This window comes from Salmonella sp. A29-2 (assembly GCF_020150755.1).
Lineage (GTDB): Bacteria > Pseudomonadota > Gammaproteobacteria > Enterobacterales > Enterobacteriaceae > Salmonella > Salmonella enterica.
The window spans coordinates 1,959,443-2,880,171 of sequence record NZ_CP083731.1 but is presented as its reverse complement, the minus strand read 5'-3'; the positions used below and the strand labels follow the sequence as shown (position 1 = coordinate 2,880,171).

General features: G+C 50.9%; 901 protein-coding genes, 11 tRNA genes, 6 other RNA genes, 25 pseudogenes, 1 riboswitch and 2 other annotated features (2 of these 946 running past the window's edge). Of the genes and pseudogenes, 477 read left to right on the top strand and 466 right to left on the bottom strand.

Annotated features, from left to right (window positions below):
- A protein-coding gene (fabA, locus tag K8W53_RS14190; RefSeq protein ID WP_000227928.1) for a bifunctional 3-hydroxydecanoyl-ACP dehydratase/trans-2-decenoyl-ACP isomerase crosses the window boundary here: on the bottom strand, positions 1-131 show its start. The gene continues 388 nt to the left of window position 1, outside the view; only the first 131 of its 519 coding nucleotides appear in the window; it begins with the start codon at positions 129-131; its stop codon lies beyond the left edge, outside the window.
- Positions 132-199: 68 nt separating this feature from the next.
- The gene (locus tag K8W53_RS14185) at positions 200-1,960 is read right to left on the bottom strand and encodes an AAA family ATPase (RefSeq protein ID WP_000156448.1); all 1,761 of its coding nucleotides are present in this window, start codon (positions 1,958-1,960) and stop codon (positions 200-202) included.
- A gap of 185 nt (positions 1,961-2,145) precedes the next feature.
- On the opposite strand from K8W53_RS14185, the gene matP reads away from it, so the two are divergent.
- A complete protein-coding gene (gene matP / locus K8W53_RS14180; protein WP_000877172.1) occupies positions 2,146-2,598 on the top strand; it encodes a macrodomain Ter protein MatP in 453 nt (150 codons plus the stop codon).
- Positions 2,599-2,669: 71 nt separating this feature from the next.
- Here matP and ompA read toward each other — a convergent pair whose 3' ends face one another.
- Positions 2,670-3,722, bottom strand: a complete 1,053-nt coding sequence (gene ompA / locus K8W53_RS14175) for a porin OmpA (protein ID WP_001670727.1) — start codon at positions 3,720-3,722, stop codon at positions 2,670-2,672.
- A 356-nt stretch (positions 3,723-4,078) separates the two neighbouring features.
- Positions 4,079-4,588, bottom strand: a complete 510-nt coding sequence (sulA, locus tag K8W53_RS14170) for an SOS-induced cell division inhibitor SulA (protein ID WP_000288732.1) — start codon at positions 4,586-4,588, stop codon at positions 4,079-4,081.
- Between the two features lie 216 nt (positions 4,589-4,804).
- Between sulA and K8W53_RS14165 the strand changes: the two genes are divergently transcribed.
- Positions 4,805-5,410 carry a TfoX/Sxy family DNA transformation protein gene (locus K8W53_RS14165; RefSeq protein ID WP_001202375.1) on the top strand — a complete coding sequence of 202 codons (606 nt, stop codon included), beginning with the start codon at positions 4,805-4,807 and terminating at the stop codon, positions 5,408-5,410.
- Here K8W53_RS14165 and yccS read toward each other — a convergent pair.
- Together yccS and K8W53_RS14155 are read right to left on the bottom strand one after the other, a co-directional pair.
- Positions 5,397-7,550: a YccS family putative transporter gene (gene yccS, locus K8W53_RS14160; protein ID WP_000950881.1), complete on the bottom strand. Its 2,154-nt coding sequence runs from the start codon at positions 7,548-7,550 to the stop codon at positions 5,397-5,399. The two genes, K8W53_RS14165 and yccS, sit on opposite strands and share 14 nt — an antisense overlap.
- Before the next feature lie 18 nt (positions 7,551-7,568).
- Positions 7,569-8,015, bottom strand: coding sequence for a YccF domain-containing protein (locus K8W53_RS14155; RefSeq protein WP_001261222.1), 447 nt, complete (start codon positions 8,013-8,015; stop codon positions 7,569-7,571).
- Between the two features lie 123 nt (positions 8,016-8,138).
- On the opposite strand from K8W53_RS14155, the gene helD reads away from it, so the two are divergent.
- Positions 8,139-10,193 carry a DNA helicase IV gene (gene helD / locus K8W53_RS14150; protein WP_023228225.1) on the top strand — a complete coding sequence of 685 codons (2,055 nt, stop codon included), beginning with the start codon at positions 8,139-8,141 and terminating at the stop codon, positions 10,191-10,193.
- A 35-nt stretch (positions 10,194-10,228) separates the two neighbouring features.
- On the opposite strand, the gene mgsA is transcribed toward helD, so the two are convergent.
- Both mgsA and K8W53_RS14140 read right to left on the bottom strand, forming a co-directional pair.
- Positions 10,229-10,687, bottom strand: a complete 459-nt coding sequence (gene mgsA, locus K8W53_RS14145) for a methylglyoxal synthase (RefSeq protein ID WP_000424187.1) — start codon at positions 10,685-10,687, stop codon at positions 10,229-10,231.
- Between the two features lie 94 nt (positions 10,688-10,781).
- Positions 10,782-11,444, bottom strand: a complete 663-nt coding sequence (locus K8W53_RS14140) for a DUF2057 family protein (protein ID WP_000847732.1) — start codon at positions 11,442-11,444, stop codon at positions 10,782-10,784.
- A 173-nt stretch (positions 11,445-11,617) separates the two neighbouring features.
- Between K8W53_RS14140 and K8W53_RS14135 the strand changes: the two genes are divergently transcribed.
- Positions 11,618-12,031 carry a CoA-binding protein gene (locus K8W53_RS14135; RefSeq protein WP_001537782.1) on the top strand — a complete coding sequence of 138 codons (414 nt, stop codon included), beginning with the start codon at positions 11,618-11,620 and terminating at the stop codon, positions 12,029-12,031.
- Positions 12,032-12,075: 44 nt separating this feature from the next.
- Here K8W53_RS14135 and hspQ read toward each other — a convergent pair whose 3' ends face one another.
- A complete protein-coding gene (hspQ, locus tag K8W53_RS14130; protein WP_000561983.1) occupies positions 12,076-12,393 on the bottom strand; it encodes a heat shock protein HspQ in 318 nt (105 codons plus the stop codon).
- A 57-nt stretch (positions 12,394-12,450) separates the two neighbouring features.
- Complete coding sequence (rlmI, locus tag K8W53_RS14125) at positions 12,451-13,662, bottom strand: 23S rRNA (cytosine(1962)-C(5))-methyltransferase RlmI (RefSeq protein ID WP_052939326.1); 1,212 nt, start codon at positions 13,660-13,662, stop codon at positions 12,451-12,453.
- A gap of 214 nt (positions 13,663-13,876) precedes the next feature.
- On the opposite strand from rlmI, the gene K8W53_RS14120 reads away from it, so the two are divergent.
- The 3 genes from K8W53_RS14120 to yccX are packed head-to-tail and all read left to right on the top strand — an operon-like array spanning position 13,877 to position 15,560.
- Positions 13,877-14,425 carry a YbhB/YbcL family Raf kinase inhibitor-like protein gene (locus K8W53_RS14120; protein WP_000859416.1) on the top strand — a complete coding sequence of 183 codons (549 nt, stop codon included), beginning with the start codon at positions 13,877-13,879 and terminating at the stop codon, positions 14,423-14,425.
- Between the two features lie 25 nt (positions 14,426-14,450).
- On the top strand, positions 14,451-15,230 hold the full coding sequence (locus tag K8W53_RS14115; protein ID WP_000548082.1) for a helix-turn-helix transcriptional regulator: 780 nt from the start codon (positions 14,451-14,453) through the stop codon (positions 15,228-15,230).
- 48 nt (positions 15,231-15,278) lie between these two features.
- On the top strand, positions 15,279-15,560 hold the full coding sequence (gene yccX / locus K8W53_RS14110) for an acylphosphatase (RefSeq protein ID WP_000072884.1): 282 nt from the start codon (positions 15,279-15,281) through the stop codon (positions 15,558-15,560).
- Here yccX and tusE read toward each other — a convergent pair.
- The gene (tusE, locus tag K8W53_RS14105) at positions 15,557-15,886 is read right to left on the bottom strand and encodes a sulfurtransferase TusE (RefSeq protein ID WP_000904446.1); all 330 of its coding nucleotides are present in this window, start codon (positions 15,884-15,886) and stop codon (positions 15,557-15,559) included. The genes yccX and tusE overlap by 4 nt on opposite strands.
- A gap of 86 nt (positions 15,887-15,972) precedes the next feature.
- Positions 15,973-16,632, bottom strand: a complete 660-nt coding sequence (gene yccA, locus K8W53_RS14100; RefSeq protein WP_000374046.1) for an FtsH protease modulator YccA — start codon at positions 16,630-16,632, stop codon at positions 15,973-15,975.
- Between the two features lie 398 nt (positions 16,633-17,030).
- Here yccA and K8W53_RS14095 point away from each other — a divergent pair.
- The 3 genes from K8W53_RS14095 to K8W53_RS14085 all read left to right on the top strand — a co-directional run bounded on the left by K8W53_RS14095 (position 17,031) and on the right by K8W53_RS14085 (position 18,557).
- A tRNA-Ser gene (locus K8W53_RS14095) sits at positions 17,031-17,118 on the top strand.
- Positions 17,119-17,579: 461 nt separating this feature from the next.
- Positions 17,580-18,068 carry an ImmA/IrrE family metallo-endopeptidase gene (locus K8W53_RS14090; RefSeq protein ID WP_031605207.1) on the top strand — a complete coding sequence of 163 codons (489 nt, stop codon included), beginning with the start codon at positions 17,580-17,582 and terminating at the stop codon, positions 18,066-18,068.
- A 9-nt stretch (positions 18,069-18,077) separates the two neighbouring features.
- On the top strand, positions 18,078-18,557 hold the full coding sequence (locus tag K8W53_RS14085) for a hypothetical protein (protein ID WP_023224825.1): 480 nt from the start codon (positions 18,078-18,080) through the stop codon (positions 18,555-18,557).
- A 39-nt stretch (positions 18,558-18,596) separates the two neighbouring features.
- Here K8W53_RS14085 and K8W53_RS14080 read toward each other — a convergent pair.
- From K8W53_RS14080 to K8W53_RS23995, 4 genes and pseudogenes are all read right to left on the bottom strand, one after another.
- A pseudogene (locus K8W53_RS14080) lies at positions 18,597-19,172 on the bottom strand (tyrosine-type recombinase/integrase); the annotation flags it as partial.
- Positions 19,173-19,380: 208 nt separating this feature from the next.
- Positions 19,381-20,061, bottom strand: coding sequence for a type III secretion system effector protease PipA (gene pipA / locus K8W53_RS14075; RefSeq protein WP_023224823.1), 681 nt, complete (start codon positions 20,059-20,061; stop codon positions 19,381-19,383).
- Between the two features lie 218 nt (positions 20,062-20,279).
- Positions 20,280-21,155 carry an SPI-2 type III secretion system effector PipB gene (gene pipB / locus K8W53_RS14070; protein WP_023224822.1) on the bottom strand — a complete coding sequence of 292 codons (876 nt, stop codon included), beginning with the start codon at positions 21,153-21,155 and terminating at the stop codon, positions 20,280-20,282.
- A gap of 389 nt (positions 21,156-21,544) precedes the next feature.
- Positions 21,545-21,703 (bottom strand): hypothetical protein, encoded by a 159-nt coding sequence (locus K8W53_RS23995; RefSeq protein ID WP_353961194.1) that lies wholly within the window; start codon positions 21,701-21,703, stop codon positions 21,545-21,547.
- Positions 21,704-21,804: 101 nt separating this feature from the next.
- Between K8W53_RS23995 and K8W53_RS14060 the strand changes: the two are divergent.
- Positions 21,805-22,124: pseudogene (locus tag K8W53_RS14060) on the top strand (hypothetical protein).
- A gap of 9 nt (positions 22,125-22,133) precedes the next feature.
- On the opposite strand, the gene sigE reads toward K8W53_RS14060, so the two are convergent.
- Positions 22,134-22,475, bottom strand: a complete 342-nt coding sequence (gene sigE / locus K8W53_RS14055) for a type III secretion system chaperone SigE (protein ID WP_000444723.1) — start codon at positions 22,473-22,475, stop codon at positions 22,134-22,136.
- Positions 22,476-22,491: 16 nt separating this feature from the next.
- The gene (gene sopB / locus K8W53_RS14050) at positions 22,492-24,177 is read right to left on the bottom strand and encodes an SPI-1 type III secretion system effector inositol phosphate phosphatase SopB (RefSeq protein ID WP_052939327.1); all 1,686 of its coding nucleotides are present in this window, start codon (positions 24,175-24,177) and stop codon (positions 22,492-22,494) included.
- Positions 24,178-24,508: 331 nt separating this feature from the next.
- Between sopB and K8W53_RS14045 the strand changes: the two genes are divergently transcribed.
- Complete coding sequence (locus K8W53_RS14045) at positions 24,509-24,679, top strand: YlcI/YnfO family protein (protein WP_001111006.1); 171 nt, start codon at positions 24,509-24,511, stop codon at positions 24,677-24,679.
- Here the strand turns inward: K8W53_RS14045 and K8W53_RS14040 are convergent, their stop codons facing one another.
- From K8W53_RS14040 to hprR, 4 genes are all read right to left on the bottom strand, one after another.
- Entirely contained in the window at positions 24,680-24,790 is a 111-nt protein-coding gene (locus K8W53_RS14040) for a hypothetical protein (RefSeq protein WP_000174814.1), read from the bottom strand.
- A 108-nt stretch (positions 24,791-24,898) separates the two neighbouring features.
- Complete coding sequence (locus K8W53_RS14035) at positions 24,899-26,368, bottom strand: C69 family dipeptidase (RefSeq protein ID WP_052939328.1); 1,470 nt, start codon at positions 26,366-26,368, stop codon at positions 24,899-24,901.
- Between the two features lie 172 nt (positions 26,369-26,540).
- Positions 26,541-27,905 carry a heavy metal sensor histidine kinase gene (locus K8W53_RS14030; protein ID WP_052939329.1) on the bottom strand — a complete coding sequence of 455 codons (1,365 nt, stop codon included), beginning with the start codon at positions 27,903-27,905 and terminating at the stop codon, positions 26,541-26,543.
- Entirely contained in the window at positions 27,898-28,578 is a 681-nt protein-coding gene (gene hprR / locus K8W53_RS14025; protein ID WP_000698207.1) for a response regulator transcription factor HprR, read from the bottom strand. The genes K8W53_RS14030 and hprR overlap by 8 nt, the downstream gene beginning before the upstream one ends.
- A gap of 135 nt (positions 28,579-28,713) precedes the next feature.
- Here hprR and hiuH point away from each other — a divergent pair, with 135 nt between their 5' ends.
- A complete protein-coding gene (hiuH, locus tag K8W53_RS14020; protein ID WP_000833182.1) occupies positions 28,714-29,124 on the top strand; it encodes a hydroxyisourate hydrolase in 411 nt (136 codons plus the stop codon).
- A 331-nt stretch (positions 29,125-29,455) separates the two neighbouring features.
- Here the strand turns inward: hiuH and K8W53_RS14015 are convergent, their stop codons facing one another.
- From K8W53_RS14015 to hpaR, 3 genes are all read right to left on the bottom strand, one after another.
- Entirely contained in the window at positions 29,456-29,968 is a 513-nt protein-coding gene (locus tag K8W53_RS14015; protein WP_001195556.1) for a 4-hydroxyphenylacetate 3-monooxygenase reductase subunit, read from the bottom strand.
- Positions 29,969-29,985: 17 nt separating this feature from the next.
- Complete coding sequence (gene hpaB, locus K8W53_RS14010; RefSeq protein WP_000801496.1) at positions 29,986-31,548, bottom strand: 4-hydroxyphenylacetate 3-monooxygenase, oxygenase component; 1,563 nt, start codon at positions 31,546-31,548, stop codon at positions 29,986-29,988.
- Positions 31,549-31,765: 217 nt separating this feature from the next.
- Complete coding sequence (hpaR, locus tag K8W53_RS14005) at positions 31,766-32,206, bottom strand: homoprotocatechuate degradation operon regulator HpaR (RefSeq protein ID WP_000543922.1); 441 nt, start codon at positions 32,204-32,206, stop codon at positions 31,766-31,768.
- Between the two features lie 274 nt (positions 32,207-32,480).
- Between hpaR and hpaG the strand changes: the two genes are divergently transcribed.
- The 9 genes from hpaG (at position 32,481) to K8W53_RS13960 (ending at position 41,532) form a co-directional block, all read left to right on the top strand.
- Positions 32,481-33,770, top strand: coding sequence for a 4-hydroxyphenylacetate degradation bifunctional isomerase/decarboxylase (gene hpaG / locus K8W53_RS14000; protein ID WP_023205594.1), 1,290 nt, complete (start codon positions 32,481-32,483; stop codon positions 33,768-33,770).
- Positions 33,767-35,233: a 5-carboxymethyl-2-hydroxymuconate semialdehyde dehydrogenase gene (gene hpaE / locus K8W53_RS13995; RefSeq protein ID WP_000723524.1), complete on the top strand. Its 1,467-nt coding sequence runs from the start codon at positions 33,767-33,769 to the stop codon at positions 35,231-35,233. Before hpaG ends, hpaE begins: the two co-directional genes overlap by 4 nt.
- A gap of 1 nt (position 35,234) precedes the next feature.
- The gene (hpaD, locus tag K8W53_RS13990) at positions 35,235-36,086 is read left to right on the top strand and encodes a 3,4-dihydroxyphenylacetate 2,3-dioxygenase (protein WP_000516978.1); all 852 of its coding nucleotides are present in this window, start codon (positions 35,235-35,237) and stop codon (positions 36,084-36,086) included.
- 9 nt (positions 36,087-36,095) lie between these two features.
- A complete protein-coding gene (locus K8W53_RS13985; RefSeq protein ID WP_001119849.1) occupies positions 36,096-36,476 on the top strand; it encodes a 5-carboxymethyl-2-hydroxymuconate Delta-isomerase in 381 nt (126 codons plus the stop codon).
- A 143-nt stretch (positions 36,477-36,619) separates the two neighbouring features.
- Positions 36,620-37,423 (top strand): 2-oxo-hept-4-ene-1,7-dioate hydratase, encoded by an 804-nt coding sequence (gene hpaH, locus K8W53_RS13980; RefSeq protein WP_000884795.1) that lies wholly within the window; start codon positions 36,620-36,622, stop codon positions 37,421-37,423.
- 10 nt (positions 37,424-37,433) lie between these two features.
- Positions 37,434-38,225, top strand: coding sequence for a 4-hydroxy-2-oxoheptanedioate aldolase (gene hpaI / locus K8W53_RS13975; protein WP_052939330.1), 792 nt, complete (start codon positions 37,434-37,436; stop codon positions 38,223-38,225).
- Positions 38,226-38,297: 72 nt separating this feature from the next.
- The gene (hpaX, locus tag K8W53_RS13970; protein ID WP_023224371.1) at positions 38,298-39,674 is read left to right on the top strand and encodes a 4-hydroxyphenylacetate permease; all 1,377 of its coding nucleotides are present in this window, start codon (positions 38,298-38,300) and stop codon (positions 39,672-39,674) included.
- A 9-nt stretch (positions 39,675-39,683) separates the two neighbouring features.
- Positions 39,684-40,580, top strand: coding sequence for a 4-hydroxyphenylacetate catabolism regulatory protein HpaA (gene hpaA / locus K8W53_RS13965; protein WP_000336602.1), 897 nt, complete (start codon positions 39,684-39,686; stop codon positions 40,578-40,580).
- A 13-nt stretch (positions 40,581-40,593) separates the two neighbouring features.
- Positions 40,594-41,532: an MBL fold metallo-hydrolase gene (locus tag K8W53_RS13960; protein ID WP_023224372.1), complete on the top strand. Its 939-nt coding sequence runs from the start codon at positions 40,594-40,596 to the stop codon at positions 41,530-41,532.
- A gap of 407 nt (positions 41,533-41,939) precedes the next feature.
- Here K8W53_RS13960 and K8W53_RS13955 read toward each other — a convergent pair whose 3' ends face one another.
- The 3 genes from K8W53_RS13955 to cbpA form a co-directional block, all read right to left on the bottom strand.
- On the bottom strand, positions 41,940-42,302 hold the full coding sequence (locus K8W53_RS13955) for an anti-adapter protein IraM (RefSeq protein ID WP_001537781.1): 363 nt from the start codon (positions 42,300-42,302) through the stop codon (positions 41,940-41,942).
- 653 nt (positions 42,303-42,955) lie between these two features.
- Positions 42,956-43,261 carry a chaperone modulator CbpM gene (gene cbpM, locus K8W53_RS13950; protein WP_001284251.1) on the bottom strand — a complete coding sequence of 102 codons (306 nt, stop codon included), beginning with the start codon at positions 43,259-43,261 and terminating at the stop codon, positions 42,956-42,958.
- Positions 43,261-44,181 carry a curved DNA-binding protein gene (gene cbpA / locus K8W53_RS13945; RefSeq protein WP_000420603.1) on the bottom strand — a complete coding sequence of 307 codons (921 nt, stop codon included), beginning with the start codon at positions 44,179-44,181 and terminating at the stop codon, positions 43,261-43,263. The genes cbpM and cbpA overlap by 1 nt, the downstream gene beginning before the upstream one ends.
- 235 nt (positions 44,182-44,416) lie before the next feature.
- On the opposite strand from cbpA, the gene K8W53_RS13940 reads away from it, so the two are divergent.
- From K8W53_RS13940 to agp, 5 genes are all read left to right on the top strand, one after another.
- Positions 44,417-44,779, top strand: a complete 363-nt coding sequence (locus K8W53_RS13940) for a copper resistance protein (protein ID WP_001118902.1) — start codon at positions 44,417-44,419, stop codon at positions 44,777-44,779.
- 48 nt (positions 44,780-44,827) lie between these two features.
- On the top strand, positions 44,828-46,714 hold the full coding sequence (locus K8W53_RS13935) for a protein-disulfide reductase DsbD family protein (protein ID WP_052939331.1): 1,887 nt from the start codon (positions 44,828-44,830) through the stop codon (positions 46,712-46,714).
- Positions 46,711-47,334, top strand: coding sequence for a DsbA family protein (locus tag K8W53_RS13930; protein ID WP_000876690.1), 624 nt, complete (start codon positions 46,711-46,713; stop codon positions 47,332-47,334). The genes K8W53_RS13935 and K8W53_RS13930 overlap by 4 nt, the downstream gene beginning before the upstream one ends.
- Positions 47,324-47,830 carry a protein disulfide oxidoreductase gene (locus K8W53_RS13925; RefSeq protein ID WP_000907523.1) on the top strand — a complete coding sequence of 169 codons (507 nt, stop codon included), beginning with the start codon at positions 47,324-47,326 and terminating at the stop codon, positions 47,828-47,830. Before K8W53_RS13930 ends, K8W53_RS13925 begins: the two co-directional genes overlap by 11 nt.
- A 132-nt stretch (positions 47,831-47,962) precedes the next feature.
- Positions 47,963-49,204: a bifunctional glucose-1-phosphatase/inositol phosphatase gene (agp, locus tag K8W53_RS13920; protein ID WP_000749201.1), complete on the top strand. Its 1,242-nt coding sequence runs from the start codon at positions 47,963-47,965 to the stop codon at positions 49,202-49,204.
- A 33-nt stretch (positions 49,205-49,237) separates the two neighbouring features.
- Here agp and K8W53_RS13915 read toward each other — a convergent pair whose 3' ends face one another.
- Both K8W53_RS13915 and wrbA read right to left on the bottom strand, forming a co-directional pair.
- Positions 49,238-49,465 (bottom strand): YccJ family protein, encoded by a 228-nt coding sequence (locus K8W53_RS13915; protein ID WP_001143125.1) that lies wholly within the window; start codon positions 49,463-49,465, stop codon positions 49,238-49,240.
- Between the two features lie 20 nt (positions 49,466-49,485).
- Complete coding sequence (gene wrbA, locus K8W53_RS13910; RefSeq protein WP_001062898.1) at positions 49,486-50,082, bottom strand: NAD(P)H:quinone oxidoreductase; 597 nt, start codon at positions 50,080-50,082, stop codon at positions 49,486-49,488.
- 384 nt (positions 50,083-50,466) lie between these two features.
- Between wrbA and K8W53_RS13905 the strand changes: the two genes are divergently transcribed.
- On the top strand, positions 50,467-50,634 hold the full coding sequence (locus K8W53_RS13905; RefSeq protein ID WP_001273663.1) for a general stress protein: 168 nt from the start codon (positions 50,467-50,469) through the stop codon (positions 50,632-50,634).
- A gap of 136 nt (positions 50,635-50,770) precedes the next feature.
- Positions 50,771-51,409 carry an HTH-type transcriptional regulator RutR gene (gene rutR / locus K8W53_RS13900; protein ID WP_001648862.1) on the top strand — a complete coding sequence of 213 codons (639 nt, stop codon included), beginning with the start codon at positions 50,771-50,773 and terminating at the stop codon, positions 51,407-51,409.
- Here rutR and K8W53_RS13895 read toward each other — a convergent pair.
- Positions 51,406-51,801 carry a lysozyme inhibitor LprI family protein gene (locus K8W53_RS13895; protein WP_001648863.1) on the bottom strand — a complete coding sequence of 132 codons (396 nt, stop codon included), beginning with the start codon at positions 51,799-51,801 and terminating at the stop codon, positions 51,406-51,408. The genes rutR and K8W53_RS13895 overlap by 4 nt on opposite strands.
- Before the next feature lie 58 nt (positions 51,802-51,859).
- On the bottom strand, positions 51,860-55,822 hold the full coding sequence (gene putA / locus K8W53_RS13890) for a trifunctional transcriptional regulator/proline dehydrogenase/L-glutamate gamma-semialdehyde dehydrogenase (protein WP_052931627.1): 3,963 nt from the start codon (positions 55,820-55,822) through the stop codon (positions 51,860-51,862).
- A gap of 421 nt (positions 55,823-56,243) precedes the next feature.
- On the opposite strand from putA, the gene putP reads away from it, so the two are divergent.
- Entirely contained in the window at positions 56,244-57,752 is a 1,509-nt protein-coding gene (putP, locus tag K8W53_RS13885) for a sodium/proline symporter PutP (RefSeq protein WP_001018467.1), read from the top strand.
- A gap of 892 nt (positions 57,753-58,644) precedes the next feature.
- Positions 58,645-59,433: a phosphate starvation-inducible protein PhoH gene (gene phoH / locus K8W53_RS13880; protein ID WP_000533527.1), complete on the top strand. Its 789-nt coding sequence runs from the start codon at positions 58,645-58,647 to the stop codon at positions 59,431-59,433.
- A gap of 105 nt (positions 59,434-59,538) precedes the next feature.
- Here phoH and K8W53_RS13875 read toward each other — a convergent pair whose 3' ends face one another.
- The 3 genes from K8W53_RS13875 to K8W53_RS13865 all read right to left on the bottom strand — a co-directional run bounded on the left by K8W53_RS13875 (position 59,539) and on the right by K8W53_RS13865 (position 63,211).
- The gene (locus K8W53_RS13875) at positions 59,539-60,420 is read right to left on the bottom strand and encodes a MurR/RpiR family transcriptional regulator (RefSeq protein WP_000433673.1); all 882 of its coding nucleotides are present in this window, start codon (positions 60,418-60,420) and stop codon (positions 59,539-59,541) included.
- Positions 60,421-60,705: 285 nt separating this feature from the next.
- Positions 60,706-62,202, bottom strand: a complete 1,497-nt coding sequence (locus K8W53_RS13870; protein WP_000628085.1) for a sodium:solute symporter — start codon at positions 62,200-62,202, stop codon at positions 60,706-60,708.
- A 328-nt stretch (positions 62,203-62,530) separates the two neighbouring features.
- Positions 62,531-63,211, bottom strand: a complete 681-nt coding sequence (locus K8W53_RS13865; protein WP_000054243.1) for an N-acetylmannosamine-6-phosphate 2-epimerase — start codon at positions 63,209-63,211, stop codon at positions 62,531-62,533.
- A gap of 505 nt (positions 63,212-63,716) precedes the next feature.
- Here K8W53_RS13865 and K8W53_RS13860 point away from each other — a divergent pair.
- The 4 genes from K8W53_RS13860 (at position 63,717) to K8W53_RS13845 (ending at position 68,289) form a co-directional block, all read left to right on the top strand.
- Positions 63,717-64,871 carry an N-acetylneuraminate epimerase gene (locus tag K8W53_RS13860; protein WP_000525755.1) on the top strand — a complete coding sequence of 385 codons (1,155 nt, stop codon included), beginning with the start codon at positions 63,717-63,719 and terminating at the stop codon, positions 64,869-64,871.
- A gap of 45 nt (positions 64,872-64,916) precedes the next feature.
- The gene (locus tag K8W53_RS13855; protein ID WP_000700610.1) at positions 64,917-65,609 is read left to right on the top strand and encodes an oligogalacturonate-specific porin KdgM family protein; all 693 of its coding nucleotides are present in this window, start codon (positions 64,917-64,919) and stop codon (positions 65,607-65,609) included.
- Between the two features lie 282 nt (positions 65,610-65,891).
- Positions 65,892-67,172 carry an MFS transporter gene (locus tag K8W53_RS13850; RefSeq protein ID WP_000560758.1) on the top strand — a complete coding sequence of 427 codons (1,281 nt, stop codon included), beginning with the start codon at positions 65,892-65,894 and terminating at the stop codon, positions 67,170-67,172.
- 10 nt (positions 67,173-67,182) lie between these two features.
- On the top strand, positions 67,183-68,289 hold the full coding sequence (locus K8W53_RS13845; RefSeq protein WP_077944483.1) for a Gfo/Idh/MocA family protein: 1,107 nt from the start codon (positions 67,183-67,185) through the stop codon (positions 68,287-68,289).
- 151 nt (positions 68,290-68,440) lie between these two features.
- Here K8W53_RS13845 and K8W53_RS13840 read toward each other — a convergent pair.
- Both K8W53_RS13840 and K8W53_RS13835 read right to left on the bottom strand, forming a co-directional pair.
- Positions 68,441-68,574: non-coding RNA, RtT sRNA (locus K8W53_RS13840), on the bottom strand.
- 49 nt (positions 68,575-68,623) lie between these two features.
- A tRNA-Ser gene (locus tag K8W53_RS13835) sits at positions 68,624-68,711 on the bottom strand.
- Between the two features lie 236 nt (positions 68,712-68,947).
- On the opposite strand from K8W53_RS13835, the gene ghrA reads away from it, so the two are divergent.
- The 4 genes from ghrA (at position 68,948) to K8W53_RS13815 (ending at position 71,869) form a co-directional block, all read left to right on the top strand.
- Entirely contained in the window at positions 68,948-69,886 is a 939-nt protein-coding gene (gene ghrA, locus K8W53_RS13830; RefSeq protein WP_000402552.1) for a glyoxylate/hydroxypyruvate reductase GhrA, read from the top strand.
- A gap of 84 nt (positions 69,887-69,970) precedes the next feature.
- Positions 69,971-70,708, top strand: a complete 738-nt coding sequence (locus tag K8W53_RS13825; RefSeq protein WP_000283643.1) for a phosphatase — start codon at positions 69,971-69,973, stop codon at positions 70,706-70,708.
- Between the two features lie 23 nt (positions 70,709-70,731).
- On the top strand, positions 70,732-71,286 hold the full coding sequence (locus tag K8W53_RS13820; protein WP_001001883.1) for a molecular chaperone: 555 nt from the start codon (positions 70,732-70,734) through the stop codon (positions 71,284-71,286).
- A 100-nt stretch (positions 71,287-71,386) separates the two neighbouring features.
- Positions 71,387-71,869, top strand: coding sequence for a DUF1097 domain-containing protein (locus K8W53_RS13815; RefSeq protein WP_001546652.1), 483 nt, complete (start codon positions 71,387-71,389; stop codon positions 71,867-71,869).
- 38 nt (positions 71,870-71,907) lie between these two features.
- Here the strand turns inward: K8W53_RS13815 and csgG are convergent, their stop codons facing one another.
- From csgG to csgD, 4 genes are read right to left on the bottom strand one after another with little or no spacing between them, the layout of a single operon-like run.
- The gene (gene csgG / locus K8W53_RS13810; RefSeq protein ID WP_023224033.1) at positions 71,908-72,741 is read right to left on the bottom strand and encodes a curli production assembly/transport protein CsgG; all 834 of its coding nucleotides are present in this window, start codon (positions 72,739-72,741) and stop codon (positions 71,908-71,910) included.
- A 26-nt stretch (positions 72,742-72,767) separates the two neighbouring features.
- On the bottom strand, positions 72,768-73,184 hold the full coding sequence (csgF, locus tag K8W53_RS13805) for a curli production assembly/transport protein CsgF (RefSeq protein ID WP_001264073.1): 417 nt from the start codon (positions 73,182-73,184) through the stop codon (positions 72,768-72,770).
- Between the two features lie 26 nt (positions 73,185-73,210).
- Complete coding sequence (gene csgE / locus K8W53_RS13800; RefSeq protein WP_000833307.1) at positions 73,211-73,606, bottom strand: curli production assembly/transport protein CsgE; 396 nt, start codon at positions 73,604-73,606, stop codon at positions 73,211-73,213.
- 4 nt (positions 73,607-73,610) lie between these two features.
- On the bottom strand, positions 73,611-74,261 hold the full coding sequence (csgD, locus tag K8W53_RS13795; RefSeq protein WP_000481517.1) for a biofilm master transcriptional regulator CsgD: 651 nt from the start codon (positions 74,259-74,261) through the stop codon (positions 73,611-73,613).
- A 754-nt stretch (positions 74,262-75,015) separates the two neighbouring features.
- Between csgD and csgB the strand changes: the two genes are divergently transcribed.
- From csgB to K8W53_RS13765, 6 genes are all read left to right on the top strand, one after another.
- Entirely contained in the window at positions 75,016-75,471 is a 456-nt protein-coding gene (csgB, locus tag K8W53_RS13790) for a curli minor subunit CsgB (protein ID WP_000791655.1), read from the top strand.
- Between the two features lie 41 nt (positions 75,472-75,512).
- Positions 75,513-75,968 (top strand): curli major subunit CsgA, encoded by a 456-nt coding sequence (csgA, locus tag K8W53_RS13785; protein WP_000771416.1) that lies wholly within the window; start codon positions 75,513-75,515, stop codon positions 75,966-75,968.
- A 61-nt stretch (positions 75,969-76,029) separates the two neighbouring features.
- Positions 76,030-76,356, top strand: a complete 327-nt coding sequence (csgC, locus tag K8W53_RS13780; RefSeq protein WP_000557256.1) for a curli assembly chaperone CsgC — start codon at positions 76,030-76,032, stop codon at positions 76,354-76,356.
- 130 nt (positions 76,357-76,486) lie between these two features.
- Positions 76,487-76,807 carry a type 1 fimbrial protein gene (locus K8W53_RS13775; RefSeq protein ID WP_000111254.1) on the top strand — a complete coding sequence of 107 codons (321 nt, stop codon included), beginning with the start codon at positions 76,487-76,489 and terminating at the stop codon, positions 76,805-76,807.
- 86 nt (positions 76,808-76,893) lie between these two features.
- Positions 76,894-77,433 (top strand): O-acetyl-ADP-ribose deacetylase, encoded by a 540-nt coding sequence (gene ymdB, locus K8W53_RS13770; RefSeq protein ID WP_023224031.1) that lies wholly within the window; start codon positions 76,894-76,896, stop codon positions 77,431-77,433.
- Positions 77,369-78,856, top strand: a complete 1,488-nt coding sequence (locus K8W53_RS13765) for a phospholipase D family protein (protein ID WP_023224030.1) — start codon at positions 77,369-77,371, stop codon at positions 78,854-78,856. The genes ymdB and K8W53_RS13765 overlap by 65 nt, the downstream gene beginning before the upstream one ends.
- Positions 78,857-78,872: 16 nt before the next feature.
- Here K8W53_RS13765 and mdoC read toward each other — a convergent pair whose 3' ends face one another.
- Entirely contained in the window at positions 78,873-80,027 is a 1,155-nt protein-coding gene (gene mdoC, locus K8W53_RS13760) for a glucans biosynthesis protein MdoC (protein ID WP_000100072.1), read from the bottom strand.
- A gap of 271 nt (positions 80,028-80,298) precedes the next feature.
- Between mdoC and mdoG the strand changes: the two genes are divergently transcribed.
- The 3 genes from mdoG to K8W53_RS13745 all read left to right on the top strand — a co-directional run bounded on the left by mdoG (position 80,299) and on the right by K8W53_RS13745 (position 84,671).
- Positions 80,299-81,834 (top strand): glucans biosynthesis protein MdoG, encoded by a 1,536-nt coding sequence (gene mdoG / locus K8W53_RS13755; RefSeq protein ID WP_001562609.1) that lies wholly within the window; start codon positions 80,299-80,301, stop codon positions 81,832-81,834.
- Positions 81,827-84,370 (top strand): glucans biosynthesis glucosyltransferase MdoH, encoded by a 2,544-nt coding sequence (gene mdoH, locus K8W53_RS13750; RefSeq protein WP_001044609.1) that lies wholly within the window; start codon positions 81,827-81,829, stop codon positions 84,368-84,370. Before mdoG ends, mdoH begins: the two co-directional genes overlap by 8 nt.
- Positions 84,371-84,443: 73 nt before the next feature.
- The gene (locus tag K8W53_RS13745) at positions 84,444-84,671 is read left to right on the top strand and encodes a YceK/YidQ family lipoprotein (RefSeq protein WP_001217832.1); all 228 of its coding nucleotides are present in this window, start codon (positions 84,444-84,446) and stop codon (positions 84,669-84,671) included.
- Here K8W53_RS13745 and K8W53_RS13740 read toward each other — a convergent pair whose 3' ends face one another.
- From K8W53_RS13740 to K8W53_RS13730, 3 genes are all read right to left on the bottom strand, one after another.
- A complete protein-coding gene (locus K8W53_RS13740; RefSeq protein ID WP_000180050.1) occupies positions 84,672-85,046 on the bottom strand; it encodes a MysB family protein in 375 nt (124 codons plus the stop codon).
- Between the two features lie 81 nt (positions 85,047-85,127).
- Positions 85,128-86,342 (bottom strand): multidrug efflux MFS transporter MdtG, encoded by a 1,215-nt coding sequence (mdtG, locus tag K8W53_RS13735; protein ID WP_000075053.1) that lies wholly within the window; start codon positions 86,340-86,342, stop codon positions 85,128-85,130.
- A 154-nt stretch (positions 86,343-86,496) separates the two neighbouring features.
- Entirely contained in the window at positions 86,497-87,417 is a 921-nt protein-coding gene (locus K8W53_RS13730; RefSeq protein ID WP_023224029.1) for a Kdo(2)-lipid IV(A) acyltransferase, read from the bottom strand.
- A 219-nt stretch (positions 87,418-87,636) separates the two neighbouring features.
- Between K8W53_RS13730 and K8W53_RS13725 the strand changes: the two genes are divergently transcribed.
- Positions 87,637-88,689 carry a rhodanese-related sulfurtransferase gene (locus K8W53_RS13725; protein ID WP_001144623.1) on the top strand — a complete coding sequence of 351 codons (1,053 nt, stop codon included), beginning with the start codon at positions 87,637-87,639 and terminating at the stop codon, positions 88,687-88,689.
- 51 nt (positions 88,690-88,740) lie between these two features.
- On the opposite strand, the gene K8W53_RS13720 is transcribed toward K8W53_RS13725, so the two are convergent.
- The 10 genes from K8W53_RS13720 to mdtH all read right to left on the bottom strand — a co-directional run bounded on the left by K8W53_RS13720 (position 88,741) and on the right by mdtH (position 96,149).
- Complete coding sequence (locus K8W53_RS13720) at positions 88,741-89,316, bottom strand: YceI family protein (protein WP_000739886.1); 576 nt, start codon at positions 89,314-89,316, stop codon at positions 88,741-88,743.
- Positions 89,313-89,885, bottom strand: coding sequence for a cytochrome b (locus tag K8W53_RS13715; protein ID WP_023209863.1), 573 nt, complete (start codon positions 89,883-89,885; stop codon positions 89,313-89,315). Before K8W53_RS13715 ends, K8W53_RS13720 begins: the two co-directional genes overlap by 4 nt.
- A gap of 262 nt (positions 89,886-90,147) precedes the next feature.
- The gene (locus tag K8W53_RS13710) at positions 90,148-90,261 is read right to left on the bottom strand and encodes a YceO family protein (protein ID WP_001253282.1); all 114 of its coding nucleotides are present in this window, start codon (positions 90,259-90,261) and stop codon (positions 90,148-90,150) included.
- A 40-nt stretch (positions 90,262-90,301) separates the two neighbouring features.
- The gene (gene solA, locus K8W53_RS13705; RefSeq protein WP_023224028.1) at positions 90,302-91,420 is read right to left on the bottom strand and encodes an N-methyl-L-tryptophan oxidase; all 1,119 of its coding nucleotides are present in this window, start codon (positions 91,418-91,420) and stop codon (positions 90,302-90,304) included.
- A 112-nt stretch (positions 91,421-91,532) separates the two neighbouring features.
- Positions 91,533-91,787 carry a biofilm formation regulator BssS gene (gene bssS, locus K8W53_RS13700; RefSeq protein WP_000414441.1) on the bottom strand — a complete coding sequence of 85 codons (255 nt, stop codon included), beginning with the start codon at positions 91,785-91,787 and terminating at the stop codon, positions 91,533-91,535.
- A gap of 289 nt (positions 91,788-92,076) precedes the next feature.
- A complete protein-coding gene (dinI, locus tag K8W53_RS13695) occupies positions 92,077-92,322 on the bottom strand; it encodes a DNA damage-inducible protein I (RefSeq protein ID WP_001217763.1) in 246 nt (81 codons plus the stop codon).
- A 73-nt stretch (positions 92,323-92,395) separates the two neighbouring features.
- Positions 92,396-93,442 carry a dihydroorotase gene (pyrC, locus tag K8W53_RS13690; protein ID WP_000126607.1) on the bottom strand — a complete coding sequence of 349 codons (1,047 nt, stop codon included), beginning with the start codon at positions 93,440-93,442 and terminating at the stop codon, positions 92,396-92,398.
- 102 nt (positions 93,443-93,544) lie between these two features.
- Positions 93,545-94,105 carry a lipoprotein gene (locus K8W53_RS13685; RefSeq protein WP_052939334.1) on the bottom strand — a complete coding sequence of 187 codons (561 nt, stop codon included), beginning with the start codon at positions 94,103-94,105 and terminating at the stop codon, positions 93,545-93,547.
- 124 nt (positions 94,106-94,229) lie between these two features.
- On the bottom strand, positions 94,230-94,877 hold the full coding sequence (grxB, locus tag K8W53_RS13680; protein WP_000780893.1) for a glutaredoxin 2: 648 nt from the start codon (positions 94,875-94,877) through the stop codon (positions 94,230-94,232).
- Between the two features lie 63 nt (positions 94,878-94,940).
- A complete protein-coding gene (gene mdtH, locus K8W53_RS13675; RefSeq protein WP_000092178.1) occupies positions 94,941-96,149 on the bottom strand; it encodes a multidrug efflux MFS transporter MdtH in 1,209 nt (402 codons plus the stop codon).
- Positions 96,150-96,385: 236 nt separating this feature from the next.
- Between mdtH and rimJ the strand changes: the two genes are divergently transcribed.
- The 4 genes from rimJ (at position 96,386) to murJ (ending at position 100,417) form a co-directional block, all read left to right on the top strand.
- Positions 96,386-96,970 (top strand): ribosomal protein S5-alanine N-acetyltransferase, encoded by a 585-nt coding sequence (rimJ, locus tag K8W53_RS13670; RefSeq protein WP_000468204.1) that lies wholly within the window; start codon positions 96,386-96,388, stop codon positions 96,968-96,970.
- Positions 96,971-97,005: 35 nt separating this feature from the next.
- Complete coding sequence (locus K8W53_RS13665; RefSeq protein ID WP_000873047.1) at positions 97,006-97,653, top strand: YceH family protein; 648 nt, start codon at positions 97,006-97,008, stop codon at positions 97,651-97,653.
- Position 97,654: 1 nt separating this feature from the next.
- Positions 97,655-98,578, top strand: coding sequence for a Gfo/Idh/MocA family protein (locus tag K8W53_RS13660; protein ID WP_023223746.1), 924 nt, complete (start codon positions 97,655-97,657; stop codon positions 98,576-98,578).
- A 303-nt stretch (positions 98,579-98,881) separates the two neighbouring features.
- Positions 98,882-100,417, top strand: coding sequence for a murein biosynthesis integral membrane protein MurJ (murJ, locus tag K8W53_RS13655; protein ID WP_001537775.1), 1,536 nt, complete (start codon positions 98,882-98,884; stop codon positions 100,415-100,417).
- Between the two features lie 81 nt (positions 100,418-100,498).
- Here the strand turns inward: murJ and flgN are convergent, their stop codons facing one another.
- From flgN to flgA, 3 genes are all read right to left on the bottom strand, one after another.
- Positions 100,499-100,921: a flagella biosynthesis chaperone FlgN gene (flgN, locus tag K8W53_RS13650; RefSeq protein ID WP_000197547.1), complete on the bottom strand. Its 423-nt coding sequence runs from the start codon at positions 100,919-100,921 to the stop codon at positions 100,499-100,501.
- Between the two features lie 4 nt (positions 100,922-100,925).
- Entirely contained in the window at positions 100,926-101,219 is a 294-nt protein-coding gene (gene flgM, locus K8W53_RS13645) for a flagellar biosynthesis anti-sigma factor FlgM (RefSeq protein WP_000020893.1), read from the bottom strand.
- A 91-nt stretch (positions 101,220-101,310) separates the two neighbouring features.
- Entirely contained in the window at positions 101,311-101,970 is a 660-nt protein-coding gene (gene flgA, locus K8W53_RS13640; protein WP_001194086.1) for a flagellar basal body P-ring formation chaperone FlgA, read from the bottom strand.
- Between the two features lie 156 nt (positions 101,971-102,126).
- Between flgA and flgB the strand changes: the two genes are divergently transcribed.
- The 11 genes from flgB (at position 102,127) to flgL (ending at position 111,983) form a co-directional block, all read left to right on the top strand.
- Positions 102,127-102,543, top strand: a complete 417-nt coding sequence (gene flgB, locus K8W53_RS13635) for a flagellar basal body rod protein FlgB (protein ID WP_000887043.1) — start codon at positions 102,127-102,129, stop codon at positions 102,541-102,543.
- Between the two features lie 3 nt (positions 102,544-102,546).
- Positions 102,547-102,951: a flagellar basal body rod protein FlgC gene (gene flgC / locus K8W53_RS13630; protein WP_001196448.1), complete on the top strand. Its 405-nt coding sequence runs from the start codon at positions 102,547-102,549 to the stop codon at positions 102,949-102,951.
- Positions 102,952-102,962: 11 nt separating this feature from the next.
- On the top strand, positions 102,963-103,661 hold the full coding sequence (flgD, locus tag K8W53_RS13625) for a flagellar hook assembly protein FlgD (protein WP_000020450.1): 699 nt from the start codon (positions 102,963-102,965) through the stop codon (positions 103,659-103,661).
- Positions 103,662-103,687: 26 nt separating this feature from the next.
- Entirely contained in the window at positions 103,688-104,905 is a 1,218-nt protein-coding gene (flgE, locus tag K8W53_RS13620) for a flagellar hook protein FlgE (protein WP_023223747.1), read from the top strand.
- Between the two features lie 20 nt (positions 104,906-104,925).
- Positions 104,926-105,681, top strand: coding sequence for a flagellar basal body rod protein FlgF (locus K8W53_RS13615; protein ID WP_000349278.1), 756 nt, complete (start codon positions 104,926-104,928; stop codon positions 105,679-105,681).
- A gap of 13 nt (positions 105,682-105,694) precedes the next feature.
- Positions 105,695-106,477 (top strand): flagellar basal-body rod protein FlgG, encoded by a 783-nt coding sequence (gene flgG / locus K8W53_RS13610; RefSeq protein ID WP_000625851.1) that lies wholly within the window; start codon positions 105,695-105,697, stop codon positions 106,475-106,477.
- Positions 106,478-106,531: 54 nt separating this feature from the next.
- A complete protein-coding gene (gene flgH, locus K8W53_RS13605) occupies positions 106,532-107,230 on the top strand; it encodes a flagellar basal body L-ring protein FlgH (protein WP_001174897.1) in 699 nt (232 codons plus the stop codon).
- An 11-nt stretch (positions 107,231-107,241) separates the two neighbouring features.
- Positions 107,242-108,339, top strand: a complete 1,098-nt coding sequence (locus K8W53_RS13600) for a flagellar basal body P-ring protein FlgI (RefSeq protein ID WP_023223748.1) — start codon at positions 107,242-107,244, stop codon at positions 108,337-108,339.
- Positions 108,339-109,289 carry a flagellar assembly peptidoglycan hydrolase FlgJ gene (gene flgJ / locus K8W53_RS13595; protein ID WP_000578685.1) on the top strand — a complete coding sequence of 317 codons (951 nt, stop codon included), beginning with the start codon at positions 108,339-108,341 and terminating at the stop codon, positions 109,287-109,289. The genes K8W53_RS13600 and flgJ overlap by 1 nt, the downstream gene beginning before the upstream one ends.
- 64 nt (positions 109,290-109,353) lie before the next feature.
- Positions 109,354-111,015 (top strand): flagellar hook-associated protein FlgK, encoded by a 1,662-nt coding sequence (gene flgK, locus K8W53_RS13590; RefSeq protein WP_000096425.1) that lies wholly within the window; start codon positions 109,354-109,356, stop codon positions 111,013-111,015.
- Positions 111,016-111,029: 14 nt separating this feature from the next.
- Complete coding sequence (flgL, locus tag K8W53_RS13585) at positions 111,030-111,983, top strand: flagellar hook-associated protein FlgL (protein ID WP_001223032.1); 954 nt, start codon at positions 111,030-111,032, stop codon at positions 111,981-111,983.
- A gap of 256 nt (positions 111,984-112,239) precedes the next feature.
- Here flgL and rne read toward each other — a convergent pair whose 3' ends face one another.
- Entirely contained in the window at positions 112,240-115,446 is a 3,207-nt protein-coding gene (gene rne / locus K8W53_RS13580) for a ribonuclease E (RefSeq protein WP_023223749.1), read from the bottom strand.
- Positions 115,447-116,019: 573 nt separating this feature from the next.
- Here rne and rluC point away from each other — a divergent pair.
- From rluC to K8W53_RS13565, 3 genes are all read left to right on the top strand, one after another.
- Complete coding sequence (rluC, locus tag K8W53_RS13575; RefSeq protein WP_000846314.1) at positions 116,020-116,979, top strand: 23S rRNA pseudouridine(955/2504/2580) synthase RluC; 960 nt, start codon at positions 116,020-116,022, stop codon at positions 116,977-116,979.
- A 155-nt stretch (positions 116,980-117,134) separates the two neighbouring features.
- Complete coding sequence (locus tag K8W53_RS13570) at positions 117,135-117,878, top strand: DUF3053 domain-containing protein (protein WP_077944491.1); 744 nt, start codon at positions 117,135-117,137, stop codon at positions 117,876-117,878.
- 203 nt (positions 117,879-118,081) lie between these two features.
- The gene (locus K8W53_RS13565; RefSeq protein ID WP_000528425.1) at positions 118,082-118,306 is read left to right on the top strand and encodes a hypothetical protein; all 225 of its coding nucleotides are present in this window, start codon (positions 118,082-118,084) and stop codon (positions 118,304-118,306) included.
- Between the two features lie 70 nt (positions 118,307-118,376).
- Here K8W53_RS13565 and K8W53_RS13560 read toward each other — a convergent pair whose 3' ends face one another.
- Positions 118,377-118,961 carry a Maf family protein gene (locus K8W53_RS13560; protein ID WP_052939336.1) on the bottom strand — a complete coding sequence of 195 codons (585 nt, stop codon included), beginning with the start codon at positions 118,959-118,961 and terminating at the stop codon, positions 118,377-118,379.
- A gap of 197 nt (positions 118,962-119,158) precedes the next feature.
- Between K8W53_RS13560 and yceD the strand changes: the two genes are divergently transcribed.
- The 14 genes from yceD to ptsG all read left to right on the top strand — a co-directional run bounded on the left by yceD (position 119,159) and on the right by ptsG (position 131,688).
- A complete protein-coding gene (yceD, locus tag K8W53_RS13555) occupies positions 119,159-119,680 on the top strand; it encodes a 23S rRNA accumulation protein YceD (RefSeq protein WP_001174492.1) in 522 nt (173 codons plus the stop codon).
- Between the two features lie 51 nt (positions 119,681-119,731).
- Entirely contained in the window at positions 119,732-119,905 is a 174-nt protein-coding gene (gene rpmF, locus K8W53_RS13550) for a 50S ribosomal protein L32 (RefSeq protein ID WP_000290727.1), read from the top strand.
- A gap of 133 nt (positions 119,906-120,038) precedes the next feature.
- A complete protein-coding gene (plsX, locus tag K8W53_RS13545; RefSeq protein WP_001518286.1) occupies positions 120,039-121,118 on the top strand; it encodes a phosphate acyltransferase PlsX in 1,080 nt (359 codons plus the stop codon).
- A gap of 79 nt (positions 121,119-121,197) precedes the next feature.
- The gene (gene fabH, locus K8W53_RS13540) at positions 121,198-122,151 is read left to right on the top strand and encodes a beta-ketoacyl-ACP synthase III (RefSeq protein ID WP_000288148.1); all 954 of its coding nucleotides are present in this window, start codon (positions 121,198-121,200) and stop codon (positions 122,149-122,151) included.
- 15 nt (positions 122,152-122,166) lie between these two features.
- Positions 122,167-123,096, top strand: coding sequence for an ACP S-malonyltransferase (gene fabD / locus K8W53_RS13535; protein WP_000191343.1), 930 nt, complete (start codon positions 122,167-122,169; stop codon positions 123,094-123,096).
- 12 nt (positions 123,097-123,108) lie between these two features.
- A complete protein-coding gene (gene fabG / locus K8W53_RS13530; protein WP_000007236.1) occupies positions 123,109-123,843 on the top strand; it encodes a 3-oxoacyl-ACP reductase FabG in 735 nt (244 codons plus the stop codon).
- A 155-nt stretch (positions 123,844-123,998) separates the two neighbouring features.
- Positions 123,999-124,235, top strand: a complete 237-nt coding sequence (gene acpP, locus K8W53_RS13525; protein WP_000103754.1) for an acyl carrier protein — start codon at positions 123,999-124,001, stop codon at positions 124,233-124,235.
- 85 nt (positions 124,236-124,320) lie between these two features.
- Complete coding sequence (fabF, locus tag K8W53_RS13520; protein ID WP_000044664.1) at positions 124,321-125,562, top strand: beta-ketoacyl-ACP synthase II; 1,242 nt, start codon at positions 124,321-124,323, stop codon at positions 125,560-125,562.
- A gap of 123 nt (positions 125,563-125,685) precedes the next feature.
- Complete coding sequence (gene pabC / locus K8W53_RS13515; protein WP_023203487.1) at positions 125,686-126,495, top strand: aminodeoxychorismate lyase; 810 nt, start codon at positions 125,686-125,688, stop codon at positions 126,493-126,495.
- A 2-nt stretch (positions 126,496-126,497) separates the two neighbouring features.
- Positions 126,498-127,520 (top strand): cell division protein YceG, encoded by a 1,023-nt coding sequence (gene yceG / locus K8W53_RS13510; RefSeq protein WP_023224840.1) that lies wholly within the window; start codon positions 126,498-126,500, stop codon positions 127,518-127,520.
- Positions 127,510-128,151: a dTMP kinase gene (gene tmk / locus K8W53_RS13505; protein ID WP_000535396.1), complete on the top strand. Its 642-nt coding sequence runs from the start codon at positions 127,510-127,512 to the stop codon at positions 128,149-128,151. Before yceG ends, tmk begins: the two co-directional genes overlap by 11 nt.
- Complete coding sequence (gene holB, locus K8W53_RS13500) at positions 128,148-129,152, top strand: DNA polymerase III subunit delta' (protein ID WP_000872450.1); 1,005 nt, start codon at positions 128,148-128,150, stop codon at positions 129,150-129,152. The genes tmk and holB overlap by 4 nt, the downstream gene beginning before the upstream one ends.
- 10 nt (positions 129,153-129,162) lie before the next feature.
- Positions 129,163-129,960, top strand: a complete 798-nt coding sequence (locus K8W53_RS13495; RefSeq protein WP_023224841.1) for a metal-dependent hydrolase — start codon at positions 129,163-129,165, stop codon at positions 129,958-129,960.
- Positions 129,961-130,254: 294 nt separating this feature from the next.
- On the top strand, positions 130,255-131,688 hold the full coding sequence (gene ptsG, locus K8W53_RS13490) for a PTS glucose transporter subunit IIBC (protein WP_000475705.1): 1,434 nt from the start codon (positions 130,255-130,257) through the stop codon (positions 131,686-131,688).
- 84 nt (positions 131,689-131,772) lie between these two features.
- Here the strand turns inward: ptsG and fhuE are convergent, their stop codons facing one another.
- Positions 131,773-133,947, bottom strand: a complete 2,175-nt coding sequence (gene fhuE, locus K8W53_RS13485; protein WP_023224842.1) for a ferric-rhodotorulic acid/ferric-coprogen receptor FhuE — start codon at positions 133,945-133,947, stop codon at positions 131,773-131,775.
- A gap of 341 nt (positions 133,948-134,288) precedes the next feature.
- On the opposite strand from fhuE, the gene hinT reads away from it, so the two are divergent.
- The 8 genes from hinT (at position 134,289) to K8W53_RS13445 (ending at position 140,362) form a co-directional block, all read left to right on the top strand.
- Positions 134,289-134,648, top strand: coding sequence for a purine nucleoside phosphoramidase (gene hinT / locus K8W53_RS13480; protein ID WP_001532068.1), 360 nt, complete (start codon positions 134,289-134,291; stop codon positions 134,646-134,648).
- Between the two features lie 2 nt (positions 134,649-134,650).
- Positions 134,651-135,025, top strand: a complete 375-nt coding sequence (locus K8W53_RS13475; protein WP_000589563.1) for a YcfL family protein — start codon at positions 134,651-134,653, stop codon at positions 135,023-135,025.
- 13 nt (positions 135,026-135,038) lie between these two features.
- Complete coding sequence (gene lpoB / locus K8W53_RS13470; RefSeq protein ID WP_000164355.1) at positions 135,039-135,677, top strand: penicillin-binding protein activator LpoB; 639 nt, start codon at positions 135,039-135,041, stop codon at positions 135,675-135,677.
- Positions 135,658-136,482, top strand: a complete 825-nt coding sequence (gene thiK / locus K8W53_RS13465; RefSeq protein ID WP_001257342.1) for a thiamine kinase — start codon at positions 135,658-135,660, stop codon at positions 136,480-136,482. The genes lpoB and thiK overlap by 20 nt, the downstream gene beginning before the upstream one ends.
- A 10-nt stretch (positions 136,483-136,492) precedes the next feature.
- Positions 136,493-137,518, top strand: coding sequence for a beta-N-acetylhexosaminidase (nagZ, locus tag K8W53_RS13460; protein ID WP_000529340.1), 1,026 nt, complete (start codon positions 136,493-136,495; stop codon positions 137,516-137,518).
- A gap of 24 nt (positions 137,519-137,542) precedes the next feature.
- Entirely contained in the window at positions 137,543-138,085 is a 543-nt protein-coding gene (gene ycfP, locus K8W53_RS13455; RefSeq protein WP_000587945.1) for an alpha/beta hydrolase YcfP, read from the top strand.
- A gap of 254 nt (positions 138,086-138,339) precedes the next feature.
- Complete coding sequence (gene ndh / locus K8W53_RS13450) at positions 138,340-139,644, top strand: NADH-quinone dehydrogenase (protein WP_000211053.1); 1,305 nt, start codon at positions 138,340-138,342, stop codon at positions 139,642-139,644.
- Positions 139,645-139,822: 178 nt separating this feature from the next.
- The gene (locus K8W53_RS13445) at positions 139,823-140,362 is read left to right on the top strand and encodes a glycine zipper 2TM domain-containing protein (protein ID WP_001043449.1); all 540 of its coding nucleotides are present in this window, start codon (positions 139,823-139,825) and stop codon (positions 140,360-140,362) included.
- A 74-nt stretch (positions 140,363-140,436) separates the two neighbouring features.
- Here the strand turns inward: K8W53_RS13445 and comR are convergent, their stop codons facing one another.
- A complete protein-coding gene (comR, locus tag K8W53_RS13440; RefSeq protein WP_000205986.1) occupies positions 140,437-141,072 on the bottom strand; it encodes a TetR family copper-responsive transcriptional repressor ComR in 636 nt (211 codons plus the stop codon).
- A 241-nt stretch (positions 141,073-141,313) separates the two neighbouring features.
- Between comR and bhsA the strand changes: the two genes are divergently transcribed.
- Positions 141,314-141,571, top strand: coding sequence for a multiple stress resistance protein BhsA (bhsA, locus tag K8W53_RS13435; protein WP_000800159.1), 258 nt, complete (start codon positions 141,314-141,316; stop codon positions 141,569-141,571).
- A 96-nt stretch (positions 141,572-141,667) separates the two neighbouring features.
- On the opposite strand, the gene ldtC is transcribed toward bhsA, so the two are convergent.
- Both ldtC and mfd read right to left on the bottom strand, forming a co-directional pair.
- The gene (ldtC, locus tag K8W53_RS13430; protein ID WP_000482961.1) at positions 141,668-142,633 is read right to left on the bottom strand and encodes a L,D-transpeptidase LdtC; all 966 of its coding nucleotides are present in this window, start codon (positions 142,631-142,633) and stop codon (positions 141,668-141,670) included.
- 147 nt (positions 142,634-142,780) lie between these two features.
- A complete protein-coding gene (gene mfd / locus K8W53_RS13425) occupies positions 142,781-146,227 on the bottom strand; it encodes a transcription-repair coupling factor (RefSeq protein WP_001114323.1) in 3,447 nt (1,148 codons plus the stop codon).
- 337 nt (positions 146,228-146,564) lie between these two features.
- On the opposite strand from mfd, the gene lolC reads away from it, so the two are divergent.
- Genes lolC through cobB form a run of 5 tightly spaced genes read left to right on the top strand, consistent with a single transcriptional unit; the run spans position 146,565 to position 151,482 of the window.
- Entirely contained in the window at positions 146,565-147,764 is a 1,200-nt protein-coding gene (gene lolC, locus K8W53_RS13420) for a lipoprotein-releasing ABC transporter permease subunit LolC (protein WP_023224672.1), read from the top strand.
- Positions 147,757-148,458: a lipoprotein-releasing ABC transporter ATP-binding protein LolD gene (gene lolD / locus K8W53_RS13415; protein WP_001033714.1), complete on the top strand. Its 702-nt coding sequence runs from the start codon at positions 147,757-147,759 to the stop codon at positions 148,456-148,458. The genes lolC and lolD overlap by 8 nt, the downstream gene beginning before the upstream one ends.
- Positions 148,458-149,702 carry a lipoprotein-releasing ABC transporter permease subunit LolE gene (lolE, locus tag K8W53_RS13410; protein ID WP_000168091.1) on the top strand — a complete coding sequence of 415 codons (1,245 nt, stop codon included), beginning with the start codon at positions 148,458-148,460 and terminating at the stop codon, positions 149,700-149,702. Before lolD ends, lolE begins: the two co-directional genes overlap by 1 nt.
- A gap of 28 nt (positions 149,703-149,730) precedes the next feature.
- Positions 149,731-150,642, top strand: a complete 912-nt coding sequence (nagK, locus tag K8W53_RS13405; RefSeq protein ID WP_000291330.1) for an N-acetylglucosamine kinase — start codon at positions 149,731-149,733, stop codon at positions 150,640-150,642.
- 18 nt (positions 150,643-150,660) lie between these two features.
- Positions 150,661-151,482 carry a Sir2 family NAD+-dependent deacetylase gene (cobB, locus tag K8W53_RS13400; RefSeq protein ID WP_001191856.1) on the top strand — a complete coding sequence of 274 codons (822 nt, stop codon included), beginning with the start codon at positions 150,661-150,663 and terminating at the stop codon, positions 151,480-151,482.
- A gap of 81 nt (positions 151,483-151,563) precedes the next feature.
- On the opposite strand, the gene potD is transcribed toward cobB, so the two are convergent.
- From potD to potA, 5 genes are all read right to left on the bottom strand, one after another.
- Complete coding sequence (gene potD, locus K8W53_RS13395) at positions 151,564-152,610, bottom strand: spermidine/putrescine ABC transporter substrate-binding protein PotD (protein ID WP_000759329.1); 1,047 nt, start codon at positions 152,608-152,610, stop codon at positions 151,564-151,566.
- 24 nt (positions 152,611-152,634) lie between these two features.
- Positions 152,635-153,414: a spermidine/putrescine ABC transporter permease PotC gene (potC, locus tag K8W53_RS13390; protein WP_000580299.1), complete on the bottom strand. Its 780-nt coding sequence runs from the start codon at positions 153,412-153,414 to the stop codon at positions 152,635-152,637.
- A gap of 315 nt (positions 153,415-153,729) precedes the next feature.
- Positions 153,730-154,740, bottom strand: coding sequence for an SPI-2 type III secretion system effector SifA (sifA, locus tag K8W53_RS13385; RefSeq protein WP_052939337.1), 1,011 nt, complete (start codon positions 154,738-154,740; stop codon positions 153,730-153,732).
- A gap of 328 nt (positions 154,741-155,068) precedes the next feature.
- On the bottom strand, positions 155,069-155,932 hold the full coding sequence (gene potB, locus K8W53_RS13380) for a spermidine/putrescine ABC transporter permease PotB (RefSeq protein WP_000799391.1): 864 nt from the start codon (positions 155,930-155,932) through the stop codon (positions 155,069-155,071).
- The gene (gene potA / locus K8W53_RS13375; protein ID WP_000531607.1) at positions 155,916-157,052 is read right to left on the bottom strand and encodes a spermidine/putrescine ABC transporter ATP-binding protein PotA; all 1,137 of its coding nucleotides are present in this window, start codon (positions 157,050-157,052) and stop codon (positions 155,916-155,918) included. Before potA ends, potB begins: the two co-directional genes overlap by 17 nt.
- Positions 157,053-157,302: 250 nt before the next feature.
- On the opposite strand from potA, the gene pepT reads away from it, so the two are divergent.
- Positions 157,303-158,532 carry a peptidase T gene (pepT, locus tag K8W53_RS13370; protein WP_023203480.1) on the top strand — a complete coding sequence of 410 codons (1,230 nt, stop codon included), beginning with the start codon at positions 157,303-157,305 and terminating at the stop codon, positions 158,530-158,532.
- A gap of 3 nt (positions 158,533-158,535) precedes the next feature.
- Entirely contained in the window at positions 158,536-159,870 is a 1,335-nt protein-coding gene (locus tag K8W53_RS13365) for a hypothetical protein (protein ID WP_023203479.1), read from the top strand.
- Between the two features lie 39 nt (positions 159,871-159,909).
- On the opposite strand, the gene roxA is transcribed toward K8W53_RS13365, so the two are convergent.
- The 9 genes from roxA to rluE all read right to left on the bottom strand — a co-directional run bounded on the left by roxA (position 159,910) and on the right by rluE (position 168,099).
- Positions 159,910-161,031: a [50S ribosomal protein L16]-arginine 3-hydroxylase gene (gene roxA, locus K8W53_RS13360; protein WP_000456514.1), complete on the bottom strand. Its 1,122-nt coding sequence runs from the start codon at positions 161,029-161,031 to the stop codon at positions 159,910-159,912.
- 80 nt (positions 161,032-161,111) lie between these two features.
- Positions 161,112-162,575, bottom strand: a complete 1,464-nt coding sequence (phoQ, locus tag K8W53_RS13355) for a two-component system sensor histidine kinase PhoQ (protein ID WP_001031687.1) — start codon at positions 162,573-162,575, stop codon at positions 161,112-161,114.
- Positions 162,575-163,246: a two-component system response regulator PhoP gene (gene phoP / locus K8W53_RS13350; RefSeq protein ID WP_001537766.1), complete on the bottom strand. Its 672-nt coding sequence runs from the start codon at positions 163,244-163,246 to the stop codon at positions 162,575-162,577. The genes phoQ and phoP overlap by 1 nt, the downstream gene beginning before the upstream one ends.
- 126 nt (positions 163,247-163,372) lie before the next feature.
- Positions 163,373-164,743 (bottom strand): adenylosuccinate lyase, encoded by a 1,371-nt coding sequence (purB, locus tag K8W53_RS13345; RefSeq protein WP_000423763.1) that lies wholly within the window; start codon positions 164,741-164,743, stop codon positions 163,373-163,375.
- 3 nt (positions 164,744-164,746) lie between these two features.
- Positions 164,747-165,388 (bottom strand): high frequency lysogenization protein HflD, encoded by a 642-nt coding sequence (gene hflD, locus K8W53_RS13340; RefSeq protein WP_001519653.1) that lies wholly within the window; start codon positions 165,386-165,388, stop codon positions 164,747-164,749.
- Between the two features lie 86 nt (positions 165,389-165,474).
- Positions 165,475-166,581, bottom strand: coding sequence for a tRNA 2-thiouridine(34) synthase MnmA (gene mnmA / locus K8W53_RS13335; protein ID WP_000004540.1), 1,107 nt, complete (start codon positions 166,579-166,581; stop codon positions 165,475-165,477).
- Positions 166,582-166,634: 53 nt separating this feature from the next.
- Positions 166,635-167,096, bottom strand: a complete 462-nt coding sequence (locus K8W53_RS13330; protein ID WP_000476069.1) for an NUDIX hydrolase — start codon at positions 167,094-167,096, stop codon at positions 166,635-166,637.
- Positions 167,097-167,107: 11 nt separating this feature from the next.
- The gene (locus K8W53_RS13325; RefSeq protein WP_000825956.1) at positions 167,108-167,437 is read right to left on the bottom strand and encodes a lysozyme inhibitor LprI family protein; all 330 of its coding nucleotides are present in this window, start codon (positions 167,435-167,437) and stop codon (positions 167,108-167,110) included.
- Positions 167,434-168,099, bottom strand: a complete 666-nt coding sequence (gene rluE / locus K8W53_RS13320) for a 23S rRNA pseudouridine(2457) synthase RluE (RefSeq protein WP_001249412.1) — start codon at positions 168,097-168,099, stop codon at positions 167,434-167,436. Before rluE ends, K8W53_RS13325 begins: the two co-directional genes overlap by 4 nt.
- A gap of 171 nt (positions 168,100-168,270) precedes the next feature.
- On the opposite strand from rluE, the gene icd reads away from it, so the two are divergent.
- Together icd and sopF are read left to right on the top strand one after the other, a co-directional pair.
- A complete protein-coding gene (gene icd / locus K8W53_RS13315) occupies positions 168,271-169,521 on the top strand; it encodes an NADP-dependent isocitrate dehydrogenase (protein WP_000444508.1) in 1,251 nt (416 codons plus the stop codon).
- A 446-nt stretch (positions 169,522-169,967) separates the two neighbouring features.
- Entirely contained in the window at positions 169,968-171,092 is a 1,125-nt protein-coding gene (sopF, locus tag K8W53_RS13310; protein ID WP_052939338.1) for a type III secretion system effector SopF, read from the top strand.
- Positions 171,093-171,378: 286 nt separating this feature from the next.
- Here sopF and K8W53_RS13305 read toward each other — a convergent pair.
- Positions 171,379-171,561: pseudogene (locus K8W53_RS13305) on the bottom strand (hypothetical protein); the annotation flags it as partial.
- Positions 171,562-171,590: 29 nt separating this feature from the next.
- Between K8W53_RS13305 and K8W53_RS23990 the strand changes: the two are divergent.
- Positions 171,591-171,815, top strand: coding sequence for a PagK family vesicle-borne virulence factor (locus tag K8W53_RS23990; protein ID WP_223163376.1), 225 nt, complete (start codon positions 171,591-171,593; stop codon positions 171,813-171,815).
- Between the two features lie 143 nt (positions 171,816-171,958).
- On the opposite strand, the pseudogene K8W53_RS13295 reads toward K8W53_RS23990, so the two are convergent.
- The 7 genes and pseudogenes from K8W53_RS13295 to pagD all read right to left on the bottom strand — a co-directional run.
- Positions 171,959-172,030, bottom strand: a pseudogene (locus K8W53_RS13295) (tail fiber assembly protein); the annotation flags it as partial.
- Between the two features lie 190 nt (positions 172,031-172,220).
- On the bottom strand, positions 172,221-172,427 hold the full coding sequence (locus K8W53_RS23915; RefSeq protein WP_023182055.1) for a hypothetical protein: 207 nt from the start codon (positions 172,425-172,427) through the stop codon (positions 172,221-172,223).
- Between the two features lie 321 nt (positions 172,428-172,748).
- Positions 172,749-173,537 carry a putative envelope lipoprotein EnvF gene (gene envF / locus K8W53_RS13290; RefSeq protein WP_017440976.1) on the bottom strand — a complete coding sequence of 263 codons (789 nt, stop codon included), beginning with the start codon at positions 173,535-173,537 and terminating at the stop codon, positions 172,749-172,751.
- A 488-nt stretch (positions 173,538-174,025) separates the two neighbouring features.
- Positions 174,026-174,265 carry a virulence protein MsgA gene (gene msgA / locus K8W53_RS13285; RefSeq protein ID WP_000497451.1) on the bottom strand — a complete coding sequence of 80 codons (240 nt, stop codon included), beginning with the start codon at positions 174,263-174,265 and terminating at the stop codon, positions 174,026-174,028.
- Positions 174,266-174,445: 180 nt separating this feature from the next.
- Positions 174,446-174,967 carry a ricin-type beta-trefoil lectin domain protein gene (locus K8W53_RS13280; protein ID WP_023223707.1) on the bottom strand — a complete coding sequence of 174 codons (522 nt, stop codon included), beginning with the start codon at positions 174,965-174,967 and terminating at the stop codon, positions 174,446-174,448.
- 414 nt (positions 174,968-175,381) lie between these two features.
- Entirely contained in the window at positions 175,382-175,594 is a 213-nt protein-coding gene (cspF, locus tag K8W53_RS13275) for a cold shock-like protein CspF (RefSeq protein ID WP_001537306.1), read from the bottom strand.
- Between the two features lie 131 nt (positions 175,595-175,725).
- Positions 175,726-175,995, bottom strand: a complete 270-nt coding sequence (gene pagD / locus K8W53_RS13270; protein ID WP_024147879.1) for a virulence protein PagD — start codon at positions 175,993-175,995, stop codon at positions 175,726-175,728.
- A gap of 298 nt (positions 175,996-176,293) precedes the next feature.
- Here pagD and K8W53_RS23860 point away from each other — a divergent pair, with 298 nt between their 5' ends.
- The 3 genes from K8W53_RS23860 (at position 176,294) to K8W53_RS13260 (ending at position 177,841) form a co-directional block, all read left to right on the top strand.
- Positions 176,294-176,422: a hypothetical protein gene (locus K8W53_RS23860; RefSeq protein ID WP_023215762.1), complete on the top strand. Its 129-nt coding sequence runs from the start codon at positions 176,294-176,296 to the stop codon at positions 176,420-176,422.
- A 379-nt stretch (positions 176,423-176,801) separates the two neighbouring features.
- On the top strand, positions 176,802-177,359 hold the full coding sequence (gene pagC, locus K8W53_RS13265) for a virulence membrane protein PagC (RefSeq protein ID WP_000789471.1): 558 nt from the start codon (positions 176,802-176,804) through the stop codon (positions 177,357-177,359).
- A 405-nt stretch (positions 177,360-177,764) separates the two neighbouring features.
- Positions 177,765-177,841, top strand: a tRNA-Arg gene (locus K8W53_RS13260).
- A gap of 755 nt (positions 177,842-178,596) precedes the next feature.
- Here the strand turns inward: K8W53_RS13260 and K8W53_RS13255 are convergent.
- Entirely contained in the window at positions 178,597-178,941 is a 345-nt protein-coding gene (locus K8W53_RS13255) for a c-type lysozyme inhibitor (protein ID WP_017440977.1), read from the bottom strand.
- A 377-nt stretch (positions 178,942-179,318) separates the two neighbouring features.
- Here K8W53_RS13255 and K8W53_RS23855 point away from each other — a divergent pair, with 377 nt between their 5' ends.
- From K8W53_RS23855 to K8W53_RS13240, 4 genes are all read left to right on the top strand, one after another.
- A complete protein-coding gene (locus tag K8W53_RS23855; protein ID WP_000758944.1) occupies positions 179,319-179,444 on the top strand; it encodes a hypothetical protein in 126 nt (41 codons plus the stop codon).
- 211 nt (positions 179,445-179,655) lie between these two features.
- Positions 179,656-179,883, top strand: a complete 228-nt coding sequence (locus K8W53_RS13250; RefSeq protein WP_077944484.1) for a hypothetical protein — start codon at positions 179,656-179,658, stop codon at positions 179,881-179,883.
- A gap of 197 nt (positions 179,884-180,080) precedes the next feature.
- Positions 180,081-180,548 (top strand): Hsp20 family protein, encoded by a 468-nt coding sequence (locus K8W53_RS13245; RefSeq protein ID WP_001218118.1) that lies wholly within the window; start codon positions 180,081-180,083, stop codon positions 180,546-180,548.
- Between the two features lie 338 nt (positions 180,549-180,886).
- Complete coding sequence (locus K8W53_RS13240) at positions 180,887-181,930, top strand: sialidase family protein (RefSeq protein ID WP_052939339.1); 1,044 nt, start codon at positions 180,887-180,889, stop codon at positions 181,928-181,930.
- 82 nt (positions 181,931-182,012) lie between these two features.
- Here the strand turns inward: K8W53_RS13240 and K8W53_RS13235 are convergent, their stop codons facing one another.
- Together K8W53_RS13235 and K8W53_RS13230 are read right to left on the bottom strand one after the other, a co-directional pair.
- Complete coding sequence (locus K8W53_RS13235) at positions 182,013-182,543, bottom strand: cytochrome b (RefSeq protein WP_000929974.1); 531 nt, start codon at positions 182,541-182,543, stop codon at positions 182,013-182,015.
- A gap of 148 nt (positions 182,544-182,691) precedes the next feature.
- Positions 182,692-183,006: a TRL-like family protein gene (locus tag K8W53_RS13230; RefSeq protein ID WP_000182479.1), complete on the bottom strand. Its 315-nt coding sequence runs from the start codon at positions 183,004-183,006 to the stop codon at positions 182,692-182,694.
- Positions 183,007-183,687: 681 nt separating this feature from the next.
- On the opposite strand from K8W53_RS13230, the gene K8W53_RS13225 reads away from it, so the two are divergent.
- From K8W53_RS13225 to K8W53_RS13205, 5 genes are read left to right on the top strand one after another with little or no spacing between them, the layout of a single operon-like run.
- On the top strand, positions 183,688-185,322 hold the full coding sequence (locus K8W53_RS13225; protein WP_001644622.1) for an ABC transporter substrate-binding protein: 1,635 nt from the start codon (positions 183,688-183,690) through the stop codon (positions 185,320-185,322).
- On the top strand, positions 185,322-186,296 hold the full coding sequence (locus K8W53_RS13220; protein WP_023223714.1) for an ABC transporter permease: 975 nt from the start codon (positions 185,322-185,324) through the stop codon (positions 186,294-186,296). Before K8W53_RS13225 ends, K8W53_RS13220 begins: the two co-directional genes overlap by 1 nt.
- The gene (locus tag K8W53_RS13215; protein WP_000966637.1) at positions 186,286-187,098 is read left to right on the top strand and encodes an ABC transporter permease; all 813 of its coding nucleotides are present in this window, start codon (positions 186,286-186,288) and stop codon (positions 187,096-187,098) included. The genes K8W53_RS13220 and K8W53_RS13215 overlap by 11 nt, the downstream gene beginning before the upstream one ends.
- Positions 187,092-187,889 carry an ATP-binding cassette domain-containing protein gene (locus K8W53_RS13210; protein ID WP_023223715.1) on the top strand — a complete coding sequence of 266 codons (798 nt, stop codon included), beginning with the start codon at positions 187,092-187,094 and terminating at the stop codon, positions 187,887-187,889. Before K8W53_RS13215 ends, K8W53_RS13210 begins: the two co-directional genes overlap by 7 nt.
- Positions 187,883-188,473, top strand: a complete 591-nt coding sequence (locus K8W53_RS13205) for an ATP-binding cassette domain-containing protein (protein WP_000947460.1) — start codon at positions 187,883-187,885, stop codon at positions 188,471-188,473. Before K8W53_RS13210 ends, K8W53_RS13205 begins: the two co-directional genes overlap by 7 nt.
- Before the next feature lie 81 nt (positions 188,474-188,554).
- Here the strand turns inward: K8W53_RS13205 and K8W53_RS13200 are convergent, their stop codons facing one another.
- On the bottom strand, positions 188,555-189,688 hold the full coding sequence (locus K8W53_RS13200) for a mechanosensitive ion channel family protein (protein ID WP_000456065.1): 1,134 nt from the start codon (positions 189,686-189,688) through the stop codon (positions 188,555-188,557).
- A 193-nt stretch (positions 189,689-189,881) separates the two neighbouring features.
- Here K8W53_RS13200 and K8W53_RS13195 point away from each other — a divergent pair, with 193 nt between their 5' ends.
- The 6 genes from K8W53_RS13195 to K8W53_RS13170 all read left to right on the top strand — a co-directional run bounded on the left by K8W53_RS13195 (position 189,882) and on the right by K8W53_RS13170 (position 193,604).
- On the top strand, positions 189,882-190,208 hold the full coding sequence (locus K8W53_RS13195; protein ID WP_001183699.1) for a four-helix bundle copper-binding protein: 327 nt from the start codon (positions 189,882-189,884) through the stop codon (positions 190,206-190,208).
- An 8-nt stretch (positions 190,209-190,216) separates the two neighbouring features.
- Positions 190,217-190,293, top strand: a tRNA-Arg gene (locus K8W53_RS13190).
- 111 nt (positions 190,294-190,404) lie between these two features.
- Complete coding sequence (gene zinT / locus K8W53_RS13185; RefSeq protein ID WP_161397180.1) at positions 190,405-191,052, top strand: metal-binding protein ZinT; 648 nt, start codon at positions 190,405-190,407, stop codon at positions 191,050-191,052.
- Positions 191,053-191,160: 108 nt separating this feature from the next.
- Positions 191,161-191,949 (top strand): cryptic aminoglycoside nucleotidyltransferase ANT(3'')/ANT(9), encoded by a 789-nt coding sequence (aadA, locus tag K8W53_RS13180; RefSeq protein WP_023223717.1) that lies wholly within the window; start codon positions 191,161-191,163, stop codon positions 191,947-191,949.
- A 144-nt stretch (positions 191,950-192,093) separates the two neighbouring features.
- A complete protein-coding gene (locus K8W53_RS13175; RefSeq protein ID WP_023223718.1) occupies positions 192,094-192,687 on the top strand; it encodes a helix-turn-helix domain-containing protein in 594 nt (197 codons plus the stop codon).
- Positions 192,688-192,755: 68 nt separating this feature from the next.
- Positions 192,756-193,604: a MerR family transcriptional regulator gene (locus tag K8W53_RS13170; RefSeq protein WP_000190260.1), complete on the top strand. Its 849-nt coding sequence runs from the start codon at positions 192,756-192,758 to the stop codon at positions 193,602-193,604.
- A gap of 254 nt (positions 193,605-193,858) precedes the next feature.
- Here the strand turns inward: K8W53_RS13170 and K8W53_RS13165 are convergent, their stop codons facing one another.
- Together K8W53_RS13165 and K8W53_RS13160 are read right to left on the bottom strand one after the other, a co-directional pair.
- Entirely contained in the window at positions 193,859-194,107 is a 249-nt protein-coding gene (locus K8W53_RS13165) for a biofilm/acid-resistance regulator YmgB/AriR (RefSeq protein ID WP_000208086.1), read from the bottom strand.
- Positions 194,108-194,185: 78 nt separating this feature from the next.
- Positions 194,186-194,340, bottom strand: a pseudogene (locus tag K8W53_RS13160) (hypothetical protein).
- Between the two features lie 82 nt (positions 194,341-194,422).
- On the opposite strand from K8W53_RS13160, the gene K8W53_RS13155 reads away from it, so the two are divergent.
- From K8W53_RS13155 to K8W53_RS13130, 6 genes are all read left to right on the top strand, one after another.
- Positions 194,423-194,968, top strand: coding sequence for a chorismate mutase (locus K8W53_RS13155; RefSeq protein WP_000617988.1), 546 nt, complete (start codon positions 194,423-194,425; stop codon positions 194,966-194,968).
- A 196-nt stretch (positions 194,969-195,164) separates the two neighbouring features.
- Positions 195,165-195,803, top strand: coding sequence for a leucine efflux protein LeuE (leuE, locus tag K8W53_RS13150; RefSeq protein WP_052939341.1), 639 nt, complete (start codon positions 195,165-195,167; stop codon positions 195,801-195,803).
- Between the two features lie 172 nt (positions 195,804-195,975).
- Positions 195,976-196,338 carry a DUF1971 domain-containing protein YeaR gene (yeaR, locus tag K8W53_RS13145; RefSeq protein WP_001248993.1) on the top strand — a complete coding sequence of 121 codons (363 nt, stop codon included), beginning with the start codon at positions 195,976-195,978 and terminating at the stop codon, positions 196,336-196,338.
- 2 nt (positions 196,339-196,340) lie between these two features.
- Positions 196,341-196,523 (top strand): DUF1869 domain-containing protein, encoded by a 183-nt coding sequence (locus K8W53_RS13140; RefSeq protein ID WP_000513733.1) that lies wholly within the window; start codon positions 196,341-196,343, stop codon positions 196,521-196,523.
- 229 nt (positions 196,524-196,752) lie between these two features.
- Positions 196,753-197,394: a hypothetical protein gene (locus tag K8W53_RS13135; RefSeq protein ID WP_000762777.1), complete on the top strand. Its 642-nt coding sequence runs from the start codon at positions 196,753-196,755 to the stop codon at positions 197,392-197,394.
- Positions 197,395-197,705: 311 nt separating this feature from the next.
- Entirely contained in the window at positions 197,706-197,954 is a 249-nt protein-coding gene (locus K8W53_RS13130; protein WP_000512149.1) for a GlsB/YeaQ/YmgE family stress response membrane protein, read from the top strand.
- Between the two features lie 138 nt (positions 197,955-198,092).
- Here K8W53_RS13130 and K8W53_RS13125 read toward each other — a convergent pair whose 3' ends face one another.
- Positions 198,093-198,191 (bottom strand): YoaK family small membrane protein, encoded by a 99-nt coding sequence (locus K8W53_RS13125; RefSeq protein WP_001589065.1) that lies wholly within the window; start codon positions 198,189-198,191, stop codon positions 198,093-198,095.
- Positions 198,192-198,386: 195 nt separating this feature from the next.
- Between K8W53_RS13125 and K8W53_RS13120 the strand changes: the two genes are divergently transcribed.
- Positions 198,387-198,638, top strand: coding sequence for a DUF333 domain-containing protein (locus K8W53_RS13120; RefSeq protein WP_000673492.1), 252 nt, complete (start codon positions 198,387-198,389; stop codon positions 198,636-198,638).
- 68 nt (positions 198,639-198,706) lie between these two features.
- Entirely contained in the window at positions 198,707-199,018 is a 312-nt protein-coding gene (locus tag K8W53_RS13115; protein ID WP_000487131.1) for a hypothetical protein, read from the top strand.
- Here K8W53_RS13115 and K8W53_RS13110 read toward each other — a convergent pair.
- Positions 199,004-199,351 carry a DUF488 domain-containing protein gene (locus K8W53_RS13110; RefSeq protein ID WP_001222532.1) on the bottom strand — a complete coding sequence of 116 codons (348 nt, stop codon included), beginning with the start codon at positions 199,349-199,351 and terminating at the stop codon, positions 199,004-199,006. The genes K8W53_RS13115 and K8W53_RS13110 overlap by 15 nt on opposite strands.
- Positions 199,352-199,469: 118 nt before the next feature.
- Positions 199,470-200,654 carry a CynX/NimT family MFS transporter gene (locus K8W53_RS13105; RefSeq protein ID WP_000205342.1) on the bottom strand — a complete coding sequence of 395 codons (1,185 nt, stop codon included), beginning with the start codon at positions 200,652-200,654 and terminating at the stop codon, positions 199,470-199,472.
- Between the two features lie 100 nt (positions 200,655-200,754).
- Here K8W53_RS13105 and K8W53_RS13100 point away from each other — a divergent pair, with 100 nt between their 5' ends.
- On the top strand, positions 200,755-201,549 hold the full coding sequence (locus tag K8W53_RS13100; RefSeq protein ID WP_000579798.1) for an AraC family transcriptional regulator: 795 nt from the start codon (positions 200,755-200,757) through the stop codon (positions 201,547-201,549).
- On the opposite strand, the gene K8W53_RS13095 is transcribed toward K8W53_RS13100, so the two are convergent.
- On the bottom strand, positions 201,529-201,975 hold the full coding sequence (locus K8W53_RS13095) for a DUF441 domain-containing protein (RefSeq protein ID WP_000460698.1): 447 nt from the start codon (positions 201,973-201,975) through the stop codon (positions 201,529-201,531). The two genes, K8W53_RS13100 and K8W53_RS13095, sit on opposite strands and share 21 nt — an antisense overlap.
- Before the next feature lie 205 nt (positions 201,976-202,180).
- Here K8W53_RS13095 and yoaI point away from each other — a divergent pair, with 205 nt between their 5' ends.
- On the top strand, positions 202,181-202,288 hold the full coding sequence (gene yoaI, locus K8W53_RS13090; RefSeq protein WP_000272239.1) for a small membrane protein YoaI: 108 nt from the start codon (positions 202,181-202,183) through the stop codon (positions 202,286-202,288).
- Here the strand turns inward: yoaI and K8W53_RS13085 are convergent.
- Positions 202,285-202,803 carry a YbaK/prolyl-tRNA synthetase associated domain-containing protein gene (locus K8W53_RS13085; RefSeq protein WP_161397179.1) on the bottom strand — a complete coding sequence of 173 codons (519 nt, stop codon included), beginning with the start codon at positions 202,801-202,803 and terminating at the stop codon, positions 202,285-202,287. The genes yoaI and K8W53_RS13085 overlap by 4 nt on opposite strands.
- 49 nt (positions 202,804-202,852) lie before the next feature.
- Entirely contained in the window at positions 202,853-204,346 is a 1,494-nt protein-coding gene (gene dgcJ / locus K8W53_RS13080) for a diguanylate cyclase DgcJ (RefSeq protein ID WP_001048654.1), read from the bottom strand.
- Between the two features lie 294 nt (positions 204,347-204,640).
- Here dgcJ and K8W53_RS13075 point away from each other — a divergent pair, with 294 nt between their 5' ends.
- A complete protein-coding gene (locus K8W53_RS13075; protein WP_016705258.1) occupies positions 204,641-204,841 on the top strand; it encodes a hypothetical protein in 201 nt (66 codons plus the stop codon).
- Positions 204,842-204,985: 144 nt separating this feature from the next.
- On the opposite strand, the gene K8W53_RS13070 is transcribed toward K8W53_RS13075, so the two are convergent.
- On the bottom strand, positions 204,986-206,272 hold the full coding sequence (locus K8W53_RS13070) for a YeaH/YhbH family protein (RefSeq protein WP_000219714.1): 1,287 nt from the start codon (positions 206,270-206,272) through the stop codon (positions 204,986-204,988).
- Positions 206,273-206,394: 122 nt separating this feature from the next.
- Positions 206,395-208,329: a protein kinase YeaG gene (yeaG, locus tag K8W53_RS13065; protein ID WP_001518010.1), complete on the bottom strand. Its 1,935-nt coding sequence runs from the start codon at positions 208,327-208,329 to the stop codon at positions 206,395-206,397.
- A gap of 426 nt (positions 208,330-208,755) precedes the next feature.
- Here yeaG and K8W53_RS13060 point away from each other — a divergent pair, with 426 nt between their 5' ends.
- The 3 genes and pseudogenes from K8W53_RS13060 to K8W53_RS13050 all read left to right on the top strand — a co-directional run bounded on the left by K8W53_RS13060 (position 208,756) and on the right by K8W53_RS13050 (position 211,941).
- Positions 208,756-209,502 (top strand): MipA/OmpV family protein, encoded by a 747-nt coding sequence (locus K8W53_RS13060; protein WP_000163762.1) that lies wholly within the window; start codon positions 208,756-208,758, stop codon positions 209,500-209,502.
- A 289-nt stretch (positions 209,503-209,791) separates the two neighbouring features.
- Positions 209,792-210,976 (top strand): annotated as a pseudogene (locus K8W53_RS13055) (anaerobic sulfatase maturase); the annotation flags it as partial.
- Positions 210,977-211,083: 107 nt separating this feature from the next.
- A complete protein-coding gene (locus tag K8W53_RS13050; protein ID WP_072106037.1) occupies positions 211,084-211,941 on the top strand; it encodes an aldo/keto reductase in 858 nt (285 codons plus the stop codon).
- A 98-nt stretch (positions 211,942-212,039) separates the two neighbouring features.
- Here K8W53_RS13050 and K8W53_RS13045 read toward each other — a convergent pair whose 3' ends face one another.
- A complete protein-coding gene (locus tag K8W53_RS13045) occupies positions 212,040-212,924 on the bottom strand; it encodes a D-hexose-6-phosphate mutarotase (RefSeq protein ID WP_023224517.1) in 885 nt (294 codons plus the stop codon).
- Between the two features lie 334 nt (positions 212,925-213,258).
- Positions 213,259-214,254, bottom strand: a complete 996-nt coding sequence (gene gapA / locus K8W53_RS13040) for a glyceraldehyde-3-phosphate dehydrogenase (protein ID WP_000153505.1) — start codon at positions 214,252-214,254, stop codon at positions 213,259-213,261.
- Positions 214,255-214,595: 341 nt separating this feature from the next.
- On the opposite strand from gapA, the gene msrB reads away from it, so the two are divergent.
- Entirely contained in the window at positions 214,596-215,009 is a 414-nt protein-coding gene (msrB, locus tag K8W53_RS13035) for a peptide-methionine (R)-S-oxide reductase MsrB (RefSeq protein ID WP_001537757.1), read from the top strand.
- Between the two features lie 41 nt (positions 215,010-215,050).
- Complete coding sequence (locus tag K8W53_RS13030) at positions 215,051-215,329, top strand: YeaC family protein (protein ID WP_001046864.1); 279 nt, start codon at positions 215,051-215,053, stop codon at positions 215,327-215,329.
- Positions 215,330-215,678: 349 nt separating this feature from the next.
- Here the strand turns inward: K8W53_RS13030 and pncA are convergent, their stop codons facing one another.
- From pncA to sppA, 3 genes are all read right to left on the bottom strand, one after another.
- Positions 215,679-216,335: a bifunctional nicotinamidase/pyrazinamidase gene (gene pncA / locus K8W53_RS13025; protein WP_023224516.1), complete on the bottom strand. Its 657-nt coding sequence runs from the start codon at positions 216,333-216,335 to the stop codon at positions 215,679-215,681.
- Positions 216,336-216,361: 26 nt separating this feature from the next.
- Positions 216,362-217,378 (bottom strand): asparaginase, encoded by a 1,017-nt coding sequence (gene ansA / locus K8W53_RS13020; protein WP_052939342.1) that lies wholly within the window; start codon positions 217,376-217,378, stop codon positions 216,362-216,364.
- A 95-nt stretch (positions 217,379-217,473) separates the two neighbouring features.
- Positions 217,474-219,330, bottom strand: a complete 1,857-nt coding sequence (sppA, locus tag K8W53_RS13015) for a signal peptide peptidase SppA (RefSeq protein ID WP_052939343.1) — start codon at positions 219,328-219,330, stop codon at positions 217,474-217,476.
- A gap of 173 nt (positions 219,331-219,503) precedes the next feature.
- Here sppA and K8W53_RS13010 point away from each other — a divergent pair, with 173 nt between their 5' ends.
- The 3 genes from K8W53_RS13010 to topB all read left to right on the top strand — a co-directional run bounded on the left by K8W53_RS13010 (position 219,504) and on the right by topB (position 223,170).
- Complete coding sequence (locus K8W53_RS13010) at positions 219,504-220,055, top strand: NAD(P)H nitroreductase (protein ID WP_000339313.1); 552 nt, start codon at positions 219,504-219,506, stop codon at positions 220,053-220,055.
- A 117-nt stretch (positions 220,056-220,172) separates the two neighbouring features.
- Positions 220,173-221,216 (top strand): selenide, water dikinase SelD, encoded by a 1,044-nt coding sequence (gene selD / locus K8W53_RS13005; protein WP_001294900.1) that lies wholly within the window; start codon positions 220,173-220,175, stop codon positions 221,214-221,216.
- A 4-nt stretch (positions 221,217-221,220) separates the two neighbouring features.
- Positions 221,221-223,170 (top strand): DNA topoisomerase III, encoded by a 1,950-nt coding sequence (gene topB / locus K8W53_RS13000; RefSeq protein ID WP_052939344.1) that lies wholly within the window; start codon positions 221,221-221,223, stop codon positions 223,168-223,170.
- A 29-nt stretch (positions 223,171-223,199) separates the two neighbouring features.
- On the opposite strand, the gene gdhA is transcribed toward topB, so the two are convergent.
- A complete protein-coding gene (gdhA, locus tag K8W53_RS12995) occupies positions 223,200-224,543 on the bottom strand; it encodes an NADP-specific glutamate dehydrogenase (RefSeq protein WP_000372865.1) in 1,344 nt (447 codons plus the stop codon).
- Positions 224,544-224,781: 238 nt separating this feature from the next.
- Between gdhA and K8W53_RS12990 the strand changes: the two genes are divergently transcribed.
- A complete protein-coding gene (locus K8W53_RS12990) occupies positions 224,782-225,057 on the top strand; it encodes a YnjH family protein (RefSeq protein WP_001254682.1) in 276 nt (91 codons plus the stop codon).
- Here K8W53_RS12990 and K8W53_RS12985 read toward each other — a convergent pair.
- Together K8W53_RS12985 and xthA are read right to left on the bottom strand one after the other, a co-directional pair.
- The gene (locus K8W53_RS12985; protein WP_000592137.1) at positions 225,017-225,433 is read right to left on the bottom strand and encodes a pyrimidine (deoxy)nucleoside triphosphate diphosphatase; all 417 of its coding nucleotides are present in this window, start codon (positions 225,431-225,433) and stop codon (positions 225,017-225,019) included. The genes K8W53_RS12990 and K8W53_RS12985 overlap by 41 nt on opposite strands.
- Before the next feature lie 72 nt (positions 225,434-225,505).
- On the bottom strand, positions 225,506-226,312 hold the full coding sequence (xthA, locus tag K8W53_RS12980) for an exodeoxyribonuclease III (protein WP_000673954.1): 807 nt from the start codon (positions 226,310-226,312) through the stop codon (positions 225,506-225,508).
- Between the two features lie 445 nt (positions 226,313-226,757).
- Between xthA and K8W53_RS12975 the strand changes: the two genes are divergently transcribed.
- The 6 genes from K8W53_RS12975 to spy all read left to right on the top strand — a co-directional run bounded on the left by K8W53_RS12975 (position 226,758) and on the right by spy (position 233,606).
- The gene (locus K8W53_RS12975) at positions 226,758-227,984 is read left to right on the top strand and encodes an aspartate aminotransferase family protein (protein ID WP_023224879.1); all 1,227 of its coding nucleotides are present in this window, start codon (positions 226,758-226,760) and stop codon (positions 227,982-227,984) included.
- Entirely contained in the window at positions 227,975-229,009 is a 1,035-nt protein-coding gene (astA, locus tag K8W53_RS12970; RefSeq protein ID WP_023204088.1) for an arginine N-succinyltransferase, read from the top strand. Before K8W53_RS12975 ends, astA begins: the two co-directional genes overlap by 10 nt.
- Positions 229,006-230,484, top strand: a complete 1,479-nt coding sequence (astD, locus tag K8W53_RS12965) for a succinylglutamate-semialdehyde dehydrogenase (RefSeq protein ID WP_052939345.1) — start codon at positions 229,006-229,008, stop codon at positions 230,482-230,484. The genes astA and astD overlap by 4 nt, the downstream gene beginning before the upstream one ends.
- Positions 230,481-231,824 carry an N-succinylarginine dihydrolase gene (astB, locus tag K8W53_RS12960; protein ID WP_023225146.1) on the top strand — a complete coding sequence of 448 codons (1,344 nt, stop codon included), beginning with the start codon at positions 230,481-230,483 and terminating at the stop codon, positions 231,822-231,824. The genes astD and astB overlap by 4 nt, the downstream gene beginning before the upstream one ends.
- Entirely contained in the window at positions 231,817-232,785 is a 969-nt protein-coding gene (gene astE / locus K8W53_RS12955; protein ID WP_023225145.1) for a succinylglutamate desuccinylase, read from the top strand. The genes astB and astE overlap by 8 nt, the downstream gene beginning before the upstream one ends.
- Positions 232,786-233,120: 335 nt before the next feature.
- Positions 233,121-233,606 carry an ATP-independent periplasmic protein-refolding chaperone Spy gene (gene spy, locus K8W53_RS12950; RefSeq protein WP_001229001.1) on the top strand — a complete coding sequence of 162 codons (486 nt, stop codon included), beginning with the start codon at positions 233,121-233,123 and terminating at the stop codon, positions 233,604-233,606.
- Positions 233,607-233,680: 74 nt separating this feature from the next.
- Here the strand turns inward: spy and cho are convergent, their stop codons facing one another.
- A complete protein-coding gene (cho, locus tag K8W53_RS12945) occupies positions 233,681-234,562 on the bottom strand; it encodes an excinuclease Cho (protein WP_023194607.1) in 882 nt (293 codons plus the stop codon).
- Between the two features lie 120 nt (positions 234,563-234,682).
- Complete coding sequence (gene nadE / locus K8W53_RS12940; protein ID WP_000174982.1) at positions 234,683-235,510, bottom strand: ammonia-dependent NAD(+) synthetase; 828 nt, start codon at positions 235,508-235,510, stop codon at positions 234,683-234,685.
- A 218-nt stretch (positions 235,511-235,728) separates the two neighbouring features.
- On the opposite strand from nadE, the gene osmE reads away from it, so the two are divergent.
- From osmE to chbG, 7 genes are all read left to right on the top strand, one after another.
- A complete protein-coding gene (osmE, locus tag K8W53_RS12935; RefSeq protein WP_001039301.1) occupies positions 235,729-236,070 on the top strand; it encodes an osmotically-inducible lipoprotein OsmE in 342 nt (113 codons plus the stop codon).
- 300 nt (positions 236,071-236,370) lie between these two features.
- Entirely contained in the window at positions 236,371-236,691 is a 321-nt protein-coding gene (gene chbB / locus K8W53_RS12930; protein WP_000412161.1) for a PTS N,N'-diacetylchitobiose transporter subunit IIB, read from the top strand.
- A gap of 82 nt (positions 236,692-236,773) precedes the next feature.
- The gene (gene chbC, locus K8W53_RS12925) at positions 236,774-238,132 is read left to right on the top strand and encodes a PTS N,N'-diacetylchitobiose transporter subunit IIC (RefSeq protein WP_000073063.1); all 1,359 of its coding nucleotides are present in this window, start codon (positions 236,774-236,776) and stop codon (positions 238,130-238,132) included.
- Positions 238,133-238,182: 50 nt separating this feature from the next.
- Positions 238,183-238,530 carry a PTS N,N'-diacetylchitobiose transporter subunit IIA gene (gene chbA / locus K8W53_RS12920; protein ID WP_000459883.1) on the top strand — a complete coding sequence of 116 codons (348 nt, stop codon included), beginning with the start codon at positions 238,183-238,185 and terminating at the stop codon, positions 238,528-238,530.
- 10 nt (positions 238,531-238,540) lie between these two features.
- On the top strand, positions 238,541-239,383 hold the full coding sequence (chbR, locus tag K8W53_RS12915; RefSeq protein ID WP_000983393.1) for a transcriptional regulator ChbR: 843 nt from the start codon (positions 238,541-238,543) through the stop codon (positions 239,381-239,383).
- A 124-nt stretch (positions 239,384-239,507) separates the two neighbouring features.
- Complete coding sequence (locus tag K8W53_RS12910) at positions 239,508-240,863, top strand: 6-phospho-beta-glucosidase (RefSeq protein WP_000078778.1); 1,356 nt, start codon at positions 239,508-239,510, stop codon at positions 240,861-240,863.
- Between the two features lie 12 nt (positions 240,864-240,875).
- Positions 240,876-241,634 carry a chitin disaccharide deacetylase gene (gene chbG / locus K8W53_RS12905; protein WP_000442730.1) on the top strand — a complete coding sequence of 253 codons (759 nt, stop codon included), beginning with the start codon at positions 240,876-240,878 and terminating at the stop codon, positions 241,632-241,634.
- Between the two features lie 43 nt (positions 241,635-241,677).
- Here the strand turns inward: chbG and katE are convergent, their stop codons facing one another.
- The gene (gene katE / locus K8W53_RS12900) at positions 241,678-243,930 is read right to left on the bottom strand and encodes a catalase HPII (RefSeq protein ID WP_000019105.1); all 2,253 of its coding nucleotides are present in this window, start codon (positions 243,928-243,930) and stop codon (positions 241,678-241,680) included.
- 216 nt (positions 243,931-244,146) lie between these two features.
- Here katE and cedA point away from each other — a divergent pair, with 216 nt between their 5' ends.
- Positions 244,147-244,389 (top strand): cell division activator CedA, encoded by a 243-nt coding sequence (gene cedA / locus K8W53_RS12895; protein ID WP_000977510.1) that lies wholly within the window; start codon positions 244,147-244,149, stop codon positions 244,387-244,389.
- 101 nt (positions 244,390-244,490) lie between these two features.
- On the opposite strand, the gene tcyP is transcribed toward cedA, so the two are convergent.
- From tcyP to hxpB, 3 genes are all read right to left on the bottom strand, one after another.
- On the bottom strand, positions 244,491-245,882 hold the full coding sequence (tcyP, locus tag K8W53_RS12890) for a cystine/sulfocysteine:cation symporter (protein ID WP_001010662.1): 1,392 nt from the start codon (positions 245,880-245,882) through the stop codon (positions 244,491-244,493).
- Between the two features lie 136 nt (positions 245,883-246,018).
- Entirely contained in the window at positions 246,019-246,618 is a 600-nt protein-coding gene (locus K8W53_RS12885; RefSeq protein ID WP_000505804.1) for a metal-dependent hydrolase, read from the bottom strand.
- 137 nt (positions 246,619-246,755) lie between these two features.
- Complete coding sequence (gene hxpB, locus K8W53_RS12880; protein ID WP_000106854.1) at positions 246,756-247,424, bottom strand: hexitol phosphatase HxpB; 669 nt, start codon at positions 247,422-247,424, stop codon at positions 246,756-246,758.
- 148 nt (positions 247,425-247,572) lie between these two features.
- Here hxpB and K8W53_RS12875 point away from each other — a divergent pair, with 148 nt between their 5' ends.
- Positions 247,573-248,109: a YniB family protein gene (locus K8W53_RS12875; protein ID WP_000222158.1), complete on the top strand. Its 537-nt coding sequence runs from the start codon at positions 247,573-247,575 to the stop codon at positions 248,107-248,109.
- 42 nt (positions 248,110-248,151) lie between these two features.
- On the opposite strand, the gene K8W53_RS12870 is transcribed toward K8W53_RS12875, so the two are convergent.
- The 3 genes from K8W53_RS12870 to pfkB form a co-directional block, all read right to left on the bottom strand.
- Positions 248,152-249,012: a fructosamine kinase family protein gene (locus tag K8W53_RS12870; RefSeq protein ID WP_000267686.1), complete on the bottom strand. Its 861-nt coding sequence runs from the start codon at positions 249,010-249,012 to the stop codon at positions 248,152-248,154.
- A 106-nt stretch (positions 249,013-249,118) separates the two neighbouring features.
- Complete coding sequence (ghoS, locus tag K8W53_RS12865) at positions 249,119-249,409, bottom strand: type V toxin-antitoxin system endoribonuclease antitoxin GhoS (RefSeq protein ID WP_000146133.1); 291 nt, start codon at positions 249,407-249,409, stop codon at positions 249,119-249,121.
- A gap of 96 nt (positions 249,410-249,505) precedes the next feature.
- Positions 249,506-250,438 carry a 6-phosphofructokinase II gene (pfkB, locus tag K8W53_RS12860; protein WP_161400172.1) on the bottom strand — a complete coding sequence of 311 codons (933 nt, stop codon included), beginning with the start codon at positions 250,436-250,438 and terminating at the stop codon, positions 249,506-249,508.
- Between the two features lie 288 nt (positions 250,439-250,726).
- On the opposite strand from pfkB, the gene K8W53_RS12855 reads away from it, so the two are divergent.
- Positions 250,727-251,485 carry a YdiY family protein gene (locus K8W53_RS12855; RefSeq protein WP_000770981.1) on the top strand — a complete coding sequence of 253 codons (759 nt, stop codon included), beginning with the start codon at positions 250,727-250,729 and terminating at the stop codon, positions 251,483-251,485.
- A gap of 48 nt (positions 251,486-251,533) precedes the next feature.
- On the opposite strand, the gene K8W53_RS12850 is transcribed toward K8W53_RS12855, so the two are convergent.
- On the bottom strand, positions 251,534-252,493 hold the full coding sequence (locus K8W53_RS12850; protein ID WP_023195094.1) for a lipid A deacylase LpxR family protein: 960 nt from the start codon (positions 252,491-252,493) through the stop codon (positions 251,534-251,536).
- A 142-nt stretch (positions 252,494-252,635) separates the two neighbouring features.
- Between K8W53_RS12850 and K8W53_RS12845 the strand changes: the two are divergent.
- The 16 genes and pseudogenes from K8W53_RS12845 (at position 252,636) to selO (ending at position 266,874) form a co-directional block, all read left to right on the top strand.
- Positions 252,636-252,950, top strand: a pseudogene (locus tag K8W53_RS12845) (hypothetical protein).
- Positions 252,947-253,801: a DNA/RNA non-specific endonuclease gene (locus K8W53_RS12840; protein ID WP_023225141.1), complete on the top strand. Its 855-nt coding sequence runs from the start codon at positions 252,947-252,949 to the stop codon at positions 253,799-253,801. The pseudogene K8W53_RS12845 and the gene K8W53_RS12840 overlap by 4 nt, the downstream one beginning before the upstream one ends.
- Positions 253,802-254,060: 259 nt before the next feature.
- Positions 254,061-255,989, top strand: a complete 1,929-nt coding sequence (gene thrS / locus K8W53_RS12835; RefSeq protein WP_001144226.1) for a threonine--tRNA ligase — start codon at positions 254,061-254,063, stop codon at positions 255,987-255,989.
- 3 nt (positions 255,990-255,992) lie between these two features.
- Positions 255,993-256,535: a translation initiation factor IF-3 gene (gene infC / locus K8W53_RS12830; RefSeq protein ID WP_001574431.1), complete on the top strand. Its 543-nt coding sequence runs from the start codon at positions 255,993-255,995 to the stop codon at positions 256,533-256,535.
- Positions 256,536-256,630: 95 nt separating this feature from the next.
- On the top strand, positions 256,631-256,828 hold the full coding sequence (rpmI, locus tag K8W53_RS12825; protein WP_001124225.1) for a 50S ribosomal protein L35: 198 nt from the start codon (positions 256,631-256,633) through the stop codon (positions 256,826-256,828).
- Positions 256,829-256,878: 50 nt separating this feature from the next.
- The gene (gene rplT, locus K8W53_RS12820) at positions 256,879-257,235 is read left to right on the top strand and encodes a 50S ribosomal protein L20 (protein WP_000124850.1); all 357 of its coding nucleotides are present in this window, start codon (positions 256,879-256,881) and stop codon (positions 257,233-257,235) included.
- A 115-nt stretch (positions 257,236-257,350) separates the two neighbouring features.
- Positions 257,351-257,474: a sequence feature (Phe leader region), on the top strand.
- Positions 257,356-257,400 (top strand): pheST operon leader peptide PheM, encoded by a 45-nt coding sequence (gene pheM, locus K8W53_RS12815; protein ID WP_001386830.1) that lies wholly within the window; start codon positions 257,356-257,358, stop codon positions 257,398-257,400. (Overlaps the previous feature by 45 nt.)
- Before the next feature lie 62 nt (positions 257,475-257,536).
- A complete protein-coding gene (gene pheS, locus K8W53_RS12810) occupies positions 257,537-258,520 on the top strand; it encodes a phenylalanine--tRNA ligase subunit alpha (RefSeq protein WP_000018570.1) in 984 nt (327 codons plus the stop codon).
- Positions 258,521-258,535: 15 nt separating this feature from the next.
- Positions 258,536-260,923 (top strand): phenylalanine--tRNA ligase subunit beta, encoded by a 2,388-nt coding sequence (pheT, locus tag K8W53_RS12805; protein WP_023225140.1) that lies wholly within the window; start codon positions 258,536-258,538, stop codon positions 260,921-260,923.
- A gap of 4 nt (positions 260,924-260,927) precedes the next feature.
- Complete coding sequence (gene ihfA, locus K8W53_RS12800; protein ID WP_001229266.1) at positions 260,928-261,227, top strand: integration host factor subunit alpha; 300 nt, start codon at positions 260,928-260,930, stop codon at positions 261,225-261,227.
- A 202-nt stretch (positions 261,228-261,429) separates the two neighbouring features.
- A complete protein-coding gene (gene btuC / locus K8W53_RS12795; protein ID WP_000954984.1) occupies positions 261,430-262,410 on the top strand; it encodes a vitamin B12 ABC transporter permease BtuC in 981 nt (326 codons plus the stop codon).
- A 91-nt stretch (positions 262,411-262,501) separates the two neighbouring features.
- A complete protein-coding gene (locus K8W53_RS12790; protein WP_023225138.1) occupies positions 262,502-263,053 on the top strand; it encodes a glutathione peroxidase in 552 nt (183 codons plus the stop codon).
- The gene (gene btuD / locus K8W53_RS12785; RefSeq protein WP_000080607.1) at positions 263,053-263,802 is read left to right on the top strand and encodes a vitamin B12 ABC transporter ATP-binding protein BtuD; all 750 of its coding nucleotides are present in this window, start codon (positions 263,053-263,055) and stop codon (positions 263,800-263,802) included. Before K8W53_RS12790 ends, btuD begins: the two co-directional genes overlap by 1 nt.
- Before the next feature lie 76 nt (positions 263,803-263,878).
- A complete protein-coding gene (locus tag K8W53_RS12780) occupies positions 263,879-264,343 on the top strand; it encodes a C40 family peptidase (RefSeq protein WP_001213256.1) in 465 nt (154 codons plus the stop codon).
- Positions 264,344-264,656: 313 nt separating this feature from the next.
- On the top strand, positions 264,657-265,370 hold the full coding sequence (ydiV, locus tag K8W53_RS12775; protein WP_000562005.1) for an anti-FlhDC factor YdiV: 714 nt from the start codon (positions 264,657-264,659) through the stop codon (positions 265,368-265,370).
- 61 nt (positions 265,371-265,431) lie between these two features.
- Complete coding sequence (gene selO / locus K8W53_RS12770; protein ID WP_000175665.1) at positions 265,432-266,874, top strand: protein adenylyltransferase SelO; 1,443 nt, start codon at positions 265,432-265,434, stop codon at positions 266,872-266,874.
- A gap of 35 nt (positions 266,875-266,909) precedes the next feature.
- Here selO and hemP read toward each other — a convergent pair whose 3' ends face one another.
- The 3 genes from hemP to ppsR form a co-directional block, all read right to left on the bottom strand.
- Positions 266,910-267,101 carry a hemin uptake protein HemP gene (hemP, locus tag K8W53_RS12765; protein ID WP_000089118.1) on the bottom strand — a complete coding sequence of 64 codons (192 nt, stop codon included), beginning with the start codon at positions 267,099-267,101 and terminating at the stop codon, positions 266,910-266,912.
- A 156-nt stretch (positions 267,102-267,257) separates the two neighbouring features.
- Positions 267,258-268,304, bottom strand: coding sequence for a 3-deoxy-7-phosphoheptulonate synthase AroH (gene aroH, locus K8W53_RS12760; RefSeq protein ID WP_001082196.1), 1,047 nt, complete (start codon positions 268,302-268,304; stop codon positions 267,258-267,260).
- Between the two features lie 155 nt (positions 268,305-268,459).
- Positions 268,460-269,293, bottom strand: coding sequence for a posphoenolpyruvate synthetase regulatory kinase/phosphorylase PpsR (gene ppsR, locus K8W53_RS12755; protein WP_000370992.1), 834 nt, complete (start codon positions 269,291-269,293; stop codon positions 268,460-268,462).
- 336 nt (positions 269,294-269,629) lie between these two features.
- Here ppsR and ppsA point away from each other — a divergent pair, with 336 nt between their 5' ends.
- Positions 269,630-272,008: a phosphoenolpyruvate synthase gene (gene ppsA, locus K8W53_RS12750; protein WP_052939347.1), complete on the top strand. Its 2,379-nt coding sequence runs from the start codon at positions 269,630-269,632 to the stop codon at positions 272,006-272,008.
- 41 nt (positions 272,009-272,049) lie between these two features.
- Here the strand turns inward: ppsA and fadK are convergent, their stop codons facing one another.
- The 5 genes from fadK to K8W53_RS12725 form a co-directional block, all read right to left on the bottom strand.
- A complete protein-coding gene (gene fadK, locus K8W53_RS12745) occupies positions 272,050-273,690 on the bottom strand; it encodes a medium-chain fatty-acid--CoA ligase (protein WP_052939348.1) in 1,641 nt (546 codons plus the stop codon).
- A gap of 89 nt (positions 273,691-273,779) precedes the next feature.
- Positions 273,780-274,073: a ferredoxin family protein gene (locus K8W53_RS12740; RefSeq protein WP_000093362.1), complete on the bottom strand. Its 294-nt coding sequence runs from the start codon at positions 274,071-274,073 to the stop codon at positions 273,780-273,782.
- Complete coding sequence (locus K8W53_RS12735; RefSeq protein ID WP_001278565.1) at positions 274,070-275,356, bottom strand: FAD-dependent oxidoreductase; 1,287 nt, start codon at positions 275,354-275,356, stop codon at positions 274,070-274,072. The genes K8W53_RS12740 and K8W53_RS12735 overlap by 4 nt, the downstream gene beginning before the upstream one ends.
- Before the next feature lie 56 nt (positions 275,357-275,412).
- Positions 275,413-276,348, bottom strand: coding sequence for an electron transfer flavoprotein subunit alpha (locus K8W53_RS12730; protein WP_001015880.1), 936 nt, complete (start codon positions 276,346-276,348; stop codon positions 275,413-275,415).
- 21 nt (positions 276,349-276,369) lie between these two features.
- Complete coding sequence (locus tag K8W53_RS12725; RefSeq protein WP_000692096.1) at positions 276,370-277,134, bottom strand: electron transfer flavoprotein; 765 nt, start codon at positions 277,132-277,134, stop codon at positions 276,370-276,372.
- Between the two features lie 462 nt (positions 277,135-277,596).
- Here K8W53_RS12725 and K8W53_RS12720 point away from each other — a divergent pair, with 462 nt between their 5' ends.
- Positions 277,597-278,487 (top strand): AraC family transcriptional regulator, encoded by an 891-nt coding sequence (locus K8W53_RS12720; RefSeq protein WP_000284832.1) that lies wholly within the window; start codon positions 277,597-277,599, stop codon positions 278,485-278,487.
- A gap of 75 nt (positions 278,488-278,562) precedes the next feature.
- Here the strand turns inward: K8W53_RS12720 and K8W53_RS12715 are convergent, their stop codons facing one another.
- The 9 genes from K8W53_RS12715 to ydiK all read right to left on the bottom strand — a co-directional run bounded on the left by K8W53_RS12715 (position 278,563) and on the right by ydiK (position 288,099).
- Positions 278,563-279,714: an acyl-CoA dehydrogenase gene (locus K8W53_RS12715; RefSeq protein WP_000347819.1), complete on the bottom strand. Its 1,152-nt coding sequence runs from the start codon at positions 279,712-279,714 to the stop codon at positions 278,563-278,565.
- Positions 279,715-279,727: 13 nt separating this feature from the next.
- Positions 279,728-281,323 (bottom strand): acyl CoA:acetate/3-ketoacid CoA transferase, encoded by a 1,596-nt coding sequence (locus tag K8W53_RS12710; protein ID WP_000700599.1) that lies wholly within the window; start codon positions 281,321-281,323, stop codon positions 279,728-279,730.
- A gap of 153 nt (positions 281,324-281,476) precedes the next feature.
- Positions 281,477-282,235 carry a type I 3-dehydroquinate dehydratase gene (gene aroD, locus K8W53_RS12705; protein WP_000860221.1) on the bottom strand — a complete coding sequence of 253 codons (759 nt, stop codon included), beginning with the start codon at positions 282,233-282,235 and terminating at the stop codon, positions 281,477-281,479.
- 44 nt (positions 282,236-282,279) lie between these two features.
- A complete protein-coding gene (gene ydiB, locus K8W53_RS12700; protein ID WP_000383488.1) occupies positions 282,280-283,146 on the bottom strand; it encodes a quinate/shikimate dehydrogenase in 867 nt (288 codons plus the stop codon).
- A gap of 66 nt (positions 283,147-283,212) precedes the next feature.
- On the bottom strand, positions 283,213-284,448 hold the full coding sequence (locus K8W53_RS12695; protein WP_000081209.1) for an MFS transporter: 1,236 nt from the start codon (positions 284,446-284,448) through the stop codon (positions 283,213-283,215).
- Positions 284,449-284,811: 363 nt separating this feature from the next.
- Positions 284,812-286,023 (bottom strand): MFS transporter, encoded by a 1,212-nt coding sequence (locus K8W53_RS12690; protein ID WP_000797667.1) that lies wholly within the window; start codon positions 286,021-286,023, stop codon positions 284,812-284,814.
- 140 nt (positions 286,024-286,163) lie between these two features.
- The gene (locus tag K8W53_RS12685; protein WP_000980455.1) at positions 286,164-286,523 is read right to left on the bottom strand and encodes a YdiL family protein; all 360 of its coding nucleotides are present in this window, start codon (positions 286,521-286,523) and stop codon (positions 286,164-286,166) included.
- A gap of 167 nt (positions 286,524-286,690) precedes the next feature.
- An RNA gene (gene rprA, locus K8W53_RS12680) (antisense sRNA RprA) lies at positions 286,691-286,798 on the bottom strand.
- Between the two features lie 182 nt (positions 286,799-286,980).
- The gene (ydiK, locus tag K8W53_RS12675; protein ID WP_000248615.1) at positions 286,981-288,099 is read right to left on the bottom strand and encodes an AI-2E family transporter YdiK; all 1,119 of its coding nucleotides are present in this window, start codon (positions 288,097-288,099) and stop codon (positions 286,981-286,983) included.
- Positions 288,100-288,363: 264 nt separating this feature from the next.
- Between ydiK and K8W53_RS12670 the strand changes: the two genes are divergently transcribed.
- From K8W53_RS12670 to K8W53_RS12660, 3 genes are all read left to right on the top strand, one after another.
- Positions 288,364-291,420, top strand: a complete 3,057-nt coding sequence (locus K8W53_RS12670; RefSeq protein WP_000612919.1) for an FAD-binding and (Fe-S)-binding domain-containing protein — start codon at positions 288,364-288,366, stop codon at positions 291,418-291,420.
- Positions 291,417-291,827 carry a 1,4-dihydroxy-2-naphthoyl-CoA hydrolase gene (gene menI, locus K8W53_RS12665; RefSeq protein WP_000637930.1) on the top strand — a complete coding sequence of 137 codons (411 nt, stop codon included), beginning with the start codon at positions 291,417-291,419 and terminating at the stop codon, positions 291,825-291,827. The genes K8W53_RS12670 and menI overlap by 4 nt, the downstream gene beginning before the upstream one ends.
- 98 nt (positions 291,828-291,925) lie before the next feature.
- Positions 291,926-292,114, top strand: coding sequence for a YdiH family protein (locus K8W53_RS12660; RefSeq protein ID WP_001537749.1), 189 nt, complete (start codon positions 291,926-291,928; stop codon positions 292,112-292,114).
- Positions 292,115-292,400: 286 nt separating this feature from the next.
- Here the strand turns inward: K8W53_RS12660 and K8W53_RS12655 are convergent, their stop codons facing one another.
- The gene (locus K8W53_RS12655) at positions 292,401-293,747 is read right to left on the bottom strand and encodes an L-cystine transporter (RefSeq protein WP_000261873.1); all 1,347 of its coding nucleotides are present in this window, start codon (positions 293,745-293,747) and stop codon (positions 292,401-292,403) included.
- Positions 293,748-294,173: 426 nt separating this feature from the next.
- On the opposite strand from K8W53_RS12655, the gene sufA reads away from it, so the two are divergent.
- The 7 genes from sufA to ldtE all read left to right on the top strand — a co-directional run bounded on the left by sufA (position 294,174) and on the right by ldtE (position 300,849).
- Entirely contained in the window at positions 294,174-294,542 is a 369-nt protein-coding gene (gene sufA, locus K8W53_RS12650) for a Fe-S cluster assembly scaffold SufA (RefSeq protein ID WP_000418969.1), read from the top strand.
- An 8-nt stretch (positions 294,543-294,550) separates the two neighbouring features.
- The gene (sufB, locus tag K8W53_RS12645; protein ID WP_052939349.1) at positions 294,551-296,038 is read left to right on the top strand and encodes a Fe-S cluster assembly protein SufB; all 1,488 of its coding nucleotides are present in this window, start codon (positions 294,551-294,553) and stop codon (positions 296,036-296,038) included.
- 16 nt (positions 296,039-296,054) lie between these two features.
- A complete protein-coding gene (gene sufC / locus K8W53_RS12640) occupies positions 296,055-296,801 on the top strand; it encodes a Fe-S cluster assembly ATPase SufC (RefSeq protein WP_000948904.1) in 747 nt (248 codons plus the stop codon).
- Positions 296,776-298,047: a Fe-S cluster assembly protein SufD gene (gene sufD / locus K8W53_RS12635; RefSeq protein ID WP_000907939.1), complete on the top strand. Its 1,272-nt coding sequence runs from the start codon at positions 296,776-296,778 to the stop codon at positions 298,045-298,047. Before sufC ends, sufD begins: the two co-directional genes overlap by 26 nt.
- Complete coding sequence (gene sufS / locus K8W53_RS12630; protein ID WP_000143859.1) at positions 298,044-299,264, top strand: cysteine desulfurase SufS; 1,221 nt, start codon at positions 298,044-298,046, stop codon at positions 299,262-299,264. Before sufD ends, sufS begins: the two co-directional genes overlap by 4 nt.
- A 12-nt stretch (positions 299,265-299,276) precedes the next feature.
- Positions 299,277-299,693 (top strand): cysteine desulfuration protein SufE, encoded by a 417-nt coding sequence (gene sufE, locus K8W53_RS12625; RefSeq protein ID WP_000729470.1) that lies wholly within the window; start codon positions 299,277-299,279, stop codon positions 299,691-299,693.
- Between the two features lie 154 nt (positions 299,694-299,847).
- Positions 299,848-300,849 carry a L,D-transpeptidase LdtE gene (ldtE, locus tag K8W53_RS12620; RefSeq protein WP_000817051.1) on the top strand — a complete coding sequence of 334 codons (1,002 nt, stop codon included), beginning with the start codon at positions 299,848-299,850 and terminating at the stop codon, positions 300,847-300,849.
- 66 nt (positions 300,850-300,915) lie between these two features.
- On the opposite strand, the gene K8W53_RS12615 is transcribed toward ldtE, so the two are convergent.
- The 10 genes from K8W53_RS12615 to ttrB form a co-directional block, all read right to left on the bottom strand.
- Positions 300,916-301,155, bottom strand: a complete 240-nt coding sequence (locus tag K8W53_RS12615) for a major outer membrane lipoprotein (RefSeq protein WP_058654722.1) — start codon at positions 301,153-301,155, stop codon at positions 300,916-300,918.
- 82 nt (positions 301,156-301,237) lie between these two features.
- Positions 301,238-301,474 carry a murein lipoprotein Lpp gene (gene lpp, locus K8W53_RS12610; protein WP_001082307.1) on the bottom strand — a complete coding sequence of 79 codons (237 nt, stop codon included), beginning with the start codon at positions 301,472-301,474 and terminating at the stop codon, positions 301,238-301,240.
- 310 nt (positions 301,475-301,784) lie between these two features.
- Positions 301,785-303,197, bottom strand: a complete 1,413-nt coding sequence (gene pykF, locus K8W53_RS12605; protein WP_000751447.1) for a pyruvate kinase PykF — start codon at positions 303,195-303,197, stop codon at positions 301,785-301,787.
- A 401-nt stretch (positions 303,198-303,598) separates the two neighbouring features.
- On the bottom strand, positions 303,599-304,942 hold the full coding sequence (locus tag K8W53_RS12600; protein WP_000756083.1) for an APC family permease: 1,344 nt from the start codon (positions 304,940-304,942) through the stop codon (positions 303,599-303,601).
- A 21-nt stretch (positions 304,943-304,963) separates the two neighbouring features.
- On the bottom strand, positions 304,964-305,857 hold the full coding sequence (locus K8W53_RS12595) for a proline iminopeptidase-family hydrolase (RefSeq protein ID WP_001000508.1): 894 nt from the start codon (positions 305,855-305,857) through the stop codon (positions 304,964-304,966).
- Positions 305,858-305,914: 57 nt separating this feature from the next.
- Positions 305,915-306,652 carry a glutamine amidotransferase gene (locus tag K8W53_RS12590; protein WP_052939350.1) on the bottom strand — a complete coding sequence of 246 codons (738 nt, stop codon included), beginning with the start codon at positions 306,650-306,652 and terminating at the stop codon, positions 305,915-305,917.
- A gap of 11 nt (positions 306,653-306,663) precedes the next feature.
- Complete coding sequence (locus K8W53_RS12585; protein WP_000471823.1) at positions 306,664-307,890, bottom strand: PfkB family carbohydrate kinase; 1,227 nt, start codon at positions 307,888-307,890, stop codon at positions 306,664-306,666.
- A 322-nt stretch (positions 307,891-308,212) separates the two neighbouring features.
- Positions 308,213-311,275: a tetrathionate reductase subunit TtrA gene (gene ttrA, locus K8W53_RS12580; RefSeq protein ID WP_052939351.1), complete on the bottom strand. Its 3,063-nt coding sequence runs from the start codon at positions 311,273-311,275 to the stop codon at positions 308,213-308,215.
- Positions 311,268-312,290, bottom strand: coding sequence for a tetrathionate reductase subunit TtrC (gene ttrC, locus K8W53_RS12575; protein WP_023224769.1), 1,023 nt, complete (start codon positions 312,288-312,290; stop codon positions 311,268-311,270). The genes ttrA and ttrC overlap by 8 nt, the downstream gene beginning before the upstream one ends.
- On the bottom strand, positions 312,291-313,025 hold the full coding sequence (ttrB, locus tag K8W53_RS12570; RefSeq protein ID WP_023195778.1) for a tetrathionate reductase subunit TtrB: 735 nt from the start codon (positions 313,023-313,025) through the stop codon (positions 312,291-312,293). It lies immediately after the preceding gene.
- A 181-nt stretch (positions 313,026-313,206) separates the two neighbouring features.
- On the opposite strand from ttrB, the gene ttrS reads away from it, so the two are divergent.
- The 3 genes from ttrS (at position 313,207) to fumD (ending at position 315,890) form a co-directional block, all read left to right on the top strand.
- Positions 313,207-314,985 (top strand): tetrathionate respiration histidine kinase TtrS, encoded by a 1,779-nt coding sequence (gene ttrS / locus K8W53_RS12565; RefSeq protein WP_077944485.1) that lies wholly within the window; start codon positions 313,207-313,209, stop codon positions 314,983-314,985.
- The gene (gene ttrR / locus K8W53_RS12560) at positions 314,960-315,580 is read left to right on the top strand and encodes a tetrathionate respiration response regulator TtrR (RefSeq protein WP_000190927.1); all 621 of its coding nucleotides are present in this window, start codon (positions 314,960-314,962) and stop codon (positions 315,578-315,580) included. Before ttrS ends, ttrR begins: the two co-directional genes overlap by 26 nt.
- 97 nt (positions 315,581-315,677) lie before the next feature.
- Positions 315,678-315,890, top strand: coding sequence for a fumarate hydratase FumD (fumD, locus tag K8W53_RS12555; protein WP_000165779.1), 213 nt, complete (start codon positions 315,678-315,680; stop codon positions 315,888-315,890).
- Between the two features lie 95 nt (positions 315,891-315,985).
- Here the strand turns inward: fumD and mlrB are convergent, their stop codons facing one another.
- From mlrB to K8W53_RS12535, 4 genes are all read right to left on the bottom strand, one after another.
- Entirely contained in the window at positions 315,986-316,945 is a 960-nt protein-coding gene (mlrB, locus tag K8W53_RS12550) for a transcriptional regulator MlrB (RefSeq protein WP_017441012.1), read from the bottom strand.
- A 171-nt stretch (positions 316,946-317,116) separates the two neighbouring features.
- Positions 317,117-317,845, bottom strand: a complete 729-nt coding sequence (locus K8W53_RS12545) for a MerR family transcriptional regulator (RefSeq protein WP_000122320.1) — start codon at positions 317,843-317,845, stop codon at positions 317,117-317,119.
- A gap of 178 nt (positions 317,846-318,023) precedes the next feature.
- Entirely contained in the window at positions 318,024-318,662 is a 639-nt protein-coding gene (locus tag K8W53_RS12540; RefSeq protein ID WP_000666334.1) for a two component system response regulator, read from the bottom strand.
- A 30-nt stretch (positions 318,663-318,692) separates the two neighbouring features.
- On the bottom strand, positions 318,693-321,455 hold the full coding sequence (locus tag K8W53_RS12535) for a two component system sensor kinase (RefSeq protein WP_052939352.1): 2,763 nt from the start codon (positions 321,453-321,455) through the stop codon (positions 318,693-318,695).
- 400 nt (positions 321,456-321,855) lie between these two features.
- Between K8W53_RS12535 and spiC the strand changes: the two genes are divergently transcribed.
- The 30 genes from spiC (at position 321,856) to ssaU (ending at position 343,344) form a co-directional block, all read left to right on the top strand.
- Positions 321,856-322,257 (top strand): SPI-2 type III secretion system protein SpiC, encoded by a 402-nt coding sequence (gene spiC, locus K8W53_RS12530; protein ID WP_001562740.1) that lies wholly within the window; start codon positions 321,856-321,858, stop codon positions 322,255-322,257.
- Between the two features lies 1 nt (position 322,258).
- A complete protein-coding gene (gene spiA / locus K8W53_RS12525; RefSeq protein WP_000261286.1) occupies positions 322,259-323,752 on the top strand; it encodes an SPI-2 type III secretion system protein SpiA in 1,494 nt (497 codons plus the stop codon).
- Positions 323,733-324,944, top strand: a complete 1,212-nt coding sequence (gene ssaD / locus K8W53_RS12520; protein ID WP_000323780.1) for a SctD family type III secretion system inner membrane ring subunit SsaD — start codon at positions 323,733-323,735, stop codon at positions 324,942-324,944. Before spiA ends, ssaD begins: the two co-directional genes overlap by 20 nt.
- Positions 324,945-324,951: 7 nt before the next feature.
- Positions 324,952-325,194 carry a YscE family type III secretion system co-chaperone SsaE gene (gene ssaE, locus K8W53_RS12515; RefSeq protein WP_000210204.1) on the top strand — a complete coding sequence of 81 codons (243 nt, stop codon included), beginning with the start codon at positions 324,952-324,954 and terminating at the stop codon, positions 325,192-325,194.
- A gap of 262 nt (positions 325,195-325,456) precedes the next feature.
- Positions 325,457-325,783 carry an SPI-2 type III secretion system chaperone SseA gene (gene sseA, locus K8W53_RS12510; protein ID WP_023206659.1) on the top strand — a complete coding sequence of 109 codons (327 nt, stop codon included), beginning with the start codon at positions 325,457-325,459 and terminating at the stop codon, positions 325,781-325,783.
- Between the two features lie 6 nt (positions 325,784-325,789).
- Positions 325,790-326,380 carry an SPI-2 type III secretion system translocon protein SseB gene (sseB, locus tag K8W53_RS12505; protein WP_000094430.1) on the top strand — a complete coding sequence of 197 codons (591 nt, stop codon included), beginning with the start codon at positions 325,790-325,792 and terminating at the stop codon, positions 326,378-326,380.
- Positions 326,377-326,850, top strand: a complete 474-nt coding sequence (gene sscA, locus K8W53_RS12500; protein WP_000711019.1) for a SycD/LcrH family type III secretion system chaperone SscA — start codon at positions 326,377-326,379, stop codon at positions 326,848-326,850. The genes sseB and sscA overlap by 4 nt, the downstream gene beginning before the upstream one ends.
- Before the next feature lie 2 nt (positions 326,851-326,852).
- Positions 326,853-328,307 (top strand): SPI-2 type III secretion system translocon protein SseC, encoded by a 1,455-nt coding sequence (sseC, locus tag K8W53_RS12495; RefSeq protein WP_052939353.1) that lies wholly within the window; start codon positions 326,853-326,855, stop codon positions 328,305-328,307.
- 15 nt (positions 328,308-328,322) lie between these two features.
- Positions 328,323-328,910, top strand: coding sequence for an SPI-2 type III secretion system translocon protein SseD (gene sseD / locus K8W53_RS12490; RefSeq protein ID WP_023224401.1), 588 nt, complete (start codon positions 328,323-328,325; stop codon positions 328,908-328,910).
- A 2-nt stretch (positions 328,911-328,912) separates the two neighbouring features.
- Positions 328,913-329,329: an LcrR family type III secretion system chaperone SseE gene (gene sseE, locus K8W53_RS12485; RefSeq protein WP_052939354.1), complete on the top strand. Its 417-nt coding sequence runs from the start codon at positions 328,913-328,915 to the stop codon at positions 329,327-329,329.
- 51 nt (positions 329,330-329,380) lie between these two features.
- The gene (gene sscB, locus K8W53_RS12480; RefSeq protein WP_000979962.1) at positions 329,381-329,815 is read left to right on the top strand and encodes a SycD/LcrH family type III secretion system chaperone SscB; all 435 of its coding nucleotides are present in this window, start codon (positions 329,381-329,383) and stop codon (positions 329,813-329,815) included.
- Positions 329,816-329,830: 15 nt separating this feature from the next.
- On the top strand, positions 329,831-330,613 hold the full coding sequence (gene sseF / locus K8W53_RS12475; protein ID WP_023224403.1) for a type III secretion systems effector SseF: 783 nt from the start codon (positions 329,831-329,833) through the stop codon (positions 330,611-330,613).
- Entirely contained in the window at positions 330,610-331,299 is a 690-nt protein-coding gene (sseG, locus tag K8W53_RS12470) for a pathogenicity island 2 effector protein SseG (RefSeq protein WP_000805837.1), read from the top strand. The genes sseF and sseG overlap by 4 nt, the downstream gene beginning before the upstream one ends.
- 92 nt (positions 331,300-331,391) lie before the next feature.
- Positions 331,392-331,607: a type III secretion system needle filament protein SsaG gene (ssaG, locus tag K8W53_RS12465; protein WP_000350226.1), complete on the top strand. Its 216-nt coding sequence runs from the start codon at positions 331,392-331,394 to the stop codon at positions 331,605-331,607.
- Entirely contained in the window at positions 331,585-331,875 is a 291-nt protein-coding gene (locus K8W53_RS12460) for an EscG/YscG/SsaH family type III secretion system needle protein co-chaperone (protein WP_000444713.1), read from the top strand. Before ssaG ends, K8W53_RS12460 begins: the two co-directional genes overlap by 23 nt.
- 11 nt (positions 331,876-331,886) lie before the next feature.
- Positions 331,887-332,135, top strand: a complete 249-nt coding sequence (gene ssaI / locus K8W53_RS12455; protein ID WP_001747633.1) for a SctI family type III secretion system inner rod subunit SsaI — start codon at positions 331,887-331,889, stop codon at positions 332,133-332,135.
- Positions 332,132-332,881, top strand: a complete 750-nt coding sequence (gene ssaJ, locus K8W53_RS12450) for an SPI-2 type III secretion system apparatus lipoprotein SsaJ (RefSeq protein ID WP_000868145.1) — start codon at positions 332,132-332,134, stop codon at positions 332,879-332,881. The genes ssaI and ssaJ overlap by 4 nt, the downstream gene beginning before the upstream one ends.
- 17 nt (positions 332,882-332,898) lie before the next feature.
- On the top strand, positions 332,899-333,447 hold the full coding sequence (locus K8W53_RS12445) for a type III secretion system domain-containing protein (protein ID WP_001531605.1): 549 nt from the start codon (positions 332,899-332,901) through the stop codon (positions 333,445-333,447).
- Positions 333,444-334,118, top strand: coding sequence for an SPI-2 type III secretion system apparatus protein SsaK (gene ssaK, locus K8W53_RS12440; protein ID WP_023138179.1), 675 nt, complete (start codon positions 333,444-333,446; stop codon positions 334,116-334,118). The genes K8W53_RS12445 and ssaK overlap by 4 nt, the downstream gene beginning before the upstream one ends.
- On the top strand, positions 334,084-335,100 hold the full coding sequence (gene ssaL, locus K8W53_RS12435) for an SPI-2 type III secretion system apparatus protein SsaL (protein ID WP_001649633.1): 1,017 nt from the start codon (positions 334,084-334,086) through the stop codon (positions 335,098-335,100). Before ssaK ends, ssaL begins: the two co-directional genes overlap by 35 nt.
- A gap of 57 nt (positions 335,101-335,157) precedes the next feature.
- Positions 335,158-335,526, top strand: coding sequence for an SPI-2 type III secretion system apparatus protein SsaM (gene ssaM / locus K8W53_RS12430; RefSeq protein WP_023224404.1), 369 nt, complete (start codon positions 335,158-335,160; stop codon positions 335,524-335,526).
- The gene (ssaV, locus tag K8W53_RS12425) at positions 335,511-337,556 is read left to right on the top strand and encodes an SPI-2 type III secretion system apparatus protein SsaV (RefSeq protein WP_052939355.1); all 2,046 of its coding nucleotides are present in this window, start codon (positions 335,511-335,513) and stop codon (positions 337,554-337,556) included. The genes ssaM and ssaV overlap by 16 nt, the downstream gene beginning before the upstream one ends.
- Positions 337,546-338,847 carry a SctN family type III secretion system ATPase SsaN gene (gene ssaN, locus K8W53_RS12420; protein ID WP_000787213.1) on the top strand — a complete coding sequence of 434 codons (1,302 nt, stop codon included), beginning with the start codon at positions 337,546-337,548 and terminating at the stop codon, positions 338,845-338,847. Before ssaV ends, ssaN begins: the two co-directional genes overlap by 11 nt.
- Positions 338,848-338,849: 2 nt before the next feature.
- Complete coding sequence (gene ssaO, locus K8W53_RS12415) at positions 338,850-339,227, top strand: SPI-2 type III secretion system apparatus protein SsaO (protein ID WP_000449089.1); 378 nt, start codon at positions 338,850-338,852, stop codon at positions 339,225-339,227.
- The gene (gene ssaP / locus K8W53_RS12410) at positions 339,208-339,582 is read left to right on the top strand and encodes an SPI-2 type III secretion system apparatus protein SsaP (RefSeq protein WP_017441023.1); all 375 of its coding nucleotides are present in this window, start codon (positions 339,208-339,210) and stop codon (positions 339,580-339,582) included. Before ssaO ends, ssaP begins: the two co-directional genes overlap by 20 nt.
- On the top strand, positions 339,563-340,531 hold the full coding sequence (gene ssaQ, locus K8W53_RS12405; RefSeq protein WP_023224407.1) for an SPI-2 type III secretion system cytoplasmic ring protein SsaQ: 969 nt from the start codon (positions 339,563-339,565) through the stop codon (positions 340,529-340,531). Before ssaP ends, ssaQ begins: the two co-directional genes overlap by 20 nt.
- 67 nt (positions 340,532-340,598) lie before the next feature.
- Positions 340,599-341,246: an SPI-2 type III secretion system export apparatus protein SsaR gene (ssaR, locus tag K8W53_RS12400; RefSeq protein ID WP_000056367.1), complete on the top strand. Its 648-nt coding sequence runs from the start codon at positions 340,599-340,601 to the stop codon at positions 341,244-341,246.
- Positions 341,243-341,509, top strand: a complete 267-nt coding sequence (gene ssas / locus K8W53_RS12395; protein ID WP_000999982.1) for an SPI-2 type III secretion system apparatus protein SsaS — start codon at positions 341,243-341,245, stop codon at positions 341,507-341,509. The genes ssaR and ssas overlap by 4 nt, the downstream gene beginning before the upstream one ends.
- Positions 341,510-342,289 carry an SPI-2 type III secretion system apparatus protein SsaT gene (ssaT, locus tag K8W53_RS12390; RefSeq protein WP_000068762.1) on the top strand — a complete coding sequence of 260 codons (780 nt, stop codon included), beginning with the start codon at positions 341,510-341,512 and terminating at the stop codon, positions 342,287-342,289. It abuts the gene before it with no gap.
- Complete coding sequence (ssaU, locus tag K8W53_RS12385; protein WP_001291715.1) at positions 342,286-343,344, top strand: SPI-2 type III secretion system apparatus protein SsaU; 1,059 nt, start codon at positions 342,286-342,288, stop codon at positions 343,342-343,344. Before ssaT ends, ssaU begins: the two co-directional genes overlap by 4 nt.
- A 157-nt stretch (positions 343,345-343,501) precedes the next feature.
- On the opposite strand, the gene K8W53_RS12380 is transcribed toward ssaU, so the two are convergent.
- The 3 genes from K8W53_RS12380 to mdtK form a co-directional block, all read right to left on the bottom strand.
- Positions 343,502-343,578: transfer RNA gene (locus tag K8W53_RS12380), tRNA-Val, on the bottom strand.
- A 10-nt stretch (positions 343,579-343,588) separates the two neighbouring features.
- A tRNA-Val gene (locus tag K8W53_RS12375) sits at positions 343,589-343,665 on the bottom strand.
- A 151-nt stretch (positions 343,666-343,816) separates the two neighbouring features.
- Entirely contained in the window at positions 343,817-345,190 is a 1,374-nt protein-coding gene (gene mdtK, locus K8W53_RS12370) for a multidrug efflux MATE transporter MdtK (RefSeq protein ID WP_001175081.1), read from the bottom strand.
- Positions 345,191-345,406: 216 nt separating this feature from the next.
- Between mdtK and K8W53_RS12365 the strand changes: the two genes are divergently transcribed.
- Positions 345,407-346,048, top strand: coding sequence for a riboflavin synthase (locus K8W53_RS12365; protein ID WP_000493971.1), 642 nt, complete (start codon positions 345,407-345,409; stop codon positions 346,046-346,048).
- 41 nt (positions 346,049-346,089) lie between these two features.
- Here the strand turns inward: K8W53_RS12365 and cfa are convergent, their stop codons facing one another.
- Together cfa and punC are read right to left on the bottom strand one after the other, a co-directional pair.
- The gene (cfa, locus tag K8W53_RS12360; RefSeq protein WP_000098879.1) at positions 346,090-347,238 is read right to left on the bottom strand and encodes a cyclopropane fatty acyl phospholipid synthase; all 1,149 of its coding nucleotides are present in this window, start codon (positions 347,236-347,238) and stop codon (positions 346,090-346,092) included.
- A 289-nt stretch (positions 347,239-347,527) separates the two neighbouring features.
- Entirely contained in the window at positions 347,528-348,733 is a 1,206-nt protein-coding gene (punC, locus tag K8W53_RS12355; protein ID WP_023223729.1) for a purine nucleoside transporter PunC, read from the bottom strand.
- Between the two features lie 112 nt (positions 348,734-348,845).
- Between punC and punR the strand changes: the two genes are divergently transcribed.
- The gene (gene punR / locus K8W53_RS12350; RefSeq protein ID WP_023223728.1) at positions 348,846-349,778 is read left to right on the top strand and encodes a DNA-binding transcriptional activator PunR; all 933 of its coding nucleotides are present in this window, start codon (positions 348,846-348,848) and stop codon (positions 349,776-349,778) included.
- Here punR and purR read toward each other — a convergent pair.
- Positions 349,775-350,800, bottom strand: coding sequence for an HTH-type transcriptional repressor PurR (gene purR, locus K8W53_RS12345; RefSeq protein WP_000190992.1), 1,026 nt, complete (start codon positions 350,798-350,800; stop codon positions 349,775-349,777). The genes punR and purR overlap by 4 nt on opposite strands.
- 295 nt (positions 350,801-351,095) lie before the next feature.
- Here purR and K8W53_RS12340 point away from each other — a divergent pair, with 295 nt between their 5' ends.
- A complete protein-coding gene (locus tag K8W53_RS12340) occupies positions 351,096-351,185 on the top strand; it encodes a YnhF family membrane protein (RefSeq protein WP_000102277.1) in 90 nt (29 codons plus the stop codon).
- A gap of 82 nt (positions 351,186-351,267) precedes the next feature.
- On the opposite strand, the gene sodB is transcribed toward K8W53_RS12340, so the two are convergent.
- Entirely contained in the window at positions 351,268-351,849 is a 582-nt protein-coding gene (gene sodB, locus K8W53_RS12335; protein ID WP_017441028.1) for a superoxide dismutase [Fe], read from the bottom strand.
- Between the two features lie 126 nt (positions 351,850-351,975).
- The gene (locus K8W53_RS12330) at positions 351,976-352,797 is read right to left on the bottom strand and encodes a C40 family peptidase (protein ID WP_023223549.1); all 822 of its coding nucleotides are present in this window, start codon (positions 352,795-352,797) and stop codon (positions 351,976-351,978) included.
- A gap of 335 nt (positions 352,798-353,132) precedes the next feature.
- Between K8W53_RS12330 and grxD the strand changes: the two genes are divergently transcribed.
- Positions 353,133-353,480 carry a monothiol glutaredoxin 4 gene (grxD, locus tag K8W53_RS12325; protein WP_000108176.1) on the top strand — a complete coding sequence of 116 codons (348 nt, stop codon included), beginning with the start codon at positions 353,133-353,135 and terminating at the stop codon, positions 353,478-353,480.
- A 77-nt stretch (positions 353,481-353,557) separates the two neighbouring features.
- Here grxD and rnt read toward each other — a convergent pair whose 3' ends face one another.
- The 4 genes from rnt to K8W53_RS12305 all read right to left on the bottom strand — a co-directional run bounded on the left by rnt (position 353,558) and on the right by K8W53_RS12305 (position 356,537).
- Positions 353,558-354,205, bottom strand: a complete 648-nt coding sequence (gene rnt, locus K8W53_RS12320) for a ribonuclease T (protein ID WP_023223725.1) — start codon at positions 354,203-354,205, stop codon at positions 353,558-353,560.
- Between the two features lie 100 nt (positions 354,206-354,305).
- Positions 354,306-354,713, bottom strand: a complete 408-nt coding sequence (gene gloA / locus K8W53_RS12315; protein WP_001237787.1) for a lactoylglutathione lyase — start codon at positions 354,711-354,713, stop codon at positions 354,306-354,308.
- Between the two features lie 68 nt (positions 354,714-354,781).
- Positions 354,782-355,879 (bottom strand): alkene reductase, encoded by a 1,098-nt coding sequence (locus K8W53_RS12310; protein WP_023223724.1) that lies wholly within the window; start codon positions 355,877-355,879, stop codon positions 354,782-354,784.
- 58 nt (positions 355,880-355,937) lie between these two features.
- The gene (locus K8W53_RS12305; RefSeq protein ID WP_001041823.1) at positions 355,938-356,537 is read right to left on the bottom strand and encodes a TetR/AcrR family transcriptional regulator; all 600 of its coding nucleotides are present in this window, start codon (positions 356,535-356,537) and stop codon (positions 355,938-355,940) included.
- A gap of 102 nt (positions 356,538-356,639) precedes the next feature.
- Between K8W53_RS12305 and K8W53_RS12300 the strand changes: the two genes are divergently transcribed.
- From K8W53_RS12300 to sodC2, 3 genes are all read left to right on the top strand, one after another.
- Positions 356,640-356,879 (top strand): DUF1289 domain-containing protein, encoded by a 240-nt coding sequence (locus tag K8W53_RS12300; protein ID WP_001538148.1) that lies wholly within the window; start codon positions 356,640-356,642, stop codon positions 356,877-356,879.
- Between the two features lie 50 nt (positions 356,880-356,929).
- A complete protein-coding gene (locus tag K8W53_RS12295; protein ID WP_000250716.1) occupies positions 356,930-357,826 on the top strand; it encodes an aldo/keto reductase in 897 nt (298 codons plus the stop codon).
- Between the two features lie 79 nt (positions 357,827-357,905).
- Complete coding sequence (sodC2, locus tag K8W53_RS12290) at positions 357,906-358,427, top strand: superoxide dismutase [Cu-Zn] SodC2 (RefSeq protein ID WP_023203429.1); 522 nt, start codon at positions 357,906-357,908, stop codon at positions 358,425-358,427.
- Here sodC2 and K8W53_RS12285 read toward each other — a convergent pair.
- The 3 genes from K8W53_RS12285 to K8W53_RS12275 are packed head-to-tail and all read right to left on the bottom strand — an operon-like array spanning position 358,403 to position 361,541.
- On the bottom strand, positions 358,403-360,442 hold the full coding sequence (locus K8W53_RS12285; RefSeq protein WP_052939356.1) for an FUSC family protein: 2,040 nt from the start codon (positions 360,440-360,442) through the stop codon (positions 358,403-358,405). The two genes, sodC2 and K8W53_RS12285, sit on opposite strands and share 25 nt — an antisense overlap.
- Positions 360,442-361,302 (bottom strand): HlyD family secretion protein, encoded by an 861-nt coding sequence (locus tag K8W53_RS12280; protein WP_001538147.1) that lies wholly within the window; start codon positions 361,300-361,302, stop codon positions 360,442-360,444. Before K8W53_RS12280 ends, K8W53_RS12285 begins: the two co-directional genes overlap by 1 nt.
- A 2-nt stretch (positions 361,303-361,304) precedes the next feature.
- Positions 361,305-361,541, bottom strand: coding sequence for a DUF1656 domain-containing protein (locus K8W53_RS12275; RefSeq protein WP_000649755.1), 237 nt, complete (start codon positions 361,539-361,541; stop codon positions 361,305-361,307).
- A 194-nt stretch (positions 361,542-361,735) separates the two neighbouring features.
- Here K8W53_RS12275 and slyA point away from each other — a divergent pair, with 194 nt between their 5' ends.
- Positions 361,736-362,176 carry a transcriptional regulator SlyA gene (gene slyA / locus K8W53_RS12270; protein WP_000764554.1) on the top strand — a complete coding sequence of 147 codons (441 nt, stop codon included), beginning with the start codon at positions 361,736-361,738 and terminating at the stop codon, positions 362,174-362,176.
- 47 nt (positions 362,177-362,223) lie between these two features.
- On the opposite strand, the gene slyB is transcribed toward slyA, so the two are convergent.
- Positions 362,224-362,691 carry an outer membrane lipoprotein SlyB gene (slyB, locus tag K8W53_RS12265; protein ID WP_000597179.1) on the bottom strand — a complete coding sequence of 156 codons (468 nt, stop codon included), beginning with the start codon at positions 362,689-362,691 and terminating at the stop codon, positions 362,224-362,226.
- Positions 362,692-362,963: 272 nt separating this feature from the next.
- On the opposite strand from slyB, the gene anmK reads away from it, so the two are divergent.
- From anmK to pdxY, 5 genes are all read left to right on the top strand, one after another.
- On the top strand, positions 362,964-364,085 hold the full coding sequence (gene anmK / locus K8W53_RS12260) for an anhydro-N-acetylmuramic acid kinase (RefSeq protein WP_023223723.1): 1,122 nt from the start codon (positions 362,964-362,966) through the stop codon (positions 364,083-364,085).
- Positions 364,086-364,172: 87 nt separating this feature from the next.
- Entirely contained in the window at positions 364,173-364,502 is a 330-nt protein-coding gene (gene mliC / locus K8W53_RS12255; RefSeq protein ID WP_001132086.1) for a C-type lysozyme inhibitor, read from the top strand.
- Positions 364,503-364,560: 58 nt separating this feature from the next.
- Positions 364,561-365,217 carry a pyridoxamine 5'-phosphate oxidase gene (pdxH, locus tag K8W53_RS12250; protein WP_001282334.1) on the top strand — a complete coding sequence of 219 codons (657 nt, stop codon included), beginning with the start codon at positions 364,561-364,563 and terminating at the stop codon, positions 365,215-365,217.
- A gap of 126 nt (positions 365,218-365,343) precedes the next feature.
- Positions 365,344-366,618: a tyrosine--tRNA ligase gene (gene tyrS / locus K8W53_RS12245; RefSeq protein WP_000168626.1), complete on the top strand. Its 1,275-nt coding sequence runs from the start codon at positions 365,344-365,346 to the stop codon at positions 366,616-366,618.
- Positions 366,619-366,677: 59 nt separating this feature from the next.
- Entirely contained in the window at positions 366,678-367,538 is an 861-nt protein-coding gene (pdxY, locus tag K8W53_RS12240) for a pyridoxal kinase PdxY (RefSeq protein ID WP_000789736.1), read from the top strand.
- 58 nt (positions 367,539-367,596) lie between these two features.
- Here the strand turns inward: pdxY and gstA are convergent, their stop codons facing one another.
- The 12 genes from gstA to blr form a co-directional block, all read right to left on the bottom strand.
- Entirely contained in the window at positions 367,597-368,202 is a 606-nt protein-coding gene (gene gstA, locus K8W53_RS12235; protein ID WP_000765723.1) for a glutathione transferase GstA, read from the bottom strand.
- Between the two features lie 104 nt (positions 368,203-368,306).
- Positions 368,307-369,812 carry a dipeptide/tripeptide permease DtpA gene (gene dtpA / locus K8W53_RS12230; RefSeq protein ID WP_000100911.1) on the bottom strand — a complete coding sequence of 502 codons (1,506 nt, stop codon included), beginning with the start codon at positions 369,810-369,812 and terminating at the stop codon, positions 368,307-368,309.
- Positions 369,813-370,413: 601 nt separating this feature from the next.
- Entirely contained in the window at positions 370,414-371,049 is a 636-nt protein-coding gene (gene nth / locus K8W53_RS12225) for an endonuclease III (protein ID WP_001030318.1), read from the bottom strand.
- Positions 371,049-371,741, bottom strand: a complete 693-nt coding sequence (locus K8W53_RS12220; protein WP_001289628.1) for an electron transport complex subunit E — start codon at positions 371,739-371,741, stop codon at positions 371,049-371,051. Before K8W53_RS12220 ends, nth begins: the two co-directional genes overlap by 1 nt.
- 2 nt (positions 371,742-371,743) lie before the next feature.
- Positions 371,744-372,364 carry an electron transport complex subunit RsxG gene (gene rsxG, locus K8W53_RS12215; RefSeq protein ID WP_000920822.1) on the bottom strand — a complete coding sequence of 207 codons (621 nt, stop codon included), beginning with the start codon at positions 372,362-372,364 and terminating at the stop codon, positions 371,744-371,746.
- Between the two features lie 3 nt (positions 372,365-372,367).
- A complete protein-coding gene (gene rsxD, locus K8W53_RS12210) occupies positions 372,368-373,426 on the bottom strand; it encodes an electron transport complex subunit RsxD (RefSeq protein WP_000231891.1) in 1,059 nt (352 codons plus the stop codon).
- On the bottom strand, positions 373,427-375,541 hold the full coding sequence (gene rsxC, locus K8W53_RS12205; protein ID WP_052939357.1) for an electron transport complex subunit RsxC: 2,115 nt from the start codon (positions 375,539-375,541) through the stop codon (positions 373,427-373,429). It abuts the gene before it with no gap.
- Positions 375,534-376,112, bottom strand: a complete 579-nt coding sequence (gene rsxB, locus K8W53_RS12200) for an electron transport complex subunit RsxB (protein ID WP_001092600.1) — start codon at positions 376,110-376,112, stop codon at positions 375,534-375,536. Before rsxB ends, rsxC begins: the two co-directional genes overlap by 8 nt.
- Entirely contained in the window at positions 376,112-376,693 is a 582-nt protein-coding gene (rsxA, locus tag K8W53_RS12195) for an electron transport complex subunit RsxA (RefSeq protein WP_000133179.1), read from the bottom strand. Before rsxA ends, rsxB begins: the two co-directional genes overlap by 1 nt.
- A 76-nt stretch (positions 376,694-376,769) precedes the next feature.
- On the bottom strand, positions 376,770-377,210 hold the full coding sequence (locus K8W53_RS12190) for a DUF2569 domain-containing protein (RefSeq protein ID WP_000214061.1): 441 nt from the start codon (positions 377,208-377,210) through the stop codon (positions 376,770-376,772).
- Between the two features lie 88 nt (positions 377,211-377,298).
- A complete protein-coding gene (gene ydgT, locus K8W53_RS12185) occupies positions 377,299-377,514 on the bottom strand; it encodes a transcription modulator YdgT (RefSeq protein ID WP_000217946.1) in 216 nt (71 codons plus the stop codon).
- Between the two features lie 297 nt (positions 377,515-377,811).
- On the bottom strand, positions 377,812-377,937 hold the full coding sequence (gene blr, locus K8W53_RS12180) for a division septum protein Blr (RefSeq protein WP_001708800.1): 126 nt from the start codon (positions 377,935-377,937) through the stop codon (positions 377,812-377,814).
- 207 nt (positions 377,938-378,144) lie between these two features.
- Here blr and K8W53_RS12175 point away from each other — a divergent pair, with 207 nt between their 5' ends.
- Positions 378,145-379,185, top strand: coding sequence for an oxidoreductase (locus K8W53_RS12175; RefSeq protein WP_023224829.1), 1,041 nt, complete (start codon positions 378,145-378,147; stop codon positions 379,183-379,185).
- A gap of 74 nt (positions 379,186-379,259) precedes the next feature.
- Here the strand turns inward: K8W53_RS12175 and add are convergent, their stop codons facing one another.
- The 3 genes from add to malX all read right to left on the bottom strand — a co-directional run bounded on the left by add (position 379,260) and on the right by malX (position 383,253).
- Entirely contained in the window at positions 379,260-380,261 is a 1,002-nt protein-coding gene (gene add, locus K8W53_RS12170; protein ID WP_000565565.1) for an adenosine deaminase, read from the bottom strand.
- A 217-nt stretch (positions 380,262-380,478) separates the two neighbouring features.
- Positions 380,479-381,651, bottom strand: coding sequence for a MalY/PatB family protein (locus tag K8W53_RS12165; RefSeq protein WP_052939358.1), 1,173 nt, complete (start codon positions 381,649-381,651; stop codon positions 380,479-380,481).
- 9 nt (positions 381,652-381,660) lie between these two features.
- Positions 381,661-383,253 carry a maltose/glucose-specific PTS transporter subunit IIBC gene (gene malX, locus K8W53_RS12160; RefSeq protein WP_000208903.1) on the bottom strand — a complete coding sequence of 531 codons (1,593 nt, stop codon included), beginning with the start codon at positions 383,251-383,253 and terminating at the stop codon, positions 381,661-381,663.
- A 172-nt stretch (positions 383,254-383,425) separates the two neighbouring features.
- Between malX and K8W53_RS12155 the strand changes: the two genes are divergently transcribed.
- Positions 383,426-384,454 carry a Mal regulon transcriptional regulator MalI gene (locus K8W53_RS12155; RefSeq protein ID WP_000951918.1) on the top strand — a complete coding sequence of 343 codons (1,029 nt, stop codon included), beginning with the start codon at positions 383,426-383,428 and terminating at the stop codon, positions 384,452-384,454.
- A gap of 57 nt (positions 384,455-384,511) precedes the next feature.
- Here the strand turns inward: K8W53_RS12155 and K8W53_RS12150 are convergent, their stop codons facing one another.
- Complete coding sequence (locus K8W53_RS12150; RefSeq protein ID WP_000753341.1) at positions 384,512-386,020, bottom strand: YdgA family protein; 1,509 nt, start codon at positions 386,018-386,020, stop codon at positions 384,512-384,514.
- Positions 386,021-386,122: 102 nt separating this feature from the next.
- Positions 386,123-387,298, bottom strand: a complete 1,176-nt coding sequence (gene manA / locus K8W53_RS12145) for a mannose-6-phosphate isomerase (protein WP_023224927.1) — start codon at positions 387,296-387,298, stop codon at positions 386,123-386,125.
- Positions 387,299-387,497: 199 nt separating this feature from the next.
- On the opposite strand from manA, the gene fumB reads away from it, so the two are divergent.
- Together fumB and fumC are read left to right on the top strand one after the other, a co-directional pair.
- Positions 387,498-389,144, top strand: coding sequence for a class I fumarate hydratase (gene fumB, locus K8W53_RS12140; protein ID WP_000066601.1), 1,647 nt, complete (start codon positions 387,498-387,500; stop codon positions 389,142-389,144).
- 167 nt (positions 389,145-389,311) lie between these two features.
- A complete protein-coding gene (gene fumC, locus K8W53_RS12135) occupies positions 389,312-390,715 on the top strand; it encodes a class II fumarate hydratase (protein WP_052939359.1) in 1,404 nt (467 codons plus the stop codon).
- On the opposite strand, the gene tus is transcribed toward fumC, so the two are convergent.
- From tus to rstA, 5 genes are all read right to left on the bottom strand, one after another.
- Positions 390,712-391,641 (bottom strand): DNA replication terminus site-binding protein, encoded by a 930-nt coding sequence (tus, locus tag K8W53_RS12130; protein ID WP_052939360.1) that lies wholly within the window; start codon positions 391,639-391,641, stop codon positions 390,712-390,714. The genes fumC and tus overlap by 4 nt on opposite strands.
- A gap of 75 nt (positions 391,642-391,716) precedes the next feature.
- Positions 391,717-393,018: a two-component system sensor histidine kinase RstB gene (rstB, locus tag K8W53_RS12125; RefSeq protein WP_052939361.1), complete on the bottom strand. Its 1,302-nt coding sequence runs from the start codon at positions 393,016-393,018 to the stop codon at positions 391,717-391,719.
- A gap of 110 nt (positions 393,019-393,128) precedes the next feature.
- A complete protein-coding gene (locus K8W53_RS12120) occupies positions 393,129-394,835 on the bottom strand; it encodes an amidohydrolase (protein ID WP_072106038.1) in 1,707 nt (568 codons plus the stop codon).
- 152 nt (positions 394,836-394,987) lie between these two features.
- Complete coding sequence (ompS2, locus tag K8W53_RS12115) at positions 394,988-396,139, bottom strand: porin OmpS2 (protein ID WP_052939362.1); 1,152 nt, start codon at positions 396,137-396,139, stop codon at positions 394,988-394,990.
- A gap of 479 nt (positions 396,140-396,618) precedes the next feature.
- Positions 396,619-397,350 carry a two-component system response regulator RstA gene (gene rstA / locus K8W53_RS12110; protein ID WP_023225002.1) on the bottom strand — a complete coding sequence of 244 codons (732 nt, stop codon included), beginning with the start codon at positions 397,348-397,350 and terminating at the stop codon, positions 396,619-396,621.
- 126 nt (positions 397,351-397,476) lie between these two features.
- Here rstA and K8W53_RS12105 point away from each other — a divergent pair, with 126 nt between their 5' ends.
- Positions 397,477-397,812 (top strand): GlpM family protein, encoded by a 336-nt coding sequence (locus K8W53_RS12105; RefSeq protein WP_000524877.1) that lies wholly within the window; start codon positions 397,477-397,479, stop codon positions 397,810-397,812.
- A 61-nt stretch (positions 397,813-397,873) separates the two neighbouring features.
- On the opposite strand, the gene K8W53_RS12100 is transcribed toward K8W53_RS12105, so the two are convergent.
- Together K8W53_RS12100 and ydgH are read right to left on the bottom strand one after the other, a co-directional pair.
- On the bottom strand, positions 397,874-399,256 hold the full coding sequence (locus K8W53_RS12100) for an amino acid permease (protein ID WP_000412353.1): 1,383 nt from the start codon (positions 399,254-399,256) through the stop codon (positions 397,874-397,876).
- A gap of 298 nt (positions 399,257-399,554) precedes the next feature.
- A complete protein-coding gene (ydgH, locus tag K8W53_RS12095) occupies positions 399,555-400,499 on the bottom strand; it encodes a DUF1471 family protein YdgH (RefSeq protein WP_000769294.1) in 945 nt (314 codons plus the stop codon).
- Between the two features lie 526 nt (positions 400,500-401,025).
- Here ydgH and pntA point away from each other — a divergent pair.
- Both pntA and pntB read left to right on the top strand, forming a co-directional pair.
- Positions 401,026-402,555, top strand: coding sequence for a Re/Si-specific NAD(P)(+) transhydrogenase subunit alpha (gene pntA, locus K8W53_RS12085; RefSeq protein WP_001219360.1), 1,530 nt, complete (start codon positions 401,026-401,028; stop codon positions 402,553-402,555).
- A 10-nt stretch (positions 402,556-402,565) separates the two neighbouring features.
- Positions 402,566-403,954, top strand: a complete 1,389-nt coding sequence (gene pntB, locus K8W53_RS12080; RefSeq protein WP_000014056.1) for a Re/Si-specific NAD(P)(+) transhydrogenase subunit beta — start codon at positions 402,566-402,568, stop codon at positions 403,952-403,954.
- Positions 403,955-404,128: 174 nt separating this feature from the next.
- Here the strand turns inward: pntB and K8W53_RS12075 are convergent, their stop codons facing one another.
- Positions 404,129-405,163 carry an AI-2E family transporter gene (locus K8W53_RS12075; protein ID WP_001118267.1) on the bottom strand — a complete coding sequence of 345 codons (1,035 nt, stop codon included), beginning with the start codon at positions 405,161-405,163 and terminating at the stop codon, positions 404,129-404,131.
- A gap of 417 nt (positions 405,164-405,580) precedes the next feature.
- On the opposite strand from K8W53_RS12075, the gene mdtJ reads away from it, so the two are divergent.
- Together mdtJ and mdtI are read left to right on the top strand one after the other, a co-directional pair.
- A complete protein-coding gene (mdtJ, locus tag K8W53_RS12070) occupies positions 405,581-405,943 on the top strand; it encodes a multidrug/spermidine efflux SMR transporter subunit MdtJ (RefSeq protein WP_000500278.1) in 363 nt (120 codons plus the stop codon).
- Positions 405,930-406,259 (top strand): multidrug/spermidine efflux SMR transporter subunit MdtI, encoded by a 330-nt coding sequence (mdtI, locus tag K8W53_RS12065; RefSeq protein ID WP_001183821.1) that lies wholly within the window; start codon positions 405,930-405,932, stop codon positions 406,257-406,259. The genes mdtJ and mdtI overlap by 14 nt, the downstream gene beginning before the upstream one ends.
- A gap of 39 nt (positions 406,260-406,298) precedes the next feature.
- Here mdtI and K8W53_RS12060 read toward each other — a convergent pair whose 3' ends face one another.
- Both K8W53_RS12060 and asr read right to left on the bottom strand, forming a co-directional pair.
- Positions 406,299-407,120: a trypsin-like serine peptidase gene (locus tag K8W53_RS12060; protein WP_000549642.1), complete on the bottom strand. Its 822-nt coding sequence runs from the start codon at positions 407,118-407,120 to the stop codon at positions 406,299-406,301.
- Positions 407,121-407,388: 268 nt separating this feature from the next.
- Complete coding sequence (gene asr, locus K8W53_RS12055; RefSeq protein WP_052939363.1) at positions 407,389-407,640, bottom strand: acid resistance repetitive basic protein Asr; 252 nt, start codon at positions 407,638-407,640, stop codon at positions 407,389-407,391.
- Positions 407,641-407,875: 235 nt separating this feature from the next.
- On the opposite strand from asr, the gene K8W53_RS12050 reads away from it, so the two are divergent.
- Positions 407,876-407,968, top strand: coding sequence for a KPN_01571 family protein (locus tag K8W53_RS12050; RefSeq protein ID WP_001068154.1), 93 nt, complete (start codon positions 407,876-407,878; stop codon positions 407,966-407,968).
- Between the two features lie 66 nt (positions 407,969-408,034).
- On the opposite strand, the gene K8W53_RS12045 is transcribed toward K8W53_RS12050, so the two are convergent.
- Entirely contained in the window at positions 408,035-409,288 is a 1,254-nt protein-coding gene (locus tag K8W53_RS12045) for an MFS transporter (protein WP_000091796.1), read from the bottom strand.
- A 119-nt stretch (positions 409,289-409,407) separates the two neighbouring features.
- On the opposite strand from K8W53_RS12045, the gene K8W53_RS12040 reads away from it, so the two are divergent.
- The 3 genes from K8W53_RS12040 (at position 409,408) to bioD (ending at position 412,476) form a co-directional block, all read left to right on the top strand.
- Positions 409,408-410,307 carry a LysR family transcriptional regulator gene (locus K8W53_RS12040; RefSeq protein WP_001019577.1) on the top strand — a complete coding sequence of 300 codons (900 nt, stop codon included), beginning with the start codon at positions 409,408-409,410 and terminating at the stop codon, positions 410,305-410,307.
- Between the two features lie 127 nt (positions 410,308-410,434).
- Complete coding sequence (mlc, locus tag K8W53_RS12035) at positions 410,435-411,655, top strand: sugar metabolism global transcriptional regulator Mlc (protein WP_000225093.1); 1,221 nt, start codon at positions 410,435-410,437, stop codon at positions 411,653-411,655.
- 125 nt (positions 411,656-411,780) lie between these two features.
- Entirely contained in the window at positions 411,781-412,476 is a 696-nt protein-coding gene (gene bioD / locus K8W53_RS12030; RefSeq protein WP_000919206.1) for a dethiobiotin synthase, read from the top strand.
- On the opposite strand, the gene clcB is transcribed toward bioD, so the two are convergent.
- From clcB to K8W53_RS11975, 11 genes are all read right to left on the bottom strand, one after another.
- Positions 412,432-413,721 carry a voltage-gated ClC-type chloride channel ClcB gene (gene clcB, locus K8W53_RS12025; RefSeq protein WP_023224951.1) on the bottom strand — a complete coding sequence of 430 codons (1,290 nt, stop codon included), beginning with the start codon at positions 413,719-413,721 and terminating at the stop codon, positions 412,432-412,434. The genes bioD and clcB overlap by 45 nt on opposite strands.
- A gap of 135 nt (positions 413,722-413,856) precedes the next feature.
- Positions 413,857-415,005 carry an osmoprotectant ABC transporter ATP-binding protein OsmV gene (gene osmV, locus K8W53_RS12020; protein WP_000593092.1) on the bottom strand — a complete coding sequence of 383 codons (1,149 nt, stop codon included), beginning with the start codon at positions 415,003-415,005 and terminating at the stop codon, positions 413,857-413,859.
- Complete coding sequence (gene osmW / locus K8W53_RS12015; protein ID WP_000379677.1) at positions 415,005-415,652, bottom strand: osmoprotectant ABC transporter permease OsmW; 648 nt, start codon at positions 415,650-415,652, stop codon at positions 415,005-415,007. The genes osmV and osmW overlap by 1 nt, the downstream gene beginning before the upstream one ends.
- A gap of 9 nt (positions 415,653-415,661) precedes the next feature.
- Complete coding sequence (gene osmX / locus K8W53_RS12010; RefSeq protein WP_001211193.1) at positions 415,662-416,564, bottom strand: osmoprotectant ABC transporter substrate-binding protein OsmX; 903 nt, start codon at positions 416,562-416,564, stop codon at positions 415,662-415,664.
- A 28-nt stretch (positions 416,565-416,592) separates the two neighbouring features.
- Positions 416,593-417,303 (bottom strand): osmoprotectant ABC transporter permease OsmY, encoded by a 711-nt coding sequence (osmY, locus tag K8W53_RS12005; protein WP_000557304.1) that lies wholly within the window; start codon positions 417,301-417,303, stop codon positions 416,593-416,595.
- Between the two features lie 304 nt (positions 417,304-417,607).
- Positions 417,608-418,222, bottom strand: coding sequence for a Tat proofreading chaperone DmsD (gene dmsD, locus K8W53_RS12000; RefSeq protein ID WP_000206565.1), 615 nt, complete (start codon positions 418,220-418,222; stop codon positions 417,608-417,610).
- A gap of 42 nt (positions 418,223-418,264) precedes the next feature.
- Entirely contained in the window at positions 418,265-419,122 is an 858-nt protein-coding gene (locus K8W53_RS11995; RefSeq protein WP_023224952.1) for a dimethyl sulfoxide reductase anchor subunit family protein, read from the bottom strand.
- A gap of 1 nt (position 419,123) precedes the next feature.
- A complete protein-coding gene (gene dmsB, locus K8W53_RS11990; protein WP_052939364.1) occupies positions 419,124-419,741 on the bottom strand; it encodes a dimethylsulfoxide reductase iron-sulfur subunit DmsB in 618 nt (205 codons plus the stop codon).
- Positions 419,742-419,751: 10 nt separating this feature from the next.
- A complete protein-coding gene (gene ynfF, locus K8W53_RS11985; protein WP_023220677.1) occupies positions 419,752-422,187 on the bottom strand; it encodes a selenate/tellurate reductase subunit YnfF in 2,436 nt (811 codons plus the stop codon).
- Positions 422,188-422,284: 97 nt separating this feature from the next.
- Positions 422,285-424,723 (bottom strand): selenate/tellurate reductase subunit YnfE, encoded by a 2,439-nt coding sequence (gene ynfE, locus K8W53_RS11980; RefSeq protein ID WP_048348846.1) that lies wholly within the window; start codon positions 424,721-424,723, stop codon positions 422,285-422,287.
- Between the two features lie 156 nt (positions 424,724-424,879).
- Positions 424,880-425,188: a DUF1161 domain-containing protein gene (locus tag K8W53_RS11975; protein WP_000975516.1), complete on the bottom strand. Its 309-nt coding sequence runs from the start codon at positions 425,186-425,188 to the stop codon at positions 424,880-424,882.
- Positions 425,189-425,291: 103 nt separating this feature from the next.
- Between K8W53_RS11975 and K8W53_RS11970 the strand changes: the two genes are divergently transcribed.
- Complete coding sequence (locus tag K8W53_RS11970) at positions 425,292-426,002, top strand: YnfC family lipoprotein (protein WP_000743122.1); 711 nt, start codon at positions 425,292-425,294, stop codon at positions 426,000-426,002.
- A gap of 40 nt (positions 426,003-426,042) precedes the next feature.
- On the opposite strand, the gene speG is transcribed toward K8W53_RS11970, so the two are convergent.
- A complete protein-coding gene (speG, locus tag K8W53_RS11965; protein ID WP_000199997.1) occupies positions 426,043-426,603 on the bottom strand; it encodes a spermidine N1-acetyltransferase in 561 nt (186 codons plus the stop codon).
- 35 nt (positions 426,604-426,638) lie between these two features.
- Positions 426,639-426,980, bottom strand: coding sequence for a DUF1283 family protein (locus K8W53_RS11960; RefSeq protein ID WP_001066440.1), 342 nt, complete (start codon positions 426,978-426,980; stop codon positions 426,639-426,641).
- A 152-nt stretch (positions 426,981-427,132) separates the two neighbouring features.
- Here K8W53_RS11960 and K8W53_RS11955 point away from each other — a divergent pair, with 152 nt between their 5' ends.
- The 5 genes from K8W53_RS11955 to K8W53_RS11935 all read left to right on the top strand — a co-directional run bounded on the left by K8W53_RS11955 (position 427,133) and on the right by K8W53_RS11935 (position 432,868).
- The gene (locus K8W53_RS11955; protein ID WP_000921389.1) at positions 427,133-427,459 is read left to right on the top strand and encodes a YnfA family protein; all 327 of its coding nucleotides are present in this window, start codon (positions 427,133-427,135) and stop codon (positions 427,457-427,459) included.
- A gap of 121 nt (positions 427,460-427,580) precedes the next feature.
- A complete protein-coding gene (gene rspA, locus K8W53_RS11950) occupies positions 427,581-428,795 on the top strand; it encodes a starvation-sensing protein RspA (protein WP_000706264.1) in 1,215 nt (404 codons plus the stop codon).
- 10 nt (positions 428,796-428,805) lie between these two features.
- Positions 428,806-429,825, top strand: coding sequence for a Zn-dependent oxidoreductase (locus K8W53_RS11945; RefSeq protein WP_023206416.1), 1,020 nt, complete (start codon positions 428,806-428,808; stop codon positions 429,823-429,825).
- Between the two features lie 53 nt (positions 429,826-429,878).
- Positions 429,879-431,258, top strand: coding sequence for an MFS transporter (locus K8W53_RS11940; protein WP_023224957.1), 1,380 nt, complete (start codon positions 429,879-429,881; stop codon positions 431,256-431,258).
- A 143-nt stretch (positions 431,259-431,401) separates the two neighbouring features.
- Positions 431,402-432,868 carry a mannitol dehydrogenase family protein gene (locus K8W53_RS11935; protein WP_023224958.1) on the top strand — a complete coding sequence of 489 codons (1,467 nt, stop codon included), beginning with the start codon at positions 431,402-431,404 and terminating at the stop codon, positions 432,866-432,868.
- Between the two features lie 66 nt (positions 432,869-432,934).
- Here the strand turns inward: K8W53_RS11935 and ydfZ are convergent, their stop codons facing one another.
- The 3 genes from ydfZ to ydfG form a co-directional block, all read right to left on the bottom strand.
- Positions 432,935-433,138, bottom strand: a complete 204-nt coding sequence (gene ydfZ / locus K8W53_RS11930; RefSeq protein WP_000989267.1) for a putative selenium delivery protein YdfZ — start codon at positions 433,136-433,138, stop codon at positions 432,935-432,937.
- A 180-nt stretch (positions 433,139-433,318) separates the two neighbouring features.
- Positions 433,319-434,005 (bottom strand): GntR family transcriptional regulator, encoded by a 687-nt coding sequence (locus tag K8W53_RS11925; protein ID WP_000215563.1) that lies wholly within the window; start codon positions 434,003-434,005, stop codon positions 433,319-433,321.
- Positions 434,006-434,134: 129 nt separating this feature from the next.
- Positions 434,135-434,881: a bifunctional NADP-dependent 3-hydroxy acid dehydrogenase/3-hydroxypropionate dehydrogenase YdfG gene (gene ydfG, locus K8W53_RS11920; RefSeq protein ID WP_000636564.1), complete on the bottom strand. Its 747-nt coding sequence runs from the start codon at positions 434,879-434,881 to the stop codon at positions 434,135-434,137.
- Positions 434,882-435,019: 138 nt separating this feature from the next.
- On the opposite strand from ydfG, the gene dcp reads away from it, so the two are divergent.
- Complete coding sequence (gene dcp / locus K8W53_RS11915) at positions 435,020-437,062, top strand: peptidyl-dipeptidase Dcp (RefSeq protein WP_023224960.1); 2,043 nt, start codon at positions 435,020-435,022, stop codon at positions 437,060-437,062.
- A gap of 344 nt (positions 437,063-437,406) precedes the next feature.
- Positions 437,407-437,589, top strand: a complete 183-nt coding sequence (locus tag K8W53_RS11910; protein WP_000807642.1) for a general stress protein — start codon at positions 437,407-437,409, stop codon at positions 437,587-437,589.
- 119 nt (positions 437,590-437,708) lie between these two features.
- Here K8W53_RS11910 and K8W53_RS11905 read toward each other — a convergent pair whose 3' ends face one another.
- Positions 437,709-438,236, bottom strand: a complete 528-nt coding sequence (locus tag K8W53_RS11905; RefSeq protein ID WP_001235357.1) for a 2-oxo-tetronate isomerase — start codon at positions 438,234-438,236, stop codon at positions 437,709-437,711.
- A 426-nt stretch (positions 438,237-438,662) separates the two neighbouring features.
- On the opposite strand from K8W53_RS11905, the gene K8W53_RS11900 reads away from it, so the two are divergent.
- Positions 438,663-439,055 (top strand): YdeI family stress tolerance OB fold protein, encoded by a 393-nt coding sequence (locus K8W53_RS11900; RefSeq protein WP_000776349.1) that lies wholly within the window; start codon positions 438,663-438,665, stop codon positions 439,053-439,055.
- A gap of 346 nt (positions 439,056-439,401) precedes the next feature.
- On the opposite strand, the gene mgtS is transcribed toward K8W53_RS11900, so the two are convergent.
- Together mgtS and ydeE are read right to left on the bottom strand one after the other, a co-directional pair.
- A complete protein-coding gene (gene mgtS / locus K8W53_RS11895) occupies positions 439,402-439,497 on the bottom strand; it encodes a protein MgtS (RefSeq protein ID WP_000901531.1) in 96 nt (31 codons plus the stop codon).
- A 247-nt stretch (positions 439,498-439,744) separates the two neighbouring features.
- Positions 439,745-440,932, bottom strand: coding sequence for an efflux MFS transporter YdeE (gene ydeE, locus K8W53_RS11890; protein ID WP_001068050.1), 1,188 nt, complete (start codon positions 440,930-440,932; stop codon positions 439,745-439,747).
- A 227-nt stretch (positions 440,933-441,159) separates the two neighbouring features.
- Here ydeE and eamA point away from each other — a divergent pair, with 227 nt between their 5' ends.
- On the top strand, positions 441,160-442,062 hold the full coding sequence (eamA, locus tag K8W53_RS11885) for an O-acetylserine/cysteine exporter (protein ID WP_000987750.1): 903 nt from the start codon (positions 441,160-441,162) through the stop codon (positions 442,060-442,062).
- Between the two features lie 118 nt (positions 442,063-442,180).
- Here eamA and marB read toward each other — a convergent pair whose 3' ends face one another.
- From marB to marR, 3 genes are read right to left on the bottom strand one after another with little or no spacing between them, the layout of a single operon-like run.
- Positions 442,181-442,396, bottom strand: a complete 216-nt coding sequence (gene marB / locus K8W53_RS11880) for a multiple antibiotic resistance protein MarB (protein WP_023203120.1) — start codon at positions 442,394-442,396, stop codon at positions 442,181-442,183.
- 28 nt (positions 442,397-442,424) lie between these two features.
- A complete protein-coding gene (gene marA, locus K8W53_RS11875) occupies positions 442,425-442,808 on the bottom strand; it encodes an MDR efflux pump AcrAB transcriptional activator MarA (RefSeq protein WP_000091194.1) in 384 nt (127 codons plus the stop codon).
- A 19-nt stretch (positions 442,809-442,827) separates the two neighbouring features.
- A complete protein-coding gene (marR, locus tag K8W53_RS11870; protein ID WP_000843434.1) occupies positions 442,828-443,262 on the bottom strand; it encodes a multiple antibiotic resistance transcriptional regulator MarR in 435 nt (144 codons plus the stop codon).
- A gap of 258 nt (positions 443,263-443,520) precedes the next feature.
- On the opposite strand from marR, the gene K8W53_RS11865 reads away from it, so the two are divergent.
- The gene (locus K8W53_RS11865) at positions 443,521-444,186 is read left to right on the top strand and encodes a MarC family NAAT transporter (protein ID WP_000968968.1); all 666 of its coding nucleotides are present in this window, start codon (positions 443,521-443,523) and stop codon (positions 444,184-444,186) included.
- A gap of 46 nt (positions 444,187-444,232) precedes the next feature.
- On the opposite strand, the gene K8W53_RS11860 is transcribed toward K8W53_RS11865, so the two are convergent.
- Entirely contained in the window at positions 444,233-445,423 is a 1,191-nt protein-coding gene (locus K8W53_RS11860; protein WP_000154617.1) for a sugar transporter, read from the bottom strand.
- A 115-nt stretch (positions 445,424-445,538) separates the two neighbouring features.
- Positions 445,539-446,411 carry a putrescine utilization regulator PtrR gene (gene ptrR, locus K8W53_RS11855; protein ID WP_000366539.1) on the bottom strand — a complete coding sequence of 291 codons (873 nt, stop codon included), beginning with the start codon at positions 446,409-446,411 and terminating at the stop codon, positions 445,539-445,541.
- 102 nt (positions 446,412-446,513) lie between these two features.
- Between ptrR and sad the strand changes: the two genes are divergently transcribed.
- The 4 genes from sad (at position 446,514) to K8W53_RS11835 (ending at position 450,431) form a co-directional block, all read left to right on the top strand.
- On the top strand, positions 446,514-447,902 hold the full coding sequence (gene sad, locus K8W53_RS11850) for a succinate-semialdehyde dehydrogenase (RefSeq protein ID WP_000178411.1): 1,389 nt from the start codon (positions 446,514-446,516) through the stop codon (positions 447,900-447,902).
- A 72-nt stretch (positions 447,903-447,974) separates the two neighbouring features.
- The gene (gene glsB / locus K8W53_RS11845; protein WP_000090081.1) at positions 447,975-448,901 is read left to right on the top strand and encodes a glutaminase B; all 927 of its coding nucleotides are present in this window, start codon (positions 447,975-447,977) and stop codon (positions 448,899-448,901) included.
- The gene (locus K8W53_RS11840; protein WP_000992451.1) at positions 448,901-449,260 is read left to right on the top strand and encodes a DUF4186 domain-containing protein; all 360 of its coding nucleotides are present in this window, start codon (positions 448,901-448,903) and stop codon (positions 449,258-449,260) included. Before glsB ends, K8W53_RS11840 begins: the two co-directional genes overlap by 1 nt.
- A 256-nt stretch (positions 449,261-449,516) precedes the next feature.
- On the top strand, positions 449,517-450,431 hold the full coding sequence (locus K8W53_RS11835) for a bestrophin family protein (protein ID WP_052939444.1): 915 nt from the start codon (positions 449,517-449,519) through the stop codon (positions 450,429-450,431).
- 55 nt (positions 450,432-450,486) lie between these two features.
- Here K8W53_RS11835 and K8W53_RS11830 read toward each other — a convergent pair whose 3' ends face one another.
- Entirely contained in the window at positions 450,487-451,029 is a 543-nt protein-coding gene (locus tag K8W53_RS11830; protein ID WP_000513126.1) for a YybH family protein, read from the bottom strand.
- Positions 451,030-451,742: 713 nt separating this feature from the next.
- Between K8W53_RS11830 and ompC the strand changes: the two genes are divergently transcribed.
- Positions 451,743-452,861: a porin OmpC gene (gene ompC, locus K8W53_RS11820; protein WP_000758335.1), complete on the top strand. Its 1,119-nt coding sequence runs from the start codon at positions 451,743-451,745 to the stop codon at positions 452,859-452,861.
- A 140-nt stretch (positions 452,862-453,001) separates the two neighbouring features.
- Here ompC and hypA read toward each other — a convergent pair whose 3' ends face one another.
- From hypA to K8W53_RS11775, 9 genes are read right to left on the bottom strand one after another with little or no spacing between them, the layout of a single operon-like run.
- Positions 453,002-453,343, bottom strand: coding sequence for a hydrogenase maturation nickel metallochaperone HypA (gene hypA, locus K8W53_RS11815; RefSeq protein WP_000544772.1), 342 nt, complete (start codon positions 453,341-453,343; stop codon positions 453,002-453,004).
- Between the two features lie 12 nt (positions 453,344-453,355).
- Positions 453,356-454,243 (bottom strand): ATP/GTP-binding protein, encoded by an 888-nt coding sequence (locus tag K8W53_RS11810; protein ID WP_052939366.1) that lies wholly within the window; start codon positions 454,241-454,243, stop codon positions 453,356-453,358.
- Entirely contained in the window at positions 454,231-455,292 is a 1,062-nt protein-coding gene (locus K8W53_RS11805; RefSeq protein ID WP_023207811.1) for a hydrogenase expression/formation C-terminal domain-containing protein, read from the bottom strand. The genes K8W53_RS11810 and K8W53_RS11805 overlap by 13 nt, the downstream gene beginning before the upstream one ends.
- A 17-nt stretch (positions 455,293-455,309) precedes the next feature.
- Positions 455,310-455,720 (bottom strand): hydrogenase, encoded by a 411-nt coding sequence (locus K8W53_RS11800; RefSeq protein ID WP_000155978.1) that lies wholly within the window; start codon positions 455,718-455,720, stop codon positions 455,310-455,312.
- Positions 455,717-456,016 carry a HypC/HybG/HupF family hydrogenase formation chaperone gene (gene hypC, locus K8W53_RS11795; protein WP_052939368.1) on the bottom strand — a complete coding sequence of 100 codons (300 nt, stop codon included), beginning with the start codon at positions 456,014-456,016 and terminating at the stop codon, positions 455,717-455,719. Before hypC ends, K8W53_RS11800 begins: the two co-directional genes overlap by 4 nt.
- The gene (gene hybD / locus K8W53_RS11790; protein WP_000852664.1) at positions 456,016-456,624 is read right to left on the bottom strand and encodes a HyaD/HybD family hydrogenase maturation endopeptidase; all 609 of its coding nucleotides are present in this window, start codon (positions 456,622-456,624) and stop codon (positions 456,016-456,018) included. Before hybD ends, hypC begins: the two co-directional genes overlap by 1 nt.
- 5 nt (positions 456,625-456,629) lie before the next feature.
- The gene (cybH, locus tag K8W53_RS11785; RefSeq protein WP_000924456.1) at positions 456,630-457,373 is read right to left on the bottom strand and encodes a Ni/Fe-hydrogenase, b-type cytochrome subunit; all 744 of its coding nucleotides are present in this window, start codon (positions 457,371-457,373) and stop codon (positions 456,630-456,632) included.
- On the bottom strand, positions 457,324-459,126 hold the full coding sequence (locus K8W53_RS11780; protein WP_000331201.1) for a nickel-dependent hydrogenase large subunit: 1,803 nt from the start codon (positions 459,124-459,126) through the stop codon (positions 457,324-457,326). Before K8W53_RS11780 ends, cybH begins: the two co-directional genes overlap by 50 nt.
- Positions 459,127-459,128: 2 nt before the next feature.
- Complete coding sequence (locus K8W53_RS11775) at positions 459,129-460,232, bottom strand: hydrogenase small subunit (RefSeq protein WP_052939369.1); 1,104 nt, start codon at positions 460,230-460,232, stop codon at positions 459,129-459,131.
- A gap of 427 nt (positions 460,233-460,659) precedes the next feature.
- Here K8W53_RS11775 and K8W53_RS11770 point away from each other — a divergent pair, with 427 nt between their 5' ends.
- Positions 460,660-461,751 carry a choloylglycine hydrolase family protein gene (locus K8W53_RS11770; RefSeq protein WP_000976500.1) on the top strand — a complete coding sequence of 364 codons (1,092 nt, stop codon included), beginning with the start codon at positions 460,660-460,662 and terminating at the stop codon, positions 461,749-461,751.
- A 45-nt stretch (positions 461,752-461,796) separates the two neighbouring features.
- Positions 461,797-462,588 (top strand): FadR/GntR family transcriptional regulator, encoded by a 792-nt coding sequence (locus K8W53_RS11765; RefSeq protein WP_000388417.1) that lies wholly within the window; start codon positions 461,797-461,799, stop codon positions 462,586-462,588.
- A 58-nt stretch (positions 462,589-462,646) separates the two neighbouring features.
- On the opposite strand, the gene K8W53_RS11760 is transcribed toward K8W53_RS11765, so the two are convergent.
- The 5 genes from K8W53_RS11760 to K8W53_RS11740 all read right to left on the bottom strand — a co-directional run bounded on the left by K8W53_RS11760 (position 462,647) and on the right by K8W53_RS11740 (position 469,475).
- Entirely contained in the window at positions 462,647-463,672 is a 1,026-nt protein-coding gene (locus tag K8W53_RS11760) for a zinc-binding alcohol dehydrogenase family protein (protein ID WP_000864928.1), read from the bottom strand.
- Positions 463,647-464,933: an MFS transporter gene (locus K8W53_RS11755; protein WP_052939370.1), complete on the bottom strand. Its 1,287-nt coding sequence runs from the start codon at positions 464,931-464,933 to the stop codon at positions 463,647-463,649. The genes K8W53_RS11760 and K8W53_RS11755 overlap by 26 nt, the downstream gene beginning before the upstream one ends.
- A 176-nt stretch (positions 464,934-465,109) precedes the next feature.
- Positions 465,110-466,666, bottom strand: coding sequence for a PhoPQ-activated pathogenicity-related family protein (locus K8W53_RS11750; RefSeq protein ID WP_017441359.1), 1,557 nt, complete (start codon positions 466,664-466,666; stop codon positions 465,110-465,112).
- Positions 466,667-466,735: 69 nt separating this feature from the next.
- A complete protein-coding gene (locus K8W53_RS11745; protein ID WP_052939371.1) occupies positions 466,736-467,977 on the bottom strand; it encodes an MFS transporter in 1,242 nt (413 codons plus the stop codon).
- A complete protein-coding gene (locus K8W53_RS11740) occupies positions 467,967-469,475 on the bottom strand; it encodes an FAD-dependent oxidoreductase (protein ID WP_023223898.1) in 1,509 nt (502 codons plus the stop codon). Before K8W53_RS11740 ends, K8W53_RS11745 begins: the two co-directional genes overlap by 11 nt.
- 44 nt (positions 469,476-469,519) lie before the next feature.
- On the opposite strand from K8W53_RS11740, the gene K8W53_RS11735 reads away from it, so the two are divergent.
- Together K8W53_RS11735 and K8W53_RS11730 are read left to right on the top strand one after the other, a co-directional pair.
- Positions 469,520-470,008: a MarR family winged helix-turn-helix transcriptional regulator gene (locus tag K8W53_RS11735; RefSeq protein WP_023223899.1), complete on the top strand. Its 489-nt coding sequence runs from the start codon at positions 469,520-469,522 to the stop codon at positions 470,006-470,008.
- 192 nt (positions 470,009-470,200) lie between these two features.
- Positions 470,201-471,280 (top strand): S-adenosylmethionine:tRNA ribosyltransferase-isomerase, encoded by a 1,080-nt coding sequence (locus K8W53_RS11730; protein WP_023203126.1) that lies wholly within the window; start codon positions 470,201-470,203, stop codon positions 471,278-471,280.
- 51 nt (positions 471,281-471,331) lie between these two features.
- Here the strand turns inward: K8W53_RS11730 and K8W53_RS11725 are convergent, their stop codons facing one another.
- The 3 genes from K8W53_RS11725 to K8W53_RS11715 all read right to left on the bottom strand — a co-directional run bounded on the left by K8W53_RS11725 (position 471,332) and on the right by K8W53_RS11715 (position 472,414).
- A complete protein-coding gene (locus tag K8W53_RS11725) occupies positions 471,332-471,721 on the bottom strand; it encodes a RidA family protein (RefSeq protein ID WP_000194089.1) in 390 nt (129 codons plus the stop codon).
- Positions 471,722-471,891: 170 nt separating this feature from the next.
- On the bottom strand, positions 471,892-472,176 hold the full coding sequence (locus tag K8W53_RS11720; protein WP_000221345.1) for a type II toxin-antitoxin system RelE family toxin: 285 nt from the start codon (positions 472,174-472,176) through the stop codon (positions 471,892-471,894).
- On the bottom strand, positions 472,166-472,414 hold the full coding sequence (locus tag K8W53_RS11715; RefSeq protein ID WP_000885424.1) for a type II toxin-antitoxin system Phd/YefM family antitoxin: 249 nt from the start codon (positions 472,412-472,414) through the stop codon (positions 472,166-472,168). The genes K8W53_RS11720 and K8W53_RS11715 overlap by 11 nt, the downstream gene beginning before the upstream one ends.
- Positions 472,415-472,565: 151 nt before the next feature.
- Between K8W53_RS11715 and K8W53_RS11710 the strand changes: the two are divergent.
- The 4 genes and pseudogenes from K8W53_RS11710 to K8W53_RS11700 form a co-directional block, all read left to right on the top strand.
- Positions 472,566-472,685: pseudogene (locus K8W53_RS11710) on the top strand (type II and III secretion system); the annotation flags it as partial.
- Positions 472,679-472,777 (top strand): annotated as a pseudogene (locus K8W53_RS23985) (STM2901 family protein); the annotation flags it as partial. The pseudogenes K8W53_RS11710 and K8W53_RS23985, both read left to right, overlap by 7 nt.
- Positions 472,771-473,102, top strand: a pseudogene (locus tag K8W53_RS11705) (DUF1493 family protein). The pseudogenes K8W53_RS23985 and K8W53_RS11705, both read left to right, overlap by 7 nt.
- Positions 473,103-473,374: 272 nt before the next feature.
- Entirely contained in the window at positions 473,375-474,283 is a 909-nt protein-coding gene (locus K8W53_RS11700; RefSeq protein WP_077906523.1) for a hypothetical protein, read from the top strand.
- Position 474,284: 1 nt separating this feature from the next.
- On the opposite strand, the pseudogene K8W53_RS11695 reads toward K8W53_RS11700, so the two are convergent.
- Positions 474,285-475,024 (bottom strand): annotated as a pseudogene (locus K8W53_RS11695) (hypothetical protein); the annotation flags it as partial.
- A 365-nt stretch (positions 475,025-475,389) separates the two neighbouring features.
- Complete coding sequence (locus tag K8W53_RS11690) at positions 475,390-475,578, bottom strand: DUF29 family protein (RefSeq protein WP_001276021.1); 189 nt, start codon at positions 475,576-475,578, stop codon at positions 475,390-475,392.
- A 401-nt stretch (positions 475,579-475,979) separates the two neighbouring features.
- On the opposite strand from K8W53_RS11690, the pseudogene K8W53_RS11685 reads away from it, so the two are divergent.
- The 5 genes and pseudogenes from K8W53_RS11685 to K8W53_RS11665 all read left to right on the top strand — a co-directional run.
- A pseudogene (locus tag K8W53_RS11685) lies at positions 475,980-476,264 on the top strand (LysR family transcriptional regulator); the annotation flags it as partial.
- Between the two features lie 101 nt (positions 476,265-476,365).
- The gene (istA, locus tag K8W53_RS11680) at positions 476,366-477,538 is read left to right on the top strand and encodes an IS21-like element IS21 family transposase (RefSeq protein ID WP_000952349.1); all 1,173 of its coding nucleotides are present in this window, start codon (positions 476,366-476,368) and stop codon (positions 477,536-477,538) included.
- Positions 477,538-478,335 (top strand): IS21-like element IS21 family helper ATPase IstB, encoded by a 798-nt coding sequence (istB, locus tag K8W53_RS11675; protein ID WP_000544828.1) that lies wholly within the window; start codon positions 477,538-477,540, stop codon positions 478,333-478,335. The genes istA (K8W53_RS11680) and istB (K8W53_RS11675) overlap by 1 nt, the downstream gene beginning before the upstream one ends.
- Positions 478,336-478,395: 60 nt before the next feature.
- Positions 478,396-479,022 carry a LysR substrate-binding domain-containing protein gene (locus K8W53_RS11670; RefSeq protein ID WP_223533966.1) on the top strand — a complete coding sequence of 209 codons (627 nt, stop codon included), beginning with the start codon at positions 478,396-478,398 and terminating at the stop codon, positions 479,020-479,022.
- Positions 479,023-479,195: 173 nt separating this feature from the next.
- Complete coding sequence (locus K8W53_RS11665) at positions 479,196-480,176, top strand: NAD(P)H-dependent flavin oxidoreductase (RefSeq protein WP_017441349.1); 981 nt, start codon at positions 479,196-479,198, stop codon at positions 480,174-480,176.
- 254 nt (positions 480,177-480,430) lie between these two features.
- Here K8W53_RS11665 and K8W53_RS11660 read toward each other — a convergent pair whose 3' ends face one another.
- Positions 480,431-481,897 carry a hypothetical protein gene (locus K8W53_RS11660; protein WP_024147874.1) on the bottom strand — a complete coding sequence of 489 codons (1,467 nt, stop codon included), beginning with the start codon at positions 481,895-481,897 and terminating at the stop codon, positions 480,431-480,433.
- A 257-nt stretch (positions 481,898-482,154) separates the two neighbouring features.
- Here K8W53_RS11660 and K8W53_RS11655 point away from each other — a divergent pair, with 257 nt between their 5' ends.
- From K8W53_RS11655 to K8W53_RS11645, 3 genes are all read left to right on the top strand, one after another.
- Positions 482,155-483,162 (top strand): LacI family DNA-binding transcriptional regulator, encoded by a 1,008-nt coding sequence (locus tag K8W53_RS11655; RefSeq protein WP_023223683.1) that lies wholly within the window; start codon positions 482,155-482,157, stop codon positions 483,160-483,162.
- Between the two features lie 143 nt (positions 483,163-483,305).
- Positions 483,306-484,757 carry a Na+/H+ antiporter NhaC gene (nhaC, locus tag K8W53_RS11650; RefSeq protein ID WP_001276632.1) on the top strand — a complete coding sequence of 484 codons (1,452 nt, stop codon included), beginning with the start codon at positions 483,306-483,308 and terminating at the stop codon, positions 484,755-484,757.
- Positions 484,758-484,769: 12 nt separating this feature from the next.
- Positions 484,770-485,972 carry a MalY/PatB family protein gene (locus tag K8W53_RS11645; protein WP_000347156.1) on the top strand — a complete coding sequence of 401 codons (1,203 nt, stop codon included), beginning with the start codon at positions 484,770-484,772 and terminating at the stop codon, positions 485,970-485,972.
- A 113-nt stretch (positions 485,973-486,085) separates the two neighbouring features.
- Here the strand turns inward: K8W53_RS11645 and glgX are convergent, their stop codons facing one another.
- The 6 genes from glgX to K8W53_RS11615 all read right to left on the bottom strand — a co-directional run bounded on the left by glgX (position 486,086) and on the right by K8W53_RS11615 (position 494,696).
- Positions 486,086-488,161, bottom strand: coding sequence for a glycogen debranching protein GlgX (gene glgX / locus K8W53_RS11640; RefSeq protein ID WP_000210594.1), 2,076 nt, complete (start codon positions 488,159-488,161; stop codon positions 486,086-486,088).
- Positions 488,162-488,217: 56 nt separating this feature from the next.
- Complete coding sequence (treY, locus tag K8W53_RS11635) at positions 488,218-490,746, bottom strand: malto-oligosyltrehalose synthase (RefSeq protein WP_023225008.1); 2,529 nt, start codon at positions 490,744-490,746, stop codon at positions 488,218-488,220.
- A complete protein-coding gene (treZ, locus tag K8W53_RS11630) occupies positions 490,743-492,527 on the bottom strand; it encodes a malto-oligosyltrehalose trehalohydrolase (protein ID WP_000095564.1) in 1,785 nt (594 codons plus the stop codon). Before treZ ends, treY begins: the two co-directional genes overlap by 4 nt.
- Before the next feature lie 128 nt (positions 492,528-492,655).
- Entirely contained in the window at positions 492,656-493,441 is a 786-nt protein-coding gene (locus K8W53_RS11625) for an OBAP family protein (protein WP_052939374.1), read from the bottom strand.
- Positions 493,442-493,583: 142 nt separating this feature from the next.
- Positions 493,584-493,913 (bottom strand): acid-activated periplasmic chaperone HdeB, encoded by a 330-nt coding sequence (hdeB, locus tag K8W53_RS11620; protein ID WP_001032161.1) that lies wholly within the window; start codon positions 493,911-493,913, stop codon positions 493,584-493,586.
- A gap of 351 nt (positions 493,914-494,264) precedes the next feature.
- Positions 494,265-494,696: an OsmC family protein gene (locus K8W53_RS11615; protein WP_000152297.1), complete on the bottom strand. Its 432-nt coding sequence runs from the start codon at positions 494,694-494,696 to the stop codon at positions 494,265-494,267.
- A 511-nt stretch (positions 494,697-495,207) separates the two neighbouring features.
- Here K8W53_RS11615 and bdm point away from each other — a divergent pair.
- The 4 genes from bdm (at position 495,208) to adhP (ending at position 498,831) form a co-directional block, all read left to right on the top strand.
- On the top strand, positions 495,208-495,423 hold the full coding sequence (gene bdm / locus K8W53_RS11610) for a biofilm-dependent modulation protein (RefSeq protein ID WP_000495700.1): 216 nt from the start codon (positions 495,208-495,210) through the stop codon (positions 495,421-495,423).
- A gap of 94 nt (positions 495,424-495,517) precedes the next feature.
- Complete coding sequence (sra, locus tag K8W53_RS11605) at positions 495,518-495,661, top strand: stationary-phase-induced ribosome-associated protein (RefSeq protein WP_000841559.1); 144 nt, start codon at positions 495,518-495,520, stop codon at positions 495,659-495,661.
- A gap of 176 nt (positions 495,662-495,837) precedes the next feature.
- Entirely contained in the window at positions 495,838-497,535 is a 1,698-nt protein-coding gene (locus tag K8W53_RS11600) for an NAD-dependent malic enzyme (RefSeq protein WP_000450511.1), read from the top strand.
- Positions 497,536-497,820: 285 nt separating this feature from the next.
- A complete protein-coding gene (gene adhP / locus K8W53_RS11595) occupies positions 497,821-498,831 on the top strand; it encodes an alcohol dehydrogenase AdhP (RefSeq protein ID WP_000642447.1) in 1,011 nt (336 codons plus the stop codon).
- A gap of 90 nt (positions 498,832-498,921) precedes the next feature.
- Here adhP and fdnI read toward each other — a convergent pair whose 3' ends face one another.
- From fdnI to fdnG, 3 genes are read right to left on the bottom strand one after another with little or no spacing between them, the layout of a single operon-like run.
- The gene (gene fdnI, locus K8W53_RS11590; protein WP_000045657.1) at positions 498,922-499,578 is read right to left on the bottom strand and encodes a formate dehydrogenase-N subunit gamma; all 657 of its coding nucleotides are present in this window, start codon (positions 499,576-499,578) and stop codon (positions 498,922-498,924) included.
- On the bottom strand, positions 499,571-500,455 hold the full coding sequence (gene fdxH / locus K8W53_RS11585) for a formate dehydrogenase subunit beta (RefSeq protein WP_023224190.1): 885 nt from the start codon (positions 500,453-500,455) through the stop codon (positions 499,571-499,573). Before fdxH ends, fdnI begins: the two co-directional genes overlap by 8 nt.
- A gap of 13 nt (positions 500,456-500,468) precedes the next feature.
- The gene (gene fdnG, locus K8W53_RS11580; RefSeq protein WP_077944488.1) at positions 500,469-503,516 is read right to left on the bottom strand and encodes a formate dehydrogenase-N subunit alpha; all 3,048 of its coding nucleotides are present in this window, start codon (positions 503,514-503,516) and stop codon (positions 500,469-500,471) included.
- A gap of 277 nt (positions 503,517-503,793) precedes the next feature.
- Here fdnG and yddG point away from each other — a divergent pair, with 277 nt between their 5' ends.
- The 3 genes from yddG to K8W53_RS11565 all read left to right on the top strand — a co-directional run bounded on the left by yddG (position 503,794) and on the right by K8W53_RS11565 (position 506,794).
- Complete coding sequence (gene yddG, locus K8W53_RS11575; RefSeq protein ID WP_000203791.1) at positions 503,794-504,675, top strand: aromatic amino acid efflux DMT transporter YddG; 882 nt, start codon at positions 503,794-503,796, stop codon at positions 504,673-504,675.
- Between the two features lie 512 nt (positions 504,676-505,187).
- Positions 505,188-506,270: a porin OmpD gene (gene ompD / locus K8W53_RS11570; RefSeq protein ID WP_000769043.1), complete on the top strand. Its 1,083-nt coding sequence runs from the start codon at positions 505,188-505,190 to the stop codon at positions 506,268-506,270.
- Positions 506,271-506,413: 143 nt separating this feature from the next.
- Positions 506,414-506,794, top strand: a complete 381-nt coding sequence (locus K8W53_RS11565; protein WP_014343841.1) for a GFA family protein — start codon at positions 506,414-506,416, stop codon at positions 506,792-506,794.
- 24 nt (positions 506,795-506,818) lie between these two features.
- Here the strand turns inward: K8W53_RS11565 and smvA are convergent, their stop codons facing one another.
- A complete protein-coding gene (smvA, locus tag K8W53_RS11560) occupies positions 506,819-508,306 on the bottom strand; it encodes a methyl viologen efflux MFS transporter SmvA (protein ID WP_023224565.1) in 1,488 nt (495 codons plus the stop codon).
- 117 nt (positions 508,307-508,423) lie between these two features.
- Here smvA and K8W53_RS11555 point away from each other — a divergent pair, with 117 nt between their 5' ends.
- From K8W53_RS11555 to K8W53_RS11525, 7 genes are all read left to right on the top strand, one after another.
- Positions 508,424-509,002 (top strand): TetR family transcriptional regulator, encoded by a 579-nt coding sequence (locus K8W53_RS11555; RefSeq protein WP_000121044.1) that lies wholly within the window; start codon positions 508,424-508,426, stop codon positions 509,000-509,002.
- A 214-nt stretch (positions 509,003-509,216) separates the two neighbouring features.
- Positions 509,217-510,605 carry a NarK family nitrate/nitrite MFS transporter gene (locus K8W53_RS11550; protein WP_023207800.1) on the top strand — a complete coding sequence of 463 codons (1,389 nt, stop codon included), beginning with the start codon at positions 509,217-509,219 and terminating at the stop codon, positions 510,603-510,605.
- 91 nt (positions 510,606-510,696) lie between these two features.
- Positions 510,697-514,437: a nitrate reductase subunit alpha gene (locus tag K8W53_RS11545; protein WP_058654709.1), complete on the top strand. Its 3,741-nt coding sequence runs from the start codon at positions 510,697-510,699 to the stop codon at positions 514,435-514,437.
- Positions 514,434-515,978 (top strand): nitrate reductase subunit beta, encoded by a 1,545-nt coding sequence (gene narH / locus K8W53_RS11540; RefSeq protein ID WP_052939376.1) that lies wholly within the window; start codon positions 514,434-514,436, stop codon positions 515,976-515,978. Before K8W53_RS11545 ends, narH (K8W53_RS11540) begins: the two co-directional genes overlap by 4 nt.
- On the top strand, positions 515,978-516,673 hold the full coding sequence (gene narW, locus K8W53_RS11535) for a nitrate reductase molybdenum cofactor assembly chaperone (protein ID WP_023194748.1): 696 nt from the start codon (positions 515,978-515,980) through the stop codon (positions 516,671-516,673). Before narH (K8W53_RS11540) ends, narW begins: the two co-directional genes overlap by 1 nt.
- Positions 516,670-517,350 carry a respiratory nitrate reductase subunit gamma gene (gene narI, locus K8W53_RS11530; protein ID WP_000617103.1) on the top strand — a complete coding sequence of 227 codons (681 nt, stop codon included), beginning with the start codon at positions 516,670-516,672 and terminating at the stop codon, positions 517,348-517,350. The genes narW and narI (K8W53_RS11530) overlap by 4 nt, the downstream gene beginning before the upstream one ends.
- Before the next feature lie 106 nt (positions 517,351-517,456).
- The gene (locus K8W53_RS11525) at positions 517,457-518,350 is read left to right on the top strand and encodes a PhzF family isomerase (protein ID WP_023194880.1); all 894 of its coding nucleotides are present in this window, start codon (positions 517,457-517,459) and stop codon (positions 518,348-518,350) included.
- A 35-nt stretch (positions 518,351-518,385) separates the two neighbouring features.
- On the opposite strand, the gene nhoA is transcribed toward K8W53_RS11525, so the two are convergent.
- Both nhoA and K8W53_RS11515 read right to left on the bottom strand, forming a co-directional pair.
- Positions 518,386-519,231: an N-hydroxyarylamine O-acetyltransferase gene (nhoA, locus tag K8W53_RS11520; RefSeq protein WP_052939377.1), complete on the bottom strand. Its 846-nt coding sequence runs from the start codon at positions 519,229-519,231 to the stop codon at positions 518,386-518,388.
- Between the two features lie 284 nt (positions 519,232-519,515).
- Complete coding sequence (locus K8W53_RS11515; protein ID WP_023224986.1) at positions 519,516-520,148, bottom strand: hypothetical protein; 633 nt, start codon at positions 520,146-520,148, stop codon at positions 519,516-519,518.
- A gap of 512 nt (positions 520,149-520,660) precedes the next feature.
- On the opposite strand from K8W53_RS11515, the gene ansP reads away from it, so the two are divergent.
- A complete protein-coding gene (gene ansP / locus K8W53_RS11510) occupies positions 520,661-522,154 on the top strand; it encodes an L-asparagine permease (RefSeq protein WP_000857112.1) in 1,494 nt (497 codons plus the stop codon).
- Between the two features lie 76 nt (positions 522,155-522,230).
- On the opposite strand, the gene K8W53_RS11505 is transcribed toward ansP, so the two are convergent.
- Positions 522,231-522,452, bottom strand: a complete 222-nt coding sequence (locus tag K8W53_RS11505; protein ID WP_000732362.1) for a YgdI/YgdR family lipoprotein — start codon at positions 522,450-522,452, stop codon at positions 522,231-522,233.
- Positions 522,453-522,596: 144 nt separating this feature from the next.
- Complete coding sequence (locus tag K8W53_RS11500; protein ID WP_023224987.1) at positions 522,597-523,658, bottom strand: YncE family protein; 1,062 nt, start codon at positions 523,656-523,658, stop codon at positions 522,597-522,599.
- A 263-nt stretch (positions 523,659-523,921) separates the two neighbouring features.
- Here K8W53_RS11500 and pqqU point away from each other — a divergent pair, with 263 nt between their 5' ends.
- Entirely contained in the window at positions 523,922-526,042 is a 2,121-nt protein-coding gene (gene pqqU / locus K8W53_RS11495; RefSeq protein ID WP_023224988.1) for a TonB-dependent receptor PqqU, read from the top strand.
- Between the two features lie 55 nt (positions 526,043-526,097).
- Here the strand turns inward: pqqU and mcbR are convergent, their stop codons facing one another.
- Together mcbR and K8W53_RS11485 are read right to left on the bottom strand one after the other, a co-directional pair.
- On the bottom strand, positions 526,098-526,763 hold the full coding sequence (mcbR, locus tag K8W53_RS11490) for a colanic acid/biofilm transcriptional regulator McbR (RefSeq protein WP_023203138.1): 666 nt from the start codon (positions 526,761-526,763) through the stop codon (positions 526,098-526,100).
- Positions 526,764-527,096: 333 nt separating this feature from the next.
- A complete protein-coding gene (locus tag K8W53_RS11485) occupies positions 527,097-528,134 on the bottom strand; it encodes an NADP-dependent oxidoreductase (protein ID WP_001517827.1) in 1,038 nt (345 codons plus the stop codon).
- Between the two features lie 211 nt (positions 528,135-528,345).
- Here K8W53_RS11485 and mddA point away from each other — a divergent pair, with 211 nt between their 5' ends.
- Together mddA and K8W53_RS11475 are read left to right on the top strand one after the other, a co-directional pair.
- Positions 528,346-528,861, top strand: coding sequence for an L-methionine sulfoximine/L-methionine sulfone acetyltransferase (mddA, locus tag K8W53_RS11480; RefSeq protein ID WP_000155373.1), 516 nt, complete (start codon positions 528,346-528,348; stop codon positions 528,859-528,861).
- A complete protein-coding gene (locus K8W53_RS11475; protein ID WP_001076571.1) occupies positions 528,861-529,310 on the top strand; it encodes a DMT family transporter in 450 nt (149 codons plus the stop codon). Before mddA ends, K8W53_RS11475 begins: the two co-directional genes overlap by 1 nt.
- A gap of 4 nt (positions 529,311-529,314) precedes the next feature.
- On the opposite strand, the gene K8W53_RS11470 is transcribed toward K8W53_RS11475, so the two are convergent.
- Positions 529,315-529,548 carry a YdcY family protein gene (locus tag K8W53_RS11470; RefSeq protein WP_000018720.1) on the bottom strand — a complete coding sequence of 78 codons (234 nt, stop codon included), beginning with the start codon at positions 529,546-529,548 and terminating at the stop codon, positions 529,315-529,317.
- A 223-nt stretch (positions 529,549-529,771) separates the two neighbouring features.
- Between K8W53_RS11470 and srfA the strand changes: the two genes are divergently transcribed.
- Genes srfA through srfC form a run of 3 tightly spaced genes read left to right on the top strand, consistent with a single transcriptional unit; the run spans position 529,772 to position 536,224 of the window.
- On the top strand, positions 529,772-531,097 hold the full coding sequence (gene srfA, locus K8W53_RS11465) for a virulence-associated effector SrfA (protein WP_023224990.1): 1,326 nt from the start codon (positions 529,772-529,774) through the stop codon (positions 531,095-531,097).
- A 4-nt stretch (positions 531,098-531,101) separates the two neighbouring features.
- On the top strand, positions 531,102-534,083 hold the full coding sequence (locus tag K8W53_RS11460; protein WP_052939379.1) for a virulence factor SrfB: 2,982 nt from the start codon (positions 531,102-531,104) through the stop codon (positions 534,081-534,083).
- Entirely contained in the window at positions 534,080-536,224 is a 2,145-nt protein-coding gene (gene srfC, locus K8W53_RS11455; RefSeq protein ID WP_023195132.1) for a virulence-associated effector SrfC, read from the top strand. Before K8W53_RS11460 ends, srfC begins: the two co-directional genes overlap by 4 nt.
- Positions 536,225-536,268: 44 nt before the next feature.
- Here the strand turns inward: srfC and K8W53_RS11450 are convergent, their stop codons facing one another.
- Positions 536,269-536,442 carry a GhoT/OrtT family toxin gene (locus K8W53_RS11450; protein ID WP_000171943.1) on the bottom strand — a complete coding sequence of 58 codons (174 nt, stop codon included), beginning with the start codon at positions 536,440-536,442 and terminating at the stop codon, positions 536,269-536,271.
- Positions 536,443-536,640: 198 nt separating this feature from the next.
- On the opposite strand from K8W53_RS11450, the gene yncL reads away from it, so the two are divergent.
- Complete coding sequence (gene yncL / locus K8W53_RS11445) at positions 536,641-536,736, top strand: stress response membrane protein YncL (RefSeq protein ID WP_001103198.1); 96 nt, start codon at positions 536,641-536,643, stop codon at positions 536,734-536,736.
- A 104-nt stretch (positions 536,737-536,840) separates the two neighbouring features.
- Here yncL and patD read toward each other — a convergent pair whose 3' ends face one another.
- The 5 genes and pseudogenes from patD to K8W53_RS11420 form a co-directional block, all read right to left on the bottom strand.
- Entirely contained in the window at positions 536,841-538,286 is a 1,446-nt protein-coding gene (patD, locus tag K8W53_RS11440) for an aminobutyraldehyde dehydrogenase (protein ID WP_024147943.1), read from the bottom strand.
- A 114-nt stretch (positions 538,287-538,400) separates the two neighbouring features.
- Positions 538,401-539,825, bottom strand: coding sequence for a GntR family transcriptional regulator YdcR (ycdR, locus tag K8W53_RS11435; protein WP_000760688.1), 1,425 nt, complete (start codon positions 539,823-539,825; stop codon positions 538,401-538,403).
- A gap of 135 nt (positions 539,826-539,960) precedes the next feature.
- A complete protein-coding gene (locus K8W53_RS11430; RefSeq protein WP_023224045.1) occupies positions 539,961-540,731 on the bottom strand; it encodes a M15 family metallopeptidase in 771 nt (256 codons plus the stop codon).
- Positions 540,732-540,990: 259 nt separating this feature from the next.
- Positions 540,991-541,222, bottom strand: a pseudogene (locus K8W53_RS11425) (hypothetical protein).
- A gap of 32 nt (positions 541,223-541,254) precedes the next feature.
- Positions 541,255-541,653, bottom strand: coding sequence for a hypothetical protein (locus K8W53_RS11420; protein WP_023224046.1), 399 nt, complete (start codon positions 541,651-541,653; stop codon positions 541,255-541,257).
- 528 nt (positions 541,654-542,181) lie between these two features.
- Between K8W53_RS11420 and sifB the strand changes: the two genes are divergently transcribed.
- Positions 542,182-543,132 carry an SPI-2 type III secretion system effector SifB gene (gene sifB / locus K8W53_RS11415; protein WP_023224047.1) on the top strand — a complete coding sequence of 317 codons (951 nt, stop codon included), beginning with the start codon at positions 542,182-542,184 and terminating at the stop codon, positions 543,130-543,132.
- A gap of 272 nt (positions 543,133-543,404) precedes the next feature.
- Positions 543,405-543,635 (top strand): YncJ family protein, encoded by a 231-nt coding sequence (locus K8W53_RS11410; RefSeq protein WP_001537894.1) that lies wholly within the window; start codon positions 543,405-543,407, stop codon positions 543,633-543,635.
- On the opposite strand, the gene K8W53_RS11405 is transcribed toward K8W53_RS11410, so the two are convergent.
- Positions 543,636-545,600: a peptidase U32 family protein gene (locus K8W53_RS11405; protein WP_023224048.1), complete on the bottom strand. Its 1,965-nt coding sequence runs from the start codon at positions 545,598-545,600 to the stop codon at positions 543,636-543,638.
- Between the two features lie 78 nt (positions 545,601-545,678).
- Complete coding sequence (locus K8W53_RS11400) at positions 545,679-546,215, bottom strand: helix-turn-helix domain-containing protein (protein WP_000369543.1); 537 nt, start codon at positions 546,213-546,215, stop codon at positions 545,679-545,681.
- Positions 546,216-546,306: 91 nt separating this feature from the next.
- Between K8W53_RS11400 and K8W53_RS11395 the strand changes: the two genes are divergently transcribed.
- Positions 546,307-547,485, top strand: a complete 1,179-nt coding sequence (locus K8W53_RS11395) for a benzoate/H(+) symporter BenE family transporter (protein ID WP_001238501.1) — start codon at positions 546,307-546,309, stop codon at positions 547,483-547,485.
- Between the two features lie 53 nt (positions 547,486-547,538).
- Here K8W53_RS11395 and K8W53_RS11390 read toward each other — a convergent pair whose 3' ends face one another.
- The 3 genes from K8W53_RS11390 to tehA all read right to left on the bottom strand — a co-directional run bounded on the left by K8W53_RS11390 (position 547,539) and on the right by tehA (position 549,959).
- Positions 547,539-548,207: a DUF3313 domain-containing protein gene (locus tag K8W53_RS11390; RefSeq protein WP_052939380.1), complete on the bottom strand. Its 669-nt coding sequence runs from the start codon at positions 548,205-548,207 to the stop codon at positions 547,539-547,541.
- A gap of 155 nt (positions 548,208-548,362) precedes the next feature.
- The gene (gene tehB, locus K8W53_RS11385) at positions 548,363-548,959 is read right to left on the bottom strand and encodes a tellurite resistance methyltransferase TehB (RefSeq protein ID WP_000218276.1); all 597 of its coding nucleotides are present in this window, start codon (positions 548,957-548,959) and stop codon (positions 548,363-548,365) included.
- On the bottom strand, positions 548,946-549,959 hold the full coding sequence (gene tehA, locus K8W53_RS11380) for a dicarboxylate transporter/tellurite-resistance protein TehA (protein ID WP_001243996.1): 1,014 nt from the start codon (positions 549,957-549,959) through the stop codon (positions 548,946-548,948). The genes tehB and tehA overlap by 14 nt, the downstream gene beginning before the upstream one ends.
- A 106-nt stretch (positions 549,960-550,065) precedes the next feature.
- On the opposite strand from tehA, the gene ydcK reads away from it, so the two are divergent.
- Positions 550,066-551,046, top strand: a complete 981-nt coding sequence (gene ydcK, locus K8W53_RS11375; RefSeq protein ID WP_023224997.1) for a YdcK family protein — start codon at positions 550,066-550,068, stop codon at positions 551,044-551,046.
- On the opposite strand, the gene rimL is transcribed toward ydcK, so the two are convergent.
- Positions 551,043-551,582: a 50S ribosomal protein L7/L12-serine acetyltransferase gene (gene rimL, locus K8W53_RS11370; protein ID WP_000229306.1), complete on the bottom strand. Its 540-nt coding sequence runs from the start codon at positions 551,580-551,582 to the stop codon at positions 551,043-551,045. The two genes, ydcK and rimL, sit on opposite strands and share 4 nt — an antisense overlap.
- Before the next feature lie 216 nt (positions 551,583-551,798).
- On the opposite strand from rimL, the gene K8W53_RS11365 reads away from it, so the two are divergent.
- The 8 genes from K8W53_RS11365 (at position 551,799) to aac(6') (ending at position 557,796) form a co-directional block, all read left to right on the top strand.
- Positions 551,799-552,917 carry a M42 family metallopeptidase gene (locus K8W53_RS11365; RefSeq protein ID WP_000144625.1) on the top strand — a complete coding sequence of 373 codons (1,119 nt, stop codon included), beginning with the start codon at positions 551,799-551,801 and terminating at the stop codon, positions 552,915-552,917.
- Positions 552,914-553,195, top strand: coding sequence for a PTS sugar transporter subunit IIB SgcB (gene sgcB, locus K8W53_RS11360; RefSeq protein WP_000976132.1), 282 nt, complete (start codon positions 552,914-552,916; stop codon positions 553,193-553,195). The genes K8W53_RS11365 and sgcB overlap by 4 nt, the downstream gene beginning before the upstream one ends.
- A 10-nt stretch (positions 553,196-553,205) precedes the next feature.
- Positions 553,206-554,519, top strand: a complete 1,314-nt coding sequence (sgcC, locus tag K8W53_RS11355; protein ID WP_000460835.1) for a PTS sugar transporter subunit IIC SgcC — start codon at positions 553,206-553,208, stop codon at positions 554,517-554,519.
- 13 nt (positions 554,520-554,532) lie between these two features.
- Entirely contained in the window at positions 554,533-555,339 is an 807-nt protein-coding gene (gene sgcQ / locus K8W53_RS11350; protein WP_000118615.1) for a BtpA family protein SgcQ, read from the top strand.
- Positions 555,340-555,470: 131 nt separating this feature from the next.
- On the top strand, positions 555,471-555,908 hold the full coding sequence (gene sgcA / locus K8W53_RS11345) for an SgcA family PTS sugar transporter subunit IIA (protein ID WP_023223758.1): 438 nt from the start codon (positions 555,471-555,473) through the stop codon (positions 555,906-555,908).
- 11 nt (positions 555,909-555,919) lie between these two features.
- Positions 555,920-556,552: a ribulose-phosphate 3 epimerase family protein gene (locus K8W53_RS11340; protein ID WP_000600602.1), complete on the top strand. Its 633-nt coding sequence runs from the start codon at positions 555,920-555,922 to the stop codon at positions 556,550-556,552.
- Between the two features lie 15 nt (positions 556,553-556,567).
- Complete coding sequence (locus K8W53_RS11335; RefSeq protein ID WP_023195771.1) at positions 556,568-557,359, top strand: DeoR/GlpR family DNA-binding transcription regulator; 792 nt, start codon at positions 556,568-556,570, stop codon at positions 557,357-557,359.
- Positions 557,359-557,796 carry a cryptic aminoglycoside N-acetyltransferase AAC(6')-Iy/Iaa gene (gene aac(6') / locus K8W53_RS11330; protein ID WP_208207295.1) on the top strand — a complete coding sequence of 146 codons (438 nt, stop codon included), beginning with the start codon at positions 557,359-557,361 and terminating at the stop codon, positions 557,794-557,796. Before K8W53_RS11335 ends, aac(6') begins: the two co-directional genes overlap by 1 nt.
- Before the next feature lie 140 nt (positions 557,797-557,936).
- Here the strand turns inward: aac(6') and K8W53_RS11325 are convergent, their stop codons facing one another.
- Entirely contained in the window at positions 557,937-559,190 is a 1,254-nt protein-coding gene (locus K8W53_RS11325; RefSeq protein ID WP_000067287.1) for an enolase C-terminal domain-like protein, read from the bottom strand.
- A gap of 337 nt (positions 559,191-559,527) precedes the next feature.
- Between K8W53_RS11325 and K8W53_RS11320 the strand changes: the two genes are divergently transcribed.
- The 4 genes from K8W53_RS11320 to K8W53_RS11305 all read left to right on the top strand — a co-directional run bounded on the left by K8W53_RS11320 (position 559,528) and on the right by K8W53_RS11305 (position 563,610).
- Positions 559,528-560,295 carry an SDR family oxidoreductase gene (locus tag K8W53_RS11320; RefSeq protein ID WP_161399798.1) on the top strand — a complete coding sequence of 256 codons (768 nt, stop codon included), beginning with the start codon at positions 559,528-559,530 and terminating at the stop codon, positions 560,293-560,295.
- A gap of 83 nt (positions 560,296-560,378) precedes the next feature.
- Positions 560,379-561,740 carry an MFS transporter gene (locus K8W53_RS11315; protein ID WP_000648129.1) on the top strand — a complete coding sequence of 454 codons (1,362 nt, stop codon included), beginning with the start codon at positions 560,379-560,381 and terminating at the stop codon, positions 561,738-561,740.
- Positions 561,709-562,800 (top strand): L-idonate 5-dehydrogenase, encoded by a 1,092-nt coding sequence (idnD, locus tag K8W53_RS11310; RefSeq protein ID WP_023182162.1) that lies wholly within the window; start codon positions 561,709-561,711, stop codon positions 562,798-562,800. The genes K8W53_RS11315 and idnD overlap by 32 nt, the downstream gene beginning before the upstream one ends.
- 90 nt (positions 562,801-562,890) lie before the next feature.
- Positions 562,891-563,610, top strand: a complete 720-nt coding sequence (locus K8W53_RS11305; RefSeq protein WP_000023779.1) for a FadR/GntR family transcriptional regulator — start codon at positions 562,891-562,893, stop codon at positions 563,608-563,610.
- Between the two features lie 177 nt (positions 563,611-563,787).
- Here K8W53_RS11305 and K8W53_RS11300 read toward each other — a convergent pair whose 3' ends face one another.
- The 4 genes from K8W53_RS11300 to K8W53_RS11285 all read right to left on the bottom strand — a co-directional run bounded on the left by K8W53_RS11300 (position 563,788) and on the right by K8W53_RS11285 (position 569,334).
- Positions 563,788-564,363 carry a YceI family protein gene (locus tag K8W53_RS11300; protein ID WP_023223833.1) on the bottom strand — a complete coding sequence of 192 codons (576 nt, stop codon included), beginning with the start codon at positions 564,361-564,363 and terminating at the stop codon, positions 563,788-563,790.
- 195 nt (positions 564,364-564,558) lie between these two features.
- A complete protein-coding gene (locus tag K8W53_RS11295; RefSeq protein ID WP_023223832.1) occupies positions 564,559-566,214 on the bottom strand; it encodes a glucan biosynthesis protein D in 1,656 nt (551 codons plus the stop codon).
- Positions 566,215-566,433: 219 nt separating this feature from the next.
- Positions 566,434-567,942 carry a carboxylesterase/lipase family protein gene (locus tag K8W53_RS11290; RefSeq protein WP_052939384.1) on the bottom strand — a complete coding sequence of 503 codons (1,509 nt, stop codon included), beginning with the start codon at positions 567,940-567,942 and terminating at the stop codon, positions 566,434-566,436.
- Positions 567,943-567,990: 48 nt separating this feature from the next.
- Positions 567,991-569,334, bottom strand: a complete 1,344-nt coding sequence (locus K8W53_RS11285) for a VOC family protein (protein WP_000024091.1) — start codon at positions 569,332-569,334, stop codon at positions 567,991-567,993.
- A gap of 292 nt (positions 569,335-569,626) precedes the next feature.
- Between K8W53_RS11285 and K8W53_RS11280 the strand changes: the two genes are divergently transcribed.
- Positions 569,627-570,550, top strand: a complete 924-nt coding sequence (locus K8W53_RS11280) for a LysR substrate-binding domain-containing protein (RefSeq protein WP_000414259.1) — start codon at positions 569,627-569,629, stop codon at positions 570,548-570,550.
- A 60-nt stretch (positions 570,551-570,610) separates the two neighbouring features.
- Here K8W53_RS11280 and K8W53_RS11275 read toward each other — a convergent pair whose 3' ends face one another.
- From K8W53_RS11275 to K8W53_RS11265, 3 genes are all read right to left on the bottom strand, one after another.
- Positions 570,611-572,236 (bottom strand): methyl-accepting chemotaxis protein, encoded by a 1,626-nt coding sequence (locus K8W53_RS11275; RefSeq protein ID WP_000528480.1) that lies wholly within the window; start codon positions 572,234-572,236, stop codon positions 570,611-570,613.
- Between the two features lie 169 nt (positions 572,237-572,405).
- Complete coding sequence (locus K8W53_RS11270; protein WP_000842141.1) at positions 572,406-573,524, bottom strand: S-(hydroxymethyl)glutathione dehydrogenase/class III alcohol dehydrogenase; 1,119 nt, start codon at positions 573,522-573,524, stop codon at positions 572,406-572,408.
- A gap of 31 nt (positions 573,525-573,555) precedes the next feature.
- The gene (locus K8W53_RS11265; RefSeq protein ID WP_001120770.1) at positions 573,556-573,831 is read right to left on the bottom strand and encodes a metal/formaldehyde-sensitive transcriptional repressor; all 276 of its coding nucleotides are present in this window, start codon (positions 573,829-573,831) and stop codon (positions 573,556-573,558) included.
- Between the two features lie 518 nt (positions 573,832-574,349).
- Between K8W53_RS11265 and K8W53_RS11260 the strand changes: the two genes are divergently transcribed.
- Positions 574,350-574,751 (top strand): hypothetical protein, encoded by a 402-nt coding sequence (locus tag K8W53_RS11260; RefSeq protein WP_023888773.1) that lies wholly within the window; start codon positions 574,350-574,352, stop codon positions 574,749-574,751.
- A gap of 128 nt (positions 574,752-574,879) precedes the next feature.
- Here K8W53_RS11260 and K8W53_RS11255 read toward each other — a convergent pair whose 3' ends face one another.
- Positions 574,880-575,596: a hypothetical protein gene (locus K8W53_RS11255; RefSeq protein WP_001588428.1), complete on the bottom strand. Its 717-nt coding sequence runs from the start codon at positions 575,594-575,596 to the stop codon at positions 574,880-574,882.
- A 420-nt stretch (positions 575,597-576,016) separates the two neighbouring features.
- Here K8W53_RS11255 and sseJ point away from each other — a divergent pair, with 420 nt between their 5' ends.
- Positions 576,017-577,243, top strand: coding sequence for an SPI-2 type III secretion system effector SseJ (gene sseJ, locus K8W53_RS11250; RefSeq protein ID WP_023224925.1), 1,227 nt, complete (start codon positions 576,017-576,019; stop codon positions 577,241-577,243).
- A gap of 120 nt (positions 577,244-577,363) precedes the next feature.
- Here the strand turns inward: sseJ and K8W53_RS11245 are convergent, their stop codons facing one another.
- Positions 577,364-577,708 (bottom strand): DUF1294 domain-containing protein, encoded by a 345-nt coding sequence (locus tag K8W53_RS11245; protein WP_000281191.1) that lies wholly within the window; start codon positions 577,706-577,708, stop codon positions 577,364-577,366.
- A gap of 925 nt (positions 577,709-578,633) precedes the next feature.
- Between K8W53_RS11245 and K8W53_RS11240 the strand changes: the two genes are divergently transcribed.
- The 6 genes from K8W53_RS11240 to K8W53_RS11215 all read left to right on the top strand — a co-directional run bounded on the left by K8W53_RS11240 (position 578,634) and on the right by K8W53_RS11215 (position 584,295).
- Positions 578,634-579,395: a transporter substrate-binding domain-containing protein gene (locus K8W53_RS11240; protein WP_023203155.1), complete on the top strand. Its 762-nt coding sequence runs from the start codon at positions 578,634-578,636 to the stop codon at positions 579,393-579,395.
- Positions 579,396-579,401: 6 nt separating this feature from the next.
- A complete protein-coding gene (locus tag K8W53_RS11235; RefSeq protein WP_023194419.1) occupies positions 579,402-580,049 on the top strand; it encodes an amino acid ABC transporter permease in 648 nt (215 codons plus the stop codon).
- A gap of 24 nt (positions 580,050-580,073) precedes the next feature.
- Positions 580,074-580,805 carry an amino acid ABC transporter ATP-binding protein gene (locus K8W53_RS11230; protein ID WP_023224924.1) on the top strand — a complete coding sequence of 244 codons (732 nt, stop codon included), beginning with the start codon at positions 580,074-580,076 and terminating at the stop codon, positions 580,803-580,805.
- Entirely contained in the window at positions 580,802-581,482 is a 681-nt protein-coding gene (locus K8W53_RS11225; RefSeq protein ID WP_000560165.1) for an amino acid ABC transporter permease, read from the top strand. The genes K8W53_RS11230 and K8W53_RS11225 overlap by 4 nt, the downstream gene beginning before the upstream one ends.
- A gap of 136 nt (positions 581,483-581,618) precedes the next feature.
- Positions 581,619-583,169: a glycosyltransferase family 39 protein gene (locus tag K8W53_RS11220; protein ID WP_052939385.1), complete on the top strand. Its 1,551-nt coding sequence runs from the start codon at positions 581,619-581,621 to the stop codon at positions 583,167-583,169.
- Positions 583,170-583,632: 463 nt separating this feature from the next.
- Positions 583,633-584,295, top strand: coding sequence for a class I SAM-dependent methyltransferase (locus tag K8W53_RS11215; RefSeq protein ID WP_001520112.1), 663 nt, complete (start codon positions 583,633-583,635; stop codon positions 584,293-584,295).
- 270 nt (positions 584,296-584,565) lie between these two features.
- Here the strand turns inward: K8W53_RS11215 and cybB are convergent, their stop codons facing one another.
- The 3 genes from cybB to hrpA all read right to left on the bottom strand — a co-directional run bounded on the left by cybB (position 584,566) and on the right by hrpA (position 589,979).
- On the bottom strand, positions 584,566-585,096 hold the full coding sequence (cybB, locus tag K8W53_RS11210; RefSeq protein WP_000527278.1) for a cytochrome b561: 531 nt from the start codon (positions 585,094-585,096) through the stop codon (positions 584,566-584,568).
- A gap of 116 nt (positions 585,097-585,212) precedes the next feature.
- The gene (locus tag K8W53_RS11205) at positions 585,213-586,013 is read right to left on the bottom strand and encodes a YdcF family protein (RefSeq protein WP_001098505.1); all 801 of its coding nucleotides are present in this window, start codon (positions 586,011-586,013) and stop codon (positions 585,213-585,215) included.
- A gap of 63 nt (positions 586,014-586,076) precedes the next feature.
- A complete protein-coding gene (gene hrpA, locus K8W53_RS11200) occupies positions 586,077-589,979 on the bottom strand; it encodes an ATP-dependent RNA helicase HrpA (protein WP_052938208.1) in 3,903 nt (1,300 codons plus the stop codon).
- 200 nt (positions 589,980-590,179) lie between these two features.
- On the opposite strand from hrpA, the gene azoR reads away from it, so the two are divergent.
- Positions 590,180-590,785 carry an FMN-dependent NADH-azoreductase gene (azoR, locus tag K8W53_RS11195; RefSeq protein WP_000048924.1) on the top strand — a complete coding sequence of 202 codons (606 nt, stop codon included), beginning with the start codon at positions 590,180-590,182 and terminating at the stop codon, positions 590,783-590,785.
- Here azoR and K8W53_RS11190 read toward each other — a convergent pair.
- From K8W53_RS11190 to K8W53_RS11175, 4 genes are all read right to left on the bottom strand, one after another.
- On the bottom strand, positions 590,782-591,231 hold the full coding sequence (locus K8W53_RS11190) for a GFA family protein (protein ID WP_023224036.1): 450 nt from the start codon (positions 591,229-591,231) through the stop codon (positions 590,782-590,784). The two genes, azoR and K8W53_RS11190, sit on opposite strands and share 4 nt — an antisense overlap.
- A 142-nt stretch (positions 591,232-591,373) precedes the next feature.
- The gene (locus K8W53_RS11185; protein ID WP_000760414.1) at positions 591,374-591,697 is read right to left on the bottom strand and encodes a YdbL family protein; all 324 of its coding nucleotides are present in this window, start codon (positions 591,695-591,697) and stop codon (positions 591,374-591,376) included.
- A 7-nt stretch (positions 591,698-591,704) separates the two neighbouring features.
- On the bottom strand, positions 591,705-591,896 hold the full coding sequence (locus K8W53_RS11180) for a YnbE family lipoprotein (protein WP_000784063.1): 192 nt from the start codon (positions 591,894-591,896) through the stop codon (positions 591,705-591,707).
- Positions 591,896-594,532 carry a YdbH family protein gene (locus K8W53_RS11175; protein WP_023224037.1) on the bottom strand — a complete coding sequence of 879 codons (2,637 nt, stop codon included), beginning with the start codon at positions 594,530-594,532 and terminating at the stop codon, positions 591,896-591,898. The genes K8W53_RS11180 and K8W53_RS11175 overlap by 1 nt, the downstream gene beginning before the upstream one ends.
- A 266-nt stretch (positions 594,533-594,798) precedes the next feature.
- Between K8W53_RS11175 and ldhA the strand changes: the two genes are divergently transcribed.
- Complete coding sequence (gene ldhA / locus K8W53_RS11170; protein WP_000762206.1) at positions 594,799-595,788, top strand: D-lactate dehydrogenase; 990 nt, start codon at positions 594,799-594,801, stop codon at positions 595,786-595,788.
- A gap of 110 nt (positions 595,789-595,898) precedes the next feature.
- Positions 595,899-596,309, top strand: coding sequence for a heat shock protein HslJ (gene hslJ / locus K8W53_RS11165; protein ID WP_000725242.1), 411 nt, complete (start codon positions 595,899-595,901; stop codon positions 596,307-596,309).
- Positions 596,310-596,352: 43 nt separating this feature from the next.
- On the opposite strand, the gene K8W53_RS11160 is transcribed toward hslJ, so the two are convergent.
- Complete coding sequence (locus K8W53_RS11160; RefSeq protein WP_001200679.1) at positions 596,353-596,619, bottom strand: DUF333 domain-containing protein; 267 nt, start codon at positions 596,617-596,619, stop codon at positions 596,353-596,355.
- Here K8W53_RS11160 and K8W53_RS11155 point away from each other — a divergent pair.
- The 3 genes from K8W53_RS11155 to uspF all read left to right on the top strand — a co-directional run bounded on the left by K8W53_RS11155 (position 596,523) and on the right by uspF (position 601,335).
- Positions 596,523-596,834 (top strand): hypothetical protein, encoded by a 312-nt coding sequence (locus tag K8W53_RS11155; RefSeq protein WP_031606601.1) that lies wholly within the window; start codon positions 596,523-596,525, stop codon positions 596,832-596,834. The two genes, K8W53_RS11160 and K8W53_RS11155, sit on opposite strands and share 97 nt — an antisense overlap.
- Before the next feature lie 60 nt (positions 596,835-596,894).
- Complete coding sequence (nifJ, locus tag K8W53_RS11150) at positions 596,895-600,419, top strand: pyruvate:ferredoxin (flavodoxin) oxidoreductase (RefSeq protein WP_020898798.1); 3,525 nt, start codon at positions 596,895-596,897, stop codon at positions 600,417-600,419.
- Positions 600,420-600,900: 481 nt separating this feature from the next.
- Positions 600,901-601,335: a universal stress protein UspF gene (gene uspF / locus K8W53_RS11145; RefSeq protein WP_001082296.1), complete on the top strand. Its 435-nt coding sequence runs from the start codon at positions 600,901-600,903 to the stop codon at positions 601,333-601,335.
- A gap of 52 nt (positions 601,336-601,387) precedes the next feature.
- Here uspF and K8W53_RS11140 read toward each other — a convergent pair whose 3' ends face one another.
- Together K8W53_RS11140 and K8W53_RS11135 are read right to left on the bottom strand one after the other, a co-directional pair.
- Positions 601,388-601,726, bottom strand: coding sequence for an SMR family transporter (locus K8W53_RS11140; RefSeq protein ID WP_000159242.1), 339 nt, complete (start codon positions 601,724-601,726; stop codon positions 601,388-601,390).
- Between the two features lie 274 nt (positions 601,727-602,000).
- Complete coding sequence (locus K8W53_RS11135) at positions 602,001-605,423, bottom strand: DUF4765 family protein (RefSeq protein ID WP_052939386.1); 3,423 nt, start codon at positions 605,421-605,423, stop codon at positions 602,001-602,003.
- Between the two features lie 429 nt (positions 605,424-605,852).
- On the opposite strand from K8W53_RS11135, the pseudogene K8W53_RS11130 reads away from it, so the two are divergent.
- Positions 605,853-606,059: pseudogene (locus K8W53_RS11130) on the top strand (tyrosine-type recombinase/integrase); the annotation flags it as partial.
- A gap of 51 nt (positions 606,060-606,110) precedes the next feature.
- A complete protein-coding gene (ttcA, locus tag K8W53_RS11125; RefSeq protein ID WP_001156208.1) occupies positions 606,111-607,046 on the top strand; it encodes a tRNA 2-thiocytidine(32) synthetase TtcA in 936 nt (311 codons plus the stop codon).
- A gap of 43 nt (positions 607,047-607,089) precedes the next feature.
- Here the strand turns inward: ttcA and dbpA are convergent, their stop codons facing one another.
- From dbpA to smrA, 4 genes are all read right to left on the bottom strand, one after another.
- Complete coding sequence (gene dbpA, locus K8W53_RS11120) at positions 607,090-608,463, bottom strand: ATP-dependent RNA helicase DbpA (protein ID WP_000123694.1); 1,374 nt, start codon at positions 608,461-608,463, stop codon at positions 607,090-607,092.
- Positions 608,464-608,949: 486 nt separating this feature from the next.
- Entirely contained in the window at positions 608,950-609,933 is a 984-nt protein-coding gene (gene zntB / locus K8W53_RS11115; RefSeq protein ID WP_000387373.1) for a zinc transporter ZntB, read from the bottom strand.
- Positions 609,934-610,078: 145 nt separating this feature from the next.
- Positions 610,079-611,233, bottom strand: coding sequence for a methyl-accepting chemotaxis protein (locus tag K8W53_RS11110; RefSeq protein ID WP_000945609.1), 1,155 nt, complete (start codon positions 611,231-611,233; stop codon positions 610,079-610,081).
- Between the two features lie 392 nt (positions 611,234-611,625).
- Positions 611,626-612,189 carry a DNA endonuclease SmrA gene (gene smrA, locus K8W53_RS11105; protein WP_001046799.1) on the bottom strand — a complete coding sequence of 188 codons (564 nt, stop codon included), beginning with the start codon at positions 612,187-612,189 and terminating at the stop codon, positions 611,626-611,628.
- A 257-nt stretch (positions 612,190-612,446) separates the two neighbouring features.
- On the opposite strand from smrA, the gene ogt reads away from it, so the two are divergent.
- The 3 genes from ogt to uspE all read left to right on the top strand — a co-directional run bounded on the left by ogt (position 612,447) and on the right by uspE (position 615,008).
- Positions 612,447-612,962, top strand: a complete 516-nt coding sequence (gene ogt / locus K8W53_RS11100) for a methylated-DNA--[protein]-cysteine S-methyltransferase (protein WP_023203164.1) — start codon at positions 612,447-612,449, stop codon at positions 612,960-612,962.
- 195 nt (positions 612,963-613,157) lie between these two features.
- A complete protein-coding gene (gene fnr, locus K8W53_RS11095; protein WP_000611914.1) occupies positions 613,158-613,910 on the top strand; it encodes a fumarate/nitrate reduction transcriptional regulator Fnr in 753 nt (250 codons plus the stop codon).
- 150 nt (positions 613,911-614,060) lie between these two features.
- Positions 614,061-615,008 carry a universal stress protein UspE gene (gene uspE / locus K8W53_RS11090; protein WP_001262138.1) on the top strand — a complete coding sequence of 316 codons (948 nt, stop codon included), beginning with the start codon at positions 614,061-614,063 and terminating at the stop codon, positions 615,006-615,008.
- A 54-nt stretch (positions 615,009-615,062) separates the two neighbouring features.
- On the opposite strand, the gene K8W53_RS11085 is transcribed toward uspE, so the two are convergent.
- Positions 615,063-615,317: a DUF2534 family protein gene (locus tag K8W53_RS11085; protein WP_000605645.1), complete on the bottom strand. Its 255-nt coding sequence runs from the start codon at positions 615,315-615,317 to the stop codon at positions 615,063-615,065.
- Positions 615,318-615,555: 238 nt separating this feature from the next.
- Between K8W53_RS11085 and K8W53_RS11080 the strand changes: the two genes are divergently transcribed.
- Complete coding sequence (locus K8W53_RS11080; protein ID WP_000493670.1) at positions 615,556-616,587, top strand: mechanosensitive ion channel family protein; 1,032 nt, start codon at positions 615,556-615,558, stop codon at positions 616,585-616,587.
- Positions 616,588-616,672: 85 nt separating this feature from the next.
- On the opposite strand, the gene K8W53_RS11075 is transcribed toward K8W53_RS11080, so the two are convergent.
- On the bottom strand, positions 616,673-617,275 hold the full coding sequence (locus K8W53_RS11075; protein ID WP_052939388.1) for a helix-turn-helix domain-containing protein: 603 nt from the start codon (positions 617,273-617,275) through the stop codon (positions 616,673-616,675).
- 43 nt (positions 617,276-617,318) lie between these two features.
- Here K8W53_RS11075 and K8W53_RS11070 point away from each other — a divergent pair, with 43 nt between their 5' ends.
- Both K8W53_RS11070 and K8W53_RS11065 read left to right on the top strand, forming a co-directional pair.
- A complete protein-coding gene (locus K8W53_RS11070) occupies positions 617,319-618,005 on the top strand; it encodes a B3/4 domain-containing protein (RefSeq protein WP_023224872.1) in 687 nt (228 codons plus the stop codon).
- Positions 618,006-618,032: 27 nt separating this feature from the next.
- Positions 618,033-618,371, top strand: a complete 339-nt coding sequence (locus K8W53_RS11065; protein ID WP_000051809.1) for an antibiotic biosynthesis monooxygenase family protein — start codon at positions 618,033-618,035, stop codon at positions 618,369-618,371.
- A 105-nt stretch (positions 618,372-618,476) separates the two neighbouring features.
- Here the strand turns inward: K8W53_RS11065 and K8W53_RS11060 are convergent, their stop codons facing one another.
- From K8W53_RS11060 to zirU, 4 genes are all read right to left on the bottom strand, one after another.
- A complete protein-coding gene (locus tag K8W53_RS11060) occupies positions 618,477-619,034 on the bottom strand; it encodes a redoxin family protein (protein WP_023224871.1) in 558 nt (185 codons plus the stop codon).
- A gap of 97 nt (positions 619,035-619,131) precedes the next feature.
- Positions 619,132-619,962, bottom strand: a complete 831-nt coding sequence (zirS, locus tag K8W53_RS11055; RefSeq protein ID WP_072106044.1) for a two-partner-like secretion system exoprotein ZirS — start codon at positions 619,960-619,962, stop codon at positions 619,132-619,134.
- A gap of 20 nt (positions 619,963-619,982) precedes the next feature.
- Positions 619,983-621,965 (bottom strand): two-partner secretion translocator ZirT, encoded by a 1,983-nt coding sequence (gene zirT / locus K8W53_RS11050; RefSeq protein WP_052939390.1) that lies wholly within the window; start codon positions 621,963-621,965, stop codon positions 619,983-619,985.
- A 74-nt stretch (positions 621,966-622,039) separates the two neighbouring features.
- Positions 622,040-622,885 (bottom strand): two-partner-like secretion system exoprotein ZirU, encoded by an 846-nt coding sequence (gene zirU, locus K8W53_RS11045; RefSeq protein WP_023182211.1) that lies wholly within the window; start codon positions 622,883-622,885, stop codon positions 622,040-622,042.
- A gap of 289 nt (positions 622,886-623,174) precedes the next feature.
- On the opposite strand from zirU, the gene K8W53_RS11040 reads away from it, so the two are divergent.
- Positions 623,175-624,032 (top strand): GyrI-like domain-containing protein, encoded by an 858-nt coding sequence (locus tag K8W53_RS11040; RefSeq protein ID WP_010989022.1) that lies wholly within the window; start codon positions 623,175-623,177, stop codon positions 624,030-624,032.
- A 390-nt stretch (positions 624,033-624,422) separates the two neighbouring features.
- Positions 624,423-625,532 carry a hypothetical protein gene (locus K8W53_RS11035; protein ID WP_023223624.1) on the top strand — a complete coding sequence of 370 codons (1,110 nt, stop codon included), beginning with the start codon at positions 624,423-624,425 and terminating at the stop codon, positions 625,530-625,532.
- A 213-nt stretch (positions 625,533-625,745) separates the two neighbouring features.
- Here K8W53_RS11035 and K8W53_RS11030 read toward each other — a convergent pair whose 3' ends face one another.
- Positions 625,746-625,982 carry a YgdI/YgdR family lipoprotein gene (locus K8W53_RS11030; RefSeq protein WP_023223623.1) on the bottom strand — a complete coding sequence of 79 codons (237 nt, stop codon included), beginning with the start codon at positions 625,980-625,982 and terminating at the stop codon, positions 625,746-625,748.
- 128 nt (positions 625,983-626,110) lie between these two features.
- On the bottom strand, positions 626,111-626,701 hold the full coding sequence (locus K8W53_RS11025; protein ID WP_000208474.1) for a TetR/AcrR family transcriptional regulator: 591 nt from the start codon (positions 626,699-626,701) through the stop codon (positions 626,111-626,113).
- Positions 626,702-626,778: 77 nt separating this feature from the next.
- Between K8W53_RS11025 and bdcA the strand changes: the two genes are divergently transcribed.
- Positions 626,779-627,492: an SDR family oxidoreductase gene (gene bdcA / locus K8W53_RS11020; protein ID WP_000979084.1), complete on the top strand. Its 714-nt coding sequence runs from the start codon at positions 626,779-626,781 to the stop codon at positions 627,490-627,492.
- Between the two features lie 90 nt (positions 627,493-627,582).
- Here bdcA and K8W53_RS11015 read toward each other — a convergent pair whose 3' ends face one another.
- Positions 627,583-628,452 (bottom strand): aldo/keto reductase, encoded by an 870-nt coding sequence (locus K8W53_RS11015; RefSeq protein WP_023223622.1) that lies wholly within the window; start codon positions 628,450-628,452, stop codon positions 627,583-627,585.
- Positions 628,453-628,728: 276 nt separating this feature from the next.
- On the bottom strand, positions 628,729-629,634 hold the full coding sequence (locus tag K8W53_RS11010; protein WP_000359203.1) for a LysR family transcriptional regulator: 906 nt from the start codon (positions 629,632-629,634) through the stop codon (positions 628,729-628,731).
- A gap of 117 nt (positions 629,635-629,751) precedes the next feature.
- On the opposite strand from K8W53_RS11010, the gene K8W53_RS11005 reads away from it, so the two are divergent.
- Positions 629,752-630,681: an aromatic alcohol reductase gene (locus K8W53_RS11005; protein ID WP_023182215.1), complete on the top strand. Its 930-nt coding sequence runs from the start codon at positions 629,752-629,754 to the stop codon at positions 630,679-630,681.
- A 457-nt stretch (positions 630,682-631,138) separates the two neighbouring features.
- Here K8W53_RS11005 and K8W53_RS11000 read toward each other — a convergent pair whose 3' ends face one another.
- The 5 genes from K8W53_RS11000 to K8W53_RS10980 form a co-directional block, all read right to left on the bottom strand.
- Positions 631,139-632,341: an MFS transporter gene (locus tag K8W53_RS11000; RefSeq protein ID WP_023182216.1), complete on the bottom strand. Its 1,203-nt coding sequence runs from the start codon at positions 632,339-632,341 to the stop codon at positions 631,139-631,141.
- Positions 632,342-632,720: 379 nt separating this feature from the next.
- The gene (locus tag K8W53_RS10995; RefSeq protein WP_001649240.1) at positions 632,721-633,497 is read right to left on the bottom strand and encodes an SDR family NAD(P)-dependent oxidoreductase; all 777 of its coding nucleotides are present in this window, start codon (positions 633,495-633,497) and stop codon (positions 632,721-632,723) included.
- 179 nt (positions 633,498-633,676) lie between these two features.
- Entirely contained in the window at positions 633,677-634,981 is a 1,305-nt protein-coding gene (locus K8W53_RS10990; RefSeq protein WP_000807034.1) for an aromatic amino acid transport family protein, read from the bottom strand.
- A gap of 144 nt (positions 634,982-635,125) precedes the next feature.
- Positions 635,126-636,313, bottom strand: coding sequence for a mandelate racemase/muconate lactonizing enzyme family protein (locus K8W53_RS10985; RefSeq protein ID WP_000704980.1), 1,188 nt, complete (start codon positions 636,311-636,313; stop codon positions 635,126-635,128).
- A 245-nt stretch (positions 636,314-636,558) separates the two neighbouring features.
- Positions 636,559-637,338, bottom strand: a complete 780-nt coding sequence (locus K8W53_RS10980) for an AraC family transcriptional regulator (protein ID WP_001649234.1) — start codon at positions 637,336-637,338, stop codon at positions 636,559-636,561.
- A 324-nt stretch (positions 637,339-637,662) separates the two neighbouring features.
- Between K8W53_RS10980 and K8W53_RS10975 the strand changes: the two genes are divergently transcribed.
- From K8W53_RS10975 to K8W53_RS10945, 7 genes are all read left to right on the top strand, one after another.
- Complete coding sequence (locus K8W53_RS10975; RefSeq protein ID WP_001257182.1) at positions 637,663-638,586, top strand: LysR substrate-binding domain-containing protein; 924 nt, start codon at positions 637,663-637,665, stop codon at positions 638,584-638,586.
- 360 nt (positions 638,587-638,946) lie between these two features.
- Positions 638,947-641,376: a DMSO/selenate family reductase complex A subunit gene (locus K8W53_RS10970; RefSeq protein ID WP_024145055.1), complete on the top strand. Its 2,430-nt coding sequence runs from the start codon at positions 638,947-638,949 to the stop codon at positions 641,374-641,376.
- A gap of 10 nt (positions 641,377-641,386) precedes the next feature.
- A complete protein-coding gene (locus K8W53_RS10965) occupies positions 641,387-642,004 on the top strand; it encodes a DMSO/selenate family reductase complex B subunit (RefSeq protein WP_023182218.1) in 618 nt (205 codons plus the stop codon).
- Position 642,005: 1 nt separating this feature from the next.
- On the top strand, positions 642,006-642,863 hold the full coding sequence (locus K8W53_RS10960) for a dimethyl sulfoxide reductase anchor subunit family protein (protein ID WP_023223815.1): 858 nt from the start codon (positions 642,006-642,008) through the stop codon (positions 642,861-642,863).
- A gap of 41 nt (positions 642,864-642,904) precedes the next feature.
- Positions 642,905-643,519, top strand: a complete 615-nt coding sequence (gene dmsD, locus K8W53_RS10955; RefSeq protein ID WP_000129294.1) for a Tat proofreading chaperone DmsD — start codon at positions 642,905-642,907, stop codon at positions 643,517-643,519.
- Between the two features lie 238 nt (positions 643,520-643,757).
- Entirely contained in the window at positions 643,758-644,039 is a 282-nt protein-coding gene (locus K8W53_RS10950) for a hypothetical protein (RefSeq protein WP_000323820.1), read from the top strand.
- Between the two features lie 34 nt (positions 644,040-644,073).
- Complete coding sequence (locus K8W53_RS10945; RefSeq protein ID WP_000950636.1) at positions 644,074-644,418, top strand: carboxymuconolactone decarboxylase family protein; 345 nt, start codon at positions 644,074-644,076, stop codon at positions 644,416-644,418.
- A 219-nt stretch (positions 644,419-644,637) separates the two neighbouring features.
- Here the strand turns inward: K8W53_RS10945 and K8W53_RS10940 are convergent, their stop codons facing one another.
- Positions 644,638-646,251, bottom strand: a complete 1,614-nt coding sequence (locus tag K8W53_RS10940) for a peptide ABC transporter substrate-binding protein (RefSeq protein ID WP_023220555.1) — start codon at positions 646,249-646,251, stop codon at positions 644,638-644,640.
- Between the two features lie 189 nt (positions 646,252-646,440).
- On the opposite strand from K8W53_RS10940, the gene mpaA reads away from it, so the two are divergent.
- Entirely contained in the window at positions 646,441-647,169 is a 729-nt protein-coding gene (mpaA, locus tag K8W53_RS10935; protein ID WP_052939392.1) for a murein tripeptide amidase MpaA, read from the top strand.
- On the opposite strand, the gene ycjG is transcribed toward mpaA, so the two are convergent.
- Positions 647,144-648,109 carry an L-Ala-D/L-Glu epimerase gene (gene ycjG / locus K8W53_RS10930; RefSeq protein ID WP_023225062.1) on the bottom strand — a complete coding sequence of 322 codons (966 nt, stop codon included), beginning with the start codon at positions 648,107-648,109 and terminating at the stop codon, positions 647,144-647,146. The genes mpaA and ycjG overlap by 26 nt on opposite strands.
- 115 nt (positions 648,110-648,224) lie before the next feature.
- On the opposite strand from ycjG, the gene tpx reads away from it, so the two are divergent.
- A complete protein-coding gene (gene tpx / locus K8W53_RS10925) occupies positions 648,225-648,731 on the top strand; it encodes a thiol peroxidase (RefSeq protein WP_023225063.1) in 507 nt (168 codons plus the stop codon).
- An 88-nt stretch (positions 648,732-648,819) separates the two neighbouring features.
- Here tpx and tyrR read toward each other — a convergent pair whose 3' ends face one another.
- The 8 genes from tyrR to pspA form a co-directional block, all read right to left on the bottom strand.
- The gene (gene tyrR / locus K8W53_RS10920; RefSeq protein ID WP_001235493.1) at positions 648,820-650,361 is read right to left on the bottom strand and encodes a transcriptional regulator TyrR; all 1,542 of its coding nucleotides are present in this window, start codon (positions 650,359-650,361) and stop codon (positions 648,820-648,822) included.
- 147 nt (positions 650,362-650,508) lie between these two features.
- On the bottom strand, positions 650,509-651,570 hold the full coding sequence (locus tag K8W53_RS10915; RefSeq protein WP_001294472.1) for a TIGR01620 family protein: 1,062 nt from the start codon (positions 651,568-651,570) through the stop codon (positions 650,509-650,511).
- The gene (locus K8W53_RS10910; RefSeq protein WP_000825860.1) at positions 651,567-652,964 is read right to left on the bottom strand and encodes a YcjX family protein; all 1,398 of its coding nucleotides are present in this window, start codon (positions 652,962-652,964) and stop codon (positions 651,567-651,569) included. The genes K8W53_RS10915 and K8W53_RS10910 overlap by 4 nt, the downstream gene beginning before the upstream one ends.
- Positions 652,965-653,112: 148 nt before the next feature.
- The gene (gene pspE / locus K8W53_RS10905) at positions 653,113-653,427 is read right to left on the bottom strand and encodes a thiosulfate sulfurtransferase PspE (protein WP_000913428.1); all 315 of its coding nucleotides are present in this window, start codon (positions 653,425-653,427) and stop codon (positions 653,113-653,115) included.
- A 75-nt stretch (positions 653,428-653,502) separates the two neighbouring features.
- Complete coding sequence (gene pspD, locus K8W53_RS10900) at positions 653,503-653,721, bottom strand: phage shock protein PspD (RefSeq protein WP_001097607.1); 219 nt, start codon at positions 653,719-653,721, stop codon at positions 653,503-653,505.
- 22 nt (positions 653,722-653,743) lie between these two features.
- Positions 653,744-654,103, bottom strand: coding sequence for an envelope stress response membrane protein PspC (pspC, locus tag K8W53_RS10895; protein WP_000508938.1), 360 nt, complete (start codon positions 654,101-654,103; stop codon positions 653,744-653,746).
- Positions 654,103-654,327: an envelope stress response membrane protein PspB gene (pspB, locus tag K8W53_RS10890; RefSeq protein WP_001274953.1), complete on the bottom strand. Its 225-nt coding sequence runs from the start codon at positions 654,325-654,327 to the stop codon at positions 654,103-654,105. The genes pspC and pspB overlap by 1 nt, the downstream gene beginning before the upstream one ends.
- A 59-nt stretch (positions 654,328-654,386) precedes the next feature.
- On the bottom strand, positions 654,387-655,055 hold the full coding sequence (pspA, locus tag K8W53_RS10885) for a phage shock protein PspA (RefSeq protein ID WP_000510996.1): 669 nt from the start codon (positions 655,053-655,055) through the stop codon (positions 654,387-654,389).
- A 170-nt stretch (positions 655,056-655,225) separates the two neighbouring features.
- Here pspA and pspF point away from each other — a divergent pair, with 170 nt between their 5' ends.
- The 6 genes from pspF (at position 655,226) to sapF (ending at position 661,606) form a co-directional block, all read left to right on the top strand.
- Positions 655,226-656,206: a phage shock protein operon transcriptional activator gene (gene pspF / locus K8W53_RS10880; protein ID WP_001747565.1), complete on the top strand. Its 981-nt coding sequence runs from the start codon at positions 655,226-655,228 to the stop codon at positions 656,204-656,206.
- Positions 656,207-656,317: 111 nt separating this feature from the next.
- On the top strand, positions 656,318-657,967 hold the full coding sequence (sapA, locus tag K8W53_RS10875; protein ID WP_001522791.1) for a peptide ABC transporter substrate-binding protein SapA: 1,650 nt from the start codon (positions 656,318-656,320) through the stop codon (positions 657,965-657,967).
- Complete coding sequence (gene sapB, locus K8W53_RS10870; protein ID WP_023225065.1) at positions 657,964-658,929, top strand: peptide ABC transporter permease SapB; 966 nt, start codon at positions 657,964-657,966, stop codon at positions 658,927-658,929. The genes sapA and sapB overlap by 4 nt, the downstream gene beginning before the upstream one ends.
- A complete protein-coding gene (gene sapC, locus K8W53_RS10865) occupies positions 658,916-659,806 on the top strand; it encodes a peptide ABC transporter permease SapC (RefSeq protein ID WP_001146150.1) in 891 nt (296 codons plus the stop codon). Before sapB ends, sapC begins: the two co-directional genes overlap by 14 nt.
- Entirely contained in the window at positions 659,806-660,798 is a 993-nt protein-coding gene (sapD, locus tag K8W53_RS10860) for a peptide ABC transporter ATP-binding protein SapD (protein ID WP_001649208.1), read from the top strand. The genes sapC and sapD overlap by 1 nt, the downstream gene beginning before the upstream one ends.
- A gap of 1 nt (position 660,799) precedes the next feature.
- Positions 660,800-661,606, top strand: coding sequence for a peptide ABC transporter ATP-binding protein SapF (sapF, locus tag K8W53_RS10855; protein ID WP_000230462.1), 807 nt, complete (start codon positions 660,800-660,802; stop codon positions 661,604-661,606).
- 15 nt (positions 661,607-661,621) lie between these two features.
- Here sapF and K8W53_RS10850 read toward each other — a convergent pair whose 3' ends face one another.
- Together K8W53_RS10850 and steC are read right to left on the bottom strand one after the other, a co-directional pair.
- Positions 661,622-662,329 (bottom strand): EAL domain-containing protein, encoded by a 708-nt coding sequence (locus K8W53_RS10850; protein WP_023138307.1) that lies wholly within the window; start codon positions 662,327-662,329, stop codon positions 661,622-661,624.
- Between the two features lie 466 nt (positions 662,330-662,795).
- Positions 662,796-664,169, bottom strand: a complete 1,374-nt coding sequence (steC, locus tag K8W53_RS10845; protein WP_023225066.1) for an SPI-2 type III secretion system effector kinase SteC — start codon at positions 664,167-664,169, stop codon at positions 662,796-662,798.
- 34 nt (positions 664,170-664,203) lie between these two features.
- On the opposite strand from steC, the gene K8W53_RS10840 reads away from it, so the two are divergent.
- The 9 genes and pseudogenes from K8W53_RS10840 to osmB all read left to right on the top strand — a co-directional run bounded on the left by K8W53_RS10840 (position 664,204) and on the right by osmB (position 672,905).
- Complete coding sequence (locus tag K8W53_RS10840; protein WP_052938175.1) at positions 664,204-664,407, top strand: hypothetical protein; 204 nt, start codon at positions 664,204-664,206, stop codon at positions 664,405-664,407.
- 81 nt (positions 664,408-664,488) lie between these two features.
- On the top strand, positions 664,489-664,782 hold the full coding sequence (locus K8W53_RS10835) for a hypothetical protein (protein ID WP_044135565.1): 294 nt from the start codon (positions 664,489-664,491) through the stop codon (positions 664,780-664,782).
- A gap of 117 nt (positions 664,783-664,899) precedes the next feature.
- Positions 664,900-665,688 carry an enoyl-ACP reductase FabI gene (fabI, locus tag K8W53_RS10830; RefSeq protein WP_000506501.1) on the top strand — a complete coding sequence of 263 codons (789 nt, stop codon included), beginning with the start codon at positions 664,900-664,902 and terminating at the stop codon, positions 665,686-665,688.
- A 199-nt stretch (positions 665,689-665,887) separates the two neighbouring features.
- Positions 665,888-666,865, top strand: a pseudogene (locus tag K8W53_RS10825) (CMD domain-containing protein); the annotation flags it as partial.
- 244 nt (positions 666,866-667,109) lie between these two features.
- A complete protein-coding gene (locus tag K8W53_RS10820; RefSeq protein ID WP_052939394.1) occupies positions 667,110-669,044 on the top strand; it encodes an exoribonuclease II in 1,935 nt (644 codons plus the stop codon).
- Between the two features lie 261 nt (positions 669,045-669,305).
- Positions 669,306-671,288 (top strand): cyclic di-GMP phosphodiesterase, encoded by a 1,983-nt coding sequence (gene pdeR, locus K8W53_RS10815; RefSeq protein ID WP_001623919.1) that lies wholly within the window; start codon positions 669,306-669,308, stop codon positions 671,286-671,288.
- A 121-nt stretch (positions 671,289-671,409) separates the two neighbouring features.
- Complete coding sequence (locus tag K8W53_RS10810; protein WP_023225069.1) at positions 671,410-671,589, top strand: hypothetical protein; 180 nt, start codon at positions 671,410-671,412, stop codon at positions 671,587-671,589.
- Between the two features lie 86 nt (positions 671,590-671,675).
- On the top strand, positions 671,676-672,428 hold the full coding sequence (locus K8W53_RS10805; RefSeq protein ID WP_001088594.1) for a DNA-binding transcriptional regulator YciT: 753 nt from the start codon (positions 671,676-671,678) through the stop codon (positions 672,426-672,428).
- Positions 672,429-672,686: 258 nt separating this feature from the next.
- On the top strand, positions 672,687-672,905 hold the full coding sequence (gene osmB / locus K8W53_RS10800; RefSeq protein ID WP_000481166.1) for an osmotically-inducible lipoprotein OsmB: 219 nt from the start codon (positions 672,687-672,689) through the stop codon (positions 672,903-672,905).
- Positions 672,906-673,024: 119 nt separating this feature from the next.
- Here the strand turns inward: osmB and yciH are convergent, their stop codons facing one another.
- The 5 genes from yciH to pgpB all read right to left on the bottom strand — a co-directional run bounded on the left by yciH (position 673,025) and on the right by pgpB (position 676,677).
- The gene (gene yciH, locus K8W53_RS10795; protein WP_001285199.1) at positions 673,025-673,351 is read right to left on the bottom strand and encodes a stress response translation initiation inhibitor YciH; all 327 of its coding nucleotides are present in this window, start codon (positions 673,349-673,351) and stop codon (positions 673,025-673,027) included.
- The gene (gene pyrF, locus K8W53_RS10790; protein WP_072106045.1) at positions 673,351-674,088 is read right to left on the bottom strand and encodes an orotidine-5'-phosphate decarboxylase; all 738 of its coding nucleotides are present in this window, start codon (positions 674,086-674,088) and stop codon (positions 673,351-673,353) included. The genes yciH and pyrF overlap by 1 nt, the downstream gene beginning before the upstream one ends.
- A 190-nt stretch (positions 674,089-674,278) precedes the next feature.
- The gene (gene lapB / locus K8W53_RS10785; protein ID WP_000891378.1) at positions 674,279-675,448 is read right to left on the bottom strand and encodes a lipopolysaccharide assembly protein LapB; all 1,170 of its coding nucleotides are present in this window, start codon (positions 675,446-675,448) and stop codon (positions 674,279-674,281) included.
- Between the two features lie 6 nt (positions 675,449-675,454).
- Positions 675,455-675,763 (bottom strand): LapA family protein, encoded by a 309-nt coding sequence (locus K8W53_RS10780; protein WP_000876301.1) that lies wholly within the window; start codon positions 675,761-675,763, stop codon positions 675,455-675,457.
- Between the two features lie 149 nt (positions 675,764-675,912).
- Positions 675,913-676,677, bottom strand: coding sequence for a phosphatidylglycerophosphatase B (gene pgpB, locus K8W53_RS10775; RefSeq protein WP_058654690.1), 765 nt, complete (start codon positions 676,675-676,677; stop codon positions 675,913-675,915).
- A gap of 195 nt (positions 676,678-676,872) precedes the next feature.
- Between pgpB and ribA the strand changes: the two genes are divergently transcribed.
- Complete coding sequence (gene ribA / locus K8W53_RS10770) at positions 676,873-677,463, top strand: GTP cyclohydrolase II (RefSeq protein WP_001176284.1); 591 nt, start codon at positions 676,873-676,875, stop codon at positions 677,461-677,463.
- A gap of 55 nt (positions 677,464-677,518) precedes the next feature.
- Here ribA and acnA read toward each other — a convergent pair whose 3' ends face one another.
- The 5 genes from acnA to topA all read right to left on the bottom strand — a co-directional run bounded on the left by acnA (position 677,519) and on the right by topA (position 685,154).
- Positions 677,519-680,194: an aconitate hydratase AcnA gene (gene acnA / locus K8W53_RS10765; protein ID WP_000099464.1), complete on the bottom strand. Its 2,676-nt coding sequence runs from the start codon at positions 680,192-680,194 to the stop codon at positions 677,519-677,521.
- 182 nt (positions 680,195-680,376) lie between these two features.
- Positions 680,377-680,469 carry a small membrane protein YmiC gene (ymiC, locus tag K8W53_RS10760; protein WP_223148964.1) on the bottom strand — a complete coding sequence of 31 codons (93 nt, stop codon included), beginning with the start codon at positions 680,467-680,469 and terminating at the stop codon, positions 680,377-680,379.
- 280 nt (positions 680,470-680,749) lie between these two features.
- Positions 680,750-680,890, bottom strand: coding sequence for a YmiA family putative membrane protein (locus K8W53_RS10755; protein WP_213083417.1), 141 nt, complete (start codon positions 680,888-680,890; stop codon positions 680,750-680,752).
- Positions 680,891-681,170: 280 nt separating this feature from the next.
- On the bottom strand, positions 681,171-682,145 hold the full coding sequence (cysB, locus tag K8W53_RS10750; RefSeq protein ID WP_000776233.1) for an HTH-type transcriptional regulator CysB: 975 nt from the start codon (positions 682,143-682,145) through the stop codon (positions 681,171-681,173).
- 411 nt (positions 682,146-682,556) lie between these two features.
- Positions 682,557-685,154 carry a type I DNA topoisomerase gene (gene topA, locus K8W53_RS10745; RefSeq protein ID WP_000513593.1) on the bottom strand — a complete coding sequence of 866 codons (2,598 nt, stop codon included), beginning with the start codon at positions 685,152-685,154 and terminating at the stop codon, positions 682,557-682,559.
- Positions 685,155-685,556: 402 nt separating this feature from the next.
- Between topA and K8W53_RS10740 the strand changes: the two genes are divergently transcribed.
- Positions 685,557-685,808, top strand: a complete 252-nt coding sequence (locus K8W53_RS10740) for a YciN family protein (protein WP_000548616.1) — start codon at positions 685,557-685,559, stop codon at positions 685,806-685,808.
- Between the two features lie 41 nt (positions 685,809-685,849).
- Here K8W53_RS10740 and sohB read toward each other — a convergent pair whose 3' ends face one another.
- Positions 685,850-686,896, bottom strand: coding sequence for a protease SohB (gene sohB, locus K8W53_RS10735; protein ID WP_023223894.1), 1,047 nt, complete (start codon positions 686,894-686,896; stop codon positions 685,850-685,852).
- A gap of 237 nt (positions 686,897-687,133) precedes the next feature.
- Here sohB and K8W53_RS10730 point away from each other — a divergent pair, with 237 nt between their 5' ends.
- Both K8W53_RS10730 and cobO read left to right on the top strand, forming a co-directional pair.
- Positions 687,134-687,895, top strand: coding sequence for a YciK family oxidoreductase (locus tag K8W53_RS10730; protein WP_000559310.1), 762 nt, complete (start codon positions 687,134-687,136; stop codon positions 687,893-687,895).
- Entirely contained in the window at positions 687,892-688,482 is a 591-nt protein-coding gene (cobO, locus tag K8W53_RS10725; protein ID WP_001278865.1) for a cob(I)yrinic acid a,c-diamide adenosyltransferase, read from the top strand. The genes K8W53_RS10730 and cobO overlap by 4 nt, the downstream gene beginning before the upstream one ends.
- A gap of 86 nt (positions 688,483-688,568) precedes the next feature.
- Here the strand turns inward: cobO and rluB are convergent, their stop codons facing one another.
- The 3 genes from rluB to rnm all read right to left on the bottom strand — a co-directional run bounded on the left by rluB (position 688,569) and on the right by rnm (position 691,054).
- The gene (gene rluB / locus K8W53_RS10720) at positions 688,569-689,444 is read right to left on the bottom strand and encodes a 23S rRNA pseudouridine(2605) synthase RluB (RefSeq protein ID WP_001291233.1); all 876 of its coding nucleotides are present in this window, start codon (positions 689,442-689,444) and stop codon (positions 688,569-688,571) included.
- Between the two features lie 100 nt (positions 689,445-689,544).
- Positions 689,545-690,165, bottom strand: coding sequence for an L-threonylcarbamoyladenylate synthase (locus tag K8W53_RS10715; protein WP_000077250.1), 621 nt, complete (start codon positions 690,163-690,165; stop codon positions 689,545-689,547).
- A gap of 7 nt (positions 690,166-690,172) precedes the next feature.
- On the bottom strand, positions 690,173-691,054 hold the full coding sequence (gene rnm, locus K8W53_RS10710) for an RNase RNM (protein ID WP_000500448.1): 882 nt from the start codon (positions 691,052-691,054) through the stop codon (positions 690,173-690,175).
- Positions 691,055-691,175: 121 nt separating this feature from the next.
- On the opposite strand from rnm, the gene trpL reads away from it, so the two are divergent.
- From trpL to K8W53_RS10660, 10 genes are all read left to right on the top strand, one after another.
- Positions 691,176-691,220, top strand: coding sequence for a trp operon leader peptide (trpL, locus tag K8W53_RS10705; RefSeq protein WP_010989026.1), 45 nt, complete (start codon positions 691,176-691,178; stop codon positions 691,218-691,220).
- Positions 691,197-691,292 (top strand) — a sequence feature (Trp leader region). Its footprint overlaps the gene before it by 24 nt.
- Before the next feature lie 22 nt (positions 691,293-691,314).
- A complete protein-coding gene (gene trpE / locus K8W53_RS10700) occupies positions 691,315-692,877 on the top strand; it encodes an anthranilate synthase component I (protein WP_058654693.1) in 1,563 nt (520 codons plus the stop codon).
- The gene (gene trpD, locus K8W53_RS10695; protein WP_000763492.1) at positions 692,877-694,472 is read left to right on the top strand and encodes a bifunctional anthranilate synthase glutamate amidotransferase component TrpG/anthranilate phosphoribosyltransferase TrpD; all 1,596 of its coding nucleotides are present in this window, start codon (positions 692,877-692,879) and stop codon (positions 694,470-694,472) included. Before trpE ends, trpD begins: the two co-directional genes overlap by 1 nt.
- 3 nt (positions 694,473-694,475) lie before the next feature.
- Entirely contained in the window at positions 694,476-695,834 is a 1,359-nt protein-coding gene (gene trpCF / locus K8W53_RS10690) for a bifunctional indole-3-glycerol-phosphate synthase TrpC/phosphoribosylanthranilate isomerase TrpF (protein ID WP_023203184.1), read from the top strand.
- Positions 695,835-695,843: 9 nt separating this feature from the next.
- Positions 695,844-697,037, top strand: coding sequence for a tryptophan synthase subunit beta (gene trpB / locus K8W53_RS10685; RefSeq protein WP_000209485.1), 1,194 nt, complete (start codon positions 695,844-695,846; stop codon positions 697,035-697,037).
- Positions 697,037-697,843: a tryptophan synthase subunit alpha gene (gene trpA / locus K8W53_RS10680; RefSeq protein WP_000443029.1), complete on the top strand. Its 807-nt coding sequence runs from the start codon at positions 697,037-697,039 to the stop codon at positions 697,841-697,843. Before trpB ends, trpA begins: the two co-directional genes overlap by 1 nt.
- Before the next feature lie 479 nt (positions 697,844-698,322).
- Entirely contained in the window at positions 698,323-698,505 is a 183-nt protein-coding gene (locus K8W53_RS10675) for a general stress protein (protein ID WP_000807657.1), read from the top strand.
- A gap of 89 nt (positions 698,506-698,594) precedes the next feature.
- Positions 698,595-699,098: a ferritin-like domain-containing protein gene (locus tag K8W53_RS10670; protein WP_001022826.1), complete on the top strand. Its 504-nt coding sequence runs from the start codon at positions 698,595-698,597 to the stop codon at positions 699,096-699,098.
- 73 nt (positions 699,099-699,171) lie between these two features.
- A complete protein-coding gene (locus tag K8W53_RS10665; RefSeq protein ID WP_001109977.1) occupies positions 699,172-699,678 on the top strand; it encodes a ferritin-like domain-containing protein in 507 nt (168 codons plus the stop codon).
- 19 nt (positions 699,679-699,697) lie between these two features.
- The gene (locus K8W53_RS10660; RefSeq protein ID WP_000488353.1) at positions 699,698-700,576 is read left to right on the top strand and encodes a manganese catalase family protein; all 879 of its coding nucleotides are present in this window, start codon (positions 699,698-699,700) and stop codon (positions 700,574-700,576) included.
- A gap of 81 nt (positions 700,577-700,657) precedes the next feature.
- Here K8W53_RS10660 and ompW read toward each other — a convergent pair whose 3' ends face one another.
- Positions 700,658-701,296, bottom strand: coding sequence for an outer membrane protein OmpW (ompW, locus tag K8W53_RS10655; protein WP_000714798.1), 639 nt, complete (start codon positions 701,294-701,296; stop codon positions 700,658-700,660).
- Positions 701,297-701,631: 335 nt separating this feature from the next.
- Here ompW and K8W53_RS10650 point away from each other — a divergent pair, with 335 nt between their 5' ends.
- The 4 genes from K8W53_RS10650 (at position 701,632) to yciA (ending at position 703,963) form a co-directional block, all read left to right on the top strand.
- Complete coding sequence (locus K8W53_RS10650) at positions 701,632-702,036, top strand: YkgJ family cysteine cluster protein (protein ID WP_000114955.1); 405 nt, start codon at positions 701,632-701,634, stop codon at positions 702,034-702,036.
- A gap of 25 nt (positions 702,037-702,061) precedes the next feature.
- Positions 702,062-702,805: a YciC family protein gene (locus tag K8W53_RS10645; RefSeq protein ID WP_023203187.1), complete on the top strand. Its 744-nt coding sequence runs from the start codon at positions 702,062-702,064 to the stop codon at positions 702,803-702,805.
- 56 nt (positions 702,806-702,861) lie between these two features.
- Entirely contained in the window at positions 702,862-703,401 is a 540-nt protein-coding gene (locus tag K8W53_RS10640) for a septation protein A (protein ID WP_000808682.1), read from the top strand.
- A 160-nt stretch (positions 703,402-703,561) separates the two neighbouring features.
- Complete coding sequence (yciA, locus tag K8W53_RS10635) at positions 703,562-703,963, top strand: acyl-CoA thioester hydrolase YciA (protein ID WP_000210317.1); 402 nt, start codon at positions 703,562-703,564, stop codon at positions 703,961-703,963.
- 59 nt (positions 703,964-704,022) lie between these two features.
- Here the strand turns inward: yciA and tonB are convergent, their stop codons facing one another.
- On the bottom strand, positions 704,023-704,745 hold the full coding sequence (gene tonB, locus K8W53_RS10630) for a TonB system transport protein TonB (RefSeq protein ID WP_001517937.1): 723 nt from the start codon (positions 704,743-704,745) through the stop codon (positions 704,023-704,025).
- A gap of 223 nt (positions 704,746-704,968) precedes the next feature.
- On the opposite strand from tonB, the gene K8W53_RS10625 reads away from it, so the two are divergent.
- Positions 704,969-705,265 carry a YciI family protein gene (locus K8W53_RS10625; RefSeq protein WP_000967605.1) on the top strand — a complete coding sequence of 99 codons (297 nt, stop codon included), beginning with the start codon at positions 704,969-704,971 and terminating at the stop codon, positions 705,263-705,265.
- Positions 705,266-705,308: 43 nt separating this feature from the next.
- Here K8W53_RS10625 and K8W53_RS10620 read toward each other — a convergent pair whose 3' ends face one another.
- Positions 705,309-705,482: a YciY family protein gene (locus tag K8W53_RS10620; RefSeq protein WP_001531561.1), complete on the bottom strand. Its 174-nt coding sequence runs from the start codon at positions 705,480-705,482 to the stop codon at positions 705,309-705,311.
- Positions 705,483-705,624: 142 nt separating this feature from the next.
- On the opposite strand from K8W53_RS10620, the gene cls reads away from it, so the two are divergent.
- A complete protein-coding gene (cls, locus tag K8W53_RS10615) occupies positions 705,625-707,085 on the top strand; it encodes a cardiolipin synthase (RefSeq protein WP_000206886.1) in 1,461 nt (486 codons plus the stop codon).
- A 33-nt stretch (positions 707,086-707,118) separates the two neighbouring features.
- Positions 707,119-707,448 (top strand): HI1450 family dsDNA-mimic protein, encoded by a 330-nt coding sequence (locus tag K8W53_RS10610; protein WP_000425070.1) that lies wholly within the window; start codon positions 707,119-707,121, stop codon positions 707,446-707,448.
- A gap of 47 nt (positions 707,449-707,495) precedes the next feature.
- Here K8W53_RS10610 and K8W53_RS10605 read toward each other — a convergent pair whose 3' ends face one another.
- From K8W53_RS10605 to K8W53_RS10575, 7 genes are all read right to left on the bottom strand, one after another.
- Positions 707,496-708,332, bottom strand: a complete 837-nt coding sequence (locus K8W53_RS10605) for an ion transporter (protein ID WP_000059074.1) — start codon at positions 708,330-708,332, stop codon at positions 707,496-707,498.
- A 47-nt stretch (positions 708,333-708,379) separates the two neighbouring features.
- Positions 708,380-709,384 carry a murein tripeptide/oligopeptide ABC transporter ATP-binding protein OppF gene (gene oppF / locus K8W53_RS10600; RefSeq protein WP_000994698.1) on the bottom strand — a complete coding sequence of 335 codons (1,005 nt, stop codon included), beginning with the start codon at positions 709,382-709,384 and terminating at the stop codon, positions 708,380-708,382.
- Complete coding sequence (locus tag K8W53_RS10595; protein WP_000058861.1) at positions 709,381-710,388, bottom strand: ABC transporter ATP-binding protein; 1,008 nt, start codon at positions 710,386-710,388, stop codon at positions 709,381-709,383. Before K8W53_RS10595 ends, oppF begins: the two co-directional genes overlap by 4 nt.
- An 11-nt stretch (positions 710,389-710,399) precedes the next feature.
- The gene (oppC, locus tag K8W53_RS10590; protein ID WP_000979653.1) at positions 710,400-711,308 is read right to left on the bottom strand and encodes an oligopeptide ABC transporter permease OppC; all 909 of its coding nucleotides are present in this window, start codon (positions 711,306-711,308) and stop codon (positions 710,400-710,402) included.
- Between the two features lie 14 nt (positions 711,309-711,322).
- Entirely contained in the window at positions 711,323-712,243 is a 921-nt protein-coding gene (oppB, locus tag K8W53_RS10585) for an oligopeptide ABC transporter permease OppB (protein ID WP_000911097.1), read from the bottom strand.
- Positions 712,244-712,365: 122 nt separating this feature from the next.
- Positions 712,366-713,997 carry an oligopeptide ABC transporter substrate-binding protein OppA gene (oppA, locus tag K8W53_RS10580; protein ID WP_023182233.1) on the bottom strand — a complete coding sequence of 544 codons (1,632 nt, stop codon included), beginning with the start codon at positions 713,995-713,997 and terminating at the stop codon, positions 712,366-712,368.
- A 776-nt stretch (positions 713,998-714,773) separates the two neighbouring features.
- A complete protein-coding gene (locus K8W53_RS10575; RefSeq protein WP_000615840.1) occupies positions 714,774-715,421 on the bottom strand; it encodes a YchE family NAAT transporter in 648 nt (215 codons plus the stop codon).
- A 476-nt stretch (positions 715,422-715,897) separates the two neighbouring features.
- On the opposite strand from K8W53_RS10575, the gene adhE reads away from it, so the two are divergent.
- A complete protein-coding gene (adhE, locus tag K8W53_RS10570; RefSeq protein WP_000301678.1) occupies positions 715,898-718,576 on the top strand; it encodes a bifunctional acetaldehyde-CoA/alcohol dehydrogenase in 2,679 nt (892 codons plus the stop codon).
- 196 nt (positions 718,577-718,772) lie between these two features.
- Here adhE and tdk read toward each other — a convergent pair whose 3' ends face one another.
- Positions 718,773-719,390 (bottom strand): thymidine kinase, encoded by a 618-nt coding sequence (gene tdk / locus K8W53_RS10565; protein ID WP_000068097.1) that lies wholly within the window; start codon positions 719,388-719,390, stop codon positions 718,773-718,775.
- Positions 719,391-720,052: 662 nt separating this feature from the next.
- On the opposite strand from tdk, the gene hns reads away from it, so the two are divergent.
- On the top strand, positions 720,053-720,466 hold the full coding sequence (gene hns, locus K8W53_RS10560; protein ID WP_001287383.1) for a histone-like nucleoid-structuring protein H-NS: 414 nt from the start codon (positions 720,053-720,055) through the stop codon (positions 720,464-720,466).
- A 131-nt stretch (positions 720,467-720,597) separates the two neighbouring features.
- Here the strand turns inward: hns and galU are convergent, their stop codons facing one another.
- The 3 genes from galU to rssA form a co-directional block, all read right to left on the bottom strand.
- Positions 720,598-721,506, bottom strand: a complete 909-nt coding sequence (gene galU / locus K8W53_RS10555; RefSeq protein ID WP_000729450.1) for a UTP--glucose-1-phosphate uridylyltransferase GalU — start codon at positions 721,504-721,506, stop codon at positions 720,598-720,600.
- Positions 721,507-721,708: 202 nt separating this feature from the next.
- Positions 721,709-722,722, bottom strand: coding sequence for a two-component system response regulator RssB (gene rssB / locus K8W53_RS10550; RefSeq protein WP_000193432.1), 1,014 nt, complete (start codon positions 722,720-722,722; stop codon positions 721,709-721,711).
- Positions 722,723-722,812: 90 nt separating this feature from the next.
- The gene (gene rssA, locus K8W53_RS10545) at positions 722,813-723,718 is read right to left on the bottom strand and encodes a patatin-like phospholipase RssA (protein WP_001230575.1); all 906 of its coding nucleotides are present in this window, start codon (positions 723,716-723,718) and stop codon (positions 722,813-722,815) included.
- Positions 723,719-723,828: 110 nt separating this feature from the next.
- Here rssA and K8W53_RS10540 point away from each other — a divergent pair, with 110 nt between their 5' ends.
- The 8 genes from K8W53_RS10540 (at position 723,829) to K8W53_RS10505 (ending at position 726,252) form a co-directional block, all read left to right on the top strand.
- Positions 723,829-724,287 carry a YchJ family protein gene (locus K8W53_RS10540; RefSeq protein WP_001540172.1) on the top strand — a complete coding sequence of 153 codons (459 nt, stop codon included), beginning with the start codon at positions 723,829-723,831 and terminating at the stop codon, positions 724,285-724,287.
- Positions 724,288-724,337: 50 nt separating this feature from the next.
- Positions 724,338-725,180, top strand: a complete 843-nt coding sequence (gene purU / locus K8W53_RS10535; protein ID WP_001191156.1) for a formyltetrahydrofolate deformylase — start codon at positions 724,338-724,340, stop codon at positions 725,178-725,180.
- 170 nt (positions 725,181-725,350) lie between these two features.
- Positions 725,351-725,493, top strand: a non-coding RNA gene (locus K8W53_RS10530) — RtT sRNA.
- A 28-nt stretch (positions 725,494-725,521) separates the two neighbouring features.
- A tRNA-Tyr gene (locus tag K8W53_RS10525) sits at positions 725,522-725,606 on the top strand.
- A gap of 44 nt (positions 725,607-725,650) precedes the next feature.
- Positions 725,651-725,782: non-coding RNA, RtT sRNA (locus K8W53_RS10520), on the top strand.
- A 34-nt stretch (positions 725,783-725,816) separates the two neighbouring features.
- Positions 725,817-725,901: transfer RNA gene (locus K8W53_RS10515), tRNA-Tyr, on the top strand.
- A 44-nt stretch (positions 725,902-725,945) separates the two neighbouring features.
- A non-coding RNA gene (locus K8W53_RS10510) (RtT sRNA) lies at positions 725,946-726,076 on the top strand.
- A 44-nt stretch (positions 726,077-726,120) separates the two neighbouring features.
- Positions 726,121-726,252, top strand: a non-coding RNA gene (locus K8W53_RS10505) — RtT sRNA.
- Between the two features lie 102 nt (positions 726,253-726,354).
- On the opposite strand, the gene K8W53_RS10500 is transcribed toward K8W53_RS10505, so the two are convergent.
- The 6 genes from K8W53_RS10500 to narK form a co-directional block, all read right to left on the bottom strand.
- Positions 726,355-727,884, bottom strand: a complete 1,530-nt coding sequence (locus K8W53_RS10500) for a tetratricopeptide repeat protein (RefSeq protein ID WP_023224259.1) — start codon at positions 727,882-727,884, stop codon at positions 726,355-726,357.
- Positions 727,885-728,125: 241 nt separating this feature from the next.
- Entirely contained in the window at positions 728,126-728,803 is a 678-nt protein-coding gene (gene narI / locus K8W53_RS10495; RefSeq protein WP_023224257.1) for a respiratory nitrate reductase subunit gamma, read from the bottom strand.
- On the bottom strand, positions 728,803-729,513 hold the full coding sequence (gene narJ / locus K8W53_RS10490) for a nitrate reductase molybdenum cofactor assembly chaperone (protein ID WP_023224256.1): 711 nt from the start codon (positions 729,511-729,513) through the stop codon (positions 728,803-728,805). The genes narI (K8W53_RS10495) and narJ overlap by 1 nt, the downstream gene beginning before the upstream one ends.
- The gene (gene narH, locus K8W53_RS10485) at positions 729,510-731,045 is read right to left on the bottom strand and encodes a nitrate reductase subunit beta (protein ID WP_000702629.1); all 1,536 of its coding nucleotides are present in this window, start codon (positions 731,043-731,045) and stop codon (positions 729,510-729,512) included. The genes narJ and narH (K8W53_RS10485) overlap by 4 nt, the downstream gene beginning before the upstream one ends.
- On the bottom strand, positions 731,042-734,785 hold the full coding sequence (locus tag K8W53_RS10480; RefSeq protein ID WP_052939398.1) for a nitrate reductase subunit alpha: 3,744 nt from the start codon (positions 734,783-734,785) through the stop codon (positions 731,042-731,044). Before K8W53_RS10480 ends, narH (K8W53_RS10485) begins: the two co-directional genes overlap by 4 nt.
- Before the next feature lie 387 nt (positions 734,786-735,172).
- Positions 735,173-736,570, bottom strand: coding sequence for a nitrate transporter NarK (gene narK / locus K8W53_RS10475; RefSeq protein WP_000019848.1), 1,398 nt, complete (start codon positions 736,568-736,570; stop codon positions 735,173-735,175).
- A gap of 340 nt (positions 736,571-736,910) precedes the next feature.
- Between narK and narX the strand changes: the two genes are divergently transcribed.
- Together narX and narL are read left to right on the top strand one after the other, a co-directional pair.
- Positions 736,911-738,707: a nitrate/nitrite two-component system sensor histidine kinase NarX gene (gene narX, locus K8W53_RS10470; RefSeq protein WP_000476244.1), complete on the top strand. Its 1,797-nt coding sequence runs from the start codon at positions 736,911-736,913 to the stop codon at positions 738,705-738,707.
- The gene (narL, locus tag K8W53_RS10465; RefSeq protein WP_001064598.1) at positions 738,700-739,350 is read left to right on the top strand and encodes a two-component system response regulator NarL; all 651 of its coding nucleotides are present in this window, start codon (positions 738,700-738,702) and stop codon (positions 739,348-739,350) included. Before narX ends, narL begins: the two co-directional genes overlap by 8 nt.
- Here the strand turns inward: narL and K8W53_RS10460 are convergent, their stop codons facing one another.
- Positions 739,351-740,775 carry a YchO/YchP family invasin gene (locus K8W53_RS10460; RefSeq protein WP_052939399.1) on the bottom strand — a complete coding sequence of 475 codons (1,425 nt, stop codon included), beginning with the start codon at positions 740,773-740,775 and terminating at the stop codon, positions 739,351-739,353. It abuts the gene before it with no gap.
- 176 nt (positions 740,776-740,951) lie between these two features.
- Here K8W53_RS10460 and K8W53_RS10455 point away from each other — a divergent pair, with 176 nt between their 5' ends.
- Complete coding sequence (locus K8W53_RS10455) at positions 740,952-741,305, top strand: DsrE/DsrF/TusD sulfur relay family protein (protein ID WP_001179794.1); 354 nt, start codon at positions 740,952-740,954, stop codon at positions 741,303-741,305.
- Between the two features lie 79 nt (positions 741,306-741,384).
- Here K8W53_RS10455 and chaB read toward each other — a convergent pair whose 3' ends face one another.
- A complete protein-coding gene (gene chaB / locus K8W53_RS10450) occupies positions 741,385-741,615 on the bottom strand; it encodes a putative cation transport regulator ChaB (RefSeq protein WP_001146392.1) in 231 nt (76 codons plus the stop codon).
- A gap of 266 nt (positions 741,616-741,881) precedes the next feature.
- Between chaB and chaA the strand changes: the two genes are divergently transcribed.
- The gene (gene chaA / locus K8W53_RS10445) at positions 741,882-742,982 is read left to right on the top strand and encodes a sodium-potassium/proton antiporter ChaA (RefSeq protein ID WP_000148418.1); all 1,101 of its coding nucleotides are present in this window, start codon (positions 741,882-741,884) and stop codon (positions 742,980-742,982) included.
- 53 nt (positions 742,983-743,035) lie between these two features.
- Here the strand turns inward: chaA and kdsA are convergent, their stop codons facing one another.
- From kdsA to hemA, 6 genes are read right to left on the bottom strand one after another with little or no spacing between them, the layout of a single operon-like run.
- A complete protein-coding gene (gene kdsA / locus K8W53_RS10440) occupies positions 743,036-743,890 on the bottom strand; it encodes a 3-deoxy-8-phosphooctulonate synthase (protein WP_000811046.1) in 855 nt (284 codons plus the stop codon).
- A 37-nt stretch (positions 743,891-743,927) separates the two neighbouring features.
- On the bottom strand, positions 743,928-744,737 hold the full coding sequence (gene sirB1 / locus K8W53_RS10435; RefSeq protein WP_001257065.1) for an invasion regulator SirB1: 810 nt from the start codon (positions 744,735-744,737) through the stop codon (positions 743,928-743,930).
- Positions 744,738-744,740: 3 nt separating this feature from the next.
- Entirely contained in the window at positions 744,741-745,130 is a 390-nt protein-coding gene (gene sirB2 / locus K8W53_RS10430; RefSeq protein ID WP_000150666.1) for an invasion regulator SirB2, read from the bottom strand.
- Entirely contained in the window at positions 745,127-745,960 is an 834-nt protein-coding gene (prmC, locus tag K8W53_RS10425) for a peptide chain release factor N(5)-glutamine methyltransferase (protein ID WP_000347310.1), read from the bottom strand. The genes sirB2 and prmC overlap by 4 nt, the downstream gene beginning before the upstream one ends.
- Positions 745,960-747,042: a peptide chain release factor 1 gene (gene prfA / locus K8W53_RS10420; protein WP_000804703.1), complete on the bottom strand. Its 1,083-nt coding sequence runs from the start codon at positions 747,040-747,042 to the stop codon at positions 745,960-745,962. Before prfA ends, prmC begins: the two co-directional genes overlap by 1 nt.
- Before the next feature lie 40 nt (positions 747,043-747,082).
- On the bottom strand, positions 747,083-748,339 hold the full coding sequence (hemA, locus tag K8W53_RS10415; protein WP_000173208.1) for a glutamyl-tRNA reductase: 1,257 nt from the start codon (positions 748,337-748,339) through the stop codon (positions 747,083-747,085).
- Positions 748,340-748,652: 313 nt separating this feature from the next.
- Between hemA and lolB the strand changes: the two genes are divergently transcribed.
- The 4 genes from lolB to dauA all read left to right on the top strand — a co-directional run bounded on the left by lolB (position 748,653) and on the right by dauA (position 753,147).
- Complete coding sequence (lolB, locus tag K8W53_RS10410) at positions 748,653-749,276, top strand: lipoprotein insertase outer membrane protein LolB (RefSeq protein WP_000174484.1); 624 nt, start codon at positions 748,653-748,655, stop codon at positions 749,274-749,276.
- Positions 749,273-750,124 (top strand): 4-(cytidine 5'-diphospho)-2-C-methyl-D-erythritol kinase, encoded by an 852-nt coding sequence (gene ispE, locus K8W53_RS10405; RefSeq protein ID WP_000988244.1) that lies wholly within the window; start codon positions 749,273-749,275, stop codon positions 750,122-750,124. Before lolB ends, ispE begins: the two co-directional genes overlap by 4 nt.
- Before the next feature lie 265 nt (positions 750,125-750,389).
- A complete protein-coding gene (prs, locus tag K8W53_RS10400) occupies positions 750,390-751,337 on the top strand; it encodes a ribose-phosphate diphosphokinase (protein ID WP_001518537.1) in 948 nt (315 codons plus the stop codon).
- 124 nt (positions 751,338-751,461) lie between these two features.
- Positions 751,462-753,147: a C4-dicarboxylic acid transporter DauA gene (dauA, locus tag K8W53_RS10395; RefSeq protein WP_001037188.1), complete on the top strand. Its 1,686-nt coding sequence runs from the start codon at positions 751,462-751,464 to the stop codon at positions 753,145-753,147.
- Positions 753,148-753,191: 44 nt separating this feature from the next.
- Here the strand turns inward: dauA and ychH are convergent, their stop codons facing one another.
- Positions 753,192-753,470 carry a stress-induced protein YchH gene (gene ychH / locus K8W53_RS10390; RefSeq protein WP_000823879.1) on the bottom strand — a complete coding sequence of 93 codons (279 nt, stop codon included), beginning with the start codon at positions 753,468-753,470 and terminating at the stop codon, positions 753,192-753,194.
- Positions 753,471-753,745: 275 nt separating this feature from the next.
- On the opposite strand from ychH, the gene pth reads away from it, so the two are divergent.
- From pth to K8W53_RS10375, 3 genes are all read left to right on the top strand, one after another.
- The gene (gene pth, locus K8W53_RS10385) at positions 753,746-754,330 is read left to right on the top strand and encodes an aminoacyl-tRNA hydrolase (RefSeq protein WP_000985595.1); all 585 of its coding nucleotides are present in this window, start codon (positions 753,746-753,748) and stop codon (positions 754,328-754,330) included.
- Positions 754,331-754,446: 116 nt separating this feature from the next.
- Positions 754,447-755,538: a redox-regulated ATPase YchF gene (gene ychF / locus K8W53_RS10380; RefSeq protein ID WP_000505850.1), complete on the top strand. Its 1,092-nt coding sequence runs from the start codon at positions 754,447-754,449 to the stop codon at positions 755,536-755,538.
- Positions 755,539-756,424: 886 nt separating this feature from the next.
- On the top strand, positions 756,425-757,192 hold the full coding sequence (locus K8W53_RS10375) for a hypothetical protein (protein ID WP_001137288.1): 768 nt from the start codon (positions 756,425-756,427) through the stop codon (positions 757,190-757,192).
- Positions 757,193-757,682: 490 nt separating this feature from the next.
- Here K8W53_RS10375 and K8W53_RS10370 read toward each other — a convergent pair whose 3' ends face one another.
- On the bottom strand, positions 757,683-758,948 hold the full coding sequence (locus K8W53_RS10370; protein WP_023224937.1) for a DUF4427 domain-containing protein: 1,266 nt from the start codon (positions 758,946-758,948) through the stop codon (positions 757,683-757,685).
- A 493-nt stretch (positions 758,949-759,441) separates the two neighbouring features.
- Here K8W53_RS10370 and hyaA point away from each other — a divergent pair, with 493 nt between their 5' ends.
- The 11 genes from hyaA (at position 759,442) to K8W53_RS10315 (ending at position 771,396) form a co-directional block, all read left to right on the top strand.
- A complete protein-coding gene (hyaA, locus tag K8W53_RS10365) occupies positions 759,442-760,560 on the top strand; it encodes a hydrogenase 1 small subunit (RefSeq protein WP_001058307.1) in 1,119 nt (372 codons plus the stop codon).
- Complete coding sequence (gene hyaB, locus K8W53_RS10360; RefSeq protein WP_052939400.1) at positions 760,557-762,350, top strand: Ni/Fe-hydrogenase large subunit; 1,794 nt, start codon at positions 760,557-760,559, stop codon at positions 762,348-762,350. Before hyaA ends, hyaB begins: the two co-directional genes overlap by 4 nt.
- An 18-nt stretch (positions 762,351-762,368) precedes the next feature.
- A complete protein-coding gene (hyaC, locus tag K8W53_RS10355) occupies positions 762,369-763,100 on the top strand; it encodes a Ni/Fe-hydrogenase b-type cytochrome subunit (RefSeq protein WP_000147036.1) in 732 nt (243 codons plus the stop codon).
- Entirely contained in the window at positions 763,097-763,693 is a 597-nt protein-coding gene (gene hyaD / locus K8W53_RS10350) for a hydrogenase 1 maturation protease (RefSeq protein ID WP_000993806.1), read from the top strand. The genes hyaC and hyaD overlap by 4 nt, the downstream gene beginning before the upstream one ends.
- Positions 763,683-764,087 (top strand): hydrogenase-1 operon protein HyaE, encoded by a 405-nt coding sequence (hyaE, locus tag K8W53_RS10345; RefSeq protein WP_001262580.1) that lies wholly within the window; start codon positions 763,683-763,685, stop codon positions 764,085-764,087. The genes hyaD and hyaE overlap by 11 nt, the downstream gene beginning before the upstream one ends.
- Positions 764,084-764,932 (top strand): hydrogenase expression/formation protein, encoded by an 849-nt coding sequence (locus K8W53_RS10340; RefSeq protein WP_023224936.1) that lies wholly within the window; start codon positions 764,084-764,086, stop codon positions 764,930-764,932. The genes hyaE and K8W53_RS10340 overlap by 4 nt, the downstream gene beginning before the upstream one ends.
- Before the next feature lie 74 nt (positions 764,933-765,006).
- Entirely contained in the window at positions 765,007-766,551 is a 1,545-nt protein-coding gene (gene appC, locus K8W53_RS10335; protein WP_000263613.1) for a cytochrome bd-II oxidase subunit 1, read from the top strand.
- Positions 766,552-766,562: 11 nt separating this feature from the next.
- A complete protein-coding gene (gene appB / locus K8W53_RS10330; protein ID WP_000888110.1) occupies positions 766,563-767,699 on the top strand; it encodes a cytochrome d ubiquinol oxidase subunit II in 1,137 nt (378 codons plus the stop codon).
- 12 nt (positions 767,700-767,711) lie between these two features.
- The gene (cbdX, locus tag K8W53_RS10325) at positions 767,712-767,801 is read left to right on the top strand and encodes a cytochrome bd-II oxidase subunit CbdX (RefSeq protein WP_000270301.1); all 90 of its coding nucleotides are present in this window, start codon (positions 767,712-767,714) and stop codon (positions 767,799-767,801) included.
- A gap of 394 nt (positions 767,802-768,195) precedes the next feature.
- Entirely contained in the window at positions 768,196-769,470 is a 1,275-nt protein-coding gene (locus K8W53_RS10320; RefSeq protein WP_001526439.1) for a Glu/Leu/Phe/Val family dehydrogenase, read from the top strand.
- Positions 769,471-769,683: 213 nt separating this feature from the next.
- Entirely contained in the window at positions 769,684-771,396 is a 1,713-nt protein-coding gene (locus K8W53_RS10315) for an alpha,alpha-trehalase (RefSeq protein WP_000612829.1), read from the top strand.
- Positions 771,397-771,458: 62 nt separating this feature from the next.
- Here the strand turns inward: K8W53_RS10315 and K8W53_RS10310 are convergent, their stop codons facing one another.
- Positions 771,459-771,713 (bottom strand): GlsB/YeaQ/YmgE family stress response membrane protein, encoded by a 255-nt coding sequence (locus K8W53_RS10310; protein WP_000511323.1) that lies wholly within the window; start codon positions 771,711-771,713, stop codon positions 771,459-771,461.
- Positions 771,714-771,881: 168 nt separating this feature from the next.
- Between K8W53_RS10310 and ycgR the strand changes: the two genes are divergently transcribed.
- The gene (gene ycgR / locus K8W53_RS10305; RefSeq protein ID WP_000017418.1) at positions 771,882-772,616 is read left to right on the top strand and encodes a flagellar brake protein YcgR; all 735 of its coding nucleotides are present in this window, start codon (positions 771,882-771,884) and stop codon (positions 772,614-772,616) included.
- A gap of 13 nt (positions 772,617-772,629) precedes the next feature.
- Here ycgR and emtA read toward each other — a convergent pair whose 3' ends face one another.
- Positions 772,630-773,241: a membrane-bound lytic murein transglycosylase EmtA gene (gene emtA, locus K8W53_RS10300; RefSeq protein ID WP_000776974.1), complete on the bottom strand. Its 612-nt coding sequence runs from the start codon at positions 773,239-773,241 to the stop codon at positions 772,630-772,632.
- A 170-nt stretch (positions 773,242-773,411) separates the two neighbouring features.
- Between emtA and ldcA the strand changes: the two genes are divergently transcribed.
- Both ldcA and K8W53_RS10290 read left to right on the top strand, forming a co-directional pair.
- Positions 773,412-774,326: a muramoyltetrapeptide carboxypeptidase gene (ldcA, locus tag K8W53_RS10295; protein ID WP_023205581.1), complete on the top strand. Its 915-nt coding sequence runs from the start codon at positions 773,412-773,414 to the stop codon at positions 774,324-774,326.
- Between the two features lie 96 nt (positions 774,327-774,422).
- Positions 774,423-776,156, top strand: a complete 1,734-nt coding sequence (locus K8W53_RS10290) for a potassium/proton antiporter (protein ID WP_000338376.1) — start codon at positions 774,423-774,425, stop codon at positions 776,154-776,156.
- A 61-nt stretch (positions 776,157-776,217) separates the two neighbouring features.
- Here the strand turns inward: K8W53_RS10290 and dadX are convergent, their stop codons facing one another.
- A complete protein-coding gene (gene dadX / locus K8W53_RS10285) occupies positions 776,218-777,288 on the bottom strand; it encodes a catabolic alanine racemase DadX (RefSeq protein ID WP_023223762.1) in 1,071 nt (356 codons plus the stop codon).
- A 13-nt stretch (positions 777,289-777,301) separates the two neighbouring features.
- The gene (locus tag K8W53_RS10280) at positions 777,302-778,600 is read right to left on the bottom strand and encodes a D-amino acid dehydrogenase (RefSeq protein ID WP_001266935.1); all 1,299 of its coding nucleotides are present in this window, start codon (positions 778,598-778,600) and stop codon (positions 777,302-777,304) included.
- A 322-nt stretch (positions 778,601-778,922) separates the two neighbouring features.
- Here K8W53_RS10280 and K8W53_RS10275 point away from each other — a divergent pair, with 322 nt between their 5' ends.
- Complete coding sequence (locus K8W53_RS10275; RefSeq protein ID WP_023223761.1) at positions 778,923-780,455, top strand: SpoVR family protein; 1,533 nt, start codon at positions 778,923-778,925, stop codon at positions 780,453-780,455.
- Between the two features lie 46 nt (positions 780,456-780,501).
- On the opposite strand, the gene fadR is transcribed toward K8W53_RS10275, so the two are convergent.
- Positions 780,502-781,221: a fatty acid metabolism transcriptional regulator FadR gene (gene fadR / locus K8W53_RS10270; protein WP_000234826.1), complete on the bottom strand. Its 720-nt coding sequence runs from the start codon at positions 781,219-781,221 to the stop codon at positions 780,502-780,504.
- Between the two features lie 219 nt (positions 781,222-781,440).
- Between fadR and nhaB the strand changes: the two genes are divergently transcribed.
- The 3 genes from nhaB (at position 781,441) to K8W53_RS10255 (ending at position 784,107) form a co-directional block, all read left to right on the top strand.
- Positions 781,441-782,985, top strand: coding sequence for a Na(+)/H(+) antiporter NhaB (gene nhaB / locus K8W53_RS10265; protein ID WP_000406438.1), 1,545 nt, complete (start codon positions 781,441-781,443; stop codon positions 782,983-782,985).
- A 141-nt stretch (positions 782,986-783,126) separates the two neighbouring features.
- The gene (dsbB, locus tag K8W53_RS10260) at positions 783,127-783,657 is read left to right on the top strand and encodes a disulfide bond formation protein DsbB (protein ID WP_000943475.1); all 531 of its coding nucleotides are present in this window, start codon (positions 783,127-783,129) and stop codon (positions 783,655-783,657) included.
- Positions 783,658-783,765: 108 nt separating this feature from the next.
- Positions 783,766-784,107 (top strand): DUF1971 domain-containing protein, encoded by a 342-nt coding sequence (locus K8W53_RS10255; RefSeq protein ID WP_000018967.1) that lies wholly within the window; start codon positions 783,766-783,768, stop codon positions 784,105-784,107.
- Positions 784,108-784,177: 70 nt separating this feature from the next.
- Here K8W53_RS10255 and K8W53_RS10250 read toward each other — a convergent pair whose 3' ends face one another.
- The 5 genes from K8W53_RS10250 to K8W53_RS10230 all read right to left on the bottom strand — a co-directional run bounded on the left by K8W53_RS10250 (position 784,178) and on the right by K8W53_RS10230 (position 786,573).
- Positions 784,178-784,351, bottom strand: a complete 174-nt coding sequence (locus tag K8W53_RS10250) for a GnsA/GnsB family addiction module toxin (RefSeq protein WP_001083583.1) — start codon at positions 784,349-784,351, stop codon at positions 784,178-784,180.
- A 191-nt stretch (positions 784,352-784,542) separates the two neighbouring features.
- Positions 784,543-784,680 carry a hypothetical protein gene (locus K8W53_RS10245; RefSeq protein WP_001519337.1) on the bottom strand — a complete coding sequence of 46 codons (138 nt, stop codon included), beginning with the start codon at positions 784,678-784,680 and terminating at the stop codon, positions 784,543-784,545.
- Positions 784,681-785,031: 351 nt separating this feature from the next.
- Entirely contained in the window at positions 785,032-785,478 is a 447-nt protein-coding gene (locus tag K8W53_RS10240; RefSeq protein WP_001285703.1) for a YcgN family cysteine cluster protein, read from the bottom strand.
- A 92-nt stretch (positions 785,479-785,570) separates the two neighbouring features.
- A complete protein-coding gene (locus K8W53_RS10235) occupies positions 785,571-786,230 on the bottom strand; it encodes a fumarylacetoacetate hydrolase family protein (RefSeq protein WP_224435204.1) in 660 nt (219 codons plus the stop codon).
- Positions 786,231-786,279: 49 nt separating this feature from the next.
- The gene (locus tag K8W53_RS10230) at positions 786,280-786,573 is read right to left on the bottom strand and encodes a YcgL domain-containing protein (protein ID WP_001525604.1); all 294 of its coding nucleotides are present in this window, start codon (positions 786,571-786,573) and stop codon (positions 786,280-786,282) included.
- Positions 786,574-786,698: 125 nt separating this feature from the next.
- On the opposite strand from K8W53_RS10230, the gene minC reads away from it, so the two are divergent.
- From minC to minE, 3 genes are read left to right on the top strand one after another with little or no spacing between them, the layout of a single operon-like run.
- Positions 786,699-787,406 (top strand): septum site-determining protein MinC, encoded by a 708-nt coding sequence (gene minC, locus K8W53_RS10225; protein WP_000072527.1) that lies wholly within the window; start codon positions 786,699-786,701, stop codon positions 787,404-787,406.
- 23 nt (positions 787,407-787,429) lie between these two features.
- Complete coding sequence (gene minD, locus K8W53_RS10220) at positions 787,430-788,242, top strand: septum site-determining protein MinD (RefSeq protein WP_000101047.1); 813 nt, start codon at positions 787,430-787,432, stop codon at positions 788,240-788,242.
- A 3-nt stretch (positions 788,243-788,245) separates the two neighbouring features.
- Entirely contained in the window at positions 788,246-788,512 is a 267-nt protein-coding gene (minE, locus tag K8W53_RS10215) for a cell division topological specificity factor MinE (protein ID WP_001185666.1), read from the top strand.
- A gap of 121 nt (positions 788,513-788,633) precedes the next feature.
- On the opposite strand, the gene rnd is transcribed toward minE, so the two are convergent.
- From rnd to K8W53_RS10190, 5 genes are all read right to left on the bottom strand, one after another.
- Positions 788,634-789,761: a ribonuclease D gene (gene rnd, locus K8W53_RS10210; protein WP_001109128.1), complete on the bottom strand. Its 1,128-nt coding sequence runs from the start codon at positions 789,759-789,761 to the stop codon at positions 788,634-788,636.
- 72 nt (positions 789,762-789,833) lie between these two features.
- Positions 789,834-791,519: a long-chain-fatty-acid--CoA ligase FadD gene (fadD, locus tag K8W53_RS10205; RefSeq protein ID WP_000758418.1), complete on the bottom strand. Its 1,686-nt coding sequence runs from the start codon at positions 791,517-791,519 to the stop codon at positions 789,834-789,836.
- Between the two features lie 204 nt (positions 791,520-791,723).
- Positions 791,724-792,305, bottom strand: coding sequence for a Slp family lipoprotein (locus tag K8W53_RS10200; RefSeq protein ID WP_000290594.1), 582 nt, complete (start codon positions 792,303-792,305; stop codon positions 791,724-791,726).
- A 71-nt stretch (positions 792,306-792,376) separates the two neighbouring features.
- Positions 792,377-793,072: a tRNA (adenosine(37)-N6)-threonylcarbamoyltransferase complex dimerization subunit type 1 TsaB gene (gene tsaB, locus K8W53_RS10195; RefSeq protein ID WP_001221014.1), complete on the bottom strand. Its 696-nt coding sequence runs from the start codon at positions 793,070-793,072 to the stop codon at positions 792,377-792,379.
- Between the two features lie 57 nt (positions 793,073-793,129).
- A complete protein-coding gene (locus K8W53_RS10190; protein WP_052939401.1) occupies positions 793,130-795,040 on the bottom strand; it encodes an ATP-dependent DNA helicase in 1,911 nt (636 codons plus the stop codon).
- A gap of 130 nt (positions 795,041-795,170) precedes the next feature.
- On the opposite strand from K8W53_RS10190, the gene K8W53_RS10185 reads away from it, so the two are divergent.
- Entirely contained in the window at positions 795,171-795,515 is a 345-nt protein-coding gene (locus K8W53_RS10185) for a RidA family protein (protein WP_023223919.1), read from the top strand.
- Positions 795,516-795,520: 5 nt separating this feature from the next.
- Here the strand turns inward: K8W53_RS10185 and K8W53_RS10180 are convergent, their stop codons facing one another.
- Positions 795,521-795,700: a YoaH family protein gene (locus tag K8W53_RS10180; protein WP_000457328.1), complete on the bottom strand. Its 180-nt coding sequence runs from the start codon at positions 795,698-795,700 to the stop codon at positions 795,521-795,523.
- Positions 795,701-795,780: 80 nt separating this feature from the next.
- Here K8W53_RS10180 and pabB point away from each other — a divergent pair, with 80 nt between their 5' ends.
- The 4 genes from pabB to K8W53_RS10160 all read left to right on the top strand — a co-directional run bounded on the left by pabB (position 795,781) and on the right by K8W53_RS10160 (position 801,094).
- Entirely contained in the window at positions 795,781-797,145 is a 1,365-nt protein-coding gene (gene pabB / locus K8W53_RS10175) for an aminodeoxychorismate synthase component 1 (protein ID WP_072106047.1), read from the top strand.
- Between the two features lie 3 nt (positions 797,146-797,148).
- Complete coding sequence (locus tag K8W53_RS10170; protein ID WP_000381543.1) at positions 797,149-797,727, top strand: CoA pyrophosphatase; 579 nt, start codon at positions 797,149-797,151, stop codon at positions 797,725-797,727.
- Between the two features lie 263 nt (positions 797,728-797,990).
- Entirely contained in the window at positions 797,991-799,355 is a 1,365-nt protein-coding gene (sdaA, locus tag K8W53_RS10165) for an L-serine ammonia-lyase (RefSeq protein ID WP_000624274.1), read from the top strand.
- Positions 799,356-799,492: 137 nt separating this feature from the next.
- Positions 799,493-801,094: an EAL domain-containing protein gene (locus K8W53_RS10160; protein ID WP_001192522.1), complete on the top strand. Its 1,602-nt coding sequence runs from the start codon at positions 799,493-799,495 to the stop codon at positions 801,092-801,094.
- A 21-nt stretch (positions 801,095-801,115) separates the two neighbouring features.
- Here K8W53_RS10160 and yoaE read toward each other — a convergent pair whose 3' ends face one another.
- Together yoaE and K8W53_RS23980 are read right to left on the bottom strand one after the other, a co-directional pair.
- A complete protein-coding gene (yoaE, locus tag K8W53_RS10155; protein ID WP_023223921.1) occupies positions 801,116-802,675 on the bottom strand; it encodes a CNNM family cation transport protein YoaE in 1,560 nt (519 codons plus the stop codon).
- A complete protein-coding gene (locus K8W53_RS23980; RefSeq protein ID WP_370739650.1) occupies positions 802,663-802,830 on the bottom strand; it encodes a protein YoaL in 168 nt (55 codons plus the stop codon). Before K8W53_RS23980 ends, yoaE begins: the two co-directional genes overlap by 13 nt.
- Positions 802,831-803,147: 317 nt before the next feature.
- On the opposite strand from K8W53_RS23980, the gene manX reads away from it, so the two are divergent.
- The 5 genes from manX to mntP all read left to right on the top strand — a co-directional run bounded on the left by manX (position 803,148) and on the right by mntP (position 807,326).
- Positions 803,148-804,116 carry a PTS mannose transporter subunit IIAB gene (manX, locus tag K8W53_RS10150; RefSeq protein ID WP_000150523.1) on the top strand — a complete coding sequence of 323 codons (969 nt, stop codon included), beginning with the start codon at positions 803,148-803,150 and terminating at the stop codon, positions 804,114-804,116.
- A 52-nt stretch (positions 804,117-804,168) separates the two neighbouring features.
- Positions 804,169-804,969, top strand: coding sequence for a PTS mannose transporter subunit IIC (manY, locus tag K8W53_RS10145; RefSeq protein WP_000406918.1), 801 nt, complete (start codon positions 804,169-804,171; stop codon positions 804,967-804,969).
- 12 nt (positions 804,970-804,981) lie between these two features.
- Positions 804,982-805,833, top strand: a complete 852-nt coding sequence (locus K8W53_RS10140) for a PTS mannose transporter subunit IID (protein ID WP_001518647.1) — start codon at positions 804,982-804,984, stop codon at positions 805,831-805,833.
- 58 nt (positions 805,834-805,891) lie between these two features.
- Complete coding sequence (locus K8W53_RS10135) at positions 805,892-806,350, top strand: DUF986 family protein (RefSeq protein WP_000156280.1); 459 nt, start codon at positions 805,892-805,894, stop codon at positions 806,348-806,350.
- Between the two features lie 196 nt (positions 806,351-806,546).
- Positions 806,547-806,648: riboswitch (yybP-ykoY riboswitch) on the top strand.
- Between the two features lie 111 nt (positions 806,649-806,759).
- Entirely contained in the window at positions 806,760-807,326 is a 567-nt protein-coding gene (mntP, locus tag K8W53_RS10130; protein ID WP_001518359.1) for a manganese efflux pump MntP, read from the top strand.
- Here the strand turns inward: mntP and rlmA are convergent.
- From rlmA to mgrB, 6 genes are all read right to left on the bottom strand, one after another.
- Positions 807,323-808,132, bottom strand: a complete 810-nt coding sequence (gene rlmA / locus K8W53_RS10125) for a 23S rRNA (guanine(745)-N(1))-methyltransferase (protein WP_023203205.1) — start codon at positions 808,130-808,132, stop codon at positions 807,323-807,325. The genes mntP and rlmA overlap by 4 nt on opposite strands.
- A 65-nt stretch (positions 808,133-808,197) precedes the next feature.
- Positions 808,198-809,943, bottom strand: a complete 1,746-nt coding sequence (gene ftsI / locus K8W53_RS10120; protein WP_000730322.1) for a peptidoglycan glycosyltransferase FtsI — start codon at positions 809,941-809,943, stop codon at positions 808,198-808,200.
- A gap of 219 nt (positions 809,944-810,162) precedes the next feature.
- Positions 810,163-810,372, bottom strand: coding sequence for a transcription antiterminator/RNA stability regulator CspE (gene cspE / locus K8W53_RS10115; protein WP_001062678.1), 210 nt, complete (start codon positions 810,370-810,372; stop codon positions 810,163-810,165).
- A 12-nt stretch (positions 810,373-810,384) separates the two neighbouring features.
- Positions 810,385-810,528, bottom strand: coding sequence for a DUF2627 domain-containing protein (locus K8W53_RS10110; RefSeq protein ID WP_001537930.1), 144 nt, complete (start codon positions 810,526-810,528; stop codon positions 810,385-810,387).
- A 648-nt stretch (positions 810,529-811,176) separates the two neighbouring features.
- Entirely contained in the window at positions 811,177-811,464 is a 288-nt protein-coding gene (locus tag K8W53_RS10105) for a YebO family protein (protein WP_001000660.1), read from the bottom strand.
- Positions 811,465-811,534: 70 nt separating this feature from the next.
- Positions 811,535-811,678: a PhoP/PhoQ regulator MgrB gene (gene mgrB / locus K8W53_RS10100; protein ID WP_000714547.1), complete on the bottom strand. Its 144-nt coding sequence runs from the start codon at positions 811,676-811,678 to the stop codon at positions 811,535-811,537.
- A 157-nt stretch (positions 811,679-811,835) separates the two neighbouring features.
- Here mgrB and yobH point away from each other — a divergent pair, with 157 nt between their 5' ends.
- Complete coding sequence (gene yobH, locus K8W53_RS10095; RefSeq protein ID WP_058654696.1) at positions 811,836-812,075, top strand: invasion protein YobH; 240 nt, start codon at positions 811,836-811,838, stop codon at positions 812,073-812,075.
- Between the two features lie 211 nt (positions 812,076-812,286).
- On the opposite strand, the gene kdgR is transcribed toward yobH, so the two are convergent.
- Positions 812,287-813,078, bottom strand: a complete 792-nt coding sequence (gene kdgR, locus K8W53_RS10090) for a DNA-binding transcriptional regulator KdgR (protein ID WP_001262196.1) — start codon at positions 813,076-813,078, stop codon at positions 812,287-812,289.
- A gap of 175 nt (positions 813,079-813,253) precedes the next feature.
- Here kdgR and K8W53_RS10085 point away from each other — a divergent pair, with 175 nt between their 5' ends.
- The gene (locus tag K8W53_RS10085) at positions 813,254-814,627 is read left to right on the top strand and encodes an MFS transporter (RefSeq protein WP_224435203.1); all 1,374 of its coding nucleotides are present in this window, start codon (positions 813,254-813,256) and stop codon (positions 814,625-814,627) included.
- A gap of 47 nt (positions 814,628-814,674) precedes the next feature.
- On the opposite strand, the gene htpX is transcribed toward K8W53_RS10085, so the two are convergent.
- The 4 genes from htpX to K8W53_RS10065 form a co-directional block, all read right to left on the bottom strand.
- Complete coding sequence (gene htpX / locus K8W53_RS10080; RefSeq protein WP_000984498.1) at positions 814,675-815,556, bottom strand: protease HtpX; 882 nt, start codon at positions 815,554-815,556, stop codon at positions 814,675-814,677.
- A 193-nt stretch (positions 815,557-815,749) separates the two neighbouring features.
- The gene (gene prc / locus K8W53_RS10075; RefSeq protein WP_001091237.1) at positions 815,750-817,798 is read right to left on the bottom strand and encodes a carboxy terminal-processing peptidase; all 2,049 of its coding nucleotides are present in this window, start codon (positions 817,796-817,798) and stop codon (positions 815,750-815,752) included.
- A gap of 19 nt (positions 817,799-817,817) precedes the next feature.
- The gene (proQ, locus tag K8W53_RS10070; protein ID WP_000431401.1) at positions 817,818-818,504 is read right to left on the bottom strand and encodes an RNA chaperone ProQ; all 687 of its coding nucleotides are present in this window, start codon (positions 818,502-818,504) and stop codon (positions 817,818-817,820) included.
- A gap of 97 nt (positions 818,505-818,601) precedes the next feature.
- Positions 818,602-819,099: a GAF domain-containing protein gene (locus tag K8W53_RS10065; protein ID WP_001518229.1), complete on the bottom strand. Its 498-nt coding sequence runs from the start codon at positions 819,097-819,099 to the stop codon at positions 818,602-818,604.
- 128 nt (positions 819,100-819,227) lie between these two features.
- Here K8W53_RS10065 and yebS point away from each other — a divergent pair, with 128 nt between their 5' ends.
- From yebS to K8W53_RS10040, 5 genes are all read left to right on the top strand, one after another.
- Positions 819,228-820,511 (top strand): membrane integrity lipid transport subunit YebS, encoded by a 1,284-nt coding sequence (gene yebS / locus K8W53_RS10060; protein WP_001207293.1) that lies wholly within the window; start codon positions 819,228-819,230, stop codon positions 820,509-820,511.
- On the top strand, positions 820,480-823,113 hold the full coding sequence (locus tag K8W53_RS10055) for a PqiB family protein (RefSeq protein ID WP_001542507.1): 2,634 nt from the start codon (positions 820,480-820,482) through the stop codon (positions 823,111-823,113). The genes yebS and K8W53_RS10055 overlap by 32 nt, the downstream gene beginning before the upstream one ends.
- Positions 823,114-823,190: 77 nt before the next feature.
- A complete protein-coding gene (gene rsmF / locus K8W53_RS10050; RefSeq protein ID WP_023223925.1) occupies positions 823,191-824,630 on the top strand; it encodes a 16S rRNA (cytosine(1407)-C(5))-methyltransferase RsmF in 1,440 nt (479 codons plus the stop codon).
- Between the two features lie 117 nt (positions 824,631-824,747).
- Positions 824,748-824,984, top strand: coding sequence for a YebV family protein (locus K8W53_RS10045; RefSeq protein WP_024131108.1), 237 nt, complete (start codon positions 824,748-824,750; stop codon positions 824,982-824,984).
- A 110-nt stretch (positions 824,985-825,094) separates the two neighbouring features.
- Positions 825,095-825,286 (top strand): YebW family protein, encoded by a 192-nt coding sequence (locus tag K8W53_RS10040; protein ID WP_000457838.1) that lies wholly within the window; start codon positions 825,095-825,097, stop codon positions 825,284-825,286.
- Positions 825,287-825,304: 18 nt separating this feature from the next.
- Here K8W53_RS10040 and pphA read toward each other — a convergent pair whose 3' ends face one another.
- The 4 genes from pphA to sopE2 form a co-directional block, all read right to left on the bottom strand.
- On the bottom strand, positions 825,305-825,955 hold the full coding sequence (gene pphA / locus K8W53_RS10035) for a protein-serine/threonine phosphatase (protein WP_017441967.1): 651 nt from the start codon (positions 825,953-825,955) through the stop codon (positions 825,305-825,307).
- 17 nt (positions 825,956-825,972) lie between these two features.
- A complete protein-coding gene (locus K8W53_RS23910) occupies positions 825,973-826,188 on the bottom strand; it encodes a hypothetical protein (RefSeq protein WP_024137349.1) in 216 nt (71 codons plus the stop codon).
- Positions 826,179-826,343, bottom strand: a complete 165-nt coding sequence (locus K8W53_RS10030; RefSeq protein WP_017441966.1) for a hypothetical protein — start codon at positions 826,341-826,343, stop codon at positions 826,179-826,181. Before K8W53_RS10030 ends, K8W53_RS23910 begins: the two co-directional genes overlap by 10 nt.
- 284 nt (positions 826,344-826,627) lie before the next feature.
- On the bottom strand, positions 826,628-827,350 hold the full coding sequence (sopE2, locus tag K8W53_RS10025) for an SPI-1 type III secretion system guanine nucleotide exchange factor SopE2 (RefSeq protein ID WP_017441965.1): 723 nt from the start codon (positions 827,348-827,350) through the stop codon (positions 826,628-826,630).
- Between the two features lie 681 nt (positions 827,351-828,031).
- Between sopE2 and K8W53_RS10020 the strand changes: the two genes are divergently transcribed.
- Together K8W53_RS10020 and K8W53_RS10015 are read left to right on the top strand one after the other, a co-directional pair.
- Complete coding sequence (locus K8W53_RS10020; RefSeq protein ID WP_000422887.1) at positions 828,032-828,427, top strand: DUF1398 domain-containing protein; 396 nt, start codon at positions 828,032-828,034, stop codon at positions 828,425-828,427.
- Between the two features lie 328 nt (positions 828,428-828,755).
- Positions 828,756-829,232, top strand: coding sequence for a hypothetical protein (locus tag K8W53_RS10015; protein ID WP_023223926.1), 477 nt, complete (start codon positions 828,756-828,758; stop codon positions 829,230-829,232).
- A gap of 255 nt (positions 829,233-829,487) precedes the next feature.
- On the opposite strand, the gene K8W53_RS10010 is transcribed toward K8W53_RS10015, so the two are convergent.
- Positions 829,488-829,661 carry a CZB domain-containing protein gene (locus K8W53_RS10010; RefSeq protein ID WP_079838199.1) on the bottom strand — a complete coding sequence of 58 codons (174 nt, stop codon included), beginning with the start codon at positions 829,659-829,661 and terminating at the stop codon, positions 829,488-829,490.
- A gap of 906 nt (positions 829,662-830,567) precedes the next feature.
- Here K8W53_RS10010 and K8W53_RS10005 point away from each other — a divergent pair.
- The 4 genes from K8W53_RS10005 (at position 830,568) to K8W53_RS09990 (ending at position 833,141) form a co-directional block, all read left to right on the top strand.
- Positions 830,568-830,768 carry a hypothetical protein gene (locus tag K8W53_RS10005; protein WP_153218918.1) on the top strand — a complete coding sequence of 67 codons (201 nt, stop codon included), beginning with the start codon at positions 830,568-830,570 and terminating at the stop codon, positions 830,766-830,768.
- A gap of 90 nt (positions 830,769-830,858) precedes the next feature.
- Positions 830,859-831,104, top strand: coding sequence for a hypothetical protein (locus K8W53_RS10000; RefSeq protein WP_001051755.1), 246 nt, complete (start codon positions 830,859-830,861; stop codon positions 831,102-831,104).
- Positions 831,105-831,287: 183 nt separating this feature from the next.
- Complete coding sequence (locus tag K8W53_RS09995; protein WP_023223927.1) at positions 831,288-831,491, top strand: FimD/PapC N-terminal domain-containing protein; 204 nt, start codon at positions 831,288-831,290, stop codon at positions 831,489-831,491.
- A gap of 612 nt (positions 831,492-832,103) precedes the next feature.
- Entirely contained in the window at positions 832,104-833,141 is a 1,038-nt protein-coding gene (locus K8W53_RS09990; RefSeq protein WP_223533965.1) for an acyltransferase family protein, read from the top strand.
- Here K8W53_RS09990 and K8W53_RS09985 read toward each other — a convergent pair.
- A protein-coding gene (locus tag K8W53_RS09985; protein WP_086010879.1) for an IS3-like element ISVch4 family transposase occupies positions 833,134-834,311 on the bottom strand; the annotation gives its coding sequence in 2 pieces (ribosomal slippage) (positions 833,134-834,053 and positions 834,053-834,311; 1,179 coding nt in all). The two genes, K8W53_RS09990 and K8W53_RS09985, sit on opposite strands and share 8 nt — an antisense overlap.
- Positions 834,312-834,580: 269 nt before the next feature.
- Between K8W53_RS09985 and K8W53_RS09980 the strand changes: the two are divergent.
- Together K8W53_RS09980 and K8W53_RS09975 are read left to right on the top strand one after the other, a co-directional pair.
- Positions 834,581-835,319: pseudogene (locus tag K8W53_RS09980) on the top strand (tyrosine-type recombinase/integrase); the annotation flags it as partial.
- A 680-nt stretch (positions 835,320-835,999) separates the two neighbouring features.
- Positions 836,000-837,090 (top strand): annotated as a pseudogene (locus tag K8W53_RS09975) (lipopolysaccharide N-acetylglucosaminyltransferase).
- A 234-nt stretch (positions 837,091-837,324) separates the two neighbouring features.
- On the opposite strand, the gene K8W53_RS09970 reads toward K8W53_RS09975, so the two are convergent.
- A complete protein-coding gene (locus K8W53_RS09970; RefSeq protein ID WP_023205587.1) occupies positions 837,325-837,744 on the bottom strand; it encodes a GNAT family N-acetyltransferase in 420 nt (139 codons plus the stop codon).
- Positions 837,745-837,872: 128 nt separating this feature from the next.
- Positions 837,873-838,073, bottom strand: coding sequence for a hypothetical protein (locus tag K8W53_RS09965; RefSeq protein WP_023223931.1), 201 nt, complete (start codon positions 838,071-838,073; stop codon positions 837,873-837,875).
- 39 nt (positions 838,074-838,112) lie between these two features.
- Here K8W53_RS09965 and K8W53_RS09960 point away from each other — a divergent pair.
- Both K8W53_RS09960 and K8W53_RS09955 read left to right on the top strand, forming a co-directional pair.
- Positions 838,113-838,381, top strand: a pseudogene (locus K8W53_RS09960) (hypothetical protein).
- A 165-nt stretch (positions 838,382-838,546) separates the two neighbouring features.
- Positions 838,547-838,687, top strand: a complete 141-nt coding sequence (locus K8W53_RS09955) for a hypothetical protein (protein WP_031607419.1) — start codon at positions 838,547-838,549, stop codon at positions 838,685-838,687.
- A gap of 145 nt (positions 838,688-838,832) precedes the next feature.
- On the opposite strand, the pseudogene K8W53_RS09950 reads toward K8W53_RS09955, so the two are convergent.
- From K8W53_RS09950 to K8W53_RS09930, 6 genes and pseudogenes are all read right to left on the bottom strand, one after another.
- A pseudogene (locus K8W53_RS09950) lies at positions 838,833-839,361 on the bottom strand (transposase); the annotation flags it as partial.
- A 6-nt stretch (positions 839,362-839,367) separates the two neighbouring features.
- Positions 839,368-839,469 (bottom strand): annotated as a pseudogene (locus K8W53_RS23975) (DUF4113 domain-containing protein); the annotation flags it as partial.
- A gap of 33 nt (positions 839,470-839,502) precedes the next feature.
- A pseudogene (locus K8W53_RS09945) lies at positions 839,503-839,853 on the bottom strand (NEL-type E3 ubiquitin ligase domain-containing protein); the annotation flags it as partial.
- A gap of 61 nt (positions 839,854-839,914) precedes the next feature.
- Positions 839,915-840,712 carry an IS21-like element IS21 family helper ATPase IstB gene (gene istB / locus K8W53_RS09940; RefSeq protein WP_000544828.1) on the bottom strand — a complete coding sequence of 266 codons (798 nt, stop codon included), beginning with the start codon at positions 840,710-840,712 and terminating at the stop codon, positions 839,915-839,917.
- Positions 840,712-841,884, bottom strand: coding sequence for an IS21-like element IS21 family transposase (istA, locus tag K8W53_RS09935; protein WP_000952349.1), 1,173 nt, complete (start codon positions 841,882-841,884; stop codon positions 840,712-840,714). Before istA (K8W53_RS09935) ends, istB (K8W53_RS09940) begins: the two co-directional genes overlap by 1 nt.
- Before the next feature lie 100 nt (positions 841,885-841,984).
- Positions 841,985-843,571: pseudogene (locus tag K8W53_RS09930) on the bottom strand (NEL-type E3 ubiquitin ligase domain-containing protein); the annotation flags it as partial.
- Positions 843,572-843,833: 262 nt separating this feature from the next.
- Between K8W53_RS09930 and K8W53_RS09920 the strand changes: the two are divergent.
- A pseudogene (locus K8W53_RS09920) lies at positions 843,834-844,187 on the top strand (tyrosine-type recombinase/integrase); the annotation flags it as partial.
- A 373-nt stretch (positions 844,188-844,560) separates the two neighbouring features.
- Here K8W53_RS09920 and K8W53_RS09915 read toward each other — a convergent pair.
- Genes K8W53_RS09915 through yobA form a run of 3 tightly spaced genes read right to left on the bottom strand, consistent with a single transcriptional unit; the run spans position 844,561 to position 846,181 of the window.
- Positions 844,561-844,914, bottom strand: a complete 354-nt coding sequence (locus tag K8W53_RS09915) for a YebY family protein (protein ID WP_000722368.1) — start codon at positions 844,912-844,914, stop codon at positions 844,561-844,563.
- A gap of 16 nt (positions 844,915-844,930) precedes the next feature.
- Positions 844,931-845,806 (bottom strand): copper homeostasis membrane protein CopD, encoded by an 876-nt coding sequence (gene copD, locus K8W53_RS09910; RefSeq protein WP_023223935.1) that lies wholly within the window; start codon positions 845,804-845,806, stop codon positions 844,931-844,933.
- Complete coding sequence (yobA, locus tag K8W53_RS09905) at positions 845,807-846,181, bottom strand: CopC domain-containing protein YobA (RefSeq protein WP_023205606.1); 375 nt, start codon at positions 846,179-846,181, stop codon at positions 845,807-845,809.
- Between the two features lie 137 nt (positions 846,182-846,318).
- On the opposite strand from yobA, the gene K8W53_RS09900 reads away from it, so the two are divergent.
- From K8W53_RS09900 to exoX, 3 genes are all read left to right on the top strand, one after another.
- Complete coding sequence (locus K8W53_RS09900; RefSeq protein WP_000856224.1) at positions 846,319-846,549, top strand: DNA polymerase III subunit theta; 231 nt, start codon at positions 846,319-846,321, stop codon at positions 846,547-846,549.
- A gap of 107 nt (positions 846,550-846,656) precedes the next feature.
- Positions 846,657-847,313 (top strand): carbon-nitrogen hydrolase family protein, encoded by a 657-nt coding sequence (locus K8W53_RS09895; RefSeq protein WP_000100249.1) that lies wholly within the window; start codon positions 846,657-846,659, stop codon positions 847,311-847,313.
- 23 nt (positions 847,314-847,336) lie between these two features.
- Complete coding sequence (exoX, locus tag K8W53_RS09890; protein WP_000944282.1) at positions 847,337-848,035, top strand: exodeoxyribonuclease X; 699 nt, start codon at positions 847,337-847,339, stop codon at positions 848,033-848,035.
- 34 nt (positions 848,036-848,069) lie between these two features.
- Here exoX and ptrB read toward each other — a convergent pair whose 3' ends face one another.
- The 4 genes from ptrB to yebG all read right to left on the bottom strand — a co-directional run bounded on the left by ptrB (position 848,070) and on the right by yebG (position 851,798).
- Entirely contained in the window at positions 848,070-850,121 is a 2,052-nt protein-coding gene (ptrB, locus tag K8W53_RS09885) for an oligopeptidase B (RefSeq protein ID WP_000936990.1), read from the bottom strand.
- A 212-nt stretch (positions 850,122-850,333) separates the two neighbouring features.
- The gene (locus K8W53_RS09880) at positions 850,334-850,993 is read right to left on the bottom strand and encodes a tellurite resistance TerB family protein (protein WP_000024707.1); all 660 of its coding nucleotides are present in this window, start codon (positions 850,991-850,993) and stop codon (positions 850,334-850,336) included.
- 93 nt (positions 850,994-851,086) lie between these two features.
- On the bottom strand, positions 851,087-851,440 hold the full coding sequence (gene yebF, locus K8W53_RS09875) for a protein YebF (RefSeq protein ID WP_023223936.1): 354 nt from the start codon (positions 851,438-851,440) through the stop codon (positions 851,087-851,089).
- 67 nt (positions 851,441-851,507) lie between these two features.
- Positions 851,508-851,798 (bottom strand): DNA damage-inducible protein YebG, encoded by a 291-nt coding sequence (yebG, locus tag K8W53_RS09870; RefSeq protein ID WP_000257723.1) that lies wholly within the window; start codon positions 851,796-851,798, stop codon positions 851,508-851,510.
- A gap of 130 nt (positions 851,799-851,928) precedes the next feature.
- On the opposite strand from yebG, the gene purT reads away from it, so the two are divergent.
- On the top strand, positions 851,929-853,107 hold the full coding sequence (purT, locus tag K8W53_RS09865; protein ID WP_161400181.1) for a formate-dependent phosphoribosylglycinamide formyltransferase: 1,179 nt from the start codon (positions 851,929-851,931) through the stop codon (positions 853,105-853,107).
- 99 nt (positions 853,108-853,206) lie between these two features.
- Here purT and kdgA read toward each other — a convergent pair whose 3' ends face one another.
- The 3 genes from kdgA to zwf all read right to left on the bottom strand — a co-directional run bounded on the left by kdgA (position 853,207) and on the right by zwf (position 857,407).
- Positions 853,207-853,848: a bifunctional 4-hydroxy-2-oxoglutarate aldolase/2-dehydro-3-deoxy-phosphogluconate aldolase gene (gene kdgA, locus K8W53_RS09860; protein WP_000800497.1), complete on the bottom strand. Its 642-nt coding sequence runs from the start codon at positions 853,846-853,848 to the stop codon at positions 853,207-853,209.
- Between the two features lie 37 nt (positions 853,849-853,885).
- Positions 853,886-855,697 (bottom strand): phosphogluconate dehydratase, encoded by a 1,812-nt coding sequence (edd, locus tag K8W53_RS09855; protein ID WP_001069124.1) that lies wholly within the window; start codon positions 855,695-855,697, stop codon positions 853,886-853,888.
- Positions 855,698-855,931: 234 nt separating this feature from the next.
- Complete coding sequence (zwf, locus tag K8W53_RS09850) at positions 855,932-857,407, bottom strand: glucose-6-phosphate dehydrogenase (RefSeq protein WP_161400182.1); 1,476 nt, start codon at positions 857,405-857,407, stop codon at positions 855,932-855,934.
- Positions 857,408-857,748: 341 nt separating this feature from the next.
- Between zwf and K8W53_RS09845 the strand changes: the two genes are divergently transcribed.
- On the top strand, positions 857,749-858,618 hold the full coding sequence (locus K8W53_RS09845; RefSeq protein WP_001056719.1) for a MurR/RpiR family transcriptional regulator: 870 nt from the start codon (positions 857,749-857,751) through the stop codon (positions 858,616-858,618).
- A gap of 123 nt (positions 858,619-858,741) precedes the next feature.
- Positions 858,742-860,184, top strand: a complete 1,443-nt coding sequence (gene pyk, locus K8W53_RS09840; RefSeq protein WP_000091156.1) for a pyruvate kinase — start codon at positions 858,742-858,744, stop codon at positions 860,182-860,184.
- Positions 860,185-860,256: 72 nt separating this feature from the next.
- On the opposite strand, the gene lpxM is transcribed toward pyk, so the two are convergent.
- The 3 genes from lpxM to znuA all read right to left on the bottom strand — a co-directional run bounded on the left by lpxM (position 860,257) and on the right by znuA (position 863,624).
- Positions 860,257-861,228 (bottom strand): lauroyl-Kdo(2)-lipid IV(A) myristoyltransferase, encoded by a 972-nt coding sequence (lpxM, locus tag K8W53_RS09835; RefSeq protein WP_000448401.1) that lies wholly within the window; start codon positions 861,226-861,228, stop codon positions 860,257-860,259.
- Between the two features lie 116 nt (positions 861,229-861,344).
- Positions 861,345-862,664: a murein DD-endopeptidase MepM gene (mepM, locus tag K8W53_RS09830; RefSeq protein WP_001184028.1), complete on the bottom strand. Its 1,320-nt coding sequence runs from the start codon at positions 862,662-862,664 to the stop codon at positions 861,345-861,347.
- A 15-nt stretch (positions 862,665-862,679) separates the two neighbouring features.
- On the bottom strand, positions 862,680-863,624 hold the full coding sequence (gene znuA / locus K8W53_RS09825; RefSeq protein ID WP_000939597.1) for a zinc ABC transporter substrate-binding protein ZnuA: 945 nt from the start codon (positions 863,622-863,624) through the stop codon (positions 862,680-862,682).
- Between the two features lie 78 nt (positions 863,625-863,702).
- Between znuA and znuC the strand changes: the two genes are divergently transcribed.
- The gene (gene znuC, locus K8W53_RS09820) at positions 863,703-864,458 is read left to right on the top strand and encodes a zinc ABC transporter ATP-binding protein ZnuC (protein ID WP_000203023.1); all 756 of its coding nucleotides are present in this window, start codon (positions 863,703-863,705) and stop codon (positions 864,456-864,458) included.
- Positions 864,455-865,240 carry a zinc ABC transporter permease subunit ZnuB gene (gene znuB / locus K8W53_RS09815; protein WP_000571508.1) on the top strand — a complete coding sequence of 262 codons (786 nt, stop codon included), beginning with the start codon at positions 864,455-864,457 and terminating at the stop codon, positions 865,238-865,240. The genes znuC and znuB overlap by 4 nt, the downstream gene beginning before the upstream one ends.
- Before the next feature lie 78 nt (positions 865,241-865,318).
- Here the strand turns inward: znuB and ruvB are convergent, their stop codons facing one another.
- The 3 genes and pseudogenes from ruvB to K8W53_RS09800 form a co-directional block, all read right to left on the bottom strand.
- Positions 865,319-866,329: a Holliday junction branch migration DNA helicase RuvB gene (gene ruvB, locus K8W53_RS09810; protein ID WP_000568508.1), complete on the bottom strand. Its 1,011-nt coding sequence runs from the start codon at positions 866,327-866,329 to the stop codon at positions 865,319-865,321.
- An 8-nt stretch (positions 866,330-866,337) separates the two neighbouring features.
- Complete coding sequence (gene ruvA / locus K8W53_RS09805) at positions 866,338-866,949, bottom strand: Holliday junction branch migration protein RuvA (RefSeq protein ID WP_000580335.1); 612 nt, start codon at positions 866,947-866,949, stop codon at positions 866,338-866,340.
- Between the two features lie 359 nt (positions 866,950-867,308).
- Positions 867,309-868,000: pseudogene (locus tag K8W53_RS09800) on the bottom strand (hypothetical protein).
- Positions 868,001-868,208: 208 nt separating this feature from the next.
- Between K8W53_RS09800 and K8W53_RS09795 the strand changes: the two are divergent.
- Entirely contained in the window at positions 868,209-868,808 is a 600-nt protein-coding gene (locus tag K8W53_RS09795; protein WP_000716749.1) for a YebB family permuted papain-like enzyme, read from the top strand.
- A 1-nt stretch (position 868,809) separates the two neighbouring features.
- Here K8W53_RS09795 and ruvC read toward each other — a convergent pair whose 3' ends face one another.
- The 4 genes from ruvC to aspS all read right to left on the bottom strand — a co-directional run bounded on the left by ruvC (position 868,810) and on the right by aspS (position 872,456).
- A complete protein-coding gene (gene ruvC, locus K8W53_RS09790) occupies positions 868,810-869,331 on the bottom strand; it encodes a crossover junction endodeoxyribonuclease RuvC (protein WP_000022509.1) in 522 nt (173 codons plus the stop codon).
- Between the two features lie 36 nt (positions 869,332-869,367).
- Positions 869,368-870,108, bottom strand: coding sequence for a YebC/PmpR family DNA-binding transcriptional regulator (locus tag K8W53_RS09785; protein ID WP_000907242.1), 741 nt, complete (start codon positions 870,106-870,108; stop codon positions 869,368-869,370).
- Between the two features lie 29 nt (positions 870,109-870,137).
- The gene (nudB, locus tag K8W53_RS09780; RefSeq protein WP_023223942.1) at positions 870,138-870,590 is read right to left on the bottom strand and encodes a dihydroneopterin triphosphate diphosphatase; all 453 of its coding nucleotides are present in this window, start codon (positions 870,588-870,590) and stop codon (positions 870,138-870,140) included.
- A gap of 93 nt (positions 870,591-870,683) precedes the next feature.
- A complete protein-coding gene (aspS, locus tag K8W53_RS09775; RefSeq protein ID WP_058654698.1) occupies positions 870,684-872,456 on the bottom strand; it encodes an aspartate--tRNA ligase in 1,773 nt (590 codons plus the stop codon).
- Positions 872,457-872,780: 324 nt separating this feature from the next.
- On the opposite strand from aspS, the gene K8W53_RS09770 reads away from it, so the two are divergent.
- Genes K8W53_RS09770 through cmoB form a run of 5 tightly spaced genes read left to right on the top strand, consistent with a single transcriptional unit; the run spans position 872,781 to position 876,362 of the window.
- Positions 872,781-873,347: a hydrolase gene (locus tag K8W53_RS09770; protein WP_000916144.1), complete on the top strand. Its 567-nt coding sequence runs from the start codon at positions 872,781-872,783 to the stop codon at positions 873,345-873,347.
- Entirely contained in the window at positions 873,344-874,162 is an 819-nt protein-coding gene (locus tag K8W53_RS09765) for a DUF72 domain-containing protein (protein WP_000639238.1), read from the top strand. The genes K8W53_RS09770 and K8W53_RS09765 overlap by 4 nt, the downstream gene beginning before the upstream one ends.
- 52 nt (positions 874,163-874,214) lie before the next feature.
- Complete coding sequence (locus K8W53_RS09760; protein WP_000252975.1) at positions 874,215-874,610, top strand: MAPEG family protein; 396 nt, start codon at positions 874,215-874,217, stop codon at positions 874,608-874,610.
- Between the two features lie 40 nt (positions 874,611-874,650).
- Positions 874,651-875,394: a carboxy-S-adenosyl-L-methionine synthase CmoA gene (gene cmoA, locus K8W53_RS09755; RefSeq protein WP_000019609.1), complete on the top strand. Its 744-nt coding sequence runs from the start codon at positions 874,651-874,653 to the stop codon at positions 875,392-875,394.
- Positions 875,391-876,362 carry a tRNA 5-methoxyuridine(34)/uridine 5-oxyacetic acid(34) synthase CmoB gene (gene cmoB / locus K8W53_RS09750; RefSeq protein WP_000569024.1) on the top strand — a complete coding sequence of 324 codons (972 nt, stop codon included), beginning with the start codon at positions 875,391-875,393 and terminating at the stop codon, positions 876,360-876,362. The genes cmoA and cmoB overlap by 4 nt, the downstream gene beginning before the upstream one ends.
- Positions 876,363-876,597: 235 nt before the next feature.
- Here the strand turns inward: cmoB and cutC are convergent, their stop codons facing one another.
- Both cutC and K8W53_RS09740 read right to left on the bottom strand, forming a co-directional pair.
- Positions 876,598-877,344: a copper homeostasis protein CutC gene (gene cutC, locus K8W53_RS09745; RefSeq protein ID WP_001185779.1), complete on the bottom strand. Its 747-nt coding sequence runs from the start codon at positions 877,342-877,344 to the stop codon at positions 876,598-876,600.
- A 19-nt stretch (positions 877,345-877,363) separates the two neighbouring features.
- Positions 877,364-877,933, bottom strand: a complete 570-nt coding sequence (locus K8W53_RS09740; protein ID WP_000024796.1) for a VOC family protein — start codon at positions 877,931-877,933, stop codon at positions 877,364-877,366.
- A 236-nt stretch (positions 877,934-878,169) separates the two neighbouring features.
- Between K8W53_RS09740 and argS the strand changes: the two genes are divergently transcribed.
- Both argS and mrdA read left to right on the top strand, forming a co-directional pair.
- Positions 878,170-879,903 (top strand): arginine--tRNA ligase, encoded by a 1,734-nt coding sequence (gene argS / locus K8W53_RS09735; RefSeq protein ID WP_001025360.1) that lies wholly within the window; start codon positions 878,170-878,172, stop codon positions 879,901-879,903.
- A gap of 188 nt (positions 879,904-880,091) precedes the next feature.
- Positions 880,092-881,963: a penicillin-binding protein 2 gene (gene mrdA / locus K8W53_RS09730; RefSeq protein WP_052939404.1), complete on the top strand. Its 1,872-nt coding sequence runs from the start codon at positions 880,092-880,094 to the stop codon at positions 881,961-881,963.
- A gap of 53 nt (positions 881,964-882,016) precedes the next feature.
- On the opposite strand, the gene K8W53_RS09725 is transcribed toward mrdA, so the two are convergent.
- The 15 genes from K8W53_RS09725 to flhD all read right to left on the bottom strand — a co-directional run bounded on the left by K8W53_RS09725 (position 882,017) and on the right by flhD (position 897,638).
- A complete protein-coding gene (locus K8W53_RS09725) occupies positions 882,017-883,156 on the bottom strand; it encodes a glycoside hydrolase family 105 protein (RefSeq protein WP_000989908.1) in 1,140 nt (379 codons plus the stop codon).
- A 236-nt stretch (positions 883,157-883,392) separates the two neighbouring features.
- Complete coding sequence (flhE, locus tag K8W53_RS09720) at positions 883,393-883,785, bottom strand: flagellar protein FlhE (RefSeq protein ID WP_001233619.1); 393 nt, start codon at positions 883,783-883,785, stop codon at positions 883,393-883,395.
- The gene (gene flhA / locus K8W53_RS09715; RefSeq protein ID WP_000002392.1) at positions 883,785-885,863 is read right to left on the bottom strand and encodes a flagellar biosynthesis protein FlhA; all 2,079 of its coding nucleotides are present in this window, start codon (positions 885,861-885,863) and stop codon (positions 883,785-883,787) included. Before flhA ends, flhE begins: the two co-directional genes overlap by 1 nt.
- On the bottom strand, positions 885,856-887,007 hold the full coding sequence (gene flhB / locus K8W53_RS09710; protein WP_000797081.1) for a flagellar biosynthesis protein FlhB: 1,152 nt from the start codon (positions 887,005-887,007) through the stop codon (positions 885,856-885,858). The genes flhA and flhB overlap by 8 nt, the downstream gene beginning before the upstream one ends.
- A 193-nt stretch (positions 887,008-887,200) precedes the next feature.
- On the bottom strand, positions 887,201-887,845 hold the full coding sequence (gene cheZ, locus K8W53_RS09705; protein WP_000983586.1) for a protein phosphatase CheZ: 645 nt from the start codon (positions 887,843-887,845) through the stop codon (positions 887,201-887,203).
- Between the two features lie 10 nt (positions 887,846-887,855).
- Positions 887,856-888,245: a chemotaxis response regulator CheY gene (gene cheY, locus K8W53_RS09700; protein WP_000763861.1), complete on the bottom strand. Its 390-nt coding sequence runs from the start codon at positions 888,243-888,245 to the stop codon at positions 887,856-887,858.
- Positions 888,246-888,262: 17 nt separating this feature from the next.
- Positions 888,263-889,312, bottom strand: a complete 1,050-nt coding sequence (gene cheB, locus K8W53_RS09695) for a protein-glutamate methylesterase/protein glutamine deamidase (protein ID WP_000036392.1) — start codon at positions 889,310-889,312, stop codon at positions 888,263-888,265.
- A complete protein-coding gene (gene cheR / locus K8W53_RS09690; RefSeq protein WP_000204362.1) occupies positions 889,309-890,175 on the bottom strand; it encodes a protein-glutamate O-methyltransferase CheR in 867 nt (288 codons plus the stop codon). The genes cheB and cheR overlap by 4 nt, the downstream gene beginning before the upstream one ends.
- Before the next feature lie 160 nt (positions 890,176-890,335).
- Complete coding sequence (tar, locus tag K8W53_RS09685) at positions 890,336-891,997, bottom strand: methyl-accepting chemotaxis protein II (protein WP_023208331.1); 1,662 nt, start codon at positions 891,995-891,997, stop codon at positions 890,336-890,338.
- Positions 891,998-892,233: 236 nt separating this feature from the next.
- Positions 892,234-892,737: a chemotaxis protein CheW gene (gene cheW, locus K8W53_RS09680; RefSeq protein WP_000147295.1), complete on the bottom strand. Its 504-nt coding sequence runs from the start codon at positions 892,735-892,737 to the stop codon at positions 892,234-892,236.
- A 20-nt stretch (positions 892,738-892,757) separates the two neighbouring features.
- Positions 892,758-894,773, bottom strand: a complete 2,016-nt coding sequence (gene cheA / locus K8W53_RS09675) for a chemotaxis protein CheA (RefSeq protein WP_000061306.1) — start codon at positions 894,771-894,773, stop codon at positions 892,758-892,760.
- A gap of 4 nt (positions 894,774-894,777) precedes the next feature.
- Positions 894,778-895,707 (bottom strand): flagellar motor protein MotB, encoded by a 930-nt coding sequence (gene motB / locus K8W53_RS09670; RefSeq protein WP_000795653.1) that lies wholly within the window; start codon positions 895,705-895,707, stop codon positions 894,778-894,780.
- On the bottom strand, positions 895,704-896,591 hold the full coding sequence (gene motA, locus K8W53_RS09665; protein WP_000906312.1) for a flagellar motor stator protein MotA: 888 nt from the start codon (positions 896,589-896,591) through the stop codon (positions 895,704-895,706). Before motA ends, motB begins: the two co-directional genes overlap by 4 nt.
- Before the next feature lie 124 nt (positions 896,592-896,715).
- On the bottom strand, positions 896,716-897,300 hold the full coding sequence (gene flhC, locus K8W53_RS09660) for a flagellar transcriptional regulator FlhC (RefSeq protein WP_000605987.1): 585 nt from the start codon (positions 897,298-897,300) through the stop codon (positions 896,716-896,718).
- Positions 897,297-897,638 (bottom strand): flagellar transcriptional regulator FlhD, encoded by a 342-nt coding sequence (gene flhD, locus K8W53_RS09655; protein WP_001518146.1) that lies wholly within the window; start codon positions 897,636-897,638, stop codon positions 897,297-897,299. Before flhD ends, flhC begins: the two co-directional genes overlap by 4 nt.
- Positions 897,639-898,320: 682 nt before the next feature.
- Between flhD and K8W53_RS09650 the strand changes: the two genes are divergently transcribed.
- Together K8W53_RS09650 and uspC are read left to right on the top strand one after the other, a co-directional pair.
- A complete protein-coding gene (locus tag K8W53_RS09650; protein ID WP_001617301.1) occupies positions 898,321-898,437 on the top strand; it encodes a hypothetical protein in 117 nt (38 codons plus the stop codon).
- Positions 898,434-898,862, top strand: coding sequence for a universal stress protein UspC (uspC, locus tag K8W53_RS09645; RefSeq protein ID WP_000122606.1), 429 nt, complete (start codon positions 898,434-898,436; stop codon positions 898,860-898,862). Before K8W53_RS09650 ends, uspC begins: the two co-directional genes overlap by 4 nt.
- A gap of 17 nt (positions 898,863-898,879) precedes the next feature.
- On the opposite strand, the gene otsA is transcribed toward uspC, so the two are convergent.
- From otsA to K8W53_RS09625, 4 genes and pseudogenes are all read right to left on the bottom strand, one after another.
- On the bottom strand, positions 898,880-900,301 hold the full coding sequence (gene otsA, locus K8W53_RS09640; protein WP_000089042.1) for an alpha,alpha-trehalose-phosphate synthase: 1,422 nt from the start codon (positions 900,299-900,301) through the stop codon (positions 898,880-898,882).
- On the bottom strand, positions 900,276-901,079 hold the full coding sequence (gene otsB, locus K8W53_RS09635; RefSeq protein WP_023224915.1) for a trehalose-phosphatase: 804 nt from the start codon (positions 901,077-901,079) through the stop codon (positions 900,276-900,278). The genes otsA and otsB overlap by 26 nt, the downstream gene beginning before the upstream one ends.
- Positions 901,080-901,301: 222 nt before the next feature.
- A pseudogene (gene araH / locus K8W53_RS09630) lies at positions 901,302-901,484 on the bottom strand (L-arabinose ABC transporter permease AraH); the annotation flags it as partial.
- Between the two features lie 227 nt (positions 901,485-901,711).
- Positions 901,712-902,269, bottom strand: a complete 558-nt coding sequence (locus K8W53_RS09625; protein ID WP_023224916.1) for a DJ-1/PfpI family protein — start codon at positions 902,267-902,269, stop codon at positions 901,712-901,714.
- A gap of 557 nt (positions 902,270-902,826) precedes the next feature.
- On the opposite strand from K8W53_RS09625, the gene K8W53_RS09620 reads away from it, so the two are divergent.
- Positions 902,827-903,330 carry a non-heme ferritin-like protein gene (locus tag K8W53_RS09620; protein ID WP_000741707.1) on the top strand — a complete coding sequence of 168 codons (504 nt, stop codon included), beginning with the start codon at positions 902,827-902,829 and terminating at the stop codon, positions 903,328-903,330.
- 178 nt (positions 903,331-903,508) lie between these two features.
- Here the strand turns inward: K8W53_RS09620 and K8W53_RS09615 are convergent, their stop codons facing one another.
- Positions 903,509-904,147, bottom strand: a complete 639-nt coding sequence (locus K8W53_RS09615) for an RpiB/LacA/LacB family sugar-phosphate isomerase (RefSeq protein ID WP_000684804.1) — start codon at positions 904,145-904,147, stop codon at positions 903,509-903,511.
- 255 nt (positions 904,148-904,402) lie between these two features.
- Here K8W53_RS09615 and K8W53_RS09610 point away from each other — a divergent pair, with 255 nt between their 5' ends.
- Together K8W53_RS09610 and ftnA are read left to right on the top strand one after the other, a co-directional pair.
- Positions 904,403-904,738, top strand: a complete 336-nt coding sequence (locus tag K8W53_RS09610; protein WP_000803229.1) for a YecR-like lipofamily protein — start codon at positions 904,403-904,405, stop codon at positions 904,736-904,738.
- Positions 904,739-904,977: 239 nt separating this feature from the next.
- The gene (ftnA, locus tag K8W53_RS09605; RefSeq protein WP_000920613.1) at positions 904,978-905,475 is read left to right on the top strand and encodes a non-heme ferritin; all 498 of its coding nucleotides are present in this window, start codon (positions 904,978-904,980) and stop codon (positions 905,473-905,475) included.
- A 45-nt stretch (positions 905,476-905,520) separates the two neighbouring features.
- Here the strand turns inward: ftnA and K8W53_RS09600 are convergent, their stop codons facing one another.
- Positions 905,521-905,760 carry a YecH family metal-binding protein gene (locus tag K8W53_RS09600; RefSeq protein WP_023224917.1) on the bottom strand — a complete coding sequence of 80 codons (240 nt, stop codon included), beginning with the start codon at positions 905,758-905,760 and terminating at the stop codon, positions 905,521-905,523.
- 226 nt (positions 905,761-905,986) lie between these two features.
- On the opposite strand from K8W53_RS09600, the gene tyrP reads away from it, so the two are divergent.
- Entirely contained in the window at positions 905,987-907,198 is a 1,212-nt protein-coding gene (tyrP, locus tag K8W53_RS09595; RefSeq protein ID WP_001562965.1) for a tyrosine transporter TyrP, read from the top strand.
- Positions 907,199-907,272: 74 nt separating this feature from the next.
- Here tyrP and K8W53_RS09590 read toward each other — a convergent pair whose 3' ends face one another.
- The 10 genes from K8W53_RS09590 to uvrY all read right to left on the bottom strand — a co-directional run bounded on the left by K8W53_RS09590 (position 907,273) and on the right by uvrY (position 914,493).
- On the bottom strand, positions 907,273-907,938 hold the full coding sequence (locus tag K8W53_RS09590; RefSeq protein ID WP_000781521.1) for a YecA family protein: 666 nt from the start codon (positions 907,936-907,938) through the stop codon (positions 907,273-907,275).
- 238 nt (positions 907,939-908,176) lie between these two features.
- Entirely contained in the window at positions 908,177-908,503 is a 327-nt protein-coding gene (locus K8W53_RS09585) for a glucose-6-phosphate dehydrogenase (protein ID WP_000240837.1), read from the bottom strand.
- Between the two features lie 212 nt (positions 908,504-908,715).
- A complete protein-coding gene (locus K8W53_RS09580) occupies positions 908,716-910,155 on the bottom strand; it encodes an SH3 domain-containing C40 family peptidase (protein WP_077944489.1) in 1,440 nt (479 codons plus the stop codon).
- A 213-nt stretch (positions 910,156-910,368) separates the two neighbouring features.
- On the bottom strand, positions 910,369-910,701 hold the full coding sequence (locus tag K8W53_RS09575; RefSeq protein WP_001669250.1) for a hypothetical protein: 333 nt from the start codon (positions 910,699-910,701) through the stop codon (positions 910,369-910,371).
- Positions 910,702-910,951: 250 nt separating this feature from the next.
- Positions 910,952-911,038: transfer RNA gene (locus tag K8W53_RS09570), tRNA-Leu, on the bottom strand.
- Between the two features lie 11 nt (positions 911,039-911,049).
- A tRNA-Cys gene (locus K8W53_RS09565) sits at positions 911,050-911,123 on the bottom strand.
- A 52-nt stretch (positions 911,124-911,175) separates the two neighbouring features.
- Positions 911,176-911,251: transfer RNA gene (locus K8W53_RS09560), tRNA-Gly, on the bottom strand.
- Positions 911,252-911,402: 151 nt separating this feature from the next.
- Complete coding sequence (gene pgsA / locus K8W53_RS09555) at positions 911,403-911,951, bottom strand: CDP-diacylglycerol--glycerol-3-phosphate 3-phosphatidyltransferase (RefSeq protein ID WP_001160192.1); 549 nt, start codon at positions 911,949-911,951, stop codon at positions 911,403-911,405.
- A gap of 56 nt (positions 911,952-912,007) precedes the next feature.
- Positions 912,008-913,840: an excinuclease ABC subunit UvrC gene (gene uvrC, locus K8W53_RS09550; protein WP_023224355.1), complete on the bottom strand. Its 1,833-nt coding sequence runs from the start codon at positions 913,838-913,840 to the stop codon at positions 912,008-912,010.
- Entirely contained in the window at positions 913,837-914,493 is a 657-nt protein-coding gene (uvrY, locus tag K8W53_RS09545) for a UvrY/SirA/GacA family response regulator transcription factor (RefSeq protein ID WP_000611323.1), read from the bottom strand. Before uvrY ends, uvrC begins: the two co-directional genes overlap by 4 nt.
- A gap of 311 nt (positions 914,494-914,804) precedes the next feature.
- Between uvrY and K8W53_RS09540 the strand changes: the two genes are divergently transcribed.
- Together K8W53_RS09540 and K8W53_RS09535 are read left to right on the top strand one after the other, a co-directional pair.
- Complete coding sequence (locus tag K8W53_RS09540; protein ID WP_000546186.1) at positions 914,805-914,960, top strand: hypothetical protein; 156 nt, start codon at positions 914,805-914,807, stop codon at positions 914,958-914,960.
- The gene (locus tag K8W53_RS09535) at positions 914,957-915,181 is read left to right on the top strand and encodes a DUF2594 family protein (RefSeq protein ID WP_000106483.1); all 225 of its coding nucleotides are present in this window, start codon (positions 914,957-914,959) and stop codon (positions 915,179-915,181) included. The genes K8W53_RS09540 and K8W53_RS09535 overlap by 4 nt, the downstream gene beginning before the upstream one ends.
- A gap of 66 nt (positions 915,182-915,247) precedes the next feature.
- On the opposite strand, the gene sdiA is transcribed toward K8W53_RS09535, so the two are convergent.
- From sdiA to K8W53_RS09500, 7 genes are all read right to left on the bottom strand, one after another.
- Positions 915,248-915,970 (bottom strand): transcriptional regulator SdiA, encoded by a 723-nt coding sequence (gene sdiA, locus K8W53_RS09530; RefSeq protein ID WP_001157167.1) that lies wholly within the window; start codon positions 915,968-915,970, stop codon positions 915,248-915,250.
- 231 nt (positions 915,971-916,201) lie between these two features.
- Positions 916,202-916,954 (bottom strand): L-cystine ABC transporter ATP-binding protein TcyN, encoded by a 753-nt coding sequence (tcyN, locus tag K8W53_RS09525; RefSeq protein WP_001273026.1) that lies wholly within the window; start codon positions 916,952-916,954, stop codon positions 916,202-916,204.
- Positions 916,951-917,619 (bottom strand): cystine ABC transporter permease, encoded by a 669-nt coding sequence (tcyL, locus tag K8W53_RS09520; RefSeq protein ID WP_001158238.1) that lies wholly within the window; start codon positions 917,617-917,619, stop codon positions 916,951-916,953. The genes tcyN and tcyL overlap by 4 nt, the downstream gene beginning before the upstream one ends.
- Before the next feature lie 20 nt (positions 917,620-917,639).
- Positions 917,640-918,626, bottom strand: coding sequence for a D-cysteine desulfhydrase (gene dcyD, locus K8W53_RS09515; protein WP_001128187.1), 987 nt, complete (start codon positions 918,624-918,626; stop codon positions 917,640-917,642).
- Positions 918,627-918,779: 153 nt separating this feature from the next.
- Positions 918,780-919,580, bottom strand: a complete 801-nt coding sequence (tcyJ, locus tag K8W53_RS09510) for a cystine ABC transporter substrate-binding protein (protein ID WP_000761634.1) — start codon at positions 919,578-919,580, stop codon at positions 918,780-918,782.
- Positions 919,581-919,726: 146 nt separating this feature from the next.
- Positions 919,727-920,278: a flagella biosynthesis regulatory protein FliZ gene (gene fliZ / locus K8W53_RS09505; RefSeq protein ID WP_000218080.1), complete on the bottom strand. Its 552-nt coding sequence runs from the start codon at positions 920,276-920,278 to the stop codon at positions 919,727-919,729.
- A 58-nt stretch (positions 920,279-920,336) separates the two neighbouring features.
- A protein-coding gene (locus K8W53_RS09500) for an RNA polymerase sigma factor FliA (RefSeq protein ID WP_001087453.1) crosses the window boundary here: on the bottom strand, positions 920,337-920,729 show its 3' portion. Its footprint extends 327 nt past the window's final position; the window shows 393 of its 720 coding nt (coding positions 328-720); the start codon falls outside the window, past its right edge — the gene reads right to left on this strand; its stop codon occupies positions 920,337-920,339.

The following is a 920,729-nucleotide window of genomic DNA, read 5'->3' as shown; positions in this document are numbered from 1 at the left end:
GTCATCTTAACGACGCGGTCCATCATCAGCATGTTCGGCGCAGGGAGTTGCGGCCCTTTAGCGCCAAACAGTTCACCACGACCAGAGGCAAGAAGGTCTTCTTTTGTATAGGATTCGCGTTTATCTACCATGTTTTATGTAAACCTTATTTTATTGAAGCACGCAGGATAGCTAACACGTGTACGCTGAACAAGTCCGATCAGTTCGGAATAAAAGCGTTCAGCCAACGTAATGGCCACGGGAAACGATGACGGCCTTCCTGTTGCGTCGCCTGCGCGATACGCTCCTGGATAGTCTGCATCAACGTCGTTTGACCTTCGCCATCCCACACCAGATTTAACAGTAACGGTAAGGCGTCGGTCACGTCGTCTACCGCCCAGATAGTGAACTTCTCTTCTTTAACCGCTTGCAGCAGTTCAGATTTAAGACTGAGATGGCGGACATTGGCGGCAGGGATAATCACGCCCTGTTTACCGTTTAATTCCCGCTGCTCGCAGATGGCGAAGAAACCTTCAATTTTTTCGTTTAGCCCACCCACCGGTTGCGCGCGACCAAACTGATCGACCGAGCCGGTAATCGCAATGTTTTGATTCACTGGCACATTGGCCAGCGCGCTGATGAGCGCACATAATTCCGCCATTGAGGCGCTATCGCCATCCACTTCGCTGTAGGACTGCTCAAAGGTTAACGAGGCAGAGAAGGGAATTTGTTGCTCCAGCTGCAACTCCGACATCAGGAAGGCCTGCATAATCATCATTCCCTTAGCGTGGATATTCCCGCCAAGTTCGGCCTTGCGCTCAATATCGTTAAATTCGCCATCGCCGATATGCACAACACAGCTAATTCGCGACGGTTCGCCAAAGGCGCGCGGATGTCCGGGAAACTCAATGACGGAAAGCGCATTGATTTGTCCAACGCGTTCGCCTTCGGTTTCAATCAGGATCTGCTCTTGCAGAATCTCATCCTGCATCCGCTCCGCCAGAAAGCCTTCTCGCCATTCGCGTCGGGCAAGCATCAGGCTGAGCGCTTCTGCGCCGCAGGTATCGCCTTCGCATAAAGGCGACGCCTCCTTAAACTGGCGGGCTATCCACAGTGGGCAAAGAGGCAGCGTATCCTGTTCGCCGGTATAGCGCACAGCCTCGCGTATCAGAACGGGCCAGGCGTCCGGAGCCGGAGGGGGCAAATTATCGCGTAAAGCGATACGCGTCACCCATTGACACCACAGGGTCATAGCTTCTGCGTCCGCTATCTGTAAATTGTCTTCAAATTCACTGTAGATAGCCTGTTCCGCGAGCTCCGGTTCCATCTCCTGAAAATCAGCCAGTGATTCACGTTCGCCAACCAGAATCACCTTCAGTTTGAGCGGCATGGATGGCACGGAGACCGGTAATGGACGCGACTCGTCAAAGGCCACCCAGTCAAAACGCTCGCGGCTAACGATGGCTTTCAGACGCATCCACAGTAACGGCTGCGCCAGAAGGGTTCGTAAGGAAATAATCAGCACGCCGCCGTTCGCCTGATGAACCAGTCCCGGCTGCAGGATAATGTCGCCGTTATACTGCCGCAGGCAACCAAAGAGCTGTTCGGCTTCGACCCAGTCCGCGCTGACGACTTGTGTGACGGTGGCAAAGTTGTCTTGCGCATTCTGCGCGGCGCGGTAATGAACAGTATGCCCGGAAACGTCATAATGTCCGCCGGTTAATTGTCCGGCATCGGTTTGCAGAGCGCGGACGGCATCTGAAAGTAAAGTGAGATACTCTTGCTCTTCAGGCGCTTTAGTCAGCATAAAAGAGGATGATGCCCACGGCTGTATAAGTTGCTCAAGCGCAAATTGCAGTCGTGGCTGAGTATCACTGAGTAAGGTGTCGTTTTCGTCAGTCGCGTGTGGCTGTGCAAATATCTCCTGATAGCTTTCGCTATCCGGAACCAGATCACGCCATGCAAGTTTCGTAATGGTCAAAGTTGAGGTTTTTTAGTCTGTTGTAAAAGGGGGGATTATAGCCTAACCCGTCACGCTGCACACGCGGAAAGCGAATGCAAAGTAATATGAAGACGTGTAACCATTCACAGGTTAGAGATTCTTTTCTTCAGATGGCTAAAAAACTGATATTCTGATAACAGTTACACGGTAACATTGGGATCGCAATGAAATATCAACAACTTGAAAATCTTGAAAGCGGTTGGAAATGGAAATATCTGGTGAAAAAGCACCGCGAAGGGGAGTTGATCACCCGCTACGTGGAAGCCAGTGCTGCCCAGGAAGCCGTCAATTTGTTGTTGGCCCTCGAAAATGAACCGGTGCGGGTAAATGTCTGGATAGACAGGCATATGAATCCTGCCTTGCTTAATCGGATGAAACAAACCATTCGGGCAAGACGCAAACGACACTTCAATGCGGAACATCAGCATACGCGCAAAAAATCTATCGATTTAGAGTTTATGGTCTGGCAGCGTCTGGCGGGCCTTGCGCAGCGACGCGGTAAAACATTATCCGAAACGATAGTGCAACTGATAGAAGACGCGGAGCATAAAGAGAAATATGCCACGCAAATGACCACGTTAAAGCAGGATTTACAGGCGTTATTAGGCAAGAAGTAACGCTGAAAGGCGTTGTCACCCAGACCAGAGCAAAAAACCCCGCGACGCGGGGTTTTTTATCAGACGGAAACTTAAGCCTGCGGCTGAGTTACCACGTCTTTAACGCCTTTAACTTCGATCTCTACGCGACGATCCGGAGCCAGGCAATCGATCAGGGCAGCGCGAGGTTTCACGTTGTCACAGGTGTTGCCGGTAACCGGGTTAGATTCGCCCATACCACGTGCGGAGATTTTGTCAGACGGAATACCTTTGGAGATCAGGTAATCAACAACAGACTGAGCACGTTTCTCGGACAGACCCTGGTTGTAAGCGTCAGAACCGATACGGTCAGTGAAGCCCAGAACGACAACGGAACCGTCTTTCGGATCCAGGTTGCTCAGCTGGCTGTACAGCTGATCCAGAGCCTGCTGGCCTTCCGGCTTCAGGGTAGATTTGTTGAAGTTGAACAGTACGTCAGACTTCAGAGTGAAGTGCTTGGTCTGTACTTCCGGAGCCGGTGCCGGTGCCGGAGCGACTACCGGAGCAGCTTCTTGCTGGCCGAAACGGTAGGAAACACCTACGCTCAGCAGGCCGTTGTCCGGACGGGTGCCGATGGTGTTGGCATCACCGATGTTGTTAGTCCACTGGTATTCCAGACGGGTTGCGATTTCAGGGGTGATAGCATACTCGATACCGCCCGCGAATACCGGGGAAACGCCGGTGTCGTGGTCTTTAGTAGACGGGCCGCCAGGGACGTTAGACTTGGTGTCTGCACGCCATACCATACCACCCAGACGGGTATAAACGTCCAGATCGTCAGTGATTGGATAACCCAGTTTAGCGGTCAACTGAACGCCCTGAGCTTTATAAGCGCCATTGATGTTGTCGCCTTTGTACGGCATACGGCCTAACCAGTCGTAGCCCATTTCAAAGCCAACGTACGGGTTAACCTGGTAACCACCAAAAGCACCTGCGCCCAGTTGGTTTTCATGAGTCGGGCCATCATTGTTAATGAAGCCGGTGTCATGGTACTGAGACCAGCCCAGTTTAGCACCAGCGTACCAGGTGTTATCTTTCGGAGCGGCCTGCGCTACGGTAGCGAAACCAGCCAGTGCCACTGCAATCGCGATAGCTGTCTTTTTCATTTTTTGCGCCTCGTTATCATCCAAAATACGCCATGAATATCTCCAACGAGATAACACGGTTAAATCCTTCACCGGGGGATCTGCTCAATAGTTACTCTACCGATATCTACGGCTTATGCTGAGCACCCCTGGCGATGTAAAGTCTACAACGTAGTTGGAAACTTACAAGTGTGAACTCCGTCAGACATGTGAAAAAAACATGACGGATATACACATCATTTAACAGTTTCAGATGATAAATCGTACAGCAAAAATTGCGGAAACCGCTTCTGACAAGCGTTCTCGCAAAAAAAACGTTAGCACTCAAAGGAGATACGTTCGCGTAAAAAAAAGTCCAGGATAAATCCTAATTTTACTTAATGATACAAATTAGAGTGAATTTTTAGCCCGGAATGCTGTCTCCTGGGTAAAGCGTGCGCACGTACAGGGCGCATGATAAACCCTACCGCATTACCTACCTTCGCTGCTTCAACCAGGCTGGCATGTTCTTCTTCTGTCAGTTCTTCAGTCATCCAACCAATTACCACGCTGTAATTTCCTGTACGCAAAGCGCGGATCATCGACTCCAGCGTATGACGAGGCGCAAGCTGGCTAATTTGCATCACTTTCGTTAATGGCAAACCTGAAGACTGTACCCATTCACGGCTGAGCTTTTGCTGCGGCGTGAGCCAGAGCTGCCAGCGTGATTGTTGGCCTAACTGACGGAGTAAAGGCAAAAGCAGGAGTTGCGCCATCATGGGCTGGTCTTCGTGGTAGACAACTTCACTGACCAGTCCTGCCGCGGCATTTTCCGTAGCGGTGCGCGCAGCGTTGTGGGTAGTGGTAGGAAATGACGAAGAACGATTTGCATAACCTGAAGTGTACATAATCAATCCAGCCCTGTGAGTTACTGTATATTCATACAGTACCCCTGTGGCGATGAAAGATCAACTCTATTTTCGGAAACTGTCTCGCAATTTTTATTCTTAGTAGCGTCAAAAATAAAAATCATCTTGCTCGCGGAGTATAAGTTGCCTATTTTCGTCATTAACGGATCCGTTACTGCAAATCATTCTTTTACTTTATGATTTAAAAGGAATTTTATGAGAGCACTCTCTTATGACAGGATCTATAAATCGCAAGAATATTTGGCCTCTTTGGGGACGATCCAGTATCGATCTTTATTCGGTAGCTATAGTCTGACCGTGGAGGATACCGTCTTTGCGATGGTGGCTAATGGCGAGCTTTATCTCCGCGCCTGTGAAGAAAGCGTACCCTACTGTGTGAAGCATCCTCCCGCCTGGCTCATGTTTATGAAATGTGGACGTCCCGTTATGCTCAACTATTACCGGGTGGATGAAAGCCTGTGGCGCGATCAGCAGCAGCTGGTGCGTTTATCGAAGTATTCTCTTGACGCGGCAATGAAGGAAAAACACAGCCGTATTTTACAGCACAGACTCAAAGATCTCCCCAATATGACCTTCCATCTGGAAACATTGCTCAATGAGTCAGGGATAAAGGACGAAAATATGTTACGCATACTGGGCGCGAAAATGTGCTGGCTAAGGTTGCGACAAAGCAATCCCTTGCTGACGGTGAAAGTTTTGTATGCCCTGGAAGGCGCAATTGTCGGCGTACATGAAGCGGCGCTCCCGGCGAGTCGTCGCCAGGAGCTTGCCGACTGGGCTCATTCGCTTACGGCTGGGTAATTAATGTAGAAGTCGGCGGTGAAATTTGCCGTTGCAAGCGTCCAATCTCGGGCAGTAAGGCAATGAGCAAACCAATTTGTTGAACAACCAGAGGTTCTTTGCTGTCCGGACGTGTTTCCAGTGACTGAACTCGCTGCTTTAAACCCTCCAGCGCCTGGTGTACGCGCTGTTCGTCTTCAGGTTGATGATGAAGCGCATCATCAACGTAGCAGACCGCGTCATCCAGAAGCCCCAACACGTCCGGATTACTGAGCTTTTCGCGGTGCGCGCCGAGGGCGGAGATATAGCTGGTAAAAGTGTGATTGAGGCAAAGCAGCCTGAACGCCGCCTCCCGGGTTTCAGCCGTGACGTCGGGTTCGCTCGACATATTAGAAACCACGGATGCCAGTTCTGCATCGCGGTTGTGCGCGTCGCGTCTGGCAATGCGATAGGCCAGGCGGTTATCCCGTCCCTGGTGATATTGCTCAAGGATCGCATCAAGGTAGCGGCAATTAGCATCGGTGGCGCGCTGGAGTACCCGGGGAAGGTTGCGAAAGCGCCAGTCCGGCCAAATAAAGCTGACCGCAGCCCAGGCGATAGCGCAGCCAATTAACGTGTCGACGACGCGCGGTAACGCTACCTCAAAGCCTTCGCCCAGGAGGTTAAAGCAGAGTAATACCAGCAGGGTGATGAACATCGTCGCATGGGCATACTGCACATTACGGAATGCGAAGAAAAGCACGCCGGTAATCACCAGCAGAACTAACTGTCCTTCAAGCGAAGGGACAAACCATAAAATCGGCAGGCCGATCGCAACGCCTACCAACGTACCGATAATCCTGAGCGCAAGGCGATGGCGGGTCGCGTTATAGTTAGGCTGACAAACGAACAGGCTGGTGAGCAATATCCAGTACCCGTGGCGCATCCCGGTAATTTGGATGAGAGCATAACCGATGCACAATACCAGTGACATGCGTACCGCATGGCGAAAGAGAGCGGACTCCGGGGTAAAATTACGGCTCAGACGCAGCCAGATGTCGCTAAACCCGTGCAGGCTATCATCAGCCAACTGGTTTTCTGACTCATTGCGCGGCATTGCCTGGGCCTGCTCCGACTCGATCGTCGCCAGTTGCGCATCAATAGCGCGTAGGTTGGTTAATAAGAACCCAAGCGTATTTAACAGCTCTAAAGAAGCGCCGCTGGCGCGCATACGTTCAAGCGCGGCGTCAATGTGGGTAAAGACGCGTTCAAAACGCGGATCATGCTGGTACGGCGTACGCAGTAAGATACAGCGCGCCAGCTGCGTACAGGCCTGCGCCTGCATCGACATCAGACGCTGAAAGCGGAACATAACGTCGCTATGGCGAAAATAATCGCGCAGCGTCTGGTATTGAATATGCGAAGAACTGGCGCGTTCATGAATATCCTGCGCCACAAAATAGTAATGGAGGGTGCGGCGCGTACCGCGTTGACCGCGATCGCCGCGCAGGCGAGTCAATAACGACACTTTCGTTTGGTTCAGCGTCGCCATTAACTGCCCGTTCGCTAACGCTAAATCATAGAGCGGCGCCTGGCTTTCATCTTCAATATCAGGATCAAACAGGCGTGATTTCAGTTCCAGATAGTGCGCTAACTGTTCGTAACTGCGTGCCAGATTATCCTGCAACGGACGGATCGGAAATAGCAGATGCCCGGTTAGCGTCAGTAGGTTATACCATACTGCGCCTGCCAGCAGGAGCAGTGGTTGTTGATACCAGTGATCGTATAGAGAGGTACCCAGCATCGTATAGATGGCAATGAGTAACGCGCCGAACGCGATGGTGGCATAGCGTTGCCCTAATCCTCCCAACAGAATAAACCCGCTGGTGGATAACGTTAAGCCCAACGCAAATAGCCACGGCCAGGGAAAGAGCAGCTCCACAGAAGCCGACGCGATAAAAAAGCAAATTAAGGTAATGATTAAATTACGCAAGCGTCCGGCAAGGCGGTCGTCGAGATCGGTTAGCGCCGCGGCAACCATACCGAGCGTGAGCGGGATGGTCAGTTTGACGTCGCCCAGCCACCAGGGCAGGGCGGTGGTGCCGCACAGAGCGATAAAAATGCGGATGTAATACAGCCAGGTACTGTTCCAGGTATAACGGCGAATCAACGGACTTAACATAAAGGCTATTTGTCCCGATCATTCAAAACGGCGGCGCGCGTTAGCTTCTCGCGCGGCGCGAGCGGTTTCTACAGAGACGACGCGGCGACCGACAGGCCAAAGCGCAATCGCGGCAATTTTAAAGTTCGCAATACCGACAGGTATCCCGATGATAGTGACACACTGCGCGATACCGGAGGCAATGTGCATCAGGCATAGCCACCAGCCGAAAAAAAGTAACCAGAAAATATTCAGCAAGGTACCGCCAGTATTCATTAATACGCTTTTCGCCGCCGGATTAAGTTCGTCAACGTGAATGGCTTCATTACCGTAAGGGAACAGGGACAGTTTGGTTATCTCCCAGCAGGAGCGGGTCAACGGCAGGGTAAAAATAAGCACAATACTGACCAGCGTCGCCAGCAGCCAGGCCAGCGTAGTGGCAAAGCCGCCCAGTACAAAGTTTAAAATATTCAGAACGGTACGCATAAACCCTCAGTTCATTCCGGTTTTCTATCACTGCGGGCAATTGTAACGTTTTTTTAGACTGGAGCACGTTTTCTCTGGCGGTTACACTGATAAGCACATCTTTACGTCTGGATTCGCTGAGTCATGGAACTGAAAGCAACTTCTCTTGGAAAACGTCTGGCGCAACACCCGTATGATCGTGCCGTGATCCTCAACGCTGGGGTGAAAGTGTCTGGCGACAGGCATGAATATCTTATTCCATTCAATCAGTTATTGGCGATTCACTGTAAGCGTGGGCTGGTATGGGGCGAGCTGGAATTTGTCCTGCCAGAGGATAAAGTCGTGCGTTTGCACGGTACCGAGTGGTCGGAAACCCAGCAATTCCATCGCTATCTGGACGCGCACTGGCGTCGCTGGAGCCAGGAGATGAGTGATGTCGCCGCGCAGGCATTACAGGAGCAATGGGCGCGTATTAGTGAGCGAACGGGCGAAAACCAATGGCTTACCCGTGAACGCGTTCGGGGGCTGGAACACGAAATTCGCCAGACGTTTGCCGCCTTGCCGCTGCCGGTCTCACGTCTGGAGGAGTTTGCTCACTGTCGCGAGATATGGCGTAAGTGTCTGGCATGGTTACAGGATAGCGAGGGAAGTCGGCAGCAGCATAATCAGGCGTATGCCGATGCCATGCTGGAAGCGCATGCCGACTTTTTTACGCAGATAGAATCTTCTCCGCTTAATCCTTCCCAGGCCAGGGCGGTGGTTAACGGCGAATCATCGTTACTGGTACTGGCGGGCGCGGGAAGCGGCAAAACCTCGGTACTGGTGGCGCGCGCGGGTTGGCTGTTGGCGCGCGGACAAGCCGATGCGGGGCAAATTCTTTTACTGGCGTTTGGCCGCAAGGCGGCAGAGGAGATGGATGAGCGTATCCGCGAGCGCTTACATACGGAAGAGATTACTGCCCGTACGTTCCATTCGCTGGCGCTGTATATTATTCAGCAAGGCAGTAAAAAAGCGCCGGTTGTCAGTAAGCTGGAAAGTGACGCCACCGCGCGGCATCAGCTATTTCTGCGCACCTGGCGTCAGCAGTGTAGCGAGAAAAAAGCGCAGGCCAAAGGCTGGCGTCAGTGGCTGGAAGAGGAGATGCAGTGGGCGGTGCCGGAAGGTAATTTCTGGGACGATGAGACATTGCAGCGGCGTCTGGCCCCTCGCCTGGATCGTTGGGTCAGTTTGATGCGTATGCACGGCGGCGCGCAGGCAGAAATGATCGCTGGCGCGCCAGAGGAGTGCCGCGAGCTGTTTGGCAAACGCATTAAGCTGATGGCGCCGCTGCTAAAGGCCTGGAAAAGCGCGTTGAAAGCGGAAAATGCCGTTGATTTCTCCGGGCTGATCCATCAGGCAATGGTGATCCTCGAAAAAGGGCGTTTTATCAGCCCGTGGAAGCATATTCTGGTCGATGAATTTCAGGATATTTCCCCGCAACGGGCGGCGCTGTTAGAGGCGCTACGCAAGCAGAATAGCCAGACTACGCTGTTTGCCGTGGGCGATGACTGGCAGGCGATTTACCGTTTTAGCGGGGCGCAGCTCTCCTTAACGACGGCGTTTCATCAGACGTTCGGCGAGGGCGAGCATTGCCACCTGGACACCACGTACCGTTTTAACAGTCGGATTGGCGATATTGCCAATCGCTTTGTACAGCAGAATCCGCACCAGCTTAAAAAACCGTTAAATAGTCTGACCCCAGGCGATAAAAAAGCGGTGACGTTATTGGATGAAAGCCAGTTGGACGCGTTACTGGATAAATTATCCGGCTATGCGAAGGAGGATGAACGTATCCTGGTGCTGGCGCGCTATCACCATCTGAAACCCGCGAGTCTACAAAAAGCGGCGACTCGCTGGCCAAAGTTACAGATAGATTTCATGACTATCCATGCCAGCAAAGGCCAACAGGCCGATTACGTGATTCTTGTCGGATTGCAGGAGGGTAACGACGGTTTCCCCGCCCCGGCGCGAGAGTCCATTATGGAAAGTGCGCTTCTTCCTCAGGTTGAGGATTTTCCGGACGCTGAAGAGCGGCGGTTGTTATATGTGGCGTTGACGCGCGCGCGTGCGCGGGTCTGGCTGCTTTTTAATAAAGATAATCCCTCGCGCTTTGTGGAGGCGCTTAAACAGCTGGATGTGCCGGTGGCGAGGAAGCCCTAAAGCGCGGGCGGTACAGCATCCCGCCCGCGTAGCGTTTATTTCAGGCGCTCGGCCAGATAACGCGCATAATCCGGAATAAGAATATCTACAGCGTCATTAAAATGCGGGGACTGGATGATAAAGTCCGCCGTTGAGACGTTAGTGGCGACAGGGATATTCCATACGGTGGCCAGACGCAGTAGCGCTTTGACATCGGGGTCGTGCGGTACCGCGTTAAGCGGGTCCCAGAAGAAAATCAACACGTCGATTTTCCCTTCTGAAATGAGTGCGCCAACCTGCTGGTCGCCGCCCATCGGGCCGCTCAGCATCGCATTAACGTCCATACCGGTTGCGCGCTGGATCAGATTCCCCGTGGTGCCGGTTGCATAAAGAACGTGTTTTTCCAGCAACGGCTGATGGCGTTCCACCCAGTTCATTAACATCTGTTTGCAGTGGTCGTGAGCAACCAACGCGATATGTTTGCGCGTCGGCAAGGTGCGAGTCGTCAGTTCCATAATTCGATTCCGTAGTTAACCTGTCTACAGATTACTGGAAGCGCTTGATGCTGCAAGAGAAAGACAAAAAAATTGCGCGCTGGGACAACTCATATCAAGAGGGCGGCTGTTTTTCCGCCCATTGCAGAAAATGATGGCGTGTCTGCGGGTCGGCCAGTCGGAACCAATATTTCAGCCGCTGTTCTGTCAGGGTTTGTGATTGCGGCGGTACGGTATCAAGCTCTGAGACGTCGGAAAGTAATGTGCTGTCGTCTGCCATCATCGTGGCGAACTGAGGAAGCGAGGCGCGTTTCGCCGATTTATTATAACGCTCGGTCTCTATTTCATAATCGACCACTTTAGCCGTAGAAGTAATGGCCAGAATATCGAGTTTTACCGGAATGGGCATGGCGTCGCCGTCCAAAAGCGCCAGACGCGGCGCCGCGTTAAAATGCGAGGCTTCGCGCTCGTTTTCCAGCCGCGGGAGCTGGAAATTGACCTGACTTATCAGTTGGGTATCGAAACTTATCACCAGCGGCGGAGAAATATAAAGCCGCTCTTCATTACCGGGCAGGCGGATGGTTTTTTCCACCCGGAAAACAAGCTGATGCGGCCCGTTTTCCAGTTCGATGCTCTCTGCGCCGCGTAATAAAGAGCTGGACACCTTTTTGCCGTCCAGCACCAGCAGATCAACCTCATTCGACAGACGGAGCGTTGTAGCAAAAACAGTCACCGGCAAACAGAGAGCAAGGAAGGTGGTTAGCGCGCCGGTTTTCATAAGGTTCTCCTGTCCAAAGGCCGTCTGGCTAATAATGTATCGAAATTTTTCTTAGATCATGTTTACTAACATATAGACATATTTTGGCGTTTTGCTCTCATACATCGGTATGGGATGAATGGTTGCTATGTCAGGTTTGTCGTACACTTTGCAAAACAGCCAGGAGAAAGATGATGAAAGAGACCGATATTGCTGATGTTTTGACGTCCACTCGCACTATCGCGCTGGTAGGTGCGAGCGATAAACCCGATCGTCCAAGTTATCGGGTAATGAAATACCTGCTTGAACAGGGCTACCATGTGATTCCGGTTGCGCCAAAAGTCGCGGGTAAGACATTGCTGGGGCAACAGGGGTATGCCACGCTGGCGGACATTCCCGAAAAAGTCGATATGGTGGATGTTTTTCGCAACTCTGAAGCTGCATGGGGCGTCGCGCAGGAAGCTATCGCCATCGGCGCAAAAACGCTGTGGCTACAGCTTGGCGTGATCAACGAACAGGCGGCGGTACTGGCGCGGGATGCAGGCATGACCGTGGTGATGGATCGCTGCCCGGCGATTGAGATCCCTCGCCTGGGGCTGGCGAAATAAAAGTTTAAATGGCCGGATATCGCTCTCCGGCCTTTTACATACAATTAGTTACGTAGTCGCGGCGCCTGAAGCTGCTTGCGAATGGTACGCGCCAGTTCATCCATCGATGGCTGTTCTGGATGCTCGTCCCGCATTTCGCTTCGCAACTGGGCCTCGGCCAGATAAGTATGCACTGGCTGACCATCATCATCTTCCATTACCACGTGGTACCACGGAGCGGCGCGAAGTTCGTCGTTAACCGCCAGTTCATCAGGCGACGGTTCATCAAGCGAATATTCCGGGTCGATATCGACGACCACTCCGAGGTAACCTAACAGGGAATGGCGGACCTGTTGGCCGATACCGAATTTGCTGGCTATCATAGTCACCTCCCGGGAAATAGATACCCTTTATATGAGGATACTATTCCACTTTTCAAGTTACATGACGCGACAGGCAAACCCTTTCAGATACAGCCCTTCCGGGTAGGTGGCGATCACCGGGTGATCGGCGGCCTGACGGAACTGCTCTATAAATTGTACATCACGACCGGCATCTATTGCGGCATCGGCAATGATTTTCTGAAATAAATCGCTGGTCATCAGTCCGGAGCAAGAGAATGTCAGCAGTATGCCGCCCGGATTGAGCAGTTGAATCGCTAACATGTTAATGTCTTTATAGCCCCGGCAGGCACTCATTAACTGGCTTTTATTTTCGACGAATTTGGGCGGGTCCATGATGATGACGTCGAATTTTTCGCCGTGTTCACGGTAAGCGCGCAGCAACTTAAACACGTCATCGCGCACGAATTCGGCTTTGCTCAAGTCCAGTTGGTTCAGTTCAACGTTTTGCCTGGCGATATCCAGCGCATCCTGTGAGGTATCCACGCTGACAACCTGGCGACAACCGCCCATTAATGCCGACACGGCAAAACCGCCGGTATAAGAGAAGCAGTTCAGTACCCGCTGATTTTCCACGTAGCGGCGCGTCGCCAGACGACTGTCGCGCTGATCAAGATAATAACCGGTTTTGTGGCCGCCCTGGATATCGACCAGCAATTTCATACCGTGTTCTTCAATTGGCAGAAGCGCAGGCGGCAGTTCGCTAGTGACCGGGCCTTGCGTCAGCGCCATCCCTTCTTTTTTCCGCACGGCGACGTCGCTGCGATCGTAAATAGCGCAATCCGGATAGCATGTTTGCAGCGCGCTAATTAATGCGGCGCGTTGATATTCGGCCCCGGCGCTGAGCAGTTGCAGCACCAAAAAATGGCCAAAACGATCGATAGTGACGCCAGGCAGGCCATCGGACTCACCGGCGATCAGACGATAGCTATCCAGGCCGTCTTTTTTCGCCAGCCAGTCGCGCCACTGCTGCGCCTGGCGCAGGCGGCGGGTGAAAAACGCAATATCAATGGATTCTGCTTTATCAAATGTCCAGACGCGCGCGCGGATCTGGGATGCTGGCGACCAGGCGCCGCGTGCTAACCACTTTCCCTGATGGTCGACGATATCGATAGTTTCACCGAGGTTGGCTTTGCCTTCCAGGCGGGAGACGGCGCCGGAAAAGACCCATGGGTGGCGGCGGAGTAAAGATTTTTCTCGCCCTTTGCTGAGGACTAAACGGGGATATTGCGGAAATGTAGATTCAGTCATGCGGAGTAACCTCTCACAAACAGTGACGCGAGCCGGATGATAGCTCCAGCCAGGGACCGTGAAAACGAAATGGCGCGTAGGGTAGCACAGATGAGAGAGGCAATCACCAGCGTATGGCGGTGAGCGTTTCTGCACAAAATAGAATCGTAAAGGCACAGTTTCTTCAGCGGACGCTTTTTATAGTGTTATTTCTTTATATGAAGAAGGAAATACAATGAAAACAGTCTTCTCTTTGACCGCAGCCGCAATGATGGCATTGAGTGGCGGCGTATCTGCCGCGTCGGCGTTTAGCCTCAGTAGCGCGGATATTCCGGCGGATTTTCGTTTAACGCAACAGCATGTCTTTAAAGGATTTGGTTGTAGCGGAGAAAATATTTCGCCGCAGCTGAGCTGGCGCAATCCGCCTGCCGGAACCAAAAGCTACGCTATTACCGTCTTCGATCCTGATGCGCCCACCGGAAGCGGCTGGTGGCACTGGACGATGGTGAATATTCCTGCGCAGATTCACGACCTGCCGACGGGGGCTGATAAAAAAACGTTACCCGCCGGAGTGGTGCAGGGACGTAATGATTTCGGTTATGCTGGCTTTGGCGGCGCCTGTCCGCCGCCGGGCGATAAGCCTCATCGCTATCAGTTTACTGTGTGGGCGCTGAATACGGCAACACTGCCGCTCGACAGTGAATCGAGTGGCGCGTTGGTAGGGTTTATGCTTAACGCGCATGTGATTGCGAAAGCGAAATTCACGGCCACATACGGAAGATAAAACAGAGGACGGCACGGTGCAGGAGATGCATATTCGACATCAGGATCTTACGACGGCAGAGGTGCGTTCCAGTCATCTGCACCGTTTGCATCGTGTTACGCTTTTTTCCGCCGCTATCTGTCATATTACGCAGGGCAGTAAAGTCATCATTCAGGATGATAGCCGCCTTGTCGCCGGGCCGGGCGAGTTGATTATTATTCCGGCGAACACGCCGCTGGAGATTATTAATCAGCCTGCGCAGAACGGTTTTCGCTCCGACTTGTTGTTACTTTCACCGGAGATTATTGCTCGCTTTAAAACGATGTACGTTCAGGATTATCCACCGGCAAACCTGACATCGCTGTGTACGCCGATGAGCCGTAGCCTGACATTTATGTGGGAGAACGTGTTGGATGCTGTGCGCCAGGGGTTGCCCGTTGGGTTACAGGAACATCAGGCGATGGGGTTACTGTTAGCGCTTTTACATGATGGCGCGGCGGGACCGCTGCTTATTGAACGGCGTTACACCCTCACGGAGCAGGTGCGGCAACTGATTATGCTCTCGCCTGCTAAGCTATGGACAGCCCAGGAGATAGCCCGCCGTCTTGCTATGGGAACATCGACGCTGCGTCGGCGTTTGCAGCGTGAATCGCAGAGTTATCGACAAATTGTTGAAGAGGTGCGCATGTCCTGCGCGCTTTCTCAACTGCAATCGACGACGCTGCCGATCGGCGAAATAGCGCTACGGTGCGGCTACCTGTCGGGGTCGCGGTTTACGGCCAGATTCCGCCAACATTATGGGTGTCTGCCCAGTCAGGTACGTTAAGTATGTCCTGTATGAGCCTCCACCACTGATTATGAAAGGAGAACCATCATGTCGAACGTCTGCATTATCGCCTGGGTTTATGGTCGCGTTCAGGGAGTCGGGTTTCGCTATACCACGCAGCATGAGGCGCAGCGGCTGGGGTTAACCGGCTATGCGAAGAATATGGATGACGGAAGCGTAGAAGTGGTGGCCTGTGGCGACGCGGCGCAGGTGGAAAAACTCATCAAGTGGCTGAAAGAGGGCGGGCCGCGCTCTGCTCGTGTGGACAAAATCCTTACTGAACCGCACAGCCCTCGCGAGACGCTAACAGGCTTTAGTATTCGGTATTAAATACATTTTACCGGCTTGGGCAGACCGGCGATTTTGGTCGCTTGCTTTGCCGGGCCTTTCGGGAACAGACGATACAGATAGCGGCTGTTGCCTTTTTCTTCTCCGAACTTATTCGCCATCGCTTTTACCAGCATTCGGATGGCGGGAGAGGTGTTAAACTCCAGGTAAAATTCGCGCACGAAGCGCACGACTTCCCAGTGTTCCGCAGAGAGCTCAATGCCTTCATTGGCGGCGATAGCGACTGCCAGCGCTTCACTCCACTGCGTCGTCTCTTTCAGATAGCCTTCGCTATCAGTACTGATTTCTTTACCTTCAAAGATCAACATAACGTTTCACTGCGTAATCAACACGGACGGCAGTGTAGCAAAAAATAAAGCCCTGCATAAGCAGGGCTGGAAGAGGGGAATGTCGATTAGTCGCGGCTGGCGAAGCCCAGAATGCTGAGCAGGCTGACAAAGATGTTGTACAGCGAAACGTACAGACTGACGGTCGCACGAATATAGTTGGTTTCACCGCCGTGAATGATGTTACTGGTTTCATACAGGATAGCGCCCGAGGAAATCAGGATAAACACCGCGCTAATCGCCAGGTGCAATGCAGGCAGTTGCAGGAAAATATTCGCCACCATACCAATCAGCACGACGACGATCCCGGCCATTAACATACCGCCCAGGAAAGACATATCCTTACGGGTGGTTAGAACGTAAGCGGAGCAGCAGAAAAATACTAACGCGGTACCACCCAGCGCCAGGCCAATGACATCGCCCATGCCTGCTGACAGATAGGCGTTAAGAATCGGGCCCAGGATATAGCCGAGGAAGCCGGTAAACGCAAAAGCAGACAGGATACCGACCGGCTTATTGGCGGTTTTATAGGTCAGGAACATCAGCCCATACATACCGACCAGCGTCAGAATCAGGCCGGGGGAGGGCAGCATCAGTACCGTACTGGCTGTCGCGGTAATTGCGGAGAAAGCCAGCGTCAGGCTCAACAGAAAATAGGTGTTGCGCAGTACTTTGTGCGTACTCAGTAGCGAGCTACGATCACGCGATGATGTAATGATACGATCCATTAGTCAGTCACTCTCTTATGACAGATGTAATTAATAAAGGAGAATAATAAAAACAGTCACTGTCACCCAGTGGTTTTACCCATCTTTACGCATTCGTTTACGTTTAGTTTCCTTAAGAGATTTCAGGTGATTACCGTCGTTAAAACGGTCTTCTCATGCCTGGCGCTACGCCATAAAACAGGCGGCAGCGCCAACCACGCGTTACCGATAAAAAATTGATAATCACAGCGGTAAAACAGTGGGGACGATCAACACGTATTCAGCCAGTTTTTGTGTTGAAGAAATGGTCAATGTGCCGCTATTTCAGGCAATTAACGAAATTTTGCCTGTTTTTCACGCAAACGAACACATTCGGTCTTTACATGACGCACCGGGATGTTTATAGTGCGCCTCATTCCGGAAGTGTGGCCGAGCGGTTGAAGGCACCGGTCTTGAAAACCGGCGACCCGAAAGGGTTCCAGAGTTCGAATCTCTGCGCTTCCGCCAGATTAAACAAGGGGTTAGCTTAATGCTAACCCCTTTGTTTTTTTGGTGTTGGTACAGACTTGGTATACTCAGTTGGTATATTCCGGCGAAAATTCTCTCCCAATCCATTCCCATTCATATCCTTATTTTTAGTCTCCGAACCTCTAAACCGAATAAAATTTCCTAACTACCTACATCTTTTTGTGATTTGACATATCAATAATTTAAAACATTGCGTTCATGATCTTTTTTAACATTATGTTTTTTAAAGTTTTTTAATATAAATGGTGGTGTTGTTTCATAATACTGTCTGAAAATCAAGCGAAGGAAGTGTCAAACGTGTGATTTTACTGGAAGCGATAACCGCTAACGGTTAATATCGTACCAGAAGCACAAATTGTATCGCTTCTGTCCGAGATCCTGGTACGAAACTGACTCACTAACTTTCAACCAATCATCGTAATGTAGTAACTGGAGGAGCTATGGCTACCAACCCAAGAGAGCACGCCCGGCGAGTGCTGGACACGTTCTGGTGCGGGCGCGGTTTCCCTGTTGATCCAGCTAAGATTGCGAACGACATGGGACTTGATGTCTTTATAACTGAAATGCCTGGCAAGGTTTCTGGTGCCTTGATAAAGCAGAAAGATCAGGATCCAGCGATCTTCCTGAACAGCGATGATAATAAGGTCCGTCAACGTTTCTCATGTGGTCATGAACTTGGTCATTACATTGCACGACAAGCCGACCAAGAGGATGTTTATGAGTATGTTGATCTTCGAGGAGAGACCGCCAGTAACGGTACGCACCCGGATGAAATTTTTGCCAACCAATTTGCCGCCGAATTGCTTATGCCAAAAGATGAAGTTGAAAAACTTCACAAAAAAAAGCAACCGAGTTATATAATGGCGCACTACTTTGGTGTTTCTGATGACGCCATGAGTTTCCGCCTAAAGAACTTGGGGTTGAGGTAAAAGCACTTAATGTCTGATGAGCACGATTTCAATCAGCAAATGAATGAGTTGAGGAAGTCGGTCCTTAACCAATTAAAGAGTACCCTCAACCAGCAAAGACAAATTCCTCAGATTGAAGTAAAAGAGCCTCCATCACCGGAGGCTCTGCGTGCTGATGAGGAACCTGATGAGGTTGATTCCAGTAATATCGGCGGTTCGATTTTATCATTTTCTCAGCCAGCCTTGCAGGTATCATCATTGGATCCTGAAAGGCAGCGCCTAAATAATGAAGATTTTCAAGCTGAAATCGACCTTAAAAAAACATACGGGAAAAGTTTTCTGTGCATACTTGCTGTTCAGCTTTTGATTATGAACATGGTATTCGTTGCTGATGGTTTCCAGTGGGTGTTCATAGATGACACAACTTTGCGAATTTATATGGCAGGAACGCTGACAGAAGTCTTCGGACTGGTTCTCGTTGTTACTAAATATCTTTTCAAACGACGATAATCATGCCCTGCTTAAGCAGGGCAGTTTTCAGCAAAATTATTATTTCTTCATTATTATCTGTGGCGCATTCAAAGTAGGTGTCACCTTCACCTTCCTGTCATACGTATTCACCTGATTTTCGGTTTTGTGGCCGGAGAACAACTGTTTGTCGCGACTGCTACCCTCATAATTGGATATAGCTTTCGCCTTAATATCGTGGAATGTGCCGGGTATTGGTCGGCCTAATTTCAGAGAAGCCTGCTGCTTGGCGTCGTTCCACCAGTTGTTGAATGTCTTTTTGTTCATCCTGCCACCGCTCGGCCCGGGTATTACAACACCAGAAGCATTGTTAGAATTAAGCTCACGTCTCGCCATTTCCAGCGCATATCTCAAGCGAGGAGACCATTCCTTGATCTGTTTTTTGCCAGTTTTGTTCTGCTCAATAAATAAACCAGCGTCCATCACATCTCCCCAGACCATCTCCAGAACATCCCCCTGACGGACGGCGCACAGATATGAAACTTCCATCGCAACGCGTAATGCAGGTGTGGCTTCGTCATAAATTGCCGCATATTGCTCATCGCTGATGTAGACGGTACGTGGCTTCGAGGTAAATTTACGTACCCCTTTACAGGGATACTATACGAACGACACCGTTGACGATCTGGAATCAGGATAGCTTATTGTCGGTGTCTGGCATCTGACAAGGGGCGATTATATCTGCCATAACGGCGAAGCAGAAGTGCTGTCGGAGCCGTTATCACCACCAGCTTAGATATTGAAATATGCTCAGACAAGCCCGCTACTACGCGGGTTTTTAGTTTCTTTTCGTTTCCCGATGTGTCTATTTATTGAAGATGTAGGCCATTCTGGGAGGTGAAAGATGCCCCATCTCTTTCAGAATAATGTTGGTATATTCGACAACAGGGCCTCTTGGATGATTTTCTTCTTTATCCTGAAGATGGGTCAGTGCATGTACAACTTCATGAATAAATGAACGTTTTGTGTCAAAAAGTTGTGGTCCTTCGTTACTTTCATAATGTTCGGTATATGAATCATCAGAATCGTCCAGATTGAGACAAATAACTTTCCTGCCTTCTGAAAGTTTGAAGTGTTCCTGAGCCACGGTAGTTTCAAAGGCTTCGCCTGCCCCCAGTAGCCAGCGCTGCTCCACATCATGTAGTTCTTTTTCATATGCGTAATTCATCAGTCTGCGGAATGTTTCGCTTTGGGTATACGCATTTTGAAGTACGGAGGATAGTTCATCGTAGCATTCGTCATAAGTGTCGTCATCAATTTCTGTATCAGGGTCTATTCCACCCGCGCCTGAGATAAGGTACTCCACCACACACTCTGGCTCCAGACGGAATTCACTGTTTATGGCAAGGCTGTCATGAGCAAGGCGTAGCCGTGAGGGGTTTGGTGCATGTTCGGGAATATCGGGGAAAACAGGTGTATCTGCGGTATTTAATCCATATGTGGATACTCCGCTTTGAGGTATTAATCTGTAGGTGACCGGAAGCATAATTTCTTATTCCCTGACTACAATTATGAATTATTTAAATTAAACAATAATAGTGTTTTTAGTTAATGTGCCACATACAGATAACGCTATGATTCAGACAAAACCAACAAGTAATACGCTGAAAATGTTATTTATAATGAAACTTAGGGGGGGTGTTTAATAAAACAAGGCGGGCTTCTGCTTGAATACTTCTTGTTTATAAAATCCCTTTATCTCGACTAAAATATCGGATGGGGGAAAAGAGTTTTATCATTGTAATCCGGGAGTGGAGTATGGGTATGTTGACTACCTGTCAGATCGGCTCCTGTTAATGATTTCGCTAAAGTTAGAGCTATCTTATCTAATTTCGCACCATTTAGTTTGGTGTCAGTTAAGTCTGAGCAGAATAGAATTGCAGCGGTTAAGTTTACACCGGACATGTTAGCGCAAGTCAGGTCTGCGTGAGTCAGGTTTGCTTTAGTCATGTTTGAACCCATTAGATTTACAGCGTGTAGATTTGCACAACACAAATTTGCACCGACTAAATTTACATTAGAAAGATTTGTTTCACGGAAATCTGCATCAGAAGCATCTATTTCTGACAAATCTTCCCCCTGGAAATCTTTATGAGCCAGGTTTACTCCGCGCAGGTTCAGAAAACCATCCTCGGTTATAAGTGAATCAGGCTGTTGTATATTATGTTTACTCATCAGTTTTAACATTCGACATACATTCCAAAATCTCTCACTATCAACGTTATCCGTTACAGTTTTTCCATTTTTGTTCACTTCAATAATGACCATGGGATCCGTATTTTCGGATGCTGCTCCACATGACAGACATATAGTACACCCGTTGACATCCTCCAGAAATATTTTATTACCATCGAAGAAAGCATCTTTATTTACATATAATAATGATGTGGTCAGTTTTCCAATTACCTCCCGAAAGCATCTTTCATTGCTTCTTCTTACTCCACCACAGGTAAAAAAATTGACAAGCCACTCCAGTACACCGCGTGGTGAAGTTGCACTTTTCATTGCTTCTTTCGTACCGGTACCGGCCGCATGCAAATACCTTAATATATTTTCTGGGGACGCGTTAGTTATTGGCATTTTGATTCCTTCTTATGGAAGTGAGTCGATTCCTTATAGGTGTGAGTCAAGTCACATTTATACAAGGAATAATAAAAAAAGATATAAGGTGATTTTTGTATTTAGAGCTTTGGTTGAGTATGAGTAGGTGTCTGGCATCTGACAAGAGGCGATGATATCTGCCATAACGGTGAAGCAGAAGTACTGTCGGGGTCGTTACAATCACCAGCTTAGATATAGAACGCGCTGGCTGCGCCTGGAAGTCAGTCATATGATGTTGTAAAAAATCAGGCTGACGTTAATAAAACACGCCAGCCTGAAGTCATATTCAGTTCATCAGGAATTGATGAAACATAATAACCAGATATACTCTCAGTTCTGATATGGTTGTTATAGTTTTCTGTAAAAAATTAACAACCACATACTTGACACCAAAAATCTGGTTTCTCTATATCTGATGGCCAGTTGTCACACCAGCCTGGGCGAATCAATGCTTCAGGGTCTGGTGGCCAGCCACGGGAGGCGTGTTTTGTATTATCTGGTGGTGGGGGGGAATCACTGGCAGCCATCGCCGATGCCGAAAAGGCTGTAGCCGACAACACCAGAAGCAATGGTAAAAATATACGATGTCTCATAATATCACCCGTGAATAATCAGATTATCCTTGCTATTGGCTTCCTTCATTTCCAGCATAACTCACGCTTCATCATCATTGAATAAACAATTAAGTTTGTTGAGCGAAAATTTACTTAAAGAAAAAATAATAAGCACTAATATTTTTTGCAGTATTTCAACTTATAGCAGAATAAATGCGCGTAGATGGCGTAAAACCTGATGATCAGGAATACTTACACACTAAAAATGCTCCCGCAAACAGAGCGAAATGAGAGAGAGGAACGTTTGCCCCTTACATTTCCACCAAAGATTCTGGTCTTGTCTCTTGTAAAGGGCATACGTATCGCGCTTTATCTCATTAAGAAAGCATGTTGATGTATTAAATTATGCATAACGCTCTTTTAATTGCTTCACGTTAGAAATGAATAATTCAAAACCAGTGAGCGCCTCTTCTTCGGTACTGGTTTGCGGCAAGCGATAAAGCGCCACTAAAGCAGTATTGTCTGCGTCAGCGCCGATAGTGACGGCGCTGGCGTAGTTAAGACGTAAAAAATGCTGCAAAGTCAGAGTGTCGTCAGGCAATGGCATAAAGGGACAGCACATTTCCAGTGTATGATCGGATTCATTAAAATAAACCTGTATTCCATCATCAATGATGAGCAGTGGCTCATCTTCTGGCGCATCCAGGCCTAACGCGGCATATAAACGATTTAATAGACTTTCCATATAGTTACCTCAAGACTCAAGATGTGATTAATGAAGAAATGCCTTTTACTGACTGCCAAATATTTTCATCCCCAATTCGTTTTTGATAGGAAAGATTGAGCACTTCTGGCGATAAATTTTTCAGTACTTTGTTCCCCGCCCCGCCCGTATTTTGTTTCTGAATCTCCAGGTTACCGCTATTCAGTAATACTTTTTGGAAAATTTTCTGTCCACCGCTATCCGGAAGACTGCCAGGCGCATTTAACATATGGGTCTGATGGAAAGAAATGATCTCTCGCTTGATTTCTGAATCCATCATCCCTGTACGATCTTTGCCGCTTTTACAATTCCAGGCGGGCACCGCGTCAATTTCATGGGCTAACATGGCAAGGCGTTGTGCGAGTTTATAGGGTTCGCCGCCATCTTTATGATGTTGGTTATTTTTCCAGATATCCTTAATCTGGTGCGCTAATGTATTGACGACCTCATAATTATCCGGGTATTGCGCCAGCCATTCGCCAACCCAGCCACCTGGTCTGGCTTCAGGGCGTAAATCATTGCCTAATAACTGATGTAGCGCTTCGGCATTATATCTATCCGATGCCTTAAGGCCAAAGCCGAGCTTGAGCGCCAGCTCATTAACCCCCATATTAAATGCGGCGACGTCCGGTTTTATTTTTACCGTCTGTAGATCGCCATCTTTATTGCGGATTTTTAAATGAATCATTTTTCCCGGCTGGGTCAACGATTGCCATGCGCGCATTTGATCCTCGACCATCGTTCCCTCTTTGCCGAAAATATTCGACGCGGTGAGTAACCCGACGGATACCAGTTTAAGGCTTACCGCTTCGCCCGCTAAGGCTCTGTTAAGCAACTCAGGTTTACTATAAAGTGCCGCAGTTAATACTTCTTTGGCTTTGTTTTCAGCGCCGACCTGACGCAGAAGCGGATCTTTTTCATGATAGGGGGAAAGCACGCCATGACGTATCCCGCAAAAAAGCGTTTTATCTTTACCGTCCTCATGCACACTCACCGTGGACATCCACAAATTATTGGCGTGATGAATATTTTTGGTATCCCAACTGCATACGCCCTTTCCCTGATAAGCACTGGGAAAGATATCTTTTGCGCCGATTTTCATCTCTGCGGCAGGGAGCTGCGTGTTGGTATAGTGATGCCCGTTATGCGTGAGTGTATTTTTTATGGTTTGCCAGGGCTGGTTATTAAGCTGCTTGACCTGAGCGTCTCTAAACGCTACTGCCGCAAAGCGATGAGCTTCTTTTGCAGGTAAGCCATCCTGCTGCTGAGTGCGTGCTGCAATAAGTTCGATAAGATTTTTCTTCAATGCTTTTGCCGCGGCTTCTTCTTGTTTTGTTGCTGGCCGGTCCGCTTTAACTTTGGCTAACTCCATTTGGTTTGCCATTGACGTTAGAACCGGGTCTTGTTTACCCAGAACGGTTGCCGCGACGTTGAGAAGATCGCGCTGTAAGTTATAGAGGTTATGCAGCGAGTGGTTAGACGTCTTCTGATGCTGTAGATAATTCCCCCATGTCGCGCCAGGTTCTCGCAGGACAATAATTTCCGGGCGAGCGTCGGGTGCTTTAGCCGGCGCTTTGCCCTGGCCTGATAGAATCTGCATTCCATTGTATAAGGTTTTTTGTAGGCTTTTAAAAGCCTCCTGGGTTTTTAGTGAAGCTGAGTGATAGAAGCTCTGTATTTGCATAGCGTTTTTAATATTCCTGAATAGGGGAGTGGGAACATTCAACAGGGTTAACAACCCTTTAAAAGGATGTGACTTTTATGCGCCAGGAACTTTAAAAAAATGTCCTTTTTAATGAGGAAACGCTTCTGATCAGGCGGGGAGGCATCCTGACGTCCATACGTAGTGGCGATCATGGGGGAGATCGGTACATCAAATGTTCATAAAATCTACAAACTTCACAATTTAGGGCACAACTTTTATTGAAAACCCACCTTCTTGACTCAGATCAAATTCACCGATTTACTCCTGCGTAAAGTAACGGCGTTACATCAAATGTTATACAGGTGTGTGTATGCCAGCAAAGCCCCGGACAAGTAAGACCGTGACGAAGAATATTCGTTTTTCCTATTCCATGCTTGAACAGATAGAATTCGCGTTGAAATCTGAAAAGACGCGGAATTTTTCAGCATGGGTAAAAGAGGCCTGTCGGGAAAAGTTATGTAACACGGGACATAAGCTGTAGTTATCGTTTTATGTGAGAGGAGGCGGCCATTTTGAAAAGAACAACGTGCTTATATACCTCCTGGGTTTTTGCCGCTTTTGTCTCTCTGCTGATATTTGCCTGGAGTGTCATAAACTATCCTCTCTATGAATCCATAATAATTATTGTCTTTTATATATGGCTAATTTTGGTGCCGCTTTATCTTATTGTGTATGAGTGGCTAATAGATTGTCATTGAATTTATGGTTGCGTACTTGAAAAGTGATATTTCATATCTGTGCGGTAAGTCATTGTCGTAATAATATTATTGGTCAGGCGACGGGCGAGCGTCTGCGCATTTTGCATCGTTTTATCTTCAAAATTTTGCAGTAAGCGTTGCGCTTCTTTCGGATGCGATGCATATAATCTCAGATAGCTCTGTTCCATCTTATACTGCTGCTTAGCTGTTTGCTGTTCAAATGTTTTCCAGGCGTGTTGCACATCTGGCGCAAACGCATTGTAGTCCTGCATAACCAGCGTTTGCAGCGTGCGGAATGTCCAGTAGGTAGAGTCGTTGCTCGCCCGATCGGTTCCTTTATCATCTCCGGGTTGATAATGACGCATTCCCTGATAATAGGGGAGATAGACGCTAAGAGATGGCATTCCATAGGCGATGTATTCTACGTTACCGATAGCCTGCGGTAATTTCGGTCTGACCTGTAAAATATGCGACTCCTGGGTACGAAAAACGGATATAGGTCGCCATGGTTCTTGTGGATTATGACTGGCATAAGGGTCGTGCGACGTTCCCTGATAGTGATTGCGTAACGCGTTTTTTACTGCCGCCACGCTAATTTTTGTTATTGGCGTTAAAAAAACAGGAAATGTTTCCCCTTCGCTAACGACCGTATCCAGATGCGGATTAAACTGATGTTGTAGCGTCCAGACGCGCGGATAATTATAGGTGATATCGTTTTTGTTATCCTGCGAATAGGCTTGATGAAAGTCGAATTCGCCGCGAGCCGGATCATATAATCCCTGCTTTTTCGCAAAGCTTACTAACGTTGGTGACGCCATATAATTCGCGTTATCATTCGGATCGTAATGGCGTAAACGTCCCTGATTGGCGGAAACGAAATAGCTATCTGCCGGAAGTCGTACTGCCAGCCATTGATGACCGCTTCCCGTCTCCAGATACCATATCTCTTTGCTATCAATAAACGCGACGCCGAAACCTTCGCCAGCGCCTTTTTGTTCAATAATGTCTCCCAGTAATTTGGCGCCCTGACGCGCCGATTGCGCCACTGGCAGGATCACGGACTCAATGGCGTCTTCCGTGATTCCCGTTTTTGTCACGTAAGGATCGGCAGCCAGCGCCGCTCTGCCGTTATAAATGGTTTCCGTTGCGCTCATTCCGACGCCCGCCGAATTGAAACCGGCTTCACCCATGGCGTTATCGTTAGTATCAAAGTCATGAATCGCCGTATAGCGCATCGCTGTCTCCGGAAGCGGCCAGCTAAAATTGTTCCGATGTGCTTTATACTCGCCTTGTTGATGAAACGCGACGGGATGAATAACCTTATGCTTGGCGTTATTTGCCGAGCCATCCTCGTTGCGCGCGATAATGAAGGAGCCATCAGCCGAAGCCTGATTGCCTACCAAAAGGGTAGTACAGGCGATGACTTTACCCATACCCAGCAGCGTAACGGCGAATGCAAGATACTTTTTCATAAAGGTTCCCACTGAATAACGCGTTATGGGATGAATTGACCCTGGATTGGAAACCGAGAAAGTGATCGAGCCAGCAATATTCTTTGCCGGCATCCTTTATTTTCTCTTTATTGAGGTTGTATTGATAACCACAGCCCTGTGGCAGGGAAGGGGAACAGAACCTGTACTGACCTTAGCTATCACCGCTATCAGGCAGACGAACCGAAAAGATATTATGTTCATCGGCATAGCGGTAAGATGCCGAACCACCGTGTAATAGAGCAATCGCATTAACCAACGATAGCCCCAGACCGAAACCGGCAGTGTGGCGGGCATTATCTCCTCGCCAAAAACGCCGGAAAAGCTTATCCGCATCGGCGGGGTGGCTGCCCGGATTAGCGACCCGAATTTCTGCAACGTTATCATCATAAGCGCTTTCAATACGTATCACGGCGTTTTCATCAGAATAACGGATGGCATTCGTCAGCAGGTTTGAGAGCACTCTTTGTAATAATATTTCGTCAGCCCATACCGTTCCCTGACATTGATTTATAAAACAGATGCGCTTCTCCTCGGCAAGGGGGCTAAGATAATCCAGCATATTTTCAATCAACGCATTGAGCGAAACAGGCTGTTTTTTTACCGCTATATTCTGGTGCTCCGCGCGTGCCAGAAAGAGAATATTTTCTGTCAGTCGCGACAGTCCCTCCAGCTCTTCAATATTATCGACAAGGGCTTGTTGATACTCTTCGGCGCTGCGTTCCTGACTCAGCATCACCTGATTCTTCCCCAGTAAAATATTAACCGGCGTGCGCAGCTCATGCGCCAGATCGTCGGCAAATTGGTTCAGGCGTTCAAAATCGTCGGAAAGCTTCTGGCGCATGGTATTTAGCGCTTGTCCAAGCGGCCTGAGCTCAACGGGTAACGCCTGTTCCGCCAACGGCTGGCGAAGTGTGCCGCTATCTGTCGCCGCGGTGAGTCGGCTGAGCGACGTAATGGCCCGCAGCCCGTTTCTGATGACTAATGGACTGAGCGCCGAACAGACGAGGATCGCGATAAGGCTAATCAGCAAACTGTTGCGGCGATATTGCGCCAGCATTTGCCGTCTTTCCGTCGCCAGCCTGGCAATAGTAAGGGTCAGCGGGTCATCGCCGCTTCTGGCGTTTACTCGTACCGCGGTCAGTTCCGTGCCTTGTACCGCCTGGCGAAATAAGGTTTCGCGGGTGATGTTTTTAGCCAGCGGAATCTCGTTAAAGCGTTGGTCGGGGATGCCGCTATGATTAATCGCAACCTTGTGGCCTGTTGCTGAATGGATCAATAAGATATCCTGCTTCGTATCCACCATTCGATTGAAATAGAGCGGCAGATTTTCCGGTCTGGCGCCATCCAGTAACAGTTGCTGCATTTGCGCCGCCCGATTTATTAGCGTCATATCATCCCGATACGTTAATTCTTTGCTCAGCGCGTTATAGAGCGTCCAGCTAATGCCGGTACAGGCGAGGATAAGTATGGCGATAAAAGAAATTGTCAGGCGCAGCGTCATTGATAACTTAACCATTCTGCGACGTTTCCGCCTGTAATCGATAACCCATCCCCCGGACGGTCATGATGAGCTTCTTTTCAAATGGATCGTCTACTTTGGCGCGCAGCCGACGAATCGCGACATCAACGGTGTTGGTTTCACTATCAAAGTTAATTCCCCAAACTTCGCTGGCGATCGCGGTTCGGGGCACGATTTCTCCTGCCCGGGAGGCCAGTAACCAGAGGAGCAGGAATTCTTTGCGGGTCAGGGAAATCGGTTTGCCATTTCGTGACACCGATTGCTTTGTGGCATCCATGTCCAGACCATTGATCGTCAGTCGGGTAAAGACCGGGACGTGCTGTCTGAGTTGAGCTCTCACCCGGGCCAGCAGTTCGGCGAAGGAAAAAGGCTTAACAAGGTAATCATTAGCGCCCGCCTCAAGACCTTTGACGCGATCCTCAACCGAGTCGCGCGCCGTCAGGCAAATAACAGGGGATTGATGCGCAGTGCGTAACGCGCGTAAAACCTGCCATCCATCAAGCCCCGGCAGCATAATATCAAGAATAATCAATGAATAATGTTCCTGAAGGGCCAGGTGTAATCCGTCTCGTCCATCACAGGCATAATCAACCACATAGCCTGCCTCCGTGAGTCCCTGACGTACCCACTCAATGGTTTTCTGGTTATCTTCAATCAATAAAATCTTCATCGACGCAGTATGCCATAGGCTTGTTAGCGAATCCGTAAATCTCCAACAAGATGACATAATTGTCATGTCCGTGTAAGGTTAATCCTGGACGCGCCAGATATATTTTCCTGCATCAATACCGTAAAGGAGTGAAGCATGAAACGATATATACTGGCTACCGCGATAGCATCTCTTGTTGCAGCCCCGGCAATGGCGCTGGCCGCTGGCAACAATATTCTCAGCGTACATATTCTCGATCAGCAAACAGGCAAACCGGCACCCGGCGTGGAGGTGGTACTGGAGCAGAAAAAGGATAACGGATGGACGCAATTAAACACCGGGCATACCGACCAGGACGGACGTATTAAAGCACTGTGGCCCGAAAAAGCTGCCGCGCCGGGGGATTATCGCGTTATTTTTAAAACCGGCCAGTATTTTGAAAGTAAAAAACTGGACACGTTTTTCCCGGAGATTCCCGTCGAGTTTCATATCAGCAAAACGAATGAGCACTATCATGTGCCGCTGTTATTAAGTCAGTATGGTTATTCAACCTATCGCGGGAGCTAATTTAGAGCCCATCCCATTAGGGCTATTTTACTTGCTATTTTGGTCCTGGGCAGTGCTCGTCAAAACGCGTTAGCGTTTTGAACGCCGCTTGCGGCGGCCCGAAGGGCGAGCGTAGCGAGTCAAACCTCACGTACTACGTGTACGTGAGGTTTTTGCGCGCTGTCCGTGTCCAAACTGGCTGCGCCAATAACGCCTGGTGGGATAGGCTCTTAGATTGTATTAATCGCCGCCATTTATGGCGAGCAAACATCGCGGCGGGAATAAAAATCTTCAGCGTATCGACTCTTCTCCCACAAGCGGTGGTTATCCCGCTTGTGGGCATGAGTGGCGGTTAAACAGGCGCTTCCATCTCAAGTCTGACCGGATGAAAACGGCGTTTGAAATAAATCAGGCCATGCCCATCCTGACTAAGAATAATATTTTTGATCGCCACCAGATACACCAGATGCGTGCCAATGGTTTGTACCTCGCTGATCTCGCCTTCAAGACCGGCCAGCGCGCCGTTAAGTACCGGCTGGCCCAGCGGCCCGTTTTGCCAACATGGCTGGTGAAAACGCTCCTCCATCGCCATCCCCGTCATACCGGCAAAGTGGCGCGCCATCAGCTCCTGCTCATGGTTAAGTACATTAATGCACAGCCTGCCGTTGCCCTGAAAAACGGGGTTCATGGCGCTATTGGCATTAATACATACCATTACGGAGGGCGGCGTATCGGTGACGGAACAGACCGCTGTTGCGGTGATACCGCAGCGTCCGGCGTGACCCGCCGTGGTTACGATGTTGACCGCTGCCGCCAGACTTGCCATCGCATCGCGAAAACGCAGACGTTGTTCATCTACTTGCATGAGAACCTCCTGCCGCGTTATTTCAGCAGCTTATCCAGTTGATTGATGTCGTCGTTATTGTGCAAATGCGAAACCGTCCAGCCATTCTGATCGTATTCGGAGAGGCAGCGATCGACCATTGCCATCATCTTATCCATATTGCCGGAGCTCTGGGCCTGACGCAGGCACTGCAGACGAATTTCATCCTGGCTGCCCGAGTAGTTAATCTCGTACAGCTCATGGCGACCGCCAAACTCGCTGCCGATGGCATCCCACATCAATTTAAGAATTTTGATACGTTCAACATGGTCCATTCCGTTAGAGCCGCGTACGTATTTCGCCAGGTACTGGTCGATTTGCGGATTATTCAGATCGCGGGCGCTGGAAGGCAGGTAAATCAGGCCGCTGGTAACGTTACGTTCAATAATATTTTTAATTTTCGCGTAGGCCATTGGGGCCATCACACGATAGGTTTGCAGCGCGGCGTGGTCCGGTAGCCAGGCGCCGTTTACCCACGGGGTTGCTTCAGAACACATAGAATCGCTCAATGCCCAGAACATATTGCGCCAGGCCACGACTTCGCCGAGATCGGCCTGCACGCCCCGGAACTCTACGGTACCCGTACATTCGAGCGATTTTTTCAGCAGCGCGGTAATGAAATCAAGTTTAACCGCCAGACGAACACAGGCTTGCAGTGGATACATACGGGCAAAGCCGCCTTCCATCGTCCAGCGACGGCAACGATCGAAATCACGGTAAATCAACACGTTTTCCCACGGGATCAACACCTTGTCCATCACCAGAATGGCATCGTTTTCATCAAAGCGGCTGGAGAGTGGATAATCAAACGGCGAGCCCGTCGCGCCCGCGACCATTTCATACGAGGCGCGCGAAATAAGTTTTACGCCTTCGGCATCCATTGGCGCGACAAACATCAGAGCGAAATCCGGGTTTTCGCCCATCACCTGGGCTGAGCCGAAACCAATCATGTTGTAGTGAGTCAGGGCGGAGTTAGTGGCGACGACTTTCGCCCCGCTGACAATAATCCCGGCGTCCGTCTCTTTCTCCAGCTTGATATAGACGTCTTTCACTTCGTCGGCAGGTTTGTGGCGGTCAATGGGCGGGTTGACGATAGCATGGTTAAAGTACAGGCCGGTCTCCTGAATGCGGGTGTACCAGTTGCGGGCGTTCTGCTCAAACTGGCCGTAGAAGGCTGGGTTAGCGCCCAGAGCGCAGCCAAAGGCGGCTTTGTAATCCGGTGTGCGTCCCATCCAGCCGTAACTCAGGCGTGACCACTCGGCGATAGCATCACGCTGTTGGCGCAGATCGTCAGCGCTTTTCGCCACGCGGAAAAATTTATGCGTATAACCGCCGCTGCCGGTATCAGTATTCCAGCACAGGGTATCTTGCATCGACGGTTTATGTAATGCGTCATACAGTTGTGCGACAGAGGCTGCGGCATTGCGGAATGCCGGATGTGTCGTAACATCTTTAACGCGTTCGCCGTAAATATAAATTTCCCGCCCGTCCTGCAGGCTTTTTAAATACTCTTCGCCCGTTAACGGACGCTTGTTATCAGTACGAAAATCTTCAGGTTTCATTGCGGCCTCTTCCTCGTTAATCGGAATGTTTTGTTAATAATATGTTTCTTATTTGTTGTTTAATTGAATAGGCAGAAGCGTAAACTGTGAAGAGACTTTCAGGACAACGGCGGGTACTTTTCAGATGAACGTCGAAGAAGAAGAGTAAAATGCGATCGCCGTCAACGTTGTAAGCGGGAGGGGATTCCCTTGTCGGCGGCGTGGGAAGGTAAGAATACTATGCTTCCGCTTCGCTATCAGGATGCTGGCGCCCCAGAGCAATAAGATCGTCCAGCAGCAGCATCAATTGCTGTGTTTTTTCGGGCGTGAAATCGGCCTCAATTTTTCGATAAGCCTCTTCTACCTGGCTCCGGGCACGGGCGTACAGCGTTTGTCCCTGCTCCGTCAACATGACATATAACTTACGCTGATCGTTAACCGGCTTGAGTCGCAACACCAGTCCGTCTCGCTCCATGCGCGTCAATATTCCGGTCAGACTTGGACGCAAAATACAGGTACGAAAGGCCAGCTCGTGAAAATCCATAGAGGGGCTATCGGCCAGGATTCGCACAATGCGCCATTGCTGGTCGGTCAGATTGTGGCTTTTAACGATGGGGCGGAAATAGGTCATTGCCGCTTCGCGCGCCTGAAGCAAGGCGATGGTTAATGAATCATGCATAAGCGTTTCTCTTTTGCAGAATTATTAATACCTGAATAATCGTGTTTACCGATGTGAGCTATGAAATCTGTTTTATGCCCAAAGTTTAACAGAAACAAGGGGTTTTATTTAACTCTTTGATATGTATATATTTAATAATAAATTTGTGAAAATATTGTTAATCACATCACAAATACTTTACTTCAGCTTGCTAAATGTACAGCGAAAGCATAAATCTAATCATTAATATATTAATGAAATCACAGCCCGTTAAATCGGCCTGAGGAGTTTATGTATGAAGGGTACTGTTTTCGCCGTTGCGTTAAACCATCGCAGCCAGCTTGATGCCTGGCGAGAGGCTTTCTCTCAGCCTCCCTATAATGCGCCGCCTAAAACCGCAGTGTGGTTCATCAAGCCGCGTAATACGGTGATTCGTCACGGCGAACCCATTCCTTATCCGCAGGGAGAAAAGGTACTGAGCGGCGCGACAGTGGCGCTCATTGTGGGGAAAACCGCCAGCCGGATACGCCCTGAAGTGGCGGCGGACTATATCGCCGGGTATGCGCTGGCTAACGAGGTCAGCCTGCCGGAAGAGAGCTTTTATCGCCCGGCGATTAAAGCGAAATGTCGCGATGGCTTTTGCCCGCTGGGTGAAATGGCGCCGCTGAGTGATGTGGATAACCTCACCATTATCACTGAAATCAACGGACGAGAAGCGGACCACTGGAATACTGCTGATTTACAGCGTAGCGCCGCACAACTGCTTAGCGCGTTAAGTGAGTTCGCTACGCTTAACCCTGGCGATGCGATCTTACTCGGTACGCCGCAGAATCGCGTTGCGCTGCGTCCCGGCGATCGGGTGCGTATTCTGGCGAAAGGTTTACCCGCTCTGGAAAATCCGGTTGTCGCAGAAGATGAATTCGCCCGCCACCAGACGTTTACGTGGCCGCTGTCAGCGACGGGAACGTTATTTGCGTTGGGGTTGAACTACGCCGATCACGCCAGCGAGCTGGCATTTACGCCGCCGAAAGAGCCGCTGGTATTTATCAAAGCGCCAAACACCTTTACCGAACATAACCAAACGTCGGTGCGCCCGAACAACGTCGAATATATGCACTATGAAGCCGAACTGGTCGTGGTGATTGGCAAAACGGCGCGTAAGGTGAGCGAAGCCGAAGCCATGGAGTATGTGGCCGGTTACACCGTCTGTAACGACTACGCGATCCGCGACTATCTGGAAAACTACTACCGTCCGAATCTGCGGGTAAAAAGCCGCGACGGCCTGACGCCGATAGGCCCGTGGATTGTGGATAAAGAGGCGGTTTCTGATCCGCATAACCTGACGTTACGCACCTTTGTTAACGGTGAGCTGCGCCAGGAAGGGACGACCGCCGATCTGATCTTCAGCATCCCATTCCTGATTTCTTATCTGAGCGAATTTATGACGTTGCAACCGGGCGACATGATTGCCACCGGTACGCCGAAAGGGTTGTCCGATGTGGTGCCGGGGGATGAAGTTGTCGTGGAAGTAGAAGGCGTGGGTCGCCTGGTTAACCGAATCGTCAGTGAGGAGAGCGCAAAATGAAGAAAATAAATCATTGGATTAACGGCAAAAACGTTGCAGGTAACGACTACTTCCAGACCACTAACCCGGCGACCGGTGACGTGCTGGCGGAAGTGGCCTCCGGCGGTGAAGCAGAAGTGAACCAGGCTGTCGCGGCGGCCAAAGAGGCGTTCCCGAAATGGGCCAATCTGCCGATGAAAGAGCGCGCGCGTCTGATGCGTCGTCTGGGTGACCTGATTGACCAGCATGTGCCGGAAATCGCGGCGATGGAAACCGCCGACACCGGTCTGCCTATTCACCAGACTAAAAACGTGCTGATCCCGCGCGCCTCGCATAACTTCGAATTCTTCGCCGAAGTGTGCCAGCAGATGAACGGCAAGACCTATCCGGTTGACGATAAAATGCTCAATTATACGCTGGTGCAGCCCGTCGGCGTCTGCGCGCTGGTGTCGCCGTGGAACGTGCCGTTTATGACCGCGACCTGGAAAGTCGCGCCGTGCCTGGCGCTGGGTAACACCGCGGTGCTCAAAATGTCCGAGCTGTCGCCGCTGACTGCCGACAGGCTGGGCGAGCTGGCGCTGGAGGCGGGAATTCCGGCAGGGGTGCTGAACGTGGTGCAGGGCTACGGCGCGACGGCGGGCGATGCGCTGGTACGCCACCATGACGTGCGTGCGGTGTCGTTTACCGGCGGTACCGCCACCGGTCGCAATATCATGAAAAATGCCGGCCTGAAAAAATACTCGATGGAGTTGGGCGGTAAATCGCCGGTGCTGATTTTTGAAGATGCCGACATTGAGCGCGCGCTGGACGCCGCGCTGTTCACCATCTTCTCGATCAACGGCGAACGCTGCACCGCCGGGTCGCGCATCTTTATCCAGCAGAGCATTTACCCTGAGTTCGTGAAGCGCTTTGCCGAACGCGCGAATCGCCTGCGTGTCGGCGATCCGACCGACCCGAACACCCAGGTCGGCGCGCTGATTAGCCAACAGCACTGGGAAAAAGTCTCTGGCTATATTCGCCTCGGCATTGAAGAGGGCGCAACGCTGCTGGCGGGCGGTGCGGAAAAACCCACTGACCTGCCTGCGCATCTGAAAGGCGGTAACTTCCTGCGCCCAACCGTGCTGGCCGATGTCGACAACCGTATGCGCGTCGCGCAGGAAGAGATCTTTGGGCCAGTCGCCTGTCTGCTGCCATTCAAAGACGAAGCGGAAGGGTTACGTTTGGCGAACGACGTCGAATACGGTCTGGCCTCTTATATCTGGACCCAGGACGTGAGCAAAGTGTTGCGCCTGGCGCGTGGGATTGAAGCCGGCATGGTCTTCGTTAACACCCAGAACGTCCGCGACCTGCGCCAGCCGTTCGGCGGCGTGAAAGCCTCCGGTACCGGGCGCGAAGGCGGCGAATATAGCTTCGAAGTGTTTGCGGAAATGAAAAACGTCTGCATCTCAATGGGCGACCATCCTATCCCAAAATGGGGAGTTTGATATGGGCAAGTTAGCGTTAGCAGCAAAAATTACCCACGTGCCGTCGATGTATCTTTCTGAACTGCCGGGAAAAAATCACGGTTGTCGTCAGGCAGCCATTGATGGGCATATTGAAATTGGCAAGCGTTGCCGCGAAATGGGCGTTGACACCATTATCGTATTCGACACCCACTGGCTGGTGAATAGCGCTTACCACATTAATTGTGCCGACCATTTCCAGGGCGTCTATACCAGCAACGAATTGCCGCACTTTATTCGCGACATGACCTATGACTATGACGGCAATCCGGAGCTCGGCCACCTGATCGCCGACGAGGCAGTCAAACTGGGCGTGCGCGCTAAAGCGCATAACATCCCAAGCCTGAAGCTGGAGTATGGCACGCTGGTGCCGATGCGCTACATGAACAGCGACAAGCACTTCAAAGTGGTCTCCATCTCGGCGTTCTGCACTGTGCATGATTTTGCCGACAGCCGCAGACTGGGCGAAGCCATTCTCAAGGCGATTGAGAAATATGACGGTACCGTAGCGGTATTCGCCAGTGGTTCTCTGTCGCACCGTTTTATTGACGACCAACGGGCGGAAGAGGGGATGAACAGCTATACCCGCGAGTTTGATCATCAGATGGACGAGCGCGTGGTCAAGCTGTGGCGCGAGGGCAAATTCAAGGAGTTTTGCACCATGTTGCCGGAGTACGCCGACTACTGCTACGGCGAAGGCAACATGCACGACACGGTCATGCTGCTGGGAATGCTGGGTTGGGACAAATACGACGGCAAGGTGGAGTTCATCACCGACCTGTTCGCCAGCTCCGGTACCGGCCAGGTAAACGCTGTTTTCCCGCTGCCTGCGTAAGGGGTGTTTATGCCGCACTTTATTGCTGAATGTACTGAAAATATTCGCGAGCAGGCTGATTTACCCGGCCTGTTCAGCAAGGTAAACGAGGCGCTGGCCGCCAGCGGGATTTTCCCCATCGGCGGTATCCGCAGTCGCGCCCACTGGCTGGATACCTGGCAGATGGCTGACGGTAAGCATGATTACGCGTTTGTGCATATGACGCTGAAAATCGGCGCCGGGCGCAGCCTGGAGAGCCGTCAGGAAGTCGGCGAAATGCTGTTTGGGCTGATTAAAGCCCACTTCGCCGACCTGATGGAGAACCGCTATCTGGCGCTGTCGTTTGAGATTGCCGAGTTACATCCGACGCTCAATTACAAACAAAACAACGTACACGCGTTATTTAAATAGCACACTCTTTCGCCCGGTGGCGCTGCGCTTACCGGGCCTACAAAAAAAACGATGCACGAAGCAATACCGAACCGTAGGTCGGGTAAGACGCACCGCGTCGCCACCCGGCGCAGCAGCACCGAATGAGGTAACAGGAAGCAACTATGCTCGATAAACAGACCCATACCCTGATCGCTCAGCGACTTAATCAGGCTGAAAAACAGCGTGAACAGATTCGCGCAGTGTCGCTGGATTATCCCAACATCACTATTGAAGATGCCTATGCCGTACAGCGCGAATGGGTCAATATCAAGATTGCCGAAGGGCGCACGCTCAAAGGCCACAAAATCGGCCTGACCTCAAAAGCGATGCAGGCCAGCTCGCAAATCAGCGAACCGGATTACGGCGCGCTGCTTGACGATATGTTCTTCCATGACGGCGGCGATATCCCCACCGACCGTTTTATCGTCCCGCGTATTGAAGTGGAGCTGGCGTTTGTGCTGGCGAAACCGCTGCGCGGCCCTCACTGCACGCTGTTCGACGTCTACAACGCCACGGATTATGTGATTCCGGCGCTGGAACTGATTGACGCCCGCAGCCACAACATCGACCCGGAAACCCAGCGTCCGCGCAAAGTGTTCGACACCATTTCCGACAACGCCGCCAACGCCGGGGTGATCCTCGGTGGTCGCCCCATCAAACCAGACGAGCTGGATCTGCGCTGGATCTCCGCGCTGCTCTATCGCAACGGCGTGATCGAAGAAACCGGCGTCGCCGCAGGCGTGCTGAATCATCCGGCCAACGGCGTGGCGTGGCTGGCGAACAAGCTTGCCCCCTACGATGTCCAGCTTGAAGCCGGGCAGATCATCCTCGGCGGCTCGTTCACCCGCCCGGTGCCGGCGCGCAAGGGCGACACCTTCCATGTCGATTACGGCAACATGGGCGCGATCAGTTGCCGGTTTGTGTAAGGAAAAAACGATGAAAAATGCTTTCAAAGACGCGTTAAAAGCGGGGCGTCCGCAAATCGGTTTGTGGCTGGGGCTTGCCAACAGTTACAGCGCTGAACTGTTAGCGGGCGCCGGCTTCGACTGGCTACTGATTGACGGTGAACACGCGCCAAACAACGTGCAGACGGTGTTGACCCAGTTGCAGGCGATTGCGCCTTATCCCAGCCAGCCGGTGGTGCGTCCGTCATGGAACGATCCGGTACAGATTAAGCAACTGCTCGACGTCGGCGCGCAAACGCTGCTGATACCGATGGTGCAGAATGCCGATGAAGCGCGAAACGCCGTGGCGGCTACGCGTTATCCGCCTGCCGGTATTCGCGGCGTGGGCAGCGCGCTGGCGCGGGCATCGCGCTGGAACCGCATTCCGGACTATCTCCACCAGGCCAACGACGCCATGTGCGTACTGGTGCAGATTGAAACGCGTGAGGCGATGAGCAATCTGGCGTCAATTCTCGACGTGGATGGCATTGACGGCGTGTTTATCGGCCCGGCGGACCTCAGCGCCGATATGGGCTTTGCCGGCAATCCGCAGCACCCGGAAGTGCAGGCGGCGATTGAGAACGCCATCGTGCAGATACGCGCGGTGGGGAAAGCGCCGGGGATTCTGATGGCCAATGAAGCACTGGCGAAACGTTATCTGGAACTGGGGGCGCTATTTGTCGCCGTCGGCGTTGACACCACGCTGCTGGCGCGCGGCGCGGAGGCGCTGGCGGCGCGCTTTGGCGCAGAAAAAAAACTGTCCGGTGCGTCCGGCGTCTATTAAGCCTGGCCCGGTAAGCGTAGCGCTACCGGGCAACCGTAGTACCCTACAAAAATTCCCATCAGAGGAAAAAAAATGAGCGACACATCATCTGCACTTCCGGAAAGCCCCGAGTCTGTCCGTTCGCACAACGCGCTCAGCACGGGTCAACAAACCGTCATAAATAAACTGTTCCGCCGACTGATCGTATTTTTATTCGTGTTGTTTATCTTCTCGTTCTTAGACCGTATCAACATCGGTTTTGCCGGGTTGACGATGGGGCAGGATCTGGGGTTAAGCGCCACCATGTTTGGCCTTGCCACGACGCTGTTTTACGCCACCTACGTCATTTTCGGCATTCCCAGCAACGTGATGTTGAGCATCGTCGGCGCCCGCCGCTGGATTGCGACCATTATGGTGCTATGGGGCATTGCATCTACCGCTACGATGTTCGCGGTGGGACCGAAAAGCCTGTATGTGCTGCGAATGCTGGTGGGCATTACCGAAGCGGGCTTTTTGCCAGGAATATTGCTCTATTTAACCTACTGGTTCCCGGCATTTTTCCGCGCCCGCGCCAACGCATTATTTATGATTGCCATGCCGGCCACTACCGCGTTGGGGTCGATTGTCTCCGGCTATATTTTATCGCTGGACGGCATATTCAATCTGCATGGATGGCAGTGGTTATTCCTGCTGGAGGGATTTCCGTCAGTTTTGTTAGGCATTATGGTGTGGTTTTACCTGGATGATACCCCGGCAAAAGCCAAATGGCTGACGGCAGAGGATAAAAAATGTTTGCAGGAGATGATGGATAATGACCGCCTGACGCTGGTTCAGCCGGAGGGGGCCATCAGCCATAACGCCATGCAGCAGCGTAGTCTGTGGCGCGAAGTATTCACGCCAATTGTACTGATGTATACGCTGGCCTATTTTTGCCTTACCAATACGCTTAGCGCCATTAGTATCTGGACGCCGCAAATCCTGAAAAGTTTTAATGAAGGCAGCAGCAATATCACCATCGGCCTGCTGGCGGCGATCCCGCAGATTTGTACTATTCTGGGCATGATTTACTGGAGCCGCCATTCGGACAAACATCAGGAGCGTAAACATCACACGGCGTTGCCGTTCCTGTTTGCCGCCGCGGGCTGGCTGCTGGCGTCGGCGACCGACCATAACCTGATCCAGCTCGTGGGGATCGTGATGGCATCCACGGGTTCCTTTAGCGCGATGGCGATCTTCTGGACCACGCCGGATCAGTCGATCAGTTTACGCGCCAGGGCGATAGGCATTGCGGTCATCAATGCCACCGGCAATATTGGCTCCGCGCTTAGCCCGTTTATGATTGGCTGGCTAAAAGATATCACCGGTAGCTTCAATAGCGGACTCTGGTTTGTCGCTTCTCTGTTAGTCGTCGGCGCCGCCATTATCTGGTTCATTCCCATGAAAGCATCGCGTCCGCGCGCCACCCCTTGAGGAGAAACTATGTGCCAACGTGCGATCGCCAATATTGATATCAGCAAAGAGTATGACGAAAGCATGGGCAGTAACGATGTGCATTATCAGTCGTTTGCTCGTATGGCGGATTTCTTTGGTCGTGATATGCAGGCGCATCGCCACGACCAGTTTTTTCAAATGCACTTTCTTGATACCGGGCAGATTGAGCTACAGCTCGACGATCATCGCTATTCGGTGCAGGCGCCGCTATTTGTGCTTACGCCGCCCTCGGTGCCGCATGCTTTTATTACCGAATCGGATAGCGATGGTCATGTTCTGACGGTACGCGAAGAGCTGGTTTGGCCGCTGCTGGAGGTGCTTTATCCCGGCACCAGAGAGGCCTTCGGCCTGCCGGGAATCTGTCTGTCGCTGGCGGATAAACCCAACGAGCTGGCGGCGCTCAAACATTACTGGCAGCTAATTGAGCGGGAGTCCACGGAACAACTGGCTGGCTGCGAACATACCCTGGTGCTACTGGCGCAGGCGGTATTTACCTTGCTGTTGCGTAATGCGAAGCTGGACGATCACGCCGCAACCGGGATGCGCGGTGAACTGAAACTCTTTCAGCGCTTTACCCTGTTAATTGACAACCACTTCCATCAGCACTGGACGGTGCCCGATTATGCCTGCGAGCTGCATATTACCGAATCTCGTTTGACCGATATTTGCCGACGTTTTGCTAATCGCCCGCCTAAACGCCTGATTTTTGATCGGCAATTACGCGAGGCGAAACGACTGCTGCTTTTTTCCGACAATGCTGTCAACGAGATCGCCTGGCAATTAGGTTTTAAAGATCCGGCTTATTTCGCCCGTTTCTTTAATCGCCTTGCTGGCTGTTCTCCTTCGCAGTTTCGCCAACGTGAAGTTCCCTCTTTTCTCAACTAAGAAGAGTAAAAACATGATGAAAAAAAGCGTCGCTATGCTGGCGGTTTGTATGCTGGCGCAAAGCCACCTTGCCATTGCTGCCGGTGCTCCTGCGCCTCAAGAGATCAACATTGTTTTACTGGGCACCAAAGGCGGGCCTTCTTTGCTCAATACAGCCAGACTACCGCAAGCGACGGCGCTCACTATCGGCGATAAAATATGGCTGATAGATGCCGGCTACGGCGCCAGTCTGCAACTGGTGAAAAACGGCATTCCACTGCGCAACATCAATACTATTTTGCTCACCCATCTGCACAGCGACCACATACTGGATTATCCTTCCTTGCTGATGAATGCCTGGGCAAGTGGTCTGAAAGACCATACCATACAGGTTTATGGCCCGCCGGGAACCCAGGCGATGACGAAGGCTAGCTGGAAGGTCTTTGACAGGGATATCACGCTACGCATGGAGGAAGAGGGGAAACCCGATCCGCGCAACCTGGTTAAGGCGACCGATATTGGCCAGGGCGTCATCTATAAAGATGAACTGGTCACAATAAGCGCGCTAAAAGTGCCTCATTCCCCTTTCCCGGACGGTGAAGCGTTTGCTTACCGTTTTGATACCCAGAGTAAGCGAATCGTCTTCTCTGGCGATACGTCCTGGTTTCCGCCGCTTGCAACGTTTGCCCAAGGGGCGGATATCCTGGTACATGAGGCGGTACATGTCCCTTCGGTAGCAAAACTGGCTAATAGTATTGGCAACGGAAAAACGCTGGCTGAAGCGATTGCGTCGCATCACACCACGATTGAAGATGTCGGTAAGATTGCTCGCGAGGCCCACGTGAAAAAACTGGTGTTAAGTCATCTGGTGCCTGCGACGGTTGCGGATGACGTCTGGCAACAGGAAGCCATGAAAAATTACCCGGGCCCTGTCATTGTCGGTCATGACAATATGACGATAAGCGTACCGTAAGTATCAGGGCAGGGGTAAACCCACGGGCTGGCATGATGTCAGCCCGTTATGCTTTTGGCGATCAGCATGACGCGCAGAGCTTTTGTCTAAAACATTATTTTTTCTAAACACTACTTGCTGATTTTTATGCACAATAAAGGTAAGATAATTGCTCTGGTGAAATATTACTAAATAAGAATGTCACGGATGGAATTTATACAGTGTTAAAAGCAATGCGTTTCTTTGTCTGCCGGCCATCAGTAATATCCTCTGTACCGGCTCCTCGTTGCCAAAGTGAAGGTTAGATTAAACGAATCAAAAAATATCCGAACTGTACAATTTTTATATCAAACATATTTAACTGCAAAATACTGCAAACGTGCGCGAATACACTTAATCAGTAGTATGGCTAATGCATACTTTATTTCCTAAACTTTCTTATTATCTATTTGAATATTTCTGGTTAAACCAAATGGACAAACGGATACCAGACACTCGAAAGGATAACTGCAGGCTTCTGGTTTAGGATTGCAGTTACCAGGACAGTGGCTATTTTCTTTAAGCGATTTCCATAGAACAGGATTAAACCTGGTAACGTTGTAAACAGTAACGGGATAAAGTTTATCGTTTATTAAGACCCCCTTATTAAAGGGGATGATAATGCTACCTGGAGGCATGTAAACATCTGCCTGATACCATAAGGTCAATCTAAGATTTTTTAGGCTATGTATGCATGAGAACGACACTCCGGTAGAGGGACTTATAACTGTATCAACGACCTTCCATTCCATTACAGAAACCTTTTAAGTGAAATAGTCAATGGTGTAAATTACATTTTCCGCAAGCCTATTCAGGATAGATGAAAATCTGAGAAACATAACTCGTTGAAAACGATCGTTTTTTATTGACCACTCTATTTATATTGATTTTTTAATAAGTTATTTATTTTATGCTCTTATTTTGTTTACATTCTATTACATTTTTGTATTTTAGGCGTGGTGTAAATATTGGGCGGTAGTGGATGTTATAACGCTCAATTATTAAACTGTAAGTGACTGTTGTATTTCTTATTTATAAATACCGCAACCTGTAAGCGCAGCGGTACATTTTACCCGGCATTGACAGGGAGAAGGTACGTATCAACCAGAGAGTACAAAACAGTGAAAGAATATATTCTTCAGGCAATAAATGATCGCTAACGTGTAAAAATAACCGACGTATCTAAAAAATGTGAACGTGTGGCTGGTCTTTATTTAAACGATGATCTTCGCAATGGCGCATTAATGGCTGACATTGGCGGTTCGTTGATCGGGTTGTGCGCGGTGAAAGGCTATATTTCTTCCGTTGGGGGAAGTATGTCAGAGGCATTCTGGTATTATACCGGGTGCATGTAAATCCGGGGTGGGCAGAAAGCCCACCCTCGGTTTATTGCCTTTATCGTGGATTAGGGATGCGAGATAAAGCGAGAAAGGCGTTGCAGCAGTAACCGGTTTTCTTCGCGCAGCCGTGAATTCTCTTCCAGCAGCGTTAACGCGACCGCGATCCCAGGCCAGTCGAGCGCCAGCTCCTCGCGTAAGCGTAGCGCGCGTTGTACCACGCTCGCTGCGCGATCGTCGAATTGCCAGTCGGCGTTATCGTCTTCGTAAGGCTCAATTACGCCAAGTCCGACGATTTCGTTTAGCTCCTCTTCCGTCACGCCGGTGTGCAAACAAAATTCGGTGATGGTAAAGGTGACAGTGATGTTAGCCATTATGCTTTCCCCCATTGCTGGCGTGGGTCAAAGGACGACTGCGCGTCCGCCAGTTGTTGCCACAGGGCAGCTGTTTTCTCGTCAGGTTTCGGCGGCATAACGATTTTGATGATGGCATAGAGATCGCCAGTGTGCTTTTTACTGGCTAATCCTTTTCCTTTGATACGCAGCCGCTGACCAGCCTGGCTGCCGGGGGGAATGGTCAGCAAAATACGCTCTTTAAGCGTTGGCACAGACACCTTAGCGCCGAGCGCCGCCTCCCATGGGGCAAGCGGAAGGACGACTTCCAGATCCTGATTGACGATATCAAAGAGCGGATGCGGGGCAATATGGATAACGAGCCATAAATCGCCATTAGGTCCGCCGTTTTCCCCCGGCGTGCCCTGGCCTTTCAGTCTGATTCGTTGCCCGTTGCTGACGCCAGCCGGGATTTTCACATTCAATGTTTTGGGAATTTCCCGCTCCACCAGGCCGAACGCGTTATAAACGGGGACGGAATAGCTAATCGTACGCTGGTGCTCTTCCAGCGTTTCTTCCAGGAATACCGCCACTTCAATTTCGATATCATGACCGCGTGCGGCGTGGCGGTGGTGCGAATGGCGACCGTGCTGACCAAAAATAGACGAGAAAATATCATCAAAATCTTCGGCGTTATACGGCTGGCCTTCGTGTTGCTGGAACTGGCGATTAAATTGTGGATCGTTACGGTGTTGCCATAACTGGTCATACTCGGCGCGCCGTTGCTCATCACTCAGCACTTCCCATGCTTCAGCAACCTCTTTGAAACGGGCTTCGGCATCGGGTTCTTTGCTGACATCTGGATGGTACTTGCGGGCCAGTCGGCGATAGGCGGTCTTAATCGTCTTGAGATCATCCGTCGGTTTCACGCCCATAATGGCGTAATAATCCTTAAGTTCCATAGCATCATCTCGCTAAATCAATACATACAGAAGGGACCCCAAAAAGGTTTCTCCACTAAGTGTAGGGTAAACCTGAAAAGTGCGTATGAAAACACCAGTTATATCATTAGTAAGAATAAATTACGTTGTTCGACTATCAGAAGGTTGCGCAGCGCGCCGACATAACTTTACAGGGGAAAGGTTGCCAAAACCGCGCCAGTGGCTAAGATAACTCGCGTTAAACAGTGAGGGCGCAATGGCGAAACAACAACGGATGGGCTGGTGGTTTCTTTGCCTTGCATGTGTCGTGGTAATGGTTTGTACCGCGCAACGCATGGCGGGCCTGCACGCCTTGCAGATGCAGGCGACGGCCTCTGCTGCGGTGGTCAGCGCTCCCTCCTCGACAGATGACGGCTCGCCGGTCACTCCCTGTGAATTAAGCGCCAAGTCGCTGCTGGCGGCGCCTCCGGTACTCTTTGAAGGCGCTATCCTTGCGCTTTGTCTACTGCTTTCCTTACTGGCGCCTGTCCGGGTCATGCGCCTGCCGTTTTCGCCTCCACGGGCTATTTCGCCGCCCACATTACGGGTACATCTACGATTTTGTGTCTTCCGTGAATGACAGACCGGTTATTACTAACGGTTAATTACTCATTCACGGAGAAAAAATATGATGATTTTATTCAGGCGGATACTGTTCTGCCTGTTATGGCTTTGGCTGCCCGTCTCCTGGGCGGCGGAAAGCGGCTGGCTGCGCTCGCCCGATAACGACCATGCCAGTATACGGCTACGTGCCGATACGTCCGCTAACGGTGAGACCCGGCTGTTGCTGGATGTCAAACTGGAAAACGGCTGGAAAACCTACTGGCGCGCGCCGGGGGAAGGGGGCGTGGCGCCCTCTATCGCCTGGAAAGGCGACATGCCTGAGGTAAGCTGGTTCTGGCCAACCCCCTCGCGCTTTGATGTGGCGAATATCACCACCCAGGGATATCACGACGAGGTGACCTTTCCGATGATCGTGCGCGGTACGCCGCCCGCGACCTTGAGCGGCGTGTTGACGTTATCAACCTGCAGCAATGTTTGTCTGTTGACCGATTACCCCTTTTCCGTGACGCCTACTGTGCAGAATGCCGATTTTGCCCATGACTATGCGCGGGCGATGGGTAAAATTCCGCTCCGCAGTGGACTAACGGACTCGCTTGACGTCGGCTATCGCCCGGGAGAACTGGTGGTCACTGCTACGCGAGCGGCGGGCTGGTCATCGCCCGGGCTCTATCTTGACACCGTAGATGACGTCGATTTTGCGAAGCCTCGCCTGCGCGTAGAGGGCGACAGGTTACAGGCGACGGTGCCGGTGACGGACAGTTGGGGCGAAAAGGCGCCCGATTTGCGCAACAAATCGCTGACCCTCGTGTTAGCCGATGGCGCTATCGCCCAGGAAAGCACGCAAACCATTGGCGCTGCGCCAGCGCAAACGCCGGACAATGCGGCGCTACCTTTCTGGCAAGTTGTAATGATGGCGCTGATCGGCGGACTGCTTCTTAATTTAATGCCCTGCGTACTGCCGGTTCTGGGCATGAAACTTGGCTCTATTTTATTGGTAGAGGAAAAAAGCCGCTCTCACATCAGGCGACAATTTTTGGCTTCGGTCGCCGGTATCATTGCGTCATTTATGGCGCTGGCGGCGTTTATGACCCTCCTTCGCCTGTCAAACCATGCGCTGGCCTGGGGAGTTCAGTTCCAGAATGCATGGTTTATTGGTTTTATGGCGCTGGTGATGTTGTTGTTTAGCGCCAGCCTGTTCGGGCTTTTTGAGTTCAGGCTTCCCTCATCTATGACCACGAAACTGGCCACTTACGGTGGTAACGGTATGTCGGGACATTTCTGGCAGGGGGCATTCGCCACGCTGCTGGCGACGCCTTGTAGCGCGCCGTTTCTGGGCACGGCGGTCGCCGTGGCGCTCACGGCGTCGTTGCCGACGCTGTGGGGGCTGTTCCTTGCGCTAGGCCTGGGGATGAGCGCGCCGTGGCTACTGGTCGCGATACGACCAGGGCTTGCGCTACGTTTACCGCGCCCCGGGCGTTGGATGAATGTCCTGCGCAGGATCCTCGGTCTGATGATGCTGGGGTCGGCTATCTGGCTGGCGACGTTACTCCTGCCGCATTTCGGCTTCACTGCGTCAAAGAGCGCGCAAGACACGGTTCAGTGGCAACCGTTGAGTGAACAGGCAATCCAGTCGGCGCTGGCGCAGCATAAGCGGGTATTTGTCGATGTCACTGCGGACTGGTGTATTACCTGTAAAGTGAATAAATACAACGTCCTGCAAAAAGAGGATGTACAGGCTGCCTTGCAACAGCCGGATGTTGTGGCGCTGCGGGGAGACTGGACGCTGCCGTCCGATGCCATTACAGATTTTCTGAAAACGCGTGGCCAGGTCGCCGTGCCGTTTAATCAGGTATATGGCCCCGGCTTGCCGGAAGGGGAGGCATTGCCCACTTTGCTGACCCGCGATGCGGTATTACAAACGTTGAAAAAAGCGAAAGGAATAACCCAATGAAATACATGATTGTTTTGCTGCTGGCGCTGTTTTCGACGCTGAGCATCGCGCAAGAAACCGCCCCTTTTACGCCGGATCAGGAAAAGCAGATTGAAAATCTGATCCATGCGGCGTTGTTTAACGATCCTGCCAGCCCGCGGATAGGCGCTAAACACCCTAAGCTGACGCTGGTGAACTTTACGGATTACAACTGCCCGTACTGCAAACAGCTTGATCCGATGCTGGAAAAGATTGTGCAGAAATATCCTGACGTTGCGGTCATTATTAAACCGCTGCCATTCAAAGGAGAGAGTTCCGTATTGGCGGCGCGTATTGCGCTGACCACCTGGCGCGAGCATCCGCAACAGTTCCTCGCGCTACATGAAAAACTCATGCAAAAGCGCGGTTACCATACGGATGACAGTATTAAACAGGCCCAGCAGAAAGCAGGGGCTACGCCAGTGACGCTGGATGAAAAAAGCATGGAAACGATACGCACTAATTTGCAGTTGGCAAGGCTGGTCGGCGTGCAAGGAACGCCAGCGACGATCATTGGCGACGAGCTGATTCCGGGCGCGGTGCCCTGGGATACGCTGGAAGCGGTGGTGAAAGAAAAACTGGCGGCTGCCAATGGCGGGTAAACTGCGGCGTTGGCTGCGTGAAGCCGCGGTTTTTCTGGCGCTCCTCATCGCGATAATGGTGGTCATGGACGTCTGGCGCGCGCCGCAGGCGCCTCCGGCGTTTGCCGCGACACCGTTACATACGCTGACGGGAGAGTCGACAACTCTGGCGACATTGAGCGAAGAACGCCCCGTACTGCTCTATTTTTGGGCCAGCTGGTGCGGGGTATGCCGCTTTACTACGCCTGCGGTCGCTCGCCTGGCGGCGGAAGGGGAAAACGTCATGACCGTTGCGCTCCGCTCCGGCGATGACGCTGAGGTTGCCCGCTGGCTGGCGCGCAAGGGCGTTGACTTCCCGGTCGTCAATGATGCTAACGGCGCCTTATCCGCTGGCTGGGAAATCAGCGTGACGCCAACGCTGGTGGTGGTTTCACAAGGTCGGGTTGTGTTCACCACCAGCGGCTGGACCAGCTACTGGGGCATGAAGCTTCGGCTATGGTGGGCAAAAACGTTCTGAATATGCGCCGGGGTTTCCCGGCGCTAACGCGTTTACTGTAAGAAAAACCCCCGTTTTGCGAAATCGTTCCCGGAAAAATGATCCATTTCTGTCACACTCAGAACGATTTGATAACAACAAGAGGTCATAGGGATGAAAAAATCATTACTCGCTGTTGCTGTGGCAGGGGCTGTTTTGTTGTCATCCGCCGTACAGGCGCAGACAACGCCGGAGGGTTATCAATTACAACAGGTGCTGATGATGAGCCGCCATAATCTGCGGGCGCCGCTGGCGAATAATGGCAGCGTACTGGCGCAGTCGACGCCGAACGCCTGGCCGGCGTGGGACGTTCCCGGCGGGCAACTGACGACGAAAGGCGGCGTGCTGGAAGTCTATATGGGACACTACACACGTGAATGGCTGGTCGCGCAGGGGCTGATACCGTCGGGAGAATGTCCGGCGCCCGACACGGTATATGCCTATGCGAATAGTTTGCAGCGCACCGTCGCCACCGCGCAATTTTTCATTACCGGCGCTTTCCCCGGCTGTGATATTCCTGTTCATCATCAGGAAAAAATGGGCACTATGGACCCTACCTTCAATCCGGTGATTACCGATGATTCCGCCGCGTTCCGGCAACAGGCCGTACAGGCGATGGAAAAGGCGCGTAGTCAGCTACATCTTGATGAGAGTTATAAACTGCTTGAGCAGATAACGCATTATCAGGACTCGCCGTCCTGCAAAGAGAAGCATCAGTGTTCGCTAATCGACGCGAAAGATACCTTCAGCGCGAACTATCAGCAAGAGCCTGGCGTGCAGGGGCCGCTGAAAGTAGGGAACTCGCTGGTGGATGCGTTTACCCTGCAATATTACGAAGGGTTTCCGATGGATCAGGTCGCCTGGGGCGGCATCCACACCGATCGGCAGTGGAAGGTGCTGTCAAAACTGAAAAACGGCTACCAGGACAGCCTGTTTACCTCACCCACGGTGGCGCGCAATGTCGCTGCGCCGCTGGTGAAATATATCGATAAGGTGCTGGTTGCCGATCGCGTTAGCGCGCCGAAGGTTACCGTGCTGGTGGGGCATGACTCCAATATCGCGTCGCTGCTGACGGCGCTGGATTTTAAACCCTATCAGCTCCATGACCAGTATGAGAGAACGCCGATTGGCGGCCAGCTTGTCTTCCAACGCTGGCATGACGGCAACGCTAACCGGGATTTGATGAAAATCGAGTATGTCTACCAGAGCGCCCGGCAGTTACGCAATGCGGAAGCGTTAACGCTCAAATCGCCCGCGCAAAGGGTAACCCTGGAACTGAAAGGATGTCCGGTGGATGCGAACGGCTTCTGTCCGCTGGATAAGTTCGATAACGTCATGAACACTGCCGCAAAATAGCCGTATGCCCCCGCGCAGGCGGGGGCGTTTGTGTTATACGTTCTTACGTTCGATGATTTGTTCGCCCCAGAAGAGCGAGTCTTTGTCCGTTTTCTCAAAGGCTTTGATCAGCACCTCATCGCTACCTTCTTCCCATATTTTTTCTGCCAGTTTCTCGTCATAGTGAGCGACTTCAAAAATGGCTTCGGCAATTTCCGGCGACGTATTACGCAGGCTTGCCCATTCGCCGACGCGGTGCGCTTTTGCTTCTTGAGTTGGCATTCGAATCCTCCTGTTGAAGATTAGCCGTTGAGTTTGACTGCCAGACCGGCGACGTATTCCCCCTGATAGCGAGCGATAGAGAGTTCCTCCTGGCTTGGTTGACGCGAACCGTCGCCTCCGGCGATAGTCGTTGCGCCGTAAGGCGTGCCGCCGCGAACCTGGGAGACGTCAAACAGTTCCTGTGCGGCATAGCCTATCGGGACAATCACCATCCCATGATGGGCAAGCGTAGTCCAGGTCGAGGTGATCGTCTGCTCCTGGCCGCCGCCCGTTCCGGTAGAACTGAACACGCTGCCGAGCTTGCCGTATAGCGCGCCGGATGCCCACAGTCCGCCGGTTTGGTCCAGGAAGGTACGCATCTGGCCTGACATATTGCCAAACCGGGTTGGCGTACCAAAAATAATGGCATCGTAATCCGCCAGCTCCTGTGGGGTGGCAACCGGTGCGTTTTGCGTTTTACCGCCAGCTTTTGCGAAGATTTCAGGCGGCATTGTTTCTGGCACACGCTTTATAATGACCTCTGCGCCGTCGACTTTCTTTGCCCCTTCCGCCACCGCGTGCGCCATGGTTTCAATGTGTCCGTACATGGAATAATAGAGCACCAGAATCTTTGCCATTTGTACTACTCCTCAGATTAATCAGGTGTGTAGCGATTCGCTACGTCTATTTAAAGATATGCTCTCCTGTGAAGAGTGCAAATTTCAGCGCCATTTCTTTGATTTATAACAATAATTAATTTGGCGACCTTTGTTGCAAAATGATACATTTTTAAGCGCTTTGATTTTTCCAAGTATAAGAATAACTTATTTATTTCTCATGGTTATTATTCTGCATATTCGGCTTCCGATGTTGCAGAATATTTCGGTAAGCGGCCTACCACGGCGTTTTTCACTATGCTTAATGTTACGCGGCGTTACTGATGATATCGTTCATACGCGGCGCGAGGAGATACTCCTCATTACCTATGCAATATGATGTCTAATCTATGACGGAGGTCAGTAATGGCAAACCATCGTGGCGGTTCCGGTAATTTTGCGGAAGACCGCGAAAGAGCATCAGAAGCAGGTCGTAAAGGTGGTCAGCACAGCGGGGGCAATTTTAAGAATGACCCGCAGCGTGCATCCGAAGCAGGCAAAAAAGGGGGCAAAAGCAGTAACCGTAATAGCTAGCCTGCGTCACAACAGCAAGACGCTGAGCGTTTCGCGCTAAAAAGCGTCATGCGCCACCGCCGCCGGATTTCCGGCGGTTTTTTTGTTTATAAGCCGGATTTGGTATGCTTGCGTCCTGACAAAAAGGAGAGGGCGCATGTCGCAACGCACAGAGAAGAAAATCGGGAAACGCTCGCAGGCCACCGGTGCAAAACGGCAGCTTATCTTAACCGCCGCGCTTGCTGTTTTTTCCCAGTATGGCATTCATGGCGCGCGTCTTGAGCAGGTCGCCGAGCGGGCAGGCGTCTCCAAAACCAATCTGCTTTATTATTATCCCTCGAAAGAGGCGCTGTATGTCGCGGTAATGCGACAGATCCTGGATGTCTGGCTGGCGCCGCTCAAGGCGTTTCGCGCAGAATTTTCCCCTCTGGAGGCCATCAAAGAGTATATCCGTCTCAAGCTGGAGGTTTCGCGTGATTATCCGCAGGCGTCGCGGCTCTTCTGCATGGAGATGCTGGCGGGCGCGCCGCTCTTAATGGAGGAACTGACCGGCGATCTAAAAGCGTTGATAGATGAAAAATCCGCGCTGATTGCCGGATGGGTGCACAGCGGGAAACTGGCGCCCATTTCCCCGCACCATTTGATCTTCATAATTTGGGCCGCCACGCAACATTACGCCGATTTTGCCCCTCAGGTTGAGGCGGTAACCGGCGCGACGCTTCGCGATGAAGCCTTTTTTAACCAAACGGTCGAAAGCGTTCAGCGCATTATTATTGAAGGGATTCGCGTGCGTTAACCGGCTGGCGGCAGTGGGCAGCTCAAATCACCCTCTTCACATTGCAGCAGCGAGGCTAAAAACGCTTCGCGTTCGTTCGTTTTATCGGTCAGGCACTGGCTGGCGATCATGGGTTGCACGCTGCCGCCCTCCGTACCTGAGCGAATCAGAGCGCAATCGGCGTCCCGCAGTGCAATCCATGCCACCTGCGCTTTTTGCAACAGCTCGCGCTGCGGCGGTTGCGCACGCTTAATCGCGCTTTGATAGGTTTCGTTCAGCTTTTTATCTGCCGCCTGGTATTGCGCGGCGGCGCAGCGATTCATTTCCAGCTGCGTATTGGCGCTGGCACACTCATCGGCCAACGCCTGACTGCTGAACAACAACGCCGCGCAGGTAAGGAAAATTCGTTTCATACGGTCCTCTGACGCGAGTAAAAAGGCTCCATTGACGGAGCCTTAATTAACCACAGTATTAGCCAATTGTCATCAGGCTGGCATTACCGCCAGCGGCGGCAGTGTTTACGCTCAGCGAACGTTCAATATAGAGCCGTTCCAGCAGTATATTGCTTTCGCCGCGGGCGAACCCCTGTACCGACACTATCGCGCCTTCGCGGGCGGCGACGGCTTCGCACACGGTCCGCAGCTTGTCGGAGTCGCCGTGGAAAATCACTGCGTCAAACGGCTGCGCCATCAGCGTTTCCGCTTTCGCAAACTGGACACGCGCCGCAACGGCGGCGGGGAGACGTTTCGCCAGATCGCGGTGGAAGGCGTCGTCTGACCATAGCGCCTGACTGCCGACGGCGAGAACGGCGGCAAGCTGCGTCAACGCGTCCTGTTCGTCATCAGCCAGGCATAATACCCGTTCACGCGGCAACAGCGTCCAGGTATTACGCTCGCCGGTCGGCCCCGGTAGCAGGCGCTGCGTGCCGGCCTGCGCCAGATCGGCGAATTGTCGGCAGAGCGTCTGTAGCGCCGGGCGATCCGCCGCCCATTGCGTCAGAGCGGTCAACGGCGCGAGTAGCGTGGTTTTAAGCTGCGCATCCACCGGGTAACGCGCATCCTGACGAGTCAGCGTCGTATTGAGCGCATTGGGCGGGCGGTGTGCCAGCAGGCGGTAGAGATAGAGCGGCCCTCCCGCTTTTGGCCCGGTGCCGGACAGGCCTTCGCCGCCAAACGGCTGGACGCCGACGACCGCGCCCACCATATTACGGTTAACGTACAGGTTGCCGACATGGGCGGAACCGGTGACTTGCGCAATGGTTTCATCAATACGGGTATGTACGCCCAGCGTTAGCCCGTAGCCGGAAGCGTTAATCTGTTCGATAAGCTCCGCCAGTTGGTTACGGTTATAACGCACGACGTGCAGCACGGGCCCGAAGACCTCTTTTTCCAGTTCTGCGAAGTTTTCCAGCTCAATAAGCGTGGGCATAACAAACGTACCGGTCTGCCATTCCTGCGCGTCATCGCTGTTTTCACGCGCGGCCTGGAAAACCGGGCGGCCTTTGGCGCGCATCGTCTGGATATGACGTTCAATGTTGGCTTTGGCCTCGCTATCGATCACCGGCCCGATATCGGTCGTCAGACGGCCTGGATTCCCCATCCGACACTCCGCCATCGCGCCGCGTAACATTTTCAGCGTATGTTCGGCGATATCGTCCTGCAAACACAGCACGCGGAGTGCGGAACAGCGTTGTCCGGCGCTGTCGAAAGCGGAAGCCAGCACATCCACGACCACCTGCTCGGTGAGCGCGGAAGAGTCGACAATCATAGCGTTCATACCGCCGGTTTCCGCAATCAACGGAATAGGGCGGCCCTGGGCGTCAAGACGCGTGGCGATGTTGCGCTGCAACAACGTCGCGACCTCCGTGGAGCCGGTAAACATCACGCCGCGTACACGCGCATCGGCGGTAAGCTGGGCGCCGACGGTTTCTCCCCGTCCTGGTAACAGTTGCACGACGCCCGGTGGTACGCCCGCTTCCAGCAAAATAGCAATGCCCTGGGCGGCAATCAGCGATGTCTGCTCTGCCGGTTTCGCCAGAACGCTGTTACCTGCCGCCAGCGCGGCGGCGATTTGGCCGGTGAAAATGGCCAGCGGGAAGTTCCACGGACTGATGCAGACTACCGGCCCTAACGGGCGATGCGTTTCGTTATCGAAATCGTCACGCACTTGACCGGCATAATAATGGAGGAAGTCTACCGCTTCGCGCACTTCGGCAATGGCGTTGCTGAACGTTTTCCCCGCTTCGCGCACCAACAGGCCAATCAACTGTTGCATTTGGTCTTCCATTAATACCGCCGCCCGCTGCAAAATGGCGGCGCGTTCTTGCGGCGGCGTCGCAAACCAAACCGGCGCCTGATTGACCGCGTTTTGCAATGCCTGTTCAACCTCGCTTTCTGTCGCTTCGCGTCCCCAGCCGACAATATCTTTCGGTTCCGCCGGGTTGATAACCGGCGTCATCTCACCGTCGGCCACCGGTTGTTCCAGCACAGGTTTGGCCTGCCATTTCTGCATGGCGTTGCTTAACAGGGCAGAAGAAAGCGAGGCGAGGCGATGTTCATTCGCTAAATCAAGTCCGGCGGAGTTTATCCGACCTTCGCCGTACAGATCGCGCGGCAGCGGAATTTTCGGATGCGGTATGCCAGCCTGACCTTCCTGCTGCGCCAGTTTTTCCACGGCCTCGACCGGGTCGGCCACCAGTTCATCGAGCGGTAGGGTGGCATCGGCGATGCGGTTGACAAAAGAGGTGTTGGCACCGTTTTCCAGCAGGCGTCGTACCAGATAGGCCAGCAGGGTTTCGTGCGTTCCCACCGGCGCGTAAATACGGCAGGGACGGTTAAGTTTTCCGTCCGCCACTTTACCGGTGACCTGTTCATACAGCGGTTCGCCCATGCCGTGCAGGCACTGGAATTCGTACTGACCCGGATAGTAATTTTGCCCGGCCAGATGATAAATCGCCGCCAGTGTGTGTGCGTTATGGGTCGCGAACTGCGGGTAGATCAGATTAGGGACGGCGAGCAGTTTTTTCGCGCAGGCCAGATAAGAGACATCGGTATACACTTTGCGGGTATAAACCGGATAGCCCTCCAGCCCTTCCATTTGCGCGCGTTTGATCTCGCTATCCCAGTAGGCGCCTTTCACCAGACGAATCATCAGCCGACGGCGGCTACGGGAGGCCAGATCGACTAAATAATCAATGACCAGCGGGCAGCGTTTTTGATAAGCCTGGATCACAAAGCCAATGCCGTTCCAGCCCGCCAGTTCGGGTTCGAAGCAGAGTTTTTCCAGCAGATCGAGCGAGATCTCCAGACGATCCGCCTCTTCGGCGTCGATATTGAGACCAATGTCGTACTGGCGCGCCAGCAGCGTCAGGGATTTCAGGCGTGGATAAAGCTCCTCCATTACCCGATCGTATTGCGCGCGACTATAGCGTGGATGCAGGGCGGACAGCTTAATCGAGATGCCTGGCCCTTCGTAAATACCGCGACCGTTAGACGCTTTGCCGATGGCATGAATCGCTTGCTGGTAAGAAACCATATAGGCCTGCGCATCGGCGGCGGTTAACGCGGCTTCGCCCAGCATATCGTAAGAATAGCGGAACCCTTTCTCTTCCAGTTTTCGGGCATTCGCCAGCGCCTGAGCAATGGTTTCGCCAGTCACGAACTGCTCGCCCATTAAACGCATCGCCATGTCGACGCCTTTGCGGATTAACGGTTCGCCGCTCTTGCCGATAATGCGGTTCAGCGAGCGTGAAAGATTGGCTTCGTTATGTGTTGAGACCAGTCGGCCGGTAAAGAGCAGCCCCCAGGTGGCGGCGTTTACAAACAGCGACGGGCTACGGCCAATATGCGACTGCCAGTTGCCATTACTGATTTTGTCGCGAATTAACGCATCGCGCGTAGCTTTGTCGGGAATACGCAGCAGCGCTTCCGCCAGACACATCAGCGCTACGCCTTCTTGCGAAGAGAGGGAAAACTCCTGCAACAGGCCTTGCACCATACCCGCGCGACCGCTGGCGGATTTTTGATTGCGCAATTTCTCCGCCAGTTGATACGCCAGTTTATGCGCCTGCTCAGCGACAGGCGGCGACAGGCGCGCCTGTTCCACTAGCATTGACACCGCATCGGTTTCCGGGCGGCGCCAGGCGGCAGTGATGGCGGCGCGAGAGACGGATTGGGGAAGAATCTGTTCGGCAAACTCCAGAAAGGGCTGATGCGGCTCATCCTGCGGCGCGACCGGCTCCTCGCTTTCATTTGCCGCGCCGGCAAACAGCGCAGGTAGCTCCGGTAGCGTATCGCTATTTTCCAGCTTGTCCAGATAGCTAAAGATTGCCTGTTTTATTAACCAGTGCGGCGTGCGATCGATACGCGACGCGGCCATTTTGATCCGTTCGCGCGTGGCGTCGTCCAGCTTAACCCCCATCGTGGTGGTTCCCATACCCTCTACTCCTGTTATTCGCTCTATCTGCTAACCAATAGTTAGTGGAAAATATCCACTATGTTGCAACTTTGTGCAACCGCGTTAAATGTGACCTGCGTTGCAAGCTTAAAAATGAATAAATTGTTAAAAAAAGAAAGGGGGAGTCTGACGGGGAAAACCATCTGGATTTATTTTCTCTGCGGTAGTTAACACTTTTAAAAGGTGCAACCGCAAAAAATGTGAGAGAGTGCAACCTGGAGAAAAATAGTATCCCTCTGCAATCAAATTTGATGTAAATGGTGTGTTAAATCGATTGTGAATAACCACCGCTTCCGGCAGGATACGGTCGCCCTGGTAAACATAACACCCTTGCCACGTTCCGGCAGGGTACAAAACGGCACGCTACGGTAGTGCCAATAAATAAATTTGGAGAACCTTGATGGCTATTAGCACACCGATGTTGGTGACATTCTGTGTCTATATTTTTGGCATGATATTGATTGGGTTTATCGCCTGGCGCTCAACCAAAAACTTTGATGACTATATTCTTGGCGGTCGCAGCCTGGGGCCGTTTGTTACGGCTTTATCAGCCGGCGCGTCGGATATGAGCGGCTGGCTGTTAATGGGGCTGCCTGGCGCTATCTTTCTGTCGGGGATCTCTGAAAGCTGGATCGCCATTGGCCTGACGTTAGGCGCATGGATTAACTGGAAGCTGGTGGCCGGGCGCCTGCGCGTGCATACCGAATTTAACAATAACGCGCTCACGCTGCCGGACTATTTTACCGGTCGGTTTGAGGATAAGAGCCGAGTCCTGCGTATTATTTCCGCGCTGGTCATTCTGCTGTTTTTCACTATCTATTGCGCATCAGGTATTGTCGCTGGGGCACGACTGTTCGAAAGCACCTTCGGTATGAGCTATGAAACCGCACTGTGGGCGGGGGCCGCGGCAACCATTATTTATACCTTTATCGGCGGGTTTCTTGCCGTTAGCTGGACGGATACCGTTCAGGCCAGCCTGATGATTTTTGCGTTAATCCTGACGCCGGTGATGGTTATTGTCGGCGTAGGCGGTTTTAGCGAGTCGCTGGAGGTGATCAAGCAAAAGAGCATCGAGAATGTCGACATGCTCAAGGGGCTGAATTTTGTCGCTATTATTTCTCTGATGGGCTGGGGACTGGGTTACTTCGGTCAGCCGCATATCCTGGCGCGCTTTATGGCGGCGGATTCCCATCACAGTATTGTTCATGCGCGTCGTATCAGTATGACCTGGATGATTCTGTGTCTGGCGGGCGCGGTGGCGGTGGGCTTCTTTGGCATTGCGTACTTTAACAATAACCCCGCGCTGGCCGGGGCGGTGAACCAAAACTCAGAACGCGTATTTATTGAACTGGCGCAGATCCTGTTTAACCCGTGGATTGCCGGTGTTCTGCTGTCTGCTATCCTGGCGGCGGTGATGTCGACGTTGAGCTGTCAGTTGCTGGTATGCTCCAGCGCGATTACAGAAGATTTATATAAGGCTTTTCTGCGTAAAAGCGCCAGCCAGCAAGAGTTGGTATGGGTAGGGCGAGTGATGGTGCTGGTGGTAGCGCTGATCGCCATTGCGCTGGCGGCGAACCCCGATAACCGTGTGCTGGGGCTGGTGAGCTACGCCTGGGCTGGATTCGGCGCGGCATTTGGACCTGTTGTCCTGTTTTCTGTGATGTGGTCGCGTATGACACGTAACGGCGCGCTGGCGGGAATGATTATTGGCGCGGTGACGGTTATCGTCTGGAAACAATATGGTTGGCTGGATCTGTATGAGATCATCCCTGGCTTCATTTTCGGCAGCCTGGGGATCGTAATCTTTAGCCTGCTTGGCAAAGCGCCGACAGCAGCGATGCAGGAACGCTTTGCAAAAGCGGACGCGCATTATCATTCCGCGCCGCCGTCGAAGCTACAGGCGGAATAACCGACATGTCCGATAGCATTATTGCCATCGGACATATTTTACCAGGCGGCGTTATACGCCTGCCTGGTCCTCTGATAAGTCCCGGACCGATTGACTGAAGATGTTCAGGTAAATGAGGACGCACTCTCAAACTATTTTTAGCCCTTGAGCGCCGTTAACGCGGGCGTAATACGTCTCTAGTAATCACTAACTGGCCATATATGAAATCGCCTGTTAATGGTACCAATAGCCTTGACGCAATAGGGTAATGACAAAAATTAAAACGAGTCAGCGTTACTCGCGTAAGTATGCCGCACAAAATTTTGCATAAATAATGCCGTTTTAGTGATGGGAGAGAGGATACGTTAATTACTCCATTTTAACCTTTTATATGTTGAATATTCAATGACTTATGGGTAGTTTCACCATTAATTCCCGCAGTAGCTAATGATTATCTTTTTTAGTCTCCTGCCGATGAAATAATCGTGTAATCTTTCTGTAAGAGACTGACAATGAGGCAATAATGTTTGGTTAATACTTGGTGAATATATTGTTGCATTATTGGTGTTTTGTGTTGTACTTAGTAGTAATAGCGGTAGTTCCCCGGCAGTGATGGTCACTCACTATGGAGATCGCGAATGGTAATGTCCGCACCAGGACACATTGTTTACAGTAGTTACAACACCCTGTACGGACATTCTCTCTCCGGTGGTGGTCTTGTCACCTTAAAAGCTCTCATCATTTCTCTTACTGTCCATACCCATGACGTCATATGTGGTGCGCGTAGCCGTGTGTGGCGTCGTTTCAAAAAGCAAGCTAAGGCTTACAAGGAAGCCAACCCTCAGATGTGTGTGCGCATAATCGCGTTCAAGAGAACGCGGGTGATGTATACCTACAACTCAAGGTGCTATCCATGGGAAGACAAAAAGCAGTGATCAAAGCTCGTCGTGAAGCAAAGCGTGTGTTGAGACGAGATTCGCGTAGTCATAAGCAACGTGAAGAAGAATCGGTCACGTCACTGGTACAGATGGGCGGAGTAGAAGCCATTGGCATGGCGCGCGATAGTCGCGATACCTCTCCTGTTAAGGCGCGAAATGAAGCACAGGCGCATTATCTGAACGCTATCGACAGTAAACAGCTTATTTTTGCGACCGGCGAAGCCGGCTGCGGAAAAACATGGATCAGTGCGGCAAAGGCGGCAGAAGCATTGATTCATAAGGACGTCGAGAGGATCATTGTGACGCGTCCGGTATTGCAGGCTGATGAAGATCTTGGTTTTTTGCCCGGTGATATCGCTGAAAAATTCGCGCCTTATTTTCGGCCCGTCTACGATGTCCTGCTTAAACGGTTGGGCGCGTCCTTTATGCAATATTGTTTGCGCCCGGAAATCGGTAAGGTAGAAATTGCCCCGTTCGCCTATATGCGTGGGCGTACTTTTGAAAATGCGGTCGTGATCCTCGACGAGGCGCAAAATGTGACTGCGGCGCAAATGAAAATGTTTTTGACGCGACTAGGCGAAAATGTCACGGTCATTGTCAATGGCGATATTACGCAATGCGACCTGCCGCGCGGCGTGCGTTCCGGGTTGAGCGATGCGTTGGAACGCTTTGAAGAAGATGAAATGGTAGGGATTGTGCATTTCAACAAAGACGACTGCGTGCGCTCGGCGCTTTGTCAGCGAACGCTTCACGCATACAGCTAATATAGCATTGACTTTCAGAGCCCGGGAGACCGGGCTTTGTTGTCTATAAAGCGTCCAGCAGACTCATGGACAAAAAAGGAAAATGACGCCTGTACGTGAAGGGAATTATTTTGTCATGTCCAGGGCATTCATTGTCCGTAATTTGCTTTCTCGGGCCTGTTCCGGCGAGGACTGTACAAGAAGGGTATAGAGCAGGTCAAAGACGAAAAGCTGCGCGGCTTTCGTACCGATCGAGTCACCCTGCAACATTCCTTGCCGATTACCATTGATCAGGCAAAAATCGGCCTCTTCACATAATGGAGAACCCAGATTATGGGTAATGGCGACTGTGGTGGCGCCAGCCTGTCGGGCCAATCGGAGTGAATGCACTGTTTCTGGCGATGTGCCCGAGTGACTGACACCCATCGCGACATCGCCTGCTTTTAATAGCGTAGCCTGCATGTACATAAAATGGTTATTGCTTACCGCATCGCCCCGTAAACCAATACGCATTAGCTTGTGTTTCATATCCAGCGCCGTGATCCCCGATGAGCCCACACCAAAGATATAAACTGAGTGACAGTGACGTAGGGCGTCCACGACACCGAGAACCTGTTGCATATCAAGCAGATTTAGCGTTTCAGATAATACATTACTAATGGTGTTCTGCAATTTTAAACCAATGGCGTGGGCATCGTCGGATTCGCTAACTTCGGCATCCAGTAGAGGACTACTGTCATCAGACTCGGTAGTGGCAAGTTCAATGGCCAGGTCCATTTTAAAATCCTGAAAACCTTTATAGCCCAGGGTGCGACAAAAGCGAATAACCGTGGCTTCTCCGGCCTGTGTGTCGCGCGACAAATCGGCAATAGATGACTGTGTCACCTGTCTGGGGAAGGCTAAAATATATTGCGCAATACGCTGGGAGGCACGTGTCAGGCTTTTTTGCATAGCACCCAGAGTGTCAAGGATTTTTCCGGGTTTAAGACGTGGGGGTTGAGGCTCCATATAGTTCCTGCTCTTGAGGGCTGATTGCGGCACAAAGCCTGCAATATCGAACAGAGCAGAGCCTATCAAGTCTGCGGCATGAAAAAAAGCGCGATGTAAGTAAAGGAGGGGGAATATTTACATCGCGTTGCCAACTTATGACAGAACATCACTGGAGAGTAATCTGTTTGCTCTTACGGTGTTTATAGCGCGCCATCTGACGGATGGTTTATATCTGGCCCGGTATTGTCGCCCCGCGCGTTGGCGTCACCGTGTGCTGTGTCGGTATAGCGTGGTATCATGAAATCATAATGTCACCTTTGGTTCAGGTTTTTCATCCAGCGTCAATGGCGGTGCCGGGGCAAATAACGGGGCGAAAATAACGCCGCTGATCACCACGCTTAGCGAGCCAATGACCCCATAAAAGAAGAAGTTAAGGTCAGTGGCATAGCGTGCGCCCAGCACGGTAATGACGCTGATAATAATTCCTAAAACCGCACTCCCGGCATTTGCTCGTTTAAAGAAAATGCCCAGCATGAACAGACCGGTCATTGGCCCTCCCATCAGACCTATCAGACTATTAAATGCATCCCAGATTTCTGATTCATCGGCCATGACCAGCCATACCGAGGCCGCGCTACTTATCAGGCCCGCGACCAGAATAACTAACTTAGCTATTTTCATACGGTTTTCAGGCGTTCTTTTTTTATGACTCAAACGCTGATAGATATCGGAATTAAAACAACTGGAAATGCTGTTTAAGCTGCTGGAGATACTGGACTGCGCAGCAGCGAAAATAGCGGCGATTATCAACCCTGCAATGCCGACTGGCATTTCGGTGACCACGAATAAGGGTAAAATGCCGCCAGTGTTGAATCCCGCCGGTAATAATTGTGGATGTTGCTGATAGTAGACAAACAATGCCGAGCCGATAGCAAAAAAGAAAACAGGGATCACAGCAACCAGTTTGGCATTTGTAAGTAATGTTTTCTTCGTTTCCTCTATGGAGTCAGTCACGATATAGCGTTGGACCACATCCTGACTGGCAGTAAATTGCTGAATATTGGCAAACAGAAAACCAATCATCAATACAGGTACTGTGCTTTCCGTCCAGCTCCAGTGGAACTGCGTAGCCGGAAAGAATTTATCCGCCTGCTGCGTCACCGTAAAAATTTCACCAATGCCGCCCTGGACTTTGAGACATATCACTATAAAAATCAGTATCGCGCTGCCAGAAAGTAAGAGGCCTTGAATAACATCAGTCCATATTACTCCTTCAATTCCCCCCATCCAGGTATAAATGATACACATCACGCTAATCAACAGTACCAAAATCACCGGGTCTATAGCGATGAAGGGGCGCAAGGCCAGCACGGTGAGGAAAGTGATAATGGCGATACGTCCGATATGAAACAACATAAATGACATGCTGGCGAATAGACGGCAGCGCACATCGAACCGTGCTTCGAGATATTCATAGGCTGATGTGACTTTCAATTTCCGAAAAAACGGAATATAGAAATAAAAAACCAGCGGTAAAATTGCGATAGCCAGATACTGACCAATGATAAACGTCCAGTCGGAAGTAAACGCTTTGGCAGGAATTGACATAAATGTAATTGAGCTTAACGTAGTAGCAAATACACTGACCCCAGCCGCCCAACCAGGAACCCGGCCACCACCGCGAAAATAATCGTCTGCTGTTTTTTGCCGTCTGGAAAAATAGACACCGACTAACATCATGGCCAGGAGGTAGCCAAATAATACAAGATAATTAACGATGCCGAAAGAATGTGTAATCATAGTTCTTTCCTGCTTATGGTTTTGAGTAGAGTTGCGGTCATCGTCTGTGTATTTTTATCTTCCCATCATTCAGACGATACGATATTCAGATCAAGTAATAGTTTTTGTTAATCTCAATGACGCTAATCATGAGATGTAAAAGGCAGAGCATTTATGCTCCTGATGCCAAGACGTATGTCCTGCCGGATACCTGAAATAGCAGCTATCCGATATTGCGTTCAAACAGGCTTCAGGCCTGGGTATCGTATTTGCCGATAGCATTATTAACGTCGGATTATTCTCTGAGACATACATATCAATAGTAAGCGTGTTCATTTTCTTTTCCTGTTCAGCGTTTTACTGCGTGACTGAACCACTGACAGATATGCTCGATACGGGTGATAGCGGAACCAACGGTAACTGCCCAGGCACCATGCTCAATAGCATTGGCCGCCAGTGCAGGCGTGTTATAGCGCCCCTCGGCAATAACACGACAACCTGCATGGCTCAGTTGTGTCACCATTGCCAAATCTGGCTCAACCGGCGTGATGGGGCCGGTATAGCCAGACAGTGTTGTACCAATGAATTCGATTCCTTTCTGATGGCAACTTATGCCTTCATTCACGGTTGAACAGTCTGCCATCGCCAGTAATCCATGCAGGCGAATACGTGTCAGTAAACTATCAATATCAACCGGGCGAGAGCGGAATGAGGCATCAAAAGCGATAATATCGGCACCTGCCTGCGCCAGGGCGTCAACATCCTGTAAATAGGGAGTGATACGGACTGGCGACCCTGTAAGGTCACGTTTAATTATCCCAATAATAGGAACAGAAAGATGGGGACGAACAGTCCGCAGATTCTCAATGCCTTCAATGCGCACAGCGACCGCACCCGCCGAAGCCGCTGCCTGTGCCATTGCAGCCACAATTTCAGGTTTATCCATAGGGCTGCCTGGTACCGGTTGGCATGAGACAATCAGCCCACCGTTTTCGTGTACACTTTGTTCCAGCCTGGCTAATAGTGACATCCAGTTCCGCCTTATATATTTTGAAGTTTTGCTCCGTTTTATGTTATGTTGTGGAGCGTTGCTGCATCAAGCAAAAAGATAGAAAAATGTGAACACAGTCATAAGGTATGTTTGTTATTCAATTACTGCGCCAGCGGATTTGAGGCTATAACCTGAAGCTACAAGACAAATACAATTCACTCTGACGGCAGCATGCTGTATTTTATTAACTGTTTCCGGCATAAAGATAAAATGCTCAGAAGGAGCTTATACGCCACGGGATAGCCAGTATGAAATGCATCACATAATTCTTGTTGTATTTATTCGAATGCTATCACTAATGAGTTTGACCATAACAGGTCACCCATAATCACTTCTAACATCACCATGGTGTGCTTTTACCTCGCACATGATAACCCCATGTAATTATTTTTAGCGCTTGGTCACATTTTGTCATTATCATTGTTGAAATTGTGCACCATAAGATCACTAATGATGAAGCTTTACTCCAATTGTATTTCTTCGCATGGGGATGCAGATGAAAAATTTTAAGAAAATGATGACGCTAATGGCGCTATGTTTATCAGTCGCTATCACCACATCAGGATATGCAACGACGCTTCCTGATATACCAGAACCACTGAAAAATGGTACTGGCGCTATTGATAATAATGGCGTGATTTATGTCGGCTTAGGTACCGCAGGGACATCCTGGTATAAAATTGATCTTAAAAAGCAACATAAAGACTGGGAGCGTATAAAGTCGTTTCCTGGTGGAGCTCGTGAGCAATCCGTGTCGGTATTTTTAAATGATGAGCTTTATGTTTTTGGTGGCGTAGGGAAAAAAAACAGTGAATCACCGTTGCAGGTTTATAGCGATGTGTACAAATACTCACCGGTGAAAAATACATGGCAAAAAGTTGACGCTATATCTCCAGTTGGATTAACAGGGCATACGGGAGTAAAATTAAACGAAACGATGGTACTTATTACCGGAGGGGTTAATGAGCATATCTTTGATAAGTATTTTATTGATATAGCGGCTGCGGATGAAAGTGAAAAAAATAAAGTCATCTATAATTATTTTAATAAACCTGCCAAAGATTATTTTTTTAATAAAATCGTATTTATCTACAATGCTAAAGAGAACACATGGAAGAATGCCGGTGAGCTGCCAGGCGCGGGGACGGCAGGATCGTCATCGGTAATGGAAAATAATTTCCTGATGCTGATTAATGGTGAGCTCAAACCGGGTTTACGTACCGATGTGATTTACCGCGCCATGTGGGATAACGATAAGCTAACATGGTTGAAGAACAGCCAGTTACCGCCATCGCCTGGAGAACAACAGCAAGAAGGGTTGGCCGGAGCATTTTCGGGCTATAGTCACGGTGTCCTGCTTGTCGGTGGTGGCGCGAATTTTCCGGGAGCAAAACAAAATTATACCAATGGAAAGTTTTATTCCCACGAAGGAATAAATAAAAAATGGCGAGATGAAGTCTATGGTTTGGTTAATGGCCATTGGCAATATATGGGTAAAATGAAACAACCTCTCGGCTATGGTGTATCAGTAAGTTATGGTGATGAAGTTTTCCTTATTGGTGGTGAAAATGCTAAAGGGAAACCTGTTTCGTCTGTAACCTCCTTTACCATGCGTGATGGTAATTTATTAATAAAATAATTTTTTAAATACAAAAATAAAGTTAATTGATGAGCGGAGTATTTTATGAAAATCAACAAATATCTTCTGGGTATGGTTTCGTTTATAGCATTTTCATCATATCTACAAGCGGCAACCCTTGATTATCGGCATGAATATGCTGATAGAACCAGAATTAATAAAGACCGTATTGCTATAATTGAAAAGCTTCCTAACGGCATTGGTTTTTATGTCGATGCCAGCGTTAAATCGGGAGGAGTAGATGGTGAGCAGGATAAGCATTTAAGCGATCTCGTCGCAAACGCTATAGAACTGGGCGTAAGCTATAATTATAAAGTTACGGACAATTTTGTTTTGCAGCCTGGATTTATATTTGAAAGCGGTCCAGACACTTCAATTTATAAGCCTTATTTAAGGGGGCAATATAATTTTGATTCTGGTGTTTATATGGCTGGTCGTTACCGTTATGACTATGCAAGGAAGACAGCTAACTATAGTGATGATGAGAAAACGAATAGATTTGATACTTATATAGGTTATGTTTTTGATGAGTTGAAATTAGAATATAACTTTACCTGGATGGATAGCGATCAAATTAAATTTGATAACAAAAAAACAAACTATGAACATAATGTGGCTTTAGCCTGGAAACTGAATAAGTCATTTACACCATACGTTGAGGTCGGAAATGTAGCGGTGAGAAATAATACCGATGAGAGACAGACCCGTTATCGCGTTGGATTACAATACCACTTTTGAGAAAGGTTAAAGAGTTACTGTACTAATCTTTGCTTAGTATTCATATCGATAATCTTATAGCCCGTGGCTACGTTACAGAACGTTAGACTTTGTCTTGAGTATTCACGTCCTTAACGTAGCTACGAATAAGGATGATAAACAATGAATATACGTCTTACATAGCTACGATCTCAGGCGGTTGTCGGAAAGTACCGGTTGATTGTGTCTTATTCGGCAATTGATATAACTTAAAAATTAATTCCGTAAGCATTTCAGACGGTAACAGCAAATAAGGGTTTTATTGTGATAGCAAAATTCTTCCCGTGGTATAGCGAGATAACTCGTCCACAAAAAAATGCTTTATTTTCAGCATGGCTGGGTTACGTTTTTGATGGCTTCGACTTTATGCTGATTTTCTACATTATGTATCTGATCAAGGCTGACTTAGGATTGACAGATATGGAGGGCGCATTCCTTGCCACAGCGGCCTTTATTGGGCGACCATTTGGCGGGGCGCTATTTGGTCTGCTGGCAGACAAATTTGGCCGTAAGCCGTTAATGATGTGGTCGATAGTTGCCTATTCTGTAGGTACAGGGTTAAGTGGCCTGGCTTCCGGTGTAATTATGCTGACGCTTAGTCGCTTCATTGTCGGTATGGGGATGGCGGGGGAGTATGCTTGCGCTTCTACTTATGCCGTGGAAAGTTGGCCAAAGCATTTAAAATCTAAAGCGAGCGCATTTCTGGTTTCTGGTTTCGGTATTGGTAACATCATAGCAGCCTATTTTATGCCGTCATTTGCCGAAGCGTATGGTTGGCGTGCTGCTTTTTTTGTCGGTTTGCTACCCGTTCTTTTAGTAATCTACATCCGGGCCAGGGCTCCTGAATCTAAAGAGTGGGAAGAAGCCAAACTCAGTGGTCCCGGAAAGCATTCACAAAGTGCCTGGTCAGTTTTCTCTTTGTCAATGAAAGGGCTATTTAATCGAGCTCAATTTCCACTGACATTATGTGTATTTATTGTTCTGTTCTCTATTTTCGGCGCAAACTGGCCGATCTTTGGTCTACTGCCTACATATTTGGCGGGAGAGGGCTTTGATACGGGCGTGGTCTCTAATTTAATGACGGCGGCGGCATTCGGCACTGTATTGGGAAATATCGTTTGGGGTCTGTGCGCAGATAGAATTGGTTTGAAGAAAACGTTCAGCATTGGTCTTCTCATGTCCTTTTTATTCATTTTCCCGTTATTCAGAATTCCGCAAGATAATTATTTACTGCTGGGCGCATGTTTATTCGGTTTAATGGCGACTAACGTAGGTGTTGGCGGGTTAGTTCCCAAATTTCTCTACGACTACTTTCCTCTTGAGGTTCGTGGTTTGGGTACCGGGCTGATTTATAATCTTGCTGCGACATCAGGCACATTCAATTCAATGGCGGCGACCTGGCTTGGAATAACAATGGGGCTAGGCGCTGCGCTAACGTTCATTGTTGCTTTCTGGACCGCAACAATTCTACTCATTATTGGCCTATCCATTCCGGATAGACTAAAAGCACGTCGTGAAAGTTTTCAATCAACAAAAGAATTTTAATAGAGGATAAATGATGACGAAATACGGTGTTGTAGGTACAGGTTATTTTGGCGCTGAACTGGCGCGATTTATGTCTAAGGTTGAAGGGGCGAAAATCACTGCGATTTACGATCCGGTAAATGCGGCTCCGATAGCGAAAGAGTTGAACTGTGTCGCCACTGCAACGATGGAGGCGCTTTGTACCCATCCTGATGTGGATTGCGTAATTATTGCTTCACCAAATTACTTACATAAAGCGCCAGTCATTGCGGCGGCTAAAGCGGGTAAACACGTGTTTTGTGAAAAACCTATCGCCTTAAATTACCAGGATTGTAAGGATATGGTTGATGCCTGCAAAGAAGCTGGTGTTACCTTTATGGCGGGTCACGTTATGAACTTTTTTCACGGGGTTCGCCACGCTAAAGCGCTAATCAAAGCTGGTGAAATTGGTGAAGTTACACAAGTTCACACTAAACGTAATGGTTTTGAAGACGTGCAGGATGAGATCTCATGGAAGAAGATTCGCGCAAAGTCAGGTGGGCATCTGTACCATCACATTCACGAGCTAGATTGTACACTGTTCATCATGGATGAAACCCCATCCCTGGTTTCAATGGCGGCGGGGAATGTTGCGCACAAAGGTGAAAAATTTGGTGATGAAGATGATGTTGTCCTAATCACCCTTGAGTTTGAAAGCGGTCGTTTCGCGACACTTCAGTGGGGATCATCGTTCCACTACCCTGAGCACTATGTATTAATTGAGGGCACGACAGGTGCAATTCTCATTGATATGCAAGACACGGCGGGTTATCTAATAAAAGCGGGCAAAAAAACACACTTTCTTGTGCATGAAAGCCAGGCGGAGGATGATGATCGTCGCAACGGTAACATATCCAGCGAGATGGATGGCGCAATCGCTTATGGTAAACCCGGTAAACGTACGCCGATGTGGCTCTCATCAATTATGAAACTGGAGATGCAGTACTTGCATGATGTGATAAACGGTCTGGAGCCAGGCGAGGAGTTTGCTAAATTGCTAACGGGAGAAGCGGCGACAAATGCCATTGCTACCGCTGATGCTGCGACGCTTTCCTCAAACGAGGGGCGCAAAGTAAAACTCACTGAAATTCTTGGCTAAAATTGAAAGCCGGATGGTGGTGTTATTACCCGGTGGCGCTGCGCTTATGTAGACCGGATAAGGCGCCTGTGAACTGTGCCGCCATCCGGCAATGGACGGGTCACATATAAGCAAAAAGCCCGTACTTCTGTACAGGCTCTCAACTTAAATATGGCGGTGAGGGGGGATTGACTCGCTGCGCTCGCCCTTCGGGCAGTCTCCTCGCAAGCTCGTCGTCTGTCCAACTGGCTGCGCCAGTTGTCGAACCCCGGTCGGTGGTTCTCATCCCCCCTTGGTTTGGGGGATACATATAAGCAAAAAGCCCGTACTTCTGTACAGGCTCTCAACTTAAATATGGCGGTGAGGGGGGGATTCGAACCCCCGATACGTTGCCGTATACACACTTTCCAGGCGTGCTCCTTCAGCCACTCGGACACCTCACCATATTGTCGCTCCAGCATTACTGGAACGGGCGCTAATGTAGGGAAATATCCATTCTACGTCAATCAACTTTTTTCAAAAAAAAGCGCGTTTATACAAACTTCCACCAATCTGTGGCTTTAATAAGCGAAAACTGCTTTTTTTGCCCGCGCCGGGAAATTTGCTATGCTGCACATCCCGTTGAAAACGCTGATAACAGGCGCAATCACATTCCGCACAATACTGCTCAGGAGATAACATGGAGATAATTTTTTATCACCCGACATTTAACGCCGCCTGGTGGGTAAATGCGCTGGAGAAGGCTCTCCCACATGCGCGCGTTCGTGAATGGAAGGTCGGTGATAACAACCCCGCAGACTATGCGCTTGTATGGCAGCCCCCGGTTGAAATGCTGGCCGGAAGACGCTTAAAAGCCGTCTTTGCGCTGGGCGCGGGGGTGGATGCAATTCTGAGTAAATTAAATGCGCATCCGGAAATGCTGGACGCCTCCATTCCTCTATTCCGTCTGGAAGATACCGGAATGGGCCTGCAAATGCAGGAGTATGCCGTCAGTCAAGTATTACACTGGTTCCGTCGTTTCGATGATTATCAGGCGCTGAAAAATCAGGCGCTATGGAAACCGTTGCCGGAATATACCCGCGAAGAGTTTAGCGTCGGTATCATGGGCGCAGGGGTACTGGGCGCAAAAGTGGCAGAAAGTCTACAGGCGTGGGGGTTCCCGTTACGTTGCTGGAGTCGTAGCCGCAAATCCTGGCCTGGCGTGGAAAGTTATGTTGGGCGTGAAGAGCTGCGCGCTTTCCTGAACCAGACGCGGGTGCTGATTAATCTGCTGCCGAATACGGCCCAAACGGTAGGAATTATTAATAGCGAATTGTTGGATCAATTGCCGGATGGCGCTTACGTGTTGAATCTCGCGCGCGGCGTGCATGTTCAGGAGGCGGATCTGCTGGCTGCGCTTGATAGCGGTAAGCTAAAAGGCGCGATGTTGGATGTCTTTAGCCAGGAACCGTTACCGCAGGAAAGTCCATTATGGCGCCATCCGCGAGTCGCCATGACGCCGCACATTGCGGCAGTCACCCGTCCGGCGGAAGCCATCGATTATATTAGCCGCACCATTACCCAACTGGAGAAGGGAGAGCCGGTGACGGGGCAGGTGGATCGGGCGAGAGGATATTGACATCAACCCGGCGCGGGCCGGGTTTCGCTAAAAAACGCTGGCGATACCTGCTATCCTTGTCGGAAATGACTACAGGAGAGAGCAATGTATCCCGTTGACCTGCATATGCATACCGTCGCCAGCACTCATGCCTACAGTACTCTGAGCGATTATATCGCGGAAGCCAAACGCAAAGGCATTAAACTTTTTGCGATTACCGATCATGGTCCGGACATGGAAGATGCGCCGCATCACTGGCATTTTATTAACATGCGCATCTGGCCGCGTCTGGTTGACGGCGTGGGGATACTGCGTGGCATTGAGGCGAATATCAAGAACATTAACGGTGAAATTGATTGTTCCGGAAAGATGTTCGACTCGCTGGATCTGATTATCGCAGGCTTTCATGAGCCCGTTTTTGCGCCGCATGATAAAGAAACCAATACCCAGGCGATGATCGCGACCATCGCCAGCGGCAAGGTGCATATAATTAGTCACCCCGGAAATCCAAAGTATCCAGTGGAGGTTAAAGCCATCGCGCAGGCGGCGGCGAAACACCATGTAGCGCTGGAAATCAACAACTCTTCTTTTCTGCATTCGCGTAAAGGAAGCGAAGATAATTGCCGCGCGGTCGCTGCCGCCGTACGCGATGCAGGAGGCTGGGTAGCGTTAGGATCTGATTCCCATACGGCCTTTACGCTTGGCGATTTCACCGAATGCCGGAAAATTCTGGATGCGGTGAATTTTCCGGAAGATCGAATCCTGAACGTCTCGCCGCAGCGCTTACTGGCCTTTCTCGAATCACGCGGTATGGCGCCTGTACCGGAATTTGCCGAACTTTAATCGTTATTTATGGGAAGATATCAATGAATGAGTTTTCAATCCTGTGCCGTGTGCTGGGATCGTTGTTTTACCGCCAACCGCAAGATCCTTTACTGGTTCCGCTGTTTACGTTAATCCGTGAAGGTAAACTGGCGGCAAACTGGCCGCTGGAGCAGGATGACATGCTGGCGCGTTTACAGAAAAGCTGCGATATCACGCAGATTTCCACTGATTACAATGCGTTATTTGTTGGGGAAGAGTGCGCGGTAGCGCCATACCGCAGTGCGTGGGTCGAAGGCGCGGAAGAGTCTGAGGTGCGCGCTTTTTTAACGTCGCGAGGGATGCCGCTGGCCGATACGCCTGCCGATCACATTGGCACTTTATTGCTCGCGGCCTCCTGGCTGGAAGATCAGTCTGCCGAAGATGAAAGTGAAGCGCTGGAAACCTTATTTGCCGATTATCTGCTTCCCTGGTGCAATACCTTCCTCGGTAAAGTTGAAGCCCATGCCGTTACGCCATTCTGGCGCACTCTGGCGCCGCTAACGCGTGATGCGATAGGGGCCATGTGGGATGAACTTCAGGAAGAAGACGAAGAATAATGTGATGTAAATCACTTTTAACTGCAACTGGTTTTACATCATTGCATAAAATGTGTGCGTGATCTCATTAATGTGCCGCTTTTCTGTTATGATGCGCGCCATGAACATACTTCTTTCTATTGCTATCACGACGGGCATCCTTTCTGGAATATGGGGATGGGTGGCCGTCTCCCTGGGGTTACTAAGCTGGGCCGGTTTTTTAGGCTGTACGGCTTATTTCGCCTGTCCGCAGGGCGGCTTTAAGGGATTGTTGATTTCCGCCTGTACGCTGTTAAGCGGTATGGTGTGGGCGCTGGTCATTATTCACGGTAGCGCGCTGGCGCCGCATCTGGAAATTGTCAGTTACGTGTTGACGGGGATCGTGGCATTCCTGATGTGTATCCAGGCAAAGCAGCTATTGCTTTCTTTTGTTCCGGGAACATTTATCGGCGCCTGCGCGACATTTGCAGGGCAGGGTGACTGGCGGTTGGTATTACCGTCGCTGGCGCTGGGGCTAATCTTTGGCTATGCCATGAAAAATAGTGGGCTATGGCTGGCATCACGCCGCGAGCAACATTCAGCGAATACGGCGGTCACAAAATAAAAAAAGCGTGGGGTCTTCCCCACGCTTTGTCGTATTCATCAGGATTCTGGCGGTACTGACAGCTCACGGTATTTCACCAGAATATCATTTTGCCTGTCCGCTTTATTCTGCAAATCCCACAGTCCACGATCGATACCATCATTAATGAGGAAGATAACGCCGGTTTCAATGGCTGACATCAGACACAGCATCACCGGTTCGTTCGAGGTATAGCCGATTTCGCCTTCCAGTAAGCGCTGGTAATCAATAAAACGGAACACGCCTGCCTGTACTTCATAGGAAAGGATAGTTTTACTGGTGTTCACCGAAGAAAGGATCTCGCCCGTACTGACGTTAACCACGCGCAGGTTGACAGCAATCTGATCCAGCTGATACTGCGTATCGGCGCCAATACCGAAATATCTTGCGCCGACCCCGCCGGATTTGACGTTACTTTCATAACCAATAATAGAACCTTCCACCATAATATTTGCCGCCGTCAGCGACTGAAGCGGGATACGGTTATTCATCGCCACGGTGCCGTTTTCCTGGGCTGCGCGAATAATTTTCCGTTCATTCAAAAGATTCTGTAAGCCTTGTCGTTCCAGCGGGATAAACCAGCGCGAATCTTTCAGCGCAGTGACCAACATAGCGGTGGCGCTCTGCGGCACAGCCGTAGAAAAGTTACTTGCCGGGTAAGGTTTAAATTGGCCCGTTTCATCCTGAATGTTATATACCGAAACAAAGATCTTACCGGTGGGAGCAGGTAAGCGCGTCAAATCTTTGTAACTTTGTGCGCGGGGCATTAATGTCGGTTTCGCAGCTTGTTTCGGCGGGGCAGTTAAGCATCCGCTCAACAATAAAACGGCAACCAAAATAAGTAAGCGCGGCATGATTTATATCCTTTAGTGACTGTAGCTTAAAAATCGGTTGACTGAGTTTGTAAACCTGACACTTCGATGGTCGAGGTTCTTCCCGTTTTTCTGTCCGTGACGTTGAGCTGGAGCTGTCCGTCACGATTAGCGATATCGATAATAAAATCGTTGGTCACCATACGTCCTGGTTTCCCGGTATTAATATTGGTCAACAAGCCGCCCAGAATTTGCGATTGAATAGCCTGTGTAAAGTTATCCAACGCTGAGGGGGTTTCGATACCAAAATCGTTATCATAAGCGGGGTCTTTATATGAATTTTGCGCCTGGGCGCTATTCAATAAAAAGGAACCGTTATTGGGGTTTCCACCAAAGTTAGGATTACGGAACTGGAACGTCATATTTCCAGCCCAGGTTAATGGCGAAAAAAGCATGAGCAGCACTACTGCATGTTTAACACGCATGACAGCCTCCGGATAAAAATCATGTTTTAGAATTCATCACGCGCTAAATCACTCGTACTTAATAGCGTTTGATCTATTTGTCGGCGATTTAATGCTTCCTCTGTTTGCGCTAATGCGAAGACGACGGTTTTCTCGAAGTCTCTTTTCATTGGAAATAAAAAGGTCTGGAAAATAACGTCCTGATTTACCGTTATGGTGATCCAGCTTCCCCAACGCGCACTGGGTCTTTCATTAATGGTCAGATTGCCGGTGTATTCGCTTTCCCATTTGTCGCTGAATGCACGATAGAATTCATGTCCTATCGAAGAGACGGTATGGTCGGTTAACAATCCGGGAACCTCGACTTCAACTTCATTGGCATGCAGGTTTCCGGTAGCGAACAGTAACTCTGCTGCTACAATCCAGGTCAGATAGCGTTTCATGGCCTTACCGCCTGAGATTATCGTTTGCCCATGAAACTGCCTGGGTGCGATTTTTGACAGCTATCTTTTTGAAAAGATTATAAAGATGTGTCTTAACCGTATTCTCGCTGATAAATAGCGACCTGGCGATTTCATTATTAGAGGCACCAATACGTAACTTATTGAGGATCTCTTTTTCGCGATGAGTGAGTAATGCGGACTCGGTGCTGTTGTAGCGGTAATTTCCTGAGTGTGTAATCAGGTAACTGGCTAATTTTTGTGAAAAATAGCATTCGCCCCGCAGAATACCCTGTAATCCGCTGACCACGTGTTCCTGGTCTTCAGTGGCGTAAAACACGCCGTTAATATGAGGCCAGTTTTCAATTTCACGGTAGGGATAATCGTCAGGGGTATTTAACAATAATGTTTTTATATTATTGTTTTTGCGGCTTAAATTATCCTGCCAATAGTGGATAAGCTTCTTATCCGCTTCCATCATATCCATTAAAACAATGCAACCGGCTGAGATATCTTCCAGAGAACGTTGAATATTATGCAGTTTTCCGGTTATGGCCAGCGATTGCTTTAAATGTTGCAATAATGCCGTAGCTTGCAGAGATGGCTTTGTGATCAACAATAGTGTGTGACCATGACTACTATGGACTTCATTAAACATGATGAAACTCCACTTTTTTTAATCGCACATCTGACAGCTGCCCCCATAAAATAAAGGCACCAGAAGTACTGACAGATGTTGCACTGCTGTGGGTTGAAATAGCCCATTATCCAGAAAGAGAAAAATATTTACGAAAATACTTTTAACTGTTTTCAATCTAGCCATTACAAATCTTAAAGCAAGTGTTAAACTTGTAACAAGATGTAAAAATATATATTAAAATGTTGTTTTTGGGTTTTTTTGAAGTTTAGATTTGATAGTAAAGTTGTACATTTCGCTGTTATTGCATAGATTTAAAAAATCATACAAATTATAATAATTCATTGATTTTTAATCATTTTAATTATTTTATGTCATGTTTTGATTTTATTTTTTCTTAAAATTTGAGACGTGGCATTAACCTGGACAGCACAAAGACAAAAAAAACGAAGTGTGTCACGTCTTGTGCGTATAGCCCCCCATGGGAAGCATAAGAACATCCCCATGGCGGCATAACACACACCAACACTTCATTTTTTAGGTGCGCGATACACTATCTTCTGTGGCCAAAAATCAATTATAAAAAATCACATGGCTATCGTTTTATTAGCACTTTGGTATGAGCTTAAATAACAAAATACCACGCGTGGGTGAGTTATTAAAAATGTTTCCACGGACATACTCTTCATCGTAACGACGCGTTAACAAAAAACGCATGTCGCTAACAAGGTAATAGATAATTTTCGCTATGTACGACCAGGTCCAGGGTGACAGCATGAAAAACAAATTGTTATTTATGATGTTGACAATACTGGGTGCGCCTGGGATTGCAACCGCGACAAATTATGATCTGGCTCGTTCAGAGTATAATTTTGCGGTAAATGAATTAAGCAAGTCTTCATTTAATCAGGCGGCCATTATTGGTCAAGTCGGCACGGATAATAGTGCCAGAGTACGCCAGGAAGGATCAAAACTATTGTCCGTTATTTCACAAGAAGGAGGAAATAACCGGGCGAAAGTCGACCAGGCAGGGAATTATAACTTTGCGTATATTGAGCAAACGGGCAATGCCAACGATGCCAGTATATCGCAAAGCGCTTACGGTAATAGTGCGGCTATTATCCAGAAAGGTTCTGGAAATAAGGCCAATATTACCCAGTACGGTACGCAGAAAACAGCAGTTGTAGTGCAGAAACAGTCGCATATGGCTATTCGCGTCACCCAACGCTAATACCGTTACGACTTTTAAATCAATCCGATGGGGGTTTTACCATGAAACTTTTAAAAGTGGCAGCATTCGCAGCAATCGTAGTTTCTGGCAGTGCTCTGGCTGGCGTCGTTCCACAATGGGGCGGCGGCGGTAATCATAACGGCGGCGGCAATAGTTCTGGCCCGGATTCAACGTTGAGCATTTATCAGTACGGTTCCGCTAACGCTGCGCTTGCTCTGCAAAGCGATGCCCGTAAATCTGAAACGACCATTACCCAGAGCGGTTATGGTAACGGCGCCGATGTAGGCCAGGGTGCGGATAATAGTACTATTGAACTGACTCAGAATGGTTTCAGAAATAATGCCACCATCGACCAGTGGAACGCTAAAAACTCCGATATTACTGTCGGCCAATACGGCGGTAATAACGCCGCGCTGGTTAATCAGACCGCATCTGATTCCAGCGTAATGGTGCGTCAGGTTGGTTTTGGCAACAACGCCACGGCTAACCAGTATTAATTTAGCGTCTGCGCTAATAAAAAAACAGGGCATAAGCCCTGTTTTTTTTCGGGAGGAAATTATGCATACTTTATTGCTCCTTGCCGCACTTTCAAATCAGATTACGTTTACCACGACTCAGCAAGGCGATATTTACACGGTGATCCCTCAGGTCACATTAAACGAACCCTGCGTCTGTCAGGTGCAAATTCTCTCTGTGCGCGACGGCGTCGGGGGACAAAGCCATACACAGCAAAAACAAACGCTATCTTTACCTGCTAATCAACCGATTGAGTTGTCTCGTCTTAGTGTAAATATATCTTCAGAGGACTCGGTTAAAATTATTGTTACTGTTTCGGACGGACAATCACTGCATTTATCACAACAATGGCCGCCTTCTGCACAGTAGTTTTTGATGGTGGCGGAAATGGATTGGCTGACCTGGGTATAAAGAGGCGATAAAAGCGTCTCATCGTCTCGGCATGTCGCTATAAGGTAACGCCGAACCCTCGAGGATGACTAATCATTGAGGAGTTAACATGTCCGTAATCAAGAAAAATATCCCTGCCATAGGCCTGTGTATCTGCGCTTTTTTTATCCATTCTGCGGTAGGGCAACAAACGGTACAGGGCGGCGTTATCCATTTTCGCGGCGCGATTGTTGAGCCACTGTGCGATATTTCTACTCACGCCGAAAATATTGATTTAACCTGCCTACGCGAAGGTAAAAAGCAAATGCACCGGATTGACCTTCGGCAGGCATCTGGATTACCGCAGGATATTCAGTCCATTGCGACGGTGCGGCTGCATTATCTCGATGCGCAAAAAAGCCTGGCGGTGATGAATATTGAGTACCGTTAACGGCGGTGTCATAGATATAAAAAGAGCGACTCTGTTAAAAGCCCTGCTGTACACTTTGCAGATAAGGTGAGACAAAGGGGGGGGTTATGACATCACGTCTTCGGGTCATACAGGGTGATATCACTCAACTTAGCGTCGATGCGATTGTGAATGCCGCTAACGCATCATTAATGGGCGGCGGCGGCGTAGACGGCGCGATTCATCGCGCGGCGGGGCCGGCATTGCTGGACGCCTGTAAACTCATCCGTCAGCAACAGGGCGAATGTCAGACGGGACATGCGGTTATCACGCCTGCTGGCAAGCTTTCGGCAAAGGCGGTTATTCACACAGTGGGGCCCGTCTGGCGAGGCGGCAAACACCAGGAAGCTGAGCTACTCGAAGAGGCATACCGGAATTGTTTGCTGCTTGCCGAGGCGAATCACTTTCGTTCCATCGCTTTTCCGGCAATCAGTACCGGCGTTTATGGCTATCCACGCGCCCAGGCCGCTGAAGTCGCCGTCAGGACGGTTTCAGATTTTATTACCCGTTACGCTCTGCCTGAACAGGTATACTTTGTCTGTTATGATGAAGAAACTGCCCGGCTTTACGCAAGTTTACTTACTCAGCAAGGCGACGACCCTGCCTGATAAAACACGCCTGGAGCGTGCCGTTGAACCGCTATGCGCGCGCCATCCCGGAGAGTGCGGCATTCTGGCGCTGGATAACAGTCTGGACGCTTTTGCCGCCCGCTACCGCCTGACCGAAATGGCGGCGCGGACGCTGGATGTGCAGTATTATATTTGGGAAGACGATATGTCCGGGCGGCTGCTCTTTTCGGTACTGCTGTCGGCGGCGAAGCGCGGCGTTCATGTTCGTCTGCTGCTGGATGATAACAATACGCCTGGTCTGGATGATACGTTGCGCTTGCTGGATAGCCATCCTAATATCGAAGTTCGTCTGTTTAATCCTTTCTCTTTTCGTACGCTACGCGCGCTGGGATATTTGACGGATTTTGCGCGGCTGAATCGGCGGATGCACAATAAAAGTTACACTGCCGACGGCGTAGTGACGCTGGTCGGTGGGCGCAACATCGGCGATGCCTATTTCGGCGCTGGCGAGGAGCCGCTATTTTCCGATCTGGACGTGATGGCCATTGGCCCGGTGGTCAATGATGTCGCCAATGATTTTGAACGTTACTGGCGCTGTAGTTCAGTGTCGACATTGCAGCAAGTATTATCCCTTTCTGAGCAGGAACTGACGCAGCGTATCGAACTTCCCGAATCCTGGTATAACGATGAGATCACCCGCCGTTATCTGCATAAGCTGGAAACCAGCCAGTTTATGGCGGATCTCGATCGCGGAACGTTGCCGCTGATTTGGGCAAAAACACGCTTGCTTAGCGATGACCCTTCTAAAGGCGAGGGGAAGGCGCAGCGCCATTCGCTTCTTCCGCAGCGATTATTTGACGTGATGGGGTCGCCGACGGAGCGTATCGACATTATTTCCGCTTACTTTGTCCCTACGCGCGCAGGCGTGGCGCAGTTGCTTAATCTGGTCAGGAAAGGCGTGAAGATCGCCATCTTAACTAACTCTCTGGCGGCCAACGATGTGGCGGTCGTTCACGCAGGGTACGCGCGCTGGCGCAAGAAATTACTGCGCTATGGCGTGGAGCTCTACGAACTGAAACCGACCCGCGAACATGAAACCGCCGTACATGATCGCGGACTCACCGGGAACTCAGGTTCCAGCTTACATGCTAAAACGTTCAGTATTGATGGTAGTAAGGTGTTTATCGGGTCGCTTAATTTTGATCCCCGTTCAACGCTTTTAAATACCGAAATGGGCTTTGTCATTGAAAGTGAAACGCTGGCGACGCTTATTCATAAGCGTTTTACGCAGAGCCAACGCGATGCGGCCTGGCAACTGCGGCTGGATCGCTGGGGACGAATTAACTGGATCGATCGTCAGCAAGAAGAGGAAAAGGTGTTAAAGAAAGAACCCGCTACGCGTTTCTGGCAGCGAGTTCTGGTACGGTTGGCGGCAATTTTACCTGTGGAATGGTTGCTGTGAACCCGCGCGCGGAAAACTACCCGATCGCGGCGCGGCTTTCTTGTTTTACCGGCGGTTTACCTGAAAAGAGAAATTTCAGAAGCGGGATGCGTAAATGAATTTCATACAGAATTAACGCAATACCCATAACAAATATCAGCCCGCACAAGAACCCGATCAGGTTGGAGGAGATATGCGGCGTAATATACGCGCCAAAGAAAAGCGTTAAGGGATGATGCACCAGATAGATAAACAGCGAAGCATTCACGAAATAGGTGACACGCGCGGACTGGAAGTTTAACAAGCGATGCCCGAGTGAAAATACTACGTTCACCATCCACAGCCCCATGACCATCGTAATCACGGATTCGGTTTCGTACATCCAGGCGTCGCCGCTCCCATAACGTTGATTCAGCAGATACGCGATAAAAGCAACGGCAGCGCCTAAAGTGCATCCGCGTGAGGGCGTGGTGAAGCGCGCTTTCAGATCGGGGTGAATGAAGGCCAACGCGCCGAGAATAAAAAATGGCACATAAAATAGCGTTTGCATCACAATAAAATTGAACATGCCGTCACTGAGGATTGCTGGATATACGATGAAAATAATGCGCCTGATAGCGGCGTAAGCGATCCCCAGCAGGAAAAAAATAAGCGAAAGTTTGGCCAGTGAAATAGCGGCGGGACGAGGCTTGCTTGTTTCCTGCCTTTTTTGGAACCAGGTAAAAATCCCGATGCTGACTGTGGTTAATATCACCAGCACCAGTAAAAACCACAGATGTGAAATGAGTTCCCACGCTAACGTATTATATTTTTCATAGGCAGAGAGTGTAGGCCAGTTCTCTGTTTTCTCTTTGACATATTGCAACAGGATAAATTGCGGCAAGGTAAGCAAAGGGATTGCGGTAAGCATGGGAATACCCACACGTTCTACCCGTACTTTCCACCAGCGTTTTAACGGATAACGTAAAAACAACATGTACGAAAAATAACCAGAAATAACAAAAAACACCTGCATACGAAAAGCGTGGATAAAATCGTTAAACAGGGTTAGCCACCATGATGGCGTGGTGCTATTGACATGCCAACTGTGAGTGGAATAGATCAACGAGATATGAAAGGGAATCCCTAACAACATCAGCCATGCGCGGATAGAGTCAAGAAAATATTCGCGCGGCGCGGGTACAGAGCTCATATAAGGTCACGTATTCTCAGATTTTTCACCTTATCCATAAGGCGAATTATAGTTACATTCGGTAGCAACCCTACACCAACTCCGACAACCTGTCTCCAGGATAAGCACGCAAAGTGAAAACAGGCGCGGGAGGTGCTTAATCCATGAGCCAGCGCGCTGAACAAAGCCTGGATTCAGTTGTCGTAATGCCTGATTATCCATTAAAATGGATCGGATCGATATAAGCACACAAAGGGGGAAGTGCTTACTTATTATGAAACATAAACGACAAATGATGAAAATGCGTTGGTTGGGCGCAGCTATTATGTTAACGCTCTACGCATCATCGAGCTGGGCGTTCAGTATTGATGACGTGGCAAAACAAGCTCAATCTTTAGCCGGGAAAGGCTATGAGGCGCCTAAAAGCAACTTGCCCTCCGTTTTCCGCGACATGAAATATGCGGATTATCAGCAGATCCAGTTTAACAGCGATAAAGCCTACTGGAACAACTTAAAGACCCCTTTTAAGCTCGAATTTTACCATCAGGGGATGTACTTCGATACGCCGGTCAAGATTAACGAAGTGACGGCGACGACGGTCAAAAGAATCAAATACAGCCCGGATTACTTCAATTTTGGCAATGTTCAGCATGATAAAGACACGGTAAAAGATTTAGGCTTCGCCGGGTTCAAAGTCCTGTACCCCATTAACAGTAAAGATAAGAACGACGAAATCGTCAGTATGCTTGGCGCCAGCTATTTCCGCGTGATCGGCGCAGGCCAGGTATATGGCTTATCTGCGCGCGGCCTGGCGATTGATACCGCCTTACCATCTGGTGAAGAGTTTCCCCGCTTTCGCGAGTTCTGGATTGAGCGTCCAAAACCCACCGATAAGCGTTTGACCGTCTATGCATTACTCGATTCTCCGCGCGCGACCGGCGCTTACCGTTTTGTGATCATTCCTGGCCGCGATACCGTGGTGGACGTGCAGTCAAAAGTCTATCTGCGCGATAAAGTAGGCAAGCTGGGCGTTGCGCCATTAACCAGTATGTTCCTGTTTGGGCCAAACCAGCCGTCGCCGACGACCAACTATCGTCCGGAACTGCATGACTCGAACGGCTTATCCATTCATGCGGGTAATGGCGAGTGGATTTGGCGTCCGCTGAACAATCCAAAACACCTCGCTGTGAGCAGCTATGCAATGGAAAACCCTCAGGGATTCGGCCTGTTGCAGCGTGGCCGCGAGTTCTCGCGCTTTGAAGATTTAGACGATCGCTACGACCTGCGTCCAAGCGCCTGGATTACCCCGAAAGGCGACTGGGGCAAAGGTAAGGTTGAACTGGTTGAAATTCCGACCAATGATGAAACCAACGATAACATCGTCGCTTACTGGACTCCGGATCAACTGCCGGAACCGGGTAAAGAGATGAACTTCAAGTACACTCTGACCTTCAGCCGCGATGAAGATAAACTTCATGCGCCGGATAATGCCTGGGTGCTGCAAACACGCCGCTCAACGGGCGACGTTAAACAGTCGAATCTGATTCGCCAGCCCGACGGCACTATTGCCTTTGTGGTGGATTTCGTTGGCGCCGACATGAAAAAACTGCCGCCGGATACGCCCGTCGCTGCGCAAACCAGCATTGGCGATAACGGTGAAATCGTTGACAGTAATGTACGCTATAACCCAGTCACTAAAGGCTGGCGTTTAATGCTGCGCGTGAAAGTCAAAGACGCGAAGAAAACCACGGAAATGCGTGCCGCATTGGTGAATGCCGATCAGACGCTAAGTGAAACCTGGAGCTACCAGTTACCTGCCAATGAATAAAACAACTGAGTATATTGACGCACTGCTGCTTTCTGAACGTGAGAAAGCGGCATTGCCGAAAACTGACATCCGCGCCGTACATCAGGCGCTGGATGCCGAGCATCGGACTTACTCGCGAGAAGACGATTCACCGCAGGGTTCCGTAAAAGCCCGCCTTGAACACGCCTGGCCGGATTCATTGGCGAAGGGGCAGTTAATTAAAGATGATGAAGGGCGCGATCAGTTGCAGGCTATGCCAAAAGCGACGCGTTCTTCGATGTTTCCCGATCCCTGGCGAACCAACCCGGTTGGCCGTTTCTGGGATCGTCTGCGTGGGCGGGATGTAACGCCGCGCTATGTTTCTCGTCTGACAAAAGAAGAGCAGGCGAGCGAGCAAAAATGGCGTACCGTCGGCACTATACGCCGCTATATTTTGTTAATTTTGACTCTGGCGCAAACCGTCGTCGCGACCTGGTATATGAAGACCATTCTGCCTTATCAGGGATGGGCGCTCATCAATCCTATGGATATGGTGGGGCAGGATATTTGGGTCTCCTTTATGCAGCTCCTGCCCTACATGCTGCAAACCGGTATCCTGATTTTGTTTGCCGTGCTGTTCTGCTGGGTGTCAGCCGGATTCTGGACGGCGCTGATGGGCTTCCTGCAACTGCTTATCGGGCGCGATAAGTACAGCATCTCCGCGTCTACGGTTGGCGATGAGCCCCTCAATCCGGAACACCGGACGGCGCTGATCATGCCTATCTGTAATGAAGACGTTAGCCGCGTTTTCGCCGGTCTGCGCGCGACCTGGGAGTCCGTTAAAGCCACAGGCAACGCCGCGCATTTCGACGTCTATATCCTTAGCGACAGTTATAACCCGGATATCTGCGTGGCGGAGCAAAAGGCGTGGATGGAGCTTATCGCGGAAGTGCAGGGCGAAGGCCAAATTTTTTACCGTCGCCGCCGCCGCCGTATGAAACGCAAAAGCGGCAATATTGACGATTTTTGCCGCCGCTGGGGCAATCAGTACAGCTATATGGTGGTGCTGGACGCGGACTCAGTGATGAGCGGCGAGTGTCTGAGCGGGCTGGTGCGCCTGATGGAAGCGAATCCAAACGCCGGGATTATCCAGTCTTCGCCGAAAGCGTCGGGAATGGATACTCTGTATGCCCGCTGCCAACAGTTCGCGACCCGTGTTTATGGGCCGCTGTTTACCGCCGGGCTGCATTTCTGGCAGCTGGGGGAGTCGCACTACTGGGGGCACAATGCCATTATCCGCGTGAAGCCGTTTATCGAGCACTGCGCTCTGGCGCCGCTGCCGGGAGAAGGTTCGTTCGCCGGATCGATTCTTTCCCACGACTTTGTGGAGGCGGCGCTAATGCGTCGGGCAGGGTGGGGCGTCTGGATTGCCTACGATCTCCCCGGTTCCTATGAAGAGCTGCCGCCAAACCTGCTGGATGAGCTTAAACGCGACCGCCGCTGGTGTCACGGCAACCTGATGAACTTTCGTCTGTTCCTGGTGAAAGGAATGCACCCGGTGCATCGCGCCGTGTTCCTGACGGGGGTAATGTCATATCTGTCCGCGCCGTTATGGTTTATGTTCCTCGCGCTTTCTACCGCGCTGCAGGTCGTTCATGCGTTAACAGAGCCGCAATATTTCCTTCAGCCGCGCCAGCTTTTTCCGGTCTGGCCGCAGTGGCGTCCGGAACTGGCAATCGCGCTGTTTGCGTCAACGATGGTGCTGCTGTTCCTGCCGAAGCTGCTCAGTATTATGCTGATCTGGTGTAAAGGCACCAAAGAGTATGGTGGTTTCTGGCGCGTTACGCTGTCGCTGTTGCTGGAAGTGCTGTTCTCCGTGTTGCTGGCGCCGGTGCGTATGCTGTTTCATACCGTGTTTGTGGTCAGCGCGTTCCTCGGCTGGGAAGTGGTCTGGAACTCACCGCAACGCGACGATGATTCTACGCCGTGGGGAGAAGCCTTTATGCGTCACGGCTCTCAACTGCTGCTGGGGCTGGTCTGGGCGGTGGGTATGGCGTGGCTGGATTTACGCTTTCTGTTCTGGCTGGCGCCGATTGTCTTTTCGCTGATTCTGTCGCCATTTGTTTCGGTGATCTCCAGTCGTTCAACGGTAGGATTACGCACCAAACGCTGGAAGCTGTTCCTGATCCCGGAAGAGTATTCGCCGCCTCAGGTGTTGGTCGATACCGATAAATATCTGGAGATGAATCGCCGCCGTATTCTGGACGATGGCTTTATGCATGCGGTATTTAACCCGTCGCTTAATGCGCTGGCGACCGCGATGGCCACCGCGCGTCACCGCGCCAGTAAGGTGCTGGAAATAGCCCGCGATCGTCATGTGGAGCAGGCGCTAAACGAAACGCCGGAGAAACTGAACCGCGATCGGCGTCTGGTTTTGCTCAGCGATCCGGTGACGATGGCGCGTTTACACTATCGGGTCTGGAATGCGCCAGAGAGATACTCTTCCTGGGTAAACCATTATCAGTCTCTCGTCCTGAATCCGCAGGCGTTACAGGGACGAACATCGTCAGCGGGATAAGGTCTTCAGGTCTGGAGTTAGGTGAAAAATACCGGCATCACGCCGGTATTTTTATAGTGAAATGAGGTATCAGGTGCGTATATTCGCGGTGAGCATAATGGTGATTACCCTGAGCGGCTGCGGCAGTATTATCAGCAGAACGATCCCCGGACAAGGGCACGGCAACCAGTATTACCCTGGCGTGCAGTGGGATATGCGTGATTCTGCATGGCGCTATATCACTATCCTCGATCTGCCCTTCTCACTGATCTTCGATACACTGCTACTGCCGCTCGATATTCACCACGGGCCTTATGAGTAATTAACGCTCATCCCATTCGTCTGCCGCAGTACGGCCTTCCTCGGTATCAAGCGGGGGTTCAAGCTGGAATTCTCCTTCATCCCATTCATGCAAGGTATTCTCTTCCTGCCATTCCTGGCGGATCTCTATCTCATCATAATCGCCGTCAAACACGCTCTGCGCGGCTTCACCACTCAGCATCGGCAGACATTCGCCATCTTCACCTTCATCGGCGAAAAATTCGACCTGCCACATGATGTCCCCATCCTGCAGTACATATTTCTGAACGTTGAACTGCTGCACATTCGCTTCATCTTGTTCGAGGCCTGGATGGTCAGCCAGAAATTCTTCCCGGGCTGCATCGATAGCTTCTTCCAGCGTGGCATACATGGTCATCAGTGTCTCCCTTTGATTTGACGAGGTATTTAGGGAAAGAATAGCTGATTCTGTGATATTGCAAGTATGAAAGCGCAAAAATCATTCTATTGCCAGTCTGCGCCGTCGTAAGCTGTTCCATGAATAAATAGCATTGAACAACACCACGCCTGCCGTGACGCAGAATACGGCGCGGAAGCCATAGCTCGCGGAAATTGCGGCGCCCATGAGAGGGCCGGTGACGTTGCCGATATCGCGGAAAGATTGGTTGTAACTGAATATGCGCCCGGCTATCTGGTTGGTAGAGTTGTAAACCAGCAGAGTTTGAACGGCTGGCAGCAGCGCGCCATCCGCCGCGCCAAGCAGAAACCGCAATAGCGCGAGCTGCCACGGCGTTTGCACAAAAGACATTGGAATCAGCAGCAGTACGGAAATAATCAGCGCGACGATAAGGATCTTTTCCGGGCCAATTCTGTCGCCGAGCTTGCCGAGCCGGGGGGCGCTAAGTAATGCCGCCACGCCGGGAACGGACGCTATCATCCCGCTAATGAACGCAATATTACTGACATTTCCCGCGAGTTCGCGCACATAGAGCGTCAGGATGGGCGCAATAGACCCCGTCGCCACCTGAATAATCAGCGTGGTGACAAACAGGCTTAACACCAGGCGGGGATTTTTTAACGAGGCGACCACTTCCCGAACGTGAAGCATCTCTTTTTTGCTCACCGGCAGGAAATTCTCGCGAATAAAAAAGAAGGTGAGCAGAAAACAGATAAACAAAACGCTGGCGGTAATAAAAAAGACCGGGCGAAGGCCGTAATGGTCGGCGAGCAGACCACCCGCAAGTGGGCCAAGCAGAGCGCCGCTGACGCCGCCAGTAGAGAGCGTCCCTAGCGCCCAGCCGCTTTTGTGGCGCGGCACCTGAGTGGCGATGAGCGCATTGGCGTTGGGAATAAATCCGCCCAGCAGGCCTAATAACGCGCGGAGGATCAGAAATTGCCAGATATTTTGCGCCATGCCCATTAACAGCATCACAATGGCCATGCCGAGAGCGGAACGCAACAGCATGATCTTACGCCCTTTACGATCCGCCAGACCGCCCCAAAAAGGGGACGCGATAGCTGAAAAGAGGAACGTAATACTAAAGACCAGCCCGGACCACATGTTGAGCGCGCTATGGCCTGTTACGCCGAGTTGCTCAACGTAGAGAGGGAGAAAAGGCATGACCAGACTGAATGCCGCGCCGGTTAAAAAACAGCCCAGCCAGGTAACGGTTAGATTGCGTTTCCAGTTTATGGGGACATCAGAGGGTGACATAGCGTTCCACAGTATGATGCGCGGTTTGCGCTATCATCAATTTAATTATGAGCGTACTAATTATAATTATGCGCCGACCTTACCAGCCTCGCAATGTGGGGAGCTTTTAAAGCTAAAAGAGGGGAAAAATTGCAGCCTGACGGCTGCAATCCTGTCAATAGCGCGACGGTACGCCTTCAGGGCGAGTTTTAAAGCGGCGATGCAGCCACATATACTGCTCTGGCGCCATCATAATGCACTGCTCAACAATCTTATTCATCCACGCGGCAGTCGCTTCTGCGCTCTCCAGCGGAGGCGAATATTCCGCAGGAAGAATGATCAGTTCGTAGCCTTTTCCATCGGGTTTACGGCGAGGCACGAAGGGGATAATACAGGCTTTAGACATGCGCGCGAGCATCCAGGTACCGGAGGTCGTAGCGGCCTGGTCGACGGCGAATAATGGTACAAAAACGCTGGCGCGCGGGCCATAGTCGTGATCCGGCGCATACCAGATCAATTCGCCGCTTTTCAATGCCTTAACCATGCCTTTCAGATCTTTGCGATCCAACATCGATTTATTGGAGCGTAAGCGTCCCCAGGTCTGTAACCAGTCGAGCAACGGATTATCATTCGGGCGATAAACTCCGATCCCTGGGTTATGCATACCAAACATGCGGGCGCCAAACTCAAGGGTAAGGAAATGTATTCCTACCAGAATGAACCCCAGCCCCTGCGCTTTAACTTCACGGATATGCTCCAGACCGCTCGCTTCCATCCAGCGGTTCACTCGCCGATCGGGCCAGAACCAGGCCATGCCGGTTTCCATCACGCCCATACCGACGGATTCAAAGTTTTTGACCACCATGGTGTGGCGTTCCTGCGCGCTCATTTCCGGAAAGCATAATTCAAGGTTGCGATAGGCGATTTTTGCGCGGCGTTTCATTACGCGTCGCGCCAGGTGGCCCAATGCGCAACCCAATTTATAGATGATCGGGTAGGGGAGTTGCACGACCAACCAAAGCGCGCCTATACCCAACCAGGTTAACCAATAGCGCGGGTGCAGTAAGGCCACGGAGAACTTAGGCAACTTCGTCATTTCTATCCTGTCTTTCAACGAACAATTCCCCGTATTCTCGCATCTTTTTGCGTTGAGCAAAAATATGTAGCAGGAGAGTGGCGATTAAATCGACAATTGTTGTTAATTATTTAGTGTAAAGCAGGAAATGTAGCGCAAAATGTGTGGATGTAAATTGGCGAGACTTGCCTTATCATGCCTGCCCACTTTATTTTTTGCTGATTGCAGGATACGTACACCATGCCAGTGTTACACAACCGCATCTCTAATGACGAGCTGAAAGCCAAAATGCTGGCGGAAAGCGAGCCGCGTACGACAATTTCTTTTTATAAATATTTCACTATCGCCTCGCCGCAACAGACGCGGGACGCGTTGTATCAGGTGTTTACGGCGTTGGACGTTTTTGGTCGCGTTTACCTGGCGCATGAAGGCATCAATGCGCAAATCAGCGTGCCGCAAAGCAAGCTCGAGACCTTTCGTCAACAGCTTTATACGTTCGATCCCGCGCTGGACGGGCTGCGTTTAAATATCGCGCTGGAGGATGACGGAAAGTCATTTTGGGTGCTGCGTATGAAAGTTCGCGACCGTATCGTTGCTGACGGTATTGACGATCCGAGTTTTGACGCCAGTAATGTCGGCGATTATCTGAAGGCGGCAGATGTGAATGCGATGCTGGACGATCCTGACGCGGTCTTTATTGATATGCGCAACCACTATGAGTATGAAGTTGGCCATTTCGAAAATGCTCTGGAAATCCCGGCGGATACGTTTCGTGAACAGTTGCCAAAAGCGGTTGAAATGCTGCGGGAACATGCAGATAAAAAGATAGTGATGTACTGTACCGGCGGTATTCGTTGTGAGAAAGCCAGCGCCTGGATGAAACACAACGGTTTCAATAAAGTCTGGCATATTGAGGGTGGCATCATTGAGTACGCCCGTCGCGCGCGCGAGCAGGGGCTTCCCGTTCGCTTTATCGGCAAAAATTTTGTATTTGATGAGCGAATGGGCGAACGAATCTCGGATGAGGTTATCGCGCATTGCCATCAGTGCGGCGCACCCTGCGATAGCCATACCAACTGCAAAAACGACGGTTGCCATCTGCTGTTTATCCAGTGTCCGCAGTGCGCCAGTAAATTTAACGGCTGCTGTAGTGAACAATGCTGTGAAGAGTTGGCCTTGCCGGAGGAAGAACAGCGCCGACGTCGCGCGGGTCGCGAGAACGGCAACAAAATTTTTAATAAATCGCGTGGTCGGCTTAATAGCAAACTGAGCATTCCCGATCCGGCTGAGTAATATTTTGCCGGATAGCAGCGTAAAGGCCGCTATCCAGCATTTCGCCAGGCGTTACTTCTGCTGAACGCCTTCTACTGAGATGATAAGCTCAACCTCTTGTGAGGCCGGGCCGAGATCGGTAGTTATATTGAAATCCTTCAGCTTAATTTTTCCTTCGGCCTCAAAGCCCGCGCGCTTACCGCCCCACGGATCGTCGCCCTGGCCCATCAGCTTCGCTTCCAGCGTTACCGGTTTAGTCACGCCATTGAGCGTCAGATTGCCGGTAATATCCAGTTCATCGCCCTCTTTTTTCACGCTGGTAGAGGTGAAGGTTGCCTGCGGGAATTTCGCAACATTAAGAAATTCCGCGCTACGCAGGTGTTTGTCACGTTCGGCATGGTTAGTGTCGACGCTATTGGTGTTAATGGTCACGTTCACTTTGTCTGCCGACGGATTTTTTTCGTCAAAAGTGAACGTGCCGTCGAAATCTTTAAAGGTGCCGTATAGCCAGCTGTAGCCCAGATGCTGAATGCGGAAATTGACGAACGCATGTTGGCCTTCTTTATCAATTTTATACTCCGCCGCCACGGCGGAACCGGTCGTGAATAACAAGGATGCGAGGGTGAATCCCAGCAGGTTTTTTTTCATTTTTGAGCTCCATAGTCAGATGACGACATTCCTGTCATACGTTTCAGTGTGTCGTCTTTATCGATGAAATGGTGTTTTAGCGCCATAACCCCATGCGAGAGCGAGATAATGACCAGCGACCAGGCAAACCACAGATGCAGCGTTCCGGCGATGTCAGCCTGCGCGCCCGCATCCGTAAGCGTGGCCGGAATCTCAAGCCAGCCAAAGACGCTAATCGGTTTACCATCGGCGGTGGAAATCAGGTAGCCGCTAATGATTATCGCAAAGAGCAGGAGATACAGGAGGAGATGCCCCGCGGCGGCGCCAGCGCGCGTTAAACGGGAATAGCTGGTCAACGCAACGGGCGGTGGCGAATAAAGCCGCCAGATAATACGCACGATCAGCGCCATCATCAGTAATATGCCAATACTTTTATGTATTTCCGGTGCCTGGTGATACCAGCCGTCGTAATAACTGAGCGTGACCATCCATAAGCCCAACGCAAACATGCCATAGACCACCAGGGCGGTCAGCCAGTGGAGCGCGGCGGAAACCACGCCATAACGCTGTGGAGTATTTTTAAATTGCATAAACACACCAATGAATATTTCACGAGAGAATGAAAATGGCGTGGAAAAGCGCCGAATGCAACTTATAAATAAGAATTTGAATGATATTTATTTTTATTTCAATAATTTTGATGTTGTTTGCGGTTCAGCTTCAGAAGTTTCGAGATATTTCCCCCTGATAACCGCGCAACGGCAGGAACTGGCATTATTGCCGTGCTTCAACGTTATGAAATAAAAAGTGAGGAATTTTCAGGAAGTGTCAGTTAGCGTCAATGAAAAGCAATCAGAAGAAAAGGAGATAAACAATATCCATCACCGCCAGCAGCGACCAAAGAATAACGTAAAGCATGAAATGTTCGCGAATATTATTCATCAGAAAATGAAAGAGACGACGCATAGCTTACCTTAATAAACAGCCCCTTTACGGGGCCGACAAATTATTGGCTAAAACGGGAAAGCCGGAACGGCGTCAGATCAAAGGAGGGCGTTTTTCCCAACGCAAAATCCGCAGCGATTTCTCCTAACACCGGGGCGAATTTAAAACCATGTCCGCTGAGTCCAGTGATGACAAGCGTGTTCTCATGGCCAGGCAGCGTATCGATAATAAAATCCTCGTCCGGCGAATTATCATAGGTACATGCCGCCCCATGTAAACAACCGCCGATACCCGGCAGTACGTTACGCAGGAAAGGAAATGCTTCCGCGCCATCGCTGGCAACGGCGGCAAAGGGCTTGCGCTCTTCCGGAGCTTGTATTAGCTGTCCGCCATTGTGTTTGCCGATTTTTAACTCGTCGTTCTCCGCCGGGAAACCGTAATAGTGATCGCCGTTGGGCATTTCGCCGGTAAAGGCCGGAAAGCGGTTTTTAGTGCTGTAACGTCCATCCGCCTTAAACCAGGCAAAAACTTTACGTACGGGCTGAACGAGCAGCTCCGGTACCAGCGCTTTGACCCAGGTGCCTGCGCTAATTAGCGCCTTGCTGGCGTGGTAGCTGCCTTCACTCGTCTCTATCGTCACACCGTTATCATCATGGTGAATATGGCTTACCGGGCTGTTAAATAGCTGTGCGCAGCCTGCCTCTCGGGCCAGACGAAGCCATGTGGTAATGGCTAATTCGCTGCGCAGGAAACCGGAGTCAGCTTCAAACAGCCCGATATAATTATCGGGCACGCGAATTTCCGGCCAGCGCGTCATGAGGGCCGTCGCGTCCAGGCGCTCGACGTTCAATTGCCACTGTTGCGCGCTTCGTGCGACGTTGGCTAAGAAAGCGGAATCGGCCGGGCCGAGGTTGACGACGCCGGAGCGGACAAAAATAGGCTCTTCATTGTGTGTGGAGAGTTCATCCCAAAGCGTCTGGGCGCGAAGCACCAGCGGGACATATTTTTCGCCTTCACCATAAGCGTGGCGGATAAGACGGGTATCGCCGTGGTGGCTGCCCTGTTGATGAGGCGGCATATGCGCATCGGTCATCAGGACCTTTAGCCCGGCGCGGGTGGCGTAATAACCAGCGGCGGCGCCAACCGAACCGCTGCCGATAATAATAAGGTCGTATTTCATCAGCTTCTCTCTGCTATCGCGATGATTTCAGGGTAAATAACTGCGCTGAGATATACAAGCCAGAAATAAGTGAGGCACCTTACGGTGCCTGAGAGAGGGGGAGCGCGTCACGCTAATGGCGACGATACTCGTTTTCCTGGTAATCGCCTGATTCTATTTTGGCGATGCCGGCTTCTAATATTGAAATAAATTGCCTGGCTACATCTGTTGTTAACCAGAGCGTTTGACCAACTTCAGTCCCTTCCGGTTCCGGACGATTTGGGGTCTGGTAGTGTAAACGCAGCATCAGCGCATCATAGCTATCGACGGTGCTGATGTCCCATCCTACAAGCGGATGGGTCTGAATGACTTCATTATTCTTTTCCATCATGCCCCCCTGGTACGTGTTATAAGACAACGGTTCTCGAGGTTCAATGCGTGTTTTTCTTCTGAAGCAACTTCAGTATACCAATTAATAAGGCTATTCACTGCGTTTTTAAAGAGACCGGAGGATAAATTTCTCTTTTTAAGAATTATATGAACAATAAAGCGGCAGTTCATTCATATTTTTTTAGGATGTTGTGCAATTATTTTGAGGGTCAGGTGAAATATTCATCAGTTGCGCAAATAAAAAAGCCGGGGCGACCCGGCAAACATACATCACTGCATATCATTTTTTATTCATTGATGAACCAGTCATCAGCGCTCTCCCAGGTCTCCTGGAGAATCTCGCTAATGCGTTCTTTGTCCTCTTTTGATGCGCCAATGACGGACAAGTTGTTGGCGGTAGCGTAACGTACGGTGACGTTACCCAAGTTCTCAGGAAAATGATGGCTAATACGACGGGAGAGTTCGCCCGCCAGCGCATCAATCGCACCGGCAGGCAGAGGTGACGTTTTGGCTATAGTGACTTCAATACGCATAATGGCCCCCTGTTGAATATACTGGATATATATACAGTTAAATCCAATATATAGCAACAGGTAAGCGCATTTTTTATTTTTTTACTGACCAGCGTACTGTTTCACCCGCTAAAAAAGGCACCAGCGAATCATCAGCCAGCGCGATATTTTCCGGTACCTGTTGTTCATCGCGAACCAGTTCCACCCACCCCGTATTCACCGGCAGGCCATAGAATTGCGGGCCATTCAGTGAACAGAACGCTTCAAAGTGCGCCAGCGCGTTCATTTCCTCAAACACGGCGGCATAACTGCCAAGGGCGGAGGGTGCGTTGAAACAACCGGCGCAGCCGCAACTGGTCTCTTTACGATGACGTGAATGCGGCGCTGAATCCGTCCCCAGGAAGGCGCGCGTAAAACCACTGGCGACCAGGTCGCGTAACGCCTGCTGGTGAATATTGCGTTTCAGAATCGGCAGACAGTACAGGTGAGGACGAATGCCGCCAACCAGCATATCATTACGGTTAAACATTAAATGTTGAGGCGTAATGGTAGCCGCCAGGTAGTCGTTGCCGTCACGGACATACTGCGCGGCATCTTTGGTCGTGATGTGTTCAAAGACCACTTTAAGCGTGGTCAGACGCTGGCGTAGCGGTTCCATTACGGTGTCGATAAAACGCGCTTCGCGATCGAAGATATCAACCTCCGCATGGGTCACCTCACCGTGGACCAGCAATGGCATTCCGAGTTTTTCCATCCGCTCCAGTACCGGCATGATAGCGTCGACTGACGTTACGCCATGACTGGAGTTAGTGGTGGCATTGGCCGGGTAAAGCTTAGCCGCAGTAAATACGCCTTCATGGAAACCACGCTCCAGTTCATCGGCATCAAGCGAATCCGTTAAATAGCAGGTCATTAACGGCGTGAAATCATGCCCGGCAGGCACCGCATCGAGAATACGCTGGCGGTAGGCGATTGCTGCATCAACGGTCGTGATGGGGGACGCCAGGTTCGGCATCACGATAGCGCGACCATAAATTTCGCTGGTATAGGGTACGACCGTTTTTAACATGTCGCCATCGCGAAGGTGAACGTGCCAGTCGTCCGGGCGGCGGATCTTTAAAACCTGGGATGGTGCAGTCATTAATAAGCTCCGGCTGAGGAATAGTCTTTTTGCCGGAAACAAAGGATAAGCGGAAACGTTTTCGTTTGCACGTAAAAAAAGGCGCGAGCGCGCCCTCCGAAATCAATTGGTGAAAGGAATAACGATTTCACCAGGTTTAACTTCAATGCCTTTCGCGAGTTTCTTCGCTAACGCTTCGCCTTTACTGCTGTCCTCACGCAACACGTAAGCGGGCCGCTGGTTAAAGTAGCTACGTAAAGACTGATTTAAATAAGGCAGGAGCGTTTGTAGCACCGATTGCATTTTCTCCGGCGTCACGATGGCGTCTACTACTTCCATCTCCTGAAGATAGATGGCGCCTTTTTCTTTATCAAAGACCGGCAGGGCTTTTAGCTTGAGTTTCATCGTCGCTTTTTGACTGCCAAACAGGGAATTCATATCCAGCCTGGCATCGCCAGTAAGGGTGACTTTATTAGGCTCTTCCCGACCAATCTGGCTGGCAAGGTTAGTCAATACGATATGCGCGTCGGCAATGCCGGGCAGACCAATATCTTTTGAGAAATTATTCCGTTTTTCAAGCGCTTGATTGATTTCTTGTTCGCTAATGGTGTATTGCGTAAGTTGATTACAACCCACTAACAGGCCGCTAACTACCAGCGCAGCGGCAAAAAAAAACTTTTTCATGGCGTTCCTTAGCATGTTGCCTGTGCCCTAATCTTGACACAAAGCAGCATGTCGCGCCAGCGGACATGGCGCCACTAGAAAAAGCTGAAAAAGGCGGCAAGAAAGGGTTGCCGCCTGGCGGGCGTTAGATAGCCATTGAGGAGAGTAAATTAATTTGCGTCTGCTTTGCCATATTATCGCGATAGTCCGCGACTTTTGTCGGCCAGTGAATACCGGCGACCAGCGTCAGATTACGCAGAAGCGGAAACAGATGAATATCATCTTCCGATAATTCGCCGTTAACGGCGTTAGGCTGTACGATGAGTTTATCCAGCAAACGTAAATCATCGCCGATCTTTTTAATCAGTCCGGCAGAGTGCGCAAGATGGTTGTCAAAACTGCCAGATGAGGCTTCTTTTTTGCGGATAAAATACTGGCGCGCCGCAGGGGTAGAAAATTCATCGAAAGCGGATTTTGCAAATCGCGGCAGCAGTAGCTGATTAACGTAACCGTTAACTTTGCGCAACCACTCTTCAATGGCTGGATTGCGTTTCCCGGTTAACAGCGGTTTGCCGTCGAGGTTGTCGACATAATGTACAATATCCATACTTTCAGGAAGGTAGCGACTATCATCTTTTTGCAGGATGGGCACCATCTTTTGACCAATCATCCGGGTGGGCGTCGCCTCGTCGTCATTTTGTAACACGTTAAGTTCAACGGGGATGTTCTTCAGGCCGAAAATCATGCGGGCTTTAACGCAGAAAGGGCAATGATCGTAAATATAAAGCTTCACGTTTCTCCTCCATTTGACTGTCGGTATCTGACCAGTATGGAGGAGATAGCGACAGGTATCAAATCAGGCGCCGGGTTCCAGCATCCGGCGCGGCGTGCGTTTATGACTAAATTGCCAGCCTAAAGCCAAAAAGGTGATGAAGCCGATAATACCGAGCATCATCCACGGTAGTTCAGGCTGCGCAAGCGCTTTCCCCATATCAAACAACCAGCCGCCGCCGATATAACCAATCGCGCCGCCAATGGCTAATCCCAGACGGCTAAAGCCCATATAGCTTCCCCGCGCCCTCGCGTCCGCGAGCGACGCGCTGAGCGTTTCGCGCGCCGGTTCGGCGATAACCGAGCCGATGTAGAAAGCGCAAATAAGCGTAAAAAGCTGCTGTAAATTGCCCACCATCCCGATGGGGAGCATGCTCAGCGACATGACGAGCAAACCGGCCATCAGCCGATGCTCCAGCCGAAAACGCTTTTCGCTCCAGCGGGCAATCGGGTAGAGCAACGTCAGCGAGAGACACGCCTCAATAGCGTACATCCATTTCACGGCAGCAGGCGAACCGGCGATATCGTTTACCATAATCGGCAGCATTAACATGACCTGTACCGCCAGCATATAGTAGCCCGCCAGCGTCAGCACGTAGGTGACAAACCTTTTATCGCTCATGACGCGGCGCATTCCTTCACGCACCGGCGTTCTGACCGTTGATAGCTTCCAGGCCGGAAGCAGCCATGCGTTGAAAAGGGCGCATAATATGAACAAAATAGCGCCCGTCGCGCAGACCAGGCGAAAATCGTATTGTAGCAGCCAGCTTCCCAGCAGCGCGCCAATCACCGCGCCCGCGCTGTCCTGCATCATCAACAGAGAGAAGAAGCGGCCCCGTTGCTCCGGACGAATTAATTTGACCACCAGCGCTGAGCGCGGCGGGTCGAAAAGCGTACCGCCGAGACCGGAAAGAAAGCAGGAAAACCACAAGAGCCAGGGCTCATGCGCGATACCCATGGTGGCAAAGCCGGCGGCGCGCATCAGCATACCGGTGACAATCATCGGTTTCGCGCCAAAGCGATCGGCGATGGCGCCGCCAAAAATGCCCAGACCTTGTTGAATAAACTGGCGCAGGCCGAGCGCGATCCCTACCATTACGGCAGCCCACCCCATTTGATCGACAAAGCGAATAGAGATGAGCGGGAAGACGACGAAAAAACCCAGCACCACTAACATGTTATCGATGAGAAGAAAATATTTACCCAGGTTCCTCGCCTGCGAGACGCGCGACATTTCCCCTCCCGGGAAATAAAAGATGAGCGTCTTCTATTCTGCGGCGGCGTTTCGTTTTTTCCTACCGTTAGCGGGACAATATTTTTTTATCAAAAGTCCTTTTTAATCGAGAGTTTTCATCAAAATGTGGCAGCAATTCAAAAAATGACGATTTGCGCTTTTCACAGAGCCTGGTTGCGCAGGTATAGTAATGTTACTGGCGTGCTGAAGACGTTACAGGAAGGAGTAGGTATAGAATGTTTGGCTATCGTAGTAACGTGCCAAAAGTGCGCTTAACCACCGATCGTCTGGTGGTACGTTTAGTGCATGAGCGTGATGCCTGGCGTCTGGCCGATTATTACGCGGAAAATCGTCATTTTTTAAAACCCTGGGAACCGGTCCGTGATGAAAGTCATTGTTATCCTTCAGGATGGCAGGCGCGTCTGGGAATGATCGGTGAATTTCACAAACAGGGCTCCGCCTTCTATTTCGCGCTACTTGATCCGGAAGAAAAAGAAATTATCGGCGTGGCGAATTTTTCCAATGTGGTGCGCGGTTCTTTTCATGCCTGTTATCTGGGCTATTCCATTGCGCAGAAGTGGCAGGGGCAGGGGCTGATGTTTGAAGCCTTAACCGCTGCGATTCGCTATATGCAGCGCACTCAGCATATCCACCGTATCATGGCGAACTATATGCCGCACAACAAACGTAGCGGCGCGTTGCTGGCGCGGCTTGGCTTTGAAAAAGAAGGCTATGCGAAAGATTACCTGTTGATTGATGGACAATGGCGCGACCATGTCCTGACGGCGTTAACCACGCCGTTATGGACGCCGGGGCGTTGAGCGGCTTACGGAATGAGAGGCAAAGGGAGAAAACGATGAAATATGAATTAACCGCCACTGAAGCGCGAGTGATTGGCTGTCTGCTGGAAAAGCAGGTGACAACGCCGGAACAGTATCCGCTTTCCGTCAACGGGGTGGTGACAGCCTGTAATCAGAAAACCAACCGTGAACCGGTGATGAACCTGACGGAACAAGAGGTACAAGAACAGCTCGATAACCTGGTGAAACGCCACTTTTTGCGTACGGTCAGCGGGTTTGGCAATCGCGTCACCAAATATGAACAGCGTTTCTGTAATTCCGAATTTGGCGATCTGAAACTTAGCGCGGCGGAAGTGGCGCTCGTCACTACGCTGCTGCTGCGCGGCGCGCAAACGCCCGGCGAGTTGCGTAGTCGGGCGTCGCGGATGCATGAATTCAGCGATATGGCGGAAGTTGAATCCACGCTGGAACGGCTTGCCAGCCGTGAGGACGGCCCATATGTCGTCCGTCTGGCGCGTGAACCGGGTAAGCGCGAAAGCCGTTATATGCACCTTTTTTGCGGCGACGTCGATGAACTGTCTCTCCAGACGTCTGCGCCGGAAAGTGCGTCGGGCGATCTTCAGTCGCGCGTCGAAGCGCTGGAAAGCGAAGTGGCGGAGTTAAAGCAGCGGCTGGATTCTTTGTTAGCTCACCTGGGAGAGTAATGTGAGAACATTACGGATTGGCATTGTCGGGTTAGGGGGTATTGCGCAGAAGGCCTGGCTGCCGGTATTAACCAACACCGCCGGATGGACGCTACAGGGCGCCTGGTCTCCTTCGCGGGATAAAGCCTTACGTATCTGCGAAAGCTGGCGCATACCGTATATGGATTCGCTGGCGAATTTAGCGTCCGGCTGCGATGCGGTCTTCGTCCACTCCAGTACCGCAAGCCATTATGCCGTGGTCAGCGAACTTCTCAATGCCGGCGTCCATGTCTGCGTAGATAAACCGCTGGCGGAAAATCTACGTGATGCCGAACGGCTGGTGGCGCTGGCGGCGCAAAAAAAATTGACGCTGATGGTTGGCTTTAATCGCCGTTTCGCGCCGCTGTACCGCGAACTGAAGACGCGCCTCGGCACTGCGGCGTCACTGCGTATGGATAAACATCGTACCGATAGCGTCGGGCCGCACGACTTACGTTTTACTTTGCTCGATGACTATCTGCATGTCGTGGATACCGCACTGTGGCTGGCGGGCGGCGAGGCGCGCCTTGCCAGCGGCACGTTGCTCACCAGCGAGTCCGGCGAAATGTGCTATGCGGAACATCATTTTTCCGCCGACAAACTACAAATTACCACCAGTATGCACCGGCGCGCCGGAAGTCAGCGTGAATCGGTCCAGGCCGTCACCGACGGCGGGCTGTATGACGTGACGGATATGCGTGAATGGCGCGAAGAGCGCGGGCAGGGTATTTTCATCAAACCCATTCCGGGTTGGCAAACGACGCTTGAACAGCGTGGTTTTGTCGGATGCGCGCGGCATTTCATTGACTGCGTACAAAATCAGACGGTTCCGGAAACGGCGGGGGAGCAGGCGATTTTGGCCCAGCGCGTCGTGGAGGCGCTGTGGCGGGACGCCATCAGCGAATAACCCTCTGTAACATCTGGCGGTAGTAATTCATCGTAATCCAGGTACTATACCCTCAATAATTCGAGTTGCAGAAAAGCTAACGCACATGCAGCTCGAAGTATGGCGGGTATATATGCCCACTCTACATAATACCTCTTTTCACAGTGAATAATGGCAAACCGTGGGGAGTCTGTAAGGCCTGATAAGACGTTTTAACGTCGCCGTCAGGCGCGGTGATACAGCCGGATACGGCAGAAGTTGCGTTATCCGGTCGATGGATCAGCCATGCAGGAGTTTTACGCCAGGGTCTGGAATACAAAAGAAATGAATTTATTGAAATCGCTGGCTGCCGTCAGCTCGATGACTATGTTTTCACGCGTGTTGGGCTTTGCCCGTGATGCGATTGTCGCCAGAATTTTTGGCGCAGGGATGGCGACCGACGCCTTTTTTGTGGCGTTTAAACTCCCCAATCTACTACGCCGGATCTTTGCCGAAGGCGCTTTTTCTCAGGCCTTTGTGCCTATCCTGGCGGAATATAAGAGCAAGCAGGGTGAAGAAGCGACGCGGATCTTTGTCGCTTACGTTTCCGGCCTGTTGACGCTGGCATTGGCCGTCGTGACGGTGGCCGGTATGCTGGCCGCCCCGTGGGTGATTATGGTAACCGCGCCGGGTTTTGCCGATACTGCGGATAAATTCGCGCTGACGACGCAACTGCTGCGGATTACGTTTCCCTATATTCTGCTGATCTCGCTGGCTTCACTGGTTGGCGCCATTCTCAACACCTGGAATCGCTTCTCTATTCCCGCTTTTGCGCCGACATTTCTTAATATCAGCATGATCGGTTTTGCATTATTCGCCGCGCCATACTTTAATCCGCCGGTGCTGGCGTTAGCCTGGGCAGTCACCGTCGGCGGCGTGCTGCAACTGGTGTATCAACTTCCGTATTTGAAAAAGATCGGTATGCTGGTGCTGCCGCGCATTAACTTTCGCGACACCGGGGCGATGCGGGTGGTCAAACAGATGGGGCCGGCGATTTTGGGCGTATCCGTCAGTCAGATTTCCCTTATCATCAATACCATTTTTGCCTCGTTTCTGGCCTCCGGCTCGGTCTCATGGATGTACTATGCCGATCGGTTGATGGAGTTCCCGTCCGGCGTGCTGGGCGTGGCGTTGGGGACCATCCTGTTGCCGTCATTGTCGAAAAGCTTTGCCAGCGGCAATCATGATGAGTACTGCCGCCTGATGGACTGGGGGCTGCGTTTGTGCTTTTTACTGGCGTTGCCGAGCGCGGTAGCGTTAGGCATTCTGGCGAAGCCGCTGACGGTCTCGCTGTTTCAGTACGGTAAATTCACCGCTTTTGATGCGGCGATGACGCAGCGGGCGTTAATCGCCTATTCGGTGGGGCTGATTGGTTTGATCGTCGTAAAAGTGCTGGCTCCGGGCTTCTATTCTCGCCAGGATATTAAAACGCCGGTGAAAATCGCCATCGTGACGTTAATCATGACGCAGTTAATGAACCTGGCGTTTATTGGACCGCTGAAACACGCCGGGCTGTCGCTCTCTATTGGTCTGGCGGCATGTCTCAATGCGTCGCTGCTGTACTGGCAACTGCGCAAACAGAATATCTTTACGCCACAACCGGGCTGGATGTGGTTCCTGATGCGTCTGATCATTTCCGTACTGGTGATGGCCGCCGTATTGTTCGGCGTGTTGCATATTATGCCGGAGTGGTCGCAAGGGTCGATGCTATGGCGTTTGCTGCGTTTGATGGCGGTAGTGATCGCGGGTATTGCGGCCTATTTCGCCGCGCTTGCCGTGCTGGGCTTTAAAGTGAAAGAGTTTGTTCGCCGGACGGCGTAAATTCAGTGCCTGATAGCGCTGTGCTATCAGGCCTACAAGGCATTCAGGCCGGAAAGGCGCAACGTCGCCATCCGGCAATGATTAGATAGAAATTTTTTTACCGCCGCGGTGAGAGACGGAAGTCTGACCGTCAGCCCCGTACAAGGTCGGCTCCTGGTGAGGTTTCAGCACCTCCAGCGCCTGTTGATTACGCTCAATTTGCCCTTCCAGCAGCCAGCCGTTGTGCTGGTTGAGGTCGCGAAGATGCTGCGTTTTTTCGGTAATCGCCTGCCAGCGCTCTGCAATGTCATCGTTTGCGCTACGCTGCGCGTTCTGCTCCAGACGGCGCTGTTGTTCCAGATAATCCAGCGTCGCCAGCAACGAGCTTTTTTCTTCTGTAATACGCTGTAGCTGGCTGCCGTTAATCTGGCCTACGGAAAGCTGTTGTTGCTCGGCGTCCATCACCGTCTTCAGGTCATTCAGGACGGTGGTCATCTGGTCAAGTATTTCTGACAAACGAGTCATACGCTTATTTACTCTGTAAGTAGCTCTGCGCCTCGCGAATGAGCGAGTCTGCTATTTTTCCCGTATCCATTTTTAACTCACCGTTACGGATAGCCGTTTTTAATGCTTCGACGCGTTCCATATTAATGTCGCTGACGCCTGGCTGCATGAGCTTCGCTTGCGCGTCGCTTAACGTTACGCTGGCGCTCGTCGCGGCGGACGTTTTTTCCTGACGCGTTTTTTGTACCGGCGTATCGCTGGTTTCGCGCGTCTGGACAGTGCTAACGGGTTTCAAAGGTGAGGTACGGTCAATGCTCATTTATTTATCCTCATCGAGGGTTACGTTGTAGCGGCCAGCTACCATCATGGTTGAATATCTCATCGGCAGCCGCGACAAAATCTTTACACAATTATAGGTTAATAAGAATATTCCCATCAGAATCGACGGTTCCACTCACGATTTGACCCGATGTCATGCGCACGCGCGCATTTTGCGCGACGGCGGCATTATTCATCGCCTGACCTTCCGCATTGACGCTAAACCCCTCGCCATTGGCGATGACCTGTACTCGTTGACCCGCTTTGACGCGCCAGGCCTGACGTATCATCGTAAGCTGTACCGGCTGCCCGGGAGCGAGATCGCGCAAACTGACGGCATCCTGAATCTGACGGATATCCAGTACCGTCCGCGGCGGTAACTGATCCAGCCTGCCACGTTTTAGCGTGACGTTGGCCGGCGTCAATTTTCCGCCGCGCGCGACGGGCGCGGCAACGGCGACATAATTGCCGGTCGCTTGCACATTCACCTGCAAATAACGTTTTTCATTGGCGCAGCGCGCCACCACATTGACGTTGCCCCACAGCTTCGCGCTGCCCGTCATGCTGAAGGCTGGCTGCTCGCAGCTCGGTAGCAGATTGGGCGATGAACGGAGCGTGACAACCACCTCGTCGCTGAAGCCAGCCAGACGCTGGGAAAACCACGTGGTCAGCTGGGCGTTGATGTCCTGCGCCATTGTCAGGGGGCTGAACAGCAAAGCCGCCACGGCGAATCCTCGTTTTAACGTTTGCATGGTACTTCCCCCTGGTTGATGTCATGACAGGATTCTACCCGTGTGAAGCAAGCATCAACGCAATAAATAGCGACGCATTTTGCGTTTATTCCGGCGATAACGCGCGCGTGAAGGCATTTAAGCTGTCGGCTGAATTTTGCCATTTGCGGAGGAGATATGCTCGACAGGCTCGATGCCGCCTTACGATTTCAGCAGGAAGCGCTAAATCTGCGCGCGCAACGTCAGGAAATATTAGCGGCGAATATCGCCAATGCCGATACGCCGGGGTATCAGGCGCGCGATATTGATTTTGCCAGTGAGTTAAAAAAGGTGATGGTGCGTGGACGGGAAGAAACCGGCGGCGTCGCGTTAACGTTGACTTCCTCTCACCATATTCCCGCCCAGGCGGTCTCTTCTCCCGCAGTGGATCTGCTTTATCGCGTACCCGATCAGCCTTCTTTGGATGGTAACACCGTAGATATGGACAGGGAACGTACGCAGTTTGCGGATAACAGTCTCAAATATCAGATGGGGCTTACCGTTCTGGGTAGCCAACTCAAAGGCATGATGAATGTGCTACAGGGAGGAAACTAATTCGTGGCGCTGTTAAACATTTTTGATATTGCCGGATCGGCGCTTGCCGCACAGTCCAAGCGGTTGAACGTTGCGGCCAGTAACCTGGCGAATGCGGATAGCGTCACCGGCCCGGACGGACAGCCTTATCGCGCCAAACAGGTGGTTTTTCAGGTGGACGCCGCGCCGGGTCAAGCCACTGGCGGGGTAAAGGTCGCCAGCGTGATTGAAAGTCAGGCACCGGAAAAGCTGGTTTATGAGCCAGGCAACCCGCTGGCGGACGCTAATGGTTACGTCAAAATGCCCAACGTCGATGTGGTCGGCGAAATGGTCAACACGATGTCAGCCTCGCGCAGCTATCAGGCAAATATCGAAGTCCTGAATACCGTAAAAAGCATGATGCTTAAAACGCTGACATTAGGCCAGTAAAGGAGGCGCGTATGTCTATTGCCGTAAATATGAATGACCCGACCAACACGGGCGTCAAAACGACGACCGGCAGCGGGTCGATGACCGGAAGCAACGCTGCCGATCTGCAAAGCAGTTTCCTGACCTTACTGGTCGCGCAATTGAAGAACCAGGACCCGACTAACCCATTACAAAATAATGAGTTAACGACACAGTTGGCGCAAATCAGTACCGTGAGCGGCATTGAAAAACTGAATACGACGCTGGGGGCTATTTCCGGGCAAATCGATAATAGCCAGTCCCTACAGGCGACCACGCTGATTGGACATGGCGTTATGGTGCCTGGCACCACAATTCTGGCGGGTAAAGGCGCGGAAGAAGGGGCCGTGACGTCCACGACGCCGTTTGGCGTGGAATTGCAACAGCCTGCGGACAAAGTGACGGCAACCATTACCGATAAAGATGGCCGGGTGGTACGGACGCTGGAGATCGGTGAGTTGCGAGCCGGGGTACACACCTTTACCTGGGATGGTAAGCAAACGGACGGAACAACGGTACCGAATGGTTCTTACAACATTGCGATTACCGCCAGCAATGGCGGGACGCAACTGGTGGCGCAGCCGCTGCAATTCGCTCTGGTACAGGGCGTGACGAAGGGCAGTAACGGCAACCTGTTGGATCTGGGTACCTACGGCACCACCACACTCGACGAAGTTCGGCAAATAATCTAAGTCCTTACACTTATCAGGAGTCAGTCATGTCTTTTTCTCAAGCGGTTAGCGGCCTGAACGCTGCGGCCACCAACCTTGATGTTATCGGTAATAACATCGCCAACTCCGCCACCTATGGCTTTAAGTCCGGTACGGCATCATTTGCCGATATGTTCGCCGGTTCCAAAGTGGGGCTGGGCGTAAAAGTGGCGGGGATTACCCAGGATTTTACCGACGGTACGACAACGAACACCGGGCGTGGGCTGGATGTCGCGATTAGCCAGAACGGTTTTTTCCGCCTGGTAGACAGCAACGGTTCCGTGTTCTATAGCCGCAACGGCCAGTTCAAACTGGACGAGAACCGTAACCTGGTCAATATGCAGGGGATGCAGTTGACCGGCTATCCGGCCACCGGTACGCCGCCGACCATTCAGCAGGGGGCGAATCCTGCACCGATCACCATTCCGAACACGCTGATGGCGGCGAAATCGACCACCACCGCGTCAATGCAGATCAACCTGAACTCGACGGACCCTGCGCCGTCTAAAACACCTTTTAGCGTGAGTGATGCGGATTCGTATAACAAAAAAGGCACCGTCACCGTTTATGACAGCCAGGGTAATGCCCATGACATGAATGTCTATTTCGTTAAAAGCTCTACCAAAGATAATGAATGGGCTGTGTACACCCATGACAGCAGCGATCCTGCAGCCACAGCGCCAACAACGGCGTCCACTACGCTGAAATTCAATGAAAACGGGATTCTGGAGTCTGGTGGTACGGTTGACATCGAAACCGGTGAAATTAATGGCGCGACTAAGGCCACCTTCTCCCTCAGCTTCCTTAACTCTATGCAGCAGAACACCGGGTCGAACAATATCGTCGCCACCAATCAAAACGGCTATAAGCCTGGCGACCTGGTGAGCTACCAGATTAACAACGACGGCACCGTGGTTGGCAACTACTCCAACGAGCAGGAGCAGGTGCTGGGGCAGATTGTGCTGGCTAACTTCGCCAACAACGAAGGTCTGGCATCCCAGGGCGATAACGTCTGGGCGGCAACGCAGGCTTCTGGGGTAGCGCTGCTGGGGACTGCTGGTTCCGGCAACTTCGGTAAGCTGACGAACGGCGCGCTGGAAGCCTCTAACGTGGATTTGAGTAAAGAGCTGGTGAATATGATCGTCGCGCAGCGTAACTACCAGTCGAATGCGCAGACCATCAAAACCCAGGACCAGATCCTCAATACGCTGGTTAACCTGCGCTAAGCGCCTGACGGGATAGCTTAATGGATCACGCAATTTATACCGCCATGGGGGCGGCCAGCCAGACGCTTAACCAGCAGGCGGTAACGGCCAGCAACCTGGCTAATGCCTCGACGCCGGGCTTTCGCGCACAGCTTAACGCGTTACGCGCGGTGCCTGTTGATGGCCTCTCTTTAGCAACGCGCACGCTGGTTACGGCGTCGACGCCCGGGGCGGATATGACCCCGGGTCAGTTGGACTACACTTCCCGCCCGCTGGATGTTGCGTTGCAGCAGGACGGCTGGCTGGTGGTGCAAGCGGCGGATGGCGCTGAAGGATATACCCGTAACGGGAATATCCAGGTGGGCCCGACCGGGCAGTTAACCATTCAGGGACATCCGGTTATCGGCGAAGGCGGCCCGATCACCGTTCCTGAAGGGTCGGAAATCACCATTGCGGCAGACGGCACGATCTCCGCGCTCAATCCCGGCGACCCGCCAAACACGGTGGCGCCCGTTGGGCGACTGAAGCTGGTCAAAGCGGAAGGCAATGAGGTGCAGCGGAGCGATGACGGTTTATTCCGCCTTACCGCCGAGGCACAGGCTGAACGCGGGGCGGTACTGGCCGCCGACCCGTCAATTCGCATTATGTCGGGCGTGCTGGAGGGCAGTAACGTCAAGCCGGTTGAAGCCATGACCGACATGATCGCCAACGCACGTCGTTTTGAAATGCAGATGAAGGTTATCACCAGCGTAGATGAGAACGAAGGGCGAGCTAACCAACTGCTGTCGATGAGTTAATACAGGACATTTTATGATCAGTTCATTATGGATCGCCAAAACCGGTCTGGACGCGCAGCAAACCAATATGGATGTGATTGCCAATAACCTGGCAAACGTCAGCACCAATGGTTTTAAGCGTCAGCGCGCGGTATTTGAAGATCTGTTGTATCAGACCATCCGCCAGCCGGGCGCGCAGTCGTCCGAGCAGACGACGCTGCCTTCCGGGCTGCAAATCGGTACCGGCGTGCGTCCGGTCGCCACGGAGCGCCTGCACAGTCAGGGGAACCTGTCGCAGACCAACAACAGTAAAGATGTGGCGATTAAAGGGCAGGGCTTTTTCCAGGTCATGCTGCCGGATGGTACGTCTGCCTATACCCGCGACGGCTCTTTCCAGGTGGATCAGAATGGTCAACTGGTGACGGCGGGCGGTTTTCAGGTGCAGCCGGCAATCACCATTCCGGCCAACGCGTTAAGCATCACGATTGGCCGCGACGGCGTGGTCAGCGTTACCCAGCAGGGGCAGGCCGCGCCGGTTCAGGTCGGGCAGCTTAACCTGACCACCTTTATGAACGACACCGGTCTGGAAAGCATCGGCGAGAACCTCTATATCGAAACGCAATCGTCCGGCGCGCCGAACGAAAGCACGCCGGGGCTCAACGGCGCGGGGTTGTTGTATCAAGGGTATGTCGAAACGTCGAACGTTAACGTGGCGGAAGAGCTGGTGAACATGATTCAGGTTCAACGCGCCTATGAAATTAACAGTAAAGCAGTATCGACGACCGATCAGATGCTGCAGAAACTGACGCAACTCTAAGGGGCCGCCGGTGGGGGATACGCCACCGGCTCCCTGATTTTGAAGATGAAGGTAATGCAAAAATACGCGCTTCACGCTTACCCAGTTATGGCCCTGATGGTCGCGACGCTGACAGGATGCGCCTGGATACCCGCTAAACCGCTCGTGCAGGGGGCGACCACGGCGCAGCCGATACCTGGCCCGGTACCGGTGGCGAATGGCTCCATATTTCAGTCTGCGCAGCCGATTAATTATGGCTATCAGCCGCTTTTTGAAGATCGTCGACCGCGTAATATCGGCGATACGCTCACGATTGTGTTACAGGAAAACGTCAGCGCCAGTAAAAGCTCGTCGGCAAATGCCAGCCGCGACGGCAAAACCAGCTTTGGTTTTGATACGGTACCGCGTTATCTGCAGGGATTATTCGGTAATTCCCGCGCGGATATGGAGGCCTCCGGCGGCAACTCTTTTAATGGTAAAGGCGGCGCGAATGCCAGCAATACCTTTAGCGGCACGCTGACCGTGACCGTCGATCAGGTTCTGGCCAATGGCAATTTACACGTCGTGGGGGAAAAACAGATCGCGATTAATCAGGGAACGGAATTCATCCGCTTCTCCGGCGTGGTAAATCCACGCACCATCAGCGGCAGCAACTCTGTTCCCTCGACACAGGTGGCGGATGCGCGGATTGAATATGTCGGGAACGGCTATATTAACGAAGCGCAAAATATGGGCTGGCTGCAACGTTTCTTCCTTAATTTGTCGCCGATGTAAGCGAGGTGTATGTGTTTAAAGCTCTTGCAGGAATCGTTCTGGCACTGGTTGCCACTCTGGCGCACGCCGAGCGTATCCGGGATCTGACCAGTGTCCAGGGAGTACGGGAAAACTCGCTGATCGGCTACGGGCTGGTGGTCGGGCTGGACGGTACGGGCGACCAGACGACCCAGACGCCATTTACCACCCAGACGCTGAATAACATGCTGTCACAACTGGGGATTACGGTCCCCACCGGCACCAATATGCAGTTGAAAAACGTGGCGGCGGTGATGGTGACGGCGTCGTATCCGCCTTTTGCGCGACAGGGACAAACGATCGATGTCGTCGTTTCCTCAATGGGGAACGCTAAAAGTCTGCGTGGCGGGACGTTATTAATGACGCCGTTAAAAGGGGTGGACAGCCAGGTGTATGCTCTGGCGCAGGGCAATATTCTGGTCGGCGGCGCGGGCGCTTCCGCAGGCGGCAGTAGCGTGCAGGTTAACCAGCTTAATGGCGGGCGCATCACTAACGGCGCGATTATCGAACGCGAGTTGCCGACTCAGTTCGGCGCTGGCAACACCATTAATCTGCAATTGAACGACGAAGATTTTACGATGGCGCAGCAAATTACCGACGCCATCAACCGCGCGCGCGGTTACGGCAGCGCCACTGCGCTTGATGCGCGAACGGTACAGGTACGCGTGCCCAGCGGCAACAGCTCGCAGGTGCGTTTTCTGGCGGACATTCAAAATATGGAAGTCAACGTGACGCCGCAGGATGCAAAAGTCGTGATCAACTCGCGTACCGGTTCGGTGGTCATGAATCGGGAAGTCACGCTGGATAGCTGCGCTGTGGCGCAGGGCAATTTGTCAGTGACTGTCAATCGCCAGCTCAACGTCAACCAGCCGAATACGCCATTTGGCGGCGGGCAGACCGTGGTGACGCCACAGACTCAAATAGATTTGCGTCAGAGCGGCGGATCGCTAAAGAGCGTGCGTTCCAGCGCCAATCTGAACAGCGTAGTGCGCGCGCTGAATGCGCTTGGCGCGACGCCGATGGATCTGATGTCGATTTTGCAGTCCATGCAGAGCGCGGGCTGTCTACGCGCCAAACTGGAAATCATCTGATGATCGGAGACGGTAAATTGCTGGCCAGCGCGGCCTGGGATGCGCAATCTCTGAACGAACTGAAAGCGAAAGCGGGCCAGGACCCGGCGGCGAATATCCGTCCTGTGGCCCGTCAGGTGGAAGGGATGTTTGTGCAGATGATGCTGAAAAGTATGCGCGAGGCTTTACCCAAAGATGGTTTATTCAGCAGCGATCAGACGCGTCTGTATACCAGCATGTATGACCAGCAGATCGCCCAGCAGATGACCGCCGGTAAGGGATTGGGGCTGGCGGATATGATGGTTAAACAGATGACGGGCGGGCAGACGATGCCTGCGGATGATGCGCCGCAAGTACCGCTTAAATTCTCCCTGGAGACGGTAAACAGCTATCAAAATCAGGCGCTGACCCAACTGGTGCGCAAAGCCATACCGAAAACGCCGGACAGCAGCGATGCGCCGCTCTCCGGCGACAGTAAAGACTTTCTGGCCCGGCTTTCGCTCCCGGCGAGGCTGGCCAGCGAACAAAGCGGGGTGCCGCATCATCTGATTCTGGCGCAGGCGGCGCTGGAGTCCGGCTGGGGGCAACGGCAAATCCTGCGGGAGAATGGCGAACCCAGCTATAACGTATTTGGCGTTAAAGCGACCGCCAGTTGGAAAGGGCCGGTGACGGAAATCACCACCACTGAATACGAAAATGGCGAAGCGAAAAAAGTGAAAGCGAAATTCCGCGTCTATAGCTCGTATCTGGAGGCATTATCGGATTATGTCGCGCTGTTAACGCGTAACCCACGCTACGCTGCCGTGACCACTGCCGCCACGGCAGAGCAGGGCGCAGTGGCTCTGCAAAACGCCGGATACGCCACTGACCCGAATTACGCGCGTAAATTGACCAGCATGATTCAGCAGTTGAAAGCGATGAGTGAAAAGGTCAGCAAAACCTACAGCGCGAATCTCGACAATCTCTTTTAAATTGCTCAAGTCCACGTAGTCGCTGCCGATAACAACGAGTATTGAAGGATTAAAAGGAACCATCATGTCCAGCTTGATTAATCACGCCATGAGCGGACTTAACGCCGCGCAGGCCGCGTTAAATACGGTCAGTAATAACATCAACAATTATAACGTTGCGGGTTATACCCGGCAGACAACTATTCTGGCGCAGGCAAACAGTACGTTAGGGGCTGGCGGCTGGATAGGTAATGGCGTTTACGTTTCAGGCGTACAGCGCGAATATGATGCGTTTATCACTAATCAGCTACGCGGCGCGCAAAACCAGAGCAGCGGCTTGACCACGCGCTATGAACAGATGTCGAAAATCGACAACCTGCTGGCCGATAAATCCAGCTCACTGTCTGGTTCGTTGCAGAGTTTTTTTACCAGCCTGCAAACGTTAGTCAGTAATGCGGAAGATCCTGCGGCGCGTCAGGCGCTGATTGGTAAAGCGGAAGGGCTGGTAAACCAGTTCAAAACCACCGATCAGTATCTGCGCGATCAGGATAAACAGGTCAATATCGCGATTGGCTCCAGCGTGGCGCAAATCAACAATTACGCGAAGCAGATAGCTAACCTGAACGATCAAATCTCCCGTATGACGGGCGTAGGCGCGGGCGCATCGCCGAACGACCTGCTCGATCAGCGTGATCAGTTGGTCAGCGAGCTTAACAAGATCGTTGGCGTCGAGGTGAGCGTACAGGACGGCGGCACCTATAACCTGACGATGGCCAATGGCTATACGCTGGTGCAGGGGTCGACGGCGCGTCAGTTGGCGGCGGTTCCCTCCAGTGCCGACCCGACGCGAACGACTGTCGCTTATGTCGATGAGGCCGCCGGTAACATCGAAATTCCGGAAAAGTTGCTGAACACCGGTTCGCTCGGCGGATTACTGACGTTCCGTTCTCAGGATCTGGATCAGACTCGTAATACGCTGGGCCAGTTGGCGTTGGCGTTTGCCGATGCGTTTAACGCGCAGCATACCAAAGGTTATGACGCCGACGGCAATAAAGGGAAAGACTTCTTTAGCATTGGCTCGCCGGTGGTATATAGCAACAGTAATAATGCCGATAAAACGGTATCGCTAACCGCTAAGGTGGTCGACAGCACGAAGGTTCAGGCGACGGATTATAAGATTGTTTTTGACGGTACAGACTGGCAGGTTACTCGCACTGCGGATAACACCACCTTCACGGCGACAAAAGATGCTGACGGAAAACTGGAGATTGACGGTCTGAAAGTGACGGTAGGGACCGGCGCACAGAAAAACGACAGTTTTCTTCTCAAGCCGGTCAGCAATGCTATCGTCGACATGAACGTTAAAGTGACGAATGAAGCCGAGATTGCGATGGCGTCTGAGTCAAAACTCGATCCTGACGTGGATACCGGCGACAGCGATAACCGCAATGGTCAGGCATTGCTGGACTTACAAAACAGCAATGTAGTGGGCGGCAACAAAACCTTTAACGATGCTTACGCCACGTTGGTCAGCGATGTGGGTAACAAAACGTCAACGCTGAAAACCAGCAGCACCACGCAGGCGAATGTGGTTAAACAGCTTTATAAACAGCAACAGTCGGTTTCCGGCGTTAACCTCGACGAAGAGTACGGCAATTTGCAGCGTTATCAGCAGTATTATCTGGCGAATGCGCAAGTATTGCAGACCGCGAATGCGCTGTTTGATGCGTTACTGAATATTCGCTAAAGGAGAAGGATGACATGCGTATCAGTACCCAGATGATGTACGAACAAAATATGAGCGGCATCACTAATTCTCAGGCCGAATGGATGAAGCTGGGCGAGCAGATGTCTACCGGTAAGCGCGTTACCAACCCATCTGACGATCCGATCGCCGCGTCGCAGGCGGTAGTACTCTCTCAGGCGCAGGCGCAGAATAGCCAGTACGCCCTGGCGCGTACGTTTGCCACCCAAAAAGTGTCGCTGGAAGAAAGCGTACTCAGTCAGGTGACGACGGCGATTCAAACCGCGCAGGAAAAAATCGTCTATGCCGGAAACGGCACGTTAAGCGACGATGACCGCGCGTCGCTGGCGACGGATTTACAGGGCATCCGCGATCAGCTGATGAACCTGGCAAACAGCACTGACGGCAATGGTCGCTATATCTTTGCCGGGTATAAAACGGAAGCGGCGCCATTCGACCAGGCGACAGGTGGTTATCATGGCGGCGAGAAAAGTGTTACCCAGCAGGTGGATTCCGCACGCACGATGGTAATTGGCCATACGGGAGCGCAAATTTTTAATAGCATCACCAGCAATGCGGTGCCGGAACCGGATGGCTCGGACTCCGAAAAGAATCTGTTTGTCATGCTCGATACGGCAATTGCCGCGCTCAAGACCCCGGTGGAAGGCAATGACGTGGAAAAAGAAAAGGCCGCTGCCGCCATTGATAAAACCAATCGCGGCTTAAAAAATTCGCTTAATAACGTCCTGACCGTTCGTGCGGAACTGGGAACGCAACTGAGCGAACTCAGTACGCTGGATTCACTGGGAAGCGACCGTGCGCTGGGACAGAAGCTGCAGATGAGCAACCTGGTAGATGTGGACTGGAACTCGGTCATTTCCTCCTACGTCATGCAACAGGCGGCATTACAGGCGTCCTATAAAACGTTTACCGACATGCAGGGAATGTCGCTTTTCCAGTTGAACCGGTAACGCCTCTTTTTGAAACATATCACGAAACTGGATATGTTTTGTCTGCCCGCGCCATCCACCCCGGCGCGGGCATTTTTTTAGTCGTCATTGAGTTAGTGGTCATATTATCGCGCCCGTAGCGACGCCATCCGTACGTATTATCCCGCCCGATCTCATAAACGCCTGGAGTGACTAAAAGACGCCATGGGGTGAGGCATCGCCCTGTAAGGGGCATAAAAAAGCCGACCTGGCGGTCGGCTTTGTATCAGCATTTACATCATTCTACCGGCTGTGGTCGTGTTGCCGGGGCGCTGGCGTGACGTGTGGCGCTGTGTCCGCCTGCTGCGCCTTTACCTTCAAAGTGGAAGGAAGGGCGCTGCCAGTCGCTATGGTGCGGGGTTTCCGGCACATATTCCGGCGCTGGGGCACGCGTCATCGGCGCGCTGGCGTGATTATGATCGTCGTCAACGCAGACAACGTCCTGCGGCTTTTCCACCACCTGGGCCGGTGCGATAACGGTTTCTTCTGCCGTGTGCTCCACAACAGCCGCTTCCGCTTTTGTCTCTTCTTCTGGCTCGACAACGACAACATCAGCTACGTTTTCAGCCACCGTAATGGACGCGTCGGCGGTTTCTGCTACCGGTTCGGCGTCAGCAATAACCTCTTGCGCTTCCGGCGTATCGCTTTCGGCAATCAGTTGCGGCTGTTCATCAACTGGCGCGGCAATGACTTCCGGATGCGTTGTCTCGACCTCGACGACTTCCGACGTCTGTGGTTCGGCGACGGTCTGCGGCTCAACGGCAACGTTTTCTACCGCCTGTACCGACGCTTGTGGTTCTAGCGCTACGGTCGCAGCGATAACCTGCTGTTCAGCGACAACCGGTTGTGGCAGCGCCAAATCTGCTTCACGCTGCTCGTCAACAACCTGCGTTTCCTGAGGACGGACAATCGGGTAGCGGATCCAGACTTTACCGGACGCCATTTCCGGCGACGCGCAGGCGACGGTTAACGGCATCGGCGATTGTGTCGGGTAGCGCTCGTCACGATAGCGACGGCGACGCTGACCGCTTACGCGCAGGTGGCGCGGAGAACGGCGGGAGCGACGCGGCATACCGGTATTATCGCGAGGTTCTACGCTATCATCCTGCTCCGGCGTGATATCGGCAACGACAGGTAAATCAACTTTCGCCAGCTCGGTACGCGGCGCTGGAACGGGCTGTTCAACGTTTTCAACCGGGCGTGGTTCGTCGACGACGACCGGCGTGTCAACCGTTTCAACCACTGCGCTGTTGGTAAAGCGGACTTTCTGATTAAGCTGACGCTGCTTGCGGCGCGGCTGAACCTGCTGAACGCGTTCTTCCTGCTCGGTCTCCTGGACAGGCTGTTCTTCGCGGTTAAGCGCTTTTACTTCCTGCTGCGCCTGGCGCTTGTCATCATTGCGGCGGCGGCTGCGTTCGCGACGCGGCGTCTGTTGCTGCTCATCGCCGGTTTTCACTTTTTCCGCCGTTTCCTGCTGGCGGGTATCGCGCGTTTCCGCATTTTGCTGCTGCGCCTGGCGACGGTTACGACGATTATCGTCGCGGCTCTCGCCGCCGTCACGTCCGGCACGGTTATCACGGGTGTCGCGGCGTTCGTTACGATCGCGACGGTTGTTCTGCCGTGGCTTGCGACGATCCTGCTGACGCTCCGCTTTTTCTTCCGCTTTCGGCGCGGCTGTTTCGACGGCTTTCGTTTCTTCACCGCTGAACAGTTGTTTCAGCGCGTTAAGGAAGCGGCTAAACAGACCCGGCTGGGCAGGCTGCGCGGCGGCAACATTATCCTTTTTCGCCGTGGCGACGCTAACCGCCGGTTCGACAGGCGTCGGCGCCGGAGGCACATCTGGCATAGCGAATGTCGCCAGCGCAGGCTGTTCCGGGCGTTTACGCTCGGCGTACTCTTCTTCAGAAGGCAGCGCCATCGCTTCTTCGTGCAGCTTCGGCAGCATGTAGCTCAGGGTCGGCGTTTCTTCCCCTTTGCGTACGCGCAGCACGGAATAGTGCGGCGTTTCCATTTGATCGTTCGGGACGATGACACAGCGGACGCCATCCTGACGCGTCTCAATAGCGTTAACTGCCGTCCGTTTTTCGTTAAGCAGATAAGAGGCGATCGGCACCGGAACAATGGCATGGACTTCCTGCGTATTCTCTTTCAGCGCTTCTTCTTCAATCAGGCGCAGAATGGACAGCGACAGAGATTCGTTATCGCGCACGGTGCCGGTACCGCTACAGCGCGGACACACGTGATGGCTGGATTCGCCCAGCGACGGGCTCAGGCGCTGACGCGACATTTCGAGCAGGCCGAAGCGGGAAATATGGCTAATCTGAATACGCGCCCGGTCCTGACGCACCGCTTCACGCAGACGGTTTTCTACCGCGCGCTGGTGACGTACCGGCGTCATATCGATAAAGTCGATAACGATCAGGCCGCCAAGGTCGCGCAGACGCAACTGGCGGGCAATCTCATCGGCCGCTTCCAGGTTGGTATTAAACGCGGTTTCTTCGATATCGCCGCCGCGAGTCGCGCGGGCGGAGTTGATATCGATGGCGGTTAACGCTTCGGTACTGTCAATGACGATGGAGCCGCCGGAGGGCAGGCGCACTTCACGCTGGAACGCTGACTCGATCTGCGATTCGATCTGGTAATGGCTGAACAACGGGATTTCACCGGTGTACAGCTTAATTTTGCTGCTAAAATCCGGGCGGCCCAACGCGGCGATATGCTGACGCGCCATTTCCATCACTTTTGGATTGTCGATCAGGATTTCACCGATATCCTGACGCAGATAGTCGCGAAACGCGCGTACGATGACGTTGCTTTCCTGATGGATCAGGAACGGCGCGGGACGGCTTTCAGCGGCTTTCTGAATGGCTTCCCAGTGTTTCAGGCGGAAGCTTAAATCCCACTGCAACGCTTCGGCGGATTTACCCACACCCGCGGTACGCACGATAAGCCCCATCCCTTCAGGAAGTTCCAGGCTGGCCAACGCTTCTTTTAACTCGGTACGATCGTCGCCTTCAATGCGACGAGAAATACCACCCGCGCGCGGGTTATTCGGCATCAGTACCAGGTAGCTGCCCGCCAGACTGATAAAGGTGGTTAACGCCGCGCCTTTGTTGCCGCGCTCTTCTTTATCGATTTGAACAATGACTTCCTGGCCTTCGCGTAACACGTCTTTAATGTTCGGGCGACCATGAGCGCTGTAGTTAGCGGGGAAATATTCGCGGGCAATTTCTTTTAACGGGAGGAAACCGTGGCGTTCTGCGCCGTAATCAACAAAAGCCGCTTCCAGGCTCGGTTCAATACGGGTAATTTTGCCTTTATAGATGTTCGCTTTTTTCTGCTCGTGTCCGGGGCTTTCTATATCCAGATCGTACAGACGCTGCCCATCTACAAGGGCGACGCGCAACTCTTCCTGCTGAGTCGCGTTGATTAACATTCTTTTCATCGTAACTTACTCATTATTCTTACGTTGACGACTAAGCTGCGGGCATGGTGACGCCTTACCGGGCATGAACCGATGGCCTCGTGACTATTTCGCGTCGCCAACCTCACGGTTATCGTCAGCTCAAAGAGGCGCAGAGTGTCGGTTGCCTGTATTTCATACGGAAACACAGCGCAATTATCAGGGAAGCAGCCTGGGCATTACTCTCCAGAGAAGATCCTATCTACCGGTAAGGACTGCAACCCGCAGCCCGCTAACTGTCTGAAAAATCAATACGTCTTACGCCATTGCTGCGTTGATGATCGGTCAGACAAAATGGGTTATTCCGCTAAACTTTTTGTTTTAACAAGTTTCGGTGCGGAAACCGCATCATTATTCCACTGCTAACCTTGTTATAGCAAGATGACTTTTACCATTTATCACCCGCTTACTCACAGTTTTTTCACCAGCGCGAGCCAATCGCTTTAATAACCAGCAAAACCGCAGTGAAAAATGTTCATCCACTGGCGTAGACGTCTCTATAAGCATAGAAAAATGTGTGGCGCGAATCTCACAGGCTATTTAGAATCGCCCCCCATGAAAACAGAAACGCCATCCGTAAAAATTGTTGCCATCGCCGCTGACGAAGCGGGGCAACGCATTGATAACTTTTTGCGCACCCAACTGAAAGGGGTACCAAAAAGTATGATTTATCGCATCTTGCGTAAAGGCGAGGTGCGGGTGAACAAAAAACGCATTAAACCGGAATACAAACTGGAAGCGGGCGATGAAGTCCGCATTCCGCCGGTTCGCGTTGCTGAACGCGAAGAAGAGGCCGTGTCGCCGCATTTGCAAAAAGTGGCGGCGTTGGCGGACGTCATTTTGTATGAAGACGACCATATTCTGGTGCTGAATAAGCCTTCCGGCACCGCCGTACACGGCGGGAGCGGGTTAAGTTTCGGCGTCATCGAAGGGCTGCGGGCGTTGCGCCCGGAAGCGCGATTCCTGGAACTGGTGCATCGTCTTGACCGCGATACCTCCGGCGTGCTGTTGGTGGCGAAAAAACGCTCCGCGCTGCGTTCGCTGCATGAGCAACTGCGCGAAAAGGGAATGCAGAAAGATTATCTGGCGCTGGTGCGCGGCCAGTGGCAATCGCACGTTAAAACCGTACAGGCGCCATTATTAAAGAACATTCTGCAAAGCGGCGAACGCATTGTCCGCGTGAGCCAGGAAGGTAAACCGTCAGAAACGCGCTTCAAGGTGGAAGAGCGTTATGCCTTCGCCACGCTGGTGCGCTGTAGCCCGGTCACGGGCCGTACGCATCAGATTCGCGTACATACCCAATATGCCGGTCACCCGATTGCGTTCGACGATCGCTACGGCGACCGTGAGTTTGATCAACAGCTTACCGAAGCGGGAACCGGTCTTAAACGTCTCTTTCTGCACGCCGCGGCGCTGAAGTTCACACATCCGGGAACGGGCGATGTCATGCGCATTGAAGCGCCAATGGATAACGCCCTGAAGCGCTGTCTGCAGGTGCTGCGTAACGCAAAATAGTTCCTCTCTCGGGCAGGTTATCTGCCCGAATCTCACTTTTCTCATAATATTTTTGTTTTGCTGTATCCGACGCATTTTTACCGTTGTGTACTGTTTATTCTTGCGATCCGGATTTCGGCGTGTTTAAGGACGAACAGATGGCCAATACTAGCTGGATGCGCTCATTTACTCAGCGTTGGGGAAAATACGTTATCGTGCCGTTCGTTATCGCGATGTTGGCCGGTTGCGAAGGGAAGGGCGATAGTTCACGACGGGCTTTCGTTGAGTATTTGAATACGCAAATCATTATGTCTCCCGTGGTGGGCGTCTGTGAGTTGACGCCAGCCCAACGTCAGGCTTTTGGTCATTACGCCGATGACTACGATGTACTATTAACTGCCTACGGGCAAATCTTTGCTGTGGTGTATGAGACCGGCCAGGAGGATAAGATCACCGGTGTTATCCAGTCTGAGCGTGATAATCTGGTTTTCCTGAACGAGCTACGTGTGGCTCGTGACGTAAACAATCGATTTATCCTTCGGTTGAAAAATGTGAGTAGTGAAAACAGAAAAAAATATTCTGCTTTAAAGCTCCCCTCTGATGTGAAGCCTGTCTTTGACGCTGCGTGGAATAAAACCGTAACACCGCTGGATGAGACGATGACTCGCTATTATTTTCTGCGCGGAAAGCGGCTCGACCAGCTGGTCGCAATGGGCGAGTTTCTGCAAAAACAGGGAAATAAAGTCCGCTTTGAAACGAATGGAAAAGCGGTTTTTGCCGACCGGGCAGCAAAAGAACACTTTCAGGATCAACAATTTAATTTTTTCATTACGCAGAATGATATAAACCATCTTACTCAGCAGATGGTTGAATTTATAAATAGTCAACAAGATGCGGCTGATGCTGGCGGCGTTAATTAAAGGAATGTGTCGTGAGGTGAAGCAATGTTAGGGGGGGCGTAAATTCATCGCGAGATGGAATTTAACGAGTCGCAAGGGGAAGGTTTCAGGACAGTAAACGTCCTGAGAGTTGCTCGCGAGAAGAAGTTCGTAAGCCGCTTTTGACGCCGTAGAGCGCGTCAGGCGAGTATTGAGAACATGTGTTTTTACAAAACTGAACTGAGATGGGGAATTCATTAACGCGCACGTATACCGCTGTTGATACCCTATGGGATAAAACGCACCGTACATCGGTTCGTAATGCCAATGCTTTTTTTCTGGTCGGTGAATGGATTGACCTGGAAACGGGCCCGCACGAAGAGAGTGAAGATCGGCAGGCGCTAAATTGTTCACAACAAGCGCTTTCCAGTTGGTTAGAACTGGAAGCGGTCGAAACTGCTCCCCAATAAACGGGAGATAACTACCAACACGTGCAGAAACGGCTTTTAGCGGTATTTGAAAAACCTACAGAATATCCGTTTACTGCAGTAGCGGGTTGAAGCCTTCCCGTCGCAGCATCTGGCACAGAGCAATAAGCGGCAAGCCGATCAGCGTGTTCGGATCGCGCCCCTCCAGGCGCTCAAATAATGCAATGCCTAAACCTTCGCTTTTAAAACTTCCCGCGCAGTGCAGCGGATGCTCTTTACGGACATAGTCGTCTATTTCCGCTTCGCTTAAATGGCGAAAATGAACGTCAAAAGGCTCCACTTCGGTTTGTAAGTGCCCGGAGGCGGAGTTATACAGTGCCAGTCCGGTATAAAACGTCACAATATTTCCGCTGGCTTTGGCTAATTGCTGACGCGCTTTTTCTTCCGTCAGCGGTTTGCCGGTGATTTCGCCGTCCAGAACACAAATTTGGTCGGAGCCAATAATCAAATGACTCGGGAAACGCGCGGCGAGCGATTGCGCCTTAGCCTGCGCCAGCCGCAGCACCAACTGACGCGGCGCTTCGCCCGGCATGGGGGTTTCATCAACATCCGGCGCGGCGCATTCGAAAGGAATCGTCAGCTTTTCCAGCAGCGCGCGACGCCAGGGAGAGGTAGACGCAAGGATGAGACGGGGCATATTTTTTCCCTCAGATATAGCGTAATGATGAGAGCCATCTTAAACTATGCTCTTCGGTCTTCAAGCCTGTCATACTGACTCGTCTTGAGCGAAAATAAGTCTGTAACCCGCAATGTGTGCGAATTATTGGCAAAAGGCAACCGCAGGCTGCCTTTTTCTTTGACTATATGACGTTACGAAGTTAATATGCGCGCCCTATGCAAAAGGTAAAATTACCCCTGACTCTTGATCCGGTTCGTACCGCTCAAAAACGCCTTGATTACCAGGGTATCTATACCCCCGATCAGGTTGAGCGCGTTGCCGAATCTGTAGTCAGTGTGGACAGTGATGTGGAATGCTCCATGTCGTTCGCTATCGATAACCAGCGTCTCGCCGTTTTGACTGGCGATGCGGTCGTTACGGTGTCGCTCGAATGCCAGCGTTGCGGGAAACCGTTTACCCATCAGGTTCACACAACGTATTGTTTTAGCCCTGTCCGTTCCGACGAGCAGGCTGAAGCACTGCCGGAAGCGTATGAGCCGATTGAGGTAAACGAATTCGGCGAAATCGATCTGCTGGCGACGGTTGAAGATGAAATCATCCTCGCCTTGCCGGTAGTTCCGGTGCATGATTCTGAACACTGTGAAGTGTCCGAGGCGGACATGGTCTTTGGCGAACTGCCTGATGAAGCGCAAAAGCCAAACCCATTTGCCGTATTAGCCAGCTTAAAGCGTAAGTAATAGGTCTTCCCCGCGGACGCAGGGATAAACCGTAATTGAGGAGTAAGGTCCATGGCCGTACAACAGAATAAACCAACCCGTTCCAAACGTGGCATGCGTCGTTCCCATGACGCTCTGACCGCAGTCACCAGCCTGTCTGTAGACAAAACTTCTGGTGAAAAACACCTGCGTCACCACATCACTGCCGACGGTTACTACCGCGGCCGTAAGGTCATCGCTAAGTAATCGCGCGATACTCGATGCCTTTTGCATCACAGGCGTGCCTGTGGTGTAAAAGCCGAAGAGTACAAGCGTGATAAAGCTTAGTGAGGATTTCTCCGCGTAAGCGGAGAACACCGAACCAGGCAGCGACGATACCTTGACACGTCTAACCCTGGCGTTAGATGTCATGGGGGGCGATTTTGGTCCTTCCGTGACGGTGCCTGCAGCATTGCAGGCACTGAACGCTAATTCGCAGCTCACTCTTCTTTTAGTCGGGAATCCCGATATTATCACGCCATTACTTGCCAAAGCTGACTTTGAACAACGTTCGCGTCTGCAGATTATCCCTGCACAGTCAGTTATTGCCAGTGATGCCCGGCCTTCGCAGGCGATCCGCGCCAGTCGCGGGACATCCATGCGTGTGGCCCTGGAGCTTGTGAAAGAAGGCCGAGCCGAAGCTTGCGTTAGCGCCGGTAATACCGGGGCGCTGATGGGGCTGGCGAAATTATTGCTCAAGCCTCTTGAGGGGATTGAGCGTCCGGCGTTGGTGACGGTATTACCGCACCAGCAAAAGGGCAAAACGGTAGTGCTTGATTTGGGGGCCAACGTCGATTGCGACAGTACCATGCTGGTGCAGTTTGCCGTGATGGGCGCCGTTTTGGCGGAAGAGGTCGTCGGGATCAAAAATCCCCGCGTGGCGCTACTCAATATCGGGGAAGAAGAAACCAAAGGCCTCGACAGTATTCGCGAAGCCTCTTTAATGTTAAAAACAGTCCCAACCATCAATTACATCGGCTACCTTGAGGCGAATGAGTTACTGACGGGAAAAACCGATGTACTGGTGTGTGACGGCTTTACAGGCAATGTCACACTTAAAACGATGGAGGGGGTTGTCAGAATGTTCCTTTCACTGCTGAAATCACAGGGCGAGGGGAAAAAACGGTCGTGGTGGCTGCTGTTATTAAAACGTTGGTTACAAAAAAGCCTGACGAGGCGATTCAGTCACCTCAACCCCGACCAGTATAATGGCGCCTGTCTGTTAGGATTGCGCGGCACGGTGATAAAAAGTCATGGTGCGGCCAATCAGCGAGCATTTGCAGTCGCGATTGAACAGGCAGTGCAGGCGGTGCAGCGACAAGTTCCTCAGCGAATTGCCGCTCGCCTGGAATCTGTATACCCAGCCGGATTTGAACCGCTGGACGATGGCAAAGGCGTAAACCTGCGGGCGCACAGATAATATCGCTGTCTCCCCGGCGCCGCCAGCGTGCCAGACGTTTACAGGTAACGGTATATAACCGAAAAGTGACTGAGCGTACATGTATACGAAGATTATTGGTACTGGCAGCTATCTGCCCGAACAAGTGCGGACTAACGCCGATCTGGAAAAAATGGTTGAGACCTCTGACGAGTGGATTGTCACTCGTACAGGTATTCGTGAACGCCATATCGCCGCGCCTAATGAAACTGTCGCGACGATGGGCTTTACCGCTGCGAATCGCGCGATTGAGATGGCGGGGATCGATAAAGACCAAATTGGCTTGATTGTGGTGGCTACCACATCAGCAACGCATGCATTTCCAAGCGCGGCATGTCAGATTCAAAGTATGCTCGGTATTAAAGGTTGCCCGGCGTTTGATGTCGCGGCAGCGTGCGCAGGTTTCACCTACGCGTTAAGCATCGCCGACCAGTACGTTAAATCCGGCGCGGTTAAACACGCGCTGGTGGTCGGTTCCGATGTATTAGCCCGCACTTGCGATCCTGGCGATCGCGGTACGATCATTATTTTCGGCGATGGCGCAGGCGCGGCCGTACTGAGCGCTTCTGAAGAACCGGGTATTATCTCCACTCATCTTCATGCCGATGGCCGTTACGGTGAATTACTGACCCTGCCGAATGCCGATCGTGTAAATCCGGATAACCCGATTTACCTGACGATGGCGGGTAATGAAGTCTTTAAAGTGGCGGTCACTGAACTGGCGCATATTGTCGATGAGACGCTGGCGGCTAATAACCTGGATCGCTCAGAACTCGATTGGCTGGTGCCGCATCAGGCTAACCTGCGTATCATTAGCGCGACAGCGAAAAAACTCGGCATGTCGATGGACAATGTCGTCGTCACGCTGGACAGGCACGGCAATACCTCCGCGGCTTCTGTGCCGTGCGCGCTGGATGAAGCCGTGCGTGACGGGCGAATTAAAGCCGGTCAGCTGGTATTGCTTGAAGCCTTCGGGGGTGGATTCACCTGGGGCTCCGCGCTGATTCGTTTCTAGTATAAGGATTTAAACATGACGCAATTTGCATTTGTGTTCCCCGGTCAGGGTTCTCAGAGCGTTGGGATGTTGGCCGAGATGGCGGCAAATTACCCTATCGTAGAAGAAACGTTTGCTGAAGCTTCTGCGGCTCTGGGATATGATCTGTGGGCGCTCACCCAGCAAGGTCCAGCGGAAGAACTGAATAAAACCTGGCAGACGCAGCCGGCGTTATTAACCGCTTCCGTCGCGCTTTGGCGCGTTTGGCAGCAGCAGGGCGGTAAAATGCCTGCGTTAATGGCAGGTCACAGCCTGGGCGAATATTCCGCGCTGGTTTGCGCTGGCGTCATCAACTTTGCTGATGCCGTTCGTCTGGTGGAAATGCGTGGTAAATTCATGCAGGAAGCGGTTCCGGAAGGTACTGGCGGCATGTCTGCGATCATCGGTCTGGATGATGCCTCTATTGCTAAAGCCTGTGAAGAATCTGCCGAAGGGCAGGTTGTTTCGCCGGTTAACTTTAACTCGCCGGGACAGGTGGTTATCGCCGGGCATAAAGAGGCGGTAGAACGCGCGGGCGCAGCCTGTAAAGCCGCTGGCGCGAAACGCGCGCTGCCGCTGCCGGTGAGCGTACCGTCGCACTGCGCGCTGATGAAACCAGCGGCAGATAAGCTGGCGGTTGAATTAGCCAAAATTACCTTTAGCGCGCCAACGGTGCCGGTAGTGAACAACGTTGACGTGAAATGTGAAACCGATGCTGCCGCTATCCGCGATGCGCTGGTTCGCCAGTTGTACAATCCGGTACAGTGGACGAAGAGCGTGGAATTTATCGCGGCGCAGGGCGTTGAACATCTTTATGAAGTGGGTCCAGGTAAAGTCCTCACTGGTCTGACGAAACGTATTGTCGACACCCTGACAGCGTCGGCGCTGAACGAGCCGGCGGCGCTGTCTGCGGCACTTACGCAATAAAAGAGGAAAACCATGAGCTTTGAAGGAAAGATTGCGCTGGTGACTGGTGCAAGCCGTGGCATAGGCCGCGCAATTGCAGAGACTCTCGTTGCCCGCGGCGCGAAAGTTATCGGGACTGCGACCAGTGAAAATGGTGCGAAGAACATTAGCGACTATTTAGGTGCTAACGGGAAAGGTTTGATGTTGAATGTGACCGATCCTGCATCTATTGAATCTGTTCTGGAAAATATTCGCGCAGAATTTGGTGAAGTGGATATCCTGGTTAATAATGCCGGTATCACTCGTGATAATCTGTTGATGCGAATGAAAGATGATGAGTGGAACGATATTATCGAAACCAATTTATCATCCGTTTTCCGCCTGTCAAAAGCGGTAATGCGCGCTATGATGAAAAAGCGTTGTGGTCGCATTATCACTATTGGTTCTGTGGTTGGTACCATGGGAAATGCAGGTCAGGCAAACTACGCTGCGGCGAAAGCGGGCCTGATCGGTTTCAGTAAATCACTGGCGCGTGAAGTTGCGTCCCGTGGTATTACTGTCAATGTTGTGGCTCCGGGTTTTATTGAAACGGACATGACGCGTGCGCTGTCTGACGATCAGCGTGCGGGTATCCTGGCGCAGGTGCCTGCGGGTCGCCTCGGCGGCGCTCAGGAAATCGCCAGTGCGGTTGCATTTTTAGCCTCTGACGAAGCGAGTTACATCACTGGTGAGACTCTGCACGTCAACGGCGGAATGTACATGGTTTAATCACGATTGAAAAATATTTGCGTTATTAGGGCGAAAGGCCGCAAAATAACGTAAAATCGTGGTAAGACCTGCCGGGATTTAGTTGCAAATTTTTCAACATTTTATACACTACGAAAACCATCGCGAAAGCGAGTTTTGATAGGAAATTTAAGAGTATGAGCACTATCGAAGAACGCGTTAAGAAAATTATCGGCGAACAGCTGGGCGTTAAGCAGGAAGAAGTAACCAACAATGCTTCTTTCGTTGAAGACCTGGGCGCAGATTCTCTTGACACCGTTGAGCTGGTAATGGCTCTGGAAGAAGAGTTTGATACTGAGATTCCGGACGAAGAAGCTGAGAAAATCACCACCGTTCAGGCTGCCATTGATTACATCAACGGCCACCAGGCGTAAGTGAACATCTCCAGGCGGTCGTTCGACCGCCTGAGTTTTATCTTTTTGTCCCACTAGAATCATTTTCCCTCCCTGGAGGACAACCGTGTCTAAGCGTCGTGTAGTTGTGACCGGACTGGGCATGTTGTCTCCTGTCGGCAATACCGTAGAGTCTACCTGGAAAGCTCTCCTTGCCGGTCAGAGTGGCATCAGCCTGATCGACCATTTCGATACTAGCGCCTATGCAACGAAATTTGCTGGCTTAGTAAAGGATTTTAACTGTGATGACATTATCTCGCGCAAAGAACAGCGCAAGATGGATGCCTTCATTCAATATGGAATTGTCGCTGGCGTACAGGCCATGCAGGATTCTGGCCTTGAAGTGACGGAAGAGAACGCAAGCCGTATTGGCGCCGCTATCGGCTCCGGTATCGGTGGTCTCGGTCTGATCGAAGAAAACCACAGTTCGCTGGTAAAAGGCGGACCGCGTAAGATTAGCCCGTTCTTTGTCCCGTCGACGATTGTTAACATGGTAGCAGGCCATCTGACTATCATGTATGGCCTGCGTGGGCCAAGCATCTCTATTGCGACTGCCTGTACTTCAGGCGTGCATAACATCGGCCATGCCGCGCGTATCATCGCCTATGGCGATGCGGACGCGATGGTGGCAGGTGGCGCAGAAAAAGCCAGTACGCCGCTGGGCGTAGGTGGTTTTGGCGCAGCGCGCGCGCTGTCGACCCGCAACGATAACCCACAGGCGGCGAGCCGTCCGTGGGATAAAGAACGCGATGGTTTTGTACTGGGCGACGGCGCCGGTATGTTGGTGCTTGAAGAGTACGAACATGCAAAAGCGCGTGGTGCGAAAATCTATGCTGAAATCGTCGGCTTTGGTATGAGCAGCGATGCTTACCATATGACGTCGCCGCCGGAAAATGGCGCAGGCGCTGCGCTGGCGATGGTTAACGCGTTGCGTGATGCCGCGATTGAGCCTGCTCAGATTGGCTACGTCAACGCGCACGGCACGTCGACGCCTGCCGGCGACAAAGCTGAGACGCAGGCGGTTAAGTCAGTCTTTGGCGATGCTGCAAGCCGAGTGATGGTGAGCTCGACCAAATCGATGACCGGCCATCTGTTGGGCGCCGCAGGCGCAGTAGAGTCTATTTTCTCTATTCTGGCGCTACGCGATCAGGCCATTCCGCCAACCATTAATCTGGATAACCCGGATGAAGGTTGCGATCTGGACTTCGTGCCGCATGAAGCGCGCCAGGTCAGCGATCTGGAGTACGCTCTGTGTAACTCCTTTGGCTTTGGCGGAACTAACGGTTCCTTGATCTTTAAAAAGATCTAAGTTAAGCCAGAGACAGACATTAATAAAAAGGTCCGCTTGTCGGGCCTTTTTTATCAGGCATATCACCTCTTGTTCTGCGTTATTCATCCTGCCACACTAGCAGGCGACGGATAAGGAGCCACTATGTTTTTAATTAATGGCCATGCGCAGGATCAACTTGCTGTAAGCGACCGGGCGACGCAGTTCGGCGATGGCAGTTTTACGACCGCACGTATTGTTGATGGCAACATTTGCCATCTGGAAGCGCATCTTCAGCGCTTGCAGGTTGCCTGTGAAAAATTACGGATCGCTTTTAGCCATTGGTCGACCCTTCGGCAAGAGATGACAATGTTGGCCACAGGGCATGATTCAGGCGTGTTGAAAGTGATCATTAGCCGTGGCAGCGGCGGCCGGGGATACAGCGCCATGAATTGTCAGGCAGCTACCCGAATCCTCTCCGTTTCTGCTTATCCCGCTTATTATTCTCAGTGGCGTAAGCAAGGCATCACTCTTACCCTTAGTCCTATCCCGCTTGGGCGCAATCCTTATCTTGCCGGATTAAAACATCTGAACCGCCTCGAGCAGGTGTTGATTCGCTCTCATCTTGAGCAGACGGACGCCGATGAGGCGCTGGTTCTTGACAGCGAGGGATGGGTTACGGAATGCTGTGCGGCTAATTTGTTCTGGCGTACAGGCGACATTGTTTTTACGCCGCGTCTGGATCAGGCTGGGGTGAACGGCATTATGCGACAATTTTGTTTACGCAAACTGGCGCAATCTCCTTTCCAGGTTCTTGAAGTACAGGCGAGAGAGGAGGCAGTCAGGCAGGCGGATGAGATTATCATCTGCAACGCGCTAATGCCGATTATTCCCATACGCGCCTATCACGGGACGTCGTATTCTTCGCGAACACTGTTTCAATTTTTAGCCCCATTTTGTGAGCATCCGAATTAGTTATGAAAAAATTGTCAGGCGTTTTCCTTCTGCTGTTGGTTGTGCTGGGTATTGCCGCGGGCGTGGGGATGTGGAAAGTTCGCCATCTGGCGAACAGCACGTTACTTATTAAAAACGAGACTATCTTTACGCTCAAGGCGGGAACGGGGCGGCTGGCGCTTGGCGACCAGCTTTATGATGAAAAAATCATTAATCGTCCCCGGGTATTTCAGTGGCTGCTGCGCGTGGAGCCTGAGTTATCGCACTTTAAAGCGGGAACTTACCGTTTTACACCCGGGATGACCGTACGGGAGATGCTTGAGTTGCTGGAGAGCGGCAAAGAAGCGCAATTCCCGTTGCGGTTTGTGGAAGGGATGCGCCTTAGCGATTACCTGAAACAGCTACGAGAGGCGCCGTATATTCGCCATACATTGCCGGATGGTGACTACGCCACTGTCGCTCAGGCATTAAAGCTTGCGCATCCGGAATGGGTAGAAGGGTGGTTCTGGCCCGATACCTGGATGTATACCGCCAACACCAGCGATGTCGCTATTCTCAAGCGAGCGCACCAAAAGATGGTGAAAGCTGTCGATACTGTCTGGAAAGGCCGGGCCGAGGGGCTGCCTTATAAAGATCAGAACCAACTGGTGACAATGGCCTCGATTATTGAAAAAGAAACGGCTGTCGCCAGCGAACGCGATCAGGTGGCCTCAGTCTTTATTAATCGCCTGAGAATCGGTATGCGCCTTCAGACCGATCCCACCGTGATTTACGGGATGGGGACGAGTTATAATGGTAACTTGTCGCGTGCGGATCTGGAAAAGCCGACGGCTTATAACACGTATACCATAACCGGGCTGCCGCCAGGACCGATTGCATCGCCCAGCGAAGCGTCATTGCAGGCGGCGGCGCATCCGGCGAAAACGCCGTATCTCTATTTTGTGGCCGACGGTAAAGGCGGTCACACATTTAACACCAATCTTGCCAGCCATAATCGGTCAGTGCAGGAGTACCTGAAAGTGCTTAAGGAAAAAAATGGGCAGTAATTATATCGTCATCGAGGGCCTGGAAGGCGCCGGAAAAACCACTGCGCGCGACGTGGTGGTGGAGACCCTTGAGCAACTGGGTATTCGTAACATGATTTTTACCCGTGAGCCGGGCGGTACGCAACTTGCCGAAAAGCTACGAAGTCTGGTGCTGGATATCCGATCGGTAGGCGACGAAGTGATTACCGATAAAGCGGAAGTGCTGATGTTTTATGCCGCTCGCGTACAGCTCGTCGAAACGGTAATCAAACCCGCGCTGGCGCAAGGCATATGGGTGATCGGCGATCGCCACGATCTCTCGACCCAGGCGTATCAGGGGGGAGGGCGCGGCATTGATCAAACCATGCTGGCGACACTACGCGATGCCGTGCTGGGCGATTTTCGTCCTGACCTGACGCTGTATCTGGATGTCACGCCGGAAGTCGGGCTAAAACGCGCCAGAGCGCGCGGCGATTTGGATCGCATTGAGCAGGAATCTTTTGATTTCTTTAACCGGACTCGCGCGCGCTATCTGGAACTGGCGGCGCAAGACTCGCGTATCCGCACCATTGACGCGACCCAGCCGCTGGATGCCGTCATGCGCGACATTCGCGCCACGGTGACGAAGTGGGTGCAGGAGCAAGCGGCATGAAATGGTATCCATGGTTACGGCCCGCCTATGAAAAACTGGTAGAAAGTTACCAGGCGGGACGTGGGCACCATGCGCTACTGATTCAGGCCTTACCTGGCATGGGCGACGAGGCGCTGTGCTATGCGCTGAGCCGTTATCTGTTATGCCAGCAGCCTGAGGGCCACAAAAGCTGTGGGCATTGCCGTGGTTGTCAGCTTATGCAGGCTGGCACGCATCCGGACTATTACACGCTGACGCCGGATAAAGGCAAAAGCAGCCTCGGCGTAGATGCGGTACGCGAGGTCAGCGAGAAATTGTACGAGCACTCCCGTCTGGGCGGCGCGAAGGTGGTGTGGATTGCGGATGCGGCGCTATTAACCGACGCCGCTGCCAATGCGTTGCTCAAAACGCTGGAAGAGCCGCCGGAGCAAACCTGGTTTTTCCTTGCCAGCCCGGAGCCTGCTCGTCTGTTGGCGACATTACGCAGCCGCTGCCGGCTGCATCATCTGGCGCCGCCGTCCGAATCGTATGCGATGTCATGGCTGTCGCGAGAAGTGACGGCGTCACAAGAAGCATTGCTCACGGCGCTACGTCTGAATGCGGGGTCGCCCGGCGCCGCGCTGGCGCTGTTGCAGTCTGAACGCTGGGCGCAGCGTGAGGCGCTGTGTCAGGCGTTAATGGACAGTTTGCATACGGGCGACTGGTATGCGTTATTAACGGCGCTCAATCATGAGCAAGCCCCGGCGCGCCTGCATTGGCTGGCGACGCTGCTGGTAGACGCGCTGAAACGTCAGCACGGCGCGTCGTACCTGACAAACGTTGATGCGGACGCGGTTGTTGCCGCGCTGGCGGGGCCGCTATCCCCGGCGCGTATTCAGGCAATCCTGAACGATGTTTGCCATTGTCGTGATCAATTACTTCATGTGACCGGATTAAACCGCGAACTGGTATTAACCGATCTCATTCTCCGCATCGAGCATTACCTGCAACCAGGCACCTTGTTGCCTGTTCCTCATCTTTGAGAGAGACATTATGTTTTTAGTCGACTCACACTGCCATCTTGATGGTCTGGATTATCAATCTTTGCATAAGGACGTGGACGATGTGCTGGCGAAAGCCGCCGCGCGCGATGTGAAGTTCTGTTTAGCGGTGGCGACGACGCTGCCGGGGTATCGCCATATGCGCAAGCTGGTAGGCAAGCGCGATAATGTGGTCTTTTCCTGCGGCGTGCATCCGTTAAATCAGGATGAAGCATATGACGTAGAAGAACTGCGCCTCCTTGCTGCAGAAGACGATGTGGTGGCGATGGGCGAGACCGGGCTTGATTACTTTTACACGCCTGAGACCAAAATCCGCCAGCAGGTGTCTTTTATTCATCATATTCAGATTGGCCGCGAATTGCATAAACCGGTGATTGTCCATACTCGCGACGCGCGTGCCGATACGCTGGCTATCCTGCGCGAAGAAAAAGTGACGGATTGCGGCGGCGTACTACACTGTTTTACAGAAGACAGAGAAACGGCCGGCAAATTGCTGGATCTGGGTTTTTATATCTCTTTTTCCGGCATCGTAACGTTCCGTAACGCTGAACAGTTGCGTGATGCGGCGCGCTATGTGCCGCTGGATCGGTTATTAGTCGAGACCGATTCTCCTTATCTGGCGCCGGTGCCGCATCGCGGTAAAGAGAACCAGCCTGCGATGGTACGCGACGTCGCAGAATATATGGCGGTATTGAAAGGGGTTGCCGTTGAAGAACTGGCGCAGATCACCACCGATAACTTTGCTCGCCTGTTCCATATTGACGCGTCTCGCCTGTCATCAATCCGTTAAACGAGTTTTTTTAAAGCTCGTAATTAATAAGCAAAGCGCGTAAAGTTCACCGCCACAAAAGGGGCGGTGAGCGAGCTTATGGAAACATTCGGAAACTCATTTTGGCAGAATGTGATACTTTTTAGGCTATCTGGCGCTGAAACGTGATAGCCGTCAAACAAAATCAGACGTATTTATTTTACTCTGTGTAATAAATAAAAGGGCACTTAGATGTCCTGTCCACGGCGGGGTTCTCCCCCCTCGCCAATGCGTGAGAACGTAGAAAAGCACAAATACTCAGGAGCACTCTCAATTATGTTTAAGAATGCATTTGCTAACCTGCAAAAGGTCGGTAAATCGCTGATGCTGCCGGTATCCGTACTCCCTATCGCAGGTATCCTGCTGGGTGTCGGTTCCGCTAACTTCAGCTGGCTGCCAGCCGTTGTATCGCACGTTATGGCAGAAGCGGGCGGATCTGTTTTTGCCAATATGCCGCTGATTTTCGCTATCGGCGTGGCGTTGGGCTTCACCAACAACGACGGCGTTTCGGCTCTGGCGGCGGTAGTAGCGTATGGCATCATGGTGAAAACCATGGCTGTGGTTGCGCCGCTGGTTCTGCATTTACCTGCTGAAGAGATCGCCGCTAAACACCTTGCTGATACGGGTGTTCTCGGGGGGATTATCTCCGGTGCGATCGCAGCGTATATGTTTAACCGCTTCTACCGTATCAAACTGCCTGAGTATCTGGGCTTCTTTGCGGGCAAACGCTTCGTGCCGATCATTTCGGGTCTGGCCGCTATTTTTACCGGTGTGGTGCTGTCTTTCGTATGGCCGCCAATCGGTACGGCTATCCAGGCGTTCTCGCAGTGGGCGGCTTATCAGAATCCGGTTGTCGCGTTTGGTATTTACGGTTTTATCGAGCGTTGCCTGGTGCCGTTTGGTCTGCATCATATCTGGAACGTTCCTTTCCAGATGCAGATCGGCGAATACACCAACGCAGCGGGTCAGGTATTCCACGGCGACATTCCGCGCTATATGGCGGGCGACCCGACGGCGGGTATGTTGTCTGGCGGCTTCCTGTTCAAAATGTACGGTCTGCCGGCTGCGGCCATTGCTATCTGGCACTCTGCTAAACCGGAAAACCGCGCAAAAGTGGGCGGTATCATGATTTCCGCCGCGCTGACCTCGTTTTTGACGGGTATTACCGAGCCTATCGAGTTCTCCTTCATGTTCGTGGCGCCGATCCTGTACATTATTCACGCAATTCTGGCAGGTCTGGCATTCCCGATCTGTATCCTGCTGGGGATGCGTGACGGTACGTCGTTCTCCCACGGTCTGATCGACTTTATCGTGCTGTCCGGTAACAGCAGCAAATTGTGGCTGTTCCCGATTGTTGGCGCCGGTTATGCGATTGTGTACTACACCGTGTTCCGCGTGCTGATCAAAGCGCTGGATCTGAAAACGCCGGGTCGTGAAGACACTACTGATGACGCAAAAGCGGGCGCGACCAGCGAAATGGCGCCGGCTTTGGTTGCGGCGTTTGGCGGTAAAGAGAACATCACTAACCTGGATGCCTGTATCACGCGTCTGCGCGTGAGCGTAGCCGATGTAGCGAAAGTGGATCAGGCTGGCCTGAAGAAACTGGGTGCGGCAGGCGTTGTCGTCGCGGGTTCCGGCGTTCAGGCTATTTTCGGTACGAAATCCGATAACCTGAAAACGGAAATGGATGAGTACATCCGTAACAGCTAAGCAGTAATGATGTTGGGGAGAATTAAGGCAGCCATTCGGCTGCCTTTTTTAATGGCGCTTTACATGCCGCTCTCCGACAGTCTGTCAGAACTGATAATTGGCGGTGAGGCTGACGTTACGCGGCGCGCCGTAAACAATGGAACCATCAATATTGGTGTCGTAGGTTTTATCAAACAGGTTGTTGATGTTTCCCTGTACGGAGAAATTTTTCGTCACCTGATAGCGGGTAAACAGATCGACCAGCGCATAGCTGCCCTGTTCGGCGCGGAAAGTGCCGTACGGCGTCGTGGTATCTTTGTAAACCCGATTCTGCCAGTTCACGCCGCCGCCGACCGTCAGCTCCGGTATCGCCGGCAGACGATAGCGGGTGAATAACTTCACGCTGGTGCGCGGAAGATTAGGGTTCACGGCGTTACCTTCATTGTCCTCGGCAACATACCGGGTAGCCCCGAAAGTCATCTGCCAGTTATCGGTAATTGCGCCGTTTACTTCAAATTCGACGCCTTTGCTCACCGTTCCGTCAGTAGACTTCCAGGCAAACTCCCCATTACTGCCAGGGATGGGAATAGTGGTTGCCTGAGCGACGTTATTCTGCTCAATGCGGAACACGGACAACGTGGTGGTGAGGCGGCTGTTCATCCAGTCGGACTTCAGGCCCGCTTCATAGTTATTACCGGTAATCGGAGCCAGATATTGACCCGCTTTGTCGCGTTTATTCTGCGGCTGAAAGATAGAGGTATAACTGGCATAAGCGGACCAGTTGTCGTTGATATCATAAATCAGCCCGGCATACGGCGTGGTATGGTTTTTCTCCACGCTGTAGGTCAGTGTATCAACACGCCAGTTGGTATAACGAGCGCCAAGAATCAGATGCAGCGGGTCGGCCAGCGAAATGCGCGTAGCGGCATACAGCGATTTCATATGCGTGGTATCGTCCTGCGCCAGATTTTGTGGCGCCCAGTGGGTTTGGGGGAAATTACCGTTAAAGGCGCTGAAGTTGCCAATGTCGTCCGGAAAGACGTTCGCCCAGGCGCTAAAATAGCGGTTATTCTGTTTACTATAACTGCCGCCAAACATCATATTGTGCTGACGGCCAAACAGCTCATAAGCGCCATCGGCAAAGAGATCTATGGCATCTACTTTGCGCTTGCCGCTGTTCCAGCCCGTACCGCCGACCACGGGGTAGCTTGCGCCATAAGGACTCACCAGCGTACCTGTCTCTTTATCGACTAAAGCATCGATATACATCATTTTACTGTCGAATTTGACCTCAGTATGGGTCGCATTCAGGGTCGCCTGCCAGCTTTCGGCAAAACGCTGCTTAAGCGTGACGAAGAATTTATTTATCTCTTTGTTGTTATAAGCCCAGTCCGGGGCGGTACTACGCGCGCGGTCATAGCTATTTTTGCTGCCATCGGTGTTCCAGCGCGGCAGACCGCCCCAGGTCGGGCTGTTGACATCAATTTTTTGATATTCATAACCGGCTGAAAGGCTGGTAGTTGCACCCAGATCGGCATCGATAATTCCGGAAAAGAACGCTTTCTCACTGTTATAGCGGTCCAGCCAGGAATCATTATTCTGATAACCCGCCACGATGCGCCCACGGACATTACCGTCTGCGGTGAGCGGACTTTGCAGATCCATGACGTAACGCTGCTTATTCCAGCTACCGTATTCTGTGGAGACGTTACCTTTGAACTCCCGACTGGTGGCGTGTTTACGGATCATATTAATTGAGGCAGAAGGATTGCCGGTTCCGGTCATCAGCCCATTCGCGCCGCGAACCACCTCCACGCGCTCATACAGCGCGGTATCCGTTAGCGCATCGCCCAGATTCCAGCGGGACTCAAAATACGTTGGAATACCGTCAACCATATAGTTGTCAATTTCAAACCCGCGCGAGTAATAGCTGATGCGATCGGAGTCAGCCTGGCTTCCACTGATTCCCAGCGTATTGGTCATCACCTCGCCCAGGGTTTGCAACTGCTGGTCTTCCATACGCTGTTGGCTGACAATACTGACCGACTGCGGGATATCGCGCTGAGTCATCGGCATTTTGGTGCCCGCTGCGGTCGTTTTCACGCTGTAATCCTGTTCTTCGCGGTTTACGGCGTCAGCGGTCGTCGCGCCTTCGACAATAACGGTATCCTCAGCCGCGAAGGCGGCAGGCATAAATGCCATCGCCATACCCATAGCTAACAGCGACGGTGCGGCGGTGGACGGAAGGTGTTTGTCCCGGCGGTATTGAATGAAAGACATCTGAAAATCCTTGCTTGTTATTGGGGTAAGTTCAGGACGTATGACGTTGAACCTTTTCATTCTTTGCTAGTTAATGCGCATAAAAATGCAAATGAGAAATATACGCATTTGTATTAAATGTGTAAAACGGTATAAACAGGGAAACTAGAAATATTTTTTAAGCGTACAAAGGCGTCATGGCAGGGGGATATGGCGGTAAGTCCAGCATGTAGTCATTTTTCGCTTAATAAATCGTGGGTTAAAGTTGAAAGAGCGTCGGTAACTCGCTCATACTCTATACTCGCAGTATGGCTCGGCGTAGCATGTGCGCTGCAAGGGCTATTATGAAAAAGGAAAACGTCGTGGCAGAAGAAACTATATTCAGCAAAATTATTCGTCGTGAAATCCCTTCGGATATCGTTTATCAGGATGAGCTGGTCACCGCCTTTCGTGATATTTCACCGCAGGCGCCGACGCATATCTTGATTATTCCCAATATTCTGATCCCAACCGTCAATGACGTGACGGCGGAACATGAACAGGCGTTAGGTCGGATGATCACCGTGGCGGCGAAAATCGCCGAACAGGAAGGCATTGCCGAAGATGGGTATCGTTTAATCATGAATACCAACCGTCATGGGGGCCAGGAGGTTTATCATATCCATATGCACCTACTGGGCGGCCGCCCGCTAGGCCCGATGCTGGCGCATAAAGGCTTGTAAGTATGATCAAAGGATGCATCGCGGTTTCTCTGGGCTTGCTGCTGCTTACCGGCTGCCGGTCACATCCTGAAATTCCGGTAAGCGACGCGCAGTCGCTGGTGATGGAGTCCACGGTTCTGGCGGCGGGCGTCACCGCAGAGCCGCCTGAACTGACGGCGTCTGATATCCAGCCATCAGCCTCTTCCCGCGTCTATAACGAAAGGCAAGAGCCCATAACCGTTCATTATCGGTTTTACTGGTATGACGCGCGGGGGCTGGAGATGCATCCGCTGGAGGCGCCGCGTAGCGTAACCATACCCGCGCGTTCGTCGGTAACGCTATTTGGCAGCGCCAATTATCTGGGGGCGCATAAGGTCAGGCTTTATCTTTATTTGTGAGGAGTGAATTTTGATGACAAAAATGCATCGCTACGCTGCCATTGCTGCGCTGGCGATATTTCTCTCCGGGTGTATGGCGCAACGTCAACCTGCGCCAGTTGAAGAGGTAAAACCAGCGCCAGAACAACCCGCGCAGCCACCACAGCCTCCTGTTGTGCCGTCTGTGCCAACCATTCCACAGCAACCGGGGCCGATCGAACATGAAGATCAAACGGGCCAGCCAGCGCCTAAGGTGCGCCACTATGACTGGAACGGCGCGATGCAACCGCTGGTCAGCAAAATGTTGCAGGCTGATGGCGTGACGGCCGGAAGCGTATTGCTTGTCGACAGCGTGAATAACCGGACGAATGGGTCGTTAAATGCGAACGAGGCAACGGAAACGTTACGTAATGCGCTGGCGAACAACGGTAAATTTACGCTGGTCTCCGTACAGCAACTCGCGATGGCAAAACAGCAGTTAGGGTTGTCTCCGCAGGATAGTCTGGGAACGCGCAGTAAAGCTATTGGCATTGCGCGCAATGTCGGGGCGCAATATGTACTTTACTCCAGCGCATCCGGTAACGTTAACGCGCCTGCATTACAGATGCAGTTAATGCTGGTGCAAACTGGCGAGATAATCTGGTCAGGTAAAGGTGCGGTCCAACAACAATAATCCCTTAACGCGCGACGAGATCCTGTCGCGCTATTTTCCCCAGTATCGTCCCGCCGTCGCCACATCGCAGGGGCTAAGCGGCGGGAGCTGTATTATTGCCCACGATACTCACCGTGTCGTGCTGCGCCGTCATCACGACCCTGACGCTCCACCAGCCCATTTTTTACGTCATTACCGCGCCTTATCCCAATTGCCGGCCAGTCTTGCGCCGCGAGCGCTTTTTTATACTCCAGGCTGGATGGCGGTAGAATATCTGCATGGTGTGGTAAATTCCGCTCTGCCAGATGCCGACGAACTGGCGGCCTTACTGTATCATTTGCATCAACAGCCGCGTTTTGGCTGGCGTATCGCGCTATCGCCACTATTGGCGCAGTACTGGTCGTGTTGCGATCCGGCAAGGCGTACGCCGTTTTGGTTGCGGCGGCTCAAACAGTTGCAAAAAAACGGTGAACCTCGCCCGCTGCGGCTCGCGCCTTTGCATATGGATGTCCATGGCGACAATATAGTATTAACGTCCGCCGGGTTGAGACTGATTGACTGGGAGTATGCCGGCGACGGCGATATTGCGTTGGAGCTGGCGGCAGTATGGGTTGAGGATGAACGCCAGCACCGACAACTGGCAGACGCTTATGCAGCGCGCGCGCGAATCGACGCCCGGCAGCTATGGCGACAGATACGATTATGGCACCCCTGGGTCATTATGCTAAAAGCAGGGTGGTTCGAATACCGCTGGCGACAAACCGGCGAGCAACAATTTATCAGGCTGGCCGATGAAACCTGGCGCCAGCTACGTATGAAAGGATAAGGAGAGCAGTGTGGGCCCAGTAATGTTGAATGTCGAAGGATGTGAGCTGGATGCGGAGGAGCGCGAGATACTGGCGCATCCGCTGGTTGGCGGGCTTATTCTGTTCACGCGTAATTACCATGACCCGGAACAGCTGCGCGAATTAGTGCGCCAGATTCGGGCGGCATCGCGTAACCATCTGGTGGTGGCCGTCGATCAGGAAGGCGGGCGCGTACAGCGTTTCCGTGAAGGGTTTACCCGCCTGCCCGCGGCGCAATCTTTTTTTGCGCTGCATGGGCTGGAAGAGGGGGGACGACTGGCGCAGGAGGCAGGGTGGCTGATGGCCAGCGAAATGATCGCGATGGATATTGATATCAGTTTTGCGCCAGTGCTGGACGTCGGGCATATCAGCGCGGCAATTGGCGAGCGCTCCTATCATGCCGATCCCGCAAAAGCGTTGGCAATGGCAACGCGCTTTATTGACGGCATGCATGACGCCGGGATGAAAACGACCGGTAAGCATTTCCCCGGCCACGGCGCGGTCACGGCGGACTCCCACAAAGAGACGCCGTGCGATCCACGTCCTGAAACGGACATTCGTGGTAAAGATATGTCGGTGTTCCGCACGCTGATTAGCGAGAATAAACTGGATGCGATTATGCCTGCCCACGTGATCTACCGCGCTATCGATCCGCGTCCGGCAAGCGGTTCGCCGTACTGGCTGAAAACGGTGTTGCGTCAGGAGTTAGGCTTTGACGGCGTCATTTTCTCCGACGATCTGTCGATGGAGGGCGCGGCGATTATGGGCAGCTATGCTGAGCGCGCTCAGGCGTCGCTGGATGCGGGTTGCGATATGATTCTGGTCTGCAATAATCGTAAAGGCGCAGTCAGCGTGCTGGATAATCTGTCGCCGATCAAAGCAGAACGTGTTACACGTTTGTATCATAAAGGTTCATTTTCACGCCGGGAGCTCATGGACTCAGCACGCTGGAAAACAGCCAGCGCCCAGCTCAACCAGTTACATGAACGCTGGCAGGAAGAAAAAGCAGGTCATTAACTCGAGTTTTCGTGAGGGTGCCAGATGATTATTTATTTACACGGTTTTGATTCAAATAGTCCGGGCAACCATGAAAAAGTGTTGCAATTACAGTTTATCGACCCGGATGTTCGGCTGGTAAGCTACAGTACGCGGCATCCTAAGCACGATATGCAGCATCTGCTGAAAGAAGTGGACAAAATGTTGCAGTTGAATGTGGACGAGCGCCCTTTAATCTGTGGCGTGGGGCTGGGCGGTTACTGGGCGGAGCGGATTGGCTTTTTGTGCGATATCCGTCAGGTGGTTTTTAACCCGAACCTGTTCCCCTATGAAAACATGGAGGGGAAAATCGATCGCCCGGAAGAATATGCGGACATCGCTACAAAGTGCGTGACCAACTTTCGCGAAAAAAATCGCGATCGTTGTCTGGTGATCCTCTCGCGTCATGACGAAGCGCTGGACAGCCAACGCTCAGCGCAAGCGCTTCACCCGTATTATGAAATTGTGTGGGATGAGGAACAGACTCACAAATTCAAAAATATTTCGCCGCACTTGCAACGTATCAAAGCGTTTAAAACGCTGGGGTAACGCCATCCGGCAATATGGCGTTATCAGTGACCGGATAACCAGCCTTGCGGCTGGTTTTTTTATGCTCAATTCTCGCAAACTGTCTATCTTTTCAGCATGAAAACTTGATGCACATCAATTTTGGTATGACCAATGCACCGTTCATGCTATTCTCATATCAGAAGCTTATTCTCATTAACGTAACTTGTTGTTAATTAAAGGCTATACTAATAACTTTTAATTAACAATTGGTTAATAAATTTAAGGGGGTCACGTTGACTACACCATTAAAAAAGATCGTGATTGTCGGCGGCGGCGCTGGCGGGCTGGAAATGGCGACGCAGTTAGGCCATAAACTGGGGCGCAAGAAAAAAGCGAAAATCACGCTGGTAGACAGAAATCACAGCCATCTGTGGAAACCATTGCTGCACGAAGTGGCGACTGGCTCTCTGGACGAAGGCGTGGATGCGCTGAGCTATCTGGCTCATGCGCGTAATCATGGTTTCCAGTTCCAGCTGGGGTCGGTGATGGATATCGATCGCGAAGCGAAAACCATCACCATTGCCGAGTTACGTGATGAAAAGGGCGAACTGCTGGTGCCGGAGCGCAAAATCGCGTATGACACGCTGGTGATGGCGCTGGGCAGCACCTCTAATGATTTCAACACGCCGGGCGTGAAAGAGCACTGTATCTTCCTCGATAACCCGCATCAGGCGCGCCGTTTTCACCAGGAGATGCTGAACCTGTTCCTCAAGTATTCGGCTAATCTGGGCGCGAACGGTAAGGTCAATATCGCCATCGTTGGCGGCGGTGCGACGGGGGTTGAGCTGTCGGCTGAACTGCATAATGCGGTAAAACAGCTGCATAGCTATGGTTATAAGGGGCTGACCAACGACGCGCTGAACGTGACGTTGGTTGAGGCTGGCGAGCGTATTCTGCCTGCGTTGCCGCCGCGTATCTCCAGCGCCGCGCATAATGAACTGACCAAACTGGGCGTTCGCGTGCTGACGCAAACTATGGTCACCAGCGCCGACGAAGGCGGTCTGCATACGAAAGAAGGTGAATATATTCAGGCCGATCTGATGGTGTGGGCGGCGGGTATCAAAGCGCCAGATTTTATGAAAGAGATTGGTGGTCTGGAAACGAACCGCATTAACCAACTGGTGGTGGAACCGACGCTGCAAACCACGCGCGATCCTGATATTTATGCGATTGGCGACTGCGCTTCCTGCGCACGTCCGGAGGGAGGTTTTGTGCCGCCTCGCGCTCAGGCGGCGCATCAGATGGCTACCTGCGCGATGAATAACATTCTGGCGCAGATGAATGGCAAACCGCTGAAAGCTTACCAGTATAAAGATCATGGTTCGCTGGTCTCTCTGTCCAACTTCTCTACCGTGGGTAGTCTGATGGGGAACCTGACCCGCGGTTCAATGATGATTGAAGGACGTATCGCCCGCTTCGTGTATATCTCGCTATACCGTATGCACCAGATAGCGCTGCATGGATACTTTAAAACCGGCCTGATGATGCTGGTGGGCAGTATTAACCGCGTCATTCGTCCGCGCCTGAAACTGCATTAATTTCTCTGCGTCTCACCGGCTGCTCGCGCCGGTGAGCGCTTCTCCATCTCTTGCTTCGGAGTTGTCCGAATCCTTCAGCTTTACCGCCTCATCCCGCATTTTTCATCCTCATTCCGATTGGCTTTGTTCGCATACTGGTTGCAAAATTGTTACCAATAGCAACGAAGGAGGAACTCCCGTGAATAAATCAATGTTGGCGGGTATAGGGATTGGCGTAGCGGCTGCGCTGGGTGTGGCGGCAGTGGCCAGTCTCAACGTATTTGATCGTGGTCCGCAGTATGCGCAGGTGATATCGGCTAAACCGATTAAAGAGACGGTAAAAACGCCGCGTCAGGAGTGCCGTAATGTCACGGTCACGCATCGCAGACCGGTTCAGGACGAAAACCGTATTGCCGGCTCGGTGCTTGGCGCAGTAGCAGGCGGCGTGATTGGACATCAATTTGGCGGCGGTCGTGGTAAAGATGTGGCGACGGTCGTCGGGGCGCTGGGCGGCGGTTATGCTGGCAATCAAATCCAGGGATCAATGCAAGAAAGTGATACCTACACTACCACGCAGCAACGCTGTAAGACGGTGTATGACAAATCTGAAAAGATGCTTGGCTACGACGTGACCTACAAAATTGGCGATCAGCAGGGCAAAATCCGCATGGATAAAGACCCCGGAACGCAAATTCCCCTCGACGGCAATGGCCAACTGGTTCTGAATAACAAAGCATAAAAAAGCTGTACTCTGCAAGTTAGCCCCTCATTCGCTCAGGCTGAGGGGCTTTTTTTTATCCGAAGCCGCGTCGTTCAGGACTTGAGCAGTTCAGGCCAGATGCGCAGAGTCGTACGCGTAATTTGCATCAGTTGTTCGAAGGTGGCACCTTCACGGGCGCTGATCGACATTCCCTGTAAAATACAGTTTATATATTCTGCGAGCGCCTGCGGGTTACAGTGCGCCGGAATTTCACCGCGCTCCTGACGTTGGCGCAGAAACTGGATGAGCGTCTGTTCCTGCATGGCGTGGCGTGATTTTACCGTGCGGGCGATATCGCGCGAGGAGGCGGCCAGGGTGGCGGACGTATTAATCATAAAGCAGCCAGCCGGCGTGTCTGTACTGGTAAAGCAGGCGGCAATTTCTGTGAAGTAATCTTCCAGCGCCGATTCTACGCTTTTCTCTTCACAAAAGAGCTGGGCTTCGTGTTTTGAGGCAAAGCGAGTGATGTAGCGATCCAGGACAGCGCGAAATAATCCTTCTTTGTTAGTGAATTCCGCATAGAGAGTAGGCGCTTTCGCCCCGGTAGCCTCTACGAGATCGGCAAGCGAAGTTGCTTCATAGCCGTGCTGCCAGAAGAGAGTCATGGCCTTATCAAGCGCGGCTTCCCTGTCGAACACTTTTGGTCGGCCACGGCTTTTCTTCGCGCAACTCGTGGTATCCGTTGTCATGATGCCGTTGTACCTGTTTAAAGAGCGGTCTCTCTATTATAAAAACAAACCACTTCTGGCTCCAGAGTATTCATTAGAAAAATAAATCAATTCTATTCACATGAAAAATAACATCTTTATAAATTATATAACGATCATTATAAAAAGAAGTTGACGTGTGATGTAGATCACATCTATGATTAACTTATCGATCGTTAAGTTAATGCTTACGACACCCATTCATCTGCTAAAGGTCATCACTATGAAAAACGTAAAAACCCTCATCGCTGCTGCCGTACTGAGTTCGCTCTCATTCGCCAGCTTCGCCGCCGTTGAAGTTCAGGCAACGCCAGAAGGTCAACAGAAGTTCGGCACCATTTCCGCGAATGGCGGCACGAATCTGGGCTCGCTGGAAGATCAGCTGGCGCAAAAAGCGCAGGAGATGGGGGCGAAGTCTTTCCGTATTACCTCTGTTACCGGCCCGAATACCCTCCACGGTACGGCGGTAATCTATAAGTAAGCATTAACCCTCATTAATGCCGCTGCGATTGCCACAATAAAAAAAGAAAGCCTCGCGATGCATCGCGAGGCTTTTTTGTCGGTCAGCTATTCACGCTTACAGCGACTGCGGTTTCGCCTCTGCTTGACGGGTTACATCCACCGGCATTCCGGAACGCACTTCCATAACATGTTCCATCACCGCAGCATCGGTCTGCGGCGCGTCCTTAAAGGCCTGCATCGGGCCATTCAGCACAATCGGCAGCACCTGCGGATCGTCGCCTATATTTTTAGACAGCGGCTGATGAACTTCCACCAGTCGCACGCCGCCTGGCTCCACCGAGGCTTTAATCGGCGTATTGATAATATTCACTTTGGTTCCCGGCGTGACCTGACGGAACAATGTCTCTATATCACCGTCGCGCAGACGGATACAGCCGGAACTGACGCGCATACCAATGCCAAAATCGGCATTCGTGCCATGTAACAGATAGACGCCGCCGTAGGCCGCTAAACGAATCGCGTGATGCCCCATTGGGTTATCGGGACCGGCAGGCACCACGGCGGGGAGATCGATGCCTTGCGCTTTATAACGGGCGCGAATATTGGCGGTCGGCGTCCAGGTTGGATTGGCGCGTTTATCCGAAATGGTCGTCACCATCGTTGGCGTCAGGGTATCGCCGCCTAGTTGGCCAATCCCGATAGGGTAGACCGTGACCGTATTTTTCCCCGGTTGATAATAGTAAAGCCGTAATTCCGCGAGGTTAATGACGATACCTTCACGTGGCGCGTCCGGTAGCAGCGTTTGCAGCGGAATCGTTAGCACGCTGCCTGCGCGTGGCACGTAAGGATCAATGCCGGGGTTGGCCTGTAACAGGGCTAAAAAGCCCACGTTATATTTTTTGGCGATCGCCTCCAGCGAGCCGCCGTCGTCTTCAACGACATGGAATTTATTTTCTCCCACCAGTCGACTGCCGGGGGGCGGAAGAGGCCACGTATTCGCCTGCGCGGGAAGGGCAAGCATGATGGTCGCGGTAAGCGCAAACAACGCCCACCAGCGAGAGAGTCGCGTATTGTTGAACATTATAATAAACCCATGATTATTATGTGGTTATTTTTATAAAAGAGGAAATAAGAATTATGGCGGCTGGCTGTGTCTGGAACTGCAGGGAAGTGCAAAGAATTTGTAAAGATTAGGCCGGACGCAGAGTAATGACGCCCGGCCTGACGCTTATGCAATAGCGTTTTCTTCCAGTTGCTGCATAAACTGGCGTACCCAGTCTATACGCGTTTTACGTTCGCTTAAATCCTGAATAAACTTGAGACGCGTCGGGCCATCCAGACGGAAATGCTGCGGCTGTTTTTGCAGCAACCCGATAAGCCAGGCGGGGTCAACGTGGTTTTTCTCGGCGAACTCAATCGTTCCGCCTTTCTCGTTACCCTCCAGTTTTCGGATGCCGAGCTTTTGCGCCTGTTGGCGCAGGCGTGCGATATCCAGCAGATTACGCGCCGGATCGGGCAGCAGGCCGAAGCGGTCGATCAATTCCACTTTGATCTCTTCCAGCTCGTTTTCGTTCTTCGCGCTGGCAATGCGTTTATAGAATGACAGCCGGGTATTAACATCCGGAATAAAATCATCCGGCAGTAACGACGGCATTCGCAGCTCGACTTCCGTTTGCTGACTGGTGAGATCTTCCAGCGAGGGTTCGCGGCCTGCTTTCAGCGCATCGACGGCGTTTTCCAGCAATTCCATGTAGAGTGAGAAGCCGATGGTTTCCATTGAGCCGCTTTGCTCTTCGCCAAGCAGTTCGCCCGCGCCGCGGATCTCCAGATCGTGGGTCGCCAGCGCAAACCCGGCGCCTAAATCCTCCAGCGACGCAATCGCCTCCAGCCGTTTTTGCGCATCGGTGGTCATGGCCTTAGGATGTGGCGTCAACAGCCAGGCGTAGGCCTGGTGGTGCGAGCGCCCAACGCGGCCACGCAGCTGGTGCAACTGCGCGAGGCCGAAATGATCCGCGCGTTCAATGATGATCGTGTTAGCGGTGGGAATGTCGATCCCCGTTTCGATAATGGTAGTACACACCAGCACGTTAAAACGTTGATGGTGGAAATCGTTCATGACCCGTTCCAGCTCACGTTCGCGCATCTGCCCGTGGCCTATAGCGATTCGCGCTTCCGGTACCAGTTCCGCCAGCCGCTCTGCGGCTTTCTGAATATTTTCGACGTCATTGTACAAATAGTAAACCTGACCGCCGCGCAGGATTTCACGCAGAATCGCTTCCCTTACTACCAGGCTATCATACTCGCGGACAAAGGTTTTTACCGCCAGACGACGGGCAGGGGGAGTGGCGATAATGGAGAGATCGCGCATACCGCTCATCGCCATATTCAGCGTCCGCGGGATCGGCGTCGCCGTGAGCGTCAGAATATCGACATCGGCGCGCATCGCCTTAATTCGCTCTTTGTGGCGCACGCCGAAACGGTGCTCTTCATCGACAATCAGCAGGCCCAGGTCGCGCAGCTTCACATCGCTTTGTAGCAGTTTATGCGTACCGATCAGAATATCGATCTTACCCTCGGCGGCTTCCGCCAGGATTTGTGTCTGCTCTTTGGCGCTGCGAAAGCGGGACAGCATCTCAATGCGTACCGGCCAGTTGGCGAAACGGTCGCGGAAGTTATCATAGTGTTGCTGCGCCAGCAGCGTGGTCGGCACCAGTACCGCTACTTGTTTATGGTTTTCCACCGCCAGGAACGCGGCGCGCATCGCCACTTCGGTTTTGCCGAAGCCGACGTCGCCGCACACCAGCCTGTCCATCGCCAGCGGTTGGCACATATCGCTCAATACGGCGTTAATCGCCTGTGCCTGATCGGGCGTCGTTTCAAACGGGAAGCTGTCGCAGAATAACTGATACTGCTCACGATCATGCTTAAAGGCAAACCCCTCTTTTGCCGCCCGTTGCGCATAAATATCCAACAGTTCCGCTGCGACATCGCGCACTTTTTCCGCCGCTTTCTGCCGGGCGCGCGACCAGGCGTCGCCGCCCAGTTTATGCAGCGGCGCACTTTCTTCCGCGCCGCCGGCATAGCGGCTAATCAGATGCAATGAGGAGACCGGCACATACAGTTTGGCGTCATTGGCGTAGGTGAGCATCAGATACTCACCCTTGATGCCGCCAGCCTCCAGAGTGGTCATGCCGGCATAGCGTCCGACGCCGTGCTCCAGATGCACTACCGGTTGACCGACGTGGAGCTCCGCCAGGTTACGAATCAACGTATCCGGGTTGATCGTGCGGCGGGAATCCAGGCGGCGACGCGCCACCCGCTCACCCAAGAGATCGCTTTCACAAATCAGCGCCAGATTGCGTTGGGTGTCGATAAAGCCATGTTCTGCGGCGCCAATCATCAGATAGCGTCCCGCATCCTGCGCCTCGTCCAGGCGTAATATTCGCTTCGGCGCGATTTTTATGCGAGCCAGGAGCTCTCCCAGCGCTTCGCGGCGTCCTTCGCTTTCCACCGAAAAAATCACCGGACCGCTGAAAGATTCGAGGAATTTACGCAGCGCGTCCAGCGGCGCTTTCTGCTGTGCCTGGATAGCCAAATCCGGTAATTTCTGGAAACCAAGATTGGTATTGGCGGCTTTTTCCGGCAGATGGTCGGTTTTAAGCTGGAGGCGAGGCCAGCGTTTAAGCTCGGAAAAGAGCTCATCTACCCGTAGCCAGAGGGCTTCCGGCGGCAAAAGCGGGCGCATAGGATCGACGCCGCGATTTTCAAAACGTGCCAGCGTATCGGCCTGAAAGCGTTCGGCGCTGGTTTCCAGCGAGCCGGTATTCACCACCAGAGTATTGGCGGGGAAATAGCTAAATAATGGCGGTAACGGTTCGCTGAAAAAGAGCGGCTGCCAGTATTCGATCCCGGCGGGCAAGGTGCCTTTGCTAACCTGCTGATAGATGTGCTCGGCGTCGCGTTTTACCTCAAAGGTATCGCGCCACTGGCTACGGAAAAGCTCAATAGCGGCTTTGTCGGTAGGAAATTCGTGCGCGGGCAACAAATTGATGGCCTCGACCTCCTCCAGCGTACGTTGGGTATCCGCGTCAAACAGACGCAGGCTGTCGATTTCATCATCAAAAAAGTCGAGGCGATAAGGTTGTTCGCTGCCCATCGGAAAGAGATCCAACAGCGCGCCGCGCGTCGCGTATTCGCCATGCTCCATCACCTGATCGACATGCCGATAACCGGCGCTGTCAAGCTGCGCGCGCAGAGCGTCGCGGGACAGCCGCTGGCCTTTTTTCATCACCAGCGCATGACCATGCAGATAGCTATGCGGACAAACGCGCTGCATCAGGGTGTTTACCGGTACAATCAAGACGCCGCGCTGCATTGACGGCAACTGGTAGAGCGTGGACAGGCGCGAAGAGATAATTTCCTGATGCGGGGAGAAGCTGTCATACGGTAGCGTTTCCCAGTCCGCCAGGTTCATCACCATCTGATCGGTAAACTGGCGGATTTCATCATGCAATCGCAGAGCATTTTGCATGTCAGGCGCTATGAGTACCACCGGACCGGCATGGCGTTCGGCTATCTCCGCCACCAGCGTAGCGCAGGCGGCGCCGGTAAGTTCGCCCAACTGGCGCTGATCGCCCGCTTTTGTCGGCAGCGTGTAACGTTGTTTTTCAGGCATAACGGTTGTCAGTATCTCTTTTTGTTTTACGCCGCACTCTACGCGTCACCCTTCAGGCTGCTTCATGGTTGGCTGCGCGCCGGGACAGCATGAAGGACTCAGGTATTCAGGGGCATATGACTGATAAGCAATGTTCTTTATTATCCGCGATCGTTGTTTATTAGCAAATTGAATCCGCCGGATAACACGTCGAACAGGTAAAGTATGAACATGTAAGTGACTTGATTTGTCGGCCTTATTCAGAATAGCGCTGACGAACTCTTACGGTTCAGACATTTACGCATTCCGCTTTCGCTTATATACTCGGGACTTTGCTAACAGCAACCAGACGGATTACATGTATCAACCTGTCGCTCTATTCATCGGCCTGCGTTACATGCGCGGGCGTGCAGCAGATCGCTTCGGTCGCTTCGTTTCCTGGCTTTCCACTATCGGCATTACCCTGGGGGTGATGGCGCTGGTCACGGTATTGTCGGTGATGAACGGTTTTGAGCGCGAACTGCAAAATAACATTCTTGGTTTGATGCCTCAGGCCATCCTCTCTGCTAAACATGGTTCTCTTAACCCGAATCAGATGCCGGAAAAAGCGGTGAATCTGCAAGGCGTTAACCGTATTGCGCCGCTGACGACGGGCGATGTCGTACTGCAAAGCGCGCGTAGCGTTGCGGTTGGCGTGATGTTGGGTATCGAGCCGGCGCAAAAAGATCCGTTAACGCCGTATCTGGTCAATGTGAAGCAAAGCGAATTACAGCCGGGTAAGTATAATGTCATCCTCGGCGAGCAGCTCGCCGGACAGTTAGGGGTCAACCGCGGCGATCAGATTCGGCTAATGGTGCCATCTGCCAGCCAGTTTACGCCAATGGGACGTCTGCCCAGCCAGCGTCTGTTTACGGTGATTGGCACATTTGCCGCCAATAGCGAGGTCGATGGCTATGAAATGCTGGTCAATATTCAGGACGCGTCGCGTTTAATGCGCTATCCGGCAGGCAATATTACCGGCTGGCGTCTGTGGCTGGATGAACCTCTGCAAGTCGATACCCTCAGCCAACAGACGCTGCCGCAAGGCACTAAGTGGCAGGACTGGCGCGAACGTAAAGGCGAGTTGTTCCAGGCTGTGCGCATGGAAAAGAACATGATGGGATTGTTGCTGAGCCTCATCGTGGCGGTCGCGGCTTTTAACATTATTACTTCGTTGGGTCTGATGGTCATGGAGAAGCAGGGCGAAGTGGCGATTTTACAAACTCAAGGGCTGACGCCGCGACAAATTATGATGGTCTTTATGGTGCAGGGCGCCAGCGCCGGGATTATCGGCGCGCTGTTGGGCGCCGCGCTGGGCGCATTGCTTGCCAGCCAACTGAATAACCTGATGCCGATCATCGGCGCGTTTCTGGATGGCGCTGCGTTGCCCGTGGCGATAGAGCCGTTACAGGTGATCGTTATCGCGCTGGTGGCAATGGCCATCGCGCTGCTTTCTACGCTTTATCCTTCCTGGCGCGCTGCCGCCACTCAACCCGCTGAGGCTTTACGTTATGAATAAGATCCTGTTGCAATGCGACAACCTGTGCAAACGCTATCAGGAAGGCACCGTACAAACCGACGTGTTGCACGATGTCAGCTTCAGTATCGGCGAAGGCGAAATGATGGCGATCGTCGGCAGTTCCGGTTCGGGTAAAAGTACGTTGCTGCATCTGTTAGGCGGGCTGGATACGCCTACCTCCGGCGATGTGATTTTTAGCGGCCAGCCGATGAGCAAACTCTCTTCTGCGGCAAAAGCGGAATTACGTAACCAGAAACTGGGGTTTATCTATCAGTTTCATCATCTCCTGCCGGATTTTACGGCGCTGGAAAACGTGGCGATGCCATTATTGATTGGCAAAAAGAAACCGGCGGAGATTGACGCTCGGGCGCGAGAAATGTTGCATGCTGTAGGGCTGGAGCATCGCGCAACCCATCGACCTTCGGAACTTTCCGGCGGTGAGCGCCAGCGTGTCGCGATAGCGCGCGCGTTGGTGAATAACCCGCGTCTGGTACTGGCGGATGAGCCGACCGGTAATCTGGATGCGCGTAATGCCGACAGTATTTTTGAGCTTCTGGGCGAGTTAAATCGTCTGCAGGGAACCGCGTTTCTGGTGGTGACTCACGATTTGCAACTGGCGAAACGTATGAGCCGCCAGCTTGAGATGCGCGATGGCCGCCTGACGGCGGAACTGAGCCTGATGGGGGCTGAGTAATGGCGTCGCCTTTATCATTGTTAATTGGCTTGCGTTTCAGCCGTGGACGGCGGCGCGGCGGTATGGTTTCGCTCATTTCCGTCATTTCTACCATCGGTATCGCGCTGGGCGTGGCGGTATTGATTGTCGGTTTAAGCGCGATGAACGGTTTCGAACGCGAGTTGAATAACCGTATTCTGGCGGTGGTTCCGCACGGGGAGATTGAAGCGGTCAATCAGCCGTGGACCAACTGGCGTGAAGCGCTGGCAAAAGTGCAGAAGGTGCCGGGCATTGCCGCCGCCGCGCCGTATATCAATTTTACCGGCCTGGTAGAGAGCGGGGCGAATTTGCGCGCCATTCAGGTTAAAGGCGTCGACCCTAAGCAAGAGCAGCAGCTTAGCGCGTTACCGTCATTTGTGCAAAATCACGCCTGGGATCATTTCAAAGCGGGCGAGCAGCAGATCATTATCGGTAAAGGCGTCGCCGATGCGCTGAACGTGAAACAGGGCGACTGGGTGTCCATCATGATCCCCAATGCGAATGCCGACCATAAGCTGCTCCAGCCCAAACGCGTGCGTTTGCATGTCATCGGGATTCTGCAACTGAGCGGCCAGCTCGATCACAGCTTCGCCATGATCCCGCTTGAGGATGCGCAGCAGTATCTGGATATGGGGTCCAGCGTTTCCGGTATCGCGCTTAAAGTCCATGACGTGTTTAACGCGAACAAACTGGTGCGTGACGCGGGTGAGGTGACTAACAGCTATGTCTACATTAAGAGCTGGATCGGCACCTACGGCTATATGTATCGCGATATCCAGATGATTCGCGCCATTATGTATCTGGCGATGATTTTGGTGATCGGCGTGGCCTGTTTTAATATCGTTTCCACCTTAGTGATGGCGGTAAAAGACAAAAGCGGCGACATTGCGGTATTAAGAACGCTGGGGGCGAAAGATGGTTTGATTCGTGCCATTTTCGTCTGGTACGGACTACTGGCGGGCTTGCTGGGCAGCTTGATTGGCGTGGCGATCGGCGTTGTCGTTTCGCTTCAGCTTACCGCCATTATTAATGGGATTGAAAAGGCGATCGGGCATCAGTTTTTGTCCGGCGATATCTATTTTATCGACTTCCTGCCATCCGAATTACATTGGCTGGACGTTGTTTACGTACTGGTCACGGCGTTGTTGTTAAGCTTACTGGCGAGCTGGTATCCGGCGCGGCGGGCGAGCAACATTGACCCTGCGCGAGTATTGAGCGGCCAGTAATCGCGGAATATAAAAACAAGGAGCGGTGATGTATTACGGGTTTGACATTGGCGGAACAAAGATTGCGTTAGGCGTATTTGACTCAACGCGGCGGCTGCAGTGGGAAAAACGGGTTCCCACGCCCCATACCAGCTATAGCGCCTTTTTAGACGCCGTGTGCGAGCTGGTCGCGGAAGCCGACCAGCGATTTGGCGTAAAAGGGTCGGTAGGGATTGGCATACCCGGTATGCCGGAAACCGAAGACGGCACGCTGTACGCCGCGAATGTCCCGGCAGCCAGCGGTAAGCCGTTGCGCGCCGATCTCAGCGCCCGACTGGATCGCGATGTGCGTCTGGACAATGACGCTAACTGTTTTGCCTTGTCCGAAGCCTGGGATGATGAATTCACGCAATACCCTTTGGTTATGGGGCTTATCCTCGGCACCGGCGTCGGCGGCGGCCTGGTGCTAAATGGGAAGCCGATTACTGGTCAGAGCTATATCACTGGCGAGTTTGGTCATATGCGTTTGCCGGTTGACGCGCTAACGTTGATGGGGTTTGATTTTCCTCTCCGCCGTTGTGGATGCGGCCAGATGGGCTGCATTGAGAATTATCTGTCCGGGCGCGGGTTTGCGTGGCTATATCAGCATTATTATGATCAATCGCTGCAGGCGCCGGAGATTATCGCGTTGTGGGAGCAGGGCGATGAGCAGGCGCACGCGCATGTTGAGCGCTATCTGGATTTACTGGCGGTTTGTCTGGGGAATATACTGACGATTGTCGATCCCGATTTATTGGTGATCGGCGGCGGACTATCGAACTTTACGGCAATAACAACGCAACTGGCGGAAAGACTGCCGCGCCATCTCCTCCCTGTTGCCCGCGCGCCGCGCATTGAGCGTGCGCGGCATGGGGATGCAGGTGGGATGCGCGGTGCTGCTTTTTTACATCTTACCGACTAATCAAAAAAAGAGGTTGTTATGCAGTCGCGTCGGTTTCATCGATTAAGCCGCTTTCGTAAAAATAAACGTCTGTTGCGTGAACGTCTGCGCCAGCGGATCTTTTTCAGAGACAGAGTGGTGCCGGAAATGATGGAAAACCCAAGAGTATTAGTCCTTACAGGTGCAGGAATTTCTGCAGAGTCTGGTATTCGTACGTTTCGTGCGGCGGATGGCCTTTGGGAAGAGCATCGGGTTGAAGATGTGGCCACGCCGGAAGGATTCGCCCGTAATCCGGGGCTGGTGCAGACATTTTATAATGCTCGCCGTCAGCAGCTTCAACAGCCGGAAATACAACCCAATGCGGCGCATCTGGCGTTAGCGAAGCTTGAAGAAGCGCTTGGCGATCGCTTTTTGCTGGTGACTCAAAACATCGACAATTTGCATGAACGCGCGGGCAATCGCAACATCATTCATATGCATGGCGAGCTGTTGAAGGTGCGCTGTTCGCAAAGCGGCCAGATTCTGGAATGGAACGGCGATGTGATGCCGGAAGATAAATGTCACTGCTGCCAGTTCCCGGCGCCGCTACGTCCGCACGTGGTGTGGTTTGGCGAGATGCCGCTTGGCATGGATGAAATTTATATGGCGCTGTCGATGGCGGATATTTTTATCGCCATTGGCACATCCGGTCATGTCTATCCGGCTGCGGGTTTTGTGCATGAAGCAAAACTGCACGGCGCACATACGGTGGAACTGAATCTTGAGCCAAGCCAGGTCGGCAGCGAGTTTGAAGAGAAGCACTACGGCCCGGCAAGCCAGGTTGTGCCGGAATTTGTTGATAAATTCCTGAAAGGGCTGTAGTGCTGTTTGCCCGGTAACGCCTTATCCGGCCTACATTTCACGTTACGTTCATCTGTAGGCCCGACAGGCGCTTTGGCTGAATTAGCGTCCTGCTTTTAGCTTCTGATAATACTCTTCATAAATGGCGCTGGCGTCGCCGACATCGTTTTGCCACTCGCCTTTGCTGATGGTTTGCGCATCCGGATAGAGCGACTTATCATTGGCGACCTCCGGGCTTAACAGCTTACGCGCCGCCAGGTTGGGGGTAGGGTAGCCGATGGTTTCTGCCACCTCTTTCGCGACGTCAGGACGCAGCAGGAAGTTGATTAGCTTCAGCGCGCCCTCTTTATTTTTCGCGTTCGCCGGAATAGCCAGGCTGTCCATCCAGAAAATACCGCCTTCCTTCGGCCAGACGACCTCCAGCGGCGTGCCAGCCTGACGAGCAACGAAGGCCGAACCGTTCCACACCATCCCCAGGTTGACTTCCCCTTCCATATACGGATTCGCCGGATTATCGGAGTTGAAGGCCGCTACGTTCGGCATCAGTTTTTTCAACTCTTCATATGCCGCTTCAATCTCTTTCGGATCGGTAGTGTTACCGGAATAACCTAGCTTGCGCAGCGCCATCTGGAAGACTTCTCGCGCATCGTCGGTTAAAAGCAGGCTGTTTTTATATTCCGGTTTCCACAAGTCAGCCCAGCTGGTAATGGTTTTTGGATCGATAGCATCGCTGTTCACGCCAATCGCCGTTGCGCCCCAGATATACGGGACAGAATAATCGTTGTTGGGGTCAAACGGTTTGTTGAGCATTTCCGGATCGAGGTTGTGGAAATTGGTTAATTTCGACTTATCGATCTTCTGGATCATGCCTTCTTTGCGCATTTTGTCGACATAGTATGTAGAAGGAACAACCAGGTCATACGCGCCATCTTTATAGGTTTTGAGTTTGGCATACATGGTTTCGTTCGACTCGTAGGTCGAATAAATCACCTTAATGCCTGTCTCTTTAGTGAACTGTTCCAGCAGGCCCGGCGGCACATACTCAGTCCAGTTATAGAAATAGAGCGTGTCGTTGTCGGAGGCATGAGCGGCACTCATACCCAGCGCCAGGGCGCCCGCCGCGAGCAGGTGGCGTGACCATTTTTTCATTTAACGTCCCCTGAATTACGGGCCTTATCGGCCCTTGGTTTTATCACGAGCAATAAGCTGGCTGGCAATGACCATTACCAGAGACAGCACCAATAAAACGGTCGCCAGCGCGTTCACTTCTGGTGAAACGCCGACTTTTACCATGGAATAAATCTTTAAGGGTAAAATTTCATAGCCCGGCCCGGTGACAAACGACGAGACTACTACATCGTCCATCGACAACGTAAAGCTCAGCAACCAGCCCGCCGCCACCGCCGGCATCGCCAGCGGCAGAATGATTTTGCGTAAAATCGTTACCTCACTGGCCCCCAGGTCTTTTGCGGCTTCCAGCATTCTGACATCAAAGCCTTTCAGGCGCGAATAGACCGTGACGACCACAAACGGCAGGCTAAAGGTGATGTGCGAGAACAGCAACGACCAAAAGCCCAGTTGAATGCCGAGTAACATAAACAGCACCAGCAGGGAGATCGCCATCACGATATCCGGCGACATCATTACTACAAACAGCATCCCGCTGACGAATGGCTTCCCGCGAAAGCGGTAGCGATAAAGCGCCACCGCGGTTAACGAGCCAATCAACGTGGCGAAGGTCGCTGAAAAAATCGCCATCGTCAGTGAATGTTGAGCGGCCTGCAACAGACTGTCGTTATTGACCAGGAGTTCGTACCATTTAGTGGTAAAGCCCTGCCAGTTAATGCCGAATCGCGAACTGTTGAAGGAGTTCACGATCAGAATAATGATGGGAATATACAGATACGCATAGATGGCAGTCATGAAACCGCCACGGAGCAGCCGACCGATCATTCAAGTTCCACCTTCTTATTCAGAGGATGGGGTGCTTTTAGAGTATTGAAAATGATCAATTTTTTCTCTTCTCCAAAATCTCTCCAAAACGTCTCGCGGTTATCAGCAGCCAGGAAGAAGCAAGCTGCCGCTTGAAGCCGCGAATTTTACAACAAATTGCCAGACGAGCGGGAAAAAAAGGCCATTTAAATGACTATTCTCATCCGATCCGGTCATATGCGGCATTATTGCGCCAGGCAAGAGGTTACTCTGTAGGCAAACAGGAAGTACGTGAGTAAACCCTGAACGTGACGTCTGAGAAAGCGTCGTCTGATTTTATAAAAAACAACATAAGCAGCCGCTTTGTTGTTCTGAGCGAACGTGTAGCGTGGTTAACTGTTCTTCCGCCATTTTTTGTATAGCCTGGGGGTCTATTCTAAAAATGGCGTGAAAAACCTTATCAGAGATGGCTTCGATTATCTCAGCTAACATACTTTGGCTGGTGCTGGGATCCGTTACGAGGAACGCCTGAAACGTCTTATCCGCCAGTAAAACCTCTTTTACCATTTTTTCAATAGGTATGTGGGTATGCGGTGGTGGTATTTCAAGCTGTTTTAATCCACACATCGCCATTGTTTCTAAAAATGCGTTTTGCTGAGCACTTTCGGATATATTCGCATGCTGTAAAATGCGCGTTGTCTTTTCAATCCCAGACTGAATTTTCGCTGCCAGGTAGGTTACCTTTTCTTGCGTTTTCCACTCATCTAAATGTCCTTTTCTCAATTCAGAATATAAATACCCCTCTATGTTGTCTAATGAAACCGATAATGTCGGCGCGCCAGCAAGATTGAGACATAATGTCGAAGGGAGGGGGTAATCTGCGATGTCGCTATATCTTCTATTAATCATGGCCGTCATTTGTGGATGCGATTTTAAAATATCCGGGCGATCTTTCATTAAAAAATAGACCTTCCCCATGACTTCACAGCTAAAGGTATCGGTATTTTGAGTGATACGTAACAATTCGTTCTCTTCGTTTTGATCCATGATACGAAGAATCATGATGGCATCATTTTCATGAGGATTATGAACCTGAAATCTATCTCTTTGCGATGCGCAGGCTAATGCCTTTAACTCAAAAAAAATCTCTGTAAGCCGCTCTCGTGTGGGGGTGCAATCGGCAAACAACATCTCATGTAGACAACGGTCCGCTTTTGCTTTGCCAGTAGAAAAAAAGAGGTCTTTAATTTTTTCCCATAAAACTTTGCAACATGTTTCTTTCGTATTCCCTGGGGGATTGATAAGTATTTCGCTTTTTAAAAAACCATTCCCTATTGTAATCGGCATAATAATCTCACTTAAACTGGAGTAAAAATGACTACATAATTGATTAAATCGACCCTTTTTATCTCAACTGCGGGCGCATCAGATGTAATATAATATTTAAAAGAGACTGGCAATCAGTATAAAACCTGAGAGCTTCGCGTATAAACGCATTACTGTCTGTGATAGCGTCGCTACAGGTAAAAATAAAAGAAGGCCTGGCGCGGATGATGTTGTAGATTTGCAATACTGGCGGCAACTGCTTTCATGCGTTTTTTATGCCGGAGGCATGAAGTTTACCCTTGAATAAACTTCATGCCTGGATGCGTGTGGATTTGTTAGCGTTGCGCAATTAATCGCTTATATCACTCACCTTCTTATTCAACAAGCGGGAAGCCCGCCAGTAAATCAACAGCATGAGTCCCATCACAATGGTCAGCGTAATGCTGGTCGCCGCGCCAAACGGCCAGTCGCGAATATTCAGGAACTGTACCTTAATGACGTTACCAATCAGCAGGTTTTTCGCGCCACCCATTAAATCGGAGACGTAGAACAGGCCCATTGCCGGTAGCATCACGAGCAGGCAACCGGCGACAATGCCCGGCATGGTTAATGGAATAATGATGCGGATGAACGTTTGCATTTTACTGGCGCCGAGATCGCGTGCGGCCTCCAGTAGCGGTTTGTCGAGCTTCTCAATGCTGGAGTAGAGCGGCATGACCATAAACGGCAGCAAAATGTAAACCAGGCCGATAATAACGGCGCTCGGGGTGAACATGATGCGAATCGGCGTATCAATCACGCCCAGCCACAGCAGGAATTCATTGAGATAACCTTTAGTGCTCAGGAATATTTTCAGCCCATAGATGCGGATCAGTGAGTTGGTCCAGAAAGGAACGATCAGCAAAAACAGCAATAACGGACGTATCTTTTCCGGTAACTTCGCCAGAAACCAGGCAAAAGGATAGCCCAGCACCAGGCAGGAGAGGGTGGCGATCAGCGCCATATTCAGAGAGTGCAGGAGCACTTCAAAATAGAGCGGATCGAGCAGGCGCGCGTAGTTATCCAGCGTAAAGACCATCTTGACGAAACTGGCGTCGTCACGGGTTAGAAAGCTGGTGCCAATGATCATCAGGTTGGGCAGAAAAACAAATAACACAAGCCAACCGACGATAGTGACAATCACTACATTCTGGAATTTACTTGTGTTCTTCATCAGCCAGTACGACCTCCCAGCTTTCTACCCAACTAATGGCCATTTTTTGGTCAAGTGAATGGTCGAAGTCAGGATCGTCTTCGTTGAAGAATTCGCTGACCATCACCATTTTGCCATTTTCCAGTTCAACCACCGACTCCAGCGTCATACCTTTATAATTGCGCTCGCGCACGTAGCCGATAAGCCCTTCGATGTGGTTATCATCGTTGATCTCTTCGACGCGTAGATCTTCCGGTCGCAGCAGGACGTTCAGTTTTTGGCCTGGTTCGACAGCGAAATTGACGTATATATTGCACTCCCGACCTTCTACGCTGGCGCGGACGCGCTGTTCATCAAGCCGTTCAATGACGGTTGCGTCAAAGCGGTTAATTTCGCCGATAAAACCGGCGACAAACAGGTTTTTTGGCTCTTCATAGATTTCACGCGGCGTGCCGTCTTGCTCAATCACGCCATTACGCATTACCACGATACGATCGGACATGGTGAGCGCTTCTTCCTGATCGTGAGTGACAAAAACAAACGTGATACCGAGTTTACGCTGTAATGCTTTAAGCTCGTTCTGCATTTGTTTGCGCAATTTATAGTCCAGCGCGGAGAGCGATTCATCCAGTAATAACAGGCGAGGTTTATTCACCACCGCGCGAGCGATAGCCACACGCTGCTGCTGTCCGCCAGAAAGCTGGTGCGGTTTACGTTGTGCAAACTCTTCAAGCTGCACCATACGCAGCGCATCGGTCACGCGGGGCGCTATCTCGGCGGCTGGCGTTTTTTGCATTCGTAAGCCAAACGCGACATTTTCAAACACCGTCATATGCGGAAATAAAGCGTAGCTTTGAAATACGGTATTTACATAACGATTTTCGGCGGGAACGTGGGTGATATCCTGGTTATCCAACATGATATGCCCGGCATCAACGGTTTCCAGGCCGGCAATCAGGCGAAGAACGGTTGTTTTACCGCAGCCGGAAGGGCCAAGCAGCGTGAGGAATTCGCCATTGTTAATGGTCAAATCCAGTTGCGAAATGACCTCTTTGCCATCGAAACTTTTGCTAATTCCAGACAAAAGCACCAGCGGTGAAAGCGAACGCGGTTGATTATTCAATTTCTTACTCTGTCCCATGTAAACGCAACGGATGGCTGACCGCTGCGGGGTTTGTGGTTAACCACCTTAATCACTCTTAATGAGGGCGGTCATTCTACGGCAAACCACTGTAATCGCCAATCCTTGTTGCGAATTACTGACTTAGCTTTATAGTCAGAAAGCGTGTCAAAGTGAAATATTCTTGTTTGCAGGGATAAAAGTGACCTGACGCAATATTTGTCTTTTCTTGCTTATTAATAATGTTGTCACGAAAAGTGAGGGTGACTGCATGGATAAACTACTTGAGCGTTTTTTACACTACGTATCGCTGGATACCCAATCAAAGTCGGGTGTTCGGCAGGTTCCCAGCACTGAGGGGCAGTGGAAGTTACTACGTTTGCTCAAACAGCAGCTCGAAGAGATGGGGCTGGTTAACATTACATTAAGTGAAAAAGGGACGTTGATGGCGACGCTCCCGGCCAATGTTGAGGGGGATATTCCCGCCATTGGTTTTATCTCCCATGTGGATACCTCTCCGGATTTCAGCGGTAAAAACGTTAACCCGCAGATTGTCGAGAATTATCGCGGCGGCGATATAGCATTAGGGATTGGCGATGAGGTGTTGTCACCCGTGATGTTCCCTGTACTGCATCAATTACTGGGACAGACGCTGATTACTACCGATGGTAAGACATTGCTGGGCGCGGACGATAAAGCCGGCGTTGCGGAGATCATGACCGCGCTGGCGGTGCTGAAAGGTAATCCTATTCCCCACGGCGACATTAAAGTGGCGTTTACGCCTGACGAAGAGGTAGGGAAAGGCGCGAAGCACTTCGATGTTGAGGAGTTTGGCGCGCAGTGGGCCTATACGGTCGACGGCGGCGGCGTGGGCGAACTGGAGTTTGAAAACTTCAATGCCGCCTCGGTGAATATCAAAATCGTCGGCAATAACGTGCATCCCGGTACGGCGAAAGGCGTGATGGTCAATGCGCTGTCGTTGGCGGCGAGGATTCACGCGGAAGTGCCGGTGGATGAAGCGCCTGAAACCACCGAAGGTTACGAAGGGTTTTATCATCTGGCCAGCATGAAAGGTACCGTTGACCGGGCCGAAATGCACTACATCATTCGCGATTTCGACCGTAAGCAGTTTGAAGCGCGTAAACGCAAAATGATGGAGATTGCCAAAAAAGTCGGTAAGGGGCTGCATCCGGACTGCTATATCGAACTGGTGATTGAAGACAGTTATTACAATATGCGCGAAAAAGTGGTTGAGCATCCGCATATTCTCGATATCGCCCAGCAGGCCATGCGCGACTGTCATATTACGCCGGAGATGAAACCGATTCGCGGCGGTACAGACGGGGCGCAACTGTCGTTTATGGGCTTGCCGTGTCCTAATCTCTTCACCGGCGGATATAACTATCATGGTAAACATGAGTTTGTGACGCTGGAGGGGATGGAAAAAGCGGTACAGGTGATTGTACGTATCGCGGAGCTGACGGCGAAGCGCGGCCAGTAGCGAATGTTACGCATTGTGGTGAAGCGTTTTATTATTTATGGCGGGATATTTTCCGCCATCAATTTTTCTGCCTGGAGCGCCGAATATACGCCTTCCTGGTCCCAGCGCCAGCAACAATCTGCAGCATGTTTTATGACCGGCGATGAAACCTGCATGACGTTTATTGATGATGCGGTGAGGCTGGCCTCGCGGCAATATGGCAAACGCTCAATACAGCTTGTTCGTAGCCTGCTATTACAAAGCGATATTTATCAATGGCTGGGTAAACCAGAGTTAACGCCGCAAATGCTGCTGCGAGCGCGGGCAATCATGAAAACATTTCCGGCGGGCACTTATCCGGGCGATCGGGCCGATATGTTTGAACACCTGGCGGCCTTTTATGTTTACGGTGACGATCGCCATATAGAGTATTCACCTACAGAGCAGTGGCGATACGAGATCAAGGTTGATTACCGTCAGCGGATAGCCTGGCAAGAGCAGGCATTAACGTGGCGTCTTAAAGACAAAAAGGCATCGACGGAGGCATTGGTTTATACCTTAAACAGGATGCGCGACGCTTATTCTGATGCGCTGGAAGAGCGGGATGTCGAATGTGATAGTGCGCGTAAAGCCTATTATTTGGCGAAGGTAGACGCAACGGAGCGGCAGTGGCTGAGCGTTATTTTACGAGATAAAACCTGGGATAATCGTGAGCGCGTCGCCTCTTTTTTGCAGCAGAAAGCGGATATTGCTTATAATGCAGGGCATATTAGCGAGGCGATTAATGCGCTAAGTCAGGCGCTAAAAATTGAGCAAACGCTTTATGGCGCCGAATTCGGCGAAATGACGGTTGACAGCAATAATCTTGCTGGCTTTTATGCACAGGGCCATCATTATAAGGAAGCGAAAGATCTCTACCTTAAACTTATCGCGTATTACCAGAGCCGTTTAACGCCAATGGCGACGGTAATATCACGATTACGCTTTTATTTGCCCGAAAACATCGACCTGGACAGTACCTCCCCCTATCTCCCATTGCTGGAAGAATATAAACGTCGGCAGTCCGACGTATCCATGGTGTTGTATGGTATTTCGCTGCTTTATCAGAATAATCAACAGCTTGAACAAGCAAAAGACTTTGCGGAACGCGCCTTTACGCTTGATGCCGTAGCTTATCCAGCAAAGATGCAGTATGAACGATTACAGCGACTGGCTAATATTGCCGAAGGTCTTGGCGATAACGTACTGGCGCGACGTTACCGACAATTGTCATTTCGCCATCGAATGGCCCACTCGATTTATCCGGGCGATCCGCAATATAACGATTTCGCCAAACCTGGCGGCGATCGTTGTGGATAGTTTGCGTCAGCCCGGCGGTCGCCGGGCATTGCGATGTTCTTATCCTTCGAAAAACCAGTATCCGCTATTCACCAGCGCCGCCAGCATCGCGAGGAAGGACGGGTCTTCCAGCGCATCGCCGAAGTTTTCAGCGGTCAGTGCAATATGACTGGCGAGCGCCTCCAGAGCGGGGCGATGCGGAGAGTCTATTTTTTCGCCATTCGCATAGACCTCATCGCCGATACGCAATACGCGAAGCCCGCCGAGACGTACTAATACCTCGCCTTGCTTTAAGGCATCGTAAATTTCATCAGGCTGATACGGCGGCTCCGGCGGCGCAATATCCAGTTCGTGGCGTGACTGAGAGAGAAACTCGCCAAGCCACTGTTGGAAATGCGCGGGTTGATTGATCAAATCGAGCATCATATTACGCAGTTTATCCATCTCCTGCGGCAGGATATCCGCCGGATGCTTGCGGGACGGCATATCCGGATCGCTGTAGTAGGTATTGCCCAACTCCCGTTGCAGGACGTAATCGGCAAAACCGCTGATCAGCTCACGGCTATTGGGCGCGCGAAAACCGACCGAATAGTTCATGGCGTTTTCCAGCGCATAGCCTTCATGCGGGAATCCTGGCGGAATATACAGAATGTCGCCCGGCTCCAGCTCTTCATCAATAATGGCCTCGAACGGATCGACTTGTAACAGGTCGGGATGTGGGCAGTGCTGACGCATTTGCAGCTTTTCGCCCACGCGCCAGCGACGGCGACCGGTTCCCTGGATAATAAACACATCATACTGATCCAGATGCGGGCCAACGCCGCCGCCGGGAACGGAAAAGGAGATCATCAGATCGTCGATACGCCAGTCCGGCAGAGCGCGGAACGGGCGCATCAAGGCGGCGGTGGGTTCATGCCAGTGGTTTACCGCCTGTACCAGCAGCGACCAGTTGCTCTCACCCAGATGATCGTAGCTTTCGAAAGGGCCATGGCTGACCTGCCATTTGCCATCCTGATGGCTAACGAGTCGGCTGTCGATTTCGCTTTCCATCGCCAGCCCCGCCAGCTCATCCGGCGAGAGCGGATCGATAAAGTTGCTAAACCCACGTTTTAAGACCACCGGGCGTTTTTGCCAGTGGCGTTCAAGAAAGTCGGGCCAGTTAAGAGTTAATTGGTATTCCATGTTAAGTATCCGCAGGCTGGTATCTGACACCGATTATAACGGATGCTTAACGAGATGCGTGGAAGAACGCACAGAAATGTTTATTCCTCTTTCTGTGTGGGATGCTGTCGGCCAAAAACGACCTCCATACGGGCGCCGCCGAGCAGACTGTCGCTGGCAATGATCTGCCCGGCGTATTGTTCCGTAATCTCGCGCGCGACAGCCAGCCCCACGCCTTGTCCTGGTCGTAGGGTATCGGCGCGCTGACCGCGATCAAACACCAGGGAACGTTTGCTGTGGGGAATGCCTGGGCCGTCATCTTCGACGAAAATATGCAAATGATCGTCGGTCTGGCGAGCCGAAATCTCGACAAACTCCAGGCAATATTTACAAGCGTTGTCCAGTACGTTGCCCATCACTTCGACAAAGTCGTTTTGCTCGCCGACAAAACTGATCTCTGGTGAAATATCCATACTGATATTCACCCCTTTACGCTGATAAACTTTATTGAGCGCGGAGATCAGGTTATCTAACAACGGCGCGACGGGATGCAGTTCGCGGCTTAACAATACGCCGCTACCGCGCATACTGGCGCGATGCAGATAATAGCCGATCTGCTGGGAAATCCGGCTGATCTGTTCCAGCATCACCGGTTCAGCTTTGCTGACGCTCATCTTTTCGTTGCGTAAAGAGCGTAACGTACTCTGCAAAACCGCGAGCGGCGTTTTTAAACTGTGCGTCAGGTCGGTCAGGGTCGTGCGGTATTTGTTATAACGTTCACGCTCGCTTTTGAGCAGTTGATTAAGGTTGCGCACAAGGCTGGTCAGCTCACGCGTCGTCTCCGGATTGAGCATTTCGCGGTGATGATCTTCAAGCTCGCGGACTTCCCGCGCCAGCGCCTCGATAGGGCGTAAGCTCCACCAGGCGGCGATCCACAGTAAAGGAATGACTAACAGTAAATTGGCGGCCAGCACGTATACGAACCAGCTCCACACCATATAGGAGCGTTTTAGCTCTATCGGAATGGTATCGACCACCACGATGGTTAACTGCGGCATCCGCGCCGTGGCAGGATAAATATTTACCGCTACCGAGTGGGTCATCTCGGCATCATCGTCATCTTCACGTACTTCTTTGAGTTTTTCCTGCGCGGAATGGTCCTCGCTCAACAGCGTGCTGGTGGCGTCTACGTTGGTTTCAATTTCATGGAAGCCGTTCGTTTTTAACCATTCCGGTTGAATGCTTTTAATCAGCCAGGGGATATTGCGCTGCGTCCATAATAATTTGCCCGTTTCATCGTAAATCAGCGTCATGGTCGGGCTTTGCATGTCCAGATTTTCAGGCAGCTCAACGCTGATTTTATTATTTTCCCATTTGGCGAGGGTATAAAACAGGTTGCTTTCGCCGCGCAGCAAACGAAAGGTGGTTTTATCAAAACTTACGCTATAGCCGACCAGCGCCACTATGCCATATGCCAAAGAAAGCACCAGCACGACGCCGGCTGTCGCCAGCAAAAAACGAACCCGCAGCGACAGCGGCAGAAAATGGCGAGCAAATTTATTCATTATCGCAATTCAAAAAGATATCCTTGTCCGCGTACGGTGGTAATGACATCGTGCGGATACTGGGCCTGTATTTTTTTCCGCAGACGCCCCATGAGAACATCAATGGTATGACTTTCCCGCAGTTCCGCATCCGGATACAGCTGAAGCATCAGCGAATCTTTGCTGACCACTTTACCGTTGTTACGGATAAGCGTTTCCATAATGGTGTATTCGAACGCCGTGAGTTTGATGACCTCTTCATTGACGGATAATTCCCGGCGTGAGAGATCCACCTGGAAAGGCGGGATGTTGATCACCTGGGAGGCCAGACCGCTATTACGGCGCATTAACGCCTGCATACGCGCCATTACCTCTTCGATGTGGAATGGCTTCGTTACGTAGTCATCGGCCCCGGAGCTGAGAACCTCGACTTTATCCTGCCAGCCTTCGCGCGCGGTTAACACCAGAACCGGCAGTGAAACATCACTGCTGCGCCAGCGGCGTATTAAGGAAAGGCCGTCTTCATCCGGCAGACCTAAATCGACAATAGCGATATCCGGAAGGTGTTCATTAAGGTAGTAATCAGCTTCCCTGGCATCTTCTGCGGCATCGACCTGGTGACCTGAATCCTGGAGCTGAACCTTCAGGTGGTGGCGTAATAATGCATTATCCTCTACAACCAGTACGCGCATCATCTCTTCTCCCTTGTGTTAACAATAAGAACAGTCTAGCGTTGATTATGGTGCTTTGGGGATAAACAGTTAATAAACCAGACAAATAGTCACCCTCTTTCTGAAGAAAAGAGGGTGAGGCACGCATTATTTAAGTTCGTCGACCAGAGTCACCGCGCGACCGATATAATTTGCCGGCGTCATGGCTTTAAGGCGCGTTTTTTCTGCTTCCGGCAGGGCCAGACTATCAATAAACTGTTTCATTCCTTCGGCATCGACACGCTTGCCACGGGTCAACTCTTTCAGTTTTTCATATGGTTTTTCAATACCATAGCGGCGCATGACGGTCTGGATCGGTTCGGCTAATACTTCCCAGTTGTGATCCAGTTCGTCAAGCAGATGATCGCGGTTTACTTCCAGCTTGCTGACGCCCTTCAGGGTGGACTGATAAGCGATAAGCGCATAGCCGATGCCGACACCCAGGTTACGCAGAACGGTTGAGTCGGTCAGATCGCGCTGCCAGCGGGAAACCGGCAGTTTGTTTGCCAGATGGTGCAACACTGCATTAGACAGACCGAGGTTGCCTTCTGAGTTTTCAAAGTCAATGGGGTTAACTTTGTGCGGCATGGTAGAAGAACCGATCTCCCCGGCGATGGTTTTCTGTTTGAAATGGTTCAACGCAATATAGCCCCAGACATCGCGATCGAAATCGATCAGGATGGTGTTAAAGCGCGCGATACAGTCAAACAGTTCCGCAATATAATCATGCGGTTCAATCTGGGTGGTGTAAGGGTTCCACTGGATGCCCAGTGAGGTGACGAACTCTTCGCTGAACTGATGCCAGTCAACTTCCGGATAGGCGGCGATATGCGCGTTATAGTTGCCTACGGCGCCGTTGATTTTACCGAGGATCTCCACCTGGTTGAGCTGGCGGAACTGACGCTCCATACGATACGCCACGTTCGCCATCTCTTTACCCAGAGTGGAAGGCGTTGCCGGCTGGCCGTGGGTGCGGGAGAGCAGAGGAATGTCGCGATACTGCGTGGCGAGATCTTTAACCGCGTTAATCACCTGACGCCAGTAAGGCAGGATCACTTCATCGCGCGCGGTTTTGAGCATTAACGCGTGCGACAGGTTGTTAATGTCCTCAGAAGTGCAGGCAAAGTGGATAAACTCGGAAACGTCATGTAGCGCCGGGATCGCGGCGACTTTTTCTTTCAGAAAATACTCAACCGCTTTCACATCGTGATTCGTGGTGCGCTCAATGGTTTTAATGCGCGCGGCATCTTCTTCATTGAAGTTTGCAACAAGCGTATCCAGGTAACCGTTTGCGTCGGCAGCAAAAGCAGGAACTTCCTTGATCGCTGCGTGCGCGGCTAATTTCTGCAGCCAACGTACTTCGACTTGTACACGAAATTTCAGCAAACCGTATTCGCTAAAAATTCCGCGCAGCGCGCTGACTTTATCGCCGTAGCGTCCATCGACAGGGGAAACGGCGGTCAGTGAGGATAATTCCATAGATCATAACTCCGGGGTTAAATGAGCAAGAATTTGTTTTGCCTGAGTCGTCAGGCGATGACGAGAAAACATAAGCTGTAGGCGACCACCGCCTACCTGATGCCAGAGCACGGCTGCACGGATGCCTGCCAGTAGCGAGGCGCGGACTTTGGCCTGCACCTGCGGACTTTGCAGAACGGCCGGGGAGCCCGTCACCTGAATGCGCGGGCCCAATGGGCTAATCACATCCACGTAGATGCCCGCCATGGCGCTCATTAACGTGTCTGACTGTAAATCAAAATGATCAAGCTGGCGCTGCAGGCCGTTAATGCGATCGCCTAACGTATTCAATGCGCCTTTGGCGGATGACAGCTTGCGCTCCAGCACCATCAGGCTAAGCGTATAACGCGTCAGTTCGGCGTTAAGTCCCTGTCGGCTGCTGGCATTCAGCACGCCGAGCAGTGTTTCCAGACCAAGACGCAGGTTGGCTTCGCTGCCGCCGAACACGCCCAGAGTAGAACTGGGATTCATATCAATGACACTGTTGAGTGAAACGTGCAACGCGTCGGCATCACAGTGTCCCTGGTGCGCCAGTTGTTGCACCAGGCGTGCCGACTGGCAAATGCCAGAGAGCGCGAGGGTGATGTCATAATAATTCTTTGCCACAATCACTGCTTCCTTGTATCAAATAAAATACACTTCATCTTTTAAGCCGCTTTGAGGCGACTTGAATGGTGTTGTGTATTGAATAATCAGACCGTCAGCGGCAGTCGCTGCTCGATAATGCCGCCGCCCAGGCAGACTTCGCCGCTGTAAAAGACAGCGGACTGGCCCGGCGTAACGGCGGCAACCGGCTCGTCAAAAATGACCTCGATACGATCGTCATCCAGCGCGTTAATCGTGCACGGAATATCGGTCTGGCGGTAGCGGGTTTTTACCGTACAGCGCAGAGTGCCGGTGAACGGTTCGCGATCGACCCAATGTAGCTGCTGGGCGATGAGGCCTACCGACATCAGGCGTGGGTGCTCATGCCCCTGGGCGACAATTAACACATTGTTTTCAACGTCTTTATCCACCACATACCAGGGGTCTTCGCTACCGTCTTTGGTGCCGCCGATTCCCAGCCCTTTACGCTGGCCGAGCGTATGATACATCAGACCCTGATGCTCGCCGATTTCATCGCCGTCAACGGTAATGATTTTCCCCGGCTGCGCAGGCAGATAGCGCCCTAAAAAGTCGCGGAATTTGCGCTCGCCGATAAAGCAGATGCCGGTAGAATCTTTTTTCTTTGCGGTTACCAGCCCCAAATCTTCGGCGATTTTACGCACCTGCGGTTTTTCCAGTTCGCCAACCGGGAACAGACTTTGCGCAATCTGCTCATGGCCAAGCGTATAGAGGAAGTAGCTCTGATCTTTGTTGCCGTCGAGCCCGCGCAACAACCGGCTTTTGCCGTTTACATCCGCGCGGCGAACGTAGTGACCGGTGGCGATATAGTCGGCGCCTAAATCTTCTGCGGCAAATTCAAGGAAGGCTTTAAATTTGATCTCTTTATTGCACAGAATATCCGGGTTCGGCGTACGGCCCGCTTTGTACTCTTCAAGGAACAGTTCAAAGACGTTATCCCAATATTCTGCGGCAAAATTAACGGTATGCAGTTCAATGCCAAGCTTGTCGCACACGGCCTGCGCGTCAGCCAGATCGGCTGCCGCGGTACAGTATTCCTCACCATCGTCCTCTTCCCAGTTCTTCATGAACAGGCCTTCTACCTGATAACCCTGTTGTTGCAACAGCCAGGCGGAAACGGAGGAATCGACACCGCCGGACATGCCGACGATCACTTTTTTTGGGCTTTCTGACATTGGAATACTCGCGACATTGAACTTCAAGGCGGCGTATTCTACCACGCAGCCCTTTACTTGACACCCTCTGTAAACGGCCAGTTAAATTCGCCCACTATAGATAAGGGGTAACATTGTCCCGTTTGATAACTGCGAATGCTTTCAGCCACCAGCGGAGAACGTAAATTCGGCGCGTTCAGAATCTCGTCGGCGCTCACCCAACGGCAGCAATCGATGTCATTGTCATGGGGTTCGGTCGCGCAAATATGATCAAGCTTGATAGCGAATAAAAAGCGCAGGAACGGGGTCTTATCCGGCGCAATCCACTGATGCATACGGATAAAATACTGTGGTTGCGCCGTGATGCCAGTCTCTTCCCACAGTTCACGCGCGGCGGCCTGCGCCAGCGTTTCATCTGCCTCCAGGTGTCCGGCAGGTTGATTCCATAACGATTTACCGTTGATGGTCTCTTCCACCACCAGAAATTTATCTTCGGCATGTACGATGCAGGCAACGGTCACGTGCGGCTTGAACATAGGCATCCTTATTAAAGCGGTTTATCAATGTGGTCATAGATCGCGTCAAGCTGTTTCAGACGCTCGTTATAAGCTTTTGTCAGGCAGGTGACGTCGGCCTTGCACTGCTGACGCTGTTTAAGCCAGCTCTGCTGGGCGTCCTGCAGGGCGCCGCGACTGCCCATCGCGAACAACCCTTTCAGAAACTGATATTTGGTGTGCATTTCCACGTCTTTATCATTCAGCGTCAGGTGCGCGCAGATAGCCTTTTCATCCGCAGCCTGCGCTTTCTGGCAGTCGAAGCTGGCCGCATTGACGGATAACGGTGTTAATAAAGCAAAAGCAATGAGAAGCCGTTTCATCTGTCTTTCTCCTGTGCGATCTCGCGCCACTGTCCATTATCGAGGCCGTTGAGCGTGTAGTCGCCCATGCTGTAACGAATTAATCGTAGAGTGGGATGACCGACATGCGCTGTCATGCGTCTTACCTGGCGGTTGCGGCCTTCATATAAGGTGACTTTTAGCCAACTGGTGGGAATATTCTTCCGTTCGCGAATCGGCGGGGTGCGCGGCCACAGCCAGTCCGGCTCCGCGACAATCTCAATACCGGCGGGCAGGGTAGGGCCATCGTTGAGCGTGACGCCAGTACGAAGCGCCTGCAGCGCTGCATTATCCGGGATACCTTCTACCTGAACATAGTAAATCTTGCCGGTGCGTTTGCCCGGTTGCGTGAGGCGCGCCTGCAGCGCGCCGTCATTAGTCAGCACCAAAAGCCCTTCGCTGTCGCGGTCCAGGCGGCCTGCGGCATAAACGCCTTGCACAGGAATAAAATCTTTTAACGTGCGGCGACCTGCTTCATCTGTGAACTGCGGCAACACATCGTAAGGTTTATTGAACAAAACCACGCGTTTTGGCTGGTTTTCTTTCCGTGATTTAGATGCTTGTCGTGAGCTGAATCGCTTAACGTAGTGATTTCTAAAAGAAGTTTTTTGCATGGTGTTTTCAGAACTTATTAATTGCCGCATTATAGCGCAATAATGAGTGTCTTTCATGGCGGCAAACAATAGGGTAGTATTGACATGCTCATTACAAAACATTAACAAAAAATTGCTCTAACGCAGTCGTGCAGCAGGACGCCATTGCACATGCAGCGCGATGACAGACGAGCAAACCAGAAGCGCTCGAAGGAGAGGTGAATGGAAAGCAAAGTAGTTGTTCCGGTGGAAGGTAAGAAGATCACCCTGCAAAACGGCAAACTCAACGTTCCTGAGAATCCGATTATCCCGTTTATTGAAGGCGATGGTATCGGTGTTGATGTCACTCCAGCCATGCTTAAAGTGGTCGATGCCGCCGTCGAGAAAGCCTATAAAGGCGAGCGTAAAATTTCCTGGATGGAAATTTACACCGGAGAAAAATCCACACAGGTTTACGGCCAGGATGTCTGGCTTCCCGCTGAAACCCTTGATTTAATTCGTGACTACCGAGTAGCGATTAAAGGTCCATTGACCACGCCGGTTGGCGGCGGTATCCGCTCTCTGAACGTTGCCCTGCGTCAGGAGCTTGACCTGTACGTTTGTCTGCGTCCCGTTCGTTACTATCAGGGCACGCCAAGTCCGGTGAAACATCCGGAGCTGACCGATATGGTCATCTTCCGTGAAAACTCTGAAGACATCTACGCCGGAATTGAATGGAAAGCTGACTCTGCAGACGCTGAGAAAGTGATCAAGTTCCTGCGCGAAGAGATGGGCGTGAAGAAAATTCGCTTCCCGGAGCACTGCGGTATCGGTATCAAACCGTGTTCTGAAGAAGGCACTAAACGTCTGGTTCGCGCGGCGATTGAATACGCTATTACCAACGATCGCGATTCCGTTACGCTGGTACATAAAGGCAATATCATGAAGTTCACCGAAGGCGCGTTTAAAGACTGGGGCTACCAGTTGGCGCGCGACGAGTTCGGCGGTGAGCTTATTGACGGCGGTCCGTGGCTGAAAATTAAGAACCCGAACACGGGTAAAGAGATCGTGGTTAAAGACGTTATCGCCGATGCGTTCCTGCAACAGATCCTGTTGCGTCCGGCGGAATACGACGTTATCGCCTGTATGAACCTGAACGGTGACTATATTTCCGATGCCCTGGCGGCTCAGGTTGGCGGTATCGGTATTGCACCGGGTGCGAATATCGGCGACGAATGCGCGTTGTTTGAAGCCACTCACGGGACTGCGCCGAAATATGCGGGCCAGGATAAAGTCAACCCAGGCTCCATTATTCTGTCTGCGGAGATGATGCTGCGTCACATGCAGTGGTTCGAAGCGGCGGATCTGATTGTTAAAGGTATGGAAGGCGCGATTGCCGCGAAGACCGTGACTTATGACTTTGAACGCCTGATGGAAGGCGCTAAGTTGCTGAAATGTTCAGAGTTTGGTGACGCGATCATCGCAAATATGTGATAACGATAATTGTTAAAAACTAAAACGGGGACTTAACGTTCCCGTTTTTATTATTAGCATTCGAACGGTTATCAAAATAATTTATCAAAACTCCCTCAATTCAGACCGCAATAGTAATCTATCCTTTACCCCGATCGTCATGGTAACCTGAGCCCCCCTGAAAGTTGATAGTTACCGGTTTTGATTGTAGTGGTTTTCTTTATGATGTGTGGTTTGGCTATTTTTTGAAAGTGCCTTATCAGATTTGTTGTTATTATCAGGATAATATTTCAATAAAAGGTGATAATTTATAGACTGCAATAGTGGGTAGATTAAGTATTTTATGAAATTATTAGTATGCTTTATTTGCACTTCTACAAGGCGGCTAAGAAGTGTTGAAATATCAGCCTGATAAAGAATACGTCAGCGAAAGTGAATACTATTAGTCGTAAAAATTCAGGAGACATATGCTCAAACCTATCTGCTATAGTGGAAGTGTAAAGGTTCCGCAATATCTGGAAACAGATAAGGAAAAAAATGTCGGACATACTCCTCTGTCTTCAGACATTCAGCAAGTTAAAAATGTTGTTGAAGATGTTCCGCCATTTCCAGAAAGCAGAGCGGCGAGAGGTTCTGTAAGCGCAGCGTACAGGCTTTCTTTTGACGAAGTGTTTTGCGGTCTCAGCAATGAAGAGCGTAAAAAGGTGTATGGTCGCCTTTTTGGAAAACAAGTACTTGCACATATTCATTCCAGGTGTCAGCGCGACGCTGACATAATAAGAGAAAAAGCGCTCAGGCGGATAAGCCGTGAGTGTGGTGCCGAAATAGATTCCACTCTTTTGCTAAATAAGATGGTGGATATTTTACAAAATGCCCGACTGACAATAAATTTTAATGCAGCCAAAATTGACTTTGTCTCTCTCTTAAAAAATAAAGAATATCTGAACTCTTATGCATTAGGTTGCAGACCTGGCGATTTACCTGCTTATAATGTCGGACGTGATTCAGTTGAAACTAAAGCATTTGAACTGGAGAAGCTTGCAGATTCACCTTATGCCCCATATGGTCAGACAGGCGGTTTTTCCGTAGCATATACTCCCAATAGTAGAACCTTTAGCCCTACAAGCAGACCAATTTATGCTGCACTGGACTTTCTGAACGGTAAAAATGGAGGTGCCAGCGCCTATGGGAAATCATTTTTTGAATTAAATGATAATGTAAAAACAAATTGTACATTCTCACCTTTTGATACCTACGGCCACAGATTTGGTCTGGATACGAGTAAATTATCTACATTTTGGCATATGGAGAACCTGATCGCATCCTGTCAAAATGATTTTTTTGGTTATAATTGCTTTAAGAGTTTGGTTAAAATGGCTAAGGGCGAAAAGTTTTTAGCTCACTCTAATTATGGTACAGGCTATGAAGGGAATTATATAGAGGCTCATATCCATGGTGATGTATGCTTATTTAGAGATATAAAACACGTTTATTTGTCTTTGCAAGAAAATTCTTACTCGGAAAGTCAACTATATGATTATGCAAAACAAATAAACCAGGCGCTTAATAGAGACTGCATAATATTATATTGACAAGCTTATTATCAGTCTCTTTAAAAGAGCTTTAAATGATCATGAGCACATACTTCTTGAGGTAGGCAGTAACTGCTTTTATATTTATTATCTCAGGATCGTTCTGGCAGATACTTGGGTGGCACTTCAGTATGGTCTGGCAAAATAGAGGAATATGGACCAGCAGAAGCGCCTGCTGGCTACTTTTCACTTAAATCGCTGAACTTCACCGGCGCTACAGATGAAGCTACCTTCACAGTCATCAGGTGTCCTGCATTACCACAGGAGTGATTTACTGGCTATCGATATTCCTGCTCATCAGGTTTTTACGCCATCTACGCACATTTATTCTGCTATAAGTTGAAATACTGCAAAAAATATTAAGGCTTATTATTTTTTCTTTAAGTAAATTTTCGTTCAACAAACTTAATTGTTTATTCAATGATGATGAAGCATGAGTTATGCTGAAAATGAGGGAAGTTAACAGCAAGGATAATCTTAATATTTACGGGTGATATTATGAGACATCGTGTATTTTTCCCATTGCTTCTGGTGTTGTCGGCTACAGCCTTTTCGGCATCGGCGATGGCTGCCAGTGATTCAAAACCCCCACCAGATAATACAAAACACGCCTCCCGTGGCTGGCCGTCAGGCCCCGAAGCATTTATTCACCCAGAATGGTGTGAACATTGGCCAGCAGGTGAGATGAAGCCACCGGGGTGGTGTCAGGTTTGTGGTTGTTAGTTTTTTACAGAAAACTATATCAACCATATCAGGACTGAGGGTATATCAGGCTATTATGTTTCATCAGCTCATCCTGAACTGAATATTATCTCAGGCCGGTGTGTTTTATTAACGCCAGCCTGATTTTTCACAACGTTATATTGCTGGCTTACAGGCCTATCAGGCCAGTCAGGTTTTGATGTGTCCACACGGTTTACCAACACCCTGTATTTTTCCATTCATCGCTCATCATCTCTTGCCATCAATGACAGTATTGCGTTCTTTCCCGTACGTTCCTCTCCCGACCTGTCGCATGGTCCAGTACATGGCAGTCCTCTTCCACCTCGCTACATCTAATTTTTTGTTTTTAAGTTGCTCTGTTTTATTGCGCTGAATTTGTACCTCAAAACAAAAATATTTAAATACTTATTTAAATATTTTTTTTATGATTTTTTCACGAAATGAGTAAAAAATAAAATGAAGAATGATATACATAATTAATGCAATAAAAAATGATATCACACCAATTGATGGTCCTGTTTTGTATACGAATAGCATGCATAAAAATATAGCAAATAGATCAAGGGAAATATTCGCGATGAAATCAGTAATTATTTTGAAAAAATTCTTCATATTACCTCTTTAAAATATCTATTTTATTCGTCATTTTTAGGGCGGGCAGTGCTCGAAATTCTCACGTACAACGTATACGCTCCGGTTTCTGCGCGCTGCCCGGCTTTACACTGGCTCCAACAAGTACGCCCGCTGGACCAGGTTCCTGGCGTCACATAACTTCACCTGTTTATCCACAAAAGGCTCAATAAATAAATATTTTGAGTACGAAAAATTACAGTGCCAGAGAATGAAATGGCGATTCGCTGTCTTCAGGCAGTGCTTTAGTACCTGGCACGTGTTCTTTCGCGCTATAATTTTTATCAATGTTTGTATCGCCTACTATTTTTTAAATGTCTGCTGTATTTCGTTCATCTTTTCAGCTGCTTTTTTACGCTGACTTTCAATGTCTTTTCTCGATTGTTCAACAAGTTGCTGTGCTTTTTCGGCTTCTTTTTTGGGGTCGAAAGGTTCTTTGGTCTCATATCCGGCAATAGAACCATCCTTATTTAAGGTCATTACCGCACGTCCTGTATTTTTAGCAGTGATGGTAATGTCATAGACGAATTCGCCATTATGAGCTATCTCTGCTCGTACAACGATATCGCTATCTTCCGTAACGGAAATGATGCCACTGGCGTTAGCGCGTTTAATTGTTTCCTGAATACGCTCTGGTATAATGCTGAAATTGATCGAGTCGAATTTGAATAAAGCTTCTTTTAGTGCTTCTTGTTTTTGCTCCTCTGTTATAGTGCCAAAGATGGTTAAGTTGACAGGCGAAGGTCCCCCCCAGTAGCCGTTGTTAAATTTAAACATCTCTACTTTAGCAGGGGTGTTAACACTCTGTCGAATGAATGAATACCCGCCCTTGAAGAAACGGACTTCAATAATCGCAAGATTGGCTCCACCTTTTGCGTTGATATTGGCAATAGCTTTTTGCATTTCGGCTTTATCGTAAAAGAACATTGATTGCTGGTGCTCTTTTTGCTGGATTTCTTGCATGTATTTCTCTTGATTTTTTTCAGCTTCCGCCATGGCATCTTTATCGTTATCACAGGCGCTAATTAGAGTTGCCGCGATGAAGGTAATCGGAAGTAAGAGATTTTTATATGTAACATGTATTTTATTCATGTGAAGTATTTCCCTTTTTTATATAAAATAGATGCCTTGACTGGTCGAGACTATCCTGGAAACATAGTAATAATGCGTGTGCATATCTGCAGTAAGTTTTAGTTATGCTGGTTTTATTTCGGATTTTTACCTGTTACTTTTTGTTCGTAAATAGGTATTTTACGTATTGATGATAAGTTTAGAACCTATCCCAGTAGGCGTAATCGTTAAAGCCAGTTTGGCGAATAAAAGAGTCTAATGGGATAGGCTCTTAATAAACAAAAAAACCAAACGTACTTTCAGAGTTCAGGCTGGAATGCGCATAGCTGATTGTTGATAAGGGCTACTCATACCGACAGGCCAGTGAAGCGATGAATGTCGGTTCCACATACCGGTCTGAGATATCAACAACAACATGTTCTGAGTGGTGGCGTTTGCGTTATATCGTCACAGACAGCGCCTCAGGGCGCTGTTTTCGATCGGATATGTCGCTTTCGCAGGAGGGGGCGTTATTCGGCGACCAGCCACATATCAGCCTCTTCAAACATCTCTTCCAGCATACGGTGCAGCCGTTCTTTCTCGGTTTTTGTACAGTCACTGTTTAATGCGTTCGCCTGCATTGGCTTAACTTTCACTTGCGCATCGGGAAAAAGTTGATGTACGCGTTTTGTGAGTTCATTGAGGATGATTTCGCGTGCGCCTGGCAAACCTTCAACATTTCGCTTGTCATAAACGAGTTCGACGAACATCGCCATTTCCTTTTTACTGGTTGGATGACCAGTATTTAAGCTGGGTATATAACTGGTGTCAAGGTTTAGCCGCCGTTTTGTCATCCTGACGTTGCGGACGTGACCGCACGTGGAAGTAAAGGTCGCTAACCTGTTGTCGTGTCATGAGGTTAGCGGCTCTCTCTTCACAGCGGTGTCCTGCTACCTGATGGTAAATTCCAGGGCGCGACTAAAATCGCAATCGGCCAACACAACAGGGTCGCCTTTTCTGACAATAATGCTATTTGTGCCCAGGCATTTTCGGCTCTGTTCCCCCTTAATTTTGTTATCATCAGTGAGCCAGCGCTGGTTATCATTACCCGTGCATGAATAAAGAATGATTGGTGTGCCTTCTTTTGTACCTTGTCCTGCGGCATCCAGACATTTCTCACCCTGCGTGATTCTATCTCGGTGAAATGAGAAAAGCTGAGATTGCACATGCTTACACTCCCGCAGCGTCAAACGATTCTGTTGATCTGGGCCTGCATCAAGGCACAGACCATCAGTTGTTCGAATTTGTTCCGCGTCATTTATGTAATAACCACCGGAATTAATCTGGTTTTGTGTAATGACCGGGAACGACAAATTAATACTATAAGGTGTGGGTAAGCCGTTCGTCGTACATCCACATAAAATAGAGGAGAGGCAGAGAACCAGTGTGGTTTTTCCTGAAAGCAAAGTCATTCAATTATTACCCTAAAAATAAATAGCGTTACAACTATATTGGCGATTTATACCCACTGAATATGACGTAGCATTGAGCGGCAATAGAGATAATTCCGATAGAATCACATAAATACTTCGGTTAAATGCGCGCAGCCAGCCACTCCTGTGACGATGGGTATATAGCGTTAAATACTTTTGCAATATTAGATGCTATCACAGTGAAAAACGGCTGTACATTTCTTCACGTTAAACAAAGTGAGAAGGGGGGGCACCCGATATATGATAAAAGAGGTCACAGGAGTCATTAGCAAAATAAATCCTTTAGATTTTCGCCACTGAAAACATTCTGCAGCCTTTCAGGCAAAGCCTCATAGCAAACTGCGGAGGTATACGTACTCGCTAAATTTTTCTGAAAAAATGCCGAGTGACGAATTATGAAAGATAAACGTTGGCGGCGGTAGGTCCGCGGAGGCCATTAATACGACAAAACTCAACGCGTATACCGGGGATAAGCGCTTCTGTTTCGTGTTGGCGACATGCTGAAATGTGGACCTGAACATCTTTGCGTCCATCGGAGGGGGTGATGAGACCTTTACCGCTCTTACAATCAAAGGTTTTGACAATTCCTGTCATTTTACGAGACAAACAAATTCCTTAATGGGGATAACGAGGCGCACTATACACGTCAGGAAAAATAATGCCAGCTATATTTGATAGCAATCAAGATTTCCGGATGGCTAAAAGTAGTCGTTCGGCACCATTGTAGATAAAGAACATTATGTGCATGTGCTGGAGAAAGTATTCCCTTTCCTGGCGTCATTGACTGGTGCGGACATCATGGGTTTTGCCGTCGGGCAGGATGGTGAACTAATCTGCCTGGCTTGCTTTTTATCGGTATTTGTAGGTAGTTGCGGGGTTTTACTACCAAAATCGTAGATAAAAATTTCCCATGATGCCTGTTGTAAACCAGGATAATGGCCTGAACTGGCCAAAACATGGAATGAAAAAATAAGTAATGTCCAAAGCATAAAAGCATGATGTTTCATAGCACCTCCTGTTATATGTAATGACTTGTGAAGTTCATCTCCTGAATTATGGAGCGTCATTGACATTTTTTATTCAACGAAGAGTTAACCACTCTTAATAATAATGGGTTTTATAGCGAAATAGACTTTTTTATCGAGTGTTTAATATTTGCGTCCGTTATTATTTTTCTGGAATGTAAATTCTCTCTCAACACAGGTGATATTTATGTTGGAATTGTGGTGTTGATTCTATTCTTATAACAAGAAATGTTGTAACTGATAGACATATTAAAAGATTAAATCGGAGCGGGAATAAATCGTGCTAAGCATCATGGTGAATATGATTACGGTGCCAGCGATGGCATATAACGGTATTGCGGCTGGAGCGTCACGTGAGGACTGTGAAGCACAATGCGATATGTTCTGGTTATATGGCGAGTTTGCTTAATGACATGTTTTTAGCCGATCGGCGTCAGGTTTCTTAATGTGGTTGTGAGGTTTTTGCTTTAAATATTAAATGGTTGTATGGCGAGTTTGTTGTTCTATAGTGGCTAAATACTTTATGGTTTCTGTTAAATATATATGCGTGAGAAAAATTAGCATTCAAATCTATAAAAGTTAGATGACATTGTAGAACCGGTTACCTAAATGAGCGATAGAGTGCTTCGGTAGTAAAAATATCTTTCAGGAAGTAAACACATCAGGAGCGATAGCGGTGAATTATTCGTGGTTTTGTCGATTCGGCATAGTGGCGATAACTGAATGCCGGATCGGTACTGCAGGTGTTTAAACACACCGTAAATAATAAGTAGTATTAAGGAGTTGTTATGAAAAATATTATTTTATCCACTTTAGTTATTACTACAAGCGTTTTGGTTGTAAATGTTGCACAGGCCGATACTAACGCCTTTTCCGTGGGGTATGCACAAAGTAAAGTTCAGGATTTCAAAAATATCCGAGGGGTAAATGTGAAATACCGTTATGAGGATGACTCTCCGGTAAGTTTTATTTCCTCGCTAAGTTACTTATATGGAGACAGACAGGCTTCCGGGTCTGTTGAGCCTGAAGGTATTCATTACCATGACAAGTTTGAGGTGAAGTACGGTTCTTTAATGGTTGGGCCAGCCTATCGATTGTCTGACAATTTTTCGTTATACGCGCTGGCGGGTGTCGGCACGGTAAAGGCGACATTTAAAGAACATTCCACTCAGGATGGCGATTCTTTTTCTAACAAAATTTCCTCAAGGAAAACGGGATTTGCCTGGGGCGCGGGTGTACAGATGAATCCGCTGGAGAATATCGTCGTCGATGTTGGGTATGAAGGAAGCAACATCTCCTCTACAAAAATAAACGGCTTCAACGTCGGGGTTGGATACCGTTTCTGAAAAGCATAAGCTATGCGGAAGGTTCGCCTTCCGCACCGCCAGTCAATAAAACAGGGCTTCTTTACCAGTGACACGTACCTGCCTGTCTTTTCTCTCTTCGTCATACTCTCTTCGTCATAGTGACGCTGTACATAACATCTCACCAGCATAAGCACAGATAAAGGATTGTGGTAAGCAATCAAGGTTGCTCAGGTAGGTGATAAGCAGGAAGGAAAATCTGGTGTAAATAACGCCAGATCTCACAAGATTCACTCTGAAAAATTTTCCTGGAATTAATCACAATGTCATCAAGATTTTGTGACCGCCTTCGCATATTGTACCTGCCGTTGAACGACTACTGAAAAGTAGCAAGGTATGTATTTTATCCAGGAGAGCACCTTTTTTGCGCCTGGCAGAAGTCCCCAGCCGCCACTAGCTCAGCTGGATAGAGCATCAACCTCCTAAGTTGATGGTGCGAGGTTCGAGGCCTCGGTGGCGGTCCAATGTGGTTATCGTATAATGTTATTACCTCAGTGTCAGGCTGATGATGTGGGTTCGACTCCCACTGACCACTTCAGTTTTGAATAAGTATTGTCTTGCAATCCTGTTACAGAATAATTTCATTTATTACGTGACAAGATAGTCATTTATAAAAAATGCACAAAAATGTTATTGTCTTTTATTACTTGTGAGTTGTAGATTTTTCTTATGCGGTGAATCCCCCTTTGCGGCGGGGCGTCCAGTCAAATAGTTAATGTTCCTCGCGAACCATATTGACTGTGGTATGGTTCACCGGGAGGCACCCGGCACCGCAATTTTTTTATAAAATGAAATTCACACCCTATGGTTCAGAGCGGTGTCTTTTTACATCAGGTGGGCAAGCATAATGCAGGTTAACGTGAAAGATACGATCAATAGTAGAAACCAGTGATTTCGTTTATGGTCTGGGGATTTAACCGCGCCAGAGCGTATGCAAGACCCTGGCGCGGTTGGCCGGTGATCGTTCAATAGTGCGAATATGAATGGTTACCAGCCGCTGCGAATTCTACCTGGGCCACTTAATAAAGCAAAACATTTAAACGCTCAACAACGACAATTCAGACAGTTCGAACTTTTCTTTAAAAATAGGATTAACCATGTTCAAAAGTGGTTACTAATTAGCCATTATACTACGGTAGTGATTCACATATTCTTTAACGTTACGTTACAGGAAGGTTGAAGTGGAAATGCCTGATGAGTCTTCAGGCATTTCTTAAGGTTAGTTAGCTAAGGAACAGTTACTGAGAACAGGTTTATCATCACTTTCCACCAGTTCAGCCGTTTTGCCTTTGGTATAAAGTTTATAAGTATAATTTTTGTCTATGGCTTCGTAATTTGCTCCGGAGGCCATTTTCATTAACCGCATCGGGATCATCTCGTTTACCTGACTGATAATCGCATAGGCGTTTCCAGCCTCGGTGTTGACGTAAATCACCTCCATAACCTGGTTATCATTACAGGTGTATATAGATTTAGAAATCTCCTGCGAAGCTGCTATAGAGGTGGTACTGGCGCTAAGCGCAGCGAGAAAGAGGGTAAATGGGATCAATTTACGTTTCATCATTAGTATCCTTTGTGTATAAAATTGTCGTTAATTCCCTGGAGTACGGGAGATAAAGCGGCATCAATACGATGAATGCTGTAGTATTCCTGTTTACTGACGAAAAGTGCGCCAGAAAAGCGTATTATAATTTATCTATTACTGACATATGTGATGAGTAGACAAATCTTAAAATCATAAACTATAGGCTGCAAATCATTATGGTGCGATAGAAAATGATTGTCACCACTGCTCAATACTATGGCATAAAAACCGAAGAAAACGGTACTGTTCACTGTCTCGTTTCATATGGTATCTGTCAGTGAAACTATTTCTTTAAATGATGGTCTTTTTATTATCGATCAGATAATGGCATCAACAGGGGTTATTCAGGAGTATATGTGAAAAAGTGGCTTATAGGAGGGATATTGATCGCAAGTTTTCTGACCGGTTGTCTGATGTGGCACAACATTGATAAATGGTTTAATAAAGATATCGAATTTTTCTACGCCGGAGACGATGACTAAAATTCCTGTCAGTTGGCAACGGGTGTCATATCTTCAGGTATGGCGCCCGGAGTAGCCGGGCGCAAATTGTAGATGTATAAATGTCATTTCAAATGTCATTTCATTAAAATTTTAGCGACAACATGGACAGCCACTATCGCGTGCTAACGACCCTCTGAAGTCACAAGATGAATAAGCCAGTTTTTTGTTTCAGCGGTGACTGAAACATATTTTGTTCCTGGTGGGCTTACCGCCAGTTGCTGAAAAAGACAACGATGATGTAACTGTTGCAGAGATTGACGAATACGACGACCGTGAATTTTATTTTTGGCGACCATATTTCCTCCCAAAAGGCCGCCCGAAAGCGGCGCTGGGTTTGATAATGGAGAAGGGCGTTGGTCACTGCCATAACCAACCTGTATACACTAATGCAATTGATAATCATTATCAATTGCGATGATGAAGAAAAATTGTAAAGATGAAGGGACAGCGGAAATGGCAATGAACGGGATGAGACTTTTCGTTAACCACTTAAATTCGTGACTAAAAAAAGGCTTTTATAGGCTTGAAAATGTTTTTTCCGTCCCTATGTAGTCAGTGGACAAGCAATGCTTGCCTTGATGTTGAACTTTTGAATAGTGATTCAGGAGGTTAATGATGGCACTCAGAACCTTGTCAGCACTTCCCGTGTTTGCTGATTCTCTTTTCTCTGACCGTTTCAACCGTATTGATAGACTTTTCAGTCAATTAACAGGAGATACGCCAGTCGCTGCGACGCCAGCTTACGATCTGCAAAAGCGCGATGCGAATAACTATCTGCTTACCGTGAGCGTTCCTGGCTGGAAAGAGGAAGAGCTTGAAATTGAAACGGTTGGCGGCAACCTGAATATTACGGGTAAACACACTGAAGAGACGGTAGAGGATCAGACGCACTGGATTTATCGGGGTATTCGTAAGGCGGATTTCCAGTTGAGTTTTTCTTTGCCTGAACATGCTAAGGTGAATAATGCGAAACTGGAACAGGGCCTCTTGTTGGTCGAGATTTACCAGGAGATCCCTGAAAGCGAGAAACCGAAAAAAATTGCCATAGAAAGCAAACCAAAGGCGATTGAACACAAATCATAATCGCGTTAATAGAGGCCCGTTTAGACGGGCCTTCATTGCCTGTAGCGAAAAGTATCCCGTCATGCTTGTAGGCACAGATCGCTAAATATTATAGCCCTGACCTCTATATTATCCCGTGCCACTGACCTCGTCGCCATTGGACGGCGGTAAGTTGGAATTATCCGCGAGGTCAGTCCAATTTTTGTCCACTCTCGACATTCTGCCTGTTATGGGCGCGATATCTGAACATAAATTCGTATAGCGGTTCATCGTTTTCACCGCGTTGATGCCATTTCTGCTAACACTACTTTCATACGTAAAAAAGCTGATGCTTTTTACCTTATTTAATCGAGGCAGGTATGAAATTAGCGCTCGTCAATCGGCAGGTCATTTTACCGGAAAGCAGAACCGAGTCCTTCCAGTGCCATGCCTCTACGCTTGTTCGCTTACCGTGCGGTACGCTCGTGGCCGCATGGTTCGCGGGGTTGCGCGAAGGAAGCGAAGATACAGCCATCTGGCTATCTCGCTATGAACATAATATCTGGACAACACCGCAGCGAGTGGCGGCACGCGAGGGGGAAGCGCACTGGAATCCGGTGTTATTTTACCTGTCGGATAAATTGTGGTTATTTTATAAAGTAGGCAGCGACGTACACGCGTGGAAAACCTGGTTTATCACCTCCAGCGATCGAGGATTTACCTGGAGTACGCCAGCTCCGTTGGTTAACGATGATATTTTGCCGCGCGGTCCCGTAAAAAATAAACTCCTGCTGGCATCAAATGGCGCCTGGATTGCGCCAGGGTCGATTGAAAGTCCTGAACGGTGGAGGGCATTTGTGGATCGATCCTCTGACGAAGGAAAACACTGGAATATCTCTTTTGTTCCGCTGGAGCCTGATAACGCTATTTCCGGGACAAACGTAGCGTTGTGGGATGGTGTAAAAAAGGGGATGTTGTGGGAATGTTGTCTGGAAAACCTCCTGCGCTGGGATGGCGTTATTCAGCCTACGCTGTGGGAGTCTTTTCCGGGGCATATCCATATGTTGTTACGAAGCACACGCGGGGCAATTTTTCGCAGTGATTCAATCGACTATGGCGCTACCTGGTCTGTTGCCCGCGCGACATCTTTACCGAATAATAATAGTGGTATCGATCTGGTTAGTATGCAGGACGGTACGCTGATTCTTGCGTTAAATCCGGTCAACGGCAACTGGGGAAAGCGCTATCCGCTTTCACTGATTGCTTCCCATGATAATGGCGAATCATGGCTACCGCTACTGGACTTGGAAAGTGACCGCGGTGAGTATTCTTATCCCGCTATTATTAGCGAGGGCGGCGTCGTACATATCACCTACACGTGGAACCGGAAAAATATCGTATATTGTCGATTACAAACGGTATAAGGCGCTATCAGTCGAAACCGATAGCGCTGGAATATTAATGCCTTGCCCGGCGTGCTCTCTCACGCCGGGATGGCCGAAATAGTCATGATTTACCGGGTAACATCCTTGAAAATGTATCGTCTTTTTGTATGTAATGGTGAAACAACGCCGCTGCTGCATGCATGGCAATAAGGAAATAGCCGATATTGGCCAGCATTTCATGAATACGCTTTATATCCGATTTTAGGGTGCTATCTGGCGTCAAAAATACCGGTACAGTAAAACCAAAAAAGCTCCAGCTTTTCCCGCCTGACGCCATCATCGCGACGCCCAGCAGCGGTAAGGCGAGAAAAGTGAGATAAAGCGCGATATGCATTAATTTAGCGGCTACGTGCTGCCAGTGAGGAGGGGGAGGCGTAATGACCGGATCCGGGTATTTGTGTTTAAGATATAACCGTAAAAACATCAGCGCCCAGACCAGAACGCCCATGTCATAGTGCATGTCTTTCATAAACAGGTAAACGCTGGAGCCTTTTGGCGCCCACCCCCGTAACTCAATAGCCGCATATGCGATGCCTGTCAGGAGCAGTGTTAACCAGTGAAGCGTTATTTGCAGTCTTGAGAAATGTGCCATTATTATTATCCTTTATTAACAACTGCTTGTAGGGTATGCGTAAAATCTTAACAGAACCTTAAAGCGGGGGCTGAGTCGCAAGGAACAGACAGAGATAGCGGCACGTAAAATGGGATAAAAAGCCGGCGGCATCGCCGGCTTACTGTTGTTATTGTCCTCTTACGACAACACAGGTTTTACCATAAAACGGATATGAGCCTGTAGTTTCATAATCAACACTCGACACTAAAGAAATATCGCCCGCTTTTTTCGCTGAATCAATAGATGCGTCGCCGGTATTTACAATACCCAATACCGTTTGCGCACACGCTTTACCGGTTTTGGTTGCCGGGAGACTCGTGGCAGTAATTGGCCCTTTAACATCCGTATATAAGCCAATCCCTGTCGGTGATGGTCCTGTAGCACACCCCGTTAAAAGAGAACCAATAAAGATAATTGAAAAAATGTGTTTTTTATTTGTCATGGGATTAGTCCATTATAAATTAATAGAAAACTTACCGTCCGAAAATGTCCGGACAGTCATTTAAAAAGTGGTGTATATTAAATATGCGATATTACTCTTTGCACCCTCCTGTTGATGTCGTACCTGATGGACAAATATCCGTTGAAGCCGGATATATTCCCCATGCCGTGTTTTTATAACTTGCGCATCCTGTCAGCAATGAGAACAGTACGGCTAAAAAAATCATCACGAGCCCTGGCGGCGTTAACATTTTTCGGTTGGACTCCATAGCATGTCATTTCATCGGGTTGCCATATGACTGGCGTTCTGCTGGTAAGTTTCATTAACGTCCGGTTCGTTTAATATTGGTTTAGGTTTAAAGCCAGGAGGCGCTAATTACGATACCTTCTTACGTTTCAGCACTGACTAATAACGTTGAGAAAATGAACAGCGTCGGATGGGAAGACGTAATACAGAATAGAAAGGAAATAAGAGAATAAGATGGCGTTAATTAACCCGGTATTACTGGCATCATTTCTCTTGCGTTTTATCCCCGTCAAAAGCGGCCTTTAGCCCACGTTGGCGCTCCCGGCGCTTGTGCGTATGATGTTTTTAAAAGATCGTCATACTTTCTGTTCTGCATCAATTTTTTCATTACAAATGCTCGCCATAATGCCGTCCTCAGGAGGCCTCCCGACGTTTATGCTGCGCCGGGAGGAACAAAAACAACGTATAATCTGGGGTAAACTGATGATTAAAGGCAAACTGGCGCTCATAACGTGCGCGATGGCTCTGGCATTCACCTCGCCGCTTTTCGCTGCGTCGGACACGGCAGATGGCCATACCTTAAAGCTGGCCATTGGCCCTGAGCCAACGGAAGGCTTTGATCCTATGCTGGGCTGGAGCCACGGCAGTTACTTATTGCTTCATGCGCCGTTGCTCAAGCAAAACGCCGATATGAGTTGGGGTAATTTACTGACGGAAAAAGTGGATACCAGCCCCGATGGTAAAACCTGGATACTGACCTTAAAACCCGATCTGAAATTCTCCGATGGCTCGCCATTAACTGCCGAAGATGTCGTTTTTACATACAACAAAGCGGCGAAGAGCGGCGGTAAAATTGACATGGGCAATTTTAGCCATGCGCGAGCGCTGGATGCGCGCCGAATTGAGATGACGCTGAGCCATCCGCAGAGCACCTTTGTGAATGTATTAGGATCGTTAGGGATTGTTCCGGCCAGCCGTTATGATGAAAAAACGTTCGCCCGTGAACCGATAGGCGCCGGTCCATACCGACTGGTCAGCTTTCAGCCGGGTCAGCAACTGATTGTTGAAGCCAACCCCTGGTATGCAGGTAAAAAGAATGACTTTAACCGGCTGGTTTTTGTCTTCCTGGATGAAGATAATGCTTATGCCGCCGCGCGCAGCGGACAGTTGGGGCTGGTGCGCATTGCCCCTTCTATGGCGGTGGCCCCGCAGCAGGATAATCTTAAACTCTGGGTACGCGATAGCGTTGAAAACCGGGGCATTGTCTTCCCGATGGTGCCTGCCGGTAAAAAGGATGCTAACGGTTATCCTGTCGGCAACGATGTGACTGCTGATGTCGCTATCAGACGCGCAATTAACTATGCCATTAATCGTAAACAACTGGCGGAACAGGTGATGGAAGGCCATGCGATACCCGCCTATAGCGCGGTGCAGGGATTGCCGTGGCAAAATCCTTCAGTGGTATTCAGCGATGGCGATATTGCAAAAGCGCGCGCCATCCTGGAAGAGGCTGGCTGGAAGATAAACCGTGCGGGCGTGCGTGAAAAAGCAGGTAAAGAAGCGCGTCTGACCTTATGGTATGCCAGTGGCGACAGCACCCGACGGGATCTGGCCGAGGCGGTGCGCGCCATGTTGCAGCCTTTAGGCATTGTCGTTTCGTTGCAATCGGGAAGCTGGGAAACTGTAGAGCGCCATATGCACGCTAACCCTACGCTGTTTGGCTGGGGAAGTCTGGACCCGATGGAACTCTTCCATCACTACAGTGGGAAAGCCGCTGGTGTGGAATATTATAACCCGGGCTATTACAGCAACCCTGCGGTAGAAGCACATCTGAAACAGGCTATAGATGCGCCTGACTGGCAAAAGGCGATTCCTTTCTGGCAGCAGGTTGAGTGGGATGGAAAGCAGGGCGCGGGCGTTCAGGGCGATGCGGCATGGGCATGGCTGCTTAATATTCAGCATACCTATCTGGCCAACCCCTGTATTGATCTGGGAAAAGGCGCGCCAGAAATCCACGGTAGCTGGTCGGTGTTAAACAATCTTGATGACTGGACCTGGACCTGTCGGTGATGAAATTGTTCTTCAGTCATTTTTTGCGGCTGATTATTCTGTTGGTGCTGGTGGCTGCCGGCACCTTCATTTTGCTTAGCTTTTCGCCCGTTGATCCTATCCGTGCTTATATTGGCAACGATCTGCTCCATGTTCCGCCAGAACAATATGCGCGGATTGCGGCGCGCTGGGGGCTTGACCAGCCGCTGTGGGAGCGTTTCGGTCACTGGTTTTGGCGTCTGCTCCAGGGTGACATGGGGTATTCCATGCTGTTCAACATGCCTGTCGCCAGCGTGATCCGGGAACGTTTTGCGACGTCATTCGCGCTGCTGGCAGGCGCCTGGCTATTGTCTGGTGTGCTGGGCGTGACATTGGGTTTTCTGGCCGGACGTTTTCTCCACCGCTGGCCGGATAAGATGATTTGCCGTATCAGCTACTTATTGTCATCGTTGCCCACCTTCTGGATAGCAATGCTGTTGCTGGCGCTGTTTGCCGTCCGCTGGCCGTTATTACCTGTTTGTTGCGCCTGGGACCCCGGAAATAATGCAGGAACAGCTCTTTTATCGGAACGTTTACGCCATCTTGTGTTGCCGGTATGTGCGTTAAGTCTGTTGGGCATGGGGCAAATTGCGCTGCATACGCGAGAAAAAATAGCCAGCGTAATGAAGAGCGAATTTATTCGTTTTGCGCGCGCTCAGGGGGATAAAGGATGGTCGCTGTTACGTCACCAGGTGTTACGTCATGCGATTACCCCAGCGCTCTGCTTACAGTTTGCTTCTCTGGGCGAACTGATGGGGGGAGCGTTACTGGCAGAAAAAGTCTTTGCGTATCCGGGGCTGGGACAGGCCACTATCGATGCCGGCCTGCGTGGCGATGTCCCGCTACTTATGGGGATCGTTTTATTCTGTACGCTATTAGTGTTTGCCGGAAATACGATTTCAGCCTGGCTTGTGGTGGTGCTTAATCGATCGCTGGAGCGTCCCGATGCTCTATAATCCTGCCCCGACGTTGTTTCGTCTGATCCTCTCCGTTACCTGTCTGCTGTTTATTGCCGGATACGGTTATGCCACGTTGAGCCAGCCGCCAGAGGTTAATCTGCTTGCCCGGCATCTGTCGCCTGATATCCAGCACTGGTTTGGCACCGATAATCTGGGGCGTGATGTATGGCTTCGTTGCTTTCAGGGGGCCTTCACCAGTTTACAAATTGGCGTTGGCGCCGCGCTGTGCAGCGGCGTTATCGCGCTAGTGATGGCGGCAGTGGCGCGCATTCATCCCCGGCTGGACCTCCTGATGCGGCTGATAACCGATGCCATGCTCGCCATGCCGCATTTACTTTTGCTGATCCTTATCTGTTTTACGCTCGGCGGCGGTAAAAGCGGCGTCATTGCGGCCGTGGCGTTAACGCACTGGCCCCGTCTGGCGCTGATTCTGCGCGCCGACGCGGAGCGGGTAGCGCAGAGTGACTACCTGACACTGACCTATCGTCTGGGGCATGGACACCTTTATTGCTGGCGATATCACTATTTTCCGGCGTTATTGCCGCAATGGTTGACGGGAACGTTATTGATGTTTCCTCATGCGGTATTGCACAGCGCGGCGTTAAGTTTTCTGGGGTTTGGGCTGGCGCCGCATGAGCCTTCGCTGGGGCTGTTGCTGGCGGATGCGTTACGGTTTATTAGCCATGGAAACTGGTGGCTGGTGCTGTTTCCCGGCCTAATGTTATTCACGCTGGTGATGCTCTTCGATCAGTTTGCGCGCGCCATTCAGCGGCTGTGGCTAAGGAGTGACGTATGCTGAGTTTACAACAGGTTACGCTGGAAAGCGCGCGTTATCGCTGGTATGGCGCGAGACGCTGGTCGCCGTTATTACAGAATGTCTCTTTTGATATCGCGCCCGGCGAAATGGTGGCATTGGTTGGCGGCAGCGGGGAGGGCAAAAGTCTGCTGCTGCAATGCCTGCTCGATCTGCTGCCGGAAAATTTACGCTTTCGGGGGGAGATTACGCTTGATGGCAACCGGTTGGACAGACATACCATCAGGCAGCTTAGGGGCAATACGTTTAGCTACGTGCCGCAGGGGGTACAGGCGCTTAATCCCATGCTGAATATTAGAAAACATTTGAACAGAGCATGTCATCTGACCGGACGCGCCTGGGATGAGACGCAAATGGCACAGCTATTACAGCAAAGCGATCTTGAACCGACAGTCCTGGAACGCTTTCCTCGCCAGCTCTCCGGCGGGATGGCTAAACGAATTCTGGCGTGCCACGCCTCGCTCAGCCAGGCACGTTATATCCTCGCGGATGAGATCACCGCCTGGCTTGATACCGCACTGGCAAACCAGTTGCTTGAGCACTTGCGAGGTCTCTGCGAGCGGGGATGCGGCGTGCTGTGGGTGACTCATGACCTGCTGCTGGCGGCGCGGTATGCCGATCGCATTGTGGCGCTGCATCAGGGTTATATCACGGACAATATCCGCTGCGAGCAGTTACAGCCGGAAGAGATGAGTGAGCCGTTAAAACGGCAATGGCAAGCATTGCCTGAACTAAACCCGTTATTTATGCCGACCGGAGAGGGAATAGAATGCTAAGCTGCCGCGACCTCGTTATTCGTCAGGGCGGGAAAGTCTTATGGCAGAACCTGACGTTTACGATTTCTGCCGGTGAACGGGTAGGAATTCATGCGCCAAGCGGAACGGGGAAAACAACGTTGGGGCGCGTCCTGGCCGGATGGCAAAAACCGACGGCGGGCGACGTTCTGCTGGACGGTAGCCCGTTACCCCTGCATCAGTATTGTCCGGTACAGCTTGTCCCCCAGCATCCTGAACTGACGTTTAATCCCTGGCGAAGCGCCGGAGACGCTGTGCGTGATGCCTGGCAGCCTGACCCGGAAACGATGAGGCGTTTGCATGTGCAGCCCGAGTGGCTGACGCGTCGGCCAATGCAGCTCTCAGGCGGGGAGTTGGCGCGAATTGCGATACTGCGCGCGCTTGACCCGCGAACGCGTTTTCTGATTGCCGACGAAATGACGGCGCAACTCGATCCGTCTATTCAAAAAGCGATATGGGTATACGTGCTCGAGGTGTGTCGCAGCCGTTCATTAGGGATGTTGGTGATTAGTCATCAGTCTGCGCTACTTGATCAAGTCTGTACCCGCCATTTACAGGTGGAATAGCCGCAAGTCGTTTCTCCGCATTGCCGTGTCGCCGTTAACGCACCGGGAACCCATGGGTTCCCGGTATTGTCGGCAGAGATTTTACTGCATGACGCGTTTATCTGCGTTTTTTGCATCAGCGGTATTACTGTAGTCCCTGGTCTCTTCAACCTGTACAGGGGCTCTGACGACCAGACTTGGCAGCGCCAGTTCGATATCATTCTCAATGAGTTTTTCAATAATACGGATATTTATCTCTTGCTGAATATCCATGTATTTATTGTAATCCGCGGTATTGACGATATGCACCACCTCATAGGTCAGCCGATCCTGACCAAAGGCCAGTAGATGGGCGCGGTCGAATTGTGTTTCGCCGACATCGGTAATAATCTTTTTCACCATATCGCCGATGAGGCGTAACTTTTCCGGCGGTGTCGCAGTGGCGACGCCAAAAGTAAACACGATACGACGCGTTTGCATCCGCTTATAGTTGTGTATGGTTTGCTGCAACAACTGCGCGTTCGCACAAACGATCTGTTCGCCGCTGAGGCTACGGATGCGGGTGGTTTTCAAACCGATATGTTCAATCGTACCGGCTACATCATTAAAGACGACGAAATCGCCGATCTCGAAGGGTTTATCGAAACCAATCGACAGCGAAGCGAAGACATCGCTCAGAACGGTTTGTACCGCCAGGGCAATAGCAATACCGCCCACGCCGAGGCTGGCTACCAGTGCGGTAATATCCACGCCGACGTTCGCCAGGATGGAGAGCAACATCATAGACCAGACGAGCACGCGCAAAATCATACCAAGAATGACTAACGTCACCGGGTTTTTATTGGAGCCTGGGGCATACAGTAAATGACGCATCCATGACTGTACGCCCTGATCAAGCCAAATCGCCATTTGAATCGCAACCACTAAAAACCAGGCGTGAGAGAGGGTAGAGAATAACCGGTCGGGCAGGGCGACAAAGCGCAGGCTAAAGAGAAATGCGGCAAAAAAGATTAGCATCTTACTGGTCTTTTTCAGCATCTCGAAAACAATAGGCCGCAGCCGCCCATGAGCATCATCCTTTTTATCCGGGCGTTGTAGCGCTTTATAGACCACATTAAGTAGCCAGTTGATGAGCCAGTAAGTAATGAGGGTGACGAAAAAAACGACCGCCAGATTGATCCAGAACGTCGTTGACATCAGCATCGCAACGATATTTAGTCGTGCTAAATACTCCATTTTACCTCCGATGAAAAGCAGATGAACATTACAGTATAGACGTCACATCACGGAGGCCGATTTCCGGCTTTACGATTGCTGTTTTATTCAGCACTTTTGTTCAAAAAGTATGAAAAAGAGGGGTAGCCGTTTGGCTATCCCGGCGTTTCTGTGCAGACTTATCTACTCCTCTTAATAAAATAAGGAGTCATTTATGCAACAAGAACATCGTGAGTGTATTGAGCAGTGTTATGAATGCGCGGCGGCGTGTGATATCTGCGCCTCTTCTTGTCTGCGTGAAGATAACGTCGAAATGATGAAGCACTGCATCCAGTTAGATATGCAATGTGCGGCCATTTGTCGCCTGGCGGCGCAATTTATGGCATTGGAAAGCGAGTACTCACAAAAATTATGCCGCCTGTGCGCGGATATCTGCAAAGCCTGCGCCGAAGAGTGTGCAAGGCACGATCACGACCATTGCCAGAATTGCGCGCGGGCATGCAGCCAATGCGCAGACGCCTGCCTTAAAATGGCCGCGTAATTTTTCTTCCGCCATTAGCTCAACCGGATAGAGCATAGAGCTTCTACCTCTAAGGTTCGGGGTTCAATTCCTCGATGGCGGACCAGTTGATATCAAAAAAGGCCACCTGCGCGGTGGCCGCTGAGTTTCTGTTGAAATAAATGCAATGTTATAATATAACAATCATCTTTCTAAGAAAGATGAGGGTAACGTTTTGGTGATTCATTTAAAAAAACTGACAATGCTTCTGGGAATGCTGTTGGTAAATAGTCCTGCCTTCGCGCATGGTCATCATGCTCATGGCGCGCCGATGACGGAGGTTGAGCAAAAAGCGGCAGCGGGCGTGTTTGATGACGCTAATGTACGCGATCGCGCGCTCACCGACTGGGATGGTATGTGGCAATCCGTCTATCCTTATCTGGTCAGCGGCGAGCTGGACCCTGTCTTCAGGCAAAAGGCGAAGAAAGACCCGGAGAAAACGTTTGAGGATATTAAAGCGTATTATCGCAAAGGATACGCGACGAATGTTGAGACGATCGGTATTGAAAATGGCGTTATAGAATTCCATCGCGACAATAACGTTGCATCCTGTAAATACAATTATGCCGGCTATAAAATTCTGACTTACGCATCGGGTAAAAAAGGGGTGCGCTACCTGTTCGAATGTAAAGATGCGAATAGCAAAGCGCCTAAATATGTTCAGTTTAGCGATCATATCATTGCCCCGCGCAAATCGGCGCACTTCCATATCTTTATGGGAAATACCTCGCAGCGGGCATTGTTGCAAGAGATGGAAAACTGGCCTACCTATTATCCTTATCAGTTAAAGGCGAATGAGGTCGTTGACGAAATGCTACATCATTAAGTCTGATTGCAATGTTAAAAGCTCGCTATGAATAGCGAGCTTTTTTTCTGCCGTTATGCCATATTTCTGGCAATCAATATAAAAAATACCTGCGCCCCCGGAGCAACGATGACGCTGTCCATACCGCCCTCGATTCAATGCCAAACGGATGCGGCGTGTCGCCTGATTACTCGTGTCACAGGCGATACGTTGCGTGCTATTCATTTATATGGTTCCGCTGTCGCGGGCGGTCTGAAGCCAAACAGCGACATTGATCTACTGGTGACAATATGCCAGCCGCTGACGGAGGCCCAACGCGCAACGCTGATGCAGGAATTGCTGGCGCTTTCATCGCCGCCGGGGGCGTCGGCAGAAAAACGCGCTCTGGAGGTCACTGTCGTGCTTTATTCGCAGCTGGTTCCCTGGTGTTTTCCACCTGCCCGGGAAATGCAATTTGGCGAGTGGCTAAGAGAGGACATTTGCCAGGGGATTTATGAACCAGCGCAACAGGACTGGGACATGGTGTTACTGATAACCCAAATTCTGGAAACCAGTATACCGCTAAAGGGCGAACGCGCGGAACGGCTGTTCACGCCAGCCCCTGCGGCGCAGTTGCTGAAGGCCTTGCGTTATCCCCTCGACCTTTGGCAATCCACGGCAGATATGCAGGGAGATGAGTATCATATCGTTTTAACCCTGGCGCGTATCTGGTACACCCTTTCTACCGGGAGATTTACCTCTAAGGATGCGGCGGCTGACTGGCTGTTACCTCAGTTGCCGGAAGATTATGCTGCCACGTTGCGTGCGGCGCAGCGTGAATATTTAGGTCTGGAGCAGCAGGACTGGCATATTTTGCTGCCTGCGGTCGTACGCTTTGTGGATTTTGCCAAAGCGCACATCCCCACGCAGCTCACATAAGATGCCCCAGGACGTCTGTCAGGTTGCGCAAACGGCGTTCCTCAACTACTACTTAATAGGTTCTCATCGCTGAAGTAAGCAGATGATCTTATGCGGGCCATCGAATGGATATTTCCCCATGGCTCTCGTTTTGTTGAGGTGGATATGACTGGTTCCGCATCATCTGTTTTAAAGACAGATACAAGACTATTGAGCGAAAACCTGTTTCTTAATTATGGTCTGGAGTCCTTATTTAAGGACGTCGCAATAATAGCTGGTAACGTAAATTATATTATTTTTGATATCGACGATTACTACACCGTACAGCAGTATATTACTTCCGCATTTAAAACGGTACTCATTGGAATTGTTACCCATAATGAATATAACTTTATTGATGAACATCATGCTATATATCGAATAAAGGTCGACGCCTCTATTGCTGAGTGGCGTGAGTTACTGATTTTGGCCGCTGCTGGCCAATTTTTTCCCAGGCCAGAGAAAGTCAGATTAACGGCGAATGAAAGAAATGTTTTGGCAATGCTTGTTAAAGGAATGGATATCCGACAAATAAGCTGTGAGCTAAATGTACATTTAAAAACTATTTACTCAGTACGCTACCATGTTCTGACTAAATTAGGTTGTAGAACAGTTCTGGATTATCAAATACTGTCCGTCTCTAAAGCCTTTACGCACTGGCTTACAATAAATAATGTTGATAATGTAATTTCCCGTGTAAATAGTAAGGTCATTGCTTAATAATGATTTGCTTCTGATGGCGTTTAGGTTCACTATGCTTTCTTACATCATCATGAGGCCAGACAGGCATGGCTACTTTTAGTATTAGCGCAATGGCGGCGCAGTGTGGTGTCACAACAGCAAATATCAGGTCCTGGGAACGCTATGGCCTGCTTCAACCTACCAAGGATGAAGCTGGCAATCGTTTTTATTGCATAGAAGATGCTATCAGAATACAGCATATTATCGACGCGTTAAGCAAAGGCTTCTCATTAAAAGAGATTAAACCTGCACTCTATGGTGAAGAAACGCATTGCCGCTCGGGATGGTTATTTTACCAGGAAGAGATTTTAGCGCAGTGTAGAAAATTCGAACCCGCCAAATTGCGAAAATTACTCTGGCGTTATGGTCGGGAAATTCCGCCGTGTATCGTAATTGAGTCAATACTGCGTCCTTTACGGCTGTGGTTGTCCGCAGGCGATGATGATGCACGCCGATTTGAAAAGGCATTACTGGATACTGCGATTATTGAATACGCCACGTTCCAGCTAAGTAGCGTACGAAAGGCGCCAGCAGGCACAATGCTTATTGCTGCGTTTTCGCTGAACGACCCCATTGAGCTATGGCTGGAAACGATTAAATATTGTAGTGAAGGTATGCGAGTTGAAGTCATCCCCTGGCAGGCGCCGATGCCCGATCTTTTATCAACGTCTTTCGAGCATATTGTTCTGTGGCATGATGAGACATTAACTCCCGCGCAGGAAAATCTTATTCAGGCTTTAAAAGAATCGGGTAAATTTAGTCTTCATGTGAAAAATGGCTCATGCTTAACATTACTGCCAGCCGTATATCGGCAGCATGAGATGCCAGAAAGCATGCAGCATGTTGCACCGCAAATCCATGCAAACGGCTACGAAAAATCAGGCACCGCACGTTGAGGCATCTGCATTATTAACGAACAGGGGAGGAGTAACCCCCTCCCTTGTTTATACCCTTCATACTTCAAGTTGCTTATGTGTTGGCTACGGATTACTCGGCCCATCCATGGGCCTCGCCCTGACGGGCCGTCGCACGCGACGTTCAAATCTGCTCCCGGCAGATTTGTCGTTCACCCCAGTCACATAGTTATCTATGCTCCTGGGAACTCACTCCCTTGCCGCCTTTAAGCAACTCGAATTATTTTGGGTATATATTAGATGTCGTCAGGTGTCTGAAACAAAACGGCTTCTAAGGCATTACGGTAAATATCAAGCTGCACTACGTCTTTTTCTGTTTCCAGTTTTTCAATAAGTTTGGCGATGATATCCTTATTTGAGACATGCTGCTGCGATTGCAATAGTTCGTAAGTAATTTCCTGAATAGCTCGCTGTTCACATAACATATGTGCAGAAAAAGGATTGCCAGTACTATTTTGTTCGTTGACTAGTGTAATGGTAGTCATATTTCACCATATTCGATGTAAATTGAAGCCGATCTCCCTGAGCGGGGGAGAGAAATTAGTGACCTATTAAAATTAGACCTATATCATAAAACCGTAATAAAAAATCATAAAAACGTGATGTACATCACATTTGTGTGATTTGTTGTATATTTTATACACTTTAAGTGAAGGTGAAGATTCCGTAGAATCAACGGCCTGTTCTTTTTATCACTCCAGTTTAAACGAATAAGCATTAATACCCATCTGTAATAATTACTTAATGTTATCTTAATAAAGGTAAATTACTGTCAGGCCTCCGTAAAAGGAGGTTGATTAATGATTCGTCATATCGCCATTTTTCTTTGTTCTTTATTGATGTGCAGCACCACTTTTGCCGATTCGGTAACGTCGGTATCGCTTGGCGCGCTCTTAACCGCGCTCAATGAACGCATGTTATTAATGAAAGATGTGGCTGCTTATAAAATGAAGCACCATCTGCCGATAGAGGATTTCACGCGTGAACAAAATGTTTTTGCCGAGGCCGAAGAAGAAGCGAAAAATAACGGTCTGGACCCGCATTCGATAACCCCTTTTATTCGTTCGCTAATGGATGCCAGTAAAGCGATACAGTACCGCTATTTAGCGCAGTGGCGAACCGGCTCAGAACCCTCCTTTCCGATACAAACCTTGTCGGTTACCCGGCAACGTATTCGACAACTTGATAATCAAATGTTGATCATTATCAGCCAGCGCTTGATGGTCGGCGCTTTCAGCCACGAGGATATGGTGTGGCTGAGAGCGAAGTTTAATGCGCCGAATCTGAATGAGAGCGATATCAGTGATGTGTTGGCAGCCCTGTCTTTGGTACGACGCGCGCGTTAATTCCCCATGAGGAAACGTGGGCCAATACCTGGTGATTGCCTGCGGGGGGCGCGATACAAGAACGTTTTTGGGTGATGTGGATATAAGCGTGGCGGAATAGCGGCTGGAGAGACGTGGTTTCGCTTCCCATCTTCCGGTGCATTCGTTAGCATACTGTTTCGCAGCTAAGCGTAAATGTTTTCAGGAAGAGGTTAATGTGTTCGCGGAGTATGGTGTTCTGAATTATTGGACGTACCTGGTTGGGGCGATTTTTATCGTTCTGGTACCGGGGCCGAATACGCTTTTTGTGCTTAAAAACAGCGTGGGACGCGGGGTTAAAGGAGGATATCTTGCCGCATGCGGCGTGTTTATCGGCGATGCGATATTAATGTTTCTGGCGTATGCGGGCGTGGCGACGCTGATCAAAACAACGCCGGTTCTGTTTAACATTGTTCGCTATCTCGGCGCGTTTTATCTGCTCTACCTTGGCGCAAAAATCCTTTACGCTACGCTGACCTCAAAGGGGCGTGCGGCGACGGAAACGGTAGTTCCTTTTGGCGCTATTTTTAAGCGTGCTTTAATTCTTAGCCTGACGAATCCTAAAGCCATACTTTTTTATGTTTCCTTTTTTGTGCAATTTATTGACGTTACTGCGCCGCATACTGGGGTGTCATTTTTTATTTTGGCCATCACCCTTGAAATCGTCAGTTTTTGCTATCTGAGCTTTTTAATTCTTTCTGGCGCTTTTGTAACCCACTATATTGGTACCAAAAAGAAACTGGCAAAAGTGGGCAATTCGTTGATTGGCCTTCTTTTCGTCGGATTTGCCGCCCGGCTGGCAACGCTCCAGTCTTAACCCCCTGGACCCGTCGTGAACGGCGGGTCATTGCTCTCCTTTCGGTTTTATTGCGTGGAAAACAGCAAAATAGTAACCAATAAATGGTATTTAAAATGCTGTTTTTGGAGCGTAACCTTTTTACGACAGCGATGAGATTATCGCTGAGTAACCTGCGGGAAGAGGGAAGCAAATGCGGCAAATTCCACAAAATCATATCCATACACGTTCCACGCCCTTCTGGAACAAAGAGACGGCGCCTGCCGGAATTTTCGAACGCCACCTTGATAAGGGAACGCGACCCGGCGTTTATCCTCGTCTCTCGGTGATGCAGGGGGCGGTCAAATATCTCGGATACGCTGATGAACATTGCTCTGAGCCGGAAGAGATCATGGTGATCAATGCCGGCGAGTTTGGCGTGTTTCCTCCGGAAAAGTGGCACAATATTGAGGTCATGACGGATGATACCTATTTTAACATCGACTTTTTTGTCGCGCCGGAAGTACTGATGGAAGGGGCGACCTCACGAAAAGTCATTCATGCCGGGAGAGAATAATAATGGGAAAAGCTACTTATACCGTCACGGTCACGAATAATAGCAACGGCGTCTCTGTGGACTATGAAACGGAAGCACCGATGACGTTGCTGGTACCTGAAGTTGCAGCAGAAGTTGTGAAGGATTTGGTCAATACCGTGCGTTCCTACGATACCGAAAACGAACACGACGTTTGCGGTTGGTAAGGATGTTGCAGTATCTATTTGATATAAAATGATTCTTTAAATGAGAAGCCGCATCGCGCGTCGCCAGCGTGATGCGGTTTTTGCGTATTGAAAAGCGCTGTTTATTTACATCAGACATGGGTTGAAAAGAAACATTAAGAAAACATTAAGAATATCGCATTGTTTGCTAATGAGAGCGTATTCATAAAACTTATGATTGGGTATTAAAAACCAGAAGAGTCTTATGATCATGAAACTCGATACCCGATTAACTTCGTCAGCACTTACTCTTGCGCTTGCCGCTGTGGTCATCCCGTTTACGGCGGACTGGCAATTGCCTTTGCTTAACGGCGTGGTGGTCCGATGGATTGAAAACGGACAAGCGTTATGGTTACTGTTTGGGGCGCTATTTACCGCCTGGTATATACGGCCACTTTCCCGTCCCGAAGGGGCAAAGCAGTTTTGGCTATGGGCTGTTGTCTGGTGGGTGGTGCTGTTGGGTAGAAGCACCAGTTGGGGGCGTGACTATTTCCCTGACGAGCCGCGTATGCTGTTCAGAACGATTTCAGTGCTATTAATTGCTGCGTTGGTATTGCCAGTCCTGTTTTCTGCCGGGCTACGTAAGGAGATTGTTCGTCGTCTGCGGGACGTTCCTCTGCCATTGTGGCTGTTTGCCGTGACGGCATGTTCATATCTGATTTCCGACACTGTCGAGCATCATCGGTGGTTGTCGCCGATATTCCTGCATAACGCTCGTTACACAGATTTGATTGAAGAGCTTTATGAAGTGCCATTTATGATCGGTTTGTTTATGGTGACCGTGGGGTTTATGCAGCAGGACAAGCAGGATGAATGTTCTGCGCTGGAGATGACCCCGTATCACGCAAAATAGCGCGGCTGAAAAAGACCATGAATTCGACATGGGATAGATAGCAGTTAGAAAAAAGCCCGCACTCGGTGAGGCGGGCAAATAATACTGGAAGCAATGTGAGCAATGTCGTACCGAACAGGTGGGTTATAAACTCAACTACTCGGTATTGATAAAGATAATCGTTATCATTAATGATTGCAACCCTGATATTTATGCGCTTTTATCCACGACGCTAAAAGGTGATGGATATCACAAACTTCACTTTCCTGACGATGTGCTATTCTTTTTAACGGCAAATAAACCGCTAACGTTAAGACATAAGTGAGGAAAAAATGGGCATTCTTTCATGGATTATTTTTGGACTTATTGCGGGTATTTTGGCTAAGTGGATCATGCCAGGTAAAGATGGCGGCGGATTCTTTATGACGATCATTCTGGGGATCGTTGGTGCGGTAGTCGGAGGATGGATCAGTACGTTCTTTGGCTTTGGCAAAGTGGATGGTTTCAACTTCGGCAGCTTTGCAGTCGCGGTGATCGGCGCGATTGTCGTGCTGTTAATCTACAGAAAAATCAAAAGCTAAACGCAGAACTTTCAGAGATAATAAAGGCTACGACAGGTAGCCTTTATTATTCAAAATGAATTTACCACCAGCCCAGTTCGGTACCCGCCGCCGCAATTAGCGTGATGCCCATCAACACCATCGTTGTTTTCCTCATGGTTATGCTCCCGGCGCGGCGTAACCGCCAATAAAAAACCATGCCAAAAATAATATTGCCGTAATGAAAATGACGACAGGGAAGAGGATACCCACTCTCATGCTATTACCTTCACTGTTCAGGGGGCGCCAGAATAGCAGGGTTTTCTCAGCGACAAAAGGTCGGTTGCTTTGTGACAGGGCGTGGCTATTACTGACTTAACCCGGGATAAACACCCGCTAAAGCGCTGACAGAAAGTATGGAAATAGCGTACCCGCCAGGTTATCCTGGACAAAATATCGCTTTAAGGAGTCGTTATGAAATTTACGTGGATTGCGTTGCCAGGCGTATTGCTGCTGAGCGCTTGTTCATCGTCGCAACCCAACGCCCCCAGGCCGCCGCGTATTGGGATGCCTAATCCGGCAGCCGTCTACTGTGAGCAACAGGGCGGTACGCTGATGCCGGTGCAGACCCCACAAGGCGTGCGTTCCGATTGCAAATTGCCCAATGGCGAAATCATTGATGAGTGGACATTATGGCGCAGAGAGCACCCTGATACGAAAAAGTGACAACCTGCGGTCCGACGGGATATGATTAAGAACAATCTGATAATGAGTTTCATGCGGCGCAAGAAAATATGTTTCAGTTAAAGCCGGGCGCGTTGGCAATAGTTATTGGCGCTAAAACACCCGCCGGACGGCGGAATATTGGTAAGTCGGTTGAGCTATTTTGCCTGTGCCAACCCGGAGATGAATTCATTAACCCGGTAAATGGACACGTCACCTTACTGCCGAAAGAAGCGCCTCGGGCGCTGTGGCTGGTTACGGGCGACGTAGCCTCCGCCGATGGTCAGCACGGTTTTGCCTGGGTGCGGGAAGAACATTTGATGCCGTTGTCCCCGGACAGACAACCAGGCCAGGCGGCGGCACGACAATCACAGCTCTCTTAGCCACTCTGCCAGCACAATGGCATGGTTCTGGCGAGTATCTTTAGCGGCGTATAGCAACGTTAGCGGCTGGTGTCGGGCAATATCCGCCAGCCGTTTGCCTTCTTGATGCTGTTGCGCAAGTTCTGCCCGGTATTGCTGCGCGAAGTGGTTAAAATCAATCAGTTCGCTATGAAAGGCTTTGCGCAATTCGGTTGAGGGCGTAATGGCCTTATTCCATTCATCATAGACCAGCGCCGATTTTTTAATGCCTCGCGGCCATAGCCTGTCAACCAATACCCGATAACCATCGTCTTTTTCCGCCGGGAAATAGACGCGCTTACACTGGATTCGCATTTTTCCCTCCTGTGATGGTGTCGCTTACGGTACTTTTGTCGGATAGCGGTAATGATTTTAATGGATCAGGCCTGATAAACGAAGCGTCATCAGGCATTCAAGTGGGTATCAGGTTTATTTATGACGCTATCTCTCGATCGCGTCCGGCGTAGAGGCCGAAAATCGCCATGATGATAGCCAGAACCGTTACGCCCGATAGCGGCAGATACCAGCTACCGCTGGCATCATGAAGTTTTCCCATGACGGGCGGCCCACATGCCGCCAGTAAATACCCGACCGACTGCGCCATGCCGGAAAGCGCCGCCGCCTGATGCGCCGAACTGGCGCGCAGGCCGATAAACGTCAGGCCGAGGATCATCGTCGCGCCTGAACCGAAGCCGAACAGTAGCGTCCAGATGACAGCCTGGCCCGGCACAAACCAAAGCCCCGCCGCGCCCACTGCGCACAAGAGTGAGACCAGCGCGGCAATCCAGCGTTGATCGTTAAAGCGGTGCAAAATAAGCGGAATAGCTAACCCAGGCGCCGCGGTCGCCAGTTGCAGCAGGCCATGTAGCGATCCTGCCTGTGCTTCGCTGTAACCGTGGCTGATGAGTATTGTTGGTAACCAGCCGATAATCACATAATAAATCAGTGAGTTAAGTCCCAGAAACAACGTAACTTGCCAGGCTAAAGGCGAACGCCAGATACCGCGTTCATGTAATGCCCGGGAGCTACTCAGGTTAGCTGAGCGGGTAGTGCGCCACTGCGGCAACCAGATAAGAAACGCCAACAGCGGAAACAGCATCAGCATTAACAGCGCGCCGCGCCAGCCAAAACCGTGCAACGCCAGCGGAACCACCAGCGCAGACCCCAACGCGGCGGCGGCGCCCATCGTCAATGAGTACGCGCCCGTCAGCCTGGCGACATGTTGTGAAAAATCGCGCTTAATCAATCCTGGTAGCAGCACATTACCCAGCGCTATCCCGCACCCAATAATGGCAGTTCCGGCAAACAACAATGCAGCGGAGGGCAGGGAGCGGAGAGCAATACCCGCGCAAATCAGCAGCATTGCGGCAAACAGACTGCGTTCCATCCCAAACCGGCGGGCAATACCGGCCGCCAGCGGCGAAACCAGTGCAAACGCCAGAAGCGGCAAGGTTGTTAGCAGGCCCGTCTGGGCGGTGGAAAGACCGTAATCCGAACGGATTGTCTCCAGCAACGGCGCAGCGCCGGTAAATGTTACACGTAGCGTAGTGGCTATCATCAAAATACCGGCAATCAGTAAAGCGCCCTGTTTGCCGCGTGGTGAAAGGGCTGTCGTCATCGTTTTCTCATCTTGTCAGGCGAGGCGATACCTTAACAGTTTTTACTGTTTGGATGAATCAAGCTAAAATGACAATTTATCGCTAAAATCGGACAATATAATGATTGGCCTGAGACTGGACGGTTATGATCCCGACCTTCACCACGATGCCGCTGTGGCCTTTTGTATTCGCGCCAGGGATGATGAACTGTTTAGCCCTCGCCATCAGCATCGCAAGGGACAGTTGATCCTCGCTCTGCACGGCGCGATCACCTGTGAGGTGGAAAATGCGATGTGGATGGTTCCGCCCCAGTATGCCGTCTGGCTCCCCGGCTCGCTGCCGCACAGTAACCATGTGACCGCAGGGGCGGAGTTGTGCTTTTTATTTATTGAACCTGCAGCGGTCGTCATGCCGGAGCGTTGCTGCACGCTGAAAATTTCGCCGTTATGCCGGGAGTTGATTTTGTCGCTGGCGCGCAGAACCGATTCCGAAAGAGCGCAAATGCCAACGCAGCGCCTTATTCAGGTGTTGTTTGATGAACTGCCGCAGCAGCCGCAGGAACAATTGCAATTACCGGTATCGGGGCATCCGAAAATCCGCCAAATGGTTGAGACAATGGCGCAGGAGCCCGCGCGATGGAATACATTAGGGCAGTGGGCCAGCGTATTCGCGATGAGCGAGCGTAACCTTGCCCGGTTGGTCGTCAAAGAGACGGGACTAAGCTTTCGTCGCTGGCGTCATCAGTTGCAATTAATCCTGGCGCTACAAGCGCTGATCGCGGGACGTAATGTACAGCAGACGGCGCAAATGCTGGGTTATGATTCCACCACGGCATTCATTACCATGTTTAAAAAAGGCCTGGGGCAGACGCCAGGCCAGTATCTGACGGGCGAGTTACTGCTTCCCCACAATTAAAGAGACCAGCCCCGCCGCAATCAGTGGGCCGACCGGCACGCCGCGAAACAGCGCGACGCCAAGTACCGTACCGACCAGCAGCCCGGCGACGAGCTGCGGTTGGTTTCCCATCAGCGTAATGCCGCGACCGCCCAGCCAGGAGACGAAAACGCCGACGGCAATCGCGACCAGCGATTTCCAGTTCACAAAAGAGTGGATCAATGTGGAGGGCGGTAGGGTTCCGCTGGCGATGGGAGCCATCACGCCGATGGTCAGAATGATAATCCCGACGGTGAGCCCCTGTTTTTCAATCCAGGGAAAAAAGGTATTCAACGGGGTTACGCGGACAATAATCAGCACCAGAATTGAGACGGCGACAGTGGTGTTGTGGCTGATAAATCCCAGAGCTGCCAGTCCGAGCAGGATCAGCAGAGTGACATCAAACATTATGGTTTCCTTGCCAAAAAGTAAGCCTGACTACTTTACGCCCAAACGGCAAAGCGCACAGGCCTTTTTAACGATTGATGCGGATTTCAGGCAACTGCCTGAAAGACAATCTCTACGTGAAAAACGGCGTTGTCATTAAATTGCCATCAACGCCGCGTATTGCTAACAGGTGAACCGTCATTGTTGTCTTCCTGAGGATACAATTATGTACGATCCACCGTTTCTTGAAGCGCTGATGATTACGGCGTCGTTTTTCGCCATTTTTATCATTATCGTTGTGTCTGTATTGCTCCTTGAAGGGGAAGGGGACTAAGCCGTTGGCGATGACTGAAAGCGGCGGAAGACTGCCAGTTCTGGTCGGGCGATGCGCAGATAGTCCTGTGTATTCATAATGACTGATTTTTCCAGCAGGCCGGCATTAAAGGCAATTTCATCGAAACGCTCAAACAGGAGCGGATCGGCGATCAGTTTCAGATTGGGGTGAAAACTGAAAGGCGGGATCGCGCCAAAAACGCAGCCGGTCAGCATATCGACTTCCGCCGGGCTGGCAAGGGAAGCGCGTAAGCCGCCCAGATGTGAAGCAAGCTGAGAGAGGTCGGCTTGCTGATCGGCCGCCAGAATAGCAAGAACGTGCTGGTTGACGCCGTTGCCTTTGACTTTACAGACCAGCGCTTTTGCGCCCTGGCCCAGCGCAGTACCGCGTATTTCAGATACCGCTTCGCATTTCCCTACAGCTTCATGGTTCACCACACGATAGCGCGCGTTCTCCTGGGTTAATAAAGCCACTAAACGTTGGTGTGTAGCGACACCCTTCGCGACTTCAGTCATTTCGGCCATTTCTCACTCCTGGTGCAATATGAACATTTACTGCGAAGCACTATGATGAACGATGTTGTTTTTGTTGTTTGTTCAGATAGAGCTGCGCATCGGAAGCCTGGTAGGCATCATTAATCGTATCATTGGGCTGCATATTATAAATCCCGGCAGAAAAATGGACTGTCTTATCCGGTGCGATAATTTGCAGGTTACGAATAATACGCTCCGGCAGATGGATAGCCAAATCCGCCGCGTAATCAACAAGAATAATACAGAACTCATCGCCGCCGAGGCGAATGGCGTAATCGCTTTTACGAATCGATGTTTTAATCGCTTTCGCCAACAGGGTAATAATTCGGTCGCCTTCCTGGTGCCCCTGGGTATCGTTGATCAGTTTTAACCTATCGCAATCAATAGCGACAAATGTCACCGGCGTCCCGGCATTGACCAGGCGTTGCAGTCGCTGTTCCAGCTCCGGTGTTAATATTTTACGGTTGTAAAGCCCGGTCATGGCATCGCTAATATTTTCGCGTGTGACGTTGCGATAAAGCCGAAAGTGCATCCGTACCATATTAAGCAGGAGCGCCGTTGCCAGTAAGTAAAAGGCCAGCGCCTTCCAGGACGAGACAAGGAAATAGGTAAAATCAAGGGACAACGAAACGCGCAGCCCACCAGGGATATCATGGCTATAATTCACATATTGAAACAGATTATTTTTGCTTTGATTAATAATAATTTCTTTTCCGGAGTCCATATCCTTTAGTGTTACGTTAAGATAACGCCAAACCAGCGGACGGTCCTGGGTATAAAAAATATTTTTTAAATTATCCTGGTTAACATCCACCATCACGATACCTTTTAACGTTCCCGCCAGATAGACTGGCGTTAAAAAGCTCATGACGTTTTCCTGGGTAATATCATCCATGTAAATACTTGAAATAACCGTACGGCCGGTAAAAAGTTTATCTATATCTTTTCTGTTAATACCCATTGTGCCTTTTTGTAAAAAAGTCCAACGATGCATGGCGAAGCGCCGTGAGTTGATTAAATCATAGAAATAGACATAATGTTTATTTAAATCAACGTAATAACGGAATTTAAGCTCCAGTGTGCCCAGCCCGTGACTGTGGTCGTCCTGCGAACGGTTGATGCTTACCGCCTGATCAAACGCAGGCAGTAAAAGGGCGTCATCAAGATTATCGGTACACTGTGTAGCGGCGGTTTGCAGGGTACCATGTAGCGCCGGATAATTATGCCGGGTTAGGTTGACACCGTGCGTACCGTTAATAGCCTCAAAGGCGTCGCAAAACGCGCGGCGTTTTTCTGCGGTGACGGGGTCTCCCGGCGCTTCAAAAGTTCGCATCAAATGTGCGGCGATGCTTTGATTCTGGTACTTATCGTACAAAAACGACGAATCGGCTCTCTCCATGATATAACGCATATAGGCATTCATTGCCCTGTCGCTGGCAATAAGTTCGTAAATCAGGAAGGACGATGTCAAAACGATGACGCTTGCCGAGATAAAGTGCCTGAGCGCTTTATGATGCAAATTCATGATGAACTACAGCCCTGAAAGTCGGATGCGTTAGTTTACCATAGCGATGAGAATTCCTCTAATAGACTGTTTAAAAATAAAACGTGTTGATGTTATGGAATAAAAATCATTCTCGATTTAATAAACCAATTAATACGCTGTGTTTATATTTTCAGGTGTGACTATTGTGATAAAAACTAAATTTTTAACCAACAATACTGATCTATTTGTGACAAAAAGAAAATAACCTTTATTATGATGATGAAAGGAGTGTGAAGTGGTAAGGATAATAATTTACTTCCGTTCTGAGGCTCTATGAAACGATTTAAAGAGATGGCTGTGATTTTATTTTTTGCATTACTGGCAGCAGGTTTTACGTCGTCGGCGATGGCGGATGATCCTTTTTCACATGTTTTGGATCATGTTTTTGATAAAGTCCCTGCCTGTCACATTGTTCCTCCTGGAGTGGGGCAACCAGGACATTTGGGGCCTTGGTCTTGGCCTTGGTGTTATTAACATGATGGAATTCTATTAATGGGTTAAATTACCCGATATGCTGGAATACCTTCATTCAGACTATTCGTAGGTAATTGCTTCAGTCATAAAAACCGAACACCAGGCTTATTAAAACCCGCCCGACATATGAACGGGCGGATTTATTTATGCGCTTTGATTGGCGCTCTGTTTCTGAAACAATTCGCGGAATACCGGATAAATATCCTCCTGATCGCGAATATGCTGCATGGCGAAGTTATCGAACGTCGCCTGCAGATGTTCATACTCGCGCCATAAGGTCTGGTGGGCGCGGCGGGTAATCTCGATATAGCTGTAATAGCGCACTACCGGCAGCAGTTTTTTCGCCAGAATCTCATGACACAGCGGTGAATCGTCGGCCCAGTTATCACCGTCTGACGCTTGCGCCGCATAGATGTTCCACTGCCCCGGGTCGTAGCGCTCTTTAACCACTTCATCCATGAGTTTAAGCGCGCTGGAGACAATCGTCCCGCCGGTCTCTTGCGAATAAAAGAACTCATGTTCGTCCACTTCCTTCGCCTGGGTATGGTGGCGGATATAAACCACTTCTACGTTCTTATACGTTCGGCTCAAAAACAGATAGAGCAGAATGTAAAAACGCTTGGCCATATCTTTGGTTGCCTGGTCCATCGAACCCGAGACGTCCATCAGACAGAACATCACCGCCTGGCTGGAGGGCTCAGGCCGTTTTTCATAATTTTTATAGCGTAAATCAAAGGTGTCGATAAACGGCACTCGCTCGATTTTAGCCCGTAGTTCGGCAATCTCCCGACGTAACCGCTCCTCTTCAAGCAGTTGCGCTGGTTCGCTGTGGCTGATGGTCTCCAGTTCCGTTTCCAGCGCGTGCAGTTCGCGGCGTTTTCCTGCCGTCATTGCTGTACGGCGCGCCAGAGAGTTTTGTAGCGAACGTACCACGCTGATATTGGCCGGTACGCCGTTTGAGGTGAAACCGGCGCGGTGAGTTTTATACTCGTTAAGCTGGCGATGCTGGTTTTTTTTCAGATTAGGCAGCGCTAAATCTTCAAAGAGCAGATCCAGATACTCATCTTTTGAAATCTGAAAAACAAACTCATCCTGGCCTTCGCCGTCCTGGCTGGCCTGACCTTGACCGCTGCCGGAACCGCCGCCGCCACCGCCTTGCGGACGCTCAATACGATCATTCTGGATAAAGTGATCGTTACCCGGATGGACGCGATGGCGCAGACCGCCGCGCCCCTGATGAAACATCGGTTCGCTAATATCATCGGTTGGAATAGAGACGGACTCTCCGCTGTCGACATCGGTCACAGAGCGTTTATTAATCGCTTCGGAAATCGACTGCTTAATTTGTGCTTTATAACGACGCAAAAAGCGCTGGCGATTCACCGTGCTTTTATTTTTGCCGTTAAGACGTCGGTCTATGAACCAGGTCATATGCCCCCCGTACTGCCAACTGAGCGCCTGTTCTGTCAGTGCCGGATAGCGCTAATGCTTAGCCAGTCTACAGAACATTACTTTGTAGGCCCGGTAAGCGCAAGCGCCACCGGGCATTAACATCACGACGATTTACGCACGCGCAGGTACCACTCGCACAACAAACGAACCTGCTTACGGGTATACCCTTTTTCCATCATCCGATCGACAAAGTCGTCATGCTTTTTCTGCTCGTCAGTCGACGTTTTGGCGTTAAAAGAAATGACCGGCAACAGCTCTTCAGTATTAGAGAACATTTTTTTCTCAATCACCGTGCGCAGCTTCTCGTAACTGGTCCAGTTTGGATTACGGCCGCTATTGTTGGCTCTGGCGCGCAGGACAAAGTTTACTATCTCATTACGGAAATCTTTCGGGTTACTGATACCCGCTGGTTTTTCAATTTTTTCCAGTTCGGCGTTCAGCGACTCGCGATCGAACAGTTGACCGGTATCCGGGTCGCGATACTCCTGATCCTGAATCCAGAAATCCGCATAAGTCACGTAACGATCAAAAATGTTTTGCCCGTACTCAGAGTAAGATTCGAGATAGGCCGTCTGGATCTCCTTGCCGATAAATTCGGCGTATTTCGGGATCAGGTAGCCTTTCAGGAACTCCAGATAACGCTCAGCCTGCTCCTGCGGGAACTGTTCACGCTCGATTTGTTGTTCCAGAACGTAGAACAGATGTACCGGGTTTGCCGCCACTTCCGCATGGTCGAAGTTGAATACGCGGGAGAGGATCTTAAAGGCGAATCGGGTGGAGAGACCGTTCATCCCTTCGTCCACGCCCGCATAGTCGCGATACTCCTGGTACGATTTGGCTTTAGGGTCGGTATCTTTCAGGCTTTCGCCGTCATAAACGCGCATTTTCGAGTAAATACTGGAATTTTCCGGCTCTTTCAGGCGGGAAAGAATCGAGAAGCGCGAAAGCGTTTCCAACGTGCCCGGCGCGCAGGGCGCATGAGCCAGCTCGCTATGATTAAGCAGTTTCTCGTAGATTTTGATCTCTTCGGAGATTCGCAGGCAATAAGGCACCTTCACGATATAGACACGGTCGAGGAACGCTTCGTTATTTTTATTGTTACGGAAAGTCACCCATTCAGATTCGTTTGAGTGGGCAAGTATGATGCCATTAAAGGGCAGGGCGGAAATACCTTCCGTACCATTGTAGTTACCTTCCTGAGTTGCGGTCAGCAAGGGGTGCAGCACCTTAATAGGCGCTTTAAACATCTCGACGAACTCCATGATCCCCTGGTTAGCGCGGCACAGCGCGCCAGAGTAACCATACGCATCCGGATCGTTCTGGGCGTGATGTTCGAGTTTACGAATATCCACCTTGCCGACCAGCGCCGAAATATCCTGGTTGTTTTCATCGCCGGGTTCCGTTTTGGCGATGGCAATCTGCTCCAGAATGGAGGGCCAGACTTTCACCACGCGGAATTTAGTAATATCGCCGCCAAACTCATGCAGGCGTTTGGCCGCCCACGGGGACATAATCGTACCGAGATAGCGGCGCGGAATACCGTACTCTTTTTCCAGAATCTGCGCGTCTTCCTGCGGATTAAACAGGCATAACGGATGATCGTTGACCGGACTACGCTCGCCGTTGGCGCTTAAAACATAAATTGGCACGCGCTGCATTAGCGATTTCAGCCGTTCAGCGAGCGATGATTTGCCACCCCCCACAGGTCCCAGCAAATAGAGAATTTGCTTCTTCTCTTCCAGCCCTTGCGCCGCATGTTTCAGATAAGAGACAATCTGTTCAATCGCGTCTTCCATGCCGTAAAACTCTTCAAACGCAGGATAGCGAGCAATAACCCGGTTGGAGAAGAGTCGGGAAAGTCGGGGTTCCTGGGCAGTGTCGACCATATTAGGCTCGCCGATAGCCATTAATAGCCGCTCTGCCGCGTTGGCATAAGCACTGCGATCTTGCCGACAAATGGTAAGAAAATCCTGCAGTGTGAACTCTTCGTCCTTGGCAGCTTCGTAACGCTGGCGATAGTGATCGAATATATTCATGATATGCCATCCTTTCGTTTTTTCGCACATGTTAAGAGCCGTTCATATGAATAGTAGAGGCTCCCGGAAGAGGTAGACTGAACGCCGTCTCTGCTAAGGAAAAAAAAGCAACTCTCATGCCATTTTATTGGTCAGAAGATCAACGTGTCCGGTGATACACCTTCTTAACATTAAGCGTAGATGGCATTTGCAAAACTTGCCTGTACGCGCCAGTGGATTTCGATGACATATCAATAACTCATCAGGTAGAAAAGGCTGGTGGATATCAGAAAAAGCGTTCCCGGTCACATAACGATCATCAGCCGATCATCTGAAAATAATCGGTGATGGTGATATTAAACGGTTACATTGTGTAAAATAGTTGGGCTTACAGGTATTGGCGGTTACACTTTTGCCGCAGAACATTTGAATAAGGAATTATGGATTGTGACCAAACTTAAACTTCTGGCTCTTGGCGTGTTTATTGCAACATCCGCCAGCGTCGCGCACGCTGAAAGCAACCTGACGTTGGGCGCAGGCGTTGGTGTGGTTGAACACCCTTATAAAGATTACGATAGCGACGTTTATCCGATACCGGTCATCGCTTATGAAAGCGAAAACTTCTGGTTCCGTGGTCTGGGCGGCGGGTACTACTTGTGGAATGACAATGCCGATAAGTTGTCAATCATGGCATACTGGTCCCCGATGTACTTCAAACCGGGCGACAGCGATGACCATCAGTTGCGTCGTCTGGACAGGCGTAAAAGTACTATGATGGCGGGCGTTTCTTACGCGCATCACACCCAATATGGATTCCTGCGTACCTCACTGGCAGGGGATACGTTGGATAACAGTAACGGTATTGTCTGGGATCTGGCCTGGCTGTATCGGTATACCAATGGCGGGCTGACCTTAACGCCAGGTATCGGGGTTGAATGGAATAGCGAGAACCAGAACGATTACTATTACGGCGTATCACGTAAAGAATCTTCGCGTAGCGGCCTGCGCGGCTATAACCCGAACGATAGCTGGAACCCGTATCTTGAACTTAGCGCTAACTATAATTTCGCCGGTAACTGGAGCGTATATGGTACTGCGCGCTACACCCGCCTGTCGGATGAAATTACCGACAGCCCGATGGTGGATAAATCCTGGACCGGTATCCTTTCTACTGGCGTGACCTATAGATTCTGATTGATTGAATTTGCCGGAAAAACCATGACAAAGCCTGCGTTATGCAGGCTTTGTGCTAACTGAAACGCGAACATGGCGGCTTGCATAAATGCGCTGTTGACCGGGAATGGCACAACCTTACGTGATTTATACTTTGTTACATCAATTTAAAAAACTAGCCTTTTATATGAAAAATCCAGGTGATTACAACTGCGCTAACAATTAGCGTAATAATTGTTGCAATGCTGGCTGATATCGCCCTGTCACGTCCCGCTTATGCTATACCCATTCTTCACAGCGAGTAAGACGAATGAGCATAGTATTCAATACCGTAGCCAAGCCCAGCGGCAGTCTGTGTAACTTATCCTGCAAGTACTGTTTCTATCTTGATAAACCCCGGGGCCAGCGCGTCATGTCTGACGATGTGCTGGAGATGTATATCCGCCGGGTAATTGATGATACGCCATCCTCAGAGGTCTCGTTTTGTTGGCAGGGGGGAGAGCCGACGCTATGCGGTCTTTCTTTTTACCAAAAAGTGGTGCGCTTGCAGCAACGCTATGCCAACGGCAAAACTATCTACAACAGTCTGCAAACCAATGGCGTATTAATCAATGAAGAGTGGGCGGCATTCTTTGCGCAGCATCAGTTCCTGATTGGTATATCGATTGATGGGCCGCAAGTCGTTCATGATAATTACCGGAAAACGCCGTCAGGGCGGGCGTCTTTTTCCCGAGTCGTTAATGCTATCCGCCTTCTGCAGGCAAATGATGTCGAGTTCAACACGCTCACTGTCGTGAATGATGCGTCATGCCGTCATGGCAACGCTATTTATCATTTTTTGACGCAGGAGCTGGAAAGTAAACACCTGCAATTTATTCCCATTGTTGAGCCGCTCGCGCAAAAAGCGCAGCGTTCTTTGACGTTATCTGACAATGAGGATTCGCCTTCGCTGATGCCCTTTTCCGTTACGCCTGAAGGGTGGGGCGCCTTTATGTGCGATGTTTTTGATCAATGGATACGTCACGATGTCGGACGCATATTCGTACAGCTTTTTGACAACTTACTTGGCGTCTGGATGGGGGAGCCCGCCACGCTTTGTACGATGCAGTCGACCTGCGGACAAAGTTTGCTGGTGGAGCAGAATGGCGACGTGTATAGCTGTGACCATTTTGTTTTTCCCGCCTATAAACTGGGCAATCTGCAGCAACACTCTTTAGAAGAAATGGCGGCCTCTCCTTTTCAGCAGCAGTTTGGCGCGGCTAAAGCAAACCTTTCCTCACGCTGCCAGAACTGTACGTGGCGCTTTGCCTGTCACGGCGGTTGTCCGAAACATCGAATTTGTATGGACGGCGGCGAACGGCAAAATTATCTCTGTAAAGGATATCTGGAGTTCTTTCAACATGTGACGCCCTATATGAATGTGATGCGTCAATTATTACTGAATCAGCGACCCGCCGCGCATATTACTCGCATCGTCGACATGATTGCGGATGACTTCGTCAGTGACAAGAAAATCGCCCCCTTGCGCGGTATGATGCCGGACATTACCGTAGGGTCTAAGAGTCCTGTATTGTTTTACCGTCGAGTGACATTGAAAAGGAAATGAAATCAGTGAAAAACGTAACGTTTTACGGGCAGGTGACGCTTCCTGCCATCGGACAGGGAACATGGTATATGGGCGAGCGCGCGGATCAACGTCAGCGCGAGGTTTCGGCGCTGCGCGCGGGGCTGGATTTGGGGTTACGCCTTATTGATACGGCGGAAATGTATGCCGACGGCGGGGCGGAAAAGGTCGTGGGAGAGGCGCTGGCAGGGCGACGCGATGAGGCATTTCTGGTGTCAAAAGTGTACCCGTGGAACGCTGGCGGCCAGAAGATAGTTGCCGCCTGTGAGGAAAGCCTGCGTCGTCTGAAAACAGATTATCTCGATCTCTATCTATTGCACTGGGCCGGAAACTTTTCATTCGAAGAGACCGTTGAAGGTATGGAGCGGCTAATCGCGCAGGGGAAAATTCGCCGTTGGGGAGTCTCTAATCTTGATTATGACGATATGCAGGCGCTGTGGCGCATCCCCGGGGGACAGCAATGCGCGACAAATCAGGTGCTCTATCATCTGGCGTCACGCGGTATTGAGTATGATTTATTGCCGTGGTGTCAACAACAGCGAATGCCAGTGATGGCCTATAGCCCGCTGGCGCAGGCTGGCCGGTTACGTAGCGGTTTACTGAATCATCCGGTGGTGAATGAAATTGCGCAAGCGCATAACGTTACGGCGGCGCAAATCTTACTGACGTGGGTGATTGCGCATCCGGGCGTGATGGCGATCCCGAAAGCCGGAAGTACAGAACACGTGAAGCAAAATGCGGCGGCGCTTGAGATCGCCTTGTCAGCAAACGAACTTGCCTTACTGGACAACGCCTGGCCTGCGCCAAAAGGGAAAACCGCGTTGGATATGGTGTGACGCCGGATAAAATGCGTAAGCGCCGCCATCCGGCAGGTCATGCCTGATGGCGGCTGACGCCTTCCAGAGCCTATAGCAACGCCGTTATCCATTCACTTTTAGCGTTTTGCGACGCATATAGTCTGCGCCAGACGAGAGGGTTTTTCTTCTGTGGCTTGTTGCGGCGCAGTAGCATAAGCCGTTTCAACGCAGACAAACGTTTTATAGCCGTCATCCGGCATGTCGCCCATGCTGACGGACAACGCCGGGCCAGGGTTCCAGCCTACGACGTTAAGATGATGGTGGTGGACTACATCAATCGTGCGGTTTAATGTCGCATCGTGGATCACGCTACATGCTTCAGGATTGAGGTAAACGCGATCGGTACGGTCCGGAAAGGTTTGTATACCGTCGGTCAGGACACCTTCTTTAGCGTCGTTAACTTTATCAATAAACCGATCGCCGAGTCCGCTGACCTTAACGTTGGCGATGTCGCCAACGTTAAAATAGCTGTGGAGCGCGGATGTGGTTGCAAACTCGCCATGCGCTTCCAGTTCAATTTCACAGGTTTTGCCCACTTTAAAACGTGCCAGCAGCGTGAAATCGTGCGGCCAGTATTTCCGGGTGGCCTCACTGCTTTGCAGCTCAAATGTCAGCATTACGCCATTATCATCTTCATTATGCGCTTTTAGCGCCCACGGTAGATTACGCGCAAAGCCGTGTGACGGCAGACCCTGTTGAGCCGCAGGTCCAAACCAGGGCCAGCAGATCGGTACACCGCCGCGTAGCGCCACGCCGGTTTTGAAAGGCGTATTATTACTGAGCCACAATACCTCTTCCTCGCCAACGGGTTTCCAGGAGAGAAGGTGCGCGCCCTGTAATGCAAAAGAGGCTTTAACCTGCGGATGGTCAACGACGATCAGATCCAGGTCATCAAGCTGACGACGGGAAAGGACAGGGGTAAGCTGTTCGATAACCGGGAGGGCAAAAATTTTATTAATCATTACGCAATCCTCTTAACCCTAAATAATTCGAGTTGCATGACAAGGCGCTTGTGCCTTGACCAGTGCTTGCGCTGGCCCGTAGAGGCGAGGCCGCAGGCCGAGTAACGCGGCAAGTGAACGACAAATTCATCGGGAACGAATTTGAACAACCGTAGGTCATCTCCGGCCAGGGACATGGACATCCCTGATTCATCCCGATAAGTTCGACTTCCGTCAGTGATTCGGGTGAGAAAGCATAGCCAACACACCTGCAACTTGAAGTATGACGGGTATATCTTTAAGCAAAAAAAAGAGCGACCTGAGTCGCTCTTACCAATGACTGTGTCATCTCAACTTATTTGGAGATGTGAGCAATCAGGTCCAGTACTTTGTTGGAGTAACCGGTTTCGTTATCGTACCAGGAGACCAGTTTCACGAAGTTGTCGTTCAGCGCGATGCCTGCTTTAGCATCGAACACGGAAGTGCATACTTCGCCGTTGAAATCGGTAGATACAACGTCGTCTTCGGTGTAACCCAGAACGCCTTTCATTTCGCCTTCGGCAGCAGCTTTAACAGCAGCTTTGATCTGCTCGTAGGTAGCCGCTTTTTCCAGACGAACGGTCAGGTCAACAACGGATACGTTCGGAGTAGGAACACGGAACGCCATACCGGTCAGTTTGCCATTCAGTTCAGGCAGTACTTTACCTACCGCTTTAGCAGCGCCAGTAGAGGACGGGATGATGTTCTGAGATGCGCCGCGGCCGCCGCGCCAGTCTTTGTGAGACGGGCCGTCAACGGTTTTCTGGGTTGCGGTAGTCGCGTGAACAGTAGTCATCAGACCTTCGATGATGCCGAAGTTGTCGTTGATAACTTTAGCCAGCGGCGCCAGGCAGTTGGTGGTGCAGGAAGCGTTGGAAACGATGTCCTGGCCTTCGTATTTGTCAAAGTTAGCGCCTTTAACAAACATTGGGGTGTTGTCTTTAGACGGACCCGTCAGAACCACTTTTTTCGCGCCAGCGGTGATGTGTTTACGCGCGGTTTCGTCAGTCAGGAAGATACCGGTAGCTTCAGCCACTACGTCAACACCAACTTCGTCCCATTTCAGGTTAGCCGGATCGCGTTCAGCGGTAACACGGATTTTTTTACCGTTAACGATCAGATGACCGTCTTTCACTTCAACAGTACCGTCGAAACGGCCGTGAGTGGAGTCATATTTCAGCATGTATGCCATGTACTCTGCGTCTAACAGGTCGTTGATTGCAACGATCTCGATGTCAGAACGTTTCTGAGCAGCACGGAAAACAATGCGACCGATACGGCCAAAACCGTTGATACCTACTTTGATAGTCATATATTCCACCAGCTATTTGTTAGTGAATAAAAGGTTGCCTGTAAAATTACAAAAACCTTACGCAGCGTCAAGCGGAATCGTGTCAATCATTGCGACAAATCAATCCTCTGCACAACCTTTGCGCGGCTGATTCGCCTCACTCTTCCTTTCGGCTTGAAACCACATGGGGGCGCCGCCCCGAATTTTAAAGGGCAACCGAGATAATAATGTGACACCAGTCACGATTCGTGAGCCGCCATTTCGCAATGATCAAGTTTAGAACAAAAGTTGGTACTGAGGTGTTAATGTTTTGTTAGAATCGGTCAGGCAATGTGAGCACGTTTAAAGTGAGATGTGAGCAAATGGCTAACCAACCTTCAGCAGAAGAACTCAAGAAAAAATTGTCCGAAATGCAATTCTACGTGACGCAGGATCGTGGCACAGAACCGCCATTTACCGGACGCCTGCTACATAATAAACGCGATGGGGTTTATCACTGCCTGGTCTGTGATATGCCGCTTTTTCACTCCCACACCAAATACGATTCAGGCTGCGGCTGGCCTAGCTTTTACCAGCCTGTCAGCGAAGAGGCGATTCGTTACATAGACGATTTTTCTCATGGCATGCAGCGTGTCGAAATTCGTTGCGGTAACTGCGATGCGCATCTCGGACACGTTTTCCCGGATGGTCCGCAGCCAACCGGTGAGCGCTATTGCGTTAATTCGGCCTCGCTGGCCTTTTCTGACGAGAAAAACGGCGATCAACTGAAAGGCTGAAAAAACGATTCAGCAAATTATTCCACAGGAGCGGACACATCATGAATCTTGATGAGATCATTAACAGCATGACGCCGGAAGTGTATCAACGTTTATCCACCGCCGTTGAGCTGGGTAAATGGCCGGATGGCGTGGCGTTGACGCCGGAACAGAAAGAAAACAGCCTGCAGCTGGTGATGCTATGGCAGGCGCGGCACAATACCGAAGCGCAACATATGACGATCGATACTCACGGTCAGATGGTGATGAAAAGCAAGCAGCAGCTCAAAGCGGATTTCGGTATTACGTCAAAGCCGATTGCGACATTGAAAATGCAGTAACGGCAGCCGGATAAGAGGTAGCCGCCATCCGGCGGTTTCATTGCCAATGCGTTGTGTTTACCGGGCCTGCTCATTGCTGCCAGGCACAGGCCCGCCATATTTTTACGAATAACGCTTAATGTCCAGCGAGTCCGCCAACTGTGTCGCTAACTGGTTATTGTCATCGGCGGCCTATTCCCGGAACTTGCGCCAGCCAGCCCGCGCTTTTTAATCTGTTTCGTTGGAAGCGCTCTCCAGCCTGCGTTGAGCTTTGCCTGGTAGCGACGCTGACGTGACGTATCCGGCCCAAAGATCTATGCAATGGTCTCACCGTTGCGTGATGTATTGACCGGATACGATACCTGCTCCGCTACCTAGCGACAGCCTGGCCCTGCGTCTCTTCCCAGTCTGCCAGCGTATACAGCGTCGCGCCTGCCGCCGCCATCTCCATAAACGCGTGTGCGCTATCCTGCGGGTGAATATTCACGCCGCGACAGCCATCGGTGATAACGTTAACGGCATAGCCCAACTCTAGCGCATCCAGCACCGTAAATTTTACGCAGTAATCGGTCGCCAACCCCATCACGATAAGCTCGGTAACGTCATGCTCGCGAAGCCAGGTATCAAGGGTAGTTTTCTGCCGATGTTCGTTGTCAAAAAACGCGCTGTAGCTATCAATCAGCGGGTTTTCACCCTTATAGATGCAGGCGTTAATCGCATGTTGGTTAAGCAGGGGATGTAACGCCGCGCCGTCGGTATGTTGAACGCAGTGATCCGGCCAGAGCGTTTGCGGCAGCCCGTCCAGCTTTCCCTGACTATAGGGTTCCGCCTGATGCTGGCTGGCGAAGCTGCCATGCTGCGCGGGATGCCAGTCCTGGCTGGCCAGCACCGGAATCTGCCGGGGCTGGCACCAGTCAATAAGAGCGTTGGCGATGTCGATGGTGCTGTCGCCTTCCGCTACAGCCAGCGCGCCGCCGGCGCAAAAGTCATTTTGCAAGTCGACCAGTAATAAGGCCCGGTTTGTCATTATCTTCTCCTTGTCGTCGGGATTTTTTAATCATCCGGCGTCAATTCACCACGCAAGTTTTGCGCCATCGCGCTACGAATCGCCTGAGTGTCCAGACCCTGGCTTAACAAATAATGCAGTTTGGTTAAGGTGGCTTCGACAGTCATATCGGCACCACCAATCACGCCAGCGTGCGCCAGTGCATTACCGGTAGCGTACCCGCCCATATTGACTCGCCCTGACATGCATTGCGTCAGGTTAACCACCACGATGCCGCGCGAACTGGCCTCTTTCAGCTCCTGTAAAAACGCTTTATTTTGCGGCGCGTTGCCTACGCCATAAGAGCGCAGAATCAGCGCTTTTACCGGCTGACGCAGAAAGTTACGTACTACCTCGGCGGAAATCCCCGGATAAATCGTCACTACGCCTATCGGCTGCGGCGTAATAGGGTGAACGATTAATTCACCAGAACCGTAGGGCGCGGGAGGCGTATTTAAACGGCGAATGTGAATTCCTGCTTCCAGCAAGGGCGGCAGATTAGGAGAGGCAAAAGCGTCAAAACCATCCGCATGGGCTTTGGTCGTGCGATTGCCGCGGAACAGACGATTATTAAAAAACAGCGTTACTTCATTAATAGGGTAGTTGGCGGCGACATAAAGCGCATTCAGCAAATTAATTTGCCCGTCGGAGCGCAGCTCAGCCAGCGGAATTTGTGACCCTGTCACAATGACCGGTTTATCCAGATTTTCCAGCATGAAAGAGAGCGCCGATGCGGTAAACGCCATCGTGTCGGTGCCGTGCAGAATAACAAAACCGTCATACTCATCGTAGTGCGCTTTGATATCTGCAGCGATATGCTGCCAGTCTTCCGGCGTCATATCTGATGAATCCATCAGCGGGGCATATTCATGGATGGTAAAATCCGGCATCTCCGGGCGGTGGAATTCCGGCATCAGCGCCAGCTGGCGCTGAAGGTGCCCGGACACCGGGATATACCCTTTATCTGAGCGCTGCATACCGATAGTACCGCCGGTATAGGCAACGTAAATTGATTTCTTTTGCATGATAATGTTCAGTCGTGTCGCGAAGGACGTATTAATGATTATAGGATGGCGGCTATGAGCAGACGCCGCCATCCGGTATGGCTATTGATGAAGCATTAGCGAACGTTCGCGCAAGTCAAACAGAACGCATAACGGTTTTGCGGATCGTTAAATGCCGCCAGTTTATCCCCCTCGGCCTTCACCGTGTTGGCGGCGGAAACGAGCGGCGCCGGGAGCATCGCCTGAATGGCCTCCGGCAGCATGGCGCGTACTGATCCGGTCATACTGTCCATGACCATATCAAGGACCGTCGGTTCGTCCTGATAGTAATCAAGATGCCACTGTTTCAGTTTCGCCAGCTCCGCCGCTTTGGCGACGGCGTCGTCAAAGTCGCCGAGACTGTCCACCAGACCATTGGCTTTCGCGTCTTCTCCGGTCCAGACATGGCCTTGTGCGATTTTATCAATCTGCTCCGGCGTACGCTTACGCGCGTTTGCCACCAGTGTGATAAAGCGTTTGTAGCCGTACTCAATACTGAGTTGCATCATCTGCTGCACTTCCGGTGACAGCGCTTTGGTCATCGAAATATCCGCCAGCGGCGAGGTGGAAACGCCGTCGCTGTGTACGCCAATCGACGACAGGCTGTTTTCTACCGTATTGATGACGCCGAAGATGCCAATTGAACCCGTCAGCGTGCTGGGGCTGGCCACGATATAGTTTGCCGGCGTAGAGATCCAGTAACCGCCGGAGGCCGCCATGCCGCCCATTGAGACCACCACCGGTTTGCCAGCCGCTCTTGCCGCCGCCAGTTCGGCGCGGATAACTTCGGAGGCGTTGACGCTACCGCCTGGGCTATTGACGCGCAGCACAATCGCTTTCACTTTAGGATCAAGGCGTGCGTCGCGGATTTGCGATGCCGTAGTGTCGCCGCCGACATTCCCTGGCGTTTCTTCGCCATCCATAATCGCGCCATTGGCGAAAATAACCGCAATAGTACCGCCGGTATCCGCAGGCGTTTTCAGCGAATAATCGTAATAGCTGATCGCGCGATAGTTATTTTCGGTTTTGCTCCAGCCAAACTGCTTCGTCAGCGCTTTTTCAACATCTGCGCTGGAGGCGAGGGCGTCCACCAGTTTATGGTCGAGCGCATATTTGGCGGTGTCGCCGCCCACGCTGGTTAACCCGTCGATAATAGCCTGCGCGCCGGGGAAGAGTTGTTGCGGCGAAATCTGGCGATTGGCGGAAACGGTATGCAGGTAGTTCTGCCACAGTTCGCCTATCCAGCGACTGTCGGCCTCGCGGGCGGCGGGCGACATATCGTCGCGGATAAACGGCTCGACGGCGGATTTATAGGTGCCGACCCGGAAAACGTGGGTAGAGACTTTCAGTTTATCCAGCAGCGTTTTGTAGTACAGGCCATTCGTAGCGAAGCCGTGAAGGTCTACCTGACCCTGTGGGGAAAGCCAAATTTTATTGGCGAAACTGGCGAGGTAATACTGACCCTGGCTGTAGTTTTCACCCACGGCGAAAACCGGTTTGCCGCTGTCGCGGAATTCGCGCAGCGCTTTACCGATATAGCGCATTGACGGCTGATCGGCGCCGGTGAAGTTTTTCAGATCCAGAACGATACCAGTGATGTTACGGTCATCTTTCGCCTGACGAATAGCGTTGACGATGTCAAACAGGGAGTTTTCCTGCAGACGGTCGGAGCTGGCGCCAAATAACTGGCGACCCAGCGCGCCCAGACGGTGATTGGTGGAGGGTTTATCCACAATGACGCCGGAAATATCCAGCAGCAGAGCGCCGCGCGCCGTTTGCTCACTGTTGTTGCCGTTACCGATCTGCATCCAGATCCCAACGCCCACCAGGACCAGAAAAATAAAGAACAGGTTGAGTACCATTTCACGGACGAAGTTCAACACTCGCCACGTCCATTTAAAAAATCCGGCAATAAATCGCCACAGGGTTCGCATGTATTCTCCCTATCTGAGTAACAACGCTTATACCTTGGTGAGGATAAAGCATTAAGATGTGGCTATCGTAATGACCCATCAGGCAGTTGTCAGCAGGAATCACTGCCTGCGCTGTAACAAAATCCGCTCCCGTGTTAATTTTGTGAATAAATATCATTGCTGGAGTTAATCAAATGGATGCACTAGAACTGCTGGTCAACCGTCGTAGCGCCTCTCGTCTCGCAGAACCGGCGCCTGTCGGAGAGCAATTACAGAACATTCTGCGGGCGGGAATGCGTGTTCCCGATCATAAATCTCTACAGCCGTGGCGTTTTTTTGTGATTGAAGGAGAGGGGCGCGACCGCTTCAGCGCCGTGCTTGAACAAGGCGCTGTCGCTGCCGGGGGCGATGAGAAAGCGATCGAAAAAGCGCGTAATGCGCCGTTTCGCGCACCGCTGATCATTACCGTGGTGGCGAAATGCGAAGAAAACCATAAGGTTCCGGTGTGGGAACAGGAGATGTCTGCCGGATGCGCGGTGATGGCGATGCAAATGGCGGCGATTGCGCAAGGGTTTAATGGTATCTGGCGTAGCGGTGCATTAACGGAGAGCGCTATCGTGCGGGAAGCCTTTGAGTGCCGCCCGCAGGATAAAATTGTTGGTTTTCTCTATCTCGGCACGCCGCAGCTCAAAGCGTCAACGACGATCAGTACCCCCGACCCCACGCCGTTTGTGCGTTATTTCTGACGCTGAGGGATAAAACTGTCTGGATTCTGAGCAAAGGCGCGGTAATTCAGACAGTGATACTTACCACATCAGGGAATGAGCGCTACCATAGCGCGAATGCAATGACAGGAGATGTCCATGAGCGAGCAAGCCATTCGTTTAACGCAATACAGCCACGGCGCTGGTTGCGGTTGTAAAATTTCCCCTAAAGTGCTGGAGACTATCCTGCATAGCGAGCAGGCGAAGTTCGTCGACCCGAACCTGCTGGTGGGTAATGAAACCCGCGATGATGCGGCGGTTTACGATCTGGGTAATGGCACCAGTATTATCAGCACCACCGACTTCTTTATGCCGATAGTCGACAACCCGTTTGATTTTGGCCGCATTGCGGCAACAAACGCCATCAGCGATATTTTTGCGATGGGCGGCAAACCGATTATGGCGATCGCGATCCTTGGCTGGCCGATTAATACCCTGTCGCCCGATATTGCGCGTGAAGTGACCGAGGGGGGGCGCTTTGCCTGCCGTCAGGCCGGTATCGCGCTGGCGGGCGGACACTCTATTGACGCCCCGGAGCCGATCTTCGGTCTCGCGGTCACAGGCGTAGTGCCGACCGAACGGGTGAAGAAAAACAGTACCGCGCAGGCGGGATGCAAACTCTTTCTGACCAAACCGTTGGGGATTGGCGTGTTGACCACTGCCGAGAAAAAATCGCTGCTTAAACCTGAACATCAGGGGCTGGCGACGGAAGTCATGTGTCGGATGAACGTTGCTGGCGCGGCGTTTGCCAATATCGACGGCGTAAAAGCCATGACTGACGTTACCGGTTTTGGCCTGCTGGGGCACCTGAGCGAGATGTGCCAGGGCGCAGGCGTGCAGGCGCTGCTTTGCTATCAGGACATCCCTAAACTGCCGGGCGTGGAAGAGTATATTGCTCTGGGCGCCGTACCGGGCGGCACAGAGCGCAACTTCGCCAGCTATGGTCATCTGATGGGCGACATGTCGCGTGAAGTTCGTAGCCTGCTGTGCGATCCGCAAACGTCAGGCGGTCTGTTGTTGGCGGTAACGCCGGACGCCGAAGACGATGTTAAAGCCACCGCGGCGGAATTTGGTATCGATCTGACCGCGATTGGCGAACTGGTCGAGGCCCGCGGCGGTCGCGCTATGGTTGAGATTCGTTAACCTGATGCGGTTGTTTATTGCCGAAAAACCGAGTCTGGGGCGCGCCATTGCGGATGTGCTGCCAAAACCGCACCGTAAAGGCGATGGTTTTATTGAGTGCGGAAACGGGCAGGTCGTCACCTGGTGTATTGGTCATTTGCTGGAACAGGCGCAGCCGGATGCGTATGACAGCCGTTATGCGCGCTGGAATCTGGCTGACCTGCCTATCGTGCCGGAAAAATGGCAGCTTCAGCCTCGTCCTTCCGTCACCAAACAGCTCAATGTGATTAAGCGCTTTTTGCATCAAGCCGGTGAAATTATTCACGCTGGCGACCCGGATCGCGAAGGGCAGCTTCTGGTTGATGAAGTGCTGGATTATCTCCAGCTTCCTGCCGAAAAGCGCCAACAGGTGCGGCGTTGTCTGATAAACGACCTTAACCCGCAGGCGGTCGAGCGTGCTATCGACAGGCTGCGAGCGAACAGCGACTTCGTGCCGCTGTGCGTCTCCGCGCTGGCGCGAGCGAGAGCGGACTGGCTGTATGGCATTAATATGACCCGCGCTTACACGATCCTGGGCCGTAATGCCGGCTATCAGGGCGTGTTATCCGTGGGACGCGTGCAGACGCCGGTACTGGGGCTGGTGGTGCGGCGAGACGAAGAGATTGAGAACTTCGTCGCCAAAGACTTCTTTGAAGTGAAGGCGCACATCGTTACGCCTGCCGAGGAGCGTTTTACCGCTATCTGGCAGCCGAGCGAGGCGTGCGAACCTTATCAGGATGAAGAGGGGCGCTTGCTTCATCGTCCGCTGGCGGAGCATGTAGTGAACCGAATCAACGGTCAGCCCGCGCTGGTAACCAGTTATAATGATAAACGGGAATCAGAATCCGCGCCGCTGCCGTTTTCGCTCTCGACGCTACAGATTGAAGCCGCTAAACGCTTTGGCCTGAGCGCGCAAAACGTGCTTGATATTTGTCAGAAGCTCTATGAAACCCACAAACTGATTACCTATCCGCGTTCCGACTGCCGTTATCTGCCGGAAGAACACTTTGCCGGACGGCAGGCGGTCATGAACGCGATTAGCGTCCACGCCCCGGATTTACTGCCGCAGTCTGTGGTTAATCCTGATACGCGCAATCGCTGCTGGGATGACAAAAAAGTGGATGCGCACCACGCGATTATCCCGACGGCGCGCAGTTCTTCTGTCCATCTGACGGAAAACGAAGCGAAAGTGTACACCCTGATTGCGCGTCAGTATCTGATGCAGTTCTGCCCGGACGCGGTGTTTCGTAAATGCGTTATTGAACTGGAAATCGCCAAAGGGAAATTTGTCGCCAAAGCGCGTTTTCTGGCGGAGGCCGGTTGGCGGACGTTACTGGGCAGTAAAGAGCGCGACGAGGAAAACGACGGTACGCCGCTGCCGGTTGTCGCCAAAGGTGATGAGTTGCTGTGTGAAAAGGGGGAAGTGGTCGAACGCCAAACCCAGCCGCCGCGTCATTTCACCGATGCGACATTGCTTTCCGCGATGACCGGAATTGCCCGCTTCGTGCAGGATAAAGATCTGAAAAAGATCCTGCGCGCGACCGATGGGCTGGGGACGGAAGCCACGCGCGCCGGGATTATTGAGCTGCTGTTCAAACGTAGCTTTCTGACCAAAAAAGGGCGCTATATTCATTCTACCGATGCTGGCAAAGCGTTAATACATTCGCTGCCGGAAATGGCGGCCCGTCCAGATATGACCGCGCACTGGGAATCTGTTTTGACGCAAATCAGCGAAAAGCAGTGCCGTTACCAGGATTTTATGCAACCGCTGGTCGGCACGTTATATCAGCTGATCGATCAGGCTAAGCGCACGCCGGTGAAGCGCTTCAGAGGGATAGTCGCGCCAGGCGGTGGAGACAAGAAAAAGAGCGCGCCGCGTAAGCGAGCGGGCAAAAAAAGCCCGCCTGCTGAGGAGACAGGCCGTCAGACCGAATAAGCGTAAAGCCATCTGGCCTGACGACGGGATTAAATGACGCCCTGCGCCAGCATGGCGTCGGCGACTTTCACGAAACCGGCGATGTTGGCGCCCTGAACGTAGTTGGTATGCTTATTATCGCCGCCGTACTCGACACAGGCGTGGTGGATATCCAGCATAATGTGATGCAGACGGGCGTCCACTTTCTCGGCTTTCCAGCTCAACCGCGCGGCGTTCTGCGCCATTTCCAGCCCCGATGTCGCCACGCCGCCCGCGTTGGCGGCTTTACCCGGCGCAAACAGTACGCCCGCCTCAAGGAAGAGATCGGTCGCTTCAATCGTGGTTGGCATATTTGCCCCTTCCGCCACGGCTTTTACGCCATTGGCAATCAGTACGCGCGCGGCGTCAACGTCCAGTTCGTTCTGCGTCGCGCATGGCAGGGCGATATCCACCGGTACGCTCCAGGGCTGCTGGCCTTCCAGATAGGTTAAGCCAAACTCACGGGCGTAGTCAGCGACGCGACCGTCACGGCTGGCTTTAATTTCACACAGACGCGCCAGCTTCTCTGGCGTGAAGCCACTTTCATCGACCACCGTCCCGCTCGAATCCGACGCGGTAACCACGCGCGCGCCAAAGGCCATCGCTTTCTCAATGGCGTATTGCGCGACGTTGCCGGAGCCGGACACGGCGACGCGCATCCCTTCGAAACCGAGACCATGACGTTTAAGCATCGCTTCAGTGAAGTAGACCAGGCCATAGCCCGTCGCCTCCGGGCGAATCAGGCTTCCGCCGAAGGAAAGCCCTTTGCCGGTGAAGACGCAGGCGCTGTTATTGGAAAGCTTGCGCATCATTCCCGCCATAAAGCCCACTTCGCGCCCGCCCACGCCGATATCCCCGGCAGGCACGTCGGTATCCGGCCCTAAATGGCGATACAGTTCAGTCATCAGCGCCTGGCAGAAACGCATCACTTCGCCTTCGCTTTTCCCTTTCGGATCGAAATCGCTGCCGCCTTTACCGCCGCCCATCGGCAACGTGGTGAGGGCATTTTTAAAGGTTTGCTCAAAGCCGAGGAACTTAAGGATGGAAAGGTTTACCGAAGGATGGAAGCGCATACCGCCTTTATAGGGGCCGATAGCAGAGTTGAACTGCACGCGCCAGGCGCGATTTACCTGCACCTGGTTTTTGTCGTCCAGCCACACTACGCGAAACTGAATTACGCGCTCTGGTTCAACCAAACGTTCCAGTAAAGACATGTGGCGGTAACGGGGGTTTTGTTCAAGAAACGGCCACAGGGTGGTCATGACTTCACGGACGGCTTGCGCGAACTCGGTTTGATGCGGGTCGCGCTTTTGTACATGGTTGAGGAACGATTCCAGAGAACATGTCTGATCCATAGATATAAAAACCTCTTATATATTAATGTGGTTGTATTTGCGTTTTATCAGAATATGTATTTGCAGTTTTCGACTATACCATCAGCAATGTGACGGTAAGCAAGAAAAAAATGACGCTGCTAAGTAAATTCATAACGGGGCGAGGGTCATAACTAAAAGCGATGACAAAAGAGGACTAAAGTTTTCACGGCGGCTTACCGTTATACTGAGAATATACTTAGAAAAATAAGGAAATCCTATGCGCCGAAGCCTCGTGGTCGCCGTGATGGCGATAATGCCAATGGTCGGGCTGGCAAACCAAAACAGTCGTCCTGATATTCAGGTGAATGTCCCGCCGGAAGTTTTCAGCACGCGCGGTCAGTCGTCCCAGCCCTGCATTCAGTGCTGCGTTTACCAGGATCAGAATTACTCCGAAGGCGCGGTAATAAAAGTGGAAGGCGTCTTGCTCCAGTGCCAGCGTGACGAAAAAACCATCAGCACGAATCCGTTAGTCTGGCGTCGCGTAAAGCCATAAACGCCTGCAATAGCGGAATATCCGCCGGGGCGAGGGGGTACTCCAGCGCCTCTTCCGGCGTACACCAGGCTAATGCCTGATGTTCCAGCGCACGTATCAGACCGTTAAACGCAGGCACATGCCAGGCGTGCAAATGAATTCGTCGGCCAGACACGTCGCGTTGATGGCTGGCGATATAGACGCCGGGCGTGGCGTCAATCCCTAACTCTTCGCGTAGCTCGCGGACAAGCGCCTGCGGCTGGGTTTCGCCGGGTTCGACTTTACCGCCGGCAAACTCCCATAAACCGGCTTGATCCGCATGAGCTGGGCGCTGGGCCAGCAGAATTTTGCCGTCGCGTTCAATGATGGCGGCAACAACATCGAGTTTTTTTATCATTGTCGTTAAGGTCGTTATTCCTGCCGGGAAGCGTCGCGCTATCCCGGCCTTACGGTTAATCAGAAAGCGGAATCAAACACGAAACGTCGCCCAGACCGGCGCATGGTCGGAGGGTTTTTCCATACTGCGAATGTCGTAGTCTATACCGGTTTCTGCGCAACGTTCCGCCAGCGGAGCGCTTGCCAGCAAGAGGTCGATACGCAGCCCGCGATTATCCACGAAACCTTTTGAGCGGTAATCAAACCACGAAAATTTATCCATCGTTTGCGGATTCGCCTGACGGAACGTGTCCACTAATCCCCACTTCAGTAACCGCGACATCCATTCACGCTCCTCCGGCAGGAAGGAGCATTTACCGGTACGCAGCCAGCGTTTGCGGTTCTCTTCGCCGATGCCAATATCCAGATCGGTCGGGCTGATATTCATGTCGCCCATAATTAATACCGGATTATCGCACTTGAGTTCCGTTTCAAGATAGTTTTGCAAGTTCTGGTAAAACTGCGCTTTCGCGGGGAACTTCAACGGATGATCCCGGCTTTCCCCCTGCGGGAAATAGCCGTTAATGACGGTAATATTACCCAGCGGCGAGGGGATTTCCGCCATGATAATGCGGCGTTGCGCCTCTTCGCCATCATCCGGGAAACCGCGTCTGACGGAAATGGGCGTGGCTTTTGTTAGCAGCGCGACGCCGTAATGGCCCTTTTGTCCATGATAGAAAACGTTATAGCCCAGCTTCGCGACCTCTTCGAGCGGGAACATTTCGTCGTGGACTTTTGTCTCCTGTAGGCCGATCACATCGGGCTGGTGTTTTTCGACAATCGCTTCAAGCTGATGGGGACGGGCGCGCAGGCCGTTGATATTAAAAGAGACAAATTTCATAGTCACTGCCACTTTGCAAGGTGAATCGTGTTGGGATGGTAACAGAAATTTTACCGGGTGACTGCCACTCATCGTCAGATTCGGCCAATGGAAGCATGTGGTGTTTTCTATAGCGCGAAAATGGCACGGTTTGCGTGCAGATGCGCCAGAACGGGGCGGTAATTTCCAGTAAATTTCGTATAAGATCACAATTCCAGAATTATATTTGGCAACTGAATAATATTTCGCTTTTTCCTCTTTTTAGCCACCGATTATGCGGGAATATTCACTTTTCATGCAGTAAAAGTGAATATCGCTACGCTGTAACCCATTGATTTACCGTTTATCACTTCTGTTTATGCAATGTTAACGCTGGCTGGCACGAATGCTGCAATCTACATTTACAGCGCAAACACTCATATTAATTAACATATAAATAACTTTATTTTTACCAAAAGAGGTCGCTATGTCTCTGTCAGTTACGCGTGAAAACTTTGATGAATGGATGGTGCCAGTATACATTCCCGCGCCTTTTATTCCTGTACGCGGAGAAGGCTCACGCCTGTGGGATCAGCAGGGGAAAGAGTACATTGATTTTGCTGGCGGGATCGCGGTCAACGCCTTGGGACATGCGCATCCGGCGCTGCGCGAGGCGTTAAATGAACAGGCGAATCGCTTCTGGCATACCGGGAACGGTTACACCAATGAACCGGCGCTGCGACTGGCGAAAAAACTGATCGACGCGACCTTCGCCGAACGCGTTTTCTTTTGTAATTCAGGCGCTGAAGCAAATGAAGCAGCATTAAAACTGGCGCGCAAATATGCCCACGATCGTGTCGGCAATCATAAAAGCGGCATTGTGGCCTTTAAAAACGCGTTCCATGGCCGCACGCTCTTTACCGTCAGCGCTGGCGGTCAACCCACCTATTCACAGGACTTTGCGCCGCTGCCGCCGGATATTCGTCATGCAGCCTATAACGATCTGAACTCCGCCAGCGCGCTAATTGATGACAATACCTGCGCCGTGATCGTAGAACCTGTGCAGGGCGAGGGCGGCGTGATCCCCGCCACGAAAGCTTTTTTACAGGGGCTGCGTGAATTGTGCGACCGGCATCAGGCGTTACTGATTTTTGATGAGGTGCAGACGGGCGTCGGACGTACCGGCGAACTGTATGCATATATGCATTATGGCGTTACGCCCGATATCCTGACGACTGCTAAAGCGTTGGGCGGCGGCTTCCCGATCGGCGCGATGCTGACCACGCAAGACTATGCCAGCGTTATGACGCCAGGCACCCATGGCACCACCTACGGCGGTAATCCGCTGGCGACGGCAGTTGCCGGAAAAGTACTGGATATCATCAATACGCCGGAGATGCAAAACGGCATCAGACAGCGCCACGATGCGTTTATTGAACGTCTAAATACCATTAATGTACGTTTTGGCATGTTCAGTGAAATTCGCGGGCTGGGGCTACTGCTTGGCTGTGTGCTACAGACGGAGTTTGCCGGAAAAGCCAAACTCATCGCCCAGGAAGCGGCAAAAGCAGGCGTGATGGTGCTCATCGCCGGCGGCGACGTGGTGCGTTTTGCGCCAGCGTTAAATGTGAGCGACGAGGAGATAGCCACCGGGCTTGATCGTTTTGCCCTGGCGTGCGAACGCCTTCAGACGGGAGGCGCATCATGCGGGTGATTCGTCCTGTCGAACATGCGGATATCGCCGCGCTGATGCAGCTTGCAGGCAAAACGGGCGGCGGCTTAACCTCGCTACCGGCAAATGAAGCGACGCTGGTGGCCCGCATTGAACGCGCGCTAAAAACCTGGTCCGGCGAGCTGCCAAAAGGCGAACAAGGGTATGTATTCGTTCTCGAGGACAGTGAAACGGGTGAGGTTGGCGGGATCTGCGCCATTGAGGTCGCGGTCGGCCTTAACGACCCCTGGTATAACTATCGTGTCGGTACGCTGGTTCATGCCTCCAAAGAGCTGAATGTATATAACGCGTTGCCAACATTATTCCTGAGTAATGATCACACCGGCAGCAGTGAGCTTTGCACGCTGTTTCTCGATCCCGAATGGCGTAAAGAGGGTAACGGCTACCTGTTGTCAAAATCGCGCTTTATGTTTATGGCCGCGTTTCGCGATAAATTCAATGAGAAAGTGGTGGCGGAAATGCGCGGCGTCATTGACGAGCACGGTTATTCTCCCTTCTGGCAAAGTCTCGGCAAACGCTTTTTCTCTATGGATTTCAGCCGGGCGGATTTTTTATGCGGTACCGGGCAAAAAGCGTTTATCGCCGAGCTGATGCCCAAACATCCTATTTATACCCACTTCTTATCTGAAGAGGCACAGGCCGTGATTGGCGAAGTCCACCCGCAAACGGCGCCAGCCCGCGCGGTGCTGGAAAAGGAAGGCTTTCGCTATCGCCACTATATCGACATCTTCGACGGTGGGCCGACGCTGGAGTGTGATATTGACCGCGTGCGGGCTATTCGTAAAAGCCGACTGGTGGAAGTCGCGGAAGGGCAACCCGCGCCTGGCGACTATCCGGCATGTCTGGTCGCCAATGAAAACTATCACCACTTTCGGGCCGCGCTGGTGCGTGCCGATCCGCAGACTTCACGACTTGTACTGACCGCCGCGCAGTTGGATGCGCTGAAATGTCGCGCGGGCGACCACGTTCGGCTGGTACGCCTTTGCGCTGAGGAGAAAACCGTATGACGCTATGGATAAACGGCGACTGGATAACCGGTCAGGGCGAACGCCGCCGCAAAACGAACCCGGTGAGCGCGGAGATACTTTGGCAGGGGAATGACGCTAATGCGGCACAGGTCGCCGAGGCCTGTCAGGCGGCGCGCGCGGCATTTCCTCGTTGGGCCAGACAGCCTTTTGCCGCACGACAGGCTATCGTAGAGAAATTTGCCGCCCTGCTGGAGGCGCATAAAGCCGATCTCACGGAGGTCATCGCGCGTGAAACCGGTAAACCGCGCTGGGAGGCGGCAACGGAAGTGACGGCGATGATCAATAAGATTGCCATCTCGATTAAGGCTTACCACGCCAGAACAGGCGAACAAAAAAGCGAACTTGTCGATGGCGCCGCGACGTTGCGCCATCGTCCTCACGGTGTGCTGGCGGTATTCGGCCCTTATAACTTTCCCGGCCATTTACCGAATGGCCATATTGTGCCCGCGTTGCTGGCAGGCAATACGCTGATCTTCAAACCTAGCGAGCTAACGCCATGGACCGGGGAAACGGTAATAAAACTCTGGGAACGGGCGGGGCTACCGGCAGGCGTTCTTAATCTGATGCAGGGCGGCCGGGAGACCGGACAAGCGCTAAGTTCGCTCGACGATCTCGACGGACTGCTGTTTACCGGCAGCGCCAGTACCGGATATCAGCTTCATCGCCAGCTATCCGGCCAGCCGGAAAAAATCCTGGCTCTTGAAATGGGCGGAAACAACCCGCTCATTATTGAGGATGTGGCAAATATAGATGCGGCGGTACATCTGACGCTGCAATCGGCGTTTATTACCGCCGGACAGCGCTGTACCTGCGCGCGACGCCTTCTGGTAAAACAGGGTGCGCAGGGAGATGCATTTCTGGCGCGGCTGGTTGACGTTGCCGGACGTCTGCAGCCCGGCAGATGGGACGACGATCCGCAGCCGTTTATCGGCGGACTGATTTCAGCGCAGGCGGCACAGCATGTGATGGAGGCCTGGCGTCAACGAGAGGCATTAGGCGGGCGCACGTTACTGGCGCCGCGGAAGGTCAAAGAGGGAACCTCTCTGCTGACGCCTGGCATCATTGAGCTGACGGGCGTCGCGGATGTGCCGGATGAAGAGGTGTTTGGTCCGCTGCTGAACGTCTGGCGTTATGCGCATTTCGATGAGGCGATTCGTCTGGCGAATAATACCCGTTTTGGTCTGTCGTGTGGGCTGGTGTCGACGGATCGCGCGCAGTTCGAACAGCTCTTGCTGGAGGCGCGGGCTGGGATCGTTAACTGGAATAAACCGCTCACCGGGGCAGCGAGTACTGCGCCGTTTGGTGGTGTCGGCGCGTCTGGCAACCATCGGCCCAGCGCCTGGTATGCCGCCGATTATTGCGCCTGGCCGATGGCTAGTCTGGAGTCTCCCGAACTGACGTTGCCTGCGACATTAAGCCCCGGCCTCGACTTTTCTCACAGGGAGGCGGTATGACGGCGCATGAAGTTAATTTTGACGGGCTGGTGGGGCTTACGCACCATTATGCCGGGCTATCCTTCGGCAATGAGGCATCGACCCGCCACCGTTTTCAGGTGTCGAATCCTCGTCTGGCGGTAAAGCAGGGGCTGCTAAAGATGAAAGCTCTGGCGGATGCCGGCTTTCCCCAGGCGGTGATCCCGCCGCATGAGCGGCCTTTTATTCCGGCGTTGCGTCAGCTCGGCTTCACGGGTAGCGATGAGCAGATTCTGGATAAGGTTGCGCGTCAGGCGCCACGCTGGCTTTCCAGCGTGAGTTCCGCGTCGCCAATGTGGGTTGCGAATGCGGCGACGGTTTGCCCATCGGCAGACGCGCTGGACGGGAAAGTTCACCTGACGGTGGCGAATTTAAACAATAAATTTCATCGCGCTCTTGAGGCGCCTGTTACCGAAGCGCTGCTACGCGCCATATTTCGCGATGAAAGCCAGTTTTCAGTGCATAGCGCGTTACCGCAGGTCGCATTATTGGGAGATGAAGGCGCGGCGAATCATAACCGTCTTGGCGGCGAGTATGGTTCGGCAGGCGTGCAGCTTTTTGTCTATGGGCGCGAAGAGGAGAATGAAATACGACCCGCTCGTTATCCGGCGCGCCAGAGCCGCGAAGCCAGCGAGGCCGTGGCGCGTCTTAATCAGGTGAATCCGCAACAGCTTATCTTCGCTCAGCAGAACCCGGAGGTCATCGATCAAGGCGTATTCCATAATGATGTCATCGCCGTTTCGAATCGACAGGTATTGTTTTGTCACGAAGCGGCGTTTGCCCGGCAGAAAGTGCTCATTAATCAGTTGCGTACGCGCGTTGACGGTTTTATGGCGATAGAGGTGCCCGCCGGAGAGGTTTCTGTATCAGATGCTGTGGCGACCTACCTGTTTAATAGTCAGTTGTTAAGCCGTGACGACGGCTCAATGCTGTTAGTGTTGCCGCGGGAATGTCAGGATCATGTCGGCGTCTGGCGCTATCTGAATAAGCTGGTGGCGGAGGATAACCCCATCAGCGCGATGCAGGTGTTTGATTTGCGAGAAAGTATGGCCAACGGCGGCGGGCCGGCCTGTCTGCGATTACGCGTGGTGTTAACAGAAGAAGAACGACGGGCGGTGAATCCAGCGGTAATGATGAATGACGCTCTGTTTACGGCCCTTAACGCGTGGGCGGATCGTTATTATCGCGATCGCCTGACCGCCGCCGATCTGGCCGATCCGTTATTATTGCGAGAAGGCCGGGAGGCGCTGGATGTGTTAACGCGTCTGCTGGATTTGGGGTCGGTTTATCCTTTCCAGCAAACGGGGGCGGCTGATGGATAACTTTCTGGCGTTGACGCTAAGCGGCACGACACCACGGGTGACGCAGGGGAAGAGCGCGGGTTTTCGCTGGCGCTGGTTAGGCCATGGTCTGCTTGAACTCACGCCCGATGCGCCGGTCGACCGCGCGTTAATTCTTTCTGCGGGGATACACGGCAATGAAACCGCGCCGGTCGAGATGCTGGATAGGCTGCTGTCGGCGCTGTTTTCAGGCAGCTTGACGTTAACGTGGCGAGTGCTGGTGGTACTCGGCAATCCGCAGGCGCTGGCGGCGGGAATACGCTATTGTCACAGCGATATGAACCGTATGTTTGGCGGGCGTTGGCAGTCCTTTGCCGAAAGCGATGAAACGCGGCGGGCGCGTGAGCTGGAGCTAAGTCTGGATACCTTCTTTTCATCTGGCCAGGCGCGGGTACGCTGGCATCTGGATCTGCATACCGCCATTCGTGGCTCGCATCATTTGCGTTTTGGCGTATTGCCGCAGCGCGACCGCCCGTGGGAGGCGGATTTTCTGGCGTGGCTGGGCGCGGCAGGACTGGAGGCGTTGGTATTTCATCAGGCGCCAGGCGGTACGTTTACGCACTTTAGCTCTGAACATTTCGGCGCGCTTTCCTGTACGCTGGAGTTGGGAAAGGCGTTGCCGTTTGGGCAAAACGATCTGACGCAGTTCAGCGTAACCTCGCAGGCGTTGTCGGCGTTGCTGAGCGGTGTCGAAACGTCAACCTCGTTTTCGCCGCCGCTACGCTATCGGGTGGTGTCGCAAATCACGCGTCACAGCGATAAGTTCGCGCTTTATATGGATGCGCAAACGCTGAATTTTACTGCCTTTGCGAAGGGAACGTTGCTGGCCGAGGAGGGGGATAAGCGCGTGACGGTGACGCATGACGTTGAATATGTTCTCTTTCCTAATCCCTCTGTCGCCTGCGGATTGCGGGCTGGATTAATGCTGGAAAGACTTCCCTGATAAATGTCCCTGTAAGCTCACGTTAGGATTACAGGGATGATTTGGGACACAGTTTCATGCTATTACGGATTATTCCTGGAGAATTGCTTTATTAATAAGCGTTGCTGCGTTATAGTTCTGCATAATTTCTGCTATATCATGCTGTTGTATATTTCTCTTTCAACTCTGCGCAATTTATTCTTTTTTTCTTCACAATTGGCGAAAAAGTGTTTTTTATACTTTCATTGTTTTACCGTTGTTATGACTAATTGACGCTAAGACGGTTAAAGTTAATCACGACAACACGGCGCTGTTTTAAATATGCCGTAAAAATAACTGAAAGGAAGGATGGAAATATGCGTAAACTGACTGCTCTATTTGTTGCCTCTACCCTGGCGATGGGTGCTGCGAATCTGGCTCATGCCGCCGAGACTACCACCGCCGCGCCAGCGGATGCGAAGCCAATGATGCAGCATAAAGGTAAATTTGGCCCACATCACGATATGATGTTTAAAAACCTGAACCTGACGGACGCACAGAAGCAACAAATTCGCGACATTATGAAAGCGCAGCGCGAGCAAATGAAACGTCCGCCGCTGGAAGAGCGTCGCGCCATGCATGATATTATTGCCAGCGATACCTTCGATAAAGCCAAAGCCGAAGCGCAAATTACGAAAATGGAAGCACAGCGCAAGGCCAATATGCTGGCGCATATGGAAACCCAGAATAAAATTTATAACGTTCTGACGCCGGAGCAGAAAAAGCAATATAACGCTAATTTTGAGAAGCGTCTGACAGAACGCCCGGCGCAAGAAGGTAAAATGCCTGCTGCGGCAGAATAACTTTCCGCATAATTTAAGACCGCCGGTCTTGTCGACAACACAATCGTTGAGGTGGACAGGATCGGCGGTTTTCTTTATGACTGGCGACAGTCGGTGTGCAGTTCAATGATCTCATATTGACCTGACATTAGTGGCTTACAGAGAATTTTATAGCCATCCTGATCAAAGCCCGCAGGGGTACGCACCAGGGTGGCAGCCTCATCCAGCGAGGGTACCGCCCCCAGCCATAACCAGTTGTTGATAATGTGGAACTGGGTCATTTGTGGGCGGCTCTCTTTTAACGCGATAGCGCCTTTCCAGGGCCAGCAAACCACACGTAACCGTTCCAGCGAGGCCTGCAGACGAAGAAAATGCGCCTGCGGGGTTTCTTGCCCACAACACGCGCCAGCGCAGCGCTTCAGCGCGAAACGAAAACAGGCGCGCCCACGGTTTACCGGTTCAAGCCCCAGCAGGCCATAACACAATTTTTGTTCATCGGCGAGGTTCTGTAAGCTTTGCAGCGCTGCCCGACGGTTGGCGAAGAGCCCAAACAGGTTCGGCTCATGGGAAAAATCGACGCTGCGGGCGGAAACGACCTCAATCTTTTGTTCGCTCAACTGTAGAGAGCAAAGCTGGCGATTACGCCGTAACCGTTTGTTAAACAGCGGCTGTTGTTCTTTGATCAGCCGCGCCTCCAGCAGCAACGCGCCCATTTCCCCAGCGGTGCAGATCCAGCTTATCCGCCGCGCCTGTCGCAGCATAGCGGCCTCGTCAGGCGTTCGCAGATGTGAGAGCACCCGGCTGCGAATATTTACGCTTTTACCGATATAAAGCGGCAGCGTATCGCTTTCGCTATGAAATATATAGACGCCCGGTAAGGCTGGCGCTTCGCTGAGGAAAGGACGTAAATGTTCTGGATATTCGTAAATGGCCGCTGCTTCAAACTCAAGGCGGGGGGCTGATTGACGCCGTACCACAGTGATCTCCGTTAACTGGTTATTCATCCAGTATAACAGCGGATGGGTGATTAAAAAAGAGGCTGGGAAGAGAGGAGGCCGGATAGACGAGCGATATCCGGCACAACAGTAGAAGTACGCTTACTTTTTCCAAAAGTCGTCGAATACCGTAATCGGCAAACGGCGCTTATGTTCAGTTTTTACATACCAGCCTTCGATAGTTTTAGCGATGGCGGAGTCCAGCGTTTTGCCTTCCAGGTAATCGTCAATATTGTCATACGTTACGCCCAGCGCGGCTTCATCAGGCAGTGATGGGCGGTCGTCTTCCAAATCGGCGGTGGGGACTTTTTTATACAGATGCTCAGGACAGCCCAGCGCTGCGAGAAGCTGTTTGCCCTGGCGTTTGTTAAGGCGATGAAGCGGGTTAATATCGGTACCGCCATCGCCATATTTGGTGAAGAACCCGGTTATCGCTTCCGCCGCATGGTCGGTACCCACCACGACGCCGTGAGTCATACCGGCGATGCTATATTGCGCTTTCATTCGCTCACGCGCTTTTTCATTGCCGCGAACAAAATCGCTCAGCTCAATTCCCGCTTCGCGCAGCGCCTGTTCGCTGGCGAGGACGGCGCCTTTAATATTGACGGTGAGTACTCTGTCCGGCTGAATAAAAGCAATGGCGTCCTGGCAATCCTGTTCATCGGCCTGCACGCCATAAGGCAGACGAACGGCGATAAACTGCAGCGCATTGTCACCGGTCTCTTCCCGCAATTCGGCGATAGCCATCTGGCTGAGTTTCCCGGCCAGCGTCGAATCCTGCCCGCCGCTGATGCCTAACACCAGCGATTTCAAAAAGGGATAGGTTTTCAGGTACGCTTTAAGAAAATCCACGCTGCGGCGAATTTCTTCTTCAGGGTTGATATGCGGTTTCGCGCCAAGCGCCTGGATTATCTCTTGCTGCAGAGTCATTTAACCCCCTTCGACATTAAAAAAATGAATCTTTACCCTGTTAAAGCTAACCCTTCGCCGCTGAAACAACAAGGTTTGGCGGGCTAAGCGGTGTTTAAAACAACATATCGCTGCGTTAGAGAATTTTCCGAAAGGCTTTTTGTGGCGAGGCGCGGCTTGAAAAATATTCTGATGTATTCCAGGCTTACATAACACGCTGATAAACAAGAGGACGGAAAATGAACAAGAACGTAGCAGGAATTTTAAGCGCAGCGGCGGTAATGACTATGCTGGCAGGCTGTACGGCGTATGATCGTACAAAAGACCAATTTGTTGAGCCTGTCGTTAAAGATGTTAAAAAAGGAATGAGCAGGGCGCAAGTTGCGCAGATTGCGGGCAAACCGTCATCTGAAGTGAGCATGATTCATGCGCGTGGTACCTGTCAGACCTACATCCTGGGTCAACGTGATGGTAAAGCGGAAACCTACTTTGTTGCGCTGGATGATACCGGGCACGTGATTAACTCCGGCTACCAGACCTGTGCGGAGTATGACACTGACCCACAGGCGCCGAAGCAGTAACAACTGTACATTGCCTGAACATTCAAGGAAACCGGCCTGCGAGCCGGTTTTTTTGTGCCTGCCATAACCTTATTTATTATCGCGAATTATTTGCCCGAAATGTGAGGGGGGTCATAACGCCAGGTCAATGAGAGACAATTTAGTGGGTCAAGGAAATACCATCCGGCGGTCCGATCCCGTATACTCATTTCAGCCACCTAAAAAAGTAAATCCGGTTACGCAAGTCGCCCAGAGTATGGATGCAGGTTGAGGCTTGCGGCGTATCTGGTTGACAGATAATCGCACATGAGGAAGGTTTTTATGGAAAAGAAACACATTTATCTGTTTTGTTCTGCGGGCATGTCAACGTCGTTACTGGTATCAAAAATGCGCGCTCAGGCTGAAAAATATGAAGTGCCGGTGATTATTGAAGCATTCCCTGAAACCCTGGCCGGTGAAAAAGGCCCGGCAGCGGACGTCGTGTTATTAGGCCCGCAAATTGCTTATATGCTCCCCGAAATTCAGCGTTTATTACCCGGTAAACCGGTAGAAGTCATTGATTCAATGTTGTACGGCAAGGTAGATGGCTTAGGCGTGCTTAAAGCTGCGGTAGCGGCAATTAAAAAAGCCGCCGCGAATTAATTATTTTTTAATTTTTCCCGTCAAAGAGTTATTTCATACACTAACCGCAATATTTTATTGCGGTATTTAAGGGTATTTTTCTATGAGTAACGTTATTGCTTCACTTGAAAAGGTACTCCTTCCTTTTGCTGTAAAAATAGGAAAGCAGCCACACGTTAATGCAATCAAGAACGGCTTTATTCGTTTAATGCCATTAACCCTTGCGGGGGCGATGTTTGTATTAATTAATAACGTTTTCCTGAGCTTTGGGGAGGGGTCGTTTTTTTATTCCATGGGCATTCGGCTTGATGCCTCAACCATTGAAACACTTAATGGATTGAAAGGCATCGGCGGGAACGTCTATAACGGCACATTGGGCATTATGTCGCTCATGGCGCCATTTTTTATCGGCATGGCGCTGGCGGAAGAGCGCAAGGTTGATGCGCTGGCCGCCGGACTGCTCTCCGTGGCGGCATTTATGACCGTAACGCCGTATAGTGTCGGCGAGGCCTATGCCGTAGGCGCTAACTGGCTGGGCGGCGCGAATATTATCTCCGGTATTATTATTGGCCTGGTGGTCGCGGAGATGTTTACATTTATTGTCCGGCGCAACTGGGTGATTAAACTACCGGACAGCGTACCGGCTTCGGTGTCTCGTTCATTCTCAGCATTAATTCCCGGCTTTATTATTCTCTCTATTATGGGGATTATTGCCTGGGCGCTGTCTAATTACGGTTCTAACTTCCATCAGATTATTATGGACACTATCTCTACGCCGCTGGCATCGCTGGGTAGCGTGGTAGGGTGGGCATATGTCATTTTTGTACCGCTGCTGTGGTTCTTTGGTATTCATGGTTCGCTGGCGCTGACCGCGCTGGACAGCGGCATCATGACGCCCTGGGCGCTGGAAAACATCTCTATTTACCAGCAGTATGGCTCCGTCGATGCGGCGCTGGAAGCCGGTAAAACGTTCCATATCTGGGCGAAACCGATGCTGGATTCTTATATCTTCCTCGGTGGCAGCGGCGCAACGCTGGGTCTGATCATCGCTATCTTCCTGGCATCCCGTCGCGCGGACTATCGCCAGGTGGCAAAACTGGCGCTGCCGTCAGGTATCTTCCAGATTAACGAACCCATCCTGTTTGGCCTGCCGATTATTATGAACCCGGTGATGTTTATCCCCTTCATTCTGGTTCAGCCGATTCTGGCGGCGATTACGCTGGTGGCTTACTATTTGGGTATTATTCCGCCGATTACCAATATTGCGCCGTGGACCATGCCAACCGGGTTGGGGGCGTTCTTTAACACCAACGGCAGCGTCGCCGCATTACTGGTTGCGCTATTTAACCTGGCGGTCGCTACCCTGATTTATCTCCCCTTCGTGGTGGTGGCTAACAAAGCGCAGAACGCCATCGAGCAGGAAGAAAGCGAAGAAGATATCGCTAACGCACTGAAATTCTAAACTCCGCGTCGGCATGGGATGCCATGCCGGGCTGAATCAGAGGAAAGACTATGTTTGATCTTGAAAATGTTGTAGATAACCAGACAGCGGCTGAGGAACTCGAAGAAGTCGTTATGGGGCTTATCATCAATTCTGGTCAGGCGCGCAGCCTGGCATATGGCGCGCTCAGAAAAGCGAAAGAAGGCGATTTTGAGGCGGCGAAAGCGATGATGGACCAGTCGCGCATAGCGCTCAATGAAGCGCATCTTGTGCAGACAAAACTCATCGAAGGCGATCAGGGCGAAGGCAAAATGAAAGTCAGTCTGGTCCTGGTTCACGCTCAGGATCATTTGATGACATCAATGCTGGCTCGTGAACTGATCGCCGAGTTGATTGAGCTCCATGAGAAACTGAAATAACAGGGGGCGGATGATGCAGCTACAGGTTAACGCAACGGAAATCAAAACGGTTTATGAGCAGCAGCTCTTCAATGGCAAAAATTTCCATGTGTTTATCTATAACAAGACGGAAAGCGTCACCGGGCTGCATCAGCACGACTACTATGAATTTACCCTGGTATTAACCGGACGTTATTACCAGGAGATCAACGGGAAGCGTGTGCTGCTGGAACGTGGAGATTTTGTTTTTATCCCGGTGGGGTCGAATCACCAAAGTTTCTATGAGTTTGGCGCAACGCGTATTCTGAACGTAGGAATTAGTAAACGTTTTTTTGAACAGCATTATCTTCCGTTACTGCCGTTTTGTTTTGTGGCATCGCAGGTATATAGGGCGAATAGCACCTTCCTTACCTATATTGAAACGGTGATTGCGTCGTTGAATTTTCGCGGCAATGGGCTCGACGAATTTATCGAAGTGGTGACATTTTATATTATAAACCGCTTACGTCATTACCGCGAAGAGCAGGTTTATGATGATATTCCACAATGGCTGAAAGCAACCGTAGAGATAATGCATGATAAAACGCAGTTTGGCGAACATGCGCTGGAAAATATGGTGCGCCTGTCGGCAAAATCCCAGGAGTATCTGACGCGCGCCACCCGACGTTATTACAGCAAAACGCCGATGCAAATCATTAATGAGATTCGCATTAATTTTGCCAAGAAACAGTTGGAAATGACCAACTATTCGGTTACGGATATTGCTTATGAAGCCGGGTATAGCAGTCCAAGTCTGTTTATTAAAACGTTTAAGAAGATGACCTCATTTACGCCGAATAGTTATCGGAAGCGATTGACGGAAATTAATGAGTAACGGTTTGCATTGCTCGATTAATTACATTTCACGCTTGCCCCAATAGCGCGGGGAACGTCACGCTATTTCTTACGAGCGGGCATAGCGTAATACATATCAGTGTCATACACTGAAGGGAGATATTATGAGCCAGAAATTAAAAGTCGTCACTATTGGTGGCGGGAGCAGCTACACCCCTGAATTACTTGAAGGCTTTATTAAGCGCTACCATGAATTACCTGTCACCGAATTATGGCTGGTTGATGTTGAAGACGGGAAAGAGAAGCTGGGCATTATTTATGATCTCTGCCAGCGAATGATTGATAAAGCAGGCGTTCCGCTAAAATTGTATAAAACGCTGGATCGCCGGGAAGCGCTGAAAGACGCTAATTTTGTCACTACCCAGCTACGCGTTGGTCAACTCAAAGCCCGTGAGCTGGACGAGCGTATCCCGCTTAGCCACGGCTATCTGGGGCAAGAAACCAACGGCGCTGGCGGTTTATTTAAAGGGTTGCGTACCATTCCGGTTATTTTTGACATCATTAAGGATGTTGAAGAATTATGTCCGAATGCGTGGGTCATTAACTTTACTAACCCGGCGGGGATGGTGACGGAAGCGGTTTATCGTCATACCAACTTTAAAAAATTCATCGGCGTATGTAATATTCCTGTCGGCATGAAAATGTTTATTCATGACGTGCTGGCGCTGAATGAGAATGACGATCTTTCCATTGACCTGTTTGGTCTAAACCATATGGTCTTTATTAAAGATGTGCTGGTGAATGGCACCTCACGGTTCGCAGAATTACTGGATGGCGTGGCGTCCGGTCAGTTGAAAGCGTCAACCGTAAAAAATATCTTTGATCTGCCGTTTAGTGAAGGATTGATTCGCTCGCTGAACATGCTGCCGTGCTCTTATTTGTTGTATTACTTCAAGCAAAAAGAGATGTTGGCGATTGAAATGGGCGAATATTACAAAGGCGGCGCGCGCGCTCAGGTCGTACAGAAAGTGGAGAAACAACTCTTCGACTTGTACAAAAATCCTGAGCTAAACGTGAAGCCGAAAGAGCTTGAGCAACGCGGCGGCGCTTATTATTCCGATGCCGCTTGTGAAGTCATTAACGCTATTTATAATGACAAGCAGACTGAGCATTACGTTAATATTCCACATCATGGGCATGTCGAGAATATCCCGGCGGACTGGGCGGTGGAAATGACCTGCATTCTGGGACGCAATGGCGCGACGCCGCACCCGCGTATCACCCGTTTTGACGAAAAAGTGCTGGGGCTTATCCACACGATTAAAGGATTTGAGGTCGCGGCCAGCAATGCGGCGCTGAGCGGAAACTTTAATGATGTGCTGCTGGCGCTTAACCTGAGTCCGCTGGTGCATTCCGACCGCGACGCAGAAGTCCTGGCGCGTGAGCTCATTCTGGCGCATGAAAAATGGCTGCCTAATTTTGCCGCTTGCATCGAAGCGCTTAAAGGTAAGCACCACTGACAGAGGTAGGCTATGGAACGCGTGTTGATTGTGAATGCCGATGATTTTGGCCTGAGTAAAGGGCAAAATTACGGCATTGTTGAAGCATATCGCAACGGCGTTGTGACCTCCACGACGGCGCTGGTCAATGGCGAGGCTATTGACCATGCGGCGCAGCTTAGCCGCGAGCTGCCTGCGCTTGGGGTGGGAATGCATTTTGTTTTGACGTTAGGCAAACCGGTGTCAGAGATGCCGGGCCTGACGCGAGACGGCCTGTTGGGGAAATGGATCTGGCAAATGGCGGAGGAGGATACGCTTCCGCTGGATGAAATTGCGCATGAACTGGCGTGTCAGTATCAGCGTTTCATCGACGTATTTGGCCGCGAGCCAACGCATCTCGACAGTCACCATCATGTGCATATGTTCCCGCAAATTTTCCCCATCGTCGCCCGCTTTGCGGCGCAGCGCGGGATTGCGTTACGTATTGACCGCCAGACGGTGTTGAACGCAGACGATCTGCCGTCGGATTTGCGCAGCACTCAAGGATTTAGTAGTGAATTTTACGGCGAGGAGATCACCGAAGCGTGCTTTTTACGCATTCTGGATGCCTCGGCGCATCGAGGAGAAGCCTCTCTGGAGGTGATGTGTCATCCGGCGTTTGTGGACAACATTATTCGCCAGAGCGCCTATTGTTACCCCCGCTTAACTGAACTGGAGGTGTTGACGTCTGCGTCACTCAAGGCAGCGATTGCGGAACGTGGATATCGTCCTGGCAGTTTTCTTGATATTTAGCTCCTGAGTTTGCGGCGCAAGAATGCGCCGCATTTTTTGTCGTTTATGCAGGAATCGCGTTAATTTTCCCCGCACGCGACCAGACACGGTGTGCCGCCATCAGCGTCAGCAGAGTGTCCATAAAGTGGTGGTCAACGTTATCTGCCTCAACAAGTCCTTCTTCCCCCTGGCTATCAATGTTTAAAAGCGCCTTAAACCGTCGGGCGTCGCCTGCCAGTGCGATGGGCTTCAGATGTTTGTAGGCTTCCAGAAGGTAGTAACGAGCATCGCCGCAACTCTCGATATCGGCAATATTGCCGCACGGTACTATTACCGCATCGACCGTTAGCGACGGCGCGCCGGCAAAGGTTGCCGCAATAGTTAATGTTGAACCGTCATCAGCCGTTACTTCACCCATCCGTGAATAGAGCAGTTTTGCGTGGACGCCTTTGGCTTTTAAAGCCTGCAAAATGGTCAACAGTTCGGCGGCGTTAACCTTGTCGTTCAGCAGAATAGCGACCACTCGGCCTTTAACATCGCCGTCCGGCACCGCATACAGGCTGAGCGCCGGATCTTTTTTCAGACCGTTGACATCAGGAGGCGGGGCAATTTGCGTTTGCTCATGGGTGAGTGCAAAACCGAGATTATGCGCGACGCCCTGAGCCAGCGTGACATCAATATGCGCTAACTGATCGACCACCCGCTCCCGAATATACGCGCGGGCGACTTTACCCAGTTCAAAGCTGAACGCGTCAATAATATGCTGCTGTTCTATCGGCGTCTGACTGAGCCAGAACAGGCGAGGATGCGAGTAATATTCACCGAAAGAGGGGCTGCGTTCGCGGATTTTATTGCCATCCACGCGTTCCTGGTATGATTCGAAGCCGCCGCGTTTTGGCGCTGGCGGCGTTTCGCGTGGCCAGTTGTCATTAATGGAGTTTGGTTCATAGTTCGCCGGATTGGTGTCGATATCCATCCGGTGCATACCGTCACGCTGGAAGTTATGGTAGGGGCAGGTAGGGCGGTTAATCGGAATTTCGTGGAAGTTTGGCCCGCCCAGACGACTGATTTGCGTGTCGGTATAAGAGAACAGACGCCCCTGTAACAGCGGATCGTTGGTAAAATCAATGCCGGGAACAATATGCCCTGGATGAAATGCCGCCTGTTCGTTTTCAGCGAAAAAGTTATCCGGATTACGGTTTAACACCATTTTGCCGACGCGTTGTACTGGCACCAACTCTTCCGGAATCAGTTTGGTCGGATCGAGCAGATCAAAATCGAATTTAAATTCATCCTCTTCGGCAATGAGTTGTAGGCCCAGCTCGTATTCCGGGAAATCGCCCGCTTCGATGGCCTCCCACAGATCCCGGCGGTGAAAATCCGGATCGCGACCGGTCAGTTTTTGTGACTCATCCCATACCAGCGAGGCTTTACCCGCCAACGGTTTCCAGTGGAAACGGACAAAGGTCGCTTTCCCTTGCGCATTGATCAGACGGAAGGTGTGAATGCCGAACCCTTCCATCGTCCGATAACTGCGTGGAATGCCGCGATCCGACATTGCCCACATGACGTTGTGCAGCGTCTCAGGCTGTAAGGAAACATAGTCCCAGAAGGTGTCGTGCGCGCTCTGTCCTTGCGGAATGGCCCAATGTGGTTCGGGCTTAACGGCGTGCACAAAATCCGGAAACTTATGCGCATCCTGGATAAAAAAGATCGGCGTGTTATTACCGACGAGATCGAAAATTCCCTCTTCGGTATAAAATTTGGTCGCAAAACCGCGGATATCACGTACGGTATCAGCAGACCCCGCGCCGCCCTGTACTGTCGAAAAGCGAACAAAGACCGGGGTAATTTTCTGTGGATCGCACAGAAACGCGGCTTTCGTGATGTCGCTCAGGTCTTTATATGGCTGGAAATAGCCGTGCGCTGCAGATCCGCGGGCGTGAACGATCCTCTCCGGGATACGCTCATGGTCAAAGTGGGTAATTTTTTCGCGCAGGATAAAATCTTCCAACAGCGTAGGGCCGCGGCTGCCGGCGCGAAGAGAATTTTGATCGTCGGCGATGCGCACGCCCTGATTGGTGGTCAGCGCATAATTTTCGCTGCCTTTACGAAAGGCGTCGAGGGCGGTGAGCTTATCATTCGCGGTCTCGGGCGCTTTTAAGCTGCCGGGGGCCGTCGGTTGCGCGCCCGGCGGCGTCGGTTCTGGCGTGGGGCGATGTGAACCGTCTGACGGCGCCAGGGAGTCCAGGCCGGGCTGTGATTCACGGGTATCATGCACGGGGGACTGATGGGGGGATTTCTCATTATGCGACATTGAACTCGTCTCCTGCTTTCATCACTGAAATGGGCGTGGTAGTAGTCAAAATCACTCTAACTATAGAACATTTCAGCAATTATGCCGGGGGAGAGCGGAACGGCAGACAGGGTATAACGGGGAAATCGCACGCGCGGAACAGGACGTCGGGGGCGAAGATCGGCTAAAATAGTGTTTTTCTGATTTTTAGCCTTAGCCTCTTTTAGTGAAGCATTAATGATGAAACCTCTTCGCCAGCAAAATCGCCAGATTATTAGCTATATTCCGCGTGTTGAACCCGCGCCGCCGGAACATGCGATAAAAATGGATACGTTTCGCGACGTCTGGATACTGCGCGGTAAATATGTTGCCTTTGTTCTGACGGGGGAGTCATTTCAACGGTCGCCCGCCTTTAGCGTGCCAGAATCGGCGCAACGTTGGGCGAATCAGGTTCGCCAGGAAAACGAAATCGCTGACTAAGAAAAAACAAAACGCCGGTACTGGAGACCGGCGTTTTTAGTGACAGACATTTTGAGTTGCCGATCGTCGTGTCTCAGACGATGTGAACGCCCGATAATGTATTATCGATGCGCCAGTTCAGCGTCTTCTTCGCTATCGAGAATGGTTTTATCGGTCTGCTTCAGCCACTGGCTGGTCAGCGTACCCGCGGTCATTGAGCCGCTCACGTTCAGTGCGGTACGGCCCATATCAATCAACGGTTCGACGGAGATTAACAGCGCGACCAGCGTGACCGGTAAGCCCATGGCAGGCAGCACAATCAGCGCGGCGAAGGTCGCGCCGCCGCCAACGCCGGCAACACCCGCCGAACTTACGGTAACGATACCCACCAGCGTGGCTATCCATACGGGGTCTAAGGGGTTGATGCCGACCGTCGGCGCAACCATTACCGCCAACATCGCAGGATAAAGACCGGCACAACCGTTTTGGCCGATGGTCGCGCCAAAAGAGGCAGCAAAGCTGGCGATGGACTCCGGCACGCCCAGGCGGCGGGTTTGCGCTTCCACATTAAGTGGAATGGAGGCGGCGCTGGAGCGGCTGGTAAAGGCAAATGTCAGCACCGGCCACACCTTGCGGAAATATTTCAGCGGGCTAATCCCGTTCACGCCCAATAGTATGCCGTGAACCACAAACATTATCGCCAGACCAAGATATGACGCTACCACGAAGCTTCCAAGCTTAATAATGTCCTGCAGATTGGAGCCGGCAACCACTTTCGTCATCAGCGCCAGTACGCCGTAAGGCGTAAGTTGCATCACCAGACGCACCAGCTTCATCACCCAGCTTTGCAGGGTATCGATAGCAACAAGCACACGCTCGCCTTTTGGCGCATCATCTTTCAGCAGTTTAAGCGCGGCCACGCCCAGGAATGCGGCGAAAATCACCACGCTGATAATAGACGTAGGATTTGCGCCAGTCAGATCCGCAAATGGATTTTTCGGTACAAAAGACAGCACCAGTTGCGGCACGCTGAGATCGGCCACTTTGCCGACATAGCTCGTCTCAATGGCATTCAGACGCGCGGTTTCCGCGCCGCCCTGAACCAGACCTTCCGCCGTCAGTCCGAACAGATTGGTGACCAGCACGCCCACCAGCGCTGCGATAAGGGTAGTAAACAGCAGCGTGCCGATAGTCAGAAAACTGATTTTCCCCAATTGAGAGGCGTTATGCAGTCGTGCCACGGCGCTTAAAATAGAGGCGAATACCAGCGGCATCACAATCATTTGTAGCAATTGCACATAGCCGTTGCCGACAATATTGAACCACTGAATGGAGTCTTTTAACACCTGACTGTCAGCGCCATAAATGGTGTGCAGGGCCAGACCAAAGACCACGCCCATCACAAGGCCGACAAGCACTTTTTTAGCCAGACTCCACTGTTTATGACGGGCCTGCGCCAGTACAAACAGCAGAATGACGAACACCGCAATGTTCGCAATTAATGGAAAATTCATCCCCGTTCTCCTGATTTTTTTATTATGAAGCGCTGTGTTTTAGCGATTCTGTTCGCGCAAGATTAGCAGAACTGTGAGCTGGCTCTTATATTCAAATGGAATGGTTTATGCCAAAAATGACTTTGGCGTTGATTTACTAATCAATCTGGTGATTTATAAAACGATTGAACTGCATTTGCAGGATAGTGATCATCTGCGAAGACCAGCGTATGACGTTGTTTTCCGGCATGGATTGCGGCATCCACACCGCCCAGGCAAACAACGCCATACATAAAAATCGCTCCAGTTGATTGCCTTTGCGCGGCGCCAGAATAGGCAGGCGGAAACGCCAGCGGCACGGCCACAGTAAGGGAACGCCTGCGGGGGTGAGCATATCCGCGACGATATGGCTTAAATAGCCGAGTACCATGCCTTGCAGCGCATCCGCCGGGATAATCCACGTATCCGGTACCTTGAGATAAAAGGTCGCCAGTAGGGCAAAGACCGCCAGCAGACTATGGGTAAACCCCCGGTGACCGAACGCGCGGGCGATCGGTTTCGATACCCATTTCAGGCGCTGACCAAGAAAAGATTTGGGGTGGTCGATATCCGGCAGCAGACAGGTCAAAATAGCCGAAGGAATAATATGCCACCAGTCGCCGTGTGCAAGGACGGGCGTTAACTCGGCATTCTTGGCGAAAACCGCGCTGGCTATAGAAAAAAGAAGATGTCCTTCCGCCGTCATGATAAAACCCATTAAACTGTCAATTCATACAGTATAGGGTTTTTATACAGTAGGCGGAAGTGGTGACGTTGTAACTCTTTGTCTCTGTCAAAGCCGCTTGCCGTCTGGCTCAGCGGCTAATTGCCCGTTGACTTTGTTTCGGAAACATCTTAACCGAGTAGATGCGCCGCCGTCAGCTCTGTCAGTGAGTTAAGTTTGACATTCGCCAGCGCAAAGCGCGGATCATGCTGGTTTTCTTCTGCTGGCACCACAATGGCGCGCATTCGCGCCGCCTTTGCCGCGATTAGACCATTCACCGAATCCTCCAGCGCCACGCAGGTTAATGGATCAACGCCTAATTTGGCCGCACAATCCAGATAGACCTGCGGATGCGGTTTGCTGTAGGGCAATTTTTCCGCAGAGGCCAGCGCGTCAAAACTGTCGCGCAGCTCAAACATGGTGAGCACTTTTTCCAGCATATGCAGCGGCGATGCCGAGGCAAGCCCCACTAATAGCCCCTGCGCTTTACACAGCGCCACGGCCTCGCGCACACCCGGTAAAAGAGGGCGCGTCTCTTCGATAAGCGTAATCGCGCGGGCAATAACACGGTTTGTCACTTCCTGGCGATCGGGGCCGCTCCACGGTTGCTGCGCAAACCAGAGATCGACAACCATATCAATGCGTAGCCCAAGCGTGTCTGGTAACTCATGGCGCCGAGTAATATCTACGCCTAAACTTGCCATCACGTCCAGTTCAGCGCGATCCCAGAGCGGTTCGGAATCGATCAGTAGTCCATCCATATCGAAAATTGCAGCAAGAATTTGACGTGGGGTTGACATCACAACCTCTCCTGTTGAGATTAAAAAATAACGAATTAAGCGTTCATTATGACCATGTTCTTAGTATATCGCCCTTAAAGATCAGGCGAAAACGGGAATCAACAGGTAGACTTAGGCCAAAACGACGCGTCTTTATCAAGGGGAACTCATGACGTATCAACAAGCTGGACGCATTGCAATCCTAAAAAGAGTTGTTGGGTGGGTTATTTTTATTCCGGCACTGCTTTCCACGCTCATCTCAGTCCTTAAATTTATGTATGCGCACAGTGAAAAGCAGGAGGGGATAAATGCGGTAATGCTGGATTTTACCCACGTAATGATAGACATGATGCGCGTGAATACGCCGTTTCTGAATGTTTTTTGGTACAACTCGCCGACGCCGAATTTTCAGGGAAGCCTGAATATCGGTTTCTGGCTCATTTTTATTCTGATTTTTGTCGGGCTGGCGATGCAGGATTCCGGCGCCAGAATGAGCCGCCAGTCACGTTTTTTACGTGAAGGCGTGGAAGATCAGTTGATCCTGGAAAAAGCAAAAGGCGCGGAAGGACTAACGCGTGAGCAGATAGAGTCACGTATCGTGGTGCCGCACCATACCATCTTTTTACAGTTTTTCCCGCTCTATATTTTGCCGGTCATTATTATCGTGCTCGGCTACTTTTTCTTTTCCTTGTTAGGCTTCATGTAAACTGAAAAATGCCGGATAGCCCGTATCCGGCATGGGCTGTACCTATACTGCAAGCAGCCGATCCATTGCTTTTTGCGCAGTAGCCAGGTGCTGACCGCCAAACAGCCTTGCCCGATTAAGCAGGGTGTAGAGCTGGTAAATCGGCTGCCTGTCGAGAAAATCCAGCGGTAGCGGCGAAACGGACTGATAGCCGTCATAAATCTGCGGTGGCTGATCGGTATGCAGTGGCAGCATCGCCAGATCGCATTCTCTGTCACCCCAATAGCAGGCTGGATCGAAGATATAGGGGCCGTCAGGGCCAAGCGCGCAGTTCGCCGACCATAGATCGCCATGCAAAAGAGAAGGCTGCGGTTGATGCGACGCCAGACGTTGCTGAACATGTTCAACAATGGCGTCAATATTACCAAAGGTAATGCCTTTTTCCGCAGCGAGTTCAAGTTGCCAGCCAATGCGCTGTTCGGCGAAAAAAGTCGACCAACGGCGTTGCCAGGTATTCGGCTGCGGCGTGGTAGAGAGCGCGTTGTCAAAATCGAGGCCGAATTGAGGTTGATCGCTCCATTGGTGCAGGCGCGCCAGCTGTTGTCCAAGAATAAACGCATTATGAGCATCCAGCGGGCGGGGCGAGAGGTAGTCCATGACTAAAAAGCTGTAATCCCGATCCGAACCTACCGCCCATACCTTAGGCACAACAACGGTTTTACTGCGGGAGAGCAGCTCCAGCTGATCGGCTTCAGCGGTAAAACCGCGAAGCATTTCTCGTTCATCGCACTTCACGAAAAAATCATGGCCTGCATAACGTAAATGCCATGCGGCATGAACTTCTCCGCCTGGCAGTTCATTACGCAGTTCGATTTCGCCTTCACCGACTTGCTCGCTTAAAAGACGACTGATAGCTTGCCACATAATGTCTCTCCCCACGTTGTCTGCCAGATCATAAGGTTAGCGCAAAAATGCGGTTAAAAAATACGAACTAACGCACATCACGGACGCGCCGCGGCGGGAATGGCACTTATTGTGCGTTTTTACTCCACGCCTCCCAGGTCGCCACGGTAATGTCGACATCCTTATCTAACGCGCTTTTCGCAAGTCCGGCGACAAGCGCTTTGATTTCATCAGCGCTCTGAGCGCTAACAAAGCCAAACGTATTGGTGCCGAGCTCATGCACATTCCCTTCATCGTCCGTTAATGTCAGCAAAAAACCGCTGCGCGTCAGATGATTATTGAGTTCGTTAATCTCGGTCAGGGAATCTTCATGGAAGGTTACGGTAATAACATAACGGGTAATATCGCCACTGGCCATCGTTCACCTCGTTGGGAGCAACTGTGTTTTTAACAGCGGCGGATGCGCCGCCCGTTAACCGATTTTCCGGTATCCCCCTCGCCGAGGGGGAAACGATTATTGCGCGGAAAGATAGGCATATATTTTTTGGGTATCGTCACGAGAACACAGACGCGTACCTTGATTGAGCGTAGCGGCGCTGCCTGCCGCCACACCGAAGCGCACCATCTCTTCCAGCGACGCGTCTTGCGCCAGTTTTAACGTCATCGCGCCCACCATACTGTCGCCTGCGCCGACAGTACTTTGACTTTTCACCGGGGGAGGAACAACCTGGATGCAATTCTCACTGTCTATGCCCAGCGCCCCTTGCGGCCCCAGAGAGACCACTACCCGGCGAGCCTTGCCGCTTTGCACTAATTCCTGGGCCGCTTTACGCACATCATCAGGCTGCGTCAGAACGCGATTAACCAACGCGCTCAATTCTTTCAGGTTCGGTTTCACCAGTTCGATATCGCCAAGCGCCAGCGCGGCGGTGAGCGCGTCGCCAGAGCTATCAATAATGCAGCGAATGCCTTGCTTCTGCGCGGCGGAAATCAGTTGCGTGAGTTTCTCGACCTTAACGCCGGGCGGAAGGCTGCCGCTGATAACCAGAATTGCCCCGGATTCAATTTCCAGTACCTGTTCTTCAAGCTGGCGAAATTCGTCATCGTCCAGCGTGGCGCCGGGCATAACAAAACGATACTGTTCGCCGCTGGACTCGACGTGGACGTGCAGGTTCTGACGCGTCCAGTCTTTCGCATCGACGGTAGACACGGGGACATTTTCGTCAGCCAGTAGTGCGACCAGATGTTCGCCGGTAGCGCCGCCAGCCGGGAAAATTGCGGTCGCGGTGCCGCCAAGATGCGCAATAGCGCGAGCGACATTAATACCCCCGCCGCCGGGTTCGAATACCGGCGCGGAGCACCGCAGTTTACCTTCGGGATAAATTTGCGGCGTGATTGTTGCGCTATCGAGAGAGGGCGCAAGCGTCAACGTATAGATACGTACCATCGTTACCTCCTGTTAGGCTGATTTCAGTCTGGCACTTAATCCCCGGAAAGTGAAGGAATTAACAATATGATTTTCCGGATCTTTATTTAAAGAAGTACGATGTAAAGTTATATAAATAAATGAATGCTTCGGGAGGGTTCTTATTCAAAAAATGAAATAGTAATTGATTGCTATGTTATTCGGGGCTTCTTATAATTCGCTACCTTTCCAGGGGCGTTTGTTATTGATCCCTATGAAAGTTTCCGGGACCGTCGTGGTCTCTTTTTTAGTTGTACGGACTCTATATAAATGAAGCTTTTGAAGGCAGTACCCGCTGTAGTTATGCTGGCGGGTGGCGTGTTCGCGTCTCTGTATGCCGCCGCCGATGATTCCGTTTTTACTGTCATGGATGATCCCTCCACCGCGAAAAAACCTTTTGAAGGTAATCTGAATGCGGGCTACCTTGCTCAGTCAGGCAATACTAAAAGTTCTTCCTTAACGGCTGACACGGCGATGACCTGGTATGGACAACGTACCGCCTGGTCATTATGGGGCAATGCCAGCAATACCTCCTCTAATGATGAACGCTCTTCAGAAAAATATGCGGTAGGCGCGCGTAACCGTTTTAATATGACGGATTATGATTATACCTTTGGCCAGGCCAGTTGGCTGACAGACCGTTTCAACGGTTATCGTCAGCGCGACGTACTGACCGCCGGTTACGGGCGGCAGTTCCTTAATGGTCCAGTGCACAGCTTCCGTTTTGAATTCGGTCCAGGGGTTCGCTATGACGAACATACGGACGATACCACTGAAACGCAGCCGTTGGGTTATGCTTCCGGCAGCTATGCCTGGCAGTTAACTGACAATGCTAAGTTTACACAGGGGGTGTCAGTATTTGGCGCAGAAGACACCACACTAAATTCGGAAACAGCCCTCAATGTCGCCATTAACGAACATTTTGGTCTAAAGGTGGGGTATAATTTAACGTGGAACTCGCAGCCGCCTGAATCAGCGCCGGAACATACCGATCGCCGCACTACGGTAACGCTGGGCTATAAGATGTAATATTGTACCGGGTTACATTACGTAACCCGGTTATTCCGTGGTGACGCTTCAGAAGAAGAAGGTGATGTCGCCGTTGATATAAGAATAGTCGTCTCCGGTGCGAAATTCCGACGTGACTTTGTTTAAAGAAAGAGAGAATGCGACGGGAGAATAGCCGATGGTAGCACCGACGCGATATTCATCCACGGTTTTATTAATATCCACCGTTTCCATTTTTGTTTGCAGCGTTTTCCCCTGTAACGTGTAGTTTTTATCAACTTCCCTGCGCTCAACGCCAGCAAATACTTTATAGATCAATCCCTCTTTTTGAGTGTGTATTAACCCTCGGCGGGACAGTAACCCAAACCCATTATCAGAGTTGAAGGTCTTATCATTTCCCAGCGCAACGGTTGCGCCGTACCCCAAATACTGGAAGAGATTGCCGCCGACAGCAGAGACTTCTGGATAGAAGCCCACATTGACACCCAGAATATCAATAGCTGGCGTAAGGGACACCATTCCTTTTGCCGTGTAACCATAACGGTTTTCAATTTGATCCTGCCAGGCAGGGTATTTTTCTGCGCCTATTATTCGATGCGCCCGATTCTGAACCTCCTGACCGCCTGCGTCAGGACCAATAACGCCAATATCGGTACCTAAACGATAACGTAACCAATTGGTGGCTAATGAATTCCACTCCAGTCCGGTATGAAGAAAGGCGCTGAACGCGCGGTCGCCTTTGACGGCTTCAGACTTTCTCTTATTGGCGCCTGATGGAGAATAAATATCTTGCGCGATATGAAAAGAGAGTTGACTGGCGTCAGTGAGATCGTGGCTGTAGCCTAAAAAGAGCCCGGCAGTATAATCACCCCGGTCTGCAGCCTTGTGCCCATAAAGGGCATTTAAGGATGGTTGAAATATACCTGCATCATCATTCGCCACTGAAATAGCAAGGCTACTGGCATTGGCCATTGTGGTCGTACTGAGTATGGCGGCAATCATCGTTGCGCAATAGCTGTATTTGTTCACTTTTTACCCCTGAATATGAAAGTGAATACTCTTATTTTTACAAAGTAATAAGCACAGCAGCATGATGCGCAGTGCTTATTAAACCTTTAAATATAACTAAACTCCTGCCAGCAGCGAGTCATTGAGAGGATACGTTGCCTTAATGTTGAAAAATGGTGTTGAAAAACATGCGCCAGATATTATTGAATATCCATTTTTCATTCGCTATCTGAGTGCGAGAAATTATTGGCTTCACGATTATGCATATAATACGATGTTTTTTGGTATCAATATGAATATCACGTTGTGTTCTTTTGAGCTCATTTTCTATGATGGCTTCGATGTTTATCTGTTATTAATTTTTACCGTGATAGTGTTGTCTTTAATGATGAGAGTATCTAACGGCTGGTAGGGTAATATAACCAAATTATTACCATCTGAATTATTAGGGCAGTTATTATTAAGGAAGCAAAAGTGAATAAGACCATTAATCTGCTAAAATTACTGCCCGTAGTATTATTAAGCGCATGTACTACATCGTATCCTCCCCAGGATACAACATCGGCACCCGAGTTACCCCATCGTAACGTACTCGTTCAGCAACCTGATAACTGTAGCGTTGGCTGTCCTCAAGGAGGAAGTCAACAAACAATCTATCGCCATGTCTATACGCTCAATAATAATAGCGCCACGAAATTTGCCAACTGGGTTGCCTATAGCGTGACAAAGACCAGCCAGACAAGCGGTCGCCCGCGGAACTGGGCGCAGGACCCCGATTTACCGCCCTCGGATACGTTGGCCCCTTCGGCCTATAAAAATGCCCATACGCTATTAAAAGTCGACAGGGGACACCAGGCGCCGTTGGCAGGATTGGGCGGCGTTTCGGACTGGCCGTCGTTAAATTATTTATCGAATATTACGCCGCAGAAATCCGCCCTGAACCAGGGAGCATGGGCTGCACTGGAAAACCGGGTGCGCGAACTTGCCAAACAGGCTGATGTATCTGTAGTGCACGTAGTGACCGGCCCCCTTTTTGAGCGGCATATCGCCACATTGCCAGAAGATGCGACGGTAGAAATTCCCAGCGGGTACTGGAAGGTTTTATTCACCGGAACGGCGCCGTCAAAAAGTGAAGGAAATTACGCTGCGTTTATTATGGATCAGAATACGCCCCGTTCGGCGAATTTTTGCGACTATCAGGTTACCGTGGAGGCTATCGAACATAAAACGAAGCCAGTGCTGACGCTGTGGTCTGCCTTGCCTGAAGCGGTAGCCAGCGAGGTGAAAACAACAAAGGGGAGTCTGGCGCAGAGGTTAGGTTGTCGATGAGAAGCGCTATACAGCGCGTGGAAAGATAACGGAGAAACTCTGTCAAGGGCCTTGATTTGCTACAGAGTGATGCAATCTCCCTTTTTTTAGTGTTACCATCGTCATGCCGGACGAAAATAGCGATTTTCGTCTGTGTCGAAGGTTGTGCGCCAATTTAGCAATGGTTGGCTAGATGGATACACAACTCACTGTCAATAAATTCATTTTCTCTTTGTATGTGATCTTGCGTATGGGTCACCACTGCAAATAAGGATATTACATGCCTGTTATTACTCTTCCTGATGGCAGCCAACGCCATTATGACCATCCTGTAAGCCCGATGGATGTTGCTCTGGACATTGGTCCTGGCCTGGCGAAAGCCACCATTGCGGGCCGTGTGAATGGCGAGCTGGTTGATGCTTCCGATCTGATTGAAAATGATGCGACGCTTTCCATCATCACCGCAAAAGATGAAGAGGGTCTGGAGATCATTCGTCACTCTTGCGCGCATCTGTTAGGTCACGCTATCAAGCAACTTTGGCCGCACACGAAAATGGCGATCGGCCCGGTTGTCGACAACGGTTTTTACTATGACGTTGATCTTGACCGCACGCTAACTCAGGAAGATGTCGAAGCGCTCGAAAAGCGGATGCATGAGCTCGCCGAGAAAAATTACGACGTTATCAAGAAGAAAGTCAGCTGGCACGAAGCGCGTGAAACCTTCGTGAAGCGTGGTGAAAGCTACAAAGTTTCCATTCTTGATGAAAACATTGCTCATGATGACAAGCCAGGCTTGTACCATCATGAAGAATATGTCGACATGTGTCGTGGTCCGCACGTGCCGAATATGCGTTTCTGCCATCACTTTAAACTGATGAAAACTGCCGGCGCATACTGGCGCGGTGACAGCAATAATAAGATGCTGCAGCGTATTTACGGTACGGCATGGGCAGATAAAAAAGCTCTGAACGCTTATCTGCAGCGCCTGGAAGAGGCCGCAAAACGCGACCATCGTAAAATTGGTAAGCAGCTCGACCTGTATCATATGCAGGAAGAAGCGCCGGGCATGGTGTTCTGGCATAACGACGGCTGGACTATCTTCCGCGAGCTGGAGGTCTTTGTTCGTTCTAAACTCAAAGAATACCAGTATCAAGAAGTTAAAGGCCCGTTCATGATGGACCGTGTGCTGTGGGAAAAAACCGGGCACTGGGACAACTATAAAGATGCGATGTTCACCACATCCTCAGAAAACCGCGAATATTGCATCAAGCCGATGAACTGCCCGGGCCACGTTCAGATCTTTAACCAGGGTCTGAAATCCTATCGTGATTTGCCGCTGCGTATGGCGGAATTCGGTAGCTGCCACCGTAACGAGCCATCAGGCGCGCTGCATGGTCTGATGCGCGTACGCGGCTTTACGCAGGATGATGCGCATATCTTCTGCACCGAAGAGCAGATCCGCGATGAAGTTAACGCTTGTATTCGTATGGTCTACGATATGTACAGCACCTTTGGCTTCGAGAAGATCGTCGTCAAGCTTTCCACTCGTCCTGACAAGCGTATCGGCAGCGATGAGATGTGGGATCGTGCTGAGGCGGATCTGGCGGTTGCGCTGGAAGAAAATAATATCCCGTTTGAGTATCAACTGGGTGAAGGCGCATTCTACGGTCCGAAAATTGAATTTACCTTATATGACTGCCTCGATCGTGCATGGCAGTGCGGTACAGTACAGCTGGACTTCTCCTTACCGTCTCGTCTGAGCGCCTCCTATGTAGGCGAAGACAACGAGCGTAAGGTGCCGGTAATGATTCACCGTGCGATTCTTGGGTCGATGGAACGCTTCATCGGTATCCTGACCGAAGAGTTCGCTGGTTTCTTCCCGACATGGCTCGCGCCTGTTCAGGTAGTCGTGATGAATATTACCGATTCGCAGTCTGAATACGTTAACGAATTGACGCAGAAACTACAAAATGCGGGCATTCGTGTAAAAGCAGACTTGAGAAATGAGAAGATTGGCTTTAAAATCCGCGAGCACACTTTACGTCGTGTCCCTTATATGTTGGTCTGTGGTGATAAAGAGGTGGAAGCAGGCAAAGTTGCCGTTCGCACCCGCCGCGGTAAAGACTTGGGCAGTCTGGACGTAAATGACGTGATTGAGAAGCTGCAACAAGAGATTCGCAGCCGCAGTCTTCAACAACTGGAGGAATAAAGTATTAAAGGCGGAAAACGAGTTCAAACGGCGCGTCCGAATCGTATTAATAGCGAAATTCGCGCGCAAGAAGTTCGCTTAACAGGTCTGGAAGGCGAGCAGCTTGGTATTGTGAGTCTGAGAGAAGCTCTGGAAAAAGCTGAAGAAGCCGGAGTAGACTTAGTCGAAATCAGCCCTAACGCCGAGCCGCCGGTTTGTCGTATAATGGATTACGGCAAATTCCTCTATGAAAAGAGTAAGTCTTCTAAGGAACAGAAGAAAAAGCAAAAAGTTATCCAGGTGAAGGAAATTAAATTCCGTCCTGGGACAGATGAAGGCGACTATCAGGTAAAACTCCGCAGCCTGATTCGCTTTCTCGAAGAGGGCGATAAGGCCAAAATCACGCTGCGTTTCCGCGGTCGTGAAATGGCCCACCAGCAAATCGGTATGGAAGTGCTTAATCGCGTGAAAGACGATTTGCAAGAACTGGCAGTGGTCGAATCCTTCCCAACGAAGATCGAAGGCCGTCAGATGATCATGGTGCTTGCTCCTAAGAAGAAACAGTAAGGCCTTCAAGTAACAATTCTGTGAAGCCTTCGGGCTTCACAGGTTTTGTTCGCCTATGTTTCGTTTATTAACAATGCGAAGTGGAAGTTATTAAAATGCCAAAAATTAAGACCGTACGCGGTGCTGCTAAGCGCTTCAAAAAAACCGGTAAAGGTGGTTTTAAGCACAAGCACGCTAACCTGCGTCACATTCTGACCAAAAAAGCGACTAAACGTAAACGTCACCTGCGTCCGAAAGCCATGGTTTCTAAAGGCGATCTGGGCCTGGTTATCGCGTGCCTGCCGTACGCATAAGCCGTTAACGTTTTTAACTTTTTAATTAGAATAGATACAGGAGAGCACATATGGCTCGCGTAAAACGTGGTGTAATTGCACGCGCACGTCACAAGAAAATTTTGAAACAAGCCAAAGGCTACTACGGTGCGCGTTCTCGCGTATACCGCGTTGCCTTCCAGGCAGTTATCAAAGCTGGTCAGTATGCTTACCGTGACCGTCGTCAACGTAAGCGTCAGTTCCGTCAACTGTGGATTGCGCGTATCAACGCAGCAGCACGTCAGAACGGTATTTCTTACAGCAAATTCATCAACGGCCTGAAAAAAGCCTCTGTTGAAATCGACCGTAAGATCCTGGCTGATATCGCCGTATTCGACAAAGTCGCGTTCACCGCGCTGGTTGAAAAAGCGAAAGCAGCTCTGGCATAAGCCAGTGAAAAGAGGGAGCCTGGCTCCCTCTCTTTTATTTACTGTTCAGTGAGTTGACAATTGACCTGTAACCCTTTTCAATAAAGGATATTCGGTTTTACCACATAAGGTAACGCAAGCATGAACGCTGCTATTTTCCGTTTCTTTTTTTACTTTAGCACCTGATCCCAGGAGGCTAGCGCGTGAAAAACGAAACGAAAAACAGCGCAAAAAAGCCTCCTGATGGAGGCTTTTTTTGTATCTGAAATCGAGAGATTACGTCCAATGAACCGGTGTCTTCACCGACACAATGAGGAAAACCATGTCACATCTCGCAGAGCTGGTTGCCAATGCAGCGGCCGCCATTAACCAGGCGTCAGATGTTGCCGCGTTAGACAATGTACGCGTCGAATATTTGGGCAAGAAAGGGCATTTAACCCTTCAGATGACGACCCTACGCGATCTGCCGCCGGAAGAGCGTCCGGCAGCCGGGGCAGTCATTAACGCCGCGAAAGAGCAGGTACAACAGGCTCTTAACGCGCGTAAAGCCGAGCTGGAAAGCGCAGCGCTTAACGCCCGTCTGGCCGCTGAAACCATCGATATCTCCCTGCCGGGGCGCCGTATTGAGAACGGCGGTCTGCATCCGGTCACTCGTACCATTGACCGTATTGAAAGTTTCTTCGGCGAGCTTGGTTTTACCGTGGCGACTGGCCCGGAAATCGAAGATGACTACCATAACTTCGATGCGTTAAACATTCCGGGTCATCATCCGGCCCGCGCCGATCATGATACCTTCTGGTTTGACGCGACCCGTCTGCTGCGGACCCAGACGTCTGGCGTCCAGATCCGGACGATGAAAGCGCAGCAACCGCCGATCCGTATTATTGCGCCGGGCCGTGTATACCGTAATGACTACGACCAGACGCATACTCCGATGTTCCATCAGATGGAAGGTCTGATTGTTGATACCAACATCAGCTTCACCAACCTCAAAGGTACGCTGCACGACTTCCTGCGTAATTTCTTTGAGGAGGATCTGCAGATTCGCTTCCGTCCTTCTTATTTTCCGTTCACCGAACCTTCTGCGGAAGTGGATGTGATGGGGAAAAACGGCAAATGGCTGGAAGTGCTGGGCTGCGGGATGGTGCATCCGAATGTGCTGCGTAATGTCGGTATCGATCCGGAAATCTATTCTGGCTTCGCTTTTGGTATGGGGATGGAACGTCTGACCATGTTGCGTTACGGCGTCACCGACCTGCGTTCATTCTTCGAAAACGATCTGCGTTTCCTTAAACAGTTTAAATAAAGGCAGGATAAAACAATGAAATTCAGCGAACTGTGGTTACGCGAGTGGGTTAACCCGGCAATTGATAGCGATGCGTTGGCTAACCAGATTACGATGGCTGGCCTGGAAGTAGACGGCGTTGAGCCGGTCGCGGGAAGCTTCAATGGCGTTGTGGTTGGGGAAGTGGTTGAGTGCGCCCAGCATCCGAACGCTGACAAATTGCGTGTAACGAAAGTCAACGTTGGCGGAGAACGCCTGTTGGATATCGTCTGCGGCGCGCCAAACTGTCGTCAGGGGCTGAAAGTAGCGGTGGCCACCATTGGCGCTATTCTGCCGGGCGATTTCAAAATTAAAGCGGCGAAACTGCGCGGCGAACCGTCTGAAGGGATGCTGTGCTCCTTCTCCGAACTGGGGATTTCCGACGATCACAGCGGCATTATCGAACTGCCGGCGGATGCGCCGCTGGGTACCGATATCCGTGAATACCTGAAGTTTGACGACAATACCATCGAAATTAGCGTCACGCCGAACCGTGCGGATTGCTTAGGTATCATCGGCGTTGCGCGTGATGTGGCGGTACTGAACAAAGCGCCGCTCCAGGAGCCTGAAATGGCGCCGGTTACGGCAACCATCAGCGATACGCTGCCGATTACAGTAGAGGCCGCTGATGCGTGTCCACGCTATCTGGGCCGGGTGGTAAAAGGTATCAATGTTAACGCGCCGACGCCGCTGTGGATGAAAGAGAAACTGCGTCGCTGCGGTATTCGCTCCATCGATGCGGTGGTTGACGTCACGAACTATGTGCTGCTCGAACTGGGTCAGCCAATGCATGCTTTCGATAAAGATCGCATTGATGGCGGTATTGTCGTGCGGATGGCAAAAGAGGGTGAAACCGTCGTCCTGCTGGACGGTAGCGAAGCGACGTTAAATGCGGACACGCTGGTGATCGCCGATCACCATAAGGCGCTGGGGATAGCCGGTATTTTTGGCGGCGAACATTCCGGCGTGAACGGCGAAACGCAAAATGTGCTGCTGGAATGTGCGTACTTTAATCCGCTGGCTATCACCGGTCGCGCTCGCCGCCACGGTCTGCATACCGATGCGTCTCACCGCTACGAGCGCGGGGTGGACCCGGCGCTGCAATATAAAGCGATAGAGCGCGCTACTCGTCTGCTTCTTGATATCTGTGGCGGTGATGCGGGTCCGATAATTGATGTGAGCAACGAAGCAACGTTGCCGAAACGCGCCACCATTACGCTGCGTCGCAGTAAACTGGATCGCCTGATCGGGCATCATATTGCGGATGAGCAGGTCAGTGATATTCTGCGTCGTCTGGGCTGTGAAGTGACCGAAGGGCAGGACGAGTGGAAAGCCGTGGCGCCGACCTGGCGTTTCGATATGGAGATTGAAGAAGATCTGGTGGAAGAGGTGGCCCGCGTTTACGGCTATAACAATATTCCGGACGAGCCAATCCAGGCCGGTTTAATCATGGGAACGCACCGTGAAGCCGATCTGTCGTTGAAGCGGGTTAAAACCATGCTGAACGACAAAGGCTATCAGGAAGTGATTACCTATAGCTTTGTCGATCCTAAAGTACAACAGCTCATCCATCCAGGCGCAGAAGCGCTGCTGCTGCCAAACCCTATCTCCGTTGAGATGTCGGCGATGCGTCTGTCTCTGTGGAGCGGATTGTTGGCGACGGTGGTCTATAACCAAAACCGTCAGCAGAATCGCGTGCGTATTTTTGAAACCGGTTTACGTTTCGTTCCGGATACACAAGCCAATCTGGGTATTCGACAGGATCTGATGCTGGCTGGCGTGATTTGCGGTAACCGCTATGATGAGCACTGGAACCTGGCAAAAGAGACCGTTGATTTCTATGATTTGAAAGGCGATCTGGAAGCAGTATTGGATTTAACCGGCAAACTGGGTGATATCCAGTTTAAGGCGGAGATGAATCCGGCTCTGCATCCGGGACAGTCTGCGGCGATTTATCTGAAAGATGAACGTATTGGTTTTATTGGGGTTGTTCACCCTGAACTGGAACGTAAACTGGATCTGAATGGTCGTACGCTGGTGTTTGAACTGGAATGGAATAAGCTCGCAGACCGTATCGTGCCGCAGGCGCGGGAGATTTCACGCTTCCCGGCTAACCGTCGCGATATTGCGGTTGTTGTTGCAGAAAACGTTCCCGCAGCGGATATTTTATCCGAATGTAAGAAAGTTGGCGTAAATCAGGTAGTTGGCGTAAACTTATTTGACGTGTACCGCGGTAAGGGTGTTGCGGAGGGTTATAAGAGCCTCGCTATCAGCCTGATCCTTCAGGATACCAACCGTACACTCGAAGAAGAGGAGATTGCCGCTACCGTCGCCAAATGTGTAGAGGCATTAAAAGAGCGATTCCAGGCATCATTGAGGGATTGAACCTATGGCGCTTACAAAAGCTGAAATGTCAGAATATCTGTTTGATAAGCTTGGGCTTAGCAAGCGGGATGCCAAAGAACTGGTTGAACTGTTTTTCGAAGAGATCCGTCGTGCTCTGGAAAACGGTGAGCAGGTGAAACTCTCTGGTTTTGGTAACTTCGATCTGCGTGATAAAAATCAACGTCCGGGGCGTAACCCGAAAACGGGTGAAGATATTCCTATTACAGCACGGCGCGTGGTGACCTTCAGACCCGGGCAGAAGTTAAAGAGCCGGGTCGAAAACGCTTCGCCCAAAGAAGAGTAATCAGATCCAGGCATAACATCCATCAGGGTGTATTGCGGCAGATACGCTGCCATCCCGAAAGTAGATCAGCGGGATGACAGCGTATCTGTCAGCCTGAAAGATGACCCGTATAACTAAAAAGGCCGCATTGCGGCCTTTTTTCTTTCAAGTAAAGGATACCCACCGTAAAATCACGCTACCTCTTTTCAGCTGAATGGATAACATGCTGACTTTTGCCCGCCAACAACAGCGACGAAACGTTCGCTGGCTTCTGAGCCTGTCACTGCTGGTGCTACTGGCTACACTTCTGAGCTTATGCGCAGGCGAACAGTGGATTGCCCCCGGTGACTGGTTAAGCGCCCGGGGGGAACTGTTTGTCTGGCAAATTCGCCTTCCCCGCACGCTTGCGGTATTGCTGGTTGGCGCTGCGCTGGCGCTATCTGGCGCCGTGATGCAGGCGCTGTTTGAAAATCCACTTGCTGAACCGGGCCTGCTCGGCGTTTCGAATGGGGCCGGTGTTGGGCTTATTGCCGCCGTCTTACTGGGGCAGGGGCAACTGCCAGGATGGGCGCTGGGGCTGTGCGCTATAGCCGGCGCGCTCATTATTACGTTAATCCTGCTGCGTTTTGCGCGTCGCCATCTCTCTACCAGCCGCTTGTTGTTGGCGGGCGTCGCGCTGGGCATTATCTGTAGCGCGCTGATGACGTGGGCTATCTATTTTTCCACCTCTTTCGATCTGCGGCAATTAATGTACTGGATGATGGGAGGATTTGGCGGCGTTGACTGGCAGCAGAGCTGGCTAATGATTGCGCTCATCCCGGTACTGATCTGGATATGTTGCCAGTCGCAACCGCTGAATATGCTGGCGCTAGGGGAAACCTCGGCGCGACAGCTTGGCCTGCCGCTGTGGTTCTGGCGCAATTTGTTGGTCGTCGCCACCGGCTGGATGGTGGGCGTCAGCGTGGCGATGGCGGGGGCGATTGGTTTTATCGGTCTGGTTATTCCGCACATCCTGCGCTTATGTGGTTTAACCGATCACCGGGTTTTACTTCCCGGCTGCGCGCTGGCCGGGGCTATCGCCCTGCTATTGGCTGATGTGGTCGCCCGACTGGCGCTGGCGTCGGCTGAACTGCCTATCGGGGTGGTCACCGCCACATTGGGGGCGCCAGTGTTTATCTGGCTGCTACTCAAATCCGCGCGTTAGCGCATCGGTAAACAACTGCTTTCATCATTCGCAGTCTATGATTAAAGGCTAACGATGAAACCCGCTATTCTACCGACATCAGGGAGACACCATGCAAAACTCGCTTCTTAATACTCACGTTACGACGATTGATGGAGAGGTCACTACACTTGAAAAATACGCCGGAAAAGTGCTGCTCATTGTAAACGTCGCCTCCAGATGTGGCCTGACGCCGCAATATGAACAGTTGGAAAATATCCAGAAGGCGTGGGCAGATCAGGGGTTTGTCGTGTTGGGTTTTCCCTGCAACCAGTTTATGGGGCAGGAGCCAGACAGCGAAGAGGAGATTAAAACCTATTGTGCCAGCACCTGGGGCGTCACGTTCCCGATGTTCAGTAAAATTGATGTGAATGGCGACGCGCGCCATCCGCTGTATCAAAAACTGATAGCCGCTGCGCCAACGGCAGTCGCGCCGGAGAAGAGCGGCTTTTACGAACGGATGGTAAGCAAAGGGCGTACGCCACTCTATCCGGATGATATTCTGTGGAATTTTGAAAAATTTTTGGTAGGCCGGGATGGTCAGGTGGTACAGCGTTTTTCGCCGGATATGACGCCTGAAGATCCTATTGTGATGGAAAGCATAAAAATCGCGTTGGCAAAATAATGTCTCAATTGATGCAATTAAAGGACGTCGCCGAGAGCACCCGCCTGGGGCCGCTTTCCGGCGAAGTAAGCGCAGGAGAGATCCTTCATCTTGTCGGGCCGAACGGCGCCGGGAAAAGCACGCTGCTGGCGCGTATGGCAGGGTTAACCTCCGGCGAGGGGAGCATCAGGTTTGGCGGAGCGCCGCTGGAGGCATGGGCGACGGCAACGCTTGCCCAACACCGCGCTTATCTTGCGCAACAGCAAAATCCGCCGTTCGCTATGCCGGTCTGGCATTACCTGACATTGCATCAACCTGATAAAACGCGAACTGGGCAGCTTAACGAGGTGGCCGATATGCTTGGATTGGGCGACAAACTGGGGCGAAGCGTGAATCAGCTTTCCGGTGGCGAGTGGCAGCGTGTTCGCCTTGCTGCCGTTGTACTACAAATTCATCCCGACGCTAATCCGGTCGGTCAATTATTGCTGCTTGATGAGCCGATGAACAGTCTCGATGTTGCGCAACAAAACGCTTTGGATCGGGTGTTACATCATTTGTGTCAGGCAGGAATTGCGATTGTGATGAGTAGCCACGATCTGAACCACACGCTGCGCCATGCGCATAAAGCCTGGTTACTAAAGCGCGGTAAACTCATTGCCTGCGGCCGCCGGGAAGAGGTGCTCACCCCCTCTTATCTGGCGCAAGCCTACGGTCTGCGCTTTCGACGACTCGACGTCGAGGGGCATCCAATGCTCATTTCGGCCACTTAAGTAAAATCGTTTCTTGAAAAGCAGGTAATTTCGACGCTAAATTAATACCAAAATAAAAACAGAGGATTGTTGCGGCATGCGTTTTTGGCTTCTTGTTATCACAGCATTGTTCCTGGCAGGATGCAGTACTCATCGGGCACCGGCGCCAAATGCCAGATTATCAGACTCCATTACCGTCATTGCGGGTCTGAACGATCAGTTGCAGTCCTGGCGCGGTACGCCATACCGTTACGGCGGCATGAGTCGCAGAGGCGTGGACTGTTCCGGCTTTGTGGTAGTCACTATGCGCGACAAGTTTGATTTGCAGTTGCCTCGTGATACGCGTGAACAATCAAAAATCGGCACCAGAATCGATAAAGATGAATTGCTGCCCGGAGATTTGGTTTTCTTTAAAACCGGTTCGGGCGAAAGTGGTTTACATGTTGGTATTTACGATACAAATAATGAGTTTATTCATGCCTCTACCAGTCGTGGCGTGATGCGTTCATCGCTGGATAATGTGTACTGGCGAAAAAACTTCTGGCAGGCACGGCGAATTTAACCTCGCAGACGATATAAATTTTATAGTCTATTTTTAACATATCGCCGGTTGAACTTATGACATCTGTTGTCATCATATATAATGATATAACCGTAGCATTTACAAACGTACTTTTATTAAAAACGGGCGTGTTCACGCCCTGTTAAAAGTACAAGATTGAATATTGGTTTATAATCAGAGTAAGTTAAAAAAAGGAACCGGTTCACCGGTAAACAAGAAAAATGATGACGCTTCAATTAGTATCTGAAGTTACGTCTGTTTCCGTCCGTAGTGACTGGATGGCGAATAGCGCCCTAACCATGGGACTGGCGTAATGATTGCTTCACTTGATGAGCTTTACCATTCCGAACTCTTTTTCCTTCCCGTCATGGATGAAAACGCTCGGCTTGTTGGTTTAGAGATTATTGCAACGTTTGCCGCTGAAGACGGCGCCGTGCGGATGCCGACTGAGTTGGTAGCGCCTCGCCTTTCGGTGGAGGAACAATACTGTCTGTTTGTTGAAAAACTGGCGTTGTTAGAAACCTGTCAGCACTTTTTTATTCAGCATAAACTTATTGCATGGCTTAATTTACCGCCTGCAATTAGTGACTTATTATTATTAGATAGCGAACTTTTTTCCCGGGCAGCGCGCTTTCCGTTTCTTGAATTAGCTATAAATGAGAATTATCCTGGGTTAAACCAGGGCAAAAACAATGAAACGTTAGCTAATCTGGCAATGCATTTCCCATTAATGCTGGCAAATTTTGGGGCAGGCGAGGCGTCGACTAAAGCTATTTTCGATGGGCTTTTCAAACGAGTCATGTTGGATAAAAATTTTATTCAGCAGCGAGCTGAAATGATCTCATTCGAACCATTCATGCACGCCATCGTTGCCCAGATCTCCTCCAGCTGCGAGTCGCTGATGATTGCCGGTATTGATACTGAGGCGATGTTTGCGCGCGCAGCGCCATTGGGGTTTAGCGCATTCCAGGGCGGACTATGGCCTCCGGTGCCGGTAAGCCAGCTCATTAAACTCGTTCAGCGATAACCTTTCTGTTTGCCGGTGTTTAACCGGTGATTAACCGTCTACACTGAAGACAGGAGGCCCTATGACCCTGTCTTTTACTGCCCGTTGGCGCGATGAACTGCCAGCAACGTATACCGCGCTTTTACCCACACCGTTAAAAAATGCGCGACTGATTTGGTATAACGACGAACTGGCGCAGCAGTTAGCCATTCCCGCGTCGTTATTTGACGCTACTAATGGCGCTGGCGTTTGGGGCGGCGAAACCTTATTACCCGGTATGTCGCCTGTCGCGCAGGTATATAGCGGGCATCAGTTCGGCGTCTGGGCGGGGCAGCTCGGCGACGGACGCGGTATTTTGCTGGGCGAACAGCTTCTGGCGGATGGCTCGACCCTCGACTGGCATCTGAAAGGCGCCGGATTAACACCCTATTCACGAATGGGGGATGGGCGCGCCGTCCTGCGTTCAACCATACGAGAAAGTCTTGCCAGCGAAGCCATGCATTATCTGGGTATTCCCACGACGCGCGCGTTATCTATCGTAGCCAGCGATACGCCGGTTCAGCGAGAGACGCAGGAAACGGGCGCGATGTTAATGCGTCTGGCGCAAAGTCATATGCGTTTTGGTCATTTCGAACATTTCTACTACCGCCGTGAACCGGAAAAAGTTCAGCAACTGGCTGATTTCGCTATTCGTCATTACTGGCCGCAATGGCAGGATGTCCCGGAAAAATATGCTTTGTGGTTTGAAGAGGTGGCGGCGCGTACCGGAAGACTCATCGCCGAGTGGCAAACCGTCGGTTTTTCGCACGGCGTTATGAATACGGATAACATGTCGATTCTGGGGCTGACCATCGACTATGGTCCCTTTGGTTTTCTCGATGACTACGATCCCGGCTTCATTGGTAACCATTCCGATCATCAGGGACGTTACCGCTTCGATAATCAACCGTCGGTGGCGCTGTGGAATTTACAACGTCTGGCGCAGACGTTAACCCCTTTTATTGAGATCGACGCGTTAAACAGAGCGCTGGATCGCTACCAGGACGCGTTGTTAACGCACTATGGGCAGCGAATGCGCCAGAAGCTGGGCTTCTTTACCGAGCAAAAAGACGATAACGCTTTACTGAACGAATTGTTTAGTCTGATGGCGCGCGAAGGGAGTGACTATACCCGTACATTTCGGATGTTAAGCCATACGGAGCAACAGAGCGCTTCCTCGCCGTTGCGGGATACGTTTATCGATCGCGCGGCGTTCGATGCCTGGTTCGACCGCTACCGGGCGCGATTGCGCACAGAGGCGGTGGATGACGCGCTGCGCCAGCAGCAGATGCAACGCGTGAATCCTGCGATTGTGTTGCGCAACTGGCTGGCGCAACGCGCGATAGACGCGGCTGAACAGGGAGACATGGCGGAACTGCATCGGTTGCATGAAGTTTTACGTCAACCTTTTACCGATCGAGATGATGACTATGCCAGCCGACCACCGGAGTGGGGAAAGCGGCTGGAGGTCAGTTGTTCAAGTTAGCCTGATGCCAGCAGCATCGTCTGCTGGCGGGAGCGCTATTTGGTTAACAGTAGTTTACCGGCCTGAGTTTTGCGCAACAGATACTCCTGACCGTTGTGATCGATAATGACTTTGCCGTCCGGACCTAATAGCGCCTGACTGTTGACGCGCCGTTCAGCGGCAGGGAGAAGCGTTTCATTGTCCATTTCCTTAGGGTGAGGCAGCTCGGTGTTATCCATACGCGACATGTTATTTATTAATAATCAAACTCACAATGATTATTATTATCAATAATTAATGCGATAACAGCAAGTGCTAATTCTGTGGAGTGATATACGCGCGCGGAGAGAAAAGGGCGGGTAAAGCATCGAAGAAACGCCCATCCCGGCAGGATGGGCGAGCTATTAAAAGCGGCTGTCTACCGCTGCGGCCAGTTTTTCCAACAGAACTTCCGTATCTTCCCAGTTCAGGCAGGGATCGGTAATGGACTGACCATAGATTAATGGTTGACCGCTGATAATTTTTTGCGTGCCTTCCCGTAAAAAACTCTCGGCCATAATCCCGGCAATTGCCGTGGAGCCATTACGAATCTGCTGGCAAATATCATCACATACCTCCAGCTGGCGGCGATGCTGTTTTTGACAGTTGCCGTGGCTGAAGTCGACGACCAGATGTTCCGGCAGATCAAATTCATGCAACGTGTCGCAGGCGGCGGCAATATCTTCAGCGTGGTAGTTCGGTTTTTTACCGCCGCGCATGATGATGTGCCCATACGGGTTGCCACTCGTCTGGTAGATGGTCATCTGTCCGTCTTTATCCGGCGAGAGAAACATATGGCTGGCGCGGGAAGCGCGAATAGCGTCAACGGCAATGCGAGTATTGCCATCTGTACCATTTTTAAAGCCGACCGGACAAGAGAGCGCAGAAGCCATTTCCCGATGGATTTGGCTTTCGGTGGTACGCGCGCCAATCGCTCCCCAACTGATCAGATCGGCAATAAACTGGCCGGTGACCATATCAAGAAATTCTGTGGCGGTCGGTACTCCCAGTTCGTTCACCTGCAATAGCAAGCGACGCGCCAGTTCAAGCCCATAATTGACGCGGTAACTTCCATTCAAGTCGGGATCGGAAATCAGGCCTTTCCATCCCACAACGGTGCGCGGTTTTTCAAAATAGGTGCGCATGACGATCTCCAGACGCGCCTGATGCTTTTGGCGTTGTGCCTGGAGCTGCGTCGCGTATTCCATGGCAGCATTCAGATCGTGAATCGAACAGGGGCCAATGACGACCAGTAGCCGTGGATCTTCACCATTTAAAATCTTTTCTATCCGGCGTCGGGAGTCGGTAACGTGACTGGCGACGGAGGACGATACAGGATACCGCTGCGCGAGTTCGGTCGGTGTTACCAGGCTGTCGATACGCGCAGTACGGAGTTCGTCGGTTCTGTTCATTACAAGTCTCAGAAATTTGTTGCTTCAACGGCAGGACTACCGGGAAGTGATGGGCATCACGATAAACCAATCCCTGCTGATTTCAAGTGCGAGGCGTGTCACACCTCGCAGGCAGAACGGCATGATAACAAAAACCAACCCACTAAACTAGTTTGCTAGTACATCCTGCGGTTAAGCCCCATAATGTCGAGAATTTTGGTGGCTATCTCTTCAACGGAATAATTGGTGCTGTTCAGGCAGGGGATCTGATTCTTACGATACAGCGCTTCGACCTCCGCCACTTCCATGCGGCACTGACGCAACGAGGCATAGCGACTGTTTTCACGGCGTTCTTCGCGAATTGCCGCCAGGCGTTCAGGGTCAATTGTCAGGCCGAACAGTTTATGTTGTAGCGGTTTTAACGATGTGGGCAGCGTCAAATTATCCATATCATCGGCGATGAAAGGGTAGTTAGCCGCACGAATACCGAATTGCATCGCCAGATAGAGGCTGGTGGGCGTTTTTCCACAGCGCGAAACGCCAAGTAAAATGACCTGGGCCTGATCGAGGTTGCGCAATGAAATGCCATCATCATGCGCCAGGGTATAATCGATAGCGGCAATACGGGCGTCATACTTGTTCAGGTTACCCGGATTAAGCCCATGAGTACGATGAGCGATCGGCGTCGGATCCAGTTTCATCTCCTGCTGAAGCGGCGCCACCAGCGCCTGGACGATATCCTGGCAGAAACCTTCGCTCTGTAAGATGATGGCGCGAATTTCAGGTAAAACAATCGAGTAAAACACCAGCGGGCGAACGCCGGTTTGCTGATAAATGGCGTCAATTTGGTCTTTGACGGCGCGGGCGCGACTTTCGTTTTCCACGAATGGCAGCGTGATGCTGCTGATCGTCACCGGAAACTGCGACATAACCGCGTGACCCAGGACCTCGGCGGTGATGGCGGTACCATCAGAAATATAGAAAACATGGCGATCAACAACATTATCCATTCTGTTCATCCTGAAGAGTAAACATAATTATCTGAAAGCATAAATTAAAAGTAACGGGAAACGTATAACTTGTCGCTTATTTTATAAAATGACAGACACTTTTTATAATTAATGAAAAGCATGTTTCATTTCCTGGAAACGCAGTTTATACCGTGGGTGATTAAGGGAATGCCGTGCTATGCGCGGGTTTGCGCAACTACGTAAACAATCTGAAAAAATGAAAAAATAAATTTGCTTGAACGATTCACCGTTTTTTTCGCGGGTTTAAGTATGCCAGGATAAATACGCAACTATGTGTTTCTTAAACTCGTTCATTTATCACAAAAGGATTGTTCGATGTCCAACAATGGCTCGTCACCGCTGGTGCTTTGGTATAACCAACTCGGCATGAATGATGTAGACAGAGTTGGGGGCAAAAATGCCTCCCTGGGTGAAATGATTACTAACCTTTCCGGCATGGGCGTATCCGTTCCGAATGGTTTTGCAACCACTGCCGATGCGTTTAACCAGTTTTTGGATCAAAGCGGCGTAAACCAGCGCATTTATGAGCTGCTGGATAAGACAGATATTGATGATGTCTCCCAGCTGGCGAAAGCGGGCGCGCAGATCCGCCAGTGGATTATCGACACTCCTTTCCAGCCGGAGCTGGAAAACGCCATCCGCGATGCCTATGCGCAGCTTTCGTCGGATGATGAAAATGCCTCTTTTGCCGTGCGTTCCTCCGCCACGGCGGAAGATATGCCAGATGCTTCGTTTGCGGGCCAACAGGAAACGTTTCTTAACGTTCAGGGCTTCGATGCGGTACTGGTGGCAGTGAAACACGTATTTGCTTCTCTGTTTAACGATCGCGCCATCTCTTATCGCGTTCACCAGGGATATGATCATCGCGGCGTAGCGCTTTCCGCTGGCGTGCAGCGGATGGTTCGCTCCGATCTCGCCTCGTCAGGGGTGATGTTCTCTATCGATACCGAATCCGGCTTTGACCAGGTGGTCTTTATCACCTCGGCATGGGGACTGGGTGAAATGGTGGTGCAGGGCGCGGTTAACCCGGATGAATTTTATGTCCATAAGCCAACCCTGGCGGCAGGCCGTCCGGCCATCGTACGCCGCACCATGGGGTCGAAAAAAATCCGCATGGTTTACGCCGCCACCCAGGAGCACGGCAAGCAAGTGAAGATTGAAGATGTGCCGCAGGAACAGCGCGACATTTTCTCGCTCACCAACGAAGAAGTGCAGGAACTGGCGAAACAAGCGGTGCAGATTGAGCGGCACTATGGTCGTCCGATGGATATCGAATGGGCGAAAGACGGTCATACCGGTAAGCTCTTTATTGTGCAGGCACGTCCGGAAACCGTGCGCTCTCGTGGCCAGGTGATGGAGCGTTATACGCTACATGCGCAGGGGAAAATCATTGCCGAAGGTCGTGCCATTGGGCATCGTATCGGCGCAGGTACGGTAAAAGTTATTCACGATATCGGCGAAATGAACCGTATTGAGCCTGGCGATGTGCTTGTCACCGATATGACCGACCCGGACTGGGAACCGATCATGAAAAAAGCGGCGGCGATTGTCACTAACCGTGGCGGGCGCACCTGTCACGCGGCGATTATCGCCCGCGAATTAGGCATTCCGGCGGTAGTCGGCTGCGGCGACGCCACCGAACGCATGAAAAATGGCGAAAAAGTAACCGTCTCCTGCGCAGAAGGTGATACCGGTTATGTTTATGCCGACATGCTGGATTTCAGCGTAAAAAGCTCCAGCGTAGATACCATGCCAGAGCTACCGCTGAAGGTCATGATGAACGTCGGCAACCCGGACAGGGCATTTGACTTTGCCTGCCTGCCGAATGAAGGCGTAGGTCTGGCGCGACTGGAATTCATCATTAACCGTATGATTGGCGTTCACCCGCGTGCGCTGCTGGAGTTTGACGACCAGGATGCCGCGCTGCAAAACGACATTCGTGAGATGATGAAAGGGTTTGACTCGCCGCGTGAATTTTACGTTGGTCGACTGACGGAAGGGATCGCGACGTTAGGCGCCGCCTTCTACCCGAAACGCGTCATCGTTCGCCTGTCTGACTTTAAATCCAACGAATACGCCAACCTGGTCGGCGGCGAACGCTATGAGCCGCATGAAGAAAACCCGATGCTGGGCTTCCGCGGCGCGGGTCGTTACGTCGCAGAAAGTTTCCGCGATTGTTTTGCGCTGGAATGCGAAGCGGTGAAACGCGTGCGCAACGATATGGGCCTTACCAACGTCGAAATCATGATCCCGTTCGTGCGGACGGTCGACCAGGCGAAAGCGGTCATCGAAGAGCTGGCGCGCCAGGGGCTTAAACGCGGCGAGAACGGGCTGAAGATCATCATGATGTGCGAGATCCCGTCCAATGCCTTGCTGGCTGAACAGTTCCTCGAGTATTTTGATGGATTCTCGATTGGTTCTAACGACATGACGCAGCTGGCGCTGGGTCTGGATCGCGATTCCGGCGTGGTGTCTGAACTGTTTGACGAGCGTAACGACGCGGTGAAAGCGCTGCTGTCTATGGCGATCCGCGCGGCGAAAAAACAGGGCAAATATGTTGGAATTTGTGGTCAGGGTCCGTCCGACCATGAAGACTTTGCCGCCTGGCTGATGGAAGAGGGGATCGACAGCCTGTCGCTGAACCCGGACACCGTGGTTCAGACCTGGCTGAGTCTGGCGGAACTGAAGAAGTAGTGTGATACCGGATGGCGGCGTTAACGTCGCCATCCGGCAATTTATACCGCGGTGTGCTCCTTGCGCAGCCGCTCAATAATATCCTGCCGCAACAGAAACTTCTGCACTTTGCCAGAGGCGGTTCTGGGCAGTTTTTCTACGATGACGATCCGTTCCGGATATTTATACTTCGCTACCCGTTTTCGACTGAAAAAAGCGATCACTTCTTCCAGCGTCAGCGAAAGGTGCGGCGGTTTTAAGACCACATACGCGCATGAACGTTCGCCTAAGCGTTCATCAGGCATAGCAACGACGCAAGCATCGTGTATGCGAGGGTGCTGTAGCAAAATATCTTCGACTTCGCGACTGCTGATATTTTCACCTCCACGTATAATAATATCCTTTTTGCGCCCGGTAATTTTGATATAACCGTCTTCATCCATGCGGCAGAGGTCGCCGCTGTAATACCAGCCCTCGTTATCCAGTGCGCGGGCGGTAAGTTCCGGCTCGTCCAGGTATCCCATAAAAACGTTCGGCCCGCGCGAGGCTTCTTCGCCTTCGTGGCCTGCTGGAAGCGTATTGCGATCTTCATCCACGATTTTAATTTCTACACCGGTGGCGGCATAACCATCGGTATTCATCATGCGTGAAGTCGAATCACCCAGATTAACCATCGAGTGTGGAGAACTTTCTGTAGAACCGTAAATACTCAATAATTTGATACCGCGCTGCTGGCAGTCGCGGGCAACCTTTTTGGGAATAGTCGTGCCGCCGCATAAGAAGAATCGCAGTGAGGAGAGGTCGGCAGGCTGTTGCTCAACGGCACAAAGCAGATCGTAAATAAACGGCGTCGCGCCTGACATACAGGTACAGCGTTGCTGCGCTAATAAGGTAAGGCAGGCTTCTGGGGTAAAGATGTCCAGCAATACGCTACGCGCCCCGATTAAAAAGGGCGCGGTGACGCCGTGTAAAAATCCGGTGGCGTGGCCCAGTGGCGCAGGCATCAGGAACACATCTTGCCAGGTTAAATTCAACCGCGCGCAATACGCCCGTTCGCTGGCAAGAATATTATTGTGGGTCAACATCACCCCTTTCGGCATTCCTTCTGTGCCGGAGGTAAACAGCACTGCCGCCAGTTCATCACCGTGAATGTTAATGTCTGACTGCAACGGTTCGCTGCGGTCGATGATTTGACTAAGCGCAAGCGCTGTGGTGGCAGGCGCCAGTTTATCCACGCCGACAATATGCGTCAGATGGCGCAGTTGATTTTGTAGCGGAAGGATAAGATCGACCGGACGATTGTGTTTGAACACGGTGGGGGCGAAGAATATTTTAGCCTGACATTTGTTCAGCACCCAAACCAGCTCTGCTTCTCGCCAGGCGGGAAGTAGCGGGACAGATACCGCGCCCGTTTTCAGGCAGGCCAGATAAATGAGGGTAAACTCACACCAGCCCGGAAGCTGAAAGGCCACGCGATCGCCCGGTTGAATCCCCTGAGACAGTAACCAGTTTGCCAGGCGGCTTGCCGCGCAGTCGAGTGCGGCGTAGGTCCAGGACGCGCCATGATTATCGACCACGGCGATTTTATCGGGTACGGCGTGTGCGGTTTGCCGCCAGTAGTCGCCCAGTGAAGCATCGCCCCAGTAGCCGGACTCGCGATAGGTTTTCCGCCTTGCGGCGTCAAACGTTAATGTAACACTCATTGACTTGTTCTCTATTAATACAAATGACGTAATCTCCGGGGGCAAGCCGAATAAGACGCCGTAGCGTCGTTATCCGGTGTTTCAGAGCGTCAGCCGTAGCGAAACTCAACGCCGAACGTTCCCGCCGGGTATTCCCATTTTTCGAGAAGAGTATTGCCGCAGAGAACCCTGCAGGTCCCGCATTCCAGGCAGCCCGCGGAGTCAAAATGAATATTTCCCGCATCGTCCAGCTTATAGAGTCCGGCAGGGCAGGCTTTTATTAATTTATTAAACTCCTGCATGTCAGGCGAGGAGCGCAAAATGATATGTGGGTGTCCTTCATCTACGTAAAATTTATTTACGCCCAATTTGACGTCAACATTCACCTTATTGTCCGAACTCATAATGCCGTAGCCCCTTTTATGCCGTCTTTTAATAGATTCACCAGTCCAATTTTTTTCGCATGTGACAGGATAGTTTTACGCAACGGTGGGACTGGACCGCCATCAACGGTGAACAGATCGCCCACAATGTTTGCCGCCATTCGCGGGTACTCGGTAAAAAGCCGTGGGTTTTCCATTAATCCGGGGAGTTTGCGGAAATGCCGCATATCGCGTAACACGCCGTTTTTCTCCAGCGCGCGTTTGTAACCGGCAAGACTCGCGGCGGAAAAATCTTGCCGCGCTTTAGCGTCAATGGCAGTTTGAGCGGCCGCTTGCGCGGACGCGATGGCTAAATCCATGCCGCGGACGGTATAACCGAGATTCAGGCAAAGACCGGCGGCGTCGCCGACAATCATCACGCCGTCATTTGCCAGCTCCGGCATCATTGCTATGCCGCCTTCGGGCACCATATGAGCGGAGTATTCAAGCAGCGTTCCCCCCTGAATCAAAGGGCGTATTGCCGGATGCTGTTTAAAATCTTCCAGCATTTGCGGTACGCTTTTGGTCGCGTGAGCAATGTCGCCCAGGCCACATACCAGCCCCAGAGAAACCGAATCGCGGTTGGTATAAAGAAACCCGCCGCCCATGAGCCCGTTGGAGGGCGCGCCAGCGAATAACCAGGCGGCGCCTTCATGGGACGCCAGATTAAAGCGCTCTTCAATAAGTGCCGGAGAGAGCCCAATCAACTCTTTTACGCCGACGGCATAGTGATGCGCAGAAGAGACAGGCACCATGTCCAGTGAACGGCCCAGCATGGAATTCACGCCGTCCGCGAGAATCACAATATTCGCATCAAGAATATCATCCCCGGCCTGAACGCCAGTGACGCGATTGCCTTCACGTACCAGAGCGTCGACCCGTACACCTGGGATAAACTGCGCGCCAGCCTGCTCCGCCTGCGCCATTAGCCACGGGTCCAGTTTGTTGCGCAGTACGGTATATGACGTAAGGGGCGGAGTAGGGGGCGCGCGGTGAAAATCAAGTGTGACGGCGCTTTCTTCGGTTAAAAAGGAGATTTTTTCACGGGTAACGACGCGTTCGATGGGGGCGGACGTTGCGAATCCCGGCATAATACTTTCGATACTGTGAGCGTAGAGCCGGCCACCGGTCATATTTTTGCTGCCCGCGCTGTTTCCGCGTTCAATAACCAGTACATCCAGTCCCGCTTTTGCCATCACATACGCGGCGACCGTTCCTGCTACGCCTGCGCCCACCACAATAGCGTCAAATTTATCATCCGACATGCTTTATGCTCCTTTCCCGCCGTATCGACGACGGGAGATGTGCGTTGAAAAAGGAATTAGCGGCTTAACTGGTCGATGAGGGCAGGAACAACCTTATAGATATCGCCCACCAGGCCATAATCGGCATAATTGAAAATGGGCGCGTTTTTATCTTTGTTAATTGCGACAATAATTTTTGCGCCGTTTCCACCCACCATATGTTGAATTTGGCCGGAAATGCCCAGCGTCAGATAGAGATCGGATTTCAACAGAACGCCGGATACGCCAATATAACGCTCACGTTCCATCCAGTTTTCACCTTCCGCAATGGGGCGGGAACAGCCCACTTCTGCGCCGAGGACGGTCGCCAGTTTATGCACCATATCCAGATCGCTTTGCGCCGCCAGGCCTCGTCCTACGCCGATGACCCGTTTGGCTTTGCTCAAATCGACGCTGCTTAACGATTTCGCGCGCCGCTGCTGGCACAATACCTCGTGGCGTGGGGCAATATATGCCAGCGTGGTCTGCGGGCAAGTATGACCGGGGAGAGGGGCGGCGGGTTCCAGCACGCCGGGTGCCAGCGTAATAATCGCCTGCGGACTGTTTAATTTCTCTTTGCCGAAAGCAAGTCCGCCGTACATGCGATGCTCTGCGTGTAGCGTCCCGTCGAGGAGGTCAATAGACGTCGCGTCGTTCACCATCACGGCGTCAAGCTGGATGCTCAGCCGGGCGCCCAGCGCTTTACAGCGCTTGGTCGCCGCCATGAGCAGCAGCCCATTTTGGTCGCCTAATAACGAGGCCAGCGTTTCGGCATAGTTTTCCACGCGCTGCAAATCCGTATGCGATTCAAGAATGACTATCTCATCAGCGCCAAGCGCTTTCACGTAGTCGATCTCCGTGTTTCCTTGCACGATGGCGTAAACTTTTTCTCCCCACTGCCGCGCGCCGGTCATTAATTCGGCATAACGCTCTACGTTATCGCTAAATACCCATACGTTAGCTAAATGATTCATGATAATTTTTCTCCGTTGGGCTTAGTTCAGGGATTTTTTCAAATGGTCGGCCAGTGCGGTGATGGCTTCCGGCGAATCGTTATCGAGAATGATATGCTTGCGTTCTGTCTGCGGCGGTACCGAGATGGCGACCAGTTCCGCCATTGGCGTGGTTGGGGTCCAGTGGATATCGCTCGCCAGCCACGACGTAACGGCTTTTTTCCCGGCGCCGAGAATGGCTTTCATTGACGGGATGCGTGGAACGTTAATATCTGAGGTCACGCAAAGCACCGCGGGCAGCGTGAGCTCGATAATTTCAACGTCTTCTTCCAGTGTGCGTTCAACGATGATTTTGTCGCCGTCGCGTTGAATATGGCTTACTGCGTTGATGACGGGGAGTTTCAGGAGTTCGCCAGTCAGCAGGCCCACCTGTTGGGCATAAATATCGCCGGAGCCCTCTCCAAAGAGCAGCAGGTCAAAGCCGATTTTCTCCGCCGCGGATGCTAGCGCCAGCGCGGTTTCTTTGGGCAGGGCGTGCTCCAGCTGCGCATCCTGAACCATAAAAAGCGCATCTGGCCCGCGGGATAACACATCTTTGCGGACTTTTGAATTTTGTAACAGAGAGCCGCCGACGGTGAGCGCGGCGATCTCGTCGCCATCGCCAGCTAACTGCGCGGCGGCCTCAATTGCATTTAAATCAAACTGGCTGATTTTGGCCTCGGCACGATCAAAATTGAGCGAATGCTCCGGGGTCACGGTAATGTCCTGTTCTTCAGGCACCAACTTAAAGCAGGTTATTATTTTCATTGCATCTCCAGTGAGTCGCGTGCGGATAAGTAACGTAAATCTGACTGAAAATAGTCTGCGGCAGTCTGAAGAGGTTTACGATGGGTCAATCTGTTTTCCTTGCCAACAATCTTGCACAAAAAATCTGCGAACAGAGAATCGTTAGCAACCATCTGAAAAGGGCGTCATAAAAATATAAATACGGTAGTGAGAATAATAAGTGCGAAGCATATCATCATTTTTTAACATGAAACGTGCGATGTTGTTTCTGTGAGGTTAAAAGAAAACATCAAAGATATGTCGGCTATGTATTTTTGTCTGATAATACGCTATCGACAGGTAATCTGAGCTGTCTGCAAAAGAACATAATATCTTGCATTCGGAACGAATAATCTTGTTTTGCTGGTAATCTCCACGGTTGTACAACACTGACGCTCGCTTTATTTTATCCTGGTTATCTTTTTAAACCTGACAGAGGTTATTATGTATCAGCGCTGTTTTGACTCCGCCGCGGAGACGATTTTTGAACAGGACAAGACCCCTCGATTTTCACGTTTTGTCATTAGCGATGATCCAAACTGGGAGTCTGGCCATCATATGCATGATAATGAAACAGAGCTTATTTACGTCAAAAAAGGGATAGCCAGGTTAATTATTGACTCTTCACTCTACGTCGCGCATGCGGACGATATTGTCGTCGTTGAGCGGGGGCGGCTACACGCTGTAGCATCCGACAGCAATTCGCCGGCTACCACCTATACCTGTGCGCTGTATGGGTTTTGTTTTCCAGGTTGGGAAGAAAACCAACTATTGCAGAGTCATTCCTGTCCGGTGGTTTCCGTGGTTCAGGGGAAAGAGGTCATTAAAAGTATCTTTAATGAATTAAGCGTGTTACTTCCGCAGGGGAAAAACGTATTGGCTTCCTCTGTATACGATGCATTTGCTTACACTCTGACCGCGCTTTATTATGAAAATTTTAAAAATGCCTATCGTTCTGAACAAGGCTACATTAAAAAAGATGTATTAATTAAGGATGTGCTTGTTTATCTCAATAATAATTATCGTGAAAAAATCACGCTTGACCAGCTATCGAAAAAATTTCGCGCCAGCGTCAGTTATATATGCCATGAATTTGCCAAGGAATATCATATATCCCCTATCAACTATGTTATTCAACGACGTATGACCGAGGCCAAGTTTGCGCTGACAAACACTGAGTCGCCACTGGCAGAAATTTCATGGCGGGTAGGATATGAAAATGTGGACCATTTTGCCAAATTGTTTATGCGGCATGTAGGATGTTCTCCCAACGATTATCGTAAGCAATTTAAAAATAGTCTGGTTGAGCAGGCGTATTTGCTGCCAAATACCTGACGGCGAAATATATCTGATTTATTCGGCCTGATGCCGTAAAGCAGTCAGGCCGAATAAGACGTTCCGGTACGATCCTTACTTGTTCTGATAGTCTTTCAGAATCTGGCGTCCTGCCACATAGATCATAATTTCATCCGTGCCGCCACCGATACGTTCGCAGCGAACATCGCGCCAGAAGCGGGAGACACGGGCTTCGTCAGTATAACCAAGCCCACCCATAATCTGAATCGCATCGTCAATCACTTCCATCGCTGTGCGTGCGCAGTACAGCTTAGCCAGCGCGGCGCTGGTACGCAGTGACTCTTCCCGATCGGCCTGCCAGGCGACTTTCAACACCATATTGCGCATGTTTTCGATTTTGATGGCCATTAACGCCAGCTTTTCCTGGATCATCTGGTTATGGCCGATGGGTTTACCAAAGGCGATACGCTGGTTGGCGTAACGGGCGGCATCTTCAAATGCGCATTCGGCGAAACCTGTACTGCGCGCCGCATTAATCAAACGCTCCATCTCAAAATTGTACATGACATTGAGGAAACCCATACCTTCTTCACCGACCCGGTCGCTTTCGTCCACCTCGACATTATCGAGATAAACTTCGCATGTACTCAACATGTGCCAGCCAATTTTGTGCAGCGGATTAATCTTTATGCCCGGTTTATTTGAGTCCACCCACCAAAGCGTGAACGCTTTTTTAGGATCTTTTGGCTCCGTATCGCGCGCCAGAACCAGCATGTAAGGATATTCTTTTGCACCGGTGATAAATGTTTTTTGGCCGTTAAGATAAACCTTGCCGTTTTTACGCGTCCAGGTTGTTGTGGCGCTATTATTATCAGATCCCGCGCCAGGTTCTGTTAAGGCTAGCGCATATGCTGGATCGCCGGTGGCCAGAGTACTTTCTGCTGTTTTACGCAGTTGTTCTGCGGAACCAAAACGGCGCATACTGTGAATGCATTGGCCGTTGGTAATCAAAAAGGCCGGAGCGCCGCATTTTGAGATTTCCATCAGCGCCAGCATTTGCGTTACATAGTCAGCCGGAATGCCGCCGAATTCTTCCGGGACGCCCAGCATCGAAATACCGTTTTCCGCCAGCGCCTGCATAAATTCTTTGGGATAGGTGCCCGTTTGATCGCAGGTACGGAAATACTCTTCCGGAAAATTGCTGGTGATTAACTCGCGAATACTGGCCAGTAATAGTTCTTGTTCTTCAGTTAATGAAAAATCCATATTTGTACTCCTTTTAATGTGTTGCGTCAGGAAGCGTGAATCCCATAGTGCTATCGGTAAATAATCTTGTGTCCATCAGTTTTAAATCTGGTGAGATAACCGGTGAAAAATCCATCTTGTCAAGAATATCCCGCTGCAGATCGACGCCAGGCGCAATTTCAATTAAATGCAGGCCATCTTGTTTGAGAGTGAAAACCGCACGTTCAGTGATGTAACGCACGTCTAACCCGCGCTCAAGCGCAATTTTTCCACTGAACGTAATTTCCGGCAGTTCGCTGACGAATTTTTTCACGCGACCTTCCTGCAGAATATTTAATTTGCCATCGGTAATTTCAGTTTTTAAACTTCCGGCCGTCAGAGTTCCGCAGAAAATAATTTTTTGCGACGTTGCGCTAATATCGATAAACCCGCCGGTGCCCATAATTTTGCCGTTGAATTTATGTACACCGACATTACCGTGTTGATCCACTTCGGCAAAACTTAAATAGCAGACATCGAGCCCACCGCCGTGATAAAAATCAAATTGTGAGGTCATATCGAGGATCGCGCGGGTATTGACATTGGCGCCGAAGGCCACGCCCTGAGAGGTAATACCGCCCACCGGGCCTGTTTCCACGGTCAGCACGAAGTCATCGGCGCAGCCTTCCTCGCGAGCGACCAGACCAATACCGTCGGCAATGCCTACGCCCACATTGCCTACCGCGCCTTTACGCATTTCAAACAGCGCGCGTCGGGCTACCAGCTTGCGCTGATTAAGGGGTAGGGTAAGCTGCGTACTATCATCAAGAGTGAAATCCCCGGAGATAAATCGGTTCACCGGCGCGCCGCCATACAGTTGCGTCTGGTCGGCGTCGACAACCACAATATCCACCAGATAGCCGGGAATACGCACGGATTTTGGATGCAGCGTGGCTTTTTTTACCATTTTCTGCACCTGCATCATTACAATACCGCCATTATTGTGAACGGCCTGGGCGATCACCAGCGCATCAAGATACATCACCTCATCTTCAAATGATGCATAGCCTTCGCTGTCGCAGGTGGTGGCGCGGATAAAAGCCACATTAGGCGCTATCGCTTTATAATAGAGATATTCTTTATTATCGATCTCTACCAGCTTAATGAGATCTTCTTTAGTCACGTCGTTTAATTTTCCGCCCTGTTGGCGAGGGTCGACAAAGGTACCAATACCAATATCGCTCAGAATACCCGGCTGGTGTGCGGCGCTGGCGCGCAGCGTCTGGGTTAATACGCCTTGTGGGTAGTTATAGGCGGCGATTTTATTTTGTTCAGCCAGTTCAGAAATACGGGGAGATTGCCCCCAATGTCCGCATAGCGCCCATTTTACCAATCCCTCCTGCGCCAGCGGGCTGATGCCGCGATCGGCGCGGTCACCTAATCCGGTAGGGCTAATAATAGATAAATCTCGTGGTGACTGGGTTGTTTGATATTTATCTGCCAGTGCGGTAATTAATGTTGTCGCTTCGAGAATACCGCCGCCTGCGCCCAGAATACATAAAGTGGCCTCATCTGGAATATAATTTACTGCTTCTTGTGCAGAGAGCACGGGAACGCGGCCATTAATGCGTGATGGCTTATTGATTTTCATATTTACTCCACTATTATCCCTGAAAGCAATATCGATATAACCGTGTTAAGGTAATAAAGACAGCGGCTTTCAATGAATATGGAACATATTCATATCAGATAACTATTTATTTTATTGTGGCAGAAAGAGAATATTCCGCCACACGATAAAGTATTACGCCTGGTGCAATATAGTTAATACGGTACGCAGATCGGCTACCGATATTTGTCCCGGCGCAGATGCTTTTTTCACCGCGCCAAACGTTGCTGCAGAACCGAACACTTCGCCGGCAAGACGAGATATTACCCCGGTTTTCGACATCGACATGGTAATAATCGGACGATCCGCATAGCGCTCCTGCATTTCTACAGTGGCGGTAAGTAAGGTCAGGACATCGGCTTTAGTCTGTGGCATGACGGCGATCTTCGGAATATCGGCGCCCAGTTCCTGCATTTTACGCAGACGCTGAACAATCTCTTCCGCTGCGGGCGTTTTATGAAAATCATGGTTAGACATGATCACCGCAACATTGTGTTGATGAGCATAGCCGACGGTGGCTTTCACCTCATCGTCGCCGGTAAAAAGCTCAAGATCGATCATATCGACCAGACCGCTGTCAACCGCTGCACGATTCAGAGCGATATACTGTTCGGTGGTTAGCGCCTGTTCGCCGCCTTCTTTCGCGCTGCGGAAGGTAAATAGCAAGGGTTTATCGGTGATAATCTCCCGGATGGCGCCGGCGGCCTCAAGTACGCTTTCCGCCGTTGTCACGTTGGCAAAATGGTCAACGCGCCACTCCAGAATATCGAAATCCGCTTCACGGTAGGCGAGTGCTTCCGATTTCACATCGGTAATGGTTTTTCCCATTAGCGACACAATGATCTTTGGCGCGCCTTCGCCAACCACGAGATCTCTTACAGTTACGGTTTTCATTTGGTACCCTTCATTGTCATTCGTCGCAATTATAATTTTACCGGTCAGGCTGTGAATCCCATCACCTGCTTCACATAGTCCAATGGAAATGCTTTTCCTGTCCACAGTTCAAACTGTTCGGCTCCTTGCCATAACAACATGCCGTAACCATCAATTGTTTTGCAACCAGCTTGTTGCGCCTGCTGCAATAACTTTGTCATATGCGGATTATAAACACATTCGGTGACCAGCAATTCAGGGCGGAGCAGGGAAACATCGCCGATCAGGGATTCGTTCTCCAATGGTTTCATGCCAACTTTGGTGCCGTTCGTCAGAATATCTGCGCTGGCAAGCGCTTCAGTAAAAGCGTGCTGATCGGCAAGATCGGTGACGGTAACGACGCAATCGGTGTTTTCATTCACCCGCTTCGCAAAGGCAACCGCTTTTTCGAAAAAGTCATCTTTACGGTTAAACAGTTTAATTTCCTTAATGCCTTCAATGGCTGCCTGGGCGCCAATGGCGGTAGCCGCGCCTCCCGCGCCGAGCAGCACCATGGTTTTTCCCCGAATATCGAAACCGCTTTCTTTAATTGCCCGAATATGGCCCGTACCATCCGTGTTGTAGCCGCGTAGATAGCCGTCATCGTTAACAATGGTGTTGATAGCGCCAACCAGTTTTGCTGCTGGCGTTAATTCATCGACATACTCACACGCGAGCTGTTTGTTTGGCATGGAGACGCCCGTACCGCGCATTTTTAATGCTTTCAGTCCTTCAATGGCGCTGGCAAACGTCGTGTTATCCACTTCGAAAGCCATATAGGTATACGGTAGCCCCGCTTTTTCTAACGCTTTGTTTTGCATTTCGGGCGATAAGCTATGACGGATAGGATACGCCATAAGACCAATTAATTCATATTTTGCGGTAACATCCATTTTATACTCCTTAATAAGTGGACAGTGCAGAGCAGGGCGCATGCCTGTTGCGCATAGTTAACATTTTTACTGGAAATAACGCTCGCCAAATCGGACATCGTTTTGCGGGATCTTAAATACGCGATAATAGCGAATAAATACAATAATGGCGGTGATAAATGTCAGTAGTGCAAAGGCAAAATCTAACAAAATGATATATTGCAGGCCAATAGTAGAGAGATAACCGGTGATCAGTGGAATAATAAAGTTAGCTACGCCCCCCATCATCATATATATACTGGTGACTTTAGCTTTACTCTTAGGGAAAAATTCCGACATTACCGATACACCTAATTGTAAAATACCTCCAGCAGCGGAAAAACCAATCACGAAGGCGCCAGCATTACAGATCAGTGGAGAGGGATACAGGTAAATTGCCGCAGCGGTGAGTGTCGCCAGCCCGGCATTGAAAACATTGGCCCAGATAGGGCGAACCATTTTTTTCAGCAATGCGGCAAAAATAAACACGCAAACCAACGATCCCATACTGTAATAAGAGATGGTTTTCAGCGCGTCGGATTCCGCCATTCCGGCGAAGGCCATCGCATATTTAGGCATCCAGACCACAATCACATAGAAGGTTGAGAACGCGGCGACGCCAAATAAAACGGAAGCTACGCCTTCCAGCCAGACGAGGGGAGTACTGTTCATCTGGGGTAATTCTTTCGCAATACTGGCATCGACAAGTTGGCTGGGAAAACGGCTTTTCAACAGCATCAACGTGATGAGGACGAAAAGGATACCGGGGATTACCACCGCGTAGCCGTACCAGATATGGTTGACTAACAAGGCGCTGACGATAAGGGGATAAATCATTTGCCCAAAAGAGACCATCGCTTTAACCAGAATAACTGCCGAGCCCGATGCTTTGGGAAAACACTCCATTAATGCAGGGTATCCGCCGGTATCCAGCGCGGAGTTCGCCACGCCGACACACACCGCTAATATGAAAGCGATCATCAGGTTAGGACTGGCGGGAATACCGAAGAAAAACAGCATATATAGTACGGCGCCAAGCAGTATTATTGCCCGACGGCCAAATTTATCGGACAGTACGCCAAAGAATAAAATACTGACCAGACGACCAAGACCAATGCCAGAGATTAAATAGGCGATACCGGCACTATCCGTGGAGAATTTCTGTGCAAGGGAGGTCATGTTCTGGGCTAGTGTAATAACACTCATGCCGTGGAGAAAGTAACTAAAATAAATGCAGATAACAGCCAGCAAATATGGCATGTTGCGAGCCTTGTTCTGAGACATTTGTTCACAGCTCCTTGCTGATGGTTTGATTCAATGTCCTGCTTATTACTGCTTTACTACATGCAGCGATTGTTCAGTAACACTATAAGTCGGTATTGTCGTTATATGTACATAACATGGCGTTTAAAATGCCAGGTTTATTGCATTGATAGCATTTCATTTGTTAGCCGGGAAATATAAAAATTGCTGCGAACTTGTTGTTTAACACATATAACTCGTGATGCTCATCGCAATTTTTCTGATAAGTGTGAAGATAATGAATAATAATTAACACGAAAATTACATTTTTTGTTTTCCGGTGATAATGGCTAACGTTTTATTTTGCATAGCAAGGCAATAATATTGCAGTTGGCACGCTAACATTTATTGTGCAGTTGACGCTGCTTCAGCGTGATGTTGTGATTCAGCCCGACTTCGGTAACCGATGAACAGTGCGAGGAGAAATCCCACTGCGGCGATACCGGTATCAAACCACATAATATGTGCAATGCTCATTTCTGAAATCCGCGCTGTGATCAACGGAATAGTGAACGTCGCGATACTGCCGGCGCTGTAATAAATACCGGTCGCTTTACCTTTCTCCTGTGGAAAACGGGCCGCCATCAGCGTCAGGCCGATTTGTACTACGCCACCGGCGGAAGAGAATCCAATGACGAATGCGAAGATCATAACAACATAGGCCTGAGGATGCAGGCAGACCGTCAGAAGCGCAATAAAAGAGATAAAGGTATAAAACATCAATAATGTGGTAGAGCGAATTGTTTTTCTGACCAGCGGGGCGGTTATAAAAACGCACAGTAGCGAGCCGCAGGTATAAATACTTAACAGTTTGATGGATTGGGTATACGACATTCCTGCGACGAACTGTCCATACTGCGCCAGCCACTGGCTGATAAGGTAAAAGGTTGCCATCGAGATATAGCCATAAAGGGTGTAGCTGATAAGATCGATGAGGGAGCAATGATGTACGCCTGCGACAGGCGCTTGCGAGATTTTGGGTTTCAATATCCGACCTGGATAGGGTGGAAAAGGGCAGCGTAATAAAAACAGAGCATTAATAAGCATGATCGCCCCGGCAAGCAGGAAGGACCAGCCAAACCACATATTAGCCCAGACTAATAAACTGATAATAATGGGCAACAAGAATTGCCCGCCAGAGACAAATGCTTTGATCAGAATATTTGCCGTACTGGGGGAGCGAGGGAAGGCTTCCATCAAACTGGGATAGGTACCTGCATCTAAAAAACTGTTGGCCATACCCGCTAAAAAGCCACAGGCATAAGCGACAAAAATCGTCTGAGCATAAAGAATGCCAATGAAAAAAATCAGGTAACAGGCGGTCCCCAGAATGATAAAAGGACGGCGACCAAAGCGATCGGAAAGCATACCGGCGATTAACAAAACGCTTAGCCGGCCAATACCAAGCGAAGAGATCACAATAGATACGCCTGCGGCACTGGTATGCCATTGCTGTTCAAGCGATGACATGTTCAGGCTCATCAGGATAACCCCCATGCCATGTACAAAGTAATTAAAATACAACCCTACAGCGGTAGGGAAATAACGATTTTTCATATTATCTGACTCAGAGATGCCGCCTGAACGTTACAGTGGTATACACAGGCAGGAAGCATATTGGATAGGGTGACAAGTCAATGTCGTGATTGTGTGGTTTTCTATCCGGTATCAATACGATGCGGCGATAAAGTTTACGTCTAACACAGCCGCTCCAGATCATGTGCGAAAAGTTCGGCAGCAACAGATTGATAAATTTTCCACTCGATAAAATCCCCCTCTGTATAAATGGACTGAAAAGAAGATAAATCAGGGAAGTAACGCATTGTATTATTGCCGATGCGGTTATTTATTTTGTCCACAATGGCGTTAATTCGTCGCTGTCTCCTGGCTTTCATTTCCTTTAGCCTGGCAATGATTTCTGGAGAGATGGGAGTGTCGCCAGCTTCCCATCGTTGCCAGGTTGCCGAATTATTATCCTGGGTGATATAGATTGTGCATTCTTCAATCGTCATATCAAAAATACGCCGTAGTGCTTGTAGTTCTAACGCGTTCATCATTTTTTAGGCTTTTATATGAAAAAAGTGATGCTATAAATAGCACCACCGACACCGTTTCGACTTGAACAGAATCACACTATTTTGTGCAATATTATTTGTTCGTTGCAGATATCGCGGTGTTGAAGGGAAACGGGAGCTGGCTTATGTAACAATGCAGCGAAAAAAGTTAAAAAAAAAGCCCATCGTAGGAGACGGGCAAAGACTACACACAGCAATTCGTTGTTTCACTCAGGGGATTTCCATGCTTATAAATCAATGTGTTGATTTATAACCGTGTGCTAATAGTAGGCATGAGCACTTTTTGCGTCGATCAGATTCGTCTCAATAGTTTAAAAACTGTAACGGATTTGCGACAGAAATGAGATGCGGCGGGGAACAGACGGGCGAATCAAAATGGGGTGTGCGTTGAATTGATAAACGTCGCTAAAGCATCGGGCGGCAATGCCGCCCGACGGGATTATGACTGCTTGTTGGCTTCCTCGATGTCATCCAGCTCTTCAAGGATCTCCTCTGGTTCATTCGTCGGCGCCGGAACTTCATGTACCCATGCGGAGAACAAACGCCAGGTCACGGCCAGAAGCACCGGTCCAATAAACAGACCAATCATACCGAATGCAATCAGGCCGCCGATTACCCCGGAAAGGATCAGAAGCAGCGGTAAATCGGCGCCCATGCGGATGAGTACCGGGCGAATCACGTTATCCAGAGTGCCGACGACGGCGCTCCAAACCAGCAGCACGGTGCCCCAGGTGGTGTCGCCTGTCCAGTAAAGCCAGATAATGGCTGGAATCAATACCGGCAACGGCCCCAACTGAACCAGACACGAAAGGATCATCACTACCGTCAACAGAGTAGCGTAAGGCACGCCGGAAATCGCCAGCCCGACGCCGCCAAGTACCGCCTGTACCAGCGCGGTGACCACCACGCCAAGCGCCACGGCGCGGATCGCCTGGGCAGCCAGCAGAACCGCCGCATCGCCGCGTTTAGCCGCGAGACGACAGGCAAAATGGCGTATTCCCATCGCCACTTGTTCGCCGCGCCAGTAAAGCAGGGCGCTAAACAACAGCATCAGGGCGCAGTGCATCATAAAGCGTCCGATATGCGCCGCCTGACCGACAAACCAGGTCGTGGTTGTGCCGATATAAGGCCGTACTTTCGCCATAATAGCGCTACCGCCCATATCCAGCAGGCTATGCCATCCGGCATACAGTTTGGCGCCAACCAACGGAATATTATTTAACCATGCCAGATCGGGTAGCGTCATATCGCCGCCGGTCACTGCATGGATGAGCGGGCCGCTACCGTCGACAATGCTGTTCACCAGCAAGGCGACGGGAATAACGAAGAGCAGCACTAACAGCAGCGTCATGACCAGTACGGCAAGCGAGCGGCGGCCCCACAATATTTTTTGTAATTTCAGCAAAACGGGCCAGGTCGCGATAACAATCGTACCTGCCCATGCAAACCCCAAAATAAAAGGCTGTACTATCCACAAACAGGCCACAATCATGATGGCTAAAAACAGCACCGATAGCAGCACTTGCGCAATATCCCTGGGCTGACGAACATTTACCATAAATACTTTTCACCTTTGTCTTTGCGCCAGAACGTTGGCGCGACGTGAACATGCAAACCACACCCTATAATGATGAGCAATTTCAGCGGTTTTTAACAGGCCGATTCTGCATGTAATTCTGTTGGGCGCACAGGAAAAAAATGTGATACAACAAATAACGCAACACGCAAACGATTAAGCATCCCTTCCTGTGCGTAGACCGCTCGCGCTCGCCGGGTTGGGCGCCACCGTTCACAACATAGACCGCAGGAAAAGGTCAATATAATGATTCCACAAATTTCTCAGGCACCCGGCGTCGTTCAGCTGGTGCTCAATTTTTTGCAGGCGCTGGAGCAGCAAGGGTTTACGGGCGATACGGCAACCAGCTATGCCGACCGTCTGACAATGTCGACCGATAACAGTATCTACCAGCTTCTTCCCGATGCTGTTGTGTTTCCCCGTTCTACGGCGGATGTCGCGCTTCTTGCCCGTCTGGCGGCGGAGCCGCGCTTTACGTCGCTGATATTTACCCCTCGAGGCGGCGGTACTGGCACGAATGGCCAGGCGCTAAACCAGGGCATTATTGTTGATATGTCCCGCTATATGAACCGCATTATTGAAATTAATCCTGAAGAGGGATGGGTGCGGGTAGAGGCGGGAGTGATAAAAGATCAGCTTAATCAGGCGTTAAAGCCGTATGGCTATTTTTTTGCGCCGGAACTTTCCACCAGTAATCGCGCCACGCTTGGCGGTATGATTAATACCGATGCCTCTGGTCAGGGTTCGCTGGTCTATGGGAAAACGTCAGATCACGTCTTAGGCATACGGGCCGTATTGTTGGGGGGCGATATCCTTGACACGCAATCGATGCCCGTAGAGCTTGCCCGGACGTTGGGTGAAAACACGACGACGCCAGGCCGCATCTATCAGACCGTCTATCAGTCCTGCCTGGAAAACCGTCAACTTATCCTCGATAGCTTTCCAAAGCTCAATCGCTTCCTGACAGGCTACGATTTACGCCACGTCTTTAACGATGACATGACCCGCTTCGATCTTACCCGCATCTTAACGGGGTCGGAAGGGACGCTAGCGTTTATTACTGAAGCCCGGCTGGATATTACCCCGATACCCAAAGTCCGCCGTCTGGTGAATGTAAAATACGACTCCTTTGATTCCGCGCTGCGTAACGCCCCTTTTATGGTTGATGCGCGCGCCTTATCCGTCGAGACGGTCGATTCCAAAGTCCTTAACCTCGCGCGGGAAGATATTGTCTGGCACTCCGTTAGCGAATTGATTACCGATGTGCCGGATAAAGAGATGCTTGGCCTGAATATCGTGGAATTTGCGGGTGACGATGAAGCGCTTATTGACGGACAGGTCGAGGCGCTGTGCCACCGGCTGGATGGCCTGATGGCGCGTGCGGAAGCGGGCGTGATCGGCTGGCAACTTTGTACCGATTTGACGGGTATTGAGCGTATTTACGCGATGCGTAAAAAAGCGGTAGGGCTGCTGGGTAATGCGAAAGGTGCTGCCAAACCGATTCCTTTTGCGGAAGATACCTGCGTGCCGCCTGAACATCTGGCCGATTACATCGCCGAATTTCGCGCCCTGCTGGATGGTCATGGCTTAAGTTACGGCATGTTCGGCCACGTGGATGCCGGGGTGCTGCATGTGCGTCCGGCGCTGGATATGTGCGATCCGCAGCAGGAACTGTTGATGAAACAGATCTCCGATGAGGTCGTCGCGCTGACCGCCAGATACGGCGGGCTGTTGTGGGGCGAGCATGGAAAAGGTTTCCGTGCGGAATACAGCCCGGCCTTTTTCGGCGAAGTCCTGTATGGCGAGCTGCGCAAAATAAAAGCGGCTTTTGATCCGCATAATCGACTTAACCCGGGTAAAATCTGTCCGCCGCAAGGGATAGAGGCGCCGATGATGAAGGTGGATGCGGTAAAACGCGGCACCTGGGATCGGCAAATCCCGCTGGCGGTACGGCAGACCTGGCGCGGCGCTATGGAGTGTAATGGTAACGGCCTGTGCTTTAATTTCGATGCGAAAAGCCCGATGTGCCCGTCGATGAAAATTAGCCTTAACCGGATCCACTCGCCGAAAGGGCGGGCGACGCTGGTACGGGAATGGCTCCGTCTATTGGCCGATCGCGGCGTCGATCCGCTGAAGCTGGAAAAGGAGTTGCCGGAAAAACGCGCCAGCTTACGCACGCTGATTGCCCGCACCCGGAATAGTTGGCACAAACGCAAAGGCGAGTATGACTTTTCCCATGAAGTTAAAGAGGCCATGTCCGGCTGTCTGGCGTGTAAAGCCTGTACGACCCAGTGTCCGATTAAAATCGATGTTCCGGAGTTTCGTTCACGTTTCTTACAGCTTTACCATACGCGTTATCTGCGTCCGGTACGCGATCATCTGGTGGCGACGGTCGAGACCTACGCGCCGCTGATGGCGCGTGCGCCAAAGACCTTTAACTTTTTTATTAACCAACCGATGGTTCGCAATCTGGCGAAAAAACATATCGGTATGGTGGATTTACCTCTGCTTTCTGCCCCTTCATTGCAACAGCAACTGGTGGGCCATCCGTCTGCCAATATGACGCTTGAGCAACTGGAACGCATGAGCGCCGAGCAAAAAGCGAAAACGGTACTGGTGGTTCAGGATCCGTTTACCAGCTACTACGACGCCCGGGTCGTGGCGGACTTTATCCGCCTGGCGGAAAAGCTGGGCAGGAGGCCGGTATTGTTACCGTTCTCGCCGAATGGTAAGGCGCAGCATATTAAAGGTTTTCTTAATCGCTTTGCGAAAACGGCGAAAAAAACCTCTGAGTTCCTTAATCGGATCGCCGCGTTGGGGATGCCGATGGTGGGCGTCGATCCGGCGCTGGTTCTGTGTTATCGCGACGAATACAAACTGGCGCTGGGCGAACAGCGCGGCGATTTTCATGTGTTGCTGGTGAATGAATGGCTGGCGCAGGAAATAAATGCAAGACTGTCCGTCGAGGTGAGCGGCGAACCGTGGTACTTTTTTGGTCATTGTACGGAAGTCACGGCTTTACCCGGCGCGCCTGCGCAGTGGGCCGCCATCTTTGCCCATTTTGGCGCGAAGCTGGAAAATGTCAGCGTAGGCTGCTGCGGTATGGCGGGCACTTATGGACATGAACTCACCAATCATAAAAATTCGCTGGGAATTTATGAGCTATCCTGGCATCAGGCGATGCAACGTCTACCGCGAAACCGCTGCCTGGCAACCGGCTATTCCTGCCGAAGCCAGGTTAAACGCATTGAAGGTACGGGCGTGCGTCACCCGTTGCAGGCATTACTGGAGATTATAGGTTGATCTGGAAACGTGAAGTGACCCTCGATGCGCTTAATGCGATGGGGGAAGGAAATATGGTTGGCCTGCTTGATATCCGCTTTGAGCGTATTGGGGACGATACGCTGGAAGCGACAATGCCCGTCGATCATCGCACCAAACAGCCGTTCGGCTTGCTGCATGGCGGAGCGTCTGTGGTGCTGGCGGAAAGTATCGGCTCGGTCGCAGGCTATCTGTGTACGCAGGGGGAGCAAAAGGTGGTGGGGCTGGAGGTGAATGCCAACCATGTACGGTCGGCGCGTCAGGGGCGCGTACGAGGCGTCTGTAAAGCGTTGCATACCGGGGCTCGCCATCAGGTCTGGCAGATAGAGATCTTTGATGAACAGGGACGTCTGTGCTGTTCTTCGCGCCTTACTACGGCGATTGTGTGACGTTGTCACCATAAAAGTGTGATGCATATTGCTTTTGGTCAAAATGTGCGCAGAAAAAGGTGATATACTGTGCACGTTTACACATAAGCGAGGATGATATGTCTACTGATTTAGACCCAACCCAACTGGCGATTGAATTTTTACGCCGTGATAAAACCGAACTTTCTCCCGCGCAGTATTTGAAGCGTTTAAAACAGCTGGAGTTAGAGTTTGCCGATCTCCTCACCCTCTCTGCAACCGAACTGAAAGAAGAGATCTATTTCGCCTGGCGGTTGGGCGTGCATTAATAAAGTCTGTGTAGGCCGGATAAGGCGTTAGCCGCCATCCGGCTATGTTACCAGGCAATCTCACCAGACCCTGTCCCCAGGTAATAGATAACCCCCTTGATTTTGTTAAAAAAAATACAGATCGCCATTTGTGCTAAAAAGGCGCGCGCTCTTTATGAGATTATTCTTATGCCCCTTCAAGAGCTAAGCCATTAAGAGTGCCGGAGATAAGCGCCGGATGGGGCCGGAACCCTTAAGCCTGTATTGAACAGACTTAAGGGTTTTTCTTTTCCGGGCGCGTAAAAAACTAAGGTCTGTCAATAACCGCTGGCATGTCGTCAGCCGTATGATTATTCAAAATACGGTTAGCCAGCACACCTGACATCATCGATCCGTTAACGTTCAGTGCCGTGCGGGCCATATCAACGATAGGTTCGATGGCAATAAAAATACCGACCAGCGCAACGGGAAAATTCAATGTCGACAGGACAATCAGCGCCGCGAACGTACCACCGCCGCCGACGCCGGCTACGCCAATAGACCCTAGCGCAATGGCAGGCAACATCGCGGCCAGAAAATGCAGCGAGAGCGGATCAATGCCGATGGTGGGCGCAATCATCGCTACCATAATAGCCGGATAAATCCCGGCGCAGCCATTTTGCCCCATACTGGAGCCAAACGAGGCGGAAATATTGGCAATGGTGCTTTGTACGCCAAATTTTTCCTGGGCGGAAATGGCCAGCGGGATAGAGGCTGCGCTGCTGCGGGAAACAAACGCAAAGGTTAAGACGGGCCACACCATTCTGAAATAACGCGCTGGATTATTACCGCTGAGGATCAGCAAGATGGCATGCACGATAAACATCATAAAAATCGCGATGTAACAGGCGCCGATAAAACCAAGTAAGCTGGCGAATTGTTCAAAGTGGTATGATGAAAATACGGTAGTCATTAATGCCATGACGCCATAGGGCGTTAATGCAATAACGATACGTACCATCTTCATGACCCATATCTGAATAGCGTTAATGCCTGCGCTTAATTTCTGACCTTCTTCCGGCGCCTCTTTTTTGACCTTTAACAGAGCGATCCCCGCTATTAGCGTGAAGATAACGATGCCGATAACGGAAACACTTCTGGCCCCCGTAAGATCAAGAAAAATATTAGTCGGAATCAGCGATGTCACTAACTGGGGAATCGACACCGCGGCAGTCTTATTGACTTCTTCCGTAGTTAACATTGACGGCATGTGCACAAAAGCGCTGGCGTCAAGCCCCAGCACATGAGCGGTCAGTAATCCGATAAAACCGGCAACCATCACCAGGCATAACATGCATCCGACGATCGTCAGCGACATTTTTCCGATGCCGGCGCTATTTTCCAGTTTATTGATGGCGGAAAGAATAGAAATAAAAATTAGCGGTATAGCGACCAGTTTTAACAGGTGGACGTAACCATTGCCGACGATGCTGTACCATTCGATAATAGTTTTAGTGTGATTTGCTGAAATAAAATGCAGGGATAAACCAATAACAGCCCCTAAAAAGATAGCGATAAAAACGCTTTTCGACAGGGAATCGCTTTTTTGATTAATTCTCAAGATGACCCACGAGAAAACCAAAAAAAGTACGATATACGCGAGCGTAACAACCATATTTTAAGCCTCTTGCCTCATTCAGCACCTGAAATGCCGGAAAGAGTTTACATAAACCTATAGCTCAAACTGAGTTATAGAACCGCAGCGGATTATAAAGAGCGCAACGCCAGGTATCCATACAAAAAATGGGGTTCTGACCTCGCCGCCCGGCAATGTCGACAGCCTATTAATTAAATAGTCATTTTCTATACATCTTTTCGTTTTTGACCTGTCAGAACGGTTAATATCTTATAAATCATTACTTATCAAAAAGTTAAGCTATTTTTTGTCTGTCGTATGACCTGACGGACAGGGTCTATGCTTAATAAAAGGCGCTCAATATGACCATTTGTTGGAAAGCCCCTGCGGTTAAGGGGTTGAAGTGATAATCATTATCACTAACATGCTGTTATACCCTGGTGATTTAGAACGCGAGGTAACTCTATGGAATTGCATTCAGACACGTTTAACCCGGAGGACTTCCCCTGGCAAGGGCTGACGCTAACGCCAGCGGCGGCAGCGCACATACGTGAACTGGCAGCAAAGCAGCCGGGCATGTTGGGCGTGCGGTTAAGCGTAAAACAGACGGGATGTGCCGGATTTGGCTATGTTCTGGATACCGTTCGGGAGCCGGATAAAGACGATCTGGTTTTTGAAGCCGAAGGCGCAAAGCTTTTCGCACCGTTACAGGCGATGCCTTTTATTGACGGAACAGAAGTGGATTACGTACAGGAAGGGCTGAACCAGTTATTTAAATTTCATAACCCCAAAGCCCAGAATGAATGCGGCTGCGGCGAAAGTTTTGGGGTATAGGCGGTACTATGTCTCGTAACACTGAAGCAACGGAAGAGGTCGGCATCTGGACAGGCGGACGCCTTAATTACAAAGAAGGATTTTTCACGCAACTACCCACTGATGAACTGGCAAAAGGCATCAGCGAAGAGGTGGTGCGCGCGATTTCCGCAAAGCGTAACGAACCTGAGTGGATGCTGGAATTTCGTCTCAATGCCTATAGAGCCTGGCTGGACATGGATGAACCGCACTGGCTGAAGGCGTACTACGATAAACTGAACTATCAGGACTACAGCTATTACTCTGCGCCATCATGCGGAAACTGCGACGATAACTGCGTTTCCCAGCCGGGAGCCGTACAGCAAACGGGCGCGAATACCTTTTTGAGTAAAGAGGTTGAAGACGCCTTCGAGCAACTTGGCGTTCCGGTTCGCGAAGGGAAAGAGGTCGCCGTCGATGCGATTTTTGACTCGGTCTCCGTAGCGACCACATACCGTGAAAAACTGGCGGAACAGGGCATTATTTTCTGTTCTTTTGGCGAAGCGATACACGATCACCCTGACCTGGTCAGGAAATATCTTGGCACCGTCGTGCCGGGGAACGATAACTTTTTTGCCGCGCTGAATGCGGCAGTCGCTTCCGATGGGACATTTATCTATGTTCCCAAAGGCGTGCGTTGCCCAATGGAGTTATCCACCTATTTTCGCATTAACGCCGAGAAAACCGGTCAGTTTGAGCGCACGATTCTGGTGGCGGATGAAGGCAGCTATGTGAGTTATATCGAAGGCTGCTCCGCGCCCGTACGCGACAGTTATCAGCTCCACGCCGCGGTAGTGGAAGTCATCATCCATAAAGATGCTGAAGTAAAATATTCCACCGTACAAAACTGGTTCCCGGGCGACAACAACACGGGCGGCATTCTGAACTTTGTGACCAAGCGGGCGTTGTGCGAAGGGGAAAACAGCAAGATGTCGTGGACCCAGTCGGAAACCGGTTCGGCGATTACCTGGAAATACCCGAGCTGTATTCTGCGTGGTGATAATTCTATCGGCGAGTTCTATTCCGTTGCGCTGACCAGTGGACATCAGCAGGCTGACACCGGCACCAAAATGATCCATATCGGTAAAAACACGCGCTCAACCATTATCTCAAAAGGCATTTCCGCCGGCTACAGCCAGAACAGCTACCGTGGGCTGGTAAAAATTATGCCGACGGCAACCAACGCCCGAAATTTCACCCAATGCGACTCCATGTTGATTGGCGCGGACTGCGGCGCGCATACGTTCCCGTATGTTGAATGCCGCAATAACAGCGCGCAGCTGGAGCACGAGGCGACAACATCACGCATCGGTGAAGATCAGCTTTTCTATTGTCTGCAACGCGGCATCAGCGAAGAAGACGCTATTTCGATGATCGTCAACGGTTTCTGCAAAGACGTTTTCTCGGAACTACCGCTGGAGTTCGCCGTTGAAGCGCAAAAACTGCTGGCGATTAGCCTTGAGCACAGCGTCGGTTAATGATGAAGGAAAAACCATGTTAAGCATTAAAGATTTACAGGTCAGTGTGGAAGAAAAAGCGATTTTGCGTGGCCTGAATCTGGAGATTCGCCCCGGCGAAGTTCATGCCATTATGGGGCCGAACGGTTCCGGGAAAAGCACGCTCTCCGCCACTCTGGCGGGACGTGAAGATTATGAGGTCACCGGCGGCTCGGTTACGTTCAAAGGTAAAGATCTGCTTGAACTGTCGCCGGAGGAACGGGCGGGTGAAGGGATTTTTATGGCCTTCCAGTACCCGGTAGAAATCCCCGGCGTCAGTAACCAGTTTTTCCTGCAAACCGCGCTGAATGCCGTGCGCGCCTACCGCGGGCAGACGTCGTTGGATCGCTTTGATTTTCAGGATCTGATGGAAGAAAAGATAGCATTGCTGAAAATGCCGGAAGATTTGCTGACCCGTTCGGTAAACGTCGGTTTTTCCGGCGGGGAGAAAAAGCGCAATGATATTTTGCAAATGGCGGTGCTGGAGCCGGAACTGTGCATCCTTGATGAGTCGGACTCCGGACTGGATATCGATGCGTTGAAAATTGTGGCGGAAGGCGTCAACGCGTTACGCGACGATAAACGCGCTTTTATTATCGTGACCCACTATCAGCGCATACTGGACTACATCAAGCCTGATTACGTCCATGTCCTCTACCAGGGGCGAATTGTCCGATCCGGCGATTTTACTCTGGTCAAACAACTGGAGGAGCAGGGTTATGGCTGGCTTACCGAACAGCAGTAAAGCGCTACAGCAATGGCAGCATCTCTTTGAAGAAAAAGGAGTAAGTCGAACTGAGCAGGCAAGACAACATTTACAACAGATGTTACGTCTGGGATTGCCGACGCGTAAACATGAAGACTGGAAATACACGCCGCTGGAGGGCTTAACCCATAGCCAGTTTATCCAGCAGTGTGCGACTATCAGCGCCGCACAGCGTGATGCGCTGGCGCTGCAAATCGATGCCGTGCGGCTGGTGTTTGTCGACGGTCGGTTTATGCCAGAGCTTAGTGATAGCACGCAAAACAGCGGATTTGACGTTAGCGTCAGGGATGAACGCCAGACGCTTGCCGCGCCGGTACATCCCGAGGTTTTTCTGCATCTGACGGAAAGCCTGGCGCAATGTGTCACGTATATACAGGTACGGCGAAATCAGCGTCCGACCAGGCCGTTACTGTTAATGCATATCACGCAGGGTGTGGATGGCGACGAGCTGAATACCGCGCATTATCGCCACCATCTGGCGCTGGCGGAAGGCGCGGAAGCGACGGTTATTGAGCATTATGTCAGCCTTACAGCGGCAAAACATTTTACCGGCGCGCGTCTGACGATGAACGTTGCAGACAATGCGCAACTGTGCCATATCAAACTGGCGTTTGAAAATGCGTCCAGCTATCACTTTGCGCATAACGATCTTCTGCTGGCGACAGACGCCTCGGCGTTTAGCCACAGTTTTCTGCTGGGCGCCGCAGTACTACGTCACCACAGCAGCTCACAACTGAATGGTGAAAACGCGACGCTTCGACTGAATAGTCTGGCGATGCCGGTGAAAAATGAAGTCTGCGATACGCGGACATGGCTGGAACATAACAAAGGTTACTGTAACAGCCGCCAGTTGCACAAGACCATCGTCAGCGACAAAGGACGCGCGGTCTTTAATGGCCTGATCAACGTGGCGCAACACGCCATTAAAACCGACGGCCAGATGACCAATAATAACCTGTTGTTGGGGAAACTGGCTGAAGTCGATACCAAACCGCAATTAGAGATCTATGCCGATGACGTGAAGTGCAGCCACGGCGCGACGATCGGGCGTATTGACGATGAGCAGATGTTTTATCTGCAATCACGCGGCATCAGGCAGCAGGAGGCGCGGCACATGATTCTTTACGCGTTTGCCGCAGAGTTAACGGAAGCTATCCATGATAGCGCCCTTAAACAGCAGGTGCTGGCGCGAATCGGCCAGCGACTGCCCGGAGGCCTGGTATGACATTTCCTGTAGAAAAAGTACGGGCGGATTTTCCCATACTGCAGCGTGAAGTTAACGGCCTGCCGCTGGCTTACCTGGACAGTGCAGCCAGCGCTCAAAAACCCAATCAGGTGATTGACGCTGAATCTGCCTTCTACCGTCACGGCTATGCTGCGGTACATCGAGGTATCCATACGTTAAGCGCACAGGCGACCGAAAGCATGGAGAATGTGCGTAAGCAGGCGTCGCGGTTTATTAACGCCCGCTCCGCAGAAGAACTGGTGTTCGTGCGCGGTACGACGGAGGGCATTAACCTTGTCGCCAACAGTTGGGGAACGGAAAATATTCGCGCCGGGGATAACATTATTATCAGCGAGATGGAGCATCACGCCAACATCGTTCCCTGGCAGATGCTGTGCGAGCGCAAAGGCGCCGAACTGCGCGTGATCCCATTGCATCCTGACGGTACGCTGCGGCTGGAGACCTTAGCTGCGCTGTTCGATGACCGGACCCGACTGCTGGCCATTACCCACGTTTCCAATGTGCTGGGGACGGAAAACCCACTGCCGGACATGATTGCGCTGGCGCGCCAGCATGGGGCGAAAGTGCTGGTGGATGGCGCCCAGGCCGTGATGCACCATGCTGTTGACGTCCAGGCGCTGGACTGCGATTTTTACGTTTTCTCCGGCCATAAACTTTACGGGCCGACCGGCATCGGCATTCTGTATGTTAAAGAGGCATTGCTGCAAGAAATGCCGCCGTGGGAAGGGGGCGGGTCGATGATTTCGACCGTCAGCCTGACGCAGGGAACGACATGGGCGAAAGCGCCCTGGCGTTTTGAGGCGGGAACGCCGAATACTGGCGGCATCATCGGTCTGGGCGCGGCAATTGACTATGTGACGTCGCTGGGACTGGATAAGATTGGCGATTATGAGCAGATGCTGATGCGCTATGCGCTGGAGCAACTGGCGCAGGTGCCTGATATCACGCTGTATGGTCCGGCGCAGCGGTTGGGCGTCATCGCGTTTAATCTGGGTAAACACCATGCTTATGACGTCGGCAGCTTTCTTGATAATTACGGTATCGCGGTACGAACGGGGCATCACTGCGCGATGCCGCTCATGGCCTGGTATGGCGTGCCGGCAATGTGCCGGGCTTCGCTGGCGATGTATAACACCCATGAAGAAGTGGACCGACTGGTGGCAGGATTAACGCGTATCCACCGCTTATTGGGATAACAGTGAGGTTTTATGGCTGCGCTACCGGATAAAGAAAAATTGCTGCGTAACTTTACGCGTTGCGCTAATTGGGAAGAGAAATATTTATATATTATTGAGTTGGGGCAGCGCCTGGCGGAGTTAAATCCGCAGGATCGCAATCCGCAAAATACGATTCATGGCTGTCAGAGCCAGGTGTGGATAGTGATGCGGCGAAACGCCAACGGCATTATCGAATTGCAGGGCGACAGCGACGCGGCGATCGTTAAAGGCCTTATGGCGGTGGTATTTATTTTGTACCACCAAATGACGGCGCAGGATATTGTGCATTTTGATGTCCGGCCATGGTTCGAAAAAATGGCGCTTACACAGCACCTCACGCCTTCTCGTTCTCAGGGGCTGGAAGCAATGATTCGCGCAATTCGCGCTAAGGCCGCCACTCTTAGCTAAACTGTACAGACAGCGTTCTACCTGATGTCAAATCCTTTGTCGGACGGCGGCGTCGCTTTATCCAGAGGGGACAGAGCGTGTATTTTGTTGTTCTGATAAGCGAAGCGCTATCAGCCGTCGCAGAGGACATCACCAGGAATACAGGAGGTTTGGTATGAAACGTGCGTCTTTCATTACTCTAGCTATTATCGGCGCGTATAGCGCGTTACAGGCAGCCTGGGCGGTTGATTATCCATTACCGCCCGAAGGCAGCCGTCTTATTGGTCAGAATCAAACCTATACCGTACAGGAAGGTGATAAAAACCTGCAGGCTATCGCCCGGCGTTTTGATACGGCGGCGATGCTCATTCTTGAAGCGAACAATACGATTGCGCCGGTGCCTAAGCCCGGTACGCTAATTACCATTCCCTCGCAGATGCTATTGCCGGATGCGCCCAGGGAAGGCGTTATCGTCAACCTCGCGGAGCTACGGCTGTATTATTACCCGCCGGGAGAAAACCGCGTTCAGGTGTACCCCATCGGCATCGGTTTGCAGGGACTGGAAACTCCCGTCATGGACACCCGGATAGGGCAAAAGATCCCCAACCCGACGTGGACGCCGACGGCGGGCATACGCCAACGTTCGCTTGAGCGGGGGATCACGCTGCCGCCGGTGATCCCTGCCGGGCCAAATAACCCGCTGGGACGCTATGCGCTGCGTCTGGCGCACGGTAATGGGGAATATCTCATTCATGGTACCAGCGCGCCGGATAGCGTGGGTCTGCGCGTGAGTTCCGGTTGCATTCGCATGAACGCGCCGGACATCAAAGCGTTATTTGCGCAGGTCAGAACGGGGACGCCGGTAAAAGTGATTAACCAGCCGGTGAAATTCTCTGTCGAGCCGAATGGCATTCGTTATGTAGAGGTACACAGGCCGCTATCGCCGGAAGAAGAGCAAAACGTGCAGACGATGCCCTACGTGTTGCCTGCGGAATTTACCGCGTTCAGAAACGCGCAAGGGGTGGATAGTCGCCTGGTCGATAAGGCGCTATACCGGCGAGCCGGGTATCCTGTCAGTGTGAGCGCCGGGCAGACGCCAGCGGTAAATACGACCGCAGTCGAATCCGCTCAGAACGGTTTTGTCGGGGAAGAGGGGCAAACGCGCGCGACGCAGTAGCCTTCGCAGCAAACGACGGACAAAAAAATGGCGCACGATGTGCGCCATTTTATATTGTGCGTCAAATTATTTACAGATGTGGGATACTTTGTTGTCCAGACGCTGGTTCGCGCGAGCAGCATCGTCTTTAGCAGCCTGAACGTCGGAACGCATTGCATTTACGTCATTACTCAGTTGCTCAACTTTAGCGCTCAGCGTCTGTACATCGGAAGACAACTGATCGATTTTAGCGTTGCTTGAACAACCTGCCAGTAACGTGGAACCCAGAACTACTGCACCTAAGATCAGCCTGTTAGTACGGTCCATAATAATAACATTATATTTTGTGTGGTTATATATGTAAAAAAAATGGCGCACATCGTGCGCCATTTTTATTACGCAGGTACTATTACTTACGGTATTTAGTAGCCTGGTTGTCCAGACGCTGGTTAGCGCGAGCTGCGTCGTCTTTAGCAGCCTGAACGTCGGAACGCATTGCGTTCACGTCGTTGCTCAGCTGGTCAACTTTAGCGTTCAGAGTCTGAACGTCAGAAGACAGCTGATCGATTTTAGCGTTGCTGGAGCAACCAGCCAGCAGAGTAGAACCCAGGATTACCGCGCCCAGTACCAGTTTAGTACGATTCATTATTAATACCCTCTAGATTGAGTTAATCTCCATGTAGCGTTACAAGTATTACACAAACTTTTTTATGTTGAGAATATTTTTTTGATGGGAATGCACTTATTTTTGATCGTTCGCTCAAAGAAGCATCGAAATGCATGAAAGTCCCTAAAAAACCGAAAGAAAACAGGGGGCTTCCATCGGATTCTTCTTAGATAATCCGCAATTAGATAGTAAAATCCGATTTGATTTTTTTATTAATAGTGGCTATCGATTAAATAAAAAAAGCGCCGGAAGGGCGCTTTTTTAAACAAATTAATTCACACAACAATTATTACAGTACGTGAACAGAGGCGGTGTTAGTGGTGCCGCTTGGAACCAGCGCGCCGGAGACCATCACTACGACGTCACCTTTCTGGGCGAGGCCGCTTTGCAGGGCGACATCTTTGCCCAGACGGTAGAAATCATCAGTAGAATTGATTTCTTTCACCAGCTGCGATACCACGCCTTTGCTCAGTACTAACTGACGGGCGGTCACTTCATTGGTGGTCAATGCCAGGATGGTGGCGTCCGGGAAGTATTTACGCACGGCGCGAGCGGATTTACCGCCCTGGGTCGCTACCACGATCAGCGGCGCTTCCAGTTTTTCGGCGGTTTCTACCGCACCGCGGCATACCGCTTCCGTAATGCGCAGTTTACGGCTGTCGTTGTTGTAGTCCAGACGGCTATTCATGACACGGTCGGTACGTTCGCAGATGGTCGCCATGATAGAAACGGCTTCCAGCGGGTATTTCCCTTTTGCGGATTCGCCGGACAGCATAACCGCATCCGTACCGTCGAGGATGGCGTTCGCAACGTCGCCTGCTTCTGCACGGGTCGGACGCGGGTTTTTGATCATAGAATCCAGCATCTGAGTCGCGGTGATCACGACTTTACGTGCGCGGATACATTTTTCGATCATCATTTTCTGCGCAAAAATCACTTCTTCAACCGGGATTTCTACGCCCAGGTCGCCACGCGCAACCATGATGCCGTCGGAAGCTTCGAGAATTTCATCGAAGTTGTTCAGGCCTTCCTGGTTTTCGATCTTAGAGATAATCTGGATGTTTTCGCCGCCGTGGGCTTTCAGATGCTCGCGAATTTCGACAACGTCAGAACGTTTACGGATAAAGGACGCCGCAACAAAGTCAACGCCCTGTTCGCAACCGAAGATCAGGTCCTGTTTGTCTTTTTCAGCCAGCGCCGGCAGAGCAATAGAAACGCCCGGCAGGTTAACGCCTTTGTTCTCGCCCAGATCGCCGTTGTTCAGCACCTTACAAATTACTTTATTGCCTTCGATGGCGGTCACTTCCATACCGATCAGACCATCGTCAACCAGGACGGTGTTGCCAACGCTCAGGTCGCTGGTGAAGCCTTCATAGGTGACGGCAACGATTTCATTATTACCGACCACGGATTTGTCGGTGGTAAAAGTGAAGGTTTGACCCGCTTTCAGCGAAACGTCGTTACCGCCTTCCAGTTTAATGGTGCGGATTTCTGGTCCTTTAGTATCAAGCAGAATAGCGGCTTTTTTACCAGTTTTGCTCATCACGTTGCGCAAGTTCTGGATACGCTGACCGTGTTCTGCATAATCGCCATGAGAGAAGTTCAGACGCATCACGTTCATGCCCGCGTCCAGCATTTTGCTTAACATCTCTTCGGATTCGGTTTTCGGACCGATAGTACAAACAATTTTCGTCTTTTTCATGACAGTCTTAGTCTTTAAGTTGAGGAGGATATGGAAATCTGGCTTCGGGCGCGCACGGCCCGGAAGCTAAGCCTGTGTTGCTAAAGTGATGATGCCTCGCTCTAAGGATAGGTGACATCGAAAGAGCGTGCAGAGGAATGTGTGCTCGCGTTTCAGCCCAACGGGAAGGGGATAATTTTAGTCGTTGAGTTTTACAGTCCAATGCGCTGAAACCATTCAAGAGACAATTGGCGCGCATTATACGCTGAAATTTACAAAAAAGGAAAATGAAAACCCTGTTTCAAAAGACATCTGTGCAGATCCACAACGGTTTGTTATTACGCTGTTTACGATGTCGCTGGCGATGACGCCGCCCGAACAGGGGCGGCGTTGCGCAACAATGGGTGTTGTTGCGCATAATGTCAATCGAGCAACTTTTTGCCTTCCAGGTCGATGGCGATGTTTTGGTTGTGTGCTTTTCGATAGCACAGAATCGCTATCCCGATCGCCGCCCAGCTAATTCCGAGTATCAGAGCGTGAATGTTCATGTTTAAACAGACGTAGCCGATGACGATCATCCCCATGATCGGCGAAATGACATGGGCGAAAATGCGCCGCTGGGCTTTCATCCGGAAATTGAACAGAATAAACACACACAGGTTCACGACAAAAAAAGCGAAAAGCGCGCCAAAGTTCACCAGCGTGGAGATAGATTCAATCTTGCCGGAAAACAGGTAGCTGAGCAGCAGGGTGACGCCGCCGGTAAACAGAATGGCATAATCCGGCGTTTTACGCGTGGTATGGACGTGAGCGAGGAAGGCGGGCAACATTCGGTCGCGCCCCATTGAAAATAGCACTCTGGACACCGCCGTTTGCGCGGTAATAATGTTGCCGACGGCGCACACAAACGCCACAATGATGGAAAACGCCACTTTGAGCCAGATACCGCCAACGTTGCCGGCAATGGTGAAAAATGCTTCATTCGTCGCATTACCTTCCGCGAAGCGGTCGACATTACCGGTGGCGAACGCCGCAAACGCCACAACGATAATAAACAGTACCGTCGCCAAAACTAACGCCAACAGCGTTGCTTTACTGACGGCGCGTCCCCCGCCTTCGCTTTCTTCACTTAATGTACTGATAGCGTCAAAGCCGAGAAAGTTCAGCGCAGCCACCGAAATCGCCGTCGCGATGAGCCCTGGGGTGAACCACTGTGAATCGAAAAAAGGCCGGAAGGAAAGCGTTATCTGACTACTGTCCAGCATCAACAGACGGACAATGAGCAGAACGAAAATCGCCAGAATACCGAGTTGAATGAAGACCAGTAACTTATCAAATTTCGCCGTTTGCTGTATCCCGAGATAGTTGACTCCGGTGCCAATAGCCACATAAATCAACGGCCAGACCCAGACCGGGATTTGCGGTAAAATAGCGTGGACCGCGACGCCGCCCAGCACTGCCACGAGCGTAGGGAACAAAAGATAATCCAACAGTAATATCCATCCGGTCAGAAACCCTACGGCGGGATTAATGCATACGCCAGCATACGCATAGGCCGAACCCGACGAGGAGATATGTTGCGATAAGGTAGAGTAGCTGTACGCGGTAAAAAACATCGCGATCGCGCCAATAATATAAACCAGCGCAACCATACCGTGCGAAAGATTATAAACGACGCCATAAAGAGAGACTGGCGCGATAGGCACCATAAACACCAGACCATAAAGCACTAAATCGGTAAGAGACAATTTTTTGACTTTTTTCATGATAAATACCTTAATGGCTTTTTATGCCAGATCGCGTAAAAACGCGCTTACCGCTGCGAGGCAGGGCGCGATATTTTCTTCATGTGGGTTATGGCTGCTGCCGGGAATAGTGACCGCGCGGCAGTCTGAAATGTGAGAGAGCAGCGGAGAGACGACGCGCTCGGTTGCCTGATCGTTTTCGCCGCGTAATACCAGAACAGGACAGCGTATCTGGCATAAATGGGGCGTAATATCCCAGTCGGCAAGTTTGCCATTTGCCGCCAGTTCATTGGTTCCCCATAAAATGTGATAACCCGTAGGGTCGGCGGCGAACTGCGCATTAGATCGCTGAACATGAACGGCTTCTTCCGCGAGGGTATAAACGTGCCTGGCATAGTAAGCGACCAGCTGTTCCGGTGGGTTTTGATAAATGACGGCGGGCATAATGACGTTTTTGATATCGTCATCGGACATTGGCGTCAGAGCGTTAAAGAGCCGTATGGCTTCCTGTTGCCACAAGGCGATACTGGCCGGCGAACTGGCCAGTATCGTCCCGCGAAGCCCGGCAGGCTGTAAGCAGGCGTGCTCTGCGGCAAGCATTCCGCCCCAGGAATGTCCCAGTATCGAATACCCGTGCCCAATACCCAGGTGATGAATTAATTGGGTTAATTGACGGAGATAACGCGCAATAGTCCAGAAAGACGCGTCGGCATGAGGAAAATGCGTTGAACGACCGCAGCCATATTGATCGTAAAATATTACCATGCGCCCGTCATCAGCCAGACGGCGATAATTTAATAAATAATCAAAGCCGCCAGAAGGGCCGCCATGAAGGATAATGAGCGGCGTGAGTAATGATTTTCTGTCTCCATAAATCCGATAGCTTGTCAATATGTTTTCAGAAAACATTTCGCCATAGAGATAAGTATCATTCATATTCTTAATGACTCAGTGTGTGGCAGGGCAGGCGAAATTTATATTCGCCTGGTAATATTATTTTTTTATTGTGTGTAAAACACTACACCAGAAGGTGGCGTAATGTTCCCATTGCAGAAACTGCGGACTACCCCAGTGCGGCGAACAATCACTGGCAAAGCAACATACTTTCCCTTTATGGTAAGTACCCATAACTAACAGTGGATCGCCATTAATTTCAGCAAGGACCTGACTATTTTCTTTGGCGATAAGCTTGTTATAGCCCAACAGCGGCGGCCATTCGCTAAATGGCTGGGTAATAACATGCTTTACCGCAGTATTTACTGCTTTACATCCTTGCGGTAGTTCTACGCGGTCATCTACATCCAGCATATCAACCGGCAATACCTCCGCCAGAACCGTATTTTTATAATTGGCTTTTGCTTCTATTCCCGTAAAGGATAAATACCCGCCGATCATCAACAGACCTCCACCCTCAGCAACATAATCGGCGATAAGTTGTAATGCATCAGGAATAATGTCCATATTATAAAACGTTCTGTTTTGTAGCAGGAACGTATTGCTACCGATATCACTGATGACGATCGCATCATAGCAGGCTAATGCTTCGGCGGTTTGTGGAAAACGAGTTTGCACAATATGGGCAGGCATGTAGTCCACATCGATATTACCCTTATGTAAGCAGGATAATAAATAGTCTGCGCCTTCTTCGTATTTGCTCGATGTAAAGCTATCAAAACCTTTAGAGTGAATCATATGAATGTGCCAGGATTCGCCAATAAATAAAATTTTCATTATGTCACCTGTTAATTAATGTTAATGACTTTATTAGATTGGGTACGCATTCGATGTAAAACCTGCAAGTGCTGAGGCATACTCGACGCACCGACTTGTTCCACTGCCAGAGAAGCGAAAGCGGAGGCATATTGAATGGCTGCGACCATATCTGCTTGTCGCGCCAGCGCGGCGGCTAAGGCGCCATTAAAAGCGTCACCGGCCCCAGCGGCATCTTTTACCACGGCGCTCCACGCAGGAATATACAACGTGCGGGCGTGCTCACAGAGCAGAGAACCACGGGCGCCAAGGGTAATGATGACTTTTTTCACCCCGGATTGCAGAATAATATTTCCGGCTTTTTTCGCATCATTAATATCAGTAATGGTTACGCCGGATAAAAAAGAGGCTTCAGTTTCATTCGGCGTGATGATGTCAATATCAGATAATAAATGCGTCACCTGTTTCGTATAGGGGGCAGGATTCAGCATGATCATTTTATTTTCTTGTTTGCCCAGGCGAATAAATTCAGTCAACGCTTCAATGTTCGTTTCGAGCTGCATTAACATAACGTCAGACTCGGCGATATAACGGTGTTGCTCGTTAATCTCTTGCGTGGTGAGCATCATATTGGCGCCAGGGTAGATGGCTATAATATTATCGCCATCCACGGCGGAGACATAGATCAATGCGCTACCGGTGGGCGCTTTATCTGTTTGATACGCGCTGTATGAGGTGATGCCTGATTGAATAATATGATTCATAGCAAATGCGCTGAACTGATCTTTACCCACTTTAAAAATAAAATGCGCCGCAGCGCCGGCATTGTTTGCCGCTAAAGCCTGGTTGGCTCCTTTACCGCCAGGATAGAATCCAAATTGACTGGCCAGAATGGATTCTCCGCTTTGTGGAAACCACGGCACGGTTGCTGAAACATCAATATTGAATGAGCCTAAAACACACACCTTGCCTGCTTTTTTTGTGTTTTCCCGGCGCAGTTTTGCATCCTGATGGATTGGCGTGGCGATAGTGCTGGAGATATCAATCTTATTTTCAGTGATAAGCTTACTCAGCGCGTCACGGTTTAAAATCCCTCCGCCATAGCAACGCTGAAGCATACCTGATTTCTGGAAATAGCGTAGATCGGAACGAATAGTCTCCTGGCTAACCTTATAAAGGTCTGAAAGTTTACTGACGCTAACACTATTATCCTTTATCAGTAAATTAATGATGGCATGACGTCTTTCTTCTTTAAACATATTGCCTCCGGGTAGTGAGTTGAATTGTATTTATGGCAATGTTGTCATGCGGTGAATTCAATCACAGATTATGCGGTCAACCGGAAGTAACCCCAAATGAATGTCAATAATCAGAAGCGCAGCCAATGTGTTAAATATTAATTGCTTACAGAAGGGGAAAATAGTTTTGTGAGTGTTGTCATATATTTTCTATGTAATATGACGGGGTGAACGTAAAATAGTTGGGCTTGCACGATTCAGTGAGTATATGCAGCCGGACAGCGTTCGCTTATCAGTCGCTACCCTCGACGAAATAAGACGATATCGCTCTCCGGCCCTGGGGTTATATACGCTCGATTTTTGCCGGCAGCCCCTGACGTACCGCCGCGCCAGAAACCCAGTCGAGCCAGGTATTGGTAATGGTTCTTGTCGGATCGGCAAAGCCCAGATCGTTAAGATTTATGCCTGCCCTGATTTGTGGATCATACGGCATAGGCACGCCATCCAGGGAGTGCTGCGTTGCGCCCATCTCGCGGTGGCCATATCCGTGTTCGATGGCGATGACGCCTGGCATCACGCCATTTAACAAACTGATTTGCGCCACGACCTGACCGCCCGGCGTAATGATCCGTACCCGATCGCCATGTTGCAGTCCATAACGCTCGCCGTCTTGCGGATTCAGCGCCACCAGGTTTGCTGGCTTCACATGGTGTAAGCGCGGGATGACGGCTGTTGAGCTGGACATGGTATTTGATTTAAATGAAATCAGTTTCAGCGGCCATTGCCCAATGGGAAACTGGTCGTCAATCGCACGACCATCTGACAAACGCGCCGGATACCAGACCGGGCAACCGCTGAAGCGCTCCCCGGTGATGGCGTGACGGTGGGCGGCGACATCTGCATTCCAGATCTGTAAGGGTTTTTTCCACGCGTTACCTAACCGTTGCTCCGTATAGCCGCTATCCTCGGGCGCAAACCGGCCGCCACGCGAGTAGATAAACGCCACGCGACCGACCTCATCAGCTTTAAGCGTGTGCTGAATTGCTGGCAGAATGCGGCTGACGCCGGTAAGTGTAATATCTTCCTGATTTGCCGGCGCGACCGGCGTCTTGCCCATAAAGGCGATATTAGCGGCTACGCGCAGATAGAAGTCTTCCGCCCGGTTCAGTGGAAAAGCATTGCCCTGCGGATCGGTTATCGCCCGGTCGCCGAAGCCGGGCAGATGGAGCCGTTTTGCTACCGCAATACAAAAGGCTTCCATTGAGACAGGTTGCCCGTCCGCCGTTCGGTGAGTGGCGGGGGCGACAACCGGCCAGCGGGCGGTAGTGGCTTTACTGGCTACGCCGCCCCAGGGCGCCGTAAAGCCCCAGCTCTCAAAATTGTGCGTATCCGGCACAATGTAATCCGCCAGCGCCGTCGTTTCATTCATAAAGGCGTCAATCGCGATAAAGAGCGGCAGTCGGCGAGGGTCTTTTAGCTTTTCTTCCGCCACGGCGCGTAGACCGGGAACACCGTAAAACGGGTTGCTCATATTGGAAATCCAGGCTTTAAGCGGATAAGGATAGCCTTCGAGCGCGGAGGTCAACAGTTCGGTAAGCTGGCCTGCCACAAAGGGATACCACGGCGCTTTGGCTGGATAAGGGGATTGCCCGCCGGCAATTTTGTCGCGGTATTCTTCCGATGCTTCATAAGCGGTTTTGCTACGGGCAATACTTAATCCGGACGGTTTCACTTTTCCGGCAAAACTGTTCATGTTGTAGCGGGGGCCGTTGCTAACGCCGTTGAATTTGCCGCCGCCGACAAAGACGCCGCCGGACAAGCTGAGGTTGCCGATCAGCGCGTTAAGCATCATGACCGACCAGGCGTTATAAAACCCATTGCCGGCCATCATGCCGCCGTGACTGATGACCGCGGCTTTACGTCCGTGACCGGTAAAGGTTTCCGCCAGCGCGATAATTTGCGCTTCCGGCACGCCGCACTGTTCGCTGTATTGCGCCAACGAGAGCTTTTCTGCCGCCTCTTTCAGGCGTTGCAACCCGCTCTTCACCGTGACCCGTTGGCCGTCGGCGAGCGTAACGTACTGCGTCACGAAAAGCCGTGCCTGTCGGCAAGTGGAGGCATCGACCAACTCGCCGTCGGTATTAAGTACGACGGGGGTCTCTTCGCCATCGGGCGTAAGATGGCGTAGCGTCAGGTGTTGTCCGGCAAGCGTCGGCAGTTCATCCGCAATGACCAGGTGCGTGGCGTTGGTCCAACTTTGCTCGCCGGCCTGCTGCATCGCCTGTACGCCGGGAATCGCCAGATAATCAGCATTATAACGTTGATTATCCATGATCCAGCGGATCATCCCCATTGCCAGCGCCGAATCGCTGCCGGGCATGACCGGTTGCCAGCGACCGCGAGGATCGGCGAGCACCGTTGATAAGGGCAGGGCGGGGGCGACCACGACGTATTGAAAATTCTCACGCAGCCGGGCGCTCGCTAACTGACGCGCCTGGCGTTTAAACGGATTACCGGACTGTGCCGGGGAGGTGCCCATAAAGAGCGCAAACTCCACGTTTTCCCAGTCGGGTTTGACATGCGGGTTTTTATCCAGATCGCCCATCAGCGCCCCGGAGCCGGCCCGGTAAGCCAGTCCACAGTAGGCGCCATGCGCGCCGAAATTTTTGCTGCCGAAGCTATTTAGCGCAAAACGACGCAGAAACGCATCGCGGCCTTCGTCGCTGGTATTCGTGACCAGTAACTGATTGGTTTTGGGCCCGAAACTGGGGTGCTTTGCGTCAATTGGCGTATCCGGCGCATGAATCGCGCGCAGTCCGTCCACATGACCCTCGCCAAACAGATCGCCGCCTTCCACGACTTCTTCAATAAGCTGCTCAAAGCTGATGCGCTGCCATTTCCCTTCGCCGCGTTTACCCACGCGTTTCATCGGTTCAAGCAGTCGCAGCGGACTGTACAGGCTTTCCAGCAGCGTGGCGCCGCGCGCGCAGGCGGTTGAGCGGGCGTCAAGACCGCTTTCTCCCGCCAGTTGCTCCATGGCTTCGCTAAAAGGGACGGACGAGTCAATCGGGTGTTCCTGCGACAAGGGGTGATAGGGATTGCCGGCGATGCGTATCACTTTGCCATCGGCATTAACCCGGGCGCGGATACCGCACTGTGTCCAACAGCCGAAGCATTGCGTCATGGCGATGGTTTGTTGTGGATTTTGCTGCCAGTGCGTTTGCGCCTGCGCCTCCGGAATTAACGCATTGCCAAAGATGCGGTCGCGCGTTACCTTGCCGGACGTCCCGTTTAACAGGCCATCAATTGCGCGTTTCGCCACATCACGGTAGCTCAGACCAAAAGTGACCATCCCACCGACGGCGAGACCGACTTTTAGCCACTGACGACGGGTTAAATTAGCCATGTTGTAATCTCCTGGTGAGTCCGTTCAGCGTTTCACGAATAATAATCAGTAGCGCTATCCACAGGCCGAAGGTGCCGAGAATAGCCAGCCAGCCATCCGTTCCGCCTGGTAACGAGTAAGGGTTAAATTGCGCGTTGAACTTGGGTACGGTTTGTACCTGAATCAACAATGTCCAGCGCATCAGCCAACATAGCGCCAGCGCGCTCAGAACCAGCAGGACGCGTCTTAGCTCCGATAACGGATGACGTAGCGCCAGGCTACAGAACAGCAGTGTGAATACCCACAGCGCTAGCCAGCCGACAGCGTAATATTTGGCTGACAGGGCGACGGTAATCCACTGACGGATTGCCGTGCCGGAAAGCGTATCGCCGCTGACCCACATGGCCACAACCAGCCCCAGCGCCGCCAGCGTCCAGAGTTGTCCCCACAGTATTTTTGGCAGCCTTACCGAGTCGCGTCGGGCGGCGACAATCATCAGCGCGAAGAACGCCTGTAAGGCGCTAAGAAACATCGCCACGGGGAAGGCGTAGCTAAACCAGATTGGGCGCGCCAGCACAACGGAGACTTCGCGGCCGGTATAAATCAACAGGCCCACCGCGCAAAGCGCGCTGGCTAACGCCAACCATTTAGTGACGTTGTAACTTTTATTGAATAATCGTTTTATCTGCTGCGCCAGGAACCACAGAGCGAGAAATCCGGTAAACAGCGGCAGGAACAACGCTCCCCAGGGCATCCACGACCAGGGCGTCGGCCAGGCATAGAAATGCCAGACGCGGGCGGTCTGGTGCAGATCCGCCGTCAGCGCCAGCGGTGCGGTAATCGCACAGGTAATGGCAATCAGTAATGCCCGATTTTCTTCTGTTGCGGCGCCTTTTTTCCGCCAGTGAAGATAACAGGCAAACAGTGCGGCGCAGGCGGCAATGCCAATAAAAAAGAAATATTGTACCGCCCACGGCAGCCAGCTAATGTCCTGCGGGTGAGCCAGCACTTCTTCAATGATGAGTGAATGCGTCATTCAGACCTCCTGCCAAAGCGCGGGCTGCGCACGGCCCATTAATGGGGTGACAAAGGCGTCGTCCAGACCCAGGTAGAAAACATGGGGCGACGTGCCGTTTTCCGGCTTTAATACCTTGATAGTGTCGCGATGTTGATGAAGCAGGGTGGAGATGCGGCTATGGGGATCTTTGATATCGCCAATAATACGCGCACCGCCGACGCAGGACTCTACGCAAGCGGGTAACAGTCCGGCTTCCAGACGATGAACGCAAAACGTGCATTTATCGGCAGTTTGCGTTTCATGATTGATAAATCGGGCGTCGTAAGGACACGCCTGGACACAATAGGCGCAGCCGACGCAGCGTTTGTTATCCACCACCACAATGCCGTCTTCCCGCTGAAAGGTGGCTTGTACCGGGCAGACCGGCACGCAGGGGGGGGTATCGCAATGGTTGCACAGACGCGGCAATAGCACATTCGTGACTTCCTGACTACCTTCACGCTGGACCTGGTATTGGTTCACGGTCGTACGAAATGCGCCCTGCGGCGTTTGGTTTTCAATAGTGCAACTTACGGTACAGGACTGACAGCCGATACAACGCCGCAGGTCGATAAGCATGGCGTAACGGTGTCGGGGAGAGCCTTCATGCCGCTCCGGCGAAAAAGGAAATTTCGCTTCAGCCAGCGGAACCAGCGAGGCGCCAGCGGTCAGGACGCCGAGCTGCTGGAGAAATTGCCGTTTACTGCTGTCCATATTGACTCCCGTCCACATTGCCAACAATGAAACATTTGTCACGATGTTGGTTCATGTGTAATGAATAAAAAATGTTGATGATTTACAGTGTAAAAATCGAGACGGGGTGCGCTCTATTGTGGTTAACCACATACCCGGCTTGTTGTTGATCTAAAACAACATAATTGACAGGGATATTGGGGTGAGAGGTAAAACCGTAAGGCGCCTGGCGGTGTTGGCGGCAGTAGGGCTACTTTGTCATGGCGCGTGGGCAGGGACGTGGAATATCGGTATTCTGGCCATGCGCGGCGAGGCGTCTACGCGTAGCCACTGGCAACCGTTGGCAAAGACATTAAGCCAACAGCTTCCAGGCGAAACCTTTCACATCCAGCCGCTGGATCTGCATCAAATGCAGGAGGCCGTTAACCAGGGAACCGTGCAGTTTGTGATAACCAACCCGGCGCAATTTGTCCAACTGAACAGCCATGCACCGCTCCGCTGGTTAGCTTCCCTGCGTTCCACGCGCGATGGGAAAGCGGTGAGTAATGTTATTGGCAGCGTGATTTTGACCCGGCGCGATAGCGGCATCACCACGGCGCATGATCTCATCGGTAAGACAGTCGGCGCGATTGATGCTCAGGCGTTTGGCGGCTATTTATTAGGCTATAAAGCGCTCAGCGACGCGGGCTTACGCCCGGAGCGCGATTTTCATCTTCGTTTTACCGGATTTCCTGGCGATGCCTTAGTCTATATGCTGCGCGAAAAAGCGGTGCAGGCGGCAATTGTGCCAGTGTGCCTGTTAGAAAATATGGATCAGGAAGGCTTGATTAATAAAAAGGACTTTATCGCGCTGCTTGCCCGACCGACGCCCCTGCCTTGCTTAACCAGTACGCCGTTATATCCTGACTGGTCGTTCGCGGCGCTACCTGCGGTAAGCGATGCGCTGGCGGATCGCGTAACGCGAGCGCTATTCAACGCGCCCGCCGCCGCGTCATTTCACTGGGGCGCGCCAGCGTCGACCAGTCAGGTGGAAGCGTTGCTGCGTGATGTTCGTCAGCACCCTCAGCAGCGTCGACTGTGGCTGGATGTCAAAAGTTGGTTAATCCAGCACCAGCTAATGGTCGGCGGCGTGATTCTGGCGTTCCTGTTGCTCACGCTCAATTATATTTGGGTCATGCTGCTGGTGCGTCGACGTGGAAAACAACTGGAACGTAATAGCGTAGTTCTTCATCAGCATGAGCGGGCGCTGGAAACCGCCCGGCAAATGAGCGTGTTGGGTGAAATGACCTCCGGGTTTGCCCATGAGCTTAATCAGCCGCTTTCCGCGATTCGACATTATGCCCAGGGGGGCCTGATTCGACTGCGCGCTGCAGATGAACAGCATCCCTTGCTGCCGGCGCTGGAGCAGATTGACCAGCAGGCGCAACGCGGTGCGGATACTCTGCGTAACCTGCGTCACTGGGTTAGCCAGGCGCAGGGCAACCCGGTGCTAACCGAAGCGTGGAAGGCCATAGCCATTCGCGAGGCGATTGATCATGTCTGGCAATTGTTGCGTATGGCGCAACAGTTTCCGACAGTGACTCTGCATACCGAGGTTAGCGCTGCGCTGCGCGTAACGCTGCCGTCAGTGCTGCTGGAACAGGTGCTGGCGAATATCATTCTTAATGCGGCTCAGGCGGGCGCCACCCATTTATGGGTCGTTGCTGAACGCACTGAAAACGGCATCAGTATCGCTTTACAGGATAACGCCGGGGGAATCGATGAGGCGCTATTACGTCAGGCGTTTCAGCCGTTTATGACAACCCGCAAAGAGGGGATGGGCTTAGGGCTGGCGATTTGCCAGCGGCTGGTGCGGTATGGGCGGGGCGATATCAGCATCAGGAACCAGACCGCGCCGGACGGTCTGTCGGGAACGGTGGTCACGATACATTTCTTACATGAACATGGGGGCAGGGATGGCGACAATTCATCTACTGGATGATGATACGGCGGTCACTAACGCGTGCGCGTTTTTACTGGAAAGTCTGGGATATGACGTAAAATGCTGGACGCAGGGGGCGGATTTTTTGGCGCAGGCCAGTCTGTATCAGGCCGGAGTCGTATTACTGGATATGCGAATGCCGGTACTGGATGGGCAGGGCGTTCATGATGCGTTGCGCCAGTGCGGAAGTACCCTGGCGGTTGTTTTTCTTACCGGGCATGGCGATGTACCGATGGCCGTGGAGCAGATGAAACGCGGCGCCGTCGATTTTCTGCAAAAACCGGTATCGGTAAAACCGCTACAGGCGGCGCTGGAGCGTGCGCTGACGGTTTCATCGGCAGCGGTGGCGCGCCGTGAGATTATACTGTGTTACCAGCAGTTGACGCCGAAAGAGCGTGAGCTGGCCAGCCTGGTGGCAAAAGGATTTATGAACCGTGAAATTGCGGAAGCGATGAATATCGCGGTGCGTACCGTAGAGGTGCACCGCGCCAGAGTCATGGAAAAAATGCAGGCCGGTAGCCTGGCGGAACTGATTAGGCGTTTCGAAAAAATGGCCTCGCCAGAGACCAGAATACGAACAACGTATGAGCCATGAATAATAAACTGCGTTATTTCTTTGATTTGCATCAAATTTTGTTTAATTGAGAAGACTGTTATATTCTGTTGGTTTGAGCTGGCGACGAGTAAAACGTATGACAAAACCGACAAAAGATGACGAACTGTACCGCGAGATGTGCCGGGTGGTGGGCAAGGTCGTGCTGGAAATGCGCGATCTGGGGCAGGAGCCTAAATATATTGTTATTGCGGGCGTGTTAAGAACCGCGCTGGCGAATCAACGCATCCAACGTAGCGCGTTAGAAAAACAGGCTATGGAAACCGTGATTAACGCTCTGGCGCGGTCATAGCCGCTATCAGGGTGGCAATAACGACATCGCCTTTAAATTGTCGCGATTGTCACCATGGCGGGCTGGTTACCCGCCGTTAGCGATGCGCAGGGTTATCAGGTGATGGCTAAGCGCAGCCCTAATGTATCAGGGTACGGCTCAAAATAATTCTGGCTGCGTAGATAGTCATCGGGATGTTCCGCCAGATAGTGCTTCAGCAGCGTTAACGGTGCCAGGATAGGTAGTCGGCCCGCCCGGTAGCCGAGAATCACCTCGCGTAATTCCGCGCGTTGCCTGCTGTTCAACGCGCGGTGAAAATAGCCCTGGATATGCATCAGCACATTGGTGTGATTTTTACGTGAAGCGGGGTGGCGCAGGATAGCCATCAGTTTTTCTCTGTATCGGACAAAGAAGGCATCCAGATCGTCCCACTCATGCAGACGCGCGACGAAAGGGCCAATTTCGCGGTAGCCGGCCTGGTGGTGGGCGAGAAGCTGAAGTTTGTATCGGCTATGAAACGCGAGCAAACTGTGACGACTCAAGCCCTGCGCGCGTAGCGCATTTAATTCATGTAGCGCGAAGATACGTGCGATGAAATTCTCGCGTAGTACCGGATCGTGCAGGCGACCATCTTCCTCTATCGGCAGCCAGGGATATTTGTCCATCATCGCGGCGGTAAACAGCCCCGTGCCAGCTTTGCGGCCCCTGTTACCCTTTTCATCATACAGGCGAACGCGCTCCATTCCGCAACTGGGCGATTTTGCACACACAATAAACCCCGCCAGTTCGCCTATTGTTGGCAGAAACCGATCGGCAAAGGCATTCATTCGCTCGGTGACGTCATCGTGCGGGGCATGGCTATAGCGCATCCGAATGTCGCCACAGGTCGTCTGGATAAGACGCAGCGCAGGGCGGGGCACGGGCAGGCCGATCGCCACCTCCGGACAGATCGGTTTGTAGGTCACCCACGGCGCCAGAGAGTTCATGACAAAATCCATACGCTTATGTCCGCCATCAAAGCGTACCGCGGCGCCAGTCAGACATCCGCTAATGCCGACTACGGGTTTGTTATTCATGATTCCCCCTTATTGAAAGTACGACGACTGACGCCAATGGCGCAAAATGTTATCTCACGCTGATTTAAAACTTACACAACTTTGTTTTTTTGTCTAAGTTTTCGCGGAGATTTTTTTGATGTACTTAAATATCAATAAGATAAAGTGAGGGGAAGAAATCTATTTCAGCGCTTATAGTGTGATAACCTCCAGCGAAGCGACCACGTTGCGCCACTGGGCAAGCTGTTTTTTCTGCCCGGCAGTGAGCTTGCCGGTGGTCACCAGGAACCATTTTCTCTGGGCGAACAGCTCGGGCGCCAGAACGGCTGGTGGAGAGGGAAGCACATTGAGCCGCAGCTCTTGTCCGGTACGAGTCAACGCTTCCAGCCAGATTTCACAGTGATCCGAGAGATGCCATCCGCTAATAAAAGCATTGTTGCCAGGCGCTTTTCTGTCGCCTTCAAGGCAAAAAGAGGTGTAGGCAATAATGATGCCATCCAGTATTTCGCGCAGCGTCATCACGGCGGGAAGATGCGCGGACACTTTGCTGCGCAACGGACGCAATAAATGGGTCACCAGTTCTGCGCGGGGATATTCCCGGCCACAGTCATAAATCAACTGCCGCAGAGCGTCAATTCGCCCTTCGTGGAGATGTTGGAGCATCGTCTCCTGGATCGTTATCCAGTTATCGCCCAGGCGAATGACCGGACGCGACAGTAAGGGTTTGACCTGACTTATCGGTACGCCTTTTCTCACCCAGTCGAGGATGCTAAGCGCTTGTCGAATATCGTCATCGCTGTATAAGCGATGCCCGCCATCAGTACGCTGCGGTTTCAATAAACCATAGCGTCGCTGCCATGCCCTTAGCGTGGCGGCATTGATACCGCATAGTCTGGCAAATTCGCCGATAGAATACGACATGGTAAAGCCCGTTAAATAAGGGGATTCTACTATATCATGATTAAATGAAGACTAAGGTAGTGATAAATGGTGCGGCATACCAGGGCATCCGTATGGATTTTGTCGATGATGAGCAATACTGCGTGGCGTAAGGCTCATCAAAATATGACCAATGCTTAATACCATCGGATGCCCCTGGTTAATACTCTATTAACCTCATTCTTCGGGCGCAGTTAAGTAACTCTGTCACTTTATGAACCTGTAGCTTTCTCATCATATTCATCCGGTGTGTTTCGACGGTTTTTATACTGATATGTAGCTTTTCGCTGATCCCATGATTGGTATATCCCTCGTCAATAAGTTTAAGAACCTGACGCTCGCGCAAAGTAAGCAGTTGATGATTGGTCGTGTCAGCCTTTAATTCAGCCAGGATAGCTTCCCGATTCAACGTCGGGTCAATGTAACGCTTGTTTACTGCGACTGTTTGCAATGCCGCTAACAGAACTTGCTGACTACTGCTTTTTAAAACATAGCCATTAGCACCTGCGGCTAAAGTTTTAATGGTCATATACTCTTGTTGGTATGCCGTGTAAACCAGAATATTCATTGCTGGCCAACGCTGATGTAATTGAGGAATGATATCCAGGCCATTGATGCCTGGTAAGCTAAGATCAAGGATAAGTATGTCAGGCTCGTATGCGCAACAGGCATTATAAACCTCAAGACCATTTTTAACATGCTCTACAATTTTAAAATGAGGCCAGGGTAATAAAGCATTCATAATGCCGTTAATGATGATTTCATGATCGTCTACTAATAAGATCTTATATTCTTTCATTTTGCTGCCCTCGCGAAAATTAAGATAATATTAAGTAATGGTGTAGTTTTTGAAGATCATACGTATTTTCTGGCGTAAGTCGGTTAGTTCCTCCAGCGCGATGATTTTCCCCATTTTTACGCGATTCTCAATGTCTATGACATAGCTTACCAATTCAGTCTGCCCTATTTGACCTAAACAGCCTTTTAATGTGTGAATTAACTGATCGATTTTTTGTCCAGCCGATACGGCATTTTCAATATCAGCCAGCAAGAGGTCCAGTGATTGGAAAATCTTGCTATTAATGACCATATCATCTGTCGCCAGTAGCGCTGAGCAGCGACTTGGATCCTGCTCCTGTAGCTCTATATTTCGTAAAAGTTGGTATTCTGCGGCAATACTGATATAGCGAGCTAAGGTAGCCAACGTCACTGGTTTGGTAATGTAATGATGAATCCCATTTTTTTTACAACGATGAATATCTTCTGTCGCTACGCTAGCGGATAGCGCCACAAACATGCAGTCAGGATCTAAATTATTCGGCTCATCGTGCCATAATTGTACACATTCAATACCATCTATTTCTGGCATTCTAATGTCAATCAGTACTAAATCGAATCGCTGCTGTTGTGATAAAGTCAGAGCCTCGTTACTACTGGCGGCAATAGTGACGTGTTGGCCCAGGCTGACAAGCATTTTGCCGATGATATCCCGATTAATATCGGCATCATCAACCAAAAGAATCTGCAACTGCCAGGGTGGTAACAAATTATTTATTACTGGTATATTTGGTGTACACAATATTAACTGTTGCGCCAGGTCGTAAAGTTTTCCGGGGAAATACAAAAGCTCTGCGTTGAGAAGCGCATTTTGCTGGTGGGGTGGCTCGCCGCGTATTCCCCAGCAAGCCAGTTGGCGATGCAGGCAGAACGGCGCTGACAGCGTCCCTTTAATTGGTTGAGGCGGCTGGTATTCTTGTAAGGGTAATACTAGCGAGACACAGGTTCCAACCCCGGGGACACTTTTTAGTGTCAGATTACCGCCCATCATTTTAGCCAGGCTTAACGCAATAGTCAGTCCAATTCCTGTACCTTGCGAATTTGTGTCTGCTTGATAAAAAGCAGTAAAGATTTGAGACTGCTGCTGTATTTCAATCCCTTTACCGCTATCGCTAACCAGAAATATTAATTGTTCCTCATGACGCTTGACCGTCAGACGTATCCCTCCGGTTTCGGTAAATTTTACCGCGTTCCCGAGTAAATTAACCAAAATTTGCCGTAAACGGATACTGTCGGTATGAAAATAGAGAGGGACATGTTGACCGACAAAAGTACGTAATGACAGTTTTTTGCTTTGCGCTGGCCCCTGGATGGTTTGCATTGTCTGGTCCAGTAACGGCAGTAACGCTGTTTCTTCCATATGTAATGTGAAATGACCAGACTCGATGCGTGAAAAATCCAGCAGATTATTAATAATAGCTAACAAAGACAGTGTACAATTCCTGGCGGTATCAGCTAATCCTTGCTGCTCTATGTTTAAAGGGGTGGTTTGTAATAATTCAATCGCACCGAGTACGCCATTCATCGGAGTACGTAACTCATGACTTATTACCGTAAGATGAATGCTTTTACGTTTGTTAGCTTGCTCAGCGCGTTTTTTTGCTTCATTTAGCGCCTGGGTGCGCTCTGCGACTTTGTTTTCCAGATTGTCGTATTGGACTTGTAGAGTATCAAGCAGTTGGTTAAAAGCACCGGCAATACTATCTAATTCATCCAGTCGTTGTGCTGGTAAACGTGTGCTCAGCGGTGAAGTTGCGGTTTTATTAATGACATCGACAAAACGCCATAACGGTTTGGCCAGTGAGCGATGTAGTAACCAGCAAAAAGCCGACGTCATCAACACCAATGCTGTTAATGTAAAGGGGATTTGTTGAAGGATAATTTTTAAGATGCGATTATGTAGATTACCGTATGGGTACAGCGTAACCAGACTCCATCCGGGGCCATGCAAGGTTGTGCGTAATATCAGAAATCCGGGAATTTGCTGCCATCCATCATGCAGCGTTACATTTTCTAACTGTGTACGTATTTTTTGCGGGATGTATGAAAACGGCAATAAGTGGTTGTTTTGATCCAGCCATACTCGAATACTATCATCTAATGGTAGGTGGCTCTTAGTAATGAGATCGGGAAGTTTAACTGTCACCCCAAAAAATACGCCTTGCTGATCGGCAACCGCAACGGAAGCGTGCCATCCTTTGCCGTTTATGTATTCTGGTTCACTCCAGTAAAACCCGGCATGGGTTGGGCATAAAGGAAAGCTTTTTCGCGTTAAAGACTGTAGAGTTGAATAATCTGAAGGGTTATCAGTAGATAATAACGAAATCTCATTTTTATGGTTAAGAATAAAACTATCGCGACGAAAGCTTTTTTCATCGATATCAGAGGGCTGCAGAAAGAGACGGTGCTTCTCTCCGTTTAGCGTCGGCATGCAATTTGAAGGACCGACAGAAAGATGCCGGCTCACCTCAGGGAAAATATCGTTATGATGAATCTCAGACGCTAATGAGCATTGATACATTAAATTTTTAGCGTCACGTTCAGCCTCTTCAAACCGTTGATTGCTTAGTACAATATTCATCTCGGATAGAACGGATAAGTCCTCTATTATATGCTGCCGTTTCTGAACCATTGATATATAAGCTGCGGTAAGCACAGATAGCAGCCAAATAATTATTGTTGTTAATAAAAATAAAAAAGTTAGCCTGATTACTAAAGATGTTTGCAGCGTATTCTTGAGATTGAGCAAATTCATAATGCTTTCCTCCAGTTGCCTGTTGCAAAATCTTTGGCACTTGATCACTATCGCAGTACATATAGTTTCATCAGAAGATTAATCGATGGTGTTATCATTAGGAAGATAAATTTCTTCATATATAACCCAGTCGATGACTACAATTACTTTTTAATAAGGTGGCGATGTAAAAACATCGTAACAGTTTATTTAATAAATAATTTTTCAAATTGTAATTTTTTATGTCAATGCTGAAAGTGTAATTGTGAATTTATCGGAAAATCCGAATGATAGAATCGCCTGTGACAAGGTATATGTAGACAGCATCCTGATATTGTACAAGAAGAGTATAGTCGAAATAAATGTGAATCAGGCTTTTTACGGATGTGGTTGTGAGCGAATTTGATAGAAACTCCCATTTATGTCTGAGGAGGGATTCATGCTGGCAGTTTTAAAAGGCATTCCATTAATTCAGGATATCAAGGCCGAAGGTAATAGCCGATCCTGGATAATGACTATTGATGGGCATCCTGCCAGAGGAGAAATTTTCTCAGAAGCATTTTCTATTTCTTTGTTCTTAAATGACCTGGAAAGCTTACCTAAGCCTTGTCTTGCCTATGTGACACTACTGCTTGCAGCACACCCGGACGTCCATGATTATGCTATACAGCTCACAGCGGATGGGGGATGGTTAAACGGTTATTATACCACAAGTAGTAGCTCTGAGCTTATTGCTATTGAGATAGAAAAACACCTGGCTTTAACTTGCATTTTAAAAAATGTAATACGCAATCACCATAAACTTTATTCGGGTGGGGTATAAAATGGTAGTAAATAAACGTTTAATCTTAATTTTACTATTTATACTCAATACAGCAAAGAGTGATGAGTTATCATGGAAAGGTAATGACTTCACCCTTTATGCCAGACAAATGCCATTAGCAGAGGTTTTACATCTGCTCTCAGAGAACTATGATACGGCTATTACTATTAGCCCATTGATAACAGCTACATTTAGTGGAAAAATTCCGCCTGGACCACCGGTCGATATTTTGAATAACCTGGCAGCACAATATGACTTGCTTACCTGGTTTGATGGCAGCATGTTATATGTATATCCTGCATCGTTATTAAAACATCAGGTTATCACTTTCAATATTTTATCTACTGGGCGGTTCATTCATTACTTACGCAGCCAGAATATCCTTTCATCACCGGGATGCGAGGTTAAAGAAATTACCGGTACCAGAGCTGTGGAGGTGAGCGGTGTTCCCAGCTGTCTGACTCGTATTAGTCAATTAGCTTCAGTGCTGGATAATGCGTTAATCAAACGAAAAGACAGTGCGGTGAGTGTAAGTATATACACGCTTAAGTATGCCACTGCGATGGATACCCAATACCAATATCGCGATCAGTCCGTCGTGGTTCCTGGGGTCGTGAGTGTATTGCGTGAGATGAGTAAAACCAGCGTCCCGGCGTCATCGACGAACAATGGTTCACCCGCTACACAGGCATTGCCCATGTTTGCTGCCGACCCACGCCAGAATGCAGTGATCGTTCGTGATTATGCGGCCAATATGGCCGGGTATCGGAAACTCATCACAGAATTAGATCAACGCCAGCAGATGATAGAGATTTCGGTGAAAATTATCGATGTTAATGCTGGAGATATTAACCAGTTAGGCATCGACTGGGGAACGGCAGTGTCGCTGGGTGGCAAGAAAATTGCGTTCAATACAGGTTTGAATGACGGCGGTGCTAGCGGTTTTTCAACGGTAATCAGCGATACCTCAAACTTTATGGTGCGTTTGAATGCCCTGGAAAAAAGCTCTCAGGCTTATGTACTTTCCCAGCCATCTGTGGTGACTTTAAATAATATCCAGGCTGTGCTGGATAAAAATATTACTTTCTATACCAAACTGCAGGGAGAAAAAGTGGCTAAACTTGAATCCATCACTACGGGTTCTTTGTTGCGCGTTACACCTCGCTTGTTAAATGACAATGGCACGCAAAAAATAATGCTTAATCTTAATATTCAGGATGGACAACAAAGTGATACGCAAAGCGAAACAGATCCGCTACCCGAAGTGCAAAATTCTGAAATTGCTTCGCAAGCCACATTATTAGCCGGACAGAGTCTATTGCTGGGAGGATTTAAACAAGGTAAACAAATCCACTCGCAAAACAAAATCCCTTTATTGGGCGATATTCCTGTCGTAGGCCATTTGTTTCGCAATGATACGACTCAAGTACATAGTGTAATCAGGCTGTTTTTGATTAAAGCCTCAGTAGTAAATAATGGCATATCTCATGGTTAATCCAAAGAACTCCTGGAAAATACGTTTTTTAGGTCACGTTTTACAAGGCCGGGAAGTATGGCTGAATGAAGGTAACCTGTCACTGGGGGAGAAAGGATGCGATATTTGTATTCCGCTTACTATAAATGAAAAAATTATTCTGAGAGAACAGGCAGATAGTTTATTTGTTGATGCCGGGAAAGCCAGAGTTAGAGTTAATGGCCGCAGATTTAATCCAAATAAGCCGCTACCATCCAGTGGGGTTTTGCAGGTTGCGGGAGTGGCTATCGCGTTTGGTAAACAGGATTGTGAACTTGCTGATTATCAAATACCCGTTTCCAGATCAGGATACTGGTGGTTGGCTGGCGTATTCTTGATTTTCATCGGTGGAATGGGTGTCCTGTTAAGTATTGGCGGTCAGCCTGAAACGGTAAATGATTTACCTTTGCGGGTTAAGTTTTTATTAGACAAAAGCAATATTCATTATGTGCGGGCGCAATGGAAAGAAGATGGAAGCCTGCAGTTGTCCGGTTATTGCGCGTCAAGCGAACAGATGCAAAAGGTGAGAGCGACTCTCGAATCATGGGGGGTCATGTATCGGGATGGTGTAATCTGTGATGACTTATTGATACGAGAAGTGCAGGATGTTTTGATAAAAATGGGTTACCCGCATGCTGAAGTATCCAGCGAAGGGCCGGGAAGCGTGTTAATTCATGATGATATACAAATGGATCAGCAATGGCGTAAGGTTCAACCATTACTTGCAGATATTCCCGGGTTATTGCACTGGCAGATTAGTCATTCTCATCAGTCTCAGGGGGATGATATTATTTCTGCGATAATAGAGAACGGTTTAGTGGGCCTTGTCAATGTTACGCCAATGCGGCGCTCTTTTGTTATCAGTGGTGTACTGGATGAATCTCATCAACGCATTTTGCAAGAAACGTTAGCAGCATTAAAGAAAAAGGACCCCGCTCTTTCTTTAATTTATCAGGATATTGCGCCTTCTCATGATGAAAGCAAGTATCTGCCTGCGCCAGTGGCTGGCTTTGTACAGAGTCGCCATGGTAATTACTTATTACTGACGAATAAAGAGCGTTTACGTGTAGGGGCATTGTTACCCAATGGGGGAGAAATTGTCCATCTGAGTGCCGATGTGGTAACGATTAAACATTATGATACTTTGATTAACTATCCATTAGATTTTAAGTGAGTGGAAAATGACAACTCTGACCCGGTTAGAAGATTTGCTGCTTCATTCGCGTGAAGAGGCCAAAGGCATAATTTTACAATTAAGGGCTGCCCGGAAACAGTTAGAAGAGAACAACGGTAGGTTACAGGATCCGCAGCAATATCAGCAAAACACCTTATTGCTTGAAGCGATCGAGCAGGCCGAAAATATCATCAACATTATTTATTATCGTTACCATAACAGCGCACTTGTAGTGAGTGAGCAAGAGTAAAGTAAAAATATCTTAGAGCCTATCCCACCAGGCGTTATTGGCGCAGCCAGCCTGGACACGGACAGCGCGCAAAAACCGGAGCGTACACGTAGCACGTGAGGTTTGACTCGCTACGCTCGCCCTTCGGGCCGCCGCTAGCGGCGTTCAAAACGCTAACGCGTTTTGGCGAGCACTGCCCAGGACCAAAATGGCAAGTAAAATAGCCCTAATGGGATAGGCTCTTAGTTAGCACGTTAATTATCTATCGTGTATATGGAGGGGAATGATGATAAAGAAAAAGGCTGCGTTTAGTGAATATCGTGATTTAGAGCAAAGTTACATGCAGCTAAATCACTGTCTTAAAAAATTTCACCAAATCCGGGCTAAGGTGAGTCAACAGCTTGCTGAAAGGGCAGAGAGCCCCAAAAAAAGCAGCGAGACAGAGAGTATTCTTCATAACCTATTTCCACAAGGCGTTGCCGGGGTTAACCAGGAGGCCGAGAAGGATTTAAAGAAAATAGTAAGTTTGTTTAAACAACTTGAAGTACGACTGAAACAACTTAATGCTCAAGCCCCGGTGGAGATACCGTCAGGAAAAACAAAAAGGTAAAGCATAATGTCTTCAGGAAACATCTTATGGGGAAGTCAAAACCCTATTGTGTTTAAAAATAGTTTCGGCGTTAGCAACACTGATACCGGGGGGCAGGATGACTTATCCCAGCAAAATCCGTTTGCCGAAGGGTATGGTGTTTTGCTTATTCTCCTTATGGTTATTCAGGCTATTGCAAACGATAAATTTATTGAAGTCCAGAAGAACGCTGAACGTGCCAGAAATACCCAGGAAAAGTCAAATGAGATGGATGAGGTGATTGCTAAAGCAGCCAAAGGGGATGCTAAAACCAAAGAGGAGGTACCTGAGGATGTAATTAAATACATGCGTGATAATGGTATTCTCATCGATGGTCTGACCATTGATGAATATATGGCTAAATATGGCGATCATGGGAAGCTGGATAAAGGTGGTCTACAGGCGGTCAAAGCGGCTTTGGATAACGATGCCAACCGGAATACCGATCTTATGAGTCAGGGGCAGATAATAATTCAAAAAATGTCTCAGGAGCTTAACGCTGTCCTTACCCAACTGACGGGGCTTATCAGTAAGTGGGGGGAGATTTCCAGTATGATAGCGCAGAAAACGTACTCATGAAAAAAGACCCGACCCTACAACAGGCACATGACACGATGCGGTTTTTCCGGCGTGGCGGCTCGCTGCGTATGTTGTTGGATGACGATGTTACACAGCCGCTTAATACTCTGTATCACTATGCCATGCAGCTTATGGAGGTAAAAGAGTTCGCCGGCGCAGCGCGACTTTTTCAATTGTTGACGATATATGATGCCTGGTCATTTGACTATTGGTTTCGGTTAGGGGAATGCTGCCAGGCTCAAAAACATTGGGGGGAAGCGATATACGCTTATGGACGCGCGGCACAAATTAAGATTGATGCGCCGCAGGCGCCATGGGCCGCAGCGGAATGCTACCTCGCGTGTGATAACGTTTGTTATGCAATAAAAGCGTTAAAGGCCGTGGTGCGTATTTGCGGCGAGGTCAGTGAACATCAAATCCTCCGATTGCGTGCAGAAAAGATGTTACAGCAACTTTCTGACAGGAGCTAAAAATGAATCGAATTCACAGTAATAGCGATAGCGCCGCAGGAGTAACCGCCTTAACACATCATCACTTAAGCAATGTCAGTTGCGTTTCCTCGGGTTCGCTGGGAAAGCGCCAGCATCGTGTGAATTCTACTTTTGGCGATGGCAACGCCACGTCTCTGCTATCAGGGAAAATTAGTCTTCAGGAGGCAAGCAATGCGTTGAAGCAACTGCTTGATGCCGTACCCGGAAATCATAAGCGTCCATCATTGCCTGACTTTTTGCATATCAATCCCACTGTTTTATCAATGATGATGACGACATTAATACTCAACGTCTTTGGTAATAACGCTCAATCGTTATGCCAACAGCTTGAGCGGGCAACTGAGGTGCAAAATGCATTACGTAATAAGCAGGTAAAGGAGTATCAGGAGCAGATCCAGAAAGCGATAGAGCAGGAGGATAAAGCGCGTAAAGCGGGCATTTTTGGCGCTATTTTTGACTGGATTACAGGCATATTTGAAACTGTGATTGGCGCCTTAAAAGTTGTGGAGGGTTTTCTGTCCGGTAATCCCGCAGAAATGGCTAGCGGCGTAGCTTATATGGCCGCAGGTTGTGCAGGAATGGTTAAAGCCGGAGCCGAAACGGCAATGATGTGCGGTGCTGACCACGATACCTGTCAGGCGATTATTGACGTGGCAAGTAAAATTCAAGTTGGTTGTGAAGTCGTCGCGATGGCACTGGATGTTTTCCAGATTGGCCGTGCTTTTATGGCGACGAGAGGCTTATCTGGCGCAGCTGAAAAAGTGCTTGACTCCGGTTTAGGCGAAGAAATGGTTGAGCGTATGGTAGGTGCAGGAGAAGGAGAAATAGAGGAGTTGGCTGAAAAGTTTGGCGAAGAGGTGAGCGAAAGTTTTCTCAAACAATTTGAGCCGCTTGAACGTGAAATGGCTATGGCGAATGAGATGGCAGAGGAGTCTGCTGAGTTTTCTCGTGAGGTAGAAAATAATATGACGCGAAGCGCGGGAAAAAGTTTTACGAAAGAGGGAGTGAAAGCCATGGCAAAAGAAGCGGCAAAAGAAGCCCTGGAAAAATATGCGCAAGAAGGGGGAAAGTTTCTGTTAAAAAATTTTCGTAATAAAGTTCTCTGGAATATGTTCAAAAAAATCCTGTATGCCTTACTGAGTGATTGTTCATTTAAAGGCTTACAGGCTATCAGATGTGCAACCGAGGGCGCCAATCAGATGAATACTGGCATGGTTAACGCAGATAAAGCGAAGCTCGAAAAGAAAATAGAGCAATTAATAACTCAGCAACGGTTTCTGGATTTCATAATGCAACAAACGGAAGACCAAAAAAAGATAGAACAAAAACGCTTAGAGGAGCTTTATAAGAGTAGCGGTGCCGCGCTTAGAGATGTATTAGATACCATTGATCACTATAGTAGCGTTCAGGCGAGAATAGCTGGCTGTCGCGCTTAATCTGAGGATAAAAATATGGAAGCGAGTAACGTAGCACTGGTATTACCAGCGCCTTCCTGGTTAACGCCTTCTTCCAGTCAATCACCCTCCGGGGAGGGAATGGGTACTGAATCAATGCTTCTGTTATTTGATGATATCTGGATGAAGCTAATGGAGCTTGCCAAAAAGCTGCGCAATATCATGCGCGACTATAACGTAGTAAAACAACGGCTGGCCTGGGGACTACAGGTCAATGTTTTACAGACGCAAATGAAAACAATTGATGAAGCGTTTAGAGCATCAATGATTAATGCGGGCGGCGCAATATTGTCGGGAGTGCTGACGATAGGATTAGGGGCCGTAGGCGGGGAAAGCGGTCTTATAGCGGGTCAAGCCGTAGGACACACTGCTGGGGGAGTCATGGGCCTGGGGGCCGGTGTAGCGCAACGTCAAAGTGATCAAGATAAAGCGATTGCCGACCTGCAACAAAGTGGGGCCCAATCTTATAATAAATCCCTGACGGAAATTATGGAGAAAGCAGGTGAAATTATGCAGCAAATCATCGGTGTGGGGTCGTCACTGGTCGCGGTTCTTGCTGAAATACTCCGGGCATTAACGAGGTAAACATGGTGCAAGAAATAGAGCAATGGTTGCGTCGGCATCAGGTGTTTACTGAGCCTGCATATTTAGGGGAGACCGCTATATTACTTGGGCAGCAGTTTATATTATCGCCTTACCTGGTGATCTATCGTATTGAGGCAAAAGAAATGATTATTTGTGAGCTCAGGCGCTTGACGCCCGGGCAACCTCGACCACAGCAATTGTTTCGCTTACTGGGACTTTTACGCGGGATATTTGTGCATCACCCGCAGTTAACATGTTTAAAGATGTTGATAATCACCGACGTTCTGGATGAAAAAAAAGCCATGCTACGCAGGAAATTATTGCGCATCCTGACAGTAATGGGAGCGACCTTTACACAGCTTGATGGCGATAACTGGACAGTTTTATCCGCCGAGCATCTTATCCAGCGACGTTTTTAAATAACCTTCCTGACGTAAATCATTATCACGTGAAAATAACAATCAATAGGTATGATGATGAAAGAAGATCAGAAAAATAAAATACCCGAAGACATTCTGAAACAGCTATTATCCGTTGATCCGGAAAGCGTTTATGCCAGTGGTTACGCCTCATGGCAGGAGGGGGATTATTCGCGCGCCGTAATCGATTTTAGCTGGCTGGTGATGGCCCAGCCATGGAGTTGGCGTGCCCATATTGCATTGGCTGGCACCTGGATGATGCTTAAAGAATACACGACGGCCATTAATTTCTATGGACATGCCTTGATGCTGGATGCCAGCCATCCAGAACCGGTTTACCAAACGGGCGTCTGTCTCAAAATGATGGGGGAACCCGGGTTGGCGAGAGAGGCTTTTCAAACCGCAATCAAGATGAGTTATGCGGATGCCTCATGGAGTGAGATTCGCCAGAATGCGCAAATAATGGTTGATACTCTTATTGCTTAAATAACAGAACGAAATATGAAAATTCATATTCCGTCAGCGGCAAGCAATATAGTCGATGGTAATAGTCCTCCTTCCGATATACAAGCGAAGGAGGCATCGTTTCCTCCCCCTGAAATTCCAGCCCCTGGCACCCCCGCAGCCCCTGTGCTGCTTACGCCTGAACAAATAAGGCAGCAGAGGGATTATGCTATACATTTTATGCAATACACTATTCGTGCGCTGGGCGCGACAGTCGTGTTTGGATTATCGGTTGCTGCAGCGGTAATTTCTGGCGGGGCAGGATTACCCATTGCTATTCTTGCGGGGGCGGCGCTCGTGATTGCTATTGGGGATGCTTGCTGTGCGTATCATAATTATCAATTGATATGTCAGCAAAAGGAGCCGTTACAAACCGCCAGTGATAGCGTTGCTCTTGTGGTCAGTGCGCTGGCCTTAAAATGTGGGGCAAGTCTTAACTGCGCTAACACCCTTGCTAATTGTCTTTCTTTATTAATACGTTCAGGAATCGCTATTTCTTCGTTGGTTATACAACTACAGTTTCCACTGCCCGCCGCTGAAAATATAGCGGCCTCTTTGAACATGGGGAGTGTAATTACCTCCGTTAGCCTGACGGCGATAGGTGCGGTACTGGATTATTGCCTTGCCCGCCGCTCTGGCGACGATCGGGAAAATTCTGTTGATGAACTTTATGCCGATCCCAGTGCGTTATTGGCGGAACAAATGGCATCGCTCTGCCAATCTGCTACTACACCTGCATTAATAGACAGTTGTGGTCATACATCTCAGGGAGAACCATGAAACCTGTTAGCCCAAATGCTCAGGTAGCAGGGCAACGTCCTGTTAACGCGCCTGAGGAATCACCTCCATGTCCCTCATTGCCACATCCGGAAACCAATATGGAGAGTGGTAGAATAGGTCCTCAACAAGGAAATGAGCGGTTATTGGCCGGACTTGCGAAACGAGTGATAGAGTGTTTTCCAAAAGAAATTTTTAGTTGGCAAACGGTCATTTTGGGCGGACAGATTTTATGCTGTTCCGCTGGAATAGCATTAACAGTGCTAAGTGGTGGAGGCGCACCGCTCTTAGCCCTGGCGGGAATTGGCCTTGCTATTGCCATCGCGGATGTCGCCTGTCTTATCTACCATCATAAACATCATTTACCTATGGCTCACGACAGTATAGGCAATGCCGTTTTTTATATTGCTAATTGTTTCGCCAATCAACGCAAAAGTATGGCGATTGCTAAAGCCGTCTCCCTGGGCGGTAGATTAGTCTTAACCGCGACGGTAATGACGCATTCATACTGGAGTGGTAGTTTGGGACTACAGCCTCATTTATTAGAGCGTCTTAATGATATTACCTACGGACTAATGGGTTTTACGCGCTTCGGTATGGATGGGATGGCAATGACCGGTATGCAGGTCAGCAGCCCATTATATCGTTTGCTGGCTCAGGTGACGCCAGAACAACGTGCGCCGGAGTAATCGTTTCAGGTATATACCGGATGTTCATTGCTTTCTAAATTTTGCTATGTTGCCAGTATCCTTACGATGTTTTTATTTTAAGGAAAAGCATTATGGATATTGCACAATTAGTGGATATGCTCTCCCACATGGCGCACCAGGCAGGCCAGGCTATTAATGACAAAATGAATGGTAATGATTTGCTCAACCCAGAATCGATGATTAAAGCGCAATTTGCCTTACAGCAGTATTCTACATTTATTAATTACGAAAGTTCACTGATCAAAATGATCAAGGATATGCTTAGTGGAATCATTGCTAAAATCTGAAGTTATTAGCGACGATGTTCGACGGTTGTTGCTGGAAATCATGTTTGCGGGCGTTAACCATAGCCTGATTTCCCAGGTACATGCGATGTTACCAGCGCTAACGGTTATTGTTCCGGATAAAAAATTACAGTTGGTATGTCTGGCATTATTGTTGGCGGGTTTAAATGAGCCGCTAAAAGCCGCAAAAATTTTATCGGATATTGATTTGCCAGAGGCTATGGCGCTGCGCCTGTTATTTCCTGCACCAAATGAGGGATTTGAAAATTGAATATTTCTGATATGAGCGTAGTGCCTGTAAGCACTCAATCTTATGTAAAGTCCTCTGCAGAACCGAGCCAGGAGCAAATTAATTTTTTTGAACAATTGCTGAAAAATGAAGCATCCACCAGTAACGCCAGTGCTTTATTACCGCAGGTTATGTTGACCAGTCAAATGAATTATATGCAGTTAACGGTAGGCGTCGATTATCTTGCCAGAATATCAGGCGCAGCATCGCAAGCGCTTAATAAGCTGGATAGCATGACATGAAGGTTCAGCGTATAGTATTTCTTACTGTCCTTACGTTCTTTCTTACGGCATGTGATGTGGATCTTTATCGCTCATTGCCAGAAGATGAGGCGAATCAAATGCTGGCATTACTTATGCAGCATCATATTGATGCGGAAAAAAAACAGGAAGAGGATGGTGTAACCTTACGTGTCGAGCAGTCGCAGTTTATTAATGCGGTTGAGCTACTTAGACTTAACGGTTATCCGCATCGGCAGTTTACAACGGCGGATAAGATGTTTCCGGCTAATCAGTTAGTGGTATCACCCCAGGAAGAACAGCAGAAGATTAATTTTTTAAAAGAACAAAGAATTGAAGGAATGCTGAGTCAGATGGAGGGCGTAATTAATGCAAAAGTGACCATTGCGCTACCGACTTATGATGAGGGAAGTAACGCTTCTCCGAGCTCAGTTGCCGTATTTATAAAATATTCACCTCAGGTCAATATGGAGGCCTTTCGGGTAAAAATTAAAGATTTAATAGAGATGTCAATCCCTGGGTTGCAATACAGTAAGATTAGTATCTTGATGCAGCCTGCTGAATTCAGAATGGTACCTGACGTACCCGCGAGACAAACATTCTGGATTATGGACGTGATCAACGCCAATAAAGGGAAGGTGGTGAAGTGGTTGATGAAATACCCTTATCAGTTGATGTTATCGTTGACAGGACTGTTATTAGGAGTGGGCATCCTGATCGGCTATTTTTGCCTGAGACGCCGTTTTTGAGTCGACCTGATCCCGAGGTGTTGCAACTTTATCGTTATTTCTGGCAACCTGCTCGTTACGCTGTACCGGAATGGCTGGATAAGCTGGGTTTTCATCCTTCAAACTGCTGGCGTTATGGCGATCGGCCCGAGTTGGATCGTCTTCTTGACAGAGCGTTAAATAGACTAAGGGGAAGCTCTGTTATTCCAGCCTGTTTAAATGACAGGCAAAAACGGCAGGTTCGTCTTGCGCCGCGTATATCGGCATTTGCCTTTGGGCTGGGATTATTCAAACTCAGGTGTAGTGACTATTTTATGCTACCAGAGTATCGGCAATTGCTTCTACAGTGGTTTAGCGAGGATGAGATCTGGCAGCTATATGGTTGGTTGGGGCAAAGAGATGGCAAATTACTTCCTCCGCAAGTGATGCAACAAACTGCATTGCAGATCGGTACCGCCATTCTTAATCGGGAAGCGCATGATGATGCGGTTTTACATGCGCTATTAGTATTATTACCCCCTCCGCAGCGTATACTTTGGCCGAAGACTTCTCTTACCGAGATTATCTTCATGGAGCATTTGCTATGAGTTTTACTTCACTTCCTCTGACGGAAATTAACCATAAGCTACCCGCTCGAAATATTATTGAGTCACCGTGGATAACATTACAATTAACTTTATTTGCACAAGAGCAACAAGCTAAGAGAGTTTCACATGCTATTGTGAGCTCCGCTTACCGTAAGGCTGAAAAAATCATCCGAGACGCCTATCGTTATCAGCGTGAACAGAAAGTTGAGCAGCAACAAGAACTAGCGTGGTTGCGTAAAAATACGCTGGAAAAAATGGAAGTGGAATGGCTGGAACAGCATGTAAAACATTTACAAGACGATGAAAATCAATTTCGTTCATTGGTCGATCAAGCAGCGCATCATATTAAAAATAGTATAGAACAGGTTCTGTTGGCCTGGTTCGACCAACAGTCGGTAGACAGTGTTATGTGCCATCGTCTGGCACGCCAGGCCACGGCTATGGCGGAAGAGGGAGCGCTTTATTTGCGTATTCATCCTGAAAAAGAGGCATTGATGCGTGAAACTTTTGGCAAGCGGTTTACGTTGATTATCGAGCCTGGTTTCTCTCCCGATCAGGCTGAACTTTCCTCAACACGATATGCCGTTGAATTTTCACTTTCTCGTCATTTCAACGCGTTACTGAAATGGTTACGTAATGGTGAAGATAAAAGAGGTAGCGATGAATATTAAAATTAATGAGATAAAAATGACGCCCCCTACAGCATTTACCCCTGGTCAGGTTATAGAGGAACAAGAGGTTATTTCGCCTTCAATGTTAGCTCTCCAGGAGTTACAGGAAACGACGGGGGCAGCGCTCTATGAGACGATGGAAGAAATAGGAATGGCGCTGAGTGGTAAACTGCGCGAAAGTTATAAATTCACGGATGCTGAGAAACTGGAGCGCAGACAGCAGGCTTTGCTGCGTTTGATAAAACAAATACAGGAGGATAATGGGGCAACGTTGCGTCCGCTTACCGAAGAGAATAGTGATCCTGATTTACAGAATGCGTATCAAATTATCGCTCTTGCAATGGCGCTTACTGTCGACGGGTTGTCAAAAAAGAAAAAACGCGATTTGCAATCGCAACTGGATACGCTTACAGCGGAGGAGGGATGGGAACTTGCCGTTTTTAGTTTACTGGAACTTGGCGAAGTGGATACCGCTACGCTGTCCTCGCTGAAGCGTTTTATGCAACAGGCGATAGACAACGATGAAATGCCCTTATCGCAGTGGTTCAGACGCGTGGCAGACTGGCCGGATCGCTGTGAACGGGTCCGTATTTTGCTAAGAGCAATAGCCTTTGAACTTAGCATATGCATCGAACCCTCGGAGCAAAGTCGTTTGGCCGCAGCATTAGTACGTTTGCGTCGTTTGTTGTTATTCCTTGGCCTTGAAAAAGAGTGCCAGCGTGAGGAGTGGATTTGCCAGTTGCCGCCTAATACATTACTGCCGCTACTACTCGATATCATTTGTGAGCGTTGGCTTTTCAGTGATTGGTTGCTTGATAGACTTACCGCTATAGTTTCTTCATCGAAGATGTTCAATCGGTTACTCCAACAACTTGATGCGCAGTTTATGCTGATACCCGATAACTGTTTTAACGACGAAGATCAACGTGAACAAATTCTCGAAACGCTTCGTGAAGTAAAGGTAAATCAGGTTTTATTCTGATACCTGGCTTTCAATATTTAGGTAAATTGGCGTTCTGGCTCATCATGAGGCGGCAGGATGGATTGTGATCTCATTACTGAACGTAATATTCAGCTTTTTATTCAATTAGCAGGATTAGCTCAACGGCCTTTAGCAACCAATATGTTCTGGCGGCAAGGACAATATGAAACCTATCTAAACTATCATAACGGTCGTATTCACTTATGTCAGATACTCAAGCAAACCTTCTTAGACGAAGATCTGCTTTTTAAAGCCTTAACTCACTGGAAACCTGCAGCGTTCCAGGGTATTCCTCAGCGATTATTTTTGTTGCGCGATGGGCTTGCAATGAGCTGTTCTCCTCCTCTTTCCAGCTCCGCCGAGCTCTGGTTACGATTACATCATCGACAAATAAAATTTCTGGAGTCGCAATGCGTTCATGGTTAGGTGAGGGAATCAGGGCGCAACAGTGGCTCAGTGTATGCGCGGGTCGGCAGGATATGGTTCTGGCGACAGTGTTATTAATCGCTATTGTGATGATGCTGTTACCTTTACCGACCTGGATGGTTGATATCCTGATTACTATCAACCTTATGTTTTCAGTGATCCTGCTCTTAATTGCTATTTATCTTAGTGACCCTCTCGATTTATCGGTATTCCCGTCTTTATTACTTATTACTACATTATATCGTTTGTCACTCACAATCAGCACATCACGGCTGGTACTGTTACAACATAATGCCGGTAATATTGTGGATGCCTTCGGTAAGTTTGTCGTAGGAGGAAATCTCACCGTTGGGTTGGTCGTATTTACCATCATTACTATCGTGCAGTTTATTGTCATTACAAAAGGTATCGAGAGGGTGGCGGAAGTTAGCGCACGTTTCTCGCTTGATGGGATGCCAGGCAAACAAATGAGTATCGATGGCGATTTGCGTGCCGGAGTTATCGATGCAGACCATGCCCGTACATTAAGACAGCACGTCCAGCAGGAAAGCCGTTTTCTCGGTGCGATGGACGGTGCGATGAAATTTGTTAAAGGCGATACGATTGCCGGTATTATTGTTGTTCTGGTGAACATTATCGGCGGTATTATTATCGCTATCGTACAATATGATATGTCGATGAGTGAGGCTGTTCACACTTATAGCGTACTGTCAATCGGAGATGGTTTATGTGGGCAAATTCCATCGCTGCTGATTTCCCTTAGCGCGGGAATTATTGTCACCCGTGTTCCGGGTGAGAAACGCCAGAACCTGGCGACAGAGTTGAGTTCTCAAATTGCCAGACAACCTCAGTCGCTCATATTAACCGCTGTGGTTTTAATGCTCCTCGCTTTAATTCCTGGCTTTCCTTTTATCACTCTCGCTTTCTTTTCAGCGTTGTTAGCATTGCCAATTATCCTCATTCGCCGCAAAAAGTCTGTGGTTTCCGCAAATGGCGTCGAAGCACCGGAAAAAGATAGTATGGTTCCCGGCGCATGTCCTCTAATCTTACGTCTTAGCCCGACGTTACATTCTGCCGACCTGATTCGTGATATTGACGCCATGAGATGGTTTTTATTTGAGGATACCGGCGTCCCTCTCCCTGAGGTGAATATTGAGGTTTTGCCTGAACCCACCGAAAAATTGACGGTACTGCTATATCAGGAACCCGTATTTAGTTTATCTATTCCCGCTCAGGCGGATTATTTATTGATAGGCGCGGACGCTAGTGTGGTGGGTGACAGCCAGACGTTACCGAACGGGATGGGGCAGATCTGTTGGCTTACAAAAGAGATGGCCCATAAGGCGCAAGGTTTTGGACTGGACGTTTTCGCGGGCAGCCAACGTATCTCTGCCTTATTAAAATGTGTCCTGCTTCGGCATATGGGAGAGTTTATTGGTGTTCAGGAAACGCGTTATCTAATGAATGCGATGGAAAAAAACTACTCTGAGCTGGTGAAAGAGCTTCAACGCCAGTTACCCATTAATAAAATCGCTGAAACTTTGCAACGGCTTGTATCAGAACGGGTTTCTATTAGAGATTTACGTCTTATTTTCGGCACCTTAATTGACTGGGCGCCACGTGAAAAAGATGTCCTGATGTTGACAGAATATGTCCGTATCGCGCTTCGCCGTCATATTCTGCGTCGTCTTAATCCGGAAGGAAAACCGCTGCCGATTTTGCGGATCGGCGAAGGTATTGAGAACCTCGTGCGTGAATCCATTCGCCAGACGGCAATGGGGACCTATACTGCGCTGTCGTCTCGTCATAAGACGCAGATCCTGCAACTTATCGAGCAGGCGCTGAAGCAGTCAGCCAAATTATTCATTGTCACTTCTGTCGACACCCGACGTTTCTTGCGAAAAATTACAGAAGCCACCTTGTTCGACGTACCGATTTTGTCATGGCAGGAATTAGGAGAGGAGAGCCTTATACAAGTGGTAGAAAGTATTGACCTTAGCGAAGAGGAGTTGGCGGACAATGAAGAATGAATTGATGCAACGTCTGAGGCTGAAATATCCGCCCCCCGATGGTTATTGTCGATGGGGCCGAATTCAGGATGTCAGCGCAACGTTGTTAAATGCGTGGTTGCCTGGGGTATTTATGGGCGAGTTGTGCTGTATAAAGCCTGGAGAAGAACTTGCTGAAGTCGTGGGGATTAATGGCAGCAAAGCTTTGCTATCTCCTTTTACGAGTACTATCGGACTTCACTGCGGGCAGCAAGTGATGGCCTTAAGGCGACGCCATCAGGTTCCCGTGGGCGAAGCGTTATTAGGGCGAGTCATTGATGGTTTTGGTCGTCCCCTTGATGGCCGCGAACTGCCCGACGTCTGCTGGAAAGACTATGATGCAATGCCTCCTCCCGCAATGGTTCGACAGCCTATCACTCAACCATTAATGACGGGGATTCGCGCTATTGATAGCGTTGCGACCTGTGGCGAAGGGCAACGAGTGGGTATTTTTTCTGCTCCTGGCGTGGGGAAAAGCACGCTTCTGGCGATGCTGTGTAATGCGCCAGACGCAGACAGCAATGTTCTGGTGTTAATTGGTGAGCGTGGACGAGAAGTCCGCGAATTCATCGATTTTACACTGTCTGAAGAGACCCGAAAACGTTGTGTCATTGTTGTCGCAACCTCTGACAGACCCGCCTTAGAGCGCGTGAGGGCGCTGTTTGTGGCCACCACGATAGCAGAATTTTTTCGCGATAATGGAAAGCGAGTCGTCTTGCTTGCCGACTCACTGACGCGTTATGCAAGGGCCGCACGGGAAATCGCTCTGGCCGCCGGAGAGACCGCGGTTTCTGGAGAATATCCGCCAGGCGTATTTAGTGCATTGCCACGACTTTTAGAACGTACAGGAATGGGGGAAAAAGGCAGTATTACCGCATTTTATACGGTACTGGTGGAAGGCGATGATATGAATGAGCCGTTGGCGGATGAAGTCCGTTCACTGCTTGACGGACATATTGTGCTATCCCGGCGGCTTGCAGAGAGGGGGCATTATCCTGCCATTGACGTGTTGGCAACGCTCAGCCGCGTTTTTCCAGTCGTTACCAGCCATGAGCATCGTCAACTGGCGGCGATATTGCGACGGTGCCTGGCGCTTTACCAGGAGGTTGAACTGTTAATACGCATTGGGGAATACCAGCGAGGAGTTGATACAGATACTGACAAAGCCATTGATACCTATCCGGATATTTGCACATTTTTGCGACAAAGTAAGGATGAAGTATGCGGACCCGAGCTACTCATAGAAAAATTACACCAAATACTCACCGAGTGATCATGGAAACTTTGCTGGAGATAATCGCGCGGCGTGAAAAGCAATTACGCGGCAAACTTACCGTACTTGATCAGCAGCAACAGGCGATTATTACTGAACAGCAGATTTGCCAGACGCGCGCTTTAGCAGTGTCTACCAGACTGAAAGAATTAATGGGCTGGCAAGGTACGTTATCTTGTCATTTATTGTTGGATAAGAAACAACAAATGGCCGGGTTATTCACTCAGGCGCAGAGCTTTTTGACGCAACGGCAGCAGTTAGAGAATCAGTATCAGCAGCTTGTCTCCCGGCGAAGCGAATTACAAAAGAATTTTAATGCGCTTATGAAAAAGAAAGAAAAAATTACTATGGTATTAAGCGATGCGTATTACCAAAGTTGAGGGAAGTCTTGGGTTGCCATGCCAGTCTTATCAGGATGATAACGAGGCGGAGGCGGAACGTATGGACTTTGAACAACTCATGCACCAGGCATTACCCATTGGTGAGAATAATCCTCCTGCAGCATTGAATAAGAACATGGTTTTCACGCAACGTTATCGTGTTAGTGGCGGTTATCTTGACGGTGTAGAGTGTGAAGTATGTGAATCAGGGGGGCTAATCCAGTTAAGAATCAATGTCCCTCATCATGAAATTTACCGTTCGATGAAAGCGCTAAAGCAGTGGCTGGAGTCTCAGTTGCTGCATATGGGGTATATAATTTCCCTGGAGATATTCTATGTTAAGAATAGCGAATGAAGAGCGTCCGTGGATGGAGATGCTTCCAACGCAAGGCGCTACCATTGGTGAGCTGACATTGAGTATGCAACAATATCCAGTACAGCAAGGGACATTATTTACCATAAATTATCATAATGAGCTGGGTAGGGTGTGGATTGCAGAACAATGCTGGCAGCGCTGGTGTGAAGGGTTAATTGGCACCGCTAATCGATCGGCTATCGATCCTGAATTGCTATATGGAATAGCTGAATGGGGGCTGGCGCCGTTATTGCAAGCCAGTGATGCAACCCTCTGTCAGAACGAACCGCCAACATCCTGCAGTAATCTACCACATCAGCTAGCGTTGCATATTAAATGGACAGTTGAAGAACATGAGTTCCATAGCATTATTTTTACATGGCCAACGGGTTTTTTGCGCAATATAGTCGGAGAGCTTTCTGCTGAGCGTCAACAGATTTATCCTGCCCCTCCTGTGGTAGTCCCTGTATATTCAGGCTGGTGCCAGCTTACATTAATTGAACTTGAGTCTATCGAAATCGGCATGGGCGTTCGGATTCATTGCTTTGGCGACATCAGACTCGGTTTTTTTGCTATTCAACTACCTGGGGGAATCTACGCAAGGGTGTTGCTGACAGAGGATAACACGATGAAATTTGACGAATTAGTCCAGGATATCGAAACGCTACTTGCGTCAGGGAGCCCAATGTCAAAGAGTGACGGAACGTCTTCAGTCGAACTTGAGCAGATACCACAACAGGTGCTCTTTGAGGTCGGACGTGCGAGTCTGGAAATTGGACAATTACGGCAACTTAAAACGGGGGACGTTTTGCCTGTAGGGGGATGTTTTGCGCCAGAGGTGACGATAAGAGTAAATGACCGTATTATTGGGCAAGGTGAGTTGATTGCCTGTGGCAATGAATTTATGGTGCGTATTACACGTTGGTATCTTTCCAAAAATACAGCGTAAACCTGATAAGAAAAATAATATGCGAACAATATAATAGCGTTCCAGGTCGTGTCATGAGAGATACAGTATGTCTTTACCCGATTCGCCTTTGCAACTGATTGGTATATTGTTTCTGCTTTCAATACTGCCTCTCATTATCGTCATGGGAACCTCTTTCCTTAAACTGGCGGTGGTATTTTCGATTTTACGAAATGCTCTGGGTATTCAACAAGTTCCCCCAAATATCGCACTGTATGGCCTTGCGCTTGTACTTTCCTTATTCATTATGGGGCCGACGCTATTAGCTGTAAAAGAGCGCTGGCATCCGGTTCAGGTCGCTGGCGCTCCTTTCTGGACGTCTGAGTGGGACAGTAAAGCATTAGCGCCTTATCGACAGTTTTTGCAAAAAAACTCTGAAGAGAAGGAAGCCAATTATTTTCGGAATTTGATAAAACGAACCTGGCCTGAAGACATAAAAAGAAAGATAAAACCTGATTCTTTGCTCATATTAATTCCGGCATTTACGGTGAGTCAGTTAACGCAGGCATTTCGGATTGGATTACTTATTTATCTTCCCTTTCTGGCTATTGACCTGCTTATTTCAAATATACTGCTGGCTATGGGGATGATGATGGTGTCGCCGATGACCATTTCATTACCGTTTAAGCTGCTAATATTTTTACTGGCAGGCGGTTGGGATCTGACACTGGCGCAATTGGTACAGAGCTTTTCATGAATGATTCTGAATTGACGCAATTTGTAACGCAACTTTTATGGATCGTCCTTTTTACGTCTATGCCGGTAGTGTTGGTGGCATCGGTAGTTGGTGTCATCGTAAGCCTTGTTCAGGCCTTGACTCAAATACAGGACCAAACGCTACAGTTTATGATTAAATTATTGGCAATTGCAATAACCTTAATGGTCAGCTACCCATGGCTTAGCGGTATCCTGTTGAATTATACCCGGCAGATAATGTTACGAATTGGAGAGCATGGTTGAATGGCACAACAGGTAAATGAGTGGCTTATTGCATTGGCTGTGGCTTTTATTCGACCATTGAGCCTTTCTTTATTACTTCCCTTATTAAAAAGTGGCAGTTTAGGGGCCGCACTTTTACGTAATGGCGTGCTTATGTCACTTACCTTTCCGATATTACCAATCATTTACCAGCAGAAGATTATGATGCATATTGGTAAAGATTACAGTTGGTTAGGGTTAGTCACCGGAGAGGTGATTATTGGTTTTTTAATTGGGTTTTGTGCGGCGGTTCCCTTTTGGGCCGTTGATATGGCGGGGTTTCTGCTTGATACTTTACGTGGCGCGACAATGGGTACGATATTCAATTCTACAATGGAAGCTGAAACCTCACTTTTTGGCTTGCTTTTCAGCCAGTTTTTGTGTGTTATTTTCTTTATAAGCGGCGGCATGGAGTTTATATTAAATATTCTGTATGAGTCATATCAATATTTACCACCAGGGCGTACTTTATTATTTGATCGGCAATTTTTAAAATATATCCAGGCAGAGTGGAGAACGCTTTATCAATTATGCATCAGCTTCTCTCTTCCTGCCATAATATGTATGGTATTAGCCGATCTGGCTTTAGGTCTTTTAAATCGGTCGGCACAACAATTGAATGTGTTTTTCTTCTCAATGCCGCTCAAAAGTATATTGGTTCTACTGACGCTCCTGATCTCATTCCCTTATGCTCTTCATCACTATTTGGTTGAAAGCGATAAATTTTATATTTATCTAAAAGACTGGTTTCCATCTGTATGAGCGAGAAAACAGAACAGCCTACAGAAAAGAAATTACGTGATGGCCGTAAGGAAGGGCAGGTTGTCAAAAGTATTGAAATAACATCATTATTTCAGCTGATTGCGCTTTATTTGTATTTTCATTTCTTTACTGAAAAGATGATTTTGATACTGATTGAGTCAATAACTTTCACATTACAATTAGTAAATAAACCATTTTCTTATGCATTAACGCAATTGAGTCATGCTTTAATAGAGTCACTGACTTCTGCACTGTTGTTTCTGGGCGCTGGGGTAATAGTTGCTACTGTGGGTAGCGTGTTTCTTCAGGTGGGGGTGGTTATTGCCAGCAAGGCCATTGGTTTTAAAAGCGAGCATATAAATCCGGTAAGTAATTTTAAGCAGATATTCTCTTTACATAGCGTAGTAGAATTATGTAAATCCAGCCTAAAAGTTATCATGTTATCTCTTATCTTTGCCTTTTTCTTTTATTATTATGCCAGTACTTTTCGGGCGCTACCGTACTGTGGGTTAGCCTGTGGCGTGCTTGTGGTTTCTTCTTTAATAAAATGGTTATGGGTAGGGGTGATGGCTTTTTATATCGTCGTTGGCATACTGGACTATTCTTTTCAATATTATAAGATTAGAAAAGATCTAAAAATGAGTAAAGATGACGTAAAACAGGAGCATAAAGATCTGGAGGGCGACCCTCAAATGAAGACACGGCGTCGGGAAATGCAGAGTGAAATACAAAGTGGGAGTTTAGCTCAATCTGTTAAACAATCTGTTGCGGTAGTGCGTAATCCAACGCATATTGCGGTTTGTCTCGGCTATCATCCCACCGATATGCCAATACCACGCGTTCTGGAAAAAGGCAGTGATGCTCAAGCTAACTATATCGTTAACATCGCTGAACGCAACTGCATCCCCGTTGTTGAAAATGTTGAGCTGGCCCGCTCATTATTTTTTGAAGTGGAACGCGGAGATAAAATTCCTGAAACGTTATTTGAACCAGTTGCAGCCTTGTTACGTATGGTGATGAAGATAGATTATGCGCATTCTACCGAAACACCATAAATGCCTTTGGTATGCTTCTTCAGGCCACTGCGAAGGTTAAGAGGGTAATAGCGTACAGAGCAGCGCTTGACGATAAAGGTGAGAGACTGAAAATAATCACTTTTAGTCTGGCACAAGCACCAGATAGCGTATTATAAAATTAAACAAGATAATGGATTGGTGCGTCTGAATGGACTCGAACCATCGACCCCCACCATGTCAAGGTGGTGCTCTAACCAACTGAGCTACAGACGCATTAAAATGATGGTGCGTTCAATTGGACTCGAACCAACGACCCCCACCATGTCAAGGTGGTGCTCTAACCAACTGAGCTATGAACGCAACGTTGTAGGTGACAACGGGGACGAATATTAGCGTCACAACTGCAATGAGGCAAGAGGGAAATCGCAATTTTCTTCCTGAAATCACCTGATTGCGGTGGAAATATGCAACATGTCGAGAAAATAGCCGCCATGCGACGGCTATCGTCGTATTATCGCGCAGCGCGCTGCAAAATGATGGCGGACGGCTGACGTTGTAGATAGCGCATCCGTAGCATCATTAACACCGCCGCCGAGGTCAGGCCGATGATGAACCCCATCCAGAAGCCTGCCGGTCCCATACGATCAACCACCAGATCCGTTAACGCCAGGATATAACCGCTGGGTAAACCTAACACCCAGTAGGCGGTAAAGGTGATAAAAAAGATGGAACGCGTATCTTTATAACCGCGCAGAATACCGCTGCCGATAACCTGTATAGAGTCGGAAATCTGATAAACCGCAGCGAGCAGCATTAATTGTGCGGCAAGCGCCACGACCTCGGGGTTGTCATTGTAGAGCAAAGCAATATGCTTACGCAGAGTAACGGTAAAGATCGCGGTAACTACAGCCATACAAATGCCGACGCCTAAACCGGTACGCGCTGCGGTTTGCGCATCCAGCGTTGAGCCCTGGCCCAGACGATAACCCACTCGAATCGTTACCGCCGCAGCCAGCGACATCGGCAGTACGAACATCAGCGAGCTAAAGTTAAGCGCAATCTGATGACCCGCGACATCCACAATACCTAATGGCGAAACCAGCAGCGCAACGACCGCAAACAACGTCACTTCAAAGAACAGCGCCAGCGCAATCGGCAACCCTAGTTGAATCAGGCGCTTCATGACGACGCTATCGGGTTTGCCAAAGCCTGTTTCATTACGAATATCACGCATTGAACGCGCGTGTTTAATGTAAGAAAGCATGGCGATAAACATCACCCAATAGACCGCTGCGGTCGCAACGCCGCAGCCGATACCGCCGAGTTCCGGCATACCAAAATGGCCATAGATAAAAATATAGTTCACCGGAATATTCACCAGCAGGCCCAAAAATCCCATCACCATACCCGGTTTGGTTTTGGCCAGACCTTCGCACTGGTTTCGCGCTACCTGAAAGAAAAGGTATCCTGGCGCGCCCCACAGCAGCGCGCGAAGATAACCCACGGCTTTATCGGCCAGCGCCGGATCAATATTATGCATGGAGCGGATAATGTATCCGGCATTCCACAGGACGATCATCACCAGCACGGAGACAAAGCCCGCCAGCCAGAACCCTTGTCGAACCTGATGCGCGATACGCTCACGGCGGCCGGAGCCATTGAGTTGCGCAATCACAGGCGTCAAGGCCAGCAGTAAGCCGTGACCAAACAAAATGGCGGGAAGCCAGATAGAGGTGCCGATAGCGACGGCAGCCATGTCCGTAGCGCTATAGCCTCCCGCCATGACGGTATCGACGAATCCCATTGCGGTCTGTGCCACTTGCGCAAGGATCACCGGTATCGCTAACGCTAATAACTGACGCGCTTCACTGGTATACTTCTGCACGTATTCACCTTTTATTTTGTTGTTATATGAAAGACTAAAAAGCCGCCGTAGTGGCAGCCAAAAGAAATAGCAGGGGAAATTTCAGTCTATTGTAGCGGGGTATTACTATTTCTCCAGCGAAAAAACAGTTGTTAACGGCGCATTGCTGGCAAGCTGTTTTTCCACCTGCTATTGTGCTGAACAGTTCTGCTTTTATTTATTTCAGGAGTTGAAGATATGTTTACGGGGATCGTACAGGGTACCGCGAAACTGGTATCGATTGATGAAAAACCCAACTTTCGCACCCATGTGGTGACGTTACCGGACTACATGCTGGAGGGGCTGGAGACGGGGGCGTCGGTAGCGCATAACGGATGCTGTTTGACGGTGACTGAAATAAACGGCAATCAGATAAGTTTTGATCTGATGAAAGAAACGTTGCGCATCACCAATCTGGGCGCGTTGAGGGTAGGTGATGAGGTCAACGTAGAGCGCGCCGCCAAATTCAGCGATGAAATCGGTGGACATCTGATGTCGGGGCATATTATTACGACGGCGGAGATCGCGAAAATCCTGACCTCCGAAAATAACCATCAGGTGTGGTTTAAAGTGCAGGATGCGTCCCTGATGAAGTATATCCTGTACAAGGGCTTTATCGGCGTCGACGGCATCAGTTTGACCGTCGGCGAGGTAACGCCAACGCGCTTCTGCGTGCATCTCATTCCGGAAACGCTGGAGCGTACTACGCTTGGCAGAAAAAAACTGGGTGAGCGTGTGAATATCGAGATCGATCCGCAAACGCAGGCGGTTGTTGATACCGTAGAACGCGTACTGGCTGCGCGAGAAAATGCGGTCAGAAATCAGGCCGACATTGGCTAACGGAAAATAAGATTCCCCCGCATGAAATGCGGGGGTGATGATTAGCGAGGAACGCGCAGACCGTTTTCAACGCCGCGCGTAAACACCACCTGCCAAAGCTGGATATCACGCGCGCGAAACGCACCCGCGCAGGCGTTGAGATAATAGCTGAACATACGTTTAAAGCGCTCGTTATAATTGCCCGCAATCTCTGGCCAGGCATTGATAAAGCGCTCGTGCCACGCCATCAGAGTCGTGTCATAGTCGGCGCCAAAGTTATGCCAGTCTTCCATTACAAAGTGTGATTCGCTGGCCTCGGCGATTTGACGAACAGACGGCAAGCAACCGTTGGGGAAAATATACTTATTGATCCACGGATCGACATTATGATCGGTTTTTTTAGAACCAATAGTATGGAGCAGGAAAAGACCATCCGGTTTTAAATTCCTGTCAACGACCTCAAAATAGGTGTTGTAGTTTTTTGGCCCGACATGTTCGAACATACCGACGGAGACGATTCGGTCAAACTGATCGTTAAGGTCGCGATAATCTTCGAGGAGAATGGAGACATCCAGACCTTCGCAACGCGTCTGCGCCATTTTTTGTTGTTCAGCGGAGATCGTTACGCCCACCACGCTAACGCCATAATGGGTCGCCATATATTGCGACAGGCCGCCCCAGCCGCAGCCGATATCCAGCACACGCATCCCCGGTTGTAGCTGTAGCTTTTCGCAAATTAATTTCAGCTTGGCTTGCTGTGCCGCTTCCAGCGTATCGGCATCTTTCCAGTAGGCGCAAGAATATTGCATATAGGGATCGAGCATACGGGAAAAAAGGTCATTACCAAGATCGTAATGTTCCTTGCCGACAATCCAGGCGCGTTTTTTACTTTGTAGATTAATCAGACGCGCGCCGAGGATGCGGAGCGTATCTTTAACATGGTGGGGGAGTTGATTTTCAAGACCGGCACGTAAGACTTTGCTGAAGAAAATATCCAGACGCTCGCATTCCCACCAGCCATCCATGTAACTCTCACCTAACCCCAACGATCCTTCCTGAAGGACGCGTTTAAAAAAATCGGGATTCTTAACACGAATGTCAGACGGGGCGGAACCATTAATTGTAATATCCGCGCGACTTAACAATTCGTTGGCGATTCGGTACCAGTTATCATCCGGTACGCTGACTTCTTCTATACACGATGAACTCATAGTTTCTCCATCACTGGACGGTGATCAGAACCTTAAAACAGCGTAGACGCTTTTTTGGCTTTGTGAGAAATCCCACGGACAATTCCGTGAGCCAGTTATCCGACGTAGAACAGAGGAAGGGAGGAACCCTTGCCGAAAAGGCCATCCATGGTGAATCGGGAACGCTCCGGTTCCCGTTAATGCCTAATAATTATCGTAATATAAACAACCGTGAATCAGTATAGGCCGCAATTTTTGATGATTCAACCGAAAATTGTTAGCGTGCTAATTACCAGCGGTTAACAAGCTTTTAGTGAGACTTGTCGTGGGCGACATTGGCATGAGGAAACCCGGTCTCAGCGCAATCTGCATGAGACTGCATTTTGTAGCCTAACGCCGCCAGAACAACGGTAGAGAACATTACGCTGGTGGTGGTCAGCAGCGGCGTGCTGATGAGCCATGAAACCACCAGGCTTGCCAGGAAACATAACCCCAGTTGCAGCGTATTTTGTAGCGCCGCAGCGCGCCCCGTGGCTTGAGGGAAAGGGCGTAACGCTTGCGCGACGACGATAGGGTAGATGGCGCCATTGGCAATCGCCATTACGCAGAAAGGAATCAGGATCTCCACCAGTGAGGCATTATTCAGAAGGCCCGCTCCCCATGTGGCGATAACGCTCAGCGCATACAGCCCTAACAGCCACGGAAGCAATTGGTAGCCCTGCCATTTTTGTAGCGCCGCGCGGCAACCATATCCGCCAATCAGAAAAGCGATGGTTTGCGGAACATAGCTCAGGCCAATCACTGCCGGGCTGTAACCCATCGCGCTGAGAATAAACGGGGACCCTGTTAGCCACGCAAAAAAGCTGGCGGAACAGGCGGCATAAATCAGCACATTACCGCGATAGGTTTTAGAGCGTAACAACGTCGCGAAAGTGAGTTTATCCTGTCCTTCGGTACGCGCTTTTACCGATGGTTTTAAGCGCAGCGCCGGCAACATCAGCAACAACGTAATCACGAACAGGGTGGCGAAAATCGCCTGCCATGAGAAATGCGTCAGTATCCAGCTTCCCAGTAAGGGCGCAAGCGCCGGGGATAATCCCACCAGTGGCATGATAGTGGCGAAGATACGGTTAATTTTTTGCGAAGGATAATAATCGGTCACCAGCGCTTGCCAGATTACCGTTGCCGCACAAACGCCGACGGCCTGCACAAAGCGCAGCGTCAGCAGTGCTGCCGCGCTTTCTACCCACAGCATCCCCAGACTTCCGAGCGCAAAGATAGATAACCCCAGCAGTAAAATCGGTTTACGGCCATAACGATCCGATAGCGGTCCCCAAAGTAGTTGCGCGACGGCAAAGCCAGCTAAAAACAGGCTGAGGCTGGCGCTGACCGCGGCGGCAGGCGTTTGTAAATCCGCCTGTATGGCGGCAAACGCGGGCAGGTACATGTCCGTAGCCAGAAATCCCAGCACGCTAAGACCGGCTAACCAGACTAAAAAACCTTTTCCAGGTTGCATATTTGTTTCTCTTTCTTATCAGACAGACATTGTCGCAGAGTGTAGGGAGTGAAATTACGGTTGTGAAACGTTAATATTTGTCCAGTGAATTCAAAATTTTTGTAGGCAAATTATGTGGTCGGAATACTCGCTTGAAGTGGTTGACGCCGTAGCGCGCAATGGCAGTTTTAGCGCGGCGGCGCAGGAACTGCACCGTGTGCCTTCAGCAGTCAGTTACACCGTTCGTCAGTTAGAGGAGTGGCTGGCCGTACCGCTTTTTGTACGACGTCACCGTGATGTTGAACTGACGCCTGCTGGCGTCTGGTTTTTAAAAGAAGGGCGTTCTGTTATCAAAAAAATGCAGATCACTCGCCAGCAGTGTCAGCAAATTGCTAATGGCTGGCGCGGGCAGTTAGCTATTGCGGTGGACAATATCGTCAGACCAGAACGTACCCGGCAGATGATCGTCGATTTCTATCGCCATTTTGACGATGTGGAACTGCTGGTTTTTCAGGAGGTGTTTAACGGCGTCTGGGACGCGCTCTCCGACGGGCGTGTCGAACTGGCGATTGGGGCGACGCAGGCGATTCCGGTAGGGGGGCGTTACGCTTTTCGGGATATGGGGACCCTGAGCTGGAGCTGCGTAGTGGCAAGCGATCACCCGCTGGCGTCGATGCCTGGGCCGTTAAGCGATGATACCCTGCGTAACTGGCCGTCGCTGGTCAGGGAAGACACTTCGCGAACCTTACCGAAACGGATTACCTGGCTGCTGGATAACCAAAAAAGGATCGTCGTACCGGACTGGGAGTCATCGGCAACCTGCCTGTCGGCAGGACTATGCGTGGGAATGGTGCCGACGCATTTTGCCCGACAGTGGATAGACAGCGGAAAATGGGTGGCGCTGACGTTAGAGAATCCGTTTCCCGATGCGGCCTGTTGCGTGACGTGGCAGCAAAACGAAGCCTCGCCCGCGCTGGCATGGCTGCTGGACTATTTGGGCGATAGCGAAACGTTGAATCGGGAGTGGCTGCGGGAGCCAGAAGAGGCTCCCGACAGCGGGGATTAACGCCGATAGTCGCGGAACGGGCCGTCAGCGACCGAGCGACGCTCAACCAGGCGTGGATGAACTTCAATAGACTGTGACTCTTCGCGCTTATTGACGATGCGATCCAATAGCATATTAAATGCGGTTTCGCCTAAAGAGTCTTTGGGCTGGTGAATCGTCGTCAGCGCCGGGGTAAAGAAACGGGCGTTACGCACATTATCATAACCGATCACCGAAACGTCCTGCGGTACGCGAAGCCCCATTTCGTCAGCCGCGCAAAGCGCGCCCATCGCCATAATATCGCCGCCGCAGAAAACGGCGGTAGGGCGATGTGACTGCGATAAAATTTGCTGCATCGCGTGGTAACCGGATTCCGGCTCGAAGTCGCCCTGAACAATCCAGTTGTCCGGCACGTTGATCAGCGCCTCCTCCATGGCTTTCATAAAGCCTGCCAGCCGGCCCGCGCCGGTGTTGCGCTCCAGCGGGCCGGGAATAACGCCGATATCCCGGTGGCCGCGTTCAACCAGATAACGACCCGCCATATAGCCGCCTGCAAAGGCGTTATCAATCACCGTGTCGGTAAAATCGGCCTTCGCCTCACCCCAGTCCATCACCACCATCGGAATATGGCGATACTCTTCCAGCATGGAAAGCAGAGGTTCTGGATACTCAGAACACATCACCAGCAGGCCATCCACGCGCTTTTGCGCCATCATGGACAGGTAGGCGCGCTGTTTTTCCAGGTTATTCCAGGCGTTGCCTAAAATCAGCGTATAGCCTTTCTGGAAACAGTTTTTTTCAACTGCCTCGATAATTTCGGCAAAATAGGCCGCTTCGCTGCTGGTCGCCAGTAAGCCTATCGACTTGGTATGGTTAACCTTCAGGCTACGCGCGACGGCGCTGGGAGAGTAGTGCAGCTCTTTAATTGCCGCCCAGACCGCGTTACGCGTTTCTTCAGCGACAAAACGCGTTTTGTTGATTACGTGTGATACAGTTGTAGTGGAAACGTTTGCTCGTTTCGCTACATCTTTAATTGTTGCCATTACATTTCACTCCAGACCCTCGCTAAGCTCCTGAGAAACGCCAGGTAAACGTTTGCCTACACACACCCTAATCGCAACATCAGGGTTGCGGCACGCCGGAAAAACGACACGGAACGTCAGGAAGGGGTCAATGGCCGTTACGCTAATTCAGTAAGCCTGGAATTTTGTCTGATCTTGAGGAAAAGGGGAAGCGTTAAAAACAGTTATCAATATAAAACATGAGAGATTTTTGTGCGGGAATGTGCAAAAATGCGCTATATCACTTTTTGTGTGGGAATAAAAAGGAGAAAACTTGATGAGTACCGACCTGAAATTTTCGTTGATTACTACGCTGATTGTTCTGGGCGTGATTGTCGCAGGTGGATTAACGGCCGCTCTGCACTGATTTCCTCTCTTCTGAGGGTGGGCGTCTCCTCTATTCTATCCCTCTCTAAAACGCAGAAGGCGTACCTTCTGCGTACTCAGACTTATGCGGCGAGATTTTTCGCAACAAATTCCCAGTTAACCAGCGCCCAGAAATGCTCCAGATAGTTTGGACGGGCGTTGCGGTAGTCGATGTAATACGCGTGTTCCCACACATCAACCGTCAGCAACGGCGTTGCATCCGTAGTCAGCGGCGTACCGGCATTTGAGGTAGAAACGATAGCCAGTTTGCCATCAGCGCTTTTTACCAGCCATGTCCATCCGGAACCAAAGTTTTTGATAGCGGCATCGGTGAACTGCGCTTTAAATTCCGCGAAGCTGCCAAAAGATGCCGCGATAGCTTCAGCCAGTTTCCCGGTCGGTTCGCCGCCAGCGTTTGGCGCCAGGCAGTTCCAGTAGAAAGTGTGGTTCCACACCTGAGCGGCGTTATTAAAGATACCGCCTTCGGAGGCGCGCACGATCTCTTCCAGCGATTTGCCTTCAAACGCCGTGCCTTTGATCAAATTGTTAAGATTGGTCACGTAAGTCTGATGATGTTTGCCATAGTGATATTCCAGCGTCTCAGCAGAAATATGCGGCGCCAGAGCATCTTTGGCATACGGTAATGCAGGTAATTCGAACGACATTGCTTCTCTCCTTATTATTAATATTGCGCACGCACAATACCCCTGGTGCGCGTAAGGATAGGGTAGCAAATTGAGAGGTGGCGCAAAAGAAGAAGTTATCCTGTCGTTAAACGACAGGATAAAATATTAGCGAATTGTTTTAGGTGTCATCACCCGGCGGGCGCCGACATAATGACGTTGCCAGTACTCTTCGTTCAGTGAGGTGATCTTAATTTCCTGACCGCTGCGCGGGGACTGAATAAACTTACCGTTGCCGACATAGACGCCAACGTGATCGGCGGTGCCGCGCCCCTGCGTACGAAAGAACACCAGATCGCCGTTTTTCAACTCGCTACGCTCAATGGGCGCCGCGTCACGCAGGTGATACATCTCATTCGCCGTTCGGGGGATACGGATCTTCACTAAATCTTTATAGGCATAATAAACCAGACCGCTGCAATCAAAACCGGTGCGCGGCGACGCGCCTCCCCAGTGATACGGTTTACCAATCTGGTTCATGAGCTTGGACATCGCGGTTTTCGTCGCTTTTTGTACTTTTGCACGATGCGCATCGGCAATAGAGACCGGCAATGTTCCTTTCCCCTTCACGCAGTGCGGCTTACGGCCTTTACGCGTCGTGCATTTTTCCGTTACGTCGAGGGCGGCGATTGACGTGGGCGCGGTTCTGTTACGACGATGCGTCGTATGACGAGATTTCGTGGAGGCGGTGGTACGTTTTGGCGTAGAAGCGGAAGAAGAACGGCTGGTTTTTGAGGTTTTTTTTACGTTTTTTTTGTTGGTCTTACTGATCTTTTTCGTTGTGCTTTTCTTTTTATCTGCCGTTTTCGTGACATGAGAAACAGCAGGCGTCGCTTTGGCTTGCCTGGAAGCATGGGCCATTGGCGTAAAAGGGAGAGTAGTAAAAAGTAAAGCACAGAGCGTGATCGAGATTTTGTTTATCCGCGCCACTGAGCAATCCTCTGTTAAAGGCAGGCGATTCATGCCTGCGTATGATTTACAAAACCTGATAATTCTAATCTACAAAAGCACAGATTGGTAATTGCTTTTGGTTTCTGAAGCTGTGTTTCGTTAACAGATGTAAAAAAAATAGCAATTAATGCTAAACACGAACGCGTTATCTACAAATCACAGCGTGGCAACCCGCTTAAAAGATATTTTGTATACAACTTATTCCCGCAGACGGTAAAATAATAAGGCATGATGAAAATGTTATTTTCCGTTGCCAGCCTGACCCGTTACAATGACAGGCTTCAGTCGTAAAAGTAGTTTAAGGAAGCGAGACAATGAGCACCACTATCGAAAAAATTCAGCGCCAGATCGCTGAAAACCCGATTCTCCTGTATATGAAAGGTTCACCGAAACTGCCAAGCTGTGGTTTCTCTGCGCAGGCCGTTCAGGCGCTTTCAGCCTGCGGGGAACGTTTTGCCTATGTTGATATCCTGCAAAACCCGGATATTCGCGCTGAATTACCGAAATATGCCAACTGGCCGACATTCCCACAACTGTGGGTGGACGGCGAGCTGGTCGGCGGGTGTGATATTGTGATTGAAATGTATCAGCGTGGTGAGTTGCAGCAGCTTATTAAAGAAACTGCGGCAAAATATAAAACTCAGGAGCCGGACGCAGAGTAATCTGTGAAAGGAGAAAGCGACCTGTAAAGGTCGCTTTTTTACTGCCATCGTGAGCAAGAGCGGCGTTGTTAGCCTCGTTATTTGTCCGTCGGCAAAGGTAACGGCCAGCCGCCCAGGCGCTTCCAGCGATTGACGATTTCACAAAACAGCACCGCTGTCCGCTCGGTATCATACAAAGCGGAATGGGCCTTTTCGCCGTCAAACTCCATACCTGCCGCCAGGCACGCTTTTGATAACACCGTTTGTCCCAGCGCCAGTCCGCTCAATGCCGCGGTATCAAAGGTGACGAACGGATGAAACGGGTTACGTTTCAGCGAGGCGCGCTCTGCGGCGGCCATCATAAAACTGTGATCAAAAGTGGCGTTATGCGCGACCATAATGGCGCGGCTACAACCGCTTTCTTTGATACCTTTACGCACCATTTTGAAAATAGCGTGTAGGGCCTCATATTCACTCACCGCGCCGCGTAGCGGGTTAGAGGGATCGATACCGTTAAACGCGAGCGCTTCCGGCTGTAAGTTGGCTCCAGCGAACGGCTCCACATGGAAATGCAGCGTCATGTCCGGCATCAGCCAGCCTTGTTCATCCATTTTCAGCGTGATGGCGGCGATTTCGAGCAGCGCATCGGTTTTAGCGTTAAATCCTGCAGTTTCAACGTCGATGACGACAGGATAAAAACCACGAAAACGGTCGCACAGACCGGAAAGTTGAGCGTGATCGGACATCTGAGTCTCTTAATACGAAAAAATGCAGCGCGTATTATGGCAAATTTTACGCCGGGATGCAGTAAAACAACGGGCGCAGTGACCTGCGCCCGGCGGGGGATCAGTTACCCAGACCGCGGCCTGCGTCTTTAGCTTCAATCAATTCGATTTTATAGCCATCCGGATCTTCAACGAAGGCGATGATGGTCGAACCGCCTTTTACCGGCCCCGCTTCACGGGTCACGTTGCCGCCGTTCTGACGAATGCGTTCACAGGCTTCAGCAGCATTGTCAACGCTCAGCGCGATATGCCCATACGCATTGCCCATGTCGTAGCTCTCAACGCCCCAGTTATAGGTTAGTTCGATGACCGCTTCTTCCGTTTCCGGACCATATCCCACAAAGGCCAGCGAGTATTTGTATTCCGGATTCTCACTGGTACGCAGCAATTTCATGCCCAGAACGTTAGTGTAAAAAGCGATGGAACGCTGCAAATCGCCGACGCGCAGCATAGTATGCAATAAACGCATTTTCGTTGTCCTTAAAATAGTCAAGATATTCAAAGTATAGCGGCGATGTGAGGCCGCTATCAATGAAATTACAGAGTAGGGTAGTCAGTGTAGCCTTCCGCGCCGCCGCCATAAAAACTTTCGGGACGCTGTGGATTGAGTTTCGCTTTACATTGCAGACGCGCTACCAGATCCGGGTTAGCGATGTAATCGCGACCAAACGCCACGGCGTCAATCAGCCCTTTTTCGATCAGATCTTCCGCTTTTTCTGGCGTATAGGCGCCAGCGCCGATGATGGGACCGTGGAAACGTGCGCGCACTTTTTCACGGAACGCGTCGCTGTACGGTTCGCCGCCCGCCCAGTCTGGTTCAGACATATGCAGATAAGCAATGCCGCGTTTGCCTAACGCTTCAATCAGATAAAGGGCGTCAGCCTCTTCATTCGGGCCGTTATCGACATTCTGGAAAGTGCCGACAGGAGAAAGGCGGATGCCGATACGGTCCGCTCCCCATTCCTTAATGCCGGCATCAACCACTTCCAGCACCAGACGGGCGCGATTCTCTACGCTGCCGCCGTACTGATCGGTACGGTGATTAGAAGACGGCGAGAGGAACTGGTGCAGCAGATAACCGTGCGCGGAGTGCAGCTCCACCAGATCGAAGCCTGCCTCTCGGGCATTGGCGATAGCCTGGCGGAAATCGTTGACGATCCCCGGGATCTCGTGAGTATCCAGCGCGCGCGGCGTGGAAGTCTCTACGCGGATGGCCTGACCGTTTTCGTCACGCAAAGAGGTGCGGGTTCCCGCATTGACAGCGGATGGCGCGACGGGCGCTTGTCCGCCTGGTTGCAGGCTGGCGTGTGAAATACGGCCCGTATGCCACAGTTGCACCGCCATATGGCCGCCCTGGGCATGGACTCCCTGAGTGATTTTTTTCCAGGCGGCGATCTGCTCATCGCTGTGTAATCCCGGTGCGCCGGCATAACCTTTCGCCTGTGCGGAGATTTGTGTGGCTTCGCTGATGATCAATCCGGCGCTGGCGCGTTGACGGTAATATTCCGCCATTAACGGCGTAGGAATGTCGCCCGGTTCAATACTCCGCAAACGCGTCAAAGGCGCCATAAATACGCGATTTGTCGCCGTGATGGCACCCACCTTGAGGGGGGTAAACAGTTTTGCTGATGACATAGTGGCTCCTGATATAAGTAGACCGGTCGTCTTGTAATAAAGGAAATAAAAACGCCTGTTACTGCTCAGGCGTTGCAATGATGGTCTTAACATGCGCCAACGCATTTTCCAGCGGCGCGGCGCTACGGGATATTTTGGCCTGCAAATTGGCGCCCAGCCACAGGGCATAAAGTACCTGCGCCTGTGGCAACGGCTGGCCGGTGAAATGTAAACAGTGGCTATTACGGCCATCTTCCAGCGCGCGTGCAAGCAGTGCCATGATCTCCTGCGCCCCTTTATCCATCGTAGAGCGCATATCCTCCGACAGATCGCAGACCTCCGCTGACAGTTTCACCGTCAGGCAACCGCTAATGGCGCCTTGCTGGCAAAACTGCTTTAACGTTTCCTGATACCAGGCGAGAAGACGATCGCGATGATTACCGGGACCGGAGGTGAAGTGCGCCGTAAGACGCTGATGATAGCAGGCGTAATGTCGCTCAAGCATGGCGACGCCGAAGGCTTCTTTCGAGCGAAAGTAGTGATAAAACGACCCTTTAGGCACCTGGGCGGTTTTGAGCAACTCGCTAAGCCCCATGCCGGTAAAACCCCGTTGCATACAAAGCTGCTCGCCGGTGGCCAGCAGATGTTCGCGGGTATCGTGTTCGGTTTGCTTATTCATGACAGGCAGTATAGTAGACCAGTCGGTCTACTGCAAGCAGAGTTGCCATAATGTCAGTTAGCGTCTTCAATAGTCATAAGCGCCAAACGTTGAGGAGGGGATGTGGCCGAGCAGTTGGAGTTTTTTCCTGTAGCAAGCCCATGTCGCGGTATCTGCCAGTCTGATGAGCGTGGCTTTTGTCGGGGATGTATGCGCAGCCGCGACGAACGGTTTAACTGGCAAAAAATGAGCGATGCCGAGAAACAAAATGTACTGCGGCTTTGTCGCCAGCGTTTCTTGCGTAAAATACGCGCAAACAAGCCTCTCCCATCGGAAGATCCTCAACAACCTTCACTCTTTTAAACGCGGAATTGCGTATACTCAACCTCATTATTCTCTATGAGGAATCTGTTATGGTTCAGCGTGTCACCATCGCTCCACAAGGCCCGGAGTTTTCGCGTTTTGTCATGGGTTACTGGCGTTTGATGGACTGGAATATGTCCGCGCGTCAGTTAGTGAGTTTTATCGAAGAACATCTGGATTTGGGCGTCACTACCGTTGACCATGCGGACATTTATGGCGGTTATCAGTGCGAAGCGGCGTTTGGCGAGGCGCTAACGCTGGCGCCGCATTTGCGGGAAAAACTGCAAATCGTTACCAAATGCGGTATTGCGACCACTGCCAGAGCGGAAAATAAGCTCGGTCATTATATTACCGATCGCCGCCATATTATTCTGAGCGCCGAACAGTCATTAAAAAATCTGGCGACAGATTATCTGGATATGTTGTTAATTCACCGTCCCGATCCGTTAATGGATGCGGATGACGTCGCCGAGGCGTTTCAACATCTACATCAAAGCGGCAAAGTGCGCCATTTTGGCGTTTCTAATTTTACGCCAGCGCAATTTACGTTGCTGCAATCGCGCCTGCCGTTCACCCTGGCGACCAACCAGGTGGAGATCTCGCCGGTTCATCAGCCTTTGTTGCTGGACGGCACATTAGATCAATTACAGCAACTGCGTATTCGTCCGATGGCCTGGTCATGTCTTGGCGGCGGTCGGCTGTTTAATGATGAGGCTTATCAGCCGTTGCGCCAGGAACTTTCCGTTATCGCGCAAGAACTCAACGCCAGTTCTATTGAACAGGTGGTCTATGCCTGGATTTTACGTTTGCCGTCGCAGCCGCTGCCGATTATTGGCTCGGGTAAAATCGAACGCGTACGCGCCGCATTAGAAGCGGAAACGCTGTCATTGTCGCGTCAACAGTGGTTCCGAATCCGCAAGGCGGCACTGGGTTATGACGTGCCGTAATCGCCAACTCGTTGACTTTCCGTACATGTTTTCGCCAGTGGTTTACACTTAACAGGCGACCACATGTAACGGAGGTTTTATGAAGCGATTAAGTTTAGCGATGGTGACGCTGCTGGCCTGTGCGGGTGCGCAGGCCGCCAGCGAGAAAGTAGAGATGAACCTGGTGACGGCGCAAGGCGTAGGACAGTCTATCGGCACCGTCGTCATCGATGAAACCGAAGGCGGCTTAAAATTTACCCCACACCTTAAAGCGTTGCCGCCGGGCGAGCATGGTTTTCACATTCATGCCAAAGGTAGCTGCCAGCCCGCGATTAAAGACGGCAAAGCGGTTGCCGCAGAAGCCGCTGGTGGTCATCTGGACCCACAAAATACCGGTAAGCATGAAGGACCGGAAGGCCAGGGGCATCTGGGCGACCTCCCGGTGTTAGTCGTTAATAATGATGGTATCGCCACCGAACCGGTTACTGCGCCGCGTCTGAAGTCTCTTGATGAAGTGAAAGATAAAGCGCTCATGATCCATGTGGGCGGCGATAACATGTCCGATCAGCCGAAACCGCTCGGCGGCGGCGGAATGCGTTACGCCTGCGGCGTCATTAAATAACCCGGAGCCAGCGTTCCCTGCGCTGGAGCCTGTTCCAGCTGCGACAGCGAACAGTGTAAACGCCAGATAATCGCCGCCAGCTCATGCGCGGCGGGTTGATGATGATGTGCGAGCGTGTCGCAGATACGCTGTAGTTCCTGTAGCGTGACGGCAAGCGGGCGTTGCTGCACGCCGCGCTCGCTCATCACATCGCGCAGCAGGGATATACAAATATCCCGCACCCGGGAAAGCGGATCGGAACGCGACTCCCAGGCGCGCAGCTGCCACACCACATGCGAGCAGTTCAGCAGTACCACTCCCCAACGTAATAACCACCGGCGCGCCAGCGCATCCTGGCTATTGCTGAGCTGACTGACGTGATGGTAGGTCAGCGACTCAAACTCGCTTTCGCTATGGGAAGGGTGACGGCTAAGCTGATCGACGAAATCCCGGCGTAGCGCGCGGATATGGCGGCGGCTTTTTACGGCATCGGAACCGGGGCGCAAAATCGCAAACGCCAGCCAGGAAATCGCAACGCCGACGATCTTGGCGGTATTATCGTTAAGGAAATCGGCGAAGTCGTACACCGGCGGATTGGTCACGGCGATGAATGAGCCCATAAAGACGATAAGCTGCCCCCACAGTCCCGCCAGCTTAGGCATCTGCAGTTTAAGCAGTTGCATCGTGACGAACAGCGGAAAAAGGAAAAGTAAGAATTGCCACAGATCGGTGATTTGCACCATCAGGCCAAATTTCACCACGAAGCTGAATAAGGACAGCAGCACTAAAGTACGCATCAATAAGGAAAGCGACTTAAACGGCGTGGCGACGATGGAGTAGAGAACGCAACTGATCGCCGCCAGGGTTAATGCGCCGGGCCCGGATTCCCATTGCGCGCCAATACTCCAGGCGCCAATCACCGTGAGCGTGCAAAAGGTACGCACGCCGCTCCAGATGGCCTCTGCGTTATCCGTATGCCGTGCAAGGCCGGGAGTGCGGCGGATATGGATTTGATCCACCGGCGCGCCGCTTTCGATCAGATATAACTGGCGGCTGCTGCGCAGATATAAGTGGCAAAAATAGCGTAATCGCTGCCAGAACGCGAGGTGACGATAATCCTGTTCATCCTGCGGGCGTAGCGGCGCAATAATCCGCGCCACGGTGTAGCTGTCCGCGCGCGGTTTTGCCAACTCAGCTAAGAGTTGTTCAATGACTTCGCGGCTGTTTTCCGGTGGCGTCGGCCAGTTTAAAAGCATTCTACGCAGACTGGAGATCACGCTGGTTAGCCGTAATTGCTGGTGTAACAATGCATTTAGCAATGCATTCTGGCGGCGAAAACGGTAGTGACTCCAGAAGGCCTGAATACGCAGCAGGTTCATGGTCAGGATTTGCCCAATGACGCCCTCATGCGCGGAGCGGATGGCGTCGGTAGTCTCCGGCTGCCAAAGTAGACTGGCATGTTCCAGCAAGCGCGCATGCATGTTTTTCAACGCGGTGAGCAGGGCTGTGCCATCCGATGTGCTGGGCAGGATCATCATCATCATGCCGCCACAGAGGATGCCGACGATAACTTCACATACACGTGCCTGGGCGATATCCCACAACTGCGTGATTTCTACAATATTAACCATCGGGAACGCGATGATCGCCGCCGTGTAGCCGGACAACTGGAAAGCATAAGCGGCATTATTGGTAAAATGCGCGCAGGCCCAGGTACAAAAACCGATCCAGGCGGCCATGCTAAATAAGAACAACCAGGGTTCATTCAGCGTATGGCCGGCAATAATCAACGCGGCGGTCGCGCCGAGTAAACTCCCGGCAATACGCCCCAGACTTTTACTGATTACGCCGCCTACGGTCGGAAAGCTCACCACTGCGGCCGAAGTCATCGCCCAGTAGGGCTCATCCAGATTGAGATAATAAGCGAATGTCAGCGCGAGACACATGGCAATGGTATTGCGCAACGCGTAACGCCACTGGCCGGAGGTCGCTTTAAACCAGGGCGTATTTCGCAGGGCCGGCAGGGAGAGTTTCATTACCGCTGTCCAATGGCTACGCTGCAGGTAGTGCCGGAGACGAGCGTGATATCCTGCGGCAAAGCGTCAAATTCGATACGTACCGGTACGCGTTGCGCCAGACGTACCCACGGTACGTTGGGTTTGATATCGGGCACTAAACCGGAGTCGCTTTCCACGCTTTGGTCGTAAATAGCGCGCCCGATACTGCCAACGTGACCCTGTAACTTAACATTGCCACTATACAGTGTTATTAATGCAGGCTCACCTTCGCGGATGTGGCGTAGTTTGGTTTCTTCGAAATATCCCATTACATAAAATGAATGGCTATCTACCAGGGCGAAAAGCGGCTTACCGGTACTGGCATAATCACCGGTACGCGTAGAAAGGTTGGTCACCCAGCCGGATACCGGCGCTTTTACTTCCGTCTGGCTAAGCTGCCACTGCGCCTGTTTTAACGTTGCCAGTGCGACATCTACGCTGGCCTGCATCGCTTTAACATTCAGATTGGCGCTATCCAGATCTTCAGCAGAGATGTAGTTACGCGATAAATGTCGACGTCGATCGGCTTCATTATTCGCTTTTGCCAGATCGGACTGCGCTTTGGCCAACTGCGCCTGCGCGTTAAGTTCTGCAATATGGAAGGGCGTTTTATCAATGACAAAGAGAACGTCCCCGGCGTTGACGAACTGATTATCTTTGATATTGAGTTGGGTAATGCTGCCAGAAACCTGCGGCGTTACGCTGACCTGTTCCGCGCGGATTTTACCATCGCGCGTCCATGGCGACTGCATATAGTAGTTCCATAACCACCACGCGGCCAGAACGGCGACGACGGCGACAATGAGAGTAGAAAAATATTTTATTGTTTTTAACGACATATTTACCACGCGATCAGTAAAACGAGGCCCAGACATACGCAAAGCGTAAAGAGGGAGAGATCCATTAACAGGGGATGCCAGATTTCATCAGAGTATATCCGGTCACGCAGGAGTCGGTGAATAAACAACCAGATAACGAACCCAAGCGCAAAGGCTTTAAAGAATGGCGGAAAGTAAACAGATGCTCCCAACATGAGATCTTGTAAGGGCAATCCTGTGGCGTTGAGTATACACTTCACAAGCAATGTTCCTTTGCGTCAGACATCGATGCTTTAGTTTTAGCCAAAACTGAAGCTACAGGTGCCAGGTGCGCACTATGTCTGAAAAAATGTCTATTGGTAAGCAAATTTAGCAATACATTTGTTTTGAGAATACAAATACTGCACACTATTCTAAAATCAGCATAATAACTTAGCAAGCTAATTATAAGGAGATGAAATTGGAATCGCCACTAGGTTCTGATCTGGCACGGTTGGTGCGCATTTGGCGTGCTCTGATTGACCATCGCCTCAAGCCTCTGGAATTGACGCAGACACATTGGGTCACGTTGCACAATATTCATCAATTGCCGCCTGACCAGTCGCAGATTCAATTGGCTAAAGCGATAGGCATTGAGCAGCCATCGCTGGTACGCACGTTGGATCAACTTGAAGATAAGGGGCTAATTTCGCGGCAAACCTGCGCCAGCGATCGTCGCGCTAAGCGGATTAAACTGACCGAAAAAGCGGAGCCGCTGATCGCTGAGATGGAAGAGGTCATTCATAAAACGCGCGGTGAAATTTTGGCTGGGATTTCTTCAGAGGAGATTGAGCTTCTGATTAAACTTGTCGCTAAACTTGAACACAACATTATGGAATTGCACTCTCACGATTGAGGTGCAGGGGCATACGTGTGGCCATGTGACCACACGTAAAGCCTGGTTTAGCGTGGAGAGACAGTAACCTGGCTGCCATTGCTGGCCAGCACGACACGCTGACCTGCCGAGAAACGCGTATTTCCTTGTTTCTGCACAACCATAATGGTGTTGCCATCGTCTTTACGAATTTCCAGTTCCACACCCTGGGTTTTATTCATTGCGCTCTGGACGCCCTGGCCCGCTACGCCGCCAGCCACCGCGCCTGCCGCGGTCGCCAGTGAACGACCCGTACCGCCGCCGATAGTGTTGCCGAGGAATCCGCCCAACACCGCGCCGCCGATAGCGCCAATCACGTTAGAATCATCACCGCCCTGAATTTGAACCGGACGAACGTTAACGATAGTACCGTACGTTACATTCTGAACTTGTTTAGCCTCGGATGCGGTATAAACATCACCCGAAAGGCTATCATTGTTAACACACCCAGCTAAGGATAACCCCATCAGTGAAACGGCCAGTACACGTTTAATCATTTACCCATCTCCTGTTCTTCACGAAACGCTATTTCAGCATCCCTATAGCTAAATTATATGGCATTTATGCAGTTAAGGTCATATCTTCTGCCGAAAGAATGTAAAAATCATAATCAGAAGTTAATTAACTAATCTTAAACGAAGTGGGAAGCAAGAAAAGATAGGTTATTGATATCCGTGGACGGCACGGCAAAAAACGTGACGCGGGCATCGCATTGCAAAATACGTTATGCCGAGTGTTAAGGCTTAACCCAGCTTAATAAGGAAGAGGTATGAAATCGGGCCGTTTTATTGGCGTTATGTCCGGAACCAGCCTTGATGGCGTGGATGTTGTACTGGCGGCAATTGATGAAACAATGGTAGCGCAACAGGCAAGTCTCACCTGGCCCATTCCCGTTCATCTGAAAAAAGGCATTCTCGATATTTGCCAGGGGCAACCGCTTACGCTCTCGCAACTCGGCCAGCTGGATACCCAGTTAGGCCGGCTTTTTGCACAGGCGGTTAATGCGCTGTTAGCGCAACAACGTTTGCAGCCGCGGGATATCGTCGCCATTGGTTGTCATGGGCAAACGGTCTGGCATGAGCCGACCGGCGAGGCCCCGCATACGCTGCAAATTGGCGATAATAATCACATCGTCGCCCATACGGGGATTACAGTGGTCGGCGATTTTCGGCGGCGGGATATTGCGCTGGGCGGACAAGGCGCGCCGCTGGTGCCCGCTTTCCATCACGCGCTGTTGGGACATCCGACGGAAAAACGTATGGTCCTGAATATCGGCGGCATCGCCAATTTATCTCTGCTTTTCCCCGGACAGGCGGTGCGCGGGTACGACACGGGGCCGGGTAATATGTTGATGGATGCGTGGATTTGGCGACAATGCGCGCAGCCCTACGACAAAGACGCGGCATGGGCGAAAGAAGGTCAGGTTATTCTTCCATTGCTGCAAAAGATGTTGCGCGATCCGTACTTTGCTGCGTCGGCGCCCAAAAGTACAGGACGCGAATATTTCAACTATGGCTGGTTAGAGCGTCATCTTACGGCTTTCCCTGGCGCAGACGCGCGCGATGTACAGGCCACGTTGGCGGAGCTGACGGCGGTCTCCATCGCCCAACAGGTGCTGCTCAATGGCGGCTGCGAGCGGCTGATGGTCTGTGGCGGCGGAAGTCGGAATCCGTTAGTGATGGCCCGTCTGGCGGCGCTGTTGCCCGGTATCGAGGTTTCGACCACCGATAAGGCGGGGATCTGCGGCGATGATATGGAAGCGCTGGCCTTTGCATGGCTTGCCTGGCGAACGCTCGCGGGCCTGCCGGGAAATTTACCTTCCGTGACGGGGGCTACAGAAGCCAGTGTTTTAGGCGCTATTTACCCGGCTAACCCAATAACTCAGAGTTAACTGAATTTTTCCCGGACCCTATATCGGTAAACTAGCAAGGTCAGGAAGGGGCGTTTGCCCTTCCAGAAGCAGGAGAGCTTTCGGGATATGCCTATGAAAAAGATCGCAATAATGTGTTTACCTGTGCTGCTGACCGGCTGTAGCGTTTATCAACAATTTGTTGAACGTATGCAAACGGATACGCTGGAATACCAGTGTGATGAGAAGCCGCTTACCGTTAAAGTCAATAACCCGCGTGAAGAGGTCAGTTTTGTTTATGACAATAAGCTGCTGACCCTGAAGCAAGGAATCTCGGCCTCGGGCGCGCGTTATACCGACGGGATTTATGTTTTCTGGTCGCAAGGCGAGAGCGCCACGGTCTATAAACGAGACAGAATTGTGCTTAATAACTGTCAGTTACAAAATCCGAAGCGTTGAGATTTTCAGTATGGGGGCGCACAATAGCGCCACCCACTGATTATTTCTGATCAACGCCATGTCTGATAACGACCAATTGCAGCAGATCGCGCATCTGCGCCGTGAATACACGAAAGGCGGCTTGCGTCGCCGCGATTTACCCGCTGAACCGTTAACCTTATTTGAGCGCTGGCTTGGGCAAGCGTGCGACGCCAGACTGGCCGATCCGACGGCAATGGTCGTGGCGACCGTAGATGACAAGGGGCAACCGTACCAGCGTATTGTATTGCTCAAGCATTACGATGAAAAAGGCCTGGTCTTTTATACCAACCTGGGAAGCCGCAAGGCGCATCAAATTGAGCACAATCCGCGTATCAGCCTGTTATTTCCCTGGCATATGCTTGAACGCCAGGTGATGGTGACAGGCAAAGCCGAGCGTCTCTCCACACTTGAGGTGGTGAGGTATTTCCACAGTCGTCCGCGCGACAGCCAGATTGGCGCATGGGTCTCTAAACAATCCAGCCGCATTTCCGCGCGCGGTATCCTCGAAAGCAAATTCCTGGAGCTCAAGCAGAAATTTCAACAGGGCGAAGTGCCGTTACCCAGCTTCTGGGGCGGTTTTCGCGTGAGTATCGAACAGATGGAGTTCTGGCAGGGCGGCGAACATCGTCTGCACGATCGCTTTTTGTACCAACGCGACGACGGCGCATGGAAAATCGACCGTCTTGCGCCCTAAAGATGCAAAAATCTTGTTTTAAGCACTGGTGCGGATGAATCCGCCGTTTTATGCTATGTCTCTTTCGCGTCTGGCGAAAAGTCGTGTACCGGCAAAGGTGCAGTCGTTTTATACATGGAGATTTTGATGGCAAGCAGTAACTTGATTAAACAATTGCAAGAGCGGGGGCTGGTAGCCCAGGTGACGGACGAAGACGCGTTGGCAGAGCGACTGGCGCAAGGCCCGATCGCGCTCTATTGCGGCTTCGATCCTACCGCTGACAGCTTGCATTTGGGGCATCTGGTTCCATTGTTATGCCTGAAACGCTTCCAGCAGGCAGGGCACAAACCTGTTGCGCTGGTAGGCGGCGCGACCGGTCTGATTGGCGACCCGAGCTTCAAAGCCGCCGAGCGTAAACTGAACACTGAAGAGACCGTTCAGGAGTGGGTGGCGAAAATTCGTAAACAGGTTGCCCCATTCCTGGACTTTGATTGCGGCGAAAACTCCGCCATCGCGGCCAATAACTATGACTGGTTCGGCAGCATGAATGTGCTGACTTTCCTGCGCGATATCGGTAAACATTTTTCCGTTAATCAGATGATCAACAAAGAAGCGGTGAAGCAGCGTCTGAACCGTGACGATCAGGGTATCTCTTTCACGGAGTTCTCTTATAACCTGCTACAGGGGTACGACTTCGCTTGTCTGAATAAACTGCACGGCGTTGCCTTACAGATTGGCGGTTCTGACCAGTGGGGGAACATCACTTCCGGTATCGACCTGACCCGTCGCCTGCACCAGAATCAGGTATTTGGTTTGACCGTTCCGCTGATCACCAAAGCTGACGGCACGAAATTCGGTAAAACCGAAGGCGGCGCTGTCTGGCTGGATCCGAAGAAAACCAGTCCGTACAAATTCTACCAGTTCTGGATTAACACCGCAGATGCCGATGTTTATCGCTTCCTGAAATTCTTCACTTTTATGGACATTGAAGAGATCAATGCCCTGGAAGAAGAAGATAAAAACAGCGGTAAAGCGCCGCGCGCGCAGTATGTGCTGGCCGAGCAGGTGACGCGCCTGGTTCATGGTGAAGAGGGGCTGGTTGCGGCGAAACGGATCACTGAATGCCTGTTCAGCGGTTCACTGAGCGCGCTGAGCGAAGCTGACTTTGAGCAGTTGGCGCAGGACGGCGTACCGATGGTTGAAATGGAAAAAGGCGCCGACCTGATGCAGGCGCTGGTAGACGCCGAACTCCAGCCGTCGCGTGGTCAGGCGCGTAAGACTATCGCCTCCAACGCTGTCACTATCAATGGTGAAAAACAATCCGATCCTGAATACATCTTTAACGATGAGGACCGTCTGTTTGGCCGCTATACCTTATTACGTCGCGGCAAAAAGAACTATTGTCTGATTTGCTGGAAATAAGGCATTAAGTAACAGGGAGTGAGAAATCACTCCCTTATTTTTGATGTTCAGGTAAAAAAATGAAGAATATCCTCGCTATCCAGTCCCATGTTGTTTTCGGACATGCGGGCAACAGCGCCGCCGAATTTCCCATGCGCCGTCTTGGCGCAAATGTTTGGCCGCTGAATACCGTTCAGTTTTCTAACCACACGCAATATGGTAAATGGACCGGCTGTGTTATGCCGCCCAGCCATCTGACTGAGATTGTCCAGGGGATTGCGGACATTGGCCAGTTAGCGCACTGCGACGCCGTACTTAGCGGTTACCTGGGATCTGCCGAGCAGGGAGAACACATTCTCGGTATTGTGCGCCAGGTTAAAGCGGCAAATCCGCAGGCAAAATATTTCTGCGATCCCGTGATGGGGCATCCGGAAAAGGGCTGTATCGTGGCGCCTGGCGTCGCAGAGTTCCATGTGCGTTATGCGCTACCCGCCAGCGATATTATCGCGCCTAACCTGATTGAACTGGAAATTCTCAGCAAACATAGCGTGAATAATGTGAATGACGCCGTGCAGGCGGCGCGAGAACTGATTGCTCAGGGGCCAGAAATTGTACTGGTAAAACATCTCGCCCGCGCCGGTTACAGTTCAGAACGCTTTGAAATGCTGCTGGTGACAGCGCAGGAAGCCTGGCATATTAGCCGTCCGCTGGTGGATTTCGGCTCACGTCAGCCGGTTGGCGTTGGCGATGTCACCAGTGGTTTATTGCTGGTCAAACTTTTGCAGGGCGCGACGTTGCAGCAGGCGCTGGAGCACGTTACGGCGGCAGTCTATGAGATTATGATCGCCACCAAAACGATGCAGGAGTACGAACTGCAGGTCGTGGCGGCCCAGGACAGGATCGCTAACCCTGAACATTACTTCAGCGCAACGCGGCTGTAATTATTGCTGCTAAAAAGAGGCCGGATGGCGGTACAGCGAGCTATCCGGCAACATGACATTAATTCAGTCCTTCCGCTTTAAGCGCTGCCGCAACGGTCGGTCTTTTTGCGACACGCTGCATATAACTTTCAATATGCGTTAACCCGTCCATATTCAGTTTTACGCCATAGGCCCAACGCAATACGGTAAACAGATAAGCGTCTGCAATGGTAAAACGCTGGCCGCAAATCCACTGGTCGTCTGAAAGCGACTCATCCACATACTGAAATTTCTTTTCCAGACCGGCGCGAACGGCGGGTTTGAGTGTTTCCGGCGTGTCAGGGCGGAACAGCGGGGTAAAGCCTTTATGCAGTTCCGTTGCAATATAGTTGAGCCATTCCAGCGTATGATAGCGAGCAAGACTACTTACCGGCGCCAGAAGCTGGCGGTCGGGAACGCTGTCGGCGAGGTACTGCATAATGGCGACGCCTTCAGTCAACAGTGTACCGTCATCCAGCAGCAGAGCCGGAACCTGTCCTTTAGGGTTGACTGCCAGGTAATCATCACCGTTTTCCAGGCGTTTTTTTGCGAGATCGACGCCATCAAGCGTAAAGTCTTTGCCAATTTCGCGCAGGGTAATATGGGAAGCAAGAGAGCAGGCACCCGGTTTGTAGAACAGTTTCATCGGTAACTCCTTTTTGCTGAGGTTTAAAGTATGGTAGTGCGGGGACGAGCAAAAAAAAAGCCGCTAACGCACAGTTAGCGGCCTGAATGTTGTTTCCCGGAAAATTAAACTGTAGCGGCTTTAGAGCCTTTTTCAGCGGTATCATCGTCCTGGGTCATACGGTTCAGCTTAGGCGCTGTCAGCAGCATCAGGACGGCGATAACGGCGGTTGCTATGCCAATCTGCATAAATACGCGACCATAGACTTCCAGGGACATCAGTGGGTCAGTCACGTCGCTCGGCACAGCCATCAGGTTGGCGACATAACCGCCGATGATGTTAGCGCCTGCCGTTGTCAGGAACCAGCTACCCATGATGAAGCCCATCAGACGCTGCGGAACCAACTGTGCGACCATTGCCAGGCCCAGACCGGAGATCATCAGCTCACCGATACTTTGCAGGCCGTAGCTTGCGATCAGCCAGTTTACGGATACGATGCCGGCATCGTTCGCAAATTTGGCGCCCAGCGGCAGAATCAGGAACGCGCCGGAACACAGCACCATACCAATGGCGAATTTCATCGGCATCGGCAGCGTATCGCCCATCCTGTTATAGATAGCGGCCAGAATCGGGCTGCCGATAATGATCCAGAATGGGTTCAGCGCCTGATACTGTTCCGGTTCGAACGCGATACCGAGAATAGAGTGCTCGACGTTACGAATGGCAAAGAAGTTCAGCGACGTCGGCATCTGGCTGTACAGTACGAAGAAGATAATCGCCTGCAGCATCAAAATAAAGGCGACGATCATTTTACGGCGCGCCGCGCCGTGCATGGAAAACGCTTCTTTACCGAAGATAATGACGATGCCAAGAGCGATTACGCCCAGCACCATACGCGCGATATCCTGGTTGTGCAGCAGCCAGGTGGCGACCGCAATCAGAACGACAATACCCACGATGGTCAGCAGCAGATTACGGAAGTTGATCGGTTCAAAGTCGGGTTTGGAACCGTAGCTTTTCACCCAGCGCTGGCAGAAAGCAAAGTTAACGACGGTTATCAGCATACCGACGACGCTAAGCGCAAACGCGGTGCTCCAGCCATAACGCGCCGCCAGCCACGGCGTCGCCAGCATAGAGAAGAAGGAGCCGATGTTGACGGACATATAATACATCGTAAATGCGCCGTCGAGACGCGGATCGTCCTTCGCGTAACAGGTAGACAGCAGGGAAGACGGGTTAGCTTTAAACAGACCGTTACCCACAGCGATAGCCGCCATGCCCATATAGACGATGCCAGCGTCATGACCAGACCATGCGACCAGCGCATAACCGATAGCCAGCACCACGGCACCCAGCATAATAACGCGTTTGGTGCCCAGAATTTTATCACCTAACCAACCGCCAATGGCGACCAGGCCGTACACCAGCGCACTGAAGGAAGAGAAAAGGGTGATGGAATCCGCTTCTGACATACCCAGTTGTTTTACCAGGTAGACGGCCATAATGCCTTGCAGGCCGTAATAACCAAAACGCTCCCATAACTCTATCGAGAAGATGAGATAGAACGCCTTCGGTTGTTTGAAAGCGTTCAAACTGACGCTTTCAGTTGGTTTTTTGTTTGCAGTAGACACTTTTACCTCTTTTTTACGCCCCGTATTAACAGGGATTGTCTGGCGCGTGATGAGTCAGACTCATCCGTCCGATTGTTATATTGGAGGGGAAACGGCAGGTAATGTTCACTATCTTTCCTCTCCAGACAAGAGCTTTGTAATAATCTGTTACATATAACTCTTCTGGTTGAATCGTCCGATGTCAGAAATGTTATCCAGCGTTAAATTTCTTCATTTGAAGAATGGCAGATTTTTACACTGCAAAAAGGCCATTAGTTTGGGTGAAAGGCGATATCTTCTGCTATTTAAGGTGAAAAGCAGTGATATAGGCCATTATCTGAAAAAATGGCAGAGTAATGTTTTGTAGTGAAAACGGGGCGTCAGTCTATCCGGTTGTAAATGTAACCTTAGGTGTCATTAAATTTTACATGAAGTTATCAAAGTGATCCCGATCACGGATAGATAGAAATTTTCGCGATTAAAAAAATGATTAACCTGACGTGGAGGGAAAACGAAAGCACATTACATCAGAAAAAGGACAGAGACTGGAATGATTGATGGCTAAAATAGATCCAGGCCGAAGGTGGGAGCGCGCTGGCGTGACGGACGCGCTCCGAGCATATCAAATATCGACTTTTTCTTTGTATTCGCAAAGGTCTTCAATGAGGCAGGAGCCGCAGCGGGGTTTTCGGGCGATACAGGTATAGCGGCCATGCAAAATTAACCAGTGATGACAGTCCACTTTGAACTCATTCGGCACCACTTTTAGTAACTTCTCTTCTACCTGCTCGACATTTTTACCCGGTGCGAACTGTGTTCGGTTGCATACACGAAATATATGCGTATCAACGGCGATGGTCGGCCAGCCGAAGGCGGTATTTAGTACTACGTTAGCGGTTTTACGCCCCACGCCGGGAAGCGCTTCCAGCGCCGCCCGATCCTCCGGCACTTCGCCATTATGCTTGTCCAGTAAAATACGGCAGGTCTTAATCACGTTTTCCGCTTTACTGTTAAATAAACCGATGGTTTTGATATAGGATTTCACGCCTTCTACGCCCAGTTCCAGCATCGCGGCTGGCGTATTGGCGACCGGGTAAAGTTTGGCGGTAGCCTTGTTCACGCTGACGTCGGTTGCCTGCGCGGAAAGCAACACGGCAATCAGCAACTCAAACGGCGACGTGAAATTGAGTTCCGTTGTGGGGTGCGGATTGTTGTCGCGCAGGCGCGTCAGAATTTCCAGCCTTTTTGCTTTGTTCATCAGACTTTCCCTGTTTCACCTGCCGGAACTGCGGAAGGCGCGGTTTCGGCGCGGCGTTTCTTCATTTTTTCATCAATAAGATATTTTACCGCCAGCATGAGTCCCAGACCGATAAACGCGCCTGGCGGCAGCATCGCCAGCAGGAAAGGCGAGTCAGTGTGAAATATCTCGACCCGTAATACTTTTGCCCAGCCTCCCAGCAGGCTATCCGCGCCATCGAAAAGCGTACCATTCCCGAGGATCTCGCGCAGCGAACCCAGCACGAACATCGCGCCTGTCGCGCCCATGCCGATGGAAAAACCGTCCAACGCGGAAAGCCACGGTCCTTTTTTCGCGGCAAACGCTTCGGCGCGACCGACAACAATGCAGTTCGTTACAATCAGCGGAATAAAAATCCCTAAAGACTGATATAAACCGAACGCATACGCATTGATCAGCATCTGTACTGCGCTTACCACCGAGGCAATGATCATAACGTAAATCGGGATACGGATTTCTGCCGGCGTCCAGCGACGTAGTGCGGACACCGTAAGGTTGGTCAGCGTTAATACCAGCGTTGTGGCCAGACCCAGCCCCAGAGCGTTGGTTGCCGTAGACGTCACCGCCAGTAAAGGGCACAGGCCAAGTAGCTGCACCAGAGCAGAGTTATTTTTCCATAACCCCTGAACAACAATGTCTTTTATTTCGCTCATGGCTATTCTCCACAGGCGGTTAAATGGGGGAGCTGAGCGGGCAGTGATTCGGCGTACAGCCCGGCGCGTTTAACCGCATTCACCACGGCGCGCGGCGTTATTGTCGCCCCGGTAAATTGATCAAAATCACCGCCATCTTTTTTCACCGCCCAGTGCGTATCATTTTCACCGCTGATGGTTTTACCGCTAAAGTGGGTAATCCAGTCAGACAAACGGCGCTCAATTTTATCACCTAACCCTGGCGTCTCATGATGTTCCGTCACACGCGTCCCCAGGACGGTACCGTTGAAATCTGCGCCAACAATAAGCTGGATAGCGCCGGAATAGCCATCTGGCGCGGTGGCCTCAATGATGGCCGCTACGGGTTTATCATCCTTGCGAGCGATAAAAACACGGTGTGTGCCTTTGCCGAGGGCGGGCGCATCGACCAGATAACAGCTCTCTTGCAGATTATTATTGTAACGATCTGGCGGCAATACCTGATCGAACAGGGCATGTTGTTGTTGCAGCGCTTGTTCGTGGATGGTTGATTTTGTCATCTGATTAATCACCGCGGTCAATCCCGTAGAGCCTGCGGCAAAAAGCGCCAGCGTAATACCGTGTTTACGAATCGTTTTCAGCATGGTTTATCCTTTGCGATGTCCATAGACGCGGGGGCGCGTGTAGTAGTCGATCAGAGGAACCGTGATATTCGCCAACAGGACAGCAAAAGCAACGCCGTCCGGATAGCCGCCGAAGCTACGAATCAGCCACACTAATACCCCAGCCAGCGCGCCGAAAATTAAACGTCCACGGTTGGTCGTGGAGGCGGTAACCGGATCCGTCAAGATAAAAAATGCGCCCAGCATGGTGGCGCCTGACAGCAGATGAAGCTGCGGCGAGGCCAGCGTAGCGGGCGAGAAAAGCCAGCCTAACGCGGCGCATAGCGCCAGCGTGAGCAGAAAACTGACCGGGATATGCCAGCGGATAGCTTTTTGCCACAGCAGGAATACGCCGCCGACAAGCCAGGCGAGGTTAACCCACTGCCAGCCCACGCCGGCCAGCGCGCCGCTGTATATCGGGTACTGCATGATTTGCTCAACGGAGTGCCCGGCGCGCAAGGACGTTTTAAACGTATCCAGCGGCGTCGCCTGGCTGATACCGTCAATACCGATACGTAGCAGCGTCATATCGCCGCCGCTGGCGGTATGCCCGGTAAAAATCATCCGCAACGTGTCCAGCATATCGGGCGTTGTTGCGGCTATTTCATAAGGCGGCAACCAGCTTGTCATTTGCACCGGAAAGGAAATTAATAGCACCACGTAACCGATCATGGCCGGATTAAAGGGGTTTTGTCCCAGCCCGCCATATAACTGTTTAGCGATAATAATGGCGAATCCGGTTCCCAGCACGACCATCCACCAGGGCGCAAGCGGAGGGATGCTGACCGCCAGCAAAAGCCCCGTCAATAACGCGGAATAATCCTGCAGGTGACTGGCGACCGATTGTTTGCGCAGCCTGAGGACAATGGCTTCTGCGACGAGCGCCGTGATAGCAGCCAGAACGATCTGGAAAAGCGTTCCCCAACCAAAAAACCACGTCTGCGCGGCAATCCCCGGCAGAGCGGCGATTAATACCAGCAACATGATTCGCGATGTCTGGCGCTGGTTATGGGTATAAGGCGAGCTTGCGATTCTGAATACCATTTAATCCTCGTTAACAACCTGCTGCTGTGCTGCTTTTTTTGCCTGAACGCGGGCGATAGCCGCAGCAACCGCGGCTTTACGCGGGTCTACCGGTTCGGCAGGTTCGCTTCCGGTCTGCTGCTCCTGCTTACGGGCTTTGGCGCGGGCGATGGCCGCTTCCACCGCGGCTTTACGCGGATCGACCGGTTCGGCAGGTTCGCCTCCGGCCTGCTGCTCCTGCTTGCGGGCTTTGGCGCGGGCGATAGCCGCTTCCACCGCGGCTTTGCGCGGGTCGACCGCTTCGGCAGGTTCGCTTCCGGCCTGCTGCTCCTGTTTGCGGGCTTTGGCGCGAGCGATAGCCGCCTCCACTGCGGCTTTGCGCGGATCGACCGGTTCGGCAGGTTCGCTTCCGGCCTGCTGCTCCTGTTTGCGGGCTTTGGCGCGAGCGATAGCCGCCTCCACTGCGGCTTTACGCGGGTCGTCGCCGGGTATCGCGCTGTCAGCCACCGGATGAGCGGCTTGTTTAGCGCGCGCTTGCGCTTTACGCGCTTCACGGGCCGCGATGACGGCGCTATTGTCTGGCAGACTACCCGCCTGAATAACCACCGGTTGCGTGGCCTGCGCCTGTTTCTCTTTTACCCGCGCCAGCGCAGCGGCAATGGCATCCTGATCTTTTGCCGCTGGTTGTACCGCTGCGCTCTTGTGACGTGCAAGGCGGGCGGCTTTTTCGCGCTCCAGTCTTGCCTGACGAGCCTCAAAACGTGCTTTGGCTTCGGCGGCGCGTTTTTCTTCAAGCCTGATCGCAGTAATCTCCGCTTTTTCCTGACGGAAATATTGGACGAGCGGAATATTACTCGGGCAGACCCAGGCGCAGGCGCCGCATTCTATACAATCAGCAATATGGTGAGCGGTAGCCTTGTCATGCTGCTGCCCTTTGCTGAACCAATAAAGCTGCTGCGGTAAAAGGTCGGCAGGGCAGGCGTCAGCGCAAGCGCTGCAACGAATACAGCTTTTCTCTTCCTGAGGCGCCCCCATTTCAGTCACGGATGGCGCCAGCAGGCAGTTGGTGATTTTTACGACCGGTACGTCAAGCCAGGGAAGGGTGAATCCCATCAACGGGCCGCCCATGATGACCATCTGGTCAGCGGAAGGGCAGAACCCGGCATCGTTAAGCAAATGACGAACGGGAGTGCCGAGCCGCGCCCAGACGTTACCCGGACGGCTTACCGCTTCACCCGTTAAGGTGACGACGCGTTCTGTGATCGGTTCGCCGTCAATCACGGCGCGTTTAACGGCATAAGCCGTACCGACGTTTTGCATCAGCACGCCAATATCAGAGGAGCGCCCGCCGTGGGGAACCTGTTTTCCCGTCAGTATTTGGGTGAGCTGTTTTGCGCCGCCGGAAGGGTATTTGGTTGGGATCACACGTAACGAAATATCGTGGGCGTCAGCCAGTACGGCGCGCAGCATGGAAATAGCCTGCGGTTTGTTATCTTCAATGCCGATTAATACTTCACGCGGTTGCAGAATATGCGCCAGGATGCGAATACCTTCCACAATCTGCGCGGCGCAGTCCTGCATCAAACGATCGTCCGCCGTAATGTAAGGTTCGCACTCTGCGGCATTGATAATAAGCGTGGTGATTTTATCGCCGCCGCCCTGCAATTTAACGCCGGTGGGAAACCCTGCGCCGCCAAGCCCGGCAACGCCATACTGATGAATGCGTTCAATGAGCGCTTCACGGCTGTGGGCGCGGTAATCAGACCAGCCCTCGCGTTCAATCCAGCGGTCCTCGCCGTCGGCATCAATGATGACGCTTAACTCCGCCAGCGCCGAAGGATGTGCCGTCGAGTGGGGGGCAATAGCGATAACCGTCCCGGAGGTGGGCGCGTGTACCGGCAGCATTCTTCCACGTCCACGGGTAAGCGCCTGGCCGCGTAGCACGCGATCGCCGACGCTAACGCACAGCTCGCCCTCAGCGCCAATGTGCTGTTTTAAAGGGATAACAAAGCGCGGCGCTAAAGGCACCTGGCGCAGCGGCGTGCCGTTTGACTGGGACTTCATTTCGGGCGGATGAATACCACCGTCGAAATCCCAGATTTTATCTTTTCTGAAAGCGGAAAATAGTTTAAGCATGTTGTTCCACGGGAATGATGCGAACGGGAATGGTGTTCAAATCCCATTTCCAACTGTCGGGCGTCTCATTCACCGGACGTAATTCGATGCAGTGCGTCGGACACGGATCGACGCACAGATTACAGCCAGTACAGAGATCGCTCATGACCGTGTGCATGGCGCGCGTTGCGCCAACGATGGCGTCAACCGGGCAGGCCTGAATGCATTTTGTGCAGCCAATGCAGTTATTTTCATCAATAACTGCCAGCATACGTACTGGCGCAGCCTGCTGTTCTTCACCATCGCATGGTTGCGGCTCTACGTTTAGCAATTCTGCCATTTTCAGCATGACGGCTTCGCCGCCGGGCGCGCAACGATTGATTTTCTCGCCCTGAAGACCCACGGCTTCGGCGTAGGGGCGACAGCCGGGATAGCCGCACTGACCACACTGACTCTGCGGCAAAATCGCATCGATTTTTTCAACAACCGGATCATCTTCAACCGCGAATCGGCGGGAGGCATAACCCAGAATGGCGCCGAACACCAGGCCCAGAAGGGTCAGGGCGCCAACGGCAATCCAGATAGTATTCATTACAACTTCACCAAACCACTAAAGCCCATAAAGGCCAAAGACATTAATCCTGCGGTAATCAATGCTATCGCGTTACCACGAAAAGGGGCGGGCACATCCGCCACGGCAAGGCGTTCGCGGATGGCGGCAAACAGAACCATCACTAATGAAAAACCGACGGCGGCGGAAAATCCGTACAGCGCCGACTGAAGAAAGTGATGACCGAGATTAATATTCAGTAACGCTACGCCCAGAACCGCACAGTTAGTGGTAATCAGTGGTAAGAAGATGCCTAACAAGCGGTATAACGCCGGGCTGGTTTTCCGCACAACCATTTCGGTAAATTGCACGACCACAGCAATGACGAGGATAAAGGCCAGCGTCCGCAGATAAATCAGATCCAGCGGAATAAGTATCCAGGTGTCGATAAGCCAGGCGCATATCGACGCCAGCGTCATGACAAAGGTCGTCGCGAGGCCCATCCCCATGGCGGTTTCCAGTTTTTTGGATACGCCCATAAAGGGACAAAGGCCCAGGAATTTGACCAGTACAAAGTTATTGACCAGTACAGTTCCGACAAAGAGCAGCAGGTAATCAGTCATGTTTCGGCCTGAAATAAAAAAGCCGCCTATTATCTGTCAAACTACCACAGGCGACAACAGGTTAACTGTAGGGTTATTACGGATTAACAAACGTTGTTTTAACGCGCGCTGAACGTTTGAGATAAGGCACAATGAGCGCCGTCGCCAACAGTGGGAAGAGTAACTGACGCACGGCAAAGGCATCTGAGACGGGCGAAAAGGCAAATGCTTTAACCGCCAGTAACACCGACACCAGCAGCCAGATAATGTAATGCTTCGGCACGCAGCGTCTGCGCTTGAAGAATGCGATCGTCAACCACAGGGTATAGTACCACATGGCGATAGCGGTAATAAATGAAATGCCCCATAGCAGTAAATTACCGGTTTCCTGTCCGCTAAGCGTCTTGAACGTTTGCGGTGTGGCAAGCGCCATAACGTAGAGTAATAACGCCAGCGAGGCGCTCAACAACGCGACTAACAGCCAGGCTAACGGGCCAAGAAGCCAGCCTCCAATTCGTTGTGGCGGTGTTGTAGTCATATCTTCTCCGGGGTTACGCGCATTAACGGTCATGCCGCTCATTTTGGGGCAAATATTATAAGGTTTTTGATGTTAAACGCTACTTTCTTTATTGCACATAGCGCCAGACGGATTGCGGAACCTGACCTACATCAAACAGGCGTCCTCCGGAAACCAGTTCGGCACGGCGGTGATCTGCAGCGCGATACATATTAACAATATCCATGTCATCAGTAAGGGTATAGTTAAGGTGGTCGAACAGTTTTTCCAGACTTTCGAGCGAACTAATTTTGCGGAATTTTAATAGATAATCCTGAACAGTCATATAAAGTTGATCCATATTAAATATAATGCCAACGGAGTAGTCACTGATAAAAAATAAACAAAACCGCACCAGTGAGAGGTCAGGGGTGCAGGTAAAAAGGGAATATTCTTACCGGTAAAGAGTCAGGCGCCACATGGCGCCTGGGGCGAAAGGTTAACGCGCTTTCCTACAACAGGCAATAAACGTCAGACCAGATAGGACATATTTCGTTTTTTTTGCCGGTTTTTGACTTTTCTTTGCACCCCCCGGGGCGCCGCTGACCGTACCACGCGAAAATGCCTTTACATTATCTGACGCTTACTTCTTCTGAACGGAAGCCGTGGGCTCTGGTGGTTGGTAATTGTCAATATGGTTGGCAATACCTAAAAGAATGACTGAGATAACGAGAACTATCCACCCAGTTAATTCAATAAGACGATTCATTATTGACGACATTTGCTTTGATTTATCCATAAACACAGGGGGTAAATGTTACTTTCCTGGCGAACGGTCGGCAAGAGGGAGGGAAACGATTTCAGCCTCTGTTCTGTAACAAGTTAATCATTTGATGCTACGTTGATGGTCAGGACGCTATTGCGGCTAATCGCACGATGGTGTGGAATAGCGATATCTAAAACCGGAGGCAGTGAGATGAATGACAAAATCCGCGTTGGGTTAATCGGTTATGGCTACGCCAGTAAAACCTTTCATGCGCCTTTAATTATGGGAACGCCAGGGCTAGAGCTTGCGGCGGTATCCAGCAGCGATGAAACAAAAGTGAAAGCAGATTGGCCGGCGGTTTCCGTAGTCGCTGAGCCCCGACATTTATTTAACGATCCGCATATCGACCTGATCGTGATCCCGACGCCCAACGATACCCATTTCCCGCTGGCGAAAGCTGCGCTGGAAGCCGGTAAGCATGTGGTGGTTGATAAACCCTTTACCGTGACACTGTCACAGGCGCGAGAATTGGATGCGCTTGCGCGGAGCACTGGTCGGGTACTTTCCGTCTTCCACAACCGACGCTGGGACAGCGATTTTTTGACGCTGAAGGCCTTGCTGGCGGATGGCGTGCTCGGCGAGGTGTCCTTGTTTGAATCCCACTTTGATCGCTTCCGTCCCCAGGTGCGCGACCGCTGGCGCGAGCAAGGCGGGCCGGGAAGTGGTATCTGGTACGATCTGGCGCCGCACTTGTTGGATCAGGCCATTCAACTTTTTGGCCTGCCGGTCAGCATGACGGTGGATTTAGCGCAACTGCGTCCGGGCGCGCAATCTACAGATTATTTCCACGCGATTTTATCCTACCCCCAGCGCCGCGTGATTTTGCACGGTACGATGCTGGCCGCGGCGGAATCCGCGCGATACATTGTTCATGGTTCGCGCGGTAGCTATGTAAAATATGGCCTCGATCCCCAGGAAGAACGGTTAAAAAACGGCGAGCGTTTACCGCAGGAAGACTGGGGATACGACATGCGTGACGGCGTATTGACCCTGGTTGAGGGAGAGACGCGCAAAGAAGAGAACTGGCTTACGTTGCCGGGTAACTATCCGGCATATTATGCCGCCATCCGCGATGCGTTAAACGGTAATGGTGAAAATCCCGTGCCGGCAAGCCAGGCGATTCAAATTATGGAGTTGATTGAACTGGGCATGGAATCGGCAAAACATCGCGCGACGCTGTGTCTTGCCTGAGATGTCGCATTTCTCCGCCTGGGATAGCATTAAACCTCAGGCGGAGAGAGGGCGTTAGCATCAATAAAGCAATCTTACGCCGCGGCCACTTTTTCGCGCAGCGCACGTTTTTCGCCATCGCTCAGAAAGGCGATTTCCAGACCGTTAATCTGCGCCTGGCGAATCTGTTCGCGGCTCAATCCTGCCGCTGGCGCGGCGACGTGATATTCATGGATAATATCTACGCCCTGAACAGCCGGATCGTCCGTATTAAGACTGGCGAGAACGCCATGCTCAAGGAAGGTTTTGAGCGGATGATCTGCCAGCGATGCGACGGTACTGGTCTGAATATTCGAGGTCAGACAGGATTCAATACCGATACGCTGCTGTGCAAGAAAATCCATTAACGCGCGATCTTCGACAGCTTTTACGCCATGTCCGATACGTTCGGCCCCCAGTTCGCGAATCGCCTGCCAGATACTTTCCGGCCCTGCGGCTTCGCCTGCGTGAACGGTAATATGCCAGCCCGCATCGCGCGCCCGATTAAAGTGCGACAAAAACAGACTGCCGGGAAAGCCCAGCTCATCACCGGCTAAATCCAGCGCGGTGATTTTCTCTCTGTGCGCCAGCAGCGCATCAAGCTCCTGTAAACATGCCGCCTCGCCGAAGGTACGGCTCATAATGCCAATGAGTCGTGCCTCGACGCCAAACGTGTTACAGCCGTCGCGTACACCGTCGATAACGGCTTCAACCACGCCTGCGATCGGTAACTGATGCGCCATCGCCATATAGCCGGGCGAAAAGCGAAGCTCGACGTAATGCAGGCCGTTACGTGCGGCATCTTCAATATTTTCAAAGGCCACACGGCGGCAGGCGTCAAGCGATGCCAGGACTTTTACCCCCCAATCGAGCTTCGTGAGAAAGCTCACTAAATCGGGTTCGGTTGAGGTGACCTGGACATGCGGAATCAGCGTTTCCAGCGTTTGGGCGGGAAGGGCGATGTTGAACTGCCGACCAAGATCCAGAATTGTTTGGGCGCGAATGTTGCCATCAAGGTGGCGGTGGATGTCAGTCAAAGGAAGCGTAATATCAATCATGGGCGCACTCAATTTTTAATAAAAGTGCGCACCATTATACTACAGATTAATAATGCTCTGGAAATTTTGCAAAAACGGAGTCATTACGTTGCAACTTCGCGAGAGCGCGGAAGAAATTTTGTATCATTCTCTTTAACGCGCCCCCGGTCAGCTCACGGGGGCCGTCTCTGTTATCGCCTCTCAGGATAAAGGGTCAACCCCCCGCTTGTAGACAGTATCAGCGAACGGTGCGGATAGCGTTAATCAATCCGTTGACGCCTTTTTCAAGTTTCAGGCGAGGGCATCCGGCATTCAGACGCACAAATCCCCGGCCTTCTGCGCCATAGGTATCGCCGGGCATAATGGCGACTTTCTCCTGATGAATGAGCGTGTGCTGTAATTTTTGATCGTCAATGCCGAGAGGACGGAGATCAATCCATGCCAGATAGGTCGATGGCGGCGCTTGCCAGTTCAACGTCGGAAAGGCGCCATTCAGCGCCTGCTCAATATAGCGCATATTAGCCGCCAGCGAGGCGCGTAACGCATCCAGCCACGGCGCGCCGTGCTGATACGCGGCAATATGCGCCGTGAGCGAGAGCACCGCTGGCGAAGAGAGGCCGTCGCGCCCTTTTAAGGCGGCCAGGTAGCGTTCACGGCTTTCACTATTTTCAATGATTCCATAAGCGCCGGTTAATGCCGGAATATTGAAGCTTTTCGAGCCGGAGGAGAGCAGCGCCCAGTCTCCGCGCGCGACATTGCTCCAGGGAATATGCGGCTGGTTTCCCCATACCATATCCATGTGAATTTCATCGGAAATCACCCGTACGCCATGGCGCTCGCACAGCGTTGACATCGTTTCCAGCTCGTCACGCGTCCACACTTTACCGGTGGGATTTTGCGGACTGCACAGCAGCAGGATTTTGCTTTCCGGACGCGCCAGCGCCGCCTCCAGTTTGGCCATATCGCAATACCAGGCGTTGCCTTCTTTCTCCAGTGGGACGGGAGTGACGATGCGACGGTTGCCTTCAATCGCCTTATAAAAAGCATCGTAAGCGGGGGTATGAACTACCACGCCATCGCCTTCGTCGGACCACTGGCGGATAAGCTCGGACGCCATATAGATAACGGAGGGGCCGTATACGAGGGAGTGGGCATCTATCGTGGTCTGATGGCGTGTCGCAAACCAGTGGGTAATCGCCCCTAAAAACGCCTCATTTTTCCAGCGGCTATAGCCCAGCACACCGTGGGAAAGGCGCTGGTTTAGCGCCTCCAGGATACACGGCGCGGTGGCAAAATCCATATCCGAGATCGTAAAGGGGAGCAGATCGGCCTCGCCAAAACGATCGGCGACATAATCCCACTGCGTACACCATGTCCCGCGACGGTCAACTTCCTGTGAAAAATCGAACATATCTCATCCTTATGCCTGAACGGTATTCATCAGACCAACCATTTCATCTTTTACCGACTGAACCTGCGGGCCGATAACCACCTGCAAATTATGCTGATTGAGCTGTACGACGCCTATCGCACGATTGTCCTTCAATGCCTGGACATCGACAAGCGACATATCTTTCACGGACAGACGTAGGCGGGTGATGCAGTTGTCCAGACTCACGATGTTTTCCGTGCCGCCTAATGCCGCCAGGATAGCAGGCACGTTGTAGCCGGACTTTCCTGGCGCGCCAGCGATCGCTTTTTCAATGCTGGTGGCGATCTCCGCCTCGCGCCCCGGTGTTTTGAGGTTAAAGCGTGTAATGGCGAAGCGGAAAATGAGGTAGTAAACCGCAAACCAAATCGCCGCCACTACCGGTACCAGATACCATTTTGTTGACAGACCATGCAGGATGCCAAACACCACAAAGTCAATAATATTGCCATCCGTATTGCCGATAGTGACGCCGAGAATAGCCATGATGGTAAAGCCCAGTCCGGTCAGCAGAGCATGAATAACGTACAGCACCGGCGCTACGAACAGGAACAGGAATTCCAGCGGCTCCGTTGTACCGCCGACAACGCAGGCGATTAAACCGGAAATCAATAATCCTTTAATTTTAGGGCGGTTTTCTGGACGGGCACAGTGGTACATTGCCAGCGCGGCACCCGGCAACCCACCGAGAAACGCCGGCATTTTGCCTTGCGATAAGAAGCGAGTGGCGCTTTCAGAGAAGCCGTGCGTCGTTGGGCAACTGAGTTGGGCCTGGAAAATAGTCAATGCGCCGCTCACGGTATGCCCGCATACCTCTTGCGTACCGCCCGCCTCGGTGAAACGAATCAGCGCTACCAGAATATGGTGCAGACCAAAAGGCAACAGCAGGCGCTCGCCGGTGCCGAAAATCATCGGTCCAAAGTCGCCGGCGCTATTGATGATATGACCCAGTCCACTAATTCCCATCGCAAAAACCGGCCAGACGAGCGGGATAACCAGGCCGACAAGCCCCATCACAACGGCGGAAACGATAGGTACAAAACGCGTACCGCCGAAAAAGGCCAGCGCATCCGGCAAACGAATGGTATGAAACCGTTCATGCAGCATCCAGACAATAATACCAGCGATAACGGCGCCGAGGATGCCGGTATCGATAGAGGGGATGCCCAGAATATTTTGTACGTTATTGGCTTTCAGCACCGCCGCATCGGTGGTCGGCAGAATGCCTTTTGCCGTGAGCCAGAAGTTGACTGCAAGGTTCATGACCGCATAACCGACGAACCCGGCAAACGCGGCGACGCCTTTGTTTTCCCGCGCCAGACCAAGCGGAATCGCGATACAAAACATCACCGGCAGGAAGCTAAAGGCAAAAGAACCTACTTTACTCATCCAGGTGAAGATAGCCTGTAGCAAGGGATTACCCAGCACGGGGAGCAGGGTGATAACGTCGTGGCTACTGAGTGAGCTGCCGATACCGAGCATAATGCCGCAGAACGAGAGCAAGGCGACGGGCAACATAAACGTTTTGCCCAGTTGCTGGAAAAATTCCCATAGCGTTATTTTTGGCGTGGTTTTCGTCGTCATCTAACGACTCCTTGTTAATAAAGGCCGGTGTCAGGTTATGATGGCGAAAAGATAAAACGTTTTATCAAATTTTAGTGCGGCATTAATCACATTACTGACCGATAATAACGCGTATAAAGATAACAGATAGGTAAAACGTTTTATCTGTCAGATTCTGGAGCGATTTGTTGACATGGCTATCGCCAAAAAAATCACTATCCACGATGTTGCGCTGGCGGCTGGCGTGTCGGTGAGCACCGTTTCCTTAGTGCTGAGCGGCAAGGGGCGAATATCGGCCGCGACCGGCGAGCGCGTGAACGCGGCAATTGAGCAACTGGGCTTTGTGCGTAACCGCCAGGCGTCCGCGCTGCGTGGCGGGCAAAGCGGCGTTATCGGTTTGATCGTGCGTGATTTATCGGCACCCTTTTATGCCGAATTGACCGCCGGGTTAACGGAAGCGCTGGAAGCGCAAGGCCGTATGGTTTTTCTCCTGCACGGGGGGAAAGATGGCGAACAGCTAAATCAGCGTTTTACCATGCTGCTTAATCAGGGCGTGGATGGCATGGTGATCGCCGGTGCGGCGGGTAGTAGCGAAGCGCTGAGAGCGCAGGCCGACGCACAAGGTATTCCGGTGGTGTTTGCGTCACGCGCCAGCTATCTTGATGATGCGGATACCGTTCGGCCTGACAACATGCAGGCGGCGCAGCTCCTGACGGAGTACCTTATTCGTCAGGGCCATCAGCGCATCGCCTGGCTGGGAGGACAAAGCGCATCTTTAACCCGCGCGGAGCGCGTGGGCGGCTATTGCGCGACGTTGTTAAAATACGGTCTACCGTTTCACAGCGAGTGGGTCGTGGAATGCGCTTCCAGTCAGAAACAGGCAGCAGAAAGCATTACCGCGCTGTTGCGATACAATCCGACCATTAGCGCTGTCGTTTGTTACAACGAAACCATTGCGATGGGGGCGTGGTTTGGCCTACTGAGAGCCGGACGACAGAGTGGCGAGAGCGGCGTCGATCGTTATTTCGAGCAGCAGGTGTCGCTGGCGGCGTTTGCTGATGTGGCGGAGAACGCCCTCGACGACCTGCCGATTATCTGGGCCAGTACGCCGGCGCGAGAAATAGGCTATACCCTGGCCGAACGAATATTGCAGCGTATTGCTCACGACGAGCACCATGTGCGGAGTCAAACGATAGCCGCTCGCCTGGTAACGCAAAAGTAGAGGCTGCGCGTCGTTCGGCGCAGACCGGGTGCAGCGTCGCGACACCCGGCAAGGCGATTATTGTTGAGGCAGCGCCGGAACGTCCGGTACGGAAAGCGCCGGCATCCCAAACAGGCCGACAAAGTCTTCCAACGGCATTTTTTGTCCGTTGAGCGTGATCTGGCCATTGGCGTACTGCAAACTGGAGGCGATAGTATTATCCTTCAGCGTTGTCAGTCGGAACATCTGACCCATTGCGGACAGCCCCTGCACCTGCTGTTTTGCCAGTTTTTCCGCATCATCCTGCTGATAGCCTTCCAGTTTTGCTATCTGCGTCATAAACTCGACCGCCATGTCCATCGGAATTGCCAGTTTCGCATCCAGCGATTTCACGGAGCGGTCGACTTCCTGCGCCAGCGTTTGCGGTTGTGCCGTTGTGGTTGCCGGATCTTTGAGGAACAGCGACAGATTCAGCGTGGTTTCCCCTTTGGCGTTTTTCCAGCTAAGCGGCGCCAGAGTCAGTACCGGATCGCCTTTTAACAGCACGGGGAGAGCGCTAAAGAACGCTTCAGTGACTTTTTGCTGATAAAGCTCAGGATTCTGCGCCACGTCCGGCTGATTCAACAGCGCCTGCGTTTGCGCATGATATTGCTGACTAAACTGGTGCCAGGCTTCGCCGTCGATTTGACCGACTTTCAGCGTTAATTTACCGCTGCCTAAATCCTGATTCTGCACTTTCAGGCTGTTAAGCGAGTAATCCAACTGGCTGTTAATGGTTTTTCCGTCGTTGACGAGATCGGACTTGCCGGCAATTTCCATCCCTTCCAGCACCGCCATCTCTTTACCCTCAATGGCGATGGACAGTTTATCCAGCGTTAACTTTTGGTCGCCTACACGCTCGCCAAAGCTTGCCAGCTTACTGGTACCGTCTGTTTTCAAATTATTAAAGGTGAGTTGGACCTTCTGATTATATTCGTTAACGGCATCGACCAGGCCGCTCTGCGCTTCGCCCGACAGCGAAACCACATTACCGTCTTTATCGGCGTTAAGCTGGAACTCGCCGCCGCTAAAGGCGACCTTTTCACCGGCATTCTCGTAGTTTAACGGCTTGAGAGAGATATCGGAGCGGGTATCGCCGCCATAACCAATGCGGGTATTGATAACAAAGGGCGTGTCGCCTTTCGCGATATCAAAGAGGGGTTTTGCCGCATCGTTATTCACCAGGGTGGTTTTTACCGATGCCATAGAAGGGATCAGATTGAGCGTTTTGAGCTGGGCGAGCGGGAAGGGACCATGTGAAACGGACTCGTCCAGCACAATGCTTTGCCCGGGTTTCAACCAGGTAGTGTCTGCGCCGGCAACCGGTTTGACAACCAGTTGCAGATGGCTACTGAACACGCCACGCTGGTAGTTTTGATAACTTAATTCGACACCGGCCTCCGGCGCAGTACGCTTGAGCTGTTCATTGGCCTGAGTCACCATTTCTGAAAGATGGTTCTCCAGCTTTTTCCCCGTATACCAGGCGCCGCCTGTCCAGACGATGCCAAGTGCAATTACTACACCTGCAGCTACCAGTGTTTTTTTCATATCAATTGTCCATAAAAATGAAACCAGGCGGATTAAACCGCCTGGAGGAGTTTTACGTCTGTTATAAGCTTAGCAAGAGTTGTTAAAAAATTCAGTACGTTGCTACAGCTTGTTATAAACACGCGCTAAACGGCCCGTGCCGCTGGCGTTAACCGGAGACTCATCCGCGCCGATAAAGGCCGATTCACCCGGCTTCAGTACCAGACGCTGTTCATTTTTACGTAACACCGCCTCACCCTCAACGCAGAACAGAATCGCGGCGCTGTGTTGGCCGATGCTCGTCTCCTGAAGCGCCAGGTCGTGCAGTGAAAAAGCAAAATCGTCAACCGGAATTGGGAAGTCCAGCTCCGCGCCGCTTTTCACCGGGGCCGTCAGCAACTCGCCGGCAGGTTTAGGTTCGAACTTCACGTTCGCGACCAGCTCAGGGATGTCGATATATTTTGGCGTAAGGCCAGCGCGCAGAACGTTATCGGAGTTCGCCATGACTTCCAGCGCAACGCCCTGCAGATAAGCATGAGGCGTTTCGGCAAACAGGAACATCGCCTCGCCGGGATTCAGTTTGACCACATTCAGCAACAAAGGAGAGAAAAGCCCGCTGTCGTCAGGATAATACTCTGAAATCACGCGGATCGTTTGCCACGGTTCGCCTTGCTGGCTGTTAAGCGCCGCTTTGAGTACGGCTAACGCGCGGGATTTTTCTTCGCCTTGCATATTCAACAGGCTGGCGAAAAGCTGGCTCAGACGTTCAGCATTCGGCGCCTGCAAAAAGTGGGCGATAGCGGAATGCGCGCCGGCGATAGGTTGCAGTAAAGAGACAATGTCAGAAAATTCGCGGAACGCGTTCATCGCCAGGAAAGGCGTCAGGGCAAAAACCAGCTCTGGTTTATGGTTAGGATCTTTATAGTTCCGCTCTGCGGCATCCATGGGGATACCCGCCGCATTTTCTTTCGCGAAACCGATTTCGGAGTTGCGTTTATTCGGGTGCACCTGAATAGAGAGCGGTTGTGTGGCGCACAGTACTTTAAACAGAAACGGCAGTTCGCCGAAACGGTTGGCTACCGCTTCGCCCAGCATGGCGGTTTTATTCTTTTCGATGGCGTCACGCAGGGAGACGGTTTCGCCGTTGGCGGTGGTGATTCGCGAGCTGCTTTTGGGATGCGCGCCCATCCAGAGTTCAGCCATTGGCTGCTGCTGCGGATTGGCGATGCCATAAAGTTCCGTTAACGCAGTTTTACTTCCCCAGGCATAGTTTTGCACTGAGTTAATGAGTTTTTGCATTATCAAGCCCTGTTTCAATGTGGAGATCAATGGGAGGTATTAAACCAAGAAACCCGTATGAAGTAACCTCCGGGCGTAAAAAGTCGTACTTGTCTCAGTTTTTGTTAAAAAATTGTGTAGGATAGTGTTACTCGCTTTTAGTCGGGCAATGGAACACCTGCCCAGAGAATAACCATACCGAGCGGTAAGTGAGAGCACAATGTCAAACAAACCCTTCTTTTATCAAGACCCTTTTCCCCTCAAAAAGGACGATACCGAGTACTACTTGTTGACCAGCGAACATGTTTCCGTCGCCGAATTTGAAGGACAAGAGATCCTGAAAGTCGCGCCGGAAGCGCTAACGCTGTTGGCGCGTCAGGCCTTCCACGATGCGTCTTTTATGCTACGTCCCGCGCATCAGCAGCAGGTGGCGGATATTCTGCGCGATCCGCAGGCCAGTGAAAACGACAAATATGTCGCGCTGCAATTCCTGCGAAACTCCGATATCGCGGCCAAGGGCGTGTTGCCCACCTGCCAGGATACCGGTACGGCCATTATTGTCGGCAAAAAAGGCCAACGCGTCTGGACTGGCGGAGGTGATGAAGCGGCGCTGGCTCGCGGCGTATATAACACCTATATCGAAGATAACCTGCGCTATTCGCAAAACGCGGCGCTGGATATGTACAAAGAGGTCAATACCGGTACTAACCTGCCGGCGCAGATCGATCTCTACAGCGTCGATGGCGATGAATATAAATTCCTCTGTATCGCTAAAGGCGGCGGATCGGCGAATAAAACCTACCTCTATCAGGAGACAAAAGCGCTTCTGACGCCGGGTAAGCTCAAAAATTATCTCGTCGATAAGATGCGTACGCTGGGCACCGCCGCCTGTCCGCCGTATCACATTGCGTTTGTCATTGGCGGCACCTCGGCGGAAGCGAACCTGAAGACCGTTAAGCTGGCCTCGGCAAAATACTATGATGCGCTACCGACCGAAGGCAATGAACACGGGCAGGCCTTCCGCGATATTGAGCTGGAAAAAGAATTGTTGCTTGAGGCGCAAAATCTTGGCTTAGGCGCGCAGTTCGGCGGCAAATATTTCGCTCACGATATTCGTGTCATCCGATTGCCGCGTCACGGGGCATCGTGTCCGGTAGGTATGGGCGTATCCTGTTCCGCGGATCGAAACATTAAAGCGAAGATCAACCGGGACGGGATCTGGATCGAGAAGCTGGAGCGCAATCCCGGTAAATATATTCCAGAGGCGCTGCGCCAGGCGGGAGAGGGCGAGGCGGTGCGCGTTGATCTTAACCGTCCCATGAGCGAGATACTGCAACAACTGTCGCAGTATCCGGTATCAACGCGCCTGTCGCTGAACGGCACAATTATTGTGGGCCGCGACATCGCGCACGCTAAACTGAAAGAACGGATGGACAGAGGCGAAGGTTTGCCGCAGTACATCAAAGATCATCCTATCTATTATGCGGGGCCGGCAAAAACGCCGGAAGGGTACGCCTCCGGGTCGCTTGGGCCGACTACCGCAGGGCGGATGGACTCTTATGTTGATCAGCTCCAGTCGCAGGGCGGCAGTATGATCATGCTGGCGAAAGGCAACCGCAGCCAGCAGGTGACCGATGCCTGTAAGAAACATGGCGGCTTCTACCTGGGCAGTATCGGCGGCCCGGCAGCCGTTCTGGCGCAGGGTAGTATCAAGCGCCTGGAGTGCGTGGAATATCCTGAACTGGGTATGGAGGCTATCTGGAAAATTGAAGTGGAGGATTTTCCGGCCTTCATTCTGGTGGATGATAAAGGCAACGATTTCTTCCAGCAGATTCAGTCATCGCAGTGCGCGCGCTGCGTTAAGTAATGTCGCCGCCCTGCGGGGCGGTAACATGATTCGCTATTTTGCCGGAGAACGGCGCAAGCGCCTTATCCGGTCTACACCGTTGTGTTGTTATCGTTAATACTCATAAGACCGCAAACATGTGAGCAATGTCGACACATGATCTCATCAACTTGAGTAAGGAGCAGGTAATGGTAACGGTACGCCGCGAGAAAGATTCAATGGGCGCGATTGAAGTCCCGGCAGATAAACTGTGGGGGGCGCAGACTCAACGTTCGCTGGAGCATTTTCGGATTTCCACGGAGAAAATGCCCGTTTCGCTCATTCACGCTCTGGCGTTGACCAAGCGCGCCGCTGCGAAGGTCAACCAGGACTTAGGGTTGTTGGCGGCGGAAAAAGCCAGCGCGATTATCCAGGCGGCTGATGAAGTGCTGGCGGGAAAACATGCTGATGAGTTTCCGCTGGCGATTTGGCAGACCGGGTCCGGTACGCAAAGCAACATGAATATGAATGAGGTGTTAGCGAACCGCGCCAGTGAAATTTTGGGCGGCGTTCGCGGTATGGAACGCAAGGTGCATCCCAATGATGACGTCAATAAGAGTCAAAGCTCAAACGATGTGTTCCCAACCGCCATGCACGTGGCGGCGTTACTGGCGTTACGCGAACACCTCATCCCGCAATTATCTGCATTAACGGATACGCTTCGCGATAAATCCCACGCTTTCGCCTATATTGTCAAAATTGGCCGTACTCACCTGCAGGACGCGACGCCGCTCACCTTAGGCCAGGAGATTTCCGGTTGGGTAGCCATGCTGGAACATAACCTCAGGCACATTGAGCACAGTTTACCGCACGTCGCGGAACTGGCGCTCGGCGGAACCGCAGTGGGGACAGGGCTTAATACCCACCCGGAATATGCCCGGCGCGTGGCCGAGGAACTGGCAACGATTACCGCAGCGCCATTTGTTACCGCCCCGAATAAATTCGAAGCGCTGGCGACCTGTGACGCGTTGGTTCAGGCGCATGGCGCATTAAAAGGATTGGCGGCCTCGCTGATGAAAATCGCCAACGATGTTCGCTGGCTGGCGTCCGGCCCGCGCTGCGGCATTGGCGAGATTGCTATCCCGGAGAATGAGCCAGGCAGTTCCATTATGCCTGGTAAAGTGAATCCGACCCAGTGTGAAGCGGTAACGATGCTATGTTGCCAGGTGATGGGTAACGATGTGGCCATCAATATGGGGGGCGCATCGGGCAACTTTGAGCTCAACGTCTATCGTCCGATGGTTATTCATAATTTTCTGCAAACGGTGCGCCTGCTGGCCGATGGCATGGAGAGTTTTAATAAACACTGTGCGTCAGGAATCGAGCCAAACCGCGAGCGTATTACGCAGTTGCTGAATGAGTCGCTGATGCTGGTCACTGCGCTCAATACGCACATCGGTTACGATAAAGCGGCGGAGATTGCGAAGAAGGCGCATAAAGAAGGGCTGACGCTCAAAGCCTCAGCCGTGGCATTAGGATACCTTAGCGACGAGGAGTTCGACGCCTGGGTACGTCCGGAGTTGATGGTTGGCAGTATGACGCCGGGACGTTAATCCGCCACATACAGGTGCAGTCGCGGAATAATCAGTCGCAGCGGCTGCGCCTGTGGTTTAAAACGGTGCTGAATATTATCGGCGTCATAGTTTTCCAGCCCGCCAATATCCGGCACGCCAGCGCCGTTGTCCGTGTTGATAAATGCGATAATCGGCGTGGGGCAGGCGTGTTGCACCTGTTTCTGCTGGCCTTTATACCAGATGCGGGCGATCGGCTGTACTTTAACCGGACGCTTAATCTTGAGTCGGGCCTGCTGCGGTAAGGCAGCGATATCCTGATATTCCCGTTCCAGCTTGAATTGCCATTGTTCGCGCGTCCACGGCGGGACGCTGCGCGGCGACGCGAGGCTTTTTTTCAACTGGCTCAGAACCTCATCCCGGCTTAAATTTTTAATAATATGTTTATTTGCCCAGCCGAAACGTATGGTAGCGGGGTTATTGATAAGCGTCAGCGTGCGGTAAGCGTTCAGCGTAATTAAGCCGGGTAGATGCCGATGCACCCACTCAAAACGTGCCGCTGAGGGAAGACCGGACTCTACCGTAACCATCTGCTCGAAGGTGGTTTTCAACTGGTTAATGCGCTGTACCTGATTTTCCAGATCTAACTGTGTCGCATTATCCACTTGATAGCATAAGACGCCAGGCAGGCGGACGGCGGCTTTACTGCTGCGGTTTTCGGACTGCTGTTGAATAAACAAATGGCGATAGTGACGTAGCGCCAGCGTTTCGGCCTCTTTCCCCAGATGTTGCGTTACCTCGATAGTATCCAGCGGCGCATGTTCCGCCTCTTTGGTCACCTGCGGCAGTGAAAAGACACGGGCGATAAGTAGCGAATGCTGCTGTAGATTATCCGTCAGCGCCGCCAGGTGTTGTTCTATCTGGCGAAAAGTGCCATTCAGGCGTTCAACGAGATCGTAGCGGGACATGGTATCACTCACTTTAGTTACAACATACTATCTGTATAGCACAGTTCCCGCCGCTCAACCAGCGTGCAAAATACGTCAGGCAGCGGTCACGTTGGGCATCGCGTGCCAGACCGGCCAGTGAAAGCTAAATTTTGCGCCGCCCAGTTCGCTCTCGTCACAGACGACGCTACCGCCCATCGCCAGTGCGATAGAGTGTACGATGGCGAGTCCAAGCCCGCAGCCGCCTGTCGCCCGGTCTCTACTGGGGTCGAGTCTGACAAAAGGTTCAAATACGCGCTCACGCGCATCCGCTTCAATGCCGGGGCCGTCATCTTCGACTATCAACGCTGCCTGACTGCCGTCGAGTAACAGACTGACCTGAACGGTGGTACGACTGTAGCGCAACGCATTATTCAGCAGGTTATCCAGCACTCGCGACATTAACCGCATATCAAGCGCGCCATAATCGCCGATTACACATGTGAGAAGGTTTACGGCACGTTCCGGGGTCACGCTCTGCACATCCTGCAAATGCGCGAGCAACCAGGCGGGGAGGTCGGGTTCGGTCAACATCAGTTCATTTTGCGGTCGGTCAAGGCGCGCATAGGTGAGCAGTTCTTCAATCAGCGCTTCCAGTTGACCAATATCGCGATTGAGCGCCTGTGATTCCGGCGGTGTCAGATTTTCACTCATTTCAAGCCGATAGCGTAAACGTACCAGCGGCGTGCGAAGCTCGTGGGCGATACCGTCAATCAGCTGTTTTTTACTGGCGATCAGGGCATTAATGTTATCCGCCATCTGGTTGAACGCGACGCCCAGACGTTCGAAACTGGAGCCATTATCGAAATGCAGGCGTTCAGTCAAATGACCCTCGCCAAAGCGCTGCGCGGCGGATTCGAGCCTGAGCATTTCTTGCCAGTGCGGGCGCATCCAGATAAACACAGGAAAGGCGAGAGAAAAGGCAATGAGCGCCATTAAAGCGATATCCAGCAGTCGCATTTGATGCAGGAAATAGAGGTAGGGAACCGGGCCAACCGCCAGGACGTAATGGCTGCGCGGGATACGTTGAATAAAGGTGTATTGATCGTCAAGCGCGACAATATCGCCTTCACGCAGTCGCTGCGTGGTGGCGGCATCAAGCTTATAGTGATTTAACGGTTCAACGCGTAAATCGAAAGAGAGGTTCAGGTCCATCTCTTTTAACGTTTTCCCCCATTCACGCGGCGGGATTTCCCGCAGTTCGCTGCGCATCAGATAGAGCGAACTTTTCATCAGATCGTCGAGCGATTGCCTGCCCGCGCGTTCGGCGGTGAATTTGTACACCAGTCCGACCAATAAGGTCATGACCAGAAAACAGACGAACAGCAAAAGGTAAAACTGCACAAACAGCTTTTTCATCAACGCCCACCGGATCTTAATACATTAGCTCTATCGCGCGCTGACGGAAAAGATTTCCCGTCAGCGCCGCTGGTGGGTTATAAAAGCAGGCTTTGCGTCAACTGACAACCTCATTGTCCGGCGTTAAGGTCCGGACTTTCGTGAACAATGCGTCCATCGACAAGCGTCAAAACAGCGCGAATGGTATCAATACTGTCTTCGGGCATCGTCATAAATGGCTGATTGAGTACCGCCAGATCGGCCTGTTTTCCGACGCTAAGCTGGCCCCGGTGTTGTTCGGCAAAGGCGAGCCAGGCGGCATGACGTGTATATAACGCTAGCGCTTCCAGACGCGTGAGCCGCTCGCTGGCGGGTTTACGCACGGAACCGCCTGACGCTATACCGGTGATATGATATTCGATAGCGTGCCAGACACCGGCAATGCCAATACGCGTCGAATCGGTGCCACCAGCTACGACAAGCCCTTTATCCAGCGCCAGTCGAACCGGCGGCGAATTGTCCGTCGCGCCGGGTGGATTGGCGTCACGGATGGCAAGCCCCTCAAAGTAAGGCCCCATTTGCACAGTGTATGCCAGGCCCAGCTTACGCATCCGCTCAAGCGTCTGTGGCGAACCGGTATTCAGATGCGCAATAGACCAGCGCAGAGGGCGCAGATCGTACTGCTGCGCTACCTGCTCAAAAATCGTCAATATCGCGTCGGCGCTGTCATCGGTATAGGCGTGGATCTCAAGCGGTATTCCCCGTTTTGCCGCAAACGTCGCGACCTGGCGAAGCGCGGTTTTGTCTTGCTCTGAGGAAGAAAAACCTGGGGCCATCCGCACGCCGTCATTCATTCCGGCCACCAGGCTTTCCCCCAGGCCAAGAAAAGCCAGTTGCCCGTCATCGGCACGCGCCGGGCGAAAGGCCATCAGGTTGCTGAACCACTGCGCTTCATGACCTTTCGCTTCTGGCTGTACCGGAATGCGATACCCCACGCGCAGCGGTAAATCCCCCTGGTTTCGCATTGCAAATAAAGGCTCATAAGCGGCGGCAGGCCCGGCAGAGGGGTCAATGATGCCGGTCACGCCGCGAGCGTTCATATCAGCGAAAAATTGTCGCAGACCGCCCTCGCGATCGGCGTTACGACTTATGCTGGCAAAAAGCTGGTTAAACGCGGCGATGTCACCAAATAATTTCCCCGTGGCGCTACCTTTTGCGTCGCGCTCTACGCGGATTCCCGCTAAATCAGGAGGAGGGGTGTTGTTAAGGCCAAGTACGTCTATACCGCGCTGATTCACTAACGCATAGTCGTACAGATACTGAATATAAGCCGGATGATCGGGAAGGGCGTGGCTCAATTCGGCTACCGTCGGCGCCCGGTTTTCTGCAAATTGTGCCGGTATCCACGATCCCACTACGGCTACCCATTGATCGTGGGGACGACGGTTAGCGTCGGCGCGTAATTTATCCAGCGCGTCTTTAAGCGAAGGGCTGTCGTACCAGTAGGTTTCGAATGTCCAGGTTTGTCCGCCGCGAATGGCGTGGATGTGGGTATCTGTCAGGCCGGGTATCACGGTTTTACCCTGTAAATCGATGGTACGGGTATGGTCGCCGCGCCATTCATCTGTCGCCGTATCATCGCCAATCGCCACAATCCGCGAGCCGGAAATCGCCAGCGCGCTGGCCTGCGGCTGGGCATCATTCAGAGTGATGATATTACCGTTATGCAAAATAATATCCGCTGCCGGGCGGGCGGCGGTGGCTGCGCCTGTGGCCGTGAGCAGAAAGAGAAGCGCGGTTCTGGAAAGCAGAGGCGGGACGAGACTGATCATTAGCATGTTCCTTTTGTCGGGCGATAAGCAAACCATAGAGAGCGAACAAGAATTGTTCAATCTGTGCCCAGGGAACAGTGCGTTCTGTTTTTAGAACGGTGGTGATAGAAAAAGAAAAGCCCGCCGAAACGGCGGGCTTGAGAAGAATTAATGAATCATTAGAACTGGTAAACCATACCCAACGCGACGATATCATCAGTGCTGATACCGGCATCTTTATAGAACTGGTCGTCATCATCCAGCAGGTTGATTTTATAATCAACATAGGTGGAGAAGTTTTTGTTGAAATAGTAGGTAGCACCTACATCAGCATATTTAACCAAGTCTTTATCATCGCCATTAACGTTGTTATAGGTCAGATCTTTACCTTTAGACATCAGGAAAGAAACCGCCGGGCGCAGACCGAAATCAAATTGATATTGGGCTGTAACTTCGAAGTTTTGCGTTTTGTTTGCTACGCCGCCAGCATAACCCGTGTCCGTTTTACCATAAGGCGTCATATTACGGGTTTCAGAATACATCGTCGCTAAATAGATGTTGTTGGCATCATATTTCAAGCCAGCTGTCCATGCATCCGCTTTGTCGCCGCCAGCAATCGTGCCGCCAGCATTGACTTGCTCATTAGTACGATCGGAAGTGGTATACGCAGCGCCTGCGCTGAAGCCCATGCCAATATCATAGGTAGTAGAAATACCGAAGCCATCACCGTTATCGTAACGAATATCGTCGCCATTATTACGGTTATTGGTACCGATATTTACATCGTCAGCGCTTTGGCTTTCATTTTTACCCTGATATTGCAACGCGAAGTTCAGACCGTCTACCAGACCGAAGAAATCAGTGTTACGGTAGGTGGCCACGCCGTTAGCACGACCGGTCATGTAGTTGTCAGCGTAAGTATAGGAGTCGCCGCCGAACTCAGGCAGCATATCGGTCCAGCCTTCTACGTCGTACAGGACGCCGTAGTTACGACCATAGTCGAATGAGCCGTAGTCGCCGAATTTCAGGCCGGCGAATGCCAGACGAGTCCAGGAATTAGCGCCTTCGCCTTCGGTAGTGTTAGCCTGAACGTTATATTCCCACTGGCCGTAACCGGTCAGTTGGTCGTTAATCTGCGTTTCGCCTTTAAAGCCGACACGCATATAGGTCTGATCGCCATCTTTAGAAGAGTCATCAGAGAAATAGTGCAGGCCGTCTACTTTCCCGTAAAGGTCCAGCTTATTGCCGTCTTTGTTATAAATTTCAGCGGCGTGTGCTGCGCCAGCAGCCAGCAGAGCCGGGATGACAAGTGCCAATACTTTTCTTTTCATTTTTTTATCCTTAAAAACTTAACTTATTTGCAAAAGATTGAACTTCTACAGATTCGTTGAATCAAAGGCATCCTAATCTGAATAATATTATTTCAGCAAATGCTAACTTTTCTTATATGTTATTAATTAATACAAAAGTTACTATCGGAAACGCATATATTTATGGTGAATATATTTGTTATTATATATTCATGGTTGTGATTTGTTTTATTTCACAATTTGCGAAAAAAGATGGCAATATAGCGGCGGGCAGACATTCTGTTATCAATTTTGTGAACTGGCTTCGAGTTTTTTTAATTTAATTTTCTTGAGCGAAAAAGACGTAATGATGAACCACAACGCAGAGAAAACGGTAATAAAGGGGCTGTTCCGACTAATAAAAATAGCATCCATTTATACAATGTCTGTTTTTTGAACAGTGGCGGTGATGAGCATCGCCACTATGACTTAATAAAGGCAGGTAAAATCTGTCGGCTAACTTATCCCGTCGTTTCGTCCCAGGCATGAGGGGCAAAAAGATAGCCTTTATTGCGAATGGTCTTTATACGATAGGGCTCAGCAGCGCTATCCAGCAGTTTCTTACGCAGGCGGGAAATCGCCACATCCACGCTGCGATCCAGACCATCATAATTGACGCCGCGCAGCGTTTTTAGCAACGCGTCGCGATCCATAATTTGTCCGGCGTGTGTCGCCAGTTCCCAGAGCAATTCAAAATCGGCGGTGGAGAGCGATATGAAATCGCCGTTGAGCTGGACCACCCGGTTAAGGGGATCGATGGTTAACGCGCCAAAACGCAGCGCTTTATGCGGCGTAAGCGCGCTCTCCTGAAGACTTTTTGCCTGTTGCGTTTGTTCGCTTTGCCGCAGGTGTAAGCGCAGACGCGCCAGCAAAACGGCCGGAGGCGTGGTTTTGAGGATGTAGTCGCAGGCGCCCATCTCCAGCGCCAGAATATGATTCATATCACTGTCCAGCGAGGTGAGCAGGACAATCGGGCCTTGCCAGCGGTGGCGTAAATCGCGGCATATCGTCATGCCATCTTTACCTGGAAGCATAATATCCAGTAAAACCAGATCGGGCTGAGTGGTGAGGATAAGATCCTCCGCCCGGTCACCACGCGGCTCAACAATGACATCAATATCATGTTTCGCCAGATAAGCGGCAATGAGAGAACCCACTTCAGCGTCATCTTCAACAAATACAATGCGGTTCATATTATAAATGGAGAATAGAAAACGCCAACATACACCGCCTCTGTTTTCCCTTCCATAAATCTTTTCTAAACGAGAGCGGTTCCGTTATGCTACACGCTGTTGTTATTAGCGTGTTAAGGCAAGGTAATGGGACTCGTGATTAAAGCTGCCCTGGGGGCGCTGGTCGTCGTATTGATTGGTCTGCTGTCAAAAACGAAAAATTATTATATCGCCGGATTAATTCCTCTGTTTCCAACGTTTGCGCTTATCGCGCACTATATCGTGGCCAGCGAGCGGGGCATCGACGCGATGCGTACCACCATCGTCTTTAGCATGTGGTCGATCATTCCTTATTTCATTTATCTTGCAACGCTATGGTATTTCAGCGGCGTGATGCGCCTGCCCGTCGCGCTTGGCGGTGCGGTGGTCTGCTGGGGGCTAAGCGCGTGGCTGCTGATTTTTTGCTGGATTAAATGGCATTAATATTGGCAAAGACCGTGGTTTCCCCATCGTAATACAGACGGATATTACGATGGGGAGGTTGTTAACCCACCAGCATCCACGTAGCCGGAACCGCCGCGACCAGCAATAAACCAATCAGCACGACTTCCTGACGATTTAATACGTTGTCATGCTTGTGCGTCCGACGCGCATACAGGAAAACCAGTAATCCTGGCGCGTACAGTACGACGGACAGCAGCAGGTGCATGGGACCCGACGCATATAATAACCATAAGCCATAAATACAGGCTCCGATACCGACCGCCCGATGGAGGGGACGCGTTGCAATCTTCAGCAGAAATGCGCCGACCAGAAAGTAGGGCACCAGAATCATTTCTGACGCAATCGTCAATAGCGTGTTGTAGTCCGAACCGGTCAGCCAGATCAGCACCAGACAGATTTGCACACAGATATTGGTGAGCCATAACGACGCAGAAGGCGCGCCTTGCGCATTTTGTCGCGCGAAGATGCCCGGGAAGGATTTATAGGCTGCCGCCAGAAATGGCACCTCCGCCGCCATAATAGTCCAACTTAGATAAGCCCCGCAGACAGACACAATCAGTCCCGCTGCAATAATAATTTCTCCCCACGGCCCCATCATTTTTACCATCAGTCCGGCCATCGACGGGTTGCGCATCTCCGCCAGTTCCGGACGCGCCAGAACGCCAAGAGAAAGCAGCGTGACCAGGAGATATATTCCCAGCGCTGCGAGTACTGCCAGTAGCGTGGCGCGGCCTACATCGCGTTTATTTTTCGCTCGGGCCGAGACGACGACGGCGCCTTCAACGCCAATAAACACCCACAGCGTAATAAGCATGGTGTTCTTAACCTGTTCCCATACGGGAATACCGAGTTCAACACCAGTGAAGTCCAGTGTGAAGGTATCCAGTTTGAACATCATGATAGCCAGCACAATAAACGCGCCGAGCGGCAACAGTTTCGCCAGAGTCGCAACCAGATTGATGCTGGCTGCCGTTTGTACGCCGCGCAGGATGAGGAAATGGACAATCCAGAGCAGGACTGAAGCGCCGACAATAGCCTGCCAGGTATTACCGTCGCCAAACAGACGCAGGGCAGGCGTATCGGTAAAGAAACTCAGCGCTGAAAAAACGATAACCAAATAGGATACGTTGGCGATGACCGCGCACAGCCAATAGCCCCAGGCAGAACAAAAGCCAATCAGTTCGCCGAAGCCTTCGCGGGCGTAAGTAAAGATACCGCCGTCAAGCTCGGAGCGAATGCGCGTAAGGATTAACATGGCGAATGCCAGTAAGAGTATCCCCACGCCGGTAATGGCCCAGCCAATTAACAACGCAGCCGGACTGGCAACGGCGGCCATATTCTGGGGCAGACTGAAAACACCTGCGCCAAGCATTGAGCTTAAAACCAGCGCGGTCAGCGCGCTCAGTCCCAGTTTTTTTTCCATTGGTATCCAGCTATAAAAATGAAATTGGAAGAATAATTATTATGGCAAAACGCATAAAAATGGTGAAAGCCACTAAGGCGCGGGATTTTACGGAGAGAAGGGACCGCATGCAACGGCCTGGATAAGATTTATCGCCAAAAAAGCGAAAAGTGAGATTCATCGCGATATTTGACGGAACTGGCATCCCGCGAGAAAGTGCCGGATGGCGGCTTATCAGGCCTGCCGTTGAACGATCGTGTAGGCCTGATAAGGCAGGTATGCCGCCATCCGGCGAGAAAGCCTGATGGCGACGCGCGCCTTATTTATAGAGGTCGGCGCTGATGGTGATGTTATTACCGCGCTCCTGCCACTGACGCGTAATATGATAATACTTAGCGCCTTTCTTCGCCGCGCGTTTGGCGACCTGGTAGGAGATTTCTGTCATATTGCCGTAGTTGCCGGTGAACTTAACGCTGTCGAAAGGCACCATCATCGCAGCCGTCGCTTTATTCAGCTCCTCAACTTTTGTGCCATCCGGTAGTGTGACAGTGTAACGCCCGCCTTTGGAGGATTGCGTTTCGAAGAAACGGCCTACTTCGGCGCTCGGCGAGGCTGACGTGGCGACGCCTGGAATTTCGACTTTCTTCGCAGCTTCGCCGCCCTGAGCCAGCGCGGCGCGGCCAGCTTCAGAGTCTGCCGGAATAGCGTCCGGGCTCTGGACGATGCGTTTTTTCGCATCTTGTTTATAGATAAATGCAGTGATGCGCTGGTTTCCGCCCTGATTCGCATCTATCTGACGAACAATATAGAAAGCGTATGCGCCTTTTTGTTTCGCCGCTTTCGTAATGGCATCGTTAACTTCCGGCTGGCTACGGTAGAAGCCCTGAACGGTGACGGTGTCATACGGTTCTAATTGTACGGCCTGGTCTTTCGGTAATTCCACGATGCCATTAATGACACGATTTTTGGGCGCGTCGGCTTTCGGCGCGTCGGCTTTATACACGTCCGCCACAACACGCCAGTTACCACTGTTGCCGAACTCCGAGGTGTCGACAACATAGAAGGAGGCTGCGCCTTCTTTATCTGCGCGGCGGGACACGGCGGAGACCGCATCGCCAATAGCATTAAAACGACCGGTAATAACGATGCGGTCATAAGGTTTTAGTGCAGCCGCTTGCTCCGGCGTCAGTTCTGTTGCTGCATGGACAGAAAAAGCAGCCGCAGAAAGCAGAGCCGACGCCAGGAGAGTGTTCTTAAGCTTCATAAAAATAATCCTTCGCCTTGCGCAAACCAGGTACTGGTATTGTTATTGACTAGAAACGTGGCTGATTATTGCATTTAAACCATATGGATGTCTGCGGGATTTTTCACGCATCGTGTCATGTATCCTATCTTTGATGATAACATTTGCCGATATGTCGAAAAAAACGGCGTCCGGGCGGCTAAGCTAATGAAGCGCATAAATTTAATAAGTTAATTTAATGTTAATTTCTTGATCTCGCCAGGGGTTTAATGATGTTTTGCTGTCAAATTTGAGCGAATTATCAGCCCTCGCAGGCCATTTTCAAGGCATTATGGCTGCTTAGCGGCTGAATCGTTCATGTTTTGCAAATTTGATAAAAAATTCTGTTTTTTGGCGCTAGATCACAGGCGTTATTTTCAGTAGGTTATAGAGAGTTTGTAACGGTTTTATTCTGCTGGGGTAACATTTACCTCAAACGCGGGCAGGCGTACGCTTCTCGCGCTTACTGACAAACCATCATCAAAGATACCGATGGAAGGGAACATTTATGCGAATTGGCATACCAAAAGAGCGGTTACCCAATGAAACCCGTGTCGCTGCGACGCCGAAAACGGTAGAGCAGCTACTGAAGCTGGGGTTTAGCGTCGCTATCGAAAGCGGGGCGGGTCAACTGGCAAGTTTTGACGACAAAGCGTTTGCGCAGGCTGGCGCGGATATTGTCGACGGCAATGCTATCTGGCAGTCGGAAATTATTCTCAAGGTTAATGCGCCTGAAGAAGAGGAAATCGCTTTACTGAACCCCGGGACTACGCTGGTCAGTTTTATCTGGCCTGCGCAAAATCCTGGGTTAATGGAGAAACTTGCCGAACGTAAGGTTACGGTGATGGCGATGGACTCCGTGCCGCGTATTTCCCGCGCGCAGTCGCTCGACGCGTTAAGCTCAATGGCGAATATCGCGGGTTATCGCGCCATTGTAGAGGCCGCGCATGAATTTGGGCGCTTCTTTACTGGGCAAATCACCGCCGCCGGGAAAGTGCCGCCGGCGAAGGTGATGGTGATTGGCGCGGGCGTAGCCGGTCTTGCGGCTATCGGCGCGGCAAACAGCCTGGGGGCGATTGTCCGCGCGTTTGACACTCGTCCTGAAGTCAAAGAGCAGGTCCAGAGTATGGGGGCTGAGTTCCTCGAACTGGATTTTAAAGAGGAAGCCGGTAGCGGCGATGGTTACGCCAAAGTGATGTCCGAGGCGTTTATCAAAGCGGAAATGGCGCTCTTTGCCGCCCAGGCCAAAGAGGTCGATATCATCGTTACCACCGCGTTGATTCCGGGCAAACCAGCGCCGAAGCTGATTACCCGCGATATGGTCGATTCTATGAAGGCCGGCAGCGTGATTGTCGACCTGGCCGCGCAGAATGGCGGTAACTGCGAATATACCGTCGCTAATCAGGTTGTGACGACGGACAATGGCGTAAAAGTGATTGGCTACACCGATCTACCGGGGCGTTTGCCGACGCAGTCATCCCAGCTTTATGGCACCAACCTGGTTAACCTGCTGAAGCTGCTGTGCAAAGAGAAAGACGGCAATATTGACGTGGATTTTGACGATGTCGTGATCCGTGGCGTGACGGTGATTCGCGACGGCGACATTACCTGGCCTGCGCCGCCAATCCAGGTTTCCGCACAGCCGCAGGCCGCGCCTAAAGCAGCACCTGCGCCAAAAGAGCCGGAAAAGCCCGCTTCACCCTGGCGGAAGTATGCGTTAATGGCGCTGGCGATCATTCTTTTTGGCTGGCTGGCCGATGTCGCGCCAAAAGAGTTCCTCGGCCATTTTACCGTGTTTGCGCTCGCCTGCGTGGTTGGTTATTACGTGGTGTGGAACGTGTCTCATGCGCTTCATACGCCATTAATGTCGGTGACCAACGCAATTTCAGGGATTATTGTTGTCGGGGCATTATTGCAAATTGGTCAGGGCGGCTGGGTCAGCTTCCTGAGCTTTATCGCGGTGCTTATCGCCAGCATTAATATTTTCGGTGGCTTCACCGTGACTCAGCGTATGCTGAAAATGTTCCGGAAAAACTAAGGGGTAACACATGTCTGGAGGATTAGTTACAGCTGCATACATTGTTGCCGCGATCCTGTTTATTTTCAGTCTTGCCGGGCTTTCAAAGCATGAAACGTCCCGCCAGGGGAATAACTTCGGTATTGCCGGGATGGCGATCGCGTTGCTGGCGACCATTTTCGGGCCGGATACCGGCAACGTGGCATGGATTCTGGTCGCCATGATTATTGGCGGCGCGATTGGCATCCGCATGGCGAAAAAAGTTGAGATGACCGAGATGCCGGAGCTGGTCGCGATTCTGCACAGTTTCGTGGGCCTGGCGGCGGTACTGGTTGGCTTTAACAGCTATCTGTACCATGACGCCAGTCTGGCGCCGGTGCTGGTGAATATCCATCTGACCGAAGTCTTCCTCGGTATCTTTATTGGCGCAGTCACTTTCACTGGATCGATCGTAGCGTTTGGTAAACTGCGCGGCAAAATCTCTTCTAAGCCGTTGATGTTGCCTAACCGTCACAAAATGAACCTGGCGGCGCTGGTTGTTTCTTTCCTGTTGCTGCTGGTTTTTGTTCGTACCGAAAGCGTGGGTCTACAGGTTCTGGCGCTGCTGCTGATGACCATTATCGCGCTGGCGTTTGGTTGGCATCTGGTCGCCTCTATCGGCGGGGCGGACATGCCGGTGGTTGTTTCAATGCTGAACTCCTATTCCGGTTGGGCTGCCGCTGCGGCTGGCTTCATGTTGAGCAACGATTTGCTGATTGTGACCGGCGCGCTGGTCGGTTCGTCAGGCGCGATCCTGTCTTACATTATGTGTAAAGCGATGAACCGCTCTTTCATCAGCGTTATTGCTGGTGGGTTCGGTACTGACGGCTCCTCAACAGGCGACGATCAGGAAGCTGGCGAACATCGCGAAATCACAGCGGAAGAGACCGCTGAGATGCTGAAAAACTCCCACTCCGTCATTATTACGCCGGGGTACGGGATGGCGGTGGCGCAGGCGCAGTATCCGGTGGCGGAAATCACCGAAAAACTGCGTGCACGCGGTATCAACGTGCGTTTCGGCATTCATCCGGTGGCGGGTCGCCTGCCGGGGCATATGAACGTGCTGTTGGCGGAGGCGAAAGTGCCTTATGACATCGTGCTGGAAATGGACGAAATCAATGATGATTTCGCCGATACCGATACCGTGCTGGTGATTGGCGCGAACGATACGGTGAACCCGGCGGCGCAAGACGATCCCCGCAGCCCGATCGCCGGTATGCCGGTTCTCGAAGTGTGGAAAGCACAGAATGTCGTGGTCTTTAAGCGTTCAATGAATACCGGTTATGCTGGTGTGCAGAACCCGCTGTTCTTTAAAGAGAATACGCAAATGCTGTTTGGCGATGCCAAAGCCAGCGTGGATGCAATTCTGAAAGCGCTTTAATCTTTTAAACGTGCGGCGGCCTCTTCGGAGGCCGTTTTTATACACTTCATCCTTTAAGCTGCCTCTTTGTTGGCTGCGCTCAGAAACTCCGGTCACATCGTTATCTATGCTCCAGGGGATTTCTTCCCTTGCCGCCGCGATGCATCTTGAATGATTTTGTGTATGTATTGCATTTTATCTTTTGTTTAAATCGCTAAGCAGAACGGCGATACTCTGCCCGCCGGTGGTCTGTTCGAGGGCGATTTTGACAATGATGGTTAACGGAACGGAGAGCAACATGCCCACCGGACCTAATAGCCAGCCCCAGAAAATTAACGACAAAAATACCACTAAGGTTGAAAGGCCTAAACCACGTCCCATAATTCGTGGCTCAAGGATATTGCCGAAGACCAGATTAATCAGCAGATAGCCTGCCAGCACCAGCAGCGCATCATAAAACCCGTTAAATACCAGCACCTGAATAATGGGCGGCAGGGCAGCGAGCACCGATCCAATATTAGGGATATAGTTCAGCGCGAAGGCCAGTAGACCCCAGACAAAGGCGAAGCGGACATCCAGTGCGGCCAGCATGCCCCATGCGACCAGCCCCGTCACGATACTGATCGCTGTTTTTAACACCAGATAATGGGAAACGCTATCAAGCGCGCGTTGAATTGCCGCCATGCCTTCCGCCGGACGGCTCATCATCTGCTGCAGTTTTTCAGGCAATTGTGGAACCTCCAGCAGCATAAATACCACGGTCAATAACAATAAAAAGATGGACGACATGGCATTGGACAGTTGGGTGAGCAGGTTCGTTACCAGAGTCATGGCGGCGTTTGGATCGATATATTTCGCCAGCTCATCAACCGACACGCCAATGCCTGCTCGCTGTAACCACGGTTCAATACGTTGCAACGGTATCACCAATGAGGAGCGATATTGCGGTAGGGTACGAGCCAGTTCATTTAATGATGTCCCCAAATAGGCCAGTAGCAGTACCATTAACATAACAATAATCACAATGAGCAATGATACGGCGATAACGCGCGGAATTCGGCATCGGGTCATCCGTTGCACAACGGGATTGAGAACGACTGCAATAAATAACGCCAAAATAAAGGGAACAATGATATCTGCGGCGAAGCGGATACCGCTCAGAATAACTACCAGCATTCCCAGCATAATGACGATTTTTAGACCATTGAGCGTGATGATCGGTTTTGCCATATCAGTCCCTGTTTTCTGATGCCGACACGAATAATAATGTGATGTCGGTCGACCTGTTCTGGTTAAAATCAAACACTTCAGGTAAAGAAGTGAAAATATTTTGAGTTAATTCCTGGCTTATGATACAAATCAGGCGTGTTCAACTACCGAGGACAATTATCATCCGCGATGACGAGAAGCAACACTGCGGATAATTGTAATATTATGGACAATATGTTCAGCGCTTTTTTCTCCACGCAAACGCATCTTCACTCTACCTCCTTTTTCCTGCTTATCGGCGAGCAGCACTGGCGTAACGCACTTTAGTCTCTCACTTCTGCCTGAGCTGGCGCAACGCGCTGTGCTAACTGATTTTATTTTTTAGTTTGCTGCGTGCAGCAGACTCGAAAGAGTATATTCTCATGCAGGAGAAGTGTCATGTTTTACTGGATTTTATTAGCTCTGGCTATCGCGACTGAAATTACCGGCACGCTCTCAATGAAATGGGCTAGCGTGGGTAATGGCAATGCGGGTTTTATTTTAATGCTGGTGATGATCACGCTGTCATATATATTTCTTTCTTTTGCGGTAAAAAAGATTGCCCTGGGTGTAGCGTATGCCTTATGGGAAGGGATCGGCATTTTATTTATTACCATTTTTAGCGTGCTGCTATTTGATGAAGCATTATCAACCATGAAGATTGCCGGCTTGCTGACGCTGGTCGCCGGCATCGTATTGATCAAATCAGGGACGCGTAAACCCGGCAAACCGGTGAAGGAGGCGACTCGTGCAACAATTTGAATGGATACACGGCGCCTGGCTTGGGTTGGCAATAATGCTGGAAATCGCGGCTAACGTACTGTTGAAATTTTCGGACGGCTTTCGCCGTAAATGCTATGGCATCTTATCGCTTGCCGCTGTTCTGGCCGCCTTCAGCGCGCTTTCCCAGGCGGTAAAAGGGATAGACCTGTCGGTGGCGTATGCGTTATGGGGCGGTTTTGGTATTGCCGCCACGCTGGCGGCGGGCTGGGTGCTCTTCGGCCAGCGCTTAAACCCCAAAGGCTGGGTTGGCGTGATATTGCTGCTCGCCGGAATGGTCATGATCAAATTTGCCTGAGACGATCGCTGCCTGTCGGTTCAGGCAGCGATTCCCGCATTAATCCTGCGCCAGAGCTTTCAGCTTATCGCGAAAGCCGGTGACGGATATAGCGCGGTTATCGGCGCGCCAGCGATCTTTAGCCGCAGGGGCGGAGCTTTGTACGCCAATGAGCTGCCATCCGCTATCCGTGTGCAATAAGAGCGGCGAGCCGCTGTCGCCAGGTAACGTGTCGCACTGGTGTGAGAGTACGGCATTCTGCGCCCAGCCGGTCACGACGCAATCCTGATGGGAATAGAGCGCATTCAGATGATCTTCCGGATAACCGGACTGCGTGACTTTTCGGTCTGCGGCTTTCAACGCCGCAGTGAGCGCCGCTTTATCGCCGGTAAATAAAGGCACTGGCGTGATACCGGAAGGTGGGTAGCGCAATATTACCAGACCAAAATCCCAGCTTGCCGCGGCAGGCGGCACAATCCAGCCATCGCCATCCGCTTTCAGACGTCGGCCCAGCGACGGTTCAACGCGGCCTTCAATGCCGTGGATTTCATAGCGCCATACTCCTTTTCGCGCCACAAAACGCAGCGCAACCGCTTTGTCTGGTTTTCCTTTCGGAGGCGTTAGCAGGCAGTGACCTGCTGTCAGGGCGATATGCGGGGAGATAAGCGTTGCCGTACACAAATTACCGCTGGCGGTCTCTAGTTGCCCGATGGCATCCCACGGCGATTGGGTAGGATCGGCGACGGGCACCCGATCGTCATGGTTAAAAAAAAGCGTTTTAACGTCGCTGGCATCCGTGGCGTCTGTTTCAGCCCCCCCGGCTTTCGCCATAACCGGTAAAAAACACACTATGCCCAGTAATACAGCAATGGTTTTATGCATATCACACTCTGGTGGGTAATTATGATTATTAACAACAAACCCTCAGTACTACTATAGACGTGACGGTAAGAAAGTGGGAGTAAAATCAGATAACTACACTCAGGAAAGATAGAAATGCGTGGCAATAACGGCGCATAAAATAAGCACGATAAGAATGAGCTCAAAGCGGTAGCGAGACACTTTTTTGCCCTCCCGGAAGGCGGCGCTAAACCAGAACAATTTAGCGCCGTAAAAACGGGCGCGGGGGCGCGCCGCAGCATGTTACGACTTACGCAGCCGGCTGTGAAGTTGTTTTTGACACAGATTTGGCCGGGGTTTTTTTGCCATCTTTTTTCTGGTGTTTTTTAGCCGCCTGCGCTTTTTGCTCAACGGTTTTTTTATGCTGTTTTTTGTGGTGCTGGGTGGTCTGGGTTGTTTTGGCAGGCGCTGCGTTTTTCGCAGGCGTTGCAGTCTCAGCCGCGAATGCTGCGGAAGAGAGACCCATTGCAGCGGCAACAACCAGAGCTAATACTTTTTTCATTTTGATACCCTCGATTTGGTTTTCATTCAACCCCACTGCGGGGCCGGTGAAATGACTATATCGCTGTTATCAAAAGGCTTCCGTGAGTGATTGGTTTCGGCATGTAACGCTATGTACAATCCCCCGGTAACGTGATGTCAGCCCCCACCATAATAGGTAGCTTTACGTTACCGTCCGTTATTTTTGGCCGCAGAGTCGGTAATATCCGCCCTCCAGAATAACAGGCACACCGTATATGAATCCGATAATCTGGGTGGTATTTACGCTTCTGGCGCTGGATGCAATCAGAGAAGTTATGGGCGTATCAAGCCTGACAGGTCTATGGTGAACAGTGAGTCGTGGCGTGAAACCAGCCCGGCGATAGCGCACGTTGCTATCGCCGGATTATTTCTTTTCAGGCGTGAAGACGGTGATGTAACCGCGTCCCGACCAGGATGGCCAGCACCAGCATTAGCGCGATAAAACCGCCTACGCCGTTCCAGCCGTAACTATGCCAGAATACGCCGCCTAGCGTCCCGGCGATACTGGACCCCAGATAATAGCTGAAAAGATAAAGTGACGAGGCCTGTCCCTTCGCCCGGCGCGCACGCGGGCCAATCCAACTACTGGCCACGGAGTGCGCGGCGAAAAAGCCGGCGGAAAAAAGCAGCATCCCGGCAAAAATCAGCCAAAGCGAGGTAAAAAGCGTCAGTAAAAGCCCGCCCAGCATTACTGCGGTAGAGAACAGCATCACCGGCCCCCGGCCATAGCGTGAGGTCATTGCGCCAGCTTTCGGCGAGCTCCATGTGCCGGTGAGATAGGCTACGGATAACAGTCCGACCACGGCCTGGCTTAATTCCCAGGGGGAGAGCATCAGGCGATAGCCAATGTAGTTAAACAGGGTGACGAACGCGCCCATCAGTAAAAAACCTTCCGCAAACAGCAGAGGTAACCCCCGATCGCGCCAGTGGAGACGGAAATTAATAAATAGCGTTTTAGGCCGTAGTGACGTGGGACGAAAATGTTGCGAGGCGGGTAAAATCTTCCAGAACATCAGCGCGGACGCCAGCGCAAAGCATCCGATGGCCGCCAGCGCGATGCGCCAGTTAAAAAAGTCGGTCATGACACCGCTTAATAAACGTCCGCTCATTCCGCCGATGGAATTACCGCTAATGTAGAGCCCCATAGAGAAAGCGACAAAGCTGGGATGGATTTCTTCACTCAGGTAGGTCATTCCCACCGCGGCGACGCCGCTTAACGACAGACCGATCAGCGCACGCATAATCAGAATACCATGCCAGCTGGTCATCATGGTTGATAACAATGTGCAGCAGGAAGCTAATAACAACGCGGTGACCATCACCGGTTTACGGCCTATCGCATCAGAAAGCGGGCCGGTAAAAAGTAAGCCGATAGCCAGCATGGCGGTAGAAATAGAAAGTGAAACGCTGCTGCTGGCGGGGGAGACGCCAAACTCCTGGGAAAGTACCGGTAGTATAGGCTGAACGCAATAAAGGAGCGCGAAAGTCGCCAGGCCCGCGGAAAAAAGGGCCAGCGTGACGCGCATGAAAGGCGCTGTACCGCGTTTAATAAATTGAACCGGCTGAGAATGGCGTTGTTCATCGATATCGCTCGCCGTGGCGTCATCGAGAATAGTTGTACGACTCACGTTAAATCCTTGCTTTACATCTCCGTCAACAGGAGACGGGTATAACCGACATGTAAAGCATAGAAAAAGCAAAATATTCTGTCTAATATATTAATTGTCTCAAATAAGACGTTAAAAATATGAATATCGAATTACGTCATTTACGTTACTTTGTGGCGGTAGCAGAAGAGCTGCATTTTGGTCGCGCCGCCGCGCGCCTCAATATCTCGCAGCCGCCGCTCAGTCAGCAGATACAAATTCTGGAGCAGCAGGTCGGCGCGCGATTACTGGCGCGGACCAACCGCAGCGTAGCGTTAACCGCCGCCGGGCGACAGTTTCTGGTGGATAGCCGACACATCCTGAGTCTGGTAAACGACGCCGCCGCTCGCGCCGAGCGGTTGCATCAGGGCGAAGCGGGTGAAATCCGTATTGGCTTTACGTCTTCAGCGCCTTTTATTCGGGCGGTATCGCATACCTTTTCGCTGTTCCGCCAGTCCTATCCGGGAGTGCATATGCAAACGCGTGAAATGAATACGCGTGAGCAAATCGCGCCGCTCAACGAAGGCGTACTGGATATTGGCTTACTGCGGAATACGCCGCTGCCCGACACACTTAATCGTGAGGTAATTTTGCATGAGCCGCTTATGGCCATGATCCCGCGCGAACATCGGCTGGCGCAAAAGCCGGTCGTCAGTCTGACAGAACTGGCGGAAGAACCTTTCGTTTTTTTCGATCCGCATGTCGGGACGGGCCTCTACGACGATATTCTCGGCCTGATGCGGCGCTATAACCTGTCGCCGACCATCACGCAGGAGGTTGGCGAGGCAATGACCATTATCGGTCTGGTGGCGGCGGGGCTGGGCGTCTCGATTCTGCCGGCATCCTTTAAGCGTGTACAGATGAGCGAGATGCGCTGGGTTCCCCTGGCGGAAGAGGACGCCGTATCTGAAATGTGGCTGGTATGGCCAAAGCATCATGAACAGAGTCATGCCGTACAGCGGTTTTGCCAACTGCTATTACTGGCTGCCCGACGGGATTAATTACGCCTAAAAAGGGTGAAAATGTGCAGTTAATCACACGGCTAAGCAAAAAGTTGACGGCGAGTATTGAAGTGTTTCACCATAGCACACAGATTATTTCGGAGCGCGAAAATAAAGGGAGTGAGCGGTGGTTGCTGATAGTCAGCCTGGGCATATCGATCAAATTAAGCAGACCAATGCTGGCGCAGTGTATCGCCTGATTGATCAGCTCGGACCGGTATCGCGAATTGACCTGTCTCGTCTGGCGCAGTTGGCGCCTGCCAGTATTACGAAAATTGTTCGCGAAATGCTGGAAGCGCATTTGGTTCAGGAACTTGAAATTAAAGAGGCGGGCAGTCGCGGACGTCCCGCCGTCGGGCTGATGGTGGAAACGGAAGCCTGGCACTATTTATCTATTCGTATTAGCCGTGGCGAAATTTTCCTTGCGCTGCGCGATCTTAGCAGCAAACTGGTGGTAGAAGAGTGTTTGCCGCTGCCGTTAAACGAAGCCACGCCGTTGCTTGAGCGAATTATTACGCACGTTGATCGGTTTTTTACCCGCCATCAGCAGAAACTGGAGCGTCTGACCTCTATTGCCATTACGTTACCGGGCATTATCGATACCGAAAACGGCGTTGTGCACCGGATGCCGTATTACGAAGATGTCAAAGAGATGCCTTTGGGAGATGCGCTGGAGCGGCACACTGGCGTACCGGTTTACATTCAGCATGATATTAGCGCCTGGACGATGGCAGAGGCGCTTTTTGGCGCCTCACGCGGCGCGCGCGACGTTATCCAGGTGGTGATTGATCATAATGTGGGGGCGGGCGTTATCACCGACGGTCATTTGCTTCATGCGGGCAGTAGCAGTCTGGTAGAGATTGGGCATACCCAGGTCGATCCTTATGGTAAGCGCTGTTATTGCGGTAATCATGGCTGTCTGGAGACCATCGCCAGCGTCGATAGCGTGCTGGAACTTACGCAGCTTCGGCTTAATCAGTCGATGAGTTCAATGTTGCACGGCCAGCCGTTAACGGTAGATTCACTGTGTCAGGCGGCGATGCAGGGAGATCTATTAGCAAAAGATATTATTAGCGGCGTTGGCGCGCATGTCGGACGCATTCTGGCTATCATGGTGAATTTATTTAATCCGCAAAAAATTCTTATTGGTTCGCCGCTAAGTAAAGCGGCTGATATCCTTTTTCCGGCCATTGCTGACAGTATCCGTCAGCAGGCGCTGCCCGCCTACAGTAGGAATACGGTAGTGGAAAGCACGCAGTTTACCAACCAGGGCACGATGGCCGGGGCGGCGTTGGTAAAAGACGCGATGTATAACGGCTCTTTGTTGATTCGTCTATTACAGGGTTAACATTTTTTAACTGTTGTACAAAAATTTGCGCTAACTCAAGCTGATTGCCCTTGCCATATCTTAGACTTTCTCCACTGTATTATTTTCCTGGCTTATATTTTCGAAGCATAACGGTGGAGTTAGTGATGCTGAAGCGTTTCTTTATTACAGGTACAGACACTTCTGTTGGGAAGACGGTGGTTTCCCGCGCATTACTACAAGCGTTAGCGTCGGGTGGTAAGAGCGTTGCAGGGTATAAACCTGTCGCTAAAGGGAGCAAAGAGACTGCAGAAGGGATGCGCAACAAAGACGCTCTGGTATTGCAAAGCGTCTCTTCGCTGGAGTTGCCGTATGAGGCGATTAATCCGATCGCGTTAAGCGAAGAAGAAAGCAGCGTCGCGCATAGCTGTCCTATAAATTACACCTTGCTGTCCAACGGTCTGGCGAGCCTGAGCGATAAAGTGGACCACGTTGTTGTGGAGGGCACTGGCGGCTGGCGTAGTTTGATGAATGATTTACGCCCATTGTCCGAATGGGTGGTACAGGAACAGTTACCGGTATTGATGGTGGTAGGGATTCAGGAGGGGTGCATTAATCATGCGCTACTGACTGCGCAAGCTGTCGCTAATGATGGACTGCCCTTAATTGGCTGGGTGGCGAATCGTATCAATCCTGGCCTGGCGCATTATGCTGAAATTATTGATGTGCTTGGGAAAAAACTGCCAGCGCCGCTGATTGGCGAGTTACCGTACCTGCCGCGCGCCGAGCAGCGTGAGCTGGGGCAGTATATTCGTTTGTCAATGCTCGGCAGCGTGCTGGCGGTAGATAGAATCATGGCGTAACGTTCGCGAGAGCACTGACGCGACTACACAGGCAATCAGCAGACCGGGGAGTAACTGATACTCGCCGGTCATTTCACAAATCATCAGGGTGGACATTATCGGCGCATGGGTTGTCGCCGCCAGTAGCGTCGCCATACCCGCCAGCCCCAATAAAATCGCTATTTCATCCGAGCCTGGCAGCCAGAATCCCCATATCCGACCCAGAAACATTCCAATGGATAATCCGACAAATAATGTTGGCGTAAAGACGCCGCCCGGCGCGCCAGACCCGCTGCTGGCGAGCACCGCCAGGATTTTGCACGCAAAAATTCCGCCAATCAGCGAGAATAGCGGTGGGGAGAGCAGAAATGATTGTACGACGCTATAGCCGTTTCCCCATACCGTGGGCGTGAGTAACGACAGTAATCCGACAATAAGCCCGCCCAACGCCAGTTGCCAGGGCGGGGACAGTTTTAAACGTAAGAAACTATTATGGCTGGCCGTCATCAGCCACATCAGCAATGGGCCGCACAGACCGGCGACCAGGCCGGTACTGACTATCATGACGTACTCCCGCGCGTGGAGATCAACGGTCAGATGTACGGTATAGAGTAGTGAATCGTTACCGTTTAATACATGGGTGGTTAGCAGGGCGACGACGGCGGAAACGACAACCGGGCCGAGGGAAGCCAGCATTAAGGTACCGAACAGGATCTCCGCGATAAACAGGCTGCCCGCCAGCGGCGCATGGTAAGCGCCCGCCATGCCCGCAGCGGCGCCGCTGGCGATCCATAATTTCCATTCCTCACGCGGCGTGAAGCGTCGGGCAAAGCTGGATGCCGCCAGCGCGGCGAGGAGGATCATTGCGCCTTCGCGACCAATTGCGCTGCCGCTGACCACGACCAGCAGCGAGGCCAGCGATTTCACCAGACTGGCGCCAACGTCAAATTGCCCGTCGGTTTGCAATGCTTCCATATAGTCAGTGGGCGCATGGGGGCGCTGTTGGTTCATTTTTTGCCACCCCCACAGCAACAGACCAGCGGCCAGGCCGCCAAGCGCTGGCGTAATCAGCCGTCGCCAGGGCGAAAGCCCCTCAGCCGCATTCACCAGACTGCCGGTGTCATTACTCAGGAAAATCCACTCCAGCAATTGCATCGCATGACGGAAGGCGGCGACAGCCAGCGCCGCGAGAATACCGATGAGCGTAGCGATCAGCAGGCGACGAAACATCGCGCGCAGATCCGGGTAAGCGTGTAAACGATGCATGAGCGGGTAAACAGGGAGTTTCAGGATAGCCTATTCTGCGGGGAAATGGCGTCAGACGCAAAAGCACTATGTGCGATATAATATTGCGTACAATAATGATATTGCCGGATAGCGAGAGGCCATCCGGCGGTAGCGTTAGCTGTTTTCGTGAATATTTAGCGCCCGACGCGTGCGGCCTGAGCTGAGATAATCGGCGATGTAATCCTGAGAGATTTCACCGTTATAGCGTCCGTCTTCATCAACGATCGGCATCCAGCTGGTATTACTTTCGTACAATCTGGACAGCACAATACGCAGGTTATCTTCCGCTTTGCCCGTAATACGGAAAGGATGGGTGATATCGGCGCAGATTCCGCTGGCGTTCCGCGCTTCCCGGCGCTTCACAAATCCCAGTGGCTTACCGTCGTTGTCAATGACGGTAATGGCGCGAATATCGTGATCATCCATAATGCCGAACGCCTCGCTTAACGGCGTGGAAGGCCGCGCGGTAATGGTTGGCTGTTGGTCGGTCACATCGCCTGCGGAGACCAGCAGCAAACGCTTTAACGTTCTGTCCTGACCGACAAACGACCCGACAAACTCGTTAGCCGGTTTGGCCAGCAGTTCATCAGGACTGGCGCACTGTACAATTCGCCCCTGACGGAACACGGCGATACGGTCGCCGAGTTTTAGCGCTTCGTCGATATCATGGCTGACCAGCATCACAGTCTTTTTTAGCTTACGCTGCATATCCAGAAACTGGTTCTGGATCACTTCGCGGTTAATGGGGTCCACCGCGCCGAAGGGCTCATCCATCAGCAGTACCGGCGGATCGGCGGCCAGAGCGCGGATCACGCCAATGCGCTGCTGCTGTCCCCCGGACATCTCCTTTGGATAGCGATGCAGAAATTTTCTGGCATCCAGCGCCACCATGTCCATCAACTCTTCGGCGCGTTGCTTGCAGCGTGCTTTGTCCCAACCCAACATGCGCGGCACAACGGTAATATTTTCTTCAATCGTCATATTAGGAAACAGGCCGATTTGTTGGATAACATACCCAATATTGCGGCGTAGCGTTACCGTATCCATATCGTTGGTATTCTCGCCGTTGATAAGAATATTACCGCTGCTGGGCGCGATCAGCCGGTTGATCATCTTTAACGTGGTGGTTTTGCCGCAGCCGGAGGGACCGAGTAAGACGCACATTTCGCCTTCCGGCACGTTCAGGTTGACGTTGTCGACGGCTTTTAGCGGCTGACCCTTTTTCTGTACAAATTGTTTGGTGAGATTTTCCAGTTTTATCATTATCGTATCCCCTTAGGTGTCAGTACGACTTGCAGACGATGCAACAGCCAGTCAAGTACAATTGCCAGTAGACAGATCATCAGCGCGCCGGCAATTAACATGCGAATATCGCTGCCGCTAATGCCGTTTAACAGTAGCAGTCCCAGACCGCCGGCGCCGATCACCGCGGCAATCGCCATTACGCCGATATTCATCACTACCGCGGTGCGGATACCCCCGAAAATAACCGGTAGGGCCATTGGGATTTCGACCCAGCGCAGCCGTTGCCAGAAAGTCATACCGATGCCGCGTCCCGCTTCACGCAGACCGGGCGGCAAACTATCAAGCGCAGTATGGGTATTACGGACAATCGGCAGTAAAGAGTAGAGAAAAACGGCCGTCACAGCGGGCAGAACGCCAATACCATGCCCGATCAGCGAAAAGAGCGGGATCATTAATCCAAACAGCGCGATAGACGGAATGGTAAGAAGTAGCGTGGCGGCGCCCAATACCGGCGTTGCCAGCCATTTGTGGCGTACAATCAAAACGCCTAACGGTACGCCGATGATAATCGCCAGACCGACGGCCAGCGCGACCAGCCAGAGATGCTGAAAGGTAAGGCTGGCGAGATAGCCTGCGTTATCCAGCATATAATGTATCGTATCCATAGGCGCTCCTTACAGCAGACCTTTGTCCTGCAAAAATTGATGGGCTACCTGTTGCGGCGTGCGATGCTCGATATCGACCTGGGCGTTTAGAGTCGATATCACATCGTTATTGAGCAGGCCGGAAAGGGTGTTTAAGGCGTCATCAAGGCCAGGATTGGCTTCCAGCACCTCTTTACGCACCACGGGTGTGACAGCGTAACTTGGAAAGAAGCCTTTATCATCTTCCAGCACTTTCAGATCAAACCCTTTCACCCGTCCGTCGGTGGTATAGACCAGCCCGGCGTCAACCAGCCCATCCCGAACGGCGTTATAGACCAGCCCTGGGTCCATCTGTCGTATTTGCGGGCGATCGAGCTGCATCTGGTAGGCTTGCTGAAGGGGCTTCATCCCGTCGCTGCGCCCGGCAAATTCCAGATCGAGGCCGAGCATCCAGTTGTGGTCAGGATCGTTCTGCCGGACCTGTTCGATTTTTGCCACCATTTGCGAGATGGTGGTGATATTTTCCGACTCGGCGCGTTTGCGCTGCATCGCGAACGCGTAAGTATTGTTCATGTCAGCCGGTTTGAGCCATACCAGGCCCAGCTTCGCATCCAGGCGTTTTACCGTGTCGTAGGTTTCCTGTGGACTCATGCGCTTATCGATACGGTTGAAAATAATCAGCGATGTACCGGTGTATTCCCAGGTAATATCAATTTGTTTATTCACCATCGCATTACGTGAAATCACCGCGGCGATATTGGTTTGCGGCTGAACCTGAAAGCCTTTCTTCTGCAAATACTGAACGGTCATAGCGGAAAGAATATGCTGTTCGGTAAAGCTTTTGGTGGCGAGAACCAGCGGCGCGGCCTGCGTCTGGCTACTGAACAACAGCGTTGCGGCAAGCCATCCCAACAGGTGTTTTTTGAATCTCATTTAACGCTCCTTATTGTTATTTATGCGTTCAGACGGTATGAGGGCTAAGGCGTCGCCCAAACCAGGCAAGCAGAGTGTCAAGAATCAGCGCGAATAATGCCGTGGCCGTTGCGCCGAGGATCAACGTCGGAAAATCGTTGAGATAAATCCCCGGGAAAATCAGCTCGCCGTAGCTGCTGGCGCCGATCAGAAAGGCCAGCGGCGCGGTGCCGACATTGATGGCGGTCGCGATGCGAATACCGGACAGCATCACTGGCCACGCATTAGGTAGCTCTACCTGGCGAAGCCGCTGCCATTTTGTCATCCCAATCCCGTTCGCCGCTTCAATCAGTGAGGCGGGGACGGAACAGAGGCCTGCATAGGTATTGCGGACGATAGGCAGAAGGGAGGCCAGAAATAGCGCGACAATGGCGGGCGTATCGCCGATCCCGATAATCACCATCGCTAAGGCCAGAACGGCCAGCGGCGGCAAGGTATTACCAACATTAAAGATTTGCATGACATATTCAGCAAATCCTTTTGCCGCAGGTCGGCTGAGTAAAATCCCACTCGGGATACCGACCAGTAAAGCAAAAAACATGGACGTAAAGACCAGCATCAAATGCCGTTGTCCGAGATACAGCAGATCGACCTGACGCGCTTTCAGCGTCTCCAGACCGATTCCCCAGATAAACAGCGCCAGTAACAGCAAAATGACGATAGTGAACCCAAGTACGCGTTTTAGGGTGAGGGTGTGCATTGCGGTGTGTCTCCCTGTTTGCATGTGTTATGGCGACGTTAAGAGTCGCGTGTTGTTATGCCATGTTCCGGCAGGGTACTTTGAGCTATAGCAACAGGTTGGGAAGGATTCCAGCGGAGCGTGATGTTTAACACTGTTAAACATCTATTAACAATTATGTTTTGCCCTTATGCGGCTTCGCGTGAACATTCACGATAAAGAATTATCTTAAAAATAGAAACGTAGTGTGACGTTGTCACTTTTTGTAGATAAAAATAGGCCGCAATGGGAGAAAAGGCAGGTAAAATCCTGCCTTTTGTGGGGATTAACGGAATAACGGTTTTACAGCGACGGGAATAATGAGTTGAGCTTGCCATTGCGCCAGCGTCAGACGCGCCAGTTGCCCCAACGCCTGATAAAACGGATGCCCGGCATGATCGATAAATACGTCCAGAAAGCGGGACGACCACGGAAACAGATGCCAGGCCAGGAGTTGTTCGCATTCATGATGACGATCATTCTCGGCAAGCCAGGCCGCCAGCAGCAACAGCGACCCAAAATGATCTTCTGGCTCGTTTTGTTGCATTTCAAACTGAATCCCGTTTTCGCGCATCCACTGACGTAGCGCCAATGTAGAATCGCCAAATAATACGCTCTCACGATCCAGCCAGACGGAACCCCACGGCGGAGACGGCAGAGCGTAAGGGCCGATAAACAGACGCTGCCAGGCCTGTGGCAACGACTCTTCGCTGTGGGTCTTAAACATAGCCGCCACAGGCGCAAGCGCCTCGGCATCAAGCGGCCACTGCGCCTGCCAGTCGTCGGTTAATAGCGCCTGAACCAGAGGAGCGGTTTCGTGGCTTTCCGGCGAATAATAAAACAACGCGCCGAGAACACGCGCCGTTACTGCAAAATCATCACGTTGTAAAAAAGTGGTCATTCAAACAATCCCGAAAGGTGCGGGTCGCCCCGCACGCATAAATTAACCTGCGACGGCCATACCTATGGTCATATGCAGGCCATAAAAAAGTCCGCGGCCAATAATTTCGCCTGCCAGCACCAGCACGACACCGAGCAGCAAACCAACGGTATGCGGTTCGCGGCGACGGATTAGCGGACATAGCCAGCAGCCTAATCCGGCAGCAAGCAAGACAATGCGCCAGACCTGTAGCATACCGTAATCCGGTGCGAGATGGCTGGCCTGTTGCACGGAACTGTGAATGGTTGAGAGAGACAGCCCTTGTAGTACGATGACCGCCACGCACACCACCAACGCCAGGCCGCTAATACTGGCAAACGTCACGCTGCAAAATGGGACGCGCGCGATGCGTAGCAGTAACGCCGCAAACACCGGGCCGCACAGGAATGCCGTGAGGAAAAAGGCCAGCGTGGTGTAGCCATTATACCAGGTTGGCACGGTATCTATCTGATAAACGAGCGTCATTGCCCAGATGAATGCAACGCCGAGCGCCATACTGACCAGCAGCCACACTTTACCCAGCGCCGGGGGCATTTTACCGAGTACCGCCACCAGCCACCAGATGCCGCCTACGGCAAAGAACACCGATCCTGCGGCGATTTCATTACTCAGAGCGGAAGCGCCTACGCGGTTAAGCGAGTTAAACGCGCGCATCGGCGAGCCGAGATGCATAATCGACGCGAGGAATCCCAGTCCCATCACCAGCCACAGAAAAAACATGCTGCGCACGATGCGCTGACGGGCGATGGTATCGTCTTTTGCCGTCAGCCAGCCCAGTCCGCTAACGATTAACGCGCCGACCACGCACTGACCAAAGACCGTGAAGATCATCAACGGCCATTCATGCCATCCACTTCCCATCTTATACCTCCTTCGGATTGGCCAGATAACCGGTGGTGTCCCCGGTCGGGCGGCTGTTGGCGTTGGGTTTAATCACAATATTCGGCTTCGTGAAATGCGCGCGCGGCAGCGGCGCGACGGCAGCCAGCTCACCGTGTTTTTTACGCAGTTCGTCTATCGGGCCAAAATCCAGCGCCCGCAGCGGGCAGGACTCCACGCAAATCGGTTTCTTGCCTTCCGCCACCCGGTCATAACAGCCATCGCACTTGGTCATATGACCTTTGGCCGCGTTGTACTGCGGCGCGCCGTACGGGCAGGCCATGTGGCAATAGCGGCAACCGATACAGACCTCTTCATTCACCACCACAAAACCGTCATCGCGCTTGTGCATCGCGCCGCTCGGGCAGACTTTGGTACAGGCCGGGTCTTCGCAGTGGTTGCACGAAATGGAGAGATAGTAGGCAAAGACGTTCTGGTGCCAGACGCCGTTATCTTCCTGCCAGTCGCCGCCTGCGTATTCATATATCCGCCGGAAACTGACGTCGGGAGTGAGATCTTTGTAGTCCTTGCAGGCCAGTTCGCAGGTTTTGCAACCGGTGCAACAACTGGAATCAATAAAAAATCCATACTGGGTTGTCATCGGTTACTCCTTACGCCTTTTCAACCTGAACAAGATTACTGTGTGACGGATTACCTTTCGCCAGTGGGGAAGGCCGGTGCGACGTCAGAATGTTAATGGAGCCGCCGCGATCGATTTTGTCGCCAAACATGTCGGCATTTAACCAGGCGCCCTGGCCGATAGCGGTGACGCCAGGCAATATGCGCGGCGTGACTTTTGCCGGAATGAGCATCTCTCCGTTCTGGTTAAAGACCCGCACGGTGTCGCCGTGCTGAATGCCGCGTGCTTGCGCATCAATCGGGTTGATCCAGATCTCCTGCGGACATGCCTGTTGCAGGACGTCGATATTGCCGTAGCTGGAGTGGGTACGCGCTTTATAGTGGAAGCCGGTTAGCTGTAGCGGGTAGCGCTGACGAAGCGGATCGTCCCAACCGTCAAAGCCTGGCGTATAGGCGGGTAAAGGATGGATAATCTCATCTTTCTTCAGCTCCCATGTGTCGGCGAGGGTTGCCAGACGCTCGGAATAGATTTCGATTTTACCGGACGGCGTTTTCAGTGGGTTGGCGGCAGGGTCTTCGCGGAAGGCGCGGAAAGCGACGTAGTGCTCCTCCGGGCATTTTTTCTTGAAAATCCCTGTCTGTTTCATCTCTTCGTAATCCGGCATTTCCGGGTTACGCGCTTTGGTTTTTGCGTGCAGGTATTTGACCCACTCATGCTGCGTGCGGCCTTCTGTGAAGGTCTGGTATACGTCCGGACCAAGCCGTTTAGCCACTTCACTGAGCGTCCAGTAAATGGGCTTTCTTTCAAATTTCGGCGAGGTGGCGGGCTGACCAAGAATGACATAGCCCATATTGCCTGCGGATTCGTGGGAAATCAGATCTTCCTGCTCGGTCGGCATTAAATCAGGCAGCAGAATGTCGCAATATTTTGCCGACGCGGTCATAAAGTGCTCGATGCCGACGATCATTTCACATTTACTGTCGTCCTGAAGCACCTCGTGGGTGTGGGCGATGTCGCCATGCTGATTGATCAGCGTATTACTGGCGTAGCACCACAAAAATTTGATCGGCACGTCGAGCTTGTCTTTTCCCCGCACGCCGTCGCGCGTGGCGGTCATTTCCGCGCCATGATCGATAGCGTCGGTCCAGGTAAAGACCGAAATCTGGGTTTTTACCGGGTTCTCCAGCATAGAAAACCATTCGACGCCCAGATCCCAGGTGCCTTCGCGCACGCCGGAATTACCGCCATTTATGCCGACGTTACCGGTGAGTACAGACAGCATGGCGATTGCGCGTGCGGTCTGCTCCCCGTTAGAGTGGCGTTGCGGTCCCCAGCCCTGGCAAATGTAAGCCGGTTTCGCCGAGCCGATTTCCCGCGCCAGTTGAATGATTTTTTCCGCCGGAATACTGGTAATCTGCGCGGCCCATTGCGGCGTTTTAGCAATACCGTCTTCGCCCTGACCCAAAATATAGGCTTTATAGTGCGCGTTACGCGGGGCCGAGGCGGGCAGAGTAGTTTCGTCGTAGCCGATGCAGTATTTATCCAGAAACGGTTTATCAATAAGATCTTCGGTAATCAGCACCCAGGCGATTGCCGCCGCCAGCGCGCCATCGGTACCTGGGCGAATCGGCAGCCACTCGTCTTCGCGGCCGGCGGCAGTGTCGTTATAACGCGGGTCAATCACGATCATCCGGGCGTTGGAGCGTTCGCGCGCCTGTTCGACATAGTATGTCACGCCGCCGCCGCTCATACGTGTTTCCGCGGGGTTATTGCCAAACATCACCACCAGTTTTGTATTGGCGATATCATCCGGACTGTTGCCGTCGTTGCCGCCGAACATATAGCTCATGGCCGCGCTGATTTGGGCGGTGCTGTAGCTACCGTAACGGCTGAGATAGCCGCCGCAGGCGTTCATCAGGCGATACGGTACGTTAGAATTGGTAATATTGCCGCCGTCCACGCCGGTACCGTAAAGGACATGTACCGCTTCGTTGCCGTAGTCCTTGAGGATACGTTTCAGGTTATCGCCGATGGTATCCAACGCTTCATCCCAACTGATACGTTCGAATTTGCCTTCTCCTCGTTTACCAACGCGTTTCATCGGATATTTCAGGCGATCGGGATGATTCATCCGGCGACGAATAGAACGACCGCGCAGGCAGGCGCGTACCTGATGGTTGCCATATTCATCGTTGCCCGTGGTATCCGACTCAACCCAATATACGGTGTCATCTTTTACGTGCAGGCGTAGCAGACAGCGGCTGCCGCAGTTAACGGTACATGAACTCCAGACCGCTTTTTCTGCCACATTGCCAGATGCGAGGCCTGCTGCGGCGTGGGCGATGCGGGAGAATGGAAGGGTGAAAGCGCTACTGGCAAGCGCAAGGCTACCGATAGCGGAGGTTTTTACCAGGCTTCGTCGGCTGATACTGGCCGCCATTAATGCCTCAGGGTTGGTGATTTTCATAACAGCTCACTATGCTCATCCAAAAAGAGTTTTAAATGTCGTTGTGTTCGCAAAACGGGGAGCTCCGGGCGCGTAAAAACGTCCCGGAGCAGGCGGCTTAGATTTTTTCGATTTCCACCAGATTTGTATGTTGAGGATTCCCTTTTGCCAGGGGGGAAGGACGCAGCGTCGTGAGCGTATTGATGCAGGCGCCGTGGTCAATTTTATCGCCAGCCATATCCGCATTATGCCATGCGCCCTGACCCATCGCGCTGACGCCCGGCAGAATACGCGGCGTGACTTTGGCGGGTAGACGCACCTCTCCACGATCGTTAAAGACGCGAACCCTGTCGCCATTCGCGATACCGCGTTTTTGCGCATCGAGCGGATTTATCCACACCTCCTGGCGACAGGCGGCCTGCAGAACATCAATATTGCCGTAGCTTGAATGGGTACGGGATTTATAGTGAAAGCCAAACAGCTGTAGCGGGAAGGTGCTCCGTTTCGGATCGTCCCATCCTTCAAAAGTAGGGGTATAAATCGGCAGTGGGCTTATCACGTCGCCTTCCGCCAGCTCCCAGGTACTGGCGATGTGAGCGAGTTTGCTTGAGTAGATTTCGATTTTACCGGACGGCGTTTTTAACGGATTGGCCTGCGGATCTTCACGAAATTTTTTATAGGCGACAAAATGGCCGTTGGGATCTTTACGTTTATAGATGCCCATTTTTTTTAGATCGTCATACGCGGGCAATGCCGGATCTCTTGCCTGCATTTTGGCGTACAGATATTGCAGCCATTGCGCCTGGGTACGGCCTTCGGTAAACCGCTGATACACATCGTCGCCGAGGCGTCTGGCGATTTCGCTGAGTACCCAGTAGATGGGCTTGCGTTCAAACTTAGGCGTCGTCGCCGGTTGGATAAAAATCAGATATCCCATATTGCCGGCGTAATCATTGGGGATGATATCTTCCTGTTCGACGGTCATGAGATCCGGCAGTAAAATATCGGCGTACTTCGCGGAAGAGGTCATAAAATTGTCGATGACCACAATCATTTCGCATTTTGCTTCATCCTGAAGAATTTCATGGGTTTTATTAATATCCGAATGCTGATTAATCAGGGTGTTGCCAGCGTAGTTCCATAGAAATTTGATCGGGACATCCAGCTTATCTTTGCCGCGTACGCCGTCGCGCAGGGCGGTCATTTCCGGGCCGCGCGCAATGGCGTCCGTCCAGCTAAAGCAGGAGATGGCGGTTTTAACGGGATTCTCCAGGACCGGCAGACGTTCAATGGTAATGGTGTAAGTGGATTCGCGTGCGCCGCTATTACCGCCATGAATGCCGACGTTGCCGGTCAGAATCGGTAACATGGCGATGGCGCGAGCGGTTTGTTCGCCGTTCGCCTGACGCTGCGGTCCCCAACCCTGACAGATGTAGGCCGGCTTGACGCTACCTATCTCGCGCGCCAGTTTGATAATCCGATCGGCGGGGATGCCGGTAATGTGTGACGCCCACTGCGGCGTTTTGGCGATACCGTCCTCGCCCTGGCCCAAAATATAAGCCTTATAATGGCCATTGGGGGGCGCGTCAGCCGGAAGGGTCTTTTCATCGTAGCCGATGCAATAGTTGTCGAGAAAAGGCTGGTCAACGAGATTTTCGTTAATCAATACCCAGGCAATTCCCGCCACCAGCGCGGCGTCGGTGCCGGGGCGAATAGGTATCCACTCGTCTTCACGTCCGGCAGCGGTATCGGTATAGCGCGGATCTATCACGATCATGCGCGCATTTGAGCGTTCACGCGCTTGCTCCAGAAACCAGGTAATGCCGCCGCCGCTCATGCGTGTTTCAGCCGGATTATTGCCGAACATGACCACCAGTTTACTGTTTTCGATATCAGATGTGCTGTTGCCGTCGTTGGAACCATAGGTGTAGGGCATGGCGCAAGAAATTTGCGCGGTACTGTATGAGCCGTATTGATTCAACGAACCGCCGTAGCAGTTCATCAAACGCTTCACCGGCGAGGCGGCAGGCGACGAGCGGGTTATGTTGCCGCCTACGATGCCGGATGAATAGTGGATATAAACGGCTTCATTGCCGTAGGTCTCTACGGTCTTTTTCAGGCTGGCGCTAATGGTGTCCAGCGCTTCCTGCCAGCTAATGCGTTCAAATTTGCCTTCGCCGCGGCGGCCAACGCGTTTCATGGGATAGTTAAGGCGATCCGGATGGTTAATACGCCGACGGATTGAACGGCCCCGCAGGCAGGCGCGAACCTGATGATTGCCGTAGACATCGTCGCCAGTGTTATCAGTTTCAACCCACCAGACTTCATTATCTTTTACATGCAGACGCAGGGCGCAGCGACTGCCGCAGTTGACCGAACAGGCGCCCCAGACGATTTTATCTTCTTCGTTGCGCATGGCCTGCTGCACCGCCGCGGCCGCGGTACGCATCCCAAACGGTAAAGATACGCCTCCGGCAGCCAGCGCCAGTGAGCCAAGCGCCGCTGATTTCACTAACGTCCTGCGGCTAACGCCTGTTTGTTGCTTTTCTCCGGGCATCACTCACTCCATTGTCGTTATTATTTCGCTATATATTGATAACTATAACGAAATTATTAACATGCTAATGATGTAATGAGTTTACCCCTTTGGGAGTAAGGATTATTAATCCATGTCAAAGAGCGTTACCCTCCGGACCCGGAGGGCAGGAGGAGGTTATTGCGGTTCGGCGGATGAACCGTCCTGAGCGGGAGAGGTATTGGCTGGCGCATTGCCGCTGCTGGTGCGGGTATAAAGAATTTTATGCGTGTCGTTCGCGCAATGGCCCACCACCTGTGAGTCCGGCTGATCGGCCTGGTCGTTAGGAACGATAGTGAGCGTAAAATTATCCGCTGGCACGCCGTTATTGATGATACGTTGTTCAATATCGCTTTTTACTCTCTCGCACGATCCCGGTGCCGCCATCACCAGCGAGGGGGCGCTGACTAACGCCAGAGCGGCTATTGCAGTTGCGATTTTCATCATGAACTCCTGTGATTAATGACGATGTTCTAAGCTTAGCATTTTTCGTGTAAATAACTGTATTTGCTAATATGATGATAAATATCTTTTCATCCTGGTGACACGCGTGAAGAAACCCCTTTTACTGACGTTATTATGCATGATACTGGCAGGTTGTGATAACCCGAAATCCCTTGAGTCTTTTACGCCGGAAATGGCCAGTTTTTCGAACGAATTTGATTTTGATCCATTACGTGGTCCGGTAAAGGATTTCAGCCAGACATTGATGAGTGAGAATGGCGAAGTGGCGAAGCAGGTCACCGGTACGCTTTCACAGGAAGGCTGTTTTGATACGCTTGAGTTACACGATCTGGAGAATAATACGGGGCTGGCGCTCGTGCTGGATGCCAATTATTACCGGGATGCTCAGACGCTGGAAAAAAAGGTGCAGTTACAGGGGAAGTGCCAGCTGGCGGCGTTGCCTTCGGCGGGCGTGACCTGGGAAACGGACGACAACGGTTTTGTGGTATCGGCGACGGGCAAAGAGATGAAAGTCGAGTACCGCTATGATAGCGAAGGCTATCCGCTAGGTAAGACAACCATAAACTCGCAGAATACGCTCTCGGTGACGGCAAAACCCTCCGCGGACCCGCGTAAAAAGCTGGATTACACGGCAGTCAGCCGGGTGGATGATCGACAGGTCGGCAACGTCACACAGAGCTGCGAATATGATGCGTACGCGAACCCTGTTGACTGCCGGCTTGTTATCGTCGATGAGAGCGTTAAGCCGGCAGTGTCCCACCATTACACCATTAAAAATCGTATCGATTACTACTAAACCGGGCGCGGTGCGATTCTCCGTGACTACCGCGCCGCGTTTACTGCGCGGTGGGTTTCAGGAGCGTAGAACCGGACGTTTTATGTTCATCCAGATACTGCTGCTGGAAGATACACATGCGGATGGTGTTACGGTATTCGCCGTTAATGAAGAACTCATGAATCAGCTCGCCTTCTACTCTAAACCCGAGTTTACGGTAGATGTGAATCGCTTTTTCATTCTCTTTATCGACGATCAAATACAATTTATAGAGATTGAGTACGGTAAATCCGTAATCCATCGCCAGTTTGGCCGCGCGTGACGCCAGGCCTTTTCCCTGGTACTCCGGCGAGATAATAATCTGAAATTCCGCCCGCCGATGCACATGGTTAATTTCCACCAGTTCCACCAGCCCGGCGTTTTCACCATCGCATTCGACGACAAAGCGCCGTTCGCTTTGGTCGTGGATGTGTTTGTCGTAGAGATCCGACAGTTCGACAAAAGCCTCATACGGCTCTTCAAACCAGTAACGCATAACGCTGGCATTATTATCAAGCTGGTGGACAAATCGTAAATCTTCACGCTCAAGCGGGCGCAGTCTGACCTTGTAGTCACTTGTCATACTGTATCCTTACACTTCCTTTTAGTTATCCTGCATCAGGGCGTAATAACGCGACCTGTACGACGATCCAGACACCGCAGCGTATTGGGTTCCCAATAGGCGTTGATGTTGGCGCTTTGCTCGCATTTATCTCGGTTATCAAAGGCGGCATCGGCTTTGTCCCACTCTTTTTCTGCGCGGGTATTCACTTTCTGACGCAGACTGCGAGTGTCGTTCCATTGTTCCTTTTCCATCGCCGCTTCCTGACGACTTTGTGCGCTATCTCCCGATTCAATCACCAGTTTACTGGTTTCAGCGAATGCGGAAGTAGTATATACAACGGCCGCCAACGTAAGCATTGCCGTCAGGCACAGGCGTTTGCTCAGCGTATTGTTCATCACAACATCCTTTCATTAGAGGGGAAAAAGCGGTAAACCACCTGTAAATTCTACACCAATCCTTATGCCTGGCATATACACAAGAATGGCCGGATAACCGTAACGATATTCTGTTGTATTATCACTTATCATTTCGTAACCAAATGAATCTCATGCTAAAGACGACTCTGCTTTTCTTTGTCACCGCCCTCTGTGAAATCATTGGATGTTTTCTTCCCTGGCTATGGCTTAAGCGCGGCGCCAGCGTGTGGTGGCTTCTGCCCGCCGCCGCGTCACTCGCGTTATTCGTCTGGCTTTTGACCTTGCATCCGGCGGCGAGTGGGCGGGTTTATGCGGCTTACGGCGGGGTATATGTCTGTACTGCGCTCCTGTGGTTACGTGTTGTCGATGGCGTCCGGCTCACGGTTTATGACTGGTGCGGCGCGCTGATCGCGCTGTGTGGAATGCTGATTATCGTCGTCGGATGGGGACGTACGTAACATTGCCGCGCGACCAGAACATTTTGTGATCTGGCAGCGCTTTTTACATCAATATACTTGTATGGTAGTAGCTCAGTTGGGTAAATTTCCTGCATCCCATAATGCGATGTAAGGAATAAAAATGAAGATTGTAGGGGCTGAAGTTTTTGTTACGTGTCCAGGGCGTAACTTCGTCACCTTAAAGATAACCACGGAAGACGGGATCACCGGTCTGGGGGATGCCACCCTGAACGGACGCGAGCTCCCGGTGGCCTCGTACCTTACCGATCACCTGTGCCCACAGCTCATCGGGCGGGATGCTCGCCGCATCGAAGATATCTGGCAGTTCTTCTACAAAGGCGCGTACTGGCGCCGTGGCCCTGTCACCATGTCCGCCATTTCCGCGGTTGATATGGCGCTATGGGATATTAAAGCCAAAGCCGCCAATATGCCGTTGTATCAGTTACTCGGCGGCGCTTCGCGTGAAGGCGTCATGGTGTATTGCCATACCACAGGCCACACCATCGACGATGTGCTGGAAGACTACGCGCGTCATAAAGAGCAAGGGTTCAAAGCAATCCGCGTGCAGTGCGGCGTTCCGGGGATGAAAACCACCTACGGCATGGCGAAAGGCAAGGGGCTGGCCTATGAGCCCGCGACAAAAGGTCAGTGGCCGGAAGAACAATTGTGGTCAACGGAAAAGTATCTCGATTTTACGCCAAAGCTGTTTGACGCCGTGCGTAATACGTTCGGTTTTAATGAACATCTTCTGCACGATATGCATCACCGGCTGACCCCTATTGAGGCTGCCCGCTTTGGCAAATGTATTGAAGACTATCGTTTGTTCTGGATGGAAGACCCGACGCCGGCTGAAAATCAGGCGTGCTTCCGCCTGATCCGCCAGCATACGGTCACGCCGATTGCGGTAGGCGAAGTCTTTAACAGTATCTGGGATTGCAAACAGCTCATTGAAGAGCAATTGATTGACTATATCCGCACCACGCTTACCCATGCCGGTGGTATTACCGGGATGCGCCGCATTGCCGATTTTGCCTCGCTCTACCAGGTGCGTACCGGTTCGCATGGGCCGTCCGATCTGTCGCCGGTTTGTATGGCCGCTGCATTACATTTCGACCTGTGGGTGCCTAACTTTGGTGTGCAGGAGTTTATGGGCTACTCCGAACAGATGCTGGAGGTTTTCCCGCATAACTGGACGTTCGAGGGCGGCTATATGCATCCGGGCGACAAGCCAGGACTGGGCATTGAGTTCGATGAAAAACTGGCGGCGAAATATCCGTACGATCCAGCCTATTTGCCGGTGGCCCGCCTGGAAGACGGCACACTGTGGAACTGGTAAGGAGCGAAAAATGAAAAGCATCGTAATCGAAAAACCGAATACATTAACTATCGAAACGCGCGCGCTTCCGCAGCCTGCGCCGGGTGAAGTTCGTATTAAAGTGAAACTGGCGGGTATCTGCGGTTCCGACAGTCATATTTATCGGGGACATAATCCCTTTGCAAAATATCCCCGTGTCATAGGCCATGAATTTTTCGGTGTCATCGACGCGGTAGGCGACAACGTCAATCGCGACCGGATAGGAGAACGGGTATCCGTCGATCCGGTGATCAGTTGCGGGCATTGTTACCCTTGTTCAGTCGGTAAACCCAATGTGTGTACTTCGCTGGTGGTGCTGGGCGTGCATCGTGACGGCGGTTTCAGCGAGTATGCGGTGGCGCCGGCCCGTAATGCTTATCGCATACCGGACAACATCGCAGACCATCATGCCGTCATGGTTGAGCCGTTTACCATTGCGGCAAATGTGACGGGGCAGGTGAATCCAACCGAACAGGACGTGGCGCTTATCTATGGCGCAGGCCCGATGGGACTGACGACCGTACAGGCGCTGAAAGGGGTTTATCAGGTTAAAACCGTCATAGTCGTTGATCGCATTGAAGAACGTTTAGCGATGGCGAAGCAGAGCGGCGCTGACTGGACCCTCAATAATGGTCAACATTCACTGGCGGAATTTCTACAGCAGAAGGCGCTAAAACCGACCTTGATTGTCGATGCCGCCTGTCATCCCGCTATCCTGCAAGAGGCGATTACCCTTGCATCGCCTGCGGCACGCATTGTCCTGATGGGATTTTCCAGCGACCCGTGTGAGATTGTACAGCAGGGTATTACCGGAAAAGAGCTGGCTATTTATTCATCGCGTCTTAATGCCAATAAATTCCCGGTCGTGATTGACTGGCTGAATAAAGGGCTTATTGATCCGGATAAGCTGATAACGCATACATTTGATTATCAACATGTCACCGACGCGATTGAGCTTTTCGAGAAAGACCAGCGTCAATGCTGCAAAGTCTTACTCACGTTTGCGAAATAATATAAATAATTGCGAGTAAGTGGTACGCATCTTACCTCTTAGAGATTGCCTATATGACACAAATAAAACATGAACGATCGACTCAGGATTTAGTGCGCGCTGCCGTATCTGGCTGGTTAGGCACCGCGCTTGAATTTATGGATTTTCAGTTATATTCACTAGGCGCGGCTCTGGTCTTCCATGAGATATTTTTCCCGGAACAGTCTGCCGCGATGGCGCTTATTCTGGCAATGGGCACCTATGGTGCAGGTTATATAGCCAGAATTATCGGCGCCTTTGTTTTTGGTAAAATGGGCGACCGCATCGGACGAAAAAAAGTATTGTTTATTACTATCACCATGATGGGGATCTGCACCACGCTGATTGGCGTACTGCCGACGTATGCGCAAATCGGCATTTTTGCGCCAGTATTACTGGTAACATTGCGAATTATACAGGGGCTGGGCGCCGGGGCGGAAATTTCCGGCGCGGGTACCATGCTGGCCGAGTATGCGCCGAAAGGAAAGCGTGGCATCATTTCCTCGCTGGTCGCGATGGGCACCAACTGCGGTACGTTGAGCGCGACGGCGATCTGGGCGGTGATGTTCTTTGCGCTTGAACGCGAACAACTGATCGCCTGGGGATGGCGTATTCCTTTCCTGGCGAGCGTCGTTGTTATGATATTCGCGATCTGGCTGCGAATGAATCTGAAAGAAAGCCCGGTATTCGAAAAAGTAAGCGAAGGCGAAAAATCGCCAGCGTTAACGCCTGCGTCAGAAAATACATTGGGCGCGATGTTTACCAGCAAATCTTTCTGGCTGGCCACCGGTTTACGTTTTGGGCAGGCGGGGAATTCCGGGCTTATTCAAACCTTCCTTGCCGGATATTTAGTTCAGACGTTATTATTTAACAAATCTATCCCAACCGATGCGTTAATGATAAGTTCCGTAATTGGTTTTATCACTATCCCACTCTTGGGGTGGTTGTCCGATAAATACGGTCGTCGGCTGCCGTATATAATATTGAATATCTCCGCGATTATCCTCGCCTGGCCGATGCTGTCTATTGTGGTAGATAAAACGTATAGCCCTGGCGTAATTATGGCGGCGCTCATTGTTATTCATAACTTTGCCGTGCTGGGATTATTTGCGCTGGAAAACATCACCATGGCTGAAATTTTCGGATCGCGTAATCGCTTCACCCGGATGGCGATTTCAAAAGAGGCAGGGGGGCTGGTGGCGGTCGGTTTTGGCCCCGTCCTCGCAGGGATCTTTTGTAACATGACCGATTCCTGGCTGCCCATCTTAATTATGCTGGTGCTCTACTCGTGTATTGGTCTGATTTCTGCGTTGTTGATGCCGGAGGTCAGAGATCGCGATCTGAGCTTGCCTGAGGATGCGGCGGAAGCGACAGCGGCAGAGAAGTTACGCCACTCCGTAACCCAGACGAGTTAAATCGTGTCGACGGTATGGCCGGAACGCTAATGCGGTTTCGGCCATGCTGCCCGGTCACTTTTGTTTAATTAGCGTAAATCCAAATGCACCAGGGCAGGCGTTACTCTGCGACTGTTCCGCTTTCAGAATATAGAGGTTATAAAATGCAAAACAGGCTTTTATCGGCAAAGGCGACGCTTCCTGATTACGATCGCGCGGCGCTGGCGGCGCGGATGGTCCATCTCGGTTTTGGCGCGTTTCATCGCGCGCATCAGGGAGTTTATACAGATATTCTGGCTGCGGAGCAGCATAGCGACTGGGGCTATTATGAGGTTAATCTTATTGGCGGCGAACAACAGATTGCCGATCTAAAGCAGCAGGATAACCTCTATACCGTGGCGGAGATGTCGGCGGAAGCCTGGACGGCGCGTGTGGTGGGCGTCGTCAAAGCGGCGTTGCATGTCCAGGTTGATGGTCTGGAACGTGTGCTGGCGGCGATGTGCGAACCGCAAATAGCGATTGTGTCTCTGACCATTACCGAGAAAGGGTATTGTCATTCGCCAGCCACGGGCCAACTTCTGCTGGAACATCCCATGATTGCCGCCGACCTGCAAAATCCGCATCAACCGCTAACGGCACCGGGTATTATTGTCGAAGCGTTAGCGCGTCGTAAAGCCGCAGGCTTACCGGCATTTACCGTGATGTCCTGCGACAACATGCCGGAAAATGGGCATGTGACGCGTCAGGTTGTGACGGCTTATGCCCGGGAGGTGGATGCGGAACTGGCGATATGGATCGAGCAAAACGTGACATTTCCGTCAACGATGGTTGATCGGATTGTCCCTGCGGTCACGCCGGAGACGCTGGATAAAATCGAACAACTGACCGGCGTGCGCGATCCGGCGGGTGTCGCCTGTGAGCCGTTTCGTCAGTGGGTGATAGAAGATACGTTTGTGGCGGGTCGTCCGCAGTGGGAAAACGCGGGCGCGACGTTGGTCGCCGACGTGGTTCCGTTTGAAGAGATGAAATTGCGAATGCTTAACGGCAGTCATTCATTCCTGGCTTATCTGGGGTATCTTGCCGGCTATCAGCATATTAATGACTGTATGGATGACGACAACTATCGTCTGACCGCGCAGGCGTTAATGTTACGCGAGCAGGCGCCAACGCTGAAAGTCCAGGGGGTAGATTTACAGCGTTATGCCGATCAGTTGATTGCGCGTTACCGTAATCCGGCGCTGCGTCATCGTACCTGGCAGATTGCGATGGATGGCAGCCAGAAACTTCCGCAGCGTATGCTGGACTCCGTTCGCTGGCATCTTGCTAATCATAGCGATTTTGATTTGCTGGCGCTGGGCGTAGCGGGGTGGATGCGTTACGTTGGCGGCGTGGATGAGCAGGGTAAGGCGATCGACGTCAGCGATCCGCTATTACCGGTTATTCAGCGCGCCGTGGCAAACAGTGAAGAAGGCGCCAGTCGTGTTAAGGCGCTGCTGGGAATGGCAGAAATTTTCGGCAAAGATTTGCCGCAGGCGGCGCGGTTTACGCAAAAAGTGCAAGAAGCCTATGACAGTTTACTGACATATGGCGCGAAAGCGAGCGTGGCGAAATATGCCGAGCGGTTGAAGTAGCGCAACAGAGACCCGGTAGCATTATGCTACCGGGAAGGCCGGAACGGTTCCTGGCGGCCTGTGGTATCAGTTCATGCCAAGACGAATCAATTCGACCGGCGCGAATTTACCTTCACAACCTTCGACAATCACCGTTTTGCCGCGGCGAATTTGACCTGCATCCAGACCTTCGCTCTCAATGGCTTTGATAATCCCGGTATGACCCGTGCCGCTTATCATGACCCGGCTACCGGTAGTGATTGCGTTACGGTTACGATCGTATGTCATCATGGTGTTTTCTCCTTTCAAACTTACAGCCAAAGCCCGCAGGTTTCCCCGCATGACGGGCGACATATAAATACGCTTATCGTTGCGAATTTTTTTTGTTTTTGATCAAGCTCACGGCTTTTTAGGCGGGAATGTGCAGGGTGAGAAAGCGGAGAAGGCGTCTCACCCCGACGTTAAAGGGGGTTACTCTTCGCTAAACCAGCCGCTGTTTTCCTGACGGATAAGCTGAACGGATTCGCTAATTTCCTGCAAATGCTGGGTCATTGCGCTCTCAACCGCATTGCCGTCACGATTTTCCAGCGCGGAGAAAATATCATGGTGCTGGCGCAACAACATCTCCGGTGGAGAAACATGATCCAGACTCATATAGCGAACCCGGTCGATTGTCGCTTTGATATTTTCAATGGTATCCCACGCTAACTGGCAATCGGCGATCTGCGCCAGTTTTTGGTGGAAATCGTCATCAAGCTGGAAAAAATCATCAATCTGTTTGCGCTCGATAGCAATATGTTGCAGGTGCAGGTTTTGTGCCAGTTGATAGCACTGGTTATCGGTGATCATCGCTGCCGCACGGCGGACCACCGCGCATTCGATCGCCTGCCGAACAAAGCAGCCATTCTGTACCTGAGAAAGCGAAATCTTATTCACATAACTACCGCGCTGAGGGCGGATCTGAATCAACCCATTTTCCGCCAGCTTTATAAAAGCCTCGCGCACCGGTTGACGCGAAACGTTAAAACGGGTTGAGACCTCTTTTTCTGATAGCGGCGTACCAGGCGGGATAAGACAATGCACGATATCACGCCGAAGAATACGGTAAATTTGCTGGTTGACAGGCTGTGTAGGGTTAAGCTGCGTTTCGACGGTCATTCATTCTTACTTTTTAGGCGGTTGACCCGGATACTCTACCACTTTTCCGTGGCGGTCTATACCGATCATGTTTCTGGTTGCAGATACGTTTGCCAGGGATTACCCGGCCCGCAGACCGGGTATAACCCCTTAGCTACGGTGGACGCTGAGCCCTGCGAAGGATTGGGTAACAGGCATCATTTCAACGGTATTAATATTCACATGCGCGGGGAGCGTGGCCACCCACCATACCGCTTCGGTAATGTCTTCTGGCGTGAGCGCGGTGGTATTTTCGTAAGTTTTACCCGCTTTCTCATCGTCGCCTTTGAAACGGACGCTGGAAAACTCGGTACCGCCAACCAGACCCGGTTCAATGTCGGTCACGCGAACCGCCGTGCCGTGTAAATCCGTGCGCAAATTCAGGCTAAACTGGCGCACAAAGGCTTTCGTCGCGCCATAGACGTTGCCACCAGCATAAGGCCAACTGCCGGCGGTTGAACCGATGTTAATGATATGACCGCGATTACGTTCGACCATTCCTGGCAGCACGGCGCGGGTCATATAAATTAAGCCTTTATTATTAGTATCGATCATAGTTTCCCAGTCTTCTACGCTGGCTTTATGCGCCGGTTCAAGGCCCAGCGCCAGACCGGCGTTATTGACCAGCACATCAATATCGCGCCACTGCGCAGGCAGAGAGGCCATCATCTCTTCGATGGCCGCGCGGTTGCGCACGTCCAGTTGGGCGGTCAATACGTTCTCGCCAAGCTCATCTTTTAACGCTTGCAGGCGTTCATGACGACGTCCCGTGGCAATGACTTTATGTCCATTCTCAACAAAACGGCGTGCAATGCACTCGCCAAACCCTGCGGTTGCTCCAGTTACTAAAACGATCATCACACAGTTCCTCAACGCTTTTTGTGTTGTATTACCATAGCACGCGGCGTTTATGAAAGGGTAATCCTGGTTAACACGGTTGCGGTCAGCATAGGGGGAAGCTTACTCTTATGATCAACCTATTTTCAGGAGTGAAAAATGTCGACGAATCCTTTGTTAGACCAGAGTATGTTGCCTTATCAGGCACCGCGTTTTGATCGGATCAAAGATTGCCATTATCGTCCTGCTTTTGATGAGGGCGTGCGGCAAAAACGCGTGGAAATCGAGGCCATCGTCAATCATCCGGCGGCCCCTGACTTTACGAATACGCTTCTGGCGCTGGAGCAAAGCGGGGCGCTTCTGTCACGCGTCACCAGCGTTTTTTTCGCGATGACGGCCGCACACACTAACGATGAACTCCAGCGGTTGGATGAGGCCTTTTCTGCCGAGCTGGCGGCGCTCTCCAACGATATTTATCTGAATAGCGCGTTATTCGCTCGCGTGGATACCGTCTGGCAACAGCGTCACTCACTGGGGCTGGATGATGAGTCGCTACGGTTGGTCGATGTTATCCATCAGCGTTTTGTGTTGGCAGGCGCGCGGCTTGCCGAAGAGGATAAAGCGCGACTGAAGGTATTGAATACTGAATCCGCGACCTTAATGAGTCAGTTTAATCAGCGTCTGCTGGCGGCAAGTAAAGCGGGCGGGCTGGCGGTAGATGATGCGCATTGCCTGGCAGGATTAAGCCCGGAAGAAATGACCGTCGCTGCCGAAGCGGCGCGTGAAAAAGGCCTGGAGGAGCGCTGGTTCATTCCGCTCCTTAATACGACGCAACAGCCTGCGCTTGCTACGCTGCGCGATCGCCAGACCCGCGAAAATTTATTCGCAGCGTCATGGACTCGGGCGGAAAAAGGAGATGCCCACGATACCCGCGCTATCGTTCAGCGTCTGGTAGAGATTCGTCGCTGTCAGGCAAAACTGCTGGGTTTCCCCAATTATGCCGCATGGAAAATGGCCGATCAGATGGCGAAAACGCCGCAAGCCGCACTGAGCTTTATGCGTGGCATTGTGCCGCCAGCGCGTCAGCGGGTACTCAATGAACAGGCGGAAATTCAGAACGTCATTGATGGTGAGCAGGGTGGCTACACCGTTCAGGCCTGGGACTGGATGTTCTATGCCGAACAGGTACGGCGGGAAAAATATGCGTTAGATGAAGCGCAACTGAAGCCCTATTTTGCCTTAAATACGGTGTTGCAAGAGGGGGTTTTCTGGACCGCCAACCAGCTATTCGGCATCACCTTCGTCGAGCGTTTTGACATTCCGGTGTATCACCCTGATGTTCGGGTGTGGGAGATTTTCGATTCCGATGGTGTCGGCATGGCGTTATTTTATGGCGACTTCTTCGCGCGGGACTCGAAAAGCGGCGGCGCGTGGATGGGGAATTTTGTCGAGCAATCCACACTCAATGAAACCCGGCCCGTTATATACAATGTATGTAACTATCAGAAACCGGTTGATGGGCAGCCTGCATTACTGCTTTGGGACGACGTTATTACGCTCTTCCATGAGTTTGGTCATACGTTACATGGTTTGTTTGCCGTTCAGCGCTATGCCACGCTTTCAGGTACCAATACGCCCCGCGACTTTGTCGAGTTTCCCTCCCAGATTAATGAGCATTGGGCGAGCCATCCACGCGTGTTCGAACGCTACGCGCGTCATGTCGACAGCGGTGAAAAAATGCCCGCTGATTTACAGGAAAAAATGCGCAAGGCGAGTTTATTTAATAAAGGTTACGATATGACTGAATTGCTCGGCGCCGCATTGCTGGATATGCGCTGGCATATGCTGGAGGAGAGCGTAGCAGAGCAGTCTGTCGCTGAGTTCGAGCAGCAGGCGCTGGCCGCCGAGCATCTTGATTTACCGGCAGTGCCGCCCCGCTATCGCAGCAGTTATTTTGCCCATATCTTCGGCGGCGGCTACGCAGCGGGATACTACGCCTACCTGTGGACGCAAATGTTAGCGGATGACGGTTATCAATGGTTTGTAGAGCAGGGCGGCCTGACGCGTGAAAACGGGCAGCGTTTTCGTGATGCTATCCTTTCCCGGGGGAATAGTACTGATTTAGAAACGCTTTATTCAGCCTGGCGTGGACATGAACCGCATATTGACCCCATGTTGCAATATCGTGGGCTCGATCGCTAAGCTGATACGGTTGTTCGGCACTGTCGAACAACCGCCTGAAAATGAATCCTGCACTTCTGATGACAGCCAGTTAAATTTATGGGGTTAAATTGTCTGAATATAAAGAGGGCGTGCATTCGGATTTTTCTACTTATTTTCCCGTGGTGGCTTGATTGCCAAAGATTTATTACCGCTTCGCTGTTGATGTTTTCAAAAAATATATTTTCCGCCATGTGTCGGCGTTATGTAAATAATGCAGAAATGAATTTGACACTGCGCACAGGGCGACTAGATTTAGAACTGTATCACATGATATGAGAAGACATATCATATTTAAAACGCAACATCATCATGAGGATTATATTATGGCAGAACATCGCGGCGGTTCCGGTAATTTTGCAGAAGATAAAGAGAAAGCCTCAGAAGCAGGTCGTAAAGGCGGCCAGCATAGCGGTGGGAACTTTAAAAACGACCCACAGCGTGCATCTGAAGCGGGTAAAAAAGGTGGCCAGAATAGCCACAGTGGCGGACGGAAATCCGGCAATTAATTTTACTCCTGATATTTCGTAAATATATTCTGAAATATTGCGCATACGATGCGGGCCATAGGCTCGCATTTTTTTATTCTGACCGGGAGTTATTCTGACCGGTCAGATGAAATTATTGTTTATGCTTTCTTCGTTAACAGAAAAAGCAATTCAGCGAGGGCGAATCGTACGCATTTTTCCAATACTTCCTGACAATCTCCGTTGAAATGTTGTCGGCTTGTAAAAGTTGTATTGTTAATATTCCAGGCAAACCAAACGGTGCCCGCCGGCGTGCCATCTTCGCCGCCTTCCGGACCGCCATAGCCGCTGATCGCTATGCTGATATTGACCTCAGCCTGATCCTTAGCGCCCTGTGCCATTTCAGTAACGACCGCTTCGCTGACGGCGGTATGTTCGGCAAGACTGTGGCGTTGTACGCGTAAGATTTTTGCTTTGGCTTCATCAGTAAAGGTGACATAACCCACACCGTAAAATGAGGGCGTATCTTCTGCTGCGCACAATGCTGAAGCCAGTTTCCCGCCAGTGCAGGATTCTGCAGTGGTCAGACGGAGTTTCTGGTTAACCAGTAAATCACCAAGTTTTTTTGTCAGGCTATCGACGGATTCGGCTTCATCAAGGGTGACAATATCGTGCTGTTCTAATCTCATCGTTTATTTTTCCGTTACAGAGACAAATGAAATCTGTTCGTTCTTCTCAAGTATGGCATATTTATTTTATGACATTGTCAGTGAATGATTATTTTATCCAGTTACCAACAAACCCGCTGTTGCATAACTTACTTACTTTCTTGCGGCGATGACTGTCATTGATTATGCGTAAGGCCATTATCCTCAAAAAATAAAGCCGATTATTCTGAATTGCTATCCAGATGTTGATGCATATGACTTCAGCTATGTGGCAAGTTCTCTATTACGCCGTTACGCTTTCGCGCTCACCGGCGCTGATGTCGGTTGCATATTAATCCGGATGGGTTGATTTTATTGCTTAATATTCTGTGGGTAAATTCATGTTTGTAAAAACTAAAAATAGCGGCCAGACTTAATACGTCAAATAGACGTTATTAAGGAGAGAGCATGAAACTACAGGTGGCTGCATTTTTAAGTTTTCTGATAATGCCTTACGCGCTAGCGGATGATCAAGGGGGATTAAAAAAAGACGTGGCACCGCCGCCGCCTCATGCTATTGAGGATGGTTATCGCGGTACGGATGATGCAGAAAAAATGACCATCGAACAGGCAAAAACCCTGCATGATGGCGCGACCGTTTCGCTGCGCGGCAACCTTATTGATCATAAAGGCGACGATCGCTATGTATTTCGTGATAAATCCGGCGAGATTAACGTGATAATTCCTTCCGCCGTATTTGATGGGCGGCAAGTTCAGCCGGATCAAATGATCAACATTAACGGTAGTCTGGACAAGAAAGCGAAGGAACCGCTTGTTCGCGTGAACCGATTGCAAAAATAACGCGCGCTAACCGGCAATCTCCAGGTCAGCCATACGGGGCACGCGGCTGGCCTGATACCATGGGTCTTGTAAAAGCGCCTGGCGGACAAAAGGTCCCATAATGTCTTATTCAGGTCTGGTTGCGTATCGTTTAAGCTTCATTGATATTGACGGTGCTACAGTCGTTAGCGATCCGTTATCCTCGCAAGAATTTGCCCGGTAGCGTATAAGCAAAACACAAATCTATCCATGCAAGCATTTACCGCTGGTGAACCGGCGGTTTTTTTTGCCTGCCATCCAGACAAAAGCGGCCCCTTGCGCAACGATGCAGCAAGGGGCCGGCTCTGCGAGGGATTATCTCCGTTCATTAATCATCCCATTTGTGACTGAACCAGGCGGCCAGAAATCCGGAAAATAAAATAATTCCTAATACAACGATAAAAAGGTTAATACTGCCTAACATCTCGTTTCTCCTTATTTTAGCGTGCATCCTCTTTTTTAAAAAACCTCGTACAGACTATAGTACTAATTTATGCTTAAGCAAAGTCTGAATTGCGTATTTATTTTACTGGAAGGGTAAAGCATTAGAATATTTTCGTCAGCGCCCAGGAATATTCCTGAATTACCGCAGTGACAGCAGATAATTAGCCTGCAATATATAGGGTTAACCCGGTGCGCCAGAAACTGCGCACATCACTGGCTGCAGATAATTAACAGGTGATAGCCTGTTGCGTAGGGGTAATCCGCATTCCTTTTAACATCAGTGCCCAGGCGAACACAATGGCGATTATCAGGACAACGAAAAGCGACCAGGCGGGAAGCGTCGTCAGGATGACGCCGCTGGCCAGCGGGTTTACCGCCGCACCCAGCCAGCCCAGCGATTGCGCTGAAAAATAGCTGGCTTTCATCCCGGCAGGCGCAATGTTGTCAATTAACATATATTCGCCGGGGGCATAAATAATTTCGCCAATCGTAAATACTGCCGCTGAAAGCCCCCAAAAAAACAGATTGTCGCCTGAAAAAATAAATCCGATGAGCCCGGCGATAAAAAAGACGGTGCCGGTCGTCATCATTGGTCGAATATTGACGGCGGTAAGTCGACGGCCCACGGCGTATTGCAAACTGACCACAATAACCGCATTAACCGGCAGGACGACGGCTACCACTTTTTCCGCGAAGCCGCTATCGGCAACGACCATAACGTACTGTGAAATACAGGACGCAAAGGCGCCCCCCACAAAGGAGGCCAGAAATGCCGAAAGCGTAAACCACAATAATGCTTTGTCGCGCAGCAGAACGGAGGGAGACCAGATAGCGGCATTTTTCCCCTCGCTGGCGGCAACCGATCGTGTCACCCATACCTGAATAAAGACCAGCGGGAATGCGGAACAGATAGCGGCAAGCCAGAAGGGTAAATTGATGCTTTGCATCACCAGCAGCGTGCCGAGCGGCGGGCCAACCGTCCAGCCGATATTGAGTACGGTATAATTGAGCGAAAAAATCCGTGTTTTTGTTGTCGCGGTGAGGTTATCGGCGAACCAGGCCTTCAGGACGGTAGAAAAAACCGAATAGGCGCAGTTAATAAGCGCAAAAAGCAGGACAACCAGTACGACATTATGCACCATTGGGATGGCGATAAATCCGCAGGCGAAGGCGATAATCGCGAGTAACATGTAGCGCTTTTTATCAAACTTGTCCGCCAGAATCCCAAAGCCAAGACTAAAGATGACGCCAATCGTTAACGCGCTGGTCAGCGCGTAGCCAATCAGATCCACGCCTAAACCGTACTGACGGTTAAGATAGATGGTCATAAAGGGGAGCGTGGCGCCGCGTCCAATTGTCAATAACAGCGATGAGGCGAGTAGAGCCAACGTCGAACGTCTCAATCCTGGATTCATTTTTCCTGCCTGAAATGGAGGTTACGTATCGGGACGTTTTAATCTACCGTGCCCGCAAAAGCATGATGTCTGTACGCTATAGCGTAGTCTTAACATACCATAACGCAGGATTTTGCCCATCGTGTGTTGTTCAATGCCATGCTCACGGTAAAAAGAAAAGTCCTGTTATGGCGCACTGATTTCCGATAACTTACCTTTTTACAAAATTTTAATAATGACAGGGGCCGATGATGTCGCGTAAAGACGGTTTTTTGGCGTTACTGGTGGTTGTCGTATGGGGGCTCAATTTTGTTGTCATCAAAGTAGGCCTGCACCATATGCCGCCATTATTGCTGGCAGGATTACGATTTTTACTGGTGGCGTTTCCGGCAATTTTCTTTGTCGCCCGGCCTAAAGTCCCGCTTACGCTGTTGCTGGGCTATGGCCTGACGATAAGCTTTGGGCAGTTCGCCTTTCTCTTTTGCGCGATAAAGTTTGGTATGCCCGCAGGACTGGCGTCGTTGGTATTACAGGCGCAGGCCTTTTTTACCATGGCGTTAGGGGCGTTTGTTTTTAGTGAGCGGTTACAACGTAAGCAGTTAGCGGGGATCGCCCTGGCGATTATAGGTGTACTGGTATTGATTGAAGCCAGTCTCAACGGACAGCATATAGCGATGTCGGGATTTATGCTGACTCTGGCGGCGGCATTTAGCTGGGCCTGCGGCAATATCTTTAATAAAAAAATTATGCAACATAGTCCGCGCCCGGCGGTGATGTCGCTGGTGGTCTGGAGCGCGCTGATCCCGATCCTGCCGTTCCTGCTGTCATCGCTGCTACTGGAGGGGGCGGATCACATTACGCAAAGCCTTATTACCATCGATATGACGACGATATTGTCGCTGCTTTATCTGGCTTTTGTCGCCACTATACTTGGCTACGGCATCTGGGGCGCGTTACTGGGGCGTTATGAGACCTGGCGCGTGGCGCCGTTATCATTGCTGGTGCCGGTAGTCGGGCTGGCGAGCGCCGCGGTGTTACTCGGGGAAACGTTGACCGGGATGCAACTTGCGGGCGCAGTACTGATTATGGCTGGACTCTATATCAATGTGTTTGGATTTCGTGTGCGCCGTACTGCGCGCGTCAGGGGATGAGGCATTATGTTACTAAGAAGACAAACGCTAGTTTCAGACCATGCCGCGAGGTAATAGCGGCGGACTTGTCATCGCCAGACGGTACTAAAAAAATGCCCCGCAAAACGGGGCAAAGAGGTTAAAGGTGTTGGTCGTTATAATAGGGCACGCCTAATTCATCTGACTTATCGCTGTTCACGCTCACGGGGTGAAGGTCATTTGGCGGATCGCCCACACAGGGCAGCAGCATCACATCGCGGCTATTTTGCGCCACAGGTAACAAAGTTTGTTCTGCAATGCCATATCCGGAGGCGATAAGTAACAGACCCGGCAGGGCGGGAAACAGCGTTTTCATGGTGCTCTTCGCGTGGCGCATAAACAAACTAGTAGTTGCCATGGTTCAGCGGCAGCATATACCGTGATTCGCCATGCATATTGGTGATCCGGTATTTGTGTGGCGGCACATCAAAATAGTTTTTGAACGTCCGGGTCAATGTTTGCTGTGACTCAAAGCCATAGCGTTCCGCCAGATAGAGAATGGGCTCGTTGCTCTCTTTTAATTTTTGCGCGATTTCCGTCATTTTACGGCTGCGGATGTATTGGCCTAATGAATGACCGGTCTCTTTTTTAAACATCCGTTGCAGGTGCCATTTGGAATATCCTGAACGCTCAGACACTTTTTCCAGTGAGAGCGGCGACTCCAGGTTATCCTCGATCCAGTCCAAAATGCTATGAATAGTAATAGCGTCAGTGTTGCGTCTGGACATCGTCATACCTCTTTTTTGTCTACGGCAGAATTTTCTTGAGCAAATACTCAAGCGTTGCCACTTCGTCCGCCGTTAAGTTTTTTGTTAATTCCTGATGCAGGTCTTGCCCTGGTCGTTGATGACATTGCTCACAAATTGCCGCGCCGTCCGGCGTTAGCTTCACCAGTACGCCGCGTTTGTCATTAGGATTCGGCAGTCTTTCGATCCAGCCTTTGCACAGCAGGCGGTCGAGCATCCGCGTCAATGCGCCGAGATCGACAGACAGCACTTTTTTAAGTTCAACCGGGGTAATACATCCCGCGCAGCGTATCGAGCACAGCACTTTAAACTGTGTTGCGGTGATATCCAGCGGGGATAAATAGTTATTTAACAGGCGATCTTTTTTTTGATTTACCATGTAGATCAAGCGACCCAGCGGAATGATTTCATTGAACAGATCACTGGTGCTTTTCAAAATGGTTGCCCCGGCAAGTAATTAATTTCGTCAGATACTATTGCCCAGGCAAGTATAAGTCAACTAAATGAATTGGCCGATGCCACGATTTGCTAAAAGGCGTCCGGGGTATTGTGCTGTGATAACTTGTAACTAATTGATAATTACAGGTTATAGGTTGTAGAGGATATTAACTTGCACACTGGCGAAATGGCGCGCCTGGGCAATTTCACTTTATACTTCCGGTTCATGAAACGCTGATGGGTAAGAGATAGTATTATGATGGATTTGTTTAAAGCGATTGGATTGGGGCTGGTCGTACTGCTCCCGTTAGCCAATCCGCTAACCACCGTGGCGCTGTTTCTTGGCCTTGCGGGCAATATGAATAGTGCGGAACGCAACCGGCAGTCCTATATGGCTTCGGTTTATGTCTTCGCTATTATGATGGTGGCGTACTATGCCGGGCAGTTAGTCATGAACACCTTCGGTATTTCGATTCCAGGGCTACGGATCGCCGGGGGGTTAATCGTGGCGTTTATCGGCTTCAGAATGCTTTTCCCGCAGCAGAAGGCGCATGAGTCGCCGGAAGCGAAAAGCAAATCGGAGGAGCTGGCAGACGAACCGACGGCCAATATTGCGTTTGTTCCACTGGCTATGCCAAGCACCGCAGGACCGGGGACCATCGCAATGATCATCAGTTCCGCTTCCACAGTGCGTCATGGCGGCGAGTTTCCCGACTGGGTCATTATGGTCGCGCCGCCGATTATTTTTCTTGCCGTGGCGGTGATCCTGTGGGGATGCTTACGCAGTTCTGGCGCTATTATGCGGCTGGTGGGTAAAGGGGGGATTGAAGCGATCTCCCGCTTAATGGGATTCCTGCTGGTGTGTATGGGCGTGCAATTTATTATCAACGGCGTGTTGGAAATTATTAAAACGTACCACTAAGGCGCATTTTCGTCTGCCGGAAACCTGTTCCCGGCAGACGAATGTCTTAATGCGGTTGTTCTTCCAGCGTCACTGGCCATTTGCGGAATATGAGCACAGCCCATACCAGCGCGGCACAGGCGGGTATGGCGCCAATATAGCCGATGGCCGACATTGACCAGTGCAAACTCACCTGATTACCTACCAGCGCGCCAGCGCCAATACCAATATTAAAGATGCCTGAAAATAGCGCCATTGCGACATCGGTCGCGTCCGGGGCCAGCGCCAGTACTTTCACCTGCATACCGAGCCCTATCACCATAATTGCGATGCCCCAGAAAATGCTCAGTATGGCCAGATGCGCTTCGCTATCCGCCGCAGGCAGCAGCAGAAGCAAACAGACAACCAGCAGGGCAATAGCGATACTGACGAGCGACGAGGCATGGCGATTACCCAGTTTACCAAACACGAGGCTGCCGATGATCCCGGCGCCGCCCAGGATCAGTAACAGGACGGTAGCAAAATTCGCACTGAGCCCGGCGACATTCTGAACGAACGGCTCAATATAGCTATAAGCTGTGTAATGCGCAGTCACCACAACGACGGTCAGTACATAGAGGCTCATCAGCGCCGGGCGCCGGAATAGCAAAGGTAAACTTTTTAGTGAGCCGGAATGCTCGCTCGGCAATTTCGGTAGAAGCTTAATCAGACATAGCAGCGTAATTAATGCGCCCATGCCGATGGCAAAAAAGGTGGTGCGCCAGCCAAAATACTGACCAACAACGCGTCCTATCGGCAGCCCAAGCACCATGGCCAACGCGGTGCCGGTCGCTATCAGACTTAATGCCTGCGCGCGTTTCCCGGCAGGGGCCAGGCGGATCGCCAGCGAGGCGGTTATCGACCAGAAAATAGCGTGGGCGAAAGCGATGCCAATACGGCTAATGACCAGCACGGTAAAGTTCCATGCCAGGAAGGAGAGCACATGGCTGGCAATAAACAAAACAAACAGACAAATGAGTAGCTTACGCCGCTCCATTTGACTGGTAAGAAGCATAAAAGGCAGCGACATGACGGCAACTACCCAGGCGTAAATGGTTAGCATGATGCCGACCTGCGCGGTTTGCATATGAAAGCTTTCAGCAATGTCTGATAGCAAACCAACCGGCACAAATTCTGTGGTATTGAAAATAAAAGCGGCAATAGCAAGCGTAACTACCCGTAGCCACGCGACCTTGCGGGAAACTGGATTGATTGTCATAAAAATATTTCGGGTTAGTTGCGAGAAGGTGAGGCCGCGATCTTAAAACGTTTACTGGCGAAAAGACAATCATTTTGTGACCTGCTTCTCATTTACTTCGCAGGCCGTTTCGTCTTCAGTCGACGCTCGCCAGTTGGGCGTTAAGTAACTCGATAAAGGCCTCAAGCTGACGCGTCATCGCCCCGCGCCGCCACATTAGCCATGTGTTAAGCCAGCGCCACTTCTCCGCCAACGGCCAGGCTTCCACCTGATGATGTCCTGGCATACTGTTGAGCATACTTGCTGGCATCAGCGCAATACCTGCGCCGGCAATTACGCACGCCAACATTCCATGATATGACTCCATTTCGTGAATCGTACCGGGGGTCGCGCCATCGGCATGAAACCAGCTTTCGAAATGCCGTCGGTAAGAACAGTTGGCGCGAAAAGCATAGATGTTATAACCATTCACCTCGCTGGCCCGCGAAACGACGGAATGGCCGTGTGGCGCGACGATCATCATCTCTTCCTGGTAAGCCGGTATACCTTCCAGCCCCGGATGCATTAGCGGGCCATCAATAAAGGCGGCGTTCAGCTTTCCCTCGAGCACGCCATCCAGCATGGCGCCGGAAGGACCGGTCGTTAACGCGAACTGAATTTTAGGGTAACGCTGGTTATAACCCGCCAGCAGCGCGGGGATACGTACGGCGGCAGTACTTTCTAACGCGCCGAGTGAAAACAGTCCTTGCGGTTCCTCTCCGGCAACCACCATGCGGGCTTCATCGACCAGCGCCAGGATCTGCTGGCTGTAACGTAAAAAGTTATGCCCGGCTGGTGACAGCCTGAGTCGCTGGTTTTCGCGAATAAACAGAGAGACGCCCAGGTCGGCTTCAAGCTGACGTATACGCGTGGTCAGGTTGGACGGAACGCGGTGTACTTTTGCCGCCGCCTGCGTGATGCTGCCCGTCAGAGCGACAGCGTTAAACATTTCCAGCTGCGTCAGGTCCATGGTTTTCTCAATTCGTGAATAGTCTGGTTAATATTATTCATTTTTCAGAAACGGTAAAGGGCGTCATGATGGTACAACTCCCCTGATAACGAGAGAAAGAACATGACCATGATGACTGCAACACAGGCGTTATCCGTGAATCCTGCGACCGGCCAGACGCTGGCGGCAATGCCCTGGGCTAACGCGCAAGAGATTGAACATGCGCTGAGTCTGGCTGCGAGCGGTTTCAAAAAGTGGAAAATGACATCGGTAGCGCAACGGGCGCAAACATTACGTGATATTGGTCAGGCGCTTCGCGCTCATGCAGAAGAGATGGCGCAATGTATTACGCGTGAAATGGGGAAACCCATAAAGCAGGCGCGTGCGGAAGTGACGAAATCCGCCGCGTTATGCGACTGGTATGCGGAACATGGCCCGGCAATGCTGAATCCTGAGCCTACGCTGGTAGAAAATCAGCAGGCGGTGATTGAATACCGTCCGCTGGGCGTCATTCTGGCGATAATGCCGTGGAATTTTCCTTTATGGCAGGTGTTACGCGGGGCAGTGCCGATACTGTTGGCGGGGAATAGCTACTTGTTAAAACATGCGCCCAATGTCACGGGTTGCGCGCAGATGATAGCCCGAATCTTGACGGAAGCTGGTACTCCCGCTGGCGTCTATGGATGGGTGAACGCCAATAATGAGGGCGTGAGTCAGATGATTAACGATCCGCGAATCGCGGCGGTGACGGTGACCGGTAGCGTGCGCGCCGGCGCGGCGATTGGCGCTCAGGCTGGGGCGGCGCTGAAAAAGTGCGTACTGGAACTGGGTGGCTCGGATCCGTTTATTGTACTCAATGATGCCGATCTCGAACTGGCGGTAAAAGCCGCGGTTGCAGGACGCTATCAAAACACCGGACAAGTCTGCGCCGCCGCCAAACGTTTTATTGTCGAAGAGGGCATTGCGCAGGCGTTTACCGATCGTTTTGTGGCGGCTGCCGCAGCATTAAAGATGGGTGATCCTCTGGTTGAAGAGAATGACCTGGGGCCGATGGCGCGCTTTGATTTGCGTGATGAACTCCATCAACAGGTGCAGGCTTCCGTCGCCGAAGGTGCACGGCTACTGTTGGGCGGCGAGAAAATCGCCGGGGAGGGCAACTATTATGCCGCGACCGTTCTGGCGGATGTCACACCTGACATGACGGCATTTCGTCAGGAACTTTTTGGGCCTGTTGCCGCCATTACCGTTGCAAAAGATGCGGCGCACGCCCTCGCGCTGGCGAATGACAGTGAGTTTGGCCTGTCGGCGACGATCTTTACCGCCGACGATACGCTGGCCGCGGAGATGGCGGCGCGTCTTGAGTGCGGCGGGGTATTCATTAATGGGTACAGCGCCAGCGATGCGCGTGTGGCATTCGGCGGGGTGAAGAAAAGCGGCTTCGGTCGTGAGCTTTCGCACTTTGGTTTACACGAATTTTGTAATGTGCAGACCGTCTGGAAGAACCGCGTCTAATCGCCCTGACGTCGCGTGGCGCCCTCTGCTATACTCGCAGGCCTTTTCAGACCTGCGAGCAAGGAGCATGTTGTGGCCAGGGCCATGGATAATGCAATTTTAGAGACGATTTTACAGCGCGTTCGCCCCCTCATTGGCCAGGGCAAAGTCGCTGACTATATTCCGGCATTAGCGTCCGTCGAGGGTTCAAAGCTGGGGATAGCGATTTGTACCGTGGACGGGCAGCATTATCAGGCGGGCGATGCGCACGAACGCTTCTCTATTCAGTCTATTTCGAAAGTGCTCAGTCTGGTGGTGGCGATGCGTCATTATCCGGAAGAGGAGATCTGGCAGCGCGTCGGAAAAGATCCTTCCGGCTCGCCATTCAATTCGTTGGTTCAGTTAGAGATGGAACAAGGCATCCCGCGTAATCCATTTATTAATGCGGGCGCGCTGGTGGTATGCGACATGTTGCAAGGGCGGCTTAGCGCGCCGCGTCAGCGAATGCTGGAAGTTGTGCGCGCGCTTTGCGGCGTATCGGATATTACGTATGACGCTACGGTCGCGCGCTCTGAATTTGAGCATTCCGCCCGTAACGCCGCTATTGCCTGGCTGATGAAATCATTCGGTAATTTTCATCATGATGTGCCTACCGTGTTGCAAAATTACTTCCACTACTGTGCGTTGAAAATGAGCTGCATGGAACTGGCGAGGACGTTTGTCTTTCTGGCGAATCAGGGCGAGGCGTTTCATCTCGACGAGCCGGTAGTTACCCCCATGCAGGCCCGGCAGATTAATGCGCTAATGGCGACCAGCGGTATGTATCAGAATGCCGGAGAGTTTGCCTGGCGGGTGGGATTGCCCGCTAAATCCGGCGTGGGCGGCGGTATTGTCGCCATAGTGCCGCATGAAATGGCGATTGCCGTCTGGAGTCCGGAGCTGGATCCTGCGGGAAACTCTCTGGCAGGTATCGCCGCGCTTGAACAATTAACACAAACGTTAGGACGTTCGGTATATTGATGAATGCGCTTGAACCGCTCTTTGCCCGCCTGGCGCGATCGACATTTCGTTCGCGTTTTCGTCTCGGGATAAAAGAAAGACAATATTGCTGGGATAAAGGCGCGGAGGTAATTGATAAACACGCCGCCGATTTTATCGCCCAGCGACTGGCGCCAGCTCACCCGGCGAATGATGGTAAGCAAACGCCGATGCGGGGCCATCCGGTATTTATCGCGCAACATGCGACGGCAACCTGCTGTCGCGGGTGCCTGGCGAAGTGGCACCAGATACCTCAGGGAGAACCGCTGAGTAAAGCGCAGCAACAGTATATTGTCAGCGTTATCCATTACTGGCTGGTCATACAAATGAATCAGCGGTAGAGCAGCGCGTCGTTGCTGACGCTTTCCCTGATAAATTACCCTCATACCACTGATAGCAGCCGTTGACCGTCATATATCTCATGTGCTGAAGTGTTTTTTTAGTTACAACATACATTTGGTTGTTTTTTTTCAACGCCCGTCAGCACCGTGCAAAAAAATGTTCTACAGGGCAGGGGAGCCGTGTATCACCAGAAGCTTGCAACCTTGATCTGGATCACGTTTAATGACAGTGCTTTTTTACCTGCTGAAGATAATCATGATCGTTAGACCACAACAGCACTGGATTCGCCTGATATTTGTCTGGCATGGTTCCGTGTTATCTAAAATCTTTTCACGACTGCTCCTTAACTTTCTTCTTTCTATCGCCGTTATTATCATGCTGCCCTGGTACACAATGCTGGGTATTAAGTTTACCCTTGCGCCGTTTAGCATACTGGGCGTCGCTATCGCCATTTTTCTGGGGTTTCGCAATAATGCCTGTTATGCGCGTTACGTCGAAGCCCGACATTTGTGGGGGCAGTTGATGATCGCTTCACGCTCAATACTGCGTGAGGTGAAAACAACCTTACCTGATGAACGCGGTATCGAGGATTTTGTTCGGTTACAAATCGCTTTTGCCCACTGTTTACGTATGACATTGCGTCGACAGCCTCAGACGCAAGTTTTGGGCAACTATCTTGACCAGGACGCGTTACAGAAAGTTGTCGCTTCCCATTCCCCCGCTAACCGTATCTTATTGCTGATGGGAGAGTGGCTGGCGATTCGCCGCCGCAGCGGAAAGCTTTCCGATATTTTATTTCATAGCCTCAACAACCGTTTAAATGATATGTCGTCAGTGTTGGCTGGCTGTGAACGCATCGCCAACACGCCGGTGCCTTTTGCCTATACGTTAATTTTGCATCGTACGGTTTATCTTTTCTGCATTATGTTGCCATTTGCACTGGTGGTTGATCTGCACTATATGACACCGTTTATTTCGGTGCTTATTTCTTATACGTTTATCGCGTTGGATGCGTTAGCGGAAGAGTTGGAAGATCCGTTCGGTACTGAAAATAATGATTTACCGCTGGATGCGATATGCAATGCGATAGAAATCGATTTACTGCAAATGAATGATGAAAGGGATATTCCGGCAAAACGGATACCGGATAAGCACTATCAACTGACCTGAGCTCGACTTAACTGGCGCAGAATGTTCATCTGCGCCATAACCTGAAGAGCAAAGCTTAATAGCCTTCTCCAACGCCGGTTTTGGCTGGACCGGAGTAGTGGACATGAACGATTCGCCATCCTGTGTTTGGTATCTTCGCCCACACCTGGCTTTCGCGGCCTGTCGTGTGTTGAGTCTGCCCATTATCACGGCGTACCGCGGTAAAATGCCAGTCGAACTCTGCAACGGCGGCATTGCCATACACATGAATAGCAGGGGGAGCGTCCAGTTTTAATGTGCGTTTACTGAAAGTTTTACCCATAGTGGTGCCATAAAAATTTTCAGCGATCTGCGACCATCCGCGTTCGTGACCGCGTGGATGAATAAAACTAGTTTCCGGTGAAACATAAAAGAGCTGCTTGCCTAACGTTGGGTCTGCCTTATCTATTGAATAAAGGTAACGGTTAATGCCTTCTGTAATTTCTTGTTTAACGGTCGACGTAGCTTCATTTTGTGCGGCGGTTGGCGTTGCCGCTGATGCCGATGACACCATCAGAGTTAACGTTATCGCGGCGGCCGAAAACAATAGTGACGTTTTTTGCATAATAGTTATACCCATATGGTCTGTTTTTGAGACGCTTTATCTTTCCTGTTACGTTCACCTTTATACTAAAGGAGCATGGCTCACGAACAATAAAAAACATCCTTCTATAAAACTACCCCGAAAAGGGAGTAGTGCAATTAAGAATATCGTATTTGTTTGTAACGACATGACTCAAAATATCAACATTTAGAGTTTCAGTATTGTTGTCCATTGACTTACTTTTATGTTTATTACCGCTGGTAAATAGTTAATCTTATGAATAGTGATACACAAATGACCGTTTGCGCTATGTGATAATTAACCATAGTAAAAATACACGAAGCGAAGAAGTGCTATTTCAGTAGTACTGATATTTTCATAACGCTAATTTAAAAATAAATGTAAACGTAACAAATTATACACAAAAATAAGAAGGGCTGTGACCTCAACTGGCTTGATTATGATTCCGTCTTAACGAATGTCAGCCGAGTGTTCAGTGCCATTCTCGCCCTGGCATCCCCGACCGTAAGCCAGTTCTCTACTGGTAACCCCCTTGTTATTACAGCAGAAAACAGGGCATATCATTGATGTAGTCATGCTTAACTTGCATTTTAACATCACTAATACATAGCAAGCTAATATTACACTTTGAAACTTAACGCACGGTAATTGTTAGTGATATTGTCCTGGACAGTTCCGCGAGCAGGTTTTGCGGAAAGTCCAAAAATAAGACAAATAAGGCATATAAAATGAAAAAAGTAGTGGTGTTATCTGCGGTAGCCGCAGCCGTGATGATGGCTGGAGCCGCCAACGCAGCAGAAATCTATAACAAGGATGGCAATAAACTGGATTTGTATGGCAAGGTCGACGGCCTGCATTATTTTTCCAGTAATCATAGTACGGATGGCGATCAATCTTATATCCGTATGGGTATTAAAGGCGAGACTCAAATTACCGATCAACTAACCGGTTTTGGACAGTGGGAGTATCAGGTCAACGCCAATCGTCCGGAAGATGGTGACTCCAGCGGTTCCCCGCAAAGCTGGACGCGTCTCGGTTTTGCTGGTTTGGCATTTGCCGATATGGGGTCTGTTGATTATGGTCGTAACTATGGCGTGTTATACGACATTGGTTCATGGACTGACGTACTGCCTGAATTTGGTAATGATTCGTATGAAGCTTCCGATAATTTTATGACCGGACGCGCGAATGGCGTTCTGACTTATCGCAATAATGATTTCTTTGGTCTGGTTGATGGCCTGAATATTGCGTTGCAGTATCAGGGTAAAAATGACGGCCTGTCGAAAGAAGGCGATCCTTTAAGTAATAATGCCAGAAAAAGTATCGCGTACCAGAATGGCGATGGTTTCGGGGCATCAGCGACATATGATTTGGGCATGGGGGTGAGCCTGGGGGCAGCCTATACCAGTTCCAAACGCACGCTTGATCAGATGACGCAAGATAAATACGACAATGGCGACCGCGCTGAAGCCTGGACTGGCGGCGTGAAGTATGATGCCAATAATATTTACCTGGCGGCAAACTATACCCGTACTTATGATATGACCTATATGGGTGATACATTGGGCGGCTTTGCACATAAAACCGATAACTGGGAAATGGTAGGGCAATATCAATTTGATAATGGCTTACGCCCATCACTGGCGTTCCTGCAATCCAGAGCCAATGATGTTGATGGACTGGGTTCGTTCGACCTTGTGAAATATATTGATGTGGGTTCCTACTACTACTTCAATAAAAATATGTCCGCGTATGTTGACTACAAAATCAATCTGCTAAAAGATGGTAACCCATCGAATCCTAATACAGACAACACCGTGGCGCTCGGCTTAGTCTACGAGTTTTGATAAAACTTGCTGATTAAGACAGTTTAGGGATACCCTCCTTTTCCCAAAACTGTGTCACTGCTTAACCTTTATTATTGTTAATTTATTCTTTTATTATTTCAGGACGCTTCTGGCGTCCTTTTTTATTGACTATTCGTTGACTATTCGACTTCGATCTCGCGAATGCGCATTCTGCTACTGTCATCTATCTGCACTTTGCCTGAATGACAAAAGGGGCAACAGAGTGTGGATGTTTGAGAGGTGAAGGGCTGATTACAGGACAGACACCAACCTTGCGCCGGTGCGATAGTAATGTGGAAACGCGCATTGTCAGCAAGGGTATGGCGAGCGGCGACGTCCAGGCCAAAATGCAGCGCCGGCACCTCAACACAGGCCATAACGCCAATCTCCAGCCAGACTTGCTTTACCTTGCTGAACTGGTGATTTACTGCCTGTTCCTCCAGCAATTCGATAATATTTTGCGCCAGGGCTAATTCATGCATGGGCCAGCTCCTTCATTCAACAATATTTACGGCGACACAAGGATCAATTACCTGTAACTGTTGCGACCACAATGAGAGTGGAATAGTGGCCAGTTCGCGAGCAATGACGCCGTCAGATTGGGCGTGACGTGTGGTAGGCGAGATAATACGGTAATCAAGAATATTGCCTGACGTCGTCAGTCTGGCCTGATGAACTAACCATCCTCGCGCGGTTTCCACTACCGCTATTTTCCATTCGCCATCATCAAAACGATTCCAGCGCAGGGTAGGAAGGGCGCTCAAACTTCGGGCGAGCGTAATGCAGCGGGCCAGCAGACGTAGCGCAGTCGTTTTTCCGCTAAGACAACAGGCTGACAGCAGCGGATATTCGATAGCCAGAGGCGAGACATCCAGGGGACCATGGGTTATTAACGTATGGTCCGGGGACGATGCCATCGGTAGTGTAGGTGTAATGATATTCTGTACTGCCGCCAGCCAGCGGGCGGTTTCAGAACGCTCTTGCAAAAACCAGGCTTCCCAGCCCTTTACGCCACCGGCAAGCCAGGTCTGAGGATCATCGTCAAAAAAGATTGTGCTTGCCAGCGGGGATAACTCTCCGCGACGTAACAACGCCCATTCTTCAGCGGTTGCCTGTCGGTGGCTAAACAGGGGGAGCCAGTCGGTCAACGCGCGACGGAGCGTTTCTCGCGCCAGCTCCTGTTGTGCGGCCTGCATATCTGGCTTCTCTTCAGGAAACAACAGTAAAGCCGCCGCTACGCTGTGCGCCTGAGCGCACAACGTAAACAAACGTGAAATAAGCGTTTTTGCGTACACCGGTGTTGCGCCCTGTAACAAACGACCGATCGGCGCCTCCTGCCAGATAATCCGTAGCGGGTGAGAATAGACGGTCAATCTTTGCACGAATTATTACCTTCATCGATCACCATAAACCCGGACTTACTGGTTTCGCAAACCGGACAGCACCAGTAATCAGGTAACTGGTTGAAGGGCACGCCGGGTGGAATTTGCCATACATCATCGCCCAGCGCAGGGTCGTAAACCCACCAACATACTTTGCACTCCATGCGCACCACTGGCTCATTTTCTGTGACCGGGTATTCTTTCAGCCATTCCAACGTATTTTTTAGCCCCGCGTAGGCATCTTCGATATCGTCGATGCCTGCAACGGCGATATCAGGAATGTCCGCTATCTCAATCATATCTTGCAGTAATGTGTTCATATCATTGAAATAATTGACCCGCCATACGCCGGGAAAATGCGTGCTTACAATCCGGCATTTACCATATCCGCGTGAAAAAATAGCGCTACAGCCTTCGCCTAAAAAATGCTCCAGATACTCGCGATCGGCATCGTTTACTGGCAACAGCGTTAAGTTAATGATATGCGGCTCTTTTACCGGCTGTTTTACGCGCTCGGCTATTTCATGCGCGATAAAGGCGCCATTCATCAATCCCGCCGGTTGCGGCGGCAATTCTGGCGTAATCGGCGGCTGCGGATGCGTCTGCCAGATGCTCTCCGGGATCGGGCCAATGATAATTTCATCGGCAACCCGTTGCTGATCAGCGTTATATTCACGCACACGCCAGACGCCCGTAAAAACCGTCTCCTGAATACGCTGTTCTTTTCCATCGGGTAATAGTACCCGGGCGGATATTTCACCTTCGCCGAGCAGTTGATCCAACAAACCGCTATTCTGTTGCTCAGTGGCATTCAGCTTATAGCTCAGGGGAAAGGGGAGCGTTGCCACCGGGTTATCCATATCGCGAATAAGCGTAGTCAGGATGTGTCTGGCAACACGAAGCTCAGCGGGCAGCGCCTGTTCCGGTAAAACCGGCGTCAGTGGGAGATTAATGCCGGCGGGGATAGGAAGAAAGTTAAAGTCTTCCTCTTCTGGCTGCGAGCCTGGTCCGGCAATATTAACGACTGGAATAGTTCTGGAATGATTCACGTGTGTTACCTTTCATTCTATTGCGTGATAACGGGAATATCCTGACGATAGCCCGGTGTGGTCAGCAATGCGGCCACCCGCTGAGAGTATTCTTGCCAGCTATATAATCCCGCCAGACTGCCGACAAAACGGTGCTGGCGAAAGAAAAGCAGCGCCGGATATTTCAGAATGCGATACTCCCGGGCGATCAGTTCACTCTGTTCGCTATCCGCAAATGCCGCGGTATAAGACGTCGCCGGAAATTGCTTGAGGATCTCCGGGATAATGACCCAACTGTCGGCGACTTCCGGATGTTTGTTGGGGTCGCTTTGCAGCAAAACCAGCAGAGTCGGATGCGCATTAATCAACGACGGGAGCGTTTGCGCATCGGTAACCAGAAAGCCTTTATCCGCCAGTGGACAAACAGGATTTTGGGGTGAGATAGTCATTTTTTTAAATGCTCCGGTAATTCAGGCGAGCGAGACAATAAATCGGCAAAACCGGTCAGCGGATCGCTTTGCGTGAGCATGGCCTGTTCCAGTGAGTCCAGCGCCGCCAGTACCTCAGCGGCTTCCGCTTCGTCCATTTCTCGTCGTGCTGCGCCGCCAAATGTCAGCAGCCATGCGCCTGCTAAGGGGGGAGTCACAAGCCGAATATCAACGTCGATAAGCTCGCCGTGTCGGTCGCGGCATTTGGCGAACCACTGACCGGGTGAAATAACCTGCACAGGAACGCCGATACACATTATGATTTCTCTCTCTGTAGCACCCGAATATCGCCGACCCGGCAAGCGCTTTGCGCATCTGGGCGTTCATCTTCGTAGCGTTCCATACACAGACTGTAATGATTGAGTCTTTCAGTGGGCAAGGCCGCTGAAGAGGCGGTGATACCCCATTGCGCCAGCACTTCCTGCGCGAGATAGACCGCAGGCATCAGTTGCGCCTTTACCTGCGGCGTAAGACTTCCGCCATAGTCATCCAGACATTCCGGCTGCACGCCAATCAGCACAATCTCCGATAACTGGCCGCCGGTTAATTGCAGCAATGCCAGCACTTCAGAAAAACTGGTCTGATGTAAACTGAGTTTTTTCGCCGTCAGATAGGCGGGAACCTGTTCATCACGAAACATCGCCAGCGAACCTGGCGCCATACCAAAATCGATAGCATCCATGATTAACAGTTTTTCGGTCTGTTGCAGCCAGGGCAGCAGCGCCAGTCCCTGCGTACCGCCATCAACAACGTCAACTTTCTCGTTATCGGCATACTGTTCAAACAGCTTTTCCGCCGCTCTGACGCCGAACCCTTCATCTGCCCAAAGCAGGTTGCCAAGCCCTAAGATTGTTACTTCTGCCATTGTTATCACCTGAACCAGCGCCAGCCGCTTATCATGACGGAAATCACGCTTTGTCGGCTCATAATGTCTTCGCGGATAGCGGTATAAACATGCGCAATGACGAAGGCGATAATGAACCACATGCCCAGCCGGTGCCAGAAATGTAGCGCGAGGCTATCGTTGCCAGTCAGGCGAATCATCCAGCCAAACCATTGATACGCCCAACTGTCTGTTCCAAGTCCTTCGCCATAGAGCGCAAAGCCGCTACACACCATCAGTACGGACATCCAGAAATAGAACATTACCGCCAGTCCTGCTACCGGATTATGTCCATAGTATCGATGGGCCTCTTTTTCGAGGAAAAAATACCAGCGGATTTCGCTGATAACGCCTTTGCGCCAGGCGCGGCGCCAGAACGGAACCAGAAACATCTCCCTGGCGTACTCATTGCCGACACATGCCCAGTAAATACGAAACAGCAGCGCGACAGTAAAAATATACGCCGTGGTAAAATGGATTAGTCGTATCCAGCCCATCCAAAACATAAAGGTCGCTTCACCTTGAATCGATGGCAGGGGGCGGCCAATGAAATATCCTGTAACAGCCAGGACGACAATGGATAACGCCGTGATCCAGTGCCATAAACGGACCGGCGCTTCATAGATATAGTACCCCTGGCTGGTTATTTCTTTGAGATGCATTGAGACCTCCGAATCGTCGTCATCGTACCTGAACCCTGACCAGCTCCCCTCCATGATTATCAATAACATGGGTGGAGCAGGCCAGGCAGGGATCGAAGCTGTGCAGAGTACGTAAAATCTCCAATGGTTGATCGGGAACGGCGAGTTTAGTCCCCATTAACGCCGCTTCGTACGCGCCAATTTGACCTTTATCGTCACGTGGCCCGGCATTCCAGGTTGTCGGTACCACACACTGATAGCTGTCGATTTTCTGATTTTCAATTTTTATCCAGTGCCCCAGCGCGCCGCGCGGCGCCTCGCTGAAACCAACGCCTTTTGTCGATGTAGGCCAGGTATCGGGTTCCCAGAGCGTGACGTTTGCCGTCGCCGTATCGCCGGACTTGAGGTTACGCATCAGACGATCGAAGAAATATTGCAGCGTATTGCCTGCCCATACGGATTCCAGCGCACGCGCGGCAGTACGTCCTAATGTAGAAAAGAGCGCTTCTTTAGGCAGCTTTAATACACTAAGCAGTTGATCCACGGGTTCTTTAAATTCCGGTTTATTTTGATGATATCCAATCAGATAACGCGCCAGCGGACCTACCTCCATCGCATGTCCCTTCCAGCGCGGCGATTTAATCCATGAATATTTAGCGGACTCATCCACCTGTTCGATAAAGGTTTTTGTGCCTTTATAGTGTTCGCCCATGACCAGTTGCGGTTCGGTCAGACCATCCCACGGATGCAGGCCCTTATCGTTATTGCCGTTACCATAGGTATACCAGGAGTGAGTGACAAACTCCTGAATCTCATCGGGGGCGGTTAAATCGACAGGATGAATTTCGTCGAAACGACCGTTAATGATAGCCCCACGCGGAAGCAGAAGATTACTGGCGGAATAATCGTTAGGGTTATCCGGAAACTCGCCATAAGCCAGCAGGTTCATGCTCGATAACCCGCCGCCGATTTTTGCCCAGTCTTTGTAATAACTGGCAATCAGCAAGACGTCCGGAAGATAAACCTGTTCGCAGAACTGGCGAGCTTTTTGGATGATGGAACTGACAAGATTCAGACGTTCCATATTCACTGCGCCGACCGCGCCCGTTTCGTCAAGGTTGATGGCGCAAGGAACGCCGCCCACCAGCCAGTTAGGATGCGGGTTTTTACCACCGAAAACGGTGTGAATTTTTACGATTTCTTTTTGAAAATCGAGCGCTTCAAGATAGTGGGCGACCGCCAGCAAATTGGCTTCCGGCGGAAGTTTCATCGCCGGGTGTCCCCAGTAGCCATTACGGAAAGGGCCAAGTTGACCGGACTCGATAAACCGCTTCAGTCGATTTTGCAAATCGCGGAAATATCCCGGCGAGGATAGCGGCCATGCGGAAAGGCTTTGCGCGATGGCGGAGGTCTGATGCGGGTCGGCTTTCAGGGCGGCAACTACATCAACCCAGTCCAGCGCGTGCAGATGATAAAAATGCACCAGGTGATCGTGAACGTGTAGCGTAGCCTGCATCATATTACGGATACAGTTTGCGTTGTCAGGAATCGCGATTCCCAGCGCATTTTCTACGGCACGGATTGAGGTCAGAGCGTGTGTACCGGTGCAGACGCCGCAAATGCGTTCAACGAATGCCCAGGCGTCTCGCGGATCGCGACCTTTCAGGATAACCTCCAGGCCGCGCCACATGGTGCCGGTCGACACGGCGTTAGTAATGACATTATTACTGTCGATATTCACTTCGCAACGCATATGCCCTTCGATGCGAGTAACCGGATCGACCACAATTCGCCGTCCGCTATTGTCCAGCGTAAAACCCTGAGTCTGATAAGGATATGCCATAATTATTTTTTCTCTTCCGGAGCGTTTTCTGATGACATGTTGTTTTTATTGCGGGCATGTTTTATGGCGCTCACCGTGGCGTGAGCGATGGCGGCAGCGCCCGCGACGCCAGCAACGCCCAGTCCGATTTTATCGGCGGTAGCCTCAATGCCGGTTTGCGGAATGCCCGTTGCCCGGCTGTAAAAAGAACCGTAATCCCAGAATCCATCTTCCGAACATCCGAGGCATCCATGACCCGACTGGATAGGAAAAGACACGCCATCATTCCAGCGAACGGTTGAACAGGCGTTATAGGTGGTCGGGCCTTTACAGCCCATCTTGTACAGGCAATAGCCTTTTCTGGCGCCTTCGTCATCCCATGCTTCCACAAACTGACCGGCATCGAAATGCGCGCGTCGGTAGCATTTGTCATGAATTCGCTGGCCATAAAACATTTTTGGTCGTCCAAGACGATCAAGGGGAGGGATGCGATCAAATGCCAGCATATAGGTGATAACGGCGGACATCACTTCAGGTATAGGCGGGCAGCCTGGCACTTTAATAATGGGTTTATCGGTAATTAATTTGTGAACCGGCGTGGCTTTAGTTGGGTTGGGACGGGCTGCCTGCACGCAGCCCCATGATGCGCAGGACCCCCAGGCGATAATCGCTTTAGCATCCGCGCTGACGCGTTTTAACTTCTCCAGGAACGGCTCGCCAGCCAGTATGCAAAACATCCCATCTTCATTCAGCGGCGCGTTACCTTCCACGGCAACGATATAATTTCCTTTGTACTCACGCATCACATCCGCCAACGCCTGCTCGGCTTGTTGCCCTGCGGCGGCCATAATGGTGTCGTCATAATCCAGGGAAATGAGCGACAAAATGGCATCTTTTGCCAACGGGTGCGCAGAGCGAATGAAAGATTCGGTACAGCAGGTACATTCAAGACCATGCAGCCATATCACTGGCGTACGCGGTTTATTCTCCAGGGCATAAGCTATCTGAGGAATCATCGAACTGCTCAGGCCTAAAGACGTTGCGGTAAGGCTGCAAAACTTGAGGAAGCTACGCCTTGTCACGCCGTGTCTACGCATAACTTGATAAAATGTATCTTGTGTTTGCATAACGTTTATCCCAAACCACTATAGTTAGTGTGGGCATCATATGTTGCATTTCTTGTCTTTCTCAACGTGTTTTAGTAGCAATTATGTTTCTAATTCGTAACAACCGATTACATGTGTGCTACTCACATTACTCAAAAACATAAATTAATTTAATGTTATTGGTGATGTGGAGTAAATATAGCGTTGTGAAGATATCTCTTAATGTTGATAAGAAACCGTGTTTTTTATTTATAACATGATGGGATTTTTTTAAATGGTCACACGGATAACGCGTTTCATGCTAGTTCGCTGTGTTTAACTCTCCTTTAAACCCGTCAGTTAAATTTATTAGCTTGTAAAATAAGATCACAATTAATTACGTGCTGCATAACCATTGATAGGTTTAGTTTAATATATTCATCCAATCCATTTTACAAACAAGGAGAGCATGATGAAAAAAAGTAAAGCAATGTTATTTATCGCTCCGGCGCTGTTTTCATACGCCCTGGCGGCACAGGCCTGCACAACCCTTGCTATTCAGGATAAACAAGGCGATATTTTTCATGGGCGTACGCTGGAATATATGCAGGATTTACCCTCATGGTTAACGTATTACCCGGCGGGAACACAGTTTGATAAAAAAACGCCGGATGGCAGCCAGGGGATAAGCTATCAGGCGAAGTATCCGATACTGGCCATTACTTCCACCATTACTGATGGCGATAGCAGAGACATACTTGAAGGCATGAATAGCGCGGGATTGTCATTTAGTGAAAACATGATCATGAATGCGCAGTTGCCGCCATTGCCTGCGAGTGAATATAAACAGGCAATTCCTGTCACCTCGTTGGGAGAATGGGCGCTGGCCCGTTTTGCTACTGTCGGCGAGGTAAAACAGGCAATAAAAGAGGGCAAATTCTGGTCACCGGAACTGCATCGGTTTGGCGATCTGAAATCGCCATTTCATTATGCGTTTTACGACAAGAAAGGAGGAAGCATTGTCGTTGAAGTGGAAAATGGCAAATTCCATGTCTATGACAATCCCACTCGCGTGATGACAAATGGTCCCGCATTCCCCTGGCATCTGACAAATCTGAATAATTATACGCAATTAACCAATGTGGACCGCTCTTCAGGCACACTGGGCGGGATAAAAGTGATGCAGCCTGATAGCGGGATTGCTATTGCAGACTTGCCATCGTCCGATACGTCGGTTTCCCGTTTTATACGCGGCGTTTATTACACCACATATGCACCGCAAGCGACATCCGCCCACGATGCAATGAATACGCTTGCGCATATTATGAGCCGTTTCGATCGTCCGAAAAATATTACGGTTGATTATATGGGGAGTGAAGGGGAAGGCAACGCCACCCGCAAACCGGTCTCAGAATATACGGTCTGGACAACGCTGTCTGACTTAACGCACGGTGAGATGATGGTGCGCGGCTACAATGATATCAACTATAAAACCTGGTCTCTTTCTCAGTTTAAGAACGCGACAGCGCCCGTGTTCGAGAAAATCAACGTCAAAGGATAAATAGCTCATCTCGGTTTAGTTTCCCCGGTAGTCTCGGCGAAGGTAATGGAGGCTACCGGCGGTTGCTTCTCTTTATCATGCACGGTAATTAATTATCACGATCACCAGCGCCAGGATGGTATGCTAAATCCATTCAAAATCCCCTGGATATGGATTGGAGGGCGCATGGTTATACCTGAGGTCAGGCAGGAGAGGCTCTATCAGAAGATAGCCAACCTCATCATTAAGCTGATCAATGATAATATTTTTCCACCGGGAACTTTTTTACCGCCAGAACGCGAACTGGCAAAACAGCTTGGCGTGAGCCGCGCCTCCTTGCGAGAAGCCCTTATTGTACTGGAGATCTCCGGATGGATCGTGATTCAGTCCGGTAATGGGGTTATCGTTTCAGATAAAAAACACCTTGCCAGCGACTATACCATCGAAGAAATTCTCTCTACTCGCGAGCTGGTCGATAGCCATTGTGCGCGCTTAGCCGCACAAAACGATAACGTTGACGTCATCAATCAAATAGAGGCGATTTATCATCGTATGGATCAAGCCATTAACGATAATAACGTCCACGGCTTTTACTCGCTGGATAAAGAGTTTCACCTTGCGATCTCTGAGGCCAGCCGTAACCGGGTGTTGTTCGATATGTCCCGTATGTTATGGGAACAACGGATTAATATCCCTTATGCTGGGCTCGACGAGCAGTCTGGAGACAGAAATGTTTTACTTAATCTCAACAAACAACATAAAGCGATAGTGGATGCGATGCGCCAGTCTGATGCTGACAGCGCCTATGAGGGATCGCTGGAACATTTACGCTATGTGAGAAAGATTGTCGGCGGCTAATTTTGTCGATGAATAACACCGCATGGCGGTCATGCCATGCGGTGGAGCTTGCCGTAAATCAATGGAAAACAGCATTAATCTTTAAGTAGCGCTCCGGATAGCGATCAAGTTCTTTAACTGCATCAGGGATCTCATCAAGATTGACGACCTTACTGACGACATCTTGCGGATTAATCTCCAGCGTAGACAGCATACGTAATGCCTCATCAAATTCACCGGCACTGGTGCGGGAACCGCGTAAATCCAGTTCTTTATAGGTGATCAGGTTCGTCGGCAGCGACGTTTCCTGTTTTGGCCATCCGGTAAACGAAATACGACCAGCAAACGATGCTAAATCAAGCGTATTTCGAATAGCGCTATTTGCGCCGGAAGCTTCTATCACGACCTGCGCCATGGTGCCGTGGGTGATATTTTTAATAGCGTCGATAACCTGATCGTCAGCGGCGTTCAGCACATAAGGAACGCCAAGCTTTTGCGCATAGCGTAGCCTTTCCTCCACAATATCGATCAGAATAGGCGTTGCCTTGTAATGACGCGCGCTTAATGCCGCCATAAGACCAATGGCCCCCGCGCCGATGATGGCAACATATTCCCCGGCCTTAACGTTTGCCCGGTGCAGCGCGTGCAGTGCGATGGTCAGCGGTTCTGCCAGCGGCGCCATTTCAGAAGGTACATTATCTGGTATTTTATGAATTAAATGTGCGGGATGAGTAACCACCTCCTGCATTGCGCCATCGACATGCACGCCAATGACGTTTAAATTTTCACAACAGTTAGTTCTGCCGACAGAGCAAGGGTAGCAGTGACCACAATAAATATAAGGGTCAACAATCACGCGGTCGCCTTTTTTAATATTGTCTGGCATTCCGGCGCCTTCCTGAAGAACAATTCCGGTCACTTCATGCCCAATAATTCTTGGGTAAGTAACCAGTGGGTTCGTTCCACGAAAAGCCCCGATATCCGATCCGCAAATGCCTGCAGCATCAACCTTAATTAATACTTCATTTTCTTTCTTATGGGGATAATCCACCCAGCGGGTTTCAACTTCACCAGGCTTATTAATGAACACAGCTTTGACTTTCATTGGCTTTGAATCCTTTACTTTTTACAAACACGCAGACCAACAGGCTTGAAACGATAGCGATAGCACCAGCCAGATAGAACGCATAGTCATATTTACCGCTAAATTGAACGATAAAACCGGTGACAAGCGGACCGATAATGCCGGATATATTAGCCAGGCCATGCATGGCTCCGCCGACGCTCCCTACCTTATCTTTATGAACAACATCCTGAATAACCGCCCAATAAATTGGGCCCGTTAAATAGAGCAGGAAGAGTGAAACTGACATGAGCGTAATTGCGCTGCCGATAGTGCTAACAGTACCGGAAACGGCAACACATACCGCCGCGCCTGCCAGACATACGCCCAGAATAAGTCGACGTGAGAGCAGAGCATTACCGGTAATCCGATAAATTACATCAGAACAGACGCCGCCGAGCACCATACCAATGGCGCCGATGACCCAGGGAATTACCGTGGCGATACTAATTTCTTTAATATCGAGATGTAACGAATGGTTCAGGTAACTTGGGAACCAGGTCAGGAAGAAAAAAAGAATATAGTTGTAGCTGAAAAAAGCCAGAGTTGTTGCCCATACCATTGGTTGTTTCATGTAATAGCCGAGTGAAGGCGTAGCCCGGCCATCATCAGATAAAATAACGTCCTCATGATTTTCAAAATCAATGCGTTCTTCCGGCGCCAGGCGTTTACTCATTGTTGGCTTATCGCTAACGATAAAGTACCACAGTAGTACCCAGACCAGGCCAAATAAGAAAATAATGCCAAATGCGGGGCGCCAGCCTAAGGATAACGCCAACAGGCCCACAATCGGCCCGGACACCGCGCCGCCGAGCGGGGAACCGGCGCTAAAAATTCCGATCGCCGTGGCAGACTCCTTTCGGGAAATCCAGTTATTGATGATTTTATTTCCGGCAGCGCTGACCGGTCCTTCAGCCATACCGAAAAGAACGCGCACGATAAGCATTGTCCACAATCCGGTGACTAAACCAGTTAAGCCACAAAATACAGACCATAGTAACGCTGCGATGAGAAAAACCGTTTTTGGCCCAACTTTATCGCTGGCCCAGCCACCAATAAAATTAAACAGGGCGTATCCGATAAAAAATGCGCTGAAGATCATTCCCATCTCCGCGGCGTTAAATCCTAACTCCTTTTCGATCAAGGGGGCAGTTATCGACAATGCTGAACGATCCATATAGTTGAGCATGTAAACTATAAATAGAAGAAAAACGATAAGCCATCCCATTGTTTTTCTTTTCATGATTAATCCTCTTATTGTGGTCTAGCGGCCTGACCACAATATTTTAAGGTTATTTTCAAATCACCTCTCTTGTGGTTAGAACGTGATCAATATAACAAAAATTTATCGCAGAGGATTTTTATCCATCGCAAGCGTGATGGATAAAATTATTTAAAATCAGACAATTAATTGAAAATTCAATCGGGGCTGTCGTTTTCCCCTAATCCACGCCCCGGTAACGTTTGACATGCGGCGTTAACGGAAGGTGGTGCTGTCTGTGGGTATTTTTCATCGGGCGTAATATAAACCTGACTCGTGGCGACATAGCCATCATTAAAAGTGGCTTCGATATAGGTAGCTTCCCAACCTGTCTTCGGTTCATTTAACGTAATACTGATCTTATTGTTGGCGGGAATATCTATTGTAAGCGGCTGATAGCGGATGCCACAGGCATAACGGAAATCACGCGCATTTGGATTGTTGGCTGTCCAGCGAACGACTTTTACCGGCGCTTCTGAGAAATAGACCGTAAGAAGATGGTGGTGAATAAGGCCGATCAACTGTGGTAATGTTTTTTTACTTTGAAACCTATTAATAAATGGAACGAGGCTTTCTTCAGCGAACTGGTTAATTGAGTAGTGGTTCATATTAGGCACTATACGTAATGATTTTACGCCAGGAAGTTTGCTATAATAAAAGCGAGTATTGTCTGGTACGAAAAAATCGTCGCCGCTTGCATTAATAATATATTTCGGTATTGCAAGGCGGGGTTGATAAATAGTGTTGAGATATCTTAGCGGATCTATTATTTGCCTTAGCTGGGTAAATGTGGGGGATTTTATTTTCTCATCTATGCCTTGCTGGTAGTAGGGGTAGAATGTAATGGGCCAATTTCCACCGTATGATTGATAAATATGCTCAAGTGAAGCATCAATATCAAGTAGATCAATGGCGAAGGGAACAATTGCTTCAACATCAGGATCGGCAATAGCTGACAACCAGGTGGTCCACCCACGCTTTGAAATACCTGTAATGATAAAGGAATTTATATTCCATTGCGTTAACTCCTTTTTTGCTAATCTCATCGCTTGCGATAGGGCAGTGACCATAGGAATATTTAAAGGCATTAACTCACGTTGCTCCGGCGCTTCCATAAATAATGCCCAGCTTCGGGAAACGCTCTCGTCCTCTTTCAGTGGTTTTTTATCATCCTGAAAGGTTAAATATTGGTTAGGTATATCACTCACTGATATTACGATGGTATTCGTATCACGGGCGATGCTTGCCAGTGTTTCCTGAGGGAAATCACCAGGTTTACCAGTGATTTGTACGCCTTTATCATAATTAATTCCGTTGTTTACAACCACCAAAGCATGGTGCTCTTTTGCCGTTTCAGGGATATAAATATCAACGTTATGTCGCCATTGCGCAGGGGTTACCATGTCATCTGGCGACCAGTGTTGCGATAGTAATTCATAGTGTCTGACTACCACCTGTGCTAATGGAGCTGTATTAATCAAGGTATATTTTAGCGGTGTGCCTGAAATCTGCTCCCGGTAGTCGGGGAGAACATGAGACAAATCACACTCCGGGCTGTTTCGACAAAAGAAGATGTTGTTATGAAGTAGTGTATAAACTTTTGTAGAAATCAAAAACAGTACGATAACAACGAGATATATTTTTTTCATGCTTTCCCCGCGCGTTACAAGGGCAAATGCCAGCCAGCATAATTTCCATAAATACCTCTTAAACATTCAATATAAGCACAATACTTTTGATAAATAAGGGGAGAAGGGAGTAATAATATTTGTGACGTTGTCACATTATTTTGTTTCTGGTTTCACTATTAGCGGTGAACTTTTTGAAAGGTAAATCATTGCCGTCACCAGACCAATAATGGCGACAGCGATAGCTATACCGATCCAGACGCCATACAGGGCATAACCCAGGACCAATCCGCCCAATACGGGGGATATAAAATCAGCGATTGCGATTAATGCCTGTGCCGTTCCGATGACGATACCTTGTCGGGCAGGCGATACATGGACGGACAAGGCGGCAAGATAAGTGGGTTTGGCTAGCGCATCAGCGATGCTAATAAAAACGATAGCAAAAATAAGCACTGGTATGGTCGTGGCGATACCCGCAGTGAGAAATCCAGTACAAAGAAGGGCGAAGATGAGGATAATTAGCTTTCGCTCCGAAAAATATTGGCTCACCCAACCTAACAGAAATAGCTGAACGAAAATATTAATAACCCCGTCCGCCATTAACAGGTAGCTTAACGCTTTTGGCCCAAAGGGAAGCCCATTCCAGATGAAGGTGTCAGAAAGAAAAACAGGTAATTGTGAAGAGTACATGCCATAGGCGAAGAAATGACAAAGCATTACGATGATTAAGACGCGAAGGACTGGCATCTTTAAAATAGCGCGGGCAGAGAACGCCGCTATTTTATCTGTGGTACGTGATGTTGTGGAATGGTCTTTTAACCCCCAAATCGCGACCAGGGCAGACCCAAGGACAAGTATAAAGGCGGCGTAGATCGGCGCGCTCAGACTGATACGCGATAGCCACCCGGAAACGCCTGCCCCGACAATACCGCCTAAACCAATGCAGCCTGTGAGGATACCGATTGCCTGACGCCGATTTCTGACGTGCGTACAATCGGCAATATAGGCTGCGGCGGCTGACAAATTCCCGGCGCTAATGCCAAAAAGCGTGCGGGCGAGCAGGATAAACAGGATACATTGCGCGTTGGCGAGTAATAGTAGACTTATCGCCGCAATAGCCAGAGTGACAATCAGTATTCGCTTGCGGCCAACGCGATCGGAAAGGTGGCCAATCAGGGGCGCCGCACAAAATTGGCTAAAAGCCTCAGTGGCGATGATGATTCCAATGATAAGCGGCGAACCGCCCATCTCGCGGATATAAAAAGGCAGTACTGACATTACAGCCGCTGTACTGGCGGCGTAAAGGCCGACAAGCAGGAAAACAGGCAAAATACGCCGCTTGTTGAGCGGGGTGATAGTTTCGCTGTCGGTGTTCTCATAGACATTAGTATTCATCTTTAATCCCTATGGAAAAACGAGAGAGATAATTTTCAATATCGTTGCTCTGTTTGCCGTGAAAGAATGCGCCGACATAGCCATCGGGTCGGATCAGCACGCATTGACCCGGCGCCAGATGATAGGACTCCCGGAAGTGCCCCAGGGTATCGATGAGCTCGTCCTGCTCGCCAATGTGATGAATACGCAGTCCTCGCCGCGCATCGATGACCTTACCGTGGGTTTCGTAGGCCAACAGATTCCAGTCCGGACCCTGGAGTAACTGAAATAATCGTAATGATTGGCCGCCGGCGCCCAAAAGAGGAGCATCCGGAGCTCTTTCTCCCGCTTGTAACCCATGCTGACGTTCGGGCAACGTGTGGGCTAAGGGGGAGTCGGTATACTGGATGTCAAGTTGTTGAACGTCGCGTTCTCGTTTGATGCCACCCTGTTTTTGAGAGTCAAGTAATCGGGTAGAAAGGTGGAGCAGTGATTCGGCTACCGGGCGGCGTTCCTGTTCATAGCTATCGAGAAGTTCTTTTCCTGCGCCCCGCAGCGAGGCTGCCATTTTCCATCCCAGGTTATAGGCATCCTGGATGCTGGTATTTAACCCTTGCCCACCCGTCGGCGGATGCACATGAGCGGCATCACCGGCTAAAAATACCTTACCCACACGGTAATGTTCCGCTATGCGCGCATTCATCTGGTACTTCGATACCCAGGGAATCGAATGGATGCGAACATCCGTCCGCCCGATTCGCTCAGTAAGAAAAGCCGTGAGCGTGTCGGCTGAGAAATTCTGCGAGTCATCCGGGGCCAACAATGCCTGGATTTGAAAGAGCTGCGTGCCGGCGAGAGGGCAAATCGTTATCATCCGCGCCATATCGCCATCGTTAAAATGGTGCCATACATCCCGGTTCAGACCGGAAAGTGAAGCGTCAGCCACAAGCGCATGGATTCCCAACGTACGGCCGGGAAAGCTGACGCCTAATTTTTTTCTGACAAAGCTTCCGCCGCCATCCGCGCCTATCAAATAATGCGCGATGATGACCTCTTCTCCAGCCGGCCCGGCAACATACGCGGTGACCGTGCGTGGGGTTTGCGCAAAATGTCGTAACTCGCAGCCGAACTCCACCCGATGTCCCCATGCTTTTAATTGCTCCCGCATAATCGTTTCTGTCACGTTCTGTGGAACCATCAATGGCAGGTGGTAGGGTTCGGCGTGGGTCGGTTTTGTATGATGCGCAATATCTGAATCTACGTAGCTTCCGTCGTGACGGTAGGTTCGTAATCGGGGATAGAGCCCGCCGGCAGCGACCACTTTATTGAGTATCCCAAGATCCTCGAAGATTTCTTGCGTTCGCGGCTGAATACCTTTACCGCGGGAGCCGATAAAAGGCGTCGTTCTTTTCTCAATCAGGCGAAATGAGACCCCGTGACGCGCCAGTTCGATGGCTAAAGTAAGCCCGGTAACGCCAGCGCCGCAGATCAGTACATCTGTAGTGGTGTATCTTGTCATCGTCTCTCCGATATGTGTATTATGCACATAAGAGGAGACATGCTATGTCAGAAAATAAAAATGTGCAAGATACACATATTCCCGAGCAAATGAAGGCGCTTCACGGTGCGTTGATTCGCGTGGTGAGCGCGCTTAACCGGCCTCGTAATGATGAGAAATTAATTGCAGAGGCGGGGATTCAACTCGATCGCGCGCTATTTTCGATCCTTATTAGTATCGAACGTTTAGGGCCGATTGGCGTTGTTGAGTTAGCTGAACGTGCCGGTCGTGATTATACGACGGTAAGCCGACAGGTTGCCAAACTGGAGAAGCTGGGGTTGATAATACGGCAACATAATGCCATCGATCGTCGTATACGCGAGGCCGTTATCTCCCGGACAGGAAAGGCGATGACGGAGCGTATAGACGCTGCGCGAGAGCAAATGGGCAAAGTTGTTTTTAAAGACTGGCCTCAGGATGAACTTGATGTCTTTGTTCGGTTAATGCAAAAGTTTGCCGATGCAATGGATAGCGATGCTTCAATGCCGGAATAAGCAAAAGAAAAGGGCGGTCAAATCCGATCGTCCAGGTTAATATCGGTATCTGACATTGATTAAATAGCCAGCAAAGTAAATATAATAACAACATTTATCGAGTTAATTTTTATCCTTTGAAAGCCCAACGTATACTGCAGAATACGGCTATATAACAATCGCCGTATCAATGGTTTTTCAAAGGGTAAATATATGCTTACCGAAAAATATGATTTTCGCATTACCGATCAGATGACTATCCCACTCAGACCTCATTGGATAGCCAATGATTTATACAGGGAAAAGTGTAAAATGCTTGTCCTCAACCGGAGTAAAGGGGAAATTCATAAGGTAGACTTTAGTAAAGTAACAGATTATATCAAAGAAGGTGATGTAATCTGTTTTAACGACAGTACTATAATAAACCATATGTTTATCTGTAAAACAAGACAGAATAGGTTAATTAAAATTGTTTTAGAGGGATTTTTACCAAATAATAGAGTAATTATTTCCGGACTTTTAAAAGAAAGGCTTAACGCGAATGATGTTTTCTCTTTGGTTGATAACCCTGAAATTTCCATTAAGATAGAGCAAAGGTTTAGCGGGGAGAGCCAGTACCGGGCCGTCGTGGAAAATCATGAGGCCTTAATTTGCTATTTAGCCAGTCATGGTGAGCGTCTTGATGAGTATGTGGACTCCAGCTTGTTTTATAAATATCCAGATGCTTACCGTTCCGTTTTTTCTAAAAAGTATGGCTCTTTGGAAATACCTTCTGCCGGCATTCATTTTACCTGGGATCTTATCCAAAGAATCAAAGATAAAGGTGGGTTAATATCTTTTATTACTTTACATGTTGCATCAACAGAAATGTTGTCCAACAGAAAAATACAAACAAAATGTGTAGAGGAAGTGACTATCAACGAAGAATACTACGAGGTTCCGCAAGCAACAGCGGATATCATTAATACTGCGAAGCAAAATGGCGGACGTATTTTTGCCGTAGGAACTACCGTTACACGATGCCTGGAATCCGCGTATTCGAGGGAGCACAATTGCCTCAAAGCAAGTTCTGGCTGGACTGCGCTTTATATACATCCAGGTTATCAACTGAAAGTGGTTGACTGCCTGCTAACGAACTTACATCAGCCAAAAACGACGCATATGGTGTTAACCGGTCAGTTTGCTGGGGTTGATCTACTCATGAAGGCCTATGCCTCAGAAGATATCCAGTCATGTCAGTTCGATATGTTTGGTGATTGCATGTTAATCATACAGGATGAAGGGCAGGGGTGAATAAAATAAAACCGGTACATATAATGCTACCGGTTTTGCCGAGAATAAGCATCAGGGGATTCGGGCAATAACCTTTATTTCGAAATCAAAGCCGGCCAGCCAGGTAACGCCAACAGCGGTCCAGTTAGGATAAGGGGGATGGGCAAATATCTCCTGTTTCACCGCCATCACGTCGTTAAGTTGTTGCTCTGGATCGGTATGGAAGGTGGTGACATCCACTATGTCATCGAATGTGCATCCTGCTGCAGTCAGTGTTGCTTTCAGGTTTTCAAAAGCAAGCCTCACTTGTTTTTGAAAATCAGGCTCCGGCGTTCCGTCTGTGTGACTGCCTACCTGGCCTGAAACAAACAGTAAATCACCAGAACGGATGGCTGCGGAATACCCATGTTCCTCATACAGAGAATGGCGGTCGGCAGGAAAAACCGCGATACGTTGCGTCATAATGTTATCCTCAGATAGCGTAAACACTCCGGGCGGGAATAAAATGAATGTCACATACACAACGTAGGTCATAGTTTCATATACGTGGCATATGTCAAGGTGCCGTCACATAAAAGAACTGAGCCTGTTTGTCGTATCGTTTGACGGGAAAGAGAGTATTTCCTGAGTGATTAGCTTCTGTGTCGTGTCACTTTGTAGACGGCATCATTTTCACGCTTTCCAACACCAATGACAGTTACCGTGATAATTTCATCTTCGACGCTGTACACCAGTCTGTATCCTGCACCACGCAGCTTAATTTTGTACTGATCCTTTCTTCCATGTAATTGAGAAGCCGGAACCCGAGGGTTTTCAAGCCGTTCCCTTAGCTTTTTTTTAAACTGTTCCTGTATGGTATGACCCAGTTTTTTCCACTCTTTTAGTGCTGATTCGTTAAATGCCAGCTTATAAGTCATCAATGTTGACCTCAATGACGCGTTCATTCGCACGCTCATCGATAATACGACCGAGTTCTTCATCCTCAAGAATATCCATAAGATGAGCATAAAGTGCCGGAGGCACACAGTAGAAAGCCGGTTCATTACGGTTAAGAATGGCAACTGGAGCGCCATCTCCGGCATTGAAAGTTCCCATTGGGTCACGTTTCAGTTCTGTAATGCTTGCTGCAGTAGTCGTTAAAATTTGAAATGCCATAATTTACCTCCTGGTTGATGACTAAATATAGCACCTTTAATAGTACTAATAAAAGCATCCTTCACGAAGGGGATTCAGCTCCAGCCCGGTCAGTGATGCGGGCAGCTGACGGTTTTTTCAAGGCTAATTTCAGATGTCCAGAACCTAACTTGTGACCACTGAAACCGGCGTTAATAACTCGCCAACCCTTATCAAGCGTGATGTAACAACCGAAGTCAGCCTTGCAGATGGTGATATTATTTTACTTGGTGGCCTTGCTGAACAGTCGGATGGATTATTCTGGCCTCTGACGTGTCGCAGATTGCATATCGTACAGGAAGGGATTACAACCGTATTGCCAGAGGAAGCGATAAAATATGGTAAGTGATGCTCTTGAACAGCGGATTTATGAACTGGTAAGAAGCCATGATGGAATTTACCTCTTTAAGAAAAAAGAACTGACACCGTCAACAGATTTGGATTCAGATCTACGGCTGGAAGATGATGAAGCACTGGCATTGATGGATGATTTTTTACGACATTTAATGTAGATAGAGGGAATTTCTCGATTACAACATACTATCCACCAGAACCACCGCTAAAGCATTTGCTTAATCCGTTTCGCAAAAACGATATTCCTCAGGTGCCGGATTTCACGATAGGTATGCTCATTTCGTCTGCCAGGTCTGGTCGCTGGTTGTATGACTGATTCACGCTTGGGGGCTGCTTTCCGTCCTCCGTCATTATTGTCAAGGCTAAGTAGAAATGTCCGCCTGCCAGCAAAGTTCAAATGTCCTCTAACAATCTTGGGAACAGAATCACACAGGCGGCAGTAGCTTGACGCTTACGTTCTGCTGGGAAAAAAAGTTATATTGTTAATATGCCCTAACAAGTTATAGAGCCTTACGCTCTATAAAAATATATATTGAACGCTAAAGTAATGGACTATTAGGTGACGCCATGCCCACTTATAAACAAGTTGTGAACCATGTTAAGAAACATGTACTGTGGAAAGAGGAGTATTTTGAGCGCTACTATCAGCTCAATGACAAATTGGTTCAGAAGCGTTTGGATGAAATTTATCAAGCTGAAGATGATTTAGGGGTGCTTATCGGAACTCAATTGTTTTGTCACTTTCAGGCTAATGGCACGCTCTATTTTGATGGTTGCTATAAAACAGGGAAAGCAGATAACTCGTTGCTTTGTACCAATCTTGCTCTATGGAGTATCGAGCTAGCCTGCGATCATTTTGATATTCGGGAAGAACGGGGATATACCACGAAGTTTAGCCAGCAGGGAGAGAGTTGGTTAACACTATTCGCCTGCAATCAATTCTCTTTAGTTCCTTACTGCTATCCGGCCATTCAGCGCGGGTTTCAAAGCGGCGTATTGAAAGAAATTGTTCCGTTTTATCGTGAACAGAAATTGGGTATCCTGGCGATGGAGATAATGGCGCGTGAACGGGGGGATACAATCAACTGGGAAGCAATGCAAGTGCGTGTTGATCCTGTCTATCTGGACTTTTGCCAAAACATTTTATTGTCATCAGATGATGAACTAGTCCGCACCGGATTGATTACGCTATGCGATAAGCATCTTGAGTGGACTGATTTTCATAATAGCGATAAGCGTTGTTGCTTGACTGGCTATGAAATTCAGCGTCAGGATCTATTACTCTGGCCATTTGAATATCAGGCGGTAAAAAACTGGCGAGCACGTCAAGGGTTAAGTACACCAATGATTGAACATCCATTGATGAATAGTCCGATGACGACAGCGAATTGTCCTGACTTTTCGCAGTGGCAGCGTCCAGAGTGGTTCAATCCGTTAGTTGATTTTTTGGCGCAGCGCAGGCCTGAGCTGGCATTTTTACGACATCTCTTTATTTAAGTGAGCGATTATTGTTCCGTTTTCTCTGGACCTGGCGCGCAACTTCAAGCACATGACCCAGTCTTTTATTATCAATAATTGCGACGGGGTCCACCTCCGATAACAGGTCGAAGGTGGAATAGGGGAGCAGAACGTCATTCAGCCGCAGCTCCTTATGCTCGTCAGTATAATGCTAGACTTCGATATATTTACCGATGGCCCGGCGACTGTGCTCGCTGTCCTCAATCTGTGGATTCAGATTTCACAAACAGCAGGTGCATCAGGCGACTGGTGGCATCGTCAACATAGACAAGAGCAGTACAGGGTCGACCCCGGTTTTCAAACCAGTGATGGTCACAGCCATCAATTTGTATCAGTTAGCCAGTACAAGACCGCCGGTAACGAGGCTGATGAATTTTCGGCGCACGTTGTCTGCGAGGGATCCAGATTCCGGCTTTTATCATGAGGCGTCGGATAGTTTCCTTGCCAAGAACCAGACCGTGAACTTCCTCCAGATTTTCCCGCGCCAGCGTGGGGTCAAAATCACGGTAGTGCTCCCGGATTATACGGAGTGCCTGATCTATCAGTGAAGTTGGCAACAGACGGTTACCAGCGCGGCCACGACTATGGTTGCTCATGCCAAGTGGTCCGAGTTGACGATAACGTTTCAGCAGCCTGACCGGGACGTAAATTGCGGTCGATGACATCCTGCAGGATTTTGAGGCGGTTGATTTCTTTCACTGGTGAACATCCCGGCGTCATGTATAGCCATAGAAAACGTCTCATCAGGAAAATGCGAGTCGTTGTTTAGACATACAGATCTGAGAACTATAGCCTGGACATTCCTATAAATGAGCCACAAATAGACATTAGCATTGAGCCTCTACAAGATTAGTGCGCATAATGTATATTATGTTAAATGCACCAGAACATTTAAAAGACATGTTAAGGCGGCTGGATTCGTGCATGTCAAAAAACTTCTGGCCATAAGTTTGCTCCCTTCCCTGCCGTGACGCTGCGCGAATTCTGTTGATTGCACCCGCTATCCTGCACACGATTTCACGCAGCACACGCCGCGCAGGCATAAAAAAACCGGCCATTGTGACCGATTCGTCAATGTCAGTGTGTCAGTCCGGGATGAAATCGTCGCGCAGCGCATCAGCGAGCGCCCACGGCATTTCAGACGGAAAACTCTTTTCACGCGCTGCAGATAACATGGCATCGCCGTAGGACTCAACAGCCATTTCCGACAGTTCCCGTTTTAATAACGGGCTTTTTTCCAGACGACGGGCAATTTTCCTGCGCTGCGCTGACATGGGCTAAAAAATTAATGGGAACCGGTTTGATTATTCACTGTCTGCCATTGTCTTGCATTCATACTCGCCACCTACACTGGCGGCGGTCAAACATAATTCATCGGTTATCAGTTCGTATTTTAACGTCGCGCCTGGCATGACCTGCACATGCGTAACCGTATCGCCTGGCCTGTTTGTTTTTGTAGACGACGCCGCCGAACATCCAAAAAAGTTGCGAAGAATTGGTAGCGATTTTACAAATGACATGTCTTACCTCAACCACCCGGTAAAAGTCATATATCGATAGCAGTATGTTACTCCAGATGAAACAATCGGCTCAGAAAGGGATATGTTCCAGCAGACAGGAATGTTATAAGGAGCTTCCCCCTTCGACACAAATAATGGTTGAGGACTGAGAACAGATGCAGCTGAATATGCTGGAAGCCATGAATATTTATGTCAATGTGGTAGAGCAAGGGAGCTTTATCCGCGCGGCGGAGGTGCTTGAGCTGCACCGCCCTGCTGTTACCCGCGCCGTTCAGAATCTGGAACATGATCTGGGCGTTAAGCTCCTGCATCGTACAACACGACAGGTCAGTATGACGGATGAAGGGGAAGAGTTTTACCAGCGTTGCCTGTCGCTCTTAAGCGAGCTGGACGAGGTCCGGCGATTATTTTCCAGCACGCAACCGCCGAAAGGCCGCCTGTGTCAGCGCCAGTGATATAAGACGGTAATTCGCCATTTGGATTGTCCGCTCCACCCAACATGTTGTTTCCTTAAGGTTCTCACACCAGAAAGGACATCAACATGCTGAGCAGAGAGGACTTTTACATGATAAAGCAAATGCGCCAGCAGGGCGCGTACATTGTCGATATTGCGACTCAGATTGGTTGCTCTGAACGGACGGTCAGACGCTACCTCAAATACCCTGAACCGCCAGCCAGAAAGACCCGCCACAAAATGGCTAAGCTGAAACCGTTTATGGATTACATCGACATGCGCCTGGCAGAGAATGTCTGGAATAGCGAGGTTATCTTCGCGGAGATTAAGGCAATGGGTTATACGGGCGGACGTTCCATGCTGCGTTACTACATCCAGCCCAAACGTAAAATGCGTCCGTCAAAAAGAACAGTTCGCTTCGAAACTCAGCCTGGATACCAGCTCCAGCACGACTGGGGCGAAGTTGAGGTGGAGGTTGCCGGGCAACGGTGCAAAGTTAACTTTGCGGTTAATACGCTGGGGTTCTCCCGCCGCTTCCATGTCTTCGCCGCACCAAAACAGGATGCTGAGCATACCTACGAATCACTGGTTCGCGCCTTCCGCTACTTCGGTGGTTGTGTGAAAACGGTGCTGGTTGATAACCAGAAGGCTGCGGTGCTGAAGAATAACAACGGGAAAGTCGTGTTCAACTCCGGATTCCTGTTGCTGGCTGACCACTATAACTTCCTGCCACGGGCATGCCGTCCACGCAGGGCCAGAACAAAAGGTAAGGTTGAGCGGATGGTGAAATACCTCAAGGAGAACTTCTTCGTCCGGTACCGCAGGTTCGACAGCTTCACTCATGTCAATCAACAACTGGAGCAATGGATAGCCGATGTGGCTGACAAACGGGAGCTTCGCCAGTTCAAAGAAACGCCGGAACAGCGCTTCGCGCTGGAGCAGGAACATCTGCAGCCGTTACCGGATACGGACTTTGATACCAGTTACTTCGACATCCGCCATGTGTCCTGGGACAGCTATATCGAGGTTGGTGGTAATCGTTACAGCGTTCCCGAAGCGCTGTGTGGTCAGCCGGTATCGATACGAATATCGCTGGATGACGAGTTGCGGATCTACAGTAATGAGAAACTGGTGGCCTCACATCGCCTCTGTTCAGTATCGTCTGGCTGGCAGACAGTGCCGGAGCATCACGCCCCGCTCTGGCAGCAGGTCAGTCAGGTGGAACATCGACCACTGAGTGCCTATGAGGAGCTGTTGTGATGCATGAACTGGAAGTCCTGCTGAGTCGCCTGAAAATGGAGCATCTGAGTTATCACGTTGAAAGCCTGCTGGAACAGGCAGCTAAAAAAGAGCTGAACTACCGGGAGTTCCTGTGCATGGCGCTACAGCAGGAATGGAACGGCAGGCATCAGCGCGGTATGGAGTCCAGGCTGAAGCAGGCTCGTCTGCCGTGGGTCAAAACGCTGGAGCAGTTCGACTTTACCTTCCAGCCGGGCATCGACCGTAAGGTTGTCCGGGAACTGGCTGGTCTGGCGTTCGTGGAGCGCAGCGAAAACGTGATCCTGCTGGGCCCTCCTGGTGTCGGAAAAACTCATCTGGCCATAGCTCTTGGCGTGAAAGCGGTGGATGCGGGACATCGGGTACTGTTTATGCCACTGGACAGACTGATCGCGACACTGATGAAAGCGAAACAGGAAAACCGGCTGGAGCGTCAGCTACAGCAACTGAGTTATGCCCGGGTGTTGATCCTGGATGAAATAGGCTATCTGCCGATGAACAGAGAGGAAGCCAGTCTGTTCTTCCGGCTACTGAACCGTCGATATGAAAAAGCGAGCATCATACTGACGTCAAACAAAGGGTTCGCAGACTGGGGAGAAATGTTCGGAGATCACGTGCTGGCAACAGCGATCCTGGATCGGCTGCTACATCACTCAACCACGCTGAATATCAAAGGAGAGAGTTACCGGTTAAAAGAGAAACGTAAAGCTGGAGTGCTGACCAAAAACACAACGCCAATCAGTGATGATGAAATGGTGGAAAGCGGACAGCATCAGTAACGAAAGTATTTAGCGGGCATGAAAATGGCAAATAACGGTCAAACATCGTGGCGTTGACACCTGCGCCTTGACGTCCCTATTACGCTCGCCCGGGCAGTCATCATTCCGGCTCTTGGAGATTTTCAGAACCGATACCCGGATATTGAGATTGTACTTGGCACGTCCGATCGCAAGATTGATTTGATTGCCGAGCGTGTGGACTGCGTCATACGACTTGGTGAGCTTAATGACTCCAGTTTTGTTGCCAGACGTCTGGGTACGGCAGCCATGGTGACTTGTGCTGCGCCATCTTATCTTGCGAAGCATGGCACGCCGCACTCTATCGATGAGCTGATGAAGTCCCACCGGGCTGTAAATTTTTTCAGTAATCACAGCCTGCAGATAATGGAGTGGAAATTCACGGTTGATGGCAGTATCGCGTCAATAAAAATTCCCTCCAGCATCCTGGTAGACAATTCAGAAGCGTTTCTTTCATGCGGGCTGGCGGGGTTGGGTGTTCTACACGGATTGCGTCCGTCTCTTGCACCCTTTATTGCCAGTGGAGAGCTGACAGAGATCCTCACTGATTTCCCGCCCCCGCCAAAACCGGTTTCACTGCTTTACCCGGATCGTCGGTATCTGGCACCTAAAGTCCGCGTATTCATCGACTGGCTGTGCGAGGTTTTTGGTCCGGATGCACATCTCTGATAACGCTCTTTCGTGCATATCCGACCTGACTATTGTTACTTTATCAGTAATTCTGTTTTAAAGATTGGATGGTTTTTCGTAACAATAAAGAGGCTTAAGATCTTCTTCAGATTAATTAACTACCACAGCCGCCTAAAAGGCTGGCTGAAAATTTGTTCGAAGGAGATCACGTCATGAAGTACAACCGTATCTGCCAGATCCTGGGTATCGAAAAACCTGTTATACAAGGCCCACTGTCCTGGCTTACCGATGCAAGACTGGTTGCAGCCGTAAGCAACGCCGGTGGTTTGGGTGTGCTTGGCCCAAATGCGGGCTTAACAGCGGAAACTGCTGTATCAACGCCTGAAGAAACAGCAGAAAAAATGCGTGAAGAAATTCGTAAAACCAAAAAACTTACCGAAAAACCATTCGGGGTGAACCTTATTCCAACCCCTGAAAACGACATCTGGACTCCGCCTATCCTACAGGTAATAAAGGAAGAGGGAGTAAAAGCTGTTGTTTATACCGGTTACGGAGAAGGAGCTATTATCACTTCGCTGTTTAATGAACTAAAAGAGTCGGGTATTGCAATTATTTACCGCGATATTAATCCGACACCTGAAAATACACGTTTAGCGGAAAAAGCCGGCGCCGACATTATTGTTGCAACAGGTTTTGATGAAGGTGGCACATTGCCTGGCACCGCGCTTGGCACCTTTTCGATCGTGCCGCTGATTGCGGACTCGGTGCAAAGTGTTCCCGTCATGGCTGCAGGCGGGATTGCCGATAGCCGTACCGCCCGTGCTGCCCATGCGCTGGGAGCAGAGGGTGTCTTTGCTGGTTCGGTGTTTATTGGGACAGAAGAAAGCCGTGTGCCGCAGTCAGTAAAGGATAAAATCATTAATGCTAACGGCCTGGATTTGCTGCTTTTCCGTACTCTGCCAGATTACTACCGCTCACTGCCTGGCAAGCTGGCTGACAAGCTCGTGTCGATGGATAAAGCTGGTGCAAGCAATGAAGAACTGGCCCAGACGATGGGAGGTTTACGCGGGTTGCGTATCGGCATGCTGGAAGGTAATACAGATGAAGGATACATTGCGCTGGGCACGGGCATCGGAAATATCCGCAGCATCAAGAGCGTAGCTGAGGTCGTGAACGAGCTGGCTATTTGTTAAGGGCAGTACTGACTGCAAAAGCAATCGAATTTTGCGAAACGGCCTGGCGCGCGGCGGCCCTCTGACACAAGATGTGGTAGTGTTTTCAGACATTGAAACGCCATAGGATGTATTCCTCCCCTACCCTGTGACTACCGGCTCACCACCGGACAAGCCGCTGTGCTTATCAGCAAAGCCGAAATGATTGTTTGAGTAACTTTACGACAATTGCTTCAAAAACTGACTTCCGCTACCAGACGGTATACACAGTATGACTATTTCTTTTTATATGCCCCATACAAAAGCGATACGGGTGTTTTTTCTAATATCTGGATTTCATTTTTATGTGCTTTATGTTCACTAAAAATATCTGCCAGACTTTTACCTCCAAAGGCCAGGCCAATTCCCGTTGCTGCTGCTGAAAGTAATGTCAATTGCGGCATGGCAAGTGAAGCTATACCTAACGTGGCTGTTCCTGCAAAAATTAATCCAGATGAGATCTTTTTTTTCTTTGAGTTCTTAATGGCTGATTCATGCGATTTTCCATACTCTTCGACCACATTGATTAAATGTTTTGAAAAATTATCTGCCGCATCTTGCATTTGATCTGGTGTTTTTCCTTGCAAGTCATGCCTTGAGATTCTTAGTTCATGCCTTAAGGATTCTAGTTGACCTCTTTCTCTAATCTTTTTTAATTCCAGATCGGAAAGCGCAGTAAGGAATTTTACTTCCGCGGCTGAAAGGCCCATTGTAATCGCTTGTTCTTCAGAAGAAAGAGGATTTAATTTACCATAATCCTTGACCAACTGCTCCGTAGTCCATTCATGTAAAAACATATGGTTACTATAAATAACCGGATCAATGCCTAATAGTGTTGCCGATAATTGAGTTGATCGTTGTGCATAAATTGCACCTTCAACCTTACCCAGTAAGGTTGCTATAGCTGACGGCAGATCGTAATCCAGAAGATCTACCTCTCTTGTTGTAAAACTCTTTAAATCTGTATCGTAAACCCAGACTTCTTTTTCGATGTTATTGAAATTATCAAGCAATGTTTTTAATAATTCTTTATTTGTTAGGATCTTCTGGAATGTTTCTTCATTTCTCCCAAAGTGCTCAAGAAACGCTAAATAAGTAGCGTAATCCATTTTTCTATCTTTAAAAAAGAGCTGACTTAGAAAAGCGGCAGATTGTTCATGATTGCGTTCTTTATCAAAATCCAGTAATTCAGGAACGATTAGAAAAATTGGATAATCATCATCAATAGTCATAAATGGGATGGCGCGAAATAGATTGGAAACATGTTCAAGTAATACCAACCTGCGCATGCGGACATAACTATTATCTGGTGGCAATGACAAAAATGAATGCAGAGAGCCAAGAGAAGGAAAATGTAATGGATCAACCATTATGATGCTATCAAAATAAATCCCCAGAGATCTAAGGTGATTAGATATGTTATAACCAAAGCGTTGAATCGGAAGTAATAATCGATAACTTTTAGACGCCCGCACTTCTGTTATAAGCGCCGCGGCGTGAGTATCCCAAAATTTATTTAGCAACACGATTAGGTTTGTAAGTTGATTATCTAACTCGGGAGAGCTAATTAGCTCTTTCAGGATGAATCTACGTAATTCTTTTAGTTCTAAATTTCTGAATGCATATTTATATTTTTCAGAAAAAGCGTTTTCCATCAATAAAACATATTCATTCTGTATGCTTTTTGTAATACTACTCATCATCTATCTCCGAACCACCACGCAACGATTTCCCAGTGTAGTGGTTCTTATCATGTGTATATTGTTAGTCATGTTATCGTAGAAAATTCAGTGGTCAATAACTCATTGAGGTAGCTACTAAAATTTGCAGTTACCAGGATTTAGGATGATTTTAAAAATGTTTATAAATTCAGGCTGCGCCGCAGTGATTGCACTGATTTCCACGTAACATGATAATCAATGGCTTTGATACCCTTTAAACGAACAAATATGAGCTTAACATGGCGACAATAAAGGATGTTGCATCTTTGGCCGGTGTATCAACCGCGACTGTATCACGTGTCATTAACCAGACCGCGTGGGTTGAACCCGTCACGCGCGAACGTGTAGAGAAAGCCATGCGCGATCTCAATTATCGCCGGAATGCCGCCGCTATCGCGCTGGCGAAACGCAGCGGCGATATGCTCGGATTGTTAACCGGCAATCTGGCTGATCCTTTTTTTGCCCACCTTGCTCGCGGCGTAGAAGATGTTTCTCGTAAGCAGCAGTATCGCTTGATGGTATGTAGCGGCGGCCACGACGAAGAAATGGAAAAAGCGGGACTGGATTTTCTGGTTAATCAAGGTTGTGAGGCTATTGTTGTACACGCCAGCCGATTACCGGATAAAGAGCTGCTGCGCTACGCAGCCCACTTTCCAGCGCTGGTTGTTGTGAATCGTTATATCGCCGGTATGGCCAACCGGTGTATCTGGCTGGAAAATCGCAGCGCCGCCAGGGAAGCGACCCGATATCTCCTGGCGAACGGGCATCGGCGCATTGCCTGTGTGACATCTGACTTGCCAATTATCGATCGTCAGGAACGCCTTGATGGTTACCGTGAGGCGCTGGAAGAATATGGTATTTCTCCAGACCCTCGCTGGGTGATTAGCGTTCCGTTTAACGAAGAAGGCGGCGAGCGGGCCGCGCATCAACTTATTAATAGCAGGCTTCCCCTTACGGCAGCGGTCACGTTTAACGATGTGATGGCCGCTGGCATTATGCGTATTCTTCATCAACGCGGCGTTCAGCTTCCGCAACAGCTCTCTATTGTCGGCTTTGATGATGTGGTGCTGGCCCGGTATCTTTATCCGGCGTTAACAACAATGCATTATCCGGTCGAACAAATGGCGCGCTGTGCCGCGCAACTGGCGATACAGTTATACCAGGGCATTACGCCGCCGCCCAGCAGCAATCATTTCAATGCCGAACTGGTGATCCGCGATTCTGTCGCGCCCTATTTTTCACGGTGAATGCGTCGTCAACAGTAAAAACTGTGATGGCTATCAAATTAACCCTTCTCATGTAATCGGTTACATGGACGAAAGTAATGGATCACAGTAGTGGGAAGCGTATCCCCCTACCCTTGAGCTACCTTACTGACCGGAGCTCCATTATGAGTGCATCACAAAACAAGAAGAAAACGCTGTCATTGGGTTTAGCGCTAATCCCAGTCATCTCCATGTTGTTATTGTTGATTATCGGTTACGGCATCATGGGGCTACGTATCGAACCGCTCCTTCTGTGCTCTGCGGCGGTAGCGGCAGGCATTGCATGGTGGCAAGGATACTGTTGGGAAGACATCATCAACTCAGTGGTGGATAAGCTGGCTAAAGCAATGCCGGTTATCATGATCCTGATCTGCGTGGGCGGTTTGATTGGCACCTGGATGTTTAGTGGCACCATTCCCTACATGGTGTACTGGGGGCTAAAACTCATAAGCCCGGAATATATTTTGATTGCAGCCTTCTTTTTAACCAGCGTGGTCTCCGTCTGTACCGGTACATCGTGGGGGTCCGCCGGGACGGTTGGCGTTGCGTTAATGGGGGTTGCCGCCGGGCTGGACGTGTCTCTTGCAGCAGCAGCTGGCGCCGTCGTTTCTGGCGCTTATTTCGGCGACAAAATCTCACCGTTGTCCGACTCGACTAACTTTGCCGCGATTGTCGCAGACACTACTCTGTTTGAGCATATTCAGCATTTACTTTGGACGACCCTGCCAAGTTTCCTGCTTGCCGCCGTGGTTTATCTTATCGCCGGACACAGTAATATGCTGGGCGAGGTGGCCACGCCGCAGCGCGTTACGGACATCATCCACTCGCTGGAGTCGCTATACCATTTTAATATTGTTCTTATTTTGCCGCCGGTGATCGTACTGTGGGGCGCAATTCGCAAGAAGCCTGTCATCCCATTAATGTTAAGCGCCTGCGTACTTGCCTTGTTCCTCGGCGTCATCATGCAGGGACTGAGCATCAAACAGGGACTGGACGCTTTCATTGATGGATTTGATATCGCCATGTTCCCACAAGGCGCAGAAGGTGTCGTGGCCGATGTTCCGCGCCTGCTAAACCGGGGCGGAATGTTCTCGATGATGGGAACAATACTGTTAGTTTTCTGCGCTTTTTCATTTGCCGGAGCGCTAACGTTAACCGGCGCGTTAACGATCATCATTAACCGACTGCTGACCATTATTCATAGCGTTGGTCAACTCATTGCCGCCACTATCGGCACCACAATTTTGGTCACAGGAGCGACCAGCGACGGTAAACTGGCATTGTTAGTTCCCGCCGAACTGTTTAAAGATGCCTATCGTCGTATGGGGCTGGATACTAAAAACCTTTCACGGACGATAGAAGATGCCGGTACCGTTATCGAACCTCTCCTGCCGTGGACCTCGGCTGGCGTCTACATGGCAACCACGCTGGGCGTTAGCACGCTTGATCTTCTGCCCTGGGCTATCCAGTGCTATGCGGCAATCTTCTTCGCATTAATTTATGGTTTTAGCGGAATTGGTATTGCCAGAACTGCCTCCGCTTCAGAAAAGTCGCCGCAAACGTCAGTGACGAAATAATAAGGAAACAAGATGGATTTTAACCAGATTATCAATCGCAACAATACTGGTTCGGTAAAGTGGGATTTTATTGAGCGTCACTTTGGCGACGGCGCAGGGAAACTGCTGCCGATGTGGGTTTCTGATTTCGATTTTGCCTGCCCGCCTGAGGTTCAGGCGGCATTGCATCAGCGAATCGAGCACGGCGTATTTGGCTATAGTGAACGTGATGAGGCCTATTTTAACGCCCTGCTTCACTGGTTTTCGTCACGCCACCAGCTTACGTTAAAACAGGAATGGGTATGCAGCGTGGAAGGCGTCGTACCAGGGTTGGCGCTCTTAGTGCAAATGTTGACGCATCCAGGCGACGGCGTAGTGGTACAGGGACCATACTATGGCTCCTTCGCCAAAATAATCACGCTTAATGGTAGAAAACTGCTGGAGAATCCCCTTAGCGAGTCGCCGGACGACGGCTACCAGATGGATTTTTGCCAACTGGAAAGGCTGTTTCGCCATGAGCGCCCTCCGCTGATGATTTTGTGTAATCCACATAATCCAACCGGGCGTTGCTGGTCGGCCAACGAGCTGGAGCAACTGCTTTTATTATGTGAAGCTTATGATGTCACTCTCATCTCGGATGAAATATGGGCCGATCTATTGCTGCCCGGCGAAACCTTTACCTCGGTACTGCATTTAGGGGAGCGCTGGCATAAACGGGTCATCTCCGCCACTGCGGCCAGCAAAACGTTTGGCTTATCGTCGTTGCGAATTTCTAATTTTCTCATTCCCGATCCTACGCTTCGCCAGCGTTTCCTGTCTCGTCTGGACGCTCATGGGCTGGACGTCTTTAACGCCCTCTCCGTTCAGGCGGCGACTACCGCATGGAATGAAAGCAGACAGTGGCTGGATTCGCTACTGGATTACCTGGCGGAAAACCGCCGCTGGTTTGTTGAACAGGCGACAGAGCACCTTCCCTGGGCAAGAATTGTCCCGGCGCAGGGAACCTATTTATTATGGATGGATTGTAAAAAACTGGGACTGGATGACGAACAGCTAAAATGGGTAATGGCGGATGTCGCGGGTATTGCTCCTTCAATGGGCAGCGGCTTTGGCCCGGCGGGCAGCGGATTTATCCGTTTAAATCTGGGATGTCCACGTACCTACCTTGAAATGGCAATAGACGGCCTGAAGCGAATATCGGTGAAGACAATCAAAGGAATACCAACAGGCGGATGAATTTTTCGGGCGGTAAACTGACAACGGTGTTATTTCTGCGGCATGATATCGCCTGAGCGCCAGTAAAAAAACCGGCCATCAAGGCCGGTTGGGTCCGGAGCGCGGTTTTACTATCAGGGGCGTCTGAATAATACGATGCTGCGCCCGGCCAGATCGAAATCCATTTCTTCGGTAATCCGCATTCCCTGCTGCGCGTTATCGGCAGTCGTCAGTTCAAGTACCCAGCCGCCTTCTCCCCACATCGGAATACGGAACGGTACGCTGCCTTCAAACGGATTGAAAAGCAGTAAGGCGTCATGCCAGATCCCCGCTTCCGGCTGGAGATCGGGACGACTAATGCATACGCCTATGGTCGATCCCTCATCCCATTGTTCGGATTGCTGCGCCCCTCCGCCGGCGTTAAACCAGCGGATCTCCAGACCGTCACGCCAGCTCTCCCGGCGCAGCAACGGTTGCGTGGCGCGCAGTTGAATCAGATGACGGGTAAACTCTCGTAGCGCATTGGCGGTTTCCGGCAAATTATCCCAGTGGACCCACGATATTTCACTGTCCTGACAGTAGCCATTATTATTGCCCATCTGACTGCGGCCAAACTCATCGCCCGCTAATAACATCGGCGTGCCGTGCGAGAAAAGCAAGGTGGTCAGGAAATTGCGTTTCTGTTGCTCGCGTATCGCATTGATGCCCTCGTCGTCGGTTGGCCCTTCTGCGCCATAGTTACAGGAGCGGTTATCATTATGCCCGTCATTATTATCTTCGCCATTGGCTTCATTATGTTTGTCGTTATAAGACACCAGATCGTTCAGCGTGAAGCCGTCATGGGCAGTAATAAAGTTAACGCTTGACCAGGGGCGACGACCGCGCAAATCGTAGAGATCGCCGGAACCCAGCAGGCGTGCGGCGAAATCATTTGTGACGTTGTCACCTTTCCAGTATTCGCGTACCGTATCGCGGTATTTATCATTCCATTCGCCCCACCCTGGTGGAAAGCCGCCAACCTGATAGCCGCCCGGTCCGATATCCCAGGGTTCGCCAATCAGTTTCAGTTTTGCCAGCACCGGGTCTTGCGTTACCGCATCAAAAAAGCCGCCTCTCTGATCAAAGCCTTCCGGCTCACGACCAAGAATGGTGCCCAAATCAAAACGAAAGCCGTCGACATGCATTGACTCCGCCCAATAGCGAAGGGAATCCATCACCATTTGCAGTACCCGTGGATGAGAGGTATTGACGGTATTACCTGTCCCTGTATCGTTAATGTAATAGCGATGCTGATCGGGCATGGTGCGATAGTAAGAGAAGTTATCGATACCTTTAAATGACAGCGTGGGGCCAAGTTCATTCCCTTCTGCCGTATGGTTATAGACCACGTCCAGTATCACTTCGACGCCGGCATCATGGAAAGCGCGCACCATATCGCGGAATCCCTGAATACCTTTTGGACCATAGTAGCGCGTCGCTGGCGCAAAAAAGCCCAGCGAGTTGTATCCCCAGAAATTTTTCAGTCCTTTATCGAGCAGATGCTGATCGTCCGGGAACCAGTGAACGGGTAAAAGCTCGACGGAGGTAATCCCCAGACTTTTAATGTAATCCACGCTGGCTTTATGCCCCATGCCCTCAAACGTACCGCGTAGAGGCTCAGGGATCGCGGAATTAAGCTGGGTAAAGCCTTTTACATGCGTTTCATAAATAATGGCGTTCGACCACGGTATGGAAGGCCGTTGTCTATCCTCCCAATTCGCCTCAGCCGGATCAATCACCCGGCATTTAGGCGTAAATGGCGCGCTATCCTGGTCATCAAAGGTCAAATCTTTATCGTCATGAAGTAATTGATACGCGAAATGCGCATCGTTCCACTGAATATCGCCCACCAGCTCACGGGCATAAGGGTCGATAAGCAGCTTGTTGGGGTTAAAACGATGACCATTTTCCGGGTCATAAGGACCGTAAACGCGGTACCCATACAGCGCGCCGGGCTGCAACTTCGGGACATAGCCGTGCCATATTTCGTCGGTATATTCCGGTAACTCCAGACGAGCGATTTCATGCTCCCCGCTCGGATCGTAAAGGCAAAGCTCGACGCGTTCCGCATGGGCGGAAAAAATAGCGAAATTCACACCTTCGCCGTCATAATTTGCGCCAAGCGTATGGCTGTATCCTGATCTGATTTCAAAAGCCCTGTTTGTTGTCATTCTCTTTCTCCACCCACGGTAAACGTTGTCCTGTCACGGCACATCAACACATAAACTCAGTCGCTCATTAAAACCAGTACGCCGCCCTGATGTGAGGCCAACGACAGGCGTTCACCAGGCATTAACCTCTCCTGGGTAAGCACATTGCGATAACGATGCTGATTAAGCTGTCCGGGTATAATAATGTCTGTTCCTGCCCAGAAACCGCTATGCGATTGTGACAATAAGCCGTCACATTCGGCGAACACCAGTCGGGGCGCAACAACAATCAGCGCATCATCATGATTGACTCTGGCGTAAGCGATGACCTTGTCGGCACGCTGACCAACAGCCCGCAGCGGTATATAGTCGCCAAAACGGAAGAGCTCATGATTCTGCTGACGCAGACGCAGTAAGGCGGCGGTGACATACTGATTTACCTGCCCGTTCAGCCAACTCTCTTCGCGCGAGAAAACTCCCGGCGTCAGTTGGTCTAACTGCTGCGCCAGCGTGGCGAAATCCGGTTCGCGGCGGTTGTCGGGATCGACAAGACTAAAATTCAACGCCTCGCTTCCCTGATAGATATCAGGTACTCCCGGCGCGGTTAATTTGATAACGGTCTGCGTCAGGCTGTTAACCAGCCCTGCGCGGATGAAGGGTTGCAAGGAGCGATAAAAATCCTGCAAAAATGTCTGATTATCCGGTGCCAGTAAATAACGGGCGTAATCAAGCATTGCCGTTTCGTAAGCCTCATTACTGTCCACCCAATCGGTACGTAGCTTCGCTTCGCGTAGCGCTTTCTCCACAAAGGCTTCAAAGCGTGTTTTCAGCGCGTTTAAACCTGTTTCGTCCTGTGGTTGTAGCGTCGGGGGCCAGACGCCGGTCAACGCCTGATATAGCATCCACGTATCCGCCGATTTTGGCGCAGTGCCATCATTCAAAAATTTGACATGGGTCTGGTTCATCTGCCGCCAGCGGGCAAGGCATTCGCTCCACTGCTCCGGCGCTTCGGTAAGCGTATACAGCCGTGCTCGCGCATCCTCGCCTCGCTTGGTATCGTGGGTCGACGTACCGGATAACGCGTCAGGCTGTCGCGCCTGTCGGGTTTTCATCTCATGGTGAAAGCGTTCGATGGAGAAGTGATGCGTGACGGGCTCGGCGCCGACTTCATTTAACGCCAGTCCCATGTTTTGACGAAAGAAAAGCGTATCCTCTACCGATTTCGCCATCAGCGGACCGGTGAGTTGCTGGAATCGAACGCGAAACTGTGTCGCCTCCTCCTGGCTGGAGGCGGGAACATCGCCGGTAAGAAGGCGGCTCAGAAATGTAAGCGCTTCTGGCTGCGGAGGATTTTCAAGCGTCTTTACCCGTTCCACAATACGGTGTAACAGGCAAATATCGGTCGGCGGTAGCCCTTCTGCCGTGCCGTAAGTGCGATATACGGGAAAGGCAATTAATAACTCGCGTAACGCCTGCCGAACGACGCTCTCTTCCTGTGCGATCTGTAGCTCGCTGGCAATCGACAGCGCAAGCGCGAGCAGCCGGGTAAATTCCCCCTCGAAATTGCGATCGACCATCAGCAATTTAGCCGCCCGTAATTCCGCCCGCATATCCACTGGCGCGCCTTTAACGGTCTCGTAAGCCTGGCGCAGATTGTCTATCTGCTCATCGTCAACCAGCACCTCCGCCAGAGAGGCGATAAATTCATAGCCTGTGGTGCCGGAAACCGGCCAGTCATCAGGAAGTTGCTCGCCTTTAGCGAGAATTTTTTCCACGGTGATATAGCACGCCGGCCCCACTTCCTGACGTAAACGCGCAAGATAGGCTTTCGGATCGGCAAGGCCGTCGATATGATCGATACGTAAACCGTCAACCGCCCCTGTTCTGACCAGCTCCAGAATCAGCCGATGTGTATCGTCGAAGACGGTTTTATCTTCCACCCGCATTCCTACCAGCCCTGTGACCTCAAAGAAACGCCGATATGAGAGCGAGCGAGCGGCATCGCGCCAGGACATTAATTTCCACGGCTGGCGCTCATGCAAATCAGCAATAGCGGCTTTATCGGTAAGCGCCAGTATTTCAGCCTCGCGCCCCTGCCACGTCGCCGGCGCAAGCGGATAATAGTTATCATAATAGGCGAACGTGGGTTTACCCGTAGCGGGATCGGGCTTGATCGCAATTTCTCCGTTTTCCAGCACGGCGTCAAACGTGTCGCCTAAAAAAGGCAGCGTCAGTCGGCGCGACCAGTCAATATCGAAATGGCGCGCGTAACGGCTCTCCTTGCCATATTCAAGCACGTCGCGCCACCAGGCGTTTTCCAGCGAGCTGGCCATGTGATTAGGCACAATATCGATGATCAATCCCAGACCTTGCGCTTTAAGTTCGGCCACCAGTCTTTCAAATCCTTCGCGCCCGCCAATAGAAGGCTCAATCTCATTCGCATCGGTGACATCATAACCATGCGTTGACGCTTTGGTGGCGGTAAAGATGGGTGAGGCATAAAGATGGCTGATACCCAGATTTTTAAGGTAAGGCACCAGCGCCGCAGCGCGATCGAAGGTCATGCCATTGCGAAACTGAAGGCGATACGTTGCAGTTGGGATCATGATGCAGATTCTCCCTGGGCTAAGCGGACAATAAGAGAATGTTGGGAAAGCGACCCGGTGGATTCATTCGGCCAGGCGAAGAGGGTCTTACCCGGTAAATCGGGTAGTAATACCGTCGTGGCGCTAATATTCAGCGCCAGTGACAGTGTTCCTCCCGGAAAACGCCAGCTAACGGCAATAAACCCGGGCGCGGTTTGCAATACCGTTCCTGAGCTCTCACGGGCAGCGGACAACAGCGGCACGATATGCTTCTGGCGCAAAAGCAGTAGTTCTCGGGTAAACGCCAGCCACGCTTTACCCTCTTCACTGTGCTGTTGCTTCCAGTTAAGTTTTGAGCGTTGAAAGGTCTCTGGCGCATTCGGGTCCGGAACATTTTCCCCTGCATGATCGGCAAACTCTTTTGCGCGACCTTCACGAACGGCGCGGGCTAAATCCCCATGGAAATCGGTAAAAAAAAGAAAAGGACGGCTTTCGCCATACTCTTCGCCCATAAAAAGCAACGGAATATGCGGTGAAAGCAGCAACGTGGCGAGCAATACTTTTGTTCGTTCAGCGCCCGCCAGGGTTATCAGTCTGTCGCCCTGGGCGCGGTTACCGACCTGATCGTGGTTCTGAATAAAATCCACAAAGGCGACCGGGGGTTGTCCGGTACTTTTTACGCCGCGAGGTTCGCCGGTTTGCGGTGAAATTTCTCCCTGATAAGCGAATCCTTCGGCCAGCGCCCTTGCGAGGTGTTTTTCCGGGGCATCAGCAAAATCGTTGTAGTAGGCCTGGGTCTCTCCGGTCGCAAAAACGTGGACGGCATTATGAAAATCGTCATTCCATTCGGCGGTAAACAGCGGCGCATTGCCATCCTGATCACGGGGATGCAGAGAAATAATATTGCGGCTATCTTCGGTAGTCAGATGAATGGGCCTGTCGGTAATGTCTTCCCGAATACGTTGTGCGATTTCAACCAGCACATGCCTGGCGCTACTGTCCTCAATCTGATCGATAGCGTCAAAGCGTAAGCCGTCGAGATGGTATTCTGTCAGCCAGTATAACGGCGCCTCGATGATATAGCGCCGCACGGCGTCGACATCATAGGCGATACCATTTCCCCACGGCGTCATGCGCTCTTTGTGGAAAAACGCCGGCGCCAATAGCGGTAAATAATTTCCCTCCGGGCCGAAATGGTTCAGCACAATATCCAGGACGACGGAAAGACCATACCCATGCGCGGCGTCAATAAACGCTTTGAAATCATCCGGCGTCCCATAGGCAGAATGCGGCGCGTAAAGCAGTACGCCGTCATAGCCCCAGCCGCGCTCGCCGCCAAATTGCGCAACGGGCATCACTTCAATAACGGTAACGCCGAGTTCAGCGAGATAAGGCAGCTTCGCTATTGCGGCGCGGAAGGTGCCTTCCGGAGTGAACGTGCCTGTATGCATCTCGTACACCACGGCCTGCTCCCAACGGCTACCTTTCCACCCGGTGTTGCGCCACGCGTAGCTGCCTGGATCAACCACATATGACGGACCGTTGACGTCAGTTTTTTGGGCGCGGGAAGCCGGATCGGGGACCACCATGCCATCGCTGAGTACAAAATTATACTCCGTACCTGGCGTCACCCCGGAGACGTCCAGCGTAAACCAGCCGTCACCGCTCACCTGCATTTCCTGGTCTTTACCCGCAAGCCTGAGCATGACCTTTTGCTGACCGGTGGCCCAAAGACGAAAGCGGACGACATCAGCGGCGATATATTCAGCCCCCCAGCTTTTGCAAAAAATTTTTGAACTCATTTGTCGCTCCGTTTAACCCATAACCTCTACAGCATCCGAAAAACAAGCATAGACTATGGGGCTAATTTTTACGTGACACTGTCACTTAACAGGCATTCTTTTTCCTATCTGCGTGTAAAACCGTGGAATTATTGTCGGGATTGCTCAGATGTACCGAAGTGCGCGGTATCGCCTTGCCCGTGTTCGCCAGAGCCCTGAACACGCTGTAGCTGGATAACCTCCCCCTGCTCCCAGGCGTTAGCCCCCTTAACAACGGGATGCTCAGGCAGATCCTGCCGCTCGCGTTTAATGGCCTGGGTATCAATTCCCAGACGGCGATCCCGATCGGCCAGCAGCGCGGGGTCAAGCTGCCCGTCGCCAGTAAAGCCCATCATCAGCGCAGGGATACCCATTGGCAGGGTTTTATCCCGGTCGGTATGCCAGGTGTGCCAGGTCTTGCCATAAGTATTAACAATCTTACTCATCAACGCCTTATCAGCGACCTGCGGTAAGCCAGGCGCCACCAGGCTACCGGATTTCACCTCGTACTGGTGGCTGTGCCACAGTTTTTTCTCCTCGGGAGGAAGCGTTTTAAATAAACGTTCGCTGATAATGTACTCCACCCCCATCAGGCGCGCGTTTTTCGTGTTGCCGTCGTAAATCACCGCCTGCATGACATCTTCGTTCAGGACGGTAACGTAATGGTGCGCTTCCATCTGTCCGTTTTTATCACCGCTATAAAAATGGAACCCGTCAAGGTAGGTACTGATGGCATCGACAGGTGGTCTGGATTGAATGGCCGCCGCGCCTGTTTCCAGGGTACGTAATTTGGCAGAGGTTTTTTCCCCGGGAATAGGCGTTTGCGGCGGCGTATTATTGGCTCCGCATCCGGCCAGAAAAGGAATGATAAAGAGTGCCAGCGGTAAAATTTTCATTAGGTCTCCATATAGTGAAAGGGCTCTAATGAAAATAGTGCAATACCACGTGATTGGTAGAAGAAATGGAAGATGTTATTTGTGACGGTGTCACAAATAGTAAAACCCGACACACAGGCCGGGTTTTGATATCAGTTTACTCTTATTTTGAGAGTTCTTTCTTGATTTCGTCTTTTATTTTGCTTAATTCACTCTGCGGGTTTTTCTTACAAAGCTCAACGGCCAGCGGCACTGCTGTCGTCTCAGTTTCCTGGAAATCAACGTAGTCCCCGCCTTTAAAATCTTCATCTTCATTCAGCACCCAGAAAGCGACTGGCGCCATCGTCTGCGGATTGAGGTCAACAAACTCCTGGCAGCTCATACCTTTAGGCGTAACGTTTGTTTTAGTAGTATCTGTTGCCGCATTCACGCTAACACTGGTTACCAGCGCTGCCACGATAATACCTGCTGTAGCAAGGGAGAATTTATTCATTGTTGTTGCTCCAATAATTATATAAATAACCTCTACATCTGCGCGTTAACCCGTTAATGTAGAACGCAGAAAATAATACCCCTCCTCTCTCAGGAATAAAGATCACCCTCCGCGATATGGCTATTATTGATATTTACGTTGACTGATTTTGATGTTTGATGAATAAAGCAACATGGCGAGCAGATTTTAAGGCGAAAAAGTAGACCACGACAATAGCCACAGACGTGGTCTACGGCGCGTTGAGGTGATAAAAATACGGCAGGATCTCAGATAGACCGGGAGCGAGCCCTCCGCCTGAAGGTATATTCATCAGCCCGATAAACAAGAGTCGTTACCGGGCTGGAGAGGTTATCAGGCGTTAAGCTGGTAGTCGAGGGTGATTTCCGCATTCAGAACCTGCGATACCGGGCACCCGGCTTTTGCTTTCTGGATGATTTGATCGAAAGTTGAAGCATCAATATCTGCTACCGCAACTTTGCTTTGTAGCGCAATTTTGGTAATGGCGAAGCCCGCCTCCACCTTATCAAGCGATACGTCAGCGGTGGTGTCAATGGATGTCGGCGTAAATCCAGCCTCTCCCAGCATGAGTGATAGCGCCATGGAGAAACAGGCCGCATGTGCGGCGCCAATTAACTCTTCCGGGTTGGTTCCCTGCGCGCCTTCGAACCGGGTATTGAATCCATACGGTTGTTGATTAAGCACGCCGCTTTCTGTTGATACAGTACCTTTACCTCGTTTGATGTCGCCTTCCCAGTGTGCCTGACCTTTCTTATGGATTGTCATTTTTGCTCTCCTGTTGGCTCAAAAAATAAAGTATAGACCATGCTGCTAATCTGCGTTGTCCATGCCGATGGAGGTAGCATGTTGTCGATTACCCGCACTTCAGATATAGAAAATAGTTGTATGCTTTTTCAGTGATGAATATTAAACCAACAGGCCTCCCTTTCTTTAAAGAATATATCCTTCTTTTTATCCTTACTGTTTCTTCCGGAGGCGTATTCCATTATGTATATTTTCATTCAAATTAAGATTTGTCTTATCTCGTTGTAATAAAGGATAAAAATCGCAATAAGTAGCCTTTTAAATGTATATTAATTGACCACTACTAGTATGAGGATATGTAATTGGCAAACGTAATATATTTTCTTCTGGGGTAAGCAATTAGAGTTCCGTTTTGCGTTAAAATAACTCCAGGACTAATCTTAACCACAGCCGCAAAAATATTTGCCATGCTGAATACGAATTAATTTTCTGCGAGCCGTACTAAATAAATACATGTTCACGGAGGCATTATATGTTTACTTATCACTCAGCAAATACCTCAGCAGCACAACCGGCCCTGGTCAACGCGATTGAACAAGGATTACGCGCGGAGTTAGGCGTTGTCACTGAAGATGATATTTTAATGGAGCTGACCAAATGGGTTGAGGCTTCCGACAATGACATCCTCAGTGACATCTACCAGCAGACCATCAACTATGTGGTAAGCGGGCAGCACCCGACTCTGTAAAACCTGCTATGCTGTATCGGCAACCTTAGGGGTTACGTTTCTTTCGCGTAAGCGAATTTGTCCTTAAAACTAGCAACAGGATTGAGGAGTTAACATGAAATCGAACCGTCAGGCTCGTCATATACTTGGACTGGATTACAGAATTTCCAACCAGCGTAAGGTTGTTACTGAAGGCGACACCAGCAGCGTGGTGAATAACCCAACCGGCAGAAAGCGCCGCGCCGATAGCCAAAAGTAATCGTACAGTCCTGAAATGACATTAAACACCATTGCATCTGCAATGGTGTTTTTGTTTATAGGAATGACCTTAACGTCTCACAATGCTTTATACTCAGGGTCGGTTCCCTGGTGGAAGGCAATATATGATGATAAACGACGGTGCCAGGGACAGTTATTCGAAAAAGAGTGAGTAACATGGAAACTACAACCAAGAAAGCACGTTCCCTTTATATCCCTTACGCTGGCCCTGTATTGCTGGAATTCCCCCTGTTAAACAAAGGCAGCGCTTTTAGCGTAGAAGAGCGCCGCAACTTCAATTTGTCAGGGCTGCTGCCAGAGGTCGTCGAGTCGATTGAAGAACAGGCCGAACGCGCCTGGCTCCAGTATCAGGGGTTTAAAACAGAAATCGATAAGCATATTTACCTGCGTAACATCCAGGATACCAACGAAACGCTCTTTTATCGACTGGTGCAAAACCATCTTGAAGAGATGATGCCGGTTATCTATACCCCGACCGTGGGCGCGGCCTGTGAGCGCTTCTCTGAGATTTATCGCCGGGCGCGCGGCGTATTTATCTCTTATCCGAACCGTCACAATATGGACGACATTTTGCAGAATGTGCCTAACCACAACATTAAAGTTATTGTGGTGACGGATGGCGAGCGGATTCTGGGGCTTGGCGATCAGGGCATCGGCGGGATGGGGATCCCTATCGGTAAGCTGTCATTATACACCGCCTGCGGCGGCATTAGTCCGGCCTATACCCTTCCCGTTGTGCTGGATGTCGGCACCAACAATCAACAGTTACTCAACGATCCGCTTTACATGGGCTGGCGTCATCCGCGCATTACCGACGATGAGTATTATGCGTTTGTCGATGAGTTTATTCAGGCCGTTAAGCAGCGCTGGCCAGATATCCTGCTACAGTTCGAAGATTTCGCGCAGAAAAACGCAATGCCGCTGTTGACGCGCTATCGTGATGAGATTTGCTCCTTTAACGATGATATTCAGGGCACCGCAGCCGTGACCGTCGGTACGTTGATCGCCGCCAGCCGCGCTGCCGGCAGTCAGCTTAGCGAGCAGAAAATCGTTTTCCTCGGCGCGGGTTCCGCCGGATGTGGGATTGCTGAACAAATCATCGCGCAGACTCAGCGTGAAGGTTTAAGCGAAGATGCCGCCCGACAGAACGTTTTTATGGTCGATCGCTTCGGCCTGTTGACGGACCGGATGCCTAATTTATTGCCGTTCCAGGCAAAACTGGTGCAGAAATGCGACAATCTCCAGCACTGGGATACCGAAAATGACGTGTTGTCGCTGCTGGATGTGGTGCGTAACGTGAAGCCGGATATTCTGATCGGGGTTTCCGGCCAGACCGGGCTCTTTACTGAAGAGATCATCCGCGAGATGCATAAGCATTGCCCTCGCCCGATCGTCATGCCGCTCTCTAATCCCACCTCTCGCGTGGAGGCCACGCCACAGGACATTATCGCCTGGACGGAAGGCAACGCGCTGGTGGCAACCGGCAGCCCATTCTCGCCGGTCATCTGGAAAGATAAGGTTTATCCGATCGCACAATGTAATAACGCCTATATTTTCCCCGGCATCGGTCTGGGGGTTATCGCTTCCGGCGCATCGCGCATTACTGATGAAATGCTGATGTCAGCCAGTGAGACGTTGGCGAAACATTCTCCGCTGGTCAATAACGGCGAAGGATTAGTGTTGCCAGCGCTTAAAGACATCCAGGTCGTGTCGCGCGCTATCGCTTTTGCCGTAGGTAAAATGGCGCAGCAACAAGGCGTAGCGGTGAAAACCTCTGCGGAAGCGCTGCAACAGGCGATTGACGATAACTTCTGGAAACCGGAATACCGCGACTACCGTCGGACTTCCATTTAATACGTACCCGGCGGTGAATGCCGCCGGATATCACTTTCTTCTTTAGTTTTGGTGAGTCTGTCGACACACCTGAATTCCTTTTCCTGCTTATTTGTCAAGCTACTAATATTAGCCACCTTTATGTATTGAACGGGGATTTATCAGGATAATCCTGGCTAAACTATTACATTGTATTTCTGCCGCCTTGCATAACTCATCAGAAATATTAATCCTAAAGAGGTAATAGCGCCTTACCTGCTATTACTTACCTGCTATGCAGTTCACTATTAATAAAAGGAGAAGGTTATGAAAGCTGCTGTTGTCACACAAGATCATCAGGTTGATGTTACTGAGAAAACGCTGCGTCCCCTTCGCCACGGTGAAGCTTTGCTAAAAATGGAGTGCTGCGGCGTATGCCATACCGATCTACACGTGAAAAACGGCGATTTCGGTGACAAAACCGGCGTCATTCTGGGACACGAAGGCATTGGCGTCGTGGCGGAAGTCGGTCCTGGTGTCACCTCGCTGAAACCCGGCGATCGCGCGAGTGTCGCGTGGTTTTATGAAGGATGCGGACACTGTGAGTATTGCAATACGGGCAATGAAACCTTATGCCGCAACGTGAAAAATGCCGGTTACACGGTAGATGGCGGCATGGCCGAAGAGTGTATTGTCGTCGCGGATTATGCGGTGAAAGTACCGGAAGGTCTGGACTCTGCGGCGGCAAGTAGTATTACCTGCGCGGGCGTTACCACGTATAAAGCGGTGAAGATTTCTCATATTAAACCTGGCCAGTGGATTGCCATCTACGGTCTGGGCGGTCTGGGTAATCTGGCCTTGCAGTACGCGAAAAACGTTTTCAATGCGAAAGTGATCGCCATTGATGTCAATGATGGACAACTGAAACTGGCCGAGGAAATGGGCGCAGATCTGACCATTAATTCACGCACGGAAGATGCGGCTAAAATTGTGCAGGAAAAAACCGGTGGCGCGCACGCAGCGGTGGTTACCGCGGTCGCTAAGGCGGCGTTTAATTCCGCAGTAGATGCCGTTCGCGCCGGAGGTCGCGTGGTGGCAGTCGGGCTGCCGCCAGAAGCCATGAACCTTGATATCCCTCGCCTGGTACTGGATGGCATTCAGGTTGTCGGTTCGTTGGTGGGGACACGTCAGGATCTGACCGAAGCCTTCCAGTTCGCGGCGGAAGGAAAAGTCGTACCAAAAGTCGCGCTACGTCCGCTTGAAGATATCAACGTTATTTTTAAAGAGATGGAACAGGGACAAATTCGTGGCCGTATGGTCATCGATTTCCGTCGTTAAACGATTTGCTGTGGTCGTCTGAGTATACAGACAGCAGATGAAAACAAGGCGCTACCAGGATAGCGCCTTGTTTATCAGATTGCGAAAGAATTACTGAATACCTTCTTCGCTCTCTTTTTTTGCTTCCGCCTTCTCGATTTCACGATACCAGCGTGGATGATGTTTCTTCGCCCAGCGACGGCTGACCTTCCCTTCGATCATGCCTTTAATCGAGCCTTTCACCCAAAACGCCATATACATATGGATGAGGATCGCGTGCATTAAAATAATGCCCGCCGCCGCATGAATTAACAGGCTATAACGCACGACCTGCATGGGGAAATACTGCGCGAAATACGGACGCCAGATAATCACGCCAGTCACCAGCAGCACAAAAATCATGCTCATAATGGACCAGAACATCATCTTCTGTCCGGCATTGTATTTGCCGACATCCGCCACCTTATGCTCATTGCCTTTCAATACTTCGACAATATTTTTCAGCCACGGAATGTCTTTTTTATCCGGGATGTTGTGGTGGACGAAACGCACGAACATAAACATCAGCGCGATGAAGATGGCAATACCGAAGAACGGGTGCAAAATACGTCCCATCTGCGGCGTGCCGAAAGTTTGCGTCAACCATTGTAGCGTCGGGAAGAAAAACGAAATCCCCGACAGCGCTACCAGGAAGAAGCAGATCACCACCGTCCAGTGACAGGCGCGGTCGACAAATTTCGTGCGCACAATCATTTTCGACTTACTCATGATGATCCTCCTCATCGTCGTCCGTTTCTTTATTCGGGCCAATACCGATGTAGTGGTAAATCAGACCGGCGAAAGTGGCGATAAAGCCCGCTGCGGCCAGCGGTTTTAGCGCCCCTTTCCACAGATTGATTGAGGTATCGATCTGCGGATCTTTCGGCAAGCCGTGGTACAACTCCGGCTGATTGGCATGGTGCAGCACATACATGACGTGCGTACCGCCGACGCCCTGCGGGTTGTAGATACCGGCATGTTCAAAGCCGCGCGCTTTTAACTTCTCCACGCGTTGCTCACCCAGTTCCAGCATCTCTTTTTTGGTGCCGAAATGAATAGCCCCGGTCGGACAAGTTTTGACGCAGGCCGGTTCCTGGCCCACGCTGACGCGATCGACGCAAAGCGTACATTTATAAACGCGGTTGTCCTCTTTGTTGAGGCGCGGAATATTAAACGGACACCCGGCGATACAGTAACCACAGCCGATACAGTGTTCAGATTGAAAATCAACAATCCCGTTCGCGTACTGGATGATAGCCCCGGCAGATGGACAGGCTTTAAGACAGCCTGGATCTTCACAGTGCATACAACCATCTTTACGAATCAGCCACTCCAGCTTGCCGTTCTGCTCGGTTTCGGTAAAGCGCATCACCGTCCAGGACTTGGCGGTGAGATCGGCAGGGTTATCGTACACCCCGACACAATGGCCAACGTTATCGCGAATATCGTTCCATTCAGAACAGGCTACCTGGCAGGCTTTACAGCCGACACAGGAGGAGACGTCGATCAGTTTCGCGACTTCGGCTTTGTAATCACGCGCCTGCGGAGGCGGCGTGATGGCGTTTGTTGCGGACCGTTTAATAATGTCCTGCGTTTCCATAGACATATGTTCGCCTCCCTTACGCCTTCTCGATGTTAACTAAAAACGCTTTGTATTCCGGCGTTTGCGAGTTGGCATCACCGACATTTGGCGTCAGAGTATTGGCGATATAGCCTTTGCGCGCGACACCCTCAAAGCCCCAGTGAATCGGGATCCCCACCGTTTCAACCTGCTGACCGTTGACATGCAGGGTGCGAAGACGACGAGTTACCACCGCGACCGCGCGAATAAACCCGCGTTTACTACTCACCTTCACATAGTCGCCGTTAGCAATACCTTTCGCTGCCGCCAGCGTCTCACTGATCTCCACAAACTGTTCCGGCTGAGCGATAGCGTTAAGTAGCGCATGTTTGGTCCAGGTATGGAAATGCTCTGTGAGGCGGTAAGTCGTGCCCACGTACGGAAACTGCTCCTTCTTACCCATGCGCAGCGCATCTTCTTCATACAGACGCGCCGCCGGGTTCGAGACCACATTCGGGTGCAGCGGGTTAGTGCCCAGCGGCGTTTCCATCGGCTCGTAGTGTTCAGGGAACGGCCCTTCCGCCATTTTATCAATAGCAAACAGACGTCCCAGCCCTTCCGGCTGCATGATAAACGGATTGGTCCCGCTCCCCGGCGCCGCGTTGTTAAAGTCCGGAATATCGTTCCCTGTCCACTTCGCGCCGTTCCACTGGATCAGCATCCGTTTTGGATCCCACGGTTTACCCTGCGGGTCCGCCGAAGCGCGGTTATACAATACGCGACGGTTTAGCGGCCACGCCCACGCCCAACCCAGTGTATTGCCAAGCCCTGACGGGTCGGCGTTATCACGTCTGGACATCTGGTTGCCCTGCTCCGTCCAGCTACCGGTATAAATCCAGCAGGAGGAGGATGTCGTACCGTCATCGCGCAGTAATGCAAAACTGCTCAACAACTGGCCTTTCCTGGCAAGCAGTGTACCGTTGGCGTCATAGAGATCTTCCAGCGCATAGCCGTTGTTCTCTTTCGCCACTTCTTCCGAATGCGGTTCATCCGGCTGCTTGTAGTTCCAGCTCATCTTCAATAGTGGTTCGGCGCCTTTACCGCCTTCTGCGCGGTACATTTCACGCAGACGATGGTAAATACCGGCCAGAATCTCGCCGTCGTTACGCGCTTCGCCCGGCGCGTCCTGACCTTTCCAGTGCCACTGTAACCAGCGACCGGAGTTAGCGATAGAGCCATCCTCTTCCGCAAAACAGGTAGACGGCAGACGGAAGACTTCGGTCTGAATCGTTGTCGGATCAACATCATTAGATTCGCCGTGGTTCTGCCAGAACGTTGACGTTTCAGTCACCAGCGGATCGATAACGACCAGATACTTCAGTTTGCTTAAGCTTTGCACCACTTTGTTTTTGTCCGGGAAGGACGCCACCGGGTTAAAGCCCTGACAGAAATAGCCGGTGACTTTCCCGCTATCCATCATGTTGAAATATTTGATCACGTCATAGGACTGATCCCACTTAGGCAGCCAGGCAAAGCCCCAGTCATTCTCTTTCTGCGCCGCATCGCCATAGAAAGATTTCATCAGGCTGACGAAGAACTTAGGATAATTACCCCAGTAGTTGACCTGATCGGCCAATGTCGCTTTTGGCGTGTTCGCGGCCAGATAAGTTTGCAGATCGGCCTGTTTTTCCGATGGCAGCGTCAGGTAGCCCGGCAGGCTGGTGGAGAGCAGTCCTAAATCCGTTAAGCCCTGAATATTAGAGTGGCCGCGCAAGGCGTTCACACCGCCGCCAGCCATCCCCATATTGCCGAGCAGCAACTGGATCATCGCCATAGTACGGATGTTCTGCGCCCCGACAGTATGTTGCGTCCAGCCCAGCGCATACAGGAAGGTGGTAGTGCGATTCGGAACGCTGGTAGAGGCCAACACCTCACACACCTTCAGGAAGTCCGCTTTCGGCGTACCGCAGATGTTTTCCACGACGTCCGGCGTATAGCGCGAAACGTGCTGCTTCAGCAGATTCCACACACAGCGTGGGTGCGTCAACGTTTCATCACGTTTGGCATAGCCGTTTTCATCGAACTGGTAGTTCCAGGAGGATTTATCGTACTGACGCTTTTGGGCGTCATAGCCGCTGAAAAGACCGTCATCAAAGGCAAAATCATCCCGCACCAGCAGGCTGGCGTTGGTGTAATGCTTAACGTATTCAGCGTTGATTTTGTTATTTTCGATCAGGTACAGCAAAACGCCGGACAGAAAGGTAATGTCTGTACCGGAACGTATTGGCGCATAGATATCCGCCACCGACGCCGTACGCGTAAAGCGTGGATCAACGACAATCAGCGTCGCATCGTTATTGTTTTTCGCTTCCATCGCCCAGCGGAAACCCACCGGATGCGCTTCTGCGGCATTGCCGCCCATCACCATCACGACGTTGGCGTTTTTAATATCCACCCAGTGGTTGGTCATCGCACCGCGACCAAATGTTGGAGCAAGACTTGCTACCGTTGGTCCGTGTCAGACGCGCGCCTGGTTATCTACCGCCAGCATACCGAGAGAACGCGCAAACTTCTGCGTCAGCATCCCCGTTTCATTGCTGGCCGCCGAGGCGCACAGCATTCCGGTAGAGAGCCAGCGGTTAACCGTGACGCCCTGCTCGTTCTTTTCAATAAAGTTGGCGTCGCGGTCGGCTTTCATTAATTTAGCAATACGAGTGAAAGCGTCATCCCAGCTAATGCGCTGCCACTTGTCGGAACCCGGCGCGCGGTATTCCGGATAGCGTAGGCGATCTTCACTGTGAACATAGTCCAGCAAACCGGCCCCTTTCGGGCACAGCGCGCCACGGCTTACCGGATGATCCGGGTCGCCTTCAATATGGTAAATCGCTTCTTTCGCGTTTTTTGCCCCATCTCCCAGGCTATACATTAATAGCCCGCAACCTACGGAACAGTATGTGCAGGAGTTACGGATCTCTTTTGCGCGCAACAGCTTATAGTTTCGCGCCTGAGCCAGGGCCATTTTAGGGGTAAAACCCAGTGCGGCCACCGTTGTTCCCGCCATACCGCCCGCGCAGATTTTAAAAAATTGTCTGCGGCTGACGTCCATTGCTTTCCTCTTTTTTCCACGGATGCACGCCTCCTTCGAACTGCAGCAAAACCTCAGCCCAGGATGCGTGTATAACTTCGCGAGGAAACTAACAGCAAAATCGATAACTTTTTTGCGTCAAATCAATATTGAAACGGTTCCGCTACTAAATAGCCCTATTTTTAAACTGCAATAACTCCAGGGAGGTACTAAAAAATGACACTGCATGGCATCGCCCTCGGAAAAAGTGCTATAAGTGGCAGTTTATTTTGCGCGGTATTCAGGACAGTCACAAAACATGACATCACAAAAAGCAACGCTAATAGGGCTTGTTGCCATCGTTCTGTGGAGCACGATGGTTGGGTTAATTCGCGGCGTCAGCGAAGGTCTCGGACCGGTAGGCGGCGCAGCCATGATCTATTCATTAAGCGGCCTGCTGCTGATTTTTACCGTCGGATTACCTGATATCCGTCGTTTCCCGGGGCGATACCTCATCGCAGGCAGCGTACTGTTTGTCAGTTATGAAATATGCCTGGCGCTTTCTCTCGGTTATGCCGCCACTCGCCATCAGGCTATCGAAGTCGGCATGGTTAACTATTTATGGCCCAGCCTGACCATTCTGTTTGCCATTCTTTTTAACGGGCAAAAAACTAACTGGCTTATTGTTCCTGGATTGCTTATTGCACTTACTGGCGTTTGCTGGGTTCTGGGGGGCGAGAATGGTCTTAATCCAGGAGAAATTATCAGCAATGTCGCCACCAGTCCGCTAAGTTATTTCCTGGCATTTCTTGGGGCGTTTATATGGGCGACATACTGCACCGTCACAAATAAATATGCGCGTGGTTTTAACGGTATCACCGTCTTTGTGTTACTCACCGCCGTGGCGTTGTGGTTCCACTATTTTCTTACGCCGCAACCTGCCATGATATTTAGCCTACCGGTGATTGCTAAACTTTTTACCGCGGCATTAACGTTGGGGTTTGCCTACGCAGCATGGAATGTGGGCATACTTCATGGCAATGTGACTATCATGGCCGTAGGGTCTTATTTTACCCCCGTCATGTCCTCTGCTCTGGCAGCGCTGTTACTCAGCTCGCCACTGTCATTCTCCTTCTGGCAAGGCGCAGTCATGGTTTGCGTAGGTTCGCTACTTTGTTGGCTGGCAACGCGGCGGCGCTAATAGCGACGGGCGGGCCTAAATCGACCCGCTGCACCTTGACACTCTTCATAACACAACTACGCTTTTATCTATCGCCTGTGTGTATTTGACGATTTTCCATTTTCACGAGCTCCCCCTGCGCCATACCAGGATCGCGCTGGTAAAAATGGATTTTATAAAACCGTTAAATATGTTAATGTAATGATATAATTATATTAACAAATATATAATCAACGCTAGCTGGCAACTGTATTAGTGCATATAATAATCAATCGTTACTACCAAAAATAAAATTATAAACAGCTCAATAATCCCCTCCGAAAATATATCTTATTAGACAGTCCCTATTTGAATTAATACTCTCAAATGTATTAAGGAGATCTCGATCACACAAATTAAAATAATTTGTAATCTTATGAAACTTATTATTGAACTTATGCCACTCCGTCATTTAAAAATAGTCTGCCATTGACAAACGCCTCGTTTAACAATGGTTGAGGAAACACGCTAAGAAAATTATAAGGATTATTAAAATGAAACTTAAGTTAGTGGCAGTGGCAGTGACTTCCCTGTTGGCAGCAGGCGTTGTAAATGCAGCCGAGGTATATAACAAAGACGGCAATAAACTGGATCTGTACGGTAAAGTTCACGCTCAGCATTATTTCTCTGATGATAACGGAAGTGATGGTGACAAAACTTACGCGCGTCTGGGCTTTAAAGGCGAAACGCAGATCAATGACCAACTGGTTGGTTTTGGCCAGTGGGAATATGAATTCAAAGGCAACCGTACTGAATCTGAAGGTTCCGACAAAGACAAAACCCGTCTGGCATTCGCTGGTCTGAAATTCGCTGAATACGGTTCTTTCGACTACGGTCGTAACTACGGCGTTGCTTACGACATCGGCGCATGGACCGACGTTCTGCCAGAGTTCGGTGGCGATACCTGGACCCAGACTGACGTATTCATGACCCAGCGTGCTACCGGCGTTGCCACCTACCGTAACACCGATTTCTTCGGTCTGGTTGAAGGTCTGAACTTTGCCGCGCAGTATCAGGGCAAAAACGATCGTGACAATGAAGTAGAAGCAAATGGCGACGGTTTCGGTCTGTCCGCAACGTATGAGTACGAAGGTTTTGGCGTGGGTGCGGCCTATGCGAAGTCTGACCGTACTGACCGTCAGGTGCGCAACGGCACCAATGGCCTGTATGCTTCTGGCCAGAATGCGGAAGTGTGGGCTGCTGGTCTGAAATATGATGCGAACAATATCTATCTGGCGACCACCTACTCCGAAACGCTGAATATGACCACATTCGGTAAAATCGACGGTATTGCTAACAAAACTCAGAACTTTGAAGCTGTTGCTCAGTACCAGTTCGACTTCGGTCTGCGTCCGTCCATTGCTTACCTGAAATCCAAAGGTAAAGATCTGGGTGCTTACGGCGACCAGGATCTGGTTGAGTACATCGATGTCGGTGCTACCTACTACTTCAACAAAAACATGTCCACCTTCGTTGATTACAAAATCAACCTGCTGGATGACACCAACTTCACTAAAAATGTTGCGCAGATCAGCACTGACAACATCGTTGCTGTTGGTCTGAACTACCAGTTCTAATTTTGTTGTAGTCTGAATACAAAGCCAGTCCTTTCAGGGCTGGCTTTTTCTCTTGATGTAGACTCGGTCATAAGGAGTATGCCGTGCAGACGTTCACTGGTCGTTGTCTTTGCGGACAGAGCCATTTTACCGTTGACGTCGAAATGCTGGATGTCTATGCCTGCCATTGTACGCTGTGTCAAAAATGGTCGGGTGGAATAGCCATGTATCTGGAAGCCTGCGGGCAACCACAGCTAGCCCCCCTTTCCCCGGAACCGCCATACTTTTCATCCTCTTCGCGCGGCGAACGCTACTTCTGTTCCGGCTGCGGGTGTCCGCTGTGGTTTCGGCTTACCGATACCGATCGCTATTTTATTCCCTGGACCTTACTGGAACTGAACGAAGTTGATCGCCGTCGGCTGATTCTGGCTGCGGAAATTTATACCGAAACCCAGCCTGCCTTTTGGCGACTGACGGGGCAATACGCACGCCTCAGCGGTAAAGAGGTTGAGGAAATGGACTCCCCCTGCCAGCTAGCGCATTAAGCGCTTATCTCACCAGGCGTTATGTTATCGGCGTTGGGCTTTTGCCAGGCTGAACCACATCCCTACCGCCAGCAAAAGAAGCATGCTCCCGGCGCTGCTTAACGCCACGCTATGCGACCAGATAAAGGCGTGTCTGGCGGCGTCCAGTATTGTCTGCCCCAGCGTGGGCGGCAGGCTATTCGCCAACTGCACGGCTTCTCCCATTGAAGATGACGCTCTGGCAATCTCTTGCGCCTCAAGCCCGGCAGGCAGACGGATAGACGCGGAGAAGCTACGGCTTAACAACAGGCCGAAAATGGCGATGCCCAGTCCCGCGCCCAGTTCATAAGCCATCGTTTCTATCGCGCCGGCCGCCGCCGCTTTTTCTGCCGGCACAGCGGCCATAATTGCCGACGTGGAAGCCAGCAATGCGCTGGCGGCGCTAAATCCCAGCAGCGCCATCAGTCCCCAGGCCTGCCATTGCTGGGTGCTGAAATCCGTCATCGCCAGGCCATAAAAACTCAGCGCGCTTAACGCCATGCCGCCCGTCGCGACCAGCCGTAGTCCCAGACGCGAGACCAGCACGCCCGCAATCGGCCCGCTGAATCCACTGGCGACCATCACCGGCAGCATAAATACCCCGGCCTCATAAGGCGATAGCCCGTGAACAAACTGTAGCTCTTGCGCCATCAGCAGCTCAAAGCCCACCAGAGTGATCATCGCGGTCATCGCCATCACGACGCCGCTCAGGATAATGCGATGGGTAAATAGCCGCATATCAATCATCGGACGCGATGTCGCAAGCTGTGTGCGGATAAAGAGTCCCAGGAGCAGCGCGCCGGTAAGCAGGGTAAGCGAGATGACCCACAGCGACAGATGTCCTTTCAGCGCGGTTTTAGCGCTATAAACCAACAGCAAAATGGCAATAATCAGCATCACCGCATGGCCAAGATTGAGCGGTTGATCGCGATGGCCCGCCTGGCGAGGAACATAGCGGGCGGTTAAGCCCATGACGACCAGCACAATCGGCACGTTGATCAGGAAAACCGATCCCCAGTAAAAATGCTCTAATAATATGCCGCCGATGAGCGGCCCAAACGCCGCTCCGCCTGAACCTACCGCTGCCCAGACGCCCAGCGCCATGTTGCGATGCTTCTCTTCACAAAAGGTGGCGCGTATCCCGGCCAGCGTCGCCGGTACAATCATCGCCGCGCCAATAGCCAGTAATACCCTGGTGGCGATAAGCCAACTGGCGGTATGCGAAAACGCCGCCGCCAATGATGCCAGGCCAAAGAGCGTCCCGCCCAGCATCAGCAGGCGTTTAAAACCGATACGATCGCCAAGCGCGCCCATCGGCAACACCATGCCAGCCATGACCAAAGAATAAATATCAATGATCCACAGCAGCTCGTTGCCGCTGGCCCCCAGTGTCATACTCAGTGTCGGAGCGGCGACATGCAAGACCGTGGCATCAATGGCGACAGGAATATAGACCAGCACAATAATGACTAACGTTAACCACTGACGAAACATAACTCTCCCTTCAAAAACTCAAATTTGGACGCTTGTCCAGTTTCAGGATCCTACGGTAAGTTGAACGAATGTCCAGCTTTTTGTTACACTGCGCGCATTGGCTAATGTGGGGAAAATATGAGTTACCTTAACCGGGATGAACGCCGCGAAGTGATCCTGCAAGCGGCGATGCGCGTGGCGCTGGCAGAGGGGTTTGCCGCCATGACGGTGCGACGAATCGCATCAGAAGCCGATGTCGCCGCCGGACAGGTGCATCACCACTTCAGCTCGGCGGGTGAGCTCAAAGCGCTGGCCTTTGTCCATTTGATCCGTACCCTGCTTGATGCCGGGCAAGTTCCGCCGCCCGCCACCTGGCGTGCACGGCTTCACGCTATGTTGGGTAGCGAAGACGGCGGCTTTGAGCCTTACATAAAATTGTGGCGAGAGGCGCAAATTCTGGCCGATCGGGATCCGCACATCAGAGATGCTTATCTCCTCACGATGCAGATGTGGCATGAGGAAACGGTCACAATTATCGAGCAGGGCAAACAGGCAGGAGAATTTACGTTTACTGCTAACGCCACGGATATTGCCTGGCGGCTTATCGCACTGGTGTGCGGGCTGGACGGTATGTATGTGCTGGGTATTCCGGAAATGGCCGATCCCGCGTTTAAATACCATCTGGATCGGATGATTACGCTTGAACTCTTTGCGTAAAGTTACAAATAATTTAATAAAAATCACTTTTAGTTTACAAATAGTAACAATTAAGAAACATCATATCTCCTCTTCGCGCCGCGCTGGCCTGGTTTTTTATCTATTCTTTCACTCAATATTCTAAAAAAACTTCAATAAGTTCTCAAAAGAGCGCGTGACGCTCTGTCTCTTTTTTGTGTTTTTTCTCAAATGATATGCGCATGTGAGGGGTAAAATGACACGACAAAACGAGAATTATAACCGTTATCTCTTGAGTGACTGGCGACCCGAAAATCCAGCCTTCTGGGAGAATAAAGGGAAAGGCATCGCCAGAAGAAACTTATGGATTTCAGTAAGTTGTTTGCTCCTGGCATTTTGCGTCTGGATGTTGTTTAGCGCTGTTGCCGTCAACCTCAATAAAATTGGATTTAATTTTACCACCGACCAACTCTTTTTATTAACCGCATTACCTTCTCTTTCCGGCGCAATATTACGCGTTCCCTACTCCTTTATGGTGCCACTGTTTGGTGGCCGTAAATGGACCGTATTAAGTACCGTAATATTGATTATTCCCTGCGCCTGGCTGGGATTCGCCGTGCAAAATCCCGCCACCCCTTTCGGGGTATTTATGCTCATCGCTCTGTTGTGCGGTTTTGCGGGGGCAAACTTCGCGTCCAGTATGGGCAACATCAGTTTTTTCTTTCCAAAAGCCAGACAAGGTAGCGCGTTGGGTATTAACGGCGGACTGGGAAATCTTGGCGTCAGTGTGATGCAGTTGCTTGCGCCGCTGGTTATTTTTCTGCCGATATTTACTTTTTTAGGCGTCCGGGGCGTGCCGCAACCTGATGGCTCCCTGCTCGCCCTCACTAACGCCGCCTGGATCTGGGTGCCGTTACTGGCTGTCGCGACGCTTGCCGCCTGGTTTGGTATGAACGATATCGGCAGTTCAAAAGCGTCTGTCGCCTCGCAATTGCCGGTGCTAAAACGTCTGCACCTGTGGCTGCTTAGCCTGCTGTACCTGGCGACATTCGGGTCATTCATCGGCTTTTCCGCAGGTTTCGCCATGCTCGCCAAAACGCAATTTCCCGACGTAAACATTCTGCAACTGGCGTTCTTTGGCCCTTTTATCGGCGCGCTGGCGCGATCGGCAGGCGGCGTGATCTCCGATAAATTCGGCGGCGTTCGCGTCACGCTCATTAATTTTATCTTTATGGCGCTGTTTACCGCCCTGCTATTCCTCACGCTGCCAGGCTCCGGCGCAGGCAGCTTTAGCGCGTTCTATCTTGTTTTTATGGGCCTGTTTTTGACAGCGGGTCTCGGCAGCGGTTCTACCTTCCAGATGATTGCGGTGATCTTCCGTCAGATCACGCTCTACAACGTCAAACTGCGCGGCGGGAGCGATGAGCAGGCGCAGCGCGAAGCGGTGACGGATACCGCCGCCGCGCTCGGTTTTATCTCCGCTATTGGCGCTGTGGGCGGCTTCTTTATTCCAAAAGCGTTTGGCACCTCTTTGGCCTTGACCGGCTCGCCGGTGGGCGCCATGAAAATCTTTTTGCTGTTTTACATCGCTTGCGTCCTGCTGACCTGGCTGGTCTACGGGCGTCGTAAGCCTAAACAACAATAACAACATACGCACCTGTAGGACGGCCATCCGGCAATGGTTTAACGCCAAATCGACAGGATGGCGGAAAATTTATCGAAGCAGGAGAAATGTCATGAGTAAACTGTTGGATCGCTTTCGTTACTTTAAACAAAAAGGCGATACCTTTGCCGACGGCCATGGTCAGGTGATGCATACCAACCGCGACTGGGAAGACAGTTATCGCCAGCGCTGGCAGTTTGATAAGATCGTGCGCTCAACCCACGGCGTCAACTGCACGGGCTCCTGTAGCTGGAAAATTTATGTCAAAAACGGTCTGGTGACGTGGGAAACCCAGCAAACCGACTACCCGCGCACGCGTCCCGATTTACCGAACCATGAACCGCGCGGCTGCCCGCGCGGCGCCAGCTACTCCTGGTATCTCTATAGCGCCAATCGTCTGAAATACCCTCTGGTGCGTAAGCGGCTGATAGAACTGTGGCGCGAGGCTCTTTCCCGGCACAGCGATCCGGTGCTGGCATGGGAATCTATAATGAACGACCCGCAAAAATGCCAAAGTTACAAACAGGTGCGCGGACATGGCGGCTTTATTCGTTCGAACTGGAAAGAGCTGAATCAGCTCATTGCCGCCGCTAACGTCTGGACAATCAAAACCTATGGTCCGGATCGTGTGGCGGGATTTTCACCTATTCCGGCGATGTCGATGGTTTCTTACGCCGCCGGAACACGTTATCTGTCATTGCTTGGCGGTACTTGTCTGAGCTTCTATGACTGGTATTGCGATCTTCCGCCCGCGTCTCCAATGACCTGGGGCGAGCAGACTGACGTGCCGGAGTCCGCCGACTGGTATAACTCAGCCTACATTATTGCCTGGGGCTCTAACGTGCCGCAGACGCGTACCCCGGACGCCCACTTCTTTACCGAAGTGCGCTACAAAGGCACCAAGACAATCGCCATCACCCCGGACTATTCCGAAGTCGCTAAACTGTGCGATCAGTGGCTGGCGCCAAAGCAAGGTACAGACAGTGCGCTGGCGATGGCCATGGGTCACGTCATTTTGAAAGAGTTTCATCTCGATAATCCCAGCGACTATTTCCTTAACTATTGCCGCCGTTATACCGACATGCCGATGCTGGTCCTGTTGGATGAGCACGCAGACGGCAGTTATGTACCGGGGCGTATGATGCGCGCGTCGGATCTGGTGGATGGACTGGGAGAAGCCAATAATCCGGAATGGAAAACCGTCGCGCTCAACAGTACGGGCGAACTGGTCGCGCCCAATGGTTCTATCGGTTTTCGCTGGGGAGAAAAGGGAAAATGGAACCTGGAAGCGGTGGCGGCGGGCGTCGAAACTGAACTGTCGCTCTCTTTACTCGGTCAGCATGATGATGTGGCGGGTGTCGCCTTCCCCTATTTTGGCGGTAACGAAAACCCACATTTTCGCAGCGTGCGGCAGGAACCGGTGCTGGTACGTAAGTTACCGGTGAAACGTCTGGCTCTGGCGGACGGTAGCGAGCGGATGGTCGTCAGCGTTTACGATCTGGTGCTGGCGAATTATGGGCTGGATCGTGGTCTGGATGACTGCCATAGCGCCAATAATTATAACGACGTAAAAGCCTACACGCCGGCCTGGGGCGAACAGATTACCGGCGTGCCGCGTCGACATATCGAAACTATTGCGCGTGAATTTGCCGAGACCGCCCATAAAACTCACGGTCGTTCGATGATCATCCTCGGCGCGGGAGTGAATCACTGGTATCACATGGATATGAATTACCGTGGGATGATTAACATGCTGGTATTCTGCGGCTGTGTTGGACAAACCGGCGGCGGCTGGGCGCACTATGTCGGCCAGGAGAAGCTGCGGCCGCAAACCGGCTGGCTGCCGCTAGCCTTCGCGCTGGACTGGAATCGCCCGCCGCGTCAGATGAACAGTACCTCGTTTTTCTACAACCATGCCAGCCAGTGGCGCTATGAAAAACTGACTGCGCAAGAGTTGCTGTCGCCGCTGGCCGATCCGGCTAAATTTTCCGGACACCTGATCGATTTCAACGTGCGCGCGGAACGTATGGGCTGGCTACCCTCGGCGCCGCAGCTTAATCTTAACCCGCTCAGCGTGAAAGCGAGCGCCGATAAAGCCGGGCTGTCTGCGGCGGATTATACCGTGCAGGCGTTGAAATCAGGCGCTATCCGTTTTGCCTGCGAACAGCCTGACAGTGGTCATAATCACCCGCGAAATTTATTTGTCTGGCGCTCTAACCTGCTCGGCTCCTCCGGGAAAGGTCATGAGTACATGCTCAAATATCTGCTGGGCACCGACAGCGGTATCCAGGGCGAAGCGCTGGGTTCCAGCGAAGGAATTCAGCCTGAAGAGGTGGAATGGCAGTCCGCCGCGATTGAGGGCAAGCTCGATCTGTTGGTCACGCTTGATTTCCGTATGTCCAGTACCTGTCTGTTTTCCGATATCGTCTTGCCGACCGCCACCTGGTATGAAAAAGACGATATGAATACCTCGGATATGCATCCGTTTATCCACCCCCTTTCCGCCGCGGTCGATCCTGCCTGGGAATCCAAAAGCGACTGGGAGATCTACAAAGGCATCGCCAGCGCCTTTTCTGAAGTGTGTGTCGGACACCTCGGACAGGAAACCGATGTGGTGTTACACCCGCTCCAGCATGATTCCCCGGCGGAACTGGCGCAGCCATTTGATATTCTCGACTGGCGTAAAGGCGAGTGCGAACTTATTCCGGGCAAAACCGCCCCCAATATCGTCGTGGTTGAACGCGATTATCCGGCCACCTATGAACGTTTTACCTCGCTGGGTCCCCTGCTGGATAAATTAGGCAACGGCGGTAAGGGTATTGCCTGGAATACGCAAGATGAAGTCGATTTCCTCGGTAAGCTCAATTACACCAAACACGATGGCCCGGCGAAAGGACGTCCGCGAATAGACACCGCGCTGGATGCTTCGGAAGTGATTCTTGCCTTAGCGCCGGAAACTAACGGTCAGGTGGCGGTGAAAGCCTGGCAGGCGTTGGGCGAGATGACCGGGCGCGAGCACACCCATCTGGCCATCAATAAAGAAGATGAGAAAATTCGCTTTCGTGATATCCAGGCGCAACCGCGCAAAATTATCTCCAGCCCGACCTGGTCAGGACTGGAAAGCGAGCATGTCTCTTATAACGCCGGATATACCAACGTACATGAACTGATCCCGTGGCGCACGTTGTCGGGGCGGCAACAACTCTATCAGGATCATGCGTGGATGCGCGCTTTTGGCGAAAGCCTGGTGGCATATCGCCCGCCGATTGATACCCGCAGCGTCAGCGAAATGCGAGAAATTCCGCCCAACGGTTTCCCGGAAAAAGCGCTTAACTTCCTGACGCCGCACCAGAAATGGGGAATTCACTCCACCTACAGCGAAAACCTGCTGATGCTAACCTTGTCGCGCGGCGGGCCGATTGTCTGGATCAGCGAAGCCGATGCCCGTGAATTGGGTATTGAAGATAACGACTGGATTGAAGCCTTCAACGCTAATGGCGCCCTTACCGCTCGTGCGGTGGTCAGCCAGCGCGTTCCGCCGGGTATGACCATGATGTACCACGCCCAGGAGCGAATTATGAATATTCCGGGCTCGGAAGTGACCGGGATGCGCGGCGGGATCCATAACTCCGTGACCCGGGTCTGTCCAAAACCGACGCATATGATCGGCGGCTATGCGCAACTGGCTTACGGCTTCAACTATTACGGAACCGTGGGTTCGAATCGCGATGAATTCATCATGATCAGGAAGATGAAAAACATTAACTGGCTGGATGATGAGGGCCGGGATCAGGTACAGGAGGCGAAAAAATGAAAATACGCTCACAGGTTGGGATGGTACTGAATCTCGATAAATGTATTGGCTGTCACACCTGCTCCGTCACCTGTAAAAACGTCTGGACCGGACGTGAAGGGATGGAATACGCATGGTTCAATAACGTCGAAACTAAACCGGGCATCGGCTATCCCAAAAACTGGGAAGACCAGCAGGAGTGGCAAGGCGGTTGGGTTCGTGATGTTAATGGCAAGATAAGGCCCCGTCTGGGCGGCAAAATGGGGGTAATTAGTAAAATTTTCGCCAACCCGGTGATTCCGCAAATCGATGATTACTATGAACCCTTTACCTTCGATTATCAGCATTTACATCATGCGCCGGAGAGTAAGCATCAGCCCACCGCCCGCCCTCGTTCACTGATTGACGGAAAACGGATGGACAAGGTGATCTGGGGGCCAAACTGGGAAGAGCTGCTCGGCGGCGAATTTGAAAAACGCGCCCGCGACCGCAACTTCGACAACATACAAAAAGAGATGTACGGTCAGTTCGAAAACACCTTCATGATGTACCTGCCGCGCCTGTGCGAACACTGCCTGAACCCCAGTTGTGTCGCCACCTGCCCAAGTGGCGCTATTTATAAGCGTGAAGAAGACGGCATCGTGCTAATCGACCAGGATAAATGCCGGGGCTGGCGTTTGTGTATCAGCGGCTGCCCGTACAAAAAAATCTACTTTAACTGGAAGAGCGGCAAGTCTGAGAAGTGCATATTTTGCTATCCGCGTATTGAATCCGGCCAGCCGACCGTTTGTTCGGAAACCTGCGTCGGGCGCATCCGTTATCTTGGCGTTCTGCTCTACGACGCCGACAGGATTGAAGAAGCGGCCAGTACCGAACACGAGACAGATTTGTATGAACGTCAGTGCGATGTGTTTCTCAATCCGCACGATCCGGCGGTCATTGAAGAGGCGCTTAAACAGGGCATCCCGCAAAACGTCATCGACGCCGCCCAACGGTCGCCGGTGTACAAAATGGCGATGGACTGGAAGCTGGCGCTTCCGCTGCACCCGGAATACCGTACCCTGCCGATGGTCTGGTACGTACCGCCGCTGTCGCCCATCCAGTCATACGCCGACGCGGGCGGGTTGCCGCACAATGGCAATATTCTGCCGGCGGTGGAGACGCTGCGTATTCCGGTCCAGTACCTGGCCAATATGCTCAGCGCGGGCGATACCGGTCCGGTCATTCGGGCGCTAAAGCGGATGATGGCGATGCGCCACTACATGCGCTCGCAGACGGTTGAAGGCGTGACGGATACCCGCGCGATTGACGAAGTGGGTCTGAGCGTACAACAGGTTGAAGAGATGTATCGCTACCTGGCGATTGCCAATTATGAAGATCGTTTTGTCATTCCCACCAGTCACCGGGAAATGGCGCGCGATGTCTTTCCGGAGCGCAACGGCTGCGGCTTTACTTTTGGCGACGGTTGTCACGGCTCGGATACCAAATTCAACCTGTTCAACAGTAGCCGTATTGATGCCATCAATATCACCGAAGTGCGTGATAAAGCGGAGGGGGAATAATGCAAATCCTCAAAGCGATTGGCCTGTTGATGGAGTATCCGGACGACGAGTTGTGGGAATGTCGGGATGAAGCGCTCACCCTTATCCAACACGATGCGCCAATGCTGGCCGACTTCACTCGCGAGCTGCTTTATGCGCCGTTACTGGATAAACAAGCAGAATGGTGTGAAGTGTTTGACCGCGGGCGCGCCACTTCATTGCTGTTATTCGAGCATGTTCATGCGGAGTCCCGCGATCGCGGCCAGGCGATGGTCGATTTGTTAAGCCAGTATGAAACCGTGGGCCTGCAGCTCAACTGCCGCGAACTACCGGATCACCTGCCGCTCTATCTGGAGTACTTAAGCGTGTTGCCGGAAGCGGAAGCGCGCGAGGGATTACAGAATATTGCCCCTATTCTGGCGCTGCTGGGCGGTCGTCTGAAACAGCGAGGAGCGCCGTGGTATCAACTGTTTGACGCCCTGCTGACGCTGGCGGGCAGTACGCTTACAAGTGACAGTGTCACCAAACAGATTGTTCAGGAATCGCGGGATGATACCCGTCAGGCACTGGATGCCGTCTGGGAAGAAGAACAGGTGAAGTTTATCGAAGATAACGCCACGATCTGTGACAGTTCACCGTTACACCATTATCAACGACGCTTTAGCCAGGACGCGGCGCCGCAGTACGTCGACGTCAGCGCGGGAGGCCCGAAATGATACAGTACCTGAACGTCTTTTTTTACGATATCTACCCCTATATTTGCGCCACGGTCTTCTTCCTCGGCAGTTGGCTGCGCTATGACTACGGACAATATACCTGGCGCGCGTCGTCCAGCCAGATGCTGGATAAGCGCGGGATGGTGATATGGTCGAATCTGTTCCATATTGGCATTCTGGGGATCTTTTTTGGCCATCTGTTCGGGATGCTGACGCCACACTGGATGTATGCCTGGTTCCTGCCAATTGCGGTAAAACAACAAATGGCGATGATCCTCGGCGGCGTGTGCGGCGTATTAACGTTGATCGGCGGCGCGGGATTACTGTGGCGTCGTCTGACCAATCAGCGTGTGCGGGCGACGTCCACTACACCAGATATTATCATCATGAGCATTTTGCTGATTCAGTGCCTGCTTGGCCTGAGCACCATTCCGTTTTCGGCGCAATATCCGGATGGCAGCGAAATGATGAAGTTGGTGGGCTGGGCGCAAAGTATTGTCACCTTCCGCGGCGGGTCTTCGGAAATGCTGAACGGTGTGGCGTTTGTTTTCCGCGTTCATCTGGTGCTGGGAATGACTATTTTCCTGCTCTTCCCGTTCACCCGTCTGGTTCATGTCTGGAGCGCGCCGTTTGAGTATTTCACCCGTCGCTACCAGATTGTTCGTACCCGCCGCTAATTCTCTTTGCCCGGGGCGTACGCTTACCGGGCAAAGAAAAACGCCTGGGCGTCGTCATTCGGCAACGCACAGGCTATGATGATTCTTCAGTCAAAGGAGAACATCAATGAAACCGCAGATTTACCATGTTGACGCCTTCACCAGCGAACCCTTTCGCGGCAACTCTGCTGGCGTTGTCTTACATGCGGATACGCTAAGCGACGCGCAGATGCAGCTGATTGCCCGTGAACTTCGTCACTCGGAAACCGCCTTTTTGCTAAAAAGCGAAGAGAGTGATGTGCGCATACGCTATTTTACACCGACAGTAGAAGTCCCCATCTGTGGTCATGCCACCGTGGCCGCGCATTATGTTCGGGCAACGGTACTGGGGTTGGGAAACACCACCGTCTGGCAAACCTCGTTAGCGGGCCGTCATCGCGTTGAAATTCATGCCGAACACAACGACTATCGCATCACGCTGGAACAAGGTCAGCCCTCTTTTGATCCACCGTTAGTCGGAGAGATTCGGACTGCCATCATCACCGCACTGAACCTGACTGAAGATGATATCGTGCCGGGAGCGCCAATTCAGGTGGCTTCAACAGGACATGCAAAAGTGATGATCCTGCTCAAACCAGACGTTGATATTGATGCCCTTTCTCCGAATCTGGCAGCCCTGACGGCAATCAGCCAGCAAATTGGCTGTAACGGCTTTTTTCCTTTCCAGATTCGTCCGGGAAAAAACGAAACCGATGGGCGAATGTTTTCCCCGGCGATAGGGATTGTGGAAGATCCGGTAACGGGAAACGCCAATGGCCCGATGGGGGCATGGCTCGTCCATCATGGCCTGATGGCGCATGACGGTAAAACGCTGCAGATTCAAGGCCATCAGGGGCGCGCTTTAGGTAAAGAGGGTACTGTTGATGTTACCGTCACCATTCGCGATAACCAGCCGGAAAACGTCACCATCTCCGGCCAGGCGGTCATTCTGTTTCATGCCGAATGGGCCATTACTTTTTAATCTTTGTCAGGCCCGCAAATCCTCGCGGCAAAAAATTATTTTCCCGCCTCCGGATGGGTATCAAATGCAGCCATTACCGCGGCCAGCTCCGCCTCGGTAAAACCGTGCTTTACATCATTTACGCCGAGACCAAACTGCTGCTGAAGTAACTGATACAACGACGGTACATCCGGTACATTGACCTGTTCAACGGCATGTCCCTGGTGGTAACGCGTGAAGTGGAAATTCGTTAATGTCAGCTTGCCGCCATCAGGCAAATGGCGGCACATCAACAAATGATGACGAAAATGGGATTGCGGCCAGTGAGCCGACCAGAAATTGCCCATCACATGATCGCTCTGCTGCTGCACCCCCAGATCAAAACAGTACATCGACTGCCAGTGCTCATGGTGGCGGAATTGTAAAATCCATGTGCTCCCCTCCTGCATCAGGCGGTATTCGCCATGCGGCGTTTGCTGAGCAATTTCAGCCTGCAGACGAAGCGGCGCGGTTAGCGTTTGGCCGCCAAACCCCACGTCCGCGATCCACTGCTCATCCTCAACATCAACCAGCAGCAAACGGTGCGTGCGCGGCGGTAAACTGGCGGGATGAGACAGAATGACCCGCCCCAATAAGCTTCGGACGTTAAAACCGATGTCGCGTAACGCACGTTCAAACAGGCCATTCAGTTCAAAACAGTATCCACCGCGTCGGGCATAAAGCAGTTTCTCCTCTAATGCCGTCTCATCGAGCTGTATTTCACGAGGCAGTAGCACATCCAGATTTTCAAAAGGAACCGCGCAGTTGTGCGCTAAGTGAAGCGTTCTGAGCGCTTCAACCGTAGGAACCCCCAACGGCTGACAATGTAATCGCGTAAAATAAGCATGTAAAAAAGAGGTCATCTGAGGCTTCCATTAACATTAATGCTTGCGTTCGGCACACAGGCTGAGGCGGATATCGCTGCGCAACAGGATACCCTATCCGTGGAATAGCGTTGGATACTTTTGAAAAAAATAAGACAGGCCGGCTACAGCCGCCGGAGGTACGTGGAATTTTGGCGTACAAACGGAAATCGGGTTCTGAGAATCTCTTTGCGACACGCCGCCAAAATAGCGGCGTGTTAAAATTTTTAACGCCAGCTCAGCGAGTCTGATTTCTAACAAAACTGGCTAAACATAAACGCTTTTTAATAAGTGTCCAAATAGTTACGGTAACGCTCTTTTATGTCGGCCGCCCGTTGCGCTTTCGCCTCCGGCATGTCGCTGGCCCGAGCGATATAATGTTCTAAACTCGGAATGGCGCCTAATGCCTGAGGTAAGGCATTATATGCTGCTATTCGTTCTCTGACGGTTTTATGGTCTTTATCAATATCATAATGATAGTACGCTGGCGCTTCTAAAAAGCCCTCTTCCAGTCTCATACAAATATCTTCAAAGGTTCCCTCAACCTCAACGGAATGTTCGCCATCCGATATCCTGACGATTGGCTTACCTCCAGCTATCAGCGAGAGTTGTTCGAATATTAACCTCCGACCATCAGAAAGCTCGACATCTATAGCATACAGTCCATCACATACAGCATCAGCAAGGTGATCATGGATATTCCCTGCATTGGCACAGAACTCCTCAACTTTAGGCGTAACATTGCAACAATGTTCAATTACTCTTGTAAATCCGTAGGCCAGTCCTGCGGTAAGCACCCACAAGATGCCTTTCATGATTTTTGTTGATAATTTATTTTCATAATCTCCTGCAGCAACATGAGGTAGCTTATTTCCTGATAAAGCTCTGGCATAGGTAGAAACTGATGTATATGGCATATCCTGCTCCTTCAAATTTTGCTCAATAGCTTTATATGTCCTACTCCTCTCTCATTATGACGATATGTCAATCAACAAAATTGCTCAAAGGCATACATTTTCAGGAGAAAATGAGAATAACAGACACAACGGCCTTATCTTATGCTGCTTCAATATCGTCAGGTGGTTTATCGTTCGAGGTCATATCTATGACCATAAATCCCTGCAGGGATTAACCCTGATTAATTATTGCGCAGCGCAATCACTGCGGATTTGTGCTGAAAGCTTATCTGGCTGAATCGTGACCACACCGCACCACATCTGACCGCACAAATAAACACGACATCCTCATTTTGTTCTTCCCGTATGTTTTGCGTCATTTAACAATTGCAGGTAGGATGCTCCGCCGGCGGTTTTATCCCTGTCACAGAATCAGGGAAAAGCGGCATTCGCCATTGCAGGCAATCGATTGGTGAGCGCCCGTCGCGGCATAAGGAATTTTTCTGTCAGGACAGGCTATAACAGGTAACGTAATGAAAACACAGACTACGCACGCCGCAGAACAACATGCGGCGAAACGACGCTGGCTGAACGCCCATGAAGAGGGGTATCACAAAGCGATGGGGAATCGTCAGGTTCAGATGATTGCTATCGGCGGCGCGATTGGCACCGGTTTATTTTTAGGTGCAGGTGCCCGATTGCAAATGGCCGGACCGGCACTGGCGCTGGTCTATCTGATATGCGGCATTTTTTCTTTTTTCATTTTACGCGCGCTGGGCGAACTGGTATTGCATCGCCCTTCCAGCGGGAGTTTCGTCTCCTACGCCCGTGAATTTTTGGGTGAAAAAGCGGCCTACGTCGCAGGCTGGATGTACTTTATTAACTGGGCGATGACCGGGATCGTCGATATCACCGCAGTGGCGTTATATATGCACTACTGGGGCGCATTTGGCGACGTTCCGCAATGGGTGTTCGCGCTCGGCGCGTTAACCATTGTCGGTACCATGAACATGATCGGCGTAAAATGGTTTGCCGAAATGGAGTTCTGGTTCGCGCTGATAAAAGTACTCGCCATTGTTATCTTCCTGGTGGTAGGCACGATTTTTCTCGGTACCGGTCAACCGCTTGAGGGTAATGCCACCGGTTTTCACCTGATTACAGATAATGGCGGCTTTTTCCCGCACGGCCTGTTGCCCGCGCTGGTACTGATTCAGGGCGTGGTGTTCGCTTTTGCTTCGATTGAACTGGTCGGTACCGCCGCTGGGGAGTGCAAAGATCCACAGACGATGGTGCCAAAAGCCATCAATAGCGTGATCTGGCGTATTGGTCTTTTCTATGTAGGATCGGTCGTATTGCTGGTTTTGCTGCTGCCGTGGAACGCCTACCAGGCGGGGCAAAGTCCGTTTGTCACCTTCTTTTCTAAACTTGGCGTGCCTTATATCGGCAGTATTATGAATATCGTGGTGTTAACCGCCGCGCTTTCCAGCCTGAACTCCGGGCTTTACTGTACGGGGAGAATTTTACGTTCAATGTCGATGGGGGGTTCCGCGCCGAAATTCATGGCGAAAATGAGCCGTCAGCATGTGCCCTATGCGGGTATTCTGGCGACTCTGGTGGTTTACGTGGTCGGCGTATTCCTGAATTACCTGGTCCCCTCCCGCGTGTTTGAGATCGTTCTTAATTTTGCCTCGCTCGGCATTATCGCGTCGTGGGCGTTTATCATGGTGTGCCAGATGCGTTTACGCCAGGCGATAAAAGAAGGCAAAGCCGCAGACGTCAGTTTTAAACTGCCCGGCGCGCCTTTTACCTCCTGGCTAACGCTGCTGTTTTTACTAAGCGTGCTGGTACTCATGGCGTTTGACTACCCGAATGGAACTTACACTATCGCCTCGTTGCCGCTGATCGCCATTCTGCTGGTTGCCGGCTGGTTTGGCGTGCGACGTCGCGTGGCGGAGATCCATCGCACTGCGCCAGTGACGGCGGATTCGACAGAGAGTGTCGTATTGAAAGAAGAAGCAGCGACATAACATTCCCCTTCCCCGGCAGCCCCAGGCCTGCCGGGTTTAATGCGCGTTGCCGCCAACACCGCATCGCGCCCAATGCTTAGTCAGCCTTAATCAACTGCGCCACATCATTGCTGTTAATTTCCCGCTGGTTGCCTTCCTGATCGGTATAACTGGTCATCCCCGTCTCTTTATCTAACTGTGGCTTACCCTGAGTTACGATCGTTTGCCCATTCTTCGTCGTCATCACATAGTTGGTTGTACAACCCGCAAGCATAAAAAACATCATGCCCAAACCTGAGCATATAAATAACTTTTTCATATTTTCCTCGTGAATATAATGAGTTAACTACAGCAAAAAGGCAGTGTAATTCTCACAGAATCATCAGGCTATCGGCGGGGTGTAACGAGGCGTATCGGTGCGTTTAAAGAGATGACTGGAGGGGTTTCCCCCTCCATACCCTATTTACAGAGTAATGCGAATAACATCATCCGGCTGCGTCGCTTCCTGTTCACGTGTCGATTTCTGCTTCACGCTGACGTAGAGCGTTTTACCGTCTGCCGATAGCGCCAGGCTATTCGGGTACGTCGGCGTATCGAACGTTTTAACAACGTTATAGGTCTTCGCATCGATCACGCTGACCTGACCTGCCTGACGATGTGTCACATACGCCTCGTTACGTGTCGGGTTAAACAGGACGGCCAAAGAAGCAGGCGCCGCGATTTTGGCAAGAATATTGCCATTACGGGTATCGACAACCAGGACTTCAGTCGCCTTCGAGTCGGTGATAAACGCGCGATGACCTGCGGTATCGAGACTCAGGTTAATAAAAAAGTGTTCTTTACCGTCATCCAGCAACTTCTTACGACTGAGAATTTTATTGCTGGCGGTATCGATGGTGATAAATTCGCCATCCGCATTGGTGGTGTACAGGCGTTGCGCTTTACTGTCGAGCGCCAGACCCGTACTCATTTTGCCGGTATTTTCGATCGTCGTTTTCAGTTTGATGGTTTCGCCATCCACTACCCAAATAGCACTCTCTTTACCAACACCGCTAATGTAGATCGTGTTGGTAGACGCATCGGCAACCAGCTCACGGGGCTGTAACGGACGAACCTCTTCAGTACGTTTGCGCGCATCAAGTACCAGACGACCTTTTACATCACCCGTTTTGGCATCAATCGCGGTAACAGCGCTGTTAATGGTATTGCCAAACCACAGCGTTTGGGTCGCGGCATTGATGGTGGCGCCGAACGGCTTGAGATCGTTATGAATCGCTTGCGTGATTTCCAGCGTCACCGGGTCGAGACGATAAACTACGCCGCCTTTATCCAGTTTACGGCTTTGCGATGTAGCCAGCCAGAGCGCGTTTTCTTGCTGACTCCAGGCCATCTCATAAGCGCCTTTGCCTACCGCTTTACGCAGCATGTCTTCCGCCGCCAGCGTGCTAAATGAGGATGCGACGAGGAGCGAACCTAACAATAAAGAACCACGCAGGCGCGGCGAAAAAAGATGACGTAAGTGCATGACGACTCCCTTTGATAAAAACGTGTATAGCTGCTTCACACTACTTCGCTGCGCGGGATCTTCGTTCCGCACTTATTATAAGTTGAGAATAATAATCATTATTTATCAGAAAGTGGAGCTTTTCCTCGCCTGCGAATGTCATGGCTCTTAAATACCGCACATTTTCTTAACTTAATGTGCGATTAAAATTTCAAAACTTTACATATTGACTACCCTTAATGTCACGTTTTCCGTTGATACGCTTACATTTATCCGGCATTTTCATGAAAATTATTTCCGTTAGACAGCGACTTTATCCCGCCCTCTTATTGCCTCTGACCTTCTCCCCGGTTCTTCAGGCCGCCAGCGCGCCCAATGAACAAACCATGATAGTCACCGCAACGCCGCAAACCGTATCCGAACTGGATACACCTGCCGCCGTTAGCGTCATTGAGGGAGAAGACATGCGTCTGGCGACGCCGCGCGTTAATTTATCTGAGACTTTAACCAGCGTCCCGGGATTGCAGGTGCAGAACCGGCAGAACTACGCGCAGGATCTGCAAATCTCTATCCGCGGATTTGGCTCGCGTTCCGCCTTTGGCGTGCGCGGCATTCGTCTGTATGTTGATGGCATTCCCGCCACCATGCCGGATGGACAAGGCCAGATTTCGAATATTGATATTAACAGCATACAAGACGTTGAAGTGTTACGCGGCCCCTTCTCAGCGCTATACGGCAATGCTTCCGGCGGCGTGATAAATGTCACCACCGAAACCGGGAGACAGCCGCCCACCCTTGAGGCCAGCAGCTACTACGGCAGTTATGGAAGCTGGCGCTATGGGCTAAAAGCCACGGGCGCGATGGGTGACGGCACACAGCCTGGCGACGTGGATTACACGGTATCGACTACCCGTTTCACCACCCACGGCTACCGCGATCACAGCGGCGCGCGAAAAAATCTGGCTAATGCCAAACTGGGCGTGCGCCTTGACGAGGCCAGTAAACTCTCGCTGATTTTTAATAGTGTGGACATTAAGGCGGACGATCCCGGCGGACTTACCGAATCTGAATGGAAAGCCGATCCGCAACAGGCGCCGCGCGCTGAACAGTACAATACGCGTAAAACCATCAAACAAACTCAGGCAGGATTGCGTTATGAACGTCAGCTCAGCGCGCAGGATGATATCAGCGTGATGGCCTACGCCGGAGAGCGGGAAACCACGCAATACCAGTCTATTCCCCTGGTGGCACAGCTAAAACCAGCCCAGGCTGGCGGCGTAATTACACTGCAACGCCACTATCAGGGCATTGATTCCCGCTGGACTCACCGGGGAGAATTAGGTGTGCCGGTCACCTTCACTGGCGGATTAAATTATGAAAACATGAGCGAAAACCGCAAGGGTTACAATAATTTCCGTCTCAACAACGGCACCCCTGAGTTTGGGCATAAAGGCGATTTACGCCGGGATGAGCGTAACCTGATGTGGAATGTCGATCCTTATCTGCAAACCCAGTGGCAGCTTACGCAAAAACTCTCGCTGGATGCTGGCGTGCGCTACAGTTCCGTGTGGTTCGATTCTAACGATCACTATATCGCGCCCGGCAATGGCGATGACAGCGGCGACGCCAGCTATCACCACTGGCTACCCGCCGGATCGCTAAAATATGCGTTAACTGACGCCTGGAATCTCTATCTTGCTGCCGGTCGCGGATTTGAAACTCCCACAATCAATGAGCTTTCTTATCGCGCTGACGGCCAAAGTGGGTTCAACTTTGACCTCAAACCGTCGACCAATGATACGGTGGAAGTCGGCAGTAAAACGCGGATTGGCAATGGCTTGTTGACCGCCGCGTTATTTCAAACCGATACTGATGATGAAATTGTCGTCGCCAGCAGTATGGGAGGACGCACTACCTACAAAAACGCGGGCAAAACGCGCCGCCAGGGCGCAGAGCTCGCGTTGGACCAGCGCTTCGCCGGCGACTGGCGGGTGAAAGCATCATGGACCTGGCTGGATGCGACCTATCGCAGTAACGTTTGTCAGGGGCAAAACTGTGATGGAAACCGGATGCCCGGCATCGCCCGTAATATGGGATTCGCCTCATTAGGTTTTATCCCGGATGAGGGGTGGTACGCCGGAACAGACGTTCGGTATATGGGCGATATCATGGCCAATGATGAAAATACCGCCAAAGCGCCTTCGTATACCGTTGTTGGACTAAATACAGGGTATAAATTTAATTACAGTCAGCTTACCGTCGATATTTTTGGGCGGGTAGATAATCTATTTGATAAAGAATATATCGGTTCGGTGATCGTTAATGAATCTAATGGCCGATATTATGAGCCAGCGCCAGGACGTAACTATGGCGTGGGGATTAATCTGGCATGGCAATTTGAATAAATATCCGGCAATAGCGGGGAATCCCCGCTATTGATAAGTCATAGTTTCATAAAGGTTACATGAAGTACTGATTTTTAATCGTCGCTACGTTTTGTTGCAAAACGTTCTGTAGGCAGTGGCGACTGGCTTCTTTATCACCTGTCACTAACGCATTAAGCAATTTTCTGTACAGACTAACGCCGTCTTGATAATCATCAAGTTTAAAATTATCATATAAAAAATGCAGGCTTGGCCCCAGGCGTACCCATAATTGCTCGATCATGGCATACAGCGTTGGCATATCCGCGTAGTGGTAGATCTCAAAGCGGAATGCGCGGTTGGCCAAAAGAATTTTCTCCATAACGCCACTTTCCAGCGCCTGTTGAAATTCATCTAATAGCGCATTCAGCGTCTGCTCGCGATCCGGGGTAATCTTACCCGCAGCGGCGACCACCGCCATCTCCTCCAGGGCAGTACGAATCGTATTAATTTCCAGCAAACTTTCCAGCGAGATCTCCGGCACCATAAACGCCTGTGCTGGCGCCACCGCCAAAGCACTGGAAGAGACCAGCCTTAACAGGGCCTCACGCACTGGCGTAATACTGACGCCTAACTCTTGAGCGATATTTTTAGTGATAAGCCTTGCGCCTGGTTTTAATGCGCCAATAGACAATTGATGCTTTAACCGATTTTCAACCTGTGTGGTCAGGCTTATATGTTGTGTTTTTTCCGTACCCGGCATTTTCCTTCCTTCACCTCTTGGCAGAACAACATCGCAATCGAGTCCCGAAGAAGTTTCGGAACTTAATTGTAAAAAAGATAATCCAGGCCTGAACGGCCAAATAAATAAAAGTGATAATTTACTTGCGTGATATTCTCATCTTTTACAACAATACAGGTTTCTTTATGGCAACCGTTTTATCTCCGTCATTCCTTCATGTATCGAGATTTTTGACCGGTTCAGGCCGCTGAAGGAGATAAGCTGCCCCACCGCGATCTGAATGATGAATATAAGTAAAGCCGCAATTTTAAAATTTGCACATTTTTATGGCGACATAATGCCGCCATTTTTTCTTTACGCATCGTCCGCTAAACGTATCACGACTTTGCCAAAGTTCTTCCCCGCCAGCAGCCCCATAAACGCTTCTGGCGCATTTTCCAGCCCATCAGTAATCTGCTCCCGGTAATGTATTTTCCCTTCTTTGATCCAACGCCCCATTTCTTGCTGAAACTCATGTATCCGGTGACCATAGTCCTGGTTGATGATAAAACCTTGCAGGCGAATACGCTTTTTAAGTAATGTCGCCATCAGCAGCGGCAGTCTGTCTGGACCGTCCGGCAACGCTGTCGCATTGTAGCCGCTGACCAGACCGCAGAGCGGAATCCGCGCCGACGTATTCAGTAGCGGTAAGACGGCGTCAAAGACTTTACCACCGACATTCTCATAATAGATATCGATACCCTGCGGGCAGGCCTGCGCAAGCTGTTGTGGGAAATTATCAGCGTGATGATCAAGGCACAGATCAAATCCCAAAACGTCTGTCGCATGACGGCATTTTTCCGCGCCGCCAGCAATACCCACGACCCGGCAGCCCTTCAGCTTGCCAATTTGCCCAACCGTTGCGCCTACGGGGCCGGTGGCGGCGGCGACAACCAGCGTTTCGCCCTCTTTCGGCTGGCCGATATCCAGTAACCCCATATAGGCGGTAAACCCCGGCATTCCTAAAATCCCCAGCGACCAGGAAGGATGTTGCGGATTATCACCCAGCTTTACCAACCCTTCGCCATCTGAAATGTCATAATCTTGCCAACCATTGTAACTCAACACCCACTCGTCTGGTCGGTAATCAGGATGGTTTGACGCGACAACGCGACTGACCGTACCGCCAACCATAACGCAGCCAGGTTCAACAGGCGGCGCATAAGAGGGTTCATCGCTCATGCGGCCACGCATATAAGGGTCGAGTGATAAAAAAACGGTACGCAATAGCACCTGCCCTTCACCGGGCGTCGCGACGTCATCTTCTTCGAGGCGGAAGTTATCCATCTGCGGCGCGCCGTGGGGACGCGAGGCCAAAACCCAACGACGATTTCGGTTGGTCTGTTGCTTCATTCTATTCTCCTCATGCCTGGCATAATCCATCAATAATAGTCGAACATTAGCTTTCTGAGGGAGTTAAACACTCTCAGATATCAGGCTGTGCGCTTTTATGAACGACTTTCTTTCCCCTCTCGCTAAATATGAATTCTTGCGCTAATTCGTTGATTTATGCCGCCTTCAATAGTATTTCTAACACTATCGTAAACATTCCCTGGGGTTCCCTATGACGATTCGCTTTGCCGATAAAGCAGACTGCGCCGCGATTACCGAAATCTATAACCATGCGGTATTACATACTGCGGCCATCTGGAACGATCGGACGGTCGATACGGATAATCGCCTTGCCTGGTATGAGGCCCGTCAATTACTGGGCTATCCGGTGCTGGTCAGCGAAGAAAATGGCGTGGTGACTGGCTATGCATCATTTGGCGACTGGCGCAGTTTCGACGGTTTTCGCTATACCGTCGAGCACTCGGTTTATGTTCATCCGGCGCACCAGGGGAAAGGACTGGGGCGAAAACTGCTCAGCAGACTGATCGACGAAGCCCGACGCTGCGGCAAGCATGTGATGGTGGCCGGTATTGAGTCACAGAATGCCGCCTCGATACGCCTGCATCATTCGCTGGGGTTTACCGTCACCGCGCAAATGCCGCAGGTCGGCGTAAAATTTGGCCGTTGGTTAGATCTTACGTTTATGCAGCTCCAGCTTGATGAACACGCCGCGCCGGACGCCTGCTGATGAACCAGTCGCTGACGCTTATCTTTTTGATCGCCGCCGGCGTCGGGCTGGTGGTACAAAACAGTATTATGGTGCGTATTACGCAGACATCATCGACGATTCTGATCGCTATGCTGTTGAACTCGCTGGTAGGGATCGTTTTATTTGTGACGATATTGTGGTTTAAGCAAGGCGCTACGGGCTTCGGCGAGCTGGTCGCCAGCGTGCGCTGGTGGACATTGATCCCCGGTCTGCTGGGGTCATTTTTTGTATTTGCCAGCATTAGCGGGTATCAGAACGTTGGCGCCGCGACGACTATCGCGGTACTGGTCGCCAGCCAGTTAATCGGCGGACTGGCGCTGGATATCGCGCGTAGCCACGGCGTCACGTTACGCGCAATGGTCGGGCCGGCGTTTGGCGCGCTGTTGCTGGTCATTGGCGCATGGCTGATTGCGAAGCGCCAGTTTTAATGGGTTACAGGATCGTGCCGCCTTTGGTGAGCTGCTCGCGGCGCGCGTCCCGATCTTCTTGATATTGCCTGCCGTGATGCGCGATAGCCGTGCGTAAACGCTGCTGCTGCACATAACGATCTTCGCGACGTAATTCAGCGTCATCGCTCAAGGCAATCAGCAATTCATTCATATGGGCAATTACGCTCTCCGCGATGGCGGCATCCACGCGGGCACTCACTTCCTCCAGGTGCGACATAAGCTCTCCTACTCTTTATTCTGTAACAGCATGATTCGCCTATTATACGCGTTATTGTCGCCCGATGCGGTAATTCGCCGCCGCCACCCTGATTTAACTTACGTCAAGTGGAAACACGGGGCTTAATAGACCGAGAATTCGCGCCTTTTTGCCTTTCTTCCGCCGTTTGCTTGCGTATAGACCCCGTAAAGTAGACGCGTGAAGAAGTCTAAGGGATAACAACGTGGCAAAATCTCTCTTGCGCAGCGGCAATCTGGATGATTATCAGGCCGTGGGCGGCGGCGGTCAGGCCGTATTTGAATCAGCATTGCAAATTCGCGAAACGCTTCGTCTGCGTAAACAGCAGGCGATGGTTGACTGTCTGGCGATTCCGCAACTTAACGATAATGGCGATCGGGTTGACTGGTATTCGCCGATTGAAGGTCAGGCGATAGCGTGGAAAGCGGCTGACGAAGAGACACGTTCTCGGGCTTTACGTTATTTAGCCAGCACTTTTGAAAGCGCGGCTGCACTCAGTCGCAAAAGTCTGCAATCCGGTAAAACAGCGCTCCAGCTATTTGGGTCGCTACTTGAGAAAGCGACGCAATTTCCCGGCGAAAATCATGTTTTCCTGGTTAACGGCAAACCGGTTATCACCTTCTGGGGATTCGTTAATCTCAACGAAAATACACGCGATGATGTGCTGGACTGCCTGCGGGTCACCGAGGAAATCCCCGACATCCCTCTGGTCGAGCCGGAGCCGGAGCCCGAAGAAAAGCCGCTGGTAGAGGCGGCGTTTAGTCAGGCGGATGAACCTTTGTTAACATCTGTCATTGAGCCGCCGAAAATGCCGGAGGAACCTGTTGCGCCGCCCGTTATCGTTAGCGAGCCGAAGTCGGCCACACCCATCCCGGTTGCTGAGGCGAAAAGAGCTCGCCGTCTACCGCTGTGGAGCTTACCTGTCGCTGCCGTGGTTATCGCCGCCGTCGCCACGCCTTTTTTCTGGCCATCTTCATCCGTTGACGGGGCCTCTCCTGTTCGCGCCGCGCCTGTCGCTACTGCGAAAACTGACGTTACCCCCTTGCCTGAACTCACCGCGCATTTGCCGCTGCATCGCGCTGAGGTGACGCCCGCCCCCAAAGCGGCGCCGCTGCCGGAAGCGCCTGTTATCATTGCCGCTATCCCCAAAGACGCGCTGGTGATGGACAGTACGCAGATGAAGCTTGGAACCACGCGCTTTTTAAACGGTAGCTGGCGGGTCAGCGTGGATGTCAAAGATCCGATTACCGGCAAGCCGCCCTCTCTGCGTTATCAGATCCAAAATAACAAAGGTATCGCGCGCGTAGTACATGGCGATAACGTGGTTTGTCGGGCGGAAATTTTCTCTGGTCTGCATCAAACGGGCGAGCTGATGATTAAAAGTCGCGGCAATGCGCGCTGCACCGACGGCTCACGTTATCCGATGCCGGAAATTACCTGTAAAGCAGGCGTCAGTGACGTCGCAACCTGTACCGCCCGTTATGGCGACCACGCGGCAATTCCGTTGACGTTTAAAAAGATAGGTGCCTGATTTTATGTTGGTCAATCTGTGTGATTACAAACAGAGCGTCACGCTCATTGCAAACAGCGGCGTCCAGTTTCTTGATTTTGGCTTAACGCCGCAAGAGTCGGCCCACTACGGACGTTTTGTGCGCAAAACGGCAAACGGCCCGCTACTGCGCCTCGATTTTGATCTGACCAGCGGGCGCTACACGTTGCCAGGACGTGCTGGCGGCCAACCCGAAGTCGTGAAACCGGAAAGCACTCAGACGCTGCACTATTCTCTGGATGTACTCGACGGAATCTGGCTTCCCCTGCCGTTCCTGCGTTTTAATCCGCCGCGTACCTTTATTGATGGGCCGGATAACTGGGCGCGCATTCAGGTACGTAAACTCAGCGAGCCAGATAGCGCCGGAAACACACACCGCATCACCCTCGCCTTCGACAGTCAGCTGGCAAAAAATATGCCTGCGGCGTTGGCGCCTTGCGAAAACGATCTGCTCAATGGCACACGTTTTGCGCTCGCCTGGCGCGATGAAGAAGTTGCCGATTTCCTTGACCAGACATGGATTGACGGCTGGCTGCGCGAGTCGTTTCTTCAGTATGCCTCACAGGTGGAAAACCGTTCGGAACAGGCCATACAACAAGCGCTGCGTAGCTTTGAGTATCAGGCGCACTGGTTGAATTTACTGACGCTGTTAGGCGAACAGCTTACGGTGCCGGAAGTAAAGTTTGTGACACATACGTTAAGCACGCCCGCAATCCCGGTCGATCTGATTCTGGATGTCGGCAATACGCATACCTGCGGCGTCTTGATCGAGGATCATGGCGATGCGAATGACGGGTTACGCCAGACGGCAGAGCTTCAGGTGCGTTCTTTAAGCGAGCCGCAGTATCTGAACGACCCTTTATTTACCAGCCGGGTAGAATTCTCGGAAGCGCGCTTTGGCAAGCAACACTTTTCTGTCGAAAGCGGACGAGACGACGCCTTTGTGTGGCCTTCCATTGTGCGTGTGGGCGACGAGGCTCGCGCTCTTGCTATGCAGCGTGTGGGCACCGAAGGCAGCAGCGGCATCTCCAGCCCGCGCCGCTACCTGTGGGATGAAACCCCCGCCTTGCAGGACTGGCGCTTTAGCCAGATCCACGGTAAAACGCAGCGCGAACCGCTTGCCACCGCGTTTCCGCTGATGAATCTGATGAATGACGACGGACAGCCGTTATTCCGCCTGCCGCATGAAGAAAGGCTACCGGTTTTTTCGCCGCAATACAGTCGTAGCACCTTGATGACGCATATGTTGTGCGAAATTCTGGCTCAGGCGCTGGGGCAAATTAACAGCGTCGCCACCCGGCTGCGGCTCGGCTTTCCCGCCTCGCCGCGCCAGCTACGCACCCTGATTTTAACGCTGCCTTCCGCCATGCCGAAACAGGAGCGAGAAATTTTCCGCCAGCGAATGTTTGAAGCGCTGGCGCTGGTCTGGAAAGCCATGGGCTGGCATCCGCAGGATGAGGATTTCACCACGCCTAAGCAGCGTGAAAAAAGCGTGGTGCCGGTACCAGAAATACAGATGGAATGGGACGAAGCAAGTTGCGGCCAACTGGTATGGCTTTATAACGAAGCCATTTCGCATTACGCCGGGCGTACCGAATCCTTTTTTAATGCACTCGCCAGACCGGATCGCCAGCCTGAACCCGGCGTCGTCCCCGGGCGCGCGTTGCGCGTGGCATCGATTGATATCGGCGGCGGCACGACGGATATGGCGATCGTTCACTATCAGTTAGATGACGGCGTGGGGGCCAATGTAAAAATTACGCCTCATCTCCTGTTTCGCGAAGGTTTTAAAGTCGCCGGGGACGATCTGCTATTAGATATCATTCAGCGTTGCGTACTCCCTTCCCTGCAAACGGCGTTGCAACGGGCAGGCGTTACGGATGCCGCCGCCCTGCTGGCGACCTTATTTGGCGATTCGGGACGAATTGATACTCAGGCCATTTTGCGCCAGCAAACGGCGCTGCAATTATTTATGCCGCTGGGCCATGCGGTACTTTCCGCCTGGGAGCAAAGCGACATTAACGATCCGTTTGCTGGTTTACATGCAACATTTGGCGATCTGCTGATCCGCCGCCCAACAAGCAACGTGATGAACTATATCCAGCAGGCGATCGATCATGCCTTACCGTCTGGTTCGCCGACATTTGATATATTCAATGTGCCGTTGCAAATCCAGTTTAGCCAGCTTCAGGAGGCTCTGCTGGCCGGTCAGTTTACGCTGACAACGCCGCTTCATGCGGTTTGCGAAGCGATCTCCCACTATCACTGCGATATCTTGCTGGTGACGGGGAGACCGACCTGTTTACCCGGCGTACAGGCGCTCATCCGGCACTTACAACCGGTGCCGGTTAATCGCATTGTGTGGATGGATAAGTATCAGGTACATGAATGGTATCCCTTCAGTCAACAAGGGCGTATCGGTAATCCAAAATCCACTGCCGCGGTGGGCGCGATGTTATGCAGCCTGGCGCTGGACTTACGTCTGCCGCGTTTCAATTTTAAAGCGGCTGATATCGGCGCGTATTCGACTGTGCGTTATCTCGGCGTACTGGATAATACCGTTAATACCCTTCGCGATGAAAACATCTGGTATCACGAGATCGATTTGGATAAACCCGGCGCAACGCTGGACGCACGCCTGCATTTTCCGCTACGCGGCAACGTGACGTTGGGCTTTCGTCAACTGGCGAACAGTCGCTGGCCTGCGACCCCACTCTATTGCCTGAGCATTAATTCCGCCGAACTGGCGAAAACCATCGCTGGCGACGGCGTACTGAATGTGCGACTGAAATTACGCGGCAGTAGCAAAGATAGCGCCCCGGAATCGTTCATATTAAGTGATGCCTGGCTCCAGGACGGGACGCCGGTCGCCGCCGATGCGCTGACATTAAAATTGAATACGCTGGCTGGCCGTCGCCACAGCGGCAGCCACTACTGGATAGATAGTGGGAGTGTATACCTGAAATGACAAAACCGTTAAACACCACCCAGGCTGTTATCGAGTGGGTTAACAACACGCGCCGTTACGCAACGCGACTGGATGACGAAGCCGACGCTCTGCTGGCGCAACTTACGCTTGCCGCGGCGGATGAGTCAGCGCTCAACGCCGCCTGCGCATCACATGGCTGCGTTGGTCTGTACGGGTATGCGCAATCCGCAAAAGCGCATCTGTTAACGACGCTATGCGGTAACGAGAATGGCAAGCTGGAAATTATCACGCCGGACCGTGACTATGATTATTTCAGCCACATCAATCCGGGTCATGCGCCAGCGAATATGGCTATTCGCTTTACGCGCGACATTTTTTCAAACGAGAGCGGCTGGCCGTTGCGCCTGCGCTTGATCAGTGAAGCCGAACTGGTGCAGATCTTTATTGCCTGGACCAGCTCGTCCCCCGTTTGTCGCCAGGTCGAAAAATCCATTATCACATCACGCCTGGAGAAATGGCAATCGCTTCGCCAACCGCAGCCCGTCCCCGGCGTTACCGCTGAAGAGGTAGCGACCATCGCGAGTTTCTGGCGCTCTTGCCTGCCGTCCGCCAGACAACATATTGATGATGCGACATGGCAACACTTTGCCTCGCTCTTGCCTGCGCTGGATCTCACGACACGGGCGCACGCCTGGGCATTACTGTGGGGAGAGCAACCAGAGATCACCCAGCAATGGCTGGCGCTGGCGCATATGTTGCAACAAACCGGCCATGCCGGGGAACTGGCGGCGCCGCTCAGCCTGCTGGTCGATCATTTTGGCTTACCGGCGGAAAACTTCCTGACGCAAATGGCGCTAACCGCCAGCGATACGCAAAGCGATGTGGTGGTGCATCCGGTTAAGGAAGGCCGACTGCTCAATGCGGTCAGCCTTTCGCTTGATTCTCTGGCGCTGCTTACCCGCGAACTGGTGCTAAGCGTTGAAAACAGCGTACTGGATAACGTTGATTTACTGGATATTCCGGTCGCGCCAGACAGTCATCCTCATCCGTTATGGCGGGCGAAATTAGGCTGGATGCTGGCCCATTACCGCCAACAGGTACAGCCCGATGTTCTGGTGATTTGCAATGCTCTGGCATCTCGCTCGCAAACGTCCACTGCCGCCCGTCACTTACTGGAGTGGGTTAACGCCACGCAGCCGCAGCATGAATCAGCGTTACCCGGCGTCGTCTGGGCTATTACTCCACAGGATGCCCGTTTTGCCACCCAGCAAAATCTGGATGAAGCCGTCCAGCAGTTGATGGGTAAACCTGGCGTGCATTGGGGAACGTTGCAGGCGCTGGATAAACACAGTATGCAGCGTTTGGTGGAGTGGTTATCGCAGGCGACATCGGCACCACAGCGACAGGCGCGCTTACAGGCGTTACGCGAACAACTGCGAGGCCGCGTGCGCGATCTGTTACCGATGTTTGATGACGCGCGGCTACCGGTTGAAACCGTGATCCGGCGTCTTCAGTCCCAGGCCGCCAGACATGGCGACCTGCTGGCCGGGCTGTTACCGCCGGTACAGAACTTCGAAGCGTTGCTGCGCACCCGACAGTCGCGAGAAGAACAGGTCAGCGGTTTATTTAATGACGCGATCGATCTCTTTGCCGACGAACCAACGCGCGCTTCAGCGTCAGAAGGTCATGAAACAGGCTACCAGGCGCACAAAATGTGGATCAATCATCTGCGCCAGTGGGCCCACTGCCGGGATAATGCGCAGCGTCTGGGACTGGAACCGCAGATGCTCAACGCCGTGGCGGAGATTTTAATTACCGCCAGCTATCGCCTCGGTTTACCTCAGCAGTTACAGAAAACCATGCAGCGCGAGGAGGTTAGCGGCGCGCAGCTTCATGCCATCATTGGTAACTTCATCGCCTGGCTCGGCTACGCCAATATCGAGGAGGCCCAACGCCCGGCCAGCCGCGTTCAGAAAGGCGCAGCCATTTTCGCCGCAACGCCGCGTTCGACAATGTTGCGTCTAACAAAGCTTGACGAACAGCCCGTTCACGCCGCCAGCCGCTATGTCTATGACTGGCTTGTTGCGCTGTATACCCTGGCCAATGAGAACGCAGGATATCGGCATCCGCAGGACGTTACCGACGTAGACAGAGCGCAATTAATTGCCCTGATAGCCTGACCTTGCGGAAAAACCATGCCCGGTAACGTGTATCGGGCTTGAGGTCAGAAAAGCGAAAACAGCAATGCGACGGGGAAACTTATCGGCCATGTCGCGCCAACCAAAAAGGCGCTCAGGAAACGAATTCGTTTTTTGTCATGAGTCAAAAACCAGGTGATCAGGGATGATATCACCGCCATGACGGCGTAAAAAATTAATATCTTTTGAAAGAGGGTCATATCAGGCATCCGCGCCAACCAGAGGAAAAAACGCGCGCAATATGCTCTTTTTATTTGACACACATCAAGGTTTATCAGCCTTAACAGCAAAACGTTCTCAATGCACGGCTCCGCTCACAGAATATCCTGTTTACGTATTATTGCGGATCTCGCCAACCCGTACTATACCCATAGGGGTTATGATGAAAGGTGGCGAAAATGAATGTTTCCAGTAAAACCGTCGTGCTGATTAATGTCTTTGCTGCTGCAGGACTTTTGGGTCTGATCTCGTTGAGATTCGGCTGGTTTGCTTGAGGTGTTCAACCTTTGAGTACTTGCTGCGCATGTTGGCGGGGAGGTCCCCCTCTCCGCCAACACCCGCCTATTTTTTCACGATTTTTCTGAACAGTAAATGATCCTTAATGCTTAACCATGATATGGCGGACAAGGGTGTAGTCTTCCAGACCATACAATGACATATCTTTGCCGTATCCCGACTGTTTTTGCCCTCCATGCGGCATTTCGCTAACCAACATGAAATGGGTATTAATCCAGGTACAGCCATACTGCAATCTGGCGCTAAGCCGGTGCGCCCGCCCGACGTCCTGAGTCCAGACGGAGGATGCCAGACCATAGCGAGAATCGTTGGCCCACCTCAGAACCTGATCTTCATCATCAAAGACGGTTATACTGACCACCGGGCCGAAGACCTCGCGTTGCACGATGGCATCTTCCTGTTTTGCGTCTGCCAGCAACGTCGGAGCGAAATAGTAACCTTTACCTTCCGTTTGACTTCCACCAGTAATCACACGGATATGGCTGAGGGCCTTCGCCTCCTCTACAGCCGCTGTGACGCGCTTCAGGTGCGCCAGCGAACTTAACGGCCCCAGCTCTGTCGACTCATCCTCCGGCGCGCCCATTTTCAGGCTGCTCACTGCGTTCCCTAGCTTTTCGACCAGCGCATCATAGATACCGCGCTGCGCGTATATACGGCACGCCGCAGTACAATCCTGTCCGGCATTATAGAAACCAAAAGTCCGGACGCCCTGCGCCACCGCATCCAGATCGGCGTCATCAAAAACAATCACCGGGGCTTTACCACCGAGTTCCATATGCGTACGTTTTATCGCTGGCGCAGTATGGCGCAGAATATGCTCCCCGGTCGCGATAGAACCGGTTAAAGAGACCATGCGTACTTTTTCATGGCCGGTCAATACATCGCCAACAGTCTGCCCTCGTCCGAACAGGACATTGAGCACCCCCGGCGGAAAGATATTCTTCGCCAGCGCGGCAAGTTTAAGCGCCGTCAGCGGCGTGATTTCAGAAGGCTTAATCACCACGCAGTTACCTGCCGCCAGCGCTGGCGCCAGCTTCCAGGCCGCCATCATGAGCGGATAATTCCACGGCGCGATAGAGGCAACCACGCCAATCGGATCCCGGCGGATCATCGACGTATGTCCTTCCAGATATTCGCCCGCCGCCAGCCCACTCAAACAACGGGCCGCGCCGGCAAAAAAGCGAAAGACATCCACGATTGCCGGAATTTCATCATTGATTACGCAGTGCAAAGGCTTACCGCAGTTTTGCGATTCAAGCCGGGCGAACTCAAGGGCGTTTTGCTCGATGCTGTCCGCCAGTTTTAACAGACATTCCGCCCGTGCTTTGGGTGTGGTCTGCCCCCATTCGGCAAACACGCTATCGGCGGCCAGCACTGCGGCGTCAACCTGCGCGGGCGACGCTTCCGCAATCTCAAGTATGACCTCGCCTGTCGCCGGGTTATAAACAGACTGCCTTTCTCCCTCACCGTCCACCAGCACGCCATTAATCAGTAATTGATATTGCATAGCATTTTCCCATATCGTCATTAATCGATTTCCGGCGAACGGGCCGCCGCTTTCCTAAAAATAGACGGCGCGCCAGATGCTCACCCGGCACACTCGGGAAATTTAGTCAGGTTGTGAGCTGACACGCATTCCATCTCACACAAGGCTTTTAGCGCTCAGCATCTCGCGAATCAGGCTGCCAAGCTGTTTTACGGCCTGTTCTTCCCGTTCTCCCCAATGCCATGCGGTGTTAAAACGAAAGAAACGCGTCCAGGCGCCGGACGTTGAAAACATTTTCCCCGGCGCGATACTGATAAGGTGTTCAAGCGCTTTGGCGCTAAGTTCACCGGCATCAAGCTGCTCAGGTAGCTCCAGCCAAAGAAAATAACCGCTATCGTTATGGTGAATTTTTACTTCCGCCGGGAGATGGCGCAAAAGGGTTTGCCAGGCTTGCTGTTTACGTTCGGCAAGCTGCCTTCGCAATCTGCGCAGATGCGCGTCATATCGACGTGTCGAGAGATAATCCACTAACGCCAATTGCATGGGGGAACTGGTGGATAATGTGCTCATTAACTGCAAACGCTGAATTTGTCTGGCATGGCTTCCTCCCGCAACCCAGCCAATGCGAAAACCGGGAACCAGACATTTGGAAAAAGATGAACAATGCAACACGGTATCGTCGCGATCCCATGCTTTGGCGGGCAGAGGTTTCTCGCGGCCAAAGTAGAGTTCGCTATAAACATCGTCTTCAATTAGCATCACGTTATGGTGCGTGAGTAACGCAACCAGCCGCGCTTTTTTCTCAGCGCTCAGCGTGAACCCTAACGGATTCTGGCTGTTGGTCATTAACCAGCACGCTTTCACCGGATATTCCTGTAACGCCTGTTCCAGCGCCATAAGATCGATACCTTCTTTGACATCGGTGGGTATCGACAACGCTTTCAGGCGCAATCGCTCCAGGGCCTGTAGCGCACCGTAGAAACAGGGGTTCTCCACCACCACCCAGTCTCCCGGCGCCGTCACTGCCTGTAAACTAAGATTCAACGCTTCCAGCGCGCCGGCGGTAATGACAATCTCGTCAGGAGAAACGGTAATCCCCTGCTGCGCGTAACGGCGTGCTATCGCATAGCGCAATTCTGCATTACCTGGCGGCAAGTTTTCGATGACGCTCATTGCCGTCGCGGTTTTACTGACCTGCGCCAGAGAGCGGTTCAATTGCGGCAAGGGAAACAGACGCGGATCGGGAAACGCTGAAGCAAAGGGCACCACTGAGGTATCACGGCTGGCCTGCAGCATCTCAAAAATATAGGTATTGATATCTACGGCTTCATCCCGAATAACGTGCGCTGCCGTCGCGACTGACCGACAAACCGGATGCGGCGCGACATAATAACCGGATTGCGGACGGGCGATAATCCGTCCCTGACTTTCCAGCAACTGGTACGCATGACCGACAGTCATAAAACTCATGCCGCTACTGGCGACCTGCTCCCTCAGCGAGGGTAATCGATCGCCGGGTTGCCAAACGCCAGAGGCGATTTGTTCTCTAATTTGCTCCGCCAGACGTTGATATTTTTTCATTATTCGTTCTCATTGAGCGCTGCTTGCAGGTGGCAACCGCAGTGTATATCAGTTGTTAAAATTAACAATGATTTGCTAACTGTTATGGTGCTTTCCAACAGGCGTAATGATTAGATTTCGCAACAAAACGCCGTTTCAGGGTCTCTGCTTAACGGGAAAGTCAAACCAGGTGTTCGGGTATGGTTCATGAGTAAGGGAGAAGTGCCACCATTCGGTATCCAGTGGCGTAAAGCCCGCATCACGCATCAACGTTTGTAATAACAACCTATTTGCGCGTTGCTGAGCGGTAAGCATGACATTATCGGGATGGGATAACGGACTAAAACAGTCAAAGCCGGTACCAAAATCCAGACTATTATCTGGCGAGCGTTGCGCCGCGGACGCAGTACAATTCACCAGTGGTCGTCCGGGATGGTATATCGGTATTTTACTGTCGAGTGGAACAATTGTTAGATCAAGCGTACTTCCCCGACTGTGGCCGGATCTGGCGGCAAGATAACCTTCCTCAAACAGACGCTTTTTCTCTACTTGCGGATAAAATTCGTTTTTCATTTGGTTTTGAGAAGGATCTTTGGCCCACGCGATAAAGTCGTTCACTGCGCTTTGCGGACGGTAGCAATCATATATTTTTAAGGTAAGTCCAAAGGGGCGTAAACGATCGGCGACCTGCTTCACTGCGTTTGCGGCTGGTCGTGTTAACAGGCAAACAGGCGCGTTATAGCCTTTAATGGGGCGACCAATAAAGTTATGGGAAGTGAAGTATCGCATGTCTACCTGTACGTCGGGGGCGACCGTAGTAATATCGACAAAGTCTTTTGGCTGGTGGAGATCAATATGGCTTTCAGCTGACATTGCCTGAAAGGACAACAGGCTGAACAGGAGGAAAGAAGATACGCATTTTACCATATGTTACACCTCGCGAGAGTCACAGGGGTGATTATGTATTTGAGCAGGTAAAGATTAGCGGACAGCGCTTAAACAGATGGTTAAAATAAACATCATTCCCCCCTGTAATCTGTGCCTTATCACAAACGGAGAGGTTATATTTTGCTTATATGACCATTACGCCGCCTGTTCTATACCCAAAATAATTCGAGTTGCTTAAAGGCGGCAAGGGAGTGAGTCCCAGGAACACAGATAACGATGTGTTTTCACAAAGGCGAGTCTACCTGACCAGAAAGGTTATTTGATAATCAGTAGTACAGTTGTTGTCGCCTTCCATAACTAAATAACATTGTTTTGTCAAAGATAAGACCACTATATAGTCAGGAAGGCAATTAGTGAGGAACGCGTCAATTGTCGGCGATAATGCATCTGAAATTACGATTCACCGCAGTTGTGCAAACACATAGAATCCCCCTCGAACCGAGATAATTCGGTCTGCTAGTCATAGCCATTATTCAGTAAGAACGCAGGCTGCAGCGGCGGATCACGGGCGTGAAGAAAAATCCTGTGCCCCAAACTTTTTGGACAAGCGCTGAACCTGCCGTATACTTTTACTTAACGTATACTCCGCCATAAAAATAAACCCTGCGATGATACCGTAATGCCACAGGCATAACTTAAGGATATGCCATAAATCAAGCGAAGCATGATTTAATTTCTCAGTGATTACGATAGTCTGTACAAATATTATGGGGTGAAATAATAATACGCCTAACAAAAATATCCCTGCCACAATCATGGCGAGTAACTGAAAAAAAGCCCATCCGATAACGAAGCGGTAAAGTAACAGCAATAATAGCCGTCCACATTTTTTTAGCCATTCTGACTGCAAAATGCCCCAGGATGCTGTCTTTTCGTGAATTTCACCATCTGATTTCTTCATTTTGAGCCTCCTCGCAGGTTTTTATAGTCTTATCACCCAACTGGAAATAAACCCGTCAGCTAATCGTTACAACAAATATAATTAAGACAAAAACTAAAGAGTAAGGTATTTATATCATAAGTGCTATCAGTATTGGCCTTCTGCCCTGCCGCTAAATATCTCATTGTTGTTAGCCTAATAATACTTTTAGTTTAACTTCTTATAAGACAATTTCTACACGGTTGAGCAACTATTTACTTTCTCTAAAAATAATATAGCGCGTAATTAATCATTACTCATGGTACATGATGATGTGAGAATTAAGAAAACCATTTTACTTTCATTCGTTTTACCTGACATACTTCATGGCCAGGAGACGTGGGCATGACTAAAGCTACGGGTCGATATTAACAATAATTTTGACGGTTCAGGACAAAGCAAAAATCAGGTATTTCACTGATAAGCAAATCGATGGGCAACATGGTATAATATTTCGAATACCACCTATTCCAGTAATGAAGTCTCATATAATCACTTGTGGTCTACATTATGCCAATTACTATCGGGAGAGGATTTTTAAAAAGTGAGATGTTTTCTCAAAGTGCCATCTCTCAACGCTCCTTCTTTACGTTACTATGGGAAAAGATTAAAGATTTTTTCTGTAGCACGCGAAGATCTGCTGCCGATCAATATATAAAGGAATTATGTGATGTTGCCTCTCCGCCTGACGCGCAACGTTTATTTGATTTATTTTGCAAGTTATATGAATTATCATCACCGTCATGCAGAGGAAATTTCCATTTTCAGCACTATAAAGATGCTGAGTATCAATATACAAATCTCTGCATTAAAGATGGCGAAGATATTCCGTTATGCATTGTGATACGCCAGGATCACTACTATTATGAGATAATGAATAGAACAGTACTCTGTGTTGATACTCAGTCTGCCCACCTGAAAAGATATTCTGATATTAATATAAAAGCTAGCACTTATGTTTGTGAAGAGCTATGTTGCTTGTTCCCTGAGCGGTTACTACTCTCGCTATCCGGCGGTATAACATTTCCCGTCGACCTAAAAAATATAAAAGAGACGCTTATCGACATGGCAGAAAAGGGTAATTTATGTGACTGGAAGGAACAGGAAAGAAAAGCCGCAATCTCCTCCAGGATTAATCTGGGCATCGCCCAGGCAGGTGTAACAGCTATTGACGACGCTATCAAAAATAAAATAGCCGCAAAGGTTATTGAGAATACTAACTTAACGAACGCAATATTTGAGCCAAATCATACACAAAGTTCAGTTACTCAATTAGTTTATTCATGTTTGTTTAAGAATGAGATATTAATGAATATGCTTGAGGAAAATTCCTCTCATGACCTGCTATGTTTAAACGATCTTGCTGAATATGTGGCGCTACAAGTTCATAACAGCCTTTTTTCTGAAGATTTATCTTCACTCGTTGAAACAACAAAAAATGAGGCTCATCACCAGAGTTGACCACACCATAAATTATTATGGCTTACAATCCCCTGGCAATACCAAAACCATCTAATACAATACCTTTAAAATTTACTTCCAGGAAATAATGAATTTCGCATGGAACGAATTGGCTCGTTATTTTTATAATTGAGATACTGAGTATAAGTATATTTTCTCATACAACTTATCGCACTTATTGACAAACCGTTTTCGCTAATTTGAAGTGTTGAATAATAACTCAAAGAAATTATTGGCATCATAGCCTCACGACGTAACTGGAAGGTGGCATGATGTTTACAAAAACGTTATCAGTAGTTTTACTGACCTGTGCGCTGTTTTCAGGCCAGTTACTGGCGAAACAGCAAGACCACGCATTCGTATGGTTTGCGACGGGAGGGCACCAGCTTAGACACGAAGCCGACAGTGATGAATTACGGGCGGCAGCGGAAGAATCCGCGGAAGGCTTGCGCGAGCACCACAACTGGCAGAAATCGCGCAAACCAGAGAGCTATTTTCGTTAATTAAACGCCCCTACGCTTCGGCAGCGTTTTCATCAGCGCTTCAGGGCTCACTGAAGCGACAACGCTGCCGGGCTGGGGCATTTTTAAGATGTGGTTTTTAATTTTGCCAATGACATGCATTTCGCAAGGGCGGCAGTCGAATTTTAGCGTCAGTACTTCATCGCCATGCACCAACTGCATCGGCGTGGCTTTCCAGCTCTTAATATTTCCTTTCGCCTGCTTAGGACAAAGGTTGAACGCAAAACGCAGGCAGTGTTTGGTGATCATGACCGGTACCTCGCCCTTCTCCTGATGCGCCTCATAGGCCGCATCAATCAATTGTACGCCGTAACGGTGATAAAATTCCCGCGCTTTGTGGTTGTAGACATTAGCGAGAAAGCTGAGATGCGTTTGCGGATAGACCGGCGCAGGCTGCGCCACGGGTTTCCGACGACCTCGTTGATAATGGTCCAGCCGCGCCGCGTCAAGCATATCAATCGCCTCCCGACGGAACTGATTGAGCAGGCTATTTGGCACGAACAACGCCGCCGGTAATGTCACCTGCATATCACGCGCGTAGTAAGGCGTCTGTCCCAGCTTCGCCAGTCCGGCTTTTAGGTTATTCAACGCTTTTTCAGAGTTATTGGCTTCCTCAAATACCCCGTCAAGCGTATGCGTGATGCAGACACCGTCTTCACTGGTCAGCGTCAGAATAAGCTGTTCCTGCCAGCCGCCCAGCATGATATCAACCGCCACACGGCGCTCACTGGAGGTTTTTGTCAGCGCTTGCTGCCAGTTATGATCCAGATTACGATTCAACGGATGATGCGGACGGACTTTATGCAGGTCGGCAGGCATATCATTTGGCCAAACGCGGTAGCGGTTATGACCGGTTTTCTCCACCGTATTGGCGCGAAAACCCACCACTTCACGCTTAATCAACACGTTCAGACCATCGCCATTCGCCAACGGCTCCGTAGCTTCTACGTCGAGATAATCCTTCGCCACATTCAGCACCTCGCCTACCGGCAAGCCAATAAATTTTGGTGAATCAAATGCGCCAATATCACCTTTACGCGCGTTAACAAAATAGTCGGTGCTGCCGCGATGGAAGGTTTTCTCCGTGGAGGGAACAAAAAAATGCTCGGTCCGACCAACCGATGCACGCGCCAGATCGCCACGTTGCTCGATAATCGCGTCCAGCATCTGACGATAATGCGCGGTGATGTTTTTGACATAGCTCATGTCTTTGTAGCGCCCTTCAATCTTGAAGGAACGTACGCCTGCATCGATCAACGCGCCGAGGTTAGCCGTTTGGTCGTTATCTTTCATCGATAGCAAATGTTTTTCGTAAGAGACCACCCGCCCCTGATCGTCTTTTAACGTATACGGTAAACGACAGGCTTGCGAACAGTCGCCCCGATTGGCGCTGCGCCCGGTTTGCGCATGAGAGATATAACACTGCCCAGAATAAGCGACACACAGCGCGCCATGAATGAAGAACTCAATCGTGGCGTCAGTAGCCTGATGAATAGCCGCTATCTGACTCAAATTAAGCTCGCGCGCCAGTACAATCTGTGAAAAACCGACATCGGCAAGAAACTTCGCTTTTTCCACGCTGCGAATATCACACTGTGTACTGGCGTGAAGCTCAATCGGCGGGATATCCAGTTCCAGAATGCCCATATCCTGCACAATCAGCGCATCCACCCCGGTGTTGTACAAATCGGTGATTAACCGCTGCGCGGGCTCCAGCTCATCATCATGCAGGATAGTATTCAGCGTGACAAAAATCCTGGCGCCGTAACGGTGAGCAAACGGGACCAGATCGGCGATATCGCGCAGACTGTTACTGGCGTTATGACGTGCGCCAAAACCGGGTCCGCCGATGTAGACGGCATCTGCGCCATGCAAAATCGCTTCGCGAGCAATTGCGGCGTCACGGGCCGGACTTAACAATTCGAGATAGTGAGGTTGCTGGCGCATACAGTCTTTCTTATCCAATAGCAGCGAAATGGCGGCTATTGTAGTCAGAAGCGCAAACTAACGAAATAGTTTTCCCGCTTAATCACGCGGGTAATGGATCAGCGAGTGAAAATGAACCGTCTGGTCACTGCTGTTGCGATAGGTATGCGCCGTATCGCCGGCAAAACGCAAACCTTTACCGGCGTCTATGGTTTGCCATACCCCACCAGTACACATGTCCAGCCGCCCCTGAATCACCACCACATGTTCGATAACGCCGGCTTTATGCGGCGCTGATTCGCTGCACGCGCCAGGCGCCAGCAATAGGGAAAAATAGTCAAAACAGAGTTCAGGGTCCCACGGAAACAGCGGTGTAATTACCATCGCTTGCTGCTGGGGATCGAAGGTTGGCGGAAATTCGGCCTGCGGAGGCGAAATAAACATTGAGAATGGAACGTTCAGGCCCGTCGCAATTTTCCACAGCGTTGCGACTGTCGGGCTGGATTCATTACGCTCTATCTGCCCTAACATGGCTTTTGAGACGCCGGAGATCTCCGCCAGACGCGATAAACTCCAGCCTCGCTGATGGCGTAACGTTCTTAACGTGGTCGCCAGATAGTGTGTCAGGTTATCCATTTTTCCCCCCAGTAAGACCATAGCGTATCACTTGTACGCTATAACGCACAATGCTACATTGACTGACCGTTATAACGCACAAGAGGCGATCATGCGTCTGTTATCACTGCCGTTACCTACTGTATTATCTGGTCTGGTCGCCGTTCTGGTCGGCTATGCGAGTTCCGCCGCCATTATCTGGCAGGCGGCGCTTGCCGCTGGCGCAACACCCGCAGAGATCGCCGGCTGGATGACCGCCCTCGGTATAGCCATGGGCATAAGCACACTAACGTTAACCTTGTGGTATCGTGCGCCGGTTTTAACCGCCTGGTCAACGCCTGGCGCCGCTCTGTTGGTAACAGGGCTTCAGGGATTATCGTTGCCAGACGCCGTGGGCATATTCATTGTCGCCAATGCCCTGATTGTGCTGTGCGGCGTCACGGGATTGTTTGCGCGTTTGATGCGGATAATCCCCCATTCTCTTGCCGCCGCAATGCTGGCGGGAATACTGCTACGCTTCGGCCTGCAGGCGTTCGGGACGCTCAACGGAGAGTTTGTCATGTGCGGCGGTATGCTATTGGCGTGGCTACTCTTTAAAGTATTCGCGCCCCGCTATGCCGTTATTGCTGCCATGGTAATGGGAATAACGGTGGCGCTCATCCAAGGTAAGGTGGCGATGAGCGGTATTCATTTCGCGCCGGTGTGGCCCACCTTCGTTCCCCCCCACTTTTCATTCGCTCAAAGCCTGAGCGTCGCGGTACCGCTCTTCCTGGTGACGATGGCATCGCAAAACGCCCCCGGCGTCGCCACAATGAAGGCGTCTGGCTATCAGCTTCCTGTCTCTCCGTTAATGATTTTTACCGGGTTGCTGGCGCTGCTGCTTTCGCCATTTGGCGTTTATTCTATCTGCATTGCCGCCATTACGGCCGCCATTTGTCAAAGCCCGGACGCACACCCCGATCCAACGCGTCGCTGGTTAGCCGCCGCCGCCGCAGGCGTTTTTTATTTACTTGCCGGGTGGTTTGGCGGTTCGATAACCGCGCTGATGGTCGCCCTGCCGGTTAGCTGGGTGCAAATGCTGGCTGGTCTGGCATTGTTAAGTACGATTAGCGGTAGCCTGTATCAGGCGCTTACTCACGAAAGTGAGCGTGACGCGGCAGTTATCGCATTTCTCGTCACCGCCAGCGGGCTAACGCTGATGGGCATCGGATCGGCATTCTGGGGGTTGATCGCTGGCGGGATAGGCTACGCAGTATTAACGAGAACGCGCCGCCCATCGTTGTCTGGCTGATGGTGACCGCTAATCTGCCGGGGTTTGCGCCATCTTACGATGGCGCCGCAGAATTATTTTTTGTTAACGTCAAACATAGAGGTATCCGTCGCCATATCATCCACGACCTGTTTCAACGTCTCAAACGCCATTGGCGTACTGGAATTGCTCAGGTCTTTACCTTCACCCTGACGTACTACCTTGACGACCGGCTTGTTGGTCGCGGCATCTATCAGCTCACCCTCAAAATAGAGGTGGGTATCCATGGTCCGGTGGCCTGTCGCCATTTGCGTGCCCGCCACAATCAGCGCTACAGGGATCACCTCATAGAATTGCAGCCCTTCTTTGCTGGTATCCACGCCCGTAATCGCCCCGCGGAAAATCAAACTGCGCGGCCCTGGCGTCGTGACCAGCGGTTTGCGCTGTTCAATTGCTGATTTTACTTTAGCGTTCGTATAAGCCAGCAGTTTATCAAGAACTTGCTGCCCGACCTGGGTCGTTGGTTTGGGGACGGGATAATATGTTATCGGATTGTAAACAATACTATCATAGTTAGAGTCATTGAAATGTGGATCTACCCAGCGCAACACCGGTTTCCCCGTGGCGGAGGTAGTTTCCTGCAGGTCCGAATAATTTTTTAAGAATCCAGAATACTTATCCGGCTGTGTGACTTTGGACGCACAGCCGGATAACGCCAGCAAGCCAGTAAGCACTGCAACTTTAAATAAAGTATGAGTACGCATGAAACGATCCCTTTAGTCTTCGCAATGATGCAAAGGAAATAATAGCAAAACGAAATCATTCTGGATGCACTAAAAATGGTAACGACAGCACAATTTGAACGCGGCGCCCGACAAAAAAATGCCGAACGCAGCGAGACTTACAGAACTTGCATCGCTCAGGCCGTTTTTCTCGCCAGCATCGTAGCAAAGCGCAGTTTGATACGGTTGCCGTTTTCGTCCGTGCGGTGAAGCTCGCCGACATCTTCGTTGTATTTCAGCATGTCCCATCCTTCGTAATAGCGGCGTAATTCGCCTTCTTTAAAAGCAAACGGGAATCCCACCGTACAGGGAAAGTCCGGCGTATCCATTGCCGCAACAATCAAATTATACCCGCCGGGTTTTGTGCAGCGTTGCATATTGGCAATTAAACCGGGAATGGTTTGCGCCTCAAGAAACATCATAACTACTGTCGAGAGAATAAAATCGTATTCGCCGTCAAAGGTCAATGTATTCAGATCGACAATGTCGGTTTGCAGATTATCCAGCCCTTCTGCCGCTTTAATACGCTCAAGGTTAGCCATACTGGCCGGATTTTTATCCCACGCGGTAACGTCATAACCGTTCGCGGCCAGATACAGACTATTACGGCCATTGCCACATCCCAAATCCAGCGTTCGGCCCGGCGCGACAACCTTTGCCGCCGCCAGCACATCCGAATGCGTGCGGGTTAATCCGTATTTCTCAGTAAAGTAATTTTCGTCACGAACGGTCATTTTTTTCCTCCGTTTTCAACAGTGCAGCGCGCTCAGTGCGAATAAGCAACGTCCCCTGCACCAGCAATAGAAATGTACGCACCAGCAATAAGGCGATAATAGCGTTAGTGAAAATAAACAGCGGGACGGCCAGAATATGGAAAAGCCCTGATTCACTACCGTGACCAAGATGTAACCCCGTGGTCGCCAGCGCGGAAACGCCGAACGAAAAACTCCAGAAGGAAGCATTAAACGGTTGTGATAAATACCAGGGCATTAATCGCAGCATAAATAAAAGTTGTAACAGACCGTAGCCGAATAGCATTTTCGCCAGCGTGTCGCCCTCCCCGCCATTGACGCTCAGCCAGGCGCTACAGGCGACCAGCGCGGGCGCCAGTTGGATACCCAGCGACGTACGCAGCACCGCCGGTAATTCGCCGCAGCTACGCAGTCGCTGCAAAATAACCGGCTCCAGACTTAACCACGAAAAGACGCCTGCGCCTAAAAACACCAGTCCGGCATCATTGTAACCGAGCGCTCCACAGGCCATAGCGCTGATAAAATTATTCGCTACCGTGGGCAGATAAAGTCCTGGGGTTGTCGCTTCTTCCGGATGCGCTCCGCGCCAAAGTCCCGCCGTCTGCCAGGCGGCATACGCCAGTTGTATGACGACCCCCACGCTGAATAGCGCAACGGCCAACGGGCGATACCAGGGAACGAAACCGATCGCGACCAGCATCGTGGTGGCGGGAAACAGGCTGACAAAACTGCTCATTACCGGATGTCGCACTTCAGCCATCACGCTATGGGGAAAGCGCACCAGACGGCTAAGGAACGCCAGGGTCAAGAGTGCCCAAATAATCATCGCCAGGATCACCATGATGTCGCCGGGCCAGTGGCTTATTGCCCATATCTGGCTGGCATAACGCCAGGCGAATCCCATACCGATGGTGCCAAGGACGATGCCAAAATAGCCCGCAGGCAGATTGAGCACGCGATCGCTCTGCTTGTGATTACGCATTTTGTTTAATTTATAAAGTATATTTGAAATGCATTTTATGGAATTTCTGGTTGTTTCGCCAGTACCTTTGCTACGGTTATCTTAATCGTTCACACGGAATTTCCCTATGATCAAATATCGACTGAGTGAAGAACCTCGTGCTTTTACTTATCAGGTAGACGGTGAGAAGAAAAGCGTCTTATTACGACAAGTTATTGCCGTAACGGATTTTAACGATGTTAAAGCCGGAACCTCCGGCGGCTGGGTTGATGCCGATAATGTGCTGTCACAACAGGGGGATTGCTGGATTTATGATGAAAACGCGATGGCCTTTGCGGGCACGGAAATTACGGGTAACGCGCGTATCACGCAGCCGTGCACGCTCTACAATAACGTGCGAATAGGCGATAACGTCTGGATTGATCGCGCTGATATCAGCGATGGCGCACGGATAAGTGACAACGTCACCATTCAGTCCTCTTCCGTGCGCGGAGAGTGTGCGATTTATGGCGATGCCCGCGTGTTAAACCAGTCAGAAATTCTCGCCGTTCAGGGACTAACGCATGAACATGCGCAAGTTTTACAAATTTACGATCGCGCCACCGTGAACCATTCGCGGATTGTCCATCAGGTACAGCTTTATGGCGACGCCACTATCACACACGCTTTTATTGAGCACCGGGCGGAGGTCTTTGATTTCGCGCTCATCGAAGGCAACAAAGACAATAATGTCTGGATCTGTGACTGCGCCAAAGTCTATGGCCATGCGCGGGTTATCGCCGGCACAGAGGAAGATGCGATCCCTACCCTTCGCTACAGCTCGCAGGTAGCGGAACATGCGTTAATCGAAGGCAACTGTGTGTTAAAACATCATGTGCTGGTAGGCGGACATGCTGAGGTACGCGGAGGCCCGATTTTACTGGACGACCGCGTGCTGATTGAAGGCCATGCCTGTATACAGGGCGAAATTCTGATTGAGCACCAGGTCGAGATTAGCGGACGGGCGGCGGTGATAGCCTTTGACGGCAATACTATTCACCTGCGCGGCCCAAAAGTGATCAATGGCGAGGATCGTATTACGCGTACCCCCTTAGTCGGTTCCCTTTAATCCGCATCAATAATGCGGGCATACATATTAACGTCGTGATAGTCGCCGTTAAGATACTCCGCCTGCTTCATACAGCCCTCCAGCGTAAAATGGTTGCGCCGTGCGACCGCATTACTGGCCTGATTATCAACGCGGCATTTAATGACGAAGCGCCGAATATCGCCGCGCCGGGCATAATGTGTCATCAGCGCCTGTAATGATTGCGACATTATCCCTTGTCCCTGGAGGGACTCATCCAGCCAGTAACCGATATAGGCGGCTTTGTTTACCGGTTCAATGGCATTAAATGAGAGTACGCCCGCCATCTCATTCTGGCAGAAAATCAGGTACATTTTGGCGTAACCACGCTGGTGCAACAGTATATTACCCTGCACATGCTTACGCGTTTCTTCCTGCGACGTGACATATTGCGGCCAGTCGAGCGACTGTTGTAGCCACGCTTTGTTTTTGAGTACCAGTTGGTGCAGCGCCGGAACATGACTTTCATCTGCCGCTCGCAGTTCCAGCGTCGTGCTAACAGGAATAATTTCCACCATCGCGTTGCCCTTCTTCGTTGTTGGTCGTGATCACATAAATAGCCAGGTTTACCGATAACCCGCAGGTGATATGAGCGTTTTTATTGTATCGCCATCACATTATTTTTTATTGGCCATATTTAGCGTATTTCCGCGTGACACATTTCACACTTATCCAACCATTCTCCGCCTATAAAACGCTCAACGACTGATTGTTTTATCACCACGGAGACGCCAATGACCTTTTCTGTGCAGGAAACGCTTTTTTCTTTACTGCGGCTAAACGGGATTTCAGGACATGAAAGCAGTATTGCAAACGTTATGCAGCACGCGTTCGAACAGCAGGCCAAAGACGTCTGGCGGGATCGCTTAGGCAATGTCGTCGCCCGTTATGGCAGCGATAAATCTGACGCGCTTCGCCTGATGATTTTTGCGCATATGGATGAAGTGGGTTTTATGGTACGCAAGATCGAACCCTCCGGTTTTTTACGTTTTGAACGCGTGGGCGGCCCGGCGCAAATTACTATGCCCGGTTCGATTGTGACGCTTGCCGGACGTTCAGGCGATATCATGGGCTGTATCGGTATTAAAGCATATCACTTCGCGAAGGGTGACGAGCGCACCCAGCCACCCGCGCTCGATAAACTCTGGATTGATATCGGCGCAAAAGATAAAGCGGATGCCGAACGAATGGGTATTCAGGTGGGGACGCCAGTAACCCTTTACAACCCGCCGCACTGTCTGGGCAACGATCTGGTATGCAGTAAGGCGCTGGATGACAGGCTGGGGTGTACGGCGCTACTGGGCGTCGCCGAGGCTCTCGCCTCCACACCGCTCGATATCGCGGTGTTCCTGGTCGCGTCGGTACAGGAAGAGTTCAATATTCGCGGGATTGTTCCCGTTTTACGACGCGTGCGCCCCGACCTGGCGATTGGTATTGATATCACCCCCTCCTGCGACACGCCTGACCTGCAGGATTACTCAGATGTGCGGGTCAACCACGGCGTCGGCATCACCTGTCTGAACTATCACGGACGCGGTACGTTGGCGGGACTGATTACGCCGCCGCGTTTGCTGCGGATGCTGGAGACCACCGCGCACGAAAATAATATTCCCGTACAGCGAGAAGTCGCGCCAGGCGTCATCACCGAAACCGGCTACATTCAGGTTGAACTGGACGGTATTCCCTGCGCCAGTCTTTCTATTCCCTGCCGCTATACCCACTCGCCAGCCGAAGTCGCCAGCCTGCGCGACCTGGCTGATTGTATCCGTTTACTGACTGCGCTGGCCAATATGTCGCCAGAACAGTTTCCCATTGAGCCTGAAACAGGCGCTACACAAGAGGCACGACCATGATGAAGAAGATCCTTGTGGCATGTGGTACCGGCATGTCGACATCAACCATGATTGCACAAAAACTGCAGGACTTTCTTGCGGAGCAAGGCATTGCGGCAACCACGGCGCAATGTTGTCTGAATGAGATCCCGTTGAACTGTAACGGTATGGATCTCATCGTAACGTCCATGCGTACGCACAGTGACTATGGCATCCCGACGCTCAACGGCGCCGCCCTGCTGACAGGCATCAACGACGACGCATTAAAACAAGAAATCAAGGCGCTGTTAACACAATAAAGGGGGCATTATGTTTGATTACATCCTGTCTCTCGGCGGCACCGTTTTTGTGCCCATCATTATGATTATCATCGGCTTAATCTTTCGTATTCCCTGGCTACAGGCGGTGAAAGCCGGGGTGACGGTCGGCATCGGTTTTGTCGGCATGGGGTTGGTGATCGTCATGGCGATCGACAGTCTCAGTCCGCCGATCAAAGTGATGATTGAGCGTTTTGGCCTGACGCTGCATGTGTTTGACGTCGGCGCCGGGCCCGCATCCGGCGTCGGCTATGCGACGGCCATCGGCGCGATGATCATTCCCGTTATCTTTCTGCTTAACGTCGGTATGCTGGTGACTCGTCTGACCAAAACCATGAACGTTGATATTTATAACTACTGGCACTACGCCATTACCGGAACGGTCGTCCAGTTGATGACCGGCAGTCTGATTTATGGCGTACTGGGCGCGATTTGCCACGCCGCCTTGTCGTTGAAAATGGCCGACTGGACGGCGAAACGAGTACAGAACATTGTGGGTCTGGAAGGGATTTCTATTCCGCAAGGGTATGGCTCCAGTTCCGTGCCGTTGTTCGTATTGCTGGATGCGATATACGAAAAAATACCGTTTATGAAAGGACGCAATATTGACGCTCAGGAGATCCAAAAACGGTATGGGATGGTTGGTGACCCGGTGATCATTGGCGTTGTTCTCGGGCTGATCTTCGGACTTGCCGCAGGCGAAGGCTTTAAAGGGTGCGCAACCTTAATGATTACCGTGGCGGCGATTATGGTGCTGTTTCCGCGCATGATTCGCCTTATCGTTGAGGGATTAATGCCCATTTCCGACGGCGCGCGTAAGTTCTTCCAGAAACACTTTAAAGGGCGCGAAGTCTTTATCGGTCTGGATACCGCAGTGACGTTAGGCCACCCGACCACCATCGCGGTTGGACTGCTGTTAATTCCCATCATGTTAATTCTGGCGAGCATACTGCCGGGCAATAAAGTCCTGCCGCTGGCTGATTTACCGGTTGCGCCGTTTTTTATCTGCATGGCCACGGTTATTCATCGCGGCGATCTGATTCGTACTCTGCTCAGCGGCATCATTGTCATGATTACCGTTCTGCTGATCGCCACCCAGTTCGCACCGTACTTTACCGATATGGCACTCAAAGGCGGCTTTAGCTTCGCCGCTGAAAACGCGCAAATTACTGCACTGTCGGTGGGAAATATGTTTGGCTGGTCAATATCTGAATTGATGTCGCTGGGCATGATTGGCGTGGTTATTGTGGTCGGCATTGTCGCCAGCATCATACTTGTCTTACGTAAACGTGAACTACCGGAATAAGGAGCAACCCAGAATGAGTTGGCTAAAAGAGGTAATAGGAACAGAAAAAGCCGTTATCGCCATGTGCCATTTACGGGCGCTGCCGGGCGATCCCGGGTTCGATACCAGGAAAGGCATGAACTGGGTAATTGACCGCGCCCATGACGATTTAATGGCGCTACAAAATGGCGGCGTGGATGCGGTGATGTTCTCCAACGAATTTAGTCTGCCTTATTTAACGAAAGTCAGACCGGAAACGACCGCCGCGATGGCAAGAATCATCGGTCAGTTAATGAGTGAAATCCGCGTACCGTTTGGGGTAAACGTGTTGTGGGACCCTGTGGCCTCGTTTGATTTGGCGATGGCGACCGACGCAAAATTTATTCGCGAAATTTTCACCGGCGCTTACGCCAGCGATTTTGGCGTCTGGGATACGAATGTCGGCGAAACCATTCGCCATCAGCATCGCATCGGCGCAGGCCACGTGAAAACGTTGTTTAACATCGTTCCGGAAGCGGCGGTGTATCTGGGTAACCGGGATGTCTGTTCAATTGCGAAATCGACCGTATTTAACAATAACCCCGATGCCCTGTGCGTCTCGGGGCTGACGGCGGGCGCCCGCACGGATAGCGCCATACTGAAGCGGGTAAAAGAGACCGTCCCCGACACGGTCGTGCTGGCAAATACCGGGGTGTGTCTGGAAAACGTCGAGGAGCAGCTCTGCATTGCCGACGGATGCGTAACGGCAACCACGTTTAAAAAAGACGGCGTCTTCGCCAACTTTGTTGACCAGGCGCGCGTGGCGAAGTTTATGGAGAAAGTACGCCATATCCGACAATAAAATGGGGATAAGCAAAACGCTTATCCCCTGCAGAGAGCGATAACTCTTCTGCCGATCTCCGTCGCCTTCGCCAAAAGACACGTCGGGGATCGGTTTCAGAGTAACCCGAACCGGCAAGGAGTCAACGATCGATGATTAATGATGTTAAGTGGGTTCAGGCGCAACGCCATGCCAGCGACTGGCGACACGCGCTGGATATCGCCGTTCGTCCGCTGATTACCTTCGGCGCGGCGGCCCCCTGCTACCTGGACGGTATTATTGAGAACACCCTTAAATGGGGGCCATATTATCTTATCGCGCCGGGGATTGCGCTGCCCCATGCCAGACCGGAGCAAGGCGCTAACCATAATCAAATCAGCCTCACTACGTTAGCAACGCCGGTCGCTTTCGGCAATGCGGATTGCGATCCCATCTGGCTGTTGCTTTGCGCCAGCGCCACGGATGCCGAAGCACATATTCGCACCATTCAACGCATCAGCCAGTGGCTCGACTCGCCGGAAAGCGTCGCGATGCTGCAAGATGCGCCAAATGACGCCGCGCTTTTCGCGCAATTAACCGCATTGCGCTGATGGAGGTTTCGATGATCCTGCACCCTTCACTGGCCTCCGCCGATCCGCTGCGCTATGCCGAGGCGTTGACCGCTTTACACGATGCGCCCCTCGGCTCGTTGCATCTGGATATCGAAGATACCAGTTTCATCAACAATATTACCTTCGGTATGAAAACCATTCAGGCAGTCGCACAACACACTCGCCATCCGCTCTCATTTCACCTGATGGTCTCATCACCGCAACGCTGGTTACCCTGGCTTGCAGCTATTCGCCCCGGCTGGATTTTCATTCATGCCGAAAGCGTGCAAAACCCCTCGGAGATTCTGGCGGATATTCGCGCTATCGGGGCGAAAGCAGGACTGGCGCTTAACCCGGCAACGCCGCTATTGCCTTATCGTTATCTGGCATTGCAACTGGATGCGCTGATGATCATGACCAGCGAACCCGACGGGCGCGGACAGCAATTTATCGCCGCGATGTGTGAAAAAGTGAGCCAGAGCAGAGAGCATTTCCCTGCTGCGGAATGCTGGGCGGACGGCGGTATTACACTTCGCGCCGCACGGCTGCTTGCCGCCGCAGGCGCACAGCATCTGGTGATTGGCCGGGCGTTGTTCACGACGGCGAACTATGATGTGACGTTGTCACAATTCACCGCGCTATAAAGGAGTCATATGCTGATGAGCCAACAGCGCCCCGACCGTATCAAACAGATGTTGCATTACCTTTGGCAACACAGGCACCTCTCAACACAACAAGCTATTGAGCTTTTTGGCTATGCAGAGGCAACCGTGCGCCGGGATTTTCACTATATTGCCAGCCGTTATCCCGGTATGGTTCGCGGCCATGGTTGTATTGACTTCGACGACAGTACGGAAGATAAAGAATATGTTTTCGACGTTAAGCGAACGTTACAAAGTGAGGCGAAACGCGAAATCGCTGCCCTCGCCCGTACGTTCATCAAGGATGGAGACTGCTTTTTTCTCGACTCCGGCTCCACCTGTCTGGAACTGGCAAAATGTCTGGTCGACGCCAAAGTAAAAGTCATTTGCAATGACATCAAAATCGCTAATGAACTGGGTGGCTTCCCACACGTAGAGAGTTACATTATCGGCGGACTGATTCGCCCCGGTTACTTTTCGGTGGGCGAGAGTCTGGCGCTGGAGATGATTAACGCCTTTGCCGTTGAACGCGCCTTTATCTCCTGCGATGCGCTGTCGATTGAAACGGGCATCACCAACGCTACCATGTTTGAAGTGGGCGTTAAAACGCGCATTATTCAGCGCTCACGCGAGGTCATATTGATGGCCGATCACTCAAAGTTTGATACTGTAGAACCCCATGCGGTGGCGACGCTGTCCTGTATTACTACCATTCTTAGCGACAGTGCGCTCCCGTCTGCTATCGCCCGACGTTATCAGCAAGCGGGATGCCGTCTCATCATGTCAGACCCCTCATCAGGAGTGCGTTAATGGACATCAGGCAAATGAACAGAACCCATCTGGATCACTGGCGCGGATTGCGAAAACAGATCTGGCCTGGTCACCCGGATGACGCCCATCTGGCGGACGGCGAAGAAATTCTGCAAGCCGATCATCTGGCATCATTTATTGCGATGGCAGACGGGGTGGCGATTGGCTTTGCGGATGCCTCAATCCGCCACGATTATGTTAATGGCTGTAACAGTTCGCCCGTGGCTTTCCTTGAAGGTATTTTTGTTCTCCCCTCATTCCGTCAACGCGGCGTAGCGAAACAATTGATTGCAGCGGTGCAACGATGGGGAACGAATAAAGGGTGTCGGGAAATGGCCTCCGATACCTCGCCGGAAAATACAATTTCCCAGAAAGTTCACCAGGCGTTAGGATTTGAGGAAACAGATCGCGTCATTTTCTACCGGAAGCGTTGTTGAGGAAAATATTCAGGCTCCTTATAGAGAAGTGGTCACTGATTAAAAAGCAGCCTCAATATACAATAATTCCTGTTTCTAAAACGGAGTCCATCAGGACGTCGGGAATAAGACCCGGCAGATGCATGCCGGGCCTTCATTGCTTACGGTCTTGAGGCCGTACCGTCTGGTGTGCGCGCCATTGTCCAGGATGGGATTCCCCCCTCGCACGGATATTTCGCCGCTTTGGCTTCATCAATGTCAATACCCAGACCCGGCTTATCGTTCAGATAGGCATAACCGTGGTCAATCTCAGGGCAGCCCGGGAAGACATCACGCAGCGCGTCGTTCATTGGCGTGTATTCCTGAATGCCAAAGTTCGGTGAACTCAAATCCAAATGCATATTGGCGCAAACCCCGACTGGAGAAATGTCGCCCGGCCCGTGCCATGCGGTGCGCACACCGTTCAGTTCGCTGTAGACAGCAAGTTTCTTCGCCGGCGTAATGCCGCCGATGGTACTCACGTGGCAGCGAATGTAGTCGATGAGCCTGTTGTCGATGAGCGGCTTCCACTCATTCACATTCACAAACAGCTCACCCATGGATATCGGAGTGGAAGACTGCTGGCGCAGCATTTTCAGCCAGTCGATGTTTTCCGGTGCCACCGGATCCTCAAGATAAAATAGTTGATACTGTTCAAGCGTTTTGGCCAGATTAATGGCAGTCACCGGGGTCACGCGCTCATGTACATCATGAATAAATTCGATGCTAAAACCGAGCTTGTTACGCAGGTGGTCGAACAGACGCGGAACGCTTTTGGCGTAGGCGTCCGGGTCAAAGTAGATGCCGGGCGTTTTGCTGCGCGGTGAACGTTTCGGCTGAATGTTCTTCGCACGTGCCAGCTGTGTGGCGATCAGTTTAAGGTCATCGGTCCCCGCACCGCCATACATTCCCATCTGGCAGCGAACGTACTGATAACCCTCTTCCATTCTGGCTCGGATGTTATCTTCCACTTCAACTTCATCACCACCATCGGTGTGGCAGTACAGTGGGATCCCATCACGACATTTGCCGCCCAGCAGATCATAAACTGGCATCCCCGCTAGCTTACCTTTGATATCCCACAGTGCCATGTCCACGCCGGACAATGCATTGTTCATGATCGGGCCATTGCGCCAGTAGCCGCTCACCACGCCTGACTGCCAGATGTCCTCAATACGGGTCGGATCTTTGCCAACCAGAAAAGGCGCCATGTACTCATCGATCGCGCTTTTTACCGCGAAGATACGCTGGGTAAATGTCGCACATCCCAGCCCATACAGCCCTGGCTCGTTGGTTTCTATCTTAACGACTGCCAAATCAATGCCGCCCGGCGCCGTCAGAATCGTTTTCACGTTGGTAATTTTCAGGTTACTCACTTTCACTCCTTAACTCAGCGAATTTACCGCATGTCATACCGTTGTGGATGATACAACAGATATATGTAAGTTGTCCTACAACTTTATGCTGTTATATCACGCTTGTTTTACAGCGGATCGCTGCGAGTGCCATTCTGTGACAGCGATCAAACTGCGTTAAATTCAAATCAAATATATACATATAATTCAATTAATTAATATTAATTACGCGGTCGCTATGTGGAGCTGTTTGTGATCCTTGTTGCAAATTCATGGGTGAACTGTTGATTTTATCAGGGCGAAAATTCAACCTAAAAAAGGATAGTCGTCATACAAATTAAACAAGTGAGGAAACAACATGACCGCTTTATTTGATTTAACTGGGAAAACGGCACTGGTAACGGGTTCTGCACGAGGACTGGGCTTTGCCTACGCAGAGGGTCTTGCCGCTGCGGGTGCACGGATTATCCTGAATGATATTCGCGCCACGCTGTTGACCGAATCAGTGGATACGCTGACCAGAAAAGGCTACGACGCGCATGGCGTGGCTTTTGACGTCACCGATGAACTGGCGATTGAGGCAGCTTTTAGCAAACTTGATGCAGAAGGGATCCATGTTGATATCCTGATCAATAACGCCGGTATTCAGTACCGCAAACCAATGGTCGAGCTGGAGCTGGAAAACTGGCAGAAGGTGATCGACACTAACCTGACCAGCGCATTTTTAGTCTCCCGCTCGGCGGCAAAACGGATGATCGCCCGCAACAGCGGCGGCAAAATTATTAATATCGGCTCGCTTACCAGCCAGGCGGCCCGCCCGACTGTTGCCCCGTACACGGCAGCAAAAGGCGGCATCAAAATGCTCACCTGCTCGATGGCTGCTGAATGGGCGCAGTTTAATATCCAGACCAACGCCATTGGACCTGGCTACATTCTGACCGACATGAACACCGCGCTTATTGAAGACAAGCAGTTCGATAGCTGGGTGAAAAGCAGCACCCCTTCTCAACGTTGGGGTCGTCCGGAAGAGCTCATCGGCACCGCCATCTTCTTATCATCCAGAGCATCAGATTATATCAACGGGCAGATTATTAACGTCGATGGTGGCTGGCTCGCAGTTTTATAAGTCGCTCACACTCTACCGACTCGCCTTTAAAATTGATGGCATGTGTTTACCCCGATGCATGCCGATATAACACAGGTATTATTATGAAGGCTTCAAGACAACGACTCTTTATTCTCACATTGCTGTTTATTGTGACTGCAATTAATTATATGGATCGCGCCAATCTTGCCGTTGCTGGTTCGAATATCCAGAATGATTTCAGTCTGACGCCAACACAACTGGGTTTGCTTTTCTCCATGTTTACCTGGGCCTACGCTGCCAGTCAAATTCCTGTCGGCTATGTTCTTGATCGCATTGGCTCACGTATTCTTTATGGTGGTGCGATTATTCTGTGGAGTATTTTTACCTTTATGATGGGGTTCGCCTCACACCATTTATTCGCGACGGCAACCGCTTCATTTGCAATGCTTCTGGCCTGCCGCGCATTAATTGGTGTTGCCGAAGCGCCATCCTTCCCGTCTAACACAAAAATAATCGCCACCTGGTTCCCGGACCATGAACGTGCCCGTGCGACCGCAATTTATTCCAGTGCACAATATATCGGTCTCGCGTTGCTGACGCCTGCCCTCGCCTTTATTGTGGCTAACTACGGTTGGGAAATGTCGTTTTATCTGTCCGGTGGCGCCGGGATTCTGTTTGGCATCTACTGGCTTATGTATTACCGCGATCCACAGCACAGCACTGCTGTGAACCAGGCCGAACTGGATTATATTAAAGCAGGCGGCGGCTATGGCTCGGAGAACCAATCCTCCGTAAGTGCAAAAATCAGCTGGCAAAATATTAAATTCTTCCTCAGCAAAAAAACGATTTGGGGTTTGTTCATCACCCAGTTTGCCTGCTCGTCTACGCTCTATTTTTTCCTGACCTGGTTTATTGTTTACCTGGAAAAAGGACTGCATCTCTCTATTTCCAAAGCCGGGATAGGCGCCATGCTGCCCTATATTATGGCGATGCTTGGGGTGCTCTGTGGCGGTACGCTAAGCGACATGCTGCTGAAAAAAGGAAAATCCCGAACGCTGGCACGAAAATTACCCGTTATGGCTGGCCTGTGCGTTACCATGATTATTGGCCTGGTCAATTTCTTTGAAAACCAGCCGGTTATTGCGATTGTCATTCTGTCTGTTGCGTTCTTTGCCAACGCCTTTTCAAACCTGGGCTGGGTGGTCTGGAGCGATGTAATTCCCCGTAATTTTCTTGGCACTATGGGTGGCTTTTTAAATATTTGCGGCAACCTTTCGGGGATCGTTAGCCCAATTGTTATTGGGGTTATTCTCCAGCGCACGCAAAACTTCCAGTATGCCATGTGGTATATCGCAGGCGTCGCCGGACTGGGCTTATTAGCCTACATATTCCTGGTGGGCAAAATTGAAGTGATCCTGCCTGAAAAAAAGAATGCCGACACTGTGGATAAGAATGCCATTAACCCGGCAACTGCCAACAAATAATGAGGTCATTATCAAAATGGAAAAAATAACCTGTAACGCTTGTCTGGCCCATGCGGAAAAAGACGTACGCTTTGAATCACGTGAAATCGAGCACAGTGAACATGACGTCGTCGTGAAGGTCGCCTGCGGCGGCATCTGTGGCTCTGATATTCACTACTATCAGCATGGCCGCGCGGGGATGTCTGTCCTCAAGCATCCGATGGTGATTGGCCATGAGTTTGTTGGCGTGATCAGCAAAGTGCCAGCAGGCAGCGACCTGAAAGTGGGCCAGACGGTTGCGGTGAACCCGTCCAGCCCCTGCAATCAGTGCGAGATGTGCCTTTCCGGCCATCAAAATCTGTGCGGCTCCATGCGCTTTATGGGCAGCGCGCAGTTCAATCCGCATGTGAATGGCGGTTTTTCTGAATACGTGGTGGTAAAACCGGAGCAATGCATTCCTTACGACAGGCGCGTGCCCGCAAACGTGATGGCCTTTTCGGAACCGCTAGCGGTCGCCATTCATGCAGTAAAAAAGGCAGGCCAGTTGACCGGCAAACGCGTACTGGTGATTGGCGCAGGCCCCATTGGTTGTCTGATCCTCGCGGCGGCACGCAGTGCCGGAGCATCTGAACTGGTAGCATCCGATCTCAGCCCACGCTGTCTGGAACTGGCACGCCAGATGGGGGCCACAGCGGTGATGGATCCGCGCGATGAAGAACAGGTTGCCCATTATCAGCAGCATAAAGGCTACTTTGATGTCGTGTTTGAGGCCTCCGGCGCGCCGATTGCCGTGGCATCCAGCGTCGACTTCACCCGCCCTGCCGGCACTATCGTTCAGGTGGGGATGGGCGCCAGCCCGGTAAGCTGGCCGGTGTCAACGATGCTGGTTAAAGAACTCAACTGGGTCGGCTCATTCCGTTTTATCGGTGAGTTCATCACCGCGGTACGCTGGCTGGAAGATGGGCGCGTCGATCCTCGCCCGCTTATCAGCGCCGAGTTCCCGCCCCAGCAAATTGAAGACGCGCTGATTACCGCCACAGACAAAAATGTCTCTGCTAAGGTACTCATTCGTTTCGATTAACAGTGTAAAGCGCCCGGCCGGGCGCTTTGTTCTTAAAAGAGAATTGTTATATAATAAAGCACTTCGGCGACATCTTAACGGATACCCATCTTGAGCATAAAATCCATTCAAAAACAGAATGTTGTAAATGAAATTTATGATCAGATAAGCAGCAAACTGCTGGACGGCAGTTGGGCGCCGGGTAGCCGTTTGCCCTCAGAAGCGGAACTGACCGCCTCATTTAACGTCAGCCGGGTCAGCGTTCGCAGCGCAGTACAGCGTTTTCGTGACCTGGGGATTGTGGTGACGCGTCAGGGCAGCGGCAGCTACGTGAGCGAAAACTTCACCCCGCAGATGTTGAGTAACGATCCCCGCCCAATCATGCACCTTAGCCGCGAAGAGTTTCACGATATGATGATTTTTCGTCAGACCGTGGAGTTCAAATGCGTGGAGCTCGCCGTCACACACGCCACCGATGATGACATTCGCCAGCTCGAGGAAGCATTGAACAACATGCTGATCCACAAAGGTGATTATAAAAAATACTCGGAAGCGGACTACGAGTTCCATCTGGCGATTGTCAGGGCATCGCACAACAGCGTGTTCTACAACGTGATGAGCTCGATTAAAGACATCTATTACTACTATCTTGAAGAGCTTAACCGTGCGCTGGGTATTACCCTTGAAAGTGTGGAAGCCCATATCAAGGTCTACATGTCGATAAAGAATCGCGATGCCAGCACGGCCGTCGAAGTGCTCAATGAAGCGATGTCAGGCAATATTATTGCGATCGAAAAAATCAAATCTACAGAGACATCAGGGACAAAATAACCGTTGGTTACAAGCTCAAGTAGTAGAACAATTTAACATATCTGAATCCGAAATAGTTGCCATCAACTATTTAGTGACATAGTCCCACTTTAAAATCGTGGCAGTGCGGCCTGAAATCAGCGAAGCTTCAAATAGCCGATCCCCCTTAACATACAATAATTTTCATCATCATTCCCTTTATTGCTTAACCGCTTCTGCCTGGATTTTTATATCGACAACTTTCGTCATCCCCATATCGATCAGATAATCTACACCCCACTGGGTGCGATCTATTTGCGTGACAAAATCACCACCGCAAACCTGCGCCTTGAATATCGGGCTCATATAACAGCCAAACTTGGTGGTGGTTAAGGTGACGGGCTTAGTTACTCCCTTCATTGTTAACAAACCGTCAATAGAAACTGGTTTATTATCTTCAAAATGCCATTTTGTTGATTTAAATACTATTTCTGGATATTTTTCCGCATCCAGAATATCGCTACTGCGAATATGGTTATCAAACGCATCCACCCCGGTATTTAAGGCGCTCACGGGAATCGTCACACGCATCTCTGCGACTTGCTTTTCCGGCTGATATTTCAGTTCGCCGCTAATAGCATAAAACCCGCCATGATTGGTTGAGGTCTGGAAATGATCGATATTAAATACCGCATTGGTATGCGTATTATCAAATTTATATACATCTGCATGAGCAGCACTTAATAAACCCAGAGACAGGACAGCACCAAGAAAGCTCTTTTTCATTATATTCACTTTATATCTTAAATAAGGTGAAGCTATCTTAATGTTCCCTGTCCGCAGGATCGAGAGGGATAAACAGGAAGGACTGTTGCAAAAATAGAACGATGAAAAGGCCGTGTTACAAAAACAGCGGCTCACGAATGGGTTTATGCCAGGGCAATTTCCGCAACCTGTACCGCCTTTGTGGCGGTACAGAAGGCAAACTGACTAACGCATGATACGATCGTCGACATAACGGCGCTTATCCGGCGCGGGCGGGAAATACTGATACAGCCAGGTTTCGCTGATAGCCTCCCCCTGGCAGCGCAGGAACATACGCATATCCACCGGTGCCGTAGAATCCGAGGTCGGATACCAGTCAAACTGGATACGATAACCGTCGAAAGGCTCTACGTAGAGGATCTCAATCTGCTTCGCCTCGCCACTGGAGAGTGTAATTACCGGCTCAATGCCTTTTGGCGCGGCCGCTTTCAGATCGCCGCCGACAAAATCAATAGCAAAACGGCGCGCCCATTTATCCGGGTAACGCTCGCCCGGCGCCCAACCTTCGGGAAAGCCGCCCATCCCTGTACGGGTCGCCATGACCCGCGCAAGCGGGGATTGTACCGGCGGCTGCGCGCTCCAGTACAAACGATAATGGAACGCCAGCGTATCCCCGGCTTTGATCGCTTTTTCCGGCTGCCAGAAACAGACCACATTATCCAGGGTTTCGCCAGTGGTTGGGATCTCCATCAGGCTAACCGCGCCTTTCCCCCACTTACTGCGCGGCTCCACCCACAGGCTCGGACGTTTGTTGTACCAGCCCATCACATCCTGATAATGCGAGAAATCGCGATCGAGTTGCAGCAGGCCGAACCCTTTTGGGTTATCGTCCATATATGCATTGAACTGCAATTTCTGCGGATTATTCAGCGGGCGGCAAATCCACTCGCCGTTACCCCGCCACATCGCCAGCCGATCGGAATCGTGAATTTGCGGATGAATGGTGTCGCATACCCGACGTTCATTATTCCCACAGCTAAACATACTGGTCATCGGCGCAATGCCAAGTTGCTTTATATCTTTACGGGCGTAGAGATGGTTTTCTACATCCATGATCACCTGCGTTTTTTCGCAATGGATCACAAACTTATACGCGCCCGTCACGCTGGCGCTGTCCAGCAGAGCGTAAACGGTAAACGTAGTATCGCCCGGCTTCGCGGTGTCAAACCAGAAGGCGGTGAAGTCAGGGAACTCTTCCTGACCGTCAGTATAGGTATCTATCGCCAGCCCGCGAGCCGACAGGCCATACTGATAAGTATCATCTACCGCCCGGAAATAACTGGCGCCCAGGAAGGAGACAACATCGCGCCGCGCCAGTTCCGGCGCTTTAAAGACACGGAAACCGGCGAAACCGAGATCGCTCTGCCCTTCCAGTTGCGTCGTGTCGACGCCGGCATCGTTGTATTTAAACAGTTCCGGGCGAAAATGAATCTCGCGAGCAAGATGCGTCGTCGTATCAACGGAAAACATGCGTACGCGACGACGGAAGCCCATCCCTACGTGGAAAAACTGAATATCGAGCTGCCGGTTGGCAACACCGTTCCAGAGTGAATGCGCCGCGTCATACTGAATGCTGTTATAGGCCTGCGGCGTCAGATTGGCGAGCGTATCCGGCAAGGGTCCCGGCGCGCCGCCCCAGGGCTTTTTCGCTAACGCCTGGGCCATTGATTGCAGACCAGCAAAATCAAAACGGACAATTTTACCATCCGCAATATCGGATTCCGCGGCAAACGCCGCCTGAGAAAAGAGGGAAGCAATACCGCTGGAACCGCACACGGCGGCCATTGCCATTGAACCTTTAATAAATCGTCTACGATTCATACCTGAAAATGAGTCCTTCTGGTCTTGTGAATGGTCCCGCGCTGGTTTTTTCAGCAGCAAGAATGTGCCCGTTTCTGACCGCTCACTCTAGACAAAATTCATTAATAATCCAATTGTTGGTCGCCTGGAAACTGTGCAAAAGCGTAAATATTTTATGTCGATAAGAACCGACCGAATCGGATGTAAACCTCACGCAGCATTCTTCAGGTTATGAAAAGTTTATTCCAGACTAACGTGATGTTTCATGACTCGTTTAAACAGCGCCAGACGCGCACGCATAAAGCGGTTTTCCGCTTTAAAACCGGCAAGTTTGTTCAGCCCAATCCGCAACAGACGATCTCGCCCCCGAATGCTGGCGGGCCAGCGAACCGGGCCGTGCAGCACGTCGCGCGTGCGGCTGGCATGACGAGCGAAATTCACCCAGTAATCCGCCACCTGCGAGGCAAAGGCCAGGTCATTCTCATTCACATAATGGCATGTGGGCTCAGCCCGCGTTAACGTATCGAATACATACGGTATTTCATTGCCATGACAGGCGCCATTCGCGTAGGTGTTATGCTCCGCTTCGGCGACATAATCAAACCAGTAACGCCAGCACGGTTCGCCGATCCGCTGCTGCGCTTGCATGACGACATAACCCAACGTGGTAAATACCATATCCCGACAGACCTGCCGCCCTAGCGCTTCGTCGCCTTTCACTCCAGGATAAAGCAGCCGGATTAACCCCAGGCCAACACGCCGCTCACGGCGCATTTTTTGAATTTGACCGGCAATATCGACGCCAAAAACTGCCAATACGCTGGCTTCATCGCTATTCGAGCCGATCATCACCGGTATCGGATGCTGTTTCGCCGCAAAGAAGGTTTCCAGCATCGGATGCGGCAGCACGACGTCGCCGGAAATCGGCGTCGGCGCAATTTTAAAAGGCGCGTCCAGCGGCCAAAACGTCTCTGCCGGTAAAGCGCGTAGCTGTTCGGCAGTGGCATGGGCTAAGCCAAGATGTTCTGCCAGCGCAACGCCTTTTTTTAGCGCCACCTCGCGGGGCGTATCCGGCAGCGTATAACCACTCTGAATAATCGCTTTATGAAAAAGCCCCTTCGCCAACGGCGAAGCCATCAACGACAGCACGCTGCGGGCGCCGGCGGATTCGCCAAATAACGTCACATTCTGCGTATCGCCGCCAAACGCGGCAATATTGTCCTGCACCCAACGCAGCGCAGCGATTTGATCGAGTAAAGCGAAATTATGAATACACTCCGCCTCTTCGCCTTCCAGCGCCGGATGCGCGAAAAAGCCCAGATGGCCAAGCCGATAATTGACCGTCACCACGATCGCGCCGCGTTTCGCCAGCGCATGACCGTCATAGGGCGGCAAACTTCCCGCGCCAATAGTGTAACCGCCGCCGTGTAGCCAGACCATGACCGGCAACGGTTCATGACGTACGGCGGGAGCCCAGACGTTCAGGTAGAGACAGTCTTCGGAAAAATTTCCCGGATCGCCGCCACCGAGTTCGCGACACCAGGTAATATCCTGCCAACTGGCGCAGGAGAAACAATCCGCCTGGCGCACATCCTGCCAGGGCGTGACAGGCTGCGGCGCACGCCAGCGTAGCTCCCCTGTTGGCGGCGCGGCATAAGGTATACCGCGCCAGATATGGATTTCTTCCTGTACGACGCCCACGATTTTACCGTGACGCGTCGCCACCAGCGGGATGGAGGGATTCAACATAACGCCTTCCTTTTACAGTATCCTCACAGCCTGTGAAGCTTACCGCTTTTAAAGCAGACCGCAACGGCGTTTACTGCGTTCTTCCGCTTCCTGATATAACGAAAATTCATCCCGTACTGCACATCCCAGCGCCTGTTCAAAGGCGTCGCGGCTGGCATTGCCGTGGCTTCTTGCCAGCGTTTCATCTCCCAAATTCGACTGGAAAATGCCGGCTGCGCTGACCGGAAGAAAATCTTCATAGGTAATCGGCTGCGCGATCACCCAACCGCGCTCAATAAGCGGCTGCGGATCGTCGCCAGGATGGATCGCCTGACGATGCGCCTCGCCGGAAGGCGTTAAGCGATAGCGGAACCAGGCAAGCCCCTGCTGGCGAAGCAGAAATTCGCTATCCGGAAAGGCGTTAAATACCTCCCGCAAATGGAGTTGATGCGTGAAGTTATCCTTACCCGTTCCCGCCTTGTGCAACAGTTCGTCATATAATCGACGACCTTTTGGCGTCAGCGCGACGCCACGTTGCTCAATTTCGCCGAAGCGCGCCGTGTGCGTACCCTGCTTTTCATCAACGAAGAGCACCTGCTCTTCCAGGGCTTTGAAACTGGTTTGCCGCAACAGAATAGGCACTTCGCGGCGAGGCGGACCTTCGATAAGAATTTTAGGCGTAATGCCGCACTCCGGCATCATGGCCTGTACCCGGTCGATATCCAGAGTACGTGGCGTCAGATGGTTAATGTGACATCCCGGAAAACAGACCACGTCGGCAATTAAACGATGCTCACGATGCAGGCTGCGGTACGTTTCTTCATCAACGGTAGCCTGACGATGCCAGCGAAAAGTCTCCAGCGTTTCACGGACGAACTCTTCGGCCTGAGCAGCGCTAAAACCGCCCTGCTCGTCGTACTCATCCAGCAATTGTCGGCAGCGCGATGTAAAAATATCCCGCTGCGATAAGATTTCCGCCGCCCGCTGGCGTAATGCCGCGTTTTCAATGAGCTCCAGGCGTAATAGCGAAGTGAACATGCGAAAGGGATTACGCGAGAGCGAAGCCTCGTCAATGGGACGAAATGCCGTGGAGTGCACAGGCACGCCCGCCTGAGAGAGATCGTAATAACTTACTGGGTACATCCCCATGATGGCGAATATCCGACGCAAGGTAGAAAGTTCTTCTGCGGTGCCAACACGAATGGCGCCATGTCGTTCCACGTTCAATCGCGCCAGTTCATCGGCATTAGCCAACTGCTCATGCAGTTTGGGATTATTTTCCAGCACCGCCAGATTCACGTCAGCCACAAGTTCCAGTAACGTACCGTACTGCGGAACTTCCTGCTGGTACATTGCCGACATTGCCTGCGAAAAGTGTTCCCGAATCTCATCTGCCGTGATGGTGTTCGCCATAATGTCATGCCTCCAGTGAATGTTACCTGGAGTGTAGAAAACCTCATCCATTCCGGGGAGAAGAATTTATAAAGTGTGATCCGACCTGAATTCATTATGCAGAACGGATTGACATGAGCTGGCATATCCCCGACCAGATCGCGGCTTAACACGCTTAACGGCAGTTGAATCATCAGTAAAATAAAACAGTTGTAACTTGAAATGGTAAAATGTTAATAATATTTTGCTATCAGGTTATCAAAAACAAACAACTTTACTTGTCACCCGCACGGCTCTGTTTTTAACATCGCTTATGGAAAAAAATGGTCTGTTTAGTCAGCGCATTCGGTTGCGCCACCTTCATACATTTGTCGCCGTTGCGCAACAGGGAACTCTGGGGCGCGCGGCTGAAACCCTTAACCTGAGCCAGCCAGCGCTTTCTAAAACGCTGAACGAACTGGAACAACTCACCGGAACCCGTCTGTTTGAACGCGGGCGACTGGGCGCGCAATTAACGGTTCCTGGCGAACAATTTTTGACTCATGCGGTAAAAGTATTAGATGCATTGAATACCGCCGGGCAGGCGCTGAATCGCAAAGAGGACGCCAGCGCCGATGTGGTGCGTGTTGGCGCGCTCCCCACCGCTGCGCTGGGTATACTCCCGGCGGCTATTGGGCGGTTCCATCAACAGCAAAAATCGACCTCGTTACAGGTCGCGACCATGAACAATACGATGTTGCTTGCAGGTCTGAAATCAGGCGAGATCGATCTGGGTATTGGCCGTATGTCGGACCCGGAATTAATGGGCGGTTTAAATTACGAACTGCTGTTTTTAGAATCGCTTAAATTAGTGGTACGCCCCGGCCATCCCCTGTTACAGGAGACGATCACGCTCAGTCGGGTTATGGAATGGCCGGTAGTCGTCTCGCCAAAAGGCACGGTACCGCGCCAGAATGCGGAAGCCCTGTTGCAAAGCCAGGGGTGTAAAATGCCTGCCGGATGTATCGAAACGCTATCCGCATCGTTATCACGACAACTGACCGTAGATTACGATTACGTCTGGTTCGTCCCCTCTGGCGCGGTTAAAGAAGATCTTCGCCAGGCGACGCTGGTCTCATTACCCGTGCCGACCCAGAGCGCAGGCGAACCGATAGGTATTCTTACGCGAGTTGATATCCCGCTCTCAACCGGGGCGCAAATGCTGATTGCGGCGATCCGTAAATCGATGCCGCTGTGATAGCGGCTGTCGGAGAATAAACGCGCCCGCGGCTAAAATAGCCCGCTGGCGCGACGCTTACTAAAGGAAGGATGATCGCATCGTCGCGCCAGTATCCTGTAAATGAAACGCATCAACGGCTTGCGTCAAGCGGGCGGCCTGTTCTTCAAGCGAAGCCGCCGCCGCGGACGCCTCTTCGACCAGCGACGCGTTTTGTTGCGTAACCTTGTCCATCTCAGAAATCGCCTGACTGACCTGAACAATACCGCGACTTTGCTCATCAGAGGCTGCCGCGATATCGAGCATAATATCGGTGACGCGTTTGACGGCATCCACAATCTCATTCATGGTGCTCCCCGCAGCGATAACCTCTTCAGATCCTTGTTCAATCAGGCTGACCGATGCGCCGATCAAGCCTTCAATCTCTTTTGCCGCCTGCGCGCTGCGACTGGCGAGGGTACGAACCTCACTGGCGACCACCGCAAAACCGCGTCCTTGTTCCCCGGCGCGTGCCGCCTCGACCGCCGCGTTTAGCGCCAGGATGTTGGTCTGGAAAGCGATACTGTTAATGACGGCGGTAATTTCCGAGATTTTTTTCGAGCTGGTGGAAATATTCCCCATCGTTTGTACGACCCCGGAAACCATCTGGCCTCCGCGACTGGCTTTACCGGAAGCATCTTCCGCCAGTTTGCTGGCGTGATGCGCATTATCCGCATTCTGTTTAACGGTTGCCGTCAACTGTTCCATACTGGCCGCAGTTTGTTCAATGGCGGCAGCCTGCTGTTCAGTACGAGAAGATAAATCCGTATTACCAGCAGTAATTTCGCTGGTGCCTCGATAAATTTCCTCCGCCCCCTGACGCACCGCCCCTACCGTTTGTTGCAACGCATGCTGCATCTGCTGAAGATGATGACTCAGGCGACCAATTTCACTGCGTCCTGTGGGCTCGTCAGCCATGGTCAGATCGCCGGCCGCAATGCGTTCGATACGTGACGCAGACTGCTGCAAGGGTTGTATCACCGTGCGACGCAGCACCATGAAGGTCATTAACGTCAATACCAGCGCCAACGTAAATGCGCCAATCATAAACATCATACCGAGCCGGGTACGTTGGTAAGCCTGCTCGCTAAGTAGTCTCGCCCGCTCGGTGCGCAGTTCAATCGCTTTCAACAGGACATGGTTATATGCGGCATCCAGTTGTTTTGCCTGCTCGTTTTCATGATTAATGATCGCTTCGAACATGCCATTTTTGGCAAATTTCAGCATCGGTTGCAGGCCGTTGATATAGGCGGTGTAGCGGGCGTTTAACTCGTTATCCAGCGCATCATCGGCGGGTGTTTTCACCGCTCTGGACATATAAGCGTTAAAGCCGTCCTGAGACTGCTTGATCCGCGTTTCCGCAGCGGCAATATTGGCTTTCATTTCATCCATTTCGGCAATCCGGCTCGCCGCGCCAGCGTGGATCATATTGATACGTGCGGTACGTAAGTGGTTAGCGCTGTTGGATAATCCCATCCGTACCTGAATCTCGTCCGTGACATCACGCTGATCGCGATCGGCCTGTAACAGAAAATAGCCTGCCAGCCCGGCGCTCAAAGCAAAAAGAAGAAGGATGCCACCGAGAATGGAGGAAAACAGCGGAACCAGCCGAATATGATGCAGGAAGCCCAGTTTATGCGAGGCTTGCATCGAGAATGTGTTGCCCATGACCGTCGACTCTCTTGTAGGTTTAATGCGTAAAAACACGCCCGTTAGATAGTCATCGGCACTTCGTGACGTTTGCTTATCGCGAAAAGCATCGCCTTCGTCACATTTTCACAACATTCATTCCAGAAAATTCAGAAAAGCGCCAGCGGAAAATCCGCTGGCGGATGAATCAGTTATCGCCAAAGTGGATAACAGTACGGATGGATTTACCCTGATGCATCAGTTCAAAGGCATCGTTAATCTGCTCCAGCGGCAGGCGGTGAGTAATAAAAGGATCTAAACGGATTTTACCGTTCATCGCATCTTCTACCATCCCTGGCAGCTGCGTGCGCCCTTTCACGCCGCCAAAAGCGGAGCCACGCCAGACGCGACCGGTCACTAGCTGGAAGGGACGGGTTTTGATTTCCTGCCCTGCCCCCGCTACGCCAATAATAATGCTTTCGCCCCAGCCTTTATGACAACATTCCAGCGCTGCTCGCATCACGTTAACGTTGCCGATACATTCAAAACTGAAATCTACGCCGCCATCAGTAAGCTCAACAATAACGTCCTGGATCGGTTTGTCGTAATCATTCGGATTAATAAAGTCCGTGGCCCCCATTTCGCCCGCCAGCGTAAATTTTTCCGGATTCGTGTCGACAGCTAAAATACGCCCGGCTTTAGCCTGAACCGCGCCCTGAATAACCGCCAGCCCAATACCGCCTAAACCAAAAACGGCAACGGTGTCGCCCGCTTTCACTTTAGCGGTGTTATGGACGGCGCCAATACCCGTCGTCACGCCACAGCCCAACAGACACACTTTATCCAGCGGCGCCTGCGGGTTCACTTTCGCCAGAGAAATTTCCGCGCAAACGGTATATTCGCTGAACGTGCTGGTTCCCATATAGTGATAAACGGGTTCGCCGTTATAAGAAAAGCGGGTAGTGCCATCCGGCATCAGCCCTTTTCCCTGAGTGGCGCGTACGGCCTGACAAAGGTTAGTTTTACCGGACTTACAGAACTTACACTCGCCGCATTCCGCCGTATACAGTGGAATAACATGGTCGCCGGGTTTCAGGCTGGTGACCCCCTCGCCGACCTCAACTACCACGCCGCCGCCTTCGTGACCCAGGACTGCCGGGAATACGCCTTCCGGATCATCGCCGGAAAGGGTAAAAGCATCGGTATGGCAAACGCCGGTATGAGTGATTTTGACCAGAACTTCGCCTTTTTTCGGCGGCGCAACGTCAATCTCGACAATTTTTAACGGCTGACCGGGACCAAAAGCAACTGCTGCACGTGATTTCATATATCTCTTCCTGTTACGGTGAGGGAAATTGTTATTTTAGATAAGCGCGAAGAAGATGACCGATTTCCGCCATCCGAACCGCGCGCTGATCTGGCGTAGTTTCCCCGCTGACCAGCTCATCTTTCAGATGGATTTCAACCATTTCACTCATCAGGCCATTAGACGCGCCGCGCACGGCGGCAATCTGTTGCAGAATCGCCAGACAAGGTTCGCCAGACTCAAGCGCCCGCTCCAGCGCTTCGACCTGCCCGCGTATGCGACGAACACGGGTAAGGATACGTTTTTTATCTTCAGGTGAATGCGGCATTCGACCTCCATATACTATAGGGGGGTATACTATCAGAATTTTTACGTAATTGTAAAATTAAACACACTATAAAAATCAACCTCTTATAACTTGTCGGCATAGGCCATCAAGAATCAGTTCACATTCAGCATATTCAGCTTACGGGAACTTTTTCTGGCCACAGACAATAAACGCCAAAGCTTCCTTTCTAAGCTGCAATGTTCTGCCCGACTGGGGCACAGAGGTAATGCCGTGTGAATCCAGTCCCATTACCCAGAAGTAAATATTTGCTCAATAGTTTTTACTTACTCACCAGGTGGTAATGAATAAAGGTTATGATATGCAGATGTCAGTCTTGTAAGAACGTAACATCACAACTGCGATACACCGCCGACGGGTAGCAGAAATATCTCAACCCTGTGTCTTTCCAGGCTTAGTCAATGTGGACAAAAAATCAAATGAGCGTTATTTGAAAGATTTTTAATACCCAAAAGCGTCATCATTATTGTTAATTTGAAATCAATCTCAGGTAATAATCCATGCCTATTTCGATTTGTAAACATGGTGCTCCTTTTGTTGTTCAACATGAAAATCGGTACGGTTCCGGGGCAAGTCAGTCATCATTACTTTCAAAATCAATCCACCATATTAGCAACTCTCATGAGGCAATAAACTTTATAAGTTGCTATAGTGCAAATGGAAGCTGTTTTTCCAATGCACAGATGCTAGCCAATGCCTCAGGAAGCCCTGTTATAGGTTACTATGGGAAGGTAAATAAGTTAACAGCCAGTCTGGCTAATAGCGGTCGTATATTTCGCCCACAGCATAAGCTTGCGGCCAATATTTGTTATGTAGGTAATCGGCTTCTGAGCGGTCCAATTCAACTTGGGTTTGGCCTGAAACATCTGCTAACCTGTCACTCAAATGGTAATGTCAGATAAAGTGTCATGCCATGCCCTTCCCGGCATTGCTATTCCACAGCTTACAGATATGGGCGCTCAGTTCTTTCCTCAGTCGCTGCTATGGGAAGCTCTGGCGTCATTTCACGCTCTTGCCAACCAGTATTTTATTAAAGCCTGACTTTTACCAGAGTAATCTCATAAGAGTGCCCATCTTCTGGTCTAAAAATAATAAATCTATTGTTATTTTTAGTAAAGGATTTCGACAAAATAAAACTATCATGATATCTGGCCAGGACGTAGTACCAGCCTCCATCATACAATATCATTTCGTATTCTTTCTTTAATTGTGGCTTATAGATCCCAACAAAAAAAGAAAATATAAAAAAATATATAATAAAACCAAGCATAACTATAGTGAAACAATGCCTTCGCACCCAACTGAGTTGCGTAAAACAAATCACTGGCATCAATTTACTATAAAAACGCATCCCCACCGATAAGCATAAAGCCACCAGTAAAATGATAAAAAAAAGCTCCCACAAAAACGATTCTGTTAAGAGAGAAAACTCGATAACAATTGGAATAAAGAACAAAACCGCTGCCAAAAAAAGGCGTAAGAAGCTAAGGTCGTGGATACGTGCTTTTTGCTTTACTAGAAAAAACAATAGAATACCCACTCCCCATGCTATTATGAATATAGCCATCAGGCTAATCGCATGGAATAGACTTCGGGCAATGTTGTCAGGGCCGACGCCTACATACCACCACGGGAAACCATAGTACGCGGAGACGCCCCAGCCATAAAAATAGGCGCTCCCCCATCCCAGACCACCTAAATAGGCCAAAAGCATTGAAGAGTTTTTAATAATTGAATCATCACTCATTATAGTTAACTCACTTAAGAAATATTTAATATGAAAATAGAAATCAACACGTTATATACCCCCCCCTTGGAAATAATAGCTGGATGATAAGTTTACTTAATTTTCCTGAGTATCAAGCCAGCTCATACCCACGCCAGCACACTAAAATCAGGAGTGGCTACTTTTTTTAGAGCTTTGCCTTAACCAGACGCACAGTCAATAATGATAGCAGTCAGATAATATGTACCCGACATTAACCTCACGTTGTTGATGATATATTTACTTCGTTGAAAAATAATAAATATTGCATGTATTTTATTGGCGGCGACAAACTGTTAAAGAAGCGCAATTCTATATACACCATTTACCTGATTACTTTTCTTGCTAATATTTGTTAATTAATGTTTTGCTAAAGCGTGATTAATTAGTAAGGAGGACACTATGCCATTGAGTGTTGGACAGGGTTATTTCACATCATCTATCAGTACTGAAAGATTTAATGTGATAAAAGAAAGCGCACGCCCTCCGGAATTAAGTTTATGGGAGAAAATCAAAGCATATTTCTTCACCACCTACCATGCAGAAGCGCTCGAATGTATCTTTAAACTTTACCACTATCAGGAACTGAATCTAACACCGGTACAAGTTCGCGGAGCCTACATCAAACTTCGAGCCTTAGCGTCTCAGGGATGTAAAGAACAATTTATTATAGAATCACAGGAACAGGCCGATAAGTTGATTATTAAAGATGATAATGGTGAAAATATTTTATCTATTGAGGTTGAATGTCATCCGGAAGCTTTTGGTCTTGCCAAAGAAATCAATAAATTACATCCCAAGCCAAAAAATATTTCTTTAGGTGATATTACCAGACTGGTATTTTTTGGCGACAGTTTATCTGACTCCATGGGGCGTATGTTTGAAAAAACACATCATATTTTACCCTCCTATGGTCAATACTTTGGCGGAAGGTTTACTAATGGATTTACCTGGACTGAGTTTTTATCATCTCCACACTTCTTAGGTAAAGAGATGCTTAATTTTGCTGAAGGGGGAAGTACATCGGCAAGCTATTCCTGCTTTAATTGCCTCGGTGACTTTGTATCAAATACGGACAGACAAGTCGCATCTTACACCCCTTCCCACCAGGACCTGGCGATATTTTTATTGGGGGCTAATGACTATATGACACTACACAAAGATAATGTAATGATGGTCGTTGAGCAACAAATTGATGATATTGAAAAAATAATTTCCGGTGGAGTTAATAATATTTTAGTCATGGGGATTCCCGATTTGTCTTTGACGCCCTATGGCAAACAATCTGATGAAAAAAGAAAACTTAAGGATGAAAGCACCGCTCACAATGCCCTGTTAAAAACTAATGTTGAAGAACTAAAAGAAAAATACCCCCAGCACAAAATATGCTATTTCGAGACTGCCGATGCATTTAAGATGATAATGGAGGTGGCCAGTAATATTGGTTATGATACGGAAAACCCTTATACTCACCACGGCTATGTACATCTTCCCGGGGCTAAAGACCCTCAGCTGGATATATGTCCGCAATACGTCTTCAATGACTTTGTCCATCCAACCCAGGAAGTCCATCATTGTTTTGCCACAATGTTAGAAAGTTTTATAGCTCATCATTATTCCACTGAATAATGTTCCATCGGCTGCGGTACGCCTTGAGCAAAACACCGCTCAATATCATAGTGCCGGTGGCATGAAAATATGAGGTTGTCTTTGCTGCCGGTTGGTCAATAAGTGATCCATACTCTATGTTCAGTAGGACAAAAATGGATAGAGTCGATAGATCGCCACCGTAACTACAATACTCACTATCACACTGACGATAAAGTAGGTTTTGAATGGCTGCTTTTGCGTTTTATGACGGAAGAGTTGTTGACCAACAATCGCACCAGGCCACCCACCGACAACCCCAAACACCAACAAAGTGGATTCCGGCACTCTGCGCCAGGTTTTACGTGCCGCCGTTTTATCTACACCGTAGATCGCCAGCGTTAGCACATTGGCGAGCAGGAACCACATCGCGACGGGATGCGATGTAAAAATGCTTCCGACCGCAGCGGAGATCAGGAGTAAATAACAAAAGCGGTTAAGATACATATTATTATGTCATAGCAATGATTAGGGACATCGGAGCCCATTATACGCGATACATGCGCCTATGTGATGCAGAATTTTCTTTTCATTCAGCCAACGAGTCATCGAGTCATCGAGTCATCGAGGATTCATTTTTAATTACCATGGTAATCATAAGGTAATTAACGTGTTGTGAACACGATTAAAATGGGTAAAGCCACCGAAAATGTTACCACCTTAACCATTGCCAGGATAACTTAATGGAGAACCCTCTTTATTGCTGTTTGTTATCCGGTTGGCAGTCTCAGTTTTGGATTTATTTATCGTATTTATATTTATTACATAAGATGTACGATGTTAATTTGAGAATTTTATCTCGACAACCGCATATATTAAGATATTTCTGAATTAAGATTATTATCGATTAAAACAAGTTAACGTTTTGATAAACATAACAACATCGTCAGAACTCCTGATCTGTTGTCGTTTGTTCATAGGATAAATAATTTATATGCTTGCAAATATAGATAGCACGCAAATCAACTTAGCTCAGAAAATGTATTTGACAAGCAAAGATAAGTCTTTATATTGGCCCTGGATAGAGTGGTAAGATGATACTTAGAGACATTAAATACACCGTCACTGAAGCATTTATCTGCTTATCATGTAAATATGTATGCGTAAATGGAGCATAAACTATGTCCAGTATACTAATGTCTATGGTATCTTTACATTTTCACCTTTCATGGGGCCGCTGCACTCATATCCAGTTGATATCTCATGGTATATTCAATCCATTCCCTTTGATGATTCCTGTCAAACCTCCTGATTAAATTAGTTAACAGCGATGGAATACATAACGTTAAGTACTTTACGCCTGCAAATGTCAGGTTCACGCCCTAATGCTTAATTTATAATACGCATTACCTTACCACAGGAAATAGATAGCATGTTATCCAAAAAAATTGGCTTATCGATGATAGTGTTGGGAATAATGTCGTCTTCAGCTTTTGCTGATAGCATCGTTGAAGGGAGAACACTCAATGTCGCAGTATCACCGGCCTCTCCCCCTATGTTATTTAAAAGTGCTGATGGCAAATTACAGGGGATAGATCTGGAGCTTTTTTCGTCTTACTGTCAGTCACGGCATTGTAAGCTAAACATCACCGAATATGCCTGGGATGGAATGCTTGGCGCAGTGGCGAGTGGTCAAGCAGATGTCGCATTTTCGGGAATTTCAATCACAGATAAACGTAAGAAAGTTATTGATTTTTCTGAACCTTATTACATCAACTCTTTTTATCTGGTCAGTATGGCCAATCATAAAATAACGCTCAATAACCTCAATGAATTAAATCAATATTCTATTGGATACCCTCGAGGAATGGCTTACTCCGACCTTATCAAAAACGATCTGGAGCCCAAAGGATACTACTCGTTAAGTAAAGTAAAATTGTATCCAACCTATAATGAGACGATGGCTGATCTAAAAAATGGCAATCTTGATCTGGCTTTTATAGAAGAGCCGGTTTATTTTACCTTCAAAAATAAGAAAAAGATGCCGATAGAAAGCCGTTATGTTTTCAAGAATGTTGATCAGCTTGGCATTGCCTTTAAGAAAGGCTCTCCCGTGCGCGATGATTTTAACTTATGGCTTAAAGAGCAAGGGCCACAAAAAATATCTGACATCATCGATAACTGGATGAAATAGTAAGCTATGTCATCAGGTAATATGCTGGCTATCTTTTATTTCCTATTGGAAGGGATTGGTAATACGCTGCTTGTAACATTTACCTGTTTTCTTTCAGCGTTTTTGTTCGGGCTTACAGTCGCCGTATTACGGCGACTATCCCCCCTTCCACTACAGAAGATACTCGACGTACTGGTCTTTATTCTTCGGGGAATTCCAATACTTATTGCTGTTTTTCTTGTTTATTTTGGATTGCCATCGATTGGCATATATGTTTCACCTCTGGTGGCCATGAACCTCAGCGTCGGTTTAATCAGCGGGAGCTATCTTGCCGAGGTGTTCAGAGGGGCGCTTAAATTAGTTGAGCCATACGAAATTACGGTAGCGAAAGTAGCAGGAATGCGTCAATTACAGGTTATAATAAATATTGAACTACCACAGATGTTGCGATTTTCTGTGCCCGGTATTATCAATGAGTTTTCTTCTGTATTAAAAGCGACGCCCTTTGCTTATACTGTAGGTATCGCTGAAATAACGAAGCAGGCAATGTCACTGACAGCCATCACGCTGAACGGGGTACAGATCTATACTCTTGCCGGGGTATTATATTTCATTATTTATAAAGTTTTTACTCTTCTGGCCGGAGTGTTTGAGAAAAAATATCGCATCAGTTGAAGCATAAAAATAGAGGTGATACTCATGGCTTTACTGGAACTAAAAGAGATAAGTAAGGAATATTCAGGAAAAAAGGTTCTTGATACGGTTAGTCTGAAAATTCAATCGGGAGACATGAAAGTAGTAATGGGGCCATCGGGTTGTGGAAAAACGACGATTTTACGCTGTCTGCTTCGATTAGAAGAGCCTGATTATGGTGATATTTATTTTCACGGGAGAAATATTTATGACAAGGAATTTACTGTTCTTGAGTTCAGAAAAAAAGTCGGTTGTGTCTTCCAGAATTACGCTTTGTATCGCCATCTTAACGTTATGGATAACATTACCCTTGCCCTATGTAAAGTGTTTGGCATGCCGGGACAACTAGCCCGGGAGAAAGCCTTACATGAGCTACAAAAACTTGATATGGCCTCGCATAGCGCGAAATACCCTTCGCAATTATCGGGCGGCCAGCAGCAGCGCGTCGCCCTGGCCCGAACAATGGTCACCGACCCAGAACTCATTATTTTTGATGAGCCGACGTCTGCGCTTGATCCGCTCATGACTCGTGAAGTCGGAATGTTGATTAAGCAACTTCACGACAATGGCGTCACTATATTATGCGTCACTCATGATATTCGCCTCGCCAGATTACTAAGCGATAACGTAACGTTTCTTAATCATGGCAAGATTCGTGCAGAAGGCGCTTTTACCGATCTTGCCTTACGAGAAACGGATCCAGATATCCACTGTTTTTTTAGCGAGGCACAACGATGATCGCTGGCTGGTCTCTCTTCTTTAATGACCTGACTGAACAACTGCCACTTGTTGTGGACGGTATTAAAGAAACCTGTAAACTTGCGCTGATTGTTTCCATCACCGGTTTTTTGTGGGGAATTATTATTTTCTTTCTGAGCCTGAGCCATCGCCCCGTGGTAAAAGCCATAACTCGACTGTACATGGATTTTTTTATCGGCACGCCACTCATTCTTATTCTGTTTGTTATCTATTATGGTTTACCTCAATCTGGCATTCACCTGTCCTCTTTTACCGTGGCGGTTACAGGTTTTACCTTGAATGTCGGCGCATATAATGCCGCGTACATGACAACGGCCTATAACGCATTGAATAAATATGAAACGGAGGCAGCAGTCGTTCAGGGGTTGAACAAACGGCAGGTCTTTTTGTGGATTATACTGCCTCAGGTATTGCTGTCTTCCATTCCAGCCTTAACGAATCAGGTGATTAATAACCTTAAAGACAGCACCATCGTTTTTCTTATCCAATATACTGAGTTTTTCGCGCGAATTCAGGAGGTTGCTGCAACTAGCTTTAAATTCTTCCATGCTTACCTTTTTGCCGCCATAGTGTATCTTATTGGCGTTACCTTTATCGTCGGTTTGACCCGGTTTTTAGAGCATAGACTGCTTCGCCATTACGGTCAGGATTACTGAGTTGCACTGCACTATTCTGATTAATTCACCGCTGACATTATCAAAGTTATTTTTATTTAGTGTTGGTTAAGATTTTAACCTTCATTATTGCTGTAGGTGTCCATTCTGGTCTAAGTCTTACTCCATTGAGGATATTATGGCGCTACCACAACTATCCATATGGCAGCCCGGCGATGGGTTAAGAAAAATAAAGTATAAATATCATGTTTGTCTCATTGTTATATTCTCCGTCCTTATACGGTCGCTGTTTTTAACTGACCGCTACCTTTGGTGTGACGAAGCGTCCAGCGTGCTGATTAGTCGACATAGCGTAGATAATCTGCTCTTCCGTGCCGCTTTTGACGTGCATCCCCCGCTTTATTATCTGTTACTGCATGACTGGATGATATTATGGGGTGATAGCATTGCAGCGGTACGCTCTCTCAGTCTACTCTTTGGGATCCTGACAGTTGTGCTGGTTATCGCGCTTACGCGATGGCTGGCAAATGAGCGTACAGCCTTATTGGCGGGATGGTTCGCCGCCCTGATGCCGATGGCAGTTCATTACAGTCAAGAAACGCGCATGTACGCGTTAATGGGAATGCTAACGCTCGCTGCCGCGTTAGCATTGATGATGTGGATAAAAACACCCACCCATAATCGCTATCTTGTCGCGTATGCTTTACTTATGACGTTCAGCTTTTACACCCATTATTTCACCCTATTTACACTTATTGCCCACTGGATCGCAGTAACAATATTATCCTGCCAAAGCCATAAAACGGCCTGCTACCTTAAACTTCCTGGCTGGTGGTTTGCTAACCTGGCGATTGCTGTCGCTTATCTCCCCTGGTTGCCCGTATTGTTTAATTTACTGACTCATCTGGCGCAGTTGAGAGCCGGTAATGATATCGGTTGGATTCCCCCCGTAACATGGCGTGACCTGCCTGCGATGTACTGGCATTTTTTTACCGGAAACAACGGACAGGGTTTTCCGTCGTTCATTCTGTGGCTGGCTGTGGGAGGTTTTATCGGTACTGTGGGGCGAATATCTTTATGCAACGGAGAATATGAAAGATATCAGCTGATATTATTTTGTAATCTGGTCATCCCTGTAATACTGGTCTTTATCATTTCCTGGTGGATGCCGTTATTTATCGATCGTTATTTTTTCTTCTCATCGCTGAGCATTCCCCCCCTGCTCGCGGTATTACTTACCCGCGCAAAAAAAGCGGTTTGTGGCTTCTGTTTTATCTTATTCACCTTATTATTCGGCTATGGTTTCTATCATAATAACCCTGAGCACATAGACGAGTTTAAACCACTGGTAAACTATATTAATACCCGTCACCAGCCTAATGATGCCGTGGTAGTCAGTAAAATGTTCGATTATTTAAGTTATGTGTATTATAATAAGCGAGATTATCGTACGTTTCTTTATACACCGCCTAACGCACACGGAACATCAGGCAGACCGAATGCCTATGGCTTTGGTTCACTGTTTTATGCGCAAGCCGATCAGACATATATTGATACTCTGACAACGCTTTCAAAAAGTTACCATCGTGTCTGGTTGGTAAGCGGCGGTAACTTTAGTCAGGATTACCCCTTGCCGTCAGAATGGCAAAATATCGCAAAATTCAGAAGTGGTAGATTTCAGGTACAATTATTTGTAATACCAACTCAACAGGCGCGTCAAATGCAATGATTACCGTTTTCTATCCAGTGCAGTGATAAACAGTACTGCCACTGCCAGACCGCCTAAAAGTAAGGTCCAGCCAAACGCTTCAAAAACCTCAATCATATCGCCTCCAGGTAGGTGATATTAAATAAAGATGGCTATCTCAGCGTAACATTTAAAATATCAATTAATGTGCAATAATCGCTTTATGTGTATGAATAAATATTGTTCCTCATGCATTTAATTGCATTGCTATTATCATAAGGCTTAATATATTTATATTAACGATTATTAATTATCAACTTATAACAATATGACTGTCCAATTCATTTATCAGCTATTATTATCCTCTATCTTCTTTAAGATAACCGCTTAATTCATAATATCGCCTTTATTCGTCGCATTAAATTACTCACTCACCTGATTAATGCTTGCCTAACGATTGCTTCGTTGTTTTAATTCCAGCGCGAAATTATTTAGTGAGAGAACAATGAAGCATACACAACAATCAGGCGCAAAAGTCTATAACCCATTCACGCTTAGCTTATATGACTGGTGGGTACTCAATATCTCAAACAAATATGCCTGGAAGTGTCCTACTGATACGCGACTACTTCCTTTCTTCCTGCATCACATGGGCGAGACTCACCTGGATATTGGCGTAGGTACAGGTTATTACCTGAAACATGCACCTGCGACTCATGCCATTTCGCTGATGGATTTAAATCCGGATAGCCTGAAAATAGCCGCCAGCCGAGTGGGTAATACGAAAATCCGCGCCACACTACAACACGATGTTTTCGACACGTTCCCGGCGGACTGGCACGGGCGCTTCGATTCCGTTTCGATGTACTATCTTCTGCACTGCTTACCCGGTGAGATGACAACAAAAGCGAAGGCAATTAAAAATGCCGGTATGGCGCTTAAACCCGGCGGCACACTTTTTGGCGCCACGATTCTGGGCAAAGAGGTTCCTCACAATGCTTTTGGTAAGAAATTAATGGCTGTTTATAACAAGAAAGGAATATTCAGTAATACCAATGATTCAGCCGATACGTTACGCAGCGTGTTGGACGAACATTTCGCTAAGGTGACTTTGGAGCAACATGGCGCCGTTGCGCTATTTTCCGCCACTACGCCACGCTCATCGTAAGTACAGGCAGTTCCGAGCGGTCGGCAGCGCGATCATGTGGGTTTAACCCGTTGATTAAACATTGGATTACGGAATAGCAATTGCTTATTTTATTTGTCATACAAATAAGTATAATACCCGCTTCCGATGTAGACCCGTCCTCCTTCGCCTGCGTCACGGGTCCTGGTTAGACGCAGGCGTTTTCTGTATGGAATACGCCATCCCCTCTGATAGATGCCTTGTTTGCCTGAAGCAGTTAACCCCGCCTGTAGCAAACGTCATACAGGACGGTCAGTTACGCTTACGCGGCATCATCCGTAACAGCGTATTGTCTTTCCAGAAATAGTGATGCATCAAAGCAGCGATGGCATGAAGTCCAATAACAAAATAGCCCAGATTCGCCAGCGTGACGTGCCAGGATTTCAGCATATCTACACGTTCAAAGTTAGCTTCGGCGGCATGCGGCATAGTAATGCCAAATGCGACCCAGGGATTGCCGCGGTTATACATCATGACCAGACCAATAACAGGCAGCGCGATAAATAACAGGTAAATCACCAGATGTCCCAAATGCGCCATTCCGGTCATCATCGGTTTTGGACGAGGAACAATGGGCGGCGTGGGATATTTCAGCCGAATAATCAAGCGCGCCACCATTAAAAGCAAAATAGTGATGCCACATGAAACATGCGTCATATTAAACCAGGGCCGATAACTACGCGGCGCAAAACCGCGTAGCTCCATCGCGGCGTAAGCCACAATAACCAGAAAAAAGACTAACCAGTGAATACCAATTTGCAGGCCGGAATACTTATTGCCCATAGCGCGTCCTGAATGAAAACCGTAAAGCGACAACATAACCAGCTTTTATAAATAATTCATCAAATTTATGAAATGGTGGTCGCACTTGCCCGTTCACCCTCGCAAACGGGCGATTTTTAGCGTAAAGCTCTCTGTTCTAACGCACTGCGCAGCGTCGTATCTGCCTGCAATACCTGCCATGCCTTTTCAATATCGCGTGGGATATCAACGTGAATGATAAAATCTTTACCACGCGGTCCATACCCTGTTTCATCGTCACGCAAACGTGGCAGCTCGCCGGCAATCAGAGACAGATAACGCTCCACCGTCCAGATGCCCTCTTCAACGTTGGCAAAACGTGTACCTCCGTTAAGGTGGCGCAGTACCGGAACAAAACCAGGAAAACTCAGCCAGCGCGGCGCATCGGTGTCGTCGTTTGTCACGCGCCGAAACGCCGCGATAGTGCGCCGCTGCATGGTGGGGTCTTGCACAACGATAGCCGTGTTAATGTTTTCTTTCGCCTGACGGATCAGTGCGCAGGAGAAACGGGCATTTTCGCCGCAATTAGTCGACCGATCTTCCAGCCAAATTTTCTCAGCCGGAATATGCCAGAACTGGTTCGCGATATCCGCGAGGATCGCGGCTTCAGCGCGTCCGGTTGTGCGAATAGTATGGTAGCGCGGATGCCGGGCAATCACGGCGTACAAAAACGGCGTTGAATGACCTATACCGCCGCTAATCAGTAAAGGAACGCCTTGCGCTTTGGCGATGCGACAGGCCGCGTCGATAGTGGGGATCACCGCATTGCCCGCCAGGACGACGCAATCCGACGAATAAGGTTGTTCGCCGGAAAAATCATTTTGCGCCAGCCACTGCCCGACGGTATTCACCGCCAGCAATGTTTCCGCAGAGAGCGCCGGAAATGGCGTTGTATTCATAATTCCTCCTTTTTGTTCCGAACTTGTACCGGATCTCTTTGAAAGACATCGTCGCCTGGCTTTTTAGGCCGTAATCTGATCCATGGCCTGTAAAATACGCTTATCGGAAATAGGATAAGGCGTACCGAGCTGTTGGGCGAAATAACTGACACGCAGTTCTTCAATCATCCAACGGATCTCTTTAACATCATCATCTTCGCGACGCGCTGGAGGCAGTTTATTTATCCATTGTTGCCACGCCTGCTGGACGCTTTCGACTTTCAGCATTTGCGCCCGATCGCGGTGCGGATCGACAGCCAGTTTCTCCAGCCGCTTTTCAATTGCCTGCAGATAACGCAGCGTATCGCCGAGACGTTTAAAGCCGTTGCCAGTCACAAAACCACGGTATACCAGACCGCTCATCTGCGCCTTGATATCGGAAAGCCCCAACGCCATGCTCATATCCACCCGCCCTTTCAGACGCTTATTGATATTGAATACGGTCGTCAGGATCCGCTCAACCTGCTTCGCGATATCCACCACAGTATCATTCAGCTCGGCGCGTACCTTTTCGTGCAGCGCGGTGAAACCTGCTTCGCTCCACACCGGCCCGCCGTTGGCATCTATCAGTTTATCTACCCCGCAGGCAATACAGTCATCAATCAACTCCAGTACTTTGCCGTACGGGTTAAAGTACAGCCCCAGCTTGGCTTTATTCGGCAATTTCTCATGCAGATACTTAATCGGTGAAGGAATATTGAGCAACAGCAGACGGCGTAAACCGCACCACATCGCCTGTTGTTGTTCCAGCGGATTATCAAACAATTTGATAGCGACGCTGTCACGCTCATCCACTAACGCCGGCCACGCCTTCACTTTATAATTACCGCGTTTCTGTTCGTAGCTTTCCGGCAGCTCGCCGAAACTCCAGATATGCAGCCCGCTCTGCTCGATGCCGTCATCCGCCACCGCCGAGAGCGTCTCCTGCACTTTGCCTTTCAGCGCATTTTTAAGCTCGGCGAGCGAACGCCCTTCCTGCAGTTTCTTGTTTTTGTCATTCACCACGCGAAACGTGATTTTCAGATGCTCGGGCACCTGATCCCAATGCCAGTCCTCCCGGTCGACCGTGACGCCGGTCATCCGGCGCAGTTCACGCTCCAGAGCGTCCAGCAGCGGCAGCTCCAGCGGCGTTACGCGACCTAAAAAAGCTTCAGCATAGTTTGGCGCCGGAACAAAGTTGCGACGTACCGGTTTTGGCAACGATTTAATCAGCGCAATCACTAATTCACGGCGCAGCCCCGGGATCTGCCATTCAAAACCGCTCTCGTCAACCTGGTTAAGTAGCGGCAACGGAATATGGACGGTCACGCCGTCAGCATCCGCGCCCGGTTCAAACTGATAGCTCAAACGCAGCTTGAGATTGCCCTGGTGCCAGAAGTTCGGGTAATCCAGTTTGCTGATTTTTTCCGCGCCTTCTTTAATCAGCATACTTTTTTCAAAGTTGAGCAGATCCGGCGTCTCGCGGCTTATTTTTTTCCACCAACTATCAAAGTGGCGGGCGGAAATAACGTCATGGCTAATACGCTGGTCATAAAACTCAAACAGGGTATCGTCATCCACCAGGATATCGCGGCGGCGAGATTTGTGCTCAAGTTCCTCGACTTCCGCACGCAATTTTAGATTCTCACGGAAGAAGGCGTGACGGGTTTGCCAGTCCCCCTCCACCAGCGCATGGCGGATGAACAACTCGCGACACAACGCCGGGTCAATCTGGCTGTAATTCACCTTGCGCGCGGCGACAATCGGCAGACCGTAGACAGTAACCTTTTCCGTCGCCATCACCGCGCCTTGCGCCCGCTCCCAGTGCGGTTCGCTATATGAACGTTTAATCAGGTGCTGGGCTACCGGTTCCACCCATTCTGGCTCAATGCGGGCAGCGATGCGCCCCCACAGGCGGCTGGTCTCCACCAGTTCTGCGACCATTGTCCATTTCGGCGGTTTTTTGAATAAACCGGAACCGGGGAAAATAGAGAATCGGGCGTTACGCGCGCCGGTGTACTCTTGTTTATCGGCATCTTTCATCCCGATATGCGACAACAACCCCGTTAACAACGCAACGTGAATTTCCCGGTACTCTGCGGGTTCGCTGTTTACCGGAATCCCCAGCTCTTTTACCACCTGACGCAGTTGGGTATAGATATCCTGCCACTCACGCACGCGTAAATAGTTCAGATAGTCGGTGCGACACAGACGGCGGAATTGATTCGACGACAGGGCCTTTTGTTGCTCGCCGAGGTAATTCCACAGGTTAACAAACGCCAGAAAATCGGATTCCTTATCATGGAAGCGCCGGTGTTTCTCATCGGAAGCCTGCTGCTTGTCCACTGGGCGCTCGCGCGGATCCTGAATAGAGAGTGCGGAAGTAATGATCATCGCTTCGCGCACACAGCCATGCTTTTGCGCTTCCAGAACCATACGCGCCAGGCGCGGGTCGACCGGCAACTGGGATAATTGTCGGCCCAGCGGCGTCAGCTTATATGCCGTTTGCTGTTCGTCGGCGGTAATCGCCCCCAGCTCTTCCAACAAACGCACGCCATCCTGAATATTGCGCTTATCCGGCGCTTCGACAAACGGGAAGGCAGCGATGTCACCCAGCCCCAGGGCGGTCATCTGCAAAATAACCGACGCCAGGTTGGTACGTAGAATTTCCGGGTCGGTAAATTCCGGACGTGACAAAAAGTCATCTTCCGAATACAGACGAATGCAGATCCCTTCCGATACGCGCCCGCAACGCCCTTTACGCTGGTTGGCGGAAGCCTGTGAGATCGGTTCAATCGGCAGGCGCTGCACTTTAGTGCGGTAGCTGTAGCGGCTGATGCGCGCAGTGCCAGGATCGATCACATACTTGATACCCGGCACCGTCAGCGACGTTTCCGCCACGTTAGTCGCCAGCACGATACGGCGTCCGCTGTGCGACTGGAAAACGCGGTTCTGTTCGCTGTTCGACAAGCGTGCATACAGCGGCAACACTTCGGTATGCCGTAAGTTCAGCTTGTTCAGGGCGTCGGCGGTATCGCGGATTTCCCGCTCTCCGCTCATAAAAATCAGGATATCGCCGGGACTTTCACGCCCCAGTTCATCAACAGCGTCGAAAATTGCCTGTAGCTGATCGCGTTCAGTGTCGTCAGCCTCTTCCACGATGGGGCGATAACGAACTTCTACGGGATACGTTCGGCCAGAGACTTCGATAATCGGCGCGTTATTAAAGTGGCACGAGAAGCGTTCCGGGTCGATGGTCGCAGAGGTAATAATCACTTTCAGATCGGGGCGACGCGGCAGAAGCTCTTTCAGATAGCCGAGCAAGAAGTCAATATTCAGGCTGCGTTCATGCGCTTCATCAATAATGATGGTGTCATACTGCATCAATAGCCTGTCCTGCTGGATTTCCGCCAGCAGGATACCGTCCGTCATCAGTTTGACCATGGTGTTGCTACTGACATGATCGCTGAAACGAACTTTATAGCCGATGCAGCCGCCAGGCTCCGTTTGCAACTCTTCGGCAATGCGGTTAGCGACGGTGCGCGCCGCCAGACGACGCGGTTGAGTATGTCCAATAAGTCCTTTAATTCCGCGTCCCAGTTCCATACAAATTTTCGGCAACTGGGTGGTTTTACCGGAACCGGTTTCCCCTGCCACGATCACCACCTGATGATCGCGGACCGCTTCCAGAATGTCCTGTTTCTTCTGGCTAACAGGCAGATTTTGCGGATAAGTGATTGAGGGGCGCGCCGCTTCGCGGAGAGCGACCTGCGTCGCAGCCTGTTCAATTTCTTTCGCCATCGTCTGGAAAATGGCCTGTTGCGCATCAGGATTTTTTACTTTCTTTACGCCATGCAGGCGGCGCGAAAAGCGCTGTTTGTCGCGCAGCATCAGTGCATCCAGCCGCTGCTGTAACACCTGAAGCGTCAACATAGATTGTTCAGTCATAAAGCTCTTGGGCAGCATTCTGCCTGTTTAAAATCGTTTTAAATGATAGGTATAGAGTACCACATTGGGGCTTTTTTTGTGTTGTTCAATAATTTCGAACAAAGGGTTCGATATATTGCGCTATCCCTGCGACATATTTGTGAATAAAGTGTCAACAAGCAACGGGGCTCGCCCCTTCAAACACATAAAAGGAAACACCCATGAGCAAGGTATTAGTTCTTAAATCCAGTATTCTGGCAGGGTACTCTCAGTCTGGTCAGTTGACTGACTATTTTATTGAACAATGGCGCGAAAAACACGTCGCAGATGAAATTACTGTCCGCGATCTGGCGGCCAACCCTGTTCCGGTGCTGGATGGCGAGCTGGTGGGCGCGATGCGTCCGGGCGATGCGCCTTTAACGCCACGTCAGCAGGACGCTCTGGCGCTGTCTGATGAACTCATTGCTGAACTGAAAGCCCACGACGTCATCGTTATTGCGGCGCCGATGTACAATTTCAATATCCCGACGCAGCTGAAAAACTACTTTGATCTGATTGCCCGCGCCGGTATCACTTTCCGCTATACCGAAAAAGGCCCGGAAGGTCTGGTAACCGGTAAACGCGCGGTGGTTCTCTCCAGCCGCGGCGGTATCCATAAAGACACCCCGACGGATTTGATTGCACCTTACCTGAAAGTGTTCCTTGGTTTTATCGGTATTACCGACGTGAATTTTGTCTTTGCCGAAGGCATCGCCTACGGGCCGGAAGTGGCGGCTAAAGCCCAGGCCGACGCAAAAGCCGCGATTGACAGCGTCGTGGCCGCTTAAATATTTTTGCCTCCCGTTTCGACGGGAGGTGACTTCTTAGGTTCGTAGCGCAAATATCCTACCACGCCGCAACTGCCGCCATCGCTGGGATGCGTTACCCCATCATTGACTTCAACGCAGGCGAAATCAAAAGGCGACACATTTTCGATGCACGCCACATTGACCCCATATTGATCGGGATTGGATCGGCGCTGATGAAAAGTATATATCCCGCATACCGAACAGAAAAAATGCACCGCCTTGCCCGTATTGAAGCGATATTCGGTAAGCTTATCCTGCCCTTTTAGCACTTTAATACCCGATAGCGGCGCAGACACTGCCACCGCTCCGCGCATCCGGCAAAACGAACAGTTGCAGCGCCTGGCGGTATGAAAGCCATCGCTAAGTTGAACGGTAAACACGACGCTGCCACAATGGCAGGCAGCAGATAATTTTTCAGACGTCATACCTGGTTACTCTCGCGAATAGTGATACCAGCCAACAGTATAGAAATAGCCTTCCGGTTCGCCTAATGTAAATACGACCTTCGTATTCAGAAATTACCCATATAAAAATGCATTTTGCGGTAAAAAAATTGTCGGGAAGCGGTTATTTACGCATCCATTTGCCATTAATTCCCTGGACATATTCTCCCGGCCTGGCGCGCTCAACCAGTTTTTGCCCTGCCATCTTCGCCACCTCGTCCACGGGAAGATGATTGCTATCCGCTAACTGCTGATAACTGGCGCGGCGGGCATGATTAATATCAAGCACCAGTTTCTGGGTTTCGGCATCATTCTTTAAGGCCACCAGATAGCCATTCAGCGTTTCCCCGACCCGGCCCTGCGTGCGCGCTTCGTCCAGGGTTAAGGCCCACACAGAAGGTGTGAGCAAGCTCAGCGTCAGCACCCATAGCATTAAATACTTTTTCATTATGGCCTCAGAATAGATCGCTGCGTGATTTCAGGAGTTCTTCAACATCTTTATCGACTTTGATATGTATTTCATGCTCGATCTTTACATTCATGTTGATGGTAATCGGCTGTTCCGGCGCGGCGACTTCAATACGTGGCGTGCAGCCCACCACGATAAATGACGCAAGCGCTGACAGCATGGCAATACTCATTTTCATTATTTATCCTCACAGTCCTTGTCTTTCCGGCAAGGAGGTTGCGGCAACGCTGTATTTTGTTCAAGCCATGCCTGTAAATTGTCGCCAAAACGCAAACTGCGCCACAGCGTAAACACATTTTCTTCATGGGTATAGTTCAAGTTAACGATCGCGGTTTTACCATCTACCCGGCTTTTACCGGTAATGGCCGCCTGCATCGTTAGTACGCCCAGGTTATCAACGTTAATTTTCGTCCACGAATGCGTAATCTCCATATAACGTAGCCAGTTAATCGCCGAGCCTGCCGTAACATTATCCTTCACCACCGCATCCGCAGTATCTTTATCGATACGCAACGTCATTGGCCCGGGATTCGTAAGCCAGCCATCTTTGATTATCCATTTTTCATTGTTCAGCCACAGCGGCAGCGCGCCGCTGACCGGACCAGACATGGCGAATTGCTTTGGATTTATGGCGCTAATCAATTCGCTGGATGAAATATTTTGCACCCGCAAAAGCGCCGGGTCGTGCTGCGGCATTCGCAACTGTTTCATAATGATTTGACCGCCCAGCACGTCTACGCTGACATCGCTTAGCAGTAATGGATTCGACTCGCTCCAGGGATAACCGCCCTGTAAATCAGCTGTGATATTTTTCGCCGTGACCTGGTTAACTATCCCGGCGATACGCAGCGAGACGGGCCCGCGCGTCCCCAATTGCCACGCGCCGTTGTGGAAGCGAAATGGCAGAATGAAATCGACGCCGTTGATTTTGTTATCCGGCATCCAGGCGCTGCCGCCTTTTAACACGCCGTGTCCACCTGCTTCAAATCCCTGCCCCTGTGCGGCGGAAAAAGCCACCTGCGCATACAGTGAGCCTTCGCGCAGCGTCATTTTCCAGTCTGGTGGAAGCAACGGCTGGAAAACGATAAGCGACTGCTTCGGCCACCAGGCCTGTCCGCGAAGGCGTTCGCCATCCCAGCGCCCATTCAGCCGTACCGGCCCTATCGCCCCCGCCCGAAGGTCGCCTTTAAACTGGAACAGGGTTGGCTCGCGCCCTTCAACGCTAAAATTAATGGTAGAAGGCGGCAGCACGCTCCCGCTGGTAAATACGGTTTTTCCCGCCTCCAGAGACAGCGCGCCCTGTAGCGACGGCGTTGTGGCGTCGCGAACCCAGACAATAGGTTTATTCAGCGCCAGTCTTGGCGATGTGACGGTCATTGCGCCATAGTGCAACTGATCAAAACCGGTGGACAAACTGGTCAACCTGATGGTGTTATCATGCCATTCGCCCTGTCCGGCAATATCCCAGCGGGCGCGCATTGGCGTAAAGCTTCCTTGCCCCCAATAGCGCCACCGCCAGCGACCAGCATCAGGGAGAAAATCATTCGCCAGGCCATCAAGATGAAGAACGAAATCGCCCATCTCATTTTCGTGCGCCCGTAAAATAGCCTGTAATCGGCCATCAACGCCGCGCGGCGTCACCTTAACGCCCGCCAGCGGCCAACGAATTTCATCAATATCTAACGCATCAATCACCCGTCCGCGCGAGCGTAGCAATGCGCCAGGTGCAAAGGTGAGCTGCGGATCGGCCAGACTGCCGCGGAACATAGCGGGCAATACGGCATAAAAGATTAAATCCTTCTGTTTAGCCTCGCCGGTAAGCTGTAGAGGCATCTCACTGCTATCCATGCTGAGTTTTCCCGGGCCGATAGTCAGTACAGCGTTCGCTTTACCGGCATCGCCCTGGGTCAGAATATTCAGGCGTCCGCTGACTCGCGCATTATCCGGCCCGGCTTGCCAGTTATCGATATTAAAAGCCAGACGTCCGCTCAAGGGGAATCCCTGATATGGCCAGTTCCAGCGGCCATCGCTGATGGTAAGCCGCTGACGCGTTACCGCCCAGGGGAGATCGAGAATCGGGTCAGGATTACCTCGCGCCATCACGATGAGCTGTCCGGCGTTATCACGCCACTCCAGTTCCGCATCCACCAGCGACGGCTCCTGCGGCAGACGCAAGGTCGCTGCCGCATGACCGCTGACCGGCAGGCCATCCGGTACCAGCGGCAACATAAACTCCCCCGCCAGGCTAACGGGAGGCTGGTTGGCCAGCGCGGCGATCTCCAGTTGGCTCACCGTCAATGCCTGACCGCGTAGCTGCCCTTGAAATTTTACTTTTTCGCCCTGATAACGTATCTGCTGAATGACCGGCGTCATGGAGATCGCCAGCTTGCCCTGCCATTCCGGCCAGGGCGCGAGAATGACATTATCGATGTTAATCCAGGTATTGGGCAGCATTGACTGCCACTGCGCCAGCGTACGCGGCGCGGCGGGAGAAGCTTCCGTAGCGGGCAGTTTCGCCAGGCACGCGGCATCCAGTTTGAGGCTTTTAATATTCAGCAACCAACGGCTGGGATGCGTCAGTTCCGCCTGGGTAATATGCGCTAACGAACAATCATTGACCAGATAGCGAAGATCGGGAATCACTAACCCATGACGTGTCAGGCGTGGACTTTGTTCCAGAGCGATACGGGTACCGACGGGTAGCCAAATTCCCGCCAGAGTGGGAACCCACAGCCCGAGGGTCATCAGTAGCGTCAGAGGGACAAGAATCAGCAGTAACAGTAGCGCAAGGGCGGCTTTATATTTACCCTTCATGGGCCATTAATTTCCTGATTTAACGAAAAATTCAGTCGGCTATCTCTTTATTTTGGCATGATTGCCCGTACATAGCCTAATAGTTCATGTTGCAAGCGGGTGATGCGTTTTGCGTGTTGCAGGGGCGCCCTCCGGCTATTTGAGGCGTTGTGGAGAATGATAACCTAAAATTATTCATTATATGTATGACTATCAATTATTTTTGATTTTTTGTAAGATAATTTTAAGCATATTTGTGTGATTCTAACATCACTGGAGAAGGTCATATGAAACTCGCCGTCTATAGTACCAAACAGTATGACAAGAAATATCTACAGCAAGTGAACGAAGCGTTCGGTTTTGAACTGGAGTTTTTTGATTTTCTGCTAACCGAGAAAACGGCGAAAACCGCCAACGGATGTGAAGCAGTTTGTATCTTCGTGAATGACGACGGGAGCCGACCGGTACTGGAAGAGCTGAAAAAACACGGCGTGAAATACATCGCGCTGCGTTGCGCCGGATTTAATAATGTCGACCTGGATGCCGCTAAAGAGCTCGGTTTGCAGGTGGTGCGCGTACCGGCTTATTCTCCGGAAGCCGTCGCTGAACATGCGATTGGCATGATGATGACATTGAACCGCCGTATTCACCGCGCTTATCAACGCACCCGTGACGCTAACTTTTCCCTTGAGGGACTGACCGGCTTTACCATGCACGGAAAAACCGCTGGCGTCATTGGTACCGGTAAAATCGGCGTCGCCGCGCTGCGTATCCTGAAAGGCTTTGGAATGCGTTTACTGGCGTTTGATCCCTATCCCAGCACCGCCGCGCTTGACCTCGGCGTCGAGTATGTGGATCTGCAAACGTTGTTTGCCGAATCGGATGTCATTTCCCTGCACTGCCCGCTCACGCCGGAAAACTACCATTTGCTGAACCATGCAGCATTCGATCAAATGAAAAATGGCGTTATGGTCATTAATACCAGTCGTGGCGCGCTGATTGATTCCCAGGCGGCTATCGAAGCTCTGAAGAATCAGAAAATCGGCTCGCTGGGGATGGATGTGTATGAAAACGAACGCGACCTGTTCTTTGAAGATAAGTCAAACGATGTTATCCAGGATGATGTTTTCCGCCGTCTGTCGGCCTGCCATAACGTACTGTTTACGGGGCACCAGGCATTCCTGACCGCAGAAGCGCTGATCAGCATCTCTGAAACCACGTTACAAAACTTAAGCCAGCTTGAGAAGGGCGAAGCCTGCCCGAACGCGCTGTTCTAATCCTGTCGCTCCCCTGCGCTCAGGGGAGCATTTTCGGATAACCCCTGAAGATCTATCCGGTCATATCATTACTATAGTCAGTGTTAACTATCAGATTACAGAGAATATCAATGAAGAAAATCGTCACGCTGGTCGCCCTGAGCATCATAATGACGGGGTGTGTGAGCAGTGGAAAAGTGTCCGTCAAACGCGAGCAACTGGAGCACCACCGCTTTGTTCTGGAAAGCGTAAACGGTAAAACGGTCACCGGCCCGGAGCTCAGCTTTGGCGAGGACATGACGGTATCCGGCAAAATGTGCAATCAATTCACCGGCGAAGGAAAACTGTCGGACGGCGAATTAAAAGTGAAAAATTTAGCGATGACCCGCATGATGTGCGCCGATCCGCAGCTTAATGCGCTGGACGGCACCCTCAGCGAGCTCTTCAGCAAAGGCGCGCAGGTCGATTTAACTGCGAACCAATTAACGCTGGCGACGGCAGAAACAACGCTAATGTATAAACTGGCGGATTTAGCGCACTAAGCCATTAAGTGAAAAGTTATACGCGTCAGGCGAAACGCCGCGCTTAATAACTCCCGCAATTTCCGGCGGCAAGCGACTGTTCGCTACAACGTTTGCCGTTGGGTAGCGCGCACATACCAATTACTGAACCATCAAGCTGCCGGGCCGCTGAAAGCGAACCGCCAATCATAGCGCAATTCGCTTCGCCGGCGCTGGACATCGCCGCTTTCATCCCTGGCGAAACATGCGCCGCAGTTGCCTGCTGAACAGGCTCGCTACTGCAAGCCGACAATAATAACGCGGCACATCCCACCCAAAACGCTGCGCGCATTTCTCTCCCCTCTGTTTATTCATCCAAACGACACCGCCCTAAATAATAGGCAGCAGAAACTGACGCGTCGAGAGGCAAAGCGCGCATTTATGCGCTTCATTAACATTTATTGGCAATTTTTTACGTCTTTTCGGCAAGAAATCGCCATTCTCCTCCCGCCAGGGACACAAAAGCGAAAATGGGGCTTGAAGGGCTTTGCTAAAATAAAAGGATAACTACAGGATGCGCTCACGATTATGCGTGTCCCTCTTTTTTGCGCAATGTAAGGGTGTCATATGCAAACAATTGACGGTAATGGCGCGGTAGCGTCGGTGGCGTTCCGTACCAGCGAGGTTATCGCCATTTACCCGATTACGCCCAGTTCAACAATGGCTGAACAAGCGGATGCCTGGGCCGGTAATGGGCTTAAAAATGTCTGGGGCGATACGCCGCGTGTGGTAGAGATGCAGTCGGAAGGCGGCGCGATCGCCGCCGTTCACGGTGCGTTACAAACCGGTTCGCTTTCCACGTCATTTACATCATCGCAGGGGCTGCTGCTGATGATTCCAACGCTGTATAAACTGGCGGGGCAGCTCACGCCGTTTGTACTGCACGTTGCCGCGCGCACCGTCGCCACACACGCGCTTTCTATTTTTGGCGACCATTCCGATGTGATGGCGGTTCGCCAGACAGGCTGCGCGATGTTATGCGCCGCCAGCGTTCAGGAAGCGCAGGATTTTGCGCTGATCGCGCACAGGGCTACGCTGAAAAGCCGCGTTCCGTTTATTCATTTTTTTGATGGCTTCCGTACATCGCATGAAATCAATAAAATTATACCGCTAACGGATGAAACCATTCTGAACCTGATGCCGCAGGCGGAGATCGACGCTCACCGCGCCCGCGCGCTGAATCCGGAACATCCGGTGATTCGTGGAACTTCAGCGAATCCGGATACCTACTTCCAGTCTCGCGAAGCGACCAACCCGTGGTACAACGCCGTTTATGATCATGTTGAAGAGGCGATGAAGGCATTTGGCGATGCTACAGGCCGTCAGTACCAGCCATTTGAATATTATGGCCATCCCCAGGCTGAACGGGTCATCATTATGATGGGCTCCGCCCTCGGCACTTGCGAAGAGGTCGTGGACGAGCTACTGATACGCGGAGAAAAGGTCGGCGTTCTGAAAGTCCGTCTGTTCCGCCCCTTCTCCGCCAAACATTTGTTACAGGCATTACCGGAAACCGTTCGCGCTATCGCCGTACTCGATCGCACCAAAGAGCCTGGCGCGCAGGCCGAGCCGCTTTATCTGGACGTGATGACCGCACTGGCGGAGGCCTTTAATAATGGCGAGCGCGAAACGTTGCCGCGCACCATTGGCGGCCGTTATGGGCTATCATCCAAAGAGTTCGGCCCGGCGTGCGTACTGGCGGTCTTTAATGAACTCAGCCGCGCGAAACCCAAACCACGGTTTACGGTGGGCATTTATGATGACGTCACTAATCTCTCGCTGCCATTACCGGAAAATACCCTGCCCGGCAGCGCTAAACTTGAAGCGTTATTTTACGGTCTGGGAAGCGACGGCAGCGTATCCGCCACGAAAAATAATATTAAAATTATCGGTAATTCTACGCCGTGGTATGCGCAAGGTTATTTCGTTTATGACTCTAAAAAAGCTGGCGGGCTCACGGTATCGCACCTGCGCGTCAGCGAAAAACCCATTCGTTCCGCTTACTTAATTGCTCAGGCGGATTTTGTCGGCTGCCATCAATTACAGTTTATCGATAAATATCAGATGGCGGAGCGTCTGAAGCCCGGCGGTATCTTTCTGCTTAATACGCCGTACAGCGCCGACGAGGTCTGGTCGCGTCTGCCGCAAGAAGTTCAGGCGGTGTTGAATCAGAAAAAGGCGCGTTTTTACGTGGTTAACGCGGCGAAAATCGCCCGCGAATGTGGACTTGGCGCCCGCATCAATACCGTCATGCAAATGGCTTTCTTCCACCTGACGCATATTCTTCCGGGCGATAGCGCCCTGGTTGAGCTACAGGGCGCGATTGCCAAAAGCTATAGCAGCAAAGGTCAGGATCTGGTTGAGCGTAACTGGCAGGCATTGGCTCTGGCGCAGGAATCGCTGGCGGAAGTGCCGTTGCAGGCGGTTAATCCGCACAGCGCGCATCGCCCGCCGGTCGTCTCCGACGCCGCGCCGGATTTCGTGAAAACCGTTACCGCCGCCATGTTGGCGGGCCTCGGCGACGCACTGCCTGTTTCCGCCCTGCCGCCGGACGGAACATGGCCGATGGGCACCACCCGCTGGGAAAAACGCAATATCGCCGAAGAGATTCCTGTCTGGAAAGAGGAACTGTGTACACAATGTAATCACTGCGTCGCCGCCTGCCCTCACTCGGCAATTCGTGCGAAAGTCGTTTCCCCGCAGGCGATGGAGAACGCGCCAGCCAGTCTGCATTCGCTGGACGTGAAGTCCCGCGATATGCGCGGCCAGAAATATGTGCTGCAGGTCGCGCCGGAAGACTGTACTGGCTGTAATTTATGCGTAGAGGTCTGCCCGGCTAAAGATCGGCAAAATCCACAGATCAAGGCGATTAACATGATGTCGCGCCTTGAGCATGTGGAAGAAGAGAAAGTGAATTATGACTTCTTCCTCGACTTACCGGAAATCGATCGCAGCAAACTGGAACGAATTGATATCCGCACGTCGCAGCTCATTACGCCGCTGTTTGAATATTCCGGCGCCTGTTCCGGCTGCGGTGAAACGCCGTATATTAAACTGCTGACTCAGTTATATGGCGACAGAATGTTAATCGCTAACGCCACGGGGTGTTCCTCTATTTACGGCGGTAACTTACCCTCAACGCCTTATACCACCGATGCCAACGGACGCGGCCCGGCATGGGCGAATTCGTTATTTGAAGATAACGCGGAATTTGGTCTCGGTTTCCGTCTGAGCGTGGATCAGCACCGGGCGCGCGTCATGCGTTTACTGGCGCAATTCGCCGATCGCATTCCGGCGGAATTAAACGATGCGCTGCATGCCGAAGCAACGCCTGACGTTCGGCGTGAACAGGTCGCCGCATTACGCCAACATCTGAAATCGGTTGCGGGCGCAGAGGAACTGTTAAAGGATGCTGATGCGCTGGTAGAAAAATCAATCTGGCTGATTGGCGGCGATGGTTGGGCATACGACATCGGCTTTGGCGGTTTAGACCATGTGTTAAGCCTGACGGAGAATGTCAATATTCTGGTTCTGGATACGCAGTGTTATTCCAATACTGGCGGCCAGGCGTCGAAGGCGACGCCGCTTGGCGCCGTCACTAAGTTTGGCGAACATGGCAAGCGTAAAGCCCGTAAAGATCTTGGCGTCAGCATGATGATGTATGGTCATGTTTATGTCGCGCAAATTTCGCTGGGCGCGCAGTTAAACCAGACGGTGAAAGCCATCCAGGAGGCCGAAGCCTGGCCAGGACCGTCGCTGATCATTGCCTATAGCCCCTGTGAGGAACATGGTTACGATCTGGCGCTAAGCCATGACCAGATGCGCCAGTTAACGGCGACCGGTTTCTGGCCGTTATACCGCTTTGATCCCCGCCGTGCGGATGAAGGCAAGCCGCCGCTGGCGCTGGACTCTCGGCCACCGTCTGATGCCCTGGCGGAAACGTTGCTTAATGAACAGCGTTTCCGTCGCCTGAATGCGCAACAGCCTGAAGTAGCTGAACAATTATGGCGAGATGCCGCATTGGATTTGCAAAAACGCTATGACTTTCTTGCCTTGCTGGCAGGAAAAGCGGAAAAATCCGGCGCAGATTAAAAAATATTCTAAGGATTAGCCTGGAAACAAAAAAAGCCCGAACATCCGTTCGGGCTTGTCAATTTATACGCTGGAAAGCAAAGGTTAACGCAATGGCCCAGCGACAAAATGAATATGTGACAATAAAGGCATATAACAGGCGTAGAATATCGTAACCGAATGATATTGTATAATTTTTATTTCGTATAATACTCCCAAAAGCATTCGTATAAATTATATCTATTTCACTGCGAATTATTTCATTAATTATTGAATTAAACGGTAACATCTCTTTTTAGGTCTTTCCTGACAAGGCAGAAATAACGTTTTAACGTCAACTCGCTGATTATTTACGGGGAATGCGCTTAATATTACGCCGTCCTCCCCTGTTGGTAGTCCCCGCAGAGTATCGTGGAGCAGCACCTAAAATGTGACGTATGTCATTGTACATAAAGTGCCTTTAGGGAGTAGAATTTCAGTGGATACTTAAACAGGAGGTTTTATGAACAGAACGATTCTTGTACCCATCGATATTTCAGATTCAGAATTAACTCAACGCGTGATTTCACATGTTGAAGCCGAAGCAAAGATTGACGACGCTAAAGTGCACTTTTTGACTGTAATCCCGTCTTTGCCCTATTACGCTTCACTGGGACTGGCTTATTCAGCAGAGCTCCCCGCAATGGACGATTTGAAAGCCGAAGCCAAATCTCAACTGGAAGCGATTATCAAGAAATTCAACCTTCCCGCGGACCGCGTGCAGGCGCACGTTGCAGAAGGCTCTCCTAAAGATAAGATTCTGGAAATGGCAAAAAAATTACCGGCCGATATGGTGATTATCGCCTCGCATCGTCCGGATATTACTACCTATCTGTTGGGTTCCAACGCCGCAGCCGTTGTGCGTCATGCGGAATGCTCCGTACTGGTGGTGCGCTAAATACCCGAGCCCGCATAAGAGAGTGCGGGCTCAAATCAACCATCATCATCGCCTAGTGACTGACGCTTTTTGAAAACAGATTGATTACGATTACGCCGCAGATGATAAGCAACATGCCAATAATAGCCGGCACATCCAGTTTTTGGCCAAGAAACAACCATCCTATCAATCCAATAAGAACAATCCCTACCCCAGACCAAATGGCATAAATGATACCAGCAGGGATGGTTCGCATTGGGATGGTAAGGCACCAGAACGCGATACAATATCCGATGATGGTAACGAGGCTCGGTACCAGACGCGTAAAACTATCCGATAATTTTAATGAGATCGTGGCGATAACTTCTACCACGATGGCGATAAATAGAAAGATTACAGCTTCTTTAGTCATACATCTCTTCGTTCCGATATTTTTCGGGTCGTGGTGACATCTTAATTAATACGGATGACAGAATAAAGACGCTTTTGACCCGTTGCGTATCTCGCCATAACATACTTCAGGTTGCATGTGCTGCGGCTGCGTTCCCTTACCCCAGTCACTTACTTGAGTAAGCTCCTGGGGATCCGCTCGCTTGCCGCCTTCCTGCAAGTCGAATTATTTAAAGTATAAAAGCAATCTTTCATACACAAGAGATAAAAACAATAAACTTGTTCAGGATTTATGATTACTTAGAAGCGTTTGCCTGCCCCGTATTTTCTGCTTTACCATATGTCCTGTCAATTATACCAACAGGGTCCACTGGTGTGTTTTTTGGCATAACCCAGCCGCTTTCGCTGACACTACCTCGTGTAAGATATCTGACTTTTACCTTAACGATAATAAGAAAATGCTCCCTGCTGAACCTGTCTGCAACACTAAGTTCCGTGGTATATTCAGGTACGATTCTTCCACTTCTAACCTGCTCTTTGGCTATTTCAGCAGAGACAGGCAATACCTCTACATCGCCCCCCTCAATACCGCCTGCTGTTTTAAAACTAACAATATTTTCAGCCTGCGGACCTATTGTACCTCGGCATAATACAACTTCGGTCTCCCCTGCTGCTACATCCCCACTCCGGTATTTCTTATAAATACTTTGTACATTTTCTTCTGATGTAGGGTATAAATCTTCTGACAGGGAGGCCAGTATATCTTCCAGTAAGGGGGAATCATCCGTTATATCCAGCAGTTCTTCATCATAACCCGCGTCTCCTTCTCTTAACTCTGAATAAGGCTTATCAATATGGCGAATAAGCCCCCCACCTTTCAGCCCTGACGCTTGATAAAATCTTCCATCAGAAGATCGGTAAAATGTCATGGCTGAATTTTTTCCGCTATCCGAATAGGTTGCCTGATACGTTTCTGAACCGGGTTCTTTAGTTAAAACGAGCTCTCTGTCGCCATATTTTATCGTATTAGGCGCTTCCGATGACAGCGGTGGATATGAGGCTTGCTTTCTGTAAAAGCCTTCTCCTGACGGTTTGTAATAACCATACGTTTGTTTATCAAAACCGGTAGCGCGATAGAGCCCATCGTTTCCCGCTGGACCTAACTCAAGAACTTTCTGATTACTTTTTTGATAAATAAAATCTGTATTTTCTATTGACTCTATAGTTTTATAATTACTCCCCTTTTGAATCGGCGCTCGTACTACACCTCTTTGTATTTTATTTTCAACAAATCGGAGGCCCGTATACTTTGCATTTGCCGCTCTTTCTGTGAACTTCGCTCCGGCAACAGGAACAGCCTCCATACCGATACGTATAATATCCTGTACGTAACCGCACACATCCGCAGAGTTTTCCACAACAGCCCGGTTAAGAATACTGCTGGTACCAGCCAGAGCGTTAAAACCAGGGACAAGACCCATTACAATATTCCAGACCGTTCCTAAGAGGTGAAGTCCTGCCCTTGCAGCCGGACTTAATGAGGAGGTTGTGCGATGATGTATAGTATCATCAAGATCAAAGCTCAGCTCAATTAATCCTCCCAACCCCTCCTGAATAATCTTATTAAATGCATAAACGAATTCTTGCCCGCCATTCATGGAGGAAAGCTTCTCCTTGAACGATTCGAGAGCCTGAGCCTGTCTCTCATGTTGTTCTTCTAATGTCAGCCAACTGCTTTGCGCAATATCACTGATCTCGTGAATAAGCCCAACAACGACCTCTTGCACCATTTTGTTGATATCCATTAGTCCTAAGATATCACACTCCTGCATATGTTCCTTCATATGAGTCTCTGCTCGATAATATTTCTCCGCCCAGTCTAGCTGTTTATTGATCGCAGCTTTCATTAACAATATTAAAGGATCGTTACTTTTGGGAAGTGTTGATTTAACACCTTTGGTAAATTTATTATTAACCACAATTTTTCTTGCTATTGTGTCTATTTTTTCATCATTAATTGGCCCCGTTATATTTGCACACCAAAAAATAATATTACGCATAATAATAAAATTATTTTTTATGCCTTCAGGGCTAAGCAATACTCTATCACCACCATTGCTGGATAAATGGTGTATCACTAATTGAATCAGCTTAAAAAGATGATTCATCCTTTTTTTATTAAAAGCGCTCTTTCCTCTTTCTTGTCTATTGAAAGATACTATTTCTAATGCTGTAATAATAGCATCCTTACCATAGAAAACGTCAAAGCTTGAACCAGAAATAGCAGGAAACTTTTCATACAGGACTTTCGCATAGTGGCTTTCCCTTGTCCATAAAGGCCTGTCTATCATGAGTGGTTCAGGCTCAGTACTGAAATGCATAGGATGAACCAGCATATCACGCGCCATTAGCTCATATATTTTATATTGATGTTGAATATTTTCTCTTACAAAAGATAGAACAGAAATGAAACTTCCCTCACCGAGAACAATGAGACGATCACTTAAATGAACTAAAAGACCTTTGAACATATATTCAGCGGCAATAGCTCTTCCATCATGCGTCCACTGCCCAGTTTGAGAAAACGCAAGTAATTCATGATAGCCTCTTTTATAACTATTTGCCTCTTGTTCTTTTACCAGTAGTTTGAGTATTGAGATAAGGCGTCCTCCCGCCATAGATGTAAAGTGTTCAAATAGGCCATCTAACACCTTACCTGCCAGGTTAGGCTCCGTAGTTGGGGCAGGATGATCCTCCGGGAGAGCCCTTTCATATCTCTGTAATTCTTTAACGGGTAAAAAATTATTCTCACCTTCTGAATTACCATTTTTTATCCTATAATCACCAGATGTTACTGCTAATCTTGATGATAATAACAAACCAGTTACTGCAATGTTTTTAATACTCCTGTCCATTTTATGAATGGTTACTGGCTGAAGATGATTGCTGCTATGGGAAGATAAGAAAATTTGCCTTTGAATTTCCTTTCCCTCAGATATAATTTGCTCAGTACTTTTAGGTGGAACAGTTACGCTATCTACATTAAATAGCGCATGTTCACCACTCATCGTTACCTGAGAAAAACACGACGATGTATGTGCAATTGCAGCAGGATCAATCTCTTTATAAATAACATTGGCGTAAACGTTTGTAACTTCACCGTTTGCATTTAAATGATCGTGCAAAATATGTTTTAGAAATAGATCTAAAAACAATTTTTCTGATGTGATTCCATTCACACAGTTGTGAAAGTCAGGGGGAATTGGATAGCCGTTCTTATCAAATGGAAGCGATAAATATCCTCGCCCCCCATCAATATTTTCGTAACTGTAATTTAGAGATATCTTTACCTCGCATTTATTGGTATCTATATCGTCATTGATACTGCGCTCTACTTTATAATTAACCAGCCTACGGAAGGTTGCGCTATTTGAATAATAAAAATCCAATGTTGACTTAATATCTTCATATATAATTTCATGTGTTGGCTCAAAGAAGAAGTCGTAAATATTTAATCTGTTCTTTTCTTCATCTTTGGCCATCTCATCCAGCTTAATATATTCTTCTGGTAAATTAGACACTTGCTCATGAAAGATATCGTCCTGATAAAGTCCATCCAACATTGAAAGGTACGGTATGGTATCCCAACTTCTGATAGCTTGTATCTGTACCGTCTGCTGTGATTCTCTGGTTGATATATCACTTACTGTTATACGCATTACGTTCTCCAGCCAGAATTATGGTATGCTTCATAAGGTGTAGATATCAGGTAGCAATTCTCATCGCAAATAATTTGTCTGAACTGTACATATGATACAGGCTATTTTTAATTCAATACGACCACCAGAATAAACAAGAAAATTTTAAATAGTATACGGTAAAATGATCTTACCCAACGATAATTAAACACTCTGCACTATCTTATTAGATAATAAAATACTGATACGTTATTTTATATCACCAATAAAAGAGCAAAAAGGGTGTGCCGAATATCATTTTACACCAGTCCCGGTTCACTCCACGAAACCACTTGAAACGTACCATCATCAGGACGCAGCAGCGCCTGAATTTCAGTTGAGCCCGTCACTTCTTAACGGACCTGGCTGCATGATGTATACAGTTGACAATATCCGAAGGTACTATCTCTATTAAAACGTGCTGGTATTCGCCGCCGTAATCCGTACCATACGCGACATACTTTTGCCTGCTGGCTGTTGACGGCAGGAGCGAACCCGGCATTTATCGCCAGCCAAATGGGGCATGAAACTGCGCAGATGGTGTATGAAATTTACGGTATGTGGATTGATGACATGAACGACGAACAGGTAGCGATGTTGAATGCGCGGTTATCGTAGCTGCAAAGTTTGCCCCCAATTTGCCCCATTTAGTACCAGAGAACTGAAATAATGCAAGAAATTCAAAAGAATACAAAAAAAGAGCAATACAACCTCAACAAGTTGCAAAAGCGCCTGCGCCGTAACGTTGGCGAAGCGATTGCCGATTTTAATATGATTGAAGAAGGCGATCGCATTATGGTTTGCCTTTCTGGCGGCAAAGATAGCTATACGATGCTGGAAATTTTACGTAATTTGCAGCAAAGCGCCCCGATCAATTTTTCACTGGTCGCCGTCAACCTCGATCAAAAGCAGCCAGGTTTCCCGGAACATATCCTGCCAGCCTACCTTGAGCAGCTGGGCGTAGAATATAAAATCGTCGAAGAAAACACCTACGGCATTGTGAAGGAGAAGATTCCGGAAGGAAAAACCACCTGCTCGCTGTGCTCGCGTTTGCGTCGGGGTATCCTGTATCGTACGGCGACTGAACTGGGCGCGACTAAAATCGCCCTGGGCCACCATCGCGACGATATTCTGCAAACCCTGTTTCTGAATATGTTCTATGGCGGAAAAATGAAAGGGATGCCGCCGAAGCTGATGAGCGATGACGGCAAACATATCGTGATCCGCCCGCTGGCTTACTGCCGCGAGAAAGATATTATCCGTTTTGCTGAGGCCAAAGCCTTCCCTATCATTCCTTGTAATCTGTGCGGTTCGCAACCTAACCTGCAACGCCAGGTGATTGCCGACATGCTACGCGACTGGGATAAGCGCTATCCTGGACGGATCGAGACGATGTTTAGCGCCATGCAGAATGTCGTGCCGTCTCACCTTTGTGACACTAACCTGTTCGATTTCAAAGGAATCACTCATGGTTCCGAGGTCGTCGACGGCGGCGATTTAGCGTTCGATCGTGAAGAGATTCCCTTGCAGCCCGCTGGCTGGCAGCCGGAAGAAGATGACACCGCCTTAGAGGCGTTGCGGCTTGATGTTATCGAAGTGAAATAATCTGCAGGCGTCTCAGCACTCCGCTGAGACGCCATGCTATCAATCATTTTAATAGCCGTACCCGGCATGACTTGCCTTTGATCTTCCCGTTTTGCAACTGCTTCCAGGCTTTTTGCGCTACTGCTTGACGTACGGCGACGTAAACGTGCATGGGATGCACATTAATTTTGCCGATATCCGCCCCGTCTAATCCAATATCGCCGGTCAGCGCGCCTAAAATATCTCCCGGACGCATTTTCGCTTTTTTGCCGCCGTCAATGCATAGGGTAGCCATCTCTGCGGCCAGAGGGAGTAACGACTGCCGGGCGGGCGCATTCAGCCAGTTCAGCTTGAGTTGCAGCATTTCTGAAAGAATATTCGCCCGCTGCGCCTCTTCCGGCGCGCAGAAACTGATCGCCAGGCCGCTGCTTCCCGCGCGCGCCGTACGGCCAATACGATGGACATGCACCTCCGGGTCCCAGGCCAGTTCATAGTTAACCACCAGTTCGAGCGATTTAATGTCTAACCCTCGCGCGGCAACGTCGGTGGCAACCAGAATGCGCGCGCTGCCATTTGCAAAACGCACCAACGTCTGGTCGCGGTCGCGTTGTTCCAGATCGCCGTGGAGCGCCAACGCGCTTTGTCCTACCGCATTAAGCGCATCACAAACGGCCTGACAATCTTTTTTGGTATTGCAAAACACCACGCAGGACGCTGGCTGATGCTGGCTAAGCAACGTTTGTAGCAGCGAAATTTTTTCATGCGCAGACGTTTCGAAGAACTGTTGTTCGATAGCCGGTAGCGCATCTACCGTATCGATTTCAATACGTATTGGCTGCTGCTGTACACGACCGCTAATCGCCGCAATGGCGTCAGGCCAGGTTGCTGAAAACAATAACGTCTGGCGCGTCTCAGGCGCAAAGCGGATCACCTCATCAATGGCGTCACTGAATCCCATGTCCAGCATTCGGTCTGCTTCATCCATTACCAGAATGTGCAGCGCATCCAGCGATACGGTTTCTTTTTGTAAATGATCCAGCAGGCGCCCCGGCGTCGCGACAATGATATGCGGAGCGTGCTGAAGCGAGTCGCGCTGTGCGCCAAAGGGTTGCCCGCCACACAAGGTCAGAATTTTGGTATTTGGCAGAAAACGGGCCAGGCGACGTAACTCTCCGGCAACCTGATCCGCCAGCTCCCGCGTCGGACAAAGCACTAACGCCTGTGTCTGGAACAGAGTGACATCAATTCGATGCAAGAGCCCAAGACCAAACGCCGCCGTTTTGCCGCTACCGGTCCTGGCCTGCACACGCACATCATTTCCCGCCAGAATGACGGGTAACGCTGCGGCCTGAACAGGCGTCATCTCAAGATAGCCCAGCTCAGTAAGGTTATTGAGCTGGGCGGCGGGCAAAACATTCAGGGTTGAAAAAGCGGTCACAATTTACTCTCGCGGTAACGACTCATAGTCAGCAGGCGCGTATCCTCGCAGATCCGGGCGTTTGATGCGACATTTTAATCGGTTCTTCGTCCGGCGGCGGGTCGGGCATCGGCTGAGGACGGGGAAGCGGCTCAGGAATGGGAACAGGGTCAGTGGGAATCGGGTCCGACAAGGACGAGTGTAGATATAATAAGGTCAAAAGACAGCTCATATTACCCTCCAGAATGTCATTCAGACTCTTAAAGGGTAGACGCAGATAGTCTACAGGCAAAAAAAAGCCGACTAATCTAAGTCGGCGTCGTACGAATCAATTGTGCTATGCAGTAATTCAAAAAAGGAAGTAAGACAATATGGAGCGCAACGCCCATCGCTTGACGTTGCATTCACCTGCGAGAGAGATATTGCCCCGAATAGGTAGATGGTTTATTGACTTCGCTCAAATTTCTCGGCGTTTTTTCACCCGAAATGGTCTGAAAAGCGCTTTTGTTACAACCATTTACTGCGATGCAACCATAAAGTAACACCACCGATCAGGACAACTAACAGAATACAAAACAGAGAAAAGCCGAACCGCCATCCGCCGCCGGGAATACCGCCCAGGTTAACGCCAAATAACCCCGTTAAGAAGGTGCTGGGCAGAAAAACCATCGCCATAAGCGACATGGTATAAGTTCTGCGCGCCAGAGACTCCTGCATCACCTGGGCAATTTCATCCGCCATGATACCAGTACGCGCGATACAAGCGTCAATCTCATCCAACCCCCTTCCCAGCCTGTCGGCGATATCCTGCATTCTGCGCCGGTGATCGTCGCTCATCCACGGCAGCCGTTCACTCGCAAGCCGGGCATAGACGTCGCGCTGCGGCGCCATATAGCGGCGCATAACAATTAGCTGTTTACGTAGCAATGCGAGGAAACCGCGCGGTGGGATTTGCTGGTCGAGAAGATTATCTTCCAGATCGATAATTTTATCGTGTAGCTCTTCAATAAATTCACTGGCGTGATCGGTTAACGCATCGCACACATCCACTAACCAGCCGCCGCAATCTACGGGCCCGGTGCCCTCCTGCAAATCACTGACCACATCGTCCAGCGCCAGAACCTTTCGCTGACGGGTAGACACAATGAATCGCTCGTCCATATATAAACGCATTGCCACTAATTGATCCGGGCGTTCGTCAGTACTGCCATTAATACAGCGCAGCGTAATGAGCGTCCCTTCCCCCATACGACTTACGCGCGGGCGCGAGCTTTCACCAGCCAGCGCATCACGCACGTTATTGGGGAGTAAAGGCGTTGAAGCCAACCAGCGGGCGCTGTCCGGGTGGGTATAATTAAGATGTAGCCAACAGGGATGCTGACTATCGATCACATCATTATCTTCGAGCGGTTTTACTCCACCACGACCATCCAGTAGCCATGCGAAAACGGCATCCGGCACGTTCACATCCGATCCCTTAATGGCTTCCACAGCGCCTCCACGTTACAACTCTCATGCCGTTAGTCTAGCTTTCGGGAAAGGTTAAGCAATCTCTCATTTTCTCATTGCGCAAAAAGAATGACGGGAACGTGCGAAAAAAGCGCCTTAGCAACAGGCGCTTACCAAACATGTATTATCAGGCCTGGCCGCGCCTGGTGATGGTCGAAAGAGGTGATACATGAGAGCGCGACAGAACATGTTCACTGTAACCCGGCAGGCTTAAACGAAATTTGTCAGTTTTAGTCTGTAACTCGATCACCTGCGCCTTTAAAACATCCGAAGAAGCAGATAACGCTTCAACCATTAAAACATTGCTATGGGTTGCGCTTTCCAGATCGCTCAACGCCAGGGTTATCTGGTTAATGCCTTTTTCCTGCTCCCGCGTAGTGGTGGAAATTTCACTCATCAGCACGTTTAATTGCCCGGAGCCGCCAACAATCTCCCGCATATTTTTTTCAGCCTCCTGCACTATGGCGGCCCCCTGCCGCACATTGTCATGCGTAACGTCGATCAGCGCCTTGATACTTTTTGCCGCCTCGGCGCTACGATGCGCCAGATTACGCACTTCCCCGGCCACCACGGAGAAACCTTTTCCATGATCGCCCGCCCGCGCAGCCTCTACCGCCGCGTTAAGCGCCAGAATATTAGTCTGGAATGCGATACCGTCAATCAATGAAATAATCTCCGTCATCTGCGAGGCACAGTCGGTAATAGAACGCATATTTTCTGTAACCCGCACCATTAATTCACCGCCTTTACGGGCGCATTGGGTTGCACAATCCGCCTGTATGCTCGCCATTCGGGTATTATCCGCATTGTTTTTGGTACTCGCCGCCATTTCATCCATACTGGCGGCAGTTTGAATTAGCGAGGCCGACTGCTGTTCCGTCTTTACGGATAGCGACAGACTGCGCGCCGCCAGTTGTTCGGAAAGGGTCATTGCCGTTTGCGAAGAGGATCTGATTTCACGTACCAGCGCGGAAATATTCTCCGACAGGCTATTAATCCCGGGGATGAGTCGTCCGGCGCAATTATTGCCAAATTCGGAGATATGAATAGACAAATTTCCTGCTGCGACCTCTTCAATACTTTTCTTCACCGTATTAATCGGCACTACCAGATAGCAGGTCATATACCACCAAAGCAGTAATGCCGAGATCAGATAAATGATATTACACGTAATTAAAATAGGGAAATCGTGCAGAAAAGCTATTTGTAAAGTATCCACTAAAAGAAACGTACATACCATGAATAGAATAATGCATGTCCTGACGCTGATATTTCTCAACATTTTTGACGGCCTACAACCAGGATAGGAGACAGGTTTTATTTTTATAGCATTTCAGATATATATTGCCATTCGTTTCTTTGACATTCTCCATATTCAATACCAGACCATCGCCATTTCCCTTAGTGCAACAGATAAAATCACCTATATTCGCTATGCCAGGATATTCATCCATCCATATTGACAAGTGATGTACTTATCACCATTTTCTGCTTAATAGTTAAGTCGAAAGCCAGTATATTTTAATAGACGCTTAAATAAGCGAATGACTGTTTCTCCGTGTTATTACCGCGGACAGCGTTATCGCCCGTTCTCTTGCAGAATCCTGAGCATCAGGCATAAAATCGGGTTCGCGCGAGCTTGCGCTGGCGGTCCTGTCCGCCAGCGGCAACGATTTACCGACTACGCTTCGCATGGCGCTCCCAGTTATCCTGTTTAGCCTGCACCGTTTTACGTAACGCGACATAACATGCCCCGCCGCCGCCATGGTGCGGCAGCGCCGAACAATAAGCCTGTACATCCTCAAACTCTGTCAACCAACGGGCCACATAGCTTCGGACGATATTGGCATGCGACTTCGCCTCTCGCCCTTTACCATGAATGATCAGGACATTACGCAACCCCTCTTTCTGCGCCTCCAGGATAAAACGAAACAGCATTTTTCGGCACGTTTCGACCGGCTGGCGTAACAAATTGAGGCTGGCCTGCTGAGGGTATTTCCCACTGCGTAACTTGTCGATGACACCCTGCTGCAATCCTTCCCGACGAAATTCCAGCGGTTCATTCAGCGGCAGAATATCCAGAAAGCCCGTCGTCAGGAAATTATCAAGCTGAAGCGTGTCGATACGCTGGGGCGTTTTAAGATTACGCGTTGGCTGCCAGTGTACATCAGTATGGCGTTTCAGCGGCTGGACATCCTCCATGGCGTCAAGAAACAGCGCTTTATCGTCAAGGTTCATGGTTCATCCTCCAGCGTTTTTGCGACTGCCGTTATCATAACCGTGCCCTGTTATACCGACAACGGTTTACAGTTATTTCCAATAACAGCGACAATGTCAGGCAATTAACCGCCTCGACAGGCTCCCTTTTTCTCCGCCAACGATATTACTGGCGCTAAATGTGTTATCCCTGACTATCTTTTAAGGAGTATGGTTGCGGGTATTCTTGGCATGATATCTTGTCTCTTACGTTAGATTAAGACGATGTGAGAGAACGGATGCTGAGATTACTTGAAGAGAAGATAGCCACGCCATTAGGTCCGTTATGGGTGGTTTGCGATGAGCAGTTTCGACTGCGGGCCATTGAGTGGGAACAGTACCGCAATCGTATGGAGCAACTGCTAAATATCCACTACCGTCACGAAGGCTATGAACGCGTTTCTGCGACTAACCCCGGTGGACTCAGCGATAAGCTTGCAGATTATTTTGCAGGCAATCTCGCCGTAATTGATACCCTGGAAACCGCCACGGGGGGTACACCTTTTCAACGGGAAGTATGGCAGGCGTTGCGCGCTATCCCCTGCGGGCAGGTGATGCACTATGGTCAGCTGGCGGCGCAACTGGGACGACCGGGCGCCGCACGCGCAGTCGGTGCTGCGAATGGCGCTAACCCCATCAGTATTGTTGTTCCCTGCCATCGCGTCATTGGGCGTAACGGCACTCTGACCGGATACGCAGGCGGCGTGCAGCGAAAAGAGTGGCTATTACGCCATGAAGGCTATCTTTTATTATGAAAATACAGGCAAAAAGTGCCTTATCGGTCACACTTTTATGTAAAGCAACAACAAATAAATTACGTGTTTTCAAATAGATAAAAGTATTCATCAAACTTATACTTGAATTATTCCTTCTCCGGGATAGCTCAGACTTACGCGCTCACCAAAAAGATGTTAAAATTGACAAATATCAATTACGGCTTGAGCAGACCTATGATCCCGGAAAAGCGAATTATACGGCGCATTCAGTCTGGCGGTTGTGCTATCCATTGCCAGGATTGCAGTATCAGCCAGCTTTGCATCCCGTTCACACTTAACGAGCATGAGCTTGATCAGCTTGATAATATCATCGAGCGCAAAAAGCCCATTCAGAAAGGGCAAACTCTGTTTAAAGCAGGTGATGAATTGAAATCGCTCTATGCTATCCGCTCCGGAACGATTAAGAGCTACACCATTACCGAGCAAGGCGATGAGCAGATTACTGGATTCCATTTAGCAGGCGACCTGGTGGGTTTTGACGCCATTGGCAGCGGTCATCATCCGAGCTTTGCACAGGCGCTGGAAACCTCAATGGTATGTGAAATACCCTTTGAGACGCTGGATGACCTGTCCGGCAAAATGCCTAACCTGCGTCAGCAAATGATGCGCCTGATGAGCGGTGAAATTAAAGGCGATCAGGATATGATCCTGTTATTGTCGAAGAAAAACGCCGAAGAACGTCTGGCTGCGTTTATTTACAACCTGTCCCGCCGCTTTGCGCAGCGTGGTTTTTCACCGCGTGAATTCCGCCTGACGATGACCCGTGGCGATATCGGCAACTATCTTGGCTTAACGGTCGAAACCATTAGCCGTCTGCTGGGGCGTTTCCAGAAAAGCGGTATGCTGGCGGTGAAAGGTAAGTATATTACTATTGAAAACAGCGATGCGCTGGCGGCCCTCGCCGGTCATACCCGCAACGTCGCTTAAACGTCAGCTAAACCATTGATGTTATCTTCTGCCATATCGTTAAATTTTTCTCATTTATTGATCTGGCAGAAGCGCTTCCTCTGTTTCATTCACCATATTTGAGTTACTCTTTAGTTACAAACTGCGATGACAGTTGTAAGGAGACCCTGTATGGCTATGTATCAAAATATGCTGGTGGTCATCGATCCCAATCAGGACGACCAACCCGCATTACGGCGAGCAGTTTATTTGCATCAACGGATTGGCGGCAAAATTAAAGCTTTCCTGCCTATTTACGATTTCTCGTATGAGATGACCACCCTGCTTTCTCCTGACGAACGCACCGCAATGCGTCAGGGCGTAATAAGTCAACGCACAGCCTGGATACGTGAGCAGGCGAAATATTATCTTGAAGCTGGTGTCCCCATTGAAATTAAAGTGGTCTGGCACAATCGTCCCTTTGAGGCCATCATCCAGGAGGTTATCGCCGGCAGTCACGATCTGGTGTTGAAAATGGCGCATCAGCACGATCGACTGGAAGCGGTCATTTTTACCCCTACCGACTGGCATTTGCTGCGTAAATGCCCAAGCCCCGTGTGGATGGTCAAAGATCAGCCGTGGCCAGAAGGCGGCAAAGCACTGGTCGCCGTGAACCTGGCAAGCGAAGAGCCCTATCACAATGCTCTCAACGAAAAGCTGGTAAAAGAGACCTTACAATTGGCGGAGCAGGTTAATCATACCGAAGTACACCTGGTCGGCGCCTACCCCGTTACGCCAATCAATATCGCCATTGAGCTGCCGGAATTTGATCCCAGCGTGTATAACGACGCCATCAGAGGCCAGCATTTACTGGCGATGAAAGCGCTGCGCCAGAAATTCAGCATCGATGAAAAAGTTACGCATGTAGAAAAAGGTTTGCCGGAAGAAGTTATCCCGGATCTTGCCGAACATCTCCAGGCGGGGATCGTTGTGCTTGGCACCGTTGGACGTACCGGACTCTCGGCCGCGTTTTTGGGGAACACGGCCGAACAGGTCATTGACCATCTGCGCTGCGACCTGTTAGTCATTAAGCCTGATGAGTATCAAACACCGGTGGAACTGGACGACGAGGACGATTAATCCCTCTTGCGTCCTGCCGGATGGCGCTGCCATCCGGCCAATACCCTATTCCTGTTACTCATCTCCACCGAGGAAATAGATCCCCAAAGGAATCGCCAGCAGAATAGTGAACACCAGACTGTAAACGAAAATCATTGCCGACTGAATGGCATACATAGAGCTTGTCCACTCGGACAGTGGAATATGATATTGCTCAATCACACCGCCGATAGTCGCGCGCGTTACCACCGATGCCGCAACGATAAACACTGCCAGCAGGCATAACAGAAATTTTTTCCCCTTCGCCGATTTCAGCTTCATCATGATCATAGTATTGTCCTTTACAGATGACTTTGTTACCTGATAGCAACAATACCATGACAATCACGCGATGTCTGCTCCATAAAACGTGACATTGTATTTACATAAAAAGTAAACCGCTGAGATTAAAGCTGATAGCACTATTTCTTCTTTTTACTTATCGATGATCTACGCGTTTATCCTGGGTAAAATACCTGTTAATCAGGTCATTCTGAGCTGTTATCGTAGGAAGGAGCGGAAAACAATAATGTTCACTGAATTTTTTCTCAAAAACGCATTTAATCTGGCGATACTTTTCAGTTGCGGTATGGCGTTGCTGGTCGTGAGATTTTGGCTCAGCCGTAACGTACAGTGGAAGAAAGGATTCACGTTCCATGCGGCACAGTTTTTTATTTACGCGATTATTATTGGAACCATCGGGAGCATCCTGAATAATGCTATTGAAGATTATAATTTGCGTTTTATCTCTTCCGGGGTCATTGATTTTATCTGCACCTCGCTCATTGCGCTTATTCTGACGATAAAACTTTTCCTGATTATTAACCAATTTGAAAAAGCACAGGTCAATAAAGGTAGAGATGTCACCAGTACCCGTATTCTGGCACGGGTCATAAAAATAACCATTATTGTCGCGATTGTCTTACTGTATGGCGAACATTTTGGCATGAGTCTGTCCGGTCTGCTGACCTTTGGCGGTATCGGCGGTATCGCTGTTGGTATGGCGGGCAAAGATGTCCTGAGCAATTTCTTCTCCGGTATTATGCTCTATTTCGATCGCCCCTTCAGTATCGGAGACTGGATTCGTTCTCCTGACAGAAATATCGAAGGTACGGTCGCCGAAATCGGCTGGCGAATTACACGAATTAACACATTCGACCACCGCCCGTTGTACGTGCCTAATTCCGTCTTTTCATCCATTAGCGTTGAGAATCCGGGACGGATGACCAACCGTCGAATAAAAACGGTTATTGGATTACGTTACGAAGATGCCGACAAAATTGGCCTCATTGTTGACGCTATCAGAAACATGCTGCAGGCGCACAGCGATATCGATCAGAAACAGACGCTGTTGGTCTATTTTAATGAATTCGCCGACTCTTCGCTGAATATTATGGTGTATTGCTTTACCAAAACAACAGTATGGCAGGAATGGCTTGCCGTACAGCAGGATGTTTACCTGAAAATTATTGCGATTGTCCAGGAAAACGGCGCTGACTTCGCCTTCCCAAGCCAGACGCTCTATATCGATGATCCGGAGGCCGCGCCTGCAATAAAATAAAAGATAGCCAGTGCCCGATAACGCTTATCGGGCACCGAGGCTTCCCTGTCCGGATGACGGGTTGTTAGCGCCTTCCTCACGGTGATCAACGGCTCTTTTCATTCACCGTCATGGTAAATTCAAGCACCTCATTAGTGTCGTTAACGTAGGCATGAGGCATGTCGGTTCTGGCTACAGCGGAGCAGCCCTCACGAATAATAAAGCGTCTACCATTGACTGTTAATGTCAGTGTTCCCTGATTAACAAACAGTAATTCACAGGTGTCAGCCGGATGCCCTGCCGATTCAAACTGTTCACCAGGATGCATTATCCATTGCCAGAGTTCCAGCATATCCGGCCCGCTGGTTCCCGCCATCAGTTTTGCGCTGCCGCCTTTCTCGCCGCGCCACAACACCGGAATAGCATCCCGGTCGATAAGATGGACCATCGGCTCGCTGGCGACGTTGACAACATCCGCCACGGACACTCCCATTGCCGCCGCGATCTTACATAACAGCGCAATGCTTGGATTGGCTTTACAGCCTTCAATTTCCACCAGCATTCCTTTACTGACGCCGGAACGCCGCGCAAGCTCATCCAGCGACATCTTTTTTTGGCTACGAAATTGTTTGATACGTTGGGAAACAGCTGCATTTATTGTGCTGACGTCGGCGCCCGCCGTGGTCGATAAGTTGACTTTTTTGGTCATTGGTCGATATCATAGAATAAAATAGTCATTACAGGATTATGCGATGTCTTCTATGTTACCGTCAATCAGCCCGGAACTGGCCCGTATCGCTCCCGGCTTTCGTGCATTAAGTATTAATGTCATTGCCGCTCCGATTCGCGATGCGCAGGTCGGAGAAATCGCGCTAAAAGAGGCCTGTCAGGCCGTAATTAACGGCCAACCGACGTGGGCACAGGCGCATATAGACGCCTGGAATGCGGTGTTTAAAGCATTCGGCGCAAAACCAAAGCGCACCCCCTGCTCGGCTGAAGCGCTACGAAAACGCGTGTTGAAGGATGGAACAATGGCGGCGCTGGACCCGGTCGTTGATCTTTATAACGCCGTGAGCCTGCGCTATGCCGTACCGGTAGGCGGCGAAAATAGCGCGGCTTATTGTGGATCGCCGCGGCTGGTTTTCGCAGACGGTAGTGAAACATTTGATACCCTGAAAGAAGGACAACCCGCCACCGAGTCGCCAGAACCGGGCGAAGTTATCTGGCGCGATGACAGAGGCGTCACCTGTCGGCGCTGGAACTGGCGCCAGGGAGTACGTACCCGACTAAGCGCTTCAGATAAAGCGATGTGGTTTATCCTTGAAAGCTTGCCGGAAATGCCGGTTGATGAATTGTACGCGGCAGGAAACATGCTGACTGACGGCCTTGAAAAAATGATGCCGGGTTTACGTTTTGAATCCACGTTGATGGGTGTTTGATTGATATTGCGTAACAGGAGAAATACCATGTCGCTGTTTCTGACAAGTTTTATTTTCGAAAAAAAAGAGTACGACGAAGAGTTTTATCAACTGGATGGCTGGATTGAGCGCTATACGCAGTCTATTGATGGCTATATTGGGATGGAAAGCTATACCGATGCCGCCAGCGGAAGAATAGTTAATAATTATTACTGGCAGACCCGCGAATCAATGGAGCTATTGATAAATAATTTACAGCACCAGCAGGCCAAATCACAAAGTCATAAGTGGCTTTCCGGTTACCAGACGATTATTGCAGAAATTCAGGGGTGCCATAACGTTAACCTGCCCCATCCGCTGGCATCATTTTCAGTTCCTTATGCGTGATGCAATAGTATATATATTAAATGTGGGGGCACACAAGAGAATGCCTGCGCCCCTGCATTGCCGGTTATTCGGTTCTCTGTGCAGGGGCGGTGCTGATATAAGTGATTAGTAAACAGGAAGATGAGTGATATCTCGTGGTACACTAACACGCGTAACCACATTGTTTTCATCGCACTCTATCAACGCTCTGGCAAAAATACTGAGCTCATTAATTTTCAGCCCGGAATTATCCAAAAACTGGCGGCAAGCGTAGTCAGAAACAAAGGTTATGCCGGGATGAATATCATGTTCCCGAATAAAACGGGCCTGAGCAAATGGCGTATCCATACTCAGCACATATACCGCCCGGTTTGAGTGGCTACCCGCTGATTTAAGGCGGTCACTATAGTCTTTTACCTGCCATTCACAAACTGGCGTATCCAGTGACGGAACGACAATAATCTGCTTTTTTATCCCCGGGATACAGTAACCCGGTAATAAATTATGGCTCACCAGCCCCTTTGTGCAGGGTAATGGTTCGCCTTCAGCCAGTACACCGGGTTTGAGGGTCAGCTGCGTTTTGCCAAAGGTGACAGCGTGTTCCTGACCCAATGAGATATAATCCTGTGTTGTTGTTGGCGTCATAAAAACTTCTCCTTTTAACGTTTGTATTATTTTAGCCATAATAATTATTTAGCAATCCGCTAAAAAACCAGGTGAACATCCATAATAAGATGATGGTGATAAAAAGAATTATATTAGACATAATAATTAATATAGTTTATAGTCTTCCTCTGATGGAAATTTCTTTCGTGAAACTCATTGCATATTTAAAAGATATGTCAATACGTTCATTACTATGCCCACGATAGGTTATAACTTGTGTATATTTACCTGGAACATTTTCTTTCTTAAGAGGGCCATAATCCCATAAGCCTTTTAAATTTTCACGCGCTACAGTCTTATTAATGTGAACTTCATTTACAGGATTCCCGTCGATATCCTTAACAATAGTTGTGATGGTGGCACTTTCACCCGGCGATAATACAGACTTATCTATACTCATAACTGTTAAATCTGGGCTTGGCGTATTAGATATAGTTTCTGTTTCAATATACTGGAACTCAGATACCGATGGCACAGGCGTGTACCCTGACGCTGAAGCCATATCCGTTTCATTATAAATTTCTAGTTTAATCTTTGAACCCCGATGTTCCTTTTGGATATTAAATTTATGCTCACATGGCTTTTCACGTTTAAGTATATGCTGAGAGTTATCTTTATTGATCTGATAATACGTACATACTGTAGTAAAAGTTTCCGCAGACTGATAGTTATTATCCGGGTCTCTGATGCCTACATTTCTGGCATTCCTCGCAATAGTCATTCCCGGAAAAGGTGTATACTTTTCAATAGAAAAGCCAAGTCCATTAAACTGCAATTCGTAGGTATCACGAGGTGTTCCAGGCCTGTGCCCAACGCTCGGCGCCGTAGGAGGAGAAAATATCCCGACGGTTGCCGCGGACGTTGTCGACGAATCTGCCAAGACGCTTATCGGCGCAGCCGCCAGAAGCAGGCTATAGATAATAAGATTATGTTTCGACATACGCACTGTTGATCCTTTTTAAAACATTAATTCGCATCAGAGGTTGCGGTATTACCCTTAGCATTTTCCTTATCAGAAATAATTCTGACCCGGATATATTTATTCTGTAGCGATTCCCCGTTAAGGCTATAAGGGATAAGCCAGGTGGCCTTTGTCGCACCCGGTACGGATTGCCAGGATTTCATTTCATCCGAGATTTCCCACTGATAATTAAACGCATCAGTACAGTCCGTGTTATTTACACAAAGCGTTCTGGCTCGCATTTCTGTTCCGACGACTGGCGCAGTAACGCTTCCGTTGGCTTCTTCAGTACCCGGCGTAAAAAGCACCTCCACAGAAGTGACCTTCTGCGCAATACTGTCTGACTGCGCTTGTAGTAGTACGGTACCCTTCACCGGATGTTTATCGTCTGGTCCGCTTGCTTCAATATGTAATTTGAGCGAGCGGGCATCATCGCCGATATGGGTCACCAGAACCCGTTCAACCCAATGGCCGTCACGCTCTGTACCACCGAGCGCTTTAAATGCCAGACCCGGCATATCTGATTGATACTTAATATGACGTGGTTTGAGCGACGCCCACTCCTCTTCAGAACGCTCGCGCACGTAGTGCCACTCAATAACCTTCCCCTCTTCTCCGGCAGGAAGCGGCGTACTGATAACAAAGTTGCCGTCCTCAACCTGAACATCGTCATTGATAACATTTATCCATGAACGGAAACTGGTCTCATCCTGTGTCACCCTTACCGGGATACGCTCGGAGGTCACGCGAGTACCCCGGCTGTCAGTCACCGTTAAATAAAGGCTATACTCCTGACCGTCGGTCGCCGTCAGCGGAAGTTGTGGAAGGATAAGGCCGCTGCCCAGACTCCCCTGAAGCTGGAGTCCGGCGAGAAGTTCCGCATCACCCGACCACTCAACTTTCTCAATCGGGTAACGGCTATCTACCGTCGCCATTAATGTCACCAGCGTCCCGGACAGGCCTGACACCGGCATTGCCGTAATGCGGATTTTACTGGCCTGCTCCCGATACGCCATGACGATATCGTAATTACGATCGACAAAGGCACGCCGATTAGTCGTATTTGACGGCGCACCAACGTTGCGGTAATCAAGCTGTTCATGTAACGGCGTACCGAAGGAATAGTTGACTCTCAGACCGCCCTCTGCCTGCGAGCCGCCGTTACCGGCGTCCCGATATCCTGCTCTGACCTCAAGCAAGGGGGCAGGATTCCAGACCAGAGCCGCACCTGCGGCGCGGGGATTCCGGCTTAATGTACCGTTACCCAATAGATCAACTTTATCCCCGTAATACTGTTCATATGTGAGCTCGCCACTGAACCAGGGAAAATCGGGAAGCGTGCCTTTTGTTCGCAGATCAAAGCCATATGCCGGACGCTCATCATGTAATTCATGCGCTGCTGACGTTTTCCAGCCGGTGAGAGGGAAATAATAGTTGCCGGAAAAGGCCAGACTGTCTTTATAAACTTCCCCGCCAATGCCGCCACGTAAGTGGGAATAACGGATGTCGGCATCCAGAAACGTATTGACGCCGAGCAGCCATCCATTGACCTCCTGGCGGTAACCCATACCAACGTTAACATAGGTGCGGCCATCGAAACTGCTGCTGTCGTGGTCGCGAAAGCCAAGCTGGCCAAAGAGTAAAGACGATGTCGTTTCCTCGACGGGAATAAACATATCGAACTCTGATGAGCGATATTTCGCGCCATCTTCAAGATTGACGCCACCACGGAAAATAATCTCCGGAAAAGCGCTCTTCATCCCCTCGTTCACCAGATGATTAGCGGCTTGCCCTGGTAATGCCTTTATTTTTCCTTTGGCATAATCCTCCAGCGTCCCCTCCTGCAGATGCGGAGAAATAGACGATGCCGTCCCTGCAATCCATGACTGAATTTCATTATCGCTATCAGCAATGACCGGCAGTGGAATCTGACTGGTAACAATGGCCCAGGTTATATATTTAGTAATGGGTTTTTTAGAAAAAACCACTTTATTGCCTCCTGCTATACCCACCTGCCTTGCAGGGGGAGTATTTAAATAAGATGTTTATTTAGCGATAACCATCAGCGACGGATAGCGCGTTTATTCTCCGGCGTGGCTTTCGTCGTTTTAGGCGTAACGTGGACACGGAACAGTTTATTCTGCTCAGTTCCCTTAATAATATATTTATGCTTTTCAGCGTTGGTATTATTCAGATCGGTGAACTTATCTGGTGTCCCGGCATCCGCCATCTGCCAGGTAAAGTTATAATTACTGACCTCACACTCAGCCGCCGCTGTGGCGGCACATTCCAGTACCGCTTCAAGGGTGCCGCCTACCACTGGAGTGTTGGCGTCATTGGTACCGTTGAGTTTATCAGTCGGTTTACCACTTTCATTCACCACATTGATAGTGACAGAACGTAGCTTATTAGAAATTGTACCGTCTGCGGCGGAGTCGCCGCTCACCCCAGAAGATGCAGCAGTTAATAAGACAGTGGCAGGCAAGAATGCACTATCCGGCGTCCCCGTTGCCGTCTTAATTCGGTAAACGATTTTAATTTTTTTACCGCCTGCATCAGCAGGAATGGTAAAAGCCGTCCCAGTTGCCGCCGGGATTCCAGAAGGATCGGCGGCCTCATTATCCACCAGATACCATTTAATATCGTCGGCATTATTCATTTTATCCAGCGATAAGAGATCCCCATCCTCATCCTCAATAAAAACATCCGCTATCTGGAGGGTTGAACCGGTCGTCAGTTCCCCAGACACTTCTATCTTTTTTGCATTAGTAGTTGCCACAGGACGGTGACCAACAGAAGCAGGCGTAGCAGAAGAAGCCATATCATTGGCTCTGATATTCGCCACCGCCTCTACTGAGACCACGGATGCACAAATCGCTAACGCTAATAAAGATCTTTTGAAGTACAAAACAATTCCCTTTTATTCATTAGAAATAATTACGAGATTTATAATCTCACGGGCTAAAAATTCAGGGTTATTCAATCATTTTAACCGCCTGTGAAATTATGCCCTTCGCCATGCTAATTACTTAGCTTTACTGGCAAAAGCCGATCTCCAAGTGTAAAGTTTATTCAGAAACGTCAAGCAATTTAAATCTTTCTTGTTTTGCCAGAAAAGCTAACAACCACCCACCAGTTTAATAACACAGTATGTCAAACACCTTAAATGTTTATATTTTCGACTTCAATAAAGAGGAATGATGATGAAAAAAGCCATAATAATCTCAGTATTAGAGCAAATAGAAAAAAATCTTGAAGAGAGGATTGATATTGAAAAGCTGGTTGTTATAACAGGTTATTCGCGAAGGAGTTTGCAGGATTTTTTTAAAGAAAAGTGTGGCGTCTCTATCGGAAAATATATCAGACAACGCAAGTTGAGCAGAAGCGCCACTCTGCTAAAGCTGACCTCTCAGTCGGTCACAGATATCGCGTTCAGAATGGGGTTTGATTCAGTGCAGTCCTATAGTCGAGAGTTCAAAAAAACATTTGGCGTCAATCCCAATAACTATCGCAAGGCTGATTTCTGGGATCTCAGAAACCTACGGCCTCCCTACTGGCTTGACTGTGATGAGCATTATCAGTTCGAAATTTGTCAGCTTACGTCAAAAGAAATTTTCGGATTTCAAACATCTCATCAGATCGCAACAAATGACCTTCCTAAAAAAGCGTCGCCTATAAAATGGAAAATCATTCATGAGACGCTCAGAACGTGGGGCGAAAATGTTTATTGTCTCTCGTCTTTTAAGCCGGATAATACCAAAGACCAGGTCATCGCCGTAAGCAGTTTTTTTGGTATGGAACATAATTCCGTCGATGGAGGCAAAATACCCATGTCGAGGGTAATAAAATGTGGTAAATATGCAAAATTCCATTTCGTTGGTCATAAGGAACAATATCAACAATTTTCCAATACAATATATATGTGTATATTGCCAAAACTGAATCTTATCAGGAGAGAAGGAGAAGATATTGAATACTTCCATTTGGCATCCGTCCAAAAGCAACAGAATAATGAATCCATTGTCGATCTTTATTATTACATCCCTGTACTGTAATGACTTCGTACCATCCACGCATTTCATCTGAAAAGTCTTCTCTTTTCAGAACGGTAATAAAACTCTCAGTATTGATTCTGGTAAAATAAGTGACTATTAATATAGTTAACGTTTTGAAAGAATTGAAAAAAATAAATTGCGTGCACGCGACACCGGAGAAAAATTACTGACAGTACTGTACGGTGTAGTGATCAGGTAATATTGGCTACAGTTTACGGTAAAAGCAAAGTCCATACTTTAACTATTAATGGGAGTATGCTGGCCGGGCGGCTTGCGGGGCCTTCATGCTCCCACATTTACAATGTTGGTATGATTACATTCTCTCTATACTTTACTGTGCTAACCTTTTATCTCGTTGAGATAACGTTTAATTAAAATGCTCTCTTTTTGATGTACATTATAAGAGGAGACATTATTCATATTTTCGAAATCAGGGCAGACGATATGTATACAACCATCAGAAACACAACGCTAGCAATGGTAGCTTGTTTTTCGTATATCGCACATGCCAGTACCCACCCTCCTCTTATTATCACCAGGGGAGCCGGAGGAGACGCCTCCGGAGCCGCAGTCATTCATGATAATTGGCGGCATGGCACTCCTGACCTGGTCAATCTTACCGATATCCCCATAGATAAAATCAGACCAGAAAAATACCGTTGCGTACTGATTATTGGGCAAGGAGCTATAAAAGAGATGCTTCTTGCGAACAATGCCTCAGCAATACTTTCCGGAAAAACGGTTGGTCTTTATACTCATCTGATCGATCAGAACACGCTCAGATTACTTCGGCAATTGCAGAACAAAGTGAGATTCAATCTCTTTTTTACCCGCTCGCAGATAACTCTACTAAAACTAAGGAACATTTCAGAATATAATTTTTTGAGTTCTAAAGTAAATAATGTCTGGGGCCAAGACTCACTAGCAATTGAAACAGTGGCACCTGACAGGGGTAATATACCGGAAAAAGCCCTTCCCCTCAAAACAACGGATTATGTGATCTGGCTGGGTGGAAACTATACTACCTCTTCTGGTACGCAGCGTATCTTCACAAACGATCAGATTGTTGTAGCCCTGAAACCACTACATAATGTTATTTCATCAAATGCATCGATTGCTATTATGCTTTCACCACGTTTTTTTGATAATAGCATGAGTAAAGAAGCAAAAGTTAAACGACTGAAGGCAGTGCTTAACACCTTTTCGCGAAACAGGGTCACATTTTATATGAATAAGGAGATGCTAGCTAATCTGAAAGAATTTGATTTACCTGTTCAACTATCCCCTTCTTACGCAGAGCTGATGCGAATGCCCTGGGCCAGCGCTACCCGGCATTTTGCCTCTGTGGATCAATATAACCTGTTTGCTGATCTCATACCTAAAGTCACGCCGTTTCTTCTTGAACCGAATGATGCCGATCAAGCTCTCTATGCGACGGATTATCTTAATACCCGGCGTGTAAGTCTGACCCAAAATATTCTTAACCACGGTTGTGACTAAACAAAACGCGCAGAATCCGGGATAGTTAGCAATCCAAAACAGACCGTTAGCCATGAGTACTGTTTATCTTCACTATACAGGGAACAACCAAATAACTGACAACACAAATCAAGCCGATACCCGGAATTCGGCTATACAGGCGCTCTATTCAATTCTGGCCCAGAAACAGTCCGGTACCCATACTGGACACGGCCTCCCAACTGCTTTAGCGCATTACCAGTCCAGCTTCGATGCGCCTTCTGTCGTCTGCACTATTTCACTGGTTTTAATAACGCGATGATAACCATAAACATCAGCGTATTTCGTCATTCCGGTTGCGGTGTCAACCTCCGGCTTACCCTGCGTTTCAATAATCTCTCCCGTCCGGGTCGTCATGGTATAGGTCGTTGTACATCCGGCTAGCATCAACACTGATAAGCTAAATACCGTAATAAGACTACATTTTTGCATTTCTCGTTTCCCTGACACCTCTATTTTTGATGTACTTTACCGAATACCGCAACGGCAAGATGGATGATTAGGGCTATTGCTCCCTGTTTGTCCGTATCTGACTGGCTCAGGTTTTTTGATGCGCTGCGTTAATCCGGCAGTAATCGCTCCAGCACATCCCCAGCCAGAAGCACGCTCTCCTGAAGACGCTCCAGGCTATACCCCGCTCGCGCCTTGGCGGAAAGCCCCGCCATTAGCGTCCCCATAAAGTCCGTCGTCCGGTCAGCCTCTTGCGGATACCGCATGGCGACATAAGTGCGAATCAGGTTTTCAGCAGCGATGTAAAACTCGCAGGCGGCCTCTCGTGCCGGTTTATCGTTACAATGAGCGCCCTCCAGAACCAGACATCCAGTGGCATCAGGATCGGCAGCGTAACGTCTTGCCGCTTCCATCAGCACATCGATAAGGCACTTCGCGGTCGGGCGATCGTGACGCAGAAGCGCCCCGAGCGGAATCGCGTCGGTCATCCTGTAACGCTTTAATACGCGAGTATACAGCCCCAGCTTGCTGCCAAACGCCGCATAGAAACTGGGAGGATTGATCCCGAACGCTTTTGTCAGATCCGCTACGCTCACCGCGTCGTATCCGCGCGAATGAAATAAGTGTTGAGCGGTTTCAATGGCTTGCTCCGGATCGAACTGGCGAGGGCGACCCGGCGTTCGGCTATGTTTTGTAGTCATTACTACATAACTCCTTGACGGCATGATTTCATTACGCATATTGTAGTGGCTACTACAATATCATAAAGGACATCCTGATGATGCTATTTCGCAACAAATCTGTACTGGTTTTAGGGGGAAGTCGTGGTATCGGCGCGGCTATTGTACGACGCTTTAGCGCTGACGGCGCATCGGTCGTTTTCAGCTACGCCGGATCGCGTGAAGCCGCCGAAAAACTGGCAGCGGAAACCGGAAGCACCGCCATCCAGACGGATAGCGCCGATCGGGATGCCGTCATCAGCCTCGTGCGTGAGTACGGACCACTGGATATTCTGGTCGTCAATGCGGGCGTGGCTCTCTTCGGCGATGCGCTGGAACAAGATAGCGATGCGATAGATCGTTTGTTCCGTATTAATATCCATGCGCCTTACCATGCGTCAGTCGAAGCAGCCCGCAATATGCCGGAAGGTGGACGCATTATTATTATCGGTTCCGTGAATGGCGATCGGATGCCCGTACCGGGAATGGCCGCGTACGCCGCCAGTAAATCAGCCCTGCAAGGGCTGGCGCGCGGCCTGGCCCGTGATTTTGGCCCCCGCGGGATTACGATAAATGTGGTGCAGCCAGGTCCCATTGATACCGACATCAATCCGGAAGATGGCCCCATGAAAGAGCTGATGCACAGTTTCATGGCGATCAAACGACACGGAAGACCTGAAGAAGTGGCTGGAATGGTGGCATGGCTTGCCGGCCCGGAAGCCTCTTTCGTCACCGGCGCGATGCACACCATCGATGGTGCCTTCGGCGCCTGACGGCCAGGCGAATATCACACGGTTGCCGTCTACGCTCCGACAACCGTGTTAGAAGCTGTTCATGCGAGAAAACATCCGCAAGCGCCGGGATCAATCGTGGATTTTAACGCCAAGACAACCGCGAACAAATTCAGGATTAAAATGCTTCACCACTTCGCCAACGTAGCCTAAATCAAGGGCGTTGATTTGAGCCATTTCGTTATCCGTTAGTGAGAAATCCCAGATGGCAAAGTTCTCTTCAATACGTTCCTGTCGAGTGGATTTAGGAATAACCGTGACGCCACGCTGCACGTTCCAACGCAGGACAACCTGCGCGATGGTTTTTTGATGGGCATCGGCAATCCTTTGAAGCATGACATTTTCATACGGTTTATGTCTCCCGCCGCCTAACGGTGCCCACGCTTCAGGCTGAACGTTATAATGCTTCATGGTTTCCAGCGCGGCGGGTTGTGCAAAGTATGGATGCAATTCGACCTGGTTTACCATTGGCGTAATTCTGACGGTTTCACAGAAGTTGGCTAACACATGCGCATAGAAGTTGGACACGCCAATGGCTTTTAGTTTACCGGCTTCATAAGCGTCTTCCAGCGCGCGCCACGCGCTAAAATAATCGCCCATTGCCTGATGCAATAAATAGAGATCAAAATAATCTAACCCGGATTTTTTCAGCGACGCTTCAATACCTGCTTTGGCCAGATCGTAGTTAGCCATATCTTGCACCCACAGTTTAGAAGTAATAAATAACTCCTCACGGGTACACAGACCTGTCGCGATGGCTTCACGAACAGCGTCACCAACGGCATCTTCATTGCCGTATACCGCAGCGGTATCGATAAGACGATAACCGCTGCGAATAGCGCTTAACACTGACTGCTGGCATTCTTCTTTGTCGGTTACCTTAAAAACGCCAAAACCCACCATAGGCATTTTAAGGTTGTTACTTAATATTGAATATTCCACGCTAAAGCACCCTTTCGTCGTAAAGACGCCATGATAAGAGCAAAATACAGGTACAATGAGTATTGTTAAATCCGATTATATTTATACAAAAAGTTCATTAATAACAGTTGTACAGATTTTTTATTGCATCCAAACGTTCAGTGCTTGCTATATCCTCGCCGTGTAGCCCCCTGTTTGATAATGCCTTTTACTTATGCGTCAAAAACCAGTACCGTCATTTTGACCGTCTGTGAAAAAGTTTTCTGAACAGGCAATGCGATATCCGGAATAATATTTTTAGCGTAGAGGCGCCGGCTGGCTCAGCGCCGTTTTGCACCAGTCATAAAAAGCGCGTACCGCAGGCGGCAGAAACCTGTTTTGCGGATAGACCAGCGCAAGCGGCAAATCGTAAGAATGGTTGTCCATGCAGGTCACCAGCGCCCCGCTGTGCAGATACGGCGCAACCAGATAGCTGGCGACGCGAATTAACCCCAGCCCCTGTATTCCGGCCTGAATATAAGCGTCCGTATCATCGACAACCAGCGTCTCTTGCACCCGCATCGCGTAATCCTCCCCCTCACGCGTAAAAAACCAGTCGGTGGTACGCCCGGTGCGGTGGTTCAGGTAGCCGACCGCATGGTGTTTTTGCAGATCATCTAAATTTTCAGGGCTACCGTAACGCTCAATGTAAGTGGGCGATGCTGCTATCACCCAGTTAAAGCTGGCAAGTGGACGGGCAACCAGCGTGGTGGAATCATCGATCCTGCCAGCCCGAATCACGCAGTCATACCCTTGAAGGATAATATCCTCCACGCTATCGCTGGAACAAAGTATCAGCTCCAGCTCCGGATACTGGCGCAAAAAGGCCGGGAGCGTGGGAATAATGCAATGTCGGGCGAGAGATTGCGGCATCCCCACTTTAAAACGCCCTTTGGGTTGTGCCGCCCGGCCGGGAAATGACGACTCCATGGCCGCGATATCTGCCAGCACTCTTTTGCACTCTTCGTAGTAACGCCGCCCCTCTGCGGTCACACTAAGTTTGCGAGTTGTACGTTGCAAAAGCTGAATCTTAAGCCAGGATTCCAGTTCTTTAACCACCCGCGATACCGTTGAGCGCGGCACGCCCAGCACTTCGGCGGCTCTGATAAAACTATGGGTATCCACTACGCAAACATAGACCTGCATCGCTTCCAGCTTGTCCATTTTCCCCCGCCAATTATCCCATTTATCAGAACAGTCTAACCCGTCTTCGGCGTCTTATCGAACGCAGATCCCTGACGTAATCTCTATCTACAGGTGAATCAACACAGAGAGGTGCAAATGAAACAATCCAATAATCAGGTGGGTGAAAAAGTATTGGTGCTGGGCGCGGGACAACTGGGGGCGTCAGTGCTGGCGTCGTTGGTTCCGGCGGTCACACAGCGTAATGGTTCCGTTTGCGTTATTGTGTCAGGGCGATCCAGGGATAAACAGAGCAAACGACGTTCCAGCATTCATCAACAACTGGCGGATGCCGGTGCGCGGTTTATCCCGGTCGACATCGCAGACAGTTCGGTTGCAGCGTTAAAAGATCAATTCCACGGTTTTGATACGATCATCAATTGTATGGGGTTTATCGCCGGTGCGGGTACCCAGATAAAAATCACCCGCGCGGTACTGGAGGCGGGCGTTAAACGCTATTTCCCCTGGCAGTTTGGCGTGAATTACGATGTGGTCGGCAAAGGCAGCGGCCAGCCGGTGTGGGACGAACAGTATGACGTCAGGACGCTTTTGCGCGAGCAAAACGTCACAGAGTGGGTGATTGTTTCAACCGGTTTATTTACCTCTTTTCTCTTCGAACCGGCCTTTGATGTGGTCAACTTAGACCAAAAAACCATCAATGCCCTCGGCGGATGGGAAATGCAGGTCACCGTCACGTCGCCTGCGGATATTGGTCGCCTGACCACTGAAATTTATCTGCATCAGCCGCGTATCACTAACGAAGTCGTCTTTGTTGCGGGGGAAACGACCTCTTATGCAAAACTGGCGGAAACGGTCGAACGCGTGACGCAGCAAACCTTTACCCGAGGCGTATTGACGCTACCTGACTTACAGGAGCAACTCCGTTTACATCCGCATGACCCAATGCTGCGCTATCGCGTCGCCTTCGCGCGTGGTGACGGTATGTGGTGGCCGATGAGTGACACCTGGAATGCACAACATCATCTGCCGACACAGGATATTGCCGCCTGGCTGAAAACACAGCAATGAGAACGGCGGCATCAGGCGCTCGCTTAATCCCCATGCCTTCTGCCAGCACCAGGCGGCTGGCGTGGTTACCTTGCGTTAACAAGAAACCAGTACGCATCAGTGCCTGGTTATGTGCTCCTGCTGTAACACCATGTCTGATAATGCTTTTTTCTTATCTGCAAAAACTGATGCCGACATTTTTACCGTAGGGAAAATAGTTTTCCGTTTTGTGATCTAACGATGCTTTTAACAAAACGCTTTAATCCATAGAGATAGCGTCACGAATAGCTTCCGGTTCCGGCCCAAAACTGAATGCGCCCTCAAGAATAAAGGAAAGAATGATATTAAAGTGCTCTCTTGTTCTCATCACCCCAGAGATAAACACTAAAAAGCCACAGCTTGAATTGCGATTGCGGGTGTCGTTCCTCTTATTTTGCCATAACTTACACCGGTTACCTTCCTGACACTGAGGTAAATATTACTCATGCTTTACGACAACTGTCTTGTGACTCCTTTTTAAGATACACAGAAATGCAATGCCAACAGGGATAAGTGACCCCCATAATACGGCATTCCAGCCATAAAGATTCAGCAACGCACCGGATGAAAACGACCCGACAATCATTACGCCAAATACCACAAAATCATTCAGGGACTGCACCTGAGTCTTCTCTTCGGGGCGATGATAATCAATGATCTTCGCTGAAGCGCCGGTAAAGCCAAAATTCCAGCCAACTCCCAGTAATATCAAAGAGAGCCAGTAGTGGAAGATATCTGTTCCGCTGAGCCCGGCAAGAACAGAACCTGCCGTAATAAGCAATCCAGTTGCGGAAATCCGCAGCGCGCCGAAACGGTTAATTAACCTACCGGTGAAGAATCCAGGCCCATACATAGCAATAACGTGCCATTGAATACCCAGATTGGAGGCTTGTTGAGAAATTCCATGCATATGCATTGAAAGGGGAGCGGCGGTCATCAGGAAATTCATCACCATATACGCAACCGCGCCGCTAAACACGGTCTTCATGAAACCCGGCTGCCGAACAATTTCCTTCAGAGAACGCCCTCCTGATTTGGCTGCCACGGCTGGCTCGGCAGGAATTACGCCCTTAAGAATGAAGGCTGAAATGGTTGCTACCAGAGCCTGAGCTATAAAGGTAATAACAAATGTGTGTGGTGGTAGAAGATTCATTGTTCCCGTCACCAGCATTGGCCCAATGACACCAGCTACCACACCGCCCCCCATTACCAGGGATAATGCACGCGCTCGCCTTTCGGATGTCACTCCATCCGTTGCAGCAAAGCGAAAACTAAGTGCCACTGCAGCGTAAGCCCCTCCCAGGAAAGCGGCAAGACAAAATAGCAAAAATGAACCAATAAAAACCGCAAGGGCAGCAATCAAGCCAGTAATCACTCCGGCCCCCGTCCCGACCATAAATGCGGCTTTACGTCCCTTTTTTTTCGCCAGTGCGCCAAAAGGAAGAATGCAGGCGGCCATGCCCAGGACAAATATAGTGATGGGGAGTGTGGACAGAGCACCACTGGGAGCTATGGCATTACCAACAATGGCACCGGTAGCGTAGAAGACTACAGAGTTAGCCCCGGCAAGCGCCTGAGCTAAAGATAAGCGAATGATATTATTATTCTGCGCAGCTACTGGCAGCGTGTGTTCCAATGTCATTAGTTAAATTATCCTGATTCATGGCGAGTACAATTTGATAACGTTCCTTTCCTGCTTTTAGCTTGTAAAGTGCGTCTTTGCCCCAGCTCGGAATTAAATCGCCCTCAATGTTATGTTTTGTGTCACAAACCATCTATTTAGTGAGGCATTAATAACCCAGTAATGGATCTCCTCAAACTAGTGGATATTTCCACAGACACGAATAACGTACTTAATCTTGTTAGTGTTATTTTCCGCGTATGATTGGCAACATGTGAATAAATTTATCATGCTTCCTCCGCCCAACACTTCTGGTTCATCCGCATCAATGACATAATGTGAACAGGATTGAATCTGCTCCCTAATAACCACACACGGTTGTCTGCGTGCGGCCTTGTTATCAGGCGTTACGACCAGCCATCACACCACCGTCGATATCCCAAATCGCGCCACTAACCCAGCCTGTCTTGTCAGACAGCAGGAATGCTACCGTTTCAGCTATATCAACCGATGTCCCTACACGACCAATCGGATGGAAGCTATCGAAGCTGTTCATTACATCCTTCACATCGTCTTTAGGGATAAAACCTTCGTAAATCGGTGTATGTACGACCGCAGGAGAAACTGCGTTCACACGAATCCCGTTGCTGCCCAACTCAATCGCCAGATTTTTAGTCAACGCATGAAGACCCGCTTTTGCCATGGAGTAAGCTGAAGACGGTGTAGCGCCTATAGCTTGCCGTGCCCACATAGAGCCAATATTGACGATAGATCCCTTAATACCTGCCTCAACCATATTGCGCACAACATCACGGGTAATGAAGAAAGTGGCACGGTTAATGCTCATATACATGTCGTAATCGGAAGGTTCGTGCTCGGTAAACGGTTTTGGGAAGAACACGCCAGCCGCATTCACCAGCAAGCTAACGTCTTTATGCTCCGCATTGATGGTATCCAGCACATGTTTCATTCCTTCTTCTGTCATCAAATCGGCAACAATAATGGCAACCTGACCTTCTGTCGCCAGAGCCTGACGGGCTTGCTCTGCTTTGTCCTGGCGATTGCCAATCAGCACCACGCTACCACCGTTTTTCAATACCCGTTTCGCTGTTTCGAAACCCATACCGCTGGTACCACCTACTACTAACAATTTTTTACCTGTAAATAATGCGCTCATCGTTAACCTCTTAAATAATTGATTACTGCTTTTATGTGAACTAATGATGGCTTCAACGACGAGGACTGACGAATCAGAAGATTTTGCTGGCCGCTAAAGAAAATCTATCTCGCAATTAGTAACATCTAAGAGCCAGATTCTCTCTTAGATGTTATACCGTTTAATGACTTGTAAAACCTTTATTTTTCAAGGAGTTTAAATAATGGCGATACCACCAGCATAAAGCCCATTAGTGATACGAAAATTACCGCAGGGGATTTATATTTTTGTAAAGATGGCACTCGCCAGATCAGATAGCACGGAATAAGGCAAGAAACTAATCCAAAGGTTCCCACAGTCCATTGGAGTAATGCCATTGTAGACACATCGGCAACAACCCATCCCCAAAGAAGCACGATCGCAGTAAGTGTAACCAAATAAGGGAGAAAATTATTAAATTTCTTACCACGTACAATGAAGCGGTCTGCAATATTAATAATAATTCCTGACAATGCATCGTAAAAACCGAGATAAATACCAAAAAAAGAAGTTAAAATAGCAGAAATGCTTAGTAAAACCGAAAGTACTGGTATAAATCCGCCAGTGTTTTCAGGGATAATCTTTGCCATCAGCGCCAGCGCTGATGTATTTTGAGAAATCCCCATCTTTGCTTGTTCCGGGGTGGTTGAAAACATAAATGAAAACGCAAAAAACAGAACAGACACAACAAGGATAATATATGCTATCCGACTTGCCCTAAGAGCGCGAAATGTTGCGACTTTAGGGTCTGATTCAATTTTCCTGAATGCAATATTCATTGGATTAAGAACCTGAATAAATACAATCGAAAATAATGCAAAAGGGAGAGAAACCAAAACATCTCTCATTAAATCAATTAAACTGTCAGGGCTTGCCATGCTGACATTATTCATGTTCCAATAAGGGACCATCAATGCACCTAACACAATTATAATCATGAGTTTAAATACAATAAATGGCCCGGAAATTTTAAAGAGCAAACGTTCCCCACGGGAGGCAACCAGAACCATTGCTACCAACAATACCAGAGGAAACCATAACGTATCGGATAGTGAATGTTGAGTAACACCAAAACGCTGCAAATAACTGGAAGTATCATTAGTTATAGTAGCCGCATAACCCAGCATCCCCTTCAATATTGTAAAAAAATAGAGGAAGCTCAAAAAAGCCCCCCAGTTTCTCCCTAAATATTGCGTTATAGTCCCCGCATAATCTGTCTGTTTCGTTTCTGAAAGAGAGGTAATATACAATTTTGTTAATAGATAAACTATAGGATATGTAATAAGTAATGCAATCGCAGTTGCCCAAAAACCTTTAACACTCATTTGCAATGGCATAAATACAATTCCGGAGCCAATTGCCATGCCGATACACATTATTACCCAACCGACATCATAAGAAGTAAATGGGATTTTATTTTTTCCAACATTTTCCTTAACATTGTCTAATGCCATTTCTTGTTTCATTTATTGATAAACTCCATGACAGATGTTCAGTAGGCAAAGCTTTATATTAGATCTTATTACTTAGATCATATGGGAAGAAAAGATTCTGCTGTCAGAACTATTTCCCCCATACTATTTAGTTAGTAGAATTCATTTCACCAATAATTATTTTTCACAGATAGTTACTATATTCATCCGTTTTTCAGCATCTTTCCTAAGTGTCATACCAAAACCGGGTGTTACAGGAACAGCAATTTTTCCATTTACTGGCTGTAAATCTTCTTCAAACAACTCCCGGTTACAAGATTTAAGATTAAAAGAGTGGTGCTCATGGATCTCAAAATTTGGAATAGCTGCTTCAAATTGTAATGCCATCGCGATAGCAAGTGGCGAACCACAATTATGCGCCTGAACCCCGACGTCAAAAGCATGTGCCAAATGAGCAATCTTCATACCTTCTGTGATACCACCAACCAGGCCAATATCAGGTTGAATCATGTCGATGGCACCTTGTTGTAGATACGGCAGGAATCCCCATCGGGTATATAATCGCTCCCCTGTTGCAACAGGAATGGATGACTCCCTGGAGACTTTTATTTGCGCCTCTGGACTATTGTAGTGGGTAGGTTCTTCCATGAACAAAATATTTAAATCAGAAAAGTAATCGGCTAGCTGTAACGCTCCGGAGGTTGAAGTAAGTGAATTCCATTCGATAATGATGTCACACTCCTCACCAATTCCTTCACGGACCGCCTCCATACGAGAACGCGCCAGTTTGCGTTCGGCTGGAGTAAACACTCCCCGTTTACGAATACGTTCCCCATTAGCATCAACATAAACAGGACAAAGCTTCACGCAATCATAGCCTTCAGCTCGCGCAATTTGTGCTGTTTCTCGAAATTCAGCAGGATCGTTAAGCATCAATGATTCATCGGTCCAACCAAAATGAAGCTGGCTCGCATAGCAACGCAAAGGTGCTGGTGTTTTTGCTCCCAGCAGGCGATGAACCGATAAGCCTGCGGCTCTGCCTTTTATATCCCAAAGTGCCGCATCCAAAGCGCTCATAGCCCCAAATATCACGGGGCCTCCCCCTAAGGCCCAAAATGAACGCTGTCGCATGATTTCCCATAGCGTTTCAGTATCATTAGGGTCCTGTCCCAGAAGAAAACGTTCAGCAAGTATACGAATCATCGGAGCAATAGCCTCTGATGCCGTACCATAAGCAAGGCTCGCTTCCCCCATACCAGAGATTCCTTCATCAGTATGTATTCGCACGTAAATTGGTCGCCACAAATCAAGTCCATTTTGCCCGGACAGATCAATTTCAAGTGTTTCTATCTTCGTAATCTTCACTCTAAAAACTCCTTTAGATAAATTTTTTCATCTGGCCGAATTTATCGCCCTGACTTTTGTTATTACTAAGTTCTTTCATTTATATATTATTTGGTACCGAAAAATTCTATACGCCTGATAGCTACTTTGTCATTTCTAAAAAAAGACAGATGATGTAGAGTAGCCGCCATTTATGTTACAGCGAAAAATATAAAAATTAACATACTTATTCAGTGAGTGAGGTAAGTCACATTTATAAAATAAAACTAATACCTTCTCTTCATATAATCCAGAGGAGCATGTCCCATAGTAAGATGAAATGCATAAACAAATGCAGAACTCGAGCTATATCCTAAGTCTATAGCTATTTCTGTTACTCCTTTACCACAGTCGAGTAACTCAATAGCTTTCATTAATCGCAGGCGTTTTTTCCAGGAACGTAAACTCATTCCTGTTTCGATAGTAAAACGTCTTGATAATGTACGCCCCGACATTCCCAGTTCATGGCACCATTCTTCCTGTGATCGTGTATCCGACGGGTTTTCGCATAATGATTCACATATTTTTACCAATGATCGATTTTGAGGCCAGGGTAAAATAAATTGAGCGCTACGAACATTTCCCAGATGGTATAAAATTAACTGTATTAGTTTCTCTATATAAACTTCATCATTTATTCTTCTGTCTGATATTTCTAAGATAAGCGCCTTAAGGAATGGGGAAACATCAAAAATGGTAGGTTCCGACATGTCAAATTGATTATGAGCATCGTTAGCTATCCATAAGCTATTAAAATAAGCCCCTTGTGATGAGCCGACCTGATGTTGAGTTCCCGCAGGCAACCAGACAGCCTGTAATTTCGGCGAAATCAAAAATGATTGTTCAATTGTTTTAACCATTAAATCACCTGCTGTTGCATAAACGACCTGATGCCATTTATGCTTATGCTCAGGAAAACAATGAGCTGCAGGTATAAATTCTTTCCGTATGGCTAACGGATTCGGAGCGGTGATATGGTGCGCTATATTCAGTGAAGTCCATTCCATAATATCGCCTAAAATATAAAATTATTACATTAAATATACTGTCACTGTTAATGAATGAACACCAATGAAAAAATATTTCAACATCAAATAGAATAAATTCCTTGACGGAGCAAAAAAAACACGCTAAAGAGATTTTTGTATCGGCATCACTGATGCCAGAAAAAATCATCATAAACAAAGAAATAAATCATCAGCTTATTATCTTATTCAAGATAAGCAAAACAACGTTTATCCGGTTCCGCATGAGTATTTACATTGAAAATTGAGGAAGAAAATCTATCTCGATCACGTATACTAGTTCCATTGTATGAGATGGAGAATAAAATGCGTTCGCTTAATCGCTTGAAATGGCTGCACGCTTTTGAAGCAACTGCGCGTCATGGTAGCTTCACAGGTGCAGCCAAAGAGCTAGGCGTCACCCCGGCAGCCGTAGGACAACTGGTTCGGGCACTTGAAGACTGGGTAGGCCACCCCCTTTTACACCGTACACGTTCTGGTAAAGAAAGGCTCACGCTCGTGACTGAGGCTCAGGATGCGCTAAAAGAGATCACTCAAGGGCTCGATAGCCTTGAGTCAGGACTTAATAAACTGCGCGGTCGTCAGGCTCGATCCGTCGTCATTCTCACGGCCTCACAAGTTCTGGTGATGAACTGGTTAATGGAAAAATTAAATCGTTTTTCCGAAACGCATCAAAATATCGAGCTACGCCTGAATGTGACGGAAAAACTCATGGATGTGGCTCACGGAGAGGCAGATATTGGTGTTCGTTGTGGCAAAGGAGACTGGTCGGGGGTAAATAAGACATGGTTAATGGATGAGGAAGCTGTTCTGGTATGCAGCCCACGCATTGTACCGCCTGAGAAAATTACGTGCGGCGAATGGCTGGCAGAACAAAAACTCATCCATGATGATACCCTGCACCCTGGTGCAAATTTTCCTTCATGGGAAGAAGTCTTAGCCGCAACGCAAGCTCCAGCTACGCGTTATACAGGATTGCATATTAACTCTACCTCAGCGGTTATTATGGCTACGCTTAGCGGCCAGGGTGTGGCAATTGTCCGCCGTGCGCTGGTTGAACAGTTAATTGCCACAGGACAACTGATACAACTTCATCCAAATATACGCTGGCCGCTAACATGGTCCTATTACATTGTTACACCACAAAAAGCAGTGATGCGTCCTGAAGTAAAAGTTTTTCATGACTGGTTAATTAATGATATTTTGATTAAAAATAGCCCAACCTCCTGAATTTCAGGAGGTCATCCTTTTAATTTTAGTGACTAAAGCCATCAAAGGCTATTTTTCATACACTTAAGATAGAAAATCTTTACTGCAACTAAAGTTTATCTCCCTTGCCCGTGCCATTATCCACTTCGATAATACCCACAATGAAGTAAAGGGTTCGTTTTCCGAATAGAGAAAAATTTGAATTTTACCCGTCAGGTAAATAGCTCAAACTTTCTTCGCCCTTAACTCATATATATTATATAAAAGCCAGCCTAATGTTAATTAATATCATTCATTATTACACAAAAATGAATATTCATATTTTAACACTGGCTATTTTTGTATGCTTTTTAAACAATGTCATAATAACAGGTGAACGTAATGGATCGTTGCGAGGAAGAACGGTTAATCGAAGTTCCTGTCTCCCGGAGAAAGCTAATTCAGGCTGGGGCAACAACAGGACTAATGGCCGCAGTGGGAGGATTATCATTACCATTCAGTTTCACAAGTCAAGCCGCGAACAAAACCGCTATCGTCGAAGATAAGGCCGTCTGGAGTTCCTGCACAGTAAACTGTGGAAGTCGCTGCCTGCTTCGATTGCATGTAAAAGATGATTCTGTTTATTGGGTAGAATCTGATACCACAGGCAACGATGAGTACGGAAACCATCAGGTCCGGGCCTGCCTTCGTGGACGCTCCATTCGTCGTCGTATGAATCATCCTGATCGATTGAAATATCCCATGAAACGCGTTGGTAAGCGTGGTGAAGGTAAATTTGAGCGGATATCCTGGGATGAAGCACTGGATACTATCGCGGATAATCTGAAACGAATTATTGCAAACTATGGCAATGAAGCAGTACATGTTATTTACGCCACAGGTGTCGCTGGCGGAAATATTACTAAATCATCAATGCCCTTCCGCCTGATGAATTCCTGCGGTGGCTTTTTAGGTCGTTACGGTACCTATAGTACTGCACAAATCACAGCGGGCATGAATTATCTCTATGGTGGCAGAAGCGGAAACAGCCCGGATGATATCGCTAATACTAAATTGGTTGTAATGTTCGGAAACAATCCAGCCGAAACACGTATGAGCGGCGGTGGTGTTACCTATTATGTTGAACAAGCGCGCGAACGCTCCAATGCGCGGATGATCGTTATCGATCCTCGCTACAACGACACCGCAGCCGGACGAGAAGATGAATGGTTACCTATTCGTCCTGGAACGGACGCCGCCTTAGCTGCAGCACTTGCCTGGGTTCTCATCACCGAAGATATGGTAGATAAACCCTTTCTTGATAAATATTGTGTAGGCTATGACGAGGTTACGTTACCAGCAAGCGCACCAAAAAATGGTCATTATAAAGCTTATATACTCGGCGACGGTCCGGATGGTATAGCAAAAACACCTGAGTGGGCAGCTCAAATCACAGGTATTCCGGCAGACAAAATTATTAAGCTGGCGCGTGAGATCGGCCAGGCGAAACCAGCCTATATTTGCCAGGGATGGGGGCCACAGCGTCAATCAAACGGAGAACAAACGTCAAGAGCCATTGCAATGCTCGCCATTTTGACCGGCAATGTCGGTATTTCTGGCGGCAACTCTGGCGATCGAGAAGGCACCTTTGATCTCGGTGTTGAAATGTTTTCCCCTCTAAAAAATCCTGTTAAAACTGAAATATCCTCCTTTACCTGGACCGAAGCTATTGAGCGCGGAACTGAAATGACCTCTACTCGTGATGGCGTACGAGGTAAAGACAAACTAGATGTGCCAATAAAATTCATGTGGTGCTACGCCAGCAACACGCTGATAAATCAGAACAGCAATATTAGTCGCACACATGAAATTTTGCAGGATGAAAATAAGTGCGAAATGATTGTCTGCATTGACCATTTCATGACTGCCTCAGCAAAATATAGCGATATTTTACTCCCTGACCTGATGCCTACTGAGCAGGAAGATCTTATCCCGCATGAAGAGGCCGGGAATATGGCATATGTTATTCTGGGACAACCATCAACATCGCCAAAATTTGAACGCAAGCCTATTTACTGGACAATGAGTGAAATAGCAAAACGCCTTGGACCTGATGTTTACCAGACTTTTACCGAAGGCCGTACACAACATGAATGGGTTCAATATCTTTGCGCCAAAACGAAAGAACGTCATCCCGATATGCCGGATTATGAAGAGATGAAAACGGCAGGTATTTATAAACTTAAATGTCCGGATGAGCATGTTGTCGCATATAAGGATTTTCGCAAAGACCCTATCTCCAATCCCCTTAAAACACCATCGGGAAAAATAGAAATCTATTCTGAACGACTGGCCAATATCGCAAAAACATGGGAACTGAAGCCTGATGAAGTCATCGATCCTTTACCCATTTACACTCCAGGCTTTAATGGCTGGGAAGATCCAGCCCGTCGCGAGTATCCATTGCAAATGACCGGGTTCCACTTTAAAGGCCGCGTGCATTCCAGCTACGGCAATATTGATGTTCTGAAACAGGCCTGCCGACAGGAGATTTGGATAAACCCTATTGATGCCCGGGATCGCGGAATCAAAAACGGAGACACCGTTCGGGTATTTAATCAGTATGGCCAGACATTGATTCCCGCAAAAGTCACACCTCGTATCATGCCTGGCGTTACTGCTATGGGCGAGGGAATGTGGCTGCATGCCGATATGTTTGGTGACAAAGTCGACCACGGTGGCTCAATTAACATTCTGACAACACATCGCACTTCACCGCTGGCAAAAGCTAATCCTTCGCACAGTAATCTCGTTCAGGTCGAAAAGGTATAAGGAGTAACCGATGACAACCCAGTATGGATTTTTTATTGATTCCAGCCGTTGCACCGGTTGTAAAACCTGCGAACTGGCCTGCAAAGACTACAAAGATTTGACCCCGGATGTCAGCTTCCGCCGCATTTATGAGTATGCGGGTGGTGACTGGCAGGAGAATAACGGCGTCTGGCATCAGAATGTCTTTGCCTATTATCTCTCCATTTCGTGCAACCATTGTGCCGACCCGGCATGTACCAAAGTCTGTCCGAGCGGAGCAATGCATAAAAGGGAAGATGGTTTTGTCGTGGTGAATGAGGAGGTCTGTATTGGCTGTCGCTATTGCCATATGGCCTGTCCATATGGCGCGCCACAGTACAACGCCGCCAAAGGTCATATGACCAAGTGCGACGGCTGTTACGACCGGGTGGCGGAAGGCAAAAAACCTATCTGCGTCGAATCCTGTCCGCTGCGAGCGCTGGACTTTGGTCCTATCGACGAGCTGCGCAAAAAACATGGCGATCTGGCGGCGGTAGCGCCATTGCCGGGTGCGCACTTCACCAAACCGAGCATAGTGATTAAACCCAATGCCAATGCACGTCCGTGTGGCGATACCACTGGCTATCTGGCCAATCCGAAGGAGGTGTAAAATGGGAAATGGATGGCATGAATGGCCGCTGGTACTGTTTACGGTACTGGGACAGTGTGTCGCGGGTGCGCTGGTTGTCAGCGGACTTGGTTGGCTGGCGGAAAAAAACGATCTGCCCGCCAGGCAGCGTATTGTACGCGGTATGTTTTTTCTTTGGGTGGTGATGGGGCTGGGCTTTCTGGCGTCAATCATGCATCTGGGTTCACCCATGCGGGCGTTCAACTCGCTCAACCGCGTCGGCGCGTCCGGATTAAGTAATGAAATTGCCGCAGGGTCGATCTTTTTCGCTGTCGGCGGTTTCTGGTGGCTGGTGGCCGTTCTGGGGAAAATGCCAGAAACGCTTGGTAAACTCTGGCTGCTGATCAGTATGGTGCTCGGTATCATCTTCATCCTGGCGATGACCCGCGTTTATCAGATTGAAACCGTCCCCACCTGGTATACTGGCTATACGACTCTCGCCTTTTTTCTGACTGCATTCCTCGGCGGCCCACTGTTTGCCGCACTCCTGTTCCAGGCATCCAGAGTCCCCTTTAACAGCACGATATTTTCCAGCATCAGCTTACTTGCTCTATTGGTCTGTATTGCTGTCATCGCGTTACAGGGTATGGCTCTGGCCAGCATTCATAGCTCAGTACAGCAGGCCAGCAGTCTGATACCGGATTATGCTGTATTGCAGGTCTGCCGTGTGGCACTTCTTGTCATCGGCCTGGGCTGCTGGATCTGCCCATTGGTACGTCGCAAAGAGCCACATATTGTTGGGTTACTACTGGGTCTTATCCTGGTGCTTGGCGGCGAAATTTTAGGCCGCGGCCTGTTTTATGGGCTACATATGACTGTCGGTATGGCAGTGGCAGGTTAACAAATTAGTGCGGGGGAACCCGCACTTTACGGAATGGTTTTATGACTGATTTCACACAATGTGACAATTTTTCCATGACGGCACGCGTACTGGGCGCCCTCTTTTACTTTGCGCCAGAGAGTGCTGAAGCCTCTCCGCTGGTTTCAGCATTCACATCTGATGAATGGCAAACACAATGGCCGCTGCCGTCGGAGGAGTTGCCTCAACTGGCAAGAATGTTTAAAGATGGCGGCGATGACTCTCTTACTGAGTCCTTTCAGCGTTTATTTATCGGGCCTTATGCCTTACCGTCACCGCCATGGGGCTCCGTCTGGCTGGATCGTGAGAACGTTTTATTTGGTGAATCCACACTGGCGCTGCGCCAGTGGATGCGGGAGAACAGTATTCAGTTCGAGATGCAGCAAAATGAGCCAGAAGATCACTTTGGTTCTTTATTACTGATGGCGGCCTGGCTTGCAGAGCAGCGTCGACACAGCGAATGTGAACAGTTACTGGCATGGCATCTGTTCCCATGGTCATCCCGTTTCCTCGGGGTGTTCATTGAGAATGCCGGACATCCTTTTTATCTGGCTTTGGGAAAACTGGCGAGTTTAACACTGGCAAAGTGGCAAACCATGTTATCAATCAATACTAAAAACCTACCTCTCCACCGCTAATATTGCCTATACAGAGGGCTTTATTCAAAACAAATATTCTAATGAGGCCTCCATATTCCAGACTCACCCAGATGAATTAAGTCCTCGTCAGGACAATACGCAACATAGAAAATCTTCTCCGCCACACAAGAATATGTGATTTGTTAGATCAGACGGTCATGTTGATAATTCCCCTACTGTCATTCGTCAATGACTGTGAATACTTTGCTTATCTCGGTCTCTTTTGAAGGAGAATACTATGGCTTACTTACAAATCACCCTGAATATCAGCAACCATAACCGCCCTGCCGCAGCAAATGTTTATCAAAAATATAAAGCGCCATTTTTAAATACCATTGCCGGAGCGACCTCAAAAGAATTGCTTATTCGGGATGAAGACGTGCAAGTTTTACATGGCTTTGAAACTACTGCTCAAGCGCAGGCGTATCTTACCAGTGAATTATTTACAAAAGACGTTGTGGAAGAATTGAAGCCTTTTCTGAACCAGGCACCAGATATTCGCATTTATTATGTGATCTGAATACACAATCCTCTAATATAAAACAGGAACAGATATGCTTTCAAACTGGAATGAGTATCGTAGTGGCCTGCTGGCTGCCATTGGTAAATTTGCCACATTGCAGCCGGAGTTCATGAAAGGCTTTCAGCAAATGGACAAGGGGACTTTAGAAAATGGGCATCTGGATCCCAAAACACAGGAATTGATTGCGCTGGCCGTGGCGGTTACTACCCGTTGCGATGGTTGTCTGGCAGTGCACGTCGATGCGGCCGTGAAACATGGCGCAACCCGGGAAGAGATTTCTGAAGCATTGTCCGTGGCTATAAAAATGAACACTGGGGCAGCCCTCACCTACACAGCACGCGCACTGGATGTGTACGACAACCTGCCGAATAAATAACGGTATCTCTGCTCTAAGCTACCGCCATTTTAGGGGAAATGGATGGTACTATCCGTAATTTAGTGCAACCGTTTTTCCTTGAATACGCCAGTAATACTGTCAGGAAAGTACAGTTTCAACTTTAGCAGGAGATGGTCAGAAGAAGAAACTGGCGCTGCAAGCCGCGCCAGTTCTGAGTTTGGCAGTGGTTACCTTTCATCAAAAGGTAACCAGTACGCATCAGTGCTTCACGATATACATTGTACGGCTATAGGCCACATCTTCCGGGTTAGTAATGGGGTATCCCTTTACCCACGGTTTAATTAACCGGCCATTGGTATACTGATAAATAGGCGCTATAGGCGCTTGTTCCGTTAAAATTTTCTCCGCTGCATTGTAATCCGCGTTACGCGCTTCGGCGGTATTTTCCATCGTCGCTTGCGTCAGGATTTTGTCATAAGTCGGATTAGTAAAGCGTGAAATATTCCCCGTATGCGTGGACGTTAATAAGGATAAGAAAGTCGACGGTTCGTTGTAATCACCCACCCAGGAGGCGCGAATAACATCAAAATTACCGGTATTACGGCTGTCGATATACGTTTTCCACTCCTGGTTTTGCAATTTCACATCCACCCCCAGATTTTTCTTCCACATTGACGCCACCGCAATCGCGATTTTCTGATGGTTTTCTGAGGTATTGTAAAGCAGAGTTAATTTAAGCGGCTTCTGCGATCCGTAGCCTGCTGCACGCAGCAATGTTTTCGCCTGGGCGTTAAGTTCTTCCTGGCTCATTTGTTCAAACGGTGAAGGATCGGGCTTAAATCCTGCCGTGACATCCGGTGTAAAATGCCAGGCCGGTTTTTCACCGGTACCTAAGACTTTTTCCGCCATCAAACGGCGATCAATGGTCATACTTAGCGCCAGACGAACGCGGGAATCCGCCGTCGGCCCTTTCTGCGTATTAAACGCATAATAATAAGTCCCTAATTGCGGCGGCGTATAAACTTGCCCTGGAATATCCTTTAATAATTTCTGGTACATATTTTTAGGGAAAGATTCGGTGATATCAATATCACCGGCAAGATAACGTTTCGTCGCAGCCGACTCCTGGTTAATGGGTAAAAATGTCACTTTTTGCAGTACCGTTTTCGCGTTATCCCAGTAATGCGTATTAGGCACGACCACCAGTTTTTCATTTACCACGCGCTCTTTAAGCACATACGCGCCATTGCCGATCAGTTTTCCCGGCTTCATCCAGTCTTTACCGCTTTCAACATTCGCTTTTTGGACCGGATAAAAGGCAAAACTGGCGGTCAGACTGGCAAACCAGGGCAACGGCTTGTCAAGCTGAATACGCAAAGTGTGCGCGTCCACGGCACTGACGCCAAGCTGATCCGGCGTGGCTTTACCGTCGATAATGGCTTGCGCATTAGTGATGCCAGCCAGAGCGGCAAACCAGGCGAAGGGGGAAAGCGTTTTTGGATCAACGAGACGTTGCCAGCTATAGACAAAATCCTGGGCGGTCACCGGCGTTCCATCGGCCCATTGCGCATTATCCCGCAACGTAAACGTCCAGATACGATTATCATTGCTCTTCCACTGGCTGGCGACGCCAGGGATAATTTCACCCTTTTCGTTCTGGTTAACCAGCCCTTCAAACAGATCGCGGATCACCTGAATTTCAGGCAGCCCAACGGCTTTCGCTGGATCTAACGAAGCGGGCTCATCTTTGATATGACGCACCAGTTCTTGTTTCTCTGCCAGTACCGTTCCACCGGGAACATCCGCAGCATATGCCAGGGAAAAGCTGCTAACCAACAGCGCACAACAGGTTACTGAAACAGAATGCCTCATAGAAGTTCCTCAAAGATGAGTTAAATAACAACGTAATTATTTGTTTCAGCAGAAAGAAATGCAATTATCTTCCGCCAGAAAGTTGATATCGCGCCATACAAGAGGGTAAATAGAAACCATTTGATAATCGGCGGGTTTTACACAACACTACGATGATTACCCTACTGGTCTCAGCTTCGGGAAACGCGTATGACTGTCACCCGCCCCCGTGCCGAGCGCGGCGCATTTCCGCCAGGCACTGAACATTATGGACGTTCGCTACTAGGCGCGCCGCTAATCTGGTTTCCGGCGCCTGCCGCCGATCGCGAAAGCGGTCTGATACTGGCTGGCACCCACGGGGATGAAACCTCATCCGTGGTGACGCTCTCCTGTGCGTTACGCACCTTAAATCCAACCCTTCGCCGTCATCATGTCGTACTTGCCGTTAATCCTGATGGCTGTCAACTGGGGTTAAGGGCAAATGCGAATGGCATTGATCTAAACCGTAACTTTCCCGCCGCCAACTGGAAAACGGGTGAGACAGTTTATCGCTGGAATAGCCGCGCGCAAGAGCGTGATGTCGTGCTGCTAACCGGCGACCATCCCGGCTCAGAACCGGAAACCCAGGCGCTTTGCCAGTTAATTCATCGACTCCAACCCGCCTGGGTCGTCTCTTTTCACGATCCGCTAGCCTGCATTGAAGATCCACGACGCAGCGAGCTAGGCGAGTGGCTGGCCGATGCGTTTGCGTTGCCGCTGGTAACCAGCGTAGGTTACGAAACGCCCGGTTCGTTTGGCAGCTGGTGCGCCGACCTCAACCTGCACTGCATTACCGCCGAGTTTCCCCCTGTTTCTGCCGATGAAGCCAGCGAAAAATACTTGCTGGCTATGTCGAATCTGCTCCGCTGGCATCCTAAAGATGGAGTTGACCCGTCGTAAAGCGTAGCGCGGGCTCAACATCAACCGCCAGCCATGTTGGGCCATCAAGATCGGCGAAGCTCACCTGCGGCATAAGCGGCAGCGCGGCGCTAATCGCTCTTGATGTACAGAGCATACAGCCCAGCATCAGGCCGAATCCTTGCTCCCGCGCCTCCGTTGCCAGCGCCAGCGCCTCGGTCAGACCGCCGGTTTTATCCAGCTTAATGTTGATCATATCGTAGCGCCCCGTCAGGGCTTTCAGACTACTGCGAGTATGGCAGCTCTCATCTGCACAGATGGGCAACGGATGAATAAAATTTTCCAGGGCGGCGTCATCCTGCGCGGGCAGCGGTTGCTCCAGCATCGCGACATTCAGATCCGCCAGTAACTGGCAACGCGCCGCCAGCCCCTCCGGACGCCACGATTCATTGGCGTCCACAATGAGCGTCGCCTCCGGCACCGCCGAGCGGATCGCCACCATACGTTCGCTAATCAGACGAGCATCGAGTTTGATTTTCAGCAACGTCGCCCCTTTTTCCCATAGTGCCGCCGCACTGGCTGCCATCTGTTCCGGCGTGCCTATCACTACCGTTTGCGCGGTAGTAAAAACCGGGGACAGCGTCACGCCGAGCAGCCCGGCAAGGCTTTGCTGCCGCTGGCGGGCCTGCAAATCCCATAAGGCACTATCCACCGCGTTGCGCGCCGCGCCTGCCGGCAACAGTTTCTGCAATGCTTCGCGAGTCAGCCCGTTTTCCAACTGAGGCACAATACTCATGATTTGCGCCATGACCGAGGCATCACTTTCACCATAACGTGGATATGGCGTACATTCCCCGATGCCTTTTACGCCCTCTTCTTCCAGTTCGACAACGACAACATGCGCTTCGCTTCGGCTACCACGCGCAATAACGAAAGGCGTATGCAACGGCCAGGTTTCCTCATATACCTTAACAGATATCATCTCTTCCCCTCTGATAGCGCCGGACGCGGCTTGCTACAAATAGTATTTGCCGTGTTAATGAATAATGACTTAAACTGGATTTCGACGTTAACTATAAGTAAATAGGAACATAATTATGTCACAGACTGTACATTTCCAGGGTAACCCGGTCACCGTTGCCAACGTTATTCCGCAGGCTGGTAGCAAAGCACAGACTTTTACTCTTGTCGCAAAAGATTTGTCTGACATTTCCCTCAGCCAATATGCAGGCAAACGCAAAGTGCTGAATATTTTCCCAAGCATTGATACTGGCGTATGCGCCGCATCAGTTCGTAAGTTTAATCAACTGGCCACAGAAGTGGAGAATACCGTCGTATTGTGCGTTTCTGCTGACCTGCCTTTTGCACAGTCGCGTTTTTGCGGCGCGGAAGGCCTGAGCAACGTTATTACGCTTTCCACTCTGCGTAATAACGAGTTTCTGAAAAACTACGGCGTCGAAATCGTTGACGGCCCGCTGAAAGGTTTGGCGGCGCGCGCAGTCATCGTGCTTGACGAAAACGACAACGTTATTTTCAGCCAGTTGGTGGATGAAATCACCCACGAGCCGGATTACGACGCCGCGCTTAATGTCCTGAAGGCATAAGCCGGCGCCTGCTGGCGCTACGTTTGTCAGTGCTACAGGCGGTGCTCTTTTGTCACAAGAAGGCCTCTATCCGGAGGCCTTCTTTTTTCTACTCTTCACCCTTCTTCTGGCTCAGACCATATTCACGCAGCTTATTGGCAATCGCGGTGTGCGATACCCCCAACCGTTTCGCCAGTTTACGCGTACTCGGATAGCTACGATAAAGCTGGGTCAGTACAGAACGTTCGAAACGACTGGTAATGTCATCCAGCGAGCCTTCCATCGCATCCTCGCCGACTGCCACCGTCGCGGCATCGTAGTCAGGCAGCAGGATATCCTGCGGACGCAGCTCATACCCTTCCAGCTGCGTCAGCGCCCGGTAAATCGCATTTTTAAGCTGGCGAACGTTACCCGGCCAGCCGTAACGAGTGAGGACCGTACTCAGATCGGCAGACAGTTTCGGTCGCGGAACGCCCTGTTCGTCGGCAAAACGCGCCACGAACAGTTCGGTCAACGGCATAATATCCTGCGGACAATCGCGCAACGGCGGCAAATTAAGCGTCAGAACGTTAAGTCGATAATAGAGATCTTCGCGGAACAGTCCTTTTTGCACCAGCTCCACCAGATTTTTCTGCGTGGCGCAGATAACGCGGACATCAACATGAATTTCGTGATCTTCGCCGACGCGACGGAACGTACCATCGTTGAGAAAACGTAGCAGCTTCGCCTGCATACGCGGCGACATTTCGCCAATTTCATCCAGCAGCACCGAACCGCCATTCGCCTGTTCAAAAAAGCCTTTTTTACCTTCCGGCGCATGGCCAAATAGTTCGCTTTCTACCGCATCTTCCGGGATTGAAGCGCAGTTGAGCGCCAGATACGGCTTCGCTGAACGAGGGCTTGCCTGATGACAGGCATAGGCGAAAAGATCTTTGCCGGTTCCCGTATCGCCGGTAATCAGCAGCGGCGCGCTGAGCATCGCCAGTTTGCGCGCCTGCTCAACGACGTGCTTCATCTTTGCGCTCACGGCAATAATCTGACTAAACGCGCTCAGATCCTGCGTGGACAAATTCTGTAGCTGCTGCCCCATACGAATCGTGGAACGCAACATCACGACCGCCCCGGTCAACACGTATTCGTCATTTTCGTTTTGTAAATGTACCGGCGTAATCTCCATCAGGAAGTTTTGCCCATTGATCACGACATGTTCGTTATGGGAGCTTTGCGGGTTACCGTCCAGCCAGCGCTGAAAATTGAAGCCGTTGATTAATTGTGCGGCGGTATGGTGCCGCATTCGCTCCTGGCTCTGGGCAAAAAGCTGACAACTCGCCGGGTTCGCCATCTCCACTTTACTCTTCATATCCAATGAGAGCACCGGCTCCGGCAACGCCTCAAGCAGCGCGCTCAGGGCCAGATGTTCACGTTCAGACGGCATCCAGGGAACGGTACGGACATCCGTTACGCCGGAAATACGGCGGATTTCGGCCATCAGGCTGCTGAAGTCGGTGAATTCCAGCTCAGCAAAATTAAGATAAATTCGCCCAATGGGATCAATCTCGATTCCGCGTAAATCAATGCTACGTAACACCAGTAAATCAAGTAATTCGCGGGTCAGACCAAGTCGGTCTTCACAAAAGACTTCCAGACGCATGGGAACCTTCACCTGAATAATGAACCATTAAATAGATGATAAGCCACTATTCGGCTGGCAGGAAGGATTCTGTCAACAAATATTGACAGCATGGCGGAAAAACGGGCGCTGCGGCGTAAAGCCAGGCAATCAGCGCCCTGTGGAAGGTCATTTCTCAGGCGACGACTTACTCTTTTGCAGCGTCTCTTTTAGCTGACCGATAAGCTGACGACGAAAATCACCGAGACGTGGTTTATCGTTGTCGATCCACGGCAATGGTCGACATAGCTCCATCGCTTTTATTCCCAGTCGAGCGGTAAGGAGGCCTGCGCCAATCCCCTGCGCCGCGCGCGTGGACAAGCGTGCGGCCAGATCCTGAGACATCCAGTCCATACCGACTTCACGCACCAGCTCACTGGCTCCCGCGAACGCGATATTCAGCAACACCAGACGGAACAGACGAAGGCGGCTGTAATAGCCTAGTTCAATGCCATATAGCGTTGCAATACGGTTAATCAGGCGTAAATTACGCCAGGCAATAAACGCCATATCCACCAACGCTAACGGGCTGACGGCGATCATCAGAGTCGATTCCGCGGCGAAACGGCTAATCTCACGTCGCGCCTGCGCGTCAAGTACCGGCTGTACCAGATGCGCATACAAACCGACGATTTCCCTGTCGTTTTGCGTTTCGTGAATAGCGGCATACCAACGTTGTAATGCCGGATGTGATTGATCAATCCCCGCCTGCTGCGCCAGTTTTTCGCAAAATGCGCGACCTTTCCCGACGCTATGGCTATGTAACAGTTCACGCGCTTCATCGCGTTCATGTGCCCGCTGGCGCAAGCGCCATAATCGCCGCCACTCCGTGACCACCGATCCCACGCCAGCGCCAACGATCAGCGCGCCTGCGGCACAGCCGCCTAAAGCGACCCAGTCCTGAGTTTGCCAGGCATTCATTGTCCACTGTACGCCTTGCCCGACCACGCTCGCGCCAAACAGCGCCAGCCCTCCCATCACCATTTTACGCCACAGGCTGCGTTTGGGACGCAGCGCGGCATCGACCGCCGCTTCTGCCACGCCTTCGTCTTCCGGGCGCTCATCGATAGCTGCAGGCGCAAATGTACGCGACTCCGCTTCGCTGAAAGTTTGCTGCGCTTTGAAGGCCGACGTAGGCTCCTCCTTTAGCGGTTCTGCAAAATCAATACGCGGTTTTAACGGTTCGCTCATCGCAGCTTATCTCCTATTAAAAACTCCAGCGCAGCGTCCAGACGAATATGCGGTAACGGTTTATCAACATCCATCACCTGCGGACGAAAAGCTTCGAACTGAAAACCCTGACTATCCCAAAACGCTTGCCCCGGCAAACGCGAAGGCACTTCGCCGGGGTACACGGTTAACGGCGCGCCGTCACTCAAACGGTTTCCACGTAAGGCCGGGATTTTTTCGCCGTTGACCTCAATCACGCCGCTGGTGGTCGCCTGTACCGACGCCAGCCCCAGGCAATCCATACTAATGCCTTCAAACGCGGCATTTTGCCAGGCATCCTGAATAAGCTGCTGGAGCAAGGCCACCATATTGGCATGTTGGTCGAGGGTGACATGGTCGGCTTTCGTCGCGGCGAACAGCAATTTATCAATCACCGGCGAAAACAAGCGGCGAAACAGAGTCCGCTGGCCATAGTGAAAACTTTGCATCAACTGCGTTAAGGCGAGACGCATATCATTAAACGCCTGCGGCCCGCTATTAAGCGGTTGCAGACAGTCGACCAGCACAATCTGACGATCAAAGCGTAGAAAATGATTTTTGTAGAACCCCTTGACCACTTTTTCGCAATAGTAGTTAAAGCGTTCGCGCAGCATTCCAGCGTTGGTCTGTTTATCCGCCTGCGCCAGTTTTGACTCGCCGAAGGCGTCCACATCCGGCCACGGGAAAAACTGCAACGCTGGCGCACCCGCCATATCGCCCGGCAAAACAAACCGTCCAGGCTGAATAAAATGCAATCCCTGCGATTTACACTGATGCAAATAATCCGTCCAGGCGGCGGCAATCTCCGCCAGCCGGTTTTCATCGGCGGGCGCCAGCGGATCGAGCCCGTCGCAAAGTTGCCGCCATTTTGCGGCCCACTCAGCGCGTTGCCCTTGCAACAAGCCGTTCATCTGACGGGACCAACTTAAATAATCCTGAGCCAGCATGGGCAGATCGAGTAACCATTCCCCTGGATAGTCCACAATCTCCAGATACAATGTCGAGGTATCTTTAAAATGGCGCAGCAGCGAGTCGTTTGAGCGATAGCGCAACGCCAGCCGAATCTCACTGACGCCGCGCGTCGGTGTGGGCCAGGCGGGAGGATTGCCATAAAGCTGAAGTATCCCCTCGTCGTAGGTAAAACGGGGAATACCAAAATCACGTTGAGGCACACGCTTTACACCAAGCAGGCGTTCTTCACGTACCGCGCTGAGCAACGGTAAGCGCGCGCCCGCGTGGACATTAAGCAACTGGTTAACCATCGCCGTGATAAACGCTGTTTTACCGCTGCGGCTCAACCCGGTTACGGCAAGACGCAAATGCCTGTCTACCCCACGATTGACCAGCGCGTTGAGTTCAGTTTTAAGTCGCTTCATTGACATCCTGTTGAGCCTGAAGAGAAGAAAAAATAATAACGAGCCTGCGTTATAGATATGTGCAAAAACGTTATTATCAACTACTCGGAGAGATCAACAACGGCGCATTAAGCGCCGCGGTTAGTATGAGTATTGAGCAATAGATTATCTATTTTTTTACTTTCGGCATATCAAGACGACTGATGCCGCCCATATTCATCGCGTGCGTATACCCCATATCAAGCAACATTTGTTTTGCCATGCCCGACTGTCGCCCGGAGTTGCAATATAACTTTACCGTATCGTTCCTGTCTGGAACTACCGTTTCGATATGAGATTTAATCTCCTTCAATGGGATATTAATCGCGCCCTGAATATGCTCTCGCTGATATTGTTCCGGAATGCGGACATCTATCCAGTATTCTGCGGCATAAAGCGGCATGGCTATGAATAACGCTAACGCAAATATTCCTTTTTTCAACATACTTCCGTCCTGACACGTAATGTATTTCGCACACACTATACGCCAGAGCTTAACGAAATATTATGACCAGACTCGCTATTTGTAACGCTGCGAAATTTTATTCGCCGCCTTACGAAGTACTGGCTCCAGCGCAAATGCCAGCAACATTTTTAGCGGACGACGGGCGACGGATTTTACCGCCCATCCCGCCACGCCGGCAGGCCCGTAGCGTAACGCGGTCAACAGAACCAGCTTACCTGCTATTTTGAAGCCGGGTTTCACCTTCTGCCCGGCGCGTTGCCAGCGAGTATTCATCTTCACCTTCCCGATATATCACTTAAAGTTGACGGAAACGACTACGCAATGTGAACGTATCTGACGTGACGTAGCGTTCCATTTCTCGCAAACGCTTTTCGCCTGCGGCAAGCTCTCTGTCTACGGTATCCAGCAGTTCGCCGCTGGTCGGCTGCGGTTTGCCTGCGGCCAGATTATCCGGCATAGGGTCCAGTACAAAAGACAGAACGATATAGGCCACTACGGTAAAAAACGCCAGCCCAAAGAAAATCGACAGCACGACCAGAATACGCACCAGTTTTACCGGTACATCAAGGTAGTCGGCGATCCCGGCGCAAACGCCACGCACCATGCCCTTTTGCGGCATACGCCATAGTTTTTTATTCAGATTGATTCCACCCATTAGCGCTCTCTCCAGTTCGGATGCTCTGCATCAAGAATGTCTTCCAGCGCCTGAATGCGCTCGCGCATACGTTGCGCATCGTCTGTGAGTTGCAGTAAGCGTTGCTGCTCGCTTTGCGACAGTTCTCCCCGACCGGCGCGGTTGCTGTAATGCAGCCACAGCCAAATCGGTAACACAAACAACACAAAAATGGTTAACGGGATGGCCAGAAATAGCGCGCTCATGCGTTCTCCTTACACCTAAAGCTGATGAGCGACGGCGCGTACCGGCGCCGCCATTGTCATTATTGATTATCTTGCTTCATTTTGGCTTTCAACTGCGCCAACTGCTCGCTGATTTCATCATCGGCTTTCAGGTTGGCAAACTGTTGGTCCAGCGATTGCTGCTTACCAAAACGATGGCTTTCCGCTTCCGCTTCCATTTGATCGATACGACGTTCAAAGGATTCAAACCGCGCCATGGCTTCATCCAGTTTGCCGCTGTCAAGCTGACGACGGACATCGCGGGAAGAACTCGCCGCCTGATGACGCAGCATCAGCGCCTGCTGGCGAGCGCGCGTTTCGCTGAGTTTGTTTTCCAGCTCGCCAATCTCTTTCTTCATGCGCGCCAGCGTGTCATCCACCAGCGTGACTTCCTGTTCAAGCGTAGCAATTAAATCGGTCAGCTTTTGTTTTTCAATCAATGCGGCGCGCGCCAGATCGTCTTTATCTTTGCGCAGAGCCAGTTCCGCTTTTTCCTGCCACTCGATCTGCTGAGCCGTAGCCTGTTCAATACGACGGGATAACTGTTTCTTTTCCGCTAAAGCACGCGCGGAGTTCGAGCGAACCTCCACCAGCGTATCTTCCATCTCCTGAATCATCAGGCGCACCAGCTTCTGCGGATCCTCCGCTTTTTCCAACAACGCATTGATATTGGCGTTCACGATGTCGGCAAAACGAGAAAAAATACCCATAATTCAATCCTCACATAATGTTCTGATAACGGGCGATGCCCTGCTACATGATTAATACAATTTGCGTGCCAACTTTTCATATCGCTGATAGTAAAGGAATTATTTCGTTTTACCTCGCCAGCAAAAAAGGATAAAGTGGTGAAAAACACTAACAAGTGGCGATTTTCATCATGGCTGAATTTAAAGATAACCTGCTCGGCGAGGCAAACCGTTTTCTTGAAGTACTGGAACAAGTCTCCCGGCTCGCGCCGCTGGATAAGCCAGTGCTGATTATTGGCGAACGCGGGACGGGTAAAGAACTTATCGCCAATCGCCTGCACTATCTCTCTTCACGCTGGCAGGGGCCACTTATCTCGCTTAACTGCGCGGCGCTTAACGAAAACCTGCTGGACTCCGAACTATTTGGCCATGAAGCGGGCGCTTTTACCGGGGCGCAAAAACGTCATCCCGGTCGCTTTGAACGCGCCGATGGCGGCACGCTGTTTTTGGATGAACTGGCGACAGCGCCGATGCTGGTACAGGAAAAGCTGCTGCGGGTGATTGAATATGGCGAGCTAGAGCGCGTCGGCGGCAGCCAACCGTTACAGGTTAATGTGCGATTAGTATGCGCCACTAATGCCGATTTACCCGCCATGGTGAAGGAAGGGACATTTCGTGCCGATCTGCTCGACAGGCTGGCTTTTGATGTTGTACAACTGCCGCCGCTGCGCGAACGCCAGAGCGATATCATGCTGATGGCCGAGCATTTTGCTATTCAGATGTGTCGTGAGCTACGTCTGCCCTTATTTCCCGGTTTTACCGATCGGGCAAAAGAAACGTTGTTGCATTACGCCTGGCCGGGTAATGTCCGCGAGCTGAAAAACGTAGTCGAACGTTCAGTGTATCGCCACGGCAGCAGTGAACATCCTTTGGATGAAATTGTTATCGATCCTTTTCAACGCCATCCCGCCGAACCGCCCACGCCCGCCCTGCCATCGGCATCCGCCACGCCTGACCTGCCGCTCAACTTGCGGGAGTTTCAACTGCAACAGGAAAAAGCGCTGCTGCAACGTAGCTTACAGCAGGCGAAATTTAACCAGAAACGAGCCGCCGATTTGCTGGCGCTCACCTACCACCAGTTTCGCGCCTTGCTTAAAAAGCATCAGCTTTAGCTATTTCTCCGGCTAATTGACGACATTTACGCCAGTTATCCACCGACATTTTTACGTGGCGGGCCGAAGTGCGATACACTTTGCAAATTGAACTTCAAAAACTTAACTATTATGCGCCTGGTTTTATCGTCTCTGATCGTGATAGCGGGTCTACTGAGTAGTCAGGCTACGGCTGCGACTACGCCCGAACAAACTGCGAGTGCAGATATTCGCGATAGCGGCTTTGTGTATTGTGTCAGCGGGCAGGTCAACACCTTTAATCCGCAAAAAGCGAGCAGCGGCCTCATCGTCGATACCCTGGCCGCCCAGTTATATGATCGCCTGTTGGATGTCGATCCCTATACTTATCGTTTAGTCCCAGAGCTGGCAGAAAGCTGGGAAGTGCTGGATAACGGGGCAACGTACCGTTTTCACCTGCGCCGCGATGTTTCCTTTCAAAAAACCGCCTGGTTTACGCCGACCCGAAAACTCAATGCTGATGATGTCGTCTTTACCTTTCAGCGGATTTTCGATCGTCGACATCCGTGGCATAACATCAACGGCAGTAGCTTCCCCTACTTTGATAGCCTACAGTTCGCCGACAATGTAAAAAGTGTGCGTAAGCTGGACAATAACACCGTTGAGTTTCGCCTGACGCAGCCAGACGCCTCCTTTTTATGGCATCTGGCTACACACTACGCTTCCGTCATGTCCGCTGAGTACGCCGCGCAGCTTAGCCGAAAAGATCGTCAGGAACTGCTAGACCGCCAACCGGTCGGCACCGGGCCTTTCCAGCTTTCGGAGTACCGTGCCGGGCAGTTTATTCGTCTCCAGCGCCACGATGGGTTTTGGCGCGGCAAACCGCTGATGCCGCAAGTGGTGGTAGATTTAGGCTCCGGCGGTACCGGGCGTTTATCGAAATTACTGACCGGTGAATGCGATGTTCTGGCCTGGCCCGCCGCCAGCCAGCTAACTATTTTACGCGACGATCCGCGTTTGCGTCTGACGTTGCGCCCGGGGATGAATATCGCCTATCTGGCCTTTAACACCGATAAGCCGCCGTTGAATAATCCCGCAGTGCGCCATGCGCTGGCCTTATCGATCAACAACCAGCGTCTGATGCAGTCGATTTATTACGGCACGGCGGAAACCGCAGCCTCCATTTTACCGAGAGCCTCATGGGCTTACGATAACGATGCCAAAATTACGGAGTACAATCCGGAAAAATCGCGCGAACAGCTAAAAGCGCTGGGCATTGAGAATCTTACGCTGCATCTCTGGGTGCCGACCAGTTCTCAGGCCTGGAACCCAAGTCCGCTAAAAACGGCGGAGCTTATTCAGGCGGATATGGCGCAGGTTGGCGTAAAAGTGGTCATTGTGCCGGTTGAAGGTCGTTTTCAGGAGGCGCGCCTGATGGATATGAATCACGATCTGACCTTATCCGGCTGGGCCACGGACAGCAACGATCCGGATAGCTTTTTCAGACCGCTGTTAAGCTGTGCGGCCATCAATTCGCAAACCAATTTCGCCCACTGGTGTAACCCTGAATTTGACAGCGTGCTGCGTAAGGCACTGTCGTCGCAGCAGTTGGCTTCGCGCATAGAAGCGTATGAGGAAGCGCAGAATATCCTGGAGAAAGAGCTGCCGATACTGCCGCTGGCATCATCACTACGCCTGCAGGCTTACCGCTACGATATTAAAGGGCTGGTGTTAAGCCCGTTCGGCAATGCGTCTTTTGCCGGCGTCTCCCGCGAAAAACACGAAGAGGTGAAAAAACCATGATTATCTTCACCCTGCGTCGGTTATTGCTGTTGCTGGTGACGCTCTTCTTCCTGACCTTTATCGGCTTTAGCCTGAGCTATTTTACGCCGCACGCGCCGCTACAAGGCGCATCATTATGGAATGCCTGGGTTTTCTGGTTCAACGGTCTGCTGCACTGGGACTTTGGCGTGTCCAGCATTAACGGCCAACTGATTTCCGAACAGCTTAAAGAGGTGTTTCCCGCCACGATGGAGCTGTGCATTCTCGCCTTTGGTTTCGCGCTGATGGTCGGCATCCCGGTCGGGATGCTGGCTGGCGTGACGCGTAGCAAATGGCCGGATCGTTTTATCAGCGCGCTGGCGCTATTAGGTTTCTCAATTCCGGTTTTCTGGCTGGCGCTTCTGCTCACACTGTTCTTTTCGCTCACGCTGGGGTGGCTGCCGGTATCCGGGCGATTTGACCTGCTTTATGAAGTTAAACCGGTTACCGGTTTCGCCATCATTGACGCCTGGATTTCAGATTCGCCGTGGCGTGATGAAATGGTAATGAGCGCCATACGGCATATGGTTTTACCGGTGCTCACGCTTTCCGTCGCGCCGACCACAGAAGTGATCCGCCTGATGCGAATCAGCACTATTGAGGTCTACGATCAGAACTACGTTAAAGCGGCGGCCACGCGCGGCTTGTCGCGCTTTACGATTTTACGCCGTCACGTGTTGCATAATGCGCTGCCGCCGGTCATTCCCCGTCTTGGTCTGCAATTTTCAACCATGTTAACGCTGGCGATGATTACCGAAATGGTTTTCAGCTGGCCAGGGCTGGGACGATGGTTAATTCACGCCATTCGTCAGCAGGACTATGCCGCTATTTCCGCTGGCGTGATGGTCATTGGGTCGCTGGTTATTGTGGTCAATGTGATTTCCGATATTTTGGGTGCTATGGCTAACCCTCTGAAAAATAAGGAATGGTATGCCTTACGATAGCGTATACAGCGAAAAGCGCCCGCCAGGCACCCTGCGCACTGCCTGGCGTAAATTTTATAGCGACGCGCCTGCGATGGTGGGCCTGTATGGATGCGCCGGTCTGGCGTTGCTGTGTATTTTTGGCGGCTGGATCGCGCCCTATGGTATCGATCAGCAATTTCTGGGCTATCAGCTACTGCCGCCCTCCTGGTCACGCTATGGCGAAGTCTCCTTTTTTCTGGGGACTGACGATCTGGGGCGCGATGTGCTGAGCCGCCTGTTAAGCGGCGCGGCGCCCACGGTCGGCGGCGCGTTTATCGTAACGCTGGCGGCTACGCTATGTGGATTAGTCCTCGGCGTAGTGGCAGGCGCGACTCACGGTTTACGCTCTGCCGTACTGAACCATATTCTGGACACGCTGCTTTCCATCCCTTCGCTCTTGCTGGCGATTATCGTCGTGGCATTTGCCGGCCCACATCTGTCACACGCGATGTTTGCCGTCTGGCTGGCCCTGTTGCCGCGAATGGTACGTTCCGTCTACAGCATGGTGCATGATGAACTGGAAAAAGAGTACGTCATTGCCGCCCGTCTGGATGGCGCGACAACGCTGAATATTCTGTGGTTCGCCATTTTACCGAATATTACCGCCGGTCTGGTCACCGAAATTACCCGGGCGCTGTCGATGGCGATTCTGGACATCGCCGCGCTGGGATTTTTAGATCTCGGCGCGCAGCTTCCCTCTCCTGAATGGGGCGCCATGTTGGGGGATGCGCTGGAGTTAATCTATGTCGCGCCGTGGACCGTTATGCTACCCGGCGCGGCGATAACGCTCAGTGTTTTACTGGTAAACCTGCTCGGAGATGGGATTCGTCGTGCGATTATTGCGGGGGTGGAATAATGCCGTTACTGGATATCCGCAATCTCACCATTGAATTTAAAACCAGCGAAGGTTGGGTAAAAGCGGTCGATCGCGTCAGTATGACATTAAGCGAAGGCGAAATTCGCGGCCTGGTAGGTGAATCGGGTTCCGGAAAGAGCTTGATTGCTAAAGCTATTTGCGGCGTCGCGAAAGACAACTGGCGAGTCACTGCCGACCGTATGCGTTTTGATGATATCGATCTGCTGCGCCTCTCCTCTCGTGAACGGCGTAAGCTGGTCGGGCATAATGTGTCGATGATCTTCCAGGAGCCGCAGTCGTGCCTTGATCCTTCCGAACGCGTCGGCCGCCAGTTAATGCAAAATATTCCCGCCTGGACCTATAAAGGCCGCTGGTGGCAGCGTTTTGGCTGGCGTAAACGGCGTGCAATTGAATTACTGCACCGGGTGGGAATTAAAGATCATAAAGACGCGATGCGCAGTTTTCCCTATGAACTGACCGATGGCGAGTGTCAGAAAGTCATGATCGCTATCGCGCTGGCGAATCAACCGCGACTCCTGATCGCTGATGAACCCACCAACTCAATGGAACCGACGACGCAGGCGCAAATTTTTCGCCTGTTGACCCGACTGAATCAAAACAGTAATACCACCATTCTGTTGATTAGCCACGACCTGCAAATGTTGAGTCAGTGGGCTGACAAAATCAACGTTTTATACTGCGGCCAGACGGTAGAAACCGCGCCAAGTAAAGATCTGGTGACGACGCCACATCATCCTTATACGCAGGCGCTTATCCGTGCGATTCCGGATTTTGGCAGCGCGATGCCGCATAAAAGCCGTCTCAATACGCTGCCGGGCGCGATCCCGCTACTGGAGCAGTTACCGATAGGTTGTCGTCTGGGGCCGCGCTGCCCTTATGCGCAACGAGAATGCATTATCACGCCACGCTTAACCGGCGCGAAAAATCATCTCTATGCCTGTCATTTTCCGCTGAATATGGAGAGAGAGTGATATGGTGGAAACTCTGCTTGAAGTGCGCAACCTGAGTAAAACCTTTCGCTACCGGACAGGATGGTTTCGCCGCCAGACCGTCGACGCCGTGAAACCATTAAGCTTTACGCTTCGTGAGCGTCAGACTCTGGCCATTATCGGCGAAAACGGTTCCGGCAAATCCACGCTGGCAAAGATGCTGGCCGGCATGATTGAACCCACCAGCGGCGAGCTTCTCATTGACGATCATCCCCTGCATTACGGCGACTATTCGTTTCGAAGCCAACGTATTCGAATGATTTTTCAGGACCCCTCAACGTCACTGAATCCACGTCAACGTATTTCGCAGATCCTTGACTTCCCCCTGCGCCTTAATACCGATCTGGAGCCGGAACAGCGGCGCAAACAGATTGTCGAGACGATGCGTATGGTGGGTCTATTGCCCGATCACGTGAGCTACTACCCGCATATGCTGGCGCCGGGGCAGAAACAGCGTCTGGGCCTGGCCCGCGCGCTGATTTTACGCCCTAAAGTCATTATCGCGGACGAAGCGCTGGCTTCGCTTGATATGTCCATGCGCTCGCAGCTCATCAATCTGATGCTTGAATTGCAGGAAAAACAAGGCATCTCCTATATCTATGTCACGCAGCATATCGGCATGATGAAGCATATTAGCGATCAGGTATTAGTGATGCATCAGGGGGAAGTGGTTGAACGCGGCAGCACCGCCGATGTGCTCGCCTCTCCGCTACATGAGCTTACCCGCCGTTTAATCGCAGGCCATTTTGGCGAGGCGCTGACCGCTGACGCATGGCGAAAGGATCGCTAAGCGACACAAATACCCTCAGTTCGATTCTCTGAGGGTGTTCATGCGACTGCCCAACAGCAATGTTTCAACCTCTTCTAACGCAACGGAAGGAAATAACGTGCCCTGGGTTGCCCAAATGCCTGCCGTTTTTAACGCCGGCAAATAGCGTGTGTTTTCCTGGCCACCCACCACGATCTTGTCACAATAACGCCGGATATGTTTGACGAGCAGCGGAAACGTCATTTTTTCAATTTGTGAGATAAAAAAGCTGCGATCAAGTTTTACGCCGCTAAAACACCCGCAAACTAATGGCGCAGCGGTTGCGTTCCCTACGCCCAGGTCGCCCAGCCATAATGGATTAGGTTGCTTATGAAGCGCGTGTATTAAAGGATCGATTAAGGCGTTATCTTGACATGAAAAATGTTCAGCGACCTGCAGCTCCACAAATAGCATGGCGTGTAGTAACGCGCGAATATCTTTGTCCTGAAGGACAAGCTGCGCCATACCCCGATCGATATTTACGATACAGAACAGGCCGTGGCGTAGAAACCAGCCATGTTTGGCCGCGATTGTCCGCAACAGATCAAGCAGAAAACGGCGCTTCTGCGAATTGTCCCATGACGAGATAACAAACTCAGGGTGTAGCGGACGAGCTGGCGACGATGCAAAATGGGTAGTGATTTCGACACCCAGTAAATCCCCCTCCATTGCCCTTATCGGCTCTGCCATAAAAAAATAGCGCATGTGACCACTCCACTTGATCTTAACTCCCTGATAATGCGCTTTTAACGCAAATCAATCAATAAAAACGATCAATATATAAAAAATGATCGAAAAAAACAATATATGTTAACTTCATGATAACTTGCTAATTTTATGTTTTGAGAATGTTCTTCTATTGCTATAAGGAAATTTACATACTAAGCCGAACAACGCTAATATGACGGCATTAGACCATCCGTAAAGCCATGTTTTTCTTGTCAGGCAGAGGGGAAAAATCAAGGCGAGTTAATGGTGTTGCACCATCGCGTGGCATTTCACCCACTATGGCAGCGCGGCATCGCCAACCCTAATGGCGAGTTGCATCTCCTCTACAGGCTGTCCAGATCCCCCGAACGACCTTTAAGCGAATAGCAACTCTCAATAATTGATCGGCAAATCTGTAGCGAATGAGCCCCCGGCGATTCGCAGAAAAGAACTGAACTAAATGCTATTTTTTTAATTCATTCTTTAATACTTTAGCCACAAGAGTCCCTTCCTCAGGCGCGGCTAGTTTAAAACGTCTTCCTGGCGCAGGTGTCTGTTCTTCCTCTCCGATTAACGCATCAAGATCCGCAATAAGTAACTTATAATATTCAACATCTTCAGTATTTCCTTCGGTCTCGGCCCGCTTTAATTTTATCAGGTGATGGGCCTTAATTTGCTCTTCCAGTTGCCTTGTTGCAAGAGAAACGCTTCGCTGTTGCCGGGATTCTTGTGACAGTACCATTTGATCGCCATCCACAAAGAAAAGAACCCCTTCTTTAATCAGAATATTACCTAAGATATTTATATCATGCATATAAACCCCCCGGGATTTAAGAAGCGCCTCCGCCATTCGATAGTTATCTTCATCTTCAACATCTAACTCCCGACCTTGAATATATTTTGAAACTAAAACCGTAACGTCTTTACCATTAATATTCATGATGGCCGAACGAGAAAAATCCTTGTCGCCATTAGCCATGTTCAAATACTTACTGACACGATCAGGATGACAATTACGATGTTCCGGAGAGTTAACATCCACTTTTATCCCCCGCTCATTAATTGGAATCTTAACAACAAACTCATCATTTAACAGATAGACTGTCCCATAACTTCCGCTACCTATTTTATTTTTTTCAATATCACGCATGCGAATATTTTTCTTAAACTCCGACGAGTTAATAAACGCCTCTATTGCCGCTGGTTGTGATGTATCCGTCTGATCAATAGCGCCGCTCTCATCACCAGACGCCGTAGCGGGCGTGGTCAGGAAGTCTATCAAACGTTGCTCAAAAGCCTCATAGATTCCATTACTACCTGCTTCGCTCGGCGGCTGGTTATCATTATCCAAAGCGGTAAGCGTAATTTCCCCGGAATTATAATTAAACATCGTTTCTTTTAAAAAATCGACGCAACGCTCAGAACACTCCGTCTCGGTCACTAATACTCCATCGTAAAACATCTGTAGTAGTAACATATTTTCTTGATACGCTAATACTTCTACAGTGTATTTATCTCTTGTTTCAGGCCTGGAGGCATCAATAAGTTTAATATATCCAAGAAGGGGGCGCCATCGTGTACAGTCTTCATCTCGCTTCGAAAATGGTCCTGGAGAGAAAGGCCCTTTAATATCGGGATGCTCGTTTTTTTGGCACAGTAGATTATATATTTCTCTATAGTCAGAAATTAAACTTCGCTTGGTGAATATATTCCTGAAAAAATCTATAAATTTCTCACACGTTGAAAAAACATGCTCTCTTTTATTATCGATGATATCTCTTAAATACCTTTCTGATATCTGGCAACTATGATTTCCGATCTGAAATGTAAACGGCATATGTCTCATCCTCTGAAAATTTATTATAATATACATGCAAACATATAAAAACCTGATTTGTAACTACTGTAATCACCTGATTTCCAAAATTTTTCATATTCAGTATTACTCTGCATCAATAAATAGAGAAAACCTTCAGCACCTAAAAAAGAAATTATTTTTGTTAAGCATTTGCTGGTTAAAATTACATGTCTATACCCAAAATAATTCGAGTTGCTTAAAGGCGGCAAGGGAGTGAGTCCCCAGGAGCATAGATAACTATGTGACTGGGGTGAGCGAGCGTAGCCAACACATAAGCAACTTGAAGTATGAAGGGTATATAACATCGCTAATAGGTGAGGTAAACCATTCGGATGAATATTCAGGCTTCCTACAGAACCTTTATTTGTCTGGTGGAAGGCGCATCGCTATCGTACTTGCTATCCGTCCCGGTGTCTCTGGTTGGATGAGGCGAACCTTACACCAGCTGGTATACTGCACCGTAGGGCCTGTCCCATTAGACTCTTTGATTTGCCAGTTTGGCCCTGGGGAGTGCTCAAAATCCTCAGGGACTTTGTTACCGTGTGGTTTTAGAACGTCACCTGCCGGAGAGAGCGGCGGAAAAATAGCGTGACACACGGGGCCAGGAGTGGGATATAATTTCAGACTAATTTCGAATAATGTTGAAAAGTTGCTGTTAACCATTGTTCGTAAAAGCAAAAAATAAGCAATGACTATAAGGATTAAAGCTATGGGTTTTCTTTCCGGTAAGCGCATTCTGGTCACTGGCGTGGCCAGTAAACTGTCCATCGCCTATGGTATCGCACAGGCGATGCACCGCGAAGGAGCTGAACTGGCGTTCACCTACCAGAACGACAAACTGAAAGGCCGCGTAGAAGAATTTGCTGCCCAGCTGGGTTCCAGCATCGTTTTACCGTGTGATGTCGCTGAAGATGCCAGCATTGACGCTATGTTTGCAGAGCTGGGTAACGTTTGGCCGAAATTTGACGGTTTTGTACACTCGATCGGTTTCGCGCCTGGCGATCAGCTGGACGGCGATTATGTTAATGCGGTTACCCGCGAAGGCTTTAAAATCGCTCACGATATTAGCTCTTACAGCTTTGTTGCCATGGCGAAAGCCTGCCGCACCATGCTGAATCCGGGTTCTGCGCTGTTGACCTTGTCTTATCTGGGAGCGGAGCGCGCCATCCCGAACTACAATGTCATGGGTCTGGCGAAAGCCTCTCTGGAAGCCAACGTGCGTTATATGGCAAACGCTATGGGACCGGAAGGGGTTCGCGTCAACGCCATCTCTGCGGGTCCAATCCGCACGCTGGCGGCGTCCGGTATTAAAGACTTCCGTAAAATGCTGGCGCATTGTGAGGCCGTTACGCCAATTCGTCGCACCGTGACTATTGAAGATGTGGGTAACTCAGCGGCGTTTCTGTGCTCCGATCTCTCGGCAGGCATTTCTGGCGAAGTCGTTCATGTTGACGGCGGGTTCAGCATTGCGGCAATGAATGAACTGGAACTGAAGTAAGCGCATTAAGTTTATTAGCGGGCGGCACGGCTGTGCTGCCCCATTCCCCTCACTCACCGCTCATCTCGTTATATAGCGTTCTGATATTTGTTATCACCTAACAATCTTTCATCCCTTTCCCGCATACGCCAGGATAATCCAGCATAAACGATCCGACGCCGAATCATTATCGATCGCCATTTCATCCTCGGGAAACCCTATGGAACAATGCCGAAAAGCGGGTAAAAGCCACTGGTATCATGAAACACAATCCACTATGTCGTCACAAACCCCGCTTTCGCTGATGCCGGAAGCCGCGTATGTTAACGATCGTTTTTTACTGGATTTAACGGTATCAGAAACCGCGTTGACGCCTTTTGAGTCATGGTTAAAGCCCGCTCGCCAGTTGGCGGATGTCTTATTTCCCCGCACGGTTCTCAACGACCGGCTTCATACGTTTAGCACCTATGAACGTATGTGCACCGCGCTGACCGCCGCTCAGGTATTTGGGGTTCAGCGTTTGTGCCGCCATTATGCCGCGCGTCTGGCGCCGCTACCTGGCCCTGACGCCTCAAGAGAGAGCAATCAACGGCTGGCGCAAATTACGCAATACGCTCGTCAGCTTGCCGGCTCCCCCTCCGTTATCAATACGCGGGCCCGCGAACAGCTTGCAGAGGTGGGATTAACCGCCCGGGATACCGTACTCATCAATCAGATCATTGGGTTTATCGGTTTTCAGGCGCGGGTAGCGACGATATTTCAGGCGTTTTGCCGTCTGCCCGTGCGCGAACTGCCCGGCCAGGAGATGCAGCGCTTTGCCAGGGCCGCGCGGTTTCAAAACCCCCAGACGATATGGCGGCCCGCCGCCAGTCTGGTAGAATATCCTCCCGCCCATACCAAAGTTCGGCGGCAATATTCGTCTTCACAATGCCAAATGATGGCGCCGGTACTCATCCGCGATCCGTCTTCATTCGCGTTACTCGAACGCATACTGACCAGCACATTACACACCTCGTCGCCCCCTTCTTTACTTCCACTTATCACGCTCCTCACATCACGTATCAACGGCAGCGCCGCCTGCTTTAACGAACAGGCAACCCAACCTGGCGCGTGGCGCCGCGCTGTTATCACGTTACGCCAGGAAGACGACGATATCGCTCGTTGGGAGCTTGAGCCTGCGCTGACACAGGCGATACAATGGCTCACCAGAGCGCCCGATCGCTTTAGCGCCGCGCATTTTTTCCCGCTACTCACCAGGGGAGTTTCATCGGAGCAGGCCATTAATATGTTAGGCTGGTGCGGCGTGTGCGGATGGTTAAATCGTTTAAAAATCGCGTTGGGCGAAACCTATTAACTCATCCATTACAGAAAGAGCGCTTGCTGCGCCAGGCAGAATCGCGTAAAACTGTCAGCCGCTCTTTTGGCTACGAAAATAGACGAATATGTTTCAGGACAACCCGCTGCTAGCGCAGCTTAAACAGCAACTGCATTCCCAGACGCCGCGCGCTGAAGGGGTCGTAAAAGCCACGGAAAAAGGCTTTGGCTTCCTTGAAGTTGACGCGCAAAAAAGCTATTTCATTCCTCCGCCGCAGATGAAAAAAGTGATGCATGGCGATCGTATCGTCGCGGTCATCCACACGGAAAAAGAACGTGAGTCTGCCGAGCCGGAAGAACTGATCGAACCGTTCCTGACGCGTTTTGTGGGAAAAGTTCAGGGTAAAAATGACCGCCTGTCCATCGTGCCGGATCATCCGTTGCTGAAAGACGCGATTCCCTGCCGCGCCGCGCGCGGCGTTCAGCATGAGTTCAAAGAAGGTGACTGGGCGGTTGCCGAAATGCGCCGCCATCCGCTTAAAGGCGACCGTTCGTTTTACGCCGATTTAACGCAGTACATCACCTTTGCCGACGATCACTTTGTTCCCTGGTGGGTTACGCTTGCCCGCCACAACCTGGAAAAAGAAGCGCCGAACGGCGTAGCGACGGAGATGCTGGACGAAGGGCTGGAGCGCCAGGATCTTACCGCGCTGAATTTCGTCACTATCGATAGCGCCAGCACTGAAGATATGGATGACGCGCTTTATGCTGAGGAATTAGCGGACGGCAGACTCCAGCTTACGGTGGCTATCGCCGATCCTACCGCCTGGATTGCCGAAGGCAGTAAGCTGGATAACGCCGCGAAAATTCGCGCCTTCACCAACTACCTGCCGGGCTTCAATATTCCTATGCTGCCGCGTGAGCTGTCTGACGATCTGTGCTCACTGCGCGCCAACGAAGTGCGTCCGGCGCTCGCCTGTCGCATGATAATCGCCGCGGACGGCACCATTGACGATGATATCGCCTTTTTTGCGGCCACCATCGAATCGAAGGCCAAGCTGGCGTACGACAATGTCTCCGACTGGCTGGAAAATAACGGCACCTGGCAGCCGGATAACGAAGGCATTGCCCAGCAGATTCGTCTGTTGCACCGTATTTGTCTAAGCCGCAGTGAGTGGCGTCATCATCATGCGTTAGTCTTTAAAGACCGCCCGGATTACCGCTTTGTGCTTGGCGAAAAAGGCGAAGTACTGGATATTGTGGCGGAACCGCGCCGTATCGCTAACCGTATCGTAGAAGAGTCGATGATCGCCGCTAACCTTTGCGCCGCGCGCGTACTGCGCGATAAGCTCGGTTTCGGTATTTACAACGTACATACGGGCTTCGATCCCGCGAATGCCGACGCGCTGGCCGCGCTGCTGAAAACGCATGGTCTGCATGTCGATGCCGAAGAGGTGCTGACGCTGGAAGGCTTCTGTAAACTGCGTCGCGAACTGGATGCGCAGCCCTCCGGTTTCCTTGACAGCCGCATTCGTCGCTTCCAGTCTTTTGCGGAAATCAGCACCGAGCCGGGGCCGCATTTCGGTCTTGGCCTTGAGGCTTACGCCACCTGGACTTCTCCCATCCGTAAGTATGGCGATATGATTAACCATCGCCTGCTGAAAGCGGTCATCAAGGGGGAAGCTATTGCGCGTCCGCAGGAAGATATCACCCAGCAAATGGCGGAACGCCGTCGCCTGAACCGCATGGCGGAGCGCGATGTCGGCGACTGGTTATATGCACGCTTCCTTAACGATAAGGCGGGGACAAGTACCCGTTTCGCGGCAGAAATTATTGACGTCAGCCGCGGAGGTATGCGTGTGCGACTGGTCGATAACGGCGCTATCGCCTTTATCCCAGCTCCGTTCCTGCACGCCGTTCGCGATGAACTGGTATGCAGCCAGGAAAACGGTACGGTACAGATTAAAGGTGAGACGGTTTATAAAGTGACGGATGTCATTGATATCACTATTGCGGAAGTTCGCATGGAAACCCGCAGCATTATTGCCCGACCGGCAGCGTAACCACGCTTAGCTCGCTCAACGGCCTTTGCTGAGAAGGCAAAGGCCGTTTCTTTTCTTCTTCTCCCTTCCGTCATGCTCTAAGTTTAATCTTATTCAAGCGCCCCATTTCTTGTTATTTTTAGCTGGCGACTATGCTTTTTCCAGAATCTGGATTACATATGAATACATAGATAAAACAATACGTTCAGCCATAATTACCCTTATTTATAACATGGCTAACCTTTCTTTTCGGGCACCTGGCGCTTAAATGGGATGGTACGCATGATGAAACAGATTCAGGAACAAACGGCGCTAAATCCCCTTCACTCTCACTGGCGTCTGGCTGATGACCGCAACGTGCTGTATCTCTCCCCGACAGGTGAAACGGATGCAGAAAAAACGGTTGAGCTATCGCCGGAACAAGCCGGGCGTATCCGGGAAATAACGGCGATTACGTCCAGTCTGCTGATAACGTTGTTGATAGAAAAACAGGTTACCGCTGTGCACCTGGTAGGCCGTAAGATTAATAACCGTGAATGGGCTGGCAGCCTGGCAACCTGGCCTGATACGCCTGCCGTCTCGCCAACGCAGGCGCAGGAGCTCTCTTTTGCCGAGCAAATCGTATCAGAAGCCAACTCAGTCATTGCGATACTGGATAGTCGGGGAAAAATCTGTCGATTTAATCGGTTATGCGAAGAGTACACGGGCTTAAAAGAGCGAGATGTAATTGGTCAAAGCGTCTTTAAATTATTTATGAGTCGCCGGGAGGCGGTTGCCTCCCGGCACTACATTGAGAATTTTTTTCGCAATGGCAATGCCTATGAAATCGAACGCTGGATAAAGACCCGTAAAGGCCAACGCCTGTTCTTATTTCGTAATAAATTTGTCCATAACGGTAGCGGAAAAAACGAAATTTTCCTGATCTGCGCAGGCACGGATATCACCGAAGAGAGGCGGGCTCAGGAGCGTTTACGCATACTGGCGAATACAGACACCGTCACCGGCCTGCCCAATCGCAATGCTATCCATGAATTTATTAATCATGCTATTGCCTCGGCTGGCGAGTCGCAGGTGGGTATCGTTTATCTCGATCTGGATAACTTCAAGAAAATTAATGACGCCTATGGGCATATGTTTGGCGATCAGCTCTTACAGGCCGTTTCGCTGGCGCTGTTGAGTTGTCTGGAGGAAGATCAATTGCTGGCCAGACTGGGGGGAGATGAATTCATTGTCCTCGCTGCCCATACGTCTCAGGCCGCGCTGGAAGCAGTAGCCTCACGAATCCTTACCCGGCTGCGGCAACCGTTTCGCATTGGACTCATTGAAGTTTACACGGGATGCGCCATTGGCATTTCGTTGGCCCCCCGGCACGGACAGGACAGCGAAAGTCTCATTCGCACTGCCGACACCGCAATGTATAACGCCAAAGAAGGCGGCCGCGGTCAGTTCTGCGTTTTTTCGCCGGAAATGAATCAGCGCGTATTTGACTATCACTGGCTGGATACAAACCTGCGAAAAGCGCTGGAAAACGACCAGTTACTTATTCACTATCAGCCCAAAATTACCTGGCGCGGCGAAGTACGTAGCCTGGAAGCGCTGGTACGCTGGCAATCGCCGGAACGCGGATTAATTCCGCCGCTGGAGTTCATCTCATACGCCGAAGAGTCAGGACTCATCGTCCCGCTGGGCCGCTGGGTGATTCTGGATGTAGTTCGCCAGATTGCGAAATGGCGCGATAAGGGGATTAACTTGCGCGTAGCCGTTAACTTTTCGGCGCGACAACTGGCCGACCAGACGCTTTTTACTGCGCTTAAACAGGCTTTGTACGATCTGAATTTTGAGTATTGCCCGATCGATGTCGAGCTAACGGAAAGCTGCCTGATCGAAAACGACACGCTGGCGCTATCGGTTATCCAGCAATTTAGTCAGCTCGGCGCCCAGATTCATCTGGATGATTTTGGCACAGGGTATTCTTCGCTTTCTCAACTCGCCCGGTTCCCTATTGATGCCGTTAAACTGGATCAGGCTTTCGTCAGAGATATCCATAAGCAACCGCTGTCGCAATCTCTGGTTAGGGCGATTGTCGCGGTGGCTCAGGCGCTAAATTTACAAGTGATTGCCGAAGGTGTAGAAAATGCTAAAGAAGATGCCTTCCTGACAAAAAACGGCGTCAATGAACGACAGGGCTTTTTATTCGCCAAACCTATGCCCGCCGTTTCTTTTGAACGCTGGTACAAACGTTATCAGACGAAAAAAATGCGTTAATGGCGACGATAATAGGGAGAACAGCCTGTGCAGACAGGCATAGCCCTATTTTTCCCTTCTCTTTTCAGATTAATTTCTGCATCATGAATTGAAACCTTTTCTGACATTAAGGATGACAAACATGTCTGATATCGAAGCACAACGAATTGCCGCACGCATTGATACCGTGCTGGATATCCTTGTTGCTGGCGATTACCACTCGGCCATCAATAACCTTGAAATATTGAGAGCAGAGCTGTTAGATCAGGTTAAAGACGGTATCTCGCCATCCCAGGCTCCCGGGTCGCTCTGGGAAATCTGATAGCGATTATTTGTCCGGGATGGCCGTTAGCCCTTCCCGGCTCTCTGACTGTCTGTTGACTCCTCTTAACGAATAAAATTAATACTATGAACTCCCGACAACAATCAATTTTGCAAATGGTGGTTGATAAAGGCCAGATGAGCGTTGCTGAACTGGCGAAAATTACCGGCGTATCTGAAGTCACGATTCGTCAGGATCTGAATACCCTGGAAAAGCAGAGCTATTTACGCCGTGCGCACGGTTTCGCCGTTTCGCTTGAGAGCGATGACGTAGAGACTCGCATGATGACGAACTACACGCTAAAACGCCGACTGGCGGAGTTCGCCGCCTCGCTGGTCAGTCCAGGGGAATCCGTTTTTATTGAAAATGGCAGCAGCAATGCGCTATTGGCCCGGACGCTGGCGGAACAAAAAGATGTCACGATCATCACCGTGAGCAGTTATATCGCGCACCTGCTCAAAGAGACCCCTTGCGAAGTCATTCTCCTCGGTGGAATCTATCAGAAAAAAAGTGAAAGCATGGTAGGGCCGTTGACGCGACAGTTTATCCATCAAGTGCATTTCAGCAAAGCATTTATCGGTATTGATGGCTGGCAGGCTGATACCGGTTTTACCGGACGCGATATGATGCGATCGGATGTGGTTAACGCTGTTCTGGAAAAAGGTTCAGAAGCGATTGTCCTCACCGACAGCTCCAAATTTGGCTGTGTGCATCCCTATCCCCTGGGCCCGCTCTCTCGCTTCCATCGTGTCATTACGGATTCCAGAATTTCCGCCAGCGATCAAATGCAGTTAGAACATGCGGGGCTGCTAGTCAATGTTATTGGCTCATCCGTTTAAAATATTTCCCGATGGTTTGCCCTATGGCAAATCATCCTCTCTCTAAGACTTTTCTGACATCCCAATTAAGACTATTTACCTGTTGTAACGAGCGTAACGTCGTAAAATTAATATTAGCGAAATAACAGGAAGTGACTATCACCTGCGTGATATACCCCTGCGCAATCAGGTTTTACGGAAAATCTCTTAACAGGTTTTATTTTAACTATAGTTATAGTGAGCTTAATTCCGTGAATCGTTAATTCAGGAGAGAGTATTATGTTTATGACGAGCAAAAAAATGGCCGCTGCTGTGCTGGCAATCACCGTAGCAATGTCTCTGAGCGCCTGCTCAAACTGGTCCAAGCGCGATCGCAACACGGCTATTGGCGCAGGTGCGGGGGCGTTAGGCGGCGCAGTGTTAACGGACGGCAGTACATTAGGCACCCTGGGCGGCGCGGCGGTCGGCGGCGTGATTGGTCACCAGGTTGGAAAATAATCCAGACGTTTAAATATTGAACGGCTCAAAATAATACGTTTATTCTTTTCAGGTCTGGATTACAAAAATAGACAAAGTTGACTTTTACGCCACGGTAATTTACAACCGTGGCGTTTTCATTAGCCGCCAGCTAATTTTACTTTCATTCCTTTAGCTTCCAGCAATGATTTTATCAAGTCGCGTTTATCACCCTGAATTTCAATAATCCCTTCTTTTACTGCCCCGCCACAGCCGCATTTTTTCTTCAGTTCAGCCGCCAGTTTGGTTAATTCAGCATCATTCATCTCGATACCGGTAATCAAACATACGCCTTTACCCTTACGGCCACTGGTTTGACGCTGAATGCGAACGATACCATCCCCTTTGGGACGAACCGGCGCCGTTTTAGGTTCTTCAATGCGCCCCGTCTGTGTTGAATAAACCAGACGACTATTGGAATCGCTCATTATGCCTCCCGTTTCAGTGACGCGTTAATATCCTTCAGCGTTTGCGCCGGATCTACCGATTGCGTAACCGGGCGGCCAATCACCATATAGTCGACGCCAGCGGATAATGCCTGTTCGGGCGTCATAATGCGTCGCTGGTCGCCTGCCTCACTGCCTGCGGGCCGAATGCCCGGCGTCACCAGCTTAAATGCAGCGCCAAGGGCCTGTTTAAATCTGACCGCTTCCTGAGCGGAACAGACCACGCCATCCAGCCCGCATTGCTGCGTCAGGCGCGCCAGCCGCTCCGCATGTTCCGCCGGTGACAACGTCACGCCCAGATCGCGCAGATCGCTGGTTTCCATACTGGTCAACACGGTCACGGCAATGAGCAACGGCGCATCTTTACCGAATGGCGCCAGCGCGTCGCGCGCTGCGGCCATCATTCTCGCCCCACCAGACGCGTGAACGTTTACCATCCAGACGCCCAGGTCTGCCGCTGCGGCGACTGCCCGGGCCGTGGTGTTGGGAATATCATGAAATTTTAGATCAAGAAAGACATCAAACCCACGTTGCTGGAGATCCCGAACGAGTTGTGGACCAAACAGCGTGAACATCTCTTTGCCCACTTTTAAGCGACAATCGCGAGGATCGATTTTATCGACAAACGCCAGGGCTTTATCGCGTTCATGGTAATCCAACGCCACAACGACAGGCGATTCAGTAATAGCGCGGGAAGAAGATGAAGCAGTAAACGTCATGACCAGACCTTCTTGATGATGGGCACCGGAAGTGGCGCAAATTGGATAAACGGCGTGCATTCTACCTGCGGCGCAGGGAAATTAACAGGTTCGATTGACAACCTGATAAGCTCTGGTTGCCGATGCCAGCGTTGTTTCTTGTCTTATGTCATAAAGTATGTTGTAACTAAAGTAAGGCTTTTTTTATATACTACTGCCCATCAAGTCCGCGAATAGGTTTAATGGTCGACCATGCCCGGCAGGACGGACAGTGCCAGTACAAGGTATAGGCGGTAAAACCGCATTTCTGACAACGATACCGCGGTTTACTGCGCACCTGCTCGCCAACCATATCACGCAGTACCATCAGGCTTTCTTTCGCTCGCCCTTCTTCCGCCTCGTTGAGGTGGTAATCCATCAGCTTATGGAACACCCGCATGGTAGGATGTCGCTGTAGCTGACGCGTAATATAGACTTGAGCTGCGTCACTACCTTCACGCGCTTCCAGAATATCGGCAAGCATTAACTCAGCGCCAGCACCGGTATTCTCCTCAACGGCGCGACGTAAAAACTCCGCCCACTCGGCATTTTTACCGAGCTGTTGATAACAGGTTTGCAGCATCTCCAGCGTTTCGCTGACCAGCTCTTTATCCTGAACGATCACACGTTGCAAGCTTTCGACCGCTTTGGCGTAATCCCCTCTCGCCATATAAACGCGCCCCATCATGATAGACACCCGGGCGCTATTTTTATCTGCGGCGGCACCTTTTTTCAGCAACGCCATCGCGCGATCCATGTCGTCGTTGCCCATCTGCTGTAACGCTAACTCACAGTAAAAATGGGCGATTTCGATACGCTGTTTATCTTTGCCCAGTTTCACCAGCCGTTCTGCTACTTCGATCGCCTTTTGCCAGTCGCTGGTTAGCTGATAGATTTGCAAGAGCTGCTGTAACGCGCCTACGCGAAATTCCGTTTCGTCGGTAAGTTGGTTAAACATATCTTCCGCGCGGTCATATAAACCGGCGGCCATATAGTCGCGCCCCAGTTGCTGAACAGCCAGTAAACGCTGTTCATAGGTCAATGAAGCGCTTTCCATGAGCGTTTGATGAATACGGATGGCGCGATCGACTTCGCCGCGTGAGCGAAACAGATTACCGAGAGTGAGATGAGCCTCAACGGTGCCGGTATCCTCTTTAAGCATATCGAGGAACAGATCCACCGCTTTATCTTGTTGGTTACTCAGCAGGAAGTTAACCCCTGCGACATAATCGCGCGACAGGCGGTTAGCTTCATCCTGTTTTGTTTGTTGCGCACTTCTGCGACCCATATACCACCCATAGGCAGCGGCTACAGGCAACAGCAGAAATAACAACTCCAACATAAATGATTATTCCTTTACAACCGACGAATCGGCAGGGACCGCAACGTCGGTTGCTGGCGAAAGCTTGTTTTCCAGTCGTTTAATTTTACGTTCAGCACGGGCAAGGGAAACGCGGACCCGCAGCCAGAACAGGCCGCAAATCAGCCAGCCAATCGCAAAACCGACGGCGAACAGCACAGCAAGCAACGTGGAGATACGATACTCCCCTTGCGCCAGCAGGTAGTTAAACGTCACCTGTTGATCATTCTGCGCGCCCAGCGTCACCGAAATAACAAAAATCGCCAATACCAGTAAGAAAATGAGTAAATATTTCACATTACTTCCCGTTATGTGGTTTGCGCGAATAAATCGTGTCCAACTTACCGCATCCAGCCTTCTAAATTACCATTTTCCCGCCTCGCGCGAAATGGAAATGCGCCCGCCATCAGATGATTTAAGGGCAATAGTCAGAAAATCAACCGTTGTCAGCTTTCCTGCTCGCGTTCAGCAATTTCTTGCGCTTCTTCACGAGGCGGCATAAGCGGCCCGCAAATTCGCTGCGCCAGCCAGGTCGCCAGGGTAACTAATAGCCAGGAGATAAGCGTGGCGACCACTAAATCTCGCGGCCAGTGCATTCCCAAAAGCAAACGGCTGCCCATTACGCCGGTCGCCCAGACTAACAAAAACGCGATGGTGAAAGCCCGTCTGCGCGGCCATAACAGACCCACGGCCAAAAGCGCCCAGCTCGCTGCAAACATGGTATGTCCGGAGGGAAACGCAAAGCCCGTCTCTTTTTGCCAGTGCTGACGCAGGAAAACGGGGATGTTCTGTTGCCCGGCCAACTGCTCTTTCACTAAATGTCCGCGTTCTGTACGCTTTAAAGTGTAGAACTCATCGACGGGAATATGGTGCGTTTTTTCAAGCCAGACCACAAATGGCCGCGGCTCCTGTACGCGCTCCTTTACCCATGACTTCACGCCCTGCCCGACGATAATCGCCCCGCCGAGAATCGCAAACAGCATAATGGCGGCGCGCAGGCGAAATCGCAGGCACCATAAGAACCATCCACAAAGAATCACATGCGTGATAACGCCCCAGGGTTTGGTCACGGTTTCCGTTATCCAGAATAGCGTTTTTAGCCACCAGACCTGATGTCCTGGCTGCCACTGCCAGCCTGATACCCATACGGCAAGCGGCATGATAAGCAACAGGGCGGCTCCTGCCGCGGTGCGCTTCGCAATTGAAAGCATGGATGCTCCTTTTATAAGTAAGTATCACAATCATAACTGAAAATTCTCGCCGGACTGGAAAATTGACAAATTTGTGCCATTCCTGAGCAATTACGTGGTAGTGATTAGGTGATGACCGCCGCCTTATGGCAAAATAGCGGGATACAAGCCAACAGGCGACGACACCGCAGGCGTCAGCATAATCTGGAGAAATACATGCAGCTTAAACGTGTGGCAGAAGCCAAACTGCCAACCCCATTGGGTGACTTTCTGATGGTGGGATTTGAAGAACTGGCAACCGGACACGACCATGCCGCGCTGGTTTTTGGCGATATTTCAGGTAAAACGCCGGTCTTGGCTCGCGTTCATTCCGAATGTCTTACCGGGGACGCGCTTTTTAGTCTGCGCTGTGATTGTGGTTTTCAACTGGAAGCCGCGCTGACGCATATTGCGGAAGAAGGACGCGGTATTCTGATTTACCACCGTCAGGAAGGCCGCAATATCGGCCTGCTTAATAAAATTCGCGCTTATGCGTTACAGGATCAAGGCTATGACACGGTGGAGGCCAATCATCAGCTCGGCTTTGCCGCCGATGAGCGTGATTTCACCCTGTGCGCGGATATGTTCAAATTACTGGGCGTGGATGAAGTTCGCCTGCTGACCAATAATCCGAAGAAAGTCGAAATACTGACCGAGGCGGGAATTAATATTGTGGAACGCGTTCCGCTCATTGTGGGTCGTAATCCAAATAATGAGCATTATCTCGATACTAAAGCGGCCAAAATGGGCCACCTGCTAAGCAAGTAAGCCACTGGTATTAAAGCGCGGGCCTGCCTGTTTACGGCAGGCCCGATAAACGGCTTTAGTTCAGCATATTTCTAATGACATAGTGCAATATGCCGTCATTCTGGTAGTAAGTCAGCTCGGTGGCGGTATCAATTCGACAGCGACAAGGCACCGTTTCTTTGCTGCCGTCCGATCTCGTTAACGTCACCGGAATGGTCGCGCCAGGGCGCAGGTTTTGCAGATCCGCGATATCAATCACCTCTTCCCCGGTCAGTCCCAGCGTTTTACGCGTTACGCCCTGTGGAAACTCCAGCGGCAGGATCCCCATCCCAATCAGGTTTGAGCGGTGGATACGTTCGAACGACTCGGCGATCACCACGCGAATACCTAACAGCCGCGGACCTTTTGCCGCCCAGTCACGGCTCGATCCCGACCCATACTCTTTCCCGGCAATCACCGCCAGCGGCGTTTTTTCCTGCTGGTAGAGCATCGCGGCATCATAAATCGACATCGCTTCCGTACCCGGCAAATGCCGCGTCATCCCACCTTCGACGCCGGGCAGCATTTCGTTGCGAATACGAATATTGGCGAACGTACCGCGCATCATCACTTCATGGTTGCCGCGCCGTGATCCATAAGAGTTAAAATCCTTCCGCTCAACGCCGTGGTTTTGCAGATAGCGTCCAGCGGGACTGTCCGGCTTGATACTGCCGGCCGGAGAAATATGGTCGGTCGTTACCGAATCCCCCAGCATCGCCAGGATACGCGCGCCGTGGATATCTTTGACTGGCGCAGGCTGGGCCTGCATTTCATCAAAGAAAGGCGACAGGCGAATATAGGTTGAATCCGACTGCCAGCCGTAGGTATCGGACGATTCAACCTGAATCGATTTCCATTCTTCCGTGCCCTCAAACACTTCCGCATACTCTTTACGGAACATATCCGATGATACCAGTTCAACGGCGCGGGCAATTTCCTGCGCTGAAGGCCAGATATCCTTCAGGTATACCGGATCGCCTTTACGATCATACCCCAGCGGGTCTGTCGCGAGGTTAATATTCATGTTTCCGGCCAGCGCATACGCGACCACCAGCGGCGGCGACGCCAGCCAGTTCGTTTTCACCAACGGATGGATACGCCCTTCAAAATTTCGGTTACCGGAAAGTACGGCCCCTACCGTCAGATCGCCTTTTTTAATCGCGGTCTCAATAGGCTCAGGCAACGGACCAGAGTTCCCGATACAGGTCGTACAGCCATAACCGACCAGGTTAAAACCGAGTTCATCCAGATAAGGCGTAAGTTTGGCCTGCGCCAGATAGTCAGATACCACTTTTGACCCCGGCGCCAGAGAAGCCTTGACCCACGGTTGACGCTTCAACCCCAGCGTTACTGCTTTTTTCGCCAGTAATCCCGCCGCCATCAGCACGCTGGGATTCGAGGTATTCGTGCAGGAGGTGATGGCGGCAATGACGACAGCGCCATCCGGAAGCTGATATGGCTGTCCGTTCATCGTATAGTCAACCGGCTGGCGATCTTTTTGCGCGGTATTCAGCTCCAGCTCGGCGCTGGCGGCAAAGGCTTTCGGCACATCGCCTAACGCTACGCGATCCTGCGGGCGTTTCGGCCCGGCCAGACTGGCCTCGACATCGCCCATATCCAGTTCCAGAGTACTGGTAAATACCGGTTCGTCTCCGGGATTGCGCCACATTCCCTGCGCCTTCGCGTAGGCTTCAACCAGCTCGACCAGATCGTCGCTACGCCCGCTTAATCGCATATATTCCAGGGTGATGGCGTCAATGGGGAAAAAACCACAGGTGGCGCCATATTCCGGCGACATATTAGCGATGGTCGCGCGATCCGCCAACGGCAGCGAATCCAGACCATCACCATAAAATTCAACAAATTTACCCACGACGCCATGCTTACGCAGCATTTGCGTGACGGTGAGCACCAGGTCAGTGGCGGTGATCCCCTCCCGAAGTTTACCGGTTAACTTAAAGCCGACGACATCCGGGATAAGCATCGACACGGGCTGACCAAGCATCGCCGCTTCCGCTTCGATACCGCCCACGCCCCACCCCAATACGCCCAGACCATTAATCATGGTCGTATGGGAGTCAGTCCCCACCAGCGAGTCCGGGTAAGCAATCCACTCCCCGTCCTGTAATTCGCTCCAGACGGCTTTACCCAGGTATTCCAGGTTAACCTGATGGCAAATGCCGGTTCCGGGCGGCACCACGCTGAAACGGCTGAATGCCTGCTTTCCCCATTTCAGGAACATATAACGCTCATGGTTACGTTCCATTTCCAGCCGCACGTTTTCTTCAAACGCATCGTCATCGCCGAAATGATCGACCGTCACAGAGTGGTCAATAACCAGATCAACCGGCGATAACGGGTTCACTTTCGACGTATCGCCGCCGAGGCGTTTAACGGCTTCACGCATCGCCGCCAGGTCGACAACGGCAGGCACGCCGGTAAAGTCCTGCATCAGGACACGGGCGGGCCGCCAGGCAATTTCACGATCGGCATGGGCATTTTTAAGCCAACCGGCCAGCGCCTGAATATCTTCATCAGTCACAGACTCGCCGTCCTGCCAGCGCAACAGGTTTTCCAGTAACACTTTAAGTGATTTGGGCAAACGGGCGATATCGCCCAGGGATTTGGCAGCCAGCGGCAGACTGTAGTAATGATACGTTTTATCTTTGGCCTGCAATGTATCCTTACTGGCTTCTCGTAGGGTTGACGACATAGCTCCTCCTTAAATGACAGGGTTGCGTTACCCTGATTCTCCACAGGGTTGTATTAAAGATAACACAAACAAAATGTAACGTTTTGATAACAACCCAAATTGCTAAAAGAGGAGAAACCTAACAGGCGAGGAGCGAAGATGAAAAAGCCCGATAAATAACGCATTATCGGGCTTTGACGAGATTAGACGGCAATCCAGATTAACTCGGCCCAGAACAGTAGCGATAATATAAACGCGCCAGTCCATGACCAATACTTTATATTTGACGTTAACATAGGCGACACCAACTGTGTTTAATCAATACTGAGAGGCGCTCAGCACACGGTTGCTGCGGTGTAATAAGACAGCGTTAATAAAACAATAACGCCAATAAAAAGACGGATATTATTTTTGTGACACCTCATCAGCAAAAGCATCAATAAATGCCCGCTGCTGCGGTGTGAGCGTCCAGTGTTGCGGAACAGACCGAAAAACGGTCGTATCCGGGGGGTTATCATCGTCACAAGATTGAATCGGGGGCGCGATCACGCGCTCGCGTTCCGACGTAATGCTCACTTAGCCCCACCAATGCCAGATAACAAGCGCTACCACTACCCAGAACAGCGCAGAACCCACAAAAACCGCCAGCCATGCTTTACGTTTGAGCTCAGGGTCGCGGCGCGGTTCCTGGTTTTCAGAAGGCATTACTAACCTCATGCTATCGGTATCACTTATCATTTCAGCACCAAACAATCGGTACAATTAATCACCAGATGAGACAAATCCTAAATAAACTTTAGTCAAAAATCCAGTCAATTTACGAATCGTTGCCAGTGAATAAATCAATCTTTTGACTCAAGATAACTATTTGGAAAAAGAAACTGGCGGGACGGGTAATTCAACACTATTTTGCTGATCATTACCCGTAATACTTCGAGGGATATTGCAAAAGGCGGCTTTGTCTGCCATGCCACTACGACACAAACCGACGGTGATATTACTTTTCAGGCAGCTTTATATCCTGAAACATCGCTTCAATTTCTTCATTAGAACGCAAAGCCACCGCCGTATCCACCACATCACGCGTCAAATGCGGCGCAAAACGCTGGATAAAATCATACATATAGCTGCGTAAAAAAGTACTACGGCGAAAACCAATTTTTGTGGTGCTGTGGCTAAAAATATCGTGCGCGTCAATCCGCACTAAATCAGGATCGGCAAGCGGATCGACCGCCATGCTGGCAATGACGCCAACGCCCAGCCCCAACCTGACATAGGTTTTAATCACATCCGCATCGGTTGCAGTAAAGACGATCCGCGGCGTTAATCCTGCGCGATTAAAAGCGGTATCCAGTTCGGAACGCCCGGTAAAGCCGAAGGTATACGTCACCAGAGGATACTGCGCCAGCGCTTCAATCGTTACGGAAGACGTTGCCGCCAATGGATGATCCGGCGTCACCACTATCGAACGGTTCCAGTGATAGCATGGCAACATCACCAGATCGTCATATAAATGCAGCGCTTCCGTGGCAATCGCGAAATCGGCGTTCCCTTTCGATACCGCTTCCGCAATCTGCGTTGGCGACCCCTGGTGCATGTGCAGCGAAACGCGCGGGTAACGCTCGATGAAGCCTTTAATCACGCCTGGCAATGCGTAACGCGCCTGAGTATGGGTAGTGGCAATATAGAGCGAGCCTTTATCCGGCCAGGTGTGCTCGCCGGCGACCGACTTAATGGCATCGACTTTGGAAAGCACCTCACGCGCAATACGAATAATCTCCTGACCTGCGGGCGTCACCTGAGTCAGATGCTTACCGCTGCGGGCGAAAATCTGGATGCCAAGCTCATCTTCCAGCATCCTAACCTGCTTGCTGATCCCCGGCTGGGAAGTATACAACCCCTCAGCGGTAGAGGAGACGTTAAGGTTATGATTAACCACTTCAACAATGTAACGAAGCTGCTGCAATTTCATAATACATCATCCAAATTAGCGCCATCAGGCCATCGTTTATCTGCAGACTTAATCTGGCTGCTAATACGATTTAATAATAAAAAAGGTGTTAACTATAACCACTATATCATTTATATCTGAACTGTATAGCCAGCGCGATAAAATAATAAGCCCGCTATACTCAAAATAATTCGAGTTGCTTAAAGGCGACAAGGGAGTGAGTTCCCAGGAGCATAGATAACCAGGTGACTGGGGTGAGCGACAAATCTGCCGGGAGCAGATTTGAACGTCGCGTGCGACGGCCCGTCATGGCGAGGCCCATGGATGGGCCGAGTAATCCGTAGCCAACACATAAGCCACTTGAAATATGAAGGGGATATAAAAAAGGGCCGCTTACGCGGCCCGCTTGACTATAGTGGCGACAGGCAGGGGTTATTTCTTGCCTTCAACCCACTTGCCGTCGACGAAGAACGCTGACCATCCCGTCGCCTTCCCGTCTTTTTCCGCCGCAACGTACTGCTGTTTTGTTTTGCGGCTAAAGCGAACCACGGTTTTATTACCTTCCGGATCCTGCTGCGGCGCATCCGCCAGATACCGCAGTTTTTCCGGCAGGCGATCGCGGAACCGGTAAAGCTCCTCGACTAATGGCGCGCGCGTTTCGCGTGATTTCGGGAACGTATTGGCCGCCAGGAATATCCCTGCGGCGCCATCGCGCAGCACAAAGTACGCGTCCGATTTTTCACACGGCAGTTCCGGCAATGGAACAGGATCTTCCTTCGGCGGCGCAACTTCGCCGTTACGCAAGATCTTACGGGTATTTTTACATTCGTCGTTAGTACAGGCCATGTACTTACCAAAACGCCCCATTTTCAGGTGCATTTCGGAACCACATTTCTCACACTCAACGATCGGGCCGTCATACCCTTTGATGCGAAACTCGCCTTCTTCAATCTCGTAGCCGTCACAGGTCGGGTTATTACCACACACATGCAATTTACGCTTCGGATCGATCAGATAGCTGTCCATCGCCGTACCGCACTTCTGGCAGCGACGCTTGGCGCGCAGGGCGTTGGTTTCGGCGTCGTCGCCTTCCAGCACGTTCAGAACTTCATTTTCCGGCACCAGGTTAATGGTCGTTTTACAACGCTCTTTCGGCGAAAGCGCATAACCTGAACATCCAAGGAAAACCCCCGTACTGGCAGTACGAATTCCCATTTTACGGCCACAGGTTGGACAGTCGATGCTGGTCAGCACCATCTGGTTAGGACGCATCCCCCCTTCTTCCGGATCTTTCTCGGCTTTATCGAGCTGCTGAGTAAAATCGCTGAAGAAGTTATCCAGTACCGCTTTCCACTCGGCCTGGTGATTTGCAACCTGATCCAGACTATCTTCCATCTGCGCGGTAAAATCGTAGTTCATCAATTCGCGGAAGTTTTCTTCCAGCCGATCGGTGACGATTTCACCCATTTTTTCCGCATAGAAACGACGGTTTTCAACGCGAACATAGCCGCGATCCTGAATGGTCGAGATAATCGACGCATAGGTAGACGGACGACCAATACCGCGCTTCTCAAGCTCTTTAACCAGAGAAGCCTCGCTAAAACGGGCTGGCGGTTTAGTAAAGTGCTGAGCAGGCGTCAATTCAAGTAGCGTCAGCGCATCGCCCTTATTCACGGCAGGCAATGTGCGATCTTCATCGCCTTTACGCAGCGCCGGCATCACTTTTGTCCAGCCGTCAAAGCGCAAAATACGCCCACGCGCTTTCAGACGGAATTCGCCAGCGCCAACGGTAAGCGTAGTGGAGTCATATTGTGCTGGCGTCATCTGACAGGCGACAAACTGACGCCAAATTAGCTGATACAACTTCTGCGCGTCAGCCTCCATGTCTTTCAGCGACTCCGCCATGACAGCAACATCGGAAGGACGGATCGCTTCGTGCGCTTCCTGAGAGTTTTCTTTGCTGGCGTACTGGTTCGGGTTATCCGGCAGGTATTTCTTGCCGAAATTATCGCCAATATAACCGCGCACCATGTTGACCGCATCCTGACTCAGATTGGTGGAGTCTGTACGCATATAGGTGATGTAGCCCGCCTCATACAGACGCTGCGCCATCATCATGGTTTTCTTCACGCCAAAGCCCAGCCGGGTGCTGGCCGCCTGTTGTAGCGTGGAGGTGATAAACGGCGCGCCAGGTTTGCTGCTGGTCGGTTTGTCTTCACGCTCCAGTACGCTATAGCGCGCTTTTTCCAGCAAGCTGACGGCGGCAAGCGTCTGCTCGCGATTTACCGGCCGGAATGGCTTGTCGTTCTGATGCGTGACCTGTAGCGGTAGCGCCTCGCCAGACGGCGTCGTCGTATTAGCGTCAATTTCCCAGAACTCTTCCGGAACAAACGCTTTAATCTCGCGCTCGCGCTCAACGACCAGACGGACCGCGACAGACTGAACGCGACCTGCCGACAAACCACGGGCGATCTTTTTCCACAGCAGCGGCGAGACCATATAGCCTACCACGCGGTCCATAAAGCGGCGCGCTTGCTGGGCGTTGACCCTGTTAATGTTCAGCTCGCCCGGCTGTTCAAACGCCTGGCGAATGGCATTTTTGGTTATTTCGTTAAAGACTACGCGACTGTAGCGCGCGTCATCGCCGCCGATCACTTCCCGCAGGTGCCATGCAATGGCTTCCCCTTCGCGGTCAAGGTCGGTTGCGAGATAGATGTGGTCGGCTTTTTCCGCCAACTGTTTCAGTTCAGAGACGACCTTCTCTTTACCGGGCAGCACTTCATAGTGCGCATCCCAGTTGTGCCACGGATCAACCCCCATACGGTTGACGAGAGCGCCACGTTCATCCTTTTTGGGCTTTTTAGCCGTTTTGGTGGAGGTAGAGTCGGCGCTCTTTTTAGCTGCTGAGCCACTGGTCGGCAAATCACGGATATGACCCACGCTGGATTTCACCACGTAGTCATTACCCAGATACTTGTTGATCGTTTTGGCTTTTGCCGGGGACTCAACGATGACAAGAGCTTTACCCATATTCACCTTTACCTAAGTTGATTCTTCCAGGAATGCGTCGCACGTTGATTCACCTTCCACTGGCGACGAGACAACGATATATGGTCTCTGCGTCTGCGGATATCAACCCCTTGTACTGGCTTTGTGTACGAAATGTAACCCTCAGGTGACTGAGTTAACAGGCTTTTTTGCACACACGCGCTATAGCACGACGGAATTTTGGTCGAATGTCAAGCAATTCTGTTGCCAGATTGACGAAAGCGTCACACTGTACCTGATAAAATTCGATACGCAACTTTATTAGCATGCAAAAACAAATCTTGCCAGTGAACGCAACATGACAAATCCATCAATTTCCTGTGAGAATATTTGCCCATCAGAAGTGCTCAGCGTAGACTAATCTCCTTGTTTAAGGAGTAAAAAATGCATAAAGAGACGCAACCTATCGATCGCGAAACACTGTTGCTTGAAGCCAACAAAATTATTCGGGAACATGAAGACACGATGGCAGGTATTGTCGCCACCGGCGTAACGCAGAGAAATGGCGTGCTGGTTTTCAGCGGCGATTACTTTTTAGACGAGCAAGGGTTACCGACCCCTAAAAGCACCGCGGTGTTTAACATGTTTAAACACCTGGCGCATGTGCTGTCTGAGAAGTATCACCTGGTTGATTAATCCATGCCGGATGGCGCTGAATGCCATCCGGCAATAGCGGTTTACATCAACGGCTTTTGTCCACGCTGCCACCAGCGCAGCAGCAGCCGATCCGCGCTTTCCGCCGCGCTGCCGGTAACACGATCGATCAGTTTTTTACGCTGCATATAGCGCACATTCAGCACCTCACGCCCTTCCATCAGGCCGAGGATAACCTCATCGCTGGTGTTAATCTCATCAACCAGTCCTTTCTCCAGCGCCCGCTGACCGTACCAGTGTTCGCCCGTGGCGACCTGTTCAATGTCCAGAGCCGGACGCATCCGCTGCACAAACTCTTTGAACAGATGGTGCGTTTCGTTGAGATCTTCACGAAACTTCTGCCGCCCTTCTTCCGTATTCTCGCCTAACAATGTCAGGGTACGTTTGTACTGCCCTGCGGTATGCAGTTCAATATCAATGTCTTTACTTTTGAGAAAGCGATTAAAGTTCGGAATTTGCGCGACAACACCAATTGACCCCACAATAGCGAACGGCGCCGCAATAATTTTTTCCGCCACGCAGGCCATCATGTAGCCTCCGCTTGCCGCGACTTTATCCACCGTCACGGTCAGCGGAATATTTTTATCGCGCAGGCGCTGCAATTGCGATGCCGCCAGGCCATAGCCGTGCACAACGCCACCGGGGCTTTCCAGACGCACAACCGCCCGATCGCCGGGTTTCGCCACTGCCAGCACCGCCGTGACCTCTTCGCGTAACGCATTAACTTCGTGAGCATCCATACTGCCTTTGAAATCTATCACCCATACGCGCGGTTTGTCCGATGTCGCAATGTCCCCCAGCTTCGCTTTTGCTTTGGCGGCTTTCGCCTCCTGCTTATGCTTTTTTTTCTGCGCTTTATGCCACAGTTTTTGCTGATGGCCATCCATCAACGCCGCAGCAAGGTCATCCTTCATCTCCTGATACTGCTCGCTCAAATTGGTCACGCGCAGCTCACCGCGCTGACGTTTGCGTTGCGTAGCATTCACGATCAGCAGCACAATGACGGCAATGGCCACCACAACGGTGACGATTTTTGCCAAAAATAAGCCATATTCAGACAACAATTCCACGACTCCCACCTTGATTAAATAACGCGACTTGCGCTCAGTGTACAACAGGCATCGAAGTCAGTCTCTCTTCATCCGTATGCCTGTTGAGGAAGAAAAAGTATGACAAGACGTTCATTTTACGGCGTTATCGCCCCTGTCTGATTGAAAAAAAAGGCGCTTTCAGGCATAAACCCGAAAAGTTAACGCGAAGATAAGACAACCTGGCAGGACGGTGCACCACGCCGTTGAGGAGTAGCCATGCATTACCAACCGAAACAAGATCTATTGCAAAACCGCATTATTCTGGTCACTGGCGCCAGCGATGGCATTGGGCGGGAAGCCGCGCTCACGTATGCGCGTTACGGCGCAACGGTGATTCTGCTGGGACGTAACGAAGAGAAACTGCGTCGGGTCGCGCAGCACATTGCTGACGAGCAACATGTTCAACCACAGTGGTTTACGCTTGATCTACTGACCTGCACCGCTGAAGAGTGCCGGCAAGTGGCCGACCGCATCGCCGCGCACTATCCCCGCCTGGATGGCGTCCTGCACAATGCCGGGTTACTGGGGGAAATCGGTCCAATGAGCGAACAAGATCCGCAGATCTGGCAGGATGTCATGCAGGTAAACGTTAATGCCACCTTTATGCTCACCCAGGCGCTGTTACCGTTATTGCTGAAGTCCGATGCCGGCTCGCTGGTCTTTACGTCATCAAGCGTTGGCCGTCAGGGACGCGCCAACTGGGGCGCCTATGCCACCTCGAAGTTTGCTACTGAAGGAATGATGCAGGTGCTGGCGGACGAATACCAGAACCGTTCTCTGCGTGTTAACTGCATTAACCCGGGCGGCACGCGCACCAGTATGCGCGCCAGCGCCTTTCCGACGGAAGATCCACAGAAATTAAAAACGCCTGCCGATATTATGCCGCTTTACCTGTGGCTTATGGGCGACGACAGTCGCCGTAAAACCGGTATGACCTTTGACGCCCAACCGGGCCGTAAACCAGGAATCGCCCAATGAGTGATGAACGTTATCAGCAGCGCCAGCAGAAGGTAAAAGATCGGGTTGACGCCCGTGTCGCCCAGGCACAGGAAGAGCGCGGTATTATTATCGTGTTTACTGGCAATGGTAAGGGCAAAACCACGGCGGCTTTCGGAACTGCCGCCCGCGCCGTAGGACACGGTAAAAGCGTAGGCGTGGTGCAATTTATTAAAGGCACCTGGCCCAACGGCGAGCGTAATCTGCTGGAACCGCATGGCGTCGAATTTCAGGTGATGGCAACGGGATTTACCTGGGAGACGCAAAATCGCGAGGCAGACACCGCAGCATGTATGGCCGTTTGGCAGCATGGGAAACGAATGCTGGCCGATCCGCTGCTTGATATGGTGGTCCTGGATGAGCTGACCTATATGGTGGCGTATGACTATTTGCCGCTGGAAGAGGTCATAAGCGCGCTAAACGCGCGCCCTGGTCACCAGACGGTGATTATTACAGGTCGCGGCTGTCACCGGGATATTCTTGATCTTGCGGATACCGTCAGCGAACTGCGTCCGGTTAAACATGCTTTCGACGCGGGCGTAAAAGCCCAGATGGGAATTGATTATTAACCGTAGGCCGGATTAAGGCGTTTGCGCCGCCATCCGGCACAAACCCTCTTGTCTGATGATTCTCGGCCTATAGACTGCGGTAGAGATTACCCGTTGTTATTACGCCCACCGGAGCGGCGTCCGCCAGCTATCTGGCTGTGGCGTTTTACCGCCCGACGGATCTGGTTCGCTTTCATACGACGACGGTCTTTTTCGACGGCAACCTTCGACGAGGTTTCCGGCGGGAGCTCTACCAGACCACGCAGATAGTTCGTTTGCGCGAGGTCGAGCTCAGTCCAGCCGCCGCGCGGCAGGCCTTTCGGCAGCGGGATATCGCCGTAACGAACGCGGATCAGACGGCTGACCTGAACGCCTACCGCTTCCCACAGTCGGCGAACTTCGCGGTTGCGCCCTTCCGTCAGCGTCACGTTATACCACTGGTTAATGCCTTCGCCGCCGCTGAATTTAATGGTCTTAAATGCCGCCGGACCATCTTCCAACTGTACGCCACGGCTTAAATCACGCAGTTTCGATTCATCCACCTGACCGAACACGCGCACGGCATATTCACGTTCAACTTCACGACTAGGGTGCATCAGGCGGTTCGCCAGTTCACCGTCGGTGGTAAATAACAATAGCCCGCAGGTGTTGACATCCAGACGTCCTACCGCAATCCACCGCGCGCCGCGCAGTTTCGGTAAGCGATCAAAAACGGTTGGTCGCCCTTCAGGGTCATTGCGGGTACACAGTTCACCTTCTGGTTTGTAATAGGCCAGAACGCGGCAAATTTGTTCCGCCGACTCTTTCACCGAAATCAGGTGACCGTCGATACGGATTTTCAAACCGGGAGTGACTTCAACACGATCGCCAAGCGTGGCGATTTTACCGTCAACGCTGACACGTCCCGCTTCAATAATGGATTCGATTTCACGGCGAGAGCCGTGGCCAGCGCGCGCCAGCACTTTTTGTAACTTTTCGCTCATAGAGCTTCCTTCAGGTGTCGCCTTCACAGGCGTCGAACAGGAGAATGAACGGCGCGTTGCCGCGCCATTTTAAGGCCGCGTAGTATACAGGCTTACGCCCTTATAAGAAAGGTGTAACGTCGCCGACGCCTTCGCGCAGCACCACCGGGGAGTCATTGGTCAAATCGATTACCGTGGTAGGCTGTTGACCGAGGTAACCGCCGTGGATGATCAGATCCACCTGCTTCTCCAGCCGATCTTTAATCTCCTCCGGGTCCGACTCGGTAAAGTCGCTGCCAGGCAGCATCAACGACGTCGAGAGCATCGGTTCGCCCAGCGTATCCAATAACGCCAGCGCAATCGGGTTTGACGGTACGCGCAGGCCGATAGTTTTACGCTTTTCCTGCAACAGACGGCGCGGCACCTCTTTTGTTCCCTTCAGGATAAAGGTGTAGTTACCCGGCGTATTGTTTTTCATCAGACGAAACGCCACGTTGTCGACGTAGGAGTAGGTCGACAACTCGGACAAATCGCGGCACATCAGCGTGAAGTTGTGGCCGTCCGGCAGATGACGGATGCGGCAAATGCGCTCCATTGCGCCTTTGTCTTCAATTTTACAACCAAGGGCATAGCCGGAATCGGTTGGATAAACAATAACACCGCCTTTACGCACAATGTCGACGGCCTGATTAATTAGCCGTTGCTGTGGGTTATCCGGATGGATATAAAAAAACTGGCTCATACTTCCCTCACTGTGATATTTGCGGCTGTTCCCATGTCTGCCATACGCCTTCAACGCCAGCGGGCAGCCAGAGTTTACGCCCCAACTCAATCCACGGGCAGGGCTGATGGAAATCAGATCCAAGCGATGCCCATAAATGATGCTGACGCGCAAGCGTCGCCAGTTGGGTGCGTTCATTGGGCGATTGTTGGCACTGCGCCACTTCCATCGCGTCGCCGTGATGGTCGGCAAAATGCGCCACTAATCTTTTCAGCCACTTAGCGCTAAGATCGTAGCGTCCCGGATGGGCCAACACCGCCTTACCGCCAGAATGATGAATGACATCAATAGCTTGTTCTATTGTACACCACTGCGGCGGAACGTAACCGGTTTTCCCACGCGCGAGATATTTTTTAAAAACATCCGCCATGGTCGCGGCTTTGCCGCACTCCACCAGAAAGCGGGCGAAGTGGCCGCGCGTCACCGCTCCGCCATTGGCCAGTCTCAATGCCCCTTCCCACGCGCCGGGAATATGAGCTTTTTCCAGACGCTCCGCAATGAGCCGACCGCGTGCCTGACGCCGCTGTGTCTGCTGCGCCAGAAAATCGCGCATTGCCGGGTGCGCAATATCAATATTCAGACCCACAATGTGAATCTCATGATTCTCCCAGACCGTTGAAATCTCCACGCCGGGAATAAGATTCAGGGCCAGCCCGGAACGTGAAATTTCTTCTCTTGCCGCAGGAATCGCGGCTGTGGTGTCATGATCGGTAATCGCCAGCGTGCCGACTCGCATCTCTACCGCACGGTGTACTAATGTTTCTGGCGTCAACAGTCCATCGGACGCCGTGGTATGACTGTGCAGATCGTAAATCACTGCGTAATTCGTGTCGCTCAAGGCGGCTCCCATAGAGATAAAGGTATGTCATGTACATCATAACGGTTCCGGCAAATATACTGAAATAGGTGTTGACATTATTCCATCGAACTAGTTAACTAGTACGAAAGTTCACATGAAGAGGGTATCTAAAATGGCAGCGACATTTGCATTACACGGTTGGTGGCGCACTTCCTGATAGCGGGCGGTGTATGAACAGCTGTAATCAGCCAAACGATACCCGGCCCGCCTGTTAAGCGGGCTTTTTTTTGAACAAAATAATGAGAATAACCATGCAAACACCAAAACCCACGCTCGAACTGTTAACCTGCGATGCCGCCTACCGGGAAAACCCAACGGCGCTTTTTCACCAGGTCTGCGGCGATCGCCCGGCCACGCTGCTGCTGGAGTCCGCAGATATCGACAGTAAAGACGATTTAAAAAGCCTGCTGCTGGTGGATAGCGCGCTGCGCATTACCGCTTTATGTGACACTGTCACTATTCAGGCGTTATCTGATAATGGCGCCTCGTTATTACCGCTACTGGATACCGCCCTGCCCGCTGGCGTGGAGAACGAAGTCCTGCCTGCCGGTCGCATTCTACGCTTTCCCCCCGTCAGCCCATTATTAGATGAAGACGCCCGTTTATGCTCTCTGTCGGTATTTGATGCGTTCCGCCTATTACAGGGGGTGGTGAACATACCAACGCAAGAGCGGGAGGCTATGTTTTTCGGCGGTCTGTTTGCCTACGACCTGGTCGCTGGCTTTGAAGCGCTGCCACACCTTGAGGCTGGCAATAACTGCCCGGACTACTGCTTTTATTTAGCGGAAACGCTAATGGTGATAGATCATCAGAAAAAAAGCACCCGTATTCAGGCCAGTCTGTTCACCGCCAGTGACCGGGAAAAACAGCGCCTGAACGCCCGCCTGGCCTACCTTAGCCAACAGTTAACCCAGCCTGCGCCGTCGTTGCCGGTCACGCCAGTGCCGGACATGCGCTGCGAATGCAATCAAAGCGATGACGCGTTCGGCGCGGTGGTACGCCAGTTGCAAAAAGCCATCCGCGCGGGGGAGATATTTCAGGTGGTGCCGTCGCGCCGCTTTTCACTGCCCTGCCCGTCGCCGTTGGCTGCCTACTACGTGCTGAAAAAGAGCAACCCCAGCCCGTATATGTTCTTTATGCAGGATAATGATTTCACGCTTTTCGGCGCGTCGCCGGAAAGCTCGCTGAAATATGACGCCGCCAGTCGTCAGATTGAGATTTACCCCATCGCGGGTACCCGTCCACGCGGTCGCCGCGCCGATGGTACGCTGGACAGAGATCTCGACAGCCGTATTGAGCTGGACATGCGTACCGACCATAAAGAGCTTTCCGAACATCTGATGCTGGTCGATCTGGCGCGCAATGACCTGGCGCGCATCTGTACGCCGGGCAGTCGCTACGTTGCCGATCTGACAAAAGTTGACCGCTATTCGTACGTGATGCATCTGGTTTCCCGGGTGGTGGGCGAACTGCGTCACGATCTCGACGCGCTGCACGCCTATCGCGCCTGCATGAACATGGGCACCCTGAGCGGCGCGCCGAAAGTACGCGCCATGCAGTTGATTGCCGATGCGGAAGGACAGCGCCGCGGCAGCTATGGCGGCGCGGTCGGTTACTTCACCGCCCACGGCGATCTGGACACCTGTATTGTTATCCGCTCCGCGCTGGTGGAGAACGGTATCGCCACCGTACAGGCGGGCGCCGGAATTGTGCTGGACTCGGTTCCGCAGTCTGAAGCCGATGAAACCCGTAATAAAGCGCGCGCCGTATTGCGTGCTATCGCCACCGCGCATCATGCACAGGAGACCTTCTGATGGCTGATATTCTGCTGCTCGATAACATCGACTCGTTTACCTGGAACCTGGCAGATCAGCTACGGACCAACGGTCATAACGTGGTGATTTACCGTAACCATATTCCGGCGCAGACGCTTATCGATCGCCTGGCGACAATGAAAAATCCGGTGCTAATGCTCTCCCCCGGTCCGGGCGTTCCCAGCGAGGCAGGCTGTATGCCGGAGCTGCTGACCCGACTACGCGGCAAGTTACCGATCATCGGCATTTGTCTGGGGCATCAGGCGATTGTCGAAGCTTACGGCGGTTATGTCGGTCAGGCGGGAGAAATCCTGCATGGCAAAGCCTCCAGCATTGAACATGACGGTCAGGCGATGTTCGCCGGGCTGGCGAATCCGCTACCGGTCGCGCGTTATCATTCGCTGGTCGGCAGTAATGTTCCTGCCGGGCTAACTATTAACGCCCATTTCAACGGCATGGTGATGGCGGTACGTCATGATGCGGATCGCGTTTGCGGTTTTCAATTTCATCCTGAGTCCATCCTGACGACGCAGGGCGCGCGTCTGCTGGAGCAAACATTAGCCTGGGCGCAGCAAAAGCTGGAACCGACCAACACCCTACAGCCGATTCTGGAGAAACTCTATCAGGCGCAAACTCTGACGCAACAAGAGAGCCACCAGTTGTTTTCGGCGGTCGTCCGCGGCGAACTTAAGCCTGAACAGCTCGCCGCCGCGCTGGTGAGCATGAAAATTCGCGGCGAGCATCCCAATGAAATTGCCGGCGCCGCCACTGCGTTGCTGGAAAATGCCGCCCCGTTCCCGCGCCCGGAGTATCTGTTTGCGGATATCGTTGGTACCGGCGGCGATGGCAGTAACAGTATCAATATCTCTACCGCCAGCGCCTTTGTCGCAGCGGCCTGTGGACTGAAAGTGGCGAAACACGGCAACCGTAGCGTGTCCAGCAAATCGGGGTCATCCGATCTGCTGGCGGCGTTCGGTATTAATCTGGATATGAACGCCGATAAATCACGTCAGGCGTTAGATGAACTGGGCGTCTGTTTCCTGTTCGCGCCGAAATATCACACCGGATTCCGTCACGCGATGCCGGTTCGCCAACAGTTAAAAACGCGAACCCTGTTCAACGTACTCGGCCCGCTGATCAACCCGGCGCATCCGCCGCTGGCATTGATTGGCGTCTATAGTCCGGAACTGGTGCTGCCGATTGCGGAAACCTTAAGGGTACTGGGCTATCAGCGCGCGGCGGTAGTACATAGCGGCGGCATGGATGAGGTTTCGCTCCATGCGCCGACGATTGTCGCGGAGCTGCATGACGGCGAAATTAAAAGCTATCAACTTACGGCGGAGGATTTTGGCCTGACGCCTTACCATCAGGATCAGTTGGCTGGCGGCACGCCGGAAGAAAACCGTGACATTCTGACGCGGTTATTACAAGGTAAAGGCGATGCCGCGCATGAGGCCGCCGTCGCCGCCAACGTGGCGATGCTGATGCGTCTGCATGGTCAGGAAGATCTCAAGGCCAACGCGCAAACCGTGCTTGATGTTCTGCGCAACGGCACCGCATATGACAGAGTCACCGCACTGGCGGCAAGAGGGTAAATAATGCAAACCGTTTTAGCGAAAATCGTCGCAGACAAGGCGATTTGGGTAGAAGCCCGCAAACAGCAACAGCCGCTGGCCAGCTTTCAAAATGAGATCCAGCCAAGTACACGCCATTTTTATGATGCGCTCCAGGGCGCGCGTACCGCCTTTATTCTGGAGTGTAAGAAAGCATCGCCATCAAAAGGCGTGATTCGCGACGATTTCGATCCGGCGCGTATTGCCAGTATTTATCAACATTACGCCTCGGCGATCTCGGTGCTCACCGACGAAAAATATTTTCAGGGGAGCTTCGATTTTCTGCCGGTCGTTAGCCAAAGCGCGCCGCAGCCGATTCTGTGTAAGGATTTTATTATCGATCCCTATCAGATCTACCTTGCCCGTTACTATCAGGCCGATGCCTGTTTACTGATGCTCTCGGTTCTGGATGACGAACAGTATCGCCAACTCTCCGCCGTCGCGCACAGTCTGAAAATGGGCGTGCTCACGGAAGTCAGTAATGACGAAGAACGGGAGCGCGCGATAGCGTTAGGCGCAAAAGTGGTAGGTATCAACAATCGTGATCTGCGCGATCTGTCGATTGATTTGAATCGCACCCGCCAGCTGGCGCCAAAACTGGGCCACGGCGTGACTGTCATCAGCGAGTCCGGGATTAACACCTATGGTCAGGTACGCGAACTGAGCCACTTCGCCAACGGTTTTTTAATTGGCTCGGCGTTAATGGCGCATGACGATCTTAACGCCGCCGTCCGTCGCGTGCTGCTTGGCGAGAATAAAGTCTGCGGCCTGACCCGCGCCCAGGACGCTAAAGCTGCCTGTGACGCTGGCGCAATATATGGCGGGTTGATTTTTGTGCCCTCATCTCCGCGCGCGGTGAGCATTGAGCAGGCGCGAGAAGTGATAAGCGGCGCGCCATTGCAGTATGTCGGCGTTTTCCAGAACGCTGATATCGCCGATGTTTGCCAGAAAGCCGCCGTCCTGTCGCTTTCTGCCGTACAGCTACATGGCAGCGAAGACCAGGCGTATGTCAACGCGCTGCGCGAGGCGTTGCCGCGCAATGTGCAAATCTGGAAGGCGCTGAGCGTTAGCGATGCCCTTCCCGCACGCGATTATCACCATGTCGATAAATACATTTTCGACAATGGGCAAGGCGGCAGCGGGCAGCGCTTCGACTGGTCACTGCTACAGGGGCAACCGCTGGATGATGTGTTACTGGCGGGCGGGCTGGCGGCCGATAACTGCGTCCAGGCGGCGCAAGTCGGCTGTGCCGGTCTCGATTTTAATTCAGGTGTGGAGTCACAGCCGGGCATCAAAGATGCTCGTCTTCTGGCCTCGGTTTTTCAGACACTGCGCGCATATTAAGGAAAAAACATGACAACACTTCTCAACCCCTACTTTGGTGAATTCGGCGGCATGTATGTGCCGCAGATCCTGATGCCTGCGCTGAACCAGCTTGAAGAGGCCTTCGTCAGCGCGCAAAAAGATCCTGAATTTCAGGCGCAATTCGCCGATCTGCTAAAAAACTACGCGGGACGCCCCACCGCGCTGACGAAATGCCAGAACATTACCGCCGGTACGCGTACCACGTTGTATTTAAAGCGCGAAGATTTACTGCACGGCGGCGCACACAAAACCAATCAGGTACTGGGTCAGGCGCTGCTGGCCAAACGGATGGGGAAAAGCGAGATTATCGCTGAAACCGGCGCCGGTCAGCACGGCGTCGCCTCTGCGCTCGCCAGCGCCCTGCTGGGTCTGAAATGCCGTATCTATATGGGCGCCAAAGACGTTGAGCGCCAGTCGCCGAACGTCTTCCGTATGCGTCTGATGGGCGCTGAGGTCATCCCGGTTCATAGCGGCTCCGCTACGCTAAAAGATGCCTGTAACGAGGCGCTGCGCGACTGGTCCGGTAGTTACGAAACCGCGCACTATATGCTCGGCACGGCGGCAGGACCGCATCCCTATCCCACCATCGTTCGCGAGTTCCAACGCATGATTGGCGAAGAGACGAAAGCGCAAATCCTCGACAAAGAGGGCCGTCTGCCAGATGCCGTTATCGCTTGCGTCGGTGGCGGCTCAAACGCTATCGGGATGTTTGCGGATTTTATTAATGATACCAGCGTCGGGCTAATAGGCGTTGAACCTGGCGGTCACGGTATTGAAACCGGCGAGCATGGCGCGCCGCTTAAACATGGTCGCGTTGGCATCTATTTCGGGATGAAAGCGCCGATGATGCAAACAGCAGACGGGCAAATTGAAGAGTCCTATTCCATTTCCGCCGGGCTCGATTTCCCGTCCGTTGGGCCGCAACATGCGTATCTGAACAGCATCGGACGCGCGGATTATGTCTCCATTACCGATGATGAGGCGCTGGAAGCCTTCAAAACGTTGTGCCGCCATGAGGGAATTATCCCGGCGCTGGAATCCTCCCACGCGTTGGCGCACGCTCTGAAAATGATGCGCGAGCAGCCGGAAAAAGAGCAACTGCTGGTGGTCAATCTCTCTGGCCGCGGAGATAAAGACATCTTTACCGTACACGATATCCTGAAAGCGCGAGGGGAAATCTGATGGAACGCTACGAAAATTTATTTGCACAGCTCAACGATCGCCGGGAAGGCGCTTTTGTCCCCTTCGTGACCCTGGGCGACCCTGGCATTGAACAGTCACTGAAAATTATCGACACGCTGATTGACGCTGGCGCCGACGCTCTGGAACTGGGTGTTCCCTTCTCCGATCCGCTGGCCGATGGCCCTACCATCCAGAATGCGAACTTACGCGCCTTCGCCGCTGGCGTCACGCCAGCTCAGTGTTTTGAAATGCTGGCGCTGATTCGTGAAAAACACCCGACCATTCCGATTGGCCTGCTAATGTACGCGAATCTGGTGTTCAATAACGGCATAGATGCGTTCTATGCCCGCTGTGAACAGGTTGGCGTAGATTCCGTGCTGGTCGCAGATGTCCCGGTTGAAGAATCGGCCCCCTTCCGCCAGGCGGCGTTACGGCATAATATCGCGCCGATCTTCATCTGCCCGCCAAATGCGGATGACGATCTTCTGCGCCAGGTCGCATCTTACGGCCGCGGTTACACCTACCTGCTTTCGCGTTCGGGCGTCACCGGCGCGGAAAACCGTGGCGCATTGCCGTTGCATCATCTCATTGAGAAGCTTAAAGAGTACCATGCCGCGCCTGCGTTACAGGGCTTCGGTATCTCCTCGCCGGAACAGGTGTCTGCGGCCGTGCGTGCCGGGGCGGCTGGCGCTATCTCCGGCTCAGCCATTGTCAAGATTATCGAGAAAAACCTCGCGTCTCCCGAACAGATGTTGGCGGAGCTCAGGTCCTTTGTCTCAGCGATGAAAGCCGCCAGCCGCGCATAACGGGTTAAGCCGTCAGCATAACGCTGGCGGCTTAATGAGAGGTTGGCGCCGAACCAGAATCACGATTCAGATGTAGATCATCAATCTTTTTGGTGTTATTCCCTGTCCAGCTTTCAAAAAGTCTGAAGTCAATTTTTGCTAAGAAAACTCCTAATCACGCCGAAAAATTTAGCGTTTTCACGTCAATTTCCCCCGCCTTTATGTAAAGAAATGTCAACAAACAATGCATTAACGTTTCCAGGGCCGCAGATAGTGACGCTTGTTATTAATAACAATGCAAAGCATTTTCTGTTAAATCGCTTATTCTAAAAGAAAATATAGAATATATTATCCCTAAACCATTTTTTATGCGTTATTTACGCGGTAAATCACAACTATTTCCGTCAATTTGACTAATCGGTTTAACCAACTAATTTTAATAGGGTGTCGACACGGTTAAAACCGATTTTTTCAGCAAGCAACGAGACAGGAGAAATAATATGGCCGAACATCGTGGTGGTTCAGGAAATTTCGCCGAGAATCGTGAAAAAGCATCTGAAGCGGGCCGCAAAGGCGGTCAGCATAGCGGTGGGAATTTCAAAAACGATCCGCAACGAGCTTCTGAAGCCGGTAAAAAAGGTGGTCAGAATAGTCACGGCGGACGTAAATCCGATAATTCCTGATTTACTGTAATGTAAATATAACACATGCTTTTATCAAGCAATCTGCGAGTCTTCTGGCTCGCAGTATTTTGCCCGGGAGAATTAGATTTATGAATATTAAAACCGTTGAAGACCTTTTTATCCATCTACTTTCAGATACCTATAGTGCAGAAAAACAATTAACCAAGGCTCTTTCTAAACTTGCCAGAGCCACGTCCAATGAAAAATTAAGCCAGGCCTTTCAATCTCATCTTGAAGAAACCCAGGGTCAGATTGAACGTATTGATCAGATCGTCGAATCTGAATCTGGCATTAAACTGAAAAGAATGAAATGCGTCGCTATGGAAGGGCTGATTGAAGAAGCCAATGAAGTCATCGAAAGTACGGAGAAAAACGAAGTACGCGATGCAGCGCTTATCGCCGCGGCGCAAAAAGTCGAGCATTACGAAATCGCCAGCTACGGCACGCTAGCCACCCTGGCCGAGCAGCTCGGCTATAGCAAAGCATTAAAACTGCTTAAAGAAACCCTCGACGAGGAAAAACAAACTGATTTAAAACTTACCGATTTAGCAGTCAGCAATGTTAATAAAAGTGCTGAACGCAAATCGAAATAATATTTTTAATTATCAGCTTGCATGATTCCGATTTTATTATCGGAGCAGATTATCACGCATTGAGGAATGTAAAATGAATTATACTGAACATTATCATGACTGGCTTCGTGACGCCCATGCCATGGAAAAACAGGCAGAATCGATGCTTGAATCTATGGCCAGCCGTATTGAAAATTACCCTGATATAAAAGCCAGAATTGAACAACATATTAGTGAAACCAAACATCAAATTACCATGCTCGAGGAAGTGTTGGACCGTAATGGCATTTCCCGTTCGGTGTTGAAAGACTCCATGAGTAAAATGGCAGCAATGGGGCAATCTATCGGTGGCATGTTCCCTTCCGATGAAATTGTCAAAGGCTCAATTAGCGGTTATGTTTTCGAGCAGTTCGAAATTGCTTGTTATACCTCCCTGCTGGCGGCGGCAAAAAAAGCTGGCGACACTGCCTCAATTCCGACGATTGAAGCCATTCTGAAAGAAGAAATGCAAATGGCTGACTGGCTTATCAAACATATTCCGCAGACAACGGAACAATTTTTACTGCGATCTGAAGCAGATGGCGTTGAAGCCAAAAAATAAATAATAAGCAGGAGGCAATATGTTTCGACACGTAAAACAACTTCAATATACTGTGCGAGTGAGCGAACCTAATCCTGGATTAGCGAACCTGCTGCTGGAACAGTTTGGCGGCCCGCAGGGCGAACTGGCGGCCGCCTGCCGCTACTTCACGCAAGGTTTAAGCGATGATGATGCCGGTCGTAGAGAGATGTTAATGGACATCGCCACCGAGGAGCTGAGTCATCTGGAAATTATCGGCTCACTGGTAGGAATGCTTAATAAAGGCGCTAAAGGCGAGCTGGCGGAAGGCACCGAAAGCGAAGCGGAACTTTATCGCTCGCTGACGCAGAATGGTAATGACAGCCATATCACCTCTCTGCTGTATGGCGGCGGCCCTGCGTTGACAAACTCCGGCGGCGTACCGTGGACCGCGGCTTATATTGATACTATCGGCGAAGTCACAGCCGATCTACGCTCAAACATCGCGGCAGAGGCGCGAGCGAAGATTATTTATGAACGCCTGATTAACCTGACCGACGATCCTGGCGTAAAAGACACGCTCAGTTTCTTAATGACCCGTGAAGTCGCGCACCAGCTCTCTTTTGAAAAGGCGCTGTATTCGATTCGTAACAACTTCCCGCCGGGTAAATTACCGCCGGTAGAACAGTATACCGACGTGTACTACAACATGTCGCAAGGCGACGATCCGCGAGGTAGCTGGAATAGCGATGAAAACTTCAACTATGTCGCAGAACCGATGCCTGCTGTTGATGGCGGCGATGGCCTGGCGACAGTGAAATTGCCGCGCGAGCAGTTGGCGCTGCTCAAAGCGATGGCAGAAAGAACGAAATCGGACCCCACCGTTGATCCTCTCACTGGCGCAGAACTAGGCTGCGGCGAACCGAAAGAAGACAAGTGAGTTCCGACAAGTAAAATCCGTGTGTCATGTCCTTTTTTGACCCCGCCTGGCGGGGTCTTTTTTCGTCACAACATCATGCGATTAGAAACGATAGCCTGCCGAGAACATAAATACCCATGGGTCCAGACGCACGCTGTCATGCTGCTGCACGCCGCCCATTTTATAATTGGCGGTAGTATCAATATCCATGTACCAGACAGAGGCGCCAATTAACCAGTCGCGGTTAATCAGGTAATCTACCCCAACTTGCCCTGCCGCGCCCCAGGAATCCTTAAAGCTCAGATCGGACAGCCCGGTCTTTTTACCATTATCGTTAAAGTCGTTATCGAAGAAGGTGGTGTAGTTCACCCCCACGCCGACATAAGGACGCACTTTGCTGCTGGAATCGCCGAAGTACCACTGCGCCATTAACGTTGGCGGTAACAGGTGGACCGTGGCGATATCGCCCGTCGCGCCCGTACCCACCTTATGGCGGAACGGCGTAGCCGCCAGCAATTCAACCCCGATATTGTCCGTCGCCATGTAAGTGAATGTCAGGCCGAGTTGCGTGTTATTACTCACATCAAACCCGTTTAAATGCCCCAGCGTACCACCCGCCCCTTCTGTAGGTCTGACGGTTGCCGGACCTGCACGCATAAAGAATTCTCCGGCTTCGTGCGCGAACGCGCTGCCTGAGAGAAGAGTTGTTAACGCCAGTGCCGCCACTGTAAATTTTTTCATACCCGCTCCATCGTTATGGTTATAAAAGCGTGATGAATATACCCACAATGAAGTAATAAGTGATCTAACACAGATCACATTTGTTCTTATAATTTAACATTTATTGATCCAGATTAATTTAGAACTTGCATTGAAAATCCTGGTTATAGGAATTCAGATCAATTTTGACATATTCACGCTATGCAAATATTTGTCTGCTCTGTTGCCCTGGCGATAAAGGCTGGCTAAGGTAATCAATGTCCCGCAATGGCGCGTGGCGTTAAGATTCGCGAACACTGCGGGACAGATTAATTTCCGTTGTAATCTATTGATACGTGAGTTTTTGCAGGTGAATCATGAGCGTTCTTAACCCATGCATGACATGCGGTGCCTGTTGTGCCTATTTTCGTGTCTCCTTTTATTGGGCTGAAGGCGACGACGCCAGCGGACGCGTTCCGGCGTCATTAACCGAGCCCGTTACCCCTTTTTTACGTTGTATGGCCGGTACCAACCAAAAACAGCCGCACTGTAAAGCGCTAATTGGCACGCCGGGTGAAAACGTCAGTTGCGCTATTTATGAAAACCGCCCTTCAACCTGTCGCGAATTTTCGATATCGGGCGAAGGAGGCGAAGTGAATGAGGCGTGCAATCGCGCCCGCGCGCGATACGGATTACCGCCGCTTTACAAAGATATGCTTTTCCATACAACTGCTGATGCTGCCACTGTAGAGTTATCCAGGGTACAATTGCCCGCAAATTAACACCTGCAAAACTCAAGGAGAGTGCATGTCTATCACGGCGAAGTCCGTTTACCGTGACGCCGGAAATTTTTTCCGAAATCAATTTATTACTATCTTGCTGGTTTCGTTGCTGTGCGCATTTATCACGGTGGTCTTAGGTCATGCCTTTTCACCCAGCGATGCGCAAATCGCGCAACTCAGTGAAGGAGAACATCTGGCAGGCAGCGCTGGCCTGTTTGAGCTGGTACAAAATATGACGCCGGAGCAGCAGCAGATCCTGTTGCGCGCCTCTGCCGCCTCGACGTTTTCCGGGCTTATCGGCAACGCTATTCTGGCCGGCGGTATCATCCTGATGATTCAGTTAGTTTCAGCGGGACATCGGGTTAGCGCGCTGCGCGCTATCGGCGCCAGCGCCCCTGTATTGCCTAAACTGTTTATTCTTATTTTTCTGACTACCCTGTTAGTGCAAATCGGTATAATGCTGATTGTCGTTCCGGGGATTATTATGGCCATTGTGCTGGCGCTTGCGCCAGTGATGTTGGTTGAAGAGAAAATGGGCGTGTTTGCCGCAATGCGCAGCAGTATGCGTTTAGCCTGGGCTAACATGAAACTGGTCGCGCCTGCGGTGATAGGCTGGTTACTGGCTAAAACATTGCTATTGCTGTTCGCGCCCAGCTTCGCTGTACTGACCCCAAATGTAGGCGCTGTACTGGCGAATACGTTGAGCAATCTGATTTCCGCAGTATTGCTTATCTACTTATTTCGCCTGTATATGTTGATTCGCCAATAATCCGCAATGCGCCGTTACGCGGCGCATTCGACGCTCGTTGATGATGGAATCGAAGAATGAAGCAGTTTCTGGATTTTTTACCGCTGGTTGTCTTTTTTGCGTTTTATAAACTTTATGACATCTATGCGGCGACCTCCGCACTGATTGTCGCGACGGCAATCGTGCTGATTTATAGCTGGGTGCGCTATCGGAAAATAGAGAAGATGGCGCTGATTACCTTTGTTCTGGTTGCCGTCTTCGGCGGTCTGACGCTCTTCTTCCATAACGATGAATTTATTAAATGGAAGGTGACGGTTATTTATGCGCTGTTCGCCGGCGCGCTGTTAATAAGCCAGTGGGTGATGAAAAAACCGTTAATCCAACGTATGTTAGGTAAAGAACTGGCGTTGCCGCAGCAGGTCTGGTCAAAGCTGAACCTGGCGTGGGCGCTGTTTTTTATTGCGTGCGGTCTGGCTAACATTTATATCGCCTTCTGGTTGCCGCAAAATATCTGGGTCAACTTTAAGGTCTTTGGACTCACGGCGCTGACGCTCATTTTTACCCTGCTGAGCGGCGTCTATATCTACCGGCATCTGCCACAGGAAGATAAATCATAACCCTCCCGTGACTTATCATCGCCAGACTGCGAACGCCTGGCGATATTTTCTCCACCTTTACGCCCTGCGCTTTCCCGTCAGTACCTTTATTCCCACTATTCTCCACACAAAATTCATAGTAGCATCGCGGCTGTAATTTTTTCTGATAGTCGGTTTTACAATGACAACAATGGATAATACTCCTCAGGGCGAGCTGGTTTTACGTACATTGGCCATGCCTGCCGATACCAATGCGAACGGCGATATTTTTGGCGGCTGGCTGATGTCGCAAATGGATATTGGCGGCGCGATACTGGCCAAAGAGATCGCGCACGGTCGGGTTGTAACCGTACGCGTGGAAGGAATGACATTTCTGCGCCCCGTCGCGGTTGGCGATGTCGTATGTTGCTACGCGCGCTGCGTTAAACGCGGTACGACGTCTATTAGCATCAATATTGAAGTCTGGGTGAAAAAAGTCGCGTCAGAACCAATTGGACAGCGCTACAAGGCCACCGAGGCGCTGTTTATTTATGTCGCCGTCGATCCGGACGGTAAACCTCGCCCGCTCCCGGTTCAGGGTTAAGTATACCCGCTTACGCCGCCAGCAGGTGATGGTATATTCCTGGCTGGCGGCGCCAGAGATTACTCAATCTGCGCCGTACCGTTCAGACGGAAGATAATATTGACCACCAGCCCGGAACCCGGCTTGCCTGCTTCATAGCGCCATTTTCGCATCGCATTCTTAACTTCACGCTCAAACATATTGGCTGGCTGCGCGGATAGAATCTGTACATTTTCCACTCGCCCAGCAGAGGTCACGTCAAACTTCACCTTTACGCGGCCTTCAATACGTAACGCCTGTGCTCGCGCCGGATACTGCGGCTGGTTACGGCTCAGAGCGCGAGGTCCAGTGGGCACGCTCACCGCCGGCTTGCTGGTCGCCGACGCGGTGCTGCTTGTTGGCCGCGCCGGGGCGCTATTTTCAAACGGTGAGGCAGGACGCGGCGCAGCCGGTTTGACTTCGCGCTTCGGCTGCTCTTCAACCTTTTTCACCGGCTTCGGCTTCGGCTTGGGTTTTGGCTTAGGTTTGGGTTTCTCAATCACCACGGGCGCTTCTTTAGGCGGTTCAGGGATCGGCTCTGGCTCCGGTTCGGGTTCAACCACCGGCTCCGGCGGCGGCTGAACCGCCTGGGGCGGCTCCAGGTCGGCGGGTGAAACCATTGTCACCGTGATAGGCTGCGCTGGCGCAGGCAATTCAATAACCTGATGTACCGAGGTATAGAGCAAACCTGCCACTACAGCACCATGAATGCCTACGGAAAGGAGTGTCGGCCAGGGAAAGCGACGAGGTAAATCAAGGGTCATTGAAGTCATAATCGTTTCAGTTGAAAAACCAGAGCTGAATTTTAAATGCAAATAGCAATCATATTCAATAAGGCATTGCCGATAGCGGCATTTAAAAGATGATATCGCACAAAAACACCACACAAAATGTGCATGTTTAACAAAGTCGGTATCTTTACATTGCAGTTAAATGCCCTTTCCAATAACGTAATCAGCAACTTTTACCGATTAAGGAGCTCTACCCGTGCTGTATGTTATTTACGCTCAGGACAATGCCAACTCGCTTGAAAAACGCCTCTCGGTACGGCCCGCGCATCTGGCGCGCCTGCAACTTCTGCATGATGAAGGGCGATTATTAACTGCCGGGCCGATGCCCGCAGTGGACAGTAACGATCCTGGAGTAGCTGGATTTACCGGGTCAACGGTGATTGCTGAATTTGAATCTTTAGAAGCGGCGCAATCCTGGGCTGATGCGGACCCCTACGTCGCAGCGGGCGTCTATGCGCAGGTTTCGGTCAAACCGTATAAGAAGATCTTTTGAAAAGGATGGCCTGTTGGGCACCGCATACGGTGCCCTTTCTGGCTCACACACCGTGAATCGCAAAGAGTAATGAATTACGCTGACGATTAAAGATGCATTTCCTGATGGTATGGATACGCATATTACGGCGTGATTGCCCTTCAAGCCAACGCGCTTTACGGCGGCTCGCCTGACGTAGCATTCGCCAGCGCCCCACTTCCGTTCTACTACGCTTCATGTTTACGACTCTCACTGTAACAGAAGCGCCATTATACCCCCTCGCCGGATGCAGACCAGCGCTTTTCCCGTGTTTTTATTTGCCATGTGAATCCTGACGCGTAAACTCTTAACAACACGCTTTCTAAAGGATTTTTAAAGTTATGACAACCTTCTACACCGTGGTGAGTTGGCTGGTCATTTTGGGATACTGGGTTCTCATTGCCGGCGTCACATTACGTATTCTAATGAAACGGCGCGCAGTTCCCTCCGCAATGGCCTGGTTGTTAATCATCTATATCCTTCCGCTGGTCGGGATCATCGCCTATTTGTCCGTGGGCGAATTGCATTTAGGCAAACGTCGCGCCGAGCGTGCCCGCGCCATGTGGCCGTCTACCGCCAAATGGTTGAATGACCTCAAAGCCTGCAAACACATTTTCGCGCAAGAAAACAGTAGCGTCGCATCGTCCTTGTTTAAGCTGTGCGAACGACGTCAGGGGATTGCGGGCGTCAAAGGCAACCAGTTGCAATTGCTTACCGACTCCGATGATGTCATGCAGGCGCTTATTCGCGATATCCAACTGGCGCGGCATAATATCGAAATGGTGTTTTACATCTGGCAGCCAGGCGGCATGGCGGATCAGGTCGCTGAATCGTTAATGGCCGCCGCCCGCCGCGGCATCCACTGCCGGCTTATGCTGGATTCCGCGGGTAGCGTCGCTTTCTTCCGCAGCCCCTGGGCGGCCATGATGCGTAACGCTGGCATTGAAGTCGTAGAGGCGCTGAAGGTGAATCTGATGCGCGTCTTTTTACGCCGTATGGATCTTCGCCAGCACCGTAAAATGGTGATGATTGACAATTACATCGCCTATACCGGCAGTATGAATATGGTGGACCCGCGTTTTTTCAAACAGGATGCCGGCGTTGGACAATGGGTCGATTTGATGGCGCGGATGGAGGGTCCCGTGGCGACAGCAATGGGGATTGTTTACTCCTGCGATTGGGAAATCGAGACGGGTAAACGCATTCTGCCTCCCCCGCCGGACGTGAATATTATGCCGTTTGAGCAGGCCAGCGGGCATACCATTCATACCATTGCTTCCGGTCCTGGTTTTCCGGAAGATCTCATTCACCAGGCACTATTAACCGCCACCTATGCTGCGCGCGAATATTTAATTATGACCACGCCATATTTCGTCCCCAGCGACGATCTGCTGCACGCCATTTGTACCGCTGCGCAGCGCGGCGTGGATGTCAGTATTATCCTGCCCCGTAAAAATGATTCACTGCTCGTCGGCTGGGCCAGTCGCGCCTTTTTCAGCGAGTTACTGGCGGCGGGCGTGAAAATCTATCAGTTCGAAGGCGGGCTGTTGCATACCAAAAGCGTGCTGGTCGATGGCGAACTGAGCCTGGTCGGTACCGTGAATCTCGACATGCGTAGCCTGTGGCTTAATTTCGAGATTACGCTGGTCATTGATGATACGGGTTTCGGCGCCGATCTGGCTGCGGTACAAGACGATTATATTTCGCGCTCCCGCCTGTTAGATGCGCGTTTGTGGGTAAAACGTCCGTTATGGCAGCGTATTACCGAGCGATTGTTTTACTTCTTTAGTCCATTGCTGTAAAACGTGACCAACATGAGTAAACAGGTAGTCACTATGGAAATGGATCTGAACAATCGCCTGACTGAAGACGAAACGCTTGAGCAGGCTTACGATATTTTTCTTGAGCTGGCGGCGGATAATCTTGATCCGGCTGATATCATTCTGTTCAATTTGCAATTCGAGGAGCGCGGCGGCGCGGAGTTGTTTGATCCCGCTGAAGACTGGCAAGAGCACGTCGATTTTGACCTGAATCCAGACTTTTTTGCCGAGGTGGTGATTGGCCTGGCGGATACCGAAGACGGCGAAATTAACGACATTTTCGCCCGCGTTCTGCTGTGCCGGGAAAAGGACCACAAGCTGTGCCATATTCTCTGGCGTGAATAAACGGTTCAGGCCGGATGGCGTCTGATTGCGCCCTCCGGCAAGCCTGTTTAATCCGGTAGCTTACTGCCGCATCGGTTACAATATTGCGCGCTATGTTCATGCTGGCTTTGCTGGCACTGCGGACATTTTCGCTGCCAGTGACGTTTTTGAAACGCGCTGCTCATGTGCGTGGTAATCAGTCCTGTAGGAATCGCAATCACCGAATAACCAATCAAAATAAGCACCGACGCGACAATACGTCCCAGCGGCGTATGCGGCGTAATATCACCGTACCCCACGGTTGTGACTGTCACTATCGCCCAATACACCGAGGCATTAAGCGTCGTGAAGCCATATTTCGGTCCTTCAATAAGATACATCAGGGCACCGAAAATAATCATCACGATCGCAATAAATGAATAGAACAGAATAAGCTGATGACGCGCGCTAATAATGGCGCTCCAGAATACGCGCAGGGATGGCATAAAGCGTAGCAGTTTAAGAATACGCAGCACGCGAATCGCTCGCATAGCGCGCCAGGCAAACATATAGTTCAGGCTAATTTCCGGCCACAGCCACATGACGTACAGCGGCAAAATCGTCACCAGATCAATAAATCCCCAGAAACTAAAAACGTATTTTGCCGGTTCGGGCCAGCTAAACAGTCTGAGCAAGTATTCACCGGTAAATATCAGGGTAACGCAGAGCTCCAGCCAGACAAAAATATGCCATTCATCAAATGTCAGGTGATATTCCGTTCCTACGCCTGATTCAACAAAAATGACCAGTACGCTAAGCAGCGCAAACAGCGCGCATAACCCTTCAAAACGGCGACCTGAGCGCGTAGTCAAATCGAACAGATTATGATAAAGACGACGGCGAACCGACGACAAAGAAAGTGACACGGTAACCTCACCTAAAAGAAGGGCTGACGAATTGTCAGCCCTTGCGATTATAACGGGTCTACTTTAAGGCAGGAAACGGCATGGCGAAAACTCCCTTCCAGCACCGGTCGCGTTTGCGCGCATTCTGGCCCGGCTAGCGGACAGCGTGTACGGAACACGCAGCCGGAAGGCGGGTTAATGGGCGAAGGTAATTCGCCCTCCAGCAATTGTATCTTCTTATTTCGCTCCAGATCGGGATCGGGAATCGGTACCGCCGACATCAGCGCTTTGGTATAAGGATGCAGTGGATTATGGTACACCTCATCATAGGTGCCCAATTCTACCGCATGACCGAGATACATCACCAGGACACGATCGGATATGTGCTTTACGACCGCCAGATCGTGCGCAATAAAAATCAACGACAGCCCCATCTCTCGCTGTAACTGCTGGAGCAAATTCACCACCTGCGCCTGAATAGAAACGTCCAGCGCCGACACCGGCTCATCGCAAATAATGAGCTTAGGTTCCAGGATCAATGCCCGGGCGATACCGATGCGCTGGCACTGCCCCCCGGAAAATTCATGGGGATAACGGTTGATGAGATTCGGCAACAGCCCCACTTTCAGCATCATGGCTTTCACGCGGTCACGCACGTCCTGGCGCGAAAGTTTAGGATGATAAGTGCGCAGCGGTTCAGCGATAATTTCGCCAATCGTCATTCGCGGGTTGAGTGACGCCAGCGGGTCCTGGAAAATCATCTGGATATCGCTGCGCACTTCGCGCCACTCATCCGCTTTCATGCCCAACAGATCTTTTCCCAGCCAGGCGACTTTACCGTCTGTCGCCTTCACCAGACCAATAATGGCGCGCGCAAACGTCGACTTGCCGCAGCCGGATTCGCCCACCACGCCCAGCGTTTCGCCTTCATACAGGCGTAGCGTAACGCCGTCCACCGCTTTCAGGGTTTTCGGCGGTTGCCAGAACCACTGCTTCCCTTCTTTGATATCAAAATGTACTTTCAGATCGGCGATTTCGAGGAGAACTTTACGTTGTTCAATCACAGCATTCATAGCAGTTCCTCCACCGGTTTAAAACAGGCGCGCAAGCGACCAGGACTGAACGCTTCAAGTGGCGGCGCATTATTGCAGATCTCCATCGCATGAGGACAACGCGGCTGGAACGGACAACCTTTAGGCAAACGCAATAAATTGGGAGGATTGCCCGGAATCGTCAGCATTTCCGCCCCCTCGCTATCCAGACGCGGCACCGCATTAAGCAGGCCTATCGAATACGGATGAACGGGCTGATAAAAGACATCGCGCGCCTTACCGTATTCCATGGTACGCCCGGCATACATTACCAGGACCTTATCGCAAATACCCGCGACCACACCCAGATCGTGGGTAATCATGATAATGGCGGTATTAAATTCGCGCTTTAGCTCATTAAGCAAGGTCATAATCTGCGCCTGCACGGTAACATCAAGCGCGGTGGTAGGCTCATCGGCAATAAGCAGTTTTGGCCTGCACAACAGCGCCATCGCAATCATCACACGTTGACGCATTCCGCCGGAAAATTCGTGCGGGTACATTTTCATCCGTTTGCGCGCTTCCGGCATTTTTACGGCATCCAGCATTCTGACGGACTCTTCAAAAGCTTCCGCTTTGCTCATCCCTTTATGCAGCATCAGGACTTCCATTAACTGCTCCCCAACGCGCATATAAGGATTTAGCGAGGTCATCGGGTCCTGAAAAATCATCGAAATCTGTTCTGCGCGCAGCGTATTCAGTTCGCGCTCAGGTAGATTAAGAATTTCACGTCCGTTAAAGGTCGCGGAACCGCCGATTCGACCATTCGTCGCCAGCAGTCCCATTAATGCGAACGCCGTTTGTGATTTCCCCGATCCAGACTCGCCAACAATACCTAACGTTTCTCCAGCGCGAAGCGTAAAGTTCAGATCGTTGACCGCCGTCACATCGCCATCAGGCGTAGCGAACGTAACACGAAGATCGTTTACCTCCAGCAGTACATTCGCCGATTGCGGCGCCTGAGTTGCGGTTTCTGATAAGCTCATGGCTGTACTCCTTAACGATCTTTCGGGTCGAGGGCATCACGCAGGCCATCGCCAATAAAGTTAAAACAGAATAACGTCACCACGAGAAAGCCAGCCGGAAACAGCAGCAGCCACGGTGAGACTTCCATTGAATTTGCGCCATCGCTCAACAACGCTCCCCAACTGCTTAACGGTTCCTGCGTCCCAAGCCCCAGGAAACTGAGGAAAGACTCAAACAGAATCATGCTGGGCACCAGCAACGATGCATACACTACCACTACGCCCAGGACGTTAGGCACAATATGGCGGATCACAATGCTGGCGGTCGACACACCACCCACCTGCGCGGCTTCGATGAACTCTTTACGTTTAAGACTTAGGGTTTGGCCACGCACGATACGCGCCATATCAAGCCAGGAGACCATGCCGATGGCGACGAAAATCAACAGAATGTTCTGCCCAAAAAACGTCACCAGCAAAATCACAAAGAACATAAACGGGAACGAGTTGAGGATCTCCAACAACCGCATCATCACAGAATCAATTTTGCCGCCCAGATAGCCGGACAGCGAGCCATACAGCGTTCCGACAATGACCGCCACCAGCGCGGCGGCAATCCCGACCATTAATGAGATACGCCCGCCGATGGCAACGCGCACCAACAGATCGCGCCCGGAAGAGTCAGTGCCGAAATAGTGACCGGACGCCATATCCGGCGCGCTGGACATCATGCCCCAGTCGGTATCGAAATAGGTAAATTGCGACAGCATAGGCGCCACTGTCACGAACAGGGCTATCAGAAACAGGACAATAAGACTGGCCACCGCCGCACGGTTATGCATAAAGCGTCGGCGGGCATCTTGCCAAAGGCTGCGACCTTCCACCTCCAGCTTTTCACTGAAATTTTCCAGCGTCTCGCTGTTTTTCTTACTTAACATCATCGCGAGCTCCAGTATCAATAGCGAATTTTCGGGTCGATAACGGCATAGAGCACATCGACAATGGCGTTAAACAATATGGTCAGCGCCCCAACTAAAATGGTCAAACTTAACACCAGCGAGTAATCGCGGTTGAGCGCGCCATTAACGAAAAGCTGCCCAATGCCCGGTAAGCCATAAATCGTTTCAATCACCATTGAGCCGGTAATAATGCCGACAAAGGCTGGCCCCATATAGGATAAAACCGGCAGCAGCGCAGGTTTTAACGCATGGCGGAAGATGATTCTGCGCATCGGTAATCCTTTTGCCCGCGCGGTACGAATAAAGTTCGAATGCAGAACTTCAATCATTGAGCCGCGCGTAATACGAGCGATGCTGGCAATATAGGCCAGTGAAAGCGCGACCATCGGCAGGATCATAAATTTCAACGCCCCGCCGTTCCAGCCGCCGCCAGGCAGCCATTGCAAGGTTATTGCAAAGACCATCACCAGTAGCGGCGCTACCACAAAACTGGGGATAACGACGCCGGTCATGGCAAATCCCATCACCGTATAATCCCATCGCGTATTTTGCTTTAGCGCGGCAATCACGCCAGCGCTGACACCAATAATGACCGCCAGCAAAAAAGCGGCGGCGCCAAGTTTCGCCGAAACGGGGAAGCTGGCGGCAACCAGATCGTTGACCGTGTAATCTTTATATTTAAACGATGGTCCAAAATCGCCATGCGCCAGCTGCTTCAGGTAGCTGAAGTACTGCGTCATGATGGGATCGTTCAGATGATATTTTGCTTCAATATTGGCCAGCACTTCCGGCGGCAATGCGCGCTCGCCGGTAAAAGGACTCCCCGGCGCGAGGCGCATCATAAAGAAAGAGATGGTAATAAGAATAAACAGCGTCGGAATCGCTTCCAGACAGCGGCGTAAAATAAATTTCAACATTGCCCGTACCTTCTGGCCTGTGCCTTTACTTCCCGGACGTGACAAACAGATCCGCCAGAGAAAGTTATAGTGCGATGAAAAAAGACACCATGGGACAACCGCAGTTGTCCCATGTCTTGCCATTAATGTTTGATAATATATAAGTTTTTCACATAAATATTATCCAGCGGGTCTTTACCGGTATACCCGCCCACCCAAGGTTTCACCAGGCGCGCGTTAACGTAGTAATACACCGGCACAATAGCCGAGTCTTTATCTAACTGCTGCTCCGCTTTAGCGTAGAGTTCGCTGCGCTGCGTATCGTCCGCCACTTTCAGCGTGTCGGCAATCAGCTTATCAAACGCCGGGCTCTTATAATGCGCGGTGTTATTTGAACTGTCGGACAACATGGTATTCAGGAACGAGGTCGGTTCATTATAATCTGCGCACCACCCGGCTCTGGCGACATCAAAGGTGCCCTGATGACGGGTGTCCAGGAAGGTTTTCCATTCCTGATTCTCCAGATTCACATTGACGCCCAGATTTTTCTTCCAGATAGACGCCACGGCAATGGCCAGTTTTTTATGCAGATCGGAGGTGTTATACAGCAGGTCGAATGTTAAGGGCTTATCCGCCGTAAAGCCGGCTTCAGCCAACAATTTCTTCGCTTCTTCATTACGCTTTTGCTGGGACCATTTGAACCACTCAGGCTCTACCAGTTTTGCGCCATCGGTATACGGCGGCGTGTAGCTATAAGCGGGTAAATCGCCCTGATTTTTAACCTTATTAACAATAATGTCGCGATCTAACGCCAGTTTCAGCGCGGTACGCACGCGGACATCGTTAAACGGCGCTTTTTGATTATTAATTTCGTAATAATAGGTACACAAATAAGGGTCTACGCGGACTTCATTCGGGATCTCTTTCTTCAGTTTCTGGAATAATTCGATCGGCATATTGTTATAAGTCATATCGATCTCGCCGCTGCGGTAGCGGTTGACATCCGTCACCTCCGAAGAGATCGGCAAATAAGTTACCTGATTGATGACGGTTTTGGCGTTATCCCAGTATTGCGGGTTACGCTCCAGCACGATACGTTCGTTCACCACCCAGTTTTTTAACTTATAAGCGCCGTTAGTGACAATATTGGCTGGTTGTGTCCATTTATCGCCAAATTTTTCGACCGCCGATTTCGGTACAGGAGACACTGAAGGGTGGACCAACAATTTGTAGAAATAAGGCACCGGCTCACTTAAGGTCACTTCAAAGGTGTGATCATCAAGCGCTTTTACCCCCAGATCGGTGGCGGGTTTTTTACCGGCGATAATGTCATCGATATTAACGATATGACCGTATTGCAGATAGCTGGCGTACGGCGATGCCGTATTAGGATCGGCCAGGCGTTGCCAGCTATAAACGAAATCATGGGCGGTGACGGGCGTACCATCTGACCATTTCGCATTTTCACGTAGATGGAATGTCCAGACTTTAAAATCTTTATTTTCCCATTTTTCCGCGACGCCCGGTGAAGGATGCCCCTCGACATCACTAATTAATAAGCCTTCGAAGAGGTCACGACTGACGTTCGATTCCGGCACGCCTTCAATTTTATGCGGGTCGAGAGACTGCACTTCTGATCCATTATTACGTACCAACGTTTGCTTGTCGGCTAACTGAACGCCGGCGGGCACGTCTGCCGCAGTCGCGGCGCTGGCGGCGATGAGCGCAGTGAGTATTCCCGCTGCAATCAAACTTTTTTTCGTGATGTTAGACATTGTGTTTGTACTCCACTCATTATAATTACTGGTTTTTACCAGCCTGTTTAATCCCGTCAGGGTTCCTGTACAGCACTGGTGGTGTACTGCCAGGTCTGTCACTGCTTTTGCTATCACCGACTTTATTTATTCTGACGATTCGTTCGATCGCCTTTCGTCGATTCGGTATACGACGTACCTGCCCACGTCGCACGTTATTTCTGACAACCATGTAAATGAAAATAGTTATCAACAATGTGAAATCTTCTGCAAAATGTTTGGCCGAAAAGTATCAAATGCGTTTCTGAACCGCCAATTCATTTTACAATTTTGTTAACCAATTCTCTTTTATGGAAAATTTCCTGCTCAGAAAAACAGTTAAAGAATGTTAAAAATATTTTATTTATTCTTTATAATCAATAAGTTGAAAGAAAATCGCCTCGCTGTCACATCGTAGGATATACCTGCGCCAGAAAACACACACAAATTTAACAAATGCTCATTATTTAGCACATTCATCTACGATGGAGCTGAAACAACTAATAACATTTCAATAATCCTTCATCAAGCCCCAGAGTATGGTGTGAATAAAATAACAGACCTACCGCTTCTCACGGACTCAGTAATGTTGATAATAGTTTGATTAATAAAAATAAATATCGTTAGATTATATTAGTATTTTTTATCATTAAAACGCTGAATGCTTATCAAAGTAAGAAGTGTTACGTGGGAATGTCACTGGGAATGTCACAAGGCGGCCCCCTTAGGGCGCCGCCTGTAAATCAACAGGTGGGAGTTTAGTTGAGCAAGCCGGGGAAAATGCCTTTTATTCCTGTGACAATAAATTCGATGCCGAGCGCCATTAACAACAACCCCATGATTCGGGTAATAACGTTGATACCGGTTTGCCCCAGCAAACGAACCAGCCACGGCGCCATACGGAACACGCCCCAGCAGCAAAGCGCAAAAAGCGCAATGGCAACTGAAAAACCAAGCAAATGCGCGATGCTGTGATAACGCGTCCCCCAGACGATAGTGGAGCTAATCGCCCCAGGCCCCGCCATTAACGGCAGCGCTAACGGCACAACGCCAATGCTCTCGCGTATGGCCGTCTCTGACTTTTCTTGCTTGTTTTGTTTATCTTCCCCCAGCTTCCCGCTGATCATCGACATTGCAATGGTGACAACCAGAATACCGCCCGCAATTCTGAACGAATCAATAGAAATACCAAACAGCTGCAGGATGCCATCGCCGAGGAATAAGGAACTCCACAAGATAATCGCGACCGACAGATTCGCGGTGAGGTTAGTTTTATTACGCGCCGTGGCCGTCTGGTAGCTGGTCATGCTGATGAAAACGGGGATAATCCCCACCGGGTTAACCAGCGCAAAGAGCCCGATAAAGAACTTAAAGTAAACAGGAAAATCAAAAAGCGGTTGAATCACGGTTAGCTCCGAAGCGTTAGCCGGATGAAGTCAATTTTCGTTAATGATCAAAACGCGCAGAAGATACGCCTTTTATTCGCATAGTTCACCTCTTATCTACACCTAATTTCATCCATTCATCGCTGTTATTTATATGTACTCGTTATGCTAATCCACTCACTCTTCATGACAACGATTTCTTAACAATTTACATAAAAGGCTAAAATGGCCTGCTGAAAGGTGTCAGCTTTGCGTAATCTTGATTTAGATCACACAATCGCTACTCAGAAGTGAGTAATCTTGCTTACGCCACCTGGACGTAACGCGTTAGAGTTAAATGATACTAACGCAGAAGCTCTTTTAGTAAATCAGAGCGAAACGGACGTTAAGTAACCACCTGAATTTCAGGCATTTATACAAAGTATCGTCGATCTGTCTATACTCACGTATCGCGCAGATGATTTACTAAAAAAGTTTAACATTATCAGGAGAGCATTATGGCTGTTACTAATGTCGCTGAACTTAACGCACTCGTAGAGCGTGTAAAAAAAGCCCAGCGTGAATATGCCAGTTTCACTCAAGAACAGGTCGACAAAATCTTCCGCGCCGCCGCTCTGGCAGCCGCTGATGCCCGCATTCCGCTGGCCAAAATGGCCGTCGCCGAATCCGGTATGGGTATCGTGGAAGACAAAGTGATTAAAAACCACTTCGCTTCTGAATATATTTACAACGCCTATAAAGATGAAAAAACCTGCGGCGTGCTGTCTGAAGACGACACCTTCGGGACCATCACCATTGCTGAACCTATCGGCATTATTTGCGGTATCGTTCCAACCACTAACCCGACCTCTACCGCGATCTTCAAATCGCTGATTAGCCTGAAGACCCGTAACGCCATCATCTTTTCTCCGCATCCGCGCGCTAAAGAAGCAACCAACAAAGCGGCAGACATCGTTCTGCAAGCGGCTATCGCTGCCGGCGCGCCGAAAGATCTGATTGGCTGGATCGATCAACCTTCCGTAGAACTGTCTAATGCGCTGATGCACCACCCGGATATTAACCTGATCCTCGCCACTGGCGGTCCAGGCATGGTTAAAGCTGCATACAGCTCCGGTAAACCGGCAATCGGCGTAGGCGCAGGCAACACCCCGGTTGTCATTGATGAAACCGCTGATATCAAACGCGCTGTGGCGTCTGTTCTGATGTCTAAAACCTTCGATAACGGCGTAATCTGTGCTTCTGAACAGTCTGTTGTCGTTGTTGATTCCGTCTATGATGCCGTTCGCGAACGTTTCGCCAGCCACGGCGGCTACATGCTGCAGGGCCAGGAGCTGAAAGCGGTTCAAAACGTTATCCTGAAAAATGGCGCTCTGAACGCCGCTATCGTCGGTCAGCCAGCCTACAAAATTGCTGAACTGGCAGGCTTCTCCGTACCAGAAACCACCAAGATTCTGATCGGTGAAGTTACGGTCGTTGACGAAAGCGAACCGTTCGCACACGAAAAACTGTCTCCGACTCTGGCGATGTACCGTGCGAAAGATTTCGAAGAAGCGGTAGAAAAAGCAGAAAAACTGGTCGCTATGGGCGGTATCGGTCACACCTCCTGCCTGTACACTGACCAGGATAACCAGCCAGAACGCGTTGCTTACTTCGGTCAGATGATGAAAACCGCGCGTATCCTGATCAACACCCCGGCCTCTCAGGGTGGTATCGGTGACCTGTACAACTTCAAACTCGCACCTTCCCTGACGTTGGGTTGTGGTTCTTGGGGTGGTAACTCCATCTCTGAAAACGTTGGTCCGAAACACCTGATCAACAAGAAAACCGTTGCTAAGCGAGCTGAAAACATGTTGTGGCACAAACTTCCGAAATCTATCTACTTCCGCCGTGGCTCTCTGCCCATCGCGCTGGATGAAGTGATTACTGATGGCCACAAACGTGCGCTCATCGTGACTGACCGCTTCCTGTTCAACAACGGCTATGCAGACCAGATCACCTCTGTGCTGAAAGCGGCTGGCGTTGAAACCGAAGTCTTCTTCGAAGTTGAAGCCGACCCGACGCTTTCCGTTGTTCGCAAAGGCGCTGAGCTGGCTAACTCCTTCAAACCGGACGTGATCATCGCGCTGGGCGGCGGTTCCCCGATGGACGCCGCGAAAATCATGTGGGTCATGTACGAACATCCGGAAACTCACTTCGAAGAACTGGCGCTGCGCTTTATGGACATCCGTAAACGTATCTACAAGTTCCCGAAAATGGGCGTGAAAGCGAAAATGATCGCCGTCACCACCACTTCCGGTACCGGTTCTGAAGTCACACCGTTTGCGGTTGTGACCGACGATGCAACTGGTCAGAAATATCCGCTGGCTGACTATGCCCTGACCCCGGATATGGCGATTGTCGACGCCAACCTGGTGATGGATATGCCGAAGTCCCTGTGTGCGTTCGGTGGTCTGGATGCGGTAACTCACGCCCTGGAAGCTTACGTTTCCGTACTGGCTTCTGAGTTCTCTGACGGTCAGGCTCTGCAGGCTCTGAAACTGCTGAAAGAAAACCTGCCGGCGTCTTACCACGAAGGGTCTAAAAACCCGGTTGCGCGTGAACGTGTTCACAGTGCAGCGACTATCGCCGGTATCGCGTTTGCCAACGCCTTCCTCGGTGTATGTCACTCCATGGCGCACAAACTGGGCTCTCAGTTCCACATTCCGCACGGTCTGGCGAACGCCCTGCTGATTTGTAACGTTATCCGCTACAACGCGAATGACAACCCGACCAAGCAGACCGCTTTCAGCCAGTACGATCGTCCGCAGGCACGCCGTCGTTACGCTGAAATTGCTGACCACCTGGGCCTGAGCGCGCCGGGCGACCGTACCGCCGCTAAGATTGAAAAACTGCTGGCATGGCTGGAAAGCATTAAAGCTGAGCTGGGTATTCCTAAGTCTATCCGTGAAGCAGGCGTACAGGAAGCTGACTTCCTGGCACACGTTGACAAACTGTCTGAAGATGCCTTCGATGACCAGTGCACCGGCGCTAACCCGCGTTATCCGCTGATCTCCGAACTGAAACAGATTCTGCTGGATACCTACTACGGTCGTGATTTCACCGAAGGTGAAGTTGCAGCGAAGAAAGACGTCGTTGCCGCACCGAAAGCAGAGAAAAAAGCGAAAAAATCCGCTTAATTCGTTATCTGCTTTAGCATGACAAAAACGGCCTCAATTGAGGCCGTTTTTTTGTTTTACCTGTTTATCTGATGCCTGAAGGCGCTATGCTGATCATCTGGCCTACGCGCTCACGGCACGCCCTTCGTCAGGAGGCCTGAATAATGACCTCCAAAGCGCTACAGGGCGTTTTATAAGCCGATCTTTACCTCAGGTATCATATGTGCCGATGACGCTCCTGAATCGCCGTCAGTGAGCCCTCCTCCAGCGCGTCCTTATAATGCTTACGGCAAACTGAAACGTAGCGTTCATTCCCGCCAATAACCACCTGTTCGCCTTCGTTATAAGGCCTGCCGTCCTGATCAAGGCGCAGAACCATACTGGCTTTACGACCGCAGAAACAGATAGTTTTTAATTCCACCAGCTTATCTGACCATGCCAGCAAGTATTGGCTGCCGACAAAGAGCTCCCCACGAAAGTCTGTTCGTAGCCCATAGCAAAGTACTGGAATATCTAATTTGTCGACAACCTCGGATAATTGATAAACCTGCTGGCGAGTCAAAAACTGGCTTTCGTCGACTAACACGCAATGTATTGTCTGCCGCGCGCTCTCGGCACGAATCTCTTCAAACAAGGATGTATTTTGGTTAAACAATTTTGCCGGCGACGACAAACCGATACGAGAGCTGACTTTGCCTGCGCCGAAACGATCGTCGATTTCCGCCGTATATACGACGGTACGCATCCCGCGTTCCTGATAATTGTATGAAGATTGCAGCAGTGCAGTCGACTTACCCGCATTCATTGCCGAATAGTAGAAATATAGCTGTGCCATTGGTCGCAGGACCTCACCTGAGTGAAATAAAGATTGGCGGGATTGTACCATAATTTACCGACGCGACGGCGCGGCTCGCGCTCCGGTGAGTATTAAGAATTGTACAAACATCGCTCACTATACCCAAAATAATTCGCGTTGCTTAAAGGCGGCAAGGGAGTGAGTCCCCAGGAGCATAGATAACTCTGTGGCTGGGGTGAGCGAGCGTAGCCAACACATAAGCAACTTGAAGTATGAAGGGTATATACACATTCCTTCACAAATTATGCCGTTAAAATTCATCAACAATGCTTATCATCACCCGCCAATATGAAAACCTTGTACTTATTGTTACCGTTACTCATACCCGGTGCAAAGTAATAGGGTTTTCTTGTAAGGAAAGCTAATACAAGAGATTGATATCTCTGCAATGAGATCGTATTTCATCATGATAAAATGTGACCTGACTCCTAAATTTTTAGCGACAGACGGTGAGTATCCCCCCTGCCAATAAGCTCTTTTTTGTGCGGCGCCTCAAGGAAAATTTAAGTTGAGATAATTAAAACGTGTGCTTAATAAAGCGTAATTTTGAATTCCTTACATTCCTGGCTATTGCACAACTGAATTTATCGCTCTATTATTAGCTCAACAAACCACCCCAATATAAGTTTGAGATTACTACAATGAGCGAAGCACTTAAAATTCTGAACAACATCCGTACTCTTCGTGCGCAGGCAAGAGAATGTACTCTGGAAACGCTTGAAGAAATGCTGGAAAAATTAGAAGTTGTCGTTAATGAGCGTCGTGAAGAAGAAAGCGCTGCTGCTGCTGAAGTGGAAGAACGCACTCGTAAACTGCAACAGTATCGTGAAATGTTAATTGCCGACGGCATTGACCCGAATGAACTGCTGAATAGCATGGCTGCCGCTAAATCCGGCACCAAAGCTAAACGCGCAGCTCGTCCGGCTAAATATAGCTACGTTGACGAAAACGGTGAAACTAAAACCTGGACTGGCCAGGGTCGTACACCGGCTGTAATCAAAAAAGCAATGGAAGAACAAGGTAAGCAACTGGAAGATTTCCTGATCAAGGAATAATTTACTTCCTGGATGCTTAAAATCCCGCCGCTGGCGGGATTTTTTTTGCCTGAGTTCTCCGCTGACGACCCCAGGCATAAAAAAAGCGCCGGATTTACCAGCGCTTCTGTTAAAAAATTTATAACGTATCGTTACTTCTTAATACCCATTTCTTCTTCAAGCCAGGCTTTAAATTCAGCACCCAGCGAATTATGACGGATGCCATATTCAACGAATGCCTGCATATATCCTAACTTATTACCACAGTCATGGCTTTTACCCTTCATGTGGTAGGCTTCAACCGTTTCTTTTTCGATCAGCATATCGATAGCATCGGTCAACTGAATTTCATCCCCGGCGCCCGGAGGGGTTTTCGCCAGCAACGCCCAGATATCCGCGCTCAACACATAACGCCCGACAATCGCAAGGTTAGACGGCGCGACATCCGCTTTTGGTTTTTCAACCACGCCAACCATCGGCACACTTTCGCCCGGCGCCAGCTCAACGCCTTTGCAATCGACCACGCCGTATGCAGTCACATCTTCTACTGGCTCAACCATAATCTGGCTATTGCCGGTTTCGTCGAAACGGCGGATCATTTCAGCCAGGTTATCCTGAGACAGGTCGGACTCATATTCGTCAAGAATAACGTCTGGCAGAATAACAGCGACAGGTTCGTTTCCGACAACGGGATGCGCGCACAATACGGCATGGCCCAGGCCTTTTGCCAGCCCTTGACGTACCTGCATAATAGTGACATGCGGAGGGCAAATAGACTGAACCTCCTCCAGAAGCTGACGCTTAACGCGTTTTTCCAGCATCGCTTCCAGCTCAAAACTGGTATCAAAGTGGTTTTCAATAGAGTTTTTAGACGAGTGCGTAACAAGCACGATTTCAGTAATGCCAGCAGCGATACATTCGTTCACGACGTACTGAATTAATGGCTTATCAACCAGCGGCAGCATCTCTTTCGGGATAGCTTTGGTCGCTGGCAGCATCCTGGTTCCCAATCCCGCGACCGGGATAACGGCTTTTTTGACTTTCGAATTAAGGGCAGCCATTTAAAATTCTCCTGGACTGTTCATGTATTGAACGTGTTCATTAATCTGTATCGTGTTCCAGTATATCAGTACCAGAACAAGCCTCAGGTCCAAAAAGGACTTATATTGGTATAATTAAGACAAATACTTATAAATCTGCCGCAGATAGTAACACTCGTCGGGAAAGGCCGGTAAAGCAATTTCCGCTCACTCTTCCGTTTGGTCATTCCGCAGACAACATCAATCGCAGGCGCCCTCCTGCGCCCCATATTTGACACTGCCACGAGTCGCAACGCTGGCTTAATTGGTTAAGGTAGGCGTTACCCAATGTTCCTAGCGGCACGCCGCTGCTAATTTGAACCTGATGAGCGCCCGTATTTAAGGTGGCGTTCAATCCGGCGGAGACGAGAATCAAATTTTTGAGCTCACTGTGATAGTAGCCGACAAATAGCGGGAATTGCCCAGGTAAATTGGCTTGTCTGAGCAGATGATTTACCTGTTTTAATAGCGCGCCTAACTCCGGTAAACGGTGCTTTTGTTGGCCGAGCTGATCCTGCAATAAGCCGTTAAATAGCGCTCGCAGCAACAATGCGGCTAACACGCCGTTATCGCCCGCCCGGGTGACATCCAGGCAATAAAATGCCAGTTCGTTATCAGATAGCGGCGCAATATCCAGCACCAGTCCAGGCTGATCGGCGGAGACGAGCTGCCGGTAATTAATGCGGCAATGGGAAATCACCTGCTGTACCGGGGGCTGCAATTCCTGCAACAATTGCGCTGCGGCGGTTGGATTACTCACCATTGCATCCCAGTCACGAAACAGGCGTTCTTCTTCTTCAACCCGCGAGTTAAACATATTAGGGTATAAGCAAGCGAATACGGTTTCCCGCAAGCGGTTGAGATCTTTTACCGGCTTCAGCAAGACATCTTCAACCCCAAGGCGTAACGCTTTGGCGATATCCGCCATATTTTCTGTTGCGGAAATAACCAGAATAGGCGTCTGGTCTCCGCGATTACGTAAGTTTTCTACCAGTTTGAGACCGTTCATTCTCGGCATAGCGATATCACATATCATGAGATCAGGGGTAAAACGCCCCATCAACTCCAGGGCATCCACCCCGTCGCCTGCCAATGCCGTTGTCGCTCCCAAAGAGGAAAACCACGAATCCAGAAGCGAGCGAAATACAGGCTCGTCTTCAACAATAAGAATCTGTTTTCCGACCAATGGCTGCGTCATGTTCTCTCCCCTGACTGGCTTTAATCAATAGTGGCATGGTATTGCCGCTTGCGCCTGTCAGAATTTGCTTAAGTGATCGTAAAAGGTACATTAAACGTCGGTACGCACCAAGGGTATAAGTTCGTCCATCTTTTTCTCTACGGCTAACTGACCCGCCGCAATAGCGGCATGGGCGCGATGAAAATCCAGCGTAGAGATTTGCGGACAGAATGGTTGAATGAGAATATCAGGCGGATCGCCAGCCATACGGTTACGTTTAAGACGATTTTCCAACACCTGAATGGAGGTTGTCATGATTTCCATTGCCCCAGGCGAACTCACGCCACGGCGTGAAGTCAGGCTACTGAAACGTTCTTTTAAACGCTTATGCCAGGGCAGCGCATCATCGCTCTCTTCATTGATATTCCCGACATTTACAGAGAGTAAATCTTGCTGCATGAGGTGGGCATCATGTTGCAGGTCTACCGCAATAACGATATCGGCCCCCAGCGCCCTGGTTAACGAAACAGGTACCGGATTAACGACTGCGCCATCTACCAGCCAGTAACCGTTATGCTCAACCGGAGACATCAGCCCTGGCATACTGCACGACGCGCGTACGGCAAGGTGTAGATCGCCTTCAGTAAACCATAGCTCTCGTCCAGTGCTAAGATTCGTCGCGACCGCGCCAAAACGTCTTGAACAGTGGTCAAAATCCGTGACGGGCATAATATCCCGATAGTGATTAAATACGCGTTCGCCGCGAAGCAACCCTCCTCTGCCCCAGGATACATCCATCAGGCGTAAAACATCCCAGTAGCGGAATGAACATACCCACTGTTCAAGCGCCGATAATTTATTACAGGCATACGCGGCGCCGACCAGTGAACCTATTGAGCATCCTGCAACGATATCAATATCAATGCCTGTTTGCTTGAGGGCTTTGATGACCCCAATATGAGACCATCCTCTCGCTGCGCCAGATCCCAGCGCCAGCCCTATTTTCATTTTTCTCATCGTACTTAACGACTTCCCCTGGCTTCAAGACGTAGCAACATCGCCACTGCTCAGTTAACATAATGCCACCCTGGCGTTCAACGCCGTTTTTTATATTCAGGGAGATTATTGTGTCTCAGCCTTGTCCCTGTGGTAGCGCTGACGAGTATAGCCTATGTTGTGGTCGTATTGTGTCCGGAGAACGAGTAGCACCCGATCCGTCACATCTCATGCGCTCTCGTTACTGCGCTTTTGTGATGAAAGACGCAGATTACTTAATTAAGAGCTGGCATCCAACCTGCAATGCGGCCGCGTTTCGTGATGATATCATCGCCGGATTTGCCAATACCAGGTGGCTCGGCCTGACTATTTTTGAACATACCTGGTCAGAAGCAGAAAATACAGGGTATGTTAGTTTTATCGCGCGTTTTTCCGAACAAGGGAAAACCGGGGCGATTATCGAACGTTCTCGTTTTATCAAAGAAAACGGTCAGTGGTATTATATTGACGGTACCCGCCCGCAGTTGGGTCGAAACGATCCCTGCCCGTGCGGTTCAGGCAAAAAATTTAAAAAGTGCTGCGGCCAGTGACGCCTGACAGTATCGATACAGCAAACACTCTCAACAGGATTTTTCCGGCAATGCAATCACTACAACGTAAAGTTCTGCGTACTATTTGTCCCGATCAAAAAGGCCTTATCGCGCGGATTACCAACATTTGCTATAAGCACGAGCTTAATATTGTGCAAAACAATGAATTTGTGGACCATCGCACCGGACGCTTTTTTATGCGGACCGAGCTGGAAGGCATCTTCAATGATTCCACTCTTCTGGCCGATCTGGACAGCGCCTTACCGGAAGGCTCTGTTCGTGAACTCAATCCCGCCGGACGCCGTCGGGTAGTGATTCTGGTTACCAAAGAGGCGCATTGTCTGGGCGACCTGCTGATGAAAGCCAACTATGGCGGGCTGGATGTTGAAATCGCCGCGGTCATTGGCAACCATGAAACGTTACGCTCGCTGGTTGAACGTTTTGAGATCCCTTTCGAACTGGTCAGCCATGAGGGATTAACGCGTGAAGAGCATGACACGAAGATGGCGGACGCCATTGATGCCCATCAACCGGACTATGTGGTGCTGGCCAAGTATATGCGTGTTTTGACGCCAGGTTTTGTGGCGCGCTTCCCGAACAAAATTATCAATATCCACCACTCATTCCTGCCGGCGTTTATCGGCGCGCGTCCTTATCATCAGGCCTATGAGCGCGGCGTGAAAATCATCGGCGCTACCGCGCACTATGTGAATGATAATCTGGATGAAGGCCCAATCATTATGCAGGACGTGATTCATGTCGATCACACTTACACCGCAGAAGATATGATGCGTGCCGGGCGCGACGTTGAGAAAAACGTATTAAGCCGCGCGCTGTATCAGGTTCTGGCGCAGCGGGTCTTTGTTTACGGCAATCGGACGATTATTCTTTAATCGTCAGTAATATGAATTGATTAGCTTTAATCCGTTACGGATGAAAAGTACGCAAACAGTTCATTTCAGGCAAAGGAATGCTTTACAGCGGCGTGTCATTTGATATGATGCGCCCCGCTTCCCGAAAGGAAGCGGGCCAGTATTAAGCATTACCCCGTGGTGGGGTTCCCGAGCGATCATAAGGGAGCTGACTGTAAATCTGCCGTCATCGACTTCGAAGGTTCGACTCGAGCAATAGTGAGAGAACGTTGCCGCAGGCAACGGCCCGAAGGGTGAGGAGCTTTAGCTCCGAATAATCCTTCCCGCTATAGAATGCAAGCAGCATAATGAATTTATCCCGTGGTGGGGTTCCCGAGCGGCCAAAGGGAGCAGACTGTAAATCTGCCGTCATCGACTTCGAAGGTTCGAATCCTTCCCCCACCACCATTATTCACTACAGCGATGTAGTTAACTCGATGAGCAATGCAGAAGTTTGCACTTGTCGGGGAAGGGTGAGAACCTTCGATTAAGGTTCGACTCGAGCGAAAGCGAGAGAACGTTGCCAACGGCAACGGCCCGTAGGGTGAGGAGCGAAGCGACGAATAATCCTTCCCCCACCACCATCTTCAAGCTTTACCTACAATTTGAATTACCCCTGGTGGGGTTCCCGAGCGGCCAAAGGGAGCAGACTGTAAATCTGCCGTCATCGACTTCGAAGGTTCGAATCCTTCCCCCACCACCATCACTTCCGTCGCGTATCTTATCCCCGTTAAGCATAGTGTCTCATATCTCTCCGTACGGGGAAGGATGAGAAGCTTCGACTAAGGTTCGATTCGAGCGCAGCGAGAAAGCGTTGCCGCAGGCAACGACCCGAAGGGCGAAGCGCGCAGCGCTGAGTCATCCTTCCCCCACCACCATCACTCCCGTCGCGTATCTTATCCCCGTTAAGCATAGTGTCTCATATCTCTCCGTACGGGGAAGGATGAGAAGCTTCGACTAAGGTTCGATTCGAGCGAAAGCGAGAAAGCGTTGCCGCAGGCAACGACCCGAAGGGCGAAGCGCGCAGCGCTGAGTCATCCTTCCCCCACCACCATTACTTCATAAGGCACCAATTTCAAATCAATCAGCACTGCCCCGTATCCTTACCCCACAGGCAGACTTCACACCATGGTGCCATAGCTTATTGGTTATCTTATCAATACTTCTTCCTGGCAATCTTTTTCGCCTCCTTTGACTGGTCAATTTTTCGCCAGATGAGATTAAAGGCGGCATATGTCTCGCTAAGTTGATCTGGGGTAAGCGTTCCCTTGAGTCGGTTTCTTTCGGCAATGAGCGCTGAACAATCATCCTTAGATTTTTCCGTATACATACTTGCCATGTAATACCAAATATAGGCCTGCTTATTATCTTTAGGCACACCCTGGCGCCCATGAGCATAAATTTCCCCAAGCGCTGATTGTGCCGGAGTAAACCCCTGCTCTGCCGCTTTGAGGTACCACTTCAGCGCATTCCGGCTATTTTCAGGCACGCCTCTTCCCGTGCTATATGCTACGCCAAGCTGATATTGCGCTTTCGCAAAATCCTGTTTTGCTGCTTTTCGATACCATGCGATAGCCTGTCTGTCGCTTTGCGCGACGCCGCGACCAAAAGCAGACATGATGCCCAGATGCGTTTGCGCAGCAGGCAGCCCCTGGCGAGCGGCTTTGCGATACCACGCCAGCGCCTGTTGGTAGTCCTGAGAAACGCCCTCACCCTGCATAAACATCACGCCGATCGCATCCTGCGCCTCGGCCAATCCTTGCGCTGCGGCTCTGCGATACCACTCCAGCGCCAGGTTGTGATCTTTCAATAAGTGATAACCGTTGTAATACCATACGCCAAAATTGTACTGTACCTTTGCCATCACGCGTTGCGCTGTTTTTCGATACCACGTCTGAGAGTGAACCCGGTCAGCGGGATGCGCTTTATCATAGAGCGCATTCAGCGGAATGTGGCCTGGCGTATAGCTGCTTGGTATACCTTCATTAAGCCAGTAAACTGCCTGACGATAATCCTGAGGCACGCCTTCACCATAAAAATAGGCAACACCGAGATAAAGTTGCGCGGGGTAGTACATATTTTCCGCCGCTTTACGCATCAAGATCGCCGTTTGCTGATAATCCTGAGGAACGCCCTGACCGTGGGCGTACATTACTCCAAGCTTAAATTGTGCTGACGAAGCTGAACCCTGGCCGCGGACAACGCCCGCATCATTGATTGGAGAGGCGGCTTTTCGATACCACTCCAGCGCTAGCTGGGTATTTTGGGGAAACCCATCGCCATACATATAGGCGTCACCGAGGATTTCTTGCGTACTACTATCCCCTAGCTCTGCCGCCTTGCGATACCACTCCAGCGCTTTTTGTCGACTAAGTGGAAAATTTTCACCATAGTTGTAATGATAGCCAAGGATAAAATAGGAAAAATCAGAACCTTGTTTACCCGCTTTCTCCAGCCATTTTATGGCTAGTTTATAATCAGGCTTAACATATCGCCCCTCCGCATACCAGCTTCCAAGCGCGAACTGCGCGCTTTCATCCCCTTGTTCCGCTTTTTGCTCTAATTCCTGAACGTACTGGCATTCTTCTGAGTCGGCGGGATAGCGCTCCTCGCAGACAGCAGCGTGAGCCATTTTTGAAATAAATATATTTAATATTATTATTTTGAAAATTGATGAAAAACGCATACAACTATCCTTATTGTCGTTTATGGCGTGATTATATGCTGCATCATCCTTTTTCTGCTTACAAAAAACTCGCACAGATGCTGAATAAATCCAAAAACAAAGAGTACGGATTCAGATGCCAGACATGGCAGATCCGCTGTAAACGAAACAAGGCGGCGGTCGATAAGGCATTTATGCCGCACTCCGGCAAACAGCCATAAAAAAACTCCGCCGAAGCGGAGTTTAGGGCATCGAGAGAAAATCAGTGACGCGCACGTACAATCTGGTATTTGCGGGTCAGATACTCGACCGGCACGCTCCAGATATGCACCAGGCGCGAGAATGGGAACAACAGGAACAGCGTCATCCCCAGTATCAGGTGCATACGGAAGATAAAGGCCACACCGTCCAGATGTGCGGATGCGCCACCGTGGAAGGTCACAACTGACTGCGCCCACCCGACCAGCTTCATCATTTCACTCCCGTCCATATGCTGGGCGGAGAACGGAATGGTCAGCAGACCCAGCGCGCACTGAATCACCAGCAATGAGAGAATCAAAATATCTGCGCCGGTAGTGGTGGCGCGGACACGTGGGCTAAACAGGCGACGCTTGAGCAGTAAAATACCGCCAACCAGCGTCAGCACGCCGCAGGCGCCGCCGGCAATCATCGCCATCTTCTGCTTCACGTCGACCGGCAGAAAAGCTTCATACATCCAGTGCGGCGTTAACATGCCCAGGAAGTGACCGGCGAAAATACCCAGAATCCCAATGTGGAACAGGTTTGACGCCAGGTTCATTCCTTTGCGATCCAGCATCTGACTGGAAGCCGCCCGCCAGGTGTACTGGCCGTAGTCGTAACGTAACCAGCTACCGATCAGAAATACCGATCCGGCAATGTACGGGTAGATATCAAAGAAGAACATATTCAGGAAGTGCATTAGTGCTGTCCTCCGGTGGTGATATTCAGATATTGCGGCGCCACGGCCCCGGCAAAACGACGCTGGTGAGCGGAGATTTCCGACTCGCCACACCCTTGATCGGCGAAGAATTTCACCTGCTCTTCTTCCCAGACCGCATCCAACGCCTGTGGGGTATCATCACGTGCTTCATTCGCAATTTTTTCAGCCACTTTATCGCTGTCGATAACGGTATTCGCCAGTTTTAACAGCAGATCGAACAGCACCGCATAACGGCTGTCACGCTGTTGCAAACGTGCGCTGAGCAGCGCCAGAATCGGCGCGATATCCTGTAAACCCCCTAACGCTTCGCTTTTCGGCAATTGCGCAAGGTATTCCAGATACAGCGGCAGATGATCGGGAAGTTCGCGACTGTCGAGCTGCAAACCGTGCTGCTCATACTGTGCCATCAGGTCAACCATCGCCTGACCGCGATCGCGGGACTCCCCGTGAACATGTTCAAACAGCAGCAGCGATGTGGCGCGACCACGGTCAAACAGTTCGCTATAAGCGGCCTGTACATCCAGCAGGTCCTGCGCGGTTAAATCGCGCAGGAAAACGCCCAGAGTCTGGGCATCCTCTTTATCCAGGTTCTCAGATGACGCGAGCGCATCGAACAACTCCTGCTGATGCTGCCACAGGGCAACATCCGGGTACTCGAGCAGACGCGAAACAATGACGAGTTCAATCATGCGTGCGGCTCCGTTTTGCTGGTCACATCAACAGCGTCGATGCGGCGGCTGTTGAACAGATTGAATTTGGTATCAGACCCGTGGCAACCATCGCCGAAGGTAAAGCCACAACCGCTTTTCTCCGGGAATGCGTCACGCGCCAGTTCACGATGGCTGCTCGGCACCACAAAGCGATCTTCATAATTAGCAATTGCCAGGTAACGATACATTTCCTGCGCCTGGGCTTCGCTTAAGCCCACCTCTTCCAGCGCGCGGGTATCCACTTTACCGTCTACGGTTTCCGCACGTTTGTAGTGACGCATCGCCAGCATCCGTTTCAGCGCCAACAGTACCGGCTGGGTGTCGCCAGCGGTCAACAGGTTCGCCAGGTACTGCACCGGGATACGCAGACTGTCTACATCCGGCAGAATACCGTTGCTGCCCAGTTCACCCGCGTCGGCGGCAGACTGAATCGGCGACAGCGGTGGCACGTACCAGACCATCGGCAGCGTGCGGTATTCCGGATGCAGCGGCAGCGCCAGCTTCCAGTCCATCGCCATTTTGTACACTGGCGATTGTTGCGCCGCATCGATCACGCTCTGCGGCACGCCGTCCTTCAGCGCCTGCTCAATGACAGCCGGATCGTTCGGATCGAGGAACACGTCCAGTTGACGCTGGTACAGATCTTTTTCGTTTTCCGTACTGGCGGCGCTTTCAATGGCATCTGCGTCATACAGCAGTACGCCAAGGTAGCGGATACGGCCCACGCAGGTTTCGGAGCAAACGGTCGGCTGACCGGCTTCGATACGCGGGTAGCAGAAGATGCACTTCTCGGACTTGCCGCTCTTCCAGTTGAAGTAAATTTTCTTGTACGGGCAACCGGTGATACACATCCGCCAGCCGCGGCACTTGTCCTGGTCGATCAGCACGATGCCATCTTCTTCACGCTTGTAGATAGCACCGCTCGGGCAGGTCGCCACGCACGCCGGGTTGAGACAGTGCTCGCACAGGCGCGGCAGGTACATCATGAAGGTGTTTTCGAACTGGCCGTACATCGCCTTCTGCATGTTTTCGAAGTTCTGGTCTTTGGCGCGTTTTTCGAACTCACCGCCCAGAATCTCTTCCCAGTTTGGCCCGCTGGTAATTTTGTCCATCCGCTGGCCGGTAATCAGCGAGCGCGGACGCGCGATCGGCTGATGTTTGCTTTCCGGCGCGGTATGCAGGTTCTGGTAGTCGTAATCAAACGGCTCGTAGTAGTCGTCGATGCCTGGCAGATGCGGGTTAGCGAAGATTTTACCCAGCAGCAGCGCCCGGTTCCCCATGCGCGGCTGTAGCTTGCCGTTGATTTTACGGATCCAGCCGCCTTTCCATTTTTCCTGATTTTCCCAGTCATTCGGAAAACCAACGCCAGGCTTACTTTCTACGTTGTTGAACCACGCGTATTCCATACCTTCGCGACTGGTCCAGACGTTTTTACAGGTGACTGAACAGGTATGACAGCCGATGCACTTATCGAGATTCAGCACCATGCCGACTTGTGAACGAATTTTCATTTTACGCTCTCCTGTACCTGGTCATTGCCTTCGCCATCCAACCAGTTAATGTTCTTCATCTTACGTACCACCACAAACTCATCGCGGTTGGAGCCGACGGTACCGTAGTAGTTAAAGCCGTAGGCTAACTGCGCATAGCCGCCGATCATATGGGTCGGTTTCGGCGTAATGCGCGTCACCGAGTTATGAATACCGCCGCGCTGCTGGGTAATTTCCGACCCCGGCAGGTTTACGATACGTTCCTGCGCGTGGTACATCATGGTCATGCCCGCCGGTACACGCTGGCTGACCACTGCGCGTGCGGTCAATGCGCCGTTGCTGTTGAAGACTTCGATCCAGTCGTTATCTTCAATGCCCAGATCTTTGGCGTCGGTTTCGCTCATCCATACAATCGGGCCGCCACGCGACAAGGTCAGCATCAACAGGTTATCGCTGTAGGTCGAGTGGATACCCCATTTCTGGTGCGGCGTCAGGAAGTTGAGCGCCTTCTCCGGATTACCGTTGGATTTACGCCCCATCACCGCTTTCACCGAGCGGGTGTCGATCGGTGGGCGATACACCAGCAGACTTTCGCCGAAGTCGCGCATCCACTGGTGATCCTGATACAACTGTTGGCGACCAGACAGCGTACGCCACGGGATCAGCTCGTGAACGTTGGTATAACCGGCGTTATAAGAAACATGCTCATCTTCCAGACCAGACCAGGTCGGGCTGGAGATAATTTTGCGCGGCTGGGCCTGAATATCGCGGAAGCGGATTTTCTCTTCTTCTTTATTGGTTGCCAGATGCGTATGGTCGCGACCGGTAAACTCGCTCAGCGCCGCCCAGGCTTTCACCGCCACCTGACCGTTGGTTTCCGGCGCTAACGTCAGGATCATCTCTGCCGCGTCAATCGCCGTGTTGAGCATCGGCTGACCTTTCGCCGGACCGTCCGCTTTGGTGTAATTAAGCTTACGCAGCAAGTCCATTTCGCTCTGTGTGTTCCAGGCAATCCCTTTCCCGCCGTTGCCGATTTTCTCCATCAGCGGGCCGATAGAGGTAAAGCGTTCGTAAGTCGCCGGGTAATCGCGCTCAACGGTCATGATGTGCGGCGCGGTTTTCCCTGGAATCAGATCGCATTCGCCTTTTTTCCAGTCTTTCACGTCCAGCGGCTGCGCCAGTTCAGCGGCAGAATCGTGCTGGATCGGCAGCGTCACGACGTCAGTCTCTTTACCCAGGTGGCCTACACAGACTTCGGAGAATTTCTTCGCAATGCCTTTGTAGATTTCCCAGTCGCTTTTCGATTCCCAGGCCGGATCTACGGCGGCAGACAGCGGATGAATAAACGGATGCATATCCGAGGTATTCATATCGTCTTTTTCATACCAGGTGGCGGTCGGCAGTACGATATCGGAGTACAGGCAGGTGCTCGACAGGCGGAAGTCCAGCGTCACCACCAGATCCAGTTTGCCGTCCAGGCCATTGTCACGCCACTCCACATCTTCCGGCTTCACACCGCCCTGTTTACCCAGATCCAGCCCCTGAATACCATGCTCAGTACCCAGCAGATATTTCAGCATGTACTCATGGCCCTTACCGGAAGAGCCAAGCAGGTTTGAACGCCAGATGAACAGGTTACGCGGGTGGTTTTTACCGTTTTCCGGCTGCTCGGCGGCAAAGCGAATCGAACCCTCTTTCAGGGATTTGACGGTATAGTCTACCGGCGTCATACCGGCTTTTTCCGCTTCACGCGCAATATACAGCGGGTTAGTGCCTAACTGCGGTGCCGACGGCAACCAGCCCATACGCTCGGCGCGCACATTGAAGTCAATCAGATGACCGCTATAGCGGGATTTGTCCGCCATCGGCGACAGTAACTCCTCGGCGGTCACCGTCTCGTAGCGCCACTGGCTGGAGTGGTTATAGAAGTAAGAGGTGCTATTCATGTGACGCGCCGGACGCTGCCAGTCAAGGGCAAACGCCAGCGGCTGCCAGCCGGTCTGCGGACGCAGTTTTTCCTGGCCGACGTAGTGCGCCCAACCGCCACCGCTCTGACCAACGCAACCACAGAACACCAACATATTAATCAGCCCGCGATAGTTCATATCGAGGTGATACCAGTGGTTCAGACCGGCGCCAACGATAATCATTGAACGCCCGTGCGTTTTGTCCGCGTTATCGGCGAACTCCCGTGCGATACGGATGATCTGCGCCCGCGGCACGCCAGTGATCTGCTCGGCCCATGCTGGCGTATACGCTTTGGTATCATCATAACTGGCGGCACAATTTTCATCGTTCAGGCCGCGTTCCAGACCATAGTTCGCCATAGTCAGGTCATACACGGTGGTGACTAACGCGGTAGAACCATCGGCCAGTTGCAGACGTTTAACCGGCAATTTGTGCAGCAGGACGTTATCCAGCGCCACATGATTAAAGTACTCTGAACCTTCGCCGCCGAAATACGGGAAGCCCACGTCAGCAATCTCATCCTGGCTGCCCAGCAAGCTGAGCTGCAATTCAGTTTCTGCACCGGTAGTCCCGTCGCGCTGCTCGAGATTCCATTTGCCTTTTTCGCCCCAGCGGAAACCAATTGAACCGTTTGGCGCCACCATTTCACCGTTGCTGTTGATAGCAACGGTTTTCCATTCCGGGTTATTTTCCTGCCCCAGCGAATCAACGAGATCGGCAGCGCGCAGCATACGACCTGCGGCATAATAACCATCACGCTCTTCAAGCATCACCAGCATTGGCATGTCGGTATAGCGACGGACATAATCGGTGAAGTACTGGCGCGGGTTGTCGAGGTGGAATTCGCGCAGCATGACGTGGCCCATCGCCAGCGCCATCGCCGCATCGGTCCCCTGCTTCGGCGCCAGCCACAGATCGCACAGTTTGGCAATTTCGGCATAGTCCGGCGTCACCGCGACGGTTTTAGTGCCTTTGTAACGTACTTCGGTAAAGAAGTGGGCATCCGGCGTACGGGTTTGCGGCACGTTAGAGCCCCAGGCGATAATATAGCTGGAGTTGTACCAGTCAGCGGATTCCGGCACGTCGGTCTGCTCGCCCCAGGTTTGCGGGGAGGCTGGCGGCAGGTCGCAGTACCAGTCGTAAAAGCTCAGGCAGGTACCGCCAATCAGCGAAAGATAACGTGCACCGGAAGCGTAGGAAACCATCGACATCGCCGGAATGGGTGAGAAGCCCGCGACGCGGTCAGGGCCATAGGTTTTCACGGTGTACACGTTGGAGGCGGCGATCAGCTCGTTCACTTCCTGCCATGAGGAGCGAACAAAGCCGCCACGACCACGCGCCTGTTTGAAGCTTTTGGCTTTATCGGCATCTTCAATGATGGAGGCCCATGCCTCTACCGGATCGCGATGCAGTTTTTTCGCCTCGCGCCACATCTTCATCAGACGTTTGCGCATTAGCGGATATTTCAGTCGGTTAGCGCTGTAGAGATACCAGGAGTAGCTTGCCCCGCGCGGGCAGCCGCGAGGTTCATGGTTTGGCATGTCAGGACGGGTGCGCGGGTAATCGGTTTGCTGTGTTTCCCAGGTCACCAGACCATTTTTGACATAAATTTTCCAGCTACAAGAACCGGTGCAGTTCACCCCATGGGTTGAGCGCACAATTTTGTCATGCTGCCAACGTTGGCGGTATCCGTCCTCCCAGTCCCGGTTTGTTTCGAGAAGCTGGCCGTGCCCATCGGCAAAGGTTTCGCCCTTCTGCTTGAAGTAGCGAAACCGGTCCAGGAATTTACTCATCGGGTTTCTCCTGTGTGGAACCTTACGGCTCTCTGATAAATCGACATTGCTTAACTAAGGGCGAAGGTAACGCGCTGAATGGGCGTGAGAATTGATAACGATCAAGGCGGACAGGGATGCAAATGGCGCGCAAACCTCCTGCATACTCCTTTTGGAGGAGGAGTTTTATTTATATATGTTACTGATTTAATTACATAAAATTAAATTTACGCACGACGTGAATGTTAAATTTTCAACAAGTGGGTATTAAGGGGTATCCCCCTGGATGACCGATAAAAATGTGCGTGGTCAGCCCTGTCGCGCCTCTCTTCTTGACTATAAGTATGTTGTAACTAAATACGGGTAAAAAAAAGCGCGGTCTAACGCCGCGCAAAGGATAATCAAAAGTTACTTTTTATTTTTAGAATGACGTCCATATACCGCCCAGGTAATAACGACGCAGGCGATATAGAAAATAAGAAAGACCTTCATCGCGCCGACTGGAGAACCGGTTAATGCTAAAGATGAACCAAACGCTTTCGGAATAAAAAAGCCGCCAATCGCGCCAATCGCGGAAATAAAGCCCAGCGCCGCCGCCGTATCGGTCGCCGCTTCACGCATGGCTCTTTCGTCCGACCCGCCTTCCGCTTTAACCCGGTCCATCGTCAGTTTACGGAAGATAACGGAGATCATCTGGAAGGTAGAACCACTCCCCAGCCCAGCCGTCAGGAACAGCGCCAGAAATACCCCGTAGAACGCGATAAAGCTACCGCCAACGCCGCCAGTAGGTAATGTCAGGAACAGCAGACCGCTGAAAATCGCCATCAGGACAAAGTTGATAAGCGTGACGCGAGTCCCCCCCAGACGGTCAGAAATTGCGCCGCCTGCCGAACGTGCCAGCGCGCCGATAAACGGACCGAAAAACGCATAATGCAGGATCTGCACATCCGGGAATTGCGTTTTAGACAGCATAGCGAACCCCGCGGAGAAACCGATAAACGATCCGAAGGTCGCCAGATACAGCAGACTCATGATCCACAGATGACCACGTTTGAGCACCGGCAGTTGCTCTTTTAGCGAGGCCTTAGACGTCGCCAGTTCGTTCATGCCGAACCACGCCGCCAGCGTAAAAATGGCCAGGAAAGGCACCCAAATCCAGGCCGCGTTCGCCAGATAGAGCTGAGAACCGTCCGGCTGCTCTACACCGTGGCTGCCAAAGGCGGCAAAGATAGAGAGCGAAACCACCAGCGGCGCAACCAGCTGCATCACGCTCACGCCCATATTGCCCAGACCGCCGTTCAGACCCAGCGCGCCGCCCTGCTTTTGTTTAGGAAAGAAAAAGCTGATGTTCGCCATACTGGAGGCAAAGTTCGCGCCAGCAAAACCACACAGCAAGGAAATAATAATGAAAGTGCTAAATGGCGTACTGGTATCCTGAACGGCAAAGCCTAACCATACGCAAGGCACGATGAGGATACCGGTACTGAACGCTGTCCAGCGACGTCCGCCAAATAGCGGCACCATAAAGGAGTAAGGCACCCGTAGCAGCGCGCCGGAAACAGATGGCAGCGCAGTCAACATAAAGAGCTGATCGGTCGTAAAATTAAATCCCACTTTCGGCAGGTTCACCGCCACTGCGCTGAATAGCATCCAGACGCAAAACGCCAGCAGTAAACACGGCACAGAAATCCACAAATTACGACTGGCGACACGATGGCCGCGCTGCTGCCAGAATGCCGGATCTTCCGGACGCCATTCCGTGATAACAGCGCCAGTTGCCCTTTCCGGGGCGGATGAGTGACTCATAGACACCTCTGATTCTTGATTTGATGTCTGCCACATTAGGGTTTACTGCCGAAGGTAAGTTGATATAAATCAAAGGAAAAGTCGTCATCACCGGCGACTAAAAAGCGTTATTATCCTTAATGAGTAGGCTATTTTGGTAAAAAAGCTGTGGTTTTTCACCATGCTGTGTCTGTCTACTCCTTCCCGTCGCAGATACCTCTCTACGGCGGCAATTAAGGGGTAACTCGTTATAGGTATGGGTATACTCCGCTGTATCGTTGAGAATAGCGGCACAGCCGATTGACGCCCCTCTTTTTTGCTACGTTTTTTCGGCGACATTACCCCGAAGAAAGAAGGTAACATGTTTAAACGGTGTTTCTCTCCTCTTACGCTGGTTAACCAACTGGCGCTGATTGTCATGCTCTCTACCGCTATCGGCGTGGCGGGGATGGCGGTTTCCGGCTGGCTGGTTCAGGGCGTACAGGGTAGCGCTCATGCGATTAATAAAGCGGGCTCATTGCGTATGCAAAGCTATCGACTACTGGCCGCTGTCCCGCTGGATGCTAAAGATCAAAAGCTGCTGGATGAGATGGAGCAAACGGCATTCAGCCCTGAACTGACCCGCGCCGCTGAGCGAGACGGGCAGCAGAAGCAGCTTAAAGCGTTGCAGGATTACTGGCATAACGAACTCTCGCCAGGACTACAGCACGCGCAAAACGCGCACGCGGTCGCAGAAGATGTCACACGCTTTGTGGCGGGCCTGGATCGCCTGGTGACGTCGTTCGACCATACTACTGAATTGCGTATCGAACGCGTGGTATTAGTTCACCGGGTAATGGCGATCTTTATGGCGCTATTGCTGGTATTTACGATTATCTGGCTACGTGTTCGCCTTTTGCAGCCCTGGAAACAGTTATTATCAATGGCGCGCGCCGTCAGTCAGCGCGACTTTACCCAACGTGCCAATATCAGTGGACGCAATGAGATGGCCGCGTTGGGTTCTGCGCTCAATAATATGTCTGAAGAGCTGGCCGAAAGTTATGCGGTACTGGAACAGCGCGTACAGGAAAAAACAGCCGGTCTGGAACATAAAAACCAGATTCTCTCGTTTTTGTGGCAAGCCAACCGCCGACTGCATTCACAGGCTCCGCTATGTGAGCGTCTTTCACCGGTACTGAATGGCCTGCAAAATTTAACCCAGTTGCATGATATTGAGCTGCGAGTCTATGACCTAGAAGATGAAGATAATCACCAGGAATTTACTTGTCAGTCGGACATCAGTTGCGATGATAAAGGCTGCCACCTTTGCCCACGTAGCGCCCTGCCGATGATTAACGGCGGTACCACCTTAAAATGGCGGCTCACCGACTCTCACACCCAATACGGTATTTTGCTGGCGACGCTGCCCTATGGACGCCATCTCAGCCACGATCAGCAACAGTTGGTGGACACGCTGGTTGAACAGCTTACCGCGACTCTGGCGCTCGACAGGCATCAGGAGCGCCAGCAGCAGTTGATTGTCATGGAAGAGCGTGCCACCATTGCCCGCGAACTGCATGATTCTATTGCCCAGTCGCTCTCTTGTATGAAGATGCAGGTGAGCTGCCTGCAAATGCAGGGCGACGTGTTACCGGAAAGCAGCCGTGAGTTACTCAGCCAAATTCGCAATGAGCTAAACTGCTCCTGGGCGCAACTGCGCGAACTGTTAACCACTTTCCGCTTACAGTTGACGGAACCCGGGCTACGTCCGGCGCTGGAAGCAAGCTGCCAGGAGTTCAGCGCCCGGTTTGGCTTTACGGTAAAACTGGATTATCAGCTTCCCCCCCGCCTGGTGCCTTCACACCAGGCGATACACCTGTTGCAAATTGCCAGGGAAGCCCTCAGCAACGCCCTTAAACACTCTCATGCCGACGATGTGGTGGTGACAGTGACGCAATGTGGCAAACAGGTCAAACTAAAAGTGCAGGATAATGGCTGCGGCGTCCCGGAAAACGCCGAACGCAGTAATCACTACGGCATGATCATCATGCGCGATCGGGCGCAAAGTTTGCGCGGCGATTGCCAGGTACGCCGACGCGAGACTGGCGGAACAGAGGTCACTGTTACTTTTATTCCAGAAACAAACTTCACAGAAACCCAGGGAGATACCCATGAATAATCAGGAACCGGCAACTATCCTGTTAATTGACGACCATCCGATGCTACGCACGGGTGTAAAGCAGCTTGTGAGTATGGCGCCCGATATCAGCGTGGTCGGAGAAGCCAGCAACGGTGAGCAGGGTATTGACCTGGCGGAATCGCTCGATCCCGATCTGATCCTCCTTGATTTGAATATGCCGGGAATGAATGGTCTCGAAACGCTGGATAAATTACGCGAAAAAGCGCTGTCAGGACGTATTGTCGTTTTCAGCGTATCCAACCATGAAGAAGATGTCGTCACGGCGCTAAAGCGCGGCGCGGACGGTTATCTGTTGAAAGACATGGAGCCGGAGGACTTGCTCAAAGCGTTACAACAGGCCGCCGCCGGCGAAATGGTATTAAGTGAAGCGTTAACGCCGGTACTGGCGGCCAGCCTGCGGGCCAACCGCGCTACCACCGATCGCGATGTAACGCAACTCACCCCGCGTGAGCGCGATATTCTGAAGCTCATCGCGCAGGGATTGCCAAATAAGATGATTGCCCGGCGTCTGGATATCACCGAAAGTACGGTCAAAGTGCACGTGAAACATATGCTCAAGAAAATGAAGCTGAAATCGCGCGTGGAGGCCGCCGTCTGGGTGCATCAGGAACGCATCTTTTAATTATTGCTCCTGGAACGGTTGCCAATGCGGATTATCGTCCGGCATCGTGATAAACGGTTCAGTCAGCGCGAGCGTGATCTCATTGGAAGAGACACGCTGACCTTTTTCATCTTCAACCACCACCGATAAACGCCAGCGATTTGCCGCGCCTTCGCGGTGCTCCCAGGCCGGCATAATGATTGTCCAGCCCTCGGTACTGCGGGTGTTCGTTCCTGCCGTCAAACTTAATGCCTGTGTATCGCCCTGCCAGCTCAAATGACGAATACCGTGCACGCTGCGCACCTGCAATTTTAACGCAACCGTCTCACCAGGCGTAAGATCCCAGGGCGGCGTCGCCAGAAAAACCGTTAACGTTTTACGCTGCCGATACTCCATTGTCGGCAGCGAGTTACGTTGCGGCGTATCATAGCGGCTACCGCGTAATGACTGGCTTTGCGCCACTTCACTGGCGGCAAGCTGCTTTTTGAGCGGCACGCCGAAGCGGTAGTTAAGCGTCAGCCCCAGGTTATTCTGACTGACCCCGCTCTCGCCCTGTTTGTGCTGGGCGGTCATGGTAAGCAAAGGTACTGGCGTATAGTTAAGACCCAGTTTTAACGCGACAGGATTGTGATACCCCGTTCCGGAGTCAAACAGATCCACGCTATCGCCAAAGTACTGCTCCAGACTAACGCTGGTATTGATATGCTGGTAAAACGGCAGCCGCATTTGCGCGTTGATATCATACCCGCGCGCCATTCGCTGTTCTAAGGTCGCCGTATGCGTCTGCCAGTCGGCAAAAGGCTGATAATAGTTGGCGGATAAACGCAAATATTCTCCCCACGCCTCCGCGCCAAAGCCGGCGCGCTGCAAATTTTCATCCAGCAGATTATCGTAAAAGGTATTATAGCCAAGAAGCCAGCCATCCTGCGCCCAGCGCTGTCCTATGCCAACGTTGCTTACCAGTCCGTCAGTCTGTTGCGTAAGACCAAGCTGGCTCCAGGTCAGATAGCGCTGTTTATCCTGTAAAGGGATAAACCAGCTTCCGCGACTGCCGTTAAAATGACCTTCGTTATCGACGTTAATATCAACGCTGGCGCTGCCCCAGGCTGATAGCCAGCTTTCAAGCTGCTGGTTAACCTGCTCGCTGACCACATCGCGTACCTGCCCGAAAGCGAATTGCCGCGCCTGTTCACCGGTATCCAGATCGTTATTTTTCATGCTGGCTTCGCCAAACGCTTTGGCCATCTCGGCAAAATGCTTTTCCCCTTCGTGGGATTCCGGCATCATGCCTAAATCCGGCAGACGGTTTTGCGTGAAAGGATCTTGCGCCTGCGCACGGATCGTACCGCTGGCAGCCAGCAGGAGAAGCGAGAGTGAGAATGAACGAAAAACAATACGGCTCAACGTGTCGGCAACTTCTACAACAAAAGATAAGAGGAATGGCATCAGAGTAAACCATAACGTGTCCGGACAGGTTTTGCAGCCTTTTCTCGTGCTTCCAGGAATATCCTTATTTTTTCCGCAGAGCGTCCCGGGATTTTATCCACGCATTTGGCGGCACCCGGTTCCCGAGGTAACATAACGCCATTGCCGACAAAATTTCTCGAGGAGAAGGGTTATTCATGCAAAATATCGTCATTATCGCTAACGGCGCCGCCTACGGCAGCGAATCATTATTTAATAGCCTGCGTCTGGCCATTGCGCTGCGCGAGCAGGAAAGCCATCTCGATTTACGCCTGTTTTTGATGTCAGATGCCGTAACCGCAGGGTTACGCGGTCAAAAACCAGCCGAAGGCTACAATATTCAGCAAATGCTGGAAATTCTAACCGCGCAAAACGTACCGGTAAAATTATGCAAAACCTGTGCGGACGGACGTGGTATCACTCCCCTGCCGCTGATTGACGGTGTGGAAATCGGAACGCTGGTCGAGCTGGCGCAATGGACGCTGGCGGCGGACAAAGTGCTGACATTTTGAATCTGTACGCGGGAAAAGCTCCCGCGTCAGGATAGACTTCCGGCAAGAAAATCAGGCCAACACGCGAGTAATACCGCGTTTATTTTTTCTTATGCCATTTATCATCCTCGCCTTTTTCATAATCGTTTTTAACCGCCGCCCAGGCGACTTTATGTGCGGTTTCCTCGCGGCTGGCGTCATCACGACGATCGGCTTTATCTTTATATTGCTCCCAGGCGCTATTAAACGCTTCTTTGTAAATGTCCTGGGCATGGGCTGGAAGAACATTCCGCACATTATCGGGTAAATCACTTTTGGCTTTATACGGCATCAGCGCCTCCGTCTTCAGGGAAAACATTAAGTGTGGTAAACAATGCGTTATTACGCCAGTCGAGGAGGATTTTTGCTTTTTACGGAAATTAACTTTTTGTTATTTAAACACTGTTAAAACAAGATGCTTGTTTTACTGACCTTGAAAGAAAAAAATCGTCTACGCCGTAAAACTACGTAAAAAACCACTAAAAAAATACAAATTTCTGCTATTTTTACCTTCTTTACTCTTTCCAAAATATTAACACCTGCACAAGGGAGACCCTCATGACACATGCCTGTGAGGCGGTGAAAACCCGCCATAAGGAGACTTCGCTTATTTTCCCGGTTCTTGCGCTGGTAGTGCTGTTCCTTTGGGGAAGCAGCCAGTCACTACCAGTGGTTATTGGCATCAATATCCTTGCACTTATTGGTATTTTAAGCAGCGCATTTAGCGTGGTCCGTCATGCCGATGTATTAGCGCATCGACTCGGCGAACCCTATGGATCGCTTATTTTAAGCCTGTCCGTCGTTATTCTTGAGGTGAGTTTAATTTCAGCGCTGATGGCTACCGGCGATGCTGCGCCAACGCTTATGCGCGATACGCTCTACTCTATTATTATGATTGTCACCGGGGGACTGGTCGGTTTCTCGTTGTTGTTGGGCGGGCGTAAATTCGCAACGCAATATATGAATTTATTCGGGATTAAGCAGTATCTTATCGCGCTGTTTCCGCTGGCGATTATTGTGCTGGTTTTTCCAATGGCATTGCCGCAAGCCAATTTCTCTACCGGTCAGGCATTATTGGTCGCGTTAATTTCCGCCGCGATGTACGGCGTATTTTTGTTGATTCAAACCAAAACGCACCAGAGCTTATTTATCTATGAACATGAAGATGAAGGCGATGATGACAATCCACACCACGGTAAACCCTCCGCGCACAGTAGCGGCTGGCATACGGTCTGGTTACTCATTCATTTAATTGCGGTCATTGCCGTTACCAAAATGAATGCCAGCCCGCTGGAGGCGTTGCTGACCAGCATGAACGCCCCGGTCGCCTTTACCGGTTTCCTGGTCGCGTTGTTAATTCTCTCGCCGGAAGGACTGGGCGCGCTGAAGGCGGTACTGAATAATCAGGTTCAGCGGGCAATGAATCTGTTCTTCGGATCGGTGTTGGCGACGATTTCATTAACCGTGCCGGTCGTCACGCTCATCGCCTGGGCGACAGGTAATGATCTGGTGTTTGGTTTAGGCGCGCCGGAAATGGTAGTGATGGTGGCCTCGTTAGTGCTGTGCCATATTTCGTTCTCTACCGGACGCACCAACGTGCTAAACGGCGCGGCGCATCTGGCTTTATTTGCCGCCTATCTGATGACGATTTTTGCCTGATATAAAAAAGCCGGATAGTATCTTATCCGGCCTACACAAGCTAAAAACCACAATCAGTTCTCGGTATCCAGCTCGTCGAAGCTTTTCACCAAATCATCAATCGCTTTTATCTGGGTCAGGAACTGCTCCAGTTTCGCCAGCGGCAGCGCGGAAGGACCGTCGCACTTCGCGTTAGCCGGGTCCGGATGCGACTCCAGGAACAGGCCCGCCAGACCGACAGCCATACCGGCGCGCGCCAGCTCGGTCACCTGACCACGACGACCGCCAGAGGCGGCGCCAAATGGGTCGCGGCATTGCAGCGCATGGGTAACGTCGAAAATCACCGGCGAGTTGCCGGAGACCTTTTTCATCACGCTAAAGCCCAGCATATCCACCACCAGGTTGTCATAGCCGAAGTTCGCGCCGCGATCGCACAGAATCACCTTATCGTTACCGCCCTCATGGAACTTATCCACGATATTGCCCATCTGACCCGGGCTTACGAACTGCGGCTTTTTCACGTTAATCACAGCGCCGGTTTTCGCCATCGCTTCCACCAGGTCGGTCTGGCGCGCCAGAAACGCCGGGAGCTGAATCACGTCAACCACATCAGCAACAGGCTGCGCCTGGCTGGCTTCATGGACGTCAGTGATCACTTTTACGCCAAATGTCTGTTTGAGTTCCTGGAAGATTTTCATCCCTTCTTCCAGACCCGGCCCACGGTAAGAGTGAATAGAGGAACGGTTGGCTTTATCAAAAGAGGCCTTGAACACGTAAGGAATACCCAGCTTCTGGGTAACGGTTACGTAGTGCTCACAAATGCGCATTGCCAGATCGCGTGACTCCAGCACGTTCATACCGCCAAACAGCACAAACGGCAGGTCATTTGCCACCTTAATGTCGCCAATGTTAACCACTTTTTGTTTCATAGGATCGCCTTACACTTATAGGTAAAATGTCGGTTAATTAATGTAGAACAATTTGCTTGTGCGCAATGGTGTTGATCTGCGCACGAATCATTTCGCTGATCGGGTCTTCCGGACACTGTTCAACGAAGTAGCTTAAATCAGTCAGCGCAACGTGTTCACACTCAAGCTGCGCGTAGATCAACCCGCGGTCACGGATTTCGTAAGGATCTTCCGGGTTAAATTGCAACAATGCTTCGCTAACGCGCAGCGCCAGCTCCATTTGCCGTTCCTCCATCAGCGAGGATTTCAGCGTATCCAGTAGTTTACGAATCACTTCGGCGTTATCCGCCTCGTCCAAATCTTCGTTAAACAACTCGGCGACCGGACTAATATTGCCTTTTAACCAGACTTCCAGAGTATGTTCATCAAGCGTTTCACCGTTGAACGGGTTAATCAGCCACATTTCCCCTTCCAGCGATTCAATACGCAAAATCAGCTGCGTTGGGAAGATAACGGGCACCAACGGCAAATCAAGACGGTTTGCTATCCATAATAAAATAGCGCCCAACGATACCGCGCTCCCCTGGCGTTTTTTCAGGACTTTATCGAGCCATAAAGCATCAGAAAGACGGTAGACGCCGCGGGAATCCGTGAACCCCCACTCGCCGTAAAAAAGTGCCAGCAATTTTTCCAGTTGCTCATCCTGAGACAGGAGCTGGCTAATTTCTTCCTGCGCCAGACTGACCAGACGTTCCAGTTCGTCGTAGACAAACTGCGTGGGAAAATCCAGGCGAATCATCTCTGATGCCAGGATCATGCCATCACACAGCGGCGCATTGTTAAATTCGAAATCAGCTAACGACCTCATGACTTACCCCAGTAACGGTATTTTTGTGGTGGCGAGTTTAATGATGATGTACAGCACCACCAGCGCCAGCGGGAAAGCGATAAAACGCGCCTGCTGGCTGCGCGCCTGACGATAATCAAGCGCAATAAAACCCAAAACGATGTAGATGATAACGCCAAACAGTTTTTCAGTCAGCCATGCGCCCGATTCCGTGAATGGCAGGATGTGCGTTTTAACGATTAACCCAATACCGCTAAGCAGTAACAGGGTATCTATGACGGGAGGCACGATTCGTGTCCAGCGCGCGGCGGCCAACGCATGGCCGCAATAGCGCCACCAGTAACGAGCGACAAACAAACTGACGGAGAGCGCAACACAGATAAGATGGAGCGTGAGCAACATTGCAATTGTCATGGCGTAAAACGTCCGCAGGTCACGCGTTCATTACCGCCATAATCACGACACGTTTCTACATCCGAGTAACCAGACCGCCTGAAAACCGCTCTTACCGCTTCGCCCTGCTGCCAACCGTGTTCCAGCAGCAGGAAGCCGCCGGGCGTTAACATCTGGCGGGCGTTATCGATAATATGCGTAAGATCCGCCATACCGTTTTCGTCCGCCACCAACGCCGAGCGCGGTTCAAAGCGTACATCGCCTTCGCTAAGGTGCGGGTCCTGCGCATCAATGTAGGGTGGATTGCTGACAATCATGTCGAACTGCTGCCCCGATAGCGCGCTGAACCAACAACTTTGCAGTATACGCACATTCCGGATGGCCAAATGTTCCGCGTTGCGTATCGCCAGCGCAACCGCATCAGGCATACGATCGACCGCAGTCACCTCGCAATCCGGTCGCTCGCAGGCCAGCGCCAGCGCAATCGCGCCGGTTCCGGTGCCTAAATCCAGAATACGACAGGTTTTTACCGGCAATCGCGCCAACGCCTGTTCAACCAGACATTCGGTATCCGGGCGCGGGATTAGCGTGGCGGGTGAAACGAAGAGCGGCAGCGACCAAAATTCGCGTAAGCCCGTCAGGTACGCAATAGGTTCGCCCTGTTTACGCCGCTGCAGCAGATCCGCGAGCTGTTGTTGCTGGACGTCGGTAAGCGGCGTTTCGCCAAAGGCCATGATATACGTCCGCCCCTTGCCCGTAACGTACTCAAGCAGGATCTCGGCGTCGCGCCGGGGGCTGTCGCTGTCCCGGAGCTGGTTTACCGCCTCATGCAGCCAGTGCTGAAAATCCATTATTCCTGCTCGGACAACGCGGCTAACAGGTCAGCCTGGTGTTCCTGAACAATCGGCTCAATCAGCATATCCAGCTTACCTTCCATCGTTTCATCAAGGCGATATAACGTCAGATTAATACGATGATCGGTCACGCGCCCCTGCGGGAAATTATAGGTCCGGTTACGATCGCTGCGATCGCCGCTGCCAAGCAGATTGCGTCGCGTTGACGCCTCGGCCTGCTGGCGTTTTGCCGTTTCGGCGGCGTGAATGCGCGCCCCGAGCACCGAGAGCGCTTTCGCTTTGTTTTTATGCTGCGAACGCTCGTCCTGGCATTCCACCACGATGCCGGTCGGCAAGTGGGTAATACGGATAGCGGAGTCGGTGGTGTTAACGTGCTGACCGCCCGCGCCGGAAGAACGAAACGTATCAATGCGCAGATCCGCCGGGTTAATATCCGGCAGCTCGGCTTCCGGCAGCTCCGGCATCACGGCGACGGTACAGGCGGAGGTATGGATACGCCCCTGCGACTCGGTCGCCGGAACACGCTGTACGCGGTGTCCGCCGGACTCAAATTTCAGTCGGCCATACACGCCGTCGCCGCTGATTTTGGCGATGATCTCTTTATAACCGCCATGCTCGCCTTCGCTCATGCTCATGATCTCCACGCGCCAGCGGCGCGCTTCGGCATAACGGCTGTACATGCGGAACAGATCGCCGGCAAACAGCGCGGCTTCGTCGCCGCCGGTACCGGCGCGAACCTCAAGGAACGCGTTTCGTTCATCGTCCGGATCTTTCGGCAGCAGCAGTACCTGTAACTGTTGCTCCAGTTGTTCGCTTTTTTCTTTCGCTTCGCGCAGTTCTTCCTGCGCCATTTCTCGCATTTCAGGATCGTCGAGCATCATCTGAGCCGTCTCGATATCGTCCTGAACCTGTTGCCAGTCCGTAAAACAGCGAGAAACGTCGCTTAATTGCGCATATTCGCGCGACAATGCGCGAAAGCGGTCCTGGTCGGCGATAATTCCCGCATCGCCCAGCAACGCCTGAACTTCCTCATGGCGTTCGTGCAGGGCTTCCAGTTTGGCAACGATAGAAGGCTTCATAGGCGTAAATTCACCCTGTAAAAAAGTGTGGTGTGTGCTGCTACTCCAGCCCGAGGCTGTCGCGCAGAATATTCAGGCGTTCGTCATCCCCGTCACGGGCAGCCTGTTGAAGTGATTTCGTTGGCGCATGAATCAGGCGGTTGGTCAGTTTCCATGCCAGATCCTGCAATATGGCTTGCGCATCACCGCCCTGTTGAAGGGCCGACAGCGCTTTGGTAGTCAGTTCGTCACGAATCTGCTCCGACTGACTACGGTATTCCCGAATGGTCTCGCTGGCCCCCTGGGCGCGTAGCCAGGCCATAAACTCGCTGGCTTCCTGCTCAACAATCGTTTCCGCTTCTACTGCCGCAGCCTGACGCTGCGCCAGATTATGCGAAATGATGCTCTGTAAATCATCGACGCTATAAAGATAAGCGTTCGCCAGTTTGCCGACTTCCGGCTCAACGTCGCGCGGTACGGCGATATCCACCAGCAGCATCGGCTGGTTGCGACGGCTTTTTAATGCGCGCTCCACCATGCCTTTACCGATAATCGGCAGCGGGCTGGCGGTCGAACTGATGATAATATCGGCATCCTGCAAACGGGCGTCGATATCGCTGAGCGAGATAACCTCAGCGCCTACTTCATCCGCCAGGGCTTGCGCGCGCTCGCGGGTTCGGTTGGCGATAATCATCTTTTGTACTTTATGCTCGCGCAGGTGACGCGCCACCAGTTCAATAGTTTCGCCCGCGCCAACTAACAGTACAGTGACCGTCGAGAGCGATTCGAAGATTTGGCGGGCGAGCGTACAGGCGGCAAACGCGACGGAGACGGCGCTGGCGCCGATATCGGTTTCAGTCCGCACTCGCTTGGCGACGGAAAACGACTTCTGAAACATTCGCTCCAGCGCGCTGGCGTTAAGGTGGCCTTTTTGCGAATCCGCAAACGCTTTTTTCACCTGACCGAGGATTTGCGGTTCGCCCAGCACCAGTGAATCCAGACCGCTGGCGACGCGCATCAGGTGGCTGACGGCGTCATTGTCCTGATGCCAGTACAGACTGTTGCGCAGATCGTCCTCGTTCAGGTTATGGTAATCGCATAACCAGCGGATCAGCGCTTCCTGCAGGTTATCCTGCTCTTCCACGCTCAAATACAGTTCTGTACGGTTACAGGTTGACAGCACGACCCCGCCCTGCACCATTGGCTGCGCAAGCAGGCTGTCCAGCGCCTGATCAAGCGTGTCCGGCGAAAACGTTACGCGTTCTCGCAGCGATACAGGTGCCGTTTTATGGTTAATACCGAGCGCTAAAAGGGTCATGTCTGCGGGAGTAGTACCAGCGTTGATATGGTTAGTCTGCTTGCATCATACAGGATGCGCGTGGTCAATAAAAGAGAGAGCCCCCTTTTGGAGTAATTGGCAGCGCTCGCTAATTTGATGATTTAAGACAACTTGAAAGTAGACGATGTCACCAGGCGGCGCTAGCATTAAAGGCTATAACTGTAACCGATAGCAAAAATTTGCCGAATCGCGGCGCGAACGTTTTTACAGCCTGCAGGTTCAGTTTTCAGGCCTGATAAGCGTAACGCCATCAGGCAATTATTGCACCGTATCACAAGGATTCGTCATCACTATGACCCTGCCCGATTTTCGCCTGATTCGTCTACTGCCGTTAGCAAGCCTGGTTCTCACCGCCTGTACGCTTCCTGGGCATAAAGGCCCGGGCAAGAGCCCGGATTCCCCTCAGTGGCGCCAGCATCAGCAAGAGGTGCGTCATCTGAATCAATACCAGACGCGCGGCGCCTTTGCTTACATCTCAGATGATCAGAAAGTCTATGCGCGCTTCTTCTGGCAACAGACCGGACAGGATCGCTACCGCCTGCTGCTTACCAACCCGCTGGGCAGCACCGAGCTGGAGCTTAACGCCCAGCCGGGCAACGTCCAGTTGGTGGATAACAAAGGCCAGCGTTATACCGCCGATGACGCCGAAGAGATGATCGGCAAACTCACCGGGATGCCGATTCCGTTAAACAGCCTGCGGCAGTGGATCCTCGGTCTGCCTGGCGATGCCACCGACTACAAACTGGACGACCAGTACCGCCTGAGCGAAGTGAACTACCGCCAGGATGGTAAAAACTGGAAAGTGGTTTACGGTGGCTATGACAGCAAAACGCAGCCTGCCATGCCTGCCAATATGGAGCTTTCAGACGGCAGTCAGCGCATTAAGCTGAAAATGGATAACTGGATTGTGAAATGATGACCCATTGGCCTTCTCCGGCAAAATTAAACCTGTTTTTATATATCACCGGACAGCGTGCAGACGGCTACCACACGCTGCAGACGCTGTTTCAGTTTCTGGATTATGGCGACACACTCCACATCGAACCGCGTCACGATGGCGAAATCCATTTATTAACGCCGGTTAACGGCGTTGAAAATGAAGACAATCTGATCGTCCGCGCCGCGCGGCTGTTGATGAAAGCCGCCTCGGAGAGTGGGCGCCTGCCCGCCGGAAGCGGCGCGGATATCAGCATTGAGAAGCGCCTTCCCATGGGCGGCGGTCTGGGCGGCGGCTCGTCTAACGCCGCGACCGTTCTGGTGGCGCTCAATCATCTTTGGCAATGCGGGCTTTCCATTGATGAACTGGCGACGATCGGCCTAACGCTCGGCGCCGACGTCCCGGTCTTTGTTCGTGGCCACGCCGCGTTTGCCGAAGGCGTAGGCGAAATATTAACGCCGGTGAATCCGCCGGAAAAATGGTATCTGGTCGCGCACCCTGGCGTAAGCATTCCGACACCGGTTATCTTTAAAGATCCTCAATTGCCGCGTAATACGCCAAAAAGGTCAATAGATACGTTACTAAAATGTGAATTCAGCAATGATTGCGAGGTTATCGCAAGAAAACGTTTTCGCGAGGTTGATGCGGCGCTTTCCTGGCTGTTAGAATACGCGCCGTCGCGCCTGACTGGGACAGGGGCCTGTGTCTTTGCTGAATTCGATACAGAGTCTTGTGCTCGCCAGGTGCTTGAGCAAGCCCCGGAATGGCTCAATGCTTTTGTGGCGAAGGGTGTCAACCTCTCCCCATTGCATCGAGAGTTACTCTAACGCATTCGGGTTTCAGGAAGATGGCGAAATGACGAGTCGCCGGTCATATATGCCGTATTTGACCGGTGTGAGGCATCGATACCAGCGCACATGAAACGTGAATGAAGACGAGTAAGCCGGGCAAGCTGAGCTTCGGTGACAACGTCACCTTGTTCCAGACGTTGCATCGCGCTCTTTAATACACCGCCTGGATAGGATTTTGCCTGGCCCGCACAGTTTTCGGCAAATCTTTTCCACCAATGGACGCATGCCTGAGGTTCTTCTCGTGCCTGATATGAAGCTTTTTGCTGGTAACGCCACCCCGGAACTAGCACAACGTATTGCCAACCGCCTGTACACTTCTCTCGGCGACGCCGCCGTAGGTCGCTTTAGCGACGGCGAAGTCAGCGTACAAATCAACGAAAATGTACGCGGTGGTGATATTTTCATCATCCAGTCCACTTGTGCCCCAACCAACGACAACCTGATGGAATTGGTCGTTATGGTTGATGCCCTGCGTCGTGCTTCCGCAGGTCGTATCACCGCCGTTATCCCCTACTTTGGCTATGCACGTCAGGACCGTCGCGTACGTTCCGCCCGTGTGCCGATTACCGCAAAAGTTGTCGCTGACTTCCTGTCCAGCGTCGGCGTTGACCGCGTTCTCACCGTAGATCTGCATGCTGAACAGATCCAGGGCTTCTTTGACGTTCCGGTTGATAACGTGTTCGGTAGCCCAATCCTGCTCGAAGATATGCTGCAACTGAATCTGGATAACCCGATCGTGGTTTCTCCGGATATTGGCGGCGTGGTTCGTGCCCGCGCTATCGCTAAGCTTCTGAACGATACCGATATGGCTATCATTGATAAACGTCGTCCGCGCGCGAACGTTTCTCAGGTGATGCACATCATCGGCGACGTCGCTGGCCGTGACTGCGTGCTGGTTGATGATATGATCGATACCGGCGGTACTCTGTGCAAAGCAGCAGAAGCATTGAAAGAACGTGGCGCTAAACGCGTGTTTGCCTACGCGACGCACCCGATCTTCTCAGGCAATGCGGCAAACAACCTGCGCAACTCCGTCATTGATGAAGTCGTTGTCTGCGACACCATTCCGCTGACCGACGAAATCAAAGCGCTGCCGAACGTGCGTACTTTGACCCTGTCAGGTATGCTGGCCGAAGCGATTCGCCGTATCAGCAACGAAGAATCGATTTCCGCCATGTTCGAGCATTGATCGAACCCGGATCTGAAACCCGCTGCGGCGGGTTTTTTTGTCTGTAACACCCTTTTGTATGACTTATGCCTCCTTCACCTGCCATTTAGTTGACAGATGATGCGCTCATGGATGAAACATTATTGTGAACAAATTATTTTCCTCACATGTGATGCCTTTCCGCGCTCTCATCGATGCTTGCTGGAAAGAAAAATATACCGCCTCCCGGTTCACCCGTGATGTGATAGCCGGGATCACCGTCGGGATTATTGCTATCCCGCTGGCGATGGCGCTGGCAATTGGCAGTGGCGTTGCGCCGCAGTATGGCCTCTATACCTCCGCTGTCGCCGGGATCGTGATCGCGCTAACCGGCGGCTCGCGCTTTAGCGTTTCCGGCCCTACCGCCGCGTTTGTGGTGATTTTGTATCCGGTATCGCAACAGTTTGGTCTGGCGGGCCTACTGGTCGCCACGCTGATGTCGGGCTTCTTCCTGATCCTTTTCGGCCTGGCGAGACTGGGGCGATTGATTGAATATATCCCGGTGTCGGTCACGTTGGGTTTTACCTCAGGGATTGGTATTACCATCGGTACCATGCAGATTAAAGATTTTCTTGGTCTGCAGATGGCCCATGTGCCAGAGCACTATTTGCAGAAAGTCGGCGCGCTGTTTATGGCGTTGCCCACCGTCAATATTGGCGATGCCGCCATTGGCGTGGTAACGCTGGGAACGTTGATTTTCTGGCCGCGTCTCGGTATTCGTCTGCCAGGACATCTTCCCGCGCTGCTGGCCGGTTGCGCCGTGATGGGGATCGTTAATCTGCTGGGCGGCAATGTGGCGACTATCGGCTCACAGTTCCATTATGTTCTGGCTGACGGCACTCAGGGCAACGGCATCCCGCAGCTCCTGCCGCAACTGATGCTGCCGTGGAGTCTTCCTGGCTCCGATTTCACGCTAAGCTGGGATTCACTGCGCGCGCTGCTGCCAGCGGCCTTCTCGATGGCAATGCTGGGGGCAATCGAATCATTGCTCTGCGCCGTCGTGCTGGACGGCATGACCGGCACCAAACATAAAGCTAACAGCGAACTTATCGGCCAGGGGCTGGGGAATATGGTCGCGCCGTTCTTTGGCGGCATCACCGCCACCGCCGCGATTGCCCGCTCTGCCGCCAACGTCCGCGCTGGCGCGACCTCTCCCGTCTCAGCGGTAATTCACGCTATCCTGGTTATTCTGGCGCTACTGGTCTTAGCCCCGCTACTCTCCTGGCTGCCGCTTTCCGCGATGGCGGCGCTACTGCTGATGGTGGCATGGAATATGAGTGAAGCCCATAAAGTGGTGGATCTGTTACGCCATGCGCCGAAAGACGACATTATCGTTATGCTGCTGTGCATGTCATTAACGGTTCTGTTTGATATGGTCATCGCCATCAGCGTGGGGATTGTCCTTGCTTCCCTGCTGTTTATGCGCCGTATTGCGCGTATGACTCGACTTGCGCCGGTCAATGTCGATGTACCTGAAGATGTGCTGGTGCTGCGTGTGATCGGTCCGCTCTTTTTCGCCGCGGCGGAAGGGCTGTTTACCGACCTTGAGTCACGTATTAAGGGCAAACGTATCGTCGTTCTGAAATGGGACGCAGTACCAGTGCTGGATGCAGGCGGGCTTGATGCTTTTCAGCGTTTTGTGAAGCGTCTGCCGGAGGGTTGCGAATTGCGTATCAGTAATCTGGAGTTCCAACCGCTGCGCACAATGGCGCGTGCCGGTATCAAACCTATTCCTGGGCGTCTGACCTTCTTCCCGAACAGGACGGAGGCGTTAGCGGATTTACTCAGTTAATGGACAATGCCCGGTGGCGATAACGCTTACCGGGCCTGAACCGGTTAGCTATGACGACGATTGTCGCTACGGCGGCAACGTTTGTCATAGTGACGTACCCACCAATATTTGTCGCTCACCTGCTCATGCCCCCCTACACGAGCCCCTGCCAGCCAAAGAACTGCCCCGACAAAAATACTCAGTATTGCGCCATGCGCAAAAAATTGCGGCAAATTAAACTGCGGCAGTTGGTTTAAAATAGAGTAACCCACGCCGACAACCATCACGACCAGCCCCAACCCCATCAGCACGTTACCGAATAACGAAGCGTTTTTGCGTTTCATATGTCACCTCCGGAACTTTTGGGTTGTTTTTAGGAAATCCCCCTAAACTTTATGTGTAAAGTATAGACAACACTTCCGTTTGTAAGTGCGGTTGCGATCACAAATGTAAAGTTTCATTTAACAAAACTTTACAAATAACACACTGAACAGTTTACATTTTTAATAATCAATGCTGGCAATTATTTAATTTACTTCAGAGTGTCGCTGTGTTTTGTCAAGCGGGCAGACAGACAGTAAACTACGCGCCAGTTATGGATCTACTCAGGACAAAAAACGTGGCAATTAAATTGATTGTTGGTCTGGCGAATCCCGGTGCGGAATATGCCGCGACGCGACACAATGCAGGCGCATGGTACGTCGATTTACTGGCGGAGCGCCTGCGCGCGCCGTTGCGTGAAGAGCCTAAATTCTTTGGCTATACCTCACGCATCACGCTGGAAGGGGAAGATGTTCGCCTGCTGGTACCCACCACGTTCATGAACCTCAGTGGTAAAGCAGTTGGCGCAATGGCCAGTTTTTACCGTATTCAGCCGGACGAAATTCTGGTCGCTCACGACGAGCTGGATCTCCCTCCGGGCGTGGCGAAATTTAAACTTGGCGGCGGCCACGGCGGCCACAATGGTCTGAAAGACATTATCAGCAAGCTGGGCAATAATCCCAACTTTCACCGCTTACGCGTTGGAATTGGCCATCCAGGCGATAAAAATAAAGTTGTTGGTTTCGTGCTGGGTAAACCCCCTGTTTCTGAACAAAAATTAATTGATGAGGCCATTGACGAAGCGGCACGCTGTACGGAATTGTGGTTCAAAGAGGGTCTGGCCAAAGCAACAAGCCGTTTGCATACCTTTAAGGCGCAATAACCAGTGATGTGCGGCATTTTTGCCGCACGCCGTGTATAATAGGCGAAGTTATTTCCATTTCTGCAATCTGTTTTCTATAACAGATTGATTATTAAGATATTAAGGTGAGTTAAATCATGGGATTCAAATGCGGTATCGTCGGTCTGCCCAACGTCGGGAAATCCACCCTGTTCAACGCGCTGACAAAAGCCGGTATTGAAGCGGCAAACTTTCCGTTCTGCACTATCGAACCGAATACCGGTGTCGTGCCGATGCCCGATCCGCGTCTGGACCAGTTGGCTGAGATTGTTAAACCGCAACGCATTCTACCAACCACGATGGAGTTCGTGGATATCGCCGGTCTGGTAAAAGGCGCGTCCAAAGGCGAAGGATTGGGTAACCAGTTCCTGACCAATATCCGTGAAACTGAAGCTATCGGTCACGTGGTTCGCTGCTTTGAGAACGACAATATCATCCACGTGGCGGGTAAAGTAAATCCGGCAGAAGATATTGATGTTATCAATACCGAGCTGGCGCTGGCTGACCTCGATACCTGCGAGCGCGCGATCCATCGCGTACAGAAGAAAGCCAAAGGCGGCGATAAAGACGCTAAAGCGGAACTGGCCGCGCTGGAAAAATGCCTGCCGCACCTGGCCGAAGCGGGGATGCTGCGTTCGCTGGACCTGACGGACGAAGATAAAGCGGCTATCCGTTATTTAAGCTTCCTGACGCTGAAGCCGACAATGTATATCGCTAACGTCAATGAAGACGGTTTTGAAAATAACCCGTATCTGGACCAGGTTCGCGAAATCGCCGCCAAAGAAGGTTCGGTCGTGGTTCCGGTGTGTGCCGCCGTCGAAGCTGATATTGCTGAGCTGGATGATGACGAGCGCGACGAATTTATGGCTGAACTGGGTCTGGAAGAGCCGGGGCTGAACCGCGTTATTCGCGCGGGTTATCGCCTGCTGAACCTCCAGACCTACTTTACCGCCGGGGTGAAAGAAGTTCGCGCATGGACCATTCCGGTTGGCGCAACCGCGCCGCAGGCAGCAGGTAAAATCCATACCGACTTCGAAAAAGGCTTTATCCGCGCCCAAACTATCGCCTTTGACGACTTTATTACCTATAAAGGTGAACAAGGCGCGAAAGAAGCCGGTAAGATGCGAGCGGAAGGCAAAGATTACATCGTTAAAGATGGCGATATAATGAACTTCCTGTTCAACGTCTAAATAACATTTGTTGTCTCATGAGGTTTCATTGAACCTCATGACAGCGGTAAAACCCTATAAAATCCACGCCATTGCGTGGATTTTATCTTTTATAGTATCTCAGATGAGAGCGTAGAAACGCGACTAAAACTGAGCATTCCGGTGAATACAATAAGCAGCTATTTTCACACATGATAAGTCCGCCCACTCAAATTAGCTGAGCATCCAGAAGCTCACTACAGTTAACGTTTTCAAAATGGCAGTGAATTGTCTGAATGACTGGTTCCAGAACAGATAGACTCGCCACCAACGACTACATAATTTAGGGAACAATGTTCACGAATTGTATATTTACACCAAAATGATACGATATTTTCTATCAATGGAATATCTATAAGGTGAATTTTTACCACCATTATCACCCATATTATAAATATTAGGAACTTCAGTATCGGTAGATTTCTAAAAGCGCCTTCTAACAGGCTTCAAAACGGTGTCCGCCCCTGCATTCTTTAGGTCCCCGAAGAATTTACTGTCCGTTGAAAGGGAAACTTCATTCGATTTTTGCATATCAGCATTGGTAAATATTAAAATTTGGTCACGAATTTAACAACCAACCATAATAGCTATCACAGCGTTGCGAAACCATAAAGTACTTTAAAGATATCATTTATAACTATCCAGATTGATATTATTCATCAATTTTATTCAAGCTGAGAATAGATTAATTCAAGCAATCTAATCACCACTGAGTGCGGATTAACGATAATTATATTGATTATTATCAAGCTACAGTAATATCCTGTGGTAAACTGCATATGTTCATTATAATATATCATAAAAGAACATTTAATTTTTCAGCTAAATTTTATTACAAGGTTTAAACATCTAAGCTTAAGGAGCACATATGCCAAGAGGACTAATCTCAGGCCGAGACTATTCGGAATGCGATATCTTTGACCATACTTTATATCCAAGAATGAAGGAGGAACCTCTTCTTAATGAAGATGACTGTATTGTTGTCCCTGTAAGAAATGAGATTACTCCCCATTTCAGAAGAGTAGGAAATCCATCTTTCGGCAAAAGGTTAGGTAGAGCCGAAGATAATCCAACTCACGATAATTGCGTAAATTATTTATATGATGAGTTAAATGATAAAAATATTGAAGCTGTTAAGTTCTCTACATATGTTTTTGCAGAGGATCGAACATATGAAGAGCAAGTAATTTTTAGTCCGCTGAAAGATAGTGATTTTGGGTGGTATAAAGAAAAGGACGCACGTATTGCATTTCATGAGGATTCTTATATTCAACCCGATATTGGAGGAAGGGATAGAAACAAATTTTTCCCCCGCTCAGCCTATCCAAACATTATCATTGAAGTAATTCGTACTCACTACCCAGAAAGGGATACCTTTCAGAAACTCCTTGAGCTTTCAAAAACAAATCACCACGTTTATTTTTATTTTATAGATGAAGGAAACAAAAAATCAAAACTAAATAGTCTTTCTATTAAAAATGGTATATTGACATTAAGAGTATCTCACTATCTAATTGGTGGTCAACTCTATAAGAATGGTAATTGCTATGCACCAAAAGGTGAAGATGAATCTTTCGAGCACTGGTATCAATATCTTGAAAATAGTTATTTTACAAATGCTATGGAAAGAGCTTAACAAGTTCAGACAGCATTTTATGATGCATAGAAGAGTATGAAAAGTGCCTGTTATCAGAGGTTACTAGTAATTCTCTTTAACTGCCTGCTTTCTTGAAGGTGATCGTTCAGACGGTCACCAAACTCCGATAATAAAACGGTTCTTCACCAGCACTCCAGAGCAACACACTCCATTTTTTGACGCATCCTTGATCGCCGGATAAATAATCTTGCCTCCGTCAGAAATACTTTGCGTTTCTCAAAGGCTGTCCATAGCGATTCGACAGCGCCTATAGTTTTTAAGGGCTGTAGCAACTTTCGTAGCGAGCCGCAGAATTTTAATTCGTCCACAAGCTGCCTGACTCTGTTGTTGGAATACACATATCAAAAACAGACAGATGTGCAATTTTAATTACAGTCTATTTTATAATAGACTCTAATGTCTTTCATTCATCTATAAAAATCAATTCGTTAAATTAACGCAGATCTAACAGGGTAAGTTCTTTTCTTAATTACCAGTCGACATTCACTGTATGATTATAAAAAGGGTGCTGGTCCTTTAGCGGCGTCTCATAACTTGGGATCGCATCATAATCATCTTTTCCCCAAACGGAATACCTTCCCGCTTCGATATCAAAACGATGTTTGAGCCATCCCGCAACATGACTTGCGAAAGCTTCTTTTCTTCTTAATGGCCAATCAACAGAAGCCAAATTAACATCTAATAAGTACCGCCCTTCTTTATTAACGTTGATCATTCCAGCCTGCAGTAACGCCCGTACCACCTGGGATTGGTTATCATGAATCCAGACCCAGGCATTTCCAAATTCCATTGCATAACTATCATTTAGAAAATCTTTTTTTGAGTATAATTCACTTACATAATCATTGATAGAGTCAGCATAATTTTTTACTTTAGATGCAGATAAATCAAAAAAAGATTCAAATTCGAAAGTATTGTCATTAATACAGGACAGTAACGCACCCGGTTCCGAGAGCTGGGTCCATGATTGTAAACTCTCTACAGCTATAATGAATTTGAAAGTATTTCTTCCAATGACACCCCGGTCAATTAAAGTTAAAATATCGTGAGCTACGGTAGAGATATCTTCTGCAAATGGGACTATTATTCCCGCACCACTTATTTCGCTTGATCTAAAATCAAACCCTGGGGTACTTTCAATGTTTTCCGGAATACCATACTCTTTAATATGATTAAGAAAATTTTTAATATCGCCACGATATGGCCATCGCCATTCGCGTTCATGTGTCCAGTCAATCTTACCTGGAACATAAGTAACATATCTATATTGTTCAATCAAAGGAAGAGCAGTTTCATCAAGAATACGTTCCCCGTTTCTGCCTTGCGAGCATCGAGCATTGTTATGCTCATCCAACCCATATATGACTGGCCTTGCCCCATAATTAAACATTTGCTCTTTAGGTAAAACGATTGCATATAAACCGATTTTTTCTTTTCGTTCTAATCGGCGAACACCAGTTTCTAAATAAGCCGCAATCGGCATATCTGTAAAGCATACCACCGGGGAGTCACCATATACGGTTCGTTGCCCATTTCGGTATGACCAGGACGAGAAAATTTTATGACTGCGTAAAGATAATCGAAGTAAATATTTAGCATCAATGAAACAGGCGTGGTGCTGATTATTAAAACCACAGTGTTCAGGCAAATAAATATGGCTACCGGTCTCTAAATTAACGTCCCGAAAAAAATGAATCAAATAATTGGACAAGTCAAATCTGATGTTATTTTTCATGGGACGCCCTCTTTCAAACGGTCTCTTTTTTGCATTCCTTTAAAACCAGCACTATTATTTTATATAAAAATCATCACGAAGTATGCTTCTTTTAACGATGACATCAAATCCTCCCTCCTTTTGCATCAACTTACGTATCCCTGAAATGGCGAGACCAGGCTAAATCTACCCGAGGTTGCTCGCTGAAACCTCATCCTGGAACAAGCTCAACCGTCCTTCCCCGCCACGGCCCTTTCGCCGAAAAACCGATAATGGGTATAAATATACCGCTATAAGCTATACCCACACACTTCACATTGTTTCTTATCGTTAATCCGATACGCTTTTTTCACATTATTTCTGGCGATATACGCCGGTGCAAAGTGAATCGGGCTCGTTTCCGCGCTCGCGCGTAACACAATGATTTGCCTTGCTGGCGGAACGTCAACGGACCCGCAAAAGCGCCTTATGCCCCTGGCGGAGCGTGGTGCAAAAAGGAGAAAAAATACGCGTTATGAATAACGAGGAGACCTTTTATCAAGCCATGCGTCGTAAGGGAGTGACCCGACGCAGCTTTCTCAAATTCTGTAGCCTTGCCGCCACATCGCTGGGACTGGGCGCCGGAATGACGCCAAAGATCGCCTGGGCGCTGGAGAATAAACCGCGGATTCCGGTGGTCTGGATTCATGGACTGGAATGCACCTGCTGTACCGAATCCTTTATCCGTTCCTCGCACCCGCTAGCCAAAGATGTGATCCTCTCGCTGATTTCCCTCGATTATGACGACACCCTGATGGCCGCCGCCGGCGCACAGGCCGAAGAAGTCTTTGACGATATTACCACTCGCTACGCCGGGAAATACATTCTGGCGGTGGAAGGCAATCCGCCGTTAGGAGAACAAGGGATGTTCTGTATCAGCGGCGGTCGCCCGTTTATTGAAAAACTGAAGAAAGCCGCTGCGGGCGCCAGCGCTATTATCGCCTGGGGAAACTGCGCCTCCTGGGGTTGCGTCCAGGCCGCCCGCCCCAATCCAACCCAGGCAACGCCTATCGATAAAGTGATCACCGACAAGCCGATCGTGAAGGTTCCAGGATGTCCGCCAATCCCGGATGTCATGAGCGCCATTATCACCTATATGGTGACGTTTGATCGTCTGCCGGAGCTCGATCGCATGGGCCGTCCACTAATGTTCTACGGTCAGCGTATCCACGATAAATGCTACCGCCGCGCCCATTTTGACGCCGGTGAATTTGTCGAGAGCTGGGATGACGCCGCCGCCCGCAAGGGATACTGCCTGTACAAGATGGGCTGTAAAGGGCCAACCACCTATAACGCCTGCTCCTCCACACGCTGGAATGACGGCGTCTCCTTTCCTATCCAGTCCGGTCACGGATGTCTGGGATGTTCAGAAAATGGTTTCTGGGATCGCGGCTCGTTTTATAGCCGCGTGGTGGATATTCCCCAGATGGGTACCCATTCAACCGCCGATACGGTGGGGCTGACCGCGCTGGGCGTGGTCGCGGCGGGCGTTGGCGGTCACGCTGTCGCCAGCGCGCTCAACCAACGTAAACGCCACAAACAACAGTTAGCGCAAGCCGAACAACAGCCGGACAATGAGGATAAACAGGCATGAGTAACCAGTATCAAACCCAGGGTTATACCGTTAACGACGCCGGCCGTCGTCTGATCGTGGACCCGATTACCCGCATCGAAGGGCATATGCGCTGCGAAGTGAACATTGATGAGCAAAACGTCATTACCAATGCCGTTTCCTGCGGCACAATGTTCCGCGGGCTGGAGATCATTCTGCAAGGCCGTGACCCGCGTGACGCCTGGGCGTTTGTTGAACGTATTTGTGGTGTATGTACCGGGGTACATGCTCTGGCATCGGTGTACGCTATCGAAGATGCGATTGGTATCCAGGTGCCGGATAACGCCAATATTATACGTAACATCATGCTGGCTACGTTGTGGTGTCACGATCATCTGGTCCATTTTTATCAGTTAGCCGGTATGGACTGGATTGATGTTCTGAATGCGCTGAAAGCCGATCCGCGCGCCACCTCGCAGTTGGCGCAAAGCCTTTCCACCTGGCCGATGTCATCGCCGGGCTACTTCTTTGACGTACAAAATCGATTAAAGAAATTTGTCGATGGCGGCCAGCTTGGGATATTCCGTAACGGCTATTGGGGACATCCACAGTACAAATTGTCGCCAGAGGCTAATCTGATGGGTTTTGCCCACTATCTTGAAGCCCTCGACTTCCAGCGAGAGATCGTCAAAATCCATACCATATTTGGCGGTAAGAACCCCCATCCTAACTGGATCGTCGGCGGGATGCCGTGCGCGATCAATCTCGATCAAAGCGGCGCGGTCGGGGCTATCAATATGGAGCGCCTCAACCTGGTACAGTCGATCATCACCCGCACCGCCGACTTCATTAACAACGTGATGGTTCCGGACGCGCTGGCTATCGGCCAGTTCAATAAAGCATGGAGTCAAATTGGCACCGGTCTGTCGGATAAATGCGTGCTGAGTTACGGCGCATTTCCGGACATTGCCAACGACTTCAGCCAGCAAAGCCTGTTAATGCCGGGCGGCGCGGTGGTCAATGGCGATTTTAAAAATGTCATGCCGGTAGATTTGGCCGATCCGCAGCAGATACAGGAGTTTGTGGATCACGCCTGGTACCGCTATCCGGACGATCGGCTGGGTCGTCATCCTTTTGACGGCATTACCGATCCCTGGTACAACCCGGGTGATGTCAAAGGCAGCGATACGCATATCCAGCAGCTCAACGAGCAGGAACGTTACTCCTGGATTAAAGCGCCGCGCTGGCGGGGTCATGCCATGGAAGTCGGCCCGCTTGCCCGAACGCTTATCGCGTACCACAAAGGGGATGCCGCCACCATAGAGTCGGTAGATCGCATGATGTCCGCCCTTAAACTGCCGCTCTCCGGTATCCAGTCTACGCTTGGTCGTATTTTATGCCGCGCGCACGAAGCGCAATGGGCCGTCGGTAAGCTGCAGTATTTTTTCGACAGGCTTATGACCAACCTGAAAAACGGCGACCTGGCCACCGCCAATACCGAGAAATGGGAACCGGTCAGTTGGCCGCAGCACTGCCGCGGCATCGGTTTTACCGAAGCGCCTCGTGGAGCGTTGGGACACTGGGCGTCAATACGCGATCAGAAGATTGAACTCTATCAGTGCGTGGTTCCCACCACCTGGAACGCCAGCCCGCGCGATCCTAAAAAACAGATCGGCGCCTATGAAGCGGCATTGATGGGAACGCAAATGGCGATTCCCGACCAACCGTTAGAAATCCTGAGGACGCTGCACAGCTTCGACCCCTGCCTCGCCTGCTCAACCCACGTGCTCGGCGACGACGGCAGCGAACTGATTGCCGTCCAGGTACGCTAAGCGTTAAGGAAAAGAACGATGACTGGAAAGCTATCTCCACGCGTCGGGGAGGCGCGTGATACTGCCGTCAGCCACTATGTGTTTGAAGCGCCGGTACGCCTGTGGCATTGGCTAACGGTGGCCTGCATGTTGGTACTGATGGTAACAGGCTACTTTATTGGCCGACCGCTGCCCTCGGTGAGTGGCGAGGCGACCTATCTGTTTTACATGGGCTATATCCGGCTGATCCACTTTGCCGCCGCGATGATCTTTACCGTGTTACTGCTGGGGCGAATTTATTGGGCCTGTGTCGGCAACCGCTATTCACGAGAGCTGTTTATCGTCCCGGTCTGGCGTCGTAGTTGGTGGCAAGGCGCTTTCACCGTGGTCCGCTGGTATCTGTTTCTGGAGAAAAAACCGGGGAGCGACATCGGACATAACCCTGTCGCGCAGGCCGCGATGTTCGGCTATTTCCTGTTGTCGGTATTTATGATCCTCACCGGTTTCGCTCTGTTTGGCGAGCATAGCCAGTACGCCATCTTTGCGCCGTTCCGCTATGTGGTTGAATTTTTCTACTGGACCGGCGGCAACTCCATCGATATTCACAGTTGGCACCGACTGGGCATGTGGCTAATCGCCGCCTTCATCGTCGGGCACGTTTACCTTGCTATCCGGGAAGACATTATGTCCGACGATACGGTGATCTCCACCATGATCAATGGCTATCGCAGCCACAAATTCCCCAAACCGCACGACAAGGAGCCCTCATGAATGCGCAACGCGTAGTGGTGATGGGGTTAGGAAACCTGCTGTGGGCCGATGAAGGATTCGGTATCCGGGTCGCGGAGCGTTTGTATGCCCGATATCACTGGCCTGAAGAGGTAGAAATTGTGGACGGCGGTACGCAAGGACTAAACCTGTTAGGTTATGTAGAGCAAGCCAGCCATCTCCTGCTCCTTGACGCGATCGATTACGGCCTGGCGCCGGGCAGCCTGCGAACCTATGCCGGCGAGAAAATCCCCGCGTATCTCAGCGCCAAAAAAATGAGTCTGCATCAAAACAGTTTTTCCGAAGTTCTGGCGCTGGCCGACATCCGCGGGCATCTGCCCTGTCACATAGCGCTGGTCGGTCTGCAACCGGCGCAACTGGACGACTATGGCGGTAGCCTGAGCGAAATAGCTCGCGACCAGCTACCGGCGGCGGAACAGGCCGCCCTGGCGCAACTGGCCGCCTGGGGGATCGTACCGCAGGCAAACGAGGTCGCACGCTGCCTGAACTATAAATGCCTGTCGATGGAAAATTATGAGGGAGTGCGCATACGTCAGTATCAGACACGTCTGGAGGGCAAAAGAAGTGGCGAATGACACCCCGTTCTCTGCGCTATGGCAACGCCTGTTAACCCGTGGATGGCAACCGGTAGAGGCTTCCACGGTAGACGACTGGATCAAACGGGTTGGAGATGGCGTCATCCTGTTAAGTAGCGATCCGCGGCGTACGCCGGAAGTCAGCGATAACCCGGTGATGATTGCCGAACTCCTGCGTGAGTTCCCGCAGTTTGACTGGCAGGTGGCGGTGGCCGACCTTGAACAAAGCGAAGCTATCGGCGATCGCTTTAATGTGCGTCGGTTTCCGGCGACGTTGGTTTTTACAGACGGCGAGCTACGCGGCGCGCTCAGCGGCATTCATCCTTGGGCTGAACTGCTCACGCTGATGCGTTCGATGGTTGACACTCCCGCAGCGCAGGAGACAGTACAATGAGCAACGCCTTTTTTCATCTGCTGGGGCCAGGTACGCAGCCTGATGACGCCAGTTTCTCGATGAATCCCTTACCGCTCACCTGTCAGGTCAATGGCGACCCAAGTATGGCGGCGCTGGAGCGCTGCGCTCACAGCCCGGCGGTGATGGCATTGTTGACCGATCTGCGAGGTCAGCTTGCCCGGCGCATTCCGGAAGTCGGCGACGTGCTGGGATGGGAGTTATCTCCCCTGAATGCCGATGATCTCTCATTCCTCAATACGCTATTGGGCGAAGGCGAAGTCTCGGTACGCATTCAGCATCCGGACGGGAGTGAAAGCGAGATCCAGGAGGCCATCTTCTGCGGCCTGTGGCGGGTACGCCATCTGCATAACCGACGTCTGCTGACGGATCGTCTGGAAGCGGGTAGCGCGCCCCTGACATTATGGCAAGCGGCTACCGCCGATACGCTGCCTGACGACTCTCTGCTGCCTCCGCCTGTCGCTGGTCTGATGAATGGACTGCCGCTGGCCCATGAATTATTGGCGCACGTACGCGATCCGGCGTTGCAACCTCACAGCATCAATTTGACCCAACTGCCGCTCAGCGAGGCCGATCGCCTTTTTCTGGCGCGTTTATGCGGACACGGGAACATCCAGATTCGCATCTCCGGGTATGGCGAAAGCCAAATCAACGCCACAGCATTGCGCCATCTCTGGCATGTGCGCTGTCTGGATGCCCTTAAAGGGCCATTGCTCGATAGCTATGAGATTTGTCCTTTGCCGGAGCTGGTACTGGCGGCCCCGGAAGATCTGGCCGATTCGCGCCAGCGCCTGGATGAAGTCTGCCGATGGCTGGAGACGCGCTAGCGCTCTCAACAGGAACGTCACCGGTGTCCGGTACTGATTAGCTTTTTACTCTCTTTCTGCCTACAGGAGTTAGCATGTGGGATGTCATTGACTTATCGCGCTGGCAGTTTGCGCTGACCGCGCTGTATCACTTTTTATTTGTTCCTCTTACGCTTGGGCTGATTTTTTTGCTGGCCGTCATGGAGACGATCTATGTGGTGACGGGGAAAACCGTCTACCGCGATATGACGCGTTTCTGGGGCAAGCTCTTCGGGATCAATTTTGCTCTCGGTGTGGCTACCGGCCTGACCATGGAGTTTCAGTTCGGGACTAACTGGTCGCTCTATTCCAACTATGTGGGCGATATCTTCGGCGCGCCGCTGGCGATGGAAGCGTTACTGGCCTTCTTTCTCGAATCCACTTTTGTCGGCCTGTTCTTTTTCGGCTGGCAGCGGCTGAATAAATACCAACACCTGCTGGTCACCTGGCTGGTGGCCTTCGGCTCCAATATTTCAGCATTATGGATTCTGAATGCCAATGGCTGGATGCAGTATCCTACCGGCGCTCATTTCAACATCGATACATTACGGATGGAAATGAGCAGCTTCAGCGATCTGGTCTTTAACCCGGTGAGCCAGGTGAAATTCGTCCATACCGTCATGTCCGGTTATGTCACCGGCGCCATGTTTATTATGTCCATTAGCGCCTGGTATCTGCTACGTGGCCGCGAGCGTGAGGTGGCCTTGCGCTCGTTTGCTATCGGCTCAGTATTCGGCACCCTGGCCATTCTGGGAACCCTGCAACTGGGGGACAGTTCGGCCTACGAAGTCGCCCAAATTCAGCCGGTGAAACTGGCTGCGATGGAAGGCGAATGGCAAACCGAACCCGCGCCCGCGCCGTTTCATCTGATTGCCTGGCCGCAGCAGGAACAGGAGCGTAATGCATTTGCCGTGAAGATCCCTGCTCTGCTGGGTATTCTGGCCACCCATTCGCTGGATACGCCGGTTCCGGGGTTAAAAAACCTGATGGACGACGCTCTGCCGCGCCTGAAGCGTGGCCGGGAGGCCTGGCTACTCATGCAGGAGATAGCGCAAGGCAATCGCTCGCCGCAGGTACTGAATGCGTTTCACGCCGTTGAGGGCGATCTGGGGTACGGCATTCTGCTGGCGAAATATGCCCCGGATATGAACCATGTGACGCCGGAGCAGTATCGTGCGGCCCAGCGTGGCGCTATTCCTCAGGTGGCGCCGGTGTTCTGGAGTTTCCGTATTATGGTCGGCTGCGGTTCGCTGCTGTTAGTGGTGATGTTGATTGCGTTGATACAGACGCTGCGAATGCGTATCGACCAGCATCGCTGGGTATTGCGTATGACGCTGTGGAGCCTGCCGTTACCGTGGATTGCCATTGAAGCCGGTTGGTTTATGACGGAGTTTGGCCGTCAGCCCTGGGCGATTCAGGACATTCTGCCGACCTGGTACGCTCACTCCGCGCTGACGCCGGGCCAGTTGGCGTTCTCAATGGGGCTTATCCTCGGACTTTACACCCTGTTTTTAATCGCGGAAGTCTATCTGATGCAGAAGTACGCGCGTCTTGGGCCGAGCGCCATGCAACATCAACAACAAGCGCAACAACAGGGATAAAGGAGACAATCATGTTGGATTATGAAACGTTGCGGTTCATTTGGTGGCTGCTGATCGGCGTCATCCTGGTGGCATTTATGGTAACTGACGGGTTTGATATGGGTGTCGGTTGCCTGCTCCCGCTGATAGCGCGCAACGATGACGAACGCCGGGTGTTGATCAATAGCGTCGGCGCCCACTGGGAAGGAAACCAGGTATGGTTGATTCTCGCGGGCGGGGCATTATTCGCCGCCTGGCCACGGGTCTATGCCGCCGCGTTTTCCGGTTTTTATGTGGCGATGATCCTGGTGCTGTGTGCCCTCTTCTTTCGCCCGCTGGCCTTTGATTATCGGGGAAAAATCGCCAATGCCCGCTGGCGCGCGCTGTGGGATACCGGTCTGGTTATCGGCAGCCTGGTTCCCCCAGTCGTATTCGGTATCGCGTTCGGCAACCTGTTTTTAGGCGTGCCGTTTGCCTTCACGCCGCAGCTTCATGTTGACTATTTTGGCACCTTCTGGCAGTTACTCTCGCCCTTTGCCCTACTGTGTGGATTATTGAGTCTGTCGTTGGTGATTATGCAAGGAGGCGTCTGGTTACAGTTGAAAACGGAGGGCGTTATTCGTCAACGGGCTCTGTCGGCCACCCGCCACAGCGCGCTGCTGATCGTGATCTGCTTCCTGCTGGCCGGTTACTGGCTGTGGGCCGGCGTTGATGGCTTTGTCTTACTCACGCAGGATGCCAACGGCCCTTCCAATCCGCTCTTAAAAGGCGTGGCGATACTCCCTGGCGCATGGATGAACCACTTTATACGCTCGCCGCTACTGCTCATCATCCCGTTGCTCGGTATGATCCTGCCGATTCTGGCTTTCTATGCCTGCCTTCGCGGTCAGACTATTCGTGGATTTCTGTTCGCTTCCCTGACCCAGGCCTGCGTCATCTTTACCGCCGGCATAACGCTATTTCCTTTTGTGATGCCGTCGAGTGTTAGTCCTCTCTCCAGCCTGACGGTGTGGGACAGCACCTCCAGCCAGATGACGCTCGAAATCATGCTGGTGATTGTGCTGATTTTTCTGCCGATCGTACTGCTCTATACGCTGTGGAGCTATTACAAAATGTTGGGGCGTATCAACCTGGAGACCCTCCGCCGCAACGATCATGAACTTTATTAGGGAGCGGAAGCGATGTGGTATTTACTGTGGTTTGTCGGCATTCTGCTGATGTGCTCACTGTCGACACTGGCGCTGGTGTGGCTTGAGTCGCGTCAACAATAAAGAGGTAAACCGGGGTCAGCGCCGTCTGACTCCGGTTATTTTTATCTTTTTACGCGCCTGGTGAAGACGTTTCCCCGCCGACAGGACGACATAACATTGATACATGTCGTTATCATAATGTTTACTTTTAGAGGTGCGTCATAATTATGACAAATAGCCGCCTTGCACATATCACGCATATTTAAGCAATTAATTGCATAATTAGTAATATATCACCTCTTATATCGGATAGTTAACCACTTCTCATCCAAAATCATAACGAAAATCCAACTGCCTGCCATTTTTGATCTGAGTTAATTGTTTAAAAAAGTGTTAAATTTATCGCTACATGGTGTGATCTACTATGTACCACGGTCAATTAAAGAACATATTACTTTTATCACTAAGGTTTATCATGGATAAGTTATCTTACGCTTCAGATAGCAGCACATCTGCCTGGAATACCTACCTGCAACAAATCGAGCGTGTGGCCCCTTATCTGGGCGAGTTATCCCCCTGGGTGGATACTCTGCGCCACCCAAAACGCGCTCTGATCGTCGATATTCCGGTACAAATGGATGATGGCACTATTCGTCATTTCGAAGGATATCGCGTGCAGCACAACCTCTCCCGAGGTCCGGGTAAAGGCGGTGTTCGCTACCATCCTGACGTTGATCTCAATGAAGTGATGGCCCTGTCAGCATGGATGACCATCAAATGTGCCGCGCTGAATCTGCCATACGGCGGCGCCAAAGGCGGCATCCGCGTCGATCCGTTCTCGCTGTCGGAAGGTGAACTGGAGCGTTTGACCCGCCGCTATACCAGCGAGATCGGCATTATCATCGGGCCGCAGAAAGATATTCCTGCGCCGGATGTCGGCACCAACGGTAAAGTGATGGCCTGGATGATGGATACGTATTCCATGAATCATGGCACGACGGTCACTGGCGTCGTCACCGGTAAGCCTATCCATCTTGGCGGTTCGCTGGGCCGTGAAAAAGCGACGGGGCGCGGCGTTTTCGTCAGCGGGCTGGAAGCCGCGCGTCGGGCGAATATCGCCGTTGAAGGCGCTCGCGTTGCGGTTCAGGGTTTTGGTAACGTCGGCAGCGAAGCCGCGCGTCTGTTTGCAGGCGCTGGCGCCCGTGTCGTGGCGATTCAGGATCATACCGCGACGCTGTTTAACGCCACCGGTATTGACATGAAAGCGCTCACGGCATGGCAGACAGAACACAAACAGATTGCCGGTTTCCCGGGCGCGGAAACTATCGCCAGCGATGCGTTCTGGCGTCTGGAGATGGATATTCTGATCCCGGCGGCGCTTGAAGGCCAGATAACTCGTCAGCGCGCGGAAGCCCTGACGTGTAAGCTGGTGCTGGAAGGGGCTAACGGCCCGACCTATCCGGATGCTGATGATGTTCTGGCCAGCCGTGGTATCCTTGTGGTGCCTGACGTGGTCTGTAACGCAGGCGGCGTAACCGTCAGCTACTTCGAATGGGTACAAGATATGGCCAGCTTTTTCTGGAGCGAAGAAGAGATCAACGCGCGCATGGACAAAATCATGACCGACGCGATCGTCCATGTCTGGGAGAAAGCGGCTGAGAAATCCTGTTCTCTGCGCACCGCAGCCTATATTGTCGCCTGCGAGCGCATTCTGTTGGCCCGTAAAGATCGCGGTATCTATCCGGGTTAAGGCGACAAATCATTACGCTAAAATCCACGTCCCGGCGTGGATTTTTTGTCTGTATCCCCCGTTTTCCACGCGCGCGCCGATAAATTCTGTCTCAATAAAATGTCTGTTTGTTCGCAAAATAGCGGTTCAATCACGCGTATCTGGTCATCGTAGACTAAGGTTTTGTCATGGTAAATGCCGTTGGCTTTGGCTCACCGCTAAGGAGATAACTTGATGATACCCCCAGAGATTCGCCGTTCTGTTCTACTGCAGAAAGCCATAAAACTGGCGCTGGCAGGAACGCTGCTGACGTTTGCATCGTTTTCGGCGACTGCCGCAGACCCGTCTTCCGACACTGAAACTCCGCAGCCGCCGGATATTTTGCTTGGCCCGCTCTTTAATGATGTCCAGAATGCAAAACTCTTCCCCGATCAGAAAACCTTTGCTGACGCCATACCTAATAGCGATCCGCTCATGATTCTTGCGGATTATCGTATGCAGCGGAACCAGTCCGGCTTCGATTTGCGTCATTTTGTTGATGTTAACTTCACCCTGCCGAAAGCGGGTGAAAAATATGTCCCGCCTGCCGGGCAGTCATTGCGTGAACATATTGATGGCCTGTGGCCGGTGCTGACCCGTTCAACTAAAAACGTCGAAAAGTGGGACTCGCTCTTGCCGTTGCCTGAATCCTATGTCGTGCCGGGTGGGCGATTCAGAGAGATTTACTACTGGGACAGCTATTTTACGATGCTGGGGCTGGCGGAAAGCGGGCACTGGGATAAGGTGGCGGATATGGTAGCGAACTTTGGTTACGAAATTGACGCCTGGGGGCATATTCCTAACGGCAACCGTACCTACTACCTGAGTCGTTCGCAGCCGCCTTTCTTTGCGTTTATGGTTGAGTTACTGGCGCAACATGAAGGTGACGATGCGCTGAAAGAATACCTGCCGCAACTGCAAAAAGAGTACGCCTACTGGATGGAGGGCGTTGAGACATTGCAGCCAGGACAACAAAACCAACGCGTCGTCAAACTGGAAGACGGCAGCGTTCTCAACCGCTACTGGGACGATCGGGATACCCCCCGCCCTGAATCCTGGGTTGAAGATATCGCTACCGCCAAAAGCAACCCCAACCGCCCGGCAACGGAGATCTATCGAGACCTCCGATCTGCCGCCGCCTCCGGCTGGGATTTCAGCTCCCGCTGGATGGATAATCCGCAGCAGCTCAGTACCATTCGTACCACCACGATTGTCCCTGTCGATCTTAACGCTCTGCTGTATCAGCTGGAGAAAACCCTCGCCCGCGCCAGCGCTGCGGCGGGCGATCGGGCCAAAGCCTCGCAATATGACGCGCTGGCCAACGCGCGGCAAAAAGCCATTGAAATGCATCTGTGGAATAACAAAGAGGGGTGGTATGCCGACTACGATCTGCAGAACAATAAAATCCGTGACCAACTCACCGCTGCCGCGCTGTTCCCGCTCTATGTAAACGCCGCCGCGAAAGATCGCGCCGCGAAAGTGGCAGCGGCGGCCCAGGCGCATCTGCTACAGCCTGGCGGGCTGGCTACCACCTCGGTTAAAAGCGGACAGCAGTGGGATGCGCCAAATGGCTGGGCGCCGTTACAATGGGTCGCTGCCGAAGGATTGCAAAATTATGGGCAGGATGACGTGGCAATGGAAGTCACCTGGCGCTTTTTAACCAATGTGCAGCACACCTACGATCGCGAGAAAAAACTGGTCGAAAAATATGACGTCAGCAGTACCGGAACCGGCGGTGGCGGCGGCGAATATCCCCTTCAGGACGGCTTTGGCTGGACCAACGGCGTGACGCTGAAAATGCTCGATCTGATTTGTCCGCAGGAAAAACCGTGCGATAGCGTACCGTCTACTCGTCCGGCATCGTTAAGCGCAACGCCGACAAAAACGCCGTCTGCAGCGACGCAGTAACGCGTGTTTATAGTAGGTTGACCCGGCGCTGACCGGGTCAACGCTTACACGTTTTGCAGCGGTTAGCCGCGTCGCAGAAGGCGGAAAATCACCAGCACCACGATCGCGCCCACCACGGCGACCAGGAAACTGTGCAGATTAAAGCCGCTGATACTGCCGCCAATACCAAACATCGTCGCCAACCATCCGCCAACGACCGCCCCGACAATACCGAGAATACAGGTCAGGATAAATCCCCCGCCATCACGCCCCGGCATAAGCAATTTGGCGATAACGCCGGCAATCAAACCAAAAACAATCCAGGCGATAATTCCCATTTGCGAACCCTCTTTCCAGTAAAAACGTTTTAAGTATAGGCAAAGTCGAGCGTCGCATTTCTGAACACTGATTTATCTCGCGGACATAAAAATTTATTTATCGCTATTAAGTTCTTTCTACTGATGCCGATAACCCAACGATAGTCTGCGTATCAGGGGTTATTTCGTGTGAGTGGTTACAATGAGCAGTTCCTGAAAAAAAATCCATTAGCGATATTAGGCGTGCTACGGGATTTAAATAAAAATCAGGTTCCACTGCGTATTTCATGGGCGCATGGTCAATTCATCAGTAAAATTTTGGCGGTAGACCCGGAAAAACTCATCGTGGATTACGGCAGCCAGGAATACGAAAATAGCGCCGTATTACGTGCCGGGCAGGTAGCCATTATCGCAGAAACGCAGGGCGCAAAAGTCGAGTTCACGTTGCCGCAACTCGTTACAGGTGAATATCAGCGGCTGCCGGCCTTTATCACGCCCCTGCCGTCGTCACTGTGGTTTGTCCAGCGCCGGGAGTATTTTCGTATTGGCGCGCCGCTGTATCCACCTTATTACGGCGTCACCACGCTACCGGACACCCGTACGTTACGTTTTCGCCTGTTTGATCTTTCCCTGGGCGGCATGGGCGCGCTACTGGAATCCGCCATCCCCGACGGACTAATCGAAGGCGCGCGCTTTTCGCAGGTTGAACTGAACATGGGGCCATGGGGGATTCTTCACGTTGACGCCCAGCTTATCGCCATCAGCGAGCGTAAGGTGATTGATGGGAAAAATGAAACGATCACCACTCCCCGCCTGAGCTTTCGTTTCCTTAACGTTAGCCCGGCGGTGGAGCGGGAGTTGCAGCGGATTATTTTTTCGCTTGAGCGCGAGGCCCGAGAAAGAGCGAATAAAGTGCGAGAATAATCTTCACACTAAACTACATGGCGTCCAGCGCCTGCTGAAGCTTCCAGATATAGCGCGGTGCCTGCGGCGCGGGATGATTATCAACAACATGCTCAAAAAACTCGTCCGCATCCAGATCGTTAATTTTTTCTATCGCCTTCTTCCTGTCGGATGAAAAAGTACGCAATAACGCGCCTGCGCCGTTAGCATAAGAGACGACCAGCGCATATTGCATCACCTGCGGATCTTTGATGCCGGCCAGCGGCCCATTTTCCAGAATGCTCAGATACGCCGCGCCCATTGAGATGTTACGCTCAGGGTTTTTCAGCTCGCTGGTGGTCGGTTCGCCACGCCAGCCCATACGACGGTAAACGTCGCGCCCGGAGGTCGACGCCTTTAACTGCATCAGGCCAATCGCATTGGACTTACTGACCGCGTTAGGGTTGCCGCCGGATTCAATGGCGATAATCGCGGTGATTAAATGCGGATCAACCCCCCATGCCGCCCCGGCTTTTTCACTGATGGGCATCCACTGCATCGCACGCTTTACAGGCACTTCGGCATTCCACGGCGGATTCCTGTAATCCTGTTTTGAGCTACAGCCAGCCAGTATTACTACCAAAAAAGCAAACCATCTTAATTTCACGTCATCTATCCTTATAGCCGTAACTTATCTGCCGAAGAGGTTATACCGCCCCGGTCAGGTACTTAGGTTGCCTCCCTGGTGCGCATCCAGAAACGTCGCACAACGAGGGACATCGCCTAATATATGCGGCATGATATACATTTGCATTCTATTGTCAGCAAGGAATTACCATGTCTCTGTTTCATTTAATCGCCCCCTCGGGCTACTGTATTAACCAACAGGCCGCGTTACGCGGCGTTCAGCGCCTGACTGACGCGGGTCATCAGGTGGAGAATGACGAGGTGATTCGTCGCCGCTATCAGCGTTTTGCCGGTACGGACGCGGAACGGCTGGCCGATGTTAATTCGCTGGCCTCGCTAACTTCGCCGGATACGATTGTCATGCCTGTTCGCGGCGGCTATGGCGCCAGCCGCTTGCTGGATCGTATCGACTGGCAGGCGCTCGCCTCCCGGCAACAGCGTGATCCCTTACTGATTTGCGGTCATAGCGATTTTACGGCGATTCAGGCTGGACTCCTGACGCAGGCCAATGTCATCACCTTTAGCGGTCCTATGCTGGCGGCAAATTTTGGCGCCGAAACGCTGAATACGTTCACCGAGCAACATTTCTGGCTGGCGCTACGCAAGGCGCAATTTACCGTAGAGTGGCAAGGCGACGGCCCTCAGTGCGACGTACAGGGCACCTTATGGGGCGGAAATCTGGCGATGTTGATTTCCCTTATCGGTACGCCCTGGATGCCGACTATCGATAAAGGAATTTTAGTGCTGGAAGATGTCAATGAGCATCCTTTCCGGGTGGAGCGTATGCTTTTGCAACTGGAGTACGCCGGAATTTTAAACCGCCAGAGCGCCATCGTTCTCGGCAGCTTTAGCGGCGCGGCGCCCAACGAGTATGACGCCGGCTATTCTCTGGAGAGCGTCTACGCGTTTTTACGTTCCCGTCTGTCCGTTCCGCTGATTACCGGTCTCGACTTCGGGCATGAACAGCGTACGGTGACGCTCCCTATCGGGGCAAACGCGACGCTTAAAAATACGCGCCAGGGGACTCAACTCACTTTATCTGGACATCCTACGCTGCAATTGTAAAAAAAGTCCCCGACAGGCTAAGTAAAACGCTGCCCTGGCCGTTATTATGTTAATGTTAAATAATACGAAGTCGTGTGAGTCAGGAGATATAAAACGTTGGATGCTGCAACAATTATTAGTCTATTTATTTTAGGTTCCATCCTTGTAACCAGCAGTATCCTGTTAAGTTCATTCTCATCGCGACTGGGTATCCCGATTCTGGTCATTTTTCTCGCCATTGGGATGTTAGCGGGTGTGGATGGCATTGGCGGTATTCCTTTCGATAATTATCCTTTCGCTTATATGGTCAGTAACCTGGCGCTGGCGATTATTTTACTCGATGGCGGCATGCGCACCCAGGCCAGCTCTTTCCGGGTAGCGCTGGGCCCCGCGCTGTCGCTGGCGACGCTCGGCGTGCTGATCACGTCGGGGTTAACAGGTATGATGGCCGCCTGGCTGTTTCATCTGGATCTTATCGAAGGTCTGCTTATCGGCGCGATAGTCGGTTCCACTGACGCCGCGGCGGTCTTTTCTCTGCTTGGCGGCAAAGGGCTAAACGAACGTGTAGGCTCCACGCTGGAGATCGAATCGGGAAGTAACGACCCGATGGCCGTTTTTCTGACCATTACATTAATTGAGATGATCCAGAAACATGAAACCGGTCTGGACTGGATGTTTGCCGTCCATATTATCCAGCAGTTCGGTCTCGGTATTGTTTTTGGCCTGGGCGGCGGTTACCTGCTACAGCAGATGATCAACCGTATTTCTCTGCCCAGCGGCCTGTATCCGATGTTGGCGCTCAGCGGCGGTATTCTGATTTTTGCTTTGACGACCGCGCTTGAAGGCAGCGGCATTCTCGCGGTCTATCTGTGCGGATTCCTGTTAGGAAACCGTCCGATTCGCAACCGTTACGGCATCCTGCAAAACTTTGACGGACTAGCCTGGCTGGCGCAGATCGCGATGTTCCTGGTTCTGGGGCTGCTGGTGACGCCTTCCGATCTGTGGCCGATTGCCGTCCCTGCGCTTATTCTCTCCATCTGGATGATTTTCTTCGCCCGCCCACTGTCGGTGTTTACCGGCCTGCTGCCATTTCGCGGCTTCAATCTTCGGGAGCGCATTTTCATCAGTTGGGTCGGACTGCGCGGCGCGGTGCCGATTATTCTCGCCGTTTTCCCGATGATGGCCGGGCTTGAAAACGCTCGCCTGTTCTTTAATGTCGCTTTCTTTGTGGTACTGGTGTCGCTGCTCCTGCAGGGAACATCGCTGTCATGGGCGGCGAAGAGAGCCAAAGTGGTCGTGCCTCCGGTTGGCTGGCCAGTATCGCGCGTGGGGCTTGACATCCATCCTGATAATCCGTGGGAACAATTCATCTATCAGTTGAGCGCCGACAAATGGTGCGTCGGCGCGGCGTTGCGCGACCTGCATATGCCGAACGAAACCCGCATTGCCGCGCTATTTCGCAATAATGAACTGTTTCACCCCACGGGTAGCACTCGCCTGCAGGAAGGCGACGTACTCTGCGTGATTGGCCGGGAGCGCGATCTGCCAGCGCTGGGCAAATTGTTTAGCCAGTCGCCGCCGGTTTCGTTAGATCAGCGTTTCTTTGGCGATTTTATCCTCGAAGCGAATGCGAAATTCGCCGACGTGGCGCTTATCTACGGGCTGGAAGAAGGAACGGAATACCGGGATAAACAACAAACCCTGGGTGAAATCATACAGCAGCTGCTGGGCGCTGCGCCGGTCGTCGGCGATCAGGTGGAGTTTGGCGGCATGATTTGGACGGTAGCTGAAAAAGAAGATAACGTGGTACGCAAGATTGGGGTACGCGTCGCCGAAGACGAAGCAGAATAAGGTCGTCGGACAACGTCGACCCGCCCCCGGTGGACCGGTCGACGCCTTAGCCTGAGTCAGGTTACGTTGTCACAAACGGCACGCGCGGCGCTACGGCGCACAGTAGCTCATAGCCCAGCGTGCCTGCCGCAGAGGCGACATCATCGACCTTAATTTCTTTGCCCCATAATTCAACCGGCGTGCCGATTCCCGCCTGCGGACACGGCGTCAAATCCACCGCCAGCATATCCATTGAAACGGTGCCTACTGTTCTGGTACGGATACCGTCCACCAGCACAGGCGTCCCGGTCGGCGCATGGCGTGGATAGCCATCGGCATAACCCGCCGCGACGATGCCAATGCGTTGTTCCTGAGTCACAGAATACCCTCCGCCATAGCCTACCCTTTCACCCGCGCTCAGCGTCTGCACGCCAATAATTTCGCTACTCAGCGTCATCACGGGTTTTAGTCCGGTATCGGCAATATCCCGCCACTGTCCTGACGGCGACGCGCCGTACAAAATAATGCCCGGCCTGACCCAGTCATAATGCGCCTGGGGATGCCACAGCGTCGCTGCCGAATTTGATAACGAGTATGCACACTGCAGGCCTTCTGTCGCCAGCGCAATACGCCTCATCGCCTCCCCGATACCTTCCGGATGATCGGCCTGAGCAAAATGTGACATCAGGGTCATTTCACCGACATTGCGCATTGCCCGCAACTGCTGCCAGACGGTTTGCGCCCGCTCAGGCTGAAAACCGAGTCGGTTCATGCCGCTGTTGACTTTGACATAGATATCCAGCGGCGCGTTAAGCCGCGCATTTTGCAGCGCTTTCAACTGCCAGTTATTGTGGATGCAGGTGGTCAGCCGATAAGTGTCATACGCCTCCAGGTCTTGCGCATGGAAAAACCCCTCCAGCATCAATATCGGCCCTTTCCACCCGCGCTCACGCAGGGTAATCGCCTCTTCAAGGTTGAGCATAGCGAAACCATCTGTGGCGCCCAGCGCGCTCCAGACGCGTTCAATACCGTGGCCGTAGGCGTTGGCTTTCACTACCGACCAGACGCGCGCCTCTGGGGCCGCCCGGCGCACAATAGCCAAATTTTGTTTCATTACCTGTAAATCAAGGCTGGCCTGTATAGGGCGGGTCATTTCACTTCCTTTATCAGTTATGCGCGCTATGCAAACGTTGCGGGCGGGTGGGCGTAAAATCGGAACGGTATCGCGCCACGCTCAGATCGTCGTAGGGTATCGCTGGCGTACGACCCGACAAGATATCGCTTAACAACTGGCCTGAACCGCAGGCCATCGTCCAGCCTAACGTGCCGTGTCCAGTATTAAGCCACAGATTTTTATAACGGGTGCGTCCTACTACCGGCGTGCCGTCTGGCGTCATGGGGCGCAGGCCGGTCCAGAATGTGGCCTGCTCAATATGACCGCCGCGCGGAAAGAGATCGCGCACAACCATCTCCAGCGTCTCGCGGCGCGGTTGCAGTAAGTCGGTATTAAAGCCCACGATTTCCGCCATTCCCCCCACGCGAATACGCTTATCAAAACGCGTAATAGCGATTTTGTAGGTTTCATCAAGAATCGTTGATACCGGCGCGCCGTCTGGCTCGACGATTGGGATGGTTAATGAATAGCCTTTCAGCGGATACACCGGGATATCAACAATGCCTTTAAGCATCGCCGTCGAATACGATCCAAACGCCATGACATACGCATCTGCTTTAATGATCTCATCGGCGCATTTCACGCCGTAAATCTGATCATTTTCGTACAGTAATTTTTCCACGGGAGTATTAAAGCGAAAGGTTACGCCCGCCTGCTCCGCCATGCGCGCCAGACGCTGGGTAAAGAGCTGACAGTCCCCGGTTTCATCATTCGGTAAGCGCAGTCCGCCGGTTAATTTATGCGCAACCTCAGCCAGAGCGGGTTCAACTTCCGCCAGTCGGCTGGCTTCCAGGAGCTGATACGGCACCCCGGCATCTTCCAGTACGGCGATATCACGGGTGGCGTTCTCATACTGTTGCGCGGTGCGGAAGAGTTGCAGCGTTCCCCCCTGGCGGCCTTCATATTCGATACCGGTCGCGGCGCGTAGCGTTTTCAGACAGTCGCGACTATATTCCGCCAGACGCACCATGCGGCCTTTATTTTCCATATAATGCCGGGTATCGCAGTTACGCAGCATTTGCCACATCCACTTCAGTTGAAACGGGGTGCCATCCAGACGCACCGCCAGCGGCGCATGGCGCTGGAACATCCATTTTATCGCCTTCAGCGGTACGCCAGGGGCCGCCCAGGGCGCCGCATATCCCGGTGAAATTTGTCCGGCATTCGCCGCGCTGGTTTCTTGCGCCGGGCCGGATTCGCGATCGATGACGGTGACATCATGCCCCGCCTGACTCAAATACCAGGCGCTGGTCACGCCAACTACGCCACTCCCCAGGATGACAACTCGCATAGCCACTCCGTTAATAGTAAAAGAACAATCTTCTGATTACATCTTGATAACCCAGATGAAAATATTATTCAACATATGACTTTTTTATGGTGACGTGCTTCACATATACCCTAAAGACAAGCGATCCCACTGGTTTGGGATCTCCTGCTACGCGGCATGGCTATGCAGCATAAAATGATGCCAATACCCGTTTTTTTGCCGTTCAGATTGGAGGAAATCGCAAAGAAAAGTTTTCACGATCAAGTCGTTTTTTAACATGGTGTTCTATGCTTGAAAGGAGGCGCTCCATACAGAGAGCGTCGCCAACAATGAGGGTGCGCGAATGGCAACGATTGATTCCATGAATAAGGACACCACACGTTTGAGCGATGGACCCGACTGGACATTTGATCTGCTGGATGTCTATCTGGCAGAGATAGACCGCGTGGCGAAACTCTACCAACTGGATACTTACCCGCACCAAATTGAAGTCATCACTTCCGAACAGATGATGGACGCCTACTCCAGCGTCGGGATGCCGATCAACTATCCGCACTGGTCGTTTGGCAAAAAGTTCATTGAGACGGAACGTCTGTATAAGCATGGTCAACAAGGACTGGCTTATGAAATTGTGATCAACTCTAATCCCTGCATTGCCTACCTGATGGAAGAAAACACCATCACCATGCAGGCGCTGGTCATGGCGCACGCCTGTTACGGCCACAACTCCTTTTTTAAAAATAATTATCTCTTCCGGAGCTGGACGGATGCCAGCTCTATCGTCGATTACCTGATTTTCGCCCGGAATTACATTACCCGCTGTGAAGAATGCTACGGAGTGGATGAAGTAGAAAAACTGCTCGACTCCTGCCACGCGCTGATGAATTACGGCGTCGATCGCTATAAGCGCCCGCAGAAAATCTCGTTGCAGGAAGAGAAAGCGCGACAAAAAAGCCGGGAAGAGTATCTACAAAGCCAGGTGAATATGCTGTGGCGCACGCTGCCAAAACGCGAGGAAGAAAAAACTGTCGCCGAAGCACGCCGCTTTCCTGCTGAACCGCAGGAAAACCTGCTCTATTTTATGGAGAAAAACGCCCCGTTGCTCGAGCCGTGGCAGCGCGAAATTCTGCGCATCGTGCGTAAAGTCAGCCAGTATTTTTATCCGCAGAAACAGACGCAGGTCATGAACGAGGGCTGGGCGACCTTCTGGCACTACACCATCCTGAACCATCTGTATGATGAAGGCAAAGTGACGGAACGCTTTATGCTGGAGTTTTTACACAGCCATACCAATGTCGTATTTCAGCCGCCCTATAATAGCCCCTGGTATAGCGGAATTAACCCCTATGCGCTCGGCTTTGCCATGTTCCAGGATATCAAACGTATTTGTCAGTCGCCCACGGATGAAGATAAATACTGGTTTCCGGATATTGCCGGTTCCGACTGGCTGGAAACGCTGCACTTCGCCATGCGCGATTTTAAAGATGAAAGCTTTATCAGTCAGTTCCTGTCGCCAAAAGTGATGCGTGATTTCCGTTTCTTCACGGTACTTGATGATGACAGGCATAATTATCTGGAGATCTCCGCCATTCATAACGAAGAAGGTTATCGGGAGATTCGATCAAAACTGTCGTCACAGTATAATCTGAGCAACCTGGAGCCGAATATTCAGGTCTGGAATGTGGATTTACGCGGCGACAGATCGCTGACGTTGCGTTATATCCCGCATAACCGCGCGCCGCTGGATAAAGGCCGCAAAGAGGTGCTGAAACATGTGCATCGGTTATGGGGCTTTGATGTGATGCTGGAGCAACAAAATGAGGATGGCAGCGTAGAACTGCTGGAGCGTTGTCCGCCGCGCATGAACACGCTGTAATCGAGATGCTGCCCGGTAGTGTTTGCGCCTACCGGGCATCGCGGGATTATCGTCCCTGAATCGCTAAATCGCCGGGCAGATTTTTCTGCATCCGATGCCAAATCTCGCCGCTGTCATGCCCGTAACGCCGCACCGTTTCATACACCTGGTCGTGCGCGCCCTGCTCGCATAACGACGATAATTTATGATAGAAACCCAGTGCCAGACTGCGCGCTTCCGGATTGGCGAAATAGTGGCGACCAATGCGGGTGTATAACCCTTTCATGCCGTTCAGGATCAAGCCGTAAATAGGATTGCCGGAGGCAAATGCCAGACCACGAAAGATGTTATAGTCCAGATCGGCGAATGCATCGGCATGGTCGGCCACTTCGTGGGCAGTGGCCAGCACTTCCTGCGCCTTATCCGGGTGTTGACGCAACGCGGTACGAATAAAGATAGTAGAAATATTGGTACGCACCGACAACAAATTGTCGATCAGTTGCGGAACGCTTTCATGATCAAGGCGGGCCAGCGTTTCAAGGATATTCAGCCCTGACGTTTCCCAAAAATTATTAACCTTTGTCGGTTTGCCATGCTGAATGGTCAGCCAGCCATCTCTCGCCAGCCGCTGTAACACCTCGCGTAATGTCGTGCGCGTCACGCCGATCAGTTCGGAGAGTTCTCGTTCTGCCGGTAAGATCGTGCCAGGAGGAAAGCGGTTATTCCAGATACTTTCAATAATATACTCTTCCGCGAAACCCGCCGGGCTCTGCGCCTTAATGACCATAGTGAGATTTCCATTACACAGCAAAACATAGTTGTACTCATCATACCAGACGGGCGTAACACCTGATAGCGGACGCAATGAAGAAAAAGGGGATCAAGGCACCATTTCTGATATCGCCTGCCAATATCGTTAAGGACTTGCTTGCATTCGTCGCGCTCGCTACTCTCTGTGTTTAAACATAAAAACGCTATTTCATTTTTCTAGGTAAGGAAAAATTTCATGGAGATCTCATGGGGTCGCGCCATGTGGCGCAACTTTTTAGGCCAGTCGCCCGACTGGTACAAACTGGCACTACTTGTCTTTTTAATTGTTAACCCATTCATTTTCTTAGCTAATCCCTTTATTGCCGGTTGGCTGCTGGTGGCAGAGTTTATCTTCACTCTGGCGATGGCGTTAAAGTGTTACCCCCTGCTGCCCGGCGGGTTACTGGCCATTGAAGCCGTTATCATCGGTATGACCAGCGCCGCCCATGTACGTGAAGAGGTTGCCGCTAACCTGGAAGTCTTGCTGCTGCTGATGTTTATGGTGGCAGGCATCTACTTTATGAAGCAGTTATTGCTGTTTATTTTTACCCGTCTGTTACTCAGTATCCGCTCGAAGATGGTTCTGTCGCTGGCCTTTTGCGTCGCCGCCGCATTCTTGTCGGCTTTCCTTGACGCGCTTACCGTCGTTGCGGTGGTGATCAGCGTCGCCGTCGGTTTTTACGGGATTTACCATCGTGTGGCCTCATCGCGCGGCGAAGAGAACGATATGCTGGACGACAGCCATATCGATCCGCATTACAAAACGGTGCTGGAGCAATTCCGCGGATTCTTGCGTAGTCTGATGATGCATGCAGGCGTGGGGACGGCGCTGGGCGGCGTCATGACCATGGTCGGGGAGCCGCAAAACCTGATCATCGCTAAAGCGGCTGGCTGGCATTTCGGCGACTTCTTTTTGCGGATGTCGCCTGTCACCGTCCCGGTACTGGTATGTGGACTGTTAACCTGTATGCTGGTCGAGAAAATGCGCTGGTTTGGCTATGGCGAAACGTTGCCCGAAAAAGTCCGCGACGTTTTACAGCAATTCGACGATCAAAGCCGTAAGAAGCGCACCCGCCAGGATAAAATTAAACTAATAGTCCAGGCGGTTATTGGCGTCTGGCTGGTTACCGCCCTCGCCCTCCATCTCGCGGAGGTGGGACTGATTGGTCTGTCGGTCATTATTCTGGCCACCGCGTTAACGGGTGTAACCGATGAACACGCCATCGGCAAAGCGTTTACCGAGTCGCTGCCGTTTACTGCGCTGTTAACCGTTTTCTTCTCCATTGTGGCGGTTATTATCGATCAACATCTTTTCGCGCCGATTATTCAGTTCGTCTTGCAAGCCTCTGAACACGCGCAGCTAACGCTGTTCTATCTCTTTAACGGCCTGTTGTCTTCCATCTCAGATAACGTCTTTGTCGGCACCATTTATATCAACGAAGCGAAGGCGGCAATGGAAAACGGCGCAATCAGCTTAAAACAGTTTGAGCTGCTAGCTGTGGCCATCAATACCGGTACTAACCTGCCATCGGTAGCGACGCCAAATGGTCAGGCGGCATTCTTATTCCTGCTGACCTCCGCGCTGGCGCCGTTAATCCGTCTCTCCTATGGCCGTATGGTCTGGATGGCGTTACCGTACACTATCGTACTGACCCTGATAGGGCTACTGTGCGTCGAATTCACTCTTGCGCCGGCCACCGAATGGATGACTCAGGCAGGATGGTTAGCAACGCTTTCGTAACGTTTGGCCGGGCAATACACCGCCCGGCTCCGATTTTTGCCTGATAATTATCCAATTACACATTATTTCATTTCCCGCTAGTGGCGCACGAATTGAATTGGTTTACACTGCGGTCTCTACGCATGTTGCAGGGAAATTATTATGTTGCGATTTTTAAACCAGTGCTCACGGGGTCGGGGCGCATGGTTACTGATGGCGTTTACCGCCCTGGCGCTGGAAATGGTGGCGCTGTGGTTCCAGCACGTCATGTTACTTAAACCTTGCGTGCTATGTATTTACGAACGTTGCGCCCTGTTTGGCGTGATGGGCGCGGGTCTGGTCGGCGCAATAGCGCCGAAAACGCCGCTGCGATACGTGGCGATGGTTATCTGGATTTACAGCGCCTGGCGGGGTCTACAACTGGCGTATGAACATACGATGATTCAGTTGCATCCCTCGCCGTTCATGACCTGTGACTTTATGGCGCGCTTTCCAGACTGGTTGCCGTTGGGTAAATGGCTGCCGCAGGTGTTTGTGGCATCCGGTGATTGCGCCGAACGCCAGTGGTCGTTTTTAACGCTGGAGATGCCGCAATGGCTGTTGGGGATCTTTGCCGCTTATCTTGTAGTGGCGATAGCCGTCGTCATAGCCCAGGCATTTAAGCCTAAAAAACGCGACCTGTTCGGTCGTTGATACACACGCTCCTTCGGGAGCGTTTTTTTTGCCCGAAGCGTTGTTTGCCAGTGATTAAAAGGTGTATATTAAATGCATCTTTTAATCACCACATCAGGGAGATGTCTTATGTCCCACTTACGCATCCCGGCAAACTGGAAAGTTAAACGCTCTACCCCCTTTTTCACCAAAGAGAATGTTCCGGCGGCACTGCTCTCTCATCACAACACAGCGGCAGGCGTTTTCGGACAACTCTGCGTGATGGAAGGCACCGTGACCTACTATGGCTTTGCGAATGAAACCGCGACAGAACCAGAAGTGAAAGTGGTGATTAATGCCGGGCAATTCGCCACCAGTCCGCCGCAATACTGGCATCGGGTAGAGCTGAGCGATGATGCGCGGTTCAACATTCATTTTTGGGTAGAGGAAGACCATCAGGGCGAGGAAATGTATCAACAGAAAAAAGCCTGACATCGGTAAACCAGTCACCACTGGGCGGGTCCCGCCCAGTAGCCAGGTGATTAATGGCGCTAATTAAACGCTAGAGTAGTTTAATTTTAACGTGGTATCCCTCAAGCCCTTTCATCGTTTCTCGCGGCACGAACTCTATTTCGGAAACCTCTTGCCCGGTTTTCTTCCGTAGTTCGGCGACCTTTTTGCTAATGAGTGCCGCGATTTCCTCTTCTGCTTTATGTGTCAACTCTTCGCTGTTCATTGATTTCCTCCTTTGAACTCGCAAACGGCTAAGCGCAATAAGACAGTGTCGTCATGGACGCGCTACTATTTTAACGTACAAAAAATTATAGGCTATCTTTCTGAGGATTATCAGGATGTTTCGCTTTAGAAGATGTAAAAAACCGCCTGGCACAAACAGTGCATCAGGCGGTTGGTTAATAGCACAAGACGCTATCTACGAGGATCTTCAACCTCATTCTGGGTATCCGGGTCGAGAGGATCGTCTCCCTCTGGCGTATCCGGAATATTTTCACCAGGAAGCGGCTCATCCTCTGGTAATGGATCGACTAAATCAGGACGTTCAGACATAAAGCCTCCAACGAACCATAGTTATTAGAGATACCCTACAGCACTACTTTTGGTTTTTCTTTGGATTTTTTCCTTCGTCTTCGGGTGTCTTATCAGGCTTCCTGGGCTGATCCTTTGAAACGCGCAACGGTTGGTTATTCATGGGGTAACTCCTCAGGATAGGCAGCGATATACTGCTTTGAAAGTATAGAGTCGCCGCCATACGTGCGCGAGCGCAGCGACAAGGCGCGTGAGGGAGGAATAGAAGGCGGTGATAACGCCAGGTGACGGAATTTGCACGCAATTCCTGATTTCAGGGGCCGCCCGGCGTAAATTAAAGAATTGTAAACAATCAGCCGTTTTGTCGAAGACTTATTCTGCCCACGACGGTTTATTTAAAATATGATCCTGCCAGTCCCGTACTTCAGATTCTTTAACCGCGATATGACGGACAGAAATTCGCTCGCCATGCATAGCGGCTTTCGATCCAGTCAGCAGCGGATGCCACGTCGGCAAGGGCTTACCTTCCGCCAACAAACGGTAGGCGCAGGTCATCGGCAACCATTCAAAGTCTGGCAAGTTTTCGCGAGTGAGTTTGATACAGTCGGGTTCAAATTCAAAACGGCGCTCATAATGACGGCACTGGCACGTTTTAATATTTAATTGCCTGCACGCCACGTTGGTGAAGTAGATTTCATCTGTATCTTCATCCATCAGCTTATGCAGGCAGCATTGACCGCAGCCATCGCACAGCGACTCCCACTCGGCATCGGTCATTTCATCCAGGGTTTTACGTTGCCAGAAAGGTGTATCGCTCATTAAAGTATCCGCCATTGCACTAAAGCTGCACCTTATAACCAGTCTGGCCTGCAGATGCAAGTTTTACCGCCGCTGAAGGCGGCAAGCAGATTTTACAGAACGCGGGTAGACAACGTTTCGTCATTAAAACGAATGTCCAGCTCATCGCCGCTTAATAATGGCCCCACGCCTGCCGGCGTGCCGGTTAGCACCACGTCCCCGGCTTTGAGCGTAAAATAGCGGCTCATATAGGCGATAAGGGGCACAATAGGATGAATCATATCCGCGGTCGACCCTTGCTGGCGAACCTCGCCATTAACGTTAAGTCCGATAACCGTATTTTGCGGATCGCCGCAGAAGGCCGCGACAGGGATGAAGCCTGAAATCGGACATGCGTTATCAAAACCTTTGGCTTTTTCCCAGGGCTGTCCGGCCTTTTTCATTTTCCCTTGAATATCGCGCAGGGTTAAATCAAGCGCCACGCCATAACCAGCTATCGCTTTACGTACATGATCTTCGGTCGCCTGGCGGAGCGTTGCGCCAATCAGCACGGCAAGCTCAACTTCATGATGAACAGCGCCCATATCCACCGGAATCGCCAGCGGCTGGCGAATATCACACAATGCGGTTTCCGGCTTGATAAAAAGCACGGGTTCTTCCGGCGTCGCGCTGCCCATCTCCTTGATGTGATTTGCGTAATTACTGCCCACGCAGACCACTTTACTTACCGGGTAATCAAGCAAGGCGCCTTGCCAGTTACGATGTTGATACATATTTTCCCCTAAGATCATGATGGAATTCAGGCGCGGCGCCGAATACCGTTTAACGGTCAGCGGGCGACGTATTTTGTCCTACCGAAGAAAGATGTTGTTTCAGCAAATCTTCCGGCGGCGGCGGCAATTGTAAATAATAGCCCTGCTCGCTTAACGCCTGTTTTACTTTTTCGAGCTCGGCATTGACTAATTTTTTACGTCCATCAAGCGGCAGCATCATCGCTAACTGCGGTTGACCGAATCCTTTCATCAACGCTTCAGGCACCCGCGAAAAATCGTCTTTTTTTTCGACATACAAATAGGTTTGATCGCGCTTGCTACTTCTATAGATCACACAAAACATACTTTTACTCTGAATTAACGGGATGGTGACTTGCCTCAATATAATAGTGACTATAACATGCCTTCTGGACTTCGGAATATCACTCCGTATCGGAGATGATAAATAGCAAATTGAGTAAGGCCAGGATGTCAAACACGCCAATCGAGCTTAAAGGCAGTAGCTTCACCTTATCAGTGGTTCATTTGCATGAAGCGGAACCAGAGGTTATTCGTCAGGCGTTAGAAGACAAAATAGCGCAGGCTCCTGCGTTTTTAAAACACGCCCCTGTCGTTATTAACGTTAGCGGTCTTGAAAGCCCGGTAAACTGGCCGGAATTGCATAAGATCGTGACCTCAACCGGCTTACGCATTATCGGCGTGAGCGGCTGTAAAGACGCCAGCCTGAAAGTAGAAATCGATCGGATGGGTCTTCCTTTACTGACTGAAGGTAAAGAGAAAGCGGTTCGGCCTGCGCCCGTTGAGCCGGCAACGCCCAGCGAACCGCCGCAAAACGCTAATCCCATCACAAAAACGCGATTAATTGATGTTCCGGTTCGTTCCGGTCAGCGCATTTATGCTCCACAATGTGATCTGATTGTTACAAGTCACGTCAGCGCTGGCGCAGAGCTTATCGCTGACGGCAATATCCATGTCTATGGCATGATGAGAGGTCGCGCGCTGGCAGGGGCGAGCGGCGATCGGGAAGCGCAAATTTTTTGTACCCATCTGACGGCAGAACTGGTCTCTATCGCAGGTGTTTACTGGCTGAGTGATAAAATCCCAGCAGAATTTTATGGCAAAGCGGCGCGCCTGCGTTTAGCAGACAACGCTTTGACAGTTCAACCGTTGAATTGATCCCTTTTTAACAAGGAATTTTTATGGCACGCATTATTGTTGTTACTTCGGGTAAAGGGGGCGTTGGCAAGACCACCTCCAGCGCGGCCATCGCTACAGGTTTGGCCCAGAAGGGAAAGAAAACTGTCGTCATTGATTTTGATATCGGACTGCGTAACCTCGATCTGATTATGGGGTGCGAACGTCGTGTCGTTTACGATTTTGTAAACGTCATTCAGGGCGATGCGACACTGAATCAGGCGCTGATCAAAGATAAGCGTACTGAAAATCTCTTCATTCTTCCGGCGTCGCAGACCCGGGATAAAGACGCGCTAACGCGCGAAGGCGTCGCTAAGGTACTGGACTCACTGAAAGCAATGGACTTTGAGTTCATCGTTTGCGACTCGCCGGCGGGTATCGAAACCGGGGCGCTGATGGCGCTCTATTTTGCCGATGAAGCGATCATCACGACTAACCCGGAAGTCTCTTCTGTCCGTGACTCGGACCGCATTCTGGGTATTCTGGCATCGAAATCTCGTCGCGCAGAAAATGGCGAAGAACCGATTAAAGAACATCTCCTGTTGACGCGCTACAATCCAGGCCGCGTCAATAAAGGCGACATGCTCAGCATGGAAGATGTACTGGAGATTCTGCGTATTAAACTCGTCGGGGTGATCCCGGAAGATCAATCCGTACTGCGCGCATCTAACCAGGGCGAACCGGTGATTCTTGACGCCACTGCGGATGCGGGTAAAGCCTATGCAGATACCGTAGATCGTCTGTTGGGAGAAGAACGTCCTTTCCGCTTCATTGAAGAAGAGAAGAAAGGTTTCCTCAAACGCCTGTTCGGAGGATAAATTATGGCATTACTGGATTTTTTTCTCTCGCGGAAAAAGAGTACCGCTAATATTGCAAAAGAGCGGTTGCAAATCATTGTCGCGGAACGTCGCCGTAGCGATGCCGAACCGCATTATTTACCGCAGTTACGTAAAGATATTCTTGAGGTCATTTGTAAATACGTACAAATCGATCCGGAAATGGTTACCGTCCAGCTTGAGCAAAAAGATGGTGATATCTCCATCCTTGAACTTAACGTAACGCTGCCGGAAGCCGAAGAGTCAAAATAAGCTCTTTTATGGGAAAATTCCTGGATTAAAAAAGGCAGAAGAATCTGCCTTTTTTATTTTTTTACATTATTCCGAATACGGACATTTATTTCACTGGCCGTTTTCCCGGCAATTACCGTCGTTAACGCGGATACTCCTGCAACAGAAGAGTTAACTTCTCCGCCATCAGTTCGGCGCGCCAGCCGGAAATCAATTCCGGTTGCCCATTTTGCGGTTTTAATTTCCAGTGCCAGTTAAGTAACTGATTAATCTGCCGACGCGATGCCAGTAGCTCGCCGCTGACGTGATGCGACGCGCTCACCTCCGCCACCAGCGCTTTGATGGCCTTAAACGCTTTGCGATAGCCCGGCATGTCCATCAGATTCAACAGGGGCTCCGGCAATGCCTCTTCCGGTAACGCCTGTGCTTTCGCCACCAGCGATATCAACGTCTTGCCGTGAAAACGAATCTCGCTGCCGGAAAGCCCCAGGCTATCCAGCTCACCGAGACTGCCCGGCATATAACGCGCGACCGCCCACAGGTTTTCTTCACGCACAACAAAGTTCACCGCCATATCGCGCTCACGCGCCTTACGTAGCCGCCAGTCAGCTAAAAGTTGCAGACAGGCTAACTGGCGGGTACGCAGTTGCCAGGCATTAGTGATATCCCGCCATGCTTCTTCCGGTGCCTGAATCTCCTGACGACGCTGCTGCATCAATCGGCATTCATCAAGCGCGGCAGGCAGCCATCCTGCGGCTTCAGTTTCAATCATCAGCTTTTTAGCGATCGGTAACAGATACCAGACATCCGCCGCCGCGTATTCACACTGACGCTCGCTTAAAGGCCGGGCTAACCAGTCGGTACGAGATTCGCTTTTATCCAGCGCCACGCCCGTATACTCTTCTACCATCGACGCAAACCCCCACGACAGCGGACGCCCGCAAAACGCCGCCAGAATTTGCGTATCAATCAGGGGTTCCGGCAGTTCGCCAAACGCATTCAGAAATACTTCCAGATCTTCGCTACCCGCGTGCAGAAATTTGGTGATTCCCGTATCGCGCAACACCGCTTTTAACGGCGACCAGTCGCTGATGCCGAGCGGATCGATCAGGGCGACATTTGCCCCGTCAAATAACTGGATCAATCCTAACTGCGGGTAATAGGTGCGGGTACGGACAAATTCCGTATCTAAAGCAATAGCCGGACATGCGCGGACAGCTTCACACAGGCTCGCCAGCGCATCGTCCGTTTCAATCATTTGGTAATTCAAATCGTGTTCTCTTTGGTTCGCGCCAAAAAAAACGCCGGCTTAACCGGCGTCTCTCGTTAGCTGACTTAACGCTCAGGCTTTATTGTCTACTTTGCCACGGGCTTCGTCACGCAGTTCTCGTCGTAAAATTTTCCCAACGTTAGATTTTGGTAATTCCTCGCGAAACTCGACCTGTTTGGGCACCTTATATCCGGTCAGATGGCGACGGCAGAAGGTGATCAACGCATCGTCAGTCAATGCCGGATCTTTCTTAACCACAAAAAGCTTCACCGCTTCGCCGCTACTACCGGAAGGCACGCCAACCGCCGCGACTTCCTGCACGCCAGAATGCTGCATCACCACATCTTCAATTTCGTTTGGATAAACGTTGAAACCAGAAACCAGAATCATATCTTTCTTACGATCGACAATCCGCAGAAAGCCGTCTTCATCCATAACCGCAATATCGCCCGTATGCAGCCAGCCATCTTTAATGATTTCATCCGTCGCGTCAGGACGCTGCCAGTATCCCAGCATAACCTGCGGGCCTTTCACGCAAAGCTCTCCGGCCTCACCCGGCGCGACTTCGTTGTCATCGTCATCCACCAGTTTGGCTTCTGTTGAAGGTACTGGCAGGCCGATACTGCCGCTGTGATAATCAATATCATGCGGGTTGACGCTCACCAGCGGGGCGCACTCGGTCAGCCCGTAGCCTTCCAGCAGGTATTGCCCGGTCAGCTTTACCCAACGTTCCGCAACGACATTTTGCACCGGCATCCCGCCGCCGGCTGACAGATGCAGCGAAGAAAAATCCAGCTGTTGAAACTCTTTATTATTGAGCAGAGCGTTGAATAGCGTATTAACGCCAGTCATCGCCGTAAATGGATATTTCGCCAGCTCCTTGACCAGGCCGGGGATATCACGCGGATTGGTAATCAGCAGGTTTTGCCCACCCAACTCGATAAAAAGCAGACAGTTCATGGTTAAGGCAAAAATGTGATACAGCGGCAGCGCGGTCACTACCAGCTCTTTCCCCGGGTGCAGCAGCGGCCCATAGGTCGCTTTCACCTGCTCCAGATTCGCCAGCATATTGCGGTGGGTCAACATCGCGCCTTTCGCTACGCCCGTCGTACCGCCGGTATATTGCAGGAAAGCCAGATCTTCAGCGACAACCTCGGGTTTGACATACTGCATACGGTAGCCATGCTGTAGCGCGCTGCGAAACGAGATCGCATCTGGCAAGTGGTATTTTGGCACCAGACGCTTGATGTATTTCACGACAAAGTTAACAACCGTACCTTTGGCGGTAGAAAGCTGGTCGCCCATCCGCGTCAGAATAACGTGCTGTACCGACGTTTTCTCGACCACTTTTTCCAGCGTATGGGCAAAGTTAGAAACAATAATGATTGCCGCCGCGCCGCTATCGTTAAGCTGATGCTCAAGTTCGCGCGGCGTGTAAAGCGGGTTAACGTTCACCACAATCATGCCGGCGCGTAAAATACCAAATAGCGCGACAGGATACTGCAACAGGTTTGGCATCATCAGCGCCACACGGTCGCCTTTTTTGAGTCCCAGCCCTTGTTGTAAATAAGCCGCAAATGCCCGACTACGTTCTTCTAATTTGCGGAAGGTCATTACCTCCCCCATATTGACGAACGCAGGCTGATCGGCATAGCGCGTCGCCGCATGTTCAAACAGTTCAACCAGGGATTGATAACGGTCAGGGTTGATCTCCGCCGGAACATCAGCAGGATAACGGTTAAGCCAAACCTTCTTCAATGCATCACCTCTAAAATGAGTGTTCGTCGTCATCACAACCCCAGTTAATAAACAAGTCGTTAACATTATATTAACTCAGCGTACCAGTTTATTAATTACGCAACTGAAAGGTTGCGAAGCGCGTCACTATTTATTTTTATTATGTCTCTATGAATGCAGAAACAGCGGACCAGCCGCTGTTTCTTTTATTGATAAAACAAAGGGTTACTCTGTTACTATCGTCTGAACCTCTGCGGGTCCAGGGTTATACCATCCCCAACCGCCATAGCCATAAGGCCAGGCGCGTCCGCCGTAAAACCACGGATCGATCGGCTGTGGAGGCATGACGACCTGCTGAACAAGATGCCAGCGTTTATAGCCGGTAGCCTGCATCAGCATAAATTTATACGGCGTATTGCCGATTTTACCGTCAACCGTGCCGGTTATCGGGCCGACAACGGTAACTAACTGGCCACGGAAGTCCACCGGGTCCAGAAAACCGTTCACATCGGCAAAAATTCTGCCGCGCGAGGCTTCGCCCAGAACAGGACGCGCGCCGCTGTCGAGCGGTACGGTCGCGATTTCAAGCCGGGTTTTTCCCTGCTGATTTTGTACCGCCACAACTTTGCCGCCAAAACGCGCCTCTTGCCCGATATAGAGCTGCGGCGCATTCATCACCCGCACCAAATCCTGCTGTGGCGTTGGACTCGAACCTTTAATGGCATCCGGGATAGTCACGCAACCGCTCAGCATAAGCGCAAAAGCGCACGCCAGCGCCCCTTTTATTAACCGTTTTTGAACCGCCATGATGCGACTCCTTTTTCTCGACCTCTATTCCACCCCACAGCATAAAGTATGGGGGGTAATAGTAGTGAGAGTCATTCTTTACCGGGAAGTTTCTTCCACGCCACTTCGTTACGCAAATAAACCGGCTCGGCATGTTCCACGGCAACGGTCTCTCCTGCCGCCAGCTTTTGACTGGCGATGGGCAACATATCTTCCGCTGCCGGGAGCGACACTTCCCCATCATGAAGCGTCAGGCCGCACTCCTTCGCCAGATCGGGCCACGCGGACCAACCCGTTCCTACGGTCGCCCACTCGCCGGAAAGCTGTTTCAACCGCTCGCCGACCCGTTCCGGTTTCAGCACCGCTTCCGTCTCTTCGCCCTGCCAGACGCCCTGCGCATCACGCTGGTATTCCGCCCAGTACACTTCGCCCATCCGCGCGTCAATCGCGGCGAGTACGCGGGTCGCGCCGGTTTTACGCCACGCGCCCTGCGCCATCGTGGCAAGCGTCGAAACACCGATCATCGGCAGATTTGCCCCTAACGCCAGCCCTTGCGCAATACCAATGCCGATACGCACGCCGGTAAAGCTGCCCGGACCGCGCCCAAACGCCAGCGCATCTATCTCATTGAGCGAGGCGCCGCTGGCGGCCAGAATCTCCTGCACCATGGGCAGGATACGTTGAGTGTGTTCTCGTGGACAAAGCTCAAAGTGAGCATTGATAGTACCGTTGTTCCACAGGGCGACAGAACAGGCCTCTGTGGCGGTATCGATAGCCAGAATTCGCATGAGGTTTCGTGCTTAGATCAATAAAATAGCGCGCATCTTACCATACTCCGTAACAAATTACTCGGCGGATGGAATCGCAAGAAAGCGAACGGCACGGGCGATATCACGCGTGCGCGGCGCAGGAGGCAGGCTGGCGAGAAACGTGGCGCCATAGGGCCGCATCACTAGCCGGTTATCACAAATCACTAACACCCCGCGATCGTCCGCATCGCGAATTAGCCGCCCCACCCCCTGCTTCAGCGTAATCACCGCATCGGGCAGTTGAACCTCATCAAACGGATCGCCGCCGCGCAAACGACAGTCTTCCATTCGCGCTTTTAACAGCGGGTCGTCCGGGGAGGTAAACGGCAATTTGTCGATAATCACCAACGATAACGTATCGCCGCGCACGTCCACCCCTTCCCAGAAGCTGCTGGTGGCGACGAGCAGCGCGTTGCCGGCGCTAACAAATTGCTGTAACAGTTGGCCTTTACTGGTTTCCCCTTGCAACAATACCGGCAGCGTCATGGTGGCGCGAAACTGCTCCGCCAGATCGCGCATCATGGCGTGCGAGGTGCACAGCATAAAACATCGCCCGTTATTGGCTTCGATAATCGGCCTGAGCATAGCCGCCAACTGTCGCGCCGCGCCGGGCTGGTTGGTTTGCGGTAGGTTACGCGGTACGCAGAGTAACGCCTGGCGCGTATAGTCGAATGGGCTGGGCAGCAGCATGGATTCTGCCTGTTCAATTCCCAGACGGGCGGTAAAGTGGTGGAGATCATCATTTACCGATAACGTGGCCGAGGTAAAAATCCAGCTACCGGGCTTCTGTTCCATCACCTCTTTGAATTTGTCCGCCACGGTGAGCGGCGTCAGCGCCAGGGTGAAATGGCGCGAGGTGCACTCATACCAGTAGCTGTATCCCGGCTGATTGATCTCTTTTAAGCGTTTCAGCCGTGAACGGTAAAGCGTGGCGCGTTCAAAAGCCGCATCCAGCAGCGCCGAACGGCCCAGCGACAGCTTCGCCACGTCGTAACAAAGCTCCAGCGTATCATCCAGCAGTAAAAATGCCCGTTGGATACGTGGGTCGGCTAACAGTTCACGCAAATTCCCCCGGTAGCCGGGCTCCCCCAGTTGCAGACGAAAATCCTGGGCGCTCTGGGCAAGGCGATCGGCGCATTTTTGCAACTGTTGAGTGTCTTTCAGTTCCGTCCGGTAGGCGATGGTGATGTCTTTTGCTAAATCCAGCAACTGACGGCTGGAGAGCGATTGTCCGAAATACTGGCTGGCGATGTCAGGCAGTTGGTGGGCTTCATCGAAGATCATTACTTCAGCCTGAGGGATAAGTTCGCCAAACCCGCTCTCTTTAACCACCATATCCGCAAGAAAAAGGTGGTGGTTTACAATCACCACATCCGCGTCCATCGCCTTTTTACGCGCTTTCACCACAAAGCACTCTTTGTAGAGCGGGCAATCGCTGCCAAGGCAGTTGTCGTTGGTACTGGTGACCAGCGGCCAGGCCTGGGAATCCTCCGCCACGCTGACGCAGGTGCTGATATCGCCATCCCGCGTCTGATTTGACCAGGAGCGCAGCAATATCACGTCGCTTAACGTTTGTACCGGTAAATCGCCGCCCGCCAGCGCTTGTTGTTCCAGCCGCTCCAGGCAGAGGTAGTTTGAACGTCCTTTCAACAGGGCCGTCTTACCGGTAAACGCCAACGCTTTTGCTACCGTCGGCAGATCGCGGCTGTAGAGTTGATCCTGCAACGCTTTCGACCCGGTCGAAATAATGACTTTTTTCCCGGTGCGCAACGCCGGAGCGAGGTAAGCATAGGTCTTCCCGGTTCCGGTGCCGGCTTCAACAACCAGAGGCTGCGCATTTTCAATCGCTTGTGTTACGGCAACCGCCATTTGTCGCTGTGGTTCGCGCGGTTTAAAGCCGGTTATCGCTTTGGCCAGTTGGCCATCTGCTGCAAAATCGTCCGTCACACTGCCCCCTGTTAATTTGCACAGGGATTATGTCAGGGTAGAAAGGCTTACGCCAGTTACAGAGGTGACGGCGGCGCCACATTGTGGCAGTCTTGAGCCATTCAAATGGAAAGCAAATGAGGAATAAGTAATGTCTATCGTGCGTATTGATGCCGAAGATCGTTGGTCAGACGTGGTGATCTACAATAATACGCTGTGGTATACCGGCGTGCCGGAAAACCTGGACGCCAATGCTTTTGAGCAAACGGCGAATACTCTGGCGCAAATTGATGCGGTGCTGGAAAAACAGGGCTCCAGTAAGTCACGTATTCTGGATGCCACTATTTTCCTGAGCGATAAAGCGGATTTTGCCGCCATGAATAAGGCGTGGGATGCGTGGGTCGTCGCAGGCCATGCGCCGGTACGCTGTACCGTACAGGCCGGGTTGATGAATCCGAAATATAAAGTTGAGATTAAGATTGTCGCGGCGGTATAAGCCGATTATTCGTCTTCATCCTCAAAACGCGCCACTATCCGTTCGCCGGTATGGTTGGCGCGAAGTTCGCCCGCCACCTGGGCAATCGCTTCTCCGCTACTCATACCTTGCGACATCAATTCCTGGATACGTTCTACGGCTTTTTGCTGTTGTTCATGACTGAGTGAAGGTAAACCTGCAAACATGATTAACTCCTGCTAAATTGTTAGCGCTAATTATTTCACGCTACCCGGCGGTAAGCCAGTAGTGTTGTAACGAGTCAGGAATGATGAAGACGTTATCTCCCACTGTTATCACCTTACCCTGGCGTCCGGACGCCGCTGAACACTATTTTGCGCCCGTAAACCATTTGCCCTGGGCGATGCTGCTGCATTCAGGTGATGCTATTCATCCCTATAACCGCTTTGATATTCTGGTCGCCGATCCTGTCACCACACTGACCACGCGCGCCCAGGAAACCACGGTATGTACTGCGCGCACGACTACCGTCACTCTCGACGATCCGTTACACGTTTTGCAGACTCAACTGGAGGCGCTGCCTTTTCATCCTCAGCCTGACCCTGACTTACCCTTTCAGGGCGGCGCGCTGGGTCTGTTTGGTTACGATTTAGGGCGGCGTTTCGAAATTCTGCCCGATACTGCCGCGCGCGATATCGTTTTACCCGATATGGCGATTGGCCTTTACGACTGGGCGCTGATTGTCGATCACCATAAACAGGTAGTGTCGCTGATAAGCTATCACGATGCAGACGCCCGATATCGCTGGCTCACCAGCCAGCGCGCGCCGACCCGCACGCCCTTCAGGCTTACCTCAGCCTGGCAATCCAATATGACGCGTTGCGAGTATGGCGAGAAGTTTCGTCAGGTGCAGGCCTGGCTGCACAGCGGGGACTGCTATCAGGTCAATCTTTCCCAGCGTTTTCAGGCGAGCTACGAGGGTGATGAGTGGCAGGCTTTCGAACGCCTTAACCGCGCAAATCGCGCCCCGTTCAGCGCCTTTCTTCGTTTACATGACGGCGCCATATTGAGCCTTTCTCCCGAGCGTTTTATCCAACTGGAGAATGGTCATATTCAGACGCGCCCGATCAAAGGTACGCTTCCACGGCTTAACGATCCGCAGGCGGATCGTCAGCAGGCGCAGAAACTGGCCAACTCAATGAAAGATCGCGCTGAAAATTTGATGATCGTCGATTTGATGCGTAACGACATTGGCCGGGTCGCCGTACCGGGTTCGGTGAAAGTGCCGGAACTGTTCGTCGTCGAACCATTTCCTGCCGTTCACCATCTGGTTAGCACCATTACCGCCCGTTTACCGGACTCGCTTCATGCTACCGACCTGCTGCGCGCGGCTTTCCCCGGCGGCTCCATTACCGGCGCGCCTAAAGTGCGGGCGATGGAAATTATCGACGAACTGGAGCCGCAGCGACGCAACGCCTGGTGCGGTAGCATCGGTTATCTGAGTTTCTGCGGCAAGATGGATACCAGTATTACTATCCGCACCGTCACGGCAACGCAGGGCCAACTCTATTGCTCAGCCGGCGGCGGTATCGTGGCCGATAGCAACGAAGAAGCGGAATATCAGGAAACTTTTGATAAAGTTAATCGTATCCTGCACCCACTGGAGAACTAATACGTGGATACCAGCCGTCTGACGCTCGATCATTTCTTATCGCGCTTTCAGCTTTTGCGCCCGCAGATGACTCATGAAACGTTGAACCAACGTCAGGCCGCCGTACTGATCCCTGTGGTTCGCCGCCCCCAGCCGGGGCTGCTGTTGACCCAGCGGGCTATTCATTTGCGCAAACACGCCGGACAGGTCGCCTTTCCCGGCGGGGCCGTGGACAGTACCGATGCTTCGCTTATCGCCGCAGCGCTTCGCGAAGCGCAGGAGGAAGTCGCCATCCCGCCGCAAGCCGTGGAAGTGATTGGCGTTTTACCGCCGGTAGACAGCGTGACCGGTTTTCAGGTCACCCCGGTGGTCGGCATTATTCCGCCAAATCTCCCCTGGCGCGCCAGTGAAGATGAAGTGTCTGCGGTGTTTGAAATGCCGCTGGCGCAAGCGTTGCAACTGGGTCGATATCATCCGCTTGATATTTACCGTCGCGGCAATTCGCACCGCGTATGGCTCTCCTGGTATGAGCATTATTTCGTCTGGGGCATGACCGCAAACATTCTTCGTGAGCTGGCGCTGCAAATCGGCGTAAAGCCCTGACTGTACACAACGCCATTCACGTTGCCTCAAGGCGGTAACAATCGCCTCCCCCAAAGAGGCAGCCTGAAGGACAACGTGTATATACTTAACTTTACGCGCGTAAGACACGACTTGAGATTACTGTCGCAATATTAGTAAAAACGCGGTTATTCATTAGTTTAATTCATGTGAATAGTTAAGCTGATGCCAGCGTTCCCTCTTACACTATGCGCAGTTATAACATCGTAACCGGAAGCCCCGGTTGCCCTGTCAGGAGTATTATCGTGATTAGCCTATTCGACATGTTTAAGGTAGGGATTGGTCCCTCCTCTTCCCACACTGTTGGCCCGATGAAGGCCGGTAAACAGTTCGTCGATGACCTGGTCGAAAAAGGATTACTGGATAACGTTACCCGCGTCGCTGTCGATGTCTACGGCTCGCTGTCGCTGACGGGGAAAGGTCACCATACCGATATCGCCATTATTATGGGTCTGGCGGGTAATGAACCCGCTACCGTGGATATTGATAGTATCCCCGGTTTTATTCGCGACGTCGAAACGCGCGAGCGTCTGTTACTGGCCCAGGGACGTCACGAAGTCGACTTCCCGAAAGATGACGGAATGCGTTTTCACAACGGCAATTTGCCGCTGCATGAAAACGGGATGCAGATCCACGCCTGGCATGACGACACGGTCATTTATAGCAAGACGTACTATTCCATCGGCGGCGGCTTTATCGTTGATGAAGCGCATTTCGGCCAGGAAGCGACGAATGAGGTTACTGTACCTTATCCGTTTAAATCGGCGAAAGAAATGCTGGAGTATTGCAACAGCACCGGCCTTTCACTCTCCGGCATGGTGATGCAAAACGAACTGGCGTTGCATAGCAAGAAAGAGATTGAAGAGTATTTCGGTCACGTCTGGCAGACCATGCAGGCCTGTATTGATCGCGGTATGAATACCGAAGGCGTGCTGCCGGGGCCGCTGCGCGTACCGCGTCGCGCCTCCGCGCTGCGTCGTATGCTGGTTTCCAGCGATAAGCTTTCCAGCGATCCGATGAACGTCATTGACTGGGTGAACATGTTTGCTCTGGCGGTGAACGAAGAGAACGCCGCAGGCGGTCGCGTCGTGACGGCGCCAACCAACGGCGCGTGCGGCATCGTTCCTGCGGTACTGGCTTACTACGACCATTTTATTGAGTCTGTCAGCCCGGATATTTACACCCGCTACTTCCTGGCGGCAGGCGCTATTGGCGCGCTGTATAAGATGAACGCGTCTATTTCCGGCGCGGAAGTCGGCTGTCAGGGTGAAGTCGGGGTCGCCTGTTCGATGGCGGCGGCAGGCCTTGCTGAACTGTTGGGCGCCAGCCCGGAACAGGTTTGCGTTGCCGCTGAAATCGGCATGGAGCATAACCTGGGGCTGACCTGCGACCCGGTTGCCGGTCAGGTGCAGGTGCCGTGTATCGAGCGTAACGCCATTGCTTCGGTTAAAGCGATTAACGCTGCGCGTATGGCCATGCGTCGAACCAGCGCGCCGCGCGTCTCGCTGGATAAAGTCATCGAAACGATGTACGAGACCGGAAAAGACATGAACGCAAAATACCGCGAAACATCGCGCGGCGGGTTGGCCATTAAAGTCCAGTGTGATTAAACGCCGTTTCCCCTCCCTTCGCCCATCTGCTACGGATGGGCGAAATTTTTATCTCTTCCTCGTCGACTCCACGTTTCCCCACTACACTTGCTGTGTCGCGGTTGGCTTTTGTCGCCAACGCTTATTGGGCGGCCCGCATGCAAACAGCACAACGGATCATCAATCATTATCGCCGTAATCGTTTCATTGTTTGCACGATTTGTGCACTGGTCACGCTCATTCTTACGCTGAGCATCCGATTTATTTCGGAGCGGAACTTAAATCACCATCGCACGGTTGCATTTGCGAATCATGCCGTTGATGCGCTGGATAATGTGCTGCATCCTCTCCTGGTCGGACGAAACATACTGCTACCCTTACTTGAGCTTCCGTGCGCGACCGCACATTTGCCGTTGCGTAAGCAAGCCGCCCGCCTGCAAACCATTCGTTCTATCGGGCTGGTAAAAGAGGGAATTCTCTACTGCTCAAGCATTTTTGGCGCCCGCAATACTCCCATACGCCAGCTTCAGCCCGATCTTCCCGCAGCTGGCGATCTGCTGCTACTTTCCACGGACCAATCGTTACTCAAGGGAAGCCCGATTCTCATTCAGTGGTATCCCGCCTCTGCCGATGGCCAGGATGGCGTGATGGAAATTGTGAATATTGGCTTGCTGACGACCATGCTACTTGAGCCGCAGCAGCCGCAAATTACCAGCGCCAGCCTGACGGTCGGCAAACGGCACCTGTTATATGGTCGGGGCGTGGTCGATACTCTTCCGGAATTAAAAAAAGATGAAGAGCGTTACCAGCTTTCATCGCGGCATTTCCCTTTTACTATCAGCGTCAGCGGGCCGTCGGCAGGCGTACTGGCGTTCAAACATCTCCCGACACAGTTACCGCTGGCCGTATTGCTTAGCCTGTTGATCGGTTATATCGCCTGGCTGGCGACGGCCAGCAGAATGAGCTTTTCCTGGGAGATTAATCTGGCCCTTGCCGAACGGGAGTTTGAGCTATTTTGTCAGCCGTTGCTTAATGCCCGCACGCAACAGTGTACCGGCGTTGAGATCCTGTTACGCTGGAACAACCCTCGCCAGGGCTGGATCTCACCGGATGTTTTTATTCCTATCGCCGAGGAGCATAACCTGATAGCGCCGCTGACCCGCTATGTGATTGCGGAAACCATTCGGCAGCGGCACTACTTCCCCATCAACCATCAGTTTCATATCGGCATCAATGTGGCGGCAAGCCATTTCCGACACGGCGTGCTTCTCAAAGATCTTAATCAGTACTGGTTTAGTGCGGAACCTGTTCAGCAACTGGTGCTGGAGCTCACGGAACGCGACGCGTTGCTTGACGTTGATTACCGCCTGATGCGCGAGCTGCATCGTAAAGGTGTCAAGTTAGCCATCGATGATTTTGGCACAGGAAACAGCTCGCTCTCCTGGCTGGAAAAACTGCGGCCGGATATTTTGAAAATCGATAAATCCTTCACCGCCGCCATCGGTACCGATGCGGTCAATTCAACGGTGACCGATATTATTATCGCGCTGGGGCAAAGACTGAATATTGAACTGGTGGCGGAAGGGGTCGAAAACCAGACGCAGGCACAGCATTTGCGCCAGCATGGCGTGCAAATGTTACAGGGCTATCTCTATGCGAAGCCGATGCCCATTAGCGAATTTCCACAGTGGCTGGCGGGCAGCGCGCCGCCGCCCGCCCGGCATAACGGACAGATTATGTCCGCGATGCCGCATCTATAGACTTGATTCCTGCGTGTGACGTTATTCCTCTTCGTCGTGGGTAGGCTGTTCTTTAACAATCCGAACCAGATCGACACGGTAGTCGTTGGCCTCGACAATGGTGATCCGCAGTGGCGGAACATCAATGACATCGCCTACACGAGGAATATGGCCATTAGCGGCGATCACTAACCCCGCGACCGTCGCAATATCGCCCTCTTCGTTCACCAGATGGTCAACTTCCAGCGCCTGCTGTAGCGCATGGAGATCGGTGCCGCCCTTCACTATCCAGCCCTCGGCATCGGCAACGATTTCCGGCGTTTCATCGGCATCCGGGAACTCACCGGCAATCGCTTCCAGCACATCCAGCGGCGTAACCAGCCCCTGCACCACGCCGAACTCGTTCGTGACGATAACGAAACTGCCGCGCGCGCGACGCAAAACGCCTAACAGATTGATAGGATCAAGCGTTTCCGGCACCACTATCGCCGGAGAAGACGCGGCGATAGCCGCAACGTCCGCGCCCTCTTCCAGCGCCACCAGCAACTCTTTCGCCCGAACGATACCGATAATTTCATCCAGCTCGCCCCGACATACCGGGAACAGGCTATGCGGAGAAGAGAGTAACTGCTGACGGATTTCAGCTACGCTGAGATTCGCATCCACCCAACTAATTTCGCCTCGCGGCGTCATAATGCCGCGCAGGGAGCGCGACGCCAGAGTCAGTACGCCGTTAATCATGTAGCGTTCTTCTTCGGCGAAGGCGCCTTCCGACACCGATATCGCGGCCGGGCTATCCGTCTCATGTTGCGTACTCGTCTGGCGTTTACCGCCCATCAGACGCAGGATAGCGTCCGCAGTACGCGCGCGCAGCGGCAACGTGGACTGATGACGAATAAAGTTGCGGCGCGCAATCTGGTTAAACACCTCGATAACGATCGAGAAACCAATTGCCGCGTACAGGTAGCCTTTCGGAATATGGAAACCGAACCCTTCCGCCACCAGGCTCAAGCCGATCATCAGCAGGAAACTCAGACAGAGCACCACCACCGTCGGATGCTGGTTGACAAAACGGGTCAGCGGTTTTGACGCCAGTAGCATCACCGCCATCGCAATCACCACCGCCGCCATCATAACCGGCAGATGGTTTACCATACCTACCGCCGTAATCACGGCGTCCAGCGAGAAGACCGCATCCAGAATGACAATCTGCGTGACTACCACCCAGAAGCTCGCATAGCCTTTACCGTGTCCGGTGTCATGCTCGCGGTTTTCCAGACGTTCATGCAGCTCGGTGGTCGCTTTAAACAGCAGGAATATACCGCCCAGCAGCATAATTAAATCGCGGCCGGAGAAGGTAAAATCCCAGACGGTAAAGAGCGGCTTTGTTAAGGTCACCAGCCACGAAATAATGGACAGCAGCGCCAGACGCATAATCAGCGCCAGCGAGAGCCCGATAAGACGCGCTTTGTCACGCTGCTTTGGCGGCAATTTATCGGCGAGGATCGCGATAAAGACCAGGTTATCGATACCCAGGACAATTTCCAGGACGACGAGCGTGAGTAAACCCACCCAAATTGAGGGATCCATTAATAATTCCATGACAAGCTCCTGCTTAAGGAATGACTAAACGGCGCCCACAACATCTCAAAGGATGCAGGCGGTAACGCAATAAACAAAGTAAGGCTATGGCAAGATATGCCAGATTGACAGGCGCAAAACGGCCAAAGAGTGAAATGACGTCGGTGACGATCCATACAACGGGCTGCTGCCCTATACCCCATTCTAATTAAACGGAAGCTAAACATAACAGAGACAACTGGTTTTTGGCAAAGATTTACCTTCCTTTGCAAAGAGATGTAACCGGGATATTTTACACTTCGAAATTTCTCATTATCGAAAACAAAATTACGGATCTCCATCACACAAAATATTTTTTTCGATATCTAAAATAATTCACGAAAATCATGCGTTTTTCGTTGTAACCCTCATCTGAATCGATTCGCTTGCGGACGGCGATTCAAAAAATACATCTGTCAAGTTGATGTGTTGACAATAATAAAGGAGGTAGCAAGTGACCATTGCTATTGTTATAGGCACACATGGTTGGGCTGCAGAGCAGTTACTTAAAACAGCCGAAATGCTGTTAGGCGAGCAGGAAAACGTCGGCTGGATCGATTTCGTTCCAGGCGAAAATGCCGAAACGCTGATCGAAAAGTACAACGCTCAGTTGGCTAAACTCGATACCAGTAAAGGCGTGCTATTTCTCGTTGATACATGGGGAGGCAGCCCGTTTAATGCTGCCAGCCGCATTGTCGTCGATAAAGAGCGCTATGAAGTTATTGCCGGCGTCAACATCCCGATGCTGGTCGAAACGTTTATGGCTCGTGACGACGATCCGAGCTTTGACGAGCTGGTCGCACTGGCGGTAGAAACCGGTCGTGAAGGCGTAAAAGCGCTGAAAGCAAAACCGGTAGAAAAAGCCGCGCCAGCGCCAGTCGCCGCCGCGCCAAAAGCGGCCACGCCAGCAAAACCGATGGGCCCGAATGATTATATGGTTATCGGGCTTGCCCGTATTGATGACCGCCTCATTCACGGTCAGGTCGCTACCCGCTGGACCAAAGAGACCAATGTCAGCCGTATTATTGTTGTGAGCGATGAAGTGGCGGCGGATACCGTTCGTAAAACGCTGCTGACGCAAGTTGCGCCGCCGGGCGTTACGGCGCATGTGGTTGACGTCGCGAAGATGATTCGCGTCTACAATAACCCGAAATACGCCGGTGAACGCGTGATGCTTCTGTTTACCAATCCTACCGACGTCGAGCGCATCGTTGAGGGCGGCGTGAAAGTCACTTCCGTGAACATTGGCGGTATGGCCTATCGTCAAGGTAAAACGCAGGTGAACAACGCCGTTTCCGTCGATGAAAAGGATATCGAAGCCTTTAAAAAGCTCAACGAGCGCGGCATCGAGCTTGAGGTGCGTAAAGTTTCCACCGATCCGAAACTGAAAATGATGGATTTAATTGCCAAAGTGGCGAAATAACCGCCGGCATTTAATTAGCTTTCACACTTAAGATAGCAATAGGAGAAGTACAATGGAGATTACCACTCTTCAGATTGTGCTGGTGTTCATCGTCGCATGTATCGCGGGTATGGAGTCGGTACTTGATGAATTTCAGTTCCACCGTCCGCTGATCGCCTGTACCTTAATCGGCGCCGTTTTGGGGGACATGAAAACCGGTATTATCATCGGCGGTACTCTGGAAATGATCGCTCTGGGCTGGATGAACATCGGTGCTGCCGTTGCGCCTGATGCCGCACTGGCGTCCATCATCTCTACCGTTCTGGTCATCGCCGGGCATCAAAGCATTGGCGCCGGTATCGCGCTGGCGATACCGCTGGCGGCGGCAGGCCAGGTACTGACCATTATCGTTCGTACCATCACCGTGGCATTCCAGCACGCGGCGGACAAGGCGGCTGAAAACGGCAACCTGACGGCGCTCTCCTGGCTGCACGTTTCTTCTCTGTTCCTGCAGGCAATGCGTATCGCCATCCCGGCGGTTATCGTTGCCATCTCCGTAGGCACCAGCGAAGTACAGGGAATGCTGAATGCGATTCCTGAAGTCGTCACAGGCGGTCTGAACATCGCCGGCGGCATGATCGTCGTGGTTGGTTATGCGATGGTTATCAACATGATGCGCGCAGGCTACCTGATGCCGTTCTTCTACCTCGGTTTCGTCACCGCGGCTTTCACAAACTTCAACCTGGTCGCACTGGGTGTCATCGGCGCAGTGATGGCTATTCTTTACATCCAGCTGAGCCCGAAATACAACCGTGTAGCGGGCGCGCCTGCAGCGGCTGCTGGCAATAACGATCTCGATAACGAACTGGACTAACAGGTGAGCGAAATGGTTGATATGACTAAAACTACCACCGAGAAAAAACTCACTCCGAGCGATATTCGCGGCGTATTTCTTCGTTCTAACCTGTTCCAGGGGTCATGGAACTTCGAACGTATGCAAGCGCTGGGCTTCTGCTTCTCTATGGTGCCGGCGATTCGTCGCCTGTATCCGGAGAATAATGACGCGCGTAAACAGGCGATTAAACGTCACCTGGAGTTCTTTAACACTCATCCTTACGTTGCGGCGCCGGTACTGGGCGTGACGCTGGCAATGGAAGAAAAGCGTGCGAACGGCGCAGAAATTGACGATGGTGCTATCAACGGTATCAAAGTCGGTCTGATGGGACCGCTGGCAGGCGTCGGCGACCCTATCTTCTGGGGTACCGTCCGTCCGGTATTCGCGGCGCTGGGCGCAGGTATTGCAATGAGCGGCAGCCTGCTTGGTCCGCTGCTGTTTTTCATCCTGTTTAACCTGGTGCGTCTGGCGACCCGTTATTATGGCGTGGCTTATGGCTACCGCAAAGGCGTCGATATCGTTAAAGATATGGGCGGCGGCTTCCTGCAAAAACTGACTGAGGGGGCGTCAATCCTCGGCCTGTTTGTCATGGGGGCATTGGTTAACAAGTGGACGCATGTGAATATCCCGCTGGTGGTCTCCACCATCACCGGTCAGGATGGTCAGACACGCGTTACCACCGTGCAAACCATTCTCGACCAGCTGATGCCGGGTCTGGTTCCGCTACTGTTGACCTTTGCCTGTATGTGGCTGCTGCGTAAGAAAGTTAACCCGCTGTGGATTATCGTGGGCTTCTTCGTCATTGGTATCGCCGGCTACTCCGTAGGGCTGCTGGGCCAGTAAGACTGTTGTACACTACCGGGGCCAAACGGCCCCGTTTTTTTATTTCTCTGGAGGATAAATGACTATCACGGACCTGGTGCTGATTCTCTTTATTGCCGCATTATTGGCTTACGCTCTCTACGATCAGTTCATCATGCCCCGTCGCAATGGCCCCACTCTGCTTTCTATAGCCCTGCTCCGCCGCGGTCGCGTAGACAGCGTTATCTTCGTTGGGCTGGTCGCCATCCTTATTTATAACAACGTAACCAGCCACGGAGCGCAGATGACCACATGGTTATTAAGCGCGCTGGCGTTAATGGGGTTTTATATATTCTGGATCCGCACGCCACGGATCATCTTTAAACAACGTGGCTTTTTCTTCGCCAATGTCTGGATAGAATATAACCGTATTAAAGAGATGAATTTATCGGAAGACGGCGTACTGGTGATGCAATTAGAACAACGACGCTTGCTTATCCGCGTACGCAATATCGACGATCTGGAAAAAATATATAAACTTCTTATTGAAAATCAATAATCTAAGATATAGCCTCAACTATGTTTTTCGAATTTTATTTCGAATCATAATATAGCTAAGGCTATATTTCCTATTGACCAATTGTTATTTAATTTAACGTTTTATTGATGAACAAATCTAAATGAAAATCGTTTTCAATTAGAAGGCAAATAATATTTTATCGCTGTTGTTTTATATTCTAAAAATATGTTAATGTTGCGCCGTCAATTGGGGAGTAGCCGATTTCCAGACTCCGGAAATGTACGCGTCAACATACTCGTTGCAAAACGTGGCGCGTACGGACCAGCCGCCGCTGGTCAGGCGAGACCATAGGCGCATCAACTGCTGTGTATTTCGTCACAGAATGGCGACATGCATGTTTGCTGGGGGCAGTGATGTGTTTAATGGATACCCCGGTCAGGACGCTGTCATGCACTTTACTGCTACTGTTCTTCTCGCTTTCGGTATGTCGATGGATGCTTTCGCGGCATCAATTGGCAAAGGCGCCACCCTACATAAACCCAAATTCTCAGAAGCGTTGCGTACCGGCCTTATCTTTGGCGCGGTTGAAACGCTGACCCCGTTAATCGGCTGGGGGCTGGGGATATTGGCGAGTAAATTCGTTCTGGAATGGAACCACTGGATAGCCTTTGTTCTGCTGATCTTTCTGGGCGGACGCATGATCATCGAAGGTATCCGCGGCGGTAGTGATGAAGATGAAACACCGTTACGCCGCCACAGCTTTTGGCTATTAGTCACGACGGCTATCGCGACCAGCCTCGATGCGATGGCGGTTGGCGTCGGTCTGGCGTTTTTGCAGGTAAACATCATCGCTACCGCATTAGCTATCGGTTGCGCCACGCTTATCATGTCCACCCTCGGAATGATGATCGGTCGCTTTATCGGCCCAATGCTGGGTAAGCGTGCAGAAATTCTCGGCGGGGTCGTACTGATAGGAATTGGCGTCCAGATCCTCTGGACGCATTTTCACGGTTAACGGTTACGCTGCCAGAGATGAAGGTTGAAATCCGTCTGGCAGCTAAGTCCGGCGCTGGCAGCCAGTTGTTCCCACACTTCTGGTCTGGCGCGCCAGGCAAATGGCGTCATTTGCAACAGTGCTACAGCCGCTTCGGCGGTGAGCTGCATGTGATAAGCAAGGCGGATACTCTGCTGCAATGTGAATCCGTCGAGCTGCTCGGTATACGGCGCATGTAAACGCACCTCATCATAAATGAGCCCTTTTAGTTCCATCAGATGATGCGGTCCAGGCGTGGCGGTAACGACCCAACCACCAGGTTTCACCACGCGCGCCAATTCCTGCGCCTTACACGGGGCGTAGATTCTGATCACCGCATCCATTGACGCATCGGCAAAGGGCAGTCGATGGCTTGACGCCACACAAAACTTCACCTGCGAATAGCGTTTCGCCGCCGCTTTGATCGCCGTTTTAGCAACGTCCAGTCCAAACGTGGTAACTCCCGGCAACGCCTCGGCAAAAGCATGAGTGTAATACCCCTCGCCGCAGCCAATATCCAGAATCGCCGTGGCCGACTGATCCAGCCGCTCGCGCAACAGGTTAATCACGGCATCGCGCAGCGGCTGATAATGGCCTGCATCAAGAAACGCTCTCCTCGCCTGCATCATTTCGGCGCTGTCGCCCGGATCGCGCGAACGTTTATGCTGTACCGGCAGCAGATTGATGTAGCCCTCTTTCGCCACATCAAACTGATGGCGCTGTGGGCATATAACGCTGTTATTAATCTGCGTAAGCGGCTGATGGCAAAGCGGACAGGTAAACGACATGACAACTCCGGACTGGGGCGCTAAAGGGCGCAAGTGTAACGCGAATTGCGCCCCGGGAAAATCCTTTACGAGCCTGGAACCGCAACGTGGCTGCCATGCATCACCAGAAGGTGATCTGAATCGGCTGGCATACCGTCTGGCTCAACATTTTCCAGCCGCAGCACATCGCCCATGATCTGGCTGAATACGGGCGCAGATACCGCGCCGCCATAATAAGCCCCGTTTTGCGGATTATTAATCACCACCACCAGCGCAAATCTGGGGTTACTTGCCGGCGCGACGCCTGCGGTATATGCCACATACTTATCGACGTATTTACCATCATCGCCAATTTTTTTCGCCGTCCCGGTTTTGACCGCAATACGGTAGTCTCTTACTGCGGCTTTTGTTCCGCCGCCGCCAGGCAACGCGACGCTCTCCATCATATGTTCCACCTCGTGCACCAGTTCTTCCGGCATTACCCGCGTGCCGATCACGGGCGGATCAACTTTGGTGATCGATAACGGACGGTAGATACCAAAGCTGCCAATCGTGGCATAAACATGCGCCAGTTGCAGCGGCGTCACCATTAATCCATAGCCAAAAGCGAAGGTAGCGCGATCTAAATCACTCCAGTAACGGCGTTTCGGTAATAACCCGCTGCTCTCTCCGGTGAGACCCAGTCCGGTAGGCACGCCGAAACCAAAGCTTTTATAAGTATCCATTAATTTCTGCACCGGCATCGCCAGAGAAAGGTGAGAAACGCCGGTATCGCTGGATTTTTGCAAAATGCCGGTTAATGTCAGTTCCGGATAGTAACCGACGTCGCGGATACGGTGTCCATCGAGAGTAAAAGGATGGGTATCGATAACGCTGTCCGGCTGCACGATGCCCTGCTGTAACGCAGTCATAATGACCAATGGCTTCACAGTAGAACCGGGTTCGAAAGTATCGCTAATCGCGCGGTTACGAAAATCGTCCAACTGCGCGCCTTCACGGTTGTTCGGGTTGAAATCCGGGTAGCTCGCCATCGAGAGAATTTCACCCGTTGGGATGTTAATCAATACGGCAGCGCCGGATTCCGCTTTGTTCCAGATGACGGCGTTATCCAGCGCATCTTCGGTAACCGTTTGCAGACGTTCATCAATGCTAAGCTGAAGTTCATGAGCAGGAACCGGATTCACTTCCGTAATGTTCTCAATAACGTGACCAAATTTATCTTTACGCACCAGCCGGGAGCCCGGTTTTCCCGTCAGTTGCGCGTTAAAGCTCTTTTCAATACCTTCTATTCCCTGCCCGTCGATATTGGTAAAGCCGATCAAATTGGCCGCTACGTGTCCGGCAGGGTAAAAACGGCGCGACTCTTCCCGCAGGTTAATACCCGGTAGATTCAGTTTATCTATCCATTCGGCTTGCTGGGGTGAAACCTGGCGCGCAAGGTAGATAAAACGGCCTGCCGGGTTACTGTTTACCCGTTCCGCAAGCGTACTGAGCGACAGATGTAAGGCGCTGGCCAGCGCCTGCCAGCGCTCATTGTAGCCAACGCCGCCTTTGCTTATGATAGTCTTCGGATCGGCCCAGACAGCATTAACCGGAACACTCACCGCTAAGGGCCGCCCTTCTCTGTCGGTGATCATGCCGCGTGGAGAGGCCGTGGTCACTTCACGAAGCGAGCGCATATCTTCTTGTTTCACCAGTTTCGACGGCGTAACAATTTGCAACCATGCCACCCGCCCTAATAACAATGCCATACTGAGCAGAATGGCAGTGCAAAGTAGTGCAAAACGTATGGGCGTAAAATTACGGGTATCGCCGTCGCTTTTCTTTTTCACCTGATCTCCAGCCGAATCATTTTTCAGGTGATTGATTTAACGGGAAACGGCCGGAAAAACCAGAAAAAACAATGCTAATAACCTCGCGCCTTTGCAACAAATCGCTAACGAGAGCGCATCCAGACACATTTTGAAGGATATTGAATTAAAAAGCCCCGCTTTTAGCGAGGCTTTATATCTGAGGCTGACGCGACAAACGCATCAAATCAGTGGTGTCGATCAGATAGCTGTTACGTTAACAGCAGCCGGACCTTTCTGGCCGTCCTGAATTTCGAACTCAACGTTCTGGCCTTCAGCCAGAGTTTTGAAACCATTGCCCTGGATAGCGGAGAAGTGTACGAACACATCTTTGCTGCCGTCAGCCGGAGTAATGAAGCCAAAACCTTTGGATTCGTTGAACCACTTAACTTGACCTTTAATCTTTGCCATTTGCAAAATTCCTTAGAGTGTTTTCTTTGCCCGTAGGCATAACATAGATAAAACTGAGACATTACTGCTTGAGGCACTAATATAAGGTTCGGCAGAGAAGCGGTATTCAACGTCAACGTGTTTACTCAGGACTTCTTTACTGAAAATGCCACACATAAACAGAACTGTACCTCGTTTAACCCAAAGCCTGTTATCACATACAACGTTAATTATGGCAAGCCATTTTTAAACGTGTCTCGATCCGTCGCACAAATTACGAGAACCTTCACAAATTGACAGCACGTTTATGCAACAAAATTGCGAAAGATATATCCTCACGCGCTGACGGACTCCTGACAACGTCACTGCTGAAAAGCCATTTTTCTACCATAGCTCAATAACTTCGCTTCTTCCAGTGCATCAAATCACATTTAAAAGCTGTATTTTTCATATCACTTTTTATGCTGAGTTATGCATAAATTGTCACAATGATAAAAAACACCTTTTAATCAAAATAATAGAAAAGAAAAGCGATTTTCGACACCGCTTTTTGTGATGTTCTGCGTCTTTACAGAATGCCTTAAAATAATGAACAAACAATGACAATCCATAAAGAGAGAGAAACGTTTCGCTTTTAATAGAGAATGAGCGGTATCACAAAAATGCCATATGTCCATTTGTTATACATATAAAACTATGTTGCATATAAAGCCATATATTATGTAAGGTGTTGATGCTGTAGTATCAGTTGCAAACGGCAACGCGGAGAGATCCGACGGGGAAATGGGGCGTATGGCACTGGCGCCATTTGCGCCCCGGTAAGCATTATCGTTCTGCAACCAGACGAATGATGTCCTCATCCTCTTTTGGTTCGCTTGCCGCTGTTGCGGGTTCCGCTTCTTTTTCTGGTTCATTTGCTTCGCAAAGGCGACGTAACAACGCGTTTTGCCGCTTCTGTTGATCCAATAACGCTTCGAGCAGTTCTATCTGCTCGTTGGCACGGGAACTTGCCCGGTTGACAAAGAACCAGAGCGCCAGCCCCACCACCAGAACCACCATTGATACTATTAAAGATGCAAGAGAAAACGCACCAGAGTTTAAAACGTCGTTCATTTCACCACCTCAATGTAGAGACGTCATTCTACCACTGCTACACGGGAAGGAAATCTCTGGTGTAAAACGTTTACCAGGGAATAAATTTATTGATGGCGCAAATACCGCTGAAAAATTGTACATCCTGATCGCACATGATATTAAACACCTGCGCCCACAGCAACAGGCATACTACCACCACGATGCCGAGGACGACCCATCGAAATTTTTTCACTCCACTCTCCGATCTTACATCTTATGTCGCTAAATTATCATGAGTTACTTAAACCAGGAGTAACTGTAGCGGCATTATATGTTTTTAGGAATGATTCACTTGTTTCAATCAATGTACACGCTACTCTTATTCTAACTAAAAAAGAAAAGAGGTAGTAATGCGTTTGATCATTCGCGCAATTGTATTGTTTGCCCTGGTGTGGATAGGCCTGCTGATGAGCGGCTATGGCATCCTGGTGGGAAGTAAAGTGAACGCTGCGGGGCTGGGTTTACAGTGCCATTACCTGACCGCACGCGCCACCAGCACGGCGCAATATCTCCATACCAACAGCGGCATTATTGGCTTTTCCGACTGTCCCATTTTCAGAAAAAGCGCCACCGTGGTGGATAATGGCTAAGCGGCAATAAATAATTTCACAGTGAAACTATCACCAATAATTCCCCTATATTGGCTGTTGTTCATAAGTACTGTTAAATAATATTTTAATAACCGTTAAATAAGCCGACAGACATTATCTTCTTTTACGATTTCATCCCACCCGATGTTATAAAAAAAGCAGCTACATTTTTCGCAGCTGCTTTTTTTTAACGTCATGCTAATAACGTTGCTTAGAAGGGATAATCGTTGTAACCCATTTGTTCAGAAATTTTACGCGCGGCGGTGTGTAACATAGCCACATATTCCTGCAGGCGTTCTTCTGAAAAGCGCAGCGTCGGGAACGAAATGCTTAACCCTGCGATGACTACGCCAAAACGGTCAAATACCGGTACGCCGATACAACGTAACCCTTCTTCCTGTTCTTCGTTATCTTCACCGTAGCCTTGCGCACGTACCTCATCCAACAGCGGCAGCAACGCCTCAGTGCTGGTAATCGTGCGTCCCGTGCTTTGCTTATACTCAACGCCGTCGAGAATCTGCTTAACCTCATCACGGTCGCGCCAGGCCAGAAGCACTTTACCGATGGCCGTACTGTACAGCGGATTACGACGCCCAATACGTGAGTACATCCGCAGATTGTACATAGAGTCAATTTTATGGATATAGACAATGCTGTCTTCATCCAGCGCGCCAAGATGGATAGTTTCTTTTGTCAGACGAGACAGTTCACGCATCTGAATGTCCGCACTGCGGATGAGATCAACATTTTGCAAAGCTCGTGCGCCCAGCTCAAACAGCTTTAGCGTCAGAGAGTATTTTTCAGACTCCCCTTCCTGAGCCACGTAGCCCAGCGTTTTCATGGTTTGCAAAAAGCGATAAACGGTGCTTTTCGACATCATGACGCGCTGCGATAGCTCGGTAATCCCTATTTCACGCTCTTCACCCAGCGCCTGCAGAATGCCGAAAACTTTCAGCACAGAAGATACAGAATCAGGCTGCTTATCCAGATCTGCGTTTGCCATTTATCACCTCATTACGAGCGTTTTATAAAATTCAGAACGAGTTTTTATTATAATTTCACGCCAGGTCGCCCGCAATCCATCTTTGCTTACTTCGTTACAAATCTGCGACATAACAACTCAATATTAATGCTAACATTATTATTCAGCTCATAATTCCCCTTATTACAAAATACTTATGGAAAAAACACGGGCCGATGGCCTGCCCCTCCCGCAGAGATACGGCGCTATCCTGACGATTATTATCGGTATTTCGATGGCGGTTCTGGATGGCGCAATCGCTAATGTCGCGCTGCCAACCATTGCGACTGATTTACATGCCTCCCCTGCCAGCTCTATCTGGATTGTCAATGCGTACCAAATCGCCATTGTCGTCTCACTACTTTCCCTGTCTTTTTTAGGCGACATGTTTGGTTATCGCCGGATCTATAAATGTGGTTTAGTGGTATTTCTGCTTTCATCATTGTTTTGCGCGCTTTCAGACTCGCTGCAGATGCTGACGCTGGCGCGCATCGCGCAGGGATTTGGCGGCGCGGCGCTAATGAGCGTAAACACGGCGCTGATTCGTCTTATCTACCCCCAGCGTCATCTGGGACGAGGCATGGGAATTAACTCTTTTATCGTCGCAGTCTCTTCCGCCGCGGGTCCGACGATCGCCGCAGCGATTTTGTCCATCTCATCATGGAAATGGCTGTTTCTGATTAATGTCCCGTTAGGTATCATCGCGTTAATTCTGGCCATACGCTTTTTACCAGCAAACATCGCCCATGACACTAAGCCGCGCTTTGACTTACCGAGCGCGGTAATGAATGCGCTCACATTTGGCCTGCTGATTACCGCATTGAGCGGATTTGCCCAAGGACAGTCGCTAACGTTGATTGGCGCAGAGCTGCTCGTTCTGGTCGTGGTCGGTTTTTTCTTCGTGCGCCGCCAGCTTTCTTTGCCCGTCCCCTTGTTACCCATCGACTTGTTACGCATTCCGCTTTTTTCACTCTCGATCGGCACGTCAATTTGCTCGTTCTGCGCGCAAATGTTAGCCATGGTCTCGCTACCTTTTTATCTGCAAACCGTGCTGGGCCGTAGCGAAGTAGTAACCGGCCTGTTATTGACGCCCTGGCCGCTGGCAACGATGGTAATGGCGCCGCTGGCGGGATACCTGATAGAACGTCTTCATGCCGGTTTGCTGGGGGCGCTGGGAATGGTGATAATGGCAGCCGGGTTGTTTGCGCTGGTCATGTTGCCAGGCTCCCCCTCCGATCTGAATATTATCTGGCCGATGATCCTTTGCGGCGCAGGGTTTGGCCTGTTCCAGTCGCCGAATAATCACACCATTATCACTTCCGCGCCGCGTGAGCGCAGCGGTGGCGCCAGCGGGATGCTGGGCACGGCGCGACTGTTAGGCCAAAGTACTGGCGCCGCGCTGGTAGCGCTGATGTTGAACCAGTTTGGCGATAGCGGTACGCATCTTTCTCTGCTCGCAGCGGCGATCCTGGCGACTCTCGCGGCGGTGGTGAGCGGTTTACGTATTACGCAACCACGCGTTCAGGCGTAAAAAAAGCGCGTCATTCGACGCGCTTTTCATACTTGCCAGTGGGCTTATTATTTCAGGTACTCACCGCTACGCAGCGCTTCAATGCGTTTATCCAGCGGTGGGTGCGTCATAAACAGCTCGCTTAACGATTTCGATTTACCGTTAATACAAAACGCCATCATGCTGGTCGCTTCTTGCGGCTCGTAGCTGGTTTTCAGGCGCTGCAGCGCGGCAATCATTTTTTCACGGCCAACCAGCTTCGCCGATCCCGCATCGGCATGAAACTCACGGTAACGGGAGAACCACATGGTGATAATGCTCGCCAGAATACCGAAGACCAGTTCCAGCACCGTCGCAACGGCGAAATAGATTAGCGGATTACCGTTACTTCCTTCGCCTTCATCGCGGTTGCCGCCCAGAAAACCAGCAGCAATTTGCGCGATAATGCGCGAAATAAAGATAACGAAGGTGTTAACCACCCCCTGAATCAACGTCATCGTCACCATATCGCCATTGGCAATATGGCTGATTTCATGCGCAATGACGGCTTCCGCTTCGTCAGGGCTCATGTTTTGCAACAGACCGGTGCTTACAGCGACCAATGAGGCGTCACGGCGTGCGCCCGTCGCAAACGCGTTAATGTCCGGCGCATGGTAGATAGCAACCTGCGGCATGGCGATACCGGCCTGGCGCGCTTGCGTTGCTACGGTGTTCATCAACCAGCGTTCTCTTTCATTGCGAGGCTGTTCAATAACTTCCCCTCCTACGGATTTTAACGCCATCCATTTGGACATCAGCAATGAAATAAAAGAACCGCCAAAACCAAACAGCAGCGCCATGATCAGCAAGCCTTGCACGCTGCTCGACTGTATCCCTGTCAGGCTCAGAACCAGCCCGAAAACGACCATCACGGCCAGGTTCGTCAGCAGGAAGAGCGCGATTCGCATCATAATTTTCTTTTAACCTCAATTTAACAAAGCGCACTATGCGATTACCCACATCGTATGGGTCTTATGGCTATTTTCAAGCATCACCAGGCGGTAAGTCACGAGAAAAACACAACTTTACATTTTGTAGCATTATCCTGACGACTTCTGCGCTTGTTAAAAAAAAACAGGCACAATTTTTTGTGCCTGTTTAGCGTTACTTATTGGCTGCCGCCTGCTCCGCTGGTTTTTCTTTTTCAAGATGCGCCAGGTCCAGAGCAATCTTCACCGTTTCATCAAGGTACGGGTCCGGCTCCTGGTAATCCTTTGGCAGATCGTCCAGTTTCTTCAGCAACGGTTTACCCTCACGTTTAAACCGATCGTTAATACGCGCCAGACGCAGAGCGTCTTCTTCATTGTTCTCTTTCTCACGCTGCGCATAATTCAGAGAGACGATGTTGCGCTTATCCTTCATGGCATTGAAACGTGCGATATCCTTCATGATGTACTGAAACTCAGGATCTTTGGCGATACGCGCGTTGTGTTCTTTCAATAATTCCGGGCCAAACGGGGCCAAATCGTCCGATTTCACGTATTTCGCCGCATCAATGCTATCCCACGGCAAGGCGTTATCTTCAAATTTTTCTCCGGTTTCCGTCTCTTCATTGCCAGTCGGCATGATGATATCCGGCGTGACCCCTTTACGCTGCGTACTACCGCCGTTGACACGGTAAAACTTCTGAATGGTGTACTGCACCGAACCCAGCGCAGGCCATTCCGGGCGAAGCATCTGATCGTAAATTCGGTTTAGCGAACGATATTGCTGTACCGTACCTTTACCGAAGGTCGGCTCACCGACAATCAGCGCGCGCCCATAATCCTGCATCGCGGCAGCAAAGATTTCCGATGCCGAGGCACTGAAACGATCGACCAGCACCACCAGCGGGCCTTTGTAGTAGACCACGCCGTCGGTGTCGCTATCCTCACGCACTTTGCCGTTATTGTCGCGCACCTGAACTATCGGACCAGAAGGGATAAACAGACCGGAAAGCGAAACGGCTTCCGTCAGCGCCCCGCCGCCGTTTGAACGCAGATCGATAACGATGCTGTTAACGTTCTGTTTTTCCAGCTTCTGAAGCTGAACTTTGACATCATCGGTCAAGCCGACATAGAAGCCTGGAATATCCAGTACGCCAACTTTTTCCTTGCCGACGGTTTTCACCGACATTTTAACCGCGCGATCTTCAAGACGAATCCGTTCACGCGTCAGCGTGATAATACGCGTTTTCGTCCCTTTGCCAGCCGGCAGTATTTCCAGTCGAACCTTGCTGCCTTTTGGCCCTTTGATCAGCGCCACCACATCGTCAAGACGCCAGCCAATGACGTCGACCATCGGTTTTCCGGCTTGCCCTACGCCGACGATACGATCGCCGACGCTAATCGACTTGCTCTTCGCTGCCGGGCCGCCGGCAACCAATGAGTTAATGACAGTATAATCGTCATCCATTTGCAGCACCGCGCCGATACCTTCCAGAGACAGGCTCATTTCGGTATTAAACTGCTCGGTATTGCGGGGAGAAAGATAATTCGTATGTGGGTCGATTTCACGCGCAAAAGCGGTCATCGCCAGCGAGAACACATCTTCACTGTTGGTCTGCGCCAGGCGACGAATAGCGAATTTGTAGCGACGCGTCAGCGTTTCGCGAATTTCTTTGTCGCTCTTGCCGGTGAGTTTCAGACTGAGCTCATCGAATTTCACTTTACCATCCCACAGAGCATTTAGCTCAGCCTCATCTTTCGGCCAGGGCGCTTTACTGCGGTCCAGGTTAAACGTATCGTTTCCGGTGAAATCCATTGGCCGTTCCAGCACTTTTAGCGCGTACTGGTAACGTTCAAACCGGCGCTTTTGCGCCAGGTTATAAAGATCGTAAAAAACATCCAGCTTACCCGTGCGCAGCTCATCGCCCAACACGGTTTTCTTTTTCGCAAACTGCTCGACATCGCTCGCCAACAAAACGTTGTGGCTATAGTCGAGAAGATTCAGATAGCGATCAAAAATCTTTGCCGAAAATGCCTCATCCAGATCGAACTGGCGATAGTGGGAGCGGGTAAAACGCGACGTTACGCGCTCACTCACCGTCGCATGTTGCGTCTCTTCCTTTAGTACGGGAATTTGATCGGCACGCGTAATATCTTCCACGGCGAAGGACTGGCCTGCTAATGCAAGCAGGCCAGCTAACGCGGTAAGCCTAAAAAAAGTGTTCATGCCAGGCCTGGCCTCCGTTTCAGAACACCAGGTGTTCTGCGCGTACAATCAAAGACATACCCGAATTCAGCTGTACACGGACACCATCTTTGGTGATTTCTAATACGGTGGCATCCATCGCATTATTACCCGCTTTCACCTTGAGGGACTGCCCTACGGTCAATACTGAAATATCAGAAACCGGCGTGTGCTTCTCTTCGCGAGGCGCACGCGGCGCTTTCGTCGTCGGTTTATCAGCGCGAGGTTTACGTTCAGCGCCTTCTTTACGACGCGCTACCGGGCGAGGTTTACGCTCGCGTCGCGGCGCGTCTTCTTTTTCGCCAGCCGCCGCGGCAGCTTCGCGTTTTTTCGCTTGCTGCTCTGCGCGCTGCGCCTGAACACGGGCTTTGGCTTCTTCAAGCTGCTTACGCGCATGTTCGACATGCTGTTCCTCCAGCTCGCCGCACGGATTGCCATCAAGGTCGACGCGCGTTGCGCCCGGCTTAACGCCGTACAGGTAACGCCAGCTTGAAGTATAAAGACGTAAAGCGGAACGAAGTTGCGTTTTGCTGAGGTTCATTTCGCCCCCAACTCGCTCTACCAGATCCTGAAAAATACCAATTTTCAGCGGGCGAGCTTCGCCTTCCGCACTAAAACAGTGAGGAAAACGCTCGGCCAGAAACGCGATAACTTCTTTACTGCTATTCAACTTAGGTTGATTTTCCATGAAATTTCCTGATTACAACGGACGTAGCCAACAAGCAGCAGGCATGAACAGGCGTCATTATAATGACGCCATCAGTAATTGCTACGTTATCCGTTGATTATCCTGCGACGCTCGCAAAGAATTTTTTGTAATCCGTCGTTGCAAGCACGGTTTCAAGCTGTGCGACCAGCGTACGCAGGCCGTGTTCATCTTCTTCGGTAAAACGGCCAAACGCCGTGCTATCTATATCCAGCACGCCGATAATCCGTTCGCCAACCGTGACAGGCAGCACAATTTCGGCGTTGCTGGCGGCATCACAGGCAATATGGCCGTCAAACGCATGAACATCATCAATACGTTGAACCTTATTCTGCGCTACCGCTGCGCCGCACACGCCGCGACCAACCGGAATCCGCACACAGGCGATTCGCCCCTGAAACGGCCCCAACACCAGCGTATCGCCTTCGAGGAGATAAAATCCTGCCCAGTTCACCTCGGTAAGACGTTCGAACAGTAGCGCGCTGGTATTCGCCAGCGTGGCCAGAAAGCTGGTTTCACCTGCCATTAACGACTGAAAATCGCGGTTTAACGCCGCGTATAGTTCTGTTTTGCTCATTATATAATCACTTCGTGGTCTTACTCCTAAACACAGGCTATTAAAATAAGCATTAAATGCGTTCTTGCTCAAGATTATTCCTGTCATGAGTTAAGATTACATTATTCTAACACTTTGATTCACGATACATGGCTCTGAACACCTCACACGTCACGCCAACAAAAAAGCTAACGATCAGGTCAATTAGCGAAGCGCTGCCGCGCAGCCACTACCAGCGCTGTCCTGAATGCGACATGCTGTTCAGCTTGCCGGAGATGAGCGCTCATCAAAGCGCTTATTGTCCTCGTTGCCAGGCCAAAATTCGCGATGGGCGCGACTGGTCGCTGACGCGGCTGACCGCGATGGCGGTAACCATGCTGCTATTGATGCCGTTTGCCTGGAGCGAACCGTTACTCCATATCTACCTGTTGGGCGTACGCATTGATGCCAATGTGATGCACGGCATCTGGCAAATGACGCAGCAGGGCGATCCGTTAACCGCCGCAATGGTGCTCTTTTGCGTGGTGGGCGCGCCGCTTATTCTGGTTTTTTCAATTGCTTATCTGTGGTTTGGCAGCCTCCTCGGCATGAATCTGCGTCCAGTCCTGCTGATGCTGGAAAAACTGAAAGAGTGGGTGATGCTGGACATCTATCTGGTCGGTATTGGCGTTGCCTCTATCAAAGTGCAGGACTATGCCTTTCTGCAGCCGGGCATCGGGCTTTTAGCGTTCGTCTCGTTGGTGGTTCTTAGCATTCTGACTATGATTCATCTGAATGTGGAGCAACTATGGGAACGATTTTATCCGCAGCGCCCTGCTCAACGTGCGGACGAAAGATTGCGCGTCTGTCTTGGCTGCCACTTTAGCGGCTATCCGGATGCGAAAGGACGCTGCCCGCGTTGTCATATTCCGCTGCGGTTACGCAGAAAACAGAGCATACAAAAGTGTTGGGCGGCCTTGCTGGCGTCTATTGTCTTTTTGCTGCCGGCAAACCTGCTGCCTATCTCGGTAATCTACATTAACGGCGGGCGTCAGGAAGATACTATCCTGTCGGGCATTATGTCGCTTGCCAGCAGCAATATCGCCGTCGCCGCCGTCGTTTTTATCGCCAGTATTTTGGTGCCGTTTACCAAAGTCATCGTGATGTTTACGCTACTGTTGAGTATCCATTTTAAATGCGAACAGGGACTGCGGACGCGAATTCTGTTGCTGCGTCTGGTGACATGGATAGGCCGCTGGTCGATGCTGGATCTTTTCGTTATCTCGTTAACCATGTCTCTGATTAATCGCGATCAGATTCTGGCTTTTACTATGGGACCGGCTGCGTTTTATTTCGGCGCAGCGGTAATTTTGACTATTCTTGCAGTGGAATGGCTGGATAGCCGCTTACTTTGGGATGCACATGAGTCAGGAAACGCCCGCTTCGAAGACTGAAGCGCAAATTAAAACCAAACGCCGTATTTCACCTTTCTGGCTGCTACCGCTTATCGCGCTAATGATCGCAGGGTGGCTAGTATGGGATAGCTACCAGGATCGCGGTAATAGCGTGACTATCGATTTTATGTCGGCGGACGGTATCGTACCAGGCCGTACTCCCGTTCGCTATCAGGGAGTAGAAGTCGGCACCGTGGAAGATGTCAGCCTGAGCAAAGATCTGCGCAAAATTGAAGTTCGCGTCAGTATCAAATCAGATATGGAAGATGCGTTGCGCGAAGAGACGCAATTCTGGCTGGTGACGCCCAAAGCCTCGCTGGCGGGCGTTTCCGGCCTGGATGCGTTGGTCGGCGGGAATTACATCGGTATGATGCCGGGTAAAGGCAAGCCCAGAGATCATTTCGTCGCCCTGGATACACAGCCCAAATACCGGCTTAGCAACGGCGATCTGATGATTCATCTCAATGCGCCGGATCTCGGTTCGCTTAATAGCGGTTCACTGGTCTATTTCCGTAAAATCCCTGTCGGACGGGTGTATGACTATTCGATTAACCCTAACAAACAAGGCGTGACGATTGACGTTCTAATTGAGCGACGGTTTACCGATCTGGTGAAAAAAGGCAGCCGTTTCTGGAATGTCTCCGGCATTGACGCCGATCTAAGCCTGAGCGGCGCGAAGGTGAAACTGGAGAGCCTCGCGGCCCTGGTCAATGGCGCGATTGCGTTTGACTCGCCGGACAATTCCAAACCCGCCGCCCAGGATGACACGTTCGGCTTATATAAAGATTTAGCCCACAGCCAACGAGGGGTAATCGTTAAACTTGAGCTGCCCAGCGGAGACGGTCTGAAGGCGGAATCTACGCCGCTCATGTACCAGGGACTGGAGGTGGGTGAGCTTTCTAAACTGACGCTCAACCCTGGCGGTAAAGTCACCGGAGAGATGACCGTCGATCCCAGCGTTGTTCCGCTGATGCGGGAAAATACGCGTATTGAGTTACGCAATCCCAAACTGTCGTTAAGCGACGCGAATATCAGTTCGTTGTTAACCGGAAAAACCTTCGAACTGGTGCCGGGCGACGGCGAACCGCGCAGTGAATTTGTGGTGGTGCCGGGTGAAAAAGCCTTGCTGCATGAGGCGAATGCCTTAACCCTGACGCTGACGGCCCCGGAAAGTTACGGCATCGAACCGGGCCAGCCGTTAATTTTACATGGTGTAAAAATTGGCCAGGTCATCGAGCGCAACTTATCCAGTAAAGGCGTGTCATTCACCGTCGCGATTGAACCGCAGCACCGGGATTTGGTACAGGGCGACAGTAAATTCGTGGTCAACAGCCGGGTGGATGTCAAAGTCGGCCTTGACGGCGTAGAGTTCCTCGGCGCCAGCGCCAGCGAGTGGATTGACGGCGGAATTCGTATTTTACCCGGTACGAGCGGGAAGATGAAATCCACCTACCCGCTCTATGCTAACCTGGAAAAAGCGCTGGAAAATAGCCTCAGTGACTTACCGACTACCACCTTAACGCTGACGGCCGAAACGTTGCCGGATGTCCAGGCAGGTTCCGTCGTGCTGTATCGAAAATTTGAGGTAGGCGAAGTCATCACCGTTCGCCCACGCGCCAATACCTTTGACATCGACTTGCATATTAAGCCGGAATATCGCCACCTGTTAACCAGCAATAGCGTGTTCTGGGCGGAAGGCGGCGCGAAGGTGCAACTTAACGGCAGCGGCCTAACGGTACAGGCCTCGCCACTCTCCCGCGCGCTGAAAGGGGCCATTAGTTTTGATAACCTGAGCGGCGCCAGCGCCAGCCGGCACAAAGGCGATAAACGCATTCTTTATGCTTCAGAAACCTCCGCTCGCGCGGTAGGCGGACAAATTACGCTGCACGCGTTCGACGCCGGAAAACTGGCGGAAGGGATGCCAATTCGTTACCTCGGTATTGATATCGGCCAGATCCAGACGCTGGAATTGATCACCGCACGTAATGAAGTGCAGGCAAAAGCCGTACTTTATCCGGAGTACGTACAGACATTTGCCCGCGCCGGGACACGTTTTTCCGTTATTACGCCACAAATTTCCGCGGCGGGCGTCGAGCATCTGGATACGATTCTCCAGCCCTATATTAACGTTGAGCCAGGACGCGGCGCGGCGCGGCGCGACTTTGAACTGCAGGAAGCCACGATTACCGACTCACGCTATCTGGATGGGTTAAGCATCGTCGTAGAGGCGCCAGAAGCAGGCTCGCTTAATATTGGCACCCCCGTCCTGTTCCGCGGTATCGAAGTGGGAACCGTCACCGGAATGTCCCTGGGGTCGCTCTCCGATCGCGTGATGATCACCTTGCGCATCAGTAAGCGTTACCAATATCTGGTGCGTAATAACTCCGTATTCTGGCTCGCCTCCGGCTATAGTCTCGACTTTGGTCTGACCGGCGGCGTGGTGAAAACGGGGACATTTAATCAGTTCATCCGTGGCGGTATCGCCTTCGCTACTCCACCAGGTACGCCGCTGGCGCCAAAAGCGCAAGCCGGTAAGCATTTCCTGTTACAAGAGAGCGAACCGAAAGAGTGGCGTGAATGGGGCACCGCTCTGCCACGTTAAACACCAGGCTCCGGCGTACTCGCGCCGGAGCGTTTTATGCTACACTGCGCGCCTGTTTTTTTGCCGGCGATACACCTGTGGCTCAACACGCTGTCTATTTTCCTGACGCTTTTCTGACGCAAATGCGTGAAGCAATGCCTTCCACGCTCTCTTTTGATGAATTTATTTCGGCCTGCCAACGCCCGTTGCGCCGCAGTATACGCATCAATACGCTTAAAATTTCCGTGGCTGATTTCCTTGCCCTAATCGCGCCCTACGGCTGGTCGCTCACGCCAATTCCGTGGTGTCATGAAGGATTCTGGATCGAGCGCGATGATGAAGAGGCATTGCCGCTTGGCAGTACCGCTGAGCATTTAAGCGGCCTGTTTTACATTCAGGAGGCCAGTTCGATGCTGCCGGTCGCGGCCCTGTTCGCCGATGATAATCATCCGCAGCGGGTCATGGATATGGCAGCGGCGCCTGGCTCAAAAACCACGCAGATCGCTGCCCGCATGGGGAACCGCGGCGCCATTCTGGCCAACGAATTTTCGGCCAGCCGCGTCAAAGTTCTGCACGCTAATATCAGCCGATGTGGAATCGCCAATACCGCACTGACGCATTTCGATGGTCGCGTATTTGGCGCTGCGTTACCGGAGATGTTTGACGCTATCCTGCTGGATGCGCCCTGCTCTGGCGAAGGCGTAGTACGTAAAGATCCTGATGCGCTAAAAAACTGGTCGCCAGAAAGTAATCTGGATATCGCGGCGACACAGCGGGAACTGCTCGACAGCGCTTTTCATGCTTTACGACCCGGCGGCACGCTGGTCTACTCCACCTGCACGTTAAATCGCCAGGAAAACGAAGAGCTCTGCCTCTGGCTGAAAGAGACCTACGCCGACGCCGTTGAATTTTTGCCGCTGGGTGATCTGTTTCCTGACGCTGACCGCGCCCTCACCCCGGAAGGCTTCCTGCACGTCTTCCCGCAAATTTACGACTGCGAAGGATTCTTCGTCGCACGTCTGCGTAAAATGTCATCCCTTCCAGCCATGCCCGCGCCGGGGTATAAAGTGGGGGCGTTTCCTTTTACCCCCCTCAAAGGCCGCGAAGCATTACACGTTACCCAGGCGGCCAACGCCGTCGGACTGCTATGGGATGAAAATCTCCATCTTTGGCAGCGTGAAAAAGAGGTCTGGCTGTTCCCGGCAGAAATTGAATCACTGATCGGAAAAGTCCGTTTTTCCCGGCTCGGTATTAAGCTGGCCGAAAGTCATAATAAAGGCTATCGCTGGCAACATGAAGCGACGATAGCCCTTGCCTGCCCGACTCATGCTCACGCGTTCGAACTTTCTGCGCAAGAGGCGGAGGAGTGGTATCGCGGTCGGGATATTTATCCGCAAACACCCCCTGCCGCTGATGATGTCCTGGTGACGTTCCAGCGTCAGCCGCTTGGTCTGGCAAAACGTATCGGCTCAAGAATAAAGAACAGTTACCCGCGTGAACTGGTGCGGGATGGCAAACTCTTTACTGGTAATAGTTAAAAGGCGCACAAAAAAACCGCACTTTTTGACTGGCGCTTTTGCGTACGTTGACTACGCTGAAAAATGGACGGCTAAACTGGTCGTACCACAATTAGCGTATTAACGGAGAGCACGATGATGAAAACCAGTGTGCGCATTGGCGCTTTTGAAATCGACGATGCCGAATTACATGGCGAATCGCCGGGGGAGCGAACGTTAACTATCCCCTGTAAATCCGATCCGGATTTATGTATGCAACTGGATGCCTGGGATGCCGAAACCAGCGTTCCCGCCATTCTCAACGGGGAACATTCCGTTTTGTTCCGTACTCATTACGATCCTAAATCTGATGCCTGGGTCATGCGTCTTGCCTGACTCAAAAAGAACCCGTCGCCAGGCGGGTTATTTATTCTTCCTTTTCTCATTTCCCCCCTGCGCTAACCTCTCCTACACTATCGTGTAAAGTAGTTAACATTGAGGATGTAATGTTCGCGCTGGTACTTTTTGTATGTTACCTGGATGGAGGATGCGAGGATATTGTCGTGGACATCTACGATACCGAGCAGCAGTGTCTTTATTCGATGGACGATCAACGGATTCGCCATGGCGGCTGTTTTCCGGTAGAGGATTTTATCGACGGCTTCTGGCGACCTGCGCAGCAATATAGCGATTTTTAACCCTGGTCGCTGATACCGCTATTGTATCCGCGCTAACGTCAATTGCCCGCCAAATACCGCGCCCGTATCAATATAGTGTACGTTGGCAAAATCCATGCGCCGACGCAACGGCGTATGGCCAAACCAAAAATGATCGGCTCCGCTAATCCCGCCGCGCTTATTTATGAGCCGTTCGCGGCTCCAGAGAACCTGATGTAAATCGACCTTTTTTTGCCATTGATAGGTTGACGCGGGGTAATCTGCATGAGCGATCACATGCGTGCTATGGCGGCAGCGAACTTCCAGTATCCAGGGCAGCCGCTGACAAAGAATAAAAAGCGCTTCAGCTTGCGCAGCGTGTTCAGCCGTCAGGCGGGTAAACCAGTCGCCACCATTCATCAACCACAGCGTCGACTGCGATGAGGCCCGCGCATCCAGCGCCATTTGTTCATGATTGCCGCGAACCGCCATCATCCAGGACTCACGCAGTAAAGCCAGGCAACCCAGGCTGTCCGGGCCTCTATCAATGAGATCGCCCACAGAAACTAACAAGTCTTGTTGCGGATCAAATCGACACTCACGTAACTTTTTCATTAACATTGAAAAACAGCCGTGGATATCGCCGACCACCCAGACATGCCGCCAATTCTTTGCCTCTATTCGCTGATAAACCTCTTCAGGCCGCATCATATTTTTCCTGTCGTTCATTACCCAGGACAGATATAAAAGGATAGCGTGTGCAGATTTTCTTGCTTAGTAAACGTGCTCTGTTGTAAATAGCGAATTTCATCAGTAGCGAGTAAATACTTTGTTATTATCGCAATAAAATATAACTGGCTGCGCCAGGGGAGTGTTATCCCCTGGCGCAGCGAGCTACTCACTATCGCCTGTTCACCTTCAATATTCTTCCTCCTTAAAAGCATGCCAAAAACATAAACCACATATCGACACCACAGGCTTCAGCACACTCTTTAGCTGAGTGAGATGCAAGGCAAACCAGCGCCAATGCAGGTGTTGTTACTGTGGCGACCATCCCCCCCACAAACAGGAGCAGCATAATTTTTTTTAAAGGCGGCATAACCTCTCCTGACAGTTAACAGACCATTAATCCTTATCGAGACATCATCCGTGCGCGGGTATCATAGACTTAACAACACGCAGCGTTATAAAAAAAGCTGTCTGGTTATACCGTTATTTAGAGTAATAACAATTATTTTAAGTTTTAAGGGTATCCATTTGATTTTTATATTAAAATAAAAATGACGACGTTTTGTTAAAAGCGTCGCCATAAAAATGAATATACAGTTTCAGAAAATCTGCTATTAATTCATATGGTTAATAGCAGTATTGTGTTTGCTATCTTCAGGAGGCATTCTGAAGATACTTATTTGCAATATTTTCTATAGTTAACTGAAATTGTTGTGGCGTCGGCATCGTCCCCTTATTAAACAGCGGCGTAACCTCTTTCATAACGATTTTCTCAGCATACGCTTTAAAAGACACCTGCTGATTATGATTTATAAACATATGCGGATATTTAATGCTCGCTGCAGCAATGAGGGGGACGACAAAAGGATTCGCTCCTGCCCCACCTGGAGTAAATACGCCGTTTTTTATCTCCCCAGGTAGCCCCGCATTCTGCGCAGCCTCTCCTATCTCTTTCAGGAAGGGGGTAATACTGACCCCTTTACTGATGAGTAATTTACAACAGTGATCTTTATTATTACTGTACACGGCTGATAACATGGCTTCGCATGTCTGACGAGCATAGGCCGGATCTTTACTCGCATTACCTTTGATATCCAGGCTATTGAGCTTTTGCAGCATAAAATCTTTAACAGTTTTACTGGTTAATACTGCCCTACCCTCAGAGGCGTTCCCACGATGAAAATGGGTAGTCGGTATGTCTGTTTGCAGATGCAGGCTAAAGCGATCTGACAAACTCGTCGACAGGCTGATAAAGCTATTTCTAACGGCAGTAATACTTTTTGCAAAAATGTCCTTCTCCGTTGTTTTTTCTTTTACTGGTTCAACGTCACTTCTATGGATTCTGTAGTGCTGGGTGGATAGGGTTATATTAGTCACGGTAGTTCTCCTTTTAGATAACTATGCATAGCTACACTTTATTTATATTTCTTGCTTTCAAAAAATAGCCACCTTCTCCACAACCATTTTTACTCATTGATCTATATAAATTTTATTTTCCTGATGAATTTTGTTCTTCTGTCACTTAGCTTTTTTTTTCGGCACAAGGTGATCGACTTTTATCGAGGAACATTTTTATCGGGACAATCCTGAACAGGCAAAACATCACTTCAATTCAACTGCTGCGTCACACAAAACATTCATGAATATTATTATTTATGCTGATGTTGTTACGATTTTGCCCACATTCAAACGCTGACTGTCAGTTATCCTGCCAGCGAGTTAGCTGCTTTTTCAAAACCTATAAAGTCGCCACGCCAAACCTCTCCACCACTGTAATCCTTATCTAAATATCAATTAATTAACTGATTTTTATATATTATGACTTTTCATGGCGTTCAGAAAAACTACAAATAAAATGGATTGACTCATCTATTAGTGGTCAAAAAAACGCGCTACGAGAAATAATCAGTAACAATTGCGACACTATTCCAATCATAACGTAAACTATATGATACCAGGTGATTATTATTGCTTTTAGGTAACATCTTTGTATGGCTGCTTTTAAGTAACAATACTCTAACACAACATATAACATTATAACTTACAATAGGTTAACAAATGGAATTACAGCTTATGCTTAACCACTTTTTCGAGCGCGTCAGAAAGGATGCAAATTTCAACGCATTTCTAATCGATCTGGAATATAATAATATCGCTTATTACATCTATTTTGTTGCTACCGGTAATGTGAAAATTATCACTCATGCAGGCCACTTCATTTCTATTAAAAGCAATAGAAAGCTGATTAAAGTCAATTCAACACCGAATACGCAATTAATAAAATTGACTTCAGCCAAACACTTTTCGGGGGAGCATTCCTATGAAAAATACTGTACCGATCTGGCAACAGCAGGCGTTTTTAAATGGATTGTGGAATTAAACCAAAAAACTCGACAATACTGGTCGAAAGACAACCAATTATTATATATAGAAAATGTGGTCATGCCGCTTTAACAAGCCAGGGTAATAATAGCGTCAGTCGTGACATCCGGCGTGTTGCGACTGCGGGTTATCCATTTAGAGACCATAATGAGAGTCTGACTGCGAGAGTTACCCTGTGCAGTCCGACCGACGCAGCAACGTTTGACACGATGCTCGACAACAGCATCTCCTGATGCAGGAGAAATGATATTCAAAGCGATATCGACTAAAAGCTCAAAATATTTGCCTGCTATTTATATTCTATCTAATTAATACCCTCCAGGAAGTGTGGCATAATTGCAGAATCTGTCAGGATTCCGGGAACATACCGGAGCGTAATCGAAAAACCATCTGGAGATGTATGAGCAAGGATGAAATCAGTTATCAAATTCTTTACCGGTACTCTCTGGAAAAGCTATACAGTACTCTTACCAGAAGAGTAGATAACGTGCTGTCATTCGCCCTCGTTTTTCTCGGGGTCGGCGTCACCATAAACGTCGGGAGTCCCTTTATTCTGGGGCCAGGCATTGTGGGTATCGCCATACTAAAAAGAGTACTCCGCTTCGGCACGCGATCAGCACAGGCCGACCGGCAGTCCCGCGCCTGGCTGAAACTTTTTAATACTCAGCACCGCTTTCCTTCAGATAAAACACTGTTCCTTGCCTTCACATCGCTTGAGCAAGGCGCGAGCGAAGTATGGTCCATGCTTATTGGTCCTGCCATCGTCATGACTGAGACCGCCCTCAGGAAAACGCCCATTGAGCCATTAACGGCGGGTGAAAAACTCTGCGCATTTTTGAGTGGCGCGACGAAATCCCAGCCAGCAGCTCGCAATTGACCTGTCTTCTAAACGTCTGTGCCATACCACAGAGATTTAGTATAAAATTAATTAATGGAGTACTAACGCTGTCAGCAGGTTTCTCTGAGTGAAAGATTCGTATTATACGCACAGCCCAGTTTACAGTTTATATAACAGCGCTATATGTTTTTGTATCCGTACCATGCCGCCTACAAGCGGCTGTCTGAGTACCTCTAGCCGTGCCAGGGGCGAAGGGCAATTAGTTAAACGCCATCCCAGCCCTCCCCTTAGCAATTATTTTTTTATCATTTCATGGTAGAGAGAATGTATTTCTCCAAGCGAATGGAATACCGGTAAATGTAAGTACGCTCTTTTACCTTGCCCATGATACCACAGTCCCAGCACACACTTTCCAGCACTCATCAATTTCAGTGACGCGCTATCATCTCCACCAAGAATAATCGCCATAAATACTTGCTCGCGCCATAAAAAATGCTTTATTGTGATAACCTACAAGTCGAGTATTTCAGCAGCATAACGCTGTTTGGCTAAAAAGATATAAATCCTTTCGGCAATTGAAGAGACCGTGATATGAAATTCTCTCAACTGCTGCAATAACAATTTTCGTCTAACCGGAGACAAAGGAATACTTCCAGAGTCGGCATATGTTGTATCTTTAACATTTCAGTGCTCAACACGACTGATAGCCAGACTACTCCAGTAGACAGTGTTAGCTGTAGTAGTTTCATACTATGTTCAGTACTGCGAAGTACATGGCGACTATCGTGATGACCATCACAATTAAAGAAATATGCCGCTTCACCGATGAATCTTTATTGCATTTGAGCCAGGACAGTTTAAAACATTAGAATTAATAACCTTACATTTGATTTTGTAGCAGTATTTAATCCTGTTTTCGTTTCGGTCTGAACACAGACTTGAAATTATCATTCATGATATTGAGCTCTCCCGCAAAATAAAAGACACATTTCATCAATAATATTATAAAATATTTCACAATCATGGTAAACACTTACAAACAAGACATTCGACATGTTAGTTTTTTAAAAGTGCTTCTTTCATGATTACTCTTAAATCACAATCATAAACGTTTATCGTATCGATCTATTTTTTGTTATTTTGATTCAAGTTCACTATTATTATCAATGAATTATATTAAATGTCGGCGTCCTGGGAGGGGGCCAGACACTTTGGTGGTGTGGCTTTTATTATTGATACCCGCTTTACATGAACGTCTCTCATTAATATTTTCAGACCTATCTTCAGCCTGTGATCAATAATTCTCATTCGCTCAAATGACATTATCTATGCGTAATAAAATAATGCTTACCCTAGCGACTGTCGGTATGATATATGGCGCGTCGACTTTTACTGCTGGCGCTATTACCACCACTGACGCTGGCGGGAGGGGATGACCTTAGTGTCTCAGCCATTGATGCGTCGGGCTGCATTGTGCCGGACAGCGAGAGCATCAAAGTAGACCAGGGTCTCAGCAGCAGGCAAGTCCTCGAGTTCGGTTTCAGTTATTATCAATCTTACCGGGTATTTATTTGAGGGCCTCGGAAGTACTTCGGGCGCGGGTGCCGCCACTATTCAACAGTGGCCATGACATTTCCGAGTGTTCTGCCCCCACTGGACGGTCATTTGGCTAAAGGAGAAATAGCAAATACTGCAAGCAATTCTGTTACCAATGTGGCTATTCAGCTTCTGACAGGTGATGGCGTTAATCCTGTGGACCTGAGCAAGGCACCTACAGCAGGTGATATTACGCTGGATACCTATTCGGCGACTAATAAGCTGAATTTCTTTGCACGTATGATAACCGCTGGAGGATCAATCTCCCAAGGCACTGTCGGCACCACAGTCATCTATAATCAGAAACACTTCTGATACGGCCCACAAGCCGATATTTATTTCAGATATTAATAAACAGTTTCGCTGTCCATTTATCTGGTATGTCCGGACGCCAGAATTGTTTATTTCTTCAGTGATGCGCTGTTATTTCACGGAACGGTTTAAATCAGCAGCGGCGGATTTTCATTTATTCAGGCAACACGGATAGCGGCTTATACCATGAAACTGAATCGGCCTACACTGCTAATTACTCTGAATATACTGTCGTTGCCAGTAGAGACGACGGAGTTCAGCGCCGATTCTCTTAAAAACAGTGACCACCTCAGTGTGGATTTCTCCGCCTTCAGCCGGGATGGCTATATTGCGCCAGGGAATTACCTGCTTGATATTTACGTGAATGACAGACTCATTCACAATCAATAAAAAGTCAGTGTGGTGGAGATTAGCGACGAGCACTCACGGTTCTGCATCATCTCTGCACTGGCAGACATGCTCGGGTTAAAAGAGGAGAACCGCCGACTACTCGGGCCCGTCCGGCAGTGTCTGAAACTGAACACTACGCATGGTAAAGTAACATACAGCCCGGATAACCAATCTCTGTTAGTCACTCTGCCCCAAGTCTGGATAGAATACCAGAATCTGGCTTGAGTACCCCGGCCCGCTGGAGTGATGGTGTCACAGCCGCCCTGCTGAGCTATAACCTGATGACGAACCTGTGGTCTACATTCCACTGGTATTGGCATCTGAAGCTGCACGCGAAAGATCTGGCTGGAAAATGGCATAGCCATTCATAGTCTCAGCCAAGCATGTACTGCAATTGACCCTGCAGATCCCGTCAATTTTGAATCTCTGGCTGTCGCTTGCATATGCTGGGTTCTCCTTAGCCCCCTCGTTCCTAAGTTTGTAATGCAGAGACGGTTTTTATGTTTGTAAATTTTCTGGCGCGATGGTTTTGCTCACAAGTGGTAAGTTGTTTTTCTTTTCCAGTGTAATATGTTAAATTTCTCGCACTGATTAATTCACTTTTTGTACGACATGCACAATCTAACGCCAGAATTATTGCAAACTCCATCTGTAAGAAGCAACAGAGACAGAAGTCTTGATATAGCCAAGGGAATTATGATGCTGTCTGTTGTTGCTGGACACATTGCAAATTTCCCATTTGGGGAGGTATTCTATTACTATCAAGTTGCCGGATTTTTTCTGCTATCGGGTTATTTCTTTCATTACGACAAGTATGCTGACAGATTTAGTAAATTTTTAAAAAGCAGATCAAAGCTTATTTGTCAGTACCTTATTTATTCTGCGATAATCATATCGGCGCATAATTTACTTACTGAGTTTGGGTTACAACCTACAAATTACATTTATTACTCACCTGCTGATTATGTCACAGCATTTATACGGTCTATAACAATACCATCTGAAGCACTGGCAGGTGCAATGTGGTTCATACCAGTATTGATTTTAATGCAGTTTGTTTTTTATTGGCTAAATAGAGTGGTTAAAGAAAATAAACTGCTAATTGGATCTTCAGTTTTAATTTTATTCTTCATTGGTTGGTGGATTGTAAAAAGTAATGCAATTGCTAATAATCCCTACATAAACACTCATATTCCAAACGCACAATACTTCGTCTATTTGCCGTTTTTCTACATAGGCTATGTATTTAAAAAATTTGGATTCAAATCCTTGAGCAGCATAAATGCTATGCTGCCAGCGCTAATCGTCATAGTCCTTAGTTACATTGTAATACGGCCAACTATGTATTTATACGGAAGCATTGATCCGTATTGCTTTATCTTTTTATCGCTTATTAGCATTTCTCTCGTAATTGGTATTTCTTACCACATAAAATCTAACATACTCGTTAGATTTTTCACAACAATAGGCGAGAATACAGTACACATCCTCGCTATGCACTTCTTCTTTTTCAAGATAGCAACTCTTCTATTAACCATTGTAGGGCTCAAGCAAATTGATGATCTTCATCGCATTGACGGCCCATCTAATGGGTCAATCATTGAAACAATAACATATCTTTCATTCGGTATAGTTGTAGTGGTCAACTAAAATTGGCCACGGTTTTAGAGTTTTCCCAATATAATCGTTCTGATTCATTGGGAGTTAGACCACCGTTATACTGATGTGGCCTGAGTTGGCAGTAATATCCGATAATGTAGCGGGTGATCTCTTGTTGAGCCTCAGCGAAGCTACGATAACCCACAGTTGGCACCCATTCCGTCTTCAGACTTCTAAAGAAGCGCTCTATCGGCGCATTATCCCAACAGTTTCCTCGGCGAGATAAACTCTGTTTTATTTGAAAGCGCCACAGTAATTGACGGTATTTACGGCTAGTATAATGACTGCCTTGATCGCTATGGAACATGACACCTTTTGGCTTTCCGCGAGATTCATAGGCCATAGACAGCGCTTTACCTGTCAACCGACTATCAGGCGACAAAGACATTGACCAACCAATCACTTTGCGGGCAAAAAGATCGATAACGACCGCTAAATACATCCACCGATTACCTGTCCAAATATACGTAACATCGCCAGCCCAAACTTCATTTGGAGCCGTAACAGCAAATTGACGACTTAAGTGATTTGGAACGTCAATATGTTCTTGTGAAGCCTTTCTGTAACGATGCTTTGGTTCTTGGCAGCTTACTAAACCAAGAGTTCTCATTAGCTTTGTTGCTCGGTATCGGCTCAGCTTTACACCCTGATTTGTGACTATATCTGCAATGGTTCTCGCTCCCGCAGAGCCATTGCTTGCGGCGTGAGCCTCGCTAATCAAGCTGCGCAGTTTTATTGTTTCCGCATTAATTAACGCTGGGCGTTTAAGCCAATAGTGATAACTACTTCGATGAACATTGAAGACTTCGCATAATATTTTTACGCTGTGGCTCTGCTTGAGTTTCTTGATTATCAAGAATTGTTCAGTGAGTCCGACATCAAGAGAGCCGTGGCTTTTTTTAGTATTTCATTATGCTCTTCAAGGCGAGCCAGCTTCTTTTTCAATTCCCGAATTTCTATTTGCTCAGGGGTCATAGGTGAAGCTTTAGGTGTTTTCCCTTGGCGTTCTTCTCTAAGCTGGCGAACCCATTTATCCATCGTGGACTTGCCCACATTCATGGCTTGGGCTGCTTCCGTCACTGAGTAATTTTGGTCTAAGACTAGCTGCGCTGCTTCTAACTTAAATTCTGCGCTAAATAGTCGTCTTGTACGTTTTGTCATAATGTCACCTGTTAACTTATGAGGTGATGATATCACCTCTAACTAAGTGACCAAATTCACTATGCCACTACAGATTTTCCCATTAGTTCTTGTATCCTTAGTAAGGAAGATAAGAAGTAAGATTTTTGTAAATAAATATTCTCCGGCATAGCCGGAGGTTTTTCAGATGCGTCTGTAAGGCTATCTTACCCACAGCCCCTAACAGGCGCATACGATCTAACATTTACATTAAGCTTCGTTACTTACGGCCCGTAAACGGACTGCCCGGATTAGGAGAAATGATTCTGGCAGAAGTAAGCACGCGTCATGTTGCAGAATTTCTTGAGCTATGGATCGCGGAAGGTAAAAACACGATGGCGGGGGCGACGAGGTCTGTACTATCTGACATGTTTTGTGAAGCTGTTGTAGAAGGAAGAATAACACTGAATCCGGTTGAAAAAGCCAAGGTACCAAAAATTGAAGTTGCAAGGGAGCGCTTGCGAATAGAGGTTTATAATGCTACACGAGCATATGCCCTCATGGTTCCCTCTCGCGATGGATTTAGCACTCGTTACAGGTCAACGTAGGGAGGATATCGTAAACATGAAATTTAATGATGTTTTTGACAACCGCTTACACGTAACTCAGATTAAAACCGGAATGAAAATAGCTATTCCCCTATCCCTGACCCTTGAGGTGCCAGGGTTACGTCCGGGAACGGTTATCGATCGCTGCCGGCTGGTAAGCAGAACCGATTTCATGATCAGTGCAGGAATCAGGAAAAATAGCCCGACCGGGAATATTCACCCGGATGGGCTCACAAAGAAATTTGTAAAAGCCAGAAAAATTTCAAGTGTTAAATTCAGTGATAACCCACCGACATTTCACGAGATCCGTAGCCTGGCTGGTCGGCTGTACAAAGACGAATGCGGCGAGGAATTCGCTCAAAAACTCCTGGCCCACACCTCAGAGAACACCACGAAACCCTATCTCGATGAACGCAATAATAAAGCTTACGTGATGCTCTGATTTTACTGTAAAAGAAATGTTAACTCGGATTTGGATGTGATCTAACCAAAAAGACCGGAATACAGAAATTTGAGGAAATTTCGAGGGGAAACACATAAACAATTGATTTACAATAGAAATAAAAAGAGACCGAATTCGATTCCTGTTCTTGCTAAAAATAAAAATTCACTTTAAATTCATATAGTAGATGTCACATCCCACACTCGACATCTTTAGCTAGCACGCTAATCTATAATCTGAGAAAATGTTAAACACTTGCCGCTTGTGACAAAAAACAGATTTTAAGCGAAAAAGCGAGGGTCTGCTGTTAAATATACCAATGATTCAGGCAGCTATCATTATACCGGGACACTGCAAGAATCCACTTTATTGCTTGTATTCTATTGAGTTTTCCGCAACTTCTTCGAACTAACCACCGTCATCCTACCGCCAAGTAGTGAGGTACTGCAAACCAGCTAGTTCATTGAGCACATCGCTGCGGCCATCATCAGTGTAAAAGTCGAAAGGTTCGCATACCCCAATAAATACATAGCAAGAATATTAATAGCTAACGAAGTTGTGAGTTGGTTCATGTTTTTTATCTGTTACGTATGAAATAAGAATTATCTGCAATGTTAATGCGAAGTGTCAGGCGCAGTCGCCTCGTTGAGTAAAAACTCAACAAGATTTACGGAGTTACAATGATCGATAAATTAGTACTTACGGTTACACCAATTTTCTCCATACCACCGCGTGGTGCAGCCGCAGTAGAGATATGGATGTACCAAGTTGCACGGCGAACAAAAACTACCAAACAGAATCGCTTGTATTAAGAATGAAGGTTATAGCGATTTTTTAAAGGTAAATGACCATTGTTCTGTTCATCGCATAGGTTTCAGCAGACTCTATAAGCGCCTCTTTCAGAAGTGGACTCGCCTTGACCCGCTCCCCTACTCACAGCGCATTCTGAATATTGCAAAAGACTTTAACGTTACCGATGATAGTGTAATCATCGTTCATAACAGCATAAAGCTGTACCGCCAGATCCGCAAAAGAGCCCCAAAGGCAAAAATGGTTATGCATATGCATAATGCTTTCGAACCTGATGGGTTAGATCAAAACGTTAAAACGATCGTCCCCAGCATGTTTTTGAAGAAGCATTATCAGGCGTACCTGCCGGATGCTGATATCGCTATCGTCCCTAATGGTATTGACCTGGAGGCCTATCAGAAAAACGCTGTACCACTGCAAAAGTCTGACCTGGGAATAACTCCGGAGAAAAAACGATTTTCTTTGCAGGCCGTATATCACCGGATAAGGGAGTGACTTTGCTTTTACAGGCGTTCGAACAACTCCTCAAGGAATGCAACGATATAGAGTTAGTTGTCGTTGATAACTATATGAGTAAAAGTAAAGGTGAAAAAGCAACCTATCAGCGTGAGGTGCGGGAATTAGCAGAACGGCTAAAACCACACTGTCATATGGTTGAAGGTGTAACGCCTGAAGAGATATACAATTACTATTCGTTAGCAGTTCTGGTTGTTATTCCCTTTCAATTCCAGGAACCGTTCTGCATGGTTGCAATTGAAGCAATGGGGCAGGAAAGCCTGTACTGGTCAGTACACGCGGCGGGATGACTGAGCTCGTAAAAGAGGGGGATACCGGCTTCCATTTGCAGGAGCCAATGACCCCGGAGACCATTGCCAGGGACATTAATAAAGCGCTGGCATCCCCTGATTTAAACAATATTGCCTTACATGGACAACGTTGTGTGGAAGAGAAATTCCCGTGAGAAAAAGTAACCCAGCGGTTTGAGGAAGTGGTTAATAACTGGTTTAGATAATTAATGCGCATTAGCTCAAATGTGAGCTGACATATCTATGGCACACGCCAAACCTAATCTGACTGTCCGCCCTGTGCCAGAAGCGGACGCTGATCATAGTGTGTACAGGCCACCAGTACGATATATTATAAAGCCACCAGATTGCAGCTTTCATAAAGCTATGGGTATTCAAATGCAGCAAAGCTATAAATCAGGCTTAATTAAATAATGCCTTTGCGAACCTACTTTAGGAAAGTCCGGTAGCGACATTTGAAGTATATAACCCTGTTTTTCATAAAAAGGGAGAGCCTGGAAGCTAAAGGTATCTACAAGTCCATGAACACAGCCTTTCCGCAAACCTTCTTTTTCGGCCATCTCCATAAGTTTGCTCCCCAGACCGCAGCTCCTTGCAGATTCACTTACCCAAAGATAGTCGATGCAGAGCCACGGACCTTTTCTGTCAGCAATTAATCCGCCTACCATTTCGCCGCTTTCGTTTCTGCAGTAGACCCCAAGCTGCCCATTTTTACTAAAATCGACGAACTGAGCATTGTAGCTTCTTAATCCGGCTAATAGTTCTTCTTTATCAAATTCAGTAACTTGATGTGTAATTTGAATGTCCATACATATCCAATTGAACAAGTTTGCATTTGGAATATAACGTTATAAATAAGTTAATTAAATGTATCAATAGAAAGTTTATTTTTACTCCTGGGGGCAGGCCACGTCCGCTACTCGCTTAAAGCAGACCGTCAGTTGGAGTCTGAGCTGGTACAATTAATGCGCCACTGGTTAGAAATCAGTAATACGATTTTATCAGGCTGATGCTCTGGCCTGTCAGGATTTGAGGTATCCACCCGGTTTACCAGCACCCTGTATTTGGCACCGGTGGAACCCACTTCCCGATCCAGGATATCCAGTACCCACCACCGAACCTTTTCCCCAAAAGACATGAACAACCTCAAGCGCCTTGTCTGGATGATAACCACGGCATGAAGTTTGATAACGCGTGGAATCAGGGCGTTTGGTACGCTCTCCGTTCAGCAACTGGACGCCCTTCTCCCCAGCCTTTCAGCGTTGAAAATTTGCCAGCGCTGGGTGAAAAGTGTAGGCGAATTATGAAAATCACTTCTGCCGTTTATACTTCGAAAAGACGTTATCAAAAAAGTGGTTCGCAAGCGCGGAGTTATTAAACCTTTACTTAACGAAATACGCTTTAAGTTGCTTGAATTGCAGCAGAAAGAAAACGACGGCTTGCTGATGCTGGACAAATTAAGCAAGCATGGCATCAATGGACTGATACGCCGTCAATAAAAGGAAGGGTGCATGGACGATCCCGTCACATCACCAATCACAACAGAAGAGCACAAAACAACATTTCACAGCGTAAAGGATAAAACACGATGCCATTTTCAATCAAACACATATGTTCAGGCCCAAAAGGACACTACCCAGAAATCTCCGGACCTATACAGAACAAGCCAGTACCGAGGAATTGCACACTGACCTCAACAACATGCGATATACAGAGCTATACAGTATTCAGCAGATGGTCCTGCAGTTATGAAATGCGCCCACCCGGTGCAGAAGAAAGAACCCCACGACTAAAACTTTCAGCAACGGAGCTCTTATGGCTATCTAAAACAATAGAAACTGAGAGGTGCAACACAAAAGAATGAGCCTGTCAGTAATTCTGTGTAACTGCCCAGTTATTAAAGGTGATCGCTCAGGCGGTCACCGAACTCGATAATAAAACGGCTCATCGCCAGCCGCCAGCTCTGGATCGACCTACTCCATTTTTTCGACGCATCCTTGATTGCCAGATAAATAACTTTTCGTACTGAGTCATCCGTTGGGAACACCTTGCGTTTCTTAATCGCGGCACGGATCACGCAGTTCAGGGATTCGATTGCGTTTGTCGTATAGATGGCCTTGCGGATATCCGGCGGATAACTGAAGAGCGTATTGAGGTTTTCCCGGTGCGCACGCCAGCTTTTGCTGATTTGCGGATATTTATCGTCCCGGACTTTCGCGAACGCATCCATCGCCATCAGTACCGCATCTTCGGCCGGGCCTGAGGCCGCTGGTGGCGGCTTTGTAGTCTTTCCAGGACACGTATTTCAGGCTGTTACGCACCATATGAATGATGCACAGCTGGATATGGGTCTGCGGGAAGACGCTGTTTATCGCACCCGGGAAGCCCTTCAGACCATCCACACAGGCAATCAGGATGTCCTGAACATCAGGACGAAGCAGGTCTTCATAGCGGGTGGTGTACCGAGGCGAAAGCATTTCTCGCTTCATAGCCCACTGTTGCGGCATCCCCTGCCCGGCGAAGTACAACGTCCCCCATTCGCCTGGCGCGGTGAATATCATGTTCAGTTAAGGCGCTAGATAGCTACCCAGCATCTCCTCCACAAGAGGTCGCAGGCCATCCAAAAATGTCTTTTTCGCGCTCTCCATCGCTCTTGCTCCGATAGTGCGCTCTGCATCGGTATTACCGACAAGCCCAAACGGTCTCAGCTCTGTGTCAGACAGCATCCGGTACGTTTCCTCATAATCCGATATTTGCTTTTCACGAAGCGCGTTAACGCGTTCCGGCGCTTTGCGCTCCAGCACGCTGTGTAACGGCCCCCACTGCAGTATCCACTCCCTGAGCTCGCTTTTTTCAGCGGCTTTCACCTGAAGCTCCGCAGCCTGAAGGTCTGAAACCGTCACGCCGGATACGCCAAAGATGTCAACGCCACGATGTTTGACCGTTATTTGCCATTTTCATGCCCGCTAAATACTTTCGTTACTGATGCTGTCCGCTTTCCACCATTTCATCATCACTGATTGGCGTTGTGTTTTTGGTCAGCACTCCAGCTTTACGTTTCTCTTTTAACCGGTAACTCTCTCCTTTGATATTCAGCGTGGTTGAGTGATGTAGCAGCCGATCCAGGATCGCTGTTGCCAGCACGTGATCTCCGAACATTTCTCCCCAGTCTGCGAACCCTTTGTTTGACGTCAGTATGATGCTCGCTTTTTCATATCGACGGTTCAGTAGCCGGAAGAACAGACTGGCTTCCTCTCTGTTCATCGGCAGATAGCCTATTTCATCCAGGATCAACACCCGGGCATAACTCAGTTGCTGTAGCTGACGCTCCAGCCGGTTTTCCTGTTTCGCTTTCATCAGTGTCGCGATCAGTCTGTCCAGTGGCATAAACAGTACCCGATGTCCCGCATCCACCGCTTTCACGCCAAGAGCTATGGCCAGATGAGTTTTTCCGACACCAGGAGGGCCCAGCAGGATCACGTTTTCGCTGCGCTCCACGAACGCCAGACCAGCCAGTTCCCGGACAACCTTACGGTCGATGCCCGGCTGGAAGGTAAAGTCGAACTGCTCCAGCGTTTTGACCCACGGCAGACGAGCCTGCTTCAGCCTGGACTCCATACCGCGCTGATGCCTGCCGTTCCATTCCTGCTGTAGCGCCATGCACAGGAACTCCCGGTAGTTCAGCTCTTTTTTAGCTGCCTGTTCCAGCAGGCTTTCAACGTGATAACTCAGATGCTCCATTTTCAGGCGACTCAGCAGGACTTCCAGTTCATGCATCACAACAGCTCCTCATAGGCACTCAGTGGTCGATGTTCCACCTGACTGACCTGCTGCCAGAGCGGGGCGTGATGCTCCGGCACTGTCTGCCAGCCAGACGATACTGAACAGAGGCGATGTGAGGCCACCAGTTTCTCATTACTGTAGATCCGCAACTCGTCATCCAGCGATATTCGTATCGATACCGGCTGACCACACAGCGCTTCGGGAACGCTGTAACGATTACCACCAACCTCGATATAGCTGTCCCAGGACACATGGCGGATGTCGAAGTAACTGGTATCAAAGTCCGTATCCGGTAACGGCTGCAGATGTTCCTGCTCCAGCGCGAAGCGCTGTTCCGGCGTTTCTTTGAACTGGCGAAGCTCCCGTTTGTCAGCCACATCGGCTATCCATTGCTCCAGTTGTTGATTGACATGAGTGAAGCTGTCGAACCTGCGGTACCGGACGAAGAAGTTCTCCTTGAGGTATTTCACCATCCGCTCAACCTTACCTTTTGTTCTGGCCCTGCGTGGACGGCATGCCCGTGGCAGGAAGTTATAGTGGTCAGCCAGCAACAGGAATCCGGAGTTGAACACGACTTTCCCGTTGTTATTCTTCAGCACCGCAGCCTTCTGGTTATCAACCAGCACCGTTTTCACACAACCACCGAAGTAGCGGAAGGCGCGAACCAGTGATTCGTAGGTATGCTCAGCATCCTGTTTTGGTGCGGCGAAGACATGGAAGCGGCGGGAGAACCCCAGCGTATTAACCGCAAAGTTAACTTTGCACCGTTGCCCGGCAACCTCCACCTCAACTTCGCCCCAGTCGTGCTGGAGCTGGTATCCAGGCTGAGTTTCGAAGCGAACTGTTCTTTTTGACGGACGCATTTTACGTTTGGGCTGGATGTAGTAACGCAGCATGGAACGTCCGCCCGTATAACCCATTGCCTTAATCTCCGCGAAGATAACCTCGCTATTCCAGACATTCTCTGCCAGGCGCATGTCGATGTAATCCATAAACGGTTTCAGCTTAGCCATTTTGTGGCGGGTCTTTCTGGCTGGCGGTTCAGGGTATTTGAGGTAGCGTCTGACCGTCCGTTCAGAGCAACCAATCTGAGTCGCAATATCGACAATGTACGCGCCCTGCTGGCGCATTTGCTTTATCATGTAAAAGTCCTCTCTGCTCAGCATGTTGATGTCCTTTCTGGTGTGAGAACCTTAAGGAAACAACATGTTGGGTGGAGCGGACAATCCAAATGGCGAATTACCGTCTTATATCACTGGCGCTGACAAAGAAACGCATTTCTGCCGTCACGCTGGTCAGCCCGAGTGCTTTCTTCAGCTTATTCTGATACGCCAGATAGACTTCAACATCATCGGCCAAGGCCAGCGTTCCGGCCTTTTCCCGGGCAATCTGTTCCAGTTTTTCCAGACGGAACATCTCACGCCCCGTGGCAACCAGCGCCGCGAGATTGTTATCGTATTGCCCTTTTTCTGCATCATGTACCAGTTGTACGTTCTTCATCTGGTGCAGAGCAAGTGTGACCCGATCCTGGCAGCTTGCTGTTGCCTCTGTTGCCATGGCAAAGGTTTTTGCTCTCAGCGCCTCATCTTCAGCCAGTTGTACCAGCCAGGACGATATCTGTGCCTTAAACCCCGCGTCCTTCATGAAGTTTTCCGTCTCACTCAGTCTGTCCAGGAAGAGGCTGAAGGCAGCAGCGTTATCTTCCTGTCCGAACATATGCCATCTGTCTGCAGGAGCCGGTTCGCCCTCCCGGGCAGGCACCAGCCAGCCAGCGGCCGCCAGGTGCAGTGCCCGGGCTTCCCGGGGGGCTGAGGCTCCCGCCATATCGAATAGTATCCTGGGGCCTGAATAGCCTGGCGCGCTGGTGATATTCTGCAGCGCCTGCAGAGTGCGTTCAGACAGAGGATTGCCTTCCAGATTTACGCTTGCCTCTGAAGACAGACCCGTGATGCTTTCCGGCAGGCGGGTCAGTTGGTTATTGTGGGCATACAACCGTTGTAGGCCTGACGGCAGCGCCGGCAGGCGGGTCAGTTGATTACCTGCTACCGACAGCATCTGTAGTCCTGCCGGCAACGGCGGCAGGCTGGTCAGTTGGTTATCTTCGACAGTAAGCACCTCCAGTCCTGACGGCAGCGTCGGCAGGCTGGTCAGATAATTATTATGAGGAATAACCAATGTTGTTATATGCGCTGGTAAACGGTCTGGTAAGGCGGTAAGGCCTGACTCTCCCACATTAAGCTCTCGACTGCCGTTATTCAGGCAGGTACATATTCTCTGTACCGTCGCAGCACGACCGCGTAACTCTTCTGCTGGCGCAGCCCCCTTCCATTCTGACCAGACAGCATCATACTCTGCTGGTGTCTGTGGAGCCGCCGGAGCCGGAAGGGGGGATACCTGGAGTGTCCCGGATGCCCCTTCCGCATGTTCTGTACATTCCTCTCCCTGTTCTATGTCCATGGTGAAGCGATATGTTTCATTGTGCCCCTGGCAATTCACGGTATGGTTCCCGGCGTCATCAAGGGTGACCGACAATATCTCCTGGTTGTCTGCATCCAGGATACAGAAGTGGCTTTCCCCGTGGCGGCCGGAGTGAATGCTTTCCTCGTATCCGGCATACGTGAGCATCCTGAGCTGTTCAAATCTGCTGACTACATCCTCCCGCGTCGTTCCGACCGAAGGGTGGCAAATCGTCCAGATACATTCCTGCGCTTCAGTCTGGTGCGTTGAGCAGAAAAACTCCTTAATTTTTTCCCATAAGCTCATTTCAGGCGGGGTTGCAGATTGGGCTATACAGTTAATACGAAGATTAGTAATTGTGGCGGGAAGACATCCGCGTCCAACATGCAAGGGCATAATAAAAAAACCTTTATAAATTTACACATAATGTCTGTCTGGCGGACATCCTCTTTCCCTGGTCTTAATTTCACAATAAGGTTATCGACGGATTCATGGTCGTCCTGCCATGGCGGGCTTCAGTAGGTGCAGAAGAAAAATCCGTTATGATGGCCGGATGGCGGGACTGTCATTTTGCAGCTAAAGGTGTCGATTTTTTCAGGGGCGCTTTCTACGATGACCAGATCATCCGGCATCAGCGCCCGGGCGTTCAATTTTGGCAGGCAGATCCCTGACCCTTGAGGTGCCAGGGTTACGTCCGGGAACGGTTATCGATCGCTGCCGGCTGGTAAGCAGAACTGATTTCATGATCAGTGCAGGAATCAGGAAAAATAGCCCGACCGGGAATATTCACCCGGATGGGCTGACAAAGAAATTTGTAAAAGCAAGAAAAGCCTCCGGCGTTAACTTCAGCAATAATCCACCGACATTTCACGAGATCCGAAGTCTGGCCGGGCGGCTGTACAAAAACGAGCACGGCGAGGTGTTCGCCCAAAAACTCCTGGGCCACACCTCAGAGAACACCACAAAACTCTATCTCGATGAACGCGGTAATAAAGCTTACGTGATGCTCTGATTTTGTTGTAAAAGAAATGTTAAACTGAATTTGGATGTGATATAACCAAAAAGACCGAAATACAGAAATTCGAGGAAATTTCGAGGAATTTCGAGGGGAAACACATAACCCATTGATTTATAATCTAAATAAAAAGAGACCGAATACGATTCCTGTATTCGGTCCAGGGAAATGGCTCTTGGGAGAGAGCCGTGCGCTAAAAGTTGGCATTAATGCAGGCTAAATCGCCTTGCCCTTTAAGAATAGATGACGACGCCAGGTTTTCCAGTTTGTGACGAAGGTGATTGAAAAAACCTGGCGTTTTGTCTGTCATCAGAGATAAAAAAACCGTAAGCCTTTTCGTGAAGGTTTACGGTTTTTTATTAAAAATCAGTCAGCTATTGGATGGATCACAAAGCTTTTGCGCACGTTCGATAAACGGCGCCAGACTCATTTTCTCACCGGGCTTCGCCGGGTTATCGATTTGAATGACGGCAATAGGCTGAGCGCGCGTTTTACCCTCCGCTACTTGCTGTTCGGCAATGGCATTCAAGGGATACTGCACCAGCGTACTGGGGTTGATCACATAGAGCGCCTGGCCAGGCCGACAGGTCAACATGACCTCTTCCCGATTAAACGCCCACTTGTCTTTTCCTACTTCAAAACGACTTACGGTAATCACCTGCGGCGCCGCCAACGCTACGCCCGAAGTGGCCAGCAGAAGCGCCGGAAGGAGTATTTTTTTCATTCGTTATGCCAGTCCATCAGAAAGGTTCGAGGGTTGCAAACAGGCTGACGATCGCCAGAACTATGCCTCCAACTCCCCATTCAATTTGCGTCATCCTGACAAACCATAGGTCAGTCCGGAGATTTTCCTGTCGCATACGTGGTACGAGAACATACCGATTCGTCAGCGCAATTGCTACCATAAGCACCACCAGCGCACATTTTAACAAAAGCAACTGTCCATAGGTGGTCTGCCAGATAGCGGTAAATCCCGTGATAAATAGCGTGTTGCCAATGCCTGTGAGCAATACGCCCGCCACAAAAAAGTGACCATAACGAGAAAAACGCATCATGGCGCTAATGGCATGTTGACGCCAGCGTCCCTGAGCCATGCGCATACAATAAACCACTGGCAACAGCCCGCCAAACCAGGCTGCGGCACAGAGTAAATGCAGAGCATGGTTAATTTGCTGTAATGTTCCCGCTACACCATCGCGCATCGTCGCATGTCCAACGCCTGCCAGCAGGATAAACTGAGCAACGGTTAGAATAAGAAGCCGTCGTTGCATTTTTACCGGCGCAATGACTACCACCGCCAGCGTGACCAGCGCGAGGATAATTTGCCATATCCAGACCGCGCCAAAGCGGGTTTGCAGTACCGCGCCCCACACCGAGACGGAAAAAACATCGGGCCAGCCGCCGCCCATCAGTCCGCCCTGAATCGCCAGCATGAAAGCCGCGCTGATAACGCTCCAGGCGGCGGCATGTCGTTGCAGATGTAAAAATCGACGCGTCATTAAACGACGAATTGATGCGGGTGCCAGCCAGGCGCCGTAAAGCGCGCAGCCGTAGACCAGCATCAAACTAGCAAAATGAATAAATCGGAGAGTTATCCAGACGAATGTCAGCATCATTTATTTCACGCTGAAGGTGTATTTCCCTTTTGTTTTATGTCCATCCACCGACACAACGTGCCAGTCTACCGTGTAAGTGCCAGATTTTAACGGCTGCTCAAGCGGGATAATCAACTGCGTTTTATCCTGTTCATTTCGCTTTGCCAGGCGCGTTTTGATGAGCTCTTGCTGAGGGCCAGTAATGGTTGCGCCGCTGAATCCTGGCTCAATCCCTTCAGAAAAATTCAGAGTCAGCGCCTGTGGCGAGGCCGTAACGGCAGCATTCGCCGCTGGATACTGATGCGTCAGGTGCGCATGTGCCCAGGCCGCTGGCGTCGCAAATGTCGATGCCAGCAGCACTAAAGCTAAACGTCGCGATGGTGCAGAAGAAGCCATATTCACTATTCCTTTTTGTTATACCTACGTTACAAAGAATAACCTTCAACAATCAATGAGTCGAGGATCATCATTTCCATCTTGCCATTACCGCGGACTCTTAGTACCTTCTGGCGGCAACAAAAAAGGAGACACGTATGAAAACAAATCTGGCTCAGCTTGAACAAGCGGAAATGGATAAAGTCAATGTGGACCTGGCGGCAGCCGGGGTGGCATTTAAAGAGCGCTACAATATGCCTGTTGTCGCGGAGGCGGTCGAACGTGAGCAGCCAGAGCATCTACGCGCCTGGTTTCGCGAGCGGCTGATTGCCCATCGTCTGGCTTCCGTATCACTATCCCGACTCCCTTACGAACCCAAAGTTAAATAAAAATTATATAACGTTACACTTCCTTACATGCAGACGACTACATTATAAGGCGATTCTTAACCTATGCTTTTTAGAATGGCTGTAGAGACTATGAAAAGGAAGTCATTATGTCCTCCTGGAAAATTGCTGCTGCGCAGTATGCGCCCCTGAACGCCTCGCCGGCGGAGCATGTCGCCCATCATCTGGAATATATTGAGCTTGCGGCTCGTCAACAGTGCGAACTGCTGGTCTTTCCGTCGCTGTCGCTATTAGGCTGCGACGAAAGAAATAAACCGTTGCCCGCCCCGCCTGACGAGGCGCTTTTACAGCCGCTCACTCATGCGGCCGATACCCACCATATGACTATCATTGTGGGTATGCCTGTTGAGCATAACTGCCGCTTCGTAAAAGGCATCGCTATTTTTGCCCCATGGCTAACGTCGCCGCTCATGTTTCACAAAAGTCATGGCGCCTGTATTGCCAGGCAGCGAAGCGCTATCAACGTGGTGGATGAGCAGCCAGAAGGTGGTGATATAGATCCCTCATTTACGTTATTCACAACCAGTCAATGTCTTAACGAACCTGAACTCCATGCTTCTACCTCACGCTTACAACGTTTTTCGCATAAATATGCGCTGGCCGTACTGATGGCCAATGCCTGTGGCAGTAGCGCGCTGTGGGATGAAAGCGGGCAACTTATTGTTCGTGCCGATTGCGGTTCGCTATTACTGACGGGCCTGCGCACAACGGAGGGTTGGCAAGGCGATATCATTCCATTACGCTAAGGTCTTTCGGTGAGGAATGAATCATGTTGCGGATTATAGACACGGAAACCTGCGGGCTGCAGGGCGGGATCGTAGAGATAGCCTCTGTTGATGTCATTGATGGCAACATTGTCAATCCCATGAGTCACCTGATACGCCCCGATCGCCCTATTACGCCGCAGGCAATGGCGATACACCGTATTACCGAAGCCATGGTCGCCGATAAGCCGTGGATTGAAGATGTCATACCGCTTTATTACGGTAGTGAGTGGTATGTCGCTCACAATGCCAGTTTTGACAGACGCGTATTACCTGAATTGCCGGGTGAGTGGATCTGTACCATGAAGTTGTCGCGACGCCTGTGGCCGGGAATAAAATACAGCAATATGGCGCTCTATAAATCGCGCAAACTAAGCGTACAAACGCCGCCGGGGCTGCATCATCACCGGGCGCTTTATGATTGCTATATCACCGCCGCCTTGCTGATTGATATTATGCGAACCACCGGCTGGACCGCGGAAGAAATGGTCAATATCACGGGCCGCCCTGCGCTGTTAACCACTTTCCCGTTCGGTAAATACCGCGGTAAGGCGGTATCTGAAGTCGCAAAACGCGATCCGGGCTATTTACGCTGGCTTTTTAATAACCTTGATAATATGAGCCCGGAACTTCGCCTGACGCTTAAACACTACCTGGAAGATGTTCAGGCTGGCGAGCAACGCAGCAATGGAACACCACAATAACCCGCGACGCTCACAAGCCATTGCGGGCGCGCGTCTATGCGCTATGTAAGGTTCCCTGCGCCAGGCCAATTAAAAAGGCGAACTCCAGCGCGACGCCTTCGTAGGATTTAAACCGCCCCGACTTACCACCGTGCCCGGAGTCCATATCCGTACATAACAGCAGCAGACGTTGGTCCGTTTTTAGCTCGCGTAATTTTGCCACCCACTTCGCCGGCTCCCAGTATTGCACCTGAGAATCGTGCAATCCTGTTGTCACCAGCAGGTGCGGATAGTCCTGCGCTTTGACATTGTCATAAGGACTATAGCTTTTCATATAGTCATAATACTCAATATCCTGCGGGTTCCCCCACTCTTCAAACTCTCCTGTCGTTAGTGGGATCGACTCATCCAGCATCGTGGTTAATACATCAACAAAGGGTACCTGGGCAATAACGCCGTGGAAAAGCTCGGGGCGTTCGTTGATAGCGACGCCCATTAACATTCCGCCCGCGCTCCCGCCCATCCCATAACACAGCGACGGCGAACCGTAACCCAGTTTTAATAAGGCATCGCAGGCATCAAGATAGTCATTAAAAGTATTCCGCTTTTTGAGGAATTTACCATCTTCATACCACTGCTGCCCCAGCTCACCGCCGCCGCGAACGTGTACGATTGCGTAAACAAAACCACGATCCAGCAAGCTCAGTCGGCTGCTGCTGAAGTCGGCGTCAATACTGGAACCGTAAGATCCGTAGCCGTAAACCAGAAGCGGATTTTGCCCTTTACGAAAATACTTCTGATGATAAACCAGCGATACCGGCACTTCGACACCGTCGCGTGCGGTGATCCACAGGTGTTCGCTCTGATAACAGCCAGAATCAAACCCAGGCACTTCCGTCTGTTTAAGTACCCGTCGCTCTCCGGTATCCATATCCAGTTCAAACAAGGTATCTGGCGTCGTCATTGAAGAATAGCCGTAACGCAGCCGGGAGGTCTCAGGTTCGGGATTATAGGCAAGCCAGGTCACGTAAGCCGGATCGTCAAAGGCGATGCCTATCACTTCACGGGTTTTACGGTTAATTTGCCGCAGGCTGGTAAGCCCCCGTTGACGCTCTTCTACTACTAACCAGTCGGTAAACAGGGTAAACCCTTCCAGCATGATATGCTCGCGCGGAGGGATCAGCTCTTCCCAGGCGTTTTCATTGCGCACGCGGGTACGGTACAACCCAAAGTTTTTACCGTTCCGGTTAGAACGCAGGTAAAACTTATGTTGATAGTGATCGAGACTATATTCATGGTCTTTGCGGCGCGGTAAAAATGAAAACGGCTCGGCATCGGCCAGTTCCGCGTCAAGTAATAGCACTTCGCTAGTGGTGGCGCTGGCAAGATGAATCACCACATAATGCTGCGAAGTGGTTTTATGCAGGCTGACATAAAAGGTATCGTCTTTCTCTTCATATACCAGTTCATCTTGCGATGACGGAGTGCCAATCGTGTGCCGCCAAACCTGATAGGGCAGCAGCGTCTTCTTATGCTTACGCACATAGTAAAGGGTCAGGGAATCATTGGCCCAGACAAATTCAGGCGCAACGTTATCCAGCAGTTCCGGATACCAGTTACCGCTTTCGAGGTTACGAAAACGCAACCCATACTGACGACGGGATAAATAATCTTCTGCCAGCGCCATGATGGTATTATCCGGCGTAATGGCAAGTCCGCCGAGCGTATAAAATTCGCTGTGCGCGGCCCGCTGGTTCGCATCGAGCAAGGTTTCCCACACATCCCACTCTTCGCTTAACGCCGATTGTCGTTGATAGATGGCATATTCGCAGCCAGGTTCATAGATATAACGGTAGCGATAGCCGTTTTTCACATACGGAGCGGAAACTTCTCTGGGCGGGATGCGATCGATAATTTCTTTTAGAATGCGGTCCTGTAACGCCTGCTGAGAGGACATGACCTTCCGGCCATACTCATTTTCCTGATGCAGGTAATCAAGGACTTCCGGCTGCGAGCGAGTGTCATCTCGCAGCCAGTAATAATTATCAATGCGCGTATCGCCATGTACGGTCATGGCATAGGGAATTCGATTGGCTTTTGGCAACATGTCGTTTTTTCTTTTGCGTTAATATTTGTTATATATCACGCGGCAAACACAGCGGCGTAGCATGGTAGTCCCGGTCGCTCACCTCGGTAAGCGCCTGAGATGTCACTGCTTCGCCGCTATCCTGCAACATGAATGACGTAAACTATCCATCCTATAAGGGTGGCAAAAGACACGCATGATGCAAGCGAAACATGTTACTTAATGGCAGGTTATCAGCCTGGTAGCGCTTGTTTTTGCTGCTGCAAGTCCTGCTCGATACCGTCCCGAACCTCCTGAGGAATTTTTAGCGCGTCTCCTAACGCATTCAGATAGCTACGTTCCATAAAGTGGTCAATATCAATGGCGGCGCAGCTCAGGAAGTAGATTTCCAGGGCTTCTTCTTCATTACGAACGCCCTGTGCCAGACGTTGTGGATCAAGCGGCTGCTCAATAGCTTTCTCGATAAACACACGCCCTTGCTCTTCAACACCTGATTCTCGCAGTTGGTGCTCAATCGCCGCGCGTTCTTTGGCATCAATATGCCCATCGCTTTTTGCAGCAAAAACCAGCGCCAGGATCAGTCGCTCAGTGCGAACATCCAGCGGCGTACTTTGGCTGCCGAATTGCGGCTCCCCCTGATGCGCGGCACGTACTTTATCTTTGTACTTATTCCACAATACGGAACCCGCCACCGCGCCGCCGCCCACCAGCAAAGCGCCAGTACCGTATTTGGTTAATAATTTGCGCGAAGACTTATTGGCGACCAACAGTCCAGCCAGACCGCCCAGCGCGCCGGGAACCAGCAGTTTATTTAACCCCTGTTCACCGGAAGGCGATGCGGAAGCGCCTTTTTGCCCAAGAAGTGATTGTAATTGGTTCAACCAGTTAGCCATAGTACCCCTCAAATACAGACCAATAATGGTCAAGCGTACCTGAGGGGATGTCAGGAATTGTCTGTTCCGGCAAAAGAAGCGCAAATTACGCTGCTAGCGGGGCTTATATTCCGCCTTGCCGGCTTTGCAATCAACGATGACCTGATAATGAATATCGGCGCTTTTACCGCGAACAGTTAGCGGAACTGTCCATTTATCATTTTGACCTACAACGTCCTGCACATTAACCCACGCGACCGGGTCAGCCTGCCCGACCTTTTTTTGGTCGTCGGCCCACCGCACGATACGATTTTGCTGGTAGTCGCGCTTCACGCTTGCCGCAATCCCGGCGGCATCCAGCCCTTCGCACTGCGGAAACTTAACCGATTTACTCTCGGTGGATGCCGCAAATACCGATACGCTGGCGGATAACAGCAGCAGGCTCAACAACGCTCCTCTTTTATTCATACTTTTCTCCTTAGCACAATGATTCAGGAAAAGCATGGTACAAAACGCCGGGAGCGCAAGTGTGGGTTCAGGCGGCTTGCTTTTTCGTTTTACTCGCGGCGTCCTTTTCAACCGCCTGCGGAGAAGGCAACTTACCGGTTTTGAGGATAGTGCTTAGCACCTCTTTATGTTCCGCCAGCCACAGCGACAACGCCTCGCGCTGCCCATCTTCCAGCACGACTGGCGACTGCTCAAGCCAGGTATCAAGAAGATCGGCAGTATCGAGCATTTTGTCCCAGGCGTCGGCTTCCTTTTTACTGGTAAATGACATCTTCTCCTCACCCTCGCGAATGACTACGTATTTAACTTCAACCGCCATTTTGCAGCCCCTTATTTACCTGTGTTTATATACAGTATATTGCAAGACAGCAAGAAAAGCAATCTATTCGAAAAGACATGCGCAAACGTTTTCGTATATACTGCGCGCAAGTAAATAAGGGGACAGAAATATGACGCTATTAGGCACTGCGCTGCGTCCGGCAGCAACGCGGGTGATGTTATTAGGGGCAGGTGAATTGGGAAAAGAGGTGGCGATTGAATGCCAACGCCTGGGGATCGAGGTTATCGCCGTCGATCGCTATCCTGATGCTCCCGCCAAGCATGTGGCTCACCGTTCACACGTCATTAATATGCTGGACGGCGAGGCGCTACGTCATGTGATTACAGAGGAAAAACCGCATTATATCGTGCCGGAAATAGAAGCGATCGCCACCGATACGCTGCGCGAGCTGGAGGGCGAAGGACTGAATGTCGTGCCTTGCGCTCGTGCAACGCAGCTCACGATGAACCGCGAAGGGATCCGTCGCCTGGCCGCAGAAGAATTAGGTCTGCCGACATCGACGTATCGCTTTGCCGACAGTGAGGCCAGTTTTCATGATGCGGTAGCCGCAGTGGGTTTTCCTTGCATCGTCAAACCGGTCATGAGCTCTTCCGGCAAAGGCCAGAGCTTTATCCGCTCGGCCGAACAGCTCGCGCAGGCATGGGAGTATGCTCAACAGGGCGGACGCGCTGGCGCGGGTCGCGTGATTGTGGAAGGCGTGGTTAAATTTGATTTTGAAATTACGCTGCTCACCGTTAGCGCCGTCGATGGCGTGCATTTCTGCGCGCCGGTCGGTCATCGTCAGCAAGATGGCGACTATCGCGAATCCTGGCAGCCACAGCAGATGAGCGAACTGGCGCTGAAGCGGGCGCAAGAGATTGCGCGTCATGTGGTACTGGCGTTAGGCGGTCATGGTCTGTTCGGCGTTGAACTCTTCGTCTGTGGCGATGAAGTCATTTTCAGCGAAGTCTCCCCTCGCCCGCACGATACCGGAATGGTCACGTTGATTTCTCAGGATCTTTCTGAGTTTGCGCTGCATGTGCGCGCCTTTCTGGGAATGCCCGTAGGCGCTATTCGCCAGTATGGTCCCGCTGCCTCGGCCGTGATTCTGCCGCAGCTTACCAGTCGAAATGTGACGTTTGATAATGTACACGCGGCGGTAGGAGCCGGAGTGCAGGTACGGCTGTTTGGTAAGCCTGAGATCGACGGCACCCGTCGTCTTGGTGTAGCGTTAGCGACAGGTGAAAACGTTGAAGAAGCGGTGATAAGAGCGAAAAAGGCCGTCAGCCGTGTGACGGTAAAAGGCTAATGCGCCATCGCCTGATGGCGACGTTAGCGCATTTTTATCAGACCTGCCTGATCGCCACTCGTAAGCCCGATAAGCAAGCGCCATCGGGCATTTAACGGCTTACTGCTTCGCGCCTTCTACCGCTTCGCGCGCCAGTTTGGTGATGCGATCGTAATCACCCGCTTCCAGCGCGTCGGCCGGCACCAGCCAGGAACCGCCGATGCACAACACGCTTTTCAGCGCCAGATAGTCACGATAGTTTGCCGGAGAGATGCCGCCGGTTGGGCAGAAACGTACCTGAGAGAACGGACCGGCAATCGCCTGCAACGCTTTAGTGCCGCCATTCGCTTCCGCCGGGAAGAATTTGAACTCTTTCAGACCATAGTCCATGCCCAACATCAGTTCAGAAACGGTGCTAATACCGGGAATCAATGGGATAGTGCCTGCCGTCGCGGCTTTCAGCAGTGGCTCAGTCAGTCCCGGGCTAATCGCAAACTGCGCGCCCGCTTCCGTCACCTCCGCCAACTGCTGCGGATTGAGAACGGTTCCGGCGCCGACAATCGCTTCCGGTACTTCTTTAGCGATAGCGCGAATAGCATCCATCGCGCAGGCCGTACGTAAAGTCACTTCCAGAACGCGAACGCCCCCGGCCACCAGCGCTTTAGCCATCGGCACCGCGTGCTCCAGTTTATTGACTACAATGACCGGGACAACCGGGCCGGTGGTCAGGATTGCTTCTGCACTTGTTTTCCAGTTTTTCATCGGAATTCTTCTCTCGCCTGATTACTAGTGTGTCATCTTAAAAAGTGATACAGGTTGCGCCCTGCTCCGCACCCGACAGCTTTTCGCGCAGCGCGCCAAACAACTCACGCCCCGTTCCGACGCGCGACGCGCTCAGGTCCGGAATATGAGGCTGACGAGCGGCAAGTTCCGCCTCGTCGACCAGCAGAGTTAACTCACCTGTCTGCCCATTCACGCGAATGATGTCGCCATCGCGCACTTTTGCCAGTAAGCCGCCATCGTAGGCTTCCGGCGTTACGTGGATAGCTGAAGGCACTTTACCCGAAGCGCCTGAAAGTCGTCCATCAGTAACTAACGCGATTTTGAAACGGCGGTCCAATAATACACCAAGTGGCGGCATGAGTTTATGTAATTCTGGCATTCCATTCGCTTTTGGTCCCTGATGACGCACGACAACGACACAATCCCGATCAAGCAGACCCGCGTCAAACGCAGGCAGCACATCATGCTGACTTTCAAATACCATGGCAGGCGCTTCAATGATCTGGTTTTCAACCGGTACCGCAGACGTCTTCATTACTGCGCGCCCCAGATTACCGCTTAGCACCTTAGTACCGCCGTGAGGAGAGAACGGCTTATCAAAAGAGGCAATGACATCGTTATCCAGTGACCTTTCCGCGCCTTCACGCCAGTCCAGCTCGCCGTTGTTGAGCCAAGGCTCCAGCGTATAGCGTTTCAGGCCGAAGCCTGCGACAGTATTAACGTCTTCGTGCAGCAATCCGGCATTGAGCAGCTCACGCATCAATACCGGTACGCCGCCCGCCGCCTGGAAGTGGTTAATGTCCGCCGGACCGTTCGGGTACAGACGCGCCATCAACGGAACCACTTCCGACAAATCCGAGAAGTCATCCCAGTTGATCAGAATGCCCGCCGCGCGCGCCATTGCAACCAGATGCATGGTGTGGTTGGTGGAACCGCCGGTAGCCAGCAGCGCGACAATGCCGTTCACCACGACTTTTTCGTCGATCATTTTACCGAGCGGCATCCACGTATTGCCGTTGCCGGTAAGACGTGTTACCTGACGTGCGGCAGCGGCAGTCAATGCCTCGCGCAGCGGCGCATCCGGATGCACAAACGAAGAACCCGGCAACTGCATTCCCATAAACTCCACCACCATCTGGTTGGTGTTGGCGGTGCCGTAAAATGTACAGGTGCCCGGCGCATGGTAAGAGGCGGCTTCTGACTCCAGCAGCGCCATTCTGTCTACTTTTCCTTCCGCATATAGCTGACGAATACGGACTTTTTCTTTATTCGGCAGGCCGCTCGCCATCGGGCCTGACGGAACAAAAATCGCGGGTAAATGACCAAAAGAGAGCGCGGCCATCGCCAGCCCCGGAACAATTTTGTCGCATACGCCGAGGAATAACGCGCCGTCAAACATATTGTGAGAAAGGCCTACTGCTGCCGACATCGCTATCACTTCGCGGCTGAGTAATGACAACTCCATGCCATCCTGCCCTTGCGTAACGCCATCGCACATTGCCGGTACGCCGCCTGCGACCTGACCTACCGCATTCACGGAATGCAGGGCCTGACGAATAATCTGCGGATAATGTTCATACGGTTGATGCGCAGAGAGCATGTCATTGTAGGAGGTAATGATGGCGATATTATTGCGCAACATACTTTTCAGCGAGGCTTTGTCCTCTGGCTGACAGGCGGCGAAGCCATGCGCCAGGTTGCCGCAGGCCAGTTGAGATCGGTGGACCGTGGCGGTTTTCGCCTGCTCAATGCGGGCAAGATAGGCTTTTCGGGTCTGCTGCGAGCGTTCGACAATGCGCTGTGTTACGCGTAACAAATTAGGATTCATAGAGGCTCCTGAAATTTATCTGTCCGGCTACCGGGTTTACCATGCGTTTCATCAATGTGGAAAGACAGTGAAATACATGATGTCCGGGGATAATGGGGCAAAATCGTTTCAGGAAGTGTAATAAAAAAAGCCTCGCAGGTGAATCCACACGAGGCTTAAAAGTGCAAAAATGATTCTACAATCTGTGTTAGATCATGTTACCGGTAAAATACCACCTAAGAGTGAGTGGCAAATTTACTCAAACTCATTCCACGAACGACCGTCACGGGTAATCATCGCCACGGACGCTACCGGTCCCCAGGTGCCCGCCTGATACGGCTTCGGCGCGTCGTTGTCCATCGCCCATGCTTCGGTAATGGAGTCCACCCACTTCCAGGCTTCTTCCACTTCGTCACGGCGGACAAATAGCGCCTGAATGCCACGCATCGTTTCCAGCAGCAGGCGCTCATATGCATCCGCCAGGTGCGTCTGATTAAAGGTCTCGGAGTAGCTCAGATCAAGCTTCGTGATCTGCAGATTATGCTTATGATCCAGCCCCGGTACTTTGTTAAGCACCTGAATATCTACGCCTTCATCCGGCTGCAGGCGAATCGTCAATTTGTTCTGCGGCAGGTCTTGCCAGGACTCTTTAAAGAGGTTCAGTTCAGGCGTCTTGAAATAAACCACGACTTCAGAGCACTTGGTTGGCAGACGCTTGCCGGTGCGCAGATAGAATGGCACGCCCGCCCAACGCCAGTTATCGATGTCGACGCGGATCGCGACGAAAGTTTCGGTGTTGCTGCTTTTATTCGCGCCCTCTTCTTCCAGATAGCCCGGCACCTTTTGCCCCTGCGCAAAGCCCGCGGTGTATTGACCACGAACCGTTTTTTCACGCACGTTGGAGCGATCAATACGGCGCAGCGATTTCAACACTTTGACTTTTTCATCGCGAATACTGTCGGCGCTCAGGTCAGACGGCGGTGACATGGCAATCATGCAGAGAATTTGCAGCAAGTGGTTCTGGATCATATCGCGCATCTGACCGGCCTGGTCAAAATATCCCCAGCGCCCTTCAATCCCCACCTCTTCCGCTACGGTAATCTCAACGTGATCGATAGTGCGGTTATCCCAGTTATTAACGAATAACGAGTTGGCAAAACGCAGCGCCAGCAGGTTGAGAACCGTTTCTTTGCCCAGATAGTGGTCGATACGATATACCTGGCACTCTTCAAAGTATTCGCCGACCCGATCGTTAATCTCACGCGAGGTCGCCAGCGAAGTACCCAACGGTTTTTCCATCACGACGCGCGCCGGTTTGGCGTTGAGTTTAGCCTCCCCTAACCCTTTGCAAATAGCGCCAAAGGTGCTGGGCGGCATCGCAAAATAGTTAATGGTGGTGCGGTTTTTTTGATCCAGCATATCGCCCAGGCGACTGAACGCAGGCGTATCGTTAACCTCAAGATTACAAAAATCCAGACGGCCGCTCAGCGTATCCCACAAGCCTTCATCAATTTTTTCCTTCATGAAGGTTTCCAGCGCCTCACGCACGACGTGGGTATAAGCTTCTTTATCCCAGTCCGCGCGCCCCACCCCAATGATCCGGGTATCCGGATGGATCTGGCCGGCTTTCTCAAGCTGATACAGGGAAGGCAGCAGTTTCCGGCGCGCCAGGTCGCCTTTCGCGCCGAAAATGACCAGGTCACATGCCTGGGCTGTTTGCGTTACCGCCATGTCATTCTCCTCAGTTAATCTCCTGGTACTTTAGCCAGGATATCGTTGTAATTTTATTACACAGCACTGTACTGCTTTTACGAGATTACGGAAACCGTAAACGCCTTTTCATAGGTGAACCGGCGTTTGATTGGCAATATAATCGGCAAAACGCCTAATAAAATTGTCGCTTTTCCACACAAGCTGGAACTTAAAATCCGACGTCGGTCATGTAATGAAAAAAAACGACACCTTTTTTAGCCATTTTGCCCCCTTTGACAGCCGCCAGGAGTAATATCTAACAAAACGCGCTCGGTTTCGCGCATCATTGAAATCGCTAATACCCATGAGCCTTGCTAATCATGAATATGCTGGAAAAAGTCCAGTCTCAACTGGAACATTTAAGCAAATCTGAACGAAAAGTCGCCGATGTTATTCTGGCCGCCCCAGGCAGATCGATTCACTTAAGCATTGCCATGCTGGCCCAGGAAGCTAACGTTAGCGAGCCAACGGTGAACCGTTTCTGTCGCAGCATGAATACCCGCGGCTTTCCTGATTTTAAACTGCATCTGGCGCAAAGTCTGGCAAATGGCACCCCCTATGTTAATCGCAATGTGGATGAAGATGACAGCGTTGAGGCCTATACAGGAAAAATCTTCGAGTCCGCCATGGCCAGTCTCGACCATGTTCGTCAGTCGCTGGATAAATCGGCCGTCAACCGCGCCGTCGATTTACTGACCCAGGCAAAAAAAATCGCCTTTTTTGGTCTTGGTTCCTCCGCCGCGGTCGCGCATGACGCCATGAATAAGTTTTTTCGCTTCAATGTGCCGGTGATTTACTCCGACGATATCGTGCTGCAACGGATGAGCTGTATGAATTGTAACGATGATGACGTCGTCGTGCTCATTTCGCATACTGGCAGAACCAAGAGCCTGGTGGAACTGGCGCAGTTGGCGCGGGAAAACGATGCGATGGTGATCGCCCTGACCTCCGCTGGAACGCCGCTGGCGCGCGAAGCCACGCTGGCCATTACCCTCGACGTACCGGAAGATACAGACATTTATATGCCCATGGTCTCTCGACTTGCTCAGCTGACCGTGATAGATGTGCTGGCAACGGGATTTACTTTGCGTCGCGGGGCGAAATTCAGAGATAACTTGAAGCGTGTCAAGGAAGCGCTCAAGGAATCGCGTTTTGATAAAGAATTACTCATCAGGAGTGATGACCGCTAAAAGCAATAACAATGTTCTACCCTTTTCGTCATCCGGGGACGTTCATTTTATACCGTTAAGGTTTCAGAACGACCGGATCAATGTTCACGCAACACCAAGTTGTTTTAGTCAACGGAGTATTACATGTCCAGAAGGCTTCGCAGAACCAAAATCGTTACCACGTTAGGCCCGGCAACTGACCGCGATAACAACCTTGAGAAGGTTATCGCCGCGGGCGCAAACGTAGTACGTATGAACTTCTCTCACGGCTCGCCGGAAGATCATAAAATGCGTGCTGATAAAGTCCGTGAGATTGCCGCCAAATTGGGGCGTCATGTGGCTATTTTAGGCGACCTGCAAGGGCCAAAAATTCGCGTTTCCACTTTTAAAGAAGGCAAAGTGTTCCTCAATATCGGGGACAAATTTCTGTTAGACGCTAACCTGGGTAAAGGCGAAGGCGATAAAGAAAAAGTCGGCATTGATTACAAAGGGTTGCCGGCAGACGTCGTTCCTGGCGATATCCTGCTGCTTGACGATGGTCGAGTGCAGTTGAAAGTGCTTGAAGTCCAGGGCATGAAAGTCTTTACCGAGGTCACCGTCGGCGGCCCGCTGTCTAACAATAAAGGCATTAACAAGCTCGGCGGCGGGCTTTCTGCTGAAGCGCTGACCGAAAAAGACAAAGCCGATATTCAAACCGCTGCGCTGATAGGCGTTGACTATCTGGCCGTCTCCTTCCCGCGCTGCGGCGAAGATCTGAACTACGCACGCCGCCTAGCACGCGACGCCGGCTGCGACGCGAAAATTGTGGCTAAAGTCGAACGCGCCGAAGCGGTATGCGACCAAAACGCCATGGACGATATCATTCTGGCCTCTGACGTTGTGATGGTCGCACGTGGCGATCTGGGCGTTGAAATCGGCGATCCGGAGCTGGTTGGTATCCAGAAAGCGCTGATTCGCCGTGCGCGTCAGCTAAACCGCGCAGTCATCACCGCAACGCAAATGATGGAGTCGATGATCACCAACCCGATGCCGACCCGCGCGGAAGTGATGGACGTAGCGAACGCCGTCCTGGATGGCACGGATGCGGTTATGCTGTCTGCCGAAACCGCAGCCGGTCAGTATCCTTCTGAAACCGTTGCCGCAATGGCGCGCGTCTGTCTGGGCGCAGAAAAAATCCCCAGCATCAATGTGTCTAAACACCGTCTCGACGTGCAGTTTGACAACGTTGAAGAAGCCATTGCCATGTCTGCGATGTATGCGGCAAACCATCTGAAAGGCGTTACCGCAATCATCACCATGACGGAATCCGGTCGTACCGCGCTAATGACTTCCCGTATCAGCTCCGGCCTGCCGATTTTCGCCATGTCGCGCCATGAACGCACGCTGAACCTGACCGCGCTCTACCGCGGAGTAACGCCGGTGCATTTTGATAGCGCGGCTGATGGCGTTGTCGCGGCGCATGAAGCTGTTAATCTGCTGCGCGATAAAGGGTATCTGGTTTCCGGCGACCTGGTGATCGTGACTCAGGGCGATGTCATGAGCACCGTCGGCTCAACCAATACCACGCGTATTTTGACCGTTGAGTAAAACTCCCCCACACCTGTTCATCAGGTAGTACAGGGTTTGTCAGCATAAAGCCTCTCTTACGAGAGGCTTTATTTATTTGATGGGATAAAGATCTTTACGCTTATACGGCTGAATCTCGCCTGGCTTGCGGGTTTTGAGCAGCTTCAGGATCCAGGTGTACTGTTCCGGATGCGGGCCGACAAAAATTTCGACCTCTTCGTTCATCCGTCTGGCGATAGTGTGGTCGTCAGCCGTGAGCAGATCGTCCATTGGCGGGCGAATCTGGATAGTCAGGCGATGCGTTTTACCATTATACACCGGGAAAAGCGGTATCACGCGTGCACGGCACACTTTCATCAGCCGACCAATTGCAGGCAGCGTCGCTTTGTATGTCGCAAAGAAATCAACGAATTCACTATGCTCCGGGCCGTGATCCTGGTCCGGCAGGTAGTAACCCCAGTAGCCCTGACGAACAGACTGAATAAAGGGTTTAATCCCGTCATTACGCGCATGCAAACGTCCGCCGAAACGCCGACGCACTGTGTTCCAGATATAGTCAAAAACCGGATTACCCTGATTATGAAACATCGCCGCCATTTTTTGCCCCTGAGAGGCCATCAGCATGGCTGGAATGTCGACGCCCCAGCCATGCGGTACGAGAAAAATGACTTTTTCGTCGTTACGACGCATCTCCTCAATGATTTCCAGACCTTCCCAGTCAACACGCTGTTGAATTTTTTTCGGACCGCGCATCGCCAACTCAGCCATCATCGCCATTGCCTGTGGCGCGGTGGCGAACATCTCATCGACAATCGCTTCGCGCTCAGCTTCGCTACGCTGCGGAAAGCACAACGACAGATTAATTAGCGCCCGGCGACGAGAACTCTTCCCCAGCCGTCCGGCAAAACGCCCCAGCGTCGCCAGCAAAGGGTCACGGAATGATGCCGGTGTTAATGCGATCCCCGCCATTGCCGCCGCGCCCAACCAGGCGCCCCAATACTGCGGATAGCGAAAGGATTTTTCGAATTCAGGGATATACTCACTATTATTTTTTTTGGTTTCCATGCTTTTCCAGGGTCTGCTGACGCGAAAAGGAATTGTGAATAGTGTAGCGACGTCTGCGCCGCACACAAAACAAAAAAGCCGGCACACATCGCGTACCGGCTCTGTCAGCGCATTTGTTAATCGAAGCGCAGTTGTGGCAGAACCTCTTTCACCTGTGCCAGGTATTCACGACGATCTGACCCCGTCAGACCTTCCGTGCGCGGCAATTTTGCTGTTAGAGGGTTAACGGCTTGCTGGTTGATCCATACCTCATAATGCAGATGCGGCCCTGTGGAACGCCCGGTGTTACCAGAAAGCGCAATACGATCGCCACGTTTCACTTTTTGCCCCGGTTTCACCAGCAGCTTACGCAAGTGCATATAACGTGTGGTGTAGGTGCGTCCATGACGAATCGCAATGTAGTAACCGGCAGCGCCGCTACGTTTAGCGACCACGACCTCGCCATCCCCCACCGACAGCACCGGCGTACCCTGCGGCATCGCAAAGTCAACGCCACGATGCGGCGCAACGCGTCCGGTAACCGGGTTCAGACGGCGCGGATTGAAGTTGGAGGAGATGCGGAACTGTTTGGCGGTCGGGAAGCGTAAAAAGCCTTTCGCCAGGCCAACACCGTTACGGTCATAGAATTTACCGTCAGCGGCGCGAATGGCGTAGTAATCTTTACCATCGGAACGCATCCGCACGCCCAACAACTGACTCTGTTCACGCTTGCCATCCAGCATCTCGCGCGACATCAGAACCGAAAATTCATCGCCCTTTTTCAACTTGCGAAAATCCATCTGCCACTGCATGGCTTTTATCACTGCGCTGATTTCGCTGCTGGTTAAACCGGCCTCTTTCGCGCTGGCGACAAAGCTACCCCCTACCGTACCTTTCAGCAGACTGTTAACCCAGTCCCCCTGCTGCATTTCACTGCTCATTTTAAAACCGTTGGCAGTGCGATCGTAGGTACGCGTTTCACGGCGGGAGACTTCCCATGTCAGACGCTGTAAATCGCCATCGGCGGTCAGTGTCCAGGAAAGCTGTTGGCCAATTTTCAGATTGCGCAGCTCCTTATCAGAAGCGGCAAGTCGGCTAATATCGCTCATATCGATGCCGTACTGATTCAGAATGCTGCTTAACGTATCGCCTGTGGAGACGACGTATTCATGGACGCCGACTTCGCCTGCGGTTTTATCGTCCAGCTCATCCTGAGGAATAGCTTCATCTTCCTGCGCGGCCTGATCGATGGGTTCGCTGGCCTCCGGTAAGAGGGAACGAATCTCGCTTTTCTCCAGTTCAATAGTTTTAACGATTGGTGCGGATTCTGGGTGGTAAACATAGGGCCGCCATACGGCGACGGCCAGTGTCAGAACGGTAAGTGACCCCAGCATAACGCGGTGGGGTCGGGGCAGATTATTAAATGCCAGGGCGACAGAGCGGGCTATCTGTTGCACGTATTCACTTCCTCGTTAATCTCCTTTCAGGCAGCTCGCATACTGGTTGGCTAATTGGCTTAAAAACGCTGAATAGCTTGTTTTACCCAGTTTAATGTTCGTTCCGAGGGGGTCCAGTGTTCCCATTCGAACGGATGTCCCTCTCGCCACGGCTTCCACGACCGCTGGCCTGAATTGTGGCTCAGCAAAAACGCAGGTTGCTTTTTGCTCAACCAACTGTGTTCTTATTTCATGTAAACGCTGCGCGCCAGGTTGTATCTCAGGGTTCACGGTAAAGTGACCGAGCGGGGTGAGTCCGTAGTGTTTTTCGTAGTAACCGTAGGCGTCATGAAAAACGAAATACCCTTTCCCCTTGAGCGGCGCGAGCTCGTTACCGACCTGTTTATCGGTTGCGGCTAATTGTGCCTCAAAATCCTTCAGGTTGGCGTCGAGTTTGGCTCGACTTTGCGGCATAAGTTCCACTAATTTTTCATGGATTGCAACCGCTGTAGCCCGCGCTATCTCTGGGGAGAGCCAAAGATGCATGTTATATTCGCCGTGATGGTGATGTACGTCACCTTTTTCCTCATCGGCGCCCGTATGCGCATGTTCATCCTCATCATCATCCGCGCCCTTCATGAGTAACGGTTTTACATCGGCAAGTTGCGCAATGGTAACCTGCTTATTATCAGGGATATTCCTGACCGACTTCTCCATAAAGGCTTCCATTTCCGGGCCAACCCAGACGACTAAGTCCGCGCCCTGTAAGCGTTTTACGTCTGATGGACGCAATGAATAATCATGCTCGGATGCCCCATCCGGAAGTAATACTTGCGTATCCGTAACGCCATCAGCAATGGCGGAAGCGATGAACCCAAGCGGTTTAAGCGAAGCGACAACGGCAGCGTCGGCAGCTTGGGTTGCACTCCCCCAAAGCGCGGCGGATAATGCTGCGAAAAGAAGCGTATTTTTCTGTAACATAATGCGACTAATCATCGTAATGAATGTGTGAAATGTGATATTATAACATTCTATCACTTCTGCAAGCCTAAAATTAACATGACAAGTTTAGTTTCACTGGAAAACGTCTCGGTCTCATTTGGTCAACGCCGCGTCCTCTCTGACGTGTCGCTTGAATTGAGCCCCGGAAAAATTTTAACGCTTCTCGGCCCTAACGGCGCGGGGAAGTCAACGCTTGTACGCGTGGTTTTAGGACTGGTAGCCCCTGATGAAGGGGTGATCAAGCGCAACGGGCAACTCCGTATCGGCTATGTCCCGCAAAAGCTCTATCTCGATACCACGCTTCCGCTGACGGTAAACCGATTTTTACGTTTACGTCCCGGCACGCAAAAAACGGATATTCTCCCGGCGCTTAAACGCGTTCAGGCCGGACATTTGATTGACGCGCCCATGCAAAAACTCTCCGGCGGTGAGACACAGCGCGTACTGCTGGCGCGTGCTCTGCTTAACAGGCCGCAGTTGCTGGTACTTGATGAGCCGACGCAAGGCGTGGATGTCAACGGCCAGGTCGCGTTATACGACCTTATCGATCAGCTGCGTCGCGAACTCGATTGCGCCGTGTTGATGGTGTCACATGATCTACATCTGGTCATGGCAAAGACGGATGAAGTGTTATGCCTGAACCATCATATTTGCTGTTCCGGCGCGCCGGAAGTGGTGTCTATGCATCCGGAATTTATCTCTATGTTTGGCCCGCGAGGCGCGGAGCAATTAGGGATTTATCGCCATCATCATAATCATCGCCACGATTTACAGGGTCGTATTGTACTGCGCCGGGGAAATGGTCACTCATGATTGAATTATTACTGCCCGGCTGGCTGGCCGGGATGATGCTGGCCTGCGCCGCTGGTCCTTTGGGCTCATTTGTGGTCTGGCGTCGGATGTCCTATTTTGGCGATACGCTGGCTCACGCGTCGCTTCTGGGCGTGGCGTTTGGCCTGTTGCTGGACGTTAACCCCTTTTATGCGGTAATCGCCGTTACGCTGCTGCTGGCCGCCGGTCTGGTATGGCTGGAGAAACGCCCTCACCTCGCGATTGATACCTTACTGGGCATTATGGCGCACAGCGCCTTATCTTTAGGACTGGTCGTGGTCAGCCTGATGTCCAATGTCCGCGTTGATTTAATGGCTTATCTGTTTGGCGATTTGCTGGCCGTCACGCCGGAAGATCTTATCTCGATCGCTATTGGGGTCGTTATTGTGCTGGCCATTCTCTTCTGGCAGTGGCGCAACTTGCTGTCAATGACTATCAGTCCGGATCTTGCCTTTGTCGATGGCGTGAAGTTACAGCGCGTGAAGCTGCTATTGATGCTGGTAACGGCGTTAACTATCGGCGTGGCGATGAAGTTTGTCGGAGCGCTGATCATTACGTCGCTACTGATTATCCCCGCCGCAACCGCGCGTCGCTTTGCCCGTACGCCGGAGCAGATGGCGGGCGTCGCCGTTGGTGTAGGTATGATAGCGGTTACAGGTGGACTGACCTTCTCAGCCTTTTATGATACCCCGGCAGGGCCATCCGTAGTGCTGTGTGCCGCGCTGCTGTTTATCTTCAGTATGATGAAAAAGCAGGCAAGCTAAGCGTGTGTTGCCCGGTGGCGCTGCGCTTACCGGGCCTACAAAATTGCCCAGGTCTGATGAGCGCAGCGACTTCAGGCGCTAAGGCATCTCTGGCGGCGTGATCCCGAAATGGTTCCAGGCGCGCACCGTTGCCATACGCCCACGCGGCGTGCGCTGCAAAAAGCCTTGCTGAATCAGATACGGCTCCAGCACATCCTCAATGGTTTCACGCTCTTCGCCAATCGCCGCCGCCAGGTTATCCAGTCCCACCGGACCACCGAAGAATTTATCAATAACCGCCAGCAGCAGCTTGCGATCCATATAGTCAAACCCTTCCGCATCGACGTTCAGCATATCCAGCGCCTGCGCGGCAATTTCCGCTGAAATAGCCCCGTCATGCTTCACCTCGGCGAAATCACGCACACGTCTGAGCAGACGGTTGGCTATACGCGGCGTACCGCGCGCCCGACGCGCCACTTCCAGCGCGCCGTCATCGCTCATCTCAAGCCCCATGTGCCTTGCGCTGCGCCCGACGATGTGCTGCAGATCGGGCACCTGGTAGAACTCCAGGCGCTGCACAATACCAAAACGGTCGCGTAGCGGCGAGGTCAGCGAACCTGCTCGCGTCGTCGCGCCAATGAGCGTAAACGGCGGCAGATCGATCTTAATTGAACGTGCAGCAGGCCCTTCGCCAATCATAATATCCAACTGGTAATCTTCCATCGCCGGATAGAGTACCTCTTCCACCACCGGTGAAAGCCGGTGAATCTCATCAATAAACAGCACATCATGCGGTTCAAGATTGGTGAGCATAGCCGCCAGATCGCCTGCTTTTTCCAGCACCGGGCCGGACGTGGTTCGGAGATTGACGCCCATTTCATTGGCAACGATATTCGCCAGAGTCGTTTTACCTAACCCTGGCGGGCCGAAAATCAGCAAGTGATCTAGTGCGTCGCCACGCCGTTTTGCCGCCTGAATAAAGATCTCCATCTGGGAGCGCACCTGCGGTTGGCCGACATATTCCGCCAATAGCTTCGGGCGAATGGCGCGATCGGCGACGTCTTCTGCGATCGTGGCGCCTGCTGAAATCAGGCGATCTGCTTCTATCATCCTTTACCTCATAACGCGGCGCGTAACGCGTCGCGAATCAGTGTTTCACTGCTTGCATCCGGACGGGCGATCTTGCTTACCATCCGACTGGCTTCTTGCGGTTTATAACCCAGCGCCACCAGCGCAGCAACTGCTTCTTGTTCTGCATCTTCCGAGGTTGGGCTGGCCGGCGATGTCAATACCAAGTCGACCGCTGGCGTAAAGAGATCGCCATGTAGCCCTTTAAAGCGGTCTTTCATTTCGACAATCAGCCTTTCGGCGGTTTTCTTGCCGATACCCGGCAGCTTCACCAGTGCGCCAAGCTCTTCGCGCTCAACCGCATTCACAAACTGCTGCGCCGACATGCCGGAGAGAATCGCCAGCGCCAGCTTAGGCCCGACGCCATTCGTTTTAATTAGCTCTTTAAACAGCGTGCGCTCTTGCTTATTGTTGAATCCGTACAGCAACTGCGCATCTTCACGCACCACAAAGTGGGTGAAGACGATTGCCTCCTGCCCGGCCTCCGGCAGCTCGTAAAAGCAGGTCATAGGCATATGTACTTCATAGCCTACGCCCCCTGTCTCCAGCAGCACGATCGGGGGTTGTTTTTCGAGAATAATGCCTCTGAGTCTGCCTATCACATGACGCTCCTGCGTAAAGGGCTGAAAAGATAATGCACTATCATAAAAAAAGACTGGATGTTTATCCAGATGAAAAACACGTATCCCGATATTTCTCTACTCCGACAACCCGCGATGGTTAACGACGGGTACGCTCCCCGCTGCGTACAAAATAAGTCGTACACTCATTGACAACTTTTTGCGTCCTACGCGAACAACTTTTTGCCAACATGCCGTGGCGCACGTTCGGTAGTCTTCAATAATGAGTATCCTGATAACACTAATAATGTATCCAGTACGAATGCCAACAGCGGAACATCGGGCCTCCAAAAAAACAGACCCGAGAATAGATTTAATAATATTAACCACTAGCGCTGAATTTAATCGCATGTTGTTTTATCGTCGCGCGCAACAGATTTTAATTCGCCATGACACAATAAATATTGTACAAACTCATTTTTCATGCCATCGAAATTCACGGCTGGCATCCCTTCTGAATAACTATAATAAATATTCACATACTCTTCGCTACTAAAAAGTGCCTGTCGTTTTGCTGCTAACCCACGGCCTTTTGCTGCAATATATTGGAAGCAGTGGCCGCTGGCGCCACAGCTCCGCCCATCATCAACAATATATATATCGGCAGCGTTAAACAGCTGTTCCAGCCAGCACTGGCGAATCGTTCCGGCCGCACAAACCAAAAATAATGATGCGCTAATCATCCACCCGGATTTTTTACCGATGTCATAGCCAGGAAAGCCATAAAGCACGCTGCCTGCAGGCACAAAACCAGTTCTTTATTCCCGGCAACCAAATGCCACTGGTTAAATACTAAGGTAATGAAAACTGAACTCAATGTTGCCAACAGTCTGGTCCTGAACCGCCTGGCAGGAAGAAGCAAAAATAATAATGAAATCGTCCCTGGCTTTAATAAAAAAAGAACAGTATTAGCCTCTGCCATATCAATACTCAAACAATAACAAAAACTAATAAACAGATGAAAGATAATAGCAACAAAAATATAAGAAAAATAAAATACCCAACCTATTCTCATTGGTTTATCATCAACCACGTCATACTCCCTGTCAATATGAGAGATCAGATGATGAGAAATTTACCACCTTAATCCCCCCCAAATATATTTGCGACATTAATTCCAATAAATGAAATATTCACCATACATATTTCGATGACACTAAGGCTTGTCATTTATCTGGTATAATGCTAACTACCCTGTAGAATAAATAAAAGGAATTTATTTCAAATAATGGAATGCAGAGATGAAAAAACATTATTCTGTCCAATATGAAACCGGGGATATCGTCTTTACCTGTATAGGTGCCGCGCTTTTCGGCCAGATATCCACCGCTTCACAGTGCTGGAGCAACCATGTTGGGATTATTATTGGTCATAATGGTGATGACTATCTGGTGGCGGAAAGTCGCGTCCCCCTCTCAACCGTCACCACGCTGTCACTGTTTATACAACGTTCAGCTGGACAACGTTACGCGGTTCGTCGCCTGTGCGGCGGTCTGACGGTCGAACAGAAACTCGCCATCATGGAACAGGTTCCCGCCCGGCTGAATAAGTTTTATCACACGGGGTTTAAATACGAGTCATCGCGCCAGTTCTGCTCGAAATTTGTGTTTGATATCTATAAAGAAGCATTGTGTATTCCGGTAGGCGATATTGAGACATTCGAAGAATTACTTCACAGCAATCCTGATGCGAAACTCGCCTTCTGGAAATTCTGGTTTTTAGGTTCAATCCCGTGGGATCGTAAGACGGTGACGCCAGCCAGCCTGTGGCAACATCCCAATTTAGAATTAATTAGCGCCTGTGGAATTGAAAACCCTCAACGCGAGGCTGAGGGAGAATGATTTAGCGCAACCTTCCCCGCGCCAGATTGAGTCGGCTCTCGCTCATTTGCATCGCGTTCTGGCTAACGTGGCAATGCGTAATGGCGATAGCCAGCGCATCCGCGGCATCGGCCTGCGGGTTAGCGGGGAGCTTCAGCAACGTGCGCACCATATGCTGTACCTGGCTTTTCTCCGCGCTACCAATACCGACGACGGTTTGCTTCACCTGACGCGCCGCGTATTCAAACACGGGCAGTTCCTGATTGACCGCGGCGACAATCGCGACGCCGCGCGCCTGTCCCAGCTTGAGGGCTGAATCGGCGTTCTTCGCCATAAACACCTGTTCGATAGCAAAATAGTCCGGCTGGAACTGCGTGATGATTTCCGTCACGCCTGCGTATATGAGCTTCAAACGAGACGGCAAATCATCGACTTTGGTGCGAATACATCCGCTGCCCAGATAGGTCAGTTGTCTGCCTACCTGGCGGATAACGCCATAACCGGTAATGCGCGAGCCGGGGTCAATACCGAGAATAATCGACACGCTATACCCCCTGCCCGCCGGCGTTTAACAGCACCATTACAGGGTCGCCGCCACCTCATCAGAGATCTCACCGTTATGGTAGACTTCCTGAACATCGTCACAGTCTTCCAGCATATCGATCAGACGTAGCAGTTTCGGCGCGGTTTCCGCATCCATATCCGCTTTGGTTGACGGGATCATGGACACTTCGGCGCTGTCCGCTTTCAGACCCGCCGCTTCCAGCGCGTCACGCACTTTGCCCATCTCTTCCCAGGCAGTGTAAACATCAATCGCGCCATCATCATAGGTCACAACATCTTCCGCGCCAGCTTCCAGAGCGGCTTCCATGATGGTGTCTTCATCGCCTTTCTCAAAGGAGATGACCCCTTTCTTACTGAACAGGTACGCCACTGAGCCATCGGTACCCAGATTACCGCCGCACTTGCTGAAAGCATGACGCACTTCCGCTACGGTACGGTTACGGTTGTCACTCAGACACTCAATCATAATGGCCGTGCCGCCAGGACCATAACCTTCATAGATGATGGTTTCCATGTTCGAGTCTTCATCACCACCCACACCGCGAGCGATGGCACGGTTCAGAGTGTCGCGGGTCATGTTGTTGGCCAGCGCTTTATCTACAGCCGCGCGCAGACGCGGGTTGGCATCCGGATCGCCGCCGCCCAATTTAGCTGCCGTTACCAGTTCACGAATAATTTTAGTGAAGATTTTACCGCGCTTGGCATCCTGCGCAGCTTTACGATGTCTGGTGTTGGCCCATTTACTATGACCTGCCATAAATATTTCCTCAAAAAAAGCGCGCCTTTTCAGGCGACGTTAATGACAAACTCTTCAATCGCTTGCCGGTTACTCCAGGACTTGGTAAGCGCCGCCGCGTCAGGCGCATCAAGCCACTGGTACGTCAGATGTTCAGTGAATATCACCTGCCGCTCATGCGGTAACGCAAGGCAGAACCAGAATTCTGTATTGTGCATGACGCCCGGCGCATAGCGATGACGTAAATGTGAAAAAATTTCAAACTCCACCGTACGTTGGCAGTCGATTAAGGTCAGTTGCTCTGCCACAACATCAATCGTGACCTCCTCTTTGACTTCACGTACGGCGGCCTGCAACGCGGTCTCCCCTTCTTCTATGCTGCCAGTCACTGACTGCCAAAAATCCGGGTCATCGCGTCGCTGCAACATTAGCACCCGTTTCGTATCCTGCGCGAAAATAATCACCAGGACCGAAACGGGGCGCTTGTACACTTTATCCTTCACGCGACCTCGTTGTTGGCTGTTGGGTGACGGATGAGACTCGCCCTTGCGGGCCGCCGCGATATCACGCGAATGATGTCGTGTACATTGTTCATATCAGTTATTCTCGGCTTTCTTCACAACCTGAATCCCCAACTCCGTCAACGCTGCCTGGTTGGCGAAACTCGGCGCTTCGGTCATCAGACACGCGGCGGCGGTCGTTTTCGGGAAGGCGATAACATCACGAATATTGTCGGTGCCGGTCAACAGCATGGTCAGACGGTCCAGACCAAACGCCAGGCCCGCGTGCGGCGGCGTACCGTATTTCAACGCATCCAACAGGAAGCCGAACTTCTCGCGCTGCTCCTGCTCATTGATACCGAGAATACCAAATACGGTTTGCTGCATTTCACCGTTGTGAATACGCACCGAACCGCCGCCCACTTCATAGCCGTTAATCACCATATCGTAAGCGTTAGCGACGGCTTCTTCCGGCGCAGTTTTCAGTTCAGACGCCGTCATGTCACGCGGGGCGGTGAACGGATGGTGCATCGCGGTCAGACCGCCTTCGCCGTCGTCTTCGAACATCGGGAAGTCAATCACCCACAGTGGCGCCCATTTGTCTTCGTCGGTCAGGCTCAGGTCTTTGCCCAGTTTCAGACGCAGCGCGCCCAGCGCATCGGCAACCACTTTTTTGTTATCTGCGCCGAAGAAGATCATATCGCCGTCCTGCGCGCCGGTACGTTCAAGGATAGCCTCGACGATGTCGGCGGTCAGGAACTTGGCCACCGGACTGTTAATCCCGTCCAGACCTTTCGCGCGCTCGTTAACTTTGATATACGCCAGGCCTTTCGCGCCGTAGATCTTAACAAAGTTACCGTAATCGTCGATCTGCTTACGGCTAAGCTGTGCGCCGCCAGGCACACGCAGCGCTGCCACGCGGCCTTTCGGATCGTTAGCCGGGCCCGCGAAGACCGCGAACTCTACCGATTTCAGCAGGTCAGCGACATCTACCAGTTCCATCGGGTTACGCAGGTCTGGTTTGTCGGAACCGTAACGACGTTCCGCTTCGGTAAACGTCATGACCGGGAAATCCCCCAGATCCACGCCTTTCACTTCCAGCCACAAATGGCGCACCAGCGCTTCCATCACTTCGCGCACCTGTGGCGCGGTCATGAAGGAGGTCTCGACGTCGATCTGAGTAAACTCCGGCTGACGGTCAGCACGTAAGTCTTCATCACGGAAGCATTTTACGATCTGATAGTAGCGGTCGAAGCCGGACATCATCAGGAGCTGTTTGAACAACTGCGGAGACTGCGGCAACGCATAGAATTTACCTTTGTGTACGCGGGACGGTACCAGGTAATCGCGCGCGCCTTCCGGGGTCGCTTTGGTCAGCATCGGGGTTTCAATATCAAGGAAACCGTGATCGTCCATAAAACGACGCACCAGGCTGGTAATTTTGGCGCGAGTTTTCAGGCGCTGCGCCATTTCCGGGCGACGCAAATCCAGATAGCGGTACTTGAGACGCGCCTCTTCGGTATTAACGTGGTTAGCGTCAAGCGGCAGTGAGTCTGCGCGGTTGATGATAGTGAGAGAGGACGCCAGCACTTCAATTTCGCCGGTCGCCATATCCGCATTGACGTTTTTCGCGTCACGCGCACGCACGGTGCCCGTAACCTGAATGCAGAACTCATTACGCAGTTCAGAGGCCAGCTTTAACGCGTCCGCACGATCCGGATCGAAGAACACCTGCACAATACCTTCGCGGTCGCGCATATCGATAAAGATCAGGCTGCCAAGATCACGACGACGGTTGACCCAACCACACAGAGTCACCTGCTGCCCCACGTGGGACAGACGTAGCTGTCCGCAATATTCTGTACGCATGAGATATCCCTTAACTTAGCCGCAGGCGGATTGTTGCCTGCCATGCAGGCGACGAAGTCGCAGCTTTAGCTGTATGTCACAACTGGATGAAAAAAGGCGGCTATTATACTGGAAATTCTGCCGCACGATAAGAGTCAATCCAGCATGGGAGCGATAACTTGCCCGTTTCATGCGGTATCGACGCCTGGTTCATACTGACTGTACCCGGGTTTTTCACGCGGGTATTGCGTATGCTCACAAAAATTAACAATATTTGTCGCCGCTTTCCTCTTTAATCGCGCTTAAGGTGTAGTGAAATCCGCTATTTTTAGGAGAGTGATTATCATGCTGAAACTCAACGCGACCACAACCGCCCTGGTGGTTATTGATTTACAGGAAGGAATTCTTCCGTTTGCCGGCGGCCCGTATACGGCAAATGAGGTGGTCGCCCGCGCCGCGCGGCTGGCGGAAAAGTGTCGCGCCAACGGCTCGCCCGTGGTTATGGTACGCGTTGGATGGTCTGATGATTATGCCGAAGCGTTAAAACAGCCGGTGGATGCCGCAACGCCTGCGCACGCGTTGCCGGAAAACTGGTGGACCTGGCCTACGGCATTGGGTAAAAAGGACAGCGATCTGGAAGTGACTAAACGCCAGTGGGGCGCGTTTTACGGCACCGACCTGGAATTACAGCTTCGCCGCCGGGGTATCGACACCATCATATTGTGCGGAATCTCAACCAATATCGGCGTCGAATCCACAGCGCGTAACGCCTGGGAGTTGGGATTTAACCTTATTATTGCCGAAGATGCCTGTAGCGCCGCCAGCAGTGAGCAGCATCAGAGCAGTATGACGCATATTTTCCCGCGCATTGGCCGGGTACGCAGCGTAGAGGATATTTTAAACGCCTTATGATCTACATTGGCTTGCCGCAATGGTCGCACCCGAAATGGGCGCGGCTCGGCATCACCAGTCTGGAAGAGTATGCCCGCCACTTTAATTGCGTGGAGGGCAACACCACGCTTTACGCGCTGCCGAAAGCGGAAATTGTCGAGCGCTGGTATGCGCAAACTACGGACGATTTCCGTTTTTGCTTTAAATTTCCCGCCACTATTTCTCACCAGGCCGCGCTGCGTCATTGCGACGATCTGGTACAGGCGTTTTTTACCCGCCTGGCGCCGCTGGAAACGCGTATTGGCCAATACTGGCTGCAGTTGCCCGCCGCCTTTGGACCGCGCGATCTCCCCGCCTTATGGCAGTTTCTTGATGCGCTCCCCGCCACGTTTACCTATGGCGTAGAAGTTCGTCATCCGTGTTTTTTTGACAAAGGTGAGGATGAACAGCGGCTCAATCGCGGGTTACACGCGCGCGGCGTAAACCGCGTGATCCTGGATAGTCGTCCGGTACATGCCGCCCATCCCCACAGCGAGGCCGTCCGCGACGCGCAGCGAAAAAAACCCAAAGTTCCGGTACATGCAGTCGTGACGGCCAGCCATCCGATGGTGCGTTTTATCGGTAGCGATAATATGGCGCAAAACCGTGAGTTTTTCGCCGCCTGGTTGCAGAAACTCCCGCAGTGGCGGCAGACCACCACGCCTTTTCTGTTTTTACATACTCCGGATATCGCGCAGGCGCCGGAACTGGTGAATACGCTTTGGCATGATTTACGCAGCGTCTTACCGGAAATCGGCACTGCTCCGTCCATTCCACAGCAATCTTCTCTTTTCTGAAAATGCCCCCTATCATAGACAGTGCCATCAGCCATTTTAAAAGGGAGTTTGTATGGTAAGCGCGCTGTATGCCGTTTTGGGTGCGTTATTATTAATGAAGTTCTCTTTTAATGTCGTTCGCTTGCGAATGCAGTACCGTGTCGCCTATGGCGACGGCGGTTTTAGCGAATTGCAAAGCGCCATCCGTATTCATGGCAACGCGGTGGAATATATTCCTGTCGCGCTGGTGCTGCTGCTGTTTATGGAAATGAACGGCGCCGAAACGTGGATGGTGCATATCTGCGGCATCATTTTAATCGCCGGTCGGCTGATGCATTATTACGGTTTTCACCACCGCCTGTTCCGCTGGCGGCGGGCGGGGATGAGCGCGACCTGGTGCGCATTGTTGCTGATGGTGCTGGCAAACCTGTGGTATATGCCCTGGGAGTTGGTTTTCTCCCTGTATTAGCGCACAATATGCGCCTTTATTTTTCCCGGATGTATACGTTATGTCTCACCGCGACACGCTTTTTTCTGCGCCTATCGCCCGTCTCGGCGACTGGACTTTTGATGAACGAGTAGCCGAAGTTTTCCCCGACATGATTCAGCGTTCGGTACCAGGCTACTCCAACATCATCTCCATGATCGGCATGTTGGCTGAACGCTTTGTGCAGCCGAACACGCAGGTCTACGATCTGGGCTGCTCGCTGGGCGCCGCGACGCTGTCTGTTCGGCGTAATATCCGCCATGAGCATTGTCGCATTATCGCCGTCGATAACTCCCCGGCCATGATTGAACGCTGCCGCCGCCATATTGATGCATATAAAGCGCCTACGCCGGTTGAAGTTGTTGAAGGCGATATCCGCGATATCACTATTGAAAACGCCTCGATGGTGGTGCTGAATTTTACCCTGCAATTCCTTGAACCTGCCGAACGCCAGGCATTGCTGGATAAGATTTACCTGGGGTTGAATCCCGGCGGCGCGCTGGTACTGTCGGAAAAATTTAGCTTTGAAGACGCGAAAGTGGGCGAGCTGTTATTCAACATGCACCACGATTTTAAACGCGCTAATGGGTACAGCGAACTGGAGATCAGCCAGAAGCGCAGTATGCTGGAAAACGTGATGCTCACCGACTCGGTGGAAACACATAAAGCGCGCCTGCGTCAGGCGGGTTTCGAACACAGCGAACTGTGGTTCCAGTGCTTTAATTTCGGGTCGCTTGTCGCGTTAAAAGCCGGAGTTGCCGCATGATCGAGTTTGGTAACTTTTATCAGCTCATTGCTAAAAATCATCTCTCCCACTGGCTGGAAACATTGCCCGCGCAGATTGCCGCCTGGCAACGCGAGCAGCAGCATGGCTTGTTTAAACAGTGGTCGAACGCGGTAGAATTTTTACCGGAAATTACGCCCTGGCGGCTGGATTTACTGCACAGCGTCACGGCGGAAAGCGAAACGCCGCTCAGCGAAGGTCAGCTAAAGCGTATTGATACATTGCTGCGTAATCTGATGCCGTGGCGTAAAGGCCCGTTCTCGCTTTATGGCGTAGATATTGATACCGAATGGCGCTCAGACTGGAAGTGGGATCGCGTACTGCCGCATCTGTCAGATTTAACCGGCCGGACGATCCTTGATGTCGGCTGCGGCAGCGGCTATCACCTGTGGCGGATGATTGGCGCGGGCGCACATCTGGCGGTCGGCATCGATCCTACACAGCTTTTCCTCTGCCAGTTTGAGGCGGTGCGTAAACTGTTGGGTAACGATCAGCGCGCGCATCTGCTGCCGTTGGGCATTGAACAACTCCCGGCACTGAAAGCATTTGATACCGTCTTCTCGATGGGGGTGCTTTATCACCGTCGCTCGCCGCTGGAACATCTGTGGCAGTTAAAAGATCAGTTGGTCAACGAGGGTGAACTGGTACTGGAAACGCTGGTCATCGACGGCGACGAAAATACCGTTTTGGTGCCGGGTGACCGCTACGCGCAGATGCGTAACGTCTATTTTATTCCTTCCGCGCCGGCATTAAAAAAATGGCTGGAAAAATGCGGCTTTGTTGATGTGCGTATCGCTGACGTTTGCGTCACTACCACCGAAGAGCAGCGCCGTACCGAATGGATGGTTACCGAGTCGCTGGCCGATTTCCTCGACCCGAACGATCGCAGCAAGACGGTGGAAGGCTATCCCGCCCCGCAGCGCGCGGTGCTGATTGCGCGTAAACCGTGATGGATTGTCGAATGATCGTTACGTATAGCACCGTTTCTCCAAAATAGTTCAAGTTGCAGCAAGGCGGCAACGCAGCAAATCCCCGGGAACGTAGGTAGTTACGTGACCGGGGTGCGCGAGGCGGCCAACGCTGCTGCGGCTTGAAATATGAAGGAGAAAAAAAGGCCCCTGTTGAATTGGCAGGGGCCTGGTACGAGCAAGCATCATATTGGGCGACATGATGCAACGGTAAAAATCATTTGGCCTGATGGCGAACAATGATTCCTTTCATTTCAGCGACCGCCGCACCCTCTACCCTATAGCGAGAATACTCGTCCGCCTGTATATCGGCAGACATCGATAACCCCTGATTGCGATAGCGCATCGGCGAAGGCAGTAAGACTCCGGCGGAACTGTGTACTTCCCGTACTCCGGCATCGAGGAAATTCTGCAGGTTATTTGCACGAACCCCCGCACCAGCCATAATGATTGGAGCATCCCCCTGGGCAATAAGTTCCATAATTATTGATAAACCTTGCGCCGCATCGGCTTTTTGCCCGGAAGTCAGTACTCTTGCTACGCCTGCGTCAGCCAGATTCTTTAGCGCATTGAAGGGATTAGCGCACATATCGAAGGCGCGGTGGAATGTCACCGCCAGCGGTCCGGCCGCCGCCATTATTTTTTCCATTCGCGACATATCGACATCCCCATCAACGGTCAACACGCCAGTAACCAGCCCGGGAAAACCCAACTCTCTGACGAGGCGGATATCTTCCAGCATGGCGGCAAATTCGCCGTCAGTGTAGTAAAAATCCCCGCCGCGAGGACGAATAATAGGATGTACGGGAATCGTAATATGCTCGCGTACGCTGCGTAAGACGCCCAGCGAAGGCGTAAGCCCCCCTTCTTTCGGCGCGGCGCACAGTTCGATACGATCCGCACCGTTTCGCTGCGCGGTGAGCGCGCATTCCATGCTGTAACAACAGATCTCAAGTAACGCCATATTCACTCCGCTCGGCAGGTTAATGGGCCGCCTGTTCGCTGGCGACAATCGCTTCAATCGACCATGGATGAAATTTTACCGTGACGCGGCCATCGGTCACGGCCAGCGTAGGGTTTGGCAAACGTTCATGCTCGCCCTGTGGCGAACTGGTTTTAACCACGATCCCCGGCTGACTAAGCCCCTCATCCGACAACAACGCCAGGGCCCTCGCATTCAAGGTCTCCGGCTCGCCGGGCAGCACGATTTCAATATGCTCCCACCCTTCGTGTGGATAGCGTTTTTCTCCTGGCCACGGTAATTCAATAACAGAAAACCGCCAGTGTTCCACACATACCGGTTCATGCAGTTTAAACAGACAAATCGGCCTGCCGTTGATGATATTTTCCGACAGTAGCTCGCCGCATTGTTCAAAACCGCGACGCCAACGCTCCGCCGTCGTATTCTGGTGACAGCGCAATGAAATGTGATCGGCCTCAAGGGCGCTAATCTGCAGACCAAGGCGAGTGGAAAGTTCTCTGAACGCCAGAGTGAATCGCGGTAAATCTGCGGAAATATCATGCAGTTCATCAATGTGTTGCCAGTTCGCCATATCAGGACGCTCTTCTTGCTGTGAAAACCGCTAATTTACGCTGTTGCGCCCCGGCAACCAACCTTTGATTTGATTGGGCGTTTATTGAATGCTTATGCAGATTATTGTTGCGTATATTTCAGGCGACGCGCCGCGCGCGCAATGCTGACGCCAACGGGCATTTGCAGTATACTCCCGCCCTAATTCTTAAACTGGCGCGGGCAATACAGCCCGCTTCATAAACGTAAGGTATTCCGGTGAATATTCAGGCTCTTCTCTCAGAAAAAGTTAGTCAGGCCATGATTGCTGCAGGCGCGCCTGCAGATTGCGAGCCCCAGGTTCGTCAGTCAGCCAAAGTTCAGTTCGGCGACTATCAGGCCAACGGCATGATGGCAGTTGCGAAAAAACTGGGTATGGCCCCCCGACAACTTGCAGAGCAGGTGCTGACTCATCTGGATCTCAGCGGCATCGCCAGCAAGGTTGAAATCGCCGGCCCTGGCTTTATCAATATTTTCCTCGAACCGGCTTTTCTCGCTGAACAGGTGCAACAGGCGCTGGCCTCCGATCGTCTGGGCGTTTCTCAGCCGACTCGTCAGACGATTGTCGTCGACTACTCCGCGCCCAACGTCGCGAAAGAGATGCACGTCGGTCATCTACGCTCCACGATTATCGGCGATGCGGCAGTACGCACGCTGGAGTTTCTGGGCCATCATGTTATTCGCGCTAACCACGTCGGCGACTGGGGTACCCAGTTCGGTATGCTTATCGCCTGGCTGGAAAAACAGCAGCAGGAAAACGCGGGCGACATGGCGCTGGCGGATCTCGAAGGATTTTACCGCGATGCGAAAAAGCATTATGACGAAGATGAAGCGTTTGCCGAGCGCGCGCGTAACTACGTCGTCAAATTGCAGAGCGGTGATACCTATTTCCGTGAGATGTGGCGTAAGCTGGTTGATATCACGATGACGCAAAACCAGATCACCTATGATCGTCTGAACGTCACTCTGACGCGTGACGATGTGATGGGCGAAAGTCTGTATAATCCGATGCTGCCGGGCATCGTCGCCGATCTGAAAGCCAAAGGCCTGGCGGTTGAAAGCGAAGGCGCAACGGTGGTTTTCCTTGATGAGTTTAAAAACAAGGAAGGCGACCCGATGGGCGTCATTATTCAGAAGAAAGATGGCGGTTATCTGTATACCACTACCGATATCGCCTGCGCCAAATACCGTTACGAAACGCTGCACGCCGACCGCGTGCTCTACTACATTGACTCCCGTCAGCACCAGCACCTGATGCAAGCCTGGACCATTGTGCGCAAAGCCGGTTATGTGCCGGATTCCGTTCCGCTGGAACACCACATGTTCGGCATGATGTTGGGTAAAGACGGTAAACCGTTTAAAACTCGCGCGGGCGGTACGGTGAAACTGGCGGACCTGCTGGATGAGGCGCTGGAGCGCGCGCGTCGTCTGGTGGCGGAGAAGAACCCGGATATGCCGGCTGACGAGCTGGAAAAACTGGCTAACGCCGTCGGTATTGGCGCGGTGAAATACGCCGATTTGTCAAAAAACCGCACCACTGACTATATCTTCGACTGGGATAATATGTTGGCTTTCGAAGGCAATACCGCACCTTATATGCAGTATGCCTATACGCGTGTGTTGTCTGTTTTCCGTAAAGCGGACATCGACGAGCAGGCGCTGGCGAGCGCGCCGGTTATCATTAGCGAAGATCGCGAAGCGCAACTCGCTGCCCGTCTGCTGCAGTTTGAAGAAACCCTGACGGTGGTCGCGCGTGAAGGTACGCCGCACGTCATGTGCGCGTATCTGTATGACGTCGCCGGGCTGTTCTCCGGCTTCTACGAGCACTGCCCTATTCTCAGCGCCGAGAATGACGCGGTTCGCAATAGCCGCCTAAAACTGGCGCAACTGACGGCGAAGACGCTGAAACTGGGTCTGGATACGCTGGGTATCGAAACCGTAGAACGCATGTAAACGCGCCGTCGTTAACATCATCAGGCCTGACTCCGGGTAACGGACTCAGGCCTTTTTATTGCCACAGCGGTATATCTGTAACAAATCACAAGGAATGACACATTTCTATAGAGAGATGGAACATCTTTTACCTGTGCTGGCGCTGACCGCCCCGTATCATTAGGCGGCGGATTGTTCAGGTACAGGTAATGACTTTTAAAGACTTTGATGCGGAAGAGAAACTCTTCCTGAGACGTGTGATTGTGGCGTTTGGTGTCGTGGTTATCTGCTTTGGTATCCTGATCTTCAACCTCTATAACTTGCAAATCCGTCAGCACCACTACTACACCACCCGTTCGAATGAGAACGATATCAAGATGCTACCCGTCGCGCCCACGCGCGGCATCATTTACGATCGCAACGGCATTCCGCTGGTGCGTAACGTAACCTGGTATGATATCGCGGTTACGCCCTATAAAATTGCCGATATGGATGCTCTGCTAAAACAGCTCACCCCTATTGTTGATCTCTCCCCCGATGATATCGCCGACTTTCGCCATGCGCTAAAATCCAGTAGCCGCTATCGTCCGGTGGTGCTCAAAAACGCGCTAACGGATGTTGAAATCGCACGCTTTGCGGTCAATCAGTTTCATTTCAACGGCGTCACGATCAATAGCTATCAGGATCGGCAGTATCCTTACGGCGCGGAGCTGGCGCATGTTCTCGGTTACGTGTCAAAGATAAACGATAACGACCTTAAAGCGCTGGATAAAAAAGGGCTGGCAGAGAATTACGCGGCGGACCATAACATCGGTAAACAGGGGATTGAGCGTTACTACGAAAACGATCTTCATGGTAAAACCGGCTATCAGGAGGTCGAGGTGGATAATCACGGGCGTATTGTCCGCCTGCTGAAAGACGTTCCTCCCATCGCGGGTAAGAACATTCACCTGACGCTGGATCTCCATTTACAAGAGTACATTGAAAGTTTGCTGGCCGGGCAGCGTGCTGCCGTACTGGTTGAAGATCCGCACGATGGTTCAGTGCTGGCGATGGTATCTATGCCCAGCTACGACCCGAACCCCTTTGTAAAAGGCATTAGCTATCAGGATTACGGCAAACTGCTGCACGATAAAAATCTGCCGCTGATCAACCGCGTGACGCAAGGGCTTTATCCCCCGGCGTCAACGGTTAAACCCTATATGGCGATGTCCGCGCTGTTATGCGGGATTATTACGCCGCAAACCACCTTCTTTGGCGCGCCAACCTGGACGCTTCCCGGCACGCAGCGTCATTACCGGGACTGGAAAAAAACCGGACACGGTATGCTGGATGTCACTAAAGCGATTGAGGAATCTGCGGATACCTTTTTCTATCAGGTCGCTTATATGATGGGTATTGACCGTATCGACACGATGTTGTCTCAGTTCGGCTATGGCAAACCGACGGGTATCGACCTTAATGAAGAGTATGACGGGCTGCTTCCCAGCCGCGCATGGAAACAGCGGGTCCATAAAAAAGCCTGGTATCAGGGCGATACCATTTCTGTCGGCATCGGCCAGGGTTACTGGATTGCCACCCCCATCCAGATGGTAAAAGCGATGGTGGCGCTCATCAACAACGGTAAGGTGATTGCCCCTCACCTGTTACTCAATGAAGAGAGCGGCAAAACGGTGGTTCCGTATCGTCCTTCAGGAACACCGGCACAGATAGCCGATCCGGCGTCGCCATACTGGGGACTGGTGCGTCAGGCGATGTACGGCATGGCGAATGCACCCAACGGAACGGGCTATAAGTTCTTTCACACCGCGCCCTACGGCATTGCGGCCAAAAGCGGCACGTCGCAGGTGTTTAGCCTGAAAGAAAATCAGACCTACAACGCGAAAATGATCCCCATTCGCCTGCGCGATCATGTGTTTTATACCGCTTTTGCACCGTATAAAAACCCTAAGGTCGCTATTGCCTTGATTCTGGAAAACGGCGGAAGCGACGGCGTTACCGCCGCGCCCATCATGCGAAAAATCCTTGACCACCTGTTTGATCCACAGGCTGATACCACACAGCCGGGTCAGGCGCCATAGTCAAATAAGCAAAGCGCCATCAGACAAGGATACGACCGGAATATCTGCATACATCAGAAATAGTTACGCAGATATTCCGTCAAACACAGCATTGCCATCGCCTGCCCGTAAGGCATAGAGGTCAACGGAATATGACGGTAAAAATCGAGATCGTGGCCCATGCCAGTGCCAAATGACGTTTGCAGCAGTTCGCCTTCCGGCGAGATATGTTTCACTATCCCCCGGATAGCTTTTTCCGCCACCTGCGCATAGTGCCGTTCGACATAACGTTTGCGCACCGCTTTAAGAATACCGTAGGCAAAACCCGCCGTCGCCGACGCCTCAAGATAAGAGTGCGGATCGTCAAGCAGCGTATGCCACAAACCGCTTTCATCCTGACATTTCGCCAGCGCGGCGATCTGCGCATTCAGTACCTGGACCAGGTAACGGCGCACGGCATTATTTTCCGGCAAGTCCAGCAGTTCAAGAAAATCCGGGATCACAATGGTCAGCCAACTGTTGCCGCGCGCCCAGCGAGCGTTAGCGAAGTTATGATGACCGTCATAGCTCCAGCCGTGGAACCACAGCCCCGTCTCTTTATCCATCAAATTTTGCACGTGTAGCAGGAACTGATAGGTTGCCTCTTCCACGTATTCCGGCCGGTTCAACAGTTTACCGATTTTCGCCAGCGGCAGCACCGTCATCATTAGCGTGTCGTCCCACATCTGCTGATGATTTTCCTCCGCCAGCGTGATGTGCTGCATTCCGCCGTGATCGGTTCGGGGCATTTCATTCATCGCCCATTCGGCCCACGTTTCCAGCCACGGTAAATACGCTGGATTACGCGTCTCTTCATAGCGATACGCCAGCGTTAAAAACGGCGCCATCGTATTAACGTTTTTCGTCGTCGCGCCTTCCGCAAAACGATCGGCAAACCAGTCATCAATGATCTTACGCATCGTCTGGTCGCCGGTCTGTTGGTAATAGTGATACATTCCGTACAGGCCCACGCCGTGCGTCCACTCCCATCCGGCCCAGCCTTTAGTATCGATCACGCGTCCGTCGTCCAGTCGCAATAAAAATTCGCCTGTCTCATCTTTAATATTGACCAGGTTATGCGTCACCTTTTGCACCAGGGCTTTTAGTTCATCTCTGGCGATAAAATGCTCAGGCTGACGCAATAGCGGACTGTGTTTGACTGGATAAACCATCATTTGCTTAACCTCTGTGTAATGTCGAATTCAGTGCTGCGTGCAGTTTTACCGCCGACGCAGTCGATTCGCTACAGTAAAAGCTAAGCTGGGCGGAAACCTTTTTGTTTCTGCCATTGCCAGAGCGTAAATGGCAAAAACGCAAAGAGTCCGGCAACCTACCTCACCATTTTATAAAACAGCGTTTCTATTTATTCAAAAAGAGAGTCAGGTCTGCTACCTGGCAAAGAAAGGGGCGGTTAGCGGTAGTTCACAATCACCTGATTGCTCCGCACTTTTAACGCCGGGATAAGCCGGCCGCCGCCGGGGACTTCCCAGACAAAGCGGAGCGGCTCGACTGCGGGAACATGAGCAAAACCGTGGGTCGTGCCACTCTGACCATCAAGTTCTACGCAACGGGACTGGGAACATAAACGTACCCGTAAGCCCGCGGGGGTCGGGCCATTCAGTTCATAACGCCAGGCGACCAACGTCATCACACCGGAAACCGGCTGACGCGCCGACAATGGCGAAGACGATGCGGAAACGCCCCGGTAATTTAAGGTTACGCCCATACCGCTATCCTGCCACGCGCCTTCGCCTGCGGCCTGAACCGTCAGGGGAAAGAGCAACAACGCCAGCCATTTACGCATTATTTTCCTCCAATGGTCGCCGTCATGCGGATATGACGGTTATCGGAAAGCTCAAGGTTCGACAACACCACCAGCTGCGGTAAACTGCGCCGCAAAAAGCGGGACAATAATGGACGTAGCGCATGGTTAACCAGCAATACCGGCGGCGCGCCAAGCATTTCCTGGCGAGAAAGCGCCTCTTGCGTCTGCGCCAGCAGGCGATCCGCCAACCCCGGCTCAAGTCCACCGCCGCCCTGCAATGCCTGAAGCAGCAAACGCTCCAGCGCGGTATCCAGGCCAATCACCTGCACTTCTTCATTACCGGGGAACCACTGTTGCGTAATCGCTCGTCCTAATGCCACGCGTACCACGGCGGTTAATTCATGCGGATCGCTTTGTAACGGCGCATGTTCCGCCAGCGTTTCCAGAATGGTGCGCATATCGCGAATCGGGACTTTTTCCGCCAGTAAGTTTTGCAGGACTTTATGTAAAGTCGTGAGGGTCACGACGCCGGGGACCAGATCTTCCGTGAGTTTAGGCATCTCCTGAGAGACACGATCCAACAGTTGCTGCGCTTCCTGGCGGCCAAACAGTTCGGCGGAGAATTGGCCAATCAAGTGGTTAAGGTGCGTCGCCACAACGGTACTGGCTTCAACAACGGTAAAGCCCTGAATTTGCGCCTGCTCTTTCAGGGCGCTTTCAATCCAGATGGCATCAAGGCCAAAAGCTGGATCGACGGTTTTCTCGCCCGGTAGCGTTCCCGCCGCCGTGCCAGGGTTAATAGCCAGCCAGCGTCCCGGATAGGCGTCCCCGCTGCCAATCTCTACCCCTTTCATCAAAATACGGTAGCGCGCAGGCTGTAAATCCATATTGTCGCGAATATGGACAACCGGCGGCAGGAACCCCATATCCTGCGCGAATTTTTTACGAATACTGCGAATACGTCCGAGCAATTCGCCATCCTGTTGAAAATCCACCATCGGGATCAGGCGGTAGCCCACTTCCATTCCCAGTGAATCCTCAAGCTGTACGTCATTCCAGGTGGCTTCGACCACCGAGTTATTTTCCGGCATTTTTACCGGCTGCGGCTCCTCCGGCGCTTTTTCTTCACGCCCGCGCAGCCACCATGCCAGGCCGAGCAAAGCGGCGGTAAAGAGTAAAAATACCAGGTTAGGCATTCCTGGTACCATGCCAAGCAGCCCCAGCACCGCCGCCGCCAGCAGCATTACCCTTGGATTACTGAACAGTTGGCCAACCATCTGCTCGCCTACATCCTGATCGGTACTGACGCGGGTCACAATGACGCCCGCCGCCGTGGAGATAACCAGCGCCGGGATCTGGGCGACCAGGCCGTCGCCAATGGTCAGCAGGGTGTAGCTTTCCGCCGCGCTGCCCATGCTCATTCCGTGCTGCAATACGCCGACCAGCAGCCCGCCGACCACGTTAATGACCATGATGAGAATACCGGCGATGGCGTCGCCGCGTACAAATTTACTTGCCCCGTCCATCGAGCCGTAGAAGTCGGCTTCCTGAGTGACTTCCGAACGCCGTTTTTTGGCCTCGTCTTCACCAATCAGACCGGCATTAAGATCGGCGTCAATCGCCATTTGCTTGCCGGGCATACCGTCCAGCACAAAGCGCGCGCCGACTTCGGCAATACGTCCGGCGCCTTTGGTGATGACCATGAAGTTGATAATGACGAGGATGATAAAAACCACAATCCCGATCGCGAAGTTACCGCCGACCAGGAAATGACCGAACGCCTCTACCACCTTTCCCGCCGCCGCCGCGCCGGTATGCCCTTCCATCAAAATAATGCGCGTTGAGGCAACGTTAAGCGCCAGACGCAGTAGCGTGGTAAACAGCAGAATGGTCGGAAACGCGGCAAAATCCAGAGTACGCTGGGTAAACATCGCCACCAGCAGCACCATAATTGATAGCGCAATATTAAAGGTAAACAATAAGTCGAGGATAAAAGCAGGTAGCGGCAGCACCATCATCGACAAAATCAGCAGAATGAGGATCGGCCCGGCAAGAATTTGCCATTGCGTCGATTTCAGGTTGCTGGGCAGGCGCAGCATCGCGACCAGATTAGCCATCAGTATTCTTCTCGTTCATAAAATCCAGCGCTTCTGGCACCGGAAGGTTCTCAGGTTGTGGAGGACGTTGCCCGCCCGCAAGCCGCCAGCGTTTAAGCTGCCAGACCCAGGCCAACACTTCCGCAACGGCAGCATATAACTGCCCGGGAATTTGCTGACCAATTTCGGCGTGGCGATATAGTGCCCGCGCCAGCGGCGGCGCTTCTAAAGTGGGAACCCGATGTTCAGCGCCGATCTCGCGAATGCGCAGCGCTATTAATCCAGCCCCCTTCGCGACCACTTTCGGCGCGCTCATTTTGTTTTCGTCATACTGCAGCGCCACGGAATAGTGCGTCGGGTTAGTGACAATGACGTCCGCTTTCGGCACATCTTCCATCATGCGGCGCTGCGCGGCGGCGCGTTGCATCTGGCGAATTTTGCCCTTAACATGCGGATCGCCTTCGCTCTCTTTAAATTCGTCGCGAATGTCCTGCCGCGACATGCGTAATTTTTTCAGGTGGCTAAAGATCTGGAAAAACACGTCAAATCCCACCATCGGAATCACGCCCAGTACCACCAGTAACGCGCAGAGTCCAACCAGATCCAACGCATTCCCCATTGCGACGATCGGCGACTCCGCCATCAGGCGCATCATTTGCGGCCAGTGATGCCAGAGATAAAAGCCGGTAACGCAGCCGACCAGCGTGGATTTCAACACCGCTTTTAGCAGTTCCGCGCCGGTCTGCGCCGAAAACATGCGCTTAATTCCCGGCAGCGGGTTTAATTTAGAAAATTTTGGCTGTAGCGACTTACCGCTAAAAATCAGGCCGCCAAGCATAACCGGCGAGATAAGCGCCACCAGCACCACGCCCGCGATGAGCGGTAGCAGCGCCATCATCGCCGCTTTAATCAGCAAAATTATCTGCCCCAGGATCAGGTTAGGATCGTTCACCATACGGTGATCGAAGTGCAGGCCTGCTGAGAGCATTCCCGCCAGCTGCCGCGCTAACGACTCGCCGCCGAACCAAATAATACAAACGCCCACCAGCAATATCAGCAGTGAGGTTAGTTCTCTGGAACGGGGGATCTGCCCTTCTTCCCGCGCTTTTTCAAGTCGGTGGGGTGTGGGGGCTTCTGTTTTGTCGTCGTCGCTCTCTTCTGCCACGCAGCAAACCCTGGATAGATTGATAAGCGAGAATGATGCCAGAACCGCTTTACGCCAATGGGCAGAGTAAGCGGTAAAAAAGGCGGGGTTTATGGCGTTAATAGAGATAGCCGGATACGATAAGAAAGTCTCGTATCCGGCCTGGTTGACGGATTCGGACCCGATAAGCGCCGCGCCATCAGGTCAAAAAAGCTTAAAAGCCAAGACTGTCCAGCAGGTCGTCCACCTGATCCTGACTGGCAACGACGCCAGCTTTCGAAGTATCCACCTGCGGGCCGTTGAGTAAGCTTTCGTTCTCGCGTTTTGGTCGCGCGCTCTGTTCCGGGATGTTTTCCAGCAGCACCATTAACAACTGGCGCTCAATCTCCTGAATCACGTCCATCATGCGTTTGATCACCTGACCCGTCAGATCCTGGAAATCCTGCGCCATCATGATGTCCAGCAGTTGCGCGTTAGTAAAGCTGGTATGGCCCGGGACATCCCTGAGAAACTGGCGCGTATCCGTCACCAGTTCACGGGCGTCGGAAAGCTCGATCGGATTGTCAAACCACTCGTCCCAACGTTGGGTTAGCGCTTTCGCCTCTTTTTCCATCGCATCCTGATGCGGCTGCGAGGCTTCGACACTGTTTAGCGCGCGTTCCGCCGCCTGCGCCGTCATCTGGACGACATAATCCAGACGGTCGCGCGCATCAGGGATCGCCTCCGCCGCTTCGGCAATCGCCTGGTCCAGCCCCAGTTCACGCAGGCTGTCGCGCAGCATTCGGGTCAGACTACCGATGCGCGCAATGATGTCTCCTGCTGAGCCTTCATCAGCAGGCTTGATAGATGGTTGCATCATCATCGCATCCTCACATGCCCAGTTTCTCAAAGATTTTGTTGAGCTTCTCTTCCAGAGTCGCTGCGGTGAACGGTTTTACGACATAACCGCTGGCGCCAGCCTGTGCGGCGGCGATAATATTCTCTTTTTTGGCTTCCGCCGTGACCATCAACACGGGTAACGCCGACATGGCGCTATCGGCGCGAATGGTTTTCAGCAGCTCCAGGCCATCCATGTTCGGCATGTTCCAGTCGGAGATAATAAAACCAAAGCCGCCCGCCTGGAGCTTGTTCAGCGCATCGACGCCGTCTTCGGCCTCTTCCACATTGTTAAATCCAAGCTCTTTTAAGAGGTTGCGCACGATACGACGCATGGTCGAAAAGTCATCCACAACCAAAAATTTAAGCTCTTTATCCGCCATAAAATACTACTCCTGGTTCAAATACGTATCGCCTGTCCGGCACTGATTTTCGCCAGCATCTGCTGGCTTACCTGGCTAAGATCGACCACTTCGCTTACGCCACCCATATTGATGGCCTCGCGCGGCATGCCGAACACCACACAACTTGCTTCGTTTTGCGCAATGGTCCAGGCGCCAGCCTGGTACATCGCTAACATTCCAGCGGCGCCATCGTTGCCCATCCCCGTAAGAATGACGCCTACGGCGTTGCGCCCCGCGTGTTTCGCCACCGAATGAAACAGCACATCCACGGAAGGCCGATGCCGGTTTACCGGCGGGCCATCATGAATTTTGATTTGATAATTCGCCCCGCTACGCGCCAGCTCCATATGCTTGTCGCCGGGCGCAATGTAGGCATGACCTGGCAATACGCGTTCGCCGTCCTCGGCCTCCTTCACGCTGATTTGACAGAGTTTATTCAGACGCTCGGCAAACGAGCGGGTAAAGCCAGGCGGCATATGCTGCGTAATAATCACTGCCGGACTGGAAAGCGGCAGCGGTTGCAGCACATGTCGGATAGCTTCAGTACCGCCCGTTGAAGCGCCGATAGCAATCAGTTTTTCCGAACTGAGCAGCGGACCGGCTTTTAAGGTTGTCGGGGCCGCCATCGGTTTATGTGCGGCGATGCGGGCCCGCGCGGCGGTACGCACTTTTTCGGCGATCATCTCGCTATACGCCAGCATACCTTCACGAATGCCAAGCTGCGGTTTAGTGACAAAATCGATGGCCCCCAACTCCAGCGCCCGTAGCGTCACTTCGGAACCTTTACCGGTCAGCGAAGAGACCATCACCACCGGCATCGGTCGCAGGCGCATCAGTTTTTCCAGAAAATCGAGGCCGTCCATACGCGGCATCTCAACGTCCAGGGTCAATACGTCCGGATTAAATTTTTTGATGAGATCCCTGGCGACCAACGGGTCCGGCGCAGTCGCCACCATCTCCATATCGCTATGGCTATTAATAATTTCAGTCATGATTTGGCGCATTAGCGCGGAATCATCAACTGACAATACCCTGATTTTACTCATGCTTTATCCTTACTTAGCGCATACACCGTCTGTCCGCGCAGGCTAAACTCGCGCACGAGGTTGCTAAAGTTTTCTGAGTGACCGGCAAACAACAGTCCGTCAGGTTTAAGGAGTGGAACAAAACGGCGCAGAATGTCCTCCTGAGTCGTTTTATCAAAATAGATCATGACGTTACGGCAAAAAATCGCGTCAAAGGGACCGGGTACGTTGTACTGCTTTTCCAACAAATTAACGGAGGAAAACTCAACATAATTGGCCAGTTCCTGACGCACGCGCACCAGTCCTTCATGCGGCCCCGTACCGCGCATGAAGTAACGTTGTAGCTGCTGCGGCGATAACGTTTTCAGTTCGCTGAGGCGATAAATACCGCTTCTCGCTTTTTCCAGCACTTCAGTATCAATATCGCTGGCGAATACTTTCCAGCGACCGGGGGCCATCCCTAACGCATCCGCCAGCGTAATGGCGATACTGTAAGGTTCTTCTCCTGTCGATGCCGCCGCACTCCAGACGCGATACTCGCCGTGGCGGCGACGCGCATGTTCCGCAAGGATGGGAAAATGGTGCGCCTCGCGAAAAAAGGCGGTCAGGTTGGTAGTCAGAGCGTTGATAAAAGCCTGCCACTCAGCGCTGTTTTGATTAGCCTCCAGCATACTGAGATAACGGCCAAAATCATCCAGTCCCAGGGCACGCAGCCGACGGACCAGGCGGTTATAAACCATATCCCGCTTATGGTCGGCCAGCACGATCCCTGCGCGCTGGTAGATTAATTGACATATCCGACGAAAATGCGCGTCGGACAGCGCGAGGCGCTGTGTCATCTGTAACAATACTGACGTTTGCCCGGAGGGCAGAGATGATGTCATAGCGCCTTCTTAATCACATTCAAAGTACAACGGGCGCGCCCTGCGGCAGCGCCATGCTTCCCGTATTACACATTTTTTGCTTTTATCTATGCGAACCAGACGAAAGGGATCGGCGGGTTCGCAAATTAATCGATAACCGACAGCACACAGCGCACGTCGATCAGAAGGTTTCCCAGTTCGCATCATCCCCGGCGGCTAAGGGCCGCGGCGTATTGCCGGACTGAGCGTCCACTGACAAACGCATCTCAGGTTTATTTACCGCCAGCGGTCGCGATGCCAGGCGGAAAGCCGATACCGCCTGGGTCAGACGGCTGGCCTGCTCTTCCAGCGCGGCGGCGGCGGCGGCGGATTCCTGAACCAGCGAGGCGTTCTGTTGCGTTACGCGATCCATTTCGGAAACGGCCAAAGCGACCTGATCGATACCCCGGCTTTGCTCATCCGAGGCGGAGGCGATTTCGCCCATGATATCCGTGACGCGCGTAACGGCATTGACGATGTCAGTCATGGTTTCCCCGGCGCTTTCCACCAGCACTGAACCGGTATCGACACGCGAGACGGAATCTTCAATCAACGCTTTTATTTCTTTCGCCGCCTGGGCACTGCGGCTGGCCAGATTACGCACCTCGCCTGCCACGACCGCAAAACCGCGCCCCTGCTCTCCCGCGCGCGCCGCTTCTACCGCCGCGTTCAGCGCCAGAATGTTAGTCTGGAAGGCAATACCGTCGATAACGCTGATAATGTCAGCGATTTTTTTCGAACTGTCGGCAATTTCGTGCATGGTGTTTACTACGCCGTCGACCACTTTGCCGCCATGACGCGCGGTCTCGGAGGCGCTTTGCGCCAGTTGCGAAGCCTGACGGGCATTATCGGCGTTTTGCTTCACGGTGGCCGTCAGTTGTTCCATGCTGGCCGCCGTCTCCTCCAGAGCGGAGGCTTGTTGTTCGGTACGGGAAGAGAGGTCGGTATTACCGGCGGCAATTTCACTGGTGCCGGAATAAATCGCATCCGAACCTTCACGAACCTGCGTCACGGTGTCAATCAGCGAGCGTTGCATATGTTCAACCGTTCCCGCCAGTTCGCCAATTTCATTACGTCCTGAGACAGTGAGCGTTTTCGTCAGATCGCCGCTGGCAATTTCACGGATATGAGTAATCACTCGCGCTAATGGGTTAAGCAGGGCATGACGAATGCCGAACCAAACCACCATCAAAATCAGCACCAGCACGACCGCAAGCCCCCCCAGTTGCCATTGCGCAAAACGGTAGTCATGAGCGCTTTGATCAAATGTCTGGCGGTACAGGTTTTCGCTCACCCGGGCGTAATTGCCCAGCGCCTCGCCCAACGCGTTTTGCATTCCCTGGGTTGGCTGGGCGAAGTAGGCATCCATATTGCCATTGTCCAGAAACTGAATAAGTTCGGTTAATGCGGCCTGATAGCGCTGATATTTTTCATCGACGTTCGCGCTGGCCTCCGCCATCGCTGGCAATGGCGTCATGTTTTTGAAATTGGCGTAGTGCGCCGCCGCCTGTGCGAGGGTCGTTTTTGCATTCTGGAGTAAATCCGTTTTGGCGCTGCTCTGCTGGTTAGAAGCGTCCATCATCATGCGTGCGGCGGAGCGGCTCAGGTTAATGCGCGTTTGCAGCATTAAGTCCCATGTCGACGTGAGTTCGCTTTGTTGCTGGCGTAATTCGTTAGAAATAACAAAACCTTGCTGGTTATGCTGTAATGAAGAAAACAGCAAACCACCGGAAACAAGCTGTAGCAGTGCGAAAACCCCCAGCACCATCATCAGCATTGTGACAACGCGGATACGGTTAAACATAAGGCACCTTCCTGATAACGAGTTATCAACGTTATCGGCACCTGCGGTGATAACTTTACTTTTGCAAAAAGGAAATACGCTGTTCCGGAAGACGATATTGACAATAACAGTGTCGCAGCGGCGATGTCGGCGCAAAATGCAGGGGCTGGGCGCGGGCGGTGAAGAGGCACTCTCACCGTTGGTGGAAGCATAACGGTGAATATTGCCGAATGGCGCGACGCCATCCGGCAACGTTATTACGCGACGTGTGATGCTGCGATATCCAGCAGCGCCATCTCTTCGCTGTTAAGCAGTTTTTCGATATTCACCAGAATCAGCATACGCTCGCCGAGCGCGCCCAATCCCGTCAAATATTCTGTTGACAAGGTCACGGCAAATTCTGGCGCCGGACGGATCTGTTCCGCCGTTAACGACAGTACGTCAGACACGCCGTCTACCACTATCCCGACGACGCGTTGCCCCAGATTCAGTACGATCACTACCGTATTGTCATCGTACTCAACGTCGCCTTCGCAGAATTTCACGCGCAGATCGACAATGGGGACAATCACGCCGCGCAGGTTAGTTACCCCTTTTATAAAGGCCGGTGTATTGGCGATGCGCGTCACCTGGTCATAGCCACGGATCTCCTGCACTTTCAGGATATCGATGCCGTACTCTTCATTTCCCAGTGTAAACACCAGGAATTCCTGACCTGACGGCTCGCCGGCCAGTTTGCTTACATTACTCATACCGGTCATATTATTCCCTTCTCACTCAATCAGGCGGCTGTGATCGCCATACGTTGTTCGCGGTTTAAACCCTGCAATGCGGAAACATCAACAATCAGCGCGACGCTGCCGTCGCCCAGGATCGTCGCGGCGGAAATCCCCGGTACCTTGCGATAATTGCTTTCCAGATTTTTGACCACCACCTGGTGCTGACCGATGAGCTGATCGACCAGCAGCGCGTAACGGCGTCCCGCGCTTTGCAGGATCACAACAATGCCCTGCGTGGCTTCGGTTTTCGCCCCGTCCACGTCAAACACTTTCCACAATTCGACCAGCGGCAAATACTCGCCGCGAACTTCCAGAACCCGTTCGCCGCCCGCCAGCGGATGAAGATCCTCTTCACGCGGTTGCAGCGACTCCATCACCGCATTCAACGGCAGGATAAAAACTTCCCCCGCCACGCGAACCGACATCCCATCGAGGATGGCCAGCGTCAGCGGCAGCAGAATACGAATCGTGGTGCCGGAGCCTTGTTTTGACTGGATCTCAACGTGACCGCCCATCTCCTGAATGTTACGTTTCACCACATCCATGCCAACGCCGCGACCGGAGACATCCGTGACCTGTTCCGCAGTTGAGAATCCCGGCGCGAAGATCAACATGCCTACTTCATCGTCGGTCATGTTTTCATTCACCGCCATCCCCTGCGACATGGCCTTCGCCAGGATACGCTCACGGTTAAGCCCCGCGCCGTCATCGGTCACTTCAATACAAATATTCCCGCCCTGATGTTCTGCGGAAAGAATCAGGTTGCCGACAGCATTTTTCCCCGCCTCAAGGCGTTTTTCCGGCATTTCAATCCCGTGGTCGAGACTGTTGCGCACCAGGTGCGTCAGCGGGTCGATAATGCGTTCGATCAGGCTTTTATCAAGTTCAGTGGAGCTCCCCACCAGCGTCAGCTCTACCTGCTTGCCCAGTTTGCCCGCTAAATCGCGTACCAGACGCGGGAAACGGCTGAAGACGTACTCCATAGGCATCATACGAATCGACATCACCGACTCTTGTAAGTCGCGGGCGTTACGTTGTAACTGACCCATACTGGTAATGAGATCGCCGTGGTTTACCGGGTCCAGCTCGTTAGAACGCTGGGCCAACATTGACTGGGTAATCACTAACTCGCCGACCAGGTTTATGAGCTGATCTACTTTCTCTACCGCCACGCGAATGCTGGTGGACTCGCGTTCACGCGCAGGTTTTTCACGCCCCGCATGATGTTCATGGGCCGCGCTTTTGGCGGCTGGCGCAACGACTGCCGGAGACGCTACCGGTGCTACCTCGGTTTTCTCTTGCGCTTTTTCAACCGGCGCGGTGACCACTTTTTCAAAAGCGATCTGATCGGCCTCGATGACAAAACAGAGCACCGCGACAATGTCATCTTCCGCGACGCTGCCATCCAGAGTTGCCGACAGTGAATCCGCCCCCTTGACGACATCCGTCAGAGTAGCCAGATTGCCCAACTCTTCTTCAAGCAGATCGACCTCATTGGCTTTCAACCGTGAAAGTACAATGCGCAGTTTACTCTCGTCACGAGGCGATTCGGTTTCGGCTACGCTCTCTTCCTGGATCGCCGCGCTTAGTGCCGCGGTTTCTACGACCGCTGGCGTGGTTTCGCCTTTCGCCTCCAGCGCCAACTGGCGTAGCGCATTGCAGATATATTCGAAGCTTGCGGCATCCGGCTCTTCGGAGTTTTTATAGGCGTCGAGCTGTTCCTGCATAATATCTTTCGTTTCCAAAAACAGGTTGATAATGTCGGTATTGAGCTGCATTTCACCGCGTCGGGCTTCATCCAGCAGGTTTTCCATTAAATGTGTGGTTTCCTGCAGAATAGTGAAGCCGAATGTGCCCGCTCCGCCTTTAATGGAGTGCGCCGCGCGAAAAATGGCGTTCAGTTGTTCAGCGTCCGGGGATTCCGGCACCAAATCCAGCAGATGCTGCTCCATATCAGCCAACAGCTCGTCAGCTTCATCAAAAAATGTCTGATAAAAATCGCTAATATCCATGCTCACGCTATCACCTCGGTTCCGCTTTTGGCGATGTGGGTACGCTTGCCGGCGGGGCTGCCGCAGGCTGTTGTAATACACTTACCGGCTCATTCTGGCTTTCAGCGTTTTCATGCAAAATGGCCTGTTCCGCCTGTTTGTTTAACACCAGCAGGCTTATACGGCGGTTGATGGCGTCATCAGGACCGCGATCGCTCAGCCGCATCGTGGCGGCCATGCCAACCACCCGTAATACTTTTCCGTTATCCAGCCCGCCAGCGACCAGTTCGCGACGCGAGGCATTGGCGCGATCGGCGGATAACTCCCAGTTGCTATAGCCTTTTTCGCCGTTCGCGTAGGGAAAGTCATCGGTATGGCCGGCCAGGCTAATGCGATTAGGTATACCGTTTAACACTGGCGCAATCGCACGCAGGATATCGCGCATATACGGCTCAACTTCGGCGCTGCCGGTTTTAAACATCGGGCGGTTCTGGCTGTCGATAATCTGGATGCGCAACCCCTCCTGAACTAAATCAATTTTCAGATGCGGACGTAACGCGCGCAGTTTGGGATCGGATTCGATCAGTTGATCCAGATCGCCGCGCAGTTTGTTTAACCGACTCTGCTCCATCCGTTTTTTCAGCTCGTCGATATTCGGCTGCTTTTCCACTTCACCCTGCTGTTGGGTGTAATCATCGCCGCCGCCTGGTATCGGGCTCTCGCTATTGGCAATCCGATTTCCCCCCGTTACCGCGGTGGCCAACGGCGTACGAAAATATTCGGCAATCTGAATTAATTCTTTAGGGCTGGAGATGGAAATCAGCCACATCACCAGAAAAAAAGCCATCATCGCCGTCATAAAATCGGCGTAGGCAATTTTCCAGGAACCGTGCGCCCCGCCGCCGTGCGGTTTGTGCCTGCGGCGTTTTACGACGACAATGGGATGAGCCTGATTTTTCATGCTTCCTCAGTCGTCTGCTGCTGGTTTGGGTTTCTCACTGCGCGAACGTGTTCTTCCAACTCAATAAACGATGGACGCTCACTGGAATAAAGCGTTTTACGACCAAATTCCACGGCAATCGGCGGCGCATAGCCGTTCAGATTAGACAGCAGTGTAATTTTTACGCACTGCATCATCTTGGTGGTTTCGGCGCTCTTCTGGCGCAAAACGGTCGCTAACGGTGAAATGAATCCATAAGCCAGTAAAATACCGAGGAACGTACCTACCATGGCATGGGCAATCAGCGCCCCCAACTCCGCTGCCGGACGATCGGCTGAAGCCAGAGCGTGAACCACCCCCATTACCGCCGCGACGATACCAAAGGCAGGCAGCGAATCCCCCACCATCGCCAGACTGTTGGCCGGGACTTCCGCCTCGCTTTCATGGGTTTCAATCTCTTCATCCATCAACGCTTCAATTTCGAACGTATTCATGTTGCCGCTGATGATCAGGCGCAGATAATCGACAATAAAATCAAGCATTACCGCATCGGCCAGAATACGCGGATAACTGGCGAAGATTTCACTCTCTTTCGGATTTTCAATATCGCGTTCAAGGGAGAACATCCCCTGCTGGCGTGATTTGGCCATCAGGCGATAGAGCAACGCCAGCAAATCCATGTACATAGATTTCGTGTATTTCGAACGACGAAATAACAACGGGATCGCTTTCATCGTGCCTTTGATGGCCTTCCCGTTGTTGCCGACAATGAACGCCCCTATCCCCGCGCCGCCAATGATGACCAGTTCAGCAGGTTGATAGAGTGCCCCAAGGTGTCCGCCGGTCATGACATAACCGCCGAAAACTGTACCGATAACCACCAGGTAACCTAATAAGATAAGCACGACATCATCCTTCCGCTGTTGACTATGACAGGATGCGCAGTCGGGCGATTAACGCGAAGGCAAGGCAAAAAAAAGCAGCGGTAATGGCTTACCGCTGCTGGAGTGTTTGTCCACACCGTTTCGGTTAAACAGCCTGTTCGATCTGTTCATCCAGCAGTTGTGGAATAATATCGGCAGCATCTCGGGAAAGTTTACGTCTTTTTACTGCGCGGGATGGCGGCTGGCATAAACTACACGCAAAGCTGCCTACGGGCTGATGCGCATGGGTAATAAAGTTCCCACCGCAGCAGTTACAGCTCGACAATTCAAGCAACCCACTTTCAACAAAACGCACCAGCGTCCATGCGCGAGTCAGCGCCAACAACGGCCCTTCAGGCGGTTGCGGACACTGCTCAAGATAAAGCCGATAAGCTTTAATCACCGCATCCACACCGCTGCATAAGCCGGTCTTCAGTAAAAATTGCCAGGCGTTGCAGAACATGGAGGCATGAATATTTTGCTCCCAGGTCATAAACCAGTCTGTCGAAAATGGCAGCATCCCTTTAGGCGGCGGGCTACCGCGTAATTCTTTGTACAGCCTGATGAGGCGACCACGGCTGAGCTGTGTTTCGCTTTCCAGCATTTGTAGACGAGCGCCAAGATTAATCAACTCCATCGCCAACTGGATATCGCGAGCTTCCTGAACAATGCTTTTTTCACTCATTATCATGCCCTTTTCTTACGCGCCGTATCGTCCACTTCATTGAGCAGACGCGTTGAAAGCATGATACCTGTGTGAATCTGCTGTAAGTCATCGACGCGCGAATCCTGAGTCAAACGGGTGATCGTCTGATGATCGTCAAACCGGAAATGACAAACTAACTGGTTCGTCTCCGCCAGTTTGACCATCTGCGGTAGGGTCAACGCGCCCAGTGTGTTTGCCATCTCTTCGTTGATACCGAGGCGGAACATCGCAGATGCTTTGTCCTGGACGATCAAACGCTGTGCAAGGAGTAAATATGACAAATTGATGTCATAAATGTGTTTTAGCAACTCTGATGTATGCATTGTTCCCATCCAGAATAACCAACTTTATTTTTGTGCGACGTAGCCGCACCCCGTGATGTCGCCGGGAAGGCCCGGTAAAAGAAGCAAAAAGGTCAAATGCATAGCAGCGCTCAGACATTGTGGACATTGTGACGTATAACGCAGCTTCCCACTGAGATTCGCCTTACACGTTTACATCAATTTTTACAAATGCCTAAGATTTTTCCTAATTCGACGCAACTCTACTCGTCAGCTTCGTGACATACAACGGAGCGGGACGGCGATTTTAGAAAATATGTGATGTAGATCACATAATTTAACGGAATACTTACGATAAAACCATCAGCATGGCTTTTACTTTGTTTAATTAATAACCTAATGTTCACTTTTTCTATTCCACACTGCTGAATAGGGGTACGTCAACACCAAATTCTTTTTTGTTTCTCTCTGTTAAAATAACGCCAGGATAATAGATAACAGGCTGTTATTTCTATTTTAGAAACGATTTTATTTTACCTTTAGTAAACAGTGGCTTAAATATTAAACGTTATTAATTAATCTCGTCACAGCATACGCCCTCCGCTGTTAAAAATAAGCTCATTTGATTTAACTTTTAGCTTTCCTTGTTCACCCGTTTAAATGAAGCATCCTGGTGGTGTGTAAAAAGTGTCTTATGCCACGATTCTTTACATAAGAATAATTAATGATTAATTATGATGTCCTTCACATTAATGTGGCATTAGCGCATTGCAGAAATGCGATAAACAGAGTAAAGCTAAAGCACAATCTCATATTCTTGCAATCAAGGAGCGAGTTATGAGCTACACCCATATTCTTGTCGCCGTTGCCGTCACCCCGGAAAGTCACCAGCTACTGGCTAAAGCGGTCTCTATCGCCCGCCCTGTTCAGGCGAAAGTAAGCCTGATTACTCTCGCTTCCGATCCTGAACTGTATAACCAGTTCGCCGCGCCCATGATGGAGGATTTACGCGCGGTTATGCATGAGGAAACCGAGAATTTTCTTAAGATGCTGGGGGAAAAGGCGGATTATCCGATTGAACAAACTTTCATCGCATCAGGTGAGTTAAGCCAGCATATTTTGGCTGTGTGCCGCAAACACCATGTTGATCTGGTCATTTGCGGCAACCATAACCACAGTTTCTTTTCGCGCGCGTCCTGCTCGGCAAAAAGTGTCGTCAGCGCCAGTCAGGTAGATGTGTTGCTGGTACCGTTAGCGGGCGACTAGTCGCCGCTCGCGATATCTCAGGCCAGCTTAGGGAACGTCGCCACGTTGTTCTGCTGCTGACGCTCAGGGCTACGCGGCGTGACCTCCTTTAGGTCATGAATAAAACGCTCCTGCCAGCGGTTAATGTCATTTTTAACGATCACGTCCAGCATTTCCGCATGACGCGAAATACGCTCGGCAAGGGGCATCGTTAACGCGCGATTGAGCGCCGCCGCCACGTCATCCCGATCGTAAGGATTGACGATTAACGCCGACGTCAGTTCATTCGCCGCGCCGGCAAACTGTGACAGTACCAGTACGCCAGGATTAGCGGGGTCCTGCGCGGCGACAAACTCTTTCGCCACCAGGTTCATCCCGTCACGCAACGGGGTGACGAGCCCGACGTCTGAATAACGGAATATCTTCATTAACAGTTTACGGTCGAAATGCTGATTCAGATAATAGAGCGGCGTCCAGCCCAATTGTCCATATTTCCCATTAATCCGGCCTGCTTCCGTCTCAAGCTGGTGGCGAATATCCTGATATGCCTGTACTTCGCCGCGTGACGTAGGCGCAATTTGGGTATAACGAATTTTTCCCCGATGCTGCGGATAGTTTTCCAGTAGCGCTTCATACGCCAGAAAACGTTCCGGCAGCCCTTTCGAATAATCCAGCCGCTCAACGGAAAAAATATTCTTCACATTTTTCAGTTCCGCCTTGAGCTGCGCCAGTTTAGGCGGCAATGGCCCGGCAGCCTGCAGAGCAATCTCATCGGGCTCAATACCGATGGGATACACTTCTGTCTGGAAGTCTTTACCCCACGCGATATGCTGCTTGCCGCTGCGAGTCGTGACTCGCGTTTGACTCGAAAGACTATCCAGAAAAGCCAGGCGATCATTTTCCGTCTGGAACCCTAGCAGATCAAAGTCACACAACTGCTCCAGCAGTTCATCATGCGGCGGTAAAGCGTTAAAAATCTCCGGGGTCGGGAATGGAATATGCAGGAAAAAACCAATTCGGTTGTTCACGCCGCGTTTACGCAGCTCGCTGGCAAACGGTAACAGGTGGTAGTCATGCACCCAAATGATGTCGTTCTCTTTAATGAGGGGCAATAACTTATCCGCTAATAGCGCATTCACCCGCATATAGCCTTCCCATGCAGGACGCTGAAACTGTACCAGGTCCAGACGATAGTGGAACGCAGGCCAGAGAACCGCATTGGAAAATTGACAGTAATAATCTTCGTAATCTTGTTCGCTCAGGTTAAACGATGCCCAGGTAATATTACCTTTTGTCACCTTTTTTAATGGCTCATCCTCGTTACCTGTCTCGCCACTCCAGCCGAACCACAACCCGCCAGCCGCTTTTAGCGCGCCAAGCACGCCAACGGCGAGGCCGCCGGCGCCGCCTTTATTATCCGGGGGGGCAATTCGATTAGATACTACGACTAAACGACTCATAGCCATCACTCCTGTTATTCATTACTTGTTGTTCTTGTTGTGGATAATTGATTTGCTCCAGCCAGCGCCAGACATCGGGTACGCTTTCCAGCCGCCATGCCGCCTGGGTTGCCCCGACGCCCACTTTTACGGAAATTCCGCCAGCGTGATTCACCACGCCAAAGCCAGCCTCATCGGTCAAATCGTCGCCCACAAAAACGGGAATCCGTCCCGCAAAGGGCGCCTCCTGCATAAAGGCGGCAATCGCTTCGCCTTTATTGGTTCCCTTAGGTTTGATTTCCACAACACATTTACCAGGCTGCAACGCCAGTTGCGGCCAGTGCTGCGTAACGTGTTGCGCAAGCGCCAACAGCGCCGCTTCATGTTCCGGAGCCTGACGGTAGTGCAGCGCAAACGCCATCCCCTTCGTCTCCAGCTCCGTTCCGGGCAGCGCTACAAGCGTCGAACGTAATAACGCCTCCACCTCCCGGACTACCGCTTCAGGAAGGCGCACGATATGGGTTTTACCATTGATGTCACGACGCTCTGCTCCGTGAACGCCAGCGAGCGGAAAGCGAAAAGGCTTCGCCAAAGCATCCAGCTCAGTCATTGAACGCCCTGAAATCAATGCCAGTGCCCCTGCGTTGTGCGCCGCGAGACGGTCTAACAACTGAAGGATTTTATGCGGTACCACTACCTGATCGGGATGAGGCTTTATCTCTGCCAATGTGCCATCAAGGTCAAAAAAATACGCATAGTTCGCAGTGAGTTCGGGGGATACGGTTAACGGTTCTGCCACCCTGGTCTCCTCCTTATCATCATATTGAGACTCACAAACGGTCTCATTAGTCATGTAAGTATAGACAGTGTGACGCTGCTCGCCATTTAGAAAGACCATCGCCAGCCGGGGTAGCGGCTGGCGATGACGTGAAGCTATACTGTTTAGTTGAGTGTTAATTCATCAAATCGTACGCTTCGCTTTTTGCTTATAATGGTCGAAGATAACTGCTGCCAGAAGGATTCAGCCGCGAACCACGTACTGTGCAAAAGGTGAAATGTTGAACAGGTTCATCGCGTTCTCCACCGTTCCTGATATCAGTACGCTCGCCACCACATATGAGATTTTTCCGAGGCCGCTTCTCAGGAAAACGCCCCCTAATACGCACGCAGAAATAACGATTAACTCATAACCCAGGGAAGTCATTGACCAGCTTTAGCATTTTTTATGTAGGGTAAAGTCAAACGATTTTTGTTAGAGAAGACGTAAAACGGTGCACTGTCTTTCATTCATTAGATAAATACTGTGACAGGAATAGTTTTAGCGGGAAATGACATAACCCAGAGCGAATTCATCAGCCAAAAGGCAGAAAAGCCAGCACATTAATCCATAACATCAGCCAGCTAATCCTTACGGCCCTGGGTGAATAACGATTACCAGGGATAATAGATATGTTCAGCCTGTTCGCGAACCGGCGCATCGTCTCCCAGCAGTCTGGCGGAAAGGGTTAGAGCGAAATCAAAGACATGACCCAAGCCTTTGCCGCTAATTAAATTACCATCTTCAACAACGGGCGCATCCATATAGACACCTTCCGGAACCGCTTTCCACAGGTCGCCGGAACAGACATAACGACGCCCCTTCAGCAATCCGTGAGCACCCAGCACCCTTGCCGCCGCGGAACAGATAGGACAAATTAATTTGCCTGCCGCATCATGACGCGCAACGAAAGCGATCACCGCCGGATTAGCCGCCAGATTAGCGCTCCCCTGCGGACCGCCCGGCAGCACTACCGCATCGAAAAGCGCCTGCTGGCGTTCACTCAGCGTGCTGTCCGCAACCATAGGAATATCATGGTAACTCACCACCGCCCGTGATTCAGCACACGCCAGCGTTTCGACGTCGATATGCAAACGTCGCAGAATATCAAGAGTAACAATGGCCTCTGCTTCTTCAAATCCTGGTGCCAACAGCACCGCGACCTTTTTCATTGACTGCTCCTTGTTAACGAGTCACCCATCAAAACTGCGCTCAACCGAATAACGTGCTCGTATGATTAATGACATTAAAAATGATCTACCGCAAAATCGGCTAGTTTATAAAAATAGGCATATTTGCTCTCAACCGTTCATGCGTGTGATATCCAGACTGGCTAATGTTTATTTTATTGAAATTACCATACTTGAAAGGCTCACCCCATGATCTGAAACAATGTTTCATAAATTAGAAACCCATATAATATCATTTAACTTTCAAACAGTTGCAACCGCTCCACACCAAAAATCATTACATCTGAAAAAATCACACCGCTGAAAATGTAAAAAAAGATAAACAATTGCATTTAAGGATTTTCTTATTTTTATTGACGCGCTATTCTCATTACCGATCGATAAACAGGAAATGAGATCGCATAAGGGACTGGCGGAACGGAGTTCTTCTGCTAAGAGTATTTATTGTGCATAGATGATAGATGTAAGAAAGTGACAACGGCCCGTTGCATTCTCGTCTGTCATGCACATCAACACTTTCTGGAAATAAGGATATTGTTATGGCAGCTGTAGGAATGGTTCAAAAGCTCAACACGCCAATGAACCTTGAGTTTTACGCATCAAATCTTTACCTCCATCTAAGCGAATGGTGTTCTGAACACAGTTTAACAGGCACCGCCACCTTTCTTCGTACCCAGGCGCAAGGCAACGTGACGCAAATGATGCGCATGTTTAATTTTATGAAAAACGCCGGCGCCACCCCTATCGTTAAAGCCATTGACGTTCCGGGTGAAGAGCTCTGCTCTCTGGAAGAATTGTTCCAGAAAACCCTGGAGGATTATCAGCAACGCGCCAGCACGCTGTCGCGTCTGGCAGATGAAGCGAAAGCGCTGAATGATGCCTCAACGCTCGATTTTCTCCATACCCTGGAAAAAGAGCAGCAGCAGGATGGCGTACTTTTACAAACTATTCTCGAAGAAGTTCGCAGCGCTAAACGAGCAGGGCTATGCCTGGCGCAAACCGATCAGCATCTCCTTAACGTCGTGACCTATCAGCATCACTGATAGCGGCACCCCGAGCGACAATATTGAGACGTTATTAGCCGGATAGCAACGCGAAGCAGCTTATCCGGCCTACACCGTTTCTGATCTGTTTGCCAGAGGTGGCGCCTGTCGCTACTGGCGTATTATCGGCACATCATGCCAGCCGACAGGCGCGAAACGCCTCTGTCTTGTCCGGGCATTACCCCAGCATCTCACGTACAAACGCTTCTATTTCTTTATTCTGGCCGTTTTCAAACAAACATTGCTGGAAACGCGGCCCTGAAACCGCCGTTTTAACCAGTTCAGGATCGATAGCCCGTAGTGTATCCAGATAATTCTCTTTGACGACCGCGGCCTTAACCTGGTTCAAAATGCCCGCATTGCGTACCTGCGGCGCTTTGCGCTCAGGCGGATACCCCTCGCCTTTACGCCCGGTAAACGCTTTTTCAAAGATGAAACGCACGTTCAGCTCAGCGCCCCAGCCAAAGCCTTTCGCAAATGGCAGGGACAACGCATTGCCGTTGTTGATCTGCGCAAACAGAAAAGCATCTGCCGGATCGATGCAATAGCCACAAATGACACCTGGATGAATATTTAACGACATCAGCGCGCCCTGCCCGGTGCCACAGCCAGTAACCACAAAATCAACCGCGTTTGCATTAAGCAAAATACTCGCCATGATGCCTAAATGAATGTACGTCAGGTGATGGTCATTTTCGTCGCACATGCCGACGTTAAAAACGGGAAATCCCTTTTCATTGGCGACGGCGCTAAGTTCGTTATAAATGATGGCATTTTTGCTGGCCTGGCTATTTTCCATCATCAGTGCAATTTTCATCGTGTTCCTCCTGAATGCAGACGGTCGCGTCTGCGTAAATCATGACGTTTTGCCCACACTACACACTTAAGAACACGCATTCAAATTTAATGAAACTAAGTTTCATTAAATGAAGAGACGCTCACACATTTTCTGTTCCCGCTGTAAACCTCCTGCCGTTACCTTTAATCAAGGCGAATCCGTAAGTTATTCCAGCCATTGACGGTGCAAGACACGAGGTAGCATGGTCTGATACCGAATTGTCGGAGCGATTTTATGAAGCCTCTTATTTTTACTCTTTCACTGCTAGCCCTGACGGGATGCACCATTACTCGACAAGCGCAGGTCAGCGAAGCCAGCCCGATAAGCGGCATCGTGCGCCTGACGTATAACCAGCCGCTATTTTTTACTTCACGGACAGATGACTATGTATCTCACGGGACCGCAACACGCGAATGCCAGCAGATGGGCTATGCCGATGCCGTTTCGTTTGGTCAGCCGGTAGGAACCTGTAGCATTTATGCGGGCTCGTTGTGTCTGAACACCCGATTTACCCTCTCCTGGCAGTGCCGGGGCGTTGCCGTCCCGCAAATTATGCCGCTTTATTATTAAGGCGGCTGGCTTAACGCCGACACCATGTACAATGGAGGAGAGTGCAGGGTCGCTATTGCCAGCATGAAGATGCTGGCTTTCCTTTATTTTTATACCCTATACACTGGCGTTAATGCGTTTTATTCCCATTCGTATTTTTAATAATTAAATTTAATATTTTACCTTTTGCAAATAATAAAATAACAAATTATAGTGGCGCCACATTACCGTATATCTTTTGCTATTTGTGGAGCGGAACCATGCTGAAAACAGAAATGATCGACAAACTGAATGAGCAAATGAATCTGGAGTTGTACTCCTCCCTGCTCTATCAACAAATGAGCGCGTGGTGCAGCTATCACAGTTTTGAAGGCGCGGCCGCATTTCTTCGTCGCCATGCGCAAGAAGAGATGACGCATATGCAGCGCCTGTTTGACTACCTTACCGATACCGGAAGCCTGCCGCGCATTCATACCGTTTCTTCGCCCTTCGCTGAGTACACCTCACTGGATGAACTGTTCCGCGCGACCTATGAGCATGAGCAGCTTATTACGCAAAAAATTAATGAACTGGCTCATGCCGCAATGACCAGCCAGGATTATCCGACATTTAATTTCTTGCAGTGGTATGTGGCAGAACAGCATGAAGAAGAAAAATTATTCAAATCTATTATTGATAAATTAACGCTGGCGGGAAAAAGCGGCGAAGGGCTTTATTTCATTGATAAAGAACTCTCCACACTGGATACGCAAAATTAATCCAGCACGTCCTTACACGGTGAGACGCGCTCTCACCGTGGCGTATTAATGGCGGCAGATTTTACTCTCATGCGTTGAAAAACCGTCCTCCACGGCAATAAACTTTCCTTTCGCCGCCAGAAACGCGACCAGTTCCGCCGCCGTCATATCTGACGCTGAACAGGTGTGAAATCGTGCCTGCTCGCCAAAGCGCGCTTTTATTGCCGCCTCCAGCGAGGTATGCGTGTACTGCTCGCCAGACTCAATCATCATGTTGAGTACTTCGTGACCGTGAATGGAATCCATAACCCCTCCTGAATAAAACTCGTAGCCTAATGTGTCCGTGTGCGAGCGACTTTGCGCTAGCGCAGGTTTGCGGCGGTTGTCTGCGTCTCCTCCCATATTCGCTTTTACGCCCGGAACTGTAAATTTTACAGTACACCCATTGTAACGACCATTTGACGAAAATAGCGTAATGCCTTACCCTGCGCCGCGGATATCACCGTTCTTTGTTACCGGGGTAGTAGAAAGCGTGAAAAACAGAACTCTGGGCAGTATTTTTATCGTGGCAGGCACCACTATCGGCGCCGGGATGCTGGCAATGCCGCTGGCAGCGGCTGGCGTTGGTTTCAGCGTCACGCTGGGATTGTTGATTGGCCTGTGGGCGCTGATGTGTTATACCGCGCTACTATTACTGGAGGTATATCAACACGTTCCGGCGGATACCGGACTGGGCTCGTTGGCAAAACGCTATCTTGGACGTTACGGACAGTGGCTTACGGGATTCAGTATGATGTTCTTAATGTATGCGCTCACCGCCGCCTACATTTCCGGAGCCGGAGAATTACTGGCATCCAGTATTAATAACTGGCTTGGCGCCACGCTCTCGCCCGCCGCCGGAGTACTGCTGTTCACCTTTGTTGCCGGTGGAGTGGTGTGTGTGGGCACCTCGCTGGTCGACCTTTTTAACCGCTTCCTGTTTAGCGCAAAGATCATTTTTCTGGTCATCATGCTTGCGTTGCTCACGCCACATATTCATAAAGTAAATCTTCTTACGCTTCCTTTACAGCAGGGGCTGGCGTTATCCGCCATACCGGTCATTTTCACCTCGTTTGGTTTTCACGGAAGCGTACCGAGTATTGTGAGTTATATGAACGGCAACATTCGCCGGCTGCGTTGGGTCTTTATGACGGGTAGTGCCATTCCGTTAGTGGCCTATATTTTTTGGCAGCTCGCCACGCTGGGAAGCATCGACTCGCCGACATTCAGAGGGCTACTGGCCAGCCATGCCGGGTTAAATGGCCTGCTGCAGGCGCTCAGAGAAGTGGTCGCTTCGCCACATGTCGAACTGGCGGTCCACCTGTTCGCCGATCTGGCGCTGGCGACCTCTTTTCTGGGCGTAGCGCTAGGATTATTTGATTACCTGGCCGATCTATTCCAGCGCCGCAGTACGGTGTCCGGACGCCTGCAAACCGGGCTGATTACCTTTCTGCCGCCGCTGGCGTTTGCGCTTTTCTACCCACGTGGATTTGTGATGGCATTAGGCTATGCCGGCGTAGCGCTGGCAGTGCTGGCACTGCTCATCCCTGCCATGCTGGTCTGGCAATGCCGTAAACAGAGCCCTCAGGCGGGATATCGTGTGGCAGGCGGCACGCCAGCGCTGGCGCTGGTGTTTATCTGCGGCATTGTCGTGATTGGCGTCCAGTTTTCGATCGCACTGGGGTTCCTGCCCGATCCAGGTTAACGCCAGGCAAAGATTACCGGGCCCGGACGCCGTCCAGGCTCGATAATCATCACGCTATGGCCGTTTACGAGCCATTAATGCAGGCAGCACTGCTTAAATTTTTTGCCACTCCCGCATGGACAAGGATCGTTACGCCCCACTTTCACCTCTGCTTTTATCGGCATCTGTAGCGGCGTCGTGTGCGGATGCGCCATCCACCAGGCATGAAGCTCAAGCGCCGCGATACGGATAGCGTCAACGCTTTTATCGAACGCTTCCGGGCTCATTTTATCCAACAGCGCAAAGTTTTCTTCAGTGCCGTGTAAGGCAATCGCTTCCAGCGCCGGTTTTAGCGTATCCGGCAAGTCAGACCAGTCGGACAGCGACACTCCGCGCATGTAACCAAAGCACCATTCTTCAACAATCGTTAATTCATGGCCATCAACTTCTCGCAGGCCAAACAGCGGCTCGAACTGTTCTGGATAATCTTCAAGCCGGGCGGCTGTGTCCGCCATGTGCTGGAACACCAGATCCATAAATCGCGTCATTTCTTTTTCAGATGTCCAGCGCGGTACGTACGCGGGTCCCCCCCATATCGCGACCAGCCACTGTTCCGGCTCGATGGGACGCGGAGAACTTAGTACCGCAGTAATCAGACCGTCCAGCTCCGCGACATCCAAAATGGCCTGATCGGTATTGTATTTCGTCAGCACATCATCCAGCCATTCCAGCTCGTTCTCGTTTAATGGTTCCATTTTCATAACGCTTTTCCTCAGTGATGACTTCCGCCTGTAGGCCTCTTACATTGCAGCGGATAAAAATAATTTTTTTGCAGGCAGTTTGGATGGCAACCATCAGGGGCCAGATTAACACGAAATGAGGAGGATTCCGGAAGTTAACGCACAAAAGGAGGATCAGGGCGCAGATTTTCCGCCAGGAAACGCTCGCCCCACACAAAAGCGAGAGATGGGTTTCTCGCTATATTATACTCATGCTAACTTATACCACCGCCGCGGACAGATAAAACCGCCCTCTCAAATAGAGCTTATTTTCAGTAAAAAAGTGTTTAATGAGTTCGTCTACCGCTTCTCTGTCAGCAGAAAAGGTTATTTCCATAAACAGCGTATCGTACCCTATTTTGATATTTTTTTTCTTACAGTAAACACGGATTTCATCCTGCACACTCAGCAACGGAAGGCTAAATGTGTATAGCGGTTGCGGTTCTTTTTTCGCCGCTTTCTCAAAAACTTTAGTGACCAGATCCCCAAGATCGCGCTCTGACCGGGCACCGTTATTAAAATGCAATAAATTACGTCTTTTTACCACCCAGCCTCCAGCCAGATACCGCCAACAATAACTCTCACTTCAATGTGTGAGGCACATAATCACATCCAGAATCAGCTCCAGATAGTATTTCAAATAAACAGCCCGCACTATAGCTCATACTTTTTTCAGACACAGTTTACAGGGATACTCTCTTTATATCCACGCGCACGGTTGCCTTAATCATGTCTTCCGCGATAACACAGTTTGTCAACCTATTCTATATAACCAAGCTTAAACAGAACCTTACCAGCCAGCGATATCAGATCAGGATTTTCAGGATAAAAACGCAGTAACGGCAAAAATACTGCCTCACCGATAATGCTCCGGCTATTAGCATGGTTTGGGCGCAATCCCCAGATATTCTGATAAGTCATCGGCACGACCTGCCCATTCATGGTTGTGTTACCGATATACAGCATAATATGCCCTGGAATATAGACCAGCGTAGTAAACGGCTTTCCGTATCTGGTGAGATAATCGATCCGCATTTGGGGATTTTTATGACTAAGATCGACCACCCGTCCAGCAGACTCTACCTGCGCGGATGAATGTCTGGGCAGGAATATGCCAAACGGCATTAACAGGCTGCGGACTTCGGCTGAACAATCATTATAAAAGTTAAAATTTCCCCAACCGTAGGGGGCGCCGTGCATTGCTTTCATTAGCACGGCGATATTTTCCGGCGTCATTTTCCACGGCATAGCCGTAAACTCGTTACCGCTTAGCCAGACCCAATGGATAAACGCGCGACCGTTGCTGCCGCGAACTGGCGCCGCAATCAGGAACTGGCCCGCCCGTTGATGTCGGAACGGTAAAATAGTGCCCGGTCGCCCGGTGAAATAATAGACGCCTGCGGCATGAACAGAAACCGGCGCGTTGATAAATGCCCCCAGTTGCTTATGAGCAAGCAAAACCCACTGTGTTATAAATTTCTGATCCGTACTGGCAATATCTTCACTATGAACCCAGCCAGTTACCGCTGGTGAAACGACATATTGCCAGCGTTGGTCTTTGCTCTTCGTCAGCGTATAGACCGGCGTACCGGGACGCAGCGAAGACATTTGTAAATTATCAAACGGGTACCCCTCGCCCGCCTGACGGGGATCGTTAAAGAGCGGGTCGTCCGTTGGCAGCGCTCTGACTAAACTTTCCCTGACCATAATGCCTCGCCGGGAGGCATGATAGATATTGTCAATCTGCGTATCCGTATTCCCTCTAACCTCCTCTTTCCAGCGAGAGGTATAAAGTCTGAAGTTTTCCCCCCAATAAGCACTGCCGTCGCTAAGAAACTGCTTAATACTGGCATCCCGGGCCTGTGCTGCGTTTTTTTTCAGCAATGCGGTAATATAAAAACCATTCCACGGCGAGTGCGCTTCACTGTCCATTCCGAAATAATGAGATTTTAGTGCGCTAAAGTAGCGTTGTTGGGTAGCACTATCAATAACCGGAATAGTGTAATCAGCCGAGTCCGGAGGTATCCATTTATCAACCGACTGTGAATAATCCGCTAACGGAAAGCGTGTTTTTGTCGGGTCAATATAGCTCCCTGTGAGAATTTCATCTTTGGCTGTTGATCGGTTGGTCGTCTGGTGGCAAGCGGTGAGGCACAATGGTATCAATAAAACGGCCCAGGTTTTCTTTTGCATCATCATCTCCGTAAAGCGGGGAAAGCATAATATAGAGACTGACCAAAACCGCCATTCACGAAAACCCGAAATTATCTGTAGTTGACCTGTTATTAAGACAATATTGCAAAACGTGATTAAAGCATGAAGCGGATCACATTACCTTGTGATGAATATTAGTTCGCTATCTACCTTTAATTAAATTGTGCAGAAAATACCCCTGAACAGTTTTATACTCGTTTAATTTGCATAAATACTCCACTGGCCCGCCCCTGTTTTTTTCAGACAATACATACTGTAGCGCGTCAGTTCTACTTTTTTTATATACTCTGCAAAGTCATTTTCATCGACGTAGCCAATAAAATTACGCGCATCACATGTCGAAGAGGAAAGCTCACCGGGAAGAGAGTAGGTTACGATTGCACTCTCAGGCTCATACAAAATAAAAAAAAGTAGCAAAGCACAACCTACAATCCCAATATTAATGAAGCTAATAAATAATTTTGCATTATCGGTATATTTCACTGGCAGACCTACTCTCTTTAATAAAGCAGGCATAAAACATATCAGCATTTTTTATAGAGATTAATGGATTTTATCGGCTGATTTACCCGACGTTTAGTATTTACCAGCCACAAGTTCTTGCGGGTCGGTAACACATAACTGCTGTACTGGCAGAAATGCCGCTACCGGTGTTTTTTTACTGTGTATCGCGCTGGAAAGTTCACGCTCGCGGTCGGCATACAAACTGAAGGCACAAAAAAACCACCCGTAGGTGGTTTCACGACACTGCTTATTGCTTTGATTATTCTTGTCTTTCCCATGGTACCCGGAGCGGGACTTGAACCCGCACAGCGCGAACGCCGAGGGATTTTAAATCCCTTGTGTCTACCGATTCCACCATCCGGGCTCGGGAAAAATTGGAGGCGCGTTCCGGAGTCGAACCGGACTAGACGGATTTGCAATCCGCTACATAACCGCTTTGTTAACGCGCCAAATTTTTTTGGCTTTTCAGCCAGCATCCGCTTTACGCCAATGCTTTTAAACTGGAGCGGGAAACGAGACTCGAACTCGCGACCCCGACCTTGGCAAGGTCGTGCTCTACCAACTGAGCTATTCCCGCAGTATCAAGCAACTTTGTTAATCACTTGATTTTGTTATCGTCTGGCAATCAGTGCTGCCGTTCGATGCGTTGCATTCTACTTACCTGACGCACTGAGTCAACGATATTTTTCGTCACTCACGATCGTTTGCTGAAATTTGCGGCGAAACGATCACTGATCAAGCAAATCTCCGCGTGCAGCGCTCAAATATTGCAACATGGACCACAACGTTAGCACCGCTGCGACAAAGAAAAGCGCGATCCCGGCATACTCTACCCAGATATTCGGACGCCACAAGAGCCACGCCAGCGCCACCATCTGTGCGGTAGTTTTGACTTTACCGATCCAGGAGACCGCTACACTACTGCGTTTGCCCAGCTCCGCCATCCATTCACGCAGAGCAGAGATAATAATTTCGCGGGCTATCATCGTCGCCGCAGGTAACGTCACCCACCAGCTATGATAATGCTCGGTGACCAGCACCATGGCGATCGCCACCAGCACCTTGTCGGCGACGGGGTCGAGGAAAGCGCCGAAACGCGTACTCTGGTTCCAGCGTCGCGCCAGAAAGCCGTCAAACCAGTCGGTAATAGCGGCAATACAGAAAATCAGCGCGCTGACCATCGGCGCCCAGGCGAACGGCAAATAAAACACCACGACAAAGAATGGAATCAGGATGACGCGAAACAGCGTGAGCAACGTAGGGATATTAAATTGCATAGTGACGGGTAACTATCTGTTGTCAGTGAAATTACCCCTATGTTGCTACAGTGGCCTCAATGTTTCAACGACCAGAAGATCTTTTCTGCCAGACCTTGCGAAATACCCGGCACTTTTGCAATTTCTTCTACGCTGGCGTTACGTAGTCCTTGCAAACCGCCCATATATTTCAGCAGCATCTGGCGACGTTTAGGCCCAACGCCTTCAATAGTTTCCAGCGTACTGGTATTTTTAACCTTCGCGCGTTTTTTACGGTGCCCGCCGATCGCGTGATCGTGCGACTCATCGCGAATATGCTGAATAACATGCAGCGCCGGCGAGTCCGGCGGCAGGCTAAACCCCTCGCCTTCCGGTTCAAAAAAGAGTGTTTCCAGACCGGCCTTTCTGTCCGCGCCTTTGGCGACGCCAAGCAGCAAAGGGCGATGCTTATCCCAGGAGACATCCAGCTCAGCGAAAACGGCTTTCGCCTGGGCGAGCTGCCCTTTTCCGCCGTCGATCAGAATAACATCCGGAATCTTACTTTCTTCTATGGCCTTGCCATAACGCCGACGTAGCACCTGATTCATCGCCGCGTAGTCATCACCCGGCGTGATGCCCGCGATATTATAACGACGATACTCGGCGCGTAACGGCCCGTTAGCGTCAAATACCACACAGGATGCGACCGTTTGCTCCCCCATGGTATGGCTGATGTCAAAACACTCCATCCGCTTGATCGCAGGAAGTTTTAATACCGCCGCCAGCGCAGTCAAACGCTGCGTGATGGTGGACTGCTGCGAGAGTTTAGTGATTAAGGCCGTTGCCGCGTTGGTCCGCGCCAGCTTGAGATAACGGGCGCGATCGCCACGCGGTTTTGTCTGGACATGAATACGCCGTCCGGCAAGTTCCGACAACGAGTCGGCGAGCAGCGCTTTATCACTCAGATTAAAATCGAGCAGTATCTCGCCCGGTAGCGTGCGCATCTGGCTACCCTGCAGGTAAAACTGCCCGACAAAGGTTTCCACCACTTCGCCCAGTTCCGTACCGCCAGGTACTTTTGGAAAATAGCTGCGGCTGCCCAGCACCTTACCCTGGCGAATAAACAGCACATGCACACAGGCCATACCCGCATCAAAAGCCACGCCGATCACGTCGAGATCGTCGCCCGCATTGGAGACAAACTGTCTCTCCGTGACCCGGCGTACCGCCTGGATCTGATCGCGAATACGCGCCGCCTCTTCAAATGCCAGATCCTGGCTGGCCTTTTCCATCCGGGCAATCAGCTGTGTTAAGACCTGGTCGTCCTTACCGGACAAAAACAACCGGACATACTCCACCTGTTGCGCATACTCCTCCTCGCTGACCAGTCCTGCAACGCAGGGGCCTAAACAGCGGCCAATCTGATATTGCAGGCAAGGACGCGAGCGGTTGCGATACACGCTGTTTTCGCACTGGCGGATAGGGAAAATTTTCTGTAACAGCGCCAGCGTTTCCCGAACGGCATAGCCATTAGGAAATGGACCGAAGTACTCGCCTTTCGCATGTTTGGCGCCACGGTGCATCGCCAGACGCGGATGGGTATCGCCGCTCAGAAAAATAAAAGGATAGGATTTATCATCACGCAACAACACGTTGTAACGCGGTTGATACAACTTGATGTAATTATGCTCAAGCAGCAGCGCTTCCGTTTCGGTATGCGTTACCGTGACATCAATGTGTTGAATTTGCGCAACTAGCGCTTCGGTTTTACGCGAAGCCAGGTTGCTGCGAAAGTAGCTGGAAAGACGCTTTTTCAGGTCTTTTGCTTTACCGACATAAATAACCGTACCGCCGGCGTCATACATACGATAGACACCGGGTTGGCTGGTAACGGTTTTCAAAAACGCCTTTGCGTCAAATATTTCACTCACTGGCTTGTTAACGTCTCCGCATTACACAGGCCATGGCGGATTGCCAGGTGAGTCAGCTCAACATCACCATGAATGTTTAATTTACTGAACATGCGATAGCGATAGCTGTTCACCGTTTTAGGACTGAGATTCAGCTGTTCTGAAATCTCATTGACCTTCTGACCTTTGGTGATCATCAGCATAATCTGCAACTCGCGTTCAGACAAACTGGCGAACGGCGTTTCCGTTTTTGCAGGCTCGATCTGACTGAGCGCCATCTGCTGAGCGATATCGGAGGCGATATAACGTTGTCCGGAATACACCGAACGAATAGCGCTCACCACCTCCTGAGGCGCAGCGCCTTTGCTGAGATAGCCAGCTGCGCCAGCCTGCATCACTTTGGCGGGCAACGGGTTCTCCGTATGGACGGTCAGCATGATCACTTTGATATCCGCTGTCGATCGGGCAATTTTACGCGTCGCCTCAAGGCCGCCAATACCGGGCATGTTCATATCCATCAGCACGACGTCAACGGCGTTAGTACGGCACCATTTTACCGCATCCTCTCCGCAGCACGCTTCACCGACAACTTTAATGCCCTTTATATCTTCAAGAATGCGTCGTATCCCTGCGCGCACCAGTTCGTGGTCATCAACAAGAAGAACGTTGATCAAAGGAATATCTCCAGAATAGGGATAACGCTACTGATAGTTAATCGCCCTTATATTAGCTGGTTTTATCTCAACTTTGAAACGTAAAAAAACACCGGGTATTCGATTTTGCTCTCGTTTTTGGAAATTATGTTGTACGTCGTGTGGCAACTGCCAACGTTGTAGCCCCTTCTGACGGCGCTGTCCCGGGCTGCTATTTCATAATGGTGACAAAAATTTCACGTTCCGCTGTCTAAACACTAATTAGGGAATCAACTTTGTAACAATAATTAACGAGTAAAATACGCGTAATAAACAAAGAATGAAGAAAATATATGCATCACGCAGCAACGTTTATTTTGTGGGTAACCCCTCCGCTTTTTGATCAAAAAACAACCACTGCTATTTTTAGCGTAGCTTATGGTATACTCCGCCGCCTTAACATCTGCTATCGCACATTTTCACTGAAACATAACGAGGAAAATAAATGAGTACGCCTGATTTTTCCACCGCTGAGAATAATCAAGAACTGGCTACTGAAGTCAACTGCCTGAAAGCCATGTTAACGCTGATGCTGCAGGCGATGGGCCAGGCCGATGCAGGGCGCGTGATTCTTAAAATGGAAAAACAGATCGCGCAGATGGATGATGAAGCACAAGCGGCGGTATTTTCCAGTACGGTTAAGCAAATTAAACAGGCTTACCGCCAGTAGTAAAAAACCGGCTGTTAGCATCGCTTTCAGCCGGTTTCGCGTCTGGCGCGAAGCATCGTCAGCACGTCATATCAGACCTGTCGCCGCAGCGTAGCAGGCAATCTGTGTTTTATTTGGCGCATTGAATTTCTTCTGCATGTTTTTCTGATGGAAGTTAACGGTATTTTCAGAAATCGACAGAATAATGGCGATCTCCGATGAGGTCTTCCCTTCCGCCGTCCACTTCAGAATCTCTTTCTCACGTTTACTGAAACGCATCTCAGGCGCCATCACCATGTCGTCTTCAAATCTTGTCAGCGCCGAAAGACTCTCCCGCGCCAGCAGTTGCAACCTCAGCTCCACTTCATCGTAGGTAAACGAGGAGCAGCGTAAACTGCTACGAGAGAAAGATAAAAAGCCCAGCGCCCGGTTCGGCAACATCACACACTGGGTTACGCCTCTGCGTAATCCGAAACGCTGGGCGGCATCCCACATCGCCTGCGCTTCATGAAATAGCACGTCATCCCAATGTAAATGACCCTGCCTGAAATTTTCCGGCTTTAATACCGGATCGATCGCGAAATAGTTTTCGGACTGGTAATGCGTTACCCACGCCGGAGGATAAGTGGTACGAAGCGATATTTTAGGCCGGGTAAAGGGGACGGGATGACGAACACACAGGGCATAATAATCAAATTCCAGCCGCTGTGTCTGATATTGCAATTCAGTATAAACATCCTCTGCTGCCGCCATCTCCTGAAAGCGTAACAACATTGCGCGTCGCCAGGTGAAGAAATCATTTTCCTGCATATTTTATGGTCACGCCTTTGATATTGATAATCATTATTATGAATGACTTAAATTAACACATAAATAGTGTTTATATATAAGAAATATCGGACGAAACGTAGAATACTTGAGCGGCATTACACTTTTTGGCTTCCGCCTGAGAGCGAGGTTAATAATCTGGCAGAATGGCTTCATAATTATTCATTGCGCTCGCCCAAGGCGCGGCTAATTCGGGCGAGCGTTGAAAAGGCATTATTTCACTAAAAATTTCTCAAGGAACTGGCGGGTACGCGGATGCTGAGGATCGGCGAACAAGGTTTTCGCCGGCCCCTGCTCGACGATTTGCCCCTGATCCATAAATATTGCCCGATCAGCCACGTCACGCGCAAAGCTCATTTCGTGAGTGACGATCACCATCGTGCGCTTTTCCTGCGCCAGCTGGCGAATCGTATTAAGCACCTCGCCGACTAATTCAGGATCAAGCGCCGACGTGGGCTCATCAAACAGAATCACTTCCGGGCGCATCGCCAGCGCGCGTGCAATCGCCACGCGCTGCTGTTGCCCACCCGACAGGCGGCGCGGATAACGGGACTCTTTACCGGCCAACCCGACTTTGGCTAACAGTTCCCGCGCCAGCGCCGTCGCCTCGGCTTTCGGCTCTCCCTTTACAATCACCGGACCTTCAATGATATTTTCCAGCACGGTACGATGCGGGAACAGGTTAAAACTCTGAAAGACAAAGCCGACATGCTGGCGTAGCTGGCGAATCAACCCTTTTTGCTGGCTGAATGGGCGGGCGGTATCGATGATAATATCGCCCACTTTAATGGTGCCCGCTTCCGGTTGTTCCAGCAGGTTAATACAGCGTAATAACGTTGTCTTCCCTGAGCCGCTCGGGCCGATAATGGCGACGACTTCTCCGGGCTTCACCTCAAGGTCAATACCGTGCAGCACCGTTTGACCATGAAATTTTTTGACCAGGTTGGTAACTTCGATCGCACTCATTTTGGCTCTCTCTCCTGGCGGTTAAGCTGGTTTTCAAAATAGTTTTGCAGTGCCGATAAGACGGTCGCCATTACCCAGTAGATTAACGACGCGGCCAGATACATGGTAAACACCTCCAGCGTTCGCGAGGTAATTAACTGCGCCTGGCGGAACAACTCCGGCACCTGAATCGTCGCGGCGAGCGACGTATCTTTCACCAGGCTGATAAAGCTGTTGCTCAACGGCGGAAGCGCGACGCGAGCGGCCTGCGGCAAAATAGCGCGACGTAGCGTTTGCCACGGCGTCATGCCAATGCTCGCCGCCGCTTCCCATTGCCCCTTGTCGATAGCCGAGATCGCCGCGCGCAGCGTCTCGGACGTGTAAGCCGCGGTATTGAGCGATAAACCAATCATCGCCGCCGGGATAGGGTCCAGCTCAATCCCAAATTGCGGCAGGCCGTAATAGATCATAAATAACTGGGCGATAAGCGGCGTACCGCGAAAAATCGAGATATAAAAGCGCGCCAGCCAGCGAACCGGCCATAGCGGAGACATCCGCATCAGCGCCAGCACAAATCCCAGCAGCAGACCAAAAAACATACCGCCAATACTCAGTTGCAGGGTAAAGACGGCGCCTTTAAGCAAATACGGCAGCGATTCAATAACCAGTTGGATACTTTCTTGCATTCGCGTTGATTACCTGGAGGTTATACATGAGGATGGTAGGCAAACAGCGCAGGCGCCCCACCGGTGTGAATAAAGAGAATCGGCCCGTCATCGTTAAAGCGTTTCTGGCTGATGCCGTCTATCAGACCCGCCATCGCTTTACCGGTATATACCGGATCCAGCAGCACTCCCTCCAGGCTCGCCAGCAGTTTCACCGCCTCCATCCCCGCGTCATTTGGCACGCCGTAACCCGGGGCAAAATAGTCATCCCATAAATGAATATCCGCCGTCGCCGTCAGCGCCAGCTGACCGGCAATAGCCTGCTGCAAGGCAATTACTTTGGGTTTCTGCTCGGCGACAGCACGTGAAACGGTCACGCCAATTAGTTCGACATCCGGCATCAGATGTTCCAGCCCGACAGCTAACCCGGCGTGCGTTCCGGCGCTGCCGGAGGCCACCACTACCGAAGAGAGCCCGACGACCTCTTCACACTGCTGGGCGATTTCCAGGGCGCTCTCTACGTATCCCATTGCGCCCAGCGCGCTGGAGCCGCCGACCGGAATCACATAGGGCCTGAACCCTTGCGCTTCAATGCGCGTCGCCAGCGTTTGCAGCTGCGCATCCGGATCGGTCAGCGCATCGCACATCTCAATTTGCGTATTAAATAAATCCAGTAACAGGCGATTACCATTCGTCAGGTAATTTTCCGCGGTGGTACCGATTGGATTTTCCAGCAAGGCGACGCAATGCAGTCCCAATTTGGCCGCGACTGCCGCCGTCTGACGGACATGGTTCGACTGAATCGCCCCTGCGGTTATCAGCGTATCCGCCCCTTCTCGCAGCGCGTCGGCCACCAGAAACTCCAGCTTGCGCAGTTTATTGCCGCCCATTGCAATGGGCGTAACGTCATCGCGCTTAATGTAAATCTCACGGCCAAGATAATCAGACAATCGCGGCAGGTATTCGAGCGGGGTCGGCGCGCCGATAAGCTCCAGGCGAGGAAAGCGCGTTAAGTGATGTAGTGGCATTGAGCCTCCGGTAACGTTGTGGTGTGTTCTTTTTATTATGCACGTTGATCTAACGGAAATAAAAAAGGCGCCGATTCACGCGCCTCCGTTTGCTGACATAGTATGAGGTTGATATTGCCCGGCGGCGCACTGCCTGCCGGGCAACGTAGAACATTATTGGGTCACGTCAGCGCCAAACCATTTTTCGGAGAGCGCTTTTAAGGTGCCATCTTTTTGCATTTCCGCAATGGCGTTATCTACCGCCTTCAGCAAGTCTTCGTTGCCTTTACGTAACGCAACGCCGGACTCCTGACGCGAAAACGCATCACCGGTGACGGCCAGCGTACCTTTGGTTTTTTTCACCAGATCCAGCGCCGCCAGACGATCGACTAAAATCGCGTCAATACGGCCTACGCGCAGATCCTGGTATTTTGTAGGATCATCGTCATAAGTACGGATATCCACGCCCTGAACATGCTGACGTAGCCATTCTTCATAGTTAGTCCCCAGCCCAACGCCAACTTTTTTGCCCTGCAGATCGGCCGCCGTTTTGATCGTGCCTTCATTGCCTTTTTTCACCAGCGCCTGAACGCCGGAGACAGTGTAAGGCGTAGAGAAATCATATTTTTTCTTGCGGACGTCTGAAATCGTAACCTGGTTTATCACTACATCAATGCGTTTAGCGTCCAGCGACGCCAGTATTCCGTCCCATTTGGTCGGCTTCAACGACGCTTTAACGCCCAGATGTTTTGCCAACGCCTCGGCGAAATCGACTTCAAAACCGGTTAATTTGCCGTCTTCGCCCTGAAAGCTAAACGGCGGATAGGTACCTTCCAGTCCTACCAGCAGCGTGCCGCGTTCTTTAACTTTGTTCAGCAAACCCTCATCGGCAAAGCTCTTCGCGCTCATTCCCGCCACCAGCGCTACAGCCATTACTCCCATCAGTGCCTGACGTCCCAGCAGTGCTAATTTCATAGTAACCCCGAATATTGCCGTTAATGACCATAGACTGTGTCCCGCCATGGCGCATCGTCACGTCTCGCGAACCTTTGGGGGACTCAGCCTAATGTAGAAGGTTTGCCACATTTCACCAACACGACTCTGCTACATCTTATGCTTTTTTAATATATATCAGAACTGGCGGTAAAGGGGGATTTCTGTCTGGGCGCAATCTGCTGATGCGCTTTATATTGCTGGTATTTACGTAGTGCGATACGGTAATTATTGGTGCTGGTTTCCGGCAACCATGGTGCCAGGCTTTCATCGAGAAAACCGTCCTGCAGCAGATCGTGGGAAATGTTTTGCTCGCTGAGGTAGTTGCCAAGACGTCGTAAACGCACGACATATTCCCGCACCGTGCCATGACTCATCTCGGTTTGTTCAAACAAATACTGTTTGAAACCGATAATATCGAAAAAATCACTCTGCTTTTTGCAGTGCAAATCGCCGCAAAAGCGACACAGCGCCACCCACTCCTTCTGCTCCCGCTGCCAGGCAGCGTCGTCAAGTAGCATATCCAGCTGTGAAATAGCGATTTTATTAACGATCTTGCCACGGCGAACCAGCGTAATGCGGTCGAGCAGTTTGTGACAATGCGCGCAATGCGTCTGGCTGTGTTTAAAGTCTTTAAGATAGCGGCTCAAGGGCCGCCTTTTAGGTTGCTGCACCGTCATGAGAACTCCTGGTAGTCTATACGTTGTGCGGCACTTTTCGGGTGCGACCATGCGCGACCTATAACTTACCCAGTTTGGTGCGTAATCGTTTGATGGCCTGACTATGCAACTGGCTGACCCGCGATTCGCCAACTTCCAGTACCGCGCCAATCTCTTTGAGGTTGAGCTCTTCCTGGTAATACAGCGTTAACACCAGTTGCTCGCGTTCCGGCAGCGATTCAATCGCGTCCATTACCCGCTGTCGCAGGTCGCCCTCCAGCAGTTGATGTAACGGGTTTTCCTGTTGATGTTCTTCAGTCACCAGTTCGATGCTATCGCCATGCTCTTCCCGCCACTCATCGTAAGAGAAAAGTTGGCTGTTGTTGGTATCGAGCAACATCTGACGATACTCCGCAACAGGGATGCCAAGACGTTCCGCCACTTCGGTTTCCGTCGCATTACGCCCCAGTTC

What these genes read in the sequence shown, in the direction of transcription:
- matP (WP_000877172.1), top strand. Translation starts at nt 2,146, where the DNA reads ATGAAATATCAACAACTTGAAAATCTTGAAAGCGGTTGGAAATGGAAA.
- ompA (WP_001670727.1), bottom strand. Translation starts at nt 3,722, where the DNA reads ATGAAAAAGACAGCTATCGCGATTGCAGTGGCACTGGCTGGTTTCGCT.
- sulA (WP_000288732.1), bottom strand. Translation starts at nt 4,588, where the DNA reads ATGTACACTTCAGGTTATGCAAATCGTTCTTCGTCATTTCCTACCACT.
- K8W53_RS14165 (WP_001202375.1), top strand. Translation starts at nt 4,805, where the DNA reads ATGAGAGCACTCTCTTATGACAGGATCTATAAATCGCAAGAATATTTG.
- yccS (WP_000950881.1), bottom strand. Translation starts at nt 7,550, where the DNA reads ATGTTAAGTCCGTTGATTCGCCGTTATACCTGGAACAGTACCTGGCTG.
- K8W53_RS14155 (WP_001261222.1), bottom strand. Translation starts at nt 8,015, where the DNA reads ATGCGTACCGTTCTGAATATTTTAAACTTTGTACTGGGCGGCTTTGCC.
- helD (WP_023228225.1), top strand. Translation starts at nt 8,139, where the DNA reads ATGGAACTGAAAGCAACTTCTCTTGGAAAACGTCTGGCGCAACACCCG.
- mgsA (WP_000424187.1), bottom strand. Translation starts at nt 10,687, where the DNA reads ATGGAACTGACGACTCGCACCTTGCCGACGCGCAAACATATCGCGTTG.
- K8W53_RS14140 (WP_000847732.1), bottom strand. Translation starts at nt 11,444, where the DNA reads ATGAAAACCGGCGCGCTAACCACCTTCCTTGCTCTCTGTTTGCCGGTG.
- K8W53_RS14135 (WP_001537782.1), top strand. Translation starts at nt 11,618, where the DNA reads ATGAAAGAGACCGATATTGCTGATGTTTTGACGTCCACTCGCACTATC.
- hspQ (WP_000561983.1), bottom strand. Translation starts at nt 12,393, where the DNA reads ATGATAGCCAGCAAATTCGGTATCGGCCAACAGGTCCGCCATTCCCTG.
- rlmI (WP_052939326.1), bottom strand. Translation starts at nt 13,662, where the DNA reads ATGACTGAATCTACATTTCCGCAATATCCCCGTTTAGTCCTCAGCAAA.
- K8W53_RS14120 (WP_000859416.1), top strand. Translation starts at nt 13,877, where the DNA reads ATGAAAACAGTCTTCTCTTTGACCGCAGCCGCAATGATGGCATTGAGT.
- K8W53_RS14115 (WP_000548082.1), top strand. Translation starts at nt 14,451, where the DNA reads ATGCATATTCGACATCAGGATCTTACGACGGCAGAGGTGCGTTCCAGT.
- yccX (WP_000072884.1), top strand. Translation starts at nt 15,279, where the DNA reads ATGTCGAACGTCTGCATTATCGCCTGGGTTTATGGTCGCGTTCAGGGA.
- tusE (WP_000904446.1), bottom strand. Translation starts at nt 15,886, where the DNA reads ATGTTGATCTTTGAAGGTAAAGAAATCAGTACTGATAGCGAAGGCTAT.
- yccA (WP_000374046.1), bottom strand. Translation starts at nt 16,632, where the DNA reads ATGGATCGTATCATTACATCATCGCGTGATCGTAGCTCGCTACTGAGT.
- K8W53_RS14090 (WP_031605207.1), top strand. Translation starts at nt 17,580, where the DNA reads ATGGCTACCAACCCAAGAGAGCACGCCCGGCGAGTGCTGGACACGTTC.
- K8W53_RS14085 (WP_023224825.1), top strand. Translation starts at nt 18,078, where the DNA reads ATGTCTGATGAGCACGATTTCAATCAGCAAATGAATGAGTTGAGGAAG.
- pipA (WP_023224823.1), bottom strand. Translation starts at nt 20,061, where the DNA reads ATGCTTCCGGTCACCTACAGATTAATACCTCAAAGCGGAGTATCCACA.
- pipB (WP_023224822.1), bottom strand. Translation starts at nt 21,155, where the DNA reads ATGCCAATAACTAACGCGTCCCCAGAAAATATATTAAGGTATTTGCAT.
- K8W53_RS23995 (WP_353961194.1), bottom strand. Translation starts at nt 21,703, where the DNA reads ATGGCTGCCAGTGATTCCCCCCCACCACCAGATAATACAAAACACGCC.
- sigE (WP_000444723.1), bottom strand. Translation starts at nt 22,475, where the DNA reads ATGGAAAGTCTATTAAATCGTTTATATGCCGCGTTAGGCCTGGATGCG.
- sopB (WP_052939327.1), bottom strand. Translation starts at nt 24,177, where the DNA reads ATGCAAATACAGAGCTTCTATCACTCAGCTTCACTAAAAACCCAGGAG.
- K8W53_RS14045 (WP_001111006.1), top strand. Translation starts at nt 24,509, where the DNA reads ATGCCAGCAAAGCCCCGGACAAGTAAGACCGTGACGAAGAATATTCGT.
- K8W53_RS14040 (WP_000174814.1), bottom strand. Translation starts at nt 24,790, where the DNA reads ATGACACTCCAGGCAAATATCAGCAGAGAGACAAAAGCGGCAAAAACC.
- K8W53_RS14035 (WP_052939328.1), bottom strand. Translation starts at nt 26,368, where the DNA reads ATGAAAAAGTATCTTGCATTCGCCGTTACGCTGCTGGGTATGGGTAAA.
- K8W53_RS14030 (WP_052939329.1), bottom strand. Translation starts at nt 27,905, where the DNA reads ATGGTTAAGTTATCAATGACGCTGCGCCTGACAATTTCTTTTATCGCC.
- hprR (WP_000698207.1), bottom strand. Translation starts at nt 28,578, where the DNA reads ATGAAGATTTTATTGATTGAAGATAACCAGAAAACCATTGAGTGGGTA.
- hiuH (WP_000833182.1), top strand. Translation starts at nt 28,714, where the DNA reads ATGAAACGATATATACTGGCTACCGCGATAGCATCTCTTGTTGCAGCC.
- K8W53_RS14015 (WP_001195556.1), bottom strand. Translation starts at nt 29,968, where the DNA reads ATGCAAGTAGATGAACAACGTCTGCGTTTTCGCGATGCGATGGCAAGT.
- hpaB (WP_000801496.1), bottom strand. Translation starts at nt 31,548, where the DNA reads ATGAAACCTGAAGATTTTCGTACTGATAACAAGCGTCCGTTAACGGGC.
- hpaR (WP_000543922.1), bottom strand. Translation starts at nt 32,206, where the DNA reads ATGCATGATTCATTAACCATCGCCTTGCTTCAGGCGCGCGAAGCGGCA.
- hpaG (WP_023205594.1), top strand. Translation starts at nt 32,481, where the DNA reads ATGAAGGGTACTGTTTTCGCCGTTGCGTTAAACCATCGCAGCCAGCTT.
- hpaE (WP_000723524.1), top strand. Translation starts at nt 33,767, where the DNA reads ATGAAGAAAATAAATCATTGGATTAACGGCAAAAACGTTGCAGGTAAC.
- hpaD (WP_000516978.1), top strand. Translation starts at nt 35,235, where the DNA reads ATGGGCAAGTTAGCGTTAGCAGCAAAAATTACCCACGTGCCGTCGATG.
- K8W53_RS13985 (WP_001119849.1), top strand. Translation starts at nt 36,096, where the DNA reads ATGCCGCACTTTATTGCTGAATGTACTGAAAATATTCGCGAGCAGGCT.
- hpaH (WP_000884795.1), top strand. Translation starts at nt 36,620, where the DNA reads ATGCTCGATAAACAGACCCATACCCTGATCGCTCAGCGACTTAATCAG.
- hpaI (WP_052939330.1), top strand. Translation starts at nt 37,434, where the DNA reads ATGAAAAATGCTTTCAAAGACGCGTTAAAAGCGGGGCGTCCGCAAATC.
- hpaX (WP_023224371.1), top strand. Translation starts at nt 38,298, where the DNA reads ATGAGCGACACATCATCTGCACTTCCGGAAAGCCCCGAGTCTGTCCGT.
- hpaA (WP_000336602.1), top strand. Translation starts at nt 39,684, where the DNA reads ATGTGCCAACGTGCGATCGCCAATATTGATATCAGCAAAGAGTATGAC.
- K8W53_RS13960 (WP_023224372.1), top strand. Translation starts at nt 40,594, where the DNA reads ATGATGAAAAAAAGCGTCGCTATGCTGGCGGTTTGTATGCTGGCGCAA.
- K8W53_RS13955 (WP_001537781.1), bottom strand. Translation starts at nt 42,302, where the DNA reads ATGGAATGGAAGGTCGTTGATACAGTTATAAGTCCCTCTACCGGAGTG.
- cbpM (WP_001284251.1), bottom strand. Translation starts at nt 43,261, where the DNA reads ATGGCTAACATCACTGTCACCTTTACCATCACCGAATTTTGTTTGCAC.
- cbpA (WP_000420603.1), bottom strand. Translation starts at nt 44,181, where the DNA reads ATGGAACTTAAGGATTATTACGCCATTATGGGCGTGAAACCGACGGAT.
- K8W53_RS13940 (WP_001118902.1), top strand. Translation starts at nt 44,417, where the DNA reads ATGGCGAAACAACAACGGATGGGCTGGTGGTTTCTTTGCCTTGCATGT.
- K8W53_RS13935 (WP_052939331.1), top strand. Translation starts at nt 44,828, where the DNA reads ATGATGATTTTATTCAGGCGGATACTGTTCTGCCTGTTATGGCTTTGG.
- K8W53_RS13930 (WP_000876690.1), top strand. Translation starts at nt 46,711, where the DNA reads ATGAAATACATGATTGTTTTGCTGCTGGCGCTGTTTTCGACGCTGAGC.
- K8W53_RS13925 (WP_000907523.1), top strand. Translation starts at nt 47,324, where the DNA reads ATGGCGGGTAAACTGCGGCGTTGGCTGCGTGAAGCCGCGGTTTTTCTG.
- agp (WP_000749201.1), top strand. Translation starts at nt 47,963, where the DNA reads ATGAAAAAATCATTACTCGCTGTTGCTGTGGCAGGGGCTGTTTTGTTG.
- K8W53_RS13915 (WP_001143125.1), bottom strand. Translation starts at nt 49,465, where the DNA reads ATGCCAACTCAAGAAGCAAAAGCGCACCGCGTCGGCGAATGGGCAAGC.
- wrbA (WP_001062898.1), bottom strand. Translation starts at nt 50,082, where the DNA reads ATGGCAAAGATTCTGGTGCTCTATTATTCCATGTACGGACACATTGAA.
- K8W53_RS13905 (WP_001273663.1), top strand. Translation starts at nt 50,467, where the DNA reads ATGGCAAACCATCGTGGCGGTTCCGGTAATTTTGCGGAAGACCGCGAA.
- rutR (WP_001648862.1), top strand. Translation starts at nt 50,771, where the DNA reads ATGTCGCAACGCACAGAGAAGAAAATCGGGAAACGCTCGCAGGCCACC.
- K8W53_RS13895 (WP_001648863.1), bottom strand. Translation starts at nt 51,801, where the DNA reads ATGAAACGAATTTTCCTTACCTGCGCGGCGTTGTTGTTCAGCAGTCAG.
- putA (WP_052931627.1), bottom strand. Translation starts at nt 55,822, where the DNA reads ATGGGAACCACCACGATGGGGGTTAAGCTGGACGACGCCACGCGCGAA.
- putP (WP_001018467.1), top strand. Translation starts at nt 56,244, where the DNA reads ATGGCTATTAGCACACCGATGTTGGTGACATTCTGTGTCTATATTTTT.
- phoH (WP_000533527.1), top strand. Translation starts at nt 58,645, where the DNA reads ATGGGAAGACAAAAAGCAGTGATCAAAGCTCGTCGTGAAGCAAAGCGT.
- K8W53_RS13875 (WP_000433673.1), bottom strand. Translation starts at nt 60,420, where the DNA reads ATGGAGCCTCAACCCCCACGTCTTAAACCCGGAAAAATCCTTGACACT.
- K8W53_RS13870 (WP_000628085.1), bottom strand. Translation starts at nt 62,202, where the DNA reads ATGATTACACATTCTTTCGGCATCGTTAATTATCTTGTATTATTTGGC.
- K8W53_RS13865 (WP_000054243.1), bottom strand. Translation starts at nt 63,211, where the DNA reads ATGTCACTATTAGCCAGGCTGGAACAAAGTGTACACGAAAACGGTGGG.
- K8W53_RS13860 (WP_000525755.1), top strand. Translation starts at nt 63,717, where the DNA reads ATGGGGATGCAGATGAAAAATTTTAAGAAAATGATGACGCTAATGGCG.
- K8W53_RS13855 (WP_000700610.1), top strand. Translation starts at nt 64,917, where the DNA reads ATGAAAATCAACAAATATCTTCTGGGTATGGTTTCGTTTATAGCATTT.
- K8W53_RS13845 (WP_077944483.1), top strand. Translation starts at nt 67,183, where the DNA reads ATGATGACGAAATACGGTGTTGTAGGTACAGGTTATTTTGGCGCTGAA.
- ghrA (WP_000402552.1), top strand. Translation starts at nt 68,948, where the DNA reads ATGGAGATAATTTTTTATCACCCGACATTTAACGCCGCCTGGTGGGTA.
- K8W53_RS13825 (WP_000283643.1), top strand. Translation starts at nt 69,971, where the DNA reads ATGTATCCCGTTGACCTGCATATGCATACCGTCGCCAGCACTCATGCC.
- K8W53_RS13820 (WP_001001883.1), top strand. Translation starts at nt 70,732, where the DNA reads ATGAATGAGTTTTCAATCCTGTGCCGTGTGCTGGGATCGTTGTTTTAC.
- K8W53_RS13815 (WP_001546652.1), top strand. Translation starts at nt 71,387, where the DNA reads ATGAACATACTTCTTTCTATTGCTATCACGACGGGCATCCTTTCTGGA.
- csgG (WP_023224033.1), bottom strand. Translation starts at nt 72,741, where the DNA reads ATGCCGCGCTTACTTATTTTGGTTGCCGTTTTATTGTTGAGCGGATGC.
- csgF (WP_001264073.1), bottom strand. Translation starts at nt 73,184, where the DNA reads ATGCGTGTTAAACATGCAGTAGTGCTGCTCATGCTTTTTTCGCCATTA.
- csgE (WP_000833307.1), bottom strand. Translation starts at nt 73,606, where the DNA reads ATGAAACGCTATCTGACCTGGATTGTAGCAGCAGAGTTACTGTTCGCT.
- csgD (WP_000481517.1), bottom strand. Translation starts at nt 74,261, where the DNA reads ATGTTTAATGAAGTCCATAGTAGTCATGGTCACACACTATTGTTGATC.
- csgB (WP_000791655.1), top strand. Translation starts at nt 75,016, where the DNA reads ATGAAAAACAAATTGTTATTTATGATGTTGACAATACTGGGTGCGCCT.
- csgA (WP_000771416.1), top strand. Translation starts at nt 75,513, where the DNA reads ATGAAACTTTTAAAAGTGGCAGCATTCGCAGCAATCGTAGTTTCTGGC.
- csgC (WP_000557256.1), top strand. Translation starts at nt 76,030, where the DNA reads ATGCATACTTTATTGCTCCTTGCCGCACTTTCAAATCAGATTACGTTT.
- K8W53_RS13775 (WP_000111254.1), top strand. Translation starts at nt 76,487, where the DNA reads ATGTCCGTAATCAAGAAAAATATCCCTGCCATAGGCCTGTGTATCTGC.
- ymdB (WP_023224031.1), top strand. Translation starts at nt 76,894, where the DNA reads ATGACATCACGTCTTCGGGTCATACAGGGTGATATCACTCAACTTAGC.
- K8W53_RS13765 (WP_023224030.1), top strand. Translation starts at nt 77,369, where the DNA reads ATGATGAAGAAACTGCCCGGCTTTACGCAAGTTTACTTACTCAGCAAG.
- mdoC (WP_000100072.1), bottom strand. Translation starts at nt 80,027, where the DNA reads ATGAGCTCTGTACCCGCGCCGCGCGAATATTTTCTTGACTCTATCCGC.
- mdoG (WP_001562609.1), top strand. Translation starts at nt 80,299, where the DNA reads ATGATGAAAATGCGTTGGTTGGGCGCAGCTATTATGTTAACGCTCTAC.
- mdoH (WP_001044609.1), top strand. Translation starts at nt 81,827, where the DNA reads ATGAATAAAACAACTGAGTATATTGACGCACTGCTGCTTTCTGAACGT.
- K8W53_RS13740 (WP_000180050.1), bottom strand. Translation starts at nt 85,046, where the DNA reads ATGACCATGTATGCCACGCTGGAAGAAGCTATCGATGCAGCCCGGGAA.
- mdtG (WP_000075053.1), bottom strand. Translation starts at nt 86,342, where the DNA reads ATGTCACCCTCTGATGTCCCCATAAACTGGAAACGCAATCTAACCGTT.
- K8W53_RS13730 (WP_023224029.1), bottom strand. Translation starts at nt 87,417, where the DNA reads ATGACGAAGTTGCCTAAGTTCTCCGTGGCCTTACTGCACCCGCGCTAT.
- K8W53_RS13725 (WP_001144623.1), top strand. Translation starts at nt 87,637, where the DNA reads ATGCCAGTGTTACACAACCGCATCTCTAATGACGAGCTGAAAGCCAAA.
- K8W53_RS13720 (WP_000739886.1), bottom strand. Translation starts at nt 89,316, where the DNA reads ATGAAAAAAAACCTGCTGGGATTCACCCTCGCATCCTTGTTATTCACG.
- K8W53_RS13715 (WP_023209863.1), bottom strand. Translation starts at nt 89,885, where the DNA reads ATGCAATTTAAAAATACTCCACAGCGTTATGGCGTGGTTTCCGCCGCG.
- K8W53_RS13710 (WP_001253282.1), bottom strand. Translation starts at nt 90,261, where the DNA reads ATGCGTCGTCTCTTTCATTTTCTGATGAATAATATTCGCGAACATTTC.
- solA (WP_023224028.1), bottom strand. Translation starts at nt 91,420, where the DNA reads ATGAAATACGACCTTATTATTATCGGCAGCGGTTCGGTTGGCGCCGCC.
- bssS (WP_000414441.1), bottom strand. Translation starts at nt 91,787, where the DNA reads ATGGAAAAGAATAATGAAGTCATTCAGACCCATCCGCTTGTAGGATGG.
- dinI (WP_001217763.1), bottom strand. Translation starts at nt 92,322, where the DNA reads ATGCGTATTGAAGTCACTATAGCCAAAACGTCACCTCTGCCTGCCGGT.
- pyrC (WP_000126607.1), bottom strand. Translation starts at nt 93,442, where the DNA reads ATGACTGCACCATCCCAGGTTTTAAAGATCCGCCGCCCGGACGACTGG.
- K8W53_RS13685 (WP_052939334.1), bottom strand. Translation starts at nt 94,105, where the DNA reads ATGAAAAAGTTTTTTTTTGCCGCTGCGCTGGTAGTTAGCGGCCTGTTA.
- mdtH (WP_000092178.1), bottom strand. Translation starts at nt 96,149, where the DNA reads ATGTCGCGCGTCTCGCAGGCGAGGAACCTGGGTAAATATTTTCTTCTC.
- rimJ (WP_000468204.1), top strand. Translation starts at nt 96,386, where the DNA reads ATGTTTGGCTATCGTAGTAACGTGCCAAAAGTGCGCTTAACCACCGAT.
- K8W53_RS13665 (WP_000873047.1), top strand. Translation starts at nt 97,006, where the DNA reads ATGAAATATGAATTAACCGCCACTGAAGCGCGAGTGATTGGCTGTCTG.
- murJ (WP_001537775.1), top strand. Translation starts at nt 98,882, where the DNA reads ATGAATTTATTGAAATCGCTGGCTGCCGTCAGCTCGATGACTATGTTT.
- flgN (WP_000197547.1), bottom strand. Translation starts at nt 100,921, where the DNA reads ATGACTCGTTTGTCAGAAATACTTGACCAGATGACCACCGTCCTGAAT.
- flgM (WP_000020893.1), bottom strand. Translation starts at nt 101,219, where the DNA reads ATGAGCATTGACCGTACCTCACCTTTGAAACCCGTTAGCACTGTCCAG.
- flgA (WP_001194086.1), bottom strand. Translation starts at nt 101,970, where the DNA reads ATGCAAACGTTAAAACGAGGATTCGCCGTGGCGGCTTTGCTGTTCAGC.
- flgB (WP_000887043.1), top strand. Translation starts at nt 102,127, where the DNA reads ATGCTCGACAGGCTCGATGCCGCCTTACGATTTCAGCAGGAAGCGCTA.
- flgD (WP_000020450.1), top strand. Translation starts at nt 102,963, where the DNA reads ATGTCTATTGCCGTAAATATGAATGACCCGACCAACACGGGCGTCAAA.
- flgE (WP_023223747.1), top strand. Translation starts at nt 103,688, where the DNA reads ATGTCTTTTTCTCAAGCGGTTAGCGGCCTGAACGCTGCGGCCACCAAC.
- K8W53_RS13615 (WP_000349278.1), top strand. Translation starts at nt 104,926, where the DNA reads ATGGATCACGCAATTTATACCGCCATGGGGGCGGCCAGCCAGACGCTT.
- flgG (WP_000625851.1), top strand. Translation starts at nt 105,695, where the DNA reads ATGATCAGTTCATTATGGATCGCCAAAACCGGTCTGGACGCGCAGCAA.
- flgH (WP_001174897.1), top strand. Translation starts at nt 106,532, where the DNA reads ATGCAAAAATACGCGCTTCACGCTTACCCAGTTATGGCCCTGATGGTC.
- flgJ (WP_000578685.1), top strand. Translation starts at nt 108,339, where the DNA reads ATGATCGGAGACGGTAAATTGCTGGCCAGCGCGGCCTGGGATGCGCAA.
- flgK (WP_000096425.1), top strand. Translation starts at nt 109,354, where the DNA reads ATGTCCAGCTTGATTAATCACGCCATGAGCGGACTTAACGCCGCGCAG.
- flgL (WP_001223032.1), top strand. Translation starts at nt 111,030, where the DNA reads ATGCGTATCAGTACCCAGATGATGTACGAACAAAATATGAGCGGCATC.
- rne (WP_023223749.1), bottom strand. Translation starts at nt 115,446, where the DNA reads ATGAAAAGAATGTTAATCAACGCGACTCAGCAGGAAGAGTTGCGCGTC.
- rluC (WP_000846314.1), top strand. Translation starts at nt 116,020, where the DNA reads ATGAAAACAGAAACGCCATCCGTAAAAATTGTTGCCATCGCCGCTGAC.
- K8W53_RS13570 (WP_077944491.1), top strand. Translation starts at nt 117,135, where the DNA reads ATGCGCTCATTTACTCAGCGTTGGGGAAAATACGTTATCGTGCCGTTC.
- K8W53_RS13565 (WP_000528425.1), top strand. Translation starts at nt 118,082, where the DNA reads ATGGGGAATTCATTAACGCGCACGTATACCGCTGTTGATACCCTATGG.
- K8W53_RS13560 (WP_052939336.1), bottom strand. Translation starts at nt 118,961, where the DNA reads ATGCCCCGTCTCATCCTTGCGTCTACCTCTCCCTGGCGTCGCGCGCTG.
- yceD (WP_001174492.1), top strand. Translation starts at nt 119,159, where the DNA reads ATGCAAAAGGTAAAATTACCCCTGACTCTTGATCCGGTTCGTACCGCT.
- rpmF (WP_000290727.1), top strand. Translation starts at nt 119,732, where the DNA reads ATGGCCGTACAACAGAATAAACCAACCCGTTCCAAACGTGGCATGCGT.
- fabH (WP_000288148.1), top strand. Translation starts at nt 121,198, where the DNA reads ATGTATACGAAGATTATTGGTACTGGCAGCTATCTGCCCGAACAAGTG.
- fabD (WP_000191343.1), top strand. Translation starts at nt 122,167, where the DNA reads ATGACGCAATTTGCATTTGTGTTCCCCGGTCAGGGTTCTCAGAGCGTT.
- fabG (WP_000007236.1), top strand. Translation starts at nt 123,109, where the DNA reads ATGAGCTTTGAAGGAAAGATTGCGCTGGTGACTGGTGCAAGCCGTGGC.
- acpP (WP_000103754.1), top strand. Translation starts at nt 123,999, where the DNA reads ATGAGCACTATCGAAGAACGCGTTAAGAAAATTATCGGCGAACAGCTG.
- pabC (WP_023203487.1), top strand. Translation starts at nt 125,686, where the DNA reads ATGTTTTTAATTAATGGCCATGCGCAGGATCAACTTGCTGTAAGCGAC.
- yceG (WP_023224840.1), top strand. Translation starts at nt 126,498, where the DNA reads ATGAAAAAATTGTCAGGCGTTTTCCTTCTGCTGTTGGTTGTGCTGGGT.
- tmk (WP_000535396.1), top strand. Translation starts at nt 127,510, where the DNA reads ATGGGCAGTAATTATATCGTCATCGAGGGCCTGGAAGGCGCCGGAAAA.
- holB (WP_000872450.1), top strand. Translation starts at nt 128,148, where the DNA reads ATGAAATGGTATCCATGGTTACGGCCCGCCTATGAAAAACTGGTAGAA.
- K8W53_RS13495 (WP_023224841.1), top strand. Translation starts at nt 129,163, where the DNA reads ATGTTTTTAGTCGACTCACACTGCCATCTTGATGGTCTGGATTATCAA.
- ptsG (WP_000475705.1), top strand. Translation starts at nt 130,255, where the DNA reads ATGTTTAAGAATGCATTTGCTAACCTGCAAAAGGTCGGTAAATCGCTG.
- fhuE (WP_023224842.1), bottom strand. Translation starts at nt 133,947, where the DNA reads ATGTCTTTCATTCAATACCGCCGGGACAAACACCTTCCGTCCACCGCC.
- K8W53_RS13475 (WP_000589563.1), top strand. Translation starts at nt 134,651, where the DNA reads ATGATCAAAGGATGCATCGCGGTTTCTCTGGGCTTGCTGCTGCTTACC.
- lpoB (WP_000164355.1), top strand. Translation starts at nt 135,039, where the DNA reads ATGACAAAAATGCATCGCTACGCTGCCATTGCTGCGCTGGCGATATTT.
- ycfP (WP_000587945.1), top strand. Translation starts at nt 137,543, where the DNA reads ATGATTATTTATTTACACGGTTTTGATTCAAATAGTCCGGGCAACCAT.
- comR (WP_000205986.1), bottom strand. Translation starts at nt 141,072, where the DNA reads ATGACAACGGATACCACGAGTTGCGCGAAGAAAAGCCGTGGCCGACCA.
- bhsA (WP_000800159.1), top strand. Translation starts at nt 141,314, where the DNA reads ATGAAAAACGTAAAAACCCTCATCGCTGCTGCCGTACTGAGTTCGCTC.
- ldtC (WP_000482961.1), bottom strand. Translation starts at nt 142,633, where the DNA reads ATGTTCAACAATACGCGACTCTCTCGCTGGTGGGCGTTGTTTGCGCTT.
- mfd (WP_001114323.1), bottom strand. Translation starts at nt 146,227, where the DNA reads ATGCCTGAAAAACAACGTTACACGCTGCCGACAAAAGCGGGCGATCAG.
- lolC (WP_023224672.1), top strand. Translation starts at nt 146,565, where the DNA reads ATGTATCAACCTGTCGCTCTATTCATCGGCCTGCGTTACATGCGCGGG.
- lolD (WP_001033714.1), top strand. Translation starts at nt 147,757, where the DNA reads ATGAATAAGATCCTGTTGCAATGCGACAACCTGTGCAAACGCTATCAG.
- lolE (WP_000168091.1), top strand. Translation starts at nt 148,458, where the DNA reads ATGGCGTCGCCTTTATCATTGTTAATTGGCTTGCGTTTCAGCCGTGGA.
- nagK (WP_000291330.1), top strand. Translation starts at nt 149,731, where the DNA reads ATGTATTACGGGTTTGACATTGGCGGAACAAAGATTGCGTTAGGCGTA.
- cobB (WP_001191856.1), top strand. Translation starts at nt 150,661, where the DNA reads ATGCAGTCGCGTCGGTTTCATCGATTAAGCCGCTTTCGTAAAAATAAA.
- potD (WP_000759329.1), bottom strand. Translation starts at nt 152,610, where the DNA reads ATGAAAAAATGGTCACGCCACCTGCTCGCGGCGGGCGCCCTGGCGCTG.
- potC (WP_000580299.1), bottom strand. Translation starts at nt 153,414, where the DNA reads ATGATCGGTCGGCTGCTCCGTGGCGGTTTCATGACTGCCATCTATGCG.
- sifA (WP_052939337.1), bottom strand. Translation starts at nt 154,740, where the DNA reads ATGCCGATTACAATAGGGAATGGTTTTTTAAAAAGCGAAATACTTATC.
- potB (WP_000799391.1), bottom strand. Translation starts at nt 155,932, where the DNA reads ATGAAGAACACAAGTAAATTCCAGAATGTAGTGATTGTCACTATCGTC.
- potA (WP_000531607.1), bottom strand. Translation starts at nt 157,052, where the DNA reads ATGGGACAGAGTAAGAAATTGAATAATCAACCGCGTTCGCTTTCACCG.
- pepT (WP_023203480.1), top strand. Translation starts at nt 157,303, where the DNA reads ATGGATAAACTACTTGAGCGTTTTTTACACTACGTATCGCTGGATACC.
- K8W53_RS13365 (WP_023203479.1), top strand. Translation starts at nt 158,536, where the DNA reads ATGTTACGCATTGTGGTGAAGCGTTTTATTATTTATGGCGGGATATTT.
- roxA (WP_000456514.1), bottom strand. Translation starts at nt 161,031, where the DNA reads ATGGAATACCAATTAACTCTTAACTGGCCCGACTTTCTTGAACGCCAC.
- phoQ (WP_001031687.1), bottom strand. Translation starts at nt 162,575, where the DNA reads ATGAATAAATTTGCTCGCCATTTTCTGCCGCTGTCGCTGCGGGTTCGT.
- phoP (WP_001537766.1), bottom strand. Translation starts at nt 163,246, where the DNA reads ATGCGCGTACTGGTTGTAGAGGATAATGCATTATTACGCCACCACCTG.
- purB (WP_000423763.1), bottom strand. Translation starts at nt 164,743, where the DNA reads ATGGAATTATCCTCACTGACCGCCGTTTCCCCTGTCGATGGACGCTAC.
- mnmA (WP_000004540.1), bottom strand. Translation starts at nt 166,581, where the DNA reads ATGTCAGAAAGCCCAAAAAAAGTGATCGTCGGCATGTCCGGCGGTGTC.
- K8W53_RS13330 (WP_000476069.1), bottom strand. Translation starts at nt 167,096, where the DNA reads ATGTTCAAGCCGCACGTGACCGTTGCCTGCATCGTACATGCCGAAGAT.
- K8W53_RS13325 (WP_000825956.1), bottom strand. Translation starts at nt 167,437, where the DNA reads ATGAAACGGCTTCTCATTGCTTTTGCTTTATTAACACCGTTATCCGTC.
- rluE (WP_001249412.1), bottom strand. Translation starts at nt 168,099, where the DNA reads ATGCGGCAATTAATAAGTTCTGAAAACACCATGCAAAAAACTTCTTTT.
- icd (WP_000444508.1), top strand. Translation starts at nt 168,271, where the DNA reads ATGGAAAGCAAAGTAGTTGTTCCGGTGGAAGGTAAGAAGATCACCCTG.
- sopF (WP_052939338.1), top strand. Translation starts at nt 169,968, where the DNA reads ATGCTCAAACCTATCTGCTATAGTGGAAGTGTAAAGGTTCCGCAATAT.
- K8W53_RS23990 (WP_223163376.1), top strand. Translation starts at nt 171,591, where the DNA reads ATGAGACATCGTGTATTTTTCCCATTGCTTCTGGTGTTGTCGGCTACA.
- K8W53_RS23915 (WP_023182055.1), bottom strand. Translation starts at nt 172,427, where the DNA reads ATGAAGAATTTTTTCAAAATAATTACTGATTTCATCGCGAATATTTCC.
- envF (WP_017440976.1), bottom strand. Translation starts at nt 173,537, where the DNA reads ATGAATAAAATACATGTTACATATAAAAATCTCTTACTTCCGATTACC.
- msgA (WP_000497451.1), bottom strand. Translation starts at nt 174,265, where the DNA reads ATGTTCGTCGAACTCGTTTATGACAAGCGAAATGTTGAAGGTTTGCCA.
- K8W53_RS13280 (WP_023223707.1), bottom strand. Translation starts at nt 174,967, where the DNA reads ATGACTTTGCTTTCAGGAAAAACCACACTGGTTCTCTGCCTCTCCTCT.
- pagD (WP_024147879.1), bottom strand. Translation starts at nt 175,995, where the DNA reads ATGAAACATCATGCTTTTATGCTTTGGACATTACTTATTTTTTCATTC.
- pagC (WP_000789471.1), top strand. Translation starts at nt 176,802, where the DNA reads ATGAAAAATATTATTTTATCCACTTTAGTTATTACTACAAGCGTTTTG.
- K8W53_RS13255 (WP_017440977.1), bottom strand. Translation starts at nt 178,941, where the DNA reads ATGATGAAACGTAAATTGATCCCATTTACCCTCTTTCTCGCTGCGCTT.
- K8W53_RS13245 (WP_001218118.1), top strand. Translation starts at nt 180,081, where the DNA reads ATGGCACTCAGAACCTTGTCAGCACTTCCCGTGTTTGCTGATTCTCTT.
- K8W53_RS13240 (WP_052939339.1), top strand. Translation starts at nt 180,887, where the DNA reads ATGAAATTAGCGCTCGTCAATCGGCAGGTCATTTTACCGGAAAGCAGA.
- K8W53_RS13235 (WP_000929974.1), bottom strand. Translation starts at nt 182,543, where the DNA reads ATGGCACATTTCTCAAGACTGCAAATAACGCTTCACTGGTTAACACTG.
- K8W53_RS13230 (WP_000182479.1), bottom strand. Translation starts at nt 183,006, where the DNA reads ATGACAAATAAAAAACACATTTTTTCAATTATCTTTATTGGTTCTCTT.
- K8W53_RS13225 (WP_001644622.1), top strand. Translation starts at nt 183,688, where the DNA reads ATGCTGCGCCGGGAGGAACAAAAACAACGTATAATCTGGGGTAAACTG.
- K8W53_RS13220 (WP_023223714.1), top strand. Translation starts at nt 185,322, where the DNA reads ATGAAATTGTTCTTCAGTCATTTTTTGCGGCTGATTATTCTGTTGGTG.
- K8W53_RS13215 (WP_000966637.1), top strand. Translation starts at nt 186,286, where the DNA reads ATGCTCTATAATCCTGCCCCGACGTTGTTTCGTCTGATCCTCTCCGTT.
- K8W53_RS13210 (WP_023223715.1), top strand. Translation starts at nt 187,092, where the DNA reads ATGCTGAGTTTACAACAGGTTACGCTGGAAAGCGCGCGTTATCGCTGG.
- K8W53_RS13205 (WP_000947460.1), top strand. Translation starts at nt 187,883, where the DNA reads ATGCTAAGCTGCCGCGACCTCGTTATTCGTCAGGGCGGGAAAGTCTTA.
- K8W53_RS13200 (WP_000456065.1), bottom strand. Translation starts at nt 189,688, where the DNA reads ATGGAGTATTTAGCACGACTAAATATCGTTGCGATGCTGATGTCAACG.
- K8W53_RS13195 (WP_001183699.1), top strand. Translation starts at nt 189,882, where the DNA reads ATGCAACAAGAACATCGTGAGTGTATTGAGCAGTGTTATGAATGCGCG.
- aadA (WP_023223717.1), top strand. Translation starts at nt 191,161, where the DNA reads ATGACGCTGTCCATACCGCCCTCGATTCAATGCCAAACGGATGCGGCG.
- K8W53_RS13175 (WP_023223718.1), top strand. Translation starts at nt 192,094, where the DNA reads ATGACTGGTTCCGCATCATCTGTTTTAAAGACAGATACAAGACTATTG.
- K8W53_RS13170 (WP_000190260.1), top strand. Translation starts at nt 192,756, where the DNA reads ATGGCTACTTTTAGTATTAGCGCAATGGCGGCGCAGTGTGGTGTCACA.
- K8W53_RS13165 (WP_000208086.1), bottom strand. Translation starts at nt 194,107, where the DNA reads ATGACTACCATTACACTAGTCAACGAACAAAATAGTACTGGCAATCCT.
- K8W53_RS13155 (WP_000617988.1), top strand. Translation starts at nt 194,423, where the DNA reads ATGATTCGTCATATCGCCATTTTTCTTTGTTCTTTATTGATGTGCAGC.
- yeaR (WP_001248993.1), top strand. Translation starts at nt 195,976, where the DNA reads ATGCGGCAAATTCCACAAAATCATATCCATACACGTTCCACGCCCTTC.
- K8W53_RS13140 (WP_000513733.1), top strand. Translation starts at nt 196,341, where the DNA reads ATGGGAAAAGCTACTTATACCGTCACGGTCACGAATAATAGCAACGGC.
- K8W53_RS13135 (WP_000762777.1), top strand. Translation starts at nt 196,753, where the DNA reads ATGAAACTCGATACCCGATTAACTTCGTCAGCACTTACTCTTGCGCTT.
- K8W53_RS13130 (WP_000512149.1), top strand. Translation starts at nt 197,706, where the DNA reads ATGGGCATTCTTTCATGGATTATTTTTGGACTTATTGCGGGTATTTTG.
- K8W53_RS13125 (WP_001589065.1), bottom strand. Translation starts at nt 198,191, where the DNA reads ATGAGAGTGGGTATCCTCTTCCCTGTCGTCATTTTCATTACGGCAATA.
- K8W53_RS13120 (WP_000673492.1), top strand. Translation starts at nt 198,387, where the DNA reads ATGAAATTTACGTGGATTGCGTTGCCAGGCGTATTGCTGCTGAGCGCT.
- K8W53_RS13115 (WP_000487131.1), top strand. Translation starts at nt 198,707, where the DNA reads ATGTTTCAGTTAAAGCCGGGCGCGTTGGCAATAGTTATTGGCGCTAAA.
- K8W53_RS13110 (WP_001222532.1), bottom strand. Translation starts at nt 199,351, where the DNA reads ATGCGAATCCAGTGTAAGCGCGTCTATTTCCCGGCGGAAAAAGACGAT.
- K8W53_RS13105 (WP_000205342.1), bottom strand. Translation starts at nt 200,654, where the DNA reads ATGACGACAGCCCTTTCACCACGCGGCAAACAGGGCGCTTTACTGATT.
- K8W53_RS13100 (WP_000579798.1), top strand. Translation starts at nt 200,755, where the DNA reads ATGATTGGCCTGAGACTGGACGGTTATGATCCCGACCTTCACCACGAT.
- K8W53_RS13095 (WP_000460698.1), bottom strand. Translation starts at nt 201,975, where the DNA reads ATGTTTGATGTCACTCTGCTGATCCTGCTCGGACTGGCAGCTCTGGGA.
- yoaI (WP_000272239.1), top strand. Translation starts at nt 202,181, where the DNA reads ATGTACGATCCACCGTTTCTTGAAGCGCTGATGATTACGGCGTCGTTT.
- K8W53_RS13085 (WP_161397179.1), bottom strand. Translation starts at nt 202,803, where the DNA reads ATGACTGAAGTCGCGAAGGGTGTCGCTACACACCAACGTTTAGTGGCT.
- dgcJ (WP_001048654.1), bottom strand. Translation starts at nt 204,346, where the DNA reads ATGAATTTGCATCATAAAGCGCTCAGGCACTTTATCTCGGCAAGCGTC.
- K8W53_RS13075 (WP_016705258.1), top strand. Translation starts at nt 204,641, where the DNA reads ATGAAACGATTTAAAGAGATGGCTGTGATTTTATTTTTTGCATTACTG.
- K8W53_RS13070 (WP_000219714.1), bottom strand. Translation starts at nt 206,272, where the DNA reads ATGACCTGGTTCATAGACCGACGTCTTAACGGCAAAAATAAAAGCACG.
- yeaG (WP_001518010.1), bottom strand. Translation starts at nt 208,329, where the DNA reads ATGAATATATTCGATCACTATCGCCAGCGTTACGAAGCTGCCAAGGAC.
- K8W53_RS13050 (WP_072106037.1), top strand. Translation starts at nt 211,084, where the DNA reads ATGAAATCAGTGAAAAACGTAACGTTTTACGGGCAGGTGACGCTTCCT.
- K8W53_RS13045 (WP_023224517.1), bottom strand. Translation starts at nt 212,924, where the DNA reads ATGATTAATAAAATTTTTGCCCTCCCGGTTATCGAACAGCTTACCCCT.
- gapA (WP_000153505.1), bottom strand. Translation starts at nt 214,254, where the DNA reads ATGACTATCAAAGTAGGTATCAACGGTTTTGGCCGTATCGGTCGCATT.
- msrB (WP_001537757.1), top strand. Translation starts at nt 214,596, where the DNA reads ATGGCTAACCAACCTTCAGCAGAAGAACTCAAGAAAAAATTGTCCGAA.
- K8W53_RS13030 (WP_001046864.1), top strand. Translation starts at nt 215,051, where the DNA reads ATGAATCTTGATGAGATCATTAACAGCATGACGCCGGAAGTGTATCAA.
- pncA (WP_023224516.1), bottom strand. Translation starts at nt 216,335, where the DNA reads ATGACAAACCGGGCCTTATTACTGGTCGACTTGCAAAATGACTTTTGC.
- ansA (WP_052939342.1), bottom strand. Translation starts at nt 217,378, where the DNA reads ATGCAAAAGAAATCAATTTACGTTGCCTATACCGGCGGTACTATCGGT.
- sppA (WP_052939343.1), bottom strand. Translation starts at nt 219,330, where the DNA reads ATGCGAACCCTGTGGCGATTTATTGCCGGATTTTTTAAATGGACGTGG.
- K8W53_RS13010 (WP_000339313.1), top strand. Translation starts at nt 219,504, where the DNA reads ATGGATGCACTAGAACTGCTGGTCAACCGTCGTAGCGCCTCTCGTCTC.
- selD (WP_001294900.1), top strand. Translation starts at nt 220,173, where the DNA reads ATGAGCGAGCAAGCCATTCGTTTAACGCAATACAGCCACGGCGCTGGT.
- topB (WP_052939344.1), top strand. Translation starts at nt 221,221, where the DNA reads ATGCGGTTGTTTATTGCCGAAAAACCGAGTCTGGGGCGCGCCATTGCG.
- gdhA (WP_000372865.1), bottom strand. Translation starts at nt 224,543, where the DNA reads ATGGATCAGACATGTTCTCTGGAATCGTTCCTCAACCATGTACAAAAG.
- K8W53_RS12990 (WP_001254682.1), top strand. Translation starts at nt 224,782, where the DNA reads ATGCGCCGAAGCCTCGTGGTCGCCGTGATGGCGATAATGCCAATGGTC.
- K8W53_RS12985 (WP_000592137.1), bottom strand. Translation starts at nt 225,433, where the DNA reads ATGATAAAAAAACTCGATGTTGTTGCCGCCATCATTGAACGCGACGGC.
- xthA (WP_000673954.1), bottom strand. Translation starts at nt 226,312, where the DNA reads ATGAAATTTGTCTCTTTTAATATCAACGGCCTGCGCGCCCGTCCCCAT.
- K8W53_RS12975 (WP_023224879.1), top strand. Translation starts at nt 226,758, where the DNA reads ATGTCTCTGTCAGTTACGCGTGAAAACTTTGATGAATGGATGGTGCCA.
- astA (WP_023204088.1), top strand. Translation starts at nt 227,975, where the DNA reads ATGCGGGTGATTCGTCCTGTCGAACATGCGGATATCGCCGCGCTGATG.
- astD (WP_052939345.1), top strand. Translation starts at nt 229,006, where the DNA reads ATGACGCTATGGATAAACGGCGACTGGATAACCGGTCAGGGCGAACGC.
- astB (WP_023225146.1), top strand. Translation starts at nt 230,481, where the DNA reads ATGACGGCGCATGAAGTTAATTTTGACGGGCTGGTGGGGCTTACGCAC.
- astE (WP_023225145.1), top strand. Translation starts at nt 231,817, where the DNA reads ATGGATAACTTTCTGGCGTTGACGCTAAGCGGCACGACACCACGGGTG.
- spy (WP_001229001.1), top strand. Translation starts at nt 233,121, where the DNA reads ATGCGTAAACTGACTGCTCTATTTGTTGCCTCTACCCTGGCGATGGGT.
- nadE (WP_000174982.1), bottom strand. Translation starts at nt 235,510, where the DNA reads ATGACTCTGCAGCAAGAGATAATCCAGGCGCTTGGCGCGAAACCGCAT.
- osmE (WP_001039301.1), top strand. Translation starts at nt 235,729, where the DNA reads ATGAACAAGAACGTAGCAGGAATTTTAAGCGCAGCGGCGGTAATGACT.
- chbB (WP_000412161.1), top strand. Translation starts at nt 236,371, where the DNA reads ATGGAAAAGAAACACATTTATCTGTTTTGTTCTGCGGGCATGTCAACG.
- chbC (WP_000073063.1), top strand. Translation starts at nt 236,774, where the DNA reads ATGAGTAACGTTATTGCTTCACTTGAAAAGGTACTCCTTCCTTTTGCT.
- chbA (WP_000459883.1), top strand. Translation starts at nt 238,183, where the DNA reads ATGTTTGATCTTGAAAATGTTGTAGATAACCAGACAGCGGCTGAGGAA.
- chbR (WP_000983393.1), top strand. Translation starts at nt 238,541, where the DNA reads ATGATGCAGCTACAGGTTAACGCAACGGAAATCAAAACGGTTTATGAG.
- K8W53_RS12910 (WP_000078778.1), top strand. Translation starts at nt 239,508, where the DNA reads ATGAGCCAGAAATTAAAAGTCGTCACTATTGGTGGCGGGAGCAGCTAC.
- chbG (WP_000442730.1), top strand. Translation starts at nt 240,876, where the DNA reads ATGGAACGCGTGTTGATTGTGAATGCCGATGATTTTGGCCTGAGTAAA.
- katE (WP_000019105.1), bottom strand. Translation starts at nt 243,930, where the DNA reads ATGTCGCATAATGAGAAATCCCCCCATCAGTCCCCCGTGCATGATACC.
- cedA (WP_000977510.1), top strand. Translation starts at nt 244,147, where the DNA reads ATGATGAAACCTCTTCGCCAGCAAAATCGCCAGATTATTAGCTATATT.
- tcyP (WP_001010662.1), bottom strand. Translation starts at nt 245,882, where the DNA reads ATGAATTTTCCATTAATTGCGAACATTGCGGTGTTCGTCATTCTGCTG.
- K8W53_RS12885 (WP_000505804.1), bottom strand. Translation starts at nt 246,618, where the DNA reads ATGGGTTTTATCATGACGGCGGAAGGACATCTTCTTTTTTCTATAGCC.
- hxpB (WP_000106854.1), bottom strand. Translation starts at nt 247,424, where the DNA reads ATGTCAACCCCACGTCAAATTCTTGCTGCAATTTTCGATATGGATGGA.
- K8W53_RS12875 (WP_000222158.1), top strand. Translation starts at nt 247,573, where the DNA reads ATGACGTATCAACAAGCTGGACGCATTGCAATCCTAAAAAGAGTTGTT.
- K8W53_RS12870 (WP_000267686.1), bottom strand. Translation starts at nt 249,012, where the DNA reads ATGTGGCAAGCTATCAGTCGTCTTTTAAGCGAGCAAGTCGGTGAAGGC.
- ghoS (WP_000146133.1), bottom strand. Translation starts at nt 249,409, where the DNA reads ATGGCCAGTGGCGATATTACCCGTTATGTTATTACCGTAACCTTCCAT.
- pfkB (WP_161400172.1), bottom strand. Translation starts at nt 250,438, where the DNA reads ATGGTACGTATCTATACGTTGACGCTTGCGCCCTCTCTCGATAGCGCA.
- K8W53_RS12855 (WP_000770981.1), top strand. Translation starts at nt 250,727, where the DNA reads ATGAAGCTTTTGAAGGCAGTACCCGCTGTAGTTATGCTGGCGGGTGGC.
- thrS (WP_001144226.1), top strand. Translation starts at nt 254,061, where the DNA reads ATGCCTGTTATTACTCTTCCTGATGGCAGCCAACGCCATTATGACCAT.
- rpmI (WP_001124225.1), top strand. Translation starts at nt 256,631, where the DNA reads ATGCCAAAAATTAAGACCGTACGCGGTGCTGCTAAGCGCTTCAAAAAA.
- rplT (WP_000124850.1), top strand. Translation starts at nt 256,879, where the DNA reads ATGGCTCGCGTAAAACGTGGTGTAATTGCACGCGCACGTCACAAGAAA.
- pheS (WP_000018570.1), top strand. Translation starts at nt 257,537, where the DNA reads ATGTCACATCTCGCAGAGCTGGTTGCCAATGCAGCGGCCGCCATTAAC.
- pheT (WP_023225140.1), top strand. Translation starts at nt 258,536, where the DNA reads ATGAAATTCAGCGAACTGTGGTTACGCGAGTGGGTTAACCCGGCAATT.
- ihfA (WP_001229266.1), top strand. Translation starts at nt 260,928, where the DNA reads ATGGCGCTTACAAAAGCTGAAATGTCAGAATATCTGTTTGATAAGCTT.
- btuC (WP_000954984.1), top strand. Translation starts at nt 261,430, where the DNA reads ATGCTGACTTTTGCCCGCCAACAACAGCGACGAAACGTTCGCTGGCTT.
- K8W53_RS12790 (WP_023225138.1), top strand. Translation starts at nt 262,502, where the DNA reads ATGCAAAACTCGCTTCTTAATACTCACGTTACGACGATTGATGGAGAG.
- btuD (WP_000080607.1), top strand. Translation starts at nt 263,053, where the DNA reads ATGTCTCAATTGATGCAATTAAAGGACGTCGCCGAGAGCACCCGCCTG.
- K8W53_RS12780 (WP_001213256.1), top strand. Translation starts at nt 263,879, where the DNA reads ATGCGTTTTTGGCTTCTTGTTATCACAGCATTGTTCCTGGCAGGATGC.
- ydiV (WP_000562005.1), top strand. Translation starts at nt 264,657, where the DNA reads ATGATTGCTTCACTTGATGAGCTTTACCATTCCGAACTCTTTTTCCTT.
- selO (WP_000175665.1), top strand. Translation starts at nt 265,432, where the DNA reads ATGACCCTGTCTTTTACTGCCCGTTGGCGCGATGAACTGCCAGCAACG.
- hemP (WP_000089118.1), bottom strand. Translation starts at nt 267,101, where the DNA reads ATGTCGCGTATGGATAACACCGAGCTGCCTCACCCTAAGGAAATGGAC.
- aroH (WP_001082196.1), bottom strand. Translation starts at nt 268,304, where the DNA reads ATGAACAGAACCGACGAACTCCGTACTGCGCGTATCGACAGCCTGGTA.
- ppsR (WP_000370992.1), bottom strand. Translation starts at nt 269,293, where the DNA reads ATGGATAATGTTGTTGATCGCCATGTTTTCTATATTTCTGATGGTACC.
- ppsA (WP_052939347.1), top strand. Translation starts at nt 269,630, where the DNA reads ATGTCCAACAATGGCTCGTCACCGCTGGTGCTTTGGTATAACCAACTC.
- fadK (WP_052939348.1), bottom strand. Translation starts at nt 273,690, where the DNA reads ATGAGTGTTACATTAACGTTTGACGCCGCAAGGCGGAAAACCTATCGC.
- K8W53_RS12740 (WP_000093362.1), bottom strand. Translation starts at nt 274,073, where the DNA reads ATGAGTTCGGACAATAAGGTGAATGTTGACGTCAAATTGGGCGTAAAT.
- K8W53_RS12735 (WP_001278565.1), bottom strand. Translation starts at nt 275,356, where the DNA reads ATGTCGGATGATAAATTTGACGCTATTGTGGTGGGCGCAGGCGTAGCA.
- K8W53_RS12730 (WP_001015880.1), bottom strand. Translation starts at nt 276,348, where the DNA reads ATGAATCATTTAGCTAACGTATGGGTATTTAGCGATAACGTAGAGCGT.
- K8W53_RS12725 (WP_000692096.1), bottom strand. Translation starts at nt 277,134, where the DNA reads ATGAAAATAATAACCTGCTTTAAGTTGGTGCCTGAAGAACAGGACATT.
- K8W53_RS12720 (WP_000284832.1), top strand. Translation starts at nt 277,597, where the DNA reads ATGTATCAGCGCTGTTTTGACTCCGCCGCGGAGACGATTTTTGAACAG.
- K8W53_RS12715 (WP_000347819.1), bottom strand. Translation starts at nt 279,714, where the DNA reads ATGGATTTTTCATTAACTGAAGAACAAGAACTATTACTGGCCAGTATT.
- K8W53_RS12710 (WP_000700599.1), bottom strand. Translation starts at nt 281,323, where the DNA reads ATGAAAATCAATAAGCCATCACGCATTAATGGCCGCGTTCCCGTGCTC.
- aroD (WP_000860221.1), bottom strand. Translation starts at nt 282,235, where the DNA reads ATGAAAACCGTAACTGTAAGAGATCTCGTGGTTGGCGAAGGCGCGCCA.
- ydiB (WP_000383488.1), bottom strand. Translation starts at nt 283,146, where the DNA reads ATGGATGTTACCGCAAAATATGAATTAATTGGTCTTATGGCGTATCCT.
- K8W53_RS12695 (WP_000081209.1), bottom strand. Translation starts at nt 284,448, where the DNA reads ATGTCTCAGAACAAGGCTCGCAACATGCCATATTTGCTGGCTGTTATC.
- K8W53_RS12690 (WP_000797667.1), bottom strand. Translation starts at nt 286,023, where the DNA reads ATGAAAAATCGTTATTTCCCTACCGCTGTAGGGTTGTATTTTAATTAC.
- K8W53_RS12685 (WP_000980455.1), bottom strand. Translation starts at nt 286,523, where the DNA reads ATGATGAACGCGTTAGAACTACAAGCACTACGGCGTATTTTTGATATG.
- ydiK (WP_000248615.1), bottom strand. Translation starts at nt 288,099, where the DNA reads ATGGTAAATGTTCGTCAGCCCAGGGATATTGCGCAAGTGCTGCTATCG.
- K8W53_RS12670 (WP_000612919.1), top strand. Translation starts at nt 288,364, where the DNA reads ATGATTCCACAAATTTCTCAGGCACCCGGCGTCGTTCAGCTGGTGCTC.
- K8W53_RS12660 (WP_001537749.1), top strand. Translation starts at nt 291,926, where the DNA reads ATGTCTACTGATTTAGACCCAACCCAACTGGCGATTGAATTTTTACGC.
- K8W53_RS12655 (WP_000261873.1), bottom strand. Translation starts at nt 293,747, where the DNA reads ATGGTTGTTACGCTCGCGTATATCGTACTTTTTTTGGTTTTCTCGTGG.
- sufA (WP_000418969.1), top strand. Translation starts at nt 294,174, where the DNA reads ATGGAATTGCATTCAGACACGTTTAACCCGGAGGACTTCCCCTGGCAA.
- sufB (WP_052939349.1), top strand. Translation starts at nt 294,551, where the DNA reads ATGTCTCGTAACACTGAAGCAACGGAAGAGGTCGGCATCTGGACAGGC.
- sufC (WP_000948904.1), top strand. Translation starts at nt 296,055, where the DNA reads ATGTTAAGCATTAAAGATTTACAGGTCAGTGTGGAAGAAAAAGCGATT.
- sufD (WP_000907939.1), top strand. Translation starts at nt 296,776, where the DNA reads ATGGCTGGCTTACCGAACAGCAGTAAAGCGCTACAGCAATGGCAGCAT.
- sufS (WP_000143859.1), top strand. Translation starts at nt 298,044, where the DNA reads ATGACATTTCCTGTAGAAAAAGTACGGGCGGATTTTCCCATACTGCAG.
- sufE (WP_000729470.1), top strand. Translation starts at nt 299,277, where the DNA reads ATGGCTGCGCTACCGGATAAAGAAAAATTGCTGCGTAACTTTACGCGT.
- ldtE (WP_000817051.1), top strand. Translation starts at nt 299,848, where the DNA reads ATGAAACGTGCGTCTTTCATTACTCTAGCTATTATCGGCGCGTATAGC.
- K8W53_RS12615 (WP_058654722.1), bottom strand. Translation starts at nt 301,155, where the DNA reads ATGGACCGTACTAACAGGCTGATCTTAGGTGCAGTAGTTCTGGGTTCC.
- lpp (WP_001082307.1), bottom strand. Translation starts at nt 301,474, where the DNA reads ATGAATCGTACTAAACTGGTACTGGGCGCGGTAATCCTGGGTTCTACT.
- pykF (WP_000751447.1), bottom strand. Translation starts at nt 303,197, where the DNA reads ATGAAAAAGACGAAAATTGTTTGTACTATCGGTCCGAAAACCGAATCC.
- K8W53_RS12600 (WP_000756083.1), bottom strand. Translation starts at nt 304,942, where the DNA reads ATGAAAAAAGTCAAAAAATTGTCTCTTACCGATTTAGTGCTTTATGGT.
- K8W53_RS12595 (WP_001000508.1), bottom strand. Translation starts at nt 305,857, where the DNA reads ATGAATGATACTTATCTCTATGGCGAAATGTTTTCTGAAAACATATTG.
- K8W53_RS12590 (WP_052939350.1), bottom strand. Translation starts at nt 306,652, where the DNA reads ATGAAAATTTTATTTATTGGCGAATCCTGGCACATTCATATGATTCAC.
- K8W53_RS12585 (WP_000471823.1), bottom strand. Translation starts at nt 307,890, where the DNA reads ATGTTTAAAGAAGAAAGACGTCATGCCATCATTAATTTACTGATAAAG.
- ttrA (WP_052939351.1), bottom strand. Translation starts at nt 311,275, where the DNA reads ATGGCTAATTTAACCCGTCGTCAGTGGCTAAAAGTCGGTCTCGCCGTC.
- ttrC (WP_023224769.1), bottom strand. Translation starts at nt 312,290, where the DNA reads ATGACGCATTCACTCATCATTGAAGAAGTGCTGGCTCACCCGCAGGAC.
- ttrB (WP_023195778.1), bottom strand. Translation starts at nt 313,025, where the DNA reads ATGGACAGCAGTAAACGGCAATTTCTCCAGCAGCTCGGCGTCCTGACC.
- ttrR (WP_000190927.1), top strand. Translation starts at nt 314,960, where the DNA reads ATGGCGACAATTCATCTACTGGATGATGATACGGCGGTCACTAACGCG.
- fumD (WP_000165779.1), top strand. Translation starts at nt 315,678, where the DNA reads ATGACAAAACCGACAAAAGATGACGAACTGTACCGCGAGATGTGCCGG.
- mlrB (WP_017441012.1), bottom strand. Translation starts at nt 316,945, where the DNA reads ATGAATAACAAACCCGTAGTCGGCATTAGCGGATGTCTGACTGGCGCC.
- K8W53_RS12545 (WP_000122320.1), bottom strand. Translation starts at nt 317,845, where the DNA reads ATGTCGTATTCTATCGGCGAATTTGCCAGACTATGCGGTATCAATGCC.
- K8W53_RS12540 (WP_000666334.1), bottom strand. Translation starts at nt 318,662, where the DNA reads ATGAAAGAATATAAGATCTTATTAGTAGACGATCATGAAATCATCATT.
- K8W53_RS12535 (WP_052939352.1), bottom strand. Translation starts at nt 321,455, where the DNA reads ATGAATTTGCTCAATCTCAAGAATACGCTGCAAACATCTTTAGTAATC.
- spiC (WP_001562740.1), top strand. Translation starts at nt 321,856, where the DNA reads ATGTCTGAGGAGGGATTCATGCTGGCAGTTTTAAAAGGCATTCCATTA.
- spiA (WP_000261286.1), top strand. Translation starts at nt 322,259, where the DNA reads ATGGTAGTAAATAAACGTTTAATCTTAATTTTACTATTTATACTCAAT.
- ssaD (WP_000323780.1), top strand. Translation starts at nt 323,733, where the DNA reads ATGGCATATCTCATGGTTAATCCAAAGAACTCCTGGAAAATACGTTTT.
- ssaE (WP_000210204.1), top strand. Translation starts at nt 324,952, where the DNA reads ATGACAACTCTGACCCGGTTAGAAGATTTGCTGCTTCATTCGCGTGAA.
- sseA (WP_023206659.1), top strand. Translation starts at nt 325,457, where the DNA reads ATGATGATAAAGAAAAAGGCTGCGTTTAGTGAATATCGTGATTTAGAG.
- sseB (WP_000094430.1), top strand. Translation starts at nt 325,790, where the DNA reads ATGTCTTCAGGAAACATCTTATGGGGAAGTCAAAACCCTATTGTGTTT.
- sscA (WP_000711019.1), top strand. Translation starts at nt 326,377, where the DNA reads ATGAAAAAAGACCCGACCCTACAACAGGCACATGACACGATGCGGTTT.
- sseC (WP_052939353.1), top strand. Translation starts at nt 326,853, where the DNA reads ATGAATCGAATTCACAGTAATAGCGATAGCGCCGCAGGAGTAACCGCC.
- sseD (WP_023224401.1), top strand. Translation starts at nt 328,323, where the DNA reads ATGGAAGCGAGTAACGTAGCACTGGTATTACCAGCGCCTTCCTGGTTA.
- sseE (WP_052939354.1), top strand. Translation starts at nt 328,913, where the DNA reads ATGGTGCAAGAAATAGAGCAATGGTTGCGTCGGCATCAGGTGTTTACT.
- sscB (WP_000979962.1), top strand. Translation starts at nt 329,381, where the DNA reads ATGATGATGAAAGAAGATCAGAAAAATAAAATACCCGAAGACATTCTG.
- sseF (WP_023224403.1), top strand. Translation starts at nt 329,831, where the DNA reads ATGAAAATTCATATTCCGTCAGCGGCAAGCAATATAGTCGATGGTAAT.
- sseG (WP_000805837.1), top strand. Translation starts at nt 330,610, where the DNA reads ATGAAACCTGTTAGCCCAAATGCTCAGGTAGCAGGGCAACGTCCTGTT.
- ssaG (WP_000350226.1), top strand. Translation starts at nt 331,392, where the DNA reads ATGGATATTGCACAATTAGTGGATATGCTCTCCCACATGGCGCACCAG.
- ssaI (WP_001747633.1), top strand. Translation starts at nt 331,887, where the DNA reads ATGAGCGTAGTGCCTGTAAGCACTCAATCTTATGTAAAGTCCTCTGCA.
- ssaJ (WP_000868145.1), top strand. Translation starts at nt 332,132, where the DNA reads ATGAAGGTTCAGCGTATAGTATTTCTTACTGTCCTTACGTTCTTTCTT.
- ssaK (WP_023138179.1), top strand. Translation starts at nt 333,444, where the DNA reads ATGAGTTTTACTTCACTTCCTCTGACGGAAATTAACCATAAGCTACCC.
- ssaL (WP_001649633.1), top strand. Translation starts at nt 334,084, where the DNA reads ATGGTGAAGATAAAAGAGGTAGCGATGAATATTAAAATTAATGAGATA.
- ssaM (WP_023224404.1), top strand. Translation starts at nt 335,158, where the DNA reads ATGGATTGTGATCTCATTACTGAACGTAATATTCAGCTTTTTATTCAA.
- ssaV (WP_052939355.1), top strand. Translation starts at nt 335,511, where the DNA reads ATGCGTTCATGGTTAGGTGAGGGAATCAGGGCGCAACAGTGGCTCAGT.
- ssaN (WP_000787213.1), top strand. Translation starts at nt 337,546, where the DNA reads ATGAAGAATGAATTGATGCAACGTCTGAGGCTGAAATATCCGCCCCCC.
- ssaO (WP_000449089.1), top strand. Translation starts at nt 338,850, where the DNA reads ATGGAAACTTTGCTGGAGATAATCGCGCGGCGTGAAAAGCAATTACGC.
- ssaP (WP_017441023.1), top strand. Translation starts at nt 339,208, where the DNA reads ATGCGTATTACCAAAGTTGAGGGAAGTCTTGGGTTGCCATGCCAGTCT.
- ssaQ (WP_023224407.1), top strand. Translation starts at nt 339,563, where the DNA reads ATGTTAAGAATAGCGAATGAAGAGCGTCCGTGGATGGAGATGCTTCCA.
- ssaR (WP_000056367.1), top strand. Translation starts at nt 340,599, where the DNA reads ATGTCTTTACCCGATTCGCCTTTGCAACTGATTGGTATATTGTTTCTG.
- ssas (WP_000999982.1), top strand. Translation starts at nt 341,243, where the DNA reads ATGAATGATTCTGAATTGACGCAATTTGTAACGCAACTTTTATGGATC.
- ssaT (WP_000068762.1), top strand. Translation starts at nt 341,510, where the DNA reads ATGGCACAACAGGTAAATGAGTGGCTTATTGCATTGGCTGTGGCTTTT.
- ssaU (WP_001291715.1), top strand. Translation starts at nt 342,286, where the DNA reads ATGAGCGAGAAAACAGAACAGCCTACAGAAAAGAAATTACGTGATGGC.
- K8W53_RS12365 (WP_000493971.1), top strand. Translation starts at nt 345,407, where the DNA reads ATGTTTACGGGGATCGTACAGGGTACCGCGAAACTGGTATCGATTGAT.
- cfa (WP_000098879.1), bottom strand. Translation starts at nt 347,238, where the DNA reads ATGAGTTCATCGTGTATAGAAGAAGTCAGCGTACCGGATGATAACTGG.
- punC (WP_023223729.1), bottom strand. Translation starts at nt 348,733, where the DNA reads ATGCAACCTGGAAAAGGTTTTTTAGTCTGGTTAGCCGGTCTTAGCGTG.
- punR (WP_023223728.1), top strand. Translation starts at nt 348,846, where the DNA reads ATGTGGTCGGAATACTCGCTTGAAGTGGTTGACGCCGTAGCGCGCAAT.
- purR (WP_000190992.1), bottom strand. Translation starts at nt 350,800, where the DNA reads ATGGCAACAATTAAAGATGTAGCGAAACGAGCAAACGTTTCCACTACA.
- K8W53_RS12340 (WP_000102277.1), top strand. Translation starts at nt 351,096, where the DNA reads ATGAGTACCGACCTGAAATTTTCGTTGATTACTACGCTGATTGTTCTG.
- sodB (WP_017441028.1), bottom strand. Translation starts at nt 351,849, where the DNA reads ATGTCGTTCGAATTACCTGCATTACCGTATGCCAAAGATGCTCTGGCG.
- grxD (WP_000108176.1), top strand. Translation starts at nt 353,133, where the DNA reads ATGAGCACCACTATCGAAAAAATTCAGCGCCAGATCGCTGAAAACCCG.
- rnt (WP_023223725.1), bottom strand. Translation starts at nt 354,205, where the DNA reads ATGTCCGATCACGCTCAACTTTCCGGTCTGTGCGACCGTTTTCGTGGT.
- gloA (WP_001237787.1), bottom strand. Translation starts at nt 354,713, where the DNA reads ATGCGTTTATTGCATACTATGCTGCGCGTCGGCGATTTGCAGCGTTCC.
- K8W53_RS12310 (WP_023223724.1), bottom strand. Translation starts at nt 355,879, where the DNA reads ATGTCATCAGCAAAACTGTTTACCCCCCTCAAGGTGGGTGCCATCACG.
- K8W53_RS12305 (WP_001041823.1), bottom strand. Translation starts at nt 356,537, where the DNA reads ATGAATAAGCAAACCGAACACGATACCCGCGAACATCTGCTGGCCACC.
- K8W53_RS12295 (WP_000250716.1), top strand. Translation starts at nt 356,930, where the DNA reads ATGGTTCAGCGTGTCACCATCGCTCCACAAGGCCCGGAGTTTTCGCGT.
- sodC2 (WP_023203429.1), top strand. Translation starts at nt 357,906, where the DNA reads ATGAAGCGATTAAGTTTAGCGATGGTGACGCTGCTGGCCTGTGCGGGT.
- K8W53_RS12285 (WP_052939356.1), bottom strand. Translation starts at nt 360,442, where the DNA reads ATGAAACTCTCCCTGCCGGCCCTGCGAAATACGCCCTGGTTTAAAGCG.
- K8W53_RS12280 (WP_001538147.1), bottom strand. Translation starts at nt 361,302, where the DNA reads ATGTCGTTAAAAACAATAAAATATTTTTCTACTCTCATTGTCGCCGTC.
- slyA (WP_000764554.1), top strand. Translation starts at nt 361,736, where the DNA reads ATGAAATTGGAATCGCCACTAGGTTCTGATCTGGCACGGTTGGTGCGC.
- slyB (WP_000597179.1), bottom strand. Translation starts at nt 362,691, where the DNA reads ATGATTAAACGTGTACTGGCCGTTTCACTGATGGGGTTATCCTTAGCT.
- anmK (WP_023223723.1), top strand. Translation starts at nt 362,964, where the DNA reads ATGAAATCGGGCCGTTTTATTGGCGTTATGTCCGGAACCAGCCTTGAT.
- mliC (WP_001132086.1), top strand. Translation starts at nt 364,173, where the DNA reads ATGCCTATGAAAAAGATCGCAATAATGTGTTTACCTGTGCTGCTGACC.
- pdxH (WP_001282334.1), top strand. Translation starts at nt 364,561, where the DNA reads ATGTCTGATAACGACCAATTGCAGCAGATCGCGCATCTGCGCCGTGAA.
- tyrS (WP_000168626.1), top strand. Translation starts at nt 365,344, where the DNA reads ATGGCAAGCAGTAACTTGATTAAACAATTGCAAGAGCGGGGGCTGGTA.
- pdxY (WP_000789736.1), top strand. Translation starts at nt 366,678, where the DNA reads ATGAAGAATATCCTCGCTATCCAGTCCCATGTTGTTTTCGGACATGCG.
- gstA (WP_000765723.1), bottom strand. Translation starts at nt 368,202, where the DNA reads ATGAAACTGTTCTACAAACCGGGTGCCTGCTCTCTTGCTTCCCATATT.
- nth (WP_001030318.1), bottom strand. Translation starts at nt 371,049, where the DNA reads ATGAACAAAGCAAAAAGGCTGGAAATTCTGACGCGCCTGCGCGACAAC.
- K8W53_RS12220 (WP_001289628.1), bottom strand. Translation starts at nt 371,741, where the DNA reads ATGAGCGAAATAAAAGACATTGTTGTTCAGGGGTTATGGAAAAATAAC.
- rsxG (WP_000920822.1), bottom strand. Translation starts at nt 372,364, where the DNA reads ATGCTGAAAACGATTCGTAAACACGGTATTACGCTGGCGCTTTTTGCC.
- rsxD (WP_000231891.1), bottom strand. Translation starts at nt 373,426, where the DNA reads ATGGTATTCAGAATCGCAAGCTCGCCTTATACCCATAACCAGCGCCAG.
- rsxC (WP_052939357.1), bottom strand. Translation starts at nt 375,541, where the DNA reads ATGCTTAAACTATTTTCCGCTTTCAGAAAAGATAAAATCTGGGATTTC.
- rsxB (WP_001092600.1), bottom strand. Translation starts at nt 376,112, where the DNA reads ATGAATACTATCTGGATTGCCGTTGGCGCCCTGACCCTTCTGGGCCTG.
- rsxA (WP_000133179.1), bottom strand. Translation starts at nt 376,693, where the DNA reads ATGACTGATTACCTGCTGCTCTTTGTCGGAACTGTACTGGTCAATAAC.
- K8W53_RS12190 (WP_000214061.1), bottom strand. Translation starts at nt 377,210, where the DNA reads ATGACTACAACACCGCCACAACGAATTGGAGGCTGGCTTCTTGGCCCG.
- ydgT (WP_000217946.1), bottom strand. Translation starts at nt 377,514, where the DNA reads ATGACTGTTCAGGATTATCTATTAAAATTCCGCAAAATTAGTTCGCTC.
- blr (WP_001708800.1), bottom strand. Translation starts at nt 377,937, where the DNA reads ATGAATCGTCTTATTGAATTAACTGGGTGGATAGTTCTCGTTATCTCA.
- K8W53_RS12175 (WP_023224829.1), top strand. Translation starts at nt 378,145, where the DNA reads ATGAATGACAAAATCCGCGTTGGGTTAATCGGTTATGGCTACGCCAGT.
- add (WP_000565565.1), bottom strand. Translation starts at nt 380,261, where the DNA reads ATGATTGATATTACGCTTCCTTTGACTGACATCCACCGCCACCTTGAT.
- K8W53_RS12165 (WP_052939358.1), bottom strand. Translation starts at nt 381,651, where the DNA reads ATGTTCGATTTTTCACAGGAAGTTGACCGTCGCGGGACATGGTGTACG.
- malX (WP_000208903.1), bottom strand. Translation starts at nt 383,253, where the DNA reads ATGACGACGAAAACCACGCCAAAAATAACGCTATGGGAATTTTTCCAG.
- K8W53_RS12155 (WP_000951918.1), top strand. Translation starts at nt 383,426, where the DNA reads ATGGCTATCGCCAAAAAAATCACTATCCACGATGTTGCGCTGGCGGCT.
- K8W53_RS12150 (WP_000753341.1), bottom strand. Translation starts at nt 386,020, where the DNA reads ATGAAAAAAACACTGGTAGCTGCAGGTGTAGTAATTGCACTTGGCATC.
- manA (WP_023224927.1), bottom strand. Translation starts at nt 387,298, where the DNA reads ATGCAAAAACTCATTAACTCAGTGCAAAACTATGCCTGGGGAAGTAAA.
- fumB (WP_000066601.1), top strand. Translation starts at nt 387,498, where the DNA reads ATGTCAAACAAACCCTTCTTTTATCAAGACCCTTTTCCCCTCAAAAAG.
- fumC (WP_052939359.1), top strand. Translation starts at nt 389,312, where the DNA reads ATGGTAACGGTACGCCGCGAGAAAGATTCAATGGGCGCGATTGAAGTC.
- tus (WP_052939360.1), bottom strand. Translation starts at nt 391,641, where the DNA reads ATGTCCCGCTACGATCTCGTTGAACGCCTGAATGGCACTTTTCGCCAG.
- rstB (WP_052939361.1), bottom strand. Translation starts at nt 393,018, where the DNA reads ATGAAAAAGCTGTTTGTGCAGTTTTACCTTTTGCTGTTCGTCTGTTTT.
- K8W53_RS12120 (WP_072106038.1), bottom strand. Translation starts at nt 394,835, where the DNA reads ATGCTAATGATCAGTCTCGTCCCGCCTCTGCTTTCCAGAACCGCGCTT.
- ompS2 (WP_052939362.1), bottom strand. Translation starts at nt 396,139, where the DNA reads ATGAAAAGAAAAGTATTGGCACTTGTCATCCCGGCTCTGCTGGCTGCT.
- rstA (WP_023225002.1), bottom strand. Translation starts at nt 397,350, where the DNA reads ATGAACCGCATTGTATTTGTTGAAGATGACGCTGAAGTGGGTTCTCTC.
- K8W53_RS12105 (WP_000524877.1), top strand. Translation starts at nt 397,477, where the DNA reads ATGGGACTCGTGATTAAAGCTGCCCTGGGGGCGCTGGTCGTCGTATTG.
- K8W53_RS12100 (WP_000412353.1), bottom strand. Translation starts at nt 399,256, where the DNA reads ATGGAAAAAAAACTGGGACTGAGCGCGCTGACCGCGCTGGTTTTAAGC.
- ydgH (WP_000769294.1), bottom strand. Translation starts at nt 400,499, where the DNA reads ATGAAGCTTAAGAACACTCTCCTGGCGTCGGCTCTGCTTTCTGCGGCT.
- pntA (WP_001219360.1), top strand. Translation starts at nt 401,026, where the DNA reads ATGCGAATTGGCATACCAAAAGAGCGGTTACCCAATGAAACCCGTGTC.
- pntB (WP_000014056.1), top strand. Translation starts at nt 402,566, where the DNA reads ATGTCTGGAGGATTAGTTACAGCTGCATACATTGTTGCCGCGATCCTG.
- K8W53_RS12075 (WP_001118267.1), bottom strand. Translation starts at nt 405,163, where the DNA reads ATGGCAAAACCGATCATCACGCTCAATGGTCTAAAAATCGTCATTATG.
- mdtJ (WP_000500278.1), top strand. Translation starts at nt 405,581, where the DNA reads ATGTTTTACTGGATTTTATTAGCTCTGGCTATCGCGACTGAAATTACC.
- K8W53_RS12060 (WP_000549642.1), bottom strand. Translation starts at nt 407,120, where the DNA reads ATGCATAAAACCATTGCTGTATTACTGGGCATAGTGTGTTTTTTACCG.
- asr (WP_052939363.1), bottom strand. Translation starts at nt 407,640, where the DNA reads ATGAAAAAAGTATTAGCTCTGGTTGTTGCCGCTGCAATGGGTCTCTCT.
- K8W53_RS12050 (WP_001068154.1), top strand. Translation starts at nt 407,876, where the DNA reads ATGAATCCGATAATCTGGGTGGTATTTACGCTTCTGGCGCTGGATGCA.
- K8W53_RS12040 (WP_001019577.1), top strand. Translation starts at nt 409,408, where the DNA reads ATGAATATCGAATTACGTCATTTACGTTACTTTGTGGCGGTAGCAGAA.
- bioD (WP_000919206.1), top strand. Translation starts at nt 411,781, where the DNA reads ATGCTGAAGCGTTTCTTTATTACAGGTACAGACACTTCTGTTGGGAAG.
- clcB (WP_023224951.1), bottom strand. Translation starts at nt 413,721, where the DNA reads ATGCATCGTTTACACGCTTACCCGGATCTGCGCGCGATGTTTCGTCGC.
- osmV (WP_000593092.1), bottom strand. Translation starts at nt 415,005, where the DNA reads ATGATAAAACTGGAAAATCTCACCAAACAATTTGTACAGAAAAAGGGT.
- osmW (WP_000379677.1), bottom strand. Translation starts at nt 415,652, where the DNA reads ATGGATACGATACATTATATGCTGGATAACGCAGGCTATCTCGCCAGC.
- osmX (WP_001211193.1), bottom strand. Translation starts at nt 416,564, where the DNA reads ATGAGATTCAAAAAACACCTGTTGGGATGGCTTGCCGCAACGCTGTTG.
- osmY (WP_000557304.1), bottom strand. Translation starts at nt 417,303, where the DNA reads ATGCACACCCTCACCCTAAAACGCGTACTTGGGTTCACTATCGTCATT.
- dmsD (WP_000206565.1), bottom strand. Translation starts at nt 418,222, where the DNA reads ATGACCACTTTTTTACAACGTGATGATTTTGCAGTAACGGCGCGTGTT.
- K8W53_RS11995 (WP_023224952.1), bottom strand. Translation starts at nt 419,122, where the DNA reads ATGGGAAGTGGATGGCATGAATGGCCGTTGATGATCTTCACGGTCTTT.
- dmsB (WP_052939364.1), bottom strand. Translation starts at nt 419,741, where the DNA reads ATGACAACCCAGTATGGATTTTTTATTGATTCCAGTTGTTGCACCGGT.
- ynfF (WP_023220677.1), bottom strand. Translation starts at nt 422,187, where the DNA reads ATGAAAATCACCAACCCTGAGGCATTAATGGCGGCCAGTATCAGCCGA.
- ynfE (WP_048348846.1), bottom strand. Translation starts at nt 424,723, where the DNA reads ATGCCCGGAGAAAAGCAACAAACAGGCGTTAGCCGCAGGACGTTAGTG.
- K8W53_RS11975 (WP_000975516.1), bottom strand. Translation starts at nt 425,188, where the DNA reads ATGATGAAAATCGCAACTGCAATAGCCGCTCTGGCGTTAGTCAGCGCC.
- speG (WP_000199997.1), bottom strand. Translation starts at nt 426,603, where the DNA reads ATGACAAGTGACTACAAGGTCAGACTGCGCCCGCTTGAGCGTGAAGAT.
- K8W53_RS11960 (WP_001066440.1), bottom strand. Translation starts at nt 426,980, where the DNA reads ATGAACAATACGCTGAGCAAACGCCTGTGCCTGACGGCAATGCTTACG.
- K8W53_RS11955 (WP_000921389.1), top strand. Translation starts at nt 427,133, where the DNA reads ATGCTAAAGACGACTCTGCTTTTCTTTGTCACCGCCCTCTGTGAAATC.
- rspA (WP_000706264.1), top strand. Translation starts at nt 427,581, where the DNA reads ATGAAGATTGTAGGGGCTGAAGTTTTTGTTACGTGTCCAGGGCGTAAC.
- K8W53_RS11945 (WP_023206416.1), top strand. Translation starts at nt 428,806, where the DNA reads ATGAAAAGCATCGTAATCGAAAAACCGAATACATTAACTATCGAAACG.
- K8W53_RS11940 (WP_023224957.1), top strand. Translation starts at nt 429,879, where the DNA reads ATGACACAAATAAAACATGAACGATCGACTCAGGATTTAGTGCGCGCT.
- K8W53_RS11935 (WP_023224958.1), top strand. Translation starts at nt 431,402, where the DNA reads ATGCAAAACAGGCTTTTATCGGCAAAGGCGACGCTTCCTGATTACGAT.
- ydfZ (WP_000989267.1), bottom strand. Translation starts at nt 433,138, where the DNA reads ATGATGACATACGATCGTAACCGTAACGCAATCACTACCGGTAGCCGG.
- K8W53_RS11925 (WP_000215563.1), bottom strand. Translation starts at nt 434,005, where the DNA reads ATGACCGTCGAAACGCAGCTTAACCCTACACAGCCTGTCAACCAGCAA.
- ydfG (WP_000636564.1), bottom strand. Translation starts at nt 434,881, where the DNA reads ATGATCGTTTTAGTAACTGGAGCAACCGCAGGGTTTGGCGAGTGCATT.
- dcp (WP_023224960.1), top strand. Translation starts at nt 435,020, where the DNA reads ATGTCGACGAATCCTTTGTTAGACCAGAGTATGTTGCCTTATCAGGCA.
- K8W53_RS11910 (WP_000807642.1), top strand. Translation starts at nt 437,407, where the DNA reads ATGGCAGAACATCGCGGCGGTTCCGGTAATTTTGCAGAAGATAAAGAG.
- K8W53_RS11905 (WP_001235357.1), bottom strand. Translation starts at nt 438,236, where the DNA reads ATGAGATTAGAACAGCACGATATTGTCACCCTTGATGAAGCCGAATCC.
- K8W53_RS11900 (WP_000776349.1), top strand. Translation starts at nt 438,663, where the DNA reads ATGAAACTACAGGTGGCTGCATTTTTAAGTTTTCTGATAATGCCTTAC.
- mgtS (WP_000901531.1), bottom strand. Translation starts at nt 439,497, where the DNA reads ATGTTAGGCAGTATTAACCTTTTTATCGTTGTATTAGGAATTATTTTA.
- ydeE (WP_001068050.1), bottom strand. Translation starts at nt 440,932, where the DNA reads ATGAATCCAGGATTGAGACGTTCGACGTTGGCTCTACTCGCCTCATCG.
- eamA (WP_000987750.1), top strand. Translation starts at nt 441,160, where the DNA reads ATGATGTCGCGTAAAGACGGTTTTTTGGCGTTACTGGTGGTTGTCGTA.
- marB (WP_023203120.1), bottom strand. Translation starts at nt 442,396, where the DNA reads ATGAAAACGCTGTTTCCCGCCCTGCCGGGTCTGTTACTTATCGCCTCC.
- marA (WP_000091194.1), bottom strand. Translation starts at nt 442,808, where the DNA reads ATGTCCAGACGCAACACTGACGCTATTACTATTCATAGCATTTTGGAC.
- K8W53_RS11865 (WP_000968968.1), top strand. Translation starts at nt 443,521, where the DNA reads ATGATGGATTTGTTTAAAGCGATTGGATTGGGGCTGGTCGTACTGCTC.
- K8W53_RS11860 (WP_000154617.1), bottom strand. Translation starts at nt 445,423, where the DNA reads ATGACAATCAATCCAGTTTCCCGCAAGGTCGCGTGGCTACGGGTAGTT.
- ptrR (WP_000366539.1), bottom strand. Translation starts at nt 446,411, where the DNA reads ATGGACCTGACGCAGCTGGAAATGTTTAACGCTGTCGCTCTGACGGGC.
- sad (WP_000178411.1), top strand. Translation starts at nt 446,514, where the DNA reads ATGACCATGATGACTGCAACACAGGCGTTATCCGTGAATCCTGCGACC.
- K8W53_RS11840 (WP_000992451.1), top strand. Translation starts at nt 448,901, where the DNA reads ATGAATGCGCTTGAACCGCTCTTTGCCCGCCTGGCGCGATCGACATTT.
- K8W53_RS11835 (WP_052939444.1), top strand. Translation starts at nt 449,517, where the DNA reads ATGATCGTTAGACCACAACAGCACTGGATTCGCCTGATATTTGTCTGG.
- K8W53_RS11830 (WP_000513126.1), bottom strand. Translation starts at nt 451,029, where the DNA reads ATGGGTATAACTATTATGCAAAAAACGTCACTATTGTTTTCGGCCGCC.
- ompC (WP_000758335.1), top strand. Translation starts at nt 451,743, where the DNA reads ATGAAAAAAGTAGTGGTGTTATCTGCGGTAGCCGCAGCCGTGATGATG.
- hypA (WP_000544772.1), bottom strand. Translation starts at nt 453,343, where the DNA reads ATGCATGAATTAGCCCTGGCGCAAAATATTATCGAATTGCTGGAGGAA.
- K8W53_RS11800 (WP_000155978.1), bottom strand. Translation starts at nt 455,720, where the DNA reads ATGACTATCTCACCCCAAAATCCTGTTTGTCCACTGGCGGATAAAGGC.
- hypC (WP_052939368.1), bottom strand. Translation starts at nt 456,016, where the DNA reads ATGTGTATCGGCGTTCCTGTGCAGGTTATTTCACCCGGTCAGTGGTTC.
- hybD (WP_000852664.1), bottom strand. Translation starts at nt 456,624, where the DNA reads ATGGCAGAAGTAACAATCTTAGGGCTTGGCAACCTGCTTTGGGCAGAT.
- cybH (WP_000924456.1), bottom strand. Translation starts at nt 457,373, where the DNA reads ATGTTATTGATAATCATGGAGGGGAGCTGGTCAGGGTTCAGGTACGAT.
- K8W53_RS11780 (WP_000331201.1), bottom strand. Translation starts at nt 459,126, where the DNA reads ATGGCATATCCTTATCAGACTCAGGGTTTTACGCTGGACAATAGCGGA.
- K8W53_RS11775 (WP_052939369.1), bottom strand. Translation starts at nt 460,232, where the DNA reads ATGCAAACACAAGATACATTTTATCAAGTTATGCGTAGACACGGCGTG.
- K8W53_RS11770 (WP_000976500.1), top strand. Translation starts at nt 460,660, where the DNA reads ATGATGAAAAAAAGTAAAGCAATGTTATTTATCGCTCCGGCGCTGTTT.
- K8W53_RS11765 (WP_000388417.1), top strand. Translation starts at nt 461,797, where the DNA reads ATGGAGGCTACCGGCGGTTGCTTCTCTTTATCATGCACGGTAATTAAT.
- K8W53_RS11760 (WP_000864928.1), bottom strand. Translation starts at nt 463,672, where the DNA reads ATGAAAGTCAAAGCTGTGTTCATTAATAAGCCTGGTGAAGTTGAAACC.
- K8W53_RS11755 (WP_052939370.1), bottom strand. Translation starts at nt 464,933, where the DNA reads ATGAAAAGAAAAACAATGGGATGGCTTATCGTTTTTCTTCTATTTATA.
- K8W53_RS11750 (WP_017441359.1), bottom strand. Translation starts at nt 466,666, where the DNA reads ATGTTTAAGAGGTATTTATGGAAATTATGCTGGCTGGCATTTGCCCTT.
- K8W53_RS11745 (WP_052939371.1), bottom strand. Translation starts at nt 467,977, where the DNA reads ATGAATACTAATGTCTATGAGAACACCGACAGCGAAACTATCACCCCG.
- K8W53_RS11740 (WP_023223898.1), bottom strand. Translation starts at nt 469,475, where the DNA reads ATGACAAGATACACCACTACAGATGTACTGATCTGCGGCGCTGGCGTT.
- K8W53_RS11735 (WP_023223899.1), top strand. Translation starts at nt 469,520, where the DNA reads ATGTCAGAAAATAAAAATGTGCAAGATACACATATTCCCGAGCAAATG.
- K8W53_RS11730 (WP_023203126.1), top strand. Translation starts at nt 470,201, where the DNA reads ATGCTTACCGAAAAATATGATTTTCGCATTACCGATCAGATGACTATC.
- K8W53_RS11725 (WP_000194089.1), bottom strand. Translation starts at nt 471,721, where the DNA reads ATGACGCAACGTATCGCGGTTTTTCCTGCCGACCGCCATTCTCTGTAT.
- K8W53_RS11720 (WP_000221345.1), bottom strand. Translation starts at nt 472,176, where the DNA reads ATGACTTATAAGCTGGCATTTAACGAATCAGCACTAAAAGAGTGGAAA.
- K8W53_RS11715 (WP_000885424.1), bottom strand. Translation starts at nt 472,414, where the DNA reads ATGGCATTTCAAATTTTAACGACTACTGCAGCAAGCATTACAGAACTG.
- K8W53_RS11690 (WP_001276021.1), bottom strand. Translation starts at nt 475,578, where the DNA reads ATGTCAGCGCAGCGCAGGAAAATTGCCCGTCGTCTGGAAAAAAGCCCG.
- istA (WP_000952349.1), top strand. Translation starts at nt 476,366, where the DNA reads ATGCTGAGCAGAGAGGACTTTTACATGATAAAGCAAATGCGCCAGCAG.
- istB (WP_000544828.1), top strand. Translation starts at nt 477,538, where the DNA reads ATGCATGAACTGGAAGTCCTGCTGAGTCGCCTGAAAATGGAGCATCTG.
- K8W53_RS11665 (WP_017441349.1), top strand. Translation starts at nt 479,196, where the DNA reads ATGAAGTACAACCGTATCTGCCAGATCCTGGGTATCGAAAAACCTGTT.
- K8W53_RS11660 (WP_024147874.1), bottom strand. Translation starts at nt 481,897, where the DNA reads ATGATGAGTAGTATTACAAAAAGCATACAGAATGAATATGTTTTATTG.
- K8W53_RS11655 (WP_023223683.1), top strand. Translation starts at nt 482,155, where the DNA reads ATGGCGACAATAAAGGATGTTGCATCTTTGGCCGGTGTATCAACCGCG.
- nhaC (WP_001276632.1), top strand. Translation starts at nt 483,306, where the DNA reads ATGAGTGCATCACAAAACAAGAAGAAAACGCTGTCATTGGGTTTAGCG.
- K8W53_RS11645 (WP_000347156.1), top strand. Translation starts at nt 484,770, where the DNA reads ATGGATTTTAACCAGATTATCAATCGCAACAATACTGGTTCGGTAAAG.
- glgX (WP_000210594.1), bottom strand. Translation starts at nt 488,161, where the DNA reads ATGACAACAAACAGGGCTTTTGAAATCAGATCAGGATACAGCCATACG.
- treY (WP_023225008.1), bottom strand. Translation starts at nt 490,746, where the DNA reads ATGATCCCAACTGCAACGTATCGCCTTCAGTTTCGCAATGGCATGACC.
- treZ (WP_000095564.1), bottom strand. Translation starts at nt 492,527, where the DNA reads ATGAGTTCAAAAATTTTTTGCAAAAGCTGGGGGGCTGAATATATCGCC.
- K8W53_RS11625 (WP_052939374.1), bottom strand. Translation starts at nt 493,441, where the DNA reads ATGAAAATTTTACCGCTGGCACTCTTTATCATTCCTTTTCTGGCCGGA.
- hdeB (WP_001032161.1), bottom strand. Translation starts at nt 493,913, where the DNA reads ATGAATAAATTCTCCCTTGCTACAGCAGGTATTATCGTGGCAGCGCTG.
- K8W53_RS11615 (WP_000152297.1), bottom strand. Translation starts at nt 494,696, where the DNA reads ATGACAATCCATAAGAAAGGTCAGGCACACTGGGAAGGCGACATCAAA.
- bdm (WP_000495700.1), top strand. Translation starts at nt 495,208, where the DNA reads ATGTTTACTTATCACTCAGCAAATACCTCAGCAGCACAACCGGCCCTG.
- sra (WP_000841559.1), top strand. Translation starts at nt 495,518, where the DNA reads ATGAAATCGAACCGTCAGGCTCGTCATATACTTGGACTGGATTACAGA.
- K8W53_RS11600 (WP_000450511.1), top strand. Translation starts at nt 495,838, where the DNA reads ATGGAAACTACAACCAAGAAAGCACGTTCCCTTTATATCCCTTACGCT.
- adhP (WP_000642447.1), top strand. Translation starts at nt 497,821, where the DNA reads ATGAAAGCTGCTGTTGTCACACAAGATCATCAGGTTGATGTTACTGAG.
- fdnI (WP_000045657.1), bottom strand. Translation starts at nt 499,578, where the DNA reads ATGAGTAAGTCGAAAATGATTGTGCGCACGAAATTTGTCGACCGCGCC.
- fdxH (WP_023224190.1), bottom strand. Translation starts at nt 500,455, where the DNA reads ATGTCTATGGAAACGCAGGACATTATTAAACGGTCCGCAACAAACGCC.
- yddG (WP_000203791.1), top strand. Translation starts at nt 503,794, where the DNA reads ATGACATCACAAAAAGCAACGCTAATAGGGCTTGTTGCCATCGTTCTG.
- ompD (WP_000769043.1), top strand. Translation starts at nt 505,188, where the DNA reads ATGAAACTTAAGTTAGTGGCAGTGGCAGTGACTTCCCTGTTGGCAGCA.
- K8W53_RS11565 (WP_014343841.1), top strand. Translation starts at nt 506,414, where the DNA reads ATGCTGGATGTCTATGCCTGCCATTGTACGCTGTGTCAAAAATGGTCG.
- smvA (WP_023224565.1), bottom strand. Translation starts at nt 508,306, where the DNA reads ATGTTTCGTCAGTGGTTAACGTTAGTCATTATTGTGCTGGTCTATATT.
- K8W53_RS11555 (WP_000121044.1), top strand. Translation starts at nt 508,424, where the DNA reads ATGAGTTACCTTAACCGGGATGAACGCCGCGAAGTGATCCTGCAAGCG.
- K8W53_RS11550 (WP_023207800.1), top strand. Translation starts at nt 509,217, where the DNA reads ATGACACGACAAAACGAGAATTATAACCGTTATCTCTTGAGTGACTGG.
- K8W53_RS11545 (WP_058654709.1), top strand. Translation starts at nt 510,697, where the DNA reads ATGAGTAAACTGTTGGATCGCTTTCGTTACTTTAAACAAAAAGGCGAT.
- narH (WP_052939376.1), top strand. Translation starts at nt 514,434, where the DNA reads ATGAAAATACGCTCACAGGTTGGGATGGTACTGAATCTCGATAAATGT.
- narW (WP_023194748.1), top strand. Translation starts at nt 515,978, where the DNA reads ATGCAAATCCTCAAAGCGATTGGCCTGTTGATGGAGTATCCGGACGAC.
- narI (WP_000617103.1), top strand. Translation starts at nt 516,670, where the DNA reads ATGATACAGTACCTGAACGTCTTTTTTTACGATATCTACCCCTATATT.
- K8W53_RS11525 (WP_023194880.1), top strand. Translation starts at nt 517,457, where the DNA reads ATGAAACCGCAGATTTACCATGTTGACGCCTTCACCAGCGAACCCTTT.
- nhoA (WP_052939377.1), bottom strand. Translation starts at nt 519,231, where the DNA reads ATGACCTCTTTTTTACATGCTTATTTTACGCGATTACATTGTCAGCCG.
- K8W53_RS11515 (WP_023224986.1), bottom strand. Translation starts at nt 520,148, where the DNA reads ATGCCATATACATCAGTTTCTACCTATGCCAGAGCTTTATCAGGAAAT.
- ansP (WP_000857112.1), top strand. Translation starts at nt 520,661, where the DNA reads ATGAAAACACAGACTACGCACGCCGCAGAACAACATGCGGCGAAACGA.
- K8W53_RS11505 (WP_000732362.1), bottom strand. Translation starts at nt 522,452, where the DNA reads ATGAAAAAGTTATTTATATGCTCAGGTTTGGGCATGATGTTTTTTATG.
- K8W53_RS11500 (WP_023224987.1), bottom strand. Translation starts at nt 523,658, where the DNA reads ATGCACTTACGTCATCTTTTTTCGCCGCGCCTGCGTGGTTCTTTATTG.
- pqqU (WP_023224988.1), top strand. Translation starts at nt 523,922, where the DNA reads ATGAAAATTATTTCCGTTAGACAGCGACTTTATCCCGCCCTCTTATTG.
- mcbR (WP_023203138.1), bottom strand. Translation starts at nt 526,763, where the DNA reads ATGCCGGGTACGGAAAAAACACAACATATAAGCCTGACCACACAGGTT.
- K8W53_RS11485 (WP_001517827.1), bottom strand. Translation starts at nt 528,134, where the DNA reads ATGAAGCAACAGACCAACCGAAATCGTCGTTGGGTTTTGGCCTCGCGT.
- mddA (WP_000155373.1), top strand. Translation starts at nt 528,346, where the DNA reads ATGACGATTCGCTTTGCCGATAAAGCAGACTGCGCCGCGATTACCGAA.
- K8W53_RS11475 (WP_001076571.1), top strand. Translation starts at nt 528,861, where the DNA reads ATGAACCAGTCGCTGACGCTTATCTTTTTGATCGCCGCCGGCGTCGGG.
- K8W53_RS11470 (WP_000018720.1), bottom strand. Translation starts at nt 529,548, where the DNA reads ATGTCGCACCTGGAGGAAGTGAGTGCCCGCGTGGATGCCGCCATCGCG.
- K8W53_RS11460 (WP_052939379.1), top strand. Translation starts at nt 531,102, where the DNA reads ATGTTGGTCAATCTGTGTGATTACAAACAGAGCGTCACGCTCATTGCA.
- srfC (WP_023195132.1), top strand. Translation starts at nt 534,080, where the DNA reads ATGACAAAACCGTTAAACACCACCCAGGCTGTTATCGAGTGGGTTAAC.
- K8W53_RS11450 (WP_000171943.1), bottom strand. Translation starts at nt 536,442, where the DNA reads ATGACCCTCTTTCAAAAGATATTAATTTTTTACGCCGTCATGGCGGTG.
- yncL (WP_001103198.1), top strand. Translation starts at nt 536,641, where the DNA reads ATGAATGTTTCCAGTAAAACCGTCGTGCTGATTAATGTCTTTGCTGCT.
- patD (WP_024147943.1), bottom strand. Translation starts at nt 538,286, where the DNA reads ATGACGATATGGGAAAATGCTATGCAATATCAATTACTGATTAATGGC.
- ycdR (WP_000760688.1), bottom strand. Translation starts at nt 539,825, where the DNA reads ATGAAAAAATATCAACGTCTGGCGGAGCAAATTAGAGAACAAATCGCC.
- K8W53_RS11430 (WP_023224045.1), bottom strand. Translation starts at nt 540,731, where the DNA reads ATGGTAAAATGCGTATCTTCTTTCCTCCTGTTCAGCCTGTTGTCCTTT.
- K8W53_RS11420 (WP_023224046.1), bottom strand. Translation starts at nt 541,653, where the DNA reads ATGAAGAAATCAGATGGTGAAATTCACGAAAAGACAGCATCCTGGGGC.
- sifB (WP_023224047.1), top strand. Translation starts at nt 542,182, where the DNA reads ATGCCAATTACTATCGGGAGAGGATTTTTAAAAAGTGAGATGTTTTCT.
- K8W53_RS11410 (WP_001537894.1), top strand. Translation starts at nt 543,405, where the DNA reads ATGTTTACAAAAACGTTATCAGTAGTTTTACTGACCTGTGCGCTGTTT.
- K8W53_RS11405 (WP_023224048.1), bottom strand. Translation starts at nt 545,600, where the DNA reads ATGCGCCAGCAACCTCACTATCTCGAATTGTTAAGTCCGGCCCGTGAC.
- K8W53_RS11400 (WP_000369543.1), bottom strand. Translation starts at nt 546,215, where the DNA reads ATGGATAACCTGACACACTATCTGGCGACCACGTTAAGAACGTTACGC.
- K8W53_RS11395 (WP_001238501.1), top strand. Translation starts at nt 546,307, where the DNA reads ATGCGTCTGTTATCACTGCCGTTACCTACTGTATTATCTGGTCTGGTC.
- K8W53_RS11390 (WP_052939380.1), bottom strand. Translation starts at nt 548,207, where the DNA reads ATGCGTACTCATACTTTATTTAAAGTTGCAGTGCTTACTGGCTTGCTG.
- tehB (WP_000218276.1), bottom strand. Translation starts at nt 548,959, where the DNA reads ATGACCGTTCGTGACGAAAATTACTTTACTGAGAAATACGGATTAACC.
- tehA (WP_001243996.1), bottom strand. Translation starts at nt 549,959, where the DNA reads ATGCGTAATCACAAGCAGAGCGATCGCGTGCTCAATCTGCCTGCGGGC.
- ydcK (WP_023224997.1), top strand. Translation starts at nt 550,066, where the DNA reads ATGATCAAATATCGACTGAGTGAAGAACCTCGTGCTTTTACTTATCAG.
- rimL (WP_000229306.1), bottom strand. Translation starts at nt 551,582, where the DNA reads ATGGTGGAAATTATTCCTGTTAGCACGACGCTGGAACTGCGAGCGGCA.
- K8W53_RS11365 (WP_000144625.1), top strand. Translation starts at nt 551,799, where the DNA reads ATGACCTTTTCTGTGCAGGAAACGCTTTTTTCTTTACTGCGGCTAAAC.
- sgcB (WP_000976132.1), top strand. Translation starts at nt 552,914, where the DNA reads ATGATGAAGAAGATCCTTGTGGCATGTGGTACCGGCATGTCGACATCA.
- sgcC (WP_000460835.1), top strand. Translation starts at nt 553,206, where the DNA reads ATGTTTGATTACATCCTGTCTCTCGGCGGCACCGTTTTTGTGCCCATC.
- sgcQ (WP_000118615.1), top strand. Translation starts at nt 554,533, where the DNA reads ATGAGTTGGCTAAAAGAGGTAATAGGAACAGAAAAAGCCGTTATCGCC.
- sgcA (WP_023223758.1), top strand. Translation starts at nt 555,471, where the DNA reads ATGATTAATGATGTTAAGTGGGTTCAGGCGCAACGCCATGCCAGCGAC.
- K8W53_RS11340 (WP_000600602.1), top strand. Translation starts at nt 555,920, where the DNA reads ATGATCCTGCACCCTTCACTGGCCTCCGCCGATCCGCTGCGCTATGCC.
- K8W53_RS11335 (WP_023195771.1), top strand. Translation starts at nt 556,568, where the DNA reads ATGAGCCAACAGCGCCCCGACCGTATCAAACAGATGTTGCATTACCTT.
- K8W53_RS11320 (WP_161399798.1), top strand. Translation starts at nt 559,528, where the DNA reads ATGACCGCTTTATTTGATTTAACTGGGAAAACGGCACTGGTAACGGGT.
- K8W53_RS11315 (WP_000648129.1), top strand. Translation starts at nt 560,379, where the DNA reads ATGAAGGCTTCAAGACAACGACTCTTTATTCTCACATTGCTGTTTATT.
- idnD (WP_023182162.1), top strand. Translation starts at nt 561,709, where the DNA reads ATGCCATTAACCCGGCAACTGCCAACAAATAATGAGGTCATTATCAAA.
- K8W53_RS11295 (WP_023223832.1), bottom strand. Translation starts at nt 566,214, where the DNA reads ATGAATCGTAGACGATTTATTAAAGGTTCAATGGCAATGGCCGCCGTG.
- K8W53_RS11290 (WP_052939384.1), bottom strand. Translation starts at nt 567,942, where the DNA reads ATGTTGAATCCCTCCATCCCGCTGGTGGCGACGCGTCACGGTAAAATC.
- K8W53_RS11285 (WP_000024091.1), bottom strand. Translation starts at nt 569,334, where the DNA reads ATGGCGAACACCATCACGGCAGATGAGATTCGGGAACACTTTTCGCAG.
- K8W53_RS11280 (WP_000414259.1), top strand. Translation starts at nt 569,627, where the DNA reads ATGGAAAAAAATGGTCTGTTTAGTCAGCGCATTCGGTTGCGCCACCTT.
- K8W53_RS11275 (WP_000528480.1), bottom strand. Translation starts at nt 572,236, where the DNA reads ATGGGCAACACATTCTCGATGCAAGCCTCGCATAAACTGGGCTTCCTG.
- K8W53_RS11270 (WP_000842141.1), bottom strand. Translation starts at nt 573,524, where the DNA reads ATGAAATCACGTGCAGCAGTTGCTTTTGGTCCCGGTCAGCCGTTAAAA.
- K8W53_RS11265 (WP_001120770.1), bottom strand. Translation starts at nt 573,831, where the DNA reads ATGCCGCATTCACCTGAAGATAAAAAACGTATCCTTACCCGTGTTCGT.
- K8W53_RS11260 (WP_023888773.1), top strand. Translation starts at nt 574,350, where the DNA reads ATGCCTATTTCGATTTGTAAACATGGTGCTCCTTTTGTTGTTCAACAT.
- K8W53_RS11255 (WP_001588428.1), bottom strand. Translation starts at nt 575,596, where the DNA reads ATGAGTGATGATTCAATTATTAAAAACTCTTCAATGCTTTTGGCCTAT.
- sseJ (WP_023224925.1), top strand. Translation starts at nt 576,017, where the DNA reads ATGCCATTGAGTGTTGGACAGGGTTATTTCACATCATCTATCAGTACT.
- K8W53_RS11245 (WP_000281191.1), bottom strand. Translation starts at nt 577,708, where the DNA reads ATGTATCTTAACCGCTTTTGTTATTTACTCCTGATCTCCGCTGCGGTC.
- K8W53_RS11240 (WP_023203155.1), top strand. Translation starts at nt 578,634, where the DNA reads ATGTTATCCAAAAAAATTGGCTTATCGATGATAGTGTTGGGAATAATG.
- K8W53_RS11235 (WP_023194419.1), top strand. Translation starts at nt 579,402, where the DNA reads ATGTCATCAGGTAATATGCTGGCTATCTTTTATTTCCTATTGGAAGGG.
- K8W53_RS11230 (WP_023224924.1), top strand. Translation starts at nt 580,074, where the DNA reads ATGGCTTTACTGGAACTAAAAGAGATAAGTAAGGAATATTCAGGAAAA.
- K8W53_RS11225 (WP_000560165.1), top strand. Translation starts at nt 580,802, where the DNA reads ATGATCGCTGGCTGGTCTCTCTTCTTTAATGACCTGACTGAACAACTG.
- K8W53_RS11220 (WP_052939385.1), top strand. Translation starts at nt 581,619, where the DNA reads ATGGCGCTACCACAACTATCCATATGGCAGCCCGGCGATGGGTTAAGA.
- K8W53_RS11215 (WP_001520112.1), top strand. Translation starts at nt 583,633, where the DNA reads ATGAAGCATACACAACAATCAGGCGCAAAAGTCTATAACCCATTCACG.
- cybB (WP_000527278.1), bottom strand. Translation starts at nt 585,096, where the DNA reads ATGGGCAATAAGTATTCCGGCCTGCAAATTGGTATTCACTGGTTAGTC.
- K8W53_RS11205 (WP_001098505.1), bottom strand. Translation starts at nt 586,013, where the DNA reads ATGAATACAACGCCATTTCCGGCGCTCTCTGCGGAAACATTGCTGGCG.
- hrpA (WP_052938208.1), bottom strand. Translation starts at nt 589,979, where the DNA reads ATGACTGAACAATCTATGTTGACGCTTCAGGTGTTACAGCAGCGGCTG.
- azoR (WP_000048924.1), top strand. Translation starts at nt 590,180, where the DNA reads ATGAGCAAGGTATTAGTTCTTAAATCCAGTATTCTGGCAGGGTACTCT.
- K8W53_RS11190 (WP_023224036.1), bottom strand. Translation starts at nt 591,231, where the DNA reads ATGACGTCTGAAAAATTATCTGCTGCCTGCCATTGTGGCAGCGTCGTG.
- K8W53_RS11185 (WP_000760414.1), bottom strand. Translation starts at nt 591,697, where the DNA reads ATGAAAAAGTATTTAATGCTATGGGTGCTGACGCTGAGCTTGCTCACA.
- K8W53_RS11180 (WP_000784063.1), bottom strand. Translation starts at nt 591,896, where the DNA reads ATGAAAATGAGTATTGCCATGCTGTCAGCGCTTGCGTCATTTATCGTG.
- K8W53_RS11175 (WP_023224037.1), bottom strand. Translation starts at nt 594,532, where the DNA reads ATGAAGGGTAAATATAAAGCCGCCCTTGCGCTACTGTTACTGCTGATT.
- ldhA (WP_000762206.1), top strand. Translation starts at nt 594,799, where the DNA reads ATGAAACTCGCCGTCTATAGTACCAAACAGTATGACAAGAAATATCTA.
- hslJ (WP_000725242.1), top strand. Translation starts at nt 595,899, where the DNA reads ATGAAGAAAATCGTCACGCTGGTCGCCCTGAGCATCATAATGACGGGG.
- K8W53_RS11160 (WP_001200679.1), bottom strand. Translation starts at nt 596,619, where the DNA reads ATGCGCGCAGCGTTTTGGGTGGGATGTGCCGCGTTATTATTGTCGGCT.
- nifJ (WP_020898798.1), top strand. Translation starts at nt 596,895, where the DNA reads ATGCAAACAATTGACGGTAATGGCGCGGTAGCGTCGGTGGCGTTCCGT.
- uspF (WP_001082296.1), top strand. Translation starts at nt 600,901, where the DNA reads ATGAACAGAACGATTCTTGTACCCATCGATATTTCAGATTCAGAATTA.
- K8W53_RS11140 (WP_000159242.1), bottom strand. Translation starts at nt 601,726, where the DNA reads ATGACTAAAGAAGCTGTAATCTTTCTATTTATCGCCATCGTGGTAGAA.
- K8W53_RS11135 (WP_052939386.1), bottom strand. Translation starts at nt 605,423, where the DNA reads ATGCGTATAACAGTAAGTGATATATCAACCAGAGAATCACAGCAGACG.
- ttcA (WP_001156208.1), top strand. Translation starts at nt 606,111, where the DNA reads ATGCAAGAAATTCAAAAGAATACAAAAAAAGAGCAATACAACCTCAAC.
- K8W53_RS11110 (WP_000945609.1), bottom strand. Translation starts at nt 611,233, where the DNA reads ATGTTGAGAAATATCAGCGTCAGGACATGCATTATTCTATTCATGGTA.
- smrA (WP_001046799.1), bottom strand. Translation starts at nt 612,189, where the DNA reads ATGAACCTTGACGATAAAGCGCTGTTTCTTGACGCCATGGAGGATGTC.
- ogt (WP_023203164.1), top strand. Translation starts at nt 612,447, where the DNA reads ATGCTGAGATTACTTGAAGAGAAGATAGCCACGCCATTAGGTCCGTTA.
- fnr (WP_000611914.1), top strand. Translation starts at nt 613,158, where the DNA reads ATGATCCCGGAAAAGCGAATTATACGGCGCATTCAGTCTGGCGGTTGT.
- uspE (WP_001262138.1), top strand. Translation starts at nt 614,061, where the DNA reads ATGGCTATGTATCAAAATATGCTGGTGGTCATCGATCCCAATCAGGAC.
- K8W53_RS11085 (WP_000605645.1), bottom strand. Translation starts at nt 615,317, where the DNA reads ATGATCATGATGAAGCTGAAATCGGCGAAGGGGAAAAAATTTCTGTTA.
- K8W53_RS11080 (WP_000493670.1), top strand. Translation starts at nt 615,556, where the DNA reads ATGTTCACTGAATTTTTTCTCAAAAACGCATTTAATCTGGCGATACTT.
- K8W53_RS11075 (WP_052939388.1), bottom strand. Translation starts at nt 617,275, where the DNA reads ATGACCAAAAAAGTCAACTTATCGACCACGGCGGGCGCCGACGTCAGC.
- K8W53_RS11070 (WP_023224872.1), top strand. Translation starts at nt 617,319, where the DNA reads ATGTCTTCTATGTTACCGTCAATCAGCCCGGAACTGGCCCGTATCGCT.
- K8W53_RS11065 (WP_000051809.1), top strand. Translation starts at nt 618,033, where the DNA reads ATGTCGCTGTTTCTGACAAGTTTTATTTTCGAAAAAAAAGAGTACGAC.
- K8W53_RS11060 (WP_023224871.1), bottom strand. Translation starts at nt 619,034, where the DNA reads ATGGCTAAAATAATACAAACGTTAAAAGGAGAAGTTTTTATGACGCCA.
- K8W53_RS11040 (WP_010989022.1), top strand. Translation starts at nt 623,175, where the DNA reads ATGATGATGAAAAAAGCCATAATAATCTCAGTATTAGAGCAAATAGAA.
- K8W53_RS11035 (WP_023223624.1), top strand. Translation starts at nt 624,423, where the DNA reads ATGTACATTATAAGAGGAGACATTATTCATATTTTCGAAATCAGGGCA.
- K8W53_RS11030 (WP_023223623.1), bottom strand. Translation starts at nt 625,982, where the DNA reads ATGCAAAAATGTAGTCTTATTACGGTATTTAGCTTATCAGTGTTGATG.
- K8W53_RS11025 (WP_000208474.1), bottom strand. Translation starts at nt 626,701, where the DNA reads ATGACTACAAAACATAGCCGAACGCCGGGTCGCCCTCGCCAGTTCGAT.
- bdcA (WP_000979084.1), top strand. Translation starts at nt 626,779, where the DNA reads ATGATGCTATTTCGCAACAAATCTGTACTGGTTTTAGGGGGAAGTCGT.
- K8W53_RS11010 (WP_000359203.1), bottom strand. Translation starts at nt 629,634, where the DNA reads ATGGACAAGCTGGAAGCGATGCAGGTCTATGTTTGCGTAGTGGATACC.
- K8W53_RS11005 (WP_023182215.1), top strand. Translation starts at nt 629,752, where the DNA reads ATGAAACAATCCAATAATCAGGTGGGTGAAAAAGTATTGGTGCTGGGC.
- K8W53_RS11000 (WP_023182216.1), bottom strand. Translation starts at nt 632,341, where the DNA reads ATGACATTGGAACACACGCTGCCAGTAGCTGCGCAGAATAATAATATC.
- K8W53_RS10995 (WP_001649240.1), bottom strand. Translation starts at nt 633,497, where the DNA reads ATGAGCGCATTATTTACAGGTAAAAAATTGTTAGTAGTAGGTGGTACC.
- K8W53_RS10990 (WP_000807034.1), bottom strand. Translation starts at nt 634,981, where the DNA reads ATGAAACAAGAAATGGCATTAGACAATGTTAAGGAAAATGTTGGAAAA.
- K8W53_RS10980 (WP_001649234.1), bottom strand. Translation starts at nt 637,338, where the DNA reads ATGGAATGGACTTCACTGAATATAGCGCACCATATCACCGCTCCGAAT.
- K8W53_RS10975 (WP_001257182.1), top strand. Translation starts at nt 637,663, where the DNA reads ATGCGTTCGCTTAATCGCTTGAAATGGCTGCACGCTTTTGAAGCAACT.
- K8W53_RS10970 (WP_024145055.1), top strand. Translation starts at nt 638,947, where the DNA reads ATGGATCGTTGCGAGGAAGAACGGTTAATCGAAGTTCCTGTCTCCCGG.
- K8W53_RS10965 (WP_023182218.1), top strand. Translation starts at nt 641,387, where the DNA reads ATGACAACCCAGTATGGATTTTTTATTGATTCCAGCCGTTGCACCGGT.
- K8W53_RS10960 (WP_023223815.1), top strand. Translation starts at nt 642,006, where the DNA reads ATGGGAAATGGATGGCATGAATGGCCGCTGGTACTGTTTACGGTACTG.
- dmsD (WP_000129294.1), top strand. Translation starts at nt 642,905, where the DNA reads ATGACTGATTTCACACAATGTGACAATTTTTCCATGACGGCACGCGTA.
- K8W53_RS10950 (WP_000323820.1), top strand. Translation starts at nt 643,758, where the DNA reads ATGGCTTACTTACAAATCACCCTGAATATCAGCAACCATAACCGCCCT.
- K8W53_RS10945 (WP_000950636.1), top strand. Translation starts at nt 644,074, where the DNA reads ATGCTTTCAAACTGGAATGAGTATCGTAGTGGCCTGCTGGCTGCCATT.
- K8W53_RS10940 (WP_023220555.1), bottom strand. Translation starts at nt 646,251, where the DNA reads ATGAGGCATTCTGTTTCAGTAACCTGTTGTGCGCTGTTGGTTAGCAGC.
- mpaA (WP_052939392.1), top strand. Translation starts at nt 646,441, where the DNA reads ATGACTGTCACCCGCCCCCGTGCCGAGCGCGGCGCATTTCCGCCAGGC.
- ycjG (WP_023225062.1), bottom strand. Translation starts at nt 648,109, where the DNA reads ATGATATCTGTTAAGGTATATGAGGAAACCTGGCCGTTGCATACGCCT.
- tpx (WP_023225063.1), top strand. Translation starts at nt 648,225, where the DNA reads ATGTCACAGACTGTACATTTCCAGGGTAACCCGGTCACCGTTGCCAAC.
- tyrR (WP_001235493.1), bottom strand. Translation starts at nt 650,361, where the DNA reads ATGCGTCTGGAAGTCTTTTGTGAAGACCGACTTGGTCTGACCCGCGAA.
- K8W53_RS10915 (WP_001294472.1), bottom strand. Translation starts at nt 651,570, where the DNA reads ATGAGCGAACCGTTAAAACCGCGTATTGATTTTGCAGAACCGCTAAAG.
- K8W53_RS10910 (WP_000825860.1), bottom strand. Translation starts at nt 652,964, where the DNA reads ATGAAGCGACTTAAAACTGAACTCAACGCGCTGGTCAATCGTGGGGTA.
- pspE (WP_000913428.1), bottom strand. Translation starts at nt 653,427, where the DNA reads ATGTTGAAAAAAGGAATATTTGCGTTAGCGTTATTCATAGCCATGCCG.
- pspD (WP_001097607.1), bottom strand. Translation starts at nt 653,721, where the DNA reads ATGAATACTCGCTGGCAACGCGCCGGGCAGAAGGTGAAACCCGGCTTC.
- pspC (WP_000508938.1), bottom strand. Translation starts at nt 654,103, where the DNA reads ATGGGTGGAATCAATCTGAATAAAAAACTATGGCGTATGCCGCAAAAG.
- pspB (WP_001274953.1), bottom strand. Translation starts at nt 654,327, where the DNA reads ATGAGCGCGCTATTTCTGGCCATCCCGTTAACCATTTTTGTGTTGTTT.
- pspA (WP_000510996.1), bottom strand. Translation starts at nt 655,055, where the DNA reads ATGGGTATTTTTTCTCGTTTTGCCGACATCGTGAACGCCAATATCAAT.
- pspF (WP_001747565.1), top strand. Translation starts at nt 655,226, where the DNA reads ATGGCTGAATTTAAAGATAACCTGCTCGGCGAGGCAAACCGTTTTCTT.
- sapA (WP_001522791.1), top strand. Translation starts at nt 656,318, where the DNA reads ATGCGCCTGGTTTTATCGTCTCTGATCGTGATAGCGGGTCTACTGAGT.
- sapB (WP_023225065.1), top strand. Translation starts at nt 657,964, where the DNA reads ATGATTATCTTCACCCTGCGTCGGTTATTGCTGTTGCTGGTGACGCTC.
- sapC (WP_001146150.1), top strand. Translation starts at nt 658,916, where the DNA reads ATGCCTTACGATAGCGTATACAGCGAAAAGCGCCCGCCAGGCACCCTG.
- sapD (WP_001649208.1), top strand. Translation starts at nt 659,806, where the DNA reads ATGCCGTTACTGGATATCCGCAATCTCACCATTGAATTTAAAACCAGC.
- sapF (WP_000230462.1), top strand. Translation starts at nt 660,800, where the DNA reads ATGGTGGAAACTCTGCTTGAAGTGCGCAACCTGAGTAAAACCTTTCGC.
- K8W53_RS10850 (WP_023138307.1), bottom strand. Translation starts at nt 662,329, where the DNA reads ATGCGCTATTTTTTTATGGCAGAGCCGATAAGGGCAATGGAGGGGGAT.
- steC (WP_023225066.1), bottom strand. Translation starts at nt 664,169, where the DNA reads ATGCCGTTTACATTTCAGATCGGAAATCATAGTTGCCAGATATCAGAA.
- K8W53_RS10840 (WP_052938175.1), top strand. Translation starts at nt 664,204, where the DNA reads ATGCAAACATATAAAAACCTGATTTGTAACTACTGTAATCACCTGATT.
- fabI (WP_000506501.1), top strand. Translation starts at nt 664,900, where the DNA reads ATGGGTTTTCTTTCCGGTAAGCGCATTCTGGTCACTGGCGTGGCCAGT.
- K8W53_RS10820 (WP_052939394.1), top strand. Translation starts at nt 667,110, where the DNA reads ATGTTTCAGGACAACCCGCTGCTAGCGCAGCTTAAACAGCAACTGCAT.
- pdeR (WP_001623919.1), top strand. Translation starts at nt 669,306, where the DNA reads ATGATGAAACAGATTCAGGAACAAACGGCGCTAAATCCCCTTCACTCT.
- K8W53_RS10810 (WP_023225069.1), top strand. Translation starts at nt 671,410, where the DNA reads ATGTCTGATATCGAAGCACAACGAATTGCCGCACGCATTGATACCGTG.
- K8W53_RS10805 (WP_001088594.1), top strand. Translation starts at nt 671,676, where the DNA reads ATGAACTCCCGACAACAATCAATTTTGCAAATGGTGGTTGATAAAGGC.
- osmB (WP_000481166.1), top strand. Translation starts at nt 672,687, where the DNA reads ATGTTTATGACGAGCAAAAAAATGGCCGCTGCTGTGCTGGCAATCACC.
- yciH (WP_001285199.1), bottom strand. Translation starts at nt 673,351, where the DNA reads ATGAGCGATTCCAATAGTCGTCTGGTTTATTCAACACAGACGGGGCGC.
- pyrF (WP_072106045.1), bottom strand. Translation starts at nt 674,088, where the DNA reads ATGACGTTTACTGCTTCATCTTCTTCCCGCGCTATTACTGAATCGCCT.
- lapB (WP_000891378.1), bottom strand. Translation starts at nt 675,448, where the DNA reads ATGTTGGAGTTGTTATTTCTGCTGTTGCCTGTAGCCGCTGCCTATGGG.
- pgpB (WP_058654690.1), bottom strand. Translation starts at nt 676,677, where the DNA reads ATGCTTTCAATTGCGAAGCGCACCGCGGCAGGAGCCGCCCTGTTGCTT.
- ribA (WP_001176284.1), top strand. Translation starts at nt 676,873, where the DNA reads ATGCAGCTTAAACGTGTGGCAGAAGCCAAACTGCCAACCCCATTGGGT.
- acnA (WP_000099464.1), bottom strand. Translation starts at nt 680,194, where the DNA reads ATGTCGTCAACCCTACGAGAAGCCAGTAAGGATACATTGCAGGCCAAA.
- ymiC (WP_223148964.1), bottom strand. Translation starts at nt 680,469, where the DNA reads ATGTTAACGTCAAATATAAAGTATTGGTCATGGACTGGCGCGTTTATA.
- K8W53_RS10755 (WP_213083417.1), bottom strand. Translation starts at nt 680,890, where the DNA reads ATGAGGTTAGTAATGCCTTCTGAAAACCAGGAACCGCGCCGCGACCCT.
- cysB (WP_000776233.1), bottom strand. Translation starts at nt 682,145, where the DNA reads ATGAAATTGCAGCAGCTTCGTTACATTGTTGAAGTGGTTAATCATAAC.
- topA (WP_000513593.1), bottom strand. Translation starts at nt 685,154, where the DNA reads ATGGGTAAAGCTCTTGTCATCGTTGAGTCCCCGGCAAAAGCCAAAACG.
- K8W53_RS10740 (WP_000548616.1), top strand. Translation starts at nt 685,557, where the DNA reads ATGCATAAAGAGACGCAACCTATCGATCGCGAAACACTGTTGCTTGAA.
- K8W53_RS10730 (WP_000559310.1), top strand. Translation starts at nt 687,134, where the DNA reads ATGCATTACCAACCGAAACAAGATCTATTGCAAAACCGCATTATTCTG.
- cobO (WP_001278865.1), top strand. Translation starts at nt 687,892, where the DNA reads ATGAGTGATGAACGTTATCAGCAGCGCCAGCAGAAGGTAAAAGATCGG.
- rluB (WP_001291233.1), bottom strand. Translation starts at nt 689,444, where the DNA reads ATGAGCGAAAAGTTACAAAAAGTGCTGGCGCGCGCTGGCCACGGCTCT.
- K8W53_RS10715 (WP_000077250.1), bottom strand. Translation starts at nt 690,165, where the DNA reads ATGAGCCAGTTTTTTTATATCCATCCGGATAACCCACAGCAACGGCTA.
- rnm (WP_000500448.1), bottom strand. Translation starts at nt 691,054, where the DNA reads ATGGGAGCCGCCTTGAGCGACACGAATTACGCAGTGATTTACGATCTG.
- trpE (WP_058654693.1), top strand. Translation starts at nt 691,315, where the DNA reads ATGCAAACACCAAAACCCACGCTCGAACTGTTAACCTGCGATGCCGCC.
- trpD (WP_000763492.1), top strand. Translation starts at nt 692,877, where the DNA reads ATGGCTGATATTCTGCTGCTCGATAACATCGACTCGTTTACCTGGAAC.
- trpCF (WP_023203184.1), top strand. Translation starts at nt 694,476, where the DNA reads ATGCAAACCGTTTTAGCGAAAATCGTCGCAGACAAGGCGATTTGGGTA.
- trpB (WP_000209485.1), top strand. Translation starts at nt 695,844, where the DNA reads ATGACAACACTTCTCAACCCCTACTTTGGTGAATTCGGCGGCATGTAT.
- trpA (WP_000443029.1), top strand. Translation starts at nt 697,037, where the DNA reads ATGGAACGCTACGAAAATTTATTTGCACAGCTCAACGATCGCCGGGAA.
- K8W53_RS10675 (WP_000807657.1), top strand. Translation starts at nt 698,323, where the DNA reads ATGGCCGAACATCGTGGTGGTTCAGGAAATTTCGCCGAGAATCGTGAA.
- K8W53_RS10670 (WP_001022826.1), top strand. Translation starts at nt 698,595, where the DNA reads ATGAATATTAAAACCGTTGAAGACCTTTTTATCCATCTACTTTCAGAT.
- K8W53_RS10665 (WP_001109977.1), top strand. Translation starts at nt 699,172, where the DNA reads ATGAATTATACTGAACATTATCATGACTGGCTTCGTGACGCCCATGCC.
- K8W53_RS10660 (WP_000488353.1), top strand. Translation starts at nt 699,698, where the DNA reads ATGTTTCGACACGTAAAACAACTTCAATATACTGTGCGAGTGAGCGAA.
- ompW (WP_000714798.1), bottom strand. Translation starts at nt 701,296, where the DNA reads ATGAAAAAATTTACAGTGGCGGCACTGGCGTTAACAACTCTTCTCTCA.
- K8W53_RS10650 (WP_000114955.1), top strand. Translation starts at nt 701,632, where the DNA reads ATGAGCGTTCTTAACCCATGCATGACATGCGGTGCCTGTTGTGCCTAT.
- K8W53_RS10645 (WP_023203187.1), top strand. Translation starts at nt 702,062, where the DNA reads ATGTCTATCACGGCGAAGTCCGTTTACCGTGACGCCGGAAATTTTTTC.
- K8W53_RS10640 (WP_000808682.1), top strand. Translation starts at nt 702,862, where the DNA reads ATGAAGCAGTTTCTGGATTTTTTACCGCTGGTTGTCTTTTTTGCGTTT.
- yciA (WP_000210317.1), top strand. Translation starts at nt 703,562, where the DNA reads ATGACAACAATGGATAATACTCCTCAGGGCGAGCTGGTTTTACGTACA.
- tonB (WP_001517937.1), bottom strand. Translation starts at nt 704,745, where the DNA reads ATGACCCTTGATTTACCTCGTCGCTTTCCCTGGCCGACACTCCTTTCC.
- K8W53_RS10620 (WP_001531561.1), bottom strand. Translation starts at nt 705,482, where the DNA reads ATGAAGCGTAGTAGAACGGAAGTGGGGCGCTGGCGAATGCTACGTCAG.
- cls (WP_000206886.1), top strand. Translation starts at nt 705,625, where the DNA reads ATGACAACCTTCTACACCGTGGTGAGTTGGCTGGTCATTTTGGGATAC.
- K8W53_RS10610 (WP_000425070.1), top strand. Translation starts at nt 707,119, where the DNA reads ATGGAAATGGATCTGAACAATCGCCTGACTGAAGACGAAACGCTTGAG.
- oppF (WP_000994698.1), bottom strand. Translation starts at nt 709,384, where the DNA reads ATGAATGCTGTGATTGAACAACGTAAAGTTCTCCTCGAAATCGCCGAT.
- K8W53_RS10595 (WP_000058861.1), bottom strand. Translation starts at nt 710,388, where the DNA reads ATGAGCTTATCAGAAACCGCAACTCAGGCGCCGCAATCGGCGAATGTA.
- oppC (WP_000979653.1), bottom strand. Translation starts at nt 711,308, where the DNA reads ATGATGTTAAGTAAGAAAAACAGCGAGACGCTGGAAAATTTCAGTGAA.
- oppB (WP_000911097.1), bottom strand. Translation starts at nt 712,243, where the DNA reads ATGTTGAAATTTATTTTACGCCGCTGTCTGGAAGCGATTCCGACGCTG.
- oppA (WP_023182233.1), bottom strand. Translation starts at nt 713,997, where the DNA reads ATGTCTAACATCACGAAAAAAAGTTTGATTGCAGCGGGAATACTCACT.
- adhE (WP_000301678.1), top strand. Translation starts at nt 715,898, where the DNA reads ATGGCTGTTACTAATGTCGCTGAACTTAACGCACTCGTAGAGCGTGTA.
- tdk (WP_000068097.1), bottom strand. Translation starts at nt 719,390, where the DNA reads ATGGCACAGCTATATTTCTACTATTCGGCAATGAATGCGGGTAAGTCG.
- hns (WP_001287383.1), top strand. Translation starts at nt 720,053, where the DNA reads ATGAGCGAAGCACTTAAAATTCTGAACAACATCCGTACTCTTCGTGCG.
- galU (WP_000729450.1), bottom strand. Translation starts at nt 721,506, where the DNA reads ATGGCTGCCCTTAATTCGAAAGTCAAAAAAGCCGTTATCCCGGTCGCG.
- rssB (WP_000193432.1), bottom strand. Translation starts at nt 722,722, where the DNA reads ATGACGCAGCCATTGGTCGGAAAACAGATTCTTATTGTTGAAGACGAG.
- rssA (WP_001230575.1), bottom strand. Translation starts at nt 723,718, where the DNA reads ATGAGAAAAATGAAAATAGGGCTGGCGCTGGGATCTGGCGCAGCGAGA.
- purU (WP_001191156.1), top strand. Translation starts at nt 724,338, where the DNA reads ATGCAATCACTACAACGTAAAGTTCTGCGTACTATTTGTCCCGATCAA.
- K8W53_RS10500 (WP_023224259.1), bottom strand. Translation starts at nt 727,884, where the DNA reads ATGCGTTTTTCATCAATTTTCAAAATAATAATATTAAATATATTTATT.
- narI (WP_023224257.1), bottom strand. Translation starts at nt 728,803, where the DNA reads ATGCACTTCCTGAATATGTTCTTCTTTGATATCTACCCGTACATTGCC.
- narJ (WP_023224256.1), bottom strand. Translation starts at nt 729,513, where the DNA reads ATGATTGAACTCGTCATTGTTTCGCGTCTGCTCGAGTACCCGGATGTT.
- narH (WP_000702629.1), bottom strand. Translation starts at nt 731,045, where the DNA reads ATGAAAATTCGTTCACAAGTCGGCATGGTGCTGAATCTCGATAAGTGC.
- K8W53_RS10480 (WP_052939398.1), bottom strand. Translation starts at nt 734,785, where the DNA reads ATGAGTAAATTCCTGGACCGGTTTCGCTACTTCAAGCAGAAGGGCGAA.
- narK (WP_000019848.1), bottom strand. Translation starts at nt 736,570, where the DNA reads ATGAGTCACTCATCCGCCCCGGAAAGGGCAACTGGCGCTGTTATCACG.
- narX (WP_000476244.1), top strand. Translation starts at nt 736,911, where the DNA reads ATGTTTAAACGGTGTTTCTCTCCTCTTACGCTGGTTAACCAACTGGCG.
- narL (WP_001064598.1), top strand. Translation starts at nt 738,700, where the DNA reads ATGAATAATCAGGAACCGGCAACTATCCTGTTAATTGACGACCATCCG.
- K8W53_RS10460 (WP_052939399.1), bottom strand. Translation starts at nt 740,775, where the DNA reads ATGCCATTCCTCTTATCTTTTGTTGTAGAAGTTGCCGACACGTTGAGC.
- K8W53_RS10455 (WP_001179794.1), top strand. Translation starts at nt 740,952, where the DNA reads ATGCAAAATATCGTCATTATCGCTAACGGCGCCGCCTACGGCAGCGAA.
- chaB (WP_001146392.1), bottom strand. Translation starts at nt 741,615, where the DNA reads ATGCCGTATAAAGCCAAAAGTGATTTACCCGATAATGTGCGGAATGTT.
- chaA (WP_000148418.1), top strand. Translation starts at nt 741,882, where the DNA reads ATGACACATGCCTGTGAGGCGGTGAAAACCCGCCATAAGGAGACTTCG.
- kdsA (WP_000811046.1), bottom strand. Translation starts at nt 743,890, where the DNA reads ATGAAACAAAAAGTGGTTAACATTGGCGACATTAAGGTGGCAAATGAC.
- sirB1 (WP_001257065.1), bottom strand. Translation starts at nt 744,737, where the DNA reads ATGAGGTCGTTAGCTGATTTCGAATTTAACAATGCGCCGCTGTGTGAT.
- sirB2 (WP_000150666.1), bottom strand. Translation starts at nt 745,130, where the DNA reads ATGACAATTGCAATGTTGCTCACGCTCCATCTTATCTGTGTTGCGCTC.
- prmC (WP_000347310.1), bottom strand. Translation starts at nt 745,960, where the DNA reads ATGGATTTTCAGCACTGGCTGCATGAGGCGGTAAACCAGCTCCGGGAC.
- prfA (WP_000804703.1), bottom strand. Translation starts at nt 747,042, where the DNA reads ATGAAGCCTTCTATCGTTGCCAAACTGGAAGCCCTGCACGAACGCCAT.
- hemA (WP_000173208.1), bottom strand. Translation starts at nt 748,339, where the DNA reads ATGACCCTTTTAGCGCTCGGTATTAACCATAAAACGGCACCTGTATCG.
- lolB (WP_000174484.1), top strand. Translation starts at nt 748,653, where the DNA reads ATGACCCTGCCCGATTTTCGCCTGATTCGTCTACTGCCGTTAGCAAGC.
- ispE (WP_000988244.1), top strand. Translation starts at nt 749,273, where the DNA reads ATGATGACCCATTGGCCTTCTCCGGCAAAATTAAACCTGTTTTTATAT.
- ychH (WP_000823879.1), bottom strand. Translation starts at nt 753,470, where the DNA reads ATGAAACGCAAAAACGCTTCGTTATTCGGTAACGTGCTGATGGGGTTG.
- ychF (WP_000505850.1), top strand. Translation starts at nt 754,447, where the DNA reads ATGGGATTCAAATGCGGTATCGTCGGTCTGCCCAACGTCGGGAAATCC.
- K8W53_RS10375 (WP_001137288.1), top strand. Translation starts at nt 756,425, where the DNA reads ATGCCAAGAGGACTAATCTCAGGCCGAGACTATTCGGAATGCGATATC.
- K8W53_RS10370 (WP_023224937.1), bottom strand. Translation starts at nt 758,948, where the DNA reads ATGAAAAATAACATCAGATTTGACTTGTCCAATTATTTGATTCATTTT.
- hyaA (WP_001058307.1), top strand. Translation starts at nt 759,442, where the DNA reads ATGAATAACGAGGAGACCTTTTATCAAGCCATGCGTCGTAAGGGAGTG.
- hyaB (WP_052939400.1), top strand. Translation starts at nt 760,557, where the DNA reads ATGAGTAACCAGTATCAAACCCAGGGTTATACCGTTAACGACGCCGGC.
- hyaC (WP_000147036.1), top strand. Translation starts at nt 762,369, where the DNA reads ATGACTGGAAAGCTATCTCCACGCGTCGGGGAGGCGCGTGATACTGCC.
- hyaD (WP_000993806.1), top strand. Translation starts at nt 763,097, where the DNA reads ATGAATGCGCAACGCGTAGTGGTGATGGGGTTAGGAAACCTGCTGTGG.
- K8W53_RS10340 (WP_023224936.1), top strand. Translation starts at nt 764,084, where the DNA reads ATGAGCAACGCCTTTTTTCATCTGCTGGGGCCAGGTACGCAGCCTGAT.
- appC (WP_000263613.1), top strand. Translation starts at nt 765,007, where the DNA reads ATGTGGGATGTCATTGACTTATCGCGCTGGCAGTTTGCGCTGACCGCG.
- appB (WP_000888110.1), top strand. Translation starts at nt 766,563, where the DNA reads ATGTTGGATTATGAAACGTTGCGGTTCATTTGGTGGCTGCTGATCGGC.
- cbdX (WP_000270301.1), top strand. Translation starts at nt 767,712, where the DNA reads ATGTGGTATTTACTGTGGTTTGTCGGCATTCTGCTGATGTGCTCACTG.
- K8W53_RS10320 (WP_001526439.1), top strand. Translation starts at nt 768,196, where the DNA reads ATGGATAAGTTATCTTACGCTTCAGATAGCAGCACATCTGCCTGGAAT.
- K8W53_RS10315 (WP_000612829.1), top strand. Translation starts at nt 769,684, where the DNA reads ATGATACCCCCAGAGATTCGCCGTTCTGTTCTACTGCAGAAAGCCATA.
- K8W53_RS10310 (WP_000511323.1), bottom strand. Translation starts at nt 771,713, where the DNA reads ATGGGAATTATCGCCTGGATTGTTTTTGGTTTGATTGCCGGCGTTATC.
- ldcA (WP_023205581.1), top strand. Translation starts at nt 773,412, where the DNA reads ATGTCTCTGTTTCATTTAATCGCCCCCTCGGGCTACTGTATTAACCAA.
- dadX (WP_023223762.1), bottom strand. Translation starts at nt 777,288, where the DNA reads ATGACCCGCCCTATACAGGCCAGCCTTGATTTACAGGTAATGAAACAA.
- K8W53_RS10280 (WP_001266935.1), bottom strand. Translation starts at nt 778,600, where the DNA reads ATGCGAGTTGTCATCCTGGGGAGTGGCGTAGTTGGCGTGACCAGCGCC.
- K8W53_RS10275 (WP_023223761.1), top strand. Translation starts at nt 778,923, where the DNA reads ATGGCAACGATTGATTCCATGAATAAGGACACCACACGTTTGAGCGAT.
- fadR (WP_000234826.1), bottom strand. Translation starts at nt 781,221, where the DNA reads ATGGTCATTAAGGCGCAGAGCCCGGCGGGTTTCGCGGAAGAGTATATT.
- nhaB (WP_000406438.1), top strand. Translation starts at nt 781,441, where the DNA reads ATGGAGATCTCATGGGGTCGCGCCATGTGGCGCAACTTTTTAGGCCAG.
- dsbB (WP_000943475.1), top strand. Translation starts at nt 783,127, where the DNA reads ATGTTGCGATTTTTAAACCAGTGCTCACGGGGTCGGGGCGCATGGTTA.
- K8W53_RS10255 (WP_000018967.1), top strand. Translation starts at nt 783,766, where the DNA reads ATGTCCCACTTACGCATCCCGGCAAACTGGAAAGTTAAACGCTCTACC.
- K8W53_RS10250 (WP_001083583.1), bottom strand. Translation starts at nt 784,351, where the DNA reads ATGAACAGCGAAGAGTTGACACATAAAGCAGAAGAGGAAATCGCGGCA.
- K8W53_RS10245 (WP_001519337.1), bottom strand. Translation starts at nt 784,680, where the DNA reads ATGTCTGAACGTCCTGATTTAGTCGATCCATTACCAGAGGATGAGCCG.
- K8W53_RS10240 (WP_001285703.1), bottom strand. Translation starts at nt 785,478, where the DNA reads ATGAGCGATACACCTTTCTGGCAACGTAAAACCCTGGATGAAATGACC.
- K8W53_RS10235 (WP_224435204.1), bottom strand. Translation starts at nt 786,230, where the DNA reads ATGTATCAACATCGTAACTGGCAAGGCGCCTTGCTTGATTACCCGGTA.
- K8W53_RS10230 (WP_001525604.1), bottom strand. Translation starts at nt 786,573, where the DNA reads ATGTTTTGTGTGATCTATAGAAGTAGCAAGCGCGATCAAACCTATTTG.
- minC (WP_000072527.1), top strand. Translation starts at nt 786,699, where the DNA reads ATGTCAAACACGCCAATCGAGCTTAAAGGCAGTAGCTTCACCTTATCA.
- minD (WP_000101047.1), top strand. Translation starts at nt 787,430, where the DNA reads ATGGCACGCATTATTGTTGTTACTTCGGGTAAAGGGGGCGTTGGCAAG.
- minE (WP_001185666.1), top strand. Translation starts at nt 788,246, where the DNA reads ATGGCATTACTGGATTTTTTTCTCTCGCGGAAAAAGAGTACCGCTAAT.
- K8W53_RS10200 (WP_000290594.1), bottom strand. Translation starts at nt 792,305, where the DNA reads ATGGCGGTTCAAAAACGGTTAATAAAAGGGGCGCTGGCGTGCGCTTTT.
- tsaB (WP_001221014.1), bottom strand. Translation starts at nt 793,072, where the DNA reads ATGCGAATTCTGGCTATCGATACCGCCACAGAGGCCTGTTCTGTCGCC.
- K8W53_RS10185 (WP_023223919.1), top strand. Translation starts at nt 795,171, where the DNA reads ATGTCTATCGTGCGTATTGATGCCGAAGATCGTTGGTCAGACGTGGTG.
- K8W53_RS10180 (WP_000457328.1), bottom strand. Translation starts at nt 795,700, where the DNA reads ATGTTTGCAGGTTTACCTTCACTCAGTCATGAACAACAGCAAAAAGCC.
- pabB (WP_072106047.1), top strand. Translation starts at nt 795,781, where the DNA reads ATGATGAAGACGTTATCTCCCACTGTTATCACCTTACCCTGGCGTCCG.
- K8W53_RS10160 (WP_001192522.1), top strand. Translation starts at nt 799,493, where the DNA reads ATGCAAACAGCACAACGGATCATCAATCATTATCGCCGTAATCGTTTC.
- yoaE (WP_023223921.1), bottom strand. Translation starts at nt 802,675, where the DNA reads ATGGAATTATTAATGGATCCCTCAATTTGGGTGGGTTTACTCACGCTC.
- K8W53_RS23980 (WP_370739650.1), bottom strand. Translation starts at nt 802,830, where the DNA reads ATGGATCGTCACCGACGTCATTTCACTCTTTGGCCGTTTTGCGCCTGT.
- manY (WP_000406918.1), top strand. Translation starts at nt 804,169, where the DNA reads ATGGAGATTACCACTCTTCAGATTGTGCTGGTGTTCATCGTCGCATGT.
- K8W53_RS10140 (WP_001518647.1), top strand. Translation starts at nt 804,982, where the DNA reads ATGGTTGATATGACTAAAACTACCACCGAGAAAAAACTCACTCCGAGC.
- K8W53_RS10135 (WP_000156280.1), top strand. Translation starts at nt 805,892, where the DNA reads ATGACTATCACGGACCTGGTGCTGATTCTCTTTATTGCCGCATTATTG.
- mntP (WP_001518359.1), top strand. Translation starts at nt 806,760, where the DNA reads ATGCACTTTACTGCTACTGTTCTTCTCGCTTTCGGTATGTCGATGGAT.
- rlmA (WP_023203205.1), bottom strand. Translation starts at nt 808,132, where the DNA reads ATGTCGTTTACCTGTCCGCTTTGCCATCAGCCGCTTACGCAGATTAAT.
- cspE (WP_001062678.1), bottom strand. Translation starts at nt 810,372, where the DNA reads ATGGCAAAGATTAAAGGTCAAGTTAAGTGGTTCAACGAATCCAAAGGT.
- K8W53_RS10110 (WP_001537930.1), bottom strand. Translation starts at nt 810,528, where the DNA reads ATGTGTGGCATTTTCAGTAAAGAAGTCCTGAGTAAACACGTTGACGTT.
- K8W53_RS10105 (WP_001000660.1), bottom strand. Translation starts at nt 811,464, where the DNA reads ATGAACGACGTTTTAAACTCTGGTGCGTTTTCTCTTGCATCTTTAATA.
- yobH (WP_058654696.1), top strand. Translation starts at nt 811,836, where the DNA reads ATGCGTTTGATCATTCGCGCAATTGTATTGTTTGCCCTGGTGTGGATA.
- kdgR (WP_001262196.1), bottom strand. Translation starts at nt 813,078, where the DNA reads ATGGCAAACGCAGATCTGGATAAGCAGCCTGATTCTGTATCTTCTGTG.
- K8W53_RS10085 (WP_224435203.1), top strand. Translation starts at nt 813,254, where the DNA reads ATGGAAAAAACACGGGCCGATGGCCTGCCCCTCCCGCAGAGATACGGC.
- htpX (WP_000984498.1), bottom strand. Translation starts at nt 815,556, where the DNA reads ATGATGCGAATCGCGCTCTTCCTGCTGACGAACCTGGCCGTGATGGTC.
- prc (WP_001091237.1), bottom strand. Translation starts at nt 817,798, where the DNA reads ATGAACACTTTTTTTAGGCTTACCGCGTTAGCTGGCCTGCTTGCATTA.
- proQ (WP_000431401.1), bottom strand. Translation starts at nt 818,504, where the DNA reads ATGGAAAATCAACCTAAGTTGAATAGCAGTAAAGAAGTTATCGCGTTT.
- K8W53_RS10065 (WP_001518229.1), bottom strand. Translation starts at nt 819,099, where the DNA reads ATGAGCAAAACAGAACTATACGCGGCGTTAAACCGCGATTTTCAGTCG.
- yebS (WP_001207293.1), top strand. Translation starts at nt 819,228, where the DNA reads ATGGCTCTGAACACCTCACACGTCACGCCAACAAAAAAGCTAACGATC.
- K8W53_RS10055 (WP_001542507.1), top strand. Translation starts at nt 820,480, where the DNA reads ATGAGTCAGGAAACGCCCGCTTCGAAGACTGAAGCGCAAATTAAAACC.
- K8W53_RS10045 (WP_024131108.1), top strand. Translation starts at nt 824,748, where the DNA reads ATGAAAACCAGTGTGCGCATTGGCGCTTTTGAAATCGACGATGCCGAA.
- K8W53_RS10040 (WP_000457838.1), top strand. Translation starts at nt 825,095, where the DNA reads ATGTTCGCGCTGGTACTTTTTGTATGTTACCTGGATGGAGGATGCGAG.
- pphA (WP_017441967.1), bottom strand. Translation starts at nt 825,955, where the DNA reads ATGATGCGGCCTGAAGAGGTTTATCAGCGAATAGAGGCAAAGAATTGG.
- K8W53_RS23910 (WP_024137349.1), bottom strand. Translation starts at nt 826,188, where the DNA reads ATGCTTTTAAGGAGGAAGAATATTGAAGGTGAACAGGCGATAGTGAGT.
- K8W53_RS10030 (WP_017441966.1), bottom strand. Translation starts at nt 826,343, where the DNA reads ATGCCGCCTTTAAAAAAAATTATGCTGCTCCTGTTTGTGGGGGGGATG.
- K8W53_RS10020 (WP_000422887.1), top strand. Translation starts at nt 828,032, where the DNA reads ATGGAATTACAGCTTATGCTTAACCACTTTTTCGAGCGCGTCAGAAAG.
- K8W53_RS10015 (WP_023223926.1), top strand. Translation starts at nt 828,756, where the DNA reads ATGAGCAAGGATGAAATCAGTTATCAAATTCTTTACCGGTACTCTCTG.
- K8W53_RS10010 (WP_079838199.1), bottom strand. Translation starts at nt 829,661, where the DNA reads ATGGCGATTATTCTTGGTGGAGATGATAGCGCGTCACTGAAATTGATG.
- K8W53_RS10005 (WP_153218918.1), top strand. Translation starts at nt 830,568, where the DNA reads ATGGCGCGTCGACTTTTACTGCTGGCGCTATTACCACCACTGACGCTG.
- K8W53_RS09995 (WP_023223927.1), top strand. Translation starts at nt 831,288, where the DNA reads ATGAAACTGAATCGGCCTACACTGCTAATTACTCTGAATATACTGTCG.
- K8W53_RS09990 (WP_223533965.1), top strand. Translation starts at nt 832,104, where the DNA reads ATGCACAATCTAACGCCAGAATTATTGCAAACTCCATCTGTAAGAAGC.
- K8W53_RS09970 (WP_023205587.1), bottom strand. Translation starts at nt 837,744, where the DNA reads ATGGACATTCAAATTACACATCAAGTTACTGAATTTGATAAAGAAGAA.
- K8W53_RS09965 (WP_023223931.1), bottom strand. Translation starts at nt 838,073, where the DNA reads ATGTCTTTTGGGGAAAAGGTTCGGTGGTGGGTACTGGATATCCTGGAT.
- K8W53_RS09955 (WP_031607419.1), top strand. Translation starts at nt 838,547, where the DNA reads ATGTTCAGGCCCAAAAGGACACTACCCAGAAATCTCCGGACCTATACA.
- istB (WP_000544828.1), bottom strand. Translation starts at nt 840,712, where the DNA reads ATGCATGAACTGGAAGTCCTGCTGAGTCGCCTGAAAATGGAGCATCTG.
- istA (WP_000952349.1), bottom strand. Translation starts at nt 841,884, where the DNA reads ATGCTGAGCAGAGAGGACTTTTACATGATAAAGCAAATGCGCCAGCAG.
- K8W53_RS09915 (WP_000722368.1), bottom strand. Translation starts at nt 844,914, where the DNA reads ATGAAAAAAATACTCCTTCCGGCGCTTCTGCTGGCCACTTCGGGCGTA.
- copD (WP_023223935.1), bottom strand. Translation starts at nt 845,806, where the DNA reads ATGATGCTGACATTCGTCTGGATAACTCTCCGATTTATTCATTTTGCT.
- yobA (WP_023205606.1), bottom strand. Translation starts at nt 846,181, where the DNA reads ATGGCTTCTTCTGCACCATCGCGACGTTTAGCTTTAGTGCTGCTGGCA.
- K8W53_RS09900 (WP_000856224.1), top strand. Translation starts at nt 846,319, where the DNA reads ATGAAAACAAATCTGGCTCAGCTTGAACAAGCGGAAATGGATAAAGTC.
- K8W53_RS09895 (WP_000100249.1), top strand. Translation starts at nt 846,657, where the DNA reads ATGTCCTCCTGGAAAATTGCTGCTGCGCAGTATGCGCCCCTGAACGCC.
- exoX (WP_000944282.1), top strand. Translation starts at nt 847,337, where the DNA reads ATGTTGCGGATTATAGACACGGAAACCTGCGGGCTGCAGGGCGGGATC.
- ptrB (WP_000936990.1), bottom strand. Translation starts at nt 850,121, where the DNA reads ATGTTGCCAAAAGCCAATCGAATTCCCTATGCCATGACCGTACATGGC.
- K8W53_RS09880 (WP_000024707.1), bottom strand. Translation starts at nt 850,993, where the DNA reads ATGGCTAACTGGTTGAACCAATTACAATCACTTCTTGGGCAAAAAGGC.
- yebF (WP_023223936.1), bottom strand. Translation starts at nt 851,440, where the DNA reads ATGAATAAAAGAGGAGCGTTGTTGAGCCTGCTGCTGTTATCCGCCAGC.
- yebG (WP_000257723.1), bottom strand. Translation starts at nt 851,798, where the DNA reads ATGGCGGTTGAAGTTAAATACGTAGTCATTCGCGAGGGTGAGGAGAAG.
- purT (WP_161400181.1), top strand. Translation starts at nt 851,929, where the DNA reads ATGACGCTATTAGGCACTGCGCTGCGTCCGGCAGCAACGCGGGTGATG.
- kdgA (WP_000800497.1), bottom strand. Translation starts at nt 853,848, where the DNA reads ATGAAAAACTGGAAAACAAGTGCAGAAGCAATCCTGACCACCGGCCCG.
- edd (WP_001069124.1), bottom strand. Translation starts at nt 855,697, where the DNA reads ATGAATCCTAATTTGTTACGCGTAACACAGCGCATTGTCGAACGCTCG.
- zwf (WP_161400182.1), bottom strand. Translation starts at nt 857,407, where the DNA reads ATGGCGGTAACGCAAACAGCCCAGGCATGTGACCTGGTCATTTTCGGC.
- K8W53_RS09845 (WP_001056719.1), top strand. Translation starts at nt 857,749, where the DNA reads ATGAATATGCTGGAAAAAGTCCAGTCTCAACTGGAACATTTAAGCAAA.
- pyk (WP_000091156.1), top strand. Translation starts at nt 858,742, where the DNA reads ATGTCCAGAAGGCTTCGCAGAACCAAAATCGTTACCACGTTAGGCCCG.
- lpxM (WP_000448401.1), bottom strand. Translation starts at nt 861,228, where the DNA reads ATGGAAACCAAAAAAAATAATAGTGAGTATATCCCTGAATTCGAAAAA.
- znuA (WP_000939597.1), bottom strand. Translation starts at nt 863,624, where the DNA reads ATGTTACAGAAAAATACGCTTCTTTTCGCAGCATTATCCGCCGCGCTT.
- znuC (WP_000203023.1), top strand. Translation starts at nt 863,703, where the DNA reads ATGACAAGTTTAGTTTCACTGGAAAACGTCTCGGTCTCATTTGGTCAA.
- znuB (WP_000571508.1), top strand. Translation starts at nt 864,455, where the DNA reads ATGATTGAATTATTACTGCCCGGCTGGCTGGCCGGGATGATGCTGGCC.
- ruvB (WP_000568508.1), bottom strand. Translation starts at nt 866,329, where the DNA reads ATGATAGAAGCAGATCGCCTGATTTCAGCAGGCGCCACGATCGCAGAA.
- K8W53_RS09795 (WP_000716749.1), top strand. Translation starts at nt 868,209, where the DNA reads ATGAAAAAACATTATTCTGTCCAATATGAAACCGGGGATATCGTCTTT.
- K8W53_RS09785 (WP_000907242.1), bottom strand. Translation starts at nt 870,108, where the DNA reads ATGGCAGGTCATAGTAAATGGGCCAACACCAGACATCGTAAAGCTGCG.
- aspS (WP_058654698.1), bottom strand. Translation starts at nt 872,456, where the DNA reads ATGCGTACAGAATATTGCGGACAGCTACGTCTGTCCCACGTGGGGCAG.
- K8W53_RS09770 (WP_000916144.1), top strand. Translation starts at nt 872,781, where the DNA reads ATGCTGAAACTCAACGCGACCACAACCGCCCTGGTGGTTATTGATTTA.
- K8W53_RS09765 (WP_000639238.1), top strand. Translation starts at nt 873,344, where the DNA reads ATGATCTACATTGGCTTGCCGCAATGGTCGCACCCGAAATGGGCGCGG.
- K8W53_RS09760 (WP_000252975.1), top strand. Translation starts at nt 874,215, where the DNA reads ATGGTAAGCGCGCTGTATGCCGTTTTGGGTGCGTTATTATTAATGAAG.
- cmoA (WP_000019609.1), top strand. Translation starts at nt 874,651, where the DNA reads ATGTCTCACCGCGACACGCTTTTTTCTGCGCCTATCGCCCGTCTCGGC.
- cmoB (WP_000569024.1), top strand. Translation starts at nt 875,391, where the DNA reads ATGATCGAGTTTGGTAACTTTTATCAGCTCATTGCTAAAAATCATCTC.
- cutC (WP_001185779.1), bottom strand. Translation starts at nt 877,344, where the DNA reads ATGGCGTTACTTGAGATCTGTTGTTACAGCATGGAATGCGCGCTCACC.
- K8W53_RS09740 (WP_000024796.1), bottom strand. Translation starts at nt 877,933, where the DNA reads ATGGCGAACTGGCAACACATTGATGAACTGCATGATATTTCCGCAGAT.
- mrdA (WP_052939404.1), top strand. Translation starts at nt 880,092, where the DNA reads ATGACTTTTAAAGACTTTGATGCGGAAGAGAAACTCTTCCTGAGACGT.
- K8W53_RS09725 (WP_000989908.1), bottom strand. Translation starts at nt 883,156, where the DNA reads ATGATGGTTTATCCAGTCAAACACAGTCCGCTATTGCGTCAGCCTGAG.
- flhE (WP_001233619.1), bottom strand. Translation starts at nt 883,785, where the DNA reads ATGCGTAAATGGCTGGCGTTGTTGCTCTTTCCCCTGACGGTTCAGGCC.
- flhA (WP_000002392.1), bottom strand. Translation starts at nt 885,863, where the DNA reads ATGGCTAATCTGGTCGCGATGCTGCGCCTGCCCAGCAACCTGAAATCG.
- cheZ (WP_000983586.1), bottom strand. Translation starts at nt 887,845, where the DNA reads ATGATGCAACCATCTATCAAGCCTGCTGATGAAGGCTCAGCAGGAGAC.
- cheY (WP_000763861.1), bottom strand. Translation starts at nt 888,245, where the DNA reads ATGGCGGATAAAGAGCTTAAATTTTTGGTTGTGGATGACTTTTCGACC.
- cheB (WP_000036392.1), bottom strand. Translation starts at nt 889,312, where the DNA reads ATGAGTAAAATCAGGGTATTGTCAGTTGATGATTCCGCGCTAATGCGC.
- cheR (WP_000204362.1), bottom strand. Translation starts at nt 890,175, where the DNA reads ATGACATCATCTCTGCCCTCCGGGCAAACGTCAGTATTGTTACAGATG.
- tar (WP_023208331.1), bottom strand. Translation starts at nt 891,997, where the DNA reads ATGTTTAACCGTATCCGCGTTGTCACAATGCTGATGATGGTGCTGGGG.
- cheW (WP_000147295.1), bottom strand. Translation starts at nt 892,737, where the DNA reads ATGACCGGTATGAGTAATGTAAGCAAACTGGCCGGCGAGCCGTCAGGT.
- motB (WP_000795653.1), bottom strand. Translation starts at nt 895,707, where the DNA reads ATGAAAAATCAGGCTCATCCCATTGTCGTCGTAAAACGCCGCAGGCAC.
- flhC (WP_000605987.1), bottom strand. Translation starts at nt 897,300, where the DNA reads ATGATAATGAGTGAAAAAAGCATTGTTCAGGAAGCTCGCGATATCCAG.
- flhD (WP_001518146.1), bottom strand. Translation starts at nt 897,638, where the DNA reads ATGCATACATCAGAGTTGCTAAAACACATTTATGACATCAATTTGTCA.
- K8W53_RS09650 (WP_001617301.1), top strand. Translation starts at nt 898,321, where the DNA reads ATGATTAATTATGATGTCCTTCACATTAATGTGGCATTAGCGCATTGC.
- uspC (WP_000122606.1), top strand. Translation starts at nt 898,434, where the DNA reads ATGAGCTACACCCATATTCTTGTCGCCGTTGCCGTCACCCCGGAAAGT.
- otsA (WP_000089042.1), bottom strand. Translation starts at nt 900,301, where the DNA reads ATGAGTCGTTTAGTCGTAGTATCTAATCGAATTGCCCCCCCGGATAAT.
- K8W53_RS09625 (WP_023224916.1), bottom strand. Translation starts at nt 902,269, where the DNA reads ATGAAAAAGGTCGCGGTGCTGTTGGCACCAGGATTTGAAGAAGCAGAG.
- K8W53_RS09620 (WP_000741707.1), top strand. Translation starts at nt 902,827, where the DNA reads ATGGCAGCTGTAGGAATGGTTCAAAAGCTCAACACGCCAATGAACCTT.
- K8W53_RS09615 (WP_000684804.1), bottom strand. Translation starts at nt 904,147, where the DNA reads ATGAAAATTGCACTGATGATGGAAAATAGCCAGGCCAGCAAAAATGCC.
- K8W53_RS09610 (WP_000803229.1), top strand. Translation starts at nt 904,403, where the DNA reads ATGAAGCCTCTTATTTTTACTCTTTCACTGCTAGCCCTGACGGGATGC.
- ftnA (WP_000920613.1), top strand. Translation starts at nt 904,978, where the DNA reads ATGCTGAAAACAGAAATGATCGACAAACTGAATGAGCAAATGAATCTG.
- K8W53_RS09600 (WP_023224917.1), bottom strand. Translation starts at nt 905,760, where the DNA reads ATGGATTCCATTCACGGTCACGAAGTACTCAACATGATGATTGAGTCT.
- K8W53_RS09590 (WP_000781521.1), bottom strand. Translation starts at nt 907,938, where the DNA reads ATGAAAATGGAACCATTAAACGAGAACGAGCTGGAATGGCTGGATGAT.
- K8W53_RS09580 (WP_077944489.1), bottom strand. Translation starts at nt 910,155, where the DNA reads ATGATGATGCAAAAGAAAACCTGGGCCGTTTTATTGATACCATTGTGC.
- K8W53_RS09575 (WP_001669250.1), bottom strand. Translation starts at nt 910,701, where the DNA reads ATGCTGATATGTTTTATGCCTGCTTTATTAAAGAGAGTAGGTCTGCCA.
- pgsA (WP_001160192.1), bottom strand. Translation starts at nt 911,951, where the DNA reads ATGCAATTTAATATCCCTACGTTGCTCACGCTGTTTCGCGTCATCCTG.
- K8W53_RS09540 (WP_000546186.1), top strand. Translation starts at nt 914,805, where the DNA reads ATGCATCACGCAGCAACGTTTATTTTGTGGGTAACCCCTCCGCTTTTT.
- K8W53_RS09535 (WP_000106483.1), top strand. Translation starts at nt 914,957, where the DNA reads ATGAGTACGCCTGATTTTTCCACCGCTGAGAATAATCAAGAACTGGCT.
- sdiA (WP_001157167.1), bottom strand. Translation starts at nt 915,970, where the DNA reads ATGCAGGAAAATGATTTCTTCACCTGGCGACGCGCAATGTTGTTACGC.
- tcyN (WP_001273026.1), bottom strand. Translation starts at nt 916,954, where the DNA reads ATGAGTGCGATCGAAGTTACCAACCTGGTCAAAAAATTTCATGGTCAA.
- tcyL (WP_001158238.1), bottom strand. Translation starts at nt 917,619, where the DNA reads ATGCAAGAAAGTATCCAACTGGTTATTGAATCGCTGCCGTATTTGCTT.
- dcyD (WP_001128187.1), bottom strand. Translation starts at nt 918,626, where the DNA reads ATGCCACTACATCACTTAACGCGCTTTCCTCGCCTGGAGCTTATCGGC.
- tcyJ (WP_000761634.1), bottom strand. Translation starts at nt 919,580, where the DNA reads ATGAAATTAGCACTGCTGGGACGTCAGGCACTGATGGGAGTAATGGCT.
- fliZ (WP_000218080.1), bottom strand. Translation starts at nt 920,278, where the DNA reads ATGACGGTGCAGCAACCTAAAAGGCGGCCCTTGAGCCGCTATCTTAAA.